Genomic DNA, 922,746 nt, shown 5'->3' with positions numbered 1-922,746 from the left:
GACGTATTGAAATATCGTATGTGTCAATTTTTCTTGCTACATCGATAATTTCTAATTTATCGTATGTGATTAATGGACGTAAAATAGGCGTTGAAGTTACTTCATTAATAGCAGCTAAGCTTTCTAAAGTCTGGCTTGCTACTTGTCCTAAGTTTTCACCCGTTACAATTGCAGTTGCACCTATTTCTTCACGTACTGCATCTGAAATCTTCATCATCATACGACGTGTCGATGTCATAGTTACATTTTCTGGAACTTGTTGTTGGATTACTTGTTGAATTTCAGTGAATGGAATGATATGCAGACGTACATTCGCGCCTAAGCGACTCATTTTTTCAGCTAAATCTTTAACTTTTTCAAGTGAACGATCACTTGTATATGGTGGGCTAAAGAAATGAATTGCCTCAATTCGCACTCCGCGTTTCATCATATAATAGCCTGCAACTGGACTGTCGATACCTCCAGATAATAATAGCAATGCCTTTCCGTTTGCACCGACTGGTAAACCACCTGCTCCAGGAATTACTTCTACCATCATATATACTGCATGTTCACGTACTTCAATACGAAGTTCGATTTCAGGTTCTTTCATTTGAACATGTAAATTTGGAATATTACTTAGAACATGTCCACCCATTTCAAGTTGTAACTCATAAGTGTCTAATGGAAATCTTTTATCTGAACGTTTTGCATTTACTTTAAACGTTTTACCATCTGTATTGATTGATTTCATAATATTAATCGCAAGTTCTTTCATTGCGTCCAAAGTCGGTTCGCATTTTGCAACTGGACTAAAAGAATGAATGCCAAAAACTGTTGGTAAGCGTTTAATCAGTTCTTCCATATCTTCGTCATTATCACTGCTAATATACATACGATCTCGTTCTGCACGAATTTTCATATCTGGTATATCTGCAAATGAAAATCGTAAATTTTCTCTTAAACGTGTGATAAATTGTTTTCGATTACGTCCTTTTGTTGTTAATTCACCGTAACGTATTAGTATTTCATGCCATTTCATAGTTGAATTGTCTCTCCTTTTAATTGTTTCATCATTTTCGCAAATACTACTTTAAATTGTTCGATATCTGAATTGGTTAAGCCATTGCCAAGACTTATACGAATAACACCCTTTTCAAAACTTTCTTCTATTTGAAGTGCTTCTATAACATGACTAATACTTGAATCTTTTGAGGAACACGCACTAGATGTGGAAACGATAAAGCCTTCACTTTGCAATGCATTGACAACAACTTCACCTTTTAAGCCTCTTACGCTGCAACTTATAATATGTGGTGCACCATCGTTACTTGAAATAACATGGACATGATAAATTTTATTTAAAAATACATGTAGATCCTCGCGCCACTTTCTAAATTTCGTTGTATTCTCTGCCATTTGCTCCACAGCTAGGCGCATGGCTTTTGCTAATGCAACATTTTGTGGCACTGCAACAGTTCCACTACGGTAGCCTAATTCTTGTCCGCCACCATGTAGTATCGGTTGAATTTTAATGCGCTTTGAAAAAGCTAATAACCCTGTTCCTTTTAAGCCATTTATTTTATGACCAGAAATAGTTAAAGCATCTGGACCATTATCTCCTTGAAATTGCACTGGCAATTTTCCGAAGCTTTGTACTGCATCCACATGGAAAAACGCACGGCTATTTGGGCGTATAATCTTTGCAATTTCCGAAATCGGTTGAATAGCTCCCATTTCATTATTTACATGCATTATACTAACGAGCACCGTATCTTTACGAATTTTACTTCGCAGATCCGATAGTATAATCCCTCCGTTATTATCGACGTCAATAAATTCTAATTCGAAGCCTTCATTTGTTAAATGACGAGCACTTTCGATGATAGATGGATGTTCGATAGCGGAGATTAGAATATGTTTGCCACGATGCTGATTGGCTCTAGCAAGACCTTTAATAGCAAAATTATTTGATTCTGTTCCACCTGATGTGAAAATTATATGCTCAGGCTCTGTTTTTAAAATTTGTGCGATTTGCTCTCTTGCTTTCATTAATAATGTATTGGCTTCTGTACCCATTTGATGAAGGGAAGCTGGATTTGCGTAATATCGTTCATTCGCTTGTATAAAAGTTTGCAATACGGCTGAATCTGGTTTTGTCGTCGCGCTATGATCGAGATAAATCAATTGTGTAACCTTCCTTCCAAAAGAAAGCCACCTGCACTCTACCGTGCGGTGGCTTTATGCTTCTCTTATTATGAACGTCAATTGTCGTCTTTGGCAAGTACTTGAATTTTTTTCATAGCACCTGGTTCGGCTGCTTCTACGGCTGTTGCAGCATTTTCTAGCGCTTTTGCATATCGGAATTCCCGGAATGCCTGCTCAGCCTCTAATAATCGTTGGTGCATCGTTGGATTGGATGCACGATAACGGTTACCATATTGAATAATTCTTTCAATTAATAATACGTTTTCAAGCATTTCTGTTGCTGTATTATGTACATCTTGAATACATTTTTCAGCGGTATCCAAATTCTTATGTACGGCTACCATATTTAATGGAACTTCTTTTAAGCTTTGAACAACTATAAATAACTGTTCTTCCGCTTCTTCTAAACGGATATCCATTTCTTCTGGAATTCCTGGAATATTTGCCTTATTTAACATGCGATCTGTTTCATGCAATAACTGCTTTAGATTTCCAAGTGTAGCTCTTGCTTTATTTTCATCAATTCTTAGACTCTTTAAACGATCAGCAAATCGATCTTGCTCTTCAAATAAACGTTCTGTCTCTTCTTTAACTCCCTTTAACTCCTCTTGTAAGCTAGAATAGGCAGATTGCTCTTCTTTTACTTGAATAGATAGTAATTCATATCTCTGACGAACTGACATCAATTGTTGTTTACAATTTGAAGGAAGTGCAGCATCTTTTTCTGATAAATGATATCCTTTTTGAACTTCTTCTGCTTCTTTTGCTGTTTCATCAGTTGATACAATAACATTTTCTAATCGTGTACCAATTTGTTCAAAGTTTTCATCAACAAATCGCTTAGCCATCACTTCTTTTTCTAATGCATCATAAAATGAATCGATTTCATCTTTGATTTCATTTACTCGATGCTGTACTGAAGTTATGTTCAAATCAGCAATTTGTTGTTTAAATTCATCAATACTTTCTTCCATTACATCTAACTTTCCATTCAGTTCTAAATGTTTTAAGAAGAAAGATTGCTCTTCCATTTCGCGTTGACCATTGCGTAGTTCATGAATATGAGATGGAATCTTATGCTGAATATCCGTTAATAATGCTGGAATTTCATTTATCAATTTGAAAATATGTTGACCTTCTTCATCTAACGTAATAACAATTTCTCTTGCTTGTAAATAGTTACCTGATTCTGTTAGTACTTCATATTCTTCAAATTTCGGATTAAATGTCTCCAGACGTTTTTCTAACGGACCTGCAGCAGGACCATATGAATACTGATGAGCTAACAACGTTTTTCTAGCTGAACGATACTGATCCTTCAGCTGTTCAATTTCAATTCTGTTTTTCTCTTCACTACCGATTAATTCACCAAGTTCTTTTAAAATTTGGATCATCTCTTGATCGTACTCATTAATACGTGATTCAATTTCTTTTTCAATGTCAGTCGCTTTGCCAAACTGGAATTTATCCACAAGTTCTTCAGCATCAAATAATAGCACGTCGATTTTAGGCATTTCAACGTCCATAAGCTCCGTCCATTTATTGCGCCAGCGCTCAAACATCTCTTCTGTTTGACCATTCATATTCAGAGCTTTCACTTTTGTTAACTCTTCCAAAACGGGTTTGTTTTGAATTTGAAGTTTTTTCTGATCCAACCTCTGAATTTCTTTATTATGTTTTCGACGCAAAATAAAAATGAATGCTACTATAATACATAGTACGATTATAACGGGAATGATATACTGCATCGTAAGACCCCCTGTTCCTAAATCACTATTTCAGCCAATTAATTAACCTTAATATTACCATGTTTTCGGTGAATTTGTTTACCGTTTGCACGTATTTTAAAAAAATATCTGCCATTTCACTATATTATACAAGTTGGAGGAATATTTCATGAAACGAGATGCTCACATTCACTCACCTTTTTGCCCTCACGGAACGACTGATGATTTTGAGAAATACATAAAAAAAGCAATCAATTTCGGATTTACCGACATTACATTTACAGAACACGCACCTCTTCCTAGTGGCTTTATTGACCCTACACCTATGAAGGATAGTGGTATGGAAGCCGAACATTTAATTCCATACATAGAGAAGTTAAAGGAATTAAAAAAACAATATGCCTCACAAATTCGTATCCGTATTGGCTTAGAAGTCGATTTTATTTCCGGTTATGAACAACAAACACGGGACTTTTTAAATGTTATCGGTCCGCAGTTGGACGATGCTATTCTATCAGTTCATTTTTTAAAACATGACAATACCTATACATGTATTGATTTTTCAAGTGAGACGTTCCTGGAATTTGCAGAAGCAGTTGGAACAGTTAAAGAAATTTACAATTTATATTATGAAACAGTAAAAGAATCTATTTCTGCTGATTTAGGACCTTACAAACCAAAGCGAATCGGTCACCCGACACTCGTTCATAAATTCCAATTAGCACATCAACAAAAAATCGATGATCATAAACAAATCGAAGAGATTTTACAACTGATGGCCGTTAAGGACTATGAACTAGATGTCAACGGAGCCGGCTTGTCAAAAAAAGATTGTAAAGAACCTTATCCTCCATTACAATATGTTAAACTTGCTGACGCACTAAAAATCCCAATTGTTTTTGGCTCTGACGCTCATCAAGTTACGGATTTACATCAACACTATGATAAAATTTTCCCTTTAAGATAATATAGAATGGAGAGATGAAATGTTTACACAATCTTCTTATACTGGCAACTCAGCAGAACAATATGCATTATTAGCGAAGCAACTTGATGCTTTATTAGAAGGCGAAACAGATACAATTGCTAATTTAAGCAATGCCTCCGCATTATTAAATCAATTTTTAGACACCATTAACTGGTGTGGATTTTACTTACATAAAAACGAAGAATTATTGTTAGGACCATTCCAAGGGTTACCTGCCTGTGTCCATATCGCAATTGGACGTGGAGTTTGTGGTACTGCAGCAGCGAAACAAGAAACGATCGTCGTCGAAAATGTGCATGCATTTCCAGGTCATATTGCTTGTGATGCGGCTTCTCAATCAGAAATTGTTGTCCCAATCATCGTTGAAGGTAAACTTTTTGGTGTACTTGATATCGATAGCCCTATTCAAAATCGCTTTTCAGATGATGATCGTAAAGGTATAGAACACTTTGTGCACGTATTAACGAAACATCTTTCATTCTAAAATACCAAAAGAGTTACGCTCACAATTGTATTGGGCGTAACTCTTTTTTAAGATTTTAATTTGTGACATCATCCATCTCAAATAAACGAAATTGATTTTTGCCGTTATTTTTCGCTTCATATAATGCAATATCAGCATTTTGAAATACGCTATGAAAATTGTGATTAAGATTTTTTTGCCAAGCAGCTACACCCGAAGATACAGTTACAGATGGCGTTGTTACTTCAGGTACAGATGCAACAATCTTATCAACTAGATCAATTGATGCCAATAATGTTTGGTTAGGTAAATAGATAGCAATTTCTTCGCCACCCCATCTAGCACAAATGCCTTGCTCCTGCACCGTGTCTATCAAATGTTGCGCAATCGTTACTAAAATCGCATCACCTTTTTGGTGTCCATATGTATCATTGATCATTTTAAAATCATCAATATCTAATAGAATAAAGACACCACCTTCATCCTTATCCATCGAAATTTCAACATATCGATCCAAATATTTTCTAGCAAATAATTTAGTTAAATGATCTCGATCGACCATTTCTTGAAGTTGATCACGTAAAATTGTATTAGAAATCGCCAACGAAGAATGACGTATTAAAGATTGCATTAGTTTAAAACTATCAAACGAAAAGAAATACGGATTATTATGTAAGACAATACTAAAACCATGTACTTTTTCTCGAATAATAATAGGTATAGCCATCATTGACATAAGCGAAACTTTATCAACCACTAATTTGCTGAAATCTGCTACAAATAACGCATCTGTCGATTCATCAAAATGATCACCGACATATTTCAAATATGGCATAGATTCATTTTCAAAGAAAAAGTCTGTACTCCCCGTTGTTACTTGATACACATCATTTTCTTTTAAAACAAAGCAAATCTCATCAGGATTGAACGACTTTGTTAACTGTTTTGCCAGAAACAATAACATTTCTTCTTGATTCAATTTCATATTTAAACGGTGCGAAGTTTCATTTATAAGTTGGAGATCTGAAACTAGACGATGTGATTGATGATATAGTTTTGCATTTTCTAATGCATTCCCTGATGTTTCAGCTATATGCATAATAAGGTCTTTCTCTTGTTTACCAAAAACATAATTTAGCGGTGCAAAAATTTGTAACACCCCATAAATTCCTTGACGGCCCTTTATAGGTGCATTTAATACACACCATTCTATGTCTGTTGCCTGTTCAATTTTCAAATCACCAGAGACAAATGCTTCTATAGTAGAAGAACGCTCTGACATATAATCAAATGTATGTGTATCAACAGTTAAATGACGATCTTGGTCATTTGATAAAATAAGTTTTGATTCAAACTTTGGGAGGGCACTTCTGACACCATGAAGAAGTGCTTTCAGTATTCGATCAATATCCATAGATGAATGGAAAATACTAGTCATTCTAACTAATTCAAGATTCATCTTTTGTTCATATGTGGCTCTAATATTTTTTTGTATTAACTGAATCACACGCGAGATTAGTATTTCAAAATCATAAATATACTTTGTCTTCGCAAACTCTTTCCAATCCACAGTTTCTTGCACAATGATAATGCCAAACGGTTTCTGATTTACTTCCCGTAAAACTATTACATCATCGGCAAAATCATATTTCTTTTTCAAAATATCAACAAATGCGCTTGGGAATGGATAATCTTGATGAAGATGCTGCTCTAATAATTTACTCGGAATACCTTGCGTTATATTCTCATGTGCTGCATCGATTGAGACAGGGTAGAAGTTATCTTTATCTAAATGTAAGTATTCACTTTTTGAAATACCGAAGTATTGTAATAGGATTCCTTTTAATAGTTCGAAATATTCACTACTATTAAGTTTTTCATCTATTAAATCCATCCACAAGTCTAGGATCTGACATTTTACATTTTGCATTGTTTGTTGATAATCTGCCATGCAATCACCTTTTCCTTCAAAACATGCTATATATGATCTTGTCTAATTCTATTATACATAAAATAAGTCTTTTCAACTATAGTTCTTTTGGAAAAAACTTCTTGAATTCGAGAAATCGTATCAAAACTCCTTGTTTTATCGTTTATCTACTTGTTTTATCTGTTCTACAATCTCTCATTTACCTTGACACATTACTATGTAAAAGTTACAATGGTCTTTGTGTAAAATAAACGCAGCAGTTGTATGGTTTTATTGCTTTCATTTTATTCCTCCAGAAATGGATGGTGTAACACGTAACCCTTTGGCTGCATGGGCGAAGTTGCATGAAAATAAAATGTCAATAATTCTGGATACATCTGGTTTTTATTTTACAACAAAATAAAACCAATTAAAGGAGGAGACTCTCTATGTCTCGTTATACAGGTCCATCATGGAAACTGTCTCGTCGTCTTGGTATTTCACTAAGCGGCACAGGTAAAGAAATCGAAAAACGCCCTTACGCACCAGGACAACACGGTCCTAACCAACGTAAAAAATTATCAGAATACGGTTTACAATTACAAGAAAAACAAAAACTTCGTCATATGTATGGTATGAACGAACGTCAATTCCGTACTCTATTCGACAAAGCTGGTAAAATGCAAGGTATCCACGGTGAAAACTTCATGATCCTTCTTGAAACTCGCCTTGATAACTTAGTTTACCGTTTAGGTCTTTCACGCACTCGTCGTGGATCTCGTCAATTAGTAAACCACGGCCACATTTTGGTTGATGGTAAACGCGTTGATATCCCTTCATTCCGCGTAAAACCAGGTCAAGTGATTTCTCTTCGTGAAAAATCTCAAAACCTTACTGCAGTTAATGAAGCAATCGAAGTAAACAACTTCGTACCAGAATACCTATCATTCGATGCAGACAAAAAAGAAGGTACTTTTGTACGTCTTCCAGAACGCAGCGAATTATCAGCTGAAATCAACGAAGCTTATATCGTAGAGTACTACTCTCGTTAATCTTTGTTCTTTCCAAAACCTTGTACCCGTTTTATCGGGTACAAGGTTTTTTTATTACATATTATCCACTAAATTAAAACTAATTCCTTTTTAAGCTACCTTTAGAAAAGTAGTATAAAAAAAGACTAACGAACATCCAAAAAATTTGGATGTTCAATTAGCCTCGAGTGGAAAAGAACTAGATTATTTACTAATTAAAACTCTACATTTGCCCAATAAATGAGAACGTAAAAATAATAACAATAATAAGTAAAACGATAAAAGCAAGGAAGCCCGGAATGAAAATCGTGAAAAATGCACGCCAATTAGAAAAGCGATGTGTCTCTGCAACTACCCCTACGTTAATAACAACCGCCCAAATAGTAACACAAAACGTGATTAGACTCGAAACTAGAGTTACTATAAGATTCTTCACTTCAAGATAATCGCTATCCATCCGAAAGAAAGTTTCTGGTGAAAATGCCATCCATAATAATAAAATGGGTGCTAACCAAATATGAGGAATTGAAGATAACCCCATTACTTTGAACATCTCATTATAAGTTGCCTTGCCTTTAAATAACTTTCCTATTAGTAATATTACCCCTGCCCCAATAGCAGATGAAAACAATCCAATAAATGGTCCACCAATTACACAAATTAATAGTATACCCCAAGTTGGAATATCTAAAGGTAATTTCGAATCCATAGCACCGAAGAGTACGCCCGCCATTCCTCCGAGCAATATGAACATGATAGCGTAACCTAATCCTTTATAATCAAGAATATACCTGGCCGTTTTTTTAGGATGCAACCAAATAGAGAAAAATGGATGTAACACCTCTTGCTGCTTTGTTTCTTGTAATTCATTCATTTATTATTCTTCCCTTCTAGTTTTCTGTTTAAAGCATACCAAATATTAGATAGGTATATTGTATTGAAAACATATTTATGGAAAATATGAAAAACACAACAATAACGCTGTTTAATCAAGTCCTTAAGCTTTTTTTCAGCAATCCTTAAAACCGAAATTTTTGATTTTACAATTACGCTTCCACCCAATAATCATATTGGTCGATAAAACACCTTGATTTTTTTAGTGTTTAGCCACATAAAAAAGAGTATGCGAAATGCATACTCTTTAATACGATTCTTATAGCTATAATTTATTCGACATCACCTGTCCAAGCTAACATGCCACCATCCATATTAACTACATTAAAGCCTTGATTTTCTAAAAACATTGTTGCGTTGCCACTACGGCCACCTGAACGGCAAACCATAATGTACTCTTTTGTTTTATCTAATTCATTCATACGAAATTCAATTAAACCTAAAGGGATATTGATGGCTGTTGGAATTATACCTGCTGCTACTTCATCCACTTCACGAACATCGATTAAATTCAATTCTTTACCCGATTCTAATAATTGTTGTACTTCTTCTACTGAAATTGATTTCATTTTTATTATCTCCCTTACCCCACCTGGTATATAAAATATTGAAAATAAGGAAGAGACGATTATCGACTCTTCACTAATAGATCTACAGCTTCTTTTATTAAAGTTTCTTTATCTTTCCCCTTAAGCTCATTTTCATCTTCCATGCAACGTACTAAATTAGTACTTACAATAAGTCCGATCGCGCGATCAATTGCTGAGCGAGAGGCAGATAACTGTGTGATGACATCTTTACATTCTTTTTCTTCTTCAATCATGCGGATAATACCTTTTAACTGGCCTTCTATTCGTTTCAAACGATTCTTAATTTGATCATTATACTCCATATTATCGTCACCTCAATTCAAGCATATCGTGTAACATTTATAGATACTATACCCCTAAAGGTATTGTGTCAAGTAAAGATGTTATAAACAAATTAGTTGAAAACTCATACCCTCCATAGTATATTAAAAATACCTACCAGGGTATATAGAAGTAGCTATCGAAAGGAGGCAATAACGAAATGAAATTGGACGTGACCGTTTATTCATCCACAAATTGTGGTTACTGCGTATTAATGAAAAATTTTCTAAACGAACAAAACATTCTCTATAAAGAAGTAAATATTCAAGAAAAGCCTGAAATTGTGCAAGAACTAATGGCAGCAACAGGTCGTCTCGGAGTCCCCCAAACCAATATTAATAGTAATTGGGTGCTTGGTTATGACCCAATTTCTGCTATGAAAATTATCCAGCAACTAACAACAACTAATAGAAACGGAGAACTACAATAATGGAATGGATTATCTTACTACTTGCAATCGCTATTTTTATTTACTTCCGCACCAAAACAGCAAAAGGTGTAAAAAATATTTCTACAGCCGATTTAAAAAATATGCTAAATGACAAATCTAAGCAACTTATCGATGTCCGTACACCTGGTGAATATAATACCCAACATATTGTACAGTTTCAAAATATCCCACTAGATCAACTACCTAGCAAAGTAAGTAAACTCGACGCCAACAGGGAAATCATCGTTATCTGCCAAAGTGGTATGCGAAGTGCTCGAGCTGCTAGTATTCTTTCAAAAGCAGGCTTTACTTCTGTTTATAATGTCAAAGGTGGTATGAGTCGATGGTCATAACATAGCATTACTACTCGCCTTTTCATCTATAACCAAAAATAGCCATTCGTTATGTTATAATGACACTTAACGAATGGCTATTTTTTTAAAGGAGGTCTTTTATTAATGAAAATCATATCAATTTGCCCTAGTAATACTGAACTACTCACCTATTTACAACTTGAGCATCAGTTAATTGCTATAGATGATTTTTCTGATTGGCCATCTTCTATTCAGCATTTACCACGCCTTGGTCCGGATCTTTCTATTAATATGGATTTGCTTGAAAGCATGGAGCCCGAGCTCGTCATTGCTTCGCTTAGCGTTCCTGGAATGGAGAAGAATATTGAGGAACTCGAGCGTCGTAAAATCCCACATCTCGTTCTAAATCCTAATAGTCTACAAGAAATTGCTGACGATTTACGTATACTAGGTAAAGCATGTGGCGTACTGGAACATGCTGAGATAAGAGCTGCTGAATTTGAGAGCTTTGTTTCTAGCATGAAGAAAATAGGCGAAAGTTGCGAAATTAAACCTTCATTATATTGGGAATGGTGGCCAAACCCCATTTTCACACCAGGCGGTATTAACTGGTTGACTGAAGTAAGTGAAATTGCGGGTGGTGTAAACCTCTTTGCTGATGTTGAATTAGCTAGTGTACAGACTGAATGGAACGATGTATTAAAACGAAATCCTGATTATGCGTTTTTAGCTTGGGTCGGTGTTCAACACCACCGGATTAAACCTGGACACCTTCTGAAAAGACCAGGTGCATCAGAAATGACTGCTATAAAATTAGATCGCCTACATGTAATGGAGGAATGGCTCTATTGCCGTCCTTCGCCTAGGTTACTAGAAGGTGCTTTGAAATTGGCAACCTTAATACATCCCATAGAGTATGAAAGTCTCGCGTTACCTGAATGGATAATTGAAAAATAAGATGAATTTAATAATAGTAGAAGACTTTTCACATTGAGTGAGAAGTCTTTTTTTGTAACCCTTTTTATATTTCAATATTTTACGATTAAATAGGGTTATTTTCTTACAAAAGAGCCTACTCTATGTATAGAAAGGTTTTCTTAAATATTCATAATATTTATAAGTTCTATGCTTCTTTGTATAAATTCAAAAAAGACTACTGCTCACTTTAGAATGAACAGTAGTCTTGATGACTAATTATTAGTACTTTAATCAACATATTCAGCTGCTCGAGGTCACTTCCACTTTCTCGGACAAAAGCTGAAAAAATGCTTTTGTTTCGAAAGTTCCAGTGCTTGTCGAAGGCCCACAGGATGTGGGTCACGTAACCGTTGCGGCAGGACGCCGCGCACTTAGGTTACGTTCCTTAAAACGAGCGCCTTCAGCATTTAATTGAACTGTACCATGTGGTATTTCTTTTTACCTCTTCTTACGATTGCAAATGCATCTTCTAGGCGATCTTTGGCGTCTACAGTGTATGCTAAATCTGTAATTTTTTCGCCGTTGATTGAGATAGCTCCGTTTGTTACATCTTCACGCGCTTGACGTTTTGAAGATGAAATTTTAGCTTCGACGATTAGGTCGACAATGTTTTGATCTTCTTTCGCGATTTCAACAGAAGGTACGCCACTAAATGCTACTTTCATTTCTTCTACCGAAAGTGCTTTTAAGTCACCTGAGAATAATGCTTCTGTAATACGAATTGCCTGTTCTAAACCTTCTTCACCGTGGATTAATTTTGTCATTTCAGCAGCTAATGCTTTTTGTGCTTTACGTAGATGTGGCTCAGTTTCTACAGCAGTCTCTAATGCTTCGATTTCTTCACGAGATAGGAATGTGAAGATTTTCAAGTATTTCACGACATCAGAGTCAGCTGCATTGATCCAGAATTGGTAGAACTCATATGGCGATGTTTTTTCAGCATCTAACCAAACTGCTCCTCCTGCTGTTTTACCGAATTTTGTACCATCCGCTTTTGTTACAAGTGGAATTGTGATACCAAATGCTTTTGTTTCTTCTTCATGGGTTTTACGAATCACTTCTAGGCCAGTTGTAATATTTCCCCACTGGTCAGAACCACCTACTTGAATACGGCAGTTGAAGTTGTCGTATAAGTGGTTAAAGTCAATACCTTGAATAATTGTGTAAGCAAATTCAGTAAATGAAAGACCAGTATCTAGGCGAGATGAAATTGTATCTTTACCAAGCATATAGTTTACATTGATTAATTTACCGTAATCGCGTAGGAATTCAATAGTATTCATTGAGCCAATCCAGTCGCGGTTGTTTGCAAGTTTTGCCCCGTTTTCTGAATTAAAATCAAAAATACGCTCTAATTGTTTTTTTATTCCTTGTACGTTTTTCTCAACTTGTTCAACCGTTTGTAATTGGCGCTCTTCAGAACGACCTGATGGATCACCAATCATACCAGTAGCGCCACCGACTAATAGAATTGGTTGGTGACCTGCAATTTGGAATCTTCTTAAAGTAAGTAGTGGCACGATATGTCCGATATGCATGCTATCTGCAGTTGGGTCAACACCACAATACAAAGAAACAGATTCCTCATTTAATAATTTTTCCATACCTTCAGCATCTGTTTGTTGGTACAGTAGGCCACGCCACTGTAAATCTTCCAATAATAGATTTGTCATATTCCTTACCTCCTAATATAAATAAAAAAAGTCCCTGCATATTAATATGCAGGGACGTTAATCACAATTTAACGCGGTACCACCCAGCTTGAAGAAAAAATGATTCTTCCGGCTCATACGTCTTAACGCGACGCTTACGTTCTCGCTCCAAATGTGTAATTCGTGTCCATATTATGACTAGCTTACACCAACCGCTAGCTCTCTATACAGGGAATATGTTCACTACTGCGCACTTTTCAACGCTCGAAAAACTATTAATGACTATTGTACTTCATTTAGATTCATTGTCAATAAATATTATTAGTCATAAATCAATTATGGTATAATTAACGAGATTTTAGGAGGTCGATTTAGTGATAGAACAATTTAAAAAATGGGTTGAAAAAATAGACAATCTTTTTCAAGAAATGACTTCTATGAGATGGATGAAAACACTACGTATAACATCAAGCGTAATCTGGAATTTATGTTTATTATTTATCACATTAGCAGTTATAGGTTTTATATTTGTAGGGTCTATTGGCGCTGGATATTTTGCTTCCCTCGTAAAAGAAGAGCCTCTGCGAGCAAAAGCTGAAATGCGTAGCGACATTTTAACTTATGATGAAACAAGTGATCTCTACTTCGCAGGTGGAAAATATTTAGGTAAAATGCGTTCGGACTTAGAACGACGCGAAACAACTCTAGATAAGGTCTCGCCTAATGTAATTAATGCAGTACTAGCTACTGAGGATGAATACTTCTATGAACATAACGGGATTGTACCAAAAGCAGTTTTCCGTGGATTGTTACAAGATGTAACGAACTCTTCAACTCAAACAGGTGGCTCCACATTAACGCAGCAATTAATTAAAAACCAAATTTTAACAAACGAAGTTTCATACGAGCGTAAAGCTAAGGAACTATTACTCGCAATGCGACTTGAAAAATTCATGGACAAAGACGAAATTTTAGAAGCTTATTTAAATATTATTCCTTATGGTAGAAATGCATCTGGTCGCAATATTGCTGGAATCGAAACAGCGGCTGAAGGTATTTTCAATAAAAAAGCAAGTGAACTTAACCTTGCACAAGCTGCCTATATCGCAGGGATTCCACAATCACCTTATGCCTATACACCATTTACACAGCAAGGAAAGCTTAAAGATAAAGATTCATTAGCACTTGGTGTTAACCGTATGAAAACTGTTCTATATCGTATGCATGAAACAGGCTATATTACGGACAAGCAGTATAAAAAAGCCTTGAAATACAAAATTAAAAAAGATTTCCGTAAACCAGAACTTCGCCCAGAAGAAAAGTATCCATATGTAACATACGAAATTGAAAGCCGTGCAAAAGATATAATGGCTACTATTTTAGCTAAAAAAGATGGATTAGATCCAAAACGATTAAAAAATGAAAAGAAATTAAAAGAAAAATATACAATCTTAGCAGATCGTGAATTGCGATCAAAAGGTTACAAGATTTACTCTACGATTGATAAGAAAATGTATGATAATATGCAAAATGTAAAAGATAACTTTACCTATTACGGTGCTACATTTAAAAAGACTGTTACAGATTCAGAGACTGGAAAAAGCAAACAAGTTGATGTGCCTGTACAAGTTGGTAGTATTGTCATGGAAAACAAAACAGGTAAAATTTTAAGCTTTATCGGTGGTCGTGACTTTAAATTAGAAGAACTAAATCATGCGACTCAAGCCAAACGTTCAAATGGTTCTACTATGAAGCCACTTCTAGTTTATGCACCAGCGATTGAATATGGATTAATCGGGGCAGGTAGTCCTGTAGTCGATGTGAAATTCAATATTAACGGATGGTCTCCATCCAACTATACTGAAAGTGATAACCGAGGTATTATTTCGGCACGTGAAGCATTAAAAGACTCTCAAAACTTACCAGCAATCCGACTGTACAGCCAAATTATGAACCGTAGACCTGCTGATTTATTAGTTAAAAACGGATTCTCAAATTTGGATGCAGATGATTACACGAACTACTCAACTTCTATTGGAGCGCTAAAATACGGTGTAACTGTGGAAGAAAATACGAATGCATTTGCAACATTTGCAAATGGAGGTAAATTCGTAGATGGTTATATGATTTCTAAAATTGTTGACTCGGATGGCAAAACAGTATATAAACACAAATCTAAAGCGAAACAAGTATATAGTCCTCAAACTTCATATATCATTACGGATATGATGCGTGATGTATTGAAACAAGGAACTGGTACAACAGCAAATGCTGGCCTGAAATTTAGTGCAGACTTCGCGGCTAAAACAGGTACATCTCAAGAATATAAAGACGTTTGGTTGGTTGGATACAATCCTGACATTTCACTAGGTGTATGGATGGGTTATGATACACCACAAACACTTTATCAATACAATGAGACTTACTTGCAACCAAGTACTCGTATTAATTTGTTATGGGCTAAACTGATGAACTCTGTTTATGATTCTAATCCAAAATTAGCTACAGCATCTGGCAAACGCTTCTCTGCTCCTGCAGGTGTAGTAAGTCAAACATTCTGTGGTTTGTCTGGTCGAGCATTATCTTCAGCATGTTCAAAAGCAGGCTTTTCACGTACTGATTTATTTAACTCTCAAGTGATGCTACCTACTAGTCCAGATGATAGTTTCAACTCAAGTGGTGGCTTAAATCCTGACTTTATCTCTCGTATGTTAGGTATCCTAGGTGGAGATCCTGCAGGTATTCTATCACCAAAAGAGAAAGAGAAATTAGATGCTGCGAACAAACCTGATGATGAGAAAGACCAGGATAAAGATAAGAATAAAGATAAAGATAAACAACCGAATAACAATTCTTCAAATTCAAACGTAAATACTGACAAAGACAAAGATAAGAACCAGAAACCTAATTCAGATAATAATAAACCGACAACAGACAAAGACAATACAACAGAGCAAGATAAAGACAAGGACCCAAGTACCGATAAGGACAAGGATAAAGATAAAGATAAAGATAAAGATAAAGATAATAGTACTGAAAACAATGGTACTAGTAACAATAATTAACCCTTATCAAGGAGCATTCTACACACTTGTAGAATGCTCCTTTTTTATACTTATTAATTACATTTAAATCTCATTGATTACACCTTTTATCACCTCACAAACTTACGACACTAGACATATAATTTTCTCATTTATGTGATTATTCTCTTTTTCATTCATGTATAATTGAAATACAATATCTTAGTAAGGTGGTGAAATAATGGAATTTATTAAAACTTATTACGGCGTTAATATGGAAACTAAATCAGGTCAAATTGTAGTTGAAGGTCCTATCCCACCTGAGCAATTAGAAAAACTAAAATTCCATGAGGATTTAACAGCTTTTCGTGTTGCTAAACAACAATTTAAAGCGTTAATAGGAATAGCCAAATTACCTGAAGGACGTATTATTATTGCACGTAATGAGGATACCATCGTCGGTTATGCTACCTTTTTATACCCTGATCCATTAGAACGTTGGTCAGAAGGGAAAATGGAAAATTTAATTGAGCTTGGAGCAATTGAAGTCATACCAGATTTTCGCGGAACAGGTGTAGGTAAACAAATACTTCGCGTATCTATGATGGATGATGCGATGGAAGACTATATCGTTATTACAACCGAATATTATTGGCACTGGGATTTAAAAAGAACCGGACTAAATGTTTGGGAATATCGTAAAATCATGGAGAAAATGATGAATGCGGGAGGTCTGGAGAATTTCGCCACGGATGAACCTGAAATCTCTTCACACCCTGCGAATTGCCTAATGGCACGTATTGGTAGTAGAGTTGATAGTGAATCAATTCAAAGGTTTGATCAGCTACGTTTTAAAAGCCGTTTCATGTACTAAACAACTAAACAAAGGGGATTTTGTCTATGATTGTTGAAGAAATCATGAATACAACTGTGTTCTCCTTAAAGCCATCCAACACTATTAAGGAGGCTGTTCAACTACTAAAAAAAGAACAGATTCGTCATTTACCTATTACAAATGTAGCTAATGAAGTTATTGGCCTAGTGACAGAAAGGGATATAAAAAACGCGCTTCCTTCTTCCCTGCTCAAAATACCAGACGAAGGTATCTATGACCAACCATTAGAAAATATTATGACAAAGAATATAATTGTTGGTCATCCACTTGATTTCGTCGAAGAAATCGCCATTATTTTCTATGAACATCGCATCGGTTGTTTACCTATCATCAGCGGTGGTAAATTAGTAGGAATCGTAACAGGAACAGACTTACTCTATAACTATATTGAGTTAACTGGAGCAAACAAACCAAGTTCACATATTGAAATTCGTGTACCAGATATCGTTGGCATATTATTTGAAGTAACAAAAGTATTCCATAAGCACCACGCGAGTGTATTAAGTGTCTTAGTATATCCAGATAAAGAGTTTGATGAGATGAAAATACTATCTATTCGAGTAAAAATCATGAATCCTCTTTCCATCATTGAGGATTTACGAAAAGAAGGGTTTGAGGTGCTATGGCCAAATATGCCGGGCATGAAAATGTAGAAAAAAACGCCGTATTCATCTACTCAGATAATCAGCTTGGATATAAATTTTCAGACACTCATCCTTTTAATCAAAAAAGACTAACTTTAACAGTTGATTTACTAAATGAACTTGGTGCCTTAAATAAAGCCGATATTGTTGAACCACGTATCGCAACAGATGAAGAAATTCTTCTCGGTCACGATTCAAAGTATATGGATATAGTAAAAAAAGCTGGCCACGGTGAAATAACAAATGAACAGGGTGAGCAGTATGGCATCGGCACAGAGGATACTCCCATCTTTCCATTTATGCATGAAGCGAGTGCTCATATCGTTGGTGGTACATTAACTGCATGCGATTATGTGATGCAAGGAAAGGCAAAGCATGCTGCTAATTTAGGTGGTGGACTTCATCACGGCTTTAAAGGTCGTGCATCGGGATTTTGTATCTATAATGACAGCACTGTAGCCATTAAGTATATGCAACAAAAATACAATGCTAGAGTACTCTATATCGATACAGACGCACATCATGGTGACGGTGTTCAGTGGAGCTTCTACGATGATCCAAATGTGTGCACTATTTCTATTCACGAAACAGGTCGTTATCTATTTCCTGGCACTGGAAACGTTACAGAAAGAGGAACTGGTGAGGGTCATGGTACTTCCTTCAATTTACCAATTGATGCTTTTACAGAAGATGAGTCATTTTTGGACATCTATGAAACAGCCTTTAGAGAAATAGTCGATCATTTCAAACCAGATGTGATTTTGACACAAAATGGTGCAGATGCTCATTATTTTGATCCCTTAACTCATCTGTATGGTTCGATGAAGATTTATAAAGAAATTCCACGAATCGCTCATGAGCTAGCTCATGAATATTGTGATGGCCGCTGGATTGCAGTAGGTGGTGGCGGCTATGATATTTGGCGTGTAGTTCCAAGAGCATGGTCACTTATTTGGACAGAAATGACTGACCAAAAAGCTCCTGATGGGCCGCTTCCGTCTGCTTGGTTAGAGAAGTGGCAGACCGAATCTCCAGTCACCCTAATTCCTACTTGGATGGATCCAATTAATATGTATAATGAAGTGCCACGAAAAGTAGAAATCACCGAAAAAAATCATCAAATTTTAGAAAAAGCATTGTACCTGATTCGTTCTATCAAAAGCTAAACGTACATAAAAAGGATCGCTCCTATCGTCTTTCACACGATGCTAGAGCGATCCTTTTTTATTTAAGTTTTTATTTTACTGAATCTCGTTCTTCAATGCGGTGTGGAAGTATAACAATTCCTTCTTCCACTGTTTCTTTGTTCATAAATTTAGTTAAAAGGCGCATTGAAACCGCACCTATATCATACAGCGGTAATACAACACTTGTTAATTGAGGACGTACCATACGTGCTAGCTTCGAATTTTCAAAACTAATTACTTCAATATCGTCCGGTACTTTCTTACCTGCATCTTGTGCACCATGGATAATTCCTATGGCTAGCTCGTCACTACCTGCAAAGAAGGCTGTTGGTGCATTTTCAAGCTTGCTTAACTCTGACCAATCTTCGATACCACTATCATAAGAATCTTCATTAGCTATAACAAGATTGTCAGCTAATTCAATTCCGGCTTCTTCTAATGCTCTTTTGTAGCCAGCAAATTTATATTCTCGGTTTATCGTAGAAGTGAATGGTCCTGACACGAAAGCAATTCGTTTATGGCCATTATCTATTAGTCGGCTAACAGCTTCATAAGCGGCTTGTAAATAATCTATATTTACAGATGGTATTTCTTGTGTTCGGTCAATTGAACCTGCCAAAACGATTGGTACAGGGGAATGTCCCATTTTATCTAATAACTCTTCTGTGACTTGCTCGCTCATCAAAACAATTCCATCAACTTGCTTACCATACATATTATCTAATAACTGAAGTTCCTTCTCTTCTCGTTGATCAGAATTGGATAAAATAATATTATAGCGATACATTGTCGCGATATCTTCAATACCTCTAGCAAGTTCAGCATAGAAAATATTGGATATATCCGGAATGATAACGCCTACTGTCGTTGTTTTTTTACTTGCTAAGCCACGAGCAACCGCATTTGGTCTATATTCTAAGCGTTCAATTACATCAAGAACTTTTTTTCTAGTTGACGGCTTAACGTTTGGGTTGCCATTGACGACACGTGAAACTGTCGCCATAGAAACATTTGCTTCACGTGCAACATCATAAATTGTAACGGTCACTTGATGACCTCCTTTTCTTTTCTTCTTTTTATGATACGACAATTAGCAAAGATTTTTCAACAAAAGAAAGGTGACGATTCTAGTAATTCGAATCGTCACCCCCTATTATGCTTGTATTTCGTAAGATTTCATGAACTTTTGTAGAGTTTCGTAGAATTCATCGAATTGTGGAATGCTCATTTGTTGTTGAGCATCCGATAATGCTACTGCTGGATCTGGATGAACTTCTGCCATAACACCATCTGCTCCAATAGCAATGGCCGCTTTAGCACATGGTAATAGTAAATCACGACGACCAGTTGAGTGCGTTACATCTACAAATACTGGTAAATGTGTTTCTTGTTTTAAAATCGGAACAGCTGAAATATCTAATGTGTTACGTGTCGCTTTTTCATATGTGCGAATACCACGTTCACATAGAATAATTTGATCATTACCTTTTGAGATAATGTATTCTGCAGCATTGATGAATTCATCAATTGTTGCTGCTAAACCACGTTTTAAAAGTACAGGTTTATTTGTCGCTCCCGCAGCTTTTAATAATTCGAAGTTTTGCATATTACGTGCACCTATTTGGATAACATCGATATGATCTAGCGCTTCATCCAAATGTGATGGTGTAACAATTTCAGAAACTACAGCTAAACCGAATTCCTTTGAAATTTGTTTTAAAATTTTCAAACCTTCAAGACCTAGTCCTTGGAAGTCATATGGAGATGTACGTGGTTTGTAAGCTCCGCCACGAATCATTTTCAGACCTTTTGATTGAATCGATTCAGCAACTGCTGCTACTTGTTCGTAAGATTCTACCGCACATGGACCAAATACGAATGTTGGTTCTCCAGAACCAATTGCTTCTCCGTTAATATTCACAATTGTATCCTCTGGTTTCCGTTTACGAGATACTAATAATTCTTTTTTATGATCTGTTTCTTGTAATTTTAATGCTGATTTAAAGATTTCTTTGAAAATATGTTCAATCGTACCTTGACTAAGTGGACCTTCATGATTTTCTTTCAAAAGGTTCAACATATGTCTCTCACGAAGAGGATCATAACGATTAACACCTTGTTTTTCTTTAATCTTACCAATTTCTTGTACGACTTCTGCACGTTCGTTAATTAAACTTAAAATTTCAAGGTTTAATGCGTCTACGCGGTCACGTAAGTGATCTAAATTTTGATGACTCATTGCGTTTCTCCTCACTTCCTCGTATCAGGTACTTTCAGTAGACTGAAAACTGTGATACATTTTTAGATAATATGAATATTATAATCAATATTTTTACAAAAGTCACGCAATATTTCTTTAACGCTTCAACGCGGCGAAGTATATTGCTTTAAATGCACATGAAAGGACGTGGCAAAACACGATGTCTAAGCTATTTGCATTAGATATAGGTACACGATCTGTAGTTGGAATAATTATAGAAGAACAAGGTGAAAATTTCCACGTTGTCGACTTAATGATTGAAGAACACAAGGAACGTGCTATGGTAGATGGTCAAATACATAATGTATTACATGTAGCTACTTTAATAGAGAAAATTAAAACTCAACTTGAAGAGAAACACGGCCCTCTTCATAAAGTAAGTGTTGCTGCTGCCGGTCGAGCCTTAAAAACTGAACAAGCTGCTGTCACTATTAATATAAAAAACCGACTTGCTTTCACTGAAGATGATATCAGCCGTTTAGAATTAGCTGCTGTTCAACAAGCCCAGCAACAACTATTACAAAATAAAGAAGATAAAAATAATACTAGTCATTATTATTGTGTTGGCTATTCAGTTTTATACTACCGTTTAGACCAAGAAGAAATTGGCAGTTTAATTGACCAACAAGGCGAGGAAGCTTCAGTTGAAGTAATTGCCACCTTCTTACCAAGAGTCGTCGTAGAATCGCTGTTAGCTGCTCTTAAACGTGCAAATTTAGAAATGGAAGCATTAACCCTTGAACCAATTGCAGCCATCAATGCGTTAATTCCTCCCACAATGCGCCGATTAAATGTCGCTCTAGTGGATATAGGTGCAGGTACGTCAGATATCGCCATTACAGATAAAAGTACAGTTGTAGCTTATGGAATGGTACCTACAGCTGGTGATGAAATTACAGAGGCGTTAAGTGACCATTACTTACTAGACTTCCCAGTTGCTGAAAAAGCAAAAAAAGAAATGGCTATGCAAGAAGAGATTAATATTCAAGATATATTAGGCTTCGATCAGTTTTACCCACGCTCTGAAATAATGGAAAAATTACGTCCAGCAGTCGTACAACTTGCTACAGCGATTGGCACTGAAATTTTACGATTAAATAACCAAATTGCTCCAAAAGCCGTTTTACTAGTAGGTGGTGGCAGTTTAACACCGGATTTACCAATGGAACTTTGCAGAGTTTTAGAGTTACCAGAAAATAGGGTGGCAGTTCGAGGGATTGATGCCATTCAACAACTCACAAGGGAGGATCATGTGCCTGCCTCTCCTGAACTTGTAACACCTATTGGTATTGCCATTGCCGCAAAACGAGCACCAATAAAATATATGACGGTCGAAGTAAATAAACAAATCATCCGTTTATTTGAATTAAAAGAGATGACTGTGTCAGACGCATTACTTGCAGCCAATGTTTTAGCTACAAAATTATACGGTAAACCAGGTCTAGCTCTTTCAATTAAAGTAAACGATCAGGATATCTTTATACCTGGTGGTCATGGTAGTCCAACTGAAATTTTCGTCAACGGTAATAAAGCAAACACCAAACACCTCATACAAAATGGTGATATCATCGAGTTAAAAGAAGGCGAAAACGGAGCACCTGCTCAAGCTTCGGTAAAAGATATATTAGATGATGCTGGTGTTAAAAAAGTATACATCCAAGATTTATCATACGAAATACAACCGAAAATCACGGTAAATGGCCAATCAGTCTCCTCGGATACGCAATTGAAAGATCGAGACATTGTTTCTATTAAAACAGCCGATACCATAGAAGAAATTTTGTATTGGACTAACAATCAAGCCTTTATTAAACGAATAACACCATTTACAATTTTCATTGACAACAAGCCAGTAAATTTACCTGAATTCGCGAGTAGTTTATCGCTTAATAGTCTTCCGACAAAACTTCACTATGCTATGAAGCACAATGACCGCATAACCATCCAAATGACCGAATTGCCGACAGTTGAACTAATCGCTAAGCGCCTTAATATCCAAATAGAAGATCGTATAATTGTAACATTCCAAGATGAAACATTAGAGTTGAATAAAAATTGCATAACCGTTTATATCAACGGAGAAATTGCACATAAATCAGACGTCATACCAAACGGTGCTAAAATTCAATTTGTAACAAAAGATACTAGTAACTGGATTTACCAAGATGTATTCCGTTTTTCCAATTGGCAATTACCTGCAGATTTCAAAGGCTCATTTTCAATATTACGTAATGAAAAACCTTCAAAATTCGATGCAGAAATCTTCGGTGGCGATCGACTTTCTATTACATTAAATAAAGTAGAGCAAGAAATCTTATAAATTACGAAAAAAAGCTGTCTCAAATGTTCTAATAACGAACTTTGAGATAGCTTTTTACTTATGAATACATTATCTGTTTTTTGACGCTTCAGCTTTTGCTTCTTTCGTTACAGACTCGACTACTTCTACTGCTTCTTCAAGAGCCAAACTTACCGCCGTCGGCTCATTAGTTTCTGCTTCGTATTCTGCAATCGTTTTTTCCATAGTTTCCATGATATCTATCGGCTCTTCGCCTTCAGAAGAAGCCGTTCCATCATCCAATGGCTGAGTTGTTTTAGATTTGATTGATTTTACTTTATCAACTAATTGACCTGATTGTTCTTGTAGTGTTTTTGAAATTTGAGCTGATTTTTCCTTTGCAGTGGAAGAAAGCTCAATGCTTTTTTCTTTAATTTGGCTAGCTTGTGTTGCCACATCATCACGCAATTCTTTACCTGTTTTAGGAGCTAAAAATAACGCTGCAGCAGCCCCAACAATACCACCGACAAATGCGCCAATCACAAAATCTTTTACATTTACATTTGATTCGTCATAGAGAGATTCAGTTTTATGTTCATAAGGTTGTGGTAAGTAAGCATTCACTTCCGAACCCTCAATTCCTTGGTTACCATAAACATCATAATTATTTCTCACATCATTGTAATTCGGTTTTTGTTCTGACATACCTAGCGCCTCCCAAAATCTTATTTTCTTCTTTTTCGCTTAACAGTTTCATCTAGTGTATTCACCGTAACTGTTTCACCGTTTGCTTTACGCTCTTTCATCTTACCACGTATTCCCATAAAAGCGTTACTCCATTGAATAACTTGAGCAATCTGATCGCTGTTTTTCGAAACGTTTGAATAAATAGAAGATGTTACTTGTTGTACTGAATTATTCAATCCATTTACTGAATCACCAAAACCTTTAACGGCTTGAACTACGGTATTCAGTTGTTTAGATTTATCCTGAATATCCTCTGCCAAACTATTTGTTTTTTCTAACAAGCCTGTTGTCTCACGTGTAATTCCTTGCATTTGACCTTCAATTCCAGCCATTGTATTCGCTACATTATTCAACGTTGTTTTCAACGAATTTAATGTCATTGTTAAACCAATACATAAAACAAGGAACCCTATAGCCGCAACTAGTGCTGCTATATACAAAATAACTATCATCTTACACCCTCCTAACTATATACATTTAAGTTCCCACAAAATGAATGTATTTAAACATAACATATTACAATACATTCAACAAAACATTGCTAAATCCTGCTAATCATCATCACTATACTACAAAAATAAAGAATTTTCCATTAAAAAAACAGCTCAGCCTCAAGAAGAGGTTAAACTGTTTTTTTATATATTTTCACTTGTATTATGCGTCTTTTTCTAATAAATGAGCTTCAAATGCTTCTTGGAATTTGTGCACATCGCCTGCACCCATAAACAAGAATACAGATTCTTTATGCTCTATTAAAGAAGGTATATTTTCTAACTTCAATAATTTACTGCCTTCAATTAGATCTACTAAATCTTGTATAGACAGAGCACCTGATTTTTCACGCGCAGAGCTGAAAATATCACAAAGATAAACACTATCTGCTTCACTTAAACTATCCGCAAAATCTTGTAAAAAAGCTTGAGTACGTGTAAATGTATGTGGTTGGAAAATAGCTACAACTTCGCGATTCGGGTATTTTTGTCGTGCAGATTGAATCGTTGCTCTAATCTCTGTAGGATGGTGAGCATAATCATCAATTAATGTACGAGCGCCAATTGCTGTCTCAGTAAAACGACGTTTAACACCATCGTAAGTACTTAGGCGAGCTTGAATCGTTTCCGCTGGAACTCCTTCATAATGGCATAAAGAAATCACGGCAAGTGTATTTAATACATTATGATCTCCAAACATTGGAATATGGAATTTACTATAAAATTCGTTGCGTACGAAAACATCGAAGGTAGACCCTTCAGTTGTTTTTTCTACATTACGCGCTTCAAAATCATTTTCAGAACCAAAGCCGTAAAATACTACTGGTACATTAGCTTGAATTTTTTGTAAGTGTTCATCGTCACCACAAGCAATAATAGCTTTTTTCACTTGTAATGCCATTGATTGAAACGCATCAAACACATCTTCTATGTCTTTATAATAGTCAGGGTGATCAAAATCAATATTCGTCATCACTGCATAATCTGGATGATATGCTAAGAAATGACGGCGGTATTCGCATGCTTCCATTACGAAGTTTTGAGCGCCTACTGCCCCGCCACCAGTACCATCACCAATTAAAAAAGAAGTCGGCTTGTCTCCTTCTAACACATGAGACATTAAACCTGTTGTTGAAGTTTTACCATGGGCTCCTGTAATAGCGACTGATGTATATTGTTCTAAATATTTCCCTAGGAATGTATGATAACGAATTACTTCTACACCGATTTCACGGGCTTTTACTAACTCTGGGTGCTCGTCCGTAAAAGCATTACCCGCAATTACAATCATTCCTGGTTGAATGTTGTTCTCATCAAAAGGCAAGATGGTAATATTGCGCTCTCTTAGAGGATCCTCTGTAAAAAAGTATGTTTCGATATCGGAACCTTGAACCGTCTCACCTGAATCAAATAGAATTTGTGCAAGTGAACTCATTCCTGATCCTTTAATTCCTGTAAAATGATAAACTGTCATGTTGAAACCTCCCGGGAAAGTTTCCTTACCCTTGATTAATCAAATCTTTAAAACATATTACATTATAGCATGGATTACTACACTTCTAAAATAAACGATAATTCCCACTCTTTCACTTTTATTATTTATAAGTAATAAGACATTAGTCATAAATAATTTACATTTCATCATATCCGTTATTAAAGAGATTCTCTAAATCTTGTGTTTTCAAAAAAACATCACGTGGTTTTGTACCTTTTGACTCTGAGATAAATCCTTGAGCTTCCATCATGTCTACTAATCTGGCTGCTCGATTATAACCGATATGGAATTTTCGTTGTAAAGAAGATGTAGAAACTGTACCTTGCTCACAAATGTGTCGGCATGCTTCTTCAAATAACTCATCTTGTTCCTCAATAGCCTCAGCTTTTCTCAACAATTCTTCTTGTTCAAAAATATATTCCGGCTCGCCTAGCGATCGCATATAGTCTGTCACAGCTTCTATTTCTTCATCCGTTACGAATGTACCTTGCACACGAATAGGCCCAGACATTCCATTACCTAAGTACAGCATATCACCACGACCTAATAATCGCTCCGCTCCTTGGCTATCTAATATTGTACGTGAATCAATTTGAGATGATACAGAGAAAGCAATACGTGTCGGAATATTAGACTTAATTAGCCCCGTAATAACGTCTACAGATGGGCGTTGAGTTGCAAGTACTAAATGTATACCACAAGCTCTTGCTTTTTGAGCAATTCTACAAATAGCTTCTTCCACATCAGTAGGAGCCATCATCATTAAATCTGCTAATTCATCGATGACAATCACTAAATATGGCATTTTTAATGAAAATTTTCGTTCTTCTTCAACCATTGCATTGTATCGAGTAATATCTCGCGCGCCAACATGTGCAAACAACTGATAACGTCTTTCCATTTCCTCTACAGCCCATTTTAAAGCTGCAGTAGCTGCCTTGACATCGGTAATCACCGGGCTCACTAAATGAGGAATATGATTAAATGCAGCCAATTCCACCATTTTAGGGTCAATTAAAAGCAGCTTCACATCTTGTGGGCTAGCTTTTAATAATAGACTAACCAAAATTGAGTTAATACAAACAGATTTACCAGATCCAGTTGCCCCTGCAATTAATCCATGAGGCATTTTACGAAGATCAAGCGTTACCGGTTTTCCTGTTAAATCTAAACCCAACGCTGCTTCAAGAGGCGAATCTGAATCAATAAATAACTGGTCACCAACAATCTCAGAAATACGCACTGGTCGTGATTTTTGGTTTGGAATTTCAATTCCGATTGAGCTCTTACCTGGAATCGGAGCTTGAATACGTATATCCCTAGCAGCTAGAGCCAGTTTCAAATCATCTGCTAAATTACGTATTTTACTCACCTTGGTACCATGACCAACTGTAATTTCAAATTGCGTTACTGCAGGTCCTTGCACAATTTGAACAATCTCTCCTTTTACTTGAAAATATGAGAGTGCCTCAATTAGTTTCTCACCTTGCATATCCATCCATTCAAAATCCTCTGTCTTTTCCTCTGGTGACTCTAAATATTTTAGAGATTCGTCAAGGTTTTCGTTAATGCGTGATGGCATAGGCTCTTCAATTTCAGGTTCGATGACTGGCTCTACTGTTGTCGCCGCAACTTCTTGATTATCAGACACCGTATATGTTTCTAATATGGGTTGTTGTATAGGGTTCTCTGTAATACTCGTTGCAACAGGCTGCTCTTTTACGACTAAAGGGAGAACAGTTTCTTCTACGCTCGTATTTAATAATTGCTTAGTCTTTGCTTCTTTCAGTGCCCATTTCTCTTTATCTGTTTTTAACATAAGAACATTAAATGGAAGTTTACTTTCTTCTTTTTTTACTGGCTCTTGGTACTCTTCCTCTTTTGAAGATGGTTCCTCTATTTGTTCTACTTTTTCAGATGGCTTTATAGTTGCTTCTACAATTATATCTTCTGATTTTAAAAGCTCATCTTCAGGATCTTCCGCTCGGCGAATAAGTTCTTCGACAATGGCAGGTTTTTCTTCTATAGTAATCTCCTCTATGGAAGTTTGTGCCTGCCCAACTAATTTTACTTCTAGATTTTGATCTACGATTTCATTCAGCTCTTTAATTGCAACAGGTATTAGCTGTTGTTGGATTGGCTCTTCACCAGTAGTTGGAGAGGCAATTTCCTCACAATCACTATATTGATCATTTACTTCTTCCATTTTTATAGTCGATTCAGTTATACCCTCTTCAATAGCAACTTCAAGAGGCTGTTCTTCCATTACTATTATTTCATCAATAGCTTGGTCTACATTCACTTCTGTTTCAGCAATTACTTGAGTTTCTTCTATTTCTGCTTCAACAATTTTTTGGACTTCTTCTACTATTGTTTCAACAACTGTTTGGGCTTCTTCTACTTTTGTTTCAACAGTAGCTTGAACTTCCTCTACTTCTGTTTCAGCAATTGCTTGGGCTTCTTCTACTTTTGTTTCAACAGTAGCTTGAACTTCCTCTACTTCTGTTTCAGCAATTACTTGAGTTTCTTCTACTTCTGCTTCAACAATTTTTTGGACTTCCTCTACTATCGTTTCAACAACTGTTTGGGCCTCTGCTGTTTCTGTTTCAACAGTTGCTTGAACTTCTTCTACTTCTGTTTCAACAGTAGCTTGAACTTCTTCTACTTCTGTTTCAACAGTAGCTTGGGCTTCTTCTACTTTTGTTTCAACAGTAGCTTGAACTTCCTCTACTTTTGTTTCAACAGTAGCTTGAACTTCCTCTACTTTTGTTTCAACAGTAGCTTGAACTTCCTCTACTTTTGTTTCAACAGTAGCTTGAACTTCCTCTACTTTTGTTTCAACAGTAGCTTGAACTTCCTCTACTTTTGTTTCAATAGTAGCTTGAACTTCCTCTACTTTTGTTTCAACAGTAGCTTGAACTTCCTCTACTTTTGTTTCAACAGTAGCTTGAACTTCTTCTACTTTTGTTTCAACAGTAGCTTGAACTTCTTCTACTTCTGTTTCAGGAATTGCTTGGGCTGCATTCATTTCTGTTTCAGGAATTGCTTGGGCTGCATTCATTTCTGTTTCAGTAATAACTTGAGCTTCCTCTAGTTTTGTTTCAACAATGGCATGTTCTTCTGTAGCAGCGGTGTGTAGTGACTCCATTACTTCTACAGTAACCTGTTTTGTTGCTTCTAAATGATCATCAGTCTGTTTTAGTTCATTGGATTCATGGCCCTCTAGCTGGTCATGAGTAGAACGCAAAGGTGGCTTTTGAAAACCATAAACGGGTGAAGGTACATTTGTAGGTTTGAACTTTTGCTTTTTTACTTGCTCTGGCTTTGTGGTAGTCACAGTTTCAGTTTCACTCTCAACCGATCTACGACCTAGTGAAGAACTTGGTCGTTCCCTATAAGAAGCGGTTGTATCATAATTTGGCTTTGGGTTAAATGGATTAATACGCTCTTGTTTTGATGGCACCTCGTTATACCCATTCTTCACTATTGGTCTCCGCTGCTCTCGTGTTTCGAATCGAGCTGGCTCCTGATATTGCTGTACCTGATTTTCAAATGGTGACCTTCTATTTTGCGTTGTTGTTTGATTTTGAGAAGACGGTTGGAAACGATCTCGTTTTTGCTTTTGTCTCTGTTCTTGCCATTGATCTGGTTGAACGGATTGTGGCTTTGGTCTAACTTGCTTATTCGATGGTAGTGGCGCTTGCTTGCTTGGAGTTTCCTTCTTTATCATTTGCGAGCGCTCTGAATCAGATATAACCGGGAAACGGAAAGCATCTCTTTTACGTAAAAATGCGGGTATAGAATCTTCTTGTTGTACTGTTTCAAACTCTTGTTCTATATAGTCTTCATATGTATCTTGTATTTTAATTCTGTCATTATTAATCTTTTTTTCATTATCATATTCTTCGATTTCGTCACCCATAATACGAGCAACTACATTTTTAAACCACTTCATAAGAATCACTCTTTTCCAAATCGTTGCATTCATTTTATCAGTAATAACGCCAAGTATGCAATGAGAAGCGAAAGAATGCACTAGAAAATTACCATTTTTCTCAAATTCATTTCGTATATTAATATAATTATTTCTTTTTTGTTACAAAATAAAAAATCGACATACCTATAATTCGGTATGTCGATTTAATAATATTTTATTTAAGCTTGAAAAGGTGTACCTACAATTGCATCATCTTCAAGCACTAAAATACCTTTTACTTGCGGAGCGTTTGGTATTGCTAATTCGCGAGCTGAACAAATCATTCCAGAAGAAGGAACGCCACGTAGCTCAGCATCTTTGATTAACATACCTGAAGGCATTACTGCTCCCACTTTAGCTACAACCACTTTTTGACCTGCTTCAACATTTGGAGCACCACATACAATCTGTAATGTTTCATCTCCAACATTTACTTTACAAATATTTAATTTATCTGCATTCGGGTGTTTTTCTTTTTCTTCAACAAGACCAACGACAAATTTAGGTGTTAGGTCAACATCTAAATTTAATGTTGCGCCATTCTTAATGATAGCTGCATCAATTGCTGCTACTAGCTCTTCCGTAATTTCAACGTTACCTTGTTGTTCGATTTGCAAATATTCACTTGCATTAAAAAGGTTAAACCCTTTTACTTCGCCAGTAGATTCTTCTTTTAATAGAACTAAATCTCCGTGCTTTTCTAACACAGTTTTTACGATTGCTTCTGTCGATAATTGAACGAGTAAAACGTCTCCAACATAAGCTTTGTTGTATGATACGATCATTTTTTCTCTTGCTCCTTTTTCACTCTGTTTTTAGCTAATATAAAGATGGGTTCTAAATCGCCATCTTCATAAATAAATGACAGTGATGTAATTGGGACAGTGCCTACTGTAAAGAAATGCATAGTCATTTGTGCTAGTACATCATATCCTGCTTCATTACGAATATCTCCTATGATTAGCACGTCTTGATGCGGTACTGACACAGTCATATCCCCTTCAATCTTACCACGCATTTCCTTTAAAAAGGTATCATTTAAAATACGACTTGCATCATAACCATCATTTTCATTTAAAAAATAGAAAACATTTTCAGCTACTACGTCTTTTTTAACTTTCGTATTCAGCTTTCTTATTTGAAAGCGTGCAGCTTCTGTTATTTGCTCTGTTGATACATTTAGCTTGTCTAGCATATCGACATCGATTAGGCGGTAAGTATTGCCAAGGTCAAGAGCATAGTAAATACGTGTCTCTGCTGTGTGATCAGTAGTAACGAAAGCATGACCATCTTTTGATTTTTTCGGAAAAGATGTGGAGCGAATGATTGGGAAAATATTATCTATGTTCTCAAATCCTTCTGCATGCTCTTTTTCCATTGCTGAAAATGTCTCTTGAATTGTGTAAATTACTTCATCAATTGCAAGTTCTTTTTTCGTTTCATATTTAGAGAGGATACCTGGTAAAGATATGTCCATTCCTTTACCTAGCTCTTTATGATCTAATCTTAATTTGTTGTGTTTTTCATCAAATTGCCATTCAAAGTGAGTATCACTCAATCGTTCTTGTAGCTTTTTGACTAGCTCTTTAGATTTCAACTGCTTCAACTCCCTTTATTTTCAAATAAACAAACGGTTCACTTTTTTGTGAACCGTATCAGACAGTTTTTCTTTCACTATCTCCAAAGACTTATAATGATTCTAAAAACTCTTCAATCTCAATTTGTGTTTTACGATCTTTACTTACAAACCGACCACTTTCTTCACCATTTTCAAATGCGACGAAGCTAGGTATACCGAAAATGTTTAAGTCTCCACATAAATCGATAAAATCATCACGATTAACTGATACAAATTGAATATCTTCGAATTTTTCTTCTATTTCTGGCATAAACGGATCGATAAAATGACAATCTGGACACCAGCCTGCTGTAAATAGAAAGACTGTTTTTCCTTGTGATTTTAAGTCTGAAAATTGTTCAATAGTTTGTAAACTTTGCATGTTCTTAACCTCACTTATTAGTAATCTTCACTGATCGAACAATTTGCATCATTTGTTCTATTAGTTCATCAATATTTTCACCATTTGTAATGGTCGTCAATTTAACACCACCACTACTTACAAGAATCTCATATTGTTTGTCTTCTTTCTTTAAAACACTTGCAAATCCAAATCGGTTCTTCTTTTTAAAAGTTTGTTCTTTTACTATATTAGCTTTTTTATCAGCTTTCAAAGCTTTATAAAATCTTTCACTATCATTACTTTCATTAGGATTAATAAATAGAACAAATGCATTTTCATCTTTAGACAATATAATATTTGTATCATCAGATGAAGTTTCTATAGTAAATTCTGAAGGTAGATAGAAATTGATTTTATTGGTTTGCTCTGTACTTTTCTCAGGTTTGGCGTTAAATACACTTTTGGCATTCTCCATTCCCTGATCCATTTGTTCTTCAATAGTTTGTCCGCAACCTGCCAGACTTGCCAGTACAGAAATGATTAGTAACAATACAATAGTATATCGTGACATGCCATCCTCCATCCTTGCTTGAACTCCATTCTATTTTAAAGATGTTATAGAGTCCATGCAACTTTAGTGCTCTTCCCACTAAACTGCTAATAAAGAGGGAAAAGTCATGCTTTTTGGAAGAAGTATTGCCCAATTAACAATTTTATAACATGTTCAAACATTTCTTTTCGATCAACAAAATCCTGAGTGAAAATACCAATTGCTCCAGAATGTTGTCGAATATCGTTTTGTTGAGTGTATTCATCCATTACAGGACCTAGCTCTCTGCCACTTTTCACCGCTTCTGCAACTGTTTCTGGCAATGGAATCTGAGCCCCCGCAGCTGTAATAACATGTCCATTTTTTAAGACAAGAGCTCCCCAATTGCAAACATACATAACCCCATCAATTTCTTTAACTCCACCTTCTAATCCAAATGAAAAATCTGCATTGGAAACATTACTAGTATTCTTAGCACGATTAATTGCACCTTCTCTTGTTTCAGCATCTGTCATCGGTTGTACGGATACGCCAGATGCAACTTCAATATGTTCGAATACTAATTCTTCATTTATACATTGTTTTACAACTGCTTCAACAGCACCTGTCTTAGCTTTATTTTTTGTTCCTATTGCTATTAGCATTTTCATACTCCTTTAAATAATTATTTATGTACAGAAAAAGAGGGCCCTTGTCGGAACCCCCTTAATAGTATAACAAATTAGCCGTTTGCACGGATTGTTTCTAACGTTGTACGGTCTGCATTTTTGACCAGCTTCACGATCAATTCCTTCGCTGCATCTAAATCATCCGTATGAATGATTGAAGCATGTGTGTGGATATAGCGTGAACAAATACCGATAACAGAACTTGGTACACCATCATTAGAAATATGTACATTTCCTGCATCTGTGCCACCTGGTGAGACGAAGTATTGATATGGAATATTATTAGATTCAGCTGTATCTAGAATGTATTCACGCATTCCTCTATGAGTAATCATTGTGCGGTCCAAAATACGAAGTAAAGGACCTTTACCAAGTTGACCGAATTGCGTTTTATCACCTGAAGTATCATTAGCTGGGCTGGCATCTAATGCAAAGAAAAGATCAGGTTTAATCAAATTAGCTGACACTTTAGCTCCGCGTAGTCCAACCTCTTCCATAACATTCGCACCTGAATATAATGTATTCGGTAGTTTTTCGTCTTTCAGTTCTTTTAATAGTTCAATTGCTAATCCACAGCCATAACGATTATCCCATGCTTTAGCCATAATTTTTTTCGGGTTTGCCATCGGTGTAAATGGACAAACTGGAATAATTGATTGGCCTGGAATGATACCCATTTTTTCAGCATCTACCTTATCGTCAGCACCAACATCAATTAACATATTGCTAATTTCCATTGGTTTTGACTGCATTTCTGTTGTTAATAAGTGTTTTGGAACAGAAGCAATAACACCTGGTATTGGACCATTTGTTGCATATACTTCAACACGTTGCGCAAGCATTACTTGATTCCACCATCCACCTAGAGGTTGGAAACGAAGCATACCATTATCAGTAATTGAAGTTACCATTAAAGCAACTTCATCCATATGACCTGCAACTAGAATACGGGGACCATTTTCGTCACCTTTTTTTAATCCGAAAATGCCACCTAAATTATCCTGCACAATCTCATCAGCATACTTAGATAACTCTTGTCGCATAAAAGCGCGTACGGCACGTTCATCACCTGGTGCCCCCGGTAGTTCAGTTAGTGTTTTAAACATATCTAAAGTTTCTTGATTCAATTGAAAAGCCTCCTTTAATGAGCCACTATATCTTTTATTTTATCCAAAAAATGCTTTTATTACTAGCACTTTATTTCGGCAACCGAAATGTGGATAGCGCCATTTCAACTAACAGTGTGATCTCCATGTATAAAACTTTCCTCATTTGAACTAGTATACTCAAAAGTACCACCCTCACATTTTCACTCCATATAATGGATGTGGTACACTAGCTTCATATGAAATTTAGGGAGGCAATGATCTATGAAATTACGTGATTTCCTACTTGGTGTTGCAACAGGACTTGCTGCAGCTTATGTAATTAAAGAAGCTAGCGAAAAAATTTATCCAAACAAACCAGCTAATTCAGTATTGTCTGACATTAAAAACTTATTTAAACAAGAAGGTCCTATCGATGGATCATGGATATTCATGGAACCAGAAGTTTTCAAAAAAGAAAACATCGAAATCCCTGTGTATAAAGGCGGTATTTCTCGCGTTCATAATGGTGAAACACAAAGTTTTGAATTTGCTGCTGATGCGAAAACAGGCTCGATTATTGACTTAGTACGTGTTTAATCCTTACGTTTTTCTAAAACTCCTCGTTATAGAGGAGTTTTTTTATTTTTAAACAAAAAAACAAACGTAATTTTCTCTTCCGTAGTGGACTACTCTCAAATTCACATAAAAAAAGTATCTCAAGAGCCAACTTTCCAGCTCAGAGATACCTACTATAATGAAAAGGAAAAGAATTATCCTTTAGGGACAGTCTCTTCTTTCATCTCTTCTCTTGTACGTTTCAATTCTCCGATTACTTCTTTACCTGTCTCGTTCCATTTAATGAGACGATAGTGTGCATCATGATAGAAGCTAAACCAATAGCCGTTTTCTAATGCTTCCTTCATTAACTTTTCTTTAGCGAAAACTGATGTCATTGGATAGTCATCGTACGCAAGGACCCATAATGGATTTTGGTGAGCATGTGTTGGCATAATGTCCGCCATATGTAGAATAGTCTCCCCATTTTGCGTTAACTTAATAATACTGTGCCCATTACTATGCCCACCTGTATGAATCATTTCAATACCAGGAAATACGTCTAATTTACCAATGAATGGAGCTACTAAATGTTGCACCGGCTCCCAATTTTCTTTCCAATACGTATTTGCTGAACGAATATTTGGTTCTCGCATTTCATCCCATTCAACTTGTGATACAAAGATTTTAGCATTTGGGAAAGTTGGTACCAGCTTGTCCTGTTCCCATTTTGTTAAACCACAAGCATGGTCAAAATGTAAATGTGTCATAAGAATATAATCGATGTCTTCCGATAGTAATCCCATTTCGACTAAGCCATCATCGATAAATGATTGCTCTGTCACACCGAAATTTCGCAATTGCTTCTCAGTAAACTTATTGTTTCCAACACCTGTATCGACTAACATATTCTTGCCTTGATATTGAATAAGAATTGGATCTGTCGGTAGTTCAATTTGGTTATTTTCATTGACCGGATACTTGCGTGACCAAAGTGGCTTTGGCACTACCCCAAACATTGCTCCACCATCTAAAAAAGTGGTTCCCCCTTTGAGCCATGTTAATGTCATATCATGAAATTTAAATTGATCCATTTTCTTTTCCCCCTTGTTTTAAAACTTAGAGTTCAAACATTTTTATTTTTATATAAAAATGAATATTCCCTCATATAAATTGTAACATGTACAAAAAGGTTGTTCTATTTTTTTCTATCCATTTCCATTTTTACAAACAAAAAATGCAGTAGCTTATGTAAGCTCCTGCATTTTCAAATCTCTTCATTTCACTTCTGGTAACTGGAATTGTGCTTCCACCCGATAAATTGGTTGACCTTTTGCAGAGAATTTCTCTTCGTATTCAGTCATAATATTATCTTCAAGCATTTCTTTGTGTAAGTCTAAAGAGACATAAACAAGTTTCATACCATATTGTGACATGCTCACTAAAGAGTATTCAAATAGGCCACGGTTATCGGTTTTGAAGTGTACTTCACCGAAATCAGGTAAGATATTCTCATAGATACTTAAGAAACCAGCATGCGTTAATCTTCTTTTTGCATGACGTGTTTTTGGCCATGGATCAGAGAAATTTAAGTATAAACGGTCAACATCGTTTTTCTCAAAAAACTTTTCTAAATCCGAACCATTTACTTTTAATAATCGTAAATTAGTTGGCTGACCAGCAGCTTGTACTTTTTCAACCGCCTTTACTATAACACTGTCAAAAAGCTCAATACCGATATAGTTAATCTCTGGATTAGCAAGCGCCATACCAGTGATAAATTGTCCTTTACCTGTTCCTACTTCAATATGCAATGGATTGTCGTTTTTGAATACTTCATTCCATTTACCTTTTTGCTCTTCAGGATTTGGAACGACGATGTCTGGGTGACTAGCGATAAATTCTTCAGCCCATGGTTTATGTCGAAGTCTCAATTCTTTTCCTCATTTCTGTTATTTCTACTATTCAACTTCTCATTATTAAAGAAAGCTTTCCATTCGTCAAGAAGACTTTCTTGCCAATTGCCAAGCTTGATGGATTACACCAAAGTGAATCGACTCATATTCCTTTGTCTCACCAGCAAATTCTCCATCTGTATGAGCCATAACCTCATTATGAATTTCAACTTCGAATTCTTTAGCAGAATATTGGTGAACTGCTTTTAATCCAGTATGTTTACCAAAAAAGACGGTACTAAACAGAAACAATAATTTTATACGAGAGATTTCATAAACAACTGTCAATTCGATATTGTGATCATTTGGGATAGAGTATGGCGAGACTTTCATTCCACCACCAAAGTATGGCTGATTACTAGCTACTACAAGCCATACTTTTTCAAAAACTTTTTCTTGTCCATTATGTACAACTTTAGCCGAAAATGTTTTAAAATTCATTAATGCCTTAAGTAAAAAATAAATATATGTCAGTTTCCCCAAACGAAAAATATTAAAGTATTGCTTAAGCTTCGATTCATTCGCCACTTTTGCTATATATGCATCGATGCCAATTCCTGCGTTATTAACAAAATAATATGTAACACCATTTCTTTGCATATTTCCGACATCCATTAATTGACCACCACTACATTGCTCAACATACGCTTTTATTTCTGCTGCCGTTTTAAACGTTTCATATCCTCTTCCGAAGTCATTTCCAGAACCTGCACCAATTACGCCAATACAGACTTCTTCATTCTCTAAAATTCCTTGTACTACTTCATGGACTGTTCCATCTCCACCAATTGCGATCAATAAATACTTTTCAGATTGCACTATAGCTGAGTTGGCGTATCGTTTTGCAATCTCAGTTGCATGGCCCGGGTAAGCTGTAAACTCTATTTGATACGGGATTTGCAAGGACTTTTCTAGATAGCTCCATTTCCTCTTAGCAGATCCATTTCCCGCTTTTTCATTAATAATAAAAACAACTTTCACTGATCCATATCCTTTTCCTCTGTCTTTGTATCCCAATTCGTACGATGGAATGATGTTGTTTGGCCTGTATTTAATACCGACTGTGCAGCTTTAAACTGCATATGCTTCATAGGAGATGGGTTCTTTTTTAAATTTGAAAACCATTCTGGAAATTTACGTTTATCGATAAATTGAACACCATATGCTGAACCAGGATAGTCGATATAGCCATTTCGTGATAAGACAATTTTATGGATTGGTATATCAATTTGATCATTTGTAAACAATTGTTTCAATATAGATTCCATACGATTTAAACTAATCAATGGACTTAACACTTTTTTGTCTGTTGTACCTACTTTTTTCACCCAAAAGCGTTCTCCACTACCAATAAATGAAGCTCGTTCTTCCTCTTCAAGAACTTGAATACAAAGACAACTTGTTGGTGTAAATAAAATAATCCCCATCTCAATAGGTGCTTTTTTCAATTGTAGAATAGGATAGTAGAATAACAAATAACTATCTGGAAGGTTTTGTGTCAATGCTCGTAATAACGAATCACGTTGATATCTTGGTTCAACATATGATTTTTCCCTTAAAGTTGAACTAGCCCACTTTAATTGAAATTGAAATAGTTGGTCAATATACATTCGCTTTAATTCTTCAGCCGTTTGTGGTCGATAAAGTATATTCGGTTCAAAATCTAAAGTCATTATTTCCTCTGGCATGTCTTCTTCATCTGTTACGCCATGAATTAAACTAGTTTCATCTTGTACTTCGTCATTGTGCACAAGTTCCTCTTGCTCAAAAGCTTCATCTTTCTTTTTAAGAGAGAAAGAGAATACCTTTTTAAAAAATGGATTACGTTGCTTTTTTTCTAATTCTTCAGACTCGTGCTCCCATTGCTCTATTTCAGCACCAGTTTCCCATTCCTTTTTCATACGTTCCCACTGGATTTGTTTTAATCTTACAAATTGAGACGGATAGCGTTTCAAATCAATTTGGTAGCGTGAAATATAATCTTGTAGCTTAACTAATTGCGCCATTATAAGCTTCCCTTCTAAAATAAAAATAAATTCGTTCAAAAGTAGGGTTATTTCTACTGCTTTATCTATCCATTCTACATGACGTAAAGAAAAAAAAATAGAGAAGGCGTTGATTTCGCCCCCTCTATCTCTATATTTTGTAAAATTATAAGGACCCTAACTGCTGTACACGTGCATCAAAAGCAGCTTGTAATTTTCTAGTCCATTCGCCTGGTTTCCCATTGCCAATAATGCTGTCATCAATTTGAATAATAGGCGTAATTTCAGAACTTGTTGAAGACATAAAGAATTCATCCATGTCTATTGCTTGCTCTGTTGTGAATGCTTCTTCTATAACAGATAATCCAATTTCTTCACAAAGGGACATTATAACTCTTCTTGTAATCCCATGTAAGATTAAATTATTAGTTGGATGTGTATAGAGTACACCATCTTTTATACCATACATATTTGAAGAAGAACCTTCCGTTACAATTTCTCCACGATGTTGTATTGCTTCGTAGCACCCTGCTTGTTGTGCTGCTTCTTTTGCTAACACATTTCCAAGTAAGTTTAAACTTTTAATATCACAACGTAACCAGCGAATATCTTCTACAAATTTAGCTTTTACGCCCTTTTCAAAGTTCTCAATTGAACGCTCACCTTTCATTGTATAAGCGATGAAAACTGGTTCAGTCGTTGGCTGTGGGAATGCATGAGCACGAGGTGAAGAACCACGAGTAATTTGAAAATAGACATAGCCATTTACAATTTCGTTGGCTTCAATCAAATCATATACCATTTTATGAAGAACATCTTTTGTATATGGAATCACAATATTAATTTTTTCAGCACTTTCATAAAAACGGTCAATATGCTCAGTTACTGTGAACATTGAGCCATTATAAACTTTAATAACTTCATAGACGCCATCACCAAATTGATAGCCACGGTCTTCTATAGAGAGTTTGATTTCTTCCTTTTTTACCAAACGGTCATTCCAAAGCATTGTTGTCATTCAAGCATCTCCTCAAGTTGTTTCTACACATATTTTACTCTTAGTTATCTGCCTCATTTTTATCACAATCATCAAAAAAGCGCAATGAATAAATATACTTCATTGCACTTTTTTGGTGAAAATTAATTAGTGTTATTATTTTTTTAGATATACCTTTTCTGGCTTTAAGTAATTTTTAAATTCTTCGTTAGATATTCGGATAAAGTCTTCTTTCATGTTATGTCCATTGTTCATAGCTAATGCTTTTTTATTTGTTTCACTTAAATCATTGAAAATAGGTTCATATTCTTCCCCTGGCCCATTATTCTGCCAAACAATAAATTGCATTGCACGGCTAACGTTAGTAAACACATTATTTTGGAAAGTAGGATTTACCGCACCACTTGCTAGAATACCACGTAAATTGCCTTCATTTACATTAGTGATTGTATTATTTTCAATAACTGAATTTGACCAGTTCATCACACGGATTGCATCTGATCGTGTATTGGAAATTTCATTGTTTCGAATAATAATACGATCATGGTATTTCCCGCCTGAATATTTATGTGTTCCAACCGCTCGGTCAAGTAGGTTAAATTTATTGTTTTCTATGACTACATTGAAATTTGGTTGAGCGTCAAATTTACTCCAAATTTGGCTCCAACCACTCGTTTTTGCATCTGGTGTATCAATGTTGATGGCTTCTTTATTGTAGCCTAGATAGTTTCTAGAGCCGTCAAATGTACAGTTTTTTACAACAACGTTTTTTGAAGCATCCAATTCAATAAAATGTCCTGAGTACATATTTAAGAATGTAATATTATCTACAACTATGTTTTGGTTATGTCCCATAATAATGGAAATAGCAGCAAGATCATAATCCATATCGATTGTTACTTCACCATGACCTATTAAGGAAATATTCTTTTCCCCTTTAAATTTGCCAAAAGCATCATCCTCTTTTGCTTTAGAAGGTCTCACAAATTGGAATATTGATTTGGCTGGTTTCATGCTAGAACCCGTATCTGTTCCTTTAATTATTCTAACACCATCTTCAAATTCAATCGTTACATTAGATGGTACATAAAGTGCGTTTGTAACTGTATATGTACCTTCATTCAAAATCAGTGTTCCGCCACCCGTACTTTCCAGTTTCTCTAGATATGAACGTAACATATAATATTGCATTGTTTCACTAGTATATGTGGAATAGTTCATATAATTTTCATTGATTGGATCTGATAAAGGAGTAACTGTGTATAAAGGCTTATCCTCTGCATGTGCTGCATCTGTAGATATGTATAATAGTAGACTAAAAAACAGAACTGTTGCTCCAAATAAAATACTTATTCTCTTAACATTAAGCATTGATCTAAAATCTCCTTTATGTTGAGTATAATATATAATAAACCCCCATCCAAATATTAGAAAGGGGGTTAATAATTAGTGTACTATACTTTTCAATCTCAAAAAAGGTAAATCTTATTTAGTTGCTAGTTCGACAATGGCATCTGCATAAATAGCAGCAGCCTTCACTAAGTTTTCAACTACAACAAACTCATCTGCCTGGTGCGCGATATCAGGCTCACCTGGGAATAACATACCAAAAGCTACACCTGTTTTTAATTCACGTGCGTAAGTACCGCCACCAATTGATAATAGCTCGGCTTTTTCCCCGGTATTACGCTCATAAACTTTAATTAGTTTCTGGATTAACTCTTCTTTCTCATCTACATAATGGGGAGCTGAGTTTTCTGCTATATCTAAGGCAAATCCATTTTTAGCAAGCTGTTGTTGAGCGGCAGTTATTTTTTCATCATATGGATATGTGACAGAATAGCGCAAACTTACTTGTACTTCTCCACCTTTCCCCGCTTCAAATGATACTACGCCTGCGTTAAGTGTAGTATCACCAGACATCTCATCATTGAAAGCCAGTCCTAAAGCATGACCGCGTGTTTCTTCACCAAATGAAGTTACTAAGAACTGTACAAATTCTTTTGATCCTGAAGTGGATAATTGTGTATTCAAAAATGCTGCTAATTTTACTGCTGCATTCACACCAGCATTTGGCTCCATTGCGTGAGCAGACTTACCTTTAACTGATACTGTAAACACATTAGATACCTTTTCAATCGCACCTTGTAAGCTCTCTTGTTGTAAATATGCTTGGAATGCTGCTTCAAAATCAGCAGATACAATTTGAATTTTGGCTTCTGCAAAATCAGGTACCATATTCGTACGATGACCAGCTTTGAAAGAAATTAATTGTTCGTTTTCAGCCATTTTTTGCTGTTGGCTAAATACTAATACAGCAATCCCTTTTTCAGCATTAATAATTGGAAAATCAGCATCTGGGGCAAATCCTAAAGTAGGCATTTCTTCTTTTTCAAAATAGCGAGTTACGCAACGGAATCCAGTTTCTTCATCAGATCCAATAATTAATCTTACTCGACGATCTAGTTGAACACCTGCATCCTTCACCATTTTCATAGCGAGCCAAGCAGCCATTGTTGGACCTTTATCGTCAATTGCCCCTCGTCCAAATAATTTGCCGTCCTCTACAACACCACCAAATGGAGGGTGTTGCCAATCACTACCTGCAGGCACTACATCAACATGACAAAGAATTCCGACTAGCTCTTCACCTTGTCCCATTTCAATATGTCCTGCCATATTATCGATATTTTTTGCCGTCAACCCTTGCTCTTCACCTTTTTGTAATAACCATTCCATAGCTTTTAATGGACCTTCGCCAAATGGTGCTTCTGCTGTAATTGTTGTTTCATCTAAAACACTTTCAATTTGTACTAATTCCTGCAATTCTTTAATCAATTCGTCTTGTCTTTCTTGAGCTTGTTTTAACCAATTCAAATTCGTTCCTCCTTACACTTTTCATAAATCCATTTTACACGGTTACTTACTTCTATGATAGAAATAACATAGCACTTGGCAATACACGAACATTTTTCCAACTAAACCATAAAATAATTCGTATATAACTATGAACATACTGTTACAACTTTGTAAATCCAAACAAAATGTTGGAAAAGTATTAAGTTTTTCGTTATAATCGAATTGTCAGATAATCATATTCTGACGATCAACTAAGAGAAGGGGATGTCTAAGGCAAAAGAAAAAAAGCCTGAAATACCTCGCAAATATTGTCGTCCGCTAGTCTTTGCCATGAGAATTAAGATGAAGGAGTGGTTCAACTTTGAAACCAACTACTGATCGGATGCTCAATCGTATTAAAGATGTGTATATGTACATTCTTAGCAATGGGACTGTAACTACGCAAGATTTAGTCGATGAATTCGGCATCACTCCTCGCACCATTCAAAGAGATTTGAATGTGTTAGCCTTTAATGACTTGGTGGAAAGCCCAAGTCGAGGTAACTGGACAACGACGCGTAAAAAAGTGAAAATGACATCATAGAACCATTCGACGAGTTAGATCTCACGCTTTTCGTTGAACAAGACGTTAACATTTGCCTTTATTTAGATTTATCATGCTGATCGCAAAAACGTCTTTTCAAAATTACTACTAAATTAATTACATGTAAAAAAAGAATGACCATGCTGCGTCGCTTGGTCATTCTTTTTGTTTTAAGATTTTAGGTTATTTAATTCTTCCTCAGTTAACTCGCGGTATTCACCAAGTTCTAATTGCTCATCTAATTTTAATGACCCCATTGAAAGACGCTTTAAATACGTCACTTTTTTCCCAACCGACTCAAACATACGCTTCACCTGATGAAATTTTCCTTCTGAAATTGTCAATTCAATTTCAGATGTAGGACCAGCATTTAATATAACTAGTTCGCCAGGTTTTGTCATATAGCCATCTTCTAGCATTACTCCTCTAGAAAATGCTTCAATATCCGCCTCAGTTACTTCACCATCAATTTGCGCATAATACACTTTTGGAACATGCTTTTTCGGTGACAATAAATTATGTGTCAATCCACCATCATTTGTGATCAACAGTAAACCTTCTGTATTTTTATCTAAACGTCCTACAGGGAACGGTTCAAAATGTGCATGAAAGGGGTCTAGTAAATCGATAACCGTCTGATCATGCAAGTCTTCTGTTGCTGAAATAACACCAGGTGGCTTGTGCATCATTAAATAAATGAATTCTTGATAATGCACACGCTCTCCTAATACTGACACATTTTGTTTTACAGGGTCTACATGTTTTGATACATCTTTTGCTACTTCGCCGTCAACAGTTACTGCTTTCATTTTCAGTAACTGTTTAACTTCTTTACGCGAGCCGTAGCCCATATTGGATAGTAATTTATCTAAGCGCATTTTTTCCTCCTACATGCCAAGCTTGCGTGAAATTCTTGTAATTCGTTCCCCTAATAATTTTTGGGCTAGGCCCACTCTTAGAGAACAATATCCGTATACAACAATTCCAACTGTTGCACAAATCGTTAAGTATAGTAGTGCTTGCCATTTAGTTTCTGCTACACCCATTAACAATAATAATTTATGGACGATGATAACAGTAGCAGCCATTATGGCAGTTAAAAGGGTGATTAAGATTGATCGTCTAATAACAACAAATGATTTGTAATTTAACGCTTTTTTCAGGACGACCATATTGATGCCGATTGATACAGTATAGCCAATCGCTGTCGCTATGATTGCACCTTTTGCTTGGAATGCTTCAATCAGTGGTATATTGACGATAAGTTTTACTAATATCCCTGTTAATAAACTGAAGACAATCCACTTTTGATAATCGATTCCTTGTAATAAGGCTGCTGTCACTTGGAAAAAGGCAAATAAAATCGCTACTGGTGCGTATGCTGCTAAAATACTCGCACCCATTGCATCATTTGAATATAACAAATGATAAATATCTTTAGACAGTATAGAGATTCCAACTACAGCTGGTAAAGTGACAAATAATAAAATTTGATACGTTTTATCCATCGCTTGAATAAGTTGTGTATGCTCTCTGTTTGTGAAATACTTTGTAATTGTTGGTATTAAAGCCATCGAAAAACCTGTTGCAAGCATGACTGGAATAATAACAATTTTATGCGTTGTAAAATTCAGCATACTCAAATATAAATCCGTTACACTCGATAAACCAATGTTCCCCATAGCTGTATTAAATGTTAGCATATCAACTAACTGGAATAGTGGGTTTGCCACCCCAACAAATACAAATGGAATGGAATAACGAATGACTTCGGAATAAATTTCTTTATACGATAACTTACCAGAAGAAACACTTTGAGAAAGCTTCAAATCAAACTCCGGTTTTAATCGTTTCCAATAATAATAGAGAATCAATAGTCCTCCCAGTGCTCCGATAAATGCAGAAAACACCGCAAATGAAATAGCTGTCTCTGCTAATCCTCCAAATACTTTCACTATTAAAAAAGATCCTATTAATAGCGCAATAATACGCACAATTTGCTCAATCAATTGTGAAATAGCAGTTGGTTTCATATGGTCATAACCTTGGAAAAAACCACGAACTAAACTCATAAATGGTACAACAATAAGCGCGAAACTAACCCAGCGAATAACTGATGCTATTTGAGCAACAGAAAAAACTTGCTCTTCATCTTTAATAACTAAATGTGCAATCGGCGTTGCTAATAAATAAAGGACTAAAAAGGATAAAAAACCAGTGATTGTCATGATGATTAAACCAGACTTCACAAGTTTTCGCCCTGACTCATAATCACCTATACTATTGTATTTCGATACAAATTTTGAAACTGCAATTGGTGCGCCTGAAATCGCCACCGAAAGCATTATTGTATATGGAATGTAGGCATACGAATATAACGCAACATTTTCTTGCCCTATGATGGCGTAAAACGGGAATACGTAAACGAGGCCAAGTAATTTCGATAAAAACATGCCAATGGTCAAAATGGCAGTGCTTTTCATTAATGATGACATACAACCCTTCCATTCTTCGTAAATCTAATGAACCTAAATGATAGTTTACAACTCAAAGAACAATTACTCAAATAGTTTATTTAAATCATGTATAATAAATAAAAAAAGAAAGTGAGTTCACATATATGTATGACGTCATAATAATCGGTGGGGGTCCCTCGGGCCTAATGGCCGCAATCGCTGCTGGCACTGAAAGAAAAAAAGTATTACTGCTTGAAAAAGGAACAAAATTAGGTAAGAAATTAGCTATCTCAGGAGGCGGTCGCTGTAATGTCACAAATCGCCTACCTGTTGAAGAAATCGTCAAACATATTCCAGGAAATGGTCGATTCTTATACAGCCCTTTTACTGTTTATAACAACGAAGATATCATTGCCTTTTTTGAAGGCTTAGGCGTCGCTCTAAAAGAAGAAGATCATGGGCGTATGTTCCCTGTCTCCAATCGTGCGCAAGACGTTGTAGATGCTATGATTAACGAATTACATCGCTTAAAAGTAGATGTTCGATTAAGTACAACCGTTAATAAATTATTAATGGATGAGAACAAAATTCTAGGCGTACGCTTAGCAAATGGTGAAGAAATACTTTCAAATGCAGTCGTAGTAGCAGTTGGTGGTAAAGCTGTACCACAAACAGGTTCGACAGGGGATGGCTATCCTTGGGCTGAGAAGGCCGGTCATACTGTAACAGATCTCTATCCAACAGAAGTTCCTCTACTTTCAAACGAAAACTTCATCCGCCTTCGCGAACTACAAGGATTAGCATTACGTGATGTAGCTGTTTCCGTGCTAAACAAAAAAGGCAAACCTTTAGTAACACATCAAATGGACATGCTTTTTACCCACTTCGGTTTAAGTGGACCTGCCATTTTACGCTGTAGCCAATTCGTCGTAAAAGAAATGAAGAAAAACGGTGGTAACCCAGTTACTATACGCATTCAATCATTAATGGATTACAACGAAGAATCTGCATTCCAAATGCTCTTTAAACTGGCAAAAGATGAGCCGAAAAAAGCATTAAAAAACGTGTGGAAAGGTATTGTACTTGAGCGCTGGCTATTATTCCTACTTGAGCGTGCTGGTCTAGATCCACAATCTATTGGAGCTGATCTTGCAGCAGAAAAAACACGTTTATTTGCAAAAGAATTGGTCTCATTTGAAATGACTGTGAATGGTACACAACCATTAGAAAAAGCTTTCGTTACTGGTGGTGGCGTTTCAGTAAAAGAGATTGAACCTAAAACAATGGCTTCCAAAAAGAAAACCGGTCTTTATTTCTGTGGTGAAATTTTAGATGTCCATGGATATACAGGCGGATACAATATTACTTCTGCACTTGTAACTGGGCGAATTGCTGGTATGAGTGCTGCTCAATTATGAACTAGCTCCAATTTTTTTATTCTTCCATTATTAAAGCCATTATTTCGATTTCACACGAAATAATGGCTTTTTATGTTATTTATACGAATTTTTTATAAATCGCTTTTTTATGGAAAAGAATAAGTATAGACTTTACAAACCTAAATTTTTAGCAATGATTACTTTCATAATTTCATTTGTTCCTGCATATACAGATGCGACAGGTATATCTCGATATCTTCTAGCAATCTTATACTCCTCCATATAACCATATCCGCCATGTAATTGCATACAATCACTGGAGATTTGCCGAGCAGATTCTGTTAACCAGTATTTCGCCATCGATACTTTTGTAACAATATCTTTTCCAGCTATATGATCTTCAATAAGAGCATCGAGGAATGATTTTCCTAGTTCAATTTTTGTCGCAATCTCAGCAATTTTAAATTGTGTGTTTTGGAAAGATGATATTGATTTTCCAAAGGCTTTACGTGACTTTATATACTCCAAAGTTGTCTCCAACATATCCTCTGCAGCTATTTGTGCTGAAATAGCAACAACTAGTCTTTCTTGCTGCAGTTTTTCCATTAGATAACTAAAACCTCTCCCTTCTTCACCTAATAAATTACTTACAGGGACTCTACAATCTTCAAAATATAATTCAGCTGTGTCTTGTGCATGAAGTCCGACCTTATCTAATTTACGACCTTTAGTAAAACCAGGTGTTCCTTCTTCAACAACTACTAAACTAATACCTCTATGTTTTGGCTCAGCGTGAGGATTTGTTTTAACAACTACAACAAATAAATTTCCATTAATACCATTTGTAATAAACGTCTTTTGGCCATTCAACACATAATAATCACCTTCTCGTGTAGCTGTCGTTTGAATATTTGCTAAGTCTGATCCAGTTCCTGGCTCTGTCATTGCAATCGCCGTAATAGTATCGCCCGTCACACAATTCGGCAACCACCGCTTTTTTTGTTCCTTTGAAGCAAATGACTCAATATACGGAACAACAATATCATTATGTAGGCCAACTCCTACTAAACTAGTTCCTACACGTTCTAACTCTTCTGAAATAATAACATTAAAGCTAAAATCTAAACCAAGACCACCAAATTCCTCTTCTACTTGGGGACATAGAAAGCCCATCTCAGCAAGACTCTTCCAAAATGCAATTGGAATTATTCGATTTTTCTCCCACGTATCATAAAAAGGTGCAGCTTCTTTTTGTAGAAACTTTCGAAGCGATTCTCTGAACATCTCGTGCTCTTCTGTTTCAAATCTATATCTCTTCATAAATATCCCTCCTTACTCTATACGTTCAATAATAGTCGCATTTGCCATACCCATTCCTTCACAAATGGAAAGTAACCCGTAGCGACCACCTGTGCGTTCTAATCGATTCATTAAAGTCACTAAAAGCTTCGTTCCAGTAGCTCCTAATGGATGACCAAGTGCAATTGCCCCACCATCAGGATTTAACTTTTCAGGGTTGGCACCTACCTCTTTCAACCAAACTAATGGAACTTGCGCAAATGCTTCGTTTACTTCATATGTGTCTATTTCATCTATTGTAAGACCTGCTTTTAAAAGCACTTTCTTGGTCGCCTCAATTGGTCCAGTTAACATTAGTGTTGGATCTGATCCTGTAACACTTCTAGCAACTATACGGGCTTTTGGCTTCAAACCAAGCATATCTGCTTTTTCGCGAGACATCAGAAGAACAGCTGAAGCTCCATCACTCATCTGACTTGCATTACCTGCAGTGATAGTTCCATTCTCATCAAAAACAGTCTTCAACTCACCTAAAACTTCCACAGTAGACCCTTCACGAGGCCCTTCATCAATCGCAAAACTCTTTGTATCTCCATTTTCTAATTGAACATCTACCGGCACAATTTCTTTTGTAAAATGCCCATTTTCTATTGCCTCAAATGCTTTTTTATGACTTTCTGATGAATATTGATCAAGCTCCTCACGTGTTAAATTCCATTTTTCAACCATTCGTTCCGAGGACAATCCCTGATTTATAATCTCGTATTTTGCAGTTAATTTCTCGCTTGGTTTTGCTTCTCTTATATTCGAAAACATAGGTTCTCGTGACATACTTTCTACTCCTCCAGCAATGACGATATCCATATCGCCTGAAGCAATAGCTTGTGAAGCAAAATGAACTGCCTGCTGGCTTGACCCACATTGTCGATCAATCGTGACACCCGGCACGTGAATTGGGAACCCAGCAATTAGTGCCGCTGTTCGCGCAATATTACCAGCTTGTTCCCCTGATTGTGTTACGCACCCTAAAATAACATCATCGACTTCAGCTTTTTTTATACCTGTACGTTTCACAAGTTCATCAAGCAAAACTGCTGCCAGCTCGTCTGATCTATAGCCAGATAGAAACCCCTTTCTTCTGCCTACCGCTGTCCGTACTCCATCTACAATTACAACTTCTGTCATTTCAAACCCCACCTTTTCTATTTATTAATAACCAAGAAACTCAGCTTTTCGTTTTTCTACAAAAGCTGCTTTTCCTTCTCTGAAATCTCTTGTTTGAAACACAATAGATTGGCCATATGCTTCCATTTCTAAAATATTTTCCAAGGATACGTGTGTAGCTTGATGCATGATTCTTTTAGCAATACCAAATGACTTTGTAGGACCTTCTGCCAATGAAACTGCAAGTGCTCTACCTTTTTTCACAGCTGTTCCATCTGCAACAACTTCGTTGATCAAGCCATATTCCAGCGCTTCATGGGCCGTTATTTTTTTGCCAGTGAACACTAATTCCGCGGCTTTATGCATGCCAATCTTTTGTGGAAGGAAATATAATCCCCCCATATCAGGGATTGCTCCTACTTTTGCGAAAATCTCTGAAAATATGGCACTTTCATCCGCAACGATCAAATCACAGCAAAAAGCAATATTACACCCTGCTCCAACTGCTGGACCATGAATCGCTGCAACAACAGGCTTTTCCATATTATAAATACCCGTAATTGCCTCATGCCCTTTTTGCAAAAACTCTTTAACTGCAACTGTATCAGTGGTGTCGATTCCAAAGTCTTTCAAATCACCACCCGAACAGAAACCCCTTCCGTTTCCATATAGTAAGACTGCTCGTATATTCTGATCATTTTTTGCCTCCGTTACCGCTGCGGCTAAATCTGATACTAATTCATAATTTACAGCGTTTAACTGATCTGGCCGATTTAACTCAATTTCATAAACCCCATCTTTAAATCTAGTAATAACTGTAGACACCAAATTGTTCCTCCTTTAACGAGGTCTAATGCTAAGACACGTTTACCATACTGAGTCATGTTGTAGTTTGTTGATTTAAATATTCATCACGTATCACGCGCTTCAATATTTTACCTGCTCCGCTTTTTGGCAACTCCGATAGAAATTCAATTGATTTTGGTACTTTATAATTTGAAACTATTGGACGAATGGAAGTAAGAATCTCCTCTTCTGTCGCAACAGTATCTTGTTTTAATACAACAGCAGCTCTGACAACTTCTCCCCACTGCTCGTGAGGTACACCAAATACCGCGCATTCTAACACAGCCGGATGGCTTGATAGTGCTTGCTCTACTTCCACTGAATACACATTTTCTCCACCCGTAATAATCATGTCTTTTGCTCGGTCAACTACATAGAAAAATCCTTTTTCTTCTTTATATCCCATGTCTCCAGTAAAATACCATCCATTCCGAAGAGCTTGCGACGTTTCCTCAGGCAAATTCCAATAGCCCTTCATGACATTGGGACCCCTTGCGATAAATTCGCCCACTTGACCAATTGGTACCTCATTACCTTCGTCATCCACTACCTTCATTTCGATGAACTGAACAGGTTTCCCACATGAAGCAAGACGCTTTTCCTCTTCCTTCGTCCCATTAATAATATGATCTTTCGGCTTCAAGAGAGTCAGAACCGGAGATGCCTCGGTCATGCCATATGCCTGAAACAACTGCGCGTTAGGCAACATTGTCATGGTTTTTTTTAATAGTCCCGTAACCATAGGTGAAGCACCATATAACATTAACCTAAGTGAAGACGTATCATATTTCTCGAAATCTGCTGAATGAAGTAGCATATTAACCATCGTGGGCACTAACATAACAGCTGTCACCTGTTCTTTTTCGATGACATGCAATACATCTTTCGGTGTAAACTGGCGCACCACCGTGTGTGCTCCTCCGGCTAACGTTACCGCAAAAGTAGATGCTTGGTCCGCAAGATGAAACATAGGTGCCGCATGCAGATAAATATCACTTTCCATATATTCAAAATTCAAAGCAACATGAAGTGCATTTGACAGCAAATTTTTATGTGTTAACATGACGCCTTTGGAGCGTCCAGTTGTCCCTCCTGTATAGAACAAACCAGCTACATCCTCTTCCTGTACGTCTTCGTAGACAAGCTCTTCTACGGACTCCTCATCAAGCAAGACCTCATACGAGAGTATATCTAAGTACTCATTTAGCTCTGAGGCATCTCGATTTTCAGACAAAATTACATGTTTGATACCAGATACTCGCTTTTTCAGCTCGTCAACAATAGGTAAAAATTCTTTGTTGACGTATAAAATCTCTACCCCTGCATCATTTAGTACATAGGCGTTCTCTTCTAAACTAAAACGCGTATTCAGCGGCACAACGATTCCGCCCATTGCTGTTATACCGTATATCAATTCAAGATAGCGAAAATCGTTCAGCAGAAGTAAGGCGATACGCTCTCCTTTTTTCACGCCCAATTTTTTTAGAGATTCTTTCAGTTTCGCAGTCCGTCCCTCTAATTCCTTATAACTATATCGATGATGCCCGTCGACAACAGCCAGTTTCTCTGGACAATTTCTAACCGTACTAAGTAGACTTTTTGTTAGAATCATTATCTTTCACCTCGGTATAAGTTTTTTTAACATCTAATTGTTGAAAAAAAGAGTCCCTTCAAATCCGCTCCGGCTGCCACTTGATAGGCGCCTATACTCAATTTATATAGTTATTTATTCATTAATTACTTTTAACTGTCTCTCGCAGTTGAAACTTCATCAATTTCCCAGAAGTATTGCGAGGCAATTCGTTTTCAAATAGCACTTTTCTTGGAATTTTATAACCCGATAAATTCTTTCTACAATAAGCTTCCAACTCTACAAGATCTATCGTCTCTCCATTTTTTTGTACAATAACAGCCGTCACGACTTCTCCCCACTGCGGATCGGGTGTTCCAATGATTGCGATATCTGCAATTTGTGGATGTGCGCTTAACACGTTCTCAACCTCAACAGAGTAGACATTTTCTCCACCTGAAATAATCATGTCTTTACTTCTATCAACTATAGAAATGTATCCTTCGTCATCTTTTACGCCTAAATCCCCGGTGTATAACCAACCATCTCTTAACGTGCTTGCCGTTTCCTTAGGCTTTTTATAATATTCTTTCATAATCGTACTACCTTTAAGAATAAGTTCTCCAACTTCACCTGCCTTTGTTTCAAGTCCATTAGGTGCAACGACTTTCACTTCCGTTAACAACAAGCCGTCCTTACCAGCTGACCCAACTTTTGTCTTATGTTCCTCCGGAGATAAGAAAACACCTGTAGGACCTCCCTCTGTTAATCCACATAAGCTGTAAAAATTATGCGTTTTGAAAAATTTGATACATTGATTGACTTGTTCAGCAGACATAGGTGCTGCACCATAAGAAAAACGGTTTATAGATGAAACATCATATTGATCTTTATCCGTATATTCAAGCATTAATTTATACATTGTTGGAACTGCGAAAAAGTTCGTGATTTTATATTTCTCAATGTCTCTAAATATAGCTGCAGGGTTAAATTCTCGGTGTATCACGTTAAATCCACCTACGAAAAAACTACTTGTTAAACATATTACTAGCTGCGCCGCATGATATAACGGTGCAATATGAATAAATTTTTCCTGCGCGTTGTAACCAAACGTTCCAATCATCCCCACATTTACATTTGTCACACGTTGATGGTCAAATAGTGCACCCTTTGGATTACCCGTAGTTCCTGAAGTATACAAAATATGAAGGTCGTCCGTACCGTTAATTTCAATAGATGGCTCAGAAGTATCCTTAGATAAGATAGCTTCAATTGACAAGTTTCCTTCGATGCTTGGCGTTTCAACAGTAATCACTTGGCGGATAGCAGGGATGCCATTTTTAGATGCTTGAATTAACTCTTCATAGTCTTGATCACAAATGACAAGGACACTGTCAGACTGATTCAAGATGTAATTCGCTTCTCTTTCAACTAACCGAAAATTCATCGGCACAATGACTGCCCCTATTTTGGCGCATGCATAATAAGAAATAGCGAAAAAATCGGAGTTTTTCATCATAAGAGCCACTTTTTCTCCCTTGTTCACTCCTAAGTCAAGTAAACCGTTGGCAAAGCGGTTCACAGTTTCATTAAACTCGCCATAAGTATATGAACGGTCTTCATAAACAACTGCCATTTTATGCGGGTGTCTTACGGCATTTTGCGCTAAAATATTTACAATGTTCATCTATTAAATCCTCCAATACAATATAATTGAACATTCAGAAATTTGATTAGTCATTATGAGATAAGGCAATGATGTCCGCTCTGTTCCTACTGATTCATCGCTTAACGTGGTGACATTCGAATTCCACCATCTAGACGAATCACTTCACCGTTTATATACTCATTTTCAATCATGAATAGTACCAATGATGCGTATTCAGTCGGTTTTCCAAGACGTTTTGGAAACTCGACCATGCTTTCCAATTTCTCAACCACTTTTTCTGACAAGGTCTCTGCCATTGGTGTACGGAACAAACCAGGCGCAATCGTATTAATACGAATGCCAAAAGAAGATAGGTCGCGCGCAACTGGCAAAGTCATTCCTGCGACTCCAGCTTTACTTGCACCATAAGCTGCCTGCCCCATTTGCCCGTCAAAAGCAGCTACTGATGCCGTGTTAATAATAATCCCACGTTCGCCTGCATCTGTAAGAGGTTCATTTTTCGCCATTTCTGTCGCTGCTAATCTCAGTACATTAAAAGTCCCATTCAAATTGATATCTATCACTTGTTTAAAGTTTTCTAAAGGCATTGCTCCAGAACGGCCTAATGTCTTTTGAGGAGTTCCGACACCTGCGCAGTTCACACAAATATGCACCCCTCCAAATGTCTCAATGACTTTCACAATTCCAGCCTGTACAGATGCATCGTCCATAACATTTACAAGCGCGTAAACAACGTTTTCACCCAATTGTTCACAAGCCTGTTGTGCTTTTTCTTCATTCAAATCAAAAATGACTACTTTTGCTCCTCTTTCTACTAAACTTGTAACCGTACCAAGTCCTAAACCAGAAGCTCCACCTGTAACAATTGCTACTTTATCTTTTATATTCATGTTCTCCACTCCAATTCTTTTATTGATCAAAATTTGCTGCCTTCACCGATAGAATTCCTTTTATAAAGCAATAGTTTGAACTACTACTGATTGAGGTTAATATCCTTCAAAAACTGGTTTTCGTTTTTCTGTGAAAGCAGCTAATCCTTCTGCCATATCGTATGACTTTGTATGCGCTTTCAACGATAGCAATTCTTGTTTCAATGCGATTTCTACAGGTTGCTCCAATCCATCCGTTACAAGTTGTTTCATCTTGCGAAGGACCAAAGGACTTTTCTCCGTAATTTTGTCTGCAATCTCTTGTACAGTAATTTCCAATTCCTCAGAACTAACTACTTCTTGGACAAGTCCGTATTCCTTCATTTCAGCTGCACTAATAAATTCTCCAGTGAACAGTAAGTACTTCGCACGGTTAACACCAATTTTTCGTGGCAACTTTACAGCGCCACCTGCTCCAGGTAACACACCGAAATTAGCATGAGCATCTCCGATTTTCGCTTTTTCAGACGCAATCACAAAATCGGCCGTCATCGCAAGCTCTAGACCGCCCGCCAATGTAATACCGTTTAATGCAGCAATTAAAGGTTTACTCAACTTTTCTAACTTCCCAAAAAGCTCTTCACTTAAATCTAATAAGCCAGGTTCCTTTTGATACTTCACCTCAAGGTCTTCCAGTAGTTCCTTTAAATTTGCTCCTGCACAAAATGCTTTCCCCTTGCCTGAAAGTACAACAACACGGATGTCATCATCGTTTTCCGCTTGGACAATTGCCTCCTTCAAAGCCAGCAATAAAGCTTTTCCTATTGAGTTCATTTCGTCTGGGCGGTTTAAGTAAATCCATGCTGTTTGTTTACGTTTTTCATAAATAATTGGTTGATTGCTCATTGTAAATTGCCCCCCTTTATTTAAATACGCCTTGTTCTTTCCATTCTCTAATTTGATGCTCACTAAATCCTTGTCCTTCTAAAATTTCTGCTGTATTTTCACCGACAGCTGTACCTACATGCTGATAAATTGGTTTAGCTGATGAAAATTTGATTGGAGTAGCCATTTGTTTTTGACTAGAGCCATCTGCTTTCGGGACATCTACAATCATTCCCCTTGCTTGGAGTTGTGGATGATCGCACGCTTCAGCAAACGTTAATACTGGTTCCACGCATGCCTCTAAATCTTCATCAAACACGGTAAGCCATTCTTCATAATTCTTTGTTAAAAAGACTGCTTTAATTTCTTTCTTAAACATGCCTTGGTCCTCTGCTTGTTCACTCATCCCCAATTCAAATAATTCCGATTTCCCAAGAGCCTCGCAAAGTATTTTTTTAAAGGGTGGCTCAATGCTACCAACGGAAAAATATCGTCCGTCTTTCGTTTCATAGAAATCATAAAATGTGCCACCATTTAACTGCATTTCTTCTGGTTGTGGCTCGATTCCTCCGACGAGATATCCCGATCCATATACCGCATTCATTGAAAAAGCAGCATCTGTCATACTTACGTCGATGTATTGCCCTTCTCCAGTCTTCTCCCGATGAACAACAGCTGCCAATATTCCAATAACCGAATGCAATGACCCACCCGCTATATCCGCAATTTGGATACCCATCGTTGTCGGAACTTTTCCTTTACGACGTGAGTAGTCCATTACACCAGCCACTGACAAATAGTTATTATCATGCCCTGGTCGATTGCGGTAAGGACCTGTTTGACCGTATCCTGTCAGCGAACAGTAAATGAGTTTAGAATTCACCTTCTTTAGTGATTCATAATCAAGACCTAAACGCTCCATAACACCCGGCCTAAATTGTTCAATAACGATATCGTATTCGGCCACTAACGTTTTAATGATTTCCACTGATGCCGCCTGCTTCAAATTTAATGTCAACGATCGTTTTGAGCGATTTAAATACCCGTGGGCAGCAGACAAATCATCTTTGTCAAAAGGTGGTGTAACTCTGATTAAATCGACTCTTGTTGAGGACTCTACCCGAATTACTTCAGCACCTAAATCAGCGAGCATCATCGTGGCATACGGTCCCGGCAATAAGGTTGAAAAGTCTAATATTTTCAATCCATTTAATATGCCCATTATCGATTAACTCCCCTTCTTTTCTTATTTTCCAAAAATACCTCTACTAATAATCTCTTTCATAATTTCAGAGGTACCTCCAAAAATCCTTTGAATTCTAGCATCCACAAAAGCTCTAGAGATTGGATATTCCCGCATATACCCGTATCCTCCGAATAATTGTAGGCAACCGTCTACGATTTTCCCTTGTGCTTCAGTGCATGTAAGTTTAGCCATACTTGCTGTCTCAGTATCAAGTTCTCCTCTTTCTAATAAATACAGACATTCATTAACAAACGAACGATTCACTCTTGCCTCCGTCTTCATTTCTGCAATGCGAAATTTAGTATTTTGAAATTGACTAATTGGTTTTCCAAATGCATTGCGTTCACTTACATAAGTGATGGTTAAATCTAGTACTCCTTCCATTGCTCCTTGGGCTCCTATTGCGATTGTTAACCTCTCCCTTGGAAGTTCCTTCATTAATGTTATAAATCCTCTATTTAATTCTCCTAAAATTGCTTCCTCCGGAACTAATACGTCTTCTAGAAACATTTCAGATGTGTCACATGCATGTAATCCTATTTTTTGAAGGTTTTTCCCTCGGCTTATACCTGAAATTGATAAATCTACAATAAATAATGTTGTTCCTTTTGATGCAGGTACTTGGAAATCTGTTTTAGCAACAACAATCACGAAATCACAAAGTTGGCCATTACTAACAAATGTTTTCGAACCATTTATAACGTAAGTTGATTGAACTTCATCAAACCGGGCTGTTGTTTGAATTCCTTGAAGATCACTTCCAGCTCCGGGTTCAGTCATTGCAATTGCACCGACAAGTTCACCAGTAGCCATTTTTGGTAGGTAGTAATTTTTTTGCTCTTCATTTCCTGAGCTCAATATGTAATGAGCAATAATATTAGAATGGACCGATAAATTAACAGCAATTGCTGCATAACCTAAACGATTCAACTCATCGATCACTGTTACAGAATAAGCGAAGGGCGCTCCTGACCCACCGTATCTTTCTGGAATATCTATACATAACAGCCCTTCATCCCCTAGCTTTCTCCATAATTCACGAGGGATTGATCCACTTTCTTCCCACTTACTATAGTCAGGTTCAATCACTTTCTTTGCTATGGATTGAATGGATTTACGAAATAAAAACAATTCATCTGCTTGATATAACTCACTCATTGTCATATATAATTCTCCTTTACACTTTGACGATGCCAGACACCTCGACCTTTAGTACGCTTTTTTCATTTTGATTGTATGTTGTTAATGAGATCGTAATAATTTCTCCTCTTCTTTGTCTTGAACCATATGAAGAATTTCAATTGGCTCTGATTGAAATTTCTGCCTGACTACGAATTCATTTAATCTCAACAAAACCACCTTCTTCCGATAAAACTTTGGCTTTACTTTATATAAGCAAGACCCATGCCAACTTTATTTTTCATTGATATCCCATGAATATTGAGTGATTTGTAAAATACATATGTACATAGTCGTGAACACATTTCCGTAAATAAATGATGCATGTTAACAAATAAGTGTTAACTGCACACTGTTTTGTTATAATATTTATAATAATCAGAATTTTATAAGTGGAGGAATTTTATAATGCGTGTCGAGGATATCATGATGAAAGATTCGCCTACTTGTACAGTACATTACACAATTCAAGATACATTGGAAATTTTCGCTAAAATAAACTCGCAAATTATTCCGGTAGTTAACGATGATAAAAGGTTAATAGGTTTATTAACAAAAAATAAAATTATTCAAATACTAGCAGAAGGTTATTCATTTCAGTGCCCAATCACATCTTTTATTAATTTTAATCCCATTTTTTTATATCCAGATCAAGATATTAATGAGACTCGAAAATTACTGCTTAAACATCAAATTGGACATGCTCCAGTCGTCAATCGACAATTGCATCCTATTGGTATTCTATCTACATCACAAATATTATTTGCATACGACTTAGTATATGATCGATTGCAAACCCAACAATCCTTACTATTTGAAAACTTAAATTTCGGATTATTTTCCGTTGATACTAAGTTTAAGGTTAACGCCATCAATCCTGTAGCAGAAAAAATCCTTCAATTATTACCCAATAAACAACATATATTCAATGAATTAAACGGACTTGAGGAGATTACTAATCTATTAACTGGGATATTGCATCACAAAGAACAAATAATGAAAAAGAAGATGCATTTAAATGGGCATAGCCTTGTCGTACAGAGTTATCCATTGATAGAAAAAAATAAACTAGTTGGTTCCATGGTCATAATGGATGATTTCACTAATATTGAAAAAATGGCCAGTGAACTACGTTTTTCTAAGGAATGGGAGGAAAAGTTAAGAAGCGTTATTGAGCTAGCTTATGATGGCATAATTTTAGTTGATCAAAAGGCAGAAATAACGATGGTCAATAATGGCTTTTGTGAATTATATAATGTTCAAAGTAATGAACTTTTAGGGCAATCCATTTTGAACATGTACCCTGATTTAGGATTAGATGAAGCTCTACAAACCGGTGTCAGAATAACGAATGTTGCAAAATTAATTGGTAAGACACAATGTCTTATTACAATCTTACCTATAAAAAACAATGAAGAAATTATCGGAGCAATTTGTAAAATTACATACCGTGGTTTAAAGCATTTGCAAGAAGCTATTAAAAAGGTAAATAACTTGGAACAACAAGTCACTTACTATCAAAAAGAATTGAATGAACTTAAAGGAACAAAATACTCTTTTGCTAATATTATTGGGGAATCTTCTAATATTAAAAGGATAAAAAAAGAGGCCTTAGCTGCTTCTCATAGTTTATCAACGGTTTTACTTTTAGGGGAAAGTGGTACTGGAAAAGAATTATTTGCACATGGAATTCATGCCTCTTCTTCTCAGACCGGTATGTTTATTCAAGTGAACTGTGCAGCAATTCCTCCAGAGTTAATGGAATCAGAGTTCTTCGGTTATGCTGAAGGCTCATTTACTGGTGCAAAAAAGGGTGGGAAAAAAGGGAAATTTGAAATGGCTCAAAATGGAACATTATTTTTAGATGAAATCGGTGATATGCCTCTTTCCCTCCAATCAAAACTATTGCGAGTTTTACAAGAAAAGGAGTTTGAACCAATAGGGAGCAATCGTATTATTAAACTCCAAACTAAAATTATTGCTGCAACAAATCAAAACCTTGAAATACTTATTAAAGAGGGGAAATTCAGAGAAGATTTATACTATCGTTTAAATATAATGAGGATTAACATTCCACCTTTACGAGACCGGATCGAGGATATACCTGATATTGCAGAATCCATTATTTCACAACTAAAACTTTCAGGATTTCATTTAGAAGGAATCACACATTCTGCATTAACAAAGTTATTAAACTATAACTGGCCAGGTAATATTCGTGAGCTACATAATATTTTAGAAAGAGCAGCAAATCTAACAAGTGATGGATATATAGATGCTCAACACCTTCCAGAATCGTTTAATGCTAATATTCTTACAACAACTGAAAGTATAAGAATAGATCAAACAAATACACTTCTATCATATTCGGAGGAACATAATAATAAGCCATACTGGAATGCTATTGATCTTAAAGAAAAAGAACTCATACTTGCTGCACTTAAAGAAACAAATGGAAATAAAGCAAAAGCAAGTAGATTATTGGGTATCAGTCGCACTTGGCTTTACGAAAAGATAAAAAAATATAATATAAGTAAATAAAGGTCATTACAATATAATCTATTTCGAGCATACTACCAATATAATAGGTATACAAAAGAGAAAATCAATCATACTTCCTTGTTAAAATAAAAGAGGCAATAATATATTTTTTTTGATAAATCAAGAAATATTCTTAAGTCCCTAAAGTAAAAAGCGAGGAGAAAACATAATGTTTTCTCCTCGCTTTTTTATTAAAAATACATATAACTTAATAACTTACTGCAATAAACTGTTGTGTCCAGTAATGTCTATAAGGACCACCGTTGGCATAACCCACCCCAATATGAGTAAAACGGCTATTTAGCATGTTTGCTTTATGACCGGGACTATTCATCCAAGAATTCATAACTGCTTCTGGAGTTGATTTGCCAGCCGCAATATTTTCACCTGCATAGTAATAACTGATTCCGTATTTACGCATCATATCAAACGGAGAACCGTATGTAGGACTCGTGTGGCTAAAGTATTGAAGATCACGCATGTCTTCTGATTTAAGAGTAGCTGTTTTCTCTAGCCTTTTGTCTATTTTAAGTGGTTCCACTCCAACTTTTTTTCTTTCTACATTCATAAGATTAACTACTTGTTCGCTAAAAGTTAAAGGTTTTGTTTCTGGTTTCTTTACAGGTTCTTTTTTAAATGGTGATTTTAATTTACCTTTTTTATAAAGGTTCCCATTGTATATGTACTGAGCAAATGCTCCTCGTTTAACTAAATCACTTGCACCAAACTTTGTTGATGTTTTTCGTTTCCCAACACCTGTTGTGACAAATGCTTGTACATCTTTATATGCTTTGTTTTTCTTAGATACATCTGAGTAGGACAGATTTTTTACGGATTTTAGTTTATACGCCTTTGTTAACATAGTTGCCATTTCAATTTTCGTTATTTTACCTTTTGGATTGAATTTTTTGGATTTCTTCCAAATTTTTTCGTCTACTAAAGTTGCGGCATATGGATATGCCTTACTCGATTTCTTTAAATCCGTAAATTTCGGATTAGGACGGTTCTTAGTAGAAAGTTTTAAAGCTTTCACAATTGCTTTAGCCGCATCCTCACGAGTTACATAACTAGATGGTTTAAATTTGCTACCTTTATACCCCGTCATTATTTTTTTTGAAACTACATACTCAATTGCTTTTTTGTTTGAATGAGTTTTAGAAACGTCTTTAAACTTAACACTAGTTGCCGCGAATCCTGTTGTCGATAACGTTCCTACCATTAAGAGGATAGCAATCAAACATGAAAATATCTTCTTATACATCGTGCTTACTTCCCTTCTGTTGCTTAAATTACCTAAACTTTCATGTATAACTCTATTATAGTAATATAGTTAAAAATAGTTTAAAAGGACAAGAAGTACAATTTCTTATCAAAAAAATGGATAATTTAATAAAACTCAAATTACATTTTAAAATAAATTACTCAGTTAATTTGTATTATTCTCCATAATAAAAAGATAAGGAAAGCATCTCATCCATACTTTACCTATCTCTTCATCAGTTAATCTCTATTTATTATGTTTTTTAAATGGTAAATGAGTTTTAGTAGTTCTGTGAATAGGTTGATAAAATCTAAGTATAGATTTAATGCAACGAGTGGCACTTCCTCATCACTAATATAACTTCGGGCAATTTGATTCATATCGTACAACGTATAACCTACAAACAGCAAAACACCAATTGCACTTGCAAAGACCATAACAATATCACTAAAACCAACGAAAATTGTAATGATAGAAAAAATGATGACACCGATTAATACGATGAACAAAAATTTGCCCCAGTTACCTAAATTGCGTTTAGTATTATAGCCAATAATTCCTGCTACGATGAAGATCGCTGCAGTTGTACCGAAGATAACCAGTACTAGACTTCCGCCTAATGCACCGATGTAAAATTGGAGCAAGCTATATAATGTCACACCTGTTAAGAAAGCAAAAAGGATGGAGATCATTTTACTCGCTTTTCTTGCAGCTCGACTAAACATAACGATTAACAGCAAAACAACCGTTGCAATACTAATAGGCATTACTAGTGATACGGGAACAAATATCCCAGCAAATAGCCCGATTGCTGTGACTACCCACAGCAAGGTAAAGAACCGAAGAACCTTCGGAAATTGTGATTCCATTAAATTTATCTCTCCTATATTATTAAGCTACTTCCAGTATAAATCTTTTTTGAAGAAATGTTTAATAGTATGGATTTATCAGACTTCTTTCCCCCTTTCAAACAATTATGAAATTCTTCTTTAGCTAAAAAATCTATAACAATAATGAGCCTAATTCATAATATCTAGTTATTTACCACTATATGTTTATCTCGCATTTTCGCATTCCATACTTCGATAACAGTTGAAATATCCAGCATTTATACTTTATATAGATTAGTCATTATAATATGTAGGGAGATTGAATATGAATACTTTCAAATTTATACCGCTGATAGTTTTAACAACATTTTTAATGGGGTCTTCTTTTGCAGTCGTTAAAATTGGTTTGCCTTATTCTTCACCATTGTTATTAGCAGCATTACGCTTTACACTTGCGGGAATCATCATGGCAATAATCGTGATTATTTTAAAAAGACCTCATCCAACTTCAAAGGAAAGTTGGGTAAAGTTGCTGATAATTGGGAGTTTGCAAACAGCTGGTGTTATGGGTTGTATCTTTTTAAGTTTACGAACAATTACGGCTAGTGAGTCCTCAATTCTCACTTTCACAAACCCACTACTCGTAGTGGTATTCGGTACTATTTTTTCTCAAATACGCTATAAATATTATCAATGGATTGGCGTTCTTTTAGGTTTAGTAGGCGTAAGTATAACAATGGGAGCGCAAATTGAATTTAAGATTGGTATTCTTTTTGGTATTCTGTCTGCTGTATTTTGGGCGATGGCCACATTATTAGCTAAAAAATGGGGAGCCTTTTTTGATAACTGGGTTTTATCTGCCTATCAAATGCTGTTCGGTGGATTAATATTATTACTTGGTAGTTTTACTCTTGAAAAGTCATTTTTTATTTTGAATGGTAACTCAATACTCATTTTATTATGGCTAAGTATTATGTCATCCATTGTTCAATTTGCCGTATGGTATTATCTTTTACAAAAAGGTGATCCAGGAAAAACGAGTGCCTTTTTATTTTTAGCACCTTTCTTTGGGGTATTAACTGGCTGGTTATTATTAGATGAACCGTTATACCCTTCTCTTATAGTTGGTGGCCTCTTTATAATTATTGGTATTTATTTGGTCAATAGTAATTTCAAAAAAAATCTAGTTCAAAGTACTGTAAAAGTAAATGAATAGCTTTTGTTTAATCGAATAACCCTCGCCTTATCTATATAATTAGGCGAGGGTTTTTCATTTCATCATTACATATTAATATTAAATTTCTGTTTGAAACCTATTTTTCCTTTGTCTGTAATTTTAACAGCACGTATAGATGGCACTCTAACTATCCATCCTAAATCAAAAAAGTGTGTCATTAGTCCATTTCCTAAAGCACCTGCAAGATGATGTTGACGCTCACTCCAGTCTAAGCAAGCATGTGAAAATGAGCGGCGTTTTCTTTTTAGTTTACCTATATCAATGCCTAATTCAGTAAAGAATTGTTCTCCAGTAGGAGTAACTATAAATTCTCTCTCTTCTTTTTTTAGATAACCTGAATGCAACATTGACTCGGTTAAATTTATACCTAACTTACCGGCTAAATGGTCATAACAAGTTCTAGCTTCCTGAAGTAATTTCACTTGGTTAGATTGTTTTAATGAGCGCACTTCAGGAGGTGGCGAGATGGCCAGAAAAGATTCTAAAATACGGGCGACTTCTCCACCCTCTAGCTGAAAATAGCGATGACGTCCCTGTTTCTCTACTTTCACCAAATTACCTTCTACTAATTTCGCAAGGTGAAAGCTCGCAGTTTGTGGTGTTACAGCTGCCATATAAGCTAATTCACTGGCTGTATGAAAACGCCCATCCATTAAACTTGTAAGAATAGTTGCTCTTGATGTTTCTCCAAGGAGAGCGGCAACCTCAGCCACATTTGGATTTATACTCATTTCAAACACCCTTTCCGCATTCCATATTTCGATTATAGTCAAAGTATAGAATACTTACAATATGCACCAAATACGTTGAATCTTATTTGAACATCAACTTCCATTTTGCCATTATCACTTTCCAAAGAACTTTGCTCAGCTTTATCATCGTTTCTTATTAAACACCCTAAGTAGCGATAGTGGAATAACCCTTGAAATTTATCCCACTTTACCTTTAGACACTAATATTCTAAGTCATTTATTTATAAATTAATTATCTTTGCAACTATTGTTGTTTTCAAACGTATATAGGGTATGATATCTAATCAGGAGGTTTTGTATATGTTTATAATCCCAACTATTATTGCTTTTTTATATGAACTATTATTAGCTATACCTATTTTAGGTGGAGCTATTATGATTGGTTCTGGATACTCAGCTTTAACGACTGCGCTAGTTATTCACGTCATCGTTCTTGTCCTTCGCTTTGTTACTGGTCACTCAAAAGTTGTACCAATTTTAGCGATTATCTTAACTTTACTGACGTGGATTCCTATCCTTGGGTGGGCCATTCATATTTTAATCGCTATCGCTTATTTCATTGATTTTTTTATGGGTTTAGGAAAAAGTTCGATTCAGAGAGATTTGTAAATTAATCAATTAATAATACACAGCTTCAATTTCGCAAAATTGAAACTGTGTATTTTTGTGCGGACTAAATTTGAAACCCCAGTACTCCTTGCGCTATTAAAAAAAGAAAAAACCACATCTTCTCTCCATTTTAAAGAGAAGATATGGTTAAACTGCTAAATAGCAGAAGTATTAATTGGTGAAGCTTAAATCGCTACAATATTCACAAGTTTCCCAGGAACAGCGATAATTTTCTTAATTTCTTTACCTACAAGTAGTTCTGCAATTTTTTCATCTGCTAATGCAATTTCTTGTAAGTCCTCACGAGATGCGTCTTTTGCTACTAAAATTTTGTTTTTTACTTTACCATTTACTTGCACTACTACTTCGATTTCATCGTCAGTTAATTTTGACTCATCAAATGTTGGCCATGCAGCGTATGTTAATGTTTCTTCTTTACCAAATTTCGCCCATAATTCTTCTGCAATGTGAGGAGCAATTGGCGCTAACATTTTAACGAAGCCTTCAGCATAAGCTGTTGGCACGACATCTGCTTTGTAGCAATCATTGATGAATACCATCATTTGTGAAATAGCCGTGTTGAAACGAATATGCTCGTAGTTTTCAGTTACTTTTTTCACTGTTTGGTTATACACTTTTTCTAAAGTAGTATCTTCTGAAGCTTGGATTTTATCTGATAATGATCCATCTTCATTGATAAATAAACGCCAGATACGATCTAAGAAGCGTCGCGCTCCATCAAGGCCATTTTCAGACCATGGAATAGATGCTTCAAGTGGGCCCATGAACATTTCGTAAAGTCGAAGTGTATCTGCACCGTGGCTCGCAATGATATCATCAGGGTTTACTACATTCCCTTTTGATTTAGACATTTTTTCATTACCTTCTCCTAAAATCATCCCTTGGTTAAATAATTTTTGGAAAGGCTCTTTAGTTGGTACAACACCTAGATCGTACAATACTTTATGCCAGAAACGAGCATATAGTAAATGCAGAACAGCGTGCTCTTGACCACCAATGTAAATATCAACTGGTAACCAGCGTTTTAATAATTCTGGATCCGCTAGCATTTCATCATTTGTTGGATCGATATAACGCAGGAAGTACCAACTTGAACCAGCCCATTGTGGCATAGTATTTGTTTCTCTACGACCTTTTTTACCTGTTACAGGGTCAACTACATTTACCCACTCTTCAATATTCGCAAGTGGTGATTCTCCTGTTCCACTTGGGCGGATATCATCTGTTTTAGGTAAAATAAGTGGTAGTTCTGATTCATCAAGCGTTGTTACTTCGCCATCTTCCCAATGGATAACTGGAATCGGCTCTCCCCAATAACGTTGACGGCTAAATAACCAGTCGCGTAAACGATAAGAAATTTTCTTTTCACCTACGCCTTTTTCTTCTAACCATTCAATCGCTTTAGCAATAGCTTCTTCTTTGCCTAAACCATCAAGGAATCCAGAGTTAACATGTTTACCTTCTCCAGCGTAAGCTTCTTTTTCGATATCTCCACCAGCTACAACTTCAACGATTGGTAAATCGAATTGTTTTGCAAATTCGTAGTCACGTTCATCGTGAGCAGGAACAGCCATGATTGCTCCTGTACCATATGTTGCAAGTACATAGTCCGCGATCCAAATCGGCATTTTTTCACCATTAATCGGATTAACTGCATAAGCGCCTGTGAAGACACCAGTTTTTTCTTTTGCAAGATCAGTACGTTCAAGATCTGATTTCATTTTCACTTCGTCTAAGTATGCTTCAACTGCTGCTTTTTGTGCATCTGTTGTAATTTCAGCTACTAGTTTATGTTCAGGGGCAAGTACTGCATAAGTAGCACCAAATAATGTGTCCGGGCGTGTTGTGAATACACGGAACGATTGATTTGTACCATCTACTGTGAATGCCACTTCTGCACCTTCAGAGCGACCAATCCAGTGACGTTGCATATCTTTAATATTTTCTGGCCAATCTACTTCTTCTAAATCGTCGACTAAACGATCAGCATAAGCAGTAATTTTCAGCATCCATTGTTTCATAGGACGGCGTTCAACAGGGTGTCCACCACGTTCTGATTTACCATCAATTACTTCTTCATTGGCAAGTACTGTACCAAGTGCTGGGCACCAGTTAACAGCTACCTCATCAATATAAGCTAAGCCTTTTTTGTATAATTGGACGAAAATCCATTGAGTCCATTTATAGTAGCTTGGATCTGTTGTATTGATTTCACGATCCCAGTCATATGAAAAGCCAAGTTCTTGAATTTGACGTTTAAATGTCGCAATATTTTTTGCTGTAAATTCAGCAGGATCATTACCCGTGTCTAAAGCATATTGTTCAGCAGGTAGTCCGAATGCATCCCAACCGATTGGGTGAAGGACATTATAGCCTTGCATACGCTTGAAACGACTTAAAATATCTGTTGCTGTATATCCTTCAGGGTGTCCAACATGTAGACCCGCTCCTGATGGATAAGGGAACATATCTAGTGCATAAAATTTTGGCTTTGATTCATCATTGACAGTTTTAAATGTATTATGTTCTGCCCAATACGATTGCCATTTCTTTTCGATCTCTTGATGATTGAAATTCAATGATTTCTCCTCCTTAAAATAATAAAACAAGTTTCGCCTATTACATTGTCATAATATTCCTATATTTTAGACAAAATAAAAACTCCCGTCCCTAGAAAAAGGGACGAGAGCTTAAAAAGGTTCCCGCGGTACCACCCAAATTAGTGTATTACACTCAACTTGACTCCTTAACGCGGAAAACGGCTTTGGTTACACTTGTATTCACCATTGCAGACTCCAAGGCGAGTTCAATTTATCCATTTACTAGCTCACACCACCCGCTAGCTCTCTTGAAAATCAAATAAATTTACTATTCCTTATCATAGTCTTGTTATATTGAATCTAATTCTAATCGAATTGAGCCAAAATGACAAGCAATTTAAAAATCATTGTAAATAAAAGGTTTAAGATATTCAATATGAGTGTTTTTTATAATATGTAAAAGGTTCGATTTCTACTATATATATATGTAAAGAAAAGAATATCAATAATACGCGTTTTATTTTAAAGTAAAAAAAGAAAGGCATACCCTACTTATGCCTTTCTTTTTTATTTAGAATATACTTATCTTACTACTACATTTTCCTGAACATTTTCAATATTTAGATTGGCCCCAGTAGCCGCAACAACTTCTTCTACTGTATACCCTTCAAATACTTCTCTTAATACCAGTCCTGTAGGTGTTACATCAATGACAGCTCGATCAGTAATGATTTTGTCGACAACGGACTTTCCTGTTAACGGTAGCTCACAAGTCTTTTTAATCTTAGCAGAGCCATCCTTTGCTACATGCTCCATTATTACGATAATTTTCTTCGCGCCATGTACTAAGTCCATTGCTCCGCCCATACCTTTAATCATTTTACCTGGAATCATCCAATTAGCTAAGTCACCTGTTTCAGATACTTCCATTCCACCTAAAATGGCTACATCAATATGCCCTCCGCGGATCATAGCAAATGATTCAGCATTGCTAAAAAAAGCAGAGCCAGGAATAGTTGTTACCGTTTCTTTCCCTGCATTTATCAAATCAGGATCTACCTCATCCTTTGTTGGATATGGCCCAATTCCTAATAATCCATTTTCTGATTGTAAAATTACTTGTTTATTTGGAGCTATATAATTAGCCACTAATGTTGGCATACCAATTCCTAAATTGACATAATTCCCGTCAGCAATTTCCTGCTCCGCACGACGTGCTATTATTTCTCTTACATTCATATCTCAAAGTCCCCTTTCTTTAAGAACGAATCATTAAGCGTTCAATTCTTTTTTCCTGCTTCGCCTGAACTAGGCCTTGTACGTAAATGCTCGGCGTCTGAACTTGGTTCGGGTCAATATCCCCCGGCTCCACTAATTCCTCTATTTCTGCAATCGTAAAAAGTCCTGCCGCAGCCATGATTGGATTAAAGTTTTGTGCTGTTTTGTTATAAATTAAATTACCAAAACGATCTGCCTTAGCTGCTCTTATTAATGAAAAGTCTGCACGTAAGGCTTCTTCTAAGACATATTCCTTACCATCGAATATGCGTGTTTCCTTCCCTTCTGCAATAGGAGTCCCCACTCCCGCAGGTGTATAAAATGCTGGAATCCCTGCTCCACCAGCACGAATTTTCTCGGCTAGTGTGCCTTGTGGTGTCAGTTCTACCTCAATTTCACCAGATAGTACCTGACGCTCGAATTCCTTATTCTCTCCTACATAAGAACCGATCATTTTCTTTATTTGTTTTTTATGTAGCAGTAATCCAAGTCCCCAATCATCAATGCCACAATTGTTAGAAATGATTGTTAAGTCTTTCACTTCTTTTTCAACTAAAGCTAGAATGAGTTGCTCTGGAATACCAACTAAGCCAAACCCACCCACCATAAGTGTCATACCATCTTGAATATCAGCAATCGCTTCATTTGCAGAAGTATAAATAGGCTTCATCTTCACTACCCCTTTCTTCACTTAAAATTTCTCCCTCTTTCATTTTCTCAAACAAGTAATAAATATTCAAATTCTAGCAGAAATATATATTTTTGTAGTATTTTATGTAAATAAAAAAACTGAGAATCTCAAAGACTCTCAGTTTTTTTCTCTTTTAGTGGTCGATCATACATGACGTAAGGTACTATAGCAATCGCAAGGAAAATTGTTAAAACAATGAACATAATATGCATCCCTAATTGATCAGCCAGCACACCACCTATAAAGGGGCCGACCATTCGTCCTATCATTGCAGCACTATTTACAACACCTTGATAAAATCCATCTCGTCCTTTGGGCGCTAACGTACTAGCAATTGTAGGAATTGCTGGCCATACGAACATTTCACCAAAAGTCAAAATGATAATTGCGACCATGAACATTTGGAATGATTCTGCAAAGCTCACTACAATAAAAGATACGATGTAGATGGAAATCCCTAACACTAGTTGCGCTTTCATAAGATGTTCCAATTTTTTTACAATCGGATTAATCAGTGGTTGCCCAATTACAATCAGTAAACCATTTACAGTCCAAAGCAAACTATATTGCTTCAATGAAATACCTAAATCTTGTGTATACGATGAAATTGTTGTCGTCCATTGTGAATAGGCAATCCAACTGAATAGGAAACCTGATGATATTATTAATAGTGCGATAAAAGAGGATTTATCCTTCACACGCTTACTTTCACTCACAACAGATGTTGGCCCCATTGATTGTTCACCCATGGACCTGAAACCAAAAAAGGCAATGAAAAAGAACACTACGTACATTAGTAAATTCGCACTAAATAAATAGTCAAAGCTATACGACGCTACAACTCCTGCAAGAGCGGGACCAATCGCTACACCTAAGTTTTGAGCTAAGTAAATGGCGTTAAATCCACGTCGCCCTCCTTCAGGCCAAGCAGTACCTACCATTGCGAACATACTTGGGAATACTACCCCACCACTAAAACCGATTAGCGTTAAAAACCACACGTAATGTGGCCATCCATGCCAAATCGTTAAACAGATTAGACCTAAAATTGTCACGATAATTCCGAACATTATCGCCTTATAGCCGCCATAACGGTCAAATAAATAACCACCTAGTAAGTTACCAACAACACCTGCAGCAGCATTTGCCATTAACACAAGCCCCGCTACAGAAAGTGATTGGCCTAGATGATCATGCATATAAATTGTATTTAAAGGCCATAAAAATGAACTACCTGTAACATTTACAAGCATACCAATTATTAAAAGCCAGACACTTTTCGGCATCCCCTTACCCCCATTGTTTCGTATAACTAAATAATCTTATTTCATTTCCACTGTTTCAACAACCCCATTAAGCTTTTTTCTATTAATTTTTTTCACTTCAAACAAAATGATTCGATGAATAGGCCATTCCCATGTTAAAATAGTTCGTTAGAGGAGTGAAAACGCATGACTGAAAATTTATTTCCGTTCCCTTCTGATGGGAAACGTTATTATACATGGAATCGATATTTACGTGATGAGTTTGGTCACAAAGTATATAAAGTAGCTTTGGATGCTGGTTTTGACTGTCCAAACCGTGATGGTACTGTAGCTTTTGGCGGGTGTACATTTTGTAGTGCAGCCGGCTCAGGTGACTTTGCTGGTGATCGAGTAGATCCAATTCCAGTTCAATTCGAAAAAATCAAACATAAAATGGAGCAAAAATGGAAAAACGGCAAAACGATGGCCTATTTTCAAGCGTATACAAATACACATGCCCCATTACCAATCTTAAAAGAGAAATTTGAGGCGGCATTAGCTCAAGAAGGTGTTATGGGTATTAGTATTGCTACCCGACCTGATTGCTTGCCTGACGACGTTGTTGAATATTTAGCTGAACTTAACGAAAGAACTTATTTATGGGTAGAGCTAGGTTTACAAACTGTCCATGAAAAAACAGCAACAATGATTAACCGTGCACATGATTTCGCGACTTATGTTGAAGGCGTCGAAAAATTACGCAAGCACAATATACGAGTATGTAGTCATATCATTAACGGCTTACCTCTTGAAACAAATGAAATGATGATGGAGACTGCACGAGCTGTCGCTAATCTTGACGTACAAGGGATTAAGATTCATCTACTTCATTTATTAAAAGGTACACCGATGGTTAAACAATATGAAAAAGGCATTCTTGAATTTCTAGATAAGGATGAATATATCAAGCTGGTAGCTGACCAACTAGAAATCATCCCTCCTGAAATGATCGTACACCGAATAACAGGTGATGGACCTATCGACTTAATGATTGGACCAATGTGGAGTGTTAACAAGTGGGAAGTTTTAAATGGTATTGATGCTGAACTTGAAAGACGAGGTAGCTGGCAAGGGAAGTATTACCATGCGGAAGTATCAACTAAATGAAGCTGCAGCGAGTATTACAATACACAAAAGCTTTACTAGCAGATACAGTAGTAGCTGGTGATTCTGTGGTTGATGCGACAGCCGGCAATGGACATGATACAGCCTTTCTAGCAGAGCTTGTAGGCTCTAAAGGGCATGTCTATGCTTTCGATGTGCAGCAGCAAGCAGTTGAAGCAACAAAGTTACGTCTGGCGGAGAACCAATTAGACAAGCAAGCTACTGTTATTTTAGATGGTCATCAAAACGTTAAAAAATATGTATCAGAGCCTATTAAAGCAGCTATTTTCAATCTCGGTTATTTACCTGGCAGTGAGCACTCAATTGTCACAAAGCCTGGCACAACAATCGAAGCAGTCTCTGACTTACTAGACCTATTACATGTGGGCGGTATGATTATTCTCGTTGTTTACCATGGGCATGAAGGTGGCAAGGATGAACGCGATAAATTATTAGCTTATGTTAGTGACTTACCACAGAAATATGTTCATGTTTTACGTTATGAATTTATCAACCAAAAAAATGATCCTCCTTTTATCATTGCTCTAGAGAAAATGAAGGACCTACCATAAACTATTTACTACAATACAAGACTTCTATTACCGTTTATAAAGGTGATGGAAGTCTTTTTTATACCTTCCACCTTATTACCTACAAAAAATACATGAATAAAAGCCATTGCACATAGTGATACTGATAATATTCTATTTTTATAAGGAGAATCAGTATGCCAAAAATTCATGCAGTTAGTACATATAATCCACCCTTTACATTAGTACAAACTCAGGCTGAACATTTTGTTCGCACTCTTTTTTCAAAAAAAATAACTCAACTGGAACGCTATTTACGTGTTTTTGAAAATGGTGAAATTCTTAATCGCCATCTTACTATGCCAATTGATTGGTATAAACAAGACCACGATTTCGCCGAACGTAACCGGCTATACATTGAATACGCTGTCTCTTTTGGCGTTACTGCTATTGAGCGCTGTTTAGAAAAGGCTGGAGGTGTGAGTACGAAGGATATTGATGCCATTGTATTCATCTCTAGTACAGGCATTTCCACACCAAGTATTGATGCTCGAATTATGAACAAACTCCCTTTTTCTGAACATGTTGTACGGATTCCTATTTGGGGACTAGGTTGTGGAGGTGGTGCCGCAGGAATTAGTCGGGCTAATGATTACTGTATTGCCCACCCTGCTTCAAAAGTTTTAGTACTATGTGTGGAGCTTTGTAGTCTTACTTTCCAAGCGAATGATTTAACTAAAAGTAACCTTATAGGCACGTCGCTTTTCGGAGATGGTGTCGCTTGTGCGCTCGTTTGTGGGGATGCTGTCATGGCATCATCTCGCCAGCCACTACCCGCTATTAAAGCTACTGCTTCCAAATGGCTTCCGAACTCAGAGGATGTCATGGGATGGGCTGTTGAAAATACAGGCTTTCATGTCATATTCGCCAAAAGTATTCCTAGTGTTATCGAAAATTGGCTAGCCCCTTTTGTAGAAGAATTTTTAAAAGCTAACAAAATAGGGCTTTCGAACATCAATCATTTTGTAGCACATCCGGGCGGAAAGAAAGTATTGGCTGCTTATGAAACAGCTCTACGAATAGATTCGCAATTGCTTATACCAAGTAAAACCGTATTACAAGATCATGGCAATATGTCTTCTCCAACTGTTTTATATGTATTAGAAAAAACAATGACAGAGTATGCTAATAAAGGAGATGTTGGCTTAATGGCTGCTTTAGGACCTGGTTTTAGTGGTGAACTATTACTCTTGGAATGGAAGTGATGAATTGCTGTTTTCTATCGTCTTCATACTAATTTGTTTACAGCGCTTAGGTGAATTAATGGTTGCACGATCAAATGAGCGCTACCAAAAAACACAGGGAGCTATTGAGGCTGGTCAGGGACACTACCCACTCATGGTGATAATGCATACGCTCTTTTTATGCAGCCTACTTTTTGAATACTTATGGCTTAAACCTACACTGAGCCCACTTTGGCCATATCTACTAATAGCCTTCATAACTCTTCAATTTGCACGTGTTTGGGCTATTCAATCACTTGGTCGTTTTTGGAATACAAAAATCATTATTTTACCCGGAGCTAAACTAGTAAAGCAAGGGCCGTATAAATGGATGCCACATCCTAATTACGCAATTGTCGCTCTTGAAATCGCCATTATACCACTTATTTTCCAGGCATATTTTACTGCTATTATTTTTACATTACTTAATTATGGCATGATGCTTATACGTATTCCGATAGAAGAAGAAGCACTTTCACAATATAGCAATCACACATCTAATAAACCTGATAAAATTTCTAATTAAAATAAATAACCTCTACATAGCTAAATTTGCTAAGTAGAGGTTATTTTTATAGTATTTCCTTTGCGATTAGTTCAAAGGACTTTAATTTGTCTTCAAAATTATAAGCAATCGTTACAAGCATCACTTCCTCAGCTTGGTATACTTCTGCTAAATTTTCAATCTGCTCTTTTACTTGTTGAGGATTTCCTACTACTAATCTTTTACGGAATTCTTCAATACTTTGCAAATCATAAATGGTATATGGATAATTCATAGCTGTTTCAATAGATGGTGTTCCAGCTGATGGCTTCCCTTGTACTAAACGTAGCATAGTCAGTTCCTTTGATGATGCAATTCGCTTAGCAACTTCTTCAGTCTCTGCACAAACAACAAAGACGGCAACTGCTTGCTTAGGCTGTTGCAAATATTGAGATGGTTTAAAGCGATCTCTATATGACTTAGCATATGATGGGCCACCATCACCATTAATAAATTGAGCGAACATATATGGTAATCCTTTTTCCGCAGCTAAAAATGCTGAATTAGCGCTTGAACCAAGCATCCAAACAGGTGGAGCACTATTGGTCACTGGTGTTGCTTTTAAGCCTTGGAATTGATGACCTTCTGGTACTGCATCATGCAAATACATAAGTAAATCATCAATCTGATTAGGGAACTGATTGACATCACGAAAATTCCCATCATGTAAAGCATGAGTTGCACGTGGCATTCCTCCTGGTGCTCTTCCCATCCCTGCATCTATACGCCCTGGGTATAAGGCTTCTAATAACTTAAAATTCTCTGCAACTTTATACGCTGAGTAATGTGGTAGCATTACACCACCTGATCCAATGCGAATGCTCTTAGTTACTGACGCTAAATGAGATATTAATATTTCAGGCGATGAACCCGCTAAAGTTGTTGTATCATGATGTTCTGAAACCCAGAATCTTGAATATCCCCATTCTTCAGCCTTTTGCGCTAAAACAGTTGTTTGTCGCAATGCCTCGACAGCATTGGAACCTTCAGAAATGGGTGACTGGTCTAATATACTTAATCGAATGTCCAAAAAATCGCCTCCTAGCTAAAGATTACCGAATCTTATAAAATAACACCAATAAAAAGTACTAAGGGCATTTGAGGTACCTTTAGTGCTTTTTATTGTATGTAAACCTAAAAAAGCGCCTCTTAAGTCGTTGTCAGACTAAGAGACGCTCTACTATATTATAAAACTTTGACATTTTTATATGCATACATAATTTCATTATCGGACAAATCGAGTCAGATATCAGTTAAACTCTTATTTTCTTTCTTTATTTCTTTGTTCCCAAAACTCAGCATTTTTAATACCTAATTTAACGGGATCAAATTGAGGATCGATTCCCTGCTTTTTCTGCTCTTCATAATCTTTTAATGCTATTATAGACGGTTTCACCAAGAACAATAGTGCTATGATATTGACCCAAACCATTAGACCAAGACCAATGTCACCTAAAACCCAAGCTAAATCCGATGTTCGAACGGCACCATAGAAAGTAGTAGCAAGAATAATAATTTGCACGATGCGTATGCCGACTTTCTGCCGCTTCCCTTCAAACATATAAGCAATATTCGTTTCAGCAATGTAATAATAAGCCATTGTCGTTGTAAAAGCAAAGAAGAATAATGCAATGGCAACAAAGCCCGAGCCTACTCCAGCACCAGGGAATGCACTATCTACAGCTGCTTGCGTATAGGCTGTCCCTGCGATAACCCCTGGGGCATTTTCAACTAAATATTCACCTTTACCATCATCTAATTGGACATTATACATACCTGAGAATAGAATCATAAATGCTGTTGCAGTACAAACTAAAAATACAGCTAAGTATACAGAAGCCGTCTGTACTAGACCTTGTTTTACTGGGTGAGATATTTCAGCAGCAGCAGCTGGGTGAGGCCCTGTACCTTGTCCAGCTTCACTTGCATAAACACCACGTTTTACTCCCCATGCTATTGCAGCACCTATCATCCCACCAAAAGTAGAATCTAGACCAAACGCACTTCGAATTATTAAAGAAAGTACTTCAGGTACCTTCTCAATATTAATAACAATAATAATGGCTGCAACAAGAAGATACCCTAGTGCCATAAACGGTACGATAAAAGAAGCTACTGAAGCTATACGTTTTACGCCACCTAAAATAATAGCACCCAAAATAACACAAACGACTAAACCTGAAATCCAGTGTTCTATACCAAATGCAGTATACATCGAGTCAGCAATAGCATTTGACTGCACAGTTGGTTGTAAAAATGACATTGCTACAACTGCTGCTACCGCAAAAATCATTCCTAACCAACGCTTCCCTGTACTTTTCTCTATATAAAATGCAGGACCACCACGATAAACACCATTTCTTTTCTCTTTATATATTTGTGCTAAAGTTGATTCTACATAAGCGGTTGCAGATCCGATGAAGGCTATTACCCACATCCAGAAAATTGCACCCGGTCCACCAAATGCAATTGCAGTAGCAGTACCTGCAATATTCCCTGTCCCAACACGACCAGATAGTGCCATGGATAGTGCTTGAAAAGATGATACACCTGCTTCAGATTCTTTCCCACTGAAGATTTGTTTAAACATGTCTTTCAATAAACGGACTTGTACACCTTTTGTTAATATAGTAAATAATAATCCGACAAGTAGAATACCGTAGATCATCCACGGTCCCCATAAAATTTCATAAACACTGGTAATAATGGCTTCCATCTATTGTCCCCCATTGATCATAATAAGTTATTCCATGAATAATATATATTGCCAGTTTCTAATAAAGGAAAATTCATTCTATCGAAATAGCAATTGTTATGTATTATATATCAAAACAATAAAGTTTGGAATATCCCTTATGTGTTATATGACAATTGAAATCGGTTACAAATAAAAAAAGACGGAATTTTGTAAAATTCCGTCAAAATTTAAATGATGTATCCAACTGATTTTAATGTATTAAAGATAAAGCTCTCCATATAAGCATAAATATCTTCGCGTTCAGGTTCTTGGAACAAATCATGATAACAGGCTTTCCATTCCTTATACTGATACTCTGATAAACTTTGTTGAGAAAGCCATTTTTTACCATACGATACATCCGCTATTTTATCGTTGCCACCAGTCATTAATAAAATCGGGATATTTGGAAATACCGTTTGTTGTGATATTCCCTTCATGAAACCATGAAGTTCACGATACCAATTGACAGTTATGACATCATTATAGTAAATATCATCTTTTTCCTCTTTATAAAATTCATAGCTTCTCGTTAAGTGTTTAATATTGATTTCGTGATTGATTTTCAGATTGCCTGTCAGTTTACTTAGACCTGTTAAAGCATTTGATAACTTTGATGGTTGGTGTTTTAAATGCATCCAAGGTGATGTTATTATAATACCTGTACATTCGTATTTGAATTTTTCAACAACATGGATCCCTAATATAGCTCCTAAACCATGTCCCACAACAAATACAGGTAAGTTATATGTTAAAGCTGCTTGCATAAGTTGTTTAACAAATGTTTCGTAACTTTTAAACTCTTCACTATGCACACGTTTATGTCTACTCTCTTCACCATGTCCAGGTAAATCTCCTGAAATAACATGAATACCAGATGTTCTTAAATTTTCGATTAACCATGCATAACGACGATGATGTTCGTATGCACTATGTATAATTACAGCGACAGCTCTTGCTTGGCCATCCGTTTCCCATTTCCACATTACTATCTCACCTCATAAATTCCTACGTATATATTAACGTATTCTGACGATTTCAGTTCCATTCATAGCTTCCTTTTGTTACGATAATAATACATAATAACTTGAAATGAGGCGTTTTTCGATGATTTATCCATTTAGAGACAAAAAACCATCTATTGACCCATCCGTTTTTATCGGTGATAACGTAATTATCACTGGCGATGTTACTATTGGACCTGATTCATCTATTTTTTACAATACAGTTATTCGCGGAGATGTTTCACCTACGATTATCGGACGCAAAGTAAATATCCAAGATTTATGTTGTTTACATCAAAGTCCTGCATATCCACTTATTTTAGAAGACGATGTGACAATTGGACATCAAGTAACATTACATAGCTGTACTATAAAAAGAGGCGCTCTTGTAGGAATGGCTTCAATTATCCTAGATGGTGCTGAGATTGGCGAAGGTGCATTTATAGGTGCCGGTAGTCTCGTTTCGCAAGGTAAGAAAATTCCTCCAAACACATTAGCATTTGGACGCCCTGCAAAAGTTATTAGAGAGTTAACAGAGGAAGATAAAAAAGATATGGACCGTATTGTCAACGAGTATTACGAAAAAGGACAATATTATAAATCACTTCAAAAATAATTCAATCAAGATGCCTGAGTATCGTTTTTCAAACGAATTCTCAGGTTTTTTTAATCTCTTGCTATGAGTTTCTTCTATAATATAATAAAAAACATCCCGAACTACAATTGATTACTTAATAATCAACATGTAACTCGGGATATTTTATGTTATTGTAATTTTTCAGATTGAATTAAAGTCCAGCTTTTTCTTTTAAAACGGCAGCTTTATCTGTAGCTTCCCAAGGAACATTCAAATCTGTACGGCCGAAGTGACCATAAGCAGCTGTTTGTTTGTAGATAGGGCGACGTAAATCAAGCATTTTAATGATTCCAGCTGGGCGTAAATCAAATAATTCACGAACCCATTCAACTAAATTTGTTTCTTTTACTTTACCAGTACCGAAAGTATCGATTGCAATTGAAACCGGTTGTGCAACACCAATTGCATAAGCCAGTTGTACTTCACAACGCTCAGCAAGTTCAGCTGCTACGATATTTTTTGCAACATAACGCGCTGCATAAGCTGCAGAACGGTCAACCTTAGTCGCATCCTTACCAGAGAAAGCACCGCCACCATGACGAGCATATCCACCATAAGTATCTACAATAATTTTGCGTCCCGTTAAGCCTGCATCACCTTTTGGTCCACCTATTACAAAACGACCTGTTGGGTTGATGAAGTATTTTGTTTTCTCGTCTAGTAATTCAGTAGGTACAACTGGAGCAATTACACGTGCTTGTAAATCCTCTTTAATTTGCTCTAACGTTACTTCTGGATCATGTTGAGTTGAAATAACAATTGTATCCACACGAACTGGATGATTATTTTCATCATATTCGATTGTTACTTGTGTTTTACCATCTGGACGTAAATAAGGTAACTCGTTTGTTTTACGAACTTCAGTTAAACGTCTTGCTAATTTATGTGCCAAGCTAATAGGTAGAGGCATTAACTCAGGTGTCTCGTTACATGCATATCCAAACATTAAACCTTGGTCACCTGCACCAATTGCTTCAATATCTTCATCTGTCATTGAACCTTCGCGTGCTTCAAGTGCTTGGTCAACGCCCAATGCGATATCAGCTGATTGCTCACCGATTGCTGTTAAAACAGCTACGTTTTCGCCATCAAAGCCATATTTACCACGTGTATAACCGATTTCCATTACCGTTTCACGAACGATTTTAGGAATATCAACATAAGTTGATGTTGTAATTTCTCCTGCTACTAATACAAGACCAGTTGTAACTGTAGTTTCACACGCTACACGTGCATTCGGGTCTTTTGAAACGATTTCATCTAAAATGGCATCCGAAATTTGATCACAAATTTTATCTGGATGTCCTTCTGTTACACTCTCAGATGTAAACAGTCGACGGTTTGTCATTTGGTTTCCTCCTATTATCTGCGAGATTGCCTCGGAAATGATACGGTACTCATTACCCATGTTAGTTCTTTCCAGTAGGATTGAACGCCAAGCCGTTGCTGCCTTTAACACGAGGATTCTAGAAAGTGCCACTATATATAAATAGAACCGCATAAATTACACATACTTATAAAAAATTTAGGAATTGGTCTATTTTAAATAAAAAAACCCTTCCCCCCATTATTACTAATGAGTGGAAGGGAATAATTCATAAGCACCTTTCACTCTTATCGTTCAAGGATCAAATCCTTGCATCAGATTGAGCACCAGCGCATCACATAAAATCACAATGCAGGTTGCCGGGTTTCATAGGGCCTGACCCTCCACCAGCTCGGGATAAGAGTATCCGTTCAATTTCTCATATTAGAACATTATACCTTAGTTGTCAACACCTTTTTTATTTCTAAAAAAAAGTACAACTTTCATGAAAATTAAATGGTAATTAGTATAGATTATTTAACTAAATGTGTTATACTAATTTCCGAAATGAATTATAAATCCCCTCTAATACGAGGAATAATATAAAAAGGATGGTACGTAAAACGATGAATTCAGTAGAGATTACGAATGAACTGAAGGAATTATTGAAAGGTGATAATATTCTGGAACAACTTTCAGTACCACAATTAACAGAAAAAGCTACTTCACGCGGTGAGGCAATCCTAACTGTTGATGGTGCTGTAAGGGCAGTCACAGGAAAATATACAGGTCGTTCTCCTAAAGATAAATATATGGTTGAAGAAGATAGTTCGAAAGACAAAATTGATTGGGGTAAAGTAAACAGACCAATTTCGTCAGATATCTTCGACTCATTATACACTAAAGTAGTAAACTACTTAAAAGAAAAAGAAGAATTGTTTGTATTTAAAGGTTTTGCAGGTGCAGACCCATCATCTCGTTTAGCTATTCGTGTAGTAAATGAATACGCTTGGCATAACTTATTTGCACACCAATTATTCATTCGTCCTACTGAAGAGGAGTTAGAAACTCATGAAGCTGACTTCACAATCGTTTCTGCTCCAACTTTCAAAGCGGATCCAGCAGTAGACGGTACTGACTCAGAAACTTTCATTATCGTTTCGCTTGAAAAACGTATCATCCTAATTGGTGGAACTGAATACGCAGGAGAAATGAAAAAATCAATTTTCGGTATCATGAATTACTTATTACCACAACAAGGTATTCTTTCAATGCACTGTTCAGCAAACGTTGGTGAAGCAGGCGATGTAGCATTGTTCTTCGGATTATCTGGAACTGGTAAAACAACGTTATCTGCAGATGCAGATCGTAAACTAATCGGTGATGATGAACATGGTTGGTCTGACAACGGTGTATTCAATATCGAAGGCGGTTGCTACGCTAAAACTATCAACCTTTCTAAAGAGAAAGAACCTGAAATTTACAATGCAATTAGTTTTGGTACTGTATTAGAAAACGTAGTAGTGGATGAGGAAACACGCATACCTAACTATGATGATGTTTCGCTAACAGAAAATACTCGTGTTGCTTACCCAATCCAAAATATCGAAAATATTGTTGATCCATCTGTTGCAGGCCATCCTAAAACAATCATCTTCTTAACTGCAGATGCTTTTGGTGTATTGCCTCCAATCAGTAAGTTATCAAAAGAACAAGCAATGTATCACTTCTTAAGTGGTTTCACATCTAAACTAGCAGGTACTGAACGTGGTGTTACTTCACCTGAACCAGTATTCTCAACATGCTTCGGTTCTCCATTCCTACCACTTCCAGCAACAGTTTATGCTGAGATGTTAGGTAACAAAATCGACGAACACGAAGTAAACGTTTTCTTAGTAAACACTGGTTGGACTGGTGGCGAGTACGGTGTTGGTAACCGTATGAAACTTTCTTACACTCGTACAATGGTTCGCGCTGCAATCGATGGTAAACTAAATAACGTCTTTACTGAAAAAGATGCTATCTTCGGTTTAGAAATGCCTGTAGCAATTGAAGGTGTCCCAACTGAAGTATTAAATCCACGTAACGCTTGGGAAGATAAAGAAGCTTATGATCAAAAAGCTTCTGCACTTGCTAACATGTTCCGCGAAAACTTCAAAAAATTCGGTGTTGTTTCAGAAGATATCGTGAAAAACGGCGGTCCTATCGCTTAAATCAATCGAACAAAATCGAACAAATTAGAAAAGACCACTCTCTGAGTGGTCTTTTTATTTTACAATATATACAAATTGTTAAGACCGTTGATTTCCACTACGGTGGACGCTTTCCTCGGGCGGGCTCAAAGCTGCTTCGTCGCTACGCTCCAATCAACTTATTCAACATCATCATCATAAAATACCGCCTCTGTATGAGGATTAGAAAATTGTTGTATCACTTCTTCAGATTGTGCTCCTGTGACCTTATTAAAGCGTACCTCAAAGCCATAATCCCTAACCTCTATTCTGCCTTTCCCATTTTCATCGTAAAAGCGCATAGAGAACCATTTTAATTTCCCCTCTTTATTAGCAGCATGATTATTAAAAAATGCACGATTAGCATCTGTTAGAGGAATTCTTTGAATTTTTATTAGACCTTCATCTTTAGAGACATCCGATATTTTTTCCAACTCTTCAATGACACCATTTTCTTCTTGCCAACTTTGAATCTCTACTTCTACACACTCTTTTACAAATACATCGCAAAGAATTTGCCAAAATAGATATGTTTCCTCAAAACTTGCTCCCACTTTCAATTTTTCCGGGTCGACTGTTATTTTTACATAACCTAGCATTAGTTCACCCCTTTTGGAGTTTCATCCAATTACATGCGCTCTTAACTATTTTGTGATTGACTGCACTAGGGAAAAAATGTGTAAAGTCATTATAATACCATGTTTCAACATGCTTATTAAATGCCTTTAAGCTTTCTTCAAGCAATAATGCATGATGCATTCCAACGTTTTCATCTTTTTTACCATGAATAATTAATATTGGTGCATTTAATTGCTTTATCTTCGCAATTGGTGAACGTTCTTCATAAGCCTCAGGCATCTTAGTAGGTGATCCGCCTATTACCCTTTTCATCATTCTACGCATATCTATACGTTCTTCATAAGTAAATTTAGGATTAGAAACGCCTGCCCAAGTCACAATCGAGGTAATATCATTTCGCAAAATTCCAGTCCAAAGCGCCATCAAACCACCTCTAGAAAATGCGAAAATATGAATACGATGTGAACGACAAAATTGTTTTAATACATCGACACCATTCACTGCATCATAACGGTCATTTCCACCAAATTCATCTCGCCCTTCTCCCCCACGATTTCCTCGGTAATACGGCGCAAAAACAACTAATCCTTGCGATGCAAATTGCGCAATACGAGCAGGTCGCACCATTCCAATACCCTGCATACCGCCCCTTAGATAAAGTAGTCCTTCATAAATACCCTTTGCTACGGGCTCTGCAAGTAATCCTTTCACTCGCAAACCTTCAGACCAATATGTAATTTCAGTTAGACGAACTTGTGGATTTGGAGACGGATAACTACGACTACTTTCAACGAAGCCATTTATCTTCACGTTCACTCACCTTCTCCAACATTTTTTTCATCCCTGCATCTTTCATGTAGAAGCTTAGTCGATCACAATTATGTAACTCTTCATCCGATAGCAGTACAGCTCCATTCGTTTCAAATTTTTGCTGAATGTCATCGATTTTCAATACATTTGCCACATATACTGCTTTACTAAATGGACGATCATCATGAACATAGTATGTTGCTAACCATTCTATTTCATGAATGATAGCACCTGTTTCTTCATATACTTCCCTTTCAGCAGCTTGTTCTAACGTTTCGTCTCCTTCTACTTTGCCACCTGGAAATTCAAGGCCACGGTTTGGATGATCCGTTAATAACCACTGTTTATGATATTTAGCCAAGACTAATACATGCTTAGGCGCTATTTTAAAAGCATTTTTTTTAAAAGATAATTCAACACCATTGCCGTTTAAATCTGTAAATGTAAACATACCTTCGATCACTCCCTATTGCTCTAAGTGTAACGAAGGTATGTTTTTCAATCAACTATAATACGGCATTTGCTCAATTAATTGCTTCGTTTCAGTATCACCAAATTCATGAACAAGTGCATATAGTTTCTTTAAACGTAGATCAACTTCATCGTTTTCCTGATCTAAATGGTATGGAATGTAAGGTAATTGAGCTCTCCATATACTCTTCCCATCAAAATATTCCGCTTGATTAAATAGTTGGTCAAAAACTTTTATATACTGTGGTTCAATCTGAAGTTTAAATTCCCATGGTGATTCGTCAGGAGAAGTATAGTAACGCTGATTTGCAATCGAAACGTAAAGTGTAATGGGTTTATTCATCATATCATCCTTTTTTTTATATAGGATAACCTAATCTAAATCAATTATACTTTGACGCCCCAGTAAACATAGCAATATTCACTTGTTGATAATAGAGGATACCTTTTCACTTAAATTTATTCATTCAATAACCTTTTAAATGACCTTGGTAACTTCTACCCTTTTATCAATAGCACCTCGGTTAACTTTGTTTCATCGAATATCCTTAACGCTCTTCACTGATAAAATAATATGAATAGCACCTAAAAATCCACCTCTACTAATCTTTAAGTAAAGGCGGATTCAAAATTTTGATTTTCTTTCTAAAGTAACTTATATCAATTTTATTTTTTAATAATCAATGTTATAACAAAATTCAATTTTAATTGGATTATAGGCTTGTATGATACTTTTTTAGTTTACACGTTGTACACTTCGTTTTCTTAACAATTGAGCGGTTTTTACCATTATCTCAAGCGCTGCTAAAGTTTCATCGGTTTTTCGTGTTTTTAAACCACAATCCGGATTAATCCAGCACTGTTCTGGTGAGATAACTTCAAGACTGTCATTTACTACAGCAACCATTTCATCTATTTCAGGAATTCTTGGACTATGAATATCGTACACACCTAAACCAATACTATTTGTATATGTTGCATTTTTGAAAGCCCCAATAATTTCACCGTGACTTTTCGATGTTTCAATTGAAATAACATCCGCATCAAGCGCATGGATTGGTTCAATAAAATCATTAAATTCACAATAGCACATATGCGTATGAATTTGCGTCTCATCTTCAACTCCTGATGTAGCTAATTTAAAGGCATCCACTGACCAGTCCAAATAAGCATCATGTTTTGAGGACTTTAATGGTAAACCCTCTCTAAGTGCAGGTTCGTCGACTTGAATAATACGAATACCAGCAGTCTCTAATGCTTCAATTTCCTGACGTAGTGCCAAGGCAATTTGTTGAGCTACAATACTACGTGGAACATCATCACGAACAAATGACCAATTTAAAATCGTAATTGGCCCTGTCAACATACCTTTAACAGGTTTAGTTGTTAACGATTGTGCGTACACTGTTTCATCGAGCGTCATTGGTTTTTCCCACTTAACATCTCCATAAATAATTGGTGGTTTAACGCAACGTGATCCATATGAAACGACCCATGCTTTTTCTGTAAATGCAAATCCAACAAGCTTTTCTCCAAAGTATTCAACCATATCTGTTCTTTCAAATTCACCATGAACTAAAACATCAAGTTCTAGTTCTTCTTGGTACGTAATCCATTTATTTATTTCTTTTTTTATGAAATCATCATGTTGTTCCTTATCAATTAGTCCTTTTTTCAACTGTGAACGATTGCGCTTCACTTCAGCTGTTTGCGGAAAGCTACCAATTGTTGTTGTCGGAAAGTCTGGTAATTGTAAAATCTTTTGCTGACGATCTTTTCGAATAGCATATGATGATTGACGAGTTATTTGAATTTCACTCAACCTTTTAATATTCTTCTGGACTTCTCCTTGTTGACGTACTGAGCTGCTATTTAGCAATTCTCTAGTTAATCTGTTTTGTTCGAAGGCCTCTTGATCCGCACGATTATTTGTCAAAGCGTTTTTCAAAATAGCCAACTCTTGTAACTTTTCATTAGCAAATGCTAAGTTTTCATATAACTCTTTTGATAATTTCGTTTCTGCTGTTAGACTTACTGGCACATGCATTAGGCTACATGATGGCTGAATCCACAGATGATTAGGGGAAACTAAACTTTCTAATTCAATTAGCATTTCAGATGATTGTTGTAAAGGAGTAATCCAAATGTCACGACCATTAATAATTCCCGCTGCTAGAACCTTATCTTTTGGAAATCCAATTTTTTTGATATTAGAAATATTCTCTTCTAGACCATGTACAAAGTCTAGCCCGATGCCTTCTACAGGTAATTTAATCAATTCTTCATACCATTCTACTGACTCGAAATATGTTTGCAGCAGCAATTTACTAGAGTAATTTACAGTGTTTAGTTGTTCATATATTTCTGAGATTAGTTCCATATCATCCTTAGATAAAGAAGTTGATAGAATCGGTTCTTCTATTTGAATCCATTTTGCACCTGCTGCAGAAAGTTCACTCAATAGTTGACTATAGACTTTGATTAACTGAAGTAAATATGACGGCTTATTCAGCGTTGCAACTTCTTTTGTTAAAAAATAAAATGTCCCTGGGCCTATAATTGTAGGCTTTAGCTCTGTATTAAAGTTTTCCTTCGCTTCTAAATAATAGCGCAATGGTTTATTGTTCAATAATTTTAAAGTTTGTCCTTCATACTCAGGTACAATATAGTGATAGTTCGTATTAAACCACTTTGTCATTTCACTTGCAGGAGCAGATTGATTTCCACGTGCCATAGCGTAGTAAGTTTCTAGAGATACTAAATCTGAATTCCATTTATAACGTGCAGGAATAATTCCAAACATTGCTGCTAAATCTAACATACGATCGTAGTATGTAAAATCACCTACGGTTACTAAGTCAATCTTTGCATCTAGCTGAACTTGAATATTTGCTAATCTATACTCTTTCATCTGAGCTTCGAATTGTTGTTCACTTATTTCTTTTGACCAAAAAGCTTCGATAGTTTTTTTCCATTCACGATTAGGCCCGATATATGGATATCCAATAACTGTACTTTTCATCTTTCAATCCTCCAATTCAATAAAAAACCACCAATTAATGAAAAACATTAAAAGGTGGTTGATGATTTTTAATATAGTAAATATCGAAAAAAATCAGGAATAATAAAAAATGACACACTATTCCCTTTCAAATTCGCTTATCGTACTAGGATATAATAATCCTTGAAAAAATCTCTCTAACACCTCCTATCCGCGTAGGTTTTTTGGTGTGTACTAAACTAAGGCAGGTCTCCTGGCTTGTCATCATCGCTTACTTTTCCTTCCCATCACAAATCTAACAGTGGATTTTAAAGTTTGCTCCAACATACAGTTGCGGGACAGCATCGGATTCTAACCGATTTCCCTTTTAAGCGACTATCTATTTAAGATAGCGCACCTTAGCCTACACGATATTCAATTGTTCACTTACTATAACACACAAACTATAAATTGTTCAGTATATTCTAAATATAAAAATAATTATATTTTATATGATTACCAAACCGTTAAATACAGTTTTTTTAGTATAATTATTAGTTACACTTTCATCTTTTAATCAATACTAGCTTCAATCAAATCATGTGGGTAATATACAAGTTCGTTATATACACTTGTATAAGCCTTTTCTAGCTTTCCTAATTCTTCTTCAATATTTTCAATTTCACAATTTTCAATGGAGCTTTCAATCACGTTCTTCGCCTGTAATAAAGTACAAACTGTATCTGTTACTTGTGAGAGCATCACCATCGATTTTAACTGTAATTTAAACTCTTCAATATTCATTCATATTCCCCTTATCTGTTCAATAAAAAAACACCTTTTATCAATTAATAAAAGATGTTTTTATGATTAATTAATATGTTCCCTGTTTCGACAATACATACTAGAATAAACGTTTCTAAACAGAAAAACAGAAGTTTTAATCGCTTCTAAATCCTCATTAGTCCAAACGCTTTCTCTAATACGCTGTCGTACAGTGATCATATAAATAGGGTTTCTATTCATTATCACATAACACCTCCTATCCACGTAGGTTTTTGGTGTGTACTAAACTAGGCAGGTCTCCTGGCTTGTCATCATCGCTCACTTTTCCCTTCCCATTACAGTTCTAACAGTGGATCTAAAAGTTTGCTCCTACATACAGTTGCGGGACAGCATCGGATTCTAACCGATTTCCCTTTTAAGCAGCTATCTATTGAAAATAGTGCACCCAATTCTACACATTATTCAGTTGTATCACCATCTTACCATAATGTAATACAAATATTCATAATATTATTTACATGTAATTTAAAAAAGGATTTATGTTGAATATAAATTATTGATTGAATTTTCGATAGAATATTAGTATTTCTGTATACTAATAGCAAAGTGTATGCTTCTTATTATAGATATAAATGATTTATTCAATGGGGTGTTTAAAATGGAGGGGTTCTATTTTCAACTACTATTTCAAAAAAATTTGATATTATTTAGATAAACCATATTAATGTGCCAAAATATATTTTATAAAGAGCAAGCAACTGTTCTAAAATTCAAACAGTTGCTGTTGTTTATACAATGTTCTTTTATTCATCTTATTAAGGCCTGGACAGTACTGCAAAAAGTTTTATCTAATACCAATATATTAAGCTTCTTCACCCTCATGGCTAAATTGCCATTCGATACCAAACTTATCCTTTAAACTTCCATAGCATTTGCTCCAAAATGTTTCTTGTAGCTCCATACCAACTTTACCGCCAACTTTTAGTGCTTCAAAAGCAGATTTAAGTTCTTCTTCATTGTCACTAACAGCGGCTAAGCTAACATTATTCCCTAATATAAAAGGAGAACCAGGGAAAACATCCGAAAACATAACATTACTTCCAAGTATGTTTAGTCGAGTATGCATGACTAAATCTTTTGCTTCCTCTGGTAAAGTATATTCAGGATTTTGTGGCGAATCACCAAAAGTCATAATTTCTGGTTTCTCTGTGTTAAAAACCTCTGCATAAAACTCCGCTGCTTCGCGACAATTTCCATTAAAATTAAGATACACATTAATAGCCATTTAGCACACTCCTCTTTTCACTTTATATTGTTTCAAACATAATTACATTCTAATTTTATATTTCCAACATATAGTAGTCAAATTTTTCAGTTATATAACTCGTAATTAGAATTTTTTCAACCCAATAAAAAAAACCACGTACCACAAAGTTGAAGTACGCGGCATAAGCAAATCAGACTTGGACGTCAATAGTTGCCCCTTTATAAGGGTGCGCCGCTTGAGCAGGCTCTGGCATTGCTTCTAATAGCTGTACAGCTGCTGTCGCTTGCATATTCATCGAATTTTGCAAAACGCTCATTTGTACGGTTTGTTGAAGCTGTGCAAGATCCATTGACATCATAGAGTTAATATCCATTAGTATCACTCCCTTATCTTTAATAGTATCGGAAATTCCAAGATATTATTAAATGCATGCAAAAAATCCATTGTAATATTTACATATCCAAGGGAACTATCTTTCATCGTAATTCGTAGAAAGCTCTGAACTTTCAATTGTAACCGTGCAGTCCGTTTCACCATATTTGCCATAAGCCGCATGATAAGTAGGACCTACACCTTGTTTAAAACCAAATGAATGGCGGATGCCTGCTGAGATGAATTTTTTCGCCTCAATAACAGCTTCTGGTACAGCTTGACCTTTTGCTAAACCCGCTGTGATTGCTGCGGAGTATGTACAGCCCGCACCATTTGTATGGATTGTATCGAATCGTGGCGCCTCCAACAAATAGAATTGTTCACCATCATATAATACATCAATTGCAGGGCCTTCTAATCGCCCGCCTTTTACAAGTACATATCGTGGTCCTAATTCGTGTAATTTCTTTGCCGCTACTTTTAAATCTTCTACAGAATTTAACTCCATGCCGTCTAGTAAATAAGAAGCTTCTGGCATATTCGGTGTGATGATCGTTGCTAGAGGAATTAGTTGCGTACGCATCGCTTCCATAGCATCTTCTTTTAATAATGCGGAACCGATTTTCCCAATCATTACAGGGTCTACAACAATTTTTTTCACACCGGATCGTTGAATCCACTTAACCACATTTATTATTATTTCATGTGTGAAAAGCATTCCTGTTTTAATTGCATCTGCACCGATATCTTCTAAAATCGTGTGAATTTGTGCCTCAATCGCTTCAACTGATTGCGGGAAAATCCCTTGTCCTGTGTGAGGATTTTTTGCCACAATAGCCGTAATAGCTGATGTACCAAACACATCTAGCTCCTGAAAAGTTTTGATATCTGCTTGAATCCCTGCTCCACCGCGCGCTGCTGATCCTGCGATTGTTAATGCTCTGGAAACTATCATATTGATTCTATCCCTTCATTTATCTTTCTATTAATTGTGCTTTACTAGTACCTTTAACTCTCTCTGTAATTGTCATCATGATTATTCTTATGGCAAAGATTCCAACTAATACCCAAAGTGTGTGTCCTAGAAGAATTGGATACTTTAGTGAAGCATGGTAAACTACTACACCCGCTAACCAAAGAAGTGAACTTTGCCAAGACCATTTCTTTTGTGGATCAATATGTCGACGCTTTAATAAATAATAATCAGCAAACAAAATACCATATAGCGGTGCAAAGACAGAACCTATGAAATACAAAAAGTTCTCATATGCAGATACACTTGAGGCAATTGCAATTACCACTGCTAGAACCGTGAATAGAACCGAAACATAACGCTCATTGGCTCTTGGAACAAAATTTTTAAAATTAATACCTGCAGAATACGAATCTAAAAATGTTGTTAAGACAGTAGATAATAACACAATCAATAGTGCGACTACACCTAGACCGCTCGCCATCAAAATCTCACTAATATCAGATGAACCAACGTAAAGACTACCACCAAGTCCGATGATAAACATAAATGTACTTCCTAGACTGTAACCTAGTACGCTCATTATTGTACCCATTTTCTGATGTTTCACATGGCGTGTATAGTCTCCAATCAAAGGTAACCATGAAAGAGACATAACTGCACTCAACTCTACAGCTGTACTGAATTTCATCGTTGCATCGGGTACTGTCCCAACTCCTCCTCCACCAAAAATAACGGAAGTTAAAATAATCGTAAAACCAAATAATATCGTCACTGCAACAATATTCAGCCTTGAAATTTTCTTCAAACCAAATAATACCCACATCACAAGAATAGTACCGATTAAAATACTCCACAGTGCTTGAAAATCAAATGCAAATAACTCTTTAGAAATACCATTTAATGCAATTGAACCTGTTGCAATCATTACCGAAGCCCAGCCAACAAGTTGTAGCATATTCAAAATTGTTAAACCATAAGAGCCATATGTACCAAAGGAAATACGCGTTGCTTGTAAAGCTGTTACACGACTATTCGCACTAATCCACGCGGATAAAAATAATATAGTTGCCCCGATTACATGACCCAGAATAATTGCCTGAATCCCTTTCGTTAAACCTAGTGGGGCTAATAGTGAGCCTGTAACAATTTCTGCAATCGATACAGAAGCTCCAACCCAAAGAAAGAATTGGCTAATGGTCGTTGTATTATATGTATTATTCATGTTAGCCTCTATTCTTTTCACAAATATTTTCAGAATTATTCGCTATTGTACCTTAATATATGATTATATTAAAAGGACCAATATTGGATAAAATGATAAGGTCAGTTTACTTCTTTGTGAAAAGAAAAATGACTTCTCCTAACATTAATAAAAGTACGAATTAGCTCCCATCATTTCGGAGGGCACTGAAAAAGTCCGTAAAATGAATTTTAGCCATGGCGGAAACGATTAATCGTTTCTGACATGGCTTTTTCTTCGATCCCGTTAATTTCCATTCCGGCGGATGCTTTCCTGGGGACGGACCTTGAGCCTCCTCGTCACTAACGCTCCTACGAGGTCTCAAGATGTTCGCTAGTTCCCCAAGGGGTCTCCGCCTGCACTCCAATCAACTAGTTTGATCGTTTTTCTGAGTTTTCCATTCTTTCCGATTCACACCTAACCCTTTAAATGAAAAGTATACCTGGGCAGGTCTTTTTCCGTACATCTTTGACCATGTCATGTTTAGTTGAATGAACAGCTGAAGAATCCTATACTTGGCGCGATTTTTTAGAGTCCACGTTACAATTCGTCCTTGTCTAGTTCTGCCTGCGTATTGAATAATTATTCTGTGCACACTACTTAATCTACAATAAGAGCTTATAAGGTAACCGCACTTATTCAATAGTACTGAATCTTTAATTAACTACTTTATCCACGTCCAGCTTGGAAGGATGGGTATAAAGTCATCCCACCATCAGCAAATAATGTAATCCCTGTTACATAGCTTGCTTGGGAGGAGGCAAGCCATGCTGCTGCCGCTGCAATTTCTTCCGGTTTTCCAATATACCCCATCGGAATCATACTTTCAACATCAGCACGTTTTTCTGGGTCAGCAAATTTTTCAGCATTAATTGGCGTATTGATAGCTCCTGGCCCAATATTATTTACACGAATTCCCTTTGGGGCATATTCTAAAGCTAATGTTTCTGTCATTAACTTAATACCACCTTTACTAGCAGCATAGTGCACAAACAAGGGCCAAGGAATTTTCTCATGAACACTAGACATATTGATAACGGTACCTTTAATATCATGCTCGACAAAATATTTGATTGCTTCTCGGCTTCCTAAAAATGCACCTGTTAAATTCGTATTGATTACTTTATTCCAATCATTTAAGGGCATCTCATGTGAAGCTACTGGATTTTCTATACCTGCATTATTAATCATCACATCGAGCGTACCAAACTCTTTCACAGCTGACTGAATTAAATTTATAACATCCGATTCAACTGTAACATCACCTTTTATCGCAATGGCTTCTCCATCTGCTTTTTTAATCTCTTCCACTACAGAATTTACATCTGCTTCATTAGAGCGATAATTAATCACAACTTTCGCTTTTTCTTCTCCAAAGCGAATTGCCATCGCTTTTCCCAGTCCCGTTGAGGCACCTGTAATGACAACAACTTTTCCTTTTAAATCTGGATACATAACTTAGCTCTCCTATCCTTTTGCAATTCCTAAAATAATTCCAGCCGCGATAATTAAAACAATCCCAATGATAATAGCAATGAATTGACGTTTTGTTTTCTTCTCACCTAATATAAATATTCCACCTAACGTCGAAATTACAATTCCCATTTGAGAAAGGGAAAAACTTGTTGCTACACCTACGCGGGGTTGAGAAATAAATAAAAACATATTTCCAGCTGCCCAGATTAAACCTGGAATAATATTGCGAATTGCATATTTGTTAAATGGTTTATGCTTAAATGTCAATAAAATACCACCTAGAACCATTCCAATTGCTTGAGGAAATAAAGCAGACCATCCATTTATATCAAATAAGCGTATCACTACTACATAAACTAAATAACCAAAGGTTGAAACAAGTAAAATCAATATTCCCTTTTTAAAATTCCCTGCTTCTGCTTTTTGTTTCTCTTCCTCGTTTTGAAGTGATGTGAGAACGACTCCAGTAATGATACAAATAAGTGCAAGAACACCTAATACAATCGACATCGTAGTGGACCATTCATGAAACACAATTACTCCAAACAAAGTAGTGGAAACTAATTGCAACCCTGTAGAAATGGGCATTGTTTTAGAAACGCCCATTATATCAATACTTTTTAATTGATTTACTTGTCCTAATGCCCAAAATAAACCTGATACAATTCCTACACCGATAACTACCGGTGTTAACACCGGTTTCACAAAAATATAAATACCTATGGAGAAAAGAAGTGCACCTAGGGTTGTCCCTAGTACTTGACTATAAGGTCCTCCGCCAAGTTTAACATTAAATAACACAATGCTTCCCCAAAATAAAGCAGGTAAAATTGCTAGGAAGATATCCATTTTTTAAGCCTTTCTATATTAAATTTCATATTGATACGAGTAAAATTTTAGTACAAAGATCTAAATCCTTCTCCAACAAAATGTTGGATTTTTGGTTCAACGCCCTTTTTGATTTGCTTTCTTTACCCATTCTGCAACTGTTACTGTATGCTTTGCTTGAATTCACTGCTGTTTGCACCTTCTTCAGCCCATCGCTAGTTAGTGCCATCCATACTGTAATAAATTACTGCTAATTTTATATCTTGCATTTTTTGTCTCCTTTATTGATGAATTTCATTCCACCTTACTATTCTTTCACTTTTTTCTATTTCTAATCCTTTTATCTAATTGAACCTATTTTTTATAAACTCATAATGGATTAACTGCATTAGAAAAAATTCATAGCGTTTTTATAGAACAGTAAAATGGAAGTCGGTAATATATGCAAATAAAGGACATACACGTAGAAACTTTGTCTTTGCTGATTTAGATGGAAATAAATTTGATGTGTGGAGTGAATTGAATCCGAAATTTAGAATAAACAAAAACATGAAAAGCAATTAGATAATAACCATCTGCATAAGTTTATAGTTAATCACTGGAGAAACCCCTAAACGAACTAAAAAAGAGCATGTTATGAACGTAGATTGTTCAAAACATGCTCTTATTAGTCCTCAAAAAGGCATTTAAAATAGCTACTTCAGGATTAAACTCGAGAAAGGTTGCTTTTGATTTTTAGCAATAGTAAGTTCAGTTTCTAATTAGCTTTTATGAAAAAGAACTTAACCAGAATTAATTATTAACAAGACGTCATTTAAATACTGTCATTAACTTTCATGACAAATTAAGAACGAATATTCTTGAAAGCTTCTGATTGTTCTCTAATTCCTTTTTCAACAGCAAAACGTTCAATGCTTGAAGCTCCAAAGAAACCACAAATACCTTCCACTTTGTTGATCACATATTCAGCATCTGCTGGTTCAGCAATTGGTCCACCATGGCAAATAACTAAAATATCTGGATTGATAAAACGACCAGCTTCAATTATTTTTTGTTCGTTCCTCACAATCCAATGTTAATGCGGTATGTGCTCCAATTGTTCCTTTTGTCGTCAACCCCATGTGAGCAACTAAGATTTATTGTTTAGTTGTTAGGATAGCTTTCCAATCAATCGTACCATCTTTCACTTTTTGACGATTTTCTTTATCCATAATATCTTTTGGTCGATTACCTTTTGGCCAGTCTTTATCGTGATTAGCCCATACTGGACGGTCTTGAGATAAGATGAATGCCGCTAAATCTGATGCATCTTGATCAGTTAGAGTTCCTTCACCACCAGCTGGCATGTTATTTTTTACATATCCTGCAAGTTTTGAAAGACGTGCTAAACCCGCTCCATCATTAAAAGAATCTTCTCCCCATAATGCAGGGCCAGTATTTGGACCAGTGCCAGCTCCATCTGCAGCATGACATGTAATACATGATTTTTGATAGATTTCTTCACCATTAGCAACACTTGGAACAGGTACATTTTCCATTGAATTGTTCATACGCCAAGGCATATCTGCACCTACTGGAATATCTTTAGAAATATATTTAAAATAAGATACAATTGCTTCAAGTTCATCACTATTTGCTTCAAACTTCTTCCCATTCATACTTCTGACCATGCAACCATTAATACGTTCTTCTATCGTTACAATACCTCCAGAACGTTCGATATACTGCGGATAAACAGCAGTCATTCCAACTAATGAAGAAGAGTTCTCATCTAATCCCGCTCCAGCATGACAACTTGTACAAGTTAAATTGTTTCCTACATATTGCTCTGCTTTGTTGTTAGTATCATTTACTAATTCATATCCAAAGAGAATGGACTCACCCATCTCTCCCTCTGGTACATCGTCTAAACTTGGAGGATTATAAGAAAGATTTTTATCATTTGAACTTTTCGCACTCGCTGTTACCATTTCTGTTGCATCTAAACCTTCAACAAAGAATGCTTTTGTAAGCCATACTCCCCCAAGTATTGCTCCAATAAACAAAAGGCCAACGGCTATTCCTGTGCCTGATTTCATAAAATCATCTCCATTGCGTTTGTTACCCTTATATTAACTTAAATAGAAAATGTAATCAGTAATTGCCAGTGAATAAAATGGGTATTTTTAGTAAATGTCAGTTATTCGACACAAAATATGTTATTTCATTTTGTAGGCAAAAGAAAAAGCCAATAGCAAAAACTACTGACTTTACTTTAATATTGTTTAGATTAACCCAAGAATGCTTTTAACATCCAAACATGTTTATCAAGACTTTGATAGGTAGCATTTAATAAATCTTCCGTCATGTCATCTTCTTCTTTTGCAGCTTCATCCATTCCTGATTTTAAGGATTTCATCATGATCTCAAAATCGCTAATAACAGTTTCAACCATTTCGTTTGTTGATTCGTTACCAGTCGCTTCTTTTACATTCGAAATTTCCAAATGCTCTTTTAATGTTGCTACAGGCTGTCCACCTAAAGTTAATATTCGTTCAGCGATTTCATCTAAATGAGTTGCGGCTTCATTGTACAATTCCTCAAATTTCTCATGTAGCGTAAAGAAAGATGGTCCTTTCACATACCAATGGTAGTTATGTAATTTTGTATAAAGCACCGACCATGAAGCTACTAGTTGATTTAATTCATTTTGTAAAGCTGACATAAAACTTTCACACTCCTCTTTCTGTTTTAAGCACTATACTGTTAATATACCGCTATTTTAAGTAAAATAAACATGAAGAAATCATTGAGGTGAAATAAATGTCGATTGCTTGGATTGCCATAATGCCTGTTGTTATTTTGACAGTAGCTTTAGCAAGTTATTTAATTTACTATATCGCAAAAAACAACCAAAAAGATTCACATAAAACGATTGATCCTAAACCAACGCAGCCTTTTTATACTGCCGAGAAAGAAGAAAAGTAAATGAAGTATATTTTCAAATTCCTTATTCGCATTTATCAAAAAGCGATTTCACCTTTGACTCCACCATCTTGTCGCTTCTACCCAACATGCTCAAATTACGGGTTGGAAGCGATTGAAAAACACGGTGCTTTTAAAGGCGCTTACCTAGCAATCCGTCGCATTTTACGCTGTAATCCACTACATCCAGGTGGATATGACCCTGTACCAGAAGAATGGCCACCGAAAAAAGATTAATTTCGGGGCTTTTTTTATTGTGTTTTTTTATAAACTCTTGTATGATAAAACATGTCGAAAGAACAAATCGTAATGATTACTATTTAAGGGGTGCTTATATGAAAAAGACTCTATCTATATTTTTAATTGCTATACTCGCTTTATTTACCGTTGCCTGTAATGCAGATGACCAAGTAAATCAGGATAAAAGTAATAAAGACGTACTTTCTATTTACACAACTGTTTATCCTTTAACTTACTTTGCAGAACGGATTGGCGGTAGTCGTGTTGAAGTTAATTCAATTTATCCTCCTGGATCAAATGAACATTCATTTGACCCAACTCAAAAGGATATGATGAATTTAGCAGATGCGGATTTATTTTTCTATGTTGGTTTAGGTTTAGAAGGCTTCGTTGAAAATGCCCAAAAAACATTAAAAAATGAAAATGTAGAACTTATTGAAACTGCCGCTAATGTATCCGAAGAAAAACTAGACATTAGTACAAGTGTTGCACATGAACATGAAGCTGAAGAAGAAGATCATGATCATGCACATGGTGATATTGACCCTCACGTATGGCTTTCACCTATCATCAGCCAAGATTTAGCACTTTCTATTAAAGACGCTTTAGTAAAAACTCAACCAAATCATAAAGAAGAATTTGAAAAAAATTACAAGTCTTTAATCTCAGAGCTTCAAGATTTAGATAAAGAATTCAAAGAAATGGCAGATAATGCCCCTTCTAAAACATTCTTTGTATCTCATTCTGCATTTGGCTACATTGCTGGGACATACGGATTAACTCAAATTTCCGTAGCCGGGTTGAATTCCCAAGACGAACCCTCTCAAAAAGAATTAACGAAAATTGTAGATCAAGCAAAAGAGAATCATATTCACTATATCCTGTTTGAACAAAATGTTTCTTCTAAGTTAGCAGAAGTCATCCAAAAAGAAGTAGGTGCAGAACCACTTACTCTTCACAATTTAAGTGTTCTTACAGATGAGGACATTAAAAACGATGAAACATACTTTACTTTAATGAAAAAAGATATCGAGACATTAAAAAAGGCTTTGCATGAATCAAAATAATATGTGTTAAACAAAAAATAAACCCGTACAAAGAGTCCGTATAATGGCTCTATGCACGGGTTTTTAATTTTCACTTTATTACCAAGTATTTACCCAACTAATCCACCATTCGTTTTTTAAAGGTAACCACTGTAGCTATAGCTGCTACTATAATCCATCCAATAATCACTGCAAATGGCTTAATCAAATCCCCTAAAGCATAACTTTTTTCAAGTAGCTCTCCCAAAAGAATAATTTGAACACTTGGAAGCCATTCGACAACTTTCAATATAGGATAATTTTCAATGAACGCCATCCCCATAGGTCCTAATGAAAATATAGCTAGTACGGGTAATACAATCACAGACGATTCCATTACAGACTTAGCAAAAAGGCCTAAAAATGTTCCGACAGCTATATAAAATACTGCTGATAACATTAGTGCTAATGCCATCACTACTAAATTCCCTGGCATATACCCTGAGAAATACATACATCCCCCTACAATAAGCATAGTTGATATAAATGTTAATGTACTTTTACCAATTAGGATTTCAGAAGTCGATGCTGGAGATAACATTAAACTCCTCAGCGTATTCTTCTCTTTCTCTTCAGCAATCAAGCAACATTGGACGTAAGTGGCTACCATTGAAAATGTAATGTTAATCGACATAAAGTACCCTTGAATTGTATCGACACCCATTCGAGCATACATAGCTGCTAAAATTAGCGGTAAAAAGATCATTGATGATACCGCTATATTACGCGAAAACTCCTTGTAGTCTTTCACTAATATTGCTTGGATTCTTTTAACTGATGTGTTCATAGTAGTTCCCTCCCCGTTACTTGTACGAAAATATCCCCTAAACTCGGTTCATTAGTAGATATACGTTCTACTTGATTATTTTGCATCCATTCAAACATTTGTTTAGCATCTTCCGCTCCTTTACCAATTATTTCCTTTTTACCATTTAATAGTTCAACTGTTAACGAGTCATCTCCAAATTGGCGTTTTAAGTCGGTTGGTGATCCAATTGCACGTATAGTCCCTTTATCCAAAAAAGCTACACGATTACAAAGTACCTCAGCTTCTGTCATATCATGCGTCGTTAAGAAAATTGTCGTTCCCATCTCATTTAATTTACGTAATCCAGCATAAATATGATTAGTGTTCACTGGATCCAGCGCAGAAGTTGGCTCATCTAAAAATAACAATTCTGGTTTATGTAGAATAGCACGTGCTAATGTAACGCGTTGTATCATCCCTTTTGATAAAGTATTAACACGTTTCTTACGTTCTTCATATAAATTAACAAACTTGAGCGCCTCTTCAACTGATGAATCAGGTAAATTATATAATTTACTATATAATAGGAGGTTTTCTTCAATTGAAATCCTCGTATATAAACCACTATTATCTGTTAAGATTCCAAATCGACTACGTGCTGCAGGTTGTTGCAATGCTTTCGCATCACTATTAAAGACGCGTACATCTCCTCCAGATGCAGTAAGTTGCCCAGTTAAAATTTTTATCGTCGTTGTTTTACCCGACCCACTTGGTCCAAGGAAACCAAATATTTCCCCCTTTTTAATTTCAAAAGAAACATCTCGGATTGCCTTCTCCTTTTGAAAGCTCTTTTCTAAATGTTTTACTTCAATTATCGTTTCCATTAGTATTCCCCCTGTATTCGATCTTGACCTAAGAATACAAGAGGCTTCATGATCGTGCATTATATATCGGGTGAATGGAGTTATATGATGGTGAATGATATCAAATTATGTGTGAATGGAGGACGATTATTTCCTGAGAAATAATTTATATTCCGACTATTTTCTTTAATTCGACTAACTTACTTTTAGATAAAGGAACATGTGTTCTTTCATTACCAGATAAAATTAAGCTATAGCTATTTTTAGTCCATGTAACAATTTCTCTAACCTTTTGTAAGTTTACAATATATGACCGATGACAACGGAAGAAACCAAATGGAACTAGACGGTGTTCGAGATCATTAAGTGTTAAGGTACATGGAAATGCATCTCCACTGACATATACATTCACTACTCCATCTACACTTTCAATATAGTCAATTTCAGGTGGATTAAATAATATGAATTTATCATTCAGCTTGGTAGGAATTTTCTCTAATTTAATTAGCTGATTTTCAGTTTCAGGTGTTTTCTCGAATTCTTTTCTCTCCTCTTGTAAATCCAATGGTTCTAATCCCGTTGTATCCAGACGATATAGTTGATCTGATGAACTCAGCAGATCTTCTAAGTTATTCGCCAATAAATATACAATATATCCTTTTTCCTTTAATGTTGTAATGACAATTTCGACAATACGTTTAGTTTCTACATCTAGATTTTGAAAAGGCTCTTCTAAAATATGTATAGGTTGCTCATGCATTAATAATTTGGCAAACCGAACTCTTTGAACTTGTACATCATTTAAATCCTTGATTTTCACACTTTCTTTATCCATCAAACCAGTAATTTTAAGAACATCCTCGAGTACCGCATTTGAATTATATAAAGCCCTTTCAAACTTCAGGCTTTCCATTACTGTTAATCGTTCGTAGCACCCTTCTTTTCTAAAATGAAAGTTTATTTGATTATTGTATTGGAGTTGTTGTACAATATATCCTATTTGTTCTACATCAGAGTATATGCCAGTTACAGCACCCTCATTAAATGGCAATTTGAACGAAGGACAAATTGTGACACCACCAATAACAGACTCAGGAATAACAATCTGTTGAAAATCTTTTGTCATATTTATTAACTTCCTCTCACAAATAATAAAATTATACAACATAATGGAAATTAATTCATTTAAACCAATTAAAATACATATGAAAACTGCTGAATTCGCCTAAAATCAATGCTATTAATAAAAATTAAACCATCTATGATATTAATCATCATAGATGGTTTAATTAATTTCAATCTTGAGTTTATTCTTTGTTTAATAATTCTTTTAATTTTCTTCGCAATAACTTATTTGAACCATTACGAGGTAATTCACTAACGATATAAATTTGATGTGGTACTTTATAATTGGCTAAATGTCCCCTGCAAAACGCGAGCAATTCATCTACATTTACTCTTTCTTTTAAAACAACAAATGCATTTGGTACTTGCCCCCATTTTTCATTCTCTACTCCACATACACCAGCTTCACGCACAGCATCATGTGAGACGAGCACATTTTCAATCTCCGCAGGATATATATTCTCACCACCAGAAATGATTAAATCTGAACGGCGATCAACGACATACAAATAACCCTCATCGTCTAAATAACCAATATCTCCTGAGTGTAACCAGCCATTTTCCTGAGAAGACTTATCTGAAAATCTGCCTATATATCCAGGTGTTACATGAGGACCACGAATTAAAATCTCACCTTGATCAAAAGCTTTCTCTGCACCATCGATACGGATTTGATTGAAAAAGAGTGCTTTACCCGCAGATCCTAATTTACGCAATGCATCTGTACTTGATAAAGTTGCTGTTTGTGAAGATGTTTCTGTCATTCCGTATGTTTGGGAAACATTAAGCCCAAGTTGTTCCGCCCTCTTCAAATAATCGATTGGAACCGGCCCGCCTCCTGCAAGCATTGTTAAAAACTTTGGAGAAACTTTAGCATTTCTAGCTTCCAACTCCGATATAATTCTTTCTAAAGTGACAGAAACAACAGACATTCTTGTTACAGTACCTGCTAATAATTCGTTTACTATTTCTTTAACACTAAATTTAGGATAGAGTTTAATTTCGACACCATGCAATAATGATTTAGCTAGCATGGAAAATCCACTAATATGAAATAATGGCATTGTACAAAGCCAACAATCATCTTCTACTAAACCCATATTATAAACGGAGGAAGTAGCACTTGAAACGTGATTCCCTACCGTTTGACGAACTCCTTTTGGATATCCAGTTGTACCCGATGTATACATGATTGTCATCGTTTGATCATCATCCCACTCGTTTGCAAGAATGAATCCCTCTTCATGACTTGTATAAATTTCATTAAAAGTCAATGATGGCACTTTATTTACTGGCAATTTCCCCACTAGTAAGTCCTCTACTAAAATAAAATCAACTGCCGCATCATCAATTTGATAAGCTAGTTCTTTGTCTGTTAATCGTAAATTTAATAGTACCATTTCACATTGCAAATGCATACAAGCATACATCATCCAAATAATATCGGGATGGGATGGTGCATAAATAGCTACCCTTGATCGCGGCTTTACGCCATTTGCAGTTAACTTTTTCGCTAAAATATGTGCTTTATCATTCGCTTCTTTAAACGTCCACTGTTCTTCTTCAAAGCTAAGTGCAATCCGCTCAGGTGTTAATAGGCTACGTTGTAAAAGCCAGTTTGGTATCATTTTTTCACCCCCTGGTTGTATATGTTGATAAAAAAAGCTGCCCTTGGAGGACAGCTTAGAATGACAACTTTTTTGAGCTGTCTTTTGTTGACGATTACTTGAAGTATTTATTTTGCATATCCAGCACTTACGGGAAACGTGGGAACTGCCCAAAGTCTGGTTCGCGTTTTTCTTTGAATGCGTCGCGACCTTCTTTTGCTTCATCTGTTGTGTAGTAAAGTAAAGTTGCATCTCCAGCGAATTGTTGAAGACCTGCTAAACCATCTGTGTCTGCGTTGAATGACGCTTTTAAGAAGCGTAATGCAGTAGGTGATTTAGAAAGCATTTCTTCACACCATTGAACAGTTTCGTCTTCTAATCTTTCTAGAGGAACAACTGTATTTACTAAGCCCATATCCAATGCTTCTTGTGCATCGTATTGACGGCATAGGTACCAAATTTCACGCGCTTTTTTATGGCCAACGATACGTGCTAAATAACCTGCACCGTAACCAGCGTCAAATGAACCTACTTTAGGTCCAGTTTGTCCGAAGCGAGCGTTTTCTGCTGCGATTGTTAAATCACAAACGATGTGTAACACATGTCCGCCACCAATTGCGTAACCAGCAACCATTGCTACTACAGGTTTTGGCGTGATACGGATTAAATGTTGTAAGTCTAATACGTTTAAACGAGGAATGTTGTCATCTCCAACATAGCCACCGTTTCCACGAACTTTTTGGTCTCCACCTGCGCAGAATGCTTGATCGCCTTCCCCAGTTAAAATAATTACACCGATATTTGCATTATCACGTGCACGTGTAAATGCGTCGATTAATTCTGAAGTTGTTTTTGGTCGGAATGCATTGCGCACTTCCGGACGATTAATTGTAATTTTCGCGATACCATTATAAGATTCATACTTAATATCTTCGTATGTACGCTCTGTTACCCATTGACGAGTCATATATATAATCCTCCTACTTGAAATTTTTAATTTTGTTCCTCTATTATTGTAGCAAAAGTTTTAGGATTTTCCACATGAATTGCATGTCCAGCTTTTGATACGACTACATGCTTACAATTTTGGAATAAATTCTTCATATCGACAGCTTTTTGATAAAACTTTTTATCTAACTCCCCTGTTACTAAAACAACTGGCTTAGTAAAGCTTGTCAGCTCATCCCAATATGAATTTTGTTGTCCTGTACCTATGCCTCTTAAACTATTTGCTAAACCTCTTTCATTTTGCAATAAGCGGCCTGCACGAATTTCCTCTTGAATTTCTTGAGGTAAGTTTTTTTGCGATTCAAATAAGGGTATGTTCTCCCAATAATCCACAAATGCTTGTATACCCTCTTTTTCAAGACGCTCTGCAAGAATATTATCAGCTTTTACTCTGACAGTCCGTTCTTCAATCGTTTGCAAACCTGGTGAAGCACTTTCCAAAATAAGTTGCTCTATTGTTTCAGGGTATTGCAAAGCATAAGCTAATGCAATGCGCCCCCCCATAGAATAACCTACTAACGTGAATTTATTGATACCACGTTGTGCCAACAATCCATGTAAGACTGAAACTTGCTTCTCCATAGAATAATGCTCTACGTTTTTCGGGCTATCTGTGTAGCCATGACCAATCAAATCAATTGCAATGATACGTACTTGATCGCTCATTGAACTTATTACTTTATCCCAGGTTGTAGAGCTACCAGTAAACCCATGTAATAATACAACGGTTTTTTTGACACGTGGATTAATAATTTCATAATGCAAGTTTAAGCCGTTTACTGTCATCATTACGCTTGCCATTTCGCATCTAACTCCTCACCAATCGCTTTCCATAATTTACGATGTGTCTCAACATTTACTTGACGATTCGTAAATACTTCAATCAAGCGTAGCGGTTTTTGTTTTGATGTTTGTAACACTTCTACAAATGCCTCTTTTGTTTCTACAGCCTGATATTCTGCTCCATACATTACTGCGATTTCTTTAAAGTTAAGTCCTGATGGCGTTCCGAATAATTCTTCATAATGTGCTTCTTCTGTAGCTTGTGCTAAATATGAGAAAATACCACCGCCATCATTATTCATCACAATGATTGTCATATTACACTCTTGATATCGTGTCGTGATTAACCCATTCACATCATGTAGGAACGCTAAATCACCAATCAATAAATACGTTTCACGCTGTCTTGCAAGTTGCACACCAAAAGCAGTAGATACAACACCGTCAATGCCATTTGCACCGCGATTCGCAAAAATCTTCACATCTTTTGCCGTTTTGTTGAAAAATGTATCTACATCCCTGATTGGCATACTACTACTAGAAAATAAATCACTTGCTTCAGGTAAATTTGTAAAGAGCGTCGCTGCCATTGCACCCTCATCAGATTGCTCTTGTAAATACTGCTCAATATGTTTTGTTGCAATACCATTTGCAGCAATCCAATTAGATCTATAAATAGCATCGATTGTTGACTCAACAGTGACATCTTCTAACCAGTCACTGACACTTGCATGTACGTGATGTGTTGCAATTGCTAAAGAATCACGGAACATCGGATCTTCATCTATTACTATAAACGTATTAGGTTTAACCAAGGTTAAAAATAATGAAAGAGGTTTAGATACTAACTGTGCGCCAAAGCGAATAACAGTATCAGGTGCCATCGAATTTTTAAAAGCCTCGTTTTTCAAAATAGCATCATACTGATCAATGATATAATCCATACAATCTTCGGGAATATTCGAACGTAAATGAGATAGGCTCTCCACAAGAACTGGCCATTTCACCTTTCGAATAAAATCCCAAACAGCTTTTAATTCCGTTCCTGGATTCATCTCACCAAAGATTAATAATCCTTTTTCAGCTTTGTTAATTGCTATTTCTAATGTATTAAATGCTTTTGTCGAAGGACGTAATTCAGCTCCGTAACTTTCCACAAAGGTCCCACCTGGTAACGTTTCTTGGAAATTGATCAGTAGTGGTTCACGGAACGGTACATTAATTTGTACAGGGCCAGCAGGTGCAGTCGTCGCAATCGACATCGCACGTGCTATATGACGTTCGATAAATGACATTGTCCCTGTTGATGTATCTGGTAGTGGAAAGTCCACTGACCATTTTACATGCGTACCGTATAAATTCACTTGAGCGATTGCTTGTGGTGCTCCGACTTCACGTAATTCATGTGGACGATCCGCCGTTAATATGATCAATGGTACACGCGCATAGCTCGCTTCTACGATTGCAGGGAAGTAATTCGCTGCCGCTGTTCCTGATGTACAAACTAGTACAACCGGTCGCACACTTGCCTTTGCAATACCTAATGCCAAAAATGCTGCAGAACGCTCATCTACTTGACGGTATAAATTAAATTCCTTTGAAGAAGCAAAAGCATAAGCAAGTGGAGTTGAGCGTGAGCCTGGACTCACAACTACATCTCGTGCACCTGCTTTATATAATGACGCAACGAGCTTATAAACATAGCTCGTTAAAGTCTCTTTCTCACTCATGTAATTGTCCTCCTAAAGCTCGTAACATCGGACGGAATTTCACTAAAGTTTCATCGTATTCACTGCTTGGTTGTGAATCAGCCACTATGCCACCACCAGCATATAAAAATGCTTGATCTTTAGCTAAAAGAGCCGAACGAATAGCTACAGCAAATTCCCCGTTACCTTGAGCATCTAGCCACCCAATTGGAGCTGCATAGAGACCGCGATTCATTGGTTCATATTCTCGTATTACTTCCATTGCCTTCATACGAGGTACGCCCCCTAAAGCCGGTGTTGGGTGCAATGTTTTTACTAATTGTAAAACAGTCGCTCCTTCTTTCAATGGACCTTCAACTGGTGTAAACAAATGTTGTATATCTCTAATTTTCAGCAACTGTGGCGCGTTTGGAATTTGATAGCTTGCACAGTTTTCTTTAAATGTCTGTAAGATCATATCCACCACATATTGATGCTCGGAAAGGTTCTTCGTATCATTTAATAAGCTTTGTCCTAGCAAGTCATCTTCTTCAGCCGTTTTCCCACGTTTGATAGAACCCGCAATACACGAAGAGTAAGCATATTTATCGGAAACCTTTACTAAACGCTCAGGTGATGCTCCAAAAAACAATTTACCTTGCTCTTCTAGGCCAAATAAATAGCTTTCTGGCTGCTCCATCATTACTTGTGATAACACATTCGGAGATGTTACTTGTTCTTCAAATTGCAAAGCGAGCGATCTTGCAATAACAACTTTGTCCGCTTCTTTCTGACGTATTAAAGACGTGACCTTGCTGATTGATTCCAAGTATTCTTCTTTATAAGGTTCATAACTGCTCTTTATTTGAGGTTTAGGATAGGTTTTTAATGCCTTTACTTGCGCTGTATGAATTAATTCATCACATTCTTTGCGTAAAGCATTAAGTGCTTCTGTCGTATTCTCTTCTTCAGTGATCAAATGAATACTCACATAAGCTTGATCATTCTTTATCACAAGTTGATATGTTGCAACAGCAAAAAAAGCTTCAGGGAAACCTGTCCATTCACCTGACACTTCATTTTCCGTATCAAATGTAAATCCACCAAACAAAATTGGTTGTATATCATTTTCATCATTCACAACATTTTGCGTTATCTTTTTCCATTGTTGTTCAACGTCATCAAATCTATGTTCTTTTGCATCGCTTGTAATTGTATGAGCATGACCCAAACCTGCAAGCGTAAATGTTTTTTCACGATTTTGCCAAAAAAATCGTTGTCCAGCAAATGATTGCTCACCTGCTTCAAAAAAAGCGAGCGCTGACAATCGACTTACTTCTATTGTTTCTGTATGAAAATATAATGTCGATTGCTCCGTTTCAATTCGGTCGCCGGTTGTTGCTGACAACTTCCGATTCATGAAAATTCCCTCCGTCAACGGATCCCACCAATTAATGGAATCCACTCGTACATACTTAAATATCCTATACTATCATACATCTTTATTGGCAATTCGGCACTTCATTTGCAAAGTTCACTCGCAATTTCTATGTATTCCCGCTAGTAATTTACTAAAAAATTCTAATACAGCTAAAATATAAACGTCATGATAGATTATGTCATGACATTTTGTCTAACAACATATATTCTACTTATGAACAACCTTATTTGAATAAGAACTGAAATCGATCGTAATAAAAGTTTTAAAAATACTAGAAGAGAGTCCAGAAAAGGGGTTATCACTACGAGAAAAAAGTCTGATGCTAAGCAAATAAAGTCAGCATTTATGAAAGTAAAACGAAACCTATTGAAAAAGCCACATATCATTGTAAGCTTTGCAATTGCTTTCTTTTTCCTTTTTATAAGTAATACCACCATTTCAGTTGTAATGGCTAGTAATGGAAAGAAGTTAGCACCGATTCGATTAGATATTGGTGGGAATTCTGTGGCTCGGGAAGTTTTTGATACTTTAAACCGCGCAGACTATGAAATTATGAGTGTCGGATTAATACCATATCCTTATACCATAACTATTTCTCTCCATCTAACCAATGAAGAATTGGAAAAAGAAAAACCAATAGTGACAAAGAAAGTTGAAGAAATTTTGGCAGCCCGCTATATTGACGATTATAAAATCAAAATCGAGAAATTCGAAAATGTTCCGCCTAATGAGTTGCCATCTAAAAGTGAAGAAATCCATAAAGAAATGCTGAACCTCTTCCCTATCATTTCAAAAACCATGAAAAAATTCGGATATGATACACCGCCAAGCATAGCATATAACGATATAAAATTTGGAATCCTCATTATAGAATTACCTAATACTGAAAAAAGAAAAAAGACTATAAAGCAAGCTGTGGAAAAGGCTTTAAAGAAGGAAAAGTTTAAAATAAAAAAAGTTGAATTTAAACTGTATAACAAATCGAAAAGACTTCAAGATTATAGATGGAGTCCAATTATTAGCACTATTTCAGATAATCTTATTGGGAAAAGTGATTACATGCTGAAAGGTATAAGTTATCAAATAAAGAATGGAAAAACCTATATTTCTTTAAACACGGGGTTAGACAAGTCTAAGTCCGAAAATGTCACTTATTTAAAAGAGACTTTCAAGAAATTTTTCACATTAGAATCCACTAAAACCCAGATAAAGAAAGATGCTTACGAATTAATCATTTACGGCAAAAGTAAGCAAGTATTAGTGAAAATAACAAAGAATTAACTTCACTGCAAAAAAACGTTATGACAACCTACGTCATGACGTTTTTTTTATACTTAAATTTATATTTTTTTCACATAAGATAAGAAGTTATTACTCGCGATACCTTTCACTTCATCCTCAGTAAAATGGTCTTGCAATTTCTCTAACAAATTTTGAGTTTGAGATGCATTCTGTAAATTCTCAACAAACTGGTGAATGCCGTCAAAATCTGATCCTAACCCTAAATTCTCTACACCCACTACATTTGCTAAATGCATAAAATGTTGAATCAATACCTGCATTGTAGCAGATTCAGTATGATTGACAATAAACTCTGGATAATAAACTAGATGAATATGACCACCATGTTCTACAAGAGCCTTTGCCTGCTCATCCGTTAAATTACGAGGATGGTCACATAATGCACGTGCATTCGAGTGACTAGCAATAATATGTTTAGCTATCGGTAGTACATCCCAAAATCCTTGCATGTTTAAATGTGATACATCTATGAGTATGTCACGTTCATTTAATAATGCCACAACCTCTTTTGCAAAATCTTTCAAACCTAAATTAGGGTCATTTTGTGCACCATAGGCAACAGCATTCTCATTATTCCAAGTGAGGCCAACTAGTTTCACTCCTGCATCTAATATAGCCTGTAATTTGAATAGATCGGCTCCGATGGCATCACAACCTTCTAATGTTAAAACCGCTCCAATTTCACCTTCTTGTAGCGTTTCTAGTTGATGCCAATCTGTAATATGTACGATCTCCGGATTTGGAGCAAGCACTTGTGTTTGGAATAATTCAATTTGGCGGAGTGCCTCTAAATATTTTCTTCCTTGAGGTATATCTTCATCTACGAAAATCGCAAAAAATTGTACCTTCACTTTTCCTTGCTTTAAGCGTTCTAAATTTGCTTGTAATTGTGGTGCATTTCTAAAATTAAGTGGTTCTTCGGCTATGGACAATTTCCATAACACATCACAATGCAAATCGATAATATTCATATGTTGTACCCCCATTAGCTATCTTACTGCACATATTATACATGGTTACGATGTTTCAGCATAATATCGCTTGTTTGATTTTTGAAATACTTGTGTGCACAATATGACCGATAGTAGCACTGCTATTGCCGAAAATCCTACAGCCACCATTTGTAAAGAAAACCATTCAGCTAGAGCACCGATAATAAAAGTAAATGAAATTTGTATTATACTTAAGAACATTGCTGTTACACTACCAAACCGCCCCATAATTTCTGTTGGCACATTTTTTTGATAGAAAGTATCATATCCTGAGTTGGAGAATGACATAAAGAACCCTAAAAAGATAAATGCTGCAGTTGCTGTCCAAAACCCTACAGAGCTGTAAAATAATAAATAGCCAACTGTGGTCATCAACATACCTACGGCAAAGTATATTTGTAATGATATTTTTTTCACAAACATTGCTGATATTGATGCCCCAATAATTGAGCCTATCCCCGTAATGCTAACGATTACTCCATACATTTGATTAGATAATCCTAAGTTTTGCTTAATAAATGTCACCTCTTGTGAATCTAGAGAAAAAGCAATCATTAAAGCAACTTGGAATAATAAATATACTTTTATAAAATAATGATCTTGTTTTATATATGACTTAACAACTTGCCAATCTACTAACATCATTTTTAAAGAAATTGGTTCACGCTTTAATATTGTTTCATCTTCGATATTTGGTAACAGGTAAATACAAATCGCACAACAAAAGAATGTAACTGCGTTAATCACGACACATATCGTTGTACCTACTGTTGCAATTAGTATACCCGCAAGCGCTGGGCCGATTAAAAACGAACCTGAATTCATCATACTCATAATTGAATTAAATCGTCGTCGATCGGTTTCCTTTACAAATTTCGTAATATAAAAAGTAGAGCTGGGCCCAAAAAAAGAACCTGCCATATTTGCAACAAAGATTATGGTATAAATAATCCAAATCGATCCCATAAAAGGTACAAGTAGCACAAGTAAACCTCTTATCACATCAGAAATTATCATTAATCTTCTCTTATTCTGCCTATCAATTATGGAGCCGGCAAAGAAATTTGTTAGTAACTTTGCAACAGGACCTACAATATAAATACCTGCAACTGCTGCTGCTGATTTGGTCATATCAAGAACCAAGACATTCAACGCGATTATGTAAATCCAATTCCCAAAAAACGAAACGCCAATTCCACTAAGTAATAAAGAATATCTTTTCCACATCCCAATTTTCACCCCTTATTTGTCAATCGATTGATGAAATTGTATTTCCCCCTTCTACATACAATAAAATCTATATATTTCCATTTTATAATTATGTAAATTTAATATGTATATAAATTTCTGAAGATTCCATAAAATATCTTTCTAATTTCACATAGTTGTCATTAATATTGAGCACAACAAAAATGGAACTGTATCCCCACAGTCCCATTTTTACTTTATTCTATTTGATCGCTAGGTGAATCTGAGGAACCGTATGCTTCTACTTCTAGAAAACTGTCCTCATTATCAACAATCGATCTTTCATCCTGTATAGGTCTCTCTGTTGATGCATTTAATAGTTCCTCCTCAACAGGTCTGTCAGTAGGTACCTTATTTTCTGGTACATGTTCAACACATGTCAGTGCTGTTGGAATAGCCTCTAATCGACCAAATGGAATGTCTTCTCCACATTCACTACATTTTCCATAAGAACCATCATCAATAGCTCGCAACGCAGCCTCAAGTTTTTCAATTTCTTGTTCATTATGCTCGCCTATCGCCATTTCTGTTACTTGATCTGTTAAATCAGTTGCTTGATCTGCAGGATGGTTGTCATAATTGGATAACTCTGTTGAGTCTGGGGGCTCATGTGTATATTTTCTTCCCTGCAACACAAATAATTCTTGTATCATTTGATTTTTTAAATTTTGATATTTTGTGTTCGTCATTTTATTCCTCCATTAATATAACCTATTTTTATTATTTCCTATATTTTTTAAATCAAACATAAAAAAGAGTACTGCTTTTTGCAGTACTCTAAATATCCATTCCAGTATAGATTAATATAGCATCTCTTAAAAGTTGTGCTGTACCATTTTGCTCTTTATCATAATAGCTCGTGAAACGTTCATCTGCTGTATACATTTCTGCAAGTCCTGCATGTGCTTCTTTACTATACTTTGGCCAATAATACATTAACCATCGCTTATGTGCTTCGGCAGCACGCTGAGCAACATCACTATCAGCTTGACCAGTTTCCATTGCTTGCTTTAATAATCTCTTCACGTCTTGCTCTAATGCTTGCACTTCTTCATATTGCTGCTCAGTCATTTGTTGCACTTTATTATTGGAAGCATCAACTGTAGTATCTCCGTAATTTTGACGTATCTCTTGACCATATTGTTTTTCATTATCTAAAATCATTTTTTCCTTTAAACCTTCAAACTTTTCTTCATTCGACATTTGAATTCCTCCATTCATAGCACTGATCGTTTTAGTTACCGTTGTTATCATGACATCTAATTGGTGGCGTTTCTCCATTAATGCCTTATAATGCTCCATTAAGGCATTCTTATAGTCAAAATTCTCGACTGTTATGATTTCTTTAATGACTTCTAACTTAAAGCCTAATTCACGATAAAATAATATTTGCTGTAACAAATCAATCTCTTCTTGCCCATAAATACGATAACCTGAAGAATTTACACGTGCAGGTTTTAACAAGCCTAGATCATCATAATAACGCAATGTTCTTGAACTAACTCCTGACAGCTGAGCAAGTTTTTGAATTGTCATTTCCATCTTCTTTCACCTCCATGTTTCTACTATATAGTTTGACGTAACGTTAAGGTCAACAGTATTTAAAATAAAAAATCTAAGTATCGGCAATCAGCCTTTACTTAGTATGTTACTTTCATTATCTGCAAAAATAGCTTTAACTCATTAAAAAAATGCCTTTTCAATTTACTTTCCAAACGCAAAAAAACCATTAGAATCATATTTGATTCTAATGGTTTTTAAAGTATGACCCCTACGGGATTCGAACCCGTGTTACCGCCGTGAAAGGGCGGTGTCTTAACCGCTTGACCAAGGGGCCTATATGGCGGAGAAGGAGGGATTTGAACCCTCGCGCCGCTTACGCGACCTACACCCTTAGCAGGGGCGCCTCTTCAGCCACTTGAGTACTTCCCCATATATGGCTCCGAAGGTAGGACTCGAACCTACGACCGTCCGGTTAACAGCCGGATGCTCTACCACTGAGCTACTTCGGAAAAATTTTAATGGTGGGCCTAAATGGACTCGAACCATCGACCTCACGCTTATCAGGCGTGCGCTCTAACCAGCTGAGCTATAGGCCCATAAAATTGGAGCGGGTGAAGAGAATCGAACTCTCGACAACAGCTTGGAAGGCTGTGGTTTTACCACTAAACTACACCCGCATCATGGTGGGTCAGGACGGAATCGAACCGCCGACACTTAGAGCTTCAATCTAATGCTCTACCAACTGAGCTACTGACCCATGATGATTAATACAATATTTTTAAAAAATGGCGGTCCGGACGGGACTCGAACCCGCGACCTCCTGCGTGACAGGCAGGCATTCTAACCAACTGAACTACCGGACCATTTGGTTGCGGGGACAGGATTTGAACCTGTGACCTTCGGGTTATGAGCCCGACGAGCTACCGAACTGCTCCACCCCGCGATAATGATATTATGAAATTAAATTTTAAAAAATGGAGGAGGAAGAGGGATTCGAACCCCCGCGCGGTATGACCCGCCTGTCGGTTTTCAAGACCGATCCCTTCAGCCAGACTTGGGTATTCCTCCAAAAAATATAACGTTGTGTAGATGGTGGACCTTGCAGGACTCGAACCTGCGACCGGACGGTTATGAGCCGTCTGCTCTAACCAACTGAGCTAAAGGTCCTTTAGTTTGGTTAGTATGGCGGCAGAGGGGATCGAACCCCCGACCTCACGGGTATGAACCGTACGCTCTAGCCAGCTGAGCTACGCCGCCATGATGGTATTAAATTTAGTAATAAATTGGTGGAGCCTAGCGGGATCGAACCGCTGACCTCCTGCGTGCAAGGCAGGCGCTCTCCCAGCTGAGCTAAGGCCCCATAGGGTTGAAAGTATTAATGGTCGGGAAGACAGGATTCGAACCTGCGACCCCTTGGTCCCAAACCAAGTGCTCTACCAAGCTGAGCTACTTCCCGTTAATGGCGCGCCCGGCAGAAGTCGAATCCACAACCTTCTGATCCGTAGTCAGACGCTCTATCCAATTGAGCTACGGGCGCATTTATATCACTTATATTATATTAAAATATGGTGCCGAGGACCGGAATCGAACCGGTACGGTAGTCACCTACCGCAGGATTTTAAGTCCTGTGCGTCTGCCAGTTCCGCCACCCCGGCATATTTTGGAGCGGAAGACGAGGTTCGAACTCGCGACCCCCACCTTGGCAAGGTGGTGTTCTACCACTGAACTACTTCCGCAATATGCTGATAAACTTAAAAATTATGGTGCGGGTGAAGGGAGTCGAACCCCCACGCCTTGCGGCGCTAGATCCTAAGTCTAGTGCGTCTGCCAGTTCCGCCACACCCGCATATAATGTTTTTTAAAAATGGTGAGCCATGTAGGATTCGAACCTACGACCCTCTGATTAAAAGTCAGATGCTCTACCAACTGAGCTAATGGCTCATATAAAATGAATGGTGCCGGCGAAAGGAGTCGAACCCTCGACCTACTGATTACAAGTCAGTTGCTCTACCAACTGAGCTACACCGGCATTGTTTATTTAAAATAATGGTGGAGGATGACGGGATCGAACCGCCGACCCCCTGCTTGTAAGGCAGGTGCTCTCCCAGCTGAGCTAATCCTCCATATTGTTCGCCTAGCAACGTCCTACTCTCACAGGGGGAAACCCCCAACTACCATCGGCGCTAAAGAGCTTAACTTCCGTGTTCGGCATGGGAACGGGTGTGACCTCTTTGCCATCGTCACTAGACTATTTTCTTAAGGACAAGAATTATTATAACATCTTTTTTAAAGTTTAGCAAGTGTTTTTTGCTATTTTAGAAAAGTTTTTTTCTTATTCTCTCAAAACTGGATAAATTACATTGAAGTTCGTTAAGTAAAATTTGGTTAAGTCCTCGATCTATTAGTATTCGTCAGCTCCGTATGTCGCCACACTTCCACCTCGAACCTATCTACCTCATCGTCTTTGAGGGATCTTACTTACTTGCGTAATGGGAAATCTCATCTTGAGGGGGGCTTCATGCTTAGATGCTTTCAGCACTTATCCCGTCCACACATAGCTACCCAGCGATGCCCTTGGCAGAACAACTGGTACACCAGCGGTGTGTCCATCCCGGTCCTCTCGTACTAAGGACAGCTCCTCTCAAATTTCCTACGCCCACGACGGATAGGGACCGAACTGTCTCACGACGTTCTGAACCCAGCTCGCGTACCGCTTTAATGGGCGAACAGCCCAACCCTTGGGACCGACTACAGCCCCAGGATGCGATGAGCCGACATCGAGGTGCCAAACCTCCCCGTCGATGTGGACTCTTGGGGGAGATAAGCCTGTTATCCCCGGGGTAGCTTTTATCCGTTGAGCGATGGCCCTTCCATGCGGAACCACCGGATCACTAAGCCCGTCTTTCGACCCTGCTCGACTTGTAGGTCTCGCAGTCAAGCTCCCTTATGCCTTTACACTCTACGAATGATTTCCAACCATTCTGAGGGAACCTTTGGGCGCCTCCGTTACTCTTTAGGAGGCGACCGCCCCAGTCAAACTGCCCGCCTGACACTGTCTCCTACCCCGCTAAGGGGCATGGGTTAGAAGTTCAATACATCTAGGGTAGTATCCCACCAACGCCTCCTCCGAAGCTGGCGCTCCGGAATCTCTGGCTCCTACCTATCCTGTACAAGATGTATCAAAATTCAATATCAGGCTACAGTAAAGCTCCACGGGGTCTTTCCGTCCTGTCGCGGGTAACCTGCATCTTCACAGGTACTATAATTTCACCGAGTCTCTCGTTGAGACAGTGCCCAGATCGTTACGCCTTTCGTGCGGGTCGGAACTTACCCGACAAGGAATTTCGCTACCTTAGGACCGTTATAGTTACGGCCGCCGTTTACTGGGGCTTCAATTCGCACCTTCGCTTGCGCTAAGCACTCCTCTTAACCTTCCAGCACCGGGCAGGCGTCAGCCCCTATACGTCACCTTACGGTTTTGCAGAGACCTGTGTTTTTGCTAAACAGTCGCCTGGGCCTATTCACTGCGGCTCTCTCGGGCTTTCACCCTACTAGAGCACCCCTTCTCCCGAAGTTACGGGGTCATTTTGCCGAGTTCCTTAACGAGAGTTCTCTCGCACACCTTAGGATTCTCTCCTCGACTACCTGTGTCGGTTTGCGGTACGGGCACCTTTTACCTCGCTAGAGGCTTTTCTTGGCAGTGTGAAATCAGGAACTCCGGACATACGTCCTCGTCATCACAGCTCAACGTTATAGAAATGGGATTTGCCTCATTTCACGCCTCACTGCTTGAACATGCATAACCAACAGCATGCTTACCCTATCCTACTGCGTCCCCCCATTGCTCAAATGGTAAATAGGTGGTACAGGAATATCAACCTGTTGTCCATCGCCTACGCCTATCGGCCTCGGCTTAGGTCCCGACTAACCCTGAGCGGACGAGCCTTCCTCAGGAAACCTTAGTCATTCGGTGGACGGGATTCTCACCCGTCTTTCGCTACTCATACCGGCATTCTCACTTCTAAGCGCTCCACCAGTCCTTCCGGTCTGACTTCACAGCACTTAGAACGCTCTCCTACCACGGACATCTAAGATGTCCATCCACAGCTTCGGTGAATTGTTTAGCCCCGATACATTTTCGGCGCAGCGTCACTCGACCAGTGAGCTATTACGCACTCTTTAAATGATGGCTGCTTCTGAGCCAACATCCTGGTTGTCTAAGCAACGTCACATCCTTTTCCACTTAACAATTACTTTGGGACCTTAGCTGGTGGTCTGGGCTGTTTCCCTCTTGACTACGGATCTTATCACTCGCAGTCTGACTCCCGTGCATAAATCACTGGCATTCGGAGTTTGTCTGAATTCGGTAATCCGGGATGGACCCCTAGTTCAAACAGTGCTCTACCTCCAGGATTCTTTATCACGAGGCTAGCCCTAAAGCTATTTCGGAGAGAACCAGCTATCTCCAGGTTCGATTGGAATTTCTCCGCTACCCACACCTCATCCCCGCACTTTTCAACGTACGTGGGTTCGGGCCTCCAGTAAGTGTTACCTTACCTTCACCCTGGACATGGGTAGATCACCTGGTTTCGGGTCTACAACCACATACTCATTCGCCCTATTCAGACTCGCTTTCGCTGCGGCTCCGTCTTCTAAAACTTAACCTCGCATGTAATCGTAACTCGCCGGTTCATTCTACAAAAGGCACGCTATCACCCATTAACGGGCTCTAACTACTTGTAGGCACATGGTTTCAGGATCTATTTCACTCCCCTTCCGGGGTGCTTTTCACCTTTCCCTCACGGTACTGGTTCACTATCGGTCACTAGGTAGTATTTAGCCTTGGGAGATGGTCCTCCCAGATTCCGACGGAATTTCACGTGTTCCGCCGTACTCAGGATACACTCAAGAGAGAATGAACTTTCAACTACAGGGCTGTTACCTGCTCTGGCGGGCCTTTCCAGACCGCTTCGTTTAACTCATTCCTTTGTAACTCCATATAGAGTGTCCTACAACCCCAAGAGGCAAGCCTCTTGGTTTGGGCTATTCCCGTTTCGCTCGCCGCTACTCAGGGAATCGATTTTTCTTTCTCTTCCTCCAGGTACTTAGATGTTTCAGTTCCCTGGGTCTGCCATCAAGACGCTATGTATTCACGTCAAGATACTGCTCCATTACGAACAGTGGGTTCCCCCATTCGGAAATCTCCGGATCAAAGCTCACTTACAGCTCCCCGAAGCATATCGGTGTTAGTGCCGTCCTTCTTCGGCTCCTAGTGCCAAGGCATCCGCCATGCGCCCTTAATAACTTAACCTAAAAGTTAGTTATTAAGCCTAAAAAACTTAATAATAAAAAATGTGTTACTTAATTTGCTTCAATGTCGTTTTATCCAGTTTTCAAAGAACAAGGTTTTGAAGATCATTTTACAATGAGCCTTCAAAACTGAACGCAAGACGTTAATCGACAGATCCAAGATCTGTTTCCGTAATTATCCTTAGAAAGGAGGTGATCCAGCCGCACCTTCCGATACGGCTACCTTGTTACGACTTCACCCCAATCATCTATCCCACCTTCGGCGGCTGGCTCCATAAAGGTTACCTCACCGACTTCGGGTGTTACAAACTCTCGTGGTGTGACGGGCGGTGTGTACAAGGCCCGGGAACGTATTCACCGTGGCATGCTGATCCACGATTACTAGCGATTCCGGCTTCATGTAGGCGAGTTGCAGCCTACAATCCGAACTGAGAACGATTTTATGAGATTAGCATACCCTCGCGAGTTAGCGACTCTTTGTATCGTCCATTGTAGCACGTGTGTAGCCCAGGTCATAAGGGGCATGATGATTTGACGTCATCCCCACCTTCCTCCGGTTTGTCACCGGCAGTCACCTTAGAGTGCCCAACTAAATGATGGCAACTAAGATCAAGGGTTGCGCTCGTTGCGGGACTTAACCCAACATCTCACGACACGAGCTGACGACAACCATGCACCACCTGTCACCAATGTCCCCGAAGGGAAAACTCTATCTCTAGAGCGGTCATTGGGATGTCAAGACCTGGTAAGGTTCTTCGCGTTGCTTCGAATTAAACCACATGCTCCACCGCTTGTGCGGGCCCCCGTCAATTCCTTTGAGTTTCAACCTTGCGGCCGTACTCCCCAGGCGGAGTGCTTAATGCGTTAGCTGCAGCACTAAGGGGCGGAAACCCCCTAACACTTAGCACTCATCGTTTACGGCGTGGACTACCAGGGTATCTAATCCTGTTTGCTCCCCACGCTTTCGCGCCTCAGTGTCAGTTACAGACCAGAAAGTCGCCTTCGCCACTGGTGTTCCTCCAAATCTCTACGCATTTCACCGCTACACTTGGAATTCCACTTTCCTCTTCTGCACTCAAGTCTCCCAGTTTCCAATGACCCTCCACGGTTGAGCCGTGGGCTTTCACATCAGACTTAAGAAACCACCTGCGCGCGCTTTACGCCCAATAAATCCGGACAACGCTTGCCACCTACGTATTACCGCGGCTGCTGGCACGTAGTTAGCCGTGGCTTTCTAATAAGGTACCGTCAAGGTACGTTCAGTTACTAACGTACTTGTTCTTCCCTTACAACAGAGTTTTACGATCCGAAAACCTTCATCACTCACGCGGCGTTGCTCCATCAGACTTTCGTCCATTGTGGAAGATTCCCTACTGCTGCCTCCCGTAGGAGTTTGGGCCGTGTCTCAGTCCCAATGTGGCCGATCACCCTCTCAGGTCGGCTATGCATCGTTGCCTTGGTAGGCCGTTACCCCACCAACTAGCTAATGCACCGCGGGCCCATCTAGTAGTGACAGCCGAAACCGCCTTTCAGCATTTTGCCATGTGACAAAATGGATTATTCGGTATTAGCCCCGGTTTCCCGGAGTTATCCCAATCTACTAGGTAGGTTGCCCACGTGTTACTCACCCGTCCGCCGCTAAATCAGAAGAAGCAAGCTTCTTCATCATTCGCTCGACTTGCATGTATTAGGCACGCCGCCAGCGTTCGTCCTGAGCCAGGATCAAACTCTCCATAAAAGTAGTTTGAAAGCTCATTAGCTTTGCTAGCGTATCATCCGAAGATGATATCTATTTTTGTTTTGATCCACCAACAGAGTTGATGTTCAAAAACATTTATTGATTAACGTCTTGCATGTTCAGTTTTCAAGGTTCATTTTGTTGTCGTTTCGTAAGCGACTTCAATATCTTATCATCATCTGTTTTCTTTGTCAAATACTTTTTTGAAAAAGTTTTTTAAGATGTTGTATTCATATTTTGTAGCACGTCTTAACGACATTTATTACTATACAGCATGCTATTTTAAAAATCAACAGTTTTTTTAAAATAACTTTATATTCTTTTTTCATTAATTATATACAGCATAATATAGGATGTTACAATCACACCTATTACTTGAGTATGCATTAGTTTTTCATGAAATAGAATATACTTTAAGTTTACCACACATTACCGCTCCAATTGTTTCAAATAGATCCGCTATTGAGCACACTTTCATACTCACTCATTATAAAGACTCCTTAAAAGATTATGTCCTAACAAATTGGGTACTATAGCTAGTATAGTAAAACAATTCAATAGAAGAATCTAGTCAATATGATTCCTCTTAAATAGGAAATTAGAAAAATTAAGTAATTGTACGAACCTAATATTCATTGTATATGTCATTAATGCTAAACTTTTTCGGAACTCTTGCTCATATAACTAATAACCGGTTGCTAATGCGTAAGCTACAAATAACAAAAAAGTTGAACCATTTACCATTAAGTCTCACTCCCCTACTTATTAGTACACTCTTTTTGTTTGCAATACAACCGGATAAATAGTGTTTTAGAATAAAGTTTTTTTTATGGAAGAATTACATTCCTACAAAAGCACAGGCTGTAATGTAAAAAGAACTGTTGAACTTACTACCGAGATGTAACTTAATGATTCAAACCATAGAATGAATTGAATCATTAAAAATTAACTCACATCAATTGAATACAGCCAATTACTTTTTTAAATTGGCCTATTTTATTCTTAAATTTCATAAAGAATATTGAAGAAATAAATAAAATCAAAAAAGCATTCAATAAAAAAGTTATGACGTTGGAATCTGTACAGCCTGCAAGTGTAACTTAAATAGCAGAAAAGGGTAAATTCCCCAACCACATAGTGTACAATACGAATACTAGATGTACATAATTTTAACTTGAGCAAACGGCGTTCGAAATAAAAAAAATGAAACTAAGGAGGAATACTATATTGAATTTCTTACTGGATAACACTTTAACTCATGAAATGTTTATTAAGTTGATTGTTGCAGCTACGTTGAGTTTAGTCATCGGTATTGAAAGAGAGTTGAAAAGAAAACCTGTTGGATTGAAAACAAGTTTAGTCATTGCCACGTTCAGCTGTTTGTTAACAATCATTTCAATAGAATCGGTTTATAACGCTAAACCAGTACCCGGCATAAATGTCACAATGGATCCACTCCGCTTAGCTGCACAAATAGTCAGTGGAATTGGTTTTTTGGGTGCTGGAGTAATCTTACGTAGAGGTAATGACAATATAAGCGGCTTAACAACTGCCGCTATGATTTGGGGAGCTGCAGGAATTGGTATTGCAGTTGGTGCAGGTTTTTATGGGCAAGCTATTATTGCTGTAGTTATTATTATGATTGGTGTAGAAATTCTTGCTCCAATTTTCATGAAATTTGGACCTAAGCGACTTCGTATGCGTGAAGTATCATTAAAGATAGGCGTTAAAAATACACAAGATATCAATGATATTTTACTATTTTTACAGAAGAATGATATGGATGTAGATAATATGCGTATTAAAGACATTCGTCTAGAGAATAATGAATTTAAGCATGAAGTTGATTTACGTTTTTCTTCTCTTCCCAAAAAAGATACTATTTCATTATATAACAGCATTCGCGAACAACCTTATATAGAAGAAATAGAAATTGAAATCCTGTCTTAGAGGAGGCATTTTATGAGTAATGTTTGGAGTTTGTTAAAAAAAGGAAATAAACCCTCGCTATTAGCGGCTTTTGTCAATTTATTTTTAGGTGTATTAAAAGGAGTCGCTTTCTTCTTTACAGGGAACATTGCAATGTTTGCAGAAATGATGCACTCATTAGGAGACTCCGCCAACCAATTCTTTGTTTTTATAGGCTCTGCTTTATCTAAAAAAGCACCCACTCGACAATTCCCAAAAGGTTTCGGCCGTGTTGTTAATTTAGTGTGTTTAGGTGCCGTTATTATTGTAGGAATATTATCTTACGAAACAATTAAAGAAGGCTGGCATCAAATTACTCACCCCGCTACTTCGAATGGTATGTGGATTAGTTTGAGCGTTTTAGGAATTGGTATTGTATTAGAAGGTATTGTGTTAATGAAGGCAGCGAAAGAAATTCTTCATGATTCAAATGAGTCAGCCACTTTCTTTTCAGCCCTACCGAGGGCCTTTGCCAATTTAAACCGAGCAAAACCTGCAACAAAGCTTGTCTTTATGGAAGATTTAGTAGCAACTTTAGGTGGCGTTTTAGCTTTTGTAGCTGTGATAATCGCACATTTCACTGGATTCTTACAAGTAGAGGGTATTGCATCTATTCTAATTGGTCTCATGATGTTCTACGTAGTTGGTGTCGTATTCCTAGAAAATGCTCGTGGAGTCATTGGTGAAACCGATGAAGAAATGCTAAATCATATCGCACGTTTATTATGGGAAGATAAAAATGTGCGTGATATACAAAAATTAGAAGTGGTAAAAGAAGGTGAATTTTTACACGTAGAGGTTCTTGCTGAAATAGATCCTACGCTTACTTTTGCTGAGGTTGATGATATTAGGGATCATTTGATGAAGATTTTATTATCGCAAACTAAAGTTTCAAAAGTAACAGTTGCTTTTGACGAAGATGATGGTATTACAAACTGGAATCACCTTGACGATAACCTTAACAATATGAAGTAAATAAAAGATTGGGACGCATTGTTATCTGTATTTCAATAACATGCTTCCCTTTCATACATAACCAATTGAAAAGAGAGATGAAAATGCAAAAAACAATATTAATTAGCGATATACACGGTGAATTAAAAAAATTCCAAGAACTCTTAACTCTAGCAAATTATTCACCAGATGAAGACAGATTAGTTTTACTGGGTGATTATATTGATCGAGGACCTAATTCTGCTGATGTGTTAGATTTAATCATGAAGTTACAGCAAAACGGAGCGATTGTTTTAATTGGCAATCACGAAAATTTAATGGAAAAAGCATTTACGGAAAAAACGGAATACGCTTGGAAACATTGGACCGAACGGTGTGGAGGTAAAGAAACCTTACTTAGCTACGGCTTTTCTAAGGAAGAGATTCAAGGAATTGGGGAAGGTGAACAGTTCACTGTTCCACAATTACAATCTAAAAAGCTTGATGAGCATTTAGCATTCATAAAAAATTTACATATATATATAGAAGACGAAGATTATATATTCGTGCATGCAGGAATTGATCCTCATATCCCTGTAAGCGAAACGGAAAAAGAAACACTTATTTGGATTCGCGAAGAATTTTATAACGGTTATACTGGCAGTAAAACAATAGTATTTGGACATACTCCAACTTCTAATTTACACCAAAGTGAAAATAACCATAATGTTTATTTTGGACAAAATAATATTATTGGTATTGATGGAGGCGCCGTTTTTGGCGGTCAATTGAATTGTCTAGAACTACCTAGTAAGAGGATTTGCTTTATTAAATAAAAACTCGTATGATTTTCGACATCACAACACACTCTAGCTGTATGAGGAGGTGTTATGATGAGCGTTATACAAAGAACGGCCTTATTTTTCACTATTATCGGTGCTTTAAATTGGGGTGTTATTGGCTTATTTCAATTTGATGTTGTCGCAAGTCTTTTTGGTGGACAAGCTAGTGTGGTATCGAGAATCATCTATACTATTGTAGGAATTGCTGGTCTAGTGAATTTGTGGATACTCTTTAGACCTTCAGAAGAAATAGAGCGTTCAGAACCTCAAGTTGCGCGTACGATGTAATGCCTAATATGTAAAAACCCCCAAGAACACTTTTATGTTCTTGGGGGTTACTTTTTAGATTAACGATTATACCCAGCCTCTGAAGCGAGAAGCCTCAGCTGTTTTGCGTACACCTACCATATAAGCTGCTAAACGCATATCGATACCACGTGTTGTTGCAACTGTATAGACATTATCAAATGCATCAACCATTTTCTTAAGAAGTTTTTCATTTACTTCGTCTTCTGACCAGTAATAGCCTTGGTTGTTTTGAACCCATTCAAAGTAAGAAACTGTAACGCCTCCAGCACTTGCTAGTACGTCTGGTACTAGTAGAATGCCACGGTCATTTAAAATTTTAGTCGCTTCTGAAGTTGTCGGGCCATTTGCTGCTTCTACTACAATACTTGCACGTATATTATGTGCATTGTCCGCAGTAATTTGATTTTCAATCGCAGCAGGAACTAAAATATCACAATCTAATTCAAGCAGTTCTTTATTGGAGATTGTATTTTCAAAAAGAGTTGTAACAGTACCAAAACTGTCACGACGATCTAGTAAATAATCAATGTCCAGACCTTCTGGATCATGCAAAGCTCCGTGAGCATCAGAGATACCAATAACTTTAGCACCTAAATCACTCATGAATTTAGCTAGGAAACTACCTGCGTTACCAAATCCTTGGATAACGACACGTGCACCTTTAATGTCAATATTACGACGTTTAGCTGCTTCTTCAATCACAATTGTAACACCTTGTGCAGTTGCGCGGTCACGACCTTGTGAACCACCTAAAACAATAGGTTTACCAGTGATGAAACCTGGAGAGTTGAATTCATCAATACGACTGTATTCATCCATCATCCACGCCATGATTTGTGAGTTCGTGAAAACGTCTGGAGCAGGAATATCTTTTGTTGGTCCAACGAATTGGCTAATAGCACGAACATAGCCACGACTTAGTCTTTCAATTTCCCCCATAGACATTTGACGTGGATCACAGATGATACCACCTTTACCACCGCCATAAGGTAAATCAACAATACCTGCTTTTAAAGTCATCCACATTGAAAGCGCTTTAACTTCATCTTCAGAAACTTGCGGATGGAAGCGCACGCCACCTTTTGTAGGACCTACTGCATCATTATGTTGTGCACGGTAGCCTGTGAATACTTTCACTTTTCCATCATCCATTTTAATTGGAATACGTACTTCTAGCATGCGTAGTGGCTCTTTTAAAAGTTCATACATTCCCTCATCGTAGCCTAGCTTGTGAAGAGCTTCGTGAATAACCGCCTGTGTTGATGTAAACAGGTTAAGATTTTCTGCCATTTGATTTTCTCGCCTCTTTATTCGTAATGTTTTTTTACTGTATATCGCAAACATTGTAACATAGTTCCAGAGATTGTGGGATATATTTCAGTTTATTTTGTAAAGACTTTTTTGATTTTTTCAATTGCCCAATCTAATTCTTCTTTAGAAATAATTAGTGGTGGTGCAAAACGAATCACTGTATCATGTGTCTCTTTGCATAATAAACCTAGTGTCATCAACTTCTCACAGTATGGACGTGCTAATTCATTTAACTCCATTCCAATGAATAAACCGCGACCTCTCACTTCTTTTACCGCATCATTATCAATTTTCTTCAGCTCATCCATGAAATAATTTCCTAGCTCTAATGAACGTTCAGCAAGCTTTTCTTCTTTTAGCACATTTAATGCTGCAATTGAAACTGCACATGCAATTGGATTACCGCCAAAAGTCGATCCGTGCGATCCTGGATTGTAGACACCTAAAATCTCTTTACTAGCGACAACACATGAAATCGGGAAAACTCCCCCACCTAAAGCTTTACCTAAAATGTACATGTCAGGATTTACATCTTCCCATTCACATGCAAACATTTTCCCTGTACGAGCTAAACCTGCTTGGATTTCATCAGCGATAAATAATACGTTATTTTCACGACATAAATCTCGTGCTGCTTTTAAATAACCCGCTGGTGGAATAACAATACCCGCTTCTCCTTGAATCGGTTCAACTAAAAACGCAGCAGTATTTGGTGTAATAGCTGCTTTTAGAGCATCTAAATCACCGTAATCTACTAATTTAATACCAGGTAACATTGGTCCGAAACCTCTTTTATACTCTGCTTCTGAAGACAGAGATACCGCAGTCATTGTACGGCCATGGAAGTTCCCATTACATGCTATGATTTCTGCTTGACCCTCTGCTACACCTTTTACATCGTAAGCCCAACGTCTTGCTGCTTTAAATGCAGTTTCTACAGCTTCAGCACCTGTATTCATAGGTAGTGCCATTTCTTTTCCAGTTACTTCACAAACTAACTCATACCATGGTCCAAGTTGATCACTATGGAAAGCACGAGACGTTAATGTCACACGGTCTGCTTGATCTTTTAATGCTTGAATGATTTTTGGATGGCGATGTCCTTGGTTTACAGCAGAATAAGCTGAAAGCATATCCATAAATTTATTTCCTTCTGGATCCTTTACCCATACTCCCTCTGCTTCTGAAATAACGATTGGCAGTGGTAAATAGTTTGGTGCACCAAATGTTTCTGTTTGCTTAATAATCTCATGTGTCTTTGTCATTATATTTCCCCCTAAAATGTAAACGCAAGCTTTCTAACGTCCACTATTTTCTTTATAGAAGACAGACATATGCAATATAGTCTGCCTTTTTGTTTTTTCTCATTAAATCTTTTTTGATACAGACTGATTAAAGCGTCTCTGAAGTTGTTTTTGCTTGCATATGCAATTGTAAATAGTCTGGACCGCCTGCTTTAGAATCTGTTCCGGACATGTTAAAGCCTCCGAATGGTTGGTAACCTACGATTGCTCCTGTGCACCCACGGTTGAAGTATAAATTACCTACATGGAAATCTTCGCGCGCTTTTTCTTGATTCATACGATTTTTTGTAATAACTGCACCTGTTAAACCATATTCAGTATTATTTGCAATAGCTAATGCTTCATCGAAATCTTTAGCTTTTGCAATAGCTACTACTGGTCCAAATATTTCTTCCTTCATCACACGTGCTTCTGGAGTCACATCAACGATTACTGTTGGATTTACGAAGAATCCTTTTGAATCATCTGCAGTGCCTCCTGCAACAATTCGGCCTTCTTCTTTACCAATTTCAATGTAGCTAGTAATTTTTTTGAATGCAGCAGCATCGATTACTGGTCCAGTGAAATTTGATAAGTCAGTTGGGTCCCCAACTGATAAGCCTTTTGTCAATTCTTCGACACGAGCTACTACTTCATCGTAAACATCTTCTACAATGACAGCTCTTGAACATGCTGAACATTTTTGACCGCTAAACCCAAATGCTGATTTTACGATTGATTGTGCAGCAAGTTCTAAATCTGCTTCTTTATCAACTACAATAGTATCTTTACCGCCCATTTCAGCGATTACACGTTTCAGCCAAATTTGACCTTCATTTAATTTTGAAGCGCGTTCGTTGATACGTAAGCCCACATCACGTGAACCAGTAAAACTAATGAAGCGTGTTTTCGGATGATCTACTAAATAGTCTCCTACCTCTGCCCCTGAGCCCGGAATATAGTTAACAACGCCTGCTGGTAATCCAGCTTCTTCAAGAATTTCTACGAATTTATAAGCAACTACTGGCGTCGTAGATGCTGGTTTTAAAAGTACTGTATTTCCTGTTACTACAGCAGCTACTGTTGTACCTGCCATAATTGCGAACGGGAAGTTCCAAGGCGAAATTACTACTCCAACGCCTAATGGAATATAGTCATAACGGTTGAATTCACCTGGACGACTTTCAACTGGTTGACCGTCTTTTAAACGTAACATTTGTCGACCGTAATATTCTAAGAAGTCAATTGCTTCCGCTGTATCAGCATCAGCCTCATTCCAAGGCTTACCTGCTTCTTTTGTTAATAGCGCAGAAATCTCATGCTTACGGCGACGAATAATCGCTGCTGCTTTGAATAATACATCTGCACGAATTTCAGGTTTTACTTTCTTCCATGTATGAAAAGTTTCATCTGCTACTTGCATCGCTTTCTCAGCTAATTCTTTGTTAGCCTTTGAAACTGAGCCGATAACTTCTTCTTTATTTGCTGGATTATATGAAATGATTTGATCATTCGTTGTAATACGTTCTCCACCGATGATTAACGGATATTCTTCCCCAAGATATCCTTCCACCTTTTTTAAAGCCTCTAAATATGCTGTGTTGTTCTCTTCTTTAGAGAAATCTGTAAATGGTTCATGTTTGTACGGAATCATTTGTAATCCTCCTTTGTGATGTAAGTGCAAAAAATATTTGCATTTATAAATTGTTTACACTTATAATAATGCAAAAGATTATTGCGTTTTTCAAGTAAAAAATATTTAAAATTATAAAAAAATTTCAAGGTGATAAAATATGAAACCAATTGACAACGATTTAACCCCCTTTTACCGCCACGCTACAGAACATGCTTCTGTTGGCATTCATGCAGTAAATGCCCAAGGGCAAACGGTTATTTATAACGATAAAATGAAAGATATTGAGGGTTTGAATTTAAAGGATGTTATAGATCGTTCTATTTTAGAACTCTTTCAATTTGAGCAAGAAGAAAGTACATTACTTCAAGTTCTACAAACTGGCGAAAAAGTACTCAATGTAAAACAAACCTATTGGAATCATAATGGTCAGGAAATTACGACAATTAATGATACATTTCCCGTTTTTGAAAATGATGCACTAATTGGGGCTATTGAGTTCGCTCGTGATATTACTACACTTGAAAAGCTCGTTTACCAACCACTAAGACGTTATGGTGAACCAATTACTTTTTCAAGTATTACCGCTGTTTCTCCACCTATGAAGGCAGTTATTCAAACAGCTGAAAAAGCTGCAACAGCAAGACTCCCAGTACTTTTAATCGGGGAATCTGGTACTGGTAAAGACTTAATTGCTGAAGGCATCCATCATAATTTAGATCCTGTAAATCAACATTTCATCACGATATTCTGTCAGCGTTCAGATTCAGCCATTTTAGAAAAACTATATGAAAGTACAAACTCACTTCAAAATTGCACGATATTCTGCGAACGTATTGAATTTTTGTCTTTAACGTTACAGGAGAAGTTATTACAATTATTAGAAGAGAACCATATGAAAAACCATATGTTTATCGCTAGTATTGGTGGAGATCCAATAGATTTAATTGCTTCTGGCCAACTGTTAAAAGAACTCTATTATTTTTTCGCATCCGTCACGATTAATGTGCCACCATTACATTCAAGAAGAGAAGATATTAAACCATTTATAGAGAACTTTCTGAAACGTCATCGTCAACGTTTCGGTTCTAATATTCAAGACTTGTCTAGTGAAGTAAATGAACTTTTCCATCTATATGATTGGCCGGGTAATTTAAAGGAATTAGAAATTCTGCTTGAGGAAATTGTCTCAATGGTAACGACAGAGGAATTGATAACATTTGAAATGCTGCCACTCCATTTCAAATGGAAGGTGCAAGCATTGCGGGACTCATCACACGATGCATCCTATTTTGTTGTACAAAATACGAAGGAACTATTACCGCTTGATGAGTATTTACGTGAGGCAGAAGAATATTATTTGCAAAAAGCATTGAATATGTATGAAGGAAATATCACGAAAACAGCTAATGCACTTGGGATGAGCAGACAAAATTTGCAATACCGTATTCGAAAAATGAAGAAATAAAAAGAGGGTTCACATTAATGTGAACCCTCTTTTTATTAACCTTTTATACCTGATTGATCGATCCAATCTTGTAACTTTTCTTTTAATGAATTGAAACCAACTGCATCTTTTTCGTCAACACGCGCTTGTAAAGATTTTCTTGGCGCGTTTTCTTTACGTTTCATCGGGGGGCGTTCCTGCAGTGCACGAATAGATAAGCTGATTTTGCTCGCATTTTCATCGATTTCAAGTACCTTTACTTGTACTTCCTGACCAACCGATAAAAGATCTGCAATGTTTTTTACGAAGCCGTACGTAATTTCAGAAATATGCACAAGTCCTTGGGTATCTTCGTCAAGAGCAACGAAAGCACCATAGGGTTGTATTCCTGTTATCTTACCAGTTAACACATCTCCTACTACATATTTGTCTGCCATAAGCCCTTCCTACCTTCTGTAGCTATATATACACTATATTCATGTTAAATTATAACATAGTGGTATAGTACGGGCAAAAAATCACTTTGTTGGATTTAATGGGATAAGCCAACCATTTTCTTCTTTGATTAGTCTGAACTCACTTACATTAAGTAAATCTATTTGGTCTTCTTTCTTCCTAACAATCAGAAGACGTGTTTTAACTGATGGTAGCGATATATTTAATACATCTGCTATTTGCTCGTATGTTAGTTCACGAAAGTAATAGAGCACAATAGGATGGCGGAATTCATCAAGTTGCAAAATAGCTTGAGGTAGTTCTTGATCCTCCTCAAAGACTAAAATTCATTCTTCAGCTGAAGGTGTAAATGTATGTTTTGAACTGTTTTGTATCAATCTATGTTCCTTCGCTACTTCACTCGTTTCCTTGCGATAATAGTCGCGCGTTGCATTTAAGGTAATTTTATATAGCAGGTTGTAAATCTCTCATGATTAAATTGGTGTAAAAAACGGTAAAGCTTTATAAATACTTCTTGAGTGACATCTGGTATGTCATGCACATGAACTCCACACTGAAAAGTAAACTTTTCAACTGTTCTATGATGAAGCTGTATAAGTAGGCTATATGATTCTAAATCCTCACTTTGAGCTTTGGCGATTAGTTCCTTAACTGGCATTGTCCCCCCTCGCTCTCTGTTGTTCTGTTGGTGATACGATAGAAGTTTCAATTTTGTTTCACAAAATCCTATACTTTTTTCTAATTGATTGAGGTAGAATAAAACAATCCTTACTAAAAGGAGGACATAAAAAGTGTCAAATAGGGATCAATTTGCGTCAAGGATAGGATTTATTTTAGCGGCAGCTGGTAGCGCCATTGGTTTAGGGGCTATTTGGAAGTTTCCGTATATGGCTGGTACTAATGGTGGTAGTGTCTTTATATTGCTATTTATTATATGTACATTATTTATTGGACTGCCTATATTAGTGGCTGAATTTATGATTGGACGACGTGGTCAAACAGATGCTGTTTCCTCATTTAAAAAACAAGCTCCAGGTACACGTTGGTTTTTAACTGGTTGGGCAGGTTTTATATTGTCTGCTATTATCTTATCCTTCTACAGTGTTGTTGGTGGATGGATATTAAGTTATATTGTTCGTGCAATTTCATTTCAATTATCTGGTAGTGGCGAAGATTATTATGGTGAGCTTTTTGCCTCTATTACATCAAATCCTTGGGAAGTTGTCATTGCCCAAGCTGTATTCTTATTTCTCACTGTCTGGATTGTACAGGGTGGAGTAAAAAACGGGATTGAAAAAGCAAGCAAATGGATGATGCCATTACTATTTATTTTCTTTATCGTATTAGTTATCCGTTCTTTAACTTTAGATGGTGCAATTGAGGGCATTAAATTTATGTTCGTACCTGATTGGTCATATTTCACAGGTAAAACGTTATTGATGGCTTTAGGACAAGCATTCTTCTCCTTAAGTGTTGGGGTTTCGGCTATGCTGACTTATGCTTCTTACTTATCAAAAGAAACGAAAATAGGTAGCTCTGCAATGAATGTTGCTTGGATGAATATTGGTATTTCTTTATTAGCTGGTTTGGTAATATTCCCTGCTGTATTTGCATTAGGTTACTCTCCTGACCAAGGTCCAGGGCTAGTCTTTATTATTATACCTGCTGTGTTCCAGCAAATTCCTTTTGGTTCAGTGTTTATGATCATTTTCTTTATCTTATTATTATTTGCAACAGTGACATCTGCTATTGCTATGTTAGAAATTGTTGTAGCAACTGCGATGGGTCCAAAATATGATAAACGTAAGCAATATTCATGGCTATGCGGCTTTGGGATTTTCATCGTTGGTATTCCTAGTGCATTATCTTTTGGTGCATTGTCCGATATTAAAATTTTCGGTCTATCGATTTTTGATTCAGCTGATTTCCTTACGAATAATATTGGTATGCCAATAGGTGCACTACTTGTTGCTATTTTCTCAGGTTATAAAATTTCGAAAGCAGACGCTGCTGCTGAATTGAACACAAAAGATTGGATCTTCCAAACTTGGCGTATTCTTGTTCGTTTCGTCGCTCCAATTGCAATTATTATCGTCTTTATTCAAAGTGTGTTCTTTAGATAACGTCATTTTTCTGTCACTTAAGTTAGAAATTTCTTCACTCAAGCCGTGATATAATTTAATTATTATTATTGTAGACGATTTGAAAGGAGTGCTTTATTTATTATGATGATTCAAGATTTTCATACTCAGCTTCGCCAACTTCGTGGTGAACGTAATATTTCACTCGAGGAATTATCTTTACAAGTTTGTGTTAGTGCAGGGAAACTAGGGCGCTATGAATCTGGAGAAGATATTCCTTCAAAAGAGACGATTTTCAAGCTTTCAAATGCATTAGAAGTTCCATTGTCTAACTTAACGGACGGTTTACAATTACATTAAGTAAAAAAAGCCTTATTGCTCGAGTTTCATCGAGCAATAAGGCTTTTTCATTTATACGATACATTTGGCTTCAAATTTTACGGCTAATAGCTTATATGAAATTCCGATACATTCTTCTATAGGAATCCATCTTTCGAATGACTGCTCGTAAATTCCTTGAATTTTCTTACCTAACACAGTTGGATCATCAATATGCTGTAATTCCGCTACGACATCGGCTGCTTCCGTATCATATGTGAAATTCCCCATTTCAAAAGGATCCCACTCAGAAAGGATATGTATAGCCTTTCTATTCATTGCAATATTCTCCATATTTTTTCACCTATTTACTTTTCATCTTTAATGGTTATGATAACATAGATATAAAAAAAGAAAAGAGGGATATACTTGAGTAGATTTGACCAAGTGATTAATAGACGAGATACAAACTCAGTAAAATGGGATATGATGAAGGCAATTTACCAAATTGAAGATACATCAGATATCTTACCAATGTGGATTGCAGATATGGATTTTGCTGCTCCTGAAGTAGTAACTAAAGCCATCCGTGAGCGTTTAGAACACCCTGTGCTAGGTTATGCAGTTGCAGATAATGCAACAACAGCAACGTTCGTCAATTGGGTTGAAAAGCGCCATAATTGGACAATCGAAAAGGATTGGGTTCTCTATCATAGTGGTGTTGTCCCTGCCATTGCATCTATTGTTGAAGCTTATACAAAGCCAAAAGACAAGATTTTAATCACCCCGCCTGTTTATCCTCCATTCACTAATGTTCCGATTGCGTTAAAACGTGAGATGGAAGAGTGTGTAATGGTAGAAAAAGATGGTCATTATTCACTAAACTTTGAAGCGTTTGAAAAAAGTGCAGCAAAAGAAGCAGTGAAGTTATTCATTTTATGTAACCCACACAATCCAGGGGGAATCGTCTGGAGTGAGGACGATTTACGTGAAATGCTTCGAATTTGTGCAAAACACGATGTACTGATTTTATCAGATGAAATTCACGCAGACTTAATACTTGATGGTAAAAAGCATATCCCTCTCGCAAAAATTGCTGGTGAAGAGGCTGCTCGTGTTATTACTTGTATGGCACCAACGAAAACATTTAACTTAGCAGGTGTACAAGTAGCTATGATGATTGTTACTGACGATTCTATGCGTGATAAACTTTTACAAAATGCTGCTTCGCATGGTCAAATGGGACCTAACATTTTTGCTATTGATGCAATGAGAGCCGTATATACTGAAGGTGAAGAATGGTTAACTGAGTTATTGTCATATGTGTCAGCTAATATGGACCTTGTTATTGAGCAGATTCCTGCTGCTGTTCCTGGCATTAAAATTGTAAAACCTCAGGGTACATACTTATTATGGATTGACTACCGTGGAACTGGTTTAGAAGAAGAAGAAGAAGTGATGGAACGCTTGTTACATACTGGGAAACTCGCTTTAGATCCAGGTTCTAAATACGGGGAATCAGGTCTCGGATTCGTTCGTATGAATGTAGCCTGTTCAAAAGCAACTGTACAGGACGGCATTGAAAGATTTATAAAAGCATTTAAATAAGCAAAGAAAAACCAGTCGAATCTAATTCGACTGGTTTTGTTTTGCATCTTGTTGACGATTTTGAAGAATTTCTTCCTCTAGCATTTTTGTTTTAAGCTCTTGTTTTTTGGCCATTTTTTTAACAGTAAAAAACACAGCGACACATAGAACTAAAATAATTGCTAATTCAATTGCTGCTGGAAGATATTCCGATTTGTCTTCAGGAAAATAGAGAAACTCATTTAATACCCAAGTTTTCATCTGAGAACACTCCAATTATTATTTTTGAAGAATTTCAATTGATTGAATTGAAATGTCTTCAAGTGGTTTGTCACGCATGTCTTTTTCTACATCAGCCATTTTATCAACGATGTCCATACCTTCTACAACTTGACCGAATACAGTATGTTTGTGGTCTAACCAAGGTGTACCGCCGTTTTCTGTATATGCTGCGATAATTTCTTCTGGATAGCCAGCATCTTTCATTTGTCCGATCATGTTAGCTGGAACTGATGGCATTTGAACGATGAAGAATTGGCTTCCGTTTGTACCTGGACCAGCGTTAGCCATTGATAAAGCACCACGAATGTTGAATAAGTCATTTGAAAATTCATCTTCAAAAGTTGATCCATAAATGCTTTCTCCACCCATACCTGTACCAGTTGGATCTCCACCTTGAATCATGAAGTCTTTAATAATACGGTGGAAAATGATACCGTCATAATAACCATTTTCAGCGTGAGTTAAAAAGTTTTGAACTGTTTTAGGTGCATGCTCTGGGAATAATTTAATCTTGATTGAACCTAAAGTCGTTTTCATTTCTACTAATGCTTCGTTTGCTTGTACTTCAGTTGTTAATTGTGGATACATAATATACTCTCCTTTAAAATCGTGAATGTTTAGTTACCCTTTTTACGGGGAAAATAAAAGTAATTTTTAAAGTGGGTTTATCCCACCATCGCAACCTTAATAACTTCAACACTTTGAGGTTGCGTATACTACTTGGATACCTCGTCATAGTCTATCACAATTCACACTATTTTTCAGTTAAAAACTCCATCATTAGCATTTGAAGAGCTTCATTCAAAATTCATAATGCTTTATACTACGAATAGACCAAATAATACAGCGAAAGAAAGTGCTCATATGAACCCACAGCAAAAACGCAATTTTATCATTATCTGGTTTGCTAACTTGTTAGTTGCAGGAACAACTACTATGATTATGCCCTTTCTATCATTATACATTGAAACGATGGGCAATTTCACCGAAAGTTATGTCCAAAAATGGGCAGGTTTAATCTTTGGTGCCACATTTGTGTCTGCTTTTCTAATGTCACCTATCTGGGGACGAGTTGCAGATAAATATGGCTATAAACCAATCTTAATTATTAATGGCTTTGGCATATCGATCAGTATTTTCTTTATGGGACATGTACAAAGTGTAGAACAGTTTTTCTTATTACGCTTATTCATGGGTATTGTAACGGGATTCATCCCGACATCTCTTGCGTTTATAAGTAGACAAACACCAAAAGAAATTGCAGGAAAAACCCTAGGAACTCTACAAATGGGGAGTGTAACAGGGACACTTTTTGGTCCAGTTGTCGGTGGTTTGTTGGCAGATGAATTCGGTTTTCAGTATACGTTTATTATTACTGCGATTTCCATTGCAACTGCTGCCCTACTTATCATTTTCGGTGTCCGTGAAATCCAAAAAGTGAAAAAGAAAAATGCGATTGTATACTCTCGAATAGCAGTATTAAAAGGCATATTCCATCATCGTTTATTATTTAATGTCATGATGATTACAAGTCTTATTCAAATCGGAAATTTCAGTATTCAACCTTTACTTTCTCTTTATGTATCCGATTTAACAACTAGTGGGCAGGTTGCCTTTCTAGCTGGACTGACCTTTAGTGCTGCAGGTGTTGGGAACTTATTATTCGCAAGGTTCTGGGGCAGGCTTGGTGACCAAATAGGTTATGAAAAGGTGTTAACAATTCTTTTAGCAATAGCTGTTGTTTTCATTATTCCACAAGCATTTGTGACATCACTTTGGCAATTGATGGGACTTAGATTGTTGTTCGGTATTGCAGTTGGTGGTCTAATTCCTACTACTACGGCTCTAATACGTCGCGAAGCACCTATAGATATCCAAGGTGAAGTCATGGGCTATAATACAAGCTTTCGTTTCCTAGGGAATATAATCGGTCCTACATTTGGGGGAATCGTCAGTGGATTTATCGGAATTTCTTCCGTTTTCTACGTAACAGGCTCATTATTTTTAATAGCTTTCATTTTATTAAAGTGGACACGTAAATATCCAAAACAGCATTTAGAAGACATTTTAGAATCGTAAATTGGGATAGCATATTTTTATTAGATTACGGCTGAGAAATACTTTATTTTTTTACAGCCTTCTTGTAAAATGTGCTATTCTTTTTTATGAGCGTTTTCATTTCTTTAACCTTACTATACATATAGAAACATTTAATTGAGGGGGGTATCATTGAGAAAAGTAGTTGGTAGTCTTATTATTATCCTCTGTATTCCTTTACTGTTTTTTCTATTCGAACAAATTTCAATAGAAAAGAATACAGCTAATACTTTGGATAAAAAATTCACATCTTCCATTCAGTTAGATGCGACAAACTCACTCATTCCAACTGTCATAAGAGATCAAAATAAGGATACCTTTTCAGAGGAATATACAGAATGGCGCAAACCTATGAAGCTTGCGGATATTCCAGAGTTTGTTCAAGAACTATTTTTATATAGTGAAGATGAGCATTTTTATGAACATATCGGCTTTGACTTAAGTGCCATTGCGCGTGCTATTGTTGCAAACTCATCAAGTGGTGAATCTTCCCAAGGTGGGAGTACCATCACGCAACAACTTGTTCGCATGCGTTATTTATCAGAGGAAAAATCTTATGAGCGAAAAGTACTTGAAATTTTCTATTCATATGAGTTAGAAAGAAAAGCTTCTAAAGACGAAATTTTAAATATGTATTTGAATGAAATGTACTTTAGTAATGGCGTTTATGGTATTGGTGGTGCATCAACTTATTACTTTCAACGCCCAGTAAATAAACTAACAAAAGCTGAGATGGCATTTTTAGCGGCCATTCCAAATAACCCCTCTTTATATGACCCTGTCAAACATTTTGTTAATACAAAAAAAAGACAGGAACGCCTTATCAACAAACTAGTGGATAAGGAAATTCTAACAAAGAAACAAGGAAAGAAAATTAAAAAAGAAAAAATAACACTTACTATCAAGCAGAAAAAACAACTTTACCCTGCCTATAGTACGTATGTATTAAGTGAATTACGATCATTAATCGCCGACAAAGAAGGATTTACAAAGCAACTTAAAGCAGCTAAAACAACTTCTGAAAAAAGAGGCATTAATAAAAAGCTGACTAAAAGGGTTAATACTTTGCTAAATGATGGTCTGATTATCGATACTGCCCTATCTCCTATTAAGCAAAGAGCTGACCAGAATGCAATCGATCAAGCCATTTCCTATACTCAAGATTTACAAGCAGCAGCCGTTGTTATTGATAATAACAATCGTGAAATTGTTAGTATTTATGGAGGTAAGGAGTATGAGAAATTTGATTATAATCGAGCATTTCAGGGAGTACGTCAGCCAGGTTCTGCATTTAAGCCATTAATTGATTATGCACCTTATTTTGAAACCACATCAGCAACTCCTAATACGATTGTGAGCGGTCAGCCTTTCTGCATTGGCTCTTACTGCCCTCAAAACTATGGTGGACAAGTGATTGGCAATGTAACGCTTCAACAAGGTTTCCGAAATAGTTACAATACTGTTGCTATGCGTTTGTTTCATCAAATTGGTGCTAACAAAGCATTTTCCTTCTTGAAGCCATTTCAATTTGATTCATTATCAAACGCTGATCACATCTATCCTGCCGCTATAGGTGGATTAACACATGGTGTTACGACATTAGAATTAGCTGATGCCTATACTAGCTTTATTAACGGGGATTACGAGCCAGTTCATGCCATTCGTCAAGTACAAAGTCGCGATGGCAAGCTTCGATATGAATGGGAGCAAAAGCAAAAACAAGTTTGGTCACCTAGTACCATCCAGCATATGCGAACATTATTAACGGATGTTGTTCAAAATGGAACGGGAGTTGGTATTCATATTAACTCTCCTTATGTAGGTGCAAAAACGGGGACTACTAATGATTATCGTGATTATTGGCTTGCAGGCTTAACAGATCGCTATACTTCTGCAGTATGGATTGGATTTGACCGCCCTAGAAATATGTACTGGCTTGAAAATGCTAAAATACATCATCGTATATTCTCTAATATTATGCAATAAAACAAAAAGCTGTCGTGGGTGAGTTATATCCCCTGACAGCTTTTTATGTTCCCAACATTTAAATTGGTAAACTTGCTAAAATACCGTTATACAATTTAAAAATGACATAAACAATTAATGTTATTAAGATACTCCAAAGTAAAATATCAAATATTAAAACACCAATCGTAGCACCTAACGTCATATGATTACTAATTTTATAAATGACATAAATAAAGTATGTAAGGACCGTCAGTAAGAAAATAATCATTAATAACATGAACGATTGAATGCCGAAAGCAGAAGCTATGGCTCCAAAGAAGAAAATAACATTTCCTCCCCGTGCTTCAGCGACTGTTTTACCATCAATATCTTTTGAAAAGAACAGCATTGCTAATTCATGAATTGTCTCTCCTATCAACTTTAATGCAGAGAACAACATAAAATAGCAAAGTGCAAAAACAATTAATAAAAATACACGTAACTGTATTTCTGATAAAAACTCGCGCATACCTGTGTATACACCAATAGATTTGAAGACTTCAATGGATTCTGTTACCGTATACAATCCAAAAGTTAAACTAAAAAGTATGATCGTAATCAGCGGTAAATATCCATAAACATAAGGGTTTTTCATCTAAATTCCTCGATTATTTTATTATTTATTTCCTATTTATAATATCGAACAAATACCCTTACTATCAAGGGAAACAATAAAGATTATGCCATGCAAATGTATGTATAATGAGCTATAATATGATTTGTTGACTGCATATTAAGTTTTTTTGAAAGGAGGATTTATTTGGTACAAGTATTATTTATATTCATACCAATTATCGCTGCAATCTTTATACCTGTTCTTTTTAAGAAGGTAAGAGGAATCCATACTGGCTGGTTTGTATTAATTGTTCCAGTTGTGTTAGCAGCCATTTATGCCTCTTATATTTCGAGAGTGATGCATGGAGAAACCATTGTTTCAAAGGTCAATTGGGTTCCATCACTTGATATCTCATTTATCTCCTATATTGATGGCTTAAGCCTGTTATTTTCGCTTCTGATTACGGGAATAGGTGCCTTAGTCGTTCTTTATTCTATCTTCTACTTAGATCGTACACGTGAACAATTACATAATTTCTATGTCTATTTGTTAATGTTCATGAGTGCCATGCTGGGCGTTGTACAATCAGACCATTTAATTAGTTTATATCTATTTTGGGAGTTAACATCTATTTCTTCCTTCTTATTAATCGGCTATTGGTATGACCGTGATCGCTCTAGATTTGGTGCATTAAAATCGATGATGATTACTATATTTGGTGGCCTCATGATGCTAGGAGGTTTCATTCTTTTATCCATTATGGGTGAAACGTACTCTATACGCGAACTCATCGCACAAGCTCCAACACTTGTTTCACATGATTGGTTCACCCTATCACTAGTACTTATTCTTTTAGGGGCATTCACAAAGTCTGCACAGTTCCCATTCTACATTTGGTTACCTGATGCGATGGAAGCGCCTACACCAGTTAGTGCATATCTTCACTCTGCGACGATGGTTAAAGCCGGTATCTATTTAGTAGCACGTTTAACACCTATCTATGCTAGCTCAGAAATTTGGGTGTGGCTAGTTATGGGAGTCGGTTTATTTACATTATTCTGGGGTTCTTTCTTTGCTGTAAAGCAAACAGATTTAAAAGGCATATTAGCTTTTTCAACTGTCAGTCAATTAGGACTAATTATGTCTTTGCTTGGTGCAGGAGCTGTTGCATTCCATGTTGACCAAGCGCAGGATACTGTATTTAAATTTGCTGCCTTTGCAGCTATCTTTCACCTTATAAATCACGCGACATTTAAAGGTAGTCTATTTATGATTGCAGGTATCGTTGATCATGAAACCGGTACACGTGATATTCGCAAGCTCGGTGGATTAATGAGTCTTATGCCAATCAGCTTTACAGTTGCAGCAATCGGCAGTTTCTCAATGGCTGGTGTTCCACCATTTAACGGATTTTTAAGTAAAGAAATGTTCTTAACATCTATGCTTGCTATAAAGGATTTTAATCTTTTTGCAATGGATACATGGGGAACTATCTTCCCTATCGTCGCTTGGATAGCAAGCGTCTTTACATTCGTTTATAGCTTCTATTTTGTATTCAAAACATTTACCGGTAAATATAAACCTGAATTATTACCGAAAAAAGCCCATGAAGCACCTATTGGTATGCTTATTTCACCAATAATTTTAGCTGCACTTGTGGTAATCATATTCTTTATCCCCAATATAATTGGAGACGTTTTTGTAAAACCAGCTGTTCTAGCTATTCAACCATTCTTATATGACTCAGCTAGTGCTATTCCAATTCATGTCTCTGCTTGGCATGGCTTTAATACTGAGTTATTTATGACAATCGGTATTTTCATTGTTGGCTTCTTGCTATTCTTAACGATTCCAAAATGGCAAAAGTTATACAAAATCGCACCAGATTGGTTGTCACTCAATCGTTTATACGACCGATTCATGACATTCTTAGATAAGGATTTAAATTTTATTTCAAAACTATATATGACTGGTTCAATTCGCAATTACTTAGTCTATATGTTCTCTTTCATCGTTGTCATTACTATTAGTACTTTATTTGTAAAAGATGCTTTTAGTTTCTCGATGGAGGGTACAGCACCAATTCATGTGTATGAGATTATTTTAATTCTCGTCCTGATTATTAGCACTATAACTGTTTTGCTCTCAAAATCACGCTTAACAGCCATCATTGCGTTAGGAGCCGTAGGTTATACAGTAGCGCTGTTCTTTGTTATCTTTAACGCGCCAGACTTAGCTTTAACACAACTCGTTATTGAAACGGTGTCGGTAGCACTATTCTTACTTGCGTTTTATCATTTACCGAAACTTAGTCGACATGAAGAGCGGATTCGATTCCGCTTAAACAACTTTATCATCTCATTAGGTGTTGGTGTAATGGTGACACTCGTTGCTTTGTCTGCACAATCTCAAAAGCTTGTACCTTCTATTACGGAGTATTACAAAGAAACCGTCAATACATTAGCCGGTGGTGGTAATATCGTAAACGTAATCTTAGTAGACTACCGTGGATTCGATACATTATTTGAAATTACGGTGTTATCTATTGCTGGTATGGCTATCTTAGGTATGATTAAACTCCGCCTAAGTAGAAAGGAGAATGAGCATGAAAACAAATGATGTCATATTAAAAACGACTTCACATGTCGTATTTTTTATCATCTTTCTCTTTTCAATTCATGTCTTTTTAGCAGGTCACTTTGCACCTGGTGGCGGATTTGTTGGAGGTTTACTTACTTCAAGCGCCATCGTACTTTTACTGTTGGTTTATGATTTAAAAACTGTTCAAAAATTATTACCGATCAACTATACAATTATGACTGCTAGTGGTTTAGTTTTAGCACTCGGAACTGCTTCTATAGGTATGTTTTTGGGTAAACCTTTCTTCAAGCATTATTTTGACCATTTCTATCTACCGTTAATTGGTGATACTGAATTGCATACTGCAATGCTTTTTGATACAGGTGTTTATCTAGTAGTTGTTGGTGTTACGTTAACAATCATTCAATCGATTGGAGGGGATGATTGATGGAAGTCATAATGGCCATTGCCATTGGTTTTCTATTCATGGCAGCTGTCTACTTAATGCTATCTAAAAGTTTACTTCGCATTATTATTGGTACTGGCCTTCTTAGCCACGGTGCTCACCTACTTATTTTAACAATGGGTGGTTTAGGCGGCAGTGCACCTCCAGTGTTATCAGAAGGCGTTACAAATATGGCTGATGCCATCCCACAAGCGTTAATCTTAACAGCAATTGTTATTAGCTTTGGTGTTACTGCTTTCTTCTTAGTACTAGCTTATAGAGCTTATCAAGAGCTTGGCACGGATGATATGAATTTAATGAGAGGAACTGATGAAGATGATGAGTAATTTCCTATTGTTGCCAATCATCATCCCGTTCTTCTTTGGAATGTTGTTGATGTTTGCACCAAAAAATATTCGTTTTCAACGAACTGGAGCAATGACAGGTTTATCAATTGCTGTAGTTGCTGCTATTGTATTGTTATTTAAAGTGAAAAACGAAGGCCCGCAAGTTGTAACATTTGGGGACTGGCCTGTTCCATTTGGGATTACGATGGTTTCAGATATGGTATCTGCATTGCTAGTTCTAACATCTGTTATACTTGCTTTCTTTACTGTATGGTATAGCATTGCAGCTATAGGTAAAGAACGTGAATCGTACTTCTACTACCCAGGTATTTTATTTATGCTGACCGGTGTGAATGGTGCCTTTACTACAGGTGATATCTTCAACCTATTCGTTTTCTTCGAAGTGTTGTTAATGTCATCATACCTGTTAATCGTTCTTGGTGGCGAAAAGGCACAATTACGAGAGTCCATTAAGTATATTTTAGTCAATGTAATTTCATCTGCTATTTTTGTTATTACAGTAGCTTATCTATATTCGGTTGTAGGCACGCTAAATATGGCTGATATCGCTGTGAAAATTGCAGACATTCAGCAACCCGGTATTATTACCGTCATTGCTGTTTTATTCTTAATTGTATTTGGATTAAAAGCAGCCATTTTCCCACTGTTTTTCTGGTTACCTTCTTCATATGCCGCTCCTCCTATTCCTGTGCTTGCACTATTTGGAGCGTTATTAACTAAGGTTGGCGTTTATGCTATTACTCGTACATATACGCTATTCTTCGTACATGATATGGGCTTTACGCATGAACTATTAATGATTTTATCAGTGCTAACGATTCTCGCCGGATGTATTGGAGCATTAGCATACTTCGATGTAAAGAAAATCATTATTTATAACATTATTATTGCAGTCGGTGTTATTTTATTTGGGGTATCTCAAATGAATGACAATTCTTTAATGGGCGCAATGTTTTATTTGATCCATGACATGCTAATTAAAGCAGCACTATTCTTCTTAGTTGGTATCGTCATTGCTGTTACAGGTACCTCAGATTTACGGAAAATGGGCGGTCTTATGAAAACTCATCCTGCTTTAGGATGGTTTTACTTAATCGCAGCATTTGGACTTGCTGGTATCCCACCATTAAGCGGTTTTATAGGTAAACTTTTAATCGTTCGTGGAGGTTTTGAAGCAGGTAATCTATGGGGAAGTTTATGGATTTTATTATCCAGCTTAGTCGTTTTACTATCTGTAATTCGCATTTTCATCTATGCATTTTGGGGCAAAGAGAAAAGTCCATTACAACCTGTGGAAAAAGGTTACTATCGAATGATGTTTATCCCCACTGTTATTCTAGTAGTGCTGACGGTATTTTATGGCGTTGGTTCAGAGTGGATTACACCATTTATGCAAGATGCAGGAAATATATTAAATAATCCATCTGTGTATACAGATGCCGTGTTAAAGGAGTAGATGACGATGGCATTTCAAATCTTATTAAACTTCTTTATCGCATTTATATGGATGTTCTTGTCTACTAACTTCGCTTCAAGTAACTTTGTAGTAGGTTTCATCTTAGGTATGATCATGATTTATATTATGCGAAATTTCTTCACTAGTCGTCTATATATTAGTCGATTTTGGGCAGTAATTAAACTGGTAGTTCTGTTTATGAAAGAGCTGATACTCGCTAATTTCCAAGTATTTATGGTTATCATTAAGCCTAAGCTTGATATGAATCCAGCATTTTTCGCTATGCAAACTGAACTAGAACAAGACTGGGAAATTACGTTGTTATCCAGTTTGATAACTTTGACTCCTGGCACGATCGTTGTCCATCTGTCGGATGATTCAAAAACACTTTATATACATGCAATTGATATTGATGATGTTGATTCAGCAGTTGACTCTATCAAAAATTCCTTTGAAAAGGCCATCCTGGAGGTGAGTCGTTCATGACGTACTTTATTTGGGCTATTATTGTCATTGTGACACTATCACTAGTCGGTATAGTTTACCGCCTTGTGAAAGGGCCTTCTGTTCCAGATCGTGTGATAGCACTTGACTCAATAGGTGTTTCTATCATATCTCTAGTTGGCCTATTTTCCATTTTCATCAAAACAAGTTTCTATTTAGATATTATTTTACTGTTAGCGATTCTATCTTTTATCGGTACTGTAGCTTTCTCTAAGTTTATAGAGAAAGGAGAGATCATAGAACGTGACAATTCTCGCTAATATATTAATCGTTTTAACAATCTCTTTTGGAGCGATATTTATCATGGTTACAGCGATTGGCCTAATTAGACTACCTGATGTATATTCGCGGTCTCATGCGGCTTCTAAGAGTGCTACATTAGGTGTTATGAGTATTTTAATCGGCGTATTCTTACACTTTTGGTTAATAGAAGATCATTTTAATCCTCGTATTTTACTCGGTATTTTATTTTTGTTCATCACAGGTCCTGTTGGTGGCCATGTTATAGCTCGTGCAGCATACTTTTCAGGTGTAAAAGCATGGAAAGGTACTGTAAAGGATGAATTAAAACCAGAATATGAACGCAAAATGAAAGAAGCTTCTATAAAAGAAAAAGAATGAAAAAAGGCTTTTGTCTCCATACAAATGGGACAAAAGCTTTTATTTTACCAGTAAGGTCTACCACATGGAGGTCCAAACGGTGGTCCGCATTGTGGCCCGAAGTTCGGTCCAAAATTCGGTCCGTAATTTGGTCCATAATTTGGCCCAAAGTTTGGTCCATAGTTTGGTCCATAAAAACGATTGTAATGTTGATGTGGTCTAATGGATGATCCAACTAAACCACCAAGAAAACCACCAAAAAATGGTCCGCCGAAAAATCCGCCGCGAAATGGAAACATAAGCCTCCTCCTTTCTTTTCTATCCTATGTATCATAGAAAAGAACAGCTAGGTCTTGGCCTATTTCACTATATATCTTCCTCTGCTAAACGCTCGATAAATGTTGCCAGAGTACGCACCATTACGCCGGTGCCACCTTTAGGTCCTAAATCATGTGCACCATGAGCATCTGAAGTTCCAGCTATATCTAAATGAATCCAAGGTATATCACCAACGAATTCTCCTACAAATCCTCCTCCGAAAATCATATGCCCATCAGAACCAGGAGAGTTATTTAAATCTGCTACATCACTTTTACGAATTCGTTTCTTATCGTTTTCTGTTAAAGGTAAACGCCATACGAATTCTCCTGATTCTTCAGCAGCTTCAAGGAATGTTTCAAATAATGTCTCATCATTTGTTAAAGCACCAGTTTTATCATAACCAAGAGCTGTAATGACGCCTCCTGTTAATGTTGCCACATCGATGATATAATTTGCACCTTGTTGTTTTGCATAAGTTACAGCATCTGCTAATACGAGACGACCTTCCGCATCCGTGTTTAATATCTCTACAGTTTTCCCACTATATGTTGTAATAACATCATCTGGTTTAAAAGCTTCACCTGAGATCATATTGTCTGTTGAACCAATAACAGCGATGACGTTTTTGTTTGGACGTAATTCGCCAATTATTTTCATTGCGCCAAGTACAGCAGCAGCTCCACCCATATCGCCTTTCATACCAACTAGTCCCGTTTTAGTTTTAATAGAATAGCCACCTGTATCAAATGTAACACCTTTACCAACTAGTCCAATGACATCTTCCCATTTCTCGGTTGCTTGGTATTTAATCGTAATAACACGCGGTTCTTCTACTGAACCTTTATTGACAGCTAAAATAGCACCCATTCCTAGCTCTTCTAATTGAACTTTGTTTAAAATTTCAATTTCGAAATCATATTGTTTAGCAAGTTCTTCCGCATAATCTGCTAATTTTGCAGAAGTTAATATATTACCTGGTAAGTTCACTAAAGTACGTGCTTCATTTACAGCTTCAGCATATATTTGTCCTACTTCAAAACCAGCCACTATTTCTTGCGTATCTGCTGTCGTAATGAAACTGACTTCTTCTATTTTCACATCAATTGCATTAGACGTCGTTTTGTAATTTTGTACGTTATAATAACCTAAACCCGTGCCTTCAGCTGCAATAATTGATACTTCAGTCGGGTCAATGTCAGCAGTTACAAATGAATCTAACCATATTGAAACTGTTTTAACATTTAGTTTATGTAGTTCTTTTCCAACTAAGCCGAATGATTCGCGTAATTCATCTGTGCTTAACATTTTGCGGTCTCCAAGTCCAACAAATAGTATACGCTTCACTTGAGTTGATGGTATAAAGCATGGGATTTTCGTTAGTTTTTTTAGATCCGTAGCAATATCCCCTTCTTTAATCCATTCTGTAATTGGATTTCCAAAGACTTCTACGAAATCTCCCCACCCTACTAACTGTTCTTGATTTTTAGATACACCAACAATTAATATATCTGCTTGTGCAGATTGAAATGTTTGACTTTCTTTAATAATGTTCATTTGAATCCTCCATTCCTATATTATCAATTCTATTATATCAAAAATATTACATCATACGAAATGTTCGGATTCCGAATTTCCTTAGAGTTTTTTCAATGTTCTGTCCTATGTTATAGTATTACTAACTTATTTTAGGCTAGAAAGGTGCTGATTTAATGGAGCTTCTTCACAATATTCCCCTGCTCTCCTCACTTTTTGCAATTATCTTTGCACAATTTGTTAAAATTCCTATTCATTTCATTGCAACTAAGAAAATCGATTGGTCACTTTTCACATCTACTGGCGGCATGCCAAGCTCACATTCTGCGGCTGTATCAGCCCTTACAACAGCTATTGGCTTTGAAAGTGGTGTGGATTCACCTTTGTTTGCTGCTTCCACGGTATTTGCTATAATCGTTATGTTTGATGCAACTGGAATACGTTATCAAGCAGGACAACAAGCAGTCATTATTAATCAACTGCGCAAAGATTTCCAAGTCTTCGTCAATGAAGCGAAAGGCTGGATAAACAAAAAAGAAGAAGAGAAAATGCAAGAGCTAAAAACACTACTAGGTCATAGACCAAGCGAAGTATTCTTCGGAAGTTTAACTGGCATACTCATTTCAGTTTTCGTCTATACAATCTTTTAAAATGTAAAAAAGCAGTGTCCGATATAAAATCGTGACACTGCTTTTTTTGTGAATCGAATATTCAAGTTAGAACATACGATAGCCATTTCTTCGTAGTGCTTTCATTACTAAACCTGCAATAATAGCGCCTGCAAGTCCACTTGCTAGAATAAGAATATCAACTAATTGTAATGATACTAGTTTATCCCCTAATGCCGGGAATGCCGTTCCTGGCTTAAAGAAATAATCGAAAAAACCCACTTCATCAACAATGAAGATGACTACTATTGGGTAGACAATCGCCATGAACCAAGTAGCACGGAGTAACATATTGATTAAGAACCCGATACCAAAGAACATAACGAGGAATAATATCATTGATAATACCAATTGTACAATTGAAAATGAACCAGCCATATATTCGAAACCTCCATTTTTCCTCTCATAAGTGTACATGATTGGAACAATGCTTTCAACGACTAGTAAGTAATTTCAAAGCTTTGTCATAATTCAAATATTACTAGAAAAACAATTTATATGCGGTATAGCCAAATATATTATCTGGCTCTAAATTATCTAATGCACTTTTACGAGCATTAATTTCTGTTTTTAATAACTCTAGTATCATTAACGACGTACGCTCGTCCTCTTTTAAAGCTAATGGAGACATCCAACATGCCTCATATAATTCCTCTAATTGTGCAACAACTGGCTGTAATGGATCATTCGCTATTAAATGAAAAACGGCTAAATTATCACTTATATCATTTTTTAGTACGCCTGTCCGCAAACCAATTAAGCCTAGAATGGTAGCGTCAATTCCTGTTTCTTCTTTTATTTCTCTAATTACAGCTTGATCTGCAGTTTCAGCTGGCTGTACAAAACCAGCAGGTAATGACCATTTACCATCAAGACCACCATAGCGCTTCATCACTACAAGCCATTCACCATTATTATTCTCTACTAAACCTGATACACCTAACCAAACTTTCATACGGTCTTGTTTATTCAATGACATTACCTCCCAATAAAAAACTCCCTACAGTTATAATAACTGAAGGGAGTGTGAAAGGTATAATTATAGTACGTTAAATTTACCTTTTTTAAGAACTAAGCCAGCGCCACCAACCATGTAAAGTGCACGGTTATCGATTACTTTTTTCATGAATGAAGCCGATTTACCTGTGATTTCTTTACCGAAAACTTCACCGATTGCATCAGAATCACCTAGAGAACATACAGTACCTTTAAGTGCTGGTACGAATTCTTTAGTGTCTTTGCCTTCGATTAAAGCAATAAGGTTTTCAGCAACAGTGATTGCTTGTTGCATAGCGATTTGAGCTGTTGTTGGGTAAGGACGACCAGCTTCTTCATTCATTAAGAATGCACAGTCACCAACGATGAATACTTCAGGGAATCCAGGTACACGTAAGTCTTTATCAACTGCAACGCGAGCACGTTTAGATGGGATATCTGATTCTTCAACAATGCGAGAACCACGAACACCGGCAGCCCATACTACAGTACCAGCTTTGATGAATTCGAATTCTTCTTCGCCTTTTTTAATTTTAACGCCTTCAGGAGTAGCTTGAACTACTGGAGTACCGATTGAGAATTCGATACCTTTTTTAGTTAGATAACCAACAGCGTATTCTACTAATTCACGAGAGAACATAGGTAATACAGTTGGAGCTGCTTCTACACAGACAACTCGTACTTTTTCTTGCGGTGCATCATATTCTTTGCAAAGCTCTGGAATACGGTTAGCTAATTCACCAAGGAATTCGATACCTGTAAATCCTGCGCCACCAACTACGATTGTTAATAAGGTATCATCTTTTTCAGCAGGAGCTTGTGATGCCCATTCAGCGAACTGAGAGTTAATATGATCGCGAAGTTTACGAGCTTCGTTTACATCAGAAATACCGAATGCAAATTTATCTAAACCTTCGATACCAAAAGTCTCACCTTCAAAACCAAGACCTACTACTAGGTAATCGTATGACATTTCACCAGCATCAGTAATTACTTTTTTATTTGTAGCGTCAATAGATTCAACAGCTGCTTGTACAAAGTTAACTTTGTTATTTAACACACTTTGAATGTCATAACGTACTTTCTCTGGAGATAGAGTTCCTGCTGAAGCTTCGTGTAACCAAGTTGACTCATAGTGGTATGAGTTTTTGTTTACAATTGTAATATCGGCTACATTAGAACCAATTTTCTTTTGCAAGTTAACAGCTGTTGTTAAGCCACCATATCCTGCACCCAATATTAATATTTTCGGTCTATTCACTAGAATCGAAACCACCTTTAAAATTTTATATTCTCTGACCAATAAAAAAGAAGTATTTTACATACTTCATCTCTACCATCAGTGTGTCTATTTTTCGACAAAATACCTACATACTATATTAGACCTTTTGTTAACTGATTTCAATAGAGTAATGTTGAAAAAACGAGCTAATTAAGTTACTATTTCAGGGTTGTTTTTTTTCTATTTATCCCTTTTAGTATAATTTATTAATTTTTGTCAATTTATCATTATGATAAATACATGCATAATATTCGTTCATAAGCAACTAATTAGATGCTAAATATTAGTTTATTTATTCCCCTAAAAAAATAAAGTATCCATAAAAAAATAAAAACCTTCTCAAAGTTATCGAAATGAGAAGGTTTTTTTATATAGTTTTTAGATTAACAACTTTCAGGAGTACCTTCTGTTTTGGCTGTTCTAAACGAAGTTCCACAACCACATGATGCGATAGCATTTGGATTATCAATTGTAAATCCGCCACCCATTAGTGATTCTTTATAATCGATTTTAGTTCCTTTTAAGATTGGTGCATCTTCACTGGAAACAAGAATTTGTAAACCATGTTCTTCTTGTATAAAATCATTTTCTGCCTTTTCGTTTTCGAATCCCATACCGTATGACAGACCACTACAGCCGCCACCTTTTACAGCAATGCGTAAAAAAGAGCCTTCTTCTTCATTGTGCTGCATCATTTCTTTTACATGGATAGCAGCAGCTTCAGTAATTTCAATTACTTGCGTCATCTGTGTCACCTTCTTTCATATTTCTATCATAACAATAATTTATGTTGGAGTAAAACATCTCATACTCGGAAATTTGACACATCTAAAGGCTTTTCATCTGGTATAATTGATTCATATATACAAATAGGGAATGAGGACTACATTATGGAAATTCCACCTTATTACGAGAAGCAAATAGACTGCATTCATTGTAAAAAGAAATTTAAAACAATAAAAGTGCGATCAAAATTTATTAAGGTTAGTAATAATGAAAGTGATTTTCATCCGTTATACGAAAATGATGTTAACCCTCTTTTATATAATGCATTTGTTTGTGAGCACTGTGGATTTTCTTTCACGGAAGACTTTACAAAATATTTTGGACCAGGCATATCAGAAGAGATCGATCAAAAAATCAGCTTGCATTGGAAAAAACATTCATTTGATAAAGAACGAACTATAGATGATGCACTTCAAGTATATAAATTAGCACTAGTTTGTGGACATATAAAAAAAGAAAAGCATATTACACTAGCGGGACTTGCATTAAGAACAGCTTGGCTATACCGTACGCTTGATAACAAAGAGCTAGAAAATCGATTTATGTTTATTGCTCGAAATCAATATATAGATGCTTTCTCCAATGGCGATCATAACGGTACTTCTATGTCGGAAGTTCGTGTTATCTACTTAATAGCCGAATTATCGAGAAGATTAGGAGAACGCGAAGAAGCCATTCGCTACTTCTCTCGTGTTATAGAAAAGCAACGTAGTTCAAATGAGACGAAAATTATTGAAATGGCCAAGGAACAATGGCAAACAATGAGACTTGAAAAGGAAATGACTGAACACACCAAAGTTCTATGATTCCTTTTGTGATTTACACTTATCTATAAGAAAAAAAGAGCCTTTTAAAAACTGGCTCTTTTTTTTCTCTATACGGTTGTTGTTTAGAATACTTGTTCTACCTCAATAACACCTGGTACTTCTTCTAATAACGCACGTTCAATCCCTGCTTTTAAAGTGATTGTAGAACTTGGGCAGCTTCCGCATGCGCCTAGTAAACGTAATTTTACGATACCATCTTCTATATCAACTAATTCACAGTCTCCTCCATCACGAAGAAGGAATGGGCGTAATTTATCTAAAACTTCTTGTACTTGTTCTTGCATTTTCAATCGACTCCTTTCCTTATAATTATTATAATATCAGACGAACACAAAGGAAAGTAATTAAAATGCTCAATTAATGGTATAACAATATTATAATTACTATCCACTCCAAAAATGCTATTCTATCCCTCATCTTTTATAGCTATGTTCTATTAATTATTTAACTATTTTTCTCGTCTAATCTACCGAGCGATTTCAGTGTTTGTTAATAATAGCTAATTTTTAATAGTTTAAAATTGTAAGTGACAATCTTACCGTTTATCTTTATATTTATATGTGAGTACATATGGAAAAATTTTAGTATTGTAAACGAGAGGATGAATTGTAAGTGACAGAAAAGACAATTGCAATCGAAATATACGGGGCTAGTGTCATGTGTGCAAGCTGTGTTAATGCACCGTCTTCCAAGGATACTTATGAGTGGTTACAAGCTGCAATAGATCGCAAATATCCGGAACAACCTTATCAAATCACATATATTGATATAGAAAATCCTATTGAAAATGAACGCCATAAACAATGGGCAGAACGAGTAAGAGATGATGAGTTTTTCTATCCATTAGTATTAATTAATAATGAAATTATTGGAGAAGGCTACATTCAGTTAAAGCCTGTTTTTAAGGAGCTTGAGAAATTAGGCTTTGAACCAATCGATAAATAAATATAATAAAAAGCTGTCTCACTGTACAATGTTTCATCATTGTACGTGAGACAGCTTTTTTTTAACCATTTTGACGTTTGTACATCCACAGCAAGCCTGATTTCATCAAGCGAGCAATTCGACCTGTTACAGTCTTATCTGCTAAATAGACGAAGCCTTGTTTCTTTCCTAAAGAACCCATAAAGCCTTTTAGCTTAATTTCTGGCATTTTCTCCGGAAGTGCTTCATTTTTCCAACGCAATTTTAATATACGAACAATATGTTCAGCTTGCTCTTCAGCTAACTGTGCACTCGGACCAAATTGTGAAGCTGCGCAGTCTCCAACCACATAGACATGTTCATCATTTGGTATATTCATATATTGAGTTATAACTACTCGACCAGTTCGATCAGATTCTAGACCTAAGTCACGGACTACCTTAACTGGTTGAATACCCGCTGTCCAAACAACTGCATCTACTGGAATCTGCTCTTCATGATTATGTAGCATATGTTGTTCTACTTTTGTAATATTCGAGTTCGCAATAACTTCAACATCATTATTATCGAACCACTTTTTAACATAGTTACTTAAACGTTCTGGGAAATCTTTTAGAATACGAGAGCCACGATCAAATAATTTAATTTTAAGATCTGCACGACTTTCTCGTAATTCACTTGCCAATTCAATACCACTTAATCCTGCACCAACGATTCCTACGACAGAACCAGATGGAAGGCCACAAAGAGCGTTATAAGCTTCACGTGATTTAGCCATTGTTTGGATGCTGTACGAGAATTCATCCGCACCAGGTACACCGTGATACTTATCTTCACAACCTAGACCAATAACTAAATCATCATACGCTACGCTATTACCACCTTCTAATAGTACAGCTTTGTTAACTGTATCAATTTTTTCAATTTCGCCATAAACGATCGATAACCGCTCATTTTCAGGGAAACTTACACGAATATGTTTCTCAGGTGTTGTACCTGCAGCTAAAGCATAAAAATCGGTTTTCAAGCTATGGAATGGTGCACGGTCTACTAGAGTGATTTGTACATCTTCTGGTAAATTATTTGGTAATAAACGCAAAAGAATACGCATATTACCGTAGCCACCGCCTAATAAGACTAATTTTCTCATAGTAATCTCCTTCTTCTTACAATATTACATACCGTTTCATTTCAAAACTGTCCACTAAGAGTATAAACGATTGTGAGAAGTTTCACAATATAGACTCGAAAATTGACGAATGAAAAAAAAAATAGTAGCATTTCGAGTAGTGAGGTGAAGCGCACATGAATCCGCTTGTTGAGTTTTGTGTTAGTAATTTAGCAAATGGCTCCCAAGATACATTTGAAGTGCTAGAAATGGATCCTAATATAGATGTTTTAGAATATGGCTGTTTAAGCTATTGTACTAAATGCTCTAATTCTTTATATGCTCTAGTAAACGGCGAAATGGTTGAAGCTGAAACGCCGGAAGAATTAACAAAAAAAGTCTATCAATTTATTGAAGAGAATCCTTTATTTTAACCAAAAAAGTCGCAAGCTATGTGAATGAACAACATAGTTTGCGACTTTTATTTTACAATTGCCAATCGAGTAAACTATTAATGCTGTAAGTTGGTTGGATATCCTTTTTCAACACAGATTCAGTAGGTGTTACTCCAGTATTCACATGTAATGTATCTATACCAAAGCCGATACCTGCTAATATATCCGTATCATAATTATCACCAATCATAAGCATATCTTCTTTTTCAAACCCATTCATCTGCTGTAAAATTGCTAGCATATGAGGATGTGGTTTTCCGATATACGTAGGTTCCACACCTGTCACATTATGAATTAGCTCAGCAATCGATCCATTTCCTGGTGCAAAGCCTTTTTCACTTGGAAATTTAATATCACCATTGGTCGCTACAAAATCTGCACCATTTTGTATAGCATAGCAAGCATTTTCTATTTTAGAATAATTTAATTCCAGATCAATACCTTGCACTAACACATCCGGTTGTTCAGAAGTGAACCTTATATTTTCAGCAAGAAGAGCTTCTCTTAAGCCATCTCCACCTATCATTTGCACTGTTGCATTTGGATATTGATTGCTGATATATTTTGCAGTTGCGATAGCTGAAGTTAAAATATGCGCTTCAGGTGCACATATCCCCATTTTCAGTAATTTCTGCTGTACTTGATTTTGCGTCATACGTGCATTATTGGTGATATAGAAAGGCTCAATTCCTTTCTTTTGTAATGCATGTATAAAAGCTACAGCAGTAGGAATAGGTTCAGTTCCCTTATACACAGTCCCATCTAAATCGAAACAATAGGCTTTGTATGATTTCATTTTTGTTCCTCTGGAATGAACGCAGATACTGGACCTAGCTCATTCACTAAATAATGCTCTACTTTTGGTGCAAATGCTTTAATAGCATCCATATTATTATTTAATACAACTACTAACTCTTCATCATTTACTTCTAAAATATCACGCACAAGTGCGCGTCTTAATCCAATTAGCTCTTTTAATGGTTGATCCATCTCAAGTGTAATGACTTTTTCATCGACTAAAATATCAATTATATCTTCATAACTTCCAGGATCACGCATAATAAAACCATCAATCATAGAGTTACCCACATCAATTATTGCTTCGATTAATGTATTCGCAATACGCTCCACAGCCAATTTACGGATATCATCTGATAACCAGTCTTTTTGGCCTTCAAAAACCACTATTAATGAATTCATATATTCAAGATTTTTTATTATTTTTTTACGATCAACGAAATACACAGTACTTCCTCCATTCAAATTATAAAAGTTGATAGTCTACTCCTTTCTATAGTACCATATCTTTAGAATCGGAAGGAGTTGCACACGCAATGGAAAGATTTTTCTTATACGACGATGTTGAAGATACAAAGACTCGTTTTGTTAGCTTCACAGGCGAATCGCAACGCTATGATTTAGCAATTTTACAAAGCGGACGCTTTTTTGGAAAAGTGCTCGTTTTAGATATGCAACTCGGCCGCTTTGCTATTCTCGGCTCAGACGACCTAGAAGAGCCAGGATACTTAGAACAAGTATACAACCGTCCCGAAGACGAAGCACAAGAACTACGAGACTACCTACATGAATTAATTGGGTAACCTAAATGCTGAAGCGGCCCGTTCAGCCCCGACAAGCACTGGAACTTTCGAATCGAAAATATCTTTTCAATTTTCGACCGAGAAAGTGGAAGTGACCTCGAGGGGCTGGCCGCTGAAGCTGGATATCTAACTTTAGGAAGGCAACCTAAGTCCGCGACGTCCTGTCGCAACGGTTGCATGACTAACATCCTGTTAGCCCAAGGCGCTCGTTTTGCTGCGAGGTCGTTGGAAGGCGGAAGCCAAAGTCGCTCTTTGACTTTGAGCGCCCGACTGAAACGACCCGAGCAGCTAGCGCCTGAAGCTGGATAAACCTTAATGCTGAAGGCGCTCGTCCAACGGCGACAAGCGTTGGAGTTCTCGAATCAAAAGCATCACTCCCGCTTTTGACCGAGAGAACGGAAACGACCTCGAGCCGTTAGCGCCTGAAGCTGGATATCTAACTTTAGGAAGGCAACCTAAGTTCGCGACGTCCTGTCGCAATCGATGCATGACTAACATCCTGTTAGCCCAAGGCGCTCGTTCAGACTAGACAGGCGTTGGAGGGCTCGAACACAAGACGCTTTTCGTCTTGTGCCGAGAGACCGAAACGACCCGAGAATCTAGCGCCTGAAGCTGGATACCCCCTTACCCAACTCTAATTTAACCACTTTAAATCAAAAAAATACTAAAAAAAAACATCAATTCCGGCTTTTACAGCTCGGAATTGATGTTTTTTTGTTCTTCTTGAAATGTTTCAGTGATAACGATTTCAGGCTCATCTACAGCCTCAGAATCTACTTCTTCAAGTACTTCCTCTTTTACAGGAATCGGCGCTTTACCGGTTTTTTTTAGTACGAAATAAGCACATCCAAAGTTACAATATTCATATAAATAATCTTGTAATGTACTTATTCTCGTATCGAAAGAAGCCTTTTGATTTTTGTCATCAAAAAAGCCTTTTAAACGTAATTGGCCATAGCCCCAATCACCAACAATATAGTCATACTTTGTTAAAATATCGCTAAATCGTCCAAGAAAAGCCTCTTCTTGGAAACCTTCACGATAATCTGTTAATACATCATACGCCATTCGTTCTGCAATGACCATGTTACCACCATCCGTTAGTTATTCGCGATAGCGCTTTTTTCTTCGCCAAGCAGTTGTTTTTGTTTAGCTGCGGCATTTACTTGTTCATCGGCATGATAACTACTACGCACAAGTGGACCAGCTTCACAATGAGAGAATCCTTTACTCATCGCAATCTTGCGCAGTTTACCGAATTCTAAAGGTGAGTAATATTTTTTCACCGGTAAATGTTTTTTTGACGGTTGTAAATATTGACCTATTGTCATTATATCTACATTATTTGCGCGTAAATCATCCATTACTTCAATAATTTCTTCTTCTGTTTCTCCAAGTCCCAACATTAATGATGACTTTGTAGGAATATCAGGTTGCATTTCTTTTGCACGACGTAAAAACTCTAATGAGCGATCGTATTTTGCTCGAGCGCGAACTCTAGGTGTTAAACGTTTTACTGTCTCGATATTATGATTTAAAATATCAGGTTTCGTATCCATTAATATACGTAAATTTTCTTCAATTCCACCCATATCTGAAGGTAATACCTCAATTGATGTAAATGGATTTTTACGACGAATTGCACGAACAGTTTCTGCAAAAACTTCTGCTCCTCCGTCTTTTAAGTCATCACGTGCTACTGCAGTTACAACGACATGCTTTAAGTTCATAATTTCAACTGAATCTGCTACGCGTTCTGGTTCTGCTGTATCTAATTCATTTGGAAGGCCTGTTTTTACTGCACAGAAGCGACATGCGCGTGTACATACAGCTCCTAATATCATAAATGTCGCTGTACGTCTTTCACCCCAGCATTCATGAATATTTGGGCATCTGGCTTCCTCACAAACTGTATGTAAGTTCTTTTCTCGCATCAGTTTCTTTAGGCCCTTATAGTCGTCGTTAGTATTTAGTTTAATTTTTAGCCAATCCGGTTTTCTTATATGTTCTACTTTAGTTGGTTTACATGATGTCATTGAAGATTCGTCTCCCATCACAAGGCTTATTTATATATTGTAGTACTTTTGTCAATGTAACATAATAAATAGTTTCAAACAACCTTCGATTACTAATATTGTCAAAATATTTTGCTATACCCTGCACTAAGTAAATATTAATTTAAATGAAATGAAAAGGGAAATTAAATATCTCTTAGTTCATTTTAATAGGTACCTCGACTGATGGTTGCGTACCTCCACCTGTCGTATAAATATTAGGTACTGTCCCCTTAAGCATACCAATAGCAACTGGAATTCTTTGCTCCACAGTGGTTGATTTACTAGCAAATGGAACGATGACTTGAACATTTACTGATAAATGAATTTGCACTTTCACGAGTGCATTATTAATACCAAACTCCTCAATATCCGTTTCGACATTTGTATTGATCTTGCCTATAACATGAAAACGAATAGGTATTTTCGGTCCTAAATTCCCTAACAAGGGTAATTTTGTTACCTGCCCAATTGGGACATAAAAGACAACACCACCATCTTCTTGCATTGCATTGGCATCATATTCAATATCGTCGTATTTCGGCAGTTTACTTAAATTTCCTGACTCTGCTTCTTCAAGATGATCTTGTACGAGCGTATATGTTTCCGCCATAACACGATTAATAATTTCTGAATTAAACTTTGTCATTTTAGTATCTTCGCCTGGAACTTCTTCTATTATATCATTAACATCAAGGACATTCGCAGTTCTAGAGTTAATAGCCTTACTAATAACTTCAGATGCTATTCGATTCGTTTGGACTTCCGCATAATCCAAATATGTTGGCATCAGTCTTATATTCACTAAGTAAAATAAGAGAGCAATCATCCCAAAAAAGCTTACGATAAAAAGTGGTAATAATCGAGAGCGTTTTTGTCGTTTTTGCACTAACAATCTACGTCTTTGTTTTGGTAAACGCAAAAAAATTCCCCCTAATCATAGGCTATGACTAAGGGGCATTATTTATTCACTATGTACGAGGTATTCCACCTCAACCTGATGGATGTAAGTAGCTGGTTCATTTTCCAAGCAACATTCATATGTTGCTTGCAATATTTCACCATCCTCCTCAAAAATGCGAATCCAAGGTTTATCTGTTGATTTATGATTTTGTTTTGAGACGATGCCTCGTCGACCATCAGAAAGTAAAACGACAGTTCCATTTGGATATATGGCAATGCATTTTTGAAATGCTTTTACAACTTTCTCATCGTATAACGTACCTATACCTTGCTTTATTATTTCCATTCCATGCGATGGCAACATTTTCTTTCGATATACGCGATTAGATGTCACAGCATCAAATACATCGGCGACAGCAATAATTTTAGCATATGGATGAATTTCAAAATCAATCAATCCACGTGGATACCCACTACCATCAAGTCTTTCGTGATGTTGGAATGCACAATGTGCTGATAATAAAGAAATAGTATGTAAGTTTCTTAATAAATCAAAGCCATACTTTGCATGAAGTTTCATTGTATCGTATTCTTCATTTGTTAAGCGCCCAGGTTTATTTAAAATCTCAAGTGGGATTAGCATCTTACCTACGTCATGTAACATGGCACCAATCCCAATTTGGCGTATTTCATCCGATGTATATTTCATCTCTCTAGCAATCGCAATAGAATAAATGGCCACTTGTAGTGAGTGTTGATAAATATATTCATCATATATAAATGCATCACTCAAAACTGTAATCATTTCTTCACTATTTACAATACTTTCAAGTAACTGCTCTATAATACATCCAAAATGTTTGGACTGTTGATCTAAACAATAAGTTAAATCAGCATTTTTTTGATTTTTTAACATTTTGAAGGATTCTGTAATTTTATCTACAGCTTTTCTTCTTACATGTATTGGCACAGCTTCAACTATATTAATATCATGAGAAATTTTATCGTTAATATATACATATTGAACATTTAATTGTAAAAGTCGGTTGGCTATTTGATTTGATGCTACGACCCCTTCATGTAGCAAAGGTCTTCCAGCCTCATTCCAAATTGTTCTGCCGATCACCATTCCAGGTTGCAACACTTTAGTTGAAATCAGCCTCATACTATTTCCCCATTCATAAACATAATCTATTCTCTATATATTGACTCATATAAAACTTTAATCAGGTCTTTCTGAATTTTCCCCTTTGAAAAATTCAAGTCCATACAGAATTAGAATATCACGTAAAAATTGAGGTAACAAGTATGTTTTTGGTGTATTTTTGAAATCGGGAAAGAAATACCCAAAAGTATACATATCTAAAGTCACAAGTTTGTAACTTTTTTTCAAATCTGCAATACTACCTCCTATTACTAACCTCCCCATATCATCCACTTCAAATTGATAGTTTAGCATCTTACCCATCACTACGCCTCTAAACCCTAAGCCCTTCACTTCTCTCCTTGGCCAATCTACATTTTGTGCTTCCATGTAAATTTCTTTTAAACACTCACCAGTAAGCTCAACTACACAAGCGTTGATTGGGTGTGGAAGCATACCGTGAATGTCATTAGCTGTCACTCTACCTTTTGGAAGTCCACTTAAAAAGATTCCTGCATTGAACAGAGCACAATCAGCATTTGAAAATTTTAATAACGCTTTTGCAAATAGTCGTGACAGATTTGAATGATGGTACCATTCCTTATTATAGTAACGGTCTGTGTAAAATACAGGTACATCAAGTAGTTCACGCCCTCGTTGTTCAAGACTTACTACTATCTCTTTCTCCTTGTCTACAGATGCAAGATCTATCGTTCTGTGAAGCATCGTTTTTTTCTTCACAACTTTTTTTAAATCCATATCAAATAGTATTTCAGTATGCCCTACAAATAAGCCAAATTTCCCTCCACCAGTTAACAGCACATCATTCACTATTTTACCTTCGTGCAAAATATGATGCGTATGTGCTCCGAAAATAACATCGATTTCAGGGCACTGTTCTGCTAACAATGTATCCTCAGACAAACCTAGATGCGACATACAAACAAGCACATCCACTTGATCTCGTAGCTCATCTACTTGTTTTTTCAATACTGCGAGTGGTTCTAATACTTGCCATTCAAGTTGCTCATAAAATAAATAAAAAGGTGCTGTAGCTGCAATAATTCCTACTTTTACACCGGCAGCTGTGTTATAAATCTGATATGATTTTGCCCAACTTGGTACGTCACCATTAATATTGTGCAAATTAGCTACTAAGACATCGAATTTCGCATCTTTATATAATGTATTCAATTCGCTATTCGATAAAGTAATACCTTCATTATTACCAATCGTTACAGCATCATAATTTGCATCATTTAATAATTTCACATTTCCTTTACCCAACGTCGCCTCAGTATAAACATTCGAACGATCCATAAAGTCTCCTATATCAAGAACAAAGCAACTATCACCTACTTCTTTATGCCACTTCTTTCGTGTCACAAGAAATTCGTGAGTACGAGGCCAATGTTCAAAATGGCTATGGACATCATTTGTATGATAAAAATGGATTGTTTCTAGCATAATATCCCCTCTTTACATTCAGATTAGTCCATCTATGATTGAACGGATTCCGAGAAGTAATAAAATTATTCGTAAAAAGAGCACTAATGTATCTGATTTAATACGCTTATTAAGTGCTGCTCCTATTTTCGCCCCTATATAAGCCCCTGGAATTACCGGAATCGTATACATCCATGGAACATTTCCTAAATAAATATGGCTAGCTGAGTTGACGATAGACGATAAAAACACCATGAACATGGATGTTGCCACAGCCACATGGGGAGGGAACAAGAATAATAATATCATTGCAGGAACAATCATCGATCCTCCACCAATCCCAAATAACCCTGATGCAAAGCCAATTGCAAAAGTTAATAATAATGCAAACCAAATCGGATAGCCATAAACAAAACTTTTACCTTCCTGGTCGACAAAAGTTCGCTTCAGTCCATTCTCAACAAACCATTTTACTGGTTTTAATTTATCCTTCACGATTAAGATTGTCGCTAATATAATTAGTAAAATACCAAAGTATAAATTAAATGAAGGCAAATCTAATCCTTTGTTCACCCAAGCACCAAGAATCGTCCCAGGTATACTCCCTGCAAAGAAAATTACGCCACTTTTATAATCAACTGTTTTAGATTTCATATATGACAGAGTAGATGCTAGTCCAGTGAAAATCATCATAACTACAGATAAGCCTACTACTTTTTGTGGTGTTATATCTGGGATTAAACCGAGTGTGAGCCCTACAAATAGTGTAGCTGGTACTAATATCACGCCTCCACCTAGGCCTACTAAAGCGCCAACTAGACCTGAACATAGCCCAATTACAGCAATTAATATAAATTCCATTACGATTCTCCTTCAAAAAATTCTAATTGTTTAGGAGATAATCCTTCATATTGTACTCCCAGCATTTTTTGCAGTTGTTTTGCATTTTTTGCTGCATCATTTCCTGAGTTATTATTAAATAATACAAACACATCTTTTACCTGCTGTTGTAACGATACAATATGTTTTTGTAGTCCCTTTAATTCTTCTTCATTATAGTTATACAAAAAACGAATTTTACGCCATTCTTCATTATTTCCGGGATTACGCCAGCCATGCACATTACGACCGTGAATACGAACAAGGACACGTTCATTTGTCGCCTTTGGTACTAGCGGAACTGACCCTTCTCCTGCCTGTGGCTCATCACAAACTGTATGTATTAAACCCTCTTGACGTAAAAAATTCAATGTACCATCCAAGAATTTTTCACTATACCAAGTGCGATTTCGGAATTCAATTGCGATAGGAAAATTCTTTAATTGTTGCTTCACATAGCGAATATAAGTAACATTTTTTGATTGACAGTCAAACCACGGTGGGAACTGTACTAATATCATTGCAAGCTTACCTGCTTGTTGAAAAGGTGTAATCGCACCTTTAAATGCCTCAAACATATCTTCCCTAGTCTCATAAGGATTATCCTGCCTCAAATGACCTGTCATACCTTGATAAGCCTTTACAACAAACTGAAAATGATCAGGTACTTCTGCAATCCACTTCCGCACATTAGCTTCAGATGGAATAGAATAGAATGATGTATCCACTTCAACAACAGGAAAGTGTCCACTGTAATCAAATAATTTATTACGTGCTGTAGACAATGGACTATAAAGATCTGGATGATCTCCCCATCCAGTTAAACCAATGTGTATCATCTCATATCCCCCATTAACAGACATATAGTTAATGATAGCATAACATTCAACTGTGTTAGAACAGATTCACCCCATCCTTCTATTACAAAAACCTTCTCTAAATGTATAAAAAAAGCTTCGGCACCAATTTGGAAATCCAAATTGAGTTGCCGAAGCTTTATAGTTAGCTCTAATTAACCGATAGAGCCTTCCATTTCGAATTTGATTAGACGGTTCATTTCTACAGCATATTCCATTGGAAGTTCCTTAGTGAACGGCTCGATGAAGCCCATTACGATCATTTCAGTAGCTTCTTGCTCAGAAACACCTCGGCTCATTAAGTAGAACAATTGCTCTTCAGATACTTTTGAAACTTTTGCTTCATGCTCTAAAGAGATTTGATCATTCATTACTTCGTTGTATGGAATTGTATCAGAAGTCGATTCATTATCCATGATTAAAGTATCGCATTCAATATTTGCACGAGCGTTGATTGCTTTTTTACCAAAGCGAACAATACCGCGATATGTTACGTTACCACCATGTTTAGAAATGGATTTTGATACGATTGTAGAAGATGTGTTTGGTGCTAAGTGAATCATTTTCGCACCAGTATCTTGGTTTTGTCCACGACCTGCAATGGCAATTGATAATGTCATACCACGAGCACCTTCACCTTTAAGGATACATGCTGGGTATTTCATAGTTAATTTAGAACCGATGTTACCATCAATCCATTCCATTGTAGCATTAGCATCACATACAGCACGTTTCGTTACTAGGTTATAAACATTATTAGCCCAGTTTTGAATCGTTGTATAACGGCAATATGCGTCTTTTTTGATGATGATTTCTACAACAGCACTGTGTAGAGAGCTTGTTGTATAAACTGGAGCTGTACATCCTTCAACGTAGTGTACACTTGCACCTTCATCAACAATGATCAATGTACGTTCGAATTGACCCATGTTTTCAGAGTTAATACGGAAGTACGCTTGTAGAGGTGTTTCAAGTTTAACACCTTTTGGTACATAGATGAACGAACCACCAGACCATACTGCTGAGTTTAGTGCAGAGAATTTGTTGTCTTGTGGTGGAATTGTTTTACCGAAGTACTCTCTGAAAAGTTCTTCGTTTTCACGAAGTGCTGAGTCTGTGTCTTTAAACACAACGCCCATGTCTTCAAGTTCTTCCTTCATGTTATGGTAAACAACTTCAGATTCATATTGTGCAGAAACACCCGCAAGGTATTTTTGTTCTGCTTCAGGAATACCAAGCTTATCAAATGTTTCTTTGATTTCAGCTGGTACTTCATCCCAAGATTTTTGAGTTGCTTCTGAAGGTTTTACATAATACGTAATCTCATCGAAGTTTAACTCAGAAAGATCACCACCCCATTGAGGCATTGGTTTTTCATAGAAAATCTCAAGTGATTTTAGACGGAAATCTAACATCCATTGAGGCTCGTTTTTCATTTTAGAAATTTCTTTAACGATATCAGCAGTTAATCCACGTTTTGAACGGAAAATAGATACGTCCTTGTCATGGAACCCATACTTGTAATCGCCAATTTCAGGCATTTTTTTAGCCATCGTTTCTCCTCCGTTCAGAGTTCAATAATTTATTTATTTTCAGATTCGTTTTGCACACCTTTTTCCATTGCTTTCCAAGCTAAAGTTGCACATTTAATACGAGCAGGGAATTTCGAAACACCTGAAAGTGCTTCTACATCACCTAAATCGATCGAATCGTCATATTCTTTTCCAAGCATCATATCAGAGAAAATATGTGCTAGGTTTTGAGCTTCCTCAACTGTTTTCCCTTTGACCGTTTGAGTCATCATGGATGCAGAGGACATTGAGATGGAACAACCTTCTCCATCAAATTTAGCATCTTCAACGATGCCATTATTTACTTGTAAAGTTAAACGGATACGGTCGCCACATGTAGGGTTATTCATATCGATAGTGACATTACTACCTTCAAGAGCCCCTTTGTTTCTTGGCTTTTTATAGTGATCCATAATAACTGAGCGGTAAAGTTGATCTAAATTATTCAAAGACATCAGCAAAATACTCCTTCGCAGTGCGCAACCCTGCAACAAGACGGTCAATATCTTCCTCATTGTTATAAATATAGAAGCTAGCACGTGCAGTTGCAGTACATTGTAACCATTTCATAAGCGGCTGTGCACAATGATGCCCAGCGCGTACAGCAATTCCGTTCATATCTAGAACAGTTGCTACATCATGTGGATGAACATCATCTAAATTAAATGTTACAAGACCTGAACGCTTTGCAGGATCTTGTGGTCCATAAATTGATAAACCTTTAATTGTTTGCATTTGGTCTATTGCATAACGCGATAAATCATGTTCGTGTTTTTCAATCGTGTCCATGCCGATTTCTTGAAGGAAATCAATAGCTGCACCTAATCCAATAGCTCCAGCAATGATTGGAGTACCACCTTCAAATTTCCAAGGTAGCTCCTTCCATGTAGATTCATGAAGACCTACAAAATCGATCATTTCGCCACCAAATTCAACCGGCTCCATGTTTTCGAGAAGCGCTTTTTTACCATATAATACACCAATACCAGTTGGTCCGCACATTTTGTGCCCAGAGAATGCTAAGAAATCACAATCTAAATCTTGCACATCTGTTTTAAAATGAGGTACACCTTGTGCCCCATCAACGACCATTACAGCACCATGCTCATGAGCTATAGCGGTAATTTCTTTAATTGGGTTGATCGTACCCAAGACATTTGAAGCATATGCCATTGAGACAATTTTTGTTTTGTCAGTAATTGTTGCACGCACTTTTTCTAATGATAAAGTACCATCTGACTCTAAATCGATATATTTTAATGTCGCGCCTTTTTCCTTAGCAAGTTGTTGCCAAGGTATTAAGTTAGAATGGTGTTCCATATAAGTGATGACGATTTCATCGCCTTCACCTACATGTGTACGACCATAACTTTGTGCAACTATATTTAATGCAGTTGTAGTACCTCTTGTGAAGATGATTTCTTCAGTCGAGTTTGCATTGATAAATTTACGAATTTTTTCACGAGCACCTTCATAAGAATCTGTTGCTCTGTTCCCAAGTGTGTGAACACCACGGTGAACATTTGAATTTTCAAATTCATAATAATTTTTGATTGCTTCAATTACTTGAATTGGCTTTTGAGAAGTTGCAGCACTATCAAGATAAACAAGCGGATGCCCATTTATTTCTTGATTTAATATCGGGAAATAGCTTCGAATGTCATCTTTGATCATTAGCGAACTTTCCTTTCGATAACCTCCGTCAGTTGCTTTTTAACACCCTCGATAGGCAATTTGTTTACAACTGGCGCAAGGAATCCGTGAATAACTAAACGTTCAGCTTCTTTTTTTGCAATACCGCGACTCATTAAGTAATACAGTTGAATTGGGTCAACGCGTCCAACAGAAGCTGCGTGTCCAGCAGTTACATCGTCTTCTTCAATTAATAGGATTGGGTTAGCGTCACCACGAGCATCTTCGCTAAACATTAACACACGTGATTCTTGTACAGCATCTGCTTTAGTAGCACCGTGTTCGATTTTGCCAATGCCATTGAAAATAGCACGAGAAGCATCTTTCATAACACCGTGTGTAAGGATGTATCCAGTAGATGCTTTACCCCAATGGCGAACTTCAGTTGTGAAGTTTTGACTTTGATTTCCGCGACCAACAACTACTGATTTACTATCAGCATTTGAACCGTCACCAATTAAATGCGAAATATTTTCAGAGATTGTATCACAGTCATTCATTAAACCTGCAGCCCATTCGATAGTTGCATCACGGTGTAAAATACCGCGGCGGTTAACATAAGTTGTTAAACCTTTCGCAAGTACATCTACCGCTCCAAAAATTACTTTTGCATTATCATTTACGATCACTTCTGCAATAATATTTGCTTGTCCAGTTGCTTCGTCAACAGTAGAAAGATAGTTTTCTACATATGTAACTGAACTGTTTGCTTCAGCAACAATTAATACATGATTGAATAATGAAGCTTCTGGATTGTCATGTAAGAACACAACTTGAAGAGGTTCTTCAATGATGACGTTTTTTGGAACATAAACGAAGACTCCGCCGTTTACTAATGCAGCATGTAATGCAGCTAATTTATGAGCATCAGCTTTTACGCCTTCTGTCATATAATATTTTTTCACTAGGTCACTATGTTCGCGACTTGCAGTGATAATATCAGTCAAAATAACACCTTGTGCTTTTAGCTCTTCTGAAAGCTCCAAATATGCAGGTGTATTATTGTGTTGGATATAGATGTTATGTTGGTTTTCAACATCTACAATTGACTTCACTTCTTCTGGAAGTTCAGCTAGTGATGCATATGTTGTACTTTCTACAACATGTGCTGGGAATTCTGTGAAATTCCATTTTGTAATATTAGTTTTATCTGGTTTTGGCAATGGTAGCGTTTCTACGTTCGCTAGTGCACTTTCACGAAGCTCTGTTAACCAGCTTGGTTCATTGTTCGCTTCAGAGAAGGAGCGTACGTCTTGAGCGGTTACCGCCAATTTTGTTTCAACCGTCATTCTGCTCGTCCTCCTTCTTATGCTTCTTGTTCAGCAGTTTCTTCGTCTTCAATACCTAATTCTTGTTTAATCCAGTCATAACCTTCAGCTTCAAGTTTATGAGCTAATTCAGCTCCACCCGATTTTACAACTTTACCTTGCATCATAACATGTACTTTATCTGGAGTGATGTAGTTAAGTAGACGTTGGTAGTGAGTGATCATTAAGCAGCCAAAGCCTTCGCCGCGCATTTCGTTGATACCTTTAGAAACAACTTTTAATGCATCAATATCAAGACCAGAGTCAATTTCGTCTAAAATAGCGAATTTAGGTTTGATCATCATTAATTGTAGAATTTCGTTACGCTTTTTCTCACCGCCAGAGAAACCTTCGTTTAAGTAGCGTTGAGCCATATCTAAATCCATTTCTAGGAATTCCATTTTTTTATCTAATTCACGGATGAATTTCATCAATGAAATCTCGTCACCTTCTTCACGACGTGCGTTAATAGCAGAACGTAAGAAGTCAGCGTTTGTTACACCAGAAATTTCTGATGGGTATTGCATACCAAGGAAAAGACCCGCTTTTGCGCGTTCGTCTACTTCCATTTCAAGTACGTCTTCACCATCTAGCATGATTGAACCTGAAGTTACTTCATATTTTGGGTGACCCATAATAGCAGAAGCTAAAGTAGATTTACCCGTACCATTTGGACCCATGATAGCATGGATTTCGTTTGTATTAAGTGTTAAATTTACACCCTTTAAAATCTCTTTTCCGTCAATTTCGACATGAAGATCTGTGATTACTAATGTTGACATTTCATTACCTCCATTTAAAGTTCAATGAATGGTTTCCCATTTCTAATTTAATATCATTCTAATCTTAACTGAAAAAGAAGTGGCTTGCAAATCTTTTGAAAATTATTCTCACTTCCCCTTTAAACAGTAGATATCCACTAGCTTTATATCAACTATTCTAGCAATTCTTTGTTATTTGTAAAAAATTAATTCATTTTCAATACAGATACTCTAATTGAGAATCGATTTCACTCCCAGTGTAGTGATAACCTTATTTTTCTGAAAATTAATGTATTTTCAAACATCTCCATTATACAAATATTATCCTTTTCTTACTATTTTATTCCAACACACCATTTTTTCTCCATAAAAAAAAGCCTGCTGTACAGGCTTTTTAGACATTCTTTACTTATAAGGAAGCGTATTCTGTCAAATATGCATCGACAGTTTCTGCTACACCACGACCTTCTTTAATCGCCCATACGATTAAACTTTGACCTTTACGGGCATCACCTGCTGTAAAAACACCATTTACATTAGTAGCATATTTTTTCCCGACTGACGCAATTTTGTTATTCGTTATTTTAACTCCAAATTGTTCTGGTAAAGCGTGCTCCACACCTTCAAAGCCGATTGCAACGAATACATGTTGTGCAGGCCATACCCTTTCAGTACCAGGTACTTCTTCAAAATAAGCGTACCCTTCATCATTAATAACTTTATTCATTTGGATTGTGTGTAATTCTTTCACATGACCTTTTTTATCCGCCACAATTTTCTTTGTTTGGATGCAATATTCTCGAGGGTCTTTACCATACTTTTCGTCCGCTTCAGCATAGGCATAATCTAATTTATAAATATGAGGATCAGTTGGCCATAAATTATCGTCAGCTCGATTGATTGGTAACTGAGGATGTTTACCGAATTGTACAATGCTTTTACAATTTTGACGAATTGCCGTAGCTACACAGTCAGCCCCTGTATCACCACCACCAATAACAATGACATCCTTACCTTTTGTATTAATATACTTATCATCTTCAAAGTTAGAATCTAGCAAACTCTTAGATGTTGAAGTTAAATAGTCCATTGCTAAATGAACCCCTTCTGAGTCGCTTCCTTTCATATAAAGCGCACGTTGTTTAGTTGCCCCTGTACACAAGATGATTGCATCATACTCGGCTTTTAACTGTTCAGCCGTAATATCCTTACCTACTTCGGTATTTAATACAAACTCTATGCCTTCTTCCATTAACAATTGAATTCTGCGTTCTACAACATCTTTTTCGAGCTTCATATTCGGAATTCCGTACATAAGTAAGCCACCAGCTCGGTCAGCTCGCTCGTAAATAGTAACCGAGTGCCCCGATTGGTTTAATTGATCCGCTGCAGCAAGTCCTGCTGGTCCTGAACCAATGACAGCAATTTTTTTACCTGTACGTAGTTTAGGCATACGTGGTTGAATCCACCCATTTTCGAACCCTTTATCTATAATAGTTCGTTCAATACTTTTAATTGCAACTGCTGGGTCTGTAATTGCTAATGTACAAGAACCTTCACAAGGCGCGGGGCAAACGCGTCCTGTGAATTCCGGAAAGTTATTTGTAAGCAATAAACGTTCTAACGCTTCCTTCCATTTACCTTTATACACTAAGTCATTCCACTCGGGGATAACATTATTAATCGGACAACCTGCAGCTGTACCGCGAATCTCAATTCCCATATGACAAAAAGGTGTCCCACAATCCATACATCTAGCACCTTGGATTTGAAGAGCTTCATCGGTTAATCTTGAAGCATATTCTTTCCAATTCTTAATGCGCTCTAGTGGTGGTTGTTCTTTTGCCTTTTCTCGACTATATTCCATAAATCCAGTTGGTTTCCCCATCTAGAACCACTCCTCCATTATTTATTGGAAAGCACTACTTCCTTTTTTTTAGAAGTAGCTAAAAATGCTTTCATCGCTGCATCATCAGCAGATAAACCTTCAGCCTTGAAATCACTAATACGATCAATCATTTTCTTGTAGTCTGCTGGAACAACTTTTAAGAATTTAACAACTGACTGCGACCAATCAGTTAAGAGCGTTTTAGCTTTTGAACTATCTGTGTTCAAAATATGTTCTTCAATTAATGCGCGGACAAATTTAGTTTCTTCCTCATTTTCTAAATCTTCAAATCCTATCATTTCCATGTTGCACTTTTCTTTGAAAGATTTTTCATCTTCTACTAATACGTACGCAATACCACCGGACATACCAGCACCAAAGTTCTTACCTACATCACCTAAAATAACAACATGGCCTCCTGTCATGTACTCACAACCATGATCTCCTATTCCTTCAACAACGATATCCGCACCACTATTACGGACTGCAAAACGTTCTCCTGCACGGCCATTGATAAATGCTTTACCACTCGTAGCGCCGTATAAACAAACGTTTCCGGCAATGACGTTCTTCTCAACATCGCCTTTTATTGGTGCGGAAACGACAACTTTCCCTCCTGATAACCCTTTACCGAAGTAATCATTCGCATCGCCATTTACATACATAGACATTCCACTAGGAATAAACGCACCAAAACTTTGCCCTGCTGAACCCGTGAATTGAAGTGAAATTGTATCGTCAACTAAACCTCTTTCACCATAACGTTTGGATATTTCACTCCCGATAATAGTGCCAACAACTCGGTCTGTGTTTTTAATCGGATAGTGCAGTTTAATAGGACTTTCATCCATTATTGCTTTCTCAACCGCGCCAAGAATTTCACGCATATCAAGAGATTCTTCAATTTTATGATCTTGCATCACTTGCTGAGTACGAGGTCCTTTAGGTTGATATAATAAAGCTGAAAGATCTAATTGGCTTGCTTTCCAATGATTCATAGCTCGGTCACTAATTTCTAAAACATCTGTGCGACCAATCATCTCATCCATTGAACGGAAACCGAGCATAGACATATGTTCTCGTACTTCTTCAGCAACAAATTGCATGAAATTTACGAGGTGATCCGCATTCCCCATGAATTTCGCTCTTAACTCAGGATTTTGAGTAGCTACCCCAACTGGGCATGTATCTAAATGACACGCTCTCATCATTACACAACCAAGAACGATTAATGGGGCTGTTGCAAAACCATATTCTTCAGCTCCGAGTAAAGCCGCCATCACGACGTCTTTTCCTGTCATCAATTTACCATCCGTTTCTAAAATGACGCGATCACGTAGTCCATTTAACATCAGCGTTTGATGCGCCTCCGCAAGACCAAGCTCCCATGGTAATCCGGTATGCTTAATGCTCGTTTTTGGTGAAGCTCCTGTACCACCGTCATATCCACTAACAACAATTACGTCAGCTGCACCTTTCGCAACACCAGCGGCAATGGTACCAACCCCAGCTTTTGAAACAAGTTTCACACTAATACGTGCATGACGATTAGCGTTTTTCAAATCATGAATCAACTCAGCCATATCTTCAATAGAGTAGATATCATGATGTGGTGGAGGCGAGATTAATCCAACACCTGTAGTTGAACCACGAACATCAGCTACCCATGGGTATACTTTGTTGCCAGGTAACTGACCACCCTCACCAGGCTTTGCCCCTTGTGCCATTTTAATTTGCAACTCATCTGCATTCACTAAGTAATGGCTTTTCACACCAAAACGACCTGAAGCAATTTGTTTAATTCCACTTCGACGATTATCTCCATTAGCATCAATCTCATAACGGCTAGGGTGTTCCCCCCCTTCTCCACTGTTACTTCTACCGCCCAATCTGTTCATCGCAATAGCTAATGTTTCATGCGCTTCCTGACTTAATGACCCAAATGACATGGCACCTGTTTTAAAGCGTTTTACTATTGATGCAACAGATTCTACCTCTTCTATAGGAATACGTCGTTGTGCTTTTTTGAATGCAAATAAATTACGCAAGAAACCAATTCGCTCTTCATTTGCCATTTCAGCATATTGTCTGTAAAGACCGATATCCCCTTTACGTGCTGCCCATTGCAATGTATGGATCGTTTTCGGATTAAAGGCATGATGCTCACCCGTGCTTCTCCACTGGAAATCACTGCCCGATTGCAACACTTGCTCAGTAGAGTTCACTGCTTCAGTATGCTTACGAAGTGCCTCTTTACCGATTGTTTCTAAATCAATGCCGCTTAATTGTGAAGCTGTTCCTGTGAAATATTTAGCAATAACTTCTTTACTAATACCTACCGCTTCAAAGACTTGAGCACCACGGTAACTCTGAACAGTTGAAATGCCCATCTTAGACATAACTTTAACAACACCATCTGCAATAGCTTTTGTATATTTGGCAACAGCCTCATCATATGTTTGTGACAGATGACCATCTTTAATCGCTTGATAAATTGAAGCAAATGTTAAATACGGATTAATCGCATCTACACCGTAGCCGATTAAAGTTGCAAAGTGATGCACTTCACGTACTTCAGCAGACTCTACAATAATACTCACCTTTGTACGATTTCCCGTTTCCACTAAATATTGATGTAAACAGCTAGCAGCTAGTAGTACTGGTATAGTCGGTGTCTCAGCATGTAAAAGTCGGTCTGATAACACGAGTAGTTGAGCACCTTTTGCAATCGCTTCATCTGCATCTTTTGTTAATCTAGCCAATTCATTTTCTAATTCTTCTGAAAAATCAAGGTGCAATAATGCACTTTTGAAATTTTCATCATCATTTACTATTAATTGCTGTAGTTGACTGTTCGTAAGGACCGGCGTTTCTAAGAAAATTCGACGGCTATTTTTTTCTGTTGGATGTAGCAAGTCACCTTCTGCCCCTAAAACCGTCATTGTAGACGTAACAATATGCTCACGAATCGAATCGATTGGTGGATTTGTCACTTGTGCAAAAAGCTGTTTAAAATAATTAAATAATGATTGTGGGCGATCTGATAATACCGCTAGCGGTGTATCATTCCCCATTGAGCCAAGGGGGTCTTTCCCCTCAGCTACCATTGGTACGATATATTTGTGAATATCTTCGTAAGTGTAACCATTGACCTTTTGACGGAATAGTAAATCCATCATGTCCTCAGGTTGATCTTCTTTCGTCTTCACAGTCACAAGGTTTTCTTCTAACCATTGTGCGTATGGCTTTTCCCCTGCCATATCTGATTTTAATTCTTCATCTGAAATAATCCGTCCTTGTTCTAAATCAACAAGCAACATTTTCCCCGGGCTTAAACGTTCTTTGTAAGCAATATTTTCTTCCTCTATATCCACTACACCAACTTCTGATGAGAAAATGATGTAGTCGTCCTTTGTGACATAATAGCGTGCTGGTCGTAAACCATTACGATCCAAAATCGCACCAATTTGTTTACCATCAGTAAAGCAAATCGCTGTGGGCCCATCCCAAGGTTCCATTAAACAGCTATGGTACGCATAAAACGCTTTTTTCTCTTCTGAAATATGCGGATTCTCAGTCCAAGGTTCCGGTATCATCATCATTGCCGTATGAGCCGGCGTGCGCCCTGCTAAAACGAAAAACTCAAAAGCGTTATCAAGCATTGATGAATCACTACCACTTTGGTCAACAATCGGTAAAAGCTTTTCTAAATCATCCCCAAATGCTTCTGAAACAAATTGTTGTTCACGTGCTTTCATCCAGTTAATATTGCCACGTAATGTATTAATTTCACCATTGTGAATAATGTAGCGATTCGGATGTGCACGTTCCCAGCTTGGGAATGTATTCGTGCTGTAACGTGAATGAACTAATGAAAATGCCGATGCAAATCGCTCATCTTGCAAATCCATGTAAAATTCATCCACCTCTTGAGGTGTCAGTAATCCTTTGAAAACCATTGTTTGGCTCGAAAAACTTGCACAATAAAACTTTTTGTCATTTTTTGTTGCCCAGTGCTCTGTTTGCTTACGAACTAGATACAACTTACGCTCGAAGGCGAGGGAATTACTGACATTAGCCGCTTTAATGAACACTTGGCGTACAACTGGCGCTGTTTCCTTAGCAGTGTCACTTAAAGGATCTGTGTTGATTGGTACTGTCCTCCAGCCTAATAACTCTTGGCCTTCCTCAGCAATCAATGCATTCATCTTATTCTCTATATCTTGTCGTTCAGTATTATCTTGAGTGAAAAATAACATCCCGACACCGTAGCGTCCTTGATCAGGTAAAGTCCACTCAGTACAAATCGCTCTGAAAAATGCATCCGGAATTTGGACCATTAATCCTGCCCCATCACCCGTTTTGCCGTCACTACCTCGCCCTGCACGATGATCCAAACGGCATAGCATTTCTAACCCCTTCATTACGATGTCATGTGTGGCTTTACCTTTTAAATGAGCATATAAACCAATACCACAGGCATCATGCTCAAATTGTGGGGAGTATAATCCCTGTGCTGTTGGAAGTTGATGAAATGTCATGTAAATCCCTCCCTCTTCACTTAAAAAGTGACTTAAATTTATTTTAGTTTTTCAAATTGATATAAACAATATATAATTTATATATTATTAATCTATAAATTAGATGAATGGGAGATGACATACGATGGAATTACGCCAATTACGCTATTTTGTTGCGGTTGCGGAGCTTGAACATATTTCTGAAGCTGCTGAAAACTTACACGTTGCTCAATCTGCGATAAGTCGCCAAATAGCTAATTTAGAAGAAGAACTAGGTACAAAGCTATTTGAGCGAGTTGGACGAAATGTCAAACTGACGCCAATTGGTAAAACATTTCTCGAACATAGCATTGCTGCCTTACAAGCAATCGATTTTGCCAAAAAGCAAATCGACGAATACTTGGACCCAGAAAAGGGAACGATCAAAATCGGCTTTCCTACGAGCTTAGCGAGTTTTTTGTTGCCTACTGTTATTTCAGCATTTAAAAAAGAGCACCCTAATGTATCATTCCACTTGCGCCAAGGCTCTTACCGATATTTAATAAATGCAGTGAAGAACAGAGAACTAAACCTAGCGTTCCTTGGTCCACTTCCACAAAAAGACGATGCCATCAATACGACGATTTTATTTACAGAAAATATTGCAGCCTTATTACCAGCCACTCATTCTTTAGCACAAAAGGAATCCATTCATTTATCTGATTTACGGAATGAGGATTTTGTTCTTTTCCCCGAAGGTTATATTCTCAATAAAGTGGCTGTTGAAGCTTGTAAATCTGTTGGCTTCACACCTAAAATCACTTCAGAGGGTGAAGATATGGATGCTTTAAAAGGTTTAGTAGCTGCTGGAATCGGCATAAGCTTATTACCTGAAAGCGCCTTTTATGACTCCACACCTAGACGCACTGTAAAGTTACCGCTAGTTTCACCAGAGTTTACAAGAACGGTCGGTATTATTTCACCTACTAATCGTGATTTAGCTCCTTCTGAACAAGTTTTCTTAAGCTTTGTAAATAACTTCTTCTCATTATTGACTCAGTTTAAATAATAAAAAGCCCTCCGAAATATTCGGAAGGCCTTTTTATAGTGCATGGTTATTTTCTAACTACGCTTGTTCTTTTTTACTGAAGCGATCAACGATCATTGAAAGTGCACCGTCACCTGTTACGTTTGTAGCTGTACCAAAACTATCTTGCGCGAGATATAGAGCTATCATTAACGCCACCATAGTTTCATCAAAACCTAACATTGATTGAAGAATACCTGTCGCTGCCATTACTGCGCCACCCGGTACACCAGGTGCTGCAACCATTACAATACCTAACATGAAAATGAAAGGTATCATTTCAGTTAATGAATACGCATGATTATTTAACATCATTACAGCAATTGAACATGTTGTTAAAGTAATTGTACTGCCTGATAAATGAATTGTTGCAAATAGTGGGACAGTGAAACCTGTTACTCGATCAGAAGCACCTGTCTTACGTGCTTGCTTTAATGTAATCGGAATCGTCGCAGCTGATGACTGTGTTCCAAGAGCTGTAAAATATGCAGGTGCCATTGTTTTCAAAAGATAGAACGGATTTTTCTTATTAATAGCGCCTGCTACTACATATTGTAATACCAAGATACATAAATGCATTAAAATAATTAATAAAAATACTAATGCAAAAACTGATAGAATTTTTGCTACTTGACCAGCAAAAGTCATATTTAAGAAAATACCAAAAATATGAATAGGTAATAACGGAATAATAATTTTCGAAATTACTTTATCAATAATTAAATTAAACTCATCAAAGAATTTTTTCATAAATTCACTATTGATAGATGCCATTCCAATCCCTAGGATGAAGGCTAATAATAGAGCCGTCATAACGTCCATCAATGGTGGCATATCGATTACTACAAATGATTTCGCTAAAAATTTCTCTGGGTTAGAAAATTGCTCACTTCCAGAAGTTGAAATTAAATTCGGTAAAACATTTGAAGCAACAAAGAATGCAAAGAATCCAGCTATTAAAGTAGAAAAGTAAGCAAAGAAAGTAGCTAACCCTAACAGTTTTCCAGACCCTTTACCTAATTGTGCAATTCCCGGTGCAATAAATGCGACGATTAATAACGGTACAACGAAGTTTAAGAAATTTCCGAATATACCATTGAATGTTGCAAATATACGAACGCCATCTTTCGGCATAATAGTACCTAGTAACGCTGCCAAAATAATCGCGACGATAATTCGTGGCAATAAACCAAACTTGATCTTCATAAAATGTCCTCCTGATAAATACATATGTCTTTTCTAAAAGTATATGCACACTCTATCACACCCACTTATTAAAGTGAATAGCACAACAATAATCCGGAATATTAAGTATTTTCAAATTATTATAATTAGATTGTGTTAATCAACTAATTTCAAGGTTTACAATATTCACGTAGCATAATTACCTAAATATTGTTATTAACTTATAAATACATAAAAACACCCAAGCTTATTCAGCTTGGGTGTTTCAATTCTTTCTTATTCAGATACAGGAACAATATCCCCGTTCCATTCTTTTAATATATAGTCTTGCATTTCTTTTGAATGGAGCACTTTAACTAATTTTTTAATCTTTTCGTTATTCTCATCTTCTTTACGAACAGCAATCACATTAATGTACTCTGATTCTTTATCTTCTAATGCAATTGCGTCTTTCCCTGGGCTTATACCGGCATCAATAGCGAAGTTAGAGTTGATTAATACTGCGTCACCTTCGTCATTTTTATACATTTGTACAAGCATTTCGGGTGCAGTGTTTGCATCGAATTTAAAGTTTTTTGGATTCTTAGTAATATCCTTAATTTCAGCTGCAGTTTTATCTACGCCTTCTTTTAACGTGATAAGTCCTTTTGCTTCAAGTAGGGATAACATACGACCATGGTCTGAAACTGAGTTACTTAGAAGAATTGTCGCGCCTTCTGGAAGATCTTCGAGTTTTTTATATTTTTTAGAATAGATACCGATTGGCTCGACGTGCACTCCACCAACATTTACAAAATCATATCCATTTTTCTTATTTTGAAGTTCCAAGTAAGGGACGTGTTGGAAAAAGTTAGCATCTAAATCCTTATTCGCCAGATCTTTGTTCGGTAAAACAAAATCTTGATATCTTTCGATTTCCAGCTTGATACCTTCTTTTTCAAGTAATGGCTCTGCTTTTTCTAAAATTTCTGCATGTGGTGTATTAGCTGCACCGATTACTAATTTCTCTTCTGATTTACCACAAGCTGCTAAGCTTAGGGCTAATACTCCCGTAAGGATTCCTGCTACAAATTTCTTCATGTTCTTAACGCTCCTTTTATACTGTTTAGTTATATGTGATCGGTTATACCGTATAAGCCCAAATTATCTTTTATCAATCTTCGTCGTAATAAGATCTCCGACGAATTGAATAACAAATACCACTACTAAAATAAGGATTGTTGCAACGAAAGTTACATCGCTTTGACTTCTTTGGAAACCGTCTAAGAATGCTAATGTCCCTAGTCCACCTGCCCCAATAACACCTGCCATTGCTGTGTATCCAACAAGTGCGATAGCTGTTACAGTAATACCCGAAACTAATGCGGGTAATGACTCTGGGATTAACACTTTACCGATAATCGTAGAAGTTTTTGCGCCCATTGAACGTGCCGCTTCGATGACACCTTTATCAATTTCTTTTAACGCAATTAAAACCATACGCGCATAAAACGGTGCTGCTCCAATGATTAATGCTGGTAATGCGGCATTGGGACCTCGAATTGAGCCTAATAATAGTTTCGTAAATGGTATTAATAGAATCACTAAAATAATGAATGGAATCGAACGGAAAATATTCACGATCGAACCTGTTAACCAACTTACTAATTTATTTGCCCATAATTGCTGAGGGCTCGTCAAAAACAGCAAAATACCTAAAGCTAAACCAATGACAAAAGTGAAAATTGTAGCAACACCTGTCATATACAGTGTTTCTATCGTTGCTTCCCACATTCTGTCCCATTGTACATTCGGGAAGAGATCATTAAGCATTTTCGATCACCTCCGTTTTTACTCCATGTTCATTCATATATGTGACTGCTTTTTGTACATTATCATTATTGCCATCTAACTGTATAATCAGCGTGCCATATGGTCCACTTTTCGTTTGCGAAATATTACCATGGACAATATTCACGTCCAAATTAAGTTCACGGCTTAAATGTGAAATAACTGGCTGACCAGTTGAAGAGCCTACAAACATTAATTTTACAAGTGTTCCTGATGGGTAGTTTTCAATAATTTGTTCAATTGATTCTTTACGTTCATTCGTATCTGTAATTTGAGAAACAAATCGTTTTGTAACGTCTGCTTGTGGTGATTGGAATACTTCTAGAACATCACCATTTTCAACAACTTGTCCAGCTTCCATTACTGCCACGCGATGACAAATTTTACGAATGACATGCATCTCATGCGTGATAAGTACAATAGTTAAGCCTAATTTCTCATTGATATCGACTAGTAAATCTAAAATTGAATCCGTTGTTTCAGGATCAAGTGCTGAAGTAGCTTCATCACAAAGCAGTACTTCTGGGTTATTTGCCAGTGCTCTAGCAATACCTACACGTTGCTTTTGACCACCTGATAATTGAGAAGGATACGCCTTTTCTCTGCCTTTTAAACCAACTAATTCAATAAGATCTAATACCTTTTTCTGACGTTCTGCCTTAGATAAACCTGCAATTTCTAATGGAAATGCTATATTCTCTTCTACAGTACGTGACCAAAGTAAATTGAAATGTTGGAAGATCATACTGATTTTTTGACGCGCATTACGTAACGCACTTCCTTTAATCGACGAAACTTCCTGACCATTCACAACAACTTTACCGGTCGTCGGTTGCTCCAAACCATTTAATAAACGAATGAGCGTACTCTTGCCTGCTCCGCTGTATCCAATAATGCCGAATATTTCTCCGTCTTCAACAGATAAATTCACATTTTTGACAGCGGTTAACTCTCCGTTAGCGGTTTTATATTTTTTCACAACATTTTCTAACTGAATCACTGTCATACCACCTTTATTTTAAAACTAAAAAGTATGCACTTTCTACTGGCATCTCTTAGAAACTAAAAAAACCCTTCTGCAGATTAACAGAAGGGTTCAACGCAAAGCTATATACGTAAAACCGTTCTCTCATCTTCCAAAGTAAATACTTTGTGTGATTTGGCACCGTGCCATATAAATATGACGGTTGCCGGGCTTCATTGGGCACTTCCCTCCACCTCTCTAAATAAGAGTAACGACTATATTTAATTAGTTATGTTTGCTACTTTATCACGCTATTGCTTCAACGTCAATCGTTTTGACGTAATTTTTCAAACAAAAAAGGTACTGATTGAAAGGCATAGATTTTATCATGAATTTTCCCATTCTTCGAAATAATCAAGCATGGGACACTTTCTATTTCATAATCAAACGCTACATCTTGTATATAATTCAAGTTCGCTTTACCAATAGGAATATCGCTAACGACATGTTCTACTACTTCCATCATTTTCGACGCAACTGCACACGTCCCACATAATGGTGTATACAAATAAAAAGCCGAAAGCGAGGAGTTTTTCATAGTTTCTTCCCATTGTTCACGTGACCATTCTTCCATCTTCTTCATTCCTATACTATTAGATATTCTTTATGAACTGTAAAATTTGCCGCCAATAATATTCTAGCTAAATGTCTTCTAGGAGTAGCTTCTACTTGTTTATAAGTAGAGGAGGTGTGTAGATGACGAGCATTTGGGAACTCTCTTTTAAAAAGAGCACGGAGCTTATCACCCGATGAGTCAGCATCAAAGAATGCATACAATTCGCAGTCCTCATATGGTGCCAAGATTTCTTCTAATCGGCTTGCACTAACTGTTCCATTCGTACATATTATCGGAATGTTCTCTGCTAGTATTGGCGCAATTCGCAACTTATCTTGGCGCCCTTCCACGATAATCAGCTTGTTAAAAGTCATATATACCCTCCTAACAAATACTTTTTGCCGTTTACCAAGTTTAAAAAAACGCCGAGCAAATGCACGGCGTTTTCAGATCTTATTCTTCGATAATTGCTTCGTATTGTTCTGCAGTTAATAATGCATCAACTTGAGCGTTATCAGCTGGTTCAACTACAACCATCCATGCTTTATCGTATGGAGATTCGTTAACGAACTCTGGGCTTTCTTCAAGCTCTTCGTTAATTTCAACAACTTTACCAGAAATCGGTGCGTAAAGTTCTGATACAGTTTTTACAGATTCAACACTGCCGAATGGTTCGTCTGCTACTAATTCGTCGCCAACCTGTGGAAGTTCAACAAAAACGATATCGCCTAGTTCAGATTGTGCGAAATGTGTAATACCGATACGTACTTTTCCGTCTTCAGTTTTTACCCATTCATGTTCTTCAGAATAGCGTAAGTCTTTTGGTGTGCTCATGAATACCCCTCCAAATATGTAATTAAATTCACTTTAAGTTTGACATATTTCCATTGTAAAAACAAGCATATGTCTGTGTTATTTCCATGTCTGTTCAAAGTCTGATTCTTTAAATCCTAACGTCACTTTTTTACCGTCTGTAACGATTGGACGCTTGATTAACATACCATCCGAAGCAAGCAATTCTAATTGCTCATCTTCCGTCATATCAGCAAGTCGATCTTTCAATTGTAGCTCTCTATACTTCATTCCTGAAGTATTAAAAAATTTCTTTAATGGTAAACCACTAGCATCTAAATATTGTTTTAATTTCTCTTTAGAAGGTGTTTCTTCAACGATGTGCTTATCTGTATAGTTTACCCCATTTTCGTCTAACCATGCTTTTGCTTTACGACAAGTTGTACATTTTGGATATTGAATGAATAAAATAGACATATACATGCTCCTTTTTCCAAACTATTTAATTCTATTGTAGTGGGAGTATAGTCTACAAGCAAGAAATCCGAACACAAAAGTTGTGTTCGGATTCTCAACTAGCTTATTTTAGACAACAAATTTCTCAGCAGCAATTAGTTTAACTGATGCTTCACGTTTCTTGGCAATAACATTGTAAGGATTGTTACGAGTAAGTTTGCGAAGCGCAGATAACATCATACGAGCATTGTCTCCGTCTACAGCTGTAATGATTGTTTCTTTTGCTTCTTTTTCGATTTCTTCAAACGCTTCTTGGCAGAAGATTTGAGTATATAGTAATTTTTGGCTTGCTTTGTCTACCCCATCACGAGCAATAGCTTTTTCTGTACGTAACACAGTAGATTCCATTGCAAATAATTGGTTAGCGATATTCGCAATGTTCACTAGTAATTCTTGTTCGGCATCTAATTTCGGGCCATATTTTTGTGCAGCAAGACCAGCTGCTAATAGAGCGATTTTTTTCGCATTTTTCACAAGATGCTTTTCTTGTGCTAATGGCTCATCACCAATTTCTTCAGGCATTAGCATTAAAAGCTCTTGTTGTAGGCTCTGCGCTTGTTGCAATAAAGGTAACTCACCTTTCATTGCTTTTTTCATAAACGTGCCAGGTATGATGAAACGGTTAATTTCGTTTGTTCCTTCAAAAATTCGATTAATACGTGAGTCACGGTAAATACGCTCTACTTCATACTCTTGCATGAAACCATATCCACCATGTAATTGCACTGCTTCATCAGCGATATAGTCAAGTGTTTCAGAACCAAAAACTTTATTGATAGAACATTCAATAGCATATTCTGCAATTGATGCTGCAATCGCTTTGCCGTCTTTTTGTTCGTCTTCACTTAATTGGCCCATACGATCTTCAAAGTATCCTACTGTACGGTAGATTAAACTTTCAGTAGCGTATAATTTTGAAGCCATTGTTGATAGTTTTTCTTTCGTTAAATTGAAAGATGAAATAGGTGTTTTAAATTGTTGACGCTGGTTCGTATACGAAATCGCTAATTCAAGAGCACGCTTTGATGCACCAATTGAGCCAACACCTAATTTGTAACGACCGATATTCAAAATGTTAAACGCAATAATGTGACCGCGCCCTACTTCACCAAGTAGGTTTTCAACTGGTACTTTTACATCTTCTAGAATTAGTGTACGAGTTGAAGAAGATTTAATCCCCATTTTCTTTTCTTCTGCACCGACAGAAACACCTGGATAGTTGCGTTCTACTATGAATGCTGAAAATTTATCGCCATCAATTTTCGCATATACGACGAATACATCAGCAAAACCAGCGTTTGTAATCCATTGTTTTTCACCGTTTAATACATAATGTGTACCTTCTGCATTTAATTTGGCTACTGTTTTAGCACCTAATGCATCCGACCCAGAACCTGGCTCTGTTAATGCATAAGCTGCAATTAGCTCTCCAGATGCAAGCTTAGGTAAGTACTGTTGTTTTTGCTCTTCATTACCAAATAATACGATTGGTAATGAACCAATTCCAACATGTGCACCGTGTGTAATAGAGAATCCGCCAGCTACTGACATTTTCTCAGCGATTAATGCTGATGTTACTTTGTCTAAGCCAAGACCTTCATATTCTTCAGGAACATCTGCAGCTAAAAGACCAAGTTCACCAGCTTTTTTCAATAATCGTACAGAATGATCAAACTCATGATTTTCTAAGTTCTCAACGACTGGTAATACTTCATTTTGCACATAGTCCTCTGTCGTTTTCGCAATCATTTTATGCTCTTCAGTGAAATCTTCTGGCGTAAATACACGATCAAGTTCTACATCTTCAGTTAAAAAGCTACCGCCTCTAATGATATTCGCTAATTTCTCTGTCATAATAATCGCTCCCCTTTTGTGTGTTATTTATAGAATTTCAAATACGCCAGCAGCTCCCATACCGCCACCGATACACATTGTTACTACACCGTACTTTTTACCTTGACGTTTTAACTCATGAATTAATTTCAGTGTTAGGATGGAACCTGTAGCACCAAGCGGATGCCCTAATGCAATTGCACCACCATTAACATTAACTTTTTCAAGGTCGATACCCAGTTCACGCACCACTTGAATTGATTGTGAAGCAAAAGCTTCGTTAATTTCCCATAGGTCAATATCTTCAATAGATAGGCCAGCAATTTTCAGCGCCTTCGGTACAGCAACTGTTGGGCCAATCCCCATAATTTCAGGAGGCACTCCACCTACGGCAAAGGATAAAAATTTCGCCATTGGCTTTAAACCTTGTGCTTCTGCCTCTTCACGGTCCATAACAAGTACTGCTGCTGCACCATCTGAAGTTTGTGAAGCATTACCTGCTGTTACACTTCCAGTTACTGAAAACGCTGGGCGTAATTTCGCAAGTGTTTCTTGAGATGTACCAACACGTACACCCTCATCCATATCAAAAGTGAATTTTCTCTCTTGCAAATTATTCCCCGCATCCACGTATCGTTGCACGACTTCCACTGGAACGATTTCATCGACGAATTTACCTTCTTGAATTGCTTTTGCCGCTAATTCATGTGAACGAACAGCAAAGGCATCTTGATCCTCACGACTAACATCATATTTCTTAGCCACTTCTTCCGCTGTATGCCCCATACTCATATAATATTGAGGGGCAGTTTCCGCTAAAGTCGCATTAGGTCTAATCACATTACCCATCATTGGTACTAGACTCATAGATTCAATACCGCCTGCAATAATAGCCTTTGAATGTCCAAGCATAATACGTTCTGCAGCATAAGCGATTGATTGTAAACCTGATGAACAGAATCGATTAACTGTTACAGCTGGTGTTGTATCAGGTAGCCCAGCAAGCGCTCCTATATTACGCGCAATATTCATCCCTTGTTCTGCTTCTGGCATAGCGCAGCCAAGAATTAAATCATCTATGTCCCCTTCATAACCTGCTCTTTGTAATGTCTCTTTTACAACTAATGCTCCAAGATCATCAGGACGAATAGTTGCTAAAGATCCTTTTTTTGCTTTTCCAATAGGTGTTCTTGCACCTGCTACAATAACAGCTTCACGCATAGTAGATTCCCCCTTAATCACTTCTCTAAAATTAGTTGCGAAGTGGTTTCCCTTTCACTAACATATGTTGCATTCTAGCTTGCGACTTTGGCTCTGCAACAAGGCTTAAGAACGCTTCACGCTCTAAATCTAGTAAGTACTGTTCATCCACTAATGTGCCGTATGGAACTTTGCCACCCGCCAAAACATAGGCAAGCTTTTTCGCTATTTTCAAATCATGCTCACTAATGAAGCCTGATTGATACATTCCTTGTGCTCCTAACAATAATGTTGCATAACCAGTTTCACCTACAACCGGCACCTTAGTTCTAATTGGCGCTGTATAACCACCTTCATATAATGCCAATGCTGCTTGTTTGGCGTCATATAGTTGGTGATCAGAGTTAACACTAATACCATCTGCAAAGTTTAAGAAATTATTTTCTCTCGCTTCCTCAGCAGATGTTGAAACTTTGGCCATTGCGATAGATTCAAATACTTTGTTTGCGATATTTTGATAATCGACTTGTACTCCATTTGGTAATCCTTTTAAATGCTTTAAGTACAATTCTTTATTACCACCACCGCCAGGAATTAGACCTACGCCTACTTCCACTAGGCCCATATACGTTTCCATTGTTGCTTGAATATGAGCTGCTGGTAAACAAACTTCAGAACCGCCACCAAGCGTCATTGCAAATGGTGCTGCTACTACTGGTTTTGAACTGTACTTAATTTTCGTCATCGCATTTTGGAAACCACGAATCGTGAAGTCTAATTCGAAAATGTTGTCATCTTGGGCTTCCATAAGAATCATTCCTAAATTGGCACCAACACAAAAGTTCTTCCCTTGGTTACCAATAACAAGCCCTTTGTAATTTGCTTCAACCTCATCAATGGCATAATTAATCATTTGTATAACATCTAAACCGATAGCATTTGCTTGTGAATGGAATTCCAGTAACGCAATGCCATCCCCCATATCGATTAAGCTAGCTCCTGAGTTCGATTTAATAACACCGTGTTTTTTCTTATAGCGCTTTAAATCGATTGCTTTTTCATTAACCGGTACTAGCTTGTAATCTTCACCGTCGAAGTAAGCTAATCCATCCTCTAGTTCTTTATAAAAAGTTTCATAGCCTTTAGCTAGTAAACCTTCTACGAAGCTAGGAATCTCTTTACCTTCAGCAGTCATCTTCTCAACTGATTTCTTTACACCTATTGCATCCCAAATTTCAAATGGTCCTTGTGCCCAGCCGAAGCCCCATTTCATGGCGTTATCGATTGCTACAATATCATCGGCAATTTCACCATGTAACTGCGCTGAGTAAAGTAAAGTTGGTGCTAGCACATTCCACAATAGTTCTCCTGTACGGTCATCAGCATATGTTAACAACTTCACTTTCGCTGCTAATGCTTTTTGTTGCTTTGCCATTTCAATTGAAGGAGTGCGGAGTTTTTTTACTGGTTCATATTCAAATGTATCTGTATTTAACTCTAATATCTCTTTTCCCTTTTTAATGAAGAACCCTTGACCTGACTTGGCTCCAAACCAGCCATTATCAACCATCTTCTGAATATAAGCTGGTACTTCGAATACTCGTTGCTCTTCACCCGTTGTTTGATCATAAACGTTTTTTGCGACGTGAACGAAAGTATCTAAGCCGACAACATCTAATGTGCGAAGAGTTGCTGATTTTGGACGGCCAATTAAAGGTCCTGTAACAGAATCTACTTCACCAACCGAATAACCACGTTCTTGCATTTCACGTAAAGTAACAAGCAAGCCATATGTACCAATCCGATTAGCGATGAAGTTTGGTGTGTCTTTTGCTAGAACGACACCTTTTCCTAGTTTGTCTTCTCCAAATTCCTTCATAAATGCCACTACATCAGGACAAGTATTCTTTGCCGGAATTACTTCAAGCAGTTTCAAATAGCGTGGTGGATTGAAGAAATGAGTGCCTAGGAAATGCTTTTGGAAGTCTTCTGAAAGACCTTCAGCCATTGCATCAATACTAATGCCAGATGTATTTGAACTAATAATTGTGCCAGGTTGACGAACTATATCAATTTTTTCATATAAACTCTTTTTAATAGCTAAGTTTTCAACGACAACTTCTATAATCCAGTCCACTTCTTTTAGTTTTTCAAGATCATCCTCGAAGTTCCCAACTGATAATAACGCTAAGTTTTTCTTTGCAGTTAATGGTGCTGGTTTTTGTTTCAAAAGCTTTTGTAATGCCGTATCTGCGAATCGATTACGTACGACCGAACTATCTAAAGTAAGCCCCTTTGCTTCTTCCTCTTTAGTCAATTCCATTGGTACGATATCAAGCAAAATTGTTGGAATACCAATGTTTGCTAAATGGGCTGCGATCCCCGAACCCATTACCCCCGAACCTAATACAGCTGCTTTTTTTATTTGATAAGCCATGAGCAAATCCTCCCTTTTCCCCTTTTTTGAATGAATGCTCATTCATTTTAAGAATAAAAAAAATAAAACTTCCTTATCTGCTTCTTAGTTTAGACTATTTTCTGTTTTTTCGCAATAATCAAATTCACATATTTTACAAATATATGGATTAAATTTTGTTTTAATCCCTTAAAAATACTATCATCACCTTTTTTAAAACAAGTTGCTTTCAGCGTCACCAAAAAACGTGTACACTATTTTTATAGGAGGGATTTACTTATGAAACCAATTACAACTATTGAACAATTTACTGAAACTACTTCGACAGCAAAACCTGTTATCGTAAAATTCCACGCTGGCTGGTGCCCTGATTGCACACGCATGGACATGTTCATCGACCCTATTATCGAAGAATACAATCAATATGATTGGTATGAATTGAACCGCGATGAGCTTCCAGAACTTGCTGAAAAGTATGATGTTATGGGTATTCCTAGCTTACTGATCTTCAAAGAAGGCGAAAAGTTAGCGCACCTTCACAGTGCAAATGCTAAATCACCAGCTCAAGTAACTGAATTCTTAGAAGCACAAAAGGCAAATGCGTAACATTTTTTAACAGATAGACTGTAGACAACTCGAAGAATTTCGAGTTTGTCTACAGTCTTTTTGTTTTAAAAAATAAATAGATAGGACTGTTGATTTCCGCTACGGTGGACGCTTTCCGCGGGCGGGCGCCATGTCGCTTCGTCGCCCCGCTTTTCCCCCAGGAGTCGCCACCTCCGCTCCAATCAACTACACATGTAATATACATAAATCTTTTGAGATGATGGGAAATAAAAAAATCTCGAAAGAAATCAAATTGAAATGATTGCTTTGTATCAACTAGTACCCAAGAACATCTTATGGGGAAAATTGAGGTTGCGGTGGCCAACCTTAAGAGGTCTTAAAAAGTGTCCATGCAGAAGATGCTTACTTTTGCTGTTGTGAATTTAAAGAAACTCGCCAATTGTACTTGGCAAGTTCAAAAATGGAAAGCAAGTTAGTGTCTATCCGTTTTTTCTTATACATTTTGTAATATACTATGTATTCTATTCATGAAAAGTTCTAACAATTACATACCCATATCCATGATTGTTATATTAATGATTAAACTAACGCTTCATATATTGTAACTAGAGATAGGTTTGTATTTTTCTTATGGGTATCTACAAGCGGAATCCTATCTCGTATAGATTCATACATTCTTTTTATGGAGGCGAATTATATGCGCATTCAATTACCTGTAAATGGGCAATCCCAACATGCCGATAATGTGCTTAAAAAATTCCGAAATTCTGCATGTGGACCAACAACCGCTGCTATCATGTTAGATTATCTATTACCTCATGAAAAAACAAAAAGCATCAATCAGCTTTATAAACAGCTAGGAACAACACCAATTGGCCTTTTTAAATACCGCTTCATTCATAATATGCGGAAAATAGTTGGGCCAGATTGGTCTATTCAAAGCTGTAGCTTTCATGATGCTTTGTTTGAATTGCGCGCGGGAAGACCGGTTGCAATGAAGTTTGATAAATATTTTTCTTTTCATTTTTGCTTAAAGCCCAAATACGCCTATCACTGGGTACCGCTCATTGGTTATGAAGAGGTTGAGAACGATGTCATTCTCATTATCCATGATAATGGTGGGCAAAATCGTGATAGTCAAATAAGCGAAGTCTCTTATAAAGCCAATCAAAAAGTACTTAACTTTGTAAAAATGACGCCTTTAACCGTTCGGGAATAATGATTTTGCATGGCGTGAAATCAGTGAATAACCGTCCATCGTTAATTGATCAAGCTTCTCTTGCGTTAGTGACGGCAATGATAAATCATCAATTGTTGCATGAATAGGTACTTCTGTATGAATTTTTGCTAGTTGATGTGACAACCTTAACATTTCTTCATACTCTGTGATTTTCGAACGTTGTGCTGGTTTAAGCTCATCAATCGCAGCTAAAACACCATCCACTGTTCCATATTTTTGGATGAGGCTCAAAGCAGTTTTAGGACCAATACCTTTAACCCCTGGATAACCGTCACTTGAATCGCCCATAAATGCTTTAACATCAGCAAATAATGCAGGTGCAATTGCATATTCTTCCTCAAAACGTTGAACATCATAGACATTGTATTCTGTATAACCTTTTTTCGTTAAGGCAATAGTAGTTGAAGGATTTAATAACTGTAATAAATCCTTATCGCCACTGACAACTGTTATCTTCGCATCATTCTTCCATTTTTCAACGATTGAACCAATTGTATCGTCTGCTTCCATTCCTACTTCACCAAAATTTTTCCAGCCAATCATTTCGGATACTTCCTTCGCCATATCAAACTGTGGCTTCAATTCATCTGGTGGACTCGGACGATTTGCTTTATAGCCATCAAATAGCTCATTTCGGAAAGTGTGTACTCCCATATCCCAACATACTGCCAAATGAGTCGGTTTCATCATCGATTGTGCAGTCAAAACATGACGTGCAAAACCTTGTACTCCATTTGTCGGTGTACCGTCTTCTTTTCTAAAAAATTGGTTCATCGGGGCTGTTGCAAAAAACGAACGGAATAACAGTGCCATTCCATCTACTACTAAAATATGTGGTTGCTCATTCATTATATATATATCCTCTCAATCTATTCACTTTAATATCTATCAAGCATTCATTATAACAAATATCTAGATAGAATGATTATGTTGCGCGTTCTATGGGTAAATATGAATAGATTTGTAAGGAGTATTAAATGAATATACATATATAAAAACGCGTCTATTATTAGCAACTAATAGCTACTAAATAGACGCGTTTTTATGTTTGTTTAATGATTGATTGGTGATAACCAATCAGAGAGCTTTTCTACATCTTCGCTAAAAATTCGATCCTCATTAATTGTAGGAACAACTGCGCGCACTTCTTGCCATTTAGTATAAAGCGCTTTAGACATTTTCTCTACGCCTCTATATTCAACTGCTTGTGCTGCACAAATAGCTTCTATTGCTAACACTCTTCTAGCATTTTCAATTATTTGATAAGCATGTCTTGAACCTATTGTTCCCATACTGACATGATCTTCTTGATTGGCTGAAGATGGAATAGAATCTACGGATGCTGGATGCGCCAATGTTTTATTTTCAGATACAAGACTTGCTGCTGCATATTGTAAAATCATTGCTCCAGATTGCAAACCTGGTTGTGGGCTTAAAAATGCCGGTAACCCTTCGCTTAACTGAGGATTTACGAGACGTTCAATTCGACGTTCAGAAACGTTTGCTATTTCGGCCATACCTATTTTCAAGAAATCCATAGCAAACGCGATGGGTTGACCGTGAAAATTCCCACCTGAAATAATTGTATCACCATCATCGAAAATAAGCGGATTATCCGTAGCTGCATTTATTTCAATTTCAAGCTTCTCTTTCACATAGTTGAGTACTTGCCAGCTAGCCCCGTGAATTTGCGGAATGCAACGTAGAGAATAAGCATCTTGCACTCGCTTCTCCCCTTGTTTAGTCGCTAATTGACTACCAGCTAACCAATTACGCATACGTTCTGCAACGTCCATTTGTTCCTGATAGCCACGCGCCTCATGAACCGCTGGATGGAAGGCATCGACAATTCCAAATAAAGACTCCATCGTCATTGCTGCAATCCATTCGCTGTCATAAGCCAATTTACTTGCTGCTAAATAATTGACAACGCCTTGAGCTGTCATTGCTTGGGTACCATTTATTAATGCTAATCCCTCTTTCGCCTCTAATGTAATCGGTTCCAAATTATGAGTTTGCCAAACATCAGCCGCTGGTACTTGCTCATTCTTTTGCCAAACATAACCTTCACCAATTAGTACTAAAGCTAAATGTGATAATGGCGCCAAATCACCCGATGCACCAAGCGACCCTTGCTGTGGAATGACGGGATGAATTCGGTTATTTACCATATACGCAAGACGTTCTAGAACTTCTATTCGAATACCTGAAAAACCTTTTAACAATGCATTCAAACGAAGAACGACCATTGCTCGAGAAACGACTTCAGCAAAAGGCGCACCTATACCACAAGCATGTGAACGGATTAAATGGAGTTGAAGATGTCGTGTATCTTCTTCTGCAATTTTCACATCACTAAACTTACCGAAACCTGTATTGATACCATAGACAGTTTGATCTTCACGTACAATTTTCTCAACAGCTAACCGGCTTTTCTTAACAAGTTCTATCGCATCTTTATCTAATTCAACTTTGACGTTATCATTTAGAATGACATTTAAATCCGCCAATGATAGGTTCTTTCCGTCTAATGTAATCATTCAACAGTCACATCCTCTTTATCATCGTGAAAATCCCAGTAAGCTTTTCGCCTTTTATGTACCACTTCAAGAAGACGAACCGAATCTGAAATTTTCCTAATATACTACATTCATTCTACATAAAATCAGACTGAAATTAAGTACTTTTTGTAAAAAAGTAAAAATTTCTCATGTGCTATCAATGTAGTATTTTAGCAGGATAAAGTTGCTGAATAACAATAAACTTTTATCTAGTTTCTTTATTTTTTATACAGGATTATGATAGAGACTAAATAGTACCTTTTTTACCGAATGCTTAAAACTTCAAGAAAAATTTACTTACGATGACACTCCTTTAATTATTTCTCTTCCACTATAAATGGTTCTATTACCTTCTTTTCATGCGATGATAATACAATATTTGTTGAAGGTGTACCATATTGCATGGAGTCATCAATAAATTGCTCTAAACTCTCTACAGAATGCGTTGCTATTTTGACAATATAACTAATCTCGCCCGCCACTCTGTAACACTCAAGTACATCAGGATGATTATGACAAAAATTCGCTAATGCTTTACAGTCCTTTGACTCGAACAAAATAATTGCACGCATTGGACGATTTATTTTTTTCAATGCAACACTCGCATGATAACCCTCAATTATTTGCTGTTCTTCCAACTTTCGAACTCTCTCTATAACTGCCGGAGCCGATAAATGAACGATTTCTGCTAATTCTTTCATAGAAATTTTGGCATTTAACTGTAATTCCCTTACTATCTTTTTATCTATTTGATCCATTTTTCCACTCACCTTTTTTTATTAAATAGAATAACTCAAAATCCTTATAATATAAATCCATTTAAAGATATATCCTTTTTCAACTCATGTAATCCACTTCTTTGGTCAATTAAAATAAAGGTATTGGAGGGATTTAAGAAATGAAAAAAATATTATTGTTATTAGCAGATGGCTTTGAAGCAGTAGAGGCTAGCGTATTTACAGATGTGCTTGGTTGGAACAAATGGGAAGGCGACGGCTCGACTGAGGTTGTGACAGTCGGTCTTCGAGATAAATTAACTTGCACATGGAATTTCAATGTCGTCCCTGAAAAAACGATTCATGACATTCAATTAGACGAATTTGACGCATTAGCTATTCCAGGAGGATTTGAAGAGGCAGGCTTTTATAACGATGCATTTAGTGAATCATTTTCTAACATAATCCGTCATTTTGATGCAAGACAAAAGCCTATCGCTAGTATTTGTGTAGCATCGTTAGCACTTGGTAAAAGTGGCATTTTAACAAATAGAAAAGCTACAACTTACGATCACCCAACAAGTATAAGAAAAGAACAGTTAAAGAATTTTGGCGTAAATGTACAAAATGAGAGAATTGTTCAAGATGGCCATATCATAACATCATCAAACCCAGGTACTGCTTTTGATGTCGCGTTCCTATTGCTTGAAATGCTAACGACAAAAGAAAATACTCATCATGTGAAAGACCTCATGGGATTTGCCTAAACAAAAGTAAATTAAGCTGATATGTTTTCAATTCATAAAAAAACTGCTAAGTAATCGATTTTTAACGAATACTTAGCAGCTCATCTTACTCTTCTATTTTTAAATGCACTTGCAATTCAAGTGCAACATTCCCTTGTATTGCCTTACTGATCATACATGTTTTTTCTGCTTTTTCTGCAAGCTTTTGCGTTAAACTAGCATCTCGTACCGTTGTGCCGCTTGATAAGGTGATTTCTGGTTTGTGAATAATCTTCTTATACGTAAAGACGCCATTCGTTACATCAACGATTCCTTCAGATTGCATCGATAGGCTCTCTACATTAATACTTGATCGTTCAAGCATTGCAGCTAATGTAATAATATAACAAGTCGCAGCAGCGCCTAACAGCATCTCATCAGGATTAGTGCCAATTCCTGGCCCGTCCATTTCATGGGGAATAGATACTTTTGTTTGTAATTGACCTGATGCGATTGTGCCGACATCATTACGACCACCTGGCCAATTTGCAGTCAAATGAAAACTATGTTCTGCCACTGTCAAACCTCATTTCTAATTCGCAAATGCATAATATTTTTCAGTATATGGATCAAATGCATAACGCGAAACTTCTTTATCCTTTTCAAGCGTAATAATATATACTTCTAGTCCAGAATAGTCGACAATCGTCCCGCTAAATTTGCGGTCTTTCACAACTTTCCCGCCCTCAGTTCGCGAAATAATTTGCGTTGCATCATCTACATTAAAACTCGGTACATGCTTTTGGAAATAGAACGGAGCTATGATTAAAAGTGCATAGGCAATAATGATAAGTGCATTCTTTTTTCTAATGTTACTTTTCTCAACCAATATAAAGTAAGCTACAAATAATAATGCATTACCGCCAATAATGTAAAAAGGCATATCCCCAAGACCATTTATGAAAAGATATTGTTTCCCTATAAAATAATAATACAGCATCTCTAATGCTGAAATTACAAGTATTCCTTGTAAAAGTCGTTTTCTCTTATACATTTATGTTTCACCTCAAAAAATTTATAAATCCTATTTTCAATAGAACAGCATTCGAAGCCCACGACAAATTATGCCATAATAGATTGCAGATTGATAGAAGGAAAACCGGTCACTCTATTGAAGAAACATCGGACAGGCATTTTCGTTTTCACAACGATCCTATTTCTATTTACACTCTATGTACTCTTTTCGCCTAAATCAATTGCTTATCTAATGAAAAAGATGTTTGATGGTGGCGTTGCAGTTTAGCCTAAAAAATATAATGCCATCGAGAAAAAAAACAAAGAACTGGAATACTATCGATTATGATTCTAAGTATAAAGACGGTTACCTTGATATCATTGTTCCCAAAGACACGTCAGAACATGTACCCGTAATTTTAAATTCATGGCGATGCATCGGTGCATTCGTTATTAATTTTAGTAAGCGAAAATAGAAAGGATTTATAACTATGGTTTTAGGACAAAAAATTATTCTTATTATTGTTCAAAACAAAAAAACGCCAATCGATTTTTCGATTGACGTTTTACAATTATAATTCGTCAGCAAGACCAAGGATGACAATACCTAGCATAATAATTGCAATGACGAAGTATTGTTTCTTTGTTAGTTTTTCTTTTAAGAAAATACGCGATAATATAATTGAGAAAATACAGTATGATGAAATAATTGGCGCGGAAATAAACGCATATGCTGAAATTGCATACACATAGAAGAACTGACCAATCGTTTCTAAAACTGCTGCGTACGTGCGATCACGCTCTTTAAATACATTGAATTTCACTTTTTTATAAAAGCGAAGATAGATAAAGCATACAACTGCTACGATAAAGAATGTATATTCATATGCTAGTAGCGCTGCATCTTCAGTCATAATTGTTAACTCATCTAAGTAGATACCATCAGCAAAAGTTCCTACCCCATCTATTAATGCGTATAAAATCGGGAATAACAATGCGAAAAATCCAAATTGATATTTACGTTCAATTTTAACTTTTTGAGAACGTAATAATGCATCGTCCTGTTGTTTTTCAATAACAGCAATCCAAATAACGCCGGCTGTAATAGCAATGATACCTGCAAAATGTATCCAAGTAACTTCTTGTGGAAAGAACATATATAGTAAAATCGTTGTAACCGCACCTGAAGCATTTTGCACTGGTGCTGCAATGGATAACTCTAAATAACGTAAACCAATATAACCGAAAACCATTGAAACAATGTACAATGTTGAAACGGGCAAATACGTTAACATATCTTGTGGATGGAATTCTAAACCTTTCACGAACATATAGACCGTTGCGTGAATCCCCATAACAAGACCAACCATAATCGTTATTTTGATATGACTATTTTTGTCATTTGTATCTGAGCCCTTTTTGTAAAATAAGTTCGCTGCTCCCCATGAGAGCCATGTTAATATTGCAAATAAAAACCACATAATCTAAATAAACTCCTTTTTAATGGTAACCTAGTAATTTTGAAAGAATAATAAGGTAAATAACCATTAAAATTATGGAGAGTAATGCATTTTGAAAGCCTCGGTTACTTCTTGCTTCGTAGTAGCAATTACACCATTCTGGATATTAAGTCCATTAACAAATAGATTGCCTAAACTGAACAGACCGTTGGCTAAATAAGCTTTTTTCATGTAGAAATACCTCCGTTCTGTCTAATTGTATGTATTTTTTCACCCATTGACAATAAGTATTTTCATAATAGCGCTTCCAATTACCCAAGGACTTTAAGCCCTCTTAAAAGTTAATTTAGGAAGGCTCATACTGTAGACAAACTCGAAGAATTTAGAGTTTGTCTACAGCCTTTTTCTTTTTACAATACATATGTATGAATAAGGCCGTTGATTTCCGCTGCGTGCGGACGCTTTCCGCGGGCGGGGCCGAGCCGCTTCCTTCGCTACGCTTAGTCTAGGGTCTCGACTATCCCGCTTTTCCCGCTGGAGTCGCGGCACTCCGCTCCAATCAACTGAATGTGTAACTATGACAGCCTACTATAAACAGTATTTTTGAGATAAGGAAAATAATTAAGCTCGTCACTTAGACATGGCGAGCAGCTTAATAGTGGGAAGGTTATTGAAAAGTACGGTTAATTAAATGAATTATCCTATTGTTTAAACCTAAAAAAAGAATGTAAAAAAGACAAAAGGCAATGAGAATTGACTTCTCGATGCCTTTTGTACACTCTGAGCCTTCTTAAAAGTATTAATTTAAGTGGGATGTTTATTTAGCAGATATATTTTAAAGATAAAAAACATGCTGTCCTGGATTTAAGCTATTCGATTAAATAATTCTCTGTACTTCTTCAAAGTTCGGTATTCCTTTTACTAAATTATACTCTGCCCATTTCTTTACTTCACTTTCTACTGCTCTATTCTGCCATTCAAAACAACCACATTCCCTGCAATGACTTTCCATATACGTGTTATTATTACGTCTTTTTTGATACACTGTTTCTTCCTTGCAGTTGTAGCAATATAGTTTTTTCTCTAATTCCATCGGTAGCCACCTAACCTTCCTTGTTCGTTGGTTTTAATTGTGGCTACAGCTTTCTCTATTTGTGCTCTATTTAATCTCGCTAATGGATACTTTTTTATTTTCTCCATATCGAATCATTCTTTTTTAAAACCTACAATAAGAGATATATCACTAACAACTATATAGACACAAAAATAAATAATTGACATTTGTTAAAGCTGTAACTATAATAGTTACAACAGAGAGGTTAAATTTTTTTATAGTAGTCGATTTTCAATTGCTGTTCATATTTTATTTATCTTAAATAGAAACCTCACTACAAAATAAAATACATTATACTCTGTAAAAGTGTAAGAATATTTATGATTTCTATATTTTTTTAAAGATGTTGTAACTTAGTCTGTTACAACGTTGTACTATTACTACTAAAAAAGGAAGGTAATATACGATGACTGTAAAAATTAAAGCTTATTCGGATTTTATATGCCCATTTTGTTTTTTAGGTAAAGGTCCTTTAGATGAGATTGTAAAGGAAAAAGACGTAGAAGTAGAATGGATGCCATTTGAATTACGTCCAAGTCCACATTCTAAAATCGATCCATGGAAAGAACCTGATAAATTAAGTTCATGGGATTCCTTTATCCTACCTACTGCAAAAAAACTAGGAGTTGACATGCGTTTACCACGTGTTTCTCCACACCCATATACCAACTTGGCATTTGAAGGATGTCATTTCGCAAAAGAACATGGAAAAGGAAATGAATTTCACCATAGAGTATTTACTGCGTTTTTCCAAGAGGAACAAAACATAGAGAACGTAGAAGTATTAACAAATTTAGCAGGTGAAGTTGGTTTGTCTATGGATGATTTTAAGGACGCTTTAGTATCACGCAAATATCGCGAGGTTCATCAAAAAGCTCTAACTCACGCTTATGAAGAAGCGCAAATTATGGCTGTGCCAACGTTTATTATTGGTGATGAAGTGATTCAAGGATTAGCCAGCAAAGGAAGATTAGCTCAAGTCATTGATAAGGAATTAAAAAAAAAGCAAACAAGTGACTTTGATGGCATGCAATGCGATATAAATGGGAATTGCTAATACTAGATTTAAACTACAGTGGAGTTTTGTAAGTATTTCCTTACTTTAAATAACAGCTTGCTCTGTCAGAAAAATCTATGTGTTTTTATATTATTTTAAAATTAAACTTATTTGGAGGAATTAATATGTCATTATCTACAACAAACTTAAAAGAAGCAATTATTAACCGCCGTTCTATTCGTAAGGTGAAAAAAAATGAAAACATTACAAAAGAAAGAATCAGTGAACTATTAAAAACAGCTTTATATGCTCCGACATCATTTAATATGCAAAGTGGACGTATCGTTGTAGTAATGGAAAATGAACATGACAAATTTTGGGATATCGTAAAAGAAACACTACGCTCTCGTGTACCAGCAGAGAATTTTGAGGCAACTGCAGAAAGATTACAAGGGTTCCGCGATGGAGTAGGAACAGTACTATTCTTCGAAAACCAAAAAACAATACAAACAATGCAAGAAAATGCACCATCTTATAAAGAACAATTCCCATTTTGGTCTCATCAAGGCAGTGCAATGTTGCAATACGCAACATGGATGTCATTAACTTCTGAAGGAATCGGTGCATCATTGCAGCACTATAACCCAATTATTGATGAAGAAGTAAAACAAACTTGGGATATCCCAGCAGAATGGAGCTTAGTAGCACAAATGCCATTTGGTGAACCAAACGAACAACCAGGAGAAAGAACATTCTTACCTTTTGAAGATGTTGTGAAGTTTTATTAATTGGCGGGGTCTTCTGACGCCATATCTCAGGAATATTTAAAGATAATGTCATATTTAAAGCGTTCAACAACTTCGACATCTGATAAGTCAAAAATAGAGAGTAGTAATTATTTGGACATGCAAACGTATAACAATACATTGCTACCGCTATAGAAACAATATTTCGTCGAAAACACTACCTGGAATTAGTACATCTATTATACAGAAAAACAGATAGCTCATCCTCGACTTTAGCGAGAATGGGCTATCTTCTATATACTAAATGGACTTTTCCAGTGGCATCGCTATGACCAACTTGATCTTTTCCTCGTAGTGAAATTAACGGCCTCGAAGAAAAAGCCATGGCAGAAACGATTAATCGTTTCCGCCATGGCTAAAATTCATTTTATGGACTTTTTCAGTGCCTTCGCATAAAGCTAGGCGCTCTTTTTATTTACTTCGCTTTTTTATGCGATTTCTTTTTCTGCAGTGGAATACCAGCCTCATTAGCATGATTAATAATTTTCTAGTTTAAATTTATGTTTACAGTTTCTTGACTTTGATTTACATATTGAACTGATACATAAGGTGCTTGATAGCTATTGAAAGAATTCGTATGTACTCCAGACCAAACTGCATTTGAAGTAGAACTTGTTCCTATTGTAGCGTCTGACCAATACACATTTTTCATATAAGATTTAGAAGCAAAATTATCTCCACCAATTTGTGCAATTGACGTTACACGTTTTAATGAATTGCCTGTTCCACTTTTTTTCCATCCTTTTGCAGTAGCATTTAACACAACTGTACGCTTAACCCCATCTGTAGCAATTCCACTTACACTAAGCTCCACAGTATTATCAGATGTTACATAAAACTTCATAAAAACAGTTTGTCCACTTTTAAAACGAGTTGTTGACGTACCACTTGAAGGGCGAGTACCATTCACAGAAATAAACGGGGCCCAATTATCTAGTGTTGGACTATGTTGTAATCCCGCATCTACTTCTACCGAACCATTATGTCCACCTAAATAAATATAACCTGTGTCAGTAGTATTACCATAACGTACGTCATTCCCACCAGGTATGTAAACATTTGTAGACATCCACGAATAACCTGAATTTGATAATGCCTTTCTGTATGGTCCCGTACCAGTTGATGCAGCATCAGCTTGCGTTGGGATTAATAACACAAGTAAAGAAAAAATAGAAAAGATAGATAAAATACTAATTAATTTTTTCAATTTTATACCCCCTAATTTTTATTACATCTTACATTTTATATCATAATAACGAATTTGTAAATATTTAGTATAAATGTAATATTATATTATATTGTTTGAAATCCTATACAATCTGAAATGGGCTATAATTTTAAGTTATTTCGTTTGGCTCATTTATTTAAATTTTAACTTAGTAAGTAAGTTTGTCTAAGACTAAGTCACATACATCTCTTATTATCCAATTGCTAAAAAATCTTTTACTCTTCGAATATTTATAGGTTGACAAATAAACCCCATTCTGCAGAATAGCTGCGCAAACAGGAAATAGGCTCAGAGTTGTTACCTACTGTCTAAAACTCAAAAAAAGAGTAATAGACAATAAGTAACTACGATCATTCAGCGTCGTAGTGCTTGACGAGGTTTCTAGTCGTCTTGTTTCGTAGAAGGCTTTCACCTTAAAAAGTTATCCTTTATCCAATTGTTGAAATACAGGAATTGTCCGCGGTCTATTAACCGTTAACTGCATTTGTTTAAATACAACTTCCATTCCAAAGCTTATAGGCGTCCAACTTTTATTACCCTTAATGACTCTCGATTGTATTTCTTCAATAGCATAACGCCGTGCTTCCTATTTTTAGACAATAAAAAACCCCCTAATTCAAATTGGAATCAGAAGGTTTATAAACAGATTTCATATAAATAATGTAATTTCCTTTAGTAACAAAAAAGGGCAATTCAATAAGAGTATAACTCCTATCAAATCACCCTAACTTTGTTTAAACGTTGATTTAACAGCATTTCTACTGCTAAATTTAAATATGGAGACGGCGGGAGTCGAACCCGTTTCTCTATAAAGTACTACAATATCAGTTATTATAAGAGGTTTTAACTGCAGTATAAAATATTTGAATACGCTTTTGACTACGTTTGATAAAAATTTGTTGCGGGGGCAAGATTTTATAATACTAAATTTTTTATTTAACCATATCTTCATTCACACGCTTTATTCTTAATTAATGGTTATAATGCTAATCCTCTTATTATTAAAGATCGTTTAGGACACGAAGATATTAAAACAACATTAAGTACCTATTCGCATTTATATCCTAAACTTTGAAATTGCTAATATGAGTGGATCAATTAAATATGAGACATCCAAAGAAAACTAAATTTCACGGAAATATATAATTTAAATATTAAAATTAAATTTTTTATATAAATAGAGACAGAAAGAGTTCTTATGAACCTTTTCTGTCTCTTTGAACATTGATTTTAAACCTCTAGGTTTTTACATTTTAAAAGAACCTTATTCTCTATTCGTTTCATATATTCTCTCATAAAACCATAATCAATTTTACCATCTTCCATAACTGGTAAAAGAATTATTTGTCTTTTTATTCTTTCTGTACCCATTTTATATCCCCATGCATACTTATCTTTTTGAGCTTGAATCATCGTTTTAACAAACAAATTAATATACTTATCGTCACTATGAATATTCAATTTTAAAAATCTAGTATCTCCTGAAAAATAAGCAGCATAACTATGATAAAAGGTATATCCAACAGAACCATTTCGATTCACGCCGATAACATTAGAATCTACTTGCTTCTCACGATCTGTAGGATTAACAAAGTCTGTTATCCCATTCCCTACAGAAGCAGATCCAACAAACGGAACAATACCTTTCTTTCTATCTTTCTCCGGCCAGTCTTTACCACCTTTTACTTTAGCGATTTCATTTAATGAGAACTCTCCCCATTTAACATCTTTTAATTCTTTAAAGTCATTTACAACATTTAATTCCGGAAATTCAAATTTATTTTTCATTTTTTGATTTTTCATACGAGTATATTCATCAATAAAATCCCAATCTGGATTTTCATTTTCATCAACCGGTAACATGATTTTTTCTCGTTTTATTCTATAATCATTAATTTCTCTATTGAAAGAATATTTATCACCAATTTTACTTAAAACTGTTACCAAAAATAAATAGTGATTTTTAGTAAGGGTCGGATTACTAAGTACCGTTACATGATCAGAAGCAATAAATTCATAGTCGTGATAAAAAACACTACCTACACTACCACTATTAGCAATAGTTATACAGTTAGAAAATTTACGTACATTTTTTCGATTGCCAATAAATCCATCTATGCCATTTGAAAAAGCGGTACTTGAAACATAGGGTATATTTCCCGGAAGCTGATTAGCCTTTGTCAATCGTTTTCCTCGTTTAATAATAGTAAAGATTTCATTCAAGAAAAATGATCGCCAATTTTTAGATTCCAATATTTCATTCGACATTTACTCACCCTCTTCAAATAAATAGCTTTTACCATGACTATACATATCGACTTGGAAGGTTAAATAATCTGCCAAAGTTTTTTCGAAATCCTCTTCTTGGGGAGCTTCTTCATTAAAATAATAAAAGCTATGCAACCATTCGTCTTCAGATGCAATAGTAGTTTTCACAATAAATTTAGTTCCATCATCTGCATTACCATTTAATACATCAATTAAATGTTCTCTCTTTGATTTTTCAGTACCGTTACTAATCAATCCAATATGTTTTCTAACCTCATATCCATCATCAGTAAAATCTACAAAGTTTACACGTTTCTTTTTCAAGTTATGAGGAATACCAGCAGTAAAAATGCAAATGCAAGGATTAACACCTACACCATGAAAAGTGTCTGTATTCAAAGTAATCACAGTCTCTAAAGTATTATTATCTAAAACTTCCTTTTTATATACTTTTTCTTCTTTTGTTTTCCCAACCATTGTACTTATAGGAACAATGGCAGCTAATTTGCCACCTTTAACCATCATTTTTAAAGCTGTATTAATAAAACTAATTTCAGAAAGGTGTGATAGATCTTTAGTCTTGGCTTGGCTATATGGTGGATTCATTAAAACCTTAGTAATAAAATTGTATTTCTCTTTCTCTCTATCATTAATTATATCTTTTTTATAAACATCATCTGGTAGATGGAACATATCTCCATTATATAGATTTGATTTTCCGTCTCCTCTTAAAATCATATTAGTAGTAGCAATCGTAAATAATTTCCCTTGTAATTCTACTCCATATAGCTGGTTTTGTTTAATTCCCTCTATCAGTTCCTTCTTTTGTTTGGAATTTAAACTTTGTTTATTTTGTACTTGAGAAATCATACGCTGCATTGCACTAATTAAAAACGCACCACTTCCACAAGATGGATCCAAAACATAATCATCTGGTTCAATATCAATAAGCTCTGACATTAAAGAAGTGATGTGACGAGGTGTTAAAACGATCCCAAGTGAGTTCCCGTCTGAACCTCCATATTTAACAAATTCCCCATAAAATTTCCCCAGAATATCTATATCATGATTTTGGCTTTTAACATGATGGTATACCTTTTTTTCAATTTGTTCTACAAAATACTTTAGTGGTGTTTTCCCTAAACTTGGATTAACTCTATTTAAAGTTTTGTCATTTTTTATATAGAGAAAGTTTTCTAACAAAATTCCGTATTTGGCCGGTCTTCCATTATAATCTATGCTTTTTAAATACATCTCAATAGCATTATAAATTTTATCACCATCTTTGGCACCATCATCTTCAAAGCCCTTCAAGTCTTCAATTGAAAATGTTTTTTGTTCTAATGCTAAAAGAATTCCAGACACTACAGTTGCTTTGTAATCATTTGACAAATTCCCAAAATTCCTTAGATCTTCATGCAAGTCTACTGCTACTTTCGTAACCTCTTGAAGTTCTCGTTCCTCTTTAGGTAATTCGCCTTTAATTGCTACTCGCCAATATTCTTCAATATTTTCTGGTGAGAAATCTTCAAAGCTTTTTATCCTATTTAATTTTCTGATTTCATCCTTCGATACATAATAGGGTTGAATCTCATAGTAATGTTTATTACCTACAACACCTATTGCAATAACTTCTTTAAAACTAGTCTTATCTACAACATGTTTAGAATAATGAACAGCCCCGTTTACTGCATAATCATTACGATATGGATATTCTGTAATAACAACATTATTTTTATTCGTATACTCTAATTGCTTTATATCTGTTTTATTTTCTATAATAAATAGATGTCCTCCAGAAATGAAAATATATTCCGGATTTCCTTTCCCTTCACCTTTTTGAGATTTACTAGCTCCTACTAATGCCTGATCTACTTCTATTATTGTTGATTTTTGATATGAATAAGAAACTCCTATTGAATCAAGAAAATCTTTAACCATAAAATCTGTATCTACTTCTTTTCCAGTTATTTGATAATTACTCACAATGTTTCTACCTCTATTCACGATTCTTTAACGAAAATTAAAATTAATTAATATCATTTTATATTATATTCTACCACTTATTCCACACAACATTAACAATAATTGTATTTAAATAACCACTTTCCACTTATATTATTTCTATATTTTATTTAGAGGTATCATTTTGGGTATTATAAAATAAATAAAGCATGGAAAAACCTATAAAATAGGCTTTCCTAGCTTTTTGAATTCTATTCCCACTCAATAGTTGTTGGCGGCTTACCAATTACAATTTAATGAAATTTAAGACGCTTCTACAAAATAATTTTATGCATTTTTGGTATTCCAGAAAGACATTTACGTATACAGCTTTGTTGAAAGTCACCTTCCTTTGCAGATTTTTACAATGAACTAAATTAATTGATTTCGTTCTGAGATCAACAGCTATAATAAGCACTATTAGATTGCTTATTGCTCTTTTTGTATGAGTACATAATTGTTATTATATTTAATGTCACACCATTCTAATGTTACAATCGATGCACTAACATTAACTTTTGACTCGTCCTCTAACTACGTTCATTATAATAACTATCTAAACTTATTTTCCTGTGTAAGTGCTAAAGTTACTTCCATCATCTCTTATCCTAATTATTGCATTATTTTTTTATCCCTACAAATGCTTCTTCGTAATGTTTTCAAAGAAATTATATGGTGAAAAAATACAAACTAATAATATTTTTTATATCCCCCTTTATTTAGAAAGAAAAAAACACTCTTCATTTGCGGATAGCAGACATATCTACTTTCATAGTCATCCTCCCAAAACTCGAAAATTCGGTGAATATTGAAATATACTTATGTAATCTAAAAATATATAAATATTTTAACAAGAGTCGAAATAAAACATAATGTATGTAGCTATAAATGGGGAGCAGTTCCAAGTAATTTTAAGAAAGAAAAATATTCATTGCCCCGAATGTCATAAATCAGGTTTTAAAAAAATAACTAAACTAGATGTATTTAATATGTATGGTGATGATTAAGAAGTTTTAGGTAAATATAAAAATAATCATACAAAAATTGATATGAAACACAGTTGCGGTTGTCATTTTGAAGCTATTCCTAATAATTTTTTAAGGGGCACGAAAAACTGCCCTGATTGTTTTGGTAAATATAATATTAATTATGGAGTTAAGAGCGACTACCAATTACTTACTATTACAGTCAGTAAAAAAGAAAAGACAATTTAATAACTGCCTTTTCCAATTAAAATAAATATTTTATTTAACGACTTAAGTTTCCTTTCTTTTGATGCACCACCTTGTTACTTTTCTCTCGTTTTCGGTAATTCTCTTAGCTGATATAGTATACTTTTTACTTTTCTTAACTTCATCTCTAATTGTTTTCAAACTAGGAATACGGTTAGGGTTTTGCTTATCTAATTTATAGTTTTTCAATTGCAATCGTAAATTTTTCATTTGATCTTCAGTTAATAGAACACTATCATCATTCTTTATATATCGTTCTAATACTTCATCAATATTATATGCATCTGAACGATTTAGCACTTGTATTTCCTTATTAGGATATTTATCGCTTAAAACATCAATATAGCCGTTAATAATGCTATCAAAGTTTTGATATAAATATTTATATTCATTTAAGAAAAATTCGATATAAGCCAATTTCATATGATTTATACATAGTTTAGAATTGTTGTTTTCATCAACTTCAAAATAAACGTATGAAGGTTGGTTTTCTTTGCCATGTTTTTTGTACCATTCTTTATGATTTTTCAACCAGCTTAATTCATCTTCATAGTGATTAATTTTCGCTACAACATGCTTTCTATTAGGAATCTTAATAAGTATTGTTACTTTGCTGCCTTTCATTTCACGACAACGTGAACGACTTTGTTCCAATGTAGTAAAATCAATAACACCACCATAATGAACGCTAAGAGTGTTTTTATCGCTATACATGCTTATGCCATTATCAATTGCTTTTGTACATGCGAGAAAATCAAAATTCATATTAGGTAACAAATTCCCTTCATTATCTTTATATTCATGTTCTAATTGGTGTTTTATATCAATATCGGTTATTTCAGATTGCTTATGATATTCAGAAATAATTGCAACTGATTTATACCCTAGTTCAATAAACATTTTTTTGGATTTTTTCACTTTTTCAACGTCATTTTGCCACTCAACAACGTTAAAACTATTTTTCAAAAATTGTTCTTCTTGATTCTTAATCACATCATCATCAATAGTTAAAAGGATTTTTTCAATATTATTATTCATTTTATCGACTTCACGTAATGTTTTTAATGGTCTTGTCATTAGATGTTGAATAGCCTTCAAGGGTTCAGGTGTAGCTGTTAAAAAAATCTTTAAAGAATCACATTCATTTATATAGTTCCAGCTATACATAGTTTCAAAAGAGAATGAGGCATCCATTACAAAATAATGCGATTCGTCTAAAATTAAAACATCATATTCAATTGGGATATATGCATTAATTGTTTCGTTTTTTATTAACATATTTAATTCTTGATATGACATGAATTTCAGATTTTTATATATGTGCTCATATTTATTTTTTAATTGATTCCCCAATAATTTACGATTATATAAGTAAAGCACAGTTAATCCTTCCTGTGCTGCAAATGGAAGGTATGAATCTAAAATAAGTGATGTTTTACCGCTTCCGCACTCGCTAAAAATTCCCCAGTTATATTGTTTGTTCCATTCCTTAAAATGTTCTTCTTTAAATTCTTCTGTTAGATATTTCATAATAAACCTATCTCCATTTCAATATTGATAAAAGAGTTATAGGCATGCGAAATTTAAATGTAAAAGAAAATGGACACTTTTTGTGGATGGTGTATATAAAGTAGCAACAACAATTTATGACTTATTATAATGAACTATTTTTGAGTTAATTCATATTAATTAATTCAATCTTATATTGTCTTATATTGTTCAGATTAAAAATTACTTATGGTGAGCAAACTTTAGTTTGTGAACAGGACATGCGATAGCATGGACTTACTATTTATTAGTAATAATAGTTTCTCAACGTGTTACAAGTAACACTAATGCTCACTGTCTTTGTCTAATGCAGCTATCGCTACATCAGCCAAAGCTATTATTTTCTTTATTTATGTATGCTATTATGTTTATTATATGTTAAATAACGGGGTGAAAATGTGAAAAAATACATACTACTTAGTAGTCTATTAGCTGTTTCATTACTAACTGCATGTGGCGAAACTGAAAAAACTACTGAAACAAATAAAGCACCAGAAACAACACAACAGACTGAAAGTAAATCTGAAAAACCTAAAGTTGAAACAACTACAAAGAAATCTAATGATGTTGATTTTAAATCTATCATTAAAGAAAATATTGGTGAAAAAGATAAATTAGTAGCCTTTTCAAATAAAGGTAGTGAAATTAAAGCTACTATTGAATTGGATAAAAATAATTTACTAACACCTAATGATATGGCTGAAAGTAGATATTCAAGTATTAGTGGTGGATTATTAGAAGTTGAGGATTGGCAAACACTTACTGTTAACTTTGTAGATGTAGGAGAAGTATCATTTAATCGTGATGAAGCTGAAACAAATGATATTCTCGGCTCATTTTTCCCGACAGCTAAAATTGCTAAAAAGTTAGGAAATATTGAATAATATTTTTCGTGTATATGTAATTTAAAGGGTGGCATTTGCTGCCTTTTTTATTTTCATAAGAAATTTTCTTAATCCTTTTTATAAAATTACTTTGATTGCCTATAACTATAGTAATTGAAGTAAAAGGAGATTTTTTTTATTATGGATGAACAATTACAAGAATTTCATAACTACTATAGAAGTAAGCTAGGGTTTGATATTAGCAAGCCTATGACTATTAAGGAAAATATGTACTGGATTAGATTTAAACGTGCTAGAGAGCGTGCTACTGCAGCTACAACGCCATATGATGCAATCACTATAGCCTTTGATATTGATAAACCATATTTTTTAGAAAAATGGTGGAATACATTATCAATAGATGAAAAACAAGAATATCTAATTTATTGTTGGCTTCATAATGATAGTATTTTTATTCATGGTATGGCTTTTTGGATTGATAGATTCATTGAAACAGGCTATTTAAGCAATTGTGATATAAAACAACCTGAAGAACCTATAAAGCTTTATAGAGGCTGTATTGAAGGATTGGAAGATGCTATGAGTTGGACTAACGATATTGAAATTGCTGGTTTATATGCTAATCAATTTGAAGGCTCGCATGTATATAAAACAATTGCAACAAAGAATGATATATTATCTATCTTTCAAGTTGAAGCTATGAACGTTAATACACATGAAAAATATAAAAATCTTGAATATATTCTTAATCCTAAAGACTTGAAAATTGAAGTTTTGGAGTAAAACTATGCTATAATATTAATGTTTCATTGATAATCCTTTTTAAGATTTAATTAAATTAAATGGCTTCAGTTAGTGAGCGTTTAACACGCTCGATAATTAGAAGGGATTGAAGCACAATGAAAATTGAAGAAATTATGAAAGAAATTAGAGAATTAGAGGAAACTTCAATACTGTTAAGTAGAATATGTATTGAGTTTCTAGGATTTGACAGGATAAATGAATTAGAAAAGCAATTAGAAGAACAATATTTAAAAGATAATATATATTTTTTAAGGTAGCTTTCATGCTGCCTTTTTTAATTGCAATAGATTACATGATAATTGCTTTTCCGACTTTTATATGTAAAATTTTATATAATAGTAAAAAACATAATATAAAAGGAGGAATAACAATGGATACTAGTTGGGTAAAACGTGCAATGGAAAACCTTTTTAAAAAGAGTGAGGAAAAAGAGAATTTCCAAAAGGCACGTCAAGAATGGTTATATAAAGGGTTAGAGGATAATCAATATTGTGAAGCCGAATGTGAATTGTGTAACCATGAGGAAATTCGTTATGAATATACTATTATAAATAAACTAAACAAAAATATAATGGTTGTCGGCTCCGAATGTATTAAGAAATTTACAGACGATTTTAAAACAGATTTTTACGATACAGAGGGTAATCTTGTTAATGAAAAACGTTTATCAAAAGATAAAAAAGAATATTTTAAAAAAATTCTTAATGAATCATTAGATAAGAGGTTAGCTAATTCAAATAATCAGTTTTATAAAGACATTGCTGCAAAAATTAAAAAAGATGGAAAATTAACGCCTAGACAATTAAAAAGTCTATATAATTTTTACCCAACCCTTGATAAAATGGGAAAACAAGCATTCAAGAGTGTTATTTCGGTTAGTTTACGAAAAGAACGTGAAAAAGAACAAATTGCTACACTTCGTCCAATTGATTTAGAATTCGTGGCACAATTTATGACATCTCAACAACGAAAGACTTTTGATATTTCACTTTAATAAAGTTAGTTACTTTAAAAAGTAATGAAGTAATTGTTAAAGAATATTTTGAAGATATAAAAGATGAATCTCTTGAAAATATTGAAATTAAATTTGTTTGATAAATTAAAACACTCAAATTCATGAGTGTTTTTTATTTTCAATGATTGAGATTGCGTTTATAAGGCCTTTTAAAATGCCTTTGCGTATAGTTGTGCAGTTAAAAGCGATACATAAAGCTATTATTGATGGTAAAATAGTAACAATTAAGGAAAAGGTGGGTAATTATGATTAAAAGAAAACTAGCATTAGTAATTCCTGTTTTTGCTGCATTTGCTTTATATGGTTGTAGTGATGATGCAGAAAATACTTCAAAAGACAAAGCAACTGTGCAGTCAGAAGATACTTCAACTGAAACAACTAATGAAGTAACAAAGCAAAAAGTGAAAGTAACAAAGGAAAATGAAAAAACAATTATTGATGACAACATTGGTTTCGATGATGAATTAATAGATTACAAGCGTACAGAAAATGAAATTAAAGCAACTGTCAAAGTAGTAGGAGGAAATGGATTATCTACACAAGATGTAGCTGAATCTCGCTATTCTTCTATTTCGGATGCATTACTACAAAAAGATGGTTGGGATACGCTGACAATCAAGTTTGAAGATGTTGGAACTGTATCATTTAATCGAGACCAAGCAGAAGAAAATGAGATTGGCCTCCCATATTTTCCAATTGCAGAAATTATGAAACAACTAAAATAATACATAAAAACGAGAGTGTACAGAAAAGTATACTCTCGTTGCTTTTGTAACCCAGCGTTTAAATTGTTGTGCTTAAGGAAGTTTTGAACCTAGTACCAATGAATATAAACCTGATTCATTTATGATTTTTAATCATTTCTATTAATATTTTTTAAACTCACCTTTGGTAGTCATTCCATAAATAGACATAGTTTTCTTTTTATATTTTCTTTTTATAGCTACCTTAGATGTAGAATTAAATTCAACTACAACTTCTCCATCTTTACCAAAATCTTTCTTAAATTTCACTTTCCCATTTTTATCAATACCCACTATCGAAACGTCTGTTCCAACGATACCTTGTCCAATTGCACGGTAAGATGTTGTATACGCTAATATTAAATTACCATTACTTGCTTGTGCATATTGAAAAGAACAACTAACACCACCACAAACAAATAGTTCTTTCCAAACCGTTTTATTATTTTTTTTCACGAAAATTTGTTGCTCATTACTCGCCTTCGTATTAATTTTTAACCCATTATTCAGATTATATATTTGGTTTTTTTTGTAAATTCCTGAATTTTCTACACCTCCAAAATCAACGTAAGTAGATATTTTCCCGATTTCACTTTTCGCTTGAACGTAAGAATTTGAATTAATTGGTAAAAATGAAATAAAAGCTACAATTAACACAATTGAAAATATGAATGATTTATTCTTCATTAGATAATTTCCCCCTATCATTAGATGAGTACATATTATCATAATTAAGGAATTTTTTTCATATCTTATTTAAAGTTTTACTCTGTCATACTGAATCATACTGATTTTTGTTCGTTATTTATCTTTGTGATGATTTCAAGAAAGCAAAAAAGGAATAGTTAAATTCCCTATCATTAAAATGGTAGTTTTAAAGATTCGCCATTTGTGCCGAATCCTATATTAAATATTTTTTAAAATCTCTTTTACAAATTTGTTTTGAGTGCCTATAACCTATGTGTAAATCAAAATTGAAAAGTAAAAGGGAGATTTTTTATTATGGAAGAAATTAAAATTAGTTTAAAAAAATTGGCCGGATCATTTAACATAGAGTTTGATTTTATTTTGCAAAAATTAAATCAATTAATTGGAATTGATCCTCGTATTGAAGAATTTATTATTGATATTAATGATGAAAAATATATATTGAAAGATGGCTTGATTATCCTTTTACCATTTTTGAAATTAGAGGATAGCAAAAAAAATCTATTTGCAATTTTGGCCTTAATAATAGATATGGAAGCACAAAAATTTGAAATTATTAGTGTAAGCACTCATTAACTTGAGTGTTTTTTTATTCCAAGAAAAACATACCGTATAACGTTACATTCCAGAAGTTCCAAAAATTATAGCATAGTTGTAATGTTAAAAACGATTAAAAAGGCCTTAAATGGCTTTATATTTATACCTTCTGTGCATCGTTAAAATGTTGCTTTTAACACTTTATCTTTCAACACAATGCCACTTAATTAGAGAGAATATAATAAAAATAATATTCATATCTTATTTTAAATGGATAAATATTATCTTTTCTTTTAGCTGAAACTCTTTGTTACACATGTTTCAACTAAAGTAAAAATATCTTCTATAAATTATAAAATTTATAGAAGATTATTTTTTAGATATTCTTTATATATATATTCCTTTGTAGTTGCTGTTTTTGAGCTGTTGAAATTCACCAGTTCAAATTCAACAGTAGTTAGAATGCTGCAATAGACCATTTATAATTACTGTAAAACTCTTTTTCAATTTATAAAGAAGAAGAAATATTTATGGGAAGTGGGAAATTATTTAATGCTAAACAAATAGCTGTACAACTAGGATTTACTGTTAAGTAAAACAATAATTTATTCTTTAAATACTTATTTTTATATTTCCACCTTGAATAAGCGCCTTAATTGCACTAATTAATATCTCATTTTCTTGTCTTAATTTGAGATATTCTTTATCTTTATTAGAAACCGTGATTTTATCCTCACTAATTTTATCAATTGAAAGTTGAACATTTCTAATTGGTGATTCTTTTTTTTTAAGCCAGTTATAGATTGATCGTTCAGTAGTACCAAATTCCTCTGAAAGTTGCTTTACTGTTGCTCCTAAAAAATGTCGATTTACTATCATATCTTTAAATTCCTGAGTATAATACTTTTTTTTCACTTTGATGTATCCTTTCTTATAATAATAAAACAATTATACTAAATTAGTAATAACTTGTCAATTTTTGTATATTTTAACATTATAAGGTGTTTTATTAATTAATTTATTTAAGGACTACTTCTAAAGTTGAATCAATTTCAACACTTAATGACAGTTATAAATACCTACATCCACTCCGTTTTTCGTTTGAAATTATTAAAGAGTTTTATATAGCTAAAACTTCTAATAATGCACCCTAATTTTAGATTTTTTTAAATTCTTTTTACACTTTTGGTTTAAATGCCTATAACTATATTAGTAAAAGGCCAAAGAAGTATTTAATCAATACAAACAGGAAAACAGATTAAATTGAAAGGAATAATTTGTATGAATTCAAACACTCAAACTAATAAGAACGATTTCTATATTTCTAAAGAAACAATTATAACTGCTATCAAAGAAGGTTTATCATCTAATAAAGAATGGATGTCTCTTGCTGAAGCAGCTAAATATGCAGGTGTATCTCATAATACTTTTACGAAATTCCGAGAAATGGGATTGAAAATATGTCAAGTTGAAGGAATAAAGCGAGTATCTCGTAAAGAAATTGATAATTTTTTAGAAACTCATAGCTTCTAATTAAATTTTAAAGAGGTTTTGCCTTTAATGTCCGGGTATAATGGCAATAGAGGTAATTCCTCTTCTTTTATTTCTTGCCCCTGCAACGTTATATAGAAGGAGAATTATCATGCCAAAGAAAAAATCATCTACAATTGAAAGCTATAAATTAATAAATGGAGAAAAACGTTATCAATTTCAAATTTATATCGGTACTGATTCACTTACTGGAAAACAAAAACGAACTACAAAACGTGGTTTTAAAACTTTTAAAGAAGCGGAGTTAGCACTTGCACGTATTAAATTAGAAATTGATAAAGGTATCTATCAAAAGCAACAACCAGAAACGTATCAAGACATATATAACTTATGGGTTAAACAATATGAAAATACAGTTGAAGAAAGTACATTTGTAAAAACAACTGGAATTTTCAAAAATCATATTTTACCTGCTATGAGTTGCTATAAAATCGAAAAAATTTCGATTGATGTTTGTCAACGTCATGTATATGAATGGTCTAATAAGTTGAAAAAATTCCGTATGGTTAAATCTTACGCTGCTAAAGTGTTAGACTTTGCTATTAAACGTGGTTATATTCAAACAAATCCATTTGCACTTGTTGATATGCCAACTGCTTTAAAAAAGAAACAAGCAAGTATAGAAGAAAAGAAAGAAAACTTTTATACACGTGAACAATTAATCGAATTTTTATCATGTTTTGAAAAAGAAAATAACGTAAAAGCCTATACCCTATTTCGTCTACTTGCCTTTAGCGGTATGCGTAAAGGTGAAGCGTTGGCTCTTACTTGGAATGATTTAGACTTTAACACAAATGAAATTCGTATTAAAAAAGCTCTTTCACGTGGTAAAGACAATAAATTATATGTAAAATCAACAAAAACTGGCGTTGCACGTACGGTTAAAATGGATGAGCGTACAATGGTGATTCTAAAAGAGTGGCGTAAAAAGCAAAAGCAAGATTACCTAATGCTTGGATTTAATACCATGAAATCAGGACAACTTGTTTTCAGCAATGAAACAAACGATTTTTTACAGCCTACAAAAACTCGCAAATGGATTGTTCAAGTTCAAACTAAATACAACCTTGATACTATCACCACACATGGTTTACGTCATACACACTGTTCCCTTCTATTTGAAGCAGGTGCAAGTATTAAAGAAGTTCAAGATCGTTTAGGACATAGTGACGTTCAAACAACTATGAACATTTACGCACATGTAACAGAAAAAGCAAAGGAAGCTGCTATTCAAAAATTTGAAAGTTATATCAACTTTTAAAATTGAATACGTTTGACTACGTTTTTGACTACGTTCGAATGATATTCATTGAAATTCATTGAAATATAAAAAGTGCCAAAACCCTTATTTATCAAGGATTTTGACACTCATTGAAATCGTATGATTTCGTCTTATGGAGACGGCGGGAGTCGAACCCGCGTCCAGAAACTCCAATACTCAAGCTTCTACGCGTGTATCTTGCCTATTTAGGATTCACGCTTCAATAGCCAGACCTTAGAGCCACAAGCAATTGAGAGCTTTTCATAATTAAATACTTAACGATTTTCTCCACTAGAGAGTACTACATATTTACGAACTAGGTTCAAAGACCTTATTGATTCCATTGTATATCAATTAGTTATTAAAAGGAATTGTTTCATAAGCAACCTCAATTCGTATGAGATTTACAGGTCAACATTACCATTAAAATGATTTTAACACAGCTTTTACGAACGTCCCGTGGTACTCCTGTGACTTCATGTATGACTCTCATCCACAATCCGACCTTCATTATTAACTTTTAATAACATGAAAATTTTACTCCTCACTTTCAGGAGAGACTAAAATACTAAGACCATCTGCTTCTCCATAATCCCACATTTTCACCCAAGGATATGTGTTTTCAGGTAGAATAAAAGTCCGCATTTCTAATGGTTGAATTGTTGACATATCACATTTTGTGCCATGTACCTCGGTTGCTGGATGTATGCTTACTTCTCTTCCAGTATCGTTATAATATACAAATTTCAAGTTTTCCCCCTCCATTAAGGACACCAAATTCTCAACTGAATTTCATCTTGATATTTTTTATTTTGAACTTCGTTCAAATCTTTATTTCGACTTGTTAATTCTTTTCTAATGTATTCAGCTAACGCTTTTCTATTTTCAACTACAACTATCTCGATAATTAATTCCATGTAAACGATTACTATAAGTCCACTAAACGATGATTTTACTCCTTGACGCAAACACACAGATGGACACTTTTAAGAGCTTGTGGTATACCCTTGTTACTTTACAGTGATTATTTTCTTTACTTTCACTATTTTGATTTGTTTAACATACAGTGTTAAGGGTGTATTGCCCTTTTTTCGCAATCATCATATCGTTAAACGTTAAACGTTAATTGACGTTCTTCAGATGATGTTACTTCGCCAGTAATGATATGGTCACTTGCTGTAAGGATAGAAAGTGCTTGATATGACTGGGTTAAAGGCACTTTCACTATCAAACTTTTCAAATAAAAAAATCAAACGTTGTATAGCAATCCACCTATTTTTGTTGATATTTTGGTCACCTGTTTTTAGGTGACCATTTTTTCATTTTCAATTAATAAAATACACAGTAAAAATAAAAGCAGAAAACATTGTTAATAGAATTTTTTAAACTATCCAATTATTCACAATTAAACTATTCGACTATTTTCAATAATTTATCATGCTTTAATAAAGTATCAACAACATAATTTTTATATTCTTTAGGGTATTTATCAATCCCAGTAGTTAGTATTATTTGGTAATTAAATTCACCATACTTATCTAAACTTAATTCATTTATTTTATCCAATAATTTAATGCAACTTATTAATTTTGGTTCATCAATTCCTAAGTTTTCTGGTGTATCCATTATTATAAATTTAGGAAACTTAATATTTTCATCCTTTATACTAAAATATAACATAGTATAGTAAAATACCATGCGTCTCAAAACATATGAACTCGCTTGCATGTAGACGCCATTATTCAATATTGGTAAATAATCTTCTTCCATCTCAACTTTATTTATATTATCGTCAACTGATTTTATTAATTCTAAATAGATTTCAGAAAACTCACCTAATTTTTCTTGCATATTTTTGAAAAGGCTTTTTTCCATAGCATTTATTTTGGATTTCATTCTCGAAAATCTAAGTTCAACTTTTTTAAAATCCTCTAATAATTTCTCTAGTTGTAGCACTTGCAATTCAAATTGTTCAGTTTGTTGTATTTTTTTCTTGATATTTAATATTAAATTATTCAATTCATTAATTTCTATTACCGAACTCACATCACCTAAACCAATAGAATCTTTTTCTAACTGGGTAATATCATGAAGTAAAGATTCTTTATGTACTTTTGTTAATCTCAACTTCACTACATTCTCTTGAATTTCAAGTACAACAGATTCTATCGCAATATCAATAGTTTCTATTGATTTTTGCTTAGATTTTAATATGCTCAAATATTCATCTGAAGTATAGAAGTATTTTTTGAACTCATCTTCTAAGTTTTCACCACAAACACATTGATTTTCTTCCCTTATAATTTCTTTCAAACAACAGGGGCATTTATTATTAGAGAAAATACTTAGCTTATCATTTGTAATAATTATTTTCTTAATTTGTATAACATCTCTTATTAAATCTTCATTAACTTTTTTTAATTTCCCTAATTCCTCTATTAAATTGTCATGATAATGAGCAATTTCTAATATTTCATGTTCTATTTTATATAGTTCAGCTCTCTTCTCTTGTAAAAACAAATCTAATCCAATTAGTTTAGCTTTAGGCTTATTTATACTATCTCTATATAATTCAATCTTATCCAATTGTTTGTTTAAACTACCCAAAGTTTCTGGAATGTCATTATAGTTCAAATCAGGCTCTTCACCTTTAAAATTCAATTGTTTATAGTTTTCATATAAAGTCTTTTTAACATTCCTTTCTTTCTCAATTTTTTTATATTCCCCTATTTGTTGATAATAATCCGCGAAGCCGTACCCCATCAATATTTCAAAAATGACTTTTCTTATATTTTCTGAATCGGAAACAAAATTATTATCAGTTCTATGTTCTTTATAAATTTTACTAGGAGTAGTAGCTTGGTCATAATGAATTAATCTGAATAAATCTGATAAGCCTATTTTAAATTGTTTTGTACCTTGAAATATATCAAAAACTTTTATATCTAACTTATTTAGAATCCAATCAGAAAATATTATATCTGTTGGATTTGTTAATGCATTTCTATTTATAAAATAAAACTCACTTATTTCTTTACCACTAACAAAGATAACGTTACTATTTTTTTCACTAAAGTATCTTTTTAATTCATAGCTTACTTCGTTAATTTTAATTTTTAGTATCACATAATTATTTGTATCTTCTTTTATTTGTTCATGATATTCAGATTCTTTAAAATCAAACTGTTTTATGTACATACCGAAACTATAACAAATTAATGAACTAAAAGTAGTTTTTCCTCCGCCGTTTGCACCTTCAATAATTTGAATACCTTTTTTCAATATTGGCGAAGTGTAATGATACTTTTCTCCACTATAAATTAATTGCTCTATAATTAAACTTCCCACAACTGCACTCCATTTCTTTTATAAATTTTTTCTAGAAATGTTTTTAATGTCATAGTTCTTAACTGAGGAAATATTTTCTTGATTTCTTTTAAATTTTCTCTCTCCTCTTCAAAGAGCGGATTACTAATTAAACTATGTAGTTTTTCATAATCATTTATATATATATCTAACGTCAGCCTTGTAACATTCTTCTCAATTGAAATAAGACCATTTCTTTCTAAATTTATAATAACTAATAAAACGAGCTGTTTTTTTAGAAAGCTATTAGTATAGCTATCTTTTAAAATTTCGTAATCTACATTATCTATTTTGAAATCTTGATTAACTGCTCGTTGCATTAACTCAAATAAAGATTCATTAGAAATAAATTGATATAAATAAATGATTTTTTTATAATCAACCCATTTTTTTTCATTACTTTTACATTCAAAAAAATCTAGAATAATTAAAATATGATAAGCTATATAATTATAGTCATCTTCTTTTGAAAACATAATTTCTTTTTTTATATTTATATTGTTTTTCAATTTAATCCCCCATTTCAAATGATAGGTAGCAACTATCAAACAGTTCTAAAACTGCGCCTTCAATACTCTTGTTATTTTTAAATGGGTAATAAAAATCTTTAGACATTTCCTCTATGTGTTCTTCTGCACATTTCTTTAATTCTTCAATCCACTTCTTTAATAAATCTTGATTAATAGCAAGTTCATTTTCTTCTATTAATTCAAATAATTTTTCATCACACACATCAAAAATTCGATATTGGTATGCTGCCTTATGCTTACTAAGAACCGTTTTATACTCTGCTCTTATATTCCCTATTCTTCTTGAATAAATCCCAATTAATTTATCACTAAATTCTGGATATACTGCTTTAATTTTATCATTTAAATTTCTTTTATCGTTGGACTCCATTTCTTCCCAAACATCATATATTGGGTCGTCTATTTTTCTTTGCTCTACTGCAATTTCGTACATAATTCTTTCCACTCTATCATTAGTAAGCAATCGACTTACTAAATCTGTTGAGGTCTGCCTTTCTTCTAGCTCGACTAGTAAAGCAGATATTACGAACTTCTCTTTTCCAATTAAATTTCTTTTGTCATTCGAGAATTTTGAAATATCCTTTTCTAAGGACTGTCTCAGCTCTTTTTCATCTTCTTCATTAAATTTCCAGTCAATTTTATTTAGGAAATCCTTCCACAAACCATCTGATAACTTTTTTATTTCATCAGTAAATCCCTTATCTTCCTTGGAGATATATTGCTTCTCATACTCATCTATTATTACTTTTTTTATTATTAATAAAAATTCTGAATCATGCTCATACCTCTTGTTAATAATTTTTTCAAGAATTGGTTTGTCAGGTAGTTCAATATTTAGAGCTCTTGTTAACTCACTTGTTCTTTCTTTTGAAATTCCAACATTAGTATAGAAACAAAATATTAAATTATCATTTTCAACATTCTTGAACCAATAATCAAAAAAACTAACTAAACTATTTTTTACTTCAACAGACATAAATGAAAAACCTTTTACAGAAGCATAACTCTTATCCCCTTCTGAGACTTCACTTACTTCTTCACCATCTACCGATTTAAAGTAAACGTCATCAAAATATTCTGTAGCTGCATACAAGTATGTATCTTCTTTTTTTAACATATTTTCAATTAAAAGTTTGACAGCTCTTAGTCTTTGTAATGTAAATCCTTTGCTTTGTTGCCCTACTTCTCTTGCAATAGCCATAATCTCACCATCCCAACAACTTATAATATATAAATTTTACCATTAAATCATTTCTATTATACTAGTTTTATATCTACTATATGTTTCGCTGTGTTAACTGCCCAACTACCTTTAGTTATTAAATCTATTTCCAAGCCATTACTCTTTATCATCTAAATACCCCCGCTTGTTATAAATTGAATCTAATTGGTCAATGTTTCAAAAATAAAATTTTTCATTTAAACAATCCATATCTAATAATCCCCATTAATTTCAACACTCTTAATTAGTAATACCTAGGAATTAATTAGATATTTAGTAGCACTTTAATTTTATCATTATAGACTCTACTGTAAATGAAAATCATGAATATTTTATTTTAGATTTTGGGGACGGTAGAGCAATATTGTAATTGTGATGGTGGTAATAATTCGATATGGTTTCATTTTATTTCAACTAGGTCTCCAGAAAAGATAAAAAAGAGGAAATACTCCCTATCTCATAATTGATAGCGCAGGTATTTTCCTCTTTTCATTATTATTACTTCTTTACCTTACTATATAATTTGGCTCTGTTCACATTTGTCATCTCTGCAATTTCACTTACTTTCAATTTGTTCTCATCACGATTCTTAAAGAGTTCAATTCAATTGCGTGATTTAAGCCTTTTTGCCAACGAACACTTCGAACATTCAATTATATGATTTCATTATAAAACTTTGTGACGTGTGGATGAACCAACTAAAGTGTTATACCGTACATTAACCCTTCAAAATTGTGGGAAATGCGCCACCCATTAATGATTCTTTGTAATGGTTGATATATCAAAGTTTCAAGCTATTTTTATGGATTATGAATTGCAAGCACGATTGTTAATCGCAAGCCAACTCAATTATTAATGTCGTTAATTGGGTATTACCCTATAATTTTACACTATGCAATTAATTACACAAAATCCAATCTCCTGTCATTTTTCAAGCGAATTAAATTACAAGTCAAGTGATAGATTTTCTGTTTGGTTAAAATTAATTTCAATATGAGAAACCGCTTTACTAACATAATAACTATCAAAATCATAGGAATTATCTTCAAGCCAATTTAGGACCTTTTTCTCCAAAACGCCCCCGACAATTTGATAATTTTTATACATCCATAATGTCATAACTAAAATTAACAAATTATTTTTTTGTTCAAACCCCTTAAATAAATTTTTTACTCTTTTGAAATCTTGGTCATTTAGAATATTATTTTTTTGCGGAAAATCAACTGTAATAACCTCTATTGGTGTTACTGTCTCATTCTCTTTCTTCTTTAAAGGATTAATATAATATTGCGCTAAACTAGTTATAATTGGATTAATACTTGTACTATAGGGACCAAATTCTCTTAGTTCAAATTTTATTTTTGGATTATCATATTGCATTAAATAACTTAAAGCATTAACTTCTCTATAAGTTATTTTTGGATTATTTTCAACATTATTATAATCATTCATAAGCAATAATAATTTTTTTCTATCCTTTGTTAATTTTGGTTTTGGATTTATCCTTTGTTTATTAGCATTCTCTTTTAGAGCTGGCTCATAAACAATAACTTTCAAATCATTTAACTGCGCCAATTTATCTATAATTAAAGGTTTCACTATATCCCATTCTAAATTACCATTACCACAACCTAATGCTGGCATTGCAATAGATTTAATTTTATGGTCTTTTAATACTTTCGCTAAATCATCTAACCCATCTTTTATATACTCAAGCTTTGAATCATTTCTCCAGTGCTTTTTAGTTGGAAAATTAATTATATATCTTGTTTCTTTATAATTTGGAATTGTATAAACAAAATTTTTCCCAATTATTAGCTCTTTGTTAGAACATTTCAATTTATACTTAGGTAATAAACTCGGAAACCTTTTACTAAATTCTTTAGCTACCCCCTTTCCCATAACTCCTACACAATTAACTGTATTTACAATCGCTTCTACTTTATTAAAATCATCAAATAAATTGCCTCTTTTAAATTCAATCAAGAAAAAACACTCCTTTAAGACTATTATATGGTACAATTTAGTATATTTATATATATTTTTTAACGGGGGTATACGTTTCTATGAAAAGTCTTATAAGTTGTAAACAAGTTTTTAAAACTTCTGTAGTCCAAGCCCACTTAACTAATTCAAATAGATGGTGGTCTAATTATATTTTCCATTTTAGTCATATTACCAATGTTGCTTCTATACTAAATAATAGTATGCTACTTTCAAGAGAAGAACTAGAAAAATTTAGTAATTCTAATCTTAATGATAATGCAAGCCAAGAAGTCATAAATGGTACAGATGATAAATATAAAGACTATGTTCGTTTCTATTTTAGACCATTAACACCCACTCAACATCACAATGAAGGAATCAGAGCTAAAGAGGAAATTACAGAACTAGGTGCTCATTGTCCTGTTCCAATATTCTTACTTTTTAATACAATTATGCTTGACGATAAAAAATTTTTTTTCAGCTATGAAAGTTTAGCATCTCATTATGACGTTCCGCTTTATCAAGGTATGGAAGCTTTAAAAGATGCTCCCTTCAATCACATATATCACAATCAAAGTACTGTCAATCTTGATGGTTCAACTATTAGAAAAAGACGACATGCTGAAGTAGTAACTAAAAAACAATGTGATTTAAAATATTTACAAAAAATTGTTTGTAGGAATTCTGCTGAAGCTGAAACATTATTAGATTTATTAACTCCAAACGCTAAAGCTTTATACCATGATAAAATTTGCGTAATTGGGGTTGATGAATTTGATACTAAAGATTACTTTTCTTTATTTAAACCACCCCGTTTGCAAATTGTAAAGGTTTCAATTGATAATCATAGAAGTTCCATTAATTTCAATAAACCTAGTCAATCCAAATACAACTTGGAAGTAAATTGGTTAGATTTAAATGGCAATGTAATATGTCACTACATTAATAAGGACTTTACTCTACCAACTCATACTCAATCATTTAATATGTTAAAATTCCTTGAAAAAAAACAACAAGTAAGAATTATAATTAAATTAGATTCTTGTTTAGTCTACTCAAATCTATTCACTCTATAAATTTATAATTATACCTGTTAATTAAATAACAGGTATTTTTCTTTGCTCAAATAAAGGTTTTCTCATTCATTTCAAGATAATACTTGGATATTATTTCTAAACTCCTATCTATATTTTATCTGTCAATTGTCGCTGCTTTAACTGTTAATACCGATTTAATATTTACAGTGTATTGAGTCTATCAAAAGAAGACTATCTTTCCTTTTTTAATTAGTTTCATATTCCTTCATAATCTTGTAAAATGTATTCTTTTTCAATTGGAGCATTCCTGCAAACTGTACACCAGTTATGTTCTTATTCTCCCATCGGGAATAATATTCTTTAAGCATCTGGGCTGTTCTTTTGAAAGCGACTCTAAATTAAACTTTGGTCTACCTAAATGTTTCCCCTGTGCTTTTGCAATTGTAATTCCTTCTGCTTGTCTTTGTCTGATATTATTTCTTTCCCGCTCTGCAACAAATGATAACACTTGGAGTACCAATTCACTTACAAACATTCCTAATTGGTCTCTATACAGTGTTGTATCCAGTAACGGCATGTCCAAGACTCTAATATCGGCTTTAATATCTTGGGTTATTTCTTGCCATTCCTTCTTTATTTCTTTTGAATTCCTTCCGAAGCGGTCTATAGACTTAATATAAACTAATTCTCCTTCACGCAAACGAGCTTTTAATGTCTGATATTGCGGTCTATTGAAGTCTTTCCCACTCTCCTTATCAATAAAAACATCTCTTTCATCAATCCCTAAATCAAGCATTTCCTTTAATTAGCAGGATTCATTTTGGTCTCTGCTTGAAACCCTCAAATACGCATGTTTTAGTAGACATTATGTTCCATTCCTTTTCAAGATTATATTTGATATTCTTATAATATCAAAACGTTTATAAAAGCTAGCGCATTATATAAACGTTTATATTACATTTAAAAGTACTTTATAAACATACTGTAATGCCATTTGTAAAGCTCCCTAAAGGTATACCTTTTCAAACTCCGCTCTATTGCTATGTATAAAAACCTCACACCATTAAGAGGGACTGACCCAAGATGGTGTGGTTTTTTATTTTTGAAAATTGTTTATATCATCAATAAAATTCAGCCTTTTGGTCTTGGTTCATCCGACTTACTAAAAAGAAAATCCTTATTATCGGTAGTTCACGGTATAAAAATATTCTCTAACCATGAAGGTAAATTTCCTGATAATTTTTCTAAAGGATTTATTGAATAGCTCCCACTATAATCGATTAGGCTTACACTTAGATTAAAATGGTTCATTGTATTATAATCCTTTATAATTTTTATTTAACTTAGAATACAGAACAGCCATGATAGTCTCAACTGTAACAATCAAATAATAAATGACTTTTCTAAAATGGTTAAAATATGAATTTTATACATAAACGTATATAGAATCTCTTACAGATAAACTTATAAACTATCTAGGAATGAGACTTTTTAAATGATTTTATTTTTCAGGGTGAATACAAATGATTAATCAAGTTTCAACATAAAAAAAGAGAGCCTATTACTCGCTCTCATACATGAAAGATTAAACTTGTTTATCAGTCTTTCATAAAAAATTAAATGGCAAAATAGGTATAAGAAACGAACTAAAATTAATATGTAGAAGAACTATACATAAAACTCTATATATATTTAAACCGACAGTAAAGTCATTGCTTCAATTCGTTTTGCTAGACGCTCACTAAGTTCCACGGGTGTTTCCCATACAATAGTATTGGTTTGTGCAACATCGAAATGTCTATTCTCAAAATCTGCTCTACTACATGTAAAGATTACTTCTTTACCCTTCCCTTTAGCGTAACCTGCTTCATAGTAAACACCTGTTTTATGGTGCGTTAAATCCGCTATAACAAATTTCGCTTTATCAATTTCACTGAAAATCTCAGGTACTATTTGGTTATTGTGCTCCTTAGAATCAATTAATAATGGCGTTAGTCCTTCATCTTTTATGACCTTAGAAATGTATTCTCTTACTACCTTCAAATCTTCATCAAAAGACATTGCAACAAAAACAGTTGGTTTGAAATTTGGTATTTTGAACCCTTTGTTTTTTAAAGCTCTTTTAACGATGTTTTGAAGTTCTTTTAGATTATCGTTCCAAAATTCTAGCTGTGAAATACATACCATAGCAACTAAGAACTCAAAATCTTCTCTACCACTCAAAATATCCCACAATACAATATAATCACAATACTGATATCTTCCTTCAGTCATTCCATCTTTACTTTCTTTTACCTCTATACGTGCAATTGGTAAATCCAATGCATTGAAAATATCAACCACTTCAGATAACCCTACATGATAATTAAGATAATCATAATTTTCCATTCCGTACCAATCTGAAATATCTATACTTTCCCTTTCATTGTGTATTGTGAATCTATAATACTCATGCTCATTTACTACGTTAGTGCGAAATTGTTGTAAAATATCATTTTGTCCCTTATAAATCTTTAGACCTTCACGAATATCCTTCATAATTCCCTCCGCAAATTGTTATATATCACCATTATACACATATTAATGTTTCACTAGTAAAAATAATATTTCAAAAAAAGCTCTATTAATACCATTTAACCGTTCTTTTCTCACTCGATATGCCGATGGGATATTCATACGGTACATATACATTTTCAGTGAGAGAATTACCTTTATTAACACAATTCTTTGGAGTTTTCTATACATATAATTTCGTATGGTAGACGTACATTCTCGTACGAAAGAAATGCCTCTATAAACATAATTCTTGATAATTTTTTACAATCTCATACGGAAAAAATATTTTAATCCAGATTGCGGGGCAGGAGTACTATATTGACCAATTGAATTTATACAAAAAAAAAGAAAGTGCTCATCACACTCCCTAAAATGAATACGATTCACACAATCATTAAATACTTATTCATACCAACTAAATAGAATTTTCTTTGAAATTTTAATTCCACATTTTAGAAGTCTTGAAACTCTTTTTTTATAAAGCATATTTAAAGTTTCTTCTTTTTCTTCAAATACAGCATGATGCAATTTTTTATGACAAGTAACACATAAGCTAACTATATTTGCTTCAACATCAACACTAGCAGCAAATTTATCTTGAAATTCCATAGGTATTAGATGATGTGCTTCGACATAGTTCTTACCTGTAACTTTAGAAACGAAAACTTTGTGATTAGTATTTACCTCACAAAGGAAATCAGCATCTACTATTGCATTTTTACCTTTTTGCACATTTCTCTTATACTTTTCAGAGATTGCTTTATCACTCTTTAATGGTTTTTCTACTCGTATATCAACAATTTCTACTCTTTTACTCAATCTTGATAATTCATGCACTTCTATTTGATAAAGATAATCTTCTATCTCCTCTTGCTTATTTACATCCACATTTGTTTCAGCAATTAGGACTGTAGGTTCATTTAGATGTTCGATTCCCAATTTTACTCTATTTGCCTCGTACACGTTGTAACACTCTTCCAAAAAATCATTGAAATAGTCTTCTGATGGTTTAAATGTTAAGATAGCATCGTCCATTACCTTAAAATTCAATATTTCACCATTCCACACACTGTAGTCTATATTGGTATTATTAATGGGAAAACCCCATTTTTCTGAAAATTTCTTTTTGTCGTTATTCTTACCACCTAGCCATCGAAAACTTTTACATTTTATTTGTATTAATAATCCTTTTAATTCATCTTTTTCATATCTTGTATGGATGTTAATCCATACTCTAGGGTCATCTTTCCATTTTTTACTCCCTTTACTTTTTGAACCTTTCCCATGATTTATCACATATTCATCTTCATATTTGTTTGATATTATATATTTCGTTTGATTTTTATTATTTACTCCATTAATAGAGGTTACAGGATATTTATCCAAATAATCTAATATTTCCTGCTTCTTATCTTCAATTAGTTTTTCACTCAATAAACCGTTCATTTATTATCATCCTTTATAATTTTCACAAACAAAATTGCACCATTTGATTTTCCATAGATAAAATCCTTCTTATAAAATAATTGTACGTTTTTACCTATAATAGATTATTTAATATATGGGAGTGCGTAAGCAAACCCCATTACGCATTTATCTCTTGAGTATGATTGATATTCATAAATCCCATATAAGCTATAAGATTATTAATTGTAATTTTCCTTATGTTTAAAATACTAGATAACCATTTTGTTTCCCTATGGGAATATGATATTTTGTTTCTAAATCAAATGTTTACCCAGTATTTCATATGTACGTTTTTACCTATAATAGATTATTTAATATATGGGAGTGCGTAAGCAACGACATATTAATTAATTAATTTATTATCTTTACAATACTTTCATATTGTCTTCTAGGTAACATCCTATGTAAATCATTACCATCAAAGAAGTGTAGGATACAAGAATTAAATGAATGTGCATAGTTCAAGCCATTGAATTCTACTTTGAATGTAGATTTCACTTCTTTGTTGCACTCAACATTCATTTTATAAATGTTTGGTCTTTTTTCTTTTTTCCTAACCTTTCCATTCTCATCTTTCACTTGACGATTACGTTCAATAATTTCTAAAATTCCACTTTGCTCTAGTTTATTTATTAGAGTTCTTGTCGTTTTTTCAGCTAAACCGCTCGCTTCGCTCATTTGCCTATAAACCATATAAAAATGACCGTTCTTTATTGCATACCTTTTACTATGTATGAGCAAGCAATAAGCCAATAGCTTTTCGTTTTTACTATTCAATTTTAAAATCTGTCTCATTTCCTCGTAAGTGACAAATAAGTCCTTTTGTTGCACCGTTAAACTAACTTCGTTTTCATATATGTACTTGACGATTAATTGAATATCTTTAATACATTCTTCCCATTTGGTTGTATAACACCTTGTATCTTGCTCGCCCATCCATTCCACTAACGCGGTGTCACATTCCTCTTTCGTAAACCCTTGATGACGAAAGTATTTTGCTACTTTAAATAATGAATTATGTCTCATGCCTGTTCTGGTTAATCCTATATGTATCAATTTTTCAATGAATTCAATTGTTTCTTGTTCCCCTATATTTTCCTTATATATTTTTAAGGGAGTATACTTACCTTCAATGAATCCTCTTGCTTCTTCAACCTTGCTTACCTCTTCTTCCTCTAAGGTATCTCGTTCACGCTCTAAAATATTGTAAATAATCTCAACATCAATTTGTTTAATTTTTAGAATATATCGCTTATTTCGAATAGGCTTTAATCCTTGGTAATAATCTACATACCAACAACGAGGTTTACGCTTATTTTTAAAATTAATACCTAATGGAATTTTCACACCCTGTTTCATTGCATTAGGTCTGTATTCTACATCTCCATAATCAATATTTAACAAATCCGATTTATTCATTGCCATAAGATACAACTCATGCGCCATTTCGTTTTTGATTGGTTCATTGAAATATAATTCTACATGATAGCCTTTATTTCCACTTATAGAAATATGAATATGCTCACTAGATATACCCAGCTCCATTAGAACATCTACTAGACGATAAACAGTCCACTTAGCTTTACTCTTGTCCTTTACATCTACATCGAAACATATAAACTTTGTTTGATTGGTGGAAGAGAAAATACCTAATGTTGCTTTTCCATCTAAATGCCTTTGAATTACATAATCATTTAGCTTATATACCTTGTCATTTTTATAAGAGTTAAATGTTTGATATTTACCACCTTCACTTAAAATCAAATACTGATATCTCGACATAATATATAGTTCATTTATTTTATCTATTATTTCCTGGTCTTTATTGACCATAGTACTCCTCTTTTCTCTAAAAAAGATAAAGAGGTAATTCCATATGTATGTATTTATTTATGTTATATTTTTATGTTTACTTCTCGCTTAATACTTCAATTCTTTATGTTTAGGAACACCCCTTTTTAATTTTACTTCCACTACTTTCAAATCCATATCACTTGTTTTTTACTAGGATTCTCCTGAGAAAATATACTGTTCGAAGAGTGCAAAGCATTTAAATATAGTTATCATCGCTTGTTGCATATAAGATGCCAATCGCTTCATTAATTTCTCGTTCTCTATTCTTTATTTCAAGCAATACTCGTATTTCATCCTCGTGAGGGTCAATCACCTTAGGTAATTCGTACGCATCATATTCCACATATGAATCAATTGATGAACGATATTCATAATAAGCTAACTGAATATCAATCTCATTAATATCCTCCTTAATCAAACCTTTAAACTGCGGAATTTGAGATAATCGTGTTGTTAGTTCATTCGATACCTTTCTCTCTCCTTTTACCCAATCATAAACAATTTGTAAACTAATGCTAGATTCATCCACTACAACTTCCACTTGATTCATTTCCATTATTTTCATCTCCATTATTTTTTTCTCCAACTTTAAAATTCTGTTGACAACAGATATACTTTTCGTGTACTATGATAATATAGGTATATTATATTTTTAAAATAGGAGTGTTCTGATTATAGCACCTTATCTTATTTTAATCAATATATTTTTTACCCATCCCCTCTACATAGCTATAAATATATTATTTCACCCTTGCCCAATCACCTTTTCCAAATCATAATTACGTTCAACTAAACTAATCCTATCGTAATCATTTCACCACTTTCAGAATAAAAATTAGCATATACCAATCAATTAATTGTTACAGTTTTTGATTTAATTTATCGAATTTAACTCTCTAATTCTCACCAAATATTCGTCTATAAAACACCCTGATTGCAGGAATGGGAGTGCTAATAGTATTTACAAGATACTCCTACCTAACTTTTGTTAAAAGTACCCCCCATTCATCTCAATTCAAAAAACACCTCATACCAAAAGGTAATTAATTAATTAATTACCACCTACAAGAAATTTCAAATAACTAATAAGACTATCAATATATAAAAACCTAATTTTACCCACTTATTACTAAATTTATCGTTAATAACTTTAGTTTATTCTAGTAAATTATACGAACTACACCCAATCCTCCTTAAAACAAAATGCCATTGACTCGATTTTATATAAATACAAAAACCTCCTGATTTTTTTATCAAGAGGTTCATTTCAAACTGTTCATTGTTAGCAATAATCGCTAGTTGTAGCAACGGAATATTACAGGGAAATTCTAATACATTTTGAGAACATTAATCTTAACTTTAAACCGTCAAATGTTTCATAAATAATTTCGTAAATCTTTCGCAACTTCATCCACATCTAAATCTAAATATTGCGTAGTAACAGCTATATCAGAGTGCCCTAGAGCTTTACTAATAAGAGGTACACTCGCTCCCTTCTTAAGCAGATTTTTTGCATATGCCCTTCTTATAGCGTGTGCGTTAATGTTCTCAAGCCCAAAGCGTTTACTATATTTATTAAGTTGCTTTGAAATGGCATTGTTTGATGATTTGCTATTATTGAGGGGGCTGCCATTCTGTGTAATAAAGATATATCTGTTCTCTATATCATAGTAGGAGCGGATACCATTGTTCATATGAATAAGTGTCTTGAACAATTGCGCTAAATCATCATCAATTGGTAACTTTAGATTTTTGTGATTCTTCATTGCTGAACCGTCTATGTTCAAGTACATGTTATCGATGTCTATATGATGCTCCTGTAGCTCTCCAAGCGTTCTAATGCGGATGCCTGTCTTGTACATGGTTACAATAGCAACAATGTCACGGAAGCCTATAAATGTACTCTGGTCGACTAGGCTAATCAGCTTATCTATATCACCCTCCGCCGCTTCTGTTTTGACCTTCTTATCAATCTTGATTTGAATACCTGCCCAGAATTTGCGCTGTATCCATCCATTATTGTGAAAGCGAGATAACACCGCTTTAACGGATTTGAGGCGAATTAGTTTCGTCTCTCTCGAAACTTTCAATGAGTCTAAATATAAGTATATGCTATTAACAGTTATGTCCTCTATATATTTAAGCTGCGTGACTTCTGCAAACTGCCGAAAGATATATTCATAGCTGTTAATTGTTCGTTCACGATTGCCACCGACTCGCATTTGTTGAAACGCTGTATCGAGTGCATACTGAATTGTCATTGCTTCACGTTTCTTGTCATTGATGTATGTGAGTATTCCCGCTCCCTCTGGTACTTCAAATACTCCATGTTTACGATTTCTTGAACCCATACAAAAAAACCTCCTATTTGTTGTATTAGAAGGTCTTGAACAAGTAAAAATATAAGAAGAATCTCTAGGGATTAAAAAAGGGACATTCAACAGGAGTTCAACTCTCGTTCAATATCCCTAATTCTGAAAATCGTTGATATGACTGCATTTACAGCCACTTTAAATATGGAGACGGCGGGAGTCGAACCCGCGTCCAGAAACTCCAATACTCAAGCTTCTACGCGTGTATCTTGCCTATTTAGGATTCACGCATCATTAGCCAGCAAGCAGGCATCGTGAGCGCTAACTTGGGAAGCTCTTGTTACTAGCTCAAGTGGCACTAGTAACCGTATCCCACTATAAGTGAGCCTGAGCTATGCTACATGGGCGATAGAATAGACAGGCAGTTTCATCAGCTTACGCTGCGAAAGCTAAGTTGTTTTGTTGTTTGCCAGTTATTATATAACTTCCGTTGATGACGAAGCCGAGACCTCCGACGCGCAACTCAAGCTCAGACCATCCCTGTCGAATCCGTAACGTCCCCTTAATATAGGCTTTACAAGGTATTTCTACTACTTGTAGTTAAATGCCTTAGAGATCCTTATGACAATAAATGTCTTAAGGCCGTTCGGAAATACTTTTAGAAAAAGTATTTATACTGGCTTGTTTACTTTATAAATTATAAGGCAAAATTGGTGAAACTTCAAGTTTGAGCATCTCAATTAGATTTGATTTTTTGCCTTGAATGTACGTTCCATATCACGTTTTGCTTCTTTTTTACGTAGGTCATCACGTTTATCGTAGTTTTTCTTACCTTTACCGACACCGATTAATAATTTCGCATAACCGTCTTTTATGTACATTTTCAGCGGTACGATAGTATAACCGTCACGTTTAACTCTACCAATTAGCTCAGCAATTTGTCTTTTATGAAGCAATAATTTACGTGAACGTAATGGATCATGATTAAAACGATTTCCTTGTTCATATGGACTAACGTGCATGTTTGAGATCCAAGCTTCATTACCACTGACGCGGACGTATGAGTCTCTCAATTGCACTCTACCGTTACGAATTGACTTAATCTCTGTTCCTTGTAATACCATTCCTGCTTCGATCGTTTCCTCTATAAAGAAATCATGTCCTGCCTTTTTATTTTGTGCCAGAACTTTTCCTGACCCTTTAGCCATTATCATTCACCTCATTAAATAGAGGAGAAGCGACTAGCGCTTCTCTTTATTTTTCTTTTTACCATTGCTGCCTTTTTTCTTTTTAGCAATACCTTCGTAGAACTTTTTCTTTTGGCTACCACTTTTACCGGAAGCTTTACGCTCTTCCTTGCGTGTTTTACCATTCACTTTTGCACCACTTGGTTTTCGAGTTCCGCTCCCGCTTCCACTTTCGCTTCTGCCTTTTCCTCTGCCACCTCTAGTGCCCTCTTTTTTCTTCGCATGAATGACACGTGGTGCTTCTTTACGAGTACGGCCGAATTCGCGTTTCATACCGACGATTTCAAAATCAACAGCTGATTCTTCAACGTTGACAGCCTTAACTTTAATTTCTACACCATCACCAATACGGAAAATACGACCGGTACGTTCGCCAATCATCACCATTTGACGGTCGTCAAAACGGTAGTAATCATCTGTCATATTACTTATATGAACAAGACCTTCAATTGTGTTTTCTAATTCGATGAACATACCAAAGTTTGTAATTGAACTAATGATACCTTCAAATTCATCACCAATTTTATCAGCCATATATTGTGCTTTTTTCAGTGCATCTGTATCACGCTCTGCATCGACTGCACGACGTTCGCGCTCAGACGTATGCTGTGCAATTTCATCCATTATAGCATTCCAGTGTGCAATTGTAGCAGATGAAACGTCACCGTTTATTAAGTACGTACGGATCAATCTGTGAACAATTAAGTCCGGGTAACGACGGATTGGAGATGTAAAGTGTGTGTAAAACTCTGTAGATAAACCAAAGTGTCCTAAACATTCCGCACTATATTTTGCTTGTTGCATAGAACGAAGCATCATAGTCGAAATAACAGGTTCTTCAGGTAATCCATCAACTGATTCTAAAATCTCTTGTAATGCACGTGGGTGGACTGTGTTACCAGTACCTTTAATCACTAACCCAAAGTTTGTTACAAATTCAAAGAATCGTTGAAGTTTTTCTGGCTTAGGATCTTCGTGAATACGATAAATGAAAGGTACATCCATCCATTTGAAATGTTCTGCAACTGTCTCATTGGCTGCTAACATAAACTCTTCGATTAGACGCTCTGCGACTGTACGTTCACGTAATACAACATCTGTAGGCCAACCATTTTCATCTACCAGTACTTGAGATTCTTTAAAGTCAAAGTCTACAGCACCACGATCCATACGTTTATTGCGTAGAATTTGCGCTAATTCACCCATATCCTTAAACATAGGAACAAGATTTGCATAACGTTCTTTTAACTCTTCATCATCTTCTTCTAAAATCTTATAAACATCTGTATAAGTCATACGCTCAGTCGTATTAATGACACTTTGGAAAATTTCGTGTCCTATTACTTCGCCACTACCATTAATCGTCATCTCACAAGATAACGTTAGTCGGTCAACTTGTGGATTTAATGAACAAATACCGTTTGATAGACGATGCGGAATCATCGGAATAACGCGGTCTGTTAAATACACACTAGTAGCACGATCATACGCTTCTTCATCAAGATCTGAACCCTCTGTTACATAGTAGCTTACGTCAGCGATATGGACGCCTAGCTTATACGTACCATCATCATTTTTTGTCACAGTAACAGCATCATCTAAATCTTTTGCAGTTTCACCGTCAATTGTGACAATCATTTGATCACGTAAATCAATACGACCTTCTAAATCTGCTTGTGTTACTTCATCAGGAATAGCTGATGCAGCATCAATCACTTCTTTTGGGAAGTCGATAGCGATACCATGTTTATGGATAATCGATAAGATATCAACACCTGGGTCATTTTTGTGACCTAAAATTTGCGTTACAATTCCTGTTGCTGAACGATTATCATCAGGCCATCCAGTAATTTCAATGACTACTTTATGGCCGTCCATCGCGCCGAGAGTGTCTCCTTTTGCGATAAAGAAATCGATTGATAATTTCTTATCATCTGGTACTACAAAGCCAAAACCACGATTTGCTTGAAAGACGCCGACAACCTTCGTTGTTCCTCTTTCTACAATTTGAATGATTTTACCTTCTCGTCGATCTCCAGAAGTTGTTTTAGATACACGGATTAATACCGTATCACCATTTAATGCACCATTAAGGGCATCTGGCGGTATAAACACATCATCCATTCCTGCTTCTTCAGGTGCAACAAAGCCAAACCCCTTTGCATGACCGATGAAGCGTCCTTTTAACAAATTCATACGATCTGGCGTACCATAACGATTCGTATTAGAACGTACTACCTGCCCTTGCTGTTCCATTCTTACTAGTGTTTTCACTAGTTCTTTAAATTCATCCGCATCTTTAAAACCAAATTGTTGTTCCAATTCGGCAACAGTAAGCGGCTTATATTGTTCTTCCTTCATGAAACTTAATAATCGTTCTTGTAATGATAATTCTTGATTGTTCATCTTTCTTCCCTCCTTCTAATAGCGTTTGCGAAGAATGCCATTTTTACTCTTGCCAATCGAGTTTTTCTAAAAAAGCATATATATCTTCATGTAATTGTTTTTTCTCTTTGTCAAGAGTAATAACGTGCCCAGACTCTTTATACCATTTTATAGCTTTATCATTGGACTCCACCTGATCATAAATGATTTGTGCTGAATTTTTATCAATCACGTCATCTAATAATCCTTGGGCAACGAATATTGGAGCATAGATTAGATCAATCTGATTACGAACCTGATAAACAAGTTCTCGTAATTCTGAAAGTGAAGGCATCCCTTGTTGCTTCAGTTCAGATATCTCTTGCTCGATTTCATCTGGTTTTTTTCCAATAAACTTTTTAAAGTCACGTGCATATTTCAACACACCTTCGAACATTAAATCCGTAGTGTGCATTGACATTGGTGCACACATTGTCGCAATCCCCTTAATAGGTAGTGTATACCCTAAACGCAGTGAAAATACACCACCTAAAGATAAACCAGCAACTGCAATTTCTTCATAACCAGCTTCTTTTAAAGTATTATATCCCTGTAGAACGTCTTCCCACCAATCTGATGGTCTTGTATGGATTAGTTCCTCTGGTGGTACACCGTGGCCTTTATAATGAGGAGCAAACGTAGTATAGCCCTTTTTCTCCAAAAATCTCCCTAACATTCGCACATCAGAAGAATTCCCAGTAAATCCATGCAACAGTAAAACTGCACGTGGACCTGCTTTAAAAAAGAAAGGCTGTGACATTAAAACTTCCATGAAGCAAACCTCCATTAATAATACAATTCATGTATGTAAGTGTTCTATTATTAATTATATGCTTTTATAAAAGAAAACGCCTAACCATATGGTGGTCAGGCGGTTCAAATATCGCTCATTAAATTTTCGCAATAGCTAAAGCTAGTACAAAAAATAAAATTGATAATACTACCGTAATGCGGTGCAAAATAAGGTCCATGCCTCGAGCTTTTTGCTTACCAAAAAGTTGCTCAGCTCCACCAGAGATGGCTCCCGAAAGACCTGCACTTTTACTTGATTGTAATAATACTAAGACAACTAATGCAAGAGAAACAATGATTAATAGTGTCATAATCACAGTATGCATATGTTCCACCTCCTGATTCGAAACATCACAACAGTCTTATCTTACCAAAAACTGTACGTAATGACAACGTTGTTCTAATTCAATCATGCTATGTAGCCTGTATATAGACTAGCGCTTAAGTTATATTCTAACATTTCCATACAATTTTGACGACTACCTTATGAAAAAATAGAGCTATTTCTACTGTCCTAATTGCGACAGTGAAATAGCTCTCTGTTATTTAGGGCTTAAGTAAATTTCTAACTTATTTTTTTAAGTTGTAGAAAGATTTTAAGCCATTATATCTTGCTGTTGAGTGTAGTTGATCTTCGATGCGAAGTAATTGGTTATATTTCGCAACGCGGTCAGTACGTGAAGGTGCACCTGTTTTGATTTGACCAGCATTTACAGCTACTGCGATGTCAGCAATAGTTGCATCTTCAGATTCACCTGAGCGGTGAGAGATAACAGCTGTGTAGCCTGCTTGTTTAGCCATTTCAATAGCATCTAAAGTTTCTGTTAAAGTACCAATTTGGTTAACTTTAATTAGGATTGAGTTACCAACGCCTTCTTCGATACCACGTGATAATTTTTTCGTATTTGTTACGAATAAGTCATCACCAACAAGTTGTACTTTCTCTCCAATACGTTCTGTTAATAATTTATGACCAGCCCAGTCATTTTCATCTAAGCCGTCTTCAATTGAGATGATTGGATATTTATTTGTCATTTCTTCGTACCATGCAACCATCTCTTCAGAAGTTTTAACAACACCTTCACCATCTAAGTGGTATTTACCATCTTCTTTGCTGTAAAGTTCAGAAGATGCAACGTCCATTGCTAAGAATACTTCTTCTCCTGGTTTGTAACCAGCGCGTTCGATTGCTGTCATAATTGTAGCAAGTGCTTCCTCGTTAGAAGAAAGGTTTGGCGCGAAGCCACCTTCATCACCCACTGCAGTATTATGTCCAGATTCTTTTAATACAGCTTTTAAGTTGTGGAAGATTTCAGTACCCATACGTAATGCGTGACGGAAAGATTCAGCGCCTACAGGCATTACCATAAATTCTTGAATATCTACGTTGTTATCAGCGTGTTCGCCACCATTTAAAATGTTCATCATCGGTACTGGCAATTGTTTTGCATTCACACCACCGATATATTGATAAAGAGGAACTCCTAAATAATCTGCTGCTGCATGTGCAACTGCTAAAGATACACCAAGAATAGCATTTGCTCCAAGTTTACCTTTGTTTTCAGTACCATCTAATTCAATCATGCTGTTATCAATTGATACTTGATCAAGTACAGCATAGTTACCGATTAATTCAGGTGCAATGACGTTATTTACATTATCAACTGCTTTTAAAACACCTTTTCCAAGGTAGCGACCTTTATCGCCATCGCGCAATTCTACTGCTTCATATTCCCCTGTAGATGCACCAGATGGTACGATTGCACGACCAAATGCACCGCTTTCTGTGAATACTTCTACTTCTATTGTTGGGTTACCGCGTGAATCTAATACTTCACGAGCTTGTACGTCTGTAATAATTGGCATTGTTTTAACTCTCCTCAGTTTTAAAATAATGGTTTTCCTGTCATTTCAAGTGGTTGTTCCACTCCAAGTAATTTTAACATGGTTGGAGCCAAATCGGCTAAAATTCCACCATCTCGTAAAACGATATTCTCTTTTGTGACGATTACTGGAACAGGGTTTGTTGTATGAGCTGTCATCGGTTGACCTTCCAAAGTAGTAACCTCGTCAGAATTCCCATGATCAGCAGTTACAATTGCTGCGCCGCCTTTTGCAATGATTGCATCTACAATTTTACCTAAACACTCATCAACGACTTCAATTGCCTTAATCGTTGGTTCTAGCATACCGCTATGTCCAACCATGTCAGGATTAGCAAAGTTGAGAATAATGCCATCAAATGCATCAGATTCAATCGCTGCTAGCAATGCATCAGTTACTTCATAAGCGCTCATTTCAGGTTTTAAATCGTATGTCGCTACTTTTGGCGAGTTTATCAAAATACGCTCTTCACCTGCAAATTTCTCTTCACGTCCACCACTCATAAAGAATGTGACATGAGGATACTTCTCAGTTTCAGCAATACGCAGTTGAGTTAAACCTTCATTTGCTATGACTTCGCCAATAGTATTGACCAAGTTATCATTTTCAAACGCAACCTTAGCATTTACTTCATCACTATAATGCTTGAACGTTACATATACGATATCAGTAGGATGTTTTCCACTTAATTCAAAACCACTAAATGCAGGATTCGTAAATGCTTTTGAAAGTTCAATCGCTCGGTCAGGGCGGAAGTTGAAGAAAATGACTGAATCATTTGATTCAATCGTTGCAACAGGTTTGCCGTTTTCTTTCACGACAAAAGGTACAACAAATTCATCTTTAATATCTTTTGCATATGAATTTTGCACACCAGTTTTTGCAGAACTTGCTTCTTCTCCTTTAGCATCGACAAGTGCTTGATACACTTTTTCTATACGATCCCAACGATTGTCACGATCCATTGCATAGTAACGGCCACTAATTGATGCAAATTTCCCTACACCGATTTCAGCTATTTGACGTTCAGTTTCTTCAATATAAGAAACTGCTGATGTTGGTGCTACGTCACGACCATCTAAGAAACCATGAATATAAACTTCATCTAAACCATATTTCTTAGCTAGCTTTAATAGCGCGAATAAGTGCTCATAATGACTATGTACACCGCCATCAGAAAGTAAGCCCATTAAATGTAGTTTTGTATTATTCTCTTTTGCATGTTTTACTGCTTGCACTAATGCATCGTTTTCGAAGAAGTCACCATCTTTAATAGACTTGTGGATTCTCGTTAAACTTTGATACACAATACGACCAGCACCAATATTCAAATGGCCAACCTCTGAGTTACCCATTTGGCCATCTGGTAATCCGACTGCTTCACCTGAAGCAATTAGAGTTGAGTGAGGGTACGTATTCCATAAACGATCGAATGTTGGTTTTTTCGCTTGTGCTACAGCATTTCCGAACACTTCACTACGTAAACCTAAACCGTCTAAAATAATAAGTGCTACAGGTTTTTTAGGCATTTGCGCCCGCCTCCAAAAGTTTCAAATATGAATCTGATTGTAAGCTTGCTCCACCTACAAGAGCCCCGTCAATATGCTCCATTGTTAGTAGTTCCACAATATTTTCAGGTTTCACACTTCCACCATATTGAATGCGAATTGCAGCAGCAGCTTCTGCGCCAGCAATTTCTTCAACAGTAGCACGAATCGCTCCACAAACTTCATTTGCATCTTCTGCAGTTGCCGTTTTACCTGTACCGATTGCCCAAATTGGTTCATAAGCGATAACAGTTTGTTTTACTTGCTCTGTTGATAATCCTTCAAGCGCTACACGTACTTGACCAGCTACTTTTTTAACTGTATTTCCAGCTTCACGCTCTTCTAGAGTTTCACCAACACATACAATTGGAGTTAAGCTATATTCAAATGCTGCATGAGCTTTTTTGTTAACTGCTGCATCCGTTTCGTTATAATACTCACGGCGCTCAGAGTGGCCTAAAACTACATAAGAAACAGCAATGTCTGATAGTTGAGAAGGACTTACTTCACCTGTAAAGGCGCCCTCTTTTTCAAAGTGCATTGTTTGAGCACCAATCGCCATATTAGAGCCTTTAGCTTGTTCGACAAGTGTTGGCAAAAATAAAGCTGGAGCGCAAATAACTGAGTCCACTTTTTCTTTGTTTGGGATTGATGATTTTACTGCCTCTACAAATTCTACAGCTTCGCTTAAGTGTTTATACATTTTCCAGTTACCTGCAATAATTGGTTTACGCATGTGAATCATCCTCCATTATTTATCGTTTAATGCGACAACGCCTGGTAGGGCTTTGCCTTCCATAAATTCAAGTGATGCACCGCCACCTGTTGAGATGTGGTTCATCTTATCTGCTACATGGAATTTTTCGACTGCTGCGGCTGAATCTCCTCCACCGATAATAGTGTAGGCATCAGTATCTGCCATAGCTTGTGCCACACCCATTGTTCCGTTCGCAAAAGCGTCCATTTCAAATACACCCATTGGTCCATTCCAAATAACTAACTTAGAGTTTTTAATAACATCTGCATAGTTTGCTGTTGTTTTAGGACCAATATCAAGCCCCATCCAATCAGAAGGAATTTGATCGATATCAACTACTTTTGTATTTGCGTCTTTAGAGAATGTATCCGCAACTACTACATCGACAGGCATATGCAATTTCACACCTTTAGCTTGCGCTTTTTCGATGAATGATTTAGCTAACTCAATTTTATCTTCTTCTAGTAAAGATTGTCCGATATCATAACCTTGTGCTTTAGAGAAGGTATACGACAGACCGCCACCAATGATTAAGTGATCTACTTTTTCTAAAAGATTTTCAATTACACCAATCTTGTCTTTTACTTTCGCTCCGCCAATAATCGCCGTGAATGGACGTTCTGGAGTAGATAAAGCTTTACCTAATACATCAAGCTCTTTCTCCATTAATAAGCCCGAAACAGATGGGATATATTCAGCGATTCCCGCAGTCGTTGCATGTGCACGGTGAGCTGCTCCAAATGCATCGTTCACATAAATATCTGCTAATTTAGCAAAGCTTGCTGCAAGGTCGGCATCATTTTTTTCTTCTCCAGCATGGAAACGAACGTTTTCAAGTAATACAACGTCACCATTTTCCATTTCTGCTACCGTTTTTTCTACCGTTTCACCAATTGATTCGTCTAATTTTGTAACAGGTTTTCCTAGCAATTCAGCTAGGTGTTTACCAACTGCAGTTAGACGTAACTCTTCTTTCACTTCACCTTTTGGACGTCCAAGATGACTAGCTAAAATTACTTTAGCACCTTTTTCAACTAGGCTAGAAATTGTAGGAAGTGCTGCTCTAATACGAGTGTCGTCGGTGATTTTACCATCTTCCATAGGCACATTAAAATCTACGCGCACAAAAACACGCTTTCCGTTTACTTCTACATCATTCATCGTCTTCTTCTGATACATGAAGAGAGCCTCCTCCAATTGTTTATATTGCTTTTCCAACTATGTGAAACAAGCATCTTATTTATAATTTTTTGATAATACAATAGGCTATTCGACAATACCTTCGAAAAATTCATTCCAATAGTACTAGTAGGCAAGCGCTTACTCTTTATAGGAATAAAAGAAGGAGAAGAGTAAACCCTTCTCCTTTTACCCTAATACATTATAAACGCTCGGGTTCATAAAGGCTACGGTTTTTCTATTACAAACCTTGATCGTACATGTAAAGCGCTAAGTCGATACAACGAGCAGAATATCCTGACTCATTGTCATACCAAGATAGTACTTTAACTAGGTTATCTTCAAGGACCATTGTTGATAAGCTATCAATTGTTGATGATGCTTTATTACCATTATAATCAATTGAAACTAGTGGTAAATCTGTGAAATTTAAAATACCTTTTAGTTCGTTTTCTGAAGCTTCTTTTAATACAGCATTAATTTCTTCTACTGATACCGATTTGTCTAATTCAGCTACTAAGTCAACTAAAGATACATTAGGAGTTGGTACGCGTACAGCCATACCGTCTAGTTTGCCTTTTAAATTAGGTAAAACTTTTGCAACTGCTACTGCAGCACCTGTTGTTGTAGGAATCATTGATTCACCAGCTGCACGTGCACGACGGTAATCAGAATGTGGTAAGTCTAAAATGCGTTGGTCATTTGTATATGAGTGAATTGTAGTCATCATTCCACGTTTAATACCAAACTTCTCATCTAATACTTTTGCTACTGGTGCTAAGCAGTTTGTAGTACAAGATGCATTTGAAACAACATTATGCTCTGAAGCATTGTATTCTTTATGGTTTACACCCATAACAAATGTTGGCATACTACCTTTACCCGGTGCAGAAACGATAACTTTTTTAGCACCTGCTTCAAGATGTTTGCTTGCTAATTCTGTTTTAACAAAATGTCCTGTAGACTCGATAACAATATCGACTCCAAGTTCTTTCCAAGGTAAAACTGCTGGATCTTTTTCAGCATAAACACGTACTCTCTTACCATTAACAATTAGGTATTCGCCTTCAGAAGATACTTCTGCATCTAAAATACCGTGTACGGAATCATATTTTAACAAATGAGCTAACATCGCTGCGTCTGTTAAATCGTTTACTGCTACTACCTCAATATTCTCATGCTGTACCGCATTTCGAAATACTAATCGTCCAATACGTCCAAATCCGTTAATAGCTAATTTTAAAGTCATGTTCTATTCCTCCATTTTTGTAATTACTTAAGTAATTTAATCATTTCTTCTGCTGCGCCTAAATCCGTAATAAGAATAGTTTGCGCTGCAGGGTTTTTAATATACGAAAGAATTGCTTTAGCCTTTGAAGTTCCTCCCGCTACAGCTAAAATAGACGGGCATTTGTGAACTTGTTCCAGCTGGATACCAACAGTACGAATTCTATGTACTGCTTTACCCGTTTCATCAAAATAATAACCAAAAGCTTCACCGACTGCTCCAAAACTTTGTAGCGCTTGTAAATCTTCAGGTGATGAATTTCTGCGAACAGCCATTTCCTCTGCAGAACCGATACCATGTATGACAATATCAGTCTGTTCATATAGATCCATCATTTCTCTCACAATAGGTTCTTGCATCATTGTAGAATAAGCATTTTCACTTAAATATTCCGGTAAATACAACGTACGATAAGTACCACCTGTTTTACTAGCAAATACAGATGCAATGGTGTTTGCTTGTAACTGCATTTCTTCACCAATACCGCCTCTAGCTGCTATAAACTGTAATTGTGAAAATTTATTCGATGGAGTTAAACTTTCAGCAATTGCACTAACAGTACTTCCACCAGTGACAGCTACAGTTTTTTTACCATTCGCTAGACGTTCTAGCTCATTCGCAGCTTCCGTACCCATTAATGTTTTGACAGAAGGCTCAATATCATTATTGCCCGGTACAATGATTACTTTTTGAATTTTGAATTGTCTTGTGAGTATAGTTTCTAATGATGATATTCCTGACCATTCATGTACGAGAGATTTTAGTTTACTGAGTACATGTTGCCCACTATCCGAAATACTCATACCTAAACGGCTCGTAAATATCAATCCTTGCTCATTTAACAAATCAGTTTCCTTACGCACTTCACGCTCAGTAACTGATAGCTGCTCAGCTAATGCTCTACGGCCAATCGGACCCATCATCTGAATCGTTTGAAGAAGTCGATATCTGATTTGAAGGATGTCTGACATTTCGGGTAGTAATTTTAATTGTGCCTCCGATAATGTATACATATTATTACGTCCTCCATCAGCGGTGGGTTAATTATTGTCCCACTGGTTATAATTTTGTCCCACTTGGGGTAAAAAAATTTATTTCCTGCACATAGTATACAATTGCCTTTCAAAATTCGCAACTAAAAAGTGAATTATAAATCAACTTTTTTTGCTAAAAAAGAGGGTAACTACCCCTCTTCAATAGCTAATCCCTCTAATAAAGTTACATAATCGAGCAATCCATATTGAACAATTTCTCCGTTCTTTTCAACAACCGGTATCATTAACATAAATCGCTCATGCAATGAATCATCTGTTTCAATATTAATTTCTTCTATTGTAAACGGAACATCTTCTTGTACTATCTTTAATAGTTCTATCCCTTCTTCACAAAGCCCACAACCCGGACGACTATAATATTTAATGTTCATCTACTCACCTCATTACTCAAACCTTTTTCGTTTCGTTGAAGCAAGTATACCTAATTGCTCCCGATACTTCGCTATGACACGTCTTGATAATACCCATCCCTGTTGCTCGAGCAAACTTTTTATTGCTTGATCAGATAATGGCTTTGTTTTATCTTCAGCTTGAATTAATTGTTGTAACTGTGTTTTGACACGATCTACAGAAACATCTTCGTCCTTGACCATCGTTGACCGCTGTGAAAAAAATCTACGTAATGGTAATGTACCCAATGCAGTATGAATATATTTTTCTTTAATTGTCCTGCTAATCGTCGACTCATGTAACTCTAGCTTTGTAGCTAATTCTGTCATTGTGTAAGGAACAATGGCGTCGTAGCCTTTTGAAAAAAATGCTGATTGCTTTTTAACGATTTCTTGAATAACTAGGCGCAGAGTTTCTTTTCTTAGCAATAATTGCTTATCTATAATACGTACCTGTTCCTTCATTCCATTAATATAAGCAAATGAATCTTGATCTCCCTGGATTTGCTTAACATACTCTTCATCTAACTCGACAGAAGGAAATGCTTCTTTGGAATATCGTATTAACAATTTACCATTTTCCATAAAAACGTCTGCTTCTGAAATTATATATTCTGTTTTAGGTGTTCTTAAATAGTCTATAGGTGATGGATTCAACGTACTAATTGCATCAGCTGCTTGTTGGATTTGTTTTAAAGAATAGTTAGAAATACGCCCTAACTCCTGCCACCTTTTCTCAATAAATAATGTGTAATAATTGGATAAAATATTGCAAACGACCTCATCCATTTGCCCTTTTTCTGCTTGTAATAATAAACATTTCGACATCGAACAAGCGCCAATGCCAGTTGGTTCGCACTGTAATATGTATTGTCTAGCCTGTTTTATAGTAGGAATATTCAGACCTAGCCATTTAGAATATTCTTCATCTGTACTTGTTAAGAAGCCAAAATCATCTAAATCATTAATTAACCAATTGATAGCTTTTTTACATTCAGGAGATAAGGATTGGTTTAATAACTGATCCATAATAGAACTTTGAATTGAATCTGATTCTGCTGACGCTGTCCATTCTGCCCAATCTTTAGTTTGTTGATTCTTTGATGATTTTACTTTTATTTTTAAAAAGGGATTTTCCACTTGTTTTTCTTGTAGAAAAGCGTGTAATTCTTCAGAGGAATATTGCAGTAAATCTAATGATTGCCGCATTTCCTGCGTTAGCGCTAGCTTTTGAATTTGTGTTTGCGATTGCTCAAAGCGAAATGACATTTCTCAACACCCCCACCTCAATTATAAAGTTTATGCGATGAGCATGCCAATCGAAAACTCATATACAAAAAATGGTTCCGCAATTTTGCGAAACCATTTCATCTACCATTTACGCCCTGCTCCTCCACCAGCTGATGAGCCTCCACCACCGTTGAATCCACCAAAACTTCTGCCACTAGATCTACCACTACCACCGGAATTAAAACTCCCCCAGCCACCACCATAATCATATATACTTCTTCGGCGACCTCGTGAACCACCAGATCCACCTCCACCTTTTGAAAACATACTATATACGATTAAAAAAAGGATAACGATGATAACAATCGTTATTGGCGATAAGCCTTCTTCTTCAGGCTTTACAGGATTGTCTACTGTCCCATCCCAGTTATATTCCTCTGCAACGATATTATATATAAGTTTATATGCAGAACTAAAGGCGGCGTCATAATTTCCAGCTTTTAAATTCGGTACCATATATTCATCTAAAATCCGTCCAATTTTAGCATCAGGTAATGCGCCTTCCAGACCTTGACCAACAGTAATATGTAAATCCCGATCACCTTCAGCGTCACCAAAGCTTGCTAAAATAAGCACGCCATTATTCTTTTCTTTGCTTCCAATTCCCCATGCACGCACAATTTTTGTACCATACGATGCAGCATCCAAACCACCTAAAGTATCTACAGTTAAAATATAAATTTGTGCACCGGTTGCAATCTCTAGATTTTTGGATAGCTCATTCAATTCTTCTTTGGTGTCTTTTGATACAACATTTGCAAAATCCTGTACGTACCCATCCTGCTCAGGTTTCGGTAAACTTGCGGCTTGAGTCGTTGCAGAAGTTATAAAAAATAACCCCAAAGTAAATAATACACCTAGTACAAGAGTGATTTTTTTCATTTTGAATCATTTCCACCAAAGTCTACTGCTGGAGCATCTTTGGCATTAGGATTTGCTTTAAAATATTCTTTTTTCTCAAAATTGAACATTCCAGCAATAAGGTTCCCTGGAAATGCTCTTCTTAATTTATTATAACTATTTACCTCTTCATTATAATCTTCACGCGCGACAGCAATACGATTTTCCGTTCCAGAGAGTTCATCCATCAATTGACGGAAATTCGCGTCTGCTTTTAAGTCAGGATACTTTTCTACAACAACTAATAATCGATTTAATGCACCAGTCAATTCATCATTTGCGATAGCTTGATCTTGTGGTGTATTCGCCCCAGCTAATTTCGATCGAGATTCAGCAATGTCCGTCATAATCTCTTTTTCATGATTTGCATATCCTTTAACTGTATTCACTAAATTAGGTATTAAATCTAAACGTCTTTGTAATTGATTTTCAATTTGAGCATACTTCGAATCCACTTGCTCATCCGCATTCACTAACTTGTTATAGCGTGGCACAATCATCATCGCTAAAACACCAATAATTACGGCAATTATTATTAAGGGTGTGACCAATTTTTTCAAAATGAAAGACCTCCTCATTTTTTAATTATTCTTCCCTTACTTCCTTATGAAAAAACATACGACTTATTATACGCTTCAAACATTTGGAAGTTTCATTTTCATCGTATAATGTTTTGCTTTAAATCCATACTACAGTTGCGGTAAACGCTATTTCATTAAGGAGGCCAAACAATTGACTAATAACCAATTTGGACAAACTGAATCCGGTAATATGTATCAACCACAGTCTGCGATGATGAACCATGGTGGCCACGAAGTTTTAGATATGCACGAAACATTATCTGAAACAGTTGCTATGCTTAATCACGCTGTACTTTTGCGTCCACACGTACAAGACCCAGAATTACTGGATATTTTAGACCGCCAGTACAATTTCAGCTTAGATGAGTACAATATTACAGTTGAGTCATTTAGGACAGGACGTGACCCATCTCACCCGACTGGTAGTTATCAGATGAAACTTAACCATGATTTCATCTACGGGTTAGAACCATCTCAACCAAAAAAGCCAATGTCAAACGCTTCTGAGCTGAATGACGAAATGATTTCAGGTTACTTACTAGGTGGGCATAAACAGCTCGCTTCATGTAAGGTAACGACTGCCCTCGAAACAACTAACCCGGTGGTAAGACGTGTACTAGCCGATTCAGTACCGAACTGTATTGAAATGGCTTACGAATTATCCCTGTATCAAAACAAACATAAATATTATCAAGTACCTCAATTAGATGGAAAAGATATGCAAGAGTTATTAAATGCTTTTGCCCCCGCTCCAAATTCCCGCCTACAATAACAAAAAAACGCTCAGTTATGACTTTACGTCATGACTGAGCGTTTTCTTTTATTATGCTTTAACTTCTTCTTTTTGTTCTTGAGTGTTTTCAGTTGGGTTCATTGATTTTCCATTAACAGGAACACGTTTAACAAATAGCGCTAAGATAAGAGCAACTATCGTAATACCCATTGCAACAAAGAATGAGAAGTTAATACCATCAATCAACGCTTGTTGACCAACTTGAGCTTTCATTTGAGCAATTTCTGTTGCACTTGGTACATTACCAGATTGCGCAGCTGAAGCCATTTTTTCTTTCATTTCTAAACCTATCTCTTTTGCACGAGTAGCTGTATGCTTTGTCATAATTGTGATTAATACAGCTGAACCAATTGCGCCAGAAACTTGTTGTAGCGTATTATTCATGGCAGTACCGTGTGGATTCATCTTCATTGGTAATTGGTTTAAGCCATTTGTCATAATCGGCATCATAACCATAGACATACCGAACATACGAATTGTATATGCAAACATTAAGTAACCATAACTAGTATCGGCAGTTAATTTTGTTAACTCGTATGTTGCAATCGTAGTAATTGTTAACCCAGTAAGAGCCAATGCTTTAGGTCCAAATTTATCAAATAACTTACCTGTAATTGGTGACATAATTCCCATCACAAGTGCACCTGGTAGCATTAATAATCCTGCATCTAAAGGCGAAATACCACGAACTGTTTGAACATAAATTGGTGTAATAATCATACCTGAGAACATTGCCATAGAAACGACGATTGAAATCGCTGAAGATAGCGCAAACATCGGGTGTTTGTAGATTCTAACATCTAGCAAAGGTTGTTCTAAGAACAGCTGTCTAATAACAAATGCAGCAACACCTAAGACACCGACAATAATTGTACCGTAAACGATTGGGCTATCCCATCCTTTATCTCCAGCTGAACTGAAGCCATAAAGTAAAGAACCAAATCCAATAGTAGATAAGATCAATGAAAAGACATCTAGGCTTACTTTTCTTGTTTCCATTACATTGCCTAGTTTAAAGATTGCTAGCAATAATACAAGAATTGCGAAAGGCAAGATGATTTCAAATAACATACGCCAATCATAGTGCTCTACAATCCAGCCTGATAATGTTGGTCCGATAGCTGGAGCAGAAATCATTACTAGACCAAAGATACCCATAACAGATCCACGTTTTTCAATTGGGAAACTTGTTAACATAACATTCATTAATAACGGTCCTAATACTGCTGCACCTGCTGCTTGAATCATACGAGCTGCAATAAGTACCCAAAACTCTGGAGCGAATATAGCTAATGCTGTACCTATAGAAAATAATGTCATTGATGTAATAAATAAATGACGGTTTTTAAATCGAGTGATAAAAAAGGCACTTGCTGGAACTAGAATACCTCCGACAAGCATATAACCCGTTGATAGCCATTGAACTTGAGAAGCCGCTACATCAAACTCCTTCATTATCGTTGGTAATGCCACATTTAATAATGTGTTGTTAAGAAAAGAAACAAAAGCACCTATAAACAAGATTACTATCATTGCGTAAGGTGGCTTTTTCTGTAATGCGTTACTATTCATATTATATCCTCTCTACTTTCATTATATTTCGTATATAGAAGTTTACTTGATTTATTTTATACTCATGGTACAACTTTTTCAACTAAAAAATTTTGTCATTTTATAAACATTGATATTAAAGCGTTTCCAAGTTAGAATGATAGTACACTAATTGAAAAAATAGGTGATGTTATGAACAATCGTAAACGTCAAGTTATCGTTGCCTCTCAAAAGCTCTTCGTGGAAAAAGGTTTTCAAAATACCTCCATCCAAGATATTCTAGATGAATCGCATATTTCTAAAGGCACTTTTTATAATTATTTTGCTTCAAAAAACGAATGCTTAATCGCAATAATAGCTAAAGGTCGCGAAGAAGCGGATGTTCGCAAGCATGAGATGCTTATAGGACAGGATCCAAAAGATAAAGACTTACTAGCTAAGCAAATTGCTGTATTGATGCAAATAAACCGTGATCAAAATTTAATCCCTATCTTTGAATCGATTTTCCATTCGGGTGAACCAGAACTTAAAGAAGTAGTAATGCGATTTCATCTAAACGAGTTAAATTGGCTCGCAAAAAGAATTGTCGATATTTATGGAGAAGAATCAAAGCCGCACTGTTACGATGCTGCCATCCTAACTTTTGGTATGATACAACATATGTTGCATATTTGGAAAATTACACGTGAAGATGCTCTAGACCCAGTACAGATTGTGAAATACGTAATTCAACAGCTAGATGCCGTTTTACCTGCTCAAATTGAGAGAGGTGAACATTTCTTAGGCTGTGATTTAGCAAAGTACTTACATGAGAATTTCAAACATAAATATGTAACGAAAGAGTATTTAGCAGAACAGCTAACTGGATTTTCAGAAGGCCTTATTGAAGATGATTTACAAGCTGGTAAAGAATATACAACCTGCCTTATAAAATCTTTACAAGAAGAAACTACCCCATACTATATAATTGAAGCAATTGTATTACCCTTTAACACTAGCTTTAAAGGTACTAAACATGCTGCAGAAGCCCAAGAAATTGCAAATCTTATATGGCTATTTATAAAACAAAATAACAACCTAGACATATTAAATAGTAATTAATTGGACACAAAAAGTCGCTTTTCAATATTAAAGCGACTTTTAATTTCTATATGACAGTTTATTATTCTATTGATTTGGGCATATTATCATTATTGGAGCCCATCATACAAAAACATCTATGTCGCTATTTAAATAACGACATAGATGTTTAAAGTGCAGTTATATACGCCCTCGGAGGGAATCGAACCCCCAGCCTAAGAACCGGAATCTTATGTGTTATCCATTACACTACGAGGGCAATTCATCAATTGCGACTTTTCTATTATACAAAGGAAACCAAAACAATTCAACCATAGGATTATTGGATTCGAATCATTTGACCTTCCTTGACCATAATGTGTATGATAAAGGTGCAATAGAAGCAAATTGCTTTTATACAGGAAAATTGAATTTACCTTTTGAGGAGGATATTCTTATGAACTTAATCCCTACAGTTATTGAACAGACAAACCGCGGTGAACGTGCTTATGACATTTACTCACGCTTATTGAAAGACCGTATTATTATGTTAGGTAGCGCTATCGATGACAACGTTGCAAACGCTATTGTTGCTCAACTTTTATTCCTAGAAGCTGAAGATCCAGAGAAAGATATCTCTATATACATTAACAGTCCTGGTGGTAGCATTACAGCTGGTATGGCAATCTACGATACTATGCAATTCATCAAACCAAATGTACAAACAATTTGTATCGGTATGGCTGCATCTATGGGTGCTTTCTTACTTGCCGCTGGTGAAAAAGGGAAACGCTTTGCATTACCGAATGCTGAAGTGATGATTCACCAACCACTTGGTGGCGCACAAGGTCAAGCGACTGAAATTGAAATTGCTGCAAAACGCATTTTATTCCTTCGTGAAAAACTAAACAGTATTTTATCTGAACGTACAGGTCAACCAATCGAAGTTATAGCAAAAGACACAGATCGTGATAACTTCATGACAGCTGAGCGTGCGAAAGAATATGGTCTAATCGATCAAATTTTTGAACGTAACGAAATTAAATAAACATCTAAAAAACCGCTATTCTCGTAAGATGAGAATAGCGGTTTTTATATTTTATTCATTTAATCCTCAGATTGAATTAGTTTTACTAGACCATTTAATGCAAGTGCTTCATCGGCACCATCTGCAGTTAAAATGACTTTAGATCCTTTTGCAACAGCCAAACTCATAATACCCATAATACTTTTAGCATTTACTTTTTTATTATCTTTCGTCAAAAATACATCCGCAGAGTAGCGATTTGCTTCTTGTACGAACAAAGCCGCCTGTCTTGCTTGTAGTCCTGATTTAAGTTTTACTTCTACTTGTTGTTCTGCCATTCGTTTTACTCCTCCTATAATTACTTATATATTCATTATCCGTGCGTCTTCATTCCATTAAAGTTTAACCACTTCGCCTCTACGCAATGATTCAGCAATATCATCAATTTTACGTAGGCGATGATTGACACCTGATTTACTAACAGTACCTGCTGATACCATTTCACCAAGTTCTTTTAATGTCACTTCTTGATACTCCACACGTAATCGAGCAATCTCTCTAAGCTTCTCAGGTAGTTGATCAATCCCAATACTATGATCGATATATCGGATATTTTCTACTTGACGAACAGCTGCTCCAATCGTTTTGTTTAAATTAGCCGTCTCACAGTTCACAAGTCGATTCACGCTATTTCTCATATCACGTACAATACGCACATCTTCAAATTTCATCATGGCTTGATGTGCACCTACTAAACTTAAAAAGTCTGAAATTTTCTCAGCTTCTTTTAAGTATGTGACAAATCCTTTTTTTCTTTCGATTGTTTTTGCATTTAAATCGAATTTATTCATTAAATCAGCCAGTGCCTCACCATGCTCTTTATATAACGAATACACTTCTAAATGATACGCGGAAGTTTCCGGATTATTGACAGATCCACCAGCTAAAAATGCGCCTCTTAAATATGAACGCTTACTACTAGTTGTATCGACTAAACCTTCTGCAATTGTATGATTGAACAAAAAGTTTCCAGAGACAATTTCTAAATCCTCTAAAATTTCTTTTGCCCCTTCTCTCACACGGCAGATATAAACATTATTCTTCTTTAAACGCATTTTCTTTCGCACAAGAAGCTCCACTCTATAACTATAGAACCTCTTCATTACTGTATAGATTCTTCGTGCGATTGCTGCATTTTCAGTTTGAATATCAAGACTAAGTTGACGGTTTGCAAATGACAGAGAGCCATTCATTCTGATGAGGGCAGATAATTCTGCTTTTAAGCCTGTATCGCCTGCTTCAACTTGTGTTAATTCTTTTTTTGTTTCTGAAGCAAATGACATATTAACCCCCCTCTCTATCATGATTTATATAAAACAACGGATTTTATATCATTTTTATGTCACTGTTAAAAGAATGAGCATACTCTACTAACCATTCAGCAACCTTTGAGGCTTCATGACGTACAACGCCATCATGAGTTGTAGCAATTTCTTTTTTCACTACTTGGATACCCATTTTTTCTAATACTCCAACATCAAAAAAAACTGGCTCTGCTTCTTCTTCTTTATAAGCCGCTCTTACAGATGCTGGTACCTCTTCTTTATTAATTAATATCGTTTCGATAAAAGGTTGCCCTAAATGATCGTTTAATGCTTTTACATGGTCTGATGCTGCAAAGTTTTGTGTTTCTCCTGCTTGCGTCATAAGATTACATATATACACTTTCTTTCCTTTAGCACTAATAATGGCCTCTTGAATATCATCCACTAACAGATTCGGTAAAATACTCGTATATAAACTTCCAGGTCCTATAATAATAATATCCGCTTTTTTGATTGCGCTTACAGATTCTGGTAGCGGTTTCACATCCTCAGGCGATAAAAAGATTCTTTTGATGCCTGTATTGAATGTCGGAATTTTAGATTCACCTTTTACAATTGTACCATCAATTAGCTCGGCAAAAAGGGTAATTCTTTGATTTGCTGCTGGCAATACTTTACCGTGCACATTTAAGACACGACTCATTTCTCGAATTGCATGCGAAAAATCGCCAGTAATCTCAGTTAATGCGGTTAACATCAAGTTACCTAGTGAATGACCACTTAAATCTTCAGATGCTGAAAATCGATATTGGAACATTTCTTCTACCAGAGGTTCGACTTCAGATAGTGCAGCGATGACATTTCGTACATCGCCTGGTGGCGGTATTTCGTAGTCATCTCTTAATCTACCCGAGCTCCCCCCATCATCCGCTACCGTCACAATGGCAGTTATATCAATAGGGAACTTTTTCAAACCTCGTAAAAGAGTAGATAATCCAGTCCCTCCACCAAGAATGACGATACGCGTATTTCGTTTCCCCATAGAATTAGCCCTTTCTTTTTGCAATATCGCGATGCGTAATAACCGTTGGCACATCTTTATTCAAATAATCACCAAAATATTCGGCTAATGTAACAGAGCGGTGCTGCCCCCCCGTGCAACCAAATGCAATAATGAGTTGTGTTTTACCCTCTTTTTTATATAGAGGCAACATAAATTCAAATAAATCCGTCAGTTTTTTTATTAATGTCTGTGCTTCATCATATTTTAGAACATATGATGATACGTCCTTCTCTAATCCTGTTTTAGGGCGTAAACTCTCCACATAATAAGGATTCGGTAAAAAACGCACATCAAATACTAAGTCTGCGTCAATTGGAAGGCCATGCTTAAAGCCGAATGACATAACATTGACTGTGAATCTTCGAGAATTTACACCTGAAAATTGCGCAATAATTCGCTCGCGTAACTCTCGAGGTTTCATACTTGATGTATTATATATAAATTGTGCTTTTTGTTTCACTTCAGCAAGTAATTCTCTTTCGTGATGAATTCCTTCTAACGGCAATCCACCAGCAGGAGCAAGTGGGTGTGAGCGGCGTGTTTCTTTATATCGTCTCACTAATGTTTCGTTATCTGCATCTAAGAACAAAATTTTTGTCGCAACTAAATCTTGCTTCTCGATTTGTTCTAATGCATCAATTAGTGATGAAAAGAAATCACCACCTCGTAAATCCATCACAGCTGCGATACGAGAAAATTCTTTTTTAGATTCTTTCATTAGAGTTAAGAAAGTTGGTAGTAATGCAGGTGGTAAATTATCGATGCAGTAAAAACCTAAGTCTTCAAAACTTTGGATTACGACAGTTTTTCCTGCTCCAGACATCCCTGTAATAATGATCAATTCGTTAACCGGTTGAGTGCTAGGCATTGATGCCATCTCCTTCAGTTGAAATTTGAATTGTTTCATTTAATAGTTCAAAATCTTCTGTATAAGTAAAAGTACCGTATTGCATGCCTTTTTCGTTTACGGCAAACAATAAATTAGTACGATCTCCTTCAGCCATCGGTAAATGGTTCAAGCTTTCAATTGGATGCCATTCCAGAACACCTTCAACTGTATCTTCATAAGGCGTACCTTCTAAGCCATCTGCAACAAATGTAAAGAGCATCCACTCATTTACAATATCTTGATCATTTTTTATCACCATTGTATATATACCTTTTAAATGCGGGTTTAAAGGGATTGTCCCCGTTTCTTCCCTGAATTCCCGGTTAGCAGCTGTAAAAATAGACTCCCCACTCTCTATTTTACCACCCGGCGCAACATACCAGCCTCGTCGTGGTTTTTTTAGTAAAAGAACTTTGTTATCTTTTCTAACAATCAAATTTGCTATTCTCTGCACACACGACACTCCAAATCATTGTAAACTTATAATCATTATTATACATTGTTACACCTTTAGCGTACAAAAATATGTCCGAAAGGACAGTGATTTCACTAATCTAGTCCCTTTTCAATAACAATATAGCCTCCATATATAAAAAAGAGGCTGCTTCAAACGGCAAATTACCGCGAAACAGCCTTACCAATATATCTATCTTAATAGGGGGTTATTGCACTTACAACTATACCCTTATTATATTGCAAATGAGTTACAGCTATGTTAAGAAGACGTTAAAATCAGCAATTAATTACTAATTTTTTCTTTTAACATTTCAACATAATGTTGAACCGCTTGAGCTGCGATACTACCATCACCAGTTGCAGTTACGATTTGACGTAATGTTTTTTCACGTACGTCACCAGCAGCGAAGATACCAGGAATACTTGTTTCCATCTCTTCATTTGTTGGGATATATCCAGCTTCATTTAAGATTCCTAGACCCTCAAATGGTTTTGTTAATGGTAACATGCCAATATATACGAATACACCATCAGCAGCAAATTCTTGTTCAGTACCATCCACAGTAGAAACAAGCGTTACACTGCCTACTTTTCCGTTCTCTTCATTCACTTGTTTAACAGTGTTGTTCCAAATAAAATCAATTTTCTCGTTAGCAAATGCACGATCTTGAATGATTTTTTGGGCACGTAATTTATCACGACGGTGAACGATTGTTACTTTTTCCGCAAAGCGAGTTAAGTAAATTCCTTCTTCAACAGCAGAGTCTCCTCCACCAACAACAACTAGGTTTTTATTTTTGAAGAATGCCCCATCACATACTGCACAATAACTTACACCACGGCCACCAAGTTCTTTTTCACCAGGTACGCCCATTTTTTTGTATTCAGCACCAGTTGTAATAATGATGGCACGTGTTTTAAATTCTTTTGAGCCTGCTTTAATTGTTTTATATTCTTCACCATCGATAATTTCAGTAACATCGCCATAAGCATATTCAGCACCGAATTTTTTCGCGTGGTCAAACATTTTAGTAGATAATTCAGGTCCTAAAATAGAATCGAAACCAGGATAGTTTTCAACTTCTTCTGTATTAGCCATTTGTCCACCTGGAATACCACGTTCTAGCATTAATGTAGATAAGTTGGCACGTGAAGTATAAACGGCAGCTGTCATCCCTGCTGGACCTGCACCGATAATAACTACATCATAAATTTTCTCTTCTGACATATCTGTTCCTCCTAGATCTGTATAAAGCATTTCATTATATTCAATATCCATGGTAGAGGATAACTGGTGTACGTTCAATATTTCTGCTTACCATTTCGACATTTAAGCGTCGAATCCAGGTAAAAAATGTATTAATTCGTTCACATATTTCGTCAAAGTAGTTGTTGTAACCCCATACGCTTCTGCAACTGACTTTTTAGTAACACTTTTCATTCGAGAGGATTTATACATATAATCCACTGCTGCTACAAGTGCCTTTGGATTCTTGAATTGATAATTTTCCTCCAACGCTCTTTCGCATAATACGAACCACATTTGAAATAGAAATGTGTTAGGCATTGAAATAGGCATCGATTGCATATATAAAATATCTGAAGCTTCCATAGCTCTTAAAAACGGTAGAATACTTTTATCCTGCGCATCAAATTCATGCTCAAGTGCATATGCTAGAAATAGTTTTTCCATCGAAGAATATTCATCGACATCAATCCAACCTGGATGTGCAATAATTTCCTGCTTGTGTACTGTTTTACCTAATAAATATAGACCAAATAATCGGTCACTACGGTATTTACTTTCAAGCTTTTCAACGATAAATTCTCGATTTTGCTCGATAGCATTTGGATTTGTCACACGGCTCTCATGTGCCCATGGCTCAAAGCCGTCCTTATCAGGATCGATTTCCAATAGTTTTTTCCAAGCACTTTTCCCAACAGCTTTTCTACCTGAGAAATAAGCTGCATGGGATAGCCAAAAGTAAAATCCAGGATCGCCTTCAAACCCACGTTTTTGCAAACTACGTAACCATTTATAAGCTTCTTCATAACGACCAACGAGAGCTAATGTAGCCCCTAATTTATAACGGTGGTCAAATGAGTATGGTTGGATTTTTACTAATAACTCAAGTAGCTCGTCCAACTCTTCTTTATTTTTTTCGTAGTAAGCCATGACCGTTAAATTACAAAGGGCATGTAAATTACCAAAATTCCCTTTTAACACTTGATGCAATAACGCTCTTGCTTGTTCAGATTCTCCTAGATAAAAATAAGCAAGTGATAAGTTATTATAGGCTGCCCAGAAATCAGGGTTATCTTGAATAATCTCTTCAAATTGCTCAATGGCCTCTTTAAAATTTCCCTCTTCCATCATACGGCGAGCTTTTTCTTGTAAATACACAGCTTCTGAATCTTGCGGTTCATCAGATGTTGGTTGCTCTTTCATCTGTTCAGAGAAATCAATAATTTCAAGCGCTTCTTCAGCATAAACACCTTGTTGATCTAACTCTAGATAAAGCTTTGCGTATTTTCCTGCTTCATCTGACATACCTAGATGAGCAGAGACTTCAGCTAAAAACAATACTATTTCCGGTTCATCAGGGTCAATTGAATGAGCTTTTCTTAATAGCTCTAAAGCATGATCATGCTGTTCAAGCTCCATTTTTATAACACCATATTGCATAAGTATAAGTGAATCTTCAGGACTAAGTTCCACTGCTCTTTGTAAGTATTTATGCGCCTTATCAAACTGCTCTCGATCTAACGCTTGTAATGCTTTATTATAATAAAAATTCCCATCTGGAATAAAAGATACGACATTTTCTCGCGGTTTTAGTTTACGTTTTTTCTCCAAAAAAATTCCTCCGAAAAAAATAAGGAACGTATAGAAACGTCCCTTATACTCTAGTATCCTTCATTATAACATATTTAATGTTGCTCATGCCGTTTTTGAAGTACACCTAAAACTTCAAATACATCCATCTTTTGTTCTTGTAATAGAACCAATAAGTGATAAATTAAATCTGCTGTTTCCCATTTCAATTCTTCGGCATCGCGGTTTTTTGAAGCTATAACAACCTCTGTTGCTTCCTCACCAACTTTTTTACAAATTTTATCGATACCTTCATTAAATAGATAAGTTGTATATGCACCCTCTGGCATTTCCTTTTCGCGGTTTTGAATAACACTACGAAGCTCAGTAATAATTTCTAAAGAACCCAAATTTTCCGTTTTTTCTTTTATGGTTTCTGTAAAGCAACTTGTCGTACCATTATGACAAGCAGGTCCTGTTGGTAAGACTTCTACAACCAGAGCATCTTTGTCGCAGTCAGCACGAATAGCTATCACTTTTTGTGTGTTACCACTTGTGGCTCCTTTATGCCAAAGTTCTTCACGAGAACGGCTATAAAACCACGTTTCACCTGTCGCTAATGTTTTTTCTAAAGATTCTTTGTTCATGTATGCAACAGTTAGTACTTCTTTCGTTTGTGCATCTTGTACTACTGTAGTAATCAAACCTTTTTCGTTAAATTGGAGATTTTCTATCATCTCACAAACACTCCCTTTTGTCGCAATTCATTTTTCACTTCTGCGACACTTGTTTCTTTATAGTGAAATATAGAAGCCGCTAGTGCAGCATCTGCATCTACATGTTGTAAAACATCATAAAAGTGATCCGCGTTTCCAGCCCCACCACTCGCAATAATTGGTACGTTGACAGCTTCACGGATTGCTTTTGTTAAAGGTAAATCAAAGCCACTTTTCTCTCCATCTTGATCCATACTTGTAACTAATAATTCACCTGCTCCCAGTCTTACTGCTTCTTTCGCCCAAGCCACTGCTTGCCAATCCGTTTTGTTGCGTCCACCATGCGTATAGACCATCCAAGTACCGTCTTCTTCGCTCCACTTAGCATCGATTGCCACCACGATACATTGTGCTCCGAAGTAATCGGAGCCTTCTTTAATAAGTTCTGGACGTTGCAAAGCAGACGAATTAACTGATACTTTATCTGCACCAGCACGAAGCAGTCGTTTCATATCTTCAAGTGTTCGAATACCGCCTCCTACTGTAAAAGGAATCGCTAATGTAGAAGCTGTTTGTCGTACGACATCAACCATCGTTTCACGTCCTTCATGCGAAGCAGAAATATCTAAAAAAACAAGCTCATCCGCGCCTTGTTCATTATAAAACTTAGCAAGCTCTACAGGATCACCAGCATCTCGTAATGAGACGAATTGAACGCCTTTTACAACGCGTCCTTCCTTCACATCAAGACATGGAATAATTCGTTTTGTAAGCATTATTCCGCCTCCTTAAGTGCCTCTGGCAATGTAAATCGACCTGCGTAAAGAGCTTTACCAATAATCACACCTGCAACTGACGAATTTTGTGCAGCTTCTTTTACTCGCTGAATATCTACAAGTGAACTGATTCCACCAGATACGATAATCTCGGCATTTGTTGCCTCAGCTAATTTCACATTCGCTGGAATATTCGGACCAGCTAAAGTACCATCTGTTGCAATATCAGTGAAAACAAAATATTTTGCGCCTGCCTTAGCAAAATATTTTCCTACTTCTATTGCAGACTTATTAGACGTCTCAAGCCAACCATGTGTCGCTACCATGCCATCCTTTGCATCTAGTCCAATTACTATGCGTTCTGCACCAAATTCTTCTATAAAGTTTGCAACAAGCTCTGGTTCACGAATGGCTAGGCTGCCAATAATCACCCGATGAACCCCATTTTCAAGATAGTAGCGTACATCCTCCTCAGAACGAATACCACCACCTATTTGCACTTTCACTGGTAATTTTTTTGCAACACGTATAACTTCAGCTGCATGTGTACGTTCACCGTCTTTAGCACCATCTAAATCGACCATATGTATAAAGCTTGCACCTTCTTCTACAAAGCTTTTTGCCATTTCAAAAGGAGAGTCTGCGTACACTGTTTCTTGTGCGTAATCGCCTTTAAATAGGCGTACGCATTTGCCACCTCTCATATCGATTGCTGGGAAAACTTGAATTGAACTCATTACAATACAACTCCTTTTTTTACACCATCTAACCACCGCTTCAATAGTAGTACACCGAATTCACTTGATTTTTCAGGGTGAAATTGCATACCTGTAATAGAACCTTTTTGTACAATACCTGGCACTTGTTCATTGCCATAATGAGCAAAAGCAACTAGATCCGCTCGATCCATATTAGTTGCGAAGTATGAATGAACAAAATAGACGAAACGATTGTCTGTCATTTCATCTTCTTGTAACCATTCTGGACGTTGAGCAAATTGTAGTTCATTCCATCCCATATGTGGTACTCGATAGGCACTACCATCATCATTAATTCCAGCAAAGCGCTCAATCTCCCCATTGAAAATACCTAGTCCTTTACCACTGCCATTCTCCGCGCTTCCTTGAAATAATAACTGCATACCTAAACAAATACCTAATAAGGGTATATTGCTTTTTTCCACCTCATTTATTAGTGAAACTAAATTCGTTTCTTGTAGTCGTTTCATAGCATCTTTAAAAGCACCTACCCCAGGTAAAATAAGGGCATCTGTTGCTAATAGCTCTTCTTTGTCAGCAGATACTATAACTTCATAACCTAGGCGTTTAATAGCCTGTTCAACGCTAAATAAATTCCCCATACCATAATCGATTATGCCAATTTTCATGTTAACAGCCCCTTAGTTGAAGGTACACCTTTCACACGTGGATCAATCGATACCGCATCATCAATCGCTCTAGCTAGCGCTTTGAAGATTGCTTCGATAATATGATGAGCATTGTGTCCATAAGGAACAATAACATGAACATTCATACGAGCCTCTAATGCAAATTTCCATAAAAATTCATGTACTAGCTCCGTATCAAATGTACCAACTTTCTCTGTCGGGATATCTACTCGGAATTCTAAGTGTGGACGATTTGAACAATCAATAACAACTTGTGCTAATGCATCATCCATTGGCACAAATGCGTTACCATAGCGCTTAATACCTTTTTTATCACCTAACGCTTCTTTAATTGCTTGACCTAACACAATTCCTAAATCCTCTGTTGTATGGTGATCATCAATATATGTATCACCATTTGCAGTAATAGAACCGTCAAATAAACCATGTTTCATAAATAGATCTAACATATGGTCCATAAAAGGAACACCCGTTGAAATAGTAGATTTCCCTTCACCATCTAAATTAATTTCTACTGCAATCTGAGTTTCATTTGTTTTTCGTTCGATTTTTGCAAAACGTTTTTTAGTTGCTTCCACTTGATTCGTCTCCTTTATCCCAACCTCTAGACTCCACTGCTCTGGCATGAGCTTCTAACCCTTCTAATCTGGCAAGCCTAGCTATTTTCGGTGAATTTTGTGCCCAAGTTTCTTTTGTATAATAAACAACACTTGTTTTTTTAATAAAATCATCAACATTCAAGCCACTAGCAAAACGCGCAGTACTATTTGTTGGTAACACGTGATTTGTGCCCGCAAAATAATCTCCTACTGGTTCTGAACTATAGCGTCCAATAAAAATAGCGCCTGCATTACGAATTTGCTCAGCAACAGCTTCCGCATTGTCAGTAACAATTTCTAAATGTTCTGGTGCTAATTGATTGATCGCTTGTACTGCTTCAGCGAGCGTTTCAGCTATATAAATACTGCCAAAGTTTTCAATTGCCTTACGCGCAATTGCTTCTCGCGGTAATGATGTTAGCTGATTTTCAACTTCCTCCGCTACTTCTTCAGCAAACCTTTCACTCGTTGTAACTAATATCGCACATGCCATAGGGTCATGTTCGGCTTGAGATAATAAGTCTGCTGCAATCTCATCTGCATATGCATTTTCATCTGCAATAATAGCAATTTCACTTGGTCCAGCGATCATATCAATGGCTACTTCACCAAACACTTCACGTTTAGCTAATGCAACAAAAATATTTCCTGGCCCTGTAATTTTATCAACTGCTTGAATCGATTCTGTACCGTAAGCAAGAGCACCAATTGCCTGTGCACCACCAATTTTATAAATCTCTGTAATCCCTAAAATGGATGCAGCAGTTAGAACAGCAGCTGGTAGCTTACCGTCTTTTCCTGGAGGTGAAACTAAAACGATGCGCTCAACACCAGCTACTTGAGCTGGAATAACATTCATTAAAACAGATGATGGGTAAGCAGCTGAACCTCCTGGCACATAAAGACCAACAGACGCTAACGCTGTAATACGTTGACCTAACCATGAATTATTTTCCAGATTTAGTTGATAACCTTGGCGCTTTTGCTTGTCATGGTATGCTCGAATATTCAATGCAGCTTCTTTTAAATCCTCAACTAATTGTGCATCCATACTGCTGACTGCTTCGGACATTTCTTCTGGTGACACGCGCAATTCATTGAGCAAAACACCGTCCCATTTGGCACCATATCCTTTGACAGCAGCATCGCCATTTTGACGAACATTGGCAAGTACTTCCCTTACTGTTTGTAATTGCTCCTCGTTGCCGCTCTCTAATGGACGTTTTAAGGTTATATTATTTGTTAAGTTTTGAATCTTCATCGTTTAAACCTTCTCTCATTTCACACATTTTTTTAAACGTTTTACGAGATCTTGAATACGCTCATTCTTCATGCGATAGCTCACAGGATTGGCGATCAATCGAGAGGAAACATCCGTAATGTGTTCATATTCAACTAGCCCATTTTCTTTTAAGGTTTGACCAGTTGAAACAATATCCACAATGCGGTCAGCAAGTCCTATCATTGGAGCTAATTCAATCGAACCGTTTAGTCCAATAATTTCAACTTGTTCTCCTTTTTCACGGTAATAGTGGGAGGCAACTGCTGGATATTTCGTCGCTATACGTGGCGCAATATCATTTAACTTAGTATTTGGTAATCCCGCAGAAGCGATATAACATTTACTAATTTTCAAATCAAGTAATTCATGTACCGCTCTTCCTTGTTCTAGCAAAACATCTTTTCCTGCTATACCAATATCAGCTACACCATGTTCAACATATGTAGGTACGTCCATTGGCTTTGCTAGTATGAAGCGAATTTTTTCAGATGGAATTTCAATCATTAATTTACGTGATATTTCAACATCTTCTGGCAAGTCAAAACCTGCTTGAATGAGCATTTCATATGCTTCTTCGAAAATGCGCCCTTTAGGCATTGCGATTGTCAATTCAGTCATGTTCGATTCCTCCTTACCCAATACGTACAACTTTTGAAAAGAGTTGCTCAAATACTGCTATATTCTCTATACCTTCAATCGATTGCAATGTCGTGCGTTTACCTTCTTTACGAAGAGTAGCTGCCTTTGCTACTGCTTTTGGAAACTCATTCTGCGCAAATAATACGAGCACCTCTTCTTGATCCTTTTGAAATGAAGGCATGACTTCCAACAGTTGATCGACACGTAACCCAAAACCAATTGCTCCAACCTGTGATCCAAATTCATCAAGTAATCCATCGTAGCGTCCACCATTTCCTAACGGAAAACCTGCTCCTGTAGCAAATACTTCAAATAGCATGCCACTGTAGTAATTCATATGACTCGCTAATGTGAAATCAAAATAAATGTACTTTTCCACTTCAGAAATAGCTAAAATCTTTTGCAATCTTTCCATATATATAAAATCATCTTTTTCTATTAAGTATTTATCAATTTGGTTAATGTTATTTAGATCTGTCGCTTCTTCAATAAAAGTTAATAATGTTTGTTTGTTTTTCTGAGGCAACTCAAAAAACTTAACCGCTTCTTCAAAACCTACAATATTCTTTTCTACAAGTAGTTTATGTAATTCTTTGAATTGCTCTTCTGTTCTGACATTTTGAGTTAGAATAGCATTTAGAATACCTACATTTCCGATTGTTAACTTAAATTGTTTTACTTCTAATGCTTTTAGTAGTTCAATCACCGTCAATAAAACTTCAGCGTCAGCATATACAGAAGGATCTCCAATAATTTCAACACCCATTTGTTCAAATTCTGCTGGGCGTCCACCTTCTGTTTCTTGAGCGCGGAATACATTTGAAAAATAAGCTAAACGTAATGGAATCTTTTCTTTTAATAACTTCGATGATGCAACACGTGCAATTGGTGTTGTCATATCTGGACGAAGCACTAATGTATTACCTTGACTATCTACTAGCTTAAATAAAGAAGACTCAACGATTGCAGAGGCTTTACCAACCGTATCGTAATATTCAAGCGTTGGTGTTTTTATAAAGTCAAAACCTCTCAGTTGTAGAAAGTCTCGACCGGTCTGTCTGACAACTTCTTTTTTTTCAAAAATCTTTGGAAACGTATCGCGCATTCCAAGTGGTTTTTCAAACATTCGAATCGGTGACATAATGACACTTCCTAATCTATATACTTTAGTTCACTAGAGTGATAGAGTGATGATGCATGAAAGTATTTTATCTCAATTCTTACATGCCGTCAATAGAAAAAACTCATAAAGTATACAAACTTTATGAGTTTTTAGAATTCACTGACTTTTTGACATCCATTTGTTCCTTCGTGTAAATGATTTGCATCGGATTCCCTCCAACAAAAGCGCCAGTTGGAACATCTCTATTCACTAATGTTGCAGCAGAGACAATTGCGTCATCTCCAATGCTAATGCCAGGCAATATTGTTGAATTTGCACCAATCATTACACGATCCCCAATAATGACATCGCCTAATCTATATTCTTCTATTAAATATTCATGCGCTAAAATCGTCGTATTATAGCCAATGATCGTATTACTTCCAACTTGAATGCGTTCGGGAAACATCGTATCTGGCATTACCATTAAAGCAAAAGCCGTCTTATCTCCTATTTTCATTTTCAAAAATGTACGATACAGCCAGTTTTTCATCGATAAAAATGGCGTATAACGCGCTATTTGAATAACGATGAATGTTTTTGCTACCTTCCAAAAGGAAACTGTTTTATAAATTTGCCAAAGAGAACTTGCACCTTCAACAGGATATCTCTCAGTTCTCCTCATAGGTGACTTCCTCAACAATCTCTAGTAAGTCACTCAAATGATGCAACATATAATCAGGTTTGAATTGTGCCAAGAATGCTTCACCCTTCAATGACCATGCAACGCCCGCTGTTTTTACTCCAGCGTTTTTACCACCTTCAATATCGTGAGTATTATCGCCTATCATTATCACTTCATCTTTTTGTAAACCCATCTTCTCAAGTGCTAATAAAATTGGTTCTGGATCTGGCTTCACATTTTTCACATCATCTAAACCAATAATGACTTCAAATAGTCCTTCTGCTTTTAAAACACGAAGTCCTCTTGATAGCATATCTTGTCGTTTTGTTGAGACAATCGCAAGTCGAATTCCAGCTTCTTTCAGTGCTAGTAATGTTTCTAAAACACCGTCAAATTCTCTTACAAGTTCATCATGATGAGCAATATTCCATTTTCGATAATCTTGTACTAGCTCATCTACACGCTCTAAATCGACATTTGAAAATGTTTCTTTTAAAGATGGCCCTAAAAATGGTAAAACATCTTCTCTGCTATATTTCCCGGGGAATTTAGTCTCTAATACATGTAAAAAAGTTTGTATGATAAGCTCATTTGTATCTAATAAAGTACCGTCAAAGTCGAATAATAGTGCTTTAATTTTTCTATTTGTCATACGAATGCGGCTCCTTTTTCTTTCTTTTCTTCATTTCTTCGTCAAAGTGTTGTTACAGCTACAAAAAAACGAATGGGGTCGTAATACGATTAAAAATAACGACAATTTAGGGATTCTAACGCCCCGCCCAAAAATGTATATAGCTTCATCAACTATCTGATAAGCATTAATGACCAAGCTAATTTCAGCCTGGCCATTAAAACTCTTTTAGCGTTCCATTCGCTACTCTTCAATATTACTTATCTAAATACTTTACAACTGGTTTTACTTTCATTCTTCTGTAGATGAAAAGTGCAACACCTATCACTAAACCGATTAATGATACAATTTGTGCCATGCGCAAATCACCTATTAATAAACTATCAGTACGTAATCCTTCTACGAAGAAACGACCAAACGAATACCAAATAATATAAGTTAAGAATATTTCACCACGTCGTAAGTTCACTTTTCGTAAGGCTAGTAACAATACGAGACCAACTACATTCCATAGTGATTCATATAAGAAAGTAGGATGATGGTAAATACCGTTCACATTCATCTGCTCAATAATCCAATTTGGCAAATACAATCCTTCTAAGAAATCGCGTGTCACAGCATCGCCAAAAGCCTCTTGGTTTATAAAATTACCCCAACGACCAATAATTTGACCTACTATTAAGCTTGGTGCTAATACATCTGCAATCTTCCAAAAACTAACCCCATGCTTTTTAGCAAAAATATATGTAGTAATAAATGCACCGATTAGTGCACCGTGTATGGCAATCCCACCATGCCAAATCTGAATAATCTCACCAGGATTTGCACTATAGAAATCCCATTTAAATATCACGTAGTAAATTCTGGCACAAATAATAGAAATTGGTACTGCCCAAATCAATAAATCTGTTAAAAAATCATTATGAAATCCACGTTTCACCATTTCTCGTTGCCCAATCAAAAAGGCAATAATAATGCCTGTCGCAATAATAACACCGTACCATCTAATTGAAATTGGTCCTAACTCAAGTGCTACTGGGTTAATTTGTAATAATATTGAATCCATACTCTTCTCCTTCCAAATTACGAAGTTCGCCTACATCAATTTTCTTTAGACTCAATCACACTATCAAGCCTTTTAGAAAACTCTTCTGCTGCGTTAACACCAAGTTTTTTCAATCGATAATTCATTGCTGCTACTTCGATGATAACAGATAAATTTCGTCCTGGTTTAACTGGGATTGTTAACTTCGTCAATTCCGTATCAATAATTTTCATCGTCTCTTCTTCTAAACCTAAACGATCATAGGTTTTATCAGAATCCCATACTTCTAAATCAATAACAAGTGAAATGCGTTTATGACTTCTAACTGCACTAGCTCCAAATAAGGTCATAATATCAATAATACCTATACCACGAATTTCAAGTAAATGTTGTATTAATGCAGGTGCATTCCCTATTAATGTATTTTCTCCTTCTTGACGAATTTCCACACAGTCATCCGCAACAAGACGGTGTCCTTTTTTCACAAGCTCAAGCGCAGTCTCACTTTTACCTACACCGCTTTTCCCTGTAATCAAAACTCCAATACCATATATATCAGCCAAGACACCATGAACAGCAGTCGTAGGAGCCAATTGACTTTCAAGATAATTCGTTAACATACTAGAGAAACGAGTTGTTGCCATTTTTGTTGATAATACAGGTACATGGTGCTCATTAGAAGCAACAAATAACGCTTCAGGTACTTCCATGTCATGCGAAATAATAATAGCAGGTGTATCTTGTGAACAAAGTTTGTTCATTCGATCAAACTGCACATCCCTTGGCAACATATCAAAAAATGACAGCTCAGTTTTTCCTAATAGCTGAACACGTTGAGCTGGATAATGCGTAAAATAGCCTGCCATCTCAAGGCCTGGTCTAGAAATATCACTTGTTAATATATGTCGACCAATTCCCTCATGACCACTGATAAGCTTCAAGTCAAACATCTTAATAACATCTTTCGTACATACTTGATCCAAAACTAACACTTCCTCCCATAAAACTACCCTTCAATATAACAACACTTGGAATATATTTTAACATAAATTTAATTGCTGAGTGCGTTCGTCAAGCTACGGCAAGTACTGAAGTAATCGAAGAAAATGCTCGTTTACCCATGAAGTTAAAAATTACTTCTCTTACCTCAACTAAATTTTATAAAAAAAGCAATCCATATGCTCCATGGGTTGCTCTTATTCTTTCTGTATTATCCACAAAAAAACCAGCTTTCCTCTAAAGAAAGCTAGTTTTGATATAGATATTATTTTTGTTTAGATAACCATTGAGCTACTGCATCAGCATCGTCACCTGTTATGAGTCCCCCAGGCATTCCATTTTTACCGTTATTAATTACATCTAAAATTTCTTTTTTGGAAAGCGTAGCACCAATTTTTGAAATGTTAGGGAAATTACCTTGTCCTTCAAGATTTTCACCGTGACAAGAAATACATTTTGATTGGATAATTTGTTGTGCATCAACGGCTGCTGTTTCCGAACCATTTTTTTCATTTGTAGTTTCTTCTTTTGCTTTATCGTTACCACCACATGCACCAAGTACAAGGGCCGAACCGAATAGCATAGCAAGTAGAGTTTTTTTCATTTGAAGACCTCCTCATTCATTGTATTGCTTACAGATTAATTATACCGAATAAAAACGTTTTTAAAACCTTACACAAACAGGTATACCCGTTAAAAAGCTCTGTAAACACATAGACAGCAATGCTTTCGTCTAGTTGTTTCATCTTTGTGAATTTCACTATTTCAGCATTCCCCAAAATAAAAAGCTTATTCAACTGTTTTAATCTTCATTTTACTGTTGCATCTTTTCTTAACACACTTGTCTCGTTCACATTAAAGAATATTATCTGACCATTTATTTGCTTCTTGGTATATAGCATATAAATCTTTTCCTCTAATCCCTATTTCAACCGCTAATTCTGCAACTTTATCCCAATTTAGCTTATCCAAGGCAATAGCCATTTGTAAATATGGTGCCATCTCTGTTTCACCTTCTAAAATGGTTTCAATAATATTATCTGATAAAGGAAGTTGCAATAAAATACTGTTCATAGATCTCTGCAAAATTGCGTCAATTAATGAAAACATTCCAACTAAGAAATATTCGGAATAATTCTCTTTATGTTTAAAACGGGCTAACATTTCGCAAATTTTCGCTCTACATAATGACGCCTTCATCAGCTCATCATACATATCTGCCTCGGCATCCTTCTGCGATTCACGATACGCTAAAATATATATCCATTTACGTAAATCCGCTAAGCCTAATAATAAAATAGCTTGTTTAATTGAACGAATTTTGGATTTTCTACGTTTAGATGATGAGTTGATTAATTTTAACAACTTGAATGACATCGCGACGTCATGCTCAATTTGCTTAGTAATATCATCTATATCCGGATCTTTCCCACGTAATAAAGAAATCACACGATAATATTGTAATACATTGGTTGGAATATCATTACCTCGGATAATTTGAGGTTGTTTGAAGAAATAACCTTGAAAAAGTTGATATCCATTATCTTTTGCTATCTGACATTGTGAAAGTGTCTCTACCTTTTCAGCTAATAAAATGATTTTGGGGAAATCATTTCTAATGCGCTTCTCTATCTCTTTTCTCTCCTCTTCTGAAGTAAGAAGAAAGTCTACTTTTATGTAATCGGTATATGTAAATAATTCATTATATAATGTCACATCTTTTTGCAATTCAAAATCATCAAGAGCAATTTTATAGCCTTGACTTTTTAATTGCTTGATTTTCTTGACCAGTTTCTCTGTAATGGGAACATCTTCCAAAATTTCTATTACTACTTGATCTGGTTGTAAATGATCAAATATGTTACTCATTAAAAGGTTTTCAGTAAAGTTTATAAAGCATGGTTTGCCATTTGTAAGCTCATCAAAACCAATTGAAAATAATGAATTGATCAGTACTTCGACAGTTGCCTTATCCGAATCAATAGCTGGAAACTCGTTCATGACAGCCCCGTTTCGATATAATAATTCATATGCGAAAACTTGCTTTTGCTTATTAAATATAGGTTGACGACCAATAAATACTTCCATATGGTTTCTCCTTTAAAATCTATTTCCATTTCATTATATCAGCAATTTTACTTAAAGTATTTAGTTCAACACATTACTTTCATCCTTTAATTTTACCTTTAATTCCAAAAAGATACGTATTTTATAATGAAATTATTCGTTTTATTGGAAATATAAATAAAATAAGTAAAGGTTAATAGCTGGAAATGATAATTCAAAGATGACGAAAAATCATAGACATGCTATCGTTTATTTGGGAGTAATTTTTTCACTATAAGGGGGAATTTCTATTGGATACACTTATTTATAAACAACAGGAGCATTTGGCATTTGTAACATTGAATAGACCACTGGCTATGAATGCGTTCAATTATGATTTACTAGCTGAATTAGGACAAGTTGTTGAATCTATTCGTATTAATCCCGATATTCGTGTAGTCATTTTTACAGGCGCAGGTGATAAAGCTTTTAGTGTAGGTGCTGACTTAAAAGAACGAAAAACATTAACTGAGCAACGTGTAAAACGTAATCTCTATAAGATAGGTGAGGTTTTTTCAGCTATTGAAAATTTACCACAACCGACTATTGCAATGATTAATGGCTATGCTTTCGGTGGGGGTACCGAATTAGCATTAGCATGTGACTTCCGTTTTGCCGCAGATGATATTTCACTCGGCCTAACAGAAACGAGCCTTGGTATAATTCCAGGGGCTGGTGGAACTCAACGACTTCCTAGACTCATAGGAGAAGCAAAAGCACTAGAACTGATTTTAACTGCAAAAAGATTACAGGCTAAAGAAGCTCTAGCATACGGTCTTCTGACTAAAGTCGAAAAGCGTGAGGAACTTCTTGCAAAAACAATCGCCTTCGCAGAGTTAATGCTAGCTAACGGTCCAATTGCATTACAACAAGCAAAATTTGCTATCAAGCATGGGATGAATACCGACTTACAAACAGGTCTTCATATTGAGCGAAAAGCATATGAAATTACCATTCCTACTGAAGATCGTATTGAAGCACTCAATGCATTCTCTGAAAAACGAAAACCCAATTTTACAGGAAAATAATAATAAAGAGGCTGCTAGTATACGCAGCCTCTTTCTGTTTATTCTTCTATGAAAATTTGTGTCCACTCATCACGTTTCGCTAGCATTTCTTTTGCAAGCTCCTTCGCACCTTCTAAACTATGACTCGCAGCCCAACCGCATTGTACTTCGTTGCATGCTGGTACTTCTGTTGCTGCCAAGACATCATTAAAAGTTTTATCTAAAATATCTAGTACCTCATCAAAGTTATTATGATTAATCATTGATAAATAAAAGCCCGTTTGGCATCCCATTGGACTAAGATCGACAACATGGTCCGTATGATTACGAATGTTCTCAGCCATTAAATGCTCTATTGAATGCAACGCAGGCATTTCCATATGCTCTTTGTTTGGTTGTTTAAATCGAATATCATATTTATAAACTTCATCACCATTTACACCTTTTTTAAGCCCCGCTAATCGAACAAATGGTGCGACGACTTTTGTATGGTCTAAATTAAAGCTTTCAACATTCATTTTCTCCATGATATCAAACTCCTTTAACTATTAGTCTTCTAGATAAATCAATATTACCATCTTCCAAATACTTTTTCATTAAAAATTCCAACAATTCTTACTATTTTAATTGGTTTTCATAAAAAAACACTTTAGCCAATTAACTAAAGTGTTCTACTACTATTATTTATTTCTTTACTCTGGATTTCAATAAACCAATGATTGCTGGTAAAACTGAAACAAAAATAATAATTAATATTACTTTTGAGAAGTTGTCTTTAACTATTGGGATATTACCAAAGAAGTAACCTGCTAATGTACAAATACCTACCCATAAGAATGCACCTATAATGTTATACATTAAAAATTGACGATAATGCATTCGGCTAGCACCGGCTACAAATGGGATGAACGTTCGAATAAATGGCATGAAACGAGCGAAGATAATCGTTTTCCCACCATGCTTATTAAAGAAATCCTGTGCTTTTTGCATACGGTCTTGATTAATAATACGTCCTAAAAAGCTCTTAGGTGAAATAGCCGTTCCAACTTTTTGTCCAATCTCATAGTTTACCGAATCTCCAAATACAGCTGCTACGAAAAAAACTAAAAGAAGAATCGGTAAATTAAATGCTCCAAGTGCAGCAAATGCTCCGCTGGCAAATAGTAATGAATCACCTGGTAAGAACGGGAATATTACAACACCCGTTTCTACAAAAACAATGGAAAAGATAATACCATATGACCAAACACCAAATTGTTGAATTATTTCAACGAGATGTTGATCAATATGCATTATAAAGCTAAATAAGTTCTGTATAAGTTCAATCATTCAATTCACTCACAATCTTTTTTTCTCACTTGTTTATCATACTGTTTTCTCACTATACTGTCACGGATTTATAAATATGTATGCTTTTAATAAACGTTGTGAAATATAAAAAGTTCCGCAAATCGTGCGGAACTTTTATATTTATTATGCACTCGTTATGAAGTTATTTGTTTACTTTAAGTAATGTACTCATAACAACTTAGTTTATAGAAATTACTACCCTTATTCTTACTTTGTAGACTTGTCATCAAATCAAATATAACCCTAAAACGTTAATATTATAAATATTTCTCGAACCAGCCTGTAATTTGCTCAAGTCTTTCTATACGTAGATTCGGTAATCCTGCTCGAGATAAGTTATGATCTGCGTCTGGGAATCTCACAAACTGGGTTTCCTTCCCCATAGACTTTAACGTAATATACAGTTGTTCTGCTTGTTCTATTGGACAACGGAAATCCTTTTCACTATGCAAGATTAATAATGGCGTCTCCACATTTTCTGCATATTTAAGCGGTGAATGTTGCCATAGCTTTTCTACATCTTTCATATCTGTACCGATTTGCCAATCACTGAAATAGTAACCAATATCTGATACACCATAGAAGCTAATCCAGTTCGAGATTGAGCGCTGTGTAACAGCTGCCTTAAAGCGATTTGTATGACCTACAATCCAGTTTGTCATAAAACCACCGTAGCTACCACCAGTAACTCCAAGTCGATCTGTATCAATCCAATCCTGATCCGCAATAACCGCATCTAATCCAGCCATAATGTCTGCATAATCTCCACCACCATAGTCACCACGTACGGCATCTACAAATTCTTGGCTATAACCGTGGCTTCCTCTTGGATTTACATAAAGGACGCCATAACCTTGCGCTGCAAGCAACTGCAACTCATGGAAAAATGTATTAGCATACATCGCATGCGGTCCACCGTGAATTTCAACGATTAGTGGATATTTATTACCTTCTACATACTGAGCCGGCTTCATCAACCAACCGTATACATCAAATCCATCTGAACTTTTATAAGAAATTGCTTCAGGTTGAACAAGTTCAACCTCGTTCACAAAAGCATCATTGAAATGAGTCATTTGCTGTCTTTCACCTGTAGTCACATCATATTTAAAAAGTTCACCTGGCATTATAGGATTGCTAATCGCTAACAGCGCGAACGAACCATCACGCTCAACATCGTAGCCATAAACATGTTCATTTTCAGGACTTGCTGGATAAATCGCACCATCCAATGTTGCATAATATACTCGAATATCTCCCATAGTAGAGACTTGGAAATAAAGGTCATTCGCTTTCGTCCACACAACAGTTGGTGCAGTAGCTCCTTGCTGATGATCCGCAACAGCAAGATCTCCAATTGGCGCATCAAAACCTTCAGTTAAGTTTCTATAATACTGCTCTTCTGTATCGTAAATATAAATTGCACCATGTGTCGCGTTTTTGTATGAATGATTACCACCATAAAATGCTATGTACCGATCATCATATGAAAAATATGCATCTCCATAAGAACCTTCTTCATTTAGAATGGTCGTCTCTTCCTTTGTTTCAATATCAACTAATAGCAGGTGCCGACTGAAATCAAAATCTTTATTTTCTGCACGATTCACTGATAAAACTAACTTTTTACCATCATGGGATACTGCTTCAATGCTGTAATTATGATTGCCTTCAGTAAACAATTCAATATCAGCAGATGCTACTTCAATTTTACCAATATGATTATAACTATCTTGAGGTAGTAACCCTATACTATCAGCTTTATATTTCATACCTTCTACTACATAAGCAGTTGGCTTTTTCTTTTCTTCTTTTTCAGCTACATCTGAGAAGTTTTTACCTTCCTTAAGTCGGCCACTAAACCAAATACTCTGACCGCACGGTGACCATTTGAATTGTGAAACACCATTTTCTAATGTTGTAAGCTGACGCGCCTCTCCACCATGTTTAGAAATAATGTAAATTTGATTTTTTTCATTGCGATTCGATAAAAATGCAACATTTCGCCCATCCGCTGACCAAGTGGGCGATGAAATACGATCTTCCCCATACGACCACTGCGTTACTGCTCCACTTTTAATATCTAAATGAAATAAATGCGCTATATATTTGTTTTTTTCTTCATCAATACTTGTACGAACAAAAACTGCCTCTTCACCACTTGGAGATAATTGTGGATTTGTGATAGAGTGCAAGACATATAAATCCTCTGCTTTCAATAAACGCTTTGACATAAAAAAACTCCCCTTTCATTTATATGAAAACCTCTTTAATTTTCAATATATTTGCATTAATCAAACATATATATGTATTGTAACCATAAATTACTTATAAAGACAAAGAGTTTACATATTTTTTCTTATTACCATGGCGTCTGGATTTTTATTCATTAAATTTTATGATAATATAGGGGAGTTATCATTAGCATCGAAGGAGTCTTACATTATGAACAAGAAACCAGAGCTCCAACGTGGGTTGGAGCAACGACACATTACGTTGATGTCGCTCGGTGCCGCCATAGGAGTCGGTCTATTTTTAGGTTCTGCAGGAGCAATAAAATTAGCTGGACCAGCTATTTTAATTGCTTATGCACTTGGTGGCGCTGTTATTTTCATTATTATGCGTTCGCTTGGCGAAATGGCCGTAAACAATCCAGTTGCCGGTTCATTTAGTCGCTATGCTAGAGATTATTTAGGTCCTCTAGCTGGATTTATAACAGGCTGGAACTATTGGTTCTTGTGGATTGTTACTTGTATGGCAGAAATTACAGCAGTTGGCGTGTATATGCAACTTTGGTTCCCAGATTCTCCAAAATGGTTATGGGCTTTAGCAGCGTTAATTGTCATGGTTATGGTAAATTTAATTGCTGTAAAAGCTTATGGTGAATTTGAATTTTGGTTTGCACTCATTAAAATCCTTGCCATTATTTCAATGATTGTACTTGGATTAGGTGTTATTTTATTTGGTATTGGCAATGGTGGTATTGCTGTTGGCTTTAGTAATTTATGGAGCCATGGTGGATTTTTCCCGAATGGTATACAAGGTGTTTTCATGTCCTTACCAATAGTAATGTTCGCTTATCTAGGTATCGAAATGATCGGGATTACGGCTGGTGAAGCTAAAAACCCTGAAAAAGTTATTCCTAAAGCAATCGATACTGTTCTTTGGCGTATTTTATTATTCTACGTAGGTGCATTACTTGTAATCATGTCGATTTATCCATGGAACGAAGTAGGCTCTACAGGTAGTCCGTTCGTTTTAATGTTTGATAAAATTGGTTTACGTTATGCTGCAGGGATTATTAACTTTGTTGTTTTAACAGCCGCATTATCTAGCTGTAATGGTGGTATTTTCAGTACTGGCCGTATGCTATTTAACTTGGCTGAACAAAAACAAGCACCAAAATTATTTGCGAAAATTAGTAAAGGTGGCGTACCGGCTACAGCCATTATGGCATCTGCATTCGTATTATTAATCGGTGTGGCGCTGAACTATTTTGTCGCTGAAAAAGTATTCGTATGGGTGACTAGTATATCTACTTTCGGAGCCATCTGGACATGGGCAATTATTTTAATTACTCAATTAAAATTCCGGAAATCATTATCAAAAGCACAAGTATCTAAACTAAAATATAAAGCATTTATGTATCCAGTCGGACCATATTTAGCTCTTGCCTTTTTATCACTCGTCATGATTTTAATGGCTTACTTCCCAGATACTCGAATCGCACTTATTGTCGGTCCGATATGGATTTTATTTGTCTATATTATGTATCAGGTAATTTATAAAAATAAAAAGTAAAGAAAGGAGATGCCTTATAGGCATCTCCTTTTTATTATTTATTTAGAGCATGTTCCTTCAAAGAACGACGCAAAATTTTCCCCGTCGTATTTTTAGGTAGCTCTTCAATAATTTCAATTTGCTTTGGTATTTTATATTTCACTAGCTTTTCTTGACAATATTCATAGATATCTTCAGTAGTTAGATTCAGGTCTTTCAACACCACATACGCAAAGACTTCTTCACCAAAATTGAGATCCGGTAAACCTATTACTGCAGCTTCCACGATACCTGGGTGTGCATATAGTACTTCTTCCACCTCACGCGGATAGACATTATAGCCACCGACTATGATCATATCTTTCTTTCGATCAACAATATAGAAGTAACCTTCCTCGTCCATTTTCGCAAGGTCTCCTGTATATAACCAACCATCACGAATAGTTACTGCTGTTTCTTCTGGCATTTTATAATAGCCTTTCATCACATTAGGACCTTTGACAACAAGTTCGCCTACTTCACCAACAGGTAATTCCTCTCCTAATTGGTTGAATACTTTGTTTTCTACATTGACGATGTTGGTACCAATTGAACCAGGCTTTCTCTCACGATCTAGTGGGTTAAAACTTGTTACTGGTGATGCCTCAGATAAGCCATAGCCTTCGGAAATATTCACGTTAAACTTGTCTTCAAAGTTATGTAGCAATGCTACCGGTAAAGAAGAACCTCCAGATATAGCTAAACGAATTGATGAGAAATCTTCTGGATTACCGTTTGGGAATTGATATAAGAAATTGTACATTGTTGGTACTCCCGCAAAAACAGTAGCCTTATGCTCTCTTGCAATTTCGAATACATCTTTTGGACTGAACCTAGGTACAATCAATAATGTTGCCGCATTTAATAGTGGTGCATTCACTACTACCGTAAGGGCAAACACATGAAAGACCGGTAAAGCCGTAATCACACGATCTTCAGGAGAAATAGTCAAATACTCCGCTACATCACGCGCATTTGAAAAAAGGTTTTTATGTGTTAACATAGCACCCTTGGGTTGTCCTGTCGTTCCTGAAGTATACAAAATAATAGCTGTATCTTCTGGATTTAATTCTGTAGGTTCAAAATCTGCTGAAGATGAAGCAAGCAACATTGAAAATGATCTTACTTTTTCTTTTACAGGGCTTTCTAACTCTGTCAACTTAGCTGCTGTTTCAGGAGCAGTTTCACATACAATGAATGCTTCTACATTCGGAAATGCAGTTACGCCTACTTTAACTAATGGCAATAAAGAATCTAATGCAATAACTACTTTTGCATCTCCATTACGTACAATATACGTAATCTCATCTGGTGTGTAAATTGGATTAATCGGAATTACAGTTGCCCCTACGCGCATTGTTGCATATAAAGAAATTAAAAAATGAGGTGTATTGCCAAGTAAAAACGCAACATGATCCCCATTTCCTACCCCTAATCCCTTTAAAGCTGAAGCAAAGCGTGCAACTGATTCTTCAAATTCACCATAATTCGTATCTTTCCCCATAAAATGATACGCAATCTTTTCTGGTTGCTCTTTTGATGTTTTATGAACTGCCGAAACTAAATTCATATACTCATCTCCCCTTTGTTAGAATAGAATGAATAGTCATTCATTTCTGTCTTCATTATATAAAAATTTACAAAATAAAACAACAAACAGCTAATTTTAGCGAAAAGTAGTATTTAGAATTTTCACCACCAAAAAAGCCTATCAATCACCAGAGGTAATTGATAGACTTGCGTAGTTCTATAACATTAGAGGTAATTAGCATTAGCGAATATGGGATAAATAACGCCAGCGAATTAAATAGAAATATAAAAATTGAACACAAGTGATAGCTATTAAAACGATTAATATTTCCCTCAATATTGAAAGCTCTGCAATACCTATCCAAAATGCCTGTAATGACATAAATGCAAATGTACTGTGCAACATTGCTAGACCCCAAGGTAAAAAGAACTGTGGTATCAACTGTCTATTCACAATTTTCCGTAGTTCTCTTTCCGTAATCCCCATTCTCCTGAGTGCATTAAATTGCTGCTTATCTCGCTCTAAACCCGTATATAACTTAAAGTAAATAAAACTACCAGATGCTAAGAAAAACACAGAAGCTGCCAATAAGCCAATAAACAATAACAATGCAAAAGTCGAACGAATGAATGAATAATCTAAGCCGGAATTCTCAAAGTAAAATGGTAATTCTCCTTGATGATTATTCAGGTAAGCATCTGTCACCATCGCATCTAACTCTACTCCAATGTTCTTAGTAGCTGTCCACTGTGGTACATGAAATACATACAAGTGATTTGTGGACTGTTCGGCATTTGCTCCAACCATTGCTTCATCAATTAAATTGAAATCATCATCATTTATCACAATGACATTCGTTCCAAGCTCAGTAGGGGAAAAAAGAACACGTGGATAAACTGAATTGATGTAGAGTGGAATACTATTTTCTTGTAAAACTGTCCTGACCTTTTTGTTCTTTAATTCTTCCAGAGACTTCTCAGAGTAAGCTAAAAAGATGGCCTCCCCTTGATCCAAATTGACAACAGGATAACCAAATACAAGTGCCAGTCGATTAATATCTGATTGTCGAATAATTTTTACCGGTTGTTGAGTATTAGAAGATGTTTGACGTTTAACAGTAAACTTATTTAAATGATAAGAAAGTCCTTTAGCTTCTAATTCTTTCGTCAAACCATTAATATGTGCTTCTTCATAAGGGTTGTCTATTTTACTGGAATAGACGAGGCCTAATGGATTTAGCCGATGAAACTGATGAGTAAATGTCGACATAGAGATTAGAGTACCCATAGCTAAAAAAGCCAAGGTGGAAACCATGCAAGAGATAAAAAACATACGCGCATTTTCTCGCATAATAACAGACACTTCCGAAACAGTTATTAAACGATACTTATGCCAATACATTTTCTTTCGAGCACGTACAAAAGACATAAGCCACTGCAGTGTATCCGTGAAAAACAAATACGTCCCCAAACTTGCTAAAGGTGGTAATATTGCTGATAAAACCATTAACCGTTCTTGTGTCGTTAATGAAGCTAGCACATAAGAAAGAATTAATATCAACACACCTAAAATAGCTCGCCATTTTGAATAAGAAGCTGTCTGTTCATTACCCCAGTAACCTTTTAGTAAATCGATAACATCACGATCTCGTATGAACATCACACTAACAAACGTAATGATTACAAATAAACTTGTAAACGTTCCAATTGTTAATGCAAATGGCTCCCAAGAAAAATACAAAGGAAGGCTATCAATTTGTAATATTTCACGAACAATCATAAAAAAGAATTTCGCAAAGGCATAACCAAATACAATCCCTAGAATAATGGAAGTTACTCCAATAATTATCGTCTCAAGTAATACCAACTTATTTAGCTGACGTTTTTCCATTCCTAGATGCATGAGTAAACCAAATTCCTTGGAACGTGCCTGAAGAAATGCACGCATCGAGTAGAATAAAAAGAACATCATAAATAGCACTAAAATGACTTCAGCGATAAACATTCCTTGGAACGCAATTTCCCGTAGAAACTCATCCTCTACCTTCGGATGAAACATAAGCATCGAGTAAATAAAAAACACCATAACTGACGATACGCTCGACATAAAAAACGCTGCATAAACTCGATAATTTCTTATAACATTACGGTAGGCGAACTGTCGAAAAGTCACCGACATGACCTCCCAATAGACTGAGCACATTCAAAATTCCTTGGAAAAATGTCTGACGATGATCATCTTTATAGATTTCATTGAAATACTCACCATCTTTGATAAATAACACACGATCACAATAACTTGCTGCAATTGGATCATGCGTCACCATTACGATTGTCGTACCCTCTTTTTTATTTATTCTGCCTAACAGCTCTAACACATCTCTTGAAGAATTGGAATCTAAATTTCCAGTTGGTTCATCTGCTAAAATTAGAGATGGTTTATGAATAAGAGCTCGTCCAATTGCCGTCTTTTGGGCTTGTCCACCAGAAATTTCGTTTGGACGTTTCTCTAAAATAGACTGAATGCCTAACTGCTTGGATACATTCTGCACCCGCTCTTCCATTAGCTCAACATCCATATTATCCAAAGTCAAAGGTAATACCATATTCTCCTCAACCGTTAGCATCTGTAATAAGTTGAAATCTTGAAACACGAAGCCAAGTTGACGACGTCGAAAATAAGCCAGTTCGTTTTTTTTCAACTCATGAGGCTTAATGCCATCTACGGTGATTTCACCTGACGTAGGTGTATCTATCGTTGAGACAACATTTAACAACGTCGTTTTGCCGCTGCCTGAAGGACCCATGACAGCCAAAAATTCGCCTTTCTCTACTTCAAAACTCAGCTGATTAAGCGCTCGATGCGTAACTTTTCCTTCATAAACTTTTGTAACTTCATCAATTTTCAAGATAGACACAAATCCACCTCACCTTCTATGAAATGTGGCCGGCTCCCTTCCGTAACCAAAGTTCGTGTCGTCCTGACACAACGGTTACGTGATCCACACCCTTTGGCGCGCGCCAAGCGTGGAAGGCTCGAATACAAGACGCTATATCAGTCTTATGCCGAGGACTCGAGCAACTGGCGTCCGAAGCCGAACCCTTTGAAATACTGAAAACGCCCTACGAACGGTTAAACAAAACCTTCATCTTCGTCCCTTTCCCAACCTCAGATTCGATTAATAACTGGTGTCCCAATTTATCACAAACCTCTTGGGCTAAATACAAACCCATTCCTGTTGATTCACCTGTTTTACGTCCATTCTCACCTGTAAAAAATGCACGTGTTACACGCTTCAAATCTGATGAAGGTATACCTATTCCTTCATCTCTAATTGTCAGTTCAATATGGTTTTCTACAACTTCCGTGGATAAATATATTTTTTTACCCTCTTCAAACGTATATTTAACTGCATTTGTAATAAATTGACCAATAATAAATTTCATCCATTTTGAATCAGTTGGAACCATAAGTTTTTCATCTATCGCAATATCAGGATAAACACGATGCGCAATAAATAACCGTTTATGCTCATTAACTGCCTCAATCACCATTTGACGAAGTTCAACCTGTTCGATTTTCATATCCTCTTCAAACGTATCGATTCTCGCATTCATCAATACTGTTTCAAGACTACGTTTCATACGATCAACTTCTTCTTGCACACTCTTCTTATCTAATTCACCATCTTCTTGCAATAGTAATTCTAATACAGCAAGAGGTGTTTTCATTTGATGTACCCATTGATTCATGAATTGTAAATGTCGATTTTGTTTTGCATATAAAGCCTGTACTTCTAGTTGATATATTTTATAAAGTGTATGGATGAAAATCTCTGTTTGCAAATGCTCTGGTGTTTTTGCATTTTTTTGTAATGCATCTTCCATTGCTCTAGGCTTAACAGATATCTTTTTATAGAAAGATTGACGCATAATATAACGAGTCGCTAAATATGTGAACGTTAATATTAATGTAATCACAATGGAATACACTGCTGTATCTACATTTCGGAAGCCGTCTAGCCAATATAACACTAAAATAAATAACACTAATAGCACTTCAAAAAAGACTAATGTAATATTATCCTTCAGAAATAATCTGACATTCGGCATTATTAAGACTCCTCTGAGTGTAATACAAACCTATATCCCGCGCCTCTAACTGTTTCAATCGTCGACTGAACTTCATAATCTGACAACTTCTTTCGTACACGTGTCATGTTCACATTTAACGTATTCTCATCTACAAATGCTTGATCGTCCCACAGCTCTTCTAGTAACTGCTCTCGAGAAACAACTTTAGGAGCTTGTCCCATCAACAATTCTAGAATTACACATTCTTTTTTTTGTAATGGAATTTGAGCTTGTTTTGTATGCAATTCCATACGTTCTAAAAATAGATGCAGCTGACCTTGTTTTACAGTTCTCTCTTCTTGCTTAGTAGCATATTCTCCATATGACCGACGTAAATGACTCTTTATTTTTGCTAGCACGATTTCGTAATGGAACGGTTTCGTAATGAAATCATCTCCACCATTTTCAAGTGCAAAAATTTGGTCCATTTCGCCTGAACGAGCTGATATAAAAATAATTGGACAAGTCGTCAACTGTCTAAGCTGACGACACCAATAATATCCATCATAAGAAGGTAAATTAATATCAAGCAAAACAAGATGAGGATCGAACGCCGTAAACTCTTCAAGGATGCTATCAAAAGATTCTACAGTTTTTACTTCATAATGATATTTGCGCAAAGTATCAGCAAGTAACGAAGCAATTTTCAAATCATCCTCTACGATTAATATACGATGAGTATTCATTCCACTCTCCCCTTCATCTTGACCGCAATTTCAAACATTATGCTGTCAAATTTAATTAATAAATTAATTGTATAAATTGTTCTTTCGTAACACCACCAAAGTATGTTGGTACATCGATAGCATTTAGTGCTTCCTCAATAACATTGCGTTCATAATTTTTCCCTACTAATGCTTGTTCTACATCTGCCATATCACCAACGCCAAAGAAATCGCCGAAAATATGCACTTCCTCCATAACGCCTTTTTTCACTTCTAAACGCACATCAATACTTCCTGAAGGGAAACGTTGAGAGCGTTGTAGGTTGAATTTTGGAGATTGACCGTAGTTCCAATCCCATTGTTGGTAACGTTCTTCAGATAATTTGTAGATATTAGCCCAGTCTTCATCAGTTAGCTCATAATATTGTATGTTCTCTTCGCCACCGAAAATTGATTTTAAGATTTCCAGGCGGAATTCTTCAACTGTCATTGGTTCATTCATAAATTCTGTAATATTCGCTACACGTGATCGAATCGATTTGATTCCTTTTGATTCGATTTTCTCTTTTTTCACTTTTAAAGCTGAAACAACTGCATCAATTTCTGTATCAAACAATAATGTCCCATGGCTGAACATACGACCTTTTGTTGAGAATTGAGCGTTACCTGATATTTTACGACCTTCAGCCATAATATCATTACGACCTGACAATTCCGAGTTAATACCCATTTTTTGTAATGCATCCACTACTGGCTGAGTGAATTTTTTAAAGTTTTGGAAGCTATCTCCGTCATCTTTTGTTAAGAAACTGAAGTTTAAATTTCCTAAATCATGATACACGGCACCACCACCAGATAATCGACGTACAACGATAATGCCATTGTCTTCAACATAATCAGTATTTATCTCTTCTACTGTATTTTGATTTCGACCAATAATAATTGAGGGTTGATTGATATAGAACAGTAAAAAAGAATCTTTCTCTACATCCATCGTTTTTAACGCATACTCCTCAATGGCTAAGTTAATGCGTGGATCTGTAATACCTTTATTATCTATAAAAAACATTCATTTCACTCCTCTTTCGTGTCTCAACAATTATTTTAACTTAAAATTAGGTTTTTGTATTGACATAAATGTCTCTGTTATAATACAATACATAATAACAAAACAGTAATATAACAGATTACTTAGGAGGCGAAACACAATGTTAGAAAATGTCGTTGAATTTTTCAAAAATTTACCCGCAAAACAATGCACTGTATGCGGTGAGAAAATAGAAGAACAAAGCGAGTGCTATTCAAACACTTGTGAACATTGCAATTCTCTTTAATCGTTAATTATTGATCAACCGAATTCCCCATTCGATTGATAGCTCACATTCATCACTAATTGAACCTTAGAGATGAACCTATATTAAATCGCTTACTTTTGAAAAGCGAAGAGAGCCTGAACCACTCTCTTCGTTTTTTCTTTTTACATAAAATACTTCACAAAAAAAGGTTAAAGAGCATATTGCTCTTTAACCTTTTTCAATATTATTCAGTTACTGCATCAGTATTTGAATGACGTTTTTTAAATATTAATGCAAAGTATCCAAAAGTAATGGCTAAGCAAACAACCATGAAACCTACTAGAATACCTCCATTTGTCCAGAAGAAGCTCATATCTCCAGTAGAAATCGCAGCTTTAAATCCTTGGACAGAGTATGTCATTGGTAATAATGTATTGAAAATGTGCAATGGTTTCGGCACTAATTCTAATGGGAATGTACCTGCACTAGTTGTCAATTGTAGGATCAAGATTAGGATAGCTACAAAACGACCTGGATCTGAGAAAATTGATACTAACATTTGAGTTAATGATAGGAATGTATAACTTGTAACTATCGCCATTAAAATGAACGCACCCATATTAACCGGTTCAAGTTTTAGACCCCAAACGACTATCGCAACAGCAGCCAATGATTGAATTAATCCAACAACTGCCAAAACAGCTACTTTACTAGTAAACCATGAAACACCGTTAATCGGTTTTATCGCTGGTTCAACTAATGGGAAGACGATTGTGATTAATAGCGCACCTACAAATAGACCAAGTGCTAAGAAGTATGGCGCGAAACCTGTACCGTAGTTAGGTACTGCGTTAATTTCTTGTTTCTCAACCGCTACTGGTTCACCGACCATGTCATAAGTTTTTTGCGTTGCACTTACTTCAGCAGCTTGTTCATTCGCTTCTTTTAATTTTCCTTGTAATGTGTTAGAACCATCTTTTAGTTCAGATGTTCCGTCTTTTAATTGACTTGAGCCATCTTGTAGTTTATCTAAGCCTGTTATAAGTGATGTAGTACCACCGCTTAATGTGACTAAACCTGTTGATAGTTTACTAGAACCATCTTGTAATTGACCCATACCACTTGTTAATGATTGTGTACCATTTGCAAGTTGTGATGAACCATCAGCTAATTGTGATGAACCTGATTGTAATTTATTGAAACCACCAGTTAGATCAGTTAAGCCAACTTGTAATTGGCCTGCTCCAGCATCTAGTTTTTTAGCGCCAGCAATTGATGTACTCCAATTAGAAGCCAATTGATTAGTGCCTGCTGCTAATTGTTTTGTACCAGGAGCTAATTCTCCACTAACTGTTTTATTCATTTTATCTAAACCAGCTGCAACTGTTGCTGCACCTTGTTTTAATTCTACTGCCTTATCAGACGTAGGTATTTTCATAGTAGAAACTTGATTATTTAGTTGTGCTGTTCCCTCACTTAACGCAGCAGCATTTTCACTGACTTTAGTAGCAGTTGCATTGATCTTTCCTGCTGATTGAAGTAAAGCACTTTTTTGTTCTTCAGAAATATTCATAGCCTTAATTTGATTAACTAGCTCTTTTGTATCCGCTGCTAAAACTTGTGATCCTGCATTTAAACCAGCAGCTCCATCTTTTGTATCCTTAACGCCCTGTTGCAAGGCTGGCACTTTTTCAGTCATAGTACCTAGACTATCTACAAGTTGCGTAACTCCTGCAGAAACATTTTGTGCACCTGGTGCTAATTGACCTAATCCTGCACTTAACGTACCGACACCTGTATTTACTTTTTGTGCACCGTCGTTTAGTGCATTAATATTTGCTGTATTTCCTTCTAAACCTTGCACTAAAGTTTCGGTACCTTTTTTCAATTCTGTTGAACCAGATTGTAATTGGCTTGAACCGTCTTTAGCAGATAGAATACCTGCATTCAAATCTGCAGATCCTTTTGCTAAAGATAAAGCACCTTGGTTTAAAGTACCTGCACCATCTGCTGCTGAATCAATACCATTTTTTAAATCTGTCGATCCTTTTGCTGCTGTTTTAGCACCATCATTTAATTGAGTAGCACCATCTGCTGCACTTCCAATACCGTCTTTTAATTGACTAGCACCATCTTTTAATTTGTTAGAGCCCTTTTCAAGTTTTACAGCACCATCTGCTGCTTCACCGAAACCGTCTCCTAATTTTGCAATATTATTAAATAGCGTTTCAGCATAAGTAGCAGAAACTTTTTTATTTACTTCAGCACGCACAAGCTCCATTGCTGTATTACCGATTTGTCCACCTAAGAAGTTGTATCCTTCATTTGGTCGATAAATGATTTTCATTTGTTCAGGATTATCTTCTAATAAAGTACCAGCATTTTCTGAGAAGTTTTCAGGAATTTCAATTAAAATATAATAATCGCGATTCTTTAATCCTTCCTCTCCTTTTGCCTTAGATACTTCAACAAATTTAAATTCTTTACTATCTCGTAAATTATCGACTAACTCATTACCTAATTGCTGTTCTTCTCCTTCTATTTCAGCGCCTTCGTCATTGTTGACAAGAGCAACTGGCAAATCCTGTAAATGTGCGTATGGATCCCAGAAAGCCCATAGGAACATACCTGCATAAAGTACAGGAACGAAAAGAACTGCGATAATAGCAATCAGCATTTTTTTCGTGCGGAGAATTTTCGCAAACTCTGCCTTAATCATTCTTCATTCCTCCTACAAAACTGTGTGACCGAATCTCTCAATCAGTCATTTTTATTCAAAAAAAGAGTCTCACGGTAAGAGACCTCGAAAAATGGTATCTCGAAACAGTGAAGCTATTTTCTCTTCTGACAGTTCAAAATCATGCGTTTCTCCCCAGTCAGCAACAAAACCAAAATAAGCTTTTAATAATAAGTATGCAACTAGATCTGGTTCACATTCCCGAATTTCACCTTTGCTAATGGCTGTTTTAATTTTGTCACCAACAAAGTTAACAATTTCTTGTTCAATTCGAATGAGCACATGTTTCACTGCAGGTGTTCTAAGTTCCTTTTCTTCTTCTATCAATTTTGCATACAGAAGATGTACTTCTCGAAACTCTAATACTTTCATCAACACCGCGTGTGCATTTTGCTGGAATGGTTGTTCTGCTGAGATTGCTTCGTCTGCTGCCGTTTTCATCTCTTGAATCATTTTCACGACAATCTCTTGAAAAAGGATTTCTTTATTACTAAAAAAAGTATAAATTGTTCCTTTCCCTACGTTCGCGATTTTCGCTACTTGATCCATTGTTGTAGCTTTATACCCAAAAAGAGAAAATGACTTCGAAGCCGCTTCAAGTATTTCTTGTCTGCGGTCCAATTTGTTTCTCACCAACTTTCATTTTGAATAAAAATGACCAGAAAACTAATTTAGTCATCTGGTCATTTATTCTACACGCAACAATTGAAAGTTGCAAGTGTTTTCCATACAAAATAACGAGCTATTTTATTTTGATGAATCATTAGACGATTCTTCATCTTCTTCATCATTCTTATTCATGTGATCCATACCTTTTGATCCGTCATTTGATTCTTCTTTCACTTTACTCATATCTGGATTACCCACAATTATTTTTTGTTTCGGCATAACATGTAGACCTCTTGCATTTGTGTGAGCATGCATGTAGTAAACTCCATCATGTTCAAAAGTGATAGTCGCTTTGTAATTACCTTTTTCATCCAGTTTACCTTCGATCATTTGCCCATCTTCACGCATACCTGATTCCCATACTTCAAATTTCACGTCATCTGCATCGTTCACATCTTCTCCACCTTGTGTTACATGTGCAGCTAATTCAATCTCTTTATTTGCCTCCACTTTTTCTGGTGTTAAAATATCAACTTTTACTTCGACAGTTGTTCCTTCATTATTTGACACATGGTCTTCTTTCTTTTCATCATTATTACATCCTGCAAGTAAACCTATAATTACTAATAAACTCATCATCCATTTCTTCATTATTAAAACTCCTCTACCATTGGTATTTGTATTGTAATTGTTGTTCCTTTTCCAAACTCACTATCAATTTGCCAAGTACCTTCATGCAATTTAACAAGCTGATCAACTATTGAAAGACCTAATCCACTTCCGCCATCACTACGGCTTCTCGCTTTATTTACTCTATAAAACCTCTCTGTTACATGAGGTAGATCCTCCGCCGGAATCCCGATGCCATGATCTTCTATTTCAATGTTTACAAAACGTCCATTTGTTTCTGCAGTTATTTCTATTGATGTCTTCTCATTAGAATAACGTAATGCATTTTCAATTAAGTTTATGAAAATTTGCTTTAATTTCTCTTCATCTGCATTAACTATAATATCCTCACTAACATCAATATTCACTTTTATGTCCCTTTTAAGCGCTTGTTGCTCTGTTAATAACACTACCTCACGAATTGTTTCTGCAAGTGGTAACGGAAATAATGCAATCGGTTCATATAAGTTAGTTGCTCGTGATAATTGTAACAATTCATTTGTCAGCTTTTCCATACGATTAGCTTCTCGGACGATTAAGGAAATCGTTTCATGCTGTTCTTGTTCTGGAATTACCCCTTCTTGTATAGCTTCTCCGTATCCCTTCACATAACTAATAGGAGTTCGTAATTCATGTGACACGGTAGCTAAAAAACTCTTTTGCTTCTCATCATTTTGTTGAATAGCGGTCGCCATTTTGTTAAAGGTTTTTGATAACTGGCCAATTTCGTCCTTTGATGTAACTTGGACTCTCATTTCATAATTTCCTTCAGCCATTTTCTCTGCAGCATTTTGCAATGCATTTAGAGGTTTCATAATATGACCTATTCCCTTATAAATACCAAAACCTACAATTATTAAAAATACTGCTGCACTACCTAATAAAAAAATAACTTCTTTAGATGCCAATTCCGATATTTTCGCTAACGGGAAATATATATAAATAATACCTTCTAAACGGTTTTGATCTGTCAGCGGAATAATAACAGAAATAATTTGCCGATCAAAGCGCTCCTCATATCCCATCTTGGTGACAGTTTGTTCTTGTAAAAGTTTCTGCCGCTCCTCTGCACCAATCAATGTTTTGTAATCAATATCAAATGGTACACAAGCACTTAGTTCACGTGGATTCTTAACAGCAAATACAGAGACATCTGAGTAATTATTATAATTATCAATTTGCGCGATCAAATCTTCGGTTACTTTACCGCCTTCATAAATCGTTGCCAATTTCTCCCCAACTTCAATCATCGACTGTTCCGCATCTTTAACATACAATCGTTCATATAAAAAATGGGTTAGTATGTACATAAAAAGAACGGTTAGTGTTAAGAAAATTAAAATCATTGCCCAAATTCGTGAAGACAGTTTTTTCATATCCTTACCTCAAAGCGATAGCCTAGCCCCCATACGGTGTGAATAAATTGACCAGCTTCTTTTCCTAATTTTAATCGAAGTGTTTTAATATGCGTATCTACCGTTCTGGTTCCCCCTGCATAATCTAGACCCCATAATTTCTCTAATAATTGTTCACGTGTATAAACCGTATTTTCATTTGTCATAAATAAATGTAATAAGTCAAATTCTTTTAACGTTAGGGGAATTACACTTCCTGCTACAAATACTTTTCTAGATACCTCATCCAAATCAATTGTCCCTTTACATAAATGCTTTACTTGCACCTCCACTGGAGCATTTCCCGTGCGACGTAACACGGCTATTATTCGAGCCACAAGTTCTGTTGATGTAAATGGCTTTACAATGTAATCATCTGCACCAATCGTTAAACCTTTTACCTTGTCCTCATTTGCATCCTTTGCAGTTAGGAAAATGATTGGTACATTCGAAGTTTTACGAATTTCTTCGCATACTTGAAAGCCATTTATACCTGGCATCATAACATCGAGCAATACTAAATCGACTTTCGCTTGAGCGAGGGTTGTTATAGCAACGTAGCCATTTTCAGCTTGTAGTGTTTGAAATCCTGACTTTTTTAACATCATATGGATTAAATTCCTCATATCTTGTTCATCATCTACAATTAGAATGGATGTCATTCGCTCATCTCCCTTACAATCAATTGAAATGGTCCTTTATCAACTTTCACTTTTTTTGTAACATCATTATTTTTCATAAAGTATAATGTTTGATCATCGTACCCTGCTACTACGACATATTGCTCAAAAAGTTGCACTGCAAATGGATTAGCGCCAATTTCTTGTGCACTCAATACACGACCTTCATCATTTACTTCATATAATTGACTTTGCCCATGACTGACAACATATATTCGGTCATTGTCAATCGCAAAACTAATTGGCATCATTGGTAGTGAAAGTTCACGATCCTTCTGCCCCTTATTTATATCAAAAATATCGACAGTCGTATTCGGTTTCATACCCGCTCCGTGTCCACCAAGCCATAGTTCTTTTCTTTTTTCTAAAATAATCATCCCGTGAGAGGATTTTGGAATTTGCCACTTATCTTTCACTTTAAGAGACTCTGCATCAAGGACAGAAAGTTTTGTATCTTTATAATTAACTACATATAAATTTTGTCCGTGGGTAACCATCGACATCGGATAATTACCTACCTTCTGCTCAGCGATTTGCTCGCCTTTACTAGTATAAGCCGTAACGCGATTCGTTTTGCCATTTGATATGTAGAGAATTTTCTTATTTGGTGCATAGATGGCATTCGTTACTCCAGCACCAGTTGCAATGGAATACGCCACTTCACCGGTACTTAAATTATAAACGTCCGCACTCTCTAGCTGGTTACCATAAAGCAGTAAATATTGCTGACCAATCAAAGTGGCACCTGTGTATGCTTTCTCTAATTGCCAAGTAGCAAAAACCTTTAAATCTTTATTTACAAAAGTGACTGAAGGCTGCTGTATATTGACTGCTGCGATAAAGGAAGTATCTGCTGGAATTGCTGGGTACGCATCCTTTCCACATCCAAAAAGGAGTAATAAGAAAAATAATATGATGACCGTAACACGCTTTCTCAACTCCATCACCCCTTCCCTTTTCATCATACTGTATAAATGTGAAATAATAATGAAAGAAAGGGAAGTAAATTGTGAACAATTAGAAATGTGGAATAGAATCGTCTAAAGAAATATAACCTAAGTTCACTACACGATAAATTGAACTCGAGGGGCTTGAGCTTGAGACTGGACACTCTGAAATGACAAAAGCGCTCTTCTAAGGGAACATAACCAGAGTTCGCGACGTCATGTATGCCTCAAGAATTACATAAATATATTGATAAAATGGCAAAAAAAATCGCTCTTCTGTAGGTATCTTTAAACCAACGAAAAGAACGACTCCATTATTCAAATAATTTTATTAATAACTCATCCACTGCGCTTCGAGCCTGGTCAACACAATTAGGTAAACTTGTTCCTTCATAAGAACTTCCTACCAACTTCATCGTAGGGAAGTGTTCATATAATTCTTGTTTAACTAATTCTACACGTTGAGTGTGACCAACTGTATACTGAGGCATAGCTTCTTTCCATCTCGAAACAACGGTAAATAATGGACTCCCTTTTAGCGGGGTCACTCTATTTAAATCTTGTAAGACAATCTTTTCAATCTCACCATCCGATAAATCGACAATCGCTTCATCACCTGAACGTCCTACATAAACTTCCAATAAAGCATAGCCCTCTGGAACAAATGCCGGCCATTTTCGATGTATCCATGAACAAGATGTAATTGAGAAATCGCTATTACGCGCAACAGTGAATCCAGAGCCATTAAAACTTTCATCCATTGCTTCTATGGGAAATGCCATCGATACAGTAGCAACAGTTGCTAGTGGGATATCTTGTAAATTTTGTAATAAACCTTGTTTGGCAAACATTTTTTGAGTTATAAGATGTGGTGTAGCTAAAATTACTGCGTCTGCGGCAATTGAGGTCTTATTATTCAAAGACAATGTGACTTGATGCGCTGCTTTTGCAATCGATTCAACTTTGACACTTTTTAAAATAGTCGTATCTATTAGTCGTCCCTCTAATGCCTCTATCAACGTTTCAAGACCATTTATAAAAGTTTGGAATGAACGCTCTTCAATGCTCTTTGAGTCATCATGAGAGGTCTCAGAAAGTGCCTTTTTCATACCTGTCATTAAACTTCTATATTCTTTTTCCATTTCAATTAGTTCTGGAAAAGTTGCTTGTAAACTAAGCTGTTCTATATCTCCAGCAGAAATACCTAATAAAAGCGGCTCTATAATATTCTCAACAGTTTCCTTACCGAATCTTCTACGTATAAATTTCCCTAAAGGCTGATCTTCTTGTACTCGAGAACGAGGAAACCATAGGTCACATGTAGCACGCACTTTACCGCTCCAAGACACAATATCAGAAGCTAAAAATGAAGATAACTTTGTGGGAATCCCTAAAATTGACCCTGCTGGTACTGGATATAGTTTTTCATTGACAGTAATGTACGTTTGACCTGCTTCACTTCGAATGAGCTGGTCTTCGATACCTAAGTCTTTTACTAATTTGGCCATACTATTATTGTTATCAATAAATGAGTTTGGACCACGTTCAATGATAAAATTTTCCTTGCGTACAGTTTGAATCTTGCCACCTAAACGATGAGAAGATTCAATCAGTACTATTTCTAATGGAAGTTTTTTCTCTTTAGCCTCTTGTTGCAAATAGAACGCAGCAGCTAAGCCTGAAATCCCACCACCGATAACGGCTACTCTTTGCTTTTGTTCAGTCACATCAATCATCACTTTCTATTAGGCTTGAGATAACGTTTTATTAATAACATCAACCATTGCATCGATGAATAATGGATCATCGTTTGGCATAGCTGGACGACGATAGTTAGCTCCTAATTCTTCACAAACTATACGACATTCATAGTCATTGTCATACAATACCTCTAAATGTTCCGCAGTAAAGCCTACTGGTGTATAAACAAATGAACGGTAGCCTTTTTCGTTGTATAGTTCGCGGGTTAAATCTTGAACATCTGGTCCAAGCCAAGGTTCCGGTGTTTGACCAGCACTTTGCCAGCCCACTTCCATATGTTCTACTCCTGTTTCTTTCTGAAGAATTTCAGCTGTTTCATGTAGTTGATCTGCATAAGGGTCACCTAATTTAACAATCTTTTCAGGTAATGAGTGGTTAGAAACAATTAGACAAGCTGTGTTACGTTCTTCTTCTGACATGTCAGCAAACGCTTCATTGATTTTTTCAGTCCAATATTGGATGAATTTTGGCTCTTTGTACCAGCTTTCAACTGAAGTGATTGTTAAACCACCTAATTCTTCTGCTTTTTCTTTCGCACGGCCATTGTACGATTTAATAGAGAATGTTGAGAAGTGAGGGGCAAGTACGATGGAAACTGCTTCAGTAATACCGTCTTTATGCATTGCTTCTACTGCATCTTCTACGAATGGTGCAATATGTTTTAAACCAATATAAAGTTTGTACTCTACTTCATCTTGAACTTCATTTAAACGAGCACATAATGCTGCTGCTTGTTTACGAGTTGTTTCTGCAAGAGGAGAAATACCACCGATAGCTTGATAACGGCTACGTAGGTCTTCGATTAACTCTTCGCTAGGTTTGCGACCATGGCGAATATGTGTATAGTATGCCTCAATTTCATCTTCGTTGTTTGGTGTACCATAAGCCATAACTAATAAGCCCATTGTTTTTTTCATTGTAAATTCACCTCAAAAAATTATTTACTACTTATTAAGAACGTACTTTAACTTGCTCTGCACTGTATTCATGAATAAGTGTTGTTAAACGTTTTAAAACATCTGGATCTACTGAAGGGAAAACGCCGTGTCCTAAGTTGAAAATATGACCCGGTACTTCTAAGCCCTGGTCAATAATTGCTTTTGTGCGTTCTTCAATAACAGACCAATCAGCTAATAATAATGTTGGATCTAAGTTACCTTGAACTGGTTTAGTCATCCCCATAGCGCGCGCTTCTTTAATCGGCAAACGCCAATCTAAGCCGACAACATCTACCGGTAAATCATGCCATTCCATTGCTAAGTGGCTTGCACCTACGCCGAATGTGATCATCGGAACATCTAACTCTTTTAGCTCACTAAAAATTCTTGTCATAACTGGTTTAATGAAGATACGGTAATCTTCTTTGCTTAGTGCTCCAACCCATGAGTCAAAAATTTGGAATGCCTTAGCTCCTGCTCCAACTTGAGCTTTAATATCCACAATAATCATATCCGCTAACTTGTCCATTAACATGAACCAAGCTTGTGGCTCAGATACCATGAATGATTTTGTTAAGCTGTAACTTTTAGAAGGACCACCTTCAATCATATAGCTCGCAAGTGTAAATGGAGCGCCGGCAAAGCCGATTAAAGGTACATCTAATTGTTCTTCAGTTAAAAGTTTTATTGTATCAAGCACGAATGGTACATGTTCTTCAGGATTAAATTCGCGTAAAGCTTCTACATCTTTTACAGAGCGAATTGGGTTTGAAATCACTGGACCAATACCTGCTTTTATTTTCACATCAACACCCATACCTGGTAGTGGTGTTACGATATCTTTATATAAAATGGCTGCATCAACATTATAATTTTGTACCGGTAAATGTGTCACATAAGCACACAATTCTGGTTGATGTGTAATTTCCTCTAATGAGTATTTCTCTTTAATCTTACGGTATTCAGGCTGTGAACGTCCTGCTTGACGCATATACCAAACCGGAGTATAGGCTGTCCTCTCTCCACGTGCTGCGCGTAAAAGCGTATCATTAATCTTTCTCATGAATAGATTCATTCCCTTCATATATAAAAGTTATTCGTTTCGACTTTCGTATCCGTTTTCACTATAGTCGTTTCCCATGTTATTGTATAGTTTTCCGCCCGAAATGTCATGAAATTGTTTGTAATGTTGACATCTTTTCGACAAAGATGTCTGACAATCTAAAAACCCTCAAATTCTTTTAATATATTTTACTTATTATCGATATATCAAACATACAATTATTAATTGTGCACATTATAATGTTTAATTGATATAAACTATGGCTAAATATTATATACAAAGGAATGATAAAAGCGCCGGCTCGAGCAACTAGCCACTGAAACTGGTTATATTTAAGAACATATAAATTAAATAGGAGGCGTTATTATTGAATATTTATTTAACATCTGGAACTCCAGAATTTATGGTAAGCTTACGAAAAAAATATCCCAACGAAAAAATGATTGTATTACATGGCTCTGGCAACTCTATGTTGCTACATGAGACAGAGGGAAAATCTGTTTTTCAAACCCCTCGAAGCTACGAAGTAATCGATTCAATTAATGAATTAGAAGACAAAGGTTTCTTTGTATTGAATCATCTACCTGTTTCAGATGAAGGTCGTCCTATATTTGAACATCGTTTTTTAAGTCGTTCGCATGTAATTGATTCGGATCCTGGTTTCAAAGCATATCGCTTACTTAAACCGCTCAATTCCGAAACTTATATTGTCTTAACAGAATGGACTGGTCCAACTTCATTTGAAGCTTGGAAAGTATCAAAAGCATATAAAGAAGCTTTTGATAATCAAGTTGCTGCAGTAGGTATTGAAAATCGTAACATTTTCACAAGTAAAGCATATGTAACAACTTATACCACTGCAAAAAATGAAGAAACTGAAGATTAATTAGTAAAGTCGAGTCAAGCGCTCGGCTTTTTTTGTTATAATAAAAGCAAATCAATAATACTAACTATGAGTGAGGTATAGCAGATGAAACTACAACTTTTTGATAAACTAGATGCTTCTTATAAAGACATGGTACAAATTCGCCGCCATTTACATATGCATCCTGAAGTTTCTTTTAATGAGACTGAAACAGCTAAGTATATACAAAAATTTTACGATCAGCTCGGCGTTGTTTATGAAGCTAATGTTGGTGGCAACGGGGTTGTTGCACGTATTAAAGGCGGAAAAACTGGTAAAACAATTGCATTAAGAGCAGACTTTGATGCACTTCCTATTCAAGAATTAAACGATGTTCCCTATAAATCAACTGTCGCTGGTGTTATGCATGCTTGTGGTCATGATGGTCATACTGCCACATTACTACAACTTGCAAAAGCACTTCATGAAATGCGCGATCAGCTAGCTGGTGAATATGTCATCATTCATCAACATGCTGAAGAAATAGCGCCTGGTGGAGCAAAACCTATGGTGGAAGCGGGCTGCTTGGATGGTGTCGATGCTGTTTTTGGTACACATCTATGGTCACAAACACCGTTTGGCACTATTGAACATCGCTCAGGACCTATGATGGCTTCAGCAGATCGCTTCGAAATTTCTATACAAGGCCGCGGTGGACATGGTGCAATGCCACAAGATACGATTGATACAGTAACAATTGGTGCACAACTCGTTACAAATTTACAGCATATCGTCTCTCGCAGAGTTGATCCTATTAAATCGGCTGTAGTAACAATTGGTTCCTTCCACGCTGGAGATACTTTTAATGTTATTGCTGGGGAAGCTAAAATGTCAGGTACTGTCCGTACATTTTTACCTGAAGTCCGTGATTTAGTGGAAGCTGAAATTGAACGTATTATTAAAGGTACTTGCCTTGCCGCTGATTGCGCCTACACATTCGAATACATTAGGGGCTATCCAGCTGTTGTCAATCATGAGAAAGAGTCTGCTTTCCTTTTTGACATCGCGAAGGATATTCCTGGTGTTAATGAAGTACTTGAATGCGCTCCACTTATGGTTGGGGAAGATTTTTCATACTACCTAGAAAAGGTACCTGGTGTATTCTTCTTTACAGGTGCAATGCCTGAAGGAACTGCATATGCTCATCATCATGCAAAATTCGATTTCCGTGAAGAAGCAATGTTGATTGCTGCTAAAACGTTAGGTGCAGCAGTACTTGATTATCAAAATATATAAAAAAATCCTGAGACATTCACACTGTCTCAGGATTTTCTTTATTTCGTCATTCGTAATGTAAGCTCGCCAACGATTAACATAATCACAGGTCCGACATAAAATAATGGGTTACCTATGCCACAAATTAACACGATAATTGCTTGTACAATATTTACCACTCGAACAATTTTATGAACTGCTAGTTTACGATAAACTGTTGGTAATGGATATAACATATACATACTAAAATCTGTTGAAGAAATTAATGCTTGCTTCAACTGAATTGTCGTCGCAAATGCTAGCGCTGCTAAAAAGACGCCAACAGCAACAGGCATATTAATGATAAAAGCACCTATGCCCGCTATCGCCGTTAAACGCACCCATAAATAGAAATGGTCATCTGTACGGACAAAAGTGCGGAACACTAAATAGGCTTGTGTGTTTTCTTTTTTAAACGCTACCATTTTATATAGCGCATCCAACCACTGACGTCTTTTAATGCTACCATGTATATGAGGTACGTCTGTAAAATAATTAGCAAAACGATAAAGACGCAACATACGATTTTGCTCTAGTTTTACGAAATGCTCATAAGGAAAGGGATGCATAGTCTTTTGTTTCATCCAAGTAAAACCATAATAGATTACTGGAATAGCAACAATAATCATCATCCATATGTTCATCAATAACACTGATGCCAAAACAATAATAGAAATTAATATTCTTACAAGGCGATCTCCCCATACTGCTTGTCCTCGATTAGCCCAACGAAATGCAAAATCGACTTGTACATTCCACCATTTCATCAACACAACAACTACAAATGTTAATCCAATTGTCACTGTAGATACTTTTCCTATTTGTTTTAGCATAGGTAGGGCTATGATAAACGGTAAAACAACGACAAGAATCTGTGACCAAAATGTCCAATTTAGAGCCTTCTTAAAATAAATTGGAAGCTTTGTCTCAAGTGGCAATAAGTAAACTTGGTCAGGCTCACGGATTAAAGTCGTAGGACTACTGAATGCTAATAGAAAACCTATTACGATTGCAGTTACTAATATAGAAGGAAAATCAATTGGATTTGTTTTCAGCCACTCACTATATTGAAAGCCACCTGCGCCGATGATGAATACAAGTACGATTGCCATATGCCCCGTAAAGACATATTTCATATACTTTTGCACTTCATTTATATAATGAAAGAAGCGTGTACGCCACACATCATGCAAGTTATTCATGATCTTGCTCCTTTGTCATCGCGATGTATAGGTCGTCCAAAGTTGCACCTGGCATATTGAATGCTTGGCGTAAGTCATTCATCGTCCCTTGTGCGCGAAGTCGGCCATTATGTAACAATAAAATACGGTCACAATGTTTTTCAGCCGTCGATAAAATATGTGTAGACATCAAAATAGATGCTCCGTCTTTTTTCTTTTCATCCATGTGATCTAATAATGATTGAATCCCTAGTGGATCTAGCCCTAAAAATGGCTCATCAATAATATATAATGATGGATTAACTAAAAATGCACACATAATCATCACTTTTTGACGCATTCCTTTTGAGAAATGAGACGGAAACCAGTTTAATCGCTTTTCCATTCGGAATTCTTTTAATAATGGTTCAGAGCGTTCTTTTAATGTTTGTTCATCCAAACCATATGCCATTGCAGTTAATTCTAAATGTTCTTTCAAAGTTAACTCATCATATAATACAGGAGTTTCTGGAATATATGAAAATGAGGAACGATATTGATCCATATTTTCCTTTATTGTGATCCCGTTTAGAAGAATGTCTCCACTTTTTTGAGTCATTAATCCGATAATGTGTTTAATTGTAGTACTTTTCCCTGCCCCATTCAGTCCAATTAGTCCGACTAGTTCTCCAGGTTGAATTGTAAAGGATAAATCATGAATAACAGGTTTTCTCGTATAACCACCTGTTACGGATTGTAATTCTAATACTGTCATTCCTCGTCACTCCTATTCTTCTTACAGTTTATCAAAATTTTCGCAAACTAGCAGTTACCAATATGGTAAAATAAAAAGCAAAATGATGAAAGGTGTGTATTTTATGAGCGATTGTTTATTTTGTAAAATTATCGATGGTTCAATTCCTAGTATGAAAGTTTACGAAGACGAATTTGTCTATGCCTTTATGGATATTGGTCCCCTATCAAAAGGTCATACATTATTAATTCCTAAAGAGCATGTGGCAAACATTTTTGAAATGTCTTCTGAAGTAGCTTCGAATCTCTTTGCTGTTGCACCTAAAATTGCTAATGCTATTAAAAATACCTTCAACCCAGCTGGCATGAACTTAGTAAATAATAACGGAGAAGCGGCTGGCCAAACTGTATTTCACTTTCATTTACACTTCATACCAAGATATGATGAAACTGACGGATTTAAACCTACTTGGACCACAAAACCAGATGAATATACGCCAGTAATTTTAGCTGATTTAGCTGAACAAATTATTGAAAATCTAAATAAGAAGGGTTAACTTTCTTATTAATACTATTATATAATAGTATTGATTTCCCGATAATTTACCTGTAATATCATGTATAAGTTTCGCTTCCGATCACGAGGATACGGAAGGAAATAACAAAAGTTGAGCTCAGTGTAGCTATAGGAGAGATGAGAAATGAATACGAAGAATTTAGTTTTGATGGCACTTTTAGTTGGTGTAGGTGCGGCATTATATGTCGTGATTCCAGGAATTAATGGTGGTATGAAGCCAGACTTCATGCTAACTATGATGTTTATCGGCATCTTATTATTCCCTGGTATTAAAGAAGTTTTCTTACTATCAATAACAACAGGCGTGATTTCAGGCCTATTTTCAACATTCCCAGCTGGTTTTGTACCGAACATTATCGACAAATTAGTCACAGCATTTATTTTCTATGCAGCAGTTGTATTATTACAAAAGTTTGCTCAGAAAATTGCAGTATCGGCTGTTCTTGCCGGTGTAGGTACGATAATTTCAGGAAGTGTTTTCTTAGGCTCAGCAATATTAGTTGTTGGTGCGAAAATTCCATTTACAGCATTATTCATAACAGTAGTACTACCTGCTGTTGCCATTAACGTCGTAGCATTTATTATTATTTACCCAATCATCATTAATTTGGTTAAACGTTCGAAATTTAATACATCTTTAACACATGCCTAAACATTAATATTAAAAATAATATATTCAGAAGGTCACTATCTACAATACTATAGATAATGACCTTCTTTTTAATAGCTACAAATAATAAATAATTTTTGTTTTAATTTCTTTTATTGGATATCATGTTTTATTATAGTAAAAGAAGGATATACATAGTTTAAACTAGGAAGGAGAAACGATATTATGAAAACGTCTACATTTTTACTCGGCTTAACAACTGGAGCAATTGGGGGTATGGTAGCTGTTCTTTTATCTACACCACAATCAGGTAAAGAATTTAGATCATCACTGCAAACTACTAAAGAGGATCTTCAAAATAGAATAGCTGATATTAAAGGGTCTATTGAGAACATAAAAAATGAAGCTCAACAAACCATTCCTAAAGTTATTGAAGAATCAAAGGAATCTTTTGCTTCTTGGCAAGCTGAGACAGCGCCTATTCAAGAGAATCTACAACAAGAAATTGCTTCTTTACAAAGCTCTGTTGAAGAAATCGAAAAACATCTAGCAGAATTCCAAAATCGTAAGAATCCAAAAAATAATGAATAAAATTATACGATAGAAGTATATTTTTCGAGAAAAATAATTAAACTATTATAAAAATATATTTTTTGTACTATTTTATATTGGAAAACGATTGTTTATTATTTACAAATAATGTTATAATGTTAGAAAATTGCGAAAGTTGGTGATAGCTATGTCTGAAGACTTATATACGGTTCGTGAAGCTATGCTTTACAGCCAAAGAATCGCCCAGCTATCGAAGGCCCTTTGGAAAGCTGCTGAAAAAGATTGGCAAGCATGGATTAAACCATATGATTTGAATATCAATGAGCACCATGTATTATGGATTGCTTCTAATCTTGAAGGCGCATCGATTTCTGATATAGCAAAATTTGGTGTAATGCACGTATCGACCGCATTTAATTTCTCTAAAAATTTAGAGGAGCGTGGATTGCTTGCATTTTCTAAACGTAATGACGATAAGCGAAATACATATGTTGAGCTCACCGAAAAAGGTAAGTCATTACTTGTTGAATTGACAGAAAATTACAACCAATCGAAGCATAGTGTTCTTGAAGGTTCGCTTCCTTTAAAAGAAATGTATGGTAAATTCCCTGAATTGTTAGACCTTATGGCTATTATTCGTAATATCTATGGGGATGATTTCATGGATATTTTCGAAGGTTCATTACGTAAAATTGAATAATATTCAAAACGAGTTCAACCTGAGTATTGCTCCAAATGTTCAATACTCAGGGATGAAAACGCTATCTTTTTTTTAATATAAAATGACTTGATTTTCCTTATGAAAAGCATTAATGTTAGGTTTCGAAGATTATCATATTTTGAAATTGGAGATGCTAAACCTTGCATTGCTGGAAAACAATTAATGTACAGAAACAATACGGCCATGATCGTATTTTTTTATTGTCTACTATAATCGTCATTAGCGTATTTTCTGTTTTTTATATAGTTTTAAATATATTTAAAGAAGATCCGTTATCAGATCACTTATTCCCGCTCTTTTTACTGGTCTTTTTTATGATTTACCCTGCTCATAAGCTGCTACATTTTATGCCATTATTTAGTTATCGTAAAAGTTTGCGCTTTTCCATTGAGAAACAATATAGCTTTTTACCTGTATTGTCGATGCGTATCCATGAGCCCATTTTAAAAAGTCGTTATGTTTTTGCATTGCTCGTACCATTTATTCTACTGAACTTAGTTTTAATAATTGGCGCAATAATGTTTCCACCCTTTAGACATTACTTTTCGATTTTGTTGGCTTATCACTGTGGACTTTGCTTAATTGACCTATTGTATGTCAAACATCTTATACATTCGCCTAAAACGGCATTAATTGAAGAAACAGATAAGGGGTTTGAAATTTTAGTTCCATCATCTAACCAATGATGATTAACTTGTCATTTCTGTTCTTTGTTTGTTATGCTTATGATGTAGATAGAGGGGAGGAAAAGACTTGATGATTGCCATTGTCGTCCTATTCTCGGTGTTTTATTTATTTCAAATCAACCGGATGACGTATGCACTTTGTGCGCAAAAAGAAATTCCTGAAGAAAAACAACCAAAAATATATCGAACTATAAATGTATTGATTACTATTTTGTTAATCTCATTTTACTTGGAGATTCTGTTCACTGTGTAAGCAATATTCATTTTATATCATTGAAAATAGCTTGTTGGATAAGTTAAGTTCTATCAACATTAAGTTAGTTCTTCCGTCCTCAAATTAATGAATTTAATAAATAAAAAAGTCCATTCGCATGACTGCAAATGGACTTTCTTATTGCCAAAATTCAGCAAATAAATGCCGTGCCAACAATAATTAACAAAATAAATAACACGACAATTAAAGCAAATCCTGAACCATTAGAATATCCACCACCATTACCCATTACCCACACCTCCCTTCTCTTTGCTATCTTATGCATATATGTTTTAGGGTTTTAGGCTAAATGAATATGGAACCTTTTTCTTTTTTTATCGTTTTGTGTTATAGTTACAAATACATTAGTTAGAAGTAACTAAAGTTGGGAGAGATTTTAAAGATGAAGAAAACAGTATTATCACTTACACTAGCAGCATCTGTTCTTGCTCTTGCTGCATGTGGAAATAATTCAAGTGACGAAGTAGTAGTAGAATCAAAAGCAGGTAATATTACAAAAGAACAACTGTACCAGGAAATGAAGAGTGCGGCTGGTACACAAACACTTCAAACATTAGTTATCAAAAGTGTATTAGAAGATAAATACAAAATAACTGATAAAGAAGTAGATGCAGAATTCAAAAAGCAAAAAGAAGCAATGGGTGAAAGCTACGAACAAACTCTAGCTGCTCAAGGCTTAACTGAAAAAGATTTCAAAGAAGATTATATCCGTATTCTTTTATTACAAGAAAAAGCTATGAATATTTCTGAAAAAGAAATCGAAGCATACTACGATCGTATGAAAACAGAAGTAAAAGCAAGCCATATCCTAGTTGCTGATGAAGAAACAGCTAAAGAAGTAAAATCTAAACTAGATAAAGGTGAAGATTTCGCTAAACTTGCTAAAAAGTACTCTACAGATCCAGGTTCTAAAGAAGCTGGCGGTGAACTAGGTTGGTTCGGCCCAGATAAAATGGTTGCTGAATTTACAGATGCTTCATACGCTCTTAAAAAAGGCGAAATCAGTGAACCAGTTAAATCTACTCATGGCTATCACATTATTAAATTAGAGGACAAGCGTGATGTTAAAGACCTTCCTTCTCTAGAAGATAGCAAAAATGATATTAAACAAAAAATTGCTGCAACTGAGGCAGCTCAAAATAAATTCATTGAAACAACTACTAAATTAATTAAAGAAGCTGACGTGAAGATTAAAGACAAAGATCTAAAAGACGCACTAAGCCAATTTTTAAATGAAAATACTACTACTGAAAAATAAGTAGCAACATTTAAGTACTTGATCCATTACGATGGATCAGGTATTTTTTTATTTTTACGGGCCTCTGTCCTCTTAATGTTTTACTTTGTCGCATGTTATAGAGTTAACAAGTTAGAACGGAGGTGATTCCTTTGAAATGTCACAACCATCACCACAGACATGGTTTTGGTCACGGTCACGGCCACGGCCACGGTCATGGTCATTGCCACAATCACGGCCAACAACCCATCGTATGCCCTACACAATATCAGTTCAATGATTGCTACGTTGAGAGAGAAGTTCCCGTTATTCATCCAATAGTTACTGTAAACAGAAAACACATTGTTAATGTACCGCGTCATTACTACACACAATCTACTGAAAACGTAGTAGTTGATCCAGGTGATCCAGGTAGACCAGGTCACTGCAATATGAATAAGCCATGTCATAAACCATTCCATGGACTGTTCCGTAACTGTTAACAGTAATACTCTTTAGTATGTAAAAAGGACCTCTCAGCATCGCTGAAAGGTCCTTTTTCTTTATTTTATTAATCAATTGTTGGTTTATAGAATGCACGATTATCTAATGGGAATAATCTTTCTGTGAATTCACCAGATGCTGTCTTACCTAATGCACGTTTTAGCATATTCATTTTGGCATCGATATTATCGATGTAGTGAAGCATCTCCGCTTCTTGCAACATTGGCTTTTTAGGGCTTCCCCATTCTTCTTTACCGTGATGAGATAATACCATATGTTGCAACAACATGACTTCTTCACCTTCGATTTGAAGTGTATCTGCGGCTTTCGCAATTTCTGTCACCATAATCGAGATATGCCCTAGCATATTACCCGTGACAGTATATGATGTTGCAACTGGTCCAGATAACTCAACTACTTTACCGATATCATGTAAAATAATACCTGCATATAATAAATCCTTATTTAACGTCGGATATAAATCAGCAATTGCTCGACCTAATTTCAACATCGATACAACGTGATCTAGTAAACCAGATGCATAATCATGGTGATTTTTTGTCGCAGCTGGGAACGTCATAACCTCATCTTGGTTTTCTTTTAATATATGTCTAGTAATGCGTGAAATTTGTGGATTTTTAATTTCGAAGAAGAACTGCATCAATTGCTCAAATAATTCCTCTTTTGGTGTTTCTGCAGATGGTACTAAATCCACTACTGAAACTCCCTCATCATTCGCTACTGGACGGATTGCTTTTATACGTAGTTGAGCTTTACCACGGTAATCATGGATCTCTCCACCAACACGTACAATGCCCTCAGATTGATATAGTTGTTCATGTTCTTCGCCTGTATCCCATAATTTTGCTTCAATACTACCGCTCTTGTCTTGTAAAATTAACGTCATAAATGGTTTCCCCATTGTTGTAACGCCTTTTGTAGCTTGCTTAATTAATAAATAATGATCGACTGGCTCTCCGACTTGAAGTGATGCTATACCATTCATATGGAAGTCAATCTCCTTTCACTTTTTAAATTTGAAACATGAATGACGAATGATTTTGACCATTGATCTATCATATTTTCATGACATGTAAAATAAAGTATCTGGTGTTTCGTTTGAATACTATCAACTAATTGTACCATGTTACCAATACGCAAACGATCAAAATGAACAAAAGGATCATCCATAATAATCGGAAATGGTGCAGATTGTTGTAATGAATCCGCCAATGCAAATCGTAATGCTATATAGGCTTGCTCTTTCGTCGCTTGGCTCAATTCATCTATTGTATAACGCATACCATCCTCAGCAACTGCTTCAAAAATACTTTCTGAGTTTATCTCTAATGTATCATAGCGGCCACCTGTTAACTGTATAAAATATCGTTCTGCATTTTGCAAAACTGCTGGCAGTCTTTTTTCCTTTAAGTTACGCATAGTTTCTTGTATTGCTGTTGCAATTGCTTGATTAATAGCCCATTCACGAGCTTGCTCCGCTAAAGCGGCTTTTTGCTCTTCAAACCTTTGAATCTGAATACCATATTTCTCATCTGATAATAGACCTATTGTTTTCGCTTGTAGCTCCGCATGTTCACTGAGTAACTTATCTTTTTTCTCTTGTAAAGATAGCAGCGTAGCTGATATCTGCTCAAGTAGATTTTGAGATTCTATATCGTTTAATTGAACGTTGACTGATGCCTCATCGAACATTGCCAATTGTTCCTCTACTTGTTTTAATGATAGGAAATTGTCTTTATAAAGTTGAAATTGTTCGTCAGCCCTATAGAAATCCTCGGCTGTTTCAACATCAGCTTCTTCAAATAAATGTAAGATTTCATTCGTATAAGATTTATGCAAATTCGTCTTCTCATCAATAATATTTTCTAATTGTTGTAGTTTTTCTTTAGCCGTTACAACAAGCTGCTGTTGTTCAGTCATATTGAAATAGACTGATTGAACGGTAGCTGATAAATTTTCTCTCGTACAGATTATTTCGCAAGCTGCTGAGGCATCCTTTATACGCTCATTTACTAGCGCAGAAAGTTGCTCTAATTGATGTTCTTTCATCATTATACTTGAGCTTTTTTGTTGGAACTCACGTACTTGCCTGAATAACTCTGTTAGAAGTTCGGGTTGTAATGAGCCGCTTATTTGAAAACGCTTTAAAAAAAGTTGAAGTTGCTCTTCACTTTGTTCGACATACATATTGAATTTAGATACAGCTTGTTGAGCTTCTTTCATTTGTACTTTTTTATCATCATACTGTTCTTGTAACAGAGTAATACGATCTTCAAATTGGCGAATTTTTGTCAGTAGTTGTTCCATCTCAGATTGCTGTGATTCAAATTCGCGAATTTCACGTAGCAGAGCTTCTTTATTTACAGAATTATCTTCATTTGGCACTGTACCATTGTCCAAAATAAACCATAGTGCAAAAGCTACAATAATACCTATTGCGATTACAAGCCAATTAGATTGACTAATGCCAATTAGAATAGCTATTATTGCAATCGCTACACTGAAGAGTTTTACTGATTTTGTACTTTTAGTTACTTTTACTTCATGATTTAAGGTAGCCTTCACTTCAGCTATTCTTTGTATTTTTGCTGACCAATTGGCTGCTCGTTCTATCTCATAGTCAGACGGTTGCTGTTCAAAAAGATTATCTAATTTTTGTTCATCTGTTGCTAACTCCTTTTGAAGCTGTTCTAAAGTACGTTGACCAAATCGATACTGTTCTTCGTTTTCTTCCAATTGCTTTACCAATTGACGAAAATAATCTTCCTGTTCAAGAGAAACTTCCGTTTGCTCTAAAGCTTGTTGCTGTTCATAATCCGTAATGCCCAATAATCGATATTGAGCTATTTTTTCTTGTTGTAGTATTTCAATATCATTTTCTAAACTTTTCACCTTAGAGTTCCACTCACGCCATTCACTGTCTTGATCATTGAGGTTCTTTAATCTTTGGTATCGTTCATCATCAAAACCTACTTTGAGTTGCTTTTGGATTATTTCTTTTTCTTGCTGAACTTGGTTTAATATAGCTTGTACTTCGATTTTTTTGTCTTTGTACAACTCATAACGATGCACTCCATTTGTCGGAAATCCTTTCTGTAAAATAGATTGAAGCTCTTGTTCTAACTGTTCCTTCTTTTGTAGTAGAGGATAGAGTTGACGGAATATATGTAAATTCTGCTGTTCTTTCAATTGCATAGATTCGGTTGATTTAATATCATCTAATTCTGCTGTAATTTGCTGTAATCTTAAAATAGTAGGATCATATTCCTCAAGTTTTTTACGCTCTTCTTTTAGAATTTGATCACTTTCACGAAGTTCTTCAATCTGCTTATTTATCGTTGGGTTTTTACCAGATTTCTTAAAGAGCTCTCCAATTTTCTTATCTAGATCCTTTTCAAGTTTAGTTAATTGATCAACACCTGTTGTTCCTGAAGCTAATAATACTTTGCTCAATTCATCCTCAGACATATGCTCTAGCTGTTGCAATTGATGAACAGAAAATGAAAAAATGGCTTCAAAGCCTTCGCGATTATAGCCATGTACTATTTTCGCTAGCGCCTCCTCATACCCTCTTGTACCATCTTCAAAATAGACCGTAACATCCCCTATTGCTTTCCCCTTCACACGTTCAATAATACAATTTCCAAATTCATCGTCTATTATATGCACTTGGCCACCATATTTACCGCCTGCTTTCGGTTCGTAGCGGAGCTGTTGCGCATTCTTTTGAGGAAAACCAAATAATATATGAAGTATAAATTGCTGAATCGTCGTTTTCCCCGCTTCATTGAGCCCATAGAATACATTGATACCTTGTTTCAAATTAATCGTTACATTCTCATGTTGCCCGAATCCAAAAATAACCAATTTATGGATATACATATTGTTCACTCCCTTCTTTACTTCAAAGTTAAAGTTTCTTTGATACTAAGTTTTTAAATAAGTCTTTTGTTTGCGCTGAGATTTGCTCTAAATCTAAATCAGATAGAGGTTTTAAATAACGGCCTCCTTTAGGATGCTGATAGAGATCTTTTAGCTTTTCCTTCCATTGCATTTCGTCCCAATTATCAATAACATGAAGTACTGCTTCTGTCGCAACAGTTGGTTCATATTCTATGAAGTCTTGCCAATTGACGTGAACAGACTGTACCCAGATGGAAGGAGATTTCACCTCTTCTTTCTCTCGTATCAGTTCAAGCCATTCTTCTATAGTACTCTCTTCAAATAACATCTTAGCGCTAGGCTCTAATTGCTCAAGCTTTAATTCTACAACTCCTGCACCATTAATATCGCGAAATTGCTGCAACACCATTTCACATGCTTGTAAAATTTCATTGGCATGTATAAGACCCTCACAATTAACTTCAAATTCATCATAAACAATCACCGATGTCGGTACAAAATCCAGATTTGTGCTATGCTTTTCCATCTCTACATCATAAAACCCTTTTATACCTTGCTCTTTACGATGGCGGCTTTGAATATTACCTGAATAAACAATCGGTGGATGTACATTTATTATTTGACGTAAGTGAATATGCCCTAGTGCCCAATAATCATATTGTTTCGAAAGTAAAGCTTCTTTTGTAAAAGGTGCATAGACATCATGAGTTGTATTTCCCATCAAGCTTCCATGGAGCATACCAATATGAAAGGCATCCTTATCTGTAGCAACTGGGTATGTATTTATCATAGGCTCTGTCACATGCCGATTAGGATAACTAAAGCCATATATATGAACCTCAGTTTCGCGAATTTGTAAAGTCACTTGCTTTGTTTGCTTAGGTAGTACATAGACATTGGGAGGTAATTCGAAGCGTGTCCATTTTCCATTCAAATGATCATGATTTCCATAACTCAAAATGACTGGTATATTCTTGTCACAAAGTAGTTCCATACCTTTTTGGAAATGAGCTTGTGCACGTAAACTACGGTCTTCTCCATCATATATATCTCCAACAATGACAATAAAATCTGGCCGTTCTTTTACTGCATATTGGATGAATCGATCAAATGCTGCAAATGTGCTATTACGAAGTTCCTGTAAACGCTCCTTTGGGAGTGCCGACATCCCTTTAAATGGGCTATCTAAATGTAAATCGGCAGTATGAAAAAATCGAATAGTAGACATGATTTCCTCCTTCAACAGATACGAATATTTGTTCTTATTTTATCACAAAATTCCGGTAATTTATAGCAAAAGCTCTAACATAACTCATAGATTACTATTAAAATCCCATTACTGATTTGTATGTTTTTTCTGACTTTTCTAGTATAATGAATACACATTCATAAAAAAGGGTGATGAATATGAAAACGTATCGATTTACAGCGTTCGAAAAATCAGGTAAAACACTTTTTGACGAAGCATGGGAATTTGCTGATGATGTAACTGCCAAAACTCAAGGGCAACAACAAGTTGAAGAAAAAGGTTTGGCAGATCAAACACATCGCTTAGTAAATGCTGCTGGCAAATTAATATTGTTCCATTCATAATGAAAATGCCTTTCACAAAAGTTAAATTGTGAAAGGCATTTTTTTACTGTCCATTGAAAGCGGGTGTACGTTTCTGTACGAATGCTTGAATACCTTCTAAATGATCTACTGTTTTACGCATTTTAGATTGAGCAACTGCTTCCATTTTGAGAACATTCGTTAGCTCTGTACACTTTTGCGTATGCAAGATCTCCTTTGATGCAATCATTGCAGCAACTGGTGATTGTAACAATTTTTGTGCTAATAAATTTGCCTGTTCAGAAGCTTTCCCTTCAGGTACTACTTCATCTACCAAGCCTAGTTTTTTTGCTCCAGTGCCTGTCAATACGTCACCTGACCAAATCATCTGTTTAGCAAGCGGAGTGCCTAAACGCTCCTTCATGAAGAAATGCCCTGCACCATCTGGTATAAGACCAATCCCAATGAAATTCATCGCTAGTTTACTAGTTTCTTCAGCAATAATAATGTCACTAGCCAGTGTTAAACTAAAGCCTAATCCTGCAGATGCCCCGTGAACTGCTGCAATTGTTATCATTGGCAACATATATATTGCCTTCACAAAGCGTGTAATATCAACCATAACTTCATCAATATCCATCGGGTTGTCCTCATTCAGCATCGCTTTAATATCTCCACCAGCTGAAAATACTTTCCCTTCCCCTTTAATAATAAGTACTTGTATATTCCCATCATCATTTAACGCTTCAAAGCAATCAGCTAATTCTCTCATCATCACTTCATTCATAGAATTCATAGCGGCTGGCCTGTTCAAAGTCAACGTCGCCAATCTACCATTCTTCTCTAGTTTTAATGTTTCAAATGTCATTAAAAACACCCCTTTGTTTAAAAATGAACAGTTATTCATATAGTAATATTCTCTACTTCCTCCAGAACACCTTTATTTTTTGAAAAATTATTATTTTTTATATCTTTCAAAACTCCACGCCCTGCCTGTCTACCGCTAAATAAGCAGCTCCCTAAAAAGGTCCCTTCTAATGCTCTATAGCCATGAACGCCTCCGCCACCAAATCCAGCCACTTCCCCAGCGGCATACAACCCTTCAATCGGCTTCATCGATTCATCTAATACTTGGCCATCTAAATCTGTCTGTAAACCGCCTAATGTTTTACGTGTTAGAATATTTAGCCGCACCGCTATCAACGGCCCCTTACTGGCGTCTAATAGTTTATGTGGTTTAGCAACACGAACGACTTTATCCCCTATATAATTTCTAGCTCCTTGAATTGCCTTTGCTTGCAAATCCATCGTAAATTTCTTTTTTATCTCGTCATCTCGTTCTTTAATTTGTTCTTCAATATGTTCATACTGGATTAGATCATTTCCTGCAATTTTATTCATACCATCCACTAATTCTCTTAAATTATTAGCTACCACAAAATCTGCTCCATTCTCCATAAATGCTTTTACAGGTTTTGTCGGACCAGGTAATATACGTTGGAGCACTTTCCTTACACTTTTCTCAGTTAAATCTGGATTTTGCTCTGAACCTGACAATGCAAATTCCTTTTCAATAATCTTCTCTGTCAATATAAACCATGAATAATCATAGCCTGTTTTTTGAATAGCTTCCAACGTACCAAGGGTATCAAAACCCGGGAAATTCGGAGCCTTAAAACGGTTCCCCTCAGCATCTAACCAAAGTGATGACGGACCTGGTAGAATACGAATTCCATGGTTATTCCAAATGGGATTCCAATTTTGAATTCCTTCTGTATAATGCCACATTCTATCTTTGTTGACGATGCGACCTCCCACACGTTCAGAAATGCCTAACATTCTCCCATCTACATGTGCGGGTACTCCAGAAATCATTCGTTCAGGAGCCTTCCCTAAACGTTGGGGCCAATTTTTGCGTACCAACTCGATATTGGCCCCAATTCCACCACTCGTGACAATGGTTGCTTTCGCTTTATATTCAAAATCGCCTATTGAATCTCGTGCACTTTCTTCTCCACGTTTAGCACTACTAGGTACTAAAATCTTTCCCCTTACTCCAGTTACAGCATTTATAGAAGTTATCAATTCATCTACTTGATGACGTGGTTTATAGTCTACGAGCCCAGCTTTAATAGCGGCCCTTAACTTCTTCTCAAATGGCTTCACTAACCCGGGGCCAGTTCCCCATGTTATATGAAAGCGAGGAACTGAGTTACCTTGACGTTCTGCCCACCCTACAACAGGAAAAAATCTTATACCTAAACTATGCAACCATTCGCGTTTCTCCCCTGATGCAAAATCAACATACGCTTTTGCCCATTTTATAGCCCAGTAATCTTCGTCTTTCTCTCTGTCAAACTTTGCAAAGCCTAGCCAATCTCTCCAGGCTAAATCTTTTGAATCCTCTACACCAAGTCGCCTTTGTTCCGGTGAATCAACAAGAAATAATCCACCAAAAGACCACCAAGCTTGACCGCCAAGAGAAGCTTTTGGCTCTTGATCAAGTAATAATACTTTCTTTCCTTGATCCGATAATTCTGCTGTAGCAACGAGTCCAGCCAATCCTGCTCCTATGACTATTACATCATAAGTCATAATTCTCACCCTCCCCCACTGATAAAGTAAATAATATTTCGTTTCATTGTATTTCTTCACCTAATGTTTAAACACCTCTATTTACAATAGATATTGCTTAGAAATTAGAATTCCAAAAAACTAAAGTCAAGAATCATTTTATAAATCCGCTGTTTCTATCACCCTATTTTATAAGTTTCATGATTTTCTTTATTAACTCTATTCCGAACGATTGACTATTTCAGAAATTAATTTTCAAACTATAGTTCACTATTTTTGAACAATAATTTAAAAAGACATGTCTTTTCATGAAAACGCTTCACTTTATTACACTACTATCATAAATCTTCTAGAATATGCATTCTGTAAAGATTTATAAAAAAATGACTTCGCCATATTAAAATGAATCCCCACTATAATCAGTTCCAAAAACACAATTTCTCACATCAATATGTCCTCTCCAGTAACACGAACTTTTTCTTTATTATATTTATAATTTATTCGGTTTTAGGTTAATTTATACCTCATTTAAATCGATTTTATATTAATTTTTCAAAACAATGTTGACATTACCCGAATATAGCATTAATATTGATTTAAATTTAAAACACAGCAAAAATATAATGACGGAGACATGCTTCCCGATTTTGAAATCTTTAGAGAGCTAATGGTTGGTGAAAATTAGCGGTTTCAGCGGCAGGTTCCACTCCCGAATAGATAGGTTGAACATTCCAAAGTATGCCTATACGAATCATGCACGTTACGCATATAGCAAAGACTGTCCTTTTAGAGTGGACAGTAACCCAAGGGTGGTACCGCGTCTGTTAATTTAGCCTTTCGCCCCTTACATAATCTTATGTAAGGGACGGAAGGCTTTTTATATTTTCAAATACTTTAATTGTTTTTCAAATAAGAGAGGAGATTTAACATGTTACAAGATTATCAATTATTAAGAATTCCAGGTCCAACTCCAATTCCACCAAGCGTAGAGCGCGCTATGGCACAGCCTATGATTGGTCACCGAGGTTCAGAAACATCTAAAATGATCCAAAACATTAAACCGGGTTTGAAAAAAGTATTCGGTACAGAACAAGATGTTCTTATGATTACAGGTAGCGGTACATCTGGTTTAGAAGCTGCAATCGTTAATGTTGTAAAACCTGGTGATAAAGTGTTAGTCGTAACAACTGGTGTATTCGGTCAACGTTTCACAAAAATTTGCCAAGCATATCAAATTGATGTTGAAGAATTTGCAGTTGAATGGGGCACATCGTTAAATCCAACTGCAGTAAAAGATTACTTAAAAGAACACCAAGATATTACTGCTGTATTCTCTACTTATTGTGAAACATCAACAGGTGTTATCAACCCAGTTGACGAATTAGCAAAAGCAGTTCATGAAGTATCTGAAGCGCTAGTAATCGTTGATGGTGTATCTTGCATGGGCGGCATTGAAACAAAAATGGACGAATGGGGTATTGATGTTCTAGTAACCGGTTCACAAAAAGCATTTATGCTTCCTGCAGGCTTAAACTTTATCGGTGTGAGTGATCGCGCTTGGAAAGTCATCGAAGCTAACCCTAAAAAGGGCTTCTACTTAGACTTAACAAAATACCGCGACAACTTAGAAAAAGATACAACGCCGTTCACACCTGCTTTATCTTTACTATTTGGTCTTGAACAAGTACTTAAAAACCTTGAAGCTGAAGGATTTGAAGAAGTATATAAACGCCATGCATTAATGCGTGATATGACACGTGCAGCATTTAAAGCACTCGATATTCCATTATTTACAACAGATGCTGATGCTTCTCCAACAGTAACAGCAGTGAAACCAGTTGATTTTGATGCTGAAGCATTCCGTAAAGTACTAAAAACTGATTTCAATCTATCTGTAGCAGGCGGTCAACAACACTTAAAAGGGCAAATCTTCCGTGTTGGTCATATGGGCTACTGTGCACCAACAGATGTTCTACAAACATTGGCAGCAATCGAAATTGCACTTGTTAAAGTTGGTAAAGAGATTGAGCTTGGAAAAGGTATAGCAGCAGCACAAAAAGTTTATCTTGAAGGAGCGAACAACTAATTATGGCTATTAACATTTTAATCAGTGATCCACTAAGCGAAGATGGTATTTACCCTCTTCGCCAAGAAAGAAAATTAGATTTAAATATCGTTATTGATACTGGCTTAACTCCAGACGAGTTAAAAGCTAAAATTAAAGACTTCGATGTATTATTAGTTCGTAGCCAAACAAAGGTTACTCGTGACATCATAGAAGCTGCTGATAATTTAAAATTAATCGGCCGTGCTGGTGTTGGCGTAGATAACATAGACCTTGATGCTGCTACAGAAAAGGGAATAATCGTAGTAAATGCACCAGATGGTAATACTAACTCTGCTGCTGAACATACAACTGCAATGATTATGGCTCTTGCTCGTCATATCCCACATGCACATATGTCATTACAAGAGGGTCGCTGGGATCGAAAAAAATTCGTAGGCGTTGAATTAAAAAATAAAACATTAGGTGTTATCGGTTTCGGACGTATCGGGCAAGAAGTGGCGCACCGTGCAAAAGGTAATCGCATGGATGTTATTGCTTACGACCCATTCTTAACTGCTGAAAAAGCTGAAAAACTAGGAGTAGACTTCGGTTCAGTTGAAGATGTAGTTAAAGTAGCTGACTTTATCACAGTCCATACACCCCTATTAAAAGAAACAAAACATATGATCAACAAAGAAATCTTTTCATTAATGAAAGACGGCGTTCGTATCATCAACTGTGCTCGTGGTGGAATCATTGATGAAATAGCCCTCTATGATGCAATCGTTGAAGGTAAAGTAGCTGGTGCTGCTCTTGACGTAATGGAGGAAGAACCATTTGTAGGAAACCGCCTGTTAAAATTACCACAAGTCATTGCAACACCACACTTAGGCGCATCGACTATTGAAGCACAAGAATCAGTTGCAGTTGACGTAAGTCATGATATCTTAAGCTACTTCAACATTGGTACAGTTCGTAATCCAGTAAACATGCCTTCTATTCCTAAAGACATTATTGCTAAAATCGAGCCTTTCTTCGATCTTGGTGAAAAATTAGGTGCTTTCGTGTCTCGCCTATCAGATGCGGCAGTTGAAGAGATCAATCTATACTACGCTGGTGAGTTAGCTAACTTCGACGTTCGTCCATTAACAAATAATACTATTAAAGGATTATTAAAACGTAATTTAGGTAACCACGTAAATAACGTAAATGCTCGTTACTTAGCGGAACGTAACACAATTAAAATTAACGAACATAAAACTACTACAGCAAAGGGCTTCTTAAACTCAATCGCTGTGGAATTAGTTACTGCTACTGAAACGCATAAAGTAACAGGAACTCTATTAAACGGCCTTGGTGCTCGTATAGTAAAAGTAGATGATTATGTAATCGATGTAGTACCAGAAGGCCACTTACTATTTATCAAACATACTGATAAACCAGGTGCCATTGGCCGTGTTGGAACACTATTAGCAGAAAAAAATATCAACATCGCAACAATGCAAGTTGGTCGTTCAAACCAAGGTGGAGATGCCATCATGATGTTATCAGTAGATAATCACATCGAAAACGTAGACTTCCTAAAAGCACAAGACAACATCTTTGACGCGAAAACTATTGATTTATAATAAATGCTGAAGACGCTCGTCTAGCTGCGAGGTCGTTGGAAGACGGAAGCCAAAGTCGCTCTTTGACTTTGTGCGCCCAACTGAAACGACCCGAGCCGCTAGCGCCTGAAGCTGGATATTCTTAATGCTGAAGGCGCTCGTCCAGCTGCGAGGTCGTTGGAGGGCTCGCACACAAGACGCTTTTTGTCTTGTGCCGAGAGACTGAGACGATCCGAGAGTCTAGCGGCTGCAACTGAACTTCTTACTTTAAAGAAATCCACATTTAAAACATAGATACACTTGTTCCTATATCTTATTTAATCACTTCACATGTAACTCAAAAACAACCTGATCCTTTAAAGGATCAGGTTGTTTTTTTACTTGTTTATTTAAAAAGGACTTCAAAAAAGCTGTCTAATATAAAATATAGACAGCTTTTTTGAAGTATTAGATTGTTTTAATTAGAGGTATTAATTCACGTAATGATTTAATCTCATAGTTTGGTGTAACGCCTTCGATTGGTGTTTTTTCTTCACGATTAATCCAAGCTGAACGCATATTAACACGCGATGAGCCTAAAATGTCGGTCATCAAATTATCACCAACCATAATAGCTTCATCCGCTTGAATGTTAGCAACTTTTAAGACATGTTCAAAAATAGAAGCATCCGGTTTGCCACGACCAAAATCACCAGAAATAACAATATGATCAAAGTAAGGAGCGATTTCAGGTGTGATTTCCAATTTTGTGTGCTGTAAACTAGGTGAACCGTTTGTTAATAAAATTAATTTAAATTTCCCTTTTAATGTATCCAGTACTTCAAATGTTTCTTCATAAACATAAGGACTTTGCTTACGCGCATCGATAAAATAATCCCCTAATTCTGCACCAAGTTCCTCATTATCTATACCTAATTTAGCTAAACCTATTGTCCAAGAATCTTTACGATAAGTTGAAACTACTCTTTTTAATTGTTGAAATTCATCTGTTGGATCATCAAATGTCCCCCAAAGACCTTCAAATGGGTTAATGCCAATCATTTGTGTATATTCATATGTAGGATAAGATGCATAGAAATTACGTGCGGCTTCTCTCACTGTTTCTTCAAGCTCAAAAGGATTTACAGTCACTTGATCTGCTGCCTTTTTACAAGTAAGTTCAAATGCAGTCGCAATACTTTTCTTATCCCAAAGTAAAGTATCATCTAAATCAAATATTACCGTTCGAATCGTCAAAATAATCGTCTCCCTTTTCACAAAAAAAGTTTATGTATTATTACTATCCTAGCATATTTCAAACTACATCCAATGAGAATTCTTCAAAATAAGTCGACATTTCCATCTCAATAATACAAAAAGATCATTAGCTTGAAATTCTTTGCTAATGACCTATTATAAAGGGTTTCAATTTTCTTCACCGATATCATCTAATGCATCTGGATAAATTGTTTCATTAAATATTTTACCATTTTTAGCATCTTTCATTTTGACAGTAACCTTCAAATCTTCCTCGGCTGTTCCGTCAAAGACTTGATAGAACATACTCGCAATCCCTAAAGAGAATACCGCAAAACCATCGAAGCTATTTTCAAACTCTTTTTTATCTACTGTTACTATATACTCAGAGAAATTACTGTTATAGCTAATTTTAAGAACTGAAGGTATTTCCGAATCTTCTTCAATTTCTTTTACATTTGAAGCTGTATTCTCCTTCATTTCCTTCATCAAAGTATCGTGCTGCTCATGTGACATAATGTAGGTCACAGAACCATCACCGTTCTTTTCAACTTTTATATATTTCTTTTTTTCCTTTGCATCTGCAATAATTGCATCTATATCTTCACCTTCATAAAATGAAGCTGGGACTTTTATTTCGATATTCATTAAGTCTCGATTTACTGCAACGTCACTTTTATCTTGCTGTTTATTCTCTGCTATCTCACCAGATGAGCAGCCTGAAATCACTAATGTACTAGCGATTATTCCGCCTGCTAGTAAAACTTTGAAATCCATAACTCCCTACCTTCCGAACATATATTTCTCAATAATTGTACCATATTACAGGTAGGCATTTTAGGTTAATTATATTAATTTTGATAGTATTCGCTTACTTATGGGCATTTTATCTCACATAAGAAAAATGTTCATGTAAGGTAGTAGCTTTCTGTTCAAACCATTTATGCAGTTTTTATTCTACTTAAAATACAATACAAACTACTACATGAAAAATTACTCAACTAATTTCTGTCAAACAGCGTTCAATCTTTCTTTCGATAAAAGCATACTTTTTATCTGTAGACGCTATATAATAGAAGCTTTTTAAAAACATCTTGCAATTGGCTTGTAGAATAACAAACTTTTTAGTAGATGCTTTCTCTTTTTGTTTGGCTAAAAAAGGAGGAATCCTCTCAAAAAATCCTTTTGCTATATCAATAGATAATCCATTTTCAAGCATCGTAAGTATGGGCATGATTACTCGCTCATCCTCACTCGAAAGATACACTGCTTTTGAAGTAAAAATTTTATTCACTAATGACTGAAAGATTTCATCATAATCTGCTACTTTTAATTTTGGGTTCTTTACTAATTCATCAACTGCATATGCAGTATTTACAACACTATGAGCCCACCCCTTATCTGTAACATAGCCCCTTATATCTTCTTCCAAATCTAAATATGTAACTAACTTGTCCTTCACTTTTCCAATCATTTCTTCTGTCAAAAATGGATGCTGTAAATCTTGATTTAATAGTAAAGCAATTAATAATGCTGTGTAGGAGCGTTTAAATACACTATCCACACCATTTCCACCAATTTCATCAAATAAATAAATGTCACTTAGAGCAGTATTAAGCATATCTATCATTAGCTCGTTTGATAAATGCCTGTTATGAATTAGTCTCCAAAATGCTTGATAAATTAAGTCATCACGAAGTTCTACATCTATTGACCCAATATGCTCCATCATCGAAAACACATAACGATGCTCAGCCACTTCTGCCCAACTCTTCTGACCACTTTGCAACTCTAATAGTAGACTCTTTACTTCTTCCTCATTCATAGCTACACCACCTTTAGTGATAATTCTCTTTCATTAACATATTCACTGGCGGCGCTATTCATGATTAATCTTTTTTATTCCAATATCTATATACCATTAAATTTTATAAGACAGAAAATAATCTTAAGTAAGATAAAGAGAATACCTAAAAAAATTACTAGAAATAATCTGTATTACACCCTATATTTCTTTTATGATTTGTTGCACCGTTTCAAACGTCCTCCTTCTTAAATGAATCGCTGCATTTTGAATTGATTCTTGCTGTGTTACTGTTTCATTTGCTACGCTTACGATTGCTAAGAAATGTTCAGATAGCTGTGCGCGACTATCCTCATCAACATAACCCGAAATTAAGGCAACTGGTATTTGCAATTTTTTTGCTGCATTTGCGATGCCGATGGGTGCTTTCCCCGAAAGTGTTTGAGAATCTGATTTTCCCTCTCCAGTTATAATCAATGATGCTCCTAAAGTTTCACCATGAAAATCAATTGCTTTCATAACGACTTCAATCCCTGGTTTTAATACTACTGAAAAAAATGCTAAAAACGCTCCACCTAGTCCGCCTGCAGCGCCTGCACCGGGTTCATCATGCAGTGCAACACCTGTCATAGCTTCGATTTTATTTGCTAATATCGTTAAATTATGATCAATTCGTTGCACCATTTCTGGTGTTACCCCTTTTTGTGGTCCAAAAATAGTAGTCGCCCCATTTGTCCCAACAAATGGATTATCAACGTCACATGCGATAACAAACTCAGATACTTTTATGCGTTCATCGAAAGAGGAATTATCAATTTTATGTAGCGTACTAAGTGCTTCTGCACCAAGTTCTAATTCCTTTCCTTCAACATCTAAAAACCTCATACCAAGTGCATTAAGCATACCAGTACCGCCATCGTTAGTAGCACTTCCCCCAATACCAATAATGAATTTACGGAACCCAGCATTTAATGCATGACGGATTAACTGTCCAGTTCCATAAGTTGAAGCGATAAGTGGATTTCTTTCGTCATTCGTCAAAAGTGTTAAACCAGACGCCTTTGCCATTTCAATGACACAAGTCACTCCATCCCCTAAAATGCCGTATTCAGCTTCAACAAGTCGACCTATTGGATCTTGTACCTTTACACTAATAATTTGGCCATTTGTAGCTTCCACTAGTGGCTCTAGTGTTCCCTCCCCCCCATCTGCTACAGGTAATAGTACAGTTTCAATTTCTGGATCTATTTCATGAATAGCAGCTACCATTGCTTTTGCGGCATCTATAGCTGTAAGTGAACCCTTAAAAGAATCAGGACTAACAACGATTTTCACAACAATCCCCCCTAAAATAAAACGCTTACAATAATTATAGTGATAAATTTAGTATTTTACATTATACTTAACGTATAAATTCCCTGTATTATAACAACTAGTTTTTATACACTTCGGAGGAAAATTATGATCTCAAAACAATTAGCAAACCAAATAGTAGAACAGACCATGCTACGTTTGCACCGTAATATAAACGTTGTACATACAAATGGTAGAATTTTGGCTTCAGGAGATCGGTTACGTGTAGAAAGTATACATGGAGGGGCTAGAATTGTTGCGGAAACAGAAAAAACGCTCATTATTACAGAGGAAAACGCTCATCTTTTTCAAAATGCAAAGCCTGGTATTAACTTACCCATCTTCTTTCAAAATGAGCTTGTAGGTGTAATTGGTATTACTGGTAATCCAGATGATATTGCAGAATGGGCCCCGCTTGTTCAGTTAACAACTGAAATGATGGTGCACCAAGCACTTATAGCCTCACAAAGCGAATGGAAACGTAAATTGCGTGAAACTATTTTCGAAGATTTGATGACTCAACAGCCTTTGCAAAAAGTAATGAAAGAACGTTTATCTAAAATTGGCTTCTTTCATGCACCGCCCTTTTATGGAATTACATTGGACATCGAACCAAAACTAACAGCATACCAATCTTTTGTCGAACATATGGAGGATTTTTTCATCCATGAATCTGTCATCTTTGGTAGATATCAATTAAATGAGCATTTCATTTTATTATCTGGTATGGATGCTAAAGCGATTGTAGACAAACTAACGCTGTTGTTAACTCAAGTAAAAAAATATTTCATTGTTAAAATAGGCATCGGTCAACCAGTTCAAACATTAGAAAAAGTATTTAACTCTTATGAAACAGCAAGAAACGCCATTGAGTACGGTGACAAAACAAAAACGATCAACTTTTTTGAAGAAGTTGAAGTTTTTTCTTTGCTAAAAAAAAGTGATTCTCAGGAAGCTTTGCTCTTCACGAATCGTACATTAAAAGATTTAAATAATAAACTTATACATACGTTGGTTGTCTATTTTTCACATAATCAACAACTCACAGTTTGTTCTGAAGAATTAGGTATTCACCGACATACACTGACATATCGCTTAAATCAAATCCATGAAATAACCGGTTATAATCCTGCCATATTCCAAGAGGCAATCATTCTTCAAATCGCCCTTTGGTTAAGAAATAAATAAAAAATAGGTGAACATCACTTGATTAGAGATGTTCACCTATTTTTTTATATTAATTTAGGTTCTTCTTTATATAGTTCATCAAGAATTTCTAGCTTTTTATCAATAGCATCTTCAAATGTCATAATATAAGCTGCAGGATCTTTAGGATTATGGAATTGTGTAATCTTCCCTGTTTCTGCATTAACGAATTTACTTGAAGCTCCACAACCAAGTCCTATAATCGTTTGAACTTCTTCCATAATCACGATATTATATATACTTTCTTCACCTTTTTTAGAATATCCAACGTTTTCAAGATTCCCTAAAATATTTTTTTGACGATATAAGTAATACGGCTCATAGTTATTATCTGTAGTCCATTCATGAGCACGATGCATCATTTTCTCAGCTGTTTCACGGTCCGCAACTTTATATTTCTGTTTGTTATGTGTCATTTCTGAAGCACGTTTAAATGATAATGTATGAACAGTTAGTGATTCCGGTTGCATTTTTTCTGTTTCAACTAGTGAATTCTCAAATTCTTCTAGACCTTCATTTGGTAAGCCTATAATTAAATCCATATTAATATTATTCATTCCCATATTACGAGAAAGCCAGAACTTATCAATAGTCTCCTGAACTGTATGGTGACGTCCAATCGCCTTTAACGTTTCATCTGTGTAGGATTGTGGATTGACACTAATACGGTCAATTCCCCATTTTTTCAAGACTTCTAATTTTGCAGGCGTAATTGTATCTGGCCGTCCTGCCTCCACGGTCACTTCACGAATTGATTCAGCGTGTGGAAATGAATCATACATCGTTTGATATAATGCATCCATCTCATCAGCTTCTATAGATGTTGGTGTTCCTCCACCCCAATAAATAGATGTAATTTTCATATCACGTTCCTTTAACCATTTCCCCATTTCACGAATCTCAATATGAAGCCCATCTAAGAACGACTCTACTCGGCCATTTTTACGATGGATAGCATACGCAGGGAATGTACAGTAAGCACATTTTGTAGGACAAAATGGAATACCAATATAAATACTCACTTCATTACCTATTGTATCTAAATCTGGAATAGTCGTGAGCTGACGATCTACTATTTTTTTCATTAGAGTTATTTTTTCATCTGATAGTCTAAATTCTTCTTTTAACTTAGTATGAATTTCTAAATCAGTTAATCCACTTTTTCTAAATTTATGATACAGCTTTGTAGGACGTATACCCGTTAAGATACCCCATTTCTGGTGAATACCCGTCAGTTTTTCAAGTGTGTCTAAAAGTACATGAGATAATGCTCTCTTCAGTCGAATGTTTTGTTCCTTTTCATTAGCTTCATCAGCGTACTCTTGAACAAATTTACTTATATACGTTTCACCATCTGAATGTAATTCAGCGGTTGTTGTTACTGTATGATTGGCGTCTATATGCCATTCAAAATAAACATTTAAATCAGTGTCTTTATCCGTTTTCGAAACTTTCGAATCCTCAAAAAACAAATTTGTAATATGATTGAAGACTCGCACCCAATCCTGAGGGTAATTTCCATTAATTCCAAGGACTTTCATATCAACTATTCACTTCTTTCGTTTTTACTTTCATATACAATGGAAAAACTTTATACCATTCTTATTACAATGTTAAAGGAGCGAGTAAATTGTCTTTTCTCACAAGAAAGTCAAAGCCTATAAATACATCTCTAGAAATATTAGTTTTTCAAGAACTTTATAACATCGTTATATCTAATTCGCTCAACCGATCCATTTATATACAGATGGATATGATTCAGCTAACTAATAGCTACTTTACGCATTATGAAACCTACTCTAGTCAAAAACATTGAATCCATTGTAGCAAAGTTTTATGAAAATCTCGAAAAAGAAAATTCATTAGGTAAAAATATTAATCAAAAATAATCAAAACAGTTCCATTAGCAGTTTAAGAACTGCTTTGAAGGGACATATTTCATCAATGTTCAATGGACACATTGATGAAGATTTTTGATAAAACGTTAATAATTGCTTTTGTCCATGCAAAAGTTGGGCTCGAACCTAAGTGGTATAAGAGTGCTTTCCAAGATTTACTCAATGGCTTTTTCTCAATTGTACAACAGACTCATTTTAATCATGAGGAACAACTCAAAATTATTAATGCTATAGGCAAAATTATTAACTTTGAACAACAAATTGTATTAGAAGCCTATGAAAAGCACCATCAAGAAGCACTAAAAAAATGACTTCACAAAAATTACAGCATCTTGTTGATGAATCTTGTACTCAAGTTTTAGCAACAGATTCATCCTTCGAGAAAATTGTTGGACTTATGAATACTATAAAATTTCTGAATAACGAATTATTTATAGGCGTGCGAGATATAAACGGAAACCTAAATTCTATTCAGAAGAATTCTGAACGCATCCATAACGCGACTAAAAATTTAACTGCTATGTAAAATTAAAACCATGTACTGACAATTGTCAGTACATGGTTTTAGTTATATATATTTTCCCCTTTAAGAGATACATCTAAAACTGCAAATCGAAGAAAAATTATTTCTGAATAATGCAGAAATCAACTTCCACAAGATAATTTATGTTTTATTAATATCCATAAAGAAATATACACAAATGTCTATATAACGGTTATTTTACTGACCTGTAGTACTTAAGATGCTAAGTTGACTGTGCTTATTTTGCTGTTGCTTTGTGTTCCCCAAATGAGCTTTACCCATTCAGGATGATCAATGAATGGATTACGGTTGCCTTGCCATTCTTGAATGACATTATTTCGGTTCATTTCAAACTCATCAACTGGATCTTGTAAATGCCATTGTAACAATACAGAAAGCTTGCCATGATATGGGGCAGTTCCATTATTCAATTTTTCATTTAATTCGAGATCTACTTTATCACCTTGTTCATAGCGTGTTGCCATATATAATAGTATTCTGGCAACGTCACCTTTTACTCTATTAGGTGGTTCGAATGAATTAGAAGTCTTAAAACAACCATTACACCCTGCAACTGGACTACCGCCGTTATCAAAATCTAGATTACCTCGGCTACTGTTAACTTTAACGTCAGTTGGACGTAAATGGTGGATATCTGTACCGGGACCTTTAGTTGTACCAAAGTTTCCATGTGATTTTGCCCATGTATGTTCTCGGTTCCAGTCACCAACATTTCCTCCGTTACGGGTTTTAGAGCGTGATTCTCCTGAATAAAACAAAATCACATTATTTGAGTTATTTGGATCTTCATCTGTTTCTCTTAACGCTTCCCATGCTTGGTCGTAAGTCAATTGTTTATGCTCATCTATAATGTCATGTAATGCTGTTTTTAAAGCTTGACCAGTTTTCCCCATTGCGTCTTTATAATAATCGTCAGTTGGAACATCGGCTGCAGTAACTGTTACTGAGAAATTGGTTGTTACTTCTTTTTTACCATCAGTAGCTGTAACACCAATAATATAGCTTCCTTCTTCAAGTGAAAGTGTCAACGTGGCAGTCGCTTGATTGACAGTACCTTTTGTTGCAGTGAATGTTAGTTTGTCACCATCAGGATCAGAGAAGTGGTCTGTAAGTAACACCGACACAATTTCCCCAGTCTTTAACGTTTTGTTTGGAATTTTACTCGTTACAACTGGTGCTTTATTTTCAGAAGGGAAAGAAGGAACCTCAATGGGTTCCCCTTTTGTATTTGTAAATTTAATTTGTTCTGCTTTGGCACCGTTAATAAACTCAATGCTTTGAATATTTTCTGCACCTCTTATTTCGCTAACGTTTTGTCCATCAATAATTATCTCTTTCATTTCTGTACCTTTTAAATCTATTATAGTCCCTTCTTTGTTAGGGGCTATTATGACTTTTGTTGTTTTGAATCCAGCACCATTCAGTTCTGCATAATTACTTTTTAATAAGACACCTTCTGTGATGATAGATGCCCCATCTAAATTTACGGCAACACTTGGTTTCGTAATAGTCAATTTCTTTGTTTTAAAATTAACCAAATCATACGTTTTTTCTGGTTTCACTGGTTCAACTTCTGATTCTTCATCGAAATCTACTTGTACCAAAACAGGGTCATGATCACTTGCCCGACCAGCCATATCTGTAAAATCAGCATTGATATGAAGGATATCAATTGCGGTTTTGCTTGCTAAGTTGTTAGAAACTAGAATATGATCTAACACTTGGGAATTCCCTTGGTAAAGATATGTGTAACGATCGGATTCTTCTACTTTATTAATCATATTGGTCATATTCTTACCTTCATGAATTTTTAGAGATTCAGTAAATTGGTAATCATTGAAATCCCCAAGAGAAATAATATTTTCTTTTGGATTTTTTGCCTTAATATCATTTATAAAATTTGAAACAATTTGTGCAATTTTTTTACGTTGAATTTCACTTTTATAAACAGGTGGTTGAATAGAACCAAATAATGGTGTGTCACCTGATTTAGAATTCCAATGGTTTGCAATGACCACTACATTCTCACCTTGGAAATTAAATTGTGCTGCTAATGGTTTACGACTACTATTAAATGCCTCATTTGTTGGATCAATTCGACCTGGATTCAACGTAAGCTTTCCATTTTCATAACCTACTGCAGTCGCTGCATCCCCTTGTGGATTCCCCTGAGTTAATGTCACACGACTTGGATTATATAAGAATCCGACACGTATATTAGCATTTGGCGCTCCACCATCTTGATTGTTTACTGGGTCAATGTTTACATATTTATATTCCACACCACTTGCAGCTTTTATAGCTGTAATCAATCTTGCATAACTTTGATCTGCCTTGCTATCTCCTGCAGTTTCACCATTATTATCTTGTACTTCAGTCACACCAACGATATCAGGGCTCTGCATATCAATACCAATTGCTCTAGCTAATTTACTAGCTTTGCTATCAGAAGTTGATGTCTTATTATTAGAGAAGTTTTCCAAGTTATAGGAAGCAACCGTTAACTTGTCATCTGCTTTGACAATCGTTGTTTTTTCAGGTGTTGCATTTCCTTTTTTATGTGCTGCTTTCATTTCCTCTAAAGAAGCATAAATTTTAAAGTTTTGATATGAATAACCAACTATACCCGTAATCGGACCATTAAATCGATCTCCTGTCGCTACTTCAAAATCACGTGCAGTTCCATTTGGCTCTAAACGGAATTGGATACGATTTGGATTTTGGTTCTTTTCCTCAAATAAAACTCCGCCGTGAAGTGAATTTGTTTTTGCACTTTCAAGAACCGTCACCAAGTCACCATTATCTTGTGGAGCTACAGCTTTCACGTTTCCGATTTGTACACGCATACCCTCAATACTTTCCCAGAAGTCAATTGCATCTACTGTTGGATTAAAAACGGATAAATTATCACTATCGATTGCTTTTAATGACATCTTATCCTCATCAATAGTGATTGGCGCTGGCAGCTTAATACCGCTTTTAATGACTGTAACCTTTCCACCCTGATCATCACGAACATTTATTTGAGTTGTTTTCAAGTCTGTATCTTGACGATCACTATATCCATCGTATGCATATTCACTTACTTTTCCTGTAACAGATACTAAATCACCCACTTTGATCGGCCAAGCTTTGTTACCGCTATAAAGTAAAATAGCTTCTGATGTATTCGGATTGTTATCCGCCATATCATCTGGCGTTTGGATCGAATAATAATTTGCAGTGCCTAGCTTAAATGAATAAGTTACAACACCTTCAATACCCTCCACAATTTGATTATTAAATGGAGTAACATGTTTATCTCCTTGAATATCATGAATTTCAAACCGATCTGCGATTGTATAATTGAAAGTCGACACTTCACTTAATTTACCATCTTGATCTTTCACAATGGCTTTAAGTGTTGTAGTTTTAGTAATTTGGATTGGCTTTTCATATTTGGTACTAGTAATAGTTGGATCAGTACCATCTAGCGTGTAATACATCTCTGCATTTGCACTAGTTGTAGATAAAGTGACAGCTGTATCTTTAACATATGTCCCACTTCCTGGAGTAGCGACAGCAGGCGCTAATGTTGTACTATCAACAACGATATCTGTTGTAGAACGCGGGATAATTTGGTAGTCATTATCGAATTGTTGAACAATCCCTGTAATAGACTCATATTTCGTATTGGCTGTTAAACCTAGAGCATTCGTTTCGTCCCGTACGATGAATTCTGTTCCATCATTCCCAGTAAAGTTTGCCCAACTACCTCCATCTTGTACTGTGGTAAGTGAAACGTTCTTCACTGTCACAAGTTGTGATTCGTTTTCTTCCTTAACATCTGCACCTGTAATTACTTTTGGTTGAGGTTCTCCTACATTTTCCTTATTTTCTACAATGGTTGCTCCATCTAATTGAAGCAATCCACGATAATCTGCTAATTTACCTGTTAATGTAACTTCATCTCCAACCACTGCATTTAAACTTACCGGACGAACTGCAATACCACCAGTCGCATCTTGAACTGAAATAGTATTCTTTAACTTTGCAGCGACGATACCTTTAATCATTACAGTTTCTCCCATTGCTTTAGCATGTGCATCAGCAATTGAAATGACTGTATTTTCCCCTGGATTTCCTGGTTCTCCAGGCTCTACTGGAGTATCCCCCATTGTATGAGAGCCTAAATACTCAGTTGTATCAATTGGATAAGTTGACCACTCTGCATCTCTATTAAAGGTATCATTGATAATCTTGTCCCCAGTCGTTACGGAGCTCTTCCGTACAAGTGTCATGTTCTCTCCAAATTTAATTTGTGAACCAACTTGTCCGATCGAATCAACGATTTCACTAGATTTTTTTAAAACAATTGGATCATCACCATTAAAATTAACAACAGAAGAGTTTTCAAGATCCCCATTACTCTTTATAGCCGTATTTGCATCTTTATGATATACAACATACGTATCGTTATTTTCCAAAGTTCCTACCAATTCCACTTTTTGAGCTGCCGCCGCAGCTCCATTAATATGAAGCTCTAACGTATAGTCATTTAAATTAACTGTAGCACCGGTACCATTGTAAATTTCAACTGCTTTGTTAAAACCACTTCCTTCAATATACTCAGAAATAATTAAATCCGTCGAAGTAGTTGCAGCTTTTACAGGTGTTGACAGTGAAGGCAATATGAAACTTGTCACTAAACTTACCGACAACAAAGCATTAAATGTCTTTTTCCAGTTCCCTTTACTCATAGAGTCAGTCTCCTTCTACACTTATAGAGTTTATTTGTAGCGCTAACATGTATTAAATGGGGGAAGCCAAATCGTTCACTTACTGACGATTTCGTTAAAAAATCATATGTTTGTTTCACCAGTTACTTCGATATTTTCAAAACTATTATCACTATCCCCTTTAACAGCGGATAAATCTAAGTTACCTTCCACTTTAATATTAGAAATGATAATATCTTCAGATACTGTGCCAGTGATGATTAAGTTTCCTTTAATTATCGCATTGGATATAGAAGCAACATCTGTAATATCAACGATCACATTCCCATTGTAAACTTTTGGAGATTCAGTAGTACCAGAGAATTCCGCACCTGGTATTCTAATATCTGGATCTTCACCCTTTTTCACGTCTACAATACGTCCTTCTAGTGTAGGTTTGATTTTTTTAAGAGACGCTAAATGTTCCGCTAAATTTTCCCAATCCGAAAGTCCCAAGTCTGTTACACGACCTTCTTCATAGGCTTTTTTAAAGACATCATACTTATCTCCACCCTTTGCAGTGAAGGCATTTGTTGCTACTGTATAACTCTCTTGGTCTTTTATATCCACGTAAGTTTCATTTGTATCTTTGTACTTGATCGATACAACTCGTTCGCCCACTGGTTTTAATGAATCAAATTCAACTTTTGCACCAGATACGTGAAGGAAGCCTCCACTTTCTTTTGGAGATTCCTTAAAGCTTATTTCAAATGCTTGCTTTAATTCAGCTCCTGTAAGCTTCATTGTTGCTAATGTGTTTCCAAATGGTAGTACTGTTATAACTTCTCCAACAGTGATCTCACCTGCATTAATGCCTGATCGAATACCTCCACCATTTTGTAGTGCCATAATGATATTATTATTTTTGGTTTGTGCTCTTGCCTTTGCTAACATACCATCTGTAATGATATTTCCAAGTGCTGTTTCACTATTACGGACACTTGGACCCGTGTCTGATGTTCTTGGGTTACTCAGTTCACTTAACGCTTCTGCTCCGATTGGTTTATTAGATACTTCTTTAATCTGATCAGAATATTTCTTAAGTATGTTAGCCGCTTCTACGTCGTCTGCAAGGCTGCTAAGTTTAATCAATTCTCCATTTGTTGTAATAACTTTACCTTTACTATCAAACTCAACATCAACATTGCCTAAATAATCACTATATTGATACGCCTGAACAATAACAGTTGGATCTTTTGTTTTATTGTTATTATCTTGATCTATAACGACTGGCTCATCTAACTGTGTATGACTATGCCCACCAACAATCACGTCAATGCCCTTAACTGTTGAAGCTAATGTTAAATCATTATCGATTTTCGCATTGTCATCATAACCGATATGTGTCAAAGCAATAATTTTATCGACGCCTTGCCCTTCAAACGCTTTAACTGCTTTTTCAGCCTCTTTAATATAATTTTCAAATACTATACTGCCAGGGCTTGAAATATCCTTAGTTTCTTCCGTTGTTAAACCAAAAATCCCTACTTTTTCGCCATTGATTTCTTTAATAATTCCATTATAAATTTTACCTTTTTCAGGCTTACTCGAGATTAGATCTGTAAACAGACCTTTAAAGCGATCATCTGCAGAAAAGTCTACATTGGCACTAATGAATGGGAAATTTGCACCTTTGATGAAATCAGCTAAAGCCTGATGCCCTTCTTTACTTGAGCCTAAGTCGAATTCATGATTACCAAAGGTCATTGCATCATAACGTAATAAATTCATGAATTCCAAATCTGCTTTTCCTTGGAATTCATTGAAATATAGCGTGCCACTAAAAACATCACCTGCATCTAGTAATAATGAATTTGGCTTTTTAGCTCTAACATTTTTGATGGCAGTTGTTCTTTTCGCTATATTATCTAAATGTGCATGTGTGTCGTTGGTATGCATTAATGATAAAGTAAAGTTTTCTTCGCTATTCCCGTCTTATACCACATCTTGTGGATTTCGTTTCGGGCCTACACCGTACAGGCGACTTTCATCGCATACGGCGTGCTATCAGTAGAATGATTGTCTTTTCACTTTTTTTCTACCTCATTAAATACTCATGAAAACTGAACATTCTGAATTATTTATTGAGGAGATTAGCAATTTAGAGAATACTCTGCTGACTGGGTTCCTTCGCTCCAGCTGGTTTTATCCTTTTCGTATGTTACCATACAAATCCAAACGGCCAGCAATCATCACTACTACGAACCCGCTGCCGTTCTTCTTGCTTCTTCAGTGCTGATTCACCTCGTCAAGAAGAACTTCAAACGTTCCGTTATATCCATCCCTTATTTTGACAGCCTTAGGTCTCCACTATTCAGTTGTGAGAATGGTTAGTTTAACAGTCAATTTTACTAACCCCCATTACATCATTTCATCTATAAGGATGAATGTTGAACTCCTAGCGTTTCGCAACATTCACTACCTCACACTGCCTACATGGATTCGTCTGCCTAACCATAGCTGTCTTTTAAAGAGCCCCGCCTCGTTTTTTTCGAGTACGACTTCACCTGACTTAACCCCTTCTGCTGATCAGCGCATCACTGGGTCCAGGAGGATTAGGCACTTGCTTCAAAAGACTGTTGTGCAAGAGTAGGAATTACACCTACCAATTGGAAAATAACAGTTAGAAACATTCATTATGAAGGTTTTTTCTTATTAAATATTCTATTCATGAATGATTATTTCTACTTATTTCACTAGATATTTCTCTAGCTTATAAAGTAACGTTTCGTTTAATTTTATTGAGGAGTTACTACTACATTTGGTAAAGTTGCTGTTACGGCATTTCCTATCGCTTTATCATTTTTGGGTGTCACTTGTACAGAGATTACTTTACCTACTTGATCTGTTGTCAGTTTAAATGTCGAAGTTGTTGCGCCAGTAATTGCTTTTCCATCTGCATACCACTGGAATGTTGTACCCTTTTCTACATCTTTATCTATATCTGTATAAGTATAAGTAACTTCTAATGTTACACCTACTTTTGCAGCTCCAACAATCTTGACACTTGATGCAGTTGGGGCATGATCACTTGTTCCGCCATTATTCCCTGATGACGATCCGTTACCTGGTGAACTTTCAACACCATTCTCAACCTGTATTGTTTTTCCGTCTGGGGTTGTAATAGTTCCAGACGCTAAGCCAGAGCCGTTGTACCATTTACCTCCATACTGTACGATGCCTACATTTAACGCTGCACTGTTATATAGTTTACTTTCAAATAGTGCTAAACCTTGATTTAATGCCGTGCCATTGTATAGTTTACCTTCAAAAAATATTAGACCTTGATTTAAGGCTGCACCACTATATAGTTTGTCTCCATATAGCTTTAGACCTTTGTTTAAAACTGCACCATCGTATAATTTATTTTTGTATAAATACTTTCCAGTGTTTATAACACCATTAACGTATAAATTTCCTGTATTTTTCCCTAGTCCAGTTAAAGCTTTTCCGTTCTCATACCATTTACCTTTATACCAATTACCCATTGCGAGCTTTCCATTAATATATAATTTACTAGTGTTTTTACCAAACCCCGTTAATGCTTTACCTTTTTCGTACCATTTGCCTTTATACCAACCAGTCCATTTAACACCTTTTTTGTAATAAACCCCTGATTTTAAACCTGTTAGTAACTTGCCATCTTTGTAAACTTTACCTTTGTAAGTCTTAATCCCTTTTACTATTTTGCTAGTTGATTTTGAAACTAGCTTCCCTTTGATAATTTTGTAGCTAGAAGACACTGCTGCCTCCGCACTGGTTATCGGAGCAATGACGGCGCTTGTTAATAAAGTTGCTCCTAACACTAATGATGTTAAAGGTTTTACAAATTTATAACTGTAATTCCTCACTATCCCACACCTCTCTATTTTTAGGGTTGTATTTGCCTAATAGAAAATCTATTAAGTTCAACCACTTCGATTATATGGTATGCCTCTCATAGATTCTATATTACCTCGGCAACATTTACATATTTTACAAAACCCATCCAACACGGCTATTTATTTTACAAATAATACATAATATAATACATTTGAATACTCTCACTATATTAATTGATTAAAAAATCATGCTAATTATAATCATTGCACCTAATAACTAAGTCTTTTTAAAATTGCAATTATATATTTTTTGGACACTATACATATGTAATTCCTTCAGCCTGAAACTAAATATTTAAGTACATTCATTGTCACATCTAAAAAGAGAAACCTATTAATATCTTGTTGTTTGTAGCTTTCTTAATAAATTGAAATTACTAAGTCAATTAAATTTACTTAAAAATAAAAAAAGGAGATACTACAATTCTTGTAGTATCTCCTTCTCAATTTTCTTTATTATTTTGCATGATCTAATGTATTGATGTATTCTTCACAAATTATATTTGTGATTAGATTTCAGCGTATAGTTCTTGAACTGGTTTAATTAGAATACGATTTACTTCTTCAATTAAACCACTTAGAGCCATTTCGGCTTGAAGCATTTTTTCTATCTTACTATTTTGTTGAGCAAGTTGAGCAGTTTTTCCAGCATAAGTTAATTCATCTTCTTGGATTTGTTCACCTTTTGCTTGTTTTTCTTGTAAATTCAATTGGACTTTACGGAAGTTTTGAAACAACGTCAGTGCCTCTGAATCGTTTTTCACTTCTTCAACAGCAGCTTTTAATGTGTCAAATTCTGCCGTTTGGCGGAATGTTGCTTCTAATTTGTTAATGTCATTATAAATATTAATCATTTTGATACCCTACTTTCAATTTTAATTAATCAGCGTCATAATAATCCCTTGAATAACACCAATAATACCACCAAGAACGAAACCTAATACTGTAATCATTTTAAATTCTTTTTTTGAAATGCCCAGTACTAAATCTTCAAGTACTTCAACAGGGAATGTATCTACTTGTTCACGTACTACTTCTTCTAAATTTAATCGTTTTAAGACATCTTCCAGTTTCGCTTCTGCTTGTACAAAAGCATTGTCAACTACCTGTGGTACAACATTTTGTTGCATCCACTCAGCACCATGTGCCCAATAATGTACAATTGGCTGGTCTAAACGATTTTCAATTCTCAATTCATTCTTCACATAGTTTTGAACCGCTTTTGTTGTCGAATTAAAATCTAAATCGCCAACTAGTTGAGTAACCGTTTGATCTTGTAATTTAACCCATTCATTCGTTAACATATTCGAAACGAGCACAAATGTGCCATCTGCATTAAGAAATTTTTTAATTTCTTTTTGAGCTTTGTTAACTATTGATGAAGAATCGCCTAAGAACATTTGAATCATACCACCAAGCGTTCCTTTTGTATCAAGGAAATCATCAATTAATCGTTTAATCGTTTGATTGCCTTCTTCTGATTCAAAATAAACATCGCCTTTATTTAAAATATAGCGAGCGATATCTGGAATTTTCGTATTCGCCTTATCTTGCCATCTTTCAGGTAAAAGCTCGCGAACCGTTTTTGTAGATAGGACATTTTGTACTTTATCTACTTGATCAATGATTAAAGCATCAACTTTTTCTTCAATCGCTAAGTGGATGTTTTCAACACCCGCTTGCTTCAGCCAGTCATTGATTGTTTTATCGTCTGTAAACAAAGTTGTTTCTATTTTTTCATTTAACCATTGTTCAATTTTCAATCGAATATCATTTGAAAAGAACTTTTTACGGAATGTCTCAGGTGTGAGTAAATAATTCACTACTGTTTTTCCTAGTTGTTTTGCTAAATCATCTCGGCGTTTTGGAATTAAACCTGGTGTAAATGGTACACGCCAAGAACCAATATAAATTGCTTTATAAGGTCTAAAGAGCATTTTAATCGCTAAATGATTCGTAAATCCACCAATAACTGCTCCAATGACAGCCATGAATAGTATTGTTACGAACACACCCATATTCTTCACCCATTTCTTCAAAAACTCTCCTACATTATAACAGACAGTCAAGTAGGTGAGAATTAATAGCTATTGAAGTTAGGGATTTCATTCAATTTATAGGGAATTGTAAATTGTTGAAAAGCGTATTGCATGTTCCATATCATCTTGCATAGCAATAAAGAATGGGTATTGCCCTTGTTGAAGTGGAGTATTTAAGAACATTTCTTTATATAAATCCGTCGCCTCAAGTTCTTCACCGATAGCCTCTTTCGCACAAGCCTTAAGATTTTTGCATGGTGGTCTTTTCGTTAAATTTTGTACATATTCTCCAGTCATCATATAATAAAGTTGTTGGAACATCTCATAATGACATTTCTCGTCTGTTATTGCATGCTCGATATAAGATTTCCATGTAGGATCCTTCGTCAGCCCAAGCATCGATTTGTACCAAAAATACATCTGATATTTATCTTGAATCGCTTTCTTTAGCTGTTCTTCAAACATACCGCCATCTCCTATACGCTTTTTCACACTATATGCGAACGGGACCGGCACTATGAAAAGGGGTATACATATGATTCAACATTTCAGTTTCAAACCTTTGTTCGAAAATACAAAATTACCAGGCTGGCAAATCGCCTTCTTCTACAAGCATCAACGATACGAAGGCGAATATAAAAAAGACGGCTCCATCATCTGGTCCGGGTCAATACCACCAAATGAAGAAACCGTAAAAAAAATGATCCATGAACTAATGCTTTATCATGTATATGACTAATTAAATGCTGAAGCGGCCCGTTTAATGGAAGATAGCCTAAGTTCGCCACGTCCTGTGGCAACGGCTACATAACCAACTTCCTGTTGGCCCCTGACAAGCACTGGAAGGCTCGAATCAAAAGCATCACTTTAACTTTTGACCGAGAGACTGAAGTGACCTCGAAGGGCTGGCCGCTGAAGCTGGATATCTAACTAAATGCTTCAGGCGCTCGTTCAGCTGCGAGGTCGTTGGAAGGCGGAAGCCAAAGTCGCTCTTTGACTTTGATCGCCCGACTGAAACGACCCGAGCCGCTAGCGCCTGAAGCTGGATATCTAACTAAATGCTTCAGGCGCTCGTTCAGCTGCGAGGTCGTTGGAAGGCGGAAGCCAAAGTCGCTCTTTGACTTTGATCGCCCGACTGAAACGACCCGAGCCGCTAGCGCCTGAAGCTGGATATCTAACTAAATGCTTCAGGCGCTCGTTCAGCTGCGAGGTCGTTACTTCTCATATCTATTTAAATAAGAAAAATCGATACTACGCAGAGCAAAATGACAAAATCCAAACTGACCTCAGACTAATTTCTCCTACATATTTTTTTCAGAAAATGAGCAGAGTACAAAATAGACAGCAGGATACTTTGACGTTTTTTCTGCTAATTCATTAGGATTATTATATAAATTCCAATCACCAATAGAAATATTTTGATCTTGCTTAGAATAAATCACTTGTGCTAACACCATATCTTGCCCTACCTTTACTTTTTCTGAAACAATATTTGCTGAACCAGAAGAGCCTGTTTTTGGCAGTTTGATATTACCTTCACTAGAATAAATCGCTTTATCATCTATTAAAGCGACTCTAACAATGGCGTTAGGTTTTCCATTTGGAAGTCTCCTGAAACTTACGACAAACTTCCCTTTTTCTTCAATTCCCACGCTAATAGCTACTGCATCCTTTTCTTTTAGTTGACCATATTCATATTTCTCTACCCATAATTTTACTGACTTCCACTTCTCATCAACTTTAAATTCATGTATAAATGTTGGATTATCACCATCACCAGTGACGGCTTGAATTAAACTTTTTTCACGTTTTGAGAGCTCTAAATGTTGAATATAGTTCTCGCTTAATTCTTTATCTACTTTCTCACTACACCCCGTTAATACAAAAACAGACAAACAAGCAGCTAATACTAATAGTATCTGTTTCATAAATATAACCCCCAGTTCATTGAATAGCCTTCCTTAATTCTCCACCAAAGTACATAAAAGGTAAATATTTCATTTAATTTATTGATATTTAAATAGGCTAATAAAATCATCGATTACTTAACTACAATTAAATATTTATGCCACAAAAAAAAGCATTATTAATAGAGAACTCCTCCAAGGAGCCCCAAATAATAATACCTTTAATAAGGCTAACTTGTAACTAAACTTTCAAATACTCTTCTCGCCACATAACAACTTCTTTTTCAACTAGTAGCTTCTCCAACTTATCATCCCATTGAGATAATAATGTATTCCATACTCGAACAAAAAGAAGGTCCTGTTCACGGTTGTATAAGATATATTCAAGACAAGGCACATCATTAATCTGGCGTGCTTCTTTTGATAAGATATCAGTAATGACTGTTTGTTCTTCACCTTCGTCTTCAGATGTACGGCTATTTTGCAGAACTTCTATTAACTCTTCCTCTACAAACTTTAATGTCTCCTCTGGTTCCTCTAAAGCATAACGAAACAGATCTGGTAACTCGTCATACTCATCCATCTGATCAATTTCCGCAGGCAAGAATGCTTCGTGGCAAGCACTGTAAAGCAACTGCTGTGTTTCTATTTCTTGCTCTTCTTCAAACACGCCATTTTCAAGTTGGATTTTACCTTTAGATGTTAAATGATAGTATTTCTCTCCTCTTTCAATTAGCCCTGTTTTCGTTAAATTTATGAGAAGGTCTTGAATGAAGAGATCCTCTACTAATAGTAATTCACCCAATTCGCTAGCATTTGAAATTTCAGCTTGTTGGAAAGTGAGTAGCATCATTTTCATCAATATATCCATCTTCAATCGCTTTACTGGTTGATAAGTGACATCAATTGATTGCACTGGCACGCACCAGATTGAGGTTTTTAAAATCTCTACTTTGCCATTTTGTAAAACTTCTCTTTTCAATCGTTTTTCTAACGCTTTCATACTTGGCTCTCCTTTCCACTTTACTGTTTTACATTGCCGTCTTGGTCACGGAGGCCATTTTGTTCTCTCACTGTTATTAATAATTGACTATACATTTCTCGCGCATTTTTCTGCTTCGCTCTTTGTGTAAACATTTCTGTACTACCTACAAGAATAAGTAGCTCCCTCGCACGCGATAGCGCTACATTTAATCGACGATAATCATTGGCGAAACCGATATCTCCACCTTTATGTTGCGTATTACGAACCATACTTACGATAATAACGTCCATTTCCATCCCTTGGAACTTATCAACAGTACCGGTGCGTAGATGTAAATGTTGTAGATTTAGCTCTTGCTGAATAAGGCGGTCAATTTTCTTAACTTGCTCCCCGTAAAAACTTATAACACCTATGCTTTTGCGTTCATCTTGTTTTATTTTCCCTGCCGCTTTAGCCATTTCAGTTGCATGGTCTAAATCTAATAGCATATGGCGAATTGTATCTAATTCACCTTGATTGAAACGACTTTTACCATTTTTCATTTGTTCTTCAAAATAAGGCTTTTCATTTGGCATATCTAGCCATAATAAGTGATCAGACCGTTTTACATAATGCCCCTCTAGGAAATGATCTCGAACGGTATCTGAATTGATTAGACCACATTGCAGTTGGTCATCTTCATTTTCATAAAAAGGGGTGATTGTCTTCATTATATCCTCGTGCATACGATATTGTATCGCTAGCATTTGTTTATTATCTCTAGGGAGGTTTTTGAAAAGGCGTTCGAATAAAGACTCTTTTAATAATTTTTTTAGTTCAGCACTTTCTTCTAGTGCGTCACTTTCTTCGATAATCGCTTTTAACGTTTCCTCTAATGTATCGTCTCCAACTAATGGCGGTAGCTGATGATGATCTCCTACGAGAATAATTTTTTTCCCTTTTAACATTGGCAGCAACAATTCTGGTGGTGTTGCTTTAGACACCTCATCGATAATAACGACATCAAATGTTGGATAATTATCCATGAATTCTTTTCGAGCTGAAGCTACACATGTTGTCCCAATAACATTGGCATGTCGTACATACATTTTTCGAATTTCATCTAAATCATGTTCATTGGCTTCTTGTAGTAATGTATACCATTGTTTTTGTAGCGCTTGTTTAATAGGTAGCTGTGCTTTGTTATGCTGGAGTTTTGTTTTTTTCTCTGTAAGCTTTTTAATAGCATAGTCTGCTTGTAATTGTTGGTCTTCATAATCTTGATCCAGGATTTCTTCCAAAGCTTTTAAATCCTTTTCCTGCTGTAAGCCTTGTGAATTAATCTCTTGAATTGCTAGTTTCTTTTCTTCAATGTCACTAGCTAAAGAAGTTCTTTCTTCCATTAACTTTTGGTGCTGTTGCTGCATTTGCTCTAATTGAGGGATGGTTTGTAAAACTGCTTGGTAGGTTGATTTAACATGCTGCTCCTCTATTTCTAACTTGTGTAATATTGCTGTTAGTTGCTCTGAATGGCTAGAGATAGGTACATCAGACAAACTTAACTTTAATTGTTCATATCTTTTTTGGAGCTGAGTTTGCTTATCTTTTAGTAGCATCCCTTTATTCGTTAAAGTACTTTTCTTTTGCTGTGCGTTAGCTAATACTTCAGTTGTTTGTTTAATCACTTCTCGCTTGATCATCTCAAATAATCTGACTGCTTCTTGTTTTAGTTGTTGTAGAATTGTACCTTGTTCCCATACAAACTTTCTTCTTAAATAAAGTCTTTCTAAATGCGGTTTTAACTGTACAGGGTTAACAACTTTTTGTGTTATTAAAAATTGCTTCATATAATCTATCGCTTCATGCACTTCTCGAATCGAATAGGATGAATAGCTATCTTCTGGACGTGCGTTAACTTGTTGCAAAATAATTTGAGAAGCTTGCCCCATTTGCTTCTCTACATAGTCAATCGCTGCTTTCAACTTATTATTTACAGCCATCCAATCATGATAACTTACCATTTGATTTTTAATTTTCTCTAATGCATTAATCTGGCGTTCAATGATAAAACCCATTGGAATGTCGTACTGTTGCATAAAATCAGTGAGTTCATCAACTTTAGTAAAGTCTTTCAACTCATGTTGCAATTGATGTAGTTCTAAAATGTTTTTTTGCCAAGTCATGTATTCTTTACGAGAATTGTTTAACTCTTCGTTAACTGCATTCAATTCTTCTTCAGCTTGACGATAAAGCAATTGATTTCTAGTAAGCCCTATTTCATCCGCTAATCGATTAGTTCGCTCAAGTAATTTTTCACTGGATTCATTTGCTTCAATGAAACGCTCTAACTCCTCTACCTTCAATAAAACATGCTCATATTTATTTGCTACTTCTCCAAAATGTTCTTCAAGGTCCCGAAGTTCTCTTCTATAAATACCCAACATTTTTTTTAGTTTTTGAATTTCGTTAGTTATTACTTCATAATCGAGTTTTGCCTGTTGTTGTTCTACTATTTTTTCCTTTATAAATATTAGCTGGGCTTTGAATTTTTGAAGTTCTTCCTCACATTTCTCTAATGTTGCAGTAAGCTCCGATTCTTGACTAGCATGCAACGTTAGCTCCTGCTCGATATCTTGTAACGTTTGCTCTCTCCAATACTCAGCCACATTTTCTTCAATAAATTTTTTGCCTTCTTCTTCAATACTTTCTGTTCGACCAAAGCGTAAAATGCGAATGTCTTTATTTGAAAGCAGTCGACTTAATGCATTATCAACAGCTAAGTTAGACTGAGAAGCTACTAATGTACGCAAACCTGCCTTCGCATTTTGCTGGCATATTTCTGAGATAACCGTTGTTTTACCAGTTCCTGGTGGACCTTGAATAACAAATAAATCTTCAGCTGACATTGCTCCAATCACAGCTTCTTGTTGAAATTCATTTAACCGGTTATGAAACTCTAGTTTAGCTCGCTTCTTCGGTGCTTGAATACGAGGTCGATCTTCAAATAAAATCTTTTCTAGATTGGCATTTGCAGCTAATCCTTTTTCTAAATCTGCAAACCCTCTACGTAGTCTACGAATCTGACTTAAAGTAGCAAAATTACTAAAGATGACTTCCTTTGTTTTTGGTTTTAGCTGATTTTTGCGCAGTTGCTCCCTTATATATGGACGTAGCTCAATTTCTACTGTTCTATTCGCGCGATTCACTTTCAATACTTCACCAAGTTCATCTCGAGAGCCTTTAAATTTCGCACTTAATCCTTTAGCTTTATTCCATTCATTATCCTTTAAACCACTACAATTTAATGTCATTCGACTGAAGTCTTCATTGACCGAAAGCTTTGAGAATGATGCTGTCATATCCTCAATCGTGGCATCACGCTCTTGTATTTTCAAATAACCTTCCCAGCTAGAAATACGTTTTCTAACATATTCTGAACGTTCTTCTGCTATTGGCAACTGGCGAATTTTAGAATGGAGTTCAATTGGTAATCCTACGGTATTCTTAGGGGCTGTCACGAACTCTAACTGTGTTGCAAATCTTCTATTTGTACGAACAGGGACTCTTGAACTGATAACACGGAAATTAGTTGCCAGTAGTCCTTCATATTTCACAATACAATTCATCACTACAACTTGACTATCTAGCTTTTCGGCAAGGTTCGTGTTGGCTACATTGTCAAAATAGATTGTAATCGCTGTCTCTCCTTGTGCAGAATTACTCATTCTTTCAATATGTACTAAAAACGATTTTTGAATATGAAAAAAAGCATGCTCATCTTTTGACCATGCTAAAATTCCTTCACGTGCTTTGTTTGTCATGATTAGGTTTGTGCGCACCGTTTCAATTTTAGCTACTACTTGTCCCATGAACATATCTTCCTCTCTTCGAAATTGGTCCCTTTTTAAAAACACTAATTTCTATAATAGCAGTTTTGCCATCGTATTTGAATTTTCGAATGTTAGAAAGGCGATGGTAATTGATGTATTAAAGAAAAATTAATGAAAGAACTATAAAAAACACCTACATGTTGTTTTTATATCAAGCACAACAAGTAGATGTTCTTATTCTTATGTTTTCCTCATGCCACTGAGAGTTTTTTTTTGCGTCCAAACACCAAATAAAAATAGGTAGAAGCAATCAGATACAATATGCCTGTAATCGTAAAGGTATAAGCATATCCCCAATAATGCCCAAACTTCGTAACAAAAAATGCAGCTGGCAGACCCATTGATGCCCAGCCAACTTGGAATACCATCTGATTGACTGAATTCCCTAACCCTTTATATTTATCATGCACAATTTCCATAGCAATGGCTGATTGGATCGGGTTCGCTGCATTCATCAATGCTTGGCGGAATAAAAAACCAATCGATGCTACAAATAAAGAATTTGTAAACGCAGTTAAAAATAAAAATGGAATGGATAAAAACTGAAATATGATAATAGCTCTAACTTCACCTACACGTTTAACTAATGCAGGTCCTATCAACATTGCAACAGCTGTCATTGCTGATCCTAATGCTAAAATAAGTCCTATGTATGTATTGGATGCATTAAAACGATTAGCGAAATACAAATTTAAATATGGAATGACCAGCCCTGATCCTATACCAATAATCAATTGAGCTATCCCAAATAGTACAATGATTCTTATATTTTCTTTGAAGCTCGCGCTTTTTTCTGATACTTTTACTATATTTTTATTAATAGATGTTGATTCTATAACAACTTTACTTTCCATCTTCAAGCGGAACAATGGAAATAATCCAATGACGAAGAATGCGACACCACTATAAAGCGATACCCGAATTCCTTCAACAGCAGACAATTCCATAAGAAAACTTGCGCAGTCAGCTACAACTCCACCAAGTAAATTCCCAATAAAACCTGCAATTGTCATGATTGAAAAGTGAATACTAAATAATTTCATTCTTTCTGAAGCCTTGGAGTTTTCAGCTAAAAATGGTACCCCTGAAACTTGAGCTACAGCCCACACAATGCCTGTAGCGAATGCTGACCAAAGCATCGGTTGTTCAACAGTGACAATGCTTCTATAGAAAAATGTAATTGCTGTTAATCCTGTTCCGATAATAAGCGCCCACTTACGTCCAAATCGATCACTTAGGAGACCAGCTGGAATTAGCATAATAGCTGTTGCTAACGCTGTCATCGCAATAACATTTCCATTAACAGCTTCCTTCATACCTAATTCCTTAATATATAAATTGTACATTACACTGAATATGCCCATTCCTATTTGGATTAGTATATTCCCAACCATGAACAACTTAATATTTCGATTAAAAGATTTGATACTATGTAACCAATCTTGCCACCAGCTCAGGATTGACACCTACTTTCACATAGCTAATTAATTCGTCTCCCTAAATATACGAGTATCGGCAAACATTTGCAATAGCTACATGCTTCAAATACACTAATCTTAATAAAAGTACTTATTACAGTTCTTGAATCGGAGGAAACGTTTGTATGCCAGAAGTAGTTTATTATTTATTCTTCTCCTTTTTCGTGTCACTACTTATTAGTGGCATATTAAATGTATTTTTGGAAACCACTTCAAAATTGAACTGGCTTACCTCTATTACCTTTTGCGCCGTTCTTTCTATTTTCATCGCCACTATAATGCACTGATTTTTCCATTAAAAGAGACCCTTCAATTGCTTGAGCATTTGAAGGGTCTTCATATTAACTAATATTTTTTTCACCTGATTGTAGTTTATACATTTGTTCATAACGTCCACCTTGTTTCAGTAGCTCATCATGAGTACCCTGTTCTACAATTTCACCACGGTCTAATACTAAAATGCGATCTGCATTTTTAATAGTAGAAAGTCTATGTGCGATGATAAATGTCGTACGTCCTTTTTTCAATACATCCATTGCGTGCTGAATGATTTCTTCAGTTTCCGTATCTATATTGGAAGTTGCTTCATCAAGGATTAATATCGCAGGGTCAAAGGCAAGCGCTCTGGCAAATGAAATTAACTGACGTTGTCCCGAAGATAATGTACTACCTTTCTCAATCACAGGTTCATCTAAACCCTTCGGTAAATTTTTCAAAACGCGTTCACCACCAACTGCATCCAATGCTTTCTGTACTGTATCACGCGTAATTCTAGGATCTCCTAAACTAACATTCGATTCAATCGTACCTGTAAATAAATAAGGATCTTGCAATACAATTCCCATATGCTCTCGAATGGTTTGACGAGAATGCTCTTTAATATTGATACCGTCAATTGTAATCGCACCTTTTGAAACGTCATAAAAACTGAAAAGTAAATTCATGATAGAACTTTTCCCAGAGCCCGTATGACCAACAAGCGCGACTGTCTCTCCTTGCTTCGCTTCAAAATCAATATCCTTCAGCACATATTCTTGCTCCTTATAAGCAAACCACACATGCTCGAAGCGAACATTTCCTTTATATCGTGGTATACGTTTATCGACTACAGGCTCCCCTGGTTGATCTAATAGTTCAAAGACACGCTCTGCTGCAACGTTTGCTCTTTCTAAGCGAGCCAACTGATTGACGATACCAGTTACAGGATTAAATAATCGTGTAATATAATCAACAAAAGCGTATAGCATACCGACTGAAATAGCAGCTGCACCATTCATTTCAGCACTGCCAAAATACCAGATAAAAAGTACAAATGTAAGCGAACGAATAACGCCTACTAAATTGTGAGATGTAGCTGCATCTAATATAAGCAGCTTATTTTGATAACGATAATGCTCTTCATTTAGTGCCGCAAATTCATCTTCAATTTGTTTTTCGCGACTAAAAGCTTGAATAATAGTCATCCCATTAATCGATTCGTTGATCATACCGTTCATATCAGATACTTTTCCTCGTACAATATGATTGTACTTAGAAGCATACTTACGATACACAATCGTCCAAACAATTAAAATTGGAATAACAAATAATGCGATTAATGCCATCTTCCAATCAAGGAAGAATAACGCGATATAAATCCCGAAGATCGTCATAAAGCTCGCTGCAAACTGTGAGACTACCGTTACAAACAAATCACGAATAGCTTCCGTATCATTTGTAACACGCGCAACCACTTTTCCGGCAGGCAAATTATCAAAATAACGAATCGGCAATGTTTGGATATGCTCATAGACTTCATTGCGCATTTTTTGAATTATACGATTTGCACCCATTTGAAGTAAAAGATACTGACCGTATCTAAAAATAGCGGCAACAACTGCTAATCCGAAGAATACAGCCAATAAAATTGCAATCGGCTGAAAATCAATACCTGCGACTTCTGCTTTTGCAATATGATCATCAATAATTTTCTTTGCTACTAATGGTCCCGCTAAATCTGCGGCAACTGCAATAGCTAATAATAACAGGCCTGAAATAAGTAGCTTTTTGTACATTAAAGCATATTGAAATAATCGTTTACCAGTACCCATTATTTCACCCCCTCAACTTGCTGACGGTCATGCTGTTCTTTGTACCAGCCCTCTTCTTCAAGCAATGTTTGATGTGTACCTTCTTCAACGATGCGACCATCCTCTAATACAATGACCCAATCCGCATGTTGAATTGCCGATAAGCGGTGTGTCACAATTATGGTCGTTTTGTCACTTCTAGCTGTTTGGATATTTTGAATAATTGTTGCTTCTGTTTTAGCATCCACTGCTGACAAGGAATCATCTAAAATTAATATTTCTGGATCACGAATTAATGCGCGAGCAATTGAAATACGTTGCTTTTGCCCTCCCGATAACGAAACCCCTTTTTCTCCAACTAATGTTTGCAAACCGAGTGGTAGCATTTCTAAATCACGCTCGAAGTTTGCTAAACGGATTGCTTCATGTAATTCGTCCTCTGTCGCATCTGATTTACCAAACAAAATATTCTCTTTCACTGTTCTAGAAAATAGTACGTGGTCTTGAGGTACATAGCCTATCCAGTTACGAACCTGTTCCTTTGTTTGATCATGAATAGGACTATTTGAGACAAATAGATCTCCTTCACCATTTGGATATTCACGTAATAGCTGTTTAACGACAGTCGTCTTTCCACTACCTGTTTTCCCAACAATTCCTAGCGTTTGCCCCTTTTTCAAAGAAACTTCAAGGTTTGCCAGGTTAATAGAAGATGATTGTGGATATTGGAATGTCACATCTTTGAATACAATAGACTCCGGATTTTGAATGATTGTTGGCGTTTTTGGATCAACAACATCTTCTTTCTCGTCTAATGTTTCTTGTACACGATCAAGTGATGCATTCCCACGTTGCATAACATTGATGAGTTCTCCAATCGCAAACATTGGCCATACGATCATACCTAGATATACATTAAATGTAACTAGCTCACCTAAAGTCATTTCTTGCTTAGACACTAAATAAGCACCAAAACCAAGACCAATCATATAGCTAAGTCCAGTTAAAATTTTTGTAATTGGATTAAATAATGCATCAATTTTCTCAACATGCATATTTTTTTTGTAAACGTCTTCTGTCATTTCACTAAATTGTTGCTCTGTAGCACGTTCTTGAACGTATGCACGAACAACACGGACACCCTCTACAGCTTCAAGTACGCTATCATTCATTTCACCAAACACGTCTTGGGCTTTCATATAACGCTCATGAATTCTCTTACCAAGAATTTGCATAACGACTGCTAATATCGGTAATGGCAATATAGCTGCTATTGTTAGCTTCCATGAAACAAGGAATCCCATTGTTAGTAAAATTGTTAATAAGTATAAAGTCGAATCAATTAACGTCATAATACCAAAACCAGCTGTTTCTGAGACAGCACGTAAATCATTTGTCGCTCTCGCCATCAAATCTCCTGTACGATTTCGTTCATAAAAAGGTGGAGACATTTTCAAAAACTTTGTCATGAGCTTTGATCTCAGCTTACGTTCAATTACATTCGCTCCACCAAACAATTGATATTGCCATATAAAGTTGACGACATATGACAATACCAAAATGACTAGCATAGCAGCAATATAAAACATAAGGGAATGACTTGTTAATGTTTCTGAGTGGATAGCATCAATCGATTGACCAATAATCCACGGTGGCGTCACTTCAATTACATTAGCCACTAGTAACAATGCGATGGCTATTGCGTACCGCTTTCGATTTTCTTTAAAAAACCATTTTAATTTAAATAAGACCTCAAACATTTATTATTCCTACTTTCTTATTCTGTTTTTACACTAACCGTCTTCAATCGAATCCTTATTAAATTTCTTTTTCCGCTTTTGAATAAACATATTCAGCTCTCCTTTTATAATTTGGCACTCGTAATTCACTTAAAAAGGCAACAAAAAAAGCGCACACCCCTTTCAGAGCATACGCTTTAAAAAAGATACAGGTATCTACACCCATACCAATTAGTTATAAAAGTTAAATTACAGACTTAATTGCTGAATAGGTAGGTGTGGATTCATTATTTAATTGTTTAAATAAACTTCTTAACTTTTTCATAATCCATACCTCCTTTTCCATAAATTATTTAGTGCCTCTCAATATTAGCACTCCGAATTTTGAATTGTCAATACTTTTAGAATAAATTGAGTAATTTAATTATATTCTTACTTTTGACGATATTTCTTACTTCAATAAACAATTATTATTAATAGTCAAAACAAATCATGTAGATGATTTGTTTTTTCAACTTAGTTGTCATATCATTGTATTACTTAACTATTTTTTATATTACAGGAGGTGTACACTTTGTTCTCTCCCCTCATTTGGGTCTGGAACAAAGGAAGTCTTTGGACATAGCCATACGGTTGACAGCATTTGCTGTCTTGATCGCATGTTCGGCTTTTTTCGTAGCAACTGAATTTTCTATCGTTAAAGTCAGAACAACTCGAATTGATCAGCTTATAGCTGAGGGTAACAAAAAAGCATTAAAAGCAAAAAAAGTAGTATCTAATTTGGATGAATATTTATCCGCTTGTCAGTTGGGAATTACGATTACTTCTTTAGGGCTTGGTTGGCTCGGTGAAGAAACAGTCTCGATTTTATTGAGACCGATATTTGATTTGTTCGCACTTGAAGGAAGTGTGACATCCGTTCTATCCTTCGTGTTGTCATTCTCTATCGTGACATTTGTTCACGTTGTAGTTGGTGAATTAGCACCAAAAACACTAGCCATTCAGAAGGCAGAATCTGTAGCATTAGCAACAGCTGGTCCTTTAATTACATTCCACAACATCATGTATCCATTTATTAAAGCATTAAACTTCTCTGCTCGTTCATTGTCTTCACTTTTCGGTTTAAAGGATGTATCTGAATCAGAAGTGGCAATGACAGAAGAAGAATTACGTATGATTTTATCGGATAGTTTGAAAAGCGGTGAAATAAATCAGTCTGAATATAAATATGTGAATAGCATTTTTGAATTCGACGATCGTATTGCCAAAGAAATTATGGTACCTCGTACTGAAATCATTGGTATTGAAAAAGAAATGACTCTTAGAGAAGTCTTCGAAGTGATGGGTGTTGAGCAGTATACACGCTACCCTATTATTGATGGAGACAAAGACCATATTATAGGTCTCGTCAATATGAAGCACCTTTTAACTGCTTACATTAAAGACCCAACTAATGGTTCAAAATTAGTAACGGAATATATGCAACCTATCATTCGCGTCATCGAAACAATCCCAGTTAGTGACTTATTGTTGAAAATTCAACGAGAACGTATTCATATGGCCATTTTAATGGATGAATACGGTGGTACATCTGGTCTTGTAACAATCGAAGATATTATCGAAGAAATTGTCGGTGATATTCGAGACGAGTTTGATGCAGACGAGATTCCTGAAGTTCGTAAAGTAGATGAGAACCATTTTATCTTTGATGCCAAAATGTTAATTGAAAACGTAAATGATTTCCTTAAAATTGACATCAATGAAGATGATATCGATACTATCGGCGGTTGGTTTATGACCAAAAACTTCGATGCCGTTAAAGGCGAAGCAATTACTGAACAAGGTTATGAATTTATCGTAAAAGAAGTAGATGGTCATCATATCTTATACTTAGAAGTTATTAAGTTACCAGATGAATCCAACAACGAATCACTAGAAGATGAAAATTCATCTTCTGAATAATATTTATGAAAATTTAACAAGAAACGACGCACACTACTATAAGTGTGCGTCGTTTTGTATTGCCTAGAAATTTTGCAGGGGGGAAACATTGTGGAGTTATACACAAATTTAAGACAAGGGGAAAGAGGCGCTTGGCTAAGTATTGCCACTTATCTCATACTCAGCACCGCGAAGCTTACCATTGGTTTTATCGGTGCATCCACTGCATTAAAAGCTGATGGACTAAATAATACTACAGATATAATCGCTTCTGTTGCCGTTCTGATTGGATTACGTATTTCACAAAAGCCACCAGATGGGGATCACCACTACGGTCATTTAAGAGCCGAAACGGTAGCTTCCCTTGTAGCATCATTCATCATGGCAGTCGTTGGACTACAAGTGTTATTCAATTCAGGCAAAAGCTTTATCGAAAACAACCACTCTTCCCCTTCCCTGCTAACAGCAGTTGTCGCTATTATTAGTGGTATTATTATGTACATTGTTTATCGATATAATTTAAAGTTATCTGAACGCACTAAAAGTTCAGCTGTAAAAGCAGCTGCTCTTGATAACCGTTCAGATGCGCTTGTCAGTTTTGGTACTGCAATTGGTATTTTAGGTGCTATCGTTGGGTTTCCGATAATTGATTCCATTACCGCCATTATCGTTGGTATTATCATAATTAAAACAGCCTATGAAATATTTTTTGAAGCTGTTCATACATTAACTGACGGCTTTGACGAAGAAGAGGTTGAAACGTTATCCACTCTTGTCCGTAATGTTGATGGTGTTATTCATCTCATAGATTTAAAAGGACGTAATCATGGGAATATGGTGTTTGTAGATTTAACGGTCACTGTTAATCCTGAGCTAAATGTTTGGAAAAGCCATCAAATTACCGAAGATATTGAAAATACGATACGTCTAGTAAAACCATTGACAGTAGTACTTGTTCATATTGAACCAGATGGTTTAGTACATGAGCATAATACTGGTTTAATGTAATTTTTTGATAATAATTGAATATTTATGTTGACTTTATTTTTCCATTTTGTTAATCTAATAACAACTTTAAGGAAAGCAGGTGAGGTTTTATGACAAATTTAATGAGCATTGCATCAACGCAAATCGGTTTGTTACAAAATACTCGCCATCCGTATGCTTTTTAAGGATACTTTCTTTTATTGTGCGTGTATAAACTGTAGCTGCCGATTTGCAGCTACAGTTTTTTTATTTTTAATGCTGAAGGCGCTCGTTTAGCGGCGAGGTCGTTGGAAGGCGGAAACCAAAGTCGTTCTTTGACTTTGAGTACCCGACTGAAACGACCCGAGCAGTTAGCGCCTGAAGCTGGATAACTAGATTAAATGCTGAGGACCCTTTCAAGAAAATTAATCGCCTCAGCTCAATATCTCTACACACACAATAGGAGGATTTACAAATGACAAAATTACAAGATTTCGGTTGGAATACAACTTGGGAAGAAAAATATAAAATTGCCCAAGCTTCAAATAAATTAGCAAAAACAATTCCCGGACGTGTATTGCTAGAGCATAAGCACTCCTACCGTGTTATCACAGAACAAGGTGAATGGCTTTCTACTCCATCTGGCAGCTTCCAACATACTGCTTTTGAACGTCGTGACTTCCCTGCAGTTGGTGATTGGGTTTTAGTTGAGCAAATGCCCGGTGAAGAAAAAGCGATTATTCATGCCGTATTACCGCGTACCTCTTTGTTCTCCCGCAAAGCTGCAGGATTAACTACTGCGGAACAATTAATAGCGGTCAATGTTGACATCGTTTTTTTAATCATGAGTTTGAACTTAGATTTTAATCTTCGACGTTTAGAGCGCTATTTAATCGCTGCTTGGGACTCAGGTGCCACACCAATCATCGTATTAACGAAAAAAGATTTATGTGAAGATGTCACACCCTTTATTCAAGAAGCAGAATCTGTTGCTTTTGGCGTACCCATCTATACAGTAAGTAGTTTTACTGGTGAAGGCATTAATGAGCTTCAACAATTATTAGTTGATGGTAAGACAGCTGCACTTTTAGGTTCATCTGGTGTTGGTAAATCATCTTTAACCAATGCACTATGTGGCACTGAAGTAATGTTTGTCCAAGAAGTTCGTGAGGATGATGATAAAGGTCGCCATACGACAACACACCGAGAACTATTCAAAATTCCAGGTGGCGGCTTATTAATTGATACCCCGGGAATGCGTGAATTCCAATTATGGGATCAAAGTGAAAGCTTAGATAGCAGTTTTAAAGATATAGAAGAACTTTCATCTCAGTGCCGCTTTAGAGATTGTGAACACAAGCGTGAACCTGGATGCGCAGTACAAAATGCAATTCATGAGGGTACACTAACTAACGAACGATACAATAGCTATATAAAGTTAAAGCGAGAATTAGCTTATATCGAAAGAAAGACTAACGCTCAAGCACAAATTGCTGAACGTAATAAATGGAAACAGGTTTCAAAAACCTTACGCCAAAAACCACAGAAAAAACGTTAAAAAAAGCTGTCCTATCAGTCATTTCAATGACTAAGGGACAGCTTTTTCTCTTATTGTTGCTCACTCGATTCAGTTAACCCATGTTTGACTGCATAAAGTGCAGCTTGAGTACGATCTTGTACTTCCAATTTTGAAAAAATATTCGAAATATGTGTCTTCACAGTTTTTTCTGTAACAAAAAGTGAGGATGCAATTTCTCTATTACTCTTTCCTTTTGTTAATTCAGCTAGAACATCACGTTCTCGAGGTGTCAAAGTATGCTTCATATGTGGCAAATCTTCTTGCATCTCTCGACTTTTAATAAGTTGAGTTGTCGCTTGTGGATGCAATGTATTTTCTCCTGCCATTATTCTACGGATTGATGTCACCAGTTCATCTGGTTCAATATCTTTTAACTGGTAACCTGCAGCCCCTGCTTCAATTGCAGGAATGACATGGTCACTATCCGAAAAACTCGTCAGCATTAGTACCTGTGTGTCAGGAAATTTTGCCTTAATACGTTTTGTAGCTTGGATACCATCTAATTCAGGCATAACTAAATCCATTAAAACGATATCTGGCTTTAATTCCGACGTTAATGCTACTGCTTCTTTACCATTTTGTGCTTCACCAATAACCTCGATGTCCTTTTGCGTTTTCAGAAAAAATAATAATCCTCTTCTTACAACATGGTGATCGTCTGCGATTAATACTCTAATCATCGAAATCCCCCTTAATATGGTAGACGGATTAAAATTTCCGTTCCTCTTCCAATATTACTCACCCAATCAACTTTACCGCCAAGTGCCTTTGCACGATCTCGCATGCTTTGCAAACCGATTGATGGCAATTTCACAAGAGAGTCAACTTGGAATCCTCTACCTTCATCTTTAATAACTAATAGCACATCTGACTGTGTAATAATGACAAAAATCTCTGCGTCCTTAACACCCGAATGCTTACGCACGTTATTTAGTGCTTCCTGTGTAATACGAAATAACGTTTCTTCCACCCGGGAAGGTAATTGTAAAACACCCGATACATTCACAGAAAGGTTTATACCTAACATTTCAGCATAACCTTTAATCGCCTCCATTAGACCACTCTCTAAACCTTTAGGGCGTAACTGCCAAATTAAAGCACGCATTTCTGTTAAGGCTTCTTGTGTTAAATTCTGAATTTCCTTAAACGTTTCCTTCATTTCTGGTTGCTCAGCCATTTCAATTCCGGCACGAGATGTTAACGTAACAGAGAATAATAATTGATTCACTGAATCATGTAAATCTCTCGCCAATCGATTTCTCTCTTCAACTAGTGCCATCTGCTGTTCTTGTTTTGTTAGTAAAATTCGTTTTATTGCGGATCCCATTTGGAAGGCAACTGATTCTAAAAGAGCTAGCTCGTCATCAGAAAAACTGACAGTATTTGGCGTAGCTACATTTAATAGCCCAAAACGCTCTTGTCCAGATTGCAAGGGTACTGTGGCATGATGGGTAATGCCCCCATCACCCTCTAGTTCAGCAGCATTGGCGCTTTCAATGCGCTGACATTCAATAATATTCGAAGCTTTTTTTAATTCATTATTTCGATAACGTGATACGCACCAACAACCGCCTTTTTCTAAAAAGTGACAGTTATTATGCTTTAAAGCTTGTGGCAAATTTTCATGCGCTATGAGCTCATGTCTACCTTTTTTATTGATAAAAAATACCCAACCTGTTTCAAAATTCGTACCTGCTAAAAACTTTCTCAGAGCACCTTGTAACATTGCTTGAATTTCAGTTTCTTCATTTAGAAGTTCGGCAATTTCCTTGAGTAAACTAATGTTCGAATGATCATTTTGCTGCATGTAATTGCCGCCTTCCTTTTTTCATCTATAAATATATTGTACCTACTATGATACCACTGCCTGTCATACATTCGCATGAAATAGCTCTCATTCTTTTGACCGAGAAAATAAAAAAAGCACCTTTTCTATTCATGAAATAAAGTGGTATAAATTTATTATTCTTTTGAATATTGTTAACGATATACATCATGAGGAAGGTCTTACATATGAGCAACAATACTATCTTGGTTTTGACGACGCAAAACTTCGAAATCGACATCATCGATGAACACTCAGCCTCATGCTTATAATAATTAGTACCAATAATGATGGATGTCAAATTAAATTGACGAGCCGAATCTTTTCGTGCATCATAAAGACGTTGTACTACCTTTATGCGGTAATAATCGGGGTCGTCTACTATAACTTCTATTCCGTATAAATTATAGCCAAATGGATTATCATTGTTAATATAATAATAATCCTTGTATGCCGGTCATCATATTCATCAAGGTTAATTATGAGACTTGAGCAAGAACCAATTATGTTAACTTCTAATTCCGGAGCGCTTTTAGGAAAAATGCATAAGTTCCTATTTAATTGTTCATGCCCCATGGTTCCATTCCGAGAAATGATCTTTGTTTAATTTCTCTTGAAATGTAGTCATACTGTGTCATTGGACGAATAATCACACTTTTTTTAAATAGTAACAACCGATCTAGTTGTTCAGAAGTTGAAATGCCTCTTTCACAAGATTGCCTTTTTTATAAAAGAGAAGTTTTTGTCAAGGATAAAATATTTTACATGTATATTCATTCCCTCTATAATTCAAAGGGAAATACTCTAATACTAGGAGATTTTTTTATGACAAAAAAAGTTGAGAATAGTTTACTATTCATATGGATCGTCTCATTGGTCGCAATGCTTGGCTCCCTATTTTTTTCAGAAATTCAACAGTACGAACCTTGTAAGCTTTGTTGGTATCAACGTATTTTAATGTACCCAATTGTCCTCATCACAACAGTAGCTTATATTCAAAAAAATGCACGTATTGCTGTAACTTTAGCTGTTTTTTCTATAATCGGTGGCTGTATTTCCATCTACCATTACGGTATTCAAAAATTCGAATTTTTAACTAGCTCTGCAATAACATGTGGCCGTGTACCTTGCACAGGGGAATACATCAATTGGTTTGGCTTCATCACCATACCATTCCTTGCTTTAACAGCATTCGTCTTAATCGCAGGAGCAAGCTTTTACATGTTAAAAGCATCTAAGGAGGAAAAATAATTGAAAAAGCTACTAATCATTGCCGGCGTAATTGTTGTCTTATTTGGACTAATCATCGTCTTAAACAACCAAGGAAACGAAGCAAAATTAAAAGATAATCCTTACGGTACTAATGATTTAAAACAATCAACAATTGATTTACTTAGCGATAAAAACTATCAAAACATCATTACACCGACAGAACTTGAGAAAAAGCTATCTAAAGGCGACCCAACAGTGGTATACTTCTTCAGTCCAGAGTGTACACATTGTAGAGCTGCAACACCTAAATTAATGCCATTAGCAAAAAAATTAGGTGTACACATCGATCAATTGAATTTACTGGAGTATGAAAACTTATTTGACAAGTACGGCATCGAAGGCACACCTACACTTTCTTATTTTAAAGATGGTAAGGAGATTCAACGTATGGCAGGCGATGCAGACGAGGCTACTTTCGAAGCATTCCTAAAACAAACTGATCTCGTGAAATAATACAACTAGAAAGGATTATGTTGTACAAACAACATAATCCTTCTTTTTAATGGAGGAATATTAATGAAACAATCTTGGACATTCACTATTCTACAAGATAACCAAACTATCGAAGAACTACTACGTGAACAATGGAAGCTAGGCAAAAAAACTGTACATGAATTACGCATGACAAAAGCCATTTCAGACACAAACGGCGAACTTCTACAATGGAAAGACCCTCGTCCAAAAGGTATGGAAATTGTCATAACTATGGATGTACCAGAATCTTCATATGAAGCAACTCGTGAATGCGAAGTTAAAGTAGTATACGAAGATCCACATTGCTTAATCGTTTCTAAACCAAAAGGTATGGCTACACATCCAAATGACGTTTGGGATCGTTTTACTTGCATGAATCATGTTATGAAATATATACAAGAACAAGGCGGAGTATACGCAGAGCATGTGCATCGACTAGACCAAGGTACAGCTGGACTTTTACTTGTTGCAAAACACCCAATCGCAAAATCTATTTTCGATCGCTTACTAGAAGAGAAGAAAATCCTTCGCGTATATGAAGCAGAAGTTCAAGGTCATATGAAAGAACGCAAAGGGACAATTCGTGAAGCAATTGCCAAAGATCGCCACCACGGTACCCGCCGACGCGTAGCTCCCGAAGGTCAAATGGCTATAACTAATTTTGAAGTCGTACGTCATCTGCAATACTCAACAATCGTCAACCTTGTATTAGAAACTGGACGTACTCATCAAATTCGTGTACACCTTTCACATATCGGTCATCCAATTGTAGGAGATACTTTATATGATGCAAGAGAAACTGCTTCTGGCGATTATTCTTTACACGCAAGAAAACTCCAATTTACTCATCCATTCACAGATAAGAAAATGGAGATTATTGATCAATAAATATTTACATAGTATCTCTGAGCAGTTTATTGCTCGGAGATGCTTTTTTATTTGGAGATTTCGGTAGGGATTGGTGTTACTTGCTTTAGCTTTGGCGCTTCTCGTTCTGGCTTTAGCTCTACTCGCTCCCGCTTTGGCGCTACTCACTCATGCTTTAGCTCTACTCACCCTAGCTTTGGCGCTACTCACTGGCTTTAGCTCTACTCACTCTAGCTTTGGCGCTACTCGCTCTTTCTTTAGCTCTACTCACTCTAGCTTTGGCGCTACTCACTGGCTTTAGCTCTACTCACTCTAGCTTTGGCGCTTCTCACTCTAGCTTTGGCTCTACTCACTCTAGCTTTGGCGCTACTCACTCTAGCTTTGCCACTACTCGCTCTTTCTTTAGCGCTTCTCAAGCAATAAAATAAAAAAACGCGAGAAGAAAACACAACATTTTCTTCTCGCGTTTTTTATTCTTCTAGCACATTTCCTAAAACATACCTCTTTAGAATTCATGCTAAATATACGTTTTCCCATGTTTCAACTTGGCGAACGCCTTCAACATTAAAATTTAAAACTAAAGTTATCTGGATCTGCTCCTGTTCTTTCGTCTTTGTTTAGTGCGCTGATTAATTGCATGTCTTCGTTTGTAAGTTCGAAATCGAATACTTGAGCATTTGCTTTTATACGACTTGGTGTTACTGATTTCGGAATAACAATATTACCCAGTTGTAAATGCCAACGAATTACTACTTGTGCTGAAGATTTTCCGTATTTTTGGCCAATACTAGTGATAGTTGTATCATCTATAATTTTACCTCTAGCTAATGGAGACCATGCTGTAACGGCGATGTCATTTGATGTACAGAAGTTACGTACTTCTACTTGTGTTAAGTATGGGTGCACTTCAATTTGGTTGACCATTGGTTTAACATTAGCTGTAGCAAATATTTCTTCTAGATGGTGAATCTGATGGTTAGAAACACCCGTTGCGCGAAGTAGTTTTTCATCATATAAGCGTTCAATTGCACGATATGTGTCTTTGAATTTATCAGGTACTGCCCAGTGAGTTAAATATAAATCTAAGTAATCCATATCTAATTTCTTTAATGAAGTCTCGAAAGCGCGTAAAGTTTCATCATATCCCTGATCAGCGTTCCAAACTTTTGATGTAATGAATAAATCTTCACGTTTCACATTAGAAGCTTTGACTGCTTCCCCTACTTCTACTTCATTGTTATATAGTGAAGCTGTGTCAATTGCAATATACCCTGTATCAATTGCAGTGGTCATCGCTTGAATCGCTTCTTCGCGATCAGTCATTTTGTACACACCAAGTCCAAAACGTGGCATTTCCACGCCGTTATGTAGTGTTTTTGTAGATGTAATATTCAACACATCGCACAACTCCTTCTAATTGATAATTTCATTATACAAATGTAATCAAATTATTTCGAGAATAAAGACTTTGGGAAAACAGTTGATTTCTCATATAGAAATCATTAATATATTCTTGTTATTTCTCTAAAATGCATAAATATCATATTTAATGTCATAAAAATTGTTTTTTTCCAAGGAAGAGGGTATTAAAATGTTTCGTTTAAAGGAAAATGGAACGAATGTTAAGACGGAACTTATAGCAGGAATAACCACATTCTTTACTATGATATACATTGTTGTTGTGAATCCAAGTATGTTATCTGCATCTGGGGTTCCACTTGACCAAGTTTTCATAGCGACAATAATTGCCATCGTTATAGGTACTTTATGGATGTCACTATTTGCGAATTATCCACTCGTTATCGGGCCAAGTATTGGGTTAAATGCATATTTTACTTACTCAATCGTCGTATCATCAGAAGGCAACATTGATTATTTAACCGGGTTTGCTGCTGTGTTTGTATCTGGTATTATTTTCGTTCTGTTATCACTAACACCACTACGTGAAAAATTAATTTTAGCAATTCCTGAGAATTTAAAACGTGCAATTGCTGCTGGTATTGGTTTATTTATTGCTTTCCTAGGCTTGCGTATGGGGAATATTATTGTCGATAGTGAAAGTAACTTAGTGATGCTAGGTGATTTAACTTCTCCAGGCGTGCTACTAACATTATTCGGTTTATTTGTTACAGTAATATTAATGGTACGAAATGTTAGTGGCGCCCTATTTATTGGTATGTTTATTACAGGTATTGTTGCAACTTTAACAAATCAATTGCATATTGAAAAGGTGGTTGCAGTTCCTCATCTTCCTGAAGGCATATTAGTCTGGAACCCGATTGAAGCAATCGGCCAGGTTATTTCTTATGGATTATACGGCGTTGTATTTTCGTTCATTTTAGTTACACTATTTGATACGACTGGGACTATGATTGGGGTTGCGAAACAAGCGGGTTTAATGAAAGATGGTAAATTACCACGCGCTCGCAAAGCATTGTTAGCCGACTCAGTTGCTACAACTTTTGGTGCTATGTTTGGGACAAGTCCAACTACGGCATTTATTGAATCTTCTGCCGGGGTTGCTGCTGGTGGCCGTACAGGTTTAACGAGTTTAACTGTCGCTATTCTATTTGTCGCTGCTTCATTCTTTGGACCTTTAGTTAGTGCTATATCAGGGGTTTCTGCGATTACTTCACCAATATTAATCATCGTTGGTACGTTGATGATTGGTTCTATTAAAGAAATCGAATGGGAGAAATTCGAAGAGGCTTTCCCTGCATTTTTAATTATTTTAATCATGCCGCTTACTTCAAGTATTGCGACAGGAATTGCCTTCGGATTTATCTCTTACCCTATTCTAAAAATAGCGAAAGGCGAGGCAAAAAAAGTACATCCTTTACTTTATGTATTTGCTATTTTGTTTGCATTCCAATTAACTTTCTTATCTTAATCATACAAAAAAATGCCCACTGCATATTTAGATGCAATGGGCATTTTTTAATCACGTGGATGAATTGATGGTGCTTTATCTGATTGTACAGGATCTTGTACGCGACCATCACGCTCAAGCTCCTCACCATCACGCATTTTATCCATCTGCTTGCCTAATTGTTTTAGCTCCTCCATAGAAGTTGCCATTGAGCCGTTTTCTGGTTGCTTTTCATTGTTATCCATATTATCCGCTCCTTTAACAAAAATGCATTACTTAGGAATTATTAGCACCTTTCTTTCATCCTATTCGATTAATATGTACATTGCAAATAATAAAGAACGATTTCTGCCATAATTTTATAACTGCTAATATTTCATTTTTATATAAAGTAGGCTATACTTGATAAAGAACTTTTTATAACCATGAGGAGGGTACTTCCATGAAATTAATTTTAATTCTTGGTGTTTGTGTAGCATTTTTAACTGCAATCTTCACTGGTGGATATGAAGACAAACAAGGCACTTCTGAAAAGTAATCCATCGTATAAAAAAGGACAACCTACTTACAGGCTGTCCTTTTTTTATTTTAATCCAGGGAAATTTTGTTGGCGCATTGCTTCATAGATTAAAATAGCTGCAGTATTTGAAAGATTTAATGAGCGTATATTATCACTTTGTGGAATACGCAAGCAACGATCTTGGTTTCCTTCTATTAACTCCATCGGAATTCCTGTCGTTTCCTTTCCAAAAATAAAGAAAATCTCTTCATCTTGGTTACTAAAATTAAAATCTGAATAGGCTTTATCACCATATGTTTCAATATAATAAAATGATCCACCATCATTCTTTTCAAAAAATTCATCTGCTGAATCATAATACGTAATATTTACGCTATGCCAATAATCTAATCCAGCTCTTTTCAACATTTTGTCGTCCGTTGAAAACCCTAATGGTCGAATTAAATGTAAGCTTGTATTTGTACCTGCGCAAGTTCTGGCGATATTACCAGTGTTGGCAGGGATTTCTGGTTGATATAAAACGATATGCAAAGACAACTTTGACACTTCCTTTATTTTTGTGCTAAAAAGGCTAATCCTTTTTCTATTTCTATTATAACCTCAGGATCCTGTTCTTTTTGTAATGCTACTTGTAAAATTTCTTTTGCATCTACTACACCCATTTTACCAATAGCCCATGCAGCTGTTCCTCGAATTACTGGACGTTCGTCATTCTGTAAAACCTCAATCAGTTTTGGCAGGGCTGACTCTTCTTTGAAATGAGCGAGGGCAATAATAGCATTACGCTGAATTGGCTTCTTCCCTCTCCAAGAACCAGAAATATAGCCGAATTTCGCTTTGAAATCCTTATTTGAAATAGTCAATAACGGTTCCAGTAGAGGTTTCGCAATTTCAGGATCTGGCTTAAAGGAATCGTGTAGCCAATTTAGTTTACCTTTGTTTTTTGGACAAACCGTTTGGCAAGTATCACAGCCATAAATTCGATTACCGATTTTTGTACGAAACTCGTCAGGTAAAAACCCTTTTGTTTGCGTCAAAAATGCTACACAGCGGTTCGAGTTCAATTGACCTGCTTGTACTATGGCACCTGTTGGGCATACATCAATACACAGCGTACAATCCCCACATTGGTCAGTGATTGGTTCATCTGGAGCGAATGGGATATTCGTAATCATTTCTCCTAGATAAACGTAAGAACCGAATTCTGGAGTTATGATTGAGCAGTTTTTTGCACTCCATCCAATGCCAGCTCGTTCGGCTACAGCACGATCAGATAACTCTCCCGTATCAACCATTGAACGCATTTTAGCGTGCGGAACTTTTTCCTGTAGAAATGCTTCAAGTAACGCTAATTTTTCGCGAAGCACTGTATGATAATCCATTCCCCATGATGCTCGGCAGAAAATACCTCTGCGCTCACCTCGCTTACCTTTAGGTGCATTTTTCATTCGTGATGGATAAGCAATTGCGATAGCAATAATACTCTGTGCCTCTTCTAGTAAAAGGGTTGGTTCAGTACGTTTTTCAATATCAGATTCTTCAAAGCCCGATTGAAAATTGAGCTCCTGCTGGCGACGTAACAAGTTCTTTAACTCAATAAATGGTGCAGCGGATGTAAAACCAATTTTATCTATGCCAATGGTTTTTGCGTACTCAATCAGCTCTTCTTGCAAGACGTTGACAATCACTTGGTTCTACTCCTTTCTATATGTTACACTTGTGAAAATACAAGATATAGGTGATGTTCATGATAAAAGTTGCATTAGATTCTACTTTACTTAACAAAGTACCAGACTTTAAAATCGGCATTATCCATTATACCAAAATTGTTGTGTCTGAATCTCCTCAAATGATTAAAGGACGTACACAGTTATATCAAGAAAACTTATTTCTAGAATTACAGGTCAGCCCTGTAACTGAGCGTGCTGGCATTTCTGAATGGCGTAAGCTTTGGAAATCGCTTGGTGCTGATCCAAATCGCTACCGTCACTCCGCTGAAAGTTTGATGCGTCGTATTGCCAAGCAGAACTATATAGCGCCATTTCACTCAGCGGTAGATTTAAATAATTTCTTTTCATTACAATACGAAATGCCAGTTGGAATATATGATATTGAAAATTTAGATGGTAATGTGACCGTATCTCTTGGTGATGAGGAAACGGGCTATGAAGGATTAAATGGCCGCTTTAATTCGTTACATAATATTATTGTTACGTCAGATGCAAAAGGACCTTTTGGTAGCCCCTTTGTTGATTCGAAACGGACAGCTGTGACAGAGAACACGACCAAAGCACTTCAAGTGTTCTATTTACGTCCATCTTTGTCTATTGAAAATAGCAATGCATTATTAGCGGCTGCAGGCAAAATGTTCTCACAAGTGCATGGTGGCGACTTCACAACGGGTCTATTATTCAATACTCAACAATCACTTGAAATTTAAGGAGGTTCTATAGTGGGTACTATTACATTAGCAGAAGCAGTAAAACTGAAAAGCATATTAACGAAAAAAGTACATGAGCTATCCTCTGAATTACAACGTGTAGCTTTTGTTCAAGTGGAAAAAGGTGAAGAACCAAAACCTTCTAAGCGTTTACTTACAGAAGTAGATACTGAACTTGAAGATGTTCGCAAAGATATTCGCTTACTAGATAAATTAGTATACCGTGCGAATATTGATCATACTCTTCCATTTAAAGGTGAAGATTATACAATTGTTGAAGCAATAGAATTTGCAACACAACTTCGTGCTAGAGCAGCTACCTATAAAGAGTTTGCTCAATCAGAAAAAGAAGAAATTCAATATGGCTATTCTGACGGTACAACTGTTTACCGTGTTGCCTTATTTGACCCTGAGGAATACCGTTTGAAGGCAATAGAACTTGAGAAGGACGCGCATAAGTTATCTAATTTAATTAATGCAAAAAACTATACAATCGAAATCGATTTTGATGATAGCAAGTATTTCTAACCTTGAGGCAGTGAGACTCTTCCTCGAGGCGTAACTGGCATGATCACCTCATTCATTAGTTGAATTCAAACCGATGACCGATGACCATTTAACATATTAACCGTGACCAATGACCAACCAATGCAAAGGCCCACAAATTATTAGTTAAGTATCACCCGATCTGCCGTTACGAAAAAACGCGCTTCTCCTTCGTGGAGAGCGCGTTTTTTATATGTTATTTAGTGGGCAATCTTCTCTAATTGCTCCATCGCAAGCACTTCTTCATCATATAAATGGCAAGCTACATAATGCCCTTCACTTTTTTCTAACCATTTTGGTTGTAGTTGTGAACAAACTGCTTTTGCCATTGGACAGCGGGTATGGAAAACACAGCCTGTTGGTGGATTGATAGGGCTTGGCAATTCCCCTTCAAGAATAATACGTTCCCTTTTCTCCTCTATATCCGGATCAGGTATAGGGATAGCTGATAATAAAGCTTGTGTGTATGGATGTAGAGGTTCATTGTACAATTGTTTACTTGTCGTCAATTCTACCATTTGCCCTAAATACATAACGCCAATTCGTTTTGAAATATATTTTACCATCGATAAATCATGTGCAATAAATAAATACGTCAAACCTTTTTCCTTTTGGAGCTTCTGCAATAGTTTTACTACTGAGGCTTGGACAGATACGTCCAAAGCTGAAATCGGTTCATCGGCAATTATAAACTGAGGTTCAAGTGCTAATGCCCTGGCAATTCCGATTCTTTGACGTTGACCACCTGAGAATTCATGAGGATAACGATTGGCATGATCACGATTCAGACCAACATCCTCTAGTAACTCATATACTCTCTCTTTTAGTTCTTCTTTCGATTTATTTAAATGATGAATTTCTATTGGTTCTGCAATTATTTCAAAGACAGTAGAACGCGGATTTAATGATGCATATGGATCTTGGAAAATCATTTGCATCTTTTTCAAGAAGTTGTTGCGCTCCTTCTCTGTCATTGAATGGACATCTTGATCTTCGAATAAGACTTTCCCATCTGTACGATTATACAGCCCTAAAATTGTTCTTCCTGCTGTAGATTTGCCACACCCAGACTCGCCAACTAACCCAAATGTCTCACCTTCCATCACGTCAAAGCTTATACCATTTACCGCCTTTAATGTGGTACCTTTGCCTAAATCAAAATGTTTTTTCAAATTTTGCACCGATAAAATCACTTTTTCTGTCATGTTGTTTTCACTCCCGGTCCATAGCGTCTAACAGCACAGATTTCTTCCTCGAATATTGTGCCTGCAAGTTTTAATAGTTCAACCGATTTACCGGTTTGTGGAGAATGAAGCATTTGTCCTTCACCGTAGTAAAAACCAACATGCCTCACCGGCTTGGTACCCTTTTCATCTGCAAAGAATAATAAATCTCCAACTCGCCATTCCTCTTCATTGTCCTTTGATATAGCCATACCATATGTAGCTTGGTCACCTGCATCCCTCGGAATTCGTAGACCGCAAGCTTTTGCCATATTATAAGTAAAGCCAGAGCAATCATATCCATACGATGACATACCACTCCAAATATACGGTAAGTCCAAATAGTAAAGACCAAACTGTACAGCCTTATTCATCGACTGTACAATGTCTCCTGTATATTTTACTGCACTCGATTTTAATACTTTTCCTCTTCCTATTGGTGTATCAACGATAAAATATTGTGCTTTCTCGTCTAATACAGGCAATATTGTATTAAAAGTTAAGACAATTTGTGGTGTACCATCTTCAGACCATAATTGTGTTTTGTCCACATTCACAATAATACTTTCCGTTGAATCCAAAAGTTTTTGTTTAGATAATTGCGCCAAAGGTACCCAACCTGGATAGCCTCTTTCATCCTTATGAGTAGGTTGTAAGATGGCAATCACTTTTGCCCATTCTCCTTGAATTTCCTCTACTATTACAGGTTCTCCAAACAATAGCTGCGTTTGAACTCTATTACTGTCACATAAGTCTAAACGTTCTTTATAAGGAAGCGCTTCTAACCATTTAACCAGATGTACGGGGTTTGTAATAGCTGGTTGATCAATATCTCGAGCTGATTCTGGTTTCGTCCAAATAGATGCTACTGCAACTGAGCAATGCCAAATATTATGTAATGTGGTCATTTAGTCCCCCCTGTATATACTTCTTCAATGCCTAATCCACTACGTTCTGAGAAGCTAATATTTCTTTCTTTATATGTTACGCCGCCCTTGATTGTTTCAAATTTCAACATTAGAGGGGCATCAAAATCGTAATATTGTATATTTGGTTGACTAGCAGCAAAATGTGCTGCGGCGGTAATACCAATTTTGGTTTCTATCATACTCCCTGTCATACATTGCACCCCATAGCTTTCAGCTAATGCATTGATTTTCAGGGCTTGATAAATCCCTCCTGCTTTCATCAATTTAATATTAATTAAATCTGCTGCACGCATTTCTAAAATAGTTTTTGCATCATGAACTGAAAAGACACTTTCATCAGCCATAATCGGTGTTAATGTATGATCCGTTACAAATTTTAACCCATGCACATCATGTGCTATTACGGGTTGTTCAATCAATTCTATATCTAGACCTAAGTCTTCCATTTTAGAAATGGCGTACACAGCTTCCTTTGCATTCCAACCTTGATTGGCATCTAGTCGAAGTTTCGTTGTATAGCCAATTTCATCTCGAATTGCTTTTATCCTAGCAATATCATCAGTTATTTCACCGATACCCACTTTTACTTTCAATACTTGAAATCCATTAGCGATATATTTTGCTGCATCAGCTGACATTTCCTCCGGAGCATTTACGCTTACTGTATAATCGGTTTCTATCTCCTTTTTATTTCCACCCAAGAATTGATATAGGGGTAGATCTGATCGTTGTGCAATTAGATCATACAATGCCATATCAATTGCCGCCTTAGCACTTGTATTTCCAACCAAAGCAGTATGAAGCTTTTTAAAAACCTGCTCATAAAATCGGAGATCCTGCCCGTTTAATAATGGTGCAAACACCTCTTCAATTGCATATTGAATACTAGCTAAAGTTTCACCTGTGATGACAAATGTTGGTGGTGCCTCTCCCCAACCTACCCGCCCATCTTCTACTGTTACACGTACATAAATGGATTCTGCGACCGTTACTGTGCGTAACGCAGTTTTAAATGGTTTTTTTAATGGTACCGCAACTTGAAATACATCAATAGCTTGGATAATCATGACGTGTCACCCCTTCACTTATTGGACCCCTGGTAAAATGGTCAGTGTTTTATCATTCGCATTCAAAATAGCTTCTGCGCCTAGTGGTATTGCAAAATGAGGTTCACAATGCCCAATTTTAAAGCCCTTTACTACTGGTACATTTAAAGCGCCTAAATAGTGAGTTAACACTTCCTCCAGATTCAATGAGACTTTTCTCTTTTTCGGCTCAGTATTGCTAAAATCACCTACAATAATGCCTGCTGCATCTTGCAATTTACCCGCTTGTCGTAATTGATTTAGCATACAATCTATTCTATAAGGTTCTTCATCTACATCCTCAATTAATAGAAGTTTTCCTTTCGTATCGACTTCAAATTCTGTTCCAAGTCCGTTTGATAAAAGACTTAAGTTACCACCTGTAATTTCTCCTTTTGCCACTCCTGCAACCATTGTCTCTAATGGTGAGTAATCCTCTGTATACTGTAACTCCATTGGTTGGAAAAGTTGTTTGAACATTTGACCTGACTTTTCTTGGAATGTATGTCTTCCAACATCCGAAGCTAGCATTGGGCCATGAAAGGTAATGAAATTAGAGTACTTTCCTATCGCTGTATGTAGAAATGTAATATCCGAATAACCCCAGAGGATTTTAGGATTATTTGCAAGGAGCTGAAAGTCTATTTTATCCGTATAACGTGCTGAGCCGTAACCACCACCTGCACAAATGATGCCAGCAATTGTAGGGTCCGCGAACATAGCATGTAGATCATTTAGTCTCTCTTCATCAGTACCTGCTAAATAACCATGAGTATTCTCTACGGATGGACCAAATTTATAATGCAACCCAAGCCCTTCAAGAAATGTGAGTGAATGTTGTAAACTTTCCAGGTTTGGTGGACTTGATGGCGCTATAATTCCGATCGTGTCACCCTTTTGAAGTCTCATAGGTCTATTTTTCATCATCATTTCCTCCCTTTCTAAAATAAATCAAGGAATGTAATATATACACTCCCTCACTTATTCAAGAAAGTGCAGTGCCTATAATAGGCACCGCTACTCTTTAGTTTTTGTCTGCCCATTTCAGTTCCGTATATCCAACTGGATGGCGAACAATACCTGATACATTAGATTTCTCTAATGACACTTGATTATAGAAATATAATGGTACAATTGGCGCTTCGTCGATTAACACACGCTCTGCTTCTTGTAGAGTTTCCCATCGTTTTGTTGCATCTGTTTCTTGTTTAGCAGATTTAATCAAGCTATCAAATTTTTTGTTTGACCATGCTGTACGGTTCATAGGGGAATCTGTAATAAAACTTTCAATTGCATTGATTGGATCTGCATAGTCATATAAGAATGATGAACGAGATGTTTGATGCTTCAGCTCTTTTTGTTCAGCTAAGAATACACTAGCTTCTACGTTTTGTAGTTTTGCATCTACACCTAGTGCATCTTTAATTTGACTTTGTAAAGCTACCGCAATATTTTGATGTTCTGGGCTTGTTGAATACGTTAATGTCACTTTTGGAAGCTTAGACCAGCCTTCTTCTTTCATACCTTCTTGTAATAATTTCTTTGCCTCTTCTTTATCTAAAGAGACTAGGTCTCCAACTGATTCTCGGAATTCTTTACCGTCTGGACCTGTGAAGCCATATGTTACAAAACCATGCGCTGCTTTCTCACCATTTTTCGTTACATATTGCACGATATTTTCTTGGTCTACTGCCTTAGCAAAAGCTTGGCGAATTTTTTTGTTAGTAAATGGCTTTTTCTCTACATTAAATCGGTAGAAGTATATGCCTGCTTGGTCTTCTACATGTAACTCTTTATCGTTTTTTAACTGTTCTGCTAGCTCAGCAGGTACACTCGATACATCTAGCTCATCTGATTTGTACATTTGATATTCAGTATTCGTATCATTCACCATTGCCCAATCAACTTTATCAAGCTTTACAGTGTCTTTATCCCAATAATGATCATTCTTTTTAAATACAAATTTCACATCATGCTCCCATTCTGATAAATTGAATGGTCCATTACCGACAAATGAATCTGCTTCTGCAAACCATTTTGGATTTTCCTTTGCAACTTTCTCATTTACCGGGAAGAAACTTGGATTAGTAATTATGCTCAAGAACGCATCAGTTGGTGCATTCAGCTTCACTTCAAATGTCTTATCATCAGTCGCTTTAATAGCTACTTCCTCCGCTTTACCCTTTCCAGTGTTATAAGCTTCAGCGCCATCAATTGGATAAGCTAAGAATGCGGCTGGTGAAGCTGTTTCTGGATCAAGCATATGTAGCCATCCAAAAACAAAATCTCCCGCTGTTACTGCATCGCCATTTGACCATTTTGCTCCATCTCGGATTGTAAAAGTATAAGTTAATCCATCATCAGAAACAGCAATCTTTTCAGCTGTCGCTTCTACAGGTTGATCTTTGTCATTAAAGCGAACTAAACCTTCCATCAAGTTATTTAATGCATTCCAAGATACTGCATTAAAACCGACAGACGGATCGAAAGAAGTTGGTTCACTACCGTTATTTAAGTAAAGTACTTTTTCCTTGGCATCTCCCCCACCCTCAGTGGATGACGGTTCTTTGCCTGCTTCTTTATTTGCCGTACAAGCTGATAAAACAATTGCAAATACTGCTACGAGTAAAACTGTTAACCACTTTTTCATAAATAATCCCCCTTTAACTCTTTTGTGAAATATATTAAGCACAATGTGCCCCTCACCATTTTCAGTTAAATAATCCTTTTGCACGTTCATCTTGTAACCAACAATCTACCTTATGCTTCTCAGATAGCGATGTTGCCACTGGATATACATGATTACATACTTCCATCGCATATGGACATCTCGCTGTAAAAGCACAGCCTGCTGGTGGTGCAAATAAATCAGGTGGTGTTCCTTCAATCGGCTCTAATTCTTCCTCTACTAAATCTAGTCTAGGAACTGAATTTAATAATCCTTTTGTATAAGGGTGTGTAGGTTCATAAAAGATTTCTCGCTTCGTACCTATTTCAATAATCTTGCCTGCGTACATAACTGCAATCCGATCGGCTATTTTAGCAACCACACCCAAGTCATGTGTTATTAAGATAATGGAGACGCCTGTTTTCTTTTGAATCTCTTCAAACAGTTCCAAAATTTGTGCTTGAATGGTTACATCTAAAGCTGTTGTTGGTTCATCCGCTATTAATAAGGTAGGTTCACAAATTAATGCGATTGCTATAACAATTCTCTGCCTCATACCACCAGAAAACTGATGGGGGTACTGATTTAATCGTTCACTAGGGTTTGATATTCCTACAAGTAAGAGCATTTCAATAGCCTTAGTTTTAGCTTCCGCCTTACTTATCTTATGATGCGTACGTAGCCCTTCAGTCAATTGTTCTCCAATTGTCATCGTTGGATTTAATGCGGTCATTGGATCTTGAAAAATCATAGACACATCTAGCCCTTGGATTTTACGAAGATCAGATTTTTTAAAAGAAGTTAAATCTTTTCCTTTAAAGATTACTTTGCCGTTTGTAATTTTCCCGGGGGGTTGTGGAATTAATCCCATAATCGCATTTGATGTAACGCTTTTACCACAACCAGATTCTCCTACAATGGCAAGTGTCTCACCTTTATGCAAATCAAATGTGACACCCCTTACAGCCTGAACTACGCCGCCAAATGTAGTAAAAGTCACTTGTAAATCTTCCACTTGTAAGATTTTTTCTTTCAATCTCTCTTTTCCCTCGAATGTTGGCTGCCCCATAGAATTGTTGTGCAGCGCTTGTTCACGTACCATGCCACTCACCCCCTTAATTTTGGATCAAGTGCATCTTGTAGCCCATCACCAAGAACATTAAATGCAAACATTGTTAATGAAATAAATAGTGCTGGGAAAAATAATCTCCACCAATGTCCCGACAAAATAACAGGCAATGCATCGTTTGCCATTACACCCCAGCTGGCAAATGGCGCACTAATGCCTAAGCCTAAAAAGCTTAGAAATGCTTCTGCAAAAATTGCACTCGGCACTGTCAGTGTCATCTGTACAATAATTGGTCCCATAGTGTTTGGTAACAGATTTTTTCGTATGATGCGTGAAGTCTTAGCCCCAAAAGACTTAGAAGCTGTTACAAATTCATAATTCTTTAATTGCAACACTTGACCACGTACAATACGTGCCATTCCTACCCATCCTGTAATTGTTAAGGCAACAATAATTGTCGTTAAGCTAGATCCCATTACGACCATTAACAAAATAACTACAAGTAAATGTGGAAGACCATATAAAACTTCAATGATACGCATCATAATTAAATCCACTTTGCCGCCCTTGTAACCACTAATACCTCCATAAATAATACCTATAAAAAAATCTATAAGTGCTGCCATCAAACCTACAAACAAAGAAATTCGTGCGCCGTACCATGTTCTTGTAAACACATCTCGACCTGCTTCATCCGTTCCAAACCAATGCGTCATAGAAGGCGCTTTATTTTGACTAGGGTAATCAGTTGCTGTAACTAAATACGGAGAAAATATCGGAACAAATATCGCCATAATGGCAAGAAATATTAAAAAAAACATCCCTAACATTGCTAGCTTATTCTTTTTTAGCTTACGCCAAGCATCTGCCCAATACGATAATGACGGCCTTACAACCATTTCAGCGTTTTCCAAGTTCTTCGCTTTAGGCTTAAACCACTCGTCTTTTATTTCAATGTCTTTTACATTGGTCATGATGATTCACCTTCTTTTTTGTGCAATTTAATACGCGGATCTAATATGCCATATACAATATCGACTAGGAATAGCATGAATACTAAAAATGCACTATAAAAAACAGTTGAGCCCATAATTACGGGATAGTCACGATTATTAATACTTTCAACGAAGTATTTTCCCATACCTGGAATTGCGAAAATACGTTCAATAACGAAGGTACCTGTTAATATTCCTGCTAGCATCGTCCCCATAATTGTCACGACAGGCATCATGGCATTTCGTAGTGCATGCCGGATAATAATTCTAGAGGGTTTCAAACCTTTTGCTCTCGCCATCTTTATATAATCCTGTGTTAGTACCTCTAACATGCTAGAGCGAGTAAGCCTTGCAATAATCGCCATAGGTCCTGTTGCTAATGCTAAAGTAGGCAATATCATATGAAGCGGGCTTTGCCAAGTTGCCGCGGGTAACCACTTCAGTTCACCTGCAAAAATTTGAATAAGTAAAGTTGCTAAAATAAAGTTTGGAATAGAAATACCTATAACCGCAAAAGTCATCGCAAGATAATCAATTATTCCGTTATGCCGGAGTGCTGCTAAAGTGCCTAACGTTACCCCTGATATAACCGCTACTAGTATCGTTATGATTCCTAGCTCAAATGAAATAGGGAATCCCCTGGCCAATAAGCTATTAACTGAGTCATTTGGTTTCTTAATCGAAGGACCAAAATCAAAGGTAACAATAGCCTTTAAATAGTTCGCATATTGCACCGGCAATGGCTGATCTAGCTTATAGTATTTTTCTAGATTTTCTTGAATTGTAGGATTTGAAGTACGATCATCATCAAATGGTGACCCTGGAATTGCATGCATTAAAAAAAACGTCAATGTCGCAATAAGCAACACTGTTAAAATCATCATGAAGAAGCGCTTTATTATATATTGAATCATTCAAACCCACCTCCTCCTTGTCAGCAATAACGTGTTTGGTATGCCAACTCTGCCATTACTAGCATTGCTCTATATGCCTCTAGAATATCTTTTGCCTTAAACTCCACCATTGTTGTTCCTTCAATAATCCTCGTTCCTGGCATTAACGCTGCCCATTCGACCTGTCCATAATTTGTAAATTCAATGCGTAATGTTGGTGTAGCTGGTGGTACAAGTGGTTTAATTGAATCTTTTTTCGCAATCGCTTCAGCCGTTTTTTCAGCTAACAATGCTCGTGCTTTTTTAGGATGTAATGTCTTCACAGCCGACCTTGAAATTGATTCTTTTACTGCTGCAGTTACAACACCAGGAATAAGTGCCTCAATCTCACGACAAGCACAATCATCACCAGCTAGAAAAATAACTGGCACTCCAAAATAACCAGCCACATATGAATTAAAGCCAATTTCACCAATTTCCACATCATCAATGAAAATTGTTCGAATACTAAATGTCATTGAATGGCTCATTACTCCAGGTTGTCCTGCTCTCGCATGATATCCTGCAAACATTACACCATCAAATGTTTTATCTACGTTTTGAACCATTGAGAGCGGCTTTAAATCTCCCGTGATCAAATCTGCATCCTCATGCAATTCCTCAACTAACAAATTATTCATTTTGGAATGGCTATCGTTTACTAGCACTTCTTTCGCTCCACTTTTAAAAGCAGCACCAATTATCGCATTGGCCTCATCTGTCATAATTTTTCTAGAGTGTTCATAATTATTTTCTGATTGAGATACAAACGTGTAATCCGGTAAACCCGTAATCCCTTCCATGTCTACTGATAAAAAATACTTCACTCTATCACCCCTATTATTTTTATAATATTCTGATAATATTATAAAAATACATTAACAGATTTTTACTTTAATATCAATTATTTAAAAATTAATGTATTTACTTTTGCATTCAATCATTAACTGGATATACTAATAGAAACAAATAAAAAAACTCACCTCTATGAGAGATGAGTTATATTGTAAATGTTTATTGTGTAAATCGAATTTTATTAACAAGAAGTTATTGTATTATAAGGTAACGATTAAAGAATTATGCCTAAGAGCATTGAATTTCCAACTATTATCTAAGCTGTGAAATTATTTAATTGTAAGGTATCACTGAACACCCGGTAAAATAGCTAAATGCTTACGATCTGCATCTAAAATAGCATCCACACCTAATGGAATTGCTACATTTGGTTCACAATGTCCAATTTTGAAGCCTTTCACAACTGGTTTACCTAACTTGCCAAAATAATGAGTAAATACTTCATCTATTGTGAGTGAATCTACGTATTCTTTAGGCTCTGCGTTCGTAAACTCTCCGATAATAACACCTGCTACTTCATCTAACTTGCGTGAAAGCTTTAACTGATTGAGAAGACCATCAATTTGAGCCGGCTCTAAACCAATATCTTCAATAAGCAATATTTTTCCTTTAGTATCGATTTCATACTTAGTACCAATACTGCTGACAATTAGTGTTAGATTTCCTCCTGTTAGTTCCCCTCTTACAGCCCCACCAGATACTGTTGTAAGCATAGAGATATCTTCTTCATAGTGAATCTCAGCAGGTTCAAACAACTGCTTAAACATATGCTTAGAACGTTCTGCTACATCTTCTCGCCCCATACTTGATAAAGTTGGACCATGGAAAGTTACAATATCAGAATACAAACCAAAAGCGGTATGTAAATACGTAATATCTGAAAATCCCCAGAAGATTTTAGGATTCTCCTCTAATAATTGATAATCAATGCGTTCTGCAATACGTGCAGCACCATACCCACCACTAGCACAGAGAATAGCAGCAATATTAGGATCTTCAATCATTTCGTGTAAATCAGATAAACGCTCCTCATCAGTTCCTGCCAAATAACCATTCTGCAGTTGTACAGACTTTCCAATAACATATTTCAGGCCAAGCTCCTCTAAAAAAGCGAATGACTTTGTTAACTTCTCAAAATTTGGTGGACTAGCAGGTGCAATAATCCCAACCGTATCTCCAACCTGCAATCTCTTTGGACGTATTTTCATTTCTTAAAACTCCTAATAATATATTCTGTTTCTTATCTCTACTTTATCAAACTCTATATATGAAAAGCGAATAAAGAAGCATTCCTTGATTTACTTATTCACGAAGTATTATAAGTCTGCTGGAAGTACACTTTAATTAAGTTACAATATAATACTTTAATTCCATTGAGAACTGTTAACCCCAGAACTTCTACCATCTAGTAAATTGCTAGGGGTTCTATATGTAGAAATGCACAAAAAAAGAGGAGCACTCTTTCCCCTCTCTCTTCTAAACATCTATTTCTTAAAATGTTACAGGAACCTTCTCAAATTCCTCATTACTCGCGATTATAAATTTGCTTATAATTCCACATGTACCCCTGCTTTATTCGCAATGGCCTTATCATACAAATATTTAGCGACAACTATATCCGCAATCGCAAGACCCACAGATTTAAAAATGGTAATTTCCTCATCCTTTTCTCTACCTGGCCGCTCCCCACTTACCACTTTTCCAAGCTCTGCATGAATACCAGTTTCAGAAAATACTCCTTCTTGAATCGGCACATGTAAATCTCCTGTTTCTTCCAGAGCTGCGTCTTTTGCTTCTACAATAACTTTATGTGCTGAAGCAATTGCACTTGACGGTAATTCCTGCATCGTTGGACGGAATGAGCCCACCGCGTTTACGTGCGTACCTGGTTTCAATGCTTCGGTGAAGACCGGGATTGTCGAGCTCGTTGCAGTCACTAGAATATCTGCTTTTCGTACCACTTCATTAGGATTATCACAAAGAACTGTTTTTACTTTAAACTTTTCTTCTAAGAATTGAGCAAACTCTTTTGCTTTTGAATCGCTACGATTAAATAAATGAATTTCTTCTATATCTCTTGCAGCTAAAACTGCTTCACACAAACCTTTTGCTTGCTCACCAGTTCCAATAACACCTAATACTTTCGCATTCTCACGTGCAAAATACTTTGTCGCAACACCTGATAAAGCACCTGTTCGAATAAGAGTTAAAAAAGAGCCTTCAAGCAAAGCTAACGGTTCACCAGTTTCAATATCAGATAATAAAACAACACCCTGAATGGTTTTGCCAGTTTTCTTATTATCGGGAACCACCGTTACATATTTAACACCCATTGTTTGCAACTCTTTGGCAACGGAAGGCATGACAAGCCCTGTATTTGCTAGGCCAAAAGGAAGTGACAACCGAATTGGTGTCTCTGTTCTCGAGGCGGAAAACTCATTTAATGCTTGCGCAACACAGTCCATTACCTCATTCATATCCATCAAATTCTTTTGTTCACGTGCACTTAAAATCAACATATCTTTTCCTCCAGTACTGAACTACCTAACAAATACATGTTGCTCTGCGAGATTATTGAACCACCATATTTGATTCTGGAAAGGATGCATCCTTAGCTTCTTCAAGAGATTCTATTTCATCACCAAAACGTGAATGCACAATTGCGGTTCCCGTTAAATCATCCTCAATATTATTTACTATGTTTCCAGTATCAATAAGTGATGATACAGCAACATAAATAGTTAATTGAATAAAATTATTCTTCTTTTTGCACCACCCCTTCTTTCTTTAAAGCTACGAAACTATCAAATCTCTTCCAATAAGAATCCTCTTGGCAAAGTGTCGCGTGGATCAACTAAAAATTGGTGGAAACCTGTCAGGAAAGCTTCTCCTGTAACTTTTGGAATAACCGCTTCATACCCCGCTACATTGCTAATCGATAATATCTCACCAATGAATTGGCCATCTGTGATGCTTTCGTGAACAAAGCTTCCCTTATCTTCCAATTCACCATGTGCATAAAGGCTTGCCAGTCTTGCGCACGTACCTGTACCACAAGGTGAACGGTCGATTTGTTCATCAGCAAAAATTGTAACATTACGCAAATTTGCATTCTCTCCTACTGGATCATCTGAGAAAATAACACCATAAATGCCACGAAGGCCACTTTCAAGTGGATGAACTACATCTATTTTATCTTCGATATATCGTTTGATTTTCGTTCCCCATTTTTGAATTGCAGGTAAATCTTTGGTATTTACTTTCAAACTCATCTCTTTGCTTTTAACAACTGCGTAGAAAGCACCTCCAAATGAGATATCAACATTGAATTCATAACCATCAATACTTACAGGCATATCCTTTTCCAATACAAATGACGGAACATTTTCAAAAGAAACCGCTTCTACAATAGAACCATTGCATTTTGCATAGGCTACTATTTCACCTGCAGGACTATCGATGATAAATTTCTGATTTTCTTCTGTCACGATGAAACGACCTGTTTCTATCCCCATCGTGATTACACCAACAATTCCATGTCCACACATCGTGCTCCAACCTTCATTGTGCATAAACAGTACTCCAAAATCTGCATGAGGGCTCGCAGGGGGCGTAATAATACATCCATACATACCGTGATGCCCCCTTGGTTCAAGCATCAGTACTTCTCTTATGTAATCAAGATGTTCCATGCAGTAAGCACGTCTTTCCAATTGAGTATCACCTTTTATCTCGGGTAGCCCATCCGTTATAATTCGTAATGGTTCGCCTGCAACATGTACATCAACTGTTGTATATACTTTTTTAATGATCATTTAAATCTCTCCAATCCAATTTTTAAAATACTATTTCAAAATGACTTATAAAAAGAGACTCTAGTTATTTATTAACATATGTTTTATAATTTAAGTGAAAGTTCAATATATTTGAAGTATTACTTAAATTACAATAACCTAATATTAGATTAGAGGTAATATTCTGTCAACTTTATTTTTTAAAATATATAATGATGTATACTTTACATAAATTGAGATGAGGTATTGTTATGGACAAAACAATTGGAGATAAAATTAAAAGCCTACGAAAAGAAAGAAAATTGACCCTTAAGGAAATTGCAGACAAGACTGATCTATCCATCAGTTTTTTATCACAAGTTGAGCGTATGAAATCATCTCTAACACTAGAATCGCTTAAGAAAATATCTGAAGTACTTCAAGTAAATCCTAGTTACTTTTTCAGCACAGAAACAAAACAAAAGCAGCCAACTGTCATTCGTGGAATTAATAGCAGTGCGGATTTGACCGTCAACCAATTCATTTACAAGGACTTGTCCGGCAATCATACAGGACTTGGCTTTAACCCACTTTTTATAATTCTAAATCCCGGAGAAAACAAGGGGAATCAATTTACTCATCACGGAAAAGAATTTCTGTATGTTTTAGACGGCATACTGACTGTACAAATAAATGATGAAGAATATCATTTAAACGAACATGACTCCATTATCATCGACTCTAGTAGTCCACATTATTGGTTGAATCTCACAAGTACACCTGTTAAATTTTTATGTGTTTCTTCAGAATGAAAATAAATAAATCCAAATTTTGTTTCTATAATTACTAATACTAAAAAAGAGGAGGGAAATTTCCCTCCTCTCTTTTAGGACTTTACCCTCTTCTTTAAAATTTGTAGATACCTACTCAAACCCCTCATCAATCTCAATTATAGATAATTCCTCTACCAAGTTTGCAATATCTAATTTAGAAAGCCAGCACCTTCATAGCTAACATTGAACGACTGTGGTTCTAGAATATTTTGCACCTTAAATTCCACCAGGGTTCTTCCCTTAATGAAAGAAATTTTGACAACAAAAAAGAGCTCTCATAATGAGAACTCTTAAGAAAATTTATATTTAGGATACCGGTGGTCGGGGTCGAACCGACACTCTCGAAAGAACACGATTTTGAGTCGTGCGCGTCTGCCAATTCCGCCACACCGGCATAATATTATTATAGATTATATGTAGTTATTTTAAAAATAATTGGAGGCGGCAACCGGATTTGAACCGGTGGTAGAGGTGTTGCAGACCTGTGCCTTACCACTTGGCTATGCCGCCGTAAATAGAAAATGGAGCGGAAGACGAGGTTCGAACTCGCGACCCCCACCTTGGCAAGGTGGTGTTCTACCACTGAACTACTTCCGCAAATTTAACTGGGGTACCTGGATTCGAACCAGGGCATGACGGAATCAAAATCCGTTGCCTTACCGCTTGGCTATACCCCAATAATATGGGGCGACTGATGGGAATCGAACCCACGAATGCCTGAACCACAATCAGGTGCGTTAACCACTTCGCCACAACCGCCATAATATTATTATTATATCTAAATTATTTTATTGTCAAAAATTAAATGGGGCGACTGATGGGAATCGAACCCACGAATGCCTGAACCACAATCAGGTGCGTTAACCACTTCGCCACAACCGCCATAATATAATTTAAATTGGCAGGGGCAGTAGGAATCGAACCCACATCAAAGGTTTTGGAGACCTCTATTCTACCGTTAAACTATGCCCCTAAAATAAAAAAATGGTGGAGGGGGACGGATTCGAACCGCCGAACCCGAAGGAGCGGATTTACAGTCCGCCGCGTTTAGCCTCTTCGCTACCCCTCCAGAAAAACATGGTGCCGGCGAAAGGAGTCGAACCCTCGACCTACTGATTACAAGTCAGTTGCTCTACCAACTGAGCTACACCGGCATTATTATGGTGGGTCAGGACGGAATCGAACCGCCGACACTTAGAGCTTCAATCTAATGCTCTACCAACTGAGCTACTGACCCATAATAATTTAATATTCTTTTTTAAAAAATGGCGGTCCGGACGGGACTCGAACCCGCGACCTCCTGCGTGACAGGCAGGCATTCTAACCAACTGAACTACCGGACCATTTGGTTGCGGGGACAGGATTTGAACCTGTGACCTTCGGGTTATGAGCCCGACGAGCTACCGAACTGCTCCACCCCGCGATAATGGTATTATTGACTTAAATGGTGGAGGATGACGGGATCGAACCGCCGACCCCCTGCTTGTAAGGCAGGTGCTCTCCCAGCTGAGCTAATCCTCCGTATAACGTTATAAATGGTGACCCCTACGGGATTCGAACCCGTGTTACCGCCGTGAAAGGGCGGTGTCTTAACCGCTTGACCAAGGGGCCATTTAATAAATGAGAATGTGTATGGCGGAGAGCAAGGGATTTGAACCCTTGAGACAAGGTTACTCGCCTACACGATTTCCAATCGTGCTCCTTCGGCCACTCGGACAGCTCTCCAAAAATGGCTCCGAAGGTAGGACTCGAACCTACGACCGTCCGGTTAACAGCCGGATGCTCTACCACTGAGCTACTTCGGAATAATATGATCGCCTAGCAACGTCCTACTCTCACAGGGGGAAACCCCCAACTACCATCGGCGCTAAAGAGCTTAACTTCCGTGTTCGGCATGGGAACGGGTGTGACCTCTTTGCCATCATCACTAGACTATTGTATTACCTAAGGACAAGAATAATTATATCATCTTTTTTAAATTTTAGCAAGTGTTTTTTGCTATTTTAGAAAAGTTTTTTATTATTCTCTCAAAACTGGATAAATTACATTGAAGTTTGTTAAGTAAAATTTGGTTAAGTCCTCGATCTATTAGTATTCGTCAGCTCCGTATGTCGCCACACTTCCACCTCGAACCTATCTACCTCATCGTCTTTGAGGGATCTTACTTACTTGCGTAATGGGAAATCTCATCTTGAGGGGGGCTTCATGCTTAGATGCTTTCAGCACTTATCCCGTCCACACATAGCTACCCAGCGATGCCCTTGGCAGAACAACTGGTACACCAGCGGTGTGTCCATCCCGGTCCTCTCGTACTAAGGACAGCTCCTCTCAAATTTCCTACGCCCACGACGGATAGGGACCGAACTGTCTCACGACGTTCTGAACCCAGCTCGCGTACCGCTTTAATGGGCGAACAGCCCAACCCTTGGGACCGACTACAGCCCCAGGATGCGATGAGCCGACATCGAGGTGCCAAACCTCCCCGTCGATGTGGACTCTTGGGGGAGATAAGCCTGTTATCCCCGGGGTAGCTTTTATCCGTTGAGCGATGGCCCTTCCATGCGGAACCACCGGATCACTAAGCCCGTCTTTCGACCCTGCTCGACTTGTAGGTCTCGCAGTCAAGCTCCCTTATGCCTTTACACTCTACGAATGATTTCCAACCATTCTGAGGGAACCTTTGGGCGCCTCCGTTACTCTTTAGGAGGCGACCGCCCCAGTCAAACTGCCCGCCTGACACTGTCTCCTACCCCGCTAAGGGGCATGGGTTAGAAGTTCAATACATCTAGGGTAGTATCCCACCAACGCCTCCTCCGAAGCTGGCGCTCCGGAATCTCTGGCTCCTACCTATCCTGTACAAGATGTATCAAAATTCAATATCAGGCTACAGTAAAGCTCCACGGGGTCTTTCCGTCCTGTCGCGGGTAACCTGCATCTTCACAGGTACTATAATTTCACCGAGTCTCTCGTTGAGACAGTGCCCAGATCGTTACGCCTTTCGTGCGGGTCGGAACTTACCCGACAAGGAATTTCGCTACCTTAGGACCGTTATAGTTACGGCCGCCGTTTACTGGGGCTTCAATTCGCACCTTCGCTTGCGCTAAGCACTCCTCTTAACCTTCCAGCACCGGGCAGGCGTCAGCCCCTATACGTCACCTTACGGTTTTGCAGAGACCTGTGTTTTTGCTAAACAGTCGCCTGGGCCTATTCACTGCGGCTCTCTCGGGCTTTCACCCTACTAGAGCACCCCTTCTCCCGAAGTTACGGGGTCATTTTGCCGAGTTCCTTAACGAGAGTTCTCTCGCACACCTTAGGATTCTCTCCTCGACTACCTGTGTCGGTTTGCGGTACGGGCACCTTTTACCTCGCTAGAGGCTTTTCTTGGCAGTGTGAAATCAGGAACTCCGGACATACGTCCTCGTCATCACAGCTCAACGTTATAGAAATGGGATTTGCCTCATTTCACGCCTCACTGCTTGAACATGCATAACCAACAGCATGCTTACCCTATCCTACTGCGTCCCCCCATTGCTCAAATGGTAAATAGGTGGTACAGGAATATCAACCTGTTGTCCATCGCCTACGCCTATCGGCCTCGGCTTAGGTCCCGACTAACCCTGAGCGGACGAGCCTTCCTCAGGAAACCTTAGTCATTCGGTGGACGGGATTCTCACCCGTCTTTCGCTACTCATACCGGCATTCTCACTTCTAAGCGCTCCACCAGTCCTTCCGGTCTGACTTCACAGCACTTAGAACGCTCTCCTACCACGGACATCTAAGATGTCCATCCACAGCTTCGGTGAATTGTTTAGCCCCGATACATTTTCGGCGCAGCGTCACTCGACCAGTGAGCTATTACGCACTCTTTAAATGATGGCTGCTTCTGAGCCAACATCCTGGTTGTCTAAGCAACGTCACATCCTTTTCCACTTAACAATTACTTTGGGACCTTAGCTGGTGGTCTGGGCTGTTTCCCTCTTGACTACGGATCTTATCACTCGCAGTCTGACTCCCGTGCATAAATCACTGGCATTCGGAGTTTGTCTGAATTCGGTAATCCGGGATGGACCCCTAGTTCAAACAGTGCTCTACCTCCAGGATTCTTTATCACGAGGCTAGCCCTAAAGCTATTTCGGAGAGAACCAGCTATCTCCAGGTTCGATTGGAATTTCTCCGCTACCCACACCTCATCCCCGCACTTTTCAACGTACGTGGGTTCGGGCCTCCAGTAAGTGTTACCTTACCTTCACCCTGGACATGGGTAGATCACCTGGTTTCGGGTCTACAACCACATACTCATTCGCCCTATTCAGACTCGCTTTCGCTGCGGCTCCGTCTTCTAAAACTTAACCTCGCATGTAATCGTAACTCGCCGGTTCATTCTACAAAAGGCACGCTATCACCCATTAACGGGCTCTAACTACTTGTAGGCACATGGTTTCAGGATCTATTTCACTCCCCTTCCGGGGTGCTTTTCACCTTTCCCTCACGGTACTGGTTCACTATCGGTCACTAGGTAGTATTTAGCCTTGGGAGATGGTCCTCCCAGATTCCGACGGAATTTCACGTGTTCCGCCGTACTCAGGATACACTCAAGAGAGAATGAACTTTCAACTACAGGGCTGTTACCTGCTCTGGCGGGCCTTTCCAGACCGCTTCGTTTAACTCATTCCTTTGTAACTCCATATAGAGTGTCCTACAACCCCAAGAGGCAAGCCTCTTGGTTTGGGCTATTCCCGTTTCGCTCGCCGCTACTCAGGGAATCGATTTTTCTTTCTCTTCCTCCAGGTACTTAGATGTTTCAGTTCCCTGGGTCTGCCATCAAGACGCTATGTATTCACGTCAAGATACTGCTCCATTACGAACAGTGGGTTCCCCCATTCGGAAATCTCCGGATCAAAGCTCACTTACAGCTCCCCGAAGCATATCGGTGTTAGTGCCGTCCTTCTTCGGCTCCTAGTGCCAAGGCATCCGCCATGCGCCCTTAATAACTTAACCTAAAAGTTAGTTATTAAGCCTAAAAAACTTAATAATAAAAAATGTGTTACTTAATTTGCTTCAATGTCGTTTTATCCAGTTTTCAAAGAACAATATTGGTGGAGCCTAGCGGGATCGAACCGCTGACCTCCTGCGTGCAAGGCAGGCGCTCTCCCAGCTGAGCTAAGGCCCCAAAAAAAGAAAATATGGTGGGCCTAAATGGACTCGAACCATCGACCTCACGCTTATCAGGCGTGCGCTCTAACCAGCTGAGCTATAGGCCCCTTTTGGGAAAATATATAATTGAAGTATGAACCTTCAAAACTGAACGCAAGACGTTAATCGACAGATCCAAGATCTGTTTCCGTAATTATCCTTAGAAAGGAGGTGATCCAGCCGCACCTTCCGATACGGCTACCTTGTTACGACTTCACCCCAATCATCTATCCCACCTTCGGCGGCTGGCTCCATAAAGGTTACCTCACCGACTTCGGGTGTTACAAACTCTCGTGGTGTGACGGGCGGTGTGTACAAGGCCCGGGAACGTATTCACCGTGGCATGCTGATCCACGATTACTAGCGATTCCGGCTTCATGTAGGCGAGTTGCAGCCTACAATCCGAACTGAGAACGATTTTATGAGATTAGCATACCCTCGCGAGTTAGCGACTCTTTGTATCGTCCATTGTAGCACGTGTGTAGCCCAGGTCATAAGGGGCATGATGATTTGACGTCATCCCCACCTTCCTCCGGTTTGTCACCGGCAGTCACCTTAGAGTGCCCAACTAAATGATGGCAACTAAGATCAAGGGTTGCGCTCGTTGCGGGACTTAACCCAACATCTCACGACACGAGCTGACGACAACCATGCACCACCTGTCACCAATGTCCCCGAAGGGAAAACTCTATCTCTAGAGCGGTCATTGGGATGTCAAGACCTGGTAAGGTTCTTCGCGTTGCTTCGAATTAAACCACATGCTCCACCGCTTGTGCGGGCCCCCGTCAATTCCTTTGAGTTTCAACCTTGCGGCCGTACTCCCCAGGCGGAGTGCTTAATGCGTTAGCTGCAGCACTAAGGGGCGGAAACCCCCTAACACTTAGCACTCATCGTTTACGGCGTGGACTACCAGGGTATCTAATCCTGTTTGCTCCCCACGCTTTCGCGCCTCAGTGTCAGTTACAGACCAGAAAGTCGCCTTCGCCACTGGTGTTCCTCCAAATCTCTACGCATTTCACCGCTACACTTGGAATTCCACTTTCCTCTTCTGCACTCAAGTCTCCCAGTTTCCAATGACCCTCCACGGTTGAGCCGTGGGCTTTCACATCAGACTTAAGAAACCACCTGCGCGCGCTTTACGCCCAATAAATCCGGACAACGCTTGCCACCTACGTATTACCGCGGCTGCTGGCACGTAGTTAGCCGTGGCTTTCTAATAAGGTACCGTCAAGGTACGTTCAGTTACTAACGTACTTGTTCTTCCCTTACAACAGAGTTTTACGATCCGAAAACCTTCATCACTCACGCGGCGTTGCTCCATCAGACTTTCGTCCATTGTGGAAGATTCCCTACTGCTGCCTCCCGTAGGAGTTTGGGCCGTGTCTCAGTCCCAATGTGGCCGATCACCCTCTCAGGTCGGCTATGCATCGTTGCCTTGGTAGGCCGTTACCCCACCAACTAGCTAATGCACCGCGGGCCCATCTAGTAGTGACAGCCGAAACCGCCTTTCAGCATTTTGCCATGTGACAAAATGGATTATTCGGTATTAGCCCCGGTTTCCCGGAGTTATCCCAATCTACTAGGTAGGTTGCCCACGTGTTACTCACCCGTCCGCCGCTAAATCAGAAGAAGCAAGCTTCTTCATCATTCGCTCGACTTGCATGTATTAGGCACGCCGCCAGCGTTCGTCCTGAGCCAGGATCAAACTCTCCATAAAAGTAGTTTGAAAGCTCATTAGCTTTGCTAGCGTATCATCCGAAGATGATATCTATTTTCGTTTTGAACACCAACAGAGTTGATGTTCAAAAACATTTATTGATTAACGTCTTGCATGTTCAGTTTTCAAGGTTCATTTTGTTGTTATTGTAATCGCTTGTTGCAGCGACTTTAATATCTTAACATCTTTCATTTTTGATGTCAATAACTTTTTTGAAAAAGTTTTTTGAGTGAAAGTTTTAAGTTTTAACAACACGTCTTAGCGACAATTAATATAATACAATAGTGTCGATACTCATGTCAACACTTTTTCTAAAAAAATCCGAGGCGTTTTAAACGCCTCAATTAATATACAACTATTCAGCGATTTCTTCAACCTTATAATCTCTATGATATATGTTATTTCCTTTAGTCTCTACACGCTCTACAGAGATGTAGCCTTTATCTATTAAGTATTCGATGAAAACTTCAAGGTTAACTGAATAGTTTTTCAGCTCCTCTTGTTCATGCAATTCTTGAATTGTCCAAAAGTCTTTCTTAGACATTACTTCTATTACATGTGTTGCTCCATCTGCAGTACGAGAATGAATAAAGAACTCGCTTGCTAAAAATAATAACTCTAATCGTTTATCCAACGATTCTTCACTTGTAATAAGTTCTTCATATAATTTATAAATGGCTGGATCAATTTGTTTTACTTGCGACCACACTGTAACCTCAGGGTACATTCCTTTATCCATTACAGCAAGTCGAGCTAAATGATGCAATGATTCAACAACATGATTATAGGCATCTAAGTAATTTTTCTCTTCGAAACATACTTTACCTTCTAAGTATCTTCGTATAAGCTTTGCAAACTCAATACCCATTTTAATTTTCCGACCATAAAAAGGGAACTCCTTCAGTTCCTTTTTTAAATTAAAAAGATACTCATTACGATCGAATAATACTTTTCCAAAGAATAGCCAGTCGACTATCTTCTTATTAGTTCCTACTAATAACCATTTGTTTAACTGCTTCTCCGTAATAATGTGCATAGCAGCTTTTTTATCTTTAAATGTATAATGTTTCGTAAAGACTGGTCGGTCACTTTGTTTTGTAATAATAAGAAGTACCGTATCAAATGTATCTGTTATCGGGCTAACTTCTTCCCTTTTTTCTATTAAAATTACACCTATTGTATTCGGGTGACTTGCTCGTTCTTGGTATATGGGTCGTAGTAGCTGCTCCATAATGATCCTCCTATAGTCAATAGTCAATTTACTCTGTCTTAAACGTTCGACAAAAATAATAAGATTCCTGCATAAAATTTTCACTTCATATTACGATATCATTTTGTGTTATAGTATGTTGTAGATTAGGAGGCTTACAAATGAAACCATATAAAAATAAGATAAATAAAATCCGTTCATTTGCTTTATCTCTCATATTTATAGGCTTTATCATCATGTACGGCGCCATTTTCTTCAGAGAACACCAATGGTTAGTTATTATCTTCATGACACTAGGTATCCTCTGTATTCTTGGAAGTACTTTTGTATATGGATGGATTGGATTCCTTTCAACCCGAGCGGTATTAGTAGAATGTCCGGGGTGCCATAAACACACAAAAGTGCTTGGACGTGTAGATATGTGTATGTATTGCAATGAACCACTTACTTTAGATCCTTCATTAGAAGGACAAGAGTTTGATCAATCATTAAACAATCGCACAAAGCGTAATGATTAATGCCTTCACCCCGTTACTAAATTGTAACGGGGGTTTTTTATTGAAAAAACATTAAATAGTTTACCATAAAAAGAAGCTACCTATGTGTCATTCTTGACAGTTAAGTAGCTCCCTTACTTATTGAACTTTCGTAGCTTGCTCAGAACACGTCGGACAAGTTCCGTAAATTTCCATTCTGTGCGAGTTGATTTTGAAGCCAGTGACATGAGCGGCGAAATGTTCAACCTCATCAAGTCCTGGGTAATGGAAATCTACAATCTTCCCACAACCTTCACAAATAATGTGATAGTGCTTATTTGTAACAAAATCAAAACGACTTGCGCTATCACCATATGTTAATTCTTTCACTAAACCTGATTCTCGGAATACACGAAGATTATTATAAACCGTTGCTACACTCATATTAGGGAATTTCCCTTCAAGTGCTTTGTATATTTCATCAGCTGTTGGATGTGACATTGTTTCGATTAAGTACTCTAAAATAGCATGACGTTGGGGGGTGATCCTTACGCCTGTTGTCTTTAGCGTGTCTAGAGCGCTTTTCAATTGCACTTCAGTCATCGCCATGCACCTCAATTCATAAAAATTATTAGTTTATAATTGTTATAATTAGTTTACTTAAAAACTAGGGCAAATGTCAACATATCCATCTATGAGTCACCTTTTTGTTCTGGTTTTTAATAAGGATAATTTACTAAGCATCAAAAATTAGCTCTAATTATCAAAAATATATCATTTTATTCCTTGTATCATTCTCAATTGCTCCTAGTTAATGATACTTTCACCTACAACTATAAAAGTTCCTGACTAATAACCTCTGGTAATATCCATTTTGTTAATAAGGTCTGTATCTCCCTCTAGCCACTTTGTTAAGTTAGGTTTGAAAATCTCTAAACTACGCTCCAAATACCTAGAAGAATGACTTGAGACATGAGGCGAAACAGTAACAGTACTCATCTGCCAAAAAGGATGATCTGCTGGTAACGGTTCTTCTTCATATACATCTAAAACTGCATGTGGGATTTCTCCTGCATTCAATGCGTTTATCAATACATCTGTGGATACTAAATCGCCGCGGCCAAAGTTCATGAATAATGCACTACCTTTCATCGCTTTGAAATGTTCACTATTTAATAAATGTTGTGTATCTGGAGTACTTGGTAAGACCGAAATAACTATATCAGCACTTGGTAATTCCTTTAGCAATGCACTAAAAGAAATCATATCATCCATATAATCTGCCGTATTTCCTGAGCGATTACACCCTATAGTATGTACGCCAAAAGCTTGCAACAATCGGCCAATCTCGGAACCAATTGCACCCGGTCCTAAAATAAGAGCGGTAGAACCATGAAGTTCCGTTGCTTTAGACTTACGGTTCCATTCAGTTTTTTGCTCTTGTTCATAGATCCATGCGAGTCCACGTTTATATGATAGAATGTGGGCAAGTACAGATTCTGCCATCGGGACTTTATGAATGCCACGTACATTAGAAACAACAATACCACGTTCAGCAATTTCCTTTTGAGGCATTTTCTCTATCCCTGCCGAAGCAACCATTATCCATTTTAGCTTCTTCGCTAACCTTATTTGCTCCGCTTCAATATCTTCACCATAAGTAACTATAACTTCTGCCTCTTTTAATACAGTATGATCCATATTGTCATGGAAGATAAAATCAATCGTAGGGAAATCTTGTATTAGTCCCTCTTTTAAATCTGGTCTTGGATCAAAAGTAAAATATACTATCATAACTATTCCCCCTTCTCCCGTATATAAGTTAGCACATCTTCAATATGTCCCTTCACCCGGACTTTGCGCCACTCTTTAATAATTACCCCATTTTCGTCTATCATAAAAGTAGAGCGTTCGATACCCATATATTCACGTCCGTACATTTTCTTCAATTTCCAAACGCCGTATTTTTCCGCAACTGCATGATCCTCATCTACTAATAGCGAAAATGGTAAACCATGCTTTTCTATAAATTTCTCATGTCTTTTTTCATCATCAGGGCTTACTCCTAAAATAACAGTATTTAAATCAGAGAAATCACTATGAAAGTCTCTAAATTCACATGCCTCTGTTGTACAACCAGGTGTCATATCTTTTGGGTAAAAATAGAGCACTACCGATTTCTTTCCATTATAATCTGCGAGCGATACCAGTTCACCCTGTTCATTTTTCAGAGTGAAATTTGGTGCTTGTTGTCCTTCTAGTACAGTCATATTTAATCCTCCTATTCACTTTTACAATAATTGTATCAATTTTTTGAAGAAACGTCGTTTTTTTGTCTACACTATAGGTTACTGTCATAAGTTAATTAAGCTCATGAATAATCCGTTGTTGACCATCTTGAGGTAATCGGTTAAAGTAGCGGAATACTAGTATACAGAAAGAGAGGTTACCCATTTCAAATGAAATTAGGTGCCCGTATTTTAAAAACAGGTTTAGCTATTGTATTTGCACTATATATTGCAAATTTGCTTAACTTACCATCACCCGTCTTTGCCGGCATTGCTGCTATTTTCGCAATCCAACCATCTATTTATCGCTCTTATTTAACAATTTTAGAACAAGTACAATCGAATCTAATCGGTGCTGCAATAGCTGTTTCATTTGGTCTACTATTCGGCCATCAATATGTAGCCGTTGGATTAGCTGCTATCATAACTATTTCTATCGTCATTCGACTTGGTTTGGAAAATTGTATTTCCTTATCTCTTGTAACCGTCATCGCGATTTTAGAAGTTCAAGGTGATGATTTTCTTACTTTCGGTTTGATTAGATTTGTTACAGTACTCATCGGGGTACTTGCAGCATTCATCGTCAACCTAGTATTTTTACCACCTCGTTATGAAACAAGATTATTTCAATCCATCCATCTGTTGCAGGATGAAATTATTCGCTGGACTCGTCTTGCAGTTCGTCAAGCATCTGAACATACATCAACAAAACAGTCTTTGCGGAAATTAAAAGAGCATCATTTGAAACTCAACCAGTTATATTTATTTTATAAGGAAGAACGTAGATATATAAAAAATGAAAAGCATGTAAAAGCAAGAAAGCTTGTTGTTTATAGACAAATGATTACAACATCGAAGAAAAGTTTAGAAGTTTTACAAAGACTACATTTACATGAGAACGAGTTATCAAAACTTCCTGAGCAGTTTCATATTATGATTCAAGAACGTTTAGATTTCCTACTTACTTATCACGAACAACTCTTTTTGAAATATTCTGGGAAACTAAAGCCTGATCATAAGGCTTGGATTGGTCAAGAGGAATATTTACAAAGAAACGAAGTAATGGATATTTTCGCAGAACAAATTGCAATTTCACGCGAAAATGATGAGGACGAAGAATTTTCAAGCTATCATTTACTGCATATACTCTCTCGTATTTTAGATTACGAAGAAAACTTAGAGCATTTAGATACTCTTATTATGTCATATCAAAATCACCATGGTGATGAAATTAAACTTGAAATTGAAGACAGCATATTCTAAAAAAGCATCCAATGTATCGTTTTACTCGATACATTGGATGCTTTTATCATTTAATTTTTCATTTTAGGATCAAGAGCATCTCTTAAACCATCCCCCATTAAGTTAAACCCTAGAACAGTTAGCATAATCGCTAAACCTGGGAAAATCATAGTCCAAGGAGCATTGATTAAATAGATACGTGCATCAGCTAGCATTTTACCCCACTCTGGTGTAGGTGCTTCTGCTCCAAGTCCAAGAAAACCAAGTGCAGCCGCTTCAATAATTGCAGATGCGATGGCAAGTGTTCCTTGCACAATGACCGGTGTCATCGAATTCGGTAATATATGCGAAAAAAGAATCCGCGCATCTTTCATACCAATCGCTTTTGCAGAAGTAATATACTCTTCTTGCTTTATACTCAATACCTTTGAACGAATGAGTCTTCCAAAGTTCGGAACATTAATAATTGCAATAGCAATTAAAGCATTTTGCAAAGATGGACCAAGTATTGATACAACTGCAATCGCAAGTAATATACTTGGAAATGCTAACATAATATCAAAAATTCGTGAGATGATGGTATCAATCCAGCGACCATAATAACCAGCAATAATCCCCAATATACTTCCTACTACAACTGAACCAATAACTGAAGAAAAACCAACCCATAGTGATATTCTGGCGCCGTGAACGACCCGTGAAAAAATATCCCGACCAAAATCATCTGTACCAAACCAATGATCAGCTGATGGTGGCTGTAAACGGTCCTTTAACACTTGATCATTAATTCCCTCTGTAACTAACAATGGACCAATAATAGCTAGAAGGATGAAGAATGCAACAATTACTGCCCCTACAAGCGCAGCTTTACTTTTCTTAAAGCTACGCCATGCTTCTTTCCATGGACCAACCGATTGATCTTGTTTAATAACTACATCTATAGTTGCATTCGGTGCCATTTCAGACATATCGGACTCCCCCCTCCTTAGTCATATTTAATCCTCGGATCAATAAAACTATATAAAATATCTACGATTAAATTGATCATAACAAAAACAAAAGCGATCACTAATATACCAGATTGTATAACCGGATAATCACGGAATCCAATAGCATCGTAAATGTAGCGACCAATACCAGGCCAACTAAAGATAGTCTCAGTAAGGATAGCACCACCTAATAATAGTCCCATTTGCAAACCAATTACTGTTAATACAGGAATGATGGCATTTTTGAGAGCATGTTTGTAAACAACCCAGAACATATTTTGCCCTTTAGCTCGTGCTGTTCGAACATAATCAGAACGCATCACTTCAAGCATACTCGAACGTGTCATTCTCGCAATAATTGCCATCGGGATTGTCGCTAATGCAATTGCTGGTAATATTAAATGTTTTAATACATCCCAAAGCTGATCAAATCGACCATGAATAATCGTATCTACAACATACAAGTATGTAATAGGATCGACAGGATTCCTGGCATCCTCTCTACCTGATGTAGGGAGTAAATCCATTTGAATACCAAATACCCACTGCCCCATTAAACCTAACCAGAAAATAGGCATAGATACACCGATAAGTGCTAAAATCATTGCAAAATAATCAAACCAAGAATTTTGGAACCATGCTGAAACAATTCCTGCATTCACACCAATGATTACTGCTAAAATCATTGCAAAAAGAGCCAATTCAAATGTCGCTGCTAAATACGGCCACAATTCACTTGATACCGTTGCTTTCGTACGCATCGACTCACCTAAATCACCTGTCAATAGATCACCTAAATAATTAACGTACTGAATATACCAAGGGTTATCCAATCCTAGGCTTGCTCGCAATGCCGCTTTCGCTTCTTTTGTAGCCTGCTGTCCTAAAATTACTTGAGCAGGATCACCTGGAATTGCACGTATTATTAAAAATACAATAAAGGTCATTCCGAGCAAAACCGGGATTAACTGTAGTAGTCTTTTTCCAATATAGTGAAGCATTTTCTTCACCTCTCCATCTCAATCGTGTTGAATAATTCTCGTTTGAAAAAACTCGCCTTCCGCCAAATAAGCGAAAGGCGTAGTTTAGTTGTCTAGCTTATTTAAAATCTACTTTTTCTAATCTGTCAGAACCAGTTGGGTGTGGTAATAAGTTAATGACATCTGATTTACTAGCTAATAGTGGTGTAGAGTGAGCCAGCGGAACCCAAGGTGCTTCTTCATTAAAGATTTCTTGAACTTCTTTGTATATCGCATTACGCTTCTCTTCATCTACTTCTGTTTGAGCTTCAATTAATAATTTGTGTGTTTTAGAATTTTTGTAGTAAGAGTAGTTGTTACTGCCGATGCTATCCTCATCAAGAAGGGCATATAAGAAGTTATCAGCATCTCCGTTATCGCCAGTCCAGCCAAGTAAGAATGCATCTGCTTCCCCTTTTTCAGCTTTATCTAAATATACGCCCCATTCATATGAAACGATTTTGCTCTTCATACCAACGTCAGCTAGGTTCTTTTGAATTGCTTCAGCAATTTTTTGGCCATCTGGCATATACGGACGTGGCACAGGCATAGCCCATAATTCGATTTGTTTACCATCATAGCCAGCTTCTTTTAATAGAGCCTTAGCTTTTTCTGGATCATATTCATAGCCTTTAACATCGTCATTGTAACCACCAATTACTGGCGGCATTTGGTTTTTCGCAACTTCAGCTTGACCTTCGAAGAAAGCATCAACAATCGCTTGCTTATCAATTGCATAGTTCATCGCTTGACGAACTTTTACATTATCAAAAGGTGGTCTCGTTACAGTTAAACCAAGATAACCAATGTTCATAGATGGACGTTTAAGTAATTGTAAATCAGCATTACCTTCAATCGATGCAGCATCCGATGGACTAATACCATCTGCTAAATCGATTTCACCTGTTGTTAAAGCATTTAAACGAGCAGAGTTATCAGGCATAGAACGGAATACCACTTTATCTAGTTTCGGTAATCCTTCTTGCCAATAATCTGGATTCTTTTCAATTGTAATTGAGTCATTACGTTTCCAAGAGACAAATTTGAATGGTCCAGTACCTACTGGATTTTCCCCAAATTTATCACCAAACTTTTCAAATGCTGTCGGACTCGCAATAGCGAATGGACTCATTGCAAGGTTTTTCAAGAATGGAGCTTGAGGTTGTTTTAAAGTGATAACTACTTTTAAATCACCGTCAGCTTTCACAGATTTGATTACTAGACTTTTATCATCTTTAAAGCCACCAAATACTGATTTAAAGTAAGGGAATTTCTCTGCATCGCCGTTCATCCAGCGTTCAAAGTTTTTCACTACTGCATCAGCGTTAAAATCAGTGCCATCATGGAATTTTACGCCTTCTTGTAAGTCAAATGTGTAGCTTAAACCATCTTTAGCAGCCTCCCAAGACTTAGCTAAACCAGGGTTTAATGTTGTATCTTGTTCACCAAAGTTGATTAGTTTTTCATATAAGTTCTCTGTTACTTTGTAAGTCTCTCCCTCTGTTGTAGCAATAGGATCAAGTGATACAGAATCTCCCCCACGACCAAAGACTAACGTTTTTTCTTTTTTCTCTCCGCCGCCTTTATCATCGCCCTTAACATCATCCTTTTCATCGGATGAACATGCTGCTAATGCTGTAGACAACACTAGTAATAACATCAAGCCTAGCGCTAACCATCTCTTTTTCCTCATATACATAACCCCTCCACACTTTGCTCTATTATCATTGTTGACCTTGCTCATTATATAAATGACAAGCAACAGAATGACCTTTCTCAACTTCCTTTAATACAGGTACTGTTTTCGAACAAATATCCATTTTAAATGGACATCTTGTATGGAATGTACATCCCGCAGGAGGATTTGAAGGACTTGGAATGTCCCCTGTTATCAATATTTGCTCCCGTGTAAAGTTCGGATCTGGTACAGGAACTGCTGATAATAAAGCCTTTGAATAAGGATGCAATGGTTTACTATATAAAGACTCACTATCTGCTAGCTCAACCATCTTCCCTAAATACATGACCCCTACACGGTCACTGATGTGACGAACAACACCTAGATCATGCGCTATAAATATATAAGTAAGCTTTAAATCCTTTTGCAAATCTTGCATTAAATTTAAAACTTGAGCTTGAATCGAAACGTCTAAAGCTGAAACAGGTTCATCTGCAATAATCAATTTCGGATTTGTCATTAACGCTCTTGCTATACCAATACGTTGTCTTTGTCCCCCACTAAATTGATGTGGGTATCGTCTGGCATGGTAGCTACTGAGACCAACAATTTCTAGGAGCTCATTGACCCTTTTCTTACGTTCTTTTGCATCTCCAATACCATGAACAATTAGAGGCTCCTCTAGAATTTTGCCTATTGAATGTCGAGGATTTAGTGAGGCATAAGGATCTTGGAAAACCATTTGAATTTCACGGCGAGCTTTACGCATTTCCTCTTTTGTTAAATCGGATAGTAATTTACCGTCAAATTCAATGCTTCCTTCTGTTGGCTCTAGCAATCTCATAAGCATACGACCCGTAGTAGATTTACCACAGCCGGATTCCCCTACAATCCCAAGCGTTTCACCTTCATTCACATAAAAGGAAACATCATCAACCGCTTTGACCTGACCTGATACTTTTCCAAGTGTACCTTGGCGAATCGGAAAGTATTTCTTCAACCCTTTAACTTTCAACAACGGCTCTGTCAACTGCGGACACCTCCTTTCTTTCGTGCAAGAAGCATCTCGTCTTATGTTCTGGGCTTGTTTGATATAAATTCGGATTTTCTACACGGCATTGTTCAAATGCAAATTCACAACGAGCAGCAAAACGACAACCAGTACGAACAGATCCCGGTTTTGGCACGTTTCCAGGTATGGAATATAATCGTTGTTTTTTAAAGCGCATATCTGGCACAGATTGAATAAGTCCTTTTGTATACGGATGTTGTGGGTCGTTGAATAATAATTTGACGGGACCCTCTTCTACTACTTGCCCTCCATACATAACGACAACTCGTTCACACGTTTCTGCGACAACACCTAAATCATGTGTAATCATAATAACTGCTGTATTCAATCTCTCATTTAGGTCTTTCATTAATTGTAAAATTTGTGCTTGAATAGTTACGTCTAACGCTGTCGTTGGTTCATCTGCAATAAGTACTTTTGGATCACAGACAAGTGCCATCGCTATCATCACACGTTGGCGCATACCACCAGATAATTGATGTGGGTATTCCTTTATTAACTCTTCAGCTCTTGGTAAACCTACTAACTTCATCATTTCAATAGCACGATTTCTAGCCTGTTTTTTTGACCAATCTTTATGATGGATTAAAATTGCTTCCATCAATTGATTCCCTATTGTAAATAGCGGATTCAGTGACGTCATTGGTTCTTGGAAAATCATCGCTATATCTTTCCCTCGTACTTTACGCATTTCTTTTTGAGAAAGCTTAGTTAAATCCTTGCCATCAAATTCTATTTGTCCATCTGTAATTTTACCTGGCGGAGATGGTACAAGCCCCATAATTGATAAAGCGCTTACACTCTTACCACAGCCCGACTCTCCTACAATGCCAAGTATTTCACCTTCTCTTACCGAAAAATTAATATTATCTACTGCAGGGATTTCACCATCATCTGTGAAAAATGTCGTCTGAAGTCCTCTCACTCGTAGTAATTCTTTACGATCACTCATTTAGTCCCTCCTTTTTAATTCGATAATTCGATATTTTCTAAATATTCAATTCTTTTTATCTATTTTATACTGTTAATTTGAAAAATTGCAATACTTTTCATATTTAAGTATTTTTATAACAAAAAAAGACTTCCCATAAATGAGAAGTCTTTTTTTCATCTTCATTATGCATCTAGTCTTTGCATATGGAACAGGTTATGATAAATTCCTTGTTGTTCTATCAGTTGCTCATGTGTACCTTGTTCTTTTAGTTCACCATGATCTATAACTAGAATCTGATCGGCATGTGTGATTGTTGATAAGCGGTGAGCTACAACGATTGTTGTTCTATCATGAGCTAACTTGTCTAACGATTCTTGAATTAGTGATTCACTTTCTAAATCTAAAGCTGATGTGGCTTCATCCAGAATAAGAATCGGTGGATTTTTCAAAAAGACTCTGGCTATAGCAACTCGTTGTTTTTGTCCACCAGATAATTTAACACCACGTTCTCCAACTTTCGTATCGTACCCTTCTGGTAGTGACATGATGAAGTCATGAGCATTAGCTGCCTTGGCTGCTGCAATTACTTCCTCATTAGATGCATCTGGACGTCCCATTAAAATATTTGATTTAACAGAATCGCTAAATAAAATATTATCTTGGAGTACGATTCCAATTTGTGAGCGTAACGAATGGATTGTTGCCTCTCTAATATCAATTCCGTCAACTTTTATAGCACCTTCCACCACGTCGTAAAATCGAGGTATTAGTCCGACTATCGTGGATTTACCTCCACCACTCATTCCAACTAGCGCAATTGTTTGACCTGCTTGAATGTTAAAGCTTACATTGTTCAATACTTTCTGTTCATCTTCAGTATATCGGAATGATACTTTTTCAAATTGTACTTCCCCTTTTAGTGGAGGTAGTGCAGCGGCATTTGGTTGGTTTTCTACATCGTATTTCTCATCTATCAACTCAAATACACGATCCATCGAGGCGATTGATTGAGTTAATGTCGTTGAAGAAGTTACAAGTCTACGTAATGGTCCATATAGGCGATCGATATAAGCAACAAACGCTACCATCGCACCAACAGAAAGGGGGCCTTGAATAACCATATAACCTGCAAAACCAATAACGAGTAACGGAGCTACTTCAGTAATCGTATTAATCACAGCAAAAGCTTTAGCATTCCATTTGGTTTGATCAAGTGCCTTGTCTAAAAACTCCCCGTTTGTCTCATCGAAAATTTTCTGTTCATGCTTCTCTAATGTGAAGCTTTTTATAATGCTCATTCCTTGAACACGTTCATGTAAATAGCTTTGTACTCCTGCTAATGCTTGTGAGCGTTTGCGTGTTAAATCACGTAATCTACCGAAAAAATATTTTACACAAAACGCGTAGAATGGAAAGACGATTAACGTTACTAACGTCAATTTCACATCTAATGTTAGCATAATCCCAATAGCGATTAGAATTGTTGCTAAATCCAGCCAAACATTCATCAGACCAGTCATGATAAAATTCTTAGTTTGCTCCACATCATTAATGACACGGGAAATAATTTCACCAGCACGTGAATTTGCATAATAGTTCATGCTTAGTTTTTGGAGATGTCCATACAATTCTTTGCGAATATCATATAATATCTTATTACTCACATGCTGAGCAAAATACTGACGATAATATTCTATCGGTGGTCTTAAAACAAAAAATACAACAGCTGTCCCGCCAAGCCAATAGAAAAGCTGTAACGTTTTTTCATCGTTTGTTAAATTTTCGGCCATCACAATATCATCAATTACAATTTTGATTAATATCGGAATAAATAATGGGATTGCGAATTTAACAATTCCTATAACAAGTGTTAATAGAATCTCCCAATTATAAGGCTTTACGAATCGCATATAGCGTTTAATACTGTCCAAAAAGTCACTCCCTTTTCAAGCGAAAAGCCTGCTGGTTTTCACCAACAGGCATTTATTAGTCATTATCATGAAGCTTTCTTTGAAATTGATAACGGCTCGTCCAAGCCTCTATAAAGTCAGGCGCAAATGGTCCACGTCTTTGGTGAATCCAACTAAGTAACTTATCAACATTTGATTTCAATATTTGATCAATTACAGATGGATAACTCATTTCCTTTTTATGTTGTTCATACTCATCTTCATCAAGTAAAGTATAAGACATATCGGGAAACACTTTTACATCTAGGTCATAGTCAATATACTTAATAGCGTTATTATCAAAAACAAATGGAGAGCTCATATTACAGTAGTAATATACTCCATCTTCTCTCAACATACAAATAATATTAAACCAGTGCTCTGCATGAAAGTAACAAATGGACGGTTCACGTGTTAACCATGTTCTACCATCCGCCTCCGTTACGAGTGTACGTTCATTCGCTCCGATGACTATATTTTTTGTGCCTTTCAATACCATCGTTTCTTGCCAGACACGGTGGATACGGCCATTGTGTTTATAACTATGTATTTGTATTGTTTCACCTTCTAATGGAATCGCCATGCTAATGCCCACCTTTTCGATAAACACTTATTGGAAAAGCGCTCTTTGCTTAACATTATAACAATCATGAATAAAAACTTGTAGCAAAAAATAAGCGAAGGCCAAAAGCCTTCGCTCATTAGGGTGTGTCCCATGATTAGTTCGAGTTATTTTGATTATTCTTAGCAAATTTACCCGAAGCTTTTTGCTTGTTTTGCTCAGCTTTATTATTTTGCTTTGCTACTTCGCTGAAATCAGTTTCAGCTCCAAACTCCTCAAACATGTTTTGCGCGTTGTTTTGCGCATTATTTTGTGACTTGTTTGCACTGTTTTGATTCTTTTTCATGGAAATCACCTCCGTGCTATCTAATTTGCGTAGCTTGGAGATATTTATTCTTGGTAATATTTCCTTTATAAATTTGATGATTCGATTTGATATCTTTGCCACACTTTTTGCATTGGTACTGGCATTGGCAAAGCAGCCATCTCTTCAACCGTAAACCATTGGCAATTATTAGGTATGATTTGTTGCTCCTCACAACTAACAAAGTAACTTTCTATATGCCAAGTTAAATGTGAAAAAATATGTTTGAATGAAGTTAATTTTTCGCGTGATAATAAGTTTAAGCTATATTGTTCTGCTAATGTCGTTTCGTTTGTAGTATCGGTATCATTTTTTTGCTCAATCATTGGAAATTGCCACATATTCGCTAGTAGTCCTTTTTCAGGACGCTTTTCGATTAAAAATTGGCCTTTAGTATTTCTCACAACATACACGTCATATGGAATGTGCTTCATCTTTATTTTTTTCGTTTTAATAGGTAGCTTCTCCGGATTGCCCTCATTGAAAGCTGTACAAAATTCTCGTACTGGGCATAATAAACACTTTGGAGAGGTCGGAGTACAAATCATCGCACCTAACTCCATTAACCCTTGATTAAATTCGGATGGATGAATTGGATCAATGAGTTCCATAACAGCATTTTCAAACGTTTTTTTAGTCTTGGGAAGTGCAATATCTTCTTCAATTAGTAAAACTCTGCTTAGAACACGCATAACATTGCCATCAACAGCATGCTCTGCTTTATTATAGGCAATACTAAGAACCGCTCCTGCAGTATATGGCCCAACACCTTTTAGTTTAGAAATTTCTGGTCGATTGTCAGGTACTTTGCTGTTATAATTTTCGACTACTTCTCGAACACCAGCTTGTAAATTGCGTGCACGTGAATAATATCCTAATCCTTCCCATTGCTTCAACAACTTCTCCTCTGGAGCATCTGCCAAATGTCGAATTGTTGGAAATTCACTTAAAAATCGTTCATAATATGGGATAACCGTGTCGACTCTTGTCTGTTGAAGCATTACTTCTGATACCCAAATTTTATAAGGGTCTTTCGTTTTTCTCCACGGTAAATCCCGTTTTTCTTTTTTAAACCACTCGACTAATGCTTGTTGGAATTGATGTTTATATTGATAGTACACTTTTTCCTCCTAGGTATTTTCGATTTATTTTAAAAATGCATAAAGCTATAAAATGTAAACCAACTGATAATTTTATCTAATAAAATTGAAACAATTTCTCTCCCAATATTTAAGGAGCTGATTATTTTTGGATTCAGGTACACATTTAGTAATGGGTATTGCACTAGGTGGTTTAGCATTAGCTGACCCAGTAGTAGCAGGTAGTTCCATGACAACAGCTGCAGTTATTACAGCAACAATCATTGGATCACAAGCACCCGATATCGATACAGTTTTAAAACTGCGTAATAATGCTGTCTATATTCGGCACCATCGAGGGATTACACATTCAATTCCCGCTGTTATATTATGGCCTATTCTAATCACAGGCGTGTTATCTTTGTTATTTCAAGGTGCCAATATATTACATCTATGGCTTTGGACATTTTTGGCTGTTTTTCTTCACGTTTTTGTTGATATTTTTAACGCTTATGGAACACAAGCATTTCGGCCACTATCAAAGAAATGGATTGCGCTCGGTGTTATTAATACATTCGATCCTATAATTTTCGGATTACATGTAATAGCACTAATGCTATGGGCGTTTGGTTCTGATCCCGTTTGGACAATAACCAGTTTGTATTGCATTATTGTGATTTACTATTTAATCCGCTTTACCTTACAGCAAGCAGTTAAGCATGCTGTTAAAAATACCATTCCAGATGCCGAGAAAATAATACTTTCACCAACAATGCGCTTTTTCCAATGGCGTGTTGCAGTAAACTCAAGCTCCACTCACTATGTCGGACGAGCTTATGGGCGGTCTATCACCGTATATGATAAATTCCCAATAGAACCACTACCAGACACTCCATTATTCCACGCAGCGTTAGAAGATTCCAATTTAGCTGCATTCGTATCATTCTCTCCGTTATATCGTTGGGAAGTAAGTGAGCTTGAAAATAATTACCATGAAGTACGGTTAATCGATCTACGTTATCGAAGCGAAAATCATTATCCATTCGTAGCCGTCGCACTACTAAACGACAATCATGATGTTATCCAATCCTACACAGGCTGGATATTTAGCGAAGACAAACTACGGAAAAAACTGGTTGTGGATTAACTTAAATGCTGAAGCGGCCCGTTCAGCAATCCAACTGTTGCACTAACTTATCAAACCTTTAGAAAAGCTGCCGAAATCGGCAGCTTTTATTGTTTCTAATGAAATTGCTTGATGAGCATTATAAATATAAGCTTATCAATTTTCAATCAAGCATCTCATTTTAAAAATGCTATCAACTAATAAACACCCTCAATAAACTGACCGCTACATAATAACGTAGCGGTCAGTTTATTGTAATCAGTTGTCAGTTGCGTCTAGTAAGTGAGCGTATTTTGGATTACGTCCTGCGAATTCATGTAGTTGATGACCATAGCCTTGAATCCATTGGCGAATAATTTTCTCCGTCATTTCAGCACCTTGATAATCATAACCTGCTTTTGCATATGTCGCTTCAAAATCAGACCATAATAATTCAATCCACACGCGTGCACGTTCTTCTGTTAATAATTCATTACTATCTTTTAGTTCCAATACAAGTTGATCTACTATTGATTCCAATTTACATACCTTCCTTTACTGGTGTTAACATTGAGATTGGTAATGCTTCTTCATAATGATCACCACCAAGTCGATATCCCCATCCAAAGCGTCCTTTTAAGTATTCCAATTGGAAGAACACTCCTGGATCACCTTCAATACGATACATTTCGCCTGGTTTGAAATCATCTGGGTTCAATAAAAATGCTTGCGCCATCAATGCTTTTCGTTCATAAACGGCAAATTCATTGAGAATGCCTAGTTGCTCTGCTTTTCTCGCCTTTTCTTTTAATGTTGCGATTTCTGTTCGTAATTCTGATGGTGTCATATCGCTATATTTTTTATCCATTTTCTTGCTCCTTCTCTTCTATGAAAGTTTCTATAATATTAGCAGGAAAGCCTTTTTGATATAGAGTTTGCTTTACACGCATATGCAGATCATATCCGCTATATTTCGTAGCATATTTACGCCATGCTTTGTCACCTTGTACTTGAATCATTTGTTGCCATTCATCATCTTCTCGTGAAAATTCAATTTGTTCAAGCACTTGCTCTATTATCGCAAAGGAATAGCCTTTTCGCATTAAGTTATCTTGAATTTTCTGTTTTACTTGAGTCGGTGTTTTACGTCGTTCAGAAAAAGCTACCTTCTCTCCTAGCTTCAAGGCAATGCTAAGCTGCTCTTCCTCAGAAAAGGTTTCAAGTACTTCTTCCTGTAACTTTTTATCTATACCTTTTTTCTGCATATCTTGTCTAATTGCACGAGGACCTTTTTTTGCAGTCTTCTTCTTCGTTTCAAGAAGTGCTTTTGTATATGTGGCATCATTTAAGAAGCCATGTTTATTTAATTTTTGAATTGCCTCTTGAATAACAGCCTCTCCAAATTCTAAGTCAAGAAGCTTCTTTCTTACTTCATATTCACTGCGCATTTGATAACTCAAAAAGCCCAGTGCACGATTATATGCTCTTTGAATTTCATCATCAAAGGCAATCTCATCTAGCTCGAGCCCTTCAATCACTTTTCCTTTTGTCAGGCCAAACTGAATTAAAATGGTTTCATCAACACTAAAAGCGTATTCTTCATTTAAAAAGATATTATAGCGCTCTTGATTTTTCTTTTGGCGCGTAATTTTTGTGATTACTCGAGTCATCGAAACACTCCTTCACTTAAATATAGTATACATCTTTTCTAAGTTACCTTCATTTCATCTATACTTACATATAATGAAAGCATACATATGTATGGAAAGCTAATACACTTGATCTGATTAGAGCATTCAAATAGTTCATGTTTTTTCACTGACCAATCATACATGGAGGGACGACAAAATTATGAAAATTGCAATTGCAGGTGGCACAGGTTTTGTAGGTCGTGAGCTTACAAAACTTTTACAACAACAAGGTCATGACGTTTTTATCTTAACGCGAAAAAAAAGCTATGAAGCAAATGGTATTCACTATATACAATGGCTAACAGAAAATGCAATGCCTGAAGAACATTTACAAAGTATAGATGCCTTTATTAATCTAGCTGGTACTTCATTAAATGAAGGTCGTTGGACAGATAAGCGTAAAAAGGACATTTACGACAGTCGCATCTCTGCTACAAAAGAAGTTCTACGTATTATTGAAACACTTGATGTGAAACCTAAAGTACTGATTAATGCTAGTGCAATTGGCATCTATCCATCTTCAAAAGCTGCAACCTACACAGAAGGCTCATCTCAAGTCGCAAAAGACTTTTTAGGTAAAACAGTCAAACACTGGGAGCAAGAAGCAAAAAAAGCCGAAAACTTTGGAGTCCGTGTAGCAATGGCACGTTTCGGTGTCATCTTAGGTAAAGATTCTAGTGCACTTTCTCTAATGGTTTTACCTTATAAACTTTATGTAGGTGGTACAGTTGGTTCTGGCTCACAATGGGTATCTTGGGTTCATGTCAAAGATGTTGCATCTGCATTATGTTTTGCATTAGAAAATGACCAAATTGTTGGCCCATTTAACATAACATCACCTAATCCAATTCGGATGAAGCAAGTAGGAGAAATGATAGCCTCTGTTCTAAGTAGACCACATTGGTTTCCTACTCCGTCATTTTTACTAAAAATTGCATTAGGGGAAAAAAGTAATCTCGTTTTAGAAGGACAGCAGGTTTTACCGAAAGTTTTACTAACAGAAAACTTTCATTTTGAATACCCAACACTTGAAGCGGCCTTAGAAAATTTGTACGCATAAAGAACGTTCCTTGGCGCAACCTACCTTAAAAATAGAAAGGTTGCGTTAAATATGTGGAAAAACCATTTGCTCGGAGTCGTCATTGCAAGTGCTATTGTTTTTATTGGTGCCATCGTCAATCCATTTAGCGCTTTTGCAGATGAACTTCATTGGGGTTTTAAAAAAGCTCAAAACGAACAACCAGCAGAAGCTGGAGCAGCATTTGATCAAACCTTAGAGAAATACGGCGCCCTTTATAAAGGAAGTCCTGATGAAAAGGTTATTTATCTAACTTTCGATAACGGCTATGAAAATGGCTATACAGCAAGCATACTGGACACTTTAAAAAAGGAAAAAATTCAAGCGACATTTTTCCTGACAGGTCATTATTTAACGAGTGCTACCCCACTTGTTAAGCGCATGATTGAAGAAGGTCATGATATTGGTAACCACTCATATGGGCACCCAAATATGGCCAGAATAAGTGAAGAAGAAATATTAAAGGAATGGAAGAAATTCGATGATAAGCTAAGAGAGATTACAAAAGTTGAACGAACTATTTTTGCAAGACCACCTGAAGGCTCATTTAACGAAAAACTACTTCAAGTAGGAAATGATGCTGGCTACCGACACATTTTCTGGTCAGTTGCCTTTAAAGACTGGCTTGCTGACAAACCTCAAGGCTGGAAATATTCATATGATAACCTTATGTCACAGCTACATCCTGGTGCCATCGTCCTCATGCATACAGTGTCGCCTGATAATGCGGAAGCTTTACCAAAATTCATCGAAGCTGCACGCAAGAAAGGCTATCGATTTGATTCCATTAATAATCTTGTAAACAAAGAAGCTGGTTTAGCTGGTTCTTTCAAAACACACGACCGTTCGTTATAATGAATGGACATAGCGAAAAAGGACGTGTAATTTTTGACGCAACAATCAATTATGGAAATGGGACAAAAACTTAATATAACAATTAAAAGGCTCGGCATTAATGGTGAAGGAATCGGCTATTATAAGCGGAACGTAGTTTTCGTCAAAGGCGCTCTTCCTGGTGAGGACGTCATTGCACAAGTGACAAAAGTAAATCGAAACTTTGCAGAAGCGGAAGTTGTGAAAATTCACAAAAAATCACCGATACGCCAAACACCACCATGTCCAGTTTATGAGGAATGTGGCGGTTGCCAATTACAACATATAACATACAAAGGACAGTTAGCAGCAAAACGAGATGTCATCGTTCAAGCTCTAACAAAGTATGTAAAATCACAAGCAAACAAAATCAATGTGCGTCCTACAATGGGCATGGAAGATCCTTGGCATTACCGAAATAAAAGCCAATTCCAAGTACGGAAGCCTGGAAATAAAGTACTAGCTGGTTTGTATTCTGCCAATAGCCATAAACTATTGAACATAGAAGAGTGCGTTGTACAACATCCTGCAACAACGAAAGTCACAACGGCTACAAAACGTATTTTAGATGAACTTAACATCCCCATTTACGATGGTCGCTCAAAAGGAATTGTACGTACAATTGTTGTTCGTACTGGAATAAAGACCGGTGAAGTTCAACTCGTGCTTATTACTACGCGAAAAAACTTCCCTAAAAAAGAAGTGCTTGTTGAACGATTAAAACAAATTGATCCAGCTGTCGTATCCATCGTACAAAATATTAATGCTGAAAAAACTTCATTAATATTCGGTGACGAGACATATACACTAACTGGAAAAGATACAATTCATGAAGAACTTGGTGAACTTGCTTTTGATTTATCAGCACGTGCATTCTTCCAACTTAACCCTACACAAACTGTTCATCTCTATAATGAGATTAAAAAAGCAGCTGCTTTAACAGGCAAAGAAACTGTTGTTGACGCTTATTGCGGCGTTGGTACAATCGGCCTTTGGTTGGCAAAGGACGCAAAAGAAGTACGTGGGATGGATATTATTCCTGAAAGTATTCAAGATGCTAAGCTGAACGCGAAAAAGCATGGTTTTGACCATGTTAAATACGTGACAGGCTCTGCTGAAGAATGGTTAGCCAAATGGCGCAAAGAAAAGTTCGTGCCAGATGTACTGACAGTAGATCCTCCAAGAACAGGTCTAGCACCAAGCCTTCTAAATACAATTTTACAAGTTAAACCAAAACGATTTGTATATACTTCTTGTAATCCATCGACTTTAGCAAAGGACTTACAGGAGCTTACAAAAGTATATGACATTCAATATATTCAACCGATTGACATGTTTCCCCAAACAGCGCATGTTGAATCAGTCACATTATTAACATTGAAATAATCCATTAAAAAGATTGAAGTTCTTATGAGCTTCAATCTTTTTTATCATTACTTATTACCCCCTTCCATAGATTTAAACTCCTAAATCATTTTAATAAAAAAAGTCCATTTCCCTACTTACAACACAGTACAATTTACTAAAATAACACATTTATATCTACTTTTCGACAAATTATTACATTTTTCTGCATTTTTTCTCATTGATTATCATAGTTTACGAATCCATAATAGTATTAACAGATTTTTTACAATGCAGGAGGGTTCTCAATGCAAAGGATACGTAACTCTATTCAATGGAAGCTCATGTTAAATTCGTTACTTCTTGTCGCAATACCATGTATTATTATTGGTTTTTTCAGTTATCAAAGCGCAAAATCTAATATGGATAAATTAGGTGAAACGATTGTTAAAAACAGTGTCCAATCGACGATGCAGTTAATTGCTTCACTAGATGCTGAAGTACAAAAAGGAAACTTGTCCCTAGAGGATGCGCAAGAAGCTGTTAAGGTTCAAATCATCGGTAAAAAGACAGCGGATGGACATAGAGAGATTACATATCCTGGTAACTTAGGAGAAAGTGGTTATAATTTCATTTTGCAAGAAGATGGCTTAATGCTTGCCCATCCTAATATTGAAAATCAACAATCGTGGGAGTTAAAAGATAGTAGTGGACAATATTTTATTCAAAAAATCATTAAAAATGCAAAAGACGGTGGTGGTTTTGTAGAATATCCATTCCATCTACCTGATGATGAAAAAAAGCTTGCTGAAAAAATTACATATGCTGATATCGACCCACACTGGGGTTGGGTTGTAAGTGCCGGAAGCTACAAAAAAGACTTTAACTCATCCGCACAAAATTTACTTGTCGTCATGGGTGTATCCTTTGCGGTGTCACTTATCATCGCGACTATTATTATGTACTTATTAGCTAAACATTTTGGTACTCCCATTTTAAGACTAACAAATAAGGTAAAGAAAATTTCTACTGGTGACTTAACTGTCCAATTACATGAAGTAAATCGCGGAGATGAGTTAGGGCAATTGAATACTCATTTTGATGTGATGGTAACACAACTAAAAACATTAATAAGTGAAGTAAATACCACAACAAATGATATACAAGATGCCTCATCAACATTAACCGCTGTATCCGAAGAGGCAACTGCCTCTACAACAGAAATTACACGTGCTGTATCGGATGTCTCAGCTGGATCATTACAGCAAGCAAGAGACGCAGAGGAAACAAAACGAGTCATTATTGGTATCTCAGAACAAATAAAAAATCTATATCAAAAAAACGAGTTTATGCAGCAATCTTCAGAACAGATGCAACACTCCAATGAGCAAGGGCTTAATAATTTATCATTATTAAAAGAGAAATCGACAAAATCAGCTGACCTAGTAGAACATGTACAAAAAGTATTCCAATCCCTATCTTCTAAAATGAAGGATATTGAAAATATTATACAAACGATTAATCAAATCTCTGCTCAAACAAATTTACTAGCTCTTAATGCAAGCATTGAAGCTGCTAGAGCTGGTGAACATGGTAAAGGGTTTGCTGTTGTAGCAAACGAAGTCAGAAAACTAGCTGAACAGACTGCAGCATCCACGGAAAGTGTTCAACAAACGTTACGTGGTATTGAACAGGAAACCTTACTTGCAAACCAAGAAATTGACAAAACATCTTTGATTGTCAAAGAACAAAATGTAGCTGTTTCAAATACAGAAATGTCATTTGAAGATATTAAATCGAATGTAGGTACTATCATTACATCCATCGAAAACGTCACAGAGAGCGTCAATATATTAATGGCTTCTACTGAGATGTTCACTTTTGCAATTGAAAGCATTGCTGAAATAAGTGATCAAAATGCCAAAGCTTCTACAGAGGTATTTGCTTCAGTTGATGAACAGCAACATGTCATGGATATTGTAGCTAAATCTGCAGCGCAGTTATCGAATGAAATTAATTCATTAAAATCATCGATTGCACAATTCAAGCTAAAATAAACAGACAAAAGCCGTCCTCAATTTAATGAGGACGGCTTTCTTCTTTATAGACTACTAGGACTCCAATATAAAAGAGCAGCTTTAAATTGATGCTTATAAATATATTTACCTTTATTGTATTCAACATACTTCTGCACAGCTTCCTCAACTTGCGACCGCCCAACATTTGGCGTCAATAACTTTACACTGTTGGCATCAATCATCTCGTCATAAGAATTATACGTATACGTTTTCTCCAAATCTACTATTTGACAATTTGCATGAATATCCAATTCATAAAGAATATTCATCAAATCTATATAGTCTCTTCTTGGATACTTCAGCGAATAACCAAAGTTATTTTGTAAATCTATATAATGCGGCCGCATCGGTGCAAAAGTCACACCAATGATGGCTAACTTCTTGGCACTATTATGTATTTGTTGTAGCGCTCTCTTTATTTCATATATGCGATAAAAACAATTCATTCCAAAAACAATATCATATTGCTCAGTTCTATTATAATCCTCCCACTTCTCATGAATAAAGGAAATATTGTTATAATTATCGGAATCACATTTGTTTTGCAAATAATGAATCATACTTGCAGAACTATCTACACAAGTAAGCTTCTCAACGTGGTTAGCAAGTGGAAATGTATAATTCCCCCATCCAGGTCCAATTTCTAGAACCGTATCAGTTTGCTCAATGAACTTTGCAATGGTTTGAAAGATACCCTCTGCATAAGGATCTGTCTCTTTACCAGCATTTTTTTCAATATATTGAGCCCAAAACTGCTCTTCTAAAGCATCATTGACCATGCGCTCTGGCATCTTCCCTGACCAATCTTTCATCCCTTCTTGCCAAACTTTTTCGAAATCAACTTTTTCTCTTGTCTCAATAATCATTACACACTTCCTATTCCACTATATTCAAATTATTCACTATCTTCATCATATAGTGACAACATCACTGCCGCAACGAAAAAAGGATCGCACTCACAAGTACAATCCGAATCATTAGAATATTTGATTATAAACTGATAGAGCATCCGTCATATGAAACTGCTCCGTATTATGATCTCCAGGTGCTCCCGTAGTAATGAATATATACTGCTTACCATCTTTCTCAGCTAAACTCGCCAAACAAAGCCCTGCTTTATCTGTATAGCCTGTTTTGCCACCTAAAATCGTTCCACCTTCAATAGTGGTGGAGGGTAGCTTTTCAAACATTGAGCTATTAAAAGTAATGCCATCTGGATGTACATTTGTTGCCGAAGTAGTATAATGCTTTGCCGTAAACACCTTATAGAATGTTTCATCCTGTAAAGCATAACGTAGTAATTTCGATAAATCCTTAACAGTCGAAAAGTGCTTATTATCTTGTAAACCTGTTGCATTCATAAAGTGCGTATCATTCATTCCAAGTTTATTTGCCTTGTCATTCATTAACTTTACAAAGCCTTTCTCTGAACCTGAAACAGCAATAGCTAAGCTAATCGACGCATCTGCTCCAGAAGGTAACAAATTACCGTATAATAAATCACGTACTGTAACCTGTTCTTGTGCAACAAACCCTGCTACAGAGGCATTTTCAGCACGAATCTTATCGAACATCGCACTCGGAATGGTAATCCGTTGTTCTAAATCAGGTAAGTTCTCTATTGCTACAATGGCGGTCATCATTTTCGTTAAAGATGCAGGATAAATTTCCATTTCACTTTGTTTATCAAGCAAAACCTTTCCACTATTTAAATCAACTAAAATGGCATTTTCACTAAATAGCCCCGGTTCTGCCTGTGTTACTTGTTGCCTATCATCATTTATAAATAAATTAGCAATCCATAATAAACATAATACTAATAGAGCCATCACTAATTTAACTCTTAAATTCAACTTTCTTTTCTTCACATGCAACATCTCCTTTCACTTCTATTAAACCAAATAGAAATGAAGGAAGCATAAAGGAATTCTGATTTTTTTCTTAATTTTTCAAGCAAAAAGTCTTTGTTACATAAAAAATAACAAAGACCCGCAACTATATAACTCACTTTACAGTTCTTCCACCAATTAAAGAAATGAAAAACACACTGAGTAACATGATTGATACAAGTAAAAGGAAGCTATATTGCGTTACAAATTGTAAATAAAGTCCGCCTAAAAATGGCCCACTCAAGCTACCTAAGCTAAAAAATATACCACATAGTAAATTGCCAGTTGGCAACAATTCTTTTGGAGTTAAATCTGTCATATATGTAATTCCTAATGAGAATAATGACCCTGCAAATAACCCTGCACATAAAAAGACAACAGCTACCAAAATTTCAGATCCCTCAAGAAAGCTGCCGATTCCGAAAATCATTCCCCCACCCGCTAAGGCAATTAATAGGATTCTACGACGTCCAATCTTATCTCCAAGCATACCTAATGGGACTTGAGAAATAATCCCCCCCGCTGAGAAAGCTGCTAAAATAAAAGATAACATTGATACATCAAATGATAGTCGTAGTGCATAAACCGGGAACAATGCATTTAATGATGATTCTAAAAAGCCATAACAAAATGGTGGTAAAAATGCTACCCAAGCATATCTCATGGTCGATACATAACGTCCCCATGCTTTTTCATCTACATTTGTCATTTGAATTGACTCTGGACGCTCATTTTTCAATAAGAAAATAAGTGACCATGCTACTAAACAAAGAGCCGATGACACGATAAATGGTAGTGCCTCGAAAACGTTCATCAATGGTACAAATAAAGGTCCGACTGCAAAACCTAGACCAAAAGATAAGCCATAAATAGCGATGCTTTTACCAAGTCGATTTGCTGGTGCCGTACTTGTAATCCACGTTTGTGTTGCATAATGCAATGCGTGATCCCCAATACCGATCAGCAATCGTAATATAAACCAGAACGTTATACTTTTCCATAACGGAAACATGAGTAAAGATAAAAAGACAAGTGCTCCACCTATCACAATAATTGGTTTATACCCAAACTTGCGTAACGGTTGTTCGATAAAAGGAGCTATTAATAATGTTCCGATATATAAACCTGTTGCATTCAAACCATTCAAAGCAGAAGAAACACCATCCTGCTCAAAAATTACCGACACAAGCGGCAATAACATACCTTGAGAGAAGCCCGAAATGGAGACCATAATTACCAAAATCCAAAATCTTCTCTTTTCAAAATTAATACTATGCTCCATTTCTTCCTCCTTGCGAATTTATATCAATTTAAGTACTACTTAATTCTTGTACAATATTATCATAATTCAGTTGGAAGCTGATATGATTTTTTCCATAAAAAATGAAGGCCCAGTTCACATTGATAACATGTGTACTGAGCCCTCTAACAATGACTAATATTCATTTAATTTGCAGTTGCCTTTAAATCCTTAGCGGTAGTTCGCCGTTAACTGCTATCTCCCTCCCTCTACTACAAGATTTTCAATTTGCTTTACTAATTATTCTCCTTTCCTATTCTTATATTCACTTTATCATAATACTTAAATAATGTAAATTTTCTAAATACAAATAACATTAAAACATTTAATAAGTCCTAGTATTTCCGTAATTCAATTGAAAAAACTATACAAATCAGCTACTATTGGGTAGAAGAAATGAGGTGTAATGATGGGTAAATCAATTACAGATAAAGATCAGCAAGTGACCTACCTAAAAGAACGTCTTCAAATCTTTTTAGAAGTTCTAGACGCAATTGACCCTGAAACTACTGAATTAGAAGATATCGATCGCCTTATTCAGATGATGGACGATTTAGAAGAAAAAATGGATCAATTCAATGACAGACCTGAAAACTAATCAGTGAAAACGAATAATTTCTATCATTTTTATCAGTTTAAAAAAGAGCGTGAATTCACGCTCTTTTTTTCATATTTTGAAAAGGGTATAATGAGTATGGAATTAAAACATTTCCTTATTTGAGGGGGCAATTCACATGAATTTAGAAAAGCTTGAACAAAGCATTTATGATTTAGTAACTGAAACATCTACAAACTTACCAAAAGATGTACGCCGCGCAATAAAAAAAGCGAAAGATGCTGAAAATGCTGGTACTCGCGCTGCTATGAGTTTAGATACAATCGCTACTAACATTCATATGGCTGACGATAATATTTCACCTATCTGTCAAGATACTGGACTTCCAACATTCAAGATAAAAACTCCTGTTGGTGTAAACCAAATTGAAATTAAAAAGGTCATCAAAAAAGCAATCGCTAGTGCTACTGCTGATGCTAAACTTCGTCCAAACTCAGTAGACTCATTAACTGGCGCAAACAGTGGTGATAACTTAGGTGAAGGTCTTCCTGTTATGAAATTTGAACAATGGGAAAATGACTTCATCGAAATTAAGTTAATCTTAAAAGGTGGCGGCTGTGAAAACAAAAATATTCAATACAGCTTACCAACTGAATTAGAAGGACTTGGACGCGCTGGTCGTGACTTAGATGGTATCCGTAAATGTGTTCTTCACTCTGTATACCAAGCACAAGGACAAGGCTGTTCAGCTGGATTCATCGGTGTTGGGATTGGTGGAGACCGCTCATCTGGATATGATTTAGCAAAAGAACAACTATTCCGTCATGTTGATGATACAAATCCAAATCCTGATTTAGCTAAATTAGAAGATTACATACTTGAAAAAGCTAATACATTAGGTATCGGTACAATGGGCTTCGGTGGTGAAGCAACATTACTTGGCTGTAAAGTTGGCGTTATGAACCGTATCCCAGCATCATTCTACGTATCTGTAGCTTATAACTGTTGGGCTTACCGTCGTATGGCAATCGATGTTGATGCTACTACTGGTGAAATCAAAAACTGGCATTACCAAGACGGCGAGAAAATCTCGTTCAAAGAAGAACCACAAACAGAAGAACCAAAATCGGAGAAAAAAGTTGTTGAATTAACAGCACCAATCTCTGAAGAACAAATTCGTTCATTAAACGTTGGTGATGTAGTTAAAATCACTGGTCGTATGTATACTGGCCGTGACGCTATCCACCATCACTTAATGAGTCATGACGCTCCAGTCGATTTAAACGGACAAATCGTATATCACTGTGGTCCTGTAATGGCAAAAGATGAAAATGATCACTGGACAGTAAAAGCTGCTGGTCCAACAACTTCTATCCGTGAAGAACCTTACCAAGGCGATATTATGAAAAAATTCGGTATCCGCGCAGTTATGGGTAAAGGCGGTATGGGACCAAAAACACTTGCTGCTTTAGCTGAACACGGTGGCGTTTACTTAAATGCAATCGGTGGTGCTGCACAATACTATGCTGACTGTATCAAATCAGTCGATGGTGTAGACTTAATGGAGTTCGGTATTCCAGAAGCAATGTGGCACTTATCAGTTGAAGGTTTCACAGCTGTCGTAACAATGGATTCTCACGGTAACTCATTACACGCAGATGTTCAAAAATCATCTCTTGATAAATTAGCACTACACGCTGAACGCGTATTTTAATAGAATCTTTATGAAACTCTCGAAGACTATTTATAGTTTTCGAGAGTTTTTTTATTTTCTACATGTACATTTTCTCTTAAACTAACATTTATTAAACAATCCACTTCCCCAATTATCATCTCTATGTTATAATAATTCTAAATTAAAAATGATTGTAAAAGTAACTGGTAATCCCTTGTGGTAAGCCAGTTTTGTTGATTAATAAAGGTTTTGATATTGATATTCATTATCAGGAGGTATAACAATGGAATCTATAAAACAACAAAAGTACCCGCTAATTGAGAATACGAAAGAACACGCTGAACTAATCGCAGCTCTAGCTTCAGGAGTCTTCATTTTAATTGCTTGGCTACTAGGTAAAAATGATCTGAACACTTTATCCATACTTGTTTATGTTCTTGCATTTATAATTGGTGGCTTCGCAAAAGCAAAAGAAGGTGTTGAAGAAACAATTGCTAATAAGGAACTAAATGTAGAATTCCTTATGATTTTAGCAGCAATCGGTTCAGCAATTATTGGTTATTGGACTGAAGGCGCAATTTTAATCTTTATATTCGCAGTAAGTGGTGCACTTGAAACATACGCAATGAATAAAAGTCATAAGGAAATTTCAGCACTTATGAATTTACAACCTGAAGAAGCATGGTTAGTAAATGAACAAGGAGAACTAACTCGCGTCTCTGTTTCTACTTTAAAAAAAGGTGACCATCTCTTTATTAAACCAGGTGAAAGAGTTCCAGCTGATGGAGTGATTTTTGAAGGTACTACCGCAATTGATGAGGCTGCTATTAGCGGCGAAGCAATACCTGTTACAAAGCTTGAAGGTGACGAAGTATTTGCAGGGACTGTCAATATGAGTGGTGCAGTGACTATGGAAATGACGAAACCAAACTCCGAATCACTATTCCAGAAAATCATTGACCTTGTACAATCTGCTCAAGATGAAAAATCTCCCTCTCAGCAATTTATTGAACGATTTGAAGGTACTTATGTAAAATTTGTATTAATCGCTGTTTTGCTAATGATGTTCATCCCCCACTTCTTACTTGATTGGGATTGGACAACTACTTTTTATCGCGCAATGGTATTACTAGTTGTTGCATCACCTTGTGCTCTTGTGGCATCAATAATGCCAGCTACACTTTCGGCCATTTCTAATGGTGCAAAAAGCGGTATTCTATTTAAAGGTGGCGTTCACTTAGAAAATTTAAGTGTATTAAACGCTATCGCATTTGATAAAACAGGAACACTTACACGAGGTAAACCAATTGTCACTGAGTTTATAGTTCGTGAAGGTATTGATCAACAACACATGCTCTCTATAGTCGCTGGTATTGAATCACAATCCAATCACCCACTTGCTCAATCGATTACAGCTTATGCGAAACAACAAGGACTGACATCCTTCCATAAAGCTCAAATTGAAGATGTTCCTGGTTGGGGTATGAAAGCAATTGTAGATAACACTTCTTATAAAGTAGGGAAAACTGATTTCGTAGGTCGTGAAGACGCAATGCGTTTTGCTAATGGGGTTGCACTTACATTAGCGGATGAAGGCAAAACGGTTATTTTCGTACGTGATGAAGAAGGAATTGTTGCCATCGCTGCGATGAAAGATACAGTTCGTGAAGAAGCAAAACGCGCAATTGCTCTTCTAAAAGAGCTAGGTATTCACACAATTATGTTAACTGGGGATAATGAGAATACCGCTAAAGTAATCGCTAAAGAAGCAGGTGTTGATGCTTATATTGCAGAGTGTTTGCCTGAAACAAAAGTACAACATATGAAGGATTTAATGGCTAAGTACAAACATGTTGGAATGGTTGGTGACGGTATTAATGATGCACCTGCACTAGCAACAGCTACTACAGGGATTGCGATGGGTGAAGGAACAGATGTTGCATTAGAGACAGCTGATGTTGTATTAATGAAAAATGACCTTTCTAAAATTGCTTATGCAATTAAACTGTCGCGTAAAATGCAGAAAACTGTTAAGCAGAATATTGCATTTTCTATTTCAGTCATTGCCTTACTTATTATCTCAAACTTCCTACAAGCAGTAGATTTACCTTTAGGTGTTATTGGGCATGAAGGTAGTACAATTCTAGTGATTTTAAACGGTTTGAGACTATTAAATAAAAACATATAAAAAAAGAGAGTGACCATTTAAGGTCACTCTTTTTTTCGTACTTCCAATATTTCTAGTCTATTTTGCATAATGGCATTAATTTGTCCACTGGCCATTAAAATCATGCCTGTGAAATATAACCATAACATTAATATGATAATTCCCCCGATACTACCATACGTTGCAGAGTAATTCGCAAAATTACTAATATAGTAAGAAAATCCGTAAGATAATACTATCCATGCAACCGTCGCAACAGCCGAACCGAGTAATACACTGCGTAAATACAACTTTATATTAGGTACAATCCAATACATTGTCGTTAATACTGTGAAAATCAATAGTGGCGGTATGATCGAACGAATGCTATTCCATATCTTTAAGAAATCTACTGCTAATCCAAAGTAAGAGAATAGTATAACACCGATTTGTCTACCAAAGACCGATAGTAGCAATGCCACAATGATTAATCCAACTAATAAAAATGTGAAAATAACAGACACAAATCTCGCTATGATGAAGGGCCTTGTTTCGTTTTTATCATATGAACGGTTTATAGATTTGATCAACGCATCTACACCTTTAGATGCTGACCAAATCGTACCAATGATACCTATCGACAATAATCCACCATTCCTATTTTCTAAAACTTCACTAATTGTCCCATTTATCAATGAGTACACTTGATCAGGTAAAATGGCATTCAAAAACAAATAAATTTGATCTGGATCAATATTTAAAAACGGCAGTAATGTCACTAAAAAAATGAGTAATGGGAAAAAAGATAATAGGAAGAAATACGCTAATTGCGCACTAAAGCCTGAAATGTCTCCATCTTTTATCCTTTGTATAAACTCCATCATAAAACCTTTAGATGTCGTTATATCATTAACTCTCCCATCCTTACCCTTTTTCTCTATTTGCATCATCTTCATCTTATCAAATACTGTTGAAGACTTTAAATCATCACGATTGTTTCTACTCATTGATCTCTCCCCCTTTGTTCAGATCAAAGATGAATTATGTTAGGATCTTCCTCTTCCTCTTTTTCTGTTGAAGATACAAATGCATTTTTAGTATCCGCTAGTAGATTTTTCACTTGTGGTGTATATGTTCTAATCTCATCAACTTTTTCCATTAAATAATCTTTTTCTGTTGAAAATGAATCGTATAAAGTTTGATACTTTTCCACTTTATTTTGTACTTTTTCCACGAATTCATCGCGATTCTTTGCATAGTATTTAACATCACTTGAAATACTTTTCGCTTTTCTACACGTGCTCTCACGAGTACTCCTATCCAACATACTAATTGCTGCTCCAGCAATTGCACCAATTGCGATTCCTACAAATAACTTATTCGACATTATAAATTCCTCCTTGCATTTAATCCCTTTGAAATAGTATGCCCTTATACTTTAACAATAAAACTAAAGTGATGGCTATACAATGTAATCTCTTTAAAAAATATTTCTTGACTTATAGACAGAAAATTAAGAATAATAGTATGTAGTAGGGAAATTAATAGAAATAGGAGGAATGTTTTACAAAAAGTGGATGAGGAGGAATTGTTGAATGGATAAGTTAAATGAGATTTTAGGATCAATATCAGGCGTACTATGGGGAATCCCCTTAATCGTCCTAATTGTCGGTTCAGGGATTTATCTCACTATTCGAGTGGGTGTGTTACAACTTAGACTATTACCAACAGCTCTTAGACTCGTATTCTCTAAAAAACATGCAACAGATGCTGAAGGCGATATTTCACAATTCCAAGCTTTAACAACAGCACTTGCTGCTACAGTTGGTACCGGTAATATCGTTGGTGTAGCAACAGCGGTTATTCTCGGTGGACCTGGTGCAATATTCTGGATGTGGTTCTCTGCATTCTTTGGTATGGCAACCAAGTATAGTGAGGCTATTTTAGCAGTTCGCTTCCGCGTAAAAGATTCCAAGGGGCAAATGGCTGGTGGACCGATGTACTATCTTGAGCATGGTCTTAAACAGAAATGGCTAGCTGTATTATTCGCATTATTTGGTGTTTTAGCTTCATTTGGTATCGGAAATGGTACACAATCTAACTCAGTTGCCGGGGTTGTAAATTCTACTTTTAAAATTGATCCATGGATTACTGGTATTATTTTAACTATTTTTGTTGGCCTTGTTATTTTAGGTGGAATTCAATCTATTGGTAAAGTAACTGCAGTTTTTGTTCCAGTTATGGCTATTTTTTATTTAGCTTCTGGGTTAATCATTATTATTATGAATATTACTGCTGTACCTGAAGCATTTATGACAATTATTAAAATGGCATTCTCTGGAGAAGCTGCTGCAGGTGGAGCAATTGGTGCAGCAATTCGCTATGGTGTTGCTCGAGGAGTATTCTCTAATGAAGCTGGTCTAGGCTCTGCTCCAATAGCTGCTGCTGCTGCGAAAACAGATTTACCTGGACGACAAGCACTTATTTCAATGACACAAGTTTTCTTTGATACATTCTTAATCTGCTCAATTACTGGCTTAACTATCGTTATGTCCGGTGTTTATACAAATCCAAAACTAGAAGCAAATGCACTAACAACTCAAGCATTTGGTCACTTCTTAGGTAGTTGGGGACCAATTGTTGTAGCAATCGGGTTAATTTTCTTTGCTTCTTCAACTATTTTAGGATGGGCATATTATGGTGAAAAATGCTTCCAGTACTTATTTAAAAATCCGTTTGCTCTTTTAGTTTATCGTATTATTTTCGTAGCTTTCGTATTTATCGGTGCAACTATTCCACTTAATATCGTTTGGACATTCTCTGATGTTGCAAATGGCTTAATGGCCATTCCAAACTTAATCGGTCTTATTGGCCTATCAGGGATAGTTGTTTTTGAAACAAAACGTATTAAAGAAAAGCTAAAAGAAGAGAAAAAAGAAAAATTAAATAACAAAGCTGAGCAATCTGCAAAAGCTTAATCAATTTTTAATTGACATTCAATACATTGCATGAAATGATACTATGTATGTAACGAAAGGTAGGGAATCCTATGAATTTAACTGAACCCTCTACTGAGAATGTCATCTATATGATTGATATGATCAAAGATAAACTTCGTATGGTTAATGCCGACGCAATGAAACCAGAGCATTTTGATACCGAGCAATACGAGGACCTTGTCTATCTTTATGAAATGGTAATGAAACGTGATGCATTTAGCCCAAGTGAAATGCAAGCAATTGTAAGTGAGTTAGGCTCACTCCGAAAATCATAAAAAAGCTAGGAACAGCCATAATGTAACGGCTATGTTCCTAGCTTTTTTCATCCAATTATTTATTTAAAGCTACAGCAATTTTAGAACCTATTACAGCATTATGTTTTACTAATGCGATATTAGCTACTAAGCTCTTGCCCTCTGTTAATTCTTTCACTTTACCTAATAAGAATGGAGTTACTTTTTTACCACTAATACCATTTTCTTTAGCTTCTTGCAATGCTGTTTCAATGATGTTAGTGATGAATTCATGATCCATTGCATCAGCTTCTGGAATTGGATTAGCAATTACTGCTCCACCCTTAAGTCCAAGATCCCATTTTGCACGTAATGTTTCTGCTACCGTTTCAGGGTTATCTGCACGGAAGTTTACAGCGAAATCACTTTCACGTGTATAGAATGCTGGTACTAAGTCTGTTTCATAACCGATTACTGGAACACCCTTTGTTTCAAGGTACTCTAATGTCAATCCGATATCTAGAATAGATTTTGCACCCGCACATACTACAGCTACATTTGTTTGTGAAAGTTCTTCTAAGTCAGCTGAAATATCCATTGTTGTTTCAGCGCCACGGTGAACACCACCGATACCACCTGTTACGAACATTTCGATGCCAGCTAATTCTGCACAGATCATTGTTGCAGCCACTGTAGTAGCACCTTTTTGTTTTGTTGCTAGTAAATAAGCAAGGTCACGACGAGATGTTTTTGCAACGTCTGGTGAGTTACCTAGTACTTCTAACTCTTCATCAGAAAGACCGATTTTGATTTTACCATCTAAAATAGCAATTGTTGCTGGTACTGCACCGTTATCGCGGATGATTTGTTCTACTTCACGTGCTGTAACAACGTTTTGTGGATATGGCATACCATGTGAAATGATTGTAGATTCTAACGCTACGATTGGTAGCCCTTTTTCTTGTGCAGCTTTTACTTCTTCTGAGAATGATAAATATTGTTTCATGAATTATTCCTCCAGCTCATTTTTTAGTTTATTTGCAGATAACTCTGGTCTTACTGTAAATGCACTTTGTAAAGTTTTTGCTGCGTTCATCAAACCATTTTGAATATTTTCAGCGAAAGGTTCTTGTAGAATCCAACTATGTAGCAATGCTCCTACAAAAGCATCTCCAGCACCAGTCACATCTTCAACATGATCAATTTGAATTGCAGCATAGCTCTTCACAGGCAAATCTTTAGACGCTGCGTAGACGCCTTTACTGCCTGCTGTAATAACAACATTTTCTGCACCTTTTTCCAATAAAGCTTGTACTGCTTTTTTCCAGTCTTCCTCTGAGGTAATCGTACTATCCAAATACGTTTCTGCTTCATCGCGATTACAGATAAACCATGTTACGCCATTTAAATCTTTTGGCATACGATCCATCTTCGGTGACGATACTGGAATTAATACAAATGGAATTTGTCTAACCAATGCAAGTTCTTTAATACTCTCGATTGTTTCTTTAGGACAATTCAAATCCATAACGATACATGCTGCATTTGACATCGTTGCCTCGTGCTTCATCAGCAACTCTGGTACTAATAGATCATACACATCCATATTCGCTACAGCTAAAAGCATTTCTCCTTGCTCATCTAAAACTGCCGTATAAGAGCCAGTTGAAGCGCTTTGGAATTGTTCTACGTTAGAAACATTCATATAGCTTGCTGAAGCTTCTTTAATAGCATTCCAATCTGAATCCTTGCCTGCACCTGTTAAAAGTGAAACATGGTGTCCTAGGCGCCCTAAATTTTCAGCAATGTTTCGAGTTACACCACCGATACTTTGTGTAACGGCAGCTGGATTAGAGGTTCCCAACTGAGCTTTACCTTTAATATGAAACTTACGGTCCATATTAGCTCCACCGATACAAATTACTTCATTTTCTTCCGGCAATATATACGCCCTCCCGACAATTTTACCTTGACGTGTTAACCCTGAGATAATATTCGCTAAAGCGGGTCTAGACATATTTAACTCTTCGGCCATTTCTTGTTGGGACAAAAAAGGGTTTTGGCGAATAAGCTTTAGGATCATTAACTCTTTTTCATTCATGTCATCACCCTTATTACTTTTGTTTAGATTATAAACTTTTGTTTTTATAATGTCAAAAAAAAAAAAACGATATGTAAAATACATATCGTTTTTTCTTATTCTGATTTTGCTGATGTTTCTTTTTCGTTTGTATTTGTATCTTCTTTTTTCACTAAAGGCTGAATAAGTACTTCTACACGTCTATTTTTCGCACGACCTTCATCTGTCTTATTAGATGCAACAGGTTCATTTTCCCCATATCCTTTTGCACTAAAAAATGCTGGATCAAGTTTAACATTTTCATCTACAACTAATTTCAAGAAATTAACTGCACGCATAACACTTAGCTCCCAATTCGAAGCAAATTCTGCATTGTTCATTGGTACATCATCTGTATAACCTGTAATAATTACATGACGTGGTGGATCGAATACAAGTAACTTGGATAATTCTTTCGCAATATTTTGATATTCATCTTTTACATTAGCTTTACCTGGATCAAAGAGAATACTATCACGAATTGTTACGAGTAATCCTTCATCTGTCAGCTTTGTTGCGAATTGCTTTTCAAGCTCATTCACAGCAATAAATTCATCTACATTCCCTTTTATCTGTGATAAGGCTTCTTGATCTTCTAAATATGCTGAGTTGCTATCTTTTTCAGTACTTTCTGGTTTTTGTGGTTCAACTGGTGAGGGCTGCTCAAATACGCCCTCACCTGAATCGAAAATAGAGCTAAAAACTGTAGAAAGCTGTTGCATTTTTTGTACATCGACAGTACTAGAAGCAAATAAGACAATAAAGAGCGCTAATAATAATGTTAGGATATCGGCATATGGAATTAGCCAAGATTCATCTGTATGTTCTTCATGCTTTTTTCTTCTTTTAGATCTCTTTGCCAAGGCCACTCGCCCCGCTTTCGTCCATTATTTGAGAGCGATCTTCTTTGGTTAAATAAGATGCCAATTTCTGTTCGATTACGCGAGGAGCTTCACCTTCTAGAACCGATAAAATACCTTCAATCATCATTGTTTTTTGACGAATTTCTTGGCTAGATTTACGTTTTAACTTATTTGCAAATGGATGCCATAATACATATCCTGTGAAGATACCTAGAAGTGTCGCTACGAACGCTGCTGAAATAGCATGTCCCAATTTTTCAATATCGTTTAAATCTCTTAGTGCTGCGATAAGACCAATTACTGCACCAAGTACCCCTAAAGTTGGGGCATATGTACCTGCTTGTGAGAAAATCAAAGCTCCACTTGCATGGCGATCTTCCATCGCTTCCACTTCTTCATTTAAGACGTCGCGGATATAATCTGCATTTTGACCATCAATAGCCAAAGTCAATCCATTTTTCAAAAATGGATCATCAATTTCCGATACTTTACTTTCAAGTGCAAGTAGCCCTTCACGACGAGCTAAATCTGCCCATTGCGAAAACATTTTAATAATCTCTACATCACTTACTAACTTTTGCTCCTTGAAGATAAGACCAAACAGCTTAGGTATACGTTTTAGTTCATTCTTAGGAAATGCGATCGTAATCGCTGCGATCGTACCGAAGATGATAATAAGTATCGCTGCTGGATTCAGTAATGCATCAGGAGTAACACCTTTAAAATACATTCCTGCTAATAGCGAAACAAAAGCTATTATTAAACCAATAATCGATGATAAATCCATTTTAGTACCCCCAAAATCGTCATTCTTTTTTTTATTTCGGTTTATATTTCATTATTTTAATAATCTATTGTAAACAATAGAAGATATTTGCTGAAATTTCGTGAAAAGGACAAAATTATGGTCCTTCACTTTTTCTTTTATAATCTTTCAAAAATTGTTACAATTAACTTAAATTAAGGAGGAATGTCGTCATGATTTCATTCAATGAGAAATTAGATCGTTATGCTGAACTTGCTGTTAAAATAGGTGTCAACATCCAACCCAATCAATTTCTTTACATCAGCACTTCTACTGATAATGTAGAGTTAGTCCGCTTAATTACTAAAAAAGCTTATGAAGCTGGCGCTAAACAAGTATTTGTTGATTTCGCAGATGATCAAATTAACCGTTTACGTTATGAGTTAGCTCCCGCAGACTCTTTTGACTTTTACCCACATTGGAAAACGGAAGAACGCAATTGGTTAGCAGAACAAGGTGCTGCTTTCATAAGCATTGTTTCCCAAAGTCCAGATTTACTAGCGGGGATTGAATCTAGCCGTATCTCTGCATTCCAAAAAGCTACCGGTAAAGCCTTGAGTAAATATAGAGAATATGCACAATCTGATAAAATTAGTTGGAATGTTATTGCAGCATCTTCTAAAGATTGGGCTGCCAAAGTTTTCCCTGAACTACCTCAAGACCAACAAGTTGAGCAACTTTGGAACGCAATTTTCAAAGCTGTAAGAGTCGATGTAGCAGATCCAATCCAAGCCTGGAAAACACTTGATGAATCACTACACGATAAAGTATCCTATTTAAACGAAAAAAAATACCATAAATTGCATTACCGTGCACCTGGAACAGACCTTACAATCGAGCTTCCTAAAAACCATTTATGGTGTGGTGGCGGAAGTGTCAATGTGAATGGTAAAGAGTTTATGGCTAACATGCCTACAGAAGAAGTCTTTACTGCACCTTTTAAAACCGGCGTTAACGGTTTTGTTTCTAGTACTAAACCATTAAGCTATGGTGGCAATATTATTGATCAATTTAAAATTACCTTTGAAAATGGTCGAATCGTGGACGTATCTGCTGAGCAAGGTGAGGAAGTACTTAAACAACTTGTAGCTACTGACGAAGGTTCACATTATTTAGGTGAAGTTGCTTTAGTTCCACACAATTCACCTATTTCGCAATCGGGTCTATTATTCTATAACACACTGTTTGACGAAAATGCTTCCAACCATTTAGCTATTGGTAGTGCTTACGCATTCAGCATAGAAGGTGGTAAAACCATGTCCCGTGAAGATATTGCCGAGAACGGCTTAAACCAAAGTCTAACACATGTAGATTTTATGATTGGTTCTGACAAGATGGATATAGACGGTATTACAGAAGATAACAACGTAGAACCAATATTCCGCCAAGGAAGCTGGGCATTTTAATATTCCAGCAAGTTTACTACAAATAATAATGTAACTATTATTTTGCACTCTAAATCCTACTGAAGTGTACAACTTACGTACATATAATGCATTGGTAAAATGGTAATCCATAAATTAGACTTATGTTGAAGCAAAATATCATGTATACTGGTAGTTAATGAATCTTTAATAATGGTAGAGAGGAGTTTTATCATGGGTACATTTATAGTAACAGTATTAGGATTTTCAGCACTTATCCTAATCACTGGTGGAATCCTTATTCACTATTTACTAGTAGGATTAGATACTTCAACTGCAACTCTTGTTGATCCAAAACCAAAAAACTAACTTTTAATCCAAAACAGTTACTAATAAGTAACTGTTTTTTTATATTTTCCTCACAATTTTGTAACAAACTTGTGACATAATAAAACTAATTACCTATATTTTTACCAAAAAATGATTATTAAAAAATACTAATTTCACATATTTCCTTAATACGATTTACAACTTCCAAAATGTAACATATGTGTTTTATCGTTTTTCCTCTATACTTATGAGGCAATGTTATAAGGGAGGAAGTATACAATGTTTTCAACAACTGCAATTGGAATCGATCTTGGCACAGCCAATACGTTAGTATATACAAAAAACAAAGGAATTTTATTAAATGAACCATCAGTTATTTCAGTAAATACAACTACAAATGAAGTTATCGCAATCGGTACTGAAGCGAAGAATATGATCGGTAAAACGCCCGCGAATATTCAAGCAATCCGTCCCCTTCGCGATGGTGTCATTGCCGACTTTGATATGACTACCGAAATGATTAAAGTCATTATGCAAAAGGTCGGAAAAATTATAGGTGGCTCAATCCGTAAACCAAGTGTAATTGTCTGCACTCCCTCAGGAGCTACTTCAGTTGAGCGCTTAGCTATAAAAGATGCTGTTAAACAATGTGGAGCTAAAGAAGTCTTCTTAATCGAGGAACCAGTTGCTGCTGCAATTGGTGCTGATCTTCCCGTTAGTGAACCTATCGCAAGTGTCATCGTTGATATCGGTGGAGGAACAACAGAGGTCGGAATCATTTCATTTGGTGGTGTTGTTACTTCAAACACTATGAAACTAGGTGGCGACCGAATGAATGATGAGATTATTCATTTTGCACGTAAGGAATATAGCGTGCTAATCGGTGAACATACTGCTGAGAATATTAAGAAAGAAATTGGTTATGCTTTAATTCAACATGATAAAGAGTTCATGGAAGTACGTGGTAGAGATATAGTAACTGGTTTACCAAAAACGATCACTTTAAATTCAGAAGAAATTCAAGGTTGCCTTAAAGAATCTCTTCTTTCAATCTTAGAGGTTATTCGTAGAACATTAGAAAGCTGCCCACCAGAGTTATCCGGAGATATTGTAGACCGAGGTGTTGTGTTAACAGGTGGCGGTTCTCTATTAAAAGGTATGCCTGAATGGCTTTCAGATGAACTACTTGTTCCTGTTATTCTAGCTCCATCACCATTAGAATCTGTTGCAATTGGTACTGGACGTTCTCTAGATACAATGAACCTTTTACAAAAATTGAATTCTTAAATTCGTGAAAACTTATTCTCTTTTCTGAATAGTTATTCTAAAATAAGTATGTAAGGAAAGGGGAACTTTTTAATGTCTATAATAAATGAGATTCTTACATTCAATGAAGCCTTTGTAGAAGAAAAGCAATATGAGCCTTTTATTACAAGTAAATTTCCAGATAAGCATTTTGTTATTTTAACATGCATGGATACTCGCCTTGTGGAACTATTACCAAAAGCAATGAATTTACGTAATGGCGATGTCAAAATCGTTAAAAGTGCAGGTGCAACATTAAACCATCCATTTGGTGGTATTATGCGCAGTCTACTTGTTGCAATTTATGAGTTACAAGCAGATGAGATTTTTGTCATTGGGCACTACGATTGTGGTATGAGTGCAGTTAACCCTGACAACATGTTAGCTAAAATGGTTGATCGTGGTGTTTCTCAAGATACCATTGATCTTCTAAATTACTCTGGTGCAAACTTACATGACTGGTTAAGAGGCTTTGATGATGTAACTGAAAACGTACGAAATAGTGTTGAGATGATTCGAAGTCATCCTTTAGTTATCGACTCTATTCCCGTTCACGGTTTAGTAATTGACCCAAGTACAGGACGTCTTGATGTAGTTGAAGACGGTTCAAAATAATTGATATGACAAAAAGCGAGAGTCACCTGTTAAGTGACCCTCGCTTCTTCTTTTTCGAACAGAAATCGACGTATTTCCCAGGAAATGATTCGCTAATTATTTCATTCCGTACAGCATCCCTCTGACAGTACTTTTCCATCTCCGCCAGACGGCCTTACCCTTTCAAAATTCATCATCTATATAAGAATACAAATAATGATCTTCCCAGTTTCCGTTAATGTACAGTAGCTTTCTTAATAATCCTTCTCGCTGGAATCCTGTTTTCTCTAAAACGCGGACAGAGCCAATGTTCTTAGGCGATACGTAAGCTTCTACTCGATGTAGCGACAAATCTTCAAAGCCAAATTTAACTACTAGCTCTAGCGCCTCAGATGCAATTCCTTGTCCAATATAACGTTTATCTACTGAATAACCGACAAAAGCACTTGCAAATGGTAATCTCTTGATAGAATAAATCGATATATGTCCTACAAGATCCGACGTTCCCATTGCAAATATTGCAAAACTATACTCACGGTTGAGTCTCATACGCTGAATAGACTCAATAATCTTCTTTCTTTGAGTGTGTTCTGTATAAAACTCATCCTCATGTAATGGCTCATAGATCGACCAATAGCGCTTATTACGCTTAACTAGATTTGTGAATGCCGAAACATCGGCTTCCTCTAATGTTCGTAAATAGCAGCGATTTCCTTCAAGAAACACCATGTCAGATCACCCTTTTTGAGTGGTTAATTCTAAAAACTGTTCAACATCCTGTTCACATATACGAATTCCCTTTTCCCAGAATGCCTTTTCTGTAATATCCTCACCTAAATGTTTCATCGCTAAATCTTCTACAGACATAACAGCTGTATCTTGTAATAAAGCGATATATTTATCTTCAAAACTACTACCTTCTTCTTTCGCCTTAGCATAAATACTTAATGAGAATAAATAGCCAAATGTATATGGGAAATTATAAAATGGCACGCTTGTCATATAGAAGTGCAATTTTGAAGCCCAGAAATGGGGATGAGCAACATTTAGCGCACCTGCATAAGCTTCTTTTTGTGCTTCTTCCATTATTTCATTCAAGCGTTGAGCTGGTACAATTCCTTCTTTACGTTCTTCATAAAAACGTGTTTCGAATAAGAATCGAGCATGAATATTCATGAAGAATGCGACACTGCGCTGAATTTTATCTTCAAGTAATGCTATTTTTTCATCTACCGAGTTTGCTTCTTGAACAGCTGCATCTGCAACAATCATTTCAGCAAATGTAGAAGCTGTTTCTGCTACACCCATTGCATAGCCAGTATTCAAAGTATGAATCGGACGTAATGCATACGAATGGAATGCATGACCTAATTCATGTGCTAATGTTGCAACATTAGACATAGTACCACTATAAGTCATGAAAATTCGTGATTCTTTCGTTAATGGTAAACCAGTACAAAATCCACCTGGACGTTTATTTGGGCGATTTTCTGCTTCAATCCATCCGTTTTCAATTGCATTTGTAGCGAAGGTTTCTAGCTTCTTGCCGAAACGTCCGAAATTTTTAATGACAAATGCTGCGCCTTCTTGATAAGAAATCGTCTCAGTTGATGCAGTAATTGGGGCATCTAAGTTAAACCAATCCATTGTACTTGTATTTAACAGCTCTGCCTTACGCTTTAAATATTCAACGAAAGGTGCTTTATGATCTGTAATTGCACCCCACATTGCATCAATCGTTTCAGGTTGCATACGGTTAGTTTGAAGTGGCTCTTGTAATACCGAATCCCAACCTCTTTTTTTGTATGTAGCTAATCGGAACCCTGCTATATGATTCAACGTTTTTGCAAAGAATTCCTCTTTTTCAGTCCATGTTTTTTCAAGCGCTTCATAAGCAGCTTGACGCACTGTAGCATCTGGATGTGAACTTAAGTTATTCGCTTGGCCTACCGAAAGCTCTTTTTCCTCACCATCAATTGTAAAAGGAATTTTAATATCGCTAATCAATAGATCATACATTTCTCCCCAAGCATTATAACCATCTACTTTTAATGCAGAAATAATATTCTCTTCCTGCTCAGAAAGTTTTAATTTAGTTTCATCTCGCCATTCATTTAAAGTGAAATTGAATTGTGATAACTCCTCAGTAGTTAGTAAATCTGTCCACTTTTCTTCTTCTATGCCACTTAATACTTGTTGAAATTGCAATTTAATCGGTGCAAAATTCGCAGCTAATGATGAAATTTCACCACGTAGTAAAGATGCTTTTTTATCAGTCATATCTTGCGCTTGTAAACAAGATACAAATGAACCTGCTTGCCCCATATTAATATATACTTCTTTCATTAGTTCTAGAACATTTAAAATGGATTTTGCATCTTCTGCCACAATACTTGAAACTGCATTTTGAAGTTCTTCTAATTCAACTTGGATTCTGTCTAATTGGATTCTTAATTCTTCTGAATTGCTACCTCCTGTAAATACGGACTCTAAATCCCATACTTCTGGGAATTTTTTGTTTGTCATATTCCGACCTCCATTACTAAATTATCTTACATATTCAGTATAATACTTCTGGACACGAAATAGTTAGACTTCTTCGCTAATAGTTTCCGAGGGATCAGTAATTTTTAATCCTCTAAGTTCACATTCTCTTGTAACATGTGCGATTATTTCTTTTAACACTTGAATTCGTGCGTAATTTTTATCATCACCTGATATTAAAATCCATGGTGCATGAGGTTTATCGGTCTTCTTGAACATATCATTTGCTGCTTCAACATAAAGTGGCCACTTGTCACGATTGCGCCAATCTTCATCTGTAAGCTTCCATTTTTTATAGGGATCTTCTTGTCGTTCTTTAAATCGATTTAATTGTTCTTCATTTGACACTTGAATCCAGAATTTCGCTACGATATAGTTATCATCTGTAAGTAGTTTTTCAAATCGGTTAATTTCTTCGTAGGCACGTTGCCATTCTTCTTGTTTAGCAAAGCCTTCAATACGTTCTACTAGTACTCGTCCATACCATGAACGATCGAAAATGCCGATTTGCCCTTTGTAAGGTAGGCGCGTCCAAAAGCGATGTAGATAGTTATATTTTAGTTCGAAGGGTTGCGGTGCGGCAATTGGATGTACGATATATCCACGAGGATCCAGTCGTTGTGTTAAACGTTTAATCGCTCCACCTTTACCAGCTGCGTCCATCCCTTCAAAGGCTAACACAAGCCCTATATTATGATTGAACAAGAACTGTTGAATATTTAATAGTTCAAATTGTAATTTTTTTAGTTCCTTTTTGTAGGAAGGTTTATCGTTTAGATGTTTGTCTAATTTTATATCTTCAATGCGTTTACTCACTTTAACCACTCCTTTTACTTTTATACTATTATTTTACAGCAAATTGTACTGAAATGATATTTGTTGTTCTAACTAATCGAATGTATACTTTATACATATACATTAAAATCGGAAGATATTGTTTGTATATATACGCAATTTTATCGAGATTCTTTTCTACTTCAGAGTGCAACAACATTCAGATTTTTATACTATTCCCAACATGAAGGAGGAGATTTTATTGGGGAGATTGATTATTATTACCATCGCTTATATTGCAATGGTAACCGTAAACTTAGCTGCTAATATTCTTCCACTAAATGGTCAAACTACTGGCGAAATCTCCGACAGTTATACGGTTCTTTTCACTCCAGCACGATATGTTTTTACTATTTGGGGCTTTATATACATAACTTTAGCTTACTGGATTTATAAACATTGGTTCAATCATCAGATAAAGAACACGATTTCTATTCAACAAACATTGTTATTTACAGCCAGTTCACTACTTAATGTTTTGTGGATTTTCCTGTGGCATTATAATTACTTCCAACTTACTGTTGTTGTAATGCTACTATTATTATCTTGTTTAGCACTTCTATATTTCTCATATAGTAATGATGAACAAACATGGTCAAAGGCCATACCCATTTCCATTTACTTTGCTTGGATTTGCGTAGCAACAATAACAAATATCTCTTTCGTTTTAACGTCTAATCATTGGAATGGCTTAGGTTTAAGTAATCCTTTGTGGGCTGTTATTATGCTTACTCTAGGTACCGCTATTGCACTTCATATTCGTTTCCACCATTATGATATTTATTTTCCTATCGTCTTCATTTGGGCTTATATAGGGATTGCGATAAAAAATGGCTTTGAGGAATTACTAGTAACGACCGCAGCACTTTTTTTAAGTGGCGTCTTATTGGCAGGAATCTTATTTATAAAAAAACAAAAGCCTTCTAAATAACTGTAGAAAACAAAAAGCCTCCCTTGAAGAAAATTCAAGGGAGGCTTTTTCATTATTTTAGTCTAATTTAGTTGTAATAATAGGTTCACCATCTGTTACGATGATTGTATGTTCATATTGAGCAACTAGTGATTTGTCAGGCGTTATAAATGTCCAACCATCACCTGCTTCAACGATATGTTCTGCTTTTTGAGAGATGAACGGTTCAACAGCTAAAACCATACCTTCTTTTAAAATGGTGCGATCCCATGCATCAAAATAATTTAATACATGTTGTGGATCTTCATGAAGTGAACGGCCAATGCCATGACCTGTTAAGTTCATAATAACTGCTAAACCGTTTGCCTTCGCTTCACGTTCGACCGCTTTACCAATTTGGTTTAAACGTGCACCTGGTTTTACTTTCGTCATCGCACGATCAAATGCGCTTTCTGCAACTTGACAAAGTTTATCGATTTCTGGGTAAGATCCTTCACCTACAACAAATGACACGCCAGTATCTGCAAAATAGCCATTAACATGACCTGAAACGTCAATATTAATAAGGTCTCCCTCTTTTAGAGTAAGGTTCCCTGGAATGCCGTGTGCAACTTGTTCGTTCACACTTATGCATGTATATCCTGGAAAATCATATTCACTTTTAGGTCCTGAAACGGCTCCATTTTCTTCAAATAAACGGCCACCAATTTCATCTAATTCTTTAGTTGTAATTCCTGGTTTTGTTGCTGCCTTCATCGCTTCACGGATTTGGGCCATCACACGTCCAGCTTTTTTCAATCCTGCAATATCCTCTTGAGTTATAGCTATCATTTTATACGATCCCTTCTTCTCATATGTCTACTCTCTACTATAACACTTTTTTCGCAAAATGAAGAACATGAAAATCGCGTATATAGCTATTTCAAATGTCTATATATTTAGAATAATTTTATTTAGTTCTTATGTTTAACATATGAAATTACATAACTGAAAGTACTAAAAGAGGACTCCATCTATAAGGAATCCTCTTTTTTTTTAATTTTTTTGTTGTAATAATCGCGGTGCTGAAGTAAATAAAAGTACAGCTACAACCGCTGTTAGTATAGTAGCTGGCAACATATACGTACCATTATAAATTATAGAATACAAATAAACATTTTGGTCACCTGCATATTCGCTAAAGAAGACAATCCCTGCTGTAGTATGAGCAATATACCTCAATAAACCACCTAGAGTTGTACCGAGCACAATATACAAAGTCATTGCTTTTTTGTTTAATTGCTTACTCGCTGCAAAAACTAGATGTCTCACAACACCAGCTAGACCGACTACAGTAAATGCTATAAAGTAATCGATAAATCCCTGAACAGGTGTGAAAATTGAAGCACCCATCGCCACTTGCAATAAACCAATTAAAAACCCGGTAATTAAACCACCCGATACACCCCATCGGAATGCCATTAATACAATTGGTACCATAACAAGACTAATAGAACCACCTTGAGCCCATAGCTTAAATGATAACTGATCCAAAATTAAGCCGATTGCAGAAAAAATTGCAATCTCGATTAAAAACAACAATCTCTTTTTGTTCAAAATAAATATCCTCCCGTAGTTCTGATGTAGAACACACAAGACCTAAACGTATCCCATTTGTAAATGGGCTCTAGATAGTAAAACTTTTGGCAACAAAAAAACGACATCAGGACAGGTCCTGACATCGGTTATATGTCGGTTTCTATCCACATTCCTACGCAAGCATTAACTTACAGGTTCAAAGGGTTAGAACTTTGGGTTCACTCTCAGCCGACCATTTCGGCTCCCCTTGTGGTAAATACATCATTTAATTGTAATTGTAGAACACCCCTATTGTACTCAAACAATTCTTTTATTTCAATAGATTACTCTGAAATGAATGAGAGATTTCTTTCAAAACGTATATAATAAACAAAATGGAATTTAATTGAAGTGATTACAATTAGATGATTAGTTTACTTAAAAAGCTAATCATATATAAAAGTGATACTCCTACTGGCGCAAATGAAGCATTACAATTTTGTGCTAATTGGCTTGAGAAACAAGGTATAGATGTTAACCTACATCAAAATAATGGATTTGATATTTTAACAGCTGAAATTGGACAAGGTGCAGATTGTCTTATCTGGAACGGCCATGTTGATGTCGTCCCAGCAGCAATTGAACAATATACCCCCTTTGTAGATGGTGATCTTTTATACGGACGTGGAGCTGCTGAAATGAAAGCCGGAGTTGCGGCGATGATGTTCAGCTTTGTAGAGTTATCTAATCAGCTGACAAGCTGCCTAGACGCCTTCAACTTCATCTGGTGACAGACGAAGAAATTGGCGGTGAAAATACCTCTGGTACGCTTGCTCGTAATGGCTACAATGGCCAATTTGTGGTGTACCTACACAAATGCAGATTGGTTTACAAGCAAAAGGCATTCTTCAATTCGAACTTCAATTTAAAGGTAAAGCATCACATGGTAGTCTTCCTTGGGAGGGGTTAAATGCCGTTTTACAAGCCCTGCAATTCCACTCAAACTGTTAGAATCACCAATAACAAATGCTCGTAATGTATTTTATGATTCTCCATCAATTAATTTGGCAACAATACAAGCAGGTGAACGTTTTAATGTCGTCCCAGATCAGTGCAATGTACGCTATTATATTCGATACGTCCGAGGACAATCAGCAGAAGATATTCTAAATGAAATTCAAAAAATTCTCGATGATGAAAAAATATCAGCTGAAATAATTATTCACAGTATTGCTCCTGCAGTTAAAACAGATGCTGATGATCCATTTGTTTTATCATTAATAAAAACAATGACAACAGTTTGCGACAAACAGGACATGCTATTTGGACAACATGGATCTGCTGATACTCGATTTTATGCTGCAGATGGTGTAGGAGCCATCGAATTCGGACCGACTGGAGCAGATTGGCATGGTCCCACTGAATATGTCAGTATTTCATCTGTATACCGTTACGCAGATATAATAAAAGTACATGCATTGAGTTGAATCTTTTTGGGCTTTGTAGCGTAGATAATAATATGACTGGAGGTGCTTGGGCTGGATAACAATCGAGTATTGTCTGCATTGTGTTACTTTAGTATATTTTTTGCCGGATTTATTTTGCCAGTGATTGTTTATTTTGTCAGTGCTGATTCGAATGTAAAAAACCATGCGAAACGAGCATTCATATCACATCTTTTACTCATTATCCCATCCATTATCGGTTTCATTATTTTCTTTGTCGTGTTTGGATTTTATGGCAGTGGTTCTGATAATTTTATAAGTACAGGGCCAATTTTAATTATCTCGTTTATCATTTTAGAAATTCTAATATCTGTAGCAGTAATCATTTGGAATATCATCCAAGGTGTTCGTGTACTACGCGTTTAAGATGAAGCATCAATGGGAATAAATTATTATTAGCTTATAAGAAATGGAGTGCGACTAAATGAAGGTAAGAAACGTAGTAAAAACTGCAATTAAATTAGCACCAATTGTTTATCCAATCGTTATTAAAGTTATTGATTCTCGTAAAGCAAAATCAAAAGCAAAACAAGCACCCACAACAAGATATAAACCATAGTATTAATTACTCCTATGCGGATAAATCCATGCATAGGGGTTTTTTTATGGAATTGTGATTGTTGCTTTAACTTTAGGATTTGTTGCACTAAGTCATCTGTTTGTAATTCAGCAGAATATTCACGTCCTTTTCATTCCAAATAAAAGCTAAACATCACCCAGTTATATTCTTCTATAACAATAAAAAAACTGGAACGCCCTCCAAGGAGACGTACCAGTTTTACTCAATTAATTAAAATGCCCAACTACCATTACGGAAGATCGGTTCTATTGTACCATCTTCTAAAACACCGTCAATATTCATGTCGGCACTACCAATCATGAAATCCTCATGTGTAATAGAAGTATTAATACCGTGCTCTTCTAGTTGTTCGGGAGATAACTCACTACCATCTTCATAGCACGTTGGATATGCTTCACCGATAGCTAAGTGATTAGAAGCATTTTCATCAAATAATGTGTTGTAGTAAAGAATATTTGATGCAGAAATTGGTGATTCATGTGGCACTAATGCTACTTCACCAAGGTATTTTGAACCTTCATCAGCTTTGATCAATTCTTGTAATAAATCATTGCCCACGCCAGCTTCAGCTTTGACGATTTTACCATTTTCAAACGTTAATTTGAAATCATCAATGATATTGCCTTGGAAGACAAGAGGTTTTGTATTTGATACAAATCCGTCTACTCCATATTTTGATGGCATTGTATATACTTCTTCCGTCGGCATATTAGCCACAAATGAAGTATTCTCTGGTGTTTTACTAGCACCAGTTTGCCAAATATGTTTGTCAGGCAATTCGATTGTCAAATCAGTTCCTGGAGCTGTGTAGTGAAGTTTTACAAAGCGTTTAGCATTCAGTATAGCCGCACGAGTATCTAGGTTTTCTAAATGACCTTGCCAGTTTTCAACTGCATTTCCTTCGCCAATACGAACTGTTTTGAAAATCGCTTCCCATAAGGCTTCCACTTGTTTGTCAGCTTCTAAATTTGGGAATACTTTCGCTGCCCATTGCTTCGACGGAACAGCAATGATTGCCCATGCAACTTTATCGTTCATAACAGCATTACGGTAATTCGCTAATGCTTTACCCGCTGCTTTTTGTTGTGCAGATAACTTAGACACAGGGACACCTGATAGTAAATCTGGATCTGCGGCATCAATCCATAATAAGGCACCTTTTCGTTCGATTAGTTCGTCACGCTGTTCACTAATCCAACGGGGGTATTTTGCAAATTCATCCTCAGGAGCATTATCAAAAAAAGCGCGGTCAATCTCTCCATCAGAAAAATTGACAGTAACGCGACCTGCTCCTGCTGCATATGCTTCTTTTACAACTAAACGTGTAAACTCAATTGTATCTGTAGTTGTGTTAATTAGAAGTGTTTGACCTTTTTGAATATTAACGCCTACTTTTACAGCAAGCTCAGCAAATTGTGCTAATTTCTCCTGGAATGTCATTCTTATTTGCCCCTTTTCACAGTAGGTTTTGTTGTTCCTTCGATTAATTTTCCAGCTGTCCACGTTTTTTCAACGGGTTTTGATGGCAGCTCACGAGTCCATTTACGATACGTATGCTCTTCATGGTGTGCAAGTAATGTTAATACTTCACCATCTGCTCCTGCGCGTCCTGTACGGCCTGAACGATGTAAGTATTGCTCCATTGTATGTGGTACATCTACATGTATTACATGTGTTAGACCTTCAATATCTAATCCACGTGCAGCTACATCTGTCGCAATTAAAATACGTGCTTCGCCTTTACGGAACGAATCTAGTGCCTTTTTACGCTCTTCTTTTTTCATTTCTGAGTGTAAAACAACAATTGGTGCAGCACGGTATGATAATTTTGTTTCTTTCATCAATAATTGATCTAAATTATTTACAAATGCTAAACCACGTAAACCTTCTACATTTGAAAGCTTACGTAACATTTCTGTTTTATTTCTCTCTTCGATTTTCATAAATGAATGCGTTACCTTTCCTTGGTTTGGCATTTCATCTAAGCTAACTTTGAAGCGTACAGGCTCATTCATCATACGTGCAGCGACTAGCTCGATTTCCTCAGTAATTGTTGCAGAAACAACAGCTACTTGGCGACCATGACTTGCTCCATCGATAAATGATTTTACTAATACGCGATAGTCACGACTAAGAAGTTGGTCCCCTTCATCAAGGACAATTTTCGTTAGTTCATGAAGCTTTAGTTTTTTTGCTTTTACTAATTCGTTTAGACGTCCAGGTGTGCCGACAACGATTGTTGGTTTTTTCTTTAGTTTATCAATTTGACGTTGTGGATTCGCGCCACCTATTAATGGAACGACTGTAATGTTCGTTCCTGCAACCCACGTACGGATAACTTCAACAATTTGCATACATAACTCTTGTGATGGAGCGATAATTAATGCTTGTGTTGCTTTTTTAGTACCGTCAACTGATTGTAAAATTGGTAAAAGATACGCAAGTGTTTTACCCGTTCCTGTCGGAGATTCTGCTACGACGTCTTTGCCCTCAAGTAATGCGGGAATCATTTCATCTTGGATTGGCATTGTATGTTCAAAAGTCCATTTTTTTTGTAAATCTTCGTTTAATAAAGTTAAAAAAGACATTGCTGTTCCACCTTCTCCCATTCACATATATGTAATGTGAAATATAGTTTTTATATAAAAACCTGCCCTTTAATTGAGATGAAGGACAGGTTTTTGCGCTCTAATCTAGTAATTCATATCCACAACTAACAATAGCACAATCAGCAAGTACAAGTAACGAATCAATATAAGAATCATCAAGAGCAAGCTCACGATTTACAATTGAGAGCTCTGTACATCCTAAAATAATACGATCACAGCCTTCAGCTTTTATCGCTTCTTCAATCATATTCCATTCGTTATGTGTAACGGCTTTTCCTGCTTTCACATAGTCATAAATGATTGACATGACTTGCTTTTGCAGTTGTTCATTTGGGATAACTGGTTCTAACCCAACCTCTTCCAATGCATGTTGATATACACCTGAGGTAAGGGTACCGGTTGTTGCTAATACTCCTACTCGTTTTGCACCGAGTTGTTTTGCTTTATTAGCTGTTTCTCGAATCATATGCAGTACTGGTACCGGTGAGTTTTCTTGTAGCTCATCATAAAATGTATGTGCTGTGTTACAAGGAATTGCAATTAGCTCTGCTCCAGCAGTCGCTAGCTTATGCGTATCCTCAACCATTAAAGGTACCGGACTTGGTTCAGATGGATTCAGAATATGAGCTGTTCTGTCAGGAATACGCGTATCATTATCTATAATGAAATGCACATGTTCCTGATCTTTGAAAGCTTTCGTTCTACGGACAATCATTTCTCCTACAAGCATTGTTGCAAGTGGTCCTACTCCACCAATAATACCTAATGTTTTTTTATTCATGACTTAAGACAAACCTTTGTTATTAAAATATTTTTTATATTTACGGTAGTAGTTTAAATTGTTAAGCGTTAATTTAAACCAACGTTTAATGTTAAAATCCTTTTTATAAAATAACGAATTCGTCATTTTACCCGCTCTGATTAAACGTTTGGCTTCTGCTTTAAGTTCCTCATTTTGAGCATATTTGAATAGAACGCCTTTGGGGATAATCATCCATAAATGCTTTTCCTTCGCATACGTTAATCCTAAATCTTTACCTAACATACGATCATCTGCTACATACTTCATCAAGTTATGTCCGCTTGCTGTTACGTAGTAGCTACTACGACCGTTACGTAAATTGATTTCGAATAATTTATATTCACCATCACGAGAATCGTACTTCATATCGAAGTTAGCAAAACCTGTATAACCGATATCCTCTAGGAAGATACGTACTCGGTCCATAATTTCTTTATCATATGTGTTAATGATAGCTGCATAGCTACCAATTCCTTCTGGTGAATGCTCTTCAAGGATTGGATTACCAAGAGACATCAATTTCACTTTACCATCTTGTCCAACATAAGCATTCAATACTCGCATATACGAATCATCACCAGGGATGAATTCTTGGATGATTAGATGGTCTTTATATGTTGAGCTATAAATAGCTTTTAATATTGCAGTTTTCTCAGCTTCATCATGTGCAACGAATACTTTTTTCTTACCTGGGAAACTACATGCCCAGTATTCAACTGAGTTAGACGCTTTAATAATAATAGGGTATTTAAATTTCACATCAAAGCTTTCATATGTTTCATACGTGCAAGTATCAGTTTTTGGATAGCTGAAATTATATTTCTCACACATTTTGTAAAAGTTTTCTTTCAACAAAATTTGATCCATTAATGATTCATCGATATATGGCACTGTGAAATATTTGATTAGCTCTGGTTTGTTTTTAATAATTAGTTTCGCATAATCATCGCCACAAGCTAGTAGCAATAATTTTTTATGAGAATATTTCTTTGCTACTTTCACCATTTCATCTACGAAAGTTTCTTGCTCGTTTAAATTGGGTACTTGTTCAAAGTGTAGAATACTACTATTTTGCGTTGCAGTTAAATGTGAACGACCGATAACGATTGGTTTAATGCCGTATGCTTCATAAAATGAACGAGCCATTCCGTATGCATTCATATCTGATCCGATTAATATTGGTAAAAATGGTTGTTCTGCCATTGTATATCATCTCACTTATAGTCTATTGTTTTGCCATTAGTGTAACATATTTCGTAAATTCTTTTTGAATGTTCATATACGACTTGTATACCCTTATCAAAAAATCACAGAGGTTAATCCCCCTGTGATGATTACTTCCAAATTGCAACAGCTTGTGATCCGAGTTTCTTATAACTTTTGAAAAAGCTAGTTTCGTCGTGAGAAACATAGCCGTGTAACGGATCCATTACAATTACTTTATCATCCATATGCCCAGTTAGAACAACAGCATGAAGATTACGATACATATCCAGTTTTCTATTTGTTCCCTTAACCCACCAGCCTTCTTTAAAAGTAGGCTTAGATAGATCAAGTGTAACCCAAACTACAACAGGTACTCCCTCTTGAACAAGCGAGACTATTTCCTCTGCACTTTGACCACTTACATTTTCTACTTTCAACGATACGTCCTTGTCTTTTGCTATTTTCTTTGCTACCTTTTCAATCACTGGCGCAAAGACATAGGTACCTGTAAGTTTGTTAAATGGATCACCCGCATACGCTTTTGCTGGATCAGGACCTATGCGTTTATTCCCTTTTTCAACAATCTCTTGTTTTGGTAAATAGTTTTTAGCCAAATCTGTTTTTGATAAATTTAACCCGTAATAATTAAGTGCTGCAGTTAAAGCTGTGATTTCACAGCCATGGGGTAGTTCAGGATTTTGCATTATGATCGGCACATCTAATTGCTGTTCCTCACGTTCAAAATACGTCTCCAACACTACATAGCCCATATCTTCTTGAATCGTCACAACTTTACCGACACTTTTTTCCTGTTCACTATCATCTGTATAAATTGATGAAGGGACAAACAAATATTGATGCCCTTCTTGTAAGTCAGTAATGATAGCTTCTCCTTCTATATCCCCAGTCGCTGTCGTTACATCCTCATTCGTCTCCATATCTCGGACGGTCACTTTCATATCAGGTATCGGCGTGCGGCTACCGAATTCAACAATGAGTACTTTTATGCCCTCATCTAGCTGCTTTTCTTTTGCTGGGGAAATGCTGCTGCAACCGCTCACTGCTACCAGCAGTACAAAGCAAAAGAGGAGCAGCCTCATTGGCATTTTACCTCTCATATCCAATGCTGATGATCCCTTCTACTTATCACTTGTTTTTAGCTGAAATATTTTTTGTACCAAACTAAGAACATATAAATTGTCCAGATTTTACGTTGATTTTTCGCTTTGCCTTCGTAATGGTCTGTTAATAATTTAACAATTGCTTGTTGGTCAAAGAATTGTGCTGCTTCTGGAGATTCAAATGATTCTTTAATCTTGTTGAAGTATTTTTCTTCTTGTATCCATAAACGAATTGGTACTGGGAAACCGATTTTTTTACGATTTGCCCATGCTTCAGGCAATGCGCGTTTAGAAGCTACACGGAATGCATATTTCGTATCAACATCATTAACTCGGTAGCGAGTCGGTACTTTCGAAGCCACTTTCATTACTTCTTTATCAAGGAATGGTACGCGCAATTCAATTGAGTGCGCCATACTCATTTTATCTGCTTTTAATAAAATATCGTCGACTAACCATAAGTTTAAGTCTAAGATTTGTTTTTTCGTTAAATCGTCTTCGCCTGCAGCCTTTTTATAAACAGGCATTACGATATCTTTGACAGATGGTGCATCGTTATATTTTGCTGTTAAAATATTAGCTGCTTCTTGCTCTTCGAAGATGTGTGCTTGTCCAATAAATGTTTCCTCTACTGGTAAGCCACCTTTCATCAAGAAGTGTTTACCTCTTACTTCTGGAAGCATTTTGGCAACTTCAGATACTGGACGACGGATGAAGCCCGGTACTTTTTTATATTTTTTCATAGACGATGATTCGTCGTATTCTTCATAACCACCAAATAATTCATCGGCACCTTCACCAGATAACACTACTGTTACATGTTTGCGTGCAAGCTCAGCTAAGAAGTAAAGTGGTACGATTGATGGGTTTGAATGTGGTTCATCCATAATATATTGAATCTCATCGATTTTGTTAAAGCATTCTTCTGGATCAAGTACTTCATTGACATTTTCAATACCGAGCTCTTTAGATAACTCTTTTGCAGTGTCAATTTCAGAGAAGTTTTGAGCGCTAAAACCTACCGTGAAAGTTTTATCTGGTTTTAAAACAGAGGCTACATAGCTTGAGTCAACACCACTTGATAGGAATGAACCAACTTTAACATCTGAGATTTGGTGTGCTTTAATTGAGTCACGCACGACACTATCGATCTCTTCAACGATTTCATCAAGTGGACGCTCTTCAGGATTAAATTTTGGTTCCCAGTAGCGAGTAGTTGTCACTTTGCCGTTTTCGTACGTCATATAGTGAGCTGCTGGCAATTTGAAAACACCCTTAAAGAATGTCTCGTTTAACACTGGGAATTGGAATGTTAAATAAGGCTTTAACGCTTTTTCATTTAATACTTTATCGAAATGTGGATGTGGCAAGAAGGTTTTAATTTCTGAACCGAACATTAAAGTACCATTCATATGGGCATAATAAAATGGTTTAATACCGAACATATCACGTGCAGCAAATGCTCGTTTTTTGTTACGATCCCAAATAACGAATGCGAACATACCACGTAATTTAGTTACTAATTTAGTACCGTATTCTTCATAACCATGAATTAAAACTTCACTATCTGTTTCAGTTGTAAATGTATGCCCTTTTTCTATTAGGTCTTTACGGATATCTTGATAGTTATAAATTTCACCATTGAAAATTAATACTAAAGATTGGTCTTCATTATACAAAGGTTGGCTACCATTTTCTAAGTCAATAATACTTAAACGACGGAAACCAAGTGCAGCTTCACCATCTGTAAAAGTACCTGCAGAGTCTGGTCCACGGTGAATAATTTGATTCATCATATTCTCTAACACTACGTCAGGGTTTGAAACCTCACCTATAAATCCTGTAAATCCACACATATATTTAAATTCTCCTATCTTGTTACATTCAGTCATATATTTTAACACGCACTAGTTTGCTTTATAATAAAAAATCACATAGTAATTATACGCTATTTTCTCTATTTCTCCAATGTTTGTCTATGATAACAAAGTCATTTTATCGCCTAGTATCCACGATTATTATACTATTTCCTCGCAAAATCGAAAAAGATTGCCACCAAGTAGCAATCTTTTATTGACAATGCTTTTGATATTCTTCCACAAGCTCCTCTATAGATACTTGATAAAGCTGTTGATCATTAACTTTAAAAACACCTAACGCCATTAAATCATCTATAATATGCATCTTTTTATTTTCTTCTAATTGTTCTCGTTGTTCAATCATTTAAAAAACCCTTTCTTACATAAATTGCTCCATTATCCATACCCGAAAGTTCGTAAATTAAACAATTTGCTTACATTTTGACCCGATACTTGGCAACCCCTTTTTCATCCCTTTGTATACAAGATAGCCTAATATCGCACCCAATGTATTTAACCAAAGATCATCTACATCAGTACTACGCATTTGTGGTAGTTGCATTGTTTCGATAAAGAAAGATAAACTCAAAGCTGTAATAAAAACATAAGGAAACATCTCCATCTTGCGCCATAACAGTGGTAGTAAAAAACCAATTGGCATGAAAATGGCTATATTACCAAGAAAGTTAATGAAAAATGGCTGCCATAAATCTAAATAATGAATAGCGTTATACACATCCGTGAACACTTGGAACAATTTTAAATTCACACCTAAAATCATATCCTCTTGGAAGCGCATTTGAAGATGCTGTAGACTCATGCCATTTCTAGGTACGATTGTTTCATAGAACAAACCAATTACATACACAGAAAAGAACAATAACCCTATTTCATGCCACCTATTAGTCGGAGGATTCCCTTTTCTTTTGCGAGACTTGAATCGTAAATAAACGACAAAAGGAATCGCCACAATCATAACAGGGATCATTTCAAGTAGGTAATACAGTATATCTGACAACCTTTTCACTCATTTCATACTTTCTATTTAACAGGACAAATTATATAGGATTTAGTTGCAAGAAAATATTAAAATTCAATTACAATCTTATATCGAAATAGTTTAATATTAATTTGCTCACCTTTAGACAGGGGTATCGCCTTATACAAATACCATATTTAAACAATATCAATTAACTTAACTATAGCATAATATTCTTTTTCTTGTGTGCAATAAACGTTAAATTCAAAAGTCTTTTATCTCTTTGTTAATTCAGTGCTGACAAGGATATGTAAGATTCGATCTTATAAAAACTGTATACTTTCATCTATAAAATGTTCAAATTTTTTATAAGTTATTTATCTCATTATTATTCAATTAATTAAGTCCATTCACCATGACTTAATGTAATTATATGCCATAATAATTTGCTATCTCTCCCTCTATATTTCTCTAATGTAGTATCCGATTAGTTTTACTAACAGGAAAATATCCCCTAGATTAATTTTACTGAGTAAGTTAGAAAGTAAAAAAGCCAATTAAATTAACTCTTCAATAGAGAATAATTTAATCAGCCTACATACTTATTAATGAGTATATTGTTTTTTACTATTCACTATTATTTGTTTTAAAATTGTTAGTTTACCAATGACGATTTGTGATATATCTGCAAGCTCCACTAAGTACTCTTCAGCAAGAGCTTGATTACCAGCGTTATACGCATGTACAGCTTTTTTGGCAACTTCATGTACTAGCGCATGAGGCTTTTCTAACTCTTTATAAGCAGGCTCTGTACCTAACAATTCTCTTCCTTTTCCGTAGTACCAGACTCCAAGACGAGAATCTTTGTGAGAAGAAATATCATGTTCACTCATCTGTTCAAAACCGAGCATTAAATTATAAATTCTCCAACGCCATAATAAATGATCTGTAATAGTTAATTCTATAATATCTTCTTGACTAATTATAAAGTTTTTCGAAATAGTTTCTGTACGATAATGATTAATCATTTTACTTAATTCATAAATTTCTTCACCTGTTTTATAGGAAATATCTTTACTACGACTTGAATTTTCGGCAATGTTTTTATTACGGATTGTAATTTCATTTGCAGCTGCTGCTTGTTGATGCGTAGTACTAGCGATTTCTTTAAAATGCATACCCTGCTGTTGTAAAGCAATGTTAAGATCTGCTAAAGCACTTGAGATATTCGCAGTTTCATTTACACCTCGATGCAAATCCTCTGCTGACTTCTTCGTAAGCGCATCAATATTATTTGTGATTTCTAAGAGCTTCTTAATATCATTATGAATGGATTGTACCGAGGATTTCGTATTATCCGCTAGTTTACGAACCTCTTCCGCAACAACAGCAAAACCTTTACCGGCTTCGCCAGCACGTGCCGCTTCAATTGAAGCATTTAACGCTAACAGATTTGTTTGTTCTGCGATCCCCTTTATGAATTCCATTAATTGCGAAACACTTTTCACACGCTCAACTAACTCTGTTACATTATCCTGTACTTGATGATGCCCCCCATCAGTAGATTTCAATAATTGCGTTACATTTTGCAAGGCATCTATACCATTATGTAATTCTTTCAATGAAGATTGTGTATGCTGTGAGACTTCCCCCACAGATGCGGCAATTTCATCGACACTTTCATCTAGTTGTTCCATAGATGATTTCACAGACAAAACGTCTTGCTCTTGTCTTTCTTGGAATTGAATTAGATTTTTAATCTGATCTAGTTGCACATTATATTTAATAATTTCACCCAATCCATTTATAATTGATCCTGCTTGAATTTCTATATAAGTTTCAACAATTAGCTGTTGATCAATCGTAACAATACTATCGTAAGCAAGTAACACATCCATCATTTTCTTACGGTCTTTAGGAAAAGCTTCAACGATTAAAGGAATTATAAATTGGTTGATAAGCGTGTATGCTGAAATCATCCAGTTTGGTAGTACACCTATTTTGGCATGGGTATAAGCAATTTTCCTTCTACGGAAAATATAATTTAAATCTAACTCATCTTGGAAAATACTCATAAAATGCTTATGAATTAACTTTTTCAGTTTAACTACAGATGAATGTTGATCGATTACTTCTTTAAATTCATCAATTTGCATTAAACGATCGTAAAACTTGTCTAAAATCATTTCGTGGTTTTTCTCATAAATCTCCTTTAACTCCGCGACAGATCCCCGACCCACTTGTGATAATCCTAAAAAATTCAATTTTTCCTGAAAACGTTCATTGGAAGTAATATCTGAACCAGGTGTAGTTGAAAAATATTGATAATGACCTTTCGTTTTACCAAACATACATATCCCCTTAGTACTTTATTTTTTTCATAATCTACAACGACATTTCGACTAATAAAACCTTCTTTTGTACATGATGTTAAGTTTTCACTATTTCCACGAGTTAAATAAGCAGTATATTAATACTACTTATTTTTAAAAATATAGGCTATACAACCCATGATTAACATATAGCAAAAACTACCAATTAATCAATGATTCATTGAAATGTTCACAAATTATTCTTTTCTCGAGGTAATTAGTCCACCTTTTTCATAAGAAAAATCGAGCATCTGAGAGATGCTCGATTTAATATGTAAGTTCACTATTGTTATCAATTTATATAATCTACTTTCAATTAGATAAATTAGATTTTATTTTATTTTTTTCAAAAAAAATAAAAATAACCGTCCCCTCCACAAAAGGTTTGACGGTTATTCTTGACCTCGGACCAACAACTTTTCTGAGGTGCCTAGTCACTAGACTGAACGTTCGCAGCGTTCGGTCTTATTATGGTATGCTTTTCTACCCCTATTATACAATTCTAGTAGGGAATTTTCAATAAATGGATTGTATTCCCTTATTTTATATAATCGACATACTCAATTATTAAGGAGTTACTACTTTGTCATCAAAAGTTACAATCACAATCTCAGCATTCGTGATGCCGGGCAATGATTTCGTCATCATTGGGGAATGGTATGCCGTAATTTTCATACCTGCTCGTAATTCCGTTCCCAATCCTAGTAATGAGACTACTTTTGTGTCCTTCAAGATGTTCAGAATTACATCATTGTTTGCATTTTGGTCAGAGCTGACATTGATATACAACTGATCTTTCTTCGTACTATTCAATGAAACAATTGTACCTTCAACTTTATTGTGTTCTGTTTCTTTCACAATAATTTTCTCTGCATGTGTTTGAGCTGGATATATCATGGTCATCATTTCACCGTAGTATGCCTCAACGCGAACATCAGACTTTAAAGATTCTAACGATAATGATTTTCCTGCTTGATCAACTATTTGAGTGTTCTCATCTACCGATAGAATAACATAATCCACTCCGCCTTTTTTCATCGAATTTCCAATCACGGTGAACTTTTTATCTGCTACATTTGTAATAATACCGTTTGTACCTACAGCCTCTTCTTGAACCACCTCTTTTGTTGCCAAATTAACAACGACATAATTCGTTGTCGATTGAGCTGGAATACTCATCGTAACAGCAGGTCCATAGAAAGCTTTGACCGTCATGCCTGGTTTGATAGCACTTACCTTTATCGCATTTCCATTTTGGTCTAATATCTGTGCTTTATCAGCGAAATGCAAAACAATCTTATCCTTATGCGTTGTGTAGATATCTGTACCTTCTACGACAATTCCACTTTCATTCACTTCTGATATTGTGCCATTAATTCCTGTAAAGTCCTGTTTTTGAACAACTAGCTTTAGTGCTTCACCATGCGCAGGAAGGCTCTTCGTAATTTTAGGATCATAGAATGCCTTAACAGTCTTCTTGTCTTCGATAATTTTTTTCAACGACACTTTTTTACCTTTGGAATCAATAATTTTAGTACTTTTGGTAATGGATAGAATTATTTCACTTTGATCTGTTTTAGCAAGCCCATGTCCTGTTACAGTAATGAATTTGCCAGTCTTATCGTTTAAGTAATTTGTAATTTGACCGATTGTACCTGGAGAAGTTTTCACTTTATTCTGAGCAAGCTCTTGGCCATTATAAATTGGCTTAGCTTGAACGCTCTGTGCATTTGCTGTTGCCGGGAGCGCTGTTATCAATAGAATAGATGCTGTTAATAACACTTTTTTCATTTTATATTCCTCCAATTAAAGAAATAGTATTTTTACTCCGTACATTTAAAGCCTATCTTCATTCACTACACAATTTGCAACAAATTGACCTGATTGGATTAACTCGCAGTACGTATAAAGAGTATTAAATATTAAATTTATTCACATCATTTAAATCCACTTGTAATTTCATTTCTATTTCAAGGAAACCTTATATCACAATAATAATGTTCATTTACCACACCTATACACCTAAATTATACCATTATATATATATTCAGGGGAAATAATAGAATACGAATTCCTAATCTGGTAAAATAATGATAACTAGTTGTGCAGGTTGGGCGGTTGGTCACTTCCAAGGGATTGGGGGTGATACTATTGACAACTTACGAAATAATAAGCTTATTGATTCAACTCTCAGTTGGATGGATAGCATTCCTTTCAGTTTTGTTGTCGGTACTCTTTTTTCTATTAAAAAAGAAATAACCGTCCCCTCCACATAAGGTTTGACGGTTATTATTGACCTCGGACCAACCGCTTCATCTGCGGTTACTAGCCACTAGACTGAACGTTCGCAGCGTTCAGTCTTTTTATATTATGTTTTACTATCGTAATAATACAATTCTGTAGTTTAAATCTCTACAAATGCCATTCCATACTTTATTTCTATAAAGCTGTACATCTACTTCTGTATAAATTCTGTAATCGCCTCAACTAATTCTGTAGATAGCGGAAGTGTTGGATCTGAATAAGTAGCCAAATTTCCCTTTATCTCCTCTGGTGCATCTTTTAGAATATGATTCATCTTGTTTACAATCATTAGTTTAGCTTCTTCTTTATTCGCCTTTAATATTTTTGCATCACTTACTGGAACTTGAATATCGTGTGCTCCTTGAATGATTAAGACAGGTGCTGTTACTTTTTGAATGCTCTTAGCTGGATCATACTTTAGCCAAGACATAAGATATGGCTGTACAGACGGTCTAAATAATGTTTGTAATTCTGTTGTTATGGTTGCAACAGATTTACCTTCTTTTAATGATGCTAAGATTCCAGTAGTTTCTTTCGTAAGATCCGGTGTTAATTTGCCTTCTAATTGCTCAAGTAATATCTCATCTGCTGGACGCCCTGCTCCTGCTAGTGAAGTAAACGAAGCAATGTCGCTATTCTGTGCTGCTAACATGCCAATTAAAGACCCTTCACTATGACCAATAATATGAATGCTTTTAAATTTATTTTCTGATATTGCGTATTTAATAACTTGATTAACGTCTTCTACATATTGTTCTATTGATAAATCTTCTTCTTTTGTTATTAATGGCGCATTATCGCCAATTCCTCTTTTATCATAACGAATAGATGCAATCCCTTGTTTAGCTAAGTCTTCAGCTAGCATTTTCAAGCTATTATTTTTGCCAGCACCTATAGTATTTCCATCTTTGTCGGTCGGACCAGACCCTGCTATTATAATCGCCAGCGGATATGAACCTCCCTTTTCAGGATGTTGTAAAGCTACCTTTAGATTCCCTTCATTAACTGGGATCTTAATGGATTCATAATTTGCCTTCTCTTCTTCATAGGGAGTTAATTTAAATGATAGTACATTACCATTCTGCTTAAATGTTCCTGTTATTAAATTATCTTGTAACTTACCTTCTATTACGACATTCGAACCTTGTAAATCGATTGTAATCGAAACTTTATTGCCATCATATGAGACTTCTTTAAATGGATAGTCCTTTAACCCTTGAGCCGGTACTGATAAAGTGCCACTTTTTTCTGTAAGCGATAAAATAATTTCTAATTGTGATTGCGGAAGCTCAATATTCCCTTGCCATTGTCCTAACATATCATCATTCACACCTTTCTTAACCTCTGGACTTTCTTCCTTAGAACAAGCTACTAAAAACATTAGCACGCAAAGCCACATTACATATTTCTTCATTTTAAAACCCCTTTTCTGCGTAGTTCAAATAAAAAATACACAAGCTAAACCTTCGTTCAATCTGTTCTATCTTTAGTATCACAAATTAAACCGGTAATTTCAAATAAAATATGGAAATATTATGTAATATTTTTCCGCGAGTGTAGTTAGATTGATAAGATTATCCGAGGTCCCTATATGTTAAGTGAATTTTTACTACAAGGTGAAAACATAAATAAATCCTTGTTTACAGAAGAACAACTATGTATGCAATGAACAGAGATTTTAATAATGAAAAGAAAATTGATTCCTATAGTATTAGGGGCAGCATTACTATCGAGTTGTGGAAGCGATATCGATACGCTAGAAAAGAAAGTTAATACACTACAAAAAGAAAATCTTAAGGATGGTCAAAGTCCTATACCAATCGTTTCAGAAATCAATTCAAACATTATTTATGAAGTTCATATAGAATGGTTTAATTATGATGGTAAATGGAGCTATTGGATTCTTACCTTGCTAATCGAAGAAAACGAAGATTCTGGTGCTGAAGTATATTTCACAGTTGTCAAAACAAACAATGGATTTATAAAATCGGCTATTGAAAGTTAATTCATAATTTATATTAAAAAGGAAGTTTATTCTTGTGAAGCTAAACACCCTTTTTTTGTATTCACTTCTTCAGTTCTATACTGATTATCGAATTAACTTCCACGTTATCCAACTAAATCACTTACCTCGCCATCATTCAGTTACATAAAAAAAGCCTTCCAATCGGAAGGCTTTGAAATAAATTATGAGTTCGGTATAACTAAAAAAATGGATGGTATGAAAGAAATGCCAAAAAACAAAATGTACCATAGAGACATACGTCGTAACGAAAATTGACGTTGTTTCTTCTGTGCATAAAAAATGTCCGTAAAAATAGCAACGACGAGTGGAATACTCATACATGCAATAGCAATTAAAATCACATCTGAAAAGTTCATTGTGCATCCCCCAATTTGCTAACATCTTAATTATAATTGTGACGAAAATGTGTCTTAATTCATTGTACACAATTTCGTCACAAATTGTCAATGAATTTTACCATACTTTTCTATCTTTCTTTATTTGAACCAAAAAAAGAAGGTAGAACCAGATTTATCTCCTGAGGTTCTACCTTCTTCTATTTGGCTAATACTAATTGCCTTATTAAAATTCTTGTCTTCTTTATAAAACGGAAGCCAGTCTTTTGATACCTTCTACAATTGTTTCTGGATCAGAATTCGTATAATTAAGGCGCAAAGTTCCTGCTCCTTTAATATTCGTATAGAACGGATCGCCAGGAACGAAAGCCACTTTCTTCTCAGTTGCTCGTTTAAAGACTTCTACTGAAGAAATCCCTTCTCCCAAATCTGCCCATAAAAACATACCGCCCTCTGGTTTTGTGAACGTAACATGAGCAGGTAAATATTTTTCCATCGCCGCTATCATAGCGTCACACTGCTGCTTATATAGTGCTGTAATTTTGCTTATATGCGCTTCGTAATCATTATTTGTTAAATAATCATAAATAGCATATTGTGCAAGTACATTCGTATGTAAGTCAGATGATTGTTTAGCTCCTATTAAATGCCCCATTAGCTCTTTACTTTTTGTACATAAATAACCAATACGCATTCCCGGTGATAACGTTTTAGAGAAAGAACCAAATAGTACACTATTTTCCGATTTACCACCTGCAATGTAAGGCAATGATTCTCCTTCAAAGCGAAGTTCACCATACGGATCATCTTCAATTAATACTGTATTCGTCTTCTTAATGATTTCAAAAATTGCCTCACGTTTCTCTTTCGAGTAAGTTAAGCCTGTAGGATTTTGGAAATTAGGGACTGTATACAATAATTTCACATCATTATTTTTTAAAGTTGCTTCAAGCTCTTCTAAATTTAAGCCGTCATCTTCAAGGCTAATTGGCAAAAACTCAGGCTCAAAAAGTGCAAATGTTTGAATAGCAGCAAGATAACAAGGGCTTTCTACAGCTACTTTATCCCCCTTATTAACTAAAGCTTTCCCCATTAAATCTAGTCCTTGTTGAGAGCCAGTTGTAATTAAAATATCATCTGCTGTAACATCCATACCAAATCGTTTTTTATAACGGTCCGCAACCCATTGGCGTAATGGCAAATAACCCTGTGTCCCTGAATACTGGAATACCTTGTCACCAGAATTTTGTAAAACTCGATTAATCGATTCTTGGAACTCTTTCATTGGGAATGAAATAGGATTTGGTAGACCTCCTGCAAATGAAATAATATCTTCTACCTCAGTCAAACTTAAAATATCTTTTATAAAAGAACTATCTGCTTGTAATACTCTATCTGAATAAATTTGCACCATCATCAATTCTCCTTCTAAACTACTTCTACTATATTCCGTTTATTTTTTTATATTATTATAGCAAATCACACAACATTAGGAATTGTCAATATTTTCTCTTAAATTAAGGTGGATTTACAGTCTAATTAGATTGGATGCATAGTGGCAGTATATTAACCGAACGGGAAAAATTCTATTTTATTATCATAATGGACTTACTTGTGATTACTTTTAACTTACTCGCTCTTTTAATTAATCTAATCGGGCTTTCATTTGACTCACTTGAGCTCCCTTTTAACTCATTCTAATACCAAAACAAAAAAGCATCTTACAAGAGATGCTTTTTAATATTGCCTGTAGCTGACACCATATAAACTTAAAATCTATTGGAACTAATTGCTTTTACATCCCAAATTTCTGTCTAAAGCCGCACTTCCTGCATAATTCTTCAACCGCTTCTCTTCTAGTAAATCCATCAAAGAGGTTATTGGCTCTTTCACTCTCTACAATTTCAGAGAATGATTTGTTATTAATATTTCCTAAATTGATGACACCTTCTCCATCTAGGCAACATGGGACTACGGTACCGTCAACAAGAATCGCTGCTTGACTGCGCAGTGCATGACAAAATCCTTTTCCTTCATCCTCAGGGGCTTGCAAGCTCGGCCATTGAAATTCATGATCTTGGTTTAAATAAACACGATCTGTAATTTTAACGCCTTTTCCTGGCTGTACTTTTTCTTCAATTCTAAAGTCTAAATTGTATTCCTGCTCCAATATATCTAACGTTTCACGGTTTCTTCTCTTCTCTAAATCGGTAACCTGATCTTTTTGTAAATTCCATAATCGGTACGAAATAATGATGTTATGTTCTGCCGCATCACGTACAAATTCAAGAATATCTCCTAAGTATTTTTCACGATTCTCTGACCCCTCATGGCCGTCAAAACTATGTAATGAAAAATTGATTTGACGTAGCGCGGGCTTTCCTAATAATTTCTCTCGATTCTTTTTAATCAATGTACCATTTGTCGTGATATTTACTTTAAACCCTTTAGCATGTGCTGCATCAAGTAATTGGTCGATTTTGTTATGTAAAAGAGGTTCTCCTTTCACATGTAGGTAAATATATTTCGTATGCGGTCTGATCTGATCAAGTATATTGTTAAATGCATCTAGTTTGATTATATTTGCCTTACGACTCGTAGGCGGGCAGAAGCTACACGCCAGATTACAGACGCTTGTAATTTCTACATAGACTTTTTTAAATGTTTTCAAGACTTGTTCACCATTCCAGTTCTGTATATATTAAGGGACTATAATTATTTTAATCAAAATCAATGATAAAGAACAGTTTTTCAACAACTAAGATGGAGTGAATGCATACTTTTTCTATTCTATAATGAGTTATATTGTAGCAATAACATAAAAAAGGTGACTCCTAAAAGTCGCTTGGTAACGACCTTTAGAATCACCCCAACCTTTTCTTACTTCACTTTTAATGACAAAGTATACGGGTCAATTGAAGCACGTCCTTTACCATCTCGAACCTTCACATAATAAGTTCCTTTGGTCATTTTTAAGGATAAAATCTCATTATCCCCTTGCCCATAAATATCAGATTTTGATACTCTTTTTCCATTACGATAGACTTCAAAAACACCATCTAATTCTTGGCTGGCACTGAGTGTCAACGTTACTTGCTCTGATTTAGTTGGTTGGTAAATATACCAATCTTCATCACCATTTTCATATCCTGTATTAAAGTACCCTGTCGTTGAATACAATTTGCTACTTTTCTTCTGTAGCTTGATAGGTTTAGAAGGTTTGTTATTTTTCACTTTAGATCCTGCATCTTCATCTTTTTTATTCACAGAGTTTACTTTTAGTTGATATGGCCATAGAGAAAGTGCTGTACTTGAGTCAACCGAACCAAATACGGTGACAAAATACGATTGACCTTTTTTCGCTTCAAAAGATCCTGTTGTCGTTCCATCTTCAGTATTTTTCAAAAGGTATGTTCTGTATTCAGTATCTCTATCATCTATTTTATGATTTTTATTAACATCCCTTGTAATTTCCATATATCCTAAATACGGACTCAACAACTCTTTAGGATACTTCGCTTTTAGCTTTGAAGTAAGAGGTGTACGGGAGAATTTCACACCGTATACTGAATTTTCTTTTGCAGTGAAATAGTACGAATCAACATCATTCGCTGTAGAGAAGTTGGCCGTCACACCAGTAGCAGGTATATTCTTTGCCTGTTCTGGTTTATCATTTTCTTCATAGCTATCACCAGCATCTTTAACAACAAGTTTTGAAGTCACTTGATATCCATCATACGGGATTTGATTTGTATTATAGTTTGGATTGATGGATAAGTAATACGTTTTATTTGCTTTTAAACTAGCGAAAAATTTCCCTTTGACCCAATCATCATAAGAAGACCAGTCCTCATTAGTTGAGACAAGAGATAAAAGTTGATATGCCTTACCATTTTCATCTTTATCTTTTATTACTTCATACAATCCTAGATTTGGAATATTCTCTTTTGGTGTTGGTAATTGAAATTGATAAATGCCCGCACTTGAAGTGTTTAATTTATACCAGTCTTGGTCCATTGTATTTTGTAGATACCCTTGAATTGTTCCACCTAATTCATATGGTATTGCTACCGATTCTAATAGGTTAATTCGTTCTGAGTCATCTTCTGTTAGTACATTCATCATTGTGGAATCATCCATAGAACTATAGTTATCTTCATCTTCTGGAATACTCTTTCCGACTAAGCTCACGCTATATGAGAGAATAGACCCCGCAGGTTCTTTTTCTTCCAGTCCTCCTACTAAACCTAATAGTAATTGTTCTAAAGTAACGTAACCGAAAGTTCCTTTATTTGTTACTTTTAAATAATATTCTTTTTCAGGTTCAGTTTGGAATAATAGCGTTTCTCCTTCTCCTATACCGTGTGTATTACTTGTATATAAAGCTGGCATATCTTCTGTGCTTAATTCTTCAGATGTTGCAGGGAATAGCTGTTCTTTTTCATACACAGCAGCACTTATATCTACTCCTGGAATACCTGTAACTTCAAAGTTCATAAATTGTGCTTCTTTTGATGTAAAGTAGAAATAGTCTTCATCGCCATTTTCACCCGTTATATATAGTTTATCTTTGCTAAATGGCCATTTTTCAATTTTTATTGGATGCTCTAATGCTGACTCGTCTTTTGGAAGTTCAGATACTTTATCTACTTTTAACGTAAATGTTGACTGCTTCTGACCTGAATCATCAAAATTGCCATTCACATCTTTTACACCAATAGATACTGTTCCACTAAATGGAGCTTGGATTAGTTTTCCTTCTTTTTTTCCTTCCGTTACATCATTGACATCTAACAATTGTTTTTGGTCTTTACCATAAAAATTTATACTCATTTTATAATCATATTGAGATGAGCCCTCCAGTGAAGCTTGGATATATTCGCCCTTTTCTACAGGGATTTTAACCCACTTTTGTTCTGAAGGTTTTGTAAAAGAGTGCTTTACTTGTGCAGGGATTGAAATGACCTCTGCATTTTTTAATATCTCTTTTTCACCCCACTTCTCTTTCACTAAAGAAGGGATCTTTTTTACATCAAATTTCATCGCGGCAACTGGGTTGATGAGTCCATTTCCATATTTATGATCGAACCCTTTCTCCCCTATATCTGTCGCTGTTTTCTCTAAGATATATTCTATTTCAGCCGGCTTTAAATTTGGATATTTGGATAGCAGCAATGCTGCTGCTCCAGCAACTACAGGCGAAGCCATAGATGTTCCACTTAGTTTGGCAAAAGTTGATCCTTTTTGTGCATCATAAAAAGGTGCATAAATATTTTCTCCAGGTGCTACCACATCAGTGGATGTACCGTAAGATGAAAATTCACTTAATTTTTTTTCGCTATTAATAGAGCCTACACTAATTACTCCTTCATACTTAGCAGGATAAATGGGCATATCAGATCCCTGATTTCCCGCTGCTGCAACGATAACAACACCACTACTAATTGCCTTTGTCACAGCCTCTTCTAAAACAGTAGATGGCATAGAGCCCTGCAAACTCATGTTAATGACGTCTGCGCCTTGGTCTACAGCTTTTAAAATAGCATTTGCAATTGTATAGTCAAATGTCCACATATCTCCGTCAAAGATATCATATGAAAGAATCTTCACATTCGGATTTATGCCATATCCACCGATACCGTTATCTTTTTTAGCAGCAATAATACCAGCCACGTGAGTCCCATGTATATCAGTAGTTGCCGGATTCATTGGATTTATAATGTTTGTACTTGAAAGAATGGATCCTTTTAGCTCTGGATGATTTCGGTCAATACCCGTATCAATAACCGCTACCTTTACTTGATTATTCCCTGCCAACTTTTGAGCATCTGCTGTTTTTAGTATGCTATGCATATATTGTTCATTTATTTTCGGGTCAACTGAGCCCGCATGCTGGTACTTTGGACTAAGACCAACAGAAACTACCTTACTGTTTTTTTGATAGTTTTTAATAGTTTGCTGTAGTTTATTTTTATTACTAACTTTAACAGCTACATAGTTAAGTCCTTTGATTTGGTTTACAACTGTTCCGCCAGCCTTGCGATGATCACTAGCGCTTAGTGAACTTGAATATTTAATAATAATTGTGTCGTCACTATAATTCGCAGTCTTTTCAATTTTGGACGTTCGTTCATTTTGGCTAAGCGAGTGCAATTTAGCTGCAATAGATTTAGTTTTCGCGTCTACTTTTAAACTACTAACTAGTGAAAATAGCAATGCAAAGCTTGCTAAAACTACTACTACTTTTTTTATAATAGATTTCACAATAACCCTCCTTAAATAGCAATCCTTATATTCTATTTAACGAGGAGCATCATTTATACCAATTAATATACATTATTTTGAAATTTATTTTCTTTTAATAGTAACTGTTCCAAATTTAGTTCCAATGTTTATCTTAATAGATAGGACTTTCACTAAATTTCGTATGAAATCCTATCTATTTTAAACACAAAGAAAATTACTTGATAGACCTTCTTTAGTTATACAGATATACTTGCAAATTATTGTTTTGGTCTAATGTTGCTAATAATACATCTTTAACATCCACTTTATACATGGAAATGACTCTGTCTTTAAGCCAACCCTCATTAATATTTGAGTTCTTCAATTCAAAGTAATCAATTTTGCCCTCTTTAATAAGTACAGTAGGTAAAGAAAAAGCTTCAGGTGCTAACTTCATATCTGCTCGCGTTATTGTTTGGTATTGAGGGTATAAAAAGCTTGAAATAGTTCCGTCTGGCTCCCATAAAGCTAGAGCAACCATTTGAATATCTTCTATTTTCTCTTTTCTTAATTCAGATAAAAGTAAATCTACGGAAATCCTAGCCTTCGACAAATTTTTAGAAACAATTTGTCCATTCATAATAAGTGGAAATGGTGAGGAGTCTATTATATGTCGAAACGGGACCCATTTAAGGCTCAAATATACAGCTACTGAATATAAAACAACTAAAGTTGACATGGTAATAATGGAGCCCTTCATCCCTAACCCTTCATCAGACAAGGGATGGGCGATGATATTACCTACAGATATTGCCATTGCAAAATCGAGTAATCTCAATTGAGAGATAGAACGTTGCCCCATAACTTTCGCTGCAATGAGTAAAAAAAGAAAAGCAACAATTGCTCGGAGAAACCATTGAATTGCCGTAAGCGTTTCTTGTGCATGAAAAAAGTCCATAGTGACACATCCTCTCAATCCTTTTAGTTTTCTTATTATCTCCATTAACTTCCGTATTATAAGAAAAGCTTGTTACAAAAATTTTTCATATAAAAATAAATGGGTCAGCCTCCTATTACTTTACGTAATGAAGACTGACCCATTAGATCAATTATTATTATGATTTCTACCTTAACTTTACATCATTGCTACTATTCATTGCTTAGTGTTAGGAGCTTTTAAGTCATTTTTAACAATGCATCTGATCCAATCATTCCTTTAACAATGCCAAATTGCTCTGCTTCAAGGGTAACGGACTCAAGAGGTGCATTCAACAATTGTTCAATTGTCTTCACACCAACTGCTCGACCTGCAACTATTTTACGATCAGCTAATTTTGTATTCAAAAGTCCGACGTCTAACGCACCACACATAATATAACCTACATCATTCGAAACCGTTAATAACGTTGTTTTAGGCAAACTTACAGTAACTGCCTTAAATATAGAACCTTCAATATTAATTGTTTCAGTTGAAACCATCTAATTCGCCCCTTCCTCTATATACATATGAAACTGGGTAAAAAGTTGTTCGAGTTATTCCGCATGTTCTTTAATTAATTCACTATTTGTATGCCTAGCTTTCTATATTTACTTATGCAACTAATAAAGCCCTTAAATGGAGCAATTCAAGGGCTCAATCGTTGCATATCTTGTTTTATAAAAATCTCCGTGAATTCTTTTTACCATCATATGAATATAGAACTTTTTTTTCTTCACTATGCGTTTCTACATGAACAGGGCGCCCCCACAGCTGATAAATATACCTTAGAACATTTTCTAAATAGCGAGTATCAAGTTCCATTCCTTCAAATCCGTGGACTAAATATAATTCACCATTTCGTAAGTAATCCCCATCTTTCACAAGAATATATGGGAACCCGCCATTCACACGCATTGATACGAGTTGATCACGTACATTTTCATAATCCTTATCTGTAATTTTATATTCATTGCCCTTTTTTTCAAATAAATAAAGATCTTCATGCTTCACTAAGTCTTTGGTTAAATAGTTTCGGATAAAGGAAATATCTGATTCAACTTCTCGTACTTCAAACATTTTCTCTCGACCGGAGTGCCGCTTCACACCTAATTTCCGCATCTCATCCGTTGGGGAATCATATCGTTTCTCAATATCTTCGAAAATTTTCAGTCCTAGATAATATGGATTAATCGTCGTCTTTGAAGGTTGAACAACACCTGCGTTTAACTTCGCATATTCTATCGATTCATCCGTTGTTAAATTTAGCTCTCTCATAATACGTTGGTGCCAGAAGGAAGCCCAGCCCTCATTCATAATTTTAGTTTCTAATTGGGGCCAGAAATAGAGCATTTCCTCACGCATCATCGTTAATATATCTCTTTGCCATTCCTCTAATTCACGACTATATTGCTCAATGAATAATAGTAGATCTTTTTCTGGATATGGCGGAAACTGTTTCTTTTTTTGTCGTATGATCTTCTCTTCTTTTTCTTTTTCGTCTATTCTCCAAAGATCATCATAAGGCGTTTTACGGGCAACATCCTCATCTTCATCTATATCGTTCTCATACGTTAACAACTTGGGTCGTTGTATAGATGGATCAATATGCTCTTGAATAGCTAATACAGCATCTAAAAACTCTTCAACTTCCTCTTTTCCGTAGAGCATTTCATAGTTGGCTATTCGTTCAGCCGTAGCTGTCATACTCTCAACCATATCTCGTCTTGTATTAGAGAAGCGAACGTTATTCTTGAAAAAGTCACAGTGCGCTAAAACGTGCGCAATGATCAGCTTATTTTGTGTTAACTTATTTGTATCTAGTAAGAATGCATAACAAGGGTTGGAGTTAATGACAAGCTCATAAATTTGACTTAAACCTAAATCGTACTGCAGCTTCATTTTGTGAAATTGTTTACCGAAACTCCAATGGGAAAAACGAGTAGGCATACCGTATGCTCCAAATGTATAAATAATATCTGCAGGGCATATTTCATAACGCATCGGGTAAAAGTCTAGACCAAACCCAGTCGCAATTTCCGTAATTTCATCAATCGCTTGGTGAAGCTCTTTTTCCATTTATCTAAATCCCCCCGTGTCTATTATTAGGAAATGAGTGCTTGGCACCATCCGTCTCTCGCTTAAGACTCAACTTTTTGGAAAAAGCTTTTTAATGCTTCATAAACGTCACTTTTATGTCTCAATATATAGTGGCGAAATTTCTGATCTTCAATTTTTTTATAGTTATACATTAATGTCGAAAAACGATTATGTTGATTTACTTCTCCGTACCCGAACATACTGGATACTTTCATTAGATCCTGAACTAATTTCATACACTTTTCATTATCAGTCGACATATTTTCTCCATCTGAAAAATGAACAGGATAAATATTATATCTTGTTGGATTATATTTCTGTTTAATCAGTTCTAAAGCTTTTATATAGGCGGATGAACAAAGTGTTCCTCCACTTTCTCCTTTTGAAAAGAAATCTTCCTCTGATACTACTTTTGCTTCTGTATGATGAGCAATAAATTCAATTTCAACTGTTTCGTATTTGGAACGTAAAAATCTTGTCATCCAAAAGAAAAAACTCCTTGCACAATACTTTTCAAAATTGCCCATCGAGGCACTTGTATCCATCATCGCTAGGACTACTGCCTTTGATTCAGGGTTTGTCACTTCATCCCATGTTTTAAAACGTAAGTCGTCATTATGGATTGGTGTAATCTCTGCTTTTCCTTTTATGGCATTACGTTTAATCGCATTTAAGATTGTACGCTTCTTATCGATATTACCCATAAGACCTTTTTTCCGAATATCGTTAAATTCAATTTTTTCGGTTGTGATATCTGCCATTTCTTTTTCTTTCAAATTAGGTAACTCTAACTCTTTAAATAAGGCGCTCTCTATTTCTTCAAGACTTACTTCTGCCTCATAGTAATCTTCTCCAGGTTTGTCACCTGCTTCTTTACCGTTTCCTGCACCTTTACCTTTATCCCCTTGACTTGGAGCTCTTGCTACTACATCGCCTACCTGACTATCACCTTGTCCTTGACCAACATGTTTTGACTTATCGTAGTTATAACGAATTTTATATTCATCTAGAGATCGTATAGGAATTTTAATAACCTCACGACCATTTGACATAACAATACTTTCTTCGCTTATTAAATCTGGTAAATTATTTTTAATTGCATCTTTTACTTTTTCCATGTGGCGTTGTTGATCTTGGTACCCTTTGCGATGGAGGGACCAATTTTCCTGAGAGATGACAAAGCGCTTATCCTGGTTTTCGCTCATTTTTATCCTCACCCATCTATAAAATCAAATTCGCCTAAGACTATTAGCAACCGACTTTACATCATAATCAAAAGACCGTTATTTCTTGATATTGCATTATTAAGTACGGCTCCCTGTAAGTTTTACTTCTTATATGAAACCCCTTAAAATTGAAAGGCACTTTTCTTATAATATGTTAGTTTTTAGAATTGTTTAACTTCTTTTTGTAAAAAAAAAAGAGTGCCCTAAAGTTTATCTGGACACCCCTTATTTAAAAAGAAAAGATAATATACGTTTTGTAATAGCTGTCTAGAAGAATGCGCCATGCTCCCTTCAAATCGCTAAAGGGCATCCGTCCAGCTCTTTTCGGGGTAACTAGACGCTTTTCTTAACTTTAACGATTCAGTAAGCTGCCTACATATTGCAATAATTCATTTGCTGAAGTTGAATTATATCCATGTTCATCTATAAGCCTTGCAACAACTTCGTTAATCTTTTTAAGCTGAGATTCGTCAGGCATTTTTGAGGACGTTGTAATTTTCACAACATCTTTTAAATCAGCAAACAGTTTCTTTTGAATTGCTTCACGTAATCTTTCATGAGAATGATATTCGAATCTCTTTCCATTTCTTGCATAAGCCGAAATACGAATCAAAATTTCTTCTCGGAATCCCCTCTTCGCATTCTCCGAAATTCCTATTTGTTCTTCTATGGATCGCATTAGTTTTTCATCTGGATTCATTTCTTCTCCTGTAAGGAAATCTCGAATTTTATTTTTATTACAGTATGCTTCAACATTATCGAGGTAATTGTTCATTAGCGTTTTTGCAGATTCTTCATACGAATAAACAAATGCTTTTTGAACTTCATTCTTAGCAATATCATCGTATTCTCTTCTTGCAACTGCAATATAATTTATAAATTTTTCCCTATCTTCTTGGGAAATCGAGGCATGTTGGTCAAGCCCATCTTTAAGCGAGCGTAAAACATCTAATGCATTAATAGATGGCACTTCTTTTCGAATAATGGCAGATGAAATTCGATTTATTATATAACGAGGATCGATACCATTCATGCCCTCATTTGGATATTCTTTTTTCAATTCCTCTACATCAATTGAGTTATATCCTTCTACACTTTCCCCATCGTACATACGCATCTTTTTCACAAGATCAATACTTTGCTTTTTAGGTGTTTCTAACCTAGTTAAAACAGAAAAGATTGCAGCTACTTTTAATGCATGAGGGGCAATATGAACATGCGCCATATCACTTTCATTAATCATTTTCTCGTAAATTCGCTCTTCCTGACTTACTTTTAAATTATAAGGAATAGGCATCACAATAATTCTTGAGTGAAGTGCCTCGTTCTTTTTATTTGAAATAAAAGATCGGTATTCAGTTTCGTTCGTATGAGCAACAATTAACTCGTCAGCACTTATTAATGCAAATCTGCCTGCTTTAAAATTGCCTTCTTGTGTTAATGACAATAAGTTCCACAAAAACTTTTCATCTAATTTAAGCATTTCCTGAAACTCCATCATGCCACGGTTTGCTTTGTTAAGTTCTCCGTCAAAACGGTAAGCACGTGGATCTGATTCAGAACCAAATTCCGCAATCGTTGAAAAATCAATACTACCAGTTAAATCAGCAATGTCCTGTGATTTTGGATCAGAAGGTGTAAATGTCCCAATCCCCACACGTTTATCTTCTGAAAATGTAATCCGTTCAATCATGACATTTTCAATAAGGCCATCATATTCTTTTTCGAGTCTCATCGTGTTTAAAGGAGATAAATTACCCTCTATGCGCAAACCATACTCTTCATAAAAATCTTTACGCAAATGGTGAGGAATAAGGTGGAGTGGGTCTTCATGCATCGGACATCCTTTTATTGCGTATACCGCTCCTTCATCTGTTCGTGAATATTGCTCAAGCCCTCGTTTTAGCAATGTCACAATTGTAGATTTCCCTCCACTCACGGGTCCCATTAATAATAAAATCCGCTTGCGAACATCTAATCTTCTTGCTGCAGGATGAAAGTATTCCTCTACCAATCTTTCAATTGCCGATTCGAGCCCGAAAATTTCTTGTCCAAAAAAGTTAAATAATTTTTGCCCATCTCTTTCTTCTAATCCAGAGCTTTTAATCATATTGTACACACGTGAATGGGCTGTTTGAGCAACTTCCGGCCTTTCCTTTACAATGTTTAAGTAATCCGCAAACGAGCCTTCCCATTTCAGTCTGTTTTCTTCTTCACGATAAACTTTAAACTTACTTAAAATGTCTATAGCCTTCCCTCCATTCTTAGCCTGATTTATAACATAGTATGAAATTAGAGAAATAATGATACCCAATAATGAGTCATTGTTGAGGATTCTTCTTTGAGGAAATCTTGAAGTAGCTCATGGAGCATGCATTCAACTGGTTAAAGTGTCATTAATCCTACTAAAGACCAATTTTATAGTTGTCAGCAGTTTTACCTTTTCTGCCATTCCTTCTAAAAAAATTGTGAATGTCAATATGTCATTATGAAACTCCCTATATAACAAACATATAATGTACTGTAACAACTTCGGAGGTGATTACACTGATTCATACGGTTAAACCAGGTGAAACACTGTTTCAACTTTCTAGAGATTATCGCACACCGCTATCCGCAATTATAAGCGCGAACCCATCTATCAATCCAAATGTACTTTATATTGGCCAACCTATTGTTATTCCAGGTTTTCCTGATCCTAATACAATTCCATATCAAATTGATGTTTCACTCAACAATCGTTGGCTTAGATTATATAAAGATGGTATTTTACAAAAGCAATATCCTATTGCGGTTGGAAAAATGTTAACCAATACACCTGTAGGAAATTTTATTATCATTAATAAAGCACCTAACCCAGGAGGCCCATTTGGAACAATGTGGATGAGCTTATCAAAAGATACGTATGGAATTCACGGCACAAATGATCCAAGCTCAATCGGTAAGGCCGTATCTCACGGCTGTATTCGTATGCATAATGAGGATGTAGAAGAGTTAGCAAGTATTATTCCAATAGGAACTCCGGTTTTTATACATCCATAATGGTAAATAGGACTACCCACAATAGTCTGATAGCTGACTTTTGTAGATAGTCCTTATTTTAAAATCTATTTATTCCAAACGTCTTTAGCGATACGTACAACATGACGTAATTTTTCCCATTGCTGTTCTTCAGTTAATAGATTGCCTTCTTCAGTAGAGGCAAAACCACATTGTGGACTTAAACAAAGTTGATCGATATTCACATATTTCGTTGCTTCTTCGATTCTTCCTTTAATTTCATCTTCATCTTCGAGTTCAGAAGTCTTGGAAGTAATCAATCCCAAAACGACATGTTGATCTTTAATGAATCGTAATGGATTAAAATCTCCTGATCGTTCATTATCAAATTCTAAGAAAAAGGCATCCACATTCACACGTGAGAATAGTTCTTTTGCGATCGGCTCATACGCACCTTGATATAACCATGATGATTTAAAATTCCCTCGACAAATATGGATCGTAACCGTCATATCTTCCGGTTTATTTGCTACTGCTTCAACAGTAATATCAGCAAACTTTTTTACTAATTCATCTGGATCAAATCCCTGCTCTTTTATCTTATCTCGGAAAACATCACTGAACAAAGCTCCCCAGCTTGTATCATCTAATTGTAAGTAGCGGCACCCTGCTTCATAAAAAGCTTGAATCGCATCTTGATATACTTTACTAATATCTTTAGCTACCTCATCGAGTGAAGCATATGTAGGATTGCTTAAATACGGTTCGCTTCCAACTACACCCGAGTAAAAAATCATATTAGGTCCTGGGATTGTAATTTTAGCAACATGCTCACCGGCAATACTTTTCAAATACTTAAAGTCTTCTAAAAATGGATGTTCTTTAGGGAACTTTAATTTCGAATCGACCATGTATGCCTCCGCTTTTTTCATCGCTCCATTAAAAGCACCCGAAAGGTCTATTTCATAAACACGAATCCCTTCAATCGCTCTGATAAAGTCTAAATGCCACCATCTTCTTCTAAATTCACCATCTGTTACAGCAGATAGACCAACTTCTTTTTGTTTTTCAACAAGCTTAGCAATTTCTATATCCTCAACTAATCGTAATTCTTCTTTAGTGATCTGACCTTGTTGATATTGTGCTCTTGCATCTTTAAGTACTTGTGGGCGAAGAAAGCTCCCTACATGGTCTGCTCGAAATGGTGCTTTAGTTACTGTATTAGTCAAATTAGACAACCCCTCTGAAGTTAAATTTGTATTTTTTATTGAGCTTTTCGAGGTACAAAAAAACCCCTTCTTAAAAGAAAGAAGAGATTGGCTTCATGGCTATTTACTCTTCTTATCTTCAAGCGTTACGCTTCTGGAATTAGCACAGTGCAAAAAAAGTCTGTTGCTGAGATATCAAAGGGCCAGTCCCTCCATCTCTCTAAATAAGAAAGTTACATATTTAATTACTAGTTAACAATCTACATGTATATCCATAGAATGTCAATAATCAGAACTATTTACCTGTTCAATTCAAGTTTTATCTTATTAAATATTTATTAATTCGTAGATTTGATATCGATCATATACTTTATTTAATTCTAATGACTAAAGTAGTGTCTGTGACTATGGTCCATAAAATTAAAGAAACGCACATCTTAAAAGATGTGCGTTTCTTCTGCTATCTATAATTATCCTCTTCGTCCGCCTCTTCCACCACGTTTAGACTCGGTGCTGCGTTTTAGAGTAGATAAGTTATCTTCACTTGATTTTAAGAATTTAGCCATCTTATCTTCAAAGGTTTCCTTCGGTTGGAAATTGCCTCGTGGACGACTATCTTTCTGGCGATATGGACGCTTCGTATATGAAGACGTATTTTCAACAGGTTTATCAATCGCTTTTTTAATGGATAAGGCAATTTTTCCTTCTTTTTCGCTTAGGACCTTAACTTCTACTTGATCCCCAACTTTCAGATGGTCATTAATATCTTTTACGTAAGCTTCTGCAACTTCACTAATGTGCACAAGTCCTGTGACCTTATCTGGCAACTCAACAAACGCACCAAAATTTGTGATTCCTGTAACCTTACCTTGTACCTTGCTACCAATTTCTACTGACAATCCATTTCCTCCTAATAAATACTATACTTTATTATATCAAATTTAATTTTTGGCGCCAGTATTCCGCTATATTTTTTAATATCAACAATATTTCCAATTTAATACTAATAACTTAAATAGTATCCGTGACTGGCACAATTAGATTTTTTAAAAAAATCTATCGTAATAGAGGGAATTGATAATATATTCAGAATATACAAGTGAAGGCGAAAGACCATTTTTGAGAGGAGGAAATGAGTAATGTCAAAGAAAGTATTATTGTTAGCTGGAGATGCCGTTGAGGCTTTGGAGATTTATTATCCTTATTATCGTTGTCTTGAAGAGGGCTATGATGTGCAAATAGCTGCTCCATCGAAGAAAAACTTACAGACGGTCGTTCATGATTTTATTGGTTGGGATACTTATACAGAGAGTAAAGGATACTTAATTGAATCTCATTTGGCGTTTGAGGATGTACATCCTGAAGAGTATGATGGATTGATTATCCCTGGAGGTAGAGCTCCTGAATACATTCGATTAAATGAAAATGTTCCAAAAATCGTTGCTCATTTCTTTGAGGCAAATAAACCTGTTGCAGCAATTTGCCACGCTAGTCTCATTTTAACAACTGTTTCTCAATACTTAATAGGTCGCGAATTAACGGCTTATATCGCATGTAAACCAGATGTAGAAGCTGCGGGTGCAACTTATATTGAAGATCCTCTCCATGTTCAAGGAAACCTCATTTCCGGACATGCTTGGCCTGATCTACCCGGATTTATGAGGGAATTCATTAAACAACTGAATCAATAAGGTTTGTTAATAAAAGATAGACAAAAGAACGTATCCATATATCCTAAAGTATTTTGGATACGTTTCTTTATAACTACTGATTCACTTCCTCATAAACCTCATTCATAAACAGTAAGCATTTGAAATTAGTATAAATTAAAATGTAGATCAGTTTTAATCTGTAATTCAATTGGATATTCTACACTCTAAGCTACTAAATTCCCCACACTTATTCTGCCTGCATTATTATTTCTCCGTTTGTTTCACAGAATAACCTTTTTGTAATTACTATATTTTTATTTCAAAAATACTATTTACAATCCCTTTCATTAAAAGCTACATTAAAAAATTTTTTTTAAGACAATCCAATGAGGCTTTTCTGTCGCTATTGCAGCCTAAAAATATTTGTAGGATGAACTTTTCACCTCTTAACTAAATGTATTAAAAACAAATCTTTGTCCATTCTAATATCACAAGGAGGTGAAAGTTATGGCTTCAAATAACCGAAGTTCAAATAAACTTGAAGTACCTGGTGTTCAACAAGCGATTGATCAAATGAAATATGAAATTGCTCAAGAGTTTGGTGTACAACTTGGAGGAGAGGCTTCTTCTCGTGCAAACGGTTCAGTTGGTGGAGAAATTACTAAACGATTAGTTCAAATGGCTGAAAACCAAGTAAAAGGAAATTCCGGGAAATAAAAATCCAAAGTAAGAAGGTAGAGTTATTATGCTCTACCTTTTTACTTTGGATTTAAAAACTTTAATTTAAATAATCACAGTCTAATCGAATTCTTCTAATTGGAATTCGTTCTTAAATGATTATAGTAACTTCTACCACATACTGCTTCAGAATGTACAGAGTGTATGTGGCAACACAAGGGTGCTGGTAGGTTTATTCCATTCTTAAGACCTTTTTCTTTCAGAAAACAGACTTTATCAAAATAAAAGGTGCGGCCGCAAAGGAACTTGAAACTAAATAAAATAAGTACACATGAGTTGATGTGATTCATTTTTTCTCTAACTTTTTAAGAGTTTCATCATTTCACTGTCCCGTCAACATTCTTTTCCAAAGTTATCAAGCAATGCACGCACTTCATCTGTTGATTTCGTGTTCATCAATTGATTTCTTAATTCAGCAGCTCCAGGGAATCCTTTGACATAAATTTTAAAAAAGCGATGAAGCCCTGTCATTGATCGTGGTAGTACTTCCGCATATTGATCTTGAAGATCAAGCTGCAGTCTTAAAAGATCAAGATACTCTTTACTGCTATGCTCTTTTGGCTCTTTTTCAAAAGCAAAAGGATTTTTAAAAATACCTCGCCCGATCATAACGCCATCAATACCATATTGTTCAGCAAGCTGCTGCCCAGTTTGACGGTCAGGAATGTCTCCATTGATTGTTAGTAGCGTATTTGGTGCGATACGGTCACGTAATTTTTTGATTTCCGGAATTAGCTCCCAATGCGCATCTACTTGGCTCATTTCCTTTCTTGTACGTAAATGAATAGAAAGGTTCGCAATATCCTGTTTTAAAATATGCGTTAGCCACTCCTCCCACTCATTTATATCGTTATAGCCAATTCGTGTTTTCACGCTGACAGGCAGTCCGCCCTCTTTTGCTGCTTGAATAAGTTCTGCCGCAACATCTGGACGCAGAATAAGACCACTACCTTTCCCTCTCGATGCCACATTCGGTACAGGGCAGCCCATATTAATATCGATGCCTTTAAATCCTAGCTCTGCCATGCCAATACTCATTTGACGGAAATATTCGGGATTATCCCCCCAAATATGTGCCACCATTGGCTGTTCATCTTCTGTAAAAGTCAAACGGCCACGCACACTTTTCATGCCCTCTGGATGACAATAGCTATCCGAGTTTGTAAACTCTGTGAAAAATACATCCGGTCGACCGGCTTCACTTACAACGTGACGAAAAACAACATCTGTCACATCTTCCATTGGTGCAAGTACAAAAAATGGTCGTGGTAAATCACGCCAAAAATTATCTATCATTTCAAACTCAAATCCTCTCACTATGGATACAACTTCAAACTCTCGGTCAAAAAATATAAAGCCTAATGTTCCACTTCTTTTACACTTATATCATGTTTAATAACTTATTATCAAACACAAGTACATTTGGACATTTATAATTTATGAAAAACTATTGTGAAAATCTGCAATATTTATTTTAACCAAAATTGATCCTGAATGTTATTTTACACACAAAAAAGCAGATGGTATAGATTTTTTCTATACCATCTCCAACCTCGCGACCACTTCGCAATGTGTCGCATGCGAGAACTTACTACATAAGAAATAAATTTATCTAAACATAAATAACCATACATTTGAAAAACCCCTTTCCAAAGAAAGAGGCTTTTGTGAAAATTAAGTATACTATTCCCTTACGCTCTATATCTTACAGCCAAACCTTTTAAGAATTTACGTGCGAAATTATCGCCACAATCTTTATAATTTCTATGCCCTGGCTTTCTTAAAATAGCGCCTAATTCACCTTTTGAAACGGCTATACCGCCATCATCAAGGATATCCAACATATCTTCCGTTGTTAGTTGTAGTGCTACTTTCAATTTCTTAAGAAGCATATTATTCACATGGTCCTTAGTAGTTTCAGGAGCTTTTGGTTGTCCTTGTTTTGTATCTTGTTTTCCTCTTTTGAAAGTAATGAAACCATTTAAAAATGACTCTAACATTTTATAATCACATTTTATCTGATCGTCATTTTCTTCTACGCTAGCTTCATCATCAAATTCATCTTTTGATTTTGTCAATATTTTTGGTACTTCTTCTCTTGTTACTTCCATACCACCAAGTTTAAATATCTCTACCATATCTCTATTTTTTATATCTAGAGCGTATCTTGTTCTAATTAAAATATCATTGTTATCCATTTATAATGCACCTCATACTATTGCTTATTTTCTTCGTCGCTTCAGCAGTTTGATTGTCCTTTAAGAATCTTAACACGTATATACACAACGTTGTTAGTAGTACCTTAAAAAAATTCTATTTCTATCAATTAGCTTTAGGAGTCGACATCTATATATTTACATCACCTACATTATTCAAATGGCGATAACTCTCCAAATATGTGTAAACACTCTTACAATCTCCATTTTCACAAGAACTAACGTTTTTTTCAAGTTATGTCGCATTCTCTTTTAAACTTCCATAAAACGGAATATAACTTAGTACTCACACATCTTTATTTTCTCGCTTACTAACTAATCTATACTACTCTTTAGTGATTTTAATAATTGAACAATAATTTAAAAAAGACCATAGAATATTTTCAAATCCATGGTCTTCTTTAGCATCGCACTGTATGTGTTTTTGTATATAGACTTACTCAAGACAAGCTGACTAAAGTCATAAGATTAATAATCCATCAATCAAAACGGGAATACATTTCATTTCAATTGATCGTTAAATTAACATTTTCTTATCAGTAATATTTAGTATTTTTCAATTGATTGCATAGGCTTCCATGTACTTTTTTTCAAAGTAAGCATGACAATAAAGGAAATGCAATATAGAACAGCTAAATAGACCATCGCAACTGTCATGTCATAACTCTGTAGAATATATCCTACAAGGATTGGTGAAAATCCTCCAATAGCTCTACCGAAGTTAAAGATTGTGTTTGTAGCCGTACTTCGAATCTGAACGGGATAAAAGCTACTAATTAATGCACCATATCCGGCAAACATTCCATTTGAGAAGAATCCAACGATTGCACCACCTAATAATACGCCCACACTTCCAGTTGCATATGAGTATAAAAACACAGCACATGCAGAGGCAAGAAGAAAGATTCCAAAGGTACGCTTTGCTCCAAATCGATCCATGAATCTTCCGAAGGTTAACATACCAATAATCATTCCTACTGCTGTACTGATTGTCCAAAGTGCAGAGCTTGAAATAGATAAGCCTTGTGATTTTTGTAGCATAGATGGAAGCCAAATCATCAAGCCATTATAACCAGCAATTTGAACAGTTGCCATTATGATTAAAGAGATTGTCGTCATTGTAGTTCGAGGGGTTTCAAACAATTGAAATAACTTACTCTTTTCATCTTTATTACCGATTTTCTTATTCTTCTGAGCAGCTAGCCACTCAGGTGATTCGTCTAGATTCTTACGTACAATAACGGCAAAAATAACAGGCACCACACCAACGAAAAATAATGCTCTCCACCCTAAAGTAGGAAGAATAATTGCACTAAGCAACGCCGCGATAATGACACCGTATTGAGCACCTACACTTACATAAGAAGATGCTCTCCCTTGTTTATTCTTCGGCCAGGCTTCTGCAACAAGCGCCATACCGATTCCATATTCACCACCAGCACCTAATCCTGCAATAAATCTATATATATATACTTGCTCAATATTTGTTGCTAATCCTGTGAATGCTGTGCCTATTGCAAACAGCAAAACAGTATAGGTAAAAACTTTTACTCGACCATACTTATCTGCTAGAATTCCAAAAATAATTCCACCTAATAACATACCTATATTTGTTATAGAAGAAATAAGTCCACCAGTTGCTAAATCAATGTTAAATTCCGAAATAATCATTGTCATCGCAAAAGAAATAAACATGATGTCCATACCCTCTAATGTTAAACCAGCTACCGATGCTACCACCGTTTTTTTTCGATAATCCATTTTACGATCCTCCAATATTTTCTTAATGCAAATAATCTCTTTTATTTCAAGAGGAATGGATGTATCAATCTATTAAATGAAACTTTTCCATTTTCCTTTTAAGCCTCACAGGACTTACTTTAAAAGAGGTACTAAAGTTATGTCTACTCACAACATTAAAGCAAAATAAAATACCCTTCCGTCAGAGAGGACAAAAGGGCATGAAAAAGCAAAGATATAATAACGTATAAAATATCAAGTAGCCCTTTTTAGCCTCTCTGGGCTATATTAAAGGATAATTATCTTGTTACTTATTCTATCAAACTATAATTTGTTTTACCATGTCATATTATAGAAAAATAATGTGCTACATTAAAGTGCAATTTGGTTACCTGTATCTTTTATTACTAGCTTTCCACAGCTTCACAATGTACGGCGTGTATGGCGTAACAAAGAGGTTTTGGTGAGTTTATGCAAAAGGGATTGGTCAACTTAGAATCATGCATTTTATATTATGCTAGGTTAAGACAGGCGGATATTCGTTTTATCTCCTGTTACCTGACGCTTTTCCTTATATGAAATCACTCCAATCAAGCCAATTATGGAGAATATCACTGGCGTGATGAAACCATAGTAGTATCCATCAACTTGATTACCTGAAGTAGCTTGAAAATAATCCAATATAAATCCAAAAATGATTGGTAGCAAGACAGCACTTAGAAAGCCACCCGTATTCGCAACTCCAGAAACAATGCCAGATTCTTTTATAGGGAAAGATTGGCGTACAGCTGCAAAGGTTAATGCACTTGACCCATATCCAAAACCAATGATAAAGAAAAGTATAATTAACAAGAAAAATGACGGATGTCCATTAAATAAAAGGAAAGAAAACCATCCCAATAAAACAGTGATATGAACGACAATATATGGCCGTTTTATTGTTTCTAACCGGCTTGAAATCCAACTAGTTAGAGGAGCTCCAATAAGTGCCCCGATGAGACCAATCATAATCAGCTGGCTTGCATCTGAGCGTGTCATTTCATACATATTCATTCCATATGGTACTGCCCAAGAACTGATAAACCCTACATAACCTCCGACTACTCCAAAATGACAAAAGAATAGAGCCCATGCTTGACGATTTGAAAAAATTCTTCGTAATAAAACTACTGTTTTTTCGCGTTGTACTTCTACTGTTACTACTACCGGTTCATCCCAAAAAATTCTTTTAGGTTTTTTTACAAGTACAAAATAAAGGAGAAAGCCACATAAACATAATAGTAGTCCTGCTGAGAAAAATGCCGCCCTCCAACCAAGTAAAATTATCCATTCGGAGAAAGGGACTGTCGCCAACAAGAAACCCAGACTTCCTGTCATGCCCGCCAGGCCAATTAATCGAACAAATTCCTTTGTATGAAACCATTGGGCCAAAATTAGCACCATATTAACCCATATGGTCGCATCCCCTATCCCAGTTAATATTCTAGAAAAAAACAAGACCAATTCATGTGTACCAAGACTATAAATGATTGTACCTAAACCTGTAAGTAAGGCCCCGATAATTAGAAAAAAGTTTGGACCATAACGATCAGCCAAAATCCCCATTGGAATTTGCAAACTCGTATACACAAAAAATTGTATACTCGTCAATAAGCCAATCGTTGATGCAGTTACATTAAAATCCCTCATTAATTGGTCTGTAATCAATCCTGGAGCAGTTCGTTGGCTTGCCATTAACAAATAAGTAAATAATACAGCAACAAATACAACCCATCTGTATCTGCTATTTTGTTTTTCCAATGATTTCTACTCCTATTAGCTTTTACTCTATGTATATGATTTTCATGTAACGGTAAACCCTGTTTTTCAGAATAGTTTTATGATTTGAATTTGGTCAGAGGTTTTTTATTCAATAAATCCAATATAAAGTTTGAATCTTGGATTTTATCACGTCTCATATATGATATTTCTCATCTTCTTCTCAATCTGCACTTCACTTACAAAAAAGTGGATAAAGGATGGAGAGATAGGGATACCCCCTTTTCTATCCATTCTTTATCCACATGGTTTGCACAACTTTATTTCATGTAGCAAGAGTCTATTTTTGCTTTACTATACTAATTCCAACCACGCAACAGCTTCGCAATGAGCCGTATGTGGGAACATATCCACAGGTTGCACTTCCTGTGTTTTATAGCCACCATCTTCTAAGATCCTTAAATCTCTTGCCAATGTAGCTGGGTTACAAGATACATACACAACACGTTTTGGACGTTGCTCTAAAATTGTATTTAACAATGCTTCGTCGCAACCTTTGCGTGGTGGATCGACTACTAAAACGTCTGCTGTTTTGCCTTCTTTGTACCAGCGTGGAATGACTTCTTCTGCTGGACCTGCCTCGAAATACGTATTTGTAAAGCCATTCAGTTCAGCGTTACGTTTTGCATCTTCAATTGCTTGCGGTACAATTTCCACACCCATTACAGATTTCGCTTTTTGTGCTAGGAATAATGAAATTGAACCAATGCCACAGTAAGCATCGATCACTGTTTCGTCCCCTTTTAGGTCTGCGTAATCTAAAGCTTGCTTATAAAGCACTTCTGTTTGCTCTGGGTTTACTTGATAGAATGAACGCGCTGAAATTTCGAAGCGTACGTCGCCAATTGTATCTTCAATGGTGTCATTGCCCCAAAGTTTCAACGTTTCATTACCGAAGATAACGTTTGTTTTTTCACCATTAATATTTTGCATAATTGATGTTACATTTGGTACGAGTTGCTTGATCAGTTCCACTGCTGCTTCAGCTTGCGGGAATTTGCGCTTTTTCGTTACAAGTACTACCATTACTTCATTTGTTGCACGGCCTTTGCGTACTACTACATGGCGTAGCATACCTTGTCCTGTGTGCTCATCATATGGTTTGATACCTAACTTCCAAAGGCGTGGTTTTAAGCCTTCTAAAATGGCGTCTGCTTCTGCTGTTTGGATTAGGCAACGATCTGTATCAACGATATCATGTGATTTTGTTTTGTAAAAACCTGCAATCGGTGCTTCGCCGTTTAAGCCAAATGGAATCTGAGCTTTATTGCGATAATTCCATGGATTGTCCATACCTTTAACAGATAACACTGGTGCGTCAATCTTACCGATACGTGTCATAACATTACGGACCATTTTTTCTTTCCATTTCAATTGACCTTCGTATGATAAGTGCTGTAGCTGACAACCCCCACATTGTGCAAATACAGGGCATGGTGCTGCGACGCGATCAGGTGAAGGTTCTGTAATGTCGATAATTTTTGCGAAGCCGTAGTTTTTTAATGTTTTTAATACATGGACTTCAGCAGTTTCATCAGGCAGCCCACCTTGTATAAAAAGTGGGTAACCATCGATTTTCGCAACGCCTGCTCCGTCATGTGTTAAGTCTTCTATATAAACCGTCAAACGGTCATTTTTCTTTACTGGTGCTGTCATTTTCGTACTTCCTCCATTTCAGTTCTTCTATTGTACCATGACCTCTTAGAAGGAACAAAAGCGCAGAGTGCCGTCAAGCGGTGGAGGACACTCATATGAAGTTGCTTTTTGACTTCATATGAGTGTTCGAAGCGACCTCGATGGTGTGGTACACGAAGCTAGATGCAGAAAAAATCCAAATGCCAAAATCGACACTTGGATTTAAAAAGTTAATTATTCACCTTTCGTAACTGGCCCATCTTTTAATGCTACAAAGAAGGCTACGGCAATGGATGCTGCTAAAACAATAAATGGTGCATAGAAAATTAGAAAATTAACCATTCTGAAAATCCTCCCTTATGCATGATGGTCTTTTTTCCCTCGAATATAATCTTTGTTGAATAAGAATAACTTCATGAGTAAATATATTGATGGGATTAACAGTAATAATCCTAGCACGAAAGCAACTACTAAAGCGGTTGCCATTGCTGGATTCGTAAAGCTATCATATATAGTCAAGTATGGGTAAAGTAAATATGGGTAATGTGAGATACCGTATGCAAAAAATGCTAAAGCAAATTGACCAATAAGTAAGCCTAGTGCCCAGCTATAATGCTGTTGCTTCCAAATAAACCATACTGTAATGACAAACATGATTGCTGACAGGCCGAACATCCAGCCAATATCAATCATGCGATTAAAATGTTCGACGTTATGTTTACTTAACTCAAACATAATCCCAATAACAGAAATTGCTAATGGACCTGCCCAAATGAGCGCGTATTTTCTTAGAAGCTTTGTAGCTTTTCGATCTCCAGCTTTATCTGCATACCAAGTTAAAAATACCGCTGATATATATAGAACAGCCGCTATTGCCAACACGACTATACTCCAAGTTAATGGGCTTGTGAATAATGCATGATAATCTAGCACTGGATTATCATTCACCATCGATACAAAGCCCCCTTCAGAAATCGTTAACACTACTGATAATGAAGCTGGGATTAACAATCCTGCCGCTCCGTACATAAACGAATAACCTTTATGTCCCCGTGACCCATACGATTCAAAAGCGTAATAACTACCACGAATGGCAAGGAGAATAATCGCAATACTTGCTGGTACGAGTAATGTTGTTCCGTAATAAAAAGCTGTTTTCGGGAAGAAACCAACAACTCCTACGAAAAAGAATACTAAGAATACATTCGTTACTTCCCAGACTGGTGACAAATAACGTTGAATAATATTCGTTAAAATATGTTGTCGCCCTGTTAATACACCATAAGCATTGAAAAATCCTGCACCAAAGTCAATCGAACCGATTATTAAATAGCCTAATAAAAACAGCCACAATACGGAAATCCCTAGAATTTCTAATGTCATGAGAAGTCACCGCCTTTTTCAGCTTTGCGATCTTCAATTTCTTGTTCAATTGGATTGTGACGGAACATACGACGAAGTACAACGACGCTACCAACACCTAAAACAATATATAAGCCACAGAATAATATCAACATAATGTCCACATGATCACTTGTTGTTGCAGCTTCTGCTACCTTCATATACTTTCTTAAAATCCATGGTTGGCGACCAACTTCTGCAAGCCACCAGCCAGCTTCAATGGCAATAATAGATAACGGCCCACCTGCAACAATGACCCAGCGGAACCATTTAGTACTTACAAATGACCAGCCACGAATTTTACCTAATACATACGCTGCTGACACTAATACCATGAACATACCGATCATGACCATCGTATCGAACAAGTAGTGAATGTAAAGTGGTGGTGTTTCATCTTCTGGAAATTCATTTAACCCAATAACCTCAGCTGTAGGATTTGAATGTGCTAAAAAGCTTAAAGCATAAGGCACTTTAATGGCATACTTCACTTCTTCACCATCGGTTACACCAAATAGAACAAGTGGAGCATTTTTCTCAGTTTCAAAATGCCACTCTGCTGCTGCTAATTTTTCTGGTTGATATTCTACTAAGTATTTTGCAGAGAAATCTCCAATGATTGCTGATGCAACAGCAAATACTAAACCAACTTTCATTAATAAGAACAATGCTTTTTTGTGATAAACGTGCGTTGAACCTTTAAGCATTTTAAATGCTGCAATAGCTGCTAAAACAAAAGCTGCTGTCATGTAGGCTGTTACGACAACATGTGCTACTTTAGTTGGCATTGCTGGGTTTAACATCGCTAAAATTGGTTGTATATTAACGAGCTGACCATCTACGACATCAAAGCCTTGTGGTGCGTTCATAAATGCATTCACAATTGTTATAAAGACTGCTGACATCGATGCACCAATTGCAACAGGAATTAATAATAGTAAATGTTTCTTTTGATTTTCAAAACGGTCCCAAGTGTATAAATAAATACCTAAGAAAATTGCTTCAAAGAAAAACGCAAATGTCTCCATAAAGAGTGGTAATGCAATAACATTACCTGCTAGCTGCATGAAGTTAGGCCATAGTAGCGATAACTGCAAACCGATAGCGGTACCTGTTACTACACCAACTGCAACGGTAATAACGAATCCACGCGCCCAACGCCTTGCCAGTAAAATATAATGCTCATCATTCTTCTTAATCCCTACCCATTGTGCAATCATAATCATCAATGGGACACCTACGCCAATCGTAGCGTAAATGATATGGAAAGATAATGTAAGCTCCGTTAAGACACGGCTAAAAAATACAGCACTTTCATTTTCCATGATTGTTCCTCCTCAGCTTCCGAAAATACGTCCGACGAGTGACAGCAGCATAATACCTGCTACGATAAAGCTTAACCAGATTAGTTTCTTCTCATGTGTTTTATACATAGCGCACTCTCCCTTACTTATTATTATACCCATAGCAACCGGTATTCTAACTTCCGAACGTGACAGATTTATCACGTATTCATGTTCAAAATATGATAAAAGAATGTTCAAAATGTGAATTGATATTTATCTTGAGCAAAGAATTTGCATTTCACGTTTTAAATAAAAGAAAAGACTAGAAAGCAGCATGGCTTCTAGTCTTAAAACATTCATTATATTATGGTCTATCTTGTTCTCTAATATCATCAATTGGTACAAAGACTTCAATATGTCTTTTTAAATTTCTAAATTCAGCAGGAATATCTCCACCGTATTCACCATCTAAATTTAACTGTACTACTTCATCCGAAGTCACTTTCACATGACTAGCCTTTGCATGGATAACATGTGGGTCTTTAAAATGTTCCCCACGAACTGCAAGTGAAACAAGTTTGATAAAATCAGCGATATTACATTTTTTCAAAATAAACATGGAGAAGTAGCCATCATTAATACTTGAGTTTGGTGATAATTTTTCAAATCCGCCTACTGAGTTTGTTAAGCCGATTAAGAACATCATTGCTTCATCTTCAAATACTTCTCCATCGTATTCAATACGCATTTTAGAAGCTTTTATAGACGGTAGCATCTCTATTCCTTTTAAATAATAAGCCAGTTGTCCAATAATTGTTTTTAGCTTACTAGGTACTTCGTAAGTCAGTTCAGTAATACGACCGCCGCCAGCAATATTGATAAAATGACGATCATTCACTAATCCTACATCCACTGGAATAGTATCACCTTTAATAATAATATCTACAGCTTGCTTTATATCTCGTGGAATATGTACCGCACGTGCAAAGTCATTTGTTGTCCCCATCGGTATTAACCCAATTTTAGGTCTCTCTTCAAACTCACTAACCCCGGCGACAACTTCGTTTAATGTCCCATCTCCACCTACAGCAATGATCACATCAAATTTACGCTCAACCGCTGCCTTTGCAGCAGTAGTTGCATCGCCTGCACAGGTAGTAGCATGACAAGAGGCTTCATAGCCGGCGACTTCTAATTTTTCTAATACTTCAGGTAGATGCTTTTTGAAAATTTCTCTACCCGATGTGGGATTATAAATGATTCGTGCTCGTTTCATATCATTACCTTCTTTGCTCTACAATTTTCTAATTATGTTAACGGAAAAATTCTGTGGAATGTTCCCAAAAGTACTTAAGGCTCAAAATAGGCTGTCTCAACGTTTATATTAAATACGTTAGGCAGCCCTTTATTTTTTGTAATGTGATATCAAAATTCCAATTTGATGCCATCCAAATATGAAAAGCTTTCAATCCCATTATACAGAATCATCCTTATTGTGCAAATGACGGTTTTATTTTAAAGTGTCTGTTATAACTTTACGGAAATCATCATACACCCAGCCCCAAAACTCTTCATTTGAAGCATTCTCTTCAGTAATACCTGCGAATAATTCCTTTTGTTTCTCTGTAAATGTTGGATCATCCTGTGAAGGTAGTTTGGCTTTGTTTGCTAACACATATTCTTGTAATTGTGGTGCACGAGGTCCCCATTTTCCAATCACTTCTCCTGCTTCACTTAAAATAATATAAACAGGAATAGAGCGACCACCATTTGTTAAATATTGATCCATTAACTCTAAATTTTGATCACGGTAAACACAACGCATTTCTAAATTAGCTGCCTCTGCAATTTTACGGATGATTGGATTGTTCATCATCGCATCACCACACCAGTCTTCAGTTATCGTTAGAATATGTGGTTTTTTAGATGCAAGTAATGAAATAAACTCTTCATCCTCAGGCAGTTGGTAATTATTATAAACTTTAAAGCTGTTATCCTTATGCGTTGTCATACTATCCATATAATCTTGAATTGAAATTGCTTCGTCAAAATATTGTTGTTCAGTTTTCATATGTAAAACCTCCTTGAAAATAGTGTAAATGTTTTATGAATTTTTGGCAAAGTTCTAAACATGCATATCTCAAATAAGATGTTGTTACTCCGCTACTACTCGTTTTAAATTAACTTTGTATTATATTGAGTTAGTATTGATTTTGATAAAACGAAGCGCACTGTCATGAGTGGATCGACTATCTGGCAAATTTCAATTTGACCAGCCGCACTTAATAACATGGTAACTTCGGCTAGTGATCGTCCTGTTTTTTGTACAATTCTATTAGCCATTAACTCCGTTGCAAGTCTGCTTGCTTCATCTAATGTTTTGGCAGAAGCAATTTGTGTAAACACTTCTTCATTTTCTAGTAAAGGTTGTTCTATTGTCTCTCCTTTTAACACCTCTAATGTAACTGTCGCTGCTCCTTCTACTTCAACACCCGTAACACCAATTTCCCCATCACCCATTGCAGCATGGAAATCACCAAGACCAAATAATGCACCTTCAACGAAAACAGGGAGATATAAAATTGCGCCCTCTGTAATCATTTTATTATCCATATTCCCCCCATGTGGGCCAGGTGTGCCACAATTAATTGCTTCTTCTTTAGGTGCAACACCGATAACGCCAATCATCTTATTAATAGGTAATTTAATGTCGTTTAAGAACACATGGTCATCTTTTATCGGCAAAATTTTGATCGTCGATTCAGTCAAACGATGTCCTAATGTACCTTCATTTGGCAAGGTCATCATCACACCTTGTGAGCCGATTTCAATTTTATCAATTTTGACTTTTAAAATGTCCCCAGGCATCGCTTCTTCAATATAAATAGGCCCAGTTGCAGGATTCGTTTGATCCCATGCTAATTGTTCTATCTTATCCGCCTCAGATGTCACTTGATTTTGAAAGCAATCGAAAGTTTCGATACGAATTGTTGTACCTGATGAAATCATTTTAATAGGCTCGTGATTTTTATCAAAAGCATAAATGATGCTTTCAGAACGACTAAGTGTTTCCATATGAATGCCCCCTTACTTTTTCTCTACTATAGCAAAAAAAGACTGCTTGAGGCACGGATGCCCAAGCAGTCTTTGAAAGTTTTAAATTAGCGTTTGTTGATTTCTTCAAGAAGGATTTTGTTAACCATTGGTGGGTTAGCTTGTCCTTTAGTTGCTTTCATGATTTGACCTACTAAGAAGCCAATTGCACGATCTTTACCGTTTTTGAAGTCTTCAATTGATTGTTGGTTGTTGTCCAAAGTTTCTGTAACAATTTTAAGTAAAGCTGTTGGATCAGAAAGTTGAACAAGACCTTTATCTTTAACGATTTTTTCTGCATCGCCACCGTTTTCAACTAGCTCTTTGAAAACTTTTTTAGCGATTTTAGAAGAAATTGTACCTGCAGAGATTAATTTAACCATACCTGCTAGTCCTTCTGGTGTTAAAGCAGTATCTTTTAATTCTTTTTGTTCTGCATTTAAGTAAGCAGATACTTCACCCATTAACCAGTTAGAAGCAAGTTTAGCGTCTGCTCCAGCCGCTACTGTTGCTTCAAAGAAATCTGCGATGTCTTTTTGCAATGTTAAAACGCCTGCATCATATGCTGTTAAGCCTAGTTCTTCAACATATCGAACTTTACGAGCTGCTGGTAATTCAGGGATTTCATCTTTTACGCGTTGTAACCATGCATCGTCGATTACGATATCAACTAAGTCTGGCTCTGGGAAGTAACGGTAATCGTCCGCGCCTTCTTTTACACGCATAAGGATTGTTTTACCTGTTTTTTCATCGAAACGACGAGTTTCTTGCTCGATGACACCGCCGGCATTTAATACAGCTGCTTGGCGTTTTTCTTCAAACTCAAGACCACGGCGAACGAAGTTGAATGAATTTAAGTTTTTCAATTCAGTTTTTGTACCGAATTCATCTCGGCCGTATGGACGGATTGAGATATTGGCATCACAACGAAGTGAGCCTTCTTCCATTTTACAGTCAGATACACCTGTATATTGGATGATTGATTTGATTTGCTCAAGGTAAGCGTATGCCTCTTCTGGAGTACGGATATCTGGTTCAGATACGATTTCCACAAGTGGTGTACCTTGACGGTTAAAGTCAACTAGAGAGCTGTTTTTACCATGAGTAAGTTTACCCGCATCTTCTTCCATATGAAGACGAGTAATACCAATACGTTTTTTCTCACCGTTTACTTCAATATCAACCCATCCGTTTTTACCGATTGGTTTATCAAATTGTGAAATTTGGTAAGCTTTCGGATTATCAGGGTAGAAATAGTTTTTACGGTCGAATTTAGTATGTTGTTCGATTTCCATATTAAGTGCTAGAGATGCACGAATTGCGTAATCTACAACGTTTTTGTTTACAACTGGTAAAACACCTGGGTAACCTAGGTCAATTACTGTTGTGTTTGTATTTGGTTCAGCACCAAAGTGGTTTGGTGAACCAGAAAAGATTTTAGAGTTTGTTTTTAACTCTACGTGTACTTCTAAACCAATGACTGTTTCAAAGTTCATGTTATTTTACCTCCCAAATTTGAGGAGTTTCTTTGTGGAATTCAGTTGCTTTTTCGAAAGCATCTGCCACACGGTAAATTGTAGTTTCGTCGAAGTATTTACCAATAATTTGTAAACCAAGTGGTAGACCATCTTCAAATCCACATGGAATTGAGATAGCTGGTACACCTGCTAAGTTAATAGGAATCGTTAAAATATCGTTAGCGTACATTGTCATAGGATCTTCAACATTTTCTCCAATTTTGAATGCTGGAGTTGGAGTTGTAGGCCCTAGAATTACATCAAATTCTTCGAAAACTTTATCGAAATCTTCTTTGATTAATGTACGAGCTTGTTGTGCTTTTTTGTAGTAAGCATCATAAGTACCTGCACTTAATGAATACGTTCCAAGCATGATACGACGTTTTACTTCATCTCCGAAACCTTGAGCACGAGTTTCTTTGTAAAGTTCTTCTAGGTTTGTAACGTTTTCAGCGCGGAAACCGAAACGGATACCGTCAAAACGTGATAAGTTTGAAGATGCTTCAGAAGAAGAAAGGATGTAATATGCTGCTAATGCATATTTTGAGTGAGGAAGTGATACTTCTTCCCAAGTTGCGCCTTGAGCTTCTAATACTTTAAGTGCATCAAGAACTGATTGACGTGCCGCTTCTCCAACACCTTCACCTAAATATTCTTTAGGTACAGCGATACGAAGACCTTTCACATCACCAGTAAGAGCTTCTACAAAGCTTGGTACTTCAACGTTTGCTGAAGTTGAATCGTTAGCATCCACACCTGAGATTGCTTCAAGTAATAATGCATTGTCTCGTACATTACGAGTAATTGGACCGATTTGATCAAGTGAAGAAGCGAATGCTACTAAACCGTAACGAGATACACGACCATAAGTTGGTTTCATCCCAACAACACCACAGAATGAAGCTGGTTGACGAATTGAACCACCTGTATCAGAACCTAATGAAAATGGTACTTCTCCTGCTGCTACAGCTGCTGCTGAACCACCTGAAGATCCACCAGGTACGCGGTCAAGACTCCATGGGTTACGAACTGGTTTGATGCCTGAGTTTTCATTTGAAGAACCCATTGCAAATTCATCCATGTTCAATTTACCGATTGTTACCATTCCAGCTTCACGTAATTTATTGACAACCGTTGCGTCATAGATTGGGTTGAAGCCTTCTAGAATTTTACTTGCACAAGTTGTTTCTAAGCCTTCAGTAACGATATTGTCTTTAACACCGATAGGTAGACCGAATAGTGGTCCTCTTTCTTCAAAAGGAACTACATCCATTTCTTTTGCTTGTGCTGTTGCTTTTTCTTCATTTAATGCTAAAAACGCGCCTACTTCACCATCTAGTGCAGCTACACGTTTGTAAGCTTCTTCTGTTAAGTCAGCGATTGAGATTTCTTTTGTTTTTAAAAGTTCTTGTAACTCTTGTGCTGATTTTGTAAACAATGTCATATGTGGCCCTCCTTACTGACTATTATTCTGTAATGATTGGTGGTACTTTAACTAAACCGTCTACATGTTCTTTTACGTTTAACATCATAACTTCACGATCTAAACCTTTCACTGCAACGTCTTCACGTAAAACGTTTACAAGTGGTAAGACATGTGTTGTTGGTTCAACATTAGTAGTATCTAATTCATTAAGTTGCTCTGCAAATTTAGTAATCGCACCTAATTGTTGTGCAAACTTTTCAGCTTCAGCTTCTGTAATAGCTAGACGAGCTAAGTTAGCAACGTGCTTAACTTCTTCTTTTGTAATATTCGCCATTCTTCACACCTCCGAATTCAATAACCATACCGATAATAATATCATTTTTAGTAATATTTATGCAAGGCGATACTTTTCGCTAAAGTGACGCCAAACGCTTGAAAATAAAGGCTTTTCTTTCCTTTATTATCAACCTTACTATCCTCATAATTCATTATAGCAAAATGAATAGAGATAATTGACTACCTTCAGATTATACAATTTATCGACACAAATAAGTATGATTTTCATACTTTCTACTAAAGTAAAAGAGTGCGACAGATTTGTCGCACTCTTTCTATTAAAAACTAATCATTATATATATGAACATATGGCTCACTTGAATTAGCTTCTTTTACTACTAATGCCTCTGGTCCGTTGACAGAAGTTACATTAACTTCGACCTTTAATCCTTTAGGGAATTGATCAATTACTGCACCAGCCATGAATTGTGTGAAACCAACAATTTCAGAAGTACCGTAAAATTTAATTGGAATATCTATGTTTAACTTTTTAATTTTATTATCTTGATAGAAGCCTGTTCCAATAACATTTGTATAGTTAGAGAAGTACTTTTCAATATCTTGTTTAAAGAATTTAAAATATTGATTCATTTCACGGTAATTTTCTTCACTATCATTTGTTGGGAACAACACATATTCCTCTTTAATCGATTTCCACTCTGAGATTTTATTAGATCCCTCATCTACAATACCGTAAGAGATATATGTACCTGGAACAATGGAGCTACGACTTTGCTGTTTAAATAGTCCAACAACCATTGGCACATTTTCTAGTCCCTCTTTTTGACGTAATCGTTGGATGATTTGAGCAGCAATTTTTTCACCCTGTTTTGTTAATGCCTGTTCAGGTATTTGTTCTTCATATGTTGCACCATAATCTTCTTTTTGATAATAGTAAATAGAGTTAAGAGCCAAACCGATTGAAACACCAGCAAGCTTCACTTTATTTTTCCCTGCTTTTTCAAGATAGTTTTGTTCTACGATATGCGCCAAATAGATAGGAGCCTTTTTAGCACGTTCTGTTGGCGACATACTCTTGTTAGTAGCAGGGTTTAAACCATCATCTGTTTGGGAACTACGCGCAAGCCATGAAGAGGCAGTTTCCTTATCAATATACTGCCCCTCTTGGAAAAAGTACTTTCCTGGGTCAAATGCGTTTTGAGATAAGCGTAATAGTCCACTTTCTGCTTCAGTAATATCATATTTCGAATAAATGTTTGAAACAATCAAACCTCTACTTGCACTTGCTTTATAAGGTAAAAGAGTACGATAGTATTGGTCATCAATTTGCATATTAGGAATGATCGTTGCTTCTTCCTTGTCTTTAGCATCGCTTTGTACTACTTCCGTGTCATTCTTTAATGATGGAACGCAACCTGCAAGCATGGTGACAACAATCATCGCCGGTATCCAGCGAAGTCGTTTCATGATCTTGATCTCCTTTACACAGTTAATTCTTGAAGAAGGCGGTTTTCATCCCAAACTTCAATGCCAAGTTGTTCGGCTTTTGCTAGTTTGGAGCCTGCTTCTTCTCCGGCGATTACTAGGTCTGTTTTTTTACTTACACTTCCAGTAACTGTACCGCCTAACTGTTCTATTTTCTCTTTTGCATCTTGTCGTGTCAATTGTTCTAATTTACCGGTTAAAACAACTGTTTTTCCTGAAAATATACTCTCTATGTCAGTAACATTTACTTTTTTACCTTTAAAGTCCATGTTCACACCTGCATCAGAAAGCCTTTGTATCAATGCTTGAACTTCTTCATTCTCAAAATAAGAAAGCAATGATTCGGCCATTTTCTCACCAATATCATTTACATTCACAAGTTCGTTTGTTGTTGCTTTCATTAAATTCTGCATAGAACCAAATTCTTCAGATAATACGCGCGCTGCTTTTGCACCAACGTGCCGAATACCTAAGCCAAATAATAAGCGCTCCATTGAATTTTCTTTCGAGTTTTCAATAGCTGTCACTAGATTATTTGCTGATTTTTCGCCCATACGCTCTAATTGAACTAAATCTTCTACTTTTAATTTATATAGGTCTGATACATCTTTTACGAGATCAGATTTTAATAATTGCTCTACAACTTTTTCACCGCAACCATCGATATTCATGGCATTTCGTGAGACAAAATGAGCCATACCTTCTGAAATTTGAGCGAAACATTGTGGGTTTACACAGCGAAGTGCTACTTCACCTTCTAAACGTATAAGCTCACTATCACAAGCTGGGCAATGTGTTGGCATTTCATAAGGAACCGAATCTTCACTACGTTGATCAAACAATACGGATACAACCTCAGGGATGATATCACCGGCTTTACGGATAATAACTTGATCTCCGATTCGGATATCCTTTTCGCGAATAATATCCTCATTATGCAATGTTGCACGCCCAACAGTTGTCCCTGCTACAAGAACTGGTTCTAGTATAGCTGTAGGGGTAACAACACCTGTACGACCAATAGTCAAATCTACGTCTAAAACTTTAGTGACTACCTCTTCAGCTGGGAATTTATATGCGATAGACCAACGTGGACTTTTCGCTGTGTAACCTAACTCCTCTTGCTGGTCATAACGGTTTACTTTAATAACGATTCCATCAATTTCGTAAGGTAATTCTGGACGTTTTTCAGTCCACTCTTCGATATAAGCCATTACTTCTTTAATATCCTTGCATGCTCTGCGTTCATGATTTGTATGGAATCCTAATGTATCCATGTAATCTAATGCTTCACTATGACTGTCTAAATTGTAAGCCTCACCGCTACCTCCAATAGCATAAATGAAGGTCGATAAATTACGACTCGCTGCAATTTTAGGATCTAGTTGACGAAGTGATCCAGCAGCTGCATTACGAGGGTTTGCAAATAATTCTTCGCCCTTTTCAGCACGTGCTTTATTTAAATTTGTGAAAGAGCGTTTTGGCATATAACATTCTCCACGTGCTTCAATGGAAACGGATTCTTTTAAACGCAACGGAATAGAACGAACCGTTTTTAAGTTTTCTGTAATATCCTCACCAATTTGACCATCACCACGTGTTGACCCTACAACAAAAACGCCATTTTCGTACCGAAGCGAAATCGCTAAACCATCGATTTTCAATTCACAAATATAATTAAAATTGTCACCGATAATAGTGCGAGCTCTACGATCGAAGTCATTCAAGTCTGCTTCGTTAAAAGCATTCGAAAGACTAAGCATTGGATAGTCATGTGTAACCTTGCGGAAACCTTGTAATATTTCCCCTCCTACTCGTTGTGTAGGTGAGTCCGGATAGATTAAATCCGGATTTTCTTGTTCAATTGCAATTAGTTCATTTAATAATTGATCGTAAATTGCATCTGGAACAACCGGTTTATCCAGCACATAATAGGCATGTCCATATTCATGAAGAAGATCATTGAGTTCAGCTACACGCTTTTCCAGTTGTATTTTGTCCATTCATTCTCCTCCGCAACTGCTCCTATACTTTTTCGATAGGCGCAAATTTTGCTAATAATCGTTTAATACCTGTTGGGCTTGGGAATGCAATATCTAACTCAACATTTTCTCCTTCACCACGGACACTAACAACTGTACCTACACCCCATTTTTTATGAGATGCTTTGTCGCCAGAAGCCCAGCCAAGCTTTTCTCCACCAGATTGTGTATAAGCAGGTTTTGTCACTACTGTACGAGTTGTCTGTGCTGTTGATGTAACAAATCCAGACTGACGTGGTGAACGTCCAGCACTTGCACTACTATTGCTATTGTTAGCAGAAACATCTTCAATAATTCCATTATCAATTTCCTGTAAGAATCGCGATGGATTGTTATAGCTGCTACGTCCGAAAATAGTACGCGATTGTGCACAAGTTAAGAATAGTTTCTGCTCAGCACGTGTGATACCTACATAAGCAAGTCGACGCTCCTCTTCCATTTCATCTTCATCTTGCAATGAACGTGAGTGTGGGAAAATATTTTCTTCCATTCCGATAATGAACACGACTGGGAATTCTAAACCTTTTGCAGAGTGCATTGTCATTAATACGATGCTACCTTTAGACTCATCCTCTTTATCAAGTGAATCAATGTCTGCTATAAGTGCTAAATCAGTTAAAAAGGCAACAAGCGTTTTATCATCACTTTGAGCTTCAAATGCTTTTGTAACTGTTAAGAATTCATCGATATTCTCTAAGCGGCTTTCTGCTTCAATCGTTTTTTCCGTTTTGAGCATCTCACGATAGCCTGACTTTTCGAGTACTTGCTCAACTAGTTCTGTCACAGACAAAAATTCCTGCATTCTCGTAAAGTCCGAAATCATAGCATGGAATTTTGCTGCTGCGTTAGCTGCTCTTGCAGGCAAGCCCATAAAATCAACTTCTCTTAATGCATCAAAAATAGAACGATCTTGTTCGAATGCAAATTGTGCCATACGATCAAAAGAAGTCGCACCAATACTACGCTTTGGTTCGTTAATAATTCGCGCTAAAGATAAATCATCATCATTATTAGCAATTAAACGTAAGTATGCTAGTAAATCCTTTATCTCTTTTCGATCATAGAACTTCGTACCACCAACAATTGTATAAGCCATGTTCGACTTCACAAGTACTTCTTCCATTGCACGTGATTGTGCATTTGTGCGGTAAAGAATTGCAAAATCATCGAGTGAACGATTCTCTTTTAACATTATTTCTTGAATTGTTTGCACGACAAATTGTGCTTCTTGTTTTTCGTCATAAGAACGAGAAATAGCAATTTTCTCACCTTCAGCATTTTCCGTACGAAGTTCTTTTGGATAGCGGCTTGAGTTATTTTTTATGACGTCATTAGCCGCTTGAAGGATGCGTGCAGATGAGCGGTAATTCTGCTCTAACATGATTGCTTTTGCTTTAGGGTAGTCCTTTTCAAAAGATAAAATATTTTGAATATCTGCTCCGCGCCAACGATAAATGGATTGGTCAGAGTCACCAACAACACAAATGTTTTGGAATTTCTTCGCTAGCATTTGAACTAATTGATATTGAGAATGGTTCGTATCTTGATATTCATCCACGTGAATATATTGGAATCGATTTTGGTAATATTCTAGTACTTCAGGTACCTGTTGGAATAGACGAATAGTAATCATAATTAAATCATCAAAATCTAACGATTGGTTTTTTCGCAAGCGTCTTTGATAACTTTCATATACATCTGCCACAGTTTTTTCATATGGGTTTGTTGAGCTCACTTGCGCTTTATATGTTTCAACATCGATACATTCGTTTTTCGCAGAACTAATCGCATTTAACATAGAGCGTGGATCATGACGTTTAGGATCTATGTTTAACTCTTTCAAAACGTTTTTAATTACCGTTAATTGATCCGTTGTATCTAGAATGGAGAAGTTTTTGTTGTAGCCAATACGATCGATATCACGGCGCAAAATTCGAACACACATTGAGTGGAATGTAGATACCCACATTTGAGCACCCGTGCCGTTGCCTAGTAAACCATCGATACGTTCTCTCATTTCACGAGCTGCTTTATTCGTGAATGTGATGGCTAATATTTTCGAAGGATACACCTTTTTTTCAATTACTAAATACGCAATACGATGAGTTAGTACTCGCGTTTTCCCTGATCCAGCTCCGGCCATTATTAGCAATGGACCTTCTGTTGTTTTCACAGCTTCTGCCTGTTCAGGGTTCATTCCTTTTAATAAATTATTCGTTAGTTGTTCCATAACGCACCACCTTTTTACAATACAAACATTTGTTCTTGATTATACTATAGTTTTATAATTCTTTCACGGCTTTTACTGTACTAAGCGCCGCTTTTAAATCTTCATAAATAATATTGCCAATTACGACGGTATTAGCTGATTGAGCCATTTCCTTTGCTTGTTCAGCGTTGGAAATCCCTCCACCGTAAAATAATCGTGTATTTTCTAGAACTGCTTGAACATCTTTTACTATATTAGGATTCCCGTAAATGCCACTATATTCTAGATAAAAAATAGGTAAATTGAACAGATTTTCAGCCATTCTTGCATAAGCAACTACGTCTTCTGCATCTAACTCAGTATTTGCCTCCGTCACTTTTGCAGCTTTACAATCTGCATTTAATATGCAATAGCCTTCTGCAAAAAGCTCATCCCACATCATGATATCGCCGTATTCTTTAATCGCTTGATGATGTAAATCTTTTACCCATGTGGTGTTACTACTATTTAATACTGTTGGTATAAAGTAATAATCAAAGCCTGGTGTAACAGATTCTAAATTAGAAATTTCTAAAACAACTGGCACTGTAAAACGACGTATTCTTACCAATAAATCTAATACATTATCGATTGTCACATTATCTGTACCACCAACAATTATTGCATCTGTGCCTGATTCGCATATCTGCTCTAGCACTTCATCTGTCATTGGTTTTGCCGGATCAACTTTAAATACATGACGCCAATTTTGAAACTCCATTTTAACCCACCTATCTGTAATATTAATATCTATTTGATTTAATCAAAGAGCAACCAAGTTTTTCTCTAATTACCAGTATACATTAGTCAAACGTGCTCTCCATTGAATATTCGTAAAGGCTAGAAAGAATTTATCTGGAATTTATTTCACAAGAAAAAAACTGAACAGACATCTGCTCAGTCGGTTTCATTATATTTGCTAAACAACTTCTCAGTCTTTAGGAGCTAGAAAAGGTTTTTCATCTGGATAAAGGCGACCAAGCATTTCATCGTATGTATCATTTCCGTAATCGAAACAACGACGTACACGAGAAATTGTTGCTGTAGAAGCACCTGTTTCCTTTTTGATTGTTTCATACGTTTTTTTCAAGCGTAATAAATGCGCTACTTCAAAACGTTGTGCTAGAGATTGGATTTCACTTATTGTACATAAATCATCAAAGAATTTATAGCATTCTTCTATGTCATTTAACTCCAAAACCGCTTTAAATAGTTGTTCTGTTTGATGACCTTTAATTTTTTCAATTTGCATGCTTCATTCCCCCTTTCCTCATTAAGGTTCATATGTGACCGCTTTTGCTAATCCAGGATTGGAAGGTACGAGATGAATCCATGACTTACCAGGCACTAATTTGACAGGCTGATCATCTGCATATGGCGCTAATACACCATCTACATTTCGCCATTCGATATCTAACTTTTGCCCAGCTTGAAAGACATAACCATTTCCACCTGAAGTTAAATCTAGCGCTTGACGTCCCTTTTGATCAACAGTACTTTGATTCACTTCAAAGAATAATACATTGGCAACTTGTACAGATTCATCGTTTAATAAATCCTTTGTAACAACGCCGCCAGATTGACGTTCATATAATTTACTGTCTTCATTAAAAGTATATGTGTTATGGAATTGTTCATCAACACCAAAACGAATATCTACTTTTGCAATATACTTTTCTATTTTAACATCTTCAGCAGACTCATAAAAAGAGAAAGGTACTTTTTTGTGCATTTTTAATGCAGCCCCTACCTTTTCAAATCCTAACTTTACATTTTTTTCTGAAATATAGGAGTTGTGTGGTGCTACTCGATCAGTTGAACGTTTAAATAATGAACCATCATATTGCATCCCATTAATATTATCTACTACACCAGCACTTAGCATCCTTCTCGCCTCTGGACTATATCCATGTGCAATATAAAATGCATCTAAACCTTTTGCTAGATCCACAAAATAATCTCTTGCACTTCTTATCGGCCCCATATTCTCAGGCAACTCACTTTGGAATACTGCAAGCAAACGTGTAATATTTCCTTCAGCTACCATCTCATAAACTAGGTCAGCCGATGTTAGACCAGATTGAGGACGTGCTTGCGGATGATTATTAATCGTCACCATCACAGGACGCATCTTTGGTTTTTGCTCTACTTCTAATCCAGTAAACGGTGTGAAATAAGTCTTTTTCTCAACTTCTACTTCCGCTTGTACTTCTGTTTTTTCTGGTTCCTTCTTTACTTCTTTTTCTTCTTTCTCTTTAGAACATCCAACCAATAAAACGCCTAGTACTAGTAATCCCACCATCAACTTCTTTTTCAAAAGACTTCCTCCTATCTCATAACGGACGGGAATAGAACGGTTTTCTTCATCACATCGAAAATACCGCGTTGAGTAATCCGAATATAAGGTAAATGTGTAGATTGTAAAAATAGCAAAGTATAAATAGCATCACCAAGATGATAGCCTCGCTCTTGTAATGCCTTCTTTAGAGCTAATTCTTGCTCTATTAATACTTCAACAGGCTCAGCGGATAATCCTCCTCCAATTGAAAGTGGTAAGCTTTCTAAAACTCGTCCATTTTCAACAATTACGATACCGCCCTTCATTTTTTTCATTTCATTAAAGGCTATTAACATATCTTTTGTATCTTTTCCTATTAAAATTATATCGCCAGTACTTGAATAAGAGGATGCAAATCCTTGGAGATGTGTCGCGAAACCTTTTATCAAAGTATTTACACGCCATTTTCCATTTTTATCCACTAACATTAAATAGCATTCATCGTGGTCCGTGTGAAGTTTACCTTCATTCGTATGAACTGATACGCTATATGGTTTTGTAATAACATCATTTACCAATTGAATTCCAAATGGCATCGAAAATTGGAAGTCATCATCAGATAAGTCAAATTTCAAGTCGAGAGTGCCCATTGCCGTCCAATCGATAGTTGGTAGAGTGAATTCCTTTTTATTGTCTCGTTTTAACCAAACACCTTTTGATAATACACTGACTGGTACTGGATTAAATTCATTTTCTAAAAAGTTCAGAGTAGCATACCGTCCTGTTGCAATAAGTCCGTGTAAATTACTCATATTATAGTAGCGCGCAACATTGTAAGATGCCATTTGATAGGCATCAATCGGTGCCACACCCGCATCAAGGGCTACTTGAATGCATTTGTCCATCACACCATCTCTATGGAATGAAGGTGTAGCACCATCTGTTGTCATCATTAAGTGATCAAAAATATTCAATTTCTTCTCAACAATATCATTCAAAAGTATTGGTAAATCTGGACGGATGGATGAATGACGTAAAGTCACTGCATATCCATGTAAAATGCGATTTTCCACTTCTTTTAAAGTCATTGATTCATGGTCCCCATCAGCACCAAATAGTTTCATACGAGCCAATGTTCTTTCAGATGCACCCGGTAAATGTGCTTCAATTTTTTTGCCATGTGCTTTTGCGAGTTTTAGCCAATACAGCATTTGGTCATCGCCTGCAAGTAATCTTGGCCAGCCTGTTAACTCCCCACCTAGCATGACATCTGTTCGTTCAAGCCAATCATTAATTGCTTTTGTCGTAAATAAATCATGTTCATTTTCAAGCTCCGTTTGCGAATCAAATCGCGCCCACCAGTAAAATGAGAACGGTAGCTGCTTTAATTGTTCTAAAATTGAAAACGCTTTCTTGTTTTTAATTGCTAAAAATAGCATTAAGTTGTCGGATAGAAACGTCGTCGTTCCACGTTGCGCTGCATAATCCGCAAAGGATTGGGGATTATAAAGCTGAAATGGATGAACATGTGGTTCAATGTAACCTGGAACAATCGTCTGTCCCTCAGCATCAACAATCTCTGTTGTCGCTGTGTTTGGAGGCATTTTAGACCCTGCGTATATAATACGATCTTTATCAATCCAAATATTCCCCTGGATCCATTGTTTATATATGCCATGTAAATAACGCGCGTTTTTAATTACTAAATTAGGTGCTTCTTTACCATCAATGATGGCTATTTGTTGACGGATTTGACTGATTTTCCATGAAGGCTCTGGCATTACATCCATCTCCTTTCGCTTTTCTTTATTATTTATATGCTCATTAATGTGATTATTTAATTTATGTCAAAAATAGGATTTAATACTGTTTTGTCATTATTGAATTATCGTATCACAGCACTTTAGGAAAGCAAAGTTTTTAGTAGTATTTTGTGGGAAAATTTGTATAGGAGGTTGACTAAATTGACACAATCAGAAAACTTAAGTACGAAGAATGCTTTTATGCGGTTAACATGTGGTATAACTATGACAGCATTTGGTATCGGTAGAATTTCGCGCGATTCTAATTGTACTGGTGGTCGATTGATGATTATTATCGGTGCTATGAAAACAGCGGAAGGTATTTTAAAGTATTGCCCAACAAAAGCAATGATGAACTCCACTATGAAATCCGTGGTGGATAGTTCTATGACAAGTGCTTTTGGTGGCCAAGCTGCGAGTATTATTCCGAATATTGATCAATTGATGAAAGATTTTGCTGGTGGAAATTCGAATGCTGATACGAATACTAATTCCAATAGTAATTCGAATAGTAACTCCAATAATAATAATGAAAAGAATAACTCTCAAAACAGCAACTCAAAAAATCAGTCTAATGATCAAAAAAAGAACAATAATAACAGTCAATCTAACTCAACTAATTCATAATTCCCCATACTAGACAAAAAGCTGTCCGACCTTACAATCGGGCAGCTTTTCGTTTTACTTCATTGTACGCCAACCTATATCTGAACGGTGGAAAAAGCCTGTCCACGATTCTTTAGATAAACCTTCGTATACTTTTTGTTGTGCGTCTTTTAAAGATGTAGCCTTTGTAGTAACTAGTAGTACACGTCCACCATTACCTACAAAGTCTTCTCCTACTAACTTTGTTCCGGCATGAAATACATCAAAGTTTGCCGATAATTTTTCAAGTGACGGTAATTTCGCACCTTTTTTTACATCGCCTGGATATCCTTCAGATGCAATTACTACACCTAGCATTGCATCGTTCGACCATTCCAATTTATAAGGTTCTTCATTCATTAACGCCATCATGAATTCTCCAAAGTCAGAAGCCATACGTGGTAATACAACTTGTGTCTCAGGATCACCAAAGCGTGCATTAAATTCAATTACCTTTGGACCTTCAGCAGTTAAAATAAGTCCTGCATATAAAATCCCTGTGAATGGTGTACCTTCAGTTGTCATCGCTTGAACGGTTGGTACGACTACTTCATCATATGCACGTTTAACAACCGCATCAGAAATTTGAGGTACTGGAGAGTAAGCACCCATTCCACCTGTATTTGGACCTTTATCACCGTCATATGCACGTTTATGATCTTGTGCAATAACCATTGGATAAATTTGACCATTATGTACAAATGACATGTAAGAGAACTCTTCCCCATCAAGGAAATCTTCAATCACTACACGAGAAGAAGAATCGCCAAAGCGTTGATTACCAATCATGTCTTTGATACCTTCAATCGCTTCCTCCTCAGTTAATGCAACGATTACACCTTTTCCGGCAGCTAGACCATCTGCTTTTACAACAATTGGTGCTCCCATTTTTTGCACGTATGCAATTGCCGCTTCTGCTTCAGTAAATGTTGCAGAAGCGGCTGTTGGGATATTATATTTTTGCATTAGTTCTTTTGCAAATGATTTACTACCTTCTATTTTAGCTGCTTCCTTAGTTGGGCCAAAAATGCGCAAACCTTCCTCTTGAAAAGCATCCACGATACCAGCTACTAAAGGCTGTTCAGGTCCGACAAATGTTAAGTCGATTGACTGCTCTTTAGCAAATGCTATAAGTTCCGCAAAGTTGAAAACGTCAATTGCAACACACTCTGCATCATTTTTCATACCATCGTTACCTGGAGCTACAAATACTTTCTTAACGGATGCTGCATTTGCAAATTGTTTAGCAATTGCATGCTCGCGACCGCCACTACCAATAACTAGTACTTTCATTGAGGTTTCCTCCTACTTATAAATTATGGAACACGCCGATGTTTAATCGGTGTGTTCCTTATTTAGCATATCCAGCTTCAGGCGCTCAAAGTCTAAGAGCGACTTTGGCTTCCACCCTCCAACGACCTCGCAGCTGGACGAGCGCCTTGGGCAAGCAGGATGCTGTCATGCAACCGTTGCGACACGACGTCGCGCTTTTAGGTTGCCTTCATTATCTAGCATATCCGGTTCCAGGCGCTATCGGCTCGAGGTCACTTCAGTCTCTCGGTCAAAGGCAAATGCGCCTTTGATTCGAGCCTTCCAGTGCTTGTCGCCGATGAGCGAGCGCCTTCCACACTTAGTGTTTAAAGTGCCTTACTCCTGTGAATACCATTGTGATGCCGTATTCGTTTGCTTTGTCGATTGAGTCTTGGTCTTTGATTGAGCCGCCTGTTTGGATGATTGCTGTGATGCCTGCTTTAGCAGCAGTTTCTACAGTATCATTCATTGGGAAGAATGCATCTGATGCAAGTGCTGCACCTTTTGCTTTTTCACCAGCTTGCTCTAATGCAATTTTTGCTGAGCCTACACGGTTCATTTGACCAGCACCAACACCTAATGTCATTTTGTCATCTGTAACAACGATGGCATTCGATTTAACGTGTTTTACTACTGACCAGCCAAGTTTCATTGCTGCCCATTCTTCTTCAGTTGGTTCGCGGTCTGTTACTACTTTTACTTCTCCGTCTTTTAAGCCGAAACGATCTGGCTCTTGAACAAGTAAGCCACCCTCAACAGATACTATGTTGAATGCATCACGTTTTTCTTGTGCAAATGAAATTGTTAGTAAGCGAATATTTTTCTTCGCAGATAATTTTTCAAGTGCTTCAGCAGTGAATGCAGGAGCGATGATAATTTCTAGGAAGATTCCAGCAAGTTGTTCTGCTGTTGCTAAATCTACTTCACGGTTCAACGCAATGATACCGCCGAAGATTGAAGTTGAATCTGCTTCATATGCTTTAGCGAATGCTTCAGATATTGTTTCAGCTGTACCAACGCCACAAGGATTCATATGCTTTACTGCTACTGCAGCTGGTGCGTCAAATTCTTTGATAATTTGAAGTGCAGCATTTGCATCTTGAATATTATTATAAGAAAGTTCTTTACCGTGTAATTGTTCAGCTGATGCGATTGAGAAATCTGAGCCTAAGTGCTTTTGATAGAAAGCTGCTTTTTGATGTGGATTTTCACCGTAACGAAGTGGTTGTTTTAATTCGTATGTTAAAGTCATTTGTTCTGGGAACTCTTCCCCAGTGTATTCTGTCAAGTAGTTAGAAATATAAGAATCGTAAGCCGCTGTATGACGGAATACTTTTGCACCTAAACGACGACGTGTTTCAAGTGTTGTTTGACCTTCTGCTTTTAGCTCTGCTAATACAATTGCATAATCATTTGAATCGACGATAACTGTTACATATTTTTGATTTTTAGCGGCTGAACGAAGCATTGTTGGACCACCAATATCAATATTTTCAATAGCATCAACGATTGTTACATTAGGCTTTGAAATTGTTTCAACGAATGGATATAGATTTACACAAACGATTTCGATCGGTTGAATACCATGTTCGGCCATTTGCGCTTGGTGTTCAGGATCATCATGTTTTGCAAGTAATCCACCATGAATAAGCGGGTTCAATGTTTTAACACGTCCACCTAAAATTTCTGGGAAGTTTGTTACTTGGTCAACAGCAGTTACTGCTACACCATTTTCTTGTAAATGTTTTTTTGTACCGCCTGTTGATAAAATTTCATAGCCTAATGCCTCTAATTCCTTAGCAAATTCTAAAACACCTGATTTATCAGAGACACTGATTAACGCACGTTTCGTCACGATTATTTCCTCCTTAGATTTGAAAGCAAGTTGTAATTCTTATGTAGTACATGATCAGAACCAAAGCACGAAGCTCTGGCTCCAATTAATTATTTATTTTAAAGTTGCCTGTAATGCTTCTTTATAAAGGTCATGCTCAATTGCATGAATTGCTTGTTCTGTTGCCTCGCGATCACCGTCAGTGACTGCTACAGCACGTTGCGCAATAATTGGACCTGTATCCATTCCCGCATCTACAAAATGAACTGTTACACCCGTTACTTTCACACGATGTTCCATTGCTTGTCCAATGGCATCTTTCCCTGGAAACGAAGGTAATAGAGATGGGTGAATATTAACAATTTTAGAAGTATAGGAATTTAATAATGTTTCACCGATTAAACGCATATATCCCGCAAGAACGATCCATCTCACTTCACACTCTTGTAGCTTAGCTAAAATAGCTTGTTCATAAGCTTCCTTAGAACCAAAATCCTTAGGACTTAGAGCTAATACAGGGATACTCTTTGCTTTAGCACGTTCTACAACGTAAGCACCAGGCTTATCTGTGACAACGAGCTCAATTTTCGCATTTAGTTCACCACGTTCAATTGCTTCTTGAATAGCTTGAAAGTTAGAACCGCTACCTGATGCGAAAACTGCGATGGAAACGATATTACTCATGAGTTAGGCTCCCATCATGATTACCTTTGAAAAGAACCCCTTCACCTTTCACAACGCGACCAATTTCATACGCTTTTTCACCATGCTGTTCAGCAATCTCTATAATACGAACTGCTTCAGAAGCTGGTACTGAAAGTACGTATCCAATCCCCATATTGAAAACATTATATAAATCACGCTCTTGTAGATTACCTTTCTCTTTTAAGAATTCAAAGACAGGTAATACTGGCCAAGTGCCTAAATCAATTTCTGTTGCTAGTCCTTCCGGCATCATACGAGGTAGGTTTTCGTAGAAACCACCACCTGTAACGTGTGCCATACCATGCACTTCACACTCTTTTAGCATTGCTAAAACAGGTTTTGCATAAATTTTTGTTGGTACTAATAAAGCTTCCCCAATCGGGCCAAGGTTCTCATAGCCTTCAACAATTGTTTCAGGTGTAAAGCCATTATCAGCAAAAACGACTTTACGGACAAGTGAATAACCATTTGAGTGAATACCACTAGAAGCTAGGCCTACTAGTACGTCACCTTCTGAAATTTTCTCGCCTGTTACGATGTTTGCTTTTTCAGCAGCACCAACCGCAAAGCCCGCTAAATCATATTCGTCCTCTTCATACAGACCAGGCATTTCAGCTGTTTCGCCACCGATTAACGCAGCACCAGCTTGGACACAACCATCAGCAACACCTTTAACAATTTGCTCGATTTTAGCAGGCTCAGCTTTACCAACTGCTACGTAATCTAAAAAGTATAATGGCTCTGCACCTTGTGCAACGATATCGTTTACACACATTGCTACGCAGTCTACTCCGATTGTATCGTGTTTATCAGTCATAAACGCTAGTTTTAATTTTGTCCCAACACCATCAGTACCAGAAATAAGAACTGGTTCCTTCAAGTTTAATTCAGATAAATCGAACATGCCGCCAAAGCCACCAAATGAACCCATGATGCCTTTTCTTGCTGTACGTTCAACATGTGATTTCATTCTTTGGACTGCTTCATAGCCTGCTTCAATATTAACGCCTGCTTGTTCATATGCTTTTGACATGTAGATCGTCTCCTTAACGTATAAGTTCTTTTTCATGTGGCAAGATAGTATCCGGGAAAATCTCAGTTGGATATTTTCCGGTAAAACATGCTAAGCATAGACCACGTTCCGGACCTTCGTGTTGACGAGCAATAGATTCTACCATGCCTTCAACAGATAAAAATGTTACCGTATCAGCACCAATTGCATCACGGATTTCTTCAACACTATGACTAGAAGCTATAAGTTCTTCTGATGAAGATGTATCAATACCGTAGTAGCATGGATCTGTCATTGGCGGAGAACTGATGACAACATGTACTTCTGCTGCTCCAGCTTCCTTCAACATTTTCACTATACGTCTTGAGGTTGTACCACGAACAATTGAATCATCTACCATTACAACACGTTTTCCTTGAACTACTTGACGTACTGGAGATAATTTCATTTTCACACCACGTTCACGTAACTCTTGTGTCGGTTGGATGAAAGTACGACCAACATAACGGTTTTTAATAAGGCCTAATTCGTAAGGAATCCCACTTTCTTCTGCAAAACCAATCGCGGCGGAAATACTTGAATCTGGAACACCTGTTACAACATCTGCCTCAATATGAGCACATTCTTTAGCAAGTGTTTTACCCATACGTTTACGTGCCATATGCACGTTTATGCCACCAATTTCTGAATCTGGTCTTGCTAAATATACATATTCCATTGCACACATTGCACGTTTAGCTGGTTCTACAAAACGGTCGCTTTTCACACCACTATCATTAATAACAATTAATTCTCCTGGTTCGACTGAACGAACGAATTCTGCGCCAATTAAATCGAACGCACAAGTTTCAGAAGCAACAACCCAACTGTCACCTAATTTACCAAGTGCTAAGGGACGTAAACCGTTCTGGTCTCGAGCCACGATTAAACCTTCTTCAGATAACATTAAGATTGAAAATGCACCTTTTAACAAAGTAAGCGCATTTTTCACTTTTGAAAGAAATGTCGGATACGTACTTTTTTTAATTAAATGAGCAAGTACTTCTGTATCAGAAGTTGAGTTAAAAATACTACCTTGACGTTCTAAATGTTGCTTTAAGTGATTTGCATTAACTAAATTACCATTATGCGCGATTGATAAACTGCCTGTTGATGAGCGGAACAGCAGCGGCTGAACATTTTCAATTCCGCCGCCTCCTGCTGTCGTATAACGTGCATGAGCTATTGCTGCTTGTCCTTTTAAGCCTTCTAATTTACCTTCACTGAATACATCATTTACAAGGCCTTCACCTTTTACAGCGCGAAATTGCTTGCCATCTTTGACAACAATCCCTGCACCTTCTTGACCACGATGTTGTAATGCATGTAAACCGTAATAACTAAGCTGCGCTGGGTTTTCATTACCCCAAATCCCAAACACGCCACATTCTTCATTTAAGCCTCTGAGTTCACCAAACATGGTATTGCCCCTTTCCAAGCATCTTGGAATTCTGCTACTGGACCTTCGATTAATGTAGAACCGTCTTCACCGCGAACACTCAATGTGGCATCTGCTGAAACAACACCAATTTTATGAGCATCTTTAACAGCTACTTCAAATGCTTGTGCATTTTCAGCTTTAACTGATACTAAGAAACGTGATTGCGATTCACTAAATAAAGCAGTCACTGCCGAACCTTCTAAGATGATTTCTGCTCCGAATTTTGTACCGAATGTTTTTTCTGCTAATGCAACAGCTACTCCACCTTCAGCAACATCATGTGCAGATGCTACTAAACCTTGTTGAATAGCATTTAATAACGCATCTTGACGTGTTGCTTCTACAGTTAAATCGATTTCTGGTGCTAGACCGAAAATACGTCCATCATTTTGCATTTTTTGAAGTTCAGATCCACCAAATTCAGTTTTTGTATCGCCGATTAAGTAAATATAGTCTCCAGCTTCTTTAACTTGTTGTGTTGTAACATGAGCTAAGTCTTCTACTAAACCAACCATACCAATTGTTGGTGTTGGATAAACTGCTACACCACTACGCTCATTGTAAAGAGAAACATTACCACCGATTACTGGTGATTCTAGTGCTAAACAAGCCTCTGAAATACCATCAGCTGATTTTTCGATTTGCCAGAAGATTTCTGGCTTTTCTGGGTTACCAAAGTTCAAGCAGTCTGTAATTGCAAGTGGTTTACCACCAGAACAAACGATATTACGGGCAGCTTCTGCAACCGCAATTTTCCCGCCAACTTCTGGATTTAAGTAAATATAACGAGAGTTACAGTCAGTTGTCATAGCAAGACCTTTGTTCGTACCACGTACACGTACTACTGCTGCATCAGATCCTGGTGCTACAACTGTTGATGTACGTACTTGATAATCATACTGGTCATAAACCCACTCTTTAGAAGCAATTGTAGATTGTTTTAATAGTGAGATTAAAGTTTCTTTATAGTCAGCAACTGTAGGCTCTACGTTTTCCATTGCTTGGAATTCATTGTAGTAAGCTGGTACTGCTGATGGTTTGTTATAAACAGGTGCTTCCTCTGCAAGAGCATCTGCAGGTACGTTTGCTACTACTTCTCCTTTATGTATAAGGCGAAGCATTTTATCGTCAGTTACATGACCGATAGTTACAGCATCTAAACCATACTTCTCGAATAAAGTAACGATTTCAGCTTCATGTCCTTTTTTCACAACGATTAACATACGCTCTTGAGATTCTGAAAGCATCATTTCATAAGCTGTCATACCTGTTTCACGTTGAGGTACTAAATCTAAGTTCATCTCAATACCGTAACCTGCTTTAGAAGCCATTTCGGCAGATGATGAAGTTAAGCCTGCAGCACCCATATCTTGAATTCCAACTAGTGAATCAAATTTCACTAATTCTAGGCAAGCTTCAAGAAGCAATTTCTCCATGAATGGATCGCCAACTTGTACAGCTGGGCGTTTTTCCTCTGATGACTCACTTAATTCCTCAGAAGCAAATGTAGCACCGTGAATACCATCACGACCTGTTTTAGCACCAACATACATTACTGGGTTACCCACACCTGAAGCAATACCTTTTTGAATGTCTTTATGATCGATTAAACCGACACACATTGCATTTACTAGTGGATTGCCTTCGTAACAATCATCAAATTGAATTTCGCCACCAACTGTTGGAATACCGATACAGTTACCGTAGCCTGCAATTCCTGCTACCACTTCTTCAAATAAATATTTTACGCGTGGAGTTTTCAACTCACCAAAGCGTAGAGAGTTTAACATAGCAATCGGGCGTGCACCCATTGAGAACACATCACGGATAATACCGCCTACACCTGTCGCTGCACCTTGGTAAGGTTCAATTGCAGACGGGTGATTATGTGATTCCATTTTGAACACAACGGCTTGGTCATCGCCGATATCGACGATTCCTGCACCTTCACCAGGGCCTTGTAATACTCGAGGTCCTGTAGTTGGGAATTTACGTAGCACCGGTTTAGAGTTTTTATATGAGCAGTGCTCTGACCACATTACTGAGAACAAACCTGTTTCAGTCCAGTTCGGTAGACGTCCTAGAATACTTTCAACTAGCGCAAATTCTTCATCGGACAAGCCCATTTGTGCATAGAGTTTTTGCTCTTTAATTTGCTCTTGTGTTGGTTCAAGCTTGATTGACATGTGTTTCCCTCCACTGTTTGACGATTGATTTAAATACTGCAAGTCCATCTGCGCCACCGATTAATTCATTTACTGCGCGCTCTGGGTGAGGCATCATACCAAGTACATTACCGCGTTCATTGACGATTCCTGCAATATCTTCTAAACTACCATTTGGATTTTCGCTAGAATAAGTGAAAACAATTTGGTTATTGTCCTTTAATGATTGCAAAGTATCTTCATCACAGTAATAATTTCCTTCACCATGGGCGATAGGTACTTTAATAATTTCATCTTTTGCATATTGATTTGTAAATTGTGTATTATTGTTAACTACTTTTAAGTCAACTGTACGACACATGAATTTCAAGTTTTTATTGCGTAGAAGGGCACCCGGAAGTAAGCCTGCCTCCGTTAAAATTTGGAATCCATTACAAACGCCAAGAATTGGCTTACCTGCCTCAGCAGCTTTTACTACTTCAGTCATAACATTTGAAGAGCGAGCGATTGCACCACAACGCAGGTAATCTCCGTAAGAGAATCCACCTGGTAATAAGATACCGTCATAGCTACTTAAATCTTTTGTATCGTGCCATACATATTCTGCTTCTTCACCAAGCTCGTCCTTAATTGCGTGATACATATCTAAATCACAGTTCGATCCTGGGAAAACGAGTACTGCGAACTTCATAGTTAGTTAGCCTCCTCGACTTCAAAACGGTAGTCTTCTATAACAGTATTTGTAAGTAGTTTTTCGCACATTTCTTTTACCACTACATTTAAATCACGATCAGATGGTTCGATTTGTAATTCTAAATACTTACCAATACGAACGTCTGCAACTTCTTTGTAGCCCATTGTGTGTAATGAACCTTTCACTGCAGAACCTTGTGGGTCTAATACACTTTCACGTAATGTTACATAAACTTTTACCTTTTTCATTTTGATAGTCCTCCTAGGCGAGCTAATATGATTTTATAAACATCTGTTAAATTACCAAGATCACGACGAAAAACGTCTTTATCAAGTTTTTGATTTGTTTCTATGTCCCAAAGACGGCAAGTATCTGGTGAAACTTCATCTGCTAATAGCACTTGCCCATTAGCGTCACGACCAAACTCTAGTTTGAAGTCTACTAGAGTTACGCCGATTTCTTGGAATAATGGACGGAGAACTTCATTCACCTTTAAGCCATTGTCGTAAAGAGCTTGTACTTCTTCTGGTGTAGCAATATTCAATATTTCAATATGCTCTGTTGTGATGAGTGGATCTCCAAGATCATCGTTTTTGTAATAAAATTCAACGATTGGACGACGAAGAGTTGTACCCTCTTCGTATCCAAGTCGTTTTGCAAGGCTACCTGCTGCAATATTGCGGACAACCAATTCAATTGGAATAATGTCTACTTTTTTTACAAGCTGTTCGTTTTCTGAAATTTGTTCAACAAAGTGAGATTCGATTCCCGCTGACTTTAATTTATCGAAAATTAAAGTTGTAATTTTATTATTTAAAATTCCCTTACCTGCGATTTCCTCTTTTTTCTCACCATTGAATGCTGTAGCACTATCTTTGTACTCAACAAACAGAATATTTTCTTCTGCTGTTGAGTACAATCTTTTAGCTTTTCCTTCATACAAAAGTTGACCTTTTTCCACTGTTAATTCCCCCGGTTTAGTTTAATCCTAGACGTTCAAAAATTGTATCTACATGTTGTAGATGATGATTGTAATCAAAGCAATCATCTAACTCTTCTTTTGATAAATGAGCAGTGATTTTCTCACTAGCATCAACTAGTCCACGGAACTGCACTTGTTCGTCCCAAGCTTTAGCAGTTAGGGGCTGTACTGTATCGTACGCTTCTTCACGTGCAAGGCCTTTGTCGATCAAAGCAAGTAATACACGTTGTGAATAGATAAGGCCAAATGTGCGACCCATATTGCGTTTCATATTGTCAGGGAATACTGTTAAGTTTTTCACAATGTTTGCGAAACGATTTAACATGTAATTTAGAGCAATTGTACCGTCCGGTAAGATTACACGCTCTGCTGATGAATGTGAGATATCACGTTCATGCCATAATGACACGTTTTCATAAGCTGTCATCATATAGCCGCGAAGTAAACGAGCCATACCAACCATATTCTCAGAACCAATTGGATTACGTTTGTGAGGCATTGCAGAAGAGCCTTTTTGACCTTTTGCGAAGAACTCTTCTACTTCACGTGTTTCTGATTTTTGTAAACCGCGAATTTCAGTTGCGAATTTCTCAATTGAAGATCCGATTAAAGCTAACGTTGCCATGTATTGTGCGTGACGGTCACGTTGTAACGTTTGTGTAGAGATAGGAGCTGCTTGAAGGCCCAATTTTTCGCAAACGTATTTTTCAACAAATGGATCAATATTAGCATAAGTACCAACTGCTCCAGAAATTTTACCTGTTTCTATTACTTGAGCAGATGCTTCGAAGCGTTCTAAATTTCGTTTCATTTCTTCTAACCATAATGCGAGTTTTAAACCAAATGTAGTTGGTTCAGCATGAACACCGTGTGTACGGCCCATCATAACTGTGTATTTATGTTCTTTCGCTTTATTCTCTAAAATTTCGATAAAGTTTTTAATATCTTTACGTAAAATTTCGTTAGCTTGTTTAATTAAATAAGAAAGAGCAGTATCTACAACATCCGTAGAAGTTAAACCGTAATGTACCCATTTACGTTCTTCCCCTAGAGTTTCAGAAACAGCACGAGTAAATGCAACTACATCATGTCGAGTATCTTTTTCAATTTCTAAAATACGGTCGATATCAAAACTTGCACCCTCACGGATTTTCACAACATCCTCTTTAGGGATATCACCAAGTTCTGCCCAAGCCTCACATGATAAGATTTCAACCTCCAACCAAGCTTGATATCTGTTTTCTTCTGTCCAAATTGCGCCCATTTCAGGACGAGTATAGCGTGTTATCATATTGTTCTCCTTCTATTCCGACCAAATGTGGGAATCATTAATTTCTGTTAACGTTTTTTGAATGTCGTTTGTCATAATCGTAACGTGGCCCATTTTACGATTATGTTTTGCTTCTTGTTTACCATATAAATGAATAGACCAGTCAGAGTATTTTGAAATAGAGTTACTCAGTGGTACGACATGTTGTCCAAGGACATTAACCATAATCGAAGGCGCCCATAATTGTGGTTCACGTAATGGCCAACCACATACAGCACGAATATGCTGATGGAATTGTGAAATGTTGCAGGCCTCAATCGAATAGTGTCCTGAGTTGTGTGGACGTGGTGCTAACTCATTAATAATAACTTGTCCATTCTCTAAAACAAATAGTTCTACAGCTAGTGTACCCACTAATTTAAGATGATTCGCAATTTTTTTCGCTTCTTCAGTAGCTCGTTTAGCAGTTTCTTCTGTAATACGTGCGGGTACAATCGTTTCGTGTAAAATATGATTCACATGAATATTTTCTCCAATAGGAAGACAATACGTTTCTCCCTGAACATTACGTTGTACAATGACAGAAATTTCTTTCTCGAATGGTACGAATGCTTCAGCTACACAAGCAGAATGTTCAAATAAAGATTTCGCTAAAGACATATCCTTTTCTGATCGTAACGTCTGTTGGCCTTTCCCATCATAACCACCTCTTGCAGTTTTCACGACGCAAGGGTAACCAACAATTTCGATTTTACTCTGAAGTTCCTCGAAGCTATCAGCATTTATGTATGTTGCAACTGGACAACCAGCCTCATTAATCGCAGATTTTTCAAGAATTCGGTTCTGCGTAATACGTACAAGTTCAGCACCTTGAGGTACATAGGCAATCTCAGATAATCTTTTCAAACCAGCATAATCGATGTTTTCAAATTCGAATGTAATAACGTCACTTACTTCTGCAAGCTCTTCTAATGCAGCTTCGTCGTTATACGGGGCAACGATACGAATATCTGCAACTTGACCACATGGTGAATCCATTGTTGGCTCAAGAACAGCAATTTTAAAACCAGCTTCCTTTGCTGCCATTGCCATCATACGACCAAGTTGACCGCCACCGATTATTCCAATAGTTTGACCAGGATAAATTTTCGTCACTCTAACTCACCTGAACTTTCTAGAGCTTTCATTTTCATAGCTTGGCGTCGTGCTTCTATTTTTTCTGTGATTTCAGAATCTGTTGTAGATAAAATTTGTGCTGCTAGTAATCCTGCGTTTGTCGCACCAGCTTTGCCGATAGCAACAGTCGCTACAGGAACACCACCAGGCATTTGCACGATAGATAATAAAGAATCTAGCCCATTTAATGCTTTTGATTGAACAGGTACACCAATAACCGGTAGAGTTGTTTTTGCAGCTACCATACCTGGTAAATGCGCTGCACCACCTGCTCCAGCAATAATGACATGAAGGCCTCTTGTACGAGCTTCCTGTGCATATTCAAACATCAAATCTGGTGTTCTATGTGCCGAAACCACTTTTTTTTCATATGGAATCTGCAATTCATCTAATACATCACACGCATGTTTCATTGTTTCCCAATCACTTGAACTTCCCATGATCACGCCAATTTTTGAACTCATACATTCCGCTCCTTTAAACAAATAAAAGTCCCCAAATAAAATACTTCACACAGCCATGCGTGAAAGCAATTTACTTGAGGACATAACAAAAGAGTTTGGCTTAGAAACATTAGCTGTACGCAATTGTGTCACACCTTTCACTCTCATTCCAAAAGTTGCTTTCCCGCATAGTCCGACATTTACGGTGTCGGGTAGAGACACTAAGGCCAATTCCTTAGCATATATGGGGATTCGATGTTTTCCTTCTCACATTTTAACAATTGAACGAGTACAAGTCAATGCAAAAATACGAACAATAAATTTTAGTAAATAGATAATGTTCGTATTTAGATTCATTTTCTAGTTATTCTTCACATAACATACCTTTAAACCGTATTATTTGACGAACTGGAACAGGATTTCCGTCTTTCATTTCAAAAAGAGGTTCCTCTTTTCGTGCAATCGGCATATATCCAGCCTCTTTCATACGTTGCAAACACGCATCAATCGTTTCGTTCTCTTCCACTTCGAACCATACTTGCTTTTTACTCACACTTTCACTTCCTTAAATAACATTATCCTTATTATAGCTTGCTTTCTTCATTTCTTACTCGTAAATCTTTAAGAATTTATGATATCTTTTCTTTTTAAATCAATGAAAAAGGGATATCCTACAAAAGTCGTTTTATCGACTCTTTGGACAGCCCTTTTACTTTACTTTACTTTATTTATTTTCGATAGCTACAGGCTTTTTAGCAACACCAGTCTTGATTGCAGCTTCACTAACGGCCTTCGCAACTATAGGAGTAACACGTTCATCTAAAGCATCTGGAATAATTGTACCTTGTGCTAAATCATTTCCATCAATTAAAGAGGCAATTGCAAAAACAGCCGCTAATTTCATTTCCTCATTAATCTCTGAAGCATGAACATCCAATGCACCACGGAAAATCCCAGGGAATGCTAACATATTATTTACCTGATTAGGATAATCCGAACGACCTGTTGCGAAAATACGCACACCCCATCGCATAGCATTCTCATAAGATACTTCTGGATTTGGATTAGCAAGTGCAAAAATGATAGGGTCATGATTCATACTCTGTATCATTTCTTCATCCAAAATGTTTGCAACAGATACTCCGATAAAAATATCTGCACCAATAAGTGCTTCGCTTAATGATCCTTTTCGTCCTTCACTATTCGTCACTTTAGCAAGGTCATGTTTTACCGAATTCATCCCATTTTCGCGACCTTCATAGATAATACCTGTTGAGTCACAGATTATTATATGTTCGTAGCCAATTTGTTTCAAGATTTTCAAGATAGCTACACCTGCAGCTCCAGCACCGTTTATAACAATACGTACAGTGCTCTTATCCTTATTAATAACCTTCAAGGCATTACTTAGACCAGCACCAACTACAATCGCTGTACCATGCTGATCATCATGAAATACAGGTATAGAACATTCTTTACGCAGTCTTTCTTCAATTTCAAAACATCTAGGAGCTGCTATATCTTCTAAATTAATGCCTCCAAATGTTGGGCTTATACCTTTTACAATTCGCACTATTTCATCTACATTTGTAGTATCTAAGCAGATAGGAACAGCATCAATGTTAGCCATCTTTTTAAAAAGGACTGCCTTACCTTCCATAACAGGTAAGGCAGCTTCAGAACCGATATTACCTAGCCCTAAAACAGCCGTACCATCTGTCACTACAGCCACTAAATTACCTTTTGCCGTATATTCATAAACTGTAGTTGGATCCTTCACTATCTCCAAGCAAGGTGCAGCAACTCCTGGAGAATAAGCTAAGCTTAAATCATCTATAGTATTAATCTCCACTTTGGAAATCACTTCAATCTTACCTCTATTTTTTTTATGCATTGCTAACGCATTATTTTTTAATTCACTCATACTCTTCCCCCGATTCATTTTTTAACACAAAATAGAAAATATAATACATAACTAAGCATATTTTTCATTTTCTATATTAACACAAAACAAAAAATTTCATGCATAACTTAGATTATTTATAGATTTCTATTTAAGCGTTATAAGAATATATAGTAATTCATTCTGAAAATTCAGTCAATTTATTTTTATATTTTTCCTAGTTATTATTTATTAATATACTAACGCTGAAAATATTTAAGGTGAACTTCTCGAAAGAATTGTCGTTACTTGATTTTTAAACGTCGATTATTATAATCTAACTGCCTAAAGTATATAAGTTTAATATCTTCTTTTTGGACTATATATCCCTATTATTTGCATAATCCTTTATCTTATACTATATTTCGATAATAATTGCAAAATCATAATAAACAAATAAAAACCACCTGTAGAACAGGTGGTTTTTATTTCACCCTCTTTGCTTACAAATACCTAAAGGCAACCTCTCAATTGACCTTCAATCATTTTGTCTCAAGATCTTTTTAAACAAATCGCGGTATTCTTCTTTGCTCGTACTATCTGGAAGCGATCTTTAGTTTCTTGATTTCTAATATACTTGGTAATTATTTTTTCATTTAAACCAACGGTACTAACATAATATCCGTTTGTCCAAAATGCTTAGTTTTCATGGATATATTTCAGATTAGCATGTCGATTAGGAACTTTCCTCTTTCAAATATCAATACAGACATTTTTGGTGGAATTTTGATTCTAAAATGACATCGATAGCTTTTCTTAATTTACCGTAAATTATTTTGCTTATGTATTTATGTAAGAACAAGATGTGATACTTACTTTTCATCATGTATATGATAAACCATTGTCGCTCGATACCTGTAAAAAACTCCAATCGTTTCTGAAGATGGTTTAATGGCCTTCTACTATTATAACAATTGGAGTTTTTTCTCTTGGAATTTCAAATAGTCATAGCTTTTGGTTTTAAAAGGACAAATAAAAAAGACACAACCGATAAAATCAGTTGTGCCTTAGTATGCCTAGCAACGTCCTACTCTCACAGGGGGAAACCCCCAACTACCATCGGCGCTAAAGAGCTTAACTTCCGTGTTCGGCATGGGAACGGGTGTGACCTCTTTGCCATCATCACTAGACTATATTAGACTTCCAATACACATCGTATTACTGCGTCAATTTCACTCATTCAAATCCTCATGTACTAAAGTACATTCCGGTTATCATTCGTTCATTTCCTTGTACTACTTGTGTCTTGAAACTCTCTTTTAGAGAACTTGTTCTCTCAAAACTGGATAAATCACATTGAAGTTTGTTAAGTAAAATTTGGTTAAGTCCTCGATCTATTAGTATTCGTCAGCTCCGTATGTCGCCACACTTCCACCTCGAACCTATCTACCTCATCGTCTTTGAGGGATCTTACTTACTTGCGTAATGGGAAATCTCATCTTGAGGGGGGCTTCATGCTTAGATGCTTTCAGCACTTATCCCGTCCACACATAGCTACCCAGCGATGCCCTTGGCAGAACAACTGGTACACCAGCGGTGTGTCCATCCCGGTCCTCTCGTACTAAGGACAGCTCCTCTCAAATTTCCTACGCCCACGACGGATAGGGACCGAACTGTCTCACGACGTTCTGAACCCAGCTCGCGTACCGCTTTAATGGGCGAACAGCCCAACCCTTGGGACCGACTACAGCCCCAGGATGCGATGAGCCGACATCGAGGTGCCAAACCTCCCCGTCGATGTGGACTCTTGGGGGAGATAAGCCTGTTATCCCCGGGGTAGCTTTTATCCGTTGAGCGATGGCCCTTCCATGCGGAACCACCGGATCACTAAGCCCGTCTTTCGACCCTGCTCGACTTGTAGGTCTCGCAGTCAAGCTCCCTTATGCCTTTACACTCTACGAATGATTTCCAACCATTCTGAGGGAACCTTTGGGCGCCTCCGTTACTCTTTAGGAGGCGACCGCCCCAGTCAAACTGCCCGCCTGACACTGTCTCCTACCCCGCTAAGGGGCATGGGTTAGAAGTTCAATACATCTAGGGTAGTATCCCACCAACGCCTCCTCCGAAGCTGGCGCTCCGGAATCTCTGGCTCCTACCTATCCTGTACAAGATGTATCAAAATTCAATATCAGGCTACAGTAAAGCTCCACGGGGTCTTTCCGTCCTGTCGCGGGTAACCTGCATCTTCACAGGTACTATAATTTCACCGAGTCTCTCGTTGAGACAGTGCCCAGATCGTTACGCCTTTCGTGCGGGTCGGAACTTACCCGACAAGGAATTTCGCTACCTTAGGACCGTTATAGTTACGGCCGCCGTTTACTGGGGCTTCAATTCGCACCTTCGCTTGCGCTAAGCACTCCTCTTAACCTTCCAGCACCGGGCAGGCGTCAGCCCCTATACGTCACCTTACGGTTTTGCAGAGACCTGTGTTTTTGCTAAACAGTCGCCTGGGCCTATTCACTGCGGCTCTCTCGGGCTTTCACCCTACTAGAGCACCCCTTCTCCCGAAGTTACGGGGTCATTTTGCCGAGTTCCTTAACGAGAGTTCTCTCGCACACCTTAGGATTCTCTCCTCGACTACCTGTGTCGGTTTGCGGTACGGGCACCTTTTACCTCGCTAGAGGCTTTTCTTGGCAGTGTGAAATCAGGAACTCCGGACATACGTCCTCGTCATCACAGCTCAACGTTATAGAAATGGGATTTGCCTCATTTCACGCCTCACTGCTTGAACATGCATAACCAACAGCATGCTTACCCTATCCTACTGCGTCCCCCCATTGCTCAAATGGTAAATAGGTGGTACAGGAATATCAACCTGTTGTCCATCGCCTACGCCTATCGGCCTCGGCTTAGGTCCCGACTAACCCTGAGCGGACGAGCCTTCCTCAGGAAACCTTAGTCATTCGGTGGACGGGATTCTCACCCGTCTTTCGCTACTCATACCGGCATTCTCACTTCTAAGCGCTCCACCAGTCCTTCCGGTCTGACTTCACAGCACTTAGAACGCTCTCCTACCACGGACATCTAAGATGTCCATCCACAGCTTCGGTGAATTGTTTAGCCCCGATACATTTTCGGCGCAGCGTCACTCGACCAGTGAGCTATTACGCACTCTTTAAATGATGGCTGCTTCTGAGCCAACATCCTGGTTGTCTAAGCAACGTCACATCCTTTTCCACTTAACAATTACTTTGGGACCTTAGCTGGTGGTCTGGGCTGTTTCCCTCTTGACTACGGATCTTATCACTCGCAGTCTGACTCCCGTGCATAAATCACTGGCATTCGGAGTTTGTCTGAATTCGGTAATCCGGGATGGACCCCTAGTTCAAACAGTGCTCTACCTCCAGGATTCTTTATCACGAGGCTAGCCCTAAAGCTATTTCGGAGAGAACCAGCTATCTCCAGGTTCGATTGGAATTTCTCCGCTACCCACACCTCATCCCCGCACTTTTCAACGTACGTGGGTTCGGGCCTCCAGTAAGTGTTACCTTACCTTCACCCTGGACATGGGTAGATCACCTGGTTTCGGGTCTACAACCACATACTCATTCGCCCTATTCAGACTCGCTTTCGCTGCGGCTCCGTCTTCTAAAACTTAACCTCGCATGTAATCGTAACTCGCCGGTTCATTCTACAAAAGGCACGCTATCACCCATTAACGGGCTCTAACTACTTGTAGGCACATGGTTTCAGGATCTATTTCACTCCCCTTCCGGGGTGCTTTTCACCTTTCCCTCACGGTACTGGTTCACTATCGGTCACTAGGTAGTATTTAGCCTTGGGAGATGGTCCTCCCAGATTCCGACGGAATTTCACGTGTTCCGCCGTACTCAGGATACACTCAAGAGAGAATGAACTTTCAACTACAGGGCTGTTACCTGCTCTGGCGGGCCTTTCCAGACCGCTTCGTTTAACTCATTCCTTTGTAACTCCATATAGAGTGTCCTACAACCCCAAGAGGCAAGCCTCTTGGTTTGGGCTATTCCCGTTTCGCTCGCCGCTACTCAGGGAATCGATTTTTCTTTCTCTTCCTCCAGGTACTTAGATGTTTCAGTTCCCTGGGTCTGCCATCAAGACGCTATGTATTCACGTCAAGATACTGCTCCATTACGAACAGTGGGTTCCCCCATTCGGAAATCTCCGGATCAAAGCTCACTTACAGCTCCCCGAAGCATATCGGTGTTAGTGCCGTCCTTCTTCGGCTCCTAGTGCCAAGGCATCCGCCATGCGCCCTTAATAACTTAACCTAAAAGTTAGTTATTAAGCCTAAAAAACTTAATAATAAAAAATGTGTTACTTAATTTGCTTCAATGTCGTTTTATCCAGTTTTCAAAGAACAAGGTTTTGAAGATCATTTTACAATGAGCCTTCAAAACTGAACGCAAGACGTTAATCGACAGATCCAAGATCTGTTTCCGTAATTATCCTTAGAAAGGAGGTGATCCAGCCGCACCTTCCGATACGGCTACCTTGTTACGACTTCACCCCAATCATCTATCCCACCTTCGGCGGCTGGCTCCATAAAGGTTACCTCACCGACTTCGGGTGTTACAAACTCTCGTGGTGTGACGGGCGGTGTGTACAAGGCCCGGGAACGTATTCACCGTGGCATGCTGATCCACGATTACTAGCGATTCCGGCTTCATGTAGGCGAGTTGCAGCCTACAATCCGAACTGAGAACGATTTTATGAGATTAGCATACCCTCGCGAGTTAGCGACTCTTTGTATCGTCCATTGTAGCACGTGTGTAGCCCAGGTCATAAGGGGCATGATGATTTGACGTCATCCCCACCTTCCTCCGGTTTGTCACCGGCAGTCACCTTAGAGTGCCCAACTAAATGATGGCAACTAAGATCAAGGGTTGCGCTCGTTGCGGGACTTAACCCAACATCTCACGACACGAGCTGACGACAACCATGCACCACCTGTCACCAATGTCCCCGAAGGGAAAACTCTATCTCTAGAGCGGTCATTGGGATGTCAAGACCTGGTAAGGTTCTTCGCGTTGCTTCGAATTAAACCACATGCTCCACCGCTTGTGCGGGCCCCCGTCAATTCCTTTGAGTTTCAACCTTGCGGCCGTACTCCCCAGGCGGAGTGCTTAATGCGTTAGCTGCAGCACTAAGGGGCGGAAACCCCCTAACACTTAGCACTCATCGTTTACGGCGTGGACTACCAGGGTATCTAATCCTGTTTGCTCCCCACGCTTTCGCGCCTCAGTGTCAGTTACAGACCAGAAAGTCGCCTTCGCCACTGGTGTTCCTCCAAATCTCTACGCATTTCACCGCTACACTTGGAATTCCACTTTCCTCTTCTGCACTCAAGTCTCCCAGTTTCCAATGACCCTCCACGGTTGAGCCGTGGGCTTTCACATCAGACTTAAGAAACCACCTGCGCGCGCTTTACGCCCAATAAATCCGGACAACGCTTGCCACCTACGTATTACCGCGGCTGCTGGCACGTAGTTAGCCGTGGCTTTCTAATAAGGTACCGTCAAGGTACGTTCAGTTACTAACGTACTTGTTCTTCCCTTACAACAGAGTTTTACGATCCGAAAACCTTCATCACTCACGCGGCGTTGCTCCATCAGACTTTCGTCCATTGTGGAAGATTCCCTACTGCTGCCTCCCGTAGGAGTTTGGGCCGTGTCTCAGTCCCAATGTGGCCGATCACCCTCTCAGGTCGGCTATGCATCGTTGCCTTGGTAGGCCGTTACCCCACCAACTAGCTAATGCACCGCGGGCCCATCTAGTAGTGACAGCCGAAACCGCCTTTCAGCATTTTGCCATGTGACAAAATGGATTATTCGGTATTAGCCCCGGTTTCCCGGAGTTATCCCAATCTACTAGGTAGGTTGCCCACGTGTTACTCACCCGTCCGCCGCTAAATCAGAAGAAGCAAGCTTCTTCATCATTCGCTCGACTTGCATGTATTAGGCACGCCGCCAGCGTTCGTCCTGAGCCAGGATCAAACTCTCCATAAAAGTAGTTTGAAAGCTCATTAGCTTTGCTAGCGTATCATCCGAAGATGATATCTATTTTTGTTTTGATCCACCAACAGAGTTGATGTTCAAAAACATTTATTGATTAACGTCTTGCATGTTCAGTTTTCAAGGTTCATTATGTTCGCCACTTCATCAGCGACTCACTTATTATATCAAAATAACTTTTCGTTGTCAACAACTATTTTAAAATTTCTTTTAAGTTGTTTCTCTTAATATAATATTGTTGCTCAATCAGCAACTTTTATATCATAACAACTTAATACTTTGTTGTCAACACCTTTATACAAAAGTGTTTTAACTAGGGAATTAAGTTGTAATTTCATTGTCTCGGTGACAACGTTACTTACTATATCACCCTAAGTGATATGTTGCAATAGTTTTCCGTTAAAAAGTTTTATTAATTAGTATAAGACTCTTTAACTCTCTTTATATATAGAAGAAGCTCCCTACCATTTGGAGGGAGCTTCTTCTATATAATAGCGTTTTAATTATCGTACCCAGATAAAGTAAGCAAGGAAGACAAAAAACAATACATACATCAAAGGATGAATTTCTTTCTTTCTACCTGCTAGTAACATTGTGATTGGGTAGAAGATGAATCCTACTGCAATACCAGTTGCAATACTATAACCTAATGGCATCATGATCATTGTTAAGAATGCCGGCACAGCAATTTCGAATTTATTCCATTCAATTAAACGTAATGATGAAACCATCAACACCCCAACAATCACCAACGCCGGCGCGGTTACTGCCGAAGTAATTACATCTAAAAGTGGGAAGAAAAACATTGCCAGTAAAAATAATACTGCTGTGACAACTGCAGAAAAACCTGATCTTGCTCCAGCAGCTACACCTGATGAAGACTCAACATAAGCAGTTGTTGTTGATGTACCAAATAAAGAACCGATTGTTGTTGCAATTGCATCTGCCATTAAAGCACGGCCTGCACGTGGTAACTTATCGTCTTTAACTAAACCTGCTTGATTTGCTACAGCCATTAATGTACCAGCTGTATCAAAGAAATCTACGAATAAAAATGTAAGTACAACGATTAAGAATTGAACATTGAGTAATTCTTTAAATCCATTTGAGAATCCTTCTTTAATAGGATCTAACGCTACCCCGAATGTTGAAGATACATCAGGAATACTTGATACAATAGCAGTTGGTACAGCGATTAAGTTAAAAATCATACCAACAATTGCAGTAATAATAATTCCTAGGAAAATTGACCCTTTAATATTTCTAGCCATTAAGATGACTGTAATAACGATACCGAAAACTGCTAATAATGTTGCACCTTTAAACTCTCCTAAAGTAACAAGTGTTGCTTCATTAGCAACAATGATTCCTGCACCTTTTAAACCAACAAATGTTACAAATAATCCGATACCTGCTGATACTGCATATTTTAATTGTGTTGGAATAGCATTAATAACTGTTTCACGAACACCTGTTAAAGATAAGATAATGAAAATAATTCCTGAGAAGAATACACCAGTTAAACCTGTTTGCCATGGAATACCATATGTTAATACTACTGTGTAAGCAAAGAATGCGTTAAGCCCCATGCCCGGTGCTAATGCAATCGGAAACTTCGCAAAAATCCCCATCACCAATGAACCAGCCGCCGCTGCTAATGCTGTAGCTACGAACACAGCACCTTTATCCATACCAGCGTCCCCTAAAATCCCTGGGTTCACCGCTAAAATATAGGCCATCGCTAAGAATGTTGTAATACCACCTATGATCTCACGACGATAATTTGTTCCAAGTTCTTCAAACTGGAAATACTTTTTCATGATAATCCTCCGTATGTCGTCTTATACATCTTAGAGAATAAAAAAGACATGCAACTAAATAGAAATAGTCGAATGTCTACGATTCCTTGCTAAGTACTCATACTCACAAGTTTATAAAAGAATCAGCAAAGCCAATTCTTTTAATCGTAGTCAAGTTATTTAAGGTAACTTGGTAGATACTCTCGGGCCATATCCCCGACATTATACGACGACGTTATTTATTTATATTAGATAATATATCATTCTTGGTTTTCATTTTCAATAGTTTTTCCGAACGTTTTTATATTTTTCTTTATTATAGTTCGTGAATAAGCTATTTTGTCTCGATATACTAGATTATTACAATACATGTTTTAGCGATTTATTAAGTGTGTATCTAGCGTATTATTGATAAAATGATACAAAGTGGATTGGAGAGGATTTATAATATGCCTAAAATCATAGAACCTTCGCAACATTATTTAACAATTATCGAAAACGAAGAAATGATGCTAGAAGAAATTGAAGCGAACTCTTTACTTAAAGGATGTCAAATCGATTGTCGCTTTGGTACTCGCCAATTAAGCGAAGTTAAATTCGAGAATTGCGTATTCCTAACAGATGATTTTACTAAAATGGAGTTTTTGGATGTCATTTTCGCTAAATGTGATTTATCAAATTGTAATTTTGCAGAATCTGTTTTTTATCGCGCCAAATTTGATACATGTAAACTAATTGGTTCCAGCTTCTTCCGTACACAGCTTAAAAATGTTGAATTAGTTGATTGTCTTTTAAACTATGGTACATTTTCAGAATCAAAAATGAATGCAGTTGCCTTTAAAGATGGCCAATTAAACGAAAGCACTTTACAAGATGTAAAATTAACTCAAGTCACGTTTCAAGGAATGGAACTAAACGCAGCTGATTTTTCTGATACAAATTTAAAAGGAATCGATTTATCGTCTTGTTATTTCGAACAAATCAACTTAGATCCAACATTAGCGAAGGGTTTATCTATTCGTCATGATCAGGCTACTGCAATCGTCGCTATCCTTGGCATTAATATTCAATAAGAATTGCAAATAACCGTCCTCCTTCGATTAGGAGGTTCGGTTATTTCCCTTACACGACTCTATAATATTGCTTCGATTCAATCTCTTTTACCGAAACATGGAGCTTCCACAATTCAACTGCAATTTGTAAAGCCTCTTCACTAGCATCATTTTTAAGCGTAATTTCCCTTGCCTTTAACAATGCATTTGCTTCAAGTGATAAATCGGTTAACCCAGGTACCCATTTCTTAAACTGTTCCTTATACGGATTTCCATCTTTCAAAAGATAACCCAGTTCACCAAGTTCTTCTTTTAATATTTTAGTGCTAATTTCTTTTTTATATCTGAAAAGTTCCTGACCTTCATGCCCAATCAGAACTAAATCTTTATGATCTATATAAATATAGCTAATATCATCTTTGACATAACTCAATTCAACTTTCCCAATTTTAAAGGCTAATGCATCCTCACTAATGTAAATATTCAATATTTCATCATAAATAATTAGAGTCAAAATTATACCCGCTACCAATCCAAATGCCATCGTAGCAAAAATAACCCACCCCGCATTTAGACTAGCGACCAACTTAAATGGCCCTTGGAATGGAATCCAATCTAACTTACTTGCCCATTCTGAAATTTGAGGCAAAAAATAACCTATTACTAAACCAATGAGCGGCAAAATCAACCATAAAAATAATTTATCCGCCTTAGAAAAATTCAAATGCACGGTTGTATGATTCATCCCTTTTACACTCCTATTACTTTATTACATCTGTAATTGTTTGCCGCCAAATAGCAGCCTCTTCTATTTTCATATATAGCATTTTATAATTCAGAATGTTATCCAACATTAAAGCCAACACTCCAGCTTTCGCCTGAATATTATTTTTTTCAATTAATCCAAACTCTGTAGCTTTCTGTAGAATTTGGACAAAGCCATCAATAAACATTTGTTGTACTTCCTTTATCTTATCGATAAAAGTTTCATCCTCTTCTTTAATTCGATTAGCATACAAAGTAAATTCACTCAATAAATTCAGCAATATATCCTGTTCTTGAATCTCATTTATATACTTCATACCACCTGAATAAAGCTGTTCAATCAAATCTTCTTTAGTCATGCCTTCTATTTGAAAGTACCTTTCGAATGTATAATCTTCAAATATATAATCAAAAACCCTTTTGATTAGTTCATCTTTCGACTCCACATAATAATAAAGAGAAGGCTTTGACATTCCCAACTCTTTAGCAATCATTGCAAAGCTTGTTTTATGAATTCCTTCTTTAGCAAAAAAATAAATAGCTACATCCAATACACGTTGATACGTTTCTTTCCCTTTATTCATATTACACCTCTTATTTACCTATCGTTAAGTAAATTAAATCATTTAATTAAGTAAATTGTCAATCTCGTATCTTACTTTACAAATGAGATCATCTATCCTATAAAACAAGTTATCGATTTTAGCATTTCGTTTATCTTCAAATTGAGGGTGACTGTTGATATCCTCATCATTTGCTCTTCAATTAGATGTCTTATGTCTTCTAATTGTTTACGAAAATACACCTAATGAATCATTTGAAAATTGAGGTAAAAAAATAAGCATTCCCGAAAGAATGCTCATTACCTTAATCTTGTTCGTAAATCGTATCAGCAATGTTGTTGGCGTGGTCGCCAATACGTTCAAGATTGCTAATAATATCCGCAAATACAATGCCTGCTGAACCCGAGCAAATACCTTCATTCAATCGACGAATATGATGTTTACGTAAACTACGTTCCATTTCGTCAATACGTTCTTCTTGAGCTCTTACCTGCTGTGCCAACGACACATCACGTGTATCAAGCGCATGCATTGCTATTTTTACTGTTTCAATGACAAGCTCAAACATTCCTTCTAGCTCTTGCGTCGCTTCTTGACTAAGTTTTATGCGATTCGATTCTTTATAATCAATAAGCTCAATTAGGTTTTCTACATGATCACCAACACGTTCAATATCACGAATATTTTCAAGAAGCGCATGATGGATATGAGAATTTACACCTGATAATGATTGTTTTGATAAACTTACTAAATAATCCGTTGTTTTTTGATCGAGATTATTTATTGCTTCTTCTAATTGTGCCGCTGTACTTGCTTGCTTCACATCTAACGTTTTTAAATAGTCCATAGCTGCTGATAATCCTTGTACACCAAAACCCCCCATACGAACCACTTCCTGCTTTGCTTGTCCTAACGCAATACCTGGTGATTTTGTAATTAACGAGTAATCTAAATACTTCGGTTTATATTCAACTATAGTATCCTCACCCGGAATCAACTTGGTAACGACATAAGCCCATACACCAATTAACGGTAGTTGAATAAGCGTATTGGCAACATTGAACGTTCCATGCGCGAAGGCAATTTGCATTTTAGGTTCTAATCCTAATATACCAGAAATCCATTCTATATAATTCGTAAATAGCCCAAGCACGAGCAAGAAAATGATTGAACCAAAAACATTAAATAATACATGTGTTGCCGCTGCACGTCTTGCGGCAACAGAAGCCCCTAATGCTGCCAGTATCGCCGTAATCGTCGTCCCAATATTATCACCGAAAAGTACTGGCAACGCACCATGAAGCGTTATTAAGTTTTCTGCATACAAGCCCTGTAAAATACCAACTGTTGCAGAAGATGATTGTACAATTAGCGTAAATATTGCACCAACAATAACACCAAGTATCGGAGAATCACTCATGTTTAATGTTAAATCAATAAAGGCCGGCCAATCACGTAATGGCTTCATACCACTCGACATCAACTCTAGTCCGATAAATAAACCTGAGAAACCAAATAATACTTGACCAATATTTTGAATCTTACTTTTCTTAAAGAAAAATAACAGAACTGCCCCAAGTGCCATAATAGGATATGCATACTCCCCTATATTAATCCCAATGATGAAGGCTGTAACCGTCGTCCCGATATTTGCCCCCATAATGACACCAATCGCTTGTCGTAATGTCATAAAGCCCGCGCTGACTAAACCGACCGTAATAACGGTTGTCCCGGAGCTCGACTGAATAAGTACTGTGACAAAAATCCCTACTAAGACACCCATAAATGGATTTGTCGTAAAACGATCTAATAAATCTCTTAAACGGTCTCCGGCTGCTTTTTGCAGACCATCACCCATGTATTTAATTGCAAATAAAAAGAGTCCTAGGCCTCCCAAGAATTGAAAAATCATTTCCTGCCAATTTAACTCCATGCTGCCACTCCTTCATGTTTTATCACATTTATTATAAAAAATACTAACTTTCTGCGTTGGCTTTTCACAGAGTTTTAACATGCTCTTTACACAGCATTTACAATTCAGTCGTAATTTCGGCAAATTTCTTAATATTTTTTTGATAAGCTAAAAGTTTATAGAATTTTTCATCTATTTTATAAAAATCCTTCCGTTGTCAATTATAGTTTTCCATACTTTTTTCTACATATCCATTCACTACATCTTTAAATTCAATAGAGTCATGGAAACGTTCAGGTTTTAATGCCCACCAAAAATATTTATATTCGAATGCAGAAATTCGAAAAAGTATATTCTACTTTTAACTGAGAAGACTACTCTGAACATTATTCAGATAGACTAGGTCATGAAGTATATTGATATCAGGCAAACAAAAAAAGCTTGGAAAACCTACTAATGTAGGCTCTCCAAGCTTTAATATTATTATTCCCACTCAATAGTTGCTGGTGGCTTAGAAGTAATGTCATACAGTACGCGGTTGATATGATCAACTTCGTTTACTAGACGTACTGAGATTTTTTCTAAAACTTCCCATGGGATACGTGCCCAGTCAGAAGTCATACCGTCGATTGACGTTACGGCACGGATACCGATTGCATAATCGTAAGTACGTTGGTCACCCATTACACCTACGCTTTTCAGATCAGGAAGTACTGTGAAGTATTGCCAAATGTCGCGATCCAAACCATGTTTAGCGATTTCTTCGCGTAAGATAGCATCTGATTCACGTACAATGTTTAATTTTTCTTCTGTTACTTCACCAAGTACGCGGATTGAAAGACCCGGACCTGGGAATGGTTGACGCCATACGATTTCATCAGCTAGTCCAAGTTCAGAACCTAGTGCACGTACTTCGTCTTTGAATAATGTTTTTAATGGTTCGATAAGTTCGAACTGCATATCCTCAGGTAATCCACCTACATTATGATGAGATTTAATTGTTTGTGCAGTTGCTGTACCAGACTCAATAATATCAGTGTAAAGAGTTCCTTGTGCAAGGAAATCCATACCTTCAAGTTTTGAAGCTTCTTCATCGAATACATAGATAAATTCGTTACCGATAATTTTACGTTTCTTCTCTGGATCTGAAACGCCAGCTAATTTACTCATGAAGCGTTCACGAGCATCGATTTTGATAACGTTCATGTTGAAACCTTCTGTGAAAGTTTTCATTACTTGTTCAACTTCACCTTTACGGTTTAAGTTGTGGTCAACGAACATACAAGTCAATTGGTCACCAATCGCTTTGTGGATAAGAACAGCAACAACTGATGAATCTACGCCACCAGAAAGTGCACAAAGAACTTTTTTGTCGCCAACTTGTTCACGGATTTTTTGAATTTCAATTTCTACGAAGCTTTCCATAGACCAGTCGCCTTTAGCGTTACATACATCGAACACGAATTGACGTAATAAGTCATTTCCGTATACTGAGTGACGTACTTCTGGGTGGAATTGAACTGCATAGAATTTACGCTCAGCATTAGCCATTGCAGCAATTGGACATGAAGCACTTGTCGCAATTGTTTCAAAGCCTTCTGGAGTAACAGTTACTAAATCACCATGGCTCATCCAAACAACTTGCTCTTTTGGTAATTCGCCGAATAATGCATTGTCATTCAATACTTGAATTTCTGCTTTACCATACTCACGGTGTGCAGCTTTTTCTACTTTCCCACCTAAAGCATGTGTCATTAATTGCATACCGTAGCAAATCCCTAAAATAGGAAGACCTAAATTGAAGATTTCTTCATCAATATGGAATGCATTTTCATCATATACAGAGTTAGGGCCACCAGAGAAAATAATCCCTGTAGCATTCATTGCTTTTAACTCTTCTGCAGTAATAGTATGTGCATGTAATTCGCTGTAAACTCCAAATTCACGAATACGACGAGTAATTAGCTGATTATATTGGCTACCAAAGTCAAGAACGATAATCTTTTCTTGATCTTGTAAAATTGAACTAGCTGACAACGTTTCCACCTCTTTTAATATTAATATAACTGTTTACCTACTCATTTTAACATTTCTATACGAAAAGAACGCGTCTGAAATTACATCCTACGCGTCCTTATGCTCTACATCAAAAAAGGTGAATGCTAGTACATGGATTAACCACGCTGTCATTCACCTTCATAGTCAAGTCATTTACGGTAACCTGGTAGAGACATCCGAACCTTATTTTCGAACATATATGAGGGTAATCAATATATATAATTTTTCTCAATTTTACATGTTGTAACACTTAAAATCAACCGCTTGTACGATTGATTAAATATTCCCAACTTTCTTTAATATCTAACCAATCCCATTGAGCGTAATTATTACTATAAATTTGTTGCTCATATAAAGCAGTTATTTTACTCATATGCGTTGTACCTAATCGTTCATCTACATAATTTGCATAGTCTTGCAAGGTCTGCCCATTCCCCTTTTTCAAACCAGCATGCTCTAATTGTTTTAATAATTGATGGTAAGCATGGTCTAAAGAAATATTCTCAGGTTTTTTCATACGATAAAAAGTAATTATTGCTTTTGGTATCCACTTTCTACGCAATAATACTAGAATTAAAGATAGTACTATCAAAGCTCCTATAATTATCGCTATCACCATTGTAAACTTCTTACTCATTACAGGTTCTGCTTTTTTTGATTTTTGAGCCTTTTTTTCATCTTTTTCTTGCTTCTGCTTTTCTTCTTTTGTTTTTTCTTCTTTCTTCTTATCAGCTTTTTGTTGTTTTTGCTTTTCTTCTTTGTCTTCTTTTTTAGGATTGATTGGTGTAGGTTCTTGTTGATTTTTCACATCATCTAACACATTATCAAAACCTTCAAAGCCTATAGTAGGTTCAAAAGACATCCAGCCTATTCCAGGTAAATATGCTTCTACCCATGAATGGGCATTATTATTTGTGATGACAAATTCCTTCTGTTGGCCTGCAACATTCTGTACTTCTTCACCTTCAGAAAAACCTTTTACCCAGCGCGCTGGAATACCAATAGAACGCAACATGACAACCATAGAGCTTGAGAAATTATCACAATAACCCATTTTTGTATCGAACAAAAATTGATCTACATAATCGTCATTTTTCCCTGGAATCGCCACTTTATCACGGCTATAGACATAATCGTTATATTTAAAATAATCTACAATTGCATTAGCCTTACCATATAAGCTCTTTTCATCTTTCGTAATGTCTTTTGAAAGTTTTCTTACTCGCTTCGGCAGTGTTTTAGGTAATTGCAAATAAGTATTATAATCCTTCGATAACTTATCCAAATCGTTTACATTTGTTTTCTTGAGTGCCTTCAAACTATATTTTGGTGAACTATAAGATATCGTATACGCTTCTAACGCAATTTCATCTTCGCCCTTTAAAGAGCGAATTTTTTCACCGTCTATTTCTCGGTAGAAAGACATTCCTGGATCTACATTACCAACTTTCATTAAACCATATGTCTGCATAATGAATTTGAAATCTTTCTTCATTTCAATTTCTGCAGTAGTTTGATCCATTTTACTTCCTGGTTTAATACTTAAAGGAATGTTCTCATTTTGATTAAAAGCTTCGACATAGACATCACCCTTTTTACGTTCCCATCCCTTAGAAGTATAAATATCCTTTGTTTCAATTCTCCAATATTGATTACTATCAGCCTTTGCATTAAAGACGATTCGAGCATCCATTTTAAATGGTCCGCCTAGCTTTTTATCATCCTCAACATAACCAATTTTCCCAATAGCAGAACTGCCTTTACCTTGTTGGTCCATTAGAGTAGAAAGTGATTTTGGTAAAGTTACCATCGGGCCTTTTTTAGGCATCGCATAGGCAAATACAGTACTCGCAATAAGCATAACTGCTAACGGAACTAGGACAGAGATATACTTTATATCTTTCCTTTCTACAGCATTTGTCTCAAATAAATGATTAGCATATAAAGTTCCTAGTAAAAGTAATCCTAAAAACATAACTCTTATAATGGCAAACTTTGCATTATATTCACTAAAAGTATCTAACAATACTAAAAATATAATCGTTACGAATAAGAAATGAATAATAGTATGCTTCACCGTTATCCAATAGTGAATTAGATAAATTGTCATCCAAAGTAAGATAAAGAATAAGATACTTCGAAATGAATTCTCCACACCGTTCCAATCTTTTTGCATCAATGCTAACCAACTATTTTGAAGATCACTGCTTAATGTTAGTACACTCTCAATTGAAAATACTTTCGTTCCTGTATAAACGTACATTAAAAACCAGAGTATATAGGCAGATTTTATAATGGCCGATATCCAACCATTTAAATGGACTATATTCGCCAGTAAACAGATACCTACGAATAATAAGAATAAGTTTAAATGACCAGTATTGGTCAAATTCACTATGGGCAGAAGCCATTCTCTTAACATGAAGAAAATCACTATATAGAGTGCCACTAATCCTATCATTCGCTTAATAGGATGATGTGTCATTTCAACACCCCCGTAAAAGCTTCTGTAAATTGTTCCTTAGCAATCGTAATAACTCTTATCCCACGTGTACGAGCCAATTTCTCCATAGCCTGCTCTTGGGTAGACATGACTTGTCCTTTACTTCGAATAACAAAACATACACAGGCACGAGATGACCTTGATACCTTTGTTAAAATATCAAGCCACTCTGTTGTAAGCTCACTTGTCACAAAAAGAATTTGAGCCGCATTCGCTAACGTACGATCTTGTTCATACAAATGATTGACTGAATCTCCCAAATCATCTTGTACACTCGCCAAATGGAACATCACCTCTTGCAATTGGCTTTCTGTTTGCGTAGCTTCAAAAAGCACACGATTTCTACCTGCCGACAAAAACGCCATCGTAATTTGCTGACGAACACTTGCATTTAAGATAGAGGCAACAAACTCAACTTGCTCTTCAAATAATGCTGATGGAGAACAATCTAGCACAAGGCATAAATCTTGTGATTGTTGATCTTCAAATTCTTTCGTCCGAAGCTCTCCCGTTTTCGCAAATGTCTTCCAGTGAACCCAAGACATCCGGTCTCCAGATTGATACTCGCGCAACCCTGATACCATCGTCGTATCTCGTACAATTGTGGAAGATACCGGTCCAGTTCCTGTTTGCATGCTCATATCAAGTGGTCTGAAAATCATTTTCGTCACATTTGGATACACAACAACCGTACGTTTCGCAGGGATGATTTGCGTTTTTTTAATCCATCCAAAGAAATCACTTACTGTTATTTCAACGCCTTGTAAAAAGTGCTCCCCCCGCGGTATTTCTTCAATCTCATACGTCCACTTAACTTCCTTTTTAAATCCAATTAACAATAACCTTTGCATTGGTTGCGTCGTTGCATTTACCAATGCTTCACTTGGCATCGCTTCACGAATAACTGCATATACAATAGGCCATCTATTATTGCGTTTTAGAGTCATTGTCATCTTCAATGAATCACCATTTCTCATATATTCCTGTTCAATACTACGCTCTATTTTCATTTTTTTTAAAGGTGTAAAAAATAACAGCAATGAGTACGTTGAGAAAGGAAGTAACATGAAAAAGACAAACCAGATTACAAAACCGCCTTCTATGATGCTAAATGCTAAAGTACTAAGCAGTAGCAAAACGACTAGCATCAGGCGTAGGATTCTCCCTGAAACATATCGTAACCTACTTATTGTCATTGATTTGCAGACCTTTTAATGGGCACAACTGTATTAATTAAAATGCGTCCAATAATTTCTTCAGGTGAAACTCCATCATAACGAGCTTCAGGCCTTAGCATTATACGGTGTGAGAATACAAATGGTGCTAAAAACTGAACATCATCAGGTGTTACAAAACTACGACCACGAAGTAATGCATATGCTTGCGAAGCTTTCATCAATGCAATCGAGCCTCGTGGACTAACACCCAAATATACATATTGGTTTTCTCTCGTTGCACGAGATAAATCAACAATATAACCTTTCACAACTTCATCAACAAAAACATCTTTCACCTGTTGTTGCAAAGTAATTAACTCTTCTAATGTAATGACAGATGTTAAAAAATCGATTGGCTTTCCTTGTTCAGCACGACGCAGTACTTCAATTTCATCATCATAAGATGGATAACCCATTTTCATCTTTAACAAAAATCGATCGAGTTGTGCTTCTGGCAATGGATAGGTACCCTCATATTCAATCGGATTTTGTGTTGCCATTACAAAAAAAGGTTTTGGTATACTATATGTTTCACCATCGATTGTCACAGCAGCCTCTTCCATACCTTCAAGTAAAGCAGCTTGCGTTTTCGGAGAAGTACGATTAATTTCATCAGCCAATACGATATTGCCCATGATTGGCCCTGGTCGAAAATGGAATTCCATATCTTTTGGGTTATAAATGGATACACCCAGAACATCCGAAGGCAATAGATCCGGTGTAAATTGTATACGTTTAAATTGCGCTCCTACTGATTTTGCTAAAGCACGTACCATCATCGTTTTACCAACACCAGGTACATCCTCTAATAAAACATGCCCTTGAGCAAGTAATGATACTACACTCAATTCAGCAATATGTTTTTTACCTATCATAACTTTTTCAATATTACGTACGACCTCTTGAAGCTTTTCTTGTGTTTCCATCAATTGAACCTCCACTTTACAAAGTCTATCGTTTTAAGCCATTAGACCAAAAAAATAAGTCTTATGAACCGAGTCTTTTTATATAATTGGACTTATTATACCATGTCCATTGTATTTCGTTTGATTACAAACCTTTAACAAATCACAGAGTAGAACAACTTTTAGCTCAATTCATCTGTTTAGTTCCTTATATTATTGCTCCTTAAAGCTCTTTACTAACCCCCTTTTTCTTCATAATTTTAAAATCTACTTTAGAGCTAAATTTTCAAATGATAACAGGTATCTGTTTTATTAATTAATTGTTTGTTTATAATATCTTTCACCAATTCACGTCCTTCGGTTAAAGAAATACAAAAAAACCGAATCCCCACTTCGGGATTCGGCTCATCTATGTTATTTAATTACTTCCAAAAATCATCATACACAGTTATTGGTAGGTGGCGTTTATGTTGCGAACGTAAGTAATGTCCTTCTAAGACTTTACGAGCCTCATCAGGAATTTCTTTACCTTCCAAATAATCATCAATTTGATCATATGTCACACCTAACGCAACTTCATCGGGTAATGAAGGACGCTCTTCTTCTAAATCTGCTGTTGGTGTCTTTTCGTACAAATGTTTCGGACATCCAAGCTCCTCAAGTAACGCTCTACCTTGGCGCTTGTTTAAGCGGAATATCGGTACAACATCTGCCCCGCCATCACCGAACTTAGTATAGAACCCGGTAATGGCTTCTGCCGCATGGTCTGTCCCAATGACAATCCCAGCATTTGTTGCTGCAATTGCAAAGTGAACTTTCATACGTTCGCGTGCTTTTTCATTCCCTTTTACAAAATCAGAAAGTACAACTCCCGCATCAGCCAAAGCTTGTACACCAGCATCTACAGCTGCCTTAATATTTACAGTATATACTTTTGTCGGTTGGATAAAATCAATTGCATCTTGGCAATCCTGTTCATCTGATTGTACTCCATATGGAAGACGCACTGCCCAAAAAGAATATTGATCTTTACCAACTTGTGCATTTAGTTCATCTACTGCCATTTGCGCCAGTTTACCACTCAAAGTGGAATCCTGACCACCAGATATACCTAAAACAAAACCTTTTACGAAAGAATGCTTAAGTGCGTATGCTTTTAGGAAATCTACTGAACGACGAATTTCTTCTTGTACATCGATTATTGGTAGTACTCTTAGTTCTTCAATAATTTGTTTTTGTAAATTTGACATACTACTTACCTCCTTACCCAAGATCGATTTGTTCAACCATATCTTTCACTTCTTGAATGTTACGCATTTTATTATCCCAGCATTTTTGGCTTAAATCGACTGGATATTCCTCTGGATTTAAAGAACGCTTATATTCATCCCATAATAAGTCTAAATTTTCAGTTGCGTACTCTCGCATCTCTTGTACAGAAGGACTTTCGTAGATTACTTGTCCATTTTCAACCACTTTTGTGTGTAAATTTTTTGCTTCAAAATTAGTGACGAATTTAGAGATGAATGTATGCACAGGATGGAACATTTTAATACGTTCCTCTAATTGAGGATCCTCATCAAACATCGTAATGTAGTCACCCTCTGCTTTACCATTCTCACGATCGATGATGCGATATAATTTTTTCATCCCAGGTGTCGACACTTTTTCAGCATTAGCAGAAATTTTAATGGTATCTTCCATTTGCCCATTTTCTTTTTCAATGGATACTATTTTATACACTGCACCTAAAGCAGGTTGATCGTAACCAGTAATTAGTTTTGTACCAATACCCCACATATCAACCATTGCATTTTGAGCTTTTAAGTTCAAAATAGTATATTCATCTAAATCATTTGATACAACGATTTTGGCATTTGGGAATCCAGCGTCATCTAACATTTTACGTGCCGCTTTTGATAAAAATGCAATGTCTCCACTGTCTAAGCGAATACCTATAAAGTTAATCTTATCGCCCAGTTCTTTTGCTACTTTGATCGCAGTTGGAACTCCTGATTTTAATGTATTATACGTATCAACTAAAAATACACAGTCTTTATGACGTCTTGCATAAGCATGAAACGCCTCGTAATCGTTTTTATAAGCTTGAACAAGGGAGTGAGCATGAGTGCCTGCAACTGGCAAATTAAACAATTTACCTGCTCGCACATTACTTGTCGATTCCAACCCACCAATAATTGCTGCACGTGTACCCCAAATAGCTGCATCCATCTCCTGTGCACGACGTGTACCAAATTCCATTACTACATCGTCTTTTACAATTTGCTTAATACGACTTGCTTTTGTAGCAATCAATGTTTGATAATTGACAATGTTTAGTAGCGCCGTTTCAACTAATTGTGCTTCTACTAAAGGCGCTTCAATACGAACAATCGGTTCATTACCGAAGACTAATTCACCTTCAACCATTGAATATACATCTCCGGTAAAGCGTAAATCTCTTAAATATTCTATAAAATCTTCGCTATAACCTAAATCATTTTGCAAATACTCTAAATCACTTTCACTAAAACGGAAATCACGTAAATATTCCAGCATTCTTTCTAGACCAGCAAAAATTGCAAAACCGTTGCCAAATGGTAATTTTCTGAAATACAGCTCAAACACTGATTTTCTATTATGTATACCATCTGCCCAATAAGATTCTGCCATGTTTATCTGATATAAGTCTGTATGTAGCGCTAAGCTATCATCTGGATATTTCGACTTCATACTTAGTCCCTTCTTCCACCATCGTAATTAGTCATAGTATACACTATTTAACGTTAAACATGTTTTGAAAACCGTTATTCTATCTCATGAACCTTATATTTTTTCATTAATTACACTGTAAATTTCTTAATTTTCTCAGTAATCCATCAACTATTAATTTGAACAATAGTTTTAAAGGTGATAACATTGTTTTTGAATCGAACAATCCCGTATACTTCCAGTAAAGTGTATTGAAAATATCTAGGTAGTCATCGTGAAATTGTTATATTAAGGAATGTGTCACGTTATTTTTTGATGATGCGCATTATTACTTAAATCATCTGAAAATGTAAAGACTATTAGAGACCTATTTATATAAGCCATCGGGTATTTTTTGAATTTGTCTCATTAGTCATTTTGTAAATCGGAGGATTTTATGCAATGAAAACTTATGAATTACATGTCGTGGGTTTAAAGCGACATTTACCCATTATTCAAATTAAAGAAAATCTATCTATAGCTAGCTTTGTTTTATTAGGTGATATAGAGATGGTGGATGCAGCAGCTACTGCCCTTGCCGAAAAGCTACCTGATGTAGATCTACTCATTACAGCAGAAGCAAAAGGGATTCCTTTAGTGTATGAACTTACAAAGCGTATGAAATTACCACGTTATGTCGTAGCGCGTAAATCATTAAAAGCTTATATGCTTGAACCACTTATTCATGAAGTGAAATCCATTACGACAGACGAAAAACAAATCCTATGTTTAGACTTCCATGACGTAGCCTTTTTAAAATATAAGCGGGTTGCAATTATTGATGATGTAATTAGCACTGGGGCATCTATCAAAGTATTAGAAGAGCTAGTAACAAAAGCAGGCGGTCGAGTTGTTGCAAAAGCAGCTATTTTAGCAGAAGGTGATGCTATTAAAAGGGATGACATTATTTTCTTAGGGACATTGCCACTCTTCCCTCATCACCAATAAACTTACAAATTCTCAAGCCAATTCAATCAAATTTTGAATTGGCTTTTCATTTTGCCAAAATATAATTTACGCCAATAAAATAAACGATTTTCACATTAGATTGATTTGAGTTTTCAAACAAAAATTGGAATCGTATTATTTTTCAAGACAACTTCAAACAGACGGACATTATTAGGTTATGTGAACTATAAAATATTTGAAAGGTAATATGAGAATCTCGCAAACGTTATCAATTTATTTTATAGTTACTATTTATATAGGAAGAAACTCAATTTTTTTGCATCAATTTGGTAAAATAATTTCTTCATTTTCATGTCTCATGTACTTTATTTTTCTAATGCAAGTAGTGCTTTTTTCATCGGTATACCGCTACGAAAACCTGTAAGTTGACCATCTTTTCCGATAACACGATGACATGGTACGATTATCAGAATTGGATTTGCACCAATTGCTGTACCTACAGCTCGTACTGCCTTTGGATTATTTATTTGATTGGCGATGGCTGAGTAAGTTGTTGTTTCGCCATAAGGTATACCTTGTAATGCTTTCCAAACAGCTTGTTGAAACTCCGTGCCACCTGTATCTAGAGACATCACGAATTCCTGTTTCACACCTTTTAAATAGTCGATCAACTCTTTTTTATATGCTTCTAATTTTTCATCAGACTCTATTAGGCTATACTTTTTAAACCGCTTTGCAGACATCGTTTCTAACTCATCCATACTAATGCCTACATAACTAAGCCCATGGTCTGTAGCAGCTAAATAAATTTCCCAATCCTCATATTGAAAACATGTCCAATAAATATCTTTTATCATGCTAATATTCCCCTTTTTTTCATTAAGATTTGTTGTTTCACTAGTCTTGTTTATTGATAATGTAATAAAATACGATGCATTTGGTTCCCACCTTAACAAGATATAACGCCCTAATATAGTTTGTTCTTCTGTTGGATGCAAAAAGGTCATTGGCACTCAGCATATCAAATCTTACTTTTTGGTGTAATTATAATATACCCAATATTGTTAGTTGAAAGGGTAGTGTTGGGATGTAAAAGTAATATATCGAAAATCTGACACGTTGATTATAAAAGTTTAACGTCACTTGCTTAACTATTGAATACTCAACCGACTCTTATATAGAAGATTATTCTTGAACTATGGTACATTTATAGTAAAGACTTTTTTTAGGAGGCTTACAAATGGATACTGTATACGATCCCGCCATACATTTTAGCCATGTTGATTTTCAAATTGGCGACTCTCAAATAATTAAAGACGTTACAGGATCTTTTCCTAAGGGAAAAATCACAACGCTTGTTGGTCCTTCTGGTGCAGGTAAGACTACTTTACTCAAAATGTGCAACGGCTTAATCTCCCCTACTGCTGGCGAAATTTTTATTCACAATAAGCTCATTACTACTTATGATCCAATTGATTTACGTAGAAATGTTGGAATGGCATTACAGGCTGCTCCTATGATCAAAGGCACAGTTTTTGAAAACTTAGAGCTTCCGTTGGCATTGCAAAATAAGAAACTAACTGAAGAAGATGCTATTTCATATTTAGATGATGTTGGTTTGGAACACGCCTTTTTACATAAAGATGCATATGATCTATCAGGTGGGCAACGCCAAAAAGTATCGATTGCAAGAACCCTTGTCAATCAATCCGAAATATTGTTACTTGATGAAATTACATCTGCACTTGATCGTGCTTCATTAAAAGAAATCGAAGAACTTATCGTCAAAATCAACGAAAAATATAATGTGACGATGATTTGGATTACACATAATCTTGACCAAGCATTAAAAATTGGTCACTATACTTGGGTTTTAATGAAAGGTGAAGTCATTGAAACTGGAGAAAGCAAACTATTAGAGGACCCTCAAAATGAGCTTGTAAGACGCTTCGTACAAGGGGTGATTAAATGAGCTATTTAGCATTATCCTTAACATTGATTTTCGTACTTATTCCATTAATTTTATCAAAAACTTTAAAACTCGGATTAGAAAAAGATACATTTATTGCTACTATACGCTCCATAATCCAGTTACTTGCTGTCGGCTATGTATTAAAATTTGTTTTTGATTCCAATCATTTTATCTATATCTTCTTAATGATCGCTTTGATGATTGGAACTGCTACATTAAACGCACGTAAAAAAGGTAAATCTATAGACGGGATTACGTGGAAAATTGCAGTTACTTTACTGACTGTTGAAGTATTGACGCAAGCCATACTACTAGGCTTCCACATTGTACCCGCAACTGCACAATATATTATTCCAATTAGTGGAATGATCATCGGGAACTCTATGGTACTATCCATTTTATTCTTAAATCGTTTCACAGCTGAAATGCACGCGCATCGTGATCAAGTAGAGCTCATTTTATCATTAGGTGGAACACCAAAACAGGCTATTCATCATCAATTAATTAGTGCGATAAAGGCAAGCATGATTCCAACGATAGAAAGCCAAAAAACGATCGGACTTGTACAACTTCCAGGCATGATGAGTGGTCAAATCATTGCTGGAGCTGACCCTATCCAGGCAGTGCAGTTTCAATTGCTAATCGTTTTCATCTTGCTTACGACAGCGGCTGTATCGAGTATTTTCCTTGGATTTTTGTCCTATCCAACATTGTTTAATAATCGCATGCAAATGTTGAAGGAAAAATTTTAACAAAAAAAAGCTTCTTCTCTATACGTCTTAGAGTAGAAGCTTTTTGTCATAATGATTGTACTTAGGGAGCTATATTTTATTTAGTATGTTTGTCGTAAAAAGCAATAAAGTTGTCTACTACCGTATCAAGGAATGCAATTGTACTTTCATCTATTAGTTCGCCAGCTTCGTTTAACTTCGTATGAACAGCACCTATATATACTTCATTCCCTGACAGTAGTACTGGCGCTAAAGCTGGATTTGAAAGGATTTCACGCAAATGGATTTGAGCACGAACACTACCTAAAACACCCATAGATGAACCTACAATGAACCCTGGTTTATCTTTGATTGTATAATCACCACCACGTGATAACCAGTCAATTGCATTTTTTAATGCACCTGGAATGGAATAGTTATATTCAGGAACAGCAAATAATACTGCATCAGAATCTTTAACATCCGATTTAAAAGCTGTTGCACCAGCTGGTGGATTGTTTTCAATATCAATTGAGAACATTTCAACGTCATTAATTAATACCGGTGTAATATCCAATTTGTTTGCATAGCGTTTTTTCATGAAGTTTACAAGTTTTAAATTATTTGAAGTTGAGCTAGTTGAACCTATTATTGCTTTTACTTTAATAGTCATTTAATGTCTACTTCCTTTTCTATTTTAAAATTTTGTAACAAGTAAAGCATATACCCTAAAAATAGGATATTCCAACAATTTGACTCAGTGACGAAAAATACCTTCTATAGCATGCGCAATTTTTTATTTATATATTAATAAATTTGCTGTATTTCTTTTTTGGCAATCGACTATTTTTTTAAGTAGAAAACAATAGCAAAAACCGTGAGGTTTATCATCCTCACGTTTCATTTTAATACGGCTCTGCGTCATGCCCTTTTTCAATGGCATCTTCAGGAGCATTATCTCCATCAATATTTGCTAACGGCCTTTGCGTAGACGAGTGTTTTTCAGCATTTTGCAGTCCCTCTTTTAGTCTACGACCGTAGTCATCATCGGCTTCCTCTGCTAATGCAATCATTGCCTTTTGGATCTTTTCATCACAACTTGATAAATCACCGATAAGATTTTCTAGAAGCTCATCTTTTTCCCAATCCTCAAAATTACGATACGTTTCCCCTGCTTGTTTCGTATTACTTTGTCGATCAATGGATTCATGCACTAAATTGCCTTCTATAAAGGGTGTATACTCTTTTGCGTTTTGTTTAGCTTCATGCAAGCCACCAAGCATGGATGGCTCATAATTTATATGCGGATTCTGTCCTGGCGCTAAATCACGCTTATACAACATTTGACCACCGTTTTGGTTTGTAGCAACACGTTTCTTCGGCGCATTAATTGGGAGTTGTAAATAGTTTGCTCCGACACGATGACGCTGTGTGTCTGAATAAGAAAATGTTCTACCTTGCAACATTTTATCATCAGAGAAATCGAATCCATCAACTAATACACCTGTTCCAAATGATACTTGCTCCACTTCTGCAAAGAAATCTTCAGGATTTTTATTTAATACCATTTTCCCTACAGGATGCCACGGGAATAGATCTTCTGGCCACAGCTTTGTATCATCTAAAGGATCGAAATCGAGTTCTGGATGTTCTCCATCAGACATGATTTGAACATTTAATTCCCATTCTGGATAATCTCCATTTTCTATCGCATCATATAAATCCTGAGTAGCATGGTTAAAATTCTTCGCTTGGATTTCTTCAGCTTCCTGTTGCGTCAAATTCTTTATTCCTTGCTTTGGTTCCCAGTGATATTTGATTAAAACAGCTTCTCCATCACTATTCACCCATTTATACGTATTCACCCCAGATCCTTGCATCATTCGGTAATTTGCAGGAATCCCCCAAGGTGAGTAGATAAAAGTGACCATATGGAATGATTCTGGTGAACTTGCACAAAAATCAAAAAAGCGCTCAACATCTTGTATATTCGTAATAGGATCTGGCTTAAATGCATGGATCATATCAGGAAATTTCATAGCATCACGAATAAAGAAGATTTTAATATTATTCCCTACTAGATCCCAGTTACCATCTTCAGTATAAAATTTCACTGCAAATCCTCGGGGATCACGTAAAGTTTCAGGTGAATGATTTCCATGTATTACAGTCGAGAATCGAACAAAAACTGGTGTTTGCTTCCCTTTATCTTGGAATACCTTTGCTCTAGTATATTTGGAAACAGGATCATTACCTACCGTTCCATACGTTTCAAAATAACCATGTGCCCCTGCTCCACGAGCATGTACTACACGTTCGGGTGTACGCTCCCTATCAAAATGACTCATCTTCTCTAGGAAATCATAATTTTCTAAAGTAGCAGGCCCACGATTACCAACAGTTCTCAAGTTTTGATTGTTTGTAATAGGATGCCCTTGTCTATTGGTAAGCGTATCTTCCTTTTCAATATGATTATCATTATGTGTCATAAAATTGCCTCCTTGAATGTCTTCACAATTCATCTTGTCCTGTATTTTATTGAATTAAACATTTGTGAGAGATTCTTGGGTTTCATTTGATGTACTTGGATTTTGATTTAACTTACTCAGGCTTCTATTTAATTCGCTCGGGCTTGCTTTTATCCTTCTCGCTATCTTTTGACTCACTCCGGCTCTCTTTTAACCTACTCGCCTTTTTAACTCACTCCGGCTCCATTTAACCAACTCGCTCCTCCGTTCAACTCATCCAAATCTCCTCGATTAGCAATTTTCCCAACAAAAAAACACCTCACAAGGAGATGCTGATTAATTTACAATATGGATTTATATAAAACTCGCTTAGCCAACTCTTTCGCTCTATTTGTTCCATCCTTTTTCCTTAAAACGAGCAATAGCTTCAATTCGATTGCTTACTTCTAGTTTGTCTAAGATGGTTGAAATATAGTTTCGCACGGTACCGGGCGAAAGAAAAAGCTCCCCCGCTATTTCCTTCGTCGTTTTACCCTCCGCTACTAGCTCAAGTACTTCACTTTCACGTTCTGTGAGCGGATTTTCAATCGTCTCTTCATAGACAATATCGATTAATTCAGGTGCATATAGCCGTCTGCCTTCCATAATTACACGGATAGAATTTACAAGTTCTTCGATGGGGCTGTCTTTTAATAAATAACCACGCACACCCGCTTTACGAGCGCGTTCGAAATAACCTGGACGCGCAAAAGTAGTTAAAATGATAATCTTACAAGGATGATCTTGTAATTCTTCAGCAGCATCTAATCCAGTTTTTAAGGGCATTTCAATATCCATAATACAAATATCAGGATTATGCTCCTCGACAAGCGTGACAGCTTCAGCACCATTTTTGCCAATGCCGACTACTTCCATATCATCTTCCATATTGAGTAAAGATTTCATAGCACCTAGAAGCATACCTTGGTCTTCAGCTATGACGATTTTAATCATGTTGGTCACTTCCCTTTTGATGTGTGATGACGACAGGTACAGTAATATTAAGCACTGTGCCATTTTGTTCAGTAATTTCCAGATTTCCGTTGACGAACTCTAACCGTTCTCGCATGCCATTTAAGCCATTACCTTCTGATTTTTCTTTTCTTGCTGATAGGCCAACGCCATTATCAGCAATGATAATCTGCAATTCATTATTATTTTGGACGAATGTAATTTCACATTTCGATCCATCGCTATGTTTTACTATATTATTAACTGCTTCCTTTAAACACATGCTTAGAACATTCTCTACAATCGTTGGAACCTTATCAAAATTAGGGTCTCCTACAATCGTCAATTCCATTTCAGCTGCATCTAAAATTTGCTGAATACGGACAAGTTCATCACGTAACTTCACTGTACGCATATCTGCGACAAGTTCGCGCACTTCCTTCAACGCAATGCTTGCTGTTTGGCGAATATCTTTTAATTCCATTACTGCTGCCTGTGGATCCTTTTCCACTAAACGTGCAGCTAAATCACTTTTCAAGCCAATCATGGAAAGCTTTTGCCCGAGGGTATCATGCAAATCGCGTGCGATACGCTGGCGCTCTTCATAGATACTAAGCTCAGAAATACGTTCTTTTGCCGACTCTAGTTGCCCTTCAAGCTTTTCACGCCTATTCCAGTTATATAAATTAAACGGTAATAAGACCGTTCCAATAACCGAAATAATGATAAAGTGTATTTGAGGAAGAAATAAATCAATTTCAATGAAAAACCCTGCTACTATCGCGCCAATTGTAAAAGCGATATGTAAGCCATACATAATGTAAAATCCTACAGTATTACGAATATTCCCGATAAAAAACGCCGTAAATAATGATAGATAAACATAACCAAAAAGTAATGTCATCGCAACATTAATTAACATTTCAAAGGATACCCACATATACACTAGTCCATTGTGTGATCTATGTGAAAAACGATACGAAACAAAATATAAAAGTAAAATTGAAATTCCTATCGCTATTTCTAAAAATGAAGATGACCTAAATATGAAAAAGAACGGTAGTAAACAGAAAATAACCCAAGCATAGATACTTAGCCAAGGACTCTTCGGGAAAATACTAAACCAGCTCAGCATAAATTCATTCACCGCCCCATCTAATTGCCCCTATTATATCAAATGTCATACAAACAAAAACAGCCATCTCTGTTTAAAGAAATGACCGTCTTTCTTACTTAGCTTGCTTTTTTCATAGGTACATCTTGATTTTTTGACAAGCGATCATGTTCATCTACTAATCTTTGTACAGATTTGAAAGTCACAAAGGCTTTTTGTGATGGATCATATAATTTATAACGTAATGATTCTAAACTTGTTTTGATAGTTACTGTTGTCGCTTTTTGAAGTGGTGGTACTTTTTCATGTGCTTCTTCTAATAAGTAATTCGGTACACGTGGTGATAAATGATGCACATGATGGAAACCAATATTACCTGTTACCCATTGTAAAACTAGTGGCAATTTATAATATGAACTTCCTTCAATCGCCGCTTTTACATAATCCCACTCAGATTCTTCTTCAAAATATGAATCTTCAAATGTATGTTGAATGTAGAATAACCAAATCCCTAATGAACCAGCTACAAACATCGTCGTACCATGTACGATTAAAAATGCAGTCCATCCAGCAGTCATCACAATCGTAGTTGCTAGTGCTAAGATAATAATATTTGAAAGATACGTATTCATACGCTCTTTTCGTTTTGCATCTTTACGATTAAAACGACTTGAAATTAATACTAAATAAAGTGGTCCAAATCCGAACATTACAAGCGGGTTACGGTAAGCGCGATATTTGAATCGCTCCATTTTTGATGCTGCAACGTACTCTTCAATTGTCATCACCCAAATGTCACCAACACCACGTTTATCTAAATTTGAGCTTGTTGCATGGTGAATCGCGTGTTCACGTTTCCATTTTTCATAAGAAAATAATGTTAATACTCCTGTTAATGTACCAACAATATCTGTTGCTTTTTTATTTTTAAAAAATGACCCGTGAGTACAATCATGGAATATAATAAATGTACGAACTACAAAACCTGCTGCGATAATACTTAAACCAACCGATGCCCAAACAGATACTGGAACTAATAGATACGCTGCTGTCCATAAGATTATTAGTGGTAGCAAAGTGTTAACCATTTGCATAATACTTTTATTCAAATGAGACTTAGCGAACGGTGCGACGTCCTTACGTAATTGCTTCGTCTTTTCTATATTATTCATGTGATGTCCCTCACTTTTCTTCGCTTTATATATTCTCATCTTAAAACTTATAGTTACATGATAGTAGATATAGTTGTCATGATTAACATATGACATCTGTCATATAGCAAGTCTTAATACTTGGTAATAAAATTAAAAATACACTTGATACTGCTTACTTTGTTTAATATTTATCATTAAATGATAAGGATGGATTTTGTTTTCTTACTCGAAATTACATCTACAATCTGTTTAAAATAAATGCAAAAAGCGAGATGGCTTAAAACCATCTCGCTTTTTCTTATTCTACATTGAAATATCTTGCATCAGGATGTGCAAAAACAATTGCTGATACGGATGCTTCTGGCGACATCATAAATTCCTCTGTAAGATGTACACCTATATCTTCTGGTTTAATCAAACCAAAGAGTTTCGATTGATCTTCTAAATTTGGACATGCAGGATAGCCAAATGAAAAACGTTGCCCTTGATATTTTGCCGCAAAACGATCACGCATAGTGAAATCGGTGGTATCTGGGAATCCCCATTGGTCTCGAATTTCTTGATGGATGCGTTCTGCAAAACCTTCTGCTAATTCAAGAGCTGTTGCTTGGAATGCATGACTTTCAAGGAATTTCCCTTGCTCTTTCAAACGTGCTGCAGCCTCACGTACACCGTGCCCAGCAGTTACTTGCATAAAAGCAACATAATCCATTTCTCCACTATCAACTGTTTTCAAGAAATCAGCTAAACATAAGTACGGCATCTTATTTTGTCGTGGAAAAGTAAAGCGCTCAATAACGGTCTTACTATCTTCTGGATCATAAATAACAACATCATTTCCGTCTGCTTGTGCAGGGAAGAATTGATACATGCCTGATGGATTTAACATACCTGATTCCAAGAATTCTGTTACTAATTCGTATAACTCAACTGCTCGAGAGTCACCTTTTTCAAGCATTTCATCACTATATCCTCTTAAACCTAAATGATGGCCAATTAATGTTCGCATATTCACATATGGATACAAATGAGATACTGAATAGTCTTTTAAAACATGACGTCGTAAATCAGTCGGTACAAAAATCGGTGCATCTGAACGTACTGTTTTAACTGGTTTTTCTGCTACAGCAACAGCTGGTCTTGCAGCACGCTTTTCTTCCGATGCTGCACGTTTTTCAATTGCGTCTTCTAACTCATTTAGCAATTCACCTTTATCATCACTTTGCAGTCTGTTAGCTAACTCAAGCCCATGCATCGCGTCTTTTGCATACATAACTGGACCATCGTACTCTGCTGCAATTTTCGTTTCTGTAAAGCGTCTTGATAATGCCGCTCCACCTACGAGCATTGGAGTAATGATGCCTGCATCCTTGAAATCTTGCGCAGTAATGACCATTTGCTGTGCTGATTTTACGAGTAATCCTGATAATCCAACGATATCTGGATGTTCCTTTTTAATAACTTCAATTAGTGCTTGGGGTGTAACTTTAATACCAACATCAATTACCTTATAACCATTATTACTTAAAATAATATCAACAAGGTTTTTTCCGATATCATGTACATCCCCTTTAACTGTTGCTAATATTACTTTTCCTTTACCAGTATCATTTTCATTTTTTTCCATGAACTGTTCTAGGAATGATACTGATGCTTTCATAACTCCCGCACTTTGTAGTACTTCGGCTACGATTAATTGGTTGTCATTGAACAAACGTCCAACTTCAGCCATCCCTGTCATCAAAGGTCCATTAATAATCTCTAACGGTGAATCGTACATATTCATTGCAGCTTCTAAGTCAGGGATTAGCCCTTCTTTTGTACCTTCAATAATGTAATATGCTAGTCGCTCTGGTACTGTTTTTGGAATATCATCTTCAGTCTTTTCTTTCTTTTTGTCACGATAGAAATCTGTGAAATCAGCAAGTGTCTTGTCGTTTGTTTTATAGATTAAATCATTTGCTAAGTTAATCTCAGCTTCTGGAATTGAAGCATAGCGCTCTAATTTCTCTGTATTTACAATAGCGTAATCTAGCCCGGCTTGTGTACAGTGGTATAAATACACAGCGTTTAATACTTCACGTCCAACTGGAGGTAAACCAAACGATACATTACTAACACCTAAAATAGTTAATACTCGAGGCATTTTTTCTTTGATTAAGCGAATACCTTCAATCGTTTCTTCAGCCGCTCCTATATATTGTTCATCTCCCGTACCAACTGGGAATACAAGAGGATCGAAAATAATATCTTCCGGTGCGATTCCCCATTTATTCACTAGCAGGTCATAAGAACGTTCAGCAACTTTCAATTTACTATGGCGGTCAACAGCCATTCCTTTTTCATCAATTGTTCCGATAACGATAGAAGCACCGTATTTTTTCACTATTGGTAAAACAGCATCATAACGTTCTTCTCCGTCCTCTAAATTAATAGAGTTAATGATTGCTTTCCCTTGGGAATATTTCAGTGCTTCTTCGATTACCTTTTCATCAGTTGAATCGATTACAAGGGGAACTTTAACTTTCTTTACCACTTCAGTCATGAAGTTTTTCATATCTTCAAGTTCATCCCGGTCAGGGTTTGCTAAGCAAATATCCATAACGTGCGCACCGTTTTTCACCTGTGCACGAGCAATTTCTGCCGCTTCTTCAAATTTACCTTCTATAATTAAACGCTTAAATTTTCGTGAACCAATAACATTTGTACGTTCACCTACAAATAACGGGCGCATTGAATCATCATATATAAGCGGTTCAATTCCTGCTACGACATGACCATGCGCTGTTTCAGGCATTTGACGAGGCTGCTTATGCTCTACTACTTTACGGATTGATTTAATATGCTCAGGCGTGGTACCACAACAACCCCCAACAATATTCAACCAGCCTTTATCTGCAAAACCTTCAAGCTTTTTAGACAATGATTCCGGAGTCTCATGATAATGCCCTTCTTCATCTGGTAAACCTGCATTCGGATAACAACTAACATAGCTTGTTGCTAATTCTGAAAGCGTGCGTAAATGATCTGTCATAAATTCAGGTCCAGTAGCACAGTTCAACCCGACTGATAGCGGTTTAATATGTTCAATTGAAATATAAAAGGCTTCAATACTTTGCCCTGCCAGAGTAGTTCCCATAGGTTCAATTGTTCCCGAGATCATCACAGGCAGTTCTTTATCAAGCTCTTCAAACGCTTGTTTAATACCTAAAGTGCCAGCCTTAACATTCAGCATATCTTGACTTGTTTCAAGTAATAACAAATCCGCTCCACCGTTAATTAATGCCTTAGCTTGCACGTAAAAGTCATACAATAGCTCATCAAATGTAATACCACCAGTTACTGATAAGGTTTTAGTCGTTGGTCCCATTGCACCAGCAACATATCGTGGCCATTCAGGTGTTGACAATTCATCCGCTACTTTTTTAGCGATTTGCACTGCTAATAAGTTAATTTCATGCGCTTGATCACCCAATGCATATTCATTTAATACAACAGGAGTCCCACCAAATGTATTCGTACTAATAATATCTGAACCCGCCTCTAAATAAGCACGGTGTACATTTTCGATCACGTCAGGTCGTGTGATATTCAAATATTCATTACAGCCATCATATTCATCTCCACCAAAATCCTCGGGAGTTAAATTAGCATTTTGGAGCATAGTCCCCATTGCACCGTCTAATATAAGAATATGTTGTTGGAGTCGTTCTTTAATTGGTTGTTTTAACATAGTTGTGATCTCCTACTTTCTGTTGATCTAGCTCTTGAATATAATGAATCAATTCTACTGACATATCGTAACGTGTAAATGGCGTAATGATATAAATACCATTAAATAACTCTGCGGCTGTATCGATTAATTCCTTAGCAATCGCTATACCTTCTGCAGTTGCAAGATTTTTATCATTACCCGTTGCGCGCATTCTTTCAAGTACTTCATCAGAGAGCTTAATCCCTGGTACTTCATGATGTAAAAACTCTGAATTTCGGATACCTGTTAGTGGCATGATTCCTATGAAAATAGGGGTTTCTAAATGTTTAGTAGCTTCATATATCTCTATTATTTTTTCCTTCGTATATACAGGCTGTGTGATGAAATAATCTGCTCCACACTCAATTTTCTTTTCTAATCTTTTTACGGCTCTATCAAGCACTCGTACATTAGGATTAAATGCAGCTGCAATAGAGAAATTAGCCTTTTTACGAAGAGGTTTACCTGAGAATGATATCCCTTCATTCAACTGTTTAATTAATTGAAGTAACTCTAGGCTTGAGACATCATAAACACTAGTTGCACCTGGGAAATCACCTACTTTTGTAGGGTCTCCAGTAACTGCTAAAATCTCATTAATACCTAATGCATCAAGACCCATTAAATGCGATTGTAAGCCGATGAGATTGCGATCACGACAAGTAATATGAGCAAGGGAACGAATATTATTTTGCATTTTCAAAATTGAGCCCATTGCCATGTTACTAATACGAGGGGATGCCAATGAATTATCAGCCATAGTGACAGCATCAACACCTGTTTCATTGAGTATTTGCGCCCCCTCTATAAAGGCAGTGGTATCAAGGTGGCGAGGTGTATCGAGTTCTACAATGATTGTACGTTCCTTTTTCGCCTTTTCGTGAAGTGGCTCATGCTGATCAGGAGTCGCTTCTTTAATCTCGATTACTTTTTTCTTCTTTACAATTTTATTTTCAATTGGTGGTAGGTCAGCAATACGTTTTTTTACAGCTTCTATATGCTTCGGTGTCGTACCACAACATCCTCCAATTAATCGAACACCTTGGTCACGTAGTAAAACACCAGCACGGCCAAAATAATCAGCCTCTGATTCGTAAACAATTTTGCCATCTTCTACATCTAGCAAACTAGCATTTGGATATGCAGATAAGAATGCCTTGGATGGCAATTCTACATCCTCAAACGCTTGGATTGTATGGTGAGGGCCTAAACGGCAATTTACTCCAACAATATCTGCACCCAAAGCTTCTAATTGGTGCAATGCATCATTTAATAATAAGCCATTTTGTAAAATACCTGGTTCATGCATTGATACTTGCGAGATGATTGGTACATCAGTCAATTTTCTCAAATGTTGCACTACAGATGAAAGTTCCTCAAAATCATAGTACGTCTCTAGTAATAAACCATCCGGATTACCTGCTAATAGATACCCCGCTTGCTCATCTAATGCAGCTATGATTTCAGCTAGTGTCGCTTCACTTTTACGAATACCGCGAATACCACCAATTGTCCCTAAGACAAATTGGCCTCCTGGTGCTGCAGCATGTTTTGCAATGGCGATTGCCGATTCATTAAACTCCTTTACAGAGCTCTCTAAACCATAACGTTCTAATTTAATGGCATTCGCTGTATACGTATTAGTCTGAATAATGTCAGCGCCTGATTTTATATATTGTTGGTGTATATTTTCAATCACTTCAGGCTTGGTAATGTTTAATTCCTCATAACAATAATCAATTCCGTAAGAATATAATAAAGTGCCCATCGCACCGTCAGCTGTTAACACTTGTGTTTGCAATTTTTCAAGTAATCCCATTAAAATCCCTTCCTTTCTACATAAAAAAGCCTTCTTATGGATAAGAAGGCTTGACGATTACGATGTTCGCTCCTTCTTATCTTTTCGGACAATCTGTAAATCCGCTGGAGTTAGCACCTGACCAGATGGCTGGTTGCTGAAGCTTCAAAGGGCCAGTCCCTCAGCTTCTCTTGATAAGAAATATATATTTAATTGTTAGAATAATTAAAAGAATCATAACCCTAGAAAAGAATATCGTCAAGAGCGTTTTTAGAATTATAGCAAAACTCTGTATTATAAGTATATTTTAGCTACAAAACAAAAAAGATGAGTTTTGGCAATTACTTGTTGAAACAACAATCATTTCTTCATGACTATTTATTTGCAAAAATTTTATTAGCTGATGTCTTATCATAACTTTTTATTTCAACCAATTCACCTTGAATAATCAGTCGCTTAGAACCATCATAATTACATGTAACGAGCGTTATCATTTTTTCATTTGAATCATTTATGACATCAATTTGCTCCGGTTGTACAATATGCATTTTATCAATTTTATATTCATAGATTTTTTTAAAGTCGGTTACATAAACTTGCATACCTTCCTCCGCATTAGTAAGAGGACTAAAGAGTGCCTTCCCATTATTCATATTATGACCCGCTAAGGCATAATTAGCTTTTCCCATCTTTTGTTCACGTTTCATCGTACCAGCACCAATTGCTAAGTTTGTATTCGATACACCATATAAAATAGGTAATCGCATATTCACTTGAGGTACACTAATAGCTCCAATGGCATTTAGTTTTTTTTGATTGAATTGTGCCTTTACAACATCTTTGACATTTAAATCATCCACTTGCTGAAAATCAAATGACGCATCTAGATTCTTCATTGCTGACGCTATGTCTTGTTGCTCAATCGTTGCCTTCGACATATTCGAAATGAAATATCCCATAATAGGCTGATAGAAAATAAAAACTAAACCAATTACTAGCAAGAAAATGCCTAATATCAAACTTCCCTTTTTCCGCATGTTATCCACCTTCTTTTCTCATTCATTTTAATAGTAACAATTCACTTAGCACTTTCAAGCAGTTTGACATAACGTTAAAATTATTAAAATTACCCCAAAAAGAAAGAGCTAATGAAATTGGTATCCCTTAGCTCTTTTCTACCTACCTTGATTGTTTTTTAATGTATTTTTGCTAGAATTGATTCTGCTGTTTCTTTCCCGTTCTTAATACAAGGGCCAATACCTACACCGTAATAAGAACAACCTGCAAGTAATACATTTTCATATGCAGTGGCCATTTTAGTTGATAAAGCTTCTACTGTTTTTCCATGACCAAGATGGTAAACTGGCATTAAATCATTCCACTTTGTCACTTCTACAACAGTAGGCTCTGCTTCTATATTCAAGCTTTTTGCAATATCCTCTAAAGCAATTTCAGTTAATTCCTCTTTACTTGAATGCTTCATTTCTTCAAAATCTGGGTTTGAGTTTTTATAAAATAAACGCACAAGTAATTTGCCGTCTTTTGAAGTATGACTCCATTTACGACTTGTCCATGTACAAGCATTACATTTGACATCACTGTTTTCAGAAACGATAAAACCTGTACCGTCTGCAGGTAATTGGCTATCGGGAATATTAAAACCTAAATACATCGTAATTAGTGAGGCATTGCTAAAATCGTTGAAGTCCTCGTCCAAATTCGGATCTTTTAATAGTTTTTGAGTTACATCATGTGGTGTTGTTAACACGATAAAATCAGCTTCAATTGCTTCGTGATTATCAAATGTCAATTTATATTTGTCGCCGCTTTTTTCGATATGATTTGTTGAAACGCCTTTTAGAATTGTAACGTCTGCTAACTTCTCTTCAAAACGGGTAAATAAAGAAGATAATCCATTTTTAAAGGATATGAATTTTTTATTTGCCGCTTTTTGAAATTCTTCTTTATGTGCGCCAAACCCTTTAATAATACTTCCGTACTGCTCTTTATACTCGAGTAAATACGGTAATGTTGAAGCCATTGTCAGCGTGTCTAACTTCCCTGAATAGACCCCTGATAACACTGGAGCGATTTGTTTTTCAACAAGCTCTTTTCCTAAGAAATGCTCTAAGAAAGAACCGATTGAGCTATTCTTTGTGAAATGCTCATTAGGCATTTCTAAATCTTTTAACGCCTCTTTTTTTCCTTCTGCTGAAACTAATGAGCTACTTTCAAGGGACTCTACACTTGTAGGAATGCCAAAAACGCTGTCTGCTGGAATCGCGTGCAATGTATTATTTGTGTAAATATACGAAATTCCTGTACCATTATATACAAGATCATCTTGTAACCCTAAGTCTTCTACTAATGGCATAACACTAGAATGACGTGCAACAATCGAATCTGCACCCGTCTCCAAAATAAAGCCATCTTTTTCTACTGAGTGCATTTTACCACCTAAGTAGTCATTCTTTTCAATCAATACTAAATCTATATCTAAGCCTTTGTCCTCTTTTTCCTTTTGTAAATAATGCATAGTAGTAAGACCTGTTATACCGCCACCAACTACAACAACTGTTTTCAATATATTCACTCCTCACAACGGATTCTGTTTTATTTTAATTGGTTGTTTGTAGTTCTAGTATAAACTTTCATTTTCGAAACTGTCATGATATCCATCACAAATTCACGCACTTATTTGCGAACGTTTACACCTTTGTCAAATTTAACGTGGCCTTTTCATAAATATTCTTGAAAGTTTCTTTATACAGTACATTTATTTCTGAAAAAGGGTAATGAATAAATACTTACTTTTCTATCGATACTTTTTTTGAAGGGAGTTTATTATGGATTTATTAATTACAATCCTATTACTATTAGTTTGCCTGTTATTATCAAATGTAATTGGACATTATATTCCATTTATACCTACAGCACTAATCCAAATAGCACTTGGCGTTCTATTAGCTATATTCGCTAATGAAATGACGCTTCAGCTTGAATCTGAATGGTTTTTATTACTTTTTGTTGCCCCACTTTTGTATAATGACGGACGCAATTTCCCTAGAGAAGAACTGTGGAAAATGCGCACACCTATTCTTGGGAATGCCATTATATTAGTCCTTCTAACGACGCTCGGCGGTGGTTACTTTATCCATTGGCTAATTCCTGATATACCTCTAGCTGCTGCATTTGCACTTGCAGCCATTTTATCACCAACAGATCCTGTAGCAGTAAACGGTATTGCAAAGCGTATTCAAATACCCGAGAAGATTTTAAACCTCGTTCGTGGTGAATCACTTATTAATGATGCCTCTGGTTTAGTTGCTTTCAAATTCGCCGTGGCAGCTGTTGTGACAGGGTACTTTTCAATTAAGGAAGCTTTTTTCGAGTTTACTTATACATTTTTGGCTGGGGCTATACTTGGTCTAATTTTAGGTATCATCATTACGCAACTGCGCTTTACACTTCGAAAAAAAGGCATCCATGATGTCGTTTTTCATTCATTATTACAGCTTTTAACACCTTTTATCATTTATTTCATTGCAGAGGATGTCTTTCATGCATCAGGGGTCATTGCAGTCGTTGTAGGTGGAATTGTGCATGCACTTGTAAAAGATCATACTGAGACTTTAATTGCTGAAGAACAAATAATTACAGAAAACACTTGGTCCATCGTGCTGTTCATTTTAAACGGAGTCGTATTCCTGTTACTTGGATTAAACATTCCGTTGTCGATGACAGAAACGTTAGAGAATCCATCCATGAATAACTGGCAAATTATCGGTTACTCTATTGCAATTGGTTTTGTTATTTTAGGTATTCGTTTCATTTGGTCATATGCTTTTTCTCACTATGAATATAAAAAAGACGCAATTCAAGAAATAGAAAGGCCTAGTCTGAAGGCGAGTTTGCTGACTAGCTTAACAGGCGTTCGTGGCGCTGTAACGATGGCCGGTGTTTTATCACTTCCTTTACTAGTTGATAACGGAGATTTGTTTCCAGAGCGTTCGCTGATTTTGTTTTTAGCATCTAGTGTTATTTTATTTACATTGCTAATTGCTACAATTTTCTTACCTCTTTTAATTGATGAAGAAGAAGTTTTAGAAATACGAGAAGGAAAGCTCACTTTTAATGAAGCCAAAAAACGCTTACTGCTTGCTTCAGTCCGTAAAATAAATACAGTGATGACTGAAGAAAACCAAACTGTAGCTTTTGAATTAATAGACGAAGCAAAAATGATGTTCAATCAAATCGATGTAGAGCTCAACGCAGAAAAATTAGCTTCTAAAGAACGCAAGCATCAAATAAAAAAACTACGTTTAATTGGGTTAAAAGCAGAAAAGGACTATATAGAAAAGAATCAAAAGGACCAAAACTTAGATCCGGATATATACTCTGCATGCCAAGCTGCTTTTAAAGAACGCGAAAAGAATATTAGTAATCCAAATCGCCCAAAAGTAATCACTATTCTCTATAGAATTTTACTTCACTGGAAAACTACTCGAAAAAGATACAGTTTAAATAAGGATAAACGGATTGAATATTTCCGCCAAAAGAAAGAGTTACGTATGCACGCTTTAGGAGCAGGCATTGATGCTCTAGAACAATATGCAAAATCAGAAGAAAACCCTGATCTTGCTAATTCTATTATTTACGAATATCGCAGAATTATGGATAGGATGAAGCAATCCGTCACTCGAAATTCTGAACGCCGCGATGAAATAAAAGAGGAATTACGCGCTCTTTTAATTGAAACTGAACGTTTGGAAATCCAAAAAATGTACGAAGCCGGTGAAATTGACCGAACAGAAGAAAAAGAATTGCGTAGATTTGTAAACTATATTGAAAGCATATCGTTGTATGAAATGAGTGAATAAAAGAAAAAGAACGACTGACATAGTCAGTCGTTCTTTTTTACTGTACAGATTTTTTGACAGTTGTCTTATTTTATAGACATAGATAAAATAATTAACTCTTTTGGAGAAGAAGTCAAAATTTCTATTCCATCCTTTTTTATTAGAACATCATCTTCAATACGAACTCCACCTACATTAGGTAAATAAATACCAGGTTCAACCGTTAACACCATTCCTTCTTGTAATACCTCTTCCGAAACTGGGGACATGAAAATGTCCTCATGAATATCTAACCCTATCCCATGTCCAGAACCATGCCCATATTGCTTTCCGAATCCTTTTTCTTCTATATACTGTCTAGTCAAAGCATCAGCTTCTTTGCCAGTAATGCCTACCTTCATATGCGCCAGTGCATTTTCTAATGCGCCATGAACAATATTATAGATTTCTATCATTTCTTCTGTTGGTTGTCCTATAGCAATTGTGCGTGTCATGTCTGAACGATAGCCATCATAATAAGCCCCAAAATCAAGCGTTATGATATCCCCTTCTTCTATTAACTTATTACTAGCGACACCATGTGGTAATGCTGATCGATACCCTGAAGCTACAATCATATCAAAGGCAGATGAAGTAGCTCCTTTCTTTCGCATGTAAAACTCTAGTTCATTGGCAATATCAATTTCTGATATGCCTGGTTTTATATAATCCAATATATGTGTAAATGCCGCATCAGAAATACTTGCTGCTATTTTAATCTTTTCAATTTCTTCAGGTAATTTAATCATACGTAATTTTTCAACTGCACCTGAAATGGGTACAAGTTCTGCTTGAATATTCTTAGCAAATAATGAATGTAAGTAATACGTAATATTCTTTTCCTCAAATCCAACTCTACTAACATTTTCTTTCTGTAATATGTTGGAAATTACTTCATACAAAACTGCACGATCAATTTCTTTCACAGTAAAGTCCATTGTTTGATTTTGAGCTTGTTGAACATAGCGGAAATCCACAAATAGGAATGCTTTGTTTTTTGTTACCAACACAGTTCCTGCGCTCCCAGTGAATCCTGTTAAGTAACGTCGATTTTGATCATTTGTCACAATTAAACTTTCCAATCCTTGCTCTTCTAATACAGCTCTTAACTTTTCTAATTTCCCCATTTTTAACCCTCCAATAATTTAATATTTAACATGTTGCAAGTATTATGCCAATCTTTCACTAAATTTGTACCTTAATAAAGATATAGGCATGAATATTGCATACTATTACTTCGACTCACATTCAGAAGGATGATAGGATTCTTTTCGTTTGTTGGGATTTTAAAATAGGGGGGCTTATTTTATGAAGAAGAAAGTTTTATTTTCTTTCATGTTATTATTTTCTTTAATGATTATTTTAACAGGCTGCTACGGTAAGGATGAAGCTAACGAAACGGAAGGTGAAAAGGCTAGTGATCCTAACAGTTCAACGACTGAACAAGTATTAAATCTATCTGCGTCAGGGGATTTAACAACGATGAGTTCACTCGGTAGCTTAGATGCGCTAGCAGTAACTGCTATGAACTCTGTTTATGAAGGCTTGTATCGCATTGGGCCTGAAAACGAAGCAGTTCCAGGGATTGCAGAGTCACATGAGATATCCAAAGACGGTAAGACTTATACTTTCAAGCTTCGAAAAGATGCTGTATGGAGTAACGATGCTCCAGTTACGGCACACGACTTTATTTATGCTTGGTCAAAGGCTATTAATCCCGAAACACAGGCTGTATATTCTTACCTAATGCTAGACATTAAAAATGCTGTAAAAATTCAAGATAAAAATGACACACTGTATGGTAAAATTGATCAACTTGGAATTAAAGCAGTAGATGACTATACATTAGAAATCGAACTGGAAAGACCAATTCCATATTTCTTAAGCTTAACAACATATGCACCATTCTTCCCACAAAATGAGGAATTCACTGAAGCACAAGGTGACCAGTATGCTCTTGAAACTGATAAAATGATATACAATGGTCCCTTTATATTGGAATCATGGAAACAAGGCCAAGGTTGGAAATTTAAAAAGAACGAGAAATATTGGGATAAAGATACTGTAAAACTAACTACAATCAACCAAAAAATCGTTAAGGACACGGCAACTGCTATGAACCTATACGAAGCAAATGAAATTGATACAGCTACTTTATCAAGTGAATTCGTTGATCAATACAAAGATAGCCCAGAATTCTCAACTTTCTTAAAACCTAACACATACTTTTTACGTATTAATCACGAAAATAAATATCTATCCAATCAAAATATCCGTAAAGCTATTGATATGGGCTGGGATAAAGAAGCTATGGCAAATGTCATTATGAAAAACGGATCCATCGCCGCCTATTTCTTAGTACCTGAAGGTTTATCTTCAGGCCCTGATGGTAAAGACTTCCGTGATGGCAATGGTGATATGAACAAAACTGATATTAGTAAAGCTCAAGAATATTGGGCAAAAGGCTTAAAAGAATTAGGTACTGACAAAGTGACTCTAGAAATACTAAGTTACGATACTGCACAAGCTAAAAGCGCCGTCGAGTACATTAAAAATCAACTTGAAAAAAACTTAGAAGGCATTAAATTGACTATTAATATGCAACCTAACAAACAAAAATTAGCTTTAGAAGCTAAAGTCGATTTTGATTTAGATTATGGCGGCTGGGGACCTGACTACCAAGATCCTATGACGTATATCGAGTTATTTGAGACAGGTGCACCATACAATCAATCTAACTACAGTAATAGTAGCGTTGATAAACTAATCAAAGAAGCGAGAGTAACTGTTGATAGTAAAAAACGTTGGGAAATATTGCAACAAGCTGAGAAATTAATGCTAGACGATGTCGCATTCGCACCAACTTACCAAGTAGGTATTAGTCGCTTGACGAAACCTTATGTAAAAAACCTTTATGAGCATCCATTCTCTGCAGATATGAGTTACAAATGGGCATACATCGAAAAATAGAGAGTGATTAACCTTACGATCCTTATATTACTATCCATATAACAAGATTCAAAACCTAAAACAAATTCATGAATTTGTTGGCCATTGAAAAAGTTATTTCGTTTAGAGAATACGTTCATAATAGGACATACAAGTAAGAGATGTGAGCAAATTGCTCACATCTCTTTTTTAAAAATAAATAATTGAAATTAACAATACGAGTATAAATTGAATACCCCCTGCTATTAATATGGGGTACGTGTAATCACTTGAAAAAGCTGAAGTATATTCAACATCTCCGTCGATTGCTGTAGCATATTCTCCTAATCTAGTTATTCGGCTAAAAAATCGTTTAAAACTATAAGTAATACCATTGAAGAGTCCCCCTTGAAGAACAAAGAATCCTCCACCGATTATTAACAATATAGATGCTATGATAAACAAATTGTTTAATATACTCAGAACTACATTTGTTTGTCCAAACACATAGATAAATACGACTGATAAGACAATAGAAATCAACATACAAATTACGATTCTATAAATATCTTTAAAGGACATTAATGATTCACCACCTTAATAGTCTTTCTATATTCTTCATATTCTTGTTCGGTGCACATCACAAAATGACCCTTTCTGACTTCTCTTAGAATTTCATTTTCTCGATTTCTACCTTCATAAGATTGATCATCAAAAATGATTCGCTTTCGCTCTCTTTCCAACAATGGATCTGGTAGTGGTAATGCTGATAGTAATGATTTTGTATAAGGATGAATTGGATTTTCATATAATTCTTCACTGCTCGCCATCTCTACAATTTTTCCTCTATACATTACACCAATTCGATCACTAATATATTTTACCATCGATAAATCATGAGCAATAAACAAATAAGTAAGTCCTTTTTCTTTTTGTAACTTTTTTAGCAAATTCACTATTTGTGCTTGAATTGAAACATCTAACGCAGAAATTGGTTCATCCGCAATGATAAAATCTGGTTCCACTGCTAGTGCTCTTGCAATACCAATACGTTGGCGCTGACCACCACTAAATTCATGTGGATAGCGATTAGCATGTTCTTTATTTAAGCCTACAGTTTCGAGTAAATCGTGTACTTTTTCTTGACGCTGATTTACATTCAAATGATGGATATCAAGTCCTTCAGCAATAATGTCAGCGACTTTCATTCTTGGATTTAAAGAAGAATAAGGATCTTGGAAAATCATTTGAACTTTACGATTAAACTCCAATAACTCCTTCTTAGACTTCACTTTTCTAATATCTTTTCCATCAATAATAACTTCTCCCGCAGTCATATCATTTAGTTTAATGAGAGAGCGACCTGTCGTTGATTTACCGCAGCCTGATTCGCCTACTAATCCAAAAATTTCACCCTTATATATGTTGAAACTGATATCATCAACTGCTTTTACAGTATTATGTTTATCCAATTTAAAATACTGCTTTAACCCTTTAACTAAAATGAGATTCTCCTTTGTAGTACGTTCTTGTTCTAATACAAAATCACTGGACATTGACTCTTCAGATTTATTTTCTAAAGGAACTGTTTTTGGTGCAAGCTCATGCAATAACCATGTGGCAGCAAAATGCGTATCTGATATCTGAAATAAAGGAGGTTCTTCTATAAAATCTATTTTTAACGCCTGTTTATTACGCTCTGCAAATGCATCTCCTTGCGGGAGATTTAGTAGATCTGGTGGAGAGCCAGGGATCGAATAGAGTTCATCTGACATCATATTCGGTCTAGGCATGGCTGCTAGCAATCCCTTCGTATAAGGATGCGTTGTTTTATAAAAAACCTCATCTACTAAACCGATTTCAACAATCTTGCCTGCATACATAACTGCAACACGATCAGCCATTTTTGCGACAACACCCAAATCATGTGTGATAAACACAATAGATAAACCCATTTGTTGTTGTATGTGTTTTAAGAGTTCTAGTATTTGTGCTTGAATAGAAACATCTAATGCTGTAGTTGGTTCATCCGCAATAATTATCTTTGGCTCACATGCTAATGCCATTGCAATGACAATACGTTGTCGCATCCCCCCAGAAAATTGATGTGGATATTGCTTTATACGTGTTTCAGCATCTTTTATTCCAACCATTTGAAGGAGCTCAATAACTCGATCTTTAACCTTCGTACTGCCCATATTAGTATGTTTTCGAATACTCTCCGCAATTTGTTTTCCAATCGTCATCGTTGGATTTAAAGCAGTCATTGGATCTTGAAAAATCATTGCAATATCTGCACCACGTATTTTACGCATTTCTTGCTCGGTAATATTCAAGATATTTTTTCCCTCAAACAGGATTTCACCGTTCTTAACCCTAGTAGATTCAGGGGGATTTAATCGCACCAAACTTTTTGATGTTACAGATTTCCCTGAACCTGATTCACCTACAATCGCTAGTGTTTCACCAGCCTTCAAATCAAAAGAAACGCCTCGTACTGCTTGTACTTCTCCTGCATATGTATCAAAAGATACATGGAGATTTTTTACTTGAAGTATATAGTCCATGTTCCATCCCCCTTATTTTCTCATTTTAGGGTCAAACGCATCCCGTAAACCATCCCCTAATAAATTAAAACTAATCATGATTAAACTAATAATGATTGACGATACGACCATTCCATGTGGATAAATTCGTAATAATTTATAAGAATCATTCACAATGGTTCCTAATGATGCGATTGGTGGCTGTAACCCTAAACCAATAAAACTCAATAAAGCTTCTGTAAAAATAGCACCAGGAATAGTGAAAGTTGTAACCACTATAATCGGACCAAATGTATTTGGTATTAAATGTTTCCATATTAAACGCTGGTTGCTTGCACCTAAAGTTCTAGAAGCTAATACATATTCTTGTCCTTTCAACTTTAGTATTTGTGCTCGGACAATCCGAGCCATTCCTATCCAACCTACAATAACCATTGCTAATGTAATAGAAAGAATCCCTGGTTTTAGTATTAAAATTAATAATATATTGACAATTAAACCTGGAATTCCAACTAGAACTTCAATAATACGTTGCATCAATGTATCTAATCTTCCCCCATAAAATGACGATACCGCTCCATATGCTACACCAATAATTAAATCAATAGTCGCTGCTAAGAAAGCGATATATAACGAAATCCTAGTTCCTTGCCAAACTCTCGTCCACAAATCCCTTCCCAATTCATCTGTACCAAACCAAAAAAACTCATCAACGTTTTTAGAAGCATATTGGTCGACATTACGAATATCCTTGCCATCAACTCCTAAAAATGAAATATTCTCTAGCACAGGAATCTTCGGGGGCAAATTGGTACGGGTTAAATCTTGTTCGTCATAACCATGACTGTTCATATAAGGTCCAAATATCGCCAATAAAATGACAACTACAATTATCAGTAAACCAAAGAATGCCGCTTTATTTTTTTTAAGCCTACTCCAGGCATCCTGCCAAAAGGATTGCTCAGGTCTCATAATTTGTTCTCTTTTTATTGCCCCTTGATTAGCTGGTTCAAATAAATCAGGTGAATACTTTTTCACTTTTACATTTTCATTATGTTTTATTACCATTATCGGTTCCCCCCCGCTACTCTAATGCGCGGATCAATAAAGCCGTATAAAATATCAACAATTAATACAACTACTATGAAAAGAACTGCATAAAAAATAGTGGTTCCCATAATCAGTTGGTAGTCATTCGTAATAATTGAATTAACAAATTGTTCGCCTAATCCTGGTATACTAAAAATCTTCTCAATAACAAGTGAGCCCGTAATAGTATTAACAATAAGTGGACCTATAATTGTAATAATAGGAATAAGTGCATTTCTTATTCCATGCTTACCTATGATTTCGAAACTAGAAAGCCCTTTTGATTTCGCAGTTATAATATACTCCTGTCCTAAGACTTCTAGCATTTCGATACGTGTAAATCTAGCAATCGTAGCAACAACACTTACTGACAACGCAAATGTTGGTAAAATTGAATATTCAAATCCTCCCCAAAAGGCAATAGGTAACCATCCTAGTTTGACCCCTACCCAATATTGTAAAAAGCCTGCAAATACAAACGATGGAATTGAAATACCCAATACCGCTATTAACATGGCTCCATAATCCCAAAATGTGTTATGTCTTAATGCAGCTAAAATACCTAACAATAAACCTACCATCGTCCCTAATAGAATTGCCTGCATCCCTAAAATGGCTGATGCGCCAATTCGTTCACTAATAATCTTCGTTACTGGTCGATTATCAAAGGTAAAGGAAACACCTAAATCCCCTTGTGATAAATTTTTCAAGTAAGTTACAAACTGTTCAGCTACCGGCTTATCTAACCCATACTTTTCGTATAATAATTCTTTTTGTGCAGGTGGCAATTTTTCATCATTAAAAGGTGATCCAGGTAACGTCTGCATTAATACAAACGATAATAAAATAATGATAAACAATGTAACAAACATATAACCAATCCTACTCATAATATAACGAAACATAAAATACCCTCCCATCTCCCATTAAATTGGAATCCATCATTTCCATAAATTATTACATGCAATCTTCATGCCACTTCGAATATTCAACTGACACAACACGACATATTTTGATTTTAAATTCAAAATAATCTATCATTAGTAAATAACTACATTAACCACTATTTTATTTACTTTAAATAGAAAAAATATTATAAATATAAAACCGCACAAACTCTTTTATGGTTTATTTCCATAGTAATACGTCTTTTTGAAGTAATAGAACATGTGCTACAATAGTTAAACAATGGGTGGATTAGATTAGAGGGGGATTATATGGAACTTGTAATTCAACAACGCCAGGAATTGAAAATGTTAATGACAGTTCAACTTAGACAGTCAATCGAGTTACTTCAATACTCTAATGATGATTTAGAACAATTTATCCGGCAGCAAGAATTAGAGAACCCTTTAATTGAACTTCAAGAAAAAGCTGATGATCAATACGTCGAGAAGTTACCAATGTACACCTTTTCAAATCACTCAAGAAAAGAAACTACAGATATTACATATAAAGCTGAAATTGATTTTAGAGATTATTTATATAAATTAGTAAAACTTAATTTCAATGATGACTACATACAAAAACAGTTAAAATACATTATTTATAATTTAAATGATCAAGGATACTTCCAAACGGATCCCATACATACCACTTTTGAAACAAAAGAAATTACTGAAGGAATACATCTATTACAACAAATTGGCCCTTCTGGTATTGGTGCCCGTACATTAGAAGAATGTCTAACTTTACAAGCTCGCACTCGATATCCTGAACACCAACAACTAGCTATACTTATTAATGAACATTTAAATTTATTGGCAGAGAAAAAATGGCAAGTTATCGCCAATAAAATGCATATTTCACTCGCAGAAATAAAAGAATGCAATGATTTGATTAAAACCTTGAACCCGAAACCCTGTGCTGTTATGAGTCATGAAACAACGGAATATTTGCGTCCAGATATTATTGTGGAAGAACATAATCATCAATTACTATTCCATTTAAATGATACTTACTTGCCAAATATCCATTTAAATAGTTTTTATATGAACTTACCAACTGCAAATCGTGATGAAAAAAAATATATTAATGAGCATTATAAAAATTATAATTGGCTCATTAACAGCATCGAACAACGTCGTAATACAATTATTAAAATCATGCAGGTACTTTTAGGAAAGCAGCAGGATTTTTTTCTAAAAGGTTTTTCTGCTTTACAACCACTTACTTTAAAAGAAGTAGCTGAAGCTATAGAAATGCATGAATCTACTGTAAGTCGAGCAACAACCAATAAGTTTGTTCAAACACCAATTGGTACATTTGAACTTAAAAACTTATTTACATCCAAACTCGAAACAAAAGATGGCCATACGATTTCACAAGAAAAAGTAAAAACTCTTTTGCAACAGCTCATTGCTGAAGAAAATAAAATAAAACCCTATTCAGATCAGAAAATGGCGGAATATTTCAACTCTGAATATGGCATCACAATCTCTAGGAGAACTATCAATAAATACCGCGAAGAAATGAGAATTCCTTCTGCTAGTAAGCGTAAGGAGCTATAACTATACAAAATGCTCGATACCCTAAATAGGATATCGAGCATTATCTTTAATACTAATATTGAAATGTTATTCTAAATTTAACTATGTCTTAAAGAATCATATTTATAAGACGATTTGTTATTAACGTTTAATATTCACAAATACACTCTTAACCTCAGTATAGTTTGCTAGACCATATTCTCCACCCATTTCTCTACCAACTCCGGATTTTTTATAGCCTCCAAACGGCATTGTTTCCCACTCAAGACCAAAATCATTAATCCATACAGTTCCTGATTGTAAGCGGTTGGCGATATAATGACCTGTTTTAATATTCTCAGTCCACACGCTAGCAGCTAAACCATAGTCACTATCATTTGCACGTCGAATAACCTCATCAACTGTATCAAATACAAATACAGCAAGTACTGGCCCAAAAATCTCCTCACGAGCAATAGTCATATGATCTTCAACATCAACAAAAATAGTAGGCTCTACAAAATAACCTTTATCAAACGGTTTCCCACCACCTGCAACTATTTTTGCACCTTCAGCTTTTCCTTTTTCAATATAACCTAAAACAGTATTTTGCTGTTTTGCAGATACTAATGGGCCCATATCTGTTGAAGGCTCTAAACCACGTCCTAGTTTTAACTTATTAGCTCGTTTCACTAATTCCCCTACAACATAATCATGATGTTTGCGGTGAATAAATAAGCGTGAGCACGCACTACAGTTTTGTCCGTGGTTATACATAATGCCATTGAAGACACCTTCAATAGCTTCTTCTAAGTTAGCATCTTCTAAAATGATACTTGGAGATTTACCACCAAGTTCTAATGTTACGCCTTTTATTTGCTGTGCAGCTGTTTCCATTACTTTTTTACCCGTCGCAGTAGATCCAGTAAAAGCCACTCTATCAACATGAGAATGTTCTACAATCGCTCCACCTGCCCCTTGACCTGATCCTGGGACAACATTTACAACACCATCTGGGAAACCAGCTTCTTTAAATAATTTAGCCGCGTATAATAATGACAATGGCGTTTCTGCTGCCGGCTTAATAACGACGGTACAACCTACTGCGAGAGCAGCTCCAAGTTTCCAAGCGGCCATCGCTAACGGGAAATTCCACGGAATTATCTGCCCTACAACACCTACTGGCTCGTGAACCGTATAAGTTACGTAATCAGGAGATACTGGAACGGTATTACCTAAACTTTTTGTTGCCCACCCTGAATAATATCTAAAATGCTGAATTGTACCATCAATATCATCTGCCAGAGCCACTTCATACGGTTTACCATTATCAAGTGACTCTAATTGTGCAAGTTCCTCACGATGTTCTTCTAATAAATCTGCGAATTTGTACATAAGACGTGATCGCTCTGCTGCTTCTAATTTCGTCCATTCACCCTCATCAAAAGCTTTGCGAGCTGCGGATACCGCTACATCAATATCATCTGCTTGAGCCTCACATACTTGTGTGATGATTTCCTCTGTAGCTGGATCAATTACGTCTATCGTTCCCCCACTAATCGATGGTACGTATTCACCGTTAATATACAATCCAATGGTTCCGTTTAGAAATTCTACTACTTTTTCTTTTAAACTATAATTAATTGTTGTCATACCTCATACTCCCTCCAAAATTAAATTCACCGAAAACAATCCTCTATTAGTTTTTCACTAAGAGAGGATCATTTTCTCTTTACTGTCATATTCCTTTAATAGTTTTCTATTAAACTATTGTGGTACTGTCTCTACATTTTTAATAAGTTCTTGTAATTGTGCTTCCTCTTCCTCATTCAATGGTAAGCGTGGTTTACGTGCTGGACCACCCGCTAATCCTTTAATCTCCATTGCACGTTTAACAATTTGCACATATTTTCCTGAACCCTCAAGGAAGTTACATAATGGTAATAAGCGATCGTATACTAACCAAGCATTATCTAAATTGCCATTTTGTACACTCTCATATAGTTCCACCGCTAATTTTGGCGCAATATTACCTGCTACTGAAATCCATCCTGTCGCTCCAACTAAGAATGACTCTAATACTAAATCATCTGCACCACAGAATGTTTTGATAAATCCTTCACCTTGGCGTGTAATATCACGTACTTTACGGATTTCACCACTTGATTCTTTAATATGTGTAATATTCTCTACGTCACGACCGACTTGTAAAATCGTTTCTTGGCTAATATTTACGCCAGATGTAAATGGATTATTATAAATCATGATTGGTAATTTCACAGATTCAGCGACTTCTTTGAAATGCTCGTAGATTTCATTTTCTTTTGGATGAGCGTAGTATGAATTGATTAATAGCGCTGCATCAGCACCTGCTTCTTCAGCTTGTTTTGTAAATTCAATCGCATCCGCAGTCGTTTCTGCTGCTGTACCAACAATTAAAGGTATACGACCATTCACTTGTGCAACAGCGATTTCTACAGCTTTAAAACGTTCTTCTTTTGTTAAACTAACAAATTCTCCTGTACTACCATTTATCGTAATACCGCCTACGTTCTGTGCAACAAAATACTCAATATTGTTTTTGAATCCTTCCCAATTCACTTCACCATTGTCGAACATAGGTGTGATTAACACTGGAAAAACGCCTTCTAATTTTGTCATGTCAATTCCTCCTCAAATTTGTTTAAGCTAATATAAAACCGTTTTCTAACGGATCTTCCTGATCGAATATAAACTGATGTATACCTGTCACAAAGGCCTCTGTTGAAATAGTATAAAACTCTTCATTTGAATCCTTATGCACTTTAAATGTGCTGTTAAAAATACTAGAATTTTGTAATACTTCTTTCTGATAAACTTTTGCAATCGCAAGAGTACTATCGATACCCGGTGAGCGTAAAATATAGCCATCACTCTCAAATGTTACTGAGCGTACTCGAGAAATATCCTCGGCATCTTGTTCTATTAAAATAACACCCGTAATATTTAAACCTTTTCCCACTAAGTTCCGAATTTTTTCCTTGCCCCATTTACTAAGTGAAGCTAAATTCTCCAAAGTAATTTCTTGAGCTTCATTTACCTTCTCAAATAATGCGTACTGTCTCTCTTCATCTATAACTATTAGAGAAGTATCCTGAGAATTCTCAACTATTAAATCACTTGAGTGACGAAGTTTTGTAGCAATAACTTCACCATCAGCTATTTCAGCATGTAACTCAAAAATTCCATTCACTGTTTCAATGCTATAAAGATGTGAAGATTTTTGTTGTAAATTCCCTGTTTCTAATAGTCCTGTTAAAGTAGCAATTAAAGACTCGCATTTAAAATTGCTAACTCCTTCATGTGTAAAGAATAGTAAGCTAAAGTCTGCTACAACCGATGATAGAACGATGCATCCGTGCATACCTCTATGGCCTCTAGGTTCTTTTAACAACAGATTTTTAGTATTTTCAAATTGTACTTGTAGTTCTTCGTGATTTTTTTTAATGTTATTTTCTGCAAAGGTGATTGGTGATTGAATTACGATACGGTATGCTTCGCCCGCAACATGCGTATCAATCGTGCTAAACATTTTCTCAAACTTCATTTAGACACCTTCTTTCTCTGTTTCATGTTCCATAGGCGGAATAAGTAGGAACCCTTCTTTTAAAGGATCTCGTTCATTATAGAAGAAGCGGTGCATACCCATAAGCCAAGCCGAGCCGGTTACTTCAGTAATCACTGCATCTAATTGTTTAACTTTCGTTTTTTCTAATACTCTCGCTTTAAATAGAGTACCCACAATACTTTCGTGTACAAAGAGCTCATCTATGCCAATTTCACCTTTACTAAACAATGTAGCCAATTTTGCAGAGGTGCCCGTTCCACAAGGTGATCGATCAATTCCCCCTGGAGGAACAATTACTGTATTTTTCACATCTGCCGTAGGATGAACTGGGTCCGTGAAAAATTCAATATGTGTTAGACCACGGATAAACGGAAATTCAGGATGCACAATATCTTCACGCTCATTAATAGCATTACGAATTTGAATACCTATGTCGATAATGGTCGATGCATTGTTTTCAACTAATGGTAAATCCAATGAGCGAGCATCTATAATTCCATAAAAATTCCCACCATAAGCAATATCACATTTCACTTCCCCAATATCCGCCACATAAATTTCAATAGACTTCAATAAAAATGCTGGTACATTAGCAAAAGTTACTTCTTTTGCTATGCCCTTTTCCACCTTCACTTGTACATCTACTAATCCTGCAGGTGTGTCTACTTTAATATGTGTATACGGTTCTACAACAGGTACCATTCCTGTCTCAATCAACGCTGTACACAAACCAATTGTGTCGTGTCCACACATTGGTAAATAACCACCTGTTTCTACATAAATTACGCCAACATCTGCATCTGGATGACAAGGATCTGTTAGAAATGCACCCGACATAACATCATGTCCACGAGGTTCATTCATCAAAAACATGCGAATCCAATCATAGTTTTGTTGCATATAGAGCATTTTTTCAGACATAGTTTTACCTTTTAAAGGTGGTAACCCACTAACTAATGTTCGTGTTGGATTTCCTCCTGTATGAGTATCAACGGTTGTAAATAATCTTTGCAGATTCATTAGGTCAACATCCTTTCCCTAAAACGTTGTAATCTTAAAGGTTCAATTGAAACAGAAGTAGCTTTTTCAGTAAGCATTTCTTCAATTAATTTTCCAGTTACAGCTGCTAAACTAATACCATCACCCTCATGCCCTGCTGCAATATAAAATCCTGGAATATGCTCAACCTCAGAAATTATCGGTAGGTGATCCTCTGTCCATGGCCTTAACCCCGCATATGTTCGAATTACTGTCATATCGGCCATTTTAGGATAAAAACGAACTGCTCTCTTAGCTATATACTTCGTTACTTCATGGTCTACTCTTGTATCAAATCCAGCAAATTGGCGGCTACTACCAATTAAAAAATTTTGACTCTCTGTTGGTTCAAAAACTAAAGCAACGCCATATTGTTCAGTCGCTTTATCCACTTGTCTTTCTCCACCGAATTTCGATATTAAATAACCAAATTCCATCACTTTACGCAGACCAACCGGCTCTTGACGAGATGCCACAATAAGCTGACCTTTTCTTGGTAAAATGGGTATATGTAAATCTAACATTTCACCAATTTTTGGAGCCCAAACTCCGCATGCATTAACTACTTTATTTGCTGAAAAGATGCCATTAGACGTTTCGATTGTAAAGCGACCATCAGAATCCTTCTTTATATGCTTTACTTCAATATTTTTATGAATTTTTGTACCTTGCTTTTCTGCACTATGAAACATTGAAAACGTCAGCATATATGGATTTACAGTGGAGTCAGTTGCACACTCTAACCCTCCATATAAATCATCTGCAAAATACTTTGATTCATTGCGTAAATCTTGTCGATCTAACATTTTGAAATCTAGACCAGCATCTTGTTGCCTTTTCACCCATTGATTTGCTGCTTCCATTTCAGCATCATTTTCACAAACTAAAATACTACCCGGATTCCTATATTCAAAAGGTATCTCTAAATCATTGCTTAATTTATGAACAAGTTCCTGGCTTTTCAAAGACATTTGGCTATCAAAACCCGGATCCTTATCTATCGCTAATATATTGCCATCGCATCTTGAAGATGTTCCACTAGCTAGTTCATTTTTTTCAAGTACTGTTATATCTAAACCAGCTTTAGAGCCATAATACGCGATTGCTGCACCAATGATCCCCCCACCTATTACAACAATATCTCGATGTTGTATAGCACTCACTATGTCTCCTCCTTTTTCTTTCCGTCAGCAATATATAATGCAGGAACCGTGCCAACTTTTAAGTTTCCCTAGAAGATATCACTTATTTATTGAAAAATTATTAATTATTTCATATCAAAAACTACTCAATCTATGGCGTATTTCATTATTTATATAGAATTCAACTTAGAAAAAGATAAATAGATTGCTATATTACATTCACTACAAATAGAAAATAACCATTTTTATCTATATTTTTCAATTAGATGGATTAACTTTGTATTTTTTCTTATATTGTGTAAAATAAATTAGACAATTCTAATTTATTAAACAATTGAGGCGGGGAGATATTTATGAATAATGAACAAAAATTACTTCTTAAGCTCTTATCAAAAAAATTTTCAATACTTGATTCAAAAGAACTTTTAACTTCTTCATTACAAACTAAATCTTCAGAACAAACTTTTTATCGCGATGATACCGGGAAGATATTTATTAAATTGGATGATTCACAGATCTTTTGCGATATATTTTCTTTTGATACTCCGCTACCAACTATTCTAAATTCTTGTGAGCATAATAAGCCTATATTATTCACTATGAATGATGACATTATCGGCTATACTACTAGCACTCTATTACTATCTAATTTATTTACAGAGCACTTAAAAGCTAATATATTTTTTGATACGATTTTAAATACAATTGATGAATCTTGCACAGTTATTGATGAAAATCAGAACGTATTATATTGGACAAAAGGAGCAGAGGAGTTATTTACGTTAAAAGAACAAGATGTATTGGGTCGACCTATCACTGATTTTTTTCAAGCTGAACACCTAGAAATTCTAAATTCATTGCAACAAGGAACATCTATTCAACATGCTCAGCATCAGCCACGTGAAGATTTAGTTGTTCGAATTAATTCAAATCCAGTAATTTGGCAAGATACTATTATTGGAGCAGTTGTCTCAGAGGCGAATATTACAAATCAAATTCGTTTAAATAATGAGCTTTACGAGACTTCAGAAAAGCTATTCTCTCTAGAAGAAGAAGTAAGAAAAGTAAAGAACGCTGATAATCCCTTCACTTACATAAAAGGAAATAGCCCTACACTAAAAAAGACATTAGAGAGAGTAAAAAAGGCTGCTACAACACATGCGAATATTTTGATTAATGGTGAAAGTGGTGTTGGGAAAGAGTTATTTGCTAAAGCCATTCACACTATAAGAGAAGATGATAAAGCTCCGTTTATAGCTATAAACTGTGGTGCCATTCCACCAGGACTATTTGAAAGCGAAATCTTCGGTTATGAAAAAGGAGCTTTTTCTGGTGCAGATCAAAAAGGGAAAAAGGGAAAAGTAGAACTTGCTAAGGGTGGAACATTGTTTTTAGATGAAATCGGTGAAATGCCACTCGATATGCAGGTTAAAATCTTACGGCTTCTGCAAGAAAAGAAATTCTACCCTGTTGGGGGAACTAAGGAAATTGAAGTTGACTTCCATGTAGTTGCAGCTACTAACCGCGATCTGATGGAACTTATAAAAGAAGGAAAATTTAGAGAGGACTTATATTATCGCTTAAACGTAGTGAATATTAAGATTCCCGCTCTACGCGAAAGAATAAGTGACATAATCGAATTAACTCATTATTTCTTATATGAAATTTCTATTAAATATAACCGCCCTGTTCACGGTATTTCTCAAGACATTCTACAAAATCTAATGAACTACTCATGGCCAGGAAATATTCGTGAACTAAAAAACGTCGTTGAAAGACTTGTTGTCTTCTCTGATAACGGAATCATAAAACCTGAAGACTTACCAATTGAATTACATGCTCCCTCCTTTACGAATAATAAAAAAGAGGAGAACGATTTAAAACAATATGATTCCCTACCTTTGAATCTCCAATTACAAGAATATGAAAAAGATATATTACTTAAAGAGTTACATAAAGCTGATGGGAATAAAAATACATGTGCAAAAAATCTTGGTATTACCCGTGCTACACTTTACAACCGTCTCAATAAATTAGGCATAAAATAACTACAGTTGATTTTTGGCATAGTTCTTGCATTTGTTTTAAGAATAGATTGCAAACTTTTTTGAAAGTGGTGAGCGTATTGTCAGAAAACAACATGATAATTTGTAGATGTGAAGAAGTAACTTACGGGCAATTGATCGAGACAGCAACAGCCTACGATTGCACAGCCCGCGAACTAAAGCTCCGCACTAGAGCTGGTATGGGCTACTGTGGAGGTAGGACGTGCCGTAATTTGGTCGACAGTATAGCTAATAAAGTTCAACCGCGAAACGAGAAACAGGTTTCCTTAAAATATCAGCCACCTATTCGTCCAATTCACTTTGGAGACTTAGGAGGTGTAAACGAATGACAATGCGCATTATAGATCACCCGGTATTAGGGCGATTAAATGACTTAAATACAGTTCTATTTACTTTTAACGGTGAAACATTAACAGGTTTATTAGGAGAATCTATTGCTGCAGCTTTATTGGCAAACGGTATTCGTACAATCCGATACCATGAGGAGAGCGGTACACCACGAGGTATTTACTGCAATATTGGACATTGTTTCGAATGCAGAGTACATGTTAACGGCCAACAAGGAGTCCGTGCATGTTTAACACCATTAGAGGAGAATATGAATATCATAAGTGGCGGGAAATTACCGACACCTGTTCGTGATTGGAGGGCTAATAATGAATAATGCTATCGTCATCGGTGCAGGGCCTGCAGGCTTATCTGGAGCTATCTCCATGGCACAACAAGGATTAAAAGTAACTGTCATTGATGAATATATGAAAGCAGGTGGTAGATTACTTGGTCAATTATACGAAGAACCAACAGGCGGCTGGTGGAATGGCGTCAAGGAATCCGCAAACCTATACAATAGCGCACTATCATTAGGTGTCGATTTTAAATTAAGTACTCCAGTCTCTAATATTGAAAAAATTGATGGCCAGTGGGTTGTTTATACTAATGAACATACCTATACAACACCAAATTTATTATTAGCGACAGGTGCTGCCGAATTGCCAATCCCTATACCTGGGTGGACGCTACCAGGTGTAATGTCTGTAGGCGCCGCTCAAGTGATGACAAATGTACATCGTGTAAAACCAGGGAATAAAGGCGTAATTGTAGGCGTTAATGTACTTTCTTCTGCGATTGCAATGGAGTTAAAAATAGCAAATATTGAAGTTGCTTGTATTGCCTTACCAAGACTAACAAAGGTCAGTGAAGAGACCGGGAACCCTCTAACCGTTATGAATTCTTTACTAAATGTGGCACATATGGCTCCTTCCCAATTAGTAAAAATGGGAAGTAAACTAATGAAAAATGATTTTCTAAAGAAAATGGGAATCACTTTTTATCCTAAAAAGGGTATGAAAATGTGGGATATTCCAATTATGCTTCGTAAAGCTGTTATTGAGATTTATGGTAATAATTCTGTTGATGGTGTTATCCTAGCAGATATTAGTCCCTCGGGTGAAATAATTCCTGGTACAGAAACAAAGATTAGTGCTGATTTCGTCTGTATTGCTGGTGGCTTATACCCATTAGCAGAATTGGCCGCTTTAGCAGGCTGTCCATTCCATTGGATAGAAGAACTTGGCGGCTATGTTCCCTTACATAACGAGAAGATGGAAACAGTTCTAGATGGTCTTTACGTAGCAGGCAATATCACAGGGATTGAGGGTGCTAAAATCGCTATTAAACAAGGACATTTAGCGGGTTTAACAATTGCTAATAAAAATTATCATGGCAAACTAGAACAAGAGATACAAGATGCACTTCAACAATTAAACTCAACTAGAGAAAATGCTTTTATTCAATTCCACCCGGATATCAACATTGGTAAGCAAAAATTACAACAATACTGGATAAAACATCAACAAGATATAAAACTAGTAAAAAACTAAAAGAAAAAGAGCTCCTCCATTCTAGTTTAGCTTAACTAATGGAGTGGCTCTTTTTTAATTAGGGATATTTTTTAATTTTCAAAGTAACCAAAAATAATTTTGGCACAAAAATTGCATTAACTATATCTGAAGAAGGAATTATTCATTTTAGATTTAGAAAGGGGCGTGAATTTACTACATTAGTAAATCTCAATCACCAGTATCCTATGTCAACTGAACTTACTTTTACAAAGGAGGCCATTTTGAATAAGTACTTTATTCCTTTATCTATTTTATTACTAAGAAATATCAAGTTCACAAAATAACTATTTAGGGTTATACAGCATGATGCTTCGATCATATACGCCACTGAATTATGCAATCATTGAAGGTTTATCAATTAATTATTGTTATAAATTCTATTTGCAATCATGAGGGGGAGTCAAGATGGAGACTATCGTAACTTGGTTAGTAGATCAGGTATGGAGTACAGGACTAGTTGTTTTTGCTTTAGGAGCAGGTTTATTTTTTACGGTTATGACAAAGTTTGTACAGTTTAGATACTTCAAAGAAATGATCATGCTACTATTTGAAGGTAAAAATTCTGACCATGGAATATCTTCTTTCCAAGCCTTCTGTCTAGCTTTATCAGGAAGAGTTGGTATTGGAAATATCGCAGGAGTAGCTACAGCAATCGCATTTGGAGGCCCAGGTGCAGTATTCTGGATGTGGGTTATGGCTTTACTCGGGGGTGCCAGTGCTTTTATTGAATCAACACTTGCTCAAGTTTATAAAAGTAAAATAGGTACTCAATATCGCGGGGGGACACCTTACTTTATTGAAAAAGGATTAAAGATAAAATGGTTTGCTATATTAGTCGCTATTGTTGTGACTATATCTTATGGTATCTTACTGCCGGGCGTTCAATCCAACAGTATTGCATCAGGTTTTGAAAACGTTTTCGGTATTAACAAAAGTGTTTCTGGTCTTATTATTGTAGTGCTTTTAGGGTTTATCATCTTCGGTGGTGTTAAACGTATTGCAACAGTTGCTGATAAAGCAGTTCCTTTTATGGCTATCGGCTACGTAGCAGTGACACTTATTGTATTACTTGCTAACTTTTCAGAAATTCCAGCTATGTTCTCTCTTATAATTTCAAGTGCATTTGGTGCACATGAAGCATTTGGTGGTATTGTAGGAGCTGCCATCTCATGGGGGGTCCGTCGAGCGGTATTCTCAAACGTAGCAGGTGTTGGCGAGGCAACTTATAGTTCTGCGGCAGCTGAAGTATCACATCCTGCTAAGCAAGGTCTTGTACAAGCATTTTCTGTCTATATTGATACAATTGTCGTCTGTACAGCAACAGCTTTTATGATATTAATTTCAGGTATGTATAGCGTGACACCTGAAGGTAAGGCACCAATTGTTGATAATATGAAAGGAATCGATGCAGGTCCTATTTATACACAATCCGCTGTAGAGGCCGTATTACCAGGATTTGGAGGTATATTCATCTCAATTGCAATATTCTTCTTTGCTTTCACAACTTTAATGGCCTATTACTATATCGCAGAAACAACATTAGTATATTTGGACAAACACACAAAATTCCGTTGGCTAAATTTTGTGTTGAAAATAGGATTATTAGGTATGGTCTATATTGGAAGTGTAGAATCCGTTTCCTTCATTTGGGCATTAGGTGATTTAGGTATCGGCAGCATGGCTTGGCTTAACTTAGCCGCTATTTTATTACTTTCAAAGCCTGCCTTAAAAGTATTGAAAGATTATGATAATCAGAAAAAAGCTGGATTGGATCCGATTTTTGACCCTAGAAAAGTTGGCATTGAAAATGCTGATTTTTGGATTAATAAATGTGATGAACTGAATAGAAAAAATGGATTGACTGCAATTCTCGATCCTAAGGAAGCTGTTATTGAGCATGCCCATACATTGATTAATAAAGAAGATAAAGCAAAAAGTAAAACTCCACTCAACAAATAATGGTTCGATTCAAAAACATGCGTAGTTGATAACTCAACGTACTAGTATTGAATATCCATATCTATTTTTGCAAAAAAGCCTCCAACAGTTAGAACTTCAACTGTTGGAGGCTTTCTAATAATTAAGATATACAGTTTTATCAATTTGATAATTATCACTTAGAGTTCACAGATTGCGCTATAGCTTTGCGTACAAGCGAGGCATAAAATTTCCCACCCTCTTCATTTGGATGAATCATGTCAGGATAGAAGAAATCTTTATCATTGTTTGTTTCACTATACCAATCTACTAATGTTACATTGCTATTTTTTTCTGCAGCTTCGCTTAATTTTTCATTTACCCCGTCTTGCCAATCCCTTGGTAACCTTGTATTTATCAAGTAAATTGTGCGTTCCTTGCCAATGGCTTTTAATAATGTATCTAATTGTGTTGTACTAAAATCACCATTAGAGCCAAGACCTACCACAACAACTTGTCCAAGTTTACCTTGGCTTTTTAAGTCCGTCACAACTTTCGAAGCATCGTATACTTGACGACCTATTTGTGCATCAACAATAATTTGTGGTATTTTCTTCTGTAACTCAGTAGCAGCACTTAACATAACCGAATCACCAATCGCACTAACTGATACCTCGCTTGGTATTTCCAGTGCCTTTCTAGCCTTTTCTTTTTCTAAAGCTTCTACTTGTTCTTTTGCTGCTTCAGCTTTCGCCTTCGCTTCTTCGCGTCGCTCTTCTTCCTCTTGATTCATTTTCTCTTCATTAGCTTTCTTTGCTTCTATATTCTGTTCTTGCTGTACTTTTTCAAGTTTTTTTTGCTCTGCTATTAAATGCTCTTCCAATTGTTCACTTGCAGACTGCTTAGCTGGCGTGAAAATCATCCCCATAATGAAAATAATTAGTACACAGCCACCTATTGCTGAACCAATACGATAAGGTAATTCCCATTGAGACCAAGACCATGTCCATTCTTTCGATTGAAAATTATTTAGCCATATCCGCCATTGACCTCTGCGAATTGGATCCTCCACATATCGCCAAGATAAACCGGCAAATAGTAGTGTTAATCCAATAATGATCAACACTTTGATAAAGCTAACATCCTCATATCCAACCCCTGCTCCCATTAAAACAACAATCGGGAAATGCCAAATATAAATTCCGTAAGAGCGTACCCCTATCCAAATAAGAGGTTTAAAACTAAATAGATTTCCTACGAAACTTGCTGGATGCACTATAACTGCAATTAAAATAGCAGTCACAATTGAAGCTAAAAGCATACCGCCCATATATAAAAACGAACCTGTCTCATCCATCGTCATCATCATCAATATTAATAAAGAAAAGCTAATGATTCCTACAATGTTAAGAAGTTTTCTAGCATCATCCGTGACGTTTTTAGCAACCTTTCTACTAGGCCATACAAATGCCAACGATGCTCCTATTAATACTGAAAATGCTCGAGTATCTGTACCATAGTAAACGCGACTAGGATCTACACCTGGTTCATACATTACAAACATTAAAATAGCGGATACAAGTGCACCTAGGAAAATACCTATTGCAAGAGTTCCTCTATTCTTAACAAACTTCAAACCTATCATCATAATAATTGGCCATAATATGTAAAATTGTTCCTCTACTGCAAGTGACCACATATGTTGCAACGGTGATGGCGGAGCAAACGATGTAAAATACGAATGATCTTGTGCTATGTAAAACCAGTTGCTAACATATAATGCTGCCGCTACTATTTCTGAACGCAGCCCTACTAAAAACGTTCTCTGGAAAAGTGTAATCCACGTACCAACTAGGATTAACATGATAAATAATGCTGGGATTAACCTTCTAAATCGCCGAATCCAGAATCCTTTTAGATCAATCCTCCCAGTCTTATCCCATTCATTTACTAGTAAATCTGTTATTAAATAACCTGACAAAACAAAGAAAATGGCTACACCTAAATATCCACCGTCTACTGATTTAAAATGTAGATGATACAATACGACCGCCAACACTGACAATGCCCTTAGTCCGTCCAAACCACTTATATATCTGCGATTATCTTTCATTGGCTTTGGCATTACACTACCCCCTAAATACGCACTACTGTCTTCTATTTATATTTGACGAATTAATCAAAAGAATAGTTTTTAAAATATCGTTTTTTCTTCAAAAAATCTTAAATTATTTATTATTTAATCATGTTACTTCTATACTACTCCTAGCATTTTATAGCAAACTCCCTTTTTATTCATAAATATAACTACTTAATTTCAAAAAGTACTTTCTCCTATTTATTTTCAAATTAAATCCAATAAAAAACTACCTTCCCGATTTACATTAAAGTATATCTAAAAGGCAGCTTTTTAAAGTTTTAGAGCTTGTTTTAGTGAATTTTTTTATAGTTTTCTTAATCCCGGACGTATATCGTCAAAACCAGGAATAACTTACCAATAATAATATAGTGTGAATCCATCTGTAATGTAGTATGTTAAAAAGTAACGTATGTAATCTGCATGTTAAATATGAACCCACTATTATATATAGTCTAAAAACTTATTAAACCTTCCATATTTCACTAGCAATTCCATAGAGTCACTGTACTTTAGCTACTACCCTATTATTATTAATATATTTCCTTTTCGCGTTAAAGTACAACCTCAATATTGGCTCTTATTTAACAAACCTCTCTTTTTTTCATTTATTGTATTTTGATTTTATAAGCCCAGATACGATACATTAATGCCTCTCACTACCACAAAAAAACCTAATTTCGTTTATTTTCCGGGGTGCTTTTAAACGCTCAGAAAGCATCTCAAAACTTCTATATCATTTCAGAAAAATAGACATTTCCATAAAAAACATTTAAATCAAGTGATTCTATTTACTTACCAAAAATACTATCGCCGAAACAATACTTTAGTCACCTATATATATTTACTTGGTTATATAGATTCATTTTTATATATCACATTAAAACGCATTTTAATAGTTATATATATATTAATTTTATTAAAAAATCATTACATTTGAGTAACAAATAATATAAAATTCTCACGTTTTATTTAAAATACGCCTTTTTTACTAAATAAGCATTAATATAGCGAATGAGGAGGTATAGAATGAAAAATAATAGATTCAAATTCATGTTTTTACTTCTCCTATGTAGCATATTAATCATTCCTTCCTTTGTCGGTGTAAGACAAGCAAACGCTGCATCAACCGTCACTATGAAAGTGAATGCTGAATCACTCAATATGCGATCAGGTCCAAGTACAAACTACAAAGTTGTTAAAGTTTTAAAAATGGGCAGCAAGGTAACTAAAATTTCTACAAAGGGTACTTGGACAAAAGTGAAATCTAGCAGTACAACAGGTTGGATTTCTTCAAAATATGTTGTGAAAGTTTCAACGACAGCAACGTCAAGTACTACGAAAAAGGCCGTCGCTACAGTAAGCAATTTAAACATTCGTAGCGGAGCTGGTACTTCGTACAAAAGTCTTGGTAAGTTATCTAAAGGAACATCAGGAACAGTCCTTGCTGAAAAAAACGGTTGGGTAAAAATCAAAACGAGCAAGTATACAGGATGGGTTAGTAAATCGTATGTCTCTATTACGACTAAAAAAAGCACATCTACTAGCAGTTCAAATGGTTCAACAGTAAAACCAGCAGCAACTTCAACTGCTAATGTTGGTAAATATTTTACCGTAAAAGTCGATTCTTTAAATGTTCGAAAAAGTTCTTCAGCTAGTTCCACAAAATTAGCAGTAATTAAAAAAAATAGCTCATATAAAATTCTTGCTCAGTCTAGCAATAATTGGGTTAAAATTACATATGCTACAGGCAAAACAGGTTGGGTTTCTGCAAGTACTAGCTATGGTAAAATCACAAAAACAAAGCCAACAACTTCTTCATCTAATGGGAATTCAAATACAGGGACAGTAGTACCCTCAACTGACATTGGAAAATACTTTACTATTACAGCTGATTCTTTAAATGTACGTAAAAGTGCTTCAGCAACTTCAACAAAGTTGGGTACTGTAAAATACGGTAGCTCATTTAAAATTTTGGATAAATCGAGCAATAACTGGATTAAAATTACATATGCTACAGGCAAAACAGGTTGGGTTTCTGGTAGCTACGGTAAAATTACAAAATCAAAACCTACTAAGCCGGTATCAAACGATGGTACTAATACATCCGATGGTTCTTTAAGTGGTAAGGTTATTGTCGTTGATGCAGGTCATGGAGGATCAGATTCAGGCGCTGTTGCTAACGGTGTATTAGAGAAAGATTTAAATCTTCAAGTCGCATTAGCTTTACGTTCAAAATTGCAAGCTGCGGGTGCTATAGTGAAAATGACACGAACTACGGACATTTTCCCAACATTATATGACCGCGTTTCTTTTTCAAATATGATGAAGCCTGATGCTTTTATAAGCCTTCATCATGACTCTGCTACAGCTTCAGCTCGTGGTTTCACCGTTCTATATACAAAAGGGAAAGACAGTACCCTTGCTTCGTATATCAAACAGGGAATGAGCAACTCTCTACCGAACATGGTTAATCGTGGACACAAATATCAAAATTTATATGTACTAAGAGAAAATCCACAAATCGGTGTACTTGTTGAATTAGGTTTCATCACGAATCTGCAAGAAGTACAAACTTTAAAAACAGCTACATTCCGTAATTCTGCCGCAAATGGCATTACAAATGGTTTGATTAATTATTTTAAATAGTAAAAAGAAAAAGGAAATACCTCTCCAATCAGAGGTGTTTCCTTTTTTGTCTTATTTTTTATTTTTCTGTTTAAATGGCGATGTTTTATAGATAAAAAATGCAATCCCTGCAATGATTAAGACGATAATAAAATACTTATAAAATAGAAGTGTAACGAATAATTTCATAATTGACATGCCAAATTTCAAAATAATAAATAAAAATAATATTATTCCTAATAGCCTTAAGATAGGATTCACAGCTAACATACCCTTCGTATCAGCTTTTAAATCGCCGACTCATTGTTAGTTATTATAGCATGTCCTCTCAATTTAATGCTTCTACTTCATAGTGTTTCTTCCCTTATCAAATGAAAACTATTTTAAATAATGTATTCATCTATACTTCTAACAAATTCGGCATTCACTATTGAACTAAAACCAAAAAGACTGTCACCACATGACGATGGGACAGCCCTTTTGAGATTTATATATATTTATTAACCCCTGGCATTATTTTAGTCGCTAGTAATTCAATTGACTTAGCTACTTCTTTGTAAGGAAGCGCACCGATGTCTAGCTGTGCTAAAAAGCGAGAATGACCTAGTAATTCATGCTGTTTAAGAATTTTCTCAATAATTTCATCTGGTTCTCCGATAAACAATGATCCCTCAGGAGATGTCATTTGATCATAATCTTCACGATCTAAGTGAAAAAACATATCACGCTGCTTGTTAACATATGTCCAATAATTATTAAAGTAAGTATAAAATGTCTCTCTCGCTCGCTTTCCATCTTCAGTAAAATATCCATGACCCGTTACAGCTAATTGACACTGTTCTTTTGGATGTCCCGCTGCTTTAAATGCTGTTCGGTAATCCTCAACTAAAGGTACAAAGCATTTTGGATCATCCCCAAGAATAACAATTGCCATTCCTACTCCATAACGTCCCGCTCTCTTCGCACTTGTTGGTGTGCCTCCTACACCAACCCAGACAGGAATGGGATTTGTCGCTCGTGGTGAAATCTCTGCATTGGATAACTCAGGACGGTAATTTCCTTTCCAAGTAATAGTTGCTTCGTTATTTAACTTCAAAAACAATTCAAGGTGCTCTTCAAATAATTCGTTATATTGCTCAAGATTGTAACCAAACAATCGAAATGAATCTACTAAGGCACCACGTCCTGCCATAATTTCTGCACGTCCATTCGATAATAAATCTAACGTTGCAAAATCTTCATATAACCGAACTGGATCTACAGTACTGAGAACTGTTGTTGCACTTGTTAACTGGATATTTTTTGTCTGCTGAGAAATTGCACTTAATACTACTGGCACTGAAGAAATTGCATAATCCAGTCGATGATGCTCACCTACTCCAAATACTTGAAGCCCAACTTCATCCGCAAGTTTCGCCGCTTGTAATACCTCTTGCAAACGGTCCTTTGCTTTCCCTAACTTTCCTGTTTGAGGGTCGATTCCTAAATCTGCAAAGGTATATACTCCAAACTCCATTTTGCCACCTCCTCATAGTGAGATTAGATTATGATTGATAGATGAATCTGCTACTTTAAAATCATTTTTATTTTGAAAACCTCTTCTCCTACACTACAAAAGGCTCTACAGATATTACATTAACTGATTTAACTCCAACATCATTGTTGTAATTTTATTTTTTTTATATTGAAGTTCTTGTTCTTCTTTTAGTACAAATTCTAGTTCTTGATCAAGGCTTTTTAATAATCCTTGAATTAACTTTTCTGACCCGCATCCATCAGTTTGCTTTATATTGAATATTTCCTGTACGTCCTTTAAAGTAAATCCAATTAACTGCATTTCCTTAATTGCATGAAAATCACTAATATCTTTTATTGAATAATCCCTTATTCCATTCGTCCATTTCGGTTTCACTAAATCCAATTCCTCGTAGTGACGAATTGTATCCTTTGTTGTATTCACTTGTTTTATAAATTCACTAATTTTCAATGCCTCAGCTCCTAAAACAGTAATTAGTTGACGTGGGGTTAACACCATATTCTATCCTTTAATAAATATGAAAGGATGGATGAAATTGGTTAGTAGTTTAATAATAATATTATATTCTATGGTATGCATCACTGGTTTGGTTACCCTGACTATTAGAAATTTAAAACAGGGCATAACATTAGGCAGTTCTAAAAAGATTGCACTGACTTTTTTCGCAATAAGTCACCTCTTCTTATTAGCAATAGGCATTCAAACCTTATTTAGCGTATTACCCTTCATCTGGTTATTTTTTACTTTATCCCTAACTATTGTATCGAGAATAATTAATGGTTTAGCTCTTTATGGCAAGAATAATTGGCGGCATTATATAGTCACTGGAACTATTTTATCTTTAATTCTATTACTTTATTTAGTTGGGATTTAATCCTTATATCTAAAATGTATTTATCTTCTACATTTAGCATTCAAATAAAATCATAAAAAAATCACCCTAAATCCAATTAGATTTAGGGCTTTCTTGTGGTTAAATGAACATCTCAAATATCCCAATGCAGATAAGTAATAATCCAGAAAGCACAGTGGAATATTTGCTGATAAATGAATTGGTCAATAAAGAACCAAAATGGTTGCCTACTCCAATCGTAATTAGTGAAAATAAACCAATTGATATAACTGTCCATATAGCTGAAATACCATTTGCACCAATCCCTATCCCACCTGCAAGGCAGTTTGCAGATAGGGCCAAACCGAGCGGCACCGATTCTCTAACAGAAATAATTCGATTCATATCTCTATCCATTGTTTCAGGATTTTTCAAAGACTCCTGATTTTTGAATTTTGTGGATAATAGTGTCCATAGCCCAATTCCACACAACAAAAAGCTGCCTATAAGGCTAGCGCTATAGGGCGAAATATACCTGGTCACCTCAGAACCCGCGATTACCGCTATATACGTTATGACCATCGCCACAAACGCAATAGTAATGTTCGAAATCATAGGGATTTTTGTTTGTTTAACCCCATAAGCTAGACCAATGCCTAAGTTGTCTAAATTAGCTGCAACCCCCATAAGTAGAATGGTAACCCAATGCATAATGACCTCCTTGTAACGATACACTCATTCTTTAAATCATATGCATAAATAATCAAAGGGTGCATTCAACTGTACTGGAATGCACCCCCTTCTTGTAAAAGCATCAATACGAACCTAATCTTATGTAATTTCGTCCAATTTTAGGGTGATTATATGGAGAGATTATTAAAATTTACATACTTACAAGCAATATCATGCATTTTCCCAGTCATTATCTTCGCTACACTTGCCTTATCTAATCTGTTGAGAATTCCCTATTTACCACGCTATGATTTTATTTTAATCATTTGTCTAGCTGCACAAGTTTTTATGCTTATTTCAAAATTAGAGACATGGGATGAATTCAAAGTCATCTGCTTGTTTCACGTCATTGGACTAGGGCTTGAATTATTTAAAGTACATATGGGGTCTTGGTCATATCCAGAGGAGGCGTACAGTAAAATTTTTGGTGTACCTCTTTATAGTGGCTTTATGTATGCCAGTGTAGCGAGTTATATTTGTCAAAGTTGGAGGCGTTTAGATTTACATATTTACAACTGGCCAAAGCCATTTTTTGCTTATAGTATCAGCATTCTTATTTATATGAACTTTTTTACGCATCATTATATATATGATTTACGTTGGGTCTTAAAAGCATTGTTATTAGTCATCTTTTTTCGTACAACAGTAACATATAAATTGAACAAAAAAAGCTTTAAAATGCCAATGATTTTATCATTTTTCTTAATCGGTTTCTTTATCTGGATTGCTGAAAATATCGTAACGTTCTTCGGCGCATGGCAATACCCAAATCAAGAACACACTTGGTCCCTCGTTTCAATCGGCAAAATTAGCTCATGGTTTTTATTGGTCATCATTAGCATCATCATCGTGGCACAATTGAAGCAAGTGAAGAGTCGAGTGAAGTGAATAATTTACAACACCTTATTTGAAACCTGCGTAAAAAAGGCACTAACTAAATTAACTTAGTTAGTGCCTCTTTTAAATATTTTTACATTAATAGAATATCAATATTTTTAAAACCTTTTATTATATAAACATGTTAATAAGAAGTACACCAGCTAGTCCTACTAAAGAAATAATGGTTACCATTACAGACCATGTCTTAATGGTTTGACCGATTGAAAGGTTGAAGTACTCTTTATATATCCAGAAACCTGCATCATTAACGTGAGAGAAAGTAATACTCCCTGCACCAGCAGCTAAAGCCATTAACTCTGGACTTATACCTGCAGCTGATACAAGTGGTGCAGCAATACCAGCTGCAGTCATACCTGCCACTGTTGCAGAACCAACCGCAACTCTTAAAAGAGCTGCAATTAACCAAGTAAGTAATAATGGTGAAAGCGTTGAACCCGCCATAATATCTGAAATATATTGATCAATATGACTATCAATCAGTACTTGTTTGAATGCACCACCAGCACCGATAATTAATAGAATCATCGCAATACCACTAACAGATTCTGAAACAGAATTCATAATCTCTGGCATCTTTTTACCACGACTAATCCCAAAGGTAAAGATGGCAATAATAACTGAGATTAAAAGGGCAACACTCGGATTACCTATGAAATTAGTAGCTGGCATAATAGGTGAACCAGGCATGAAGATCTCAACAAAAGCCTTTGTTGCAATTAGAATAACAGGGATAATAGCTGTAAAAATACTAGTGCCAAACCCTGGCATTTCATGCTCTTCAAAATGCTTTGGATTAAATAGTTCTTTAGGAATCGTCGTTTCTAAACTTTCTTTCTTAAACAACTTCGTAAACACCGGCCCTGCTAAAATAATTGCAGGAATGGCAATAATGATACCATAAATCAACATCTTACCTATATTCGCACCAAACACGTCAGCAATTGCTGTTGGTCCTGGGTGTGGTGGAACAAAGCCGTGCATCGTGATAAGAGCAGCAATAACTGGCATACCGATATAAAGTACAGGTACCCCTGCTGCTGCAGCGATTGTAAAGACTAAAGGAATTAATACAACAACGCCTGTTTCAAAGAAAAGAGCAATCCCTACAATTGATGCCGTAAGTACAGCTGCTAATTGAACTCGCTTTTCCCCAAAAACTTTGATGAGTGTCATCGCTATACGTTGAGCACCACCAGAATCCGTCATTAGTTTACCAAGAATTCCCCCAAAAATAATGACCATTGCAAGGTGACCTAGAGTCGAACCTAAACCATTCTCAATCGATGTCATAGCATCAATTGGAGACATACCTTCAAGAATACCTACTAGTAGCGAAACAATAATTAATGATATGAAAGCGTTTAACTTAAATACCACCATTAATAATAGTAATAGGGCAACCCCTACACATATAGAAACTATTGGCATAGCAATCCTCTTCTCATAAAAGTTGCGGAATGCCATTTACTGATAAGTTCTTGGCATTCCGATTTAATTTTTTCATATAAAGCTCTAATATAAAAGGCTGAAAAGCATCGAAATATTCTTTACTTAAAATCAAGGTTGTTAGGCTTTATCTGCAAATAATAAACGGACAAACTTTGTCATCACAGGTTCCATCGCTTCTTGCATACTTGCCATAATTACTGATAAATGAGCCACTTTATTTTGCTCTTGTTCAAAAGACTTTTGTAAATAAGATGTTGCAGCTAGTGATACTTCAGTATTTACATTGATTTTGCAAATTCCTTTTGCTACAGTCTGCTTAATAATTTCGTCTGGTGTCCCTGATGCCCCGTGAAGGACAAGTGGTATGCCAACTAGTTCACGAATTTCATCTAACAAGTCCAATTTGATATTAGGCTCTCCTGTATACATACCATGTACGGTTCCAATTGAAGCAGCTAGAAAATCAACACCTGTTTCCTCCACAAATGCCTTTGCAGACTGTGGATCTGTTAAAGTGCCATCCCCTTCTTCTTCATCTGAAAAAGCACCACGAGCAACTGAACCGATTTCTGCTTCTACACTGACACCCGCCATATGAGCAATCTCCGTAATTTCTTTTGTTAATCTCATATTCTCCGCAAGATCAAACTTTGAACCATCAAACATAACAGAAGTAAAACCGCATCGAATTGCTCGAATGATAGATTGCTTTTCATAAGCATGATCTAAATGAAGAGAAACCGGAACGGAAGCTTTCTCCGCAAGTACTCTAACTAATGCTGCAAAAGCTTCCACATCCACCGTATCAAAATAACGCTCTCCTAAAGCAATTATTACCGGATGCTTTTCTTTTTCAGCAACGCGAACTGCAGCCTGTGCCGTTTCAAGATTATATACATTAAATGCTGCTACAGCATATTTACCTTTTTGTGCTGCAATCAGCATATCTTTCGTATTAACTAGCATGTCTACTCAACCTTTCTTACTTTACTGATGTAATAACTCTGCTACTTCTTTTAAGGTTGTTTTTGTTCCCACATTCCCAGGGAAAATAACATAAGCCATGCCAGGGAATTTACTTTCACTACCTGTTAGCCAAACTGGAATCCCAGGTTTAATCTGCCCAGCTACTAGTGCACGCTTAACGCTAAGCCCATTTGTTCCAATATCACTTGAAGTAATACCACCTTTAGCGATAATAAAGCTCGGACGTACTTCAAGTCGTTTGACAATGCTTGTCACAGCATTTGAAATCTTCACTGACAACATTAATTCTTCTTCTTTTTTGCCTTCACCAAGATCAAGACGTTCACGCTTCGTATAGACGGCGACTGTTTGCCCTTCACTAATTAGCTTTCCACTAAGCGCTATAATACGCTCAATTTCTGCTTCAAATTGCTCTGGGTGTAATACAAGGTGAACATCAAATTCGATAAATTCAATAAAATCACATTCTTTTAGCGCTTCAAATTGCTCTGTTGTTTTCTTCACATGAGAGCCAATCATAATTAAACCACCGTTTTTAGAATGGTCTTTCATTAATTCTTCTTTAGTCAAAAGATCTCTATCACTCACGCCACCGATTACTTTAGTTAAAGCAGCAGCACTGCGGAACATGAACAGTTTTCCTGTATTCATCGCTCGGATTAATGCAATGACTACTACTTTTACATCAACGTAATCAACAGCATTTACAACGACTTTATTAAAACCATTGACTGCCATCAATTGATTAACTAAACCATCAATATCAAGGTTGCGAATAGTCTCTAATGATAAGTAAGTAGCATCAGTTGCTTTAAACTCTCCGTTTGACTTTTCTTCTGCCCACTCACCTAAATGTGAAGATTTGTAACCAAAAGTACGGTCTTTAGCAAATTCAGTTTCACCTGCAGGTACTAGTTCATTGTCATACTGTACATAATGAATATTATTAATCGTAAAGCGACCACCTTCTTTAAAGAAAGGCATAATTACTTCACCATCAAATTTCATATCAGATTGAGATTCAACTGTATTTTTTAATACTTCTGTTTCAAGGGGATAATGACCACGTAATGTTGAGTCTCCACGACTGATAATGATGAATTCTTTATTTTGTTTTTGTGCTGTACGTTCAATAACACTAGCGATATCCTTATGCGCTTGTTCAGTTTCAGCTGCTGTAAAGCCTCGTGAATTAGTTAAGAGAAAGAACATTGAATTATCTTCAGCAAAACCTGCTTCAATACTTTCTGCTGACCAATCAGTGTAGACAGAAATACCGTGTACTGTTTGAACACCTGTTGGGTCGTCATCTAGTACGATAATCTTTTTATTGAATGCCTTTAGTTCTTTTGTGAGTAAATCATTGACGATTTTTTCTTCGGGCACTGCAGGTAGATTAGAGAAAGTTTCTTTTACGTTTAAATTAGTCATTTTAACTTAACCCCTTTTCACTTCTACATTTGCCAGTTTTTCGTAATATTGTACAATCCCGCCATGATCATCATTTTCTTTGCCATTGGCTTTAAGCGCATGGAAGATTTCAAGCAAATGACTTGAAAGTGGTAGTGGCACATCTAAATCATGAGCTGCTCCCATGACATTTGTTATATCTTTTAAGTTGATTGAAATTTTCCCACCTGCTACAAAATTACGATCTAGGATAAGCGGTACTTTTGCATCCAGTACTGCACTTCCAGCAAGACCTCCACGAATCGCTTGATACATTTTCTCTACGTCAATACCTGCTTTTGCAGCAAGAACAAGTGCTTCAGACATAGCTGCAATATTTAAATTCACGATAATTTGGTTTGCTAATTTCGCTGTTACACCGCTACCACTTTTACCGACTAAAGTAATCTCCTTACCAACAGTTTGAAGTACATCTTTGACAGATTCGAATACGCTTTCTTCTCCACCGACCATAATCGCTAATGTACCATCGATTGCTTTTGGCTCTCCACCACTTACAGGCGCATCTAGCATTCCTACACCTTGTTTTGCTGCTGCTGTTGCAATTTCAACAGTAGTACCTGGTGTAATAGAACTCATATCAATAATGACAGTTCCTTTTTTAGCTGTTTTCAAAATACCAGTTTCACTTAGTACCGTGTCTTTTACGTGTTGAGAGGCAGGTAACATTGTAATAATGACATCACAAGCTTCTCCCATTTCTATTGCTGTTCCAGCTGTTGCTCCTGCTTCTACAAGTGCTTCTACAGCTTGTGTATTAATATCAAAAACCGTTAGTTCGTAACCAGCTTTAATTAAATTTAATGCCATGGGTTTTCCCATAATACCTAATCCTATAAATCCAACTTTTTTAGTCATTTTAATTAGCTCCTTCTGCTGTAATCACACTTGAGTGATTCATTGTTAACTAAAATTTCTTTATCTTAGGTCTAAACCCTGTTCTAAAATACAAGAACTTTTTCAGTTCACAGAGCCAACAGCTTTTTATTAATAAAGCGTTTTCATAACCTTACGGAACATTGTACACATTTTAATTTATTTTGTATACATTTTTAATGAAAGTGCATACAAAAATACTACTTTCAAATTATAAAGCTTATACTTATACTTTATATAAGTACAAATTAGATTCCAGGAGACGATTTTATTGGTAAAAAAGGAGACTATGCCTGCATATACGCAGGCATATGAATATATTCGAGATCAAATATTGAATGGCGAATTAGACCGCGGAACGAAACTTACTGAAGAAAGACTAGCTGAGGAAATAGGTATTAGTCGTACACCTGTGCGTGAAGCGATCCGTAAGCTAGAGCAAGAAGGACTTATTCAAAATAAGCGGGTTGTAAATCCAAGTGATATGGATCTTCGTCATATTTTTCAAGTACGTATATTATTGGAAGGATTTGCTGCCAGATATTGTGCCAGTTATATGACTGAAGAAGTACTTGAAAAGCTTAAATCATGTGTAGATATTGGCCGCACAGGAACTACAGAAGAAGTCATGACAGCAAACTATGATTTTCACCAAATTATCGTAGGTGCTACGAACAATCCAATGATGATTGACATCATTGACCGCATGCAGTCCATCATTTACCTTTTCCGCAAAACAGTTGTCCATCACAAACGACCTCTTTTAATAGAAGAGCATAATGACATCTATAACGCTATCCTTCAACATAACGGTGATGAGGCAGAGCGTCTAATGAAAGAACACATACAGAAGGATTTAGAATTCTGTTTAAATCGTATGGGAATGTAGTTAAGCTATCTGCCACGTAATCAAATAAACACATTCAATAAGTGTTTAGTGCAAACTAAAAAGGATATGGGGCTCTTTTAAAGAAAAGAGTCTATATCCTTTTTGTATTCTCCAATTAAAACTCATTTAAATAAGCTCATCATTTACTTCTCCATTACAAATGCAGTTTTACCACGTTGATCTTCACTAAGATAACCTTCAACTTCTAACTTATCGTGCCATAATTTTTCAATGACAGCAGCTTTTGAAGCATCATCTTCTTTTGTTGATAGTTCAACCATGATATCACCTTGATAATTCCAAACTTCAATATCCGCTTCATATCCTGCATAACTACCCTTATAGGTAGTAGCCTTTGCTGGTCCATAAACAACAGTTTGCGTTAACGTATTATTGTACCAACTTTCAGAATCCCAATTCCGGATTTTTTTCGGTGCATTATCTAAAATTAGTTTCTTTGCTGCTTCAGTATCAACAGCGTTGAAGGAAACTTTTGATGTTTCTTTTAATGACTCTTTTCTGCTTACTGCAAAAGTATGATTACCACCCTTAATATCTAATTCAAATTTATAATTTGATTCGTCCCCAGTGAAACCATGATCTTGTGTTATCGCAATTGCTTCATCAAGTGGAGTGTTTAGGAACCTTTTTTTATAAGTAATATCTATCTTATTACTATCTTTATATACACGTAAGCGATGGTTATAGTCCACTCCTAAAAATGCTTTATTTACTGTATCGAAGTAGTAAATTTTTACTTCATCTTTTTTCGTTGCTGAAAAGACATTTATTATCTTAGATTCTTTAAAAATATCAGGTTTGATATTATACTTAATTTCATTTCCAGGATTAATCGCTGCACTCACCTGAGCGGAACCGTACCCGCTAATACACAGAAGAACAAGACTAGCCATAAATAACTGTAGTGCTATTTTCTTTACAATTTTCATTATATTATTTCCTCCTTTTTTTCTACTAATTTTGTAAAAGTAGTTTTCCTATTTGTTAATCGACTATGGAAATATATAGTATCAGTAGCATTTATTGTTTTTGAAAGCTCTAAGATATCTAGATAATCTAAATGTGTTTTATAAAAAAACTGCTTCGATTGAGCTTTATTTCTGGCTAGTCTCTTTAAATATCCATCTTTTTTCATGTAGCCTGTAAAAATTACTATTGCAGTTGGATATATGTGTAATAATTCTTCAATTTTCCACTCATTAATCTCTGAAACGAAATAGATTGCATTTTCACTCTCTACCCTCTCTCTAAAACAGTCCATCTTAAATGATTTCAAGATTTCTTCATATCTTGGTGTACGAATATTTTCAGGTGAATTATAGTAATCCTCAAGAAAAGAAAAGTATTCTTTATCAATGTTTACTTCTCTTTCTGTATGTTGAAAAAGATACGTAGCAATATCAGCTGTTTTACCTGAAAAAGAAGAGGGAAAAATAATAGGACGACTTGGTTGTTCCTCGATATACTTCTTAATCTGTTGTAATACTTCCAAATTATTAATCTGTTTCTCAATATGTCCACTATCTATTAAAGCTAGATCGTACTTGGTTCCATCTACTTGTGGTAAAGTGGCATTTAATAAATAGGAATCCATGACATAGTCCCCTGAGAAAAATATCACCTCCTTAAAGAATCGAATCTTGTACCAAACACTCCCTACTATATGGCCGCTATAGCCCCACTGAAATTCAAGATAATCACTAACTCTCAACCATTTTTCAATCGTTGTTGGTTGAAAAATCTTTGTATTTTTAAACGATCGTTTTAATTGTCTAGCTGTCATTTTACTCATAAAGATTTCACCTTTATAGTCCCATGTTTCTAGCATCGGCAATGCACCTGAATGATCAATATGCGAATGTGAGATAAACACAGCATCGAGTTTTTCTACATGATCTTTTGTTAAATTAGGAGGAGTTTTTTCAGCATCATTCATAATGCCACAGTCGAGTAAAATGGCATGCTCCTCATTTTCTATAAAAAAACAATTACGCCCGTACTCGCCAACTCCCCCTAAAATTTCAACCTTAAGCACCCGCATGCCCCCCTCTTTTTTGCAACCAATCTAACAGGAACATGAAGATGATAGTCATAGCTACTGTAATAACAGCAACTGCCATTCCTAAACCAACGTTTCCTTGTTCAAACTGGCTGTAAATAAACGTTGCGCCGGTCTCAACTGAAGGTGGCAAAATGAGTAATCCCGCTACAAGTTCACGCATCGAAATAATAAATGTCATCATCATCCCAGCTAGAATTCCCTGCATTAACAATGGGATAAAGATATATCGATACACGTCCCAACTATTCCGTCCAAAAATAGCAGCTGATTGGAAAATGGATTGATCTAATTGAGATAAAGAAGATTTCGTATATTGAACCGAGTATGGTAAGAATAGTACACAATAGGTCACAACCACCATTGCTTTCGTATTGTAAATCGTAGCTGGTAGTAAAGGTGAGTTCCAGAACATGATTAAACCTACTACAAACACAATTCCGGGAATAATATTTGGCATAAGACTAAAGAAATCCAATACTTGCTGTTTTTTTGTTTCGCCTTTTTTAATATAAAGTGCAATGAATAATCCTATAACAGCAGTAATACTAGCTGTGATAAATGAAAATACGATACTGTTCAGAAATGCTGATAGTCCCGCACTACCACTAGTAAATACTTCCTGATAAGATGCAAAACTGAAATTCCCTGCACTTAGGCCATCTCCCCTTACCTTTTGTAGTGATGTCACAATAATTGAAAAGTAAGGGATTCCAATTGAAAACAGTAATACAATTCCTACATATAGCCATGCACCTAGCTTTATATACCACTTATCTTTCATTTCTCGAATAGCTTGCGTCTTACCAGATAACACGCTATATGTATTTTTTCGTCCAATTAGATTTTGGAAGTACCAGATGATCAGACAAACAGAAAGTAAAAATAAAGAAAGTGATGTGGCCATACTAATGTCTACAGGCCATCTTGATAAATAGGAATGGATCTCTGTAGTAAAAACCTGAAAGCCAATTCTGCTGCCAAAAGTTGCAGGAGTACCGAATTCAGCCAAGGTCTTTATGAAAATTAGTAATACGCCTAGTACGTAACTCGAAACTAGTAATGGTAAAACAATTTTAGCCCAGTTTCTCCACGGATTTCGTCCGAATATCAATGCAGCATCAAGAAAGGATCCATTAATTCTTAGCAGTGTATTTCTCAGCATTAAATATAGAAAAGGAAATAGGTGCAAACTCATCACCATTACCATTCCAAACAGAGAGAAGAAATAATCTGACATCCATGATACACCTGGCATTAATTGTTGCAAAAAACCATTATTCTGCATAAACAATATCCAGCCCATTGACCCAATATATGGCGGTGTCATAAAGGGAATCGTTAGAACAATATCTAACCAATCAAATTTGATCAGGCTAGTTTTCGTACGAATTAACGCCATTGGTAAAGCTATAATCGTAGTACCCAAAATTACTAAAACACCTAATAGTAAAGAGTTGCCTAACGTATGCCACATTCTATCATTTTCAAACATTCTACTAATCTGCGAAAAATCTAATTGCCCGCCATCAACAAATGTATAATATAGAATTGCTAATAATGGCGCGATAGCAAACGTACCAACAATGGCTAGTAATACTCCAAAAGTTTGTCTACCTTCCATAATCATCGAGGTTTCATTCCTTCCTTAGAAAACAAGAGCTGAGAAAAATGTCTCAGCTCATAAATTATTATTGGAAAATCTCGTTAAATTTCGTTAAAATATCGATTTGCTTTGTCTCTGCGCCTTTCCAATTCACAGTTAGTTGAGGAATTTCATCCAATGCTGCGCGATCCTTCACCGGAATTTCTTTGTTCCCCGGAAGTAAATAAGCATCTGTTACTAGCTTTTGACCTTCATCTGAAAGTAAGAAATTAACGTAAGCTTGAGCTCCATCTACATTTTTTGCATCTTTCATAATTCCAACTGCTCGTGGGCTGACAACTGTTCCACTTTTCGGGTAAACAATTTCTACAGGCTCTCCATCTGCTTTTGCTTTATAGGCCATGTAATCTACTCCAGAAATTGTTGCATCTTTATCTCCAGTAATAACTGAGTCTAATGCTTCCTTATTTGCACCATTTACTTGTAAACCATTTGTTTTCCATGATTGAACAATGTCCCAACCAGTTTTTTCTGCTTCCGTATATCCATAGATGAAATCAACAGCTGAACCCGACAGACTCGGATCTGGAATATTGATTTTATCTTTCCATTCAGCTTTCGCTAAATCAGACCATTCGCTTGGAGCTGATTTTGCATTTTTAGTATTGTAAGCAATTCCTAAAGCTGATGCACTGTAGCCATAATAATAGCCTTCTGCGTCCGACCAATCGCTATTGATTTTACCTGCATTTTCAGCGTCTTTATAACTTTGAAGTTGATTGGCTTCTTTCATCCCATCCATTGAAGCTACTGAAGCTAATACGACAACATCTGCAACAGGGTTTGTTTTCTCTGCTTCTAAGCGAGATAAAATTTTCCCTGTTGTTCCTTGGAACATCTCTACCTTCATTCCTGTTTTTTCTTCGAATGCTTGTTGTACATTTGCTGCCAAACCATCTGGTCCAGCAGAATAAACTATTAGTGTTTTATTTTCTTTAGATTGTGCGCTTGCTTCACCATCATTTGTGGCTGTGTCACTATTTCCACACCCAGCTAATGCTAATGTCAAAAGTGTTCCAACTGTTGCTATCATTTTTAAACTACGTTTCTTCAATGTAATCCCTCCAATTGATAAATTTGTTTTTCATCTATAAAAACTTTAAGCTGTTTTCCTTTTTCGAGCGGAGCGTTTTCGTAAAAGCTCCATTGATTGCCTTCTACTTCTGCTTGAACTAAATATCGATCTCCGATAAAAGTACTTTTCACTATTTTTGCTTGTTTTGCTATAGCCCCTAATTGTGAATGTCTTGATACTCCTTCAGGGCGAACAATACGGCTACCTTTATCAACCCAATTTACTTTTCCGATAAAGTCTGCCACATAAGGTGTAGCTGGTGATTGATAGATTTCTTGTGGTGAACCTACCTGTGCAATTCTCCCTGCCTCCATCACGATAATTTGATCAGACATTGTCATAGCCTCTGTTTGATCATGTGTGACAAAGATAGCTTGACAATCTAGCTCATGAATAATATGCATAATCTCTTCTTGCATCTTTTCTCGAAGAACTGCATCTAATGCTGATAAAGGTTCATCAAATAGAATTAGTTTTGGATTAGTTGCAAGAGCCCTAGCAAGTGCCACGCGTTGCTGCTGACCTCCTGATAATTCGCCAGGTTTACGTCTCTCGAAACCCTCCATTTTCACCATTCGCATAACATAATCTACACGTTCCTTAATTTCTGACTTGGGCAATACCCCCTTTAATGCAAAAGCAATATTCTGAAAAATAGTCATATGTGGCCAAAGTGCAAAGTCTTGAAAGACCATTGCAATATTACGCTTATTTGGTCTAATGTTCTTACGAAGATCTGACGAATAGATAACTGTTTCGTCAAATCTGATTTCACCATTTGTTGGCTTCTCTAAACCAGCTAGTATTTTTAATAACGTAGTTTTACCACAACCCGATTGACCTAAAATTGTTACAAACTTACTGTCTAGTTCTACATTAATCGGCCAGAGTGCTTGAGATTTCCCATACTTCTTTTCTATATTCGTAATCGAGATTTTCATAATGCCCTCCTCGTCTATAACCACTATAAGATCCAGATATTTAGGAAATATTAACCTAGTATTAACAATTCGTTAAAAAAACTCTAATATACTATAGCCAATGCAAGAGTTTATCTAATTTACTTTAGGAGGATAAAATGAATAATCTCAAATTACAGGCATTTTGCTTGCTCGTAAATTTAAAAAAGCTAGCTCCTGTTGCTAAAGAGCTAGGCATTACTGCGCCTACTGTATCATTTCATATTCGTTCAATAGAAGAAGAATATGGAGTACGATTATTCCGTACAAATGCTGGGGGTTATCGTTTAACTGAGGCGGGAGAAGGACTCTATCACTATGCGCGGCAAATCGTACAGCTACAAAAAGACATGAATCAATTCTTTGAAAACCTAATAGAAGGCAATATCGGCTCAATTCGACTAGGTGCAAGTGGGCTTCCTGCCCATATTTTCATGCCTGATATCATCGATCAAATTTCCACAGCTTATCCAGATATAAGAATTTCTTTAGAAGTAAAGACGGCTCCTGAAATCGAAAGGAAGTTAATACTTCAAGAGCTAGACTTTGGACTTATAATGGAAACAAAACAAGAAGATCAAGCACTCATTTACGAAACTATTGGTGAAGATTCTCTTGTTCTTGCATTAAGTCCCACACACGAACTTGCAACAAAAAAGGACATCTCAAAATCAGATGTCCTTAAAAGCAAAATATTATTGCATACCTCTTCAAGCTCAACTAATCATTTCATCGGAAAGTGGTTAGATCCTTTTGCACCATCTATCTACACAATTGAACTAGATTCAGTTAGTACCATTAAGAAGATGTTAACTTACGGCAAAACATTAGCCTTTATCTCTATTGCTCTAATGGATGAAGAACTAAAATCAGGAACATTACTCAAAAAGGAATTGAACGATATTACTCTAACCCGCAAAATTCAGCTCGTTTACCCTAAGTGTCGCTTAGATAGTAAAATTGATGAGTTTGTAAAGAAAGTGATTCACACTTTAGCATATGACTACAAAGCGAATGATTAATTTTTAGTGGAAGACATAACTATGTTTTCACAATCATTTTTCAGTGTGTTAGATAACGGCTACAAAGCAAAATAATATACATTTTCATTCGGTCAAGGTACCATATATGAATACTAAATTAAAATTCGTACGATTTTATAAATAGTAAGGAGAGAGATAGATGCAAAATATAAATGGTAAAACAGCGCTTATAACTGGTGGAGGACGTGGAATTGGACGTTCTACAGCAATTGCTTTCGCAAAAGAGGGCATTAACATTGGCTTAATTGGCCGAACTCTTGAAAATTTAGAAAATGTAGTAGCTGAACTAAAAGAATACGGAGTGAAGGTAGCCATTGCAACAGGTGATGTATCGAATATCGATGAAGCAAATGCAACAGTCGAAAAAATTCGTGGGGAACTTGGTGCTATCGATATTTTAGTAAACAGCGCTGGTATTTCTAAATTCGGAAATTTCCTTGAGCTTGATCCAGAAGAGTGGGCGAAAATCATCCAAGTAAATGTCATGGGCGTATATTACATAACACGTGCTGTACTTCCAGAAATGATTGAACGCCAAACTGGTGATATCATTAATATCTCTTCAACAGCTGGTCAAAAAGGTGCACCTGTTACTAGTGCATACAGTGCTTCAAAAGCTGCTGTTATTGCTCTAAGTGAATCATTAATGCTTGAAGTAAGAAAACATAATATTCGTGTTAGTACCTTAACACCAAGCACTGTTGCTACTGATATGGCAGTCGAACTGAATTTAACTGATGGCAATCCAGATAAAGTAATGCAGCCAGAAGATATTGCAGACTTTATGGTTGCCCAACTTAAATTACACCCAAGAGTTCTTCTAAAATCAGCTGGTTTATGGTCAACAAATCCATAAGTGTTATTATAAAAAAAAGAACCTCCTCACCTTTTTCATAAGATGAGGAGGTTCTTTTGATTTTCAGCTTATACTCTTACTAATTACTACCCATGAGTAATGGGATTCTAAGACGGATTGATTTCAGAAGAAGCATTATTAAAGGATGTAGACCTATTAGTTTGAGTTGCAGATGTATCGTAAGCAATCAATGTTACACCCAATTTCTCTTCCATTTCATTAATTTCTCTCAATTGTTCATGGTTAAGTTGTGCGTATTTATTTTCTTCCATCTAAACACTCATCCTTTCTGTAAATATAGTCTTTCCACGGAAAAATGGATTATGCAGAAATAATAGATGATATGTAAAAGCAACCTTGCTAAGTATTTGCAAGGTTGCTTTAGATTTTCATTTTGAGCAAGAGTGAATTACTATCATTTTAATAAAGTAACAATCTCTTGCTTAGCAAGTTAAGAACGAATATTCTTGAAAGCTTCTGATTGTTCTCTAATTCCTTTTTCTGCAGCGAAACGCTCTATACTTGAGGCACCGAAGAAACCGCAAATACCGTCCACTTTGTTAATTACATATTCAGCATCTGCTGGTTCCGCGATTGGTCCACCATGGCAAATAACTAAAATATCAGGATTGATAGCGCGACCTGCTTCGATAATTTTTTGAATTCGTTCCACACAGTCATCCAATGTTAATGCAGTATGTGCACCAATTGTTCCTTTTGTCGTCAGTCCCATGTGAGCAACTAAGATATCTGCACCTGCTTCAGCCATTTGCTTCGCTTGTTCTTCATCAAACACATAAGGTGTTGTCAACATATCTAATTCATGCGCTTTACGAATCATTTCTACTTCAAGTCCATAACCCATGCCAGTTTCCTCAAGGTTTTGACGGAATACACCATCGATTAAACCAACTGTTGGGAAGTTTTGAACACCGCTGAAACCTTGTTCTTTTAATTGCTTTAAAAAGACATCCATTACACGGAATGGGTCAGTACCATTCACACCTGCTAAAACTGGTGTATCTTTGACTACTGGTAATACTTCATTGCCCATTTCTATAACTATTTGATTTGCATCTCCATAAGATAACAATCCTGCAAGTGAGCCACGACCAGCCATACGGTAACGACCTGAGTTATATACAATTAGCATATCAGCTCCGCCTGCCTCACTACTTTTTGCAGTAATACCTGTACCTGCTCCTACTCCTAATAAGATGTTTCCATTGGAAATTTCTTCAGTAAAACGTGCTAAAATATCTTTTCTATTTAATTGAACCATTTTTGTCACTCCTCTTTATTTGTTCATCATTGCTATTAAGCGCTCAGCTGCTTGTTCTGCAAATGCTTGTGCATTAATATCTAAATCCATTTCAACAATTTCAACTGTTGGATTATCTAATTTTTTACGCAGTGCAGTAAATAACGCAGTGTCCTCTTCAGGACCATAGAAAGACTGTCCTTCTACATCAAGCCCCGATAAACCTTTCAACGGAAGCATTAATACTGTATCTTTTTTTGCCATATTTAACTTTTCAGCAATTACTTCACCAATTCGGTTATTTTCTTCTTCATTTGTTCGCATTAATGTAACTGTTGGATTATGTTTGTAGAAATTACGTCCTCCAAATTTCTCTGGAACAGAATCAAATGGTCCGAAGTTCACCATATCAAGAGCACCTAAAGAAACAACTTGTGGGATACCTTTTTTAGCCGCTGCTTCTAAACGACTTGGTCCAGCAGCTAAAACACCGCCAACTAATTCATCTGCCCATTCAGTAGTGGTGAAGTCTAATACACCATCTATAAATCCTGTTTCGATTAACTGTTCCATTGTCCGGCCACCTACACCAGTAGCATGGAATATCAGTACTTCATATCCGCGGTCCTCCATATATTTCTTAGCGAAATTCACACAAGGAGTTGTTAAACCAAACATTGTAGCTGCTACTAGCGGTTTCTTTTCAAATTTCAAATCATGTTCAAAGTGAAGCATACCCATAATCGCAAAGGCTGCATTTGTAAAAATACGAGTAGAAATGACATTTAGCCCTGCAACATCTACAACAGATGGCATCATCACGATATCGCTTGTTCCAACATATGGCTCAGTGTTACCAGAAGCTACAGTTGAAACCATCACTTTTGGAACACCTATTGGTAATTTACGCATACCTGGTGTCGCAATCGAGGTTCCACCTGTGCCACCGAACGATAGAATGCCATCAAATTTACCTTCAGCATAGAGTTTTGGAATTAGTAGTTCCATACCTTTTGATAGAACCGCTGTAGCATGTGCTCGATCCTTTTTTTCTTGAATTGCTATAATGTCTTCACCAACAATACCTACAACCTCATCATTATTCACATCTGGTTTAAATTGAGGATCAAATACTCCCGTATGAATCGTCAATGTTTGCATTCCTAAAGATTCAATAAGTTCTTTTACAAATAGAAACTCTTGTCCTTTTGTATCGAAGGTACCTGTCAATGCGATTGTTTTCAAGTTCATCTCTCCCTTTTGGTAAATCTATAAATAATGAAGAAAACGCTTTCAAAACTTCTTATCATTAATATACCAATTCATACAGGCAAAATGAATCTGTTTATATTTCATTAACTTTTGTTTATGTTAGATTCTATAAATTCTTTTGGAGAAACGCCTTTATGCTTTTTAAATATGACGCTAAATTGTACATAGTTTGGGTAACCTACCATTTCAGCCACATTCGTTAATGGTAAAGACTGTTTTTTTAATATATCAACAGCTCTATTCAATCTAAATTCAATTAGATATTGTGTAAAAGCCATTCCTACTTCAGATTTAAATAATGTACTTAAATATGAACTTGATAAATTCAACATTTTGGCAATATCCCGTAAATGAATTTGATCCATATAATGAAGGTGAATATATTTCTTCACAAATTCAATATAGTCTCTTTGACTCCCCATCCCATCAATAATCTTCTCTATTAGCTCATCATAATGAAAGTCATCCGATTTCTTAAAAGACTTTGTAACTTGTGTAACTGTTTGTTCAGTAGGTATGCGTTCTATAGAAGAACCGCCAATATATCCCATGATTGATGTACCATCATACATAAATTGGACATCTATTGGTTTATTCACGGGACCACCATATATCATATGTATAACCGGTCTATTAAATTGCTCACAACGTTCAAATATTTCCATTGCAAGATTCTTTGCATGCTGCAATGATAAAATCTTCTTAGCTCCGAGAGAACCACCTACTGTTAGTCCCAAATGCGCGCAAATGATCGCTGCCCCAGCTTTCATCATTTGCTCTGCCTGTTCCACATTAAATACAAAAGCAACAGTAAATAGTCCTCTCTTGTTCGCCATCGCAATAGCTTCCACTTCACGTGCATAACTCATCCCATTTTCCTCTAATGCCTCACGAAATTGGCCATCCATTAACCCCACACTCGGGAAATTATTAATACCAGCAAATCCTGCCCTCTCAATTTCATTTAGTTTTTCAGCCAACTCGATTGTGGGATCTGTTGCCTGTAATCCAAAGATTACAGGAATATTATTAACAATAGGGATCAACTCTTTCGATGCATAACTCATAACAAGATCATTGCTATTGTCGTAAGCTAAAAAGCCTCCTAATGAGCTAACACCCATTTGACGAAAGCGCCCGGAACTCAAAGCCAGTATAAAATCCGCTCCACCAACTTCTGCATACTTAGCCGTCATCCCGGAACCTGCTGCTACTCCAATGAGATGGCCGTGCAATTGAAGCTGTTCTTCTAACCTTTTTAATACATGTTCCTTTATATTCACTTCTAACACCACCTAACAAACAATTATTCAAAGTATAGCATTGGTGAATAATCAAATTACAGTATACTCATTATGATGCTGAAAATTTTAGACTTATATTTAAATATGAAGAAAGACAGTACAAATCAGTAAAAATCATAACTATAGATTAAGCAACATTCGAAAAATTCCTTTGTAATCAACTTAGGTTCGTCTTTATTTATGACTTTAATATTATTAATAAAATAAAAAAATTAAGTCAAAGACTGACCGTACTTATTTTCTCTTTTAAGTTGATTGTTTATTAAAAAATGTTATAAACTAAAAGGTATGCAAAAAAGGAGGCAGATAAATGGAATGGATCGGGAATATAGTTGATGAAACAAATAATGTTTTATGGACATATATATTAATCGTATTACTACTAGGTGCTGGTTTGTATTTTACGATTGGAACTAAATTTGTACAGTTTCGTATGTTTGGCGAAATGTTCCGTTTAATAATGGAGAAAAAAGAAAAAGACGAGGGCGTTTCCGCGTTTCAGGCTTTTACTATTAGTACAGCTTCTCGTGTAGGTACAGGAAATATAACAGGAGTAGCACTAGCTATCGGGGTCGGTGGACCTGGAGCTATATTCTGGATGTGGATTATCGCCATTATCGGAATGGCTACCGCGTTTATTGAAAGTACACTTGCACAGGTTTACAAAGTAAGAGATGGTAACTCTTTCCGTGGTGGTCCTGCTTACTACATGGAAAAAGCGCTAGGCCAACGCAAACTGGCAATAGTCTTTAGTATTCTTTTAACTTTAAGCTTTGGTTTTATCTTCAATGCAGTACAGTCCAATACGATTGCTACTTCAGTTGGAGAAGCATTTAATATCGAGCCTTATATCATTGGGATCGTATTAGTTGTGTTAACAGCTATGATTATTTTTGGTGGCGTACATAGAATTGTGAAAGTTACACAAGTAATTGTACCCGTTATGGCCATATTCTATTTACTCATCGCTCTTTACGTGGTCGCAACTAATTTATCGGAAATACCAGGAGTCTTCAGCCTAATTTTATCTGAAGCATTCGGCTTGAAAGAAGCAGCTGGAGGAGCTATTGGGGTTGCAATTATGCAAGGTGTACGCCGCGGCTTATTTTCAAATGAAGCTGGTATGGGTAGTGTACCAAATGCAGCTGCTACTGCAAGTACTTCACATCCTGCAAAACAAGGTCTCGTTCAAAGCCTAGGCGTATTTTTTGATACAATTGTTATTTGTTCTGCTACTGCTTTCATTATTATTTTGGCAGGTCTATATTCAACAGGACCAGATGACGGAATCGTCCTAACTCAAAATTCCTTCGCTGTACATGTAGGAAGTTGGGCTCCATACTTTATAGCAATTGCGATTATTTTCTTCGCATTTAGTTCGATTGTGGGAAATTACTATTATGGTGAAACAAATATCGAATTTATGAACGCACATAAAGGATGGTTAACGGGTTACCGTTTAGTAGTTCTAGGAATGGTCATGTTCGGTTCTGTAGCTCATGTATCACTTGTTTGGAACTTAGCTGATTTATTTATGGGGCTAATGGCGATGTTAAATATCATCATCATTATCTTACTAGGAAAAGTAGCTTTCCGTGTATTGGATGACTTTACCAAACAACGTAAACAAGGTAAAAACCCTTCATTTTATGCAAAATCAATTCCGGGATTAAAAAACACGGAATGTTGGGAAGAAGAAGATAGATAAGAAATAAAAACGTGCAGCACTTGCTTGCACGTTTTTTTATAAGCAAAAATATAATATTTTATATCATCGTTCAAATGAAAGAAGCTGCCCCTTGATTCGTTGGAATAACCAGGAAAATTTCCTGAGCTTTCAATAAAAGCACCTATGTACAAAAAAACTGCACCTTCAATTGTCAGTTTGTATCTAACAATTAGGCACAGTTCAATTTACTCTCCTTTTTATGGCTTTGTTGTTCAGCCAAAGCACGCGTTTACCCCATTTCCCTTATTATTTGCAAGAGATTAATTAATGGAAGTTATACTATGCTTGTGGGAACGTGAACTTGGATTAAATAGGTCTTACCAGAAAAATGCTGAAGCCAAGGCGATTCCAGTAATTGCACCAAGAGCTATGCCAAATCCAAAACCAAATCCACGTCCAAATCCACGTCTGAATCCAAAACCTCCCCCAAAGAATCCCAAACCATAACCACCAAGACCTCCAGTAGGTCGAATCCAGACCATATCTCTATTAACTCTGGTAATTTCCCCTACATGAACTCTACCATCATTGCAAGTAATCCTCACCGTTCTTCCATGAAATCTACAACATTGATCATATATTTGATTCATTTTAATCCTCCTTCCACGACTATTTACATACAAGTATGCTCTGCTAGTATATGGAGGTGATAAATTTACGTAATGGACAATCGTCTAGTGAATAAAGGATTAGTAGCTATTTATATTTATCAAAAGCAATGATGCATCCCATACATATACTAAAAGACATCAAAACTAAAAGGATGAGATATATGTCAGTGATCAAAACGCAACCTTGGCTTTATGAGTTTATTGAACTATGTGAAGAGCAGTCTGGTAAAGGAGCATCTTACTTACAATGTGAGACACTATGCGGACCACTCGAAGGATTAAAGCCTAAGGCCAACCCAGAAGTCTGGCAATATGAACTCCAGAATTATGGACTTTTTGAGCCGTATGAATGGACCAACTTAAAGAGCACCGTAAAGAAGTTAGAAGATCAAAAAGTTTGGCAAATTGTTGAGCAGGAATATCAGTATTTAAGGAGATTATGGAAAGGTCCAAAAGTTTCAATCTATATTTTCCCTATAAAAAACGCGAATATAAAGTCAAGAAAACAAACACCAAGTAAAAACGGTGTGGCCTATAGTGGGGCATTATTTTTATTCGTATCTGTAGATCTTCCAATAACAGAACTAAAGGCTTTATTAGCCCATGAATATAACCATGTTTGTAGAATAAAACATTTAGATTTGGCTTCGAATAAAATTACGTTAAAAGATTCACTCATCATTGAAGGACTTGGAGAATATGCAGTAAAAGATTTGTATGGTGAAAAATGGATTGGTCCTTGGGTCAATCTCTACTCATTTGAAGATGCTTCTGCTATATGGAAACGACGTTTTATACCTTCTTTAAATGTTCAAGACATAAATAATCATTACCCTTTTTTATATGGTAAAGCTAGAGGACCACTGCCAAAATGGATTGGTTATCATCTAGGCTTTCAGATTGTTGATAGCTATCAAAAGAATCACGGTCCCTTTAAAAAGGGCGAGTTATATTATAAATCCTCTGATGAAATAATTGCCGGTTCCAAATTTGCAATTGATGAGTAACTTTAAGGATGCCATTTCAATTCTTTTTTTAAAAGTTATGTTAGAAATAGCATTTAAAAGCTCGATAGCCTATGAAATGACGATAATGATTTATTAATTCGTTATGCTCTTCCAATAAATCAAACAGCTCTTTTTTTATGTTATCCGATTGATTAATATCATCTACTTCACTTGGACTAAGTTCAGATGGTGTATCGATTATTTCAAGACGAGTAAATCCAGCTTGCTGTAACTTAGCCCGCCACTCATCTTCGCTTAAAATTTCTTTGATTCCATATAAATTGCATACTTTTCTCTGCAATTTTTCCGTCAGGTTCTGTTCAGCCGTCATTTCAAGAAGGATCAACCTGCCATCACTTTTCAACACCCTAGCAAGTTCATGTAACGTCTTTTCAATATTTGTGAACACGATAACAGATTCAGCAATGATGAAATCGAAGGAGTCATCCTCAAAATTCAAACATTCCGCGTTCCCTTCCATTACCTTAACTGTGGATGGATCATTCTTAAATCGTTCCACTGCTTTTGCTATCATAATTGGATGTTTATCTATTGCAGTCACTTGGCACTTAAATCTTTTCACCAAGAAAGCTGATGTCTGCCCTGTACCACAACCTACATCTAATACAGATTCACTTGGTTTAATATTTGCGTCTTTTAATATTGATTGGGTTAGATTAAACCCACCAGGATGTGCACCACCAATTCCAAAGTATGCTAATAAGTCTAAGTAAGCATTAGACACTGGATATCCCTCCTATTTTTTATAAAGTTATAGTATGCTTACTCTTTAGATATGTAGATGTATAGAGTAAGCCCTTAATGAAAATATTACTTCATAGTAAATAAATTTTGATACTTAAAAAGCAGCCTTGCAGTGATTGCAGGGCTGCTTTTATTATTATTAAAAGTTTATATAAGTAGCATATTTTCTCAAGGAAATATTTTTTCATTAATGTTCAATAGTGCACCAATGAATTTTCTCCTGTGTATTGCTGTAATAGGATATAACTCCGTCACCTTCAGATATATTTCCGTAAAATATATCTAATTTAATAATTTCACATGAATAACCATAAAAGATAAATCAGTATCAATCACTAATAGTAATTTACTATTTAACACTTTACAAAAAACCCCCTTATCAATTCACTTAAGAAATGATAAGGGGGTTTAACTTTAGATGAGTAGTCTAATGTTAGGGTCTTGCAAACACAAAGTTAGATAGTGCCTTGCGTTTTTTAGCGCAGTGAAAGCGTACGAGATGTCTTACCACATTGGTAAGGAACGTAACCTAAGTTCGCGACGTCCTGTCGCAACGGTTACGTGATTCGCATCGTGCGAACCCTACATCATACCGCCCATGCCGCCCATATCAGGCATTGCAGGAGCTGCTGCTTCTTTGATGTTTGCTACAACTGCTTCTGTAGTTAAGAATAGAGCTGCTACAGATGCTGCGTTTTGTAGTGCTGAACGAGTTACTTTAGTTGGATCTACGATACCAGCGTCGATCATGTTAACCCATTCGCCGTTTGCTGCGTTGAAACCAATGCCTTTTTCTTCGCGTTTTAGGCGGTCTACGATGATTGAACCTTCAAGACCTGCGTTGTTAGCGATTTGACGAACTGGTTCTTCAAGAGCACGAAGAACGATTTTAACACCTGTTGCTACGTCGCCTTCGTATGCATCTGCAACTTCAGCTACTTTGTTGTAGATGCTTACTAGTGCAACACCACCACCAGCTACAATACCTTCTTGTACTGCTGCGCGAGTTGAGTTTAGAGCATCTTCAATACGTAGTTTACGTTCTTTAAGTTCTGTTTCAGTTGCAGCACCAACTTTGATAACTGCTACACCACCAGCTAATTTAGCAAGGCGTTCTTGTAGTTTTTCTTTATCGAATTCAGAAGTAGATTCTTCGTATTGTGCACGAATTTGGCCTACGCGAGCTTCGATTGAACCGATTTCGCCAGCGCCTTCTACTACTGTAGTGTGGTCTTTAGTTACAACAACTTTCGCTGCGCGACCAAGCATATCGATTGAAGTTTGTTTAAGATCTAAACCGATATCTTCAGTGATTACTTGTCCACCAGTTAGGATTGCGATATCTTCTAATAGAGCTTTACGACGGTCACCGAATCCAGGAGCTTTAACTGCTACTGCATTGAATGTGCCACGAAGTTTGTTCACTACTAATGTAGCAAGTGCTTCGCCTTCTACGTCTTCAGCAATGATTAAAAGTGGTTTACCTTGTTGAACAACTTGTTCAAGTACTGGTAAAATTTCTTGGATGTTAGCGATTTTCTTGTCAGTGATTAAGATATATGGATTGTCTAGGACAGCTTCCATTTTATCTGTATCAGTAACCATGTAGTGAGATGCATAACCACGGTCGAATTGCATACCTTCTACTACATCAAGTTCAGTAGTGAAGCCTTTTGACTCTTCGATAGTGATAACGCCGTCGTTACCAACACGTTCCATAGCTTCTGCGATTAACTCGCCTACTTCTTCGTCAGCTGCAGAAATAGCCGCTACTTGAGCAATTGCTTCTTTGTTTTCAACTGGTTTAGAAATAGTTTGTAGTTCAGTAATAGCTGTAGCTACTGCTTTGTCGATACCTTTACGAATACCAACTGGGTTAGCACCAGCTGTAACGTTTTTCAATCCTTCACGGATCATTGCTTGCGCAAGAACTGTTGCAGTAGTAGTACCGTCACCAGCGATTTCGTTAGTTTTAGAAGCTACTTCAGATACAAGTTTTGCACCCATGTTTTCGTATGGATCTTCTAACTCGATTTCTTTTGCGATTGTTACACCATCGTTTGTGATTAGTGGTGAGCCAAAAGTTTTTTCTAAAACGACGTTACGTCCTTTAGGTCCTAATGTTACTTTAACAGCATCTGCTAATTTATCTACTCCGCGAAGCATTAAGCTGCGTGCTTCTTCACTAAATTTAATATCTTTTGCCATTGATGCGTACCCCCTGAATAGTTTTTAGTTTCAGTTATTAGCCGATAATAGCCAAAATATCGCTTTCGCGTAAAATTAAATATTCTTTACCTTCATATTTTACTTCAGTACCAGCGTATTGAGAGTAGATAACGCGGTCTCCTTCTTTTACGTTAAGTGGAACTGTTGTACCACTGTCAGTCAAGAAGCCAGTACCTACTGCGATAACGTTACCTTCCTGAGGTTTCTCTTTTGCAGAGTCTGGAAGAACGATGCCGAATGCTGTTTTTTCTTCTACTTCGACTAATTCGATAATAATGCGATCACCTAATGGTCTTAACAAGTGAAACAACCTCCTAGAAATGTTGAATTTATATTTTATTAGCACTCTTAAGTCATGAGTGCTAACACAATTCTTATAATAAAGAATTCCATCTTTTTTTGCAAGTAAGAAGCATAAATTATTTTGTTTTCGAAAGCGAGTATTCTACAATAGAGATAACACCTTTTTTAAGAGAGGATTTTAAATTTGAAATCAAAGAAAACCGCATTTTTTGTTTTGATTGTCTACATTATTATGCAACTGTCATCTATTCTTTTTTTGAAACCGCTTCTTAAGCTCATACAGAAAATGAATCCTGACCTTAGTTTAAACTCAGCTATTCTCATGACCCAAGGTTGGTGGATATTCATCAGCATGGGTACCGCTCTAATCGTTTCACTCATTCTCGTTAGGAGAGATAAAGGTTTTTGGCAAGTTTTTAAAGGTGAAAAGGCTTCTATTCCTATGTCAATCGGCTGGGGTATAATTGGCTTCTTCCTCGTATTCTTTGGCCAAACAGTCGGTGCCCTCATCGAACAAGGTCTAGGCATAAAAACTGGCTCAGAAAATACAGCTAATTTAATTGAAATTGCAGATGTGGCACCAGTAGCTATTATAGGTATTGTAGTGTTTGGACCGATTTTAGAGGAATTTATCTTCCGCCGTGTTATTTTCGGTTCAATTTTCCGAAAGACAAATTTCTTTATTGCTGCTGCAGTAAGTGCAATTGTCTTTGCCGTGATCCACTTCGACTTTTCACACATCATACTGTATGCGATTTCAGGCTTTATATTCGCGTTTTTATATCATAAGACACAACGCATTATTACATCGATTATTGCGCATATGATGCTAAATGGCTTTGTAACTTTAGTTCAACTTTATCAAGATGATCTTATGAAGTTTTTAGGACAGTAAGATTGCCGACCTACTCTTTTGTGGAGTAGGTTTTTTTATGTATTCCCTCATCTATTTTTAATTTTCCAAATAAAAAATCCTTCTACTGATTATTCATCAGTAGAAGGATTGTTTGCCAATTCAATTTGGCGTTGCTGTTCCGCTTTTAAATACTTGCGGTAGCCTACACGAGAAATAAGGATACTAATCTCATATAAAATACAAAGCGGTAATGTTACAAACATATGAGACATAATATCTGGTGGGGTAATGATAGCCGCAATGATTAGTAAGATAAAGTACGCGTATTTTCGTACTTTAGTCAACATCATTGGTGTGATTATACCTAAGCGTGTAAGGAATAAGACCACTATTGGCAATTGGAATATTACTCCGAATGGCAAGGTGATTTGCATTAAAAATTCGAAGTATTCATTGATTCCTATCGTTTGTTGCACATCTAATTCCACAGACATTTGCATCATAAACTTAATAATATAAGGGAACAATAGTTCATATGAGAACACGACGCCTCCCAAGAATAGTAATACACTGTATGGAATATAGCTTAGTGTTACTCTACGTTCTTTTTCATATAAACCTGGACTAATAAATGACCAAATCTGATACAAAATAACAGGCGATGTTATGACAACAGATAGAATGAAAATAACTTGGAAATAGACCTTTACTGGATCTGTTACTTTAAATGAATGCAATTGTAGTTGTTGTGCTTCTTCACTATTAAATTGTAAAAAGTGGATTAACGGTTCAGCTAAAAAGAAGCTACCGATAACACTAATAACAAAGAAAACGGCAACAATATATAGCCGTTTTCTTAATTCTTCTATATGTTCGATTATCGTTAGTTCATTATTGTTCATCCAACTAACATCCTAACTTATTTTTCTTCTTTTTTAACATCGACGACTTTTTTTGTATCCTCTTCGTCTTCTGCTAAACCTTTAGTAGCGTTTTTGAATTCGCGGAGAGTAGAACCCATTGCTTTTCCAAGCTCAGGTAATTTCTTCGGTCCGAAAATAAGTAGGGCTACAGTCCCTATGATAATAGCACTCCCTGGGCCAACCATAACAGACACCTCCTCATAATATCTTCTTATTTTAACTCATTTCGCTAAATTATGCTATTTTATAAATGTGAATATTTCGAGTTATTCTTCATCATTTCGCATGAAGTATATAAGCGTTTGTAACTCGATAGATAAGTCAATCGTATGCACCCGAATTGAATCCGGTACTGATATTCTAATCGGTGTGAAGTTTAATATACCTCTAACATTCATCTTCACTAAACGATCTGTCATCATCTGTGCAGAGCGTGATGGTACAGTTAAGATAGGAAGCTCTGCTCCGTACTCAACAAACTTGTCCTCTAACGCATCCGGATGATACACAGGTATACCACTTATCATTTTACCTTCTAGCGGAGCTTTTGTATCAAATGCAACAACAATTTTTGTATTATGATTCTTTTGAAAGTTATATTTCAAAAAGGCATTCCCTAAATTCCCTACCCCTATTAGTGCTACATTCATACGCTCATCTTGGTCTAATATATTTCTAAAAAACGCTAGCATTTTTTGGACATCGTAGCCGTAGCCCTTTTTGCCAAGCGCTCCAAAATGAGAAAAGTCTCTACGAATGGTCGCAGAATCAATTTTCATCGCTTCACTTAATTCCTTTGAAGAGACGCGTTCCTGCCCTGCTTTAGCGAAGTTTTGAATAAATCGATAATAGAGAGGAAGCCTTTTTGTCGTAGCTTGTGGAATTTTAGTTGTTTCGTGTTTCACACAGTTTCCTCCTGCAATCAATCCGAAATCGTTTCAATATTACATGACGATTGTTATCCTGTAAAGTTATCTCATTGCACCCAACTGCGCAATCCGATAAACTAAGATTGAACTGAGGTGTCTAAAATGATTGTTTTACAAGTCAATCAATTATATAAATCTTACATTGCGGATGAAATTTTAAGCGGCGTTAAGCTAGAAGTACAGCATCGAGATCGTGTTGCACTTGTTGGCCGTAACGGCGCTGGTAAATCTACATTACTGAAAATTATAGCGGGTCAGCTTTCTTATGATTCTGGTGATATCATTATGCCAAAAGATGTTCGCCTAGGATATTTAGAACAACATGCTGGTTTAGAATCTTCTCTAACTATATGGGAAGAAATGATGACTATTTTCGAACCGATAAAAAAACAAGAACAGCAGTTACGAAACTTAGAGCATAAAATGGCTGATCCTGCTGTTTATGAGGATGCAGAAACTTATGCTAAGGTAATGGCTGAGTACGATCAGTTACAGCATGACTTCAAAGAGCAAGGTGGCTATCAATACGAAGCCGATACACGCTCCGTTTTGCATGGTATGCAATTCTATCCAGCTGATTATGACAAGTATATTTCTGCCCTTTCTGGTGGGCAACGTACCCGTCTTGCCCTTGCAAAGCTTCTTTTAACTAAGCCTGATTTGTTAATCTTGGATGAACCTACAAACCATCTAGATATTGAAACATTAAGCTGGCTTGAAAACTATTTAAAAAATTATGACGGCGCTATTTTAATCGTATCACATGACCGCTATTTCTTGGACCAAGTTGTATCTATTGTTTACGAAGTTTCTCGTCATCATGTCACAAAGTTCACAGGTAACTATAGTCGCTACTTAGATGAGAAGGCGAAAAACTATGAACGTGATATGAAACTATTCGAAAAGCAACAAGATGAAAAGGCAAAATTAGAAGTCTTTATCCAAAAAAATATCGCTCGTGCTTCAACGACGAAAATGGCACAAAGCCGACGTAAAGTGTTAGAGAAGACTGATTGGATGGATTCACCTGATGGCGATGAGAAATCAGCGACATTTACCTTTGGCATCGACCGACAAAGTGGTAATGATGTACTGGCAGTAAATGATGTAGCAATAGGCTATGATGGGAAATTAGTATCTCAACATATTAATATGCGTATTTTCCGCGAAGATCGCATTGCCCTTGTTGGACCAAATGGTGTTGGTAAATCTACACTACTAAAAACCATTGTAAAGGACAAACCTGTCATTGCGGGAGACATTCATTATGGTACGAATATTCAAATCGGTTATTATGACCAGGAGCAAGCGAAGCTTACAAGCAACAAAACTGTTTTAAAAGAGCTTTGGGATGAATGGCCATTAATGAACGAAAAAGACATTCGCACAGTGCTAGGTCGCTTCCTATTCTCTGGTGATGACGTCAGTAAAATCGTACAAGATTTATCGGGTGGGGAAAAAGCACGTCTTGCACTCGCGAAACTGATGCTTCAAAAATGTAATTTCCTTATTCTTGATGAACCGACGAACCATTTAGACTTAGATAGTAAGGAAATATTGGAAAATGCGCTCATCGATTATCCAGGCACTTTACTATTTGTTTCCCACGACCGTTATTTCATTAATCGTATTGCTACAAAAGTTATTGATTTATCGGCTGATGGTAGCTTTGAATATTTAGGTGATTATGATTATTTTGTAGAGAAGAAAAAAGAGCTTGAAGAATTAGCAGCTGAAAAACTTGCAGCAATACCTCTTCCAAAAGAGCAAGCTCCAGAAAAAGTGACGACAAATGGAAAAATCGATAAGGAAGCTAAAAAGAAGGAACGTCAAATTCGTCGACGAATTGAAGAGATTGAAGATAGTATGGCAAACTATCAAGAGCAAATCCGTTTCATAGAGGAGCAACTGTGCGATCCAGAAATCTTCCCTGATCACGAAAAAGTAATGGCCCTTCAACATCAACTTGATGAAACCAAAGAAGAGCATGAAACAGCTGAGATGGAATGGCTTGAACTAAACGAACAACTTGAAATGTTTTAAAAGAAAACCGCGTGTCGATGAGCACGCGGTTTTTGTCGTATAAGAACAATTCATGTCCCATATATAGGTCAAGAAGAAATTTTACGTATTTTTTCTCCACAGGGTTATACACATTATAACTCCTTTATTCCCAGTATATTAACATAGTTATACACATTATCCACAACGTAAATTTATTTTACACACATTTAGTTGTGTAAAAGACAATACCATATGTTGAAAACACACATATTATCCACAACTTATCCACAGATTGTGCATAAGTACGAATGTTCGTATTTTTCATCCCTTGTTCCCATTTTATGAAAAAAAGATCACTTTCTGACGAAAGTAATCTTTTCTCATACACAATTTAGTTTTAGTAAATAAGTGATATTATTTATGCCAAGATACTAATTCCATACCTGGGCGTCCATTCATTCCCATATCGCTACGCTTTCCAGCTTCAAACATAAATGTACCAGCAGCAGCAATCATTGCCGCATTATCTGTGCACAATTTAAGTGGTGGCACATAAAAAGGAATACCTTCATTAGCAAATGTTTCTTCTAGTGATTTACGCAGACCTTTATTAGCTGAAACACCACCAGCTGCAATTACTTGTTTCACATTGAACTGTCGCGCTGCACGTAATGTTTTCGCTGTTAACACTTCTACAACACTATCTTGGAAACCTTTAGCAACATGTAATGGATTTACTTCGATGCCTCGTTGCTCGGCATTATGCTTATAGTTAATCACTGCAGATTTTAAACCACTAAAGCTGAAATCATATGAATCCTCTTCCAACCAAACTCGGGGAAATTTAACTGCTTCATCACTCTCATGCGCCATACGGTCAATATGCGGACCACCTGGATATTGAATATTCAATACGCGAGCTACCTTATCATAAGCTTCACCAGCAGCATCATCACGAGTTTCTCCAATCAATTCAAATGAGCCATGTTCCTTCATGAAAACAAGTTCTGTATGTCCACCAGATACCACTAGAGCAAGTAAAGGAAATTCCATCGGCTGCATTAAAGCATTTGCATATATATGCCCTGCAATATGATGTACACCTATTAACGGGAGGCCATTAGCAAATGCAAAAGCCTTCGCTGCATTAATACCAATTAAAAGTGCCCCAACTAACCCAGGACCTTCTGTTACTGCTACCGCATCTAGATCCTCTGGCTTCATATTTGCCTGCGCCAATGCCTCTTCAATCACTAGTGTCACTTGCTCTACATGGTGTCTTGAAGCAATTTCTGGTACAACACCACCAAAACGTTTGTGACTCTCAATTTGAGATGCCACTACATTTGACACTATTTCACACCCATTTTTGACAATAGAAGCTGCCGTTTCATCGCAACTACTTTCGATTCCTAATATATATCGATTTTCCATTATAAATTCACCCACATGACAAGAGCGTCCTCTTGATTATCTGTATAGTATCCTTTTCGGATACCTCCATCTTGAAAGCCAAGTTTACGATAGAGATTTTGGGCAACTGTATTTGTAACACGTACCTCTAAACTCATAACGACAACTGCCCGTTCACGAGCGATACGAATTGCTTCACGCATTAGTCCTTCACCTATCCCTAAACCCCTAGCAGATGCTGTTACTGCCACATTTGTAATTTGACTTTCATCTAATACAATCCACATGCCACAAAACCCTATAATTTGCTCTGTGCCGTCCACAGCAACAACATAGGTAGCTTGTGTATTTGTAGTCATTTCATGATAAAAAGAATCCATCGTCCACGGTGATGGGAATACTTCAGCTTCAATTGCATGCACTGCTGGTACATCCGCCACTGTCATCTCTCGATAAATAATCATCGTTTCACCTATTACTGACCTTTCTGCTCTTTTATCCAATTCGCCTCAGCTTCAGCTAAACGACGATATTGAGGTACAAATGAATGTACAGCTTCAATATCAGGCAATTCCTGTTGTGAAGCTAATTGAATTAGCTGACTAGCACTAGGTAAATCTAAAGTAAAAGGTGCACGTACTGCATGATCTCCTAGTTGGTCTTGGATTGACTCCCAAAATAAATCCACATCATGTCCAACGAACATCACTGGTGCATTTAAGTTCTTTAAATTTTCAAGTAATCCTTGCAAGCTATAATGCCCATCCTCAACTGCTGACGTTAGACCTGCTGACATATTATAAGCACCTGCGTAGACATTTTGTCTTCTCGCGTCAATAATAGAGCATACAACTCCATTATAAAGTGCTGCATTTGCTGCTAAGAGCTTTAAACTAGAAATACCAACTAGTGGTTTCTTTAATGTCCAAGCAAGTGTCTTAGCAATCGTAACACCAATGCGCACACCTGTATAAGAACCAGGACCCTCTCCAACTGCAATTGCATCAATTTCAGCTGGTTTCATCTTTGCTCTTTCAAATAATCGCTCAATTGCAGGCATAGCCCCAATTGAATGATTTAATTTAATATTCGCTACTTCCTCCGCTACAACTTGACCATCTTTTACAATGGCTACAGCTAACGGGGAATTCGATGTATCTATCCCTAACCAAATCATTTCATTAACTCCTCACACAATCTTTCATAACGCTTACCGATTGGTTTCAATAAAAATCGTCTTTTATTTTCATCTATTCGATGGATTTCAATCCCTAGACGTTCAGCTGGCAGATCTTGCTCAATAAGATGAGCCCATTCTATTACAGACACAGCATCACCGAAAAACAATTCATCCCAGCCTAAATCTTCGTCGCTATCAGCTAGTCGATAGACATCTAAATGATTGAATGGCAATCTACCCTCATATTGCTTTAAAATTGTAAATGTTGGACTATTTACTGTACGTGTAATTCCTAATCCCTTCGCCAAAGACTGTGTAAAAGTCGTCTTACCTGCGCCAAGATCTCCTTCAAGTGTAATCGTATCCTGCGCTTCCAGCAAATCAGCCAGTTTCAAAGCAAGATTTTGTGTTTCTTCTAATGAATTAACCAATATCTCCATTGTCATTCGACCTTATCCTCTCAAACTTACATTAACTATAGTTTACCTAAAGCGCCGCAAATGTTCAAAGTGAACGGGCTAAAATTTTTTGGACATAAAAAAATAACACAGCTACATTAGCTGTGTTTACATTTGAATTTAAAAGTAAATGGCGGTCCGGACGGGACTCGAACCCGCGACCTCCTGCGTGACAGGCAGGCATTCTAACCAACTGAACTACCGGACCATTTCTTTAAGACAAGATTTATTATATCAGCTAATCTACGCTTTAGCAATAGATTTTCATAAAAAAAACTACTTTTACATAAAATATTTTTACTTTATCCAGCTAATATTGTATGATTCTAGCTTTTTCTAATACTTTAAACTACCTATCATTAATAGTTACACTAATGAAGTTACATTTACTCTATTTAAATGGCAATATTCAATAATTGTAAATCTCAAACTTTCCTAAATAAAGAAATTTCCCTACCAAGCAAATTTTGATCACTGTTTACCATGTCTCAAATTAAATTAGCCATAATAATGAAGCTACTAATCCAGCTCTCCTCTGATTCGGAAAATAAAACCCGCAAACCCGCCAAACTTATAACAATATAAAAAACTACATTTAATGATATATAAATCTTATATACCATTACATTTTTGACAAATAAAAAAACACAACTGATTAAATCAGCTGTGCTTTGATGTGCCTAGCAACGTCCTACTCTCACAGGGGGAAACCCCCAACTACCATCGGCGCTAAAGAGCTTAACTTCCGTGTTCGGCATGGGAACGGGTGTGACCTCTTTGCCATCATCACTAGACTATATTAGACTTCCAATACACATCGTATTACTACGTCAATTTCACTCATTCAAATCCTCATGTACTAAAGTACATTCCGGTTATCATTCGTTCATTTCCTTGTACTACTTGTGTCTTGAAACTCTCTTTTAGAGAACTTGTTCTCTCAAAACTGGATAAATTACATTGAAGTTCGTTAAGTAAAATTTGGTTAAGTCCTCGATCTATTAGTATTCGTCAGCTCCGTATGTCGCCACACTTCCACCTCGAACCTATCTACCTCATCGTCTTTGAGGGATCTTACTTACTTGCGTAATGGGAAATCTCATCTTGAGGGGGGCTTCATGCTTAGATGCTTTCAGCACTTATCCCGTCCACACATAGCTACCCAGCGATGCCCTTGGCAGAACAACTGGTACACCAGCGGTGTGTCCATCCCGGTCCTCTCGTACTAAGGACAGCTCCTCTCAAATTTCCTACGCCCACGACGGATAGGGACCGAACTGTCTCACGACGTTCTGAACCCAGCTCGCGTACCGCTTTAATGGGCGAACAGCCCAACCCTTGGGACCGACTACAGCCCCAGGATGCGATGAGCCGACATCGAGGTGCCAAACCTCCCCGTCGATGTGGACTCTTGGGGGAGATAAGCCTGTTATCCCCGGGGTAGCTTTTATCCGTTGAGCGATGGCCCTTCCATGCGGAACCACCGGATCACTAAGCCCGTCTTTCGACCCTGCTCGACTTGTAGGTCTCGCAGTCAAGCTCCCTTATGCCTTTACACTCTACGAATGATTTCCAACCATTCTGAGGGAACCTTTGGGCGCCTCCGTTACTCTTTAGGAGGCGACCGCCCCAGTCAAACTGCCCGCCTGACACTGTCTCCTACCCCGCTAAGGGGCATGGGTTAGAAGTTCAATACATCTAGGGTAGTATCCCACCAACGCCTCCTCCGAAGCTGGCGCTCCGGAATCTCTGGCTCCTACCTATCCTGTACAAGATGTATCAAAATTCAATATCAGGCTACAGTAAAGCTCCACGGGGTCTTTCCGTCCTGTCGCGGGTAACCTGCATCTTCACAGGTACTATAATTTCACCGAGTCTCTCGTTGAGACAGTGCCCAGATCGTTACGCCTTTCGTGCGGGTCGGAACTTACCCGACAAGGAATTTCGCTACCTTAGGACCGTTATAGTTACGGCCGCCGTTTACTGGGGCTTCAATTCGCACCTTCGCTTGCGCTAAGCACTCCTCTTAACCTTCCAGCACCGGGCAGGCGTCAGCCCCTATACGTCACCTTACGGTTTTGCAGAGACCTGTGTTTTTGCTAAACAGTCGCCTGGGCCTATTCACTGCGGCTCTCTCGGGCTTTCACCCTACTAGAGCACCCCTTCTCCCGAAGTTACGGGGTCATTTTGCCGAGTTCCTTAACGAGAGTTCTCTCGCACACCTTAGGATTCTCTCCTCGACTACCTGTGTCGGTTTGCGGTACGGGCACCTTTTACCTCGCTAGAGGCTTTTCTTGGCAGTGTGAAATCAGGAACTCCGGACATACGTCCTCGTCATCACAGCTCAACGTTATAGAAATGGGATTTGCCTCATTTCACGCCTCACTGCTTGAACATGCATAACCAACAGCATGCTTACCCTATCCTACTGCGTCCCCCCATTGCTCAAATGGTAAATAGGTGGTACAGGAATATCAACCTGTTGTCCATCGCCTACGCCTATCGGCCTCGGCTTAGGTCCCGACTAACCCTGAGCGGACGAGCCTTCCTCAGGAAACCTTAGTCATTCGGTGGACGGGATTCTCACCCGTCTTTCGCTACTCATACCGGCATTCTCACTTCTAAGCGCTCCACCAGTCCTTCCGGTCTGACTTCACAGCACTTAGAACGCTCTCCTACCACGGACATCTAAGATGTCCATCCACAGCTTCGGTGAATTGTTTAGCCCCGATACATTTTCGGCGCAGCGTCACTCGACCAGTGAGCTATTACGCACTCTTTAAATGATGGCTGCTTCTGAGCCAACATCCTGGTTGTCTAAGCAACGTCACATCCTTTTCCACTTAACAATTACTTTGGGACCTTAGCTGGTGGTCTGGGCTGTTTCCCTCTTGACTACGGATCTTATCACTCGCAGTCTGACTCCCGTGCATAAATCACTGGCATTCGGAGTTTGTCTGAATTCGGTAATCCGGGATGGACCCCTAGTTCAAACAGTGCTCTACCTCCAGGATTCTTTATCACGAGGCTAGCCCTAAAGCTATTTCGGAGAGAACCAGCTATCTCCAGGTTCGATTGGAATTTCTCCGCTACCCACACCTCATCCCCGCACTTTTCAACGTACGTGGGTTCGGGCCTCCAGTAAGTGTTACCTTACCTTCACCCTGGACATGGGTAGATCACCTGGTTTCGGGTCTACAACCACATACTCATTCGCCCTATTCAGACTCGCTTTCGCTGCGGCTCCGTCTTCTAAAACTTAACCTCGCATGTAATCGTAACTCGCCGGTTCATTCTACAAAAGGCACGCTATCACCCATTAACGGGCTCTAACTACTTGTAGGCACATGGTTTCAGGATCTATTTCACTCCCCTTCCGGGGTGCTTTTCACCTTTCCCTCACGGTACTGGTTCACTATCGGTCACTAGGTAGTATTTAGCCTTGGGAGATGGTCCTCCCAGATTCCGACGGAATTTCACGTGTTCCGCCGTACTCAGGATACACTCAAGAGAGAATGAACTTTCAACTACAGGGCTGTTACCTGCTCTGGCGGGCCTTTCCAGACCGCTTCGTTTAACTCATTCCTTTGTAACTCCATATAGAGTGTCCTACAACCCCAAGAGGCAAGCCTCTTGGTTTGGGCTATTCCCGTTTCGCTCGCCGCTACTCAGGGAATCGATTTTTCTTTCTCTTCCTCCAGGTACTTAGATGTTTCAGTTCCCTGGGTCTGCCATCAAGACGCTATGTATTCACGTCAAGATACTGCTCCATTACGAACAGTGGGTTCCCCCATTCGGAAATCTCCGGATCAAAGCTCACTTACAGCTCCCCGAAGCATATCGGTGTTAGTGCCGTCCTTCTTCGGCTCCTAGTGCCAAGGCATCCGCCATGCGCCCTTAATAACTTAACCTAAAAGTTAGTTATTAAGCCTAAAAAACTTAATAATAAAAAATGTGTTACTTAATTTGCTTCAATGTCGTTTTATCCAGTTTTCAAAGAACAAGGTTTTGAAGATCATTTTACAATGAGCCTTCAAAACTGAACGCAAGACGTTAATCGACAGATCCAAGATCTGTTTCCGTAATTATCCTTAGAAAGGAGGTGATCCAGCCGCACCTTCCGATACGGCTACCTTGTTACGACTTCACCCCAATCATCTATCCCACCTTCGGCGGCTGGCTCCATAAAGGTTACCTCACCGACTTCGGGTGTTACAAACTCTCGTGGTGTGACGGGCGGTGTGTACAAGGCCCGGGAACGTATTCACCGTGGCATGCTGATCCACGATTACTAGCGATTCCGGCTTCATGTAGGCGAGTTGCAGCCTACAATCCGAACTGAGAACGATTTTATGAGATTAGCATACCCTCGCGAGTTAGCGACTCTTTGTATCGTCCATTGTAGCACGTGTGTAGCCCAGGTCATAAGGGGCATGATGATTTGACGTCATCCCCACCTTCCTCCGGTTTGTCACCGGCAGTCACCTTAGAGTGCCCAACTAAATGATGGCAACTAAGATCAAGGGTTGCGCTCGTTGCGGGACTTAACCCAACATCTCACGACACGAGCTGACGACAACCATGCACCACCTGTCACCAATGTCCCCGAAGGGAAAACTCTATCTCTAGAGCGGTCATTGGGATGTCAAGACCTGGTAAGGTTCTTCGCGTTGCTTCGAATTAAACCACATGCTCCACCGCTTGTGCGGGCCCCCGTCAATTCCTTTGAGTTTCAACCTTGCGGCCGTACTCCCCAGGCGGAGTGCTTAATGCGTTAGCTGCAGCACTAAGGGGCGGAAACCCCCTAACACTTAGCACTCATCGTTTACGGCGTGGACTACCAGGGTATCTAATCCTGTTTGCTCCCCACGCTTTCGCGCCTCAGTGTCAGTTACAGACCAGAAAGTCGCCTTCGCCACTGGTGTTCCTCCAAATCTCTACGCATTTCACCGCTACACTTGGAATTCCACTTTCCTCTTCTGCACTCAAGTCTCCCAGTTTCCAATGACCCTCCACGGTTGAGCCGTGGGCTTTCACATCAGACTTAAGAAACCACCTGCGCGCGCTTTACGCCCAATAAATCCGGACAACGCTTGCCACCTACGTATTACCGCGGCTGCTGGCACGTAGTTAGCCGTGGCTTTCTAATAAGGTACCGTCAAGGTACGTTCAGTTACTAACGTACTTGTTCTTCCCTTACAACAGAGTTTTACGATCCGAAAACCTTCATCACTCACGCGGCGTTGCTCCATCAGACTTTCGTCCATTGTGGAAGATTCCCTACTGCTGCCTCCCGTAGGAGTTTGGGCCGTGTCTCAGTCCCAATGTGGCCGATCACCCTCTCAGGTCGGCTATGCATCGTTGCCTTGGTAGGCCGTTACCCCACCAACTAGCTAATGCACCGCGGGCCCATCTAGTAGTGACAGCCGAAACCGCCTTTCAGCATTTTGCCATGTGACAAAATGGATTATTCGGTATTAGCCCCGGTTTCCCGGAGTTATCCCAATCTACTAGGTAGGTTGCCCACGTGTTACTCACCCGTCCGCCGCTAAATCAGAAGAAGCAAGCTTCTTCATCATTCGCTCGACTTGCATGTATTAGGCACGCCGCCAGCGTTCGTCCTGAGCCAGGATCAAACTCTCCATAAAAGTAGTTTGAAAGCTCATTAGCTTTGCTAGCGTATCATCCGAAGATGATATCTATTTTTGTTTTGATCCACCAACAGAGTTGATGTTCAAAAACATTTATTGATTAACGTCTTGCATGTTCAGTTTTCAAGGTTCATAAATTATATTGGAGCGGGTGAAGAGAATCGAACTCTCGACAACAGCTTGGAAGGCTGTGGTTTTACCACTAAACTACACCCGCATTAATATTATGTTTTTAAAAAATATGGCGCGCCCGGCAGAAGTCGAATCCACAACCTTCTGATCCGTAGTCAGACGCTCTATCCAATTGAGCTACGGGCGCATATCGTATATTATATATTATAAGTGTTTGGTGCGGTCGAGAGGACTTGAACCTCCACCGAGTAAACCTCGACTAGGCCCTCAACCTAGCGCGTCTGCCATTCCGCCACGGCCGCATTTTAATTGAAACATGTAGGTTATATTATATCACCTTAAAACATAATGTCAAGTTAAAATGGTGAGTCATGCAGGATTCGAACCTGCGACCCTCTGATTAAAAGTCAGATGCTCTACCAACTGAGCTAATGACTCGTAGCTAAAATAATGAAAATGGCTGGGGTACCTGGATTCGAACCAGGGCATGACGGAATCAAAATCCGTTGCCTTACCGCTTGGCTATACCCCAAAAATAAATGGCGGTCCGGACGGGACTCGAACCCGCGACCTCCTGCGTGACAGGCAGGCATTCTAACCAACTGAACTACCGGACCATATAAAGATTGGTGACCCCTACGGGATTCGAACCCGTGTTACCGCCGTGAAAGGGCGGTGTCTTAACCGCTTGACCAAGGGGCCATATGGCTCCGAAGGTAGGACTCGAACCTACGACCGTCCGGTTAACAGCCGGATGCTCTACCACTGAGCTACTTCGGAAAAATATGTTGCATTTCGTTACATTTTGTCGTCATCACCTTGTCGACTTTTATTATTATAGACAGGTATTTTGAAAAGGTCAAGCATTTTTCTAAAAAAACTTTCAACCAATTTGTTTAATGTGCCCTAAACACTTGCTACAACGGTATTTTGCGGGGTTCATTCTTTTTTTTCTATCATAGTTTGTACCACATTTTATACATATATAAGTATAACTTTTATTAGACTTCTTCCCCGTTATCTCTGTTAAGTTAGAACAGTATCTAGGAGCATTAGTTTCTTTTAATAGAAACCGAAAATCTGCATCCCGATGTTTATACCCCTTTCCTTCTATATGAAGATGATAATGACATAGCTCATGACGAATAATCCCTTCTACTTCTTGAATACCGAACTTTTCAAACGCTTTCGGATTAATCTCTATATTATGAGATCGTAATAAGTATCTACCGCCTGTAGAGCGTAATCGCTTATTAAAATAAGCTTGATGTCTAAATGATTTATGGAATACATTTATAGAGATTTCTATTACAAGGTTTTGTAGCTCTTTATCTGTCATATTATCCTTCCCTTTCTTCTATAAAATAAACCTCGCTTTAAAGCGAGGTTTATTTTCCTGCTATTTTAATCGATTTGTTTTGATGGGGGAAGCATCGTTAAGGCAATTCTCCCTTTATCCTTTTCAATCTTTTCTACCCATACTGTTACGATGTCGCCAAGAGCTACTACATCTAAAGGATGTTTTACATAGCCGTTTTTTAATTTAGAAATATGGACAAGACCATCTTGTTTAACACCGATATCGACAAATGCACCGAAATCCACTACGTTGCGTACCGTCCCTTGCATCTCCATTCCTGATTGCAAATCTTCCATTTTCAAAATATCTTTCTTTAATAATGGTTGCGGGAAAGCGTCGCGTGGATCACGTGAAGGTTTCATCAATGTATCAATGACATCTTTTAACGTTACTTCACCTATATCCAACTGGGAGCTCAAAGTTGAAATATCTAAGTTTGCTAGCGCTTTTTCAGCTTCTGTTGTACCTAGCTGTTCCTTCTTAATAGAAGCAACTTCAAGTAGTTGGTTTGCAAGGTCATAACTTTCTGGGTGAATACCCGTTGCATCTAACGGGTTTTTCGCTTCAGAAATTCGTAAGAAACCGATTGCTTGTTCATACGTTTTAGCCCCCAGACGCGGAATTTTCTTCAACTGTGTACGAGCTGTAAACTTCCCATTTTCACCACGGACTTTAACAATGTTTTCTGCTACTGTTTTTGATAACCCTGAAACATATTGTAAAAGTGAAGATGATGCAGTATTCACATCTACACCTACTTGGTTAACAGCTGTTTCAACGATAAATGTTAAAGAGTCTGCAAGCTTTTTCTGAGATACGTCATGCTGGTATTGCCCAACACCTACTGCCTTCGGTTCAATTTTCACAAGCTCAGCCAGCGGATCTTGTAATCTTCTCGCAATCGAAACAGCACTACGTTGTTCAACTTGTAAATCCGGAAACTCATCCCGTGCTACTTCCGATGCGGAATACACACTTGCTCCAGCTTCATTAACAATAACAAATGCTGTTTCACTATTTAATTCTTTCAAACATTCTGCTACAAACTGCTCTGACTCGCGGGAGGCTGTCCCATTACCAATAGCGATAATAGATATAGGATACCTTTGCAATATGTCCTTGAATACCTTCTTGGATTGCACTGGATCCGCTTTTGGCGGATGTGGATAGATAACAGAGATTTCAAGCATTTTACCCATGTCATCCACTACAGCTAATTTACAACCCGTTCGATATGCTGGGTCAAGTCCCAATACAAAGCGATCTTTTAATGGAGGTTGTAATAGTAGGTTACGTAAATTTTCAGAGAAAATATGAATTGCTTGAGCCTCTGCCTTCTCCGTCAACTCTCCGCGCAATTCTCTTTCAATTGAAGGCTGAATTAATCGTTTGTATGCATCTTCAACGGCTAATTCAACTTGTTTGGCTGCTGGTGAGGATGTACGCGGAATCCATTCTGTACACATCAATTGATGTACACGCTCTACTGGTACAGCTATATTGATTTTCAAAATGTCTTCTTTTTCACCACGATTAATAGCTAGTATGCGATGAGGAACAATTTTATTAATTGGTTCTTCATATTCATAGTACATTTCATAGACTGATTTTTCGTCTAAACTTTGATCTTTTACTGCCGAAAGAATCTTGCCATTTTGCCATGATAGCTTACGAATTTTCTCACGAATAGCTGCATCATCTGCAAAACGTTCTGCTAAAATATCGCTAGCACCTTGTAATGCTTCCTCTATTGACTCCACATTTTCATTAATGTAAGGTGCAGCTAACTCAGCTAGTGAAGTTAATTCAAATTTCATCAATTCATCCGCTAAAGGCTCTAACCCCTTTTCTTTAGCAATTGTCGCTTTTGTTCTACGCTTTTGTTTATAGGGACGATATAAATCTTCCACTCTTTTTAAAATGGATGCCGCCTCTATATCTTTTTTAAGTTCTTCAGTTAGTTTGCCTTGTTCATCAATAAGGCGAAGTACTTCTTCTTTTCGTTGTTGTAGTTGTTGTAAATACTGATAACGATCTTCGATTGCTTTAATCTGGACTTCATCAAGTGAACCAGTTGCTTCTTTACGATAGCGCGCTATAAACGGCACTGTATTTGAGCCTTCTAGCAATTCGATAACCGATTCTACTTGTTTTGGTCGGATGCTAAGTTCTTTCGAAATTAATTGCTGCATTTTTTTGTTGTCCATACAGTCACAACCTTTCTCTATCCTATTTATCTTATCATATAGGTAAGTTCAAAAACCTTTATCAGGTGGCTTTGAATCACCTTAAATTTCATTAATTTACAATAAATAAAAAAGCCTACTCAAAAGAGCAGACTCCTAACATCAAAGTTTCTATTGTTATTTTGGCTCTCGCCAACCATCGCCGCTTTAATAAGGTGTCCAGTCTTTCAATACCACGCCATATTATTAATTCGCGCATGGCATAGATAGAGATTCTTATATTACATAAACCTGCATTTATAACGATTATTAAACCATTAATCTATTTTATATAAAAATTTTCAATGGATACTACTGGTGGCACCAACGGCTTCTCGTAGCTTTTTAATCGCTTTTCTTTGTAGTCTTGAAACATGCATCTGTGAGATCCCCAGACTTTCCCCTGCTTCTTTCTGGCTTAATTGTTCCAAATATGTAAGCTGAATGATACGTTTTTCTTTCTCTGTTAAAACCGTCATAGCTTCAGCTACAATCATGCGTCGATTTGTTTTCTCATATTCTTCATCTTCATTACCAACGATATCGAAAAGAGTCATAGAACTACCATCTGAATCGGATTCCAATGTATAATCCATCGATAACGCTTGATAACTCTGCCCCATTTCCATTGCTTCTAATATTTCTTCTTCCTCCACTCCCAAGTACTCTGCAATTTCATTTACATGAGGAGAACGCTGGAATTCTATTGTCAGTTGTTCTACTGCGGACTTAATACGTGGCCCAAGCTCTTTAATACGTCTTGGCACATGGACATCCCACGATTTATCACGTAAAAAACGCTTTATCTCACCAATAATTGTGGGAACTGCAAAAGCTTCAAAGTTACGACCAAAAGACACATCAAACCTTCTAATAGCACCAAGTAATCCAAGCATACCTACTTGGACAATATCATCGTGGTAAGATCCACCTTTTGAATACTTTCTTGCAAGCGACTCTACTAAGTATTTATATTGTAAAACTAAATTGGTTTGCGCTTCATTATCTTCATTTTCTTGATATCTATTAATCCATTCTATAACTTGCTCTTTTGAAGCTGATTTAGAGGGTGATTTTTTCCACATTTTCAGTCACCTGCTCTCTGGCGACATATTTTGTCATTAAAACAGTAACGCCATTGTCGTTAAGCACTTTTACCTCATCCATTAGAGTTTCTATTAAATAAAGACCGAGGCCACCTTCTCGGATAAATTGAACATCTTCTTCTTCATGATAAGGACCAACCCTTTTTCTCACTTCCTTAAAATCAAAGCTATAACCATAATCCGCTACCATGATTTCAATTTTTTCTTTATATAACGCACAACCTACTACGACTTCACCGTCATCATCTTCTTCATAAGCGTGTTGAATAGCATTAGTAATCGCTTCACTTGATGCAATTTTCAAATCTTCAATATCATCATAAGAAAAGCCAATTCGATTCGCTAAACCTGAAATGGTTAAACGTATAACCCCTACATATTGAGGCTTTGCTGGTATTCTCATTTCAAAGTAATCAAATTCCTTCATGGTTAGTAGTCGCCTTCCCCTCTTCTTCAATATTCATTATGTCACTTAGTCCAGTTATATTAAACAAGCGATATAAACGTGGTGATAACCCTCTTAATTTCACATCTCCACCGACGCTAATTACGTTTTTGTAAAAAGCAACGATGACACCTAATCCTGTACTATCCATATATACTACATCACGAAAGTCTAATTCAATCTGAATATTCTCAGTTAATTTAATGATATTTAGTTGCTCACGAAGCTTAGGTGCAGTGAAGGCATCTATTTCTCCATTGACATAAGCTATACTTTTTTGTGCGTCTATAGTTTCTAGTTTGAAATCCACATTAAAATCTCCTTCCAACTACTAATCTAGTTCAATTACTCATATATTACCCTATTTTGATAGCATTAAACCTTTTCATTAGTTTTTTTTAAATTTCTTACATTAAATGTACTCAGTATCCACCCTCTCATTAGACTAATAATGACAATCATCAATTAAAAAAAGCACCAAAGTGAGATTCACTTCAGTGCTTAACATTTATGTATACCGTTAAAATTTCAAAAGTCCCAAGCTAATTTCTAATGCTTCTTCTACTTTTTCCATTAAGGGATCATCAAGTTGTGTTATTTTATCAGTCAATCGTGATTTATCTATTGTACGCAATTGTTCAAGTAAGATGACTGAATCTCTTTCGAAACCATACTGCTTAGCATCTATTTCGACATGAGTTGGTAGTTTTGCCTTCTGAATTTGCGCAGTAATGGCCGCAATAATTACTGTTGGGCTGAAACGATTTCCTATGTCATTTTGAATAACCAGAACGGGTCTTGTACCACCTTGCTCAGACCCGATAACTGGTGATAAATCAGCAAAAAAAACGTCACCACGTTTTACGATCAAGTTTTCATCCTCCGCTTACGAGACGCTCCACCATATGTTCAGCTTCATATTCTAAATGTAAACATTCGCTACATATGGATAAGTTAATTTGTGACATCTCTATATAACCTTTAACCATTGCTTCTCGTATTTGATTTTGTTTGTATTCTCTTTTGTATCTCTTGGTTGGTGTATAAACGAATTCATCGCATTCTGTCGTAATTTGTCTATAAGCTTGTTCAATATTCTCAGCCATCTTATGCTTAGGGAGCTCTAAGATAACTTCACTTATCCTCTTCTTATTCACGGCCAGCACCTCCGACAAAACATTCCATCTTTTTCAATTCAACTTTCAACTTATCCCTATCTTAACATTGAAATTAATTGTTGAATAGACAAGAAAGGTAAGAATTTGACATTGTGGGTGGAAATGTTTTTATTTGTCGGCTGCAATCATTGTTATTAAAGACTTAAAGTTGTTGAAATTACTTATAAATTCTTGGGATTCTTGATGTTAACATACACGGTATTTCATATACAATTGTCTGAAGTCTATCTGACCATTCTTTCATCTGAATTTCCTCTTGCTGTTGTCGACCAATTAATATAACCTTTTCTCCAACCGACATTTCATATGGAAGCTTGATCATACATTGATCCATGCAAATACGTCCAATTATCGGAACGCGATTCCCTTGTATCAATACTTCTTGACCAGCAAGTCCTCGTAATAGACCATCAGCATAGCCAATCGGCATTGTACCAATCCACTCATCTTCAGTTGCTACATAGTTGCCACCATAACTCACTGTATCACCTTGTTCAATTTTCTTCACATGAACAAGTTCACTTTCAAGTGACAAAGCTGGTTTCAAAGAAAATGGTAGATGCTTTTCCACATATGGTGATGGTGCTAGTCCATACATAGACACACCGAATCTGACGGCATCAAATTGCACATTTTCTTTATTTAATGTGGCAGCTGTATTGGCAGCATGTACAAGACGCGGCTTCTTAGGTAAACTCTCTACAAACGATATGAACGTTGCTAATTGTTCGTTGTATTGAGTAGAATCTTCTTCATCTGCTGTTGCAAAATGAGTGAAAATGCCATCGATTAAAAAGTGCTCGTTCGCATCGACGGCATTATATAATGCTGTTAACTCAGTTAGTTTTCTAACGCCGATACGTCCCATACCGCTATCAATTTTAATATGTAGCTTCAAAGGTTTTTCAAAGTTCGCTGCTTGTTTCGCAACTTCATTTACCCAATCCAACGAAAACACAGTTAGAGATATATCGTATTGTGCTGCAAAAGTTGCAAAATATACCGGTGTTGCTCCTAAAATTAAAATTGGAGCTTCTTTTATAAACTCTCTTAAATGAAGTGCTTCCTCAGGAGTCGCTACGGCTAGCATTGAAGCTCCAGCCTGTAACGATGCATTTGCTACCTGTAAATCACCATGACCGTATGCATTCGCTTTAACAACTGCAATAATTTCTGTCGTCGTATTTAAGTGTTCACGCAGTTGTTTGATGTTAAATTGAATATTTTCTAATTCAACGATTGCCTTAGTAGGGCGGAAATATTGATGCTGATACATAGATGATCCCTCTTTAAAAATGGATTTTTTTCTATTATCCGCCCTGAAAAAGGTTAGGTCAAATGTTTCATCACTTTACTTCGCCATTTACCATAGATGATGCAACTTCCACCATCTCTTCACGAGTTAAAGAATTTGTCGCTATAAAGAAAGATACCCCATTTTTCTCCCAGCTAATCGAATTATCTGTAATTGCTCCAATAGTAAATCCTAAATCAGCAGGATCACCTGGTGCAAATACCGGAACAGAGAGTGGATTTGTTTTAGCAGCTTGTTCAATCACTGTGAATGGCTTGTCACCCTCGAATGTCAAAATTCTTCTTTCACCATCTGCACTTGCAACTGTTTTTTCATCAGTCAGTTTGACATTATCCCATTTAAGAACTGGATAATGCGTTTGGAATTCAGGATTTTCAATTTCAGCTCCTGCTTGTGCATCACCTGTTACGCTTTTAGTCCCTGCTTTATCTTCTCCAGTTGCATTCTCTGATGTTTTTCCAGAGTCATCTTTAGCATTTTCTTTTTCAGTTGTGGTTCCTTCAGCTTTTTCATCAGTTGCATTTTCCTTCGTTGCTGTTTCATCAGTTGTCCCTTTATCATTCGCGCCTTTTTTAGAGAAATCCTCTACTGCATAGTCTGTACCTTTTCTTGACGTTCCAAGCGAGATTTTCTTAAATGTAATAACAATTTGTTCTTCCTTCGCTTCATTTAATACCGAAACTTTAGTTGGAAGTAATGTCTTTTTATCAATAAAAATTTGCTGATAAGGTAACATCTTCGAATGATTATTACGTGTCTTAACTTCAAAGACATAAGACTTGTCTGATTCTGTCATTTTTGCATTCTCGTCAGCCTTTAAATCTTCAGCAAGTGCACCGATTAAGTAAGCCTGACTATTTTGTTTCGGCCAATCACTTTGGAATTTATACGTCTTTTTCATAGAAGGTGTTACTACAAATACACCATCTTCATTGCGTATAATCATTTGCGAATCTTTTTCCCCTTGTTGTGCAACGGCTACACGATAAAAATCGGGTTTTGTATGCCATACATTTACATCATAAGTACGGGGTTCTGCACCTGATTTAATCTCCATCTGGGCGGTCAAATCATACCCCTTTGTTTCTGTCCATTTATTACTCGTTTTTTTCAAAACTGCTTCCTTTGAATTTGAACCACAAGCTCCCAAAACCAGTGATACAATCATAAGTAACGCAAACACTATAAAACGTTTTCGCAATTTCCCATCCCTTCTCAATTCTATCCGTTAAGATATCTTATGAAACAAGCTAAGCGTTTATGCTAGAAGGATTACTTGAGCTGCAGCATATTCTTTAGAGTGGGTTATACTTACATAACCATCTACACTTTTCCCTTTAAAATAAAGAATCGGTTGACCCAACTGATTGGGCAAAACTTCGATGTCTAGAAATCCGCAACTCTTACCAATGCCCGTTCCATTTGCTTTTGAGTAAGCTTCCTTAGCAGAAAATCTCCCTGCTAAGAACTCCATTTGGCGACGTGCTTTTAATGTATCAAAAATAGCGAGTTCCTTATTTGTTAAAATGCGCTGTCTAAATTTTTCACTGAGATCATTGGATCGTTTGACACGTTTGATTTCGACGATATCTAATCCGATTCCTTTTATCATATAAGGTTCCCCTTTCTTTCATCAGCTAAAACAATGTATAATAATTATACAAAATTGAGGTGAATAGATGTTTAATCGTAGAGAAAATTTTTCACAGTACATAAAATATTACCCTGTCGTTTCATTAATAATTGCATTAAATATTTTAATCTATGCAATAGGGGTTTTACCTATTGTTGGTGATAACGTATTCAACTTAGGTGCCGGTGCAAACTTTTTAATTGCCGACGGGGAATATTGGCGACTAGTGACTCCTATCTTCCTTCACGCAGGTTTTCTACACTTACTATTTAATATGTTCTGGCTTTATTTATTTGGTCCTGAACTTGAAAAAATTGCAGGGAAGATGAGATTCTTCACCATCTATTTTTTCGCAGGACTTTTAGGTAATGTAGCAACCTATTTAATACAACCACCAAACTACATCAGCGTTGGTGCTAGTGGTGCTATATTTGGTATTTTCGGTGCATTTGCTGCACTAGTCTATTATACGAGAAATACCATGCCACAATTAAAACAAACAATCCTGCCTCTTATCATTGTAAGTGTAATAATGACATTCCTACAATCTAATGTTAATGCAACTGCGCACATTGTTGGTTTGCTAACCGGTTTCATTATCGGTCTAATTGACTTCCATCCGCGAAGAATATTAAATTGGCGGATAAAAAAGAAAAAATAAGAAAAGCTGTTGAGTTTCATACTCAACAGCTTTTTCTTATGGCCCATAAACCTGTTGTTCATCATGAACCTGTTTCATATTCGGTTTATACCAAGTCATTATTTCTTCCATATCATTTTTTTCAAAATGAGCAATCACTGCGGATGACCCCATTGAACCTGACATAATCGTCGTTCCAATTGAAGCAACACCTTTTTTTCTTTGGAAGTACGTTTGCCGCAAACTCATCTGCTGAATACGTTTTTTCTCCATGAAGACTGTAATCCGACTAAATGAACGATAACTAATTGTTAGTTGATGCCCCTCTACTGCATAACCCGCAGTCTTATGCTGCCATAAACCAAGTAAAATCGCTAACGGTATAATGATTAATGACAATAATCCATAAGGGAAAAAGAAGTAACTTACCACCCCAATCAATGGTAGCATCCATAAAAAATCGGAGCGATAGTAAAACGAACGACCCTTTTTAGGGGAACGTTTCAGTATTGGTAACCAATTAATTTCTGGGAACAATTGTTGTAAAGGAGTTATTGCTTGACCCCTTTTCACAAGTGGCATAAGAATAATTTTCTTATCTTTATCCAGCACTGCACCTCCAGCACTTTCCACAACAACCGTTGCATAACCAAACATTTGACGCAATGGATTCTCTACAATTTTAATACCTTGAATTCGATTGATTGGAATAGTTATACGTTTTTTCTCTAATAACCCCCGCGTAATAATAAGCTTGTCATTTTCACGTTCAACAATGAATCCATAATTACTTAATAATGTTAGAACGACAGACAGTGCCCAAGCAATAAGTAGCACGAAAAATACCATTAGAGCTAATAATACTACGCCCACTTTAATAAATGCTTGAAATTCACCATACAAATAATCGTAAGGAATAATATTTCCAAACTGTGATGCAATAGCCGCTATGCCTGAAAACACCACTCCAATACCACCTGATGTGGTTGCTAAAACAAGTAAGTCCTTTATAGACATATTGAAGATAACATCTCTTTGGATATCCTCTTCAATATATTGTTTTTGTTGATTTGAGACTGTCTTAGCATCAGTTTCAGTTACATTTTCATGTCCAATTTCATCTACTGATTCATTTAGAGTAGTTACTTGTCGTTTCTCCCTTTTCGTCCGTTTCATCTCAATTTCAATCATGTCAGCAGCGATTCGCGTGATAGCAGTCAATTCCGCTTCTGCTTTCCCATCATTACTACCAGCTGTTTCTACACTGACTTTGACAAGCCCAAATGGCCGATGGAAAATCCCCTCTTGATAATTCAAGCTTTGAATCCTTTCAAATGGGATATAACGTTTCTTTTTTACGAAAAGTCCATACTCCACTCTAAGTTCACCGTCTTCAAACCAGTAAACAAAGCGCCTCCATTTCACAATCCCACCAATTAAATTTAGCATTAATAAGAAAACAGCAATTGCTAATGGTATAAGATCCGACCAAAATTCTTCATCATGTGGATCTAAATTCAACTTAAAGCCATTACTAACTAAAATAATGACAAACGGTAATATTAAATCCTTCAAACCTGTGATGAAATTTATAACAGCTGATATTGGGTGCAATTTAAATTTTTCATCAGACATCGTCTTCCGCCACCCTTGCTAATTCAGATATACGCGCCCGTAAATCATCTGCCTCAGCCATGACGAGCGCCGGAATTGTATGCGTCGTTGCTGCTGTTGAGATTGTCATTTCAGCTAATCCATAACGCTTTAATATTGGACCTTGCGAAGTATCAACATGTTGTACTCGCACCATCGGCACTAATGTCCTAACAACAATAAACAACCCATGTTGCACTTCAATTTCTTGTTCACGTACTTCGTAACGCCAATGGTCCCAACGTATTTTAGGAAATAGATAAATAAATAAAAATGCAAAAACAAACGGCACTACTGCGCAGATTATGTATATCCACCAATACCATTCAAAAAACCACGTTAACGCCCCAACACCTGCCACCACTAATAAAACAATCAGTGATTGAATGATACCGTAAACACGCCATACGGTTAGACCTTTTCTCGATATTTGGTATTTTGGTTCTACACTCACTTTGTCCACCTCACTTCTCTTATAAATCTTTTACGTTTGAATACTATGAAATGTTTCAATTATTTTCAGTCTACAGAGAGGCAGTTGAACTGTCCAATAGTTAAGTGCCAAATACATCCATACCTATATATATAAAATAAAAAAGCTACCCCACCGAAATGGAATAGCTTTTTCAAATAAATTTTAGTCTTCACTACGTTTGCGTGGTGCACGAGTGCGTCCACCTTGGCTAGCTCCGCCTTCACGACGACCGCCACCTTCACGACGACCACGATCTCCGCCACGTTCTCCACGGCTTCCACCGCGTTCTCCGCCACGTCCGCTGCGTTCTCCACCACGGCTGCTGCCGCCGCTTGAGCGACCGCCACGGTAACCGCCACCGCCGCCACTTGAGCGACCGCCACGACTACCGCCACCACCTGAACGTCCGCCACGTTGTGGTAATGGGCGTTCTTCAGTGATTTTAATTGGTGTATCATCCGGCTCTTTAGTCATTGATTTAATAGCCGCTGCTACTAAGTCAACAGCTTCGTGTTTAGCTAATAAGTCTTCTGCCATTGAACGGTAATCACTTAAGTGATTTTTCTCAACTAGTTCAGTTAATTGTTCTACTGCAAGAGCTTGTTGGCCAACTAAAGCCTCATCCGCTGTTGGTGGACGAAGAGCTGTCATACGTTTTTTAGTTGTTTCTTCAACGATACGTAGGTAACCCATTTCACGTGGAGTTACAAATGTAATTGCCATACCTGATTTACCAGCACGACCTGTACGTCCAATACGGTGAACGTAAGATTCTGGGTCTTGTGGGATATCGAAGTTATAAACGTGAGTTACACCTGAAATATCAAGGCCACGAGCTGCTACGTCTGTTGCAACTAATACATCAATTTTGTTTTCTTTGAATTGACGTAATACCGAAATACGTTTTGCTTGGCTTAAATCACCATGAATACCTTCAGCAAGGTAACCGCGAATGCTTAAAGCGTGAGCTAATTCATCAACACGACGTTTTGTACGACCAAATACGATCGCTAATTCTGGTTGGTGAACATTTAAAAGACGAGAAAGGATATCGAATTTTTCGCGTTCTTGAGACTTAACGAAAAATTGCTCAATGTTTTCTACTGTCATTTCTTTAGATTTAATTTTAACCACTTCAGGATCTTTCATGAATTTCTCTGCAATTTTACGAATTGGTCCAGGCATAGTAGCTGAGAACAGTAATGTTTGGCGTTCAGCTGGAACGTTTTCTAAAATTGTATTGATATCTTCGATGAATCCCATGTTTAACATTTCATCAGCTTCGTCTAACACAAGTGTTTGAACGTTATCTAATTTCAATGTACGACGGTTGATATGGTCAAGAATACGACCAGGAGTACCAACAATAATTTGCGGTTTATTTTTAAGAGCACGGATTTGGCGACCAATATCCTGTCCACCATATACTGATAAAATTCGTGCACGTGTATCATAACCAATTTTATGAAGTTCTTCAGAAACTTGGATTGCTAATTCGCGAGTTGGGGCAATAATTAAGCCTTGGATTGCAGGATTATTGATATCAATTTTCTCGATAAGCGGAATACCAAACGCTGCAGTTTTACCAGTACCAGTTTGTGCCTGGCCGATAATGTCGCGTCCTTCTTTCGCAAATGAAATTGTACCTTCTTGGATTGGGGTTGCTTCTTCAAAGCCCATACGTGATAGGGATTTTTGGATAGAAGCGCTAACGTTTAATTCTGAAAAATTTGTCAAAGTTTCATTCTCCTTTTTGCTCATGCATTTGACAAATGGTTACATTTTCAGATGAAAATAGGGCAAATCGAGCCTTGTGAGAGGAACGTTTCCGTCTCTTAATATATCTCTGTATAAGTTCCAGAGGAATTTTATATATATAAAGTAAAGCCCGGTCTTTGCCGAGCGGTTCAATTCTCGGGGAATTCTAACCCAAAAAAGAATAAACCGTAATGTTCAAAAAAAAGCACTCTCCATCATCTCGGAGAGTCTTCACACAAAATGTATCCATTGCTTTCAATAGTCTAACACGAGTATCCACACTATGCAATCAATATCCATCAGTCAAAATTATCTGTTTTTTTCACTCTAACAAAAAGTTCAGTACAGATTGAAACCATTCATACCTATCATCGCTAAAGCAAATATGGTGCTTACCATTTGGTGAAAGTATTAATTGTTTTTTTGTAGACCCTAATCGGTCATATAAAAATTGTGCGGTTATTGCTGGCACTATTCCATCCACTTCCCCTTGTACTATACAAATTGGTACTGTGATTTTTTCATAATAAGGTTCTATTTTCCGCACTAAACGAAGGAATTCTAACGTCGATGACATCGGAACATTGCTAATTTTATTGTCATAACGATGGTATAGCTCATTTTGCTCTAGCTCTCCATGAAACAAATCGTTAGTCAATTCTTTAATATCTTTTAGCAATTGACGGACGCTAATATATTTTGCCGCAGCGCTTAGTAATATCAACTTCTCCACTTCATATCGTAACGCTAGATAAAGGGCTATTAGTCCACCCATCGAAAAACCTACAACAAAGACTACATCTACTTCTTTAGCTAACTTTTTATAAGCAAGTTCCGCATCCATTAGCCAATGTTCAGCTTTATAATTATCTAAATGCAATTCTTCACCATGTCCTGAAAGAGTAGGCACAAGAACAAGCCAATCCGTTTTCTGTTGCAAGAAATCCACAAACGGTTTTAATTCTTGTGGTCCACCTGTAAAACCATGAATACAAAGCACGCCTGTTGTCATCACGTCAACCTCCGCTCATAGTGTACCCATTATTTTATAGAAAAAAAGCATCTAAAAGGAACTCAACCTTTTTAGATGCTTTTACAAATAAGTAAATTATTTAAACGCGTTTAATATATTTTCGAGTGCCATTCCACGTGAACCTTTTAACAAGATAATAGAATCTGCACCTGCATTCTTGCGAAGGTGTTGAATAATTATTTCATAATCTTCTGCAGTCCATATTAGACGATCTGCTGGTAGATTATTTTTCAACTTATCGTATAACCACTTCATACGTGGTCCAAATAAACATACTTGATGGATGTTCTTACCATCAATTTGCTCTGCAATTTCCTCATGGAACTGTTGTTCTAGCTCACCTAGTTCTAACATATCTCCAAGCACTGCCCATTTATCTGAACGTATTTCTGTCGTTTGTAAAAACTGTAATGCTGCCTTCATAGAAGTTGGCGCTGCGTTGTACGCATCATTAATAAATAAGATATCTTGCGCTCCATTTACTAATTGCATGCGCATATTGGTTAATGAAACCTCTTTTAAAGCTTCGCGAATTTGTTCCGCCGATAGCCCTACTTCACGAGCAATTAAAATCGCTACCAATGTATTTTTCACTTGGTGACTTCCTAATACTGAGATGAAGAAATCCCCATTCAACAAACCCTTAACAGTAAAAGAACTACCGTTTTCAGTTGTCGCAATATTAGTCGCCGTTATATCCGCTGATCCTTTCAGTCCAAATGATACGGCTTGTAATTCTTTTTGCATTGTAACAAGTGGTGTAAGTAATGGCTCATCACCGTCATAGAACAACTTACCACCTGGTTGTAAACCTTGAACAATTTCAAACTTTGCTTTTGCAATACCCGCTCTTGAACCAAGATCTTGCATATGCGCTTCTCCAATATTCGTGATAGCTGTAAAATGTGGTTTAGCTAATTTAGTCAAAAATTCAATTTCACCAAAACCACTCATTCCCATCTCGAGAATAGCAAAATCTGTATCTTCGTCTAGTGATAAAATTGTTAACGGTAAACCTAACTCATTATTAAAGTTGCCTTCTGTTTTTTGCACTTTGTAGTACGGCGATAACACTCCAGCTACTAAGTCTTTTGTTGAAGTTTTCCCATTTGAGCCTGTAATACCGATAAACGTTGCTCTATGCTCTTGGCGATATGCTGATGCCATTTGTTGAAGTGCCTCTTCTGCATCATCTACAAAAAGTAATGGGAGGCCAGCAGGAGGATTCGGTTCATCCTTTAGCCAAAATGATGCCGCTGCGCCGTTTTCAAATGCTTGTGTTACATAACGATGACCATTTGTTTTTTCACCACGGAAAGGGATAAATAAATCTCCCGCTTGCAACGTACGTGTATTTATTGAGATTCCTGTTACAACAACATCTTCTAATTGTTGTTGATCACAATTTAACCACTTTGCAATTTGCTTTAATGTTTTTTTCATTCTCTCATCACACTCGCGTCTTATGTCTTATTGATATTGAAGCTGTTGCTTTTCATCATGTCTTTCAATTGCCAGGTCAATCAATTGTTCGATTAAATCTGAGTAGGTAACACCTGTATTTTGCCATAAAATCGGATACATACTGACAGGCGTAAAACCTGGCATAGTATTTACTTCATTAATAACAATATCATCATCAGCTGTTACAAAGAAATCTGCACGAACAAGACCCGAACAATCTAATACTTTAAATGCACGAATAGCCATATCTTTCATACGTTCAACAACATCTGTTGTTACTGGAGCAGGTATAATTAGACCTGTATTATTATCATTATATTTTGAATCGTAATCATAGAAGTCTGTTACTGGTTTGATTTCACCAGGTACGGATACTTTTGGTGAATCGTTTCCGAGTACACCCATTTCTACTTCACGTGCAACGATTCCAGTTTCAACAATAATTTTGCGATCATATTTTGACGCAAGATCGATTGCTTTAATCAACTCTTCACGGTTAGATGCTTTACTAATTCCAACACTCGAACCTAAGTTTGCAGGTTTAACGAACATCGGCCAAGTTAGCTCTTCTTCCATTTTAGCAATTAGTGCATCTTGACTTTTGTTCCACTCTTTACGGATGAAGTAGACATAGGGAACTTGTTTTAACCCAGCATGCTCAAATAATTGCTTCATCACTACTTTATCCATTCCTGCAGAAGAAGCTAAAACTCCATTGCCGACATACGGTAAGTTCAATACTTCTAATAAACCTTGCACTGTACCGTCTTCCCCGTTCGTACCATGAAGTAATGGGAAAATAACATCAAATTCTTTTTCATCTTTATTTAACAAAAAACTTGATACATCATTCGGAATGCTATCCTGCGTACCTTTGCCTATTTGTAATTGTTCAATTGACTCAGCTGGCGCAGTTAGCTGGTCTCCTTTTCTCCATTCACCATCGCGTGTAATGAAAATAGGGAATACATCAAATTTATCAAAGTTTAACGCTTGAGTGACTGCTCTTGCTGTGGATAAAGAAACATCATGCTCAGCTGATTTACCACCATATAATAAGCCTAATTTTTTTTTCATTTTATAAACGTCCTCCAGTTTGTTGTACTTTTAGTTTATCACGAATCAAAATGATTCATGAAATGATTTCATCGTGAAGAGTCGCAGGACTTTCAATCTTTTCTTACTAAAAATATCTTAACTTATAATAGCACTCTAGAAAATTTATGCATGCTTATATGAAAAAATTCTCCACAGAAATATCCGTGGAGAACCTTTAAAAGCAGTTGGCACTCAATGAACTTCCATAATTTGCTCTGCCTTTTTCTTTAATATTGTATTTAACTCATCCCAAATCTCATCCGGGAAAGTTAAATCAGAAATATTGCGTAGCTCTAAGACATATGCAAGGTCCGGCTTTTCAATTCTGTACATTGAAAACAATACGCCATCCTTCACTTCCTCACGAAAGCTTGTAAGCATTTCTTTCGTAAAGGCTGGAATACTGTCTTTTACTTTTCTTCTCCAAAATGTCGCAGGTTTTTCTTTTTCTTGAATAATGGCATTAAACAAATTAGCTACTAATTCTTCGACATCTTGTAAATCTCGAAAATAAATTTTAGACATCTTCTCATCTTCATTGGCCAAGTATACGTATTTATTTTGTAACTGGTGATAAAACGGCGTCCGGACAGGCTCTTTTTTATGACCAATATATAATAACTCCGCCTGTTCTTGTGGCGTTAAAAGATTTAATCGTTTTTCGTCAGAGAAATCAATCCAGCAAAGCTCTTTTTTTGAATCTGAGGCTTTCTTTATAAATTTGCGGATACTTCTTTCCTCTACGAATTCTAACTGTGTATGCATATTGAATGAACCGTCTTCGTATTCATTTTTCAAGAGTAAAATATTTTGAAGCGGACCGACTGAAGAAACGAATTCTTGAAACGTTAAACCACTAAAAATGACAAATTGATTAATCTCATTCATATGTACATATAAGTGGTGCAAAAAATCATCAGCAGCTCGCATTTTTTTTGCCAAGTCGATCACCTCATTTCCAACTCTCATTATAAGATGAATTATCATAATTTGAAACATTTGTGATTCGATTTCGTCACATCTTTATAATGAAGCGTGATACAATGATTTACGCTATAATGAAATGAGAAATGAAACTAAATAATTTAGGTGACGTAAATGAATACAAATAAAAAATTTTCCGATCGTTTTGACTGGACGCTCGCTTTTATAATGCTCCTATTTTGTATTATCAGTATAATAGCTATCTCTTCAGCTCAAACTTCTGGTCAATATGCAGCAAACTTTGTAACTAAACAATTATTTTGGTATTTTATCGGTGGATGTATTATTAGTGCGATGATGTATTTTGAACCCGACCAGTACAAGAAAATGTCCTGGTATTTATATGGAGCCGGAATTTTCCTTTTAGCTCTATTATTGATTGCCCCTGGTGGAGAAGGTCAAATTGCCGAACCCAGAAATGGTGCAAAAAGTTGGTTCCATTTACCTGTAGGTGATATTCAGCCTTCCGAATTTATGAAAACATTTTTCATACTCGCACTCGCCCGAATGGTTAGTAAGCATCATGAAAAATACTCTATGAGATCTTTAAAAACAGATTTCATGTTATTGGGTAAAATTTTTGGCGTATTATTAATTCCATTAGCATTTATTATGAAACAGCCTGATTTAGGTTCTGCACTCGTATTCTTTGCTATTACTGCTGCAACTGTAATTGTAGCAGGGATTTCTTGGAAAATAATTTTACCTATAGCAGGTAGTGCAGCAGCTTTAGGGGCAGGTTTATTATGGATGGCCCTTTATATGCAAGACTTCCTACAACACACATTGGGTTTCAGCCCTTATCAATTTGCTCGAATCTATTCTTGGCTAGACCCTTATTCCTATGCTTCTAGTGATGGCTATCACTTAATTTCATCCTTAAACGCCATTGGCTCAGGTGAGATTTTCGGAAAGGGTTTCCAAGGTCGTGAAGTATATGTTCCTGAAAACCACACAGACTTTGTCTTTAGTGTAATCGGTGAAGAGTACGGCTTTATAGGAGCGAGCGTCGTTATTTGTTTATTCTTTTTCCTTATCTTCCATTTAACAAAGTTAACTTTGCAAATGAAAGACCCATTCTGTACATATGTTTGTGCTGGGATTATAGCGATGATAACATTCCACGTATTAGAAAACATCGGTATGACAATTCAGTTACTACCTATTACAGGTATTCCATTACCATTCATCAGTTACGGTGGTAGCTCAATGATGGGAAATGCACTGGCATTAGGTCTAGTATTCAGTATGAAATTCCATCACCGTACTTATATGTTCGGAAATCATGATGAGGATGAAGAGTTTTTATAATAATAGTAAAGCCCAGAGAAATTTTTTTCTCTGGGCTTTTTTGCAAATAAAAAAACTTCGACATCGTATAGTCGAAGCGGAGCATGTTAGTTTTGTGTTTGTGGTGATTGTTTTGGTGGTGCTATTGCTTTAAGTAATTCCAAGCGTGATTTTGTAGTCGTTGCTTTAACGCCAAGCTTTGATAAGTTAGAAACAATTTTAGTCAAATCTACTTCTCTTCCCATACTTTCCACCTCTTCTTTTCTTTGTATTTAAGACGCAGTGTCCCATAAAAGGTTTCAACTACATCATACCCACTAATTAAGTATTTCATGCTTATTATTATAACATTTTTTCGCCATCTGATACGTTTCAATATTGTTACATATATTAAGCGGAAGTAAATCATACTACACGATAAGCCTCATTGACAATGGTATTTTCAAAATATTTATGCTACTTACTACTCTTTAGTTCCCTTGAACATCAATATTTAAACAAGGTATTCAAATCATTAATTTTGAATACCCCCCTATAGTATGATAAAATAATTTCATCAAACGTAGGAGGAACAAAATGACGAACGAATGTCACGATAACTCTTGTCGTAAAAGTCACCATCCAGAGCAAGTAAAAAAAGATTTAATCACTCGACTAAATCGCGCCGAAGGTCAAATTCGCGGTATTAAGGGCATGGTCGAAAAGGATGTTTACTGTGACGATATCATCACACAACTATCCGCAACACAATCAGCTTTAAATAGTGTCGCAAAAGTGCTCTTAAACGGACACTTAAAAGGCTGTGTAAAGGACAGACTAGCTGAAGGTGATGATGAAGTATTAGATGAGCTTATCACCACTATACAAAAATTAATGAGAAAATAAGGAGTGTTTGATATGGCAGAAACAATTCAATTAAACGTAGAAGGTATGTCTTGTGGTCATTGTGTAAAAGCTATCGAAACTGGCGTTAGTGAGCTTGCTGGTGTAGATGCTATATCAGTAAATCTTCAAGAAAGCACAGTAGATGTGGCTTATGATAATACAAAATTGGATAAAACAGACATTTCAAGAGCTATTGAAGAAGCAGGATATGCCGTAAAGGGCTTAGTAGATCCTTCATAAATATCTTAATGATTTTAAAACACGCACAAAACAACTGCTACTAGCAGTTGTTTTTTTATGTTCATGGAGAATCTTTTTTATTCATATACCCACAAATCATCACAAAATACTCAGTCTTATCACATTATGATAAAAAGGAAATTGCTCAACCGCAAAAGGTCATCGTGTCACGATGGTTGTCTCATTATTCTTCATGCTTGCAACCAGGAAAACTATAAATTTGGTGTAATGAGCTTTCGTTTCGACACAATCAAACGCTCATTTATTTTATCTCTGATAGTTGTTTCTAATTTTATACAGCGTTAAAATGAACATACTTATGTTTATAGAAAGCAGGGATTATATGAAAAAATCCATCCTATTATTAATGTCCGTACAGTTTTTCGTTTATTTAGGATTTGGTTTAATCATTCCTATTTTGCCTGAAGTTGTTGTACAACAAGGCTTTAACAAAATGCATGTAGGTGGATTATTAACAGTCTATTCTTTAGCAAGCTTCTTCACAGCGCCTCTTTGGGGTATGTTATCAGATAAAATGGGTCGTAAAAAATTAATTTTAGTGGGGCTTCTTGGCTTCTGCACAAGTTTCTTATTAATTTCGCTCTTTATCGATTCACTTACAATGCTCTATGTTTCCCGCGTTGTCGGTGGACTATTCTCTGGAGCACTTTATACGGCTGTCACAGGTTTTATAGGTGACATGTCTACAGAGGAAAATCGCAATAAGTACATGGGCTTCATGGGGATGTCAATCGGTTTAGGCTTCATCTTCGGTCCAGCTATAGGTGGATTACTTGGTCATTATAGCCTGAGCTTACCATTTACAGCCTCAGCCATTTTAATCTTCCTATTATTCATTTATGCAAGTATTGTGTTAGTAGAGCCTGAACGACTTGGTGAAGCTAATAAACGAGCAATTGTTCCAAAAGGGGCTTCTACTCTTTTCAAATATCGAGTGCGATACTTATTCCTATTTTCATTCGTTGTAACATTTTTACTTGCTGGTGTTGAGTCTACTCTCCAATTATTCCAAATGGATAAAATCAACATCACTTCTGCTCAACTTGGGTCACTATTCTTATTTAGCGGCTTTGTGGATTTCTTAGTCCAAGGCGGTCTTGTTCGTCGTATTAAAGACGGATCTGAAGCTAAATGGTTAATGATCGCTCAAATTATTACAGCATGCGGTTTATTACTATTTCCTTTTACAACAAGCCTTGCTTTCGCAGGTTTTGCACTATGCGTCTTTACAGCAGGTAACGCTTTAGCAAGAACATTAACAGTTTCGTTAACATCAAAAGAATCTGGCGGTAAATACGGAACAGCAGCTGGCATAACATATTCAATGGATAATATGGGGCGTATTATCGGCCCTCTATTCTTCACTTGGGTTTTCACAATGCAAGCGAACTCAACATACTTTATTTCCGCTTCACTGGCAGTAGTAAGTATTCTAGTCATCTTGCTGTTCAAATCAGCTAAAAGGACATTACGTATTTCAGAATAAAAGCAAAAATCCAGTAACCATTATGGTTGCTGGATTTTTTCTGTAAATTTTATTGAGTTTGTAACTTTTGCCAATTCCGGATACGCTTCTTTCAATACAGATGATCTCAACATATAAAGCGTAATAACAATAAGAGTACTACTTGATCCAAGCAAGATCCACTGTGCAGGGAGTTTATCAAATAACACCCCAAATAGCATCGTTCCAAGTGGCATCATAGCCATCGCCATTGTCTCCAGAATACCGAATACTCTACCGCGATATTCTTCCTCTACTTCCGTTTGCATCATGACGCCAATTGGTGTATTTGTAAATACTCCAAATACTGAAAAGCTTATAAAAATAGCTATATAAAAAATAACTATCAAAATATACGAAAACTCTATCCAAAGTGGAATAGTCATTAAACCTAAAGATATTGCCATTAATAATATAAATCGTTTTGAAAATAATAAAGGATATTTTACTTGCTTTCTTGTCGCAAAATAAATAGAAGCTATAAGCATCCCAACTGCACCTGATGCCTCAATAATTCCGATATGCCGTGAATTCACATGTAATAATTCAACTAACACATAAGTTCCACCTACGTTCAAAGCCGAGAAGAAAAAGTTAATCCATAACGCGACCCATATAATAATTGAGACGACACGCTTTGTTTTTAAATATCTAAACCCTTCTTTAAAGCTTTGTAAAAAGTTCTCTTTATCTCCATCACTTTTACCTTCTTTTTTTGAATACAATTTAAAATCCATTGTTGCTTCGAGTAAAAAAGCTGTAGCGTATGCTGCCATATGAATTATTAAGAATACTTCTATCGAAACAAAACCATACATCATACCACCAAGAGCAGGACCACCAATTGCCGCTACCGATAATGAAGCTTGATTAAATGATGTAGCTTTTTGCAAACGTTCTCCATCAACTAAATTTGCAATAGAAGAAGAAAATGTAATACCTATAAATGTTGAAGTGATTGAATAAATTGCTGTTGTAATATAGATCGCAGTTACTGACATCCCGAATATAGATGAATACGTAAGGAGTCCACCCATAGTTAATACGGTACAAGCTTGTGCAATTAATATGATAGGTTTCTTCGAATATTTGTCTGCCATCATACCTGCAATTGGTGCTAACAAAGTTCTAGGGACAATGGAACAAATCATATTCACAGCAAAAGAAGTCGCTGATCCCGTCATCGCTAAAATATATAAACTAATACCAAACCCCAATACATTTGAACCCAATGAAGAAATCATTTTACTAATCGTAAAAGTCCATAAATGATAAGTCGCTTTCTTTAACTTTAACGCTTCATCCAATTGCCATCTCCACCTTCAGTTTAATTTAATTGAAATGTTTAATTTAATTAAACAAATAATACCATGTACTTGACTTCCATTGCAAGCTAAAGTTTAATATAATTAAACTAATTCAAAATAGTGAGGTGTCTGTATGGAAACTCTCGGAACGCGAATACGTAAAATTCGCAAAGAGCGAAAGCTAACATTAGCCGAGCTAGCAGGCGACCGTTTAACAAAAGGTATGCTTAGTCTAATTGAAAATGATAAAGCCAATCCTTCTATGGATAGCTTGGCATATATTGCAGAACAGCTTGAGATTGAAGTAAGTGAATTATTAGAGGAAGTAAGCACATCAGAATTACGCGAGTTACTTGAGAAAGTGAAAAGTATCAAGGTCCCTAAGCTGTTAGAAGCAATTGATCCTCAACTTGAAAGATTACAACTAATCGAGCCTTATATAGACAGACTCCCGATTAGTTACGAAGCAGGACAACTCTTAGTGTTATATGCTGAAGCCAAATACGATGTAGAGAAGCAACATTGGGAAGAACCATTAGATCGTGCTATCCACACCTTCAAAAAGATGAACTTAATGAACGATTGGCTACGTGCCTTTATTTTAAAATCATCTGCTGTGTTCATTAATCATAATTACGAAGAATCGTTAAATATTTTACTAGCGGCAAAAAAAGACATGGAATTGAATCACTATGTAATAGATGAACTACCAAATCTTGATTTACTTTATATGATAGCTGTTGAATACTTGGCTATCGGGATGGATGAAGAAGGTTTTGGAGTCATGAACGAAGCCATCAAACTATCGAAGGAAGCACGTATTTTCTATCGCATCGATGACCTTTATCGATTAGCCGCGTTCAAAGAAATGATGTATGGTAACGAACAAGACTTACAATATTATTTGAAAAAGCTCTCTCAATATGCTGACTTTACAGACGATGTCACAACAAAAGGTTTTATCCTCTTCGCGAAAGCCCATTTCTATAACAGTTTTTTAAAAGATTATGAAAAAGGAAATGAATTTGCTGAGCAATTCTACAACTTTGACGCAGGCGAAGGAAATAAAACAATGGCCTTTTACTATATTGAAAAAGGTAAATCATTATTCGGGATGAAGCGTTATTCTGAAGCACTTGAAGCATTTGAACAAATCGATGGGTTTCCTAAAATTCACCACCCATATGATTTATCTATGCAAAATGAATTACATGCTTATAAAGCTTTATGCTATGAGCAACAAGGTCAATTAGCAAAAGCTTTAGAGGAAGCTAAAATCGGTGTTGATATAGTCGAACATTTTATCGATACACCTTATAAGCAATTTATAAATAACACATATGAAAAGCTAAAAAAGAAAGCAGATGGGCGTTAGCGCCATCTGCTTTTTAGTTTCCTTTTTCATCAGCTATACAAGCCTATTCAACATTTAATTTTTCTGTATTCCTTATACTTACTATACCATTTCTTAAAGCGTTCCCATGCTTCATCAAAGTCAGGTTGGATGATTGAAATTTGCACCCATCCACGCTCTTTTAAATACGTACTTTCATAGTGTAAATGGAAACCATTCATCGCTGCAGCATCTGCCATACTCGTTAAAGATTCGTCTGCTTTCAATGTGACGATCATTGGATAGCCTTCAGTTGTTAAGAAAGTAAAGTCGCCATCTGTAGCTGCCTGTTGTAATTTTTTATATCGTGTTTGCAATAAATCGTAGCGATTTCCTTCAGTATAGGCTAATAGCGCGTTGTTAAAACTCTCCATCAACTGCGCTGGATAAGTAAATGGAATATTATGATTAGAATAATTGCCTAAATCAATATACGATGGAAGTTGCTCATTTTTTGCAATAACATGATTTGAAAATACTACGGCTATACCACTCATTGTGCCGACTGCTTTACCACTAACCGCTGTTGCTATAAATACCTTCTCCATTGAAAAGCGATATGTTCCAAAAGAACTTACACAATCCGTACAAAGTTTCACATTATATATCTCGCATAAACTTTGTACCATCTCTAGATTATTTAACATTCCAGTAGATGTTTCACCATGAGCCATTAACAGCCACTCAAAATCAGACTGTTTTAAAATACTATCTAATTCTGCTTCGTTAAAAGATTGGCCCCAATCATAACGTAGCCAATCATGTTCTAAATGCCAACGCTCTGCTTGCTTTTGCAAGCGCTCACCAAAGGCACCGTTTGTAACAATCAATCCTCTTCCAGAGAGTTTAGTAAGCTGCGCAATCATTGCCTCATTCGCCAATGTGCCACTTCCTAACAGCAAGTGTGCATAACGCGCTCCGCTAAGTACTTCCAGTTTACTTCGCACCTGTCCGATTGTTCTAGAAAAAGAATAGGAACGATGTGATACAGGCGTTTTTAGTAAGGGTGCTTGAATGTCCTCTGTCAGTTGGACTGGCCCTGGATAAAAGGAGTAACGTCGTTGTTTAAAACGACCTGCTAACGATTTCTCATAGCGCTCTGTCGTTAATACCATCGGGATAAATTTTGCATCATCTGTCCCAACTGGCTCTGAAAATGCCTCAAAACCCATTTGCATATACAATTTTTCTTCGCGTACAGTACCAGAGATAACTGCAGCGCCATAGCCATTTTCATAAGCATAGTCGATTAGAGCTCGTGTCAGCATAAAAAAGACACGTCCATTACGATGCTCCTTCTTAACAGCTAACAATCGTACCTCACAAAGCTTCCCTAATAAAGCATCTGCAGGTAATAACTTTTCCACTGGACCAATCTTTTTATCTAAAGAGAAAGGTCGAATATCTCGAAAAGCAACCATACCAACGAGCTCTTCATCCTTCAATACAATTAAGTACATATTTTCATGATGAAAAGCATCCACTCGTCGACCGCTAGGGTTTGGCTCATGCTGAGGGATTTCTTCTACAAATGTTTCGTAGTTAAGTTTGGCGATTTCATCAAATTCATGTTCTGTTTGCGCAATTTTACACCAATACATAGAAAAGCCCCTTTAACGTTTTACTATAATAACGAAATGTTTAAATAGAAGTTTCCATATTAATACTATCAATTACAAAACAGGAATATTTTCTACTACTTTCATTTTATAGCTAAATGGCTACGAAAAAAAGGAGGTAATTCCCCATTTTGTATTATTGTGCAATTAATTCGAAGTCACCTGAATTTGTTCGGGATTTCACGATCGGGTTTCCGTTACCGATTTCGCCCATAATTCGATGTTCTTTTTTCTCTTTAAAAGTCATACCAGAATATATAACTGTCGCATCTCCTGAATCACTCATGAAATCTACACTTAAATTATCTGCCTTGTTTTTCAATATTACTGCTGTATCTCCACTTGCAGTACTAAGCGTTATATTTTCATTCAATGCATTCACTAAAATTGCAATATCACCAGAGCTAGTTTTAGCTGTAATATCCCCAGATAAATAATCCGCTGCTATCTCTCCCGATGTACTATTCATTACTATGCTCTTTGCTTTTACATCCTGTGTGCCTATATCTCCACTAGATGTCGTTAATTTCGCTTCACCATCTACGATAATGCTTTGACCTGTAATATCTCCTGAAGTTGCATCCATTAAAACTTTCTTCGCTTGCATATCTCGAACACTTATATCCCCACTAGAAGTAGTTAATTCTATGTCACCATCTACAGCAATATTATTCCCAGCAATATCACCTGAAGCGGTATGAATAGCTAACCCTTTTGTAGCAATATCTATAAACGCTACATCACCTGAAGAAGTATTCACTGATATTTTTTCATACGTAGCTTTAGGCAATGCTACTTTTAAGTGGACTGACCCTCTATTAAAACTAAAAAATGAGAATGATCTTTTAAATTTCGCTTCAGCTACAATAGTGCGATCAGTTTTCTTTACATCTAAAGAAGCTTTCTTTGCCAAATTAGGATTTGCTTTCCCTGATATAGTGAAAACCGCTTTGTCCCCTTTACTTTCAACGACTTCAATGTCAATCGACGAGCTTAATAACTCAATCGCCTCTATATCTGTTACGTCAATCTCTTCCTCGATAATCGCATTTTTCATTTTCAATCCAGTAAAGTAATAAAAGCCACAAACTATAATTATTGCTATTAAGAATATACTTATCAATACTTTCTTCATTACAGCACCTCTTTCCTTTATTTTACTATATCAAAAAGAAAGATATACCATATCCGACCAGAGACGTATTTAAAAAAGGACGCTAGATGTAAAAAAAGCCTACTCTAAGTAATACTAGAGCAAGCTTTCATTAAGTACATTAAATTTCAGTTAGTTCTTGTGATGTTTCAGTGTTATAAACATCTTTATCTAATTCACCTGTCACACGTGCAGTTGCAACACCTGCAGTCATTGAACCATTTACATTTAACGCTGTACGTCCCATATCAATTAAAGGCTCAACAGAAATTAAAACACCTGCAAGGGCTACTGGTAAATTCATCGCTGATAGGACAAGGATTGCAGCGAACGTTGCACCACCGCCAACACCTGCCACACCAAATGAGCTAACTGCCACTACAGCAATCAATGTTAAAATGAATGATGGCTCTAGTGGGTTAATTCCAACACTTGGTGCGATCATAACAGCAAGCATAGCTGGATAAATACCTGCACACCCATTTTGACCAATTGACAAACCAAACGAACCTGAGAAGTTTGCAATCCCCTCTGAAACACCTAAACGATTTGTCTGCGTTTGAATATTAAGTGGTAATGCACCTGCACTTGATCTTGAAGTGAAGGCAAATAACAATGTCGGCGCCACTTTTTTTACATAAGTGATTGGATTTAAACCTGACGCAGTTACAATCAATAAATGAACAATGAACATAACGAATAACGCTACATATGAAGCGATAACGAATTTACCCATATTGTAGATTGCACTAAAATCTGATGTTGCAACAGTTGCTGCCATAATTGCCAAAATACCGAATGGAGTTAAACGTAAAACGATTTTCACAACACCCATTACTAGAGCATAAATTGCATCAATCCCACCTTTTATTGTATCAGCTGTCTTTTCGTCTTGACGCTTAACTGCTAAATAAGCAAACCCTAGAAACGCTGCGAAAATAACAACTGCAATTGTTGAAGAAGAACGTGCACCTGTTAGATCTAAAAATGGATTAGCAGGCAGTAAATCGATAATTTGTTGTGGTAATGTTTTTTCACTTATATCAGCTGATTTTGCAGCAATATCTTCACCACGTTGCATTTCCGCATCACCTTGTACAATTTGCGATGCATCCAATTGAAAACCTACTGCTGAAGTAATGCCAACTGCCGCAGCAATTGCCGTTGTACCAACTAAGATGAATAAAATAAGTGCAGCCATTTTACCAAAGTTTTTGCCGATAATCACTTTCGTAAACGCTGAAAGTATTGAGATAAACACTAATGGCATTGCTACCATTTGAAGTAATTTTACATATCCCGAGCCAATAATACTAAACCATCCAACGGAATCCACTAATACTTGTGCGTCAACGCCATACGCAAAATGTAAGATTAAACCGTATGCAATCCCTAAACCTAGTCCAGCAAATACCCGCTTTGAAAATGATATATGTTTGCGGTGCATAATAACTAATAAACCAATGAGTAATACAAGTACTACAACATTGAGTAATGTCAATAAAGTATCCATAGTAAATCCTCCTAATAAAGAACAACATAATGATAAATATATAGAATACCATAAACCATTAATACCTATTGGTCAAGTAGGTTTTAAAGAAACTTATAGATGGACTTTATATTCTTCTTTCTTGTAGATTTATAAGATATACTAAAGAAAAGAAATAATGGAAGAAGGTGTAGCGTATGGTTGTAACATTCTTTTCATTTATGGTATCCCTCATCTTATCGTTGAACATCTTATTAGCAATCCCCATTATATTTTTAGAACGACGTGAGCCTTCCTCAACGTGGGCTTGGATATTAGTCCTTTTCTTCTTCCCGGTAGGCGGTTTCATACTTTATTTATTATTAGGTCGAAAATTACGTAAAAAGCACCTTTTCCGTTGGGAAGGTCGCAAGAAAATTGGGATTGAAAAACTAATCGATTATCAAATGGAGGCAATTGAAGATGATACCTTTGAATATCGTTTAGATGATGCAGCTCATTATAAAGACCTTATTTATATGCACCTAAGTACAAATCATGCTGTGCTAACACAAGATAACTCTGTGAGGATTTATTCTGATGGTGCTGAAAAATTTAAAGCTTTGCTAAAAGATATTGAAACCGCAAAAGACCATATCCATATTCAATACTATATTTTCAAAATGGATAACTTGGGAAGACATATCTACAATGAGTTAATAAAAAAAGCAAAGCAAGGGATACAAGTAAGAGTATTATATGATGAAATGGGTTCTAGAGGAGTACACAAGCGGCATTTCAAGGATTTGATAGAGGCCGGTGGTGAGGTGGAAGTATTTTTCCCATCAATTTTACCTCTCATTAACCCCCGTTTGAATTACCGAAATCATCGCAAGCTTGTTATAGTCGATGGTCGAACAGGATACATCGGTGGATTTAATGTCGGTGACGAATATCTTGGATTAAACAAAAAATTCGGCTACTGGCGTGACACACATTTACGTATAGAGGGAAGTTCTGTACATCCACTTCAAACTCGCTTCATTTTAGACTGGAATCAAGCATCTGATAATCAGGATATTGAATATTCTGATCGATACTTCCCTACGTTTTCCCGTAAAGGTGAAGTTGGTTTGCAAATAGTATCTAGTGGACCTGATTCAGAATGGGAACAAATTAAAATCGGCTATGTAAAACTAATTGGTATGGCTAAGAAGTACGTTTATATTCAAACACCATATTTCATTCCTGATGATAGTTTTATGGATGCAGTGAGAATTGCTTGTTTATCAGGAATTGATGTGCGTATTATGATTCCTAACAAACCTGATCATATGTTTGTTTACTGGGCAACCTATTCATATATTGGTCAACTCATTAAAGCTGGGGCTAAAATCTATATTTATGAAAATGGCTTCTTGCATTCAAAAATGATCGTCATCGATGATGAAGCCTCTACAGTAGGTACAGCTAATATTGACTTCCGTAGCTTTAAATTGAATTTTGAAGTGAATGCATTTATCTATGATCGAGAAACTTCCCATCAATTAGCAGAACTGTTTGAGCAAGATATGCAGTTAAGTACCGAATTAACACCCGAAAAATACGCTAATCGCTCTCGAATGATTAAAATGAAAGAATCAATATCTCGGTTGCTATCACCAATTTTATAAACAATAAAAGCCTTCTGAACTTATGTTCAGAAGGCTTTCCTAATATATAGTATTTTATTTTTCGATTTCTAAGTATTCTTCTAATGTACTTTTATTATTATAGATATCTTTAGCAATATCTTTACCTACGTAACGGAAATGCCATGATTCATGCATATAACCTGTGACATTTTCTTTTCCTTTGGGATAGCGCATGATGAAACCATATTTATGGGCATTTTTTGCAAGCCATTTCCCTGCTTCAGTTTTCCCAAAACCTTCATCTGCAAAAAACTGTTCACTTCCTACCTCACCGATATCAAAAGCTAACCCTGTTTGATGTTCAGAATAACCCGGACGAGCACTATATGTATCTGCTGCTTCTTTGCCATCCCTATTTACATAATTCGCATACAACTCAACTTGACGATCATAAGAACGATAAGTACTAAAAGCATTAAAAGTATATCCTTCAAGAATTCCTGCAGCATTTAATTCTTCAAAAGCTGCACGTGCTTCAGGATCTTCACCTGGAGCAAAATCAGCAGGTAAAGGATACCTTTTACTTGCGATTAACAGATCGCTTATATACGTTGCTTCTTTAGGAAGTTCTTGTCCAACAATATATCCACCAGCATCACGTACTACTTCTTGCTCATTTTTTTTTGGATCTTGCGTTTCTAAACTCTCTTTAGAATCCACATCCTCTTGGAATGTTTCAGTTGTTTTTGATGATTGTTCATCCTTATTTTCAGCATCTTTATTCCCACAACCTGACATTATTAGCGCAAAAACCGCAAATGAAGCCATCATCTTAAATGGAAATTCGATATGGTTATTTTTACTCATTACAAATCGATACCTATCCTTCTTTTGTATATTTCCTATCATTTATTAGTAATTCTAATGAATCACCAATTACCAATTCTCTTTTATATAGACGCTATGTAAGCTTTAATGTTTCATTTAACAATAAAAACGATATCTAGCAATCGCAAGATACCGTTTCATAGTAAGGTTACATGAAGTTAACTACTAAAATCGCTAACGTAGCTACACCGAAGAAAATAGACATTCCTCTCATCCATTTAGCCTCTTTTTCAAAACCTTTTTCCTTAAAATCTTTTGCTCTAAATGCATTTGTCACCGTGAACATTAATGTCATGAACAGTATAGCCACATTAAAATTCTGTTTAATGATGAAATATAGCGCCAGTAAACTTGTAATGACAACAAGCACACCCGTAATATGTTTTGCTTTCAAAGTGTTTTCCTCCAAAAAAATCGGGACACTATCTGCCCCGATCACTGTATTACTATTCTGCTGTTTTTTCCGGATGTTGCGAATAGAACTTACGACCAAGATATGTTTGGAATATTAAAATCGCACCGCTGACAGACCAATAAAGTGGTAATGCTGCCATACTAGAGAATGAGATGAACATAATCATAATTGGTGAAATATACATCATCAATTTCATTTGCGACTTTTGCTGTTCAGGAACAGTCCATAATGATACTTGTGCTTGAACGAAATAAATCACACCAGCAACTAATGTCATAATAATATCCGGTGAACCTAAGCTAAACCATAAGAATTTATGGGCTTGAACCTCAGTTGAATAAAGGATTGCATAATAAAGACCCATGATAATTGGCATTTGTATCACTACTGGTAAACAACCCATATTCAATGGATTGACTCCATGTTTACGATATAGACCCATCATTTCTTGTTGCAATGCCATTTGTTCTTCTTTTGTTTTTGCTGCTTTTAATTTCTTTTGGATATCATCCATTTCAGGTTTTAACTTATCCATTTTCGTCTTCATACCTTGTTGATGCTTATAGTTTTTAAGCATAAACGGCATTAAGATAAGTCGAATAAGAACCGTAATTAAGATGATTGCCAATCCGTAACTATCTGTAAATAACGTATTTCCAAAGAAATCTAAAACAAATTCCATTGGTTTTACGAACAAACTATAAAAAAAGCCTTCTTGGTTTTTCACTGAATCACAACCAGCTAGCACAAATGGCACTAAACCAAGCATTGAGAGTAACCCAAGTTTCTTCTTCAATTTTCTCACCTACAATTTCTCAAACTATAGTGAAGTATACCTTAAATATATAGTACTTTTCAAATCAAAGAAGAAGTAAACTATCATTATTTTCAAATATTTCGGTCTGGCAGTTGGAAACGAAAGTATTCATGATTTGGTTGATCTCTAAAGTGCTTAGGAGTCAGCCCCACATACTTCTTGAAAATACGTGTATAGTAGCTCTGGTTACAGAAGTGAAATTGCTCTGAAATATCTGAAATACTTTTATTTGTATGCCTTAAATAATACTGCGATTCCTCTACACGTCTTACGTTCAAATACTCTACCAATGTAATTCCCACATGCTCCTTAAAGATACGCGACAGATGGCTTGTACTAATTGTAAAGTACAAAGCAATATCTTCTACTGATAAGTCTGTCTCCACCTCATCATCGATAAACATAATGACTTTATTGACGGTTTGATGCTTGTAAGAAGGTTGTTTTCTTTCAGAAATCACATAAATATAGAACTCTATTAAATCATCCGCAAACTGCAAAAATTCTGCATCATTCATACGTTGATCAATCATCTCAACGCAAGCGGCGTTAAAGGCAAATGCCTTTTTAGATGGTGCCTGGTTTTCAATAAGCCTTCTGGTAACAACTGATGAAAGTACAACAAAATAATGCCTGATTGCTCTGAAAAAATGCTTCCCAGACCGCTCTGATAGTATATCGATTAGACGACGCAAAGATTCCTTAGAAGCTTCAGCCTCTAATTGATAAATCTCTCTCAACAATTGGGATTCAATTTCAAAAAATCTTTCAATACCCTCATAACGGTTCATCGTTTCAATCTCTTGGAAATACCTCTTTGAAATAGCTTCTGAAATAGAATATTGGTGTTGTAGCATATACTCCCCATCTTTCTACAATATGCGCATGTTTTATAATAGACTTTAAATAACTATATAACGAAAATGGTAATATGAAAATAGTTTTATGCCTTTCTAAGCAAAATTTGTAAAAAAAGATATTATAGGTCGTTATTCTCACTAATTTTACAGGTGATTTATATATATTATACATAATTTATCCATAAATAATAATTAAAGGGCATCTTTTTTGTTCATGTTGGAAAGTAAACTACAATTCTTTACAAACTCTTATGACAAAACTATAGTATCAACCATGCAAAGCATGTACCTTTTGTTTCACCCTTAATTCATTAAATTATTTTTCAATATTAAAACGATTCTATTTACTTAAATTCCACTTTAAACTATAGTAAAATGTTAGGAAAGTACTTAAGAATGGAAAGAAACGAGGTAAGGATTTATGGATCCACGATCTATCGAGGAATTGATACAGATTATTAAGGAGTTTTTCCCTGATAACACTTCTATCGTTATTTCAGATACTGAAGAATACTTATATTATCAGCCAAGCAAAAAAGTTGATTTAAAAATCAAACCGGGTGATTTAATCCCTGAAGGTTCAGCAACACACCAAGCTCTTCGTTACGGACAAAAAATTAATTCATTTATCGAACCTGAAGTGTTCGGCGTTCCTTACTATGGAATGAGTATTCCGTTAATGGAAGAAGGGGAAACCAAAGGGGCTATTACAGCTATTTTTCCACAAAAGCCATCTCCTTTCCTTACAAACTACATTACGATTAAAATCGATGATTGTTGGTACCCTGTCAAACATAAAGAGGTTATCTATTTAGAAACTCAACTACGCAAGACTTTTGTGAAAACAATGCACAAAGAAGGCTACCACCGTTTGAATTTAAGTGATCTAGAGCTTTTCTTATCGCCGGACTCTTTCATCCGTTGCCATCGTTCATACATTGTTAATATCGATTTTATTGAAGAAATCCAACCAGATTCTCATTCAACCTTCTTATTAATTATGAAAGATGGGACAAGAATTCCTGTTAGTCAACGTTACGCAAGCTATTTCCGACGTTCACTGGGATTCTAAGTAAATATAAGAAAAAGCTGTCTTTTAAGACGGCTTTTTCTCGTTTTTGCGTTTTTTTTCTCGTTCACGCTATTTTTAAGCCTTTTCATGCTTTTTTCGAGCAAATGTGACAATTCGATGATAATATAAAAAATAGGTATAATCTTCATTCCTGGCTATTTTATAGAAATAGAAATTTCATGTGATAATGATTAAAAAGCATTCATTAAGCAGAGAGGATGATAGTAATGACAGTAAAAATCGAAGAAAGACTTCGTCATGCAGAACTTGCGAAAAAAGTAATTACAGCTGAGGAGGCTGCATCTTTCATTCAAGATGGTATGGCACTAGGTTTAAGTGGCTTCACACGTTCAGGGGATGCAAAAGCAGTACCAATGGCTTTAGTAGAGCGTTCTAAAAACGAAAAGTTCAAAGTTGATGTATATACAGGTGCATCTCTAGGATCTGATATCGATACTATCATGTCTGATGCTGGTATTATTGGTAAACGCGTACCTTTCCAATCTGATAGCGCTATGCGTGGTCACATTAACAATGGTGACATGTACTATATCGATCAACATTTATCTATTACTGCTGAGTACTTACGTCAAGGCGCTATGAAAGGCGTAGACGTAGCTATCATTGAAGCAGTAGCAATTACTGAAGATGGTATGTTAATCCCAACTACTTCTGTTGGTAACTCACCAATTTTCGTTAAAACTGCAGATAAAGTAATTATCGAGTTAAACCTTGCTTCTTATCCAGCTCTTGAAGGTATGCACGATATCTATATTCCAGATAACCAAGGTGAACGTGGTCCAATTCCATTGTTAAATGCTTCTGACCGTATTGGTACAATCGGTATTCCTTTGGATTTAGATAAAGTTGCTGGTATTGTAATTACAAATCAAGAAGACTCTGAATCTGCAATCGTACCACCAGATGCTGAAACAGACCAAATTGCTTCACACTTACTTGGTTTCTTACGTAATGAAATCAAAGAAGGCCGTCTAACTGAAGAACTTGCTCCAATGCAATCTGGTGTTGGTTCAGTTGCAAACGCTGTACTCCACGGTATGTTAGATTCTGAATTCAAAGATTTAGAGGTTTACTCTGAAGTTTTACAAGATGCTGTATTCGACTTAATCGATGCTGGTAAAGTAAAATTTGCTAGTGGTTGCTCTACAACACTTTCTCAAGAGAAAATGGAATCTGTTTATCACAATTTAGAAAAATACAAAGAAAAAGTATTATTACGTCCACAAGAGATTTCTAACCATCCAGAATTAATCCGTCGTATGGGGTTAATCGCGATTAACACTGCTCTTGAGCTTGATATCTACGGAAACGTAAACTCAACTCACGTAAGCGGAACTAAAATGATGAATGGTATCGGTGGATCAGGAGACTTTACACGTAATTCCCGTGTATCTATCTTCGTTACTAAATCATACGCTAAAGGCGGCAAAATTTCTTCAGTAGTACCATTCGTATCTCACGTTGACCATACAGAACATGACGTAGATGTAATTGTAACTGAACAAGGTTATGCTGATTTACGCGGACTTGCTCCTCGTGAACGTGCAGCACTAATTATTGAAAACTGTGCTCACCCTAAATTCAAATCTGCATTAAATGCATATGTAGAAGAAGCAAATGCACGTGGAGGACAAACTCCTCATGTATTAGAAAAGGCTTTTGAATTCCATACAAACCTTGCTAAATACGGTCAAATGTTAACTCCAGAACTTGAAGAAGTAAAATAATTCAGTTCTAAATGGCTTACTATAAGAGGTTGTTCAAATCTTTAAGATTACGAAGATTTGGGCTCCTCTTTTTTTTGTATACATTGTACATTGATCCTAAAAAATAAAGCCAACCGTAAATCAATTACGGTTGGCTTTTAAATTATTTTTTTTTATCATCTGCAGGTTGTTCTGGATCATCGAAAGAATCATCTTGTCCATCATCCTGCACCTCTGCATTGTAATATTGAACGCTTGTTAGCGCACCTTCATCTACCATTCTAGAATCACCCTCGTCATAAGGGTTTGGGTGTCCTGCTTCAGTTAGCTCAGAATAATTGTGTTTCTGTGCTTCAATAAATGAATTAACTTTTACCTTCGTATTATTAAATGCAACTACCGCTTTATCACGGTTTTCTTTTTTTCGGAAATATGCATATGCACCTGCTGCTATACCAGCTATAACTAGAGATTTACCTTTTGCCATTGAACATCATTCCTTCCAATATTTTGTTTCATCATACTATGTTATTTACCTATTATCCAAATAACTAAACATGACATTTCAATTCACTTTAAAAAAACACTATTTTTTTCGTTTACAAACCATATCAATATGAGGCAAACATTCCATAATGTATTCCTCTGAAACAGCCTCAAATCCAAAAGCACCATAGAACTTTTGTAAATAGGCTTGAGCTTCTATAAATAGGTCAGCTTCAGGCCAATTACGTTCTAGAATTGCCATTACTCTTTTTATGAGTTCTTGTGCTAGCCCTGTACCTCTGGCTTCTGGTAAAACGATCACTCGTCCTAATGAAGCCATTTCGAATTTTTCGCCTGGTGGTACAACTCGTGCATAAGCAATTAGTTTTCCATCTTTTTCATATGTTACATGTACACAATTTTGATCATGGTCATCCAGATCTGCATAATATGCCTTTTGTTCAACTACAAATACGTTTATGCGCAATTGTAGTATGCGGTATAGATCCGTTGTTGTTAACTCTTCAAATGTCTGTTCTTTCCATGCCATTATATATCACTCCTTAGTATTCATTATTTCACATTTTCTATACCTTTTCGACCCGAATACTGCTAAGTAAATAAAAAAATCGGACAATTTTGAAATAGGTTCAAGAATAGTTCACATAGCTTTTTCCCACCATTTCCAAAAATAATTTAGAGTTCTCTAAGAATATTACACCCAGAGATAATTAATATTATTTTCCACCTTATGCCTACAATAATAAACGTATTTATAGTACTCTCTTCTTGATTAATGGCCATTAATAGATAAGTCGTACATTTCATTTGCGAAAAAAATTCGAACACTGTATATTTAAATAAGTAAGTGAACACTTACTAACTTTTTCTTAAGGGAGAGATTTTATCATGGCAGAACGCGTAGTAGTCATTACAGGGGCAGGTAGTGGAATTGGTCGCTCAACAGCAATTAAATTTGCAAGTAAAGGGGACAAAGTAGTTGTAGCCGATTTCAACGAAAAAGGTGGACAAGAAACTGTTGATATGATTAAAGCTGAAAATGGTGAAGCTACTTTTGTAAAAGTTGACGTTTCTAAATTCGACCAAGTAGAGGCAATGGTAGAAAAAACTGTAGAGCTGTATGGCTCTTTAGATGTGGTATTTAACAATGCAGGAATTGGTAAAATTATTCCATTCTTAGATTATACAGTAGAAGATTATGAACGCGTTATTGGTGTTAATCAGCATGGTGTATTCTACGGCATGCTAGCAGCTGGTCGTAAAATGCGTGACCTTAATATTAAAGGTGTAATTATCAACACAGCTTCGGTATTTGGATATCTATCAAATCAATATACATTTGCTTACCAAGCATCCAAAGGTGCCGTACGTATGATGTGTCAAACAGGTGCACTTGAATTAGCACCATATGGTATTCGTGTTGTAGGTGTTGCTCCAGGAACTGTTGATACTCCAATCGTACAAGGTTACAAGGATGCTGGTCTAACTGATAAATTAAAAGGTAATCAAATGCGCGGTGATTTAATCAAACCTGAAGCTATTGCCAATGCCGTTTATCTGCTATCATTGGAAGAAGCAGATGTTATTAACGGAAGTGTGGTAATGCTTGATGACGGATACGCATCATTCAAATAAACAAACAAAAGGTGCTTTAACAAAGCAGAAAATTATAGTAGAAGCGAGAAACCTTTTTTATAAACAAGGCTTTGATGCTACTTCTACGTCCCAAATTGCTAAAACAGTCGGTGTTTCAGAAGCTGCATTGTATAAACATTTTAAAGGTAAGATGGCACTATTACTTGCAACAGTAGAACCTGCACGTTCATATGACAAAGAGGAAAGTTATTATGCTATCCTTTCTAATATAGATTTAATAAGTGCTTGGACTGATCAAATAATAGCGACAGTTTTCCATAATCGTCCTCAGTATTCAATTATTTTCTCAGAGTCTCCAAGACATCCTGAACTATCCGAAAACTATATTCGGCACATTCATCAACTAACAAATGCCGATAAAGAGTTGTTAAAACGTATGGATGAAGGAAAGTTACCAAAGCTCGACCTTATTCTCTTTCAAGTAGGCTTGATTGGTTCATTTCTTGCAATGCTAACGCATAAAAGTATTTACGAACCCAATCTTAACCTACAAGAAATACCTGAAGATATTCACCATATACTTTTGAGCATAGTAGAAGGGAAACTGTTTCAACAATAAATAAAAAGAGCTCTCAGTTTTTTACTGAGGGCTCTTTTGTCCTATTCATTTACATAAAAAGTATCAATTTCTTCAACTTTTGGTTTTCTTACAAAGCTCATAATTGCTGCAATATAAAATAGAATTGCTGTTAGCGATACAATTCCTGCACATACACCTGCTAATATAAAGAAAGTGCCTGCTACATTTTGTTTATCACTTTTTCTAATATACACAACACCTAAAATGCCCAACACAAGCGATACTACTAATAGAGCAACGCCAAGCCATCCAAATGCATTTATGTAAGTTGGCATATTCTCGATGAAAGTAGTTACCGCTTCAATCTCTCCTGAAGTTAAATTCGGATCATTCTGCACATCTGACAATACTTCATCTGTGAATGTTGAATCATTCGCAAATGTTGAGATACCGAACATCATTATAGCAAGAGCAATAATTACAATTACATTTAAAACAGAACCAATAATACCTAAAGCCAATTCTCCAGTTCTCTTCATCTAATCACCTCTTAATTATCATTTCTACTTACTATACGGTTTTCCTTTAAATTGGTTTCACTTTTATTAAAAACAGCCCACTAAATATTCAGTGAGCTGTTTCGTTAAACCTAATATTTAATTGTATGAAAGTAATTATACTTTAATGTCATCATATGCGTTTGATTTTTCAAAAGCGGCTACTACATACGTGCAAACAGCTTCAATCTTGAAATCTTTTTCTCTAGCATAATCAGCTGCACGATCTAATAGTTTTTTAGCAACACCTTGTCCACGTAATTTTTCAGACACAAATGTATGGTCAACAACCATAATATCCCCTAATTTCGTCCAACAAATTTCCGCTAATAGTTCAACATTTTCTTTGTACTCAAAAGCGAATTCTTCGTTGCCACGATTATTTAATTGAAATTCCATATTACACACCCCTTTTTTAATTTAGTGTAGCACAATTTATTCTGACAGTGTTAGCGGTCGCAATTTCGCTTCAATTTTTTCACGTTGAGGCTCTAAGAATGGTGGCAATGCTAATTGTTCTCCTAAAGTTTCAAGAGGTTCATCTGATGTAAAGCCCGGCTCATCTGTTGCTAATTCAAATAATATACCGTTTGGTTCACGGAAATAAATTGACCGGAAATAAAAGCGGTCTACTTTGCCTGAAGTATGTAAACCATGCTCTCTCAATTTATCTTCCCATAAATCATATTCTTCAAAAGTATTTACTCGGAAAGCGACATGATGTACGCTTCCTCTACCTGGACGTTCACGTGGAAGGTCTGGTCGTTCTTCAATATGCACTTCAGCACCTGCACCACCCTCACCTGTCGTATAGACAATAATATCTGGCATATTAGGTATTGCTGATGCATATGTTCCCACTTTTTCAAACCCCAAAACTTTCGATAATACGGTTTCAGTTGGCGTTGCCATATGGACAGTTAATGTTACAGGTCCTAACCCAACTATCGCATACTCTGCTGGTATATCCGTTTCTGTCCATGCTTTTCCATAAGGTACACCTTTCCCATTATCTACTACAAGCATTAATCGTGAGCCTTCAAAATCACGAAATGTTAGCGTTTGGCGACCGAAGCGCTCCAGTACCTCATCATGCTCTACATCTAATTCTTTAAAGCGATTCAACCAATATTGTAATGCTTCTTTAGATTTTAATCGAAAAGCTGTGTTGTTAATACTTGAAACACCAGGATAAGTACGACCTGCTACTGGAATATCGAAATACGTCATATCTGATCCAGGTGTACCGACTGCATCTGCGTAAAATAAATGATATGAAGATGTATCGTCTTGGTTAACGGTCTTTTTCACAAGACGCATCCCTAAAATTTTTGTAAAAAAATGATGGTTTTTTTCTGCGCTAGCTGTAATTGCTGAAACATGGTGAATTCCTGCTAAATGTAATGACATATCAAATGCCTCCTATTATATAAAAAATCCCTTTAAATATATCTCGAATTCGAGATATTTATTAAACACATATTATCACTCTAATATTTCTATTGCAATTACAATGCTCAGTTAATTTTCCACCACACAAAAAGACTACTCCATACCTTTGGTACGGAGTAGTCTTTTAAAATGGCATTATCAGCACTTAGTTAAAAATACCACTAATGCCGTCCATTATTTTTTGGAAAAAGTTTTTTACACTTGCCCAGAAGCCTGTATCACTATTAATGTCTTCTGAAATGCTACCTAGTTTATCTTTTAATGTACTACTTAAGTCTTCTAGTTGACTTCCCCATTTACTAAAATCGATATCTAAGTTACTGATTTTATTCATCAGATCAATTAGTAGTTGGCGATCTTGATCGCTTAAATTAATTTCTAATTTACTAAGTTGTTCGTTTACTATTTTTTCAACGTCTTCTTTTGTTGCTGGTTTTTGTTCTGCAATTTGCTTTTTAATTTCAGTTAATAGTTGGCTTACTTTTTCATCATCAACACCTGATTTTTCTGCTAAGTCCGTTGCGACAGAAAGCTCTTCATTCGCCACATCTGTACGTTCAGTGTCTAACTTTTCGCCAGTTGTCACTTCATATGCTTTATAAATACCTACAAGTGCAGAGTGTCCTGTAACTGCTTTAGGAGCGGCTACTTCTACTACAGCGTCCTCAATACCAGCTGTTAACATAGCATTTGAATACATATCTGATGTTACTTGCGTAATATTTTGTGGTGTTACAATATTAATGACTAATCCTGATCCAGCATCTTTACGCGTAATCTTCGCTGATGAATACATGCGAGAACGTGCATCACCATCTGAGATGTACTTCACTAAATCCGCACCTCTTACTGTAATCTCTTCTACTTCCGCTTCACTTGCTACATCTAGACTTTTCTTTACACTTTCCTTTTCTGTATCTGATAAGTTACCACCGTAAACAACGATTGGCACTCCTAATTTTTCGTTAATACCTTTTGTTGATGAAGTATCAGTTGTGCTTGCAAAGCTATTAGATGGTGCTACAACTGAGGTTGTTAAAAACATGGCCGTTAAGACGGCTAAAAATTTCTTTTTCATCTTTATTTCCTCCTTCATTTACATGTCATTCATATACGTTATTAGAGTCGATTTTTTCTAATGATGCGTGCAAGAACAATTATTAGTAATGAGCCTGCTTTTCGAACAGATTCTTTCTAGGTAATCTGAGCATGTAACTACATCATTACATTATTTAGATGGCAATTGCTGTATACTATAATTTTATTTATTTTCTCACCTCTATTTATTAATACGAAAAAAAGGAGCAAAAAGTTTCTGAAAGTATGGAAACTTTCTACTTTTGCTCCATCAATTTTATTCTTTAATTTCTGTCCAGCCATCTACTTGTGTAATTCGACCGGCTTTCATTAATGTTCCTAAAGCACGTTTAAATGATGCTTTACTCATATGGAACATCTCTTTAATTTCCTCCGGTGACGATTTATCTCCAAATGGCATTTTACCGCCAATTTCTTGTAAGTAAGCGAAGATTTTTTCAGCGTCATCCGATAGGCGTTCGTACTTACGTGGTAACATTGAAGCGTTAATCGTACCATCTTCTTTCACTTCAATTACACGTACTGAGATATCTGCACCAAGGCGAGGCTCTGCATTACGCTCTGATTCGTGTACGAAAATACGATAAGGTTTGTCTACGCCAATAAGAAAAGTTCCAACTGGCAACAAACGATACGGACGAGCGATAATATTTTGGTTGAAAAGTTCTGGTTCTGCATCTTCGTACATTTCCAATACCTTTTCTTCTGTAGCAAGGCGTCCGAATAAACCTCCATCACGGTCTGTGCGTAACGTGATGAATAAATGGTTACCTGGTTCAGGCCATAGTGGCTTAAGCTTCGGTAAATCTTCCGCTGGTACTAATACTTCTCTTGAAGTACCAATATCAACATAAGCACCATCACGATCTTTTACATGTAATACGCGTGCCCAGCCGTATTCATCTTTATTAATATGAGGGATAGCCGTTGTAGCGGATAGATTTCCTCTACGGTCAGCAAATAAAAACACCTCAATTTTACTATTTAATTCTAAAGGCTCCGTTACTTCCGAAATATTGAGTGGAATATCAACATAATCATTAGTAAGAATATACTTTGATTCTTGTTTTTCTTTCACAAATAATTTAACGATATCGCCTGATTGTAATTCTGCCATACATCTAGCTCCCTTCATATGACATATCATTCACTTTGCTGAGTTTTTAAATCCTCAAGCTGTTGAATAAATGTAGGATTTTCTTCCATAACTTGTATTAAATCTGCAATGCGGTCTATGGAATTCCAACTCAAATGATGCTCTATTCCTTCAACATCATTGTAAATTCGTTCTTCATCTACACCAATTAGCCTTAAAAAATTCTCTAGTAGATCATGTCGTTCTACTAAACGCTTGCCTAGCTTAGAGCCTTTAGGGGTCAACATGAGGCCTCTATAACGTTCGTACACTAAGTATCCATCTTTATCAAGCTTCTGAACCATTTTGGTAACAGAGGAAGGAAGAACTGACAATGCTTCAGCGATATCCGATACGCGTGCATAGCCTTTTTGATCAATTAATAAATATATTTGTTCGATGTGGTCTTCCATACTCGGTGTCGGCATCTCATGTCCCTCTCTTTCCATATCCTACTCTATAGTTTACTACAAGGACTAATAAAACGTAACCTATAACAGTAAAAGCTCGTACCTATTACAGAGGATTGTTCTTTTAATGTCCAGATTTATGGCTGACAATGTGAATAGCATGAATGATTTGTTTATTAATTTGCTCGATACTATCTAGTGTTTTTAAGATAGCATATACTTTCTCACGCTCTTCTTTTGTTGTCACAAAATGATTATCTAAATGATTTAACGTAATAGCACAAATATCTAATTCGCATTTTTGGCAGCGACAAAATGTTGGATAGTCAGGACCATGAATGGTGAAAGACACCAATCCTCGCACGATTTCTTCTGTTACGTTCAACAATTGTACTTCTTCTGTAACTGGCGAGGGTTTCATTTGTTCCGTCATATTATCTCTCCTTCAATTACTTCCGACAATTCCCTTATGTTTAGGTTTTTTTAAAAGGGGAATTGTTTATGCATAACAACAAAAGGGGTGTTCCTAATGGGGAAACTGCTATGGTGGATTATAAGTATTTTAATCGTATTTTGGTTATTGGGTTTACTTTTTAAAATTGGTGGCGGTCTCATCCACATTATCTTAGTTCTTGCAGGTATTCTGTTCTTCGTTCAGTTACTGGCAGGAAGGAAATCATTATAACATTCGAATGCCAATGCGTAAACGCATTGGCATTCGGTTTTTTATTGTGTTTTCGCGTATATACAAGTATCTCGCAATGCTTTACCGTTAGCAGAAAGCGAATCATTTTTAAAAATGCCTTCTAACTCATAATGTGCTCGTTCAGCAACAGCTCGACTACGAATATTTTCAGTATCACAACGAATTTCTATACGTGCTGCGTGTAACTCTTCAAAAGCAAATTGTGTAATTCGCTCGACTGCTTCTGTCATATAACCTTTACCTTCATGACGTACATCTAACCAATAGCCAATTTCAAATTTCGGAATATCCCAATCAATTTTGTGCAAACCAGAACTTCCTATAAATTCTCCTGTTTCTTTCAAGAATATATGCAATCTCAATTCTTTTCTAGCTAAAAAATCTGCAATAGCTAGCCGAATATTCTCTCTTGTTTCTTCAGACTTAGGCAAAGTTTGCGCCCATTGCATGTACTGTTTTAATGAACTTGCTGATTGAATAATCGAATCCCAAACTACTTCGGCATCTTCCATAAGTGGCATACGTATAATCAATCTTTCTGAATTAAATGAGTTAGGGAAATCCCAGTTTTTTTCGAAACGAACTTCCTCTTTCATTTTTTCGTCGTCCCAACTAACAGGCGTTGTTTTGCCTTCTAAAAAGTCTTCACGAGTGATGCCATATGTGACAGCATCGTAATATGCATACTCTTTTGGCACGAACCATGCTTGTCTTAAATGTGCTTCTTTTAAGAAACCAGCTCGCTCAAACGTTTTACGCATAGGAAAGTTATCTTGTCGTGTATGCCCTTCAAGGCGAATTTTCTTTTCTGGCATACGAAATACATAATCTGATATAAGCTTTAATGCAACAGTACCATGCCCTAATCCTCGCCAATTCTCCGCAATACGTAAGTCAAAAAGAGGTATTTCATCTTGTAGATCATAGATTTTCACCATACCTACCTTTTCACCTTCATCGCTTTCCAACCAGAACGTCTTTACCTCTTCTGATTCGTAACCACCCTCATCAATCGCCTTTTCAATTAGTTCACGACCAGGATGAGAATTGACGTGATATGGCCACGTATTCATCGTCATAAAATGAATTAACTGCTCCTGTTCCTCCATTGTCCACTCTATTAGTTTCACAACACTCGACCTCCGATTACACGATACCGTTATTTCTGCATGCGCATTAAACGTAACGAATTTAATACTACTAGTAGGGTTGCACCCATATCTGCAAAGATAGCAATCCAGAGTGTCAACCATCCTGGAATTATTAGAAGTAATGCTATCAATTTTAGCCCTAATGCAAACATAATATTTTCTTTAACAATTCGCAACGTTTTTCGACTAAGTCTTATCGTATATGGCAACTTTTCGAGGTCATCAGCCATTAATGCGACATCCGCTGTCTCTAATGCCGTATCTGTACCAGCACCACCCATCGCAATACCAACTGTTGCATTCGCTAAAGCAGGAGCATCATTTATACCATCACCTACCATAGCAACAGAACCATACTGTGACTGTAATTCCTTCATTGCCTGTAGTTTATCTTCAGGTAATAGTCCAGCACGAATATCTGTTAACTGCAGCTCCTGTGCTATAGCTCGAGCTGTGGGCTCTGCATCACCAGTTAACATAACAGTATGTGCAATACCATTGGCGCGAAGTTTTTGAATGACACTTACACTATTACTACGAACTTTATCTGCAATTGCTATAGAGCCAAGGAAAGTTTCCCCAGACATTGCAGCAATGACAGATTTCCCCTCTTTTTGAAGGTTGATAATCGCAGATTTCATAGCTTTAGGAACATTTACGGTTTCTTGAATCCATGTTAAACTCCCAACAGAAATACGTACACCTTCTATTTCTGCATACGCTCCCTTACCTGTCACAGATTGGAATTGCTCAGCAACTGCTGGTTGTATCTTATGTTCTTTAGCATGTTGTAAAATCGCTCGAGCTAATGGATGCTGAGATGACTGTTCGACTGCAGCTACTAAACGAATCAAAGTTTCTTCAGTTATATGTTCCGCTACTAATACATTTGTTACTTCAGGAACACCCTTCGTTAATGTACCTGTTTTATCAAACGCAATGGCTTTTATACGCCCAAGTTGCTCTAGATAAACTCCACCTTTTATGAGCACTCCTTGTCTTGCTGCGTTTCCAATTGCTGTGACGATAGCCACTGGGGTTGAAATAACAAGTGCACATGGGCAACCCACTACTAAAACCGCTAATCCTTGATATATCCAGTGATTCCAATCTCCCAAAAATAGTGGTGTTATAAAAGCCACTAATAAAGCGATTAAAATAATCAGTGGTGTGTAATATTTTGCAAACTGATCTACAAACTTTTGGGCAGGAGCTTTTTCTGCCTGGGCTTCTTCTACTAAATGAATAATTTTCGCAATCGTTGTATCTTTTACATGCTTCGTAACAACGATTTCTAACGCGCCTTCTTCGTTCAATGTTCCAGCAAATACTTCGTCACCTGTTTCTTTCTTCACTGGAATGGATTCACCCGTAATTGGAGCTTGGTTAACACTTGAAATACCACTTTGTACTTTACCGTCCATGGCAATCTTTTGACCGGGTTTAACAATTAAAATATCACCAATTAGAATGTCCTCTGTAGCAAGTTCTACTAATTGATTTCCTCTGCGTATCATTGCAGTTGCTGGTGCAATATCCATCAAACTACTAATTGACTGTCTAGCTTTATTCATTGAATACGCTTCTAACGCCTCGCTAACAGCAAATAAAAAGACAACAACTGCCCCTTCTTGCCATTCACCTATTATTGCAGCTCCAATAATGGCAATCGTCATTAACGTTTTCATATCAAATTCTAACCGGATTAAATTTTTAAATCCTGTTTTAAAAATATCATATCCACCAATCACTATTGCTAATAAAAATAGCGCAATTGCTGGTAAATAATCATCGCCTTTAAACGTTGCTGTTAAATACCCTGCTAAAACGAATACTAATGAAATACCAGCTAAGATATTTTCTTTCTTTTTAAAAAAGGGAGTGTTCTTCTCAACCCTTCTGTCATCTGCGCGTTTAACTTTTATGCCATCAAAGGCCCCCGCTTCTTCAAGTTGCTCTATTGATGCTTCTCCTATTACAGTGAGCTTAGCTGCTCCAAAATTCAATTGTACTTCTTCTACTGTAGAGATATTTTGAATGTTTTTTTCAAACTTTTTTGCACAACTTGCACAAGATAAATTCTGCAATCGATATTCCTGTTGCTCACTTTTCTTCAATGCAATCCCCTTCTTTCGAATGTTCATAAGCAATTTTCACAAGCTGTTCAACATGGTCATCCGCAAGTTCATAATAAATTAGTTTCCCCTTGCGATGCGATTTTGCTAATGCATTATCACGTAAATAGCGTAAATGATGTGAAGCTGTGGCTGTGGATGAACCAATAATGGCTGCTACATCACAGACACACAACGATTTTTCAATTGTTAATGCGTATAGAATCTTTAATCGTGTTTCATCTGAAAATGCTTTAAAGAATTGGGCTAATTTCTGCAATTCAGGAATTTGACTTTGTACTCGCTCTACCGCTTCTTCATGTACTTTAGTTACTTCACACATATCTTTTTGCATTTTTTCCCTCCTCATTCAAATATCCATTTGATTGTTGATAACAGTATACATTTTTTACATATATTATTCAAATGTCTGTTTGATTGTTCAAGACACTTTTCTCCATTGTTTATATCCAGAATATTCAATATAATTAATAAAAAGGTTGTTAGGAGGGATTAGTTATGAATAAAGGGCGATGGAATGCTATAACGGATGTTCCAAATGTACATGTTGGTCATGTAACACTACATAAGAAGATTAATGAAGAAGATACAATTTGCACTGGTGTAACAGCCATCTTACCTCATAACCAAAATTCATTTGAACAAAAAGTACCTGCTGCAAGCTTTGTATTAAACGGCTTTGGTAAAACAGCCGGTCTTATACAAATAGAAGAGTTGGGAGTACTAGAATCACCTATCATGCTAACTAACACATTTAGTGTTGGTGCAGTTTTAGAAGGCACTTTGCAGCATATGTTGCAAGAAAATCCGTCAATTGGAGATTCTACTAGTTCACTTAATATTGTTGTTGGAGAGTGTAACGATAGTCATTTAAATAGCATGCGTTTAATGGCAGTTAGACCTGAGCATGCACAAAATGCAATCCAATATGCTGAGAGTGGTCCTGTTCAACAGGGAGCAGTGGGTGCTGGTAAAGGTATGATTTGTTACGGTGTCAAAGGAGGAATTGGTTCCTCTTCTAGAATTGTAGATAACGAAGATCAACCTTATACAGTTGGAGTATTATCCTTAACAAACTTTGGTAATGCCCATGAATGCAAATTCGCGAAATGGCAACAAGAACAAATCGATAAACCAGATGGTTCAGTCATTATCGTTGTCGCTACCAATGCTCCAGTTGATGCACGTCAACTAAAGCGCTTGGCTAAACGTGCTTCCATTGGCTTAGGTAGAACAGGTACACATATCCATAATGGTAGTGGTGATATTATTATCTGCTTTTCAAATGCATATACAATACCACACACATCAAATTCATTTACTGAAGAATATTCAATATTACGTGATGATACAGACGTAATGAATAACCTTTTCCAAGCAGTAATTGAGGCAACTGAAGAATCAATATACCAATCTTTACTACATGCTGAAACGACAACCGGAAGGAAGAATCGCATGATTAGTAAAGGACAATTATAAAAAGGAAGCTTGGCATTTTTGCCGAGCTTCCTTTTGGTATTAAGCGAATATTTGCCAACCAAGCGTTACGAAAACAATTCCGACAAATAATGTGAGTACTGGGTATAATAGCACTGCACGATAATCACGTTCTTCAATTAATTTTACAACGTCAAAAGCAAATGTAGAAAATGTAGTGAATGCTCCTAAAAACCCAATTATGAAGAATGAAGAAAACGTCTCTTGCTCAGCCCCTATATGTAAAGCCATTCCCATTAATAGTGAACCAACACTATTTACAAGAAAGGTACCTATAAAAAAGGGTTGATCCTTACGTTTCATCCACTCTATCACACCATAACGAGTGATGGCACCGAGACCACCACCTGCAGCAATTAATAGCCAAATCATAATCGTTCACCTGCTTTTACTTTTGGAACTGTACATAAGTAACCAAAAGAGGCTAAAGCAACGCAAACAGCTGTCATCATAATTGCATATAAGATAGCTAATAATGTGTTAGTCTGCATGAGAGCAAACCAACTTGCAGAAAAAGTGGAGAATGTCGTAAATGCTCCTAACATACCTGTTGTTAAAAGAAGTCGCAATGAATTGGATGGTTTATATCGAATAAATAGCCCGTTTAGAACCCCTAATACGGCACTTCCCGTACCATTTACAAGCCACAATATCCACTCCGAGGGTACCGTTATAGTCACACCATAGCGAAGTATTGCTCCTATCATACCGCCCAGCGCGACCGATATTATTTCTACCATTTTAAACACCTTCTATGTTACTGAGCCTTTAATAATAATTTCTTACCGTTAGGCACATCACCTGTAATAATGGTTTCATGATACTGGCCATTCGCCCAATCGTCAACTTGATCGTTATACCACTCAGACTTCATATGACCACTTTGCCCTGGCCCAACAATATGGTATCCCTTCGATAAATCACTTAAATCTGCAATAAAGCGCCAAGATGCACCGTGATTTACATTGCCATTTTCTTTATTTGCAGCTGCTTGTACTGTAAATTTAGAGCCTCCGATTGGTACTGGCTTTGGATTAAGTAATTTTGCTAGAATTGGAGAAGCTGCCGATAGTGGGTGGTTAAATGTTAACTGATGATAATCTCCCCATTGCCATTTTTTAAAACTCTTACCATACTCATCTTCAATATCTTTAATAGTTGTTTTAAAAGAATTATACATAAGTTGGTCAATTCCATCGGCTTTTGTCACCCATGCACCTTGCTTTCCTGCAAATGCTTGGCGTAAGATTTCATCTGTAACATTGTATTTTCCTGACATCATTTCATAAACGTCTTCTGGCAAATTGTCTTCAAACAATTCCTTCTGAACATTAATTATCCATAAATTAAAAACTAGAGGAGCACCCGATTCTTTTGAATCAACTTGATTCCAATCCTCCATCATTTTCAAAATATCCTTATATTCATTTTTACTATCTGATTTTTTTACTGAGCTAAGCATATCTCCCAAAAATTCACCCGCATATAAATTTTTCTGATCCATTTGCAGGTTTTCCATATCTTTTACAGTTAGCTTATTATTGTTTTCTAGCACTTCGTAAATTCGTTCAAAACGATATGGCTGTGCCCAGAAGCTCGTAATATGATATGGATATTCTTCCCCTACTATTTCATTGTTTGCTGTCGCAATAAAACCTTCCTTAGGGTTTACGACTTTTGGTAATTTGTCATAATCAATGTAACCTTTCCAGTCATATTCTTTTGAATCCCCTGGTACCGGTAATTGTCCATCACCTTTTTTACGAATTGGAATACGTCCATTTGCTTTATAAGCAATCGTGCCGTCCTCTGAAGCAAAAACAAAGTTTTGTGCTGGTGCTTGAAAATCTTCTAAAGCTTTTTCAAATTGCTCCCAATTTTCTGCGCGATTCATATTCAGTATCGCTTGTAATTCCAGCGTTGGCTCTAGAGCCGTCCATTGCATAGAGAAAACCGCAGTTGGTTTTTCCTTTTTAAATGCTAAATCTGAAATAATTGGGCCATGTCTTGTTTCTATCACTTCAAAGTCTACCGTTTTGCCACCTTTAATTTTGATGGGCTCATCACGTACTGTAGCCTTTTCCCATTTACCCTCATATTTAAATTCAGTCGTATTACTTGGATTTGGTGTTTCGATATATAAATCCTGTGCATCTGGACCAACATTGGTAACACCCCACGCTACCTTCTCGTTATGTCCTAAAATAATACCAGGTATCCCCGCAAAAATAACTCCACTTACATTTTGAGTTGGAGACTCCAAATGCATTTGATACCAAATAGATGGTGTACTTAAACCTAAATGAGGGTCATCCGCCAATAATGGCTTTCCTGATTCTGTTTTACTACCGGATACAACCCAGTTATTACTACCGTTAAATTCATGGGGTAGTAGCGATGCATCGAATTGTCCTGCAACCTTTACAGGTGTGTTTTTATTTGCTGCAATAATCGATTTCGCATTTTCTGGATATTTAATGAATAATTCTTTAGCCTCTTCATCTGATAAATTGTTTAATGCCCAGTGTCTAAACGCTAACATATCCCAATTCCCACCTAAATCATAGGCCATATATTTACCAATTGTTAATGAATCAACTGCTGTCCATGGTTCTGGTTCATACCCAAGCAAACGAAACTCATAAGATAAAGTACCCTCTTTCTTTGCTTGATCTATAAATGAATTTACACCTTCTGCATACCAAGCTAAAACTTGCTTAGCCTCTTGTGAATATCCCGCTTCAGATTTTTCTGCAGCAGATTTCAAACTAAAAGTACGAAAGAATTTATCCGTATCTACTGCAGACTCACCGACAACCTCTGCTAGTCTACCGCTTGCTTGTCTTCTCGCTAAGTCCATCTGGAATAGTCGATCCTGAGCTTGCACAAATCCTTGTGCTCGATATAAATCTGCATCTGTTTTAGCTGTGAGATGTGGTACTCCTTTGTCATCTCTTACTACTTTCACATTTTCATCCAATACTGCTACTTGCATTTCGCCATCTACTTTTGGTTTAGATTTTCCTATGTAACCATTAACAAAAATAAGTGCTCCACATGCAATAAGTATTAAAACCCCTATAGTCCAGCTTAGCCATTTCCAAAATCGAACACGCTTTTTCCCTTTGACCATAATTTCGCCTCCCCTTACTCTTACTATATTCGGCTCCCGAAGTATTTTCCCCTTTTAAATAAAATAAAAAACCGCGCTTTTTCGACAAAAAGCGTGGTTTCTCTATTAAAACAAATTATTTTAATGTTAATACGATTGGACAATGGTCACTTCCTAGAATACTAGCATGTACTTCTGCATCCTCAATTTTCTCTTGCAAACGATCTGAGACGATAAAGTAATCGATCCGCCAACCAATATTACGTTCTCTTACTTTATTCATATAAGACCACCATGTATAAGTATCTGTTTGTGTTGGGTATAAATATCGGAAAGTATCTGTAAATCCTGAACCTAACAACGTTGTCATTCTTCCACGTTCTTCTTCTGTAAATCCAGAATTGCCGATATTGGCCTTTGCATTTTTTATATCTATTTCTTCATGTGCAACATTCAAATCACCGCAATAAATAACGGGCTTTACTTCGTCTAAGGATAGCAGGTATGTTCTCAACTCATCCTCCCATTCAATTCTGTAATCAAGACGCGCTAAGTCACGTTTAGAATTTGGTGTATACACATTTACTAAATAGAAATCTTCATACTCTAATGTAATGATACGTCCCTCTTCTTGCATTGATTCGTCACCTACACCATATTTAACAGACAGTGGCGTATGTTTTGTAAAAATAGCTGTACCTGAATAACCTTTGCGCTCTGCATAATTCCAATATTGTTTATAACCTGGTAAATCTAATTCAACTTGTCCAGCTTGGCATTTTGATTCTTGAATACTGAAAAAATCCGCATCAACTTCATTAAAATAATCTAAAAAGCCCTTTTTCAAGCATGCTCGAATTCCATTAACATTCCAAGATACAAATTTCATAGTGAGCTCCCCTTTAAATATAAATACGCCTTCCGCATGTAATACGAAAGGCGTTCTCTGTAGTTTTTAGTTTAATAAAGTTTACAATGATCCGTTTTTAGAAGGTTCTTCTCCAACGATTTTCACTTCTAATTCTAAATCAACATCAAATTTCCCTTTAACAGTTGCTTGCACCATTTTAATAGTGTTGATGTAATCGGTAGCTGTTGCGCCACCTTTATTTACGATAAAGCCAGCATGCTTCGTAGAAACCTCCGCACCGCCTACACCTTTACCCTGGAGCTCACTGTCTTGAATCAATTTACCTGCAAAGTAACCTGGAGGACGTTTGAAAACACTCCCTGCTGAAGGATATTCAAGCGGTTGTTTCGATTCACGCAAAAATGTTAACTCAGCAATTTTTGCATCGATTTCTTGTTGATCTCCTCGTTGTAATTCAAATTCAGAAGATAATACATAATATCCTTTTTTGGAGATAATACTTTTACGGTAGCTTAGGTCAAGTTGTTCTTTATTTAGAACTAACTTTTCGCCTGTTGATGTTAATACAGTTGATTGTAGAATAACATCGTTTATTTCTCCGCCGTATGCACCAGCATTCATAGCCATCGCGCCACCAATAGATCCTGGAATACCACATGAGAATTCTAGTCCTGTTAAAGTTGCCTCTGCCGCTGCTATTGATACGTCTTTAAGCAGCGCGCCTGCTTGTGCATAAACAGTTGTGCCATCGATGTGGATTGTATCCAATTTCGAAAAGTTCAGGACAATTCCTCTAACTCCTCCATCACGTACAACCATATTCGAGCCATTCCCTAATAGCAAAATCGGGATATCATTGTTATTCGCATACTTTACAATTGCTACTGCCTCTTCTTCAGTAGAAGGCATGACAAATACATCCGCGCTACCGCCTAGCTTTGTCATCGTGTATTGATCTAGTGGTTCATCTATTTTAACATTTTCTGGATTTACTATAGTAGATAATTTTGCTGCCCATTGTTGTTTCATTATTGAAAGACCTTTCCTCTCTAAACTTCTATTCCTTCATAGTATGAATAGACAATGGCATTTTTTCAAGTGATTTTCACTTAAAGCCATTTTTTAGACCAATTTTCAATCTCATCAATCGCAGCTTTTAAACCTTGGCCTTTTTCTGTCAAAGTATATTCTACGCGAACGGGCACTTCAGTATACACATGGCGCTCAACAAGACCTTCTTTTTCAAGTTCTTTTAGACGCTCAGATAGCAGTCGCCCGCTAATTGGCATCGACGATTCAATTTCATTAAAGCGCTGTGGTCCATCTAATAATTGATATAAAATTAAGCCCATCCAGCGTTTACCTATCAAATCCATAGATTTTGCTAAACGAGGGCATAATGCTGATTCCTTCATTTGTTTCACCTCTATATATGCTATTGTAGCGGGATTATTTTAAAAAGTAAACTTTCGGTAACTTATTTACTTGACGTAAGTAATTTATTATTTTATAGTTAGTTACGAAAAGTAAGTGTAAAATATTTGAGGGGAGGAACTACTTTGACTTTCAAATTAGATCCCAAAATGACATTAGGATATGTACAGTTACGTGTACAATCTCTAGAAAAGCAAAAAGAATTTTATCAAATGTTAGGGTTCCACGTAATTAAGGAATCCAATTCAGAAGTTATCTTTGGTGCAGGTAGTACTGAACCCATTCTAATATTAACTACTACAGAGGATGCTGTGCCAAGACCAACACGTACTACAGGTCTTTTCCACTTCGCTATATTAGTACCAAGTCGCGAAGATTTAGCGCATGTTATCGGAAATTTATTAGAAATTGGCGCTCCTATTTCTGGAGCAGGTGACCACCTTTATTCTGAAGCGTTTTATCTAAGTGATCCAGAAGGCAACGGAATTGAAATATACCGCGATCTACCAAGAAGTGAGTGGCTGATTGAACCAAACGGTCAAGTGAACACAGCTACTGAACCGATCGATTTCAAAGGCATCATGGCTTTATACAAACCGGAGCGTTCATGGAAAGGGTTTCCAGATGGTACAATTTTAGGCCACATGCATTTAAACGTTACGAACTTAGACGATGCAACAAGCCACTTCTATTTAAAGGCTCTAGGATTAGATTTAATGACTAACTTTATGGATTCAGCATTCTTTATGTCTGCCGGTGGTTATCATCACCACATTGCAACAAATATTTGGCAAGGTGTAGGTGCTCCACTCCCACCAGAAAATGCTATTGGATTAATGGGATACTCTCTTAAGCTGTCTTCAAAAGATGAATTAAACAAACTGAAAGAAAATTTACTAACCTTCAATGTTTCATTCTCTGAAGATGAGGGGAAAATAATTGTAAAAGATTTAAATAAGAGTGACATGATTTTCTATGCATAAGCATAAAATTCATCTGTAACATAACACTCATATTATCTTTAATTCGAAACTCTTGATTTCGAGATAATATTGTATTATGATAAATATACTAAATAACAAACACTTTTTAGGAGGAATTTTAAAATGGCAAAATATAACGTAGACCAAGCTCACTCTAATTTAGGTTTCCAAGTCAAACACATGATGATTTCAAAGGTTAAAGGTAACTTCGGTTCTTTTACTGCAGATATCGATGCTAATCCAGAAGATTTAACTGGTGCATCAATTAAATTCGAAATTGATGTTGCGAGTGTAAATTCAAACAATGAAGATCGCGATAATCACTTAAAGTCAGCTGAATTCTTTGATGCTGAACAATTCCCTAAAATGACTTTCGTTGCTACAAACATTAAATCTACAGGTGACGGAGAATACGAAATTACTGGAGATTTCACAATTAAGGATGTAACGAAATCTGTAACTTTTGAAGCTGAATACGGTGGTAAAGGTACTAACCCATGGGGTCAAGAAGTTGTAGGTTTTGAAGCTGAAACTAAAATTAACCGTAAAGACTTCGGTTTGACTTGGAACGCAGCACTAGAAACTGGTGGCGTACTAGTTGGCGATGATATCAAAATTAATATCGAACTTGAAGCGAACCCTGCTTAATTCAATTTAAAACTTCTAAGAAAATTGCTATTACCCTAGCAAGCCTAACCAGTCACACTTTTGTGACTGGTTATTTTTTTGTTTCTTCATTAAAGCAAAGGACCTTTGAGGTACAAAGTGGCGACCGAATTGAATTGCCTGTAAGCGGGCGTGAATACGGAATCCTCGTAGAGGGAGACTTTGGTTTACTAACATTTCAAGGCACTCGTTATAAAAGTTTTGAACGCAATAGAAAAGAGGGAAGCACCATTTAATGGGCCTCCCTCTTTCTTTATAAATAGCCTAACTAAAAATTAGGCATTCACTAATAATCTTATATTAAGCGTGAACAGCTGATAATGATTTTGCTGCTGCTTTAACGCGTTCCATACCTTCAGCAATAATTGCTTCTGCTTTGTCTGGCATTGCGTTATGGCCTTCGATTACTACTTCTTCAACTGACATACCGAATACGCCACCGAATACATTACGCATATAGTTTACAGCCATTTCCATTGGTGCTGTTTCTGGAGTTGAATAGATACCACCACGAGCGCTTAAAAGAATAGCTTTTTTCTCTGGCATTAAGTTAATCATGTTACCTTCTGCATCATATTTGAAAGCAAAACCTGCTTGGTATACGTAATCAACGAAAGTTTGTAATTTAGCTGGAATTGTTAAGTTCCATAATGGGAATGCGAATACTACTACGTCAGCAGCAGTTAAAGCGTCCATTGCTTTTTGTTTTGCAGTAAGAAGGCGACCTTCTATATCTGTAAGTTCTTCACCACTTTGTACTTTACCAAATGCATTGAATAAATCTTGTCCGAAGTATGGTAGATCTTCAGCGAATACATCAAATGTAGTCACGTTTAAATCTTGTGCACCTTTTACTTCCTCCATGAATACTTCATACATTTTACTAGAAACGCCTTCAGTAGAAGGACGGTTATTTGCTTTAACAACTAATACGTTTGTCAATTTAATCTCTCTCTTTCTCTTAGTTAAAAATAGTTCTCGAATAAAATATCTCAAATTCAAGATAATTTTATTTTATAAAAAAACAGATACACTGTCAATGCATCTGTTCTCATACTTTTGACTGAAGATTAAAGTTCACATTTGCCACCTTCACAAATGTCTGTACCTTCTACACCCATCATTTTAAGTGTGGGTTGAATTCCCTCTTCTGCTGCCACTTTACGAATTGTTTCTTCGAATAATTCCTGTGGTTGAGCACCTGAAATTGCATATTTGCGATTTAATACAAAGAATGGGACACCTCTAACACCTATTTGTGAAGCCTCTTGAATATCAGCCAATACCTCTGAAGAATAATTATCTGAATTTAGTACATCTAGTACTCTCTCACGATTTAAACCGACTTCTACTGCCAACTCTACTAATACTTCAGTTAAGCCAAGTTGTTTTGCTTCAATAAAGTGCGCACGTAGTAAACGCTCAGTCATTTCAGCAGCTTTACCTTCTGCTTCAGCGTATTTTGCTAAACGATGTGATTTAAAAGTATTAGCAGGTTTCATATTTTCAAAATCAAAATCTAATCCTACTTCTTTTGCACGGCCAGCAACACCAACTGTTTGGGCTTTTGCCGCTTCAATTGTAGAGCCGAATTTTTTAGCTAGCGCTTCGTACATGGATTCATCCGTAATAGCCGGAGTGTTTGGATCTAACTGATAACTCTTAAATATCACTTGTGTTTGTTCACTGAATCCCGTATTTTGCAAAGCTTTTTCTAATTGTCTTTTACCGATATAACAAAATGGACATACATAGTCTGACCAAATTTCAATTTTCATCAATGCTCACCTCTTGCAGATATTGTATATGTGAACATTTGAAACAGCAATTTATCTGCTTATACATAATTTCTCAAATACTCCACATGCTAAAAAAAATGTACTTGGAGGCATCTTATGGCATCTTCAATTTGGCTAGATAAACAAGCACCTTTTGCAAGACCTTCACTCGAACAATCAATCGAAACTGACATCTGTATTATTGGTGGGGGTATTTCTGGCATACTCGCTGCTTACTTACTCTCAAAAGTTGGTAGGAAAGTTACTTTATTAGAAGGTAATACTTTATTTTCAGGTACTACCGGCCATTCTACTGGGAAAGTAACTGCACAACAAGGTCTATTATATAGCCAACTTATTACTAAATTTGGTGTCGAAGCAGCACAACAATATTATGAACTCAACCAGCAAGCAGTGGATCTATCATTTAATTTAGCAGAACCCGATTGTGTGCATCATGCGGATTCATTTTTATATACACAGAAAGCTGACGGCAAAAAGGACTTAGAAGATGAATGGAAGGCTTACCAGACTCTTGGTATTCCTGGAGAATGGAATGCCGATTGCGAAATTCCATATGACATTGCCGCCTCCTTAAAAATGCCCAAACAAGCACAAATCCATCCTGTACGCTTTGGACGGACTATCGCAGAAAAGGCAATCCAATCAGGAGCTGAGATTTACGAGCATTCACGCGTGCAAAAGGTCAATATCTTAAAACCATGTGTAGAACTAGAGAATGGTCATACAGTTTGTTATAAAGAACTAATCTTATGCTCCCATTATCCACTAGAAGGTATAATTGGTATGCAAATTTTCAAACTGGAAGTCACTCGTTCTTATATCGTGGCTTTTGAGGCAAGCGAATTGTATAAAGGTCAGTATTTATCTATCGATAAACCTGGTCGCTCTATTCGAACAACATTAATCGATGACAAACCTTTTATATTATTAGCTGGGGATAGCCACCCGGCAGGTACTATTTCTAATACCTCCATGTATTATGAAGCGTTGCAATTAGAGGCTAAAGATAATTTCGCAGCTAACCACTGCAACTATCACTGGTCAGCGCAAGATCCTGAAACGGTAGACTTAATTCCTTATGTTGGGCAGATTAGTTCCCGTTTACCAAATATTTGGATGGCCTCCGGTTTCAGAAAATGGGGATTAGCTAATTCAATTGTGGCAGCACAATTGCTCCGAGACGGAATTGTTGGAAAACAGAATGTCGGAATCTCTCTTTATTCTCCGAAGCATACTAAATTCGGAGATGCAGTTTTACAAGCTTTAAAACTAGGTGGTAAAGTAACGAAGGATTTTGTCGGCGGTCATGTCACTCGTCGTGCTATGCCGCGCTGTACTCATTTAGGTTGTAAAACTAGATGGAATGAAGCTGATGAAACATGGGACTGTCCTTGTCATGGCTCACGTTTTTCAAAGGATGGTGCAGTACTTGAGGGACCTGCAGTATATCCACTTGACCTAAGTGGATTATAAAGTTGGTCGTAAGTGTAATCTTCTTGGTTCTTATCAGCAATAAAAAAAACTGCCTATTTCAATTGAAATAGGCAGTTCCTCCTCTAATGAGGATTATTTTAATGCGTCAGTTAATACTGGGACAATTTGTTTTTTACGAGAAACTACACCTTTTAATAGCGCACGATTATTATCTGCCACAACATTAAATGCTGCATAAGCTTTTTCAGCTTGTGCACCTATTGCAACAGCAACTGAATCATTGTTTATGATATCCGTTACAACAAAAAAGAATAGGTCTAGACCTTTTTCTGCAACAGTGTTGTTCAATAAAACCTCTAAATCAGCTTGGCGATCCAAAACGTCATTTACATCAACAGCATTCACTTGAGCGATGACAACTTTGTGGTCTCCCATGCTGAATTCTTTTGCATCAAGAGAAAGTAAATCTTCTAATGATTTATCACTTAAATCAGCACCTGCTTTTAACATTGCAAGCCCATACGCAGCAGCGTCAACATCTGCAATTGCAGCTAACTCATTCGCTGCTTTTACATCTTGCTCTGTACATGTTGGTGATTTGAATAATAATGTATCCGAGATGATAGCAGATAACATAAGACCTGCATAGTTAGCTGGAATCTCAACTTCATTTTCTTTGAAGATTTTATTTAGAATTGTTGCTGTACAACCAACTGGTTCAGCGCGGTAGTACAATGGATCTGCTGTTTCAAAGTTAGCAATACGGTGATGATCAATAACTTCCGTTACTTGAACTTCAGCAATATCATCAGCACTTTGTTGACGTTCGTTATGATCAACTAATATTACTTGAGCAGCTTCTCCTGCAACTTTTTCCACTAAGCGTGGTGCATCAAATCCGAATTTTTCTAAAGCGTAAGCTGTTTCGTTGTTCAGTTCGCCAAGGCGAACAGCTTCAGCATGAATGCCTAGTTGTTTTTTTAAATATGCATATACTAACGCAGATGTGATTGTATCAGTATCTGGGTTTTTGTGTCCGAATACAAGTACTTTACTCATTTAAATTTTGCCTCCTAGATTTCAATAATTTCCGAATATATCTTATCACAATTAGCACTGAAAAAGAATGTCAGCACTTTGATGTTAAATGTTCAAGCCTTATTATAGCCTTAATTAAAAACATATTATTCCTGTATTATATTTTTATAAAGTTAATTTTACAAAACCACACTATCTGTTCCAAAATACCCTTAGATTAACATAGTCTTTTTTATCCATTAAAATTAATAATAATCATAAAAATCATGTAATTAGACTTAATACTATGTTACTATTTCTAATATAATATATACATATAATAAAGAGGGGTAATAATGGAAAATAAGATTGAAAAGAAATACATACCACTAGCTGAATATTTCAGCTCCGCAAAAGACGATAAAATTCAACTTTCCTTCACAGAAATCGAAACAATTATGGGACATTCATTACCTAACTCCTCCTATTTAAATAAGAGTTGGTGGAAAAAAACTAAACCTCCTCTAAAACATTATCTAGCTTGGGTAGAACAAGGATACTACGTAACTACAATACAACCTGGTTATCATGTGACGTTTGAAAAACCTACAAATAACAATAATGATGAATTGGATAGTTTAGAAAATGCCAAAAATACTTTTATCACTCGCTCCATTGAAACGGATGATGCACGTAACTTAGCCCAATTATTATCTACGTTAGATGCAGAGACAGATTTTATGCTCTATGGTAAAAACGAACGTGATCCATCTGTACAAAGTGTACGCAAGAAAATTACTAACTTGCGTAAAAGCAGTTCTAACTCCATTATTGTAGCAGTTGTTGAAGGTCAAATTGGGGGCTTGATCTCTATTTCTGGTAATAAAGCTCCACGTGCTAAACATCGTGCATCAATTTATCTCGGTGTCATGCAGAAATTTACTAACCAAGGGATTGGTACAGCACTTTTAAAAGAGGCTGAAAAATGGGCAATATCAAATACCATTCAAAGACTAGAACTAAGTGTTTGTAAATCCAATGCTATCGCAATCAATATGTACAATAAATTCGGCTTTACAATAGATGGGGAGCGTCGACAATCATTGAAAATAAACGATGAATTTGAAGATGAACTTTATATGAGTAAACTATTAAATATGTAATCACTAAAAAAAACTATGCAAATTTTGCATAGCTTTTTTTATTATCGATAAACTTTTTGACTTACTGTAAGTTGATCCATCAATTCTATATTTGGTTCATATCCAATCCCAAAAATTTCCGGCACTGAAATATAGCCATCTTCAACAACTACTTCAGGAGAAATAATATCTTGAGACCAATAATGACTTGATCCTGCAGTATCACCTGGTAACACAAAGTTTTCTAGCGTCGTAAGTGCGACATTATGTGCTCGCCCAATACCAGATTCTAACATGCCGCCACACCAAACTTTAATATCATGTTGCTGGCATAAATCATGAATTCGTTTTGCCTCAGTTAAACCACCTACACGACCAAACTTGATATTGATAATACCACAGCTTCCAAGCTCAATCGCTGTACGTGCATCCTCATAAGAACAAATACTTTCATCTAAACAAATTGGCGTTTTTAAATGCTTTTGCAGCTTTGCATGGTCGATAATGTCATCCGATGCAAGTGGCTGCTCAATCATCATTAAATTGTACTCATCTAGTTTTTTAAGCAATTCTATATCATCTAAAGTATAAGCTGAATTGGCATCTACCATTAGCGGCACTTCTGGAAACTTTGCTCGAATTGCATGAATGACATCAATGTCCATACCTGGTTTAATCTTAACCTTCATACGTTTATAGCCTGCTAAAATATTATTTTCAATGCACTGTAGCAGTTGATCAATTGTCGGCTGAATACCAATACTTATACCCACTTCAATTTTCTTTTTCGATCCACCTAATGCATGCGAAAGTGATTGTTTTGTACTCTTCGCATATAGATCCCAAATGGCACATTCAAGAGTCGCCTTTGCCATTTTATTTTGGCGGATTACTTTGAACATATCGCTTATTTCATCAGGATGCTGAATATCTTTCTTAAGCACTAGTGGAATAAGGAAATCTTCAAGCATATGCCAACTCGTCTTAACTGTCTCTTCTGTATACCAAGGGATTTCAAATGCAACCCCTTCCCCCCAACCGGACATTCCACTATCATCTTTAGCTTCTAATATTAAAAACTGCTTATCTTGCACTGTACCGAAGCTTGTTACAAATGGCGATTTCATTCGCATACTTAGTTGCCGAATTTTAATTTCTGTTATCTTCACGCTACCGCACCTTCCACTATCGAATCTTAGATTAACGTTTTAATAAAAGATACGCTAATCTAAGATTTTCAGCAAGAGAGGGCTTCCTTTTCCACATGTGCAAATGCACCTAATACTGTTCGTGCCAAAATTTCTACTCCCACAATCAATTGAGCCTTATTAAATGTCATTTTTGGATGATGTAGCCCTGGAGTTAATCCACAACCAAGCCCTAACATTGCTGCCTTTACATTTGCCCTTTTAACCGTATAAAAATGAAAATCCTCTCCACCTGGTGTAATAACAGGGGGACGCAAATACTCTTCACCTACGGATTCAATAATTGCTTGCTCAATTATATCCTTTGCTTCGTCATCTACTTCAGCTGCTGCAACCCTTACTTGTTCTTGTAAATCAATTGACACTTCATACAACGATTCAATTGCACGTATTGTACGCTCTATTCCATAATGCAACTGCTCGATTCCTTCATTTGTTTGAGCACGAACATCAATCGTGAAATAGGCTTTCGCCGGAATTATATTCCCTGATTCTCCACCCGCTTGAAATTTCGTCACTTTTACCGAAAATGGAATCATTGTATCTATATGAATCGTTTTTAGTGCTTCGATTAAGCTTGCACCAATTTCAATTGCATTTTTACCTAAATGGGGTCTTGCAGCATGTGATTCCACACCGTTAATTTGGCCACTTAATAGTCTGGATGCACCATGATATAGCGCTGGGCAAAATGTGCCATCACGTAGCTCCTGCACCGGCCGGACATGTACTCCAAATAAATAATCCATATCGTCGACCAATCCACGGTCAACAAAGGACAATGCTCCCTGTCCTTTTTCTTCAGCAGGTTGGAATAATACCCGAATGGTACCTCGCCACGTTCTTTTCAAGCGCTTTAATAGTAGTAAAACGCCAATCACCATTGTCATATGCGCATCATGTCCACACGAATGATGCGCCTGAAATTCCCCATCAACTTCTTGCCATAAGGCATCGATATCAGTTCGTAGTCCTACAACAGGTCTACCCTCACCGATTTCCACATATAAACCAGTACTATCTGCAAACGTATGAACCTCGTACCCTTCTTGTTCTAATATTCCTTTAATATAATCTGTAGTCCGCCTTTCTTTCCAGCTAATTTCAGGATTTTCATGCAGATACTTAAAAACACTTTTCAATTGTGGTTCAAGTAATGTTAACTGCTCCTTCATCATAAGCGTCTCCTATCTATTTATTTTTGAAAATATATGTTTATACTTAGATTTCCTAACATAATTTTTTCTCTCTTATAGGTATATATATGTAACATGCCATTTTGATATCGTGAACAATGTTTAATATTCATCAAAAAAACCCGTTTAGTGAAAAAACGGGTTTAGAATTTCTTACATTAAATTTAGTTTTTTTGCTTCAAATATAAGCTCGTCCTTAAATTTCGGATGCGCAATTTCGATTAACGCCTTAGCCCTCGCTGATATCGATTTGCCTTTTAGCTCGGCTACACCATACTCCGTTACTACCTTATCTACTTCATTTTTGGAGGTTGTTACGACTGAGCCGTTTGTTAATAAAACTTTTATTCTCGATATGGTATCGTTTTTCGTAGTCGAATGCATGCATATAAATCCACGGCCATTTTCCGCAAAATTTGCTCCACGTGCAAAATCAAATTGTCCACCAGTGGAAGAATAATACTTGCCTGCAACTGTTTCAGAGGCGCATTGACCATACATGTCCACTTCCGTTGTGGCATTAATTGAAACGATATTATCCTCTTTGGCAATTAAGCGTGGATCGTTCGTTACATCAACTGTTTGGAATTCAACAATTGGGTTATTATGCAAAAATTCATATAATTTATCCGTCCCTAACGCAAAAGTACCAACGATTTTCCCCTTATTCGTTTTCTTCTGAGACCCATCGACTACACCTTTCTCCACTAAACCAACTACCCCGTCCGTTATCAGTTCCGTATGAATACCTAAATGGCGATGATCATTTAGTAAACTAATAACCGCATTTGGAATCGAACCTATCCCAGCTTGTAATGTATCACCGTTTTTAATATATTCTGCAACATATTCTGCAATCCGTATGTCTTTTTCTTCGATTACTGGGTCTGGATTTTTTACAAGCGGTGTATGATGCTCAATAAACCCTTCGATTTGACTAATATGTATTAAATTTTGACCAAATGTTCTTGGCATATGCTCATTTACTTCCAAGAAAAAGGGTGCATTTCCTATAAAACATGCAGCATAATCTGCTTGTGTTCCAAGCGTAAAATATCCGTGCTCATCCATCGGTGAAGCAACTGCCATTACAAGAGATGCTTTAGTATAATCCTTCATAATTCGTGGTACTTCATGAAAATAGTTTGGCATCAATTCACAATGCCCATTATGATAAGCTTTACGTGTAGCACCACTCAAAAAGTATGAGACATGTGATAAGTGTCCTTTATAAGCTCCACCTATATATTTACGTGGATGCATCGTTAACATTTGATGAATACGCACATCTTTTAAGTATTCTGCGTTCTCTTCCAAAACATCCAATAACTTTACTGGTTCTCCATTCGATATCGGTATAATAATATCTGCCCCTTCCTCAATATATGAGAGGACATCTTGAGGTTTTTTTAACTTCTGTTTGTAATACCCTTGAAAAATATTTACCATACAACACACTTCTCCGTTTCTGCTTTAAGTATGCATTTCACTTAAAAATATCACCTTTCCTTTAGCGTAACATAATCCTACTATTTTCACGGCTTTTTTATACAAAAAGAAAAGGCATCCATATGATACCCTTTCTCTGAAATACTATTCTCCACTAAAACTATTAACAATTTCCTTCGAGATATCCACATTCTTAGAAAAAATAGTGGAAAAGTCTCTTAGATATCCAAAGAAGATTAAATCTACTTCAAATAAATAATTTTTTTATCCACTATACACACTTTTATCCCCACTATACACAAAATGTTATAAAAAAAGCAGCTCACCTTTGAAAAGGGAACTGCCACATGTGTATAACTATTATTTAAACGCTTGGGCTGCATGTATAGCCTTTTTCCAGCCCTTGTATAAGTTTTCACGTCTATCTTCTTCCATATTCGGACTGAATTGCGTATCTAAATTCCAGTATTTCGAAATCTCGTCACGATCCTTCCAGAATCCAACTGCCAATCCTGCTAAATATGCTGCACCTAGTGCTGTAGTTTCATTAATTGATGGACGCTCTACTGGAACATCAAGTAAATCTGCTTGGAATTGCATTAACAAATTATTCATGACAGCTCCGCCATCCACACGTAATGTCTTTAACGAGATACCTGAATCTGCTTCCATTGCACCCAGCACATCTTTTGTTTGATACGCTAATGATTCAAGTGTTGCTCGTATGAAATGCTCTTTTTCTGTACCACGTGTTAAACCGAATACAGCACCACGTACATCACTATCCCAATATGGTGTACCTAACCCAACAAATGCGGGAACAACGTATACACCATCAGTAGAGTCAACCTTTTCTGCATAGCGCTCACTTTCTTTTGAATCATGGAACATCCGTAAACCATCACGTAACCATTGAATAGCCGAGCCCGCTACGAAAATGCTACCCTCTAATGCATACTCCACTTTACCATCTATTCCCCAAGCAATCGTTGTTAACAATCCGTTCTCGGATTTAACAGCCTTTTCACCTGTGTTCATGAGCATAAAACATCCTGTGCCGTAAGTGTTTTTCACCATGCCACTTTCAAAACAAGCTTGACCGAATAAAGCAGCTTGTTGGTCACCCGCAATACCAGCAATAGGTACTTCTTGACCAAAGAAGTGATTTCCATCCGTTAAACCATACACTTCAGATGAAGGACGAACTTCTGGTAGCATTGATGCTGGGACACCCAAAATCTCTAATAGCTCTTCATCCCATTTTAAGTCGTAAATATTATACATTAATGTTCTAGAAGCATTCGAATAGTCGGTTACATGTACTTTCCCATCTGTTAGTTTCCAAATCAGCCATGTATCAATCGTACCAAATAATAAATCACCATTCTCCGCTTTTTCTCTTGCCCCTTCAACATTATCTAAAATCCACTTCACTTTTGTGCCTGAGAAGTATGCATCAATAAGTAATCCCGTTTTATCTCTAAATAAATCATTATAGCCTTTATCTTTCAGCTCTTCACAAATGCCCGCTGTTTGGCGTGATTGCCATACGATAGCATTATGCACTGGTACTCCCGTATTTTTATCCCAAACAACAGTCGTTTCACGTTGATTGGTGATACCAATTCCTTGAACTTGATATGCATGGACATTTTTCTCTGAAAGGACACCCGCTATGACAGATGAAATTGAGCTCCAAATTTGCTCTGCATTATGCTCTACCCATCCTGATTGTGGGAAATATTGTGGAAATTCCTGTTGAGCACTATTAAAAATATTGCCTTCTTCGTCAAATAAAATTGCACGTGAGCTTGTAGTACCTTGGTCTAATGCCAGAATATACTTTTTTGTCATATGATGACCTCCAGATTTTAATTTATTATTCTATCTTACAACTTTATTCACTGTAGATTGTGCTCCTACGAAAATTGCTAGCACGATTACTCCAACTATCCAAAATGCGATACTATTTTCTCCTTCAAAAACTTGCTTATAAAATAATGCTCCAAACAATCCACCAATAATCGGACCGACTACTGGTACCCATGAATAACTCCAGTTGGAATCTCTTTTCCCTGGAATCGGTAGGAAGAAATGTGCTATACGAGGCCCTAAATCACGTGCTGGATTAATAGCATACCCTGTTGGGCCACCAAGTGCCATACCAATTACGATAATTAAAGCACCTACTATTAAAGGATTTAAGCCATCTGTAATATTATTTGTGCCTATAGCTAAAATACCAAGAACTAAGATAAATGTTCCAATCATTTCCGTTGTTAAATTTGATAACGGATGATTATATGCTGGTGCTGTACAAAATACACTTAGTTTAGCATCGGGATCTTCAGTTGGTTTCCAATGCGCCAAATAAGTTAGGTATACTAAAATAGCTCCAATAATTGCTCCAATCATTTGCGCAAGTATGAACATTGGAACATCTGCCCACTCGAACTTTCCGATCGTGGCTAATGCAATTGTCAATGCAGGATTTAAATGTGCACCACTTATCCCTCCAACTGCAAATGCTCCCATAGCTACTGCAAGACCCCAGGCAACAGTAATAACAATCCAACCACCATCTTTTCCTTTAGAACCTTTCAAAGAAACAGCCGCAACAACGCCGCCTCCGAACAATATCAAAATCATTGTCCCTACTATCTCGGCCATAAAAGTTGACATACCGTACTCCTCCTTCTTCATAACGATATAATGAAAGCGTAAACAATAAAATATATTCTCATAGAATTCAAGTTATGCTTATTCAATTATAATAATAATATGTTTCAAGGTTTGCTATGTAAAAAAATATGCTTAAAGAGTAATACATTAATTTGCAAATAAAAAGACCCCTCAAATAACTCAGTTATCTGAAAGGTCATCTAGTTGTGCTATTTACTCACTAATTGCATTCTTCAGCATTTGTTTACGCTCTATTTTTTTCACTAAGAAAATACTGATTTCGTAAAGCAAAATCATCGGTATTAAAACTAATAAATGACTAACAAAATCAGGTGGCGTTGTCATTGATGCAAAAACCGCCATAAATACATATGCCCATTTTCGAATCGCCTTCATTATATCTGCCGTAAGTAAACCAATTGAAGATAAAAATAGAGCTACAATCGGCAACTCAAATAAAATGCCGACGGGTACAGTTGTCATTATTAAGAAATGAATATACTCACTTGCCGATATCATAACATCAAAATTCGTCTGACCGATACTGATTAGAAATTTATAGCTAAGTGGGTTAACTACAAAAAAGCCAAAAGAAATACCAAGTAAAAATAGTAACAACATGACTGGAGAATACATCCCAAGAAAACGACTTTCAATTTCCTTTAATCCTGGTTTTATAAAACTCCATAAAAAATGCATTAAAAAAGGTAAGGCTAACCCAAGAGCCATAGTACTAGAGATTGACATATAAAACTTCACAACCTCTAATGGCCCTAAAATAACAAGTGAATTTCCTTTCGTAATAAAAGGAAACCACCAGTTAACTGATGCAAATACAACAAAAAAGAAAAAGAGAAAAACCACTAAACCTTTAATCAGCTGCTTACGTAAATCTGCTAAATGATCAAATAATGATTCAACCACATCTTTGACTGCCCATTCAGTAGCCGATGAATCTGTAGAGAGTACTGTTGAAACTACAACAGTTTCTTGTCCTTTGTCTGCTAATGCCTTTTTTATTGTTATCTCTGTCTCATAAGGTTCTTTGTCTAAAGGGCTTAATATTTTTTTACTGTTATTTTCATAAGGATCCATAGGCTAAATATTTACCTAAATTTCTTTTTTCTTTTCAGGTGGTGTTTCATCGTCGTCATCCATTAATCCCTTTGTAGACTTCTTGAATTCTGCAAAAGTTTTCCCTACTGCCGATCCGATTTCCGGCAATTTTTTTGGACCAAAGACAATAAGAACAATAACTAAAATAATGATTAAACCTGGTATTCCGATTGCAGATGGACTAAACATATTGCCTTCCTCCTTTATTAAACGAGCGAGCCGCCCTTTTTACTGTATTTGATAATACCCTCAGCACATCGATAAGCTAAAGCACCAACTGTTCCAGTAGGATTGTAACCACTATTATTCGAGAAGTTTCCAGCACCTACAACGAACAAATTATCTGCATCCCAATGTTGTAAGTAGTTGTTCACAACACCCTCTTCTGGCGTTAAGCTCATAACAGTTCCACCGGTATTATGTGTAGATTGATAAGGGACAATATTATATTGGTCAATTTCTGAATTGACTACAACTGTTTTTGCGCCCATCTCTTTTAAAATATCTCCACATTTTTTCGAAATATGTTTGTGTAATGCTCTGTCTTGATCTGTAAAGTTATAAGTCATCTGTAACAATGGGACACCATAGGAATCCTTATAAACATTATCTAACGATAAATAGTTCTCTTTGTGAGGTATTGATGCACCTTGACCACCAACCCCTAATGAGCGCGTATAATTTTCAATAGATTGCTTTTTAAACTCCGCTCCCCAAGTTGGCGTATCAGGTAAAATAGGATTTGTACCAATAGGTCTCGTGCCCGTTTGCGTTAATGCGACATTAGCACCATGAATAAATTTTAAATCTGAGTGATCAAAATTATCACCATTCAAATCATCAAAACACATACCTAAAGCACCTGCACCCATAAAAGTATTATATTGTTCATCAAAAAAGCCTGAAGCGCCAGGTAAAATTTGGTAGCAATAATTCCGACCTAGTGTTCCTTTTCCTGTTGTCGGGTCATACATTTCACCGATATTCGATACCATAAGTAATTTTGCATTATTCATGACATAACTTGTTAGTACTACAACATCTGCTGGCTGAATAAACTCTTCACCTGAAATTGTATCTAAATACTTTACTCCCGATACTTTATTTCCCTTTTTTACTACTTCTACAACATTTGCATGGAATCGTGGCTCAAAATTACCTGTTTTAGTTGCTGTTGGTACAACAGTAATTTCTGGTGATGTTTTCGCACCGTATTCACAGCCAAAACGTTCACAGAAACCACAATATTGACAGGCATTTATTTGTTCACCATCGGGATTTTTATATGGTTCCGACAGATTGGCAGACGGCATCATATATGGGCTATAACCTAATTTCCCGCTCGCCTTTTCAAACTTTTTTAAAAGGGGTGTTGTTTTCATCGCAGGTGTAGGATATGGATTTGATCGCTTACCGCCATGCTTGTTTTTTCCATCGCCTGATATACCCGTTGTTTTCTCAAATGTATCGAAATAAGGCTCAAGCTCTTCGTAAGTTAAACCCCAGTCTTGAATTAAATATTCGGCACCTAACTTATTCTTGCCATATTTTTTTTCAGTCATTGTTTTTATTTGAAAATCATAGGGTAAAAAGCGGAATGTTTGTCCATTCCAGTGTGTTCCTGATCCCCCTAATCCTTCACCTAACAAGAAAGAACCTAATTGGCGCATTGGTAATGCCTTCATTTTCCGATTATTACGGAATGTTATCGTTTCACGCGACAAATCTTGCATTAAATCATAACGTATAGCATAACGATACTCATCGTGAATTTGCTGGTAATCCGATGTACCTCGTTTCTGTCCGCGTTCAAGCCCTACTACTTTTAACCCTGCCTTTGCACACTCTGCAGCAATAATTCCTCCGGACCAACCAACCCCTACCGTTACTACATCTACTTTTGGTAAAGTCTTAACCATTATTATTCACCTCCATACTAGATAATCCTAAAGAGACTTAGGTTCATATTTTTTAAATTCATCTTTTTCAATCTCACCGATATATGCCATTTGATGCCCTGGGAAACCTTTCATTTTCCAACCTTCCATATTACGATTGCCTCCGTACATTGGATCAGCATAAGCGCCGTTTAGTGTTGCTGAGCGAAGAAGTGCGAAAAAAAATCCTGATGTCGTCCCTGACATCTTCACCTCATCTTTTTGGAAAGCTGTTAGTATTTCATCCATTTGTTTTTCGGTAATATCTGAAAAGCCCTTCTTAAAACGTTTCTTACTCTCATTCTCTAGAGCCATAACTCCTTGAGTGAAGATTTCAGCACGAGTAAGACGACTTTGATATCCTTGTGTAGGCGCCCCTTCAGCAAATGGTCCTTGCATGTACTCTTTAGAATTACTACCATAATTCCCTGCTAACTGGCGATCAATGAAGTACGGTACACCTAAATCAATAGCACCTGCCCCTAGATTATCTTTTGGAAAGATACGTTCAGTGGCATTTGATAAGACTTGAAAATCGGTCTGACTCATAAAGAACATTCGAGCCGGAACGCCAGTATGCTCATCATGCCCCGTTGTATTATTGGCATTTTTAGATGGCTTAGATTTTTTATTGGTGTTGTAGCCGATCAAACCGCCAATTATCCCACCACCGACTAATGTGCCTGTAGCAATACCCGTGGTTTTCAAAAAATCACGTCTCGATAAGTTTTTCCCCTCTTCACTCATATAGACAATCCTCCTTAACAAAAGTCGTGATAGCGACTATTTACCTTATAAAGTGAACTGATTATTCCGAAATTACAAGTCGTAAATAAATTAATGATTCCGGTGTTTGCACTCATAAAAATAAAAAAGCAGCCTCATTTGAGACTACTTTGCCCTATTTTACAATTTCTCAACCATTTTTTTAGCTGGGAAGGAGAAGAAAATATAATACTGTTTACATTAGTTTGGATCATAGTATTCATAACCCCTGGTCTAGCATCAACAGGGAACCGCCAAATCCATCGTAAAAACTCTGCATCAACCTTTTCAGGGCACCCCTCCCCCATATCAGGCCTTGTCCTCCCGCGATATTGCATAGTACGCTTTAATACTCGATAAGTGCAAAGCTTATTAGAAAAATCGAGAAAAATAATAAGATCCGCATATTTGGCTCGCATTTCTAGTGTAGAATCGAAATTCCCATCAATAATCCAAGCAGGCTTTTCAAGTTCTAAATGAAGTCTTTCTATAAAGTCTTCTTTATTAGATTTCTGCCAACCAGTTTTCCAATAAATAGCATCTAAATGAACGAGAGGCAATTCCCACAATTCACTTAATGTTCGTGACAATGTTGATTTCCCTGCCCCACTAGATCCAATAATCAAAACCCTTTGATGTTTCGCTGGGTATTTCATCTAACATCCCCCTAGCTTTTTACTATTTAATAATGAACTCTTCTAATGCCTTCACTACGCTATTAACAAAGGTATTACCCACTCCCCAATCAAAACGGAAAAAGGCACCTTCTCCACCACCAGAAGCGATTGCATGAATTTTCGTTTTACCCTCTAAATTGTCAACTGTTACTGTTAAGCTTGCACGATTACTAGTACGCATATAATACTTTTCAAGTATACAAACTATTACTTGTTGATCCCCTACAATACGTTCATATTGATCAATAAGCTTTCCAGAAAAACTGCCCTCCACAATATTTGTTTTAATACGTTTTAATACATCCTGTGGTTCAATTGATACGTAAAATTCTGTTCCATCCATAGCTCTCACTCCCTCTATGTATAACTCTAATACGTTAGGAATCTACTATTAGTTTCAAATTGAAAGAAAATTCACTTAACAAGAAGTTTAATCTTTGGCCTGAATTACTTGAACATTTGTATCATCGAACTGACTCACAACACGCTTATCTAATTTTGAATCCGTAATAATGTAATCAATTTGCTCAAGTGGAGCTATTCCACTCATGACATCTTTTTCAAATTTCGTACTATCCGCAGCGATATAAACTTCTTTTGAAATCTCTATAATTTTCTTTCTTGTTATTGCCTACAAAATAAAACGATCTTCTCTCAATAATTATTGAGAGAAGATCGTTATTAGTATCATAAAGGCCTATAAAAGGATATTCCCTCTTATATATTCCTACTCTAATTCTGTTTGTTTTGTCTCTGTACCTAGTGCAATAATTGCAACTACACCTACTATTATCGAGATACAGAAGATACCGAAGATCAAATTCAATTCATATCCTTTTGCTACAAGTGAACCTACAAGTAACGGTCCAAATATTCCGCCTAATCGTCCAACAGAGGCAGCCATACCAGCACCTGTACCACGAATAATTGTTGGATACTGCTCAGGCGTATAAGCATACAAAGCACCCCAAGCTCCTAGATTAAAGAATGATAAGAACATTCCAGCTACAAGTAAAAGACCAATTGTTTCCGCATTACCAAAAACAAGTGCACTGACAGCAGTTCCTAGCAAATAGGTAGCTAAAACAAATTTTCTGCCTGCTCTTTCAATTAGCCAAGCTGCTGTAAAATAACCTGGTAATTGTGCTAGCGTCATTATCAGCACATATTTAAAACTTGCTATTAAACTAAAACCCTTCATAACCATAACACTAGGCAACCACAAAAACATGCCATAATAAGAAAAAACAACTGTAAACCAAACAATCCAAAGCATTAATGTACGACGAGCATATTCTTTCGACCAAACATCTTTAATATTTTGACCGATATTACGTACAACATCTTTTTTGGCTGTAAACTGAGGCGAATCAGGTAAGTGTAACCGCAAGTATATCGCATAAACTGCTGGAAGAGCCGTTAATAATAAAGCAATTCGCCAGCCGTAGTTTGGTATAACAAAATATGAAATAAGTGCTGCTAATAACCAACCCCCAGCCCAGAAACTTTCTAACAAAACTACAACACGTCCACGTTCATGTGATGCAACACTTTCAGAAACAAGAGTTGAAGCTACCGGCAATTCACCACCAAGACCCATTCCAATGAAAAATCTCAAAATCATAAATGCTGCTAGAGTCGTCGTCAACGCAGATAAACCACTAGCAATAGAGAAAATTACAAGTGTCCATATAAATACAGATTTACGGCCAATACGATCGGCTAATATACCGAATACAAAGGCACCAACCGCCATTCCGATTGAGTTAACACTACCAATCCAACCCATTTCACTTGGTGATAGCATCCATTCTTTTGCTAAAGCTGCTATTACAAAAGATAAAATACCAACATCTAATGCATCAAACATCCATCCAACCCCCGCAATACCTAAAAGCTTATTACGAGATATCACCTTAGTACCTGCCTGTTGATTCGTTGTCATTATTGTTCCTCCATATGTCTTTACACTTGAATACACATTTGACTACCCTAACTATACACATCTTTATATTTTGTGACAAGATGCAAAAGAAATTCAATTGTTCCGAAAATTTAGCAATTACCTATTGAAACATATACCCAAAATGAGTTAAAATGTCTCTTATAGAAAAACAAATGTTTTTTCAGGATGAACACAAAGGAGAATGTTATCTATGTGGAAAGGTCTTATCGATCACTATAAAGAATATCTACCTGTCTCAGAAAATACACCTGCTCTTACTTTACATGAGGGTAATACACCACTCATTCATTTAAATACATTATCAAAAGAACTAGAAATCGATCTTTATGTTAAATATGAGGGTTTAAACCCAACAGGTTCATTCAAGGACCGTGGCATGGTAATGGCTGTAGCAAAAGCTGTTGAGGCTGGAAGTAAATTTGTTATTTGTGCTTCAACAGGCAATACATCAGCTGCAGCTGCTGCATATGCAGCACGCGCTGGCATCCAAGCTATTATCGTTATTCCAAAAGGTAAAGTAGCTGCTGGTAAACTAGCACAAGCTTACATGTATGGTGCAAAAATCATCGAAATTGATGGTAACTTTGATGAAGCACTTCAAATTGTTCGTGACATTAGTGAAAACACTTCAGTAACATTAGTAAATTCAGTTAATCCATACAGATTAGAAGGTCAAAAAACAGCTGCTTTTGAAATTTGCGACGATCTTGGCAGTGCACCAGATATACTTGCAATTCCTGTTGGAAACGCAGGTAACATTAGCGCTTATTGGAAAGGCTTTAAAGAATACAATGCCACCAAGCAAACAGGTCTACCAAAAATGTTTGGGTTCGAAGCAGAAGGTGCTGCAGCAATCGTCCGTGGAGAAGTAATACCACACCCAGAAACTGTTGCTACTGCTATTCGTATAGGGAATCCAGCAAGTTGGAAACTAGCCGAAGCTGCTCGTGATGAATCTGGAGGTAAAATCGCTGCAGTTACAGATGAAGAAATTTTAAATGCATACCGGCTAATCGCTTCTAAAGAAGGCGTCTTTGCAGAGCCAGGATCAGCCGCTTCTATTGCTGGTGTACTTCAATCCGTAGAAAACGGTTCAATTCCTAAAGGTAGTCGTGTGGTTGCTGTATTAACAGGAAACGGATTAAAAGACCCTGATACAGCCGTAAAGGCTTCTACTGTCGATATGGTTTCTTTAGCAAATGACGAAGCGGAAATCCGTACTTACATCGAGGGATTGCTATGACAACAAATTGGTCCATATCTGTTCCAGGAAGCACCGCTAATCTTGGACCAGGATTCGACTCTATTGGACTAGCATTAGGCCTCTATTTAACATTAGACGTAACTCTACAAGATCATTGGGAGTTTGAGCATCGCTCAGAACACCTTCCTGTAAATGTTAAAGTTGAAGACCATCTCGTCTATAAAGTTGCGAAAGAAACAGCCGAACGGTACAAAGCTACACTTCCTTCTTGTAAAGTTGTGATGCACAGTGAGCTACCACTTGCTCGTGGACTCGGAAGTAGCGCGTCTGCTATTGTGGCGGGTATTGAACTCACAAATCAAGTATGTGATTTACAACTTTCTATCGAAGAACGTTGTAAACTTGCTTCTAAAATGGAAGGGCATCCTGACAATGCAGCCGCATCTGTACATGGTGGTCTAACGATTGCTTCAACATTGCCAAACGGTCAATTAGAATTGATTAATGCACGAGATGTTGACGCTGCATTTGCTGTTTTCATTCCAAATGTTGAATTAAAAACAGAGGAAGCACGTAAAATATTACCGTCAAACTATGACAAAGCATACGCTGTTCATGCAAGCGCCAATGCCAATATGTTAACTGCTTCATTACTTATAAAAGATTATGAACGTGCAGGCAAATTCATGGAGCATGATTTATTTCATGAACCATTCCGCGCAAATTTAATCCCTAATTATCATGAAATTCGTCAAACAGCACAGGATGCAGGTGCCTTTGGTACAGCTATTAGCGGTGCCGGTCCAACTGTCATCTCGTTAATCTCAAAAGATCGCGTAGATGCTTTCGTTGCAAAAATGAAGCCCCTCTTCCCTTCTTATGATATTAAAGCCGTTCCAGTCGATATAAAGGGTGTTCAAGTTACAAAAGAATAATAGGAATGGAAAATGCCAAGAGCATATGTCTCTTGGCTCTTTTTCTTTGCAATAATCACCGATGTGTTATAGTTATGATCTTTCCTAAATCAAATGAATTGACATTACCCTCCCCTGTAACTATAATGATTACATGTTAGGCGGTGACCGATATGGTGAACAGTCGTGTTTCTGTTGCTATACACATTCTTTCTTTAATCGCTACAACAAATGATTCTAACCAACTTACATCTGAATGGATTGCTAGCAGTGTAAACACTAATCCCGTCGTTATACGTCGGATTAGTAGCCAGTTAAAAAAGGCAAACTTAATAGTCTCCAATGCAGGAGTTGCTGGATATCAATTAGTCAAAGAACCGAAAGACATTACGCTACTAGACATATATAGAGCCGTACAGGCACCAGAGGAGTTATTTGCAATACACGATAACCCTAACCCAGAATGTGCTGTCGGAAAAAAAATTCAATCCACTTTAGATAACGTATTTCAATCTGTTCAGCGAGCAATGGAAGATAAATTGACAGAAGAAACGCTACAAGATGTATTAGATCAACTCTTTCACTAAGAGGCGATCTTTTTTTACAAACAACTTGTAACCATATTAGTTACAACAAATTCTAAGGAGGCAATCATTATGAAAATTGGTATTATTGGTGCAACAGGTAAAGCAGGTAACTTTATTTTAAAAGAAGCAGTATCACGTGGGCACGAGGTAACTGCAATCGTTCGCAGTGCTGCAAAAATAGTGGCTGAAAATGTTGCTGTTATAGAGAAAGATATCTTTTCATTAACAACAGAAGATGTACAAAAGTTTGACGTTATCGTTAATGCATTCGGGGCTCCAGCAGGTGAAGAACATTTACACGTAGAAGCTGGACGCAAGCTTATCGACATTCTACAAGATGCAGCGAGTACAAAACTATTTGTAGTTGGTGGAGCAGGTAGCCTTTTTGTTGATCCAGAAAAAACAGTGACAGTGATGTCTACACCAGATTTCCCTGCAATTTACTTACCAACAGCTGAAAACCAAGGCAAAAACTTAGAGGACTTGAAAGCATCATCTATCACTTGGACATTCTTAAGTCCATCTGCTTTCTTCGATCCAGAAGGTCCACGCACTGGTCAATATATCGCAGGAATAGACCATCTATTAGTCAATACTAAAGGTGCAAGCTACGTTAGCTATGCTGACTATGCTATCGCTGTATTAGACGAACTAGAAAACCCAAAACATGTGAATGAAAGATTCACTGTAGCATCTGAAAACTAAATAACATACTAAAAAACAGGCCCCATGATAATGGGACCTGTTTTTTTAAACTAATAATACTAAACTAATAGCCATTACAGCCATACCGGCAATAACACCATATATCGATGTATGAGCCTCGTCATATTTCTTTGCAGCTGGCAATAATTCATCTAACGAAATAAATACCATAATACCAGCAACACCAGCAAAAAGCACTCCGAACACAATATCATTTAAAAATGGCATTAAAATCAAATATGCTACAAATGCTCCAACTGGCTCAGCTAAACCGGATAAAAATGAAAGCTTAAATGCTTTTTTACGATCTCCTGTCGCAAAGAAAATCGGGACAGAGACAGCAATTCCCTCTGGAATATTATGAATAGCAACCGCAATTGCAATCGCAATACCGAGATTTGGATCTTGCAATGCAGATGCAAATGTCGCAATTCCCTCTGGAAAGTTATGAATACCAATTGCAAGCGCGGTGAATATACCCATCTTCATTAACTTGGCATATTCATCATTTGATGGTCCCGTCTGCATATCTTCAACCTTTTTTACTTCATGAGGATTTTCGTGTTTTGGGATCATTTTATCAATGAGTGCTATTAACAGCATTCCAGCAAAAAAACCAATTACCGTGAATGTGTATCCTTGCTTCTCCCCTAACTCACCAACGAGCGAATCTTTAGCTTTCACAAATATCTCAATAAGTGAAACATAAATCATGACACCTGCAGAAAAACCCAAAGAAAACGATAGGAACTTCGTATTTGTCCTCGAAGTGAAAAATGCTATTAAACTACCTACTCCTGTTGCTAAACCAGCGAAGAGCGTTAACGCTAAAGCAAAAACGACATTTCCATCCATATACTCAACTACTTTCTCTATTAAAATGTTAATTTCATTGTATGCAAAAAGTTTCCTCAACGCAACTTTCTTTAAGTAATAAAAATAAAATGAGCCAAAGAAAATTTCAGATAACGGTAACATTTTTATACGTGCACAATTTAATGAATCACACTTTTGAGTTCAATCAATGAATCCAATCCTTTGTTATTGTGATTTGTAAATCCTTATAATAGTTATTACATGATACAAATTTTTTATCATATCACTATTTTGGAGTGACCTCTTATGGACTATATAAAACGCGGTACCGTTAACTTCCGAAACGCGAATTTAGCTTTATTCGCAGGAGCCTTTAGTACATTTGCAAATTTATACATGACACAACCATTACTCCCAACTTTCACAGAAGTGTTCCACATTTCGCCTACAGTAGCGAGTTTGTCATTATCTGTAACGACTTTAACATTAGCGTTCAGCATGCTAATCATTGGCTCATTATCAGAGGCTTGGGGCAGAAAGAAAATTATGGCATTCTCTATGTTTGCAGGTGCTATTTTAACTTTATTTATTGCTTTAGCACCTAATTATTCAATTTTACTTACATTAAGAATTGTACAAGGCATTGTATTTGCTGGGTTGCCCGCCATTGCTATGGCTTATTTAGGAGAAGAAGTCGAACCTAAAAGTTTAGGTATTGCAATGGGATTATATATTAGTGGTAATACAATTGGTGGATTGGGTGGGCGAATCATCGTTGGGACGATGACCGATTTATTCAGTTGGCGGATTGGGATGATTGCAATTGGGGTGATTAGTTTTATTGTGAGTTTCGCCTTCTACTTTTTGCTTCCTTCTTCTAAACACTTTGAAGCGAAGAAACTTAATGTAAAAGGACTGTTACATTCAATGATCCTTCATTTGAAAGATCCTGCTTTACTAAGTTTATTCGGACTAGGCTTTTTGTTAATGGGGAGCTTTGTCACGCTTTATAATTATATCGGCTTTCAATTGGTAGCACCTCCATTTTCTTTAAGCCAAACAATTGTCGGTTGGATATTCATCATCTACCTTGTAGGTACATTTAGCTCTACATGGTTTGGCAGCCTTTCTGATCGTTTCGGAAAATATAAAATGTTAGTCATTGCAATAGTCATTATGTTTATTGGTGGTATTATCACATTAGAAAACCACTTACTTTTAAAGATAGCTGGTATCGCTATTTTCACATTCGGATTCTTTGGTGGACATTCTATCGCTAGTAGTTGGGTTGGTCGACGTGCTACACATGATAAAGCACAGGCATCCTCACTGTACTTATTCTTTTACTATGTAGGTTCAAGTGTTGGCGGAACGGTAGGGGGAATATTCTGGACAGTATATGGCTGGCATGGGGTAATTGGTATGATTATAAGTTTTCTACTTGCCTCTTTCATATTAGCTTTTTACTTGCGTAAAACTCTGCATGAGCAAGCTCTATAGGGGATATGTGGTTAGGTAACTAACAAAACTAACTTCATTTGAATGATTATTCTATTGTTAGTATGTGTGGATACTATCCTATTAGATTAATAGATCCAACCTTAAAAAGGGTCTTTCATCTATTTTTTAACCGATTTCGAAATAAAACAACCAGTTGTCGATACCTACTCGACGACTGGTTGTTTTACTTCGATTAATTTCAAATAACGTAATACTAAGTATTTTATTGTTCTTCTATTTTTTCCTGTGCTAACTCTTTAAATACTCGTTTTCTTCGTTCATACCATATTACAGCAAGGATAAACCATGTGTAACCCATCGACCAGCCCGCTAACACGTCTGAAGCGAAGTGACGGCTTTCAGCAATACGGGACAAACCAATAAGTACCGTCATCATAACGGCTCCTACCCAAGTGAATATCTTTATCTTTTTAGAATATTGATATTCATTTGCTATATAGGCTAATGTAAATAAATATAAAATCCCAGTCATGGAATGTCCTGATGGAAAACTAAAACTTTTTAGCTGCTCAGGTATGTCAGGACGTGGTCTCTGCACCCACACTTTCAATAACTGATTAAGCACATTACCAGCTGCTATTGTTACAAGGGCAAAAAACATTCCTCGGTAATTGTGATCCCTTATCCATAACACTAATAATAATATAATGGCAATGACCACAACGAAAGCTGGTTCACCAAAATAATGGAAAAGACCTAAAAAATTATTACCCTTCAACAAACCTGATGCCCACTGATCTAAATTGAATACCCAATTACTTTTTATATTTAAAAAGAGAACGATATAAACGATTGTGGTAACTATCGCAAGTGGATAAAACAACTTTTTCATACTAATACCTCCTCACGCTTGCGATTAACATTAATTCTACTATAGCTCTTTTCTACTCGATGTAATAGCAAAATGAACGAAAACAATAAAAAAATGCTCTAGCATCAAGCTAGAGCATTTTCAGTAATAATAAGCTAGGGGAGCATACTTTATTTTGTTGCTTTTACTTCATAGACGTTTTGGCTTGATTCGATTATATACTCTGGTTTAGGCTTGCCGATCTTCGCTTTATGACCAGCGATGTGCTCCGGACTCTTCTCCCAATTTTTCCAATCCTCTTCACTTTGCCATTGAACAAGAATCATTACTTCCTCGTCTCCACGTCTAACTTTCTTCACAAGTACTTTCATATCAATGAAACCAGGTTGCTTCGCTAATGGTGTATCGCCACTAAAACGTTCCACAACTTGTCTAGAAAAGCCTTCCTGTACAATTATTCGTTTCGCTTGATAAAACATATTATAGTGCCTTTTCTACTTCATCAACCATTAATGATACTGATTGTAATCCGCCACCTGATAGGTACCAAACTTCTGGGTTTAAGTAGAACATTTTGCCGTCTTTATAAGCATTTGTTTTCTTCACTAAAGCATTTTCGATTGAGTCTTTAGCAGATGCACCTTCAGTTACTACTGCATCGCGGTCAACTACAAAGATAATATCCGGATTTTTTTCAAGAATGTATTCAAACGATACGTTTTGTCCGTGAGTTGAAGCTTCAATACCTTCATCAGCTGCTTTAAAACCAAATACATCATGAATTACACCAAAACGAGATGCTGGACCGTAAGCACTGATTTTACCTTCTGAACCTAGAATGATTAATGCTTTTTTATCTAAAGCAGATGCTTTTTCGTTAATTGTAGCAATTTTATCATCAACTTTTGTTAGTTCTTCTTTTACTTGATCTTCTTTATCGAAGATTTTACCAGCTAATTCTGTGTTAGCTTTGAATGATTCCATGTATTTTGTAGTGTCTAATCCTACATATACAGTTGGAGCGATTTCTTTTAGTTGTTCATAAAGACTAGCTTGACGACCAGAGATGAAGATAACATCTGGTTTTAATGCTGCAATCGCTTCAAAATCAGGCTCTTTTAAAGAACCAACGTTTTTATAATCAGCGCTTTTATATTTTTCAAGATACTTTGGAACTGAGTCTTGTGGTAATGCAGCAACTTTAACACCTAAAGTGTCAAGAGTATCTAAGAATCCCATATCAAATACAACAACTTTTTCAGCGTTTTTCTTAACTTTCACTTCATCTTTAACGTTATCAGAAGTTCCGTCATCTTTTGAAATACCGAAGTCATTTGTAATCGTAATTTCTTCTGCTTTTGAACCTGAAGTTTCTTCTTTTTTATCGTCTTTAGAGCCACAAGCTGCTAATACTAAAAGCATTGCAAAAACTATCGTAAGTAATTTCCAGTTTTTCATTGGGTAAAGTCTCCTTTTGTTATGAATTAAAATAGACACAAATACGGCAACTATTCATTTCTTGAATAGGTATATCCATATCGTAAATTTCTTTTAATGACTCTGAGTTGATAATGTCATTGGTTGGACCGTCTTTTACAATACGGCCATCTTTTAAAGCAACAATTCGATCTGAGTAAACAGAAGCAAAGTTAATATCATGCAAAACAATAACTACTGTTTTCCCTAAATCATCCACAAGTTTTCTTAGGATTTTCATAATCTGCACGGAGTGCTTCATATCTAAGTTGTTAAGTGGTTCATCAAGTAATATATATTCGGTATCTTGTGCGATAACCATTGCGATAAAAGCACGTTGGCGTTGGCCACCAGATAATTCGTCCAAAAAATCATATTGGATTTCTTCTAAATTCATATACTCTATCGCTTGGTCGATCATTTTTACATCTTCCTCGTTTAAGCGACCTCGAGAATATGGGAAACGACCAAAAGATACAAGCTCACGAATCGTCAAACGCACATTCATATAGTTTGATTGTTTTAAAATTGATACCCGTTTAGCAAAATCATTTGATTTTAATTTCTTTACATCTGAGCTGTCTAGTAATACATCTCCAGTGTCTGCATCAAGTAAACGACTTACCATCGACAGAAGTGTAGATTTACCTGCACCATTTGGTCCGATAAATGACGTGATTTTGCCCCGTTGAATATCGACACTTACCTTATCAACTACAACTTTCTTGCCGAAAAGTTTAGATATTTCTTTCACTTGGATCATGCAGATCGACTCTCCCTTAATAATAGATAGATGAAGTAGATACCACCGACAAAGTTGACGATAACACTTAATGTTGTTGAGAATGTGAACACACGCTCAACGATCCATTGCCCACCAATTAGCGCCACTAAACTCATTAGACCGGCACCAGTGATTAACACTGTATGCTTGTACGTTTTAAAGAATTGATAAGACAGGTTTGCAACGATTAAACCGAAGAAAGTTATCGGTCCAACTAGCGCCGTAGATGACGCAATTAAAATCGCTGAAATAACGAGCATGCGTTTGACGACTTTATCATAAGGAACACCTAAGTTGATGGCATTGTCTCTCCCTAGGGATAATACATCCAAGTCGCGAACCATTCGCCACCCGTATATCATCGTCACTAGTACGATAATTAATGCAAACCAAACTAAGTCTCCACTTACGTTATTGAAGCTGGCAAACATTTTATCCTGCACGCGCATAAATTCGTTCGGATCAATTAATACTTGCATGAATGTCGTGATGCTACCTAACAAAGTCCCAAGAATAATACCTACAAGAAGTAGGAAATAAATTGGTTGTTTTCCTGTACGGAAAAGAAATTTGTATAGTAGAAGTGCGAATCCAATCATGACGACTAATGAAATAACGAAGTTTACTTTTGTATTAAGAACTACTATATGCCCGGAACCTAAGAAGAAGATAATCACTGTTTGCAATAGCAGATAAAGTGAATCTAGTCCCATAATACTTGGCGTTAAAATACGGTTATGCGTAATTGTTTGGAAAACAACTGTTGAATACGCAATTGCAATACCCGTTATGGCCATTGCTAGCACTTTAATACCTCGGCGAGGCAATGCATAGTCATAACTTCCATTTAAACCTTGAAATAAATATAATCCACAGAATACTGCAGCAAATGCTGCTAATAGGATCATTTTTGTACTGTTACGCATACGCCTTCCCCCTAAATAACAAGTATAGGAAGACGCCACTACCAATTACCCCAACCATTAAGCTAATTGAAATCTCATATGGATAAATCAATATCCTGCCTAGAATATCGCAGGCTAATAAGAAAATTGCACCTAATAATGCGGTATGCGGAAGTGTTTTTTGTAAATGATCTCCCTTGAAGATCGATACAATGTTCGGAATGATTAAACCAAGGAAAGGTATCATCCCAACCGTTAGCACAACGGTTGTTGTAACGAGTGCCACGAGGATTAAACCAAAGTTAACGATTCTTTTATAAGCAAGGCCAAGATTTTTCGAGAAATCTTCACCCATACCTGCAACCGTAAATCGGTTCGCATATAAATAAGCGATGATTAAAATAGGTACACTTATGTATAGAAGTTCATAACGACCCTTCATAATCATAGAGAAATCACCTTGTAACCACGAAGATATATTTTGAATGACATCCGCTTTATAAGCGAAAAACGTCGTGATAGACGATAAAATATTACCGAACATTAAACCAACAAGTGGAATAAAAATGGCATCCTTGAATTTAATACGATTTAAAATTTGCATAAATAAAAGCGTGCCGGCTAGCGCAAATACAAATGAAACCGCCATTTTTTCAATCAAAGATGCATTCGCAAACAGTAACATCGATACTAGTATGCCTAGCTTAGTGGCATCTAATGTACCTGCAGTTGTTGGCGAAACAAATTTATTTCTACTTAAACTTTGCATGATCAAACCTGCTATACTCATTCCCATACCAGCTAAAATGATGGCTACTAGTCTAGGTAAACGACTAATTAAGAAAATTTGAGTTTCTTCAGATTCAAAATCTAGCAAATCTGTCGGAGAGATTCGGCTCACTCCCACAAAAAGCGATATTAATGATAACAAGATAAGTGCTATAAAAAGGTATCGTTTCTTCATTGTAATCCCCGATGTATTCATTTTATGAGTAAATGATCTTCTTATTGAAAATGATTATCATTGACTCACAATTTCCATTATAACATGACGACTTTTTCCGTCAACCCTAAATGAAAATGATTATCACACTACAATGACAGTTTTGTGAATTCAGAATGTTGCTTATTACCCTAAAACACCGGTATAGAGCGATTTCAAAGTAAAACGCTTACAAAACATCTCATTCTATTAGACTCTATTTCTTCTTATCTATTCGGACTAATTTCGTTGTAAATACATAATACCCTAGGATTTTATGCATTAGTTTCTTATTTTTCTTATAAATAAAAAAGCACTGAGATTTGGATGATCTCAGCGCTTTTAAAATTGTTTATTAACGAATACCTTGCATCGCTTTCGAAATCATTGGTGAAATTATTAACATCACGATACCAAGAAGTACAGAAACTGTACCTATTGTACCGAAGTATGCAACTTCACTAATCTTATCGAATATTTTTACTAACTGTGCATTCACCGCTTGGGCTGCTGCGCTCGTTAGGAACCATAAACTCATGGTTTGTGCACTAAATGCCTTAGGTGCTAATTTCGTTGTAACAGATAGCCCTACTGGCGATATTAATAATTCTCCTATTACTACTAGGAAGAAGCTCAGTACTAGCCACCAAGGACTTACTAAAGCTGTACCTCCAGAAAGAAACGCGGGAATTACCATGACTATGAATGAGAATCCAGAGAAAAATAATGCTAATGAAAATTTAACTGGTGTAGAGGGTTGGCGCGTCCCCAGTTTCATCCAAATCCAAGCGAATAAAGGTGCCATTGTAATAATAAACAAAGGATTTAATGACTGGAACCAAGAAGATTCCAATTTAATTGGACCAAGGTTTAAATCAGTACGTGAGTCAGCATACGTTCCTAGAATATTTGACCCTTGCTCTTGGATCGCCCAAAACATTACAGCAGCAATGAACATTGGTATATAAGCCAATACACGAGATTTTTCTTCAGCGTTAGTTTTTGGACTTCTATACATCACCACAAAGAATGCAGTAGGAATTAAAATTCCCAAAATAGAGATGAATAATATAACATTGTTAATCGTTAATTGATCGTTTATATACGCAATCACTGCAAGTACTGCAATAATTGCAACGCCAATAATTGTTTTTATTGCTAATTTTGAGAATTCATCTTTTGTTAATGGATTATTAATTTGTTTACCTGCTAAACCTAGATATTTCTTAGCTGTAATTACATACATTACTAACCCAACAAACATTCCTATTGCAGCAACACCAAAACCTAAATGGAAGCTGTACTTTTGTCCAATTGTTCCGACTATTAATGGAGCAATGAATGAACCTAAGTTAATACCCATATAAAAAATACTGAATCCAGCATCTCTACGGTTATCGGTTTCAGCATAGATGTCACCAACAATGCTTGAAACGTTTGGTTTTAATAAACCTGTACCCATTACAATGAATACCATTGAAATTAGTAGCATTGTCAATCCACCTGGGAATGCCAAACAAATATGACCTAGCATTATTAAGACACCACCGTAAAACACAGTTCTTCTGGTACCTAATACACGGTCAGCAATCCAACCACCAATAATCCCTGACATATATACAAGTGAGCCGTATATAGCGAAAATTGAGTTGGCTGTCGTTCGATCTAAACCTAGACCACCATCATTTAAACTATAGTACATAAAGTAAAGTAAAATGGCTCGCATGCCATAGTATGAAAAACGTTCCCAGAATTCAGTAAAGAATAAGGTTAATAATCCTTTAGGATGACCAACAAAACCTTTTTGGGGTACCGACTTAACGATATCTTCTTTCGTTATCATTTAATTTCCCTCTTTCCAATAAGTAAATAGGCTATCTATTTTCAGAAAAAACAGTAAGTCTATTATAAATAGACAGTTGTACGCATGTCAAAGAATAGAAGTTTGCAAAATATTGATTATTTTAACATTTTTTTGAATTGTTAAACAATTGAAAGTTGGATAAGTTATTACATTTATCTAACTTTTTCGTTATAATACAAATAATTGAATTTACAGAGGAGCAAATACATGCTAAAACAGTTTTTTTCCTATTACAAACCGCATAAGCGATTATTTATTATCGATTTTACAAGTGCTGTCATCGTTGCAATTTTAGAACTTGCCTTCCCAATTGCCGTACAATGGTTTATTGATAAACTTTTACCAAGTGGCGAATGGGGCACAATTGTAACAGTGAGTGTACTACTATTAATCATTTATCTTTTTAGCACCTTGTTGCAATATATCGTCAGCTATTTAGGTCATAAACTTGGCATTAATATTGAAACAGATATGCGACAAGAACTATTTAATCATGTTCAAAAACAATCATTCCGCTTTTTTGATAACACGAAAACAGGCCATATTATGAGTCGGGTGACGAATGATTTATTTGATATTGGTGAGCTCGCTCATCACGGCCCAGAAGATCTTTTTATTGCCATTATGACGTTCTTCGGTGCTTTTGCTATTATGTTCAGTATTAATCCACAACTAGCCATTATCGCTATAATAATGGTACCCTTTTTAGTTTGGTTAGTAACATATTGCAATGTCAAAATGAATGTAGCTTGGAAATCGATGTATGGAAGTATTGCAGACGTCAATGCTCGCGTAGAAGATAGCGTGTCAGGTGTACGTGTTGTACAAGCATTTACAAACGAACAATTTGAAATGGATCGCTTCAAAGTAAATAACGGTCGTTTTCGTCTTGCTAAGCTTGCCGCATATAAAATTATGGCTGGTACACATTCCAGCATTTATATGATGACCCGCCTTGTTACACTAATCATATTGGTTGTTGGAGCATGGTTGAGCTTTAACGGATCGCTAACTTACGGTGAACTCGTTAGTTTCGTGCTCTATTCAAATGTACTGATTAAACCAGTCGATAAAATTAGCGCTCTCTTAGAGTTGTATCCAAAAGGAATGGCCGGTTTCAAGAGGTTTCGTGAGCTTATTGATCAAGAACCTGACATCCAAAATCGGAAGAATGCAATTGATGATCATGCATTGTCAGGAAATATTCAATTTAAAAATGTACATTTCAGATACGAGTCTTATAAAGAGATTTTGTCCAATATAAATTTATCGATTCAAGAAGGACAGACAATTGCATTCGTTGGTCCTTCAGGTGCTGGTAAAACAACGATTTGTTCATTAATACCAAGATTTTATGATGTTACTGAAGGTTCGATTTCAATTGATGGCATTGATGTACGTGATATGACGTTACACTCTTTACGCTCACAGATCGGTATCGTACAACAGGACGTCTTCTTATTTACCGGAACGGTCCGCGATAATATTGCTTATGGTAAACTTGAGGCTTCATTTGAAGAAATTCAAGAAGCTGCAAAAAAGGCTCATTTAGAGGAATTTATCGAAGGTCTTCAAGATGGTTATGATACACAAATTGGTGAAAGAGGATTAAAGCTATCTGGTGGTCAAAAACAACGATTAGCAATTGCACGTATGTTCCTAAAAAATCCTCCAATTCTCATTTTAGATGAAGCAACATCTGCACTAGATACAGAAACAGAGAAAATTATTCAACGTGCTTTAAATGAACTTGCAAAAAATCGTACGACTCTCGTCATCGCTCACCGTCTTGCAACAATACGAGATGCCGATCGAGTAGTCGTCGTCACTGAAGACGGGATTGCTGAAGATGGTAAGTACGATGAACTTGTCGCAGCAAACGGACTTTTCACAAAGTTACACAACATTCAATTTAATCAAAACTAAAAGAGTAGAGAGTCAGTTTCACAACGACTCTCTACTCTTTCTTATTTCAAGATAAATTCAGCAAAGCGATTTGCGTCTGCTTCTTTCATTTCAACTTTCAATACAGTACCTTCTTCTTCATATGCTGTTTCTTGAATATTACTATACTCATTCAAATACGAGACAATATCCCCTCGATCATATGGTATACATATGCGACATGTTACATAATCAGAGAAAATGTGGCGACGAACAACCTGTAAAAGTTCATCCAATCCCACACCATCTTTTGCAGCCATCCAAACCGTATCTCCACTTACACGAGGATACTCCACATTAGCAAGATCAGCCTTATTGTACACGTATACTGTTGGAACATCTTCAACCCCTACAGCATGTAATGTATCATTCGTTACTTCCATCATATACTGATATTCTTCGTTTGAAGAGTCCACAACATGTAAAAGTAAATCCGCATCTCGTGCTTCTTCCAAAGTAGAACGAAACGCCTTTACTAAATGGTGAGGTAATTTACTAACAAAACCGACAGTATCAGTTAATAAGAAGCTTTTATGATCAGGCAATTCAATTTGTCGAACCGATGTTTCAAGAGTAGCAAAAAGCATATCCTTTTCGAATACTTGCTTATGTTCGTCATGCTCAGTTTTACGTAACAATTGATTCATAATTGTCGATTTCCCAGCATTCGTATATCCTACAATGGATACGACTGGGATTTCATTTTTACGTCGTTGCTTACGTTGAGTTTCTCTTTGTTCTTTGACCACTTCTAAATCACGGCGTAATTTTGCAATTTGATCTTCGATTTTACGACGATCCAACTCGAGTTTCGTTTCACCTGCACCACGGTTTTTGAAACCACCGCCTGTTCCTCCACCTTGTCGGCTAAGGGACGCATGCAAACCTACTAAGCGTGGTAGCATATATTGTAACTGTGCTAACTCTACTTGCATTTGTGCTTCTTTCGATTTTGCACGTCTAGCAAATATATCTAAGATCAACATTGTACGATCGATTACTTTACATTCTAAATCAGCCTCAAGATTTCGTATTTGAGATGGTGATAACTCATCATCAAAAATGACTAAATTTGCTTCTGATTCATCGTAGAAATTTTTAATTTCTTCTATTTTACCAGTTCCAACATAATGAGATGGATTTACACGTTCTAAATTTTGCGTAACGGTGCCAACTACTTCTACATTTAGCGCTTCAGCTAAATTTTTAAGCTCCTCTAGTGAATATTCAAAATGAACATCCCCTCGTAAATTAACACCTACTATTACGGCTTTTTCAATTAATTCATCCAACTAATTTCCTCCTCTTACTACGCAAAACAAAGAGTATGAATATATTATTAACTTCCTACTGAAAATAAAAAACAGTAAAGTAGAGCTGATATTGCTACTCTTATTTTACTATTTAATATGAAATTCTCTAATAACAGATGATTCATAATCACTCCGCTAAACATTTAAACAGTTTCACTCAAATACCATTTAGAAAACCTTTATTTAAAAAGGTAAATTTATCCTAACATATTCGATTCTTAACTCTCAACCTTTTGCAATTTCGATTGTATGCAATCGTTCTTTACTATTATGCTTTTCCTCAAAAACAAATACTGTATTCCCCAGCTTCAATGTATTCCCCTTTGTAGGTAATGATAATAATCTTGACCACTGAATAAGCTTCTCTTCTACATTTTTCACGTGGAAGGTACAGCGTTTAATCGTCAATTCCTCATTTTCTGGTTTGACTGTTCCATCTTCTCTTAATGACGAATAACGTTCCTCATCCGTCTGCTCCCACTGTATAAAAAATGGGTATGGTAAAGTATGGTCTATTTTATGATCGATGAAAAGCATCTTCCATTTGCGTAATCCGCCATTGGACGTTCTTCTCTCAGCAGGAATAATACCTGATGTACGATAGCCCATTTTTTGAAAATAGCGATTCTTCTTTTCTATATCGTTTGAACGTAAGCATAATGATGCAAAACCTTCACCATCGGCAATATCATATAAAAGTTGTTTCACTAAAGGCTGAGTTGATTGTTTCGCTATATTTTCATCTTCAATAGCCAGCCATTCGATATAACTATTCTTTGTATAAAATAGTGCATTATACGTTCCCCAATCCAAATGCTGCCCACCTTTAACAGGATGTAAACCTTCAATTTGTTCCTGTTCGACAACCTGCTGTGGATTTTTTGTTGTGAAATATACGACATGATCTAATTCAAACATCCCTATCACCCCTTATGTATATAGAAAAGTCCGTAGCTGTATGTATGCAAGCATAGCCAACTACGGACACAAGAATGATTAGCCTTCTTGTTCTTCTTTCAATAACTCTATTGTTCTATCAAACTCTTCTTCAATTTCTTTATTAGGTTTATACGTTAATAAACTAACAACAACCGCTACAAGTAGACAGATGATAAATCCTGGTACAATTTCGTACATAGCCGCATGAAGCTTATCATTTGAGCCCCAAACGTAAGCTGTCACTGCCCCAGTTACCATACCTGCTAATGCACCCCAGTTTGTGATTTTCCTCCAGTATAATGTCAATAAAATAATAGGTCCAAATGCTGAACCAAAACCTGCCCAAGCAAAAGATACTAAATCCAAAATTTTATTATCCTGTTTCCAAGCTAACGCCATAGCCAAAATAGATACTAAAAGTACGGACATACGCCCTAAAAATACATATTGTTTATCTGAAGCATTTGATTTAAATACAGCCTTATAAATGTCTTCCACTAATGCAGATGACGTTACGATTAATTGAGATGAAATCGTGCTCATAATTGCGGCTAAAATAGCCGCAAGCATAATACCCGCAATGAACGGATGGAATAAAATTTGCCCTAAAGCAATAAATACTGTTTCAGGATTCTTTAATACCCCAGCATTTTGTTGATAATAGGCAATACCAACAAGCGCGGTTGCAACAGCACCAAATAAACTTAGGAACATCCAGCTTATTCCGATTCTACGAGCTTGTTTTGTTTCCTTCACACTCTTAATAGCCATAAAACGAACGATAATATGCGGTTGACCAAAATAACCTAGCCCCCATGCTACAGTAGAAATAATTCCTGTAACCGTTGTACCAGCAAATAAACTTAATAGTTTTGGATCAACTTCTTTTATTGAATCTACAGTTTCTCCAAATCCACCTGTTAAAAATAAACCAAAAATCGGAACAATTATAAGTGCTAAAAACATGACTAATCCTTGAATAAAGTCTGTATAACTAACAGCTAAAAATCCTCCAAATAGTGTATATGCAATTACCACACCAGATGAAATTAATAGACCCATGTGATAATCATAACCAAACGAACTCTCGAAAAATACTCCACCTGCAACCATTCCCGAAGAAACGTAGAAAGTAAAGAACACAAGAATAATTAAACCTGAAGCAATGCGAAGTAACTTCGTTTTATCTCTTAAGCGATTATCTAAATAGCTTGGAATTGTAATTGAATTATTTGATACTTGTGTGTACATACGTAAACGTGGTGCAACAAACACCCAGTTCAAATATGCTCCTACCGTTAAACCAACTGCAATCCAGGCTTCTATTAATCCACTTGCGTAAATTGCACCTGGTAGCCCCATTAATAACCAACCCGACATATCTGCTGCTCCCGCACTTAATGCTGTAACTGCAGGTCCTAATGAGCGCCCGCCGAGCATGTAATCTGTCAGATTAGCCGTACGCCTAAATGCATACCAGCCAATTACTAACATAGCAATCATATAAATAACGATTGCAATGAGTTGATACGTATTATCAGACATGATAAATCTCACTCTTCCCTTCACCTATATGATATAGCCATTTTATCATGATTATCCTAGCATAAGTAAGTAGAGTAGTATATTTATTCATAACGTGTAAACAATTCTCATCTGTAAGATCACTAAAAGAAAGATAAAGTTATTCAAAACTTCAACATATTATCTATGCTCATAACAACTCACTTCACTAGGTGTGATTGTGATAATTCTCTTAATCTAAACTTCTGAATTTTCCCTGATGCTGTCATTGGATATTCATCTGTAAACTTAATATACTTCGGAATTTTATGATAGGATATCTTCCCTTTACAATATGCTCTGAGCTCCTCTTCCGTGACAGACGCCCCTTCTTTTAATATGACCCAAGCCATTAGCTCTTCTCCATATTTTTCATCTGGTACTCCGACAACTTGAACATCTTGAATTTGTGGATGCTCATATAAGAACTCCTCCACCTCACGTGGATAAATATTTTCACCGCCTCGAATCACCATGTCTTTAATCCTCCCTGTAATGTCGATGTAACCATCCTCATCCATAACTGCGATATCACCTGTATGAAGCCAACCTTCGTGATCGATTGCTGCATGTGTAGCTTCCGGATTATTATAGTAGCCCTTCATAATTAAATAACCACGCGCACATAATTCACCCGGTGTACCAATCTGTGCTTCATCCCCAGTCACTGGATCAATAATCTTTACCTCTACATTCGGATGTGGTTTCCCCACTGTAGATACACGCTTTTCAATCGAATCATCCGTGCTTGTTTGTGTAATAACTGGTGAAGATTCTGTTTGACCATAGCAAATCGTAATTTCACGAGCACCCATTTCGTTAATGACCTTTTTCATTACCTCAATTGGACAAATTGACCCCGCCATAATCCCTGTACGCAGTGAGGATAATTCAAACTTACCAAAGTCGGGATGATTTAGTTCAGAGATGAACATTGTAGGTACCCCTTGTAGTGCTGTACACTTTTCATCTTGCACGGTTTGTAACACTAAGCCCGGTTCAAATTGTTCCAATACGACCATTGTAGCACCACGTAATACAGAAGCTAATGTACTCATCACACAACCAAAGCAGTGGAAAAATGGCACTGGGATGCACAAACGATCATGCTCCGTTAAGTGAATATACTCTCCAACTAGCTGAGCATTATTTACGACATTATTATGTGTTAACATGACCCCCTTTGGGAAACCTGTGGTACCTGATGTGTATTGAATATTAATAACATCATCTGGATCCAGAGATTGAAAACGTTCTTCTAATTCTTCATCTGTCACTTGCTCCGCGAATTCTACAAGTTCACTCCATTTATAAATACCAGGATAATCATTTTCACTCATAACTATCACTCGCTTGAATTGTGGTAATTTCTCTGATTGAATATAACCTTTTTTAGAGTTTGTTAATTCTGGGCATATTTTTCGGATGATATTAATATAAGAGGTACCTTTAAATTCCTCTCCTAGTATTAATGTCGTCGAGTCCGATTGCTGTAGCAAATATTCAAGTTCATTTTCTTGATAATTCGTGTTTACTGTTACAAGAACAGCTCCCATTTTCCCTGATGCAAACTGACTAAGTAGCCACTCTCTCTTATTATCCGACCAAATGGCAATATGCTCCCCTTTTGCAATCCCCATACCGATAAAAGCTTTCGCTAATTCATCTGTTTCGTGATTAAATTCTGCATAAGTTTTTCTCACATTATTTTCAGGATACACGTATGCCTCATTATTCGGAAACGCTTCCATTGTATTGCGTAAAACTTCTCCAACAGTCTTATGTAATAACATAAAACAGCCCCCCTTTGTTCGAAGTATTATCTTTTATTATTTTATCACAAAATTCTGATTAATTAACTCATTAAAATGGTAGAGTTTATTAGTTATTATCATTTTTTCCAATAAAGTATAGTAATCTTTTGTTCTCTACATTATTATTAGTTAATAAGATTTATAAAATATTTACAACATAGATACCTTATACCTATCCATAACTATTAGAAATTATTTATTTAAGGAGGTCCTTTACTATGAACATGCAATTATTATCTAAAGAAGATTGGAAGAGAAAGAACTTTTTTATTTTCCTAGTAACAATCATCGCTTCGGGCATAGGTTTTCTAGCACAATTACTTTTCGACTCGCACCCAATGGTCAAACTTGTAATTGGTAGTATTTTTGCACTCGTATTAATTTCTTTTCTTATTGAACGTAAATTAGCGATTTTCGAACGTTTCTTTCCATACTTCATTCTATTAATGGTCTTCTTCACTATCATGGGCTCAATACTTGGTGAAGGTGTCAGTACATTGGGTTCTATTGCATTATCCTTTTTCTTATTAATAGTATCTAGTATTCATTCAAGTAAAAAGCTGTTGATCTTTGGTTACCTTTTAAGTGCTATTTCAATGGTCTTAAACCAAATATATTTTGAACAAGTGGATATGATGTCTAGTCAATTTAAAAACTTAGTACTTGTTCATTTCTTATCTGGTATCGCAATCTTTTTACAAATCCATCAAAATACACACAACGCAAATAATAACGCTAAACTATATGTAGAATTAGAAGAGAAATCTCATCAAGAAACTATGTTGATGGACAAACTATCTTCATCAGTTCAAACGATTACAACAAATCTTCAAAGCATTACACAAAATACTGACAGTACGACAGCTGCACAACGAGAGATGCTTATCGCTGTTAACGAGATTAGCGCTGGTTCGGAGCAACAAGCTGATCGAATTTCAGACATCGTACTAAACTCAGAAGCTACAACACAGACAATCCGTGGCATTTCTACTTCACTGAAAGAGGCTGTGCAACAATCTAGCCAGGCGGGTACCCAAGCAACGAATGGTGCTACTCGTATGCAAATAATGAAAAATGATATTGATGACTTCACAAAATTCTTTATCGATTTAAGTATGGCCTTCAAAGATTTAACAGAAAAAATATCTGAAACAAACTCCTTTACAGTAGCGATTCGTCAGATTACGGAGCAAACGAATTTACTGGCATTAAACGCCTCTATTGAAGCTGCTCGCGCTGGTGAACATGGTAAAGGTTTTGCTGTCGTAGCTGATGAAATTCGTAAACTTGCTAGTGTAACAGATGAAACGCTCGTGAAAATTGATTCAAACTTACGTAACGTTAATGAATATAACGAAGTGACCCTCATGAAATTAGAAGATGGAATGAACAAGATATATAAACAAGTATCAGAGGCTGAACACTCTACAACCGCCTTCAATGAGTTACACAAAACTATGGAGACATTGCAACAACAAATGACTCAACTATTGACTAATATGACGCAAATAGAAGGCAACTCCGAAACCATTCAGCAAAGTACTACTGAGTTTGCAGCTATTATTGAAGAAAGTACGGCGGCTCTCGAAGAGCTAAATGCGACCCTAGTAAACTTAACAGAGGAACAAGCTCAAATTGCTAGTTACGTTAACCAAACATATGAAGTGGCGAATTCAATAAAAGCATAGTCTATTATTTTCTCAACTATCGGCATCAAATTGCCGATAGTTTTTTTATTTATGCTCGATTGCCGAATACCTAGGAATACGATAACAATAGACTTTTTTCTAATTAAGATATAAAAATGCAGTTTCAAATAATATATTTAGGTCAAATCTATTGACTATAAACTTAAACGTGGTAGAATCTTTATTAACTTCAATGCGTTGAAGCGACAAAGTATATATTCCGAGTGATGGACATAGTAGGTATTTTACAGACAGCAATTAGAGACTAAGTAATCGGTGCAAACTTAGGTCTGTTCTATAGATGAATTACACCATTAGATACTCGTTTTAAATGAAGTGGTTGGATACAATTATTCAACAATTAGGGTGGTACCGCGGAGTTCTCCTTCGTCCCTTTTTATAGGGATAGAAGGATTTTTTTATGCCATTTTAATATATAGGAGGATTTCTATGTTTCGTATTCAAGCTAAAATTACACCATCTTTTTTTGAAGCCTTACTTCTTGTAGGCGTCATTATTGCCACAATGGGGATTAGTATTGCTAAATTTGATGCAGTACCTCATATGCCAATTATTATGAGTATCTTATTGTTAATCGCATATGGCTTAATCAAAAAGGTTTCTTATAAACAACTAGAAGAAGGTCTAGTTGAAGGTTCTAGAGCAGGTTTAAGTGCCATTTTCATCTTCTTCTTTATCGGCATTTTGATTAGTAGTTGGATGATGGGTGGTACCATCCCTACAATGATTTACTTAGGTTTCCAAACTATTACGCCACATTTCTTTTTTGCTGTTGTATTTCTTGTTACTTGTATTGTAGGTGTTGCTATTGGTAGCTCACTTACTACTACTGCTACAGTTGGAGTTGCGTTTATCGGCATGGCCAGCGCAATGGATATTTCTTTAGCGATCACTGCTGGCGCTATTGTTTCAGGTGCTTTTTTTGGTGATAAGATGTCACCTCTATCTGATACGACTAACCTTTCATCTGCCATTGTTGGTGTAGACTTATTTGAACATATTAAAAATATGGGATGGACAACGATTCCTGCATTTTTCATATCATTAATTGTTTACGGTGTAATTTCACCGAATAAAGAATTACAACACGCAGACAAAATTGATTCATTCCAAAACGGGCTGTTACAAACAGGTATGGTGCATTGGTACACGCTCATTCCATTAGTTGTTCTAATCGTGTTCACATTTAAAAAAACCCCGGCAATTATAACATTAGCAGTTAGTTCTATTTCAGCTATTATCGTTTCTTATTTCCATACACAATTTGGATTTAGTGAAATAATGGACATTTTATTTAACGGCTTCAAATCTACTACAGGTATTGAAGACATTGACTCCCTACTTTCCCGTGGCGGAATTAATAGCATGATGTTCACAATCGGACTTGTCCTTTTAGCACTAAGTATGGGAGGCTTGTTGTTCACTCTTGGTATCGTGCAAGCACTATTATCTAAAGTAGAAAGCTTCTTTAAAAGTACTGGCTCTGTTATTACAGGTGCAGCCGTTACAGCCATCGGTATTAATACATTAATCGGTGAGCAATACTTATCTATTTTACTAACAGGTGAAGCTTTCCAAGCACAGTTCAAAAAGGTTGGCTTAAAAAGTAAAAACCTTGCACGTGTAATGGAGGATGCAGGTACAGTTGTAAACCCACTCGTTCCTTGGAGTGTATGCGGTATTTTTATCACTAATGTATTAGGTGTTTCAACTTGGGCGTACTTGCCATTTGCCCTGTTCTGTTTGTTATCACCAATTTTAACAATCTTATTTGGTTGGACAGGCAAAACACTTTCATACATTGATGAAAAATAATTACTCAACTTCTTTTATTCTTTGATGACGGCGAATTATGGTACACTAATGCCAACTATTAAACAATAAAGAAGGCGAGTAATAATGGATTATCAAGAAATGACACAAGCGTTATTGCAACGGTTGTTAAATAAAGAATTAATAGCTGCTACAATTAGCCAGCCACGCGCAAAGTCAAATGAAATTAAACGTATTAAATTAAAACCAATCGAACTAAAAGGCATTTATCATATTCAGCTTGAATATCAATATGAACGTATTTTAAAGCACGAAAATATACCATTATCTTCTATTGAAAAGACAGTTAATGATCTCTTTGAGAAATTCCGTCAGTTTCATGGTGAATTCACTAGTGAAAACATACAGATTCAACTATCTAAGAAAAACAAAGTATTTTGGAAAGATGAACAAACAGCAAATAAAACGGTCGACCTTTCACATAATCGCAAAAAGAATTACCTACTAGATCCTGAAACAGTTTATCCATTCCTCATCCGCTTAGGGGTGCAATCTGCTGATGGTAAAGTGAAAAAGCAAAAATATGATAAATTCAAACAGATTAATCGCTTTATCGAATTTATCCATGATTCACTCGATTATTTACCAAAGGACCGTACCATTCGTATACTCGATTTCGGTTCAGGTAAATCCTATTTAACGTTCGCACTTTATCACTATTTAAAAATCGAGCAAGGGTTGGATATACGTGTAACAGGTTTAGATTTAAAGAAGGAAGTCATTGAGCATTGTGCACAGATCGCCAAGGATTTAGAATATGATCAACTTGAGTTTTTAGTTGGAGATATTAACGACTATAATGATGAAACAACTGTCGATATGGTCGTTACTCTACATGCATGTGATGTTGCAACAGATATGGCTTTAGCACGCGCAGTAAAATGGGGAGCGAAAGTAATTTTGAGTGTTCCTTGCTGCCAACATGAATTAAATACTCAAGTTCAATCTTCACCACTTGATATTATGCTTCAACATGGTTTAGTTAAAGAACGTTTTGCTGCACTAGCTACAGACTCTATTCGAGCAGAAATTTTAACACTTGTTGGTTACGAAACACAGCTGCTAGAGTTTATCGATATGGAGAATACACCGAAGAATATTTTAATTCGTGCATACTTCACAGGTAAAAAAACAACAGTTATTCAAAAGGAACGCTATGAAGCCTTTACAAAATTTTTATCTGCAAAGCCATTCTTAGAAAAAGAATTAAAGGAATATCTCAACTAATAATTTCTCCTGTGCCAATATTTGGTATAGGGGATTTTTTTACAATTAAAATATTTTAAGAAGCACTGTGAGAGAAATCATATCTATTCCTTCCATTTTAATGATACACTTTTACGCGAAAAGGAAACTAATTCCATTAACTTGAATTTTTTGTCTAGAAAAGCATTGACTTTTCACTGATAATGATTATCATTATTGTAGATATAAAATCGAATCGCAGAGAGTAGGATATCAATGAAGTCAAAATCATTATTAGCCATTTTATTAGCAGGAAGCGTTATCGTAACAGGATGTAATAACTCAGATAAAGAATCTTCTGTTAAGAATTCATCAACTGAAGCAACAAAAGATACAAAAGTAATTGACTTACAGGCCGAAATAGATGCATATAAAGAATTCGCACTTGATCAAATGGATCAATTCACAACTGAAACAGAAAAATTTGTTACCGCTGTAAAAGCTGGTGATATTGATAAAGCAAAAGACATTTATCCAAACGCGCGTATGTTCTTCGAACGTTCTGAACCAATCGCGGAAAGCTTCGGTGACCTTGACCCACGTATTGATGCTCGTTTAGCTGACCTTGAAGAAGAAGGTCAAGGAAAAGAAGACTGGAGCGGTTATCATAAAATTGAGTACGGATTATGGGAAGAAAACACAACAAAAGGCTACGAAAAAACTGCTGATCAACTACTTAAAGATGCAAAAGAACTACGCGCTCGTGTTGAAACAGTTGAAGTAACTCCTGATTTAATGATGACCGGAGCAATCGATTTATTAAACGAAGTTTCTACATCTAAAATTTCAGGAGAAGAAGAAATTTTTTCTCATACTGACTTATATGACTTCAAAGCTAATGTTGAAGGTGCCGAAAAAATCTTCACTATTTTAGAAAGCAAAATCGAAGCTAAAGACCCTGAATTAGCTAAAAACCTAACAAAGAAATTTAAAACAGTTAACGATTTATTAGCTAAACATGAAACAAAAGATGGCTATGTTTCATACACTGAACTTACTAAAGACGATACAAAGGCATTAGCTGAAGCAGTAAACAACCTTGGAGAACCATTAAGCCAAATGGCAATCATAATGGAGTGAGATTACAATGACTGAAACAAAAGAAGAAAAAATCTATGATAAAAAAATTTCGCGTCGTCAAATGCTGAAAATGACCGGTCTTGGTGCTGCTGGCGTAGCCATTGGTGCTACAGGTTTCGGTGGCGTCATCAAAACATTTGGAATGGATTTTTTTGATGACGATTCAACCACTACAAACAAAGTAAATTTCTATGGCCAACATCAATCTGGAATTGCAACAGATGTGCAAACTAATATCTATTTCGCTTCTTTAAATGTTTTAGTTACTTCTAAACAAGAATTGCAAGAGTTGTTCAAAATGTGGACACCTCTTGCAGTTCGTTTAATGAATGGCGATATGATTGGCGATCCAACGACTAATGGAATGATGCCTCCAAAAGATACCGGAGAGGTAAAAGGTCTTGATGCAGCAAATTTAAGTATCACTTTCGGAGTTGGACCATCTCTTTTTGAGAAAAAGGAATTCGGACTTGCTTCTAAAAAACCAAACGAATTAAAAGACTTGCCCCACTTCCCAAAGGATCAACTAGATGCTGCTTACACTGGTGGGGATATTTGCATTCAGGCATGTGCTGACGACCCACAAGTGGCGTTCCATGCAGTTCGCAATCTCGTACGTGCTGCTTCTGGCAAAGTATCTTTGAAATGGTCACAAGCTGGCTTCAATGCATTCCCTGTTTCAAAAGGGAAAAAACAGACTCCTCGTAATCTATTTGCTTTTAAAGATGGCACAGAGAATCCCACTACTTCTAACAAAAAAGATATGAATGACGTTGTTTGGGTACAATCTGGAGAATCCAAAGGTTGGATGACTGGGGGTTCTTATTTAGTTGCTCGCCGAATCCAATTACATTTAGAAACTTGGGACCGTACTTCTTTAAAAGAACAAGAAAATACATTCGGACGTCATCGTGATAGTGGTGCACCTATTGGCAAAAAAGATGAATTTGAAGCGATGGATATTGATCGAAAAGATGATAACGGAAATTATGTAGTCCCTGAAACATCCCATGTCTTCCTAGCGAAATCTGTCGATGCACGCATACTACGTCGCTCGTATTCATACTCATCAGGTGTTATGGATGCTACAGGCTCATATGACGCAGGATTGCTTTTTGTTTCATTCCAAAAAAATCCTGATCAATTCATTAAAATTCAAAACAGTCTAGGTCGATTAGATAAAATGAACGAATATATTACCCATCGAGGCAGTGCCTTATTCGCTTGCTTCCCTGGTATACAAAAAGGGAGTTATATCGGTGAAGCACTTTTTAAAACACTGTAGTCAAATTGCGATTATTCTTGGGCTAATCATTTTAACATCAATACATCCTGTAAGTGCTGCTGTATCTTATAGTCATTTATATATTTCTATTAGTGATGCCATTATGAGCTCTAAGCAGGATCAAGACAAAGAAGCGATTGATGCGATTAAGACATTCCAGTCTGATTGGAAAAAGACTGATGTAAATACATCTAGTGAAAAAAAGGCAATCGAATCTTCTTTAGATGAAGCTCTAAATGCCTCATCTAAAGAGGACCGTCTTACTGCACTTACAAAGCTATCCAAAGCATTAACAGCTTTAGAAAAAGCTGAAAATCCTGTAGACGAACAAGCCGAACGTACTGGGTTTTTAAAAACGATTACTCCCGCCCTGAATTTGCTGGACAACGCCATTCAAACGGGGGACTTAGAAAAGATTGAATCTCAGTACAATCAGTTCAATGCTTTTTGGAATAAAAATGAACGTCCAGTACGCGAGCATGATATTGCTGCATATGGTCAAATTGAAACACAGATTTCCTTTATGCGAATGACACTTGCAGATGACAACCCTAATATCGATTCATTAACAGATCAATTCGACTCATTAAAAAAAGCAATTGATAACTTTGCAGCAGGAAAAAAAACAGCTACTCAATCTGGTACCTACTCCCTGCAAACATTATTAGATTTAATTGATGAGGCAAAAGATCAAATTGATGAGGAAGAATACTCTAAAGCATCAGCAACTATTAAAAAATTCATCACTACATGGCCAAACGTTGAGGGTGATATTCGCACGAAAAACGCCAGCCTATATACGAAAATTGAAAGTGATATGCCTATCATAGCCAGTAATTTAATGAAAGATGCTATAGATGAAAAGGACATTAAATCTCAGTTAAACAACTTTAAACAACAAATCCAGCTTATCCAAGGAGATCAGAACTATAGCTTCTGGGATTCAGCATTAATTCTTTTACGTGAAGGTTTAGAGGCTTTATTAATCATCATTGCACTGATAGCTTTCTTAAAAAAATCTGGACAAACACATATGGAAAGATGGATTTATATTGGAGCTGGAATTGGTATTGGGTTAAGTGCTGTGGCAGCTATTTTAATGTCTACATTATTCAACTCGACAACTATTAATACAAGCCGTGAAATGTTAGAAGGCTATATTGGACTTGCAGCTGCAGCAATGATGATTGGTGTAGGTGTGTGGATGCACAGCAAATCCAACATCAAATCATGGAATAATTACATTGCTAAACAAATGAATCATGCGATGTCTAAACAAAGTGTTTGGGCAATGGCATTTATCAGCTTTTTATCTGTTTTCCGTGAAGGCGCTGAAACGCTTGTTTTCTATGCAGGGATTGCACCTAAAATGTCGACTTTCGACTTCACTTTAGGGATTGGCATTGCACTTCTTATTTTAATTGTTGTAGCCATCGTATTACTGAGAGCAAGTGGCAAAATCCCAATCCACTACTTCTTTGCTGTCGCAACCATTTTAATCTATTTATTAGCATTTAAAATTATCGGTGTTAGTATCCATACATTGCAGTTAACAGATGTCTTACCAACGTCCATCATTAGCGAACTTCCTGTCTGGGCAAATATTGGTTTTTATCCAACAATCGAAACTATCATTGGACAATCTATTTTAATTTTCTTAGTGATAGTTACATTCTTCTACAAACGTCACAACGAAAAAGCAGTTAATTAAGATAAGAAAAGAGCGACTAGCTGATTGGCTAGTCGCTCTTTTTTTATAATTATAATTCTTGTCGTAACGCTTGAATAACATCAATCTTTGTTGCTTTACGTGCTGGTCTCCAACCTGAAAGTAATGCTACTCCAATACTAATAGCTGAAGCTACAAGTATTAGTTGCCAAGGAATATCTGAGAATACAATATCCGCTTCTTGGAATTGCTTTGAATCAGTAGCCATATCAATAATAATTGGCAATAGCCAGTTTGATAAGAAACTAATACCGTATGATATAACAATTGCAATCGCTGTTCCTAAAATACCAATCCAAGCACTTTCCATTAAGAATAATCGCTGGATCAATTTCGGACTTGCCCCAATCGCCTTCATGACCCCAATTTCACGAGTACGCTCAGTAACAGCCATTGTCATTGTATTGAAAATACCAATAGAAGCAATTAATACAGCAATCGTCCCTACAAAGATTAAACCTACTTTAAATGCTAAGAATATAACATTGATATCATCTAATTGCTCAGTAACTGAGTAAACACTTAAACCTTTATCCTTCAGTTTGGCTATTACACCTTTTACTGCTTCTAAATTCGTAGCATGTACTTTTATCTCCGGATAGAACATATCTTTTTCAGCTTTTATGTTTTTCGAATCTTTTACAGATGCCTTATAAATATTATAAAACTCGCCTTTTAGTTCATGACTAAATAGTATCGTATTTTTAATAAGCCAATCTTTTGCCGGTTTTTCTGATACACCAACCACTTTGAATGTTAACTCTTTATTAATTGCCTTATCATTATCATAATCTTGTAGTTTTACTGAAATTGTTTTACCTACTAGCGATTCCTTGTAACCAAGTTTCTTTGCTTGCTTAGTAGAAGTTGTGTCATTTTCTGCAGATTCCTCATTTAACTTTTCTTGCTCTTTCAACTCTGCTTTCGATAATAAATTCTCTGCAAAATGATAACCAACTACAATTTCATCAGAATTTTGAGGTAGACGACCTTCAGATAATTTACTCCCGACCTTTTCTTCGTTATCAAATTCAGTCATGTTTACTGGTACGCTATTTGTACGTTCCTCAAATTTTACGTTAGCCGATAGTTGAGCATTTGTTTTTTCAACCACTGCTCTGACATTCTCCATTTTTCTAATGGCATCTACATCGATTTTCTTTTGAGGATCTCCGTGTACCTCAATTTCTGTCAATTTTTGATCTGTTAAGATTTCTCTTTCCATCGACCCTTGTAAACCAAAACCGATGGATGCTAATACAATTAAAAACGCACATCCCATAGTAGTTGCTAAAACAGTTGTAAACACACGTAGCCTATTTTTCTTTAAGTGTTGTCTAACAAAATCTACTTGATCCTTAAATAACATATTACAATACCTCCTTAACTAATTCGCCATCGTGCATTCTGAATTTGTGATGTGCTATATTAGCCACTTCTTCATCATGTGTAATAATGACAAACGTTAAATTCAACGCTTTATTAAGGCTTTGAATAAGGAGTAAAATATCTTGCTCTGTTTCCGAATCTAAACTTCCTGTAGGCTCGTCCGCTAATAATATCGGCGGATTAGTTACTAATGCACGGGCAATACTAACACGCTGTTGCTGCCCACCCGATAACTCATTTGGATAATGGTCTGAAACATTTTCCAACCCTACTTGTTGTAATAGTTCTTTTACTTTTACCTTCCGCTTTGCAGAAGGAATACCTTTAATCTTTAGTGGTAATTCAATATTTTCAAACGCCGTTAAACCCGGCATCAGTTGAAAGTTTTGAAAGATAAATCCAAAATTTTCTAATCGGAACTGCGCATGAGTAACTTCATTCATAGAAACTGTTTCTTGACCATTGATAACAATTGATCCAAATTCAGGCGTCATAAAGCCAGCAATAGTATTTAGCAATGTCGATTTACCAGATCCACTCTTACCAACAATTGAAACTATTTCTCCTTTTGCCACATCGAATGATAAATCCTTCAACACTGGCACTTTTTTTTCTTTACCTTTTTTTCCTATAGCAAATGTATGACTCACATTTTTTATTTCAATCAATTTATTTTAGCCCCTCTCCACTTACTTACTGAAATTAAGTATATACATAGATTCTTAAGTAATAAGGAGGATAAAGATGAAGAAATTCTTAAGATTAGATATAGTGGCGTTAAGGTTTTCAAATTAATTTGTGTAGACGCAAACTTTTCGTGGTACTTCCAAGTCAAAATATTGTAGTGTTTTCGCGATACGCTATATTTATGAAGGAGTTAACTGGTCATGACAAAAGAGGAAAAATACAAGCTTGTAGAAGCATTTATAATAGAAAATCAGCATTCTTATTACCGACTAGCATTTAGCTATGTCAAAAATAAAGAAGATGCACTGGATATCGTACAGGAGAGCGTTGTTAAAGCACTCAAATCAATCGATTATATAGAACAAATTGAATACATTAAAACATGGTTTTACCGTATTTTAATCAATACATCCATAGATTATATAAAGAGAAACAAACGAACAATCGCCTCTCCGGATGAAATTCTTGATTTTCATTTACCAAATCAAGAAAATGAATTACATGATTTAGACTTATATGACGCCATTGATCATTTACCCATAACTTACAAAACCATTATCATTTTGCGCTTCTTTGAGGATATGAAAATCGATGATATTGCCGAAATGCTCGGGGAAAATAGCAACACAATTAAAACAAGGCTTTATGCCGCATTGCGCAAGCTACGCATAGAAATGAAAGAGGATGTGGAATAATGAGTAAAATTAACGACGCCAAAAAAAGATTCGACAATATTGAAATTCCTGAAGAACTAGATTTTGTTGTCCAAAAAGCTATAAAGGAAGCTAATCCAATGAAAAACAATAAACGAAAAAATATGAACCCTTTTAAAAATTTTGGACTAGGTGCCGCAGCTGCTGCCATATTATTTGCAGGTAGTGTAAACCTGAGTCCTGCATTTGCACAATCAATGTCTAACATTCCTGTCTTAAATTCAATTGTCAAAGTTATCACTATGAATGAAATAGCTGATGGTAACGACAATTCGCAAGCCAACATTTCAACCCCTCAAATTACAGGCCTTGAAAACAAAGAATTGGAAACAACATTGAACTCAAAATACGAGCAAGAAAATGCTCAGCTATTTGCCCAGTTCCAAAAGAAAATGGCCAAAATTGAAGAACAAGGCGGAGGTCACTTAGGTGTAGACGCGGGCTACAAAGTATTAACAGATACAGATGACTTACTTTCAATTAGTCGTTATACTGTAGAAACACAAGCTTCAAGCTATGAAACAATTCATAACGATACAATAGACAAAAAGAATGAATTACTCATTACTTTACCAAGTCTATTCAAAGACAATGCCTATATCGATACCATCTCAACTTATATTAAAGATGAGATGCGTAAACAAATGGCTGCTGATGTTGAAAAAACCTACTTTATTGCAGGAGAATCAGAAACAAACGATGGCTTTGACAAAATTAAAGCAGATCAAAACTTCTCTATTACAAAAAATAATGAGCTTATCATCTACTTTGATCAATATGAGGTTGCACCAGGCTATATGGGTTCTGTAAAATTCAAAATCCCAACAAGCGTTATACAAAAAGATCTTGTAAGTAATCACTATATTAAATAATTTAAAGCCTTGCACTCAGCAGTGTTTTCTCTGCTGAAATGCAAGGCTTTTTAATGTCTTAATTTAAAATTGAATCATCTTCACTGGATCTACGATTTCATCAAATTGAGCTTCAGTTAATAACCCTGTTTCAAGTGCTGCTTCTTTTAATGTTAGGCCATTTTTATGTGCATGCTTCGCTATTTTAGCTGCATTTTCATAACCAATATGTGGATTAAGTGCTGTTACTAACATAAGTGAATTTTTCACAAAATGGTCTAGCTTTTCTTCATTTGCCTCAATGCCTACCAAACAGTGTTCGTTAAAGCTTCGGATAACATCACTTAACAAACGGACAGATTGCATGAAGTTGTATAGAATAACTGGCTTAAATACATTGAGTTCAAAATTTCCTTGACTAGCTGCAATACCGATCGTCACATCATTCCCCATAACTTGCGTCGCCACCATCGTTACAGCTTCACTTTGCGTCGGGTTCACTTTACCCGGCATAATCGAGCTACCCGGTTCATTTTCAGGAATGGTAATTTCACCGATACCACTTCGAGGACCACTTGCAAGCCATCGCACATCATTGGCAATTTTCATCATATCTGCTGCTAAGCCTTTTAAAGCACCATGCACATGAACAATTTGATCATGGCTTGTGAGTGCATGGAATTTGTTTGCAGATGAAACGAATTGGAGTCCCGTTTCTTTATCTAAAGCATTTGCAACAAGATCACCGAATTCGCTAGGTGCATTAATGCCCGTCCCTACTGCTGTTCCACCGATAGCAAGCTCTAGCAAATGTTCTTTACTTTGCTTTATCATTTGTTCTGATTTCTCAATCATATGCAACCATCCACTTATCTCTTGACCAAGTGTTAGAGGTGTTGCATCTTGCAAATGCGTACGGCCAATTTTAATCGTCATTTTAAATTGCTCAGCTTTCGCCTGCAATGTTTCTTTTATCTCTTGTAGAGCTGGTAGTAAATCATTCGTAACAACAGTAATAGCAGCAATATGCATAGCTGTCGGAAATGAGTCGTTAGAGCTTTGAGATTTGTTAACATCATCATTTGGGTGCAGTCTTTCATCACTACCTTGTTTTTGCAAATATGCATTTCCTAGATGAGCGATTACTTCATTGACATTCATATTAGTTTGCGTACCACTACCCGTTTGCCACACAACAAGTGGGAATTCTTCATCCCATTTACCTGCAATAATTTCATCAGCTGCGTGAACAATGGCATTGGCCTTAACTTGTGACAGATTACCAAGTTCAGCACTGACAGTCGCTGCTGCTTTTTTAAGAAGTGCATATGCATAAATAAATTCAATTGGCATCTGTTCTGTACCAATTTTAAAATTTTCTTTACTACGCTGTGTTTGAGCTCCCCATTTATGTGCTGCTGGTACTTTTACTTCTCCCATAGAATCATGTTCAATACGATAATCCAAAATCATCCATCTCCCTTGTTTTTCTACGAAATTTATTACCTTTCTGTTATTTATGATAACGCTTTCTCATTGAAATGTCTTATCTGCTGTTTGAAATAAAAAAACCTTGTATAAAAAATTATACAAGGTTGGATTATACGATTAAGCTGGCATTGGCGTTGGCGTAGGTTTAGCGTAACCTTCTTTATAAGCATCATCAATTACATCACGAATCTCCTTTAAAGACTTACCCTCTTGCGCCATTTTAATTGATTGGATTGCGATTTCTACACAAGCTACACATCTTGTTCCATGATCATCCCAAACGATTGAGCCATCCTTTTTCACTTCTTTAACAAAGCAGTTCATATTGCTTTTATGGCCTGCACTTTCTCCACATCCACAATAGCAAGGTATCCATTTAAGAATCTCTGTTGCTTGACCTGTCGCCTTATAAACAAGCTTCAAATCTTCAGATTGTTTATCTAAAAAACTTGGAAGAACATCTGCTGAAGCTGTCGTCTCTTGAATATCACCATTAGCTACAGTGTGTTGATGTCCTGATTCTTCATTGTGTTTTTCTTGTTTTACCGGTTCTTCTGCCTTGTCCTCACCACTACTGCAAGCAGTCAATATCATAGAACCAGCTAGTAATAACGTAAACCATTTAAATTTCATTACTAATAACTCCTTCACACACTTTTCCCCTATTGTACCTTAATAAGTATTTAAACTTGTATGACAAATAAGCAACATTATTATTAAGTAGTAGGCTTTTTATATAGTTAGACAAGTCTTATTCTTTTTATACATAAAAAGCTGACTCATTTTCATGAGCCAGCCCTTTTATTTAAGCTTCTTCTTTTGGTTCAATAACTGCAGTTGTTGATGCAGTTGACTTACCTTGGATTTCATCAGCTAATCTTTCGATACTTGGGCGAATCGTACCTTTGCCCGAGTAGTTTTCTATTAGCTCTTTCATATCAATCCCCGATGTCTCTTTAAGAGATTCTTGTAAAGTAGACATTAAGTTCGTTGCATAAGCAGTGACTTTGTTAGCACCACCGCCGCCTTCACCACCACTTCCTGTATCAACGACTGTTATTTTGTCGATATTTGAAAGCGGACTAGCAACTTGTTTCGCGTATTCAGGCATCATGTGAATGACCATATCAAGTACAGCTGCTTGGCCATATTGCTCGAACGCTTCGGCAATCTTACGTTTCGCTTCTGCTTCCGCAAGACCTTTAAGACGGATAATATCTGCTTCGGCTTCACCTTGTGCACGTTCAGAGTCAGCTTTTGCAAGACCATCTAAACGTACTTTTTCTGCATCAGCTTTCGCTCTAGCTTCAATGCTATATTTCTCCGCATCAGCTTGAGCTAATTGTTTCATTTTATCCGCTGCTGCGTTTTGCTCTATTGCATAACGATCCGCGTCGGCTTTCTTCTTCACTTCAGAATCGTATTGTTTCTCACGACGAAGAATCTCTTTTTCTTCTAATTCAATTTGTTTTTGACGCTCGATGATACGAACTTGCATTTCTTGTTCTGTTACTTCTTGTTTTGCTTTAGCTGATTCTAGCTCATATGCTTGGTCAGCACGGGCTTTAGCGACATCTTGCTCGCGGCGGAATTCAGCTACTTTTAATTGGTTTTCTTTTTCTGCTTCTGCAATTTCAGTGGCACGTTCAAGCTCTGCTTTTTGCGCTTCTTTATCTGATTCAGCACGTTTAATACGTGTTTCCTTTTCTGCCTCTGCTGTTGCAATGTCAGCGTCACGTCTTACTTGTGCTATTCTTGGCTTCCCTAATGAATCAAGGTAACCGTTTTTATCACGTACATCCTTGATTGTAAATGAAACGATGATTAAACCCATTTTCGCTAAATCTTGTGATGCGACGCGTTGAACTTCTTGAGAAAATTTATCGCGGTTTTTATAAATTTCTTCAACTGTCATAGAACCTAAAATCGAACGTAGATGACCTTCTAAAACTTCCTTCGCCTCATTTTCGCGTTCTTCTTTAGGTTTGCCTAAAAACTGCTCTGCTGCTGTAGCAATTTCAGAAATAGACCCGCCGATTTTAATGATTGCAATACCATCTGCCATTACTGGAACACCTTGCTCTGTATATACTTCAGGTGTAGTGACTTCTAGTTTACTAGATAATAAGCTTAATGGTTCTGCTTGCTGGAATACAGGAAGTACGAATGTACCACCACCACGGATAATTTTAATTCGATTACCTGATTCGTCTGTATGTACGTTTTTTGATCCTAAGTAACTACCTGTTACGATCAGCGCTTCATCTGGACCTGCTGTTCGGTATTTTGTTACATAAACACCAATAATCGCTAATAATACAAAAGCTACAATTCCTATTACGACTAATAACCCTATATTTCCAAAATCCATTTCATTTCCCCCTTTAATCTAATTTGAAAACATCGGTTCATATGCTCTGACATACACCGTGCCTTCTTTTACTTCTACTATAAGGACCTGTTGATTATACTCAATTTCCTCATTATCAAAACCTACAGCACGTTTTGAAATTAAACCATTTATAGTTTCAATAACAACTTCACCGAACCCATCAACAGGAATAGGTACGATTACCTTACCAATTTGCCCTGCCAATGACTCATCAGTATATGCCATTGATACTTCTGCTGATTTTAATGGTAATAAGATAAAGAAATAGAGCAATACACTTAATACGGTAGAGATAATTGTTGCAATTGCGATGATCATGATACTAGAAAATGACGTTAAACTTTCTAAGATGAAACCAATTGCTGCAAAGAATGTTAAAAAAGAAAGAATAACCGCTGGATTAAAAAACGGAATACCTTCTCCAACACCATCAATTACATCTCCAAAAAATAAAAATAAGACCATGCATACTGCAAAAATTATTAGGGAATATAAATATACTTGTTGGATTGCTATACCAAACAGTTCTATTAGACTCACCTCTCATACTTATGTTATTTTCCTTACAATACGTTATACGGTTAAGTGGAGATAAAGTTTCATTTTTTTCAAATAATTTACACATTTTATTTATAATTATTTCTAATGTTACGGGAATGTAAATTTTAGTCGAAATTATGTAAATAATGTGGGGATTCCTATTGCATTTTGTTATGATTGTGTAGCGTTAAAAGAGATTGATAAGTTGATATTCAACCTAGGAGGATTCACATGTTTAGCTCAAAAAAACAAGACCCTTTTTTTGCGTCGCTGTTGAAAATTGCAGAAACAGTTAATGAAGCTGTACATTATGCAGATGATTTTAAAATTACAAGCATCGCAGATTTAAAAGAGCTTAGCGTAACATTAAAACAGTATGAGACCGATGGAGATAAATTAATTCATGAATTAATTTTCATGTTAAACAAATCATTTATGACACCGATCGAACGTGAAGATATTTTGGAATTAGCTGTACGTATGGATGATGTTCTTGATGGCATTGAAGGCTGTATCGCCCACTTCGAGATGTTCTCATTAACAGAGGTAGACGATTATATGCGTGATTTCCTTAAATATATCGTAAAAAGTACAGATGAAATTGTCGCAGCAATGGGACATTTAACAAATAAAAAACTGATCGATATGCGTGATCATTCCATCCTCATTAAAGACTATGAGCGCAAATGTGATGACGTTCTTCGCACTTCAATTAAACAACTATTCTTACATGAAAAAGATCCTATTCGCATAATTCAATTCAAAGATATTTACGAACAACTTGAAGAAGTAGCTGATTACTGCCAAGATGTTGCAAATACAATGGATACAATTATAATGCGTAACGCCTAGGAGATGTAGATATATTGGATACAGTTCTATTTTTAACCATTCTTGTTGTTGTTTTTGCATTATTATTCGACTTCATTAACGGTTTTCACGATACTGCAAATGCCATCGCAACTGCTGTTTCTACACGTGCATTACCACCTCGTGTAGCTGTATTAATGGCCGCAACTATGAACTTTATAGGTGCAATAACATTTACAGGTGTAGCAAAAGCATTGGCCAAAGATATCGTTGACCCTTTTGCAATTGATAACGGGGTTGTCATTATTTTAGCCGCTTTGCTATCCGCAATTATTTGGAACTTAGTAACTTGGTATTATGGTATTCCATCTAGTTCATCGCATGCTCTAATCGGCTCTTTAGCTGGTGCAGCGATTGCTGCTGCAGGTTTTGCTGTATTGAACTATGAAGGATTTATCAAAATTATTAAAGCATTAATCTACTCACCATTTATTGCTATCGTTGCTGGTTTTATCATGATGTCCATTTTCAAAGTGGTATTCAAAGACTTAAACTTATACCGTACGAATAAAGGATTCCGTAGACTACAGATTTTCACTGCTGCGGTACAATCTTTTACCCACGGTACAAACGATGCTCAAAAATCAATGGGTATTATTACAATGGCTTTAATTGCTGCTGGATTACAAACTGGTGACGATATTCCAATGTGGGTACGTATTGCAGCTGCAACTGCAATGGGATTAGGTACATCCATTGGTGGATATAAAATTATCAAAACTGTTGGCGGTAAAATCATGAAAATCCGACCTGTTAATGGAGCAGCTGCTGATTTAGCTTCTGCCGCTGTTATTTTCGGAGCTACACAACTTCATTTACCTGTAAGTACAACACATGTTATCTCCTCTTCTATCATGGGGGTTGGTTCGGCTCAACGTGTAAAAGGTGTTAAATGGGGCGTAGCAAAGAAAATCGTTCTTACGTGGATTATCACTTTACCAACATCTGCAATAATGGGAGCAGCTATCTTTTTTGTTCTCAACTTATTTATCTAATAATTACCTTATTAGGTTTCCATTCGCTATAGGATGGGAACTTTTTTTATGTAAAAATTTTGACTGTTTAACGACAAAGTAAGACAGAATGCTTTACACTAATCACATAGAGTTGTTTAAGAAAGGTGGTACATACATTTGCAAAGTTTATCTCGATTCATAACAAAATATTATAAAATAATTGCAACGATTTGGTGTGCATTGTTCATTATCTTTGCATACTTTGCTATTCAATTACCTGGTCAATTAAAAGGCGATGGTTTTAAAGTAAATGGCGATCATCAAGCTGTTATGAACGAACTAACAGAAGAATTTGGTCTACCTGCTGAAACCATATTTGTCGTATTTGATAAAGTTAAAGACGAAGATATTAAAGCGACTTTACAGAAAATCGAAGAAGTAGAGGAAATCGATTCTATTCAATCTCCTTTAAAGAACTCGGAACTTCATAAAAAAAATATCTCCTATGCTATTTTAAATTTCGATAATACCATAGAGGATATGTCCATTGTAGTACCGAAAATACGAGATAAAATAAACAATAAACAAGGAATTACTATTACAGGTGGATCGGTGATTTCATCCGATCTTAATACAGCCAGTCAAAAGGATTTAGCTAACGCAGAAGCAATTGGATTACCCATTGCAGTACTTGTTTTATTACTAGCATTTGGTAGCGTTGTTGCTTCAATTCTACCAATTGTAATTGGTATCATTACCGTCGTATCTGCGTTTGGCATACTATCTATGCTGAGTGGACAGTTTGATTTATCCATCTTCATAATGAATATTATCCCTATGCTTGGGCTAGCACTCAGCATAGATTTCGCATTGTTGTTTATCAATCGTTATCGTGAGGAAAGATTGCACTCTACCATTCAACAAGCTGTGCAAACAACGATTCAAACTGCCGGACGCTCGATTATTTTTTCTGCATTTTGTGTCATGATTGGTCTCGGTGCGATGATTGTTATCCAAGTAGAAATATTCCATAATATCGCACTAGGTGGTACGATTGCAGTTTTCCTAGCAGTTGTTGCTTCATTAACTTTGTTACCTGCAAGCATATTGTTATTGGGTGATCGCTTAAATAAATGGAAGATTATTCGGGTGAAACCGAATAGTGTATCGCGTTGGCGTAGTTTTGCAACACTGGTTATGAAACGTCCAGTGACAATCGCTATTATTTCCTTGATTATCTTAGGAATAGGTATTGTCCCTGTGAAAGATATGAAACTAACTATTCCACAAATGGATGCTTTACCAACTTCATATGATTCTCGTACTTCTTTTGAGAAATTACAAAAAGAATTTGATTTAGGTAAATATTCTACAGTTTATTTATTAGCAGAACGTGAAGATGGATGGGATTCCAAAGCTGGTTTAAATGACATCCTAAAGCTACAAAAAGCATTACAGAAAGATAACTTAGTCCTCGATGTGAAGACCATTTTCACGGAATCTAAAATCAATCACGTAGAGGACTGGCAGCAAAGTATGAAAAACCTTTCTGCTAGCGAACAACTTAAGCCTTTAAAGGAAACTTTCATTCACGACAAACAGTTGTTTATCCCAATTACATTAGATGCTAAAGGAGCATCTACAAAGGCACAAGATTGGGTGAGAAAGTGGTCGGATAAAGATTTAAACATGAACTTTAAACTTGGTGGAGAAGCGAAGTTTAATCAAGAAATTTTCGATGAAATTTCAAATAAAATCGTCATAGCCTTATCCATTATTATTGTTTCTACATTCTTTATTCTAATGCTTGCATTCCATTCGGTGTTAATTCCTATAAAGGCTATTTTAATGAATATTATTGGCTTATCATCAGCTTTCGGAATCCTTGTATATATCTTCCAATACGGAAGTTTCGGAATAGAGGAAGGGACAATTGTATTAATCATACCTGTTATTACATTTTGTCTTGTATTCGGCTTAAGTATGGACTATGAAGTATTCCTTATCTCAAGAATTCAAGAAGAATATGAAAAAGGAGCGAGTAATACGCGCGCTACCATTGATGGACTTACTTCTACAAGTAAAATCATTACGTCTGCTGCGTTAATTATGATTGTTATAACAGGTGCATTCGCCTTCACAGATGTAATGCCTGTGAAGCAAATAGGCGTCGGCATTGCCATTGCCATTGCTATTGATGCAACAATTATACGTCTAATGCTCGTACCAAGTCTGATGAAATTATTAGGTGACTGGAACTGGTGGATGCCATTTCAAAAGAAAAATCGCAAATAAAAAAGAGGCAATCTGTTAATAATCAGGTTGCCTCTTTTCATATTTATTAAAAGTGATTTGCATACCAAACTTTTGCTGCTTTTAATTCATCATGTGTTAACTGATGACCATAGTCGCTCCAATATACTTCTACTTCTGCCCCTGCTGCTGTTAACAATCCTTCTAAATCTTTTGATTCTTGAGGAGGACACATATAATCGTTTTTACCAGCACCAATCCAGATTGGTAACTGTGATAATACCGGTACTTCAATGTCTCTTCTTGGAACCATTGGATGATGTAAAATAGCACCTTTCACGATTGGCCCATTACGGAATAACAAACTACCTGCAATATTTGCCCCGTTTGAATAGCCAATTGCTACAATATTATCTCGATTGAAGCCATATTGCACTGCTGCTTCGTCGATAAATTCAGCCAATTCTTTTGTACGGACCTCTAAATCCTCCATATCAAAAACGCCTTCTGCTAAACGTCTGAAAAAGCGTGGCATGCCATTCTCTACAACATTTCCTCGTACACCTAAAAGAGAAGCTGTTGGATCAATCTCTTTTGCTAAAGAAATTAAATCATGTTCATTCCCACCAGTACCATGTAGCAATAACAATGTTGGCTTACTATCGTCAGTACCTTTAATGAAAATATGTTGCATGGAGAACCCCCCTATCTATATTCTATAATCAATATCTTGAATTCGAGATAATTATAGATTGAACAGTAATAGGAGTCAATGAATATGCTTTGGAACTTTGCTTAGGATGATTCTTATAAAATAGTTGAATTGAAAGGACAATCAATATAACTGCAATTATTACGACACTAATTAATGCAATAACTGTCTTTTTGCCAGACATAAAATTACCTACTTCCTTTAGCATTCCTTTGCGAGAACTATCCGATTTCGAAATTGTATACTGTTCTCAAAAATTTCTTCTTATAATGATTAATAAGATAATCATATTCAATTTTGATCATGTGGAATCCATATTTTTGATACAGCGCCAGTTGCCCAATGCTAGAGTTGTCAGTAGCAATTAGAATTCGACGATAACCACCGGCTGTCGCTTCACTTATGACGTGCTGAATAAGTGACTTACCAAACCCTTGTCCTTGCCATTTTCCAACTACAGCAATGTTCATTATATCGATGGCTTCTGTATTATGAATCAACAAAACGACCACCCCAACATCCTCACCCGCCATACTCGCGATATAATAATTACCATCGCGAATATATTGTGCAATCATGTGCTCAGACGGATCAGCTAGTAACAGCAAGTCCATTGGTGGTCGTTCAAATACCGCCAATAAACGATATTGTTATCATCATTTTTTAGACGGCTTAAAGCCTTCAGAATATAAATAGTTTTCCGCATCATCACGAGTTCCGAAGCTTTCTTCTAAATTGAAGCCATGATAAACATTCCAAAAAGGATCTTCTTCTACTAAAAGAAGTTGGTCATCATTACGGTTACGCCAGCTTTGCTCAATTCTCACTTCAGGAACTACTTCATCAATTTCAGATAAGTACGTAAGGGAATCTTCGATAATTTCACGTAGCTCTTGCTCAGAGAAATCACGAATATTTACTAAACCACGATCGTCTGATTTATAACGTAGTAAATCTCCTACGTAAACAAAACCGTTACCGTTTGGGTGTAATTTTTCTACCACAATTTTTTTCTCATATTGGCTACCATCAAAGTGATAATTTAATCGTTTCATCGAAATTTCTTTACGAGTTAATTGAGGGAAACTTTCGATGATCGCTTGTTTTTGTTCAAATGTTAACATAATTTACTCCTTTTTCGTTTGCATTCAACCTTTAGTATAGCATTTTTTACATATCAATTCGCTTTATATCAACATCTTGTCCATCTTTCGTCAATAAAAATACATCAGGATTTCTCATAGTTTTCCATCCTGTAAAACCAAATTTCGAATTGTATTTTGTAATGAGTAATGATAATAGATTGCCATGCGAAACAATTGCAGTATCAGCAATAGATGATTCGAGTAATTCTTTGATTAACTGTTCAATTCGTACAACTGCTTCTTTGCTTGATTCTCCACCTATGTACCTTAAGTTTTCATCGAGAAAAGTTTGTTCCAACTTTTCTAACCAATCATCAAAATTTTGTGTACTTAAAACACGTTCAGCTAGTCTTTCATCCTGTTCAACTTCTATTTTCATTTTCTTGGAAAATGGTTCTATCGTTTGGATTGCTCTTGTAAATGGACTAGAAATAACTCTCTTTATATCGTATTGTTGTAATCTCTCTGCTAATTGTTTAGCCTGCTCAATACCCTCACTTGTAAGAGTGGCCTCTTTTTCTTGACCATAAGCCTTACAATGACGAATAATGTAAATTTTTTTCATTAACAACTCCCCTATCTTTTGAATAATATTATATAGTATTGACATACTATTTAGACAATACTATAATCACAAACAACAATAATTGAAACTAAGACAAGGATTAGTAAAGAATGACCTGTTTTTATAGAGAGAGAATTGATTGGTGGAAGATTCTCATTAACAGCTTCTTGAACCTACCTTCGAGTTCGTCATTGAAAAATGGCGCGGCGACAGTCGTTAACATGTTTGAGAGTAAAGCTTCGCTTTAAATAAGGGTGGTACCGCCGTAATGGGTCCCTTATTTAAGGCGGGGCTTTTTATTTTAAAGAAGGGGTGTTTATAATGGCAAAACAATTTGTAAAAGACGTAACAGCAATGGATGAGGATTTTGCTCAATGGTATACAGACGTTGTAACAAAAGCTGATTTAATCGATTATTCAAGTGTTCGTGGTTCAATGATTATACGTCCTTATGGCTATGCATTGTGGGACAATATCAAAAATGAACTCGATACAAAACTGAAAGAAACAGGTCATGAAAATGTTTATATGCCTTTATTCATACCTGAATCACTTTTACAAAAAGAAAAAGATCACGTAAAAGGATTTGCACCCGAAGTGGCATGGGTTACGCATGGTGGGGATGAAAAACTACAAGAGCGCTTAGTTGTACGTCCAACTTCAGAAACACTATTCTGCGAACACTATGCTAATATTATTCATTCTTATCGTGATCTACCAAAGCTATATAACCAATGGGCTAATGTTGTACGCTGGGAAAAAACGACACGTCCATTCTTGCGTACACTTGAGTTTTTATGGCAAGAGGGACACACTGCTCACGCTACTCAAGAAGAAGCTCAAGAGGAAACATTACGTATGTTAAATGTGTATGCTCAAATTTGTGAAGAGTACTTAGCTATCCCTGTATTAAAAGGGCAAAAAACTGAGAAGGAAAAATTTGCAGGCGCTGAATCCACTTACACAATCGAAACGCTAATGCATGACGGGAAAGCATTACAATCAGGAACATCACATAATTTCGGAGATGGTTTTGCACGTGCATTTGATATTAAATATCTTGATAAAGAAGGTAAACAACAATTTGTTCATCAAACATCTTGGGGTTTCACAACACGTATAATAGGAGCACTTATTATGGTTCATGGTGATGATCGTGGTCTAGTCGTTCCTCCACGTATTGCACCGACCCAAGTAATGATTGTACCAATTGCTCAACATAAAGAAGGCGTCCTGGATTTTGCTTATGATTTAAAAGAACGTCTTGGAAAAGTGGCACGAGTTAATATTGATGCTAGTGATAAAAAACCAGGTTGGAAATTCAATGAGTATGAAATGAAGGGTATTCCAGTACGCCTTGAAGTAGGGCCAAAGGACATCGAAAATAATCAAGTGGTTCTAGCCCGTCGTGACTCAGGGGAAAAAATTATCGTTCCACTTAATGAACTAGAAGTAAAATTACCTGCAATGTTAGAGGAAATTCAAAATGATTTATACAATAAAGCACTAAATCACCGCGAAGAAAATACATTTACCGTTCAAACATTTGATGCATTCAAAGCACAACTTGAAGAAAGACAAGGATTTATCAAGGCTATGTGGTGTGGTGACCAAGCGTGTGAAGATAAAATAAAAGAAGAAACAGGTGCAACTTCCCGATGTATGCCATTCGAACAAGAACATATCTCAGAAACATGTATCTGTTGCAGCAAACCAGCAGAAAAAATGGTCGTATGGGCAAAGGCATATTAAATGCTGATGGCGCTTGACCAGACTCGACAGGCGTTGGAGGGCTCGAACACAAGGCGCTTTTTGTCTTGTGCCGAGAGACCGAAACGACCCGAGAGTCTAGCGCCTGAAGCTGGATATACTAAATGCTGAAGCGGCCTGTCAAGACTCGACAAGCACTGTAACTTTCGAATCGAAAACATCTTTACAGTTTTCGACCGAGAAAGTGAAAGTGACCTCGAGAGTCTGGCCGCTGAAGCTGAATATCTTTCTTAAATGCTGAAGCGGCCCGTATAAATGAAGATAGCCTAAAACTGCCACGTCCTGTGGCAACGGCTATCTGACCTACATCCTGTCGGCCCTCGACAAGCACTGGAAGGCTCGAACCAAAGGCACTCTTTGACATTAAGTGTCCGGCCGAAACGTCTCTCAACAAAACAAGAAGCACGTTGCATTTGCAACGTGCTTCTCTTATAAAACTTCCGTTAGCTTTGATAAAACATTATCCATGTAGGATGCATTATGCTCAACAAAATCAGCGTGTATAGCATTTTTTACAAGAGGTATCTTCTTTCCATCTTCGATGATTTCAAACCCCTCGACATATAAAGTTTTACGCTTACCTGAGTAGAAATCCTGCACTGTACCAAGCTCTGCTCTAACAATACCAGCAACTTCTTCCTCTTGTAATTGAAATCCTTCAAAGTCTGCGTTACTAAATACATAGTACACATGGGCAAATTCTAGATCGATCATTGGTGGTTGTTGGATACGCGTTTCAAATACCCCAATCTTTTTCATATCATCAACCGTAAGTGGCAAACCCAGCTCCTCTTGTAATTCACGAAAGCCGTCCTGAGCTCGCTCATTCGCTAGTAAATGTCCAGCGGCCGTTATGTCAAACTGACTTGCATAATCCTTCTTACAAGCACTTCTAAGCTGAAAATAAAGATAATACTTATCTTCTATCTTACTAACAAGCCAGCAATGAAAAGTCTCATGCCAAAAGCCTTTCGCGTGTACCTCTTCTCTAGTTGCCTCACCAATAGGTTCATGTTCATCATTAAATATTCTTAATAATTCACTGTCCATATTTGGCACCTAAACATTCTTTGTTGCAGCTGAACGTATTTCTTTACGATGTTCATAAACATTTTTTACAATTACTTTCCCAACGGCATAAGCAGGGACACCAAGTAAAATACCTAGGAATCCTGCAATATTACCTGCAGCTAAAATGATTGTAATAACAGTTAGTGGATGAATATCTAATGATTTACCCATAACATTCGGTGTAATTAAATTACTATCAATCTGTTGCGCTACTAATGTTACAACACATACCCAAATGGCTAACTTCGGCTCTTGTAAAAACCCGATAATTAGAGCTGGGACAAATGCAATCCATGGCCCAATAAACGGAATGACATTCATGAAAAAGGCAAAAACAACTAATAACAATGCGTAATCTAATCCAATTATTAAATAACCGATATACATCATAATAGCTAATAATAGACTAATTAGTAGTTGTCCCTGAATATAAGAACGCAGCACATCATCAATATCCGACAGTGTTTTCTTTATCCATTCACGACGGTTCCCAGAAAACAGTTTATACATTGAAGGTGCAAATTTCTCGTGATCCTTTAACATAAAGATAAAGAAGAAAGGCACCAATATTAAGATAAATGCCCACGACACAATCGTTTGTATTAGTTGCACTAAAAATACACTCGTCATAACTGCGTATTTTTGAATAGAGTTTGCCATCTTATCTATGAATTCATTTACTTGAGATGGAAAACTTCCACGATTATCTTGGATATAATCAGCCATATCTGTTATTTCACTTGCTAAGTAAGGTGTGCTCTTTATTAAATGACTCAACTGTTCTGCAATAGAAGGACCAATCCACGAAACAAAGCCCCCAAGTGCTCCTACTAATGCAATAATAATGGTCAAAATACTTGCCCATCGCGGAAATTTACGTTTCTCTAAAAAACGCTGAATAGGCTCTGTTATGTAGTATAAAATTCCGCCTAGTAAAAGTGGAGTGAAAATTGCACTTGCAATAATAACCACTGGATAAAACAAATGTTTTATTTCCAAAAAATACTTAACTATTAATAAAGCGAGTAATATACCGACACCTGTTTGAAACCATAACTTTTTCGTCACAAACTTCACTTCCTTATAGCCTAAATAGGCCCATTTTATCATTAAGTATACGATATTTTATGTTGGAAAAGAAATCAAACAGTAATAACAAAAAATATTATAATACAAATATTCTAAAAAAATTAAGTAATTCCAGTGACATTAGTTGATTTTCCAGTTGGGTGTTGTTACGTTATTTAGTAGAACTTTACATAAAGGTGATGGTGTAATGAAAAGCAAATTGGCTCATATGGGCAAGAAATATTTACTACATCCGTATACTCTCATTCTAATCGTATTACTTGTGAAGATAATCGCATTTCGTACGGTGATTTTCCACAACCGCTCGGTTACGCAAATTGTGTTACTAGAGTACCCCATGTGGGCTTTGGCACTTACTCTTGTCGTAGTGTTATTTAAAAAGCGTACATGGCTTGCTGTATGGATTTTCAATACCATTTTATCTGCATTATTTATCGTCATATTGTATTACACTCGATATTTTTCAACATTACCTTCATATTATGACGTCAAACAAATTTATCAATCTCATTCAGTCGGTGGAACCGTTGCCTTACTTGGAACCCCTTATGACTACCTGTTTTTCTTAGATATTGTTTTGTTGCTGCCCCTAATTCGTTATTTCACAAAAGAACGCCAACTTTCCTACACAGACGTAAGAAAAGGGCTATTTACCTTCACTTGTATCGGTATCGTAACGACAGCACTTGCATTTAGACAGCCTCTTATCGATGTATCTTATTTCGCCAAAGAAAACGGTTACTTACAATCCCAAATCGTTCAATTGTATGCGCGAAGCTTTGGTGTAGCGCTTGCTACTCAAGAAAAGCTAAGTGATGCCGATCTTGAAAGGCTAAAGGGCAATGACTATGTCCCATTTAACAAACACAAAACATTTGGTGTAGCTAAAAACCGAAACGTCTTTGTAATTCAAGTAGAATCATTACAAAACTTTGTTATTAACCGTGATATTAATGGCCAAGAAATTACACCAAATCTAAATAAGATACTGAAGGATAGTGCATATTTCAATAATGTTTACCAACAAATCGGTGCAGGTAACACTTCAGATGCTGAATGGATTATGCATACAGGGCTTTATCCTGAAGGTATGGATCCTACTGTCAATTCACTAAAGGATTCGGAGGTTGCTTCCTTGCCTCGGATGCTAAGTACAGAAGGTTACGGTACAGCTACATTTCATGCTGATGATATATCGTATTGGAATCGAAATAAGCTTTATCCTGCTCTAGGCTTTGACCACACCTATACTTCAGATGATATTCCCGAGCAGCAAATTATCGGCTTTGGTCCTGCAGATGAAGTAACATTTCGTTTTGCTGAATCGCAAATACAAAGTTTGTTACGACAATTCAATCAAGTTTACGCCAATATCATTACACTAACTAGCCATACGCCATTTAAAATGCCTGATGACTACAAATATCTAGAATTACCAACGAAATTCAACGACACATATGTTGGAGACTATTTACAATCAGTTCGTTATACAGATAGGCAAATTGGACAGTTTGTTGCTAATCTTAAGCGTTTAGGATTGTACGACAATTCCGTTATTCTCATTTATGGTGATCATTCTGGTTTACATGGAAAACCTGTAACAGAAGAAGACCAAGTGCTATTGGAAGATTTACTTGGCCATCCTTACAATTTGAATGATCGATTCATAGTACCTGTACTATTTACGGCACCGGGAATTTTTGACAATGAGCAAATTACACATCTTGGTGGACAAACAGATTTAATGCCTACACTTTTAAATTTACTTGGCATTGAACCTACTTCACAGCTCATAGGACACAACTTATTCCAATATGAACATAACCTACTCGGCATGCGCTATTACTTGCCTGGGGGCTCTTATATAAGCGATCACACGATGTATATCGCACCAAGTGCTCAACACCCAGCCTCATTGTTAACGCGAGAAACAATGAAAAGGGCAAAACTTACAAACCGATCACAAAAAAACATCAATAATACACTATCAATACTGCAATACTCCGATCAACTTCGTCGAGAACAAATCGGACAATAAGTAAAAAAAGCCTTATTGAAAACTTAAATTCAATAAGGCTTTTTTTATGCATAAATAATTTCCCTACGTTACAAATGGTCTTCTTCTGTTTTTTATTATTGAAACTAAATATTAATGCAAAAAAACTCGTCCTTATTAATCATTTGAATAATTAATAAGGACGAGAGATATATTTGTGTATTCACTCTGATTTGCTTCTAAAAGCACTCCGTAAACAGTTTTCTAAATACCTTTTACAATTTGTCATCCTCAACTGAATTTAGATATTCTTCAATCGAATCAATAACAGATTCAACACAACCCTCTTCAAATGGTGATACTAGATTCGCTTCCGCTACAAGATTAGTGAAAGATTGTGAACCTCCTAATTGGCAAAGGTGGATATAATCTGCCCATGCTTCCTCGTGATTTTCTCTTGAACGTTTCCAAAATTGGAATGCACAGATCTGCGCTAACGTGTAATCAATATAATAGAACGGGCTAGCATAAATATGAGCTTGACGTTGCCAGAAACCACCTTGCTCTACATATTCAATACCATCATAGTCACGATGTGGTAAATAAATTCCCTCTATTTTTTTCCAAGCAGCTTTTCGTTCTGCTGGTGTCATTTCAGGGTTTTCATAAACAACGTGTTGGAACTCGTCGACAGCGACACCATATGGTAAGAATAATAATGCACCACTAAGGTGAGCAAATTTGTATTTCTCTGTATCCTCTTTAAAGAATAGTTCCATCCAAGGCCATGTGAAAAATTCCATACTCATAGAATGGATTTCACAAGACTCAAAAGTTGGCCAAATATATTCCGGGATACCAATATTACGACTCGTATATACTTGGAAAGCATGGCCTGCTTCATGTGTTAACACATCAATATCACCAGAAGTACCATTAAAGTTTGAGAAAATGAACGGTGATTCGTAATCATCGATAAATGTACAATAACCGCCCCCCTCTTTTCCTTTCTTCGCTACTAAATCCATCAAATCATTGTCGATCATGAAATTGAAGAATTCAGCAGTTTCTGGGGATAACTCTTCATACATTTTTTTACCGTTTTCCACAATCCATTCAGGTGTTCCTTTTGGTGTTGCGTTACCTGTTAAGAAATTTAATCCTTCGTCTTGGTATTTTAATTTATCTACACCAATGCGTTTCGCTTGGCGTTCATATAATTTATTTGCAACTGGAACAATATAATCTCTTACTTGATCACGGAATTTTTTTACCATTTCAGCGTTATAATCAATACGATTCATTTGAATATAACCTAGTTCAACAAAGTTTTTATAACCTAATTTCACTGCCATTTCATGACGTACTTTAACAAGCTGATCATATATCTCATCAAATTTCACTTCATTTTCCTTAAAGAAACCAAAGCTTGCTTCTTTTGCTTTTTTACGAGTTTCAGCGTTTGTCGATTCTCCATAAGGGCCTAATTGCGCAAGCGTTAATACTTCACCATTAAAATCAATTTGAGCTGAAGCTACTAATTTAGAATACTCCGATGTTAGTTTGTTCTCTTTTTGCATCAATGAGATGAGCTCAGGTGAGAACGATTTAATTTGGTATTCTGCTAAATCAAATAATTGCTGTCCCCACTTCTCTTGTAATTCTTGTTTAAACGCTGAAGTTGTTAGAGCTTTATAGTATTCAGTGACTAAATCATCCATCTCGGGGTTGATTTCATCAAAATAGTCTCTCTCTTTTTGATAAAATTCATTATTTGTATCGATAGAAGCACGAATTTCTACTAAAGTAGATTGAGTAGAAAAATTATTACGTAATTCATTAATAGAACTGATAACTGAACTTTGTTCTTCTACTGTTTTAGCAGCTTTAAATTCCTCTAAAAGTTCGTGGAATTTACTTTTAGTAGCAGCTAAATCTGGTTGTTTATATTCATAGTCTTTAAAAGTTGTCATATGTATCCTTCTCTCCTTTATCTTTCGATAGTCGAAACGTTAAACTTATTGTTCAATATTTTCAGAAATATTGCAACTATTATTGTCGTAATTAGTTAAAAAAAATGGTATTTAATTACTTATTTAAAATACTCCGTCTAAAAGACTTATGTTTTAGCTCATTTTGTGCTAACCTATTTTCATGCCTAATTATAAAGTGAGGTGCTTTACATTGATAGGTCGTAACGATCCTTGTCCATGTGGCAGTGGTAAAAAATACAAAAAATGTTGTGGTAAAAATGCAGTAGGAGATATTTCAACACTAGTAAGTGAAGATATCGATCGCGTCGTGGAAGGTTTTGTAAAAGAATCCTTTAATACAGCTGACTATCAAGCATTAGAAAAACGCAATCATCAATGGCAGAACGCATTAAATCATGCATTTGCAGACAGTTTAATAGATACTATTGCTATGGAAACATATATTTATATTGATCGCCCGAATTTGTGGAGAAACTATTTAAATAAACAATTAGCACAACCTATTCGTCCTCAAGTAAAAGATATTTTATCAGCTTGGTTAACACCAGCTTTCTTACTTGCAAAAGTTGAGTCGCAAAATGGCGAATTAATTACTTTAATTGATGAGGTATCTAACAAACGTTATTTGATGACTGGCTCTCCATCTAAGAAATTCAGCGGCAACTGGTTATTCGGAATTTTCATGCCAGATAAGCGTAAAGGTGAAAATGGCTTAACTGCAACAAGTAGCGTTATTTTCATTCCAAATGACAAAGTAAATATTACAAAAGCTTTACGCAACAAGCTTGAAAGTAACATCACTGATTCATTTGAATTGTACAAAACGTTCCTAGAAGCTGTTGCTCCAGAGTTTCAATCAGAAGTGGCAGCTACTGTTGTTGAAGATGTACCTGTAACTAAAGCTGTCGAAAAAGAAAAAACAGTAACGGAAAGTGAGCTATCACCCTTCCAAACTGAAATTCTTGATCTAGTACAGCAATATGTAACTGAGTACAATCTATCTGCAGATACATTCACTGCCTTACTACAACAATATTTAGAACAAAACACAGTTAAAGCTAAAAAAGCCAATACTGTAGCTGCAGGTGCAGTGCTTGCTGGACAGGCTTCTGCTATCATTCCTGAAGGCGGTTTATCGAAAGTCAAAGATGTTGCAGCATACTACGAAGTATCCGCTTCATCTGTGTCAAAATATCGCGACCAAATTAGCGAATTTTTAGCACAATAATAAAAAGGCGATCCAATTATGGATTGCCTTTTTTATTATTTTAATGCTCGAATAAATTCCTGCAACAACGGTGCATCGTCAGAATACGACATCGGTAAAGACGGTAGCTCCTCCCCTTTTTTCCAGGCAATTTCATATATAAAATTGTCGGGATCTGCGATAACTTGCTCTCCACCTATGATTTCCACATGAAAATAATGTACATCAATCTCAATACCTAGGGCTTTAAGTTCGTTTGACTTCGTATAAAGTTCTCTTATCACTTTTACTTCATAACCTGTCTCTTCAAAAAACTCTCGACGACAGCACTCTTCAAACGTTTCATTACCTTCGATACCACCACTAGGTACTGTCCATTTCTTCTCTTCACCTGGTGCTGCTTGAAGTACCATTAATACTTCTCCATTGCCATTTAAACAAACCCCTGCTGCACCTTGCCATTTATAAATACTCACTTAACAACCTCCCATTAACTACTTACCTAGTATATACGATTTTACTAATGCAAAGCGTTCACGGAAACGTACCTTTGCCTCAATAATTTTCGGCGTTTTTGCGGCAACGACATCCACTTTAAGTTTTAATCGATCAGCAAGCATCTTAGCTCTTTCTAAATGATAATCGCTTGAAATGATTGTTAGAGAGCTAATATCCTGATCCAATAACTCTAATGAATAAACAATATTCTCATAAGTAGTTGTTGCCTTTTCCTCTATTATAATTCGATTAGGGCTTAAACCATGCTCTACTAAATATGCTTGCATAACAGATCCCTCCGTTGCATCTTCATCCGGCCCTTGCCCACCCGACACAATTAAGTTGACGTGAGGATATTGCTTTGCATATTGTAACGCAGCATCTAAACGATAAGAAAGAGATTTCGACGGTACGTTCCCCTTCTTCACCTTTGCACCTAACACAAGTGCATACTCATTCGAGCCATCCGCTTTCGGCTCTGTTCCAGCTGATAGCCATCTAGTTGTCACAACCCAAAACGTTAAACCAGCTACGACAACAATGCTTCCTCCAATCATTAGAAGCCTCCTTATTAAACCTTTCAATATATCAACCTCTTCCACTTTTTATTTTTTACCGATAAAGATGATGGAAAAGATTCACAAACGAAAGCCATTATAAATCTTTCTCTAGTATTATTTTATGGGTACCTTTTTTACTTATAAATGTTTCGATTACATTAAAACCATACTTAATATTAAGAACAAGCATCGCTCGACGTTGGTTTCTCCCAATCGTACGAATTATTTTATACCCACTCTCCTGTACTATTTTATGCTGTAGCTCCATTAAGTAAGAAGCAATTCCTTGACCACGGTAATCCGAATGAACCCCACCAAGCCAACTATAAAACTTCCCTTCTCCCATCTCATACCCTAATTTAAAACCAGCTAATCTAGCATTATCTATAGCTACACAGCACAGCAATTGAGGCTTCACCTTCAGCTCACTCACCTCTAGCTCTGCACCTTCAAATACATGCTTATGAAGATCTTGTATGCCTATAAGAATCTCTTTATTAGGAATGCCGTTGAAATATGTATAATTCATTTTTCTCTCTCCTTCTAATCATCAGCAAAAAGCTCATGTAAGATAGCTTGCCGATTATCTAAAAAACGTTTTGTTAAGATATAATGTAATGTTTCCTCATAGCGTACTCCTTGAATAGGCTGACTATCAAAATCATAAATAGTCGCCTCCGGATAACCAAGTAAAATAGGTGAATGTGTTGCAATAATAAACTGTGCTTCACCCTCTAAATCTTTCATAATGCGCATTAATGATAATTGTCTAGCAGGCGATAATGCTGCTTCGGGCTCATCTAATAAGTATATAGCTTTTTTACCAAATCTATTTTTAAAAAGTGAAAGAAACGCTTCTCCATGCGATTGTTGATGTAATGATTTTCCACCGTATGCTTTTAAATGCATAGGATCCGAATCGATATGTGATGCAAACTGATAAAACGTTTCCGCTCGAAGGAAAAAACCATTCATTACTTTTGGTGACCAAGACAACCGTAAATGGTTCCCTAATACAGATTCTGCAGCATGCACCTCATATAAATTGTTGCGACCTCCACCTGCAGTATTAAACTCACATTTATCAGCAATACCCTCTAGTAATGTCGATTTCCCGGAGCCATTTTCACCGACTAAAAACGTTACATTTTGTGTGAATTCTAATGTTTCAAGTACTTGTAATGAAGGAATATTGAACGGATATTCACTTAAATTTTCAGTACCGTCTTTTAATAAAGTTACTTTCTTTAGAAACATGCTATTTTCCTCCTTCTGAACATTTTCATAATTATAATAAAGATACCCTAAGAGCTATCAATGCTCCAAGGGTATTTAAATATTGCCTAAGTATAATAATTAATATCTGCCTTCTTATTGCATTTCCATTGATTTCATCAGTAATTAATTCTCTAAAAAAGACTAGCTCATTAAATGTGAACTAGTCTTTTTCCATCTATCTCAACTTCTTATTCTTTCTTCTTTTAATTCTAAAAATCAAAAGTCCAATCATCAAGAGTAATCCTGCAAATCCAACAATCCACCATTTTGATATTGAGTTATTAATTTTCCCATTTTCACTATCGACATTTAATTGCTTGTTTGTTTTCACATATTCAGCATTAGTAAAAAATTGCTTGTCACTAGATTGTACAGCGACCGTTGCCAATTCATCTGAGTTTATTATTTCATCAAGAAATTTATTCTCCATAAAATCGGGAGTAGACCCTTGATGATCAATAACAAGAATTGAATGATTCCCTTTACTCCAAGGGTTTTCTTGGATCCAGCTAAATTGTTGAACCGTTTCCGAAACAAAGCCCTCATCACTTAATACTGCCTTATTTCCCTTATATGAAACTATCAAATCATTCACCTTTTTTTGTAACAAAGGTTGTTCATTCGGCCCGCCTATAAATATAACATTTGCTTTTTCAGCATCCTTAGCTGTTACTTGCTCAGCAGTTTTTAATTGTATAGTAGGTTGTTGAACACCTTGCAATATCGCATTATATAACTTGAGTAATTGCTCATCTAAAACATCTGTTTTTTTAGGTAAGACAACAATAGGCATCCCTTCTGTACTTACAAATGGATAAGGAAATGCAGCAAATGTAATCCCCTTTTGTTCATCAACATTTTGTATTATTGGTAATATAAAAGTACTATCCTTCTCAATATAAATCCAACGTTTTTCATCTGTTTCTTTACAAGGATCATTCACGCCCAAACCAGTAGTTTGAAACTGCAAATCTATTAAACGGTTATCTTTAATTGCTTTAGCATCAATTGGTACACTTACATTGTAAATTCCATCCTTACTATCTGCTAATGTACGTAGATTCACCGAATGCGGAATATTATTTACATTTACGATTAATTCGATATTTGTACTATTGTCTAATTCCGATTGCTCTTTCATAGATGTAATACTTTCGGATTTTTTTAATTTTAGATTGAGTGTAAATGCCTTATTTAGTTGCGTATTAGGTGAGACATAGTAATAATAATGCGCGCTATTAGTACTCTGACTATCAAGCGTAATATTCTCTGCACCAAATTGTTCTAATGTGGCGCTACCATTCTGTGTCAAATTCAACTGTTTTGGTATATCCTTTACCGACAAATCTAAGCCACTCAGTTGTTTTGAGAATTGCGGATTAGTTAAAATAGCAATTCTATCTTCTAAATCAGTTGCCTTGTTAGCTGTTACAAACATTGCTGAAGTTTCTTGCTGTCCATGTTTTAATGTGCGAATGGATAGATGAAGTGCATCTGCCGTTTGCTTCACATTAGCATCTTGCCATAGTTTTTTTATATTGGAATTTGAAAATTCAGAGGGTACACCTATAAAAACTACATTCTGATTTAATTCTTTTATTTTCGATTCTCTAGTAATTTGTACTGCATTTTTTCTACCTGATTGATTTGATAAGAAATTAGTCATCTGAAGTGCACTGTTTAACGTATTTGTTGAAGGCTTATCTGGCATAACAATATATACAGGTTGTTCCTCAGTTCCTACAAAATTAGCTGGATAATCACCTAACGTAACATCTGTCTTTTTTACTAGACCCTCCAACTGATAATATGAATTGATATTAAGTGTAAGCCAATTAGCTGAAGTTCCTTGCTTTACACACATTCCTTCTTTAAGTACACCATAATATTTAACAGTTACAGCATGAATTCCTTCTTTCAGAGCATCACCTTTAAGTGGAATAGTCATTTCACGTACAGGCTTGTCCCCATTAATTGCGATTGATTTCACCATTTTATTATCTACACTAACTGATAGTGATGATGGCGCAATTAATAACTCAGAGTTTTCAGTATTCAAGACAATTTTACTTTCTTTTCCTTTTGCATCTGCTACTAATTCGTAGTAGAAAGTGACCTCACCTGCTGGGCCATTTAAAGTAATTGGCGCATTGGTAAAAGGTTGAGGTTGATTCGTGTCTTTAACATTATTCACTTTTATTCCATTGGCTGAAATTGTAGTATTTGCCTCACTTTTGGTTGGTGCCAAAGCCACAATAATTATGCATAATAAACTAGCTATTAATAACTGATATTGCTTCATGTTTTTTCCCCTTTATCTTTTTGTTCAAAGCGCTCTGTTTTATACCATTTCACTTCTTGTTTAAATAACACTCTTTTCATCTCTAAAAATAATGAATAAACAACTAAAACAATCCACATTTGAGAATAAGAAAAGTACATTAATATTACATAAAAGAAATTTGTCCGATTCATCTCAGCTTTCTCTATACTTAACGTAATCATTACCTCAGCTAAGAATAAAAGGAATGCCAGGATCCATAGTGCAAGAGCTACATTACCAATTGATAGATTTAGATCATAGAAGAGATTAATGATAAACAGAGTATTTGATAAAATAACACCGAAAAAGAATAGGAAGTACGTAAAGAAAAAGTAAAATAAATCAAAAATAATACTTTTACGTTTCAACTTAAAAAATTGCCCCAAGAACTTAAGGACGACATATTGATTTCCTCGGGCCCAGCGAGTTCGTTGCTTCCACCAAACATTTAGTGTTTCAGGCTCTTGCTCCCATGTTATAGCCTTAGGGAAAAACCGAATATGATAACCTTTATTGTAAACGCGAATGGTTAACTCAGTATCCTCAGCTAATGCTTTAACATCCCAGCCACCAAGTTCCTCTACAATACTTCGTCGAATAGCAAAGTTCGTACCAGGAATTGTCGCCACTTTGAACCATTTAAATCGGCCACCTTGCGCCATCCATTGAAAACAAATCGTTTCTATATTAATAAAACGAGTAAGCCAGGTTTTTGCCGCATTAATAACTCTAAATTTACCAACCACAGCTGCTGCCTTTGGATCATTTACTAATCCCATTACTAAATACCAAACTGACATTTTCTCCGGTGTATTATCTGCATCATAAACAACAATCACATCACTAGACGATTTTCTTAACGCCTCATTCAACGCAGAGGACTTACCCTTCCCCTTATTTGGAGGCTCAGTTTCAATAACACGAATAAAGGGGTGTTTTTCTGTAAACTGTCTTGCAATTTCACCTGTTCTATCTGAAGAATTATCATTTATAACAATTACTTCGAGTTTCTCTTTCGGATAATGTAACCGCGACATTGCTTGTAAAGTCTGCCCAATTACAACCTCTTCGTTATGCGCAGGTATAAAAACACTTACGGTTGGCAATTCAACCATTTTCTTTTCCCATTCAGGAATAACACGCTCAAATGTCCTAAAGTGAAGATAGCCACCTTGCATTAAGAACATATGGTATAAAAGCATAATCCATATTAAAAATAGCGCAATGTAAAATAATATATTAGCCATTTAAATTTCGCTCCTCAAACAATCGTTTTCGCAGCTTAGTACGTAAGCTCACAACATAAATAAAGAATGCTATAACAAATAAAGCGACAATAATTGCTAAGGTCCATAACACCATTTCAAATGGATTTTCTTCCATCCTTTGCTTTACCTTATCTGTCCATTTAATGTGAGATACTACGTTTAAGTCCCCATTTTTCTCTTGGTGAATCATAATGTTTTCAGACTGTACGATTTGTTTTGTTTTTCTTAAATCCAACCATTCTAAATTCGGTACCCCTTCTATTAAGCTCACCATTTCAGGCAAATATTCCATTCCTAAATATGGATGATAAAAGCCGCCAATGACTGAACCAGGAACCTGCTGCACTTTATTTATTTGTTCTTCCATATCTTTTAAGGGATCCGGACTACTTGGATCAATAAATCCAATCGTTTCAGGATATAATGTCATACCACTTAGTAGTGACGGCTTACTTATCATTAACGGCACAGCCATCCTCTTCCACGTATCATCTGATAATTGAATTTGCCCAAACATGGATGTGAATTGTTTTGCAATGATGTCATATCCTGTTGAACTCATTGCATAGTGTGGTGCCTCAAAGGAAATTGGGTACAATTTTAATTCTGTTAATTTTTCAATAGAGTGCTCCATTTTATCTTCAATATATTTCTTCTCTATCTCATCAATCGATCCCAAATATTGTTGATATGCTTTCTCTACCGAAAAATCAGATCTTTTTTTCATTTTTATAGGTTCATCGCTAGCGCTTATCGATGAAATTTTTTGATTGTTGATTGAATCCCAAAACTCGAAACCTTCGCCTGTTTCTGTATGTCGATACGTATGCGTATAGCCATGGGCAATAACCATACCACCTAAGCTTTGTAAATGCTGTAGCACTTTCACTAGCTTTTTACTATCTTTTAATTGCACTTGTTCTCCCGTCTCACTATTCACATAAACAGGAATTAGTGCCATATAAAAAGGAATACCCTTTTCTGCTAAATATTCACCCGTTTCCTTCACAAGCTTCGGATCTGATATAGGAGAGATATCCTCTAGACGAATATATGCCAGATGTTTTGCCGGTTCCTGCAAGTCTAGTAAACTAAATAATTCTCGTGACAAAATATAATTATCATCGGAAATAAAATTTGATTTTGCTATAAAAGATGTTTTACCGGCTTTCACAATAACAGGATACTTAGTATTTAGATTCGCACCTTCAACTAGCACTTCACTACCTTTTGGTGGTTTGACATATTCTATATTGATTAACTTAGAAAGTGGCTCTCCATCCAAAGTCCGAAGTGATTGCGTACCGAAGAATTGCCATTTTTCAAAGCGAGGGAGTTGTTCCGCATTTTTACCAAAAACAATTAAATGACCTTTAAAATTATTTATAGCCTTTAAAAAATCCGTTGGTAAATTACCTCTGTCTTCGCCTACAAATACTACGACGTCTATATTTTTTATGGTTTCAATTGTTACTTGTTGAACACTCGATAACTGAACTTGATCAGATATTCCTGCAAAAATCGCTTCAAGTAATAGAGTGTCTGAATTCGCTTTACCATTCGCTGACTGATAAGCTACCAATATTGTTGGTTTCTTCTGCTCTGTAGAGACTGTAGCAAATACAGGTATACTTTGAATGCACATCACCGTTATGATGGAAATCCCTAAAATCAACCGTTTATAGTTCATGAGAAACCATCTCACTTTCAACCCTACTGATAATCTCCTCATATGAAGTATCTAGTTTCGGCTCATATACAGAAAAACCAGTACGGAATGTCAAAGTTACATATTTGCCACTTAAAAGCTGATGTGTTTTGATCTTGCTAGCCAGTTTCTCAATTACTAAATCAATCGAATCGCCACCGGTTTCTGTCAATAAAATGGCAAAACGATCTGTATCATATCTGAATTTTTTATCTGTCAAACGCATTGCTTTATCCATTGTTTGAGCTAACCCCTGAAGCAAATGTTTTGTTTCTTTAGCGCCATAAAGTCTATTAAAATCTTTTAAGTGGTCAATCTGTAATAGAATTAAAGTAAAAGATTTACCATAACGGTCTACACGCATCATCTCTTCCTTTATCGCTATACCCATTCGATAGTTGTTATCAAAACCTGTTTCAACATCGACAGCGATAAAATTGCGTACTTCTTCTTGCAAACGCTGATTCAGCTTTTCCCGGGCAATAATAACTTCTTGCAAACGTCCTGCTATTAACACCAGAACAATCAGCATTAGCCCATATACCAAAAACACCTGTACCGGCATTGTAAAGCTAATTACAAATGCATTTTCGGTGTAATTAAAATAAATCAAAACACTACCAATAATGAAGATGAATATTAAACTAAAAATCAGACCTGTTACTGTTCCCAATAACAAGCTCACAATAATTAAAATGATTAAAAAAACATATAAAAGAATTCCTTCACTTCCATAATCCCACATGAAATAAGAAGGAATTTGTAATAACAATATAAGTATTGTAATAAGCAATAGAGTTTGCTTATTTGCGTTTAAAAACCGCTCCATTCAATCTTCCTTTCTGCAATTAAAGGCAATAAGTTATCAAATGCATGTGTTTCTAGCGTTTCTACATCAATATAGCCTCCGTAATACTCCTGCTTCTTATTACTTTGTTGTAAAATCAGCATTCTATTATAAAGTTGCTGAGCAAACTTCTTATCACCACGTTCTAATGAAAACAAGATCGCCAACGCATAAACCGAAGGACCTTCATAATCGACTGTTGGCCTAAACGTCTCTGCATCATAACGACCAAATAGCTTTCCTCCGTTTTTAGCAAAATCCATTTTCAAAAATTTCATTAGCTTGTCCGTATTACCTTTCCATTGAGACGAATGATACCCGACATAAAGCTGGTCTATTAAGTTGATTTCTTCATCATAGAAATAAGTAGATTTTTCCAAATCGTAATACTTTGGGTAAAATCCATTCTTAGAGAGCGGAGCCTTTAATAGTAAATTACGGTTTGCTTTATATACATCAGACGATATTAATCCTTTACTCTGTAAATGATCAAAACCAGACGGAATGATATAGCTAATAGTTACTTCATTACTCTGTTTTTTACTTTTTAAATCTACGTAATCAACCATTAGGTTATCTTTCAATTGGACACTAACAAAACTTTCCCCTAACTGTTGAGCGAGTTTTGTATACGCTGGATTTTTCCATCGCACACCTGCATTAAACAGTGCATCCACAATACGTAAATCATCGATAGCAGCGTTTGCAGCTGCCTTCTCTTCTCCATTTAGCTCCCAAGCAATTAAATTATCGTTAGTTAAAAAATAGCTTCGTAGCACTTCAACTTGATTATGGAACTGATTATAGCTATCTCTTTCCACTAAATATTGCATCCATAATCCGACTGACTCAGATAAATAGTTATCAGATCGATCTGTCAAATTAGTGCGTATACGTCCATCCTTTTGGATAAGGTACTTTTGAGTAAATGCTTCTGTTTCAACTCTAGGTACCTCTGCTTGGAGCACTTTTAATTGCTTATCCGATTGTTCAAATGAAGAACACGAGCTTAAAATAAGTGTAGAAAATAGCAATAACATAGTTAGTATTCTCATATATAATACCCTTCCTATCAGGTCTACTAGATGACCAAAATTAGGAAATCTGATTTCCACGTCTATCAGCTACCCTTTTATGTCATTAGTAAACGTCCGTTAGATTTCCCCTCATACAGATATATTGAAATAATATAATTGTGCACCAGTTCCTTAGCACTTTTATAACTTAAATGTTATTTAATATTTTTTTCAATCTTCATTACTTCTTCTTGTTTAAAAGGTTTTATATTTATAGATTAAAAATGATTTATCAAAATAAAGCTATTAATATCTTACTTTTTTTAATGCGGCGGACAACTATTTTACTATATCGGCATATAAAAAAGCCGTTTTTAAACCCTTATTAATCAATTATTTACTATTACTTTCTATTGTTTAATTCTATTTTACTGCTTTATACCTTGTTTTTACACCAAAAAAATCAGGGATATATAACTACATAAAAAGTTATTTTTTTAAACACACATTATTTTTCTATGCAAAAATTGTTATACTCTTTGATAATATCCAGTAACATTAAAAATATAGATACACCTTCTATCTTTGTATATAAAAAGAGGTATCCCGAAGTCAAAAAATCGACTTATGAGATACCTCTTAGTTTTTATTTTTATTTAACACCTTTAAAACTTCTTGTACTGATATTATTATCGCCTCAAAAGTTCAGCAAAAAGCCAGTGGCGAAATTGCCACTTGCTTTAAGTTATCCAAGTCATAAATTGCATTTCTTGAACCAGAAAACCCTCAGATATTAAAGTTCTACATTGTGATAAACTTGTTGAACATCGTCAAGTTCTTCTAGTGCATCAATTAGCTTTTCGAATTTTGCTAGGTCATCGCCTTCAAGTTGGATTTCAGTTTGAGGTAGCATTGTTAATTCTGCTACTGTGAATTCCGTAATACCTTGCTCTTTTAAAGCTTCTTGTACTGCGTTGAACTGAGTAGGTTCAGCATAAATAATTGTTGCTTCACCTTCGTCAAATACGTCACGTACATCAACATCAGCTTCAATCAGCATTTCAAGTACTTCCTCAGCTTCTTTTCCTTCGATACCGAATACAGCTGTAGGATCGAACATATAGGCTACAGAACCGCTGACACCCATGTTCCCGTTGTTTTTACCGTATGTAGCACGTACATCTGCAGCAGTACGGTTTACGTTATTTGTTAAAGCGTCAACGATGACCATTGAGCCATTCGGTCCGAAACCTTCATAACGAAGTTCATCAAAGTTTTCGTCCCCGCCACCTTTAGCTTTATCAATTGCACGGTCAATAATATGTTTTGGGACGCTGTATGTTTTAGCACGTTCTAAAACAACTTTTAATGCACCGTTAGATTCTGGATTAGGTTCCCCTTGTTTAGCAGCTACATAAATTTCACGTCCAAATTTAGCGTTGATACGGCTTGTACTTTGGTCTTTAGCAGCTTTTTTCTCTTTAATATTGTTCCACTTACGTCCCATGTATTTTCACTCTCTTTCAAATAGTCTACATATAAATGACGCGCGAGCATTTACTCTTGCCCACTTGAGGATAAGCCATTAATTTACTGTAGTATTATACACTATTTTCATAGCAATTAATATATTCGTCAAATGCGAAAATGGTGCTAAACTAGTCTTCTTCCGTTTTTTTTAGCGTTTTATACCTTTTTCTAGTTCCTATAAGTCTTTGGACTTGAAAGTATCGCCACCTTCAATTGTTCCATTCTGAAATCCCTGTTTAAACCATTTTACACGTTGCTTAGATGTACCATGCGTAAAACTTTCAGGTACTACATAACCACGAGCTTCTTTTTGGAGTGTATCATCACCGATAGCGTTCGCGGCAGTAAGTGCTTCTTCAATATCTCCTTCTTCTAAAAGGCCCTCTCCTTGTACATAATGGCTCCATACACCTGCATAGTAATCCGCTTGAAGCTCTAGCATAACTGAATATTTATTGTACTCAGCTTGCGATACTTTACCATTCATCTCGTGTACTTTTTCAGAAGTTCCTAACAATGTTTGTACATGGTGACCTACTTCATGTGCAACAACATAGGCCATGGCAAAATCCCCTGGCGCTTTAAATTGGTTCTTTAATTCTTGATAAAAACTTAAATCAATATATAGCTTTTGATCTGCTGGACAATAGAATGGACCTACAGACGCACTAGCTGTCCCACATCCTGACTGTACGCTACCTGAAAATAACACGAGCGTTGGGTTTTTATATGTCATGCCTTCTTTTTTAAAGATTTCCGCCCAGACATCCTCAGTATCTGCGAGGACAACTTTAACAAAACTCGCTAGTTCTTCTTCCTCGGCAGTTGGAATATAAGTAGAGCTTTGCTGCTCCGTAGGAATAGACTGCTGGGAACCATTCAAAATATCTTGTGGATCACCGCCTAGCAATGTATAAAGGAGGACGATAATTATACCGATACCGCCTATGCCCCCTCCAATTACGGCAGGGCCTTTCATTCCTCTTCGATCCTCTACATTGGAACTTTGCCTTCTTCCTTTCCAATTCATCGTAATACATCTCCTTATTACTCTAACTTCATATATTTTTACCCATCTATTTATGCACCTAGTCACGAATAGTCAGAATACCCATTCAAGATAAAAATATAAGCTACTCTACACATCTCTTTCAAAATGGCAAAGTAGCTTACATTTTATTCTTTTAAAGAGTTTTTTTATTACTAAACTTTTTTTTATCACCAAAATGTCTAAGTTTATGAGTTAGACCAAACATTGCCGGTGTGAAGATTGGCATCAATAGTAGACTCATTAATACAAGTCCCACTATGACAACTAGCGCTACTTGTATCAATGTCAAAATGCCTGAAGGAATCAACGCAGCAAATGTACCACCTAAAATAATCGCTGCTGATAATACAACCGCACCAATATTTTTTGCTGCCTCTATTATTGCTTCACTCGAGTTCTGTTCAAGTTCATTGAATCGCATCATCATGAAAATACTATAATCTACTCCTAATGAAATTAGCATAATGAAGCCAAAGAAAGGAACATTCCAGCTTAATGCATCGATATCTAAAATATATTTACTGATTAATTCGCTAATTCCAAGTGATGAGTAATAGGCAATGATTAATGAAGCAATAATGATTATTGGTCTCCAAAGTGAACGTGTAATAATAGCTAGTACCACTCCAATACCTATAAGCATAATGATCATAGTTCTCGTAAAATCATTGCTCGAAATATCTTGTAAATCTAGATTTTGAGAAGATTTCCCACCTACTGCAATTTGCGTATTTTTTAACTCGCTATTTTTTGAAACTGATTCAATACGTTCATTGATTTTTTCAACGATATGCATTGCTTCTTTTGAGTATGGATTAACATCAAGAATGACCATTAATCTTGTCATTTCTCGATTTTCAGACATGTACATATCCAAGCTTTTTTGGAAATCCTCCCCCTCTATAACATTCTTAGGAACAAAGAATTTCGTAGTTGATTTTGAGTTACTAACGTTTCCTAAATAATCTTGTGCATTCGCTAGACCTGCACTAATTTCATTTAAACCATCTGTACTATCAGCAAGACCTTTTTGTAAAGTTTTCATGTCTTCTTGTAAATCAGAAAGTCCTGATTTCAATTGCTCCTGACCATTATTAATTTGAGTTAGTCCGGTTTGTAAATAGGGTAGATTACTAACAATTTGCTCAGATCCATTTTCACCTTTATCCAATCCTGATTTTAATTCTTGTGCTCCAATTTCAAGTTGCTTTACTCCCTGCTGAACATACGTTAAGGCATTATTAATTTTCGAGAATGAAATATTCGCTTTATTGAATGAATTCATCGCCTTCTTATACTGTGGCTCAATTCTATTCATTTGGTTTTTTAATACCAAGAACTCTAGCTGACCCGCTCGCGCTATACGTAGAGCAGTTCTTATATTTTCATCATTTTCTAATTCAGGATTTGTTTTAATCAGAGCCCTCATAGAAATTTCAATCTGTGTATACCCTTGTCTAGCGCCGATAATTGCATCACTCAAGGATGAAAAATATTGTGAAAATGTATTTAGGCCAGTATATAAATCTGCATAACCATCCTGTAATTCTCTAGTACCATCGGACAGTTTCGCAATATTGGTATTCAATTCATGTAAGCCTGTTTGAATTTGACCTGCTCCTGTTACACCATGTTGGAAGCCACTCGTTATTTTCTCCATTGCAGAATTCAATGCTAATATGCCTGATTTAACTTCTGTAGTACCGTCAATTAACTTTTGAACATTTTCAATCCCACTATCATCTGCATTACTAAGTCCATCCCCAGCCGTTGATAAACCATTATGAATAACTTCGATGCCCTCCTGTGCATTTCCTAAGCCACTATTAACTTGATCAGTTTGTCGGTTCAAGTAAAGTTCTTTCACTCGATTCCCTTCAGGTCTAGTTGATGAATACACCTTTGAAACACCGTTTATTTCTGCAATAGCTTGTGTTAATTCATCAAGTGCTTGTAGATACTTTTGGTTATCTAAAGTCTCTCTCCCTTTAATAACGATATTTGTTGGAGATGAGAAACCTGGTGGGAAATGCTCCTCAATAACTTTAATCCCTTGCTTCGACTCATAGCTATCGGCAATCTCAAGTAAATCGTTGTAATTCAATTCACCTGAATTTTTCATTATAAACGGTGTACATATAATGGCTACTAAAAGCAGCGCTAAAATAGGTCTAAAATAGGCATACTTCGCTAAAATTGACCATAGCTTGCTATCACCATGTCCTTCGAAACTTCTAACTGGCCAGAACATTTTTTTACCTAGTACGCTCATAAAGAAGGGGTTCAATGTGATAAGGACAAGTAATAAGACCCCCACACCTATTGCAACGAGTGAACTTGCCTTGTATAAAGGAAAATCTGAAAGGCTCAATGCTATAAAACCTATAAACACAGCTGCTCCACTATACAGAACAGTTTTCCCAGCAGTTTTATAAGTTGCTCTTATAGCTACTAAATAATCGCTAGTACCTCTAAGTTCTTTTTTAAACCGGGTATACAGTAAGATATTGTAATCTGTACCGATACCAAATAGCGCAACGACTAGGAACACTTGTGTAAAATTGGAGAATGGAAAATCCCACTTATCCACTAAATGTGCGATAGCTCCTAAAGAAACGATGTAAGCTATACCAACTGTTACTAAAGAAATCAATGGAACTACCGGTGAACGAAAAACTAGAATTAATACAACTACAATAAACATAATGGCAATAACTTCTGTCTTTGCAACACCATCTTGTGTAGACTTCGCAAAATCTCTAATGACCAAGTCATTTCCAGTTAAATATGTATCTACATTTTTTGATTGAATATATGTATTTAATTCTTTCTCAACATTTGAAATTTCACCTTGCTTTTTATCTATTGTAAATTGTGTCAAGATGGTTGTCCCATCTTCTGAAACAAGCTGCGATTTCACTTCCTTACTGTCTGTATGTGCCATCATGGCTGTAATACCTAAATCATTTTCGTGTTTTTTTAAACGAGTTATTATTGCATCAATTTCTTCTAATTGCTCACCGGATAATTTTTTATCCGTATTACTATGGAAGACTGCAGTGAAGGAATAGTGATCTCCTCTATTATCATTCATTTCTTTCATCATCTCAGCCGCAATTCCACTTTGCACTGCATTACTTACATGCTGTTGACCTTTTTCCTTAACAAGCCGGTCCATATTAGGCATTGTTAAAATCATAACTATTGTTATGATTAGCCATGCTACTAATGCTACCGACCTTACATTTATGTACTTTTTCAACTCTTTACACCTCTTATTCTAAAAAACACATATTATTAAACGCTCACTTCTTCAATTATCTTATAATTTCCCCGCTGACTTTTTAATGTATATTTCATATCTATTATAATTATTTGATAGATGTAAATATATATAAATAGTTTTTTATTATTTTTCATAGACTTTCACAAAATAAAAAAGATCCTCCTTTATAGGACGACCTTTTTGACTTCATTCTATGAGTCTCTTCAATTTCATTTGTGTAGTTTAATTTAAAAACCTTTTTACATCTTAAATAATCCATCACATGTCCTTATTTAGCTATTGATATAGGAAAAAACTTAAGCTTCACTTCGCCCTTCACTGCATTTTTTGAAATAAAGCCATATTCTCTACTATCAGAGCTTTCCAAACGATTATCTCCAAGAACAAAATAGCTGTTAGAAGGTACTACTTTTTCATCTGTTATTTCTTCTAACGTAAAATCATATGTAAAATGGCCTTCCAATAAATTTTCTTTCTTCGTATTTAAGTAAGGCTCATCATATTCCTTACCATTTATATAAAGAATGTCATCCTTCATTGCTACATGGTCACCTGGTAAGCCAATTACCCTTTTAATATATTTCTCGTCTGAGTCTGGCGCATCAAATACAATTATATCGAATCTTTCAATATGACTTAATTTACTTATTAGCACTTTATTGTCATCAACATATGTTGGCTCCATTGACTCTCCCCTAACTGTTATAGGTGCAATCAAAAACTGGCGACAAACAACAGCAATAATAACAGCGATGATAATGGGACGTAACCATGAAATTAGCTCTCTCTTTTGACTTTTTTCCACTTAAACTCTCCCCCTACTAAAGGTATTCCATATATTCATTCACTCAGCATTAGTTATATTATCCCATCTACCATCCCATTAACGCAATTTTTTCACAACAACTATTTAAAAAATCACCCCTTAAATCCCTCTCCCATGTAATTGAGCCTAAAAAAAGTGCCATATCAAAGTTGATATGACACTTAAAAAAAGTATTTCTTTATGTATTTGGATGGTCCTTTAATACAATAAGATGTTCTTCCGTTATCCCCAAAACATCATAAACCTTTTGTAAAGTCGTTTCACGTACTTTTGTATCTCCACGTTCAATTCGACTTACCGTTTTCTGCGTTACATTTGCCTGTACCGCTAATTCAGATTGCGTAAGTCCAACTGACATTCTTTGTTTGAAAATCAGCTGACTACGCTTTTCTGCCATTACTTCTAACGGAGACTTACCTCCAACTTTCTCATCTCTTTCATAAAAATCAACAGTAACCATACGCTCCACCCCTAAAAGAAATTGTGTATTAACGATTCTTTTTTCAGCTACTTTAAAGTTGATTTGCCCCCGCAGTAAGTAGATATACTCTATGTTGTTTTATAGTCACTAACTGATAAAAAATCAGCTAGCGTCATGAGCAATTTTCTCTTCTAGCTTCTTCTGTAACGTAGCTAATTGTTCTTCAAGAAGATGCGTAAATTCTTCTCTTCCAGCTTTTCCTTTAGCCGTAATATAAATGGGTTCACCATAGATAAGGTAGCCCTTTTCACGAGCAAACACTTCACGCGGTGTATTCGGCCCAATATATGCAGCTGGTACAATAGGTGCTTTTGATAATTGAGCAATTGTAATCGCACCTTGCTTTAAAGAGTTTCCTTCCGCATTTCGTGTTCCGCTTGGGAAAATACCTACTACTTCACCTTCTTTTAACAACTTCATTGGTATTTTAATTGCACTTGGTCCTGGGTTATCACGATCTACAGGAAAAGCATTCATCTTCGTAATAAACCAACCTAGTAGCTTATGATCAAAAAGTTGCTTCTTAGCCATGAAATGAATAGGTTTCGGGTATATAGAAACACCAAGATTCAAAATATCAATCCAACCTGTGTGAGTACAAGCTACAACATAACCACCCTCTGTTGGCACATTGTGCTTGTCAAAAACTCTCACCTTATTAAATAAACCTAAAAACTTTACTACAAAAAGACCTACAAATCTATACACTTTTCTACTCCTTACTTGCACTATGAATATCTATCTTCAGCGATATCCATTTATTGCGATTGTTACTATTTTGAAGAGCTCTAATAATCTATACTAGAGAGAGTATCTACAAAAGAAATTATATTCAAACGATAGCAACGAATAGGTGGTTCATACATTGAATCCATAATTCTACATTCCCCTACCTATTATTGTAATCGATATTTATAAAATTTGTACCAAATGTACAAAAAAAGGTTATAATAAATTGTTTTTTCAAACATTTTAAGTTAAATGAGGTATGTTTATGCGGAATCGAGCAGCTGCTGTCATTATCTGCGAAGATAAAGTAGCTTTATTGAGAAGAAACAAAGGTCATGGTAACTATTATGTTTTCGCTGGGGGTGGAATTGAGCATGGCGAAACAGCTGAACAAGCAGCGATTAGGGAAACCTTTGAAGAACTAGGTGTTCACGTAAAGGTCATAGAATTACTCACAACCGTTCCATTCAATGGTACACAATATTATTTCACAGCTCAAATAATATCTGGCGTATTTGGCACAGGAAAAGGTGAAGAATTCACAAAATCTACAATTGAAGGCGGTACATATGAAGCTGTCTGGATACCCCTCACAAAAATAAATGAACTAGACGTACGCCCAATAGAAGTTGTGAGGATCCTTATGGATAATGATTCTACTGACTAAAAAAGCATCATACTGTCTAGAAAACTAGATGATATGATGCTTCTTCTTTATTTCATTTAGCGCATTTGCTTTACTAAAAATCCTCCATTGAGCTTACTTGGTTCATAAGAGATAACAAATGCCTTTGGCGATATGCCTATTATTGTTGCACGTAATTTTGCTTCATTTTTGCGCTTGGCTATTACTGTCATACTGATTTTCTTGCCATCTTTACCATCTGCAAACCATGAAGTGACGCCATACCCTTTAGCACGTAACTCTCCAACTAGTGCTGCTTCACTTGCATCTACTATTACTTCAAATAGTACATAGCCTAACGCCAGACGCTGTTCAATTAAACTTCCCGAATAAACACCTAATCCCCAACCTAGGCAGTAAGCAGCGATATTCCACGGATTATCCAAATTGTCTAATACAATCGTTAATCCCATCAAATAGATAAATACTTCTACCATCGAGAGCAGGGACGCAACTTTCGGATAGCCTTTAATGACCAAAATTAACCGTAGCGTTGTTAAAGTCATGTAAGAAATGTTAATCACAATGATTAGTAAAATCATTTCAATCATAGTTTTCAACTCCTAGTCGCATTCGAAATAGATTCTTTACATATTTTTATAGTTCCCGAAAAATAGCTTTATACACTTAAAAATGAAAGAAGCTACTTGTAAAAATAGTAGCCCCTTTCATATCAAATGATTTATTTATCTAGTTTTGTGATGTATTCCTTGTACAAGCTTGTGGACAAGCTGTGGAAAACTACTATCCAATGTTGCAAATGTATAACCTGCTGACTCTGCTTTTGAAGTTTCCATATACCAAGAATCCGGAATATTATAAGGTGAAATATTTTCCTGTTCCACTTCAGCTGAAACAATCGCCTTTTTACCAACTTCTTCTTCAATTATTTCTAGCATTTCTGCTAATGAATAGGTGCCTTTTAATGTTGCATTTATAGGCCCCGTAACATGCTCTTGCCCAACCCATTTTAAGAAGGTGCCAGCTTCATCAGATGAAATAAAGGACATACGTGCTTCTGTATTAATCATTCCTATTTCTTCCTCATTTTTCACATGCTCCACATGGAAAAGTAGTCTTTCTGTATAATCCTCTTCACCAATTACAATTGGGAATCGAACTGCTGTTACTGGAAACGTTGCTTTTTGGAAAAATACAGCTTCGGATAAACGTTTCCCTTCGCTATATGAAAATGCATGTTGATCTCCCATTTGAATTGGATAAGTATAAGGATCAAAATCCTCTTCTATCTTAGCAATTCCATCTGCTGCATACACGGATAATGTTGAAGTGAAAACATAATGCTTTACATTTTTATCAAAGATAGCACAAGCCACCGCTGCATCATCTGGTGAATAACAAATATTATCATATACAATATCCCATTGTTCACTACCTACTGCTGATTTAAGCACTTTGGCATTTAGTCTATCTACTGTGACTTGTCGTACCTTATCACCGAAGGGGTTTGCTAAAATTCCACGTGTAGCAATAGTTACATCATGTCCATCCTCTACTAACAATTCAACTAATCTCTTGCCAAAAAAACGCGTGCCACCTAGTACTAAAATTTTCTTCATAATCTCTCCCCCTTATGAAATTTCTACCATTCTTATTTTAGCAAATATTTCGTCATTTATATATTTTTAACTACAGCAAAGCCCCCTGTACAAAATGCACAAGGGGCTAGATATTATTTTTCTGCAACAGTAATGCTACCGTTATCTGTTTTTAAGGAGATTGGTAATAGACCATTGCCCAAGATTAATTTTTTCGTTTTCTCACCGAAAATTATACTCTTCCCCATATCCTTTTTAGTCTGAATCGTAGCATTATCTGGCTTTTCTTTTACGTATAATTGAATGCTACCATTGTCCGTTTCCAAAGAGATCGGTTTAGTGATAATAGGAATAAAAGCTTCAATACGGCCATTATCTGTTTCAGCTTCAATGGTACCTGTTACTTCTTGAATGTCGATTCGGCCATTATCTGTTTTAACCTTAACTGTCTCTGTTTGTACATGATGTAACTCTATACGTCCATTATCCGTCTCACCTTTTAATGTTTTACATTGAACATCTTTTAACGTAATACGGCCATTGTCAGTTTCTACATGTAAGTTTGTAGAGGCACTATCTGTTAATATAATTCGACCATTGTCTGATTCGATATGCATTAAAATAGCATGTAATTGTTCCGCTTTCGTTACACCATTATCGTTATCAATTCGAATCATATCATACATACGTTTAGGTAATTTAATCGTCACTTTAGGTGCGTTGCCGAATGTTAAAATTATGCCAAACGCGAACCATTTTTTCTTTTCTTTAATAACAATTTTAAGTGTATCTCCTACAATATCCATTGAAATCAACTTATTGCTTAGTTGATCTTTCATATCAACATATGCACGGTCATCTGGTGATGGAATAATATCTAAGTCTGCAAAATCAGCCTCTATACTTACTTTCGTAAAGTACTCCCCTTTAGGCTGTTCCTCCGTCACCTTCATATCCTCATCACCATAAGCCTTTAATAATTCCTCAGCAATATGTGCTGGCGTCCCAAGGGCATCAATGATTGCAGTATCTGTTTTCCCTTCACTACGTCCATTTGAAAAATACTCACGAAAATCCCGAATGATATCCTGTCTTTCATCTTGTTTTAAACAATCCAACTCTTTTTCTAGTGCTTGCAAATAACGTTCCTCATTCATTTTGTATCCCCCTCATGGATTAAATGATTTACTCCAGCAATAAATGAATCCCATTCTTGGCGTAATTCTTCTAGATAAATTAAACCTTGCTTTGTAATTTGGTAATACTTACGTGGCGGTCCTTCAGTTGATTCCTTTAAATAAGTGGTAAAATAGCCTTCTTTCGTGAGACGACGAAGCAATGGATAAACAGAGCCCTCTGAAATTTCAATTTGATGTGAAATAGCTTGCACTAGCTCATATCCATAACGATCCTGATTTTCAAGTAAAGCTAACACACATAAATTCAAGACACCCTTTTTAAATTGCACGTTCATACAGCTTCCTCCCTTCACTATTGTTTATTAAACAGTACTATAACATATGTCTATTGTTCATTGCAAGGTACTGAATTTAATAAAAAAGCTATCCTTTTTTTGTAGGGTAGCTCGTAACTAAACTATTGTATAAGAAACAACAAAAATTATTACTGCCGAAACACAATAAAACATCATGCCATTTGCTCGGTTTTTTTGAATTCCTGTACCCCGCTAAATACAATGACTAACCCTAGAGATAACATCATATATGAACTGAATAAAAAATCTTTTTTCACAAAGCATAAATTACAAGTAATAAAGTAATCACACTAAAAATAATACATCCTACCAACAGCCACATATATATCTCCGCCTATGAATAAAGCTTTCGTTCTTTATAGAAATACTTATATGAGACATTTATTAATATACTTACGCTTAGCAACACTACTATTGCTAATATTCCTAAAACAGTTTTGTCACCGATATCGCCACCAAATTTATACTCTTTAATACGAAGTAATAAATTCGTTAAATTTAATACTATCAAAAACAGAAGTGATGCACTTTGCTTTAAGTATGTTCCAAAAGTTTGCTTTCGCTCTTCAGTAATATCATGCCCTAAGGTTGGTATTGTTTCTCCCTCTTTATATTGCTTTGCCCAGATGAAAAAAGAACCGAAACGTTGTGTTGTTTTATGTTTTAGTTGCCATCCTGCTTCTTTATGCATATCGAAATAAGAAGGCTCTACTCGTTTTCTCATTTCGCAAACATAAGAGACTTTTTCATTTTGGCCATCTTCAAATATAAAGAAATCCCCATTTACTTTTACTAATCTATTACCTTGTGCAACCATTTCCATTAACCACTTCTCTAACATTTTAGGAAAGTACACCCAATTGTTCTTCTTTTTTCTAAATACCTTTCCTGTTGCCTGCACCTGATCGATCGATGTATTAAAATATTTCTTTTCTAAAGCCTTTAATTGCCTTTTTAAAAAGAAACTTAACCTAATATTACTAACCGCTAAAATAATAATTGATATAGGAATCATCCACCAAATAGGTGCCAAATCTTCAAAGTCCAACATAAATAACATTAAACAAAACGGCATGAAAATGATAAATAGTATCCATGCGCTAATAATTGCAAAACGGCTCCATTTATCCTCGTGAAAACTAATACGTCTCAAAACACCATCTCTTGAGGGAAAGAGGGAAATAGATGGATGATTATTCTTCACGATAAGCCAATGCTTTGCTCTCACAACTTCATGCCACCCATTATTTTGTAGCGTTTTTGCCAATTGAGCTGACTTGCCATATTGGATTTGATAAATTGTTTCAATTGATGCGACTTTTTCAAATTGAAATAGGCGACTAAATCGTTGTATATGCGATAGTTGCAAGCCATCATGCGCCATTTCAGCTAACCATTGCTCCGTCTCTTCAATGCGATAACTCCAAAACGGTCTCCACCTTTTTATGGTCACTCAAAAGCCCCCTTGTATTTTGCGACATTCACATACAATTCATTTAAACGCTTCATTTCATGTCTCATCAACGCTTTTCCACCATCTGTTATTTCATAAATTTTCTTACGCTTTTCATCTGCATACATGGTAATTATACCGTCACGTTCCATCTTAGTTAACGTTCCATAAATCGTTCCCGATCCAAGTTTTAAGCGATTATTTGTGACTTCTTCTACATGCTTAATAATGCCGTAACCATGCCTCGGTTTTGATAATGACAATAATATATAAAAAGCAGTTTCAGTCATGGGGCTATAACTTTTAATGATTTGCTCTATATTCATGCGATACCTCTTTTTACTCCAACTATGTCACATTTCGACTATATCACGCTGCGACATATTAAATCAACATTATTTTCCAAAAATAAAAAACTATCCCATTTTATCAGGATAGCCTTCTTAGCAGTTATGCTTTTTTATTCGAGTCTTGCTTTGCCAAAAATATAAAAAGTCCGATTAAGCTAATGATGTTCAAAATCGTGCCACTAATAAGTAATACCCATTGCATCGTCAAAGGTAAATTACGCGTCATACCAAATGTGATACTAAGGGAGCCAACAGCGATTAGCACCATGTATAATGGTAAACCTTTCAACAAATTACTTCGCCTCTTTATTTGAAAATTTCGGTTTTATTTATTTCGATAGTACCATGATAAATATGAACCTGCTAGTAAAAGAATGTTATTATTTCATTATTAAATACTATGTTTCTGCATGAAATTTTATATCTGCTCTTTTAGGTCAACTGATACACCGTTATTTCTAATAATTATTGTACAGCTGTTTCTAAAAAGCGAAATGCAATTCCGTTTTTATTTGCTTGAATTGAAGCCTGAATACCATTTGGTAAAATGAACATCGGATCTGTGTGACCAAAGTCAGCATTATAAACAATCGGGAAATCATATCCTTCTGTAGCTCTTTGTAGAATAGTGTGCAATAACCCATTATCGTGATTATCTCCAAAACCTACCGATGGGTGGAATCGTCCAATGACTAACGCAGAAATTTTATCAAATACTTGCATATGTCGGAGTTGCGTAAAATAGCGATCTATTGATTCTGGACATTCACCTTCATCATCTTCTAAACAGAGAATTGCTCCATCCACATTTGGAAAGTACTCCGTTCCTGCTAAAAGCAACATAACCCCAACGTTTCCTGCGATAATCTTGCCTCTTGCTTCCCCTTGTTTGAAAACTTGCATACCAGAGTTAAACTCTTTAACACGCTCCCTCGTATCTTCTTTGTCCCAAGATAATGATTCCAATACTCGGTATGATGAACTGTTAATCTCAACAGTATCTACTTCAACCAATGTTTTTTGAAAATAATTATATGTATAATCCATTAACCCATTTAATTCACCGAACTGAGGTAAAATCGCTGGTCCCAAATATGTAACAAGTGATGTTTTTTCATATATAGCGATATTCAAAGCTGTAATATCACTATAGCCCATCAATATTTTGGGATTTTTTTTAATTAGTTCATAATCGATTTTATCTAGTAATTGATGTGAACAGGTTCCACCAATTGTCGTAATAATCGCATCAATTTTTGGATCACTAAACATCGCATGTAAATCAACCAATCTTTCATCTACTGTGCCAGCCATATAGTGGTCGCTCTTTGTCGCATGCTCACCAATAGCTACTTTATAGCCCATTTTCTTAATCGCTTCAATTCCTCTCTGCAAACGACCGGGACAATCAGCTGCTATGCCTGACGATGGCGCAATAATTCCGATTGTACTACCTACCTTTAACCTTTTCGGCTTAATATTATCTATGACAATTCCCCCCTACAAAAATACTTTTACATATTCTATCACTAAATTCAGAATAGTCTACTTCAAAATAAAAAAAACCACTAGAGCAGCTTTTTTTGAAAGTATCATTTTGTTCCAATAGAAATTTTTCCATTTTCGTTCACTTCAACAAATCGGCCGTCTTTCAACTGAATCAACAATGGATAACTAACTGCTTCTTTCGTCGAAAAATACCATATTCTCTTAGTAGGCGCTAATAAAAAAAATGCCCCATCTTCCCTTTCGCCTAAAAAATTTAGAGCATTCGATTCTAATGGCTCCTCATCTGTTAGGGTAATACCAATTTTTTGTAATTCATTACCAACCTTCAAAACATCATCTGTTGTAACATTTATTTCACTAATATTTAATAGATTCCTTGCTGAAAAAGGTTCAGTTAGTTTGGTTTGTGGAGAAGTGCCATAACGTGAAATCAGCTCAACAATATTACCAGAAGGATCTTCGAAGTAGCATGAGAATGCTTTAGCTGATTCAAAATGTACTTCATCATTACCTTCTTCATCATTATTTAAAGATACTAATTGCATAATCCATTTTTTGGCTTCTCGAAATAAATTACTAGGTATATTGAGTGCAAAGTGATAAAACGGCATACCTTTCCCTTCATATTCTTTAAGTTCTAAAATACTTGTACCAACAGCTATTTCAAAACTATTAATACTTTCGGTTAAAAGTCCAAAGCCTAATTTCTCCACATAAAAATTCTTCGTTTCTTCTAAATTTGAACTATACAAACTCACTTTTTGGATAATCATCACATGCCCTCCAATCGATACTTCCATCATATGTTAATAGCATTAGTGTTTTATACCATCAATTGGATGAAATCTCTTTCCTACTATTGAATGAGAAAAGGACTGCTAAAATGTCATATAATCATCCTAACAGTCCCTTTAGATAATCGGTTTTTAAAGCTTCACTACCCACTTTTCATCATCCAACGCTTGTGGCAATAGGACGAGGGAAATACCCGATAACTGTTGGGCGTATTTCTGCTGAACAATTTTAAAGGTAAGTACTTCTGTCACAAAAAAGTATTTCGCATATGCTTGCTTACTGTTCAGTGTTCTAAAATCGTGCAACATCCCACCCTTTTGGTGTGGACCAAAATCATTAGGTAAAGCGGGTATAACTGTTCTTAAAGTTGCTAAAATCCGATTACCTTCTGTAGTTGTTTCATCATATGTAAAGGTACTTGAATCTTGTTGAGTTTTATCTGCTGAAAAAGATGGTATATCATATTTCCCTATTAGAAACTCTATTACTAACTGAGAGGCTAGTAAATTCATGTCTTGCTCAATATTACCTAACATTCTTTTCCACGATCGAACGACATCAAACTGCTCTTGTAACTCTTCGGCTGCAAAGCGACGATGTGAATTGTGTACAAAGAAGGTCTGAATCAAATCCATTTTAGCAGTCATCCTTTGAAAAAAATCAAATTCTTCCTGCTCTACATTTAAGGCTCTTTCTTTATTTGTACTCATTTCTTCCTTTACTACTTTATTCTTTTTCTTTGTTAAGATTTCACGAGATACTTTCACGAACTCAACAGATTTTCCAAATTGAACCTCATCTACTCGAAACCCTGCCTCTAGCCATGCAGCAGCTTGCACATATGTACCACTTCTAGTATTTCCCCACCAAGCATGATAAGTATAGGCTGAACGAGGTAATGTCACCGTCAATATCTGTTCAATCTCCTCAAAAGTTAGTACAACACGACGTTCTTCCTGCCTTTTTAAATAATTGAATAAAGGTAAGTATTTTCCCTGTACTAGTGTTGTTTCCATCATCCATTACTCCCCACTCGGATAAAATTAAACAATATATTAGTACATTTTATCATATATTATACAGAAATTTCTAAAAATTCAATATATATTATATTTTATATAAAACGAAAAACGTGCTATAAATCCTTCAAAGGATTTATAACACAAAATATAATATTACTTTTTCTTTTGGTCTTTTAAAAACGTTTCATATAACGGTTTAAGTGTTTTTGAATTGACGTCGATGTCATTTTCGTACGCATACTTCACTGCATAGCCTAGTGCGATTGTCATTCCGCCTGCAACACTCGCACCAGCTACAGTACCTGCTCCTGGTACAAATTTTACTATTTGGCGGAAAATTGTTTTCCCAACATTACCAACAATCGTTGCGATAATCATTTCCTTAGCTTTATCTTTAGAGATAGGCTTTCCGTATAGGGTAGATAACTTCAGCATCATACCTACTTGTAAAGTCGTTAATGGTACGAAATCAGCACCTGGAATCGGCACTGCTCCAATCGCAGCTGCTGATGCACCTGCTCCTAAAATCCACTTTTTAGCAGTAGCAGACTTATCAGCCATGTGAGCTGCCATTAAAATGTCTTTTTTTTTGACCTCTAAAAGCTTTAGCACCTTTTCTTGTAACATGGACATATTTTCACCTGTGCGAGAAGAAATCGGTGTCACCGCATACTCATAATTTGTATGGTCCTGTACATATTTCACAAGGCTTGGTATATCATCAGCAGCATCAATTTTGTTAAGTACTAGAATAATGTCTTTATTGACCGCACTTATTTTCTTTAGTGAAGCAAGCTCAGTCTCTGAAAGAACAGTACCCGCTGCATTAAGGAAAAATAACACGACATCTGCCTCGTGGAAAAAACTCATCGTTAAATCCGAGTTTTCACTTTTAATATCGTCAAGCCCTGGAGTATCGACGAATACAATTTTATCTTTGTATATATACTTTTTAATTTGTTGTGTTTCACCAGGATTTGCTCCTACTGGTGCCACATCGTCACCCATTAATTTGTTTACTGTTGAGGATTTCCCAGCGTTTACATCACCTATCATGGCTATCAAAATTTCACGATCCAGCTGGGCATTAATTTCTTCTGACTTTTCTTCAAAAATACGATCAAATTCTGCATCTGTAAAAGGTTGATTTGAGTTCATCTGTTAAAACCTCCTGAAGGTTGGACAATACTTCTCATATTTTAAAGCTATAACAGACCTACAAAGAATGCAAACTTTTTACTTTTTTGTACTTTTAGATAACCGCCTTTATCTGCAAATCGCTTACATTTAGTCTGACCATTCTAATAACGAAAGTAAATTTGTAGACTAGTGGCTCCTAAATTAAATTAGTATTTTAAATTTAGATACATAACATCCACTTTTCTCTACAAAAAGTGCACTATTTTTCCTACTGCAACATCAGATGAATTATGAAAAACTAAAAAGCCCAAGCTCGGTACAATACCAGGCTTGGGTCTTCAAAATCAGTTGTTTTTTTCAGTATAATAAGTAGTTAGCTCATTATAATATTTGTTTAATGAAGATGGGGAAACCTCAAATTTTTCAGAGATTTCTTTCACTGTCATTCCAAGTGGTTCAAATAATTTTTGTTCTTCACCAAAACGAATGGCACCTGCCGCAATTGCAACAGCCTTACGCGCTTTCGGTTGGCGCTCTACAACATAATCTTCTACAATTTCAAGAACTGGTCTTGGGTCTTGTCCTTTGCCTTCTAAAAACTCTAGCACACGTAAAAATACGTCCGCTTCAAAATCCGTAAATTCTCCGCCTTCAAAGCCAGCTTCACCTAGCTCTTTCCAGAAGTCCAGGCTATTTTCTTTCCAATAAGCTTCTTCGTCTAAAGTCGATTGTGCTTTAAAAGTATCTGCTAAATTTCCGAATACAGATTGATAATCTTTCGGGAAGAAAATCATACTAGATACCGCTAAATAATGCGATTCTTTATTTGAGCCGTCTGATAAGATAAAGCAAAATACATGCACACCTACAGGAACAGGCTTGTCACTTTCCCGACGCAAATGTACAACTTCATCTGTTAAAATATTTCGTACCACCATATAATTCTCTTCAATTGCTGTTACTTCAGCAACCATCATTGTTGGATGCTCCCAAGTGTTTAATACAGTTAAAGTCGATGGGCGTACTATTTCTTTTTTCATTTTTTGCAAATATCCTTGCCAAATATCCGTTCTATCATGGAAGAAATATGCATCTAATGCAATGGCTTCAATCATATCTTCTAATAAATATTTGCCGACTGCATCATGCCATTTCTTCGCTACTTCAGCAAACTCAGGAATGTCGCTACGTAACGGATACTTATCATAAAATGTTTGCAATACTCGTTCTAATTCTTCTGCGTATACGGATTCTACTGTGACTGCTTCTTTCTTCTCACAGCATTTTTTGTATTTCTTACCACTACCACATGGACACGGTTCATTACGTCCGGGCATTCTAACACGTCCTTTATCATTTAAGTGCTTTTTTAGCATACCATCTTTCATGAAATTGCAAAAGGTTACACTATAATTAGCATTTTCATTACGTCGACTGAAAATCCTGTCGATTTATGGTATGGTTCTTATATGAAAAAATTAATTCCTTTACTCATATTAATGTTAGTCATTTTCATCTCATCTAGTCAGAGCTATGAGCAGCAAACTATCGTACCAACATTACGTGAATGGTTTCCAAATGAACCATTAAGACCTCTATTATCCCTATTGGAAATTCCCTATTGGGGCATAATTGTATCAGTAGATGAGCGCGGCTATTATTACTTTTTAGAATTCTTAATCCGAAAAGCTGCACACTTTGGCATGTTCGGATTGATAGCGATAACAATATTTATTGCTTTACCTAAACATAAATTCCGCCTATTCACCGCAGCCCTTCTGACATTTTCATTAGCGGCACTTGATGAACTTCATCAATATTTTACAACCGGTCGAACAGCTACTTTTCAAGATGTAATGTTAGATACAGCAGGTGCTGTCACATTTCTCATCCTTTTAAAATGCATACTAGTATTAACACGAAGAAAATCCGTAGAAGCTTAATGCCTCTACGGATTTTCACTTTATATAGAAGCTGAACTAAAACCAACTGTTTATCTCATGACTTTCTTTTTGCTATCTGTTGAATCGGATCCCAAACTCCGTTATAAGGCGGTGCATAGGCAAGATCCAAATCCAATAAGTCATTCAGCGTCATCTCGTGATAAAGTGCTGTAGCAAATACATCAATACGTTTATCTACACCATTTCCACCTATAATCTGTGCTCCGTACAATTTCTGCGTCGTTTTTTCATAGATAAATTTCAATTGCATTTCCTGGTTTCCAGGATAGTAACCAGCAATATCTTTCGCTTTTTGCTTATGTGTTTCGTAATCGAATCCCAGCGTCTCTGCCTCTTTTTCAGATAATCCTGTTCGACCTAAAGTTAGATGAAAGAACTTCACAACAGAGGTCCCTACGATGCCCTTGAACGTATTTGCACCACCAGCCATATTCATGCCTGCAATACGTCCTTGCTTATTTGCTGTAGTGCCAAGTGGGATATAATCATCCTTTTGCTTAATTCGATGAAAATGACTTGCACAATCACCAGCGGCATAAACGTTTTCTAGACTTGTCTCCATATACGGATTTACCAGAATCGCACCCTTAGGTGTCATATGCATACCGGTTCCATCAAGAAAGTTTGTATTAGGTTGTACACCAATTGCTGCTAGTACAAAATCAGTCTCATACTCTCCCCTGTCCGTCACAACTGTTTGCACATGACCTTCACCATTAAAGCCTTTCACTTCTTCATTGAAAATTAATTCAACCCCATTTTGTCTTGCCTCTTCATGAATGAGCTCTGCCATATCTTGATCAAATATATTAGCTAACTGATTACCAAGTTGAATAATACGTACCTTTTTGCCAAGTTCCGCTAAACTTTCAGCCATTTCTAAGCCTATGTAACCACCTCCAATGATAGTTACCTGTTTAACAGAATCATTCAAATCATTTAAAATCGCCTTTGTATCAGGAATAGTTTTTAACGTATGAATCCCAGCTAAGTCAGAACCCTCAAAGTCAGGGAAGATAGGGTTAGCACCAGTAGCAATAAGTAAACGGTCATATGGAATATGGAAGGTTTCATCCTTCTCAAGCACAACACCAGATACCGTTTTCGCCTCTGAATTGATATTTGTTACATTATGTCCTGTTCTAGCATCAATACCATACTTCGTTCGAAAAGTTTCTACACTCCGTGCGATCACATTGTCTGTCGATGGGATTCGTCCATCAATAACATAGGGCAAACCACATTGTCCATAAGAGTAAATATGCCCCTTATCCAATGTCGTTACTTCCGCTTGTTTATCGCGACGTACAATTTCCATAGCTGCGCTCATACCTGCAGCATCCCCGCCAATAATTACATATTTCATAATCATTCACCTCTGCTTCCATTATTCCCATTCTATGCGCAATAAAACTACTTATTGCATTTTGACTTCTTTAGTTCTATCTACATACCAGCTGTAAAACTCAGATGCAGCCTCGTTAGGCACATCAAGAAGCTCCTTATGCAGCACTGGTTTTGCTCGGTTTACCGTTTTAATTGAAGCTAACTTGAAGTACCGTTGCAACTTCGACCGTTCTGTCTTCACTTCAATAACTTGACTACGCTTTGTAATAAATAATACGGTAGAAAATCCACCTGTTTTCATTTGAATAAATGACTGATTCAGTAAATATCGGCTATTTTTATAATCTAATATTCGTGAAGAGTATATAATTAGAAGTAATACTACAGAAACCCACCACAATGAAGGCTTGAAATACCAAATTAATGCCGTTGCAATAAACCAAATATAGCTTGGACGAATCATACGAATCCAAAATGCTTTTTTCGGCAATTCATGCATACTTTCTACTACTTGATAATCTGGAAGTAACTCACTTATCAATGTATATGCCTTTCTCACTGGTAAAAATGGATAAAGCGTATTCGACTCTACCTCCCCAATTGTAGTGTTTCCAGCACTAATTAGCTTTACCTCAGCTAGTCCGAGAATTCTCTTCATGAAAGATTGCGAAATCTCAACAGCCTGTATCTTCTCTTTACGAATTGAAAAAATTGATTCATCTAAGACACCTTTTTTAATATAAACCTTCTGATTATCCGATGAAATTTCATACTTGCCATACTTAATAAAGGTATGAACCATACCAATTGCAATGGAAATAAGTAGAACGCCAATTAAAATAGCTGCTAAGATTGCCCAACCCCATTTCAAAGCATTTGTCACTTCATCTCTAAATACATCGAGTTTAACAACATCATCCAGTTTAAAAATCATTGGAATTAAAATTAAAAAACTAAGTGAAGTAAAAGACGCCTTCACCAAATCTTTTTTTGTCGGTGTAAAATGAATCATTTTTTCATCTTTCTTCTCTGGCTCTAAAACCACAACCTGCTCTTCAGGCAATCCATCCGATGATTGTCCAATAATTTTCTTCTGTTCACGAGTTTCTGTAACTGCGCTCTCTATACTTTCTGCTTCTATTCTAGAAATTACGTCAAATGTAATGGAGCTTTCATCACCAACAGTTGCTGTTTCTAGAGTTAATGACGTCACTTTAAAAATTTTATGAAAAACAGTCGTTTGGCGTTGGACATTCTGCACTTTTAAAAATGGAATAGTCCGCTCACTTTTCGAAAAAATTCCCGACTTAATATAGAAAGCATCATTTTTTATCACATATCTATATGTTATCCATTTACCAATACTTAAAAAAAGCATGATTACAACATAGGCCAAGAATATCCATTTCGCTGTTTGAATCCACCATTTTTCAGAACCCATATTTAATAAAAAAAGAAATATAAAAAAGATTATATTACTTTTAATTAGTTTATACAGATCGAATATTAGTACAAGCGGATGTAATCTTTTCAATGGTTGCGTCATCATTCCACTTCCTTAATTTTTGCATAATGCGCAATTTGATCACGCAATTCAAATGCCTCTTTCTCAGAAATGGCAGGGATTACATGTTCTGTTCCCATAGTACCAATCTGAATTGAAAACAAATCGTATTTGCGCATTAATGGCCCTTGAATTAACTCTACAGACTGTACCTTTGTCATTGGAACTAATTCATTAACTTCTTTAAAAGCCCCGTACTTTAATTGAATAAATTCCTCATTTACATCATAACGCCAATACTTTTGCATAAAAGTTGGTTTAAACAAGATTTCCCAAATTGCAGTAAAGACAGTTAATACTATCAAACCTAAGACAATCCAACCAATCCATTCTTTCCACTCAAAGTGAATATGTAAATAGTAGAGGACTCCAAGTACAGCAATAATTCCTGCATTTGTTAATGTTTCAGTCATACGCCAAACCTTTACAGCTTCTCTAGAAATACATCGCTGTGGCGCTTCAATCTTTAAATACATCCAACCACTCCTTCTTTACTATTACGTCTTATATAAGGAAAAAGTTTCTAAATAAAATATCCCCCGCTAAAAAACAGCGGAGGACGATTTTACATTTTCCCAATTAATATGTCTAAATCAATCGTAATTTCGGTTAAGTTTGTAGCAGCTACATCACTTTTTTGATGCCACCCCATTGGTGTCATATGCATTAATAATGGCACCAATTCTTTATTTATTTCTATTGTTTGTGTAATACGCTTTACTTCAACCTCAAGAAAATTCTCCTTGAACCGTTCGACAATAAGCTCATTTGAATAAGATTCCTTTTCAGATTCTGCAAAGAATAAAGCACGTAATTCCTGTAAATATCCACTTTGTGGTACGACTTTAATAACCAACCCATTCGGCTTCAAAAGTCGCTTAAACTCCGTGTAATTGGCAGGTGATAAAATATTCAATATCGCATTAAAGCTTTCTTGTTGATATGGACTTTTTGCTAGGTCACCGACACACCAAATCATGTCAGTATAATGCCGCCCTGCTGCAATAATTCCTTCTTTTGCGATATCAATACCTACTCCAACAAAACTGGTATCAGATTGCTCTTGGAATTTATTTTTAATACTTGCTAAATGTGACCCTTCCCCGCAACCCGTATCGAGTACAGCAACATTAGTATTCATCTGCTTTAGTAAATCACAAATAGCTGTATGCATCGGTGCATATAATCCACTTTCAATAACCAGCTTACGCGCTTCAAATAAATCTTTGCCATACATTGAAGTCGCAGCATGCGTCATGAAATTTACATAGCCTTGCTTTGCAATATCAAAAGAATGTCGATTATCACAAGCAACACTACAATCCTCGGTCACCGTCATCTCATCCCCACAAACTGGACAAGCGAACAGGGCTCGATTCTCACTCATATAATTAGCACTCGCTACTTTTCTCGGCAATGCCATGCCAAACACCTCGTTCATTAATCTTCTTTACCAAGTATACAAAACAAAGTGTTGCTTGGCTAAGGATAAAATTAGAAGGGGTGTACATAGGCTTGATCATGTCGATTGTTCTCCAAATTATCATAGGTAAATATCTAGATAACAGTAATTCTTTATAACAATGAATAACCTCCTACAATTAAAAAACGCTGATAACTCCAAGTCATCAGCGATTTACTCTATCTATTAAGTTTAAAATAACGCTTCAAACGTGAGTTCACCAAACACGATAATAGCAATAGTTTATTGTTTAGAGTCCTTTACACTAGCATGTGTTATAACGCTACCTATTTCTGTGACTACTAATTTATCGCTAAAAAAATCACTTCTAATGCCATTATTTCGTTTTATCAGGCGCAACGAGAGCATATCTTTCCCAGCGACGACTTTTCCATCTAAAGAAAACGAGAATAGCTCGGAACCATTCATCCGCTGCAATTGCCAACCATACACCTATTAAACCCATATCTAATTGGAATACAAGTAAATAACCAAGTGGTAAGCTCATGCAAACCATTGAGAAAAATCCGATGACTAATGGATATTTAGCATCACCTGAAGCACGCAATGAATTGATAATCGTAATATTAAATGTACGTCCTGTTTCTAATAAAATACTACACACTAACACTGCCGCACCAATTTTTATAACTTCTGGATTATCAGTAAAGAGACGCATTAGTGGATAGCGGAAAATAACCACCACTGTGACCATCACTAAAGTAAATATAATCGCCCATTTCAGACTAACCCACAATTGTTTATACGCTACATCCTTTTCATTGGCACCAACGTATCGACCAACCATAATCGCAGTTCCTGTTCCAATCGCTATGGCAAATAAATAGGTGAACATTGAAATATTATAAGCGTATTGCCGAGCTGCTAGTGATTCTGCACCTAAATACGTCACGTAGTATAAAAAGACAATTTGACAACCTTGGTACATCACTTGCTCAAATGCAGATGGAAGTCCAATTTGCAAAATCTTACCGATATATTCTTTTGATAATGACACGTAGTATTGAAATTTAATACGTACCTCTAGTGCTTGGTACAATAGCCAGAAGAATACTAGTAGAGCCAAAACACGACTGACGACTGATGAAATTGCCGCACCTTGCACCCCTAGTTCAGGGAAGCCAAATTTACCGAAGATCAAAACATAGTTCCCTATTACATGAAAAATATTCATTCCAAGTGATACATACATAGTCTGTTTCGTCCAACCATGCACACGAATGATCGCTGCTAACGAGTTGATGATTGCTTGTAGGAAAATAGCTCCCCCAACAATGAATAAATATTTACTAGCATACTCAAGCACATCACCTTGTAAATTCATTGCAATCATAATATTTTTCGAGAAAATCACGAAAGCGACGCTCATTATTAAACCAATAACTAAATTCAAGGAAACGGCTAGTGCTGAAATTTTGGCTGCTTCCAAATAACGCTTAGACCCTAAATATTGAGCAACAACAATCGATGCCCCGTTTCCTATTACTTCTAAAACTAAAATTGCTATATGAATATATTGATTGGCTGCTCCTACTCCTGATACTGCATCATCAGACAATGCGCTCAGCATAAATGTATCAGCAAGCCCCATCAACATAAATAAAAATACTTCTAAAAAAATCGGCCAAGTTAAATGAAATAAATTTAATTTCACTTCAGGCCCTTTCACTGTTGCCGTTGTGCCCATCTAAACACCTTGCTTCCCACTATAAAATTCAGATAATTTGTATCTTAACATAGAAATCAGCTCATATCTATGGCTTAATGCCATTTATTACAATCTATTTACTTTGCTTAATTACACCTTGCTAATTCCATTATTTATGTTATATTGATGTTGAAAACTAAATCGCTTTTTAACCACTAGGGGAGTCATATAATTGGCTGAGACGCAGAGTGTTGCGGACCCTTGGAACCTGATCTGGCTCATACCAGCGGAGGGAAGTGGCGCTATCAGTCTATTTTGTTTTATTGAAAATGATTGCTCGCCGCCTACTGACACAGATCAGGGGCGGCTTTTTGTTTTCAAAAACAAATGAATTTGGGGTGCATAAAGATGACATTTTGTGAAGAAGTAAGACAAGAGTGTAATGATTTATGGGAAGGTAGCTTTCAACATCCGTTTGTAAAATCATTAGCAGCAGGTACTTTACCACTCGACATTTTCCAATATTACGTACAACAAGATGCTTATTATTTAACCCACTTTGCAAAGGTGCAAGCACTAGGAGCAGTAAAGGCAAATGATTTACATACTACACAACGTTTTGCCAAACATGCTGAATCAACATGTATTGCTGAATTGTCACTTCATGAGCAATTTTTTACTATGTTAGAAATTACAGATGAAGAGCTTGCTGCATTTGAGCCCGCACCGACAGCATATGAATATGTATCTCATATGTATCGCGCTACAAACAATGGTGATTTAGCTGATACTCTCGCTGCAATACTTCCTTGCTACTGGCTTTACTATGAAATTGGCGAACGCCTAAAAGATTCAAAACCTAATCACCCTATTTATGATAAATGGATTCAAACATATGGCTCTGAGTGGTTCGGAGAATTAGTAGAAGAACAAATTAATCGCATGAATGACCTTGCCAAAGACTTACCCCCTGCACGTATTCAACAACTAAAAGAACATTTCCGTAAAAGTAGTTATTATGAATGGCATTTCTGGGAAATGGCTTGGACGAAACAACAATGGACAATTGGACATTACGAAAAGGAGCTGACTAAATAATGGGTCAACAACCTTTTCTTGAAAAGTTACGTGTCGAAAAACCGCTAGTCCATAATATTGCCAATATCGTTGTTTCCAATTTCCAAGCTAATGGTCTCCTCGCACTAGGTGCTTCTCCTATGATGGCGGAGGGAATCGAGGAAGTAGCTGAAATGGCTGCTCTTGCAGACTGTACAGTTCTTAACATCGGTACACTTGATCAAGGAACTGTTTTATCCATCATTGAGGCAGGTAAAAGTGCCAATAAAAAAGGTATTCCTGTTGTTCTTGACCCAGTTGGCGTAGGTGCTAGTGTGTTTCGTAAGAAATCCGTGACAACCATTTTAAAGGAAGTTCAAGTTACGGCTATCCGCTGTAATGTAGGTGAACTTGCTACACTCGGTAATATCGAATGGCAATCAAGGGGAGCTGATGCTGGTGAAGGTCAAATAGATGTACAACTAACTGCTAAACAAGTTGCTAAACGGCTTAACTGTATTGTTGCAGTCACTGGGTTTGAGGATACCGTAACCGATGGCCAAACGACAATTCAAATTGATGGTGGGCATGACTTAATGCCACTAATTACAGGCTCCGGGTGCTTGCTTAGCGCGGTGACAGGTGCATTTCTTGCTGTTTCAGATGGCCATCATTTGCAAGCAACAGCTAATGCTCTATCATTTTACAAACAAGTTGGAGAAAGAGCTGCAAAAACAGCCATTGCTCCAGGCACTTTTGCAGTTGAAATGATTAACAGTTTATATTCTCTTACTTCAGAAAATTTACGTAACAATATGAAAATCGTAGAAAAAGAGGATATTCAAATATGACAAGTGTTGCTATGACAATTGCAGGTTCTGATAGTGGTGGTGGGGCTGGTATCCAAGCAGATTTAAAAACATTTCAAGAACTTGGTGCATTTGGTACATCTGCAATCACAGCAGTGACTTCACAAAATACACTAGGCGTTCACGACGTTTATGCCGTAGCAGTTAACAATGTTATCAGCCAAATAAAAGCTGTCCTTGATGACTTTCAAGTAGGAGCTATTAAAACAGGCATGCTTTTTTCAGCAGAAATCATCCACGGAGTAGCTGAAACATTAAAAAGTTATGATCTACCAATGCTCATCATTGATCCAGTCATGATTGCAAAAGGTGGTGCATCACTTCTATTAAATGAAGCTGTACACTCTATGAAAACTGAGCTACTACCACTTGCAACCATTATTACACCTAATATTCCTGAAGCTGAAGTACTCACAGGTTTAACGATTCACTCAGATAGTGATGTAGAGAATGCTGCAAATCGGCTAATTACAATGGGCGCTAAAGCCGTTGTCTTAAAAGGTGGGCACCGCGATACAAAAGATTATGCAGAGGATTTATTTTTATCAGCAAAAGGCGAACGATTCATTATGCGTTCTGAAAGAATCGACACGAAAGATACACATGGTACAGGCTGTACATTCTCAGCAGCTATTGCAGCTCGTTTGGCACAAGGTTTCACTGCTTCGGATGCCGTAATTGATGCGAAATATTTTATCCAAGCCGCTATAAAGAATGGACTACAATTGGGTGCTGGCCATGGACCTACAAATCATTGGGCCTATCGTGAAATTTCAGAAAAGGCCCGAAAGGAAGTTATGATCATTGAATAGAGAACAACTTCAATTATATTTCATTATGGGGAGTCAAAATGTCGAAGAACACGATCCAATCGTTGTTTTAGAAGAAGCTCTTCGTGGTGGCATTACCTTATTTCAATTCAGAGAAAAAGGAGAAAATGCGCTCACCGGGGAAGATAAAATAAATTTTGCTAAAGCATGCAAAGCCCTGTGTAAAAAATATAATGTACCTTTCATTATCAATGACGATGTAAATTTAGCAATCGCTCTAGATGCAGATGGTGTGCACGTCGGCCAAGATGACGCTAACGCAATTGCAATCCGAGAAAAGATTGGTCTAGATAAAATTCTAGGTGTCTCTACTCATTCATTAACAGAGGTAACCGCTGCAATAAATGCAGGAGCTGATTACGTAGGCATTGGTCCAGTCTACGCTACTACCTCTAAGTCAGACGCTAATTCCCCTGCTGGTACAATATTAATTGAACAAACAGCTGCTACTTATCCCTCTCTACCTATTGTTGGTATTGGTGGTATAACAATAGATAATTGTCAAACTGTTATCAGAGCAGGAGCAGATGGCGTTTCACTCATCTCTGCTATCGCAACACATGAAGAACCATTTGTAGCCACACGACAACTACTTCATGTCTTACAACAGGTGGCGAAAATTTCATGACTTCACGCAAAACGACTATAGCCATGTTTGTCGCTATTGCCGTTGCCGGATCTGTTTTTGTATCATTTCCAGCAGGTATTGCACGTGCATATCCTGTTCAACATACTGTAAATGTTCTAGCTGCTGTAATGCTAGGACCTGGCCCAGCTGTTCTTATTGCATTTCTTACTGGGCTTGTCCGAGTAATAACCGGCACTGGTTCCTTACTCGCCTTTCCCGGTAGTATGATTGGAGCTTTTTTAGCAGGTGTGCTCTACAAACATTACGGTAAAGTATGGCTAGCAGCTGTAGGAGAAGCTATTGGTACTGGCATACTCGCTTCATTTGTTGCAGTACCATATGCCAAAATTTTAATGGGCACTTCAGTTACTGCTCTATTCTTTATGCCCGTTTTCCTTGTATCAAGTGTTAGCGGTGCTTTGCTTGGTTGCATTATCTCGGTTCGCCTAAAAGAAACAAAATTTGCTCATCAACTACAAAAGCACTAAATATGCCACAAAAAAACTGTCCACAATCTCATTTGATTGTTAGACAGTTTTTAATTTAGGATAAGTAACTTAAAACTAGTCCTACCGACAATAAAAATCCAAAGAATGTATTCGTCAGTGCAGTGGATTTCATTGCAATCCCCTGTTTAGCTGGATCATTTACGCCTTCTTTAAAGGCCTTAATTGCCTGTATTGGTTTCGGAATACTTATTAATACAACAAGTAACCATGGACTAACCGTCCCAATAATAACAAGTACAATTATCCATAGATATGACACGATAAATGAAAGCGCTAGTAAATTCACAGCCTTTTCACGACCTAAAAGGATTGCTAATGTTTTACGTCCTCCAATTGTATCTTCCTTAATGTCACGGATGTTGTTCGACATATTAATGCCTCCAACTAATATCCCAAGTGGAATTGACACCAAAAGACTTGTCATACTAACCGTTCCAGCTTGTATAAAGTATGAAATTAATACAAATCCAATTCCCATACTAAGACCTGCAAACAACTCCCCAAACGGTGTATATGCAATCGGGTAAGGTCCACCGGTATATAAATAACCGATTGCCATTCCTACCGCACCTATTGCAACAAGCCACCAACTACTATTCATACAAATAAAAATACCAAGTACAACAGCAACTCCATATAACGATAGTGCAAAAGCTAGTACTGTAGAAGGTTTAGTACCATGACGTACAAGTGCACCACCAATCCCTACAGAATCAGCTGTATCTAATCCACGTTTGAAATCATAGTATTCATTGAATAAATTTGTTGCAATTTGTAGTGCTAAACAGCACACAAGCATTGCTACAAATAATCGCAAGTCTATTCTTACATCAAACACAGCAAGTACTGTCCCAAGAATGACTGGTACGAATGTCGCCGTTAATGTATGTGGACGAGTAAGTTGCCACATCAACTTCGCTGTACTAATCTCTTCTATATTTTGATTACGATTTTGACTCATAATCGACTTCCTTTCATATTAAACTACAACTACTCTATATTAACTGATTTTCAGATATCGCGCCAAAGGAGAAATTTCTAATCAAATGAGTAGAAACCTTATAGATTACTTGATTCGCATAAACGACAAAAAAAGCTGCTCCTAAGTCATACTTAAGAGTAGCTTTAAAATCCATAACTTATTTAAAGACTTTCACTCGGTCTTCAACAGGAGAAAATTGTTTTTCTCCAGCTGCAACAACCGGTTTACCAAAAGGCATTTCAGCTAGTAACTTCCAGTCTAAAGGAATATTCCACTCGCTTTTCACTTCATCATCAATTAATGGGTTGTAATGCTGTAATGAGGCACCAAAACCTTCTTGTTCAAGTGCAGTCCATACTACATATTGCACCATACCTGACGATTGTAAAGACCAAATTGGAAAGTTATCCGCATATGAAGGGAATTTCTCTTGCAAGCCCTTTACAATTGATTGGTCTTCAAAAAATAGCACTGTACCATAGCCTGCACCGAACATATTCATTTTTTCTTCAGTCGGCGCGAAATCATTAGCTGGTACAACTTGGCGTAAAGTTTCAGTTGTAATGCTCCATAATTTTGAATGTTGCTCACCTAACAAAACAACTGCACGTGCTGTTTGAGAGTTAAAAGAAGACGGTGTATGTTTTACTGCATGTTCAACGATTTCTTGTATACGTTCATCAGATACGATGGCTTCATTATTAATTACATATATGCTACGACGTTCCTCTACAGCTGTTGCAAAATCTTTTTTAGTCATTTTAAATCCTCCAATTAATGTATATTTCTTAACTAAAATCAATTATGATGTATCTAGTTACGAATTGTAAGTAGGCACATTAATTAAACATAGTATAAAAAAAGATACTAATGGGAGGTTACGCATGTTAAACGGACAAAAAAATCCGAGTCAATGCCAAATGGTTGTTGCATTAAACATGATTGTTGGCAAATGGAAACCTATTATTTTAGATCACTTATTACATGGAGATGCACTTAGATTTAATGAACTAAAAAAACTCATTCCGGATATCACTCAACGAATGCTCACAATGCATCTACGTGAATTAGAAGAACACGACATCCTAACACGTACTGTATATCCACAAGTACCTCCAAAAGTAGAATATCAAATCACCGAATATGGCATGACACTACAGCCTATTTTAACAACTATGCAAAAGTGGGGCGCCAAACATATTGAACATATGAAAGAAAAAGAACAATAACATGCGCACATCCTCCGCCCAGTTCGCATACACTAGGTAACGACTAGAAGCAGAGGATGTGAAATGATGTGTGGTATCACAGGATGGGTTAATTTCAAAAAGGACTTAAGGTTGCAACAAAATGTTTTACATACCATGACTAAAACATTAAAAAAACGTGGCCCAGATGCGGAAAACATTTGGACTGAAACACATGCAGCATTTGGACATCAAAGACTCATCGTCATCGATCCAAGTGGTGGCGAGCAACCAATGACCCGTTCAAAAAGCGGTACTAACTACACAATGGCCTATAATGGGGAACTCTATAATACAGATGAGTTGCGCCGGGAGCTACAAAAACGCGGCTATCACTTTTCGTCTAATTCAGATACTGAAGTTTTACTTATAAGCTATATTGAATGGCAGGAACAATGTGTCGATCATCTAAATGGTATTTTCGCCTTTGCTATTTGGGATGATATTTCTGAAAAACTCTTCATTGCACGAGATCGGCTTGGCGTAAAACCACTCTTCTATACAGAACAAAACAGTGGCTTATTATTTGGATCTGAAGTAAAAGCTCTACTTGCACACCCAGATATTCAACCAATCATTAAACACGAAGGACTCGCTGATGTTTTTAGTCTTGGGCCTTCTCGTACTCCTGGTAAAGGAGTATTCAACAATATACATGAATTACGCCCTGCTCACGCACTTACATTTACCAAAAACGGCCTTCGTATTTGGCGATACTGGAATGTTAAAAGCTCAGAGCATACAGATTCCTTTGAACAAACAGTGACCAATGTACGTGACCTTGTGACAGATGCAGTGGAGCGACAACTCGTTTCCGATGTACCCCTTTGTACTTTCTTATCAGGAGGATTAGATTCCAGTATTATTACAGCAATAGCAGCAAATAAATATAAAAAAGATGGTAGAGAAGCTCTTCACACCTATTCCATCGATTACGAAGATAATGCTAAGTTTTTTGAATCGAATGATTTTCAAGTTTCCACAGATGCTTTCTGGATTCAAAAAATGACTGAAACGTTTAAAACCGTACATCATTCAGAAATAATTACACAACAGGAGCTAATTGATTATTTGAAAGAAGCAGTACATGTACGCGATGTCCCAGGTATGGCTGATGTAGATTCATCACTATTATGGTTTGCAAAAGTAGTTAAAAAAGACTTCACTGTTGGTTTGTCAGGTGAATGTGCCGATGAAATATTCGGAGGCTATCCTTGGTTTAAACAGTCTTTCTCCAGCTTCCCATGGATTCGATCAATTGGTGAACGCGAATCTGTTCTACGCACAGAATGGCAGCAAAAACTCAATATCCCAGACTATATGCAAAATGCCTACGAAGAATCCATTGCCGAAACGCCTCGACTTGACGGAGAATCACCAGAAGACGCAAAACGACGAGAATTGTTCTATCTCAACATGATTTGGTTTATGACGACATTATTAGAGCGCAAGGACCGTATGAGTATGGGGGCAGGTCTTGAAGTTCGGGTTCCTTTTGCAGACCATCGCCTCGTAGAATATATGTGGAATATTCCCTGGGAAATGAAATCAGTAGGTAATATGGAAAAAGGCCTTTTGCGAAAGGCAATGGAAGAGCTTTTGCCAAAAGAAGTGCTCTATCGACAAAAGAATCCATATCCAAAAACATATCACCCTGCTTATACAGCTGGTATTCAACAATGGCTTAAAGAAATTCTCCAAGACAAAAACTCAATCCTCCATGAATTTTTTGAACGTAAACGTCTAGATAGCCTTATAGAGTCTGGGGGTACGTCATTCAAAGTCCCTTGGTTTGGGCAATTAATGGCGGGACCACAGCTTCTCGCTTATTTAGCTCAAATTCATACTTGGTTTGAAGATTATCAGATTCAGATTGTTGAATAATAAAGAGCACGCAGATACTGCGTGCTCTTTTCATGCTTCTATTTTTTAGCTATACACTTTATCTCGTTAATCTCTGCCTGAATAATTCTACTCAATCCATCTACAATAATATCCATTTCATGCAACTCAGCATTGATGTGAAAATTGATCCTCGTCCTATCCGGAATTTTCCCTTATTGTCTACTTCAATTCAATCTCAACACCTATATGCCCCAGACGATCTAATTTGAAAAAGCGTAGTCGTAAATAATCTAGTGATGTTTTTGTATCGGCACCAAATAACATTTCAAACTCATTTCACTTAAATTTTTCAAATTCAGAAACGCCATCCCTTAATTCCTCTAAATCTTCATAATCTGTATATACATCTACTGTAAAAGAACATACTTCGTTAGCCAACTGCCAGCATCGCTGAAAAAACATTTCCCCTTCCCATAACTTCTCCAATTCCATTTTAAATCGTCGCATTACAAAAACCCCAATCTATTCTCTTCATTATAATAAGACTGTTAATCATTGACAAAAAACAAACCAAAATGTATTATGTTTATAAATAAACAAACGTTTTATATTAAAGTTTGAAAATAATATCGGAATCGAAGGTGTTTATATATGGAGAACTCAGAACTATTTTGGAATGCATCAATTGATCAACTAAAAAAAGGCTATTCTGAAGATGCACATTGTTACACTTGCCTCCTTTGTGGTGAAAAAATAGAAAAAGGCATTATTTATCCTCAAAATGACGTACTGTATGAAGCAGAGAAATATATGCAAATGCACATTAAAGAAACTCATCAATCTGTTTTTGCATATTTAATCGGACTTAACAAAAAGATGACAGGGCTTACTGAGCATCAGAACAATTTATTACGTCTATTTTATGCAGGAATGACAGATGCTGAAGTACAGCAAGAATTGGAAATCGGTAGTACCTCTACGATCCGTCATCATCGATTTGCCTTAAAGGAAAAGGAACGCCAAGCGAAAACGTTTTTAGTCATGATGGAGCTATTAAAAGAAAAAGATATGAATGCACCTACATTCGTACCTGTACACAAAACCGCTACGATGGTTGATGACCGTTATAATATCACCAATAAAGAACAGGATGAAGTTCTAAATAAACTTTTCCCTGAAGGTACAAATGGACCTTTGTTACGCTTTCCGAAAAAGGAAAAACAAAAACTTATTATCCTACGCGAAATTACAAACCGCTTTGATAGCGAAAGTACTTATACAGAAAAAGAAATTAATTCTATTCTTATGCCAATTCATGATGACTATGCTATGATTCGTCGTTATTTAATAGAATACGGCTTTTTAGATCGTAAAGCAGATGGCAGTGCATATTGGATTAAAAAATAAAGAAAGTAGGTAGCTCATAATGGATCGTCAAAAAGAACTCAAACAAATTTATAAAGAAACCCCTATCCAATCAGGTGTTTATAAAATTACTAACACTACAAATAATAAAATCTATATCGGCAGTACAAATAATTTAAAGAGATTAAATGGTGTACAATTCATGCTGAAAATGAGTAATCATACAAATAAAGCACTACAAGAAGATTGGAACAAATTCGGTGAATCTGCATTTGAAATTGAAATTCTTGAAGTGTTGAAGAAAAAAGAAGAAGGATTCTTCGATGCGAAGAGAGAATTAGCAAAACTTGAAGAGCAATGGATTGCTAAATTAGAGCCATTTGTCGAACGCGGTTATCTCGATAAATAACCTTCTCACTTGAACTTTCCTCTCCTTTTTATTACAATTTAATTAACTTGATACAACAATGATTTCTAGGGTTCCGTAGCATGTTGCTAGCCTGGTCCGAGAGAAATCTCATAGCTATATTGCTATGCCACGGAAGGATAAAAGCCTGGGAGACTACTGTTATTCAGTGTCTCCTGGGCTTTTTTATCGGAAATTAGAAAGGATGAATGAGATGAACAAACATTGGTTAATTGTAATTGTTGCATCTGTTTTTGAAGTGTTATGGGTTGTCGGATTAAAACACTCATATGACGTTTGGACTTGGGGAGGTACTGCGTTTGCTATCGTCTTTACCTTTTATTTATTACTTGTAGCAGGACGTTATCTTCCTGTTGGCACGGTATATGCCGTTTTTGTAGGACTTGGTACTGCTGGTACTGTCATTACAGGCATTTTGTTTTTCGATGAGCCATTTAAAATCTCAAAAATTTTACTCATTATTTTATTGCTTGTCGGTGTAATGGGCTTGAAGATTGTCACAGATGATAAAAAGGAGGGTGCAGAATAATGGCTTGGATCGCGTTAATTGTAGCAGGATTTTGTGAGGTTTTCGGAGTAGCTATGATGAACAAATGGCAGTATGAAAAGAAAGCAACTATTATGATAAGCCTAATCGCTGGATTTACAATTAGTTTTTCTTGTCTCTCTTATGCTATGAACACAATTCCTATGGGTACTGCTTATGCTATTTGGACAGGAATCGGTGCATCTGGTGGAGCATTAATTGGCATTTTCTTTTTTGGTGAATCAAAAGACTGGAAACGTATTGTTTTTATTACAATGGTGCTAAGTGCAGCAGTCGGACTAAAACTCGTATCTTAATATATTTTCAGATAATTAAACTATTTCTATGCTTTATAGAATATAATATTTCCAAGCATTGAAATCTATTATAAATGAGGCAACCATATGGCAGAACAAGTCAAGATTGAAACAATGATGCCCACTGATTGGGACCAAGTTAGAGCTATTTTTATCGAAGGGATTGAAGGCGGTAATGCAACATTTCGCACCACTCCACCTACATGGGAGCAATGGGACGCTGGACATTTAGAAGAATGTCGTTTTGTCGCACGTGTGGATGAAGAAATCGTTGGATGGATTGCACTTAGCCCCTTTTCCAATTATATATTCCACAAGGGTGTGACAGAGGATAGCATATATATTAGTAAGCGTGCTCAAGGATTGGGCGTTGGTACTAAGTTATTAAAAAAATGCATCGAAGAAAGTGAAAAGTGCGGTATTTGGACAATCCAGTCACAAATTTTCTCTGAAAATGCCTCGAGCATACATCTACATCGGAAATTCGGCTTCAAGGAGGTTGGCGTACGCGTACGCTTTGGTCAGTTAAATGGTGTGTGGAGAGACGTTACCTTACTTGATAGAAGAAGTACCATTGTGGGTCAAGAATAAATAAGACACCGTTTCTATCATGAAACGGTGTCTTATTTTTATATATTAGTAAGCTGTCCAACCTGCATCTGCAACAATTACTGTTCCATTAACAAAGCTAGAGTCATCAGATCCTAAGAATAATGCTACTTTTGCAATTTCATCCGGTTGACCAACTCGAGGGTTAATATTTAATCCTGACATTGCACGTCCAACACCAAATTCATTAATATTCGTCATTGAACTATTAATATTTGTTTCTACTGCTCCTGGTGCAATTGCATTACAGCGAATTCCATCATTTGCATACATGAACGCCGTATTTTTCGTGAAACCGACAACTGCATGTTTGGAAGCTGTATAAGCTGCTCCTGCACGAGTTCCGTTTAAGCCACCTGCTGATGCGACATTCACGATTGTTCCCTTTTTCTTTTTTAAGAAAATAGGTAGTACTTTACGTGTCGCACGCATTACACTAGTTGTATTAATAGCAAAAATTCTTTCCCATTGATTATCTTCAATATCAGCTGCTGCTTCGAAATTGTCCATAATTCCCGCATTATTTACTAGAATATCAACTGTTCCATAAAGATTCACTGTTGTATCAATTAAGTTCTGAATATCTTCTTCTTTAGCAACGTTTGCCACTACTGCTGTAGCTTCTCCACCATTAGCTTTAATTTCCGCTACCGTTACATCCGCAGCTTCTGCATTAATATCTGATACGATTACCTTTGCTCCCTCTTGTGCATATAAAGCCGCAATTGCTTTACCCATCCCTGAAGCAGCTCCTGTTACAACTGCAACCTGTCCTTGAAGTTTCATATAGACTTCCCCCTACTGTTATAGTAATCAACAGATGTTTAATACACCTCATCCATTTATAGTATAATGTGGTTTAGATACGCCATTCAATCAGCAAATCATAGAACTTTTGTTGAATAACCAACAGTTGATTAGGTATTTGTTCATTAAGCCAAAATATTGAACAGCGGAGGCACGTTTATGTCTACAAAAAACACTATAGTTGATAAACGAATTATTAAATCTAAAATAGCGTTAAAAGAAGCCTTGCTTTCTTTAATGCAAAATAAGGATTTCAAAGCTATCACTATAACTGATATTGTACAACTTGCAGATCTCAACCGTGGTACCTTCTATAAACATTACCAATATAAAGAAGAGCTATTGAATGAGATTATTGAGGATGTCGTGGCAGATTTAATTATTTCCTATCGTGAACCGTATAAACAAGTGAAAAATTTTGTAATTAGAGAACTCAATTCATCTGCTGTGAAAATTTTCGAACATGTTGAAAAACATGCAAGTTTCTACACGCTTATAGTTAAATCAAATGTTTTATATGGCTTTCAAAACAGAATTTGCATTGAGTTGAAAAGATTAGCACTAGAAGATCTTTCGAATATATACACTAACACTAACAATAAAATAGATAATAATTTACTTGCTAGTTATACTTCATATGCTATTTTAGGCATGATGATAGAATGGGTGAAAGAGGGGTTTCAATACTCATCCTCATACATGGCAGAACAATTAATAGAGATTCTTAACACAGCACCTGTTAAAATAACTTATAGAACAAACCCATTTTCAGAATAGAAAAAATAGAGGAGCTGAATTATATGAAAACGCACAAAATCACAACTCAAGAAGACTTACAAAAAGCATTTGATATTCGAGTTAAAGTATTTGTAGAGGAACAAAAAGTACCTGCTGAAGAAGAAATCGATCAATTCGATCATCTGGGCGGAGAATGCCACCATATTCTTGTTACAAATGATGAAAATCAAGCAGTCGGCACTGGCCGCATCCGCTTAGTTGAAGGTGTTGGCAAAATACAACGTGTCGCTATTCTTGAAGAATGCCGTAAACTTGGATTAGGCCGAGTTATTATTCAAGCTTTAGAGGATATTGCTTCAAAAGAATTAGGTGCTTCAAAAGTAAAATTGGATGGCCAAGTTCAAGCACAAGGTTTCTATGAAAAACTAGGCTATCACGTGGCATCTGATATTTTCCTAGATGCAGGTATTGAACATGTATTAATGATAAAAGAAGTTTAAGACTATAAAGAGCTGTCCCATGTAACCTGGGACAGCTCTTTTTATACTTGTGACAATTCAGAAATTTGCTTACTAGGCTTAACTAGCGTATAAATAATACCTGCGAAAATAAGCACTATTCCAGCAGTTTGTATCAAAGTAGGTCGGAAATCTAAAATTGCAACATCCAATAAAATTGCAACAACTGGATCAACAAAAACTAACGCAGAAACCACAATCGTCGGCAACTTACGCAAGCTATCAAAAAATAAATAATAAACAAAACCAGTATGTATTAATCCTGTCCCTAAAATGTACATCCAATTTGAAGTTGTCAGTCCTTCAAATACCCCGTAATCCATAAACGGTAATAAAATGACAATCCCAACCGCTGTCTGTACAAACGTCATTGCATAGGCACTTAAGTGAGTTATGCCCTTTCCTACAAACATCGTTAATGCGTAACAAATTGCAGACAACATGGCCCAGACAAACCCTGAAGTGAACAATGCTTTAAAAGATGTAAACTGATCTAATCCGATAATAAAAATACTACCAAGGAAACATACAATAACGGCTAAGGTCGCTTGAACCGTCATTTTTTCCTTTAAAAATAAACTTCCCATAATCAACACAAAAATAGGCGCTAAATTATAAATCGTAATAGCTACTGAAATAGACATGTCTTGAAATGCTTTAAATAAAAACACCCAGTTTAATACTAAAAACACACCACAAATAAGTGTCTGGATTATTTCCTTACGTGACCACTGTTCTGTTTTATGACCGCCAGTAAAAAACCATATTCCTCCTAAAAATAATGTCGCACAAATACAGCGGACGAATACTAGCTCCTCTGCTGGAATTCCTGTATTCACTGTAAAAAAACCGATAGAACCGAATAACGCCATCGCAATAATCATCTTGAACATTGCTGCTATATTCATAATAATACAACCTTTCCTATATTTTTAATATTATGTTAATTATTTTATATCATAACATTTCTCATATTCTTAACCTACCTTCAGTTATCAATAGTTTTAAAACATTGAAAATTCTATATATAATTACTATTTAATCTATTAGGTTGATTATATATCCCTACTTAACAAACTTTACTTTTAGTGTATTAAGAACTAAAGTTGATGTGCTATAATTATGCTTTATTGACTATTTTATTTAAAATTCAAATTAGAGGTGTTAAACAAATGCAGCAAATACAACAACTTTTCCCTAGTGAAGACGGGAATCTAGAACAACGTAAAGAAATTTTAAATTATATAGAAAAGATTTTCACATCACTTGACGAATTGAAAGACCCAGAAAAAAGTACACTAGGTCCTATGCAAGAAAGATCCGCTAATTTCTATAAAGAACTAATTGAAAACTATGAAGTTCCTGTTAAATCAACTGGAATGGATAATGTAGTAAATGATTTAATCGACTTAATGAAAGGCCATCCATACCATACAAGAAAGTTTGTAACAAACGTTCTACCAATGGCTAGTATTCCTGGCATCATCGGATTATTAACAACAACATTATTAAATGGAAATAATCTATGGGATGTTTATGGACCAGCTGCAGCTGAAAGTGAAGTAAAAGTTATTGGCATGATGTCAAAGCTTGTTGGCTATGATTTCACACAAAGCTGGGGTTATACAACTTGGGGAGGACAAGGGGCAGTATTTAGTGGATTACGTCTTGCAATTGCAAAACAATTCCCGCATGCAAAAGAAGAAGGTGTCCCTCGCAATTTATATTGCTTCGCTTCTGAAAACGCCCACTATAGTCTATTAAAATCTGCTGAAGCTGTTGGTATCGGTAGTAATAACCTTATTCGTGTAAAAGCGACTAGCGATCATTCGATGGATTTAAAAGACTTAGCAAACAAATTGGAAGAAGTTATTCATAAAGGCGGTATTCCTGTCTATATCGTTGCTACTACTGGAGCAACAGATAGTTTTGCGATTGATGATGTCAAAGCTATTAAAGACATCACTTCTCAAGTTGAAGCTAAATACGAGTTGAAACCAATCCATATTCACGCTGACTCGGCATTGGGTGGATTTTATTCTTTCTTTAAATCTTATGATTTCAATACAAACCCACTTAAATTCGAGGACAATGTAGTTGCAAGCTTGCAAAGCATTAATGAGCGTATGCAACATATTTCTTTGGCTGATAGCTTGTGCTTTGACTTCCAAAAGCTTGGACAAACACCTTACTTAACAAGTTTATTTTTAGTCAAAGAAGGGAAACACTTCGGATTACTTGATTTAGAAGACTTTGATACACCTTATGTCGGTAATAGAGGGTATGGTAGTTATCATACAGGTTATACGCTAGAATGCTCTCGTATGGGTAGCTCAATAGCTATCTATGCTGCTTTAAATGCTTTCGGTGTAGAAGGTTATCAGCAAATATTAGCTAACTATGTCCGTGTAAACCTAGCTTTCAGAGATAAAATCCAAAAACAACTTCCTAATGTATCCGTTGTGAATGATTCAAATATTGGTCCTGTAACAGCATTCCGTCTATATCCAAAAGGTTTAGATTGGTCTCAAGAAAAAACAGGTACCTTTACTTTGGAGCAAGTTCAAGCAATAAATAATTTAAATCAATCTCTATTCGAAATACTTGGTCATAACCGTGAAAATGTTTTCTTTGGTGATACAACGAAGGTTTGCACTATCCCTGTCATCAATTCAGAAGATATGATTCCTGTTGCAGCTGCGAAACTTTTTGCAATTTCACCTTATACAGAGGTTCAACATTTAGATGAAATGGTAGCTTCTATTTCAAGTGCAATTCACACTTTGGAGGAGTCTAACATTGAAATTGTTTACTAAATTCAAAAGCTCAATTTTATATAAATATGTATTTAGTTTTGTAATACCAATTGCGATTTTCTCGATCATTTTCAGCTTGGCACTATACTCGTTCTCAACACATATCATAAATAACTATGTGATTGTACAATTTGAAAAAAGCCTTACTTTAATATCCCAAGAAATTCTGGAAGATATAGATAAAGAACTTGTTATAAGTGCAGATAACAATAATGCTGAAAAATACAATGAATTACTTAGCATTTTGAACAAAAAACAAAAAGCGTTTGGTGTTGAAAATACATATGTTCTTTCAAATTCAAATGGTAAAGAACATATCGTTGCTTTAAGTAATACAGATGATCAACAAGCTGACTATACTTTCAATGACAATATGATCAAGACAGTCAAGGATCAAAAAACTCAAACTAGTGAAATTTACAAAGATGAATACGGGATCCATAAATCGATATTTGTTCCTTTTATTGGTACAGATATTATTTTTGGAATTGATATGGATGCTTCCTTTATCTCTTCTCTACAATCAACCGTTCTAATGATTTCAGTAGGTTTGACACTTATTTTTATAATACTTGGAGCACTCATCGCTTACATCATAAGTAAACGGATTACGACTCCAATCGTTGCTGTTGTAGAATATGTGGAGGAAATTGCACAAGGTAATCTTACATTGGAACGTTTAAAGACTAAAGGGCAAGATGAGGTTGCACAATTGTCCGAAGGCGTTCATAATATGGCAACCGATTTACGATCTTTAATCACTTCGATTGCAGAAAATGCTGAACAAGTCGCAGCTACTTCTGAAGAACTTACTGCTAGCTCCGAACAAACGAATGAATCGATTAAACAAATTACAGAATCAATGCAAGAAGTAGCAGCTGGCTCAGAAACGCAAACAAGTGCTGTAGAAGAAATGAATACGACCGTTTCAACGATTTCTACCAAAATGAATCAAATCGCTTCAAGTACTGAAGATGTATCTGCCAAAGCTCAAGAAACTTCGCTGATTGCTACAAGTGGAAACACAACTATCAACAGTGCTGTAGAGAAGATGAATACTACCTATGATGCCATTCAAGAGACATCTGCAGTAGTGAAACGTCTAAGCGATAATACTAGAGAAATCGGTAATATCGTGACACTCATAACTGAAATTACAGATCAAACCAACTTACTTGCTCTAAATGCTTCAATTGAAGCGGCTCGTGCAGGTGATCACGGTAAAGGTTTTGCTGTGGTTGCACAAGAAGTCCGTAAATTAGCTGAGCAATCTCGCGAAGCAGCAAATGAAATTAGAACACGGATTGAAACAATACAAACCGATTCAACAGACGCCTCCGAATCAATGGCTATTAGCTATGGCAACTTAAAAGACAGTGCGACAACATTCGAAAATGCAGGCGAAGCTTTTGAGAACATTGTTACATCTGTAGACCAAGTAAATGCTCAAATGACTGAAGTGAATAACGCCATTGAGAATATGAATAAAGGTATTGAAGATATTGCACAGTCGATGGACCAGGTAAGCGTCATTTCTGTAGAAACATCTAGCAGCATTCAAAATGTAGCTGCTGCCTCAGAAGAACAATCTGCTAGCATCGAAGAAATTACCACTTCTTCAAATAATCTTGCTCAAATGGCCGAAACATTACACCGCACCGTTCATAAATTTAAAATCTAAAAATAATAAAACTCTCTATTACCTTATTAATTTTCTGGTAATAGAGAGTTTTAATTTAGCTTAATAAAATTATTCCAAACAATATTCTTGTATTGCCTTCCTTTTTTCCTCTGTCAGCCCAAATTCTTTTTCAAAAAATGTACTATAATTTCCATAACGCTTTTTAATGGCATCAAAAGTAGCTTGTAAATATCTCTCTTTAGCACTCATGATGTCACCAAAATGCTGTAATTGTTCTGAATTTAAATGTTGCGACAACATAGGAATCATCGCATCTTGCACTGGCTTCATACAATCATTTGTTATTAAATAATCCTGCATTATAATGTCTTCATCTACACCTAAAACAAGTAAGATAAGCGCCCCACCCACACCTGTTCGATCCTTACCTACCGCACAATGATGTAATAATCCAAGATTTTCAGGATTCTGAATAATGTCCATTAAACGCTTATACGAAGGATTATCCAATGGTAAATGTCCATAGAGTTCAGTAAAAACGTCCGCATTAACAGTTTGTAGAAACGCTCGATTATCCATTTCCTTCAAAGAAGAAGTCGGCATTTTAAAACCTACATCACCTTTTGCTGGAATTCGCTCATTGTGTACGTTTTCTAATTGCGGGTCCGGCTTTGCTTCTGCTTCTTTATCATCTCGATAATCGAAAATCGTTTTAATCCCTAAAGTTTTAAATAGTTCATGATCAGCTGTAGTCATCTTATGTAACTCGCCTGAACGATAAAACACACCGTATTTCACTTTGCGACCATCTGCTACAGGGTATCCTCCCATATCTCTGAAGTTCACAACTTGTTCAAACGGTAACACACGATTCCCATTATCTATAGACATAATATATCCCACTCTCTTCAATTATTAGAATATTCCATATATGTTAGAGTAGCATCTTTCCGAGCAATAAGGAATATTTAAAGCAGCTACTTCAAATTAAGACTTTTAAAACGATAAAAGTATATGACAATAAACTAATTATATTTCCCTACCATCTTCACGTTTTTATGTCTTTTAGACTAATACTTGTTGACTATTTACTGTTTTTCCATCAAAGTAATTATTATATTAAATCTAAAAAAGGGAGAAGGTTCCAAGATATGTCTGTCGGAAAAAAATTAAATATAGGATTCCTCAGTATTGTTGGTTTATTAGCTTTAATAATTGTTTTATCTTACTATCAATATTCTAAAATCCAATCACAGGTTGAGGAAGCATTTGATCACCGTTTTGTTCAAATAGAAATCATAAAAGATATTCAATTTGGTCTAGCAATGCAAGACTCTTCTTTGCGTTCTTATTTCATACAAGACATTGACGTAAGACTTGATAATTTACATACGTATCAAAACTTAGTAGACGATAAAATTGCTGAATTATCTCAAATAGTCCGTTCCGAAGAAATGAAAGGCTATTTAAAAGAAACGACTAAATTTAACGATGATTTTAATATTGCAGTTGCAAGTGCATTGAAAGAATTTGATAACGGCAATAAAGACGCTGCAATCCAAATAGTTGATACAACTGCTACGAGCGCAAGTAAAGGTCTTCTAGACTCATCTAACAATATTATTCAGTACCAAAAAGAGAAGTTACAAATTACTAGTGATGGATTAAAAACTCTTCTTAAACAATCTCTATGGAGTTCAATAGCTGCTTTAATAATTAGCTTAGCTCTAGGTGTATTTTTCATTAGCTTCATTAGAAAGTCGATAACAAAGCCATTAAAAGAAGTAGTTCAATCTGCTGAGATTATTGCTACGGGTGATTTATCTCAATCGGATATTACATACAAATCTAAAGATGAGATTGGTACATTGGCAAACGTCTTCAACAATATGAAGATCAATTTACGAGGACTCATCCATAATATTCAAACAAACAGTGAGCATCTCTCTGCTTCTTCACAGGAATTGTCAGCTAGTACTGAGGAAATTACTGCAGCTGGGGGCGAAGTAGCAATTCGTATCCACCAAACAGCAGATATCGCTTCTATTTCTGCTTCGGCAGCGAAAGAAAGTGCAGTTGCAATGGACGAAACAGCAGCTGGTGTTCAGCGTATAGCTGAAGCAACACAAACTTTACATCAAAATACCGTTAATATGGCTACTACTGCAAAAGATGGTGTAAAAACAATTGATGTAGCTCAAGATCAAATGCAAATCATTTCCAATTCAACTAACTTAATTGCTGAACTAACAGGAAAACTAAGCAAACAATCTGAAGAAATTAGCGCCATTACGCATGTCATTACGGATATTACAGACCAAACAAATTTACTTGCACTAAATGCTGCAATCGAAGCAGCTCGTGCAGGCGAACATGGTAAAGGCTTTGCTGTTGTAGCAGATGAAGTCCGTAAACTTGCCGAGGAGTCAAAAAAATCAGCGATTCAAATTGTAACACTTACTGAAGAGATTCAAACTGATACTAAAAACGTTGCCTCCGCTGTGAGTGAAGGTTTAACCTCTGTCAAAGATGGTGTTCAAGTTATTGGAGAAGCAGGAGTAGCTTTCAAAACCATTTCTTCTGCTATTGAATCAATCACTGTCCAAGTAGAAGAAATTTCAGCTACTTCAGAAGAAATTTCAGCTAGTGCTGAAGAGGTTTCCGCATCTGTTACTGAAATTGCAAGCGGAGCATCAGATTCATCGGATAATATAACATTAATCTCGTCATCTATTGAAGAACAAACTACTTCGATGAACCAAGTTAACTCAGTTGCTGAAGATTTAAGTACAAACGCTCAAGAATTACAAGACATGATCCAAGAATTTAAAGTGTAAAACTATAGAGAGGTGCCAAGGTCTTAAAAAGTCTTGGCATCTTTTTTGTACTTTTTCAAACCATATCTAGACAAATGGTTAATAAAGGTTTATTATTTTAATAGTTACTTAACCTAACTAACTATACGGAGGATATTTCGATATGCAACCACATCAAGCTTTTTTTCATGAATACCGAATGATGTACCGCCCCTTCATTAACAAATTGAACGTTTATTTGGCGAGCCATCAACTTTATAGCTCACAATGGGCTATCCTACGATTACTCATTAGTGAAAAATCACTTACTCTTGTTGAAATTTCTAATTCCTTGAATGTAGAAAAACCAACTACTACTAGAATGATTCAAAAATTAATCGAACTTGGTTATGTAACTACCGTACCAGGTAAAGATAAACGTGAAAAAAAAGTACAGTTGACTCCATTTGGACACGATGTATGTAAAGATGTACAAGTAACAATTGAACAATTTCAACTTGATGCATTAGAGGGTATAAGTGTAGAAGAACAAATTATCGTAAGTAAAGTCCTCGAGACTGTTAGAAATAATCTATTAAAATAGGAGATGCGAATAACGAATGTCTAAAGAAAAACTCTGGACAAAGGATTTTATCATTGTTTCATTAATTAATTTTCTAATTACATTAATTTTTTTCATGTTGATGGTCACTATTGCATCATTTGCAAAATCAGAATTTAACGCCTCAACTAGCATGGCCGGTTTAGTATCTAGTATTTTCATTATCGGAACATTAATCGGTCGCCTAGTTACTGGACGAATTATTGGCGACGTAGGAAGTAAAAAAACATTATTAATCGGACTAATTGCTTTTTCAGCTACTACAGCATTGTATTTCGGTGCATTTAATCTACCTCTTTTACTAGCAAACCGCTTTCTACACGGGCTTTCTGTTGGAATTGCAAGTACTGCAACGGGTACAATCATTGCCCAACTAATTCCACCTACACGACGTGGTGAGGGTATTGGTTATTACAGTATGAGCGCCATTATGGCAACTGCAGTAGGCCCATTTGTAGGTATTTTACTCACTCAAATCTTCACAGATTTCTATATGATTTTCTTAATCAATTTAGGATTATCTTTCATCTGCTTAGCTACTTTCTTATTAGTAAAAGTACCACAGCCAGCAGCAACTAAATCTTCACAAAACGAAAGAGCTTCTACTTCAGGATTTAAACTTTCAAACTTTATCGAAATGAAAGCTGTTCCTATCTCATTCGTAGCTCTAGTCATCGGCTTTAGTTATTCAGGAGTTATGTCATTCTTATCCTTTTATTCAGAGTCTATTAATCTAGTCACTGCAGGTAGTTACTTCTTCCTTATTTATGCAATTGTTATATTACTCTCAAGACCATTTACTGGACGCTTAATGGATACTAAAGGTGCCAACATAATCGTCTATCCAAGTCTAATCATCTTTGCAGTTGGAATGACATTATTCAGTCAAGCAAACTCAGGTATTATTCTGCTTTTAGCTGCCGCATTAATCGGTCTAGGCTATGGTAACTTTAATTCCATTGCCCAAGCACTTGCGATTAAAGTAACACCCAATCATCGATTAGGATTAGCAACATCCACTTATTTTATATTTTATGATTTTGGTCTAGGTGTAGGACCATATTTACTCGGCTTCCTAGTACCTGTATTTGGCTATCGTCATCTATTTCTTTCAATGGTAATAGTCATCTTAATTTCAATTGTTCTATATTATTTTCTACACGGTCGAAAAGATAAAGCTCTTTTACAAGCTTGATACAAAGAAAAGGTTTTGCCCCCACTACAACGTTTGGGCAAAACCTTTTTTCTTTAAATACTATTCTTGAAAATTTTAATATCTACTTTAAAATCATTATACAATCACTCAAATGTAAGTTGCCAAGAAACACCAAATTGATCAACAAGCCAACCAAACTTTTTGCTAAAGCCATAATTACCTATTGGCATTAACTCACTACCTCCATCAGATAACTTGCCGTACAAATAATCTATTTCCTTCTCTGAATCACAAGTAATATAAAGAGAAAATGCTGGAGTAAATGTAAAATTATGTTGTATATTACTATCGATACACAAAATCTCCTGACCTTTCAATGAAAATGCAGCTTTCATTACACTACCCTCAGTTCCAGTTTCATTAGCCCCATAACGGGTAATATGTAAAACTTTTGAATCTGGAATTAAAGAAACATAATAATTCATGGCTTCCTCAGCATTCCCTTGAAACATTAAAAACGGCGTCACTTTTGTCATTTTTACCACCCTTTCGCTACTGTTACTATCAGTTGAATAGTTATTACATTTACCAACTACTCTGTATCTTTCCTAGTCTCACTTTCTACAACATACTTCAATTTTGTTAACTTGTTATTCCAAAACTGCTCATAGAAGGCTAGCCATTGCTTCAATTCTGTCAATGGTTCTGGTTGTAGCATAAAGATTTTCTCTCTACCCACTTTTGTACCACGTACAAGCTCCGCATCTGCAAGTACATGAAGATGCTTTGCTATTGCTGTACGACTCATATCAAAATGCGTAGTAATTTCTGCAATGGACCGTTCCTTTGTAGCTAATAAATGTAATACTTCTCTACGTGTTGGATCAGCAATTGCTTGGAACACATCATACTTTTCTGCAGCTGCCATACTTAGCCTTCAACCACTTTTTTGAATTTGTGCTGAACGATACCAACCCAACCTTGTTCCATGGTATCTCGAATAATAGAGCTTGGCTGTTGTGCTTTCGTTACAATAGTATCTGCATACTTCCATCCACCGTGAATAAGCGTAAATTCGGTTTTCTCTCCTAATGCTTTTAAAATGAAAGTCACAACCCAGCCATCAATATCCCATTCAAAAGATAAGCGATTTGGTTCATTGATCTCGATTACTTTACAAGGTGAAGGGCCAAATGGAGATTGCACTTGGAATTCATATCCTTTTTCTAATTTAAAATTATTCGGCATAAACCAAGCTTCAATTCCTTCAGCTGTCGATACATAATCCCACACCTTCTGAATAGGGGCATTTACGAGCACTGTTTGTTTTATATCTTGTAATTTCTCTTGACTATTGTTTGTCATTAATATTCTCCTTTTCCGACTAAAATTATATAACCATTTGGTTTCGTATCATGATTATATAAAACCATTTGGTTTCATGTCAATAAAATAGATAACCTAATCTTGTGATTTCAATTATTTACCGAAGTACTATATGATTATTAGTCAAAGGGACTGTTATTAATTAGGGGGGCTAAATAGATGACCAACATTTTAATTGTGGATGATGATGTTAATATTCTAAATTTGGTAGAGGTACATTTACGAGATGCTGGATACCATGTATTTAAGGCAAATGATGGTATAGAAGCATTGCGCATTCTTAAAGGTACGCTCTGTGATTTAGCAGTTATTGATGTGATGATGCCATATATGGATGGCTATTCTTTAACAAAAGAAATACGTCAGCAGTACGATATTCCTGTTATCTTACTAACTGCAAAAAACCAAATTACCGATAAGGAAAAAGGCTATGATTCTGGCACTGATGATTATCTTGTAAAGCCATTTGAACCACAAGAATTACTATTTCGTATTAAAGCATTATTACGTCGTTATGATAAACAAGTTGATGATTCTGTCGTTCGTCTAGGTGATATCTCAATAAATAAAGCAAATTATGAAGTACAAATTGGCACTCGTACAATATTTTTGCCATTAAAGGAATTTGAATTAATGTATTTTTTAATGTCTCACCCTAAACAAGTATTTTCTAGAGAGCATTTAATTGAACAAGTTTGGGGATTAGACTTTGCAGGTGATGATCGTACGGTAGATGTTCATATTAAACGGCTGCGTGAGCGCTTTTCAGACTTAACAGATACCATTCATATTAAAACTGTACGGGGAATCGGTTACTTATTGGAGGACAAAAGTATATGAGATCCCTCTACTTTAAATTCATTATAGTGACGATTGGCATTATGCTCCTAAGTGGCGTGCTATCATTCTTTATATCCAATACGTATTATCAACAAAAGCTAAAACCATTTAACGATGCAAAGAATACACAAATTGCTTTAGACATTGCTGAATTTGCCGAAAAACACCCTACCACTGACTTGAAGGACTATCTCGAAACTCTGTCATACATCGGTTATCAACTGTACTTGGTTGATACATCTAGGGAAGGTACTTATTTTGGTGCAGAATTTCGTGTAAAGGAACTGCCAAATTCTACAATCGATCAAGTATTAAATAATGAGATTTACCACGGCCTTCTTCATTTCCCACAAGAAACATTTGTCACTGGTTTTTTTGCAAATGAGTTGAGAAATACGATTGGAGTTCCGTTAACACATGATAACAAACAATATGCACTCTTCCTTAGACCAGACATAAAGTTACTTTTCAATGAGATGCATATTTTATTTGGTTGGCTATTTGCATTAACAATAATACTAAGTATTTTAATGGTAATCATTAGTACAAAATATTTAGTAAAACCTATTACTAAATTAACAAAAGCGACGAACTCGTTGGCCGAAGGAAATTTTAACGTCGAGCTCGATATAAACCGTAGTGATGAATTAGGAAAGCTAGCAAATAGCTTCTCTCATATGGCAAACCAATTAGAACAATTTGATGATATTCGAAAAGAATTCATCTCAAATATTTCCCATGATATTCAGTCTCCACTTTCGAATATTAAAGGTTATACAAACTTATTAGGAAAAGATGATTTACCCTCTGAAGATAAAGAAAAATATATTGCAGTTATAAATGGGGAAATTGAAAGACTCTCTACTCTAACCAAGCAATTACTTCTCCTCTCATCTTTAGATCAGAATGAGGATATTATGAAGAAAAAATCATTCAATATAGCAGAGCAAATTAAAGAACTTGTCCGCCAATATCAATGGGCAATTGGAGAAAAGGGAATTATGCTCAGCTATTCTCTACCTGACTTCGAAATAGTAGGTGACCCTTTACTACTTAACACCGTATGGGACAACCTCTTAACGAATGCGATAAAGTACAATAAAGAAAATGGAAGCATTGATATAGCAATAGCCAAAAAAGATTCATCCATTATTGTCACTTTCCAAGATAAAGGGATAGGTTTATCTGAGAATGAAATTGATAGGATATTCGATCGGTTCTACCGTGTAGATACTTCAAGAACCCATTCTGTTGAAGGCTCTGGACTTGGTTTATCCATCGTTTCATCTATCGTTAAATTGCATAATGGGAAAATAGATGTTATAAGTGAAGAAAATGAAGGTACGATCTTTTCTGTGACATTACCCATTCAATAATATTGTCAGTTATTATCTTGTGGACTTCTCCATAAATAATAACTGGCTTTTTTTGTAATTTCTTATTCATCTTCCGTTCATATTCAAGATGTACATTATGGATGTAACCAAGAACAGGAGGATGAAGTAGATATGTTTTCTCTTTCATTAAAAGAAATTCGGTTTTTCAAACTTAGATATTTATTGATCGGTTTTATCATGTTTTTCGTTGCAGCGTTGGTGTTTATCATTAGTGGATTGGCAAACGGTTTGTCATCAGATAACGCATCTTCTATTCAGAACATGAATGCACATGCATTTTACTTAGACAAAGATGCAGACAATCGCCTCGATCGCTCTCGCTTTGATGAAAAAGTGTTATCGGATATAAAAGACAATAAAAATCTGCAAACAGTCGGTCTACAAATGCTTTCTTTAAAGGAAGTAAACTCAGATAAAAAAGTCGACGTAAGCATGATGGGGATTGACCCAAATAGCTTCCTAATGCCTAAAGTAACTGAAGGCTCAACTATTAAATCTTCTAAAGGACCAACAATTGTTGCCGATGACTCATTAAAAAAACAAGGAATTGAAATCGGCGATAAGTTATACGAAGAAAACTCAGATATTACTTATACAGTAGTTGGTTTTACTGAGAAACAAACGTTCAGTCATACACCAGTAGCTTTTGTAAACAAAGAAAGCTGGGAAAACCTTTTTGCTTCAACACAAAAAGTATCTTATAACGCGATTGTTATAAAGGATGCTAATAAAGAATTACAAGAAGATGTTTCATCTACTATAAAAGATGGGGTTTGGGTAGAAAAAGGTGATGTTATTAAAGGCATACCTGGTTACGATGCTGAACAAAAATCATTATTCATGATGTTGGCATTTTTAATCGTAATAGCAGTATTCGTTTTAACAGCATTCTTCTATATTATGACGATTCAAAAAGTTAACCAATTTGGTGTTTTAAAAGCAATTGGTGCAAAAAACAATTTCCTCATTGGTTCTACAATTATCCAAGTAATTATCCTATCCATTGTAAGTATTGGTGCAGCAATCGGTTTTGCAGCAATCTTGCAAGCGATTATGCCAAAGGGTATTCCATTCGTCTTTGACTTTGGTTTAATTCTTATATACTCTGGTGTATTATTTATCGTATCGATTTTCGGTGCGCTACTTTCAAGTGCTAGCATTGTAAAAGCGGATCCGTTACAAGCTATGGGGAGGGCAGAATAATGACTAACATTCCATTAGAACTAAAAAATGTTCGTAAAGTATTTCAGGACGGTGAACAGGAAGTTGAGATTTTACACGACCTTAATTTCCAAGCAATTAAAGGTGAACTCATTGCTATACTCGGCCCATCAGGTTCAGGTAAAAGTACAGTTCTATCTATAGCAGGCGCACTTTTGAGCCCAGATGGCGGTGAAATGATTGTTAACGGTGAAAACATAGCAAACTATAATGACAAACAAAAAGCAGAAGTACGCTTACGTTCAATCGGCTATATATTCCAAGCTTCTAATCTAGTTCCTTATTTAAAAGTAAAAGATCAGCTTAAATTAGTAGCGGATCTTGCAGACTCTTGGAATAAGGAAGCACAACAAAGAGCAGATGAATTATTAGAATCAGTGGGTCTTGCTCACCGCGCAAATCACTTTGTACAGCATCTATCTGGTGGTGAAAAACAACGTGTGGCGATTGCACGTTCATTAATGAACAACCCTGATATTATTCTTGCCGATGAACCAACTGCTAGCCTTGATTCTGAGCGTAGTAGCGAAATCGTTGCACTCATCGCAAAAGAAGTAAAGGAAAAAAATAAAGCAGCTGTGATGGTAACACACGATGAAAGCATCTTATCTTATTGCGATAAAATTTATGAAATGAAAAATGGACAGTTAGCATTAAGAACAACTTAAATAAGGAGACACGGTTCATTACCGTGTCTCCTTTTCAATTGACTGTCATTCTACTTTTTTATAAATTTACTTTTTAATATATAAACTTCTTTATTAGCTGATAGCTCTTTGATCAATTTTTGGGGATTCTCGCTAAGTTCCTCATAATTGTGAGGTTCTGTTTCATTAGAATATCCATGAATCATATAACCTAAAATCATTTCAGACTCAATATTTTTCTCACCTGCAATTGTACTTTTCCATACCGTAAAAGTAGAATCTGATGACATTTTTGGAAGCTGTGTTCTTATACTACTTGAGTTACTCCCATTACCAGAGGTTACACTCAAACTTAATATATTGTCAGCATTGGATTCAGCTTTTTTAATTGTATTCATAATGATGGTACCACTACCTTTTACTTCATAGTTAAGGAGTAAAACTTCTAAATCTGCTAAATTCCCCTTTTCATATGCCTCAACCCATAATCTTAAATGATTGTACGATTTGTCTATTTGGTATTCATAAATGAGATATTGTTCCGTAGTTCTATCTAATATAGTTTCCTCTCTTTTAGTTAGTTTAGGATATATCATCATATTTTTTTTTGTAAACATAACTTGCTGTTCAATCGGTTTATCGATAACTTTTTCTGCAATACTACAAGCACAAAGTAATAAAACACAGCCTATTATTAATGCTGCTCCTCTTTTTAATGCGCTCATACATCCCCCATCCTTCTAAAAGATGCATATTTAGCATCTTAACCCCAAAATAGCGATTCAAATTTTATAAAAAATCTCAACTTCTATAATATTTTCTGCAGAATCATTTAGATTCTAATACTCTATATAAAAATTTCTCCTTTATTTTGAGCTTAACTGTAACAATCTATAGAGGCGTAAAAAATTGATACATTTTATAGTTTTCACTTCCTCTACTTTGTAAGTCCTATAATTATTATTCTACCTAAACAAAAAATACCCTTTAGATTTAGAAATCTAAAGGGCAAATATTATTCAGCTTTTATTTCATTCTCTGTTAACCATTTATGGTTTTCCACTGCTTTACCACCCGTAGTTGGTTTGTAGTTAACCATATATACTGTTGTTGGCTCCGCGGAGTCGATTTTGGCATTAGCACCATACATGCCTTCCATATGTGAAGCCATTACCTTAACTTCTTTACCAGGTTTGAGTAATTTATCACCCGCATCAACAAGTTCTTGTTGAATAACCCACTTATGGTTCTTCACTTTTTCCTCACCATTTGTAGGTGTATATGAAATAGCATATGCATTTGTATCAAAAGCTCCTACTATTATGGCTTCTGCACCCTTCATACCATCCATATGACTTGTTTCGATAATCACTTTACTTCCAACTTTATATTTTGGATTTTCTTCTTCTTTTAAATCAGCTGGTATTTCTGCTGATACAGAATGATCCATACTCATATCTTCATCATTTACCTTCGTATTTGTTTTTTCATTATTACCAGTACACGCAGCTAATGTTAATGCAAAAACTAGTAATAGTATTCCTATTATACTTTTTTTACTTTTCATTATTACTCTGCATCCTCCTAGTCGAAAATTAGTATTATATATTTTTCCCAACTAGTATGTACCATTCCCTATATAGCAAAATCCAAACTTTCTAACACAATTTATAAAAGCTTAAAATCATTGTCTAGTTCGAACTCCCTTAAGCTATCATAGTTAAATAATCCTTCCTATTTAACCTAATTTAAAATGTTTAGCGATTTGCATGTATACAACACCTTCTAATTTTGGCATACGCTTATTAATTTTCAATGCAAAATATAATGTTTTCATAAAATGGAGTGTACAAGTTCTCGCTTTAAAATATGATGGATCATATCCTATGCTATATAGATGATGATCTAACTTATCGAAAATTTGCTCAGTCCATTCAACGAGTACTTCTTCTGAAACACCCTTTTTCATCATTTCTTCTATCACTATCATTAAACGCTCTTCTTCATCATCTATATAAACTGCATTTTTCCATAGGCATGCTTTAATAGCTTGCAGTATTGGTGGTGCCATGCGTAGTTCAAAGGCTGGATGACGTACCGTTGCGGCAGCTAAGTCCGCACCATGCGCTATACTGTGTGCCCATCCCTTACCATCTATAAATCCCCGAACATCTCGCTCTTTTTGTAAATAATGACCGCTTTTTTCTAAATATGTAGTCAATGCCGCATTAGGTAAGAATCTCAACTCTGCATCTGTTGTTAAAAGACCTGTCAACAACAACGCTGAAAAAGAACGCGTTAATACTGTATCAGTCTGTTCATCACCGATTTGGGAAAATAAATATTTTTCCGATACAATTTCTTTATACAAATATTGCATTTGCTCATGTGAAAGTAACTGCTCCCCAAGCATCTCTATAAATGTTCTATAAATCAGTTGATCACGTAATTCTGCATCGACAGCACCTATTTCCTGCAGCATATTGAAAAGTAACTCGTCACCATTATTAGCAATCAAAGTTTTACGTTCTAATATAGACATCGATACCCAATCAATTAAAATCTGTTTTAAATCCATAACATCCTCCATTAATTACCTTCATTTGTCACTGTGTACATTATGCCATGAACATCGAAACAGCTGCATTAGAAATTAAAAAGCCACCTACCATTCGAACATTGATAGGTGACTTAGATATTCCTACGATTATCTCTTTATAATTCATATAACCATTTCTCAGCCATTTGTTTAAAATCATCTCTTCCCCAAGCAGCAATTGCTTCTATTTCTCCTAAAGTAGCTATCTGATATTGAAAGAAATCATCTGCTAAAAAGTACGCAAGGCGCGTGTGTTCGAATCGCTTTCCACCGTTAATAGAAAACCACTCGTAAAACAACTCTTTGAAGTTTAGTTGTTGATAATCTTCACGAAATGCGTTTTTAATGTCATTATAATCGTTCCGAGCAAACGATAACCACTCTGCTCCATCCACATCATAAGAAAAATACTGATGTGGCAATAGATTTGGTACAGCTCGGCGAGACAAATGCGTAGCGGCGCCTTCTTGGTTTAACCAAGTGATGGGGCTACCCCAATCGATAATTGTCCAATCGATTTTGTTCTTATCTGAAACAATATTGTGTGTAGCATGACCAAACTCGTGTGCCACAATATATTCTAGATGATTAATTTCCGGAGATAATTTCTCTAGCGCAAAACTGATGTCAGGAATAATTTCTCTATATGTATAAGCATTAGAACCATAACCACCAATCAATAAATTTACATCCAATGGGTACTCCACGTCATATTTTTCTTTATAGCTTAATTCAACTCTTTCAATAATTGAAACGATTGTTTCTCTAACTAATCTAATACGTTCGAAATCATGTTCATATTTACTAATCGATTGTAAAAGCCTTTCTTCTGTATCTTTGCAGTGATACAAAAAATACTCTTGAAATACTTTAGGATACTTGTCATAGTATCCTTTTAAAAAGCTAATCGTTGGCTTGTAATTTTCTAAAAAATATTCAGTCGTATCGATTATTTTCATCTACTAACCTCCTTCTAATAAATATGTTCTATCTTCATAAAATTCACACCATCAAATGACAACTTATAGATATCTGGCATTTGTAGCTCTTTCCAAAAAGCAAAATCATATTTTACATCAAAGTAATTCATGATCAACACCATCAAATTCCCATGTATTCCAATCACAATATTACGATTTTGATAAGTATGTAAGACGTCCATCAAACCTTCTATACCTCTGGCTTGAGCTTTAAGATTGGATTCTCCATCATCAAATTCGAAATCTGGTTCTTGCCAAACTTTTGTTATTGCTGCAGTAAAGTCCTTTACTTCTCCATGAGCTAGCTTACGCTCTTGAAAAGTCTTATTTAGTTTAATTTCAGCTTTATTGTATTTTGCTAGAGGCTCAATTGTTTGAATCGCTCTTCTATATGGGCTAGATATGAATGTATCAATTCCCTCCAATTCAAGCTTTTCCAAAATACTCTTGGCATCTCTTAGCCCTTTTTCGGATAATGGTCGTGTTAATTCATCCGGTGTATACACTGAATGCGCATGCCTTACTAAGTAAACATTTGTTGTCATCTCAGCATCTTCCCTTGCTATTTTTGTTTACCGTCATTAATAAATTCCATATGCTTTTTATGCTGTAAGTAATAATCCATTCTGTCTTGTAATGTACCTGTATGAAATTCGAACTTATGACCATCTAAATCTGTAAAATAGATAGATTTCTTATCCCTTTGATCTCTTTGTCTACCAGATAGTATATTTACATTTAAATTTCTAAGTTTCTCATACATTTCATCGAAATCCGAATCTTTTATTGTGAATGCTATATGAGTATAAGACTGGTGTATTTCATTGCGTGATATATCTTCTTCTACGTTTAATGCTAGCCATATCCCACCGACATCAAAATATGCTGTAGAGCGCCCTTTTACTAATAACTTTGCATCAAATACATTTTGATAAAATTCAATTGATTTTTCTAAATTTGAAACTGAAAATAAGAGGTGATTTATACCTTGAATATTCATGAAAACCGCCCTTTTCCAATTCATTTTCATATATAAACATTAATTTATTTTCTCAACAATGTGCTCAATTATTTCAGTTAAATCTTTGTTCTCCGTATTAATATAATACGAAAAGTCATTGTTTTCGTATGCTGCTAAACATTTATCTGTCTGCTGAAAACACCAATCCCCCAAAACTTCTCCTCGCTCTAACAAACGTTTATGAATTGTCTCTTTAGTGGCTGTTAGGCAGAAATGATACACTTCATTATCTACTTGATATAAGCCATCCATGATTTCAGTGAAGTATTCAATGTTCCTAATAGTCATTGGGACAATCAATGTCTTCCCATACTGCTCATGAAGACATCTGGCTGTTTCCACAAATAACTTTCTCCATAAAATAAAATCCTGAAAATCTCCACTAGGAGCCTCTTTTTCTTTTATATCATTTGGTAACATATGTCTGAGCATAAATCCCACTACTTCCGGGTCAAAAATAATACTCTCTTCTAAATTCTCATGCAATAATTCAGTAACGCTTGTTTTCCCAACACCAAAGGCGCCGTTGATTAAAATAATCATAGTTTCTCCTTTTTATCTTTAGACTTTTTTATTTACAAATAAAATTAAAGCCCTGTAATTAAATACAGGACTTTAATTCATTTAAGCTATAAGGATAAGGATTTTCTTTGTATTATATATTCAATAAAACTTTAAAAAATCCTCTTTTATTTTTGCAAATGATATGGAACTGTGATGAGGACTACATTTCTCCGATACAGCAAAGAGGTGTGTATTAACAGACTCGACTGATTGTGGAGAATATTTTGCCAACCTTTCTTAGGCAAAAATTGCGGAATGATGACAGAGACTTGATAGTTTGATTTACTCGCTAATCTTTCAGCTTTGTCTATGAATTTCGTTAGTGGTTGCACAATACTACGATAAGGAGAGTACAGTGTCACCAACTTCACATCGGGTTGCCACTTCTTCCACTGTTCCTCAAACTTTCTCGTATCCTCTCTTTCAAATGCAATATATACCGCAATAATTTGATCAGCTGACAACGATTTGGCGTAATTTAATGAATTTCTTACAACTTTCGTAATGCCTGCGACAGGAACAATAATAACATTACCTTCGATTTGTGGAATTTCTTCATCAGCTATTAATCTGAGCTGTGGACCCACCGAATCGTAATGTTTTTTTATACGATGGAAAGCAAAGATAATGATTGGTAAGAAAATAAACACTGGCCATACTGCAGGCAATTTTGTCACGAAAAACACAATTGTTACAACAAATGATATCGTCGCTCCAACCGAGTTGATGATTAGTTTTGTTACCCAGCCTTGAGGTTTTTCTCTTATCCATTTCACAATCATTCCCGTTTGAGATAATGTGAAAGGTATAAAAACCCCAACAGCATATAAAGGAATTAAATTCTCCGTATTACCATTAAATACGATGATTAATAGAATTGCTGCCAAACTCAATAAAATAATTCCATTAGAGTACCCTAAACGATCTCCTCTTATTTGAAACATTCTAGGAATAAATTTATCTTTTGATAGATTCACAGCTAGTAATGGGAACGCAGAATACCCTGTATTTGCAGCGAGCACTAATATCAACGCTGTTGTTCCTTGAATGAAGTAATAAACCATATTACGCCCGAAGCTTGCTTCAGCGATTTGGGATACAACAGTTGATGTCGCACTCGGTGTAATACCGTAATAATAAGCTAGGAAAACAATGCCTGAAAATAAAATCGCTAGCAAACCGCCCATTGCCATTAAAGTTTTCGCCGCATTTACAGGTGCAGGTTCTTTAAAATTTGGAATAGCATTCGAAATGGCTTCGACACCAGTTAAAGCAGAACTACCTGAAGCAAAAGCTTTTAATAAAATAAACAAGCTAAGCCCTGCGACAGGGGTACCAATTGATGTATGCAAATTCGATGGAACATTACCTGTCACAACATTAAAGATTCCTACACCAATCAAGATAAATAACGCTAATACAAATAAGTACACTGGATATGCTAAAACAGAAGCGGATTCCGTCACGCCTCTTAAATTCAAAATCGTTAGTAAGATAACGAATACAATGGCAATCTCCACATTATAATCATGGAGACTTGGAAGCGCTGATGTTATAGCATCTGTTCCAGCAGATACACTAACAGCCACCGTCAATATATAATCGACTAATAATGAACCACCAGCAACAAGGCCTGGATTAACCCCGAGATTTTCCCTCGATACAACATAAGCCCCTCCTCCATTAGGATAAGCATAAATAATTTGACGATATGACAGTATAAGTGCTGTTAAAAGAATGATGACGCCAAATGCAATGGGTATCGAATACCAAAGCGCTGTTGCTCCAACTGTCACTAAAACGATCAATATTTGCTCAGGACCATACGCTACAGAAGATAACGCATCTGATGAAAGGATCGCCAATGCTTTCGTTTTATTTAACCTTTGTTCACCCAATTCAGTCGATTTCAAAGGTCTACCTATCAACATTCTTTTCAATGAGGCTTTCATTTTTCTCACCCAATCTAGAGGATTTTTTACTTTTAGAGAATAAAAAAAGCCTACAGGTCATCAACAAATAGACCTGTAGACATTAGGATTCATGTCTAACAAGCTCCACCTTCCTTCTCATATAACGCTTACGAGGTTAGCTGTCGGATTCGGGCCTTGAGTAGCCCTACCTTCTTTAAAGGATTCACCCCTAGGATTACATTGCAATCCATATAAACGGGTCCCCCGTGTATTTCACTTCAGCGATTTAGAAATTTGAAACTGATGTAATATTACTCCCAAGTTTTAAAAAAGTAAATAAATATTTTTTTACAAATAAAAAGTGACTTTTCTCAATGAGAAGTCACTTTAAACTGAAGACCTACTATTCTAATTTACTCGCCTATTTTGGAGCGTTTATTAAATACTTATAAGAAAATTTTTCGTTCTCTACTGAAGAATAGACATTCCTCTAACTTTTCTATTAATCCATACTAAACAAGTTCATCTCCAGGAACGCCAATATTAGATTTTCTCATTAGATATGTAATACATAGCGCCAATGCTATACTCACACAAAGTAAGATTACTTTAGCATCGACGTAATCAAATAACGCACCAAAAATTAATGCGCCAATAGGACCTGTACCAACTGATAACGTTTCGATAATACCAAATACTCGACCGCGGTACTCATCATCGATCGATCGTTGAAGCACTATACCAATCGGTGTATTCGCACAAACACCCATTGCAGAAAACACGATCATCAACACCATATAAAAAATGAAAGTGCTAATACCATTAAAATTCATAAATAAAGGAATTGTAATACTAGCAACGACGGCACACATCATAAACGCAGCACGCTTTACAAAATGCAACGGTGATTTCAAATCGCTACGAGTAGATAAATAAATAGAAACTACAAGCATACCAATCGCTCCCGCTCCTTGAATAATACCTACTTGAGTTGACGGTATACTTAACTTTTCAACTAAGATAAAGACGAGCCCCACACTGACGGCTGAAAAGAAAAAGTTCATCCATAGTGTTGTCATCAATAAAGTTTGCACAAGTGGCTTTGTACGTAAATACTGGAATCCTTCCTTCATGCTCGCTACCATCGATTCTTTTCTCTTCTTCATAGGTACTTCAAACAATGTAAAATCCATCGTAGCTTCTAAACATAGCGCGATGACATAGGCTATAAACATCGTCATTAGGAACACTTCCATTGAGACAAATCCAAATAACATGCCTCCAATAGACGGCCCACCAATTGCTCCGATAGAATGTGACACCTGATTAAAAGACACCGCCTTCTGTAAACGTTCCTTACCAACTAAATTCGGTATAGAACTTGAAAAAGCAATACCATTAAATGCTCCGAATGTAGAAAAAACCGCCGTAATTGTATATATGGCAGGCACTGATATTCCGTACATCAACGTATAAACAATCAAAATACCTACTGACAAACTAATACCAACCATACTTGTCACAACTACACGCTTCTTTGGAAAACGATCCGCCACATACCCCGCAACTGGTGCTGCTAGAGCACGTGGGAGTACATTAAATAGAATATTTGTTGCAAAGCTAAGTGCTGAACCCGTAACAGATAATATGTATAAACTCATTCCAAAGTTGAATACGCCAAAACCAAGTGACGTCAACATCTTACTCACTAGAAAGGTATACAAATTGCGCTGTGCCTTTCCCGACTGGCTATCTCTCAAATTACTCTACCCTCTAACATCCAATATTTTTCGGTTCCCGTAATAATTTATTTTACGGTTTGAATGTATTGAAGTCAAAGTACCCTCTATATTTATGAACAAGTAAAAACGATTTATCAAAAGTAAATAACTGACCTACTTTAGCCAGTCTATTCGAAAAACTATTCTCTTTCCATATCATTTCTACATGTCTTTGTGACATTTCTTATATAGATTATTCTGCAACAATTTCTTTTTGTGCTTTTTTAGTTAATTTTTCAAAAACTAAATTATATGAATGTACAATTAAATTTTCGAATATATCAACAGATAAATCCGACTCCAAATACAATGAATTCCAGTGTGTTTTGTTCATATAATACCCTGGAACAATGCTCTTGTAAGTCTCACGTAACTCTACAGCCCGATTAGGCTCACATTTTAAAGTTATGATAGGCTTTCTTTCAGCATCTCCACCTAACATTGCAAACATCTTTCCACCTACATGATAACGATCCGCTTGCCAATCCACTTGATAATCATGCGTTATACCTGGTAGTCTCTCACAAATTTCTTTTAATTTTTCTTTATCCATTGAAATTACTCCTTTTATAATATAGTCATTTCTGTAAAGAACCGATATAAAGTTTGACTATTTTTATCTCCTTAACCATTATAGATTCCCCCTATTTATTCATTACGATAAATTCTGTTGAGTCGTTACTAAATTCCATCAACTTAGTAAAACCGAGTTTTTCATATAGATGAATAGCTCTATGATTAAATTTAGCAACAGTTAAACGGATTGGTAAAGAATTTTCATTTTGAATATGATTAAGTATGAATGAAAAGAAGGTATAACCATACCCTTTACCTGTTAATCCAGGCTTCATTCCTATACCAATATCAACTCGTCCCTCTGAATAGGCGCCAAACATAGAACCACTTGGTACTTGCGCGGACTGTCCAGTACAAAAAAATCCGATTAATTCTCCATCACTGTCTAATACTGAATAATAAGGATTTTCTAGCATCTCATTTAATGAGTCTGTGTCTAAATCATTGTTGTAAAAATCATATGGTGCTTCATATCTCCAACTTAAAATCTCCTTTGCAAAATTTACATTCATTTTACCAACAAATAATTCTTGCATTGAATCACCTCTTCCATTTGCTATAAAACAATCTTATTTACCAGTTATTTTTAATCTACTTTCAATATTTGCTTTGCATTTCCAAAGTTATGACGAATTCTTAAGTCGATTAATTATAAAATTACCATTACAGAAATAAATTAATCTAAATAAACTGGTTCTTGTGGATTATTTAAACTTTTAAATACCCATTCAATTTGAGATTGTGTATTCCGAGCTTTTGATAAGGATGGTAATTCATCTTCTGAGAAAAACGCCACCGCATTGGTTTCAATACCCTTCATTGGTTCCCCGCCAATTATTTCACATCGAATAAACATTTTATAAACATGATAAAGAGATGGGGGATGTGGATGGCACTTCTTATCTAGTACGCCTAATAACTTAACTGCCTTTACATCAAACCCTGTTTCTTCTTTTACTTCTTTTACTGCGACTTCATTTGGCGTCAGCCCAATGTCAGCCCATCCCCCTGGTAGTGCCCAATAACCATCAGTATTTTCTCTAACCATTAATAATTTATTATCTTGAAAAATGACTGCTCTAATATCTACTTTCGGAGTGGCATAACCAGTTTCATTTGCAAATAGATCCTTTATTCTCTTCTTATCTATTCCTGTTTGATACGACAGCATTTCCACGCTAATTTCCCTTATTAACTCAAACCTTTCCAAGTCGTAGACATCCTTTGAATAAGTTAACCCCGCCTGCGCGATAGATTGAAGCTGTTTCGCCCATTCAAGCCATTTAGGTTCCATTTATCATCACCATCCACCCTAACTAATGTCATATAATTACATTCAATTATATAAAACACATGACAACTTGTATATTATTCAAGAAAAGATTACATTTGGAAAACGATTAAACAAAATGGATTCTCTACATTTATCACAAATAAAACGAAGATAACGTCAGCTTATTTTCTTCTATCCCCCCTAAATTTCCTGGGCATTCTATGTAAGCATCCAATTTTACTTTTACTATAGTGATATTAGAACTAAATTGATTAACTATTTTGATAATTTATTCTAAATATCTCTTTATAGAATATAACGGATTATAAAGGAGGAATTCAAAGGGACAAATTAAACATTGCCTAGGTAATATTGGCGGAGACATTGCTTTATTCATTATGATTGGCCAAACGTCGGGTGAATTTCTTTTGTACAAAAAACTAATATGAAAAGGATGGATAATATGCCGAAAATCGAATTAGGTAAATACAAAATTTTATCATTTTATAGTGATTTAGAGGTTGTTCCTCCTGGAGTAGATCTCATCAAAGCGAGAGAAGTTTGGACAGAGGCTTCCGAAGGTAGTGGAGTCGTTGTAGCCATTTTGGATACGGGTATTGCCACACATCACCCTGATTTAACAGACGCCATTATCGGTGGATATAATTTTACAGATGATGATAATGGTGAGCCAAGCATCTTTGAAGATCATAATGGCCATGGTACACACGTTGCTGGAATTATAGGAGCTAGAAATAATGGAGTGGGTGTTATAGGTGTAGCACCTAAATGTAACTTACTCATCCTAAAAGTGTTAGATAAAAGAGGGGCTGGTTCTTATGATCAATTAATCGAAGCTTTGGATTATGCAATGAAGTGGACAGGTCCTAATGGCGAGAAAGTAAGCGTGATTAATATGTCGCTAGGAGGTCCTACACATACAAATGAATTATATAAAACGATAAAAAATGTATATGATGCAGGTATTATTATCGTTGCTGCAGCTGGCAACGGCGGTGATGGTGATTCTGAAACATACGAAATTTCATATCCTGCTTTTTATGAAGAAACACTTTCGATAGGGTCTGTAAATAACGATTTAGTCCCTTCTGTCTTTTCTCATACTAATCTAAACCTAAAATTCATGGCACCTGGTGAAGATGTTTTATCGACTCATTTAAATGGGCAATATGTGAAATTAACCGGGACTTCAATGGCAGCTCCACATGCTTCTGGTTCAGTTGCACTAGTTTTAAATCTCGTACAAAAATATGATCAAATGCTACTCCCATCACAAATTGAAAGATATTTTAGTAGTCATTCGAGAAAAATAGATTTCCCTATCAGCCAAGTGGGTAATGGCTTTATCCAATTAAAATAGGAGGGGTTAGTATGGGAACCGATGCGGATTGGGTTTATTTAATCTCAAATTTTGGATTTCCAATTGTAATGACAATATACCTTTTAATACGTTTTGAAAAAAAACTAGAACGATTAACAGTTGGATTAGACTATCTCCGTGAAGTAATTGTTCAGAAGAAAAAAGGGTGAATTAAACAATCGAATCTCTTGTCTTAACTAATCTGGCCATGATTATGGAAAGGGTCATAATATATGAAAACAAGATCGACGAATACTAGAAAATTCATAATGTAGAGGTGCAAAATAGATAAATTATGACCCTTCCATTGTAATTTAGTAGTTAAAATTTACTAATTATAAATTTTCTTATAAAAAGCGGGAAGTCCCATTACCAAAAAACGTTATTTATTTTTAATAATGATATGTGTTTTTCACTAAAAATGATAAAAAAGATACATTTTCATTTCAAACATGTGTGTTATCGTTAAAATTAACATAATTACTAAATTAACCCATAAACTAGTAATATAAGTGATAATTCAAACACCACTTTTACTCCCTTAAAAATTCTAAAATTCATAATACTATTTCTCGATCAATTTGTTTTATATTTCTCTTTCACATGAAAGGAGGAGTGTAGATGATGACAGTTAGAGAAGAAGAATTTTTCAAGAAATATGATGCTATGATGAAACAACCTATTATGAAAGAATTCTTAAAAAGTGGTGATAATCAACATATTTTTCATAAGGCAATCAATGACATGGATAAAGAAAGTATCGAACAACTAAATGCATCCTTTCGCAGATACTATAAAAACATTATTCTTATTTCTTATATCTCAAAAACCATCCACTTTTCTGCAATTGAATTTGATAAAAAATTACGTAGCTATTATAAAAAAAACCTTCCTATTCCCGGTGTAACTGAAGAATCCATCACCCAGGAAAAACACCTATTAATGGACCTTCTAATGTCGACGGATGAAGATACGACTTTTATCAACTTTCAACGAAAACAAAAAAACATTAGTGACTATATTGCTAATGCTCATCTAAACTCTAAGATGAAATTGCTATCAAATAAGCAATTACGTATTTTGGAATTAATCTACATTCATAATTTTAATAACAAACAAATCGCAAAAATATTAAACGAATCAGAACAAACTATTTCATATAACCATCAAGCTGCTTTAAAAAAATTAAGAAATGCATGTAAACAGGAAAAATAAAATGAGGAATTACTTGTTCAATTCACGTTTGTTATAGTGATAATCTACTTAAAATCGCAATCATTTTTCACGTAAAATATTATGTTTTGTTCTTATACCCTTTATTTAGATTTCAGAAAGAAATGGGGAAACATGATGGAAAACCAAATCTTGCATGAAGTAGAAAACAAAGACCTAGAACGCATACTAGAAATCTTTAGACCTGCTATTAAGAAAAGTTTGATTAACACTCGTATGCAAGAGCGAGAAGATTTGGAACAAGAGATCAGTATGAAAATCCTAGAGAAATTAAGTTATTTGCAAGAAATAAGAACACCGGATTTTTTTGAGTTTATCGAATATCATGTAGATTAATTTGATATGAGCTGATTCTATAGTTTCATAATCATAAGCGTCCCTCTTTACGAAATGCTCATGATTTGGTTCTAGTAAAGAATCCGCAAGATCATTTTGGTAAGCCCAAAATTTAAAAATAAGAGGGAACGTGTCCATATTGCTGATAAGTCTTCCTACAATTGAGTTAAAGATGGATAATCTCCGAAAAAGGCAACGAACAAAGGACGAGTTATGTTGGTGCTAATATGTAGTGGGCACTTATCATGGCTATGCCTGCATTTGTTGTCTTTTATAATAATTTAACTTAGTGAAATAAAAAAGAACTCATTTTGATAAATTACTTCTCAAAATGAATTCTCCTATAAGCAATCTGATATTAAATCTTTTTAACGAATTCCGATTTTAATTTCATTGCTCCAAAACCATCAATTTTACAATCAATATTATGATCGCCTTCAACTAAGCGAATGCTCTTTACTTTTGTCCCTATTTTCAAAACAGAAGAGCTACCTTTTACTTTAAGGTCTTTAATAACCGTAACCGAATCACCATCGTTTAATACGTTCCCATTAGCATCCTTGATGACTTTTGTATGTTCACTCTCTTCAGATTCTAAAGTCCATTCATGCGCACATTCTGGGCAGACAAAAAGACTTCCATCCTCGTAAGTGTATTCTGAATTACATTTCGGGCAGTTTGGTAAATCTAACATCGTGTTTTTTCCTCCGTTCATTTCGGTCCATTTTCCCCTAAAAATATTTATAGTGCTCCGTATAAATAGCTATTACGAGCTGGACATACTAAAATTATATAAGTTGTTGCTTGCATGCTTATATACTGTCATAGTCCTTTCAGATTTACAAGCATTCCTTCAATTCCCGTTTTCACCAAAATGAATTATCATTTATTCTCTCCTCTATAATTCTTTTATATCCCCATTTTTATGCAAATAAAAAACGCCCGATTTTCCAGCTTTAAGGCTGCATTTTCGAACGTACTAATAACAATAATTTTATTACTATTTTTTTATTTACTATTTAGTATTTGATATAACTCACCAAGCTTTTGAATATGATACGTTGGCATAATTTTAGTGTTATTTGACTTCATATGCGGATTAAACCAACATGTATCAATGTTTGCTAGCTGTCCACCTTTAATATCTGAACTTAGAGAATCTCCGATAATTAAAGTATCCTCTGCCAAGAAGTTAGGAATTCTTGCAAAGACGTAATCAAAGTATTCCTTCATCGGCTTTTGAAAACCTGTATCTTCTGAAACAAAAATATCTTTAAATAGCGTATGTAATCCTGAAGCTCGTAGACGTTTGTCCTGTGTTTTGGAAACACCATTTGTCACTATATATAAATTATATTTGTCTTGTAGGCCTATGATTAATTCCAAGGCACCCTCTATAAGCTGATGTCCCTCTTCTAAATGAATTCGATAATTTCTTTCTAATAAGGCTCCATCCACTTCCTTACCATATTCTTTGAATAGAAGAGAAAAGCGCGTATTTACTACCTCATCACGACCAATTTCACCCTTTTCAAAAGCACTCCAAAGACCTTGATTAATTTCCTTATATCGCTCTTCTATCTCTTTCGTTAAAGGTAAGTTTTGATCTTTAAAAAGTAAGTATAATGCCTCTTTTTCCGCTGCTCCGAAGTCTAATAACGTATCATCTACATCAAATAATAATGTCTGATATTTTTTCAAAGTTGCTCCCCCACTTCTGCTGTTCTACCACCAAATTTATAGACAATTATACCACCAGCTATGACTAGTACACCTAGTAACTGCCGGAATGTAAAAGGAACTTGCTCTAAACCAAACCACCCTAGTGAATCCCATAATAATGCAAAACTAAGTTGTGATGTCAGTACAATTGAAATGGCGTACGTCGGACCAAGCAATTTGATTCCATTCAAAATGCAAATAACGACGCCGACACCTATTAATCCGCTGAACCAATACCATAGCTGCATATTATGTAAATTAAATACGTTTCCACCTTCAACAATTAGTCCCATCGTTAGTGAAGCTAAAAATCCCATTCCTAACACTAATGTCGTTGAAGCCCAAGAACCTGTATGTTCATTCACTTTGCTATTAAAAATATTTTGCAAGCCAACTAATGCACCTGCCACAAGCGCTAATATTAATCCTACAATCATCATCACTACTCCCATCTATATTTGATTCATTCATAAATATTGTGATTGGCAAGGGTGCTTAATGCTTCACGATTTGTCACGATAATTGACTCCTTAGTACGTTCAATTAGCCCTTCTGCGCATAATTGCTGGATTACTCGATTGAGATGTCTATAACTCGTTCCGATTAAATCCGCTACATCTCTTAAACGATTTGTACTTAGTCCTCCATCATATTGTGCATCAGAATCATAAAAAGAAATGGACAATAGATAACTAGCTAATCTCACTTCTACTGGATATAGCAAATTAAAGCTTAAAAAGTTGGATTTTATATGGAATTTTCTTGTGATGGTATCAAGTAAAAATCGTAGTAATGGCGTATATTCACTCCCATATTTTTTTAGCCATTGATAATGAATACCAATCATAACAACAGGAGAAACAGCTTCAACTGTATTAATAATATCTACATCTTGAACGTATTCAATATCACCAATTAGATAAAGTGGGGTCTTAAAAGAGAGTATTAATTTTCTACCTTCCGAGGAGCTTGTAAAAATTTTGATTTTCCCTTTTACAAGTATATAAAGGTATTGCGACGAATCTCCCTGTGAACAAATATCTTCCCCCTGGTCGAAGCTATACAAGGATAAATGCTCTATTAAAGATTTATTAAAAATGGACTCTAATTGATACTCTTTTAAATAGTAATTAAGTTGCTCACGATTATCTAATTTCTTCATGAATCGATTCCACCTCCTATATTTCCACCTTAGTCATTCTAAACGTTTCTCAGAAACCTAAAATAATTACTCCCACTACCATCATTCCAATACCGATAAATTGTGGTAACTTCATCTGTTGCTTTCCCACACCAAACCAACCTTTAATATCAATAACAAAAGTCAAACCAAGCTGGGCAATGAGCACTACTGATATAGTTAGCGTAACACCAATTCGATGAATCGCCGAAATATTACTAAAGATAATTATGGCGGCAAAGGCTCCACCAACCAAATAGTAAGGTTTTACTTTCTTGAACATTTGCAAGCTGCCATCTCGGACAAAAAGGAAGATCAACAAAGCCATGACAAATCCCGTTAATTGCGTTATTGTCACAGTTTGCCAAGTGCCAATATCTTGGCTAATTCGTGCATTAGCTACCCCTTGTAGCGTAATAAAAGCCCCGCCTAAAAATGCAAAGAGAACTCCGCGCATACTTCACTCCCCCTATTTAAATTGTTCTCTCTATTAAAAAACACATGCACTAATTTTGGGAAGGACATATGTCTCTAAAACGTTTGATTATTTAATTCCATATAAAAACCTCAAAAAGGGATTACTAAGTATCCACAATTTGAGGCAATGTTTACTATATTTATTAAAACCACACTTTATAAATGCTTATGCTCTACACGCCGCACAAAAGAAAATCCTGCTTCAGGACGATTTATTAAATAAATACTTATTAATATCAATACTAATCCTAACAATAAAGAATATGTAAATGGTTCATTTAGGAACAGCGTACCAATGACAACTGCAATTAAAGGTACTAAGAATGTAAAAGAAGCTACTTTGCTTGATTCACCAGAACTCATTAAATAGAAATAAGCTGCCGTTGCACCTGGGACTGCGATAACCGTTCCAAATAATAAACAACTAATATAACTAATATTCCATGTTATATCTGAAATTTGTTCTGTTGCTATACCCCCCATACTTAAGATTGTTCCACCAATAATACTTTGAATTGCGACGAGCCATAGTCCATGTACTTGTGAACTTGTTTTTTTCACATAAACAACACCAACTGCCCATCCAATACCTGTAATAAGCGCTAACATGATACCAAATAATGATACATTACCTGTAAAACCATCCAACGATACTGCAGCTACGCCTAAGAAACCTATAACAAGCCCCACTACTTTAATGGCAGATAATGATTCGTTTAGCCACATCCAAGCTAAAATTGGTACTAACACTGGTTGTAAATAAACAATAACGGAATATAAACCTGATGGTAAATATTGTAGACCAACTGTTTGTACACCATTAAATATAACGGTATTCAACAAACCAACTATCACATAAACTTTCCAATTCCTCTTCCATTCGATTTTGCGCCATTGTGGTAATAATATTCCGGCTAATAGAATACCACCAAATAATGTGCGCATTCCTGCATATAACAAAGGCGGTGTATAATTAAGAGCCATTTTGTATATCGGCCAACACATTCCCCAAGCGATGACCACAAATGTGATTAATAAAGCGGTTTTTGCACGTGATTCTCTCTGCATCCCTGTATCTCCTTTGATTTTAACAATGTTCCAAATATATTTACCTAATTTTTTAGAATCATCTATCTATTATTTTGGTATCCATTATTATATCTTAAGATAGTATTCTTCGTAAGTAAGGTTAAAAATATTTTATCCATTCATCTATTATTCGAAGAAATAAAAAAGAGCCATTGAGAGATAATTCCCTCAATGGCTCAATATATAAAATCTAATTTTCTATCATTACAATGATGCGCGATAAATATCCATTACATCTTCTTTATTCAGTTTTGTAAAATTACCGAATTCACCATAAATCATCGCTTTGTCAGCCATAACTTCTAGCTTGCTATCATCAATATCATAATCAGCTAGTCGTGATGGGGCGCCGATGCTGTTCCAGAATTCGCGAAGTTTTTGAATACCTTCTAATCCTGCTTCTTCATCAGTTTTCCCTTCAGGATCAACACCAAATACTCTTACAGCTAACTGTTTAAAGCGTGCTGGTTTGACTTTTAAATTGTGTTCCATCCAATGAGGGAATAGAATCGCAAGTCCACCACCATGAGGAATATCATAAACTGCAGAAACAGCATGCTCAAGATTATGAGAAGCCCAATCTCCACGGTAGCCCATATTTAAAATACCATTTAACGCCATAGTACCGTTATATAAAATCGTAGAACGATACTCATAATTTTCAAGGTCATTTAACAGCTTTGGTGCAGTCTCGATAACAGTTAACAGTAATGATTCACACATACGATCTTGGAAAAGAGTGTTTTCTTCAAGATGGAAATAATGTTCTAACACATGCGACATCATATCTACCATTCCATAAATCGTTTGATCTTTAGGAACAGTATACGTATTAACTGGATCTAAAATTGAAAATTGTGGGAATGTGACAGCACTTCCCCAACCATATTTTTCGTTTGTTTCCCAATTTGTAATAACAGAACCAGCGTTCATTTCAGATCCTGTTGCAGCAAGAGTTAAAACCGTTCCGAATGGAAGTGCTTCTGTTGCAAATGCTTTTTTAACTACTAAATCCCATGCATCACCGTCATATTTTGCACCTGCAGCAATAAGCTTCGTACAATCAATTACACTTCCGCCACCAACTGCTAAAATGAAGTCAATGTTCTCAGCTTTACAAATTTCAATTCCTTTTCTAGCTGTTGAAAGCCGAGGGTTTGGTTCTACTCCAGATAGCTCAAAAACCTCTACGCCAATTTCATTTAACATATTCATTACATTGTCATATAGGCCATTACGCTTAATGCTTCCGCCACCATAAACAACTAATACCTTTTTACCAAATTTCGGCACCTCAGTTTTTAACTGCTCTAACTGTCCTTGTCCAAAAATTAGTTTCGTAGGATTCCAAAAAGTGAAATTTTGCAAAATAAAAAACCTCCTTATTCTTCCTTCATTATATATTTTATTTCTAAAAACTAACAATCATTTGATTACATGCTAAACAAACACTTTTCAATAATTTATATGTATAAAAGATTCTTTAAATCCTCACAAAAAACCCAACTTCTGTTAGGAATACAATTAAAATTAACTGATTGCTATCCATAAAAAGTTGGGGTTTAATTGGGAAAAACGGCTGCACCATGCTCTCCTATTATCATGATTTTTTAACTTAAAATTAATATATTCATTTATAGCTTCCTGAGAAAATCATTTTTAAAACCACATATTAATACTTAAGATGACATGACCATACCACCGTTCACATGAATACATTGCCCTGTGATATAAGCTCCTTCATCTGCAGCTAATAAAACATATGCTCCCGCAAGATCGGCTGGTTGACCAGGACGACTCAGTGGAGTGTCTATGCCGAATTCTGCAACTCTCTCCTCATCAAATGATGCTGGAATAAGAGGCGTCCAAATGGGTCCTGGGGCTACCATATTTACACGAATCGATTTGTTGGCGAGATTCTGCGCTAAACTACGAGTAAAACCAACAATGGCACCTTTTGTAGCTGTATAATCCATGAGCGTTGGATTGCCTACGTAAGGATTAACCGAAGCCGTATTAATAATAGAATTCCCCTGTTTTAAGTGTGGTACTGCAAACTTACTCATATAAAATACGGAGTAAATATTGGAGCGAAACGTTTTGTCCCATTGTTCTGCAGTTATATCCTCAATATTTTCAGCAGTATATTGTATTGCTGCATTATTAACGAGAATATCAAGTTGCCCAAATTCACTTACAGTTGTATCAACCAGTTCTTTACACTTTTCTTCATCTGTAACATCTCCAGGAAGTAAGAGACAGCGAACACCTTCTGCTTCTACTAGTTTCTTTGTATCCTTTGCATCACTATCTTCATCAAAGTAGTTAATGGCTACATGTGCCCCTTCTTTTGCATAGGCAATAGCAATTGCACGCCCAATTCCGCTATCTCCCCCCGTTATTAAAGCAATGCGGTCTTTTAATTTACCACTTCCAATATAATTAGTCGGTTGTACTGGTAGAGGGTTCATTTGTGATTCTATTCCCGGTTGCTTCTGCTGTGTTTGCCCCGGTTGCCCATCTGTTTGGCTTTCATAAATATTCAATGAAATCTCCTCCTTAATTTTTTAATATACTATTTCTCTACCCTAGGAACTTACCTGTTAAACGAGGTAACCTAAGAGTTCAATCGGATATCAATAAACTTTATGGAGGCGAATTTTTTTACATTACAAATGAAAATTCTCTTTTAAAAAAAGAAATTCCATATAAAACACTTAATGTTTTATATGGAATATTAGAAAATTTATTATTTTATTTAAAGTACTTTAGTGTAATATACAATTAACTTTATTAAAAATCGTATTCTGCATCTTTTGCTTTACGAATTTCCGCGTATGCATCTACAAGCTGTACTGTGTCATCTACTAAACGCTCTATACGAAAAAGTACATCATCATTCACAATTTCTTTTCTATGAAAATCTTTTTCCTCTATAAATACATATGTTTGGACGATATGTGCTTTCATATACGCTAATATTGGTTTTAACTGCTGCTCCAACATTAAGTAATGCTTTGCAGTGCCCGCTGTTACAAGCATACTTACCACTTTATCTCGGAAAGCATTAACTGGTAGTAAGTCAAAAATGTTTTTTAATGTAGCTGGGATAGACGCTTGGAATGTCGGTGTACCAATAATAATTGTATCTGCCGCCATTATTGTTTCCGTTACATATTTTGTATCTCCTTCGTAGTCCCAATAATTTCGCCCATCACTAAAGACCATTTCATATTCAGCAAGATCTACTAATGTTACTTCTGCATCCGGATATTTTTCTCTTGCTATTTTAAGTGTATAGTCCATAGCTGTTCTTGTTTTTGACCCTACATTGGAGCCTGCGATGCCTACAATTTTCATCATATACACTCCTTATTTTTTCGCTGTATATTTCTTAACGGCAGGTAATATTTCCGTTGCAATAAGTTCAATGTTCTTCGCAATTTTATCGAATGGTACGCCACCAAAATCTATTTGTGCCATAAAACGCTGTTGCCCAAACAATTCATATTGATAGAGCATTTTTTCAATAATTTGTTGTGGGCTACCAATCATTAATGCGTCACGATAATCAGTCGATTGCGCAAATTGTTGTTTTGGATAGCCACCACCACGTAAAGCAAGCATGCCTGAATTAGCGTGTGGATAGTACTCACGAAGTGCATCCTGAGTAGTTTCGGCTGTGTAGAAAAGACTTGTTGTCGCAATTGGTAACGCCGCAGGATCAAAGCCACTGTGCTCTGCTGCTTCTCGATATGCATCAACAGAAACTTTAAAATTTTTAGCAGGACCACCAAGTGTTGTCAGCATCATCGGTACACCAGCATACCCAGCTTTAATTGCACTAGCAGGTGGTCCACCTACTGCACGCCAAATCGGCATATGTCCACCCTCGGGTTGAGGTAAAATGGAAGCACTTTTTAGCGGTGCACGGAACTGTCCTTCCCACGTTACTTTATCCTCATTGTTTAACTTCAATAGAAGCTCCATTTTTTCTTCAAATAATTCTTCGTAATCGCGTACATCATATCCAAGTAAACTATATGCTCCAACACGTGAACCACGACCAGCAACAATTTCTGCTCGACCTTTAGAAATTAAATCTAGTGTGGCAAAATCTTCATATACACGTACAGGATCAGAAGTACTTAATACCGTTGCAGAACTAGCAATTTTAATGTTTTTTGTTGCTTGAGCAATCGCACCTAAAATAACCGTATGTGCTTGTGTGGTAAAATACTGTTGATGACTTTCACCAACTGCAAATACATCAAGTCCCGCTTCATCAGCTAATTTACTTGCTTCAATCAATTCATGAATACGCTGTTCAGCACTTATCAAAGTACCTGTATGAGGGTTCATTAAATGATCCCCAATCGAATATAAACCAAATTCAATCCCTTTATCTTTATCAATACGATATTGTTCCATTTTCATTCGCTCCTTTTAATCAAGTGGCACTAACTTTGCTTCTATTTCTGAACGTTTTTCTTCTAAAAAAGGTGGTAAATCTAATTTTCCTCCGAGCTCTTCTACCGTCGAATCTGCAGTGAAACCAGGACCATCTGTCGCAATTTCAATTAAAATCCCATTTGATTCGCGGAAGTATAAGCTTTGGAAATAGAAACGATTTACAATCCCTGTTGAGTGGAAGCCTCGTTCTTTTATGACTTCATCCCAATAGCGCAACTCATTTTCGTCCTTTGCACGTATCGCTAGATGATGAATACTCCCTCGCCCTGGTTTTTCACTTGGTCCTTCCTGTTGTTTAATAACAATCTCTCCAAATGACTGTCCTGCCTTAGATTGAAATATTGCTTCTTTTTCAGAACGCGATACTTCCACGTAACCAAACATATCCTTTAAAGTTTTCGCTAAACGTTCTAAGTACCGTACCGTTATTTCTACTGTACCCATCCCTAAAATTCGATGCTTTGGCTCGACGATAGAATCTTGCCATTCTGACCATTTTTCAGGAACTTCTTCGCCATCATTATTGATTAGAATCATTCGTAAGCCTTCAAAGTCTTCGAAATGTAACGCATCTCTGCCGGCATAACTTGTAATTTCTCCATGCTTTACATCCAATAGCTCAAAGCGTCTTTGCCAATACTCAAGACTTTCAAATGAAGGTACAAGTAAACCAATTTGTGTGATTGCATTTGTACCGCGGACTGTTCTTCCTGCAATAGGCATTTCAAAGAACGATAACTCTGTCCCAGCACTACCTGTTAAATCTCCATAAAAAAGATGATACATGCTGGGGTCATCCTGATTAACTGTTTTCTTCACTCTACGTAGCCCTAATACTTTTTGATAAAATTGATTATTTAATTGAGCATTTTTTGTAATCATCGAAATATGATGATGTCCAGAAATTGTATGCAAAGTTGTTCCTCCTCTTAACTTGACTAGTCAAATGATGATGTAAAAAAAAATTACTCAGGCGGTAATTCTCTTTTTTGACTATATTTATGAACACGAGTCATTAATTCATATAGAGTTTTTTGTTCTTCTTCGTTTAGTACATCATCAAAAAATGAAGTTTGAAATGCTAGTTGCTCTGGCATTGCTTGATCTAAAATAGCTTCTGCTTTCGCAGTCAGGTTAATTGTTTTCGTTTTCCAATCTTGTTTACGTACAATGTAATTTTCTTTTTCAAGGCGTGCTAGCATACGCGAAATACCACCTTGCGTAACTGTTACCTTCTCAGCTAATTCACTTTGTGTAAGGGGCTGATATATACGAATTTGCATTAGTACATCAAATTGAGCAGTTGTTAAATCAAAACGTTTTAAAAAGTCATTCGACAATTGATTACTTTGATTCGTAAAACGCATTAAACGCAGCCAGATTAATGACCCCATTGTATTATTACGCATATGTTTTCCTCCGAATCGTTGTTCTTGTTATCACTTTACTACGCAAGTGATAAAACATCAAGTAATTGAACTTATCATTTGATTGACTTTAGTTGTTAAAAAAGGAGCGAATTTTTTATTCCCTCCTCTTACTGCTATCATTTCTTTTATTTACGTAAAGGTTTTAATGCGCCACTCCAAGCAATGACTTGATCTAGCATATCGTTAACAGATGCCGCTTGAACGCCGGCTGGTTTGAAAACACTACCGTTCTCAAAATCAGTAAATAATGATAATGCAGGATGTACACGAACATCTGCAACTAATAATTCTCCAAGAATTCCACGTAAATGTTCAGCTGCACGCGCACCGCCTACTGAACCATAACTTACGATACCTGCAGCTTTGTTATTCCACTCAGCACGTAGTAAATCCAATGCATTTTTTAATGCTCCCGTAATACTGTGATTGTATTCTTGAACAATGAATACGAATCCATCACAGCCATTAATTTTCTCCGACCAACCGCTAATTCCTTGAGTATCACCATTTGGATCTCCTAAAAACGGTAATTTAAAATCTGCGATATCAATGATTTCATAGTCTGCATCCCCACGTTGATCAGCAAGACCCTTCACCCATTCCCCTACTTGCGGACTTACTCGACCTTCACGTGTACTTCCTAAAACAATACCTATTTTCAACATTTTGTTTCCTCCTAAATCTTCTTCTGTATTTTTAGTAGCTTTTCCAAACAACTTATCAATAAAACCCAATTCTTTCACCTCATAAAATAATACTTGCCTTTCTTTTACTCTTTAATAAACTCTTTTGTGCTTCTTACTGTATCAATTGGACGAACTAATTTTTCGATTTGCTCACGTTTTGGTTCTAAAAATGGAGGTAAAGATAACTTTTCTCCAAGTGTTTCATAAGGTTCATCACCCATAAAGCCAGGACCATCCGTTGCAAACTCAAATAAAATTCCTTGTGCAACTCTTACATACAATGACTCAAAGAAATGACGATTAACGTAACCTGACGTATTAAATCCGAAACCTTCCATACGCTGGATCCACTCTTCTAAAACAGAACGGTCTTCTACGCGGAATGCCGTGTGATGAACTGATCCATAGCCTTGTTGTGCTTGAGGGAGAATTGTATTGTACTCCACGACAACTTGTGCACCGTTACCTCCCTCGCCAACTTCAAACAAGTGGAATGGCCCTTCTTGAGCAATTTCTTTAAATGCTAGTGCTTTTTCCATCATTTCTTTAAAGTAATCAAAGTTTGCAATGCGGATAAAGATCGGTCCTAATCCTGTTATTGCATATTCTAAAGGAACAGGCCCATCTTGCCATGGTGTACCACTAGCTACTCCTTTATTGTTTTCATCAGAAATTAGTTGGTAGCGCTGATCATCAAAATCTACAAAAGAAAGAGTCTTTTTACCAAATTGTTCAATAATACCAGTATGTGCTACTTTTAATCGATCAAAACGTTCTACCCAATAATTTAATGCTGTATCACTTGGAACACGGAATGATGTTTTTGAAATTTCGTTTGTACCATGTACCCCTTTAGGGATGCCAGGGAAATCAAAGAAAGTCATATCCGTTCCTGCACTCCCTTTATCATCTGCAAAAAATAAATGATACGTTTGAATATCATCTTGGTTAACTGTTTTTTTCACTAAACGCATTCCTAAAACATATGTGAAAAATTCGTAGTTTTTTTCTGCACTACTTGTTATAGCTGTTACATGGTGAATTCCCTTTAAATGGTTCATATTATATTCCTCCATAATTATATTTAGTTTATCTACTAAATATATCTCGATTTCGAGATATACGGTTAAAAAAATTTATATATCCTTTGCGTGAATGCCAACTCTCTTCAGAAGATTAATGAAAATTTCTAATTCCTGATCGGATAATTCTTCAAAGATTGCATTGACTTTCTTCTCATGCTTAGGAAACGTGTTATCCATAAATACTTTTCCTAATTCCGTAATCGTTGCATAAGTTACTCGACGATCATCAGGACAAGCTCTTCGACGTACTAACTCTTTTTTCTCTAATTTATCTACAACATAAGTAATACTACTACTTGCAATTAAAATTTTCTTACCAATATGTTGTATAGGCTGTTCACCCTTATGATATAGCAATTCCAAGACTGCAAATTCGGTTTGATTTAAACCATACTGTTGCATGTCTTTTCTCACAACATCTTGAACAGATTGTGATGCTCGAAGTAATACTGTCAGTGCTTTGAGATTATTATTTATTTGCATCATATTTTTCTCCTTTCGAAGAATATAATTATCTCGAATTCATTTATCTTGAATTTAAGATAAATTTAACAGAGATTTTTTACGTTGTCAACAGATTGAATTATAGATTATTGCCATGAACTAAACTTTATTAACAATTACTTAAACTAAAGATTGTCGATTTTTACTTTCTCATTTTTTCAAAAAGAAAAAGCCTGTTTTGAATAGAATCATCAAAACAAGCTCTAATTACTTGTTATCCTTTAAATTACTTCCTTACAGTAATACTTAACGGGCATCAGGGAATACTCTTTTTACCGTATCCGAAAATTCTTTAAAAATCCCTTCAACCGGCTCATTTGCTCTGATTTTTTCCCCATATTCATTCATTTGTTTAACAAAATCAGGATTTAGGGACACATATACATTTTTGAAATCAGCATTCGCTGCTCTTGCTTGATCTGCAATCTTATCCTCAAGCGTTTTATCTCCATTAACGCCCTCTTTCAGCGTAACCGCTACATAAGCATTTTTATTCGTTACAATAACATTTGCTTTTTCTACTTCCTCCATTTTAGCAATTTTGTCTGCAACGTCATCTGCCAATTCTAGTTTATGTTCATCATTAGTCGGTGTTTTTTCTGTTGTTGTTTCCTCGTCCTTAACTGTTTCATTTGCGCCATTCGTCGTTTCATCTTTAACTGTTTCATTTGTGGCCGTTTCATTTGAATTTCTATTCGTTCCACATGCAGCTAAAGAACCCATAAGTAGTACCACCATAGATAGTTGTAAAATTTTACTCAATTAAAATCCTCCCTTTTATAAGTTAGTGAGGTTAGGTTGCACTATTTTTAATTGTTTATTCCTTACTTTAACAAACATACGGAAAATTAATTTTGCAAAATTGCTCTGTACAAACATTTGCTAAAATAAATCACTCTATTCCATTTATCCAGAGAACCTATAATTTTTTTTAACAATTAATAAAAAAATTCGATACTATTTGAAAATTGCACTTATTATTATAAAAATTAAATCGATATAGATATAAGTAAAAGAAAAAATATACTCGGAGATGAAACATGAAAAAGGCCAAAATAACACTTACAAGAAAATTAATAATACTATGTACGCTTCTATTGATTATTCCTACATCAATCATTGGAATCAGTACATACTCTACTTCAAAAAAGGAACTAACAGCTTCTGGTAAAGAGGAACTACAGCAAAGTACACATATGGTTATTGCTATGATTGCTCTATTAAATCAAGAAGTTGAGGCGGGAAATCTGACACTAGAAGAAGCTCAAGAAAAATTAAAAGTTGAATTATTCGGGAAAAAGGACGCCGACAATATACGACCAATTAAAGAAGAATATACTATTAGAGGTACCGGTTTTGTTTATGCTGTCGACGAAAATGCTGTTAACGTGATGGATCCTAGAAATGAAGGAACAGAACTCATAAATACAGAAACAGAAGACGGTGTATTCATAGGAAAAGAACTTTTAAAAGCAGGAGAAAAAGGTGGTTATTTTACTTACAAATGGATGAATGCAAAAACCAATAAAATTGAAGGAAATATAGCTTACGCTCAGAAAGAACCTAATTGGGGATGGACAGTTGCTGCCAAATCATTTGAAAGGGAATTTAATGACGGTGCCTCAAAAGTAGCGATCACAATTGGCATTATTGGAGGTTTATCTGTAATCCTAGGAATTATCGCTGCCTACTTTTTCTCTAGAAGATTAACGAAGCCAGTTATTCAAATTAGTCACGAACTAAACCGAGCAGCCTCTGGTGATTTTTCTGGGAACGATGTGGAAGTAACTACAAATGATGAAATTGGTCTACTGACGAATGATTTTAATACCATGAAATCCACCATGAAAGAACTTCTCACCCAAATCAGTCAATCAACAGAACATGTGGCATCATCATCAGAACAGTTAACAGCTATCGCAGATGAAACACGCAAAGCAACAGAAGAAATAACAAATTCAATTCAGCTTATCGCGAACGGATCAGAAGAAAGTACTAATAGTCTACTAGAGAGTTCACAATCTCTGGAAGAAGTAACTGTAGCCATTCAAAATCTAGCTGAAAATGCTGCAGATATTTCTGAGGCAGGCACAATGATTATGACTCAAGCACAACAAGGTAATCTTTACGTTGAACAAACTGTACAACAAATTAACTCAATCAATCAGAAAGTGAATGCAAGTGGCGAAGTGCTACAATTACTTGATTCAAGTTCAAATGAAATTGGTGAAATTTCTAAGGTAATTACTGATATTGCCGATCAAACAAATTTACTTGCGTTAAATGCTGCAATTGAAGCCGCACGTGCAGGCGAACATGGCAAAGGATTCGCCGTTGTTGCAGAGGAAGTTCGCAAACTTGCAGAACAATCTCAAAGATCTTCTCAGCAAATTTCAAATTTAATAAAAGATATTCAGCAAAACATGTCTCGGTCAACAGAATCCATTAACCATGTTAAAGTTGAAGTACAAGATGGACTAAATATTGTCAGCAAAACTGATACAAGCTTTAAAGAAATCGTCGGTGAGCTAGAAAATATGAAAGAAAAAGTAACTGATATGGCTGCTACTGTAGAGGAAATGTCCGCTAGTGCTCAAGAAGTTGCAGCTACCGTCGTCAATAATTCACATGCTACAAAAGAAGCTTCTGAGCATTCTCAAAGAGTAGCTGCAACAACGGAAGAACAATTAGCAGCGATGCAAGAAGTCTCTTCTTCTACAAAATCGTTGTCAAACCTTGCAGTTGAATTGCAGGACTTGGTTAACAAATTTAAAATGTAAGATCGATGATAATTGCAAATCTAAAGGCGACATTTTGTTCAATATGAAGAAATGTCGCCTTTAATTATGTTCTATTTTTATTTAGTTAAATATCTCATTAACCACTCTGCTGGTCCCCTTGAGTATTTTCGTTTCCAAAGTCCGCTAAATAAAATACATAAAAAATAAAATACAATACAAAAGCTGTAAATAAAGAATAGTGATTGATGCTCAGCTCGACCAATCCATTCTAAAAAACTTACACCAATCAGAATATGTGCGATGTAGTGTGTTAACGTCATTTGCCCAGAGGCAATGATTGATGTAACAAGTTTACTTTTTGAAAATCGCTCAGTGATATATAAGGAGATGATCAAAATGATAAAGGCTGAGCCACTTGTAGAGATAATATAAAGAATACTTGGCAATATAGGACCTGTATTAAATAAAAACTCCGCTACTTCGGTTGTTAAAATGGAGGCAGTTTGTGCAATCAATATCTTCGACAGAGCTTCTGAGAACACAAGAATTATCACGCCTACGATTAATAATTTGCGACGTATACGATTACTTTGCAGATCAAAACTGCCAATGACAAATCCAACTAATATAAAGGCAAACCATGGGAAGATTGGATGATAACCATTAAAGAATAGATTACGCAAAAATCCATTAATCGTCCAAAAATCCATATAATCCATGTACAATGCATAAGGATTCCACCCTACAAACACATCAAATGTTAACTGTAAAATTTGTGCAATCGTAACAACTGCGAGCACAATGTATAAGAGTATTTTTTGTTGGAAACTAATTAAGAATGCGATGAAAAATAAATAGACACCGTAATAATGGAGAATATCACCTGTCCACCCTACTAAATACAATCCCAAACCTACTATAAATAAAAATAATGCTCGTTTCCAAATGACGATTCGCATGTCCCCAATCAATTGATCATTGTTTCCTTCTCTTGCCTTACGAGTCATTAGAGCGATACCGATACCCGCCAGCAATACAAAAAGTGCCGACGCTCGCCCTTCAAAAAGTGCAGTCAAATGAACTAACCAATCAGGTCCATTCGTCCCTGCTCCAGTAATAACAGTAAAATTCACAATGAACATACCGAACATTGCTAAAGAACGAGCGAAATCGAGGCCTGTAATACGCCTTATAGTTTTACTCACATAACCCATCTCCTAAATGGTGATATCAACATCTTTCTCATAACTATTAAGAAACTAAAATACTTTCCTTTTTACCTATCGTTAGGTAAATTATAATTGAACGATGTCCATTTTTCAACATAAAGTCTTAAGAAAAAAAAAATTCTAAATGATATCAACTTCTGACAGCATTTAGGATTCTTACGGATATATAGATTGTTACGATTTTGAATTTAAATATTTAAAAATGAATTTCGTATATGTTAACACTTCCAATGCGTACAAGCGTTCCCTTTCTTAATCATACTAAAAATTAACACTCATTTTACAACACTAATCACAAAACCATCATACCCTTTAGATCCTACTGTTTGAAGGGCAGTAGACTCGATTCTAGGTTCGCTTTCTAGTAAGCCTATAAATTTGCGTATACCTTGTACTCGTTCATCTTTACTTGTCTCGTTTATTACCTCTCCATCGCGTACTACATTATCTGCAATAATAATCGCCCCTGGCATAGCCAATTCTAATGCCCATTTTAAGTAATGAGGATTATTGGGTTTATCTGCATCTATGAAGATTAAGTCAAATGGGGCTATTACTCTTTCTTTTATGTTTGGCAATGTTTCAAGTGCTTTGCCCACAATTACTTCTACTTTATCCTGACACCCTGCTTGTCTGATATTCCGTTCCGCTATTTTTGCATGTTCTTCCTCTGCCTCTAGTGTGTATACTTTTCCTTTTTCAGGTAGAGCACGTGCCAGCCATATAGTGCTGTATCCACCGAGTGTACCAATTTCTAATACGTTCTTTGCCCCTTTAATCTTAGCTAATAGATACAATAACTTTCCTTGAGTTGGAGCGACATCAATTTCAGGTAAGCCCGCTTCTTTATTTACATGTAAAACGCGTTCCAGAGTTGAATCAAATGGTATTAGTTTATCAATAAAATACTCATCTACTTCATTCCAAATTAAATCATTCTCCATAATCTTTACCCCATTTCCTCCCCATATTTTCATGCTTACAGGTTTAGTGTATGTTAAAATAAACCATAAAAAAAATATATTATTTTTACTAATCTATAAATTTTATTTATGAGTTGGAGGAGAATATGAATATACACGGACTAAGGTTGTTTCACCAAGTTGCCCAGACTGGCAGTTTCACTAAAGCAGCGGAATTATTGCGAATCAGTCAACCAGCCGTTTCTAGCCAGATCAAAAAATTCGAACATGAAATAGGCGCTCCTTTATTTAAGCAACAAGGGAGAGGTGTAATTTTAACGGAATTTGGAGAGGAGTTAGCTGAAAAAGCTAAGAATTTTTTTGCGTTTGAAGGACATATCGAATCGTTTATTGAAGACCACCTTCTCGCCAAAACGGGGACAATTCATATTGCGGCTACCTATCTACCCGCTAATTTCTTAATTCCTAAATGGGCAGCTACTTTTAAATCTGCAAATGAAGATATCAATTTAGTCATTACCACAACAAATACGAAAGAAGCCTTTGAGCAATTAAAACAATATAAAGCTGATGTTGCTATTTATGGTGGTAGAATTTCAGAAAGGCCAGAGGAAGTTGAATGGGAAGAATTATTTGAAGATGAGCTTTGGTTTGTTGTTTCACCTCAACATCCATATGCAAATCAGAGCATTTCTTTAGCTGAAATGGTTAAGGAACCCTTTATTATGCGTGAAGAAGGTAGCTCAATGAGAGACCACCTTTTTGCGTTATGTCATACCTACCAAGTGAAGCCACCAAAAGTTGCTTTGCAATTTAACGGATTAAATGAAACTATTCGTTCAGTAATGGCTGGTTACGGTGCAAATTTTATTTCATCTCTTGTTGTACGTGATTATGTAGAAAATAATCAATTAGCTAGGGTGTACGTCCAAGGTATCCATGTGACACATAAAATTGCTATATGTACGAGAAAAAGTGAGAAACAAAGCGCACTCGTAACAAAATTTATAGAGACATGTAAAAAAATGCTTTAATAATATTTCAGATAGAACACTTTCACTCAAAGCGGTACTCTAATATGATTGCGAATTGTTCAGCACTACCAGTTTGGAAATTCACTTCACCTTTGAAACCATTTAAATCTCCAGTACCTGAACCTATCACAACATTGCGTTTTGATGTAAGTACACCATTTTCAAATTTACCGACATGTTCTAATACAAAAGTTCCTGAGCAATCACCTAAACTTCCTGTGAACTGTTCATAACCATAAACGGTAGCAGAACCATCAGCTTTTCAAATGTAGAAATACATAGATCCACCTCATCAAGAGAAGTTTGAGCAAAGCTTACTTCAATTTGGAATAATAACGCCTGTTTAGATGTCATTTTTGAAAATCTTTATCCCCGTTACTTATAACGGAATGAATTCCTTCTATAAAAGTATTGATGAGAACTAAAAAGCTTTTATCAATATCAAGTGGCATTCCGAAGCCACCCATTTGTTCAATAGATGTAAATCCATGTAAAATACTTCGCAACCCTCTAACCATATGAATCGCCGTTTCATCGTTCAAGTTGTAGGCTTGTAACACTTGAACAACTAGCTGTACTACTGACTCCTGGACACGCTGTAATTCTTTATCGTTAGCATCCACGAAACGATTGCTAGCTTCATACAGCCCAGGGTGAGTTCTGACAAATTGAATATATGACTCACTTACTGCACGTACTGCATCATCACCTGCTCTTCCGACTGCTGCTTGCAGCATATATTCATGTAGTTTTTCAACTCCATGAATGGCTAACTTCTGCTTCAATCCATTTAATCCTTCAAAATGATTATACAAAGAAGGTGGCCGTACCCCCAATTTCTCTGCTAACGAGCCTAGTGAAAGTTGGTCTACCCCATTCTCGTCAACTAGTTCTGTTGTTTTCTCTAAAATAATTGATAAATCTAATTTCATACGTCGAGTCATTTCAATATCACTTCCTATTTAGTTTATTAAAATTTCATTTCTGCTTCAGCTATTGCTTGCTCCATTTTAGTTCTTGGTTGCTCCAGCATATTACCATGCCCAACAGCAAGTAGACTAGGTTTATAACCAATTAATTTCTTTGCACTTTCAAGAGCTATATGTTTATCCCATGTAGCTAAAGCTGGGAAAGGAAATAAAGGATTCATTAAACCTGACACTACTACTTTGCCTCTAGTAATGAGGGCATCACCTGCAATTAGACTACGATTACGTGTATCAAAAAGAGTTATGGAACCTGGTGTATGTCCTGGAGTGGCGATCACTTCTAATGAACCTATACGATCTCCATTCTCTAATAATAAATCCGGTTTGGTTTTAATGTTCTTTGGAACCCCACCACGAATTGGTGTGTTTTTTTCATTGGGTAACAAGGTGGAGTTTCCATCCAATAATAGGGCATCCCTAGAAGAAATGCTTACTTGAGCATTAGGCAACAATTCTTTTAGCGCATCTAGTGCACCTATATGATCATTATGTGCATGGGTAAGTACAATTCTTGTAATCGGTTTTCCTATACTCTTGGCAGCATCTATTATTCCCTTTGTGCTGAAAGGTAGTGCAGCATCAATCAATGTAAGTTCATTTTCCTCCTCCACTAAATAGCAATTAACCGGAAAAATCCTTGGCATAAAAGACAACTGAAATACCGTACCAATTTTCGTAATTCTCATCATTTATCAAACTCCTTCTTCAAAAACTAACTTTATTATCATAATAACTAATGTGATTAGTTTTTGCAATATTATAATTTATGTTTTGAATATAAAAATTATTAGGCATAAATAAAAATAAATCCACTTCAAAATTAATCGAAATGGATTCTTACTTTTGTACAATTATCAAGTTATTTAATCAATGGAAACCTCAATTGTTTTCATTTTATATTTCTCGCTACCTTTTGCTTCCCCTAAACTCAAAATCATGGTCGGTTCAATGTAAAGTTTTGTAGCCCTTTTATCAATGACTCCTATTGATTGACTCCATTCAGTAGTTACACCATTATCCATACTTGAACCTCCATTATCTACAACGTGATATACATTGCCGACATCATCACGAATAGCAAGAGCAGGACTTGCCAAATGCCATTTTTTTAATAATCTCGATTCAGTGATTTGTTTCATCTTAATAATCGTTGAAACATCTGTTTTGCGAATCTCATTTATAATTAATGTCATGCCTGCATCTGTTATAGATTGATTTACTAACTGAATTTCATCTTGGACTTTCTCTAGTTCAAAATTAAACTTCCAATCTCCATTAACCGTTTCATCCGTTGTATCATTTGTAAAACTTTTAGGAGACCACTGCACTTGAACTTTTTCTAGGTCTTTTTTGAATGTTGGCGTTACACGTGCTAAACCTACATATTTCGTTGGACTAATTTGTTGAAGCGAATCTCCTCCACCAATTGCAACACTACCTTCAACGTCTATGAACTGTCCAACTCTTGGATTTACTCCTAAATCATGTTCTGTTTCTAATGCGTAAGTAATTGTAATTGTATTACCGTCATATACAGCGTTTTCAATCATCATTGTAATGCCATTACTTATTTCTAATTGCTCAATATCCGTTGCGTAGTCTGAATATTGTTCATAAAACTTATCATTGTCAGAAGTAAAATAATTGACGATACCTTTTATAAATGGGAATTGTGATGCTACACTCGGTATCGCAAAACTAACTGTAGTTGCACTTCCAACTAATATCATTAACGCTACCGCTGCGATACGCCAAACTGGACGTTTAATTTTAGGTATTTTTTTATTAATAATACGCTGCTTCATACGAGCCTTTTCAATATCCGTTACATCCATTGGTTCAATATCTTCTACATTTAAATTTGCCCACTTTTTATATTGATCTGTCATGTCCATCGCTCCTCCAAACTCTTTGTTAAGGAATACGCTAGCTTTCTCTTCCCACGGTATAAGCGGTTATCTACTGCTGCTTTTGATATAAAAAGAGCGTCTGCAATTTCGCCGTTCGCCATCTCTAGGAAATACTTCATTGTGAATATATCTCTGTCTACTGGTTCCAATTTACTTAGCTCAAACAGCAATTCATTTCTCTCTTCACGCTGCAAAACCTGATCTTGGATTAAATTTCCTGAAGTAAGATTAGCTGTCCCATCAAGCACCTGCTCTCTCGCTTGTCGCCTCTCTAATACTCGGTATTGGTCAATGGCTTTATACTTTGCAATCATGCCAATCCATTTTTTGAATTCGATTGCATCACCCTTAAATTGCATCGTATTTTGCCATACTGATAAAAAAACATCGCTCACACACTCTTCGACTAAATCCACTTTTCCAAGGGGGTGTAAAATTTTATAAACAATTGCTTTTATAAGAGGCATATAAGTATCGATAACATATTCAAGTGCAGCTTCATCTTGCCTCTTTAATCGTTTAACGAAATTTTTCTCTGAAACTCTCATGGCATGATCTCCTTTTGAATTGAAAAAGCTTTTTCAATATATACAACGAACTCCACTTATCGATATTCTCATATTTTTTTAAAAAAATTAAGAAATCATTTATTACAATCACGAAAACATACAAATTACCCCATCTTAAACCCACTTTACTCTAAACACTAAAAAAGCATCCATTTCGAAATGGATGCTTGATTTATAAAACATTAACTATAATCTACAATATATTTATTGAGGGGCCTTTGTCTGAAGCAATTTCAAACCCATCCCGATAAATATTATGCCTGTAATCTTGTTCAAATATATTCCCATTCTTTCGCCATCTCTAATTTTCCGGGAAATAAATGCGGAAAAATAAGTAATAAATATACACCATACAAAACTAGTGATTGTAAATGTGAGTCCTAAAATGATAAATGGTATAGGACCAGCTGGCTAATACTTCTCCCTACTAAAAATTAATTACTCCATACATTACGATAGCTCCACCATTCCCTCATTATTCCATATGAAGAGACATCGAACTTAAGTTTTTTATCTATAATTGTTATGTGTTGGTTGAAACAGATCCTCATTACTATTTCTAACAACAGAAAAATTGTCTACATTATAATGACCATGAAGTATTTCATTATGGTGGTTTATTATCTTTTCAGCAGATAAGGTTGAAGAATCTGTTGTTGAATGACCATCTTCTACTAAAGTAACATCGAAATGATTTATTGTTGCAGTTCTAACAGCAGTATCAATGCAATGTTCTGTTTTACATCCCATAATTACAATATGCTCTATTTCATAATCTTTTAAAAATGCCAGTAATGGCGTACCATAAAACGAGTTTGTAGCCTTCTTATCAAATACCTTTGAATTGGAGGGGACTTTAATTTCCTTATGGATTTGAAATCCTTTACCTTCACCTTGAGCCACATCTTTATCTCTTATAAAGACAACCAATGCATTCGAATCTATCGCCTTATCTATAACTGAATTAATACTATCCAATAGGTTTACTTTATTCAAAACACATTGCTCTTTTTCGTTACCATCAATTAATTCTTGTTGAGCATCAATTACTAATAATGCTTGTTTCAATAGCAAAACCTCTTCTCATTCTAATTTAAATATCTTCTTCATCAAACAATTTTCCCACTGTTATGATTCATAATTACCTCTTCTCTTTTGTAAGGTTAGAAGCACTATGAATTAAATTATGTTTCATTTTCTATTTCGGTATCGTATCAACATAATCCTCTTTTACATTACTATTGACCTTCACTTAGTGCTTATGTTAAATGCGTTTTTATACTAACAGCACACACAAAAACTGTGAGAAATCCGCATTATTATCTTAATCCGGGATAAGCGTTGCTGTATGTTGCCCCGCATTAAATTTCACAAGCCTCAAATAGAGTCATTTAAACGAGGCTAATAAATTTCCTGAATGGTTCAATTTACATCTTCAGCTGCAAATTATGTAGCGTAATTGATTGTACAACAAAAGCCCACCTATAAAGGTGGGCTTGATCATCAAGCAATTTTATTATTATGATTGCATTTCTTTTGTTGGTCCCATTACACCTGGCACTGTTAATCCGGCTTGGCGTAATAGCACTGTCATTTGACCAAGATGATGTGTTTGATGGTCAACTACTGCACGTAATAGTTTACCACGTGCAATCGGCCCTCCGAAACCATTTACTTCTTCAAGTAATGCTTCATCTGTTAGTTTTGCTGCTTCTACTTTATAAGCCTCTATTACTTGCTCATATGCATCAACTATTTCAGCTACGTCTGTAGGCGCTTCTTGACCACGGCCAGGTCCTGGTATTTGTAGTCCTGCAAAATGACCAAATGCTGCTCCAGCACCAACTAAATGCCAAGCCAACCATCCAAGTGTACTATGCCCTTCCACAATACTTTGATCTAACTTGTCATTCGTCAATTCTTTAAATACACGTAATGCGCTCGATGAAGATGCAGACCAATCTTCGAGAAAATCTTCTACTTTACGATACATATTCTTCACTCCTATGCTAAATAATGTTCTACAAGTTTATCATATCGAAATGAACATGAGATATGCAATTTTAAGGAGTTAGGGGGTGCTTTTTTGTTTATATTCATATCACTACACTAAATAATTTTTATTGAATCACGAATACTAACTTTCTATTTTTATTCTTATTCATTAAATAATCAAAAATAAGTCTAACTATTCTACCTCACTAATTTCGGGACAATCCCTTTTTTGTGTTTTAACATAAATTTTCAATTTTAAAAGAAATAAAAGGTCGCAATAAGAATCTAGAATGCCATAATTTGAGTAGGGAATTTTAAATCAATTTACAAAAAAAGTATTTATTATCTAAAACAGAATAATTTATCATCTAGATTTCATAAATACAGTTATCAATATATTCGTTTTTTTATAGACTTAGCATTCTGAATGCCCTATAATAATCGATATAATCAATAAAATACGAACATTAAGGTGATTTTTATGACTGAATATACGCAAATTTTCAAGGGGACGGCTTTTTCTAGTACGTCACCAAAAGAAGTACAAATTCTAAAAGATTATCTATTCTTCATTAACGCTGACGGCATGATTGAAAAAGTCGTTGCACCAGAACATATCGATTATCAATCTTTATTAGATACATATCAAGATAAAGAAAACTTTCATCAATTGACTGATGGTCAGTATTTCTTACCTGGATTTATCGATCTACACGTTCATGCTCCGCAATGGGCTCAATCTGGAACTGCATTAGACATTCCCCTATATGACTGGTTGAACACATATACTTTCCCAATCGAATCTAAGTTTTCTGATTTAGATTTTGCAAAAGAGGTCTATGAAGACTTAGTCAACACCCTACTTGCTAATGGCACAACTACATCACTATATTTTGCAACTGTTCATAAAGAAGCGAGCTTATTGCTAGCTGAAATTTGTGCTGAAAAGGGACAACGCGGTCTAGTTGGTAAAGTTGTCATGGATGACCCTGAACAAAACCCAGATTTTTATCGTGATGCAGATACACAAACAGCATTAGCAGATACAGAAGAGTTTATCTTAGCTGTTAAAGCGTTAGCAAAATCAACAAAACAAGGTGTGTACCCAGTTGTGACACCACGCTTTATACCAAGCTGTACGGATGGTGCTTTAAAAGGTTTAGGGGAATTAGCTGCTAAGTACAATACGCATGTTCAATCTCACTGCAGTGAAAGTGACTGGGAACATGGTTATGTACAAGATCGATTCAAAAAGAATGATGCCTTCGCCTTACATGATTTCGGTCTATTAGGCGATAAATCCGTGATGGCCCATAGTAATTTCTTAAATGATGAAGATGCAGAGTTATTTGCTGAAACAGGTACTGCCGTAGGTCATTGTCCAATCTCCAATGCCTATTTCGCTAACAGCGTCATTCCAATCGCTCACCTACATTCAAAAGGTGTGGATATTGGTTTAGGTTCTGATGTTTCTGGCGGCTTTTCACCAAGTCTATTCGATAATGCTAGACAAGCAGTCATGTCATCGAGAATGTTAGAAGATGGTGTTGATGCGTCTCTTCCAGCTGAAAAACGTGGTGTACCAAATTCTCGTATTACGATAAATGAAGCATTCTATTTAGCAACTGCTGGTGGTGGAGAAAGTTTAAGCTTACCTATTGGTCGTTTAGAAGAAAACTATACTTGGGATGCACAAATAATCGATACAAAAATAGCATCTGCAAAACTACCGATTTTTGATGTGAATGAAGATTTAAACGATATCTTCCAAAAGATTATGTATCTTGTTCGACCGGAAAACATTAGTGAAGTCTGGGTTCAAGGAAACAAAGTTCATGAAAGAACAAAGTAATCTGAAACATAATTAACGTTAAAATAGAAATATTATTTGTGGAATGAAGGCATTAGACAAACTTAAAATTTTGAGGTGTGCATCTTAGTGGAAACGCAAAATAATAAGCTAGCTAAAGATAAAATCAATACCCCGCATTTAACCGTTTTACCCGATGAAAAAGTATCATTCGGTCAATCAGCCCTTCTAGGTTTACAACATGTAATGGCTATGGACGTCTATGTAGTACCCTTCCTGATTGCAATGTTAATCGGTTTACAATCGGGGCAGGCAACTGCTTTGATTCAATCGACTTTTATAGCGGCAGGGATCGCAACGATTGTCCAAACTTATTTCTGTATGAAACTACCTATTGCCCAAGGTCCATCTTATGTTCCACTTGGTGCAATTGTTGGTATTTATGTCGCTAGTGGCGGTGGTGAACTAGGTTGGAGCTCAGTTTTAGGAGCAAGTTTAATCGGTGCTATTTTAGTAATCATTTTAGGCTTTACTGGGGTTTTCAATAAGATTGTGAAAACTTTCATTCCACCAGTTGTCGGAGGTACAATTATCTTCGTCGTTGGTCTTTCGTTAATGCCTGTTGGTTTAAGTGATAATATCTATAAAGGGGCAGGCGCTACGATCAACCAAAACATCTATTTGGCTCTTATATCCGCTATAGTACTAATTATTTGTGTTATGCTAGGTTCTTTCTTCCGTAAGAAAGGTCGCGTTTTCCGTATCACTTCTGTAATTATTGCATTAATCGCAGGTAGTGTTGCTGCTAAATTTATGGGTGTATTAGATTTATCGGCAGTTTCTCAAGCAAAATGGTTTAGCATGCCCCAAATTCCTTTTGCAGACTTCAGTTTCACTTTTAACATTTCTGCGATTATTACAATGGTTATTATTTATATTGTTTTAATGGCTGAAACAACAGGTACTTGGTTTGCTGTAAGTAATGTAATCGATAAACCATTAACAGATAAACAAATTAATCGTGGGGTTATTGGGGAAGGAATTGGCTGTTTTATCGCTTCATTATTAGGCTCAACTCCCGTGACAGGATACTCAACGAATGCAGGTGTTATTTCTATCACAGGTATTGCAAGCCGTCGTGTCTTTGTGGCTGCCGGTGCTTGGTTTGTATTGTTCGGATTTTCAGGTAAATTAGCTGCTTTAATCTCTGCGATTCCATCAGCCGTAATAGGTGGTGTATTCGTTATTGTTTGTGGCATCATTGCGATTAGCGGTTTACAAGTGATGAAGAATGAGAGAATTGGTGAAAAAGAAATGTACGTTATCGCTGTACCAATGATTTTGACATTAGCGTTAACACTACTTCCTGACGATTTCTTATATTCTTTACCAACTACAGTGCAATATTTATTTGGCTCACCTGTTGCAACAGCGGCAATAGTAGCGATAGTGTTAAATAAGTTATTACCTAGTATTAAATAAAGTAACTAGATTGAAGGTTGATAGATTTCAGAAATACTCTCCCTTCTCTAATGCGATAAAAAGATATAATAAAACCTCTGCTAACATTTAATTGAGCAGAGGTTTTTATTTTATGTTTGTACTGGAGCAAGTCAATCGATAAAGAACATATACGAAAACACTATATTTGCCCTTGAGCAATCGTTTTTTTATCGAATTCCTATCACTACATTTTTTAAAAAATTCATGCTGTTCTATTGCTTCATAGAATACGTCAATATGATTCCAAGTTTTCACGCACATATAATGAGGTCTTATTCGATTTACTACTTCTTTCCCAATTTCTTTTTTACATTTACAAATCTATAAAAATAGATATAATGAAATACATGGAACCTTTATTGATTTATAAAGCTTTATCTAATGAAACTCGTAGTCAAATTATGTTGTGGTTAAAAAGTCCAGAGGAATTCTTTGATGAAAAACCTTATTTAGAACAAAACCTCAATTTCCAAATTGGTGTATGCGTAGGAGATATTCAAGCTAAAGCAGGACTTGCACAATCTGTTATTTCCAGTTATTTATTGACTATGCAAAAAGCTGGCTTGTTGGAATCTGAGCGAATTGGAAAGTGGACGTACTATCGTCGGAACGAAAAAACTATACAAGAATTTTCCGAGTACATCAAAAAGAAACTATAAAAGGAAGGGGGTCTTTTTTTACTTTAACATATCTATAAATACAGATATGTATATACGAATGGAGGATTACATTTAAAATGAAAAAAATTAACCCGTTGCTTATCATTATTCTAGCTTTAGGCGTATTCGGCATTATTACCACAGAAATGGGTATTATAGGTGTACTTCCACAGATTACTGAAAAATTTAATATCTCGACTTCACAAGCCGGATTGCTTGTAAGTATATTTTCTTTAGTCGTTGCCATTTCAGGTCCATTCCTGACATTACTTGCTTCTGGTATTAACCGTAAAGTCATTCTATTAACTTCCGTTTTTATTTTTGCAATTTCAAATATTGTTTATGCCTACACAACTATGTTCGATGTGATGTTAGTTTTCCGCATTATCCCTGCTATTTTTCACCCTGTATTTTTTTCAGTTGCCCTCGTGACAGCAGCTAAACTTGTCTCTCCGGAAAAAAGTAGCAAAGCAGTTACAAAAGTTTTCTCTGGAATAACGGTCGGATTTGCATTTGGTGTTCCTTTGACTTCTTATCTCGCAGAAAAGATTTCACTAGAAGCGGGTTTTCTATTTGGAGCCGTTGTTAGTATAATTGCTTTCATAGGAATACTATCTTGGCTTCCCTCCATGCCTGTTAAGGACAAATTGTCTTATGGTAAACAGCTTGGGATATTACGCAAGCCCCAATTGTGGCTAAATATCGTAACAGTTATTTTTATCTTTGCAGCTATGTTTTCTGTGTACAGCTATTTTGCTGAATATCTAAGCCAAGTGACTCATATGAACGGGTCATGGATTAGCATCATGCTGATGGCCTTTGGTACAATTATGATTTTCGGGAATTTTTTATTTGGAGGTTTTTTACACAAAAGTATTACAAAGACCGTTATCATGTTCCCTCTACTATTTGTAGTAATATACTTATTTACTTATTATCTCGGTTCTTATTCCATTCCAATGGTTGTGATCGTATTCATTTGGGGGGCTGTGCATTCTGGGGGGCTTATTGTCAGTCAAGCATGGTTAACGACAGAGGCAAGAGAAGCTCCGGAATTCGGAAATAGCTTGTTTGTCTCATTTTCCAATCTTGGTATTGCCATTGGAACTACTATCAGTGGTTGGTTTATCTCTCACTTTGGAATACATAATTTAATCTGGGTTGGTATTGCATTTTCACTACTTGCTTTCATACTAATCATGGTAAAAATACAAATTTACAAACTGAATACATCGGAAGTAAACATTCGTTAAACTAACAGGAATCGTTAGTTCAATAAAGGTGCTCAGCAAAAGCATATTTTATTCTTAATGAACAGAAAGCTCGTAACATACTTGTCAGATTTGGAATGGAAACATCCTTATTTAGCGCAATTTTCTAATGTTATTATCAATACTCGTGTCGAATGATGTGAAATTTATGCTTGAGTAATAACGAATGGTGTGATAATCTGAAAAACAGATAAATTTTCTTAGAAATTAATTGAAATTATATGTATAACCTCAATAATACGGCTTGAGGGTCTCTACCAGGAACCGTAAACTCCTGATTACAGAAAATGTCTTTTCATTTTTTGTAGTCAGGAGTTTTTTTGTTTTCCAATATTAGGTGATGACCAATTTGTGAAGAGTAATTCGTAGATGAATATAATGACAATTTATCATTGATGAGTAAAGTTGGAAAGTAATTCATTTACTTTTACCGTCAATAGCTAAGTATTCTATTTTATCAATTTAGTAGGAAAAGGAGAATTTTATAATGAATTTTAAAGTTTTTATACTCGCAGCTTCTACTGTCGCAGTAGGACTCGTTGAATTAATTGTAGGTGGAATATTACCAATTATCGCTGATGATTTAAATGTGACTCTTGGTACCGCAGGACAGCTTATTAGCGTATTTGCACTTGTATTCGCTATTTCTGGGCCTATACTTCTTACACTAACCGCAAGAATTGAAAGGAAACGTTTGTATCTTATTGCACTATTTATATTTTTCATTGGGAATTTGATGACATATTTTAGTCCTAACTTTTCTTTAATAATGGTTTCAAGGGTTATAACTGCAATGAGTACTGCACTAATTATTGTACTATCGCTAACTATTACAGCAAAAATTGTTTCGCCTGCTCATAGATCTAAAGCTATAGGCGTTATTTATATGGGGATTAGTTCTTCACTTGTTTTAGGAGTACCTCTTGGTATTTTGATTAGCAATGCTTTTGGATGGCGAGTAATATTTCTTGGGATTGGTTTCTTATCAATCGGATCTATGATTCTCATTCACACATTTTTAGAACCGATACCTACAGAAGGAGATGTTAAGCCGCTATCTGTACAACTAAAGGCACTTGGAAGTTTTAAAATTGCTAGTGCACATCTTGCAACAATGTTTACTTTAGCAGGGCATTACACAATTTATGCTTATTTCACTCCTTTCTTAGAATCCACTTTAAATCTTAACCAATATTGGATCAGCATATGTTATTTACTGTTTGGTATTTCAGCAGTATTTGGCGGGGCATTTGGGGGAGCACTTGGAGATTGGCTAGGGGCACCTAAAAGTATTTTACTGGTTATTGGCTCCTTCGCCTTAGTATTATTTTTGCTCCCTTACTCGACTATTTCGCTTTTCCTATTCCTAGTGGTCATGATGATATGGGGCGCACTAAGTTGGAGTCTTGCTCCACCTCAACAAAATTATCTTATTCAAACGGATCCTAATACTTCTGATATACAGCAAAGCTTTAACAATTCTGCCTTGCAAATAGGGATTTCTTTAGGATCTGCAATCGGAGGTATTGTACTGGAACAAACAGGTACCGTCACAAGTACAGCACCCGTTGGAGGAGCAATTGTTATTATAGCTTTACTATGTGCAATATTTTCACTTACGAGACCTGCTTTAACAGTGAATGAAGCTAAGTGAATAAAAGAAAATATATAATCAAACATTAAAAGAAGGTTGTCGATGAGCACAAACACTCGTCAGCAACCTTTTTAGAGAACCGTTCTTTTCTTCATTCACTTTTAAATACAGATGTTCTTTTTTTATTAAATATAAAAATACTCCCTTAGATATTTCTATCCAAAGGAGTAAAATGGTTAAACTATTTATAAACGTCTAAATTTCATCTAACCTCATTCTTCTTGATAAAACATTGAATACAAATCATTTAATGTTACTTTCCCAAAACTAAACTCTGTTATTTGATTCTCTTTAAGAAATGCTAAAATATTTCCTAATTCACCTGAATCATATCCGCGGACATCTAGTAATGTAGTGCCGTTTGACAATGATTGCACTTTTGTTTCTGGAAACTCTTTTGAAATCTCTTCTTTTAACTTATCGGTCATTTCTGATATTCGAACTATTGTGATTTCTCTTTCTTCAAACCCTGGAGATATGCTATTAACAAGTATTAACTCTCCATTTTTTATAAAGAAAATACGATCCGCATATTTCTCTAAATTCTCTAATAAATGGGAAGCTACAATAATCGTTTTCCCTTCGGACTTCTTTTTAACTAGTATTTGCGAAATAAGCTCAACATGAGTAGGATCCAACCCATTCATCACTTCGTCCATTAACATGACTTGGGTATCTGATACAATTTGCATCGCAAAACAAAGCCTTTGGCGCATTCCCAAAGAATACGTCCCTGTACTCTTATGTATATATGATGCCATTCCTAGTTCTTGTATCGTATTGTCGATCAATTTTGGATTACTATTCCACATTGAGGAATAAATTTTTAGATGCTCTTTTCCAGAAATCTGATTATATAAGTCACTTTGATCAGGCATCATGGATACTAATTGATGCATTTTCACTTCATTCTTTTTATTTGTATATTCTAACTCATCATTTAAAATGACTTTTCCAGTATTTGGATTGATGTAATTCATGATGACATTCATAAGCGTTGACTTCCCCGTTCCATTGGGAGCTACCAAACCAATAATTTCGCCTGAATTGAACATTACAGAGATGTCTTTTAAAATGTCTCTCCCCGAAAACTGAACAGCAATATTTTTTAATTCAATCATAACTTTCCTCCATCTCTGTTAAACTAAAGTAGCTTAAATTTTCTTTGATTACTTATCAAGAAAGTGAAGACCAGAAAAATAAACGTACACAATCCCATTACCAAGATTCCACTTCCAAAAGTGAGTGTTTCAGAGCCATAGAGAAAGTTCCGATACCCTGAAATTATTTGTCCTACTTGAACATAGCTCGTTGGATACCATTGAACATTCCAAACAGCACCAAGCCCTCTTTCAAAGTAAATAAATTCAGCTATAACAAACATGAAACCTACCACTAAATTTGCAAACTCGTTTTTCAACAACACACTTACAAATAGTAACAATGAAATGATGAACAAAAACCAAAAAACAATGAATAGCATGTTTTGAACTAGATATTCCCCCATCAATATATTTGAAAATGCATCCTTACCAGAAGAATAAATTGGAACAGGTAAATCAAAATCACCAAACCCATTTCGACCACCAATTATCAATAGACCTACAGAAAGTGGGATAATCGATATGAGACTTCCTAATAAGGAAACTAATCCTTTAACAATTAACTTTCTCCAATCTGAAAGTGGCAAACCTTGTAACAATGTAGGATTCCGTCGATCCTTCAACACGATATCCACAGTGAGGAGTATACAGCTAACAATAAGAATTAGCGGCAGATAAGAGTTTAGCAGGCGTTGCAATGTTTGTAACGCTGTCCTTTCTTCGAAAACATTTACAGATAAATTAGATTTCCCTTCTGTATATGCTTTGTAACGACTTGCAGAATATAAATACGCATAGTGTCCGTCCATCGTTGCATAAATATTTCCAAACGTATAGTAACCCGGATTGTAGTATAGGACACCCATTGCATTGGGAAAAGTCAACTTATCAGCGTACGTATACCACTTAGATGTAGCCTCAGCATACTCTTTCAGGTTGTGCTGTTTGATAGCTTCTAATCTTTCTCCTTCATATTCATTCCATTCTTGAAATATTGAAACCGCAAAACTCGATAAATAGTGCGTCCCTTCATCAATCACAACATTATTTAGAAATGCTTCCCTCGTTAGATACCGTGCCTCAATTTCACTTACATCTACTCTTTCAATTGGGTTATATGTTGGAGCTATTTTTAGTGCAAAATCACACGAGAAGAAAAGTAAAATGACATAAATTGCAATATTTTTTCTATTGCTAATAAATTGTAAAAATTCAAACTTAAAATACGCCCACATGATCTCATCCCCTATACCCTTTTTAGTTTTCCAGTAGTCAAGAATAGCTTTACAGAAATTACCATTATGGCAATACTCATCCAGATATAAAGAAGTCCATATGTGCTATTTAAGATAACTGGGTTTTCAAGATCGAGCGTCTGCCCATTCAATATATTAGGAAAGTTCAAATAGTTAAATGGATTATATGGAACAAGATTCATCATGTTTGGAAATAACATAGGGAAAATAAACAATAACAATTCTAAAAATAGCGTCAAATACATATTCTTCAATAAAACATTTAAAATTACTGATAATAGAATTGCAAAAATGGCAATGCTAATCATATAAAGTATAGATAAACCTATGTATTTGTATATTGGATAAGCTTCAAAAATACCATTAAAGATGGCAATAGGATAAGAAGGATTTCCTAATCCCTTAAAATAAACCAATGGCAGGCTACAAACAAATAACTCTAGAAGAAATACACCTACTATGAGCATCGATGAAGTACATTTAGCTACAACGTATTTATCAAAAGCTATAGGATAACCCTTAATCAGAGATGTATGTTGGAATTCTTCTATCATGATTCCACATGAATAAATACACATGAAAATAAACCAAACCGAACCTAACACACCAAATAGGTAAGCGAGAAATTGAAAGAAAGATAATGAATCAATAGTTAGTAAAATCCCTGTTTCCTTCATATATTGATAAAATACACTATCCAATTGATTTTCTACTTTCGAAGGTAGATAAATCGCGACATCATCAAACCCCTCCATATCAAATGACTGAGCTCTTAAATTTGCAAGGTCTATTGCTGTATCCAAAAACAATTCTGGTAGATTCATTGTTAGTGCCATACGTTGCTTAGCTACAAATTGTTGCTGAAGTACTAAGTTCTTATACAAGTCACTACCATTCCCACTATCAGTAGCATCTACATTTTGAAATCTATTCAAAGCTGAAGAAAGCGATTGATATTCACCCGATTTTTCTATGACTGAGTTTCCTAAATCCTCAGTTTTCACAAATAAAACTAAGCCAAAAACAAATAATGCAACGATAATACAAGCAAAAATATTTTTTTTATTTGATTTCTCTAGGATTAAAAAAGTCCTTAACATCTTCCACATAAGCATCCCCCAAATAAATTATTGTAAAAAACAATTTATTTTAATCTCTGTATTAAATACGAACATAATAATTAGTACTAAAATTTTTATATTTAGTAGTATCGAAATATTATATTTTCAAAAGTCAATCAACATACCAAAACTGTAGATATGAAATATACCAACAGTTTTTACTGTGTGTGGACTAGACATGGTAAGTTGAGAATTAACCACGCAGTATTATCGGTATGTAATGATTATTATTTTGAATATTCGATAGCATCACCAATTTTTAAAACCACTCAAATATATTATTAGAACTAAACACCCATCCTCTAGGCGCATTTAGGACGGTGAAGTTGAAAAGATTTTCTAAACTCCGCTATTCTTTGCTGTGTCTATTCTATTCTATTCTTTTCGCTAAATTCCTCCTAAATTTTTGAAATTAAGAATTTTAAATAACTGTTTTTTAAGCATTGTGTTTACTTTTTTCATCATTTCTATATCCCCTTGTGTTTCTAATACAAACTTACGCATTCCTTATGGAACTAACCTGCACCGTTTGTTTAAGTATATTTATCCATAAGCTATTATCTGGTTTAGTTAAATAAAAAAACCTTAGAAAAATAATCTAAGGCAAAAACATTGCAACTTTATTTAAGAGTTTTAAGTTCTGTAGCTTTAGGTGAATTTGGGTGCTTTTTTATTATTGGGTAGATATTTTTTTGTTTTTTCGGGCAAAGTATAGAAGAAGTAATTGAAATAATAAAATAAAAACGAAAACAACTCCCAATACAATTAATGCTACTATTCTTAATTCCGGTGTTTGTTCTACGCCAGAACCATCTACTTTTCTAACCCCAATAAATATTGCTGTAGCAGCAAATAACACTAACCAAAATAGACTAGTTATCCACCACAATTTCATCATATTAACACTCCCTTTATTTACTAAAAAAACATCATATTGTATATTATAACAAAAAAATTTTGCGTTAATATGGATAAATTATTTTTGTTAAATAAAAAAACTCAATGGATATAAGAGTTGTTAATGCTGATATAAAAGATTTCAATGCTGTTAATATCATTGTTAAAGAATGACAGGATGAACATTCCAAAGCGTTACCACCTATTTTCAAGCAGTAGATCAAGTTATTCCACAAAGTTATTTTTACGAATTATTAGAAGGGGCTAATAGTGAAATCTTAGTAGCAAAATAGAAGAAGAAGTGGTGGGTTATGCTGTAATAGAAATAATTGAGTCTCCCCATTTGATTTCATGACACCAAGAAAATATGCTTACATAATGATCTTTTAGGAAATGCCAAAAAGCTCAAGAACGTATCAAAGTTCTTGAGCCTTTTTTATTTGAGCAATTATTTGTATAAGCTAATTATAAAGATTGATCAAACTTTGTATCTATCTAATACCAACTCTACAAATTATACCCCTTTTAAAACAACCTCTTACTAAGCTTTAGAAATATCAATAAATCCTTCTCCGAACACATCACGAACATCGTGTATAGCGATGAAAGCACTCGGATCAGTAGATTGAACAATCCGTTTCAACTTTATAACTTCTTGCTTACTAATAACAATATAAAGAATTTCCTTAGGGGTTTTTGTGTAATAACCATGACCTGAGTATACGGTTACCCCTCTGTCCATTAATGTAGTCACCTGTTTGGCAATGTCATTCGGTTTATCAGAAATAATCGTAATGGCCTTCTTCGGATTCAAGCCTTCGATTACAAATTCCATTACTTTCGTGCCTACATATAGCATAATAATTGTCAACATCAGCTTTTCCGCACCAATGATAAAATAAGATGAAAAAGCAACTATTAAATCAAAAAACAATAGACCATAGCTGATGCTCCATCCTAAATACTTTTGTGTTATCCTTGCTAAGATTGTAGTACCTGCTGTTGTTCCCCCAACCCGAATGATTAGGCCAATCCCGCACCCTACAAATATTCCTCCAAAAATGGCATTTACCATCAATTCATTAGAAGCAATATCCCAGCTTTCTGTCAGATGAAGAAAAAGCGAGTTCGAAACTACAGCAATAATCGTATAAATCGTTGTTATTTTATTCAAAAATTTATAACCGACTATTAACAAAAATGCATTCAGAATTAAGTTGACTAAACCTGGTGACCACTCAAATAAATAATAGGTAATAATCGTGATACCAGTTACTCCTCCTTCACCAAGCTCGTTCGGAATAACAAATAAATTAACACCTAACGCAAAAATAAACGCACCAATAATGATAAAAATAATGTCTGTGGTTCTTTTTTTCATATACTACCTCACTGCTTATAGAAATATTTACTAAGAACAAACTCTCACCATTATATCGTGGATCATTTAAATCGAACAGTAGTCTTTTATTTATTTTAATACAGGATTTTAATCAAACTTTATTATAAATCTACACAATAGAAGACGGAGTATCTTTTATATGCAATTCAGCACCTCCATTACTGAAGTCATGATGCCTACAAAACAACTTATTAATGTTTCGTTGTGCTTCTTTGTATCGGAAGCGGTATTGCCAGCAACTATGTAAGGTTCAATAACTTCCCTCGCCCAACTTATAAATGTTTTCTTCCAAGTAGTACCCCAACCAGCATACGAGTTAGCCCCTCATTACATATAAATCGGCTTTATAATTCAAAGAAATTTTTTCTCTTAGTAGGAATCCCACTTTTTTAGACAAGCATTCTAAATACATATAAAACGCCAATGATTATTTCCCCATTTAATTCGTTATTTTTTTATAGCTTTTGATTTTTTTATTCCCTGGTAATTCGTATTTTCCCCCTTGATCTTGCAACCTTGCATAATTTTTTTCGACTCTTCTGATGTCATTTTCACTTTATATCCCATCGACTATAGCTCCGTTTTTAATATAGTATGCCCAATTATGAAAATTTTAATCGCTTTCAGCCTACTCCCCTACCGGTTTTCATACACTTTTATATCCAGAACAAAATGATTGTATCCAAGAGTAAAGTTAGGAAGTGAAATAAGGAAAAATGGAGAGAGAAGCCGGGCGAGTGATAAAAGAGCCAGAAAAAAAGACAGGAAAAAGAACGAGGTCAAATCGTAAGATTGATATAAATGTATATTTATAATAAAGATTAATCAAATTAATACTAATAGCCTTGATAAACAAGCAAAAAGAAAGAGCATGTTTTTTAAAAAAGATTAATCAAAACACGCTCTTAATATATTTTATTGAATCATTCTTTTATAAAAAAGTTTGATTATTTCTATGATATCTCCCATGGCTTTTGGGACCGCTACTCTAATCCTTTAACTGATAGAAAACCTGTTCAATTTTGCCTCAGTACCAAGCATGACAGTATTAAGCTCATTCCCTCGGCTATCTTGTCCCCTTCTGAAATAGAGACTGCGTAAAAAATTCTTGCTGTTCACGCGAGCAATCACCTGACTGCGACTTCTCGGCAAATTGCAGCATTGCGCTAAGCCGTTAATCCAATCAGCGATTTCTTGATGTGGAACTAACTCTTTGTCAATCATCGTATCCACGATGTTGACCAACCGCTCATCATCCTCATCGCTAAAAATGTGTCTACCATTATGAAGCATGCCAGAAATAGCGACAAGAACCTCACGCAGCAGTGTGACGCTGCTCTCCTCGCACTGCACCAGCTCGACAAAAACATCCGCACCGTGAGACGCGCTGTGAGCCCAGCCTCCTACTGAAAGGTAACCCCGTAGATCCTTCTCCTCTTTATAATAACGTAGCATTGCATGCATTAATTGCTCAATTTCGGCTAGATTGAAAAACGGATTCTGTCTGTGGCGTTGCACAATCAAAGCGATAGGCAAGGCAGAGAACGTCCTTGTAAAAACTGACTGATCATCCTCGCTGCCAATATTATAGAACAAATGGTTTTCACCAGTCAGAACAGTTAAGAGACTACGCAGCTCCTCTCCACTGAACCTATTCTCTTCCTTAATCCACATATAAAACATCGGATAAATCAGGTTATCCCGTAATTCTGGCTGAGGATCGCCAATATATTGAAGTAACAAAGGTAAGAAATCTTGATGCTGCTCACCTTCGCGTAACTGATACTCATCCTTCTCAATTCTTTGCAAATCCAGCATCAATTTGGTCCTTGTATCGCTCATTTTCCCATCCCTCTCATCATTCGATCTATTCGGTCGATTGTTTTTTCAAATACTCTTAAACCTACGTTGTTATTTTTAAAAATTTTTTGCAATCTTATTTTTACTCCCGATTCATGAGCTGTAAATAACCTTTGACTCTACTTTAAGTCATCAATAAGAATTATTTCCGATAAACACAAACAACTTTACCGTTTTTACTCTTGATTACTTCAGCTTTCGGAATACTATTTCTACCGACCCCACAACCTAAATCTAGGACTTTTACGTTCTCTTTACCATCAAATAAATGTAATAAATCGGTTACCGTTTTTACAGGTTTGTGTAACCAAGAACCTTCTTCAAATAATTTATATTTATCATAACAATAATCGTGATATTTCTTCTCTTCATTTCGAATAAATTCAATTCTACTCAATGTTTTCACCCCTTACATCAAATTCTTTATTGAATGAAGAAACACCTTCTTAAACTATCCTGCCCCGTTAGTTCAATAAGAAAAAGGCTTCACTCCTTCTTGAAGTAAAGCACCCATTAGCTTAAAAAGTATAAATGGCGACAAAAAATCCAAATGCTGCAGCAATGATAGAAATTATTGCACTTGTTTTCCGTTTTGCTTTTAGTTCCAAAAACCCCGTAACCAAAGAAGACACACTTAAGAACAACAGCATATATGGCTTCACAATGATGTGATTTAAATGGAGGGAGAAGGAATATTAAAATATTAAGAATTATCTCATTGGTTATTGCTTTTGCATTAGCAGGTTATAGCCTTATTACTAAAGACTTTGAGTTTATACTCTAATTTTTGGTTATGAAAATCAAATTCTTTCTTCCACTAAACTGCCCCGTTAGTTCAATAAAGAAAAAAGAGCCATACATTTTGAAATTATTAGTACCATCATATTAGCTCCTTTAATTGATACGTTCAACGTACCAAGGGGTCTTATTGTTTATAAACGTTGTTTGAATACGGGCTTATTTTGTTTTGGTATGTAACTACTTTGGAATGATAAAACTTATCTCATATTGGGGTAAGTTTTTTATTGCTATCAACTTTTTCTTCATTTCACACGTCTAGTAGTTGTATACAATTTGAAAATGTTAAAAAGGAGCTTCTTTGGACATGAAAACAAGAAATGCATTTCAACATGAAGAGAAATTTGTCCAGTTTATTCGTGAACAGAAAGAACGTTTTTATTTGCTCGCTTATAACTATACGAAAAATGAACAGGACGCACTTGATGTTGTACAAGACAGTATTCAAAAAGCAATGCTTTCTCTCGATCGACTAGAAAATGTCGAGTATATGAAAAGCTGGTTTTATAAAATCGTCGTACGTACTTCCATTGATTTTTTACGTAAGCATAAACGCTTACATGTGACAGACGATGATACATTGCAATATTTAACACCTGCACAAGAGGATGTCTACGAAGACGTTGATTTAGAGCATGCGTTAGACGAGTTACCTCAAATGTATCGTGAAGTAGTCATTTTACACTATTTTGAAGATTTAAAGCTCGCTGATGTAGCCAATATCCTAAACATTAAGTTGAGTACAGCCAAAACTCGCCTTTATAAAGCGTTAAAACTCTTAAAAATTCAATTGCAAGATGTGAAGGGAGAAACAACACATGGATGAAAAATTAGAAGAAATAGAAAAGCAATATAATGAGGTACCCATTCCAAAAGAGCTTGATTTTGTGGTTGAAAACGCACTAGAGCAAGGCAAAAAGAAGAGAAAAAACCGAGCACCACTATGGTTACTTGGATCTGCAGCGGCAGCAATGCTTTTTACAGCTAGTTTAAATGTCAGTCCTGCAATGGCACAAACACTTTCAGAAATTCCTGTTGTTGGCAGCATCGTAAAAGTTTTAACATGGACTGAATATGAAGTTAAAGAAGACACATATGACGCTGACATTAAAGTACCTTCTATTGAAAACTTAGAAAATAAAGATCTTGCCAATACTTTAAATGAAAAATACCGTTCAGAAGGTAAGGCTCTTTATGATGACTTTATTTCTGAGGTTGATTATGTAAAGGAAATTGGAGGCGGTCATGCAGGGATTGATAGTGGTTATGAAATCAAAACAGTTACTGACCAAATCTTATCAATTGGCCGTTATACCGCCAATACAGTTGGATCATCTTCTACAACTATGCACTACGATACAATTGATAAACAAAATGAAATTTTAATTACACTACCGATGCTATTTAAAGACGATAGTTATATTAAAACGATCAGTGAAAACATTATTGAACAAATGCGTGAACAAGCTGCATCCGACCCAGATAAAACGTACTGGGTAAAAGGAGGAGGTCACCCTGATGAAGAAGTTATAGATGAATTTACAACTATTAAAGCTAATCAACAATTCTATATTTCAGATAAAGGTAAACTTGTTATTTCCTTCGATAAATACGAAGTAGCACAAGGCTATATGGGTATAGTAGAATTCGAAATCCCAACCGATGTCCTAAAAAATGATCTTGTAAGTTCTAAATATATTCATTAATCATTTTGCTAAAAAGTATTGTTCCAAAATACGAGGTATTTGACGATTAAATTGTCAAATACCTCGCTTTTTTATGTATGAAATACTTCTTTGGTTCTTCTTTTAAGAAGAGTATGATTATTTTAAATCTCCTTCTTCAACTAAACTGCCCCGTTAGTTTAAGTACATTTCTTCACAATCTTTATAGTGATATTAACATAAATATCCAACAAAAAAATCATCTCTCCTCCAAAAATCTAAAGAGGTGAGATGATTTTAATCAAACTTTATTACAAATAATCAAACTTTTTTATAAAGCAACAATTCATCCTTATAATAACAATTTCCTACTCAACCGTAACTGATTTAGCCAAGTTACGTGGTTTATCTACATCGCAACCGCGGTATAGTGCTGCATAGTAGCTTATAAGCTGTAATGGTACTACTGACATAAGTGGTGTTAGTAATGGGTGTACTTGTGGCAGGACAATAGCGTCGCCATCTTGTTCCATACCTTCCATAGAGATGATACATGGATTTGCACCACGTGCTGTGACTTCTTTCACATTCCCTCGGATGTTCAGGCTAACTGATTTTTGCGTAACAAGTGCTATTACTGGCGTACCTTCTTCAATAAGAGCTATTGTGCCATGTTTTAGTTCTCCTCCAGCAAAACCTTCAGCTTGGATGTAAGAGATTTCTTTTAATTTCAGTGCACCTTCTACACTTACACAATAATCGATATTACGACCGATGAAGAATGCGTTACGTGTTGTTGATAAATAGTCTTTAGATGCTATTTCAAAGACCTCTTTTGAATCGACAATTGACTGAATTGCATTCGCCACGATAGCTAACTCTTTTTTCAGGTCGAAGTTTACTTCAATTCTTTGAGATTTTGCTTCTACATAAGCTGCAATTGCTAATACCGCTACTTGGGCTACATATGCTTTAGTAGAGGCTACAGCGATTTCTGGACCTGCATGTAAGAGCATTGTGTAATCTGCTTCGCGTGACAGTGTTGAACCAGGTACGTTTGTAATTGTTAACGTTGGGTAACCAAGCTCTTTAATTTTCACTAATACTTGGCGGCTATCTGCTGTTTCACCAGATTGTGTTATGAAAATAAAGAGAGGTTTTTCAGATAGTAGTGGCATATTGTAGCCAAATTCGCTTGAGATATGCACTTCAACTGGAATACGTGCGATTTTCTCGAAGTATTCTTTACCTACTAAACCAGCGTGATAACTTGTGCCAGCTGCAATAATATATAAGCGATCTGCTTCGTGCAATGCTTCTGCAATTGCAGGGTCGATAGCCAGTTCACCTTGTTCATTTTCATAAGCTTGAATGATTTTGCGAACAACACTTGGTTGTTCATCGATTTCTTTCAACATGTAGTGAGGATATGTGCCTTTTTCAATGTCACTCATATCTAACTCAGCTGTATATGGAGACCGTTCTATTACTGTGCCATCTAGGTTTTTAATCGTCATCGCTTCTTTTCGTACGATTACGATTTCTTTGTCATGGAGTTCTACAAATTGATCTGTTACTTGTAGCATTGCCATAGCATCAGATGCCACGACGTTAAAACCTTCACCCACACCTACTAGTAACGGACTTTTATTTTTAGCGACGAAGATTGTTTCTTCTTCAGCTGCATCAAGTAAAGCAATAGCATATGAACCGTGTAGTAAAGCTAATGTATGACGGAATGCTTCTTCTGTAGTCATTCCATCAATCACAAACTTTTCAACTAACTGCACAATAACCTCTGTATCTGTATCGGATTTCATGTCCACGCCTTGTAAAAATTCTTCTTGCAATAAATGATAATTTTCAATAACACCATTATGCACAAGTGTAAATCTACCTGATGCACTTTGATGTGGATGCGCATTTAGTTGGTTTGGCACGCCATGAGTTGCCCAGCGTGTATGACCAATTCCTGTGTTAGCTAGAACGTCTTCTTCTACTACTGCACGTAAATCAGCGATACGTCCTTTTTCTTTAAAGACTGTAATCCCTGCTTCATTACGAAGTGCAATTCCTGAAGAGTCGTATCCACGGTATTCTAATTTTTCAAGGCCTTTTAAAAGGATTTCTTTCGCATCCATAAAGCCGATATATCCAACAATTCCACACATATTAAATTCCTCCGAAGTTTGCAAAATTAGCCGCAAGAAAGTATACCTCGTCTTCCTAAGAAGTCGGGGAAACATTCTTATGCTGCTGTGTCTTTGCCATTTTGCTTCTTTGTCCGTTCGATTACTCAAACGTTTTATAAGCAAAATTTCGATCGGGCAATGGCGATCGGGAGGCATCCGCCGAAACTTTCGATACTCCTCCACCTCGTCTGCTGAAGATCTATGTCGTCCAATTTCTTCAGCGCTGGCGCTATAATTGTTTTCCTTTGTTTTATGCGCTACTTTTGATTTCTCCTTCTGCGCAGCTACTATTTTAGTATAAAGATTAACTCTCTATACAGCAGCACCTTCATCATACTTAAATCACTATTCATAGTCAATCAGAAACATGCTTTGAAAAGGTTTACAAGGAAAAATAATATTTCCCACTATATTATACGTTCAAATTGCACCTTTTGTTCCCCACTTTCATAAAATCAACCGTTAATGTGTATACATTAACGGTTAGTTCATTATTATTTATCTAATAATTTTAGTAATTCTCTATTAAATGCTGGTATGTCATCGGGTGTACGACTTGTTACCAATTGATTTTGGCATACGAATACTTCCTCATCTTTATAAATCGCTCCCGCATTTTCCATATCTACACGAATAGATTTATAGCCAGTTGCCCCACGGCCATCTAAAGTCTTCGCGGATATCAATAATTGTGGACCATGACATATTGCAAATACAGGCTTTCTTGCATCCATAAATGCTTTTGTAAAATTGACAAATCGATCATCAGCTCTTAGTAAATCCGGTGAAAATCCACCTGGAATAAATAATGCATCAAAATCTTCTGTTTCCACATTATCAATGGCGTAATCAATTTTCACCTTTTCACCATGCTTACCTTCTACTTGATTGCCTACTTCATTTTCAATTGTAAATACTTCATGTCCAGCGTCTCTCATAGCTTTTGCAGGATCCGTAAATTCCACATCTTCAAACATATTCGTTATGACTGTTGCTACTTTTGCCATTTCCAATCACTCCTAAGTTGTTTGTTGAATAAGGGTACATTATCAACCCTACACTAAAACTATTCCACATTTGAAGTAAATTAAACATTAACATTTAATTTCAACGTAGGCTGGTGATTAGTACTACTATTTCTACGAAAAATAGCATTATACATTACTCCATTGATAAACTTCGAGTTATGAGATTAAGAAGTTAGTTAAATTAATATGATTTAAAATACAAAAAGGGCAAGCATCTCGAAATATGCTTGCCCTTTTTCTTCTATTATTCAGTTAATCCCATTTCCTCTTTTACAACGGCTGCAATTCGTTCTGCATAAGCTTCACAATTCTCAGTTGTCGATGCTTCGACCATTACACGAACTAATGGTTCAGTTCCTGATGGTCTAACAAGAATACGACCATTACCATTCATCTCTTGCTCTACCTCAGTAATTACTGCCGCTACTTGTGCATTTTTTGTAACAGCGTATTTATCTGTTACACGAATATTAATTAGCTTTTGAGGGAAAATCGTCATCTCAGCTGCTAGCTCAGATAATGTTTTACCTGTTAATTTCATCGCATTAACAAGTTGTAAACCTGTTAGTAAGCCATCACCTGTTGTGTTGTAATCAAGGAAAACAATATGCCCTGATTGCTCTCCGCCTAAGTTGTAATCGCCTTCGCGCATAGCTTCTACAACATAACGGTCACCTACTGCAGTTTGAATACTTTGCATACCATGTTCTTCTAGACCTTTATAGAAACCCATGTTACTCATAACCGTAGATACAACTGTATCTTTGTTTAAACGTCCTTTTTCTTGGAAGTGTTTAGCGCAAATATACATGATTTGATCTCCGTCAACGATATTACCCTTTTCATCGACAGCGATTAATCTGTCACCATCACCATCAAATGCAAGTCCAACATCTGCGCCTTTTTCAACTACCATTTTAGCTAGGTCTTCAGGATGTGTAGAACCTACACTCTCGTTAATGTTTAAGCCGTTTGGTGAAGCACCCATCGTTGATAAATCTGCTTCTAAGTCTGCAAATAGGTGTGCTGCGAGTGAAGATGTTGCACCATGTGCGCAATCTAATGCAATATGGATACCCGTAAACTCTTCTTCTACTGTCTGTTTCAGGTATTGAATGTACTTTTGACCGCCTTCTAAATAGTCACTTAATGATCCTAAGTCACCACCTGTTGGGCGAGGTAGATCATCTTGTTCTTGGTCTAATAAAGCTTCAATTTCTGCTTCTTGTTCATCAGTAAGTTTAAAACCATCGGGACCGAAGAATTTAATACCATTATCTGCGACTGGGTTATGAGATGCTGATATCATAACTCCTGCTTGACCACTCATAACACGTGTTAAATAAGCCACTCCTGGTGTGCTAATGACGCCTAGGCGCATTACCTCTGCTCCTACTGACAGCAAACCGGCTACAAGTGCTCCTTCAAGCATTTGTCCAGATATACGTGTATCACGACCAATTAATACTTTTGGACGTCCTGTGGCTTCTTTCGTTAAAACGTATCCACCGAAGCGACCGAGTTTAAATGCTAACTCAGGCGTCAGCTCACTATTGGCGACTCCGCGGACGCCGTCTGTACCGAAATATTTACCCATTTTGTTCTCTCCTTCAAAACTATCTACGATCCTTCAATCAAATTCGTTTAAGATATTCGTTCTATTCGAAGATTAGCGATGTTATTAGAAAGTGACCAGGTAAGATCCCTTGGTCCATCAACTTGAATAGATAGCTTATGATTTCCAATGTGTTTATCTGCTGCTTCAATATATATATCGAAATCATCGATATCTAGATTTGCTAAATCCTTTTCATCACCTTTAACAGTTAATGTAACTAAACCATTCTTTGGTGTGATAAAGTCGCTACTATAGTCCTCATCTAGGTTTCGAACGTCAACAGCTACATTCTTAAATTCTTTCGAGCTTATAATTGATGAAGTTTCTTTCTCGTCAGTCTCTTGTTCTTCGTCTTTAATTACTTCTTCATCAGTATTCGATTCGTTTTTCTCAACTACAGCTTGGACTTTTATGCTGTCTTCAGACAGCCGTGAAATGCCCTCTGGCTTATCAATATCAATATTAAAGATACCAGATTTTTTGATTTTAGATACATCTACATCAACATTAAGTTGTTCCATATTTTCAAGAGCAGCTTTTGATCCGAATAAAGTCATCTTGCTCGTTATGGGCGTCAATGACTTTATCGTGATATCTTTACCTGGCGTCCCTTTTTGATTTAAGACGACAGGTACTTCCTTAGTATACTCTCCAATGTCAACATTCACTTTAATCTTCCCTGGCTTCACTTGGACATCTAATTTGTTCATTTCACGATCAAGTATTTTTACATTTGCTTCCTGTTCAAAGGAACTCTTCAGTCCTTGCTCACCAGTAACTGTCGCTTTTACATAGCTTATGCTATCTACTGCACTTTTAGCGCCAGTAACTGTTACCGTATTAGGATTCGCTGTCATACTTTTCACGTAATAGTCTTCTGCGAGTAGTCTTTCATTAATTTCCGGATCGATTTTAAATGTTCTTGTTACCCTTTCTTCAATTGAAATATCAATTGTTGATGGGTCCATTTGTACTGATAATTTATCAGAAAAATTTTCATGTTGAATCGTTACTTTATGTTCCCCAATTGTTTGCTTACGTAAATCTACGAATACAGTATAATCACTCACTGCTTTCGTTTGTAAGACGATGGCCATTGGACCCTTGATCGTAACATCTACGGTTTTTGGAACTCCTGTAACGATTAAACTCTCATCATCATAGTAAACCTGTACGGGTACATTATGAAGCACGTCCGCTTGTGTCCCTGATGAAAAGCCATCAGAACTATCTTTTTCTTTTGGCTGAACCGTAAAAAATAGGAGCATAGCTAATGTTAGGGCTGTAATTCTTAAAAACCAGGGGCTTTCAATCAATTTATCCATCATTTTTTATTCCCCCTCCAGCTCCACTTAGAGGTATTTGTTGCTTCTAGCTCGGGGCCAAACCACGCTTTACGTAAACGCGCTTCAAATTCTTCAATTGAAAGGTCACGGTGTAAATCTCCATTAACCGTTAAACTAATTGCTCCCGTTTCTTCTGATACAATAATTGTTATGGCATCAGTCACTTCACTAATACCTATAGCGGCTCTATGACGTGTACCTAGTTCTTTCGAGATAAATGGACTTTCTGATAATGGTAAATAACAAGCTGCAGCTGCAATTTTGTTCTTTTGAACGATTACTGCTCCATCATGTAATGGTGTATTAGGTATGAAGATATTAATTAGTAATTCAGACGAAATTTCAGAGAACATCGGAATCCCTGTTTCTACATAATCATTCAAACCTGTTTCGCGTTCGATAGAAACAAGCGCTCCAATACGTCGCTTCGCCATGTAACTAACGGATTTTGACATCGCACTTACTAAGCGTGTACGCTCTTCATCTTCTTGTAAATTACTACGAGCAAATAGCTTACCACGACCAAGTTGTTCTAGTGCTCGACGTAACTCTGGTTGGAATATGATAATAATAGCGAGGAAACCAAAATTGATAACCTGTTGCATCATCCATCCCAGTGTATTAAGGCCTGCATATACAGTAATAATACGAATAATAATGATGACGAATATTCCCTTTAATAATTGGACAGCTTTTGTTCCTCTTATTAAGGTTAAAATTTTATAAATAACAAACCATACTAAAAGAATGTCCAGAATGTTCATCAACATTCTAATCCATACATTGTCGGTAAATTGTGTAATTTCATTAATAAAAGACATGTGGATCCCCCACTTTTCTAGCGAGTGCATATGTGTTCAGTATAGCACAACTCTTACTTTACTTGCTTAGATGAAACAGAAAAGTCTACCTCAAACAGTAGACTTTTTCATTTGTTTTATTCGTTTTTCCCTAAAAATGAAAGTATTTCTTTTCCACCATTTTTAATTTTATACCAAAGCCATTCAAATGCTTGATTAATCTCATCTATTTGACCTGTGACATTTGCTGTTGAAGCCATATATTGACCATTAATCACTGTGATATTACCATCTACCGAACCTTTTACAAGGATATCCCCATTCTTGACTACGATATCACCTGTCACAGTCTTCCCTTCAGGTACGATGACTGTTTGCCCCTCTACAACTAAGTTTGGCTGTTTGGTCACTGAAAATTCCTTATTATCATTAAAGCCTGTAAGAAGCGAGGCACTCATTAAGATACAAAACATTGCTGCTGCAACAAATATAGGATGGCGACGTAGCCATCTTTGGACACCGGCTCCTGATCTTCCTTTAGGTAGACGAACCATAACGTTTTGCTTGAAATCCAGAGGTACTGAAACGACGGCAGCACTTTTGACAAAGGCAATTGTGCTATTTAGCTCCTGCATATGTTGTCGACAGTTATCACAGCTTTGCAAATGTGCTTTTAGCTCGATTTCATGTTCACGACTAATATCACCATCTAAATATTCATGCATGTATTCACCAATATGTTTTGGACACGCATTCATAGTGAAATCCCTCCTACAGATTGCCTAATTGCTTTCTCAGAGCTTCACGCCCTCTGTGAATTCGAGTTTTGACTGTCCCAAGTGGCATATCTAAAATCTCGCTAATCTCCTGCAATGGCAATTCCTCTATATACTTTAAGACAATGACTGTTCGATATTTGTCTGGCAACTGGCTAATTTCATATTGAATTCGCTCCTGCAGCTCCATTCTTTCTACTTCTTCCTCAGGCAGCCTATCTGATGAGGAAATTTGAGAATACATATCTAGACCGTCCGTTCCAGCAACTTGTGCATCTAAGTAATAGTCCGGTTTCTTCTTCCTTATACGGTCTATACATAAATTCGTCGCTATACGGTACAGCCAAGTCGAAAATTTTCGATTCAAATCAAAAGTATGAAGATTAATATACGCACGGACAAATGCCTCCTGCGCTATATCTTCCGCTTCATGTTGATTGCCAAGCATGCGATAACAAACTTGGTACAGCTTTTGCTGGTAGAGGCTCACAATATCAGAATACGCACTTTGATCGCCTTTCAGCACTTGTTTTATTCTCTTGTTGATTAATGCGTCCATTGTGATTTCCCTCCGCCCATGCGGCTGTTATTCTATATACGAGTCGCCCATAATGTAAGTTTCATTTTTTTGAAAAAAATTTTTTAAAGCTCTAAAAAATCTTTCTTCCATAATTATAACAAATATGTAAGTAAAAATGATTCAAATTCATAAGAAACTCTTCTTTTCAGGACTTAATTACTTGCCAATAAGTTCCCATTTCAAAAAAACCTAAACTTTTCAGCAATTATAAAAGGACGGGCATGCCCGTCCTTTTACATTACATTAATTTTTCACCGAATAACGATCCCATTAAAGCAACTGCTACATCTGCTGTTTTATTTTTTTCATCTAGGATTGGATTTACTTCTACAAATTCAGCTGAGGTAATCATTTCTGATTCATATAACATCTCCATCGCTAAATGGCTTTCACGATATGTAATACCTCCTGGAACAGGCGTCCCAACTCCTGGCGTGTAAAGCGGGTCTATTCCATCTAGATCCAGTGACAAATGCAATCCATCTACATTTTTCCCTCTCAAATAAATAATTGCATCTTGAATAACTTTAGTCATTCCCACTCTATCAATTTCATGCATGGTGTACACTTTAATTCCTTTTTCTTTTATTAATTCACGTTCCCCTGGATCCACCGAGCGAGCACCTATAATTACAATATTCTCAGGTTTCACTTTTGGAGCATAATCACGAATGTTTACCAGCTTTTCATGACCAAGTCCAATACTTACAGCTAGTGGCATACCATGAATATTACCAGATGGTGAAGTATCACCTGTATTCAAATCTGCATGTGCATCATACCAAATAACTCCTAAATTCTCATAATGGTCTGATAAACCTGCAAGTGTGCCTATTGCAATACTATGATCTCCACCAAGCACAAGCGGAAAATGATTTTGTAAAACGACATCATGTACCTTATTTGCAAGCTTTGTACTGGCTTCAGTTACAGCTGATAAATTTCGTAAGTTTGTATCAGCTGATACCTCACGCTCAGATATCCCAATCTCAATATCACCCTCGTCTATCACTTCATAGCCCATTGCTTCTAATCTTTCTACAGCGCCCGCATATCGGATCGCACTTGGTCCCATATCAACCCCACGACGTGTTTGACCAAGATCCATTGGTACACCTATTAATGAAACATTTAATTTATGCATTATTTTATTCCCCCTTTGTGTATTACCTATATTGTAAATGCTAGAATCATGTTGGCTCAACCCCACAAAATTCTGAATATTTATACAAAATATTAAACACTTAAATAGAGAACAAAGTTGCAACAAAAGTAAGTACTACACTATTGTTCAAATTGAATTTATCAGTAGTTATACAAAGTTACGCACTCTATTAAAAATACCCCTTGAAAAGTATAGGGGACCCCTTATTTTTTTACACTACTAACCACAAAAAAACCTCTCTCTACAAAGTGTAGAAAGAGGTTGAAATTTTATATGAAAGTGAGCCATGTAGGATTCGAACCTACGACCCTCTGATTAAAAGTCAGATGCTCTACCAACTGAGCTAATGGCTCATAAAATTAAAAATGGCTGGGGTACCTGGATTCGAACCAGGGCATGACGGAATCAAAATCCGTTGCCTTACCGCTTGGCTATACCCCAACAATGAATAATGAATATTTTATATAAAAAAATGGTGGAGGGGGACGGATTCGAACCGCCGAACCCGAAGGAGCGGATTTACAGTCCGCCGCGTTTAGCCTCTTCGCTACCCCTCCGAAAAAAATATGGTGGAGGATGACGGGATCGAACCGCCGACCCCCTGCTTGTAAGGCAGGTGCTCTCCCAGCTGAGCTAATCCTCCATGGATATGTAAAATAATTTTTAAAAATGGTGACCCCTACGGGATTCGAACCCGTGTTACCGCCGTGAAAGGGCGGTGTCTTAACCGCTTGACCAAGGGGCCATTAATGCCGTACTGCTTAAAACAGGACAAGAATTATATTAACACTATTTAAATAAAAATGCAATACTTTATTTAAAAATATTAAAAAATTCATCTTACTAAACAAAATTCGATATTTTTCTACTTCTGGATAAATAATTGAAAGCTTCCAACCGGGCTCGAACCGGTGACCTCTTCCTTACCATGGAAGCACTCTACCTGCTGAGCTATGGAAGCATAGACAAAAAAATGGCTCCGAAGGTAGGACTCGAACCTACGACCGATCGGTTAACAGCCGATTGCTCTACCACTGAGCTACTTCGGAACAATAATATTATCGCTTCTTTAGATGTTACTTTTATCGAACACAAATATTATTATAACAGCATATTAAAACATTTCAAGCTATTTAAGGAAAAAAGTTTTAATTATTATGCATTTAAATATACCTATATTTTTTACAGCAATTCTAACTATCATAAAAACCCTATTTAAGCGTTTTAAGGCGTTTTAAGCGTAATCTAACATTAGATTACCAACATATATCGATTATGCTCCTAAAGGCTATTAAAATGATATTTTCATAACAATTGGTGGACTATTTTCAATTTGGATTCTTATACTTTTATACACAAACTCCACTTTTCTGTATAATTCCTGCGCAACTATATTACCATCATTAGCTGCTAGAACTATTCCATTAATAAGCGGATATTTTCCTTTATATACATCGGTAACTGAGATAGTATATTTGTTGCATAACCTTTTCTATAATACAAATAATTTGTTAAGCATGAGCCTAATAAAATTGTATTGGAATTATCTGAGTATGACTACACATCCAAATTATTATGTAAAACAAAGAAACTCAGCATTTCACAATTATAAAATGCAATAATTGGATGCCTGTCTATATCCGTTTTACACAACTCAAGAGTAGCTAATGGCGGATTTGTAAATTGTAGCTGATATTCAGTGATTCAATACTTATCTAATAACTCTGCACATCGATTGTATATGAAAATAAGTTGAAAACGAATTATCTGATGATAAAAAGTTCCATACGCAATATGGAGAAATCAAGAATTCCACAACCCTACCTATTATAACTATTTTCTAAATAAAAAAGCACAACTGATTAAATCAGCTGCGCTTTGATGTGCCTAGCAACGTCCTACTCTCACAGGGGGAAACCCCCAACTACCATCGGCGCTAAAGAGCTTAACTTCCGTGTTCGGCATGGGAACGGGTGTGACCTCTTTGCCATCATCACTAGACTATATTAGAGAACTTGTTCTCTCAAAACTGGATAAATTACATTGAAGTTTGTTAAGTAAAATTTGGTTAAGTCCTCGATCTATTAGTATTCGTCAGCTCCGTATGTCGCCACACTTCCACCTCGAACCTATCTACCTCATCGTCTTTGAGGGATCTTACTTACTTGCGTAATGGGAAATCTCATCTTGAGGGGGGCTTCATGCTTAGATGCTTTCAGCACTTATCCCGTCCACACATAGCTACCCAGCGATGCCCTTGGCAGAACAACTGGTACACCAGCGGTGTGTCCATCCCGGTCCTCTCGTACTAAGGACAGCTCCTCTCAAATTTCCTACGCCCACGACGGATAGGGACCGAACTGTCTCACGACGTTCTGAACCCAGCTCGCGTACCGCTTTAATGGGCGAACAGCCCAACCCTTGGGACCGACTACAGCCCCAGGATGCGATGAGCCGACATCGAGGTGCCAAACCTCCCCGTCGATGTGGACTCTTGGGGGAGATAAGCCTGTTATCCCCGGGGTAGCTTTTATCCGTTGAGCGATGGCCCTTCCATGCGGAACCACCGGATCACTAAGCCCGTCTTTCGACCCTGCTCGACTTGTAGGTCTCGCAGTCAAGCTCCCTTATGCCTTTACACTCTACGAATGATTTCCAACCATTCTGAGGGAACCTTTGGGCGCCTCCGTTACTCTTTAGGAGGCGACCGCCCCAGTCAAACTGCCCGCCTGACACTGTCTCCTACCCCGCTAAGGGGCATGGGTTAGAAGTTCAATACATCTAGGGTAGTATCCCACCAACGCCTCCTCCGAAGCTGGCGCTCCGGAATCTCTGGCTCCTACCTATCCTGTACAAGATGTATCAAAATTCAATATCAGGCTACAGTAAAGCTCCACGGGGTCTTTCCGTCCTGTCGCGGGTAACCTGCATCTTCACAGGTACTATAATTTCACCGAGTCTCTCGTTGAGACAGTGCCCAGATCGTTACGCCTTTCGTGCGGGTCGGAACTTACCCGACAAGGAATTTCGCTACCTTAGGACCGTTATAGTTACGGCCGCCGTTTACTGGGGCTTCAATTCGCACCTTCGCTTGCGCTAAGCACTCCTCTTAACCTTCCAGCACCGGGCAGGCGTCAGCCCCTATACGTCACCTTACGGTTTTGCAGAGACCTGTGTTTTTGCTAAACAGTCGCCTGGGCCTATTCACTGCGGCTCTCTCGGGCTTTCACCCTACTAGAGCACCCCTTCTCCCGAAGTTACGGGGTCATTTTGCCGAGTTCCTTAACGAGAGTTCTCTCGCACACCTTAGGATTCTCTCCTCGACTACCTGTGTCGGTTTGCGGTACGGGCACCTTTTACCTCGCTAGAGGCTTTTCTTGGCAGTGTGAAATCAGGAACTCCGGACATACGTCCTCGTCATCACAGCTCAACGTTATAGAAATGGGATTTGCCTCATTTCACGCCTCACTGCTTGAACATGCATAACCAACAGCATGCTTACCCTATCCTACTGCGTCCCCCCATTGCTCAAATGGTAAATAGGTGGTACAGGAATATCAACCTGTTGTCCATCGCCTACGCCTATCGGCCTCGGCTTAGGTCCCGACTAACCCTGAGCGGACGAGCCTTCCTCAGGAAACCTTAGTCATTCGGTGGACGGGATTCTCACCCGTCTTTCGCTACTCATACCGGCATTCTCACTTCTAAGCGCTCCACCAGTCCTTCCGGTCTGACTTCACAGCACTTAGAACGCTCTCCTACCACGGACATCTAAGATGTCCATCCACAGCTTCGGTGAATTGTTTAGCCCCGATACATTTTCGGCGCAGCGTCACTCGACCAGTGAGCTATTACGCACTCTTTAAATGATGGCTGCTTCTGAGCCAACATCCTGGTTGTCTAAGCAACGTCACATCCTTTTCCACTTAACAATTACTTTGGGACCTTAGCTGGTGGTCTGGGCTGTTTCCCTCTTGACTACGGATCTTATCACTCGCAGTCTGACTCCCGTGCATAAATCACTGGCATTCGGAGTTTGTCTGAATTCGGTAATCCGGGATGGACCCCTAGTTCAAACAGTGCTCTACCTCCAGGATTCTTTATCACGAGGCTAGCCCTAAAGCTATTTCGGAGAGAACCAGCTATCTCCAGGTTCGATTGGAATTTCTCCGCTACCCACACCTCATCCCCGCACTTTTCAACGTACGTGGGTTCGGGCCTCCAGTAAGTGTTACCTTACCTTCACCCTGGACATGGGTAGATCACCTGGTTTCGGGTCTACAACCACATACTCATTCGCCCTATTCAGACTCGCTTTCGCTGCGGCTCCGTCTTCTAAAACTTAACCTCGCATGTAATCGTAACTCGCCGGTTCATTCTACAAAAGGCACGCTATCACCCATTAACGGGCTCTAACTACTTGTAGGCACATGGTTTCAGGATCTATTTCACTCCCCTTCCGGGGTGCTTTTCACCTTTCCCTCACGGTACTGGTTCACTATCGGTCACTAGGTAGTATTTAGCCTTGGGAGATGGTCCTCCCAGATTCCGACGGAATTTCACGTGTTCCGCCGTACTCAGGATACACTCAAGAGAGAATGAACTTTCAACTACAGGGCTGTTACCTGCTCTGGCGGGCCTTTCCAGACCGCTTCGTTTAACTCATTCCTTTGTAACTCCATATAGAGTGTCCTACAACCCCAAGAGGCAAGCCTCTTGGTTTGGGCTATTCCCGTTTCGCTCGCCGCTACTCAGGGAATCGATTTTTCTTTCTCTTCCTCCAGGTACTTAGATGTTTCAGTTCCCTGGGTCTGCCATCAAGACGCTATGTATTCACGTCAAGATACTGCTCCATTACGAACAGTGGGTTCCCCCATTCGGAAATCTCCGGATCAAAGCTCACTTACAGCTCCCCGAAGCATATCGGTGTTAGTGCCGTCCTTCTTCGGCTCCTAGTGCCAAGGCATCCGCCATGCGCCCTTAATAACTTAACCTAAAAGTTAGTTATTAAGCCTAAAAAACTTAATAATAAAAAATGTGTTACTTAATTTGCTTCAATGTCGTTTTATCCAGTTTTCAAAGAACAATATTGGTGGAGCCTAGCGGGATCGAACCGCTGACCTCCTGCGTGCAAGGCAGGCGCTCTCCCAGCTGAGCTAAGGCCCCAAAAAAAGAAAAATGGTGGGCCTAAATGGACTCGAACCATCGACCTCACGCTTATCAGGCGTGCGCTCTAACCAGCTGAGCTATAGGCCCCTTTTTCGGAAAAATATAAGGTTTTATAAACCTTCAAAACTGAACGCAAGACGTTAATCGACAGATCCAAGATCTGTTTCCGTAATTATCCTTAGAAAGGAGGTGATCCAGCCGCACCTTCCGATACGGCTACCTTGTTACGACTTCACCCCAATCATCTATCCCACCTTCGGCGGCTGGCTCCATAAAGGTTACCTCACCGACTTCGGGTGTTACAAACTCTCGTGGTGTGACGGGCGGTGTGTACAAGGCCCGGGAACGTATTCACCGTGGCATGCTGATCCACGATTACTAGCGATTCCGGCTTCATGTAGGCGAGTTGCAGCCTACAATCCGAACTGAGAACGATTTTATGAGATTAGCATACCCTCGCGAGTTAGCGACTCTTTGTATCGTCCATTGTAGCACGTGTGTAGCCCAGGTCATAAGGGGCATGATGATTTGACGTCATCCCCACCTTCCTCCGGTTTGTCACCGGCAGTCACCTTAGAGTGCCCAACTAAATGATGGCAACTAAGATCAAGGGTTGCGCTCGTTGCGGGACTTAACCCAACATCTCACGACACGAGCTGACGACAACCATGCACCACCTGTCACCAATGTCCCCGAAGGGAAAACTCTATCTCTAGAGCGGTCATTGGGATGTCAAGACCTGGTAAGGTTCTTCGCGTTGCTTCGAATTAAACCACATGCTCCACCGCTTGTGCGGGCCCCCGTCAATTCCTTTGAGTTTCAACCTTGCGGCCGTACTCCCCAGGCGGAGTGCTTAATGCGTTAGCTGCAGCACTAAGGGGCGGAAACCCCCTAACACTTAGCACTCATCGTTTACGGCGTGGACTACCAGGGTATCTAATCCTGTTTGCTCCCCACGCTTTCGCGCCTCAGTGTCAGTTACAGACCAGAAAGTCGCCTTCGCCACTGGTGTTCCTCCAAATCTCTACGCATTTCACCGCTACACTTGGAATTCCACTTTCCTCTTCTGCACTCAAGTCTCCCAGTTTCCAATGACCCTCCACGGTTGAGCCGTGGGCTTTCACATCAGACTTAAGAAACCACCTGCGCGCGCTTTACGCCCAATAAATCCGGACAACGCTTGCCACCTACGTATTACCGCGGCTGCTGGCACGTAGTTAGCCGTGGCTTTCTAATAAGGTACCGTCAAGGTACGTTCAGTTACTAACGTACTTGTTCTTCCCTTACAACAGAGTTTTACGATCCGAAAACCTTCATCACTCACGCGGCGTTGCTCCATCAGACTTTCGTCCATTGTGGAAGATTCCCTACTGCTGCCTCCCGTAGGAGTTTGGGCCGTGTCTCAGTCCCAATGTGGCCGATCACCCTCTCAGGTCGGCTATGCATCGTTGCCTTGGTAGGCCATTACCCCACCAACTAGCTAATGCACCGCGGGCCCATCTAGTAGTGACAGCCGAAACCGCCTTTCAGCATTTTGCCATGTGACAAAATGGATTATTCGGTATTAGCCCCGGTTTCCCGGAGTTATCCCAATCTACTAGGTAGGTTGCCCACGTGTTACTCACCCGTCCGCCGCTAAATCAGAAGAAGCAAGCTTCTTCATCATTCGCTCGACTTGCATGTATTAGGCACGCCGCCAGCGTTCGTCCTGAGCCAGGATCAAACTCTCCATAAAAGTAGTTTGAAAGCTCATTAGCTTTGCTAGCGTATCATCCGAAGATGATATCTATTTTTGTTTTGATCCACCAACAGAGTTGATGTTCAAAAACATTTATTGATTAACGTCTTGCATGTTCAGTTTTCAAGGTTCATAAGATATATATGGTGGAGCCTAGCGGGATCGAACCGCTGACCTCCTGCGTGCAAGGCAGGCGCTCTCCCAGCTGAGCTAAGGCCCCGTATGGGTATAAGTAATAATGGTCGGGAAGACAGGATTCGAACCTGCGACCCCTTGGTCCCAAACCAAGTGCTCTACCAAGCTGAGCTACTTCCCGTTAATGGCGCGCCCGGCAGAAGTCGAATCCACAACCTTCTGATCCGTAGTCAGACGCTCTATCCAATTGAGCTACGGGCGCATATATTATCACTTGTATTAAATTAAAAGAAATGGTGCCGAGGACCGGAATCGAACCGGTACGGTAGTCACCTACCGCAGGATTTTAAGTCCTGTGCGTCTGCCAGTTCCGCCACCCCGGCATATTTTGGAGCGGAAGACGAGGTTCGAACTCGCGACCCCCACCTTGGCAAGGTGGTGTTCTACCACTGAACTACTTCCGCAATATGCTGATAAACTTAAAAATTATGGTGCGGGTGAAGGGAGTCGAACCCCCACGCCTTGCGGCGCTAGATCCTAAGTCTAGTGCGTCTGCCAGTTCCGCCACACCCGCATATAATGTTTTTTAAAAAATGGTGAGCCATGTAGGATTCGAACCTACGACCCTCTGATTAAAAGTCAGATGCTCTACCAACTGAGCTAATGGCTCAAATAAAATGAATGGTGCCGGCGAAAGGAGTCGAACCCTCGACCTACTGATTACAAGTCAGTTGCTCTACCAACTGAGCTACACCGGCAATGTTTATTTGAAAAATGGTGGAGGATGACGGGATCGAACCGCCGACCCCCTGCTTGTAAGGCAGGTGCTCTCCCAGCTGAGCTAATCCTCCATATTATTCGCCTAGCAACGTCCTACTCTCACAGGGGGAAACCCCCAACTACCATCGGCGCTAAAGAGCTTAACTTCCGTGTTCGGCATGGGAACGGGTGTGACCTCTTTGCTATCGTCACTAGACTATTTTAAGACAAGAATTATTATATCACTTCACTTAGCTAAAAGCAAGTGTTTTTTAAACTTTTTTAATAAGTTTTTCTTGTTCTCTCAAAACTGGATAAATTACATTGAAGTTTGTTAAGTAAAATTTGGTTAAGTCCTCGATCTATTAGTATTCGTCAGCTCCGTATGTCGCCACACTTCCACCTCGAACCTATCTACCTCATCGTCTTTGAGGGATCTTACTTACTTGCGTAATGGGAAATCTCATCTTGAGGGGGGCTTCATGCTTAGATGCTTTCAGCACTTATCCCGTCCACACATAGCTACCCAGCGATGCCCTTGGCAGAACAACTGGTACACCAGCGGTGTGTCCATCCCGGTCCTCTCGTACTAAGGACAGCTCCTCTCAAATTTCCTACGCCCACGACGGATAGGGACCGAACTGTCTCACGACGTTCTGAACCCAGCTCGCGTACCGCTTTAATGGGCGAACAGCCCAACCCTTGGGACCGACTACAGCCCCAGGATGCGATGAGCCGACATCGAGGTGCCAAACCTCCCCGTCGATGTGGACTCTTGGGGGAGATAAGCCTGTTATCCCCGGGGTAGCTTTTATCCGTTGAGCGATGGCCCTTCCATGCGGAACCACCGGATCACTAAGCCCGTCTTTCGACCCTGCTCGACTTGTAGGTCTCGCAGTCAAGCTCCCTTATGCCTTTACACTCTACGAATGATTTCCAACCATTCTGAGGGAACCTTTGGGCGCCTCCGTTACTCTTTAGGAGGCGACCGCCCCAGTCAAACTGCCCGCCTGACACTGTCTCCTACCCCGCTAAGGGGCATGGGTTAGAAGTTCAATACATCTAGGGTAGTATCCCACCAACGCCTCCTCCGAAGCTGGCGCTCCGGAATCTCTGGCTCCTACCTATCCTGTACAAGATGTATCAAAATTCAATATCAGGCTACAGTAAAGCTCCACGGGGTCTTTCCGTCCTGTCGCGGGTAACCTGCATCTTCACAGGTACTATAATTTCACCGAGTCTCTCGTTGAGACAGTGCCCAGATCGTTACGCCTTTCGTGCGGGTCGGAACTTACCCGACAAGGAATTTCGCTACCTTAGGACCGTTATAGTTACGGCCGCCGTTTACTGGGGCTTCAATTCGCACCTTCGCTTGCGCTAAGCACTCCTCTTAACCTTCCAGCACCGGGCAGGCGTCAGCCCCTATACGTCACCTTACGGTTTTGCAGAGACCTGTGTTTTTGCTAAACAGTCGCCTGGGCCTATTCACTGCGGCTCTCTCGGGCTTTCACCCTACTAGAGCACCCCTTCTCCCGAAGTTACGGGGTCATTTTGCCGAGTTCCTTAACGAGAGTTCTCTCGCACACCTTAGGATTCTCTCCTCGACTACCTGTGTCGGTTTGCGGTACGGGCACCTTTTACCTCGCTAGAGGCTTTTCTTGGCAGTGTGAAATCAGGAACTCCGGACATACGTCCTCGTCATCACAGCTCAACGTTATAGAAATGGGATTTGCCTCATTTCACGCCTCACTGCTTGAACATGCATAACCAACAGCATGCTTACCCTATCCTACTGCGTCCCCCCATTGCTCAAATGGTAAATAGGTGGTACAGGAATATCAACCTGTTGTCCATCGCCTACGCCTATCGGCCTCGGCTTAGGTCCCGACTAACCCTGAGCGGACGAGCCTTCCTCAGGAAACCTTAGTCATTCGGTGGACGGGATTCTCACCCGTCTTTCGCTACTCATACCGGCATTCTCACTTCTAAGCGCTCCACCAGTCCTTCCGGTCTGACTTCACAGCACTTAGAACGCTCTCCTACCACGGACATCTAAGATGTCCATCCACAGCTTCGGTGAATTGTTTAGCCCCGATACATTTTCGGCGCAGCGTCACTCGACCAGTGAGCTATTACGCACTCTTTAAATGATGGCTGCTTCTGAGCCAACATCCTGGTTGTCTAAGCAACGTCACATCCTTTTCCACTTAACAATTACTTTGGGACCTTAGCTGGTGGTCTGGGCTGTTTCCCTCTTGACTACGGATCTTATCACTCGCAGTCTGACTCCCGTGCATAAATCACTGGCATTCGGAGTTTGTCTGAATTCGGTAATCCGGGATGGACCCCTAGTTCAAACAGTGCTCTACCTCCAGGATTCTTTATCACGAGGCTAGCCCTAAAGCTATTTCGGAGAGAACCAGCTATCTCCAGGTTCGATTGGAATTTCTCCGCTACCCACACCTCATCCCCGCACTTTTCAACGTACGTGGGTTCGGGCCTCCAGTAAGTGTTACCTTACCTTCACCCTGGACATGGGTAGATCACCTGGTTTCGGGTCTACAACCACATACTCATTCGCCCTATTCAGACTCGCTTTCGCTGCGGCTCCGTCTTCTAAAACTTAACCTCGCATGTAATCGTAACTCGCCGGTTCATTCTACAAAAGGCACGCTATCACCCATTAACGGGCTCTAACTACTTGTAGGCACATGGTTTCAGGATCTATTTCACTCCCCTTCCGGGGTGCTTTTCACCTTTCCCTCACGGTACTGGTTCACTATCGGTCACTAGGTAGTATTTAGCCTTGGGAGATGGTCCTCCCAGATTCCGACGGAATTTCACGTGTTCCGCCGTACTCAGGATACACTCAAGAGAGAATGAACTTTCAACTACAGGGCTGTTACCTGCTCTGGCGGGCCTTTCCAGACCGCTTCGTTTAACTCATTCCTTTGTAACTCCATATAGAGTGTCCTACAACCCCAAGAGGCAAGCCTCTTGGTTTGGGCTATTCCCGTTTCGCTCGCCGCTACTCAGGGAATCGATTTTTCTTTCTCTTCCTCCAGGTACTTAGATGTTTCAGTTCCCTGGGTCTGCCATCAAGACGCTATGTATTCACGTCAAGATACTGCTCCATTACGAACAGTGGGTTCCCCCATTCGGAAATCTCCGGATCAAAGCTCACTTACAGCTCCCCGAAGCATATCGGTGTTAGTGCCGTCCTTCTTCGGCTCCTAGTGCCAAGGCATCCGCCATGCGCCCTTAATAACTTAACCTAAAAGTTAGTTATTAAGCCTAAAAAACTTAATAATAAAAAATGTGTTACTTAATTTGCTTCAATGTCGTTTTATCCAGTTTTCAAAGAACAAGGTTTTGAAGATCATTTTACAATGAGCCTTCAAAACTGAACGCAAGACGTTAATCGACAGATCCAAGATCTGTTTCCGTAATTATCCTTAGAAAGGAGGTGATCCAGCCGCACCTTCCGATACGGCTACCTTGTTACGACTTCACCCCAATCATCTATCCCACCTTCGGCGGCTGGCTCCATAAAGGTTACCTCACCGACTTCGGGTGTTACAAACTCTCGTGGTGTGACGGGCGGTGTGTACAAGGCCCGGGAACGTATTCACCGTGGCATGCTGATCCACGATTACTAGCGATTCCGGCTTCATGTAGGCGAGTTGCAGCCTACAATCCGAACTGAGAACGATTTTATGAGATTAGCATACCCTCGCGAGTTAGCGACTCTTTGTATCGTCCATTGTAGCACGTGTGTAGCCCAGGTCATAAGGGGCATGATGATTTGACGTCATCCCCACCTTCCTCCGGTTTGTCACCGGCAGTCACCTTAGAGTGCCCAACTAAATGATGGCAACTAAGATCAAGGGTTGCGCTCGTTGCGGGACTTAACCCAACATCTCACGACACGAGCTGACGACAACCATGCACCACCTGTCACCAATGTCCCCGAAGGGAAAACTCTATCTCTAGAGCGGTCATTGGGATGTCAAGACCTGGTAAGGTTCTTCGCGTTGCTTCGAATTAAACCACATGCTCCACCGCTTGTGCGGGCCCCCGTCAATTCCTTTGAGTTTCAACCTTGCGGCCGTACTCCCCAGGCGGAGTGCTTAATGCGTTAGCTGCAGCACTAAGGGGCGGAAACCCCCTAACACTTAGCACTCATCGTTTACGGCGTGGACTACCAGGGTATCTAATCCTGTTTGCTCCCCACGCTTTCGCGCCTCAGTGTCAGTTACAGACCAGAAAGTCGCCTTCGCCACTGGTGTTCCTCCAAATCTCTACGCATTTCACCGCTACACTTGGAATTCCACTTTCCTCTTCTGCACTCAAGTCTCCCAGTTTCCAATGACCCTCCACGGTTGAGCCGTGGGCTTTCACATCAGACTTAAGAAACCACCTGCGCGCGCTTTACGCCCAATAAATCCGGACAACGCTTGCCACCTACGTATTACCGCGGCTGCTGGCACGTAGTTAGCCGTGGCTTTCTAATAAGGTACCGTCAAGGTACGTTCAGTTACTAACGTACTTGTTCTTCCCTTACAACAGAGTTTTACGATCCGAAAACCTTCATCACTCACGCGGCGTTGCTCCATCAGACTTTCGTCCATTGTGGAAGATTCCCTACTGCTGCCTCCCGTAGGAGTTTGGGCCGTGTCTCAGTCCCAATGTGGCCGATCACCCTCTCAGGTCGGCTATGCATCGTTGCCTTGGTAGGCCATTACCCCACCAACTAGCTAATGCACCGCGGGCCCATCTAGTAGTGACAGCCGAAACCGCCTTTCAGCATTTTGCCATGTGACAAAATGGATTATTCGGTATTAGCCCCGGTTTCCCGGAGTTATCCCAATCTACTAGGTAGGTTGCCCACGTGTTACTCACCCGTCCGCCGCTAAATCAGAAGAAGCAAGCTTCTTCATCATTCGCTCGACTTGCATGTATTAGGCACGCCGCCAGCGTTCGTCCTGAGCCAGGATCAAACTCTCCATAAAAGTAGTTTGAAAGCTCATTAGCTTTGCTAGCGTATCATCCGAAGATGATATCTATTTTTTTGTTTTGACCCACCAACAGAGTTGATGTTCAAAAACATTTATTGATTAACGTCTTGCATGTTCAGTTTTCAAGGTTCATTTTGTTTGCCACTTCGTTAGCGACATTCAATATTATATCAGGATAACTTTTCGTTGTCAACAACTTTTTTAAGTTATTTTCAAACCGTTGTTTCAAACTTGTTATCATTGCTTGTTTATCAGCAACTTTTATATCTTATCAAATTCACTACTCAGTGTCAACAACTTTTTTAAGTTATTTTCAAACCGTTTTGTTAGCTAAATTAGCAACTTAATTAATATACCACTATATTAATTCTAATGCAACATCTTTTTTCAAAAAAGTAAACTTATATATAAGTTAATATTAGATGCTTTCAAAAATAGCTTGTCTTCTATTGTAATGAACTTCTTAGTAATTTTCAAACAAAAAGCTAACCACTCTAATAGAACGTAAACAAAAAAGACTCTAGCATTAACTAGAGTCTTTTCTATAAGAAAACCTTAGTATTTAATCACGTGGACGCATTGTAGGGAACAATAATACATCACGTATAGTTTGTGAATTCGTTAACAACATGATTAAGCGATCAATGCCGATACCTAATCCACCTGTTGGCGGCATACCATACTCTAACGCTTCAATGAAGTCATCATCCATTTCGTGCGCTTCGTCATTACCCGCTTCTTTTTCAGCAAGCTGCGCTTCAAAGCGTTCACGTTGATCGATTGGATCATTTAATTCAGTAAAGGCATTTGCATGCTCACGACGTACAATGAATAATTCAAAACGATCTGTGAATCGCTCATCTTCAGGGTTTTTCTTAGCTAACGGAGAAATTTCCACTGGGTGACCATAGATAAATGTAGGTTGAACTAATGTTTCTTCTATTTTTTGTTCGAAGAATTCATTAATAATATGACCCACTTCCATAGAGTCTTTAATTTCAACACCATGTTCTTTTGCATGCGCTCGTGCTTCTTCTTTAGACATTGGAGTCCAGAAGTCTACACCTGTTGCTTCCTTAACTGCATCTACCATGTGCAGACGAGTCCAACCTGGCGCTAAACTAATAACATCGTCGCCATATTGCACATCAGTTGTACCTAATACTTCTTGTGCTACGTGAGAAATTAAATTCTCTGTAAGTGCCATAATGTCACGATAGTCAGCATAAGCTTCATATAATTCAATCATAGTGAATTCTGGGTTATGGCGCGTTGACATACCTTCATTACGGAATACACGACCGATTTCATATACTTTTTCAAGCCCACCAACGATTAATCGTTTTAGATGAAGTTCAATAGCGATACGCATATATAATTCCATATCTAACGAATTGTGATGCGTAATGAAAGGACGAGCGGCTGCTCCACCTGCAATTGTGTGTAGCATTGGTGTTTCTACTTCAAGGTAACCATTACCATCTAAGTAACGGCGGATAGCTTGAATAATTTTTGAGCGAGTAATGAAAGTTTGTTTACTTTCTTCACTCGTCATTAAATCTAAGTAACGTTGACGATAACGTTGCTCTACATCTTTTAAGCCATGGAATTTCTCTGGCATTGGGCGTAGTGATTTAGTTAGGAAAGTAAATTCTAATACTTTAACAGAAAGTTCTCCTACCTGAGTGCGGAAAACATTACCGCGAATACCTACGATGTCTCCTAGGTCCGCTTGTTTAAACAATTCGTATGCTTCTTCACCAATAGCATCTTTCCGAACATAAATTTGTACTTGTCCACCTAAATCTTGAATATGCGCGAAACCAGCTTTACCTTTACCGCGTTTTGTCATAATACGACCCGCGATTACAACTTCATGTAAATCTTCTTCTAATTGTTCTTTAGTAAAATCCACATACTGTTCTTTAATTTCGTTTGATAAATGCGTACGTTCAAAACGGGCACCGAATGGATCTAAGCCGTTTTCTCTAATAGAAGCCATCTTTTGGCGTCTCACCAAAATTTGGTCATTTAATTCTTCAGACACGATATTCACTCCTCATTTTTTGTTCCGCTATGCAGTCCATAATGTACTTATTGTACACAATTTTGCTTAACGATTCACGTCTTTATCATCATTTACTAGTAAATACTTCATAATCCATTAGCTCCTAAAGAAAAAAGCCGTCACTTCAAAGGCGACGACTCGGAGTTCCATTAAATAATATGGATAGCTTTTTCTGCTGCTTCTCGTTCTTCAAATTCTTCTACTAAGGTATTCAGTAATACTCTTAATTCTAACGCTGTCTCAGTTTGGTTAATAGCATTACGTGCCTTACCATTACCGCGAATGCCTTTTAAGTACCACGAAGCATGTTTACGCATTTCACGAACCGCTACAACTTCTCCCTTTAAGGCCATTAGGCGTTCAAAATGAAGAAGACAAACATTGATTTTCTCACGAACACTTGGTTCATCAATTAATTTACCTGATTTCAAATATTCCACTGTACGGTATATCATCCAAGGGTTACCCAGTGCTGCACGACCGATCATAACGCCATCTACCCCAGTTTGTTCAATCATACGTTTCGCATCTTGAGGTGTTTCTACATCTCCATTTCCGATAACAGGAATGTTGACGTTCTCTTTTACTTGACGAATAATATCCCAATTTGCATGACCTTCATACATTTGAACACGTGTACGACCGTGGACAGCAACTGCAGATGCTCCAGCACGTTCTACTGCTTTGGCATTATCGACTGCAAAGACATGCTCGTCATCCCACCCAATACGCATTTTCACGCTGACTGGTTTTTTCACATTATCTACTACTGCCGCTACCATTTCATATACTTTATTTGGATCTAGAAGCAATTTAGCCCCTGCTTCACATTTGATAATTTTATTTACTGGGCACCCCATATTGATGTCGATAATATCCGCCGTTGTATTTTGGTCTACATATTTAGCTGCTTCTACAAGCGTTTCTTTATCGCCACCAAATATTTGTAACGAAAGTGGGTTTTCACGTTCATCGATATAAAGCATACTCATTGTTTTATCATTACGATGAACAATCCCTTTATCTGAAATCATTTCTGCATATACTAAACCCGCTCCAAATTCTTTTACTGTTAGACGGAAAGCCGAATTACAAATACCTGCCATCGGCGCAAGTACTACTCGGTTATCCATAACAATGTCGCCGATTTTGAACGGGTTGTCATTTGTTAATGTCATACTCTGTTTCCTCCATATATGGTTGGTGCTTATTCTCTACCTTTTAATTCGTCCATTTTTATATCAAGCGCTGTCGCTATGATTTGTAACTGTTCTTCTGTTGGCAAACGATCCCCACGTTCAATTTTACCTAAAATTGAAGTAGACATACCAACTTTTTTCGCAAATTCGACCTGCTGAATTCTTTTTAGTTTTCGAAATGCACGAATTCTTCTACCCCAGCGATCGTTTTCCATTGTCGTACGCCTTCTTTCCCAACACTAGATAGCATTGATTGCAACGCTTCGTTTGTTTTAGGATAAATGAGATCTGGAGCGATTTCCAATAATGGTACTAGAACAAAAGCACGTTCATGCATTCTAGGATGCGGAACAATTAGTGTCTTTGTTTGAATATTGTCGTGATTATAAAGCAAAATGTCAAGGTCTATCGTTCTTGGACCCCAACGAATTACGCGCACACGCTTTAACTCATTCTCAATCGCTTGGCACAATTCAAGTGTTTTTTCCGGATTCAACGAAGTACGAATTTGCACAACTATATTAAGGAATGCATCTTGGTCTATAAAGCCAACAGGATCAGTCTCATATACAGAAGACACCGCAACAACTTCCACTTCTGGATGTTCAGTTAGTAACTTGACTGCATGTCGCAAAGTTTGCAATCGCTCGCCTATATTTGAACCTAGCGAAATAAAAACTTCGTTCATTTAAACTCACCTCTTGTCAATTCAACAGATACTTCCCGGTAATGACCTGGAATCGGCGGGTCAGGTTTAATCATTTCTACACGTAACCCTTTTACTCGTCCCTCATATGTAGACAGAATACGAGTCGCTATTTGCTCTGCAACAGCTTCGATTAATTTGTAAGGTTCGCCTTCAACAATTTCTTTGCAAATCATATACACTTCCGCGTAATTCACTGTATATTCAAGCTCATCTGTCTCACCAGCTTGATGTAAATCTACCGCCAGTGATATCGATACCCTAAAACGCTGACCAATAGCAGTTTCGGCAGCTAATACACCATGATAGCCATAAAACTCCATATCTTTTACATGGATATAATCCATTATTAACACTCCACTTCATCATTAAAAATATTATTTCAAGATAAATCTTATCATTCTACATTTGGTTGTTTACCTAATAAGACATCCATCATCCGTGTCATACGAGCGATTTCCTTAACATCATGTACACGTACCATATGGCAACCTTTATCGATTCCGAAGCAGACTGTAGCACCTGTACCTTCCACCCGTTCTGTCACTGGGAGGTCTAAGATATTACCAATCATTCTTTTGCGAGACGTTGCAAGTAATACAGGATAACCCATTTCTACCAATTGCGGCAAAGCCTGCATCATCAATACATTTTCATGATGTGATTTCGCAAATCCAATCCCCGGGTCTAACCAGATGTGTGCATCAGGTACCCCAGCAGCTTTGGCTATTTGCAAACTCTTTTCTAAATCAGCTTTTGCTACCTCCCAGAAATTTGCCCCGTATTCTTCATTGTCGCGGTTATGCATTAAAATAATTGGCACATTTAATTCTGCAGCCACACTAGCAATTTCAGGATCGTACTTAGCTCCCCAAATATCGTTAATTATATGTGCACCTGCTAAAACAGCTTGTCTTGCTACTTCCGCTTTATATGTATCGATTGAGATCAATACATTTACCTCTTTACGAAGCTCTTTAATAATAGGTATAACACGAGCTAATTCTTCTTCGACTGAGATTTGAGTATGCCCAGGGCGAGTTGATTCGCCTCCGATGTCAATAACCTTCGCACCATCTGTGACCATTTGCTTTGCTTGAGCAACTGCTGATTCTAAATCGTTATATTTTCCGCCATCTGAAAAAGAGTCTGGCGTTACATTTAATATACCCATCACAAACGTCTCTTTATGGAAGTCGAGTATATGCCCATCGATAGTTAGTGGTGTTGCGTAATTGTCTAGGTTCATCAAGGTCTTCCTTTCGCATCATTTATGCTTTTAACATACTGCTCGTGTAGAGCTTTGTAAACCGGCCCGTTATTTCCTAGGAAATTTTTCCCTTGCAAAGAGCGGATTGGGATAAGTTCTTGGACGGACGTTGTTATAAAGCACTCGTCCGCTTGTTCTAGCTGCTCTCGAGTAAAGAACCCTTCTATAACCGTTATTTGTTGCATCACTTGCCCGCGCGTAATACCTGGTAAAATACCAGTTTCAATAGAAGGAGTATATACCTTACCATTCGTCACCCAAAAAATATTTGACGTTATACCTTCCGCTACAAAACCTTCTTCATTCACGAAAAACCCTTCCAAATCAGCTAAAGATGGTACTTCAAATCGAGCTAATACATTATTCGCATAGTGATGCGATTTATGGCGGATTGATTGCTCAGGCGTATTACGTTCTGTATTCAACCATACCGCGGATTTCTCTTGCCCTCTTACCATCCTAGGCAAAGATTTACGAAATACAATAACGGTTGGTTCAGTATAACTTGTTGGCTTTAATCCAATATCATGTGCACCTGCCGATACATTCAATCGAAAATAACCATCTTCTCCATCACAACGTTTATCCAACTCACGAATAACTGCTAACAATTCATCAAAGCTATAAGGCAATACGATATGATAATCATCTAATGCTCGTTGCAACCTTTTACAGTGATCTTCCCAGAGAAATACGTCTCCTTCATAGGTACGAAATGTTTCAAAGAAGCCTAATCCATACAAAAAGCCGTGATCAAATGGCGAAATCCTTAAATCCTCACTCTGTACATACTCTCCGTTCATCCAACACCACATTAATTACCACTTCCTTCAGTAACCTCACAATAGCACTCGATAAAGTTTTGCAATATCTTCTTACCTTCCTCTGTCATAATTGACTCCGGATGGTACTGAACACCTTCAACCGGATAATCCTTATGACGAATCCCCATAATTTCACCTTCTGCTGTCGACGAAGTAATTTCAAGGCACTCAGGTAAAGTCTCACGTTCAACAATTAGTGAATGATAACGCGTTGCTTGAAATGGATTTGGTAGCCCTCTATTTACACCTTTACTATCATGCTGTACAGGTGATGTTTTACCATGCATTAAACGTTCTGCACGAATAACTTTCCCACCAAATACTTGCGCAATTGCTTGATGCCCTAGACAGACACCAAAAATTGGAATGCTCCCTGCAAAATGAGCAATGATTTCTAGACTTCTACCGGCTTCATTCGGACTACAAGGCCCTGGTGAGATAACAATCATAACAGGCGCAAGCTTTGCAATCTCCTGCACTGTTAGCTCATCATTTCTTTTCACAATAAGCTCTTGTCCAAATTCACCAAAATATTGCACGAGATTATAGGTAAATGAATCATAGTTATCAATCATTAAAATCATACGTTACACTCCTCCGCCATTGCCTTCGCTTGCCATAAAGCTTTTGCCTTGTTTAGAGATTCAATATATTCATTAGTAGGAATAGAATCAATCACAATACCCGCACCCGCTTGTATATACGCCATCTCTTCTTTAATAAAAGCTGTACGGATAACGATATTCAGTTCTAAATCACCGTTGTATCCTAGCCAACCTATCGACCCTGTGTATAACCCCCGACGAACTGTTTCAAGTTCCTCAATAATTTCCATCGTTCGAATTTTTGGTGCACCTGTAATTGTGCCGCCAGGGAAAAGCGCTCTTACTACATCTGCATTTGAACAATTTTCATCTACAATGCCCCTTACATTCGAAACAATGTGCATAACATGCGAATATCTCTCAATCACCATAAACTCATTCACTTCAACGGTTCCATATTTTGAGACACGACCTAAATCATTACGCTCTAGATCAACGAGCATAACATGTTCAGCGCGTTCCTTTTCATTATCAATTAATTCCTGTGCCAATCGTTCATCTTCAACGATATCTTTCCCTCTCGGACGAGTTCCTGCTATCGGCCGAGTTGAAAGCTCCTGCCCTTTTTTCTTCACAAGTAATTCAGGAGAACCTGAAACAACAGCAAACTCAGGGGATTGGATAAATGCCATATACGGAGAAGGATTAAACGAACGTAGCGCCTCATACATTTGCATAGGTTCTGCACCAAGCTCTTTTGCTTGTCTAACGGACAGATTCACTTGGAATACATCACCTTGCGCAATATAGTTTTGCACTTTACGGACAGCCTCTTCAAAAACATCAGCCGATAGAGACACTTGTAATTTTGTTACATCATGCACAACATCAGTAGCCGCACCCTCCGCAAATTTTTGTGATTTTAGCCCCTTCTCTCCTGCCAGTTGCCAATCGCGTTCACGTTTCGCAAGGTCAACATCGCTAGAAGAAAGCTTCATCAAATGAACTTGTTCCTCCGCTACATCATATACCGCCCATTCATCGAATAGATAAAAATACAAATCTGGTATCTGCAGATCATCCTCCGCTAGGTTTGGCAGGTTCTCAATTTTTCGTGCATAGTCGTATGAGATAAATCCTGCTGCACCACCTTGGAAATCAGGGAAATCCACATTAACAGGCAATTTATATTCATCTATTAAAGCTTCCAATAAATGTAGCGATTCTCCTACTCGTGTTTCCTCTTGTCCATCGCGCCAGGAAATCAGTAAGCCGTCATCAGTCGAACGTACTACAGCCATCGGGTTCCATCCTGCCACTGACTGCTGACCGCCGCGGCCACTTTCTAATAACAAATGATATTTTTCATCTTTTACAAGTTCCTTAAACGCATAAAAGAACGACTGCTTGTCCATCGAAAAAGATGGGTAGTTGATTAATGATAAGCTCAAGAAATCTTCCTCCAATTAATTAAATCTATATTTTAACTTCACAAATTTCACTTTATAAATTACACCAACATCTAACAGTATATGAAAATGAAAGTCAGAGAGCAAAGTTCTAGAGAAAATATAAACAAAAATAAAAAAACAGGGCACGAATATGCCCCGCTTAGAAGTTAATGAAGTTGAATTAGTCGTCAAAATGGTAAAGAGGCGTACTTAAGTATCGTTCTCCATTCGATGGAAGAATCGCTAAAACGTTTCTACCTTTACCAAGACGTTTGGCTGTTTCAATTGCCGCGAAAATAGCTGCACCAGATGAAATACCACCTAATACTCCTTCTTCTTTAGCAATTTTACGTGCTGTATCAAATGCAGCGTCATTTTCCACAGGGAAGATCGAAGTATAGATTTCAGTATTCAACACTTTCGGAACAAAACCTGCTCCGATCCCTTGTATTTTATGAGGTCCCGGTTGTGCCCCAGCTAAAACTTGAGAATCTTTTGGTTCTACTGCGATAATTTCAATTTCAGGATATTTTTCTTTTAATACTTCCCCTACACCTGTAATTGTACCGCCAGTACCAACTCCAGCAATAAACGCATCAAGATTTAAGCCATCAAATGCTTCAACTATTTCTGGACCAGTTGTTACACGGTGAACTTCAGCGTTTGAAGGGTTTTCAAATTGTTGAGGAACAAACCAACCATTTTGTTCAGAAAGCTCATTCGCCTTTGCAATTGCACCTTTCATCCCTTCAGCGCCAGGTGTTAAAACAAGATCCGCTCCGTAAGCACGTAGTAAATTGCGACGTTCCATACTCATTGTATCAGGCATTACTAACACTGCTTTATATCCCTTAGCAGCCGCTACCATTGCAAGACCAATACCAGTATTACCACTTGTCGGCTCAATTAATGTGCTTCCTTCTTTTAACTTACCAGCTTTTTCAGCAGCTTCAATCATCGCTAAAGCAATACGGTCTTTAACACTGCTGCCCGGGTTAAAGTATTCTAGTTTTACGTAAACATTACCGTCATTTGGTCCTGTTACATTATTCAATTTCACGATTGGCGTTTTACCAATTAAATCTGTTACTGAATTAACTAATCTACTCATCTTTTACTCACTCCTAATTCCTAGTAATTTTATAGGTTTTAAATTATCTTAATTTTACAACCTATTGGTTACGTTTGTCAAATGAAAAACTATTTACTCTACTAAAAATGCAATCTATATTCCTAAGCAACAAATCCCACCCAATAAACCCTAAAGATTATTCCTTGTAGACGTGTATATTCATTCCACTCATGTAAAATAAAAAAGACTACTCTACAATTAGTATGTGCAGAGTAGTCTAGATATCATTATTTTATAAGTCTTTGTCATGTATCAATATGTCTTCACAATATAAACATTTAGGCATTTAATTAAGATACAGACTAACTTAAATTACATTCTTCAGAATAGATTTACTATCATTTTAAGAATTAATTTCTGTTATGAATCCTTCTAATTCTTCTTTTGAGTATTGGTACTTTTCTTGACAGAAGTGACAATGAGCTTCTGCTTTTCCATCTTCTTCAATCATATCACGTATTTCTTTTTCACCTAAGCTAAGGATAGCTGCGCCAAAACGTTCTTTTGAACAGCTACATTCAAATTTCACTGGCATTGTATCTAGCATTTGAACATTATCTTCACCTAGTACAGCTTTTAAGATTTCTTCAGGAGTGAACCCTTTTTGAATCATTTTAGAAACCGGTTCGATTTTCGATAATTGATTTTCAATTTGAGTAATCGTTTCATCATCTACACCAGGTAGCAGTTGTATGATAAATCCACCAGCCGCCAGGATAGAATCATCTGTATTTACCAACACACCAAGACCTACTGATGAAGGTACCTGTTCAGATGTAGCAAAATAATATGTGAAATCTTCTGCAATTTCACCAGAAACAATCGGCACTTGTCCAGAAAAGAAGTCACGTAAACCTAAGTCTTTCACAACTGTTAATGCACCCTCAGTACCAACAGCTCGGCGTACATCTAGTTTTCCTTGAGGATTCAAATCAAATTCTACATGCGGATTTGTAACATAACCACGAACTTCACCTTGTGCATTCGCGTCTACGATCATCGAACCAATTGGTCCATTACCTTCAACTTTAACAGTGATTTTATCTTCACCTTTTAACATAGCACCCATCATCACTGATGCAGTCATTGTACGACCAAGTGCCGCAGAAGTTGTTGGCCAAGTATCATGACGACGTTGTGCTTCCCCAACCGTTTCAGTTGTACTCACAGCAAATGCACGCACACTATTATTAAACCCTAACGCTCTTACTAAATAATCTCCCACTCTTATATTCCTCTTTTCTTATTGATTTCTCTTATATATTATACGCAATCCCTTTAAAGTTAAAAATGGATCAACAATATCGATAATTGTTGATTCTTTCGCAATTAATGAAGCAAGTCCACCCGTTGCAATTACAAGTGGTTCCTTCTTATTCTGCACCTTCATTCGACTAACGATACCTTCTACTTGTCCAACATAACCGTAAACGATACCGGATTGCATAGCAGATACCGTATTCTTTCCAATAACATTACCAGGTCGCATAATTTCAACACGCGGCAATTTAGAAGCACGTGCAAATAACGCTTCTGTTGAAATATTAATCCCTGGCGCAATTGCCCCACCCATATAGTCACCTTTATCATTCAAATAACAATAAGTTGTTGCCGTACCGAAATCTACAATAATCAGTGGCGATTCATACTCATGAAGTGCAGCTACAGCATTCACGATACGATCAGCACCAACTTCCCTCGGATTTTCATATTTGATATTCAGACCTGTTTTCACACCAGGTCCAACAATCAATGGCTCTAGCGAAAAATACTTACGACACATTGCCTCTAGTGAAAACATTATCGGAGGCACTACTGAAGAAATAATAATACCATCTATATCAGCAAAAGATAAATCCACATGTGTGAACAATGATTTAACCTGCATTGCATATTCATCTTCTGTCTTATGCGGGTCAGTTTCCATACGCCAATGATGCATAAGTTTGTCATCGTTAAATATACCAAGTGAAATATTCGTATTCCCAGTATCCATTACTAAAATCATCAACCCAAGCCTCACTTACATACAGTTTTCTGAAAGAATCATAACATATTTTGGCCTAATAAAAGAAGCTGATTGCCTTATGCGAACACAAAGGTCAATCAGCTTCTAATTTAATAGTTATTATTTTCGTTCTTCTTGAATACCATCATTTGATGTTCCATCCTGCTTTTCAGTAGGTAGGTCACTTGATGTTGGATCAGCAGTTCCAAATACATCAAGCTTTTCTTCTTTAACTAAAGTTACATTTTTAGATTCATTACTTTCAAGTACTAGATCAGCCTTTTTACCATTACTTTGGTTATAAGGTCTATCTGGCAACGTTCCGTGGTCTTTTAGATGTTGAATCTGTTCTGCATCTAATGTTTCAACTTCAAGTAAAGTTGTAGCAATTAAATTTAGAAGATCACGATTTTCAGTAAGAATACGTTTTGTACGGTCATATTGCTCTTTTACCATGCTTTGCATCTCTTGATCAATTTCGTAAGCAATTTTATCTGAGTAATTTTGTTCAGAATTGATATCTCTACCTAAGAAGACATTGCCTCCTTGGCTTGAACCAAATTGCAATTGACCAAGTTTATCACTCATACCGTATTCGGTAACCATTGAGCGAATAATACTCGTTACGCGTTGGAAGTCATTATGAGCACCTGTTGAAACTTCACCAAAGACGATATCCTCAGCTACACGCCCACCAAGTAACCCTGCAACTTTATCAAGAAGCTCCGGTTTAGTCATGAAGTAACGATCCTCTTTTGGAAGCATTACTGCGTAACCGCCAGCTTGACCACGAGGGACAATTGTTACTTTATGAACTTTTTCAGCTTCATCTAATATTAATCCAACAACAACGTGACCTGCTTCATGGTATGCAACAATATTACGTTCTTTTTGTGAAATGACACGGCTCGTTTTAGCAACACCTGCAATTACACGGTCTGTTGCTTCATCGATATCTCCCATGTCAATTTTCTTCTTATTCGTACGAGCAGCTACAAGTGCAGCTTCGTTTAATAAGTTTTCTAAATCTGCGCCAGAGAATCCAGGTGTACGTTGAGCAATTGCTTTTAAGTCCACTGATTCATCTAAAGGTTTTTTACGAGCATGTACTTTAAGAACTGCTTCACGACCTTTTACATCTGGGCGTCCAACAGTAATTTGACGGTCAAAACGACCTGGACGTAATAATGCTGGGTCTAGGATGTCTGGGCGGTTCGTTGCAGCGACGATAATAATACCTTCGTTTTCACCGAAACCATCCATTTCAACAAGCAATTGGTTTAAAGTTTGTTCACGTTCATCATGACCGCCGCCTAATCCTGCGCCACGTTGGCGACCAACAGCATCAATTTCATCGATGAATATGATACAAGGTGCGTTTTTCTTCGCGTTTTCGAATAAATCACGAACACGTGAAGCACCCACACCAACAAACATTTCAACGAAGTCAGAACCACTAATAGAGAAGAATGGTACGCCAGCTTCACCGGCTACCGCACGCGCTAGTAAAGTTTTACCAGTACCAGGAGGCCCTACAAGTAGAATTCCTTTTGGAATACGCGCTCCAATATCATTGAATTTAGTAGGATCTTTTAAGAAGTCTACTACTTCTACAAGTTCTTGTTTTTCTTCGTCTGCACCAGCTACATCTGTAAAACGAACCTTTTTCTTTTGATCGTCATACAGCTTAGCCTTACTTTTACCAAAGCTCATTACACGATTACCGCCACCTTGTGCCTGATTCAATAAGAAGAAGAACAGGATAAAGATGATGATGAATGGAATAATTCCAGTAAAGAACTGAATCCATCCACTCGTTTCAGGAGCAGGTAAAAAGTTGATTTTCGAGTTGTTTTTTGCCGCAGCATCAATTTTATCCATTACTGCTTGGTTATCACGAGGTACATTTGTTACGAAAGATTCACCTTTTTTGTAACCCTCTAATTCACCTTTAACGACATAAACCAATTTGTCAGGCTGTAACTCCGCTCGGGTTACTTTGCCTTTATCTAGTGCTGTTATGAACTCGTGATACTGTATTTCTTTCGTCGGTTGGTTCGAGTTATTAAACGTACCAAAAATCCCGATGATCACGAGGAAAATTAATAAATATAATATGGTGTATCGAAATATTCGATTCATCCCCAGCCTCCTCACAAGGTAAACAGAAAAACTATAGTAAATCTTAACATATGAACATTAAGGCGTACAACGAAAAGCATTTCGAAAAAGAAGTTTCAATGTAAAATTGTCAAAATTTTAACATTGTTATTAAAATGAATAAACTTCTTTCTTTAGCACCCCAATGTATGGTAAGTTACGATATTTTTCTGCGTAATCTAATCCATATCCTACAACAAATGCATCTGGTACTTCAAAACCTACAAAGTCAGCTTTTAAGTCTACTTTGCGACCAGTTGGTTTGTCTAATAATGTAACGATTTTAATTGATTTTGCTTTGCGATATTTGAAAAGGTCTACTAAGTAGCTTAGCGTTAGACCACTATCAATAATATCTTCTACGATTAAAATGTCACGGCCTTCAACACTTGTGTTTAAGTCTTTAACGATTTTCACTTCACCAGAAGATACAGTAGCATTACCGTAACTAGTTACATCCATAAAATCTACTTCAACATAAGTGTCGATTCGTTTCATTAAATCCGCCATGAATGGCATCGCACCCTTTAGTACACCAATCATTAAAGGAAACTTCTCTTGATATTCCTCCGTTAAGGATTCCCCAATCTCACGAATTTTAACTTGTAAATCTTCCTCAGAAATTAATACTTTTTCGATGTCTTTTTGAAGCATCTTAGTTCCTCCTTGATTGTATATAGACACTACAAAGTTTGTTGATCTACGATGAAGAATGCATCATCAGTAGAGCGTTCGCAATAAGAAAAACAATTACCTATACGAAGACCAGGAAGTGCAATGACCTCATCTTCTTGCGTAACAATAACTGGCCATTCGTCTCTAAGTGCCATTGGTACCTTCTCGTCAATAAAAATACGAGATATGCGCTTATGTTGATTCAAGCCAAGTAAATTGATACGGTCTCCATTCATTCTCGTTCTGACATATAACGGCAATGGGACTTGCTCAATTTGAAAAAAATAAGTCTTTGCGGACGGGGTAGTATCAGATGGCCTTTCATCAGATAACTTTCCTATGTATACACGCAAATTGTTCGTCAAATTCGTCCATGTATTAAGCGTAACCATTAAAGGCGACTTTTCTACACTTGAAATTTGTTTTTTCTTGATAATTAGCTCATCATATTGACGAATTGCTACAACACCTTTTGGTAAATGCAAAGTTGCATTTCCAGCCGTCGATGAAGTCAGTTCGAGAATAGAATTCCACAGGGTATAACTTTGTACAATTGTTGTATCTTTATATAGATATTTTAATAGTAGTAGAATGATTCTTCTTTGTAAAGCGAGTGGCTTATTTTGGAATGCTTTTATGCAAATTCTCCATGAATCTTCATTTATTATTGCCACAACTTCATGAAAAGCTTCTTGCGCTAAACTTTGCAATAAATCTTCATCCGCTTGTGCCTTTTCGGTATACTGACGAAATGCATCAGCAACACGTGGATTTTCACCTGCAAGTAACGGTACAACATGATGGCGAATTCGATTACGTGTATAAGAATCTTTTTTATTACTAGAATCTTCTCGATAAGCCTGTTCGTTTCGTTGTAAATAAGTATGAATGTCATTCTTCGTCACAGATAAAAATGGACGTATTAGATGCCCGTTTGCAAATGGTCGCTCTCGTTTAATCCCAGTAATTCCGGAAGCACTCGAGCCTCGTGTAAGTGCCATTATGACACTTTCTACTTGATCATCTGCATGGTGCGCAACTACAAGATGCGTACTTGAACTTTCTATCATGATCTTCTCGAAATACCGATAACGCTCTCTTCGGCATATAGCCTGTAAATTCCCTTTCTCACGTTGTAAAATCTCAGGAATAGGTATATCAATAGCATAAACAGGAATGTCACGTTCTTGGCAAAAAGCTTCAACAAATTGACGGTCCCTTTCAGCATCTTCCCCACGCAACATATGATTCACATGAATCGCCGCAACAGTGACACCCAATCGGTCTTTCTCTTTATACAAAAAATGCAGAAGTGCCATTGAATCAGCACCTCCCGAACAAGCAACGAGAAGACGGTCACCTTCATTACATAAATGATAATACTTCATGTATTGATAAGCTTTTTGTTCGAGTTGTTCCATCTTCTCACCTCATTCACTATCTTACCATTCTTTGCTCAGAAATAGCCGCCGAAGATGGTTTAAATAAAGACCAATTTGAAATTTTATGTTCAATACGGATTGCGACGAGTGTACAATCATCATTTGGTACATCCTGACCTCGAAATGCACGTAAAACAGATGCACACATATCCTCAGCTGGGCAATTCTCCAGCTCCTGTAAATGACGAATTAGTTTACTTTCCTGCTCCTCCCAAGACTTATTTTCAAAGAACAGACCATCCGTACACATGAAAATTATATCCCCTGCTTTTAGTGATACTTGATCTGCTTCTACTGAAAATGATGTCATAAACCCTACTGGCTCACTCTTACTCTCTAATCGAATACACCTTTCCCCTCGTACTAAATAAGTTGCCATACTCCCTGCTTTCCAGGACCATAAAGTGCCGACTTGTAAATCCACAAGTGCAAAATCCATTGTCGCGTACATATCACTATCATTTTTCAAAGACATGACATAATGCAATGTATGCATGGCTGTTTCGGGTGCCATTTGATGGTGCATGCATTCACGCATTAATCGAATGAGACGTCTACTTTCCTGATGTGCCTTTTTACTATGTCCCATTCCGTCTGATAACATAACGGCCGTAAGCCCTTGATGAAGTGGGAAAACGGCGTGTGAATCACCAGAGTAAATCGTATTCTGCTTCGAAGACGTATATACATCATAAGACATATGGAATCGAACCGAAGATTGAAATGTCATCTGCAAATGTGGATACGGACTGTCCTTCATAGCAGTTCTCGCGATTTCAAACGGCTCATTAAACACACTTTGTAAAATTGGTAGCACTAAGCGCTCTGCTAATGTTTGATCTGTTTCCCACATGGCCTTTTTCTCTGGTAAACAGCAAACAATTTTCCGATTCCCTGTCTCATTTGATAAAATATCTACTTGAAAATGTTCAATTCCAGCAAGTTTTAGCTCTTCTGATAGCTCGTCCTCTTTATGCTGAAAAGACACTGCTTCCCCCGTCATATCATTCATCACCATATCGATATGCTGGCACATATCCCGCAATTGCAAAGCAATCATCTTACGACCGTGGTAAAACTGACCACTAAGTTGCTTTTTCGAAACCTTCTCCTCCAGTGCGGACAAAAACGGCGCGGACTTCACACATTTATAACGAATTTTTTCATCAAGTTGCAATCTTGTCGCTGCATTCGCAGTAGCACTTGCATCCAGCCATCTCTGCGTTAAATCTGGCATCTCACTTTTACTATTGCTCCAACATTTATCGTACTTAAAGCAAGATTGGCAAACTGCGAGCGGTTGCTCCTGCCTCTCTTCTGCTACAGTTTTGTTCACATTCCCAAAACGATCATGTACAAGCTCTTTCATAAAATCTACGAAGTGATGAAAATCTACAAGCTTCGTATTGAGCCTTTCCGTTAACCACTTCTGTCTTTCTAAAAGCACTTCATCCCTATTTGGATATAATTGATTTTGCCAATAAAGAACCCATTTCTGTGGGAAGATAAAAAATAGTAAGGTAGCAAATGCAATAGACATAAAGAATGTATAATCAAGTGGCAGTGTCGCATCATACAATGAAAAAAAGACACTCGCCATAATGCCCCCTGTGGCAATCCAAAACCTACCGGCATTTTTGCAAACCCCTGCAAATAAACCGGTTACCGCGTAAACTGCCATCATTCCACTAAAAGATAATTGAGATAGACTAAGTATCATACCTGTTAGCACTGCTACAGCTGTTGCTAATGTGACACCGCCAACTAATGCAGATACAAGTATAAGTAAATGCATAGCAATACGTGATACTGATAAGAAGCTAAGAACAACATCGTCCATAGCGGTTAATACCACAGCCCCTACGATCAGTGCTGCACCGAGTCGCTCAAAAGACCATCTGGCCGTCATTAACTGATGCATCGGTAAGAAAAGGATACCCAAAAAGAGTGTCATGAAGATTGCTAATGCACCTTCATATCCGATGTATAGCCATACAAGAATTGGAGGATGCCCATTGTACGAAATATATTGCCAAACTATTTGAACCGTCAAAATACTAAACCCTACTATTACAGGAAGTGGTAATCGTTTAAAAGGGGTTTTTAAAAGGAGTAATAAAAACAACAATTCCAATATATGAATGGTTGTTTGCCCGAAACCTAATGTAAGACTTCCGCACAATCCTCCTACCAATGTCCAACTCATCCACCTTGGATATCTAGTAAATGCAATTGCTGCAATCGGTAGGAAGAATGGTACCGTTGCTTCAAATAACACGGCTTGAGATAAGTAAAAGGAACAAAATAAAAACAAAACTGATAGCCATATTCGGTATTTTCTCTTAGCTACACTTGCCCATGTATTCTTAATTGCTTGATTTTGCGCTATTCCTTCATGCCACATCTTCATAAAACAACCTCCTCCTGAACATTGCCACCATTATAGATTGAATATTCCATAAACTTTGTCTTTTTGTGTTTTCATGAAAAAAAACTTTTCGACGAGAAATTGCTTTTTTAAAGAAAATAATTTCATAAAACAGCTTGACACTTACACACTTTATCTTGTATTATTTATTATGTTGTTTAAAACGGCGGCGTAGCTCAGCTGGCTAGAGCGTACGGTTCATACCCGTGAGGTCGGGGGTTCGATCCCCTCTGCCGCCATAATTTTTTATCTGGGCCATCTGTGCCAATATTATTTGGCCCCTTGGTCAAGCGGTTAAGACACCGCCCTTTCACGGCGGTAACACGGGTTCGAATCCCGTAGGGGTCATCATAAAAAAGCAACTTTCTCATGATGAGAAAGTTGCTTTTTTATATGTCAAATTAAGTACGGTATATACATATACGTGGCAAATTGTCTACAGAGGTGTCGTTATAGGCGAATTTTAGTTTGTTTGTATTGCATTTAATAGTACAATTCGTCAGGTATAAACAATTAAAAAAGCAACCCACGACGTACTTGGATTGCTCAAAAATCTATTTCACACTTTTTCTACGATTAAAATAGCCAGCAAGTTACCCTCTTCTTGCGCCACGGCCACCACGTTTAGATTCTGTAGCGCGTTTTAGCGTTGCAAGACGATCTTCACTGTCTTTTAAGAATCGTGCCATTTTTTGTTCAAAATTCTCTTTTGGTTGATGACGGTTATCATTACGATCATTTGAACGATTATTATGACGTGGGCGTTGAGGCCGCTCTGGTCGTTCTGCTTGAGGCTTTGCTTTACGAATAGACAAACCAATTTTGCCATCCGCTTCGACATTCATTACTTTAACCTCAACCATTTCTCCAACTTTCAAATGTTCGTTGATGTCTTTTACATAATTGTCTGCAACCTCACTAATGTGCACCAGACCTGTTGAGCCATTTGGCAGCTCTACGAATGCTCCAAAATTTGTGATACCTGTTACCTTACCCTGTACCTTGCTGCCTACTTCAATTGACATAAAAAAAATGCTCCTCCTTAATAAATCAAGCGACTTTGTAAGCCATGTAATCAAATTATGAATCTTAAAACTCGGTTAGATTCTCACTTCTAATTATATCCAACAAAAAAAGAGTGTCAATAAGACTACTCTTTCGAATCCCCATTTTTCTCATCTTTTTCGGTATTTTCTGGAATTGAGAAAATAATTTCACCAGCTTCAGAAAGGAAAAGTTCTTTACGTGCTAATTTGGCGATATAATCATCGTCATTTAGCTTCGAAATTTGAATTTTCAATTCCTCTTGTTGGTCTTGGGTGTCTGAAAGTTTCTGGGTTAGCTCAATTTTTTGCTGTTCTTTTTTAGCGAGTGTCTTCTTTTGATTTATCAATGTAAATACTAGGGACCCCATAACGAGAACAAATGCGATTGCGAAAAGTGCCAGTCTTCGATAAAGACGTATTTTCATGGCTCGTTTTTTCTTTTCCTGCCGTTCCATGGACTCGATGTATTCTCGACGAATGGCAGCAACTGAATTTTCTCCACTAGCTTTTTTGTTACGATTATTCATCCTCGTTATCCCTCCCTAAATAATAATTCTTCTAGCTTCTTCATTGTTATTGTATGTGTATTCTCCATTATAACGAATTTACCTTGATTTTTTAAGCCTTAACTGTTTAGTTTTTTTAACCAATGGCGTAAATGGTAACAGCAGGAGCCTTACAACACGCATTATGGCGCGGATTATCCACCTTATGATCGAAACGAAAAAATTAAAAATTAACCACAATGGCCTAAGTAAAATAATGTATATTAGACGACCTCCAAAGCGAAATACCGATTGGAAGTATAACTGATAACAATAAAAACCTGCGAGCTGTGCTATTGGATCAACAATACGCCATTCACCAGCTCGCACATTAAATAGTAAATAAAAACTAGCTATACCGAGTATAAGCCAAGTTATCAGCTCTAACGCTATATAGCCTTTTCTTCTGAATGACCGCGGGGGTGCATAATATTTAATCGTACGTACTAGATCTATACATGCTGCTCCTACAATTCCACTAGCAATCATGACGAGAAGGCTGAGAAATTGCGCTGTTACGGTCATCCAAATATTTTATGAAGGAAGCTTTTAGACAAGCCGTTGTCTTCGTCATCATACTGTAGCGTCTTCACTGTTCCTTCAAGTGTCAATAAACCCTTGTCTACATCCAAATGGACAATACGTAATTCCTCACCTCTGATGAGTAAATGTCCTTGCGAAGTGTGCACTAAAAACTCTTCTTGATCAAAGCGCTCGATTGATTTCACCGAAGTGACATCCATTCGTTTGCGATTTCTGACCGTTAGCAAATGATCCCCTGTTGGAATTGTGTACGTTGCATTATCCGGCTGTAACGTCAATGATTCCCCTCCCTTGTCCTGTCTTTAAACTATATGCTGCGGACAAACCCTTTATGATAAAACTGCTAATTTCCATTCAGATATTTGTTTATAGATAGGTTTTTCAAAACGCTTTGCAGTCATTTTAGTACTATTTTAGCGTTACCTCTTCAACATTCACTCTTTAAATAGATAGAAGAAACAAGTATAACAATGATTTACTGCATATACCTGCTCATTTCTATGTATCCTTACATAAGATATTCTTATTCATTAATAATTTGTAACTTCCCCCTATCATGTTTACTGGTCAGTGTTACTTTGGAGAACTAGCTTTGGAATTGTCCAATTAAAAAAGTTGTCCTAAAATTTAGTGAATACTAATTTTCAGGGCAACCTCATATAAAATCATTCAAACAAAATATAGATCAATGCTTAAAATACTATTTCTCTTTAAGCAACATCTACTTTCAAAATCAGCTAGTTCTCATCATCGATAAATTGCGGTTCAATCTTCTCTAATTTCTCCTCTTTTATAATCGTAAACATTCTTGCAGCGTCTTCTTTTTTTACTGTATCTTTCAATTCTTCAACTCGTGCCGTTACAACTTTTTGACCGAATCGGATTGCGAGTTCGTCACCTGCTTTTACAGCAGTACTTGCCTTCACCACTTTACCGTTAATTGTAATACGACCTTGATCGGCAACCTCTTTTGCTAATGTGCGGCGTTTAATCAAACGTGATACTTTCAAAAATTTATCTAATCTCATATTTTATTTCCCTCCTTCTGATTTTGCCTCGTTCCAAAAGGCATCTAACTCTTCAAACTTATAAGCTTTAAAATCTTTTTTACCAGCCATTACTTGCGCTTCAACATACCCAAAGCGACTAGCAAATTTTCGGTTTGCGTGGAGCATGGCTTCTTCAGCTGAAATTTTATATACACGTGCGATATTCACTAATGTAAATAGCACATCGCCAAATTCATCGAGACGTGTTTCATTCGTTCCATTCGCTACTTCTGCTCGGAATTCCTGCAATTCTTCGGAGAACTTTTCCCAAACACCTTCTGTCGTAGGCCACTCAAAACCAACTTTTGCCGCTCGTCTTTGATAGTTATAAGACGTTTGCAGTGAAGATGCTGCTCGGTACTCACCTTTTAATAGAGGTTCCGGTATCTCACCATTAGCATTTTCTTTACTTTTAATTTTTTCCCAGTTAGCATTTACTTCTTCCACACTATCTACAGTAACATCACTAAATACATGAGGATGACGACGAATCATCTTAGTGCTTACTGCTTCTAATATATCCTCTAGGTTGAAGAATCCTTCATCTTCACCAATTTGTGCGTGTAAAAATACTTGTAGTAGCACATCACCAAGCTCTTCAATCATATGCTCATCATCTTGCTCATCGACCGTTTGTAGGAACTCATGCACTTCCTCTAGCATATATCTTTTCAAGCTTTCGTGCGTCTGTTGTTGATCCCAAGGACAACCATTAGGGCCACGCAATGTTGAAATAATCTCACGGAAAGTTGACCATTCACGAAGAGCTCCATCATGATTCGTTACTGGAGGCACGTAGACGGTTGTTAAGTTATCAATTTCTGCTGCACGGTCCAATTCGTATAAAGGAACTGTACGTAGCTTTTCGCCTTTTGATCCTGCTGCAGTAACGATTGTAACTGGATAATCCTCACGATATTTTTCCATCAATGTCAGTTTTACTTCTGAAGCGCTGAAAGTATCATATACTTGTGCAATTAATAGATGTTGCTTCATATTCACTTCATGTGATGAGAAAGTTGCTCCATCTACCAATTGGAAGCCATCGATTGGATCGATACGTAATGCACCGAAGATTGGATCTAGGAAACTTTGACCTCCCTCAATGTTAAGCTTTACTTTGCCTTCTTTTTCAGCTTTTATTAATAGTTGAACAGTTAACTCTGCTACGAGTGGATGTCCAGGTACTGCGTACATTATATCTTCTTTCTCCACATAACTTAAAAGCGTTTCTACAATCTCTTCATAAACTGGTCGGAAATCATCGTGCTTTTCATAGATATAGTCAAAGCTTTCAAATTCGATTCCTTCAGTTGCTAACTCATTTAATACTGGGTGGTCTATCGTACGTACATATATTTTCTTTGCCTGCTGTAACTTACGATAAACACCTATTTGTAGCTGTTCAAAGTCACTAGCTCCGAGGCCAATTATTGTCAATTGATGCATAATTTTCACCTATCCTTATTTCTTTCGTTGTAGCCATAATTGATAACTGGCCATTCTGCGTCCAAATGGTAGTAAAAACCAATCCCTACTATTTAGAACTCCACACTTCGCAATGATTGTCAAAAACACAAACGCCCCTATCAATGCTGCTGTGCTTCCAGTCAATGCTGCGTTCAATCGCGAAGGTAAAGAAGCAAAGAGCCACTGCTCGGTAAAATAACTCCATAACAGTACACAAGTTATCATGACGGCTGAGGCAAATCCCATACATATATAAAAACGTGTGGGTGCGAAACGAATTGGTCTAATTTTTTTAAAATAATAGATCAATCCAATAGCTGAACATATTAAACCTAAATTACTAGCATATACCGCGCCTATGATACCCCACCTTATAATAAACAACTCATTACAAAGCACTTTCACTATAAAACCTACTATTAATATTAAAGTCGGTATTTTTAATTTCCCTAACCCTTGAAGCATGGCTGTCAGCGTTAGAATAAGTGACAACCATATAATTTGCGCTACAAATACTATCAATACATTAGATAACTCACGTGTTTCAAATAGCATCTCATTTACATAAGGCATAACGAGCATTAAACCAAGCGTCGCAGCAAAACCAAATAACAAGGCCGTACGATAGGTCAGTTGAATAAACCGTTCAGCTCCTCGCCCATTATCCTTTTTTGATGTATGGGCAACAAGAGGGACAATTGCAAGGGATAACGATGTTGCAATAACAAGCCCGACTTGCACAAGTGGCTGCCCTCTATCGTAAATTCCCTTCGTTTCCATTGCCTCTAAGGTTGAAATTCCACTTTTCGTAAGTGTTTCAAAAACAGTAAATGAATCAACTAGTTGAAAAAACAATAGTAAAAGGCCACTCATACTGACCGTAATACTTAAAACTGTCAATTCCTTTAATACAGGAAAGATAGCTACCTTTTTCCTTACGGATATTTTGTTCCCTCGCTTAAACTTTTTAAAATACATCCATAATAAAATGATACCAGCTAGTTCACCAACAACAGTGCCTGCCACCGCCATTTGCCCTGCCTGATACAAAGAAGTGGTCGTCGTCATAACAAGCCAAGTACCACCTAAGATGACAAGGACACGAATAGTTTGTTCCATCACTTGTGCATAGGCAACTGGTGTCATCATACCGCGAGCTTGAAAGAAACCTTTATAAACAGCAATCGCTGGCATACATAATGTAACAAAGGAACCTGTACGTAAAAGTGAAGCTAATTCTGGATCGCCCATCCATTTCGCAAATAGATCAGCTCCACAAAATAAAATGATGAAGAAAAGGGTGGATAAAATACATAAATAATAAAATACCACCCGTAATAATTCACCGCGCAACACTCCTTCATCACGATCTTCAGCTTCAGCAAGTAATTTAGAAATGGCGACAGCAAATCCACTCGACGTCCAAACAACGAAAATCGCTATAAATGGATACACTTGCTGATAAATATAAAATCCCTGGTCCCCAACTAAATTTTGAAAAGGGACTCGATACACCATGCTCAGTATTTTGACAAAAAGAGCAGCAAGCGTTAATAATGCCACTCCCTTCACATATACCTTCATTCCCCACTTCTCAGGCATTTCAAATCCTCTTTCCTATACATCGTTCACCAAAATTCATAATAATCTAAGTGTCATCAGTATAGCATATTGATGCTTATCCATAAAAAACAGGTTATAACATGCCTAAAGAACTATATTTATTAGAAAATTACTTTCTTTATATAGTATTAGATTATTAATAAGTGACTTTTAGTTCAATACCAGTAAAAGCATCCGATAAAATTATTAATTAAAGAGTATAGAGGAGGGATTACTTTGAAGATGAATGTAGCGAATATTAAAACATTTCATAACGCGGCGAAATTTAATCAGCCACATATACTACAAAGTTCATATATCTATGCTGCATTAAAATCAAAACCGAAAAAAAATCGGGTTTTAATTGAAAAAGAAAATGGTTATGTACGTCAGTACCTCGTCAAAGAGGATGGCACTAAAATATTAATTTCCGAAATGCGGGAAGATACCACGAAACAAACAGCTAACCATAATGAATCAAATACCGATGATTTAATGAAGTTGCTTAATTTTTCAAGAATAGTACATCCTTCTAATATTAAAATGATAAAATAAAAAAAGTCTTCCTCGTAAAAATTGCGAGGAAGACTTTTTTCATGTTAATCAAGCATTTGCTTAGCAAGAAAATGAGCAGCAGTTTCAGCTACTTTTTGCTCTGAGTCACCAATAAAGTGCACCTTTGACAATATATAAACAGCGCCAATTGGGTCACCTGACACGATAATTGGTGCCACACAGTAAGATTTTATTTGCTCAACTTGACCTGGAACCAACTCTACAGAGCTTTCATGCTTCTCTACTAGAATGGATCGTTGCATAATACTTTCTTCAGCAAATGATGAGAGCTGTCTATTAACATAATCCTTTTTTGATACTCCTGCCACTGCAATCATTTCATCTCGATCACTAATTAAAGCAGCCGTACCAAGCGTTTCATATAATGTTTCTACATACGAAGTTGCAAAGTCACTCAATTCGCTAATAGGTGAATATTTCTTTAAAATAACTTCCCCTTCGCGATCCGTGAAAATTTCTAACGGGTCGCCTTCACGAATGCGTAAAGTCCTTCTTATTTCTTTTGGGATAACGACGCGCCCTAAATCATCAATACGTCGTACAATGCCAGTTGCTTTCATTCGTGTTGCCTCACTTTCGACAAAATATAGTTATACTTGTCCTAGTATGGTTCACAAATGGGCATTCTATGCAAAAAGGGTATTACTCAGCAACAGGTGCAGATTCTTCCCTTTTTGCAGTAGGCAAAAGTTTCATAATAGCTTCTAAAATATCAAACGGTAATTGTTTATCCATTTTGCGCTCATCTATTGTAAGTAATAGTTGTTGCCCATCCATCCGGAAGCCTACAGCCCGCCCGAACTTCAATGATTCTGAGACAACTTTTGCGCCATCTATATTCGCCGTACCTTTCTCTGAAATTTGAATAGTAATAACTTTATTCGTTTCCTTAATTGAAGTGACTCCTGCTTCCTTCGCCCAAACTTTCATTCGTGCAATACGTAATAAACGTTCGGTTTCAAAAGGTATATCACCAAATCGATCTTGCAATTCATCAATAATTTCAAGATAGTCATTTTCATTTTCCATCGCTTTTACACGTTTATACATTTGAATTTTTTGATAGCCATCTGGAATATATTGATCAGGAATGTATGCGTCATACGGTAAAATTATTTCAATTTCAGGTATGTCTTCTTTTTTCGTACCACTACGTCGTTCTTCTATTGCTTCTTCAAGCATTTGTGAATATAAGTCAAATCCGACAGAATCGATAAAGCCATGTTGTTGAGATCCAAGTAAATTCCCTGCACCCCGAATTGATAAATCACGCATAGCAATTTTAAATCCAGAGCCAAGTTCAGTAAATTCTTTAATCGCTTGCAAACGTTGCTCTGCTACCTCTGTCAATACTTTATCACGTTGATACATGAAATAAGCATAGGCTACTCTATTGGAACGCCCAACGCGTCCTCTTAATTGATAAAGCTGCGATAAACCCATGCGATCAGCATTGTGTACAATTAATGTATTCACATTTGGAATGTCAATACCTGTTTCAATAATTGTTGTCGTGACCAACACATCATAATCTCCGTCCAAAAATCCAAGAATAACAGATTCTAGCTCAGACTCACTCATTTGGCCATGTGCAAAGCCGACTCGCGCTTCAGGTACGAGCTCTTGGATCTCTTGCACCTTTTTCGCCATATCTTCAACACGATTATATAAATAAAACGTCTGCCCACCGCGTGACATTTCACGCTCAATGGCTTCACGCACAAGCGCACCACTATGCTCCATGACATATGTTTGGACTGGGAAGCGATTTGCAGGTGGCGTTTCGATTACAGATAAATCACGGACACCAACCATCGACATATGTAATGTACGAGGTATTGGTGTTGCTGTTAATGTTAATACATCGACATTCGTTTTTAATTGTTTGATCTTTTCTTTATGCGTCACACCAAATCGTTGTTCTTCATCGACTACGAGTAATCCTAAGTCACGATATACCACATCTTTAGATAAGAGACGATGTGTACCGACGACAACATCTATCGTACCGTCTTTTAACCCTTTTAATGTTTCTGTTTGCTGTTTTTTCGTACGGAAGCGGCTAAGTAAACCAATAGAAACTGCCTGCTCTTGGAAACGTTCTACCATCGTTTCATAATGCTGCTGAGCTAAAATGGTTGTAGGTACAAGGAAAGCTACTTGCTTACCATCCATAATTGCTTTAAAGGCTGCACGAATGGCAACCTCCGTTTTACCATAACCAACATCACCACAAACAAGTCGATCCATTGGACGCTCGCGTTCCATATCGTGTTTGACTTCACGAATAGAACGTAATTGATCTTCTGTTTCCTCATATGGAAACGCCGCTTCAAAAGTGCGTTGTTCATCACCATCTGGAGTAAAGGCAAAACCTTTTTCAGCTTCACGTTTTGCATATAGTTTTATTAAATCATCGGCAATATCTTGTACTGCAGATGACACTTTACTTTTCGCACGTTTCCACTCTGCTCCGCCCAGCTTATGTAGCTTCGGTTCACGGTCTTCAGAAGCAACGTATTTTTGGATTAAATCAATTTGATCAACTGGTACGAATAATTTATCATCTGCTCGGTAACGAATGTGTAAATAATCTTTATGTGATCCCTTTACTTCTAAAGTTTCGATACCGATATATTTCCCAATACCGTGGTGAATATGAACGACATAATCTCCAGGTTTAATTTCGGTATAACTTTTAATACGCTCGGCATTCGTCATTTTTTGAGGTCGCGATTTCTTTTTTTGCTTTTGTTTAAATAGCTCCTCTTCCGTAACAATCGCTAAACGCTGTAATGGGAGTTCAAAGCCAGCTGTCAATGCGCCTTCAATTGCATAAACACCCGCTCCATTCGGTTCCCCGAGTTGTATATGAATATCGTAATCATCCAACACTGTTTGCATTTTTCGCAGCCGATCTTTACCTTCCGCCACAAAGAGCACCGTAAATTTCCCTTGCTCCCATCGCTCCATCTCATTTTTCAACAGAGGTATTTGCGCATGAAAATGTTGCATTGGTTTACATGAGAAACTTGTAGTTTTCTTAAACTGAACACCTGAAAATGCACGTGTAAATAGAGCAAAGAATAGTTTTGGTTGTTTTAGCATCGCAAAAATTTCTTTTAGTGAATATGAAGGTTTCACGGCATGCACCATTTTCCCTTCTTCTAGGAGGCTCAAGAACCATTCTTTCTCTTCTTTCTCCCATGCATCCATTACTTCTTGTACTCTGCCTAATTCATCAAATACAACAAGGGCATTTTGGGCAAAATAATCACCTAAATAAGATGGCTTATCATATAAAAGCGATCCATACTTGTTGGCGTAATCAGGTAAGTTACCTTGCTTTAGCATTTCAATATCAGCTTGGATATTTTGATAGAGTGCTTCTTTAACATCTTGCGCTTTCACTTTACGTAAGCTTTCAGCCAATGCATCCTCTAGCTTTTCAGCCAGTATTACTCTATCAACTCGCGTTAAAACGAATTCTGTCGCAGGCAAAATACGTACATCTTGTAGTTTATCAATTGAACGCTGATCATCAGCTGAGAATGTTCGGATTGAATCTACTTCTGTATCGAACAATTCAATACGTACTGGCACTTCCATATAAGGTGGATAAATATCTAAGATACCACCACGTAATGCAAATTCTCCTGGCGTTGTCACCATCTGACCTCGTGTATAGCCCATTACAATAAGCTGATTCAACCATGCTTCCACATCGACATCGTCACCGACTGCCGTTTGAAGACGCAAATCAAGCCATTGCTCTTTTGGAGACATCATTTTACGTAGACCTGCTACTGGAATAATGTAAATCCCCTTTTGTTCATGTAACATATGGTCAATTGTTTCAATTCGTTGCGCTCTTAACTCAGGACTTGCTATCGACATATCAGCTGCGATAAATTCATCAGCTGGATAATAATGTACAAGATCCTCGCCCATTAACTTCACTAAATCATCATACATTTTCTGCGCCTGCAATAGATTTGGCGAGATGATATATACTGGCTTCTCTATAGCCCCATAAATCGTATCTAAAAAGGCTGGACGCGCACTACCAGAAAGGCCCGTAATTAACTGAGGACCATTATCTTGCTGCAAATCTTCCAATAATTTTGTTATATGCATATCTTGAGAGAACAATTTACGTAATATCTCCAAATGAAGCCCTCCTTCCTTCAAAAAAATATAATGAATCTATTTGCTCTATCTATATTTTACGAGTAAATAGTCTATCTATTTCATTTTTCTTTTCATTCATATACAGAAAAAGGCCTTGGACGCATAGCGCACCAAAGCATTCTTCATTATTGTAGCCACTTTTTTAACGCATAATAGTCTGGAAATTGTTTTAAAGATTCTTCACAATGCTCACAAATACAATCGACCGTTGTATCTCCATTATGGTCTTTATGAATGTATTGTTCTGCTTCCGCTTCATTTAATTGATGTAACTTGCGGACACTCTCTTCTGAATCGAAAGGCAGTAGCCCAACCTCAGTTTCACAGTGCCGACAGCGATAATGAATTGCCATATGCAACATGCCCTCCTTTATAAAAAGTATAGACAGTCACATAGCAATTTATGCTCAATCATTAATTAAATTGATTCATAACATCTATAAATGGCTTGTCCAGTGCATACTCACAAGCATCCGCTGCTTTTTCAAAAGCATCCTGCATTATAGGTTGATCTTCCTTCGAAAACCTTGCAAGAACATAATCAGAGACCTTCATACCAGCAGGTGGGCGGCTAATGCCAATACGAATACGGTTAAAGTTTTGAGTACCTAAATGCTGGATTAATGATTTTATACCGTTGTGTCCGCCAGCACTACCTTTTTGACGCAAGCGTAATTTTCCTTTATCCAAATCTAAATCATCATAAATAACAATGATATCCTCGATATCGATATCAAAATAATCCATGATTGGACCTACACATTCACCAGAAATATTCATATACGTAAGTGGCTTCAATAGCATTACTTTGCCTTCTGGGCGGTGAATAGTGCCGTACATACCATTAAATTTTGATTGATTTAATGATACGCCCCATTTTGCTGCTAATATGTCGATGGTATCAAAACCGACATTGTGATGTGTATGTTCATATGTTTTGCCCGGATTGCCGAGACCAATTATTAGTTTCATAATAGCATCTTCCTTTTCTGCCTAATCCATGCTATTTTATCACATACCGTTGGAAATTATGAAAAAATGCAATTATTAGTGGTTTTTCGACTTTTTCCTAAAAAAAAACGCTCTATCATAAAATGATAAAACGATTTTTTCTATATAGCTATTGTTTCCAATAATCGGCCATTTCCCGGTCGAGATATACCCAACCTTTCCATGAAATATGAATTGTATCACTAATAAAATGCGGCTCGTACTCGTAACCAGTAAAATCAACAAGTGGGAAACCAGCATTTTGCACCTGCTTATTAATCTTCGCATAATATTCTTCTCGACGTTCTTTTGGGAACCCTGCATAATCGTACCATTTTCCATTCACAGGAATAGATACGAACATTGGTTTAGCACCCGCATCCTTTAGTACATCTAAGACCATTTGAAAATCTTCATACTCAGGTGACTCTGTGTAGCTTTCGTGTTTACGGAAGTCTTTGAGTTCATCTAACTTGAACTCAATCTTCTTTTTATAATATTTATCGTTAATAGATAAATCATTTGTTGTAATTCGCTGACTACCATATTCATCTGCATGCTTCTTCAACTGCTCAAAAGATTTTCCAGCAACCATTTCTGGATTTGCATGTAGTTTTTCAAGCGGTTCTGCCATGATGGAGTAATACAAATCTTTTTTCTCCATTAACTTTTTATTTATTAAAGCTACTGGTTTTGCTAAAGCTGCTTTTATTGGGTACTTGACACCATCTGTTACTTCATTTTCATAAATTGTTGATAAAACAAAGTCTCTTTGTACACTATCAAACTGCAAAAGACGCTCCATTGCTTTTTTCTTCAACTGAGGATCCATCTTATTATTCAACGCTAAATCGTAAGACTGCAACATTGAATAGTTAGGTGAGAAATGGAAATCATCAACACCTGTTTCTGTAAACCATTGCGGTGAAATAATAAATACCAATTTCTTATTTTTCAAATTCCCTTCTTGCTCTGCAAAATTCAAAAAATGATGAATGGATTGCGTACCCCCACGGCCATGTAAATACGTCGTAAAGCCTTCGTCATTGGCTTTAAAATAGTTATATGGATGGAATGGATCAAAGCGATTTAACTCAGATGAGCCATAGATTGGGAACATATTCGGCTCTTGTAGTAAACGATTTTGGAAATACTCCCCTTGGAACATTAATGGATTCAGAGCTGTTTTGGAATGTTCTACATCTTTATCTGAGATTAAAAAACCAAGCCATTTATTTGGTATAAATAAAAATACTAAAAACAGAATTACCGCAATGATGAGCGGTAAGAAGGCATACTTTCTCATACACGCTCAGCTAACTGCTCTGCGATACGATTCGGTGTATTCCACTCCTCGCGCGTAAACTCTGTAATCGATACTGAAATACCAAATTTTTCTTCTACTTCTACTAGAAACGTAATAATGCCAAACGAATCTAGTAAACCTTCTTCAAATAAATCAATATCAGGTTGCTCTACAACTACATCTTCCTGACATACCTCTGCTAATAATTCATATACTTTTTGTTTTTCCATCTTAATCTAACTCCTTATTATTTAAATAGTTGTCCAGAGAAAATATAAAATCCAAAGCAAATAAAGTTAAATGTTATAAACACAGATACAACATGTGTCCATTTATTTTTTGGCCATAGTTTATGTTTTCGATTCCACCGATCGAAGAAATCATATCCCACAATAAGTGCTGCATGATACAAGCCATAAATAACAAAATGCCATTCTAACCCATGCCAAACACCCATGATGAAGAATAATAGAAAATAACCAATATTAGAAACCGTATAGCGATTTTTAATCCACTTTTTCTTTGTCATCCAAAATACAAATCGCATATATACATAGTCTCTAAACCAGAATGATAGACTCATATGCCAACGATTCCAAAAGTCTTTAATATTTTTACTAATGAATGGCATGTTGAAGTTTTCTGGTGTTTTAACTCCCATTAAGTAGCTGACCCCTATAGCAAAGGCACTATAACCTGCAAAGTCAAAAAATAGATAAAGGCTGTAAACATACATATATGCTACGTTAGACCAAAATGGTGAATGAATATAAGTTGCGTGATCTGGTAAATACACAAGAATTTTGTTGTAAATTAAAAATGCTAAAATAAATTTGTATAAGAACCCTCGGAAAATACTATTAATGCCTAAATATAAAAGTTCTTTATACTCCTCTTTTGAAAAAGTCTTATTAACATCCTTCTCAAACCTTCTCCAACGATCAATTGGACCAGATGAGACAGTCGGGAAAAATAGTAGGAAGTAAATAAGTTCACCAACTGGTAGTGTCTGCTTCTTCATCAAGCCGTCACGTGTTTCAATAACTATCTGTACGGACTTAAATGTAATATAAGAAACACCAAGGAATCCAAATACATGATTCAAACCGAGTAACGGTAGTACTTTCACAAGCACTAATGGCAATATTGATAATACAACCATCGTACAAAATACAACTGTATTATTACGTTCTTTTCTGTAATGATGATAACCTTTAATTAAAACAATTTGAAAAATCGTAAACAAAATAATAGATATTGCACCGGTTTTCGAATTCCCGAAGATGACGGCCAATATAACAATAGATACAAGCATATTATAAATTTTTGATGATTTACCTAACAATCCAAGAATAATAGTAGGTAAAAGTAAAATGCCAATTAAAAAGAAAAATATAAACGAGCCATATGGAATCATACCATAACCTCAGCTACTAATTGTTTTCTATTTATTTTACCATTGGATGTCATAGGTAACTGATCACAGTAATTAAATTTTCTTGGAATCATATATGCTGGCAAACCTTTTGCTAGTTCCTTTTTTATAGCGCTTGATAATTGATATTCTTTTTCAAAAGCGTGTTCTTTAGGCACGATATATGCTGCTAAAAAATCAATAGCCTCATTTTTATAAATCGGTACAACTACACATGAATCTACATACTGGCATTGTAATAAATGGTTTTCTATTTCTTCGATTTCCATTCTATAGCCATGAACCTTGACTTGGAAATCTGCACGACCACTATAGAAATGTAAGCCTTTTTTCTGATATCCGACATCACCTGTACGATACGCTTGTTGCCCTTTATATTCAAAAAAGACTTTTTCAGTTAATGTTTCTTCTCCTAAATATCCCTTACTAACACTTGGTCCAACAATAATCATTTCACCTTTTTCACCATCAGGTAAAATTTGATCATCCTCATCTATAATAAGCATTTGAGTATCACCTTTTATATAACCTATTGGTAAAGAAATATGATCATCTAATAATTCAGCGGTTACTTCTATTGCTGAAACAGCTACAGTTGCCTCTGTTGGTCCATATGTATTGAAAATGCGTGCGTTCGGGAACAATTTCAATAACTTGTTTGCAACTTCTGTCGGCAATACTTCTCCGCAAAATAGGAACGTATTTAACGACGGTAGCATCCCACTATTAAATTCAGGATTCATTAAACACATTTGTACGAATGATGGAGTGGATGTCCAAACATTTGTTTTTGACTGTGCTAATTGCCCAAACAAAACCTTAGGATTTGCTATCATCTCTTTTGTAATTGCGAATAATGTAGCACCCGTCGTTAGTGCAGGGTAAAGGTCCATTACTGACAAATCAAATGAAAATGGTGCTTGATTTAAAAATACCTTGCCCTCTGTTATCGGGAAATCTTCATGCATCCAATTAACAAAGCTCTCTAAATTTTGAGCTGAAATTTGAACACCTTTAGGATTTCCTGTACTACCAGATGTATAAATAATATAAAAATTATCATTTTCTTTCACCCAAGTAGATGTTGATGTTCCATTGGAGTGTTTAGCAACTATATTTGCTAATTGATCTTCAGACATATAAGAAATTGATGACTCCTGAAGTGAATCTCTTTCTAGATTCTCTGTTTCGATGAGAAATGCTGCACCTGAGCAATTAATAATTTTTTGAATGCGTTCTTTTGGAATTGATACATCCACTGGAATATATGGGTGACCTGATTTTACGACTCCTAAAAAGGAGCTAACCATCATGGGTGCCATATGACCGTATACTATAATAGGTGCTTTCTTCGGGAGATTTAAAGTGGTTAAATACGCGGCTAATGATTCTGACTGTTTCCATAAATCTCCATAACTTAATGTCGCATCTCCATTTTGAAATGCAATAGAATCTTCATTATTTAAGGCTATATTTTGAATAGCCGAAAGTATATTCAATGGTAACCCTCCTAACTTTAAAATTCTGTATATATGAATGGACCGGCATTCATATCCTGAAAACCATATAAGAGAACGAGTAAAATGAGAATCGCCAAGTAATAAATCGTCCGCATACTCACATACGTTACAGTATGATTCCAAAGCTTTCTTACTTTCTCCATCCTATTTACCTCACATTTCTACAATTTAATCATTTACGATACACCATTTCATCTATTATTACAATATCATGTCAATACCATTACATTAGACGTAATGAAGTAAAAGTTGTTCCTACCTTCAACAACATGAAGACCTAAAGACTACATTTTTTCAAATAAATAGTAGTTAGGGTAAAGAAATAGGCTTACCATCCTTATTTATAGATGGTAAGCCTTTTTTTGAAATTTATTTTATCTTGCACCGATAATCTCTTCAGAAGTTGCTTTTTCATCAACTTCTGTTGATTCAGTTTCAACTGTAGGCGCAGATACCGTAACAAGAAGAAAGTCATCCGTATCTAGAATTTCGAATGTTGACGTGCTACGAATATCACCAACAGCTAAAGTGTCACCAATCTCTAACGTTGAAATATCAACCTCTATTGATTCAGGAATATCTGATGGTTTAACTTTAATTGTTACTTCACGATTAGGCTGTTGGAGAATGCCGCCCTCTTTTGCCCCTAATGAATCGCCAGTAAGATTTACTGGTACACTCACTTCTAAAGCATCTGACATATTAACTGCTAAAAAATCTAAGTGAACTAATGTCCCCTTCAATGCACATTTTTGAGCTTCATTTAATACGGCGTTTAATTTTTCACCATCAATTTCTAATGTTACTATGGAATTTTTACCATCTAAACGTAATGCTTTTTCATACTCTCTTGCATTAATCGTAATTGGAGTTGCCTCTGTTTTATAACCATATACCACAGCTGGTACAAAACCTCTTTGTCGAAGTTCAGTTAGTGCAGAATGATTTTCAACCTTACGCTTTTTTGCATGAACTACAGTACTCATATAGATACATGTCTCCCTTCCTAGTTAACATAGTCACATTAATATATGTACCCTGTTAGCTAGGAATTCAAACATTTACCATTATTAATCAAATAAAGTACTTACTGATTTGTTCTCATAGATTCTTACAATTGCATCAGCTAATAGAGTTGCAACAGATAGTTGTTTAATTTTAGGTGATTTTTTCTCATCCGGTAATTGAATAGAGTTTGTAATCACTAATTCTTTAATAACAGAGTTATCAATGCGCTCAATAGCTGGACCTGATAATACAGGGTGTGTACAGCAAGCGTAAACTTCTTTAGCACCTGCTTTAACTAATGCGTCAGCACCGATTGTAATTGTACCTGCCGTATCAATAATATCATCGATTAAGATTGCTACTTTACCATCAACACTACCAACAATATTCATAACTTCTGCAACGTTTGGACGTGGACGACGTTTGTCAATTATAGCTATTGGAGCTTTTAAGCGATCCGCCATTTTACGAGCACGTGTTACACCACCATGGTCTGGTGATACGATAACAACATCTTCTGATTTGAAACCTTTTGCTTTGAAATGATCAGATAATAGCGGTACACCGATTAAGTGATCCATTAAGATGTCGAAGAAGCCTTGAATTTGTGGAGCATGCAAGTCAAGAACGATTGCACGAGTAGCTCCTGCAGTTTCTAGTAAGTTAGCCACTAATTTAGCCGTAATCGGTTCACGTGCACGCGCTTTACGATCTTGGCGAGCATAACCATAGTAAGGTAATACTACGTTTACTGTGCGCGCTGAAGCACGTTTCACGGCATCTACCATAATAAGTAATTCCATTAAGTTTTCGTTTACTGGAGCTGAAGTAGACTGTACGATAAATACGTCACAACCACGAATACTTTCCTCAATATTAATTTGAATTTCTCCATCACTGAAATGTTTAACGGAGCATTTTCCTAGCTCGACACCTACTTCTTTAGCAATTTCTTCAGCTAAAGGTATATTCGAGTTTAATGAAAAGATTTTTAACTTTGAGTTGGCATATTGATACGGCATGATGGCCTCCTGGTAATTTTAATTATTTTAATTTTAGTTTGGTAACATAATTATCTTTATTTTCTTGTCTAGAACGTGCAATTGCTAGTGCGTCAGCGGGTATATCTTTTGTAATTGTCGAACCAGCTGCTACATATGAGCCTTTTCCTACCGTTACGGGTGCAACTAAATTAGAGTTACAACCCACAAAAGCATTATCTTCAATCACTGTTTTAAACTTGTTTTTCCCATCATAATTGACGGTAATTGTACCGCAACCTATATTGACTTCAGTACCTACTTCAGCGTCTCCTAAGTACGATAAATGAGACACTTTACTACCATTGTCTATTTTTGTTTTCTTCACTTCAACGAAGTTTCCAATCTTCACACGATCGCCCAAATCAGAATCTGGTCGGATATGTGCAAATGGACCAACAGCTGTATCCTCACCGATGACGCTTTCACGTACTACAGAAGAATGGACAGTCGTACGATTTCCAATTCGGCTATTTTGAATATGACTATTAGGACCAATGATGCAATCTTCTCCAATGCTAGAAGCACCTTCTATGATAACACCTGGTTGGATGACTGTATCACGACCAATTTGTGCATCAACGCTTATATATGTGTTACTAGGGTTAATAATCGTCACCCCATTGCGCATATGTTGTTCGTTAATTCTAGCACGCATTGTTTCTTCAGCTTGAGATAAAGCAAAGCGGTCGTTAACACCAAGCGTTTCAGCAAAGTTTTCAGTTACATATGCCGCAACTACTTCACCTTGTTTTTGTAAAATTTCAATGACATCCGGTAAATAGTATTCACCTTGGGCATTATCATTTTTTACAAGTTTCAACGCAGCAAATAACGCTTTATTATCAAAGCAATATGTGCCAGTGTTGATTTCTTTTACTTGTCGTTGTTCAGGAGTTGCATCTTTTTGTTCAACAATTTGAGCAACCTGTTGATCTGTAGAGCGAAGAATTCGACCATAGCCAGTAGGGTCTTCAGCAATAGCAGTTAAAATTGTTGCTTTGGCATGATTAGATTCATGATGCTCGAACAACGCTTTCATTGTTTCGGGGCGAATTAAAGGTGTATCCCCACAAATTACAATCGTTGTGCCTTCTAAATCTCCAAGGATCGGTTCCACCTGTTGAACGGCATGTGCAGTACCAAGCTGTTCCGCTTGTAATACATACTCACTTTTTTCACCAAGTTGTTCCTTTACCTTTTCAGCACCATAACCTACGATCGTTACTATACGTTCAACATCTAATGTTTGAATATGATCAACTACATGCTCAACCATTGGTTTTCCACAAACCGGATGAAGAACTTTATATAATTTGGACTTCATACGCGTACCTTGGCCAGCAGCCAGTATAACGGCATAAACATTCGTCATTTCGCAAGTCCTCCATTTTAGCTGATTTTCTCTTTTGACTATAAAGCAAATTTAGTTAATTTTCAAGGCTTCCCCACTTGACAAAACTATGACAAACAATTTATTATTAAAATCTTTTGTTTTTTTATAAAAAAATTCCAGTAACTATACTTTTAAAATAAAACTTACTTTTAAAGCGTTTATCCCATATAAATAAATAGCAATATTCAAATATCCCTCTAATTTAGTTTCTTTAACACTATATATATGACTAATAAATAAATAGATTTTAAGTCTATAAAGAATATTCACATGCGAAGATTTAATACAAATTTTTATATAATTGTATTATCAGCATAAAAATCTATTAATTATTTCTTATCTAAGTAGTTTGTAGACTCCTATTTCTCTATTTACTAAACTAGCAAACGTAAAAAATTTAATATACACGAAAAAGAGCCCATTCTATATGAATGGGCTCTAAATTTGCGGATTATTGAATTTCCTGATGTTCTTCATAAACCGTCGCTTCTTCATCACTCGACTCTTCATAAGCTTTAAGTACAGCTTCTTGAATTTTCGTACGAGTTCCAGAATTAATCGGATGTGCAATGTCACGAAATTCTCCGTCTGGAGTGCGCTTACTAGGCATTGCTACGAATAGCCCTGCGTTACCATCAATGACGCGAATATCATGAACTACAAATTCGTTGTCAAGTGTGATGGAAGCAATGGCACGCATACGTCCATCAGTTTGTACACGACGTAATCTTACATCTGTAACTTCCATTCTCTCACCACCTCTCATCTAAGATGCCAAAATGACTCTATCTACTTTATTCTATGTAAATTTATAGATTCCTTCTTTTTCCTTATTTATTTTTTAAAAATTTCGAATGTTTACAATCCTATTATGTATTAGTCACTAATTGTCTTTAAATTACTTATTTATCCTATCCAGTTTTTACAAATAAAATGATTATATACAAAAAAGACTATCTAATAAGCTTAAGCTTATTGATAGTCTTTTCATATTTCATCTTTTCTTAAAGCTACTCTCTACTTAGCCGATTACTGCTATGACTTCAATTTCTACTTTTGCATCTTTTGGCAAACGTGCAACTTCTACAGTTGTACGAGCAGGTTTATGCTCACCAAATTGCGCCGCATATACTTCATTCATTGCTGCGAAGTCATTCATATCCGCTATAAACACTGTTGTTTTAACTACTTTTTCTAAAGAAGTGCCTGCTTCTTTAAGAACTGCTTTTAGATTCTCAAAAACTTGGTTTGTTTGTTCAGTGATGTCGCCATCTACAAACTCTCCGGCTGGTGTTAAAGGAATTTGACCTGAGCTATAAAAAACATTATTTAAAATCATACCTTGTACGTATGGGCCAATTGCTGCTGGCGCATTTTTTGTTGCTACTACTTCCATCTTTCATTTCCACCCTTCTAAAAATAGTTTCCCTCACTTAAAGCAATTGTACGATCCTTTTCATTCACTTCTTTTAATTTTACAAGTGAATAATAATCATCTACTAAGCGCTCGTCTAGATGTTCAGCCTCTACTAACACAGCAATACCAGCTAGTGTACAGTCGAATTCCTCTAGCAAGTTTTTCATGCCATTCATTGTACCGCCAACTTTCATAAAGTCGTCGGTAATAAGTACACGTTGGCCACTTTGCATGCTACGCTTTGATAGCACCATCGTTTGAATACGACGCGATGATCCAGATACATAGTTAATACTTACAGTGGAGCCTTCTGTTACTTTGTTATCACGACGTACTACAACTACAGGTACATTCAAATGTCTCGCAATAGCGTGGGCAATTGAAATACCTTTTGTTGCTACTGTCATAATAACATCAATTTCTTTATCGCAAAATGCCGAGGCAAATACTTTTCCTACGCGGTTCATTAATTCGGGATTACCGAGTAAATCTGTCATAAATAAGTATCCACCTGGCAATAGTCGATCTGAATGACTTAACTCTTTTAAGAGCTCTTGCATAACTTCTTTAACAGCCTCTTCTGGCATTTTAGGAATATATTTTACTCCCCCAGCAGCTCCTGGAACAGTCACAAGAAGACCAATCCCTCTTTCCTCAAATGTATCTTTAACAATCGATAAATCCTCACTAATAGAAGATTTGGCCGATTGATACAATTCTGCGAAAAATGTAAGAGGGATCAACTGCTGTGGATGCTCCAATAAATAATGCGTCATGTCTACAAGACGTTCGCTACGCTTCCATTTCATGAAATCCTCTCCTGAACACGAATGATTTATACAAAAAATACCACAATTATACGTATTTAATCAAGGGAATCGCGATCTCCAAGCATACGAATTGCATATACTTCATCACAAAAGCCTCTTAATCCATTATAAATACGACTTACACGGGCCTCATTCTGTACGAGGCCAAACACCGTTGGACCGCTACCACTCATTAATACGGCATCCGCTCCAAAACGTTTCATTTGTTCTTTAATCACTGCTACTTCTGGATGTAATTTTAATGTAACCGTTTCTAGTACATTCCCGACAGTATCACAAAGTAATTCATAATCATCCTCTTCAATGGCTTGAATCATCTGATGTGTATTCGGATGGACAACCTCATCCATGTTTAAACCACCATAAACAGCCGCTGTTGAGACACCAATCGTCGGCTTAGCTAATACTACCCAGCAACTTGGGGGCGCAGAAATTGCCTGTATGCGCTCTCCTCGGCCTGTTGCAAGTGCAGTGCCACCGTAAACACAAAAAGATACGTCGGAGCCAATTTTAGCTCCTAATTCTGCGATTTCATCCATAGTTAGGTTTAAATTCCATAATGTATTTAAACCTTTCAAAGTTGCGGCAGCATCGCTACTACCTCCAGCTAGTCCAGCTGCTACTGGAATATGTTTATCAATAGTAATAGATACACCTTTATCTATGTTGTATGTATCTTTTAATAACTTAGCTGCTTGATAAGCTAGGTTCCTTTGATCATCAGGTACAAAGCGATCTGTCGAATGAATTTTAATAAGCCCATCTTTTCTACTTCTAAGGCCGACTCTATCAGCGAGATCAACCGTTGTCATAATCATCTCTACTTCATGATAACCATCGGGACGTTTGTAAAGTACATCTAGTGTTAAATTAATCTTGGCAGGTGCTTTTACGTAAAGCATAACGCTGCCCCCTTCCTAGCAGGTTTTTATACAAAAAAGTGATTCTATTATTCGTGCTTTTTTCACTGATTATTATTCTACCACAGGAAGACCTTTGTAAATAAACTTCAACCTCACCGTTTGTGAGATTTTTATACCTGTTAATTCTTTATTTTAAAAACGAAAAGCTACCTCACAGTTGAAAGCTCAAGCTGTGAGGCAGCCAATTGTCAGTGCATCAATTTTGGACAATCATCAATCTACTTTGATTTTGCTTCATCAGCTAATTGCTGTTGTGCCATTTCGATTGCTCTTTTGACCATATTACCGGCATCTCGTGATTTGATCCCGCCCCATCCTTCTCGCTCTACTACATCGTAAAATCCAAGGTCTTTTGCGATTTCTTCTTTCAAACGATCCGACATGATACGTTTTCTAGCCATTCGAAATTCCTCCTTAGATGACTGACAGTTATAGTATGTTCAAAAAAAAACAAAAACACTCATAAAATATTCTTACGCAAAGAATACGTTACAAGTGTCCGAAAAAAATATTCGATTATAAATGCACTTACTTGGCAATGACCAATTCTTTGATGTCATCGTCAAATGTAATCTCTACTGCT

General features: G+C 36.5%; 826 protein-coding genes, 68 tRNA genes, 18 rRNA genes, 1 other RNA gene, 9 pseudogenes, 14 riboswitches and 4 other annotated features (2 of these 940 running past the window's edge). Of the genes and pseudogenes, 225 read left to right on the top strand and 697 right to left on the bottom strand.

Features of this window, described 5'->3' with window-relative positions; all coding sequences use genetic code 11:
- From thiI to ezrA, 3 genes are all read right to left on the bottom strand, one after another.
- Positions 1–1,021 carry the 5' portion of a tRNA uracil 4-sulfurtransferase ThiI gene (thiI, locus tag MKY02_RS04860; RefSeq protein ID WP_038187845.1) on the bottom strand. Its footprint begins 182 nt before the window's first position, so the window shows 1,021 of its 1,203 coding nt (coding positions 1–1,021); its start codon is at positions 1,019–1,021; its stop codon lies off the left edge, out of view.
- Positions 1,018–2,166, bottom strand: coding sequence for a cysteine desulfurase family protein (locus tag MKY02_RS04855; RefSeq protein ID WP_038187847.1), 1,149 nt, complete (start codon positions 2,164–2,166; stop codon positions 1,018–1,020). Before MKY02_RS04855 ends, thiI begins: the two co-directional genes overlap by 4 nt.
- A gap of 77 nt (positions 2,167–2,243) precedes the next feature.
- Complete coding sequence (gene ezrA / locus MKY02_RS04850; protein ID WP_076034306.1) at positions 2,244–3,935, bottom strand: septation ring formation regulator EzrA; 1,692 nt, start codon at positions 3,933–3,935, stop codon at positions 2,244–2,246.
- 148 nt (positions 3,936–4,083) lie between these two features.
- Between ezrA and hisJ the strand changes: the two genes are divergently transcribed.
- Together hisJ and MKY02_RS04840 are read left to right on the top strand one after the other, a co-directional pair.
- The gene (gene hisJ, locus MKY02_RS04845; RefSeq protein ID WP_076064938.1) at positions 4,084–4,881 is read left to right on the top strand and encodes a histidinol-phosphatase HisJ; all 798 of its coding nucleotides are present in this window, start codon (positions 4,084–4,086) and stop codon (positions 4,879–4,881) included.
- Positions 4,882–4,900: 19 nt separating this feature from the next.
- A complete protein-coding gene (locus tag MKY02_RS04840; protein ID WP_076064939.1) occupies positions 4,901–5,386 on the top strand; it encodes a GAF domain-containing protein in 486 nt (161 codons plus the stop codon).
- A 55-nt stretch (positions 5,387–5,441) separates the two neighbouring features.
- On the opposite strand, the gene MKY02_RS04835 is transcribed toward MKY02_RS04840, so the two are convergent.
- Positions 5,442–7,316, bottom strand: a complete 1,875-nt coding sequence (locus MKY02_RS04835) for a sensor domain-containing diguanylate cyclase (protein WP_340710729.1) — start codon at positions 7,314–7,316, stop codon at positions 5,442–5,444.
- 407 nt (positions 7,317–7,723) lie between these two features.
- On the opposite strand from MKY02_RS04835, the gene rpsD reads away from it, so the two are divergent.
- The gene (gene rpsD, locus MKY02_RS04830; RefSeq protein ID WP_038187861.1) at positions 7,724–8,326 is read left to right on the top strand and encodes a 30S ribosomal protein S4; all 603 of its coding nucleotides are present in this window, start codon (positions 7,724–7,726) and stop codon (positions 8,324–8,326) included.
- Between the two features lie 202 nt (positions 8,327–8,528).
- On the opposite strand, the gene MKY02_RS04825 is transcribed toward rpsD, so the two are convergent.
- The 3 genes from MKY02_RS04825 to MKY02_RS04815 form a co-directional block, all read right to left on the bottom strand.
- Positions 8,529–9,179 (bottom strand): Yip1 family protein, encoded by a 651-nt coding sequence (locus MKY02_RS04825; RefSeq protein ID WP_038187864.1) that lies wholly within the window; start codon positions 9,177–9,179, stop codon positions 8,529–8,531.
- Positions 9,180–9,471: 292 nt separating this feature from the next.
- Entirely contained in the window at positions 9,472–9,768 is a 297-nt protein-coding gene (locus MKY02_RS04820; RefSeq protein WP_038187868.1) for a rhodanese-like domain-containing protein, read from the bottom strand.
- Between the two features lie 59 nt (positions 9,769–9,827).
- Entirely contained in the window at positions 9,828–10,091 is a 264-nt protein-coding gene (locus tag MKY02_RS04815) for a metal-sensitive transcriptional regulator (protein ID WP_038187870.1), read from the bottom strand.
- Between the two features lie 179 nt (positions 10,092–10,270).
- Here MKY02_RS04815 and MKY02_RS04810 point away from each other — a divergent pair, with 179 nt between their 5' ends.
- The 3 genes from MKY02_RS04810 (at position 10,271) to MKY02_RS04800 (ending at position 11,811) form a co-directional block, all read left to right on the top strand.
- Entirely contained in the window at positions 10,271–10,540 is a 270-nt protein-coding gene (locus MKY02_RS04810) for a glutaredoxin family protein (RefSeq protein ID WP_038187873.1), read from the top strand.
- Positions 10,540–10,893 (top strand): rhodanese-like domain-containing protein, encoded by a 354-nt coding sequence (locus tag MKY02_RS04805; protein ID WP_038187876.1) that lies wholly within the window; start codon positions 10,540–10,542, stop codon positions 10,891–10,893. Before MKY02_RS04810 ends, MKY02_RS04805 begins: the two co-directional genes overlap by 1 nt.
- Positions 10,894–10,998: 105 nt before the next feature.
- A complete protein-coding gene (locus MKY02_RS04800; RefSeq protein ID WP_038187879.1) occupies positions 10,999–11,811 on the top strand; it encodes a cobalamin-binding protein in 813 nt (270 codons plus the stop codon).
- A gap of 428 nt (positions 11,812–12,239) precedes the next feature.
- Here the strand turns inward: MKY02_RS04800 and tyrS are convergent, their stop codons facing one another.
- Positions 12,240–13,505, bottom strand: coding sequence for a tyrosine--tRNA ligase (tyrS, locus tag MKY02_RS04795; protein ID WP_038187882.1), 1,266 nt, complete (start codon positions 13,503–13,505; stop codon positions 12,240–12,242).
- 47 nt (positions 13,506–13,552) lie between these two features.
- Positions 13,553–13,754 (bottom strand) — a binding site (T-box leader).
- Positions 13,755–13,912: 158 nt separating this feature from the next.
- Between tyrS and MKY02_RS04790 the strand changes: the two genes are divergently transcribed.
- The 4 genes from MKY02_RS04790 (at position 13,913) to MKY02_RS04775 (ending at position 19,212) form a co-directional block, all read left to right on the top strand.
- The gene (locus MKY02_RS04790) at positions 13,913–16,549 is read left to right on the top strand and encodes a transglycosylase domain-containing protein (RefSeq protein ID WP_340711676.1); all 2,637 of its coding nucleotides are present in this window, start codon (positions 13,913–13,915) and stop codon (positions 16,547–16,549) included.
- A 199-nt stretch (positions 16,550–16,748) separates the two neighbouring features.
- Positions 16,749–17,381, top strand: a complete 633-nt coding sequence (locus MKY02_RS04785) for a GNAT family N-acetyltransferase (protein WP_038187885.1) — start codon at positions 16,749–16,751, stop codon at positions 17,379–17,381.
- A 26-nt stretch (positions 17,382–17,407) separates the two neighbouring features.
- Positions 17,408–18,055 (top strand): acetoin utilization AcuB family protein, encoded by a 648-nt coding sequence (locus MKY02_RS04780; protein WP_076064942.1) that lies wholly within the window; start codon positions 17,408–17,410, stop codon positions 18,053–18,055.
- Positions 18,025–19,212 (top strand): acetoin utilization protein AcuC, encoded by a 1,188-nt coding sequence (locus tag MKY02_RS04775; protein ID WP_038187890.1) that lies wholly within the window; start codon positions 18,025–18,027, stop codon positions 19,210–19,212. The genes MKY02_RS04780 and MKY02_RS04775 overlap by 31 nt, the downstream gene beginning before the upstream one ends.
- Positions 19,213–19,282: 70 nt before the next feature.
- On the opposite strand, the gene ccpA is transcribed toward MKY02_RS04775, so the two are convergent.
- Entirely contained in the window at positions 19,283–20,281 is a 999-nt protein-coding gene (gene ccpA, locus MKY02_RS04770; RefSeq protein ID WP_076034305.1) for a catabolite control protein A, read from the bottom strand.
- Positions 20,282–20,386: 105 nt separating this feature from the next.
- Complete coding sequence (locus MKY02_RS04765; RefSeq protein ID WP_038187896.1) at positions 20,387–21,472, bottom strand: bifunctional 3-deoxy-7-phosphoheptulonate synthase/chorismate mutase; 1,086 nt, start codon at positions 21,470–21,472, stop codon at positions 20,387–20,389.
- Positions 21,473–21,653: 181 nt separating this feature from the next.
- On the opposite strand from MKY02_RS04765, the gene MKY02_RS04760 reads away from it, so the two are divergent.
- Entirely contained in the window at positions 21,654–23,813 is a 2,160-nt protein-coding gene (locus MKY02_RS04760) for a cell division protein FtsA (protein ID WP_340710725.1), read from the top strand.
- A gap of 69 nt (positions 23,814–23,882) precedes the next feature.
- On the opposite strand, the gene MKY02_RS04755 is transcribed toward MKY02_RS04760, so the two are convergent.
- From MKY02_RS04755 to MKY02_RS04710, 10 genes are all read right to left on the bottom strand, one after another.
- Positions 23,883–24,476: a YtxH domain-containing protein gene (locus tag MKY02_RS04755; protein ID WP_051448785.1), complete on the bottom strand. Its 594-nt coding sequence runs from the start codon at positions 24,474–24,476 to the stop codon at positions 23,883–23,885.
- 20 nt (positions 24,477–24,496) lie between these two features.
- Positions 24,497–24,970, bottom strand: coding sequence for a DUF948 domain-containing protein (locus MKY02_RS04750; RefSeq protein ID WP_038187904.1), 474 nt, complete (start codon positions 24,968–24,970; stop codon positions 24,497–24,499).
- A gap of 202 nt (positions 24,971–25,172) precedes the next feature.
- Positions 25,173–26,483: a UDP-N-acetylmuramate--L-alanine ligase gene (murC, locus tag MKY02_RS04745; RefSeq protein WP_038187915.1), complete on the bottom strand. Its 1,311-nt coding sequence runs from the start codon at positions 26,481–26,483 to the stop codon at positions 25,173–25,175.
- A gap of 157 nt (positions 26,484–26,640) precedes the next feature.
- Positions 26,641–30,459, bottom strand: a complete 3,819-nt coding sequence (locus MKY02_RS04740; RefSeq protein WP_340710723.1) for a DNA translocase FtsK — start codon at positions 30,457–30,459, stop codon at positions 26,641–26,643.
- 200 nt (positions 30,460–30,659) lie between these two features.
- The gene (ytpR, locus tag MKY02_RS04735) at positions 30,660–31,265 is read right to left on the bottom strand and encodes a YtpR family tRNA-binding protein (RefSeq protein ID WP_038187917.1); all 606 of its coding nucleotides are present in this window, start codon (positions 31,263–31,265) and stop codon (positions 30,660–30,662) included.
- Positions 31,262–32,077, bottom strand: a complete 816-nt coding sequence (locus tag MKY02_RS04730) for a DUF1444 domain-containing protein (RefSeq protein ID WP_038187918.1) — start codon at positions 32,075–32,077, stop codon at positions 31,262–31,264. The genes ytpR and MKY02_RS04730 overlap by 4 nt, the downstream gene beginning before the upstream one ends.
- 91 nt (positions 32,078–32,168) lie before the next feature.
- Positions 32,169–32,480: a thioredoxin family protein gene (locus MKY02_RS04725; protein ID WP_038187920.1), complete on the bottom strand. Its 312-nt coding sequence runs from the start codon at positions 32,478–32,480 to the stop codon at positions 32,169–32,171.
- A gap of 10 nt (positions 32,481–32,490) precedes the next feature.
- On the bottom strand, positions 32,491–33,012 hold the full coding sequence (locus tag MKY02_RS04720) for a hypothetical protein (protein ID WP_038188402.1): 522 nt from the start codon (positions 33,010–33,012) through the stop codon (positions 32,491–32,493).
- A gap of 104 nt (positions 33,013–33,116) precedes the next feature.
- Positions 33,117–33,635 carry a DUF84 family protein gene (locus MKY02_RS04715; protein ID WP_038187922.1) on the bottom strand — a complete coding sequence of 173 codons (519 nt, stop codon included), beginning with the start codon at positions 33,633–33,635 and terminating at the stop codon, positions 33,117–33,119.
- 77 nt (positions 33,636–33,712) lie between these two features.
- Positions 33,713–34,786: a M42 family metallopeptidase gene (locus tag MKY02_RS04710; RefSeq protein ID WP_076064947.1), complete on the bottom strand. Its 1,074-nt coding sequence runs from the start codon at positions 34,784–34,786 to the stop codon at positions 33,713–33,715.
- A 243-nt stretch (positions 34,787–35,029) separates the two neighbouring features.
- On the opposite strand from MKY02_RS04710, the gene MKY02_RS04705 reads away from it, so the two are divergent.
- Positions 35,030–35,344, top strand: a complete 315-nt coding sequence (locus MKY02_RS04705; RefSeq protein WP_038187927.1) for a peptidase M4 — start codon at positions 35,030–35,032, stop codon at positions 35,342–35,344.
- 173 nt (positions 35,345–35,517) lie between these two features.
- On the opposite strand, the gene MKY02_RS04700 is transcribed toward MKY02_RS04705, so the two are convergent.
- From MKY02_RS04700 to pepV, 7 genes are all read right to left on the bottom strand, one after another.
- On the bottom strand, positions 35,518–36,396 hold the full coding sequence (locus MKY02_RS04700; RefSeq protein WP_038187929.1) for a YtnP family quorum-quenching lactonase: 879 nt from the start codon (positions 36,394–36,396) through the stop codon (positions 35,518–35,520).
- A gap of 183 nt (positions 36,397–36,579) precedes the next feature.
- Positions 36,580–37,236: a tRNA (guanosine(46)-N7)-methyltransferase TrmB gene (gene trmB / locus MKY02_RS04695; RefSeq protein ID WP_038187931.1), complete on the bottom strand. Its 657-nt coding sequence runs from the start codon at positions 37,234–37,236 to the stop codon at positions 36,580–36,582.
- 66 nt (positions 37,237–37,302) lie between these two features.
- Positions 37,303–38,238 carry a diacylglycerol/lipid kinase family protein gene (locus MKY02_RS04690; protein ID WP_076035358.1) on the bottom strand — a complete coding sequence of 312 codons (936 nt, stop codon included), beginning with the start codon at positions 38,236–38,238 and terminating at the stop codon, positions 37,303–37,305.
- The gene (locus MKY02_RS04685; protein ID WP_038187937.1) at positions 38,235–39,263 is read right to left on the bottom strand and encodes an NERD domain-containing protein; all 1,029 of its coding nucleotides are present in this window, start codon (positions 39,261–39,263) and stop codon (positions 38,235–38,237) included. Before MKY02_RS04685 ends, MKY02_RS04690 begins: the two co-directional genes overlap by 4 nt.
- A 145-nt stretch (positions 39,264–39,408) precedes the next feature.
- Positions 39,409–40,260 carry a D-amino-acid transaminase gene (gene dat / locus MKY02_RS04680; protein ID WP_038187940.1) on the bottom strand — a complete coding sequence of 284 codons (852 nt, stop codon included), beginning with the start codon at positions 40,258–40,260 and terminating at the stop codon, positions 39,409–39,411.
- Between the two features lie 135 nt (positions 40,261–40,395).
- Positions 40,396–41,610 carry a right-handed parallel beta-helix repeat-containing protein gene (locus MKY02_RS04675; RefSeq protein WP_340710720.1) on the bottom strand — a complete coding sequence of 405 codons (1,215 nt, stop codon included), beginning with the start codon at positions 41,608–41,610 and terminating at the stop codon, positions 40,396–40,398.
- 114 nt (positions 41,611–41,724) lie between these two features.
- Entirely contained in the window at positions 41,725–43,116 is a 1,392-nt protein-coding gene (pepV, locus tag MKY02_RS04670; RefSeq protein ID WP_038187955.1) for a dipeptidase PepV, read from the bottom strand.
- A 343-nt stretch (positions 43,117–43,459) separates the two neighbouring features.
- Here pepV and MKY02_RS04665 point away from each other — a divergent pair, with 343 nt between their 5' ends.
- The gene (locus MKY02_RS04665) at positions 43,460–43,681 is read left to right on the top strand and encodes a DeoR family transcriptional regulator (RefSeq protein ID WP_038187960.1); all 222 of its coding nucleotides are present in this window, start codon (positions 43,460–43,462) and stop codon (positions 43,679–43,681) included.
- A gap of 170 nt (positions 43,682–43,851) precedes the next feature.
- Here MKY02_RS04665 and MKY02_RS04660 read toward each other — a convergent pair whose 3' ends face one another.
- The gene (locus MKY02_RS04660; RefSeq protein ID WP_340710716.1) at positions 43,852–44,559 is read right to left on the bottom strand and encodes a pseudouridine synthase; all 708 of its coding nucleotides are present in this window, start codon (positions 44,557–44,559) and stop codon (positions 43,852–43,854) included.
- Between the two features lie 9 nt (positions 44,560–44,568).
- Complete coding sequence (locus MKY02_RS04655) at positions 44,569–46,176, bottom strand: putative polysaccharide biosynthesis protein (RefSeq protein WP_038187970.1); 1,608 nt, start codon at positions 46,174–46,176, stop codon at positions 44,569–44,571.
- Between the two features lie 125 nt (positions 46,177–46,301).
- On the opposite strand from MKY02_RS04655, the gene MKY02_RS04650 reads away from it, so the two are divergent.
- On the top strand, positions 46,302–47,555 hold the full coding sequence (locus tag MKY02_RS04650) for a BaiN/RdsA family NAD(P)/FAD-dependent oxidoreductase (RefSeq protein WP_038187974.1): 1,254 nt from the start codon (positions 46,302–46,304) through the stop codon (positions 47,553–47,555).
- A 132-nt stretch (positions 47,556–47,687) separates the two neighbouring features.
- Here the strand turns inward: MKY02_RS04650 and MKY02_RS04645 are convergent, their stop codons facing one another.
- From MKY02_RS04645 to MKY02_RS04605, 9 genes are all read right to left on the bottom strand, one after another.
- Positions 47,688–48,836: an acyl-CoA dehydrogenase family protein gene (locus tag MKY02_RS04645; protein ID WP_340710713.1), complete on the bottom strand. Its 1,149-nt coding sequence runs from the start codon at positions 48,834–48,836 to the stop codon at positions 47,688–47,690.
- Positions 48,837–48,848: 12 nt separating this feature from the next.
- Positions 48,849–50,000 (bottom strand): thiolase family protein, encoded by a 1,152-nt coding sequence (locus MKY02_RS04640; RefSeq protein ID WP_038187981.1) that lies wholly within the window; start codon positions 49,998–50,000, stop codon positions 48,849–48,851.
- 24 nt (positions 50,001–50,024) lie between these two features.
- Entirely contained in the window at positions 50,025–50,804 is a 780-nt protein-coding gene (locus tag MKY02_RS04635; RefSeq protein WP_168170702.1) for an enoyl-CoA hydratase/isomerase family protein, read from the bottom strand.
- A gap of 55 nt (positions 50,805–50,859) precedes the next feature.
- Positions 50,860–52,437 carry a long-chain-fatty-acid--CoA ligase gene (locus MKY02_RS04630; protein ID WP_340710709.1) on the bottom strand — a complete coding sequence of 526 codons (1,578 nt, stop codon included), beginning with the start codon at positions 52,435–52,437 and terminating at the stop codon, positions 50,860–50,862.
- Between the two features lie 121 nt (positions 52,438–52,558).
- Entirely contained in the window at positions 52,559–54,082 is a 1,524-nt protein-coding gene (locus MKY02_RS04625) for a long-chain-fatty-acid--CoA ligase (RefSeq protein WP_038188006.1), read from the bottom strand.
- 101 nt (positions 54,083–54,183) lie between these two features.
- Positions 54,184–54,954: a 3-hydroxyacyl-CoA dehydrogenase gene (locus MKY02_RS04620; protein ID WP_340710707.1), complete on the bottom strand. Its 771-nt coding sequence runs from the start codon at positions 54,952–54,954 to the stop codon at positions 54,184–54,186.
- A gap of 96 nt (positions 54,955–55,050) precedes the next feature.
- Positions 55,051–55,839, bottom strand: a complete 789-nt coding sequence (locus MKY02_RS04615; protein ID WP_038188016.1) for an enoyl-CoA hydratase/isomerase family protein — start codon at positions 55,837–55,839, stop codon at positions 55,051–55,053.
- Between the two features lie 16 nt (positions 55,840–55,855).
- Entirely contained in the window at positions 55,856–57,040 is a 1,185-nt protein-coding gene (locus MKY02_RS04610; protein ID WP_038188021.1) for a CaiB/BaiF CoA transferase family protein, read from the bottom strand.
- 24 nt (positions 57,041–57,064) lie between these two features.
- Positions 57,065–58,228, bottom strand: coding sequence for an acyl-CoA dehydrogenase family protein (locus tag MKY02_RS04605; RefSeq protein WP_235175761.1), 1,164 nt, complete (start codon positions 58,226–58,228; stop codon positions 57,065–57,067).
- Positions 58,229–58,669: 441 nt separating this feature from the next.
- Between MKY02_RS04605 and MKY02_RS04600 the strand changes: the two genes are divergently transcribed.
- Positions 58,670–60,784 (top strand): sigma-54-dependent Fis family transcriptional regulator, encoded by a 2,115-nt coding sequence (locus tag MKY02_RS04600; protein WP_162148719.1) that lies wholly within the window; start codon positions 58,670–58,672, stop codon positions 60,782–60,784.
- Between the two features lie 208 nt (positions 60,785–60,992).
- On the opposite strand, the gene MKY02_RS04595 is transcribed toward MKY02_RS04600, so the two are convergent.
- Positions 60,993–62,045, bottom strand: coding sequence for a CAP domain-containing protein (locus tag MKY02_RS04595; protein ID WP_051448790.1), 1,053 nt, complete (start codon positions 62,043–62,045; stop codon positions 60,993–60,995).
- A gap of 239 nt (positions 62,046–62,284) precedes the next feature.
- A complete protein-coding gene (locus MKY02_RS04590) occupies positions 62,285–62,914 on the bottom strand; it encodes a Bax inhibitor-1/YccA family protein (RefSeq protein WP_038188023.1) in 630 nt (209 codons plus the stop codon).
- Between the two features lie 286 nt (positions 62,915–63,200).
- Here MKY02_RS04590 and MKY02_RS04585 point away from each other — a divergent pair, with 286 nt between their 5' ends.
- The gene (locus tag MKY02_RS04585) at positions 63,201–64,091 is read left to right on the top strand and encodes a DMT family transporter (protein WP_038188029.1); all 891 of its coding nucleotides are present in this window, start codon (positions 63,201–63,203) and stop codon (positions 64,089–64,091) included.
- A gap of 65 nt (positions 64,092–64,156) precedes the next feature.
- Here MKY02_RS04585 and MKY02_RS04580 read toward each other — a convergent pair whose 3' ends face one another.
- Positions 64,157–64,843 (bottom strand): ArsR/SmtB family transcription factor, encoded by a 687-nt coding sequence (locus MKY02_RS04580; RefSeq protein WP_038188034.1) that lies wholly within the window; start codon positions 64,841–64,843, stop codon positions 64,157–64,159.
- A 321-nt stretch (positions 64,844–65,164) separates the two neighbouring features.
- On the opposite strand from MKY02_RS04580, the gene MKY02_RS04575 reads away from it, so the two are divergent.
- Positions 65,165–65,473 carry a hypothetical protein gene (locus MKY02_RS04575; protein WP_038188037.1) on the top strand — a complete coding sequence of 103 codons (309 nt, stop codon included), beginning with the start codon at positions 65,165–65,167 and terminating at the stop codon, positions 65,471–65,473.
- 185 nt (positions 65,474–65,658) lie between these two features.
- On the opposite strand, the gene leuS is transcribed toward MKY02_RS04575, so the two are convergent.
- From leuS to MKY02_RS04555, 4 genes are all read right to left on the bottom strand, one after another.
- The gene (gene leuS, locus MKY02_RS04570) at positions 65,659–68,073 is read right to left on the bottom strand and encodes a leucine--tRNA ligase (protein WP_340710704.1); all 2,415 of its coding nucleotides are present in this window, start codon (positions 68,071–68,073) and stop codon (positions 65,659–65,661) included.
- A 96-nt stretch (positions 68,074–68,169) separates the two neighbouring features.
- Positions 68,170–68,385 (bottom strand) — a binding site (T-box leader).
- A gap of 231 nt (positions 68,386–68,616) precedes the next feature.
- Positions 68,617–69,273, bottom strand: coding sequence for a 3-oxoacid CoA-transferase subunit B (locus tag MKY02_RS04565; RefSeq protein ID WP_038188043.1), 657 nt, complete (start codon positions 69,271–69,273; stop codon positions 68,617–68,619).
- A gap of 19 nt (positions 69,274–69,292) precedes the next feature.
- Positions 69,293–69,982, bottom strand: coding sequence for a CoA transferase subunit A (locus tag MKY02_RS04560; RefSeq protein ID WP_340709416.1), 690 nt, complete (start codon positions 69,980–69,982; stop codon positions 69,293–69,295).
- 128 nt (positions 69,983–70,110) lie between these two features.
- A complete protein-coding gene (locus MKY02_RS04555; protein WP_038188050.1) occupies positions 70,111–71,289 on the bottom strand; it encodes an MDR family MFS transporter in 1,179 nt (392 codons plus the stop codon).
- Between the two features lie 165 nt (positions 71,290–71,454).
- On the opposite strand from MKY02_RS04555, the gene MKY02_RS04550 reads away from it, so the two are divergent.
- The 4 genes from MKY02_RS04550 to MKY02_RS04535 all read left to right on the top strand — a co-directional run bounded on the left by MKY02_RS04550 (position 71,455) and on the right by MKY02_RS04535 (position 74,750).
- Positions 71,455–72,414 (top strand): TIGR01212 family radical SAM protein, encoded by a 960-nt coding sequence (locus MKY02_RS04550; RefSeq protein ID WP_038188053.1) that lies wholly within the window; start codon positions 71,455–71,457, stop codon positions 72,412–72,414.
- Positions 72,411–72,983 (top strand): tRNA (mnm(5)s(2)U34)-methyltransferase, encoded by a 573-nt coding sequence (locus MKY02_RS04545; RefSeq protein WP_038188056.1) that lies wholly within the window; start codon positions 72,411–72,413, stop codon positions 72,981–72,983. The genes MKY02_RS04550 and MKY02_RS04545 overlap by 4 nt, the downstream gene beginning before the upstream one ends.
- 155 nt (positions 72,984–73,138) lie before the next feature.
- Complete coding sequence (locus tag MKY02_RS04540; protein ID WP_038188059.1) at positions 73,139–74,206, top strand: type III polyketide synthase; 1,068 nt, start codon at positions 73,139–73,141, stop codon at positions 74,204–74,206.
- The gene (locus MKY02_RS04535) at positions 74,175–74,750 is read left to right on the top strand and encodes an isoprenylcysteine carboxyl methyltransferase family protein (RefSeq protein ID WP_412104694.1); all 576 of its coding nucleotides are present in this window, start codon (positions 74,175–74,177) and stop codon (positions 74,748–74,750) included. The genes MKY02_RS04540 and MKY02_RS04535 overlap by 32 nt, the downstream gene beginning before the upstream one ends.
- 46 nt (positions 74,751–74,796) lie before the next feature.
- On the opposite strand, the gene MKY02_RS04530 is transcribed toward MKY02_RS04535, so the two are convergent.
- From MKY02_RS04530 to MKY02_RS04520, 3 genes are all read right to left on the bottom strand, one after another.
- Positions 74,797–75,798, bottom strand: coding sequence for an LLM class flavin-dependent oxidoreductase (locus MKY02_RS04530; protein WP_038188064.1), 1,002 nt, complete (start codon positions 75,796–75,798; stop codon positions 74,797–74,799).
- Positions 75,799–76,029: 231 nt separating this feature from the next.
- The gene (locus MKY02_RS04525; RefSeq protein ID WP_038188068.1) at positions 76,030–77,484 is read right to left on the bottom strand and encodes an alanine/glycine:cation symporter family protein; all 1,455 of its coding nucleotides are present in this window, start codon (positions 77,482–77,484) and stop codon (positions 76,030–76,032) included.
- 209 nt (positions 77,485–77,693) lie between these two features.
- A complete protein-coding gene (locus MKY02_RS04520; RefSeq protein WP_038188071.1) occupies positions 77,694–78,491 on the bottom strand; it encodes an alpha/beta hydrolase in 798 nt (265 codons plus the stop codon).
- Between the two features lie 121 nt (positions 78,492–78,612).
- Here MKY02_RS04520 and MKY02_RS04515 point away from each other — a divergent pair, with 121 nt between their 5' ends.
- Complete coding sequence (locus MKY02_RS04515) at positions 78,613–79,125, top strand: gamma carbonic anhydrase (RefSeq protein ID WP_038188074.1); 513 nt, start codon at positions 78,613–78,615, stop codon at positions 79,123–79,125.
- Positions 79,126–79,297: 172 nt separating this feature from the next.
- Here MKY02_RS04515 and metK read toward each other — a convergent pair whose 3' ends face one another.
- Positions 79,298–80,494, bottom strand: a complete 1,197-nt coding sequence (metK, locus tag MKY02_RS04510) for a methionine adenosyltransferase (RefSeq protein WP_038188077.1) — start codon at positions 80,492–80,494, stop codon at positions 79,298–79,300.
- Positions 80,495–80,757: 263 nt separating this feature from the next.
- Positions 80,758–80,876, bottom strand: a riboswitch (SAM riboswitch).
- A 202-nt stretch (positions 80,877–81,078) separates the two neighbouring features.
- On the opposite strand from metK, the gene pckA reads away from it, so the two are divergent.
- Positions 81,079–82,665, top strand: a complete 1,587-nt coding sequence (gene pckA, locus MKY02_RS04505) for a phosphoenolpyruvate carboxykinase (ATP) (RefSeq protein WP_038188414.1) — start codon at positions 81,079–81,081, stop codon at positions 82,663–82,665.
- Between the two features lie 158 nt (positions 82,666–82,823).
- Here the strand turns inward: pckA and MKY02_RS04500 are convergent, their stop codons facing one another.
- The 12 genes from MKY02_RS04500 to MKY02_RS04445 form a co-directional block, all read right to left on the bottom strand.
- On the bottom strand, positions 82,824–83,282 hold the full coding sequence (locus tag MKY02_RS04500) for a hypothetical protein (protein WP_038188080.1): 459 nt from the start codon (positions 83,280–83,282) through the stop codon (positions 82,824–82,826).
- A gap of 4 nt (positions 83,283–83,286) precedes the next feature.
- On the bottom strand, positions 83,287–84,072 hold the full coding sequence (locus MKY02_RS04495; RefSeq protein WP_076064954.1) for an alpha/beta hydrolase family protein: 786 nt from the start codon (positions 84,070–84,072) through the stop codon (positions 83,287–83,289).
- Positions 84,050–84,523 (bottom strand): RNA deprotection pyrophosphohydrolase, encoded by a 474-nt coding sequence (ytkD, locus tag MKY02_RS04490; protein WP_038188085.1) that lies wholly within the window; start codon positions 84,521–84,523, stop codon positions 84,050–84,052. The genes MKY02_RS04495 and ytkD overlap by 23 nt, the downstream gene beginning before the upstream one ends.
- Before the next feature lie 51 nt (positions 84,524–84,574).
- Complete coding sequence (locus MKY02_RS04485) at positions 84,575–84,886, bottom strand: hypothetical protein (RefSeq protein WP_038188093.1); 312 nt, start codon at positions 84,884–84,886, stop codon at positions 84,575–84,577.
- 393 nt (positions 84,887–85,279) lie between these two features.
- Complete coding sequence (gene metE, locus MKY02_RS04480; protein WP_340710700.1) at positions 85,280–87,565, bottom strand: 5-methyltetrahydropteroyltriglutamate--homocysteine S-methyltransferase; 2,286 nt, start codon at positions 87,563–87,565, stop codon at positions 85,280–85,282.
- A gap of 205 nt (positions 87,566–87,770) precedes the next feature.
- A riboswitch (cobalamin riboswitch) is annotated at positions 87,771–87,960 on the bottom strand.
- A 136-nt stretch (positions 87,961–88,096) separates the two neighbouring features.
- Positions 88,097–88,327, bottom strand: coding sequence for a hypothetical protein (locus tag MKY02_RS04475; RefSeq protein WP_076064956.1), 231 nt, complete (start codon positions 88,325–88,327; stop codon positions 88,097–88,099).
- Between the two features lie 255 nt (positions 88,328–88,582).
- Positions 88,583–88,773: riboswitch (cobalamin riboswitch) on the bottom strand.
- 398 nt (positions 88,774–89,171) lie between these two features.
- Entirely contained in the window at positions 89,172–89,594 is a 423-nt protein-coding gene (locus MKY02_RS04470) for a VOC family protein (RefSeq protein WP_038188112.1), read from the bottom strand.
- A 172-nt stretch (positions 89,595–89,766) separates the two neighbouring features.
- Entirely contained in the window at positions 89,767–89,949 is a 183-nt protein-coding gene (locus MKY02_RS04465; protein ID WP_038188115.1) for a YjfB family protein, read from the bottom strand.
- Between the two features lie 96 nt (positions 89,950–90,045).
- A complete protein-coding gene (gene thiD / locus MKY02_RS04460; protein WP_340710698.1) occupies positions 90,046–90,903 on the bottom strand; it encodes a bifunctional hydroxymethylpyrimidine kinase/phosphomethylpyrimidine kinase in 858 nt (285 codons plus the stop codon).
- 19 nt (positions 90,904–90,922) lie between these two features.
- Positions 90,923–92,146, bottom strand: a complete 1,224-nt coding sequence (cytX, locus tag MKY02_RS04455) for a putative hydroxymethylpyrimidine transporter CytX (protein ID WP_340710696.1) — start codon at positions 92,144–92,146, stop codon at positions 90,923–90,925.
- A gap of 687 nt (positions 92,147–92,833) precedes the next feature.
- Positions 92,834–93,619, bottom strand: a complete 786-nt coding sequence (gdh, locus tag MKY02_RS04450; protein ID WP_038188132.1) for a glucose 1-dehydrogenase — start codon at positions 93,617–93,619, stop codon at positions 92,834–92,836.
- A gap of 12 nt (positions 93,620–93,631) precedes the next feature.
- Complete coding sequence (locus MKY02_RS04445; RefSeq protein ID WP_038188135.1) at positions 93,632–94,489, bottom strand: RhaT/GlcU family sugar-proton symporter; 858 nt, start codon at positions 94,487–94,489, stop codon at positions 93,632–93,634.
- Between the two features lie 352 nt (positions 94,490–94,841).
- Here MKY02_RS04445 and MKY02_RS04440 point away from each other — a divergent pair.
- A pseudogene (locus tag MKY02_RS04440) lies at positions 94,842–95,032 on the top strand (hypothetical protein); the annotation flags it as partial.
- 280 nt (positions 95,033–95,312) lie between these two features.
- On the opposite strand, the pseudogene MKY02_RS04435 reads toward MKY02_RS04440, so the two are convergent.
- From MKY02_RS04435 to MKY02_RS04425, 3 genes and pseudogenes are all read right to left on the bottom strand, one after another.
- Positions 95,313–95,604: pseudogene (locus tag MKY02_RS04435) on the bottom strand (phosphoenolpyruvate hydrolase family protein); the annotation flags it as partial.
- A complete protein-coding gene (locus tag MKY02_RS04430; protein WP_340710693.1) occupies positions 95,605–96,546 on the bottom strand; it encodes a c-type cytochrome in 942 nt (313 codons plus the stop codon).
- A 191-nt stretch (positions 96,547–96,737) separates the two neighbouring features.
- A complete protein-coding gene (locus MKY02_RS04425; RefSeq protein WP_038188143.1) occupies positions 96,738–97,172 on the bottom strand; it encodes a Dps family protein in 435 nt (144 codons plus the stop codon).
- Positions 97,173–97,270: 98 nt separating this feature from the next.
- On the opposite strand from MKY02_RS04425, the gene MKY02_RS04420 reads away from it, so the two are divergent.
- From MKY02_RS04420 to MKY02_RS04410, 3 genes are all read left to right on the top strand, one after another.
- Positions 97,271–97,435 (top strand): hypothetical protein, encoded by a 165-nt coding sequence (locus tag MKY02_RS04420; RefSeq protein WP_155981199.1) that lies wholly within the window; start codon positions 97,271–97,273, stop codon positions 97,433–97,435.
- Entirely contained in the window at positions 97,436–97,669 is a 234-nt protein-coding gene (gene yidD, locus MKY02_RS04415) for a membrane protein insertion efficiency factor YidD (RefSeq protein WP_038188145.1), read from the top strand.
- Positions 97,670–97,767: 98 nt separating this feature from the next.
- Complete coding sequence (locus MKY02_RS04410) at positions 97,768–98,739, top strand: metal ABC transporter solute-binding protein, Zn/Mn family (RefSeq protein ID WP_340710691.1); 972 nt, start codon at positions 97,768–97,770, stop codon at positions 98,737–98,739.
- A 97-nt stretch (positions 98,740–98,836) separates the two neighbouring features.
- Here the strand turns inward: MKY02_RS04410 and MKY02_RS04405 are convergent, their stop codons facing one another.
- The 8 genes from MKY02_RS04405 to MKY02_RS04370 all read right to left on the bottom strand — a co-directional run bounded on the left by MKY02_RS04405 (position 98,837) and on the right by MKY02_RS04370 (position 107,999).
- Positions 98,837–99,544: an ABC transporter permease gene (locus MKY02_RS04405; protein ID WP_038188151.1), complete on the bottom strand. Its 708-nt coding sequence runs from the start codon at positions 99,542–99,544 to the stop codon at positions 98,837–98,839.
- The gene (locus MKY02_RS04400) at positions 99,541–100,389 is read right to left on the bottom strand and encodes an ABC transporter ATP-binding protein (protein WP_076064960.1); all 849 of its coding nucleotides are present in this window, start codon (positions 100,387–100,389) and stop codon (positions 99,541–99,543) included. The genes MKY02_RS04405 and MKY02_RS04400 overlap by 4 nt, the downstream gene beginning before the upstream one ends.
- Positions 100,390–100,534: 145 nt before the next feature.
- Positions 100,535–101,494, bottom strand: coding sequence for a response regulator transcription factor (locus MKY02_RS04395; RefSeq protein WP_076035346.1), 960 nt, complete (start codon positions 101,492–101,494; stop codon positions 100,535–100,537).
- Positions 101,495–101,675: 181 nt separating this feature from the next.
- Positions 101,676–103,121 carry an o-succinylbenzoate--CoA ligase gene (locus MKY02_RS04390; RefSeq protein ID WP_038188160.1) on the bottom strand — a complete coding sequence of 482 codons (1,446 nt, stop codon included), beginning with the start codon at positions 103,119–103,121 and terminating at the stop codon, positions 101,676–101,678.
- 127 nt (positions 103,122–103,248) lie between these two features.
- Positions 103,249–104,067 carry a 1,4-dihydroxy-2-naphthoyl-CoA synthase gene (gene menB / locus MKY02_RS04385; protein WP_038188163.1) on the bottom strand — a complete coding sequence of 273 codons (819 nt, stop codon included), beginning with the start codon at positions 104,065–104,067 and terminating at the stop codon, positions 103,249–103,251.
- Positions 104,068–104,093: 26 nt separating this feature from the next.
- Positions 104,094–104,909 (bottom strand): 2-succinyl-6-hydroxy-2,4-cyclohexadiene-1-carboxylate synthase, encoded by an 816-nt coding sequence (gene menH / locus MKY02_RS04380; protein ID WP_340710689.1) that lies wholly within the window; start codon positions 104,907–104,909, stop codon positions 104,094–104,096.
- Entirely contained in the window at positions 104,897–106,621 is a 1,725-nt protein-coding gene (gene menD, locus MKY02_RS04375) for a 2-succinyl-5-enolpyruvyl-6-hydroxy-3-cyclohexene-1-carboxylic-acid synthase (RefSeq protein WP_340710687.1), read from the bottom strand. Before menD ends, menH begins: the two co-directional genes overlap by 13 nt.
- A complete protein-coding gene (locus MKY02_RS04370) occupies positions 106,614–107,999 on the bottom strand; it encodes an isochorismate synthase (protein ID WP_340710686.1) in 1,386 nt (461 codons plus the stop codon). The genes menD and MKY02_RS04370 overlap by 8 nt, the downstream gene beginning before the upstream one ends.
- Positions 108,000–108,365: 366 nt before the next feature.
- On the opposite strand from MKY02_RS04370, the gene MKY02_RS04365 reads away from it, so the two are divergent.
- A complete protein-coding gene (locus tag MKY02_RS04365) occupies positions 108,366–109,301 on the top strand; it encodes a hypothetical protein (protein WP_340710685.1) in 936 nt (311 codons plus the stop codon).
- 59 nt (positions 109,302–109,360) lie between these two features.
- Here the strand turns inward: MKY02_RS04365 and MKY02_RS04360 are convergent, their stop codons facing one another.
- The 27 genes from MKY02_RS04360 to MKY02_RS04230 form a co-directional block, all read right to left on the bottom strand.
- Entirely contained in the window at positions 109,361–110,293 is a 933-nt protein-coding gene (locus MKY02_RS04360) for a dipeptidase (protein WP_038188170.1), read from the bottom strand.
- Between the two features lie 45 nt (positions 110,294–110,338).
- Positions 110,339–111,541, bottom strand: a complete 1,203-nt coding sequence (locus MKY02_RS04355; protein WP_340708754.1) for an MFS transporter — start codon at positions 111,539–111,541, stop codon at positions 110,339–110,341.
- A gap of 218 nt (positions 111,542–111,759) precedes the next feature.
- Positions 111,760–112,251 (bottom strand): TraR/DksA C4-type zinc finger protein, encoded by a 492-nt coding sequence (locus MKY02_RS04350; RefSeq protein WP_051448792.1) that lies wholly within the window; start codon positions 112,249–112,251, stop codon positions 111,760–111,762.
- A gap of 88 nt (positions 112,252–112,339) precedes the next feature.
- Complete coding sequence (locus MKY02_RS04345) at positions 112,340–113,104, bottom strand: MerR family transcriptional regulator (RefSeq protein WP_340710684.1); 765 nt, start codon at positions 113,102–113,104, stop codon at positions 112,340–112,342.
- A gap of 223 nt (positions 113,105–113,327) precedes the next feature.
- Positions 113,328–113,399 (bottom strand) — tRNA-Glu (locus tag MKY02_RS04340).
- Positions 113,400–113,403: 4 nt separating this feature from the next.
- Positions 113,404–113,494: transfer RNA gene (locus MKY02_RS04335), tRNA-Ser, on the bottom strand.
- A 5-nt stretch (positions 113,495–113,499) separates the two neighbouring features.
- Positions 113,500–113,574: transfer RNA gene (locus tag MKY02_RS04330), tRNA-Asn, on the bottom strand.
- A gap of 10 nt (positions 113,575–113,584) precedes the next feature.
- Positions 113,585–113,661: transfer RNA gene (locus tag MKY02_RS04325), tRNA-Ile, on the bottom strand.
- Positions 113,662–113,668: 7 nt separating this feature from the next.
- Positions 113,669–113,742 (bottom strand) — tRNA-Gly (locus MKY02_RS04320).
- A gap of 4 nt (positions 113,743–113,746) precedes the next feature.
- Positions 113,747–113,822, bottom strand: a tRNA-Phe gene (locus MKY02_RS04315).
- Positions 113,823–113,851: 29 nt separating this feature from the next.
- Positions 113,852–113,928, bottom strand: a tRNA-Asp gene (locus tag MKY02_RS04310).
- 3 nt (positions 113,929–113,931) lie between these two features.
- Positions 113,932–114,008, bottom strand: a tRNA-Met gene (locus MKY02_RS04305).
- A 32-nt stretch (positions 114,009–114,040) separates the two neighbouring features.
- Positions 114,041–114,133 (bottom strand) — tRNA-Ser (locus MKY02_RS04300).
- A gap of 22 nt (positions 114,134–114,155) precedes the next feature.
- Positions 114,156–114,232: transfer RNA gene (locus MKY02_RS04295), tRNA-Ile, on the bottom strand.
- Positions 114,233–114,248: 16 nt separating this feature from the next.
- Positions 114,249–114,322, bottom strand: a tRNA-Met gene (locus tag MKY02_RS04290).
- Positions 114,323–114,349: 27 nt separating this feature from the next.
- A tRNA-Ala gene (locus MKY02_RS04285) sits at positions 114,350–114,425 on the bottom strand.
- Positions 114,426–114,444: 19 nt separating this feature from the next.
- Positions 114,445–114,521, bottom strand: a tRNA-Pro gene (locus MKY02_RS04280).
- 4 nt (positions 114,522–114,525) lie between these two features.
- Positions 114,526–114,602 (bottom strand) — tRNA-Arg (locus MKY02_RS04275).
- A 29-nt stretch (positions 114,603–114,631) separates the two neighbouring features.
- Positions 114,632–114,720 (bottom strand) — tRNA-Leu (locus MKY02_RS04270).
- A 6-nt stretch (positions 114,721–114,726) separates the two neighbouring features.
- Positions 114,727–114,801: transfer RNA gene (locus MKY02_RS04265), tRNA-Gly, on the bottom strand.
- 25 nt (positions 114,802–114,826) lie between these two features.
- Positions 114,827–114,911 (bottom strand) — tRNA-Leu (locus tag MKY02_RS04260).
- 19 nt (positions 114,912–114,930) lie between these two features.
- Positions 114,931–115,006: transfer RNA gene (locus tag MKY02_RS04255), tRNA-Lys, on the bottom strand.
- A 12-nt stretch (positions 115,007–115,018) separates the two neighbouring features.
- Positions 115,019–115,094 (bottom strand) — tRNA-Thr (locus MKY02_RS04250).
- A gap of 18 nt (positions 115,095–115,112) precedes the next feature.
- Positions 115,113–115,188, bottom strand: a tRNA-Val gene (locus MKY02_RS04245).
- 9 nt (positions 115,189–115,197) lie between these two features.
- A 5S ribosomal RNA gene (gene rrf / locus MKY02_RS04240) occupies positions 115,198–115,313 on the bottom strand.
- Between the two features lie 133 nt (positions 115,314–115,446).
- Positions 115,447–118,376: ribosomal RNA gene (locus tag MKY02_RS04235) — 23S ribosomal RNA — on the bottom strand.
- A gap of 184 nt (positions 118,377–118,560) precedes the next feature.
- Positions 118,561–120,113 (bottom strand): 16S ribosomal RNA (locus MKY02_RS04230).
- The 16S, 23S and 5S rRNA genes sit together here with 20 tRNA genes alongside, the layout of an rRNA operon.
- Before the next feature lie 1,227 nt (positions 120,114–121,340).
- Between MKY02_RS04230 and MKY02_RS04225 the strand changes: the two genes are divergently transcribed.
- The 4 genes from MKY02_RS04225 to MKY02_RS04210 all read left to right on the top strand — a co-directional run bounded on the left by MKY02_RS04225 (position 121,341) and on the right by MKY02_RS04210 (position 124,144).
- Complete coding sequence (locus tag MKY02_RS04225) at positions 121,341–122,063, top strand: MgtC/SapB family protein (protein WP_038188464.1); 723 nt, start codon at positions 121,341–121,343, stop codon at positions 122,061–122,063.
- A 12-nt stretch (positions 122,064–122,075) separates the two neighbouring features.
- Positions 122,076–123,056: a cation diffusion facilitator family transporter gene (locus MKY02_RS04220; RefSeq protein WP_038188467.1), complete on the top strand. Its 981-nt coding sequence runs from the start codon at positions 122,076–122,078 to the stop codon at positions 123,054–123,056.
- Positions 123,057–123,139: 83 nt separating this feature from the next.
- A complete protein-coding gene (locus MKY02_RS04215) occupies positions 123,140–123,850 on the top strand; it encodes a metallophosphoesterase family protein (RefSeq protein WP_038188470.1) in 711 nt (236 codons plus the stop codon).
- Between the two features lie 57 nt (positions 123,851–123,907).
- Positions 123,908–124,144 (top strand): DUF378 domain-containing protein, encoded by a 237-nt coding sequence (locus MKY02_RS04210; RefSeq protein ID WP_038188473.1) that lies wholly within the window; start codon positions 123,908–123,910, stop codon positions 124,142–124,144.
- A gap of 66 nt (positions 124,145–124,210) precedes the next feature.
- Here the strand turns inward: MKY02_RS04210 and MKY02_RS04205 are convergent, their stop codons facing one another.
- The 3 genes from MKY02_RS04205 to pruA form a co-directional block, all read right to left on the bottom strand.
- Entirely contained in the window at positions 124,211–125,455 is a 1,245-nt protein-coding gene (locus MKY02_RS04205) for a Glu/Leu/Phe/Val family dehydrogenase (RefSeq protein WP_340710683.1), read from the bottom strand.
- 92 nt (positions 125,456–125,547) lie between these two features.
- Positions 125,548–126,741, bottom strand: a complete 1,194-nt coding sequence (locus tag MKY02_RS04200; protein ID WP_038188479.1) for an ornithine--oxo-acid transaminase — start codon at positions 126,739–126,741, stop codon at positions 125,548–125,550.
- A gap of 127 nt (positions 126,742–126,868) precedes the next feature.
- On the bottom strand, positions 126,869–128,413 hold the full coding sequence (gene pruA / locus MKY02_RS04195; protein WP_038188481.1) for an L-glutamate gamma-semialdehyde dehydrogenase: 1,545 nt from the start codon (positions 128,411–128,413) through the stop codon (positions 126,869–126,871).
- A gap of 139 nt (positions 128,414–128,552) precedes the next feature.
- Between pruA and MKY02_RS04190 the strand changes: the two genes are divergently transcribed.
- Entirely contained in the window at positions 128,553–129,860 is a 1,308-nt protein-coding gene (locus MKY02_RS04190) for a sigma-54-dependent Fis family transcriptional regulator (RefSeq protein WP_038188482.1), read from the top strand.
- 35 nt (positions 129,861–129,895) lie between these two features.
- Here MKY02_RS04190 and yugI read toward each other — a convergent pair whose 3' ends face one another.
- From yugI to MKY02_RS04175, 3 genes are all read right to left on the bottom strand, one after another.
- Positions 129,896–130,276 carry a S1 domain-containing post-transcriptional regulator GSP13 gene (gene yugI, locus MKY02_RS04185; protein WP_038188484.1) on the bottom strand — a complete coding sequence of 127 codons (381 nt, stop codon included), beginning with the start codon at positions 130,274–130,276 and terminating at the stop codon, positions 129,896–129,898.
- Between the two features lie 81 nt (positions 130,277–130,357).
- A complete protein-coding gene (locus MKY02_RS04180; protein WP_235175764.1) occupies positions 130,358–130,549 on the bottom strand; it encodes an RNA polymerase sigma factor in 192 nt (63 codons plus the stop codon).
- Between the two features lie 179 nt (positions 130,550–130,728).
- Complete coding sequence (locus MKY02_RS04175) at positions 130,729–130,953, bottom strand: sigma factor (RefSeq protein ID WP_235175762.1); 225 nt, start codon at positions 130,951–130,953, stop codon at positions 130,729–130,731.
- A 133-nt stretch (positions 130,954–131,086) separates the two neighbouring features.
- On the opposite strand from MKY02_RS04175, the gene MKY02_RS04170 reads away from it, so the two are divergent.
- Together MKY02_RS04170 and MKY02_RS04165 are read left to right on the top strand one after the other, a co-directional pair.
- Positions 131,087–132,418 carry a sodium-dependent transporter gene (locus MKY02_RS04170; protein ID WP_340710682.1) on the top strand — a complete coding sequence of 444 codons (1,332 nt, stop codon included), beginning with the start codon at positions 131,087–131,089 and terminating at the stop codon, positions 132,416–132,418.
- A 102-nt stretch (positions 132,419–132,520) separates the two neighbouring features.
- On the top strand, positions 132,521–132,736 hold the full coding sequence (locus MKY02_RS04165; protein WP_327192149.1) for a helix-turn-helix domain-containing protein: 216 nt from the start codon (positions 132,521–132,523) through the stop codon (positions 132,734–132,736).
- 51 nt (positions 132,737–132,787) lie between these two features.
- On the opposite strand, the gene MKY02_RS04160 is transcribed toward MKY02_RS04165, so the two are convergent.
- Entirely contained in the window at positions 132,788–133,048 is a 261-nt protein-coding gene (locus MKY02_RS04160; RefSeq protein WP_038188490.1) for a DUF1871 family protein, read from the bottom strand.
- Between the two features lie 75 nt (positions 133,049–133,123).
- On the opposite strand from MKY02_RS04160, the gene MKY02_RS04155 reads away from it, so the two are divergent.
- Positions 133,124–134,302 carry a MalY/PatB family protein gene (locus MKY02_RS04155; RefSeq protein ID WP_038188493.1) on the top strand — a complete coding sequence of 393 codons (1,179 nt, stop codon included), beginning with the start codon at positions 133,124–133,126 and terminating at the stop codon, positions 134,300–134,302.
- Between the two features lie 21 nt (positions 134,303–134,323).
- Here the strand turns inward: MKY02_RS04155 and MKY02_RS04150 are convergent, their stop codons facing one another.
- Together MKY02_RS04150 and MKY02_RS04145 are read right to left on the bottom strand one after the other, a co-directional pair.
- On the bottom strand, positions 134,324–134,542 hold the full coding sequence (locus MKY02_RS04150; RefSeq protein WP_038188496.1) for a hypothetical protein: 219 nt from the start codon (positions 134,540–134,542) through the stop codon (positions 134,324–134,326).
- 18 nt (positions 134,543–134,560) lie between these two features.
- Positions 134,561–135,151 carry a peptidylprolyl isomerase gene (locus tag MKY02_RS04145; protein ID WP_038188505.1) on the bottom strand — a complete coding sequence of 197 codons (591 nt, stop codon included), beginning with the start codon at positions 135,149–135,151 and terminating at the stop codon, positions 134,561–134,563.
- Positions 135,152–135,427: 276 nt separating this feature from the next.
- Between MKY02_RS04145 and MKY02_RS04140 the strand changes: the two genes are divergently transcribed.
- A complete protein-coding gene (locus MKY02_RS04140) occupies positions 135,428–136,642 on the top strand; it encodes an MFS transporter (RefSeq protein WP_038189105.1) in 1,215 nt (404 codons plus the stop codon).
- A 150-nt stretch (positions 136,643–136,792) separates the two neighbouring features.
- Positions 136,793–138,646 (top strand): transglycosylase domain-containing protein, encoded by a 1,854-nt coding sequence (locus tag MKY02_RS04135; RefSeq protein ID WP_076034577.1) that lies wholly within the window; start codon positions 136,793–136,795, stop codon positions 138,644–138,646.
- Positions 138,647–138,704: 58 nt separating this feature from the next.
- Here the strand turns inward: MKY02_RS04135 and MKY02_RS04130 are convergent, their stop codons facing one another.
- A complete protein-coding gene (locus MKY02_RS04130; protein WP_038188511.1) occupies positions 138,705–139,262 on the bottom strand; it encodes a DUF5366 family protein in 558 nt (185 codons plus the stop codon).
- A gap of 165 nt (positions 139,263–139,427) precedes the next feature.
- Here MKY02_RS04130 and MKY02_RS04125 point away from each other — a divergent pair, with 165 nt between their 5' ends.
- From MKY02_RS04125 to mnhG, 7 genes are read left to right on the top strand one after another with little or no spacing between them, the layout of a single operon-like run.
- The gene (locus tag MKY02_RS04125) at positions 139,428–141,842 is read left to right on the top strand and encodes a Na+/H+ antiporter subunit A (protein WP_038188514.1); all 2,415 of its coding nucleotides are present in this window, start codon (positions 139,428–139,430) and stop codon (positions 141,840–141,842) included.
- Positions 141,829–142,251: a Na(+)/H(+) antiporter subunit B gene (locus MKY02_RS04120; RefSeq protein WP_038188517.1), complete on the top strand. Its 423-nt coding sequence runs from the start codon at positions 141,829–141,831 to the stop codon at positions 142,249–142,251. Before MKY02_RS04125 ends, MKY02_RS04120 begins: the two co-directional genes overlap by 14 nt.
- Entirely contained in the window at positions 142,251–142,595 is a 345-nt protein-coding gene (locus tag MKY02_RS04115) for a Na(+)/H(+) antiporter subunit C (protein ID WP_038188520.1), read from the top strand. The genes MKY02_RS04120 and MKY02_RS04115 overlap by 1 nt, the downstream gene beginning before the upstream one ends.
- The gene (locus MKY02_RS04110) at positions 142,588–144,072 is read left to right on the top strand and encodes a Na+/H+ antiporter subunit D (RefSeq protein WP_076034589.1); all 1,485 of its coding nucleotides are present in this window, start codon (positions 142,588–142,590) and stop codon (positions 144,070–144,072) included. Before MKY02_RS04115 ends, MKY02_RS04110 begins: the two co-directional genes overlap by 8 nt.
- 6 nt (positions 144,073–144,078) lie before the next feature.
- On the top strand, positions 144,079–144,558 hold the full coding sequence (locus tag MKY02_RS04105; protein ID WP_038188523.1) for a Na+/H+ antiporter subunit E: 480 nt from the start codon (positions 144,079–144,081) through the stop codon (positions 144,556–144,558).
- Positions 144,555–144,836 (top strand): Na(+)/H(+) antiporter subunit F1, encoded by a 282-nt coding sequence (locus MKY02_RS04100; RefSeq protein WP_038188525.1) that lies wholly within the window; start codon positions 144,555–144,557, stop codon positions 144,834–144,836. The genes MKY02_RS04105 and MKY02_RS04100 overlap by 4 nt, the downstream gene beginning before the upstream one ends.
- Positions 144,820–145,197, top strand: a complete 378-nt coding sequence (mnhG, locus tag MKY02_RS04095) for a monovalent cation/H(+) antiporter subunit G (RefSeq protein WP_038188527.1) — start codon at positions 144,820–144,822, stop codon at positions 145,195–145,197. Before MKY02_RS04100 ends, mnhG begins: the two co-directional genes overlap by 17 nt.
- 44 nt (positions 145,198–145,241) lie before the next feature.
- Here the strand turns inward: mnhG and MKY02_RS04090 are convergent, their stop codons facing one another.
- The gene (locus MKY02_RS04090; protein WP_051448801.1) at positions 145,242–145,475 is read right to left on the bottom strand and encodes a hypothetical protein; all 234 of its coding nucleotides are present in this window, start codon (positions 145,473–145,475) and stop codon (positions 145,242–145,244) included.
- A 67-nt stretch (positions 145,476–145,542) separates the two neighbouring features.
- Complete coding sequence (locus MKY02_RS04085) at positions 145,543–147,051, bottom strand: leucyl aminopeptidase (RefSeq protein ID WP_076034576.1); 1,509 nt, start codon at positions 147,049–147,051, stop codon at positions 145,543–145,545.
- Between the two features lie 155 nt (positions 147,052–147,206).
- Here MKY02_RS04085 and MKY02_RS04080 point away from each other — a divergent pair, with 155 nt between their 5' ends.
- Positions 147,207–147,680, top strand: a complete 474-nt coding sequence (locus tag MKY02_RS04080) for a divergent PAP2 family protein (protein ID WP_038188535.1) — start codon at positions 147,207–147,209, stop codon at positions 147,678–147,680.
- A 66-nt stretch (positions 147,681–147,746) separates the two neighbouring features.
- Here the strand turns inward: MKY02_RS04080 and MKY02_RS04075 are convergent, their stop codons facing one another.
- From MKY02_RS04075 to MKY02_RS04060, 4 genes are all read right to left on the bottom strand, one after another.
- Complete coding sequence (locus MKY02_RS04075) at positions 147,747–148,076, bottom strand: YuiB family protein (protein ID WP_038188547.1); 330 nt, start codon at positions 148,074–148,076, stop codon at positions 147,747–147,749.
- A gap of 103 nt (positions 148,077–148,179) precedes the next feature.
- Positions 148,180–148,677: an NUDIX domain-containing protein gene (locus tag MKY02_RS04070; RefSeq protein WP_038188549.1), complete on the bottom strand. Its 498-nt coding sequence runs from the start codon at positions 148,675–148,677 to the stop codon at positions 148,180–148,182.
- Between the two features lie 60 nt (positions 148,678–148,737).
- Positions 148,738–149,955 carry an NAD(P)/FAD-dependent oxidoreductase gene (locus tag MKY02_RS04065; RefSeq protein ID WP_038188562.1) on the bottom strand — a complete coding sequence of 406 codons (1,218 nt, stop codon included), beginning with the start codon at positions 149,953–149,955 and terminating at the stop codon, positions 148,738–148,740.
- Positions 149,956–150,359: 404 nt separating this feature from the next.
- Complete coding sequence (locus tag MKY02_RS04060; protein ID WP_038188565.1) at positions 150,360–150,722, bottom strand: HesB/IscA family protein; 363 nt, start codon at positions 150,720–150,722, stop codon at positions 150,360–150,362.
- A gap of 144 nt (positions 150,723–150,866) precedes the next feature.
- Between MKY02_RS04060 and MKY02_RS04055 the strand changes: the two genes are divergently transcribed.
- A complete protein-coding gene (locus tag MKY02_RS04055) occupies positions 150,867–151,568 on the top strand; it encodes a DUF2225 domain-containing protein (protein WP_340710681.1) in 702 nt (233 codons plus the stop codon).
- A gap of 83 nt (positions 151,569–151,651) precedes the next feature.
- Here MKY02_RS04055 and MKY02_RS04050 read toward each other — a convergent pair whose 3' ends face one another.
- Positions 151,652–151,873: a NifU family protein gene (locus MKY02_RS04050; protein ID WP_038188571.1), complete on the bottom strand. Its 222-nt coding sequence runs from the start codon at positions 151,871–151,873 to the stop codon at positions 151,652–151,654.
- Between the two features lie 328 nt (positions 151,874–152,201).
- Here MKY02_RS04050 and MKY02_RS04045 point away from each other — a divergent pair, with 328 nt between their 5' ends.
- Positions 152,202–152,534, top strand: coding sequence for a YuzD family protein (locus MKY02_RS04045; protein ID WP_038188572.1), 333 nt, complete (start codon positions 152,202–152,204; stop codon positions 152,532–152,534).
- A gap of 61 nt (positions 152,535–152,595) precedes the next feature.
- Here MKY02_RS04045 and MKY02_RS04040 read toward each other — a convergent pair whose 3' ends face one another.
- Complete coding sequence (locus MKY02_RS04040; RefSeq protein WP_038188575.1) at positions 152,596–153,663, bottom strand: NAD(P)/FAD-dependent oxidoreductase; 1,068 nt, start codon at positions 153,661–153,663, stop codon at positions 152,596–152,598.
- 155 nt (positions 153,664–153,818) lie between these two features.
- Here MKY02_RS04040 and MKY02_RS04035 point away from each other — a divergent pair, with 155 nt between their 5' ends.
- A complete protein-coding gene (locus MKY02_RS04035) occupies positions 153,819–154,055 on the top strand; it encodes a YuzB family protein (RefSeq protein WP_038188577.1) in 237 nt (78 codons plus the stop codon).
- Positions 154,056–154,107: 52 nt separating this feature from the next.
- Here the strand turns inward: MKY02_RS04035 and MKY02_RS04030 are convergent, their stop codons facing one another.
- Together MKY02_RS04030 and MKY02_RS04025 are read right to left on the bottom strand one after the other, a co-directional pair.
- Positions 154,108–154,872, bottom strand: coding sequence for a TIGR01457 family HAD-type hydrolase (locus tag MKY02_RS04030; protein WP_076065716.1), 765 nt, complete (start codon positions 154,870–154,872; stop codon positions 154,108–154,110).
- Entirely contained in the window at positions 154,869–155,321 is a 453-nt protein-coding gene (locus MKY02_RS04025; protein WP_340708748.1) for a DUF86 domain-containing protein, read from the bottom strand. Before MKY02_RS04025 ends, MKY02_RS04030 begins: the two co-directional genes overlap by 4 nt.
- 89 nt (positions 155,322–155,410) lie before the next feature.
- On the opposite strand from MKY02_RS04025, the gene MKY02_RS04020 reads away from it, so the two are divergent.
- Positions 155,411–155,677 carry a DUF3055 domain-containing protein gene (locus tag MKY02_RS04020; protein WP_038188587.1) on the top strand — a complete coding sequence of 89 codons (267 nt, stop codon included), beginning with the start codon at positions 155,411–155,413 and terminating at the stop codon, positions 155,675–155,677.
- Positions 155,678–156,367: 690 nt separating this feature from the next.
- On the opposite strand, the gene MKY02_RS04015 is transcribed toward MKY02_RS04020, so the two are convergent.
- The 14 genes from MKY02_RS04015 to gltB form a co-directional block, all read right to left on the bottom strand.
- On the bottom strand, positions 156,368–156,763 hold the full coding sequence (locus MKY02_RS04015) for a YutD family protein (protein WP_076034571.1): 396 nt from the start codon (positions 156,761–156,763) through the stop codon (positions 156,368–156,370).
- Positions 156,764–156,777: 14 nt separating this feature from the next.
- Positions 156,778–157,713 (bottom strand): lipoyl synthase, encoded by a 936-nt coding sequence (gene lipA, locus MKY02_RS04010; RefSeq protein WP_038188589.1) that lies wholly within the window; start codon positions 157,711–157,713, stop codon positions 156,778–156,780.
- Positions 157,714–157,888: 175 nt separating this feature from the next.
- A complete protein-coding gene (yunB, locus tag MKY02_RS04005; protein ID WP_038188591.1) occupies positions 157,889–158,653 on the bottom strand; it encodes a sporulation protein YunB in 765 nt (254 codons plus the stop codon).
- Positions 158,654–158,695: 42 nt separating this feature from the next.
- Positions 158,696–159,799 (bottom strand): HD-GYP domain-containing protein, encoded by a 1,104-nt coding sequence (locus MKY02_RS04000; RefSeq protein WP_038188594.1) that lies wholly within the window; start codon positions 159,797–159,799, stop codon positions 158,696–158,698.
- A 57-nt stretch (positions 159,800–159,856) separates the two neighbouring features.
- Positions 159,857–161,245: a bifunctional metallophosphatase/5'-nucleotidase gene (locus tag MKY02_RS03995; protein WP_076034570.1), complete on the bottom strand. Its 1,389-nt coding sequence runs from the start codon at positions 161,243–161,245 to the stop codon at positions 159,857–159,859.
- Between the two features lie 18 nt (positions 161,246–161,263).
- Entirely contained in the window at positions 161,264–162,085 is an 822-nt protein-coding gene (locus MKY02_RS03990; protein WP_038188600.1) for a sulfite exporter TauE/SafE family protein, read from the bottom strand.
- Positions 162,085–162,942: a DUF72 domain-containing protein gene (locus MKY02_RS03985; protein ID WP_340710680.1), complete on the bottom strand. Its 858-nt coding sequence runs from the start codon at positions 162,940–162,942 to the stop codon at positions 162,085–162,087. The genes MKY02_RS03990 and MKY02_RS03985 overlap by 1 nt, the downstream gene beginning before the upstream one ends.
- A gap of 173 nt (positions 162,943–163,115) precedes the next feature.
- Positions 163,116–164,513, bottom strand: coding sequence for a Fe-S cluster assembly protein SufB (sufB, locus tag MKY02_RS03980; protein ID WP_038188606.1), 1,398 nt, complete (start codon positions 164,511–164,513; stop codon positions 163,116–163,118).
- Positions 164,514–164,542: 29 nt separating this feature from the next.
- On the bottom strand, positions 164,543–164,986 hold the full coding sequence (gene sufU, locus MKY02_RS03975) for a Fe-S cluster assembly sulfur transfer protein SufU (RefSeq protein ID WP_038188609.1): 444 nt from the start codon (positions 164,984–164,986) through the stop codon (positions 164,543–164,545).
- Positions 164,973–166,205 carry a cysteine desulfurase gene (locus MKY02_RS03970; protein ID WP_076034505.1) on the bottom strand — a complete coding sequence of 411 codons (1,233 nt, stop codon included), beginning with the start codon at positions 166,203–166,205 and terminating at the stop codon, positions 164,973–164,975. Before MKY02_RS03970 ends, sufU begins: the two co-directional genes overlap by 14 nt.
- A complete protein-coding gene (gene sufD, locus MKY02_RS03965) occupies positions 166,205–167,512 on the bottom strand; it encodes a Fe-S cluster assembly protein SufD (protein ID WP_038188615.1) in 1,308 nt (435 codons plus the stop codon). The genes MKY02_RS03970 and sufD overlap by 1 nt, the downstream gene beginning before the upstream one ends.
- A gap of 17 nt (positions 167,513–167,529) precedes the next feature.
- Complete coding sequence (sufC, locus tag MKY02_RS03960) at positions 167,530–168,312, bottom strand: Fe-S cluster assembly ATPase SufC (RefSeq protein WP_053418641.1); 783 nt, start codon at positions 168,310–168,312, stop codon at positions 167,530–167,532.
- A 388-nt stretch (positions 168,313–168,700) separates the two neighbouring features.
- Positions 168,701–170,179, bottom strand: coding sequence for a glutamate synthase subunit beta (locus MKY02_RS03955; RefSeq protein ID WP_076034504.1), 1,479 nt, complete (start codon positions 170,177–170,179; stop codon positions 168,701–168,703).
- Positions 170,180–170,196: 17 nt separating this feature from the next.
- A complete protein-coding gene (gene gltB / locus MKY02_RS03950; protein WP_340710679.1) occupies positions 170,197–174,720 on the bottom strand; it encodes a glutamate synthase large subunit in 4,524 nt (1,507 codons plus the stop codon).
- A 124-nt stretch (positions 174,721–174,844) separates the two neighbouring features.
- On the opposite strand from gltB, the gene MKY02_RS03945 reads away from it, so the two are divergent.
- On the top strand, positions 174,845–175,747 hold the full coding sequence (locus MKY02_RS03945) for a LysR family transcriptional regulator (RefSeq protein WP_038188627.1): 903 nt from the start codon (positions 174,845–174,847) through the stop codon (positions 175,745–175,747).
- A 57-nt stretch (positions 175,748–175,804) separates the two neighbouring features.
- On the opposite strand, the gene MKY02_RS03940 is transcribed toward MKY02_RS03945, so the two are convergent.
- The 11 genes from MKY02_RS03940 to MKY02_RS03890 form a co-directional block, all read right to left on the bottom strand.
- Positions 175,805–176,971 carry a dicarboxylate/amino acid:cation symporter gene (locus MKY02_RS03940; protein WP_038188636.1) on the bottom strand — a complete coding sequence of 389 codons (1,167 nt, stop codon included), beginning with the start codon at positions 176,969–176,971 and terminating at the stop codon, positions 175,805–175,807.
- Between the two features lie 255 nt (positions 176,972–177,226).
- The gene (locus MKY02_RS03935) at positions 177,227–178,030 is read right to left on the bottom strand and encodes a MetQ/NlpA family ABC transporter substrate-binding protein (protein ID WP_340710678.1); all 804 of its coding nucleotides are present in this window, start codon (positions 178,028–178,030) and stop codon (positions 177,227–177,229) included.
- A gap of 63 nt (positions 178,031–178,093) precedes the next feature.
- Positions 178,094–178,762, bottom strand: coding sequence for a methionine ABC transporter permease (locus MKY02_RS03930; protein WP_038188688.1), 669 nt, complete (start codon positions 178,760–178,762; stop codon positions 178,094–178,096).
- Entirely contained in the window at positions 178,755–179,780 is a 1,026-nt protein-coding gene (locus tag MKY02_RS03925) for a methionine ABC transporter ATP-binding protein (protein ID WP_340710677.1), read from the bottom strand. The genes MKY02_RS03930 and MKY02_RS03925 overlap by 8 nt, the downstream gene beginning before the upstream one ends.
- Before the next feature lie 126 nt (positions 179,781–179,906).
- Positions 179,907–180,013: riboswitch (SAM riboswitch) on the bottom strand.
- A gap of 56 nt (positions 180,014–180,069) precedes the next feature.
- Positions 180,070–180,378: a thioredoxin family protein gene (locus MKY02_RS03920; protein WP_038188694.1), complete on the bottom strand. Its 309-nt coding sequence runs from the start codon at positions 180,376–180,378 to the stop codon at positions 180,070–180,072.
- A gap of 11 nt (positions 180,379–180,389) precedes the next feature.
- The gene (locus MKY02_RS03915; RefSeq protein WP_038188697.1) at positions 180,390–180,734 is read right to left on the bottom strand and encodes a TOPRIM domain-containing protein; all 345 of its coding nucleotides are present in this window, start codon (positions 180,732–180,734) and stop codon (positions 180,390–180,392) included.
- 79 nt (positions 180,735–180,813) lie between these two features.
- Complete coding sequence (gcvH, locus tag MKY02_RS03910; protein WP_038188701.1) at positions 180,814–181,194, bottom strand: glycine cleavage system protein GcvH; 381 nt, start codon at positions 181,192–181,194, stop codon at positions 180,814–180,816.
- Positions 181,195–181,272: 78 nt separating this feature from the next.
- A complete protein-coding gene (locus MKY02_RS03905; RefSeq protein WP_340708742.1) occupies positions 181,273–181,629 on the bottom strand; it encodes an arsenate reductase family protein in 357 nt (118 codons plus the stop codon).
- A 108-nt stretch (positions 181,630–181,737) separates the two neighbouring features.
- On the bottom strand, positions 181,738–183,522 hold the full coding sequence (locus tag MKY02_RS03900) for an acyl-CoA dehydrogenase family protein (protein WP_076034499.1): 1,785 nt from the start codon (positions 183,520–183,522) through the stop codon (positions 181,738–181,740).
- A gap of 27 nt (positions 183,523–183,549) precedes the next feature.
- Positions 183,550–184,722 (bottom strand): acetyl-CoA C-acetyltransferase, encoded by a 1,173-nt coding sequence (locus MKY02_RS03895; protein ID WP_038188709.1) that lies wholly within the window; start codon positions 184,720–184,722, stop codon positions 183,550–183,552.
- A gap of 31 nt (positions 184,723–184,753) precedes the next feature.
- Positions 184,754–187,138 (bottom strand): 3-hydroxyacyl-CoA dehydrogenase/enoyl-CoA hydratase family protein, encoded by a 2,385-nt coding sequence (locus MKY02_RS03890; protein WP_340710676.1) that lies wholly within the window; start codon positions 187,136–187,138, stop codon positions 184,754–184,756.
- Positions 187,139–187,396: 258 nt separating this feature from the next.
- Here MKY02_RS03890 and MKY02_RS03885 point away from each other — a divergent pair, with 258 nt between their 5' ends.
- Together MKY02_RS03885 and MKY02_RS03880 are read left to right on the top strand one after the other, a co-directional pair.
- Positions 187,397–187,723 carry a thioredoxin family protein gene (locus tag MKY02_RS03885; protein WP_038188714.1) on the top strand — a complete coding sequence of 109 codons (327 nt, stop codon included), beginning with the start codon at positions 187,397–187,399 and terminating at the stop codon, positions 187,721–187,723.
- Between the two features lie 658 nt (positions 187,724–188,381).
- Entirely contained in the window at positions 188,382–188,903 is a 522-nt protein-coding gene (locus tag MKY02_RS03880) for a C39 family peptidase (protein WP_076065706.1), read from the top strand.
- Here the strand turns inward: MKY02_RS03880 and MKY02_RS03875 are convergent.
- The 3 genes from MKY02_RS03875 to MKY02_RS03865 all read right to left on the bottom strand — a co-directional run bounded on the left by MKY02_RS03875 (position 188,886) and on the right by MKY02_RS03865 (position 192,243).
- Positions 188,886–189,773 carry a 5'-3' exonuclease gene (locus MKY02_RS03875; protein WP_076034497.1) on the bottom strand — a complete coding sequence of 296 codons (888 nt, stop codon included), beginning with the start codon at positions 189,771–189,773 and terminating at the stop codon, positions 188,886–188,888. The genes MKY02_RS03880 and MKY02_RS03875 overlap by 18 nt on opposite strands.
- A 203-nt stretch (positions 189,774–189,976) precedes the next feature.
- Positions 189,977–191,464 carry a histidine ammonia-lyase gene (gene hutH / locus MKY02_RS03870; RefSeq protein ID WP_340710673.1) on the bottom strand — a complete coding sequence of 496 codons (1,488 nt, stop codon included), beginning with the start codon at positions 191,462–191,464 and terminating at the stop codon, positions 189,977–189,979.
- A gap of 338 nt (positions 191,465–191,802) precedes the next feature.
- Positions 191,803–192,243: an Lrp/AsnC family transcriptional regulator gene (locus MKY02_RS03865; protein WP_038188740.1), complete on the bottom strand. Its 441-nt coding sequence runs from the start codon at positions 192,241–192,243 to the stop codon at positions 191,803–191,805.
- 140 nt (positions 192,244–192,383) lie between these two features.
- On the opposite strand from MKY02_RS03865, the gene MKY02_RS03860 reads away from it, so the two are divergent.
- Positions 192,384–192,968 (top strand): DJ-1/PfpI family protein, encoded by a 585-nt coding sequence (locus MKY02_RS03860; RefSeq protein ID WP_038188743.1) that lies wholly within the window; start codon positions 192,384–192,386, stop codon positions 192,966–192,968.
- 85 nt (positions 192,969–193,053) lie between these two features.
- On the opposite strand, the gene MKY02_RS03855 is transcribed toward MKY02_RS03860, so the two are convergent.
- The 5 genes from MKY02_RS03855 to MKY02_RS03835 all read right to left on the bottom strand — a co-directional run bounded on the left by MKY02_RS03855 (position 193,054) and on the right by MKY02_RS03835 (position 196,493).
- On the bottom strand, positions 193,054–193,503 hold the full coding sequence (locus MKY02_RS03855) for an OsmC family protein (RefSeq protein ID WP_038188745.1): 450 nt from the start codon (positions 193,501–193,503) through the stop codon (positions 193,054–193,056).
- A gap of 15 nt (positions 193,504–193,518) precedes the next feature.
- On the bottom strand, positions 193,519–193,980 hold the full coding sequence (locus MKY02_RS03850) for a hypothetical protein (protein WP_038188748.1): 462 nt from the start codon (positions 193,978–193,980) through the stop codon (positions 193,519–193,521).
- 532 nt (positions 193,981–194,512) lie between these two features.
- Complete coding sequence (locus tag MKY02_RS03845; protein ID WP_340710670.1) at positions 194,513–195,421, bottom strand: EamA family transporter; 909 nt, start codon at positions 195,419–195,421, stop codon at positions 194,513–194,515.
- Positions 195,422–195,493: 72 nt separating this feature from the next.
- A complete protein-coding gene (locus MKY02_RS03840; RefSeq protein WP_168171822.1) occupies positions 195,494–195,631 on the bottom strand; it encodes a hypothetical protein in 138 nt (45 codons plus the stop codon).
- A 646-nt stretch (positions 195,632–196,277) separates the two neighbouring features.
- Positions 196,278–196,493, bottom strand: a complete 216-nt coding sequence (locus MKY02_RS03835; protein ID WP_038188755.1) for a hypothetical protein — start codon at positions 196,491–196,493, stop codon at positions 196,278–196,280.
- A 427-nt stretch (positions 196,494–196,920) separates the two neighbouring features.
- Between MKY02_RS03835 and MKY02_RS03830 the strand changes: the two genes are divergently transcribed.
- Complete coding sequence (locus tag MKY02_RS03830) at positions 196,921–197,571, top strand: DsbA family oxidoreductase (RefSeq protein ID WP_340710668.1); 651 nt, start codon at positions 196,921–196,923, stop codon at positions 197,569–197,571.
- Positions 197,572–197,696: 125 nt separating this feature from the next.
- A complete protein-coding gene (locus MKY02_RS03825; protein WP_340710667.1) occupies positions 197,697–198,299 on the top strand; it encodes a nitroreductase family protein in 603 nt (200 codons plus the stop codon).
- A gap of 505 nt (positions 198,300–198,804) precedes the next feature.
- Here MKY02_RS03825 and MKY02_RS03820 read toward each other — a convergent pair.
- Complete coding sequence (locus MKY02_RS03820) at positions 198,805–199,524, bottom strand: YrpD family protein (RefSeq protein ID WP_051448803.1); 720 nt, start codon at positions 199,522–199,524, stop codon at positions 198,805–198,807.
- A gap of 970 nt (positions 199,525–200,494) precedes the next feature.
- Here MKY02_RS03820 and MKY02_RS03815 point away from each other — a divergent pair.
- A pseudogene (locus tag MKY02_RS03815) lies at positions 200,495–200,669 on the top strand (site-specific integrase); the annotation flags it as partial.
- Between the two features lie 106 nt (positions 200,670–200,775).
- Here the strand turns inward: MKY02_RS03815 and MKY02_RS03810 are convergent.
- From MKY02_RS03810 to MKY02_RS03800, 3 genes are all read right to left on the bottom strand, one after another.
- Positions 200,776–201,813, bottom strand: a complete 1,038-nt coding sequence (locus tag MKY02_RS03810) for a restriction endonuclease subunit S (protein WP_340710666.1) — start codon at positions 201,811–201,813, stop codon at positions 200,776–200,778.
- Positions 201,814–203,754, bottom strand: a complete 1,941-nt coding sequence (locus MKY02_RS03805; protein ID WP_340711675.1) for an HsdM family class I SAM-dependent methyltransferase — start codon at positions 203,752–203,754, stop codon at positions 201,814–201,816.
- Between the two features lie 1,319 nt (positions 203,755–205,073).
- On the bottom strand, positions 205,074–206,579 hold the full coding sequence (locus MKY02_RS03800) for a DEAD/DEAH box helicase family protein (protein ID WP_340710665.1): 1,506 nt from the start codon (positions 206,577–206,579) through the stop codon (positions 205,074–205,076).
- 416 nt (positions 206,580–206,995) lie between these two features.
- Between MKY02_RS03800 and MKY02_RS03795 the strand changes: the two genes are divergently transcribed.
- The 5 genes from MKY02_RS03795 (at position 206,996) to MKY02_RS03775 (ending at position 209,986) form a co-directional block, all read left to right on the top strand.
- On the top strand, positions 206,996–207,481 hold the full coding sequence (locus tag MKY02_RS03795) for a hypothetical protein (RefSeq protein WP_340710664.1): 486 nt from the start codon (positions 206,996–206,998) through the stop codon (positions 207,479–207,481).
- A 141-nt stretch (positions 207,482–207,622) separates the two neighbouring features.
- Positions 207,623–208,225, top strand: a complete 603-nt coding sequence (locus MKY02_RS03790; RefSeq protein WP_340710663.1) for a hypothetical protein — start codon at positions 207,623–207,625, stop codon at positions 208,223–208,225.
- A gap of 116 nt (positions 208,226–208,341) precedes the next feature.
- Positions 208,342–208,503, top strand: a complete 162-nt coding sequence (locus MKY02_RS03785; protein ID WP_340710662.1) for a hypothetical protein — start codon at positions 208,342–208,344, stop codon at positions 208,501–208,503.
- 113 nt (positions 208,504–208,616) lie between these two features.
- Positions 208,617–209,240 carry a hypothetical protein gene (locus MKY02_RS03780; RefSeq protein ID WP_340710660.1) on the top strand — a complete coding sequence of 208 codons (624 nt, stop codon included), beginning with the start codon at positions 208,617–208,619 and terminating at the stop codon, positions 209,238–209,240.
- A gap of 266 nt (positions 209,241–209,506) precedes the next feature.
- Complete coding sequence (locus MKY02_RS03775) at positions 209,507–209,986, top strand: hypothetical protein (RefSeq protein WP_340710658.1); 480 nt, start codon at positions 209,507–209,509, stop codon at positions 209,984–209,986.
- A gap of 141 nt (positions 209,987–210,127) precedes the next feature.
- Here the strand turns inward: MKY02_RS03775 and MKY02_RS03770 are convergent, their stop codons facing one another.
- Complete coding sequence (locus tag MKY02_RS03770) at positions 210,128–210,691, bottom strand: hypothetical protein (protein ID WP_340710657.1); 564 nt, start codon at positions 210,689–210,691, stop codon at positions 210,128–210,130.
- A 315-nt stretch (positions 210,692–211,006) separates the two neighbouring features.
- On the opposite strand from MKY02_RS03770, the gene MKY02_RS03765 reads away from it, so the two are divergent.
- The gene (locus MKY02_RS03765) at positions 211,007–211,288 is read left to right on the top strand and encodes a hypothetical protein (RefSeq protein WP_340710655.1); all 282 of its coding nucleotides are present in this window, start codon (positions 211,007–211,009) and stop codon (positions 211,286–211,288) included.
- A gap of 573 nt (positions 211,289–211,861) precedes the next feature.
- On the opposite strand, the gene MKY02_RS03760 is transcribed toward MKY02_RS03765, so the two are convergent.
- Positions 211,862–212,164: a helix-turn-helix domain-containing protein gene (locus MKY02_RS03760; RefSeq protein ID WP_340710653.1), complete on the bottom strand. Its 303-nt coding sequence runs from the start codon at positions 212,162–212,164 to the stop codon at positions 211,862–211,864.
- 366 nt (positions 212,165–212,530) lie between these two features.
- Here MKY02_RS03760 and MKY02_RS03755 point away from each other — a divergent pair, with 366 nt between their 5' ends.
- Entirely contained in the window at positions 212,531–212,782 is a 252-nt protein-coding gene (locus MKY02_RS03755) for a helix-turn-helix domain-containing protein (protein WP_340710651.1), read from the top strand.
- 109 nt (positions 212,783–212,891) lie between these two features.
- Entirely contained in the window at positions 212,892–214,061 is a 1,170-nt protein-coding gene (locus MKY02_RS03750) for a site-specific integrase (protein ID WP_340710649.1), read from the top strand.
- Between the two features lie 537 nt (positions 214,062–214,598).
- On the opposite strand, the gene MKY02_RS03745 is transcribed toward MKY02_RS03750, so the two are convergent.
- The 6 genes and pseudogenes from MKY02_RS03745 to darG form a co-directional block, all read right to left on the bottom strand.
- Complete coding sequence (locus MKY02_RS03745) at positions 214,599–214,811, bottom strand: hypothetical protein (protein ID WP_340710647.1); 213 nt, start codon at positions 214,809–214,811, stop codon at positions 214,599–214,601.
- A 358-nt stretch (positions 214,812–215,169) separates the two neighbouring features.
- Positions 215,170–215,259 (bottom strand): annotated as a pseudogene (locus MKY02_RS03740) (purine-nucleoside phosphorylase); the annotation flags it as partial.
- A gap of 212 nt (positions 215,260–215,471) precedes the next feature.
- A complete protein-coding gene (locus MKY02_RS03735; RefSeq protein ID WP_340710645.1) occupies positions 215,472–217,409 on the bottom strand; it encodes a hypothetical protein in 1,938 nt (645 codons plus the stop codon).
- Positions 217,397–217,936 carry a hypothetical protein gene (locus MKY02_RS03730; protein ID WP_340710643.1) on the bottom strand — a complete coding sequence of 180 codons (540 nt, stop codon included), beginning with the start codon at positions 217,934–217,936 and terminating at the stop codon, positions 217,397–217,399. The genes MKY02_RS03735 and MKY02_RS03730 overlap by 13 nt, the downstream gene beginning before the upstream one ends.
- 1 nt (position 217,937) lies before the next feature.
- Complete coding sequence (locus tag MKY02_RS03725) at positions 217,938–219,158, bottom strand: hypothetical protein (protein ID WP_340710641.1); 1,221 nt, start codon at positions 219,156–219,158, stop codon at positions 217,938–217,940.
- 966 nt (positions 219,159–220,124) lie between these two features.
- Entirely contained in the window at positions 220,125–221,165 is a 1,041-nt protein-coding gene (gene darG / locus MKY02_RS03720) for a type II toxin-antitoxin system antitoxin DNA ADP-ribosyl glycohydrolase DarG (RefSeq protein WP_340710640.1), read from the bottom strand.
- Between the two features lie 80 nt (positions 221,166–221,245).
- Between darG and MKY02_RS03715 the strand changes: the two genes are divergently transcribed.
- Complete coding sequence (locus tag MKY02_RS03715) at positions 221,246–222,241, top strand: DarT ssDNA thymidine ADP-ribosyltransferase family protein (RefSeq protein WP_340710639.1); 996 nt, start codon at positions 221,246–221,248, stop codon at positions 222,239–222,241.
- A 206-nt stretch (positions 222,242–222,447) separates the two neighbouring features.
- On the opposite strand, the pseudogene MKY02_RS03710 reads toward MKY02_RS03715, so the two are convergent.
- The 21 genes and pseudogenes from MKY02_RS03710 to MKY02_RS03610 all read right to left on the bottom strand — a co-directional run bounded on the left by MKY02_RS03710 (position 222,448) and on the right by MKY02_RS03610 (position 245,703).
- A pseudogene (locus MKY02_RS03710) lies at positions 222,448–222,998 on the bottom strand (recombinase family protein).
- Positions 222,999–223,894: 896 nt separating this feature from the next.
- On the bottom strand, positions 223,895–224,740 hold the full coding sequence (locus MKY02_RS03705; RefSeq protein ID WP_340710638.1) for a hypothetical protein: 846 nt from the start codon (positions 224,738–224,740) through the stop codon (positions 223,895–223,897).
- A 420-nt stretch (positions 224,741–225,160) separates the two neighbouring features.
- Positions 225,161–226,204 (bottom strand): HNH endonuclease, encoded by a 1,044-nt coding sequence (locus MKY02_RS03700; RefSeq protein WP_340710636.1) that lies wholly within the window; start codon positions 226,202–226,204, stop codon positions 225,161–225,163.
- Between the two features lie 372 nt (positions 226,205–226,576).
- Entirely contained in the window at positions 226,577–228,058 is a 1,482-nt protein-coding gene (locus MKY02_RS03695) for a TOTE conflict system archaeo-eukaryotic primase domain-containing protein (protein WP_340710635.1), read from the bottom strand.
- 217 nt (positions 228,059–228,275) lie between these two features.
- Positions 228,276–228,650: a hypothetical protein gene (locus MKY02_RS03690; protein ID WP_340710634.1), complete on the bottom strand. Its 375-nt coding sequence runs from the start codon at positions 228,648–228,650 to the stop codon at positions 228,276–228,278.
- Between the two features lie 805 nt (positions 228,651–229,455).
- Positions 229,456–230,430: a tyrosine-type recombinase/integrase gene (locus tag MKY02_RS03685; RefSeq protein WP_340710632.1), complete on the bottom strand. Its 975-nt coding sequence runs from the start codon at positions 230,428–230,430 to the stop codon at positions 229,456–229,458.
- Between the two features lie 163 nt (positions 230,431–230,593).
- Positions 230,594–230,953, bottom strand: a transfer-messenger RNA (tmRNA) gene (gene ssrA / locus MKY02_RS03680).
- A gap of 178 nt (positions 230,954–231,131) precedes the next feature.
- A complete protein-coding gene (gene smpB, locus MKY02_RS03675; protein WP_038188785.1) occupies positions 231,132–231,599 on the bottom strand; it encodes an SsrA-binding protein SmpB in 468 nt (155 codons plus the stop codon).
- 33 nt (positions 231,600–231,632) lie between these two features.
- A complete protein-coding gene (gene rnr, locus MKY02_RS03670) occupies positions 231,633–234,044 on the bottom strand; it encodes a ribonuclease R (RefSeq protein ID WP_076065695.1) in 2,412 nt (803 codons plus the stop codon).
- Between the two features lie 43 nt (positions 234,045–234,087).
- Positions 234,088–234,834 (bottom strand): alpha/beta hydrolase, encoded by a 747-nt coding sequence (locus MKY02_RS03665; RefSeq protein WP_038188791.1) that lies wholly within the window; start codon positions 234,832–234,834, stop codon positions 234,088–234,090.
- A gap of 118 nt (positions 234,835–234,952) precedes the next feature.
- The gene (gene secG, locus MKY02_RS03660) at positions 234,953–235,180 is read right to left on the bottom strand and encodes a preprotein translocase subunit SecG (protein WP_038188803.1); all 228 of its coding nucleotides are present in this window, start codon (positions 235,178–235,180) and stop codon (positions 234,953–234,955) included.
- A 244-nt stretch (positions 235,181–235,424) separates the two neighbouring features.
- Positions 235,425–236,720 (bottom strand): phosphopyruvate hydratase, encoded by a 1,296-nt coding sequence (gene eno / locus MKY02_RS03655; protein WP_038188806.1) that lies wholly within the window; start codon positions 236,718–236,720, stop codon positions 235,425–235,427.
- A 20-nt stretch (positions 236,721–236,740) separates the two neighbouring features.
- Entirely contained in the window at positions 236,741–238,267 is a 1,527-nt protein-coding gene (gpmI, locus tag MKY02_RS03650) for a 2,3-bisphosphoglycerate-independent phosphoglycerate mutase (protein WP_038188810.1), read from the bottom strand.
- On the bottom strand, positions 238,260–239,021 hold the full coding sequence (gene tpiA, locus MKY02_RS03645; protein WP_340710631.1) for a triose-phosphate isomerase: 762 nt from the start codon (positions 239,019–239,021) through the stop codon (positions 238,260–238,262). The genes gpmI and tpiA overlap by 8 nt, the downstream gene beginning before the upstream one ends.
- A gap of 15 nt (positions 239,022–239,036) precedes the next feature.
- Complete coding sequence (locus MKY02_RS03640) at positions 239,037–240,221, bottom strand: phosphoglycerate kinase (protein ID WP_076034482.1); 1,185 nt, start codon at positions 240,219–240,221, stop codon at positions 239,037–239,039.
- A gap of 241 nt (positions 240,222–240,462) precedes the next feature.
- Positions 240,463–241,470, bottom strand: coding sequence for a type I glyceraldehyde-3-phosphate dehydrogenase (gene gap / locus MKY02_RS03635; protein WP_038188817.1), 1,008 nt, complete (start codon positions 241,468–241,470; stop codon positions 240,463–240,465).
- Positions 241,471–241,493: 23 nt separating this feature from the next.
- On the bottom strand, positions 241,494–242,522 hold the full coding sequence (locus MKY02_RS03630) for a sugar-binding transcriptional regulator (protein WP_038188820.1): 1,029 nt from the start codon (positions 242,520–242,522) through the stop codon (positions 241,494–241,496).
- 170 nt (positions 242,523–242,692) lie between these two features.
- On the bottom strand, positions 242,693–242,935 hold the full coding sequence (locus tag MKY02_RS03625) for a glutaredoxin family protein (protein ID WP_038188823.1): 243 nt from the start codon (positions 242,933–242,935) through the stop codon (positions 242,693–242,695).
- A 12-nt stretch (positions 242,936–242,947) separates the two neighbouring features.
- The gene (gene rpoN, locus MKY02_RS03620) at positions 242,948–244,222 is read right to left on the bottom strand and encodes an RNA polymerase factor sigma-54 (protein ID WP_340710630.1); all 1,275 of its coding nucleotides are present in this window, start codon (positions 244,220–244,222) and stop codon (positions 242,948–242,950) included.
- A 102-nt stretch (positions 244,223–244,324) separates the two neighbouring features.
- Positions 244,325–245,125: a TPM domain-containing protein gene (locus tag MKY02_RS03615; RefSeq protein ID WP_038188828.1), complete on the bottom strand. Its 801-nt coding sequence runs from the start codon at positions 245,123–245,125 to the stop codon at positions 244,325–244,327.
- Positions 245,122–245,703 (bottom strand): LemA family protein, encoded by a 582-nt coding sequence (locus MKY02_RS03610; protein ID WP_076065691.1) that lies wholly within the window; start codon positions 245,701–245,703, stop codon positions 245,122–245,124. The genes MKY02_RS03615 and MKY02_RS03610 overlap by 4 nt, the downstream gene beginning before the upstream one ends.
- Before the next feature lie 172 nt (positions 245,704–245,875).
- On the opposite strand from MKY02_RS03610, the gene MKY02_RS03605 reads away from it, so the two are divergent.
- A complete protein-coding gene (locus MKY02_RS03605; protein WP_038188839.1) occupies positions 245,876–246,496 on the top strand; it encodes a spore coat protein in 621 nt (206 codons plus the stop codon).
- A 51-nt stretch (positions 246,497–246,547) separates the two neighbouring features.
- Here the strand turns inward: MKY02_RS03605 and MKY02_RS03600 are convergent, their stop codons facing one another.
- Positions 246,548–248,089 carry a DHA2 family efflux MFS transporter permease subunit gene (locus tag MKY02_RS03600; protein WP_038188842.1) on the bottom strand — a complete coding sequence of 514 codons (1,542 nt, stop codon included), beginning with the start codon at positions 248,087–248,089 and terminating at the stop codon, positions 246,548–246,550.
- Between the two features lie 171 nt (positions 248,090–248,260).
- Here MKY02_RS03600 and MKY02_RS03595 point away from each other — a divergent pair, with 171 nt between their 5' ends.
- A complete protein-coding gene (locus tag MKY02_RS03595; RefSeq protein WP_038188845.1) occupies positions 248,261–249,169 on the top strand; it encodes a TetR/AcrR family transcriptional regulator in 909 nt (302 codons plus the stop codon).
- A 166-nt stretch (positions 249,170–249,335) separates the two neighbouring features.
- On the opposite strand, the gene MKY02_RS03590 is transcribed toward MKY02_RS03595, so the two are convergent.
- Positions 249,336–249,407 (bottom strand) — tRNA-Arg (locus MKY02_RS03590).
- A 177-nt stretch (positions 249,408–249,584) separates the two neighbouring features.
- On the opposite strand from MKY02_RS03590, the gene clpP reads away from it, so the two are divergent.
- Entirely contained in the window at positions 249,585–250,175 is a 591-nt protein-coding gene (gene clpP, locus MKY02_RS03585; RefSeq protein WP_038188848.1) for an ATP-dependent Clp endopeptidase proteolytic subunit ClpP, read from the top strand.
- Between the two features lie 59 nt (positions 250,176–250,234).
- On the opposite strand, the gene MKY02_RS03580 is transcribed toward clpP, so the two are convergent.
- The 21 genes from MKY02_RS03580 to MKY02_RS03480 form a co-directional block, all read right to left on the bottom strand.
- Entirely contained in the window at positions 250,235–250,492 is a 258-nt protein-coding gene (locus tag MKY02_RS03580) for an HPr family phosphocarrier protein (protein WP_038188851.1), read from the bottom strand.
- A gap of 57 nt (positions 250,493–250,549) precedes the next feature.
- Positions 250,550–251,497, bottom strand: a complete 948-nt coding sequence (whiA, locus tag MKY02_RS03575) for a DNA-binding protein WhiA (RefSeq protein WP_038188854.1) — start codon at positions 251,495–251,497, stop codon at positions 250,550–250,552.
- Between the two features lie 43 nt (positions 251,498–251,540).
- Positions 251,541–252,521, bottom strand: coding sequence for a gluconeogenesis factor YvcK family protein (locus MKY02_RS03570; protein ID WP_038188857.1), 981 nt, complete (start codon positions 252,519–252,521; stop codon positions 251,541–251,543).
- A gap of 4 nt (positions 252,522–252,525) precedes the next feature.
- Positions 252,526–253,410 carry an RNase adapter RapZ gene (gene rapZ, locus MKY02_RS03565; RefSeq protein ID WP_038188860.1) on the bottom strand — a complete coding sequence of 295 codons (885 nt, stop codon included), beginning with the start codon at positions 253,408–253,410 and terminating at the stop codon, positions 252,526–252,528.
- Positions 253,403–253,885, bottom strand: coding sequence for an NUDIX domain-containing protein (locus MKY02_RS03560; protein ID WP_038188863.1), 483 nt, complete (start codon positions 253,883–253,885; stop codon positions 253,403–253,405). Before MKY02_RS03560 ends, rapZ begins: the two co-directional genes overlap by 8 nt.
- A gap of 285 nt (positions 253,886–254,170) precedes the next feature.
- A complete protein-coding gene (trxB, locus tag MKY02_RS03555) occupies positions 254,171–255,115 on the bottom strand; it encodes a thioredoxin-disulfide reductase (RefSeq protein WP_038188865.1) in 945 nt (314 codons plus the stop codon).
- A gap of 102 nt (positions 255,116–255,217) precedes the next feature.
- On the bottom strand, positions 255,218–256,744 hold the full coding sequence (locus tag MKY02_RS03550) for a tetratricopeptide repeat protein (protein ID WP_038188868.1): 1,527 nt from the start codon (positions 256,742–256,744) through the stop codon (positions 255,218–255,220).
- Positions 256,745–256,818: 74 nt separating this feature from the next.
- On the bottom strand, positions 256,819–257,439 hold the full coding sequence (hisIE, locus tag MKY02_RS03545) for a bifunctional phosphoribosyl-AMP cyclohydrolase/phosphoribosyl-ATP diphosphatase HisIE (RefSeq protein ID WP_076034479.1): 621 nt from the start codon (positions 257,437–257,439) through the stop codon (positions 256,819–256,821).
- Complete coding sequence (gene hisF, locus MKY02_RS03540) at positions 257,436–258,194, bottom strand: imidazole glycerol phosphate synthase subunit HisF (RefSeq protein ID WP_340708639.1); 759 nt, start codon at positions 258,192–258,194, stop codon at positions 257,436–257,438. The genes hisIE and hisF overlap by 4 nt, the downstream gene beginning before the upstream one ends.
- A complete protein-coding gene (hisA, locus tag MKY02_RS03535) occupies positions 258,194–258,931 on the bottom strand; it encodes a 1-(5-phosphoribosyl)-5-[(5-phosphoribosylamino)methylideneamino]imidazole-4-carboxamide isomerase (protein WP_340710628.1) in 738 nt (245 codons plus the stop codon). The genes hisF and hisA overlap by 1 nt, the downstream gene beginning before the upstream one ends.
- A complete protein-coding gene (gene hisH, locus MKY02_RS03530; RefSeq protein WP_038188879.1) occupies positions 258,931–259,581 on the bottom strand; it encodes an imidazole glycerol phosphate synthase subunit HisH in 651 nt (216 codons plus the stop codon). The genes hisA and hisH overlap by 1 nt, the downstream gene beginning before the upstream one ends.
- Positions 259,578–260,228, bottom strand: a complete 651-nt coding sequence (gene hisB, locus MKY02_RS03525; RefSeq protein ID WP_083671649.1) for an imidazoleglycerol-phosphate dehydratase HisB — start codon at positions 260,226–260,228, stop codon at positions 259,578–259,580. Before hisB ends, hisH begins: the two co-directional genes overlap by 4 nt.
- Entirely contained in the window at positions 260,167–261,462 is a 1,296-nt protein-coding gene (gene hisD / locus MKY02_RS03520) for a histidinol dehydrogenase (protein ID WP_038188885.1), read from the bottom strand. The genes hisB and hisD overlap by 62 nt, the downstream gene beginning before the upstream one ends.
- A 15-nt stretch (positions 261,463–261,477) precedes the next feature.
- Positions 261,478–262,101, bottom strand: coding sequence for an ATP phosphoribosyltransferase (gene hisG / locus MKY02_RS03515; RefSeq protein WP_038188889.1), 624 nt, complete (start codon positions 262,099–262,101; stop codon positions 261,478–261,480).
- A gap of 13 nt (positions 262,102–262,114) precedes the next feature.
- Positions 262,115–263,263: an ATP phosphoribosyltransferase regulatory subunit gene (locus MKY02_RS03510; RefSeq protein ID WP_038188892.1), complete on the bottom strand. Its 1,149-nt coding sequence runs from the start codon at positions 263,261–263,263 to the stop codon at positions 262,115–262,117.
- Between the two features lie 121 nt (positions 263,264–263,384).
- Positions 263,385–263,909, bottom strand: a complete 525-nt coding sequence (locus tag MKY02_RS03505; protein ID WP_340710625.1) for an acyltransferase — start codon at positions 263,907–263,909, stop codon at positions 263,385–263,387.
- Complete coding sequence (ppaX, locus tag MKY02_RS03500) at positions 263,896–264,561, bottom strand: pyrophosphatase PpaX (protein WP_038188898.1); 666 nt, start codon at positions 264,559–264,561, stop codon at positions 263,896–263,898. The genes MKY02_RS03505 and ppaX overlap by 14 nt, the downstream gene beginning before the upstream one ends.
- Positions 264,562–264,796: 235 nt before the next feature.
- Positions 264,797–265,606 carry a prolipoprotein diacylglyceryl transferase gene (gene lgt, locus MKY02_RS03495; RefSeq protein WP_038188901.1) on the bottom strand — a complete coding sequence of 270 codons (810 nt, stop codon included), beginning with the start codon at positions 265,604–265,606 and terminating at the stop codon, positions 264,797–264,799.
- A gap of 35 nt (positions 265,607–265,641) precedes the next feature.
- Positions 265,642–266,568, bottom strand: a complete 927-nt coding sequence (hprK, locus tag MKY02_RS03490) for an HPr(Ser) kinase/phosphatase (RefSeq protein WP_038188904.1) — start codon at positions 266,566–266,568, stop codon at positions 265,642–265,644.
- Positions 266,569–266,849: 281 nt separating this feature from the next.
- Complete coding sequence (gene cccB, locus MKY02_RS03485; RefSeq protein ID WP_038188907.1) at positions 266,850–267,188, bottom strand: cytochrome c551; 339 nt, start codon at positions 267,186–267,188, stop codon at positions 266,850–266,852.
- 251 nt (positions 267,189–267,439) lie between these two features.
- The gene (locus tag MKY02_RS03480; RefSeq protein WP_038188910.1) at positions 267,440–268,672 is read right to left on the bottom strand and encodes an EAL and HDOD domain-containing protein; all 1,233 of its coding nucleotides are present in this window, start codon (positions 268,670–268,672) and stop codon (positions 267,440–267,442) included.
- Positions 268,673–268,941: 269 nt separating this feature from the next.
- Here MKY02_RS03480 and MKY02_RS03475 point away from each other — a divergent pair, with 269 nt between their 5' ends.
- A complete protein-coding gene (locus MKY02_RS03475) occupies positions 268,942–269,718 on the top strand; it encodes an enoyl-CoA hydratase-related protein (RefSeq protein ID WP_038188914.1) in 777 nt (258 codons plus the stop codon).
- Between the two features lie 38 nt (positions 269,719–269,756).
- Here MKY02_RS03475 and MKY02_RS03470 read toward each other — a convergent pair whose 3' ends face one another.
- From MKY02_RS03470 to MKY02_RS03460, 3 genes are all read right to left on the bottom strand, one after another.
- Positions 269,757–270,224 (bottom strand): S-ribosylhomocysteine lyase, encoded by a 468-nt coding sequence (locus tag MKY02_RS03470; protein WP_038188916.1) that lies wholly within the window; start codon positions 270,222–270,224, stop codon positions 269,757–269,759.
- A 157-nt stretch (positions 270,225–270,381) separates the two neighbouring features.
- Positions 270,382–271,023: a DedA family protein gene (locus tag MKY02_RS03465; protein WP_370588356.1), complete on the bottom strand. Its 642-nt coding sequence runs from the start codon at positions 271,021–271,023 to the stop codon at positions 270,382–270,384.
- A gap of 281 nt (positions 271,024–271,304) precedes the next feature.
- Complete coding sequence (locus MKY02_RS03460) at positions 271,305–273,281, bottom strand: S9 family peptidase (RefSeq protein WP_038188921.1); 1,977 nt, start codon at positions 273,279–273,281, stop codon at positions 271,305–271,307.
- Positions 273,282–273,492: 211 nt separating this feature from the next.
- On the opposite strand from MKY02_RS03460, the gene MKY02_RS03455 reads away from it, so the two are divergent.
- Positions 273,493–274,848 (top strand): amino acid permease, encoded by a 1,356-nt coding sequence (locus tag MKY02_RS03455; RefSeq protein WP_038188924.1) that lies wholly within the window; start codon positions 273,493–273,495, stop codon positions 274,846–274,848.
- 34 nt (positions 274,849–274,882) lie between these two features.
- On the opposite strand, the gene MKY02_RS03450 is transcribed toward MKY02_RS03455, so the two are convergent.
- The 6 genes from MKY02_RS03450 to MKY02_RS03425 all read right to left on the bottom strand — a co-directional run bounded on the left by MKY02_RS03450 (position 274,883) and on the right by MKY02_RS03425 (position 282,264).
- Positions 274,883–276,436 carry a fatty acid--CoA ligase family protein gene (locus MKY02_RS03450; RefSeq protein WP_340710622.1) on the bottom strand — a complete coding sequence of 518 codons (1,554 nt, stop codon included), beginning with the start codon at positions 276,434–276,436 and terminating at the stop codon, positions 274,883–274,885.
- A gap of 201 nt (positions 276,437–276,637) precedes the next feature.
- Positions 276,638–278,575 (bottom strand): ABC transporter permease, encoded by a 1,938-nt coding sequence (locus MKY02_RS03445; protein WP_327192202.1) that lies wholly within the window; start codon positions 278,573–278,575, stop codon positions 276,638–276,640.
- On the bottom strand, positions 278,541–279,314 hold the full coding sequence (locus MKY02_RS03440) for an ABC transporter ATP-binding protein (RefSeq protein WP_038188932.1): 774 nt from the start codon (positions 279,312–279,314) through the stop codon (positions 278,541–278,543). Before MKY02_RS03440 ends, MKY02_RS03445 begins: the two co-directional genes overlap by 35 nt.
- A 205-nt stretch (positions 279,315–279,519) precedes the next feature.
- Entirely contained in the window at positions 279,520–280,509 is a 990-nt protein-coding gene (locus MKY02_RS03435) for a sensor histidine kinase (RefSeq protein WP_038188936.1), read from the bottom strand.
- 2 nt (positions 280,510–280,511) lie between these two features.
- Positions 280,512–281,216 carry a response regulator transcription factor gene (locus MKY02_RS03430; protein WP_038188939.1) on the bottom strand — a complete coding sequence of 235 codons (705 nt, stop codon included), beginning with the start codon at positions 281,214–281,216 and terminating at the stop codon, positions 280,512–280,514.
- Positions 281,217–281,271: 55 nt separating this feature from the next.
- Positions 281,272–282,264 (bottom strand): lipoate--protein ligase, encoded by a 993-nt coding sequence (locus MKY02_RS03425; RefSeq protein WP_038188941.1) that lies wholly within the window; start codon positions 282,262–282,264, stop codon positions 281,272–281,274.
- Between the two features lie 139 nt (positions 282,265–282,403).
- Between MKY02_RS03425 and yhfH the strand changes: the two genes are divergently transcribed.
- Positions 282,404–282,529 (top strand): protein YhfH, encoded by a 126-nt coding sequence (gene yhfH / locus MKY02_RS03420; RefSeq protein WP_076034471.1) that lies wholly within the window; start codon positions 282,404–282,406, stop codon positions 282,527–282,529.
- Between the two features lie 205 nt (positions 282,530–282,734).
- Here yhfH and MKY02_RS03415 read toward each other — a convergent pair whose 3' ends face one another.
- From MKY02_RS03415 to hemE, 9 genes are all read right to left on the bottom strand, one after another.
- Positions 282,735–285,209, bottom strand: coding sequence for a YhgE/Pip domain-containing protein (locus tag MKY02_RS03415; protein ID WP_051448807.1), 2,475 nt, complete (start codon positions 285,207–285,209; stop codon positions 282,735–282,737).
- Positions 285,210–285,278: 69 nt separating this feature from the next.
- Positions 285,279–285,848 (bottom strand): TetR/AcrR family transcriptional regulator, encoded by a 570-nt coding sequence (locus MKY02_RS03410; RefSeq protein ID WP_038188944.1) that lies wholly within the window; start codon positions 285,846–285,848, stop codon positions 285,279–285,281.
- A 126-nt stretch (positions 285,849–285,974) separates the two neighbouring features.
- A complete protein-coding gene (locus MKY02_RS03405) occupies positions 285,975–286,487 on the bottom strand; it encodes a FixH family protein (protein WP_038188947.1) in 513 nt (170 codons plus the stop codon).
- 2 nt (positions 286,488–286,489) lie between these two features.
- On the bottom strand, positions 286,490–287,881 hold the full coding sequence (locus MKY02_RS03400; protein WP_340710621.1) for a sensor histidine kinase: 1,392 nt from the start codon (positions 287,879–287,881) through the stop codon (positions 286,490–286,492).
- Entirely contained in the window at positions 287,878–288,561 is a 684-nt protein-coding gene (locus MKY02_RS03395; protein ID WP_340710620.1) for a response regulator transcription factor, read from the bottom strand. Before MKY02_RS03395 ends, MKY02_RS03400 begins: the two co-directional genes overlap by 4 nt.
- On the bottom strand, positions 288,558–289,517 hold the full coding sequence (locus tag MKY02_RS03390) for a YncE family protein (RefSeq protein ID WP_340710619.1): 960 nt from the start codon (positions 289,515–289,517) through the stop codon (positions 288,558–288,560). The genes MKY02_RS03395 and MKY02_RS03390 overlap by 4 nt, the downstream gene beginning before the upstream one ends.
- 323 nt (positions 289,518–289,840) lie before the next feature.
- Entirely contained in the window at positions 289,841–291,262 is a 1,422-nt protein-coding gene (gene hemY, locus MKY02_RS03385) for a protoporphyrinogen oxidase (protein ID WP_038188964.1), read from the bottom strand.
- Positions 291,263–291,271: 9 nt separating this feature from the next.
- Positions 291,272–292,204: a ferrochelatase gene (gene hemH, locus MKY02_RS03380; protein ID WP_038188966.1), complete on the bottom strand. Its 933-nt coding sequence runs from the start codon at positions 292,202–292,204 to the stop codon at positions 291,272–291,274.
- A gap of 34 nt (positions 292,205–292,238) precedes the next feature.
- On the bottom strand, positions 292,239–293,288 hold the full coding sequence (hemE, locus tag MKY02_RS03375) for a uroporphyrinogen decarboxylase (RefSeq protein WP_038188971.1): 1,050 nt from the start codon (positions 293,286–293,288) through the stop codon (positions 292,239–292,241).
- Between the two features lie 367 nt (positions 293,289–293,655).
- On the opposite strand from hemE, the gene MKY02_RS03370 reads away from it, so the two are divergent.
- Together MKY02_RS03370 and MKY02_RS03365 are read left to right on the top strand one after the other, a co-directional pair.
- The gene (locus MKY02_RS03370) at positions 293,656–294,174 is read left to right on the top strand and encodes an antibiotic biosynthesis monooxygenase family protein (protein WP_038188974.1); all 519 of its coding nucleotides are present in this window, start codon (positions 293,656–293,658) and stop codon (positions 294,172–294,174) included.
- An 84-nt stretch (positions 294,175–294,258) separates the two neighbouring features.
- Positions 294,259–295,428, top strand: a complete 1,170-nt coding sequence (locus tag MKY02_RS03365) for a M20 family metallopeptidase (protein WP_038188976.1) — start codon at positions 294,259–294,261, stop codon at positions 295,426–295,428.
- A 38-nt stretch (positions 295,429–295,466) separates the two neighbouring features.
- Here MKY02_RS03365 and MKY02_RS03360 read toward each other — a convergent pair whose 3' ends face one another.
- Both MKY02_RS03360 and MKY02_RS03355 read right to left on the bottom strand, forming a co-directional pair.
- Positions 295,467–296,648 carry an ABC transporter permease gene (locus MKY02_RS03360; RefSeq protein ID WP_340710618.1) on the bottom strand — a complete coding sequence of 394 codons (1,182 nt, stop codon included), beginning with the start codon at positions 296,646–296,648 and terminating at the stop codon, positions 295,467–295,469.
- Positions 296,641–297,381, bottom strand: coding sequence for an ABC transporter ATP-binding protein (locus MKY02_RS03355; protein WP_038188991.1), 741 nt, complete (start codon positions 297,379–297,381; stop codon positions 296,641–296,643). The genes MKY02_RS03360 and MKY02_RS03355 overlap by 8 nt, the downstream gene beginning before the upstream one ends.
- A 103-nt stretch (positions 297,382–297,484) precedes the next feature.
- Between MKY02_RS03355 and MKY02_RS03350 the strand changes: the two genes are divergently transcribed.
- The 6 genes from MKY02_RS03350 (at position 297,485) to MKY02_RS03325 (ending at position 300,758) form a co-directional block, all read left to right on the top strand.
- Entirely contained in the window at positions 297,485–297,916 is a 432-nt protein-coding gene (locus MKY02_RS03350) for an HIT family protein (protein ID WP_340710616.1), read from the top strand.
- 144 nt (positions 297,917–298,060) lie between these two features.
- The gene (locus tag MKY02_RS03345; RefSeq protein WP_038188996.1) at positions 298,061–298,588 is read left to right on the top strand and encodes a tryptophan transporter; all 528 of its coding nucleotides are present in this window, start codon (positions 298,061–298,063) and stop codon (positions 298,586–298,588) included.
- A 183-nt stretch (positions 298,589–298,771) separates the two neighbouring features.
- Positions 298,772–299,137: a YtxH domain-containing protein gene (locus MKY02_RS03340; protein WP_038188999.1), complete on the top strand. Its 366-nt coding sequence runs from the start codon at positions 298,772–298,774 to the stop codon at positions 299,135–299,137.
- A gap of 142 nt (positions 299,138–299,279) precedes the next feature.
- On the top strand, positions 299,280–299,798 hold the full coding sequence (locus MKY02_RS03335; RefSeq protein WP_051448815.1) for an HTH-type transcriptional regulator Hpr: 519 nt from the start codon (positions 299,280–299,282) through the stop codon (positions 299,796–299,798).
- Between the two features lie 161 nt (positions 299,799–299,959).
- Positions 299,960–300,505, top strand: a complete 546-nt coding sequence (locus MKY02_RS03330) for a DUF3267 domain-containing protein (RefSeq protein WP_038189003.1) — start codon at positions 299,960–299,962, stop codon at positions 300,503–300,505.
- Positions 300,506–300,575: 70 nt separating this feature from the next.
- On the top strand, positions 300,576–300,758 hold the full coding sequence (locus tag MKY02_RS03325; RefSeq protein WP_370588357.1) for a hypothetical protein: 183 nt from the start codon (positions 300,576–300,578) through the stop codon (positions 300,756–300,758).
- Between the two features lie 151 nt (positions 300,759–300,909).
- On the opposite strand, the gene MKY02_RS03320 is transcribed toward MKY02_RS03325, so the two are convergent.
- A complete protein-coding gene (locus tag MKY02_RS03320; RefSeq protein WP_076034466.1) occupies positions 300,910–301,008 on the bottom strand; it encodes a YjcZ family sporulation protein in 99 nt (32 codons plus the stop codon).
- A gap of 153 nt (positions 301,009–301,161) precedes the next feature.
- Here MKY02_RS03320 and MKY02_RS03315 point away from each other — a divergent pair, with 153 nt between their 5' ends.
- Together MKY02_RS03315 and MKY02_RS03310 are read left to right on the top strand one after the other, a co-directional pair.
- Complete coding sequence (locus MKY02_RS03315) at positions 301,162–302,037, top strand: peptidylprolyl isomerase (protein ID WP_038189009.1); 876 nt, start codon at positions 301,162–301,164, stop codon at positions 302,035–302,037.
- 131 nt (positions 302,038–302,168) lie between these two features.
- Positions 302,169–302,498 (top strand): hypothetical protein, encoded by a 330-nt coding sequence (locus MKY02_RS03310; RefSeq protein ID WP_327192209.1) that lies wholly within the window; start codon positions 302,169–302,171, stop codon positions 302,496–302,498.
- A gap of 68 nt (positions 302,499–302,566) precedes the next feature.
- Here the strand turns inward: MKY02_RS03310 and yhaM are convergent, their stop codons facing one another.
- Genes yhaM through MKY02_RS03295 form a run of 3 tightly spaced genes read right to left on the bottom strand, consistent with a single transcriptional unit; the run spans position 302,567 to position 307,651 of the window.
- Positions 302,567–303,505, bottom strand: coding sequence for a 3'-5' exoribonuclease YhaM (gene yhaM, locus MKY02_RS03305; RefSeq protein WP_038189011.1), 939 nt, complete (start codon positions 303,503–303,505; stop codon positions 302,567–302,569).
- The gene (locus MKY02_RS03300; RefSeq protein ID WP_340710614.1) at positions 303,502–306,402 is read right to left on the bottom strand and encodes an ATP-binding protein; all 2,901 of its coding nucleotides are present in this window, start codon (positions 306,400–306,402) and stop codon (positions 303,502–303,504) included. The genes yhaM and MKY02_RS03300 overlap by 4 nt, the downstream gene beginning before the upstream one ends.
- A gap of 28 nt (positions 306,403–306,430) precedes the next feature.
- Positions 306,431–307,651 (bottom strand): metallophosphoesterase family protein, encoded by a 1,221-nt coding sequence (locus MKY02_RS03295; RefSeq protein WP_340708624.1) that lies wholly within the window; start codon positions 307,649–307,651, stop codon positions 306,431–306,433.
- A gap of 179 nt (positions 307,652–307,830) precedes the next feature.
- Here MKY02_RS03295 and MKY02_RS03290 point away from each other — a divergent pair, with 179 nt between their 5' ends.
- Positions 307,831–308,016: a YhzD family protein gene (locus tag MKY02_RS03290; RefSeq protein ID WP_038189025.1), complete on the top strand. Its 186-nt coding sequence runs from the start codon at positions 307,831–307,833 to the stop codon at positions 308,014–308,016.
- 43 nt (positions 308,017–308,059) lie between these two features.
- On the opposite strand, the gene MKY02_RS03285 is transcribed toward MKY02_RS03290, so the two are convergent.
- Together MKY02_RS03285 and MKY02_RS03280 are read right to left on the bottom strand one after the other, a co-directional pair.
- Positions 308,060–308,842, bottom strand: a complete 783-nt coding sequence (locus MKY02_RS03285; RefSeq protein ID WP_076034464.1) for an enoyl-CoA hydratase — start codon at positions 308,840–308,842, stop codon at positions 308,060–308,062.
- A 35-nt stretch (positions 308,843–308,877) separates the two neighbouring features.
- Positions 308,878–310,569, bottom strand: coding sequence for an FAD-binding dehydrogenase (locus MKY02_RS03280; protein ID WP_076034463.1), 1,692 nt, complete (start codon positions 310,567–310,569; stop codon positions 308,878–308,880).
- Between the two features lie 593 nt (positions 310,570–311,162).
- Positions 311,163–311,396: a binding site (T-box leader), on the top strand.
- Positions 311,397–311,476: 80 nt separating this feature from the next.
- On the opposite strand from MKY02_RS03280, the gene MKY02_RS03275 reads away from it, so the two are divergent.
- Both MKY02_RS03275 and serA read left to right on the top strand, forming a co-directional pair.
- Positions 311,477–312,634, top strand: coding sequence for a pyridoxal-phosphate-dependent aminotransferase family protein (locus MKY02_RS03275; protein WP_340710612.1), 1,158 nt, complete (start codon positions 311,477–311,479; stop codon positions 312,632–312,634).
- Positions 312,635–312,636: 2 nt separating this feature from the next.
- A complete protein-coding gene (serA, locus tag MKY02_RS03270) occupies positions 312,637–314,223 on the top strand; it encodes a phosphoglycerate dehydrogenase (RefSeq protein WP_076034461.1) in 1,587 nt (528 codons plus the stop codon).
- A 426-nt stretch (positions 314,224–314,649) separates the two neighbouring features.
- On the opposite strand, the gene MKY02_RS03265 is transcribed toward serA, so the two are convergent.
- The 4 genes from MKY02_RS03265 to MKY02_RS03250 form a co-directional block, all read right to left on the bottom strand.
- Positions 314,650–315,438, bottom strand: a complete 789-nt coding sequence (locus tag MKY02_RS03265; RefSeq protein ID WP_340710609.1) for an HAD family hydrolase — start codon at positions 315,436–315,438, stop codon at positions 314,650–314,652.
- A gap of 168 nt (positions 315,439–315,606) precedes the next feature.
- Entirely contained in the window at positions 315,607–316,215 is a 609-nt protein-coding gene (locus MKY02_RS03260; protein WP_340710606.1) for a hypothetical protein, read from the bottom strand.
- 220 nt (positions 316,216–316,435) lie between these two features.
- Complete coding sequence (locus MKY02_RS03255; protein WP_340710604.1) at positions 316,436–317,263, bottom strand: DUF2785 domain-containing protein; 828 nt, start codon at positions 317,261–317,263, stop codon at positions 316,436–316,438.
- A gap of 180 nt (positions 317,264–317,443) precedes the next feature.
- Positions 317,444–318,577, bottom strand: a complete 1,134-nt coding sequence (locus tag MKY02_RS03250; RefSeq protein WP_076034458.1) for a glycerate kinase — start codon at positions 318,575–318,577, stop codon at positions 317,444–317,446.
- Positions 318,578–318,703: 126 nt separating this feature from the next.
- Between MKY02_RS03250 and MKY02_RS03245 the strand changes: the two genes are divergently transcribed.
- Complete coding sequence (locus MKY02_RS03245; RefSeq protein WP_340710601.1) at positions 318,704–319,783, top strand: CdaR family transcriptional regulator; 1,080 nt, start codon at positions 318,704–318,706, stop codon at positions 319,781–319,783.
- Positions 319,784–319,827: 44 nt separating this feature from the next.
- Here the strand turns inward: MKY02_RS03245 and MKY02_RS03240 are convergent, their stop codons facing one another.
- A complete protein-coding gene (locus MKY02_RS03240) occupies positions 319,828–321,342 on the bottom strand; it encodes a coproporphyrinogen III oxidase (RefSeq protein ID WP_038189036.1) in 1,515 nt (504 codons plus the stop codon).
- Positions 321,343–321,752: 410 nt separating this feature from the next.
- Here MKY02_RS03240 and MKY02_RS03235 point away from each other — a divergent pair, with 410 nt between their 5' ends.
- Positions 321,753–322,010, top strand: coding sequence for a protoglobin domain-containing protein (locus MKY02_RS03235; RefSeq protein ID WP_038189037.1), 258 nt, complete (start codon positions 321,753–321,755; stop codon positions 322,008–322,010).
- Positions 322,011–322,437: 427 nt separating this feature from the next.
- Here the strand turns inward: MKY02_RS03235 and MKY02_RS03230 are convergent, their stop codons facing one another.
- The 6 genes from MKY02_RS03230 to MKY02_RS03205 all read right to left on the bottom strand — a co-directional run bounded on the left by MKY02_RS03230 (position 322,438) and on the right by MKY02_RS03205 (position 333,385).
- The gene (locus MKY02_RS03230) at positions 322,438–326,982 is read right to left on the bottom strand and encodes an endonuclease (RefSeq protein ID WP_038189039.1); all 4,545 of its coding nucleotides are present in this window, start codon (positions 326,980–326,982) and stop codon (positions 322,438–322,440) included.
- 102 nt (positions 326,983–327,084) lie between these two features.
- Positions 327,085–328,899 (bottom strand): bifunctional metallophosphatase/5'-nucleotidase, encoded by a 1,815-nt coding sequence (locus MKY02_RS03225; RefSeq protein WP_051448811.1) that lies wholly within the window; start codon positions 328,897–328,899, stop codon positions 327,085–327,087.
- Between the two features lie 839 nt (positions 328,900–329,738).
- A complete protein-coding gene (locus MKY02_RS03220) occupies positions 329,739–330,851 on the bottom strand; it encodes a hypothetical protein (protein WP_038189040.1) in 1,113 nt (370 codons plus the stop codon).
- Positions 330,852–331,390: 539 nt separating this feature from the next.
- Positions 331,391–331,735, bottom strand: a complete 345-nt coding sequence (locus MKY02_RS03215) for a YlbF family regulator (RefSeq protein ID WP_038189041.1) — start codon at positions 331,733–331,735, stop codon at positions 331,391–331,393.
- A gap of 21 nt (positions 331,736–331,756) precedes the next feature.
- Complete coding sequence (locus MKY02_RS03210) at positions 331,757–332,899, bottom strand: DUF445 domain-containing protein (protein ID WP_038189151.1); 1,143 nt, start codon at positions 332,897–332,899, stop codon at positions 331,757–331,759.
- Positions 332,900–332,995: 96 nt separating this feature from the next.
- A complete protein-coding gene (locus MKY02_RS03205; protein ID WP_038189042.1) occupies positions 332,996–333,385 on the bottom strand; it encodes a ferritin-like domain-containing protein in 390 nt (129 codons plus the stop codon).
- A gap of 70 nt (positions 333,386–333,455) precedes the next feature.
- Here MKY02_RS03205 and MKY02_RS03200 point away from each other — a divergent pair, with 70 nt between their 5' ends.
- Positions 333,456–333,659 carry a YheE family protein gene (locus MKY02_RS03200; protein ID WP_038189043.1) on the top strand — a complete coding sequence of 68 codons (204 nt, stop codon included), beginning with the start codon at positions 333,456–333,458 and terminating at the stop codon, positions 333,657–333,659.
- A 562-nt stretch (positions 333,660–334,221) separates the two neighbouring features.
- On the opposite strand, the gene MKY02_RS03195 is transcribed toward MKY02_RS03200, so the two are convergent.
- From MKY02_RS03195 to MKY02_RS03170, 6 genes are all read right to left on the bottom strand, one after another.
- A complete protein-coding gene (locus MKY02_RS03195; protein ID WP_076034451.1) occupies positions 334,222–334,848 on the bottom strand; it encodes a hypothetical protein in 627 nt (208 codons plus the stop codon).
- Positions 334,849–335,068: 220 nt separating this feature from the next.
- The gene (locus MKY02_RS03190; protein WP_038189045.1) at positions 335,069–335,830 is read right to left on the bottom strand and encodes a hypothetical protein; all 762 of its coding nucleotides are present in this window, start codon (positions 335,828–335,830) and stop codon (positions 335,069–335,071) included.
- Between the two features lie 20 nt (positions 335,831–335,850).
- Positions 335,851–339,660 (bottom strand): AAA domain-containing protein, encoded by a 3,810-nt coding sequence (locus MKY02_RS03185; protein WP_038189046.1) that lies wholly within the window; start codon positions 339,658–339,660, stop codon positions 335,851–335,853.
- A gap of 212 nt (positions 339,661–339,872) precedes the next feature.
- Positions 339,873–341,138, bottom strand: coding sequence for an MFS transporter (locus MKY02_RS03180; RefSeq protein ID WP_076065725.1), 1,266 nt, complete (start codon positions 341,136–341,138; stop codon positions 339,873–339,875).
- A 362-nt stretch (positions 341,139–341,500) separates the two neighbouring features.
- Positions 341,501–343,249: an ABC transporter ATP-binding protein gene (locus MKY02_RS03175; protein ID WP_038189047.1), complete on the bottom strand. Its 1,749-nt coding sequence runs from the start codon at positions 343,247–343,249 to the stop codon at positions 341,501–341,503.
- A complete protein-coding gene (locus MKY02_RS03170; protein ID WP_038189048.1) occupies positions 343,249–344,988 on the bottom strand; it encodes an ABC transporter ATP-binding protein in 1,740 nt (579 codons plus the stop codon). Before MKY02_RS03170 ends, MKY02_RS03175 begins: the two co-directional genes overlap by 1 nt.
- A 594-nt stretch (positions 344,989–345,582) precedes the next feature.
- Between MKY02_RS03170 and MKY02_RS03165 the strand changes: the two genes are divergently transcribed.
- The 3 genes from MKY02_RS03165 to rsgA all read left to right on the top strand — a co-directional run bounded on the left by MKY02_RS03165 (position 345,583) and on the right by rsgA (position 349,432).
- Positions 345,583–346,929: a hemolysin family protein gene (locus MKY02_RS03165; protein ID WP_038189157.1), complete on the top strand. Its 1,347-nt coding sequence runs from the start codon at positions 345,583–345,585 to the stop codon at positions 346,927–346,929.
- Positions 346,930–347,019: 90 nt separating this feature from the next.
- A complete protein-coding gene (locus tag MKY02_RS03160) occupies positions 347,020–347,916 on the top strand; it encodes a cation diffusion facilitator family transporter (RefSeq protein WP_038189049.1) in 897 nt (298 codons plus the stop codon).
- Between the two features lie 433 nt (positions 347,917–348,349).
- Positions 348,350–349,432, top strand: coding sequence for a ribosome small subunit-dependent GTPase A (rsgA, locus tag MKY02_RS03155; protein WP_038189050.1), 1,083 nt, complete (start codon positions 348,350–348,352; stop codon positions 349,430–349,432).
- A gap of 50 nt (positions 349,433–349,482) precedes the next feature.
- Here rsgA and MKY02_RS03150 read toward each other — a convergent pair whose 3' ends face one another.
- Positions 349,483–350,133 (bottom strand): response regulator transcription factor, encoded by a 651-nt coding sequence (locus MKY02_RS03150; RefSeq protein ID WP_038189051.1) that lies wholly within the window; start codon positions 350,131–350,133, stop codon positions 349,483–349,485.
- 11 nt (positions 350,134–350,144) lie between these two features.
- On the bottom strand, positions 350,145–351,260 hold the full coding sequence (locus MKY02_RS03145; protein ID WP_038189052.1) for a GAF domain-containing sensor histidine kinase: 1,116 nt from the start codon (positions 351,258–351,260) through the stop codon (positions 350,145–350,147).
- Between the two features lie 843 nt (positions 351,261–352,103).
- Between MKY02_RS03145 and MKY02_RS03140 the strand changes: the two genes are divergently transcribed.
- The 3 genes from MKY02_RS03140 to MKY02_RS03130 all read left to right on the top strand — a co-directional run bounded on the left by MKY02_RS03140 (position 352,104) and on the right by MKY02_RS03130 (position 353,912).
- Positions 352,104–352,529, top strand: coding sequence for a disulfide oxidoreductase (locus MKY02_RS03140; RefSeq protein ID WP_076034448.1), 426 nt, complete (start codon positions 352,104–352,106; stop codon positions 352,527–352,529).
- On the top strand, positions 352,530–353,003 hold the full coding sequence (locus MKY02_RS03135; RefSeq protein ID WP_038189055.1) for a thioredoxin family protein: 474 nt from the start codon (positions 352,530–352,532) through the stop codon (positions 353,001–353,003).
- Positions 353,004–353,066: 63 nt separating this feature from the next.
- Complete coding sequence (locus tag MKY02_RS03130; RefSeq protein WP_038189057.1) at positions 353,067–353,912, top strand: RluA family pseudouridine synthase; 846 nt, start codon at positions 353,067–353,069, stop codon at positions 353,910–353,912.
- Positions 353,913–354,455: 543 nt separating this feature from the next.
- Here the strand turns inward: MKY02_RS03130 and MKY02_RS03125 are convergent.
- The gene (locus MKY02_RS03125) at positions 354,456–355,286 is read right to left on the bottom strand and encodes an aldo/keto reductase (protein WP_038189171.1); all 831 of its coding nucleotides are present in this window, start codon (positions 355,284–355,286) and stop codon (positions 354,456–354,458) included.
- A gap of 196 nt (positions 355,287–355,482) precedes the next feature.
- Here MKY02_RS03125 and MKY02_RS03120 point away from each other — a divergent pair, with 196 nt between their 5' ends.
- Positions 355,483–356,781, top strand: a complete 1,299-nt coding sequence (locus tag MKY02_RS03120; RefSeq protein ID WP_038189059.1) for an NCS2 family permease — start codon at positions 355,483–355,485, stop codon at positions 356,779–356,781.
- A 47-nt stretch (positions 356,782–356,828) separates the two neighbouring features.
- Here MKY02_RS03120 and MKY02_RS03115 read toward each other — a convergent pair whose 3' ends face one another.
- From MKY02_RS03115 to queG, 3 genes are all read right to left on the bottom strand, one after another.
- On the bottom strand, positions 356,829–357,005 hold the full coding sequence (locus tag MKY02_RS03115; protein WP_164491935.1) for a hypothetical protein: 177 nt from the start codon (positions 357,003–357,005) through the stop codon (positions 356,829–356,831).
- Positions 357,006–357,343: 338 nt separating this feature from the next.
- Positions 357,344–357,817 (bottom strand): tRNA (uridine(34)/cytosine(34)/5-carboxymethylaminomethyluridine(34)-2'-O)-methyltransferase TrmL, encoded by a 474-nt coding sequence (gene trmL, locus MKY02_RS03110; RefSeq protein ID WP_038189061.1) that lies wholly within the window; start codon positions 357,815–357,817, stop codon positions 357,344–357,346.
- A 14-nt stretch (positions 357,818–357,831) separates the two neighbouring features.
- Positions 357,832–358,968 (bottom strand): tRNA epoxyqueuosine(34) reductase QueG, encoded by a 1,137-nt coding sequence (queG, locus tag MKY02_RS03105; protein WP_038189063.1) that lies wholly within the window; start codon positions 358,966–358,968, stop codon positions 357,832–357,834.
- A 62-nt stretch (positions 358,969–359,030) separates the two neighbouring features.
- Here queG and MKY02_RS03100 point away from each other — a divergent pair, with 62 nt between their 5' ends.
- Both MKY02_RS03100 and MKY02_RS03095 read left to right on the top strand, forming a co-directional pair.
- A complete protein-coding gene (locus MKY02_RS03100) occupies positions 359,031–359,720 on the top strand; it encodes a B3/B4 domain-containing protein (RefSeq protein WP_038189174.1) in 690 nt (229 codons plus the stop codon).
- A gap of 12 nt (positions 359,721–359,732) precedes the next feature.
- A complete protein-coding gene (locus tag MKY02_RS03095; protein WP_340710592.1) occupies positions 359,733–360,248 on the top strand; it encodes a DIP1984 family protein in 516 nt (171 codons plus the stop codon).
- A 218-nt stretch (positions 360,249–360,466) separates the two neighbouring features.
- Here the strand turns inward: MKY02_RS03095 and MKY02_RS03090 are convergent, their stop codons facing one another.
- From MKY02_RS03090 to MKY02_RS03035, 12 genes are all read right to left on the bottom strand, one after another.
- The gene (locus MKY02_RS03090) at positions 360,467–361,471 is read right to left on the bottom strand and encodes an ABC transporter ATP-binding protein (RefSeq protein WP_076065679.1); all 1,005 of its coding nucleotides are present in this window, start codon (positions 361,469–361,471) and stop codon (positions 360,467–360,469) included.
- Complete coding sequence (locus tag MKY02_RS03085; protein ID WP_076065678.1) at positions 361,468–362,397, bottom strand: C40 family peptidase; 930 nt, start codon at positions 362,395–362,397, stop codon at positions 361,468–361,470. Before MKY02_RS03085 ends, MKY02_RS03090 begins: the two co-directional genes overlap by 4 nt.
- On the bottom strand, positions 362,394–363,485 hold the full coding sequence (locus tag MKY02_RS03080) for a dipeptide epimerase (protein ID WP_038189070.1): 1,092 nt from the start codon (positions 363,483–363,485) through the stop codon (positions 362,394–362,396). The genes MKY02_RS03085 and MKY02_RS03080 overlap by 4 nt, the downstream gene beginning before the upstream one ends.
- 18 nt (positions 363,486–363,503) lie before the next feature.
- Positions 363,504–364,427, bottom strand: coding sequence for a S66 peptidase family protein (locus MKY02_RS03075; protein ID WP_038189073.1), 924 nt, complete (start codon positions 364,425–364,427; stop codon positions 363,504–363,506).
- 100 nt (positions 364,428–364,527) lie between these two features.
- Positions 364,528–366,153: a peptide ABC transporter substrate-binding protein gene (locus MKY02_RS03070; RefSeq protein WP_076034444.1), complete on the bottom strand. Its 1,626-nt coding sequence runs from the start codon at positions 366,151–366,153 to the stop codon at positions 364,528–364,530.
- Between the two features lie 61 nt (positions 366,154–366,214).
- Positions 366,215–367,240 carry an ABC transporter ATP-binding protein gene (locus tag MKY02_RS03065; RefSeq protein ID WP_051448817.1) on the bottom strand — a complete coding sequence of 342 codons (1,026 nt, stop codon included), beginning with the start codon at positions 367,238–367,240 and terminating at the stop codon, positions 366,215–366,217.
- Positions 367,241–367,278: 38 nt separating this feature from the next.
- The gene (locus tag MKY02_RS03060; protein WP_038189078.1) at positions 367,279–368,214 is read right to left on the bottom strand and encodes an ABC transporter permease; all 936 of its coding nucleotides are present in this window, start codon (positions 368,212–368,214) and stop codon (positions 367,279–367,281) included.
- The gene (locus tag MKY02_RS03055; RefSeq protein ID WP_038189081.1) at positions 368,211–369,149 is read right to left on the bottom strand and encodes an ABC transporter permease; all 939 of its coding nucleotides are present in this window, start codon (positions 369,147–369,149) and stop codon (positions 368,211–368,213) included. Before MKY02_RS03055 ends, MKY02_RS03060 begins: the two co-directional genes overlap by 4 nt.
- A 20-nt stretch (positions 369,150–369,169) precedes the next feature.
- On the bottom strand, positions 369,170–369,994 hold the full coding sequence (locus MKY02_RS03050; protein ID WP_076065676.1) for a M55 family metallopeptidase: 825 nt from the start codon (positions 369,992–369,994) through the stop codon (positions 369,170–369,172).
- 315 nt (positions 369,995–370,309) lie between these two features.
- Positions 370,310–371,230, bottom strand: a complete 921-nt coding sequence (locus MKY02_RS03045) for a S66 peptidase family protein (protein WP_038189088.1) — start codon at positions 371,228–371,230, stop codon at positions 370,310–370,312.
- Positions 371,231–371,569: 339 nt separating this feature from the next.
- The gene (locus MKY02_RS03040) at positions 371,570–372,541 is read right to left on the bottom strand and encodes an ornithine cyclodeaminase family protein (protein WP_076065675.1); all 972 of its coding nucleotides are present in this window, start codon (positions 372,539–372,541) and stop codon (positions 371,570–371,572) included.
- 285 nt (positions 372,542–372,826) lie between these two features.
- Positions 372,827–373,837, bottom strand: a complete 1,011-nt coding sequence (locus MKY02_RS03035) for a proline racemase family protein (RefSeq protein WP_038189094.1) — start codon at positions 373,835–373,837, stop codon at positions 372,827–372,829.
- A 230-nt stretch (positions 373,838–374,067) separates the two neighbouring features.
- Here MKY02_RS03035 and MKY02_RS03030 point away from each other — a divergent pair, with 230 nt between their 5' ends.
- The gene (locus MKY02_RS03030) at positions 374,068–374,607 is read left to right on the top strand and encodes a helix-turn-helix domain-containing protein (protein ID WP_038189098.1); all 540 of its coding nucleotides are present in this window, start codon (positions 374,068–374,070) and stop codon (positions 374,605–374,607) included.
- Positions 374,608–374,940: 333 nt separating this feature from the next.
- Here the strand turns inward: MKY02_RS03030 and MKY02_RS03025 are convergent.
- From MKY02_RS03025 to MKY02_RS02920, 22 genes are all read right to left on the bottom strand, one after another.
- Positions 374,941–375,022: transfer RNA gene (locus MKY02_RS03025), tRNA-Leu, on the bottom strand.
- A 42-nt stretch (positions 375,023–375,064) separates the two neighbouring features.
- Positions 375,065–375,138, bottom strand: a tRNA-Cys gene (locus MKY02_RS03020).
- Positions 375,139–375,150: 12 nt separating this feature from the next.
- A tRNA-Gly gene (locus MKY02_RS03015) sits at positions 375,151–375,225 on the bottom strand.
- Positions 375,226–375,233: 8 nt separating this feature from the next.
- Positions 375,234–375,305: transfer RNA gene (locus MKY02_RS03010), tRNA-Gln, on the bottom strand.
- 6 nt (positions 375,306–375,311) lie between these two features.
- Positions 375,312–375,387, bottom strand: a tRNA-His gene (locus tag MKY02_RS03005).
- A 47-nt stretch (positions 375,388–375,434) separates the two neighbouring features.
- Positions 375,435–375,510: transfer RNA gene (locus MKY02_RS03000), tRNA-His, on the bottom strand.
- Between the two features lie 17 nt (positions 375,511–375,527).
- Positions 375,528–375,601 (bottom strand) — tRNA-Trp (locus MKY02_RS02995).
- A gap of 12 nt (positions 375,602–375,613) precedes the next feature.
- A tRNA-Tyr gene (locus MKY02_RS02990) sits at positions 375,614–375,697 on the bottom strand.
- A gap of 9 nt (positions 375,698–375,706) precedes the next feature.
- A tRNA-Thr gene (locus MKY02_RS02985) sits at positions 375,707–375,782 on the bottom strand.
- A gap of 7 nt (positions 375,783–375,789) precedes the next feature.
- A tRNA-Phe gene (locus tag MKY02_RS02980) sits at positions 375,790–375,865 on the bottom strand.
- Between the two features lie 29 nt (positions 375,866–375,894).
- A tRNA-Asp gene (locus MKY02_RS02975) sits at positions 375,895–375,971 on the bottom strand.
- Positions 375,972–375,974: 3 nt separating this feature from the next.
- Positions 375,975–376,051 (bottom strand) — tRNA-Met (locus tag MKY02_RS02970).
- Positions 376,052–376,073: 22 nt separating this feature from the next.
- A tRNA-Val gene (locus MKY02_RS02965) sits at positions 376,074–376,149 on the bottom strand.
- A gap of 15 nt (positions 376,150–376,164) precedes the next feature.
- A tRNA-Glu gene (locus MKY02_RS02960) sits at positions 376,165–376,239 on the bottom strand.
- Positions 376,240–376,261: 22 nt separating this feature from the next.
- Positions 376,262–376,353, bottom strand: a tRNA-Ser gene (locus MKY02_RS02955).
- A gap of 5 nt (positions 376,354–376,358) precedes the next feature.
- Positions 376,359–376,433, bottom strand: a tRNA-Asn gene (locus tag MKY02_RS02950).
- Positions 376,434–376,444: 11 nt separating this feature from the next.
- Positions 376,445–376,560 (bottom strand): 5S ribosomal RNA (rrf, locus tag MKY02_RS02945).
- A gap of 136 nt (positions 376,561–376,696) precedes the next feature.
- Positions 376,697–379,626 (bottom strand): 23S ribosomal RNA (locus tag MKY02_RS02940).
- Positions 379,627–379,722: 96 nt separating this feature from the next.
- Positions 379,723–379,798, bottom strand: a tRNA-Ala gene (locus MKY02_RS02935).
- Between the two features lie 14 nt (positions 379,799–379,812).
- Positions 379,813–379,889: transfer RNA gene (locus tag MKY02_RS02930), tRNA-Ile, on the bottom strand.
- A 96-nt stretch (positions 379,890–379,985) separates the two neighbouring features.
- Positions 379,986–381,538: ribosomal RNA gene (locus tag MKY02_RS02925) — 16S ribosomal RNA — on the bottom strand.
- Positions 381,539–381,893: 355 nt separating this feature from the next.
- On the bottom strand, positions 381,894–382,769 hold the full coding sequence (locus MKY02_RS02920; protein WP_038178493.1) for a nucleotidyltransferase-like protein: 876 nt from the start codon (positions 382,767–382,769) through the stop codon (positions 381,894–381,896).
- A 140-nt stretch (positions 382,770–382,909) separates the two neighbouring features.
- Between MKY02_RS02920 and MKY02_RS02915 the strand changes: the two genes are divergently transcribed.
- On the top strand, positions 382,910–383,266 hold the full coding sequence (locus MKY02_RS02915; protein ID WP_038178495.1) for a YgzB family protein: 357 nt from the start codon (positions 382,910–382,912) through the stop codon (positions 383,264–383,266).
- A 117-nt stretch (positions 383,267–383,383) separates the two neighbouring features.
- Here MKY02_RS02915 and perR read toward each other — a convergent pair whose 3' ends face one another.
- The 3 genes from perR to bcp all read right to left on the bottom strand — a co-directional run bounded on the left by perR (position 383,384) and on the right by bcp (position 385,494).
- The gene (gene perR / locus MKY02_RS02910; protein WP_179078290.1) at positions 383,384–383,827 is read right to left on the bottom strand and encodes a peroxide-responsive transcriptional repressor PerR; all 444 of its coding nucleotides are present in this window, start codon (positions 383,825–383,827) and stop codon (positions 383,384–383,386) included.
- 246 nt (positions 383,828–384,073) lie between these two features.
- Positions 384,074–385,018 carry a D-2-hydroxyacid dehydrogenase gene (locus tag MKY02_RS02905; RefSeq protein ID WP_340710587.1) on the bottom strand — a complete coding sequence of 315 codons (945 nt, stop codon included), beginning with the start codon at positions 385,016–385,018 and terminating at the stop codon, positions 384,074–384,076.
- A gap of 2 nt (positions 385,019–385,020) precedes the next feature.
- Positions 385,021–385,494 (bottom strand): thioredoxin-dependent thiol peroxidase, encoded by a 474-nt coding sequence (gene bcp / locus MKY02_RS02900; RefSeq protein ID WP_076065916.1) that lies wholly within the window; start codon positions 385,492–385,494, stop codon positions 385,021–385,023.
- A gap of 189 nt (positions 385,495–385,683) precedes the next feature.
- Between bcp and MKY02_RS02895 the strand changes: the two genes are divergently transcribed.
- Positions 385,684–386,775, top strand: coding sequence for an FUSC family protein (locus MKY02_RS02895; RefSeq protein ID WP_076035130.1), 1,092 nt, complete (start codon positions 385,684–385,686; stop codon positions 386,773–386,775).
- Between the two features lie 50 nt (positions 386,776–386,825).
- Here the strand turns inward: MKY02_RS02895 and MKY02_RS02890 are convergent, their stop codons facing one another.
- From MKY02_RS02890 to mutY, 9 genes are all read right to left on the bottom strand, one after another.
- Positions 386,826–387,722, bottom strand: a complete 897-nt coding sequence (locus MKY02_RS02890; protein WP_076065917.1) for an ABC transporter permease — start codon at positions 387,720–387,722, stop codon at positions 386,826–386,828.
- Between the two features lie 17 nt (positions 387,723–387,739).
- The gene (locus tag MKY02_RS02885; protein ID WP_038178533.1) at positions 387,740–388,744 is read right to left on the bottom strand and encodes an ABC transporter permease; all 1,005 of its coding nucleotides are present in this window, start codon (positions 388,742–388,744) and stop codon (positions 387,740–387,742) included.
- Positions 388,745–388,841: 97 nt separating this feature from the next.
- Positions 388,842–390,455, bottom strand: a complete 1,614-nt coding sequence (locus MKY02_RS02880) for an ABC transporter substrate-binding protein (protein ID WP_038178535.1) — start codon at positions 390,453–390,455, stop codon at positions 388,842–388,844.
- 31 nt (positions 390,456–390,486) lie between these two features.
- The gene (locus tag MKY02_RS02875; protein WP_038178537.1) at positions 390,487–391,470 is read right to left on the bottom strand and encodes an ABC transporter ATP-binding protein; all 984 of its coding nucleotides are present in this window, start codon (positions 391,468–391,470) and stop codon (positions 390,487–390,489) included.
- On the bottom strand, positions 391,445–392,464 hold the full coding sequence (locus MKY02_RS02870) for an ABC transporter ATP-binding protein (protein ID WP_038178539.1): 1,020 nt from the start codon (positions 392,462–392,464) through the stop codon (positions 391,445–391,447). Before MKY02_RS02870 ends, MKY02_RS02875 begins: the two co-directional genes overlap by 26 nt.
- Positions 392,465–392,628: 164 nt before the next feature.
- The gene (locus MKY02_RS02865; RefSeq protein ID WP_076065918.1) at positions 392,629–394,377 is read right to left on the bottom strand and encodes an ABC transporter ATP-binding protein; all 1,749 of its coding nucleotides are present in this window, start codon (positions 394,375–394,377) and stop codon (positions 392,629–392,631) included.
- Between the two features lie 55 nt (positions 394,378–394,432).
- On the bottom strand, positions 394,433–394,978 hold the full coding sequence (gene ntdP, locus MKY02_RS02860; RefSeq protein WP_038178543.1) for a nucleoside tri-diphosphate phosphatase: 546 nt from the start codon (positions 394,976–394,978) through the stop codon (positions 394,433–394,435).
- Positions 394,979–395,114: 136 nt separating this feature from the next.
- The gene (locus MKY02_RS02855; protein ID WP_038178545.1) at positions 395,115–395,303 is read right to left on the bottom strand and encodes a gamma-type small acid-soluble spore protein; all 189 of its coding nucleotides are present in this window, start codon (positions 395,301–395,303) and stop codon (positions 395,115–395,117) included.
- A 65-nt stretch (positions 395,304–395,368) separates the two neighbouring features.
- Complete coding sequence (gene mutY / locus MKY02_RS02850; RefSeq protein WP_076035134.1) at positions 395,369–396,442, bottom strand: A/G-specific adenine glycosylase; 1,074 nt, start codon at positions 396,440–396,442, stop codon at positions 395,369–395,371.
- A gap of 127 nt (positions 396,443–396,569) precedes the next feature.
- On the opposite strand from mutY, the gene MKY02_RS02845 reads away from it, so the two are divergent.
- Complete coding sequence (locus MKY02_RS02845) at positions 396,570–397,547, top strand: metal-dependent hydrolase (RefSeq protein ID WP_076035135.1); 978 nt, start codon at positions 396,570–396,572, stop codon at positions 397,545–397,547.
- A 237-nt stretch (positions 397,548–397,784) separates the two neighbouring features.
- Here the strand turns inward: MKY02_RS02845 and MKY02_RS02840 are convergent, their stop codons facing one another.
- Genes MKY02_RS02840 through recX form a run of 3 tightly spaced genes read right to left on the bottom strand, consistent with a single transcriptional unit; the run spans position 397,785 to position 399,175 of the window.
- A complete protein-coding gene (locus MKY02_RS02840; RefSeq protein ID WP_038178550.1) occupies positions 397,785–398,045 on the bottom strand; it encodes a YfhJ family protein in 261 nt (86 codons plus the stop codon).
- A 1-nt stretch (position 398,046) separates the two neighbouring features.
- On the bottom strand, positions 398,047–398,373 hold the full coding sequence (locus MKY02_RS02835) for a YfhH family protein (RefSeq protein ID WP_038178552.1): 327 nt from the start codon (positions 398,371–398,373) through the stop codon (positions 398,047–398,049).
- Entirely contained in the window at positions 398,366–399,175 is an 810-nt protein-coding gene (recX, locus tag MKY02_RS02830) for a recombination regulator RecX (protein WP_038178554.1), read from the bottom strand. Before recX ends, MKY02_RS02835 begins: the two co-directional genes overlap by 8 nt.
- A gap of 181 nt (positions 399,176–399,356) precedes the next feature.
- Between recX and MKY02_RS02825 the strand changes: the two genes are divergently transcribed.
- The 4 genes from MKY02_RS02825 (at position 399,357) to MKY02_RS02810 (ending at position 404,548) form a co-directional block, all read left to right on the top strand.
- Positions 399,357–400,256: a TIGR01777 family oxidoreductase gene (locus tag MKY02_RS02825; protein ID WP_076035136.1), complete on the top strand. Its 900-nt coding sequence runs from the start codon at positions 399,357–399,359 to the stop codon at positions 400,254–400,256.
- A 51-nt stretch (positions 400,257–400,307) separates the two neighbouring features.
- Entirely contained in the window at positions 400,308–401,129 is an 822-nt protein-coding gene (locus MKY02_RS02820; RefSeq protein ID WP_076035137.1) for a polysaccharide deacetylase family protein, read from the top strand.
- A gap of 33 nt (positions 401,130–401,162) precedes the next feature.
- Complete coding sequence (gene rlmD / locus MKY02_RS02815; protein ID WP_143691088.1) at positions 401,163–402,533, top strand: 23S rRNA (uracil(1939)-C(5))-methyltransferase RlmD; 1,371 nt, start codon at positions 401,163–401,165, stop codon at positions 402,531–402,533.
- A gap of 266 nt (positions 402,534–402,799) precedes the next feature.
- On the top strand, positions 402,800–404,548 hold the full coding sequence (locus MKY02_RS02810; RefSeq protein WP_038178560.1) for a methyl-accepting chemotaxis protein: 1,749 nt from the start codon (positions 402,800–402,802) through the stop codon (positions 404,546–404,548).
- Between the two features lie 44 nt (positions 404,549–404,592).
- Here the strand turns inward: MKY02_RS02810 and MKY02_RS02805 are convergent, their stop codons facing one another.
- The 3 genes from MKY02_RS02805 to MKY02_RS02795 form a co-directional block, all read right to left on the bottom strand.
- Positions 404,593–405,435: a class I SAM-dependent methyltransferase gene (locus MKY02_RS02805; protein WP_038178562.1), complete on the bottom strand. Its 843-nt coding sequence runs from the start codon at positions 405,433–405,435 to the stop codon at positions 404,593–404,595.
- Between the two features lie 111 nt (positions 405,436–405,546).
- Positions 405,547–406,437, bottom strand: coding sequence for a D-alanyl-D-alanine carboxypeptidase family protein (locus tag MKY02_RS02800; protein WP_235175655.1), 891 nt, complete (start codon positions 406,435–406,437; stop codon positions 405,547–405,549).
- Between the two features lie 136 nt (positions 406,438–406,573).
- A complete protein-coding gene (locus MKY02_RS02795) occupies positions 406,574–407,740 on the bottom strand; it encodes an MFS transporter (RefSeq protein ID WP_179078291.1) in 1,167 nt (388 codons plus the stop codon).
- A gap of 427 nt (positions 407,741–408,167) precedes the next feature.
- On the opposite strand from MKY02_RS02795, the gene MKY02_RS02790 reads away from it, so the two are divergent.
- The 3 genes from MKY02_RS02790 (at position 408,168) to MKY02_RS02780 (ending at position 412,177) form a co-directional block, all read left to right on the top strand.
- Positions 408,168–408,356 (top strand): SE1561 family protein, encoded by a 189-nt coding sequence (locus MKY02_RS02790; protein ID WP_038178566.1) that lies wholly within the window; start codon positions 408,168–408,170, stop codon positions 408,354–408,356.
- Positions 408,357–408,492: 136 nt separating this feature from the next.
- Positions 408,493–410,028: a fumarate hydratase gene (locus MKY02_RS02785; protein ID WP_038178568.1), complete on the top strand. Its 1,536-nt coding sequence runs from the start codon at positions 408,493–408,495 to the stop codon at positions 410,026–410,028.
- Between the two features lie 244 nt (positions 410,029–410,272).
- On the top strand, positions 410,273–412,177 hold the full coding sequence (locus MKY02_RS02780; protein ID WP_038178570.1) for a heavy metal translocating P-type ATPase: 1,905 nt from the start codon (positions 410,273–410,275) through the stop codon (positions 412,175–412,177).
- A 23-nt stretch (positions 412,178–412,200) separates the two neighbouring features.
- Here MKY02_RS02780 and MKY02_RS02775 read toward each other — a convergent pair whose 3' ends face one another.
- Both MKY02_RS02775 and MKY02_RS02770 read right to left on the bottom strand, forming a co-directional pair.
- Positions 412,201–413,142 carry a YihY/virulence factor BrkB family protein gene (locus MKY02_RS02775; RefSeq protein ID WP_051448533.1) on the bottom strand — a complete coding sequence of 314 codons (942 nt, stop codon included), beginning with the start codon at positions 413,140–413,142 and terminating at the stop codon, positions 412,201–412,203.
- Positions 413,143–413,165: 23 nt separating this feature from the next.
- Complete coding sequence (locus tag MKY02_RS02770) at positions 413,166–413,522, bottom strand: hypothetical protein (protein ID WP_038178572.1); 357 nt, start codon at positions 413,520–413,522, stop codon at positions 413,166–413,168.
- A gap of 208 nt (positions 413,523–413,730) precedes the next feature.
- On the opposite strand from MKY02_RS02770, the gene MKY02_RS02765 reads away from it, so the two are divergent.
- Complete coding sequence (locus MKY02_RS02765) at positions 413,731–415,113, top strand: alanine/glycine:cation symporter family protein (protein WP_076035142.1); 1,383 nt, start codon at positions 413,731–413,733, stop codon at positions 415,111–415,113.
- A gap of 71 nt (positions 415,114–415,184) precedes the next feature.
- A complete protein-coding gene (locus tag MKY02_RS02760; protein WP_038178574.1) occupies positions 415,185–415,409 on the top strand; it encodes a DUF1128 domain-containing protein in 225 nt (74 codons plus the stop codon).
- 55 nt (positions 415,410–415,464) lie between these two features.
- Here the strand turns inward: MKY02_RS02760 and MKY02_RS02755 are convergent, their stop codons facing one another.
- The 4 genes from MKY02_RS02755 to motA all read right to left on the bottom strand — a co-directional run bounded on the left by MKY02_RS02755 (position 415,465) and on the right by motA (position 419,136).
- On the bottom strand, positions 415,465–416,373 hold the full coding sequence (locus MKY02_RS02755; RefSeq protein ID WP_038178576.1) for a pseudouridine-5'-phosphate glycosidase: 909 nt from the start codon (positions 416,371–416,373) through the stop codon (positions 415,465–415,467).
- A 3-nt stretch (positions 416,374–416,376) separates the two neighbouring features.
- On the bottom strand, positions 416,377–417,468 hold the full coding sequence (locus MKY02_RS02750; RefSeq protein WP_038178716.1) for a carbohydrate kinase: 1,092 nt from the start codon (positions 417,466–417,468) through the stop codon (positions 416,377–416,379).
- A 95-nt stretch (positions 417,469–417,563) separates the two neighbouring features.
- Positions 417,564–418,349, bottom strand: coding sequence for a flagellar motor protein MotB (motB, locus tag MKY02_RS02745; RefSeq protein WP_038178578.1), 786 nt, complete (start codon positions 418,347–418,349; stop codon positions 417,564–417,566).
- A complete protein-coding gene (gene motA, locus MKY02_RS02740; RefSeq protein WP_038178580.1) occupies positions 418,333–419,136 on the bottom strand; it encodes a flagellar motor stator protein MotA in 804 nt (267 codons plus the stop codon). The genes motB and motA overlap by 17 nt, the downstream gene beginning before the upstream one ends.
- Before the next feature lie 191 nt (positions 419,137–419,327).
- On the opposite strand from motA, the gene MKY02_RS02735 reads away from it, so the two are divergent.
- The 4 genes from MKY02_RS02735 to MKY02_RS02720 all read left to right on the top strand — a co-directional run bounded on the left by MKY02_RS02735 (position 419,328) and on the right by MKY02_RS02720 (position 422,768).
- On the top strand, positions 419,328–420,560 hold the full coding sequence (locus MKY02_RS02735) for an aminopeptidase (protein WP_340710581.1): 1,233 nt from the start codon (positions 419,328–419,330) through the stop codon (positions 420,558–420,560).
- Between the two features lie 192 nt (positions 420,561–420,752).
- Complete coding sequence (locus MKY02_RS02730) at positions 420,753–420,887, top strand: hypothetical protein (RefSeq protein ID WP_255511482.1); 135 nt, start codon at positions 420,753–420,755, stop codon at positions 420,885–420,887.
- A gap of 240 nt (positions 420,888–421,127) precedes the next feature.
- The gene (gene mreBH / locus MKY02_RS02725) at positions 421,128–422,135 is read left to right on the top strand and encodes a rod-share determining protein MreBH (protein ID WP_038178589.1); all 1,008 of its coding nucleotides are present in this window, start codon (positions 421,128–421,130) and stop codon (positions 422,133–422,135) included.
- A gap of 72 nt (positions 422,136–422,207) precedes the next feature.
- Positions 422,208–422,768 carry a beta-class carbonic anhydrase gene (locus tag MKY02_RS02720; protein WP_038178591.1) on the top strand — a complete coding sequence of 187 codons (561 nt, stop codon included), beginning with the start codon at positions 422,208–422,210 and terminating at the stop codon, positions 422,766–422,768.
- A gap of 162 nt (positions 422,769–422,930) precedes the next feature.
- Here the strand turns inward: MKY02_RS02720 and MKY02_RS02715 are convergent, their stop codons facing one another.
- The 3 genes from MKY02_RS02715 to MKY02_RS02705 all read right to left on the bottom strand — a co-directional run bounded on the left by MKY02_RS02715 (position 422,931) and on the right by MKY02_RS02705 (position 426,107).
- Positions 422,931–423,476 carry a GNAT family N-acetyltransferase gene (locus MKY02_RS02715; RefSeq protein WP_038178593.1) on the bottom strand — a complete coding sequence of 182 codons (546 nt, stop codon included), beginning with the start codon at positions 423,474–423,476 and terminating at the stop codon, positions 422,931–422,933.
- 6 nt (positions 423,477–423,482) lie between these two features.
- Positions 423,483–425,273, bottom strand: coding sequence for a M3 family oligoendopeptidase (locus MKY02_RS02710; protein ID WP_038178595.1), 1,791 nt, complete (start codon positions 425,271–425,273; stop codon positions 423,483–423,485).
- Positions 425,274–425,336: 63 nt separating this feature from the next.
- Positions 425,337–426,107: a polyphosphate kinase 2 family protein gene (locus MKY02_RS02705; protein WP_038178597.1), complete on the bottom strand. Its 771-nt coding sequence runs from the start codon at positions 426,105–426,107 to the stop codon at positions 425,337–425,339.
- 220 nt (positions 426,108–426,327) lie between these two features.
- Here MKY02_RS02705 and MKY02_RS02700 point away from each other — a divergent pair, with 220 nt between their 5' ends.
- Positions 426,328–427,056, top strand: a complete 729-nt coding sequence (locus tag MKY02_RS02700; RefSeq protein ID WP_076035143.1) for a tryptophan-rich sensory protein — start codon at positions 426,328–426,330, stop codon at positions 427,054–427,056.
- 57 nt (positions 427,057–427,113) lie between these two features.
- On the opposite strand, the gene map is transcribed toward MKY02_RS02700, so the two are convergent.
- Entirely contained in the window at positions 427,114–427,866 is a 753-nt protein-coding gene (gene map, locus MKY02_RS02695) for a type I methionyl aminopeptidase (RefSeq protein ID WP_038178600.1), read from the bottom strand.
- A gap of 204 nt (positions 427,867–428,070) precedes the next feature.
- Positions 428,071–428,631, bottom strand: coding sequence for an energy-coupled thiamine transporter ThiT (thiT, locus tag MKY02_RS02690; protein ID WP_038178602.1), 561 nt, complete (start codon positions 428,629–428,631; stop codon positions 428,071–428,073).
- A gap of 134 nt (positions 428,632–428,765) precedes the next feature.
- Positions 428,766–428,871: riboswitch (TPP riboswitch) on the bottom strand.
- A gap of 146 nt (positions 428,872–429,017) precedes the next feature.
- On the opposite strand from thiT, the gene MKY02_RS02685 reads away from it, so the two are divergent.
- From MKY02_RS02685 to MKY02_RS02665, 5 genes are all read left to right on the top strand, one after another.
- The gene (locus MKY02_RS02685; protein WP_235175656.1) at positions 429,018–429,383 is read left to right on the top strand and encodes a M20/M25/M40 family metallo-hydrolase; all 366 of its coding nucleotides are present in this window, start codon (positions 429,018–429,020) and stop codon (positions 429,381–429,383) included.
- Positions 429,384–429,468: 85 nt separating this feature from the next.
- Entirely contained in the window at positions 429,469–429,603 is a 135-nt protein-coding gene (locus tag MKY02_RS02680; protein ID WP_268746448.1) for a peptidase dimerization domain-containing protein, read from the top strand.
- Positions 429,549–430,079: a M20/M25/M40 family metallo-hydrolase gene (locus MKY02_RS02675; RefSeq protein ID WP_268746449.1), complete on the top strand. Its 531-nt coding sequence runs from the start codon at positions 429,549–429,551 to the stop codon at positions 430,077–430,079. The genes MKY02_RS02680 and MKY02_RS02675 overlap by 55 nt, the downstream gene beginning before the upstream one ends.
- Positions 430,080–430,199: 120 nt before the next feature.
- Complete coding sequence (locus MKY02_RS02670; protein ID WP_235175657.1) at positions 430,200–430,463, top strand: hypothetical protein; 264 nt, start codon at positions 430,200–430,202, stop codon at positions 430,461–430,463.
- Positions 430,464–430,521: 58 nt separating this feature from the next.
- Positions 430,522–430,656, top strand: a complete 135-nt coding sequence (locus tag MKY02_RS02665; protein WP_235175658.1) for a hypothetical protein — start codon at positions 430,522–430,524, stop codon at positions 430,654–430,656.
- A 231-nt stretch (positions 430,657–430,887) separates the two neighbouring features.
- Here MKY02_RS02665 and MKY02_RS02660 read toward each other — a convergent pair whose 3' ends face one another.
- From MKY02_RS02660 to MKY02_RS02610, 11 genes are all read right to left on the bottom strand, one after another.
- Positions 430,888–432,117 (bottom strand): aminopeptidase, encoded by a 1,230-nt coding sequence (locus MKY02_RS02660; RefSeq protein WP_038178603.1) that lies wholly within the window; start codon positions 432,115–432,117, stop codon positions 430,888–430,890.
- A 2-nt stretch (positions 432,118–432,119) separates the two neighbouring features.
- A complete protein-coding gene (locus MKY02_RS02655) occupies positions 432,120–433,265 on the bottom strand; it encodes a DEAD/DEAH box helicase (protein ID WP_038178606.1) in 1,146 nt (381 codons plus the stop codon).
- Positions 433,266–433,365: 100 nt separating this feature from the next.
- Positions 433,366–434,067 (bottom strand): aspartate/glutamate racemase family protein, encoded by a 702-nt coding sequence (locus tag MKY02_RS02650; protein WP_038178608.1) that lies wholly within the window; start codon positions 434,065–434,067, stop codon positions 433,366–433,368.
- Positions 434,068–434,070: 3 nt separating this feature from the next.
- Positions 434,071–435,291, bottom strand: a complete 1,221-nt coding sequence (locus MKY02_RS02645; protein ID WP_038178610.1) for a carboxylate--amine ligase — start codon at positions 435,289–435,291, stop codon at positions 434,071–434,073.
- Positions 435,292–435,422: 131 nt separating this feature from the next.
- Positions 435,423–436,394, bottom strand: a complete 972-nt coding sequence (locus tag MKY02_RS02640) for a C39 family peptidase (RefSeq protein WP_340710577.1) — start codon at positions 436,392–436,394, stop codon at positions 435,423–435,425.
- 56 nt (positions 436,395–436,450) lie between these two features.
- Positions 436,451–438,271, bottom strand: a complete 1,821-nt coding sequence (gene asnB, locus MKY02_RS02635; RefSeq protein ID WP_038178612.1) for an asparagine synthase (glutamine-hydrolyzing) — start codon at positions 438,269–438,271, stop codon at positions 436,451–436,453.
- A gap of 214 nt (positions 438,272–438,485) precedes the next feature.
- Entirely contained in the window at positions 438,486–438,638 is a 153-nt protein-coding gene (locus tag MKY02_RS02630; protein ID WP_076035144.1) for a Fur-regulated basic protein FbpA, read from the bottom strand.
- 57 nt (positions 438,639–438,695) lie between these two features.
- A complete protein-coding gene (locus tag MKY02_RS02625; RefSeq protein ID WP_051448535.1) occupies positions 438,696–439,292 on the bottom strand; it encodes a VanZ family protein in 597 nt (198 codons plus the stop codon).
- 566 nt (positions 439,293–439,858) lie between these two features.
- Positions 439,859–441,604 (bottom strand): methyl-accepting chemotaxis protein, encoded by a 1,746-nt coding sequence (locus MKY02_RS02620; RefSeq protein WP_038178614.1) that lies wholly within the window; start codon positions 441,602–441,604, stop codon positions 439,859–439,861.
- Positions 441,605–442,192: 588 nt separating this feature from the next.
- Positions 442,193–443,416 carry a hypothetical protein gene (locus MKY02_RS02615; protein WP_038178617.1) on the bottom strand — a complete coding sequence of 408 codons (1,224 nt, stop codon included), beginning with the start codon at positions 443,414–443,416 and terminating at the stop codon, positions 442,193–442,195.
- 664 nt (positions 443,417–444,080) lie between these two features.
- On the bottom strand, positions 444,081–445,343 hold the full coding sequence (locus tag MKY02_RS02610) for an alpha/beta hydrolase (RefSeq protein WP_038178619.1): 1,263 nt from the start codon (positions 445,341–445,343) through the stop codon (positions 444,081–444,083).
- A gap of 270 nt (positions 445,344–445,613) precedes the next feature.
- Between MKY02_RS02610 and MKY02_RS02605 the strand changes: the two genes are divergently transcribed.
- Complete coding sequence (locus tag MKY02_RS02605) at positions 445,614–445,934, top strand: hypothetical protein (protein WP_038178621.1); 321 nt, start codon at positions 445,614–445,616, stop codon at positions 445,932–445,934.
- 182 nt (positions 445,935–446,116) lie between these two features.
- Here MKY02_RS02605 and MKY02_RS02600 read toward each other — a convergent pair whose 3' ends face one another.
- From MKY02_RS02600 to MKY02_RS02560, 9 genes are all read right to left on the bottom strand, one after another.
- The gene (locus MKY02_RS02600; RefSeq protein WP_038178623.1) at positions 446,117–446,311 is read right to left on the bottom strand and encodes a hypothetical protein; all 195 of its coding nucleotides are present in this window, start codon (positions 446,309–446,311) and stop codon (positions 446,117–446,119) included.
- 223 nt (positions 446,312–446,534) lie between these two features.
- Positions 446,535–447,704 carry an aminotransferase-like domain-containing protein gene (locus MKY02_RS02595; RefSeq protein WP_038178631.1) on the bottom strand — a complete coding sequence of 390 codons (1,170 nt, stop codon included), beginning with the start codon at positions 447,702–447,704 and terminating at the stop codon, positions 446,535–446,537.
- A 381-nt stretch (positions 447,705–448,085) separates the two neighbouring features.
- The gene (locus tag MKY02_RS02590) at positions 448,086–448,961 is read right to left on the bottom strand and encodes a radical SAM/SPASM domain-containing protein (RefSeq protein ID WP_038178633.1); all 876 of its coding nucleotides are present in this window, start codon (positions 448,959–448,961) and stop codon (positions 448,086–448,088) included.
- A 209-nt stretch (positions 448,962–449,170) separates the two neighbouring features.
- On the bottom strand, positions 449,171–452,554 hold the full coding sequence (locus MKY02_RS02585) for a S8 family peptidase (RefSeq protein ID WP_340708601.1): 3,384 nt from the start codon (positions 452,552–452,554) through the stop codon (positions 449,171–449,173).
- Positions 452,555–452,768: 214 nt separating this feature from the next.
- On the bottom strand, positions 452,769–453,473 hold the full coding sequence (locus tag MKY02_RS02580) for a DUF421 domain-containing protein (protein ID WP_038178637.1): 705 nt from the start codon (positions 453,471–453,473) through the stop codon (positions 452,769–452,771).
- A gap of 218 nt (positions 453,474–453,691) precedes the next feature.
- Positions 453,692–453,994, bottom strand: coding sequence for a YunC family protein (locus MKY02_RS02575; RefSeq protein ID WP_038178639.1), 303 nt, complete (start codon positions 453,992–453,994; stop codon positions 453,692–453,694).
- Positions 453,995–454,169: 175 nt separating this feature from the next.
- Positions 454,170–455,570: a SpoVR family protein gene (locus MKY02_RS02570; protein ID WP_038178641.1), complete on the bottom strand. Its 1,401-nt coding sequence runs from the start codon at positions 455,568–455,570 to the stop codon at positions 454,170–454,172.
- 62 nt (positions 455,571–455,632) lie between these two features.
- Entirely contained in the window at positions 455,633–456,796 is a 1,164-nt protein-coding gene (gene yhbH, locus MKY02_RS02565) for a sporulation protein YhbH (protein ID WP_038178643.1), read from the bottom strand.
- A gap of 373 nt (positions 456,797–457,169) precedes the next feature.
- Positions 457,170–459,065 (bottom strand): PrkA family serine protein kinase, encoded by a 1,896-nt coding sequence (locus tag MKY02_RS02560; protein WP_038178726.1) that lies wholly within the window; start codon positions 459,063–459,065, stop codon positions 457,170–457,172.
- A 299-nt stretch (positions 459,066–459,364) separates the two neighbouring features.
- Between MKY02_RS02560 and MKY02_RS02555 the strand changes: the two genes are divergently transcribed.
- Entirely contained in the window at positions 459,365–459,859 is a 495-nt protein-coding gene (locus tag MKY02_RS02555; RefSeq protein ID WP_038178728.1) for a L,D-transpeptidase family protein, read from the top strand.
- A 65-nt stretch (positions 459,860–459,924) separates the two neighbouring features.
- Here MKY02_RS02555 and MKY02_RS02550 read toward each other — a convergent pair whose 3' ends face one another.
- On the bottom strand, positions 459,925–461,046 hold the full coding sequence (locus tag MKY02_RS02550) for a 5-methyltetrahydropteroyltriglutamate--homocysteine S-methyltransferase (protein ID WP_038178645.1): 1,122 nt from the start codon (positions 461,044–461,046) through the stop codon (positions 459,925–459,927).
- A 109-nt stretch (positions 461,047–461,155) separates the two neighbouring features.
- Positions 461,156–461,256: riboswitch (SAM riboswitch) on the bottom strand.
- A gap of 239 nt (positions 461,257–461,495) precedes the next feature.
- Positions 461,496–461,924, bottom strand: coding sequence for a S1 domain-containing RNA-binding protein (locus MKY02_RS02545; protein ID WP_038178647.1), 429 nt, complete (start codon positions 461,922–461,924; stop codon positions 461,496–461,498).
- Between the two features lie 240 nt (positions 461,925–462,164).
- Between MKY02_RS02545 and MKY02_RS02540 the strand changes: the two genes are divergently transcribed.
- Both MKY02_RS02540 and MKY02_RS02535 read left to right on the top strand, forming a co-directional pair.
- Positions 462,165–462,716 (top strand): DJ-1/PfpI family protein, encoded by a 552-nt coding sequence (locus tag MKY02_RS02540; RefSeq protein WP_340710574.1) that lies wholly within the window; start codon positions 462,165–462,167, stop codon positions 462,714–462,716.
- 468 nt (positions 462,717–463,184) lie between these two features.
- Complete coding sequence (locus MKY02_RS02535) at positions 463,185–463,394, top strand: alpha/beta-type small acid-soluble spore protein (protein ID WP_038178652.1); 210 nt, start codon at positions 463,185–463,187, stop codon at positions 463,392–463,394.
- 354 nt (positions 463,395–463,748) lie between these two features.
- Here MKY02_RS02535 and MKY02_RS02530 read toward each other — a convergent pair whose 3' ends face one another.
- The 21 genes from MKY02_RS02530 to MKY02_RS02435 all read right to left on the bottom strand — a co-directional run bounded on the left by MKY02_RS02530 (position 463,749) and on the right by MKY02_RS02435 (position 489,678).
- Positions 463,749–464,732 carry a tRNA dihydrouridine synthase gene (locus MKY02_RS02530; protein ID WP_179078292.1) on the bottom strand — a complete coding sequence of 328 codons (984 nt, stop codon included), beginning with the start codon at positions 464,730–464,732 and terminating at the stop codon, positions 463,749–463,751.
- A 374-nt stretch (positions 464,733–465,106) separates the two neighbouring features.
- Positions 465,107–465,613 carry a YehS family protein gene (locus MKY02_RS02525; protein WP_038178656.1) on the bottom strand — a complete coding sequence of 169 codons (507 nt, stop codon included), beginning with the start codon at positions 465,611–465,613 and terminating at the stop codon, positions 465,107–465,109.
- A gap of 564 nt (positions 465,614–466,177) precedes the next feature.
- Positions 466,178–467,392, bottom strand: a complete 1,215-nt coding sequence (locus MKY02_RS02520; RefSeq protein ID WP_038178657.1) for an MFS transporter — start codon at positions 467,390–467,392, stop codon at positions 466,178–466,180.
- A gap of 501 nt (positions 467,393–467,893) precedes the next feature.
- Positions 467,894–469,171: an MFS transporter gene (locus tag MKY02_RS02515; RefSeq protein ID WP_038178659.1), complete on the bottom strand. Its 1,278-nt coding sequence runs from the start codon at positions 469,169–469,171 to the stop codon at positions 467,894–467,896.
- A gap of 312 nt (positions 469,172–469,483) precedes the next feature.
- Positions 469,484–470,845 (bottom strand): 23S rRNA (uracil(1939)-C(5))-methyltransferase RlmD, encoded by a 1,362-nt coding sequence (gene rlmD / locus MKY02_RS02510; RefSeq protein WP_340710573.1) that lies wholly within the window; start codon positions 470,843–470,845, stop codon positions 469,484–469,486.
- 213 nt (positions 470,846–471,058) lie between these two features.
- Positions 471,059–471,166, bottom strand: coding sequence for a cytochrome bd oxidase small subunit CydS (gene cydS, locus MKY02_RS21990; RefSeq protein ID WP_390011768.1), 108 nt, complete (start codon positions 471,164–471,166; stop codon positions 471,059–471,061).
- A 15-nt stretch (positions 471,167–471,181) separates the two neighbouring features.
- Positions 471,182–472,207: a cytochrome d ubiquinol oxidase subunit II gene (locus MKY02_RS02505; RefSeq protein ID WP_076065923.1), complete on the bottom strand. Its 1,026-nt coding sequence runs from the start codon at positions 472,205–472,207 to the stop codon at positions 471,182–471,184.
- The gene (locus tag MKY02_RS02500) at positions 472,204–473,550 is read right to left on the bottom strand and encodes a cytochrome ubiquinol oxidase subunit I (protein ID WP_038178665.1); all 1,347 of its coding nucleotides are present in this window, start codon (positions 473,548–473,550) and stop codon (positions 472,204–472,206) included. Before MKY02_RS02500 ends, MKY02_RS02505 begins: the two co-directional genes overlap by 4 nt.
- A gap of 325 nt (positions 473,551–473,875) precedes the next feature.
- Positions 473,876–474,787: a diacylglycerol kinase gene (locus MKY02_RS02495; protein WP_038178667.1), complete on the bottom strand. Its 912-nt coding sequence runs from the start codon at positions 474,785–474,787 to the stop codon at positions 473,876–473,878.
- Between the two features lie 234 nt (positions 474,788–475,021).
- Positions 475,022–475,582, bottom strand: coding sequence for a thioredoxin family protein (locus MKY02_RS02490; protein ID WP_038178669.1), 561 nt, complete (start codon positions 475,580–475,582; stop codon positions 475,022–475,024).
- Between the two features lie 104 nt (positions 475,583–475,686).
- Complete coding sequence (locus tag MKY02_RS02485; RefSeq protein WP_076035153.1) at positions 475,687–476,586, bottom strand: acetamidase/formamidase family protein; 900 nt, start codon at positions 476,584–476,586, stop codon at positions 475,687–475,689.
- Positions 476,587–476,672: 86 nt separating this feature from the next.
- Positions 476,673–478,100: an Asp-tRNA(Asn)/Glu-tRNA(Gln) amidotransferase subunit GatB gene (gene gatB, locus MKY02_RS02480; protein ID WP_053418878.1), complete on the bottom strand. Its 1,428-nt coding sequence runs from the start codon at positions 478,098–478,100 to the stop codon at positions 476,673–476,675.
- Position 478,101: 1 nt separating this feature from the next.
- On the bottom strand, positions 478,102–479,565 hold the full coding sequence (gene gatA, locus MKY02_RS02475) for an Asp-tRNA(Asn)/Glu-tRNA(Gln) amidotransferase subunit GatA (protein WP_340710571.1): 1,464 nt from the start codon (positions 479,563–479,565) through the stop codon (positions 478,102–478,104).
- Between the two features lie 22 nt (positions 479,566–479,587).
- Positions 479,588–479,881, bottom strand: a complete 294-nt coding sequence (gatC, locus tag MKY02_RS02470) for an Asp-tRNA(Asn)/Glu-tRNA(Gln) amidotransferase subunit GatC (RefSeq protein WP_038178678.1) — start codon at positions 479,879–479,881, stop codon at positions 479,588–479,590.
- Between the two features lie 287 nt (positions 479,882–480,168).
- Positions 480,169–481,311, bottom strand: coding sequence for a CamS family sex pheromone protein (locus tag MKY02_RS02465; protein WP_038178679.1), 1,143 nt, complete (start codon positions 481,309–481,311; stop codon positions 480,169–480,171).
- Positions 481,312–481,325: 14 nt separating this feature from the next.
- Positions 481,326–483,332, bottom strand: coding sequence for an NAD-dependent DNA ligase LigA (gene ligA, locus MKY02_RS02460; protein WP_038178681.1), 2,007 nt, complete (start codon positions 483,330–483,332; stop codon positions 481,326–481,328).
- Between the two features lie 22 nt (positions 483,333–483,354).
- The gene (gene pcrA, locus MKY02_RS02455) at positions 483,355–485,601 is read right to left on the bottom strand and encodes a DNA helicase PcrA (protein WP_038178683.1); all 2,247 of its coding nucleotides are present in this window, start codon (positions 485,599–485,601) and stop codon (positions 483,355–483,357) included.
- 52 nt (positions 485,602–485,653) lie between these two features.
- Positions 485,654–486,340 carry a heptaprenylglyceryl phosphate synthase gene (locus MKY02_RS02450; RefSeq protein WP_038178684.1) on the bottom strand — a complete coding sequence of 229 codons (687 nt, stop codon included), beginning with the start codon at positions 486,338–486,340 and terminating at the stop codon, positions 485,654–485,656.
- A gap of 210 nt (positions 486,341–486,550) precedes the next feature.
- Positions 486,551–486,871: a YerC/YecD family TrpR-related protein gene (locus tag MKY02_RS02445; RefSeq protein ID WP_038178690.1), complete on the bottom strand. Its 321-nt coding sequence runs from the start codon at positions 486,869–486,871 to the stop codon at positions 486,551–486,553.
- A gap of 21 nt (positions 486,872–486,892) precedes the next feature.
- The gene (locus MKY02_RS02440) at positions 486,893–487,936 is read right to left on the bottom strand and encodes a DUF3048 domain-containing protein (RefSeq protein WP_246832153.1); all 1,044 of its coding nucleotides are present in this window, start codon (positions 487,934–487,936) and stop codon (positions 486,893–486,895) included.
- Between the two features lie 11 nt (positions 487,937–487,947).
- Positions 487,948–489,678, bottom strand: coding sequence for an adenine deaminase C-terminal domain-containing protein (locus tag MKY02_RS02435; protein ID WP_076035156.1), 1,731 nt, complete (start codon positions 489,676–489,678; stop codon positions 487,948–487,950).
- 183 nt (positions 489,679–489,861) lie between these two features.
- Between MKY02_RS02435 and MKY02_RS02430 the strand changes: the two genes are divergently transcribed.
- The gene (locus MKY02_RS02430; RefSeq protein ID WP_051448536.1) at positions 489,862–490,326 is read left to right on the top strand and encodes a YgaP-like transmembrane domain; all 465 of its coding nucleotides are present in this window, start codon (positions 489,862–489,864) and stop codon (positions 490,324–490,326) included.
- 54 nt (positions 490,327–490,380) lie between these two features.
- Here MKY02_RS02430 and purD read toward each other — a convergent pair whose 3' ends face one another.
- From purD to MKY02_RS02335, 19 genes and pseudogenes are all read right to left on the bottom strand, one after another.
- A complete protein-coding gene (purD, locus tag MKY02_RS02425; protein ID WP_076035157.1) occupies positions 490,381–491,637 on the bottom strand; it encodes a phosphoribosylamine--glycine ligase in 1,257 nt (418 codons plus the stop codon).
- A 337-nt stretch (positions 491,638–491,974) separates the two neighbouring features.
- Entirely contained in the window at positions 491,975–493,510 is a 1,536-nt protein-coding gene (purH, locus tag MKY02_RS02420; RefSeq protein ID WP_038178693.1) for a bifunctional phosphoribosylaminoimidazolecarboxamide formyltransferase/IMP cyclohydrolase, read from the bottom strand.
- Positions 493,511–493,603: 93 nt separating this feature from the next.
- Positions 493,604–494,173: a phosphoribosylglycinamide formyltransferase gene (gene purN, locus MKY02_RS02415; protein ID WP_076035159.1), complete on the bottom strand. Its 570-nt coding sequence runs from the start codon at positions 494,171–494,173 to the stop codon at positions 493,604–493,606.
- On the bottom strand, positions 494,166–495,227 hold the full coding sequence (gene purM / locus MKY02_RS02410) for a phosphoribosylformylglycinamidine cyclo-ligase (protein WP_076065925.1): 1,062 nt from the start codon (positions 495,225–495,227) through the stop codon (positions 494,166–494,168). The genes purN and purM overlap by 8 nt, the downstream gene beginning before the upstream one ends.
- Before the next feature lie 13 nt (positions 495,228–495,240).
- A complete protein-coding gene (gene purF / locus MKY02_RS02405; RefSeq protein ID WP_038178696.1) occupies positions 495,241–496,665 on the bottom strand; it encodes an amidophosphoribosyltransferase in 1,425 nt (474 codons plus the stop codon).
- On the bottom strand, positions 496,641–498,872 hold the full coding sequence (purL, locus tag MKY02_RS02400; RefSeq protein WP_340710564.1) for a phosphoribosylformylglycinamidine synthase subunit PurL: 2,232 nt from the start codon (positions 498,870–498,872) through the stop codon (positions 496,641–496,643). Before purL ends, purF begins: the two co-directional genes overlap by 25 nt.
- The gene (purQ, locus tag MKY02_RS02395) at positions 498,856–499,542 is read right to left on the bottom strand and encodes a phosphoribosylformylglycinamidine synthase subunit PurQ (protein ID WP_076035161.1); all 687 of its coding nucleotides are present in this window, start codon (positions 499,540–499,542) and stop codon (positions 498,856–498,858) included. The genes purL and purQ overlap by 17 nt, the downstream gene beginning before the upstream one ends.
- A 2-nt stretch (positions 499,543–499,544) precedes the next feature.
- Positions 499,545–499,793, bottom strand: a complete 249-nt coding sequence (gene purS / locus MKY02_RS02390; RefSeq protein WP_038178699.1) for a phosphoribosylformylglycinamidine synthase subunit PurS — start codon at positions 499,791–499,793, stop codon at positions 499,545–499,547.
- Complete coding sequence (gene purC / locus MKY02_RS02385; RefSeq protein WP_038178701.1) at positions 499,790–500,506, bottom strand: phosphoribosylaminoimidazolesuccinocarboxamide synthase; 717 nt, start codon at positions 500,504–500,506, stop codon at positions 499,790–499,792. Before purC ends, purS begins: the two co-directional genes overlap by 4 nt.
- 16 nt (positions 500,507–500,522) lie before the next feature.
- A complete protein-coding gene (gene purB, locus MKY02_RS02380; protein ID WP_076035162.1) occupies positions 500,523–501,818 on the bottom strand; it encodes an adenylosuccinate lyase in 1,296 nt (431 codons plus the stop codon).
- A gap of 12 nt (positions 501,819–501,830) precedes the next feature.
- Positions 501,831–502,952 carry a 5-(carboxyamino)imidazole ribonucleotide synthase gene (purK, locus tag MKY02_RS02375; protein WP_038178705.1) on the bottom strand — a complete coding sequence of 374 codons (1,122 nt, stop codon included), beginning with the start codon at positions 502,950–502,952 and terminating at the stop codon, positions 501,831–501,833.
- A complete protein-coding gene (gene purE, locus MKY02_RS02370; protein WP_038178707.1) occupies positions 502,949–503,437 on the bottom strand; it encodes a 5-(carboxyamino)imidazole ribonucleotide mutase in 489 nt (162 codons plus the stop codon). The genes purK and purE overlap by 4 nt, the downstream gene beginning before the upstream one ends.
- Positions 503,438–503,585: 148 nt before the next feature.
- Positions 503,586–503,684, bottom strand: a riboswitch (purine riboswitch).
- A 96-nt stretch (positions 503,685–503,780) separates the two neighbouring features.
- The gene (locus MKY02_RS02365) at positions 503,781–503,969 is read right to left on the bottom strand and encodes an NETI motif-containing protein (protein ID WP_038178709.1); all 189 of its coding nucleotides are present in this window, start codon (positions 503,967–503,969) and stop codon (positions 503,781–503,783) included.
- A gap of 171 nt (positions 503,970–504,140) precedes the next feature.
- Entirely contained in the window at positions 504,141–505,340 is a 1,200-nt protein-coding gene (locus tag MKY02_RS02360; RefSeq protein ID WP_076035163.1) for an NAD(P)-dependent malic enzyme, read from the bottom strand.
- A gap of 496 nt (positions 505,341–505,836) precedes the next feature.
- Positions 505,837–506,184, bottom strand: a pseudogene (locus MKY02_RS02355) (transposase).
- Between the two features lie 188 nt (positions 506,185–506,372).
- Positions 506,373–506,488, bottom strand: a 5S ribosomal RNA gene (gene rrf, locus MKY02_RS02350).
- Between the two features lie 187 nt (positions 506,489–506,675).
- Positions 506,676–509,605 (bottom strand): 23S ribosomal RNA (locus tag MKY02_RS02345).
- A 184-nt stretch (positions 509,606–509,789) separates the two neighbouring features.
- Positions 509,790–511,342 (bottom strand): 16S ribosomal RNA (locus MKY02_RS02340).
- Between the two features lie 509 nt (positions 511,343–511,851).
- On the bottom strand, positions 511,852–513,168 hold the full coding sequence (locus MKY02_RS02335) for an NCS2 family permease (protein ID WP_038179353.1): 1,317 nt from the start codon (positions 513,166–513,168) through the stop codon (positions 511,852–511,854).
- A 127-nt stretch (positions 513,169–513,295) separates the two neighbouring features.
- Positions 513,296–513,397: riboswitch (purine riboswitch) on the bottom strand.
- A 199-nt stretch (positions 513,398–513,596) separates the two neighbouring features.
- Between MKY02_RS02335 and MKY02_RS02330 the strand changes: the two genes are divergently transcribed.
- Entirely contained in the window at positions 513,597–514,220 is a 624-nt protein-coding gene (locus tag MKY02_RS02330) for a pentapeptide repeat-containing protein (RefSeq protein WP_038179355.1), read from the top strand.
- 49 nt (positions 514,221–514,269) lie between these two features.
- Here MKY02_RS02330 and MKY02_RS02325 read toward each other — a convergent pair whose 3' ends face one another.
- The 9 genes from MKY02_RS02325 to MKY02_RS02285 form a co-directional block, all read right to left on the bottom strand.
- On the bottom strand, positions 514,270–514,944 hold the full coding sequence (locus tag MKY02_RS02325) for a YqeB family protein (protein ID WP_038179357.1): 675 nt from the start codon (positions 514,942–514,944) through the stop codon (positions 514,270–514,272).
- Between the two features lie 16 nt (positions 514,945–514,960).
- Entirely contained in the window at positions 514,961–515,548 is a 588-nt protein-coding gene (locus tag MKY02_RS02320; protein ID WP_038179359.1) for a TetR/AcrR family transcriptional regulator, read from the bottom strand.
- 283 nt (positions 515,549–515,831) lie between these two features.
- Complete coding sequence (locus MKY02_RS02315; protein ID WP_038179361.1) at positions 515,832–517,460, bottom strand: Na/Pi cotransporter family protein; 1,629 nt, start codon at positions 517,458–517,460, stop codon at positions 515,832–515,834.
- 462 nt (positions 517,461–517,922) lie between these two features.
- On the bottom strand, positions 517,923–519,476 hold the full coding sequence (gene guaA / locus MKY02_RS02310) for a glutamine-hydrolyzing GMP synthase (RefSeq protein WP_038179363.1): 1,554 nt from the start codon (positions 519,474–519,476) through the stop codon (positions 517,923–517,925).
- Between the two features lie 142 nt (positions 519,477–519,618).
- Positions 519,619–519,720: riboswitch (purine riboswitch) on the bottom strand.
- Between the two features lie 33 nt (positions 519,721–519,753).
- Entirely contained in the window at positions 519,754–521,982 is a 2,229-nt protein-coding gene (locus MKY02_RS02305; protein WP_340710559.1) for a DUF4129 domain-containing transglutaminase family protein, read from the bottom strand.
- A complete protein-coding gene (locus MKY02_RS02300) occupies positions 521,979–523,148 on the bottom strand; it encodes a DUF58 domain-containing protein (RefSeq protein ID WP_076035268.1) in 1,170 nt (389 codons plus the stop codon). The genes MKY02_RS02305 and MKY02_RS02300 overlap by 4 nt, the downstream gene beginning before the upstream one ends.
- 44 nt (positions 523,149–523,192) lie before the next feature.
- The gene (locus MKY02_RS02295) at positions 523,193–524,143 is read right to left on the bottom strand and encodes an AAA family ATPase (protein WP_038179365.1); all 951 of its coding nucleotides are present in this window, start codon (positions 524,141–524,143) and stop codon (positions 523,193–523,195) included.
- Positions 524,144–524,544: 401 nt separating this feature from the next.
- Positions 524,545–525,372 (bottom strand): ammonia-dependent NAD(+) synthetase, encoded by an 828-nt coding sequence (nadE, locus tag MKY02_RS02290; RefSeq protein ID WP_038179367.1) that lies wholly within the window; start codon positions 525,370–525,372, stop codon positions 524,545–524,547.
- 13 nt (positions 525,373–525,385) lie between these two features.
- Positions 525,386–526,855: a nicotinate phosphoribosyltransferase gene (locus MKY02_RS02285; RefSeq protein ID WP_038179369.1), complete on the bottom strand. Its 1,470-nt coding sequence runs from the start codon at positions 526,853–526,855 to the stop codon at positions 525,386–525,388.
- Positions 526,856–527,275: 420 nt separating this feature from the next.
- On the opposite strand from MKY02_RS02285, the gene MKY02_RS02280 reads away from it, so the two are divergent.
- The gene (locus MKY02_RS02280) at positions 527,276–527,821 is read left to right on the top strand and encodes a phosphoribosyltransferase family protein (protein ID WP_038179372.1); all 546 of its coding nucleotides are present in this window, start codon (positions 527,276–527,278) and stop codon (positions 527,819–527,821) included.
- Between the two features lie 326 nt (positions 527,822–528,147).
- Here MKY02_RS02280 and MKY02_RS02275 read toward each other — a convergent pair whose 3' ends face one another.
- The gene (locus MKY02_RS02275; RefSeq protein ID WP_038179373.1) at positions 528,148–528,639 is read right to left on the bottom strand and encodes a methylated-DNA--[protein]-cysteine S-methyltransferase; all 492 of its coding nucleotides are present in this window, start codon (positions 528,637–528,639) and stop codon (positions 528,148–528,150) included.
- Between the two features lie 383 nt (positions 528,640–529,022).
- Here MKY02_RS02275 and MKY02_RS02270 point away from each other — a divergent pair, with 383 nt between their 5' ends.
- The gene (locus MKY02_RS02270) at positions 529,023–529,754 is read left to right on the top strand and encodes an ABC transporter ATP-binding protein (RefSeq protein ID WP_038179375.1); all 732 of its coding nucleotides are present in this window, start codon (positions 529,023–529,025) and stop codon (positions 529,752–529,754) included.
- On the top strand, positions 529,751–530,506 hold the full coding sequence (locus MKY02_RS02265; protein ID WP_038179377.1) for an ABC transporter permease: 756 nt from the start codon (positions 529,751–529,753) through the stop codon (positions 530,504–530,506). Before MKY02_RS02270 ends, MKY02_RS02265 begins: the two co-directional genes overlap by 4 nt.
- A gap of 76 nt (positions 530,507–530,582) precedes the next feature.
- Here the strand turns inward: MKY02_RS02265 and MKY02_RS02260 are convergent, their stop codons facing one another.
- From MKY02_RS02260 to MKY02_RS02220, 9 genes are all read right to left on the bottom strand, one after another.
- The gene (locus MKY02_RS02260) at positions 530,583–531,137 is read right to left on the bottom strand and encodes an NADPH-dependent FMN reductase (RefSeq protein ID WP_081729998.1); all 555 of its coding nucleotides are present in this window, start codon (positions 531,135–531,137) and stop codon (positions 530,583–530,585) included.
- A 232-nt stretch (positions 531,138–531,369) separates the two neighbouring features.
- On the bottom strand, positions 531,370–532,953 hold the full coding sequence (locus MKY02_RS02255; protein WP_340710556.1) for a catalase: 1,584 nt from the start codon (positions 532,951–532,953) through the stop codon (positions 531,370–531,372).
- Between the two features lie 366 nt (positions 532,954–533,319).
- Positions 533,320–533,925 carry a response regulator transcription factor gene (locus tag MKY02_RS02250; RefSeq protein WP_038179381.1) on the bottom strand — a complete coding sequence of 202 codons (606 nt, stop codon included), beginning with the start codon at positions 533,923–533,925 and terminating at the stop codon, positions 533,320–533,322.
- Complete coding sequence (locus MKY02_RS02245) at positions 533,918–535,057, bottom strand: sensor histidine kinase (protein ID WP_076035270.1); 1,140 nt, start codon at positions 535,055–535,057, stop codon at positions 533,918–533,920. Before MKY02_RS02245 ends, MKY02_RS02250 begins: the two co-directional genes overlap by 8 nt.
- Before the next feature lie 98 nt (positions 535,058–535,155).
- Complete coding sequence (locus MKY02_RS02240) at positions 535,156–536,208, bottom strand: fatty acid desaturase (protein ID WP_076035271.1); 1,053 nt, start codon at positions 536,206–536,208, stop codon at positions 535,156–535,158.
- Positions 536,209–536,488: 280 nt separating this feature from the next.
- On the bottom strand, positions 536,489–539,923 hold the full coding sequence (gene metH / locus MKY02_RS02235; RefSeq protein ID WP_038179384.1) for a methionine synthase: 3,435 nt from the start codon (positions 539,921–539,923) through the stop codon (positions 536,489–536,491).
- Positions 539,904–541,763: a bifunctional homocysteine S-methyltransferase/methylenetetrahydrofolate reductase gene (locus MKY02_RS02230; RefSeq protein WP_038179393.1), complete on the bottom strand. Its 1,860-nt coding sequence runs from the start codon at positions 541,761–541,763 to the stop codon at positions 539,904–539,906. Before MKY02_RS02230 ends, metH begins: the two co-directional genes overlap by 20 nt.
- Positions 541,764–541,836: 73 nt before the next feature.
- A riboswitch (SAM riboswitch) is annotated at positions 541,837–541,943 on the bottom strand.
- Positions 541,944–542,116: 173 nt separating this feature from the next.
- A complete protein-coding gene (locus MKY02_RS02225; protein WP_038179395.1) occupies positions 542,117–542,779 on the bottom strand; it encodes a class A sortase in 663 nt (220 codons plus the stop codon).
- 158 nt (positions 542,780–542,937) lie between these two features.
- Positions 542,938–544,326 carry a protoporphyrinogen oxidase gene (locus MKY02_RS02220; protein WP_038179397.1) on the bottom strand — a complete coding sequence of 463 codons (1,389 nt, stop codon included), beginning with the start codon at positions 544,324–544,326 and terminating at the stop codon, positions 542,938–542,940.
- A gap of 262 nt (positions 544,327–544,588) precedes the next feature.
- Between MKY02_RS02220 and MKY02_RS02215 the strand changes: the two genes are divergently transcribed.
- Complete coding sequence (locus tag MKY02_RS02215; RefSeq protein WP_038179399.1) at positions 544,589–546,622, top strand: Na+/H+ antiporter; 2,034 nt, start codon at positions 544,589–544,591, stop codon at positions 546,620–546,622.
- Between the two features lie 65 nt (positions 546,623–546,687).
- On the opposite strand, the gene MKY02_RS02210 is transcribed toward MKY02_RS02215, so the two are convergent.
- On the bottom strand, positions 546,688–547,767 hold the full coding sequence (locus tag MKY02_RS02210; RefSeq protein WP_340710554.1) for a M24 family metallopeptidase: 1,080 nt from the start codon (positions 547,765–547,767) through the stop codon (positions 546,688–546,690).
- Between the two features lie 181 nt (positions 547,768–547,948).
- Here MKY02_RS02210 and MKY02_RS02205 point away from each other — a divergent pair, with 181 nt between their 5' ends.
- Entirely contained in the window at positions 547,949–549,610 is a 1,662-nt protein-coding gene (locus tag MKY02_RS02205; RefSeq protein WP_038179405.1) for a peptide ABC transporter substrate-binding protein, read from the top strand.
- Between the two features lie 168 nt (positions 549,611–549,778).
- Here the strand turns inward: MKY02_RS02205 and MKY02_RS02200 are convergent, their stop codons facing one another.
- The 4 genes from MKY02_RS02200 to opp3b are packed head-to-tail and all read right to left on the bottom strand — an operon-like array spanning position 549,779 to position 554,108.
- Positions 549,779–550,150 (bottom strand): DUF3899 domain-containing protein, encoded by a 372-nt coding sequence (locus tag MKY02_RS02200; protein WP_235175669.1) that lies wholly within the window; start codon positions 550,148–550,150, stop codon positions 549,779–549,781.
- The gene (locus MKY02_RS02195; protein WP_076035275.1) at positions 550,150–552,135 is read right to left on the bottom strand and encodes an ABC transporter ATP-binding protein; all 1,986 of its coding nucleotides are present in this window, start codon (positions 552,133–552,135) and stop codon (positions 550,150–550,152) included. The genes MKY02_RS02200 and MKY02_RS02195 overlap by 1 nt, the downstream gene beginning before the upstream one ends.
- A gap of 12 nt (positions 552,136–552,147) precedes the next feature.
- Positions 552,148–553,182 carry an oligopeptide ABC transporter permease gene (gene opp3C / locus MKY02_RS02190; RefSeq protein WP_038179407.1) on the bottom strand — a complete coding sequence of 345 codons (1,035 nt, stop codon included), beginning with the start codon at positions 553,180–553,182 and terminating at the stop codon, positions 552,148–552,150.
- Positions 553,182–554,108 (bottom strand): oligopeptide ABC transporter permease, encoded by a 927-nt coding sequence (opp3b, locus tag MKY02_RS02185; RefSeq protein ID WP_038179409.1) that lies wholly within the window; start codon positions 554,106–554,108, stop codon positions 553,182–553,184. Before opp3b ends, opp3C begins: the two co-directional genes overlap by 1 nt.
- A gap of 312 nt (positions 554,109–554,420) precedes the next feature.
- Between opp3b and rpoN (MKY02_RS02180) the strand changes: the two genes are divergently transcribed.
- A complete protein-coding gene (gene rpoN, locus MKY02_RS02180; protein ID WP_038179411.1) occupies positions 554,421–555,713 on the top strand; it encodes an RNA polymerase factor sigma-54 in 1,293 nt (430 codons plus the stop codon).
- A gap of 120 nt (positions 555,714–555,833) precedes the next feature.
- On the opposite strand, the gene MKY02_RS02175 is transcribed toward rpoN (MKY02_RS02180), so the two are convergent.
- The 5 genes from MKY02_RS02175 to MKY02_RS02155 form a co-directional block, all read right to left on the bottom strand.
- Positions 555,834–557,324, bottom strand: coding sequence for an aldehyde dehydrogenase family protein (locus MKY02_RS02175; protein ID WP_340710552.1), 1,491 nt, complete (start codon positions 557,322–557,324; stop codon positions 555,834–555,836).
- A 114-nt stretch (positions 557,325–557,438) separates the two neighbouring features.
- Entirely contained in the window at positions 557,439–558,332 is an 894-nt protein-coding gene (dapA, locus tag MKY02_RS02170) for a 4-hydroxy-tetrahydrodipicolinate synthase (RefSeq protein ID WP_340710550.1), read from the bottom strand.
- 22 nt (positions 558,333–558,354) lie between these two features.
- Positions 558,355–559,257: a proline racemase family protein gene (locus MKY02_RS02165; protein WP_340710549.1), complete on the bottom strand. Its 903-nt coding sequence runs from the start codon at positions 559,255–559,257 to the stop codon at positions 558,355–558,357.
- A complete protein-coding gene (locus tag MKY02_RS02160; protein WP_076035278.1) occupies positions 559,258–560,298 on the bottom strand; it encodes a proline racemase family protein in 1,041 nt (346 codons plus the stop codon).
- A complete protein-coding gene (locus tag MKY02_RS02155; RefSeq protein WP_340711674.1) occupies positions 560,298–561,470 on the bottom strand; it encodes an NAD(P)/FAD-dependent oxidoreductase in 1,173 nt (390 codons plus the stop codon). The genes MKY02_RS02160 and MKY02_RS02155 overlap by 1 nt, the downstream gene beginning before the upstream one ends.
- Before the next feature lie 341 nt (positions 561,471–561,811).
- Between MKY02_RS02155 and MKY02_RS02150 the strand changes: the two genes are divergently transcribed.
- From MKY02_RS02150 to MKY02_RS02130, 5 genes are all read left to right on the top strand, one after another.
- Positions 561,812–563,506, top strand: coding sequence for a sigma-54 interaction domain-containing protein (locus MKY02_RS02150; RefSeq protein WP_038179420.1), 1,695 nt, complete (start codon positions 561,812–561,814; stop codon positions 563,504–563,506).
- Positions 563,507–563,598: 92 nt separating this feature from the next.
- Positions 563,599–563,853 (top strand): (2Fe-2S)-binding protein, encoded by a 255-nt coding sequence (locus tag MKY02_RS02145; protein ID WP_340711673.1) that lies wholly within the window; start codon positions 563,599–563,601, stop codon positions 563,851–563,853.
- The gene (locus tag MKY02_RS02140; protein WP_038179422.1) at positions 563,850–564,188 is read left to right on the top strand and encodes a (2Fe-2S)-binding protein; all 339 of its coding nucleotides are present in this window, start codon (positions 563,850–563,852) and stop codon (positions 564,186–564,188) included. Before MKY02_RS02145 ends, MKY02_RS02140 begins: the two co-directional genes overlap by 4 nt.
- Positions 564,181–565,404: an NAD(P)/FAD-dependent oxidoreductase gene (locus MKY02_RS02135; RefSeq protein ID WP_038179424.1), complete on the top strand. Its 1,224-nt coding sequence runs from the start codon at positions 564,181–564,183 to the stop codon at positions 565,402–565,404. The genes MKY02_RS02140 and MKY02_RS02135 overlap by 8 nt, the downstream gene beginning before the upstream one ends.
- Before the next feature lie 426 nt (positions 565,405–565,830).
- Positions 565,831–567,384: an alanine/glycine:cation symporter family protein gene (locus MKY02_RS02130; RefSeq protein WP_051448550.1), complete on the top strand. Its 1,554-nt coding sequence runs from the start codon at positions 565,831–565,833 to the stop codon at positions 567,382–567,384.
- 154 nt (positions 567,385–567,538) lie between these two features.
- Here the strand turns inward: MKY02_RS02130 and MKY02_RS02125 are convergent, their stop codons facing one another.
- The gene (locus tag MKY02_RS02125) at positions 567,539–569,467 is read right to left on the bottom strand and encodes an acyltransferase family protein (RefSeq protein ID WP_076035281.1); all 1,929 of its coding nucleotides are present in this window, start codon (positions 569,465–569,467) and stop codon (positions 567,539–567,541) included.
- Between the two features lie 1,041 nt (positions 569,468–570,508).
- On the opposite strand from MKY02_RS02125, the gene MKY02_RS02120 reads away from it, so the two are divergent.
- The gene (locus MKY02_RS02120) at positions 570,509–572,128 is read left to right on the top strand and encodes an SH3 domain-containing protein (protein WP_340710547.1); all 1,620 of its coding nucleotides are present in this window, start codon (positions 570,509–570,511) and stop codon (positions 572,126–572,128) included.
- Positions 572,129–572,594: 466 nt separating this feature from the next.
- Here MKY02_RS02120 and MKY02_RS02115 read toward each other — a convergent pair whose 3' ends face one another.
- From MKY02_RS02115 to MKY02_RS02105, 3 genes are all read right to left on the bottom strand, one after another.
- Entirely contained in the window at positions 572,595–573,623 is a 1,029-nt protein-coding gene (locus MKY02_RS02115) for an LLM class flavin-dependent oxidoreductase (protein WP_038179428.1), read from the bottom strand.
- Between the two features lie 114 nt (positions 573,624–573,737).
- Positions 573,738–574,142 (bottom strand): MerR family transcriptional regulator, encoded by a 405-nt coding sequence (locus MKY02_RS02110; protein ID WP_340710546.1) that lies wholly within the window; start codon positions 574,140–574,142, stop codon positions 573,738–573,740.
- A 475-nt stretch (positions 574,143–574,617) separates the two neighbouring features.
- On the bottom strand, positions 574,618–575,187 hold the full coding sequence (locus MKY02_RS02105) for a manganese efflux pump (RefSeq protein WP_340710545.1): 570 nt from the start codon (positions 575,185–575,187) through the stop codon (positions 574,618–574,620).
- A 153-nt stretch (positions 575,188–575,340) separates the two neighbouring features.
- Between MKY02_RS02105 and MKY02_RS02100 the strand changes: the two genes are divergently transcribed.
- A complete protein-coding gene (locus MKY02_RS02100; protein WP_038179432.1) occupies positions 575,341–576,096 on the top strand; it encodes a DUF817 domain-containing protein in 756 nt (251 codons plus the stop codon).
- Positions 576,097–576,216: 120 nt separating this feature from the next.
- Here the strand turns inward: MKY02_RS02100 and MKY02_RS02095 are convergent, their stop codons facing one another.
- The 4 genes from MKY02_RS02095 to garR form a co-directional block, all read right to left on the bottom strand.
- Positions 576,217–577,536, bottom strand: a complete 1,320-nt coding sequence (locus MKY02_RS02095; protein ID WP_038179433.1) for a gluconate:H+ symporter — start codon at positions 577,534–577,536, stop codon at positions 576,217–576,219.
- 138 nt (positions 577,537–577,674) lie between these two features.
- Positions 577,675–578,523, bottom strand: coding sequence for a class II fructose-bisphosphate aldolase (locus MKY02_RS02090; RefSeq protein ID WP_340708588.1), 849 nt, complete (start codon positions 578,521–578,523; stop codon positions 577,675–577,677).
- Positions 578,524–578,544: 21 nt separating this feature from the next.
- Positions 578,545–579,975 carry a four-carbon acid sugar kinase family protein gene (locus MKY02_RS02085; RefSeq protein ID WP_340710544.1) on the bottom strand — a complete coding sequence of 477 codons (1,431 nt, stop codon included), beginning with the start codon at positions 579,973–579,975 and terminating at the stop codon, positions 578,545–578,547.
- A 6-nt stretch (positions 579,976–579,981) separates the two neighbouring features.
- Positions 579,982–580,872 carry a 2-hydroxy-3-oxopropionate reductase gene (garR, locus tag MKY02_RS02080; RefSeq protein ID WP_340710543.1) on the bottom strand — a complete coding sequence of 297 codons (891 nt, stop codon included), beginning with the start codon at positions 580,870–580,872 and terminating at the stop codon, positions 579,982–579,984.
- A gap of 289 nt (positions 580,873–581,161) precedes the next feature.
- Between garR and MKY02_RS02075 the strand changes: the two genes are divergently transcribed.
- Entirely contained in the window at positions 581,162–581,779 is a 618-nt protein-coding gene (locus MKY02_RS02075) for a GntR family transcriptional regulator (protein WP_340710541.1), read from the top strand.
- Positions 581,780–581,922: 143 nt separating this feature from the next.
- Here MKY02_RS02075 and MKY02_RS02070 read toward each other — a convergent pair whose 3' ends face one another.
- From MKY02_RS02070 to MKY02_RS02050, 5 genes are all read right to left on the bottom strand, one after another.
- Complete coding sequence (locus MKY02_RS02070; protein ID WP_038179440.1) at positions 581,923–582,729, bottom strand: hypothetical protein; 807 nt, start codon at positions 582,727–582,729, stop codon at positions 581,923–581,925.
- Positions 582,729–583,835: an MBL fold metallo-hydrolase gene (locus tag MKY02_RS02065; RefSeq protein ID WP_038179441.1), complete on the bottom strand. Its 1,107-nt coding sequence runs from the start codon at positions 583,833–583,835 to the stop codon at positions 582,729–582,731. The genes MKY02_RS02070 and MKY02_RS02065 overlap by 1 nt, the downstream gene beginning before the upstream one ends.
- The gene (locus MKY02_RS02060; RefSeq protein WP_340710539.1) at positions 583,828–585,489 is read right to left on the bottom strand and encodes an ABC transporter permease; all 1,662 of its coding nucleotides are present in this window, start codon (positions 585,487–585,489) and stop codon (positions 583,828–583,830) included. The genes MKY02_RS02065 and MKY02_RS02060 overlap by 8 nt, the downstream gene beginning before the upstream one ends.
- A 61-nt stretch (positions 585,490–585,550) precedes the next feature.
- A complete protein-coding gene (locus tag MKY02_RS02055; protein WP_340710537.1) occupies positions 585,551–586,579 on the bottom strand; it encodes an ABC transporter substrate-binding protein in 1,029 nt (342 codons plus the stop codon).
- The gene (locus MKY02_RS02050) at positions 586,576–587,541 is read right to left on the bottom strand and encodes an ABC transporter ATP-binding protein (protein WP_038179444.1); all 966 of its coding nucleotides are present in this window, start codon (positions 587,539–587,541) and stop codon (positions 586,576–586,578) included. Before MKY02_RS02050 ends, MKY02_RS02055 begins: the two co-directional genes overlap by 4 nt.
- 137 nt (positions 587,542–587,678) lie before the next feature.
- On the opposite strand from MKY02_RS02050, the gene MKY02_RS02045 reads away from it, so the two are divergent.
- Together MKY02_RS02045 and MKY02_RS02040 are read left to right on the top strand one after the other, a co-directional pair.
- Positions 587,679–588,581 carry a LysR family transcriptional regulator gene (locus MKY02_RS02045; protein ID WP_038179446.1) on the top strand — a complete coding sequence of 301 codons (903 nt, stop codon included), beginning with the start codon at positions 587,679–587,681 and terminating at the stop codon, positions 588,579–588,581.
- A gap of 160 nt (positions 588,582–588,741) precedes the next feature.
- Positions 588,742–589,458: a 3-ketoacyl-ACP reductase gene (locus MKY02_RS02040; protein WP_038179448.1), complete on the top strand. Its 717-nt coding sequence runs from the start codon at positions 588,742–588,744 to the stop codon at positions 589,456–589,458.
- A gap of 107 nt (positions 589,459–589,565) precedes the next feature.
- Here the strand turns inward: MKY02_RS02040 and MKY02_RS02035 are convergent, their stop codons facing one another.
- The 4 genes from MKY02_RS02035 to MKY02_RS02020 all read right to left on the bottom strand — a co-directional run bounded on the left by MKY02_RS02035 (position 589,566) and on the right by MKY02_RS02020 (position 593,274).
- Positions 589,566–589,730 carry a hypothetical protein gene (locus MKY02_RS02035; RefSeq protein ID WP_164491919.1) on the bottom strand — a complete coding sequence of 55 codons (165 nt, stop codon included), beginning with the start codon at positions 589,728–589,730 and terminating at the stop codon, positions 589,566–589,568.
- A 179-nt stretch (positions 589,731–589,909) separates the two neighbouring features.
- Positions 589,910–590,740 (bottom strand): phosphoenolpyruvate hydrolase family protein, encoded by an 831-nt coding sequence (locus tag MKY02_RS02030; RefSeq protein WP_038179449.1) that lies wholly within the window; start codon positions 590,738–590,740, stop codon positions 589,910–589,912.
- 15 nt (positions 590,741–590,755) lie between these two features.
- Positions 590,756–591,964 (bottom strand): Tm-1-like ATP-binding domain-containing protein, encoded by a 1,209-nt coding sequence (locus MKY02_RS02025; protein ID WP_038179451.1) that lies wholly within the window; start codon positions 591,962–591,964, stop codon positions 590,756–590,758.
- Positions 591,965–592,074: 110 nt separating this feature from the next.
- A complete protein-coding gene (locus MKY02_RS02020) occupies positions 592,075–593,274 on the bottom strand; it encodes a phosphoenolpyruvate hydrolase family protein (RefSeq protein ID WP_340710535.1) in 1,200 nt (399 codons plus the stop codon).
- A 331-nt stretch (positions 593,275–593,605) separates the two neighbouring features.
- On the opposite strand from MKY02_RS02020, the gene MKY02_RS02015 reads away from it, so the two are divergent.
- Positions 593,606–595,003: an alanine/glycine:cation symporter family protein gene (locus MKY02_RS02015; RefSeq protein WP_038179455.1), complete on the top strand. Its 1,398-nt coding sequence runs from the start codon at positions 593,606–593,608 to the stop codon at positions 595,001–595,003.
- Between the two features lie 338 nt (positions 595,004–595,341).
- Here the strand turns inward: MKY02_RS02015 and MKY02_RS02010 are convergent, their stop codons facing one another.
- Complete coding sequence (locus MKY02_RS02010; protein WP_038179457.1) at positions 595,342–595,614, bottom strand: hypothetical protein; 273 nt, start codon at positions 595,612–595,614, stop codon at positions 595,342–595,344.
- 182 nt (positions 595,615–595,796) lie between these two features.
- On the opposite strand from MKY02_RS02010, the gene MKY02_RS02005 reads away from it, so the two are divergent.
- Positions 595,797–596,642: a DUF2268 domain-containing protein gene (locus MKY02_RS02005; protein WP_038179459.1), complete on the top strand. Its 846-nt coding sequence runs from the start codon at positions 595,797–595,799 to the stop codon at positions 596,640–596,642.
- 40 nt (positions 596,643–596,682) lie between these two features.
- Here MKY02_RS02005 and MKY02_RS02000 read toward each other — a convergent pair whose 3' ends face one another.
- From MKY02_RS02000 to groES, 3 genes are all read right to left on the bottom strand, one after another.
- Complete coding sequence (locus MKY02_RS02000; RefSeq protein ID WP_038179461.1) at positions 596,683–597,387, bottom strand: class I SAM-dependent methyltransferase; 705 nt, start codon at positions 597,385–597,387, stop codon at positions 596,683–596,685.
- A 602-nt stretch (positions 597,388–597,989) separates the two neighbouring features.
- A complete protein-coding gene (groL, locus tag MKY02_RS01995) occupies positions 597,990–599,615 on the bottom strand; it encodes a chaperonin GroEL (protein ID WP_038179462.1) in 1,626 nt (541 codons plus the stop codon).
- Between the two features lie 37 nt (positions 599,616–599,652).
- A complete protein-coding gene (gene groES / locus MKY02_RS01990) occupies positions 599,653–599,937 on the bottom strand; it encodes a co-chaperone GroES (protein ID WP_038179465.1) in 285 nt (94 codons plus the stop codon).
- 186 nt (positions 599,938–600,123) lie between these two features.
- Here groES and MKY02_RS01985 point away from each other — a divergent pair, with 186 nt between their 5' ends.
- A complete protein-coding gene (locus MKY02_RS01985; RefSeq protein ID WP_051448553.1) occupies positions 600,124–600,834 on the top strand; it encodes a CPBP family intramembrane glutamic endopeptidase in 711 nt (236 codons plus the stop codon).
- 89 nt (positions 600,835–600,923) lie between these two features.
- On the opposite strand, the gene tatC (MKY02_RS01980) is transcribed toward MKY02_RS01985, so the two are convergent.
- From tatC (MKY02_RS01980) to MKY02_RS01970, 3 genes are all read right to left on the bottom strand, one after another.
- Positions 600,924–601,697, bottom strand: a complete 774-nt coding sequence (tatC, locus tag MKY02_RS01980; RefSeq protein ID WP_038179469.1) for a twin-arginine translocase subunit TatC — start codon at positions 601,695–601,697, stop codon at positions 600,924–600,926.
- A gap of 17 nt (positions 601,698–601,714) precedes the next feature.
- Positions 601,715–601,903: a twin-arginine translocase TatA/TatE family subunit gene (locus MKY02_RS01975; RefSeq protein ID WP_038179477.1), complete on the bottom strand. Its 189-nt coding sequence runs from the start codon at positions 601,901–601,903 to the stop codon at positions 601,715–601,717.
- 81 nt (positions 601,904–601,984) lie between these two features.
- Complete coding sequence (locus tag MKY02_RS01970; protein ID WP_038179479.1) at positions 601,985–602,623, bottom strand: redox-sensing transcriptional repressor Rex; 639 nt, start codon at positions 602,621–602,623, stop codon at positions 601,985–601,987.
- 126 nt (positions 602,624–602,749) lie between these two features.
- Between MKY02_RS01970 and MKY02_RS01965 the strand changes: the two genes are divergently transcribed.
- Positions 602,750–604,690 carry an ABC-F family ATP-binding cassette domain-containing protein gene (locus tag MKY02_RS01965; protein ID WP_038179481.1) on the top strand — a complete coding sequence of 647 codons (1,941 nt, stop codon included), beginning with the start codon at positions 602,750–602,752 and terminating at the stop codon, positions 604,688–604,690.
- Between the two features lie 375 nt (positions 604,691–605,065).
- Here MKY02_RS01965 and tsaD read toward each other — a convergent pair whose 3' ends face one another.
- The 26 genes from tsaD to acpS form a co-directional block, all read right to left on the bottom strand.
- Complete coding sequence (tsaD, locus tag MKY02_RS01960; protein ID WP_076035290.1) at positions 605,066–606,085, bottom strand: tRNA (adenosine(37)-N6)-threonylcarbamoyltransferase complex transferase subunit TsaD; 1,020 nt, start codon at positions 606,083–606,085, stop codon at positions 605,066–605,068.
- Positions 606,085–606,528: a ribosomal protein S18-alanine N-acetyltransferase gene (rimI, locus tag MKY02_RS01955; protein ID WP_038179485.1), complete on the bottom strand. Its 444-nt coding sequence runs from the start codon at positions 606,526–606,528 to the stop codon at positions 606,085–606,087. The genes tsaD and rimI overlap by 1 nt, the downstream gene beginning before the upstream one ends.
- An 11-nt stretch (positions 606,529–606,539) precedes the next feature.
- A complete protein-coding gene (tsaB, locus tag MKY02_RS01950; RefSeq protein WP_038179487.1) occupies positions 606,540–607,241 on the bottom strand; it encodes a tRNA (adenosine(37)-N6)-threonylcarbamoyltransferase complex dimerization subunit type 1 TsaB in 702 nt (233 codons plus the stop codon).
- Entirely contained in the window at positions 607,238–607,690 is a 453-nt protein-coding gene (tsaE, locus tag MKY02_RS01945; protein ID WP_038179489.1) for a tRNA (adenosine(37)-N6)-threonylcarbamoyltransferase complex ATPase subunit type 1 TsaE, read from the bottom strand. The genes tsaB and tsaE overlap by 4 nt, the downstream gene beginning before the upstream one ends.
- 143 nt (positions 607,691–607,833) lie before the next feature.
- Positions 607,834–607,910, bottom strand: a tRNA-Asp gene (locus MKY02_RS01940).
- 470 nt (positions 607,911–608,380) lie between these two features.
- Positions 608,381–608,496: ribosomal RNA gene (gene rrf, locus MKY02_RS01935) — 5S ribosomal RNA — on the bottom strand.
- 187 nt (positions 608,497–608,683) lie between these two features.
- Positions 608,684–611,613 (bottom strand): 23S ribosomal RNA (locus MKY02_RS01930).
- Between the two features lie 184 nt (positions 611,614–611,797).
- Positions 611,798–613,350, bottom strand: a 16S ribosomal RNA gene (locus tag MKY02_RS01925).
- A 146-nt stretch (positions 613,351–613,496) separates the two neighbouring features.
- A tRNA-Gly gene (locus MKY02_RS01920) sits at positions 613,497–613,570 on the bottom strand.
- A gap of 25 nt (positions 613,571–613,595) precedes the next feature.
- Positions 613,596–613,672: transfer RNA gene (locus MKY02_RS01915), tRNA-Arg, on the bottom strand.
- A gap of 28 nt (positions 613,673–613,700) precedes the next feature.
- Positions 613,701–613,787 (bottom strand) — tRNA-Leu (locus tag MKY02_RS01910).
- Between the two features lie 60 nt (positions 613,788–613,847).
- Positions 613,848–613,923, bottom strand: a tRNA-Lys gene (locus tag MKY02_RS01905).
- 19 nt (positions 613,924–613,942) lie between these two features.
- Positions 613,943–614,017 (bottom strand) — tRNA-Gln (locus MKY02_RS01900).
- An 8-nt stretch (positions 614,018–614,025) separates the two neighbouring features.
- Positions 614,026–614,102, bottom strand: a tRNA-Asp gene (locus tag MKY02_RS01895).
- Positions 614,103–614,112: 10 nt separating this feature from the next.
- Positions 614,113–614,187: transfer RNA gene (locus MKY02_RS01890), tRNA-Glu, on the bottom strand.
- A gap of 3 nt (positions 614,188–614,190) precedes the next feature.
- A tRNA-Asn gene (locus tag MKY02_RS01885) sits at positions 614,191–614,265 on the bottom strand.
- Between the two features lie 103 nt (positions 614,266–614,368).
- The gene (locus MKY02_RS01880) at positions 614,369–614,824 is read right to left on the bottom strand and encodes a SprT family protein (RefSeq protein WP_038185889.1); all 456 of its coding nucleotides are present in this window, start codon (positions 614,822–614,824) and stop codon (positions 614,369–614,371) included.
- A gap of 65 nt (positions 614,825–614,889) precedes the next feature.
- Complete coding sequence (locus MKY02_RS01875; protein ID WP_038185892.1) at positions 614,890–617,052, bottom strand: Tex family protein; 2,163 nt, start codon at positions 617,050–617,052, stop codon at positions 614,890–614,892.
- Between the two features lie 320 nt (positions 617,053–617,372).
- Positions 617,373–618,155 carry an RNA polymerase sigma factor SigB gene (gene sigB, locus MKY02_RS01870; RefSeq protein ID WP_038185895.1) on the bottom strand — a complete coding sequence of 261 codons (783 nt, stop codon included), beginning with the start codon at positions 618,153–618,155 and terminating at the stop codon, positions 617,373–617,375.
- A complete protein-coding gene (gene rsbW / locus MKY02_RS01865; RefSeq protein WP_038185897.1) occupies positions 618,133–618,603 on the bottom strand; it encodes an anti-sigma B factor RsbW in 471 nt (156 codons plus the stop codon). Before rsbW ends, sigB begins: the two co-directional genes overlap by 23 nt.
- Positions 618,590–618,931 carry an STAS domain-containing protein gene (locus tag MKY02_RS01860; protein ID WP_340710529.1) on the bottom strand — a complete coding sequence of 114 codons (342 nt, stop codon included), beginning with the start codon at positions 618,929–618,931 and terminating at the stop codon, positions 618,590–618,592. The genes rsbW and MKY02_RS01860 overlap by 14 nt, the downstream gene beginning before the upstream one ends.
- A 210-nt stretch (positions 618,932–619,141) precedes the next feature.
- Entirely contained in the window at positions 619,142–619,492 is a 351-nt protein-coding gene (locus MKY02_RS01855) for a type II toxin-antitoxin system PemK/MazF family toxin (protein ID WP_038185900.1), read from the bottom strand.
- Positions 619,493–619,496: 4 nt separating this feature from the next.
- Positions 619,497–619,778 (bottom strand): hypothetical protein, encoded by a 282-nt coding sequence (locus MKY02_RS01850; protein WP_038185902.1) that lies wholly within the window; start codon positions 619,776–619,778, stop codon positions 619,497–619,499.
- A 178-nt stretch (positions 619,779–619,956) separates the two neighbouring features.
- Positions 619,957–621,075, bottom strand: a complete 1,119-nt coding sequence (gene alr, locus MKY02_RS01845) for an alanine racemase (protein WP_038185905.1) — start codon at positions 621,073–621,075, stop codon at positions 619,957–619,959.
- A 70-nt stretch (positions 621,076–621,145) separates the two neighbouring features.
- Entirely contained in the window at positions 621,146–622,315 is a 1,170-nt protein-coding gene (locus MKY02_RS01840; RefSeq protein ID WP_143691045.1) for a LolA family protein, read from the bottom strand.
- 57 nt (positions 622,316–622,372) lie between these two features.
- Positions 622,373–622,726: a holo-ACP synthase gene (gene acpS / locus MKY02_RS01835; protein WP_038185908.1), complete on the bottom strand. Its 354-nt coding sequence runs from the start codon at positions 622,724–622,726 to the stop codon at positions 622,373–622,375.
- A 67-nt stretch (positions 622,727–622,793) separates the two neighbouring features.
- On the opposite strand from acpS, the gene MKY02_RS01830 reads away from it, so the two are divergent.
- The gene (locus MKY02_RS01830; RefSeq protein WP_076034782.1) at positions 622,794–623,408 is read left to right on the top strand and encodes a rhomboid family intramembrane serine protease; all 615 of its coding nucleotides are present in this window, start codon (positions 622,794–622,796) and stop codon (positions 623,406–623,408) included.
- Between the two features lie 36 nt (positions 623,409–623,444).
- On the opposite strand, the gene MKY02_RS01825 is transcribed toward MKY02_RS01830, so the two are convergent.
- From MKY02_RS01825 to MKY02_RS01795, 7 genes are all read right to left on the bottom strand, one after another.
- The gene (locus MKY02_RS01825) at positions 623,445–625,022 is read right to left on the bottom strand and encodes a PH domain-containing protein (protein WP_038185915.1); all 1,578 of its coding nucleotides are present in this window, start codon (positions 625,020–625,022) and stop codon (positions 623,445–623,447) included.
- Complete coding sequence (locus tag MKY02_RS01820; RefSeq protein ID WP_038185918.1) at positions 625,015–625,494, bottom strand: PH domain-containing protein; 480 nt, start codon at positions 625,492–625,494, stop codon at positions 625,015–625,017. Before MKY02_RS01820 ends, MKY02_RS01825 begins: the two co-directional genes overlap by 8 nt.
- A 183-nt stretch (positions 625,495–625,677) precedes the next feature.
- Complete coding sequence (locus MKY02_RS01815; protein WP_038185921.1) at positions 625,678–627,252, bottom strand: DEAD/DEAH box helicase; 1,575 nt, start codon at positions 627,250–627,252, stop codon at positions 625,678–625,680.
- A gap of 343 nt (positions 627,253–627,595) precedes the next feature.
- Positions 627,596–628,285 carry an alpha/beta hydrolase gene (locus MKY02_RS01810; RefSeq protein ID WP_038185924.1) on the bottom strand — a complete coding sequence of 230 codons (690 nt, stop codon included), beginning with the start codon at positions 628,283–628,285 and terminating at the stop codon, positions 627,596–627,598.
- A 96-nt stretch (positions 628,286–628,381) separates the two neighbouring features.
- Entirely contained in the window at positions 628,382–629,749 is a 1,368-nt protein-coding gene (locus MKY02_RS01805; RefSeq protein ID WP_340710527.1) for a UDP-N-acetylmuramoyl-tripeptide--D-alanyl-D-alanine ligase, read from the bottom strand.
- 27 nt (positions 629,750–629,776) lie between these two features.
- Complete coding sequence (locus MKY02_RS01800) at positions 629,777–630,847, bottom strand: D-alanine--D-alanine ligase (protein WP_038185940.1); 1,071 nt, start codon at positions 630,845–630,847, stop codon at positions 629,777–629,779.
- A gap of 213 nt (positions 630,848–631,060) precedes the next feature.
- Complete coding sequence (locus MKY02_RS01795) at positions 631,061–631,819, bottom strand: hypothetical protein (protein ID WP_327192128.1); 759 nt, start codon at positions 631,817–631,819, stop codon at positions 631,061–631,063.
- Positions 631,820–631,966: 147 nt separating this feature from the next.
- On the opposite strand from MKY02_RS01795, the gene MKY02_RS01790 reads away from it, so the two are divergent.
- Positions 631,967–633,163 (top strand): FtsW/RodA/SpoVE family cell cycle protein, encoded by a 1,197-nt coding sequence (locus MKY02_RS01790; protein ID WP_038185946.1) that lies wholly within the window; start codon positions 631,967–631,969, stop codon positions 633,161–633,163.
- 86 nt (positions 633,164–633,249) lie between these two features.
- On the opposite strand, the gene MKY02_RS01785 is transcribed toward MKY02_RS01790, so the two are convergent.
- A complete protein-coding gene (locus tag MKY02_RS01785; RefSeq protein WP_164491933.1) occupies positions 633,250–633,387 on the bottom strand; it encodes an Lmo0850 family protein in 138 nt (45 codons plus the stop codon).
- Between the two features lie 331 nt (positions 633,388–633,718).
- Between MKY02_RS01785 and MKY02_RS01780 the strand changes: the two genes are divergently transcribed.
- From MKY02_RS01780 to MKY02_RS01770, 3 genes are all read left to right on the top strand, one after another.
- A complete protein-coding gene (locus MKY02_RS01780; RefSeq protein ID WP_038185961.1) occupies positions 633,719–634,027 on the top strand; it encodes a metal-sensing transcriptional repressor in 309 nt (102 codons plus the stop codon).
- 12 nt (positions 634,028–634,039) lie between these two features.
- Positions 634,040–634,267 carry a copper ion binding protein gene (locus MKY02_RS01775; RefSeq protein ID WP_038185964.1) on the top strand — a complete coding sequence of 76 codons (228 nt, stop codon included), beginning with the start codon at positions 634,040–634,042 and terminating at the stop codon, positions 634,265–634,267.
- A gap of 343 nt (positions 634,268–634,610) precedes the next feature.
- Positions 634,611–635,774, top strand: coding sequence for an MFS transporter (locus tag MKY02_RS01770; protein ID WP_340710525.1), 1,164 nt, complete (start codon positions 634,611–634,613; stop codon positions 635,772–635,774).
- 20 nt (positions 635,775–635,794) lie between these two features.
- On the opposite strand, the gene MKY02_RS01765 is transcribed toward MKY02_RS01770, so the two are convergent.
- On the bottom strand, positions 635,795–637,099 hold the full coding sequence (locus MKY02_RS01765; RefSeq protein ID WP_038185970.1) for an MFS transporter: 1,305 nt from the start codon (positions 637,097–637,099) through the stop codon (positions 635,795–635,797).
- A gap of 133 nt (positions 637,100–637,232) precedes the next feature.
- On the opposite strand from MKY02_RS01765, the gene MKY02_RS01760 reads away from it, so the two are divergent.
- Positions 637,233–638,474: a helix-turn-helix domain-containing protein gene (locus MKY02_RS01760; protein ID WP_038185973.1), complete on the top strand. Its 1,242-nt coding sequence runs from the start codon at positions 637,233–637,235 to the stop codon at positions 638,472–638,474.
- A 47-nt stretch (positions 638,475–638,521) separates the two neighbouring features.
- On the opposite strand, the gene MKY02_RS01755 is transcribed toward MKY02_RS01760, so the two are convergent.
- The 3 genes from MKY02_RS01755 to MKY02_RS01745 form a co-directional block, all read right to left on the bottom strand.
- The gene (locus MKY02_RS01755; RefSeq protein WP_038185976.1) at positions 638,522–640,093 is read right to left on the bottom strand and encodes a GNAT family N-acetyltransferase; all 1,572 of its coding nucleotides are present in this window, start codon (positions 640,091–640,093) and stop codon (positions 638,522–638,524) included.
- A gap of 154 nt (positions 640,094–640,247) precedes the next feature.
- Complete coding sequence (locus MKY02_RS01750) at positions 640,248–641,246, bottom strand: DUF4097 family beta strand repeat-containing protein (RefSeq protein ID WP_076065587.1); 999 nt, start codon at positions 641,244–641,246, stop codon at positions 640,248–640,250.
- Between the two features lie 139 nt (positions 641,247–641,385).
- Positions 641,386–642,777: an L-cystine transporter gene (locus tag MKY02_RS01745; RefSeq protein WP_340710524.1), complete on the bottom strand. Its 1,392-nt coding sequence runs from the start codon at positions 642,775–642,777 to the stop codon at positions 641,386–641,388.
- 176 nt (positions 642,778–642,953) lie between these two features.
- On the opposite strand from MKY02_RS01745, the gene cls reads away from it, so the two are divergent.
- Positions 642,954–644,408, top strand: a complete 1,455-nt coding sequence (gene cls, locus MKY02_RS01740; RefSeq protein WP_038185985.1) for a cardiolipin synthase — start codon at positions 642,954–642,956, stop codon at positions 644,406–644,408.
- A 54-nt stretch (positions 644,409–644,462) separates the two neighbouring features.
- Here the strand turns inward: cls and MKY02_RS01735 are convergent, their stop codons facing one another.
- The 4 genes from MKY02_RS01735 to MKY02_RS01720 form a co-directional block, all read right to left on the bottom strand.
- On the bottom strand, positions 644,463–645,236 hold the full coding sequence (locus MKY02_RS01735; protein ID WP_076034777.1) for a M15 family metallopeptidase: 774 nt from the start codon (positions 645,234–645,236) through the stop codon (positions 644,463–644,465).
- A 169-nt stretch (positions 645,237–645,405) separates the two neighbouring features.
- On the bottom strand, positions 645,406–645,651 hold the full coding sequence (locus tag MKY02_RS01730) for a hypothetical protein (protein ID WP_038185990.1): 246 nt from the start codon (positions 645,649–645,651) through the stop codon (positions 645,406–645,408).
- A 52-nt stretch (positions 645,652–645,703) separates the two neighbouring features.
- Complete coding sequence (yidC, locus tag MKY02_RS01725) at positions 645,704–646,468, bottom strand: membrane protein insertase YidC (RefSeq protein ID WP_038185994.1); 765 nt, start codon at positions 646,466–646,468, stop codon at positions 645,704–645,706.
- Positions 646,469–646,560: 92 nt separating this feature from the next.
- Positions 646,561–647,346, bottom strand: a complete 786-nt coding sequence (locus MKY02_RS01720; protein ID WP_038185997.1) for an AraC family transcriptional regulator — start codon at positions 647,344–647,346, stop codon at positions 646,561–646,563.
- Between the two features lie 424 nt (positions 647,347–647,770).
- Between MKY02_RS01720 and MKY02_RS01715 the strand changes: the two genes are divergently transcribed.
- Together MKY02_RS01715 and MKY02_RS01710 are read left to right on the top strand one after the other, a co-directional pair.
- A complete protein-coding gene (locus MKY02_RS01715) occupies positions 647,771–648,421 on the top strand; it encodes a LytTR family DNA-binding domain-containing protein (RefSeq protein WP_038186000.1) in 651 nt (216 codons plus the stop codon).
- 227 nt (positions 648,422–648,648) lie between these two features.
- Positions 648,649–650,169, top strand: coding sequence for an acetyl-CoA hydrolase/transferase family protein (locus MKY02_RS01710; RefSeq protein ID WP_038186003.1), 1,521 nt, complete (start codon positions 648,649–648,651; stop codon positions 650,167–650,169).
- A 142-nt stretch (positions 650,170–650,311) separates the two neighbouring features.
- Here the strand turns inward: MKY02_RS01710 and MKY02_RS01705 are convergent, their stop codons facing one another.
- The gene (locus tag MKY02_RS01705; RefSeq protein WP_038186005.1) at positions 650,312–650,635 is read right to left on the bottom strand and encodes a hypothetical protein; all 324 of its coding nucleotides are present in this window, start codon (positions 650,633–650,635) and stop codon (positions 650,312–650,314) included.
- Between the two features lie 99 nt (positions 650,636–650,734).
- On the bottom strand, positions 650,735–651,184 hold the full coding sequence (locus MKY02_RS01700) for a GNAT family N-acetyltransferase (protein WP_038186006.1): 450 nt from the start codon (positions 651,182–651,184) through the stop codon (positions 650,735–650,737).
- A gap of 359 nt (positions 651,185–651,543) precedes the next feature.
- Between MKY02_RS01700 and MKY02_RS01695 the strand changes: the two genes are divergently transcribed.
- Both MKY02_RS01695 and MKY02_RS01690 read left to right on the top strand, forming a co-directional pair.
- Positions 651,544–652,290 (top strand): SDR family NAD(P)-dependent oxidoreductase, encoded by a 747-nt coding sequence (locus tag MKY02_RS01695; RefSeq protein ID WP_038186009.1) that lies wholly within the window; start codon positions 651,544–651,546, stop codon positions 652,288–652,290.
- Positions 652,265–652,870, top strand: coding sequence for a TetR/AcrR family transcriptional regulator (locus MKY02_RS01690; protein ID WP_038186022.1), 606 nt, complete (start codon positions 652,265–652,267; stop codon positions 652,868–652,870). Before MKY02_RS01695 ends, MKY02_RS01690 begins: the two co-directional genes overlap by 26 nt.
- A 41-nt stretch (positions 652,871–652,911) precedes the next feature.
- Here MKY02_RS01690 and MKY02_RS01685 read toward each other — a convergent pair whose 3' ends face one another.
- The 7 genes from MKY02_RS01685 to MKY02_RS01655 all read right to left on the bottom strand — a co-directional run bounded on the left by MKY02_RS01685 (position 652,912) and on the right by MKY02_RS01655 (position 657,916).
- On the bottom strand, positions 652,912–653,370 hold the full coding sequence (locus tag MKY02_RS01685; RefSeq protein ID WP_051448739.1) for a DUF4064 domain-containing protein: 459 nt from the start codon (positions 653,368–653,370) through the stop codon (positions 652,912–652,914).
- A gap of 135 nt (positions 653,371–653,505) precedes the next feature.
- Positions 653,506–653,787 (bottom strand): GNAT family N-acetyltransferase, encoded by a 282-nt coding sequence (locus MKY02_RS01680; protein WP_340710521.1) that lies wholly within the window; start codon positions 653,785–653,787, stop codon positions 653,506–653,508.
- A 36-nt stretch (positions 653,788–653,823) separates the two neighbouring features.
- The gene (locus MKY02_RS01675; protein ID WP_076034776.1) at positions 653,824–654,798 is read right to left on the bottom strand and encodes a ring-cleaving dioxygenase; all 975 of its coding nucleotides are present in this window, start codon (positions 654,796–654,798) and stop codon (positions 653,824–653,826) included.
- Between the two features lie 187 nt (positions 654,799–654,985).
- Positions 654,986–655,918: a DUF1002 domain-containing protein gene (locus MKY02_RS01670; RefSeq protein ID WP_038186031.1), complete on the bottom strand. Its 933-nt coding sequence runs from the start codon at positions 655,916–655,918 to the stop codon at positions 654,986–654,988.
- 276 nt (positions 655,919–656,194) lie between these two features.
- Complete coding sequence (locus MKY02_RS01665) at positions 656,195–657,055, bottom strand: CvfB family protein (RefSeq protein WP_038186034.1); 861 nt, start codon at positions 657,053–657,055, stop codon at positions 656,195–656,197.
- Between the two features lie 26 nt (positions 657,056–657,081).
- Positions 657,082–657,501, bottom strand: a complete 420-nt coding sequence (mntR, locus tag MKY02_RS01660) for a transcriptional regulator MntR (RefSeq protein WP_038186037.1) — start codon at positions 657,499–657,501, stop codon at positions 657,082–657,084.
- A 106-nt stretch (positions 657,502–657,607) separates the two neighbouring features.
- Complete coding sequence (locus tag MKY02_RS01655) at positions 657,608–657,916, bottom strand: late competence development ComFB family protein (RefSeq protein WP_340710519.1); 309 nt, start codon at positions 657,914–657,916, stop codon at positions 657,608–657,610.
- A 96-nt stretch (positions 657,917–658,012) separates the two neighbouring features.
- On the opposite strand from MKY02_RS01655, the gene MKY02_RS01650 reads away from it, so the two are divergent.
- Entirely contained in the window at positions 658,013–658,168 is a 156-nt protein-coding gene (locus MKY02_RS01650; RefSeq protein WP_143691046.1) for a lmo0937 family membrane protein, read from the top strand.
- 41 nt (positions 658,169–658,209) lie between these two features.
- Here MKY02_RS01650 and MKY02_RS01645 read toward each other — a convergent pair whose 3' ends face one another.
- Genes MKY02_RS01645 through MKY02_RS01635 form a run of 3 tightly spaced genes read right to left on the bottom strand, consistent with a single transcriptional unit; the run spans position 658,210 to position 661,809 of the window.
- Positions 658,210–659,319, bottom strand: a complete 1,110-nt coding sequence (locus MKY02_RS01645; protein WP_038186040.1) for a GNAT family N-acetyltransferase — start codon at positions 659,317–659,319, stop codon at positions 658,210–658,212.
- 29 nt (positions 659,320–659,348) lie between these two features.
- Positions 659,349–661,484 (bottom strand): heavy metal translocating P-type ATPase, encoded by a 2,136-nt coding sequence (locus tag MKY02_RS01640; protein ID WP_076065586.1) that lies wholly within the window; start codon positions 661,482–661,484, stop codon positions 659,349–659,351.
- The gene (locus tag MKY02_RS01635; protein ID WP_038186058.1) at positions 661,444–661,809 is read right to left on the bottom strand and encodes an ArsR/SmtB family transcription factor; all 366 of its coding nucleotides are present in this window, start codon (positions 661,807–661,809) and stop codon (positions 661,444–661,446) included. Before MKY02_RS01635 ends, MKY02_RS01640 begins: the two co-directional genes overlap by 41 nt.
- Positions 661,810–661,973: 164 nt before the next feature.
- Between MKY02_RS01635 and MKY02_RS01630 the strand changes: the two genes are divergently transcribed.
- Positions 661,974–662,954 carry a P1 family peptidase gene (locus tag MKY02_RS01630; RefSeq protein WP_076065585.1) on the top strand — a complete coding sequence of 327 codons (981 nt, stop codon included), beginning with the start codon at positions 661,974–661,976 and terminating at the stop codon, positions 662,952–662,954.
- 39 nt (positions 662,955–662,993) lie between these two features.
- Here MKY02_RS01630 and crcB read toward each other — a convergent pair whose 3' ends face one another.
- The 6 genes from crcB to MKY02_RS01600 all read right to left on the bottom strand — a co-directional run bounded on the left by crcB (position 662,994) and on the right by MKY02_RS01600 (position 668,370).
- On the bottom strand, positions 662,994–663,344 hold the full coding sequence (crcB, locus tag MKY02_RS01625; protein WP_038186064.1) for a fluoride efflux transporter CrcB: 351 nt from the start codon (positions 663,342–663,344) through the stop codon (positions 662,994–662,996).
- On the bottom strand, positions 663,341–663,712 hold the full coding sequence (locus MKY02_RS01620; protein WP_038186067.1) for a fluoride efflux transporter FluC: 372 nt from the start codon (positions 663,710–663,712) through the stop codon (positions 663,341–663,343). Before MKY02_RS01620 ends, crcB begins: the two co-directional genes overlap by 4 nt.
- Positions 663,713–663,729: 17 nt before the next feature.
- Positions 663,730–666,105: a penicillin acylase family protein gene (locus tag MKY02_RS01615; RefSeq protein ID WP_340710517.1), complete on the bottom strand. Its 2,376-nt coding sequence runs from the start codon at positions 666,103–666,105 to the stop codon at positions 663,730–663,732.
- Between the two features lie 115 nt (positions 666,106–666,220).
- Positions 666,221–666,973, bottom strand: coding sequence for an exodeoxyribonuclease III (locus MKY02_RS01610; RefSeq protein ID WP_076034773.1), 753 nt, complete (start codon positions 666,971–666,973; stop codon positions 666,221–666,223).
- Positions 666,974–667,054: 81 nt separating this feature from the next.
- Complete coding sequence (gene murB / locus MKY02_RS01605) at positions 667,055–667,987, bottom strand: UDP-N-acetylmuramate dehydrogenase (RefSeq protein ID WP_038186084.1); 933 nt, start codon at positions 667,985–667,987, stop codon at positions 667,055–667,057.
- Positions 667,988–668,064: 77 nt separating this feature from the next.
- Positions 668,065–668,370, bottom strand: coding sequence for a winged helix-turn-helix transcriptional regulator (locus MKY02_RS01600; protein WP_038186087.1), 306 nt, complete (start codon positions 668,368–668,370; stop codon positions 668,065–668,067).
- Positions 668,371–668,514: 144 nt separating this feature from the next.
- Between MKY02_RS01600 and MKY02_RS01595 the strand changes: the two genes are divergently transcribed.
- The 3 genes from MKY02_RS01595 to MKY02_RS01585 all read left to right on the top strand — a co-directional run bounded on the left by MKY02_RS01595 (position 668,515) and on the right by MKY02_RS01585 (position 670,274).
- Positions 668,515–669,372, top strand: coding sequence for a VOC family protein (locus MKY02_RS01595; RefSeq protein WP_051448741.1), 858 nt, complete (start codon positions 668,515–668,517; stop codon positions 669,370–669,372).
- A 123-nt stretch (positions 669,373–669,495) separates the two neighbouring features.
- Complete coding sequence (locus MKY02_RS01590) at positions 669,496–670,020, top strand: YceI family protein (protein ID WP_038186090.1); 525 nt, start codon at positions 669,496–669,498, stop codon at positions 670,018–670,020.
- 62 nt (positions 670,021–670,082) lie between these two features.
- Positions 670,083–670,274: a DUF2500 domain-containing protein gene (locus MKY02_RS01585; RefSeq protein ID WP_412104691.1), complete on the top strand. Its 192-nt coding sequence runs from the start codon at positions 670,083–670,085 to the stop codon at positions 670,272–670,274.
- Positions 670,275–670,338: 64 nt separating this feature from the next.
- Here MKY02_RS01585 and MKY02_RS01580 read toward each other — a convergent pair whose 3' ends face one another.
- Complete coding sequence (locus MKY02_RS01580; protein ID WP_038186102.1) at positions 670,339–670,980, bottom strand: FMN-dependent NADH-azoreductase; 642 nt, start codon at positions 670,978–670,980, stop codon at positions 670,339–670,341.
- 128 nt (positions 670,981–671,108) lie between these two features.
- A complete protein-coding gene (locus MKY02_RS01575; RefSeq protein WP_340710516.1) occupies positions 671,109–671,816 on the bottom strand; it encodes a DsbA family oxidoreductase in 708 nt (235 codons plus the stop codon).
- Between the two features lie 117 nt (positions 671,817–671,933).
- Here MKY02_RS01575 and MKY02_RS01570 point away from each other — a divergent pair, with 117 nt between their 5' ends.
- Positions 671,934–673,313, top strand: coding sequence for an FAD-dependent oxidoreductase (locus MKY02_RS01570; protein ID WP_038186108.1), 1,380 nt, complete (start codon positions 671,934–671,936; stop codon positions 673,311–673,313).
- Between the two features lie 93 nt (positions 673,314–673,406).
- On the opposite strand, the gene MKY02_RS01565 is transcribed toward MKY02_RS01570, so the two are convergent.
- The gene (locus MKY02_RS01565) at positions 673,407–674,333 is read right to left on the bottom strand and encodes a manganese-dependent inorganic pyrophosphatase (RefSeq protein ID WP_340710515.1); all 927 of its coding nucleotides are present in this window, start codon (positions 674,331–674,333) and stop codon (positions 673,407–673,409) included.
- Positions 674,334–674,647: 314 nt separating this feature from the next.
- On the opposite strand from MKY02_RS01565, the gene MKY02_RS01560 reads away from it, so the two are divergent.
- A complete protein-coding gene (locus MKY02_RS01560; RefSeq protein WP_038186112.1) occupies positions 674,648–675,454 on the top strand; it encodes a GNAT family N-acetyltransferase in 807 nt (268 codons plus the stop codon).
- A 41-nt stretch (positions 675,455–675,495) separates the two neighbouring features.
- On the opposite strand, the gene menC is transcribed toward MKY02_RS01560, so the two are convergent.
- The 13 genes from menC to MKY02_RS01495 all read right to left on the bottom strand — a co-directional run bounded on the left by menC (position 675,496) and on the right by MKY02_RS01495 (position 688,408).
- On the bottom strand, positions 675,496–676,602 hold the full coding sequence (gene menC, locus MKY02_RS01555) for an o-succinylbenzoate synthase (RefSeq protein ID WP_076034769.1): 1,107 nt from the start codon (positions 676,600–676,602) through the stop codon (positions 675,496–675,498).
- Positions 676,603–676,670: 68 nt separating this feature from the next.
- The gene (locus tag MKY02_RS01550; protein WP_038186116.1) at positions 676,671–677,816 is read right to left on the bottom strand and encodes a M20 peptidase aminoacylase family protein; all 1,146 of its coding nucleotides are present in this window, start codon (positions 677,814–677,816) and stop codon (positions 676,671–676,673) included.
- 174 nt (positions 677,817–677,990) lie between these two features.
- Positions 677,991–679,286 (bottom strand): acetyl-CoA hydrolase/transferase family protein, encoded by a 1,296-nt coding sequence (locus MKY02_RS01545; protein ID WP_340710513.1) that lies wholly within the window; start codon positions 679,284–679,286, stop codon positions 677,991–677,993.
- 360 nt (positions 679,287–679,646) lie between these two features.
- Positions 679,647–681,140: a glycerol kinase GlpK gene (gene glpK, locus MKY02_RS01540; RefSeq protein ID WP_038186123.1), complete on the bottom strand. Its 1,494-nt coding sequence runs from the start codon at positions 681,138–681,140 to the stop codon at positions 679,647–679,649.
- 30 nt (positions 681,141–681,170) lie between these two features.
- Complete coding sequence (locus MKY02_RS01535; RefSeq protein ID WP_038186126.1) at positions 681,171–681,968, bottom strand: MIP/aquaporin family protein; 798 nt, start codon at positions 681,966–681,968, stop codon at positions 681,171–681,173.
- Between the two features lie 213 nt (positions 681,969–682,181).
- A complete protein-coding gene (gene tatC / locus MKY02_RS01530) occupies positions 682,182–683,063 on the bottom strand; it encodes a twin-arginine translocase subunit TatC (RefSeq protein WP_038186129.1) in 882 nt (293 codons plus the stop codon).
- 15 nt (positions 683,064–683,078) lie between these two features.
- Entirely contained in the window at positions 683,079–683,273 is a 195-nt protein-coding gene (gene tatA / locus MKY02_RS01525; RefSeq protein WP_038186132.1) for a twin-arginine translocase TatA/TatE family subunit, read from the bottom strand.
- Positions 683,274–683,290: 17 nt separating this feature from the next.
- A complete protein-coding gene (locus tag MKY02_RS01520; RefSeq protein ID WP_038186135.1) occupies positions 683,291–685,003 on the bottom strand; it encodes a GMC family oxidoreductase in 1,713 nt (570 codons plus the stop codon).
- Between the two features lie 27 nt (positions 685,004–685,030).
- Complete coding sequence (locus MKY02_RS01515) at positions 685,031–685,768, bottom strand: gluconate 2-dehydrogenase subunit 3 family protein (protein ID WP_038186139.1); 738 nt, start codon at positions 685,766–685,768, stop codon at positions 685,031–685,033.
- A 134-nt stretch (positions 685,769–685,902) separates the two neighbouring features.
- Positions 685,903–686,442: an adenylate kinase gene (locus tag MKY02_RS01510; RefSeq protein ID WP_038186142.1), complete on the bottom strand. Its 540-nt coding sequence runs from the start codon at positions 686,440–686,442 to the stop codon at positions 685,903–685,905.
- A gap of 22 nt (positions 686,443–686,464) precedes the next feature.
- Positions 686,465–686,806, bottom strand: coding sequence for a DUF6054 family protein (locus MKY02_RS01505; RefSeq protein WP_038186157.1), 342 nt, complete (start codon positions 686,804–686,806; stop codon positions 686,465–686,467).
- Between the two features lie 87 nt (positions 686,807–686,893).
- The gene (locus tag MKY02_RS01500) at positions 686,894–687,049 is read right to left on the bottom strand and encodes a hypothetical protein (RefSeq protein ID WP_445329618.1); all 156 of its coding nucleotides are present in this window, start codon (positions 687,047–687,049) and stop codon (positions 686,894–686,896) included.
- A 141-nt stretch (positions 687,050–687,190) separates the two neighbouring features.
- On the bottom strand, positions 687,191–688,408 hold the full coding sequence (locus tag MKY02_RS01495; RefSeq protein ID WP_038186167.1) for an MFS transporter: 1,218 nt from the start codon (positions 688,406–688,408) through the stop codon (positions 687,191–687,193).
- Between the two features lie 211 nt (positions 688,409–688,619).
- Here MKY02_RS01495 and thrC point away from each other — a divergent pair, with 211 nt between their 5' ends.
- From thrC to MKY02_RS01475, 4 genes are all read left to right on the top strand, one after another.
- Positions 688,620–689,672, top strand: coding sequence for a threonine synthase (thrC, locus tag MKY02_RS01490; RefSeq protein ID WP_038186169.1), 1,053 nt, complete (start codon positions 688,620–688,622; stop codon positions 689,670–689,672).
- Positions 689,669–690,568, top strand: coding sequence for a homoserine kinase (gene thrB / locus MKY02_RS01485; protein WP_038186171.1), 900 nt, complete (start codon positions 689,669–689,671; stop codon positions 690,566–690,568). The genes thrC and thrB overlap by 4 nt, the downstream gene beginning before the upstream one ends.
- 152 nt (positions 690,569–690,720) lie before the next feature.
- A complete protein-coding gene (locus MKY02_RS01480) occupies positions 690,721–691,134 on the top strand; it encodes an Rrf2 family transcriptional regulator (RefSeq protein WP_038186173.1) in 414 nt (137 codons plus the stop codon).
- A 69-nt stretch (positions 691,135–691,203) separates the two neighbouring features.
- A complete protein-coding gene (locus MKY02_RS01475; RefSeq protein WP_038186176.1) occupies positions 691,204–691,839 on the top strand; it encodes an NAD(P)-dependent oxidoreductase in 636 nt (211 codons plus the stop codon).
- A 45-nt stretch (positions 691,840–691,884) separates the two neighbouring features.
- On the opposite strand, the gene zupT is transcribed toward MKY02_RS01475, so the two are convergent.
- A complete protein-coding gene (gene zupT / locus MKY02_RS01470; protein WP_038186596.1) occupies positions 691,885–692,694 on the bottom strand; it encodes a zinc transporter ZupT in 810 nt (269 codons plus the stop codon).
- Between the two features lie 267 nt (positions 692,695–692,961).
- Between zupT and MKY02_RS01465 the strand changes: the two genes are divergently transcribed.
- A complete protein-coding gene (locus tag MKY02_RS01465; RefSeq protein WP_038186179.1) occupies positions 692,962–694,155 on the top strand; it encodes an MFS transporter in 1,194 nt (397 codons plus the stop codon).
- Between the two features lie 223 nt (positions 694,156–694,378).
- Here MKY02_RS01465 and MKY02_RS01460 read toward each other — a convergent pair whose 3' ends face one another.
- The 7 genes from MKY02_RS01460 to MKY02_RS01430 form a co-directional block, all read right to left on the bottom strand.
- On the bottom strand, positions 694,379–695,008 hold the full coding sequence (locus tag MKY02_RS01460) for a phosphatase PAP2 family protein (RefSeq protein ID WP_038186189.1): 630 nt from the start codon (positions 695,006–695,008) through the stop codon (positions 694,379–694,381).
- Between the two features lie 149 nt (positions 695,009–695,157).
- The gene (locus tag MKY02_RS01455; RefSeq protein ID WP_340710510.1) at positions 695,158–695,466 is read right to left on the bottom strand and encodes an antibiotic biosynthesis monooxygenase family protein; all 309 of its coding nucleotides are present in this window, start codon (positions 695,464–695,466) and stop codon (positions 695,158–695,160) included.
- Between the two features lies 1 nt (position 695,467).
- A complete protein-coding gene (locus tag MKY02_RS01450) occupies positions 695,468–696,445 on the bottom strand; it encodes a siderophore ABC transporter substrate-binding protein (protein ID WP_038186195.1) in 978 nt (325 codons plus the stop codon).
- 19 nt (positions 696,446–696,464) lie between these two features.
- Entirely contained in the window at positions 696,465–697,226 is a 762-nt protein-coding gene (locus tag MKY02_RS01445) for an iron ABC transporter ATP-binding protein (protein WP_038186197.1), read from the bottom strand.
- Positions 697,223–698,173 (bottom strand): iron chelate uptake ABC transporter family permease subunit, encoded by a 951-nt coding sequence (locus MKY02_RS01440; RefSeq protein ID WP_038186201.1) that lies wholly within the window; start codon positions 698,171–698,173, stop codon positions 697,223–697,225. The genes MKY02_RS01445 and MKY02_RS01440 overlap by 4 nt, the downstream gene beginning before the upstream one ends.
- Positions 698,166–699,116 carry an ABC transporter permease gene (locus tag MKY02_RS01435; RefSeq protein ID WP_038186205.1) on the bottom strand — a complete coding sequence of 317 codons (951 nt, stop codon included), beginning with the start codon at positions 699,114–699,116 and terminating at the stop codon, positions 698,166–698,168. The genes MKY02_RS01440 and MKY02_RS01435 overlap by 8 nt, the downstream gene beginning before the upstream one ends.
- Before the next feature lie 373 nt (positions 699,117–699,489).
- Positions 699,490–700,977, bottom strand: coding sequence for a peptide MFS transporter (locus MKY02_RS01430; RefSeq protein WP_038186208.1), 1,488 nt, complete (start codon positions 700,975–700,977; stop codon positions 699,490–699,492).
- A 228-nt stretch (positions 700,978–701,205) separates the two neighbouring features.
- Here MKY02_RS01430 and MKY02_RS01425 point away from each other — a divergent pair, with 228 nt between their 5' ends.
- Entirely contained in the window at positions 701,206–702,924 is a 1,719-nt protein-coding gene (locus MKY02_RS01425) for an ABC transporter ATP-binding protein (RefSeq protein WP_038186211.1), read from the top strand.
- Positions 702,925–702,965: 41 nt separating this feature from the next.
- On the opposite strand, the gene hflX is transcribed toward MKY02_RS01425, so the two are convergent.
- The 4 genes from hflX to MKY02_RS01405 form a co-directional block, all read right to left on the bottom strand.
- Positions 702,966–704,234, bottom strand: coding sequence for a GTPase HflX (hflX, locus tag MKY02_RS01420; protein WP_076034764.1), 1,269 nt, complete (start codon positions 704,232–704,234; stop codon positions 702,966–702,968).
- Positions 704,235–704,480: 246 nt separating this feature from the next.
- On the bottom strand, positions 704,481–705,173 hold the full coding sequence (locus MKY02_RS01415) for a VOC family protein (protein WP_038186216.1): 693 nt from the start codon (positions 705,171–705,173) through the stop codon (positions 704,481–704,483).
- A gap of 78 nt (positions 705,174–705,251) precedes the next feature.
- Positions 705,252–706,739 (bottom strand): sodium/proline symporter PutP, encoded by a 1,488-nt coding sequence (putP, locus tag MKY02_RS01410; RefSeq protein WP_038186219.1) that lies wholly within the window; start codon positions 706,737–706,739, stop codon positions 705,252–705,254.
- 179 nt (positions 706,740–706,918) lie between these two features.
- Complete coding sequence (locus MKY02_RS01405; RefSeq protein WP_076034763.1) at positions 706,919–708,550, bottom strand: AMP-binding protein; 1,632 nt, start codon at positions 708,548–708,550, stop codon at positions 706,919–706,921.
- 239 nt (positions 708,551–708,789) lie between these two features.
- Between MKY02_RS01405 and MKY02_RS01400 the strand changes: the two genes are divergently transcribed.
- The 6 genes from MKY02_RS01400 (at position 708,790) to MKY02_RS01375 (ending at position 717,434) form a co-directional block, all read left to right on the top strand.
- On the top strand, positions 708,790–710,259 hold the full coding sequence (locus MKY02_RS01400; protein WP_038186235.1) for a methyl-accepting chemotaxis protein: 1,470 nt from the start codon (positions 708,790–708,792) through the stop codon (positions 710,257–710,259).
- Between the two features lie 450 nt (positions 710,260–710,709).
- Complete coding sequence (gene nhaC / locus MKY02_RS01395) at positions 710,710–712,095, top strand: Na+/H+ antiporter NhaC (RefSeq protein ID WP_038186238.1); 1,386 nt, start codon at positions 710,710–710,712, stop codon at positions 712,093–712,095.
- An 84-nt stretch (positions 712,096–712,179) separates the two neighbouring features.
- Positions 712,180–713,340 carry a class I SAM-dependent methyltransferase gene (locus tag MKY02_RS01390; protein WP_038186242.1) on the top strand — a complete coding sequence of 387 codons (1,161 nt, stop codon included), beginning with the start codon at positions 712,180–712,182 and terminating at the stop codon, positions 713,338–713,340.
- A gap of 234 nt (positions 713,341–713,574) precedes the next feature.
- Positions 713,575–714,438, top strand: a complete 864-nt coding sequence (efeO, locus tag MKY02_RS01385; protein WP_038186245.1) for an iron uptake system protein EfeO — start codon at positions 713,575–713,577, stop codon at positions 714,436–714,438.
- Between the two features lie 7 nt (positions 714,439–714,445).
- The gene (gene efeB / locus MKY02_RS01380) at positions 714,446–715,723 is read left to right on the top strand and encodes an iron uptake transporter deferrochelatase/peroxidase subunit (protein WP_038186248.1); all 1,278 of its coding nucleotides are present in this window, start codon (positions 714,446–714,448) and stop codon (positions 715,721–715,723) included.
- The gene (locus MKY02_RS01375) at positions 715,698–717,434 is read left to right on the top strand and encodes an FTR1 family protein (RefSeq protein ID WP_038186250.1); all 1,737 of its coding nucleotides are present in this window, start codon (positions 715,698–715,700) and stop codon (positions 717,432–717,434) included. Before efeB ends, MKY02_RS01375 begins: the two co-directional genes overlap by 26 nt.
- 49 nt (positions 717,435–717,483) lie before the next feature.
- On the opposite strand, the gene MKY02_RS01370 is transcribed toward MKY02_RS01375, so the two are convergent.
- Both MKY02_RS01370 and MKY02_RS01365 read right to left on the bottom strand, forming a co-directional pair.
- Positions 717,484–718,821, bottom strand: a complete 1,338-nt coding sequence (locus tag MKY02_RS01370; protein ID WP_038186253.1) for an ABC transporter permease — start codon at positions 718,819–718,821, stop codon at positions 717,484–717,486.
- A gap of 1 nt (position 718,822) precedes the next feature.
- Positions 718,823–719,509 carry an ABC transporter ATP-binding protein gene (locus MKY02_RS01365; RefSeq protein ID WP_038186267.1) on the bottom strand — a complete coding sequence of 229 codons (687 nt, stop codon included), beginning with the start codon at positions 719,507–719,509 and terminating at the stop codon, positions 718,823–718,825.
- 219 nt (positions 719,510–719,728) lie between these two features.
- Here MKY02_RS01365 and MKY02_RS01360 point away from each other — a divergent pair, with 219 nt between their 5' ends.
- Together MKY02_RS01360 and MKY02_RS01355 are read left to right on the top strand one after the other, a co-directional pair.
- Positions 719,729–720,223 carry an RNA polymerase sigma factor gene (locus MKY02_RS01360; RefSeq protein ID WP_038186270.1) on the top strand — a complete coding sequence of 165 codons (495 nt, stop codon included), beginning with the start codon at positions 719,729–719,731 and terminating at the stop codon, positions 720,221–720,223.
- The gene (locus MKY02_RS01355) at positions 720,223–721,113 is read left to right on the top strand and encodes an RsiV family protein (RefSeq protein WP_076034762.1); all 891 of its coding nucleotides are present in this window, start codon (positions 720,223–720,225) and stop codon (positions 721,111–721,113) included. The genes MKY02_RS01360 and MKY02_RS01355 overlap by 1 nt, the downstream gene beginning before the upstream one ends.
- Before the next feature lie 63 nt (positions 721,114–721,176).
- On the opposite strand, the gene fumC is transcribed toward MKY02_RS01355, so the two are convergent.
- From fumC to MKY02_RS01335, 4 genes are all read right to left on the bottom strand, one after another.
- A complete protein-coding gene (gene fumC, locus MKY02_RS01350; protein WP_076034761.1) occupies positions 721,177–722,559 on the bottom strand; it encodes a class II fumarate hydratase in 1,383 nt (460 codons plus the stop codon).
- A 141-nt stretch (positions 722,560–722,700) separates the two neighbouring features.
- Entirely contained in the window at positions 722,701–723,216 is a 516-nt protein-coding gene (locus tag MKY02_RS01345; RefSeq protein ID WP_340710505.1) for a PCYCGC motif-containing (lipo)protein, read from the bottom strand.
- 172 nt (positions 723,217–723,388) lie between these two features.
- The gene (locus MKY02_RS01340; RefSeq protein WP_038186282.1) at positions 723,389–724,954 is read right to left on the bottom strand and encodes a flotillin family protein; all 1,566 of its coding nucleotides are present in this window, start codon (positions 724,952–724,954) and stop codon (positions 723,389–723,391) included.
- Between the two features lie 18 nt (positions 724,955–724,972).
- Complete coding sequence (locus MKY02_RS01335; protein ID WP_164491934.1) at positions 724,973–725,506, bottom strand: NfeD family protein; 534 nt, start codon at positions 725,504–725,506, stop codon at positions 724,973–724,975.
- 240 nt (positions 725,507–725,746) lie between these two features.
- Between MKY02_RS01335 and MKY02_RS01330 the strand changes: the two genes are divergently transcribed.
- From MKY02_RS01330 to MKY02_RS01320, 3 genes are all read left to right on the top strand, one after another.
- Entirely contained in the window at positions 725,747–726,367 is a 621-nt protein-coding gene (locus MKY02_RS01330) for a DUF47 domain-containing protein (protein WP_038186284.1), read from the top strand.
- Positions 726,368–726,381: 14 nt separating this feature from the next.
- Positions 726,382–727,380 (top strand): inorganic phosphate transporter, encoded by a 999-nt coding sequence (locus MKY02_RS01325; protein ID WP_038186286.1) that lies wholly within the window; start codon positions 726,382–726,384, stop codon positions 727,378–727,380.
- A gap of 138 nt (positions 727,381–727,518) precedes the next feature.
- Positions 727,519–729,636 carry an MMPL family transporter gene (locus MKY02_RS01320; protein ID WP_340710504.1) on the top strand — a complete coding sequence of 706 codons (2,118 nt, stop codon included), beginning with the start codon at positions 727,519–727,521 and terminating at the stop codon, positions 729,634–729,636.
- A gap of 46 nt (positions 729,637–729,682) precedes the next feature.
- Here MKY02_RS01320 and MKY02_RS01315 read toward each other — a convergent pair whose 3' ends face one another.
- The 5 genes from MKY02_RS01315 to MKY02_RS01295 are packed head-to-tail and all read right to left on the bottom strand — an operon-like array spanning position 729,683 to position 732,016.
- Positions 729,683–730,288, bottom strand: a complete 606-nt coding sequence (locus MKY02_RS01315) for an alpha/beta hydrolase (protein ID WP_038186290.1) — start codon at positions 730,286–730,288, stop codon at positions 729,683–729,685.
- Between the two features lie 28 nt (positions 730,289–730,316).
- A complete protein-coding gene (locus MKY02_RS01310) occupies positions 730,317–730,490 on the bottom strand; it encodes a hypothetical protein (protein WP_155981193.1) in 174 nt (57 codons plus the stop codon).
- A gap of 37 nt (positions 730,491–730,527) precedes the next feature.
- Positions 730,528–730,920, bottom strand: a complete 393-nt coding sequence (locus MKY02_RS01305; RefSeq protein ID WP_235175746.1) for a GNAT family N-acetyltransferase — start codon at positions 730,918–730,920, stop codon at positions 730,528–730,530.
- Positions 730,921–730,962: 42 nt separating this feature from the next.
- Positions 730,963–731,430 carry a hypothetical protein gene (locus tag MKY02_RS01300; protein WP_038186292.1) on the bottom strand — a complete coding sequence of 156 codons (468 nt, stop codon included), beginning with the start codon at positions 731,428–731,430 and terminating at the stop codon, positions 730,963–730,965.
- Between the two features lie 46 nt (positions 731,431–731,476).
- Positions 731,477–732,016 carry a histidine phosphatase family protein gene (locus tag MKY02_RS01295; protein ID WP_038186294.1) on the bottom strand — a complete coding sequence of 180 codons (540 nt, stop codon included), beginning with the start codon at positions 732,014–732,016 and terminating at the stop codon, positions 731,477–731,479.
- An 81-nt stretch (positions 732,017–732,097) separates the two neighbouring features.
- Positions 732,098–732,297 (top strand) — a binding site (T-box leader).
- A gap of 40 nt (positions 732,298–732,337) precedes the next feature.
- Between MKY02_RS01295 and proS the strand changes: the two genes are divergently transcribed.
- Positions 732,338–733,768 (top strand): proline--tRNA ligase, encoded by a 1,431-nt coding sequence (gene proS, locus MKY02_RS01290; RefSeq protein ID WP_038186296.1) that lies wholly within the window; start codon positions 732,338–732,340, stop codon positions 733,766–733,768.
- Between the two features lie 447 nt (positions 733,769–734,215).
- On the opposite strand, the gene MKY02_RS01285 is transcribed toward proS, so the two are convergent.
- Positions 734,216–734,836: an NUDIX hydrolase gene (locus MKY02_RS01285; protein WP_076034759.1), complete on the bottom strand. Its 621-nt coding sequence runs from the start codon at positions 734,834–734,836 to the stop codon at positions 734,216–734,218.
- A gap of 9 nt (positions 734,837–734,845) precedes the next feature.
- On the bottom strand, positions 734,846–735,925 hold the full coding sequence (locus MKY02_RS01280; protein ID WP_076034758.1) for an AI-2E family transporter: 1,080 nt from the start codon (positions 735,923–735,925) through the stop codon (positions 734,846–734,848).
- Positions 735,926–736,133: 208 nt separating this feature from the next.
- On the opposite strand from MKY02_RS01280, the gene MKY02_RS01275 reads away from it, so the two are divergent.
- Complete coding sequence (locus MKY02_RS01275) at positions 736,134–737,984, top strand: LTA synthase family protein (RefSeq protein ID WP_246832127.1); 1,851 nt, start codon at positions 736,134–736,136, stop codon at positions 737,982–737,984.
- Between the two features lie 233 nt (positions 737,985–738,217).
- Here the strand turns inward: MKY02_RS01275 and MKY02_RS01270 are convergent, their stop codons facing one another.
- A complete protein-coding gene (locus MKY02_RS01270; protein ID WP_038186301.1) occupies positions 738,218–739,915 on the bottom strand; it encodes a M3 family oligoendopeptidase in 1,698 nt (565 codons plus the stop codon).
- A gap of 211 nt (positions 739,916–740,126) precedes the next feature.
- Here MKY02_RS01270 and MKY02_RS01265 point away from each other — a divergent pair, with 211 nt between their 5' ends.
- Positions 740,127–741,164: a YecA family protein gene (locus MKY02_RS01265; RefSeq protein ID WP_038186305.1), complete on the top strand. Its 1,038-nt coding sequence runs from the start codon at positions 740,127–740,129 to the stop codon at positions 741,162–741,164.
- A gap of 35 nt (positions 741,165–741,199) precedes the next feature.
- On the opposite strand, the gene MKY02_RS01260 is transcribed toward MKY02_RS01265, so the two are convergent.
- From MKY02_RS01260 to MKY02_RS01190, 15 genes are all read right to left on the bottom strand, one after another.
- Entirely contained in the window at positions 741,200–741,613 is a 414-nt protein-coding gene (locus tag MKY02_RS01260) for an NUDIX hydrolase (RefSeq protein WP_076034787.1), read from the bottom strand.
- A 24-nt stretch (positions 741,614–741,637) separates the two neighbouring features.
- The gene (locus MKY02_RS01255) at positions 741,638–742,198 is read right to left on the bottom strand and encodes a YdcF family protein (RefSeq protein WP_179078266.1); all 561 of its coding nucleotides are present in this window, start codon (positions 742,196–742,198) and stop codon (positions 741,638–741,640) included.
- Between the two features lie 97 nt (positions 742,199–742,295).
- Complete coding sequence (locus tag MKY02_RS01250; RefSeq protein ID WP_038186309.1) at positions 742,296–742,730, bottom strand: GNAT family N-acetyltransferase; 435 nt, start codon at positions 742,728–742,730, stop codon at positions 742,296–742,298.
- Between the two features lie 14 nt (positions 742,731–742,744).
- The gene (locus MKY02_RS01245; protein WP_038186311.1) at positions 742,745–743,458 is read right to left on the bottom strand and encodes an AAA family ATPase; all 714 of its coding nucleotides are present in this window, start codon (positions 743,456–743,458) and stop codon (positions 742,745–742,747) included.
- A gap of 196 nt (positions 743,459–743,654) precedes the next feature.
- Positions 743,655–745,781, bottom strand: coding sequence for a cellulose biosynthesis cyclic di-GMP-binding regulatory protein BcsB (locus tag MKY02_RS01240; protein WP_340710502.1), 2,127 nt, complete (start codon positions 745,779–745,781; stop codon positions 743,655–743,657).
- Positions 745,778–747,049: a glycosyltransferase family 2 protein gene (locus MKY02_RS01235; RefSeq protein ID WP_038186316.1), complete on the bottom strand. Its 1,272-nt coding sequence runs from the start codon at positions 747,047–747,049 to the stop codon at positions 745,778–745,780. The genes MKY02_RS01240 and MKY02_RS01235 overlap by 4 nt, the downstream gene beginning before the upstream one ends.
- Complete coding sequence (locus MKY02_RS01230; RefSeq protein WP_038186317.1) at positions 747,042–748,760, bottom strand: DUF2334 domain-containing protein; 1,719 nt, start codon at positions 748,758–748,760, stop codon at positions 747,042–747,044. The genes MKY02_RS01235 and MKY02_RS01230 overlap by 8 nt, the downstream gene beginning before the upstream one ends.
- Entirely contained in the window at positions 748,750–749,607 is an 858-nt protein-coding gene (locus MKY02_RS01225) for a diguanylate cyclase domain-containing protein (RefSeq protein WP_340710499.1), read from the bottom strand. Before MKY02_RS01225 ends, MKY02_RS01230 begins: the two co-directional genes overlap by 11 nt.
- Entirely contained in the window at positions 749,592–750,680 is a 1,089-nt protein-coding gene (locus MKY02_RS01220) for a glycosyl hydrolase family 8 (protein ID WP_340710497.1), read from the bottom strand. The genes MKY02_RS01225 and MKY02_RS01220 overlap by 16 nt, the downstream gene beginning before the upstream one ends.
- Before the next feature lie 754 nt (positions 750,681–751,434).
- Positions 751,435–752,148: a YebC/PmpR family DNA-binding transcriptional regulator gene (locus tag MKY02_RS01215; RefSeq protein WP_038186322.1), complete on the bottom strand. Its 714-nt coding sequence runs from the start codon at positions 752,146–752,148 to the stop codon at positions 751,435–751,437.
- Between the two features lie 198 nt (positions 752,149–752,346).
- The gene (gene ypfJ, locus MKY02_RS01210; RefSeq protein ID WP_076034755.1) at positions 752,347–753,201 is read right to left on the bottom strand and encodes a KPN_02809 family neutral zinc metallopeptidase; all 855 of its coding nucleotides are present in this window, start codon (positions 753,199–753,201) and stop codon (positions 752,347–752,349) included.
- A gap of 154 nt (positions 753,202–753,355) precedes the next feature.
- Positions 753,356–756,484: an MMPL family transporter gene (locus MKY02_RS01205; protein WP_038186325.1), complete on the bottom strand. Its 3,129-nt coding sequence runs from the start codon at positions 756,482–756,484 to the stop codon at positions 753,356–753,358.
- A gap of 292 nt (positions 756,485–756,776) precedes the next feature.
- The gene (lepB, locus tag MKY02_RS01200) at positions 756,777–757,313 is read right to left on the bottom strand and encodes a signal peptidase I (protein ID WP_038186327.1); all 537 of its coding nucleotides are present in this window, start codon (positions 757,311–757,313) and stop codon (positions 756,777–756,779) included.
- Positions 757,314–757,512: 199 nt separating this feature from the next.
- The gene (locus MKY02_RS01195) at positions 757,513–757,794 is read right to left on the bottom strand and encodes a helix-turn-helix transcriptional regulator (protein ID WP_038186329.1); all 282 of its coding nucleotides are present in this window, start codon (positions 757,792–757,794) and stop codon (positions 757,513–757,515) included.
- A 123-nt stretch (positions 757,795–757,917) separates the two neighbouring features.
- On the bottom strand, positions 757,918–758,523 hold the full coding sequence (locus tag MKY02_RS01190) for a lysophospholipid acyltransferase family protein (RefSeq protein WP_038186330.1): 606 nt from the start codon (positions 758,521–758,523) through the stop codon (positions 757,918–757,920).
- Between the two features lie 286 nt (positions 758,524–758,809).
- Here MKY02_RS01190 and MKY02_RS01185 point away from each other — a divergent pair, with 286 nt between their 5' ends.
- On the top strand, positions 758,810–759,211 hold the full coding sequence (locus MKY02_RS01185) for an NUDIX hydrolase (protein ID WP_340710495.1): 402 nt from the start codon (positions 758,810–758,812) through the stop codon (positions 759,209–759,211).
- A gap of 56 nt (positions 759,212–759,267) precedes the next feature.
- Here the strand turns inward: MKY02_RS01185 and MKY02_RS01180 are convergent, their stop codons facing one another.
- The 12 genes from MKY02_RS01180 to MKY02_RS01125 all read right to left on the bottom strand — a co-directional run bounded on the left by MKY02_RS01180 (position 759,268) and on the right by MKY02_RS01125 (position 769,889).
- Complete coding sequence (locus MKY02_RS01180; RefSeq protein WP_038186334.1) at positions 759,268–759,780, bottom strand: DUF2179 domain-containing protein; 513 nt, start codon at positions 759,778–759,780, stop codon at positions 759,268–759,270.
- A gap of 135 nt (positions 759,781–759,915) precedes the next feature.
- Complete coding sequence (locus tag MKY02_RS01175) at positions 759,916–760,809, bottom strand: NAD-dependent epimerase/dehydratase family protein (RefSeq protein ID WP_076065573.1); 894 nt, start codon at positions 760,807–760,809, stop codon at positions 759,916–759,918.
- Positions 760,810–760,922: 113 nt separating this feature from the next.
- Complete coding sequence (locus MKY02_RS01170) at positions 760,923–761,945, bottom strand: DUF4097 family beta strand repeat-containing protein (protein WP_038186338.1); 1,023 nt, start codon at positions 761,943–761,945, stop codon at positions 760,923–760,925.
- Positions 761,942–762,262 carry a PadR family transcriptional regulator gene (locus MKY02_RS01165; RefSeq protein ID WP_038186340.1) on the bottom strand — a complete coding sequence of 107 codons (321 nt, stop codon included), beginning with the start codon at positions 762,260–762,262 and terminating at the stop codon, positions 761,942–761,944. The genes MKY02_RS01170 and MKY02_RS01165 overlap by 4 nt, the downstream gene beginning before the upstream one ends.
- 355 nt (positions 762,263–762,617) lie before the next feature.
- Positions 762,618–763,736: a DUF2812 domain-containing protein gene (locus tag MKY02_RS01160; protein ID WP_076034752.1), complete on the bottom strand. Its 1,119-nt coding sequence runs from the start codon at positions 763,734–763,736 to the stop codon at positions 762,618–762,620.
- Positions 763,733–764,062 (bottom strand): PadR family transcriptional regulator, encoded by a 330-nt coding sequence (locus MKY02_RS01155; protein WP_038186345.1) that lies wholly within the window; start codon positions 764,060–764,062, stop codon positions 763,733–763,735. The genes MKY02_RS01160 and MKY02_RS01155 overlap by 4 nt, the downstream gene beginning before the upstream one ends.
- A gap of 124 nt (positions 764,063–764,186) precedes the next feature.
- The gene (locus MKY02_RS01150; protein WP_038186346.1) at positions 764,187–764,378 is read right to left on the bottom strand and encodes a hypothetical protein; all 192 of its coding nucleotides are present in this window, start codon (positions 764,376–764,378) and stop codon (positions 764,187–764,189) included.
- Between the two features lie 173 nt (positions 764,379–764,551).
- Positions 764,552–765,523: a S66 family peptidase gene (locus MKY02_RS01145; RefSeq protein WP_281489841.1), complete on the bottom strand. Its 972-nt coding sequence runs from the start codon at positions 765,521–765,523 to the stop codon at positions 764,552–764,554.
- Between the two features lie 155 nt (positions 765,524–765,678).
- Positions 765,679–766,368, bottom strand: a complete 690-nt coding sequence (locus MKY02_RS01140; RefSeq protein WP_038186350.1) for a VOC family protein — start codon at positions 766,366–766,368, stop codon at positions 765,679–765,681.
- A gap of 153 nt (positions 766,369–766,521) precedes the next feature.
- The gene (locus MKY02_RS01135; protein ID WP_051448743.1) at positions 766,522–767,406 is read right to left on the bottom strand and encodes a DUF7662 domain-containing protein; all 885 of its coding nucleotides are present in this window, start codon (positions 767,404–767,406) and stop codon (positions 766,522–766,524) included.
- A gap of 159 nt (positions 767,407–767,565) precedes the next feature.
- The gene (locus MKY02_RS01130; protein ID WP_076065572.1) at positions 767,566–768,570 is read right to left on the bottom strand and encodes a GTPase; all 1,005 of its coding nucleotides are present in this window, start codon (positions 768,568–768,570) and stop codon (positions 767,566–767,568) included.
- Between the two features lie 326 nt (positions 768,571–768,896).
- On the bottom strand, positions 768,897–769,889 hold the full coding sequence (locus MKY02_RS01125; protein ID WP_076034749.1) for a YecA family protein: 993 nt from the start codon (positions 769,887–769,889) through the stop codon (positions 768,897–768,899).
- A 132-nt stretch (positions 769,890–770,021) separates the two neighbouring features.
- Here MKY02_RS01125 and MKY02_RS01120 point away from each other — a divergent pair, with 132 nt between their 5' ends.
- A complete protein-coding gene (locus tag MKY02_RS01120; protein WP_038186352.1) occupies positions 770,022–770,495 on the top strand; it encodes a VanZ family protein in 474 nt (157 codons plus the stop codon).
- A 55-nt stretch (positions 770,496–770,550) separates the two neighbouring features.
- Here MKY02_RS01120 and MKY02_RS01115 read toward each other — a convergent pair whose 3' ends face one another.
- From MKY02_RS01115 to MKY02_RS01095, 5 genes are all read right to left on the bottom strand, one after another.
- Positions 770,551–771,882, bottom strand: a complete 1,332-nt coding sequence (locus MKY02_RS01115; protein WP_038186355.1) for an FAD-dependent oxidoreductase — start codon at positions 771,880–771,882, stop codon at positions 770,551–770,553.
- A 51-nt stretch (positions 771,883–771,933) separates the two neighbouring features.
- Positions 771,934–773,409 (bottom strand): PH domain-containing protein, encoded by a 1,476-nt coding sequence (locus tag MKY02_RS01110; protein WP_076034748.1) that lies wholly within the window; start codon positions 773,407–773,409, stop codon positions 771,934–771,936.
- The gene (locus MKY02_RS01105) at positions 773,409–773,903 is read right to left on the bottom strand and encodes a PH domain-containing protein (RefSeq protein ID WP_038186358.1); all 495 of its coding nucleotides are present in this window, start codon (positions 773,901–773,903) and stop codon (positions 773,409–773,411) included. The genes MKY02_RS01110 and MKY02_RS01105 overlap by 1 nt, the downstream gene beginning before the upstream one ends.
- Positions 773,904–773,992: 89 nt before the next feature.
- On the bottom strand, positions 773,993–774,850 hold the full coding sequence (locus MKY02_RS01100) for a putative RNA methyltransferase (RefSeq protein WP_051448744.1): 858 nt from the start codon (positions 774,848–774,850) through the stop codon (positions 773,993–773,995).
- A gap of 376 nt (positions 774,851–775,226) precedes the next feature.
- Complete coding sequence (locus MKY02_RS01095; RefSeq protein ID WP_038186360.1) at positions 775,227–776,597, bottom strand: MATE family efflux transporter; 1,371 nt, start codon at positions 776,595–776,597, stop codon at positions 775,227–775,229.
- Between the two features lie 168 nt (positions 776,598–776,765).
- Positions 776,766–776,870, top strand: a riboswitch (TPP riboswitch).
- Positions 776,871–776,966: 96 nt separating this feature from the next.
- Here MKY02_RS01095 and tenA point away from each other — a divergent pair.
- Genes tenA through thiW form a run of 5 tightly spaced genes read left to right on the top strand, consistent with a single transcriptional unit; the run spans position 776,967 to position 780,429 of the window.
- Positions 776,967–777,656, top strand: coding sequence for a thiaminase II (tenA, locus tag MKY02_RS01090; RefSeq protein WP_038186362.1), 690 nt, complete (start codon positions 776,967–776,969; stop codon positions 777,654–777,656).
- On the top strand, positions 777,656–778,465 hold the full coding sequence (gene thiM, locus MKY02_RS01085; protein WP_038186364.1) for a hydroxyethylthiazole kinase: 810 nt from the start codon (positions 777,656–777,658) through the stop codon (positions 778,463–778,465). The genes tenA and thiM overlap by 1 nt, the downstream gene beginning before the upstream one ends.
- Entirely contained in the window at positions 778,462–779,295 is an 834-nt protein-coding gene (thiD, locus tag MKY02_RS01080; RefSeq protein ID WP_038186366.1) for a bifunctional hydroxymethylpyrimidine kinase/phosphomethylpyrimidine kinase, read from the top strand. The genes thiM and thiD (MKY02_RS01080) overlap by 4 nt, the downstream gene beginning before the upstream one ends.
- Positions 779,288–779,941, top strand: a complete 654-nt coding sequence (gene thiE, locus MKY02_RS01075) for a thiamine phosphate synthase (protein WP_038186374.1) — start codon at positions 779,288–779,290, stop codon at positions 779,939–779,941. Before thiD (MKY02_RS01080) ends, thiE begins: the two co-directional genes overlap by 8 nt.
- On the top strand, positions 779,938–780,429 hold the full coding sequence (gene thiW, locus MKY02_RS01070) for an energy coupling factor transporter S component ThiW (protein ID WP_340710490.1): 492 nt from the start codon (positions 779,938–779,940) through the stop codon (positions 780,427–780,429). The genes thiE and thiW overlap by 4 nt, the downstream gene beginning before the upstream one ends.
- Before the next feature lie 55 nt (positions 780,430–780,484).
- Here thiW and MKY02_RS01065 read toward each other — a convergent pair whose 3' ends face one another.
- On the bottom strand, positions 780,485–781,411 hold the full coding sequence (locus tag MKY02_RS01065; RefSeq protein WP_038186378.1) for a 1,4-dihydroxy-2-naphthoate polyprenyltransferase: 927 nt from the start codon (positions 781,409–781,411) through the stop codon (positions 780,485–780,487).
- 178 nt (positions 781,412–781,589) lie between these two features.
- Positions 781,590–782,192 (bottom strand): nitroreductase family protein, encoded by a 603-nt coding sequence (locus MKY02_RS01060; RefSeq protein ID WP_038186380.1) that lies wholly within the window; start codon positions 782,190–782,192, stop codon positions 781,590–781,592.
- A 124-nt stretch (positions 782,193–782,316) separates the two neighbouring features.
- On the opposite strand from MKY02_RS01060, the gene MKY02_RS01055 reads away from it, so the two are divergent.
- Together MKY02_RS01055 and asnB (MKY02_RS01050) are read left to right on the top strand one after the other, a co-directional pair.
- Positions 782,317–782,661 (top strand): winged helix-turn-helix transcriptional regulator, encoded by a 345-nt coding sequence (locus MKY02_RS01055; RefSeq protein WP_038186382.1) that lies wholly within the window; start codon positions 782,317–782,319, stop codon positions 782,659–782,661.
- A 66-nt stretch (positions 782,662–782,727) separates the two neighbouring features.
- Positions 782,728–784,563, top strand: coding sequence for an asparagine synthase (glutamine-hydrolyzing) (asnB, locus tag MKY02_RS01050; RefSeq protein WP_038186384.1), 1,836 nt, complete (start codon positions 782,728–782,730; stop codon positions 784,561–784,563).
- 297 nt (positions 784,564–784,860) lie between these two features.
- Here the strand turns inward: asnB (MKY02_RS01050) and MKY02_RS01045 are convergent, their stop codons facing one another.
- Complete coding sequence (locus tag MKY02_RS01045; RefSeq protein ID WP_155981194.1) at positions 784,861–785,031, bottom strand: hypothetical protein; 171 nt, start codon at positions 785,029–785,031, stop codon at positions 784,861–784,863.
- A gap of 144 nt (positions 785,032–785,175) precedes the next feature.
- Between MKY02_RS01045 and MKY02_RS01040 the strand changes: the two genes are divergently transcribed.
- The 5 genes from MKY02_RS01040 to MKY02_RS01020 all read left to right on the top strand — a co-directional run bounded on the left by MKY02_RS01040 (position 785,176) and on the right by MKY02_RS01020 (position 787,750).
- Positions 785,176–785,931, top strand: coding sequence for a DUF2087 domain-containing protein (locus tag MKY02_RS01040; protein WP_038186386.1), 756 nt, complete (start codon positions 785,176–785,178; stop codon positions 785,929–785,931).
- A 19-nt stretch (positions 785,932–785,950) separates the two neighbouring features.
- On the top strand, positions 785,951–786,298 hold the full coding sequence (locus tag MKY02_RS01035) for a GIY-YIG nuclease family protein (protein ID WP_340710489.1): 348 nt from the start codon (positions 785,951–785,953) through the stop codon (positions 786,296–786,298).
- A 54-nt stretch (positions 786,299–786,352) separates the two neighbouring features.
- Positions 786,353–786,452, top strand: a riboswitch (guanidine-I (ykkC/yxkD leader).
- A 57-nt stretch (positions 786,453–786,509) separates the two neighbouring features.
- Positions 786,510–786,845, top strand: coding sequence for a DMT family transporter (locus MKY02_RS01030; protein ID WP_038186390.1), 336 nt, complete (start codon positions 786,510–786,512; stop codon positions 786,843–786,845).
- On the top strand, positions 786,845–787,159 hold the full coding sequence (locus MKY02_RS01025; protein WP_038186392.1) for a DMT family transporter: 315 nt from the start codon (positions 786,845–786,847) through the stop codon (positions 787,157–787,159). Before MKY02_RS01030 ends, MKY02_RS01025 begins: the two co-directional genes overlap by 1 nt.
- Positions 787,160–787,246: 87 nt before the next feature.
- A complete protein-coding gene (locus tag MKY02_RS01020; protein ID WP_340710488.1) occupies positions 787,247–787,750 on the top strand; it encodes a GNAT family N-acetyltransferase in 504 nt (167 codons plus the stop codon).
- A gap of 45 nt (positions 787,751–787,795) precedes the next feature.
- Here the strand turns inward: MKY02_RS01020 and MKY02_RS01015 are convergent, their stop codons facing one another.
- On the bottom strand, positions 787,796–788,554 hold the full coding sequence (locus MKY02_RS01015) for an SDR family oxidoreductase (RefSeq protein ID WP_076034744.1): 759 nt from the start codon (positions 788,552–788,554) through the stop codon (positions 787,796–787,798).
- A gap of 180 nt (positions 788,555–788,734) precedes the next feature.
- Here MKY02_RS01015 and MKY02_RS01010 point away from each other — a divergent pair, with 180 nt between their 5' ends.
- Both MKY02_RS01010 and MKY02_RS01005 read left to right on the top strand, forming a co-directional pair.
- On the top strand, positions 788,735–789,352 hold the full coding sequence (locus tag MKY02_RS01010; protein ID WP_038186398.1) for a TetR/AcrR family transcriptional regulator: 618 nt from the start codon (positions 788,735–788,737) through the stop codon (positions 789,350–789,352).
- 23 nt (positions 789,353–789,375) lie between these two features.
- The gene (locus MKY02_RS01005; protein WP_038186400.1) at positions 789,376–789,813 is read left to right on the top strand and encodes a GNAT family N-acetyltransferase; all 438 of its coding nucleotides are present in this window, start codon (positions 789,376–789,378) and stop codon (positions 789,811–789,813) included.
- Positions 789,814–789,854: 41 nt separating this feature from the next.
- On the opposite strand, the gene MKY02_RS01000 is transcribed toward MKY02_RS01005, so the two are convergent.
- Entirely contained in the window at positions 789,855–790,739 is an 885-nt protein-coding gene (locus MKY02_RS01000; protein ID WP_038186402.1) for a DMT family transporter, read from the bottom strand.
- A 264-nt stretch (positions 790,740–791,003) separates the two neighbouring features.
- On the opposite strand from MKY02_RS01000, the gene MKY02_RS00995 reads away from it, so the two are divergent.
- Both MKY02_RS00995 and MKY02_RS00990 read left to right on the top strand, forming a co-directional pair.
- A complete protein-coding gene (locus MKY02_RS00995) occupies positions 791,004–792,647 on the top strand; it encodes a pyridoxal phosphate-dependent decarboxylase family protein (protein ID WP_038186405.1) in 1,644 nt (547 codons plus the stop codon).
- Positions 792,631–794,328, top strand: coding sequence for a methyl-accepting chemotaxis protein (locus MKY02_RS00990; protein ID WP_038186407.1), 1,698 nt, complete (start codon positions 792,631–792,633; stop codon positions 794,326–794,328). The genes MKY02_RS00995 and MKY02_RS00990 overlap by 17 nt, the downstream gene beginning before the upstream one ends.
- A 69-nt stretch (positions 794,329–794,397) precedes the next feature.
- Here MKY02_RS00990 and MKY02_RS00985 read toward each other — a convergent pair whose 3' ends face one another.
- Entirely contained in the window at positions 794,398–795,180 is a 783-nt protein-coding gene (locus MKY02_RS00985; RefSeq protein ID WP_038186409.1) for a tyrosine-protein phosphatase, read from the bottom strand.
- A 260-nt stretch (positions 795,181–795,440) separates the two neighbouring features.
- Here MKY02_RS00985 and MKY02_RS00980 point away from each other — a divergent pair, with 260 nt between their 5' ends.
- From MKY02_RS00980 to MKY02_RS00970, 3 genes are all read left to right on the top strand, one after another.
- On the top strand, positions 795,441–797,126 hold the full coding sequence (locus tag MKY02_RS00980) for a methyl-accepting chemotaxis protein (protein ID WP_076034741.1): 1,686 nt from the start codon (positions 795,441–795,443) through the stop codon (positions 797,124–797,126).
- 142 nt (positions 797,127–797,268) lie between these two features.
- Complete coding sequence (locus MKY02_RS00975) at positions 797,269–797,688, top strand: MarR family winged helix-turn-helix transcriptional regulator (protein WP_038186414.1); 420 nt, start codon at positions 797,269–797,271, stop codon at positions 797,686–797,688.
- A 16-nt stretch (positions 797,689–797,704) separates the two neighbouring features.
- Positions 797,705–798,901, top strand: coding sequence for an MFS transporter (locus MKY02_RS00970; protein ID WP_038186415.1), 1,197 nt, complete (start codon positions 797,705–797,707; stop codon positions 798,899–798,901).
- Positions 798,902–799,005: 104 nt separating this feature from the next.
- Here the strand turns inward: MKY02_RS00970 and MKY02_RS00965 are convergent, their stop codons facing one another.
- The 3 genes from MKY02_RS00965 to MKY02_RS00955 are packed head-to-tail and all read right to left on the bottom strand — an operon-like array spanning position 799,006 to position 800,227.
- Positions 799,006–799,398: a VOC family protein gene (locus MKY02_RS00965; protein WP_076065569.1), complete on the bottom strand. Its 393-nt coding sequence runs from the start codon at positions 799,396–799,398 to the stop codon at positions 799,006–799,008.
- 56 nt (positions 799,399–799,454) lie between these two features.
- The gene (locus tag MKY02_RS00960; protein ID WP_038186419.1) at positions 799,455–799,790 is read right to left on the bottom strand and encodes an ArsR/SmtB family transcription factor; all 336 of its coding nucleotides are present in this window, start codon (positions 799,788–799,790) and stop codon (positions 799,455–799,457) included.
- Between the two features lie 2 nt (positions 799,791–799,792).
- Entirely contained in the window at positions 799,793–800,227 is a 435-nt protein-coding gene (locus tag MKY02_RS00955) for an SRPBCC family protein (protein WP_038186422.1), read from the bottom strand.
- A 180-nt stretch (positions 800,228–800,407) separates the two neighbouring features.
- Here MKY02_RS00955 and MKY02_RS00950 point away from each other — a divergent pair, with 180 nt between their 5' ends.
- From MKY02_RS00950 to MKY02_RS00935, 4 genes are all read left to right on the top strand, one after another.
- The gene (locus tag MKY02_RS00950) at positions 800,408–801,088 is read left to right on the top strand and encodes a response regulator transcription factor (protein WP_038186424.1); all 681 of its coding nucleotides are present in this window, start codon (positions 800,408–800,410) and stop codon (positions 801,086–801,088) included.
- Positions 801,085–802,464, top strand: a complete 1,380-nt coding sequence (locus MKY02_RS00945) for a sensor histidine kinase (protein WP_038186426.1) — start codon at positions 801,085–801,087, stop codon at positions 802,462–802,464. Before MKY02_RS00950 ends, MKY02_RS00945 begins: the two co-directional genes overlap by 4 nt.
- A gap of 132 nt (positions 802,465–802,596) precedes the next feature.
- Positions 802,597–803,688: an ABC transporter permease gene (locus tag MKY02_RS00940; protein ID WP_038186428.1), complete on the top strand. Its 1,092-nt coding sequence runs from the start codon at positions 802,597–802,599 to the stop codon at positions 803,686–803,688.
- The gene (locus MKY02_RS00935; protein ID WP_038186430.1) at positions 803,688–804,374 is read left to right on the top strand and encodes an ABC transporter ATP-binding protein; all 687 of its coding nucleotides are present in this window, start codon (positions 803,688–803,690) and stop codon (positions 804,372–804,374) included. Before MKY02_RS00940 ends, MKY02_RS00935 begins: the two co-directional genes overlap by 1 nt.
- A gap of 50 nt (positions 804,375–804,424) precedes the next feature.
- On the opposite strand, the gene MKY02_RS00930 is transcribed toward MKY02_RS00935, so the two are convergent.
- From MKY02_RS00930 to MKY02_RS00875, 12 genes are all read right to left on the bottom strand, one after another.
- The gene (locus MKY02_RS00930) at positions 804,425–805,078 is read right to left on the bottom strand and encodes a hypothetical protein (RefSeq protein WP_038186432.1); all 654 of its coding nucleotides are present in this window, start codon (positions 805,076–805,078) and stop codon (positions 804,425–804,427) included.
- Positions 805,079–805,368: 290 nt separating this feature from the next.
- On the bottom strand, positions 805,369–805,920 hold the full coding sequence (locus MKY02_RS00925; RefSeq protein WP_038186433.1) for a YdhK family protein: 552 nt from the start codon (positions 805,918–805,920) through the stop codon (positions 805,369–805,371).
- 171 nt (positions 805,921–806,091) lie between these two features.
- The gene (locus MKY02_RS00920; RefSeq protein ID WP_038186435.1) at positions 806,092–806,931 is read right to left on the bottom strand and encodes a DUF2785 domain-containing protein; all 840 of its coding nucleotides are present in this window, start codon (positions 806,929–806,931) and stop codon (positions 806,092–806,094) included.
- A 137-nt stretch (positions 806,932–807,068) separates the two neighbouring features.
- Positions 807,069–807,911, bottom strand: a complete 843-nt coding sequence (locus MKY02_RS00915; protein ID WP_038186438.1) for a hypothetical protein — start codon at positions 807,909–807,911, stop codon at positions 807,069–807,071.
- Positions 807,912–807,925: 14 nt separating this feature from the next.
- The gene (locus MKY02_RS00910) at positions 807,926–808,477 is read right to left on the bottom strand and encodes a histidine phosphatase family protein (protein ID WP_340710487.1); all 552 of its coding nucleotides are present in this window, start codon (positions 808,475–808,477) and stop codon (positions 807,926–807,928) included.
- Between the two features lie 17 nt (positions 808,478–808,494).
- Positions 808,495–808,932: a FosM family fosfomycin resistance protein gene (fosM, locus tag MKY02_RS00905; RefSeq protein WP_076034737.1), complete on the bottom strand. Its 438-nt coding sequence runs from the start codon at positions 808,930–808,932 to the stop codon at positions 808,495–808,497.
- Positions 808,933–808,971: 39 nt separating this feature from the next.
- On the bottom strand, positions 808,972–809,496 hold the full coding sequence (locus tag MKY02_RS00900) for an AAA family ATPase (RefSeq protein ID WP_038186443.1): 525 nt from the start codon (positions 809,494–809,496) through the stop codon (positions 808,972–808,974).
- 146 nt (positions 809,497–809,642) lie between these two features.
- Complete coding sequence (locus MKY02_RS00895; protein ID WP_038186446.1) at positions 809,643–811,469, bottom strand: APC family permease; 1,827 nt, start codon at positions 811,467–811,469, stop codon at positions 809,643–809,645.
- Positions 811,470–811,578: 109 nt separating this feature from the next.
- A riboswitch (cyclic di-AMP (ydaO/yuaA leader) is annotated at positions 811,579–811,724 on the bottom strand.
- A 218-nt stretch (positions 811,725–811,942) separates the two neighbouring features.
- Complete coding sequence (locus tag MKY02_RS00890) at positions 811,943–813,190, bottom strand: MFS transporter (RefSeq protein ID WP_076034735.1); 1,248 nt, start codon at positions 813,188–813,190, stop codon at positions 811,943–811,945.
- Positions 813,191–813,404: 214 nt separating this feature from the next.
- Positions 813,405–813,764 (bottom strand): MmcQ/YjbR family DNA-binding protein, encoded by a 360-nt coding sequence (locus MKY02_RS00885; RefSeq protein WP_038186450.1) that lies wholly within the window; start codon positions 813,762–813,764, stop codon positions 813,405–813,407.
- Between the two features lie 91 nt (positions 813,765–813,855).
- Entirely contained in the window at positions 813,856–814,323 is a 468-nt protein-coding gene (locus MKY02_RS00880) for a GNAT family N-acetyltransferase (RefSeq protein WP_340708559.1), read from the bottom strand.
- A gap of 140 nt (positions 814,324–814,463) precedes the next feature.
- Positions 814,464–815,081: an NUDIX hydrolase gene (locus MKY02_RS00875; protein ID WP_038186455.1), complete on the bottom strand. Its 618-nt coding sequence runs from the start codon at positions 815,079–815,081 to the stop codon at positions 814,464–814,466.
- A 442-nt stretch (positions 815,082–815,523) separates the two neighbouring features.
- On the opposite strand from MKY02_RS00875, the gene MKY02_RS00870 reads away from it, so the two are divergent.
- From MKY02_RS00870 to MKY02_RS00855, 4 genes are all read left to right on the top strand, one after another.
- The gene (locus tag MKY02_RS00870; RefSeq protein WP_038186457.1) at positions 815,524–816,441 is read left to right on the top strand and encodes a S8 family peptidase; all 918 of its coding nucleotides are present in this window, start codon (positions 815,524–815,526) and stop codon (positions 816,439–816,441) included.
- A gap of 11 nt (positions 816,442–816,452) precedes the next feature.
- Positions 816,453–816,611 carry a YvrJ family protein gene (locus tag MKY02_RS00865; protein WP_038186458.1) on the top strand — a complete coding sequence of 53 codons (159 nt, stop codon included), beginning with the start codon at positions 816,453–816,455 and terminating at the stop codon, positions 816,609–816,611.
- Between the two features lie 451 nt (positions 816,612–817,062).
- Positions 817,063–817,656, top strand: a complete 594-nt coding sequence (locus MKY02_RS00860; RefSeq protein WP_340710484.1) for a sigma factor-like helix-turn-helix DNA-binding protein — start codon at positions 817,063–817,065, stop codon at positions 817,654–817,656.
- A 135-nt stretch (positions 817,657–817,791) separates the two neighbouring features.
- Positions 817,792–818,010, top strand: coding sequence for a helix-turn-helix domain-containing protein (locus tag MKY02_RS00855; RefSeq protein WP_038186460.1), 219 nt, complete (start codon positions 817,792–817,794; stop codon positions 818,008–818,010).
- Positions 818,011–818,368: 358 nt separating this feature from the next.
- Here MKY02_RS00855 and MKY02_RS00850 read toward each other — a convergent pair whose 3' ends face one another.
- The 16 genes from MKY02_RS00850 to MKY02_RS00775 form a co-directional block, all read right to left on the bottom strand.
- Complete coding sequence (locus tag MKY02_RS00850; protein WP_340711672.1) at positions 818,369–818,704, bottom strand: zinc ribbon domain-containing protein YjdM; 336 nt, start codon at positions 818,702–818,704, stop codon at positions 818,369–818,371.
- Between the two features lie 314 nt (positions 818,705–819,018).
- Positions 819,019–819,711 carry a YjjG family noncanonical pyrimidine nucleotidase gene (locus MKY02_RS00845; RefSeq protein ID WP_340710482.1) on the bottom strand — a complete coding sequence of 231 codons (693 nt, stop codon included), beginning with the start codon at positions 819,709–819,711 and terminating at the stop codon, positions 819,019–819,021.
- A complete protein-coding gene (locus tag MKY02_RS00840; protein WP_038186463.1) occupies positions 819,708–820,169 on the bottom strand; it encodes a DMT family transporter in 462 nt (153 codons plus the stop codon). Before MKY02_RS00840 ends, MKY02_RS00845 begins: the two co-directional genes overlap by 4 nt.
- A 26-nt stretch (positions 820,170–820,195) precedes the next feature.
- Positions 820,196–820,894 (bottom strand): Crp/Fnr family transcriptional regulator, encoded by a 699-nt coding sequence (locus tag MKY02_RS00835; RefSeq protein WP_340710481.1) that lies wholly within the window; start codon positions 820,892–820,894, stop codon positions 820,196–820,198.
- Positions 820,895–820,943: 49 nt separating this feature from the next.
- Positions 820,944–821,369 carry a DMT family transporter gene (locus tag MKY02_RS00830; RefSeq protein WP_340710480.1) on the bottom strand — a complete coding sequence of 142 codons (426 nt, stop codon included), beginning with the start codon at positions 821,367–821,369 and terminating at the stop codon, positions 820,944–820,946.
- Between the two features lie 176 nt (positions 821,370–821,545).
- Positions 821,546–822,457 (bottom strand): DMT family transporter, encoded by a 912-nt coding sequence (locus MKY02_RS00825; RefSeq protein ID WP_051448747.1) that lies wholly within the window; start codon positions 822,455–822,457, stop codon positions 821,546–821,548.
- Between the two features lie 225 nt (positions 822,458–822,682).
- Complete coding sequence (locus tag MKY02_RS00820; RefSeq protein WP_340710479.1) at positions 822,683–823,846, bottom strand: iron-containing alcohol dehydrogenase; 1,164 nt, start codon at positions 823,844–823,846, stop codon at positions 822,683–822,685.
- Positions 823,847–824,157: 311 nt separating this feature from the next.
- Positions 824,158–825,024: an SDR family oxidoreductase gene (locus tag MKY02_RS00815; RefSeq protein ID WP_340710478.1), complete on the bottom strand. Its 867-nt coding sequence runs from the start codon at positions 825,022–825,024 to the stop codon at positions 824,158–824,160.
- A gap of 247 nt (positions 825,025–825,271) precedes the next feature.
- Positions 825,272–825,838, bottom strand: a complete 567-nt coding sequence (locus MKY02_RS00810) for an NADPH-dependent FMN reductase (protein ID WP_076034727.1) — start codon at positions 825,836–825,838, stop codon at positions 825,272–825,274.
- A gap of 12 nt (positions 825,839–825,850) precedes the next feature.
- The gene (locus MKY02_RS00805; RefSeq protein ID WP_340710476.1) at positions 825,851–826,909 is read right to left on the bottom strand and encodes an LLM class flavin-dependent oxidoreductase; all 1,059 of its coding nucleotides are present in this window, start codon (positions 826,907–826,909) and stop codon (positions 825,851–825,853) included.
- 15 nt (positions 826,910–826,924) lie between these two features.
- Entirely contained in the window at positions 826,925–827,866 is a 942-nt protein-coding gene (locus MKY02_RS00800; RefSeq protein ID WP_038186478.1) for a ring-cleaving dioxygenase, read from the bottom strand.
- Positions 827,867–827,916: 50 nt separating this feature from the next.
- Positions 827,917–828,360 (bottom strand): MarR family winged helix-turn-helix transcriptional regulator, encoded by a 444-nt coding sequence (locus MKY02_RS00795; RefSeq protein WP_038186480.1) that lies wholly within the window; start codon positions 828,358–828,360, stop codon positions 827,917–827,919.
- A 146-nt stretch (positions 828,361–828,506) separates the two neighbouring features.
- Positions 828,507–829,046: an NADPH-dependent FMN reductase gene (locus MKY02_RS00790; RefSeq protein WP_210402642.1), complete on the bottom strand. Its 540-nt coding sequence runs from the start codon at positions 829,044–829,046 to the stop codon at positions 828,507–828,509.
- A 104-nt stretch (positions 829,047–829,150) separates the two neighbouring features.
- Positions 829,151–830,128 carry a ring-cleaving dioxygenase gene (locus MKY02_RS00785; protein WP_076034724.1) on the bottom strand — a complete coding sequence of 326 codons (978 nt, stop codon included), beginning with the start codon at positions 830,126–830,128 and terminating at the stop codon, positions 829,151–829,153.
- Positions 830,129–830,203: 75 nt separating this feature from the next.
- Positions 830,204–830,638, bottom strand: coding sequence for a MarR family winged helix-turn-helix transcriptional regulator (locus tag MKY02_RS00780; RefSeq protein ID WP_340710473.1), 435 nt, complete (start codon positions 830,636–830,638; stop codon positions 830,204–830,206).
- Between the two features lie 264 nt (positions 830,639–830,902).
- Positions 830,903–831,418, bottom strand: coding sequence for a YhcN/YlaJ family sporulation lipoprotein (locus MKY02_RS00775; protein ID WP_076034723.1), 516 nt, complete (start codon positions 831,416–831,418; stop codon positions 830,903–830,905).
- 278 nt (positions 831,419–831,696) lie between these two features.
- Between MKY02_RS00775 and MKY02_RS00770 the strand changes: the two genes are divergently transcribed.
- On the top strand, positions 831,697–833,436 hold the full coding sequence (locus MKY02_RS00770; protein ID WP_076034722.1) for a methyl-accepting chemotaxis protein: 1,740 nt from the start codon (positions 831,697–831,699) through the stop codon (positions 833,434–833,436).
- Between the two features lie 77 nt (positions 833,437–833,513).
- On the opposite strand, the gene MKY02_RS00765 is transcribed toward MKY02_RS00770, so the two are convergent.
- Positions 833,514–834,611, bottom strand: coding sequence for a DUF418 domain-containing protein (locus MKY02_RS00765; protein ID WP_076034721.1), 1,098 nt, complete (start codon positions 834,609–834,611; stop codon positions 833,514–833,516).
- A 290-nt stretch (positions 834,612–834,901) separates the two neighbouring features.
- A complete protein-coding gene (locus tag MKY02_RS00760) occupies positions 834,902–835,570 on the bottom strand; it encodes an O-methyltransferase (RefSeq protein WP_340710469.1) in 669 nt (222 codons plus the stop codon).
- 125 nt (positions 835,571–835,695) lie between these two features.
- Between MKY02_RS00760 and MKY02_RS00755 the strand changes: the two genes are divergently transcribed.
- Complete coding sequence (locus tag MKY02_RS00755; RefSeq protein WP_076034719.1) at positions 835,696–836,583, top strand: LysR family transcriptional regulator; 888 nt, start codon at positions 835,696–835,698, stop codon at positions 836,581–836,583.
- 22 nt (positions 836,584–836,605) lie between these two features.
- Here MKY02_RS00755 and MKY02_RS21985 read toward each other — a convergent pair.
- From MKY02_RS21985 to MKY02_RS00715, 8 genes and pseudogenes are all read right to left on the bottom strand, one after another.
- Positions 836,606–836,782: pseudogene (locus MKY02_RS21985) on the bottom strand (DUF3224 domain-containing protein); the annotation flags it as partial.
- A gap of 151 nt (positions 836,783–836,933) precedes the next feature.
- A complete protein-coding gene (locus tag MKY02_RS00745) occupies positions 836,934–837,527 on the bottom strand; it encodes a TetR/AcrR family transcriptional regulator (protein WP_340710466.1) in 594 nt (197 codons plus the stop codon).
- Between the two features lie 26 nt (positions 837,528–837,553).
- Positions 837,554–838,258, bottom strand: coding sequence for an MBL fold metallo-hydrolase (locus MKY02_RS00740; RefSeq protein WP_038186617.1), 705 nt, complete (start codon positions 838,256–838,258; stop codon positions 837,554–837,556).
- A 177-nt stretch (positions 838,259–838,435) separates the two neighbouring features.
- On the bottom strand, positions 838,436–839,461 hold the full coding sequence (locus MKY02_RS00735; RefSeq protein WP_076034718.1) for a DUF4179 domain-containing protein: 1,026 nt from the start codon (positions 839,459–839,461) through the stop codon (positions 838,436–838,438).
- Positions 839,458–840,030 (bottom strand): sigma-70 family RNA polymerase sigma factor, encoded by a 573-nt coding sequence (locus MKY02_RS00730; protein ID WP_340710465.1) that lies wholly within the window; start codon positions 840,028–840,030, stop codon positions 839,458–839,460. Before MKY02_RS00730 ends, MKY02_RS00735 begins: the two co-directional genes overlap by 4 nt.
- Positions 840,031–840,255: 225 nt before the next feature.
- Positions 840,256–840,459: pseudogene (locus MKY02_RS00725) on the bottom strand (LysE family transporter); the annotation flags it as partial.
- 102 nt (positions 840,460–840,561) lie between these two features.
- On the bottom strand, positions 840,562–841,119 hold the full coding sequence (locus tag MKY02_RS00720; protein WP_038186509.1) for a cysteine hydrolase family protein: 558 nt from the start codon (positions 841,117–841,119) through the stop codon (positions 840,562–840,564).
- Between the two features lie 451 nt (positions 841,120–841,570).
- A complete protein-coding gene (locus tag MKY02_RS00715) occupies positions 841,571–842,044 on the bottom strand; it encodes a DinB family protein (protein WP_340710464.1) in 474 nt (157 codons plus the stop codon).
- 483 nt (positions 842,045–842,527) lie between these two features.
- Here MKY02_RS00715 and guaD point away from each other — a divergent pair, with 483 nt between their 5' ends.
- The 5 genes from guaD (at position 842,528) to MKY02_RS00690 (ending at position 848,943) form a co-directional block, all read left to right on the top strand.
- Entirely contained in the window at positions 842,528–843,898 is a 1,371-nt protein-coding gene (gene guaD, locus MKY02_RS00710; RefSeq protein WP_038186542.1) for a guanine deaminase, read from the top strand.
- Positions 843,899–843,985: 87 nt separating this feature from the next.
- Positions 843,986–845,338 (top strand): uracil-xanthine permease family protein, encoded by a 1,353-nt coding sequence (locus MKY02_RS00705; RefSeq protein ID WP_340710463.1) that lies wholly within the window; start codon positions 843,986–843,988, stop codon positions 845,336–845,338.
- Between the two features lie 368 nt (positions 845,339–845,706).
- Positions 845,707–846,018, top strand: a complete 312-nt coding sequence (locus MKY02_RS00700) for an ArsR/SmtB family transcription factor (RefSeq protein WP_038186545.1) — start codon at positions 845,707–845,709, stop codon at positions 846,016–846,018.
- Between the two features lie 77 nt (positions 846,019–846,095).
- A complete protein-coding gene (locus tag MKY02_RS00695; protein WP_340710462.1) occupies positions 846,096–847,271 on the top strand; it encodes an MFS transporter in 1,176 nt (391 codons plus the stop codon).
- 219 nt (positions 847,272–847,490) lie between these two features.
- Positions 847,491–847,590: riboswitch (purine riboswitch) on the top strand.
- Positions 847,591–847,776: 186 nt separating this feature from the next.
- Positions 847,777–848,943: an MFS transporter gene (locus MKY02_RS00690; RefSeq protein ID WP_038186547.1), complete on the top strand. Its 1,167-nt coding sequence runs from the start codon at positions 847,777–847,779 to the stop codon at positions 848,941–848,943.
- A gap of 212 nt (positions 848,944–849,155) precedes the next feature.
- Here MKY02_RS00690 and MKY02_RS00685 read toward each other — a convergent pair whose 3' ends face one another.
- From MKY02_RS00685 to MKY02_RS21980, 8 genes and pseudogenes are all read right to left on the bottom strand, one after another.
- Positions 849,156–850,064, bottom strand: coding sequence for an ATP-binding cassette domain-containing protein (locus tag MKY02_RS00685; protein WP_038186549.1), 909 nt, complete (start codon positions 850,062–850,064; stop codon positions 849,156–849,158).
- A gap of 23 nt (positions 850,065–850,087) precedes the next feature.
- Entirely contained in the window at positions 850,088–851,281 is a 1,194-nt protein-coding gene (locus tag MKY02_RS00680) for an ABC transporter permease subunit (protein ID WP_038186551.1), read from the bottom strand.
- 11 nt (positions 851,282–851,292) lie between these two features.
- Entirely contained in the window at positions 851,293–852,411 is a 1,119-nt protein-coding gene (locus MKY02_RS00675) for an ABC transporter (protein WP_340710461.1), read from the bottom strand.
- A gap of 685 nt (positions 852,412–853,096) precedes the next feature.
- Positions 853,097–853,321: a DUF3923 family protein gene (locus MKY02_RS00670; protein ID WP_051448750.1), complete on the bottom strand. Its 225-nt coding sequence runs from the start codon at positions 853,319–853,321 to the stop codon at positions 853,097–853,099.
- 540 nt (positions 853,322–853,861) lie between these two features.
- On the bottom strand, positions 853,862–854,701 hold the full coding sequence (locus tag MKY02_RS00665) for a YitT family protein (RefSeq protein ID WP_038186554.1): 840 nt from the start codon (positions 854,699–854,701) through the stop codon (positions 853,862–853,864).
- 1,017 nt (positions 854,702–855,718) lie between these two features.
- The gene (locus MKY02_RS00660) at positions 855,719–856,564 is read right to left on the bottom strand and encodes a DUF2785 domain-containing protein (RefSeq protein ID WP_038186555.1); all 846 of its coding nucleotides are present in this window, start codon (positions 856,562–856,564) and stop codon (positions 855,719–855,721) included.
- A 172-nt stretch (positions 856,565–856,736) separates the two neighbouring features.
- Positions 856,737–856,979, bottom strand: a pseudogene (locus tag MKY02_RS00655) (class I SAM-dependent methyltransferase); the annotation flags it as partial.
- 121 nt (positions 856,980–857,100) lie between these two features.
- Positions 857,101–857,232: a DUF3953 domain-containing protein gene (locus MKY02_RS21980; protein WP_081730110.1), complete on the bottom strand. Its 132-nt coding sequence runs from the start codon at positions 857,230–857,232 to the stop codon at positions 857,101–857,103.
- 455 nt (positions 857,233–857,687) lie between these two features.
- Here MKY02_RS21980 and MKY02_RS00650 point away from each other — a divergent pair, with 455 nt between their 5' ends.
- Positions 857,688–858,206: a sigma-70 family RNA polymerase sigma factor gene (locus MKY02_RS00650; protein WP_038186561.1), complete on the top strand. Its 519-nt coding sequence runs from the start codon at positions 857,688–857,690 to the stop codon at positions 858,204–858,206.
- On the top strand, positions 858,199–859,086 hold the full coding sequence (locus tag MKY02_RS00645; protein ID WP_340710458.1) for a DUF3298 and DUF4163 domain-containing protein: 888 nt from the start codon (positions 858,199–858,201) through the stop codon (positions 859,084–859,086). The genes MKY02_RS00650 and MKY02_RS00645 overlap by 8 nt, the downstream gene beginning before the upstream one ends.
- Before the next feature lie 326 nt (positions 859,087–859,412).
- On the opposite strand, the gene glmS is transcribed toward MKY02_RS00645, so the two are convergent.
- The 48 genes from glmS to MKY02_RS00405 all read right to left on the bottom strand — a co-directional run bounded on the left by glmS (position 859,413) and on the right by MKY02_RS00405 (position 899,258).
- Positions 859,413–861,215: a glutamine--fructose-6-phosphate transaminase (isomerizing) gene (gene glmS, locus MKY02_RS00640; RefSeq protein ID WP_038186566.1), complete on the bottom strand. Its 1,803-nt coding sequence runs from the start codon at positions 861,213–861,215 to the stop codon at positions 859,413–859,415.
- Positions 861,216–861,730: 515 nt separating this feature from the next.
- Positions 861,731–862,243 carry a type 1 glutamine amidotransferase domain-containing protein gene (locus MKY02_RS00635; protein WP_340710456.1) on the bottom strand — a complete coding sequence of 171 codons (513 nt, stop codon included), beginning with the start codon at positions 862,241–862,243 and terminating at the stop codon, positions 861,731–861,733.
- A 265-nt stretch (positions 862,244–862,508) separates the two neighbouring features.
- Positions 862,509–863,861: a phosphoglucosamine mutase gene (glmM, locus tag MKY02_RS00630; RefSeq protein ID WP_038186571.1), complete on the bottom strand. Its 1,353-nt coding sequence runs from the start codon at positions 863,859–863,861 to the stop codon at positions 862,509–862,511.
- A gap of 47 nt (positions 863,862–863,908) precedes the next feature.
- Positions 863,909–865,210: a CdaR family protein gene (locus MKY02_RS00625; RefSeq protein WP_051448751.1), complete on the bottom strand. Its 1,302-nt coding sequence runs from the start codon at positions 865,208–865,210 to the stop codon at positions 863,909–863,911.
- Entirely contained in the window at positions 865,207–866,049 is an 843-nt protein-coding gene (cdaA, locus tag MKY02_RS00620; RefSeq protein WP_038186573.1) for a diadenylate cyclase CdaA, read from the bottom strand. The genes MKY02_RS00625 and cdaA overlap by 4 nt, the downstream gene beginning before the upstream one ends.
- A gap of 116 nt (positions 866,050–866,165) precedes the next feature.
- The gene (locus MKY02_RS00615; RefSeq protein WP_038186576.1) at positions 866,166–866,786 is read right to left on the bottom strand and encodes an anti-sigma factor family protein; all 621 of its coding nucleotides are present in this window, start codon (positions 866,784–866,786) and stop codon (positions 866,166–866,168) included.
- 13 nt (positions 866,787–866,799) lie between these two features.
- Complete coding sequence (gene sigW / locus MKY02_RS00610) at positions 866,800–867,363, bottom strand: RNA polymerase sigma factor SigW (protein ID WP_038186582.1); 564 nt, start codon at positions 867,361–867,363, stop codon at positions 866,800–866,802.
- A gap of 259 nt (positions 867,364–867,622) precedes the next feature.
- The gene (gene rocF, locus MKY02_RS00605; RefSeq protein WP_038186584.1) at positions 867,623–868,528 is read right to left on the bottom strand and encodes an arginase; all 906 of its coding nucleotides are present in this window, start codon (positions 868,526–868,528) and stop codon (positions 867,623–867,625) included.
- Between the two features lie 301 nt (positions 868,529–868,829).
- A tRNA-Lys gene (locus MKY02_RS00600) sits at positions 868,830–868,902 on the bottom strand.
- A gap of 13 nt (positions 868,903–868,915) precedes the next feature.
- Positions 868,916–868,990, bottom strand: a tRNA-Gln gene (locus MKY02_RS00595).
- 32 nt (positions 868,991–869,022) lie between these two features.
- Positions 869,023–869,106, bottom strand: a tRNA-Tyr gene (locus tag MKY02_RS00590).
- Positions 869,107–869,116: 10 nt separating this feature from the next.
- A tRNA-Val gene (locus tag MKY02_RS00585) sits at positions 869,117–869,192 on the bottom strand.
- A 27-nt stretch (positions 869,193–869,219) separates the two neighbouring features.
- Positions 869,220–869,294 (bottom strand) — tRNA-Glu (locus MKY02_RS00580).
- Positions 869,295–869,437: 143 nt separating this feature from the next.
- A tRNA-Thr gene (locus tag MKY02_RS00575) sits at positions 869,438–869,510 on the bottom strand.
- 13 nt (positions 869,511–869,523) lie between these two features.
- Positions 869,524–869,598: transfer RNA gene (locus MKY02_RS00570), tRNA-Asn, on the bottom strand.
- 836 nt (positions 869,599–870,434) lie between these two features.
- Positions 870,435–870,550 (bottom strand): 5S ribosomal RNA (gene rrf, locus MKY02_RS00565).
- Positions 870,551–870,613: 63 nt separating this feature from the next.
- Positions 870,614–873,543 (bottom strand): 23S ribosomal RNA (locus MKY02_RS00560).
- 96 nt (positions 873,544–873,639) lie between these two features.
- Positions 873,640–873,715, bottom strand: a tRNA-Ala gene (locus MKY02_RS00555).
- A 13-nt stretch (positions 873,716–873,728) separates the two neighbouring features.
- Positions 873,729–873,805: transfer RNA gene (locus MKY02_RS00550), tRNA-Ile, on the bottom strand.
- A 95-nt stretch (positions 873,806–873,900) separates the two neighbouring features.
- Positions 873,901–875,453 (bottom strand): 16S ribosomal RNA (locus MKY02_RS00545).
- A gap of 147 nt (positions 875,454–875,600) precedes the next feature.
- Positions 875,601–875,676, bottom strand: a tRNA-Ala gene (locus tag MKY02_RS00540).
- Between the two features lie 19 nt (positions 875,677–875,695).
- A tRNA-Pro gene (locus MKY02_RS00535) sits at positions 875,696–875,772 on the bottom strand.
- A 4-nt stretch (positions 875,773–875,776) separates the two neighbouring features.
- Positions 875,777–875,853, bottom strand: a tRNA-Arg gene (locus MKY02_RS00530).
- Positions 875,854–875,885: 32 nt separating this feature from the next.
- Positions 875,886–875,974: transfer RNA gene (locus tag MKY02_RS00525), tRNA-Leu, on the bottom strand.
- Positions 875,975–875,980: 6 nt separating this feature from the next.
- A tRNA-Gly gene (locus tag MKY02_RS00520) sits at positions 875,981–876,055 on the bottom strand.
- A gap of 25 nt (positions 876,056–876,080) precedes the next feature.
- Positions 876,081–876,165: transfer RNA gene (locus tag MKY02_RS00515), tRNA-Leu, on the bottom strand.
- A 20-nt stretch (positions 876,166–876,185) separates the two neighbouring features.
- A tRNA-Lys gene (locus MKY02_RS00510) sits at positions 876,186–876,261 on the bottom strand.
- A 12-nt stretch (positions 876,262–876,273) separates the two neighbouring features.
- Positions 876,274–876,349, bottom strand: a tRNA-Thr gene (locus tag MKY02_RS00505).
- Positions 876,350–876,366: 17 nt separating this feature from the next.
- Positions 876,367–876,442, bottom strand: a tRNA-Val gene (locus MKY02_RS00500).
- Between the two features lie 9 nt (positions 876,443–876,451).
- A 5S ribosomal RNA gene (gene rrf / locus MKY02_RS00495) occupies positions 876,452–876,567 on the bottom strand.
- 128 nt (positions 876,568–876,695) lie between these two features.
- A 23S ribosomal RNA gene (locus MKY02_RS00490) occupies positions 876,696–879,625 on the bottom strand.
- A gap of 184 nt (positions 879,626–879,809) precedes the next feature.
- A 16S ribosomal RNA gene (locus MKY02_RS00485) occupies positions 879,810–881,362 on the bottom strand.
- 568 nt (positions 881,363–881,930) lie between these two features.
- Complete coding sequence (gene lysS, locus MKY02_RS00480) at positions 881,931–883,415, bottom strand: lysine--tRNA ligase (RefSeq protein ID WP_445329601.1); 1,485 nt, start codon at positions 883,413–883,415, stop codon at positions 881,931–881,933.
- Between the two features lie 170 nt (positions 883,416–883,585).
- The gene (dusB, locus tag MKY02_RS00475) at positions 883,586–884,614 is read right to left on the bottom strand and encodes a tRNA dihydrouridine synthase DusB (RefSeq protein ID WP_076065984.1); all 1,029 of its coding nucleotides are present in this window, start codon (positions 884,612–884,614) and stop codon (positions 883,586–883,588) included.
- A 29-nt stretch (positions 884,615–884,643) separates the two neighbouring features.
- Positions 884,644–884,850, bottom strand: coding sequence for a helix-turn-helix domain-containing protein (locus MKY02_RS00470; RefSeq protein ID WP_038179310.1), 207 nt, complete (start codon positions 884,848–884,850; stop codon positions 884,644–884,646).
- The gene (folK, locus tag MKY02_RS00465; RefSeq protein ID WP_038179308.1) at positions 884,802–885,323 is read right to left on the bottom strand and encodes a 2-amino-4-hydroxy-6-hydroxymethyldihydropteridine diphosphokinase; all 522 of its coding nucleotides are present in this window, start codon (positions 885,321–885,323) and stop codon (positions 884,802–884,804) included. The genes MKY02_RS00470 and folK overlap by 49 nt, the downstream gene beginning before the upstream one ends.
- Complete coding sequence (gene folB, locus MKY02_RS00460) at positions 885,320–885,688, bottom strand: dihydroneopterin aldolase (protein ID WP_038179306.1); 369 nt, start codon at positions 885,686–885,688, stop codon at positions 885,320–885,322. Before folB ends, folK begins: the two co-directional genes overlap by 4 nt.
- 50 nt (positions 885,689–885,738) lie before the next feature.
- Complete coding sequence (gene folP / locus MKY02_RS00455; RefSeq protein WP_340710451.1) at positions 885,739–886,590, bottom strand: dihydropteroate synthase; 852 nt, start codon at positions 886,588–886,590, stop codon at positions 885,739–885,741.
- Positions 886,590–887,426 carry an aminodeoxychorismate lyase gene (gene pabC / locus MKY02_RS00450; protein WP_038179302.1) on the bottom strand — a complete coding sequence of 279 codons (837 nt, stop codon included), beginning with the start codon at positions 887,424–887,426 and terminating at the stop codon, positions 886,590–886,592. The genes folP and pabC overlap by 1 nt, the downstream gene beginning before the upstream one ends.
- On the bottom strand, positions 887,426–888,019 hold the full coding sequence (pabA, locus tag MKY02_RS00445; RefSeq protein WP_038179300.1) for an aminodeoxychorismate/anthranilate synthase component II: 594 nt from the start codon (positions 888,017–888,019) through the stop codon (positions 887,426–887,428). Before pabA ends, pabC begins: the two co-directional genes overlap by 1 nt.
- A complete protein-coding gene (locus tag MKY02_RS00440; RefSeq protein WP_076035408.1) occupies positions 888,016–889,395 on the bottom strand; it encodes an anthranilate synthase component I family protein in 1,380 nt (459 codons plus the stop codon). Before MKY02_RS00440 ends, pabA begins: the two co-directional genes overlap by 4 nt.
- A gap of 217 nt (positions 889,396–889,612) precedes the next feature.
- Positions 889,613–890,542: a cysteine synthase A gene (gene cysK, locus MKY02_RS00435; RefSeq protein ID WP_038179298.1), complete on the bottom strand. Its 930-nt coding sequence runs from the start codon at positions 890,540–890,542 to the stop codon at positions 889,613–889,615.
- A 364-nt stretch (positions 890,543–890,906) separates the two neighbouring features.
- Positions 890,907–891,788 carry an Hsp33 family molecular chaperone HslO gene (gene hslO / locus MKY02_RS00430; RefSeq protein WP_038179296.1) on the bottom strand — a complete coding sequence of 294 codons (882 nt, stop codon included), beginning with the start codon at positions 891,786–891,788 and terminating at the stop codon, positions 890,907–890,909.
- An 18-nt stretch (positions 891,789–891,806) separates the two neighbouring features.
- On the bottom strand, positions 891,807–892,571 hold the full coding sequence (locus MKY02_RS00425; RefSeq protein ID WP_179078297.1) for a type III pantothenate kinase: 765 nt from the start codon (positions 892,569–892,571) through the stop codon (positions 891,807–891,809).
- A gap of 120 nt (positions 892,572–892,691) precedes the next feature.
- Positions 892,692–894,713: an ATP-dependent zinc metalloprotease FtsH gene (gene ftsH / locus MKY02_RS00420; protein WP_038179293.1), complete on the bottom strand. Its 2,022-nt coding sequence runs from the start codon at positions 894,711–894,713 to the stop codon at positions 892,692–892,694.
- Between the two features lie 129 nt (positions 894,714–894,842).
- Positions 894,843–895,385, bottom strand: a complete 543-nt coding sequence (gene hpt, locus MKY02_RS00415) for a hypoxanthine phosphoribosyltransferase (RefSeq protein WP_038179291.1) — start codon at positions 895,383–895,385, stop codon at positions 894,843–894,845.
- A gap of 29 nt (positions 895,386–895,414) precedes the next feature.
- Positions 895,415–896,827, bottom strand: a complete 1,413-nt coding sequence (tilS, locus tag MKY02_RS00410; protein WP_340708549.1) for a tRNA lysidine(34) synthetase TilS — start codon at positions 896,825–896,827, stop codon at positions 895,415–895,417.
- Between the two features lie 16 nt (positions 896,828–896,843).
- Entirely contained in the window at positions 896,844–899,258 is a 2,415-nt protein-coding gene (locus tag MKY02_RS00405; protein WP_051448547.1) for a SpoIIE family protein phosphatase, read from the bottom strand.
- Positions 899,259–899,441: 183 nt separating this feature from the next.
- Between MKY02_RS00405 and MKY02_RS00400 the strand changes: the two genes are divergently transcribed.
- Positions 899,442–899,515: transfer RNA gene (locus MKY02_RS00400), tRNA-Met, on the top strand.
- A gap of 37 nt (positions 899,516–899,552) precedes the next feature.
- A tRNA-Glu gene (locus MKY02_RS00395) sits at positions 899,553–899,624 on the top strand.
- A gap of 245 nt (positions 899,625–899,869) precedes the next feature.
- On the opposite strand, the gene MKY02_RS00390 is transcribed toward MKY02_RS00395, so the two are convergent.
- The 7 genes from MKY02_RS00390 to MKY02_RS00365 form a co-directional block, all read right to left on the bottom strand.
- Positions 899,870–900,301: a S1 domain-containing RNA-binding protein gene (locus MKY02_RS00390; protein ID WP_038179287.1), complete on the bottom strand. Its 432-nt coding sequence runs from the start codon at positions 900,299–900,301 to the stop codon at positions 899,870–899,872.
- Between the two features lie 125 nt (positions 900,302–900,426).
- Complete coding sequence (locus tag MKY02_RS00385) at positions 900,427–900,849, bottom strand: FtsB family cell division protein (RefSeq protein WP_076035398.1); 423 nt, start codon at positions 900,847–900,849, stop codon at positions 900,427–900,429.
- 78 nt (positions 900,850–900,927) lie between these two features.
- Positions 900,928–901,392 carry a spore cortex biosynthesis protein YabQ gene (yabQ, locus tag MKY02_RS21975; protein WP_038179283.1) on the bottom strand — a complete coding sequence of 155 codons (465 nt, stop codon included), beginning with the start codon at positions 901,390–901,392 and terminating at the stop codon, positions 900,928–900,930.
- On the bottom strand, positions 901,389–901,688 hold the full coding sequence (gene yabP / locus MKY02_RS00380; protein ID WP_038179281.1) for a sporulation protein YabP: 300 nt from the start codon (positions 901,686–901,688) through the stop codon (positions 901,389–901,391). Before yabP ends, yabQ begins: the two co-directional genes overlap by 4 nt.
- 459 nt (positions 901,689–902,147) lie before the next feature.
- Positions 902,148–902,438, bottom strand: a complete 291-nt coding sequence (locus MKY02_RS00375) for an RNA-binding S4 domain-containing protein (RefSeq protein ID WP_038179279.1) — start codon at positions 902,436–902,438, stop codon at positions 902,148–902,150.
- A gap of 3 nt (positions 902,439–902,441) precedes the next feature.
- Complete coding sequence (gene mazG / locus MKY02_RS00370; RefSeq protein ID WP_340710449.1) at positions 902,442–903,908, bottom strand: nucleoside triphosphate pyrophosphohydrolase; 1,467 nt, start codon at positions 903,906–903,908, stop codon at positions 902,442–902,444.
- Positions 903,909–903,923: 15 nt separating this feature from the next.
- Positions 903,924–905,531 (bottom strand): putative polysaccharide biosynthesis protein, encoded by a 1,608-nt coding sequence (locus MKY02_RS00365; RefSeq protein WP_038179275.1) that lies wholly within the window; start codon positions 905,529–905,531, stop codon positions 903,924–903,926.
- Positions 905,532–905,768: 237 nt separating this feature from the next.
- Between MKY02_RS00365 and MKY02_RS00360 the strand changes: the two genes are divergently transcribed.
- A complete protein-coding gene (locus MKY02_RS00360; RefSeq protein ID WP_038179273.1) occupies positions 905,769–906,086 on the top strand; it encodes a hypothetical protein in 318 nt (105 codons plus the stop codon).
- A 44-nt stretch (positions 906,087–906,130) separates the two neighbouring features.
- Here MKY02_RS00360 and spoVT read toward each other — a convergent pair whose 3' ends face one another.
- From spoVT to veg, 18 genes are all read right to left on the bottom strand, one after another.
- Positions 906,131–906,667, bottom strand: coding sequence for a stage V sporulation protein T (gene spoVT / locus MKY02_RS00355; RefSeq protein WP_038179271.1), 537 nt, complete (start codon positions 906,665–906,667; stop codon positions 906,131–906,133).
- 82 nt (positions 906,668–906,749) lie between these two features.
- Complete coding sequence (mfd, locus tag MKY02_RS00350; protein ID WP_076065980.1) at positions 906,750–910,277, bottom strand: transcription-repair coupling factor; 3,528 nt, start codon at positions 910,275–910,277, stop codon at positions 906,750–906,752.
- A gap of 146 nt (positions 910,278–910,423) precedes the next feature.
- Positions 910,424–910,651: an anti-sigma-F factor Fin family protein gene (locus MKY02_RS00345; RefSeq protein ID WP_038179266.1), complete on the bottom strand. Its 228-nt coding sequence runs from the start codon at positions 910,649–910,651 to the stop codon at positions 910,424–910,426.
- A 61-nt stretch (positions 910,652–910,712) separates the two neighbouring features.
- Positions 910,713–911,270, bottom strand: a complete 558-nt coding sequence (gene pth / locus MKY02_RS00340) for an aminoacyl-tRNA hydrolase (RefSeq protein ID WP_038179264.1) — start codon at positions 911,268–911,270, stop codon at positions 910,713–910,715.
- A gap of 148 nt (positions 911,271–911,418) precedes the next feature.
- Positions 911,419–912,594 (bottom strand): D-alanyl-lipoteichoic acid biosynthesis protein DltD, encoded by a 1,176-nt coding sequence (gene dltD / locus MKY02_RS00335; RefSeq protein ID WP_038179262.1) that lies wholly within the window; start codon positions 912,592–912,594, stop codon positions 911,419–911,421.
- Positions 912,591–912,824, bottom strand: coding sequence for a D-alanine--poly(phosphoribitol) ligase subunit 2 (gene dltC / locus MKY02_RS00330; protein ID WP_038179260.1), 234 nt, complete (start codon positions 912,822–912,824; stop codon positions 912,591–912,593). The genes dltD and dltC overlap by 4 nt, the downstream gene beginning before the upstream one ends.
- Positions 912,825–912,841: 17 nt before the next feature.
- The gene (gene dltB, locus MKY02_RS00325) at positions 912,842–914,011 is read right to left on the bottom strand and encodes a D-alanyl-lipoteichoic acid biosynthesis protein DltB (RefSeq protein ID WP_038179258.1); all 1,170 of its coding nucleotides are present in this window, start codon (positions 914,009–914,011) and stop codon (positions 912,842–912,844) included.
- Positions 914,008–915,528 (bottom strand): D-alanine--poly(phosphoribitol) ligase subunit DltA, encoded by a 1,521-nt coding sequence (dltA, locus tag MKY02_RS00320; protein ID WP_076035400.1) that lies wholly within the window; start codon positions 915,526–915,528, stop codon positions 914,008–914,010. The genes dltB and dltA overlap by 4 nt, the downstream gene beginning before the upstream one ends.
- A 17-nt stretch (positions 915,529–915,545) precedes the next feature.
- Entirely contained in the window at positions 915,546–915,692 is a 147-nt protein-coding gene (dltX, locus tag MKY02_RS00315) for a teichoic acid D-Ala incorporation-associated protein DltX (protein WP_076035401.1), read from the bottom strand.
- A 231-nt stretch (positions 915,693–915,923) separates the two neighbouring features.
- Complete coding sequence (locus MKY02_RS00310) at positions 915,924–916,535, bottom strand: 50S ribosomal protein L25/general stress protein Ctc (RefSeq protein ID WP_038179254.1); 612 nt, start codon at positions 916,533–916,535, stop codon at positions 915,924–915,926.
- A gap of 84 nt (positions 916,536–916,619) precedes the next feature.
- Entirely contained in the window at positions 916,620–917,579 is a 960-nt protein-coding gene (locus MKY02_RS00305) for a ribose-phosphate diphosphokinase (RefSeq protein WP_038179251.1), read from the bottom strand.
- Positions 917,580–917,601: 22 nt separating this feature from the next.
- Positions 917,602–918,972, bottom strand: coding sequence for a bifunctional UDP-N-acetylglucosamine diphosphorylase/glucosamine-1-phosphate N-acetyltransferase GlmU (gene glmU / locus MKY02_RS00300; protein WP_076035402.1), 1,371 nt, complete (start codon positions 918,970–918,972; stop codon positions 917,602–917,604).
- Between the two features lie 472 nt (positions 918,973–919,444).
- Positions 919,445–919,741, bottom strand: coding sequence for a septation regulator SpoVG (gene spoVG, locus MKY02_RS00295; protein WP_038179247.1), 297 nt, complete (start codon positions 919,739–919,741; stop codon positions 919,445–919,447).
- A 273-nt stretch (positions 919,742–920,014) separates the two neighbouring features.
- Entirely contained in the window at positions 920,015–920,389 is a 375-nt protein-coding gene (locus MKY02_RS00290; RefSeq protein WP_038179245.1) for a RidA family protein, read from the bottom strand.
- A 17-nt stretch (positions 920,390–920,406) separates the two neighbouring features.
- Positions 920,407–921,219 carry a pur operon repressor gene (gene purR / locus MKY02_RS00285; RefSeq protein WP_038179243.1) on the bottom strand — a complete coding sequence of 271 codons (813 nt, stop codon included), beginning with the start codon at positions 921,217–921,219 and terminating at the stop codon, positions 920,407–920,409.
- Positions 921,220–921,275: 56 nt separating this feature from the next.
- Entirely contained in the window at positions 921,276–922,142 is an 867-nt protein-coding gene (gene ispE / locus MKY02_RS00280) for a 4-(cytidine 5'-diphospho)-2-C-methyl-D-erythritol kinase (RefSeq protein ID WP_038179241.1), read from the bottom strand.
- Between the two features lie 239 nt (positions 922,143–922,381).
- Positions 922,382–922,564 carry a small, acid-soluble spore protein, alpha/beta type gene (locus tag MKY02_RS00275; RefSeq protein WP_340710448.1) on the bottom strand — a complete coding sequence of 61 codons (183 nt, stop codon included), beginning with the start codon at positions 922,562–922,564 and terminating at the stop codon, positions 922,382–922,384.
- Positions 922,565–922,691: 127 nt separating this feature from the next.
- Positions 922,692–922,746 carry the final stretch of a biofilm formation stimulator Veg gene (gene veg / locus MKY02_RS00270; protein ID WP_038179237.1) on the bottom strand. It continues 209 nt past the right edge of the window, so 55 of the gene's 264 nt are visible here — the last part of the coding sequence; its start codon lies off the right edge, out of view; the stop codon is at positions 922,692–922,694.

The sequence above is a fragment of the Viridibacillus sp. FSL R5-0888 genome, from assembly GCF_038009105.1.
GTDB lineage: Bacteria > Bacillota > Bacilli > Bacillales_A > Planococcaceae > Viridibacillus > Viridibacillus arenosi.
The sequence above is the reverse complement of the archived record's forward strand: the minus strand, read 5'-3'. Positions and strand labels throughout refer to the sequence as shown.

Bases quoted from the DNA above. Each gene is read 5' to 3' on its own strand.
- MKY02_RS02805 (WP_038178562.1), bottom strand. From the start codon at position 405,435: ATGATTATTGAGACAAGAGAAAAAGTTGATTTCGAAAAAGTTTGGCAA.
- MKY02_RS04655 (WP_038187970.1), bottom strand. From the start codon at position 46,176: ATGTCATCATTAATGAAAAGCACTGCCATTTTGACCATTGGCATGTTT.
- MKY02_RS03805 (WP_340711675.1), bottom strand. From the start codon at position 203,754: ATGGTTAAAGATTTTCTTGATTCAATAGGAGTTTCTTATTCATATCAA.
- MKY02_RS01355 (WP_076034762.1), top strand. From the start codon at position 720,223: ATGAGTAAAATTAACGACGCCAAAAAAAGATTCGACAATATTGAAATT.
- MKY02_RS03985 (WP_340710680.1), bottom strand. From the start codon at position 162,942: ATGATACACATTGGTTTAACTGGATGGGGAGATCATCCAGATCTTTAT.
- MKY02_RS00895 (WP_038186446.1), bottom strand. From the start codon at position 811,469: ATGAAAGCCTCATTGAAAAGAATGTTGATAGGTAGACCTTTGAAATCG.
- MKY02_RS00910 (WP_340710487.1), bottom strand. From the start codon at position 808,477: ATGACAACAAATGTTTACTTAGTAAGGCATGCGCATTCAGTGTATACA.
- MKY02_RS03150 (WP_038189051.1), bottom strand. From the start codon at position 350,133: ATGATTAGAGTATTAATCGCAGACGATCACCATGTTGTAAGAAGAGGA.
- MKY02_RS01305 (WP_235175746.1), bottom strand. From the start codon at position 730,920: ATGGACTTGCTGTTACTAGCTGATCCGTCTGAGCACATGATTGCACAA.
- MKY02_RS03090 (WP_076065679.1), bottom strand. From the start codon at position 361,471: ATGACAGAAAAAGTGATTTTATCGGTGCAAAATTTGAAAAAACATTTT.
- MKY02_RS00680 (WP_038186551.1), bottom strand. From the start codon at position 851,281: ATGTGGGCGTATTTTAAGTTTGAATTTTTACAATTTATTAGCAATAGA.
- menD (WP_340710687.1), bottom strand. From the start codon at position 106,621: ATGAGTGAGAAAGAGACTTTAACGAGCTATGTTTATAAGCTCGTTGCG.
- MKY02_RS00660 (WP_038186555.1), bottom strand. From the start codon at position 856,564: ATGAGCGATACAAGGACCAAATTGATGCTGGATTTGCAAAGAATTGAG.
- MKY02_RS03365 (WP_038188976.1), top strand. From the start codon at position 294,259: ATGAAACTACAACTTTTTGATAAACTAGATGCTTCTTATAAAGACATG.
- MKY02_RS00735 (WP_076034718.1), bottom strand. From the start codon at position 839,461: ATGACAGATCAATATAAAAAGTGGGCAAATTTAAATGTAGAAGATATT.
- sufC (WP_053418641.1), bottom strand. From the start codon at position 168,312: ATGTCAACATTAGTAATCACAGATCTTCATGTCGAAATTGACGGAAAA.
- pabC (WP_038179302.1), bottom strand. From the start codon at position 887,426: ATGTGGTGTTGGATGAACGGAGAGTATGTACAGAGTGAGGATTTAAGG.
- MKY02_RS00365 (WP_038179275.1), bottom strand. From the start codon at position 905,531: ATGCCTGAGAAGTGGGGAATGAAGGTATATGTGAAGGGAGTGGCATTA.
- MKY02_RS03170 (WP_038189048.1), bottom strand. From the start codon at position 344,988: ATGTTTGAGGTCTTATTTAAATTAAAATGGTTTTTTAAAGAAAATCGA.
- MKY02_RS01025 (WP_038186392.1), top strand. From the start codon at position 786,845: ATGGCTTGGATCGCGTTAATTGTAGCAGGATTTTGTGAGGTTTTCGGA.
- MKY02_RS01790 (WP_038185946.1), top strand. From the start codon at position 631,967: ATGAATACAAATAAAAAATTTTCCGATCGTTTTGACTGGACGCTCGCT.
- gap (WP_038188817.1), bottom strand. From the start codon at position 241,470: ATGACTTTAAAATTAGCTATTAACGGATTTGGACGTATTGGACGATTA.
- MKY02_RS04725 (WP_038187920.1), bottom strand. From the start codon at position 32,480: ATGCAAAGTTTACAAACTATTGAACAATTTTCAGACTTAAAATCACAA.
- MKY02_RS01345 (WP_340710505.1), bottom strand. From the start codon at position 723,216: ATGAAATTTAAATGGTTTACGTTATTACTAGCTGGTTCTATGATATTG.
- MKY02_RS03245 (WP_340710601.1), top strand. From the start codon at position 318,704: ATGATCTCAAAACAATTAGCAAACCAAATAGTAGAACAGACCATGCTA.
- MKY02_RS02730 (WP_255511482.1), top strand. From the start codon at position 420,753: ATGGGTACATTTATAGTAACAGTATTAGGATTTTCAGCACTTATCCTA.
- MKY02_RS02005 (WP_038179459.1), top strand. From the start codon at position 595,797: ATGTCAGTGATCAAAACGCAACCTTGGCTTTATGAGTTTATTGAACTA.
- MKY02_RS02135 (WP_038179424.1), top strand. From the start codon at position 564,181: ATGAATAATGCTATCGTCATCGGTGCAGGGCCTGCAGGCTTATCTGGA.
- purB (WP_076035162.1), bottom strand. From the start codon at position 501,818: ATGATAACACGCTATACTCGTCCTGAAATGGGCGCAATTTGGACAGAA.
- MKY02_RS03945 (WP_038188627.1), top strand. From the start codon at position 174,845: ATGGAATTACGCCAATTACGCTATTTTGTTGCGGTTGCGGAGCTTGAA.
- MKY02_RS03700 (WP_340710636.1), bottom strand. From the start codon at position 226,204: ATGAACGGTTTATTGAGTGAAAAACTAATTGAAGATAAGAAGCAGGAA.
- MKY02_RS04475 (WP_076064956.1), bottom strand. From the start codon at position 88,327: ATGAATATTGAAGAGTTTAAATTACAGTTAAAATCGATGGTGATGCTC.
- MKY02_RS04825 (WP_038187864.1), bottom strand. From the start codon at position 9,179: ATGAATGAATTACAAGAAACAAAGCAGCAAGAGGTGTTACATCCATTT.
- MKY02_RS03115 (WP_164491935.1), bottom strand. From the start codon at position 357,005: ATGGATAACAATGAAAAGCAACCAGAAAACGGCTCAATGGCAACTTCT.
- alr (WP_038185905.1), bottom strand. From the start codon at position 621,075: ATGTATCAGCATCAATATTTCCGCCCTACTAAGGCAATCGTTGAATTA.
- MKY02_RS04715 (WP_038187922.1), bottom strand. From the start codon at position 33,635: ATGCTAATAGCAATAGGAACAAAAAATAAAGCTAAGACAGGTGCTGTT.
- MKY02_RS03750 (WP_340710649.1), top strand. From the start codon at position 212,892: ATGCCAAAGAAAAAATCATCTACAATTGAAAGCTATAAATTAATAAAT.
- MKY02_RS02505 (WP_076065923.1), bottom strand. From the start codon at position 472,207: ATGACATTAGAAATTCTAGGGATTTCCGTATTGTGGCTGTTTTTATTA.
- MKY02_RS04350 (WP_051448792.1), bottom strand. From the start codon at position 112,251: ATGACGAACACAAAATATCAAAATTTAAAAAATCAAATGATACAAGAA.
- MKY02_RS04765 (WP_038187896.1), bottom strand. From the start codon at position 21,472: ATGAGTCATCAAAATTTAGATCACTTACGTGACCGCGTAGACGCATTA.
- folP (WP_340710451.1), bottom strand. From the start codon at position 886,590: ATGAACCTAGACAATTACGCAACACCACTAACTATCGATGGGCATATA.
- MKY02_RS01880 (WP_038185889.1), bottom strand. From the start codon at position 614,824: ATGACAGATAAAGAGCTACAAAACCTTGTAATAGAAATCTCTATAAAT.
- MKY02_RS03595 (WP_038188845.1), top strand. From the start codon at position 248,261: ATGAACAATCGTAAACGTCAAGTTATCGTTGCCTCTCAAAAGCTCTTC.
- MKY02_RS03810 (WP_340710666.1), bottom strand. From the start codon at position 201,813: ATGTCGAATGAAATATTGGAATCTAAAAATTGGCGATCATTTTTCTTG.
- MKY02_RS01515 (WP_038186139.1), bottom strand. From the start codon at position 685,768: ATGAGTGAAGAGGGGAAAAACTTATCGAGACGTGATTTTTTGAAAACC.
- MKY02_RS01450 (WP_038186195.1), bottom strand. From the start codon at position 696,445: ATGAAAAACTGGAAATTACTTACGATAGTTTTTGCAATGCTTTTAGTA.
- MKY02_RS00900 (WP_038186443.1), bottom strand. From the start codon at position 809,496: ATGATTATTTTAATCAACGGCGCCTTTGGTGTTGGGAAAACAAGCGTT.
- MKY02_RS02445 (WP_038178690.1), bottom strand. From the start codon at position 486,871: ATGCAAATTGAAAAAATTAAAGGTCATCAAACAGAACAACTATTTAAA.
- MKY02_RS03460 (WP_038188921.1), bottom strand. From the start codon at position 273,281: ATGTCAAAGCGTTTATTGAAAGCAGAGGATTTATATGTCTTGCACTCT.
- MKY02_RS01715 (WP_038186000.1), top strand. From the start codon at position 647,771: ATGGATCCACGATCTATCGAGGAATTGATACAGATTATTAAGGAGTTT.
- purS (WP_038178699.1), bottom strand. From the start codon at position 499,793: ATGAAAAAGGTAAAAGTTTATGTAACATTACGTGAAAGTGTATTAGAC.
- MKY02_RS01755 (WP_038185976.1), bottom strand. From the start codon at position 640,093: ATGTATTGGTGTAAAATTGCGCAAACAGAACATGAATTTGATGAAATC.
- MKY02_RS03300 (WP_340710614.1), bottom strand. From the start codon at position 306,402: ATGTATATCCATAAATTGGTTATTTTTGGATTCGGGCAACATGAGAAT.
- MKY02_RS00760 (WP_340710469.1), bottom strand. From the start codon at position 835,570: ATGGAGAATGATTTAATTTGGAATGAAGTAGATGAGTATTTTATTGAT.
- MKY02_RS01670 (WP_038186031.1), bottom strand. From the start codon at position 655,918: ATGAAAAAGAAATTTTTAGCCGTCTTAACGGCCATGTTTTTAACAACC.
- ytkD (WP_038188085.1), bottom strand. From the start codon at position 84,523: ATGTTTACATTTACAGATTTAAACGGCAATGGTGTTGAATTATCTTTT.
- MKY02_RS01635 (WP_038186058.1), bottom strand. From the start codon at position 661,809: ATGCAAAAAGATATGTGTGAAGTAACTAAAGTACATGAAGAAGCGGTA.
- MKY02_RS02140 (WP_038179422.1), top strand. From the start codon at position 563,850: ATGACAATGCGCATTATAGATCACCCGGTATTAGGGCGATTAAATGAC.
- thiD (WP_340710698.1), bottom strand. From the start codon at position 90,903: ATGATAGTTTCCAGAGCATTAACAATCGCAGGATCAGCAGCGCGCGGT.
- MKY02_RS01000 (WP_038186402.1), bottom strand. From the start codon at position 790,739: ATGAATATAGCAGCAATGTTCAAGATGATTATTGCGATGGCGTTATTC.
- rsgA (WP_038189050.1), top strand. From the start codon at position 348,350: ATGACAAAATTACAAGATTTCGGTTGGAATACAACTTGGGAAGAAAAA.
- tenA (WP_038186362.1), top strand. From the start codon at position 776,967: ATGACATTTTGTGAAGAAGTAAGACAAGAGTGTAATGATTTATGGGAA.
- MKY02_RS04675 (WP_340710720.1), bottom strand. From the start codon at position 41,610: ATGCTTAATGTTAAGAGAATAAGTATTTTATTTGGAGCAACAGTTCTG.
- MKY02_RS02870 (WP_038178539.1), bottom strand. From the start codon at position 392,464: ATGAGTGATCGTAAAGAATTACTACGAGTGAGAGGACTTCAGACGACA.
- hisA (WP_340710628.1), bottom strand. From the start codon at position 258,931: ATGAGTTCAATTCAAGTTTTCCCAGCAATCGATATGAGAGGTGGCAAA.
- pth (WP_038179264.1), bottom strand. From the start codon at position 911,270: ATGAAACTAATAATTGGTCTCGGCAATCCGGGCAAAACATATGAACAT.
- MKY02_RS04070 (WP_038188549.1), bottom strand. From the start codon at position 148,677: ATGTCATTGAATAAACAAGACCGTATGAAAGTTTGGTTAGGTGTATCA.
- MKY02_RS04075 (WP_038188547.1), bottom strand. From the start codon at position 148,076: ATGGCTGGTTCATTTTCAATTGTACAATTGGTATTATCAATGATATTA.
- MKY02_RS04200 (WP_038188479.1), bottom strand. From the start codon at position 126,741: ATGACAAAGACACATGAGATTATTAAGCAAACAGAAACATTTGGTGCA.
- MKY02_RS01225 (WP_340710499.1), bottom strand. From the start codon at position 749,607: ATGGAGCGGTTTTTAAACGCAAATAAGCAAACTCTATTGCTTATTACA.
- MKY02_RS01255 (WP_179078266.1), bottom strand. From the start codon at position 742,198: ATGATTGGAGGAAGCATTGTTGTCGTAGCTGGTTTAACGTTTTGGGTT.
- MKY02_RS02685 (WP_235175656.1), top strand. From the start codon at position 429,018: ATGATTAGTTTACTTAAAAAGCTAATCATATATAAAAGTGATACTCCT.
- MKY02_RS04100 (WP_038188525.1), top strand. From the start codon at position 144,555: ATGACGTACTTTATTTGGGCTATTATTGTCATTGTGACACTATCACTA.
- MKY02_RS03480 (WP_038188910.1), bottom strand. From the start codon at position 268,672: ATGGAAGTATTTATTGGTCGTCAACCTATATTTAATAAGCAAAAGCAA.
- metE (WP_340710700.1), bottom strand. From the start codon at position 87,565: ATGAAAAGTACAGTTATTGGATATCCATATATCGGGCCTAATCGTGAA.
- ligA (WP_038178681.1), bottom strand. From the start codon at position 483,332: ATGGACAAAATACAACTGGAAAAGCGTGTAGCTGAACTCAATGATCTT.
- MKY02_RS01430 (WP_038186208.1), bottom strand. From the start codon at position 700,977: ATGATAACGAAAGAAGATATCGTTAAGTCGGTACCCCAAAAAGGTTTT.
- MKY02_RS02905 (WP_340710587.1), bottom strand. From the start codon at position 385,018: ATGATAGTATATTTTACTTTTGATCCAAGACCAGATTTAAAAGAGGGA.
- MKY02_RS04020 (WP_038188587.1), top strand. From the start codon at position 155,411: ATGGAAAGATTTTTCTTATACGACGATGTTGAAGATACAAAGACTCGT.
- MKY02_RS04785 (WP_038187885.1), top strand. From the start codon at position 16,749: ATGGAATTTATTAAAACTTATTACGGCGTTAATATGGAAACTAAATCA.
- MKY02_RS03415 (WP_051448807.1), bottom strand. From the start codon at position 285,209: ATGATTAAGGCAGAGTTTGCGAAAATTCTCCGCACGAAAAAAATGCTG.
- MKY02_RS03570 (WP_038188857.1), bottom strand. From the start codon at position 252,521: ATGGGGAAACGAAATACGCGTATCGTCATTCTTGGTGGAGGGACTGGA.
- MKY02_RS03770 (WP_340710657.1), bottom strand. From the start codon at position 210,691: ATGAAGAATAAATCATTCATATTTTCAATTGTGTTAATTGTAGCTTTT.
- MKY02_RS04150 (WP_038188496.1), bottom strand. From the start codon at position 134,542: ATGAAAACTTGGGTATTAAATGAGTTTCTCTATTTTCCTGAAGACAAA.
- MKY02_RS04400 (WP_076064960.1), bottom strand. From the start codon at position 100,389: ATGGAAACGATAATTGAAGTAAAACATTTAGAAAAGAGCTTTCAAAAG.
- MKY02_RS04110 (WP_076034589.1), top strand. From the start codon at position 142,588: ATGAGTAATTTCCTATTGTTGCCAATCATCATCCCGTTCTTCTTTGGA.
- MKY02_RS02095 (WP_038179433.1), bottom strand. From the start codon at position 577,536: ATGCCAATAGTTTCTATATGTGTAGGGGTTGCCCTATTACTATTATTA.
- MKY02_RS03790 (WP_340710663.1), top strand. From the start codon at position 207,623: ATGGATGAACAATTACAAGAATTTCATAACTACTATAGAAGTAAGCTA.
- MKY02_RS01055 (WP_038186382.1), top strand. From the start codon at position 782,317: ATGTTAAACGGACAAAAAAATCCGAGTCAATGCCAAATGGTTGTTGCA.
- MKY02_RS03920 (WP_038188694.1), bottom strand. From the start codon at position 180,378: ATGGAAGAATGGTCACGTGAACAATGGGAAGAAACTATGAAAAACTCC.
- mazG (WP_340710449.1), bottom strand. From the start codon at position 903,908: ATGCATCAATTGACAATAATTGGCCTCGGAGCTAGTGACTTTGAACAG.
- MKY02_RS04220 (WP_038188467.1), top strand. From the start codon at position 122,076: ATGAGTAATGTTTGGAGTTTGTTAAAAAAAGGAAATAAACCCTCGCTA.
- MKY02_RS01720 (WP_038185997.1), bottom strand. From the start codon at position 647,346: ATGCTACAACACCAATATTCTATTTCAGAAGCTATTTCAAAGAGGTAT.
- MKY02_RS01475 (WP_038186176.1), top strand. From the start codon at position 691,204: ATGAAAATTGGTATTATTGGTGCAACAGGTAAAGCAGGTAACTTTATT.
- MKY02_RS03800 (WP_340710665.1), bottom strand. From the start codon at position 206,579: ATGAAATATCTAACAGAAGAATTTAAAGAAGAACATTTTAAGGAATGG.
- MKY02_RS00345 (WP_038179266.1), bottom strand. From the start codon at position 910,651: ATGGCAATTCATTATCGCTGTCGGCACTGTGAAACTGAGGTTGGGCTA.
- tilS (WP_340708549.1), bottom strand. From the start codon at position 896,827: ATGGAACAACTCGAACAAAAAGCTTATCAATACATGAAGTATTATCAT.
- MKY02_RS03185 (WP_038189046.1), bottom strand. From the start codon at position 339,660: ATGGGACAAGTAGTAGCTAAAATTGAAACGGTGCGCACAAACCTAATC.
- ftsH (WP_038179293.1), bottom strand. From the start codon at position 894,713: ATGAATCGAATATTTCGATACACCATATTATATTTATTAATTTTCCTC.
- MKY02_RS03785 (WP_340710662.1), top strand. From the start codon at position 208,342: ATGAAAATTGAAGAAATTATGAAAGAAATTAGAGAATTAGAGGAAACT.
- MKY02_RS02040 (WP_038179448.1), top strand. From the start codon at position 588,742: ATGCAAAATATAAATGGTAAAACAGCGCTTATAACTGGTGGAGGACGT.
- MKY02_RS03890 (WP_340710676.1), bottom strand. From the start codon at position 187,138: ATGGCTTATCAAATAAAAAAAGCAGCTGTATTAGGTTCGGGGGTAATG.
- tsaE (WP_038179489.1), bottom strand. From the start codon at position 607,690: ATGACAATGGAGATATTGGTTAATTCATTAGAAGAAACACAAAATCTT.
- MKY02_RS02465 (WP_038178679.1), bottom strand. From the start codon at position 481,311: ATGAAACGACTTCGCTGGATACCGGCGATGATTGTTGTCACCATGCTT.
- MKY02_RS01675 (WP_076034776.1), bottom strand. From the start codon at position 654,798: ATGTCATTACATTTAGCAGGAATTCACCATGTTTCAGCAATTACAGCT.
- MKY02_RS02010 (WP_038179457.1), bottom strand. From the start codon at position 595,614: ATGAATCAAATATATGATCAATGTTGTAGATTTCATGGAAGAACGGTG.
- MKY02_RS04015 (WP_076034571.1), bottom strand. From the start codon at position 156,763: ATGGTCATTGCAGAACGAATGGCGTATGATGTATTAACAGATTATCGT.
- MKY02_RS02885 (WP_038178533.1), bottom strand. From the start codon at position 388,744: ATGCTTCACTATATTGGAAAAAGACTACTACAGTTAATCCCGGTTTTG.
- MKY02_RS03230 (WP_038189039.1), bottom strand. From the start codon at position 326,982: ATGAGTAAAGGGAACTGGAAAAAGACATTTAATGCTTTGTTGTCGGTA.
- MKY02_RS01830 (WP_076034782.1), top strand. From the start codon at position 622,794: ATGTTTAATCGTAGAGAAAATTTTTCACAGTACATAAAATATTACCCT.
- MKY02_RS04410 (WP_340710691.1), top strand. From the start codon at position 97,768: ATGAAAAAGACTCTATCTATATTTTTAATTGCTATACTCGCTTTATTT.
- MKY02_RS04810 (WP_038187873.1), top strand. From the start codon at position 10,271: ATGAAATTGGACGTGACCGTTTATTCATCCACAAATTGTGGTTACTGC.
- MKY02_RS02485 (WP_076035153.1), bottom strand. From the start codon at position 476,586: ATGGAAACACTTAGTCGTTCTGAAAGCATCATTTATGCTTTTGATAAA.
- MKY02_RS01100 (WP_051448744.1), bottom strand. From the start codon at position 774,850: ATGGCATTGCCGAGAAAAGTAGCGAGTGCTAATTATATGAGTGAGAAT.
- MKY02_RS01770 (WP_340710525.1), top strand. From the start codon at position 634,611: ATGAAAAAATCCATCCTATTATTAATGTCCGTACAGTTTTTCGTTTAT.
- MKY02_RS04515 (WP_038188074.1), top strand. From the start codon at position 78,613: ATGATTTATCCATTTAGAGACAAAAAACCATCTATTGACCCATCCGTT.
- dusB (WP_076065984.1), bottom strand. From the start codon at position 884,614: ATGACATTAACAAATGACAACCCGTTCAAAATCGGCGACATTGTTATG.
- MKY02_RS01270 (WP_038186301.1), bottom strand. From the start codon at position 739,915: ATGACAACTTTTAAAGACTATGAATATAAACAACCAGATTTAGCTGCT.
- MKY02_RS01250 (WP_038186309.1), bottom strand. From the start codon at position 742,730: ATGAATTATACATATTTCAACGGCATTCCTAATAAAGAGATTCTTATA.
- yidD (WP_038188145.1), top strand. From the start codon at position 97,436: ATGAAGTATATTTTCAAATTCCTTATTCGCATTTATCAAAAAGCGATT.
- MKY02_RS03875 (WP_076034497.1), bottom strand. From the start codon at position 189,773: ATGAATGAGCAACCACATATTTTAGTAGTAGATGGAATGGCACTGTTA.
- whiA (WP_038188854.1), bottom strand. From the start codon at position 251,497: ATGTCATTTGCTTCAGAAACAAAAAAAGAATTAACACAAGTTGAAGCA.
- MKY02_RS04140 (WP_038189105.1), top strand. From the start codon at position 135,428: ATGAACCCACAGCAAAAACGCAATTTTATCATTATCTGGTTTGCTAAC.
- MKY02_RS01615 (WP_340710517.1), bottom strand. From the start codon at position 666,105: ATGGTCAAAGGGAAAAAGCGTGTTCGATTTTGGAAATGGCTAAGCTGG.
- MKY02_RS02825 (WP_076035136.1), top strand. From the start codon at position 399,357: ATGAAAATTGCAATTGCAGGTGGCACAGGTTTTGTAGGTCGTGAGCTT.
- MKY02_RS03290 (WP_038189025.1), top strand. From the start codon at position 307,831: ATGAAAACGTATCGATTTACAGCGTTCGAAAAATCAGGTAAAACACTT.
- MKY02_RS00930 (WP_038186432.1), bottom strand. From the start codon at position 805,078: ATGAGCGCATTAAAAAGAGGAGCAGCATTAATAATAGGCTGTGTTTTA.
- rlmD (WP_340710573.1), bottom strand. From the start codon at position 470,845: ATGACAGCACCAGTAAAGAAAAATGACCGTTTGACGGTTTATATAGAA.
- MKY02_RS04815 (WP_038187870.1), bottom strand. From the start codon at position 10,091: ATGGAGTATAATGATCAAATTAAGAATCGTTTGAAACGAATAGAAGGC.
- MKY02_RS04540 (WP_038188059.1), top strand. From the start codon at position 73,139: ATGCCAAAAATTCATGCAGTTAGTACATATAATCCACCCTTTACATTA.
- MKY02_RS04405 (WP_038188151.1), bottom strand. From the start codon at position 99,544: ATGAACACATCAGTTAAAAGAATCCAAGCAATATTAGTGAAAGACTAC.
- MKY02_RS04835 (WP_340710729.1), bottom strand. From the start codon at position 7,316: ATGGCAGATTATCAACAAACAATGCAAAATGTAAAATGTCAGATCCTA.
- MKY02_RS03280 (WP_076034463.1), bottom strand. From the start codon at position 310,569: ATGACTTATGATGTAATAGTCATAGGAGCAGGATTGGCTGGACTCGTT.
- MKY02_RS01750 (WP_076065587.1), bottom strand. From the start codon at position 641,246: ATGAAGAAAGTATTGATAAGTATATTCTTAATAGCAATAATTATAGTT.
- MKY02_RS02215 (WP_038179399.1), top strand. From the start codon at position 544,589: ATGGATTTATTAATTACAATCCTATTACTATTAGTTTGCCTGTTATTA.
- MKY02_RS03905 (WP_340708742.1), bottom strand. From the start codon at position 181,629: ATGTCTATTTTATTCATTCAATATCCAAAATGTACAACTTGTCGTAAA.
- MKY02_RS01760 (WP_038185973.1), top strand. From the start codon at position 637,233: ATGGAAACTCTCGGAACGCGAATACGTAAAATTCGCAAAGAGCGAAAG.
- MKY02_RS00865 (WP_038186458.1), top strand. From the start codon at position 816,453: ATGGGAACCGATGCGGATTGGGTTTATTTAATCTCAAATTTTGGATTT.
- MKY02_RS03930 (WP_038188688.1), bottom strand. From the start codon at position 178,762: ATGCTTAATGATCTCTTCCCGAATGTACAATGGGACAGAATGTGGGAA.
- MKY02_RS03970 (WP_076034505.1), bottom strand. From the start codon at position 166,205: ATGATCAAAGATGACATTCGAAGCTATTTCCCGATATTAAATCAAGAA.
- yhbH (WP_038178643.1), bottom strand. From the start codon at position 456,796: ATGAGCGAAAACCAGGATAAGCGCTTTGTCATCTCTCAGGAAAATTGG.
- MKY02_RS00795 (WP_038186480.1), bottom strand. From the start codon at position 828,360: ATGCGTAATAATACAATGGGGTCATTAATCTGGCTGCGTTTAATGCGT.
- MKY02_RS04605 (WP_235175761.1), bottom strand. From the start codon at position 58,228: ATGACAATGAGTGAGTTATATCAAGCAGATGAATTGTTTTTATTTCGT.
- rpsD (WP_038187861.1), top strand. From the start codon at position 7,724: ATGTCTCGTTATACAGGTCCATCATGGAAACTGTCTCGTCGTCTTGGT.
- MKY02_RS03205 (WP_038189042.1), bottom strand. From the start codon at position 333,385: ATGTTTGAAGAACAGCTAAAGAAAGCGATTCAAGATAAATATCAGATG.
- MKY02_RS00765 (WP_076034721.1), bottom strand. From the start codon at position 834,611: ATGGGTTATGTGAGTAAAACTATAAGGCGTATTACAGGCCTCGATTTC.
- MKY02_RS03030 (WP_038189098.1), top strand. From the start codon at position 374,068: ATGGACAAAACAATTGGAGATAAAATTAAAAGCCTACGAAAAGAAAGA.
- MKY02_RS04030 (WP_076065716.1), bottom strand. From the start codon at position 154,872: ATGAAATCATACAAAGCCTATTGTTTCGATTTAGATGGGACTGTGTAT.
- MKY02_RS03400 (WP_340710621.1), bottom strand. From the start codon at position 287,881: ATGAAAAAACTGTCTTCACGAATTTGGGCAATGATTTTAATTTTCTTA.
- MKY02_RS00290 (WP_038179245.1), bottom strand. From the start codon at position 920,389: ATGGAAGTAGTAGCAACAAAAAATGCGCCAGCAGCAATTGGCCCATAC.
- MKY02_RS03085 (WP_076065678.1), bottom strand. From the start codon at position 362,397: ATGACCACATTACATAATATTTGGCATTGCTCAGTTGCAGTAGCATCT.
- MKY02_RS01590 (WP_038186090.1), top strand. From the start codon at position 669,496: ATGGCAAAATATAACGTAGACCAAGCTCACTCTAATTTAGGTTTCCAA.
- MKY02_RS02165 (WP_340710549.1), bottom strand. From the start codon at position 559,257: ATGAAGTTTGAGAAAATGTTTAGCACGATTGATACGCATGTTGCGGGC.
- trxB (WP_038188865.1), bottom strand. From the start codon at position 255,115: ATGTCAGAAGAGAAAATTTATGATGTAGTTATTATCGGTGCAGGTCCA.
- MKY02_RS03840 (WP_168171822.1), bottom strand. From the start codon at position 195,631: ATGAAAAAAGCTTATTTAGCCAACGGTCTGTTCAGTTTAGGCAATCTA.
- MKY02_RS01425 (WP_038186211.1), top strand. From the start codon at position 701,206: ATGCTAAAACAGTTTTTTTCCTATTACAAACCGCATAAGCGATTATTT.
- MKY02_RS00740 (WP_038186617.1), bottom strand. From the start codon at position 838,258: ATGAGAATTACGAAAATTGGTACGGTATTTCAGTTGTCTTTTATGCCA.
- MKY02_RS03070 (WP_076034444.1), bottom strand. From the start codon at position 366,153: ATGAAAAAGTGGTTAACAGTTTTACTCGTAGCAGTATTTGCAATTGTT.
- MKY02_RS02495 (WP_038178667.1), bottom strand. From the start codon at position 474,787: ATGAAACGAGCACGAATCATTTATAATCCCACATCGGGTAGAGAAATT.
- hemE (WP_038188971.1), bottom strand. From the start codon at position 293,288: ATGAGAAAGATTAATGATACGCTTTTACGCGCAGCACGTGGAGAGAGG.
- MKY02_RS01015 (WP_076034744.1), bottom strand. From the start codon at position 788,554: ATGAAACTTCAAGGACAGGTTGCAGTTGTAACAGGAGCTGCTTCAGGG.
- MKY02_RS02230 (WP_038179393.1), bottom strand. From the start codon at position 541,763: ATGGGATTACTTGAAAAATTGCAAACACAAGTGTTAACAGCTGACGGT.
- MKY02_RS02070 (WP_038179440.1), bottom strand. From the start codon at position 582,729: ATGAAAATTGTAAAGAAAATAGCACTACAGTTATTTATGGCTAGTCTT.
- MKY02_RS00665 (WP_038186554.1), bottom strand. From the start codon at position 854,701: ATGAAAAAAAGAACCACAGACATTATTTTTATCATTATTGGTGCGTTT.
- thrB (WP_038186171.1), top strand. From the start codon at position 689,669: ATGACAACAAATTGGTCCATATCTGTTCCAGGAAGCACCGCTAATCTT.
- MKY02_RS03915 (WP_038188697.1), bottom strand. From the start codon at position 180,734: ATGACTTTTAACAAGCTGATTATCGTGGAAGGGCGCCAAGATAAGTTG.
- MKY02_RS03715 (WP_340710639.1), top strand. From the start codon at position 221,246: ATGAAAAGTCTTATAAGTTGTAAACAAGTTTTTAAAACTTCTGTAGTC.
- MKY02_RS00935 (WP_038186430.1), top strand. From the start codon at position 803,688: ATGACTAACATTCCATTAGAACTAAAAAATGTTCGTAAAGTATTTCAG.
- MKY02_RS03355 (WP_038188991.1), bottom strand. From the start codon at position 297,381: ATGACAGTATTAGAATTACAATCCGTAACAGGTGGTTATACGAGAAAA.
- MKY02_RS04365 (WP_340710685.1), top strand. From the start codon at position 108,366: ATGAAAGTAAAACGAAACCTATTGAAAAAGCCACATATCATTGTAAGC.
- MKY02_RS04420 (WP_155981199.1), top strand. From the start codon at position 97,271: ATGTCGATTGCTTGGATTGCCATAATGCCTGTTGTTATTTTGACAGTA.
- MKY02_RS00875 (WP_038186455.1), bottom strand. From the start codon at position 815,081: ATGGAACCTAAATGGCTTGAATGGGCGAAACAGCTTCAATCTATCGCG.
- gltB (WP_340710679.1), bottom strand. From the start codon at position 174,720: ATGACATTTCATCAACTTCCAACAGCACAGGGATTATACTCCCCACAA.
- MKY02_RS00685 (WP_038186549.1), bottom strand. From the start codon at position 850,064: ATGATTGAATTAAAAAATATTGCTGTTCAGTTTTCGGGGAGAGACATT.
- MKY02_RS02820 (WP_076035137.1), top strand. From the start codon at position 400,308: ATGTGGAAAAACCATTTGCTCGGAGTCGTCATTGCAAGTGCTATTGTT.
- MKY02_RS01390 (WP_038186242.1), top strand. From the start codon at position 712,180: ATGGATTATCAAGAAATGACACAAGCGTTATTGCAACGGTTGTTAAAT.
- map (WP_038178600.1), bottom strand. From the start codon at position 427,866: ATGATAGCTATAACTCAAGAGGATATTGCAGGATTGAAAAAAGCTGGA.
- MKY02_RS04780 (WP_076064942.1), top strand. From the start codon at position 17,408: ATGATTGTTGAAGAAATCATGAATACAACTGTGTTCTCCTTAAAGCCA.
- MKY02_RS03215 (WP_038189041.1), bottom strand. From the start codon at position 331,735: ATGATTAATATTTATAATGACATTAACAAATTAGAAGCAACATTCCGC.
- MKY02_RS04355 (WP_340708754.1), bottom strand. From the start codon at position 111,541: ATGTGGAAAAGATATTCTTTATTACTTAGTGGAATTGGCGTTTCGTTT.
- efeB (WP_038186248.1), top strand. From the start codon at position 714,446: ATGACTGAAACAAAAGAAGAAAAAATCTATGATAAAAAAATTTCGCGT.
- mntR (WP_038186037.1), bottom strand. From the start codon at position 657,501: ATGCCGACACCGAGTATGGAAGACCACATCGAACAAATATATTTATTA.
- MKY02_RS03615 (WP_038188828.1), bottom strand. From the start codon at position 245,125: ATGAAAAAAATCACTCTTGTACTAGGTGTATTATTTACTTTGGGGTTA.
- tatC (WP_038186129.1), bottom strand. From the start codon at position 683,063: ATGGATCCTTATGAAAATAACAGTAAAAAAATATTAAGCCCTTTAGAC.
- MKY02_RS00985 (WP_038186409.1), bottom strand. From the start codon at position 795,180: ATGTCTATAGATAATGGGAATCGTGTGTTACCGTTTGAACAAGTTGTG.
- MKY02_RS00960 (WP_038186419.1), bottom strand. From the start codon at position 799,790: ATGGCAGCTGCAGAAAAGTATGATGTGTTCCAAGCAATTGCTGATCCA.
- MKY02_RS03895 (WP_038188709.1), bottom strand. From the start codon at position 184,722: ATGCGTGAAGCTGTTATTGTAGCAGGTGCAAGAACACCTATTGGAAAA.
- ezrA (WP_076034306.1), bottom strand. From the start codon at position 3,935: ATGCAGTATATCATTCCCGTTATAATCGTACTATGTATTATAGTAGCA.
- MKY02_RS01195 (WP_038186329.1), bottom strand. From the start codon at position 757,794: ATGGTTACTGTTGATTTTTATGAAAGAGATGAGAAAGTTGGAGGTAAG.
- MKY02_RS03845 (WP_340710670.1), bottom strand. From the start codon at position 195,421: ATGTGGTTTTTATTTGCAATATTAACATGGCTCTCATGGGGAGCAGCG.
- MKY02_RS00980 (WP_076034741.1), top strand. From the start codon at position 795,441: ATGTCTGTCGGAAAAAAATTAAATATAGGATTCCTCAGTATTGTTGGT.
- MKY02_RS01510 (WP_038186142.1), bottom strand. From the start codon at position 686,442: ATGAAATACCCAGCGAAACATCAAAGGGTTTTGATTATTGGATCTAGT.
- MKY02_RS02795 (WP_179078291.1), bottom strand. From the start codon at position 407,740: ATGGAGCATAGTATTAATTTTGAAAAGAGAAGATTTTGGATTTTGGTA.
- MKY02_RS00880 (WP_340708559.1), bottom strand. From the start codon at position 814,323: ATGCAAGAATTATTTGTTGGTAAAATGAATGTAAATTTTGCAAAGGAG.
- MKY02_RS00615 (WP_038186576.1), bottom strand. From the start codon at position 866,786: ATGAATGCGTGTCCAAAACATATTGGTGAATACATGCATGAATATTTA.
- gatC (WP_038178678.1), bottom strand. From the start codon at position 479,881: ATGGCGAATATTACAAAAGAAGAAGTTAAGCACGTTGCTAACTTAGCT.
- MKY02_RS03505 (WP_340710625.1), bottom strand. From the start codon at position 263,909: ATGAGGAGAACTGAGAGATATCCTGTTGAAGGTGCAAGTTCTCTTTGG.
- proS (WP_038186296.1), top strand. From the start codon at position 732,338: ATGGCAAAACAATTTGTAAAAGACGTAACAGCAATGGATGAGGATTTT.
- MKY02_RS02895 (WP_076035130.1), top strand. From the start codon at position 385,684: ATGAAATTAGGTGCCCGTATTTTAAAAACAGGTTTAGCTATTGTATTT.
- metK (WP_038188077.1), bottom strand. From the start codon at position 80,494: ATGACAAACCGTCGACTGTTTACATCTGAGAGTGTAACAGAAGGACAT.
- purE (WP_038178707.1), bottom strand. From the start codon at position 503,437: ATGAGTTCAAAAATTGGCGTGATCATGGGAAGTTCAAGTGATTGGGAA.
- MKY02_RS00855 (WP_038186460.1), top strand. From the start codon at position 817,792: ATGGAAAACCAAATCTTGCATGAAGTAGAAAACAAAGACCTAGAACGC.
- MKY02_RS00675 (WP_340710461.1), bottom strand. From the start codon at position 852,411: ATGTGGAAGATGTTAAGGACTTTTTTAATCCTAGAGAAATCAAATAAA.
- spoVG (WP_038179247.1), bottom strand. From the start codon at position 919,741: ATGGAAGTTACAGATGTAAGATTACGTCGTGTACAAACTGATGGACGT.
- MKY02_RS04190 (WP_038188482.1), top strand. From the start codon at position 128,553: ATGAAACCAATTGACAACGATTTAACCCCCTTTTACCGCCACGCTACA.
- MKY02_RS03035 (WP_038189094.1), bottom strand. From the start codon at position 373,837: ATGATCATTAAAAAAGTATATACAACAGTTGATGTACATGTTGCAGGC.
- MKY02_RS04395 (WP_076035346.1), bottom strand. From the start codon at position 101,494: ATGACAAAAGATTTTCAACAGATTGTTATTCCTGAGTCTGTTATTGGT.
- MKY02_RS00965 (WP_076065569.1), bottom strand. From the start codon at position 799,398: ATGACAAAAGTGACGCCGTTTTTAATGTTTCAAGGGAATGCTGAGGAA.
- MKY02_RS01800 (WP_038185940.1), bottom strand. From the start codon at position 630,847: ATGAAAAAAAAATTAGGCTTATTATATGGTGGTAAATCAGCTGAGCAT.
- MKY02_RS01825 (WP_038185915.1), bottom strand. From the start codon at position 625,022: ATGTCTGATGAAAAATTTAAATTGCACCCAATATCAGCTGTTATAAAT.
- MKY02_RS04035 (WP_038188577.1), top strand. From the start codon at position 153,819: ATGAATCCGCTTGTTGAGTTTTGTGTTAGTAATTTAGCAAATGGCTCC.
- MKY02_RS00940 (WP_038186428.1), top strand. From the start codon at position 802,597: ATGTTTTCTCTTTCATTAAAAGAAATTCGGTTTTTCAAACTTAGATAT.
- sufB (WP_038188606.1), bottom strand. From the start codon at position 164,513: ATGGCTAAAAAAATGCCTGAAATTGGCGATTACAAGTATGGGTTCCAT.
- MKY02_RS00375 (WP_038179279.1), bottom strand. From the start codon at position 902,438: ATGAGATTAGATAAATTTTTGAAAGTATCACGTTTGATTAAACGCCGC.
- MKY02_RS01975 (WP_038179477.1), bottom strand. From the start codon at position 601,903: ATGGTTGGCCCAGGGAGTGCTATTATCATAGGGACTGTAGCCCTACTT.
- garR (WP_340710543.1), bottom strand. From the start codon at position 580,872: ATGACTAAAAAAGTTGGATTTATAGGATTAGGTATTATGGGAAAACCC.
- MKY02_RS03350 (WP_340710616.1), top strand. From the start codon at position 297,485: ATGAGCGATTGTTTATTTTGTAAAATTATCGATGGTTCAATTCCTAGT.
- MKY02_RS03140 (WP_076034448.1), top strand. From the start codon at position 352,104: ATGACAAAAAAAGTTGAGAATAGTTTACTATTCATATGGATCGTCTCA.
- MKY02_RS01215 (WP_038186322.1), bottom strand. From the start codon at position 752,148: ATGGGACGTAAGTGGAACAATATTAAAGAGAAAAAAGCTGCTAAAGAC.
- MKY02_RS00275 (WP_340710448.1), bottom strand. From the start codon at position 922,564: ATGGCTAGAAAACGTATCATGTCGGATCGTTTGAAAGAAGAAATCGCA.
- asnB (WP_038178612.1), bottom strand. From the start codon at position 438,271: ATGTGTGGATTTACAGGATTTATAGGTGAGGTTTCAAACCCTGACGTA.
- MKY02_RS03765 (WP_340710655.1), top strand. From the start codon at position 211,007: ATGGAAGAAATTAAAATTAGTTTAAAAAAATTGGCCGGATCATTTAAC.
- purM (WP_076065925.1), bottom strand. From the start codon at position 495,227: ATGTCAAAAGCATATGAACAAGCAGGCGTTAATATTGAAGCAGGCTAT.
- MKY02_RS00805 (WP_340710476.1), bottom strand. From the start codon at position 826,909: ATGGAACAATATCGTATTGATAAAGATAAAGGGATTGAATTTGGTTTA.
- MKY02_RS01155 (WP_038186345.1), bottom strand. From the start codon at position 764,062: ATGAATATAGAGCAAATCATTAAAAGTTATAGCCCCATGACTGAAACT.
- MKY02_RS04210 (WP_038188473.1), top strand. From the start codon at position 123,908: ATGAGCGTTATACAAAGAACGGCCTTATTTTTCACTATTATCGGTGCT.
- MKY02_RS02160 (WP_076035278.1), bottom strand. From the start codon at position 560,298: ATGAATCTGCAAAGATTATTTACAACCGTTGATACTCATACAGGAGGA.
- MKY02_RS04060 (WP_038188565.1), bottom strand. From the start codon at position 150,722: ATGACGCAAGTAATTGAAATTACTGAAGCTGCTGCTATCCATGTAAAA.
- thiM (WP_038186364.1), top strand. From the start codon at position 777,656: ATGGGTCAACAACCTTTTCTTGAAAAGTTACGTGTCGAAAAACCGCTA.
- rocF (WP_038186584.1), bottom strand. From the start codon at position 868,528: ATGCATAAATTAAATGTTTCATTAATAGGTGTACCAATGGATCTTGGT.
- MKY02_RS03630 (WP_038188820.1), bottom strand. From the start codon at position 242,522: ATGTATACATTATCGGAGGCACAATTAAAATTACTACCCGAAATGTCA.
- MKY02_RS03825 (WP_340710667.1), top strand. From the start codon at position 197,697: ATGTCATTATCTACAACAAACTTAAAAGAAGCAATTATTAACCGCCGT.
- MKY02_RS04560 (WP_340709416.1), bottom strand. From the start codon at position 69,982: ATGAAGCCTATTTATACTTCTGCAAATGAAGCGATTGCTGATATTCAA.
- MKY02_RS03775 (WP_340710658.1), top strand. From the start codon at position 209,507: ATGATTAAAAGAAAACTAGCATTAGTAATTCCTGTTTTTGCTGCATTT.
- MKY02_RS00715 (WP_340710464.1), bottom strand. From the start codon at position 842,044: ATGTATCGTAAAGTAGAAGATTTTCTCGAAGATTGGTCTGCATCTTCA.
- MKY02_RS02535 (WP_038178652.1), top strand. From the start codon at position 463,185: ATGGCTTCAAATAACCGAAGTTCAAATAAACTTGAAGTACCTGGTGTT.
- MKY02_RS04620 (WP_340710707.1), bottom strand. From the start codon at position 54,954: ATGAATATAAAAGATAAAGTAGCAATTGTTACAGGTGGAGCTTCTGGT.
- MKY02_RS04760 (WP_340710725.1), top strand. From the start codon at position 21,654: ATGTCTAAGCTATTTGCATTAGATATAGGTACACGATCTGTAGTTGGA.
- MKY02_RS04700 (WP_038187929.1), bottom strand. From the start codon at position 36,396: ATGGATCAATTTAAATTTCATGATATGACATTAACATGGCTCAAAGGG.
- MKY02_RS02835 (WP_038178552.1), bottom strand. From the start codon at position 398,373: ATGGATAAAAAATATAGCGATATGACACCATCAGAATTACGAACAGAA.
- MKY02_RS03725 (WP_340710641.1), bottom strand. From the start codon at position 219,158: ATGGCTATTGCAAGAGAAGTAGGGCAACAAAGCAAAGGATTTACATTA.
- MKY02_RS00770 (WP_076034722.1), top strand. From the start codon at position 831,697: ATGAAAAAGGCCAAAATAACACTTACAAGAAAATTAATAATACTATGT.
- MKY02_RS02570 (WP_038178641.1), bottom strand. From the start codon at position 455,570: ATGGAAAAAGAGCTTCACCAAGCGATTGATGAAATTACGGAAATTGCG.
- efeO (WP_038186245.1), top strand. From the start codon at position 713,575: ATGAAGTCAAAATCATTATTAGCCATTTTATTAGCAGGAAGCGTTATC.
- MKY02_RS04750 (WP_038187904.1), bottom strand. From the start codon at position 24,970: ATGATAGTTATTTTGTATATAGCAGCACTAGTTGCGGCTATAGGGTTC.
- MKY02_RS00860 (WP_340710484.1), top strand. From the start codon at position 817,063: ATGATGACAGTTAGAGAAGAAGAATTTTTCAAGAAATATGATGCTATG.
- MKY02_RS02720 (WP_038178591.1), top strand. From the start codon at position 422,208: ATGTCTATAATAAATGAGATTCTTACATTCAATGAAGCCTTTGTAGAA.
- MKY02_RS02210 (WP_340710554.1), bottom strand. From the start codon at position 547,767: ATGGGGAAATTAGAAAAGTTAAGAGCTGTATTAGAAGAGCAAGGATTG.
- MKY02_RS02780 (WP_038178570.1), top strand. From the start codon at position 410,273: ATGGAATCTATAAAACAACAAAAGTACCCGCTAATTGAGAATACGAAA.
- gatA (WP_340710571.1), bottom strand. From the start codon at position 479,565: ATGACATTGTTTACAAAATCAGCACAAGAGTTACAAGAACTTTTAAAA.
- MKY02_RS00970 (WP_038186415.1), top strand. From the start codon at position 797,705: ATGTCTAAAGAAAAACTCTGGACAAAGGATTTTATCATTGTTTCATTA.
- secG (WP_038188803.1), bottom strand. From the start codon at position 235,180: ATGCATACTGTGATTATGACACTATTAATCATTGTTTCTCTTGCATTA.
- MKY02_RS02280 (WP_038179372.1), top strand. From the start codon at position 527,276: ATGAAAACTTATGAATTACATGTCGTGGGTTTAAAGCGACATTTACCC.
- MKY02_RS04115 (WP_038188520.1), top strand. From the start codon at position 142,251: ATGGAAGTCATAATGGCCATTGCCATTGGTTTTCTATTCATGGCAGCT.
- MKY02_RS03260 (WP_340710606.1), bottom strand. From the start codon at position 316,215: ATGGATTTCAAAGTTTTACTAGCAGGCGGAATAATCGCTAGTACATTA.
- MKY02_RS01360 (WP_038186270.1), top strand. From the start codon at position 719,729: ATGACAAAAGAGGAAAAATACAAGCTTGTAGAAGCATTTATAATAGAA.
- hemH (WP_038188966.1), bottom strand. From the start codon at position 292,204: ATGAAAAAAACAATGGGCTTATTAGTTATGGCTTATGGTACACCAAAC.
- MKY02_RS01285 (WP_076034759.1), bottom strand. From the start codon at position 734,836: ATGGACAGTGAATTATTAAGAATATTTAATGATGAACATGAACCTATT.
- MKY02_RS00755 (WP_076034719.1), top strand. From the start codon at position 835,696: ATGAATATACACGGACTAAGGTTGTTTCACCAAGTTGCCCAGACTGGC.
- MKY02_RS04640 (WP_038187981.1), bottom strand. From the start codon at position 50,000: ATGACAGAAGTTGTAATTGTAGATGGAGTACGGACAGCGGTAGGCAGA.
- MKY02_RS00625 (WP_051448751.1), bottom strand. From the start codon at position 865,210: ATGATGGATAAATTGATTGAAAGCCCCTGGTTTTTAAGAATTACAGCC.
- hutH (WP_340710673.1), bottom strand. From the start codon at position 191,464: ATGATTACATTAGACGGAAAGAACCTATCATTGGCGGATTTAAATGTC.
- MKY02_RS02030 (WP_038179449.1), bottom strand. From the start codon at position 590,740: ATGGTTCAATTAAATAGAAAAGATATTTTAGCACGTTTTACTGAAGAA.
- MKY02_RS01400 (WP_038186235.1), top strand. From the start codon at position 708,790: ATGAACATGCAATTATTATCTAAAGAAGATTGGAAGAGAAAGAACTTT.
- MKY02_RS03955 (WP_076034504.1), bottom strand. From the start codon at position 170,179: ATGGGGAAACCAACTGGATTTATGGAATATAGTCGAGAAAAGGCAAAA.
- MKY02_RS03990 (WP_038188600.1), bottom strand. From the start codon at position 162,085: ATGGAATTTATATTAATTGCTGTAATTGGGCTATGTTCAGGTCTAGTT.
- MKY02_RS03455 (WP_038188924.1), top strand. From the start codon at position 273,493: ATGAACAAGAAACCAGAGCTCCAACGTGGGTTGGAGCAACGACACATT.
- MKY02_RS00390 (WP_038179287.1), bottom strand. From the start codon at position 900,301: ATGTCAATTGAAGTAGGCAGCAAGGTACAGGGTAAGGTAACAGGTATC.
- MKY02_RS00950 (WP_038186424.1), top strand. From the start codon at position 800,408: ATGACCAACATTTTAATTGTGGATGATGATGTTAATATTCTAAATTTG.
- MKY02_RS02450 (WP_038178684.1), bottom strand. From the start codon at position 486,340: ATGGAGTTTCAAAATTGGCGTCATGTATTTAAAGTTGATCCGGCAAAA.
- MKY02_RS03045 (WP_038189088.1), bottom strand. From the start codon at position 371,230: ATGAAAATACGTCCAAAGAGATTGCAGGTTGGAGATACGGTTGGGATT.
- MKY02_RS02610 (WP_038178619.1), bottom strand. From the start codon at position 445,343: ATGAAGAAATATGTAATGTGGCTTTGCGTGCTAATGTTTTTAGTAGCT.
- MKY02_RS04720 (WP_038188402.1), bottom strand. From the start codon at position 33,012: ATGTCACGATATACTATTGTATTGTTACTAATCATTTCTGTACTGGCA.
- acpS (WP_038185908.1), bottom strand. From the start codon at position 622,726: ATGATAAAAGGAATCGGATTAGATATCGTCGAAATCAAACGTGTCAAA.
- MKY02_RS01575 (WP_340710516.1), bottom strand. From the start codon at position 671,816: ATGAAAATTGAAATTTGGTCAGACTATGTATGTCCATTTTGTTATATC.
- hemY (WP_038188964.1), bottom strand. From the start codon at position 291,262: ATGATTGATGTGACTGAACAAAAGCAAAGAGTAGCCGTTATCGGTGGT.
- MKY02_RS02525 (WP_038178656.1), bottom strand. From the start codon at position 465,613: ATGGATAACAATGATATTTTAATTAGAACAAGATACGCTCTAGATATA.
- MKY02_RS00650 (WP_038186561.1), top strand. From the start codon at position 857,688: ATGAAAACAAGAAATGCATTTCAACATGAAGAGAAATTTGTCCAGTTT.
- MKY02_RS03395 (WP_340710620.1), bottom strand. From the start codon at position 288,561: ATGACATCCATTCTAATTGTAGATGATGAACAAGATATGAGGAATTTA.
- MKY02_RS00925 (WP_038186433.1), bottom strand. From the start codon at position 805,920: ATGAAAAGTAAAAAAAGTATAATAGGAATACTATTACTAGTTTTTGCA.
- cccB (WP_038188907.1), bottom strand. From the start codon at position 267,188: ATGAAAAAAACTCTACTTGCTATGCTATTCGGTTCGGCCCTTGTACTT.
- pcrA (WP_038178683.1), bottom strand. From the start codon at position 485,601: ATGGAACAACTAACGAATAATTTATTAAAAGGAATGAACCCTGAACAG.
- MKY02_RS04600 (WP_162148719.1), top strand. From the start codon at position 58,670: ATGATGAAAGATTCGCCTACTTGTACAGTACATTACACAATTCAAGAT.
- MKY02_RS04820 (WP_038187868.1), bottom strand. From the start codon at position 9,768: ATGAAATCAATTTCAGTAGAAGAAGTACAACAATTATTAGAATCGGGT.
- MKY02_RS04550 (WP_038188053.1), top strand. From the start codon at position 71,455: ATGACTGAAAATTTATTTCCGTTCCCTTCTGATGGGAAACGTTATTAT.
- MKY02_RS03190 (WP_038189045.1), bottom strand. From the start codon at position 335,830: ATGAAAGCGTTAGAAAAACGATTGAAAAGAGAAGTTTTACAAAATGGC.
- cdaA (WP_038186573.1), bottom strand. From the start codon at position 866,049: ATGTCTTTTATTAATGAAATTACACAATTTACCGACAATGTATGGATT.
- MKY02_RS01550 (WP_038186116.1), bottom strand. From the start codon at position 677,816: ATGAAGGAGCAGTTAACATTACTTGAACCACAATTGAAAAGTGTTTTT.
- MKY02_RS01620 (WP_038186067.1), bottom strand. From the start codon at position 663,712: ATGGTAGAAATAATATCGGTCGCGCTGGGCGGTATGATAGGAGCAATA.
- MKY02_RS02245 (WP_076035270.1), bottom strand. From the start codon at position 535,057: ATGCTGAGCTGGTTTAGTATTTTCCCGAAGAGTCCTTGGCTAAGTATC.
- MKY02_RS00810 (WP_076034727.1), bottom strand. From the start codon at position 825,838: ATGAAAATTGTAGGCATCGCAGGCTCCAATGTAGGGTCAAAAACAAGA.
- MKY02_RS04525 (WP_038188068.1), bottom strand. From the start codon at position 77,484: ATGGAAGCCATTATTACCAGTGTTTATGAAATTTTATGGGGACCGTGG.
- MKY02_RS21980 (WP_081730110.1), bottom strand. From the start codon at position 857,232: ATGCTGTTGTTCTTAAGTGTGTCTTCTTTGGTTACGGGGTTTTTGGAA.
- MKY02_RS00670 (WP_051448750.1), bottom strand. From the start codon at position 853,321: ATGATGAAATTGTGGTGGATAACTAGTCTATTTTGGTTAGTGTTATTT.
- MKY02_RS03995 (WP_076034570.1), bottom strand. From the start codon at position 161,245: ATGCTAGAAACAATCCATTTTTATCATACAAATGATGTCCATAGCCAT.
- yugI (WP_038188484.1), bottom strand. From the start codon at position 130,276: ATGGCAGACAAATATGTAGTAGGAGATGTGTTAACTGGTAAGATAACA.
- MKY02_RS03885 (WP_038188714.1), top strand. From the start codon at position 187,397: ATGAAACCAATTACAACTATTGAACAATTTACTGAAACTACTTCGACA.
- MKY02_RS04445 (WP_038188135.1), bottom strand. From the start codon at position 94,489: ATGGATATCTTCCTAGCAATTTTACCTGCTTTATTTTGGGGAAGCATT.
- MKY02_RS04500 (WP_038188080.1), bottom strand. From the start codon at position 83,282: ATGCTAGGTTATGTAAAAATAACAGTCGACCCGGAAAAATTGAAAGTG.
- MKY02_RS04370 (WP_340710686.1), bottom strand. From the start codon at position 107,999: ATGAATCGGAAGTTGTCAGCAACAACCGGCGACCGAATTGAAACGGAG.
- MKY02_RS03320 (WP_076034466.1), bottom strand. From the start codon at position 301,008: ATGGGTAATGGTGGTGGATATTCTAATGGTTCAGGATTTGCTTTAATT.
- MKY02_RS01655 (WP_340710519.1), bottom strand. From the start codon at position 657,916: ATGACGGAACAAATGAAACCCTCGCCAGTTACAGAAGAAGTACAATTG.
- MKY02_RS01340 (WP_038186282.1), bottom strand. From the start codon at position 724,954: ATGGATTTTGGAAATATAGGGTTATTAGTCGTAATAGGAATTGTAGCT.
- MKY02_RS01705 (WP_038186005.1), bottom strand. From the start codon at position 650,635: ATGGCAAAAGGTAAATCTCTAGTTATAGCTGGTATAGCAGCAGGTGCA.
- MKY02_RS02785 (WP_038178568.1), top strand. From the start codon at position 408,493: ATGAATTTAGAAAAGCTTGAACAAAGCATTTATGATTTAGTAACTGAA.
- glmU (WP_076035402.1), bottom strand. From the start codon at position 918,972: ATGACGAATGTTTATGCCGTTATACTGGCTGCTGGCCAAGGTACGCGT.
- MKY02_RS03240 (WP_038189036.1), bottom strand. From the start codon at position 321,342: ATGAAAGTCCTTGGAATTAATGGAAATTACCCTCAGGATTGGGTGCGA.
- MKY02_RS02205 (WP_038179405.1), top strand. From the start codon at position 547,949: ATGAAGAAGAAAGTTTTATTTTCTTTCATGTTATTATTTTCTTTAATG.
- MKY02_RS03275 (WP_340710612.1), top strand. From the start codon at position 311,477: ATGTTACAAGATTATCAATTATTAAGAATTCCAGGTCCAACTCCAATT.
- MKY02_RS02260 (WP_081729998.1), bottom strand. From the start codon at position 531,137: ATGACTATTAAAGTAAAAGCAATAATAGGTTCAACTAGCTCAACTTCA.
- MKY02_RS02250 (WP_038179381.1), bottom strand. From the start codon at position 533,925: ATGATTAAAATCGTCATAGCTGAAGACCAAGGTATGCTTCTAGGTGCT.
- MKY02_RS03705 (WP_340710638.1), bottom strand. From the start codon at position 224,740: ATGAAGGATATTCGTGAAGGTCTAAAGATTTATAAGGGACAAAATGAT.
- MKY02_RS01785 (WP_164491933.1), bottom strand. From the start codon at position 633,387: ATGGGAAGAGAAGTAGATTTGACTAAAATTGTTTCTAACTTATCAAAG.
- MKY02_RS04205 (WP_340710683.1), bottom strand. From the start codon at position 125,455: ATGGCAGAAAATCTTAACCTGTTTACATCAACACAGGCGGTTATTCAC.
- MKY02_RS00955 (WP_038186422.1), bottom strand. From the start codon at position 800,227: ATGACAAACAATAGTCAAGAGAAATTACAAGATATAAAACAAACAGTG.
- MKY02_RS04165 (WP_327192149.1), top strand. From the start codon at position 132,521: ATGATGATTCAAGATTTTCATACTCAGCTTCGCCAACTTCGTGGTGAA.
- MKY02_RS01185 (WP_340710495.1), top strand. From the start codon at position 758,810: ATGCGGAATCGAGCAGCTGCTGTCATTATCTGCGAAGATAAAGTAGCT.
- crcB (WP_038186064.1), bottom strand. From the start codon at position 663,344: ATGATTTGGCTATTAATTGCTGCAGGTGGTGGTCTCGGTGCCATCACT.
- MKY02_RS01465 (WP_038186179.1), top strand. From the start codon at position 692,962: ATGGACTATATAAAACGCGGTACCGTTAACTTCCGAAACGCGAATTTA.
- MKY02_RS01685 (WP_051448739.1), bottom strand. From the start codon at position 653,370: ATGAAGAGAACTGGAGAATTGGCTTTAGGTATTATTGGTTCTGTTTTA.
- MKY02_RS04585 (WP_038188029.1), top strand. From the start codon at position 63,201: ATGAATACTTTCAAATTTATACCGCTGATAGTTTTAACAACATTTTTA.
- purN (WP_076035159.1), bottom strand. From the start codon at position 494,173: ATGAGTAATATCGTTTCCATCGCAGTTTTCGCATCAGGTAGCGGTTCT.
- MKY02_RS04790 (WP_340711676.1), top strand. From the start codon at position 13,913: ATGACTTCTATGAGATGGATGAAAACACTACGTATAACATCAAGCGTA.
- MKY02_RS01480 (WP_038186173.1), top strand. From the start codon at position 690,721: ATGGTGAACAGTCGTGTTTCTGTTGCTATACACATTCTTTCTTTAATC.
- MKY02_RS03255 (WP_340710604.1), bottom strand. From the start codon at position 317,263: ATGAATGAGGAAGAAGTAAAGAGTCTACTATTAGAGTTGCAAAGTGGT.
- MKY02_RS03425 (WP_038188941.1), bottom strand. From the start codon at position 282,264: ATGTTTTTTATAGATAATAAAGGTATTACAGATCCACGCATTAACTTA.
- MKY02_RS01125 (WP_076034749.1), bottom strand. From the start codon at position 769,889: ATGCCCGGACGTAATGAACCGTGTCCATGTGGTAGTGGTAAGAAATAC.
- tsaB (WP_038179487.1), bottom strand. From the start codon at position 607,241: ATGATTTGGTTAGGGATAGATACATCGAATTCCCCGTTAGCTGTAGCC.
- MKY02_RS03935 (WP_340710678.1), bottom strand. From the start codon at position 178,030: ATGAAGAAATTTGTAGCAGGAATCCTTACGGGAGTATTAGCCCTAAGC.
- MKY02_RS01570 (WP_038186108.1), top strand. From the start codon at position 671,934: ATGGCATCTTCAATTTGGCTAGATAAACAAGCACCTTTTGCAAGACCT.
- MKY02_RS04625 (WP_038188006.1), bottom strand. From the start codon at position 54,082: ATGAACATTGTAAATATTTTAGCGCAAAATGCCGTAAGACACCCGCAT.
- MKY02_RS03345 (WP_038188996.1), top strand. From the start codon at position 298,061: ATGAATACGAAGAATTTAGTTTTGATGGCACTTTTAGTTGGTGTAGGT.
- MKY02_RS01010 (WP_038186398.1), top strand. From the start codon at position 788,735: ATGTCTACAAAAAACACTATAGTTGATAAACGAATTATTAAATCTAAA.
- groL (WP_038179462.1), bottom strand. From the start codon at position 599,615: ATGGCAAAAGATATTAAATTTAGTGAAGAAGCACGCAGCTTAATGCTT.
- MKY02_RS01780 (WP_038185961.1), top strand. From the start codon at position 633,719: ATGACGAACGAATGTCACGATAACTCTTGTCGTAAAAGTCACCATCCA.
- MKY02_RS01535 (WP_038186126.1), bottom strand. From the start codon at position 681,968: ATGTCAACTTTTATGGCCGAGATAGTAGGGACAATGATTTTGATATTG.
- MKY02_RS01140 (WP_038186350.1), bottom strand. From the start codon at position 766,368: ATGATTATCCAAAAAGTGAGTTTGTATAGTTCAAATTTAGAAGAAACG.
- MKY02_RS03690 (WP_340710634.1), bottom strand. From the start codon at position 228,650: ATGGAGATGAAAATAATGGAAATGAATCAAGTGGAAGTTGTAGTGGAT.
- MKY02_RS02085 (WP_340710544.1), bottom strand. From the start codon at position 579,975: ATGACTAATTTAAACGTAAAAGAAACTTTCTCTAATCTACCTGCAGTG.
- MKY02_RS03580 (WP_038188851.1), bottom strand. From the start codon at position 250,492: ATGGCAGAACAACAAGTAGAAGTAAAACTTAAATCAGGACTACAAGCA.
- MKY02_RS00850 (WP_340711672.1), bottom strand. From the start codon at position 818,704: ATGTTAGATTTACCAAACTGCCCGAAATGTAATTCAGAATACACTTAC.
- MKY02_RS04090 (WP_051448801.1), bottom strand. From the start codon at position 145,475: ATGTTTCCATTTCGCGGCGGATTTTTCGGCGGACCATTTTTTGGTGGT.
- MKY02_RS04740 (WP_340710723.1), bottom strand. From the start codon at position 30,459: ATGAAGTGGTTTAAAAATGTAGTTGCTCGTATTATGGGTGACGAAATC.
- MKY02_RS02680 (WP_268746448.1), top strand. From the start codon at position 429,469: ATGCAGATTGGTTTACAAGCAAAAGGCATTCTTCAATTCGAACTTCAA.
- sufD (WP_038188615.1), bottom strand. From the start codon at position 167,512: ATGACGGTTGAAACAAAATTGGCGGTAACCGCTCAAGACGTACGCTCC.
- MKY02_RS02615 (WP_038178617.1), bottom strand. From the start codon at position 443,416: ATGAAAAAAGTGTTATTAACAGCATCTATTCTATTGATAACAGCGCTC.
- MKY02_RS04485 (WP_038188093.1), bottom strand. From the start codon at position 84,886: ATGAATAAACCCATTACACTTTACGTTTCGATTGCAAATCAGCGTTAC.
- MKY02_RS04610 (WP_038188021.1), bottom strand. From the start codon at position 57,040: ATGGGCATATTAAATGGATTGAAAATATTAGACTTTTCAACCTTATTG.
- MKY02_RS02195 (WP_076035275.1), bottom strand. From the start codon at position 552,135: ATGGACTATATACTTCAAGTAAAAAATCTCCATGTATCTTTTGATACA.
- MKY02_RS04755 (WP_051448785.1), bottom strand. From the start codon at position 24,476: ATGTCAGAACAAAAACCGAATTACAATGATGTGAGAAATAATTATGAT.
- motA (WP_038178580.1), bottom strand. From the start codon at position 419,136: ATGGATTTATCATCGATTATTGGTTTAATAATAGCTTTTGTTTCGCTA.
- recX (WP_038178554.1), bottom strand. From the start codon at position 399,175: ATGACTCGAGTAATCACAAAAATTACGCGCCAAAAGAAAAATCAAGAG.
- MKY02_RS03340 (WP_038188999.1), top strand. From the start codon at position 298,772: ATGAAAACGTCTACATTTTTACTCGGCTTAACAACTGGAGCAATTGGG.
- nhaC (WP_038186238.1), top strand. From the start codon at position 710,710: ATGTTTCGTATTCAAGCTAAAATTACACCATCTTTTTTTGAAGCCTTA.
- MKY02_RS04040 (WP_038188575.1), bottom strand. From the start codon at position 153,663: ATGAGAAAATTAGTCTTATTAGGCGGTGGCTACGGTAATATGCGTATT.
- MKY02_RS03195 (WP_076034451.1), bottom strand. From the start codon at position 334,848: ATGAAACAGATACTATTAGTATTAGCTGCTTGTTTGTCTGTTTTTGTA.
- serA (WP_076034461.1), top strand. From the start codon at position 312,637: ATGGCTATTAACATTTTAATCAGTGATCCACTAAGCGAAGATGGTATT.
- guaD (WP_038186542.1), top strand. From the start codon at position 842,528: ATGACTGAATATACGCAAATTTTCAAGGGGACGGCTTTTTCTAGTACG.
- MKY02_RS04840 (WP_076064939.1), top strand. From the start codon at position 4,901: ATGTTTACACAATCTTCTTATACTGGCAACTCAGCAGAACAATATGCA.
- MKY02_RS04580 (WP_038188034.1), bottom strand. From the start codon at position 64,843: ATGAGTATAAATCCAAATGTGGCTGAGGTTGCCGCTCTCCTTGGAGAA.
- MKY02_RS04360 (WP_038188170.1), bottom strand. From the start codon at position 110,293: ATGAATATTATCGATTTGCATTGTGATGTGTTATGGAAATTGTCCATA.
- MKY02_RS02255 (WP_340710556.1), bottom strand. From the start codon at position 532,953: ATGACACATAATGATAATCATATTGAAAAGGAAGATACGCTTACCAAT.
- yhaM (WP_038189011.1), bottom strand. From the start codon at position 303,505: ATGAATGGTATAGCATCACTTCAAGTCGGAGAGCCAGTCGATCATTAT.
- MKY02_RS02765 (WP_076035142.1), top strand. From the start codon at position 413,731: ATGGATAAGTTAAATGAGATTTTAGGATCAATATCAGGCGTACTATGG.
- MKY02_RS01965 (WP_038179481.1), top strand. From the start codon at position 602,750: ATGATTGTTTTACAAGTCAATCAATTATATAAATCTTACATTGCGGAT.
- MKY02_RS01245 (WP_038186311.1), bottom strand. From the start codon at position 743,458: ATGTTTCTAAAGAAAGTAACTTTATTAAAAGACGGTACTGAAAATTTA.
- rapZ (WP_038188860.1), bottom strand. From the start codon at position 253,410: ATGCCTAGCACTCAACCGGTTAACGAATTGATCATTATTACAGGGATG.
- MKY02_RS01805 (WP_340710527.1), bottom strand. From the start codon at position 629,749: ATGAAAAAAACATTAAAGCAAATTGCAAAGTGGTTAAATTGTGATCAA.
- ppaX (WP_038188898.1), bottom strand. From the start codon at position 264,561: ATGACAAATAGAAAAATTAAAGCACTATTATTCGACTTTGACGGTACT.
- MKY02_RS00995 (WP_038186405.1), top strand. From the start codon at position 791,004: ATGCAGCAAATACAACAACTTTTCCCTAGTGAAGACGGGAATCTAGAA.
- perR (WP_179078290.1), bottom strand. From the start codon at position 383,827: ATGACTGAAGTGCAATTGAAAAGCGCTCTAGACACGCTAAAGACAACA.
- MKY02_RS03835 (WP_038188755.1), bottom strand. From the start codon at position 196,493: ATGGAATTAGAGAAAAAACTATATTGCTACAACTGCAAGGAAGAAACA.
- MKY02_RS03860 (WP_038188743.1), top strand. From the start codon at position 192,384: ATGAAAAAAATATTATTGTTATTAGCAGATGGCTTTGAAGCAGTAGAG.
- MKY02_RS02060 (WP_340710539.1), bottom strand. From the start codon at position 585,489: ATGATTATGGAAGGTAGACAAACTTTTGGAGTATTACTAGCCATTGTT.
- MKY02_RS02595 (WP_038178631.1), bottom strand. From the start codon at position 447,704: ATGGTGCAAATTTATTCAGATAGAGTATTACAAGCAGATAGTTCTTTT.
- MKY02_RS01545 (WP_340710513.1), bottom strand. From the start codon at position 679,286: ATGGTAAATATTTTTCAAGGGTATTACAAACAGAAGTTAAAAAAACCT.
- MKY02_RS01240 (WP_340710502.1), bottom strand. From the start codon at position 745,781: ATGAAGCAATATCAGTTATTAATAGCTAGTTTATTATGCATAATTATT.
- MKY02_RS02325 (WP_038179357.1), bottom strand. From the start codon at position 514,944: ATGAATCATACAACCGTGCATTTGAATTTTTCTAAGGCGGATAAATTA.
- MKY02_RS01680 (WP_340710521.1), bottom strand. From the start codon at position 653,787: ATGGAATTTCAATTAAATAATCGTGGCAACGAAGAATTCGCTTTTGAG.
- sufU (WP_038188609.1), bottom strand. From the start codon at position 164,986: ATGTCTTTGAATAATTTAGATCAACTTTACCGCTCAGTTATTATGGAT.
- MKY02_RS04595 (WP_051448790.1), bottom strand. From the start codon at position 62,045: ATGTATAAGAAGATATTTTCATGTTTGATTGCTATCCTCTTAATGGTA.
- rpoN (WP_340710630.1), bottom strand. From the start codon at position 244,222: ATGTCATTTCGCTTTGAGCAATCGCAAACACAAATTCAAAAGCTAGCG.
- MKY02_RS02175 (WP_340710552.1), bottom strand. From the start codon at position 557,324: ATGACAACAATTAATTATAGTTTAAAAGAAAAAGTAGTAGAATTTCTA.
- cydS (WP_390011768.1), bottom strand. From the start codon at position 471,166: ATGGTTAATTTTCTAATTTTCTATGCACCATTTATTGTTTTAGCAGCA.
- murC (WP_038187915.1), bottom strand. From the start codon at position 26,483: ATGACAGTTTATCATTTTACAGGAATTAAAGGATCAGGAATGAGTTCA.
- MKY02_RS03880 (WP_076065706.1), top strand. From the start codon at position 188,382: ATGCGCATTCAATTACCTGTAAATGGGCAATCCCAACATGCCGATAAT.
- MKY02_RS01775 (WP_038185964.1), top strand. From the start codon at position 634,040: ATGGCAGAAACAATTCAATTAAACGTAGAAGGTATGTCTTGTGGTCAT.
- MKY02_RS02130 (WP_051448550.1), top strand. From the start codon at position 565,831: ATGGAGACTATCGTAACTTGGTTAGTAGATCAGGTATGGAGTACAGGA.
- MKY02_RS03065 (WP_051448817.1), bottom strand. From the start codon at position 367,240: ATGGGGCAGCCAACATTCGAGGGAAAAGAGAGATTGAAAGAAAAAATC.
- MKY02_RS03175 (WP_038189047.1), bottom strand. From the start codon at position 343,249: ATGGGTACTGGTAAACGATTATTTCAATATGCTTTAATGTACAAAAAG.
- MKY02_RS01505 (WP_038186157.1), bottom strand. From the start codon at position 686,806: ATGGATGGAACAGAATTTTACGTATCAATTGAACCACAGGATGTATTA.
- MKY02_RS03940 (WP_038188636.1), bottom strand. From the start codon at position 176,971: ATGAAGATCAAGTTTGGTTTATTGCCACGAATTATCGTCGCGATTATT.
- MKY02_RS01170 (WP_038186338.1), bottom strand. From the start codon at position 761,945: ATGAATGAGGAACGTTATTTGCAAGCACTAGAAAAAGAGTTGGATTGT.
- MKY02_RS01115 (WP_038186355.1), bottom strand. From the start codon at position 771,882: ATGAAATATGTAATTATTGGCGGGGATGCTGCAGGTATGAGCGCAGCT.
- MKY02_RS04645 (WP_340710713.1), bottom strand. From the start codon at position 48,836: ATGAAGAGATATAGATTTGAAACAGAAGAGCACGAGATGTTCAGAGAA.
- MKY02_RS03665 (WP_038188791.1), bottom strand. From the start codon at position 234,834: ATGGAAGTTTTAATGTCACAGCCTTTCTTTTTTAAAGCAGGTCCACGT.
- MKY02_RS01810 (WP_038185924.1), bottom strand. From the start codon at position 628,285: ATGACAACAGGCGTGCTTTGTATTCATGGTTTTACAGGTGGACCACAA.
- MKY02_RS02520 (WP_038178657.1), bottom strand. From the start codon at position 467,392: ATGGATTATCGAAAAAAAACGGTGGTAGCATCGGTAGCTGGTTTAACA.
- MKY02_RS02760 (WP_038178574.1), top strand. From the start codon at position 415,185: ATGAATTTAACTGAACCCTCTACTGAGAATGTCATCTATATGATTGAT.
- MKY02_RS02265 (WP_038179377.1), top strand. From the start codon at position 529,751: ATGAGCTATTTAGCATTATCCTTAACATTGATTTTCGTACTTATTCCA.
- MKY02_RS00405 (WP_051448547.1), bottom strand. From the start codon at position 899,258: ATGAAGATGTGGCATGAAGGAATAGCGCAAAATCAAGCAATTAAGAAT.
- MKY02_RS02920 (WP_038178493.1), bottom strand. From the start codon at position 382,769: ATGGAGCAGCTACTACGACCCATATACCAAGAACGAGCAAGTCACCCG.
- MKY02_RS00840 (WP_038186463.1), bottom strand. From the start codon at position 820,169: ATGATTGTAGGATTAATATTAGCGCTTGTGGCAGGTGCATTAGTTGGC.
- MKY02_RS04630 (WP_340710709.1), bottom strand. From the start codon at position 52,437: ATGATTCTAACAAAAAGTCTACTTAGTACGGTTAGAAATTGTCCAGAG.
- gdh (WP_038188132.1), bottom strand. From the start codon at position 93,619: ATGTATCCAGATTTAAAAGGAAAAGTTGTTGTCATTACAGGTGCCTCA.
- MKY02_RS02855 (WP_038178545.1), bottom strand. From the start codon at position 395,303: ATGAAAAAGAATCAAAACAGTGCAAACAAGTCACAAAATAATGCGCAA.
- MKY02_RS03640 (WP_076034482.1), bottom strand. From the start codon at position 240,221: ATGTATCAGAAGAAGACGATGAATGATGTAGAAGTAAACGGAAAGCGT.
- MKY02_RS04050 (WP_038188571.1), bottom strand. From the start codon at position 151,873: ATGCAAGAACAAGTACAAGAAGTTTTAGATAAATTACGCCCATTCCTT.
- MKY02_RS02110 (WP_340710546.1), bottom strand. From the start codon at position 574,142: ATGGTGTTAACCCCACGTCAACTAATTACTGTTTTAGGAGCTGAGGCA.
- MKY02_RS01035 (WP_340710489.1), top strand. From the start codon at position 785,951: ATGGATCGTCAAAAAGAACTCAAACAAATTTATAAAGAAACCCCTATC.
- MKY02_RS02660 (WP_038178603.1), bottom strand. From the start codon at position 432,117: ATGACATTCCAGGAGAAATTAGCACAATTTGCTGAGCTTGCTGTAAAA.
- MKY02_RS03865 (WP_038188740.1), bottom strand. From the start codon at position 192,243: ATGGATCAAATAGATAAAAAGATAGTAAGGGAATTACAGTTAAATGCC.
- gatB (WP_053418878.1), bottom strand. From the start codon at position 478,100: ATGAACTTTGAAACAGTCATTGGTTTAGAAGTACACGTAGAGTTAAAA.
- glmS (WP_038186566.1), bottom strand. From the start codon at position 861,215: ATGTGTGGAATTGTTGGATATATCGGCTTTATGGATGCGAAAGAAATC.
- dltB (WP_038179258.1), bottom strand. From the start codon at position 914,011: ATGATTCCATATGGCTCGTTTATATTTTTCTTTTTAATTGGCATTTTA.
- MKY02_RS01005 (WP_038186400.1), top strand. From the start codon at position 789,376: ATGAAAACGCACAAAATCACAACTCAAGAAGACTTACAAAAAGCATTT.
- MKY02_RS00470 (WP_038179310.1), bottom strand. From the start codon at position 884,850: ATGGAAAACGATCGCTGGGGTAGAAGAATTCGTGCATTTCGAAAACTA.
- MKY02_RS02915 (WP_038178495.1), top strand. From the start codon at position 382,910: ATGAAACCATATAAAAATAAGATAAATAAAATCCGTTCATTTGCTTTA.
- MKY02_RS01405 (WP_076034763.1), bottom strand. From the start codon at position 708,550: ATGTTATTACATAAGACTGTTGGAGAAGTTTTACGCAATACAATGGAA.
- MKY02_RS01455 (WP_340710510.1), bottom strand. From the start codon at position 695,466: ATGTTTTATCAAGCGAAACGAATAATTGTACAGGAAGGCTTTTCTAGA.
- MKY02_RS04650 (WP_038187974.1), top strand. From the start codon at position 46,302: ATGTATGACGTCATAATAATCGGTGGGGGTCCCTCGGGCCTAATGGCC.
- MKY02_RS04425 (WP_038188143.1), bottom strand. From the start codon at position 97,172: ATGTCAGCTTTACAAAATGAATTAAATCAACTAGTAGCTTCATGGTCG.
- MKY02_RS04685 (WP_038187937.1), bottom strand. From the start codon at position 39,263: ATGGCGCAATTAGTTAAGCTACAAGATTATATTTCACGCTACCAAATT.
- MKY02_RS02890 (WP_076065917.1), bottom strand. From the start codon at position 387,722: ATGTCTGAAATGGCACCGAATGCAACTATAGATGTAGTTATTAAACAA.
- MKY02_RS03445 (WP_327192202.1), bottom strand. From the start codon at position 278,575: ATGTCGGTGACTTTTCGACAGTTCGCCTACCGTAATGTTATAAGAAAT.
- MKY02_RS03080 (WP_038189070.1), bottom strand. From the start codon at position 363,485: ATGATTATCCAAGCTATTGATGTATTTCAAGTTGCGGTACCATTAAAA.
- dapA (WP_340710550.1), bottom strand. From the start codon at position 558,332: ATGACAAAATTAGAAGGCGTTTTTCCAGTGTTAATCACACCTATGTTC.
- gcvH (WP_038188701.1), bottom strand. From the start codon at position 181,194: ATGAGCACACCAAAAGACTTACGCTATTCTGAAGAACATGAATGGGTA.
- spoVT (WP_038179271.1), bottom strand. From the start codon at position 906,667: ATGAAAGCAACTGGCATTGTACGACGTATTGATGATTTAGGGCGCGTC.
- MKY02_RS03685 (WP_340710632.1), bottom strand. From the start codon at position 230,430: ATGGGTTCAAGAAATCGTAAACATGGAGTATTTGAAGTACCAGAGGGA.
- MKY02_RS01415 (WP_038186216.1), bottom strand. From the start codon at position 705,173: ATGTTTGAATTAGATCATGTCGTATATTTCACAACAAAAAATCCACAG.
- MKY02_RS01435 (WP_038186205.1), bottom strand. From the start codon at position 699,116: ATGAAGAAACGATACCTTTTTATAGCACTTATCTTGTTATCATTAATA.
- MKY02_RS01665 (WP_038186034.1), bottom strand. From the start codon at position 657,055: ATGGCAGAATTACAATCAGGCGATATCGTTAAATTATTTGTGAAAGAA.
- MKY02_RS03145 (WP_038189052.1), bottom strand. From the start codon at position 351,260: ATGCAGCAAAATGATCATTCGAACATTAGTTTACTCAAGGAAATTGCC.
- gpmI (WP_038188810.1), bottom strand. From the start codon at position 238,267: ATGCCTAAAAAACCTGTAGCACTTATTATTTTAGACGGTTTAGGTTTA.
- MKY02_RS03225 (WP_051448811.1), bottom strand. From the start codon at position 328,899: ATGCATACCAACGACACACATGCACATTTAGATAATATAGCGAAAAGA.
- mreBH (WP_038178589.1), top strand. From the start codon at position 421,128: ATGTTTTCAACAACTGCAATTGGAATCGATCTTGGCACAGCCAATACG.
- MKY02_RS01060 (WP_038186380.1), bottom strand. From the start codon at position 782,192: ATGACTAAAAAAGATTTTGCAACAGCTGTAGAGGAACGTCGTAGCATA.
- hisD (WP_038188885.1), bottom strand. From the start codon at position 261,462: ATGAAGATTCAAAACTTAACAAATAATATAACCTTAAAACGTCCATTA.
- MKY02_RS01650 (WP_143691046.1), top strand. From the start codon at position 658,013: ATGGGGAAACTGCTATGGTGGATTATAAGTATTTTAATCGTATTTTGG.
- MKY02_RS04215 (WP_038188470.1), top strand. From the start codon at position 123,140: ATGCAAAAAACAATATTAATTAGCGATATACACGGTGAATTAAAAAAA.
- zupT (WP_038186596.1), bottom strand. From the start codon at position 692,694: ATGGATGGAAATGTCGTTTTTGCTTTAGCGTTAACGCTCTTCGCTGGT.
- MKY02_RS00870 (WP_038186457.1), top strand. From the start codon at position 815,524: ATGCCGAAAATCGAATTAGGTAAATACAAAATTTTATCATTTTATAGT.
- glpK (WP_038186123.1), bottom strand. From the start codon at position 681,140: ATGACAAAAAAGTATATTCTGGCATTAGACCAAGGTACTACAAGCTCA.
- MKY02_RS03315 (WP_038189009.1), top strand. From the start codon at position 301,162: ATGAAGAAAACAGTATTATCACTTACACTAGCAGCATCTGTTCTTGCT.
- MKY02_RS01700 (WP_038186006.1), bottom strand. From the start codon at position 651,184: ATGGCATGGAAAGAACAGACATTTGAAGAGTTAACAACAACGGATCTA.
- MKY02_RS04390 (WP_038188160.1), bottom strand. From the start codon at position 103,121: ATGATACCAAACTGGCTTTTACAACGTAGCCTATTAACACCTGAGCGG.
- MKY02_RS00745 (WP_340710466.1), bottom strand. From the start codon at position 837,527: ATGACTCGACGTATGAAATTAGATTTATCAATTATTTTAGAGAAAACA.
- MKY02_RS02115 (WP_038179428.1), bottom strand. From the start codon at position 573,623: ATGGAGTTTGGAGTATATACCTTTGCAGATTTAGGAATCGACCCTCAA.
- hisH (WP_038188879.1), bottom strand. From the start codon at position 259,581: ATGAAAATTGGCATAATCGATTATGGTATGGGGAATTTATTTAGCGTT.
- MKY02_RS00885 (WP_038186450.1), bottom strand. From the start codon at position 813,764: ATGGATAAAGAAAAATTAAAAGAAATTTGTGAGAGACTACCAGGTATA.
- MKY02_RS01735 (WP_076034777.1), bottom strand. From the start codon at position 645,236: ATGAGTAAAAATAACCATATCGAATTTCCATTTAAGATGATGGCTTCA.
- MKY02_RS04105 (WP_038188523.1), top strand. From the start codon at position 144,079: ATGGCATTTCAAATCTTATTAAACTTCTTTATCGCATTTATATGGATG.
- cls (WP_038185985.1), top strand. From the start codon at position 642,954: ATGGTTGTAACATTCTTTTCATTTATGGTATCCCTCATCTTATCGTTG.
- opp3C (WP_038179407.1), bottom strand. From the start codon at position 553,182: ATGGTAATAAAACATAATGAAAATGTAAAAGTGAAAAAGTATTCACCT.
- MKY02_RS01695 (WP_038186009.1), top strand. From the start codon at position 651,544: ATGGCAGAACGCGTAGTAGTCATTACAGGGGCAGGTAGTGGAATTGGT.
- ytpR (WP_038187917.1), bottom strand. From the start codon at position 31,265: ATGATCGTATCATACAACAAAGCTTATGTTGGAGACGTTTTACTCGTT.
- MKY02_RS02580 (WP_038178637.1), bottom strand. From the start codon at position 453,473: ATGGACTTTTTTCATGCACAAGAAACGCTTACGGCAATTCAATGGTTT.
- MKY02_RS04800 (WP_038187879.1), top strand. From the start codon at position 10,999: ATGAAAATCATATCAATTTGCCCTAGTAATACTGAACTACTCACCTAT.
- MKY02_RS01315 (WP_038186290.1), bottom strand. From the start codon at position 730,288: ATGCAACATATTTTCATTAAAGGTACTGACGATAGTAAGCCAACATTG.
- MKY02_RS03060 (WP_038189078.1), bottom strand. From the start codon at position 368,214: ATGACCAATGTAAAAGACATTGAAATAAAAGACGAGTGGTTTAAGCCT.
- MKY02_RS04175 (WP_235175762.1), bottom strand. From the start codon at position 130,953: ATGCCAGTTAAGGAACTAATCGCCAAAGCTCAAAGTGAGGATTTAGAA.
- MKY02_RS04555 (WP_038188050.1), bottom strand. From the start codon at position 71,289: ATGCCGAAAAGTGTCTGGCTTTTAATAATTGGTATGCTTGTAAATGTT.
- metH (WP_038179384.1), bottom strand. From the start codon at position 539,923: ATGTTAAAACAACCAATTAAAGAACGACTCCAACAACATATTCTTATA.
- MKY02_RS02770 (WP_038178572.1), bottom strand. From the start codon at position 413,522: ATGTCGAATAAGTTATTTGTAGGAATCGCAATTGGTGCAATTGCTGGA.
- MKY02_RS04615 (WP_038188016.1), bottom strand. From the start codon at position 55,839: ATGAGCAATCAACCAATTATTTATGAAAAACGTAAACAAACAGCATGG.
- MKY02_RS02125 (WP_076035281.1), bottom strand. From the start codon at position 569,467: ATGCCAAAGCCAATGAAAGATAATCGCAGATATATAAGTGGTTTGGAC.
- MKY02_RS02715 (WP_038178593.1), bottom strand. From the start codon at position 423,476: ATGGTGTTTCTTGAAGGAAATCGCTGCTATTTACGAACATTAGAGGAA.
- cysK (WP_038179298.1), bottom strand. From the start codon at position 890,542: ATGAGTAGATTAGTTAATTCAGTAACAGATTTAATTGGTAAAACGCCA.
- MKY02_RS00835 (WP_340710481.1), bottom strand. From the start codon at position 820,894: ATGAAGAAATTAGATAATCGTGAGCAACTTAATTACTATTTAAAAGAG.
- MKY02_RS02640 (WP_340710577.1), bottom strand. From the start codon at position 436,394: ATGAGGCTGCTCCTCTTTTGCTTTGTACTGCTGGTAGCAGTGAGCGGT.
- MKY02_RS01460 (WP_038186189.1), bottom strand. From the start codon at position 695,008: ATGAAAAAGTTGTTTTATCCACTTGCGATAGTTACCACAATCGTTTAT.
- MKY02_RS02150 (WP_038179420.1), top strand. From the start codon at position 561,812: ATGAATAATGAACAAAAATTACTTCTTAAGCTCTTATCAAAAAAATTT.
- ispE (WP_038179241.1), bottom strand. From the start codon at position 922,142: ATGCTTTACGTAAAAGCACCTGCCAAGATTAATTTAACACTAGATGTA.
- pckA (WP_038188414.1), top strand. From the start codon at position 81,079: ATGAATTCAGTAGAGATTACGAATGAACTGAAGGAATTATTGAAAGGT.
- MKY02_RS01610 (WP_076034773.1), bottom strand. From the start codon at position 666,973: ATGAAATTTGTATCTTGGAATGTTAATGGAATTCGAGCATGCTTGAAA.
- MKY02_RS02775 (WP_051448533.1), bottom strand. From the start codon at position 413,142: ATGAGTAGAAACAATCGTGATGATTTAAAGTCTTCAACAGTATTTGAT.
- MKY02_RS03470 (WP_038188916.1), bottom strand. From the start codon at position 270,224: ATGGAGAAAATGAATGTTGAAAGCTTTAATTTAGACCATACAAAAGTC.
- hisF (WP_340708639.1), bottom strand. From the start codon at position 258,194: ATGCTTACAAAACGAATTATTCCATGTCTTGATGTGAAGGAAGGACGC.
- cytX (WP_340710696.1), bottom strand. From the start codon at position 92,146: ATGAATAATACATATAATACAACGACCATTAGCCAATTCTTTCTTTGG.
- MKY02_RS04520 (WP_038188071.1), bottom strand. From the start codon at position 78,491: ATGTGGAAATGGGAAACGGATGGCCAAGCAAGAGCTGTCGCTGTAATT.
- putP (WP_038186219.1), bottom strand. From the start codon at position 706,739: ATGTCTGATAATACGTATCAACTCATTGCAATCGTTATTTATATGATT.
- MKY02_RS00915 (WP_038186438.1), bottom strand. From the start codon at position 807,911: ATGAAAATAATCGATACGACTGAATATTTTTTAGAAAATTACAAGCCA.
- MKY02_RS04470 (WP_038188112.1), bottom strand. From the start codon at position 89,594: ATGGCTATTAATGTGTATCTTAATTTTAATGGAAATTGTCGCGAAGCA.
- lipA (WP_038188589.1), bottom strand. From the start codon at position 157,713: ATGACATCATGTAAACCAACTAAAGTAGAACATATAAGAAAACCGGAT.
- MKY02_RS01600 (WP_038186087.1), bottom strand. From the start codon at position 668,370: ATGAAGGAATCAGCATTATGCCCTCGTTTAGCAAAATCTATGGATTTG.
- MKY02_RS00700 (WP_038186545.1), top strand. From the start codon at position 845,707: ATGGAACCTTTATTGATTTATAAAGCTTTATCTAATGAAACTCGTAGT.
- MKY02_RS02045 (WP_038179446.1), top strand. From the start codon at position 587,679: ATGAATAATCTCAAATTACAGGCATTTTGCTTGCTCGTAAATTTAAAA.
- MKY02_RS02105 (WP_340710545.1), bottom strand. From the start codon at position 575,187: ATGCATTGGGTTACCATTCTACTTATGGGGGTTGCAGCTAATTTAGAC.
- menH (WP_340710689.1), bottom strand. From the start codon at position 104,909: ATGGCAAGCGTAATGATGACAGTAAACGGCTTAAACTTGCATTATGAA.
- MKY02_RS01630 (WP_076065585.1), top strand. From the start codon at position 661,974: ATGAATAAAGGGCGATGGAATGCTATAACGGATGTTCCAAATGTACAT.
- MKY02_RS01310 (WP_155981193.1), bottom strand. From the start codon at position 730,490: ATGTCTGGCAAAAAGACAGTTATTGCATTAATTAGTGTCGTAATAATT.
- MKY02_RS04085 (WP_076034576.1), bottom strand. From the start codon at position 147,051: ATGAACATTATTAAAGAAAGTCAAACATTTCAATCTGCACAAGCAGAT.
- rimI (WP_038179485.1), bottom strand. From the start codon at position 606,528: ATGATTATTTATCGAGAGATGACAGTGGCGGATGTACCAGCAGTGCAT.
- MKY02_RS02710 (WP_038178595.1), bottom strand. From the start codon at position 425,273: ATGACAAACAAAAAATTCCCAGAAGTATGGGATTTAGAGTCCGTATTT.
- tatA (WP_038186132.1), bottom strand. From the start codon at position 683,273: ATGTTTAGTCCATCTGCAATCGGAATACCAGGTTTAATCATTATTTTA.
- MKY02_RS03130 (WP_038189057.1), top strand. From the start codon at position 353,067: ATGAAACAATCTTGGACATTCACTATTCTACAAGATAACCAAACTATC.
- MKY02_RS02880 (WP_038178535.1), bottom strand. From the start codon at position 390,455: ATGAGGAAAAAGAGATGGTTAGCGCTAGGCTTGATGTTATTACTAGTG.
- rpoN (WP_038179411.1), top strand. From the start codon at position 554,421: ATGGAACTTGTAATTCAACAACGCCAGGAATTGAAAATGTTAATGACA.
- nadE (WP_038179367.1), bottom strand. From the start codon at position 525,372: ATGTCAAATTTACAAAAACAAATTATTGAAGAACTAAGAGTACTACCA.
- MKY02_RS00790 (WP_210402642.1), bottom strand. From the start codon at position 829,046: ATGTTGAAAATAGGTATTGTTTTAGGAAGTACACGTGAAGGTCGAGTA.
- MKY02_RS00975 (WP_038186414.1), top strand. From the start codon at position 797,269: ATGCAACCACATCAAGCTTTTTTTCATGAATACCGAATGATGTACCGC.
- folB (WP_038179306.1), bottom strand. From the start codon at position 885,688: ATGGATTATATCCATGTAAAAGATATGGAGTTTTATGGCTATCATGGT.
- pabA (WP_038179300.1), bottom strand. From the start codon at position 888,019: ATGATTTTAATGATTGATAACTATGATTCATTTACCTATAATCTCGTG.
- MKY02_RS00695 (WP_340710462.1), top strand. From the start codon at position 846,096: ATGAAAAAAATTAACCCGTTGCTTATCATTATTCTAGCTTTAGGCGTA.
- purF (WP_038178696.1), bottom strand. From the start codon at position 496,665: ATGTTTGGTGAACTCAGAGGCTTAAATGAAGAATGTGGCGTGTTTGGG.
- MKY02_RS03200 (WP_038189043.1), top strand. From the start codon at position 333,456: ATGATTCAACATTTCAGTTTCAAACCTTTGTTCGAAAATACAAAATTA.
- MKY02_RS02600 (WP_038178623.1), bottom strand. From the start codon at position 446,311: ATGAACTTTTCAGATGTGATTTTAATTGCTATTGCATGTATGAGTATT.
- MKY02_RS01370 (WP_038186253.1), bottom strand. From the start codon at position 718,821: ATGTTATTTAAGGATCAAGTAGATTTTGTTAGACAACACTTAAAGAAA.
- MKY02_RS00440 (WP_076035408.1), bottom strand. From the start codon at position 889,395: ATGGACAAGCAGTCGTTCTTTTATGCGTTTAAGGAACTTGTAAAAGAT.
- hisIE (WP_076034479.1), bottom strand. From the start codon at position 257,439: ATGATAGAAAATCTCCAATTTAACGAAAAAGGTTTGATTACTACAGTA.
- MKY02_RS01745 (WP_340710524.1), bottom strand. From the start codon at position 642,777: ATGGATACTTTATTGACATTACTCAATGTTGTAGTACTTGTATTACTC.
- MKY02_RS04805 (WP_038187876.1), top strand. From the start codon at position 10,540: ATGGAATGGATTATCTTACTACTTGCAATCGCTATTTTTATTTACTTC.
- MKY02_RS00425 (WP_179078297.1), bottom strand. From the start codon at position 892,571: ATGATTTTAGTAATGGATACTGGGAATACGAATATTTCACTTGGTATA.
- MKY02_RS00785 (WP_076034724.1), bottom strand. From the start codon at position 830,128: ATGAACCATTTAAAGGGAATTCACCATGTAACAGCTATAACAAGTAGT.
- MKY02_RS03430 (WP_038188939.1), bottom strand. From the start codon at position 281,216: ATGAATACTCATCGTATATTAATCGTAGAGGATGATTTGAAAATTGCT.
- MKY02_RS04545 (WP_038188056.1), top strand. From the start codon at position 72,411: ATGAAGCTGCAGCGAGTATTACAATACACAAAAGCTTTACTAGCAGAT.
- MKY02_RS00690 (WP_038186547.1), top strand. From the start codon at position 847,777: ATGAATTTTAAAGTTTTTATACTCGCAGCTTCTACTGTCGCAGTAGGA.
- eno (WP_038188806.1), bottom strand. From the start codon at position 236,720: ATGCCAATTATTACAGACGTACAAGCTCGTGAAGTATTAGATTCACGC.
- thrC (WP_038186169.1), top strand. From the start codon at position 688,620: ATGTGGAAAGGTCTTATCGATCACTATAAAGAATATCTACCTGTCTCA.
- MKY02_RS03120 (WP_038189059.1), top strand. From the start codon at position 355,483: ATGTTTCGTTTAAAGGAAAATGGAACGAATGTTAAGACGGAACTTATA.
- MKY02_RS01710 (WP_038186003.1), top strand. From the start codon at position 648,649: ATGACAGTAAAAATCGAAGAAAGACTTCGTCATGCAGAACTTGCGAAA.
- MKY02_RS02500 (WP_038178665.1), bottom strand. From the start codon at position 473,550: ATGGAAAATGAAAGTGCTGTATTTTTTAGCCGTGTCTTAACGGAGCTT.
- MKY02_RS02100 (WP_038179432.1), top strand. From the start codon at position 575,341: ATGGAGAGATTATTAAAATTTACATACTTACAAGCAATATCATGCATT.
- MKY02_RS02810 (WP_038178560.1), top strand. From the start codon at position 402,800: ATGCAAAGGATACGTAACTCTATTCAATGGAAGCTCATGTTAAATTCG.
- MKY02_RS02335 (WP_038179353.1), bottom strand. From the start codon at position 513,168: ATGAAAAAGTATTTCCAGTTTGAAGAACTTGGAACAAATTATCGTCGT.
- purL (WP_340710564.1), bottom strand. From the start codon at position 498,872: ATGTCAATCAAGCTTGAACCAACACAAGAGCAAATTAAAGAGCAAAAA.
- MKY02_RS04120 (WP_038188517.1), top strand. From the start codon at position 141,829: ATGAAAACAAATGATGTCATATTAAAAACGACTTCACATGTCGTATTT.
- MKY02_RS00945 (WP_038186426.1), top strand. From the start codon at position 801,085: ATGAGATCCCTCTACTTTAAATTCATTATAGTGACGATTGGCATTATG.
- dltX (WP_076035401.1), bottom strand. From the start codon at position 915,692: ATGGAGAAAGTAAGAAAGCTTTGGAATCATACTGTAACGTATGTGAGT.
- MKY02_RS02295 (WP_038179365.1), bottom strand. From the start codon at position 524,143: ATGGAAACACAAGAAAAGCTTCAAGAGGTCGTACGTAATATTGAAAAA.
- ypfJ (WP_076034755.1), bottom strand. From the start codon at position 753,201: ATGAATTGGAAAGGAAGAAGGCAAAGTTCCAATGTAGAGGATCGAAGA.
- MKY02_RS02200 (WP_235175669.1), bottom strand. From the start codon at position 550,150: ATGTCCTTTAAAGATATTTATAGAATCGTAATTTGTATGTTGATTTCT.
- MKY02_RS02490 (WP_038178669.1), bottom strand. From the start codon at position 475,582: ATGAAAACTGAACAACAATATTTTGACGAAGCAATTTCAATTCAAGAT.
- MKY02_RS01440 (WP_038186201.1), bottom strand. From the start codon at position 698,173: ATGCGTAACAGTACAAAAATGATCCTATTAGCAGCATTTGCTGCAGTA.
- rnr (WP_076065695.1), bottom strand. From the start codon at position 234,044: ATGAACAATCAAGAATTATCATTACAAGAACGATTATTAAGTTTCATG.
- MKY02_RS00920 (WP_038186435.1), bottom strand. From the start codon at position 806,931: ATGGATTTAAAACAGATTTTAATTGATTGGGTATCGATGTCTATATTA.
- MKY02_RS04145 (WP_038188505.1), bottom strand. From the start codon at position 135,151: ATGTATCCACAATTAACAACTGAAGTACAAGCAAACGAAGCATTAGTA.
- MKY02_RS01040 (WP_038186386.1), top strand. From the start codon at position 785,176: ATGGAGAACTCAGAACTATTTTGGAATGCATCAATTGATCAACTAAAA.
- smpB (WP_038188785.1), bottom strand. From the start codon at position 231,599: ATGGCTAAAGGGTCAGGAAAAGTTCTGGCACAAAATAAAAAGGCAGGA.
- MKY02_RS00780 (WP_340710473.1), bottom strand. From the start codon at position 830,638: ATGATGCAAATAAATAATAATCTCAAAGCACTGACAGTATTACTTCGA.
- MKY02_RS02240 (WP_076035271.1), bottom strand. From the start codon at position 536,208: ATGAATAATATAGAAAAGACGAAGCAATTACGTAAGGACGTCGCACCG.
- MKY02_RS01640 (WP_076065586.1), bottom strand. From the start codon at position 661,484: ATGAACATTCGAAAGAAGGGGATTGCATTGAAGAAAAGTGAGCAACAG.
- MKY02_RS03830 (WP_340710668.1), top strand. From the start codon at position 196,921: ATGACTGTAAAAATTAAAGCTTATTCGGATTTTATATGCCCATTTTGT.
- MKY02_RS00305 (WP_038179251.1), bottom strand. From the start codon at position 917,579: ATGCCGTATCAATATGCCAACTCAAAGTTAAAAATCTTTTCATTAAAC.
- MKY02_RS02650 (WP_038178608.1), bottom strand. From the start codon at position 434,067: ATGAATAAAAAAACATTAGGTATTATTGGTGGAGTAGGACCACTTGCA.
- MKY02_RS02225 (WP_038179395.1), bottom strand. From the start codon at position 542,779: ATGCGGAAAAAGGGAAGTTTGATATTAGGCATTTTCTTGCTAGTAATT.
- MKY02_RS02120 (WP_340710547.1), top strand. From the start codon at position 570,509: ATGAAAAATAATAGATTCAAATTCATGTTTTTACTTCTCCTATGTAGC.
- MKY02_RS03055 (WP_038189081.1), bottom strand. From the start codon at position 369,149: ATGATTCAATATATAATAAAGCGCTTCTTCATGATGATTTTAACAGTG.
- MKY02_RS02435 (WP_076035156.1), bottom strand. From the start codon at position 489,678: ATGCCAGAGCCTTCATGGAAAATCAGTCAAATCCGTCAACAAATAGCC.
- MKY02_RS00385 (WP_076035398.1), bottom strand. From the start codon at position 900,849: ATGAATAATCGTAACAAAAAAGCTAGTGGAGAAAATTCAGTTGCTGCC.
- MKY02_RS03755 (WP_340710651.1), top strand. From the start codon at position 212,531: ATGAATTCAAACACTCAAACTAATAAGAACGATTTCTATATTTCTAAA.
- sigW (WP_038186582.1), bottom strand. From the start codon at position 867,363: ATGGACGCATTAATCAACAAGAGAATAAAACAAGTGCTGAAAGGCGAT.
- MKY02_RS03510 (WP_038188892.1), bottom strand. From the start codon at position 263,263: ATGTCACCGATTCGAATGTTTGAAAAACCACTTGGAATGCGCGATACG.
- MKY02_RS01110 (WP_076034748.1), bottom strand. From the start codon at position 773,409: ATGACGCAACCATTGAAAAGATTACATCCGCTTGTACTAATATTCGAT.
- MKY02_RS03285 (WP_076034464.1), bottom strand. From the start codon at position 308,842: ATGACATTTGAAACATTAAAACTAGAGAAGAATGGTAGATTGGCGACG.
- MKY02_RS01235 (WP_038186316.1), bottom strand. From the start codon at position 747,049: ATGGCTAATATATTATTTTACATTGCGCTATTTTTAATATGGATTATG.
- yhfH (WP_076034471.1), top strand. From the start codon at position 282,404: ATGTTAGAAAATGTCGTTGAATTTTTCAAAAATTTACCCGCAAAACAA.
- yabQ (WP_038179283.1), bottom strand. From the start codon at position 901,392: ATGACCGTAACAGCGCAATTTCTCAGCCTTCTCGTCATGATTGCTAGT.
- MKY02_RS00310 (WP_038179254.1), bottom strand. From the start codon at position 916,535: ATGAGTACTGTAGTTCATGCAAAAAAGCGTAAGGTTGAAAATCATTCT.
- MKY02_RS03695 (WP_340710635.1), bottom strand. From the start codon at position 228,058: ATGGTCAATAAAGACCAGGAAATAATAGATAAAATAAATGAACTATAT.
- MKY02_RS02665 (WP_235175658.1), top strand. From the start codon at position 430,522: ATGAAGGTAAGAAACGTAGTAAAAACTGCAATTAAATTAGCACCAATT.
- MKY02_RS03210 (WP_038189151.1), bottom strand. From the start codon at position 332,899: ATGGGTGTGTTCGTAACAATACTATTCATGGCTGTCATTGGAGCAGTT.
- MKY02_RS03405 (WP_038188947.1), bottom strand. From the start codon at position 286,487: ATGAAGAAATGGATGATGAGTTTATTAGTAATTATAGGTTTACTTGCA.
- fosM (WP_076034737.1), bottom strand. From the start codon at position 808,932: ATGAATATTCAAGGTATAAATCACCTCTTATTTTCAGTTTCAAATTTA.
- MKY02_RS04160 (WP_038188490.1), bottom strand. From the start codon at position 133,048: ATGGAGAATATTGCAATGAATAGAAAGGCTATACATATCCTTTCTGAG.
- MKY02_RS02035 (WP_164491919.1), bottom strand. From the start codon at position 589,730: ATGGAAGAAAATAAATACGCACAACTTAACCATGAACAATTGAGAGAA.
- folK (WP_038179308.1), bottom strand. From the start codon at position 885,323: ATGAACGAAGTTTTTATTTCGCTAGGTTCAAATATAGGCGAGCGATTG.
- rsbW (WP_038185897.1), bottom strand. From the start codon at position 618,603: ATGAAGGAATTTGATTACTTTGAAATGAGAATACCAGCAAAGCCTCAA.
- MKY02_RS02300 (WP_076035268.1), bottom strand. From the start codon at position 523,148: ATGCTAGTCGTTTTGCTACTGCTTAGTACTTTAGCATTTAGCATCATA.
- MKY02_RS01230 (WP_038186317.1), bottom strand. From the start codon at position 748,760: ATGAACTATAAACGGTTGATTTTAGGGATTTCCATCATAACGGTGATG.
- MKY02_RS01105 (WP_038186358.1), bottom strand. From the start codon at position 773,903: ATGTATTTAAAGATTGAAGCGCCACAGCGATGTATTTCTAGAGAAGCT.
- MKY02_RS00635 (WP_340710456.1), bottom strand. From the start codon at position 862,243: ATGGCAAAAGTAGCAACAGTCATAACGAATATGTTTGAAGATGTGGAA.
- MKY02_RS02575 (WP_038178639.1), bottom strand. From the start codon at position 453,994: ATGGTTTCAACTGAAACAATTAATATTGAAGGTTCTATATTTAAGGCA.
- purR (WP_038179243.1), bottom strand. From the start codon at position 921,219: ATGAAATGGAAGCGTAGCGAACGTCTTGTAGACATGACGCATTATTTA.
- MKY02_RS03600 (WP_038188842.1), bottom strand. From the start codon at position 248,089: ATGAATAGTAACGCATTACAGAAAAAGCCACCTTACGCAATGATAGTA.
- MKY02_RS04590 (WP_038188023.1), bottom strand. From the start codon at position 62,914: ATGGAATCACAATTTCCGAAGGTTCTTCGGTTCTTTACCTTGCTGTGG.
- menB (WP_038188163.1), bottom strand. From the start codon at position 104,067: ATGACTCGTCAATGGGTAACAGAGCGTACATACGAAGATATTAAGTAT.
- MKY02_RS02750 (WP_038178716.1), bottom strand. From the start codon at position 417,468: ATGAATGAAAAAGAGTTAATGATCCTAAAGCTTATTCGCCAAAACCCT.
- hpt (WP_038179291.1), bottom strand. From the start codon at position 895,385: ATGCTTCAAAAAGACATCGAAAAAGTATTAATTTCTGAGGAAGATTTA.
- tatC (WP_038179469.1), bottom strand. From the start codon at position 601,697: ATGAACAATAATGAACTAACGATAATCGAACATATAGAAGAATTAAGA.
- MKY02_RS00825 (WP_051448747.1), bottom strand. From the start codon at position 822,457: ATGCAGAGAGAATCACGTGCAAAAACCGCTTTATTAATCACATTTGTG.
- MKY02_RS02145 (WP_340711673.1), top strand. From the start codon at position 563,599: ATGATAATTTGTAGATGTGAAGAAGTAACTTACGGGCAATTGATCGAG.
- dltC (WP_038179260.1), bottom strand. From the start codon at position 912,824: ATGGAAAAACAAAAAGTATATGAATTATTAGCAGAGGTATGTCAGGAA.
- MKY02_RS03295 (WP_340708624.1), bottom strand. From the start codon at position 307,651: ATGTCTACTATTCGATTTTTTCATACTGCCGATTTACATTTAGATAGC.
- thiD (WP_038186366.1), top strand. From the start codon at position 778,462: ATGACAAGTGTTGCTATGACAATTGCAGGTTCTGATAGTGGTGGTGGG.
- MKY02_RS01875 (WP_038185892.1), bottom strand. From the start codon at position 617,052: ATGGACAACAAAAAAATGCAGCAATTAATTTCGAAAGAACTTAGCATC.
- MKY02_RS02360 (WP_076035163.1), bottom strand. From the start codon at position 505,340: ATGAGTGAATTAAAAAATAATGCGTTAGCAATGCATAAAAAAAATAGA.
- MKY02_RS02305 (WP_340710559.1), bottom strand. From the start codon at position 521,982: ATGACACATCATCCTATTAAGCGAATGATAGGATTAGTGGCACTCTAT.
- tyrS (WP_038187882.1), bottom strand. From the start codon at position 13,505: ATGACAAATCTATTATTGGAAGATTTACAGTGGCGTGGCCTACTGTAC.
- MKY02_RS02320 (WP_038179359.1), bottom strand. From the start codon at position 515,548: ATGAATAAAGGGAAAGAAACGTATCAACGTGTATTGGATGTAGCTATT.
- MKY02_RS01565 (WP_340710515.1), bottom strand. From the start codon at position 674,333: ATGAGTAAAGTACTTGTATTCGGACACAAAAACCCAGATACTGATACA.
- hisB (WP_083671649.1), bottom strand. From the start codon at position 260,228: ATGCCAGAGCAGTGGAGTCTAGAGGTTGGGATAAAGGAGACGAATCAA.
- MKY02_RS01045 (WP_155981194.1), bottom strand. From the start codon at position 785,031: ATGCGACGATTTAAAATGGAATTGGAGAAGTTATGGGAAGGGGAAATG.
- MKY02_RS03075 (WP_038189073.1), bottom strand. From the start codon at position 364,427: ATGAAAAATAGACCTATGAGACTTCAAAAGGGTGACACGATCGGAATT.
- MKY02_RS02090 (WP_340708588.1), bottom strand. From the start codon at position 578,523: ATGCTAGTTAATACGAAAGATATGCTGATTGCAGCACAAAAAGGTAAA.
- MKY02_RS01300 (WP_038186292.1), bottom strand. From the start codon at position 731,430: ATGTTAACATTTGAACAAAAACAAGCGATCATCGAAAGTTTCCCTCAA.
- MKY02_RS02620 (WP_038178614.1), bottom strand. From the start codon at position 441,604: ATGTTTGGTAAAACGAAAGGTCATTATCAATATTTTTCAACTACACCT.
- MKY02_RS01220 (WP_340710497.1), bottom strand. From the start codon at position 750,680: ATGAGAATACTAACTATGTTATTGCTATTTTCTACACTTATTTTAAGC.
- MKY02_RS03235 (WP_038189037.1), top strand. From the start codon at position 321,753: ATGGACACATTGATGAAGATTTTTGATAAAACGTTAATAATTGCTTTT.
- MKY02_RS01065 (WP_038186378.1), bottom strand. From the start codon at position 781,411: ATGAGTCAAAATCGTAATCAAAATATAGAAGAGATTAGTACAGCGAAG.
- MKY02_RS00645 (WP_340710458.1), top strand. From the start codon at position 858,199: ATGGATGAAAAATTAGAAGAAATAGAAAAGCAATATAATGAGGTACCC.
- MKY02_RS00730 (WP_340710465.1), bottom strand. From the start codon at position 840,030: ATGAGAGTTTCAGAGAAAAATTTCGTTAAACGATTAAAGAGGCAAGAT.
- MKY02_RS04660 (WP_340710716.1), bottom strand. From the start codon at position 44,559: ATGCGCTTAGATAAATTACTATCCAATATGGGCTACGGCTCGCGTAAA.
- MKY02_RS01165 (WP_038186340.1), bottom strand. From the start codon at position 762,262: ATGAACGTGCAATTTAAAAAGGGTGTCTTGAATTTATGTGTGTTAGCT.
- ntdP (WP_038178543.1), bottom strand. From the start codon at position 394,978: ATGGCGATTCCATTAGAAGGTGAAACAATACAAATACATAGTTATAAA.
- MKY02_RS02315 (WP_038179361.1), bottom strand. From the start codon at position 517,460: ATGGAGTTAAATTGGCAGGAAATGATTTTTCAATTCTTGGGAGGCCTA.
- bcp (WP_076065916.1), bottom strand. From the start codon at position 385,494: ATGACTGTACTAGAAGGACAACAAGCACCAAATTTCACTCTGAAAAAT.
- glmM (WP_038186571.1), bottom strand. From the start codon at position 863,861: ATGGGTAAATATTTCGGTACAGACGGCGTCCGCGGAGTCGCCAATAGT.
- MKY02_RS04775 (WP_038187890.1), top strand. From the start codon at position 18,025: ATGGCCAAATATGCCGGGCATGAAAATGTAGAAAAAAACGCCGTATTC.
- dltD (WP_038179262.1), bottom strand. From the start codon at position 912,594: ATGAGAAAGTATGCCTTCTTACCGCTCATCATTGCGGTAATTCTGTTT.
- MKY02_RS03325 (WP_370588357.1), top strand. From the start codon at position 300,576: ATGATTGCCATTGTCGTCCTATTCTCGGTGTTTTATTTATTTCAAATC.
- tpiA (WP_340710631.1), bottom strand. From the start codon at position 239,021: ATGCGTAAACCAATTATTGCAGGTAACTGGAAAATGTATAAACACTTA.
- asnB (WP_038186384.1), top strand. From the start codon at position 782,728: ATGTGTGGTATCACAGGATGGGTTAATTTCAAAAAGGACTTAAGGTTG.
- purQ (WP_076035161.1), bottom strand. From the start codon at position 499,542: ATGAAGTTCGCAGTACTCGTTTTCCCAGGATCGAACTGTGATTTAGAT.
- MKY02_RS02630 (WP_076035144.1), bottom strand. From the start codon at position 438,638: ATGATTGAACAACGAGAACAATTAGAAGAAAATAAAAAGATGCATATT.
- MKY02_RS01130 (WP_076065572.1), bottom strand. From the start codon at position 768,570: ATGAACTCAAATCAACCTTTTACAGATGCAGAATTTGATCGTATTTTT.
- pruA (WP_038188481.1), bottom strand. From the start codon at position 128,413: ATGATTCCGTACAAACATGAACCATTTACAGATTTCTCTAAAGAAGAG.
- MKY02_RS01445 (WP_038186197.1), bottom strand. From the start codon at position 697,226: ATGATCCAAGTGAAAGAAATATCTAAACTTTTCGGCAAGAAAGTTGTA.
- MKY02_RS02605 (WP_038178621.1), top strand. From the start codon at position 445,614: ATGAAAAGAAAATTGATTCCTATAGTATTAGGGGCAGCATTACTATCG.
- MKY02_RS01520 (WP_038186135.1), bottom strand. From the start codon at position 685,003: ATGGTTAAGACTTTACCAAAAGTAGATGTAGTAACGGTAGGGGTTGGT.
- MKY02_RS01120 (WP_038186352.1), top strand. From the start codon at position 770,022: ATGAAAAAATTAATTCCTTTACTCATATTAATGTTAGTCATTTTCATC.
- MKY02_RS03450 (WP_340710622.1), bottom strand. From the start codon at position 276,436: ATGAATTTAGTTTCGGCAGTTCATAAAACATCAAAAGAGCAACCAGAA.
- MKY02_RS01275 (WP_246832127.1), top strand. From the start codon at position 736,134: ATGAAAAGCAAATTGGCTCATATGGGCAAGAAATATTTACTACATCCG.
- MKY02_RS01295 (WP_038186294.1), bottom strand. From the start codon at position 732,016: ATGAAAAAAATTTACATTATTCGTCATTGTAAGGCTTATGGTCAAGAA.
- hisJ (WP_076064938.1), top strand. From the start codon at position 4,084: ATGAAACGAGATGCTCACATTCACTCACCTTTTTGCCCTCACGGAACG.
- MKY02_RS02755 (WP_038178576.1), bottom strand. From the start codon at position 416,373: ATGAAACAATATTTATCATTCTCAGAAGAAGTAAAAGCTGCACAAGAA.
- sigB (WP_038185895.1), bottom strand. From the start codon at position 618,155: ATGTGGAAAAAATCACCCTCTAAATCAGCTTCAAAAGAGCAAGTTATA.
- MKY02_RS04130 (WP_038188511.1), bottom strand. From the start codon at position 139,262: ATGAAAAACCCTTATGTTTATGGATATTTACCGCTGATTACGATCATA.
- hisG (WP_038188889.1), bottom strand. From the start codon at position 262,101: ATGACTGAATTGACAATCGCAATGCCTAAAGGGCGCATTTTCGAAGAA.
- MKY02_RS02330 (WP_038179355.1), top strand. From the start codon at position 513,597: ATGCCTAAAATCATAGAACCTTCGCAACATTATTTAACAATTATCGAA.
- MKY02_RS03360 (WP_340710618.1), bottom strand. From the start codon at position 296,648: ATGAATAACTTGCATGATGTGTGGCGTACACGCTTCTTTCATTATATA.
- MKY02_RS01330 (WP_038186284.1), top strand. From the start codon at position 725,747: ATGTTTAGCTCAAAAAAACAAGACCCTTTTTTTGCGTCGCTGTTGAAA.
- MKY02_RS01020 (WP_340710488.1), top strand. From the start codon at position 787,247: ATGGCAGAACAAGTCAAGATTGAAACAATGATGCCCACTGATTGGGAC.
- opp3b (WP_038179409.1), bottom strand. From the start codon at position 554,108: ATGTTTCGTTATATTATGAGTAGGATTGGTTATATGTTTGTTACATTG.
- MKY02_RS01095 (WP_038186360.1), bottom strand. From the start codon at position 776,597: ATGGGCACAACGGCAACAGTGAAAGGGCCTGAAGTGAAATTAAATTTA.
- MKY02_RS01495 (WP_038186167.1), bottom strand. From the start codon at position 688,408: ATGACAACGAATCAACAGGCAGGTACTAAGGTGATATCTCGTAATAAG.
- MKY02_RS01180 (WP_038186334.1), bottom strand. From the start codon at position 759,780: ATGATTGAAATGATTTTACTAATCATTGTGATTAACATTTCTTACATG.
- MKY02_RS03900 (WP_076034499.1), bottom strand. From the start codon at position 183,522: ATGACAGAGAAATTAGCGAATATCATTAGAGGCGGTAGCTTTTTAACT.
- MKY02_RS01560 (WP_038186112.1), top strand. From the start codon at position 674,648: ATGGAAAATAAGATTGAAAAGAAATACATACCACTAGCTGAATATTTC.
- MKY02_RS02735 (WP_340710581.1), top strand. From the start codon at position 419,328: ATGATTTCATTCAATGAGAAATTAGATCGTTATGCTGAACTTGCTGTT.
- MKY02_RS01690 (WP_038186022.1), top strand. From the start codon at position 652,265: ATGACGGATACGCATCATTCAAATAAACAAACAAAAGGTGCTTTAACA.
- MKY02_RS02790 (WP_038178566.1), top strand. From the start codon at position 408,168: ATGGGTAAATCAATTACAGATAAAGATCAGCAAGTGACCTACCTAAAA.
- MKY02_RS04000 (WP_038188594.1), bottom strand. From the start codon at position 159,799: ATGAGGCTGATTTCAACTAAAGTGTTGCAACCTGGAATGGTGATCGGC.
- MKY02_RS02270 (WP_038179375.1), top strand. From the start codon at position 529,023: ATGGATACTGTATACGATCCCGCCATACATTTTAGCCATGTTGATTTT.
- lgt (WP_038188901.1), bottom strand. From the start codon at position 265,606: ATGGATTCAATATTATTACAAATTAACCCAGTAGCACTTGAGTTAGGA.
- MKY02_RS01175 (WP_076065573.1), bottom strand. From the start codon at position 760,809: ATGAAGAAAATTTTAGTACTAGGTGGCACGCGTTTTTTTGGCAAGAGA.
- MKY02_RS03435 (WP_038188936.1), bottom strand. From the start codon at position 280,509: ATGCCGAATGTCAGATTATTTCTGAAGGATAATATTACATTAGTCTTT.
- MKY02_RS02540 (WP_340710574.1), top strand. From the start codon at position 462,165: ATGTCAAAGAAAGTATTATTGTTAGCTGGAGATGCCGTTGAGGCTTTG.
- MKY02_RS04565 (WP_038188043.1), bottom strand. From the start codon at position 69,273: ATGAATGTAAGAGAAATAATAGCACGTCGTGCGGAGCAGGAAATTGCT.
- MKY02_RS02275 (WP_038179373.1), bottom strand. From the start codon at position 528,639: ATGATAAAAGATATTTATTGGACATGTTTTCAATATGAGGATTGGGAA.
- MKY02_RS03780 (WP_340710660.1), top strand. From the start codon at position 208,617: ATGGATACTAGTTGGGTAAAACGTGCAATGGAAAACCTTTTTAAAAAG.
- MKY02_RS04575 (WP_038188037.1), top strand. From the start codon at position 65,165: ATGTTTATAATCCCAACTATTATTGCTTTTTTATATGAACTATTATTA.
- MKY02_RS04465 (WP_038188115.1), bottom strand. From the start codon at position 89,949: ATGGATATTAACTCTATGATGTCAATGGATCTTGCACAGCTTCAACAA.
- MKY02_RS03850 (WP_038188748.1), bottom strand. From the start codon at position 193,980: ATGTATAAGAGAAAACGACTTTTACAAGGAATACTTGTAATTTCAGCA.
- purD (WP_076035157.1), bottom strand. From the start codon at position 491,637: ATGAAAGTACTAGTTATTGGTAGTGGCGGTCGCGAGCATGCAATTGCT.
- MKY02_RS04055 (WP_340710681.1), top strand. From the start codon at position 150,867: ATGGAAATTCCACCTTATTACGAGAAGCAAATAGACTGCATTCATTGT.
- MKY02_RS04345 (WP_340710684.1), bottom strand. From the start codon at position 113,104: ATGGAAATGACAATTCAAAAACTTGCTCAGCTGTCAGGAGTTAGTTCA.
- MKY02_RS04705 (WP_038187927.1), top strand. From the start codon at position 35,030: ATGAAATTACGTGATTTCCTACTTGGTGTTGCAACAGGACTTGCTGCA.
- MKY02_RS01135 (WP_051448743.1), bottom strand. From the start codon at position 767,406: ATGGAAACAACACTAGTACAGGGAAAATACTTACCTTTATTCAATTAT.
- MKY02_RS03625 (WP_038188823.1), bottom strand. From the start codon at position 242,935: ATGAACATTAAATATTATAGTCGTCCGGGTTGTGGGCTTTGTGAAGAA.
- MKY02_RS02050 (WP_038179444.1), bottom strand. From the start codon at position 587,541: ATGAAAATCTCGATTACGAATATAGAAAAGAAGTATGGGAAATCTCAA.
- MKY02_RS03040 (WP_076065675.1), bottom strand. From the start codon at position 372,541: ATGTTGATTTTAAGTGCACGTGAACAAAAGAATTTGATGGATATGAAT.
- clpP (WP_038188848.1), top strand. From the start codon at position 249,585: ATGAACTTAATCCCTACAGTTATTGAACAGACAAACCGCGGTGAACGT.
- thiW (WP_340710490.1), top strand. From the start codon at position 779,938: ATGACTTCACGCAAAACGACTATAGCCATGTTTGTCGCTATTGCCGTT.
- MKY02_RS04430 (WP_340710693.1), bottom strand. From the start codon at position 96,546: ATGAAATCAGGCACAGGAATAGCCGTTGGCCTTTTGTTTATTGGAGCA.
- MKY02_RS02015 (WP_038179455.1), top strand. From the start codon at position 593,606: ATGGAATGGATCGGGAATATAGTTGATGAAACAAATAATGTTTTATGG.
- MKY02_RS04080 (WP_038188535.1), top strand. From the start codon at position 147,207: ATGGAGCTTCTTCACAATATTCCCCTGCTCTCCTCACTTTTTGCAATT.
- dat (WP_038187940.1), bottom strand. From the start codon at position 40,260: ATGACAACAATGCTTTGGAATGACCGTTTGGTAAAAAAGGAAGAAATC.
- MKY02_RS01030 (WP_038186390.1), top strand. From the start codon at position 786,510: ATGAACAAACATTGGTTAATTGTAATTGTTGCATCTGTTTTTGAAGTG.
- MKY02_RS02645 (WP_038178610.1), bottom strand. From the start codon at position 435,291: ATGGCAGAACAACCATTTTTACCAATATTAATCGGATCAGATATGAAT.
- tsaD (WP_076035290.1), bottom strand. From the start codon at position 606,085: ATGGAAAATCGATATATATTAGGAATCGAAAGTAGTTGCGATGAAACG.
- MKY02_RS02285 (WP_038179369.1), bottom strand. From the start codon at position 526,855: ATGAAGTCGAAATATCCAGATGATAGCTTAGCGCTACATACAGACTTA.
- MKY02_RS02655 (WP_038178606.1), bottom strand. From the start codon at position 433,265: ATGTCTTTTTTAACTTTATTAAACGAAGATTTACAAAAAAAATGGACT.
- MKY02_RS00830 (WP_340710480.1), bottom strand. From the start codon at position 821,369: ATGCGCGGAGTTCTCTTTGCATTTTTAGGCGGGGCTTTTATTACGCTA.